The organism is Cupriavidus taiwanensis (assembly GCF_900250115.1).
GTDB classification, from domain to species: domain Bacteria; phylum Pseudomonadota; class Gammaproteobacteria; order Burkholderiales; family Burkholderiaceae; genus Cupriavidus; species Cupriavidus taiwanensis_B.
Genome location: NZ_LT984804.1, coordinates 112,579 through 821,200, shown reverse-complemented (window position 1 = coordinate 821,200; position 708,622 = coordinate 112,579). Strand labels below are relative to the sequence as shown.

Here is a 708,622-nt window from a genome sequence, read left to right as displayed (position 1 = left end):
ATCCGTCCTGGCCTTCTGGTCGCGTGCAGCGCGCTGCTCGGCGGCTGCGTGTCGCCCTTACGACACCTACGGCGACGGCCCGCAGGGCTGTCCGCCGGGACAGGCCAAGAAAGGCAACTGCCGCGTCGACCCGTACGGCAACGAGTCATTCTGCCCCGGGACAGGCCAAGAAGGGCCGCTGCTAAGCCGGCCGGGGGTTGCACCGGCCGGGCCGGCAGCCGGACAATGGCGGCTGCGGACATCCCTTCCTGCAGGAGCGCGCCATGCCACCCCGGTCCCTGCCCCGCCGTCGCCTTGCCCTCTTTTGCCTGGCCGCCCTGCTCGGCGCCTGCGCCACGCTGCAGCCGGAACAGACCGGCCGGCAGATGATAGGCAGCCCCGAAAGTGCCGTGCGTCAGACTTTCGGGCCGCCCACCGAGACCCGCCTGGCCGACGGCACCACCCGCTGGCTGTGGTCGCGGCAGCCCTTCGGCCATGAGGTCTACGCGCCGATTTCGACGCCGCGGGCAGGCTGACCCGCTACCGCCAGATGCTGACCGAGGCCGAGATCTATCGCGCCGAGTCGGGGTCTGGACCAAGCAGGACGTGCAGCAGCACTTCGGCCTGCCACGCGAGCCGGTGCAGTATTACCCGTTGATGCAACGCGAAGCCTGGTCCTGGCGCATGTACAAGGACGGCCTGCAGACCGCGCACTTCAGTTGCTACTTCGACCATGCCGGCGTGTTGCGCCAGACCATGATCATCGTCGATCCGCTCGGCGGCGACGCGCGCCGCGCGCGCTGACGCCGCCGCGGTGCCAATGCCGGCAGCAGGGGCTCCCCGGCCCCGGCGCCGTTTTGCGCGCAGAATGGAGGCGATGCGGCAATGCCCGCCAACCCTCCATGCGGAAACCCGACGTGACCACAGCCATCCTGCTCGAGAACATCCACCAGAGCGCCAACGCCCGGCTGGCCGAAGCCGGCCTGCAGGTCGAGCGCCGCACCGGCGCGCTGGCCGGTGCCGAACTGCGCCAGGTGCTGGCCGATCATGACGTGATCGGCATCCGCTCCGCCACCCACCTGCGCGCGGACGATATCCGCAGCGCGCCCGGGCTGCTCTCGATCGGCTGCTTCTGCATCGGCACCTCGCAGGTCGACCTCGACGCCGCCACCGCCGCCGGCATCCCGGTTTTCAACGCGCCCTTTTCCAACACCCGTTCGGTGGCCGAGCTGGTGGTCGCCGAAGCGGTGATGCTGCTGCGCCGGATCCCCGAGAAGAACACGCTGGCGCATGCCGGCAAATGGCCAAGGGCGCCACCGGCGCGTTCGAGACGCGCGGCAAGACCATCGCCATCGTCGGCTACGGCAATATCGGCTCGCAGGTCGGCGTGCTGGCCGAATCGATGGGCATGCGCGTGGTCTATTACGATGTGCTCGCGCGGCTCTCGCACGGTTCGGCCCGCGCCGCCGGCTCGCTCGAAGAAGCGGTGTCGCAGGCCGAGGTGGTGACGCTGCACGTGCCCGCCACGCCGCGCACGCGCAACATGATCGATGCCAACATCCTTGCCGCCTTCAAGCCGGGCGCGATCCTGATCAATGCCTCGCGCGGCAGCGTGGTCGACATCGCCGCGCTGGCCGCGGCGCTGCGCGAGCAGCGGCTGGCGGCGCGGCCATCGACGTGTTCCCGGAAGAACCAAGACCAACCAGGACCCCTTCACCAGCGAACTGCAGAACCTGCCCAACGTGCTGCTGACCCCGCACGTCGGCGGCAGCACCGAAGAGGCACAGGAGAACATCGGCACCGAGGTCGCGGCCAAGCTCGCGCACTTCCTGGCCACCGGCGGCACCATCGGCGCGGTCAATTTCCCGAGGTCGATCCCGGCCCGCTGCATGCGCCGGCGCGCCTGCTCAACGTGCACGGCAACGCGCCCGGCGCGCTGGCCGCACTCAACACGCTGCTGGCGCAGGAAGGCGTCAACATCACCGGCCAGCATCTGCAGACGCGCGGCCACACCGGCTACGTGGTCACCGACCTCGACCGCGCGCCATCCGCGCAGCTGATGCAGGCGCTGCAGACGCATGCCGGCTTCGCGCGCTCGCGGCTGATCCTGCGGGGCGGCCTAGCACTGGCCAGGGCCGTCGACCATGGCGCTGGCCATGGTCGCGACCCGCTCGCTTTAATCTCCACCAAACTGTCTGAAATCCCAAAAATGCTCTGAAGCAGTGACTATGCTGAATGCAGCCCACGCGCGCACTGGTGGGCCTGCACGGTACGCGATGACAATGGCGGCCCGCGTCGGCGCCGCACCAACAATCGTGAGGTCAGACATGTCGCTTGAACGGAGCAGGAAGGCCGCCGCCATGGTCGCGCGGCTCGCCGCAGCCACGCTGCTGTTGACCGCGGCGATCGGCAGCGCGGCAGCGCAAACCGGCACCATTACGTTCCTCGGTGCGATCACCAACCCTCGTGCGGATTCCGCCCGTCGGCGGCCTGGTACAGGCCAGTTGCCACCAGCCTTCCGGCCAGATCGTCTCGGCGCCCTTCGCCGTGGCACCGCACCAGCCGGCCGGCCCGACGCGCATCGGCGTGGCCAGGCTGGAACTGCAACCCGCCCGCGCCGGCAAGCCGAGCGCGGTGCCGGCCTACCTGGTCGTGGTGACCTATCACTAGATGACATATCCGGCCGACTGCCTGGCGCCGGCTACCGCAACCGGGGGATCGGGCGGCCCGCGTTGCGGCCCATGCCGCATCCCGCGCCGCCGCCGGCCGCCCCGCCGCGAGTGCAGTCTTGACACCTTCGCATGTGCTGCCTTTAATGATGTAACGCATCGGGCCACACCTGCTCCATTTTTGCCGAGGACGTCAACTGCGATGGAAACCGGTGATACCCACGATCCGCAACGCAAGCAAGAAGAACTGCGCAGTTTCCTTTTCCTGACCGCCGTGATGGTGCCGGTGCTGTCCGTCATCATCGTCGCGGGCTATGGGTTCATTGTCTGGATGACCCAGCTGATCAGCGGACCGCCGTCGCACTAGGCGCGGCCCGTGCAGGCCCGGTGCGGCAGGCCCGCCGCCGCCGGGGCATTTGACGGATAAAAACAAGCTGCAGCACAGACTGAAACGGCATCGAACCGGAGCTTGCGCATGCCCGCCGCCAGACGTGCCATCCCCATCCAGCCACTGCCGGCGAGCGCAGAGTGGCATATTGCCGGCATCGTGGTCCACGCCCTTCCCGACAGGCTGGCGCAGGTGCGTGCGGCGATCGAAGCCATCGCCGGGGCCGAAATCCATGCCGTCAGCGACAGCGGCAAGCTGGTGGTCACCCTCGAAGCGCCCAGCTCGCGCGCCATTGCCGCGCACCTGACTTTCCTGCACCAGTTCGACGGCGTGCTGTCGGCGGCACTGGTCTACCAGCACAACGAAGACGCCGAGGCCATGCACGAGGCCGTGAATCCCGCAATGAACGAGGAGGCAGGCACATGACCATCTCTCGTCGTGACTTCATCAAGCAGACCGCTGTCGCTGCGACGGCATCGGTGGCCGGCGTGGCGCTGCCGGCCGGGGCCGCCAACATGGTCACAGACAGCGAAGTGACCAAGCTGAAGTGGTCCAAGGCGCCGTGCCGCTTCTGCGGCACCGGCTGCGGCGTGACGGTGGCGGTGCGGGACAACAAGGTGGTGGCGACCAACGGCGATCCGCAGGCCGAAGTCAACAAGGGCCTGAACTGCGTCAAGGGCTACTTCCTGTCCAAGATCATGTACGGGCAGGACCGCCTGACCCGGCCGCTGCTGCGCATGAAGAACGGCAAGTACGACAAGAACGGCGAATTCGCCCCGGTCAGCTGGGAGCGCGCCTTCGACGAGATGGAACTGCAGTTCAAGCGCGTGCTGAAGGAAAAAGGCCCGACCGCGGTGGGCATGTTCGGCTCGGGCCAGTGGACCGTATGGGAAGGCTATGCCGCGTCCAAGCTGTACAAGGCCGGGTTCCGCTCCAACAACATCGACCCCAATGCACGCCACTGCATGGCATCGGCCGTGCAGGGCTTCATGCGCACCTTCGGCATGGACGAGCCGATGGGCTGCTATGACGACTTCGAAGCCGCCGACGCCTTCGTGCTGTGGGGCTCGAACATGGCCGAGATGCACCCGATCCTGTGGACCCGCATCACCGACCGCCGCCTGAGCCATCCGAAGACGCGCGTGGCGGTGCTGTCGACCTTCACGCACCGCTCGTTCGACCTGGCCGACATCCCGGTCATCTTCAAGCCGCAGACCGACCTGGCGATGATGAACTACATCGCCCACTACATCATCAAGAACAACAAGGTCAACAAGGACTTCGTCAACAAGCACACCGTGTTCAAGGAGGGCGTGACCGACATCGGCTATGGCCTGCGCCCGGAACACCCGCTGCAGAAGGCGGCCAAGAACGCCGCCGATCCGGGCGCCGCGCGCCCCATCAGCTTCGACGACTTCGCGCGCTTCGTCGCCAGGTACGACGCCGATACCGTCAGCAAGCTGTCGGGCGTGCCCAAGGCAAAGCTCGACCAGCTGGCCGAGCTCTACGCCGACCCCAATATCAAGGTGATGTCGCTGTGGACCATGGGCTTCAACCAGCATACGCGCGGCAGCTGGGCCAACAACATGGTCTACAACCTGCACCTCCTGACCGGCAAGATCGCCACCCCCGGCAACAGCCCGTTCTCGCTGACCGGGCAGCCGTCGGCGTGCGGCACCGCGCGCGAGGTCGGCACCTTCTCGCACCGGCTGCCGGCCGACATGGTGGTGACCAACCCCAAGCACCGCGAGGAAGCCGAGCGCATCTGGAAGCTGCCGCCCGGCACCATTCCTGACAAGCCCGGCTACCATGCCGTGCTGCAGAACCGCATGCTCAAGGACGGCAAGCTCAACGCCTACTGGGTGCAGGTCAACAACAACATGCAGGCCGCCGCCAACCTGATGGAAGAAGGCCTGCCGGGCTACCGCAACCCGCAGAACTTCGTGGTGGTGTCCGATGCCTATCCCACCGTGACCGCGCTGGCGGCCGACCTGATACTGCCCAGCGCGATGTGGGTGGAGAAGGAAGGCGCCTACGGCAACGCCGAGCGCCGCACGCAGTTCTGGCACCAACTGGTCGATGCGCCGGGCGAGGCGCGCTCCGACCTGTGGCAGCTGATGGAGTTCTCCAAGCGCTTCAAGGTCGAGGACGTGTGGCCCGCCGACCTGATCGCGAAGAAGCCCGAATACCGGGGCAAGACCCTGTTCGACGTGCTCTACCGCAACGGCCAGGTCGACAAGTTCCCGCTCAAGGAGATCGACCCCGACTACCACAACGCCGAAGCCAACGCCTTCGGCTTCTACGTGCAGAAGGGGCTGTTCGAGGAGTATGCCACCTTCGGCCGCGGCCATGGCCATGACCTGGCCCTTTCAACACCTATCACGAGGCGCGCGGCCTGCGCTGGCCGGTGGTCAACGGCAAGGAAACGCGCTGGCGCTACCGCGAGGGCAGCGACCCGTACGTCAAGGCTGGCACCGGCTACCAGTTCTACGGCCACCCGATGGCAAGGCGGTGATCTTCGCCCTGCCCTACGAGCCGCCGGCTGAGTCGCCGGACCAGGAATATCCGTTCTGGCTGGCCACCGGCCGCGTGCTCGAGCACTGGCACTCCGGCTCGATGACGCGACGCGTGCCCGAGCTGTACCGGGCCTTTCCCAACGCGGTGGTGTTCATGCATCCCGAAGACGCCAAGGCCATGGGCCTGCGCCGCGGCGTCGAGGTCGAAGTGGTGTCGCGGCGCGGACGCATGCGCTCACGGGTCGAGACCGCGGCCGCGACGCGCCGCCGCGCGGGCTGGTGTTCGTGCCGTGGTTCGACGCCAGCCAGCTGATCAACAAGGTGACGCTGGACGCCACCTGCCCGATCTCGCTGCAGACCGACTTCAAGAAGTGCGCGGTCAAGATCGTCAAGGTCTAGGCCCAACCTAACAGGGAGACGCCATGAAGCCAAGCCGATCCTGGATGCCGCTGCTGGCGCTGTGCGCGCTGCTGCTGGCGCTGCTGGCGCCGCAGGCCCCGGCGCGCGCGCAGGGCGTGGTCGACGCGATGCGCGGCCCACGCCGATCGCCAATGAAGCCAAGGCGCCGCTGCTCTACCCCACCGAAAACAAGGACATCCGCCGCACCCGCAACTACACCATGCAGCCGCCGACGATTCCGCACAAGATCGACGGCTACCAGCTGGACAAGGACTTCAACCGCTGCATGTTCTGCCACGCGCGCACCCGCACCGAAGAAACCCAGGCGATCCCGGTCAGCATCACGCACTACATGGACCGCGACAACAACGTGCTCGCCGACGTGTCGCCGCGCCGCTACTTCTGCACCCAATGCCACGTGCCGCAGGCCGACGCCAAGCCGCTGGTGGGCAATACCTTCATCGATGTCGAGCAGATGCTCAAGCGCAAGCCCGGCGCCAAGGGCTCGTCCAACTAGCCGGTACGCGCCATGCTCGACCTGATCAAGCGTTACTGGCGAACCATCAACCGGCCCAGCGCGTATTTCAGCCTGGGCTTCCTGACGCTCGGCGGCTTTATCGCCGGGGTGGTGTTCTGGGGCGCGTTCAACACCGCGCTGGAGCTGACCAACACCGAACAGTTCTGCACCGGCTGCCACGAGATGCGCGACAACGTCTACCAGGAGCTGCAGGGCACCATCCATTTCACCAACCGCAGCGGCGTGCGCGCCAAGTGTTCGGACTGCCATGTGCCGCACAACTGGACCACCAAGATGGCGCGCAAGATGCAGGCCTCCAAGGAGGTCTGGGCCAAGATCTTCGGCACCGTCGACACCCGCGAGAAATTCCAGGCGCACCGGCTTACGCTGGCCCAGCACGAATGGGCCCGCTTCAAGGCCAACGATTCGCTGGAATGCCGCAACTGTCACGACTACCAGTCAATGGACTTCACCCGGCAGAGCCGCGCGCGCAGGCCATGCATTCGACCTACCTGGCCAACAAGGAGAAGACCTGCATCGACTGCCACAAGGGCATCGCCCACCATCTTCCCGACATGTCCAAGGCCGAGGTGAAATGACGCCTGCCGCCGCGTCCGTGCTCCGTGCCAGCGGCCTGGCGGTGTCGCGTGCCGGCCGCCCGGTCCTGCAAGGCCTCGACTTGGGCCTGGCGCCGGGCGGATTGCTGCAGGTGCTGGGCGCCAACGGCAGCGGCAAGACCACGCTGCTGCGCGTGCTGTGCGGCCTGGCCAGCGCCGATGCCGGCACGCTGCAATGGCATGGCCGCCCGCTGCGCGCCGCCGATCCGGAGTTCCAGCAGGCGCTGGCCTACCTCGGCCACGCCAACGGCATCGACATCGACCTGACCCCGGCGGAGAACCTGCGCTTTGCCGCCCGCCTTGCCGGCCGCCATGCCGATGCCGGCCGGCGCGCCGACAGCATCGCGCGCGCGCTCGCCGCCCATGCGCTGGAGCGCGTCGCGCACGTGCCGGTGCGCACGCTGTCGCAAGGGCAGCGGCGCCGCGTCGCGCTGGCGCGGCTGGCGCTGGCGCCGCGCACCCTGTGGCTGCTGGACGAACCGGTCACCGCGCTCGATGCCGACAGTTGCGTGCGCTTCCAGCGCCAGCTGGACGCGCACCTGGCCGCCGGCGGCATGGCCGTGATCGCCACGCACCAGCTGCTGCCCGGCGGCGGCGCGGTGCTGCGCCTGGACCGGCCGGCGGCATGACGGACATGCTGCGCGCGCTCGCCGCGATCGTCGCGCACGATGTCTCGCTGTCGTGGCGGCGGCGCGGCAGCCTGCTCGGCGGCGTGGTGTTCTTTGTCATGGCCGCGAGCCTGTTCCCGCTGGCGATCGGCCCCGAGCCGCAGCAGCTGCGCGCGCTGGCGCCGGGCATCCTGTGGGTGACGGCGCTGCTGGCCTCGATGCTGTCGCTGTCGCGCCTGTTCGCGCAGGAGCATGCCGACGGCAGCCTGGACCAGCTGCTGCTGTCGCCGCATCCGCTGGCGCTGCTGGTGCTGGCCAAGATCGCCGCGCACTGGCTTGCCAGCGGACTGCCGCTGCTGGTGCTGACGCCGCTGCTGGCGCAGCAATACGGGCTGCCGTCCGGCGCCGCGCTGTTGCTGGCGGCATCGCTGCTGGTCGGCACGCCGGCGCTGAGCCTGATCGGCGCGGTGGGCGCGGCGCTGACGCTGGGCCTGCGCGGCGGCGCGGTGCTGCTGTGCATCCTGGTGCTGCCGCTGTGCGTGCCGGTGCTGGTGTTCGGTGCCGGCGCCGCGGCCGCCGCCGATGCCGGGCTCGACGTGACGGCGCAGTTCTCGCTGCTGGGCGCGTGCCTGGCGCTGTCGCTGTTGCTGTGCCCGCTGGCCGCCGCCGCCGGGCTGCGCATTGCCATGGAGACCCCGGCATGAGCCAGCCGCTGCCCTCGTTGCCACAGCGCATGCCGTCGCAAGCCCGCGCCCGCCGCGGCTGGCTGGCCTATGCCGCGCCGGTGCGCTTCTATCCGCTGGCCGGGCGCATGGCCCCGTGGTTCTTCGCCGCGGCGGCGCTGTGCGCGGTGGCCGGCTTGTGGACCGGCTTCGGCGTGGCGCCGGCCGATGCGCAGCAGGGCGAGGTCTACCGCATCATCTTCATCCATGTGCCGGCGGCATGGATGTCGATGTTCATCTACCTGGTCATGGCGGGCTACTGCGCGCTGGCGCTGGTACTGCGCACGCGGTTGTCGTCGATGATGGCGTCGGCGCTGGCGCCGACCGGCGCGCTCTTCACCGTGCTGGCGCTGTGGACCGGCGCGCTGTGGGGCCAGCCCACCTGGGGCACGTGGTGGGTGTGGGACGCGCGGCTCACCTCCGAGCTGCTCCTGCTGTTCCTGTACCTGGGCTTTATCGCGCTGGAAGCCGCCATCGACGAGCCGCGCCGCGCCGAGCGCGCGTGCGCGGTGCTGGCGCTGGTGGGCGTGGTCAACATCCCGGTGATCTATTTCTCGGTGCAGTGGTGGAACACGCTGCACCAGGGCGCCTCGGTCAGCCTGACCGCGGCGCCGTCGATGGCCGCCACCATGCTGGCCGGCATGCTGCTGATGACGCTGGCCTGCTGGATGTACACGGTGGCGGTGGCGCTGGTGCGCGTGCGCTGCATCCTGCGCGAGCGCGGCGACGTGCCGCACGGCCCCGCCATGGTTACCGGAGAGAGGTCATGACGCTGTCCACGCTGCTGCCCTACGGGCACCACGGCATCTTCATCGCCGGCGCCTTCGGTGCGAGCGCGCTGCTGCTGGCGCTGGAACTGGCGCTGCTGGCGCGCCGCTGCCGGGCCACGCGCCGGCGCCCGGATCCGGAAGCCGGCCAATGACACCGCGCCAGCGCCGCTTCGGGCTGCTGGCCGCGGCGCTGGCCTGCTGCGGCATCGCGGCGGCGCTGGTGCTCAATGCCTTCCGCTCCAACCTGGTGTTCTTCTTCAGCCCGAGCCAGGTGGCCGCGCGCGAGGCGCCGGTGGCGCGCAGCTTCCGCCTGGGCGGGCTGGTCGCGCCGGGCTCGATCCGGCGCGAGGGCGACGGCATGACGGTGCGCTTCGTCGTGACCGACAGCGCGCGCGAGGTCCCCGTGCAGTATCGCGGCCTGTTGCCCGACCTGTTCCGCGAAGGCAAGGGCGTGGTCGCGCGCGGCCAGCTGGGCGCCGACGGCACCTTCATCGCCAGCGAGGTGCTGGCCAAGCACGACGAGAACTACATGCCGCCCGAAGCCGCCGATGCGCTCAAGCAGGCCGGCCAGGCCAACCCGCGCATGGCCGGCGCCATGGCCGCGCAGGAGCTGCGCCGGTGATCGCCGAGCTGGGCCACTTCACGCTGATCGTCGCCCTGCTGGTGGCGCTGGTGCAGGCGGTGGTGCCGCTGGCCGGCGCCGCGCGCGGCCGGCTGGCATGGATGGCGCTGGCGCGCCCCGCCGCGCGCGCGCAATGCGTGCTGGTGGCGCTGTCGTTCGCCGCGCTGACCTGGTGCTTCGTCGACCACGACTTCAGCGTGCGCTACGTCGCCGCCAACGCCAACAGCGCGCTGCCGCTGGCCTACCGCATCGCCGCGGTGTGGGGCGGGCACGAGGGCTCGATGCTGCTGTGGACGCTGATGCTGGCGCTGTGGTCGCTGGCGGTGTCGGTGTGGAGCCGGCAGCTGCCGCTGGCCGCGGTGGCCCGCGTGCTGGCGGTGATGGGCGCGATCAGCGCCGGCTTCCTGGCGTTCCTGCTGTTTGCCTCCAACCCCTTCGTGCGGCTGCTGCCGCCGTCGATGGAAGGCCGCGACCTCAACCCGCTGCTGCAGGATCCCGGCATGGTGTTCCACCCGCCGCTGCTGTACATGGGCTACGTCGGCTCCTCGGTGACCTTTGCCTTTGCCGTGGCGGCGCTGCTGGCCGGGCGCGTCGACGCGGCGTGGGCGCGCTGGTCGCGACCGTGGACCACGGTGGCATGGGCCTTCCTGACGCTGGGCATCATGCTCGGCAGCGCCTGGGCCTACTACGAGCTGGGCTGGGGCGGCTGGTGGTTCTGGGACCCGGTCGAGAATGCCTCGTTCATGCCCTGGCTGGCCGGCACCGCGCTGATGCATTCGCTGGCGGTGACCGAGAAGCGCGGCGCGTTCCGCGCGTGGACCGTGCTGCTGGCGATCTTCACCTTCTCGCTGAGCCTGCTCGGCACCTTCCTGGTCCGCTCGGGCGTGCTGACCTCGGTCCACGCCTTTGCCGTGGACCCCAAGCGCGGCATCTTCATCCTGGCGCTGTTGGGGCTGGTGACCGGGCTGGCGCTGGCGCTGTATGCCTGGCGCGCGCCGGCGCTGGCGCGCCGCGTGAAGTTTGCGGCGGTGTCGCGCGAGTCGATGCTGCTGGCCAACAACGTGCTGCTGGCGGTGGCCGCCGCCACGGTGCTGCTGGGCACGCTCTACCCGCTGCTGGTCGATGTGCTCGGCCTGGGCAAGATCTCGGTCGGCCCTGCCTATTTCGAGCAGGTGATGGTGCCGCTGATGGCGCCCGCGGTGCTGCTGATGGGCGCCGCGCCGCTGGCGCGCTGGCGCCACGGCGACCTGCCCGGCATGGCGCGCCGGCTGCGCTGGGCCGCGGTGGCCAGCGCGGCGCTGGCCCTGGGGTTGCTGCTGGCGCTGCGCAATGCCTCGGCGCTGAGCGGGCTGGGGCTGCTGCTGGCGGCCTGGTGCGTGCTGAGCGCGGCGGCCAGCGTGGCGGCGCGGCTGCAGCACCAGCGCGGCCGCCGGCTGGCGGCGCTGCGCCAGTTCACGCCGAGCTACTGGGGCATGCTGCTCGCGCACGCCGGCGTGGGCGTCTTCATCGCCGGCGTGACGCTGGTGTCCGGCCAGGAAAGCCTGCGCGAATTGCCGCTGCGCGCCGGCGACAGCGTCGGCGTGGGCGGCTATGACTTCCGCTTTGCCGGCGTGACGCAAGCCGGCGGCCCCAACTACGAAGCGCTGCGCGGCACGCTGGTGGCTTCGCGCGACGGCCGGCGCGTGGCGGTGCTCCATCCCGAGCGCCGCATCTACCGCAGCCAGGACCTGCCCACCACCGAAGCGGCGATCGACAGCGGCGTGACGCGCGACCTCTACGTGGCGCTGGGCGAGCACGTCGGCAACGACGCCGCGGGCAGCGCCTGGGCCGTGCGCATCCACGTCAAGCCTTTCGTCGGCTGGATCTGGGCCGGCTGCGTGCTGATGGCGCTGGGCGGACTGCTGGCGGTGTGCGACAAGCGCTACCGGCTGCGGCGCCGCGCCACCGACGCGGTCAACGCGCCGGCCGCAACCGATGCGCCCGCGGTGCCGGCATTGAGCCCGGTCCGCGAGGAGACGCCCGCATGACACGCTTCCTGCTGCCGCTGGCCGCCTTCCTCGCCCTGGCGGTGGCGCTGGCCGCGGGGCTGCGCCACGATCCGCGCGCGCTGCCGTCGCCGCTGGTGGGCAAGGTCGCGCCGGCATTCCAACTGCCCCTGCTGGCGCCCGAGGGCCGCACGCTGGCCAGCGCCGATCTGCGCGGCAAGGTCTGGCTGCTCAATGTGTGGGCCTCGTGGTGCGCCGCCTGCCGCACCGAGCATCCGCTGCTGGTGGACTTTGCCGGGCGCGCGCCAGTGCCGCTGTACGGCCTCAACTACAAGGACGAAGCCGGCGCCGCGCGCGACTGGCTGCGGCGGCTGGGCGACCCCTATGCCGCGTCACTGGTCGACGCCGACGGCCGGGTCGGCATCGACTACGGCGTCTACGGCGTGCCGGAGACCTTTGTCATCGACCAGCATGGGGTGGTGCGCTACCGCCAGGTCGGCCCGGTCACGCGCGAGGTGCTGGAGCGCAAGCTGATCCCGCTGATCGAGCAGCTGCAGCGGCAGGGAGATGGCCATGCGTAGCCGCGCCCTCGCCGCGTGGCTCGCCGCGACCCTGTGCGGCGTGGCGCTGCAAGCGGCGGCGCTGAGCGAAGCCGAGCTCGACGCGCGCGTGCATGCCTTGTCCGCCGAGTTGCGCTGCCTGGTCTGCCAGAACCAGACCCTGGCCGACTCCAACGCCGAGCTGGCGCTGGACCTGCGCCGCCAGATCCGCGCGCAGCTGCGCGACGGCGCCAGCGACGCGGCCATCAAGGATTACCTGGTGCAGCGCTACGGCGACTTCGTGCTGTACCAGCCGCCGCTGCGGCCGCTGACGTGGCTGCTGTGGTTCGGGCCGCTGCTGCTGCTGGCCGCTGCCGTGGCCGCGATCGTGCGCGCGCGCTCCCGCATAGCCGCGGCCGGCATCCCGACCGACCAGCCACTGGACGCAGCCGCGCAACACCAGCTGGCGGACTTGCTCGACACCGCGACCACGGAGCGTCGCCCGCCATGACCACCTTCTGGCTGCTGGCCGCGGCGCTGATCGGCGCCGCCACCCTGTGCCTGCTCTGGCCGCTGTTGCGCCGCGGTGCGCCGTCCGACTCCGCCACGCCCGCGCGCGCGCTGCTGGTCGACCTCTACCACGACCAGTTGCGCGAGCTGGACCGCGACCTGCACGCCGGCACCCTGGGCGCGGCGCGCCATGCCGAAGCCCGCGCTGAGCTGGGCCGCCGGCTGCTCGACGAGGCCGCCGGCAGCGCCACCGCTCCGGCCAGCGCGCGCCCCGCGCCGCTGCTCGCCGCGCTGCTGCTGGCCGCGTTGCCCAGCGCCGCGATCCTGCTCTACCTGCATCTGGGCAACCCGGTGGCGCTGTGGCGGGCCGACGACCTGCCCGCGGCCAGCGGCAGCGAGCACCAGCTCAGCGGCGCGCAGGTCGAGGGCATGGTGAACCAGCTGGCGCAGCGCCTGCGCGAGGCGCCCGGCGATGCGCAGGGCTGGGCCATGCTGGCGCGTTCGTACAGCGTGCTGGAGCGCCATGCCGACGCCGCGGCCGCCTACGCGCGCGCGGTCGAGCTGGCGCCGGACGTGGCCGCGCTGCGCTCCGACTACGCCGACGCGCTGGCCACGCTGGGCGGCGGCGTGCTGGACGATGCGCCGATGGCGCAGGTGCGCCAGGCGCTGGCGCTCGACCCCGACGATCCCAAGGGCCTGGCGCTCGCCGCCAGCGCCGCGGCGGCGCGCGGCGACAAAGAGGCGGCGATCGGCTACTGGGAACACCTGTACCGGCTGCTGCCGGCGGACTCGCAGACCGCGGCGCGCATCGCCGCCAACCTCGCGGCCGCGCGCGGCACGCCCGCCGCGGCGCCGGCCGCGGCCATCAGCGGCATGGTGACGCTGAGCGAGCGGGCCGGACGCGCGCCGCAAGCGGGCGATACGCTGTTCGTCTATGCCCTGCCGGTGGACGGCGCGCGCATGCCGCTGGCGGTGCTGCGGCGCTCGGCGCGCGACCTGCCGCTGTCGTTCACGCTGGACGATGCCATGGCGATGCGCCCCGACCACCGGCTCTCGGGCCAGCGCCAGGTCATGCTGGAAGCGCGGATTTCCGCCAGTGGCAGCGCCTTGCCGCAGGGGGGCGACCTGGTCGGCCGCACCGGGCCGGTGGCGGTCGGCAGCGAAGGCATCCGCATCGCCATCGACAGCAGCATCGGAGGCAACGCGGCGCCATAGCGGCTCAGGCAGGCAAGCTCGCCCTCAGGTTGGCCAGCATGTCGGCCACCATCTCGCGCAGCCCGTACCGCGCGCGCCAGCCCCAGTCCGCGCGCGCGACCGCGTCGTCGATCGAATCCGGCCAGCCTTGCGCGATCGCCTGGCGATAGTCCGGCTCGTAGCGGATCTGGAAGTCCGGCACCTGCGCGCGGATGGCCGCGGCGATCTGCGCCGGCGTAAAGCTCATGCCGGCGATGTTGTAGCTGCCGCGCTCGCTCAGCCGGTCCGCCGGCGCTTCCATCAGTTCGATGGTGGCGCGGATGGCATCGGGCATATACATCATCGGCAGAGCCTCGTCTTCGCGCAGGAAGCAGGTGTAGGGCTCGCCCTTGACCGCCGCATGGAAGATATCGACGGCATAGTCGGTGGTGCCGCCGCCGGGCGGGGTCTTGTGCGAGATCAGGCCGGGATAGCGCACGCTGCGCACGTCGACGCCATGGTTGGCGTGGTACCAGCGGCACCAGCCCTCGCCCGCCTGCTTGGAGATGCCGTAGACCGTGGTCGGCTCCATCACGGTCTGCTGCGGCGTGTGCGCGGCCGGCGTGGTCGGGCCGAAGGCGGCGATCGAGCTGGGCCAGAACACCCGCTCCAGCCCGTTCTGCCGCGCCAGCTCCAGCACGTTGAGCAAGCTGGTCATGTTGAGGTTCCAGGCCCACTGCGGGGCCTTCTCGCCGGTGGCGGACAGCGCCGCGGCCAGCAGGTAGACCTGGGTGATGCCATGGCGCTCGACCACCGTGGCCAGCTCGCCGCGGTCGGTGGCGTTGAGCATCTCGTGGGTCAGCTGCACGTGGCGGCCGGTGGGCACCACGTCGGATGTAATGACGTTGGCGCGGCCGTAGCGCTCGGCCAGCGCCAGCGCCAGCTCGGAGCCGATCTGGCCATTGGCGCCGACGATCAGGATTTTCGGTTTGGCATCCGCCATCAGATCAGCCCCAGTTCTCGGCCGGCGTGGCCGAAGGCGTCCAGCGCCGCCTGCAGCGTGGCCTCGTCATGCAGCGCGCTCATCTGCACGCGGATGCGCGCCTGGCCCTTGGGCACCACCGGGTAGAAAAAGCCCACTACGTACACGCCCAGCTCCAGCAGCCGCTGCGCCAGCTGCTGCGCCTTGTCGGCGTCGTAGACCATGATCGGGATGATGGGGTGGTCGCCGGACTTGACGTCGAAGCCCAGCCGGCCCAGCCCGGCGCGGAAGAACTTCGTGTTGCGCTCGAGCCGGTCGCGCAGTTCGGTGCTTCCTTCAAGAATATCGAGCACCGCGATCGAAGCGCCCACGATGGCCGGCGCCACGGTATTCGAGAACAGATACGGCCGCGAGCGCTGGCGCAGCAGCGCCACCACTTCCTTGCGCGCACTGGTGAAGCCGCCCGAGGCGCCGCCCAGCGCCTTGCCGAGCGTGCCGGTGATGATGTCGATCTTGCCGAACACGCCGCGCGCCTCGTGCGTGCCGCGGCCGCGCTGGCCCATGAAGCCGGTGGCATGGCATTCGTCGATGCCCAGCAGCGCGCCATACTCGTCGCACAGCGCGCGCATCTGGTCCAGGCGCGCCACGGTGCCGTCCATCGAGAACACGCCGTCGGAGAACACCAGCGTGTAGCGCGCGCCGTCGGCCCGGGCCTGCTCCAGCTGCGCGCGCAGGTCGTCCATGTCGTTGTGCTGGTAGCGGTAGCGCCGCGCCTTGGACAGGCGGATCCCGTCGATGATCGAGGCATGGTTGAGCGCATCGCTGATGACCGCGTCTTCCGCCCCCAGCAGCGTTTCGAACAGCCCGCCGTTGGCATCGAAGGCCGAGCCGTAAAGGATCGTGTCCTCGGTGCCGAGGAAGGCCGACAGCCGCGCCTCCAGCGTCTTGTGCAGGTCCTGGGTGCCGCAGATAAAGCGCACCGAACTGAGGCCGAAGCCATGCGTGCGCAGCGCTTCGTGCGCGGCCTCGATCACGCCCGGATGCGACGACAGGCCCAGGTAGTTGTTGGCGCACAGGTTGATGACCTCGCGGCCATCGCTGGTGCGCACGCGCGCGCCCTGCGGCGTGGCGATCACGCGCTCGTTCTTGTACAGCCCGGCGTCGCGGATGGATTGCAGTTCGTCGCGGATGGACGCATAGAACGCCTGGGCATTCGGCATGGCTTGGCTCCGTTGGGTCGAGGGTGTGCTGGCTGGTGTGCTACGATCCGATCGATAAATCGAACGCGTTCTGTATATCGAACGTTTTGCGCAATATAACGAACATCATTCCATGACGCAAGCCCTGGTCCAGACCCCGCAGGCCGACGGGCCGCCCGCCGTCGGCATGGCGCTGCAGGCGCTGCGCCAGCAGCACCGGCTCTCGCTCGACGAACTGTCGCGCCGCGCGGGGGTGTCCAAGTCGATGCTGTCGCAGATCGAACGCAACCTCGCCAATCCGACCGTCGCGGTGCTGTGGCGCCTGGCCAATGCGCTGGGCGTGAACCTGGCGGATTTCCTGGCCGGCGGCGCAGGCGAGCGCGCCGGCGGCGGCATCACCGTGGTCCAGCCGCACGCGATCCCGTCGCTGAAGAGCCCGGACACGCGTTGCGACCTGCGCATCCTGGGCCCGATCGAACTGGCCGGGCGCTTCGAGTGGTATGAGCTGACCATCCAGGCCGGCGGCGTGCTGGCCTCCGAGCCGCACGAGGCCGGCACCCAGGAACACCTGTCGGTGCTGAGCGGATCGATGACGGTGCGCGCGGGCGCCGATGAGAAGAAGCTGCGGCACGGCGAGACCGCGCGCTATGCGGCCGATGTCGCACATGCGATCTCCAATGGTGGCAAGACCACCGCCACCGCACTACTGGTTGTAGTGCATCCGGGGTAAGGCGGGCAAGGAAGGCCGCGCCTCCCGCCTATCCGGCCAGGGATGTTCAGCGGGCGCCGAACAAACGCTTCATACGCTCCCACAGCACGCCGAAGAACATTGTCACCGGGTTCAGGCGCACGGCCTGGTTGCGCTCGGCCTCGCTGAGCGTAGGGTCCATCCTGCGCGACACCGCCTTGCCGAAGTCGGCGATCATCCGCCGCACGAAGTCGCGCACCAGCCCCGAGCGCGAGAACTGGGCCAGCGGCCCTTGCAGCGAATACTGCAGGTCGACCTCGACTTCGGTCTCGCCGGCGGACAAGGCCTTGAGCGCATAAGCGATATCGCCCGCGGCCTTGGAATTGCTGAGCGAGTCCTGCCCCGCCCCTTTCAGCACGCCGCGCTGGTTTGCATCATCGCGCTGCAGGCGCGCGGCGCCCTCGAACCTCGCCGACATGGGGCCGAACTTGATGGCGATATGGCCCTTGACCTTGTCCCCGGCCACTTCCGTCAGCACCGCGCCGGGCAGGCAGCCCGCCACGGCCGGCAAGTCCGCCATGAAGGCCCATACCTGGTCCAGTGCATAGGGCACGGCGAAGCCGCCTTCGATGCGCGACCAGCCCTTGCGGTCGGCCGAGCGCTCCGGCTCGGCGCTGCCCGCCGCGGCAAGGTGCGGCTGCGTGCCGAGCGCCTCGTCGGCGACCGTGAAGCCCGCGAACGGCAGCGGTGCGGCGGCCGCGCCGGCGTGCCGCGCGATCACGCCGGCGGCCGCGCGACGCGCGTCCAGCACCGAACGGATCGCGGCGACGATGCCCATATAGCCGGTGCAGCGGCACAGGTTGCCCGACAGCTCGTGGCGGATGGTGGCTTCGTCGGCATCGGGCAGGCGCACCACGATATCGCGCGCGGTGGCCAGCATCCCGGGCGTGCAGTAGCCGCACTGCAGCGCGTGATGCCGGTTGAAGGCCGCGCGCAGGTCGGCCATGACCGGGTCATCCTCGTAGCCCTCCACCGTGACGATGTCCGCGCCCTGGCAGGCGGCGGCGAAGGTGATGCACGAGCGCACCGGCTTGTCGTCCACCAGCACGGTGCAGGCGCCGCACACGCCGTGCTCGCAGCCAAGGTGGGTGCCAGTCAGGCGATGCGTGTCGCGCAGGTAGTCGCCCAGGTGCGTCCGGTCCGCGCACGCGCCGGACACCCGGCGGCCGTTGACAGTGAATTCGATGGTCTGCACGGGACGCTCCTCAGTTCAGCAATTGCGTGACGCAGCGCATCACGACGGTTCGGTACAGCTTGCGGTCGATGGCGTCCTTGCCCGGCGCGGCCTGCGCGACGGCTTCGGCAACTGCCTCGGCAGTCAGCGCGGCCGCGCCCTGCGCCGCCACGGCGCGCGTCAGGCCGGGCAGCACCATGGGCGGACCGTCCAGCGCGCCCAGGACGATGCGGCCGAAGCGGCGGCTGGCGTCGAAGTAAGCGGCGCAGCTGGCCTCGGCGAATTCGCCGGTCTTGCGGCACAGCTTCTGGTAGCCCCAGCGGCTGTGCGCGGTCTTCGGCGGCACCCGCACTGCGGCGATCAGCTCGCCTTCGGCCAGCACGGTGGTGTAGGCGCCGATCATGAACGACTCCATCGGTACTTCGCGCATGCCGGCCGCGGATGCGATCTCGATGCGCGCGCCCAATGCGGTCATTGCCACGACCCAGTCGGCCGCCGGATCCGCATGCGCTAGGCTGCCGCCTACGGTGCCACGATTGCGGATCGCCCGATAGGCGATGCCGCCGGCAACGGCCTGCAGCATGGTGCCGCGCAGCGGTTCGAACACGCCGTCCTCGATCTGCGCGTGGGTGACGCAGGCGCCGATGCGGATGCCGTCAGCGGCTGCAGTCACGTCGCGCAATTCGCGCAGCGCCGACACATCGACCACCGTATCGGGCCGGGTCAGGCGCAGGTTCAGCATCGGCCCCAGCGATTGCCCACCGCCCATGGCCTTGGATACATCGGTACCCGCGCCCAGGCGGGACAGCGCCTCCGGCAGCGAGCCGGGCGCGTGGTAGGAAAATGCAACGGCTTTCATCGGTCAGGCAGCCTTCCGGTTATGCGCATCGGCCTCGGCCGCATCCAGCGCCTCCAGGAGCTTGCGCGGCGTCAGCGGCGTCTCCTTGAGCTCGACGCCGAAATCGCGCAATGCGTCATTGACGGCATTGAAGATGGCCGCCGGCGGCGCGATCGCCCCGCCCTCGCCCATCCCCTTGGCGCCGAACTCCGTATGCGGTGACGGCGTCTCGAAATGATGGATGCGGATCGACGGGATCTCGGTCGGCCCCGGCAGCATGTAGTCCGCCAGCGTCGACGCCAGCGGCTGGCCATTGCCATCGTAGTGCATGGCTTCGAACATCGCGGTGCCGATGCCCTGCGCCACACCGCCGTAGGTCTGCCCTTCCACCACCATCGGGTTGATCATGGTGCCGCAGTCCTCCACCACCACGTAGTCGAGGATCTCGACGTGGCCGGAGTCGATATCGACTTCCACCGCCACGGCATGCGTGGCGTAGGTGAAGCTGCCGGTATCGACGGCAGGCTTGAAGCCCATCGTGACTTCCAGCCCCTGCGCGTCGACGTCCGGCGGCAACAGGTGCGGGTTGATGTACCAGGCGTTGGCGATGCGTGCGATATCGGCGGTGCCTGCATCCCCGCCCGCCACGGCGCCGTCCCGGAACGCCACGGCATCCTGCGGCTGGCCGAGCATGTGCGCGCCGATCTTCAGTAGGCGCGGCAGCAGCGCCTTGCAGGCACGCGACACCGCGCCACCGGACATCACCAGCGAGCGCGACGCATACGTGCCGGTCGAGAACGGCGTCAGGCCGGTATCGCCGTGCACGACCTTGATCCGCGCGATGTCGATGCCGAGGATCTCGTGGGCGATCTGCGCGAAGGTGGTCTCCATGCCCTGCCCGTGCGAATGCACGCCCACGCGCACCTCCAGCCCGCCGTCCGGCGTGATGCGCACCGTCGCAGAATCGAAGCCCGGGATCACCGGCGTGCCCCACGCGGCGAACACCGAGGTGCCGTGCGCCGATTGCTCGGTGTAGGTGCCGAAACCCACGCCGACATAGGTGCTGCCCTGCGGCCCCGCCTTCTGGCGCGCACGGATCGCGGGCAGGCCGATCATCTCCATGGCCTTGCGTACGCTGGCCGGATAGTCGCCGCCGTCGAAATGCTTGTTGGTGACGTTGACATAGGGCATGGCCTCGGGCGGCACCAGGTTTTCGCAGCGCACCTCCCACGGCTCGCGTCCCACTTCGCGGGCGATGGCGTCGATCATCAGCTCCATCGCAAAACAGACCCCGGTACGCGCCACGCCGCGATAGGGCACGAAGCCCGGCTTGTTCGTCGCCACGCAAGTGGTTTCGCAGCGGTAGCCCTCGAAGGCGTACGGCCCCGGCAGGTTGCCGATCGCCTGCCCCGGTTCCAGCCCGATGGTGAACGGCCACACGGAATAAGCCCCGCCATCGATCTCGATCCTTGCATCCAGCGCCAGCAGGCGGCCGCGCGCATCGGCATACGCGGTCAACTCGTAGTGGTGCTCGCGCGAGTTTGCGCCGGCGGTCAGGTGCTCGCGCCGGTCTTCGATAAAGCGGAACGGGCGCTTGTAGGTCAGCGCCAGCCACGCGATGCACAGTTCTTCCTGCTGCAGCACGCACTTATAGCCGAAGGCACCACCCACGTCGGGCGAAATCACCCGCACGCGCTCCTGCTCCAGCCCCAGGCAGTGCGCCAGGATCGTGCGGATCATGTGCGGCACCTGCGTCGCGCTGTAGACCACCAGTTGGTCGAACTGGTGGTCCCAGTAGGCCAGCACTGCCTTGCCTTCCATCGGCACCATGCACTGCCGCGCGAGGTCGATCTGGCGGCGCACCACCACCGTGGCCTCGCGCCGGCGCGTCTCGAAGTTCTTGTCGGCGCTCAGCGCCAGGAAGGTATTGTCGCGCCAGTGCTCGTGCACGCGCACCTCGCCGGCAAGCTGGCGGGCCTGCGTCACGTCGGCCAGCGCGGGCAGTTCGTCGAACGACACGGCGACCTGCTCGGCGATATCCTCTGCCTCGGCGCGGGTGGGCGCGAACGCCATCGCCACCGGCTCGCCGACGAAGCGCACCTTGCCGCTGGCCAGTGGCGGCTGTGCCGAGGGCTGGTAGGACGGGAAGGCCGAATCGGCGACGATGTCGCTGGCCGCCGTCATGTCTTCACGCACGATCACCGCGGCGGCGTGCCGGGACGGCTTGGTCACCGATAGCAGCCGGGCGTGCGCAACCGGGCTGCGCAGGAACGCGACTTCCTGCAAGTCCGGCATGGCGATGTCCGCGACGAAGCGGCCCTTGCCGTGCAGATGACGGGCGTCTTCCTTGCGCGCCACGCGCGCGCCGACTCCCTGGCCGCGCGCGCTTTCCGGGTGATCCGGTTCGATCGACGATGTCATTGCCTTGTCCGTTCCGATGATAAGCGTGGCTTATTCAGCATACTGACCAAAATCCTATGAAAATGCGGGCGGCCCTGTCAATTGCGGCTTTACCGCATCCCGGCAGCCCGTCATGCCCTTGCGGGCACCTAGTCCCGCACGCCGATGGCGGCAAGCCCCTCCGCCCGCGTGGCGACCGTTGCGTATTTCTGCGCCATGTCGAACAGGTTGGCCTCGTGCGGCGCCAGCGCGCGGTCGCCCACGCAGTCGGACAGCACCAGCGGGCGGAAGCCGTACTGCATCGCATCGACCACGCTGGCACGCACGCAGCCGCTGGTGACGGCCCCGGCCACAAGCAGCGTGCGCACGCCGCGCTGCGTCAGCCACGCCGCCAGCGACGTGCCGAAGAACGCCGACGGCACGGTCTTGCGCACCACCAGTTCGCCAGGGCGCGGGGCCAGATCTGCCACGATGGCGCTGTTGAAGGCTTGCTCCTTCAGCGTCAGCATGTTCGGCACCTTCATCGAGAACACGTTGTGGTCGGCGCCGTCGTCGGCATACACGATGCGGCTGTGCGCGACGGGCCAGCCTTCGCACCGCGCCACCGCGAGCAGCGGCACGGTATTGGCAATGGCCTCGCGGATATTGCCGCCGCCGAAGACCGCCGGATCGGCGAAGCCGTTGACGAAGTCCACGATCAGCAGCCCGAAGGGGCCGGCCAGCTCGAGCGTATTGCCAAAGCCCTGGCGCTGGTACGCGCCGATTTCCTTGTGCATCACGACTTGTCCTCCGGGTAGCGGAAGCCGTCGGTCACCTTGCCCGCGGTCACCACGTCGACGCCGTCCAGGCGCACGGTGCAGCGGCGCACCGGGATGTCGATATGGCAGGCCGTAGTGCGATGGCCGCCGGCCTCGTTGTTGGGGCCAAGCGAAAACAGGAAGTTGCCCTCGAACGCGCGCGCATCCATGCCGATGGTGGCCTCACGGTCGTACAGGCCCAGCGTCGACCAATGCGCGCGCGGCTGCAGGCCCCAGCCGATATGCGAGATCGCATAGGCTTCGGGATCGTTGAACGACGCCATGTATTCGCTCAGCAACTCCGCATGGAGCCCGCCTTCGATGCGCGTCGCAAAGCCTGCTTCCACCGTCAGGCGGATCGGCTCGGTGACGTAGGTCTTCTGCGGCAGCAGGATGTCGCCCTTGTCCAGCACGATGGTCCCGTAAGCGGCGCCTTCATTCGGCCAGGTCAGCGCGAAGCCGCTCGGCCAGTGGTCCCACCGCCCCGGCTCGTCAACAAAGCCATACTCGCTGATCGCGGGGAATTCCCCCAGCGGGCAGCGCAGGTCGGTGCCGGCGGGCGAGACCACGTGCATTTCCCTTGCGCTTGCCAGGCGTTGCGAAGCCGCCTTCACGCGTTCGCGATCGGCCTCGCAAGGCACCATGCGCGCCAGCACCTCGGGCGGCTCGACGGCCAGCAGGATCCTGGTTCCGCCCTGCAGGATCTCGTGCTGCTCGGGCGAGAACAGCAGCGTCATCAGATCCAGCACCAGGTCGCTCGCCTTCAGCGCGGCGATGGCCGCCGGGTTGCCGGTCAGCGGCGTGGTGCCGAGGTAGGCGAGCGCATCGCGGCTCAGTGCCTTTTCGCCATTGACAGGCGGCAGGTCAAGCCGGTTGACGATGGCGCCCATCGACTGCGTGGCGGTGAGCGCGGTGGACAGCGTCTGCGGGTGGGTGGCGGCGCTGGTCAGGATGGTGACGGTCTGGCCCGGCTCCAGCCGGGACAGCCGCAGCACCTTGCGCCAGGCCTCGATCATCTGGTGGTCGCTTACCGGCATGTCGGTTCCTTGTTCGTCATTGCAACAGCGGCGCGCCGAGGAAATCCTCCAGCGCCGCGTAAAAGCCCGCTTCGTCGTCCCACGGGATCATGTGGCCCGCATTGGCGACGTGACTGACCAGCACGCCTGGCAGCAGCGTACGAATCTCCGCGACGTCTTCGGGCCGGACCACGTCGCCGCGGCCGGCGGTCATCAACAACGTGGGCACCCCGACCCGCGGCATGTCGGCGTGGATGTCGTCGCGGTGGAAATCCTCGAAGCTGCGCACCACCGCCTCTTCATTGCAGGTGTGCAGCCATTCGGCACGCAGGCGCAACTGCTCGTCGGTCCAGGTCGGGCAGAAGCGGCGCATGCCATCCAGGTCGGTGCCTTGCCGGGACAGCCGGATCGAATCGACGTACCACGGCAGCTGCGCCGGATACGGGCGGCGCCCGGGCCCCGACACGGGCGGATCGACCATCACCAGCCGCGCCAGCCCGCCCGGCTGTCCCGCCGCGGCACGCAGGCCGATCCGCGCGCCCATCGAATGGCCGACCACGCTGTAGCGCGGCAGGCCCAGCGCTTCGGCAAAGGCCGTTACGTCGCGCGCCTGCGCGTCGAGGCCGTATTCGAGCTCCGGCTCCGCCGACGACAGCCCGCGGCCGCGCACGTCGAGGATGTAGGTGTCGAAGCGCGTGCCGAAGTGCTCGCCGACAAAGCCCCAGGTGATCGCGGGGCTGGTGATGCCCGGCACGATCACGACGGCGTCGCGCGCGGCGCGCTCGCCCTGATTGCCGCCGTAGCGCAGGTAATGCTGCCGGATGCCGTTGGCGTGGACATGGCCTCCGTACAGGAAGGTACTCATGGCCGCTCCTCAGTAGGCGCCGGACAGCAGCGCACCCGCGCCCGGCACGACCGGCTCCAGGTCCAGTGCACGGAGCATCGCGTACGTCGTGGCGATGGCGGCGGTAAGCACCGGCTTGCCGGTCATCGCCTCGACCTTTGCCACGGCAGGAAGCGACGGCATCTGCACGCAGGCAGACAGCACGATCACGTCGGCGTCCCGCGTGTTCATCTGCGCGACGATACCGGGCAGGCGCGCGGGGTCGTGGCGGCCGACTTCCAGGTTGTCGGGGATTTCCAGCGCGCGGTAGTCCACGACTTCATAACCCTCGTTGCGGATGTAGTCCACCACCAGTTCGGTCAGTGGCTTCATGTAGGGCGCCACCACCGCAATGCGCTTCGCGCCCATCACCTTGAGCGCATCCACCAGTGCGCCGGCACTGGTGATGACAGGGGCATCGCCGCCGTTGGCCGTGGTATGCGCCTTCAGGCGCTGTTCGGACTGCCGGTGGTAGCCATGGCCCATCGCCATGATCGCGACCAGGCACGCATAGCCGAGCACATCGACGCGGGCATCGCTTAGTTCCACTGCGCAGCGGTCGGACTCGGCATCCATTGCCGCCAGCTCTTCCTTGACCACCTTCTTCATCCGCATGCGGCTCGAGTGGAAGGTGAAGCGCTCCGGGCGGATCTGCTGGCGCGCCGTCAGCATGGCGGGGATTTCGGTTTCCATCGTCGTGTTCGAACTGGGGACGATCTGGCCGATACGAAGGACTTTTTGCATTAGGGGTTCCCGGTGGGTGCGATCAGAGCTTGAGCAGGCGTTGCGCGTTGCCGTGGCAGACCAGCGCGCGCGTGGTGTCGTCGAGCGGTGCGCTGTCGATGAACTTCGCGGCCGCTTCAGTGGATTCATAGGGATAGTCGACCGAGAACATCACCGCCTGCGGTCCCAGTTCGGCAATGGCGCCCATCAGCGCGCCGTGCGAACACACGCCCGAGGTAGTGATGACGATATTGCGGCCGATGTACTCGGACGGCGCGCGCTGCAGCTTGACGCCGTGCGAATAGACCGCGAAGCGGCTGTCAAAGCGCCAGCGCTGGTACGGCAAGCCCTCGCCCATATGTCCGAGGATCAGCTTCAGGCGCGGGAAGCGGTCGAACACGCCGCTGAACAACAACCGCAGCGCATGCGATGCGGTTTCCACGCCCCACCCCCACGCCGCCCCCGCCAGCTCCGGATGACCTGCGAGCACTTGCGGCGACACGAAGGCATCGGTGGGATGCAGGTACATCGGCACATCCAGCGCCTGCATGCGCTCCCAGAAACCGTCATACGCAGGGTCATCGTAGTAGCGACCATGCGTATGGCCGTTTACCAGCGAGCCCTTGAAGCCGAGCTGCTGCACGGCGCGCTCCAGTTCGGCCGCCGCCTGCCCGGGATCCTGCATCGGTAGCGCGGCAAAGCCGGCATAGCGCGTCGGATGGCGGGCGATCTGCGCCGCCAGGAAGTCATTGCTCTCGCGCGCCCGTGCCAGCGCCAGGCCGGCGTCAGGCTCGCCCTGCACGCCCGGGCCGGTTTGCGACAACACGGTGATGTCGATGCCGCACCGGTCCATCTCGGCAAGCCGCTCTTCGTCGAAATCGGCAAGGCGGCGACCGAGCTCGGCGAGCACCGCCGGATCGATATGCTGCGTAAACCCTTTGGAATATGCCTGGAAACCAGGGGTCATGAAATGCTCTTCCAGGGCGATCTTCTTCACATGGTTCATGCTGGTGGGGGCTCCTGATGGGTGGAATCGCTGCGTGCCGAGCTTGTCCCGCATGCGCAAACGCGTTGCATCGCTAATTGCTCAGTACACTGATTAGTTTTGGATTCTAGTCAGCGACATTTCAAAAGTCCAGACGCGGCGCGAAGGGTTAACACCTATAACGATGAGCAAAGTCGCTCAGTACACTGATTCGCAGATGATCAGTATGCTGACGATATGAAATAACCGTTTAAATCGGGCTTTCCGGCGCCTTTGCAAGACAGCGGGCGGCGTCGGCACTGGCCTGTATTTTGCTCAGCATACTGCGCTTCTCATCAGCATACTGACTGATGCACCGGCAGCATGCAGCGCTGCACAGCGGCAAGCCATGAACGAGCCGCGCCACCGGCGCCTGCACCACCGGGAAGCAAACAAACAACAGAGACAACGGCCTGACCAAGAGGACCCCCGCCATGACGATCAGCCTGACCCGCGCCGAGACACGCGCCCAAGCCTCCGGCATGACTGTTGAAGAACGCAAGGTCATCCTTGCCTCATCCTTCGGCGCCCTGATGGAGTGGTATGACTTCTACATCTACGCGGCGCTGGCCGTGTACTTCGGCGCTCTGTTCTTTCCGCCGGGCAACGAAACAGCCGCTTTCCTGGCGAGCCTGGCCACCTTTGGCGCCGGCTTCCTGATCCGCCCCGTGGGCGCGCTGCTGTTCGGGCGCCTGGGCGACCTGATCGGCCGCAAGTACACCTTCCTGGTCACCATCCTGCTGATGGGGGTGGCCACGGTGGGCGTGGGCGTGCTGCCGACGTACCAGCAGATCGGCATCACCGCCACCGTGCTGCTGGTCCTGTTGCGGCTGCTGCAGGGCCTGGCACTTGGCGGCGAAGTGGGCGGCGCGGTCACATACGTCGCCGAGCACTCGCCGACGAGCAAGCGAGGTCTCTACACCAGTTCGCTGCAGACCACCGCCACCCTGGGCCTGCTGTCCTCGCTGTTCGTGGTGTACCTGCTCAAGACCTTCCTGACCGAAGCGGAATTCCGCGCGTGGGGCTGGCGCATCCCGTTCATCGTGTCGCTGGTGATGCTGGTGATCTCGGTCTATATCCGCGGCAAGCTGCATGAATCGCCGGTATTCGCGCGCATGAAGGCGGGCAACGCCACCTCGAAGTCTCCCATCCGCGAGAGCTTCACCCAGTGGAAGAACCTGAAGTCGGTGCTGCTGCTGTTCGTGGTGGCCGCCGGGCTTGGCGCGATCTTCGGCACCGGCCACTTCTACAGCATGTTCTTCCTCAACAAGACGCTGCAGGTGCCGATCGAAACCGTGCACAAGCTGATCGCGATCGCACTGGTGGTAGCCACGCCGTGCTACCTGTTCTTCGGCTGGTTGTCCGATCGTATCGGCCGCAAGTACATCATGATGGCGGCGTGCCTGCTGGCTGCGCTATGCACCCAGCCGGTGTTCAAGGGACTGACCCACTACGCCAATCCGGCGCTGGAGCAGTTCCAGCGGCAAGGCACGGTGCAGGTGACCGCAGGCGACTGCAAGGCGCGCCTGTTTGGCGAACCGGTGTCAGCCTGCGACAAGATCCGCGGCTACCTGACCGACCTGGGCGTAGGCTACACCTTCGTGCCAGCCAGCAACCCGGCCCAGGCGGAAGTGCGGATCGGCGAGCGCACGCTGCAGGGTTTCGACCGCGCCGCCATCAAGGGCGCACTGGTCGCGGCCGGCTGGCCGGAACGCGCCGATCCGGCCCGGATGAATACGCCGATGGTGTTCCTATTGCTGCTGGTGCCGATCCTGTTCCTGGCCATGGTCTATGGCCCGATGGCCGCCTTCATGGTCGAGCTGTTCCCGGCGAGGGTGCGCTACACCTCGCTGTCGCTGCCCTTCCACCTAGGTGCGGGCTGGGTTGGAGGCATGCTGTCGTTCGTGGTCACGGCAATGAACGTGTCCAGCGGCGACGTGTACTTTGGCCTGTGGTATCCGGTGGTCATCGCCGGACTCGCCTTCGTCATCGGCATGGTGTTCGTGCCGGAGACGCGCGGACGCGACCTGTCCACCTGAGCACTGCCACCCGGCGCACTTGCAGGGCGGAGAAATCCGCCCTTTTCATCGGCATATATTCAGCATACTGAATTAATTACCGCGCGAGCGCAGCGATGGCGCCCGCGGCGGGCGAATGCAGCCATCGCCAACTTCCATCCCTTCGCGCAGACAACCTGGAGCCCCCATGTCCACCTCTCGCATCCTCCGCACCCTTGCCGCGTCATCCGCCGTGCTCGGCCTGGCGCAGGCCACGCCCGCCCTGGCCGACGCCAGCGGCGTGAAGATCGGCGTCATCACCGATATGTCCGGCTCCTATGCCGACCTGTCCGGCAAGGGCTCCGTCGTCGCCGCCCAGATGGCCGTCGAGGAGTTCGGCGGCAAGGCGCTGGGCAAGCCCGTCACGGTGCTGTCAGCCGATCACCAGAACAAGGCCGATATTGCCTCGTCGCTGGCGCGCCGCTGGTTCGATACCGACGGCGTCGACATGGTGATCGACTTCCCCAATTCATCGACGGCGCTGGCGGTGCAGGAAGTGGCGCGCCAGAAGCAGAAGATCGATATCGTCTCCACTGGCGGCGCCATGGCGCTGACCAACCAGAACTGCTCGTCTACGGGATTCCACTGGGCCTGGGACACCTATTCCGTGTCGTATCCGCTGGTCCGGCGCCTGATCGATCAGGGCCGCAACAGCTGGTACTACATCACGGTGGACTACGCCTTTGGCCAGTCGCTAGAGGCCGACTTCCGCAAGGCAGTGGACGCCGGCGGCGGCAAGAACGTGGGCAGCACGCGCCATCCGCTCAATGCCAGCGACTTCAGCAGCCCGGTGGTCGCGGCGTCGGCATCCAAGGCCAAGGTCGTGGTGCTGGCCAATGCCGGCAATGACATGATCAACGGGGTCAAGGCCGCCGGCGAGTTCGGGCTGATCAAGGCGGGGCAGACGGTGATCACGCCGTCCACCTTCATCACCGATCTCAAGAGCCTGGGACTGCCCGCCGCGCAGGGCCTCACCTACGTCGACCCGTTCAGGCTCGACCTCGACGCGAAGTCGAAGGACTTCGTCGAGCGCTACTACAAGCGCCACAAGGCATATCCCACCCATGGGCAGATCGGTGTCTACTCGGGCGTGCTGCATTACCTGAAGTCCGTGGAAGCCGCCAAGACCGTCGAGGGCCCCGCGGTGGCGGACAAGATGCGCGCCCTGCCCGTCAACGATGCCTTCGTGCGCAATGGCAAGGTCCGGATCGATGGGCGCATGGTGCACGACATGTACCTGGCCCAGGCCAAGACGCCGGCGGAATCGAAAGGCGCGTGGGACCTGGTCAAGTACATCGGCACGATCCCTGGCGACGAAGCCTTCCGCCCGCTGTCCGCCAGCGAATGCCCGCTGGTCAAGAAGTGAGCGCGCCAATGCCTGAGCAAGACGTGATCCTGCGCACGCAGGGGCTGACCAAGGCGTTCAAGGGCTTTACCGCCGTCAGCGATGTCAGCCTGTCGGTGCGGCGGGGCTCGATCCATGCGCTGATCGGCCCCAACGGCGCCGGCAAGACCACCTGCTTCAACCTGCTGACCAAGTTTCACGCGCCGTCGTCCGGCTCCATCCATTTCAACGGTGCCGACATCACCGCGCTGCGGCCGGCGCAGATCGCCCGCATGGGCGTGATCCGCTCGTTCCAGATTTCGGCGGTGTTCCCGCAGCTGACCGTGCTGGAGAACGTGCGCATCGCGCTGCAGCGCAAGCTGGGCACGTCGTGGCATTTCTGGCGCGGCAGGCGCTCGCTGTCGCGGCTGGAGGCGCGCGCCATGGAACTGCTGGATGACGTGGGCCTTGCCGGCTTCGCGCATCTCGGCACGGCCGAATTGGCCTATGGCCGCAAGCGCGCGCTGGAGCTGGCTACCACGCTCGCCACCGATCCCGAGCTGATGCTGCTGGACGAGCCCACGCAGGGCATGGGCCACGAGGACGTCGAGACCGTGACCGCGCTGATCAAGCGTGTGTCGGCTGGACGGACCGTGCTGATGGTGGAGCACAACATGAGCGTGGTCTCGTCGATCGTCGATCGCATCACGGTGCTGCAGCGCGGCGCCGTGCTGGCCGAAGGCACGTATGGCGAGATCTCGCGCAACCCGCAGGTGAAGGAAGCCTATATGGGAACCACGGAAGACCAGCAGGAGGCCGCATGACCGCAACCGCCACCCCCGCCCTGGAATTGCGGGGCCTGCATGCCTGGTACGGCGAATCGCACATCCTGCACGGCGTCGACCTGGCGGTCCAGCCGGGCGAAGTGGTGACGCTGCTGGGCCGCAACGGCGCGGGCCGTACCACCACGCTGCGCGCCATCATGGGACTGCTTGGCACGCGCAAGGGCTCGGTGCAAGTCTTCGGCCGGGAAACCATCGGCATGAAGACCCACCGCATCGCGCCGCTGGGGCTGGGGTATTGCCCGGAGGAACGCGCCATCTTTGCCAGCCTGTCGTGCGAAGAGAACCTGATGCTGCCGCCTGCCTTCGAGGCAGCGCCGGGCGCGACGGGACTGCGCGAGCCCATGTCCGTTGCCGAGATCTACGAGATGTTCCCCAACCTGCACGAGCGGCGCAAGAGCCCGGGCACGCGCATGTCGGGCGGCGAGCAGCAGATGCTGGCGGTGGCGCGCATCCTGCGCACCGGCGCCAGCGTGCTGCTGCTCGACGAGATCTCGGAGGGGCTGGCCCCGGTGATCGTACAGAAGCTCGCGAAGATGATCGCCACGCTGCGCCGCCGGGGCTACACCATCGTCATGGTGGAACAGAACTTCCGCTTCGCGGCGCCGCTGGCGGACCGCTTTTTCGTGATGGAGCACGGCCGCATCGTGGAGGCCTTCGCCGCCAGCGAGCTGGAACGGAAGATGCCCGCGCTCAACGCCCTGCTGGGCGTGTAAGGAGACCTTGTCATGGAATTGTTTGGAGTGCCCTTGCCCGCGCTGCTGAGCCAGCTGCTGCTGGGGCTGGTCAACGGATCGTTCTACGCGATCCTGAGCCTGGGGCTGGCCGTGATCTTCGGCCTGCTCAACGTGATCAATTTCGCCCATGGCGCGTTGTTCATGCTGGGCGCTGTGCTGGCGTGGATGGGCCTGAATTACCTTGGGATCAACTACTGGCTGATGCTGCTGCTGGCGCCGCTGGCGGCCGGTGCGCTGGGCGTGGTGCTGGAGCGCACCATGCTGCGCCACCTGTACCGCTTCGACCACCTGTATGGGCTGCTGCTGACGCTCGGCATCTGCCTGCTGATCGAAGGCCTGCTGCGCTCGGTCTATGGAGTCTCCGGCCTGCCCTACCCCACGCCGCAGGCGTTGACCGGCGTCAGCCAGCTGGGCTTCATGGTGCTGCCCAACTACCGCGCCTGGGTGGTGCTGGCCTCGCTGACGGTGTGCTTCGCCACCTGGTTCATGATCGAGAAGACCCGGCTGGGCGCCTACCTGCGCGCCGGCACCGAGAATCCGCGCATGGTCGAGGCCTTCGGCGTCAACGTGCCGCTGCTGGTGACGCTGACCTATGCCTTCGGCGTAGGCCTGGCGGCGCTTGCGGGTGTGCTCGCCGCGCCAGTCATGCAGGTGTCGCCGCTGATGGGGCAGAACCTGATCATCACGGTGTTCGCGGTGGTGGTGATCGGCGGCATGGGGTCGATCCTCGGCTCGATCTTTACCGGGCTGGGGCTGGGTGTGTTCGAAGGCATCACCAAGGTCTATTACCCCGAAGCCTCCGCGACCGTTGTCTTTGTCGCCATGGTCTGCGTGCTGCTGGTGCGACCGGCCGGCCTGTTTGGAAAGGAGAAATGATGGCAAGCCACACTAACGCAACGCGGCCGCTGCTCGCCTATGGACTGCTGCTGGCGGCCCTGCTGCTCGCGCCCTGGCTGGGCGCCTACCCGGTACTGGTGATGAAGCTGCTGTGCTTCGCGCTGTTTGCCTGCGCCTTCAACCTGCTGCTGGGCTATACCGGGCTGGTGTCCTTCGGCCATGCCGCCTTCTTCGGCGGCGCGGCCTATGCCTGTGGCTACGCGATGAAGTCGCTGCAGCTTCCGCCGGGACTGGCCTTGCTGGCCGGCACTGCATTCGGCGCCCTGCTGGGACTGGTGTTCGGCGCGCTGGCGATCCGCCGCCAGGGTATCTACTTCGCCATGATCACGCTGGCGCTGGCGCAGATGTTCTACTTCTTCTGCCTGCAGGCACCGGTGACCGGGGGCGAAGATGGCATGCAGGCGGTACCGCGCGGCGAACTGTTCGGCGTGCTGCCGCTGGCGTCCGACCACACCATGTACTACGTCGTGCTGGCGATCACGGTCGCAGCCTTCCTTGCCATCATGCGTATCGTCAACTCGCCCTTCGGGCAGATCCTGCGGGCGATCAAGGGGAACGAGCCGCGCGCCGTCTCGCTGGGCTATGACGCGGACCGGTTCAAGCTGCTGGCGTTCGTGCTGTCGTCAGCGCTGGCGGGGCTGGCGGGGGCGCTCAAGACACTGGTGCTGGGCTTCGCCACGCTGACCGATGTGCACTGGATGATGTCGGGCTCCGTGATCCTCATGACGCTGGTCGGTGGCATGGGGACCCTGTCCGGCCCGCTGGTCGGCGCGCTGGTCATTGTCGCGCTGGAGAACAAGCTGGGGGATGCGGGCAACGCGCTGGCGGAGATGACCGGGATCGGCTGGTTCGATACGCTGGGCGAGTCGGTCAGCATGGTGACCGGGCTGATCTTCGTGGTCTGCGTGCTGACTTTCCGCCGCGGCATCATGGGCGAGATCCTGGCGCGGTGGCAGGCACGTCCCACGCTGCGGCACAGTGCCGCGCCTACGCCCGCGACGGCACGCACCAGTCAGGGTTAACGAGGATTCTTCGCGCCACAAACATCAGTACACTGATCTTATATGATCAGTGTACTGACAAATTAGATTCACGGAGATAACCATGACATGGATTCACATCGATGCGGCCAACACGCTGCAGAACGACGAGGTGATGCCGCTGACGCTGGGCGATCGCCAGCTTGCCGTCTATCGCAGCGATGACGCGTACTTTGTCACCGACAACGTCTGCACGCACCAGTACGCCCTGCTGTCGGACGGCTACCTGGAAGACGGCTGCATCGAATGCCCGCTGCACCAGGCGCGCTTCGACATCCGCACCGGCAAGGCAATGTGCGCGCCCGCCACCGGCGATATCCGCACCTATCCGGTCAAGATCGAAGACAGCCGGGTGTGGGTCGAGCTGTAAGGGAGCCAGTCATGACACAGCAAACGCCCATCCTGATCGTCGGCGCCGGCCAGGCGGGGGCCATGGCGGCCGCGGCGCTTCGCGGACTTGGCTACGGTGGCCGCATCGTCATGGCGGGCGGCGAACGGCACGCCCCATACGAGCGCCCGCCTCTGTCCAAGTCCGTGCTCGCCGATGCCGGACAGGAGGGGAAGCTCGGCGTGCACCCCGCCAGCTTCTATGCTGACCAAGGCATAGAGCTGCGGCTGGGCACCTGCGTCACCGCGCTCGATGCCGCACGGCATGTCGCGCACCTGGCCGACGGCAGCGCCATCGGCTACGGCGCCTGCCTGCTGGCTACCGGAGGCAATGCCCGCGTGCTGCCGGCGCTGCCGCCGGGCACGCCACATGTGCATTACCTGCGCTCGCTGGACGATGCGGCGCGCCTGCGCGACGCCATGCAGCACGTTGGCGAGCTCGTGGTGATCGGCGGCGGCTTCCTTGGCCTGGAGACCGCGTCGACCGCCGCAGGCATGGGCCTGAAGGTCACGCTGGTCGAAAGCGCGGACTGCCTGCTTGGCCGCGCCCTGCCGCCGGAGCTTGGTGCATGGCTGGCGGACCGGGTGCGGGCGCAAGGCGTGACCCTGCGCCTCGGTTGCGGCATTGCCGCTTGCAACACCCGCGACCATGGCGTGCATCTGCAACTGGCTGACGGTTCGGTGCTGCACGCACCGCTGGTGGTGGTCGCCATCGGCCTGACACCGGAAGTGACGCTTGCCGCCGGCACTGGTCTGGCGCTGCATCCGCAGAACGGCGGCATCCAGGTCGACGAACAGTGCCGCACCAGCGCGGAAGGAATCTACGCCGCCGGCGACTGCTGCAGCCAGTACCAGCCGCTGTTCGGCACCGAGGTCCGGCTCGAGTCCTGGCAAAGCGCCAATGAGCAGGGACGCATCGCTGCGGCGTCCCTGCTGGGCGTGGCGGCGGAACCCGCTGCGCTGCCGTGGTTCTGGACCGACCAGTTTGGCTGCAACGTGCAGATGCTCGGCGCCGCGCATCCGGATATCCGCTATGCCTGGCGCGGTATCGGGGCCCACGATGCCGCCGCCCCGAAATTCATGCTGCTCGGCACCCGCCACGGCCGCCTGAGCCATGCCATTGCCGTGAATGCCGGCGGCGACCTGCGCCAGCTTCGCTCACTGGTCGGCCACGACGTCACCGCCTGTTTCGCGCGCCTGTGCGACGACACCCTGCCGCTGCGGCAGGTCGTCCGCGCATGGCAGGCAGAAGCCGACCGCTCCATCACACTCTGAGAGGACCCCCCACATGTACCAGACACAAGCGGTGATCCAGCACACGCTGGGCAAGAAGAACCCGGGACTGGCTGAATGCCGCTGGCCCGAGGACGGCCTCCACTACATCCCGGACTGGGTCTATACCAGCCAGGCCGTCCATGATCTGGAGCTGCAGAAAATCTTCCGCGGCCGCTCGTGGAATTACGTCGCGCTTGAAGCTGAGATCCCCAATGCCGGGGACTTCAAGCGCTCGTATGTCGGCGCGACGCCGGTGGTCGTCTCGCGCGCCGAGGATGGCTCGATCAATGTCTTCGAAAACCGGTGCGCGCACCGCGGCGCAGAGTTCTGCCGCCACAGCCAGGGCAACACCAAGGAATTCGTCTGCCCCTACCACCAGTGGTCCTACGACTTGAAGGGCAACCTGCAGGGCGTTCCGTTCAAACGCGGCGTCAACCGCGCCGGCGGCATGCCCAAGGACTTCCGCAACGAAGACCATGGGCTGGTGAAGCTGCACGTGGCAACGCGCAATGGCGTGATCTTTGCCTCATACGCGCCTGACATGGAAAGCCTGGAAGACTACATGACGCCGGAGATCCTGAAGGACTTCGACGTGGTCTTCAACGGCAAGCCGCTCAAGGTGCTCGGCTATTACAAGAACGAGCTGCCGTGCAACTGGAAGATGTACCACGAGAACCTGAAGGACCCGTACCACGCCACGCTGCTGCACTCCTTCCTGGTGGTATTTGGCCTGCTTGTGGCGGGCAATGAATCGGCGATGATCGCCGACCCGGTGCACGGCCGCCACGGCACCATGGCATCCGCCAAGAAGGAAGACAAGTACGCGGCCGTCAGCGACGAGAACAAGAAGGAGATGCGCTCGTACCACGAAGGCATGCAGCTGGAGGACGAGCGCTTCCTGGAGTACGTGCGCGAGTTCGACTCGCCATGGTCGGTGACAATGCAGACGATCTGGCCGAACCTGATCGTGCAGCGCGAGATGAACACGCTCGGCGTGCGCCAGATCGTGCCCAACGGTCCCGACAGCATGCTGATGCTGTGGACCATGTTCGGCTACGAGGACGATACCGGGGAAATGACGCAGCACCGCCTGCGCCAGGGCAACCTGATGGGCCCGGCCGGCTTCCTCGGGCTGGAGGACAACGAGGCGATGAAGTTCGTGCAGGAAGGCGTGCGCCGCTCCAGCAGCGATCTCAACGTGCTCAAGCTGGACGCGCAGCAGATCGGCACGTCCAGCTCCCTGATCTCTGAATCCGCGATCCGCGCGATGTACCAGTACTATCGCGGCGTGATGGGATTCTGAACGCCGCCTGACCGGAATCCAAAGCAATATGAAACCGCTGAACTACTCCCTCTATCGCGAGAGCACCCTCGGCACCGCGCGCGCGATCGAACTGAGGCTGGAGATCGATGCCTTCCACGCTGACTATTGCGCGGTGCTCGACGCTGGCATGGTCGAGCAATGGCCAGGCTTCTTCACCGAGGATGCGCTCTACCGCATCACTGCGCGCGAGAACGCCGAACGCAACCTGCCCGTCGGGCTGGTGTATGCCGAAGGCATCGGCATGATGCGCGACCGCGCCGCGGCGATCGCCAATACGCAGATGTTCGCGCCGCGCTACAACCTGCACCTGGTGACCAACACGCGGGTCAGCGCTGAAACAGCCGACGGCGATATCGTGGCGCAGGCCAACTTCATGCTGTTGCAGACGCTGGTAGAGGGGCCCACGACGGTCCACCTCGCCGGCACCTATCACGATCGCTTCCGCCGGCAGGGCGGCAGGCTGCTGCTGCGCGAGCGGCAGGTGGTGTACGACACCACCATCATTGCGAACGACCTGGTCTATCCGGTCTGAGCCACATCGCAATAAAAAGCGGCGGGCATAGCGCCCGCCGTTCTTGCTTACATGCTCCGCAACACGGTGCGGCTGTACTGGTTGTTGGCCTCCACTAGTGTCGCCAGCAATTCCATGAACACCTCCCGCTGCGCCGGCTTCAGCGGCGCCAGCATGCGTTCCTGCGCGCGCGCCATGTCGGCACGCAGCGACGTCACCACGCTCTTGCCTTCGCGCGTCAGGTGGACATGGCGCGTACGCCGGTCCGCAGGGTTTTCGCGGCGCTCGACCAGGCCGCGGTCTTCCAGCCGGCGCACCACATCCATCGTCGTGGTGCGGTCCAGCCCCACTTCCTGCCCCAGCGAGGTCTGATCCAGCCCAGGCAGCACCGACAATACGGTAAGGATGGCGTACTGCACCGGCGTGATATTGGGCGCCTTGCATTCCTCGAAGAACATCGCCACGTGGATCTGGTGAAGCCGCCGCACCAGAAAGCCGGGACGTGCCCACAGCAGTTCCTTGGCCGGATCCGCTTCCGCAACCGCAGTGGCCGTGCTGCTGCTTTCACTCGTTGCGCCGCGCTTTGCTCTTGGAGACATCGCCTTCACCATTTTGTATGCACACTGACAGTATATATGAGGCACGGTAACGGCGATCGCCATAACGGCTTGCAACGCATGACGCATGGGTCCCGGAGCGCCGCGCCTCAAAGCGCGCCGGCGTCGCGAAGAATGCGCTCGATCCGCCGGTAGCCGCGCTGGCGCGCGTGCTGCAGCGGCGAAACCCCATCGCCGTCGACCAGGTTCACGTCGGCCCCGGCCCTTACCAGCAGGCGCACGATCTCGGTATGCGCCGGCCCGCCGTTGCCCAGGATGATGGCCTCGAGCAAGGCCGTCCACTTGAGCTTGTTCACATGGTTCACCGCCACCCCGGCGGCGATCAGCATGCGCACGGTCTCGACGTGGCCGCGCTCGGCGGCGGGGATCAGCGCGGTGCCGCCGTAGCGGTTGGTGCTGCGCAGGTCGGCGCCGTGCGCCAGCGTCAGGCGCAGGATCTCGTCGTGGCCGCGCGCGCCGGCATACAGGTAGGGACTGTCGTTGATCGCGTCCTGCGCGTTGACGTCGGCGCCGGCATCGATCAGCACCCGCGCCGCCTGCACGCGGTTGTGGTGCGTGGCCAGCAGCAGCGCGGTGCGTCCCTGCGCGTCGCGCGCGTCGATGCTGGCGCCCTGGGCCAGCAATGCGCTGACCTGCGCGGCGTCGCCGCGCGCCGCGGCCTCGCGCAGTTGTTGCTCGGGCGTTGCGCTGGCGGCAGCGGGGACGGATGTCAGCATGGCAATGAGCAGGGACAGGGAAATGAACAGGCGCGCCGGCAGCATGGGGATCCTTTCTGCGAATGCACCATGGGCGAGGGAGGGCGAGGTGCGGGGAGACATCGGCCGCATTCTGGCACGCCGCCCGCGGCACGCGAAGTTAAGGATTCGAATGCGCGCCAGTGCCAGCGGCAATAGCCAGCCGGCGCCCGAATACGCTCTATAACAACCCGCGCCACCCTCGCCGCGCACGCTGTCCTATAGTCGCGAGGCCCGCATCATGTCTGCCTGCGCGGGCCAGGCCTGAACGGAGACAACGCGTGTCGACAACCGAAGCCTATCTGCTGGATTCCATCCGCCTCGCCATGGCGAACGTGCGCGAGCGCAATACCTGGCCCTTTGGCGCCGTGGTGGTCAAGGACGGCACGGTGCTGGCGCGCGCGGTCAACGAGGTGGATGCCACCTGCGACCCCAGCGCGCATGCCGAGATGCAGGCGGTGCGCGCCGCCAGCCGCGCGCTGGGCAAGCCCGACCTGAGCGGATGCACCGTGTACGCCAGCGGCTATCCCTGCCCGATGTGCCTGACGGCGATGTACCTGGCCGGGGTCGAGGCCGTCTACTACGCGTATTCGAACGAGGACGGCGCCCCTTACGACCTGTCCGCCGAGCGCGGCTACGTCGAACTGGCCCGCCCGCTGGAGCAGCGCGAGATGACGCTGGCCTACGTCCCCGCCCGTGACGAGGGCGTCGACCTGTACGAGGCATGGCGCGCGCGGCAGGGCCGGTAACAGCTGGCCCGGCATGATCTGGAGCGGCTGGCTGCCGCTCCGTGCCGACGATGCCGGCATGGCCATCGCCTTGTCATCGTGACCGGCTAATATAGGTGATGACGGCGCTGAGCAGGTCACATGTAACGGTGGGCAGCAGCAAGGAACCGTGCGCGGCGCCTCCCGTCAAACCAAGGAATTGCGCGAGACACCTGGCCGTCCTGTGGCGACCGCGCCGCGGCATTGCAGCGCAACATGCGCAGCGCATGTGCCGTGTCGTCTCACCCGATCGTGTGACGCCCTTTTGTTTCGGCCCTTTCATTGCCGGCGCGAAGTCGCCGTGCAGACTCCCAGCAACGCCCCCCTCTAGCCAAGGAGATGAACGTGCTGAGCCCGCATGAACTTGCCACGCTGCTATTGTTGAGCGACGGCCCGGATTCCCTCGATTCCACCGATTCCCGCCAGATCGATCCGACCGACCTCAAGGCCCTGGTCGACAAGCGATTCGTTCACCTCGAAGTCCTGCATGGCCGCCGCCAGGCGCCGCGCATCACCAGCCACGGCTATTCCATGCTCAAGGCCATGGGACGCTGAGGCCGCCGCGCCGGCCCCTGGCCAACGCGCGGCAAGCGCCGTCCGGCCCGCCAGCAACCACCACGGAGCCCACCATGACAACCGGCCCGGCGCCTGATGCCGGCGTTCCGGCGGATCCCGACTCGGCGCGCCGCCGCTTCCTGCGCGACCTGGGCCTGCTGGCCGCGGCCGGCATCGCGCCGGGCACGGCCGCGGCGGCAACGCCCGCGGCCTGCGTGCTGACGCCGGCCGCCACCGAAGGCCCGTTCTACCTGGACGATGCCCTGGTGCGCGCCGATATCCGCGACGGCCGTCCCGGCCAGCCATTGCGGCTGCGCATCCGGGTGGTCGATGCCGGGCGCGGCTGCCCGCCGGTGCCGGGTGCCCTGGTCAGCATCTGGCACTGCGATGCGCAGGGCCACTACAGCGGCGAAGGCCACGGCGACCGGCACGCGCGCTTCCTGCGCGGGGTCCAGCCGGCGGACCGCGACGGCGTCGCCACCTTCACTTCGATCTATCCCGGCTGGTACGCGCCGCGCGCGATCCATATCCATTTCAAGGTACTGCTCGGGCCTGCGCAGGCACTGACCAGCCAGCTGTATTTCAGCGACGCGCTCAACCGCGAGGTCCTGGGCAGCCATCCGGCCTACCGTGCACACGGCGTGCCGGCACGCGCCACCGTGCAGGACCCGATCGCGGGTCCGCGCCCCAACCTGATGGCGGTGCGCGAGGCCCCCGACGCGCCGGAAATGCTCGAAGCCAGCTTCACGGTCGGCATCGCGCGCCCCTGAGCCCGCGGCCACAAGTGCGCCGACGCACACCGCGCGGGTAATCCCTAGATTGTGGTTGCCTGTGCCTTTCCTACCATGAAGGGAATCACGGGCCACCTGCCCGGCACCACTGCCCGTCGGCAGGCCTGCCGCGCGTCCGCTGGCCCCGCACGCTCCAGTTTTTCCCGACTTTTCCGGTGTTCGCGTCAGTGGCGAGTGGTCTCGGTCCCCATGGCCGGCACGCTCGCGGGTAGTCCCACACTCATCAGAGGGAGACGGTCATGGCATCCAGGGCGAGGAAATCAGATGGGCGGAGCAACGGCCGGGAAAGCGGCGTGTCCCGGCGCGGTTTCCTGGGTGGCGCCGCCGGCGCTGCCGCGGGAGCGGCCGCCATGGGCTTCCCGGCCATCGTCAAGGCGCAGGGGCCGGTCACGATGCGCTGGCAGAGCACCTGGCCGACCAAGGATATCTTCCACGAGTTCGCCGGCGACTTCGTCACCAAGGTGAACGACATGTCGGGCGGCGACCTCAAGATCGAGCTGCTGCCCGCGGGCGCGGTGGTCAAGGCCTTCGACCTGATCGACGCGGTCAGCAAGGGCACGCTGGACGGTGGCCATGGCGTGATCGCGTACTGGTACGGCAAGAACTCGGCGCTGGCGCTGTGGGGCTCGGGACCGGCCTGGGGCATGGATCCGAACATGCTGCTGGCGTGGCACAAGTACGGCGGCGGCAAGGAACTGCAGCAGGAGATCTACCGCAGCCTGAATCTCGACGTGGTGTCGTTCCTGTACGGGCCGATGCCGACCCAGCCGCTGGGCTGGTTCAAGAAGCCCATCACCAAGCCGGAGGATTTCAAGGGGCTGAAGTTCCGCACCGTCGGGCTGTCGATCGATATCTTCACCGGCCTGGGCGCCGCGGTGAACGCGCTGCCGGGCGCCGAGATCGTGCCGGCACTGGACCGTGGCCTGCTCGATGCGGCCGAGTTCAACAATGCCAGCTCGGACCGCGCGCTGGGCTTCCAGGACGTGTCCAAGATCTGCATGCTGCGCAGCTTCCACCAGTGCTCGGAGCAGTTCGAGATCCTGTTCAACAAGAAGCGCTACGACGCGTTGCCGGCCAAGCTCAAGGCGCTGATCTCCAACGCCGTGGAGGCGGCCTCGGCCGACATGTCGATGAAGGCGATCGACCGCTATTCCAAGGACTACCAGGCGCTGCAGCAGCAGGGCGTGAAGTTCTACGCCACTCCCAACTCGGTGCTGCAGGCGCAACTGAAGATCTGGGACGAGATCGTGGCGCGCAAGGAAAAAGAGAACCCCATGTTCAAGAAGGTCAATGATTCGATGAAAGCCTTCGCCCAGCGCACCACGCGCTGGCAGAACGATACCAACGTCGACTACCGGCTGGCCACCAGCCATTACTTCTCCAAGCGCGGCTGAGTCCCCGGGACGCGCGCCGTGCAACGCCTGCTGCTGGGTATCGACTGGCTCAGCACCTTCGTCGGCCAGGCCGCCTCGTGGCTGATCATCGGCCTTACGCTGATGATCAGCTATGAGGTGTTCTCGCGCTATGCGCTGGGCGCGCCGCACGCCTGGGTGTTCGACGCCAGCAACATGCTGTACGGCACGCTGTTCATGCTGGCGGGCGCCTACACGCTGGCCAAGCGCGGCCACGTGCGCGGCGATATCCTCTACGGCTTCCTGTCGCCGCGGGTGCAGGCCGGCATTGACCTGGTGCTGTACCTGGCGTTCTTCTTCCCGGGCGTGATCGCGCTGGCCTGGGCCGGCATCGACTTCTTCGAGGTCTCGCTGGCGCAGAACGAACACTCCTCCATCGCCGCCGACGGGCCGCCGATCTATCCGTTCAAGGCGGTCATCCCGGTGGCCGGCGCGCTGCTGCTGCTGCAGGGCGTGGCCGAGACCATCCGCTGCGTCATGTGCCTGCGCAGTGGCCACTGGCCCCTGCGCGAAGGCGATGTCGAAGAGGTCGACGTCGACAAGCTCAAGGAGATGGTGCAGGGCACGCCCACCGCCGAGCTGGCCGAGGCCCCGCCACCGCGCGACAACCCGCCGGGAGCCGGCCGATGAGGAAGGAACTGTGGTTCGGCGTGTCGCTGATGGTGCTGATCGTCGCTGCCGTGGCCTGGTTCATGCCGGCGCCCGCGGACTGGACCAACGGACACCTGGGCCTGCTGATGCTGGCGCTGATCGTGGTGGCGATCATGCTGGGCTTTCCGACCGCGTTCACGCTGATGGGCATGGGCGTGCTGTTTGCCTGGCTGGCATACCGCCACGCCGATCCGGAGATCGCGGTGCAGCAGACGCTGGACCTGATGGTGCAGCGGGCCTATGCGGTGATGACCAACGATGTCCTGATCTCGATCCCGCTGTTCGTGTTCATGGGCTACCTGGTCGAGCGCTCGAACCTGATCGAGAAGCTGTTCCGCAGCCTGCACCTGGCGCTGGCCTGGATCCCGGGCTCGCTCGCGGTGGCCACGCTGGTGACCTGCGCGATCTTCGCCACCGCCACCGGCATCGTCGGCGCGGTGGTCACGCTGATGGGCCTGCTGGCCTTTCCGGCCATGCTGCGCGCGGGCTATAGCACGTCGCTGTCAGCCGGCGCGGTGACCGCGGGCGGCTGCCTGGGCATCCTGATCCCGCCGTCGGTGCTGCTGATCGTCTACGGCGCCACCGCCGGCGTCTCGGTGGTGCAGCTCTATGCGGGGGCGTTTTTTCCCGGCCTGATGCTGACCGGGCTCTATATCCTCTACATCCTGATCCTGGCCAAGCTCAAGCCCGCGCTGGCCCCGCCGCTGCCGGAGGCGGAGCGCCTGGTGCCGCTGCCGCCGGTGGCGCGCACGCTGCAGGCGCGCGGCGCCACCCATGCCCTGCCGGCGCTCGGTGCGGGCCTGATGCGCGCGCTCAAGGGCCCGCGCAATGCCGAGGTGCCGAGCGCCGTGTTCGCGCGCCAGCTGGGCATCGTGCTGCTGCCGGCGCTGGCGACGGCGCTGGTGATGGGGACGATCTACAGCGTGCTCACGGCGCCGGCCGCGAGCATCGCCATCGAGGCGCCATTGTCGCTGGGCGGCGCCGACGAAAGCAACGCGGCGGTGGACGACCTGGCGGCGCCGCCGACGGAAGAACCGGCGGCGCCGGCCGCCGCGGCACCGGCCACGCCTGCCGCACCAGCCACGCCGGCCACGTCGGCCACGTCGGCCGCCACCGAAGCGCAAGCCAGTCCCGCAGCCACGCCTGCGGCCGCAACCGTCGCGGCACCGCGCTGGTTCTGGATCACGCTGGCGGTGGTGGGGCTGCTGCTGGTGTATTTCTACTGGCGCTTCAGCTTTGCGCGGGTGGAAATCTTCAAGATGCTGCTGACGTCGTTCTTTCCGCTGGCGCTGCTGATCCTGGCGGTGCTGGGCTCGATCGTGTTCGGCCTGGCCACGCCCACCGAGGCCGCCGCGGTCGGCTCGCTCGGCGGCGCGCTGCTGGCCGCCGCCTACCGTCAGCTGAGCTTCGGCGTGGTCAAGGAATCGGTGCTGCTGACCGCCAAGACCAGCGCCATGGTGTGCTGGCTGTTCGTGGGCTCGTCGATCTTCTCGGCCGCGTTCGCGCTGCTGGGCGGGCAGGCGCTGGTCGAGCAGTGGGTGCTGTCGATGAACCTGTCGCCGGTGCAGTTCATGATCCTGGCGCAACTGATCATCTTCCTGCTGGGCTGGCCGCTCGAGTGGACCGAGATCATCATCATCTTCATGCCGATCTTTATCCCGCTGCTGGACAACTTCGGCATCGATCCGCTGTTCTTCGGACTGCTGGTGGCGCTGAACCTGCAGACCGCCTTCCTGTCGCCGCCGGTAGCGATGGCCGCGTTCTACCTGAAGGGGGTGGCGCCGCCCCATGTCACGCTGAACCAGATCTTCGGCGGCATGCTGCCGTTCATGGGCATCCAGCTGATTGCGCTGGTGCTGCTCTACATCTTCCCCGAAATCGGCCTGTGGCTGCCGACCGTGCTGTACCGCTGAGGCCGCCGCACATCATCGCCGCGGTACCCGTTTCCTATACTGGTTGGCAATGCCAACCGATACCACCCTCGCCAGCCCGCCTGCCGACACCAGCTTCCGCACCGACATTCCGGGGCGGCTCGACCGCCTGCCGTGGTCGCGCTGGCACTGGCGCGTGGCGATCGCGCTGGGCGTTGCCTGGGTGCTCGATGGCCTGGAAGTCACGCTGGTCGGCTCGGTCGGCGCGGTGCTGGAGCGGCCCGATACGCTCGGGCTGAGCGCGACCGAGGTAGGCTGGTCGGGCTCGCTCTACATTGCCGGCGCGGTGCTGGGGGCACTGGTGTTCGGCCGCATGGCAGACCGGCTCGGCCGCAAGCGATTGTTCCTGGCCACGCTCGCGGTCTACATGGTGGCCACGCTGGCGACCGCGTTCGCGCCCGACTTCGCCTTCTTTGCCGCCTGCCGCTTCTGCACCGGCCTGGGCATCGGCGGCGAGTATGCGGCCATCAATTCCGCCATCGATGAACTGATCCCGGCGCGCGTGCGGGGCCGCGTGAACCTGGCCATCAACGGCAGCTTCTGGCTCGGTGCCGCGCTCGGCGCGGGGCTGAGCCTGGTGCTGCTGGATGCGCGCGTATTCGGCCCGGTGTGGGGCTGGCGCGCCTGCTTCGCGCTGGGGGCAGTGCTGGCGGTGGCGATCGTGCTGGTGCGCCGGCATGTGCCGGAGAGCCCGCGCTGGCTCGCCACGCACGGCCGGCTCGACGAGGCCGAGCGCATCATCGCCGCGATCGAGGCCGAAGTGCGCGCCAGCCACGGGCCGCTGCCGCCGGTGTCGCCCGACTGCGCGGCGCTGGCCATGCGCCGGCGCGCCGCCCCGGGCGTGGGCGAAATCATGCGCCTGCTGCTGCGGCGCTTTCGCCAGCGCAGCCTGGTCACGCTGGCGCTGATGGTGGCGCAGGCCTTCTTCTACAACGCGATCTTCTTCACCTATGCGCTGGTGCTGTCGCGCTTCTATGGCGTGCCCGAAGCGCGCGTGGCGCTGTACATCTTTCCGTTCGCGCTCGGCAACGCGCTGGGGCCGCTGCTGCTGGGCCCGCTGTTCGACCACGTCGGGCGCCGGCGCATGATCGCTGCCACCTATGTGCTGTCCGGCATCGGCCTCGCGCTGACGGGCTGGGCCTTCGTGCAGGGCTGGCTCGACGCACGCACGCAGGCGCTGTGCTGGTCCGTCGTGTTCTTCCTCGCCTCCGCCGCGGCCAGTTCCGCCTACCTGACCGCGAGCGAAGTGTTTCCGCTGGAGATGCGCGCGCTCGCGATCTCGGTGTTCTACGCCGTGGGCACCGGCACCGGCGGCTTCATCGCGCCGCTGCTGCTGGGCGCATTGATCGAGAGCGGCAGCCGCGCAGCGGTGGCGGCGGGCTACGGCTTCGGCGCGGCGCTGGTGTTCGTCGCCGGGCTGCTGGCCTTGCGCTTCGGCATCGATGCCGAACGCCGTCCGCTCGAGCATATCGCGCCGCCGCTCGGCAGCGACGAGTAGCGCATCTGCGCGCCGCGCTGCCCTGCCGAATTAAGCAGTGCTACAGCCTCCTCTTACACATTCTTACAGCAAGCGCGGGGGCAACTGACTAGCCTTAACTCACCCGCGGCGGCCTGAGTGCGTGAATCTTTGCTTCAGCGGGCCGCCATGTCTTGGCCATTGACTGGCCATTGTTCAACTCTGCCTGGATGAAGCCGGGCACTCCACGGGCTGCACGCCGCTGCATGCGGTATGTCGGTCCGATTGCAAAGTACGCCGATACGGCCCAGCCACATCGCGCGTGCTGCAGACAACAAGCTGAATTGGGGACTTGCAAGCCGGGCAACGCGCGACAGCCCTTGCGCGACGCCGCACGCTTGCCTGACGGATACGCTCGCCCGGCATCCATGCGCCGGATGCCGGCGGGGATGCTTTTTTGACTTTGCTTGCCGGAGAACAACACCATGGCCGACCAGCGCAACAACCCGCCGCCGCGCCCCCACTCACTGACCGCCGCCCCGCTGCGCCAGCCACCGGGCGACGGGCTGGTGCAGCGCCCGCAGCCGGTCGCCGTGCCGCTGTGGCACATCGTGCCGCGCATGGCGGGCTACGGCGTGGTGCTGTTTATCATCTGGGCCGTGCTGACGATCATGTTTCCAAATGTGTTTACGCGCTCGTCGGAGCGCGCGGTGGTGAACAGCCCGGTCAGCCTGGTGACATCGCCGGTGGAAGGCGTGGTGATGAAGCAGATGGTGGCCGCGGGCCAGCCGTTTACCGCCAACCAGGCGCTGATGGTGGTGCAGAACCCCAACATCGATCGTTCGCTGCTGGTCGACCTGACCGGCAAGAAGCTCGACAACCAGCAGCGCTATGACTCGGCCAAGGCGCGGCTGGAAAGCAACCGCCGGCTGATGGCCGCCACCGATCAGGACCTGCAGCGCTACAACAGCGCCGCGCAGCGCGAGCACGCCGCGCGCGTGCGCGCGCTGGAAGCGCGACTGGCCTCGGCCAAGGCCCAGGAAGACCAGCAGCAGGAAGTGGTCAACCGCAACCAGAGCATGCAGTGGGCCGGCGCGGTCAGCGAGGCCTACACCAATGCCTCGCGCTACCAGTTGTCGATGCTGGCCAACGCCAAGGCCGCGGCCAGGGCCGAGCTCGACAATGCCATCGGCGAAAGCCAGGCGTCGCGCAACAAGGTCTATGCCTCGTCCACCGACGGCCCCAGCGCCACGCTCGCGCAGCGCCGCCAGGTGCTGGGCGCGGAAGCGGCCCAGCTGACGGCAGAGCTGGAGCAGCTGGAAGCCTACGGCAAGTCGGTCGACGAAATGATCGCGACCGAGCAGGAACGCATCGAGCGTCTGTCCAACCTGGAGATCCGCTCGCCCGAGCCCGGCACCATCGAAGACCTGATCGCGCAGCCGGGCATGCGCGTCGCTGCCGGCGCCACGCTGGCGCGCGCCAGCAACTGCGCGCAGACGCGCGTGGTGGCGGTATTCCCGCGCAGCCTCAGCGACAACCTGCTGCCCGGTGCGCGCCTGAACGTGCAGGTCGACGGCGTGGCCACCGCGCTGCCGGCATCGGTGGCCGAGGTGCTGCCGCGCGCGCCGGACGGCGACCAGGCGCGCTACTTCGTGCCGTTCCCCCCGATCGAGAAGAACGAGATCTATGTCATCGCCAAGCTCGACCGCCCGCTGGGCAATCTGCCGGCCAAGGCCGGCGCGGCCTCCGTCAGCGCGGCCGCACCCGCTACCGGGGGCACGGCAGCCGCGGCGGCGCCGGCGCAATCCGGACACTGCGGCATGGGCCGCTGGGCCCGCGTCACGCTGAACCAGAGCTGGCTGGGCCAGTTGCAGGCCTCGCTGTAAGCGCCCACGCCAAGGAGAGCCGGATGCGATTGCCGATCCCGACCGCACGCCTGCCCCGCATGGTCGCCGGCGCGCTGTTTCCCGTCCTGCTGGCGCTGGCGCCGGGCGCTGCGCGCGCCGCGGATTCCGCGCAGCAGGCGCTGCTGTCAGAAGGCTGCCAGGCGCTTGGCACCCAGGTCGCGCGCGCCGGCGGCAATGGTCCGCTGTTCCTGGCCAGCTACGAGGCCGCGCCCGGCGGCGAACCGCTGGCGCCCGCGCTGCGCAATGCCGCCTTCGTCTACGACAACGCGCTGGCCGGCATCGCGCTGGTCGCGTGCAAGCGGCCCGCCGAAGCGCGCCGCATTGCCGATGCGGTGCTGCAGGCCACCCGCCAGGACCGCCATTTCCGCGACGCGCGCCTGCGCAACGCCTACCGCGCCGGCCCGCTGCCGGCAGGGCCGGCGCCGCTGCCCGGCTGGTGGGACGAACCCAGCAAGCGCTGGTTCGAAGACGCCTACCAGGCCGGCACCGCCACCGGCAACGTGGCCTGGGCCGCGTTGCTGCTGCTGGCGGTGCATGACGCCACGCGCGATGCGCGCTATCTCGACGGCGCCGCGGCGCTGATGGGCTGGGTCCATGCCACCGTGCCGGACCCGGCCGCGCCGGCAGGCTATATCGGCGGCTTCTTCGGCCACGAGCCCAGGCAGATCCGCCAGGGCTGGAAATCGACCGAGCACAACGTCGACACCTATGCGGCGTTCAGCTGGCTGGCCAGCCTGCGCAACGACCCGCGCTGGCGCGACGGCGCGGCGCGCTCGCGCGCCTTTGTCAGCGCCATGTGGCAGCCGCGCGAGGGCCGCTTCATCATCGGCACGCACGACGACGGGCGCGCGCCCAATGCCGGCCCGTCGGCGCTGGACGCGGTGCTGTGGCCGCTGATCGCCTTTCCCGACCCGCCGCAGGACTGGCGCCGCAACCTGGCCTGGGTCGAGGCAAGGCACCGCGCCGGCGGCGGCTACGGCTTCAAGGGCAATCCCGACGGCATCTGGACCGAAGGCACCGGCCAGGCCGCGCTGGTGCTGCAGGCCGCCGGACAGGCGCAGCAGGCCGCGCCGCTGTGGCCGCTGCTGCGCGCCCAGCGCGCGCAGTCCGGCATGCTCTACGCCACGCCGCAGGCGCGCGTCAGCACCGGGCTGTCGATCGGCCCCACCTCCACCACCGAGGACTTCCACTACTTCCACCTGCCGCACCTGGGCGCCACCGCGTGGGCGGTGCTGGCCGCCGCGCGCTGGAACCCGTTCCGCCCGGGCGGCTGCCTGGAGCCATCCTGCCCGCCGCCGGCGATTGCCGCCGCCAGCCCAACCCCCGACAAGGACTGACGATGTTCGCCCTCTTCCTGGAAAACCAGACGCTGCTGGTCATCAACGGCGGCGTGCTGCTGGCGGTGGTGCTGCTGTCGCTGCTGTGCCGTCATGACCGTGCGGCGGACCGTATCCTGTTCGGCGGCGTCACCGCGCTGCTGCTGGGTGTGTACCTGACCTGGCGCATCCGCGAAACCCTGCCCGACTGGCAGATGACCTTCGCCAGCGTATGGGCCCATGTGTTCTTTGCCTTCGAATGCATGACGCTGGCCTATACGCTGCTGTCGATCGTGGTGCTGGCCCGCACCAGCAACCACAGCCCCGCTGCCGACGCGGGCGAAGCCGCGCTGCGCCGCGCGCAGCAGGTGCCGCCGGTGGACATCTTCATCGCCACCTACAACGAAGGCCTGGAGATCCTGGAGAAGACCATCGTCTCGGCGCTGGCGATCGACTATCCGGACTTCCGCGTCTGGGTGCTCGACGACACCCGCCGTGACTGGCTGCGCGAGTTCTGCGAGCGCGTCGGCGCCAACTACGTCACGCGCCCCGACAACGCCCACGCCAAGGCGGGCAACCTCAACAACGGCCTGCGCCACAGCGCCGCCGCCGGCGGCGCGCCCTACATCCTGGTGCTCGACGCCGACTTCGCGCCCCATCGCAACATCCTGCTGCGCACCGTGGGCCTGTTCGGCGACCCGCGCGTGGGCGTGGTGCAGACGCCCCAGTTCTACTACAACGCCGACCCGATCCAGTACAACCTGCGCGCCACCGAATGCTGGGTCGACGAGCAGCGCGCCTTCTTCGACGTGATGCAGCCGGCCAAGGACGCCTGGGGCGCGGCGTTCTGCATCGGCACCTCGTTCGTGGTGCGGCGCGACCTGATCGAGCTGATCGGCGGCTTCCCCACCGGCACCGTGACCGAGGACATTCACCTGACCTACCGGCTGCTGCCGCACGGCTATATCACGCGCTGGCTCAACGAGCGCCTGAGCGTGGGCCTGTCCGCCGAGGGCCTGCCCGAGTACATCAGCCAGCGCAGCCGCTGGGGGCTGGGCACGATCCAGGTGGCGCTGACCGCCGACGGCCCGCTGCGCGGGCGCGGCTACACCGGCTTGCAGCGCCTGCACTATTTGCACGGGCTGCTGCACTGGCTGTCGCGTCCGTTCACGCTGATGCTGCTGGCGGGGCCGCTGCTGTACTGGTACTTCGGCGTCTCCACGCTGTACGGCGAGCCGCTGCAGTTCCTGGCCTACGGCCTGCCCGCGCTGGTGGCGTACTGGGCGTACAGCATCTGGATCACTGGACAGCGCGCGCTGCCGATCTTTACCGAGGTCACGCAGATCGTCGCGGCGCTGGCGGTGACCGCGTCGCTGGCCAGCGCCATGTTCAAGCCGTTCGGGCGGCCGTTCAAGGTCACCAACAAGGGCCTGGACCGGTCCAAGCTGGTGATCCACGGCAAGTTCGCGGCCCTGTACGCCAGCTTGCTGGGGTTCTCCGCGCTGGGCCTCGGCCGCGCCCTGATGGTGGACCCAGATGCGCAAGGGCTGGCTTTCAACATGATCTGGACCGGGGTAGCGCTGATGCTGTACCTGGCCTCCCTGCTGGTGTGCGTGGAACTGCCGCGGCCGCGCAAGGAAGAGCGCTTTCCGCACCATGCCGCCGCGCTGCTGCGCGTCGACGGGCGCGAGTACCGCGTCACCACAAAAGACCTGTCGTGCAACGGCGTGGCCGTGATCACGCCGCTGGCGCCGGCGTTCCGCCCCGGCATGGAAGGCGCGCTGTGGCTGGAGCAGACCGGCTGGATCCCGTGCCGCGTGGTACGCCGCGACGGCCAGCTGCTGGGGATCGCACTGCATGCCAGCATGGCCGCGCGCCACGCGCTGATCCGGCTGCTGTTCACCGATCCCGCCCACAACATTGCCCGACAGGGGCAGCCCAAGCTGGCGATCTCGCGCTTCATGCGGCGCGCGCTGATGGGCTGACCCCTGCTGCTCCCTGTCTCTCTCTCTCCGGAACCATCCATGCGAAGTCTGTCCCGCCCCCGCCACCGTGCCCACCTGCCGCCACGCCTGCTGCTGCCCGGCGCGCTGGTGCTGGCGCTTGCCGCGTGCACGCTGGAGCCGCAATACCAGCGCCCCGAAGCGCCGATCCCGTCGGCATGGCCCGAGGGCGCGGCCTACCGCACCGCGCAGGCCAAACCGGCCAATGGCAACGCGCAGCCAGGCCAGCCGGCGCAGCGCCCCGGCCCCTCCGCCGCCGACCTGGGCTGGCGCGATGTCTTCGTCGATCCGCAGCTGCGCCAGCTGATCGAGCTGGCGCTGGCCAACAACCGCGACCTGCGCATGGCCACGCTGGCCATCGACGAAGCGCGCGCGCTGTACCAGATCCAGCGCGCGGCGCAGTTCCCCACCGTGGAGGGCAATGCCGGCATGGTCTCGCAGCGGCTGCCGCAGCGGCTGCGCGCGGCGGGACAGTCGCCGCAGATCACCACCTACAACGCCGGCATCGGACTGACCGCGTTCGAGCTGGACTTCTTCGGCCGCGTGCGCAGCCTCAAGCATGCCGCGCTGGAGGAATACATGGCCACCGAAGAGGCGCGCCGCAGCGCGCAGATCAGCCTGGTGGCCGAAGTGGCCAGTGCCTACCTGACGCTGCGCGCCGACCGTGCGCTGCTGCAGCTGTCGCAGGACACGCTCAAGACCCAGCAGGACGCGGCGGAGATGGTCCGGCGCGGGCGCCAGGTGGGCGCGATGGCGCAGCTGGACCAGCATCGCGCGCAAACCCAGGTGCAGACCGCGCAGGTGGGCGTGGAGCAATACACCCGGCAAGTCGCGCAGGACGAGAACGCGCTGGCGCTGCTGATCGGCGGACCGCTGCCGAAATCGATCACCGACGCCGGTGTCGCGCCCGCCAATGCCAACGCCGCCGCACCGGATCCGCTCGACGCGCGCATGCTGATGCGCGAGTTCCCCGAAGGCCTGCCGTCCAGCGTGCTGGTGCGCCGGCCCGACATCCTCGACGCCGAGCACCGGCTCAAGGCCGCCAACGCCAATATCGGCGCGGCGCGCGCGGCCTTCTTCCCGCGCATCTCGCTGACCGGCGCGCTGGGCGTCGCCAGCAGCAGCCTGGCCGGGCTGTTCTCGGGCGGCATGGCGTGGGTCTTTGCGCCGCAACTGACGGTGCCGATCTTCGATGCGGGGCGCAACCGCGCCGGCCTCGATGCGGCCAACGTGCGCAAGGACATCAACATCGCCAACTACGAGAAAACCATCCAGACCGCGTTCCGCGAAGTGGCCGACAGCATGGCGGCACGCGCCACGTACGAGCGCCAGGTGCAGGCACAGGAAGCGCTGGTGCGCGAAGGCAGCGAAACGCGGCGCCTGTCGGAGATGCGCTTCAAGAACGGCGTGGACGACTACTTCGGCGTGTTCGACGCGCAGCGCGAACTCTATACCGCGCAGCAGGCGCTGATCACCTACAAGCTCGCCGGGCTGACCAGCCGCGTGTCGCTGTACAAGGCGCTGGGGGGCGGCTGGCGCGAACTGACCGAGGCCGCGCCGGTAGCCAGTGGCGCGGCCAATGCGGCGCCCGCTGCCCGGCCGCAAGCCGCGGCGCGTCCGCAGGCCGCCATGCAGCCTCAGGCCATGGCGCAAGCGCAAGCCGTCGCGCGACCCCAGGCGTTGGCACAGCCGCAGGCCGTTGCGCAGCCGCAAGCCGTCGCGCAGCCGCAAGCCGTCGCGCAGCCGCAAGCCGGTGCGCAGCCTCAAGCCGTTGCGCAGCCTCAAGCCGTTGCGCAGCAACAAGCCGTCGCTCAGCAACAGCCGGTCGCGCAGCCGCAGCCCGCGGCACCGGCACCGGCACCGGCACCGGCACCTGCCATGGTCCAGCCAGCCGCTGGCGCGACCGCACCACGCTAAGGCTCGGCGCGGCGGCTCCGGCGCTGGTCAGAAATACTTCAGCCAGCGCCAGTCCCGCCGCGCCGCCTTCAGCGCCGCGAACCCGCGCACCGCCGGCCACAGCAGCAGCGCCAGCACCACTGCCGCCAGCCAGATCTGCCAGACATGGTCGAAGCCGAACACGCGCCCCTGGTTCAGCCCCCAGCGCTGCACGCAAACTTGGTACAGGCCCTGCAGCACATACAGGTGCAGCAGGTAGAAGAACATCGGCACCGCGCCGAACACGGCCAGGCAACGCGCCGGCCGGCCGCCCTGCGCGCGCTCCAGCCACGCCAGCAGCAGGCAGCCGGTGCCCAGCGTCAGCAGCAGGAACAGCAGCGACGGCGGGTACTTGGTCACGTTGAGGAAGCTCATCGCGGTATGCAGGGCATCCGCACCGGGCATCCACTTCTGCTCCTGGCCATAGCCATTGAGCGCGCGCAGCCACGCAAACCCGGCCAGCCCCGCCAGGCCGCAGGCGGCCAGCCGCAGTCGGCGTGCAGGCGCCGGCATGGCCGCGGCAAACCACGGCCCCGCCACATAGCCGAGCGCGATCACGCCGACCCACGGCAGCACCGGGTATGAGGTGCGCACCCGCACGCCATCGGCCACCTCGATCCAGGTGCGGTCGTGCAGAATCGCCCAGGGCACGTGCCAGGCACTGCCAGCGGCAAAGTGCAGCGGGCTCAGCAGGTTGTGTCCCGCCACCAGTGCCACGCCCACCGCGACCAGCGCCGCGCGCGGCAGCCACAGCAGCGCCGCCAGCGCCATCATGCTCAGGCCGATGGCCCAGATGACCTGCAGGTAGATCACCTGCGGCGGCAGGCGCCAGGTCCAGGCGAAGCCCACCAGGGTCAGTTCCAGCAGCACCAGGAACAGGCCGCGCCTGAGCAGGAAGCCGCTGACCGCGCGCCGCTCGTGCCCGGCGTTGCCGTAGAGCCAGGCCGACACGCCCGCCAGCGCGATGAACACCGGCGCGCAAAGGTGGGCCAGCAGCCGCGAAAAGAACAGCGCGGGCGAGGTAGCGGCAACATCCATCGGATCGGCGACCGGCACGTGCAGGAAGAACATGTCGCGCACATGGTCCAGCAGCATGATGAGGATCACCAGCCCGCGCAGCGCGTCGATGGACAGCAGCCGGTGGGTGGCGCCGGAAACGGGCGGCGCCGCTGCGGCAGGCGCCGTCACGGCCGGCAGGGGATGGGATGCGTCGGTACGCGCCACGGGTGTCGGCATCATCGGTTCCTCCTCAGTAGCTCAGCTGCACGCCCAGCCGCACGCTGCGGCCCGCGCCCGGCGCGACCCACAGGCTGCTGTACGAGCTGGCGTAATAGGTCTTGTCGAACAGGTTGCCGAGGTTGAGCGACACGCGCACGTGGCGGCTGTATTGCCAGTAGCCGTGCAGGTCCACCAGCACGTAGGCGGGCAGGGAGAAGCTGTCCTGCACGTCGCCGGGGCGCCGTCCGACATAGCGCAGGCCGGCGCCGGCACCGTAGCGCTGCCCCACCGGCGCGGCGTCTTCATACATCGCCAGCAGGCTGGCGCTGGTGCGCGGCACGTTGGACAACGGCGTGCCGGGGGCGAGGCGGGTGTCCTGCGTGATCTCGGCATCGGTCAGCGCGAAGCTGCCCGAGACGCGCCAGTGCGTGCCGAGCTGCCCCGCCATGTCGAGCTCGACGCCGCGGCTGCGGGCCTCGCCGGCGGCGACATAGAACGACGGATCGGCCGGGTCGGCGGCCAGCACATGGCGCTTGCGGATCTCGAACACTGCGAGCGTGGCCCCGGTGCGGCGGTCGTCGCTGTCGAACTTGACGCCGGCCTCCAGCGCGCGGCCGCGCTCGGGCTCGAACGGCTGGCCGGCGGCATCGGTGCCGGCATTGGGGCGGAACGACTGGCTGGCATTGGCGAACAGCGACAGGTTGTTGCCGGCCAGGTAGCTCACGCCCACGCGCGGCGACACCGCGTTGTGGTGCTGCGTGGTGCGGCTGCCGCGCAGGTGGTCGTCCAGCGACTGGCTGAAGCTGTCGAAGCGCACGCCGGCCAGGACCCGCCAGCGCTCGCCCAGGCTGAGCTGGTCCTGCGCGTACGTGCCGACATTGCGCTGGCGCTCGTAGGTGTTCGTGTTCCACGCCAGCGGCGGCGCCGGCTGGCCATAGACCGGGTCGTAGATGTCGATCGCGTACGGCGCCGCCGCGCTCGGATTCCTGCGCAGGATCGCCATGGTGTTGCCGAAGCGGTAGGCGTCGACGCCCAGCATCAGTTCGTGCCCGACCGGGCCGGTGCTGAACTTGCCGGTCACGCTGGCCTGGAGCGACACATCGTCGGACTGGAAGTCGCGGTAGCGGTGCTGGCGCCATAGCGTGCGGCCATCGGCGGCAAGCGCGGCGGCCTCGCTCGAATGCCCGACCAGCGCGCCGCCGCGGTACGACAGGCCGAGCCTGCCCTTCCATTGGGGCGAAAACTGGTGTTCCACGCTGAGCTGGTGCGACTGGCTGTCCAGCCGCAGGCTGCCGTCGCCGGGCTCGCCCAGGAAGCGCGAGCGCGGGATGCGGCCCAGCTCGCCGTCGACGGCGACCACGCCGCGATCCATCGGCGTGGTGTAGCGCTGGAATTCCGCCGCGTACTGCAGCATGGTGTCGTTGCCGAGCAGCCACGTGAGCGACGGCGCCACCAGGTAGCGCTGGCTGTGGATGAAGTCGCGCGTGCTGCCCTGGTGATCGGCCACCGCGATCAGCCGGCCGGCGACGCCTTCGCCCAGCGGGCCGGTGAGGTCGGCGGTGGCGCGGTAGCCGTCGCGCGTGCCCAGTTCGAAGCCGTAGCGCTGCGCGGGCCGGAACTGCGGCTGGCGCGTGACCACGTTGAAGGTGCCGCCCGGTTCGCTGCTGCCGTACAGCGACGAGGTGGGGCCCTTGAGCACCTCGATGCGGTCGATGGTGGCCGCGTCCATCGGCGCGGTATAGCCGCGGTTGGCGGCGAAGCCGTTGACCAGGTAGCCGGCGCCGGTGTTCTCGTTGCCGGTGAAGCCGCGCATGGCAAAGTTGTCCCACAGCCCGCCGAAGTTGTTCTGGCGCGCGACGCCGCTGACATAGTCGAAGCTCTGGTCGAAGCGGTTCGCGCCGAGGTCGTCGAGCATGGCGCGCGGCACCACGCGCACCGACTGCGGGATCTCGCGCAGCGGCGTATCGGTGCGGGTCGCGCCCGAGGCGTCGGGCGGGTTGTATGATGCGGTGGCCGCGCCGGTCACCGACACGCTTGGCAGCGTAATATCGGAGGCCTCGGCCGCCTCGGCCAGGCCCGAAACCGCCAGCATCAGGATGGGCAGGGACGAAAACGGCGCGCGGCGCCGGGCACGGCTGGGCTGCGCAGGCAGCATGAGGAACACCCCGAAAAAAACGAGTCGCCGCGGCGGCCATCCGACTGGCAAACCGCGGCGAGTCACTAATGATAATAGATTCTCACTAAGATTCTAGGCATGGAACGCATGACCCGTCAACGCGGCGCCGTGATCGACGCGCTGCGCGAAGCCGGCCGGCCGCTGAGCCCGGCCGAGATCCTGGCCGCGGCGCAGCGCCAGGTGCCATCCCTGGGCCTGGCCACGGTCTATCGCAATCTGCGTGCGCTGCTCGACGATGCGCAGGTGCACGCGGTGGAATTGCCCGGCCAGGCTGACCGGTACGAACTGGCGGAGGAAGCGGGCGCGGTGACGCATCGCCACTATTTCCAGTGCCTGACGTGCGACCGCGTGTTTCCGCTGGAAGGTTGCCCCGGCCACCTGGAAGAGATCACGCCGCCGGGCTTCGTGGTTGAGCACCACGAACTGACGCTGCTGGGGCGCTGCCCGGACTGCGCCGGCAAGTCCGGCAAGCGGCGCAAGGCCGCGGCGCGGGACCACTGAGCCGAGGCGGGGGCCAAAGCGGAGCCCCGCAGGGCGCAACTGTACTGAGCCGCCTGCGCGCACCTGTATATGGCGCCCGCGCCGCGCTTGCCGCATGATGCGGCAGCATTCGCCCCCAACCTCGATCCAGGACCTACCTTGCAGCACGCCGCCGCCCACCGCCACTCGACCCTGATCGCCGTACTGGCCCTGACCGGCTCGATGGCCTCGCTGTGCATCGGCACCTCGTTTGCCAAGAGCCTGTTCTCGGCGCTGGGCGCGCAGGGCACCACGGCGCTGCGGGTGAGCTTTTCCGCGCTGATCCTGCTGTGCGTCTGGCGCCCGTGGCGCATGCCGCTGACGCGCGCCAACGCGCGCGCGATCGCGCTGTACGGGGCGGCGCTGGGCGCCACCAACCTGCTGTTCTACATGTCGCTGCGGACCATTCCGCTCGGGCTGGCGATCGCGATCGAGTTCACCGGGCCGCTGGCGGTGGCGGTGCTGTCATCGCGGCGCGCGATCGATTTCCTGTGGATTGCCTTTGCCGTGACCGGGCTGCTGCTGTTGCTGCCGGTGGGGGATGCCGCCGGCACGCTCGACCCGGTCGGCATCGGCTATGCGCTCGCCGCGGGCGTGGGCTGGGCGCTGTATATCGTGTTCGGGCAGATGGCGGGCAACGCCCACGGCGGGCAGGCCACCTCGCTGGGGCTGACCATGGCGGCACTGGTGGTGCTGCCGTTCGGCCTCGCGCATGCTGGCACCGCCATGTTCAGTCCGACGCTGCTGCTGTTCGGGCTGGCGGTCGGCATCCTGTCGAGCGCGATTCCCTATTCGCTCGAGATGGTCGCGCTCAAGCGCCTGCACCGGCGTACCTTCGGCATCCTGCTGAGCATGGAGCCGGCCATGGGCGCGCTCGCCGGGCTGGTGTTCCTGCATGAGCAGCTGAGCACGGTGCAGTGGCTGGCGATCGCCAGCATCATTACGGCCTCGGTCGGCTGCACCATGACCGCGCGCGGCAAGCGCGAAGCCGGCTGAGACGCCGGCCCTTCGGCAGTTCAGCGCGCGCTGAACCAGTCCGCAGGCAGCCGCTGCGCGCTGGGCGCGGGCTCGGCCAGCACCAGCGAGACTTCATGCAGGAAGCTGTCGTGCGGATTGCGGCGGCTGGCAAAGCCCAGCCCCTGCAGGATCGCCAGCATGCGCCGGTTCTCGCTGAGCACGTCACCGCGCAGCCCGTGCAGCCCGGCCGCGCGCGCCAGTTCGCACAGCCTGGCGATCAGGCGCCGGCCCAGCCCCTGCCCCTGCCAGGCGTCGGCCACCACCACGGCGAATTCGGCAATCCGGCCGGACAAGACATATTCGGCACTGGCGACGATGGCCTGGCTGCCGTCCGCACCAGGGGCGACCACCACCAGGGCCACGCCACCGTCGCCGGGCGCGGCCAGGCCGGCGACGATCTCGTCCACCACGCGCCCACCGGTCAGGAAGCGGAAGTAGCGGCTCTCCCGCGACAAGGCGTCCACCATCGCGCGCAGCGCGGCGCCGTCCTGTGCCCGGGTGCGGCGCAGCGTCACCTGCGTACCCCGTCCCGCCGTCCAGCTTTCCGTCTCGCCGCCCCGCGCCACGCCCTGGAGATCCATGCTGCCACCTCTGGATTCATAATTTGTAGTCAGAGTATAGGAGATAACCTGACTTTTGCAAATGAAGTCAGCATGCTATGCTGGGCAGCATCATGACCACCACTGCGTCCGATCTCCGCCATTGCTCGATCGCCTCCACCCTGTCGTTGATCGGCGAAAAGTGGACGATCCTGATCCTGCGCGACGTTTTCCACGGCGTGACGCGTTTCGACGACTTCCTGCGCCGGCTGGAATGCTCGCCGGCGGTGCTGTCGGCACGGCTCAAGACGCTTACCGATGCCGGGCTGCTGCGCAAGGTCGGCTACCGCGAACCCGGCGAACGCGAGCGCTTCGAGTACCGCCCCACCCGCGCCGCGGTCGAGCTGCTGCCGGTGCTGGTGGGCCTGATGCAATGGGGTGACTGCCACCTGGCGCCCGACGGCGGCCCGGTCGAGATCCGCTCGCGCGCGAATGGCAAGCTGGTGCGCGCGGCGCTGGTCGACGAGGACGGCGTCGAGGTATCGCCCCGCGACATGCAGATCATCCCGGTGCAAAAGCCCGCCGGCGGCTGACGCCACGGCCTTGCTTGCCCCGGTGCCGCACCGCACCAGCGCAACCCACCGCACTGCACCATGAGCGTGCCGCGCGCCTCCCGCCCGCCCCACCACAGCGCATTGCAGCCGCTTGCGCCCCCTCCCTCCAGCCTTCAGACGCCATTGCCCGTCACTTAACGGGCTGGCACACCCCTTGCGTAATGAGGTCCGGGCCCGTCAACGGCGACCGGCCCACCCCCACATACACAGCCCCTGCCCCAGGTAGCGGCTGTCAGGACAACGGCGTCCCCTGAACCGGCTTCACGGCCGGTTTGCGGGACGCCATTTGTTTTTGGAGCAAGTGACGATGACCGGCAAAGCCACCCGCATCGAGCTGCTGAGCTTGAGCACTCCGCAGATGCGCGCCTTCCACCTGACCTGGATGGCGTTCTTCGTGTGTTTCTTCGCGTGGTTTGCCTGCGCGCCGCTGATGCCGGTGCTCAAGGGCGAGTTCGGCCTGAGCGCCGGCCAGATCGCCAACATCAATATCGCCGCGGTGGCGGTGACGATCCTGGTGCGCCTGGTGATCGGTCCGATGTGCGACCGCTTCGGCCCGCGCAAGACCTATACCGGCCTGCTGGCGCTGGGCGCGCTGCCGGTACTGGGCGTGGCGCTGGCGCAGAACTACGAGACCTTCCTGGTGTTCCGCCTGCTGATCGGCGCGGTCGGCGCCAGCTTCGTGATCACGCAGTACCACACCTCGGTGATGTTCGCGCCCAACGTGGTCGGCACCGCCAACGCGGCCTCGGCCGGCTGGGGCAATGCCGGCGGCGGCGCCGCGCAGGCGCTGATGCCGCTGGTGCTGGCCGCGGTGCTGATGCTGGGCGCGGACCACGCCTTGGGCTGGCGCATCGCGTTGCTGGTGCCGGGCGTGCTGATGCTGGTGATGGCCGTCGTCTACTACCGCTTCACCCAGGATTGCCCCGAAGGCAATTACTCGGAACTGCGCGCCCAGGGCATCGAGATCAGCGGCAAGGACGGCGGCAAGGGTGGCGGCGGCTGGGCCAGCTTCCGCGCCGCCAGCGCCAACTACCGCGTGTGGCTGCTGTTCATCACCTACGGCGCCTGCTTCGGCGTGGAGATCTTCATCCACAACATCGCCGCGATGTACTACGTCGACCGCTTCGGCCTGAGCCTGAAGGCCGCCGGCATGGCCGCCGCGAGTTTCGGCCTGCTGGCGCTGTTTGCCCGCGCGCTGGGCGGCTGGCTGTCGGACAAGGCGGCGCGCCGGCGCGGCCTGGATGCGCGCGCCACGCTGCTGTTCGCGCTGATCCTGGGCGAAGGCCTGGGCCTGCTGTGGTTCGCGCAGGCCGGCAACGTCGCCATGGCGGTGGTGGCGATGCTGCTGTTCGGCCTGTTCACCCACATGGCGTGCGGCGCGACCTACGCGCTGGTGCCCTTCATCGACCGCAAGGCGCTGGGCGGCGTGGCCGGGATCATCGGCGCGGGCGGCAACGTCGGCGCGGTGGCCGCCGGCTTCCTGCTCAAGGGCCTGGGCAACGTGCAGCAGACCCTGACGGTACTGGGCGTGCTGGCCACCATCGCCGCGCTGTGCGCCATCGCCATCCGCTTCAGCGCCGAGCACAAGGCGCGCGAGCAGGCGCTGTACGACAGCGCGCTGGCCAACTGAATTTCGTATCGCCCCACAGCACTACAAGCACCACAAGCACCACAAGCAGCAAAGACTGACTACCGGACAAGGAAAGCATCATGAAACTGATCATCGTCGGCCACGGCATGGTAGGTCACAAGTTCCTGGAATCGCTGGCGCAGGCCGGTGCGGAGAAGCTGGAAGTGACCGTGCTGTGCGAAGAACCGCGTCCCGCCTACGATCGCGTGCACCTGTCCGAGTTCTTCGCCGGCAAGTCCGCCGAAGACCTGTCGCTGGTACCGGCGGGCTTCTTCGAGCAGCACCACAACATGCTGCTGCGCCTGAACGCGCGCGCCGTCGAGATCGACCGCGCCGCGCGCACGGTCAAGGTCTCCACCGGCGAGACCCTGCCCTATGACAAGCTGGTCCTCGCCACCGGCTCCTACCCGTTCGTGCCGCCGGTGCCGGGCAAGGACCGCAAGGACTGCTTCGTCTATCGCACCATCGAAGACCTGGAGGCGATGCAGGAATGCGGCGCACGCGCGCAGACCGGCGTGGTGGTCGGCGGCGGCCTGCTCGGCCTGGAGTGCGCCAAGGCCCTGCGCGACATGGGCCTGGACACGCACGTGGTCGAGTTCGCGCCGCGGCTGATGGCGGTGCAGGTCGACGAAGGCGGCGGCCGCATGCTGCGCCAGAAGATCGCGGGCCTGGGCGTGACCGCGCACACCGGCAAGAACACCGTCGAGATCGTCGACGGCGAGAACGGCACCCATCGCATGGTGTTCGCCGACGGCACCCATCTCGACACCGACATGATCGTGTTCTCCGCCGGCATCCGCCCGCGCGACGAACTGGCGCGCGCCAGTGGCCTGGAAGTCGGTGCGCGCGGCGGCATCGTGGTCGACAACCACTGCCGCACCTCCGACCCGGACATCTACGCGATCGGCGAATGCGCGCTGTGGGACGGCAAGATCTACGGCCTGGTGGCTCCGGGCTACGACATGGCGCGCGTGGCCGCGCGCCACCTGCGCGGCGAGGCGGCCGAGTTTGCCGGCGCCGACCTGAGCACCAAGCTCAAGCTGATGGGCGTCGACGTGGCCAGCATCGGCGACCCGCACGGCACCGTGCCGGGGGCGCGCATCTACCAGTTCAGCGACGACCGCAAGGAGGTCTACAAGAAGCTGGTGGTGTCGGATTGCGGCAAGTACCTGCTGGGCGGCGTGCTGATCGGCGATGCCAGCGAGTACGGCACGCTGCTGCAGATGATGCTGAACAAGATCGAGCTGCCCGAGTCGCCCGAATTCCTGATCCTGCCGGACAGCAGCGGCAAGGCCAAACCGGCGCTGGGCGCCGACGCCCTGCCCGACACCGCGCAGATCTGCTCGTGCAACAACGTATCGAAGGGCGAGATCTGCGCCGCCGTCTGCGATGGCTCGACCAGCATCGGCGCGCTCAAGACCTGCACCAAGGCCGGCACCGCCTGCGGCGGCTGCGTGCCGCTGGTGACGCAGATCATGAAGGCCGAGATGAAGAAGCAAGGGATGGCGGTCAACAACCACCTCTGCGAGCACTTCCCCTACTCGCGCCAGGAGCTGTATCACCTGGTGCGCGTGGGCCGGCACAAGACCTTCGACGCACTGCTGCATGCGCACGGCAACGGCCTCGGCTGCGATATCTGCAAGCCTACCGTGGGCAGCATCCTGGCCTCGTGCTGGAACGAGTTCGTGCTGAAGGAAGAGCACGCCGGCCTGCAGGACTCCAACGACTACTACCTGGCCAACATCCAGAAGGACGGCACCTACTCGGTGGTGCCGCGCATGCCGGGCGGCGAGGTCACGCCCGAAGGGCTGATCGCCGTCGGCCAGGTCGCGAAGAAATATGGGCTCTACACCAAGATCACCGGCGGCCAGCGCGTGGACCTGTTTGGTGCGCGGGCCGAGGAACTGCCCTATATCTGGGAAGAGCTGATCGCCGCCGGCTTCGAATCCGGGCATGCCTACGGCAAGGCGCTGCGCACGGTGAAGTCATGCGTGGGCTCGACCTGGTGCCGCTATGGCGTGGGCGATTCGGTGGGACTCGCGATCGAACTGGAAAACCGCTACAAGGGCCTGCGCGCGCCGCACAAGATCAAGTTCGGCGTGTCCGGCTGCACCCGCGAATGCGCCGAGGCGCAGGGCAAGGACGTCGGCGTGATCGCCACCGACAAGGGCTGGAACCTGTACGTCTGCGGCAACGGCGGCATGAAGCCGCGCCACGCCGAGCTGCTGGCGAGCGACCTCGACCACGACACGCTGGTGCGCTACGTCGACCGCTTCCTGATGTTCTACGTGCGCACCGCCGACCGGCTGCAGCGCACCAGCGTCTGGCGTGACAACCTCGAGGGAGGTCTCGACTACCTCAAGGCCGTGGTGCTGGACGACAAGCTCGGCCTCGCCGCCGAGCTCGAAGCCGAGATGCAGCACGTGGTCGACACCTATGAAGACGAGTGGAAGAAGGCCGTGACCGATCCCGAGACGCGCAAGCGCTTCCGCCACTTCGTCAACAGCGACCGCCGCGACGACAACCTGGTCTTTATCGAAGAGCGCGGCCAGATCCGCCCGGCCACGCCGGAGGAACGGAACTTGCAACGTTCCCGGCTGAGCCACATTCCCGTGGTGTCCGTGCCCGCGAAAGCCGCCTGACCGTGCCCGCAAACAAGGAGAACGTGATGAGCCAACCCCACCATGCCGAAACCTGGACCGCCGTCTGCACCGTACGCGATATCGTGCCCAATACTGGTGTGTGCGCGCTGGTCGACGACCGCCAGGTCGCGGTCTTCCGCATCGGCCGAGGCGACGAGGTCTACGCCATCGACAACTTCGATCCCAACGCGCAGGCCGCGGTGCTGTCGCGCGGGCTGGTCGGCAACCTGGGCGACCGGCTGGTGGTGGCCTCGCCGATCTACAAGCACCACTTCGACCTGCGCACCGGCGAATGCCTGGAGGCGCCCGGGCAGTCGGTCAACGCCTACGCCGCGCGCGTCTATGACGGCAAGGTCTGGATCGCCGCCGGCGTGGCCGTGCGCGAGGCCGAGGAAGAACTCGCCGCCTGACCCTGGCTCCGATCGATGCTGCCCCCGCCCACCCGCCCTGCCAACGGAGATGCCGGCATGACGCCTTCCGCCAACCCCCAAGCCCGGCCGCGCCTGGTCGTCGTCGGCAACGGCATGGCCGGCATGCGCACCGTCGAAGAGCTGCTGCGCCTGGCGCCGGACCTGTACGACATCACGGTGTTCGGCGCCGAGCCGCACGGCAACTACAACCGCATCCTGCTGTCGCCGGTGCTGGCCGGCGAGAAGACGGTGGCGGACATCATGCTGAACACGCGCGCGTGGTACCAAGAGAACGGCATCGAGCTGCTCGCCGGCGATCCCGTGGTCTCGATCGACCGGCCGCGCCGCGTGGTGCGTTCCGCCGCGGGGCGCGAGGTGCGCTATGACCGCCTGCTGCTGGCCACCGGCTCGAAGCCGTTCATCCTTCCGGTGCCGGGCCACCAGCTCGACGGCGTGATCGCGTTCCGCGACATCCAGGACGTCGAGACCATGCTGCAGGCCGCGCGCAACCACCGCCACGCGGTGGTGATCGGCGGCGGCCTGCTGGGCCTGGAGGCGGCCAACGGCTTGCTGCGCCAGGGCATGGACGTGACCGTGGTGCACCTGGCCGACTGCCTGATGGAACGCCAGCTCGACAAGCCCGCCGCCACGCTGCTCAAGGGCGCGCTGGAACGCAAGGGCCTGCGCTTCCTGCTGAGCGCGCAGACCGCAGGGATCCTCGGCAGCGAACGCGTCACCGGGGTGCGCTTCCAGGACGGCAGCGAGATCCCCGCCGACCTGGTGGTGATGACCGCCGGCGTGCGCCCCAATATCGAACTGGCCGCCGGCGCCGGCCTGCACTGCGAGCGCGCCATCGTCGTCGACGACACCCTGCAGACTTATGATCCGCGCATCTACGCCGTGGGCGAATGCGTGCAGCATCGCCAGGCCACCTTCGGGCTGGTGGCGCCGATCTGGGACCAGGCGCGCGTGTGCGCCGCGCACCTGGCCGGCGCCGGCCATCGCCGTTACGTGCAGCAGGCCACCGCGACCAAGCTGAAGGTGACCGGCGTGGACCTGTACTCCGCCGGCGACTTCATCGGCGGCGAAGGCAGCGAAGACCTGGTGCTGCGCGACGCGCGCCGCGGTGTCTACAAGCGCCTGGTGCTGCAGGACGGGCGCCTGGTCGGCGCGGTGCTGTACGGCGACGTGCAGGACGGCGCCTGGTACTTCGAGCTGATCCAGCAACGCACGCCGGTGGCGGCGCTGCGCCAGCGCCTGCTGTTCGGCAAGGCACAGTGCGAAGCGCTCGCTGCCTAGCGTCACCCAAGCCATATAACGCCCCCGCACGGAGAACGCGTGAACCTGTCCGACATCCCGGTTGTATCCGCAACCCTGACCACTACCACCGCCACCACGTGCCCGTACTGCGGCGTAGGCTGCGGCGTGCGTGCCACGGTGCGCGCCCACGGCCAGGTCGAGATCGCGGGCGACGCGCAGCATCCGTCCAACCAGGGCCGGCTCTGCGTCAAGGGCTCGGCGCTGGGCGAAACCGTCGACCTGGAAGGCCGCCTGCTCCATCCCAAGCTGCGCGATGACGAAGGCCAGCTACGGCAGGTGTCGTGGGACCGCGCGCTCGAGACCGTGGCGCAGGGCTTCACCGACATCATCCGCCGCCATGGTCCGGATTCGGTCGCGCTCTATGTCTCGGGCCAGCTGCTGACCGAGGACTACTACGTCGCCAACAAGCTGATGAAAGGCTTCATCGGCAGTGCCAATATCGACACCAATTCGCGCCTGTGCATGTCGTCGGCGGTGGCCGGACACAAGCGCGCCTTCGGCGAAGACCTGGTGCCGGGCAACTACGAAGACCTGGAACTGGCGGACCTGGTGGTGCTGGTGGGCTCCAACACCGCGTGGTGCCATCCGATCCTGTTCCAGCGCCTGTCCCGGGCCAAGGAAGCGCGCCCGCAAATGAAGATCGTGGCGATCGACCCGCGCCGCACCGCCACCTGCGAGCTGGCGGACCTGCACCTGGCGCTCCGCCCGGGCACCGACGTGTGGCTGTTCAACGGGCTGCTGAGCTACCTGGCGCGTGAAGGGCACGCCAACGCCGCTTTCATCGGCGCCAGCACCGCGGGACTGGACCAGGCCCTGCAGGCCGCTGACGCCGCCTGCGCCGATCCGGCTGCCGTGGCCCGCGCCTGCAAGCTGAACCTGCAGGACGTGCTGGACTTCTACGCACTGTTCGCGCAGACCGACAAGGCCGTGACGGCCTTTTCGCAGGGCGTCAACCAGTCGTCTGCCGGGACCGACAAGGTCAACAGCATCATCAACTGCCACCTGCTCACCGGCCGTATCGGCCAGCCGGGCATGGGCCCGTTCTCGCTGACCGGCCAGCCCAACGCGATGGGCGGGCGCGAAGTCGGTGGCTTGGCCAACATGCTGGCCGCGCATATGGAACTGGCCAACCCGCTGCATCGCGACGTGGTGCAGGGCTTCTGGCAATCGCCGGCGATGGCCGACCGTCCTGGACTGAAGGCGGTAGAGCTGTTCGAGGCCATCGAAGCCGGCCGCGTCAAGGCGGTCTGGGTGATCGCCACCAACCCGGTGGTGAGCCTGCCCGATGCCGACCAGGTGCGCCGGGCGCTGGCCAGGTGCGAACTGGTGGTCAGCAGCGACATCGTCGAGCGCACCGACACCAACGCCGCCGCGCATGTGCTGCTGCCCGCGCTGGGCTGGGGCGAGAAGGACGGCACCGTCACCAACTCGGAGCGGCGCATTTCGCGCCAGCGTGCGTTCCTGCCGGCGCCGGGCGAAGCGCGCGCCGACTGGGACATCCTGTGCGAGGTGGCACGCCGCATGGGCTTCGGCGGCTTCGACTTTGCCGGGCCGCACCAGATCTTCGACGAACACGCGCGCCTGAGTGCATGGCGCAACCATGACGCGCCGCGCGCGTTCGATATCGGCGGACTGGCCGGCCTGGACCCGGCGCGCTATGACGCGCTGGAACCGGTGCAATGGCCCGTGCCCGCGCAAGGCGCCCGGGACGCCCGGCGACTGTTCGGCGATGGCCGCTATGCCCACGCCGACGGCCGCGCCCGCTTTGTCGCCACGCCGCCGAGCGCGCCGGCCCACGCGCCCGACGACGACTTCCCGCTGATCCTGAACACCGGCCGCGTGCGCGACCAGTGGCACACCATGACGCGCACCGGCAAGTCGGCCAAGCTCGCCGACCACCTGCCCGAACCCTTTGTCGACATGCATCCGCAGGACGCGCTGCTGTGCGGCGTGGGTGAAGGCAAGCTGGCGCGCGTCAGCACGCGTTGGGGCGCGATGGTCGCACGGGTGCGGCATGGCGGCGGCATCCCGCGCGGCAGTGTGTTCGTGCCGATCCACTGGAACGGGCAGTTCAGCTCCGACGCGCGCGTCGGCGCGCTGGTTAATCCGGTGGTCGATCCGGTTTCCGGCGAGCCCGAGTTCAAGCACACGCCAGTGCGGGTCGAGCCGTTCGGCGTGCACTGGCATGGTTTCATGCTGAGCCGCCGCGCGCTGCCGGCTGAGGCGCTGACCTACTGGACGCGGGTGCAGGGCCGCCAGTTCCAGCGCTATGAATTCGCCGGCCGCGACACCGTTGCCGACCGCACCGCCTGGGCCCGCGCGCTGCTTGGCGTGACCGACCCGGACGCCGACTGGCTGGAATACGAGGACCGCGCCGCGGGCGTGTACCACGCGGGCCATGTCGTCGACGACCGGCTCGAGGCCTGCGTCTATGTTTCGACGCGTCCCGAGCTGCCGTCGCGCGCATGGCTCGCCGGCCTGTTCGGACGCGAGCGGCTGGAAGACGCCGACCGCATCGGCCTGCTGCTCGGACAGCCGATGGAGAAAGGCGCCGACGCCGGCCCGACCGTGTGCTCGTGCTTCGGCGTCGGGCGCAACACGATCTGTGATGCGGTGCGCAAGCATGACCTGAAGACGCCCGCGGAGATCACGGCCTGCGTCAAGGCCGGCGGCAACTGCGGCTCGTGCGTGCCGGAACTGAAAAAACTGCTGGTGGAGGTGCGCGTGGCCGAAACGGCCTGATCTTTCACCAGGCATTAGGCATCCTTAACGAGAACCAGATTGCTGTCGCCGCGGCTTGCCGCCATGCTAGCCGCGCAACCCCGACCAGCCGCGCCGGACCCACGGCGCGGCACCCATCTGGAGACAGCAATGAAGAATGCGAAGTACTGGCACGCCGGGCCGCGATGGCTCGCGGGCGTGCTGGCGACGGCTGGTGCCCTGGCGGGCGCCTCCGGCGCGGCGGCGGCCGACGCTTATCCGGCCAAGCCGATTACCCTGGTAGTGCCCTACTCCGCCGGCGGCCCGACCGATGTCGTCGCGCGCACGCTGGCACAAGCCATGTCACAAGACCTCGGCCAGAGCGTGGTGGTGGAAAACCGCACCGGTGCCGGCGGCACCGTCGCCGCCGCCTTTGTCGCCCGCGCCCAGGCCGACGGCTATACGTTGCTGATCCACCACAACGGCATGGCCACCGCACCGGCACTGTACAAGAAGCTGTCATATGCGCCGCTGAAGGACTTCGAGTACGTCGGCCAGGTGGCGGACGTACCGATGACGCTGATGGGCCGCAAGGACCTGCCGGCCAAGACGGTGCCGGAGCTGATCCAGTACGTGACCCAGAACAAGGACAAGGTGTCGCTGGCCAATGCCGGGCTGGGCGCGGTGTCCCAGCTGTGCGGGCTGCTGTTCGAACAATCGGTGCACGTGAAGCTTAACGCGATCCCCTACCAGGGCGCGGGCCCCGCGCTGACCGCGCTGCTGGGCGGCCAGGTCGACCTGCTGTGCGACCAGACCACGGCCACCCTGCCCCATATCCAGGCCGAGCGCGTGCGCCTGTTCGGCGTCACCACGCCGGCACGGATCAAGGCGCTGCCGCAGGCCCCGACGCTGCAGGAAGGCGGGCTGAAAGGCTTTGACGTCAAGGTATGGCACGGCATCTACGCGCCCAAGGGCACGCCGCCGGCTGCCGTGGAACGCCTGACCCGGGCGTTGCAGAAGGGCCTGAAGGATCCGGCCGTGATCAGGAAGCTGGACGGACTCGGCGCTGAAATCGTGCCGGTCGACAAGCAGACGCCTGATGGCCTGCGGACGCTGCTGAAGGCGGAAAGCGACAAGTGGCAGCCGCTGCTGAAATCGATGAAGGTCGAGGCCGACTAAGCCGACGCGCCTATCCCGGCAATACGTTAGAATCTTGCATCTTCCGGGCGGACTTCCCTGGTCCGCCCATCCCGCCTGACTGGTGCCCCCGCGCACCGCTTCTGTCTGTGCCCGACTCCGCGGCGCCCCTCAATTCCCCGATTTAGCTGGTTTTCGCCATCGATGCCGTCGCGTTGCGTCGTCTCGACGCGCGCTTTGCGCTGTCCGTCATCTCATCCCCGGAGTTTCCGCATGCCATCTCCGTTCCTTCTGCCCGTCCTGGCCCTTTGCGTCTGCATGGTCGGGGCAGCGGAGTTCATGCTCGCACCGATGCTGGCCCCGCTCGCATCGGCCTTCAACACGTCCCCGGCGCATGCCTCGGGACTGGTCTCGGCATACGCCTTGTCCTACGCCGCGGCGGCGCCGTTGATGGGTTGGCTCTCGGATCGCGCCGGACGCCGCGGGGTGCTGCTCACTGCCATGCTGTTGTTCGCGGTGGATAGCATTGCGCTGACGCTGGTGCCGACCCTGCGGGCCGCCATGGCCCTGCGCATTCTGAGCGGCCTGGCCGCGGCCGCGACCATCCCGACCGTCTTCGCCGTGATCGCCGATCGGATTCCGCAGGCGAGACAAGCCGGCGCCATGGGTGGCGTCATGCTCGGCATGACGGCGGGGATTGCGGCTGGGCCCGCCGTGGCCGGTTTGCTGGTGGAGGCCTGGGGGTGGCGCGCGCCGTTTATGATGATCGCCGTCAGCTGCCTTGCGGCCTTCACGGCAGGCTGGCATGTGATTCCGCGCGATATGCCACGCTCCTGCGCGACCGGGAAATTGTCTTCCAGCAAGAAGGCAAGCTCCGGCATCTTCACGCTTCTGCTCGCAAAAGGCGCCTGGAATGGCAGCGCAGTTGCGGGCTATGTCTTTGCGGGAGAAGTGTTGCGGATGCGATATCAGCTGGAAGTGGGATCCGTCGGCATTGCCGTTTCGGTATTCGGTCTGGGGCTGGCGATCGGCAATATGCTGGCAGGACATGCCAGCCGGCGTTACCAGCGCGACGAGAACACCCTGTTTTTCGCTGCCGTGGTGGTCGCCGGCTCCATGACATTGTTCCTGACTGCCGCCATTGGACTGCCGGCGGCGCTGGGATGTCTGCTGGTCTGGGGAGCGGCGCTGGGTATCGCGGCACCTGCCAGCACCGCCATCCTCGCGCAGCGGGGGGGTGCGAACAAAGGAAAGGTGCTGGCGGCCTCGGAGAGCGTCAATAACGTGGCCGTACTGGTGCTGTTGCCCGTTGCCGCAAGCGCGTCGGCAACATACGGTGTCACGCCGGCCGCGGCCTTGCTGGGCGGACTATGCCTGGCTGGCGCGATCCTGAGTGCCACGGTGCGGCGCACGCTCTAGCGAGAACACGGCCGCACGATCTGGCCGCGCCAAAGACAAAACCCCTCGCAGCACACGCTGTCGAGGGGTTTTGCACAATAAGAGCCTGGCGATGACCTACTTTCACACGGGTAATCCGCACTATCATCGGCGCGGAGTCGTTTCACGGACCTGTTCGGGATGGGAAGGGGTGGTTCCAACTCGCTATGGTCACCAGGCATGAGGGGTTGTGGCGCTGTCGTGGGGACAGCGTCACGAATCGGGATGTAGTGTTGGTTGTGTGTATCGAGGCACAAGGCGATCGCTCACCAGGTGAAACACACTGGTTATAGGATCAAGCCTTACGGGCAATTAGTACTGGTTAGCTTAACGCATTACTGCGCTTCCACACCCAGCCTATCAACGTCCTGGTCTCGAACGACCCTTCAAGGCGGTCAAGCCGCCAGGGAATCCTCATCTTCAGGCGAGTTTCCCGCTTAGATGCTTTCAGCGGTTATCTCTTCCGTACATAGCTACCCTGCGATGCCTCTGGCGAGACAACAGGTACACCAGCGGTACGTCCACTCCGGTCCTCTCGTACTAGGAGCAGCCCCCGTCAAGATTCCAACGCCCACGGCAGATAGGGACCAAACTGTCTCACGACGTTTTAAACCCAGCTCACGTACCTCTTTAAATGGCGAACAGCCATACCCTTGGGACCGGCTACAGCCCCAGGATGAGATGAGCCGACATCGAGGTGCCAAACACCGCCGTCGATATGAACTCTTGGGCGGTATCAGCCTGTTATCCCCAGAGTACCTTTTATCCGTTGAGCGATGGCCCTTCCATTCAGAACCACCGGATCACTATGTCCTGCTTTCGCACCTGCTCGACTTGTCGGTCTCGCAGTTAAGCACGCTTTTGCCATTGCACTTTAGGTACGATGTCCGACCGTACCAAGCGTACCTTCGAACTCCTCCGTTACACTTTGGGAGGAGACCGCCCCAGTCAAACTGCCTACCATGCACTGTCCCCGACCCGGATTCACGGGCCAAGGTTAGAACCTCAAACAAACCAGGGTGGTATTTCAAGGACGGCTCCACGTAGACTAGCGTCCACGCTTCAAAGCCTCCCACCTATCCTACACAGATCGGTTCAAAGTCCAATGCAAAGCTACAGTAAAGGTTCATGGGGTCTTTCCGTCTAGCCGCGGGGAGATTGCATCATCACAAACACTTCAACTTCGCTGAGTCTCGGGAGGAGACAGTGTGGCCATCGTTACGCCATTCGTGCAGGTCGGAACTTACCCGACAAGGAATTTCGCTACCTTAGGACCGTTATAGTTACGGCCGCCGTTTACCGGGACTTCAATCAAGAGCTTGCACCCCATCATTTAATCTTCCGGCACCGGGCAGGCGTCACACCCTATACGTCCACTTTCGTGTTTGCAGAGTGCTGTGTTTTTATTAAACAGTCGCAGCCACCATTTTATTGCAACCCCTTCACCCTTCTGGCGCAGGCCAGTCAAGCTACCAGGGCGTACCTTATCCCGAAGTTACGGTACCAATTTGCCGAGTTCCTTCTCCCGAGTTCTCTCAAGCGCCTTAGAATACTCATCTCGCCCACCTGTGTCGGTTTGCGGTACGGTCTCGTATGACTGAAGCTTAGAGGCTTTTCTTGGAACCACTTCCAATTGCTTCGCAGCACTAGGCCGCTCGCCCCACACTCTTGAATCCCGCGCCCGGATTTGCCTGAGCGCCTTCTCCAATGCAGGGACCGGGACTTCCAACACCCGGACAACCTTCCGCGATCCGTCCCCCCATCGCATCATACGACGGTGCAGGAATATTAACCTGCTTCCCATCAGCTACGCATCTCTGCCTCGCCTTAGGGGCCGACTCACCCTACGCCGATGAACGTTGCGTAGGAAACCTTGGGCTTACGGCGAGGGGGCCTTTCACCCCCTTTATCGCTACTCATGTCAGCATTCGCACTTCTGATACCTCCAGCATCCTTTACAAGACACCTTCACAGGCTTACAGAACGCTCTCCTACCACGCACTTGCGTGCGTCCGCAGCTTCGGTATATAGCTTAGCCCCGTTACATCTTCCGCGCAGGACGACTCGATCAGTGAGCTATTACGCTTTCTTTAAAGGGTGGCTGCTTCTAAGCCAACCTCCTGACTGTTTTAGCCTTCCCACTTCGTTTCCCACTTAGCTATATTTGGGGACCTTAGCTGGCGGTCTGGGTTGTTTCCCTCTTGACACCGGACGTTAGCACCCGATGTCTGTCTCCCGTGATTGCACTCTTCGGTATTCGGAGTTTGCTATGGCGGGGTAATCAGCAATAGACCCCCCAACCATGACAGTGCTCTACCCCCGAAGGTGAGACACGAGGCACTACCTAAATAGTTTTCGGAGAGAACCAGCTATTTCCAGATTTGTTTAGCCTTTCACCCCTATCCACAGCTCATCCCCTAACTTTTCAACGTTAGTGGGTTCGGTCCTCCAGTACGTGTTACCGCACCTTCAACCTGGCCATGGATAGATCATCTGGTTTCGGGTCTACACCCAGCGACTCAACGCCCTGTTCGGACTCGCTTTCGCTACGCCTTCCCTAATCGGTTAAGCTTGCCACTGAATGTAAGTCGCTGACCCATTATACAAAAGGTACGCCGTCACCCCTTACGAGGCTCCGACTGTTTGTATGCATGCGGTTTCAGGATCTATTTCACTCCCCTCCCGGGGTTCTTTTCGCCTTTCCCTCACGGTACTGGTTCACTATCGGTCGATCACGAGTATTTAGCCTTGGAGGATGGTCCCCCCATCTTCAGACAGGATTTCACGTGTCCCGCCCTACTTGTCGCACACCTAGTTCCACAAGTCTGTTTTCGCATACAGGGCTATCACCTGCTATGGCCGGGCTTTCCATCCCGTTTTGCTAACAGTCCTGCTAAAGAGTGCAAGGCTCTTCCCATTTCGTTCGCCACTACTTTGGGAATCTCGGTTGATTTCTGTTCCTGCAGCTACTTAGATGTTTCAGTTCGCCGCGTTCGCTTCCCACACCTATGGATTCAGTGTGGGATGACCCATACGGGCCGGGTTTCCCCATTCGGACATCTCCGGATCAAAGCTTGTTTGCCAGCTCCCCGAAGCTTTTCGCAGGCTACCGCGTCCTTCATCGCCTGTGATCGCCAAGGCATCCACCACATGCACTTGTTCGCTTGACCCTATAACAAGTGTGTCTCATCGACACGCTCACTACAGGTTGAGTTCTCGCATTTGTGCCGTATTCCAAGTCATCTTTCGATCACTTAAATACTTTGGTTGATACAATCACAACCCGGTATCACGTTAAACTACATGTGCGTCTCATCAACGCTCGCGCGACACCTTTACTACATCCCATATTGTTAAAGAACAGCCGATCGTTAGATCGCTTGGCAATGCCAAATGCAAACGCTCAAGTCTTAAGCGCTTGCATTTGGCCAACCAAACCAAGGTACCAGGTAGTGGTGGAGGATGACGGGATCGAACCGACGACCCCCTGCTTGCAAAGCAGGTGCTCTCCCAGCTGAGCTAATCCCCCTTCCGGATAACTTGGTGGGTCTGGTAGGACTTGAACCTACGACCCCCGCCTTATCAAGACGGTGCTCTAACCACCTGAGCTACAGACCCTTGGCTGTAACAGCAAACAAACCGATAAGTGTGAACGCTAGGCTTGAGACACAAGCCTCTGGAAAGGAGGTGATCCAGCCGCACCTTCCGATACGGCTACCTTGTTACGACTTCACCCCAGTCATGAACCCTGCCGTGGTAATCGCCCTCCTTGCGGTTAGGCTAACTACTTCTGGCAAAACCCACTCCCATGGTGTGACGGGCGGTGTGTACAAGACCCGGGAACGTATTCACCGCGGCATGCTGATCCGCGATTACTAGCGATTCCAGCTTCACGTAGTCGAGTTGCAGACTACGATCCGGACTACGATGCGTTTTCTGGGATTAGCTCCCCCTCGCGGGTTGGCAACCCTCTGTACGCACCATTGTATGACGTGTGAAGCCCTACCCATAAGGGCCATGAGGACTTGACGTCATCCCCACCTTCCTCCGGTTTGTCACCGGCAGTCTCTCTAGAGTGCTCTTGCGTAGCAACTAGAGACAAGGGTTGCGCTCGTTGCGGGACTTAACCCAACATCTCACGACACGAGCTGACGACAGCCATGCAGCACCTGTGTCCACTTTCCCTTTCGGGCACCTAATGCATCTCTGCTTCGTTAGTGGCATGTCAAGGGTAGGTAAGGTTTTTCGCGTTGCATCGAATTAATCCACATCATCCACCGCTTGTGCGGGTCCCCGTCAATTCCTTTGAGTTTTAATCTTGCGACCGTACTCCCCAGGCGGTCAACTTCACGCGTTAGCTACGTTACTGAAGAAATGAATCCCCAACAACTAGTTGACATCGTTTAGGGCGTGGACTACCAGGGTATCTAATCCTGTTTGCTCCCCACGCTTTCGTGCATGAGCGTCAGTGACGTCCCAGGGGGCTGCCTTCGCCATCGGTATTCCTCCACATCTCTACGCATTTCACTGCTACACGTGGAATTCTACCCCCCTCTGACATACTCTAGCCTGACAGTCACAAGCGCCATTCCCAAGTTGAGCTCGGGGATTTCACGCCTGTCTTATCAAACCGCCTGCGCACGCTTTACGCCCAGTAATTCCGATTAACGCTCGCACCCTACGTATTACCGCGGCTGCTGGCACGTAGTTAGCCGGTGCTTATTCTTCCGGTACCGTCATCGACGCCGGGTATTAACCAGCGCCATTTCTTTCCGGACAAAAGTGCTTTACAACCCGAAGGCCTTCTTCACACACGCGGCATTGCTGGATCAGGGTTGCCCCCATTGTCCAAAATTCCCCACTGCTGCCTCCCGTAGGAGTCTGGGCCGTGTCTCAGTCCCAGTGTGGCTGATCGTCCTCTCAGACCAGCTACTGATCGTCGCCTTGGTAGGCCTTTACCCCACCAACTAGCTAATCAGACATCGGCCGCTCCTGTCGCGCGAGGCCTTGCGGTCCCCCGCTTTCACCCTCAGGTCGTATGCGGTATTAGCTAATCTTTCGACTAGTTATCCCCCACGACAGGGCACGTTCCGATGTATTACTCACCCGTTCGCCACTCGCCGCCAGGCCGAAGCCCGCGCTGCCGTTCGACTTGCATGTGTAAGGCATGCCGCCAGCGTTCAATCTGAGCCAGGATCAAACTCTTCAGTTCAATCTCTGTGTGGGTCCGAAGACCCTCGCTCTTTCGAGCGGTCGCTCACTCTCAGAAAACTGACTGACCAGATCCGAAGACCCGGTCACGTTTTGCTGTGCGAGCACTGTATAACTTGAAGCCTCACTGTCCGTAGACAGCGGCGTCCGCTACCCAGCGCCCACACTTATCGGTTGTTTGTTTGTTAAAGAACTTCGCCATCCGGCTTTGCCGTTCAGCGCGCTGCGTTGTCTGCAGCAGAGAAACGAGATTATGCAGAGCTTTCTTCGTTTCGTCAACCGTTTCAGCAAACTTTTTTGCTGCGGCCGGCGCTGCAAACCTCGCTGCGCCAACCTCCCGGCCGACCCCGCAACCCTTGCTGCGCCTGCCTTGCAGGGGCCGCGTTGTGTTGCGAGGGGGCGAATAGTAAGCGAGCGCGGCGGGGTTGGCAAGTGGTATTTGAAAACTTCTTCGTGCCGCCATCGGCGGCCCCTTAAAATCGGCAAATGCCTGAGCTGCCTACCTATCAACCGTCTCGCCTGCCAGCGGACGGTACCCGCCTGCTGGACGCCCACTCGCTGGCCGCGGCACTGTCGCGTCCTATCGTCTTTGTCGACCTGGAAACCACTGGCGCGGACGCCCAGCGCGACCGCATCACCGAGATCGGCGTGGTGGAAGTCGGCCCCGACGGTATCGTCGAATGGGAGACCCTGCTCGACCCCGGCATGTCGATCCCGCCGTTTATCCAGCGTATGACCGGCATCAGCGACGACATGGTGCTCGGTCAGCCCACCTTCGAATCCCTGGCCGAGTCGCTCGCGGAGCGACTGCAGGGCCGCCTGTTCGTGGCCCATAACGCACGCTTCGACTACGGCTTCCTGAAGAACGCGTTCCGGCGCGCCGGCGTGACGTTCCGGGCCGACGTGCTGTGCACCGTCAGGCTCTCGCGCTCCCTGTTCCCGTCGGTGGAACGCCATGGCCTGGACGCACTGATCGCCCGCTTCGGCCTGCTGCCCAAGGGCCGGCACCGCGCGCTGGCCGATGCCGAGCTGCTGTGGCAGTTCTGGCAGAAGATCCATGCCACCTATTCGGTCGAGCTGGTGGAAGCGGCCGTGCGCACCCTGGTGCGGCGCGCCAGCCTGCCGGCCGGGCTGGAGGAGACCGCGCTCGAAGACGTGCCCGCCACCCCGGGTGTCTATATCTTCTATGGCGACCAGGACGTGCCGCTCTATGTCGGCAAGAGCGTGCACCTGCGCCAGCGCATTGGCGCCCATTTTTCCGGCGACTACCGCCATGGCAACGATATGCGGCTGGCGCGGCTGGTGCGCCGGGTCGAATGGCGGGAGACCGGCGGCGAAACCGGCGCGCTGTTGCTGGAAGCCCGGCTCGTCAAGGCCATGCAGCCGGTGCACAATCAGCTGCTGCGCCGGAATACGCGCCTGTACGCATGGGAGTTGCCGCAGCAGTTGCCGGTGCCGCGCCTGCGCTCGGATCGCGACACGGACTTCTGCCGGCATCGCGACCTGTTCGGCGTCTTCGGCAGCCGTGGCGCGGCCGAGGCACGGTTGCGCACGCTGGCCAAGGAGCACGGCCTGTGCCTGGCCACGCTGTCGCTGGAAAAGACCACGCGCCGTGGCAGCCCCTGCTTTGCGCGCCAGGTCCACCGCTGCGCCGGCGCCTGCGTCGGCGTGGAAACGTCGCGTGAACATCGTGCCCGTCTGGCCGCCGCGCTGGGACCGATCGCGCTGGTGCCATGGCCGTTCGACGGCCCGGTGGCCTGGCGCGAGCAACACGGCGCGCGCGCATGGTGGCATGTCGTCGACGAGTGGTGCTACCTCGGCTGCGCGGAAACGCTGGAGGACGCCGGCGCACTGGCCACCGCGCCCGCGCATTTCGACCTGGACACCTACCAGATCCTGGCGCCGCGCCGGGAGCAATGGATGCCGGACGCGGTGCCGCTGTCGGTGCGCCGGGATTTCACGCTGACCGCGCCAGAGACGCACGCTGAAGCCCCGCGCCCTGCACGCACGGCATCGACGCATGCTGCGCGCAAGCCCCCTGCCACCGCAGGGCAGCAAACCCTCGGCTTGTTTGCCGAGTAAGCCTGCCGGGCCGCGGACCCCGGCAATCCGTACGCCAGGCCCCAAACGCCCCTTGCGAACGATGTGACGGCTCCACTAGTCTGCACAGACCGCCCCTTGCCGTGGGCTGCGCCGATGTGGAGCCCCATGCCCGCCAATCCAGCCCGATTTGCGTTTGCCGCCCGCGCCGTGGCGCGCAGGCATGCGCGCGTCGCGGTCCTGGGCGCGGCAACGTTGACGGCGGCCTGCGCCGGGATCGGGACCGGCGCGATGCAAGACGTCATCGATTCCTGGAAGAGCGTTCCCGTCGATGAAGCAAAGCGCCAGTGGGGTCCGCCGCAGGCCGTGCAGGCCCTTCCCGGCGGCACCGCCTACGTCTGGACCGATTCCGTGCCGGCCGCGCGCCCGCCGGGCAGCGGCCCGCGCGATGCCGGCATGGAGCGCACGCCTGTGCCGGGGCAATGCCAGCGCAAGCTGGTAGCGGATCCCAATGGCATCGTGACCGGCGGTGAGTGGCGCGGCGACGCCTGCTGCATCACCGCGCTGGCCGGGCGCTGCGCCGCGCTCAAATACCGGGCGCGTGGCTGAACCCGGCCCTCGCCCGATCCGCTTGCCACCGCCCTCAGCGTTCCGGCCATGCGCCGGTATCGGCCAGCACCGGCGAGAATTCCCGGAAGGCGAAGCGCAACGGCAACACGCGCTCGCGCCGCACCGCGCGCTCGACATGCAGCCGCACCAGCCGTTCGGCGCCGGCGTAGGCGGCCAGTTCCTCGCCGTCCCAGATCACTTCGGCGCGCCCCCCAACATGCAGCAAGGAACCGTCGGCAAAGTCAGGCACGACGATGCCCGCACGCGGGTCGGCGATCAGGTTGCCAACCGTGTTGAAGAAGTTGTTGCCGTTGAAGTCCGGGAACGTCAGGGTATGGGCGTCGTCCACGCGGATAAAGCCGGGCTTGCCGCCCCGGTGCGAGACATCGACACCGCCGGTGTGCTCGCCCTCGTCTTGCGGCGTCGCGATATGGCTGGACGCGATGAACAGCGTATCGGCGCCGCGCAGCCAGGCGCTGGCATGCGCGTCGAGGGCGTCGCCGTGCCACACCGCCGGCGCTGTGGCAGCCTCGGCCGCGGCGACTTCGCGCAGCTGGATATAGCGCGGGCAGTTGCCGAAGCTCTGCTCGACCTCGACTGTCAGCCCCACCCGATCGCGCGCCACAATGATCCCGTTCATGCGGTTGCGCCGGCGCGTGGGCAGCTCGATGCCAAGCAGCCCGATGCGGGCGCCCTGCTCCAGCGCCGCGGCCAGCGGATCGCCGGGCAACGGCACCGCGTCGATGCGCAGGTGCGTGGCGTCCGGCGTCCGCGCAAACCCGGGCGGGCCGACCAGCAGCGTGGCCCACGGCCTGCCGTCGGCATCGACCGCGCCGGCCAGCAGGAACGGCAGTTGGGCGAAGAACGTGCGATGCTGTTCCGGCATCTCGCCGCGGATCACGCGCGGGCCTGCCGCGGCCATGCGCTCGCGCTTGCCGGCGCGCTGTTGCGCGGCGAGTTCGCCGGCGTGGAATGGCAGGCCGGCATGCGGCCAGGCGGGCAGGTCCATGATTGGCTCCTTGGCAACGGGAATGGCGTGACGCTCGCCGGTGGCAATGGCTAGGCGGCCAGGCTGGCCTTCGATACCACCATCGGCACAAAGCCGGGCAATGCTTCCACGCGGCGCAGCCAGGCATTGAGCGCCGGGTACGGCGCCAGCGCCACGTTGCCTTCCTCGGCGCGGGCGATATAGCTGTAGGCGGCGACATCGGCAATGGTGGCGTGATCGGCGGCCAGGAACGGCTGCGCGGCCAGCAGCGGCTCCATCAGCGTGAACAGCCGCTGTGCGCGGGCGACGGCATCTTCCATCGGCACCGGCCGCCCGAACAGCACGCCCAGGCGCGCGGCGGCCGGGCCGAACGCAATCTCGCCGGCAGCCACCGACAGCCAGCGCTGCACGCGGGCGGCGCCGACCGGATCTCGCGGCAGCCAGCGGCCGTCGTCATAGCGCGTGGCCAGGTAGACCAGGATCGCGTTGGAATCGCCCAGCACCACGCCGTCGTCGTCCAGCACCGGCACCTGGCCGAACGGGTTCAGGCGCAGGAAGGCCTCGCTGCGTTGCTCGCCGCCGCGCAGGTCGACTTCCACCAGCCGGTAGGGCAAGCCCAGCAGCCCCAGCATCAGTTCGGCGCGATGCGCGTGGCCGGACACCGGCGAACGGTACAGCACCAGCGGCCTGGCGGGCACTGCGGGCGGATTGGTATGTTGCATGGCACTCTCCTGAGCGGTTGGTATGGACGGATTCTCGGCGCCGGCGACACTGGAATAAATGGGGCCATTGATATTTGACTACTCCAGAAAATGGAGTAATGTCTGGCGCCATGGACAAGCTACGCGCGATGCAGACCTTTGTGCGGATCGTCGACGAAGGCAGCCTGACGGCCGCCGCGACGTCGCTGCATACCTCGTTGCCGGCGGTGGTGCGCACGCTGGCGGCGCTCGAATCCGCGCTGCAGGTGCGGCTGCTCAACCGCACCACGCGGCGGCTGTCGCTCACCGCCGAAGGGCGCAACTACCTGGACGGCTGCCGGCGCATCCTGGCCAATATCGATGAAGTCGAAGCGGGCCTGACCGCGAGCCATGTCGAGCCCAGTGGCCAGCTCACGCTGACCGCCTCGGTGCTGTTCGGCCAGATGTACGTGGCGCCGGCGGTGACGCGCTTCGTGCAGCGCTATCCGCGCGTGCGCTGCCGCATGGAATTCACCGACCGCGTGGTGAACCTGCTCGAGGAAGACCTCGACGTCGGCGTGCGCATCGGCCCGCTGGCCGACTCCACATTGGTGGCGCAATCCGTCGGCCGCATCCGCCGCGTGGTGGTCGCCACGCCCGCCTACCTGCGCAAGCACGGCGTGCCGCGCCACCCGGACGAGCTGGCCAGCGCCAACTGCGTTCGCTTCACCGGCAACCATGCGCACTGGTGGTCGTTCCGCGACGGCGCGCGCGAGTTCCACGTGCCGGTCACGGGCAACCTGGAGTTCAACCAGACCGCGCCCGCCGTAGCTGCCTGTGCCGCCGGCGCCGGCTTCGGCCATTTCCTGTCGTACCAGGTTGCGCAACTGGTGGAAGAGCGCAAGCTGCGCATCGTGCTGGAGGACTTCGAGCTGCCGGCGTGGCCGCTGTCGCTGATCTATCCCCACGCGCGGCTGCTGCCGGCGCGCACCCGCGCCTTTATCGACTGGATGCGCGACGAGCTGAGCCCGCGGTTCGGCTGAACCCTCGTCTTACCGCGCTTGCATTCAGAATGCCCTGATCGATGGGCCCGGCAGCGCGCAAGGCACGCGGCTCGGACCGTCGTGCGCGGCACGGCATCCGGCCGGGACTTTTGCAGGGCCGACCGACAAAACCCCTTGACGCGTTGCGGTGCGCACCGGTATTTTCGAATTCGAATCCGAATTCGAATACGGAAATATGACCATGTCAGCGACGCCTTCCAGCTTCCCCGCCAACGCTTCCTTCCCCCGTATCGACACCCCCTCGATCCTGCAGCCACCGCGCCAGCGCCGTGCGCGCGAGACCGAACAGGCCTTGCTGGGCGCAGGCCGCGAACTGCTTGCCACGCGCGACTTCGCCGCGGTCTCGGTGGCGCAGATCGCGGCGGCGTGCCAGGTCTCGGTGGGCGCCTTCTACGGGCGCTTCCGCGACAAGATGGCCTATTTCGAGGCGCTGCGCGCGCTGGTGATGGAAGAGACCTCGGCCTCGATCGACCGCTACCTGGCGCAGGAACGCTGGGAAGATGTCGCCACGCCGGTGCTGCTGGAAAAGGCCGCGCGCTTCATGGTGCTCGGCACGCTGGCCAACCGTGGCGTGATGCGCGCGTCGCTGCGCCATGCCTCCACGCGCCCCGAGGAATGGCTGCCCCACCGCCAGAACGGCGAAGCCATCGTCGAGCGCATGGTGCAGTTGCTGGTGCCGCGCCTGCCGCTGCCCGCCGACACCGCCGAACTGCGGGTGCGCTTTGCCATGCAGGCCGTATTCAGCGTGCTGGTCAACGCGGTGCTCAACGATTCCGGCCCGCTGCACCTGGACGACGAGCGGCTGATCAGCGAGTTGAGCCGCCTGATGGCTGGCTATCTCGACGTCAAGCCGACCGGGACGGCCTGAGCCTGCCCGGGTAATGCAGCCGGGCCATGGCTGCTATGAATTGCGCGGCGCTTGCTTGGCGGTAGCGCCGGCGCTCCCTAGAATGTGCCCACGCCCGGCCCCGCGCCGAGGCAGCCCTTTCCGCCTCCATGCTCATCGGGACCGCTCATGGCCACGCTTTTCCTCGTCCGTCACGGACAAGCCTCGTTTGGCGCCGCCAACTACGACTGCCTGTCGGCCACCGGCCGCCAGCAGGCGCGCTGGCTTGGCGAGTATTTCGCCGAGCGCGGGGTCAGCTTCAGCCGGGTAGTGGCCGGCACGCTGGTGCGCCAGCAGGATACCGCCACCGAAATCCTGGCCGGCATGGGGCAGTCGCAGGCTGCGGTGATCTCGCATCCCGGCCTGAATGAATACGACGGCGAGGCGCTGTACCGCTGCCACACCGGCGGCGCCGACCACCGCGCCCACCAGAACGGCGACTACAACGATTACTGGCGCACCTTCCGCGCCGCCTATGCGGCCTGGACGCAGGACGGGCTGGCCGACATGCCCGAGAGCTGGGCCGACTTCGGCGCCCGCATTGCCGGCGCGCTGGCGCAGGCCAGCGAGGGCACCACGCGCGAGGATGCGATCCTGGTGGTCAGCTCGGGCGGCGCCATCGGCCGTGCCACCGCCGACCTGCTCGGCGCGCCGGCGCAGGCCGCGATCGAGATGAACCTGCAGTTCCGCAATACCGCGTTCTGCGAGATCATCGTCGGGCGCGGCGTGCAGCGGCTGCTGAGCTTCAACAACGTGCCCCACCTCGAGCGTGCCGACCGGCGCAGCGCCGTGACCTTCGCCTGACGCGCATTACGAGCCAGGCTTCTTCGCCACCAGACGACAATGGCCGCGATTCCGCGGCCATTTTTATCCTCCGCCGGCTGCTGGCGCGGGCACTTTGACATGCCCGCGCCGCCGGTCCTTCTCCCTTTACTGCTCTGTGTCGCCGCGTCGCCGTGTTACAGGCGCTCAACGATGGTCACGTTGGCCAGCCCGCCGCCCTCGCACATGGTCTGCAGGCCGTAGCGCTTGCCATGCGTATGCAGCGCATGCACCAGCGTGGTCATCAGCTTGGCGCCGGAGCCGCCGAGCGGATGGCCCAGCGCGATCGCGCCGCCATGTACGTTCAGGCGTTCCGGATCGGCGCCCGTAGCCTTGAGCCAGGCCAGCGGCACCGGCGCAAAGGCTTCGTTGACTTCGAACAGGCCGATATCGCCGATACGCAGGCCGGCGCGCTTGAGCGCCACCTCGGTGGCCGGCAGCGGCGCTTCCAGCATCACCACCGGGTCATGGCCGATCACGGTCATGCTGTGCACGCGCGCCAGCGGCTTGACGCCCAGCTTCTTCAGGCCGGCCTCGTTGACCACCATCAGGCCGGCGGCGCCATCGCAGATCTGGCTGGCGGTGGCGGCGGTGACGCGGCCACCTTCGGCGATCAGCTTGACGCTGCCGATGCTCTCCAGCGTGGCGTCGTAGCGGATACCCTCGTCGGTGGTGTGCATCTCGCCATTGGCGCCGTCGGCGCTGCGCACTTCCACCGGCAGGATCTCGGCGCTGAAGCGGCCGGCCTTGGTGGCGGCGATGGCGCGCTGGTGGCTTTGCAGCGCGTAGGCGTCGAGCTGTTCGCGCGACAGCTCGTACTTGCGCGCGATCATCTCGGCGCCGGTGAACTGGCTGAATTGCACGCCGGGGTAGCGCGCCTCGACGCCCGGGCTCTTGGGCACGCCGAAGCCGTTCTTGGCCGGCAGTTGCGAGGACAGGCCCATCGGCACGCGCGTCATGCTTTCCACGCCGGCGGCGATGACGACGTCCATCGCGCCCGACATCACCGCCTGCGCGGCAAAGTGCAGGGCCTGTTGCGACGAGCCGCACTGGCGGTCGACCGAGGTGCCCGGCACGCTTTCCGGCAGGCGCGAGGCCAGGATGGCATTACGCGCGACGTTGCCGGCCTGCTCGCCGACCTGGCTCACGCAGCCCATGATGACGTCTTCGACCAGGGCCGGATCGGCGCCGGTGCGCTCCACCAGTGCGTCGAGCACCTGCGCGGCCAGGTCGGCCGGATGCCAGCCCGACAGCTTGCCGCCCTTGCGGCCGCCGGCGGTGCGGACCGCCGCGACGATATATGCCTCTGCCATGTGATCTCCTTGGTTCGGTGCAGGCCGCCGGGGCAGCCCTTGTGTTGTGCGGCATGCCGGCGCGGGTGCCGGCAGCGTCGAAGGCTATTGTTGCGCCGCGGGTGGCGGCCAGCGTCGTCGGAAGCGACGAAGTTGCCGCAGCGCTCAGGGGCGCGGCGCCAGCACCGCGAAGATCGCCGTGGCGCGCAGCAGGCAGCGCTCGCCGCTGAACAGCCGGCAGGTGCCGTAGCGCAGCCGCGAGCCGAGCTTGTCGAACTCGACGCGGGCTTCGACCCAGTCGCCCGGGCGCGCCGAATCGAGATAGTCGAGGCTCAGGTTGACCGTGACCGCGCTTTTGGCACGGCCGGTTTCCAGCGACATCATCATGCCGATGGCGGTATCGGCCAGCGTCGCCAGCATGCCGCCGTGCGGAATGCCCAGGTTGTTCAGGTGGCTCTCGTCGATGCGCACCGCCAGCGTGCGGCGGGCCGCGTGCAGGTAGAGCTGGCCGAAGCCCGCCATGTAGCCGTTCATCCGGCGCAGCGGGACAAAGCCTGCGGGCACGTCGGCGCCGGCTTCGGCCGGCGCAGCGATGGCGCGGCTCAACGCCGCCTCGATTTCCGCCTCGGCCATGGCGTCAGGCAAAGTAGCGCGAGGCCACGCTGAGGTGTTCGCGGCAATCGGCCACCATGCGCGTGATCAGTTCTTCGCAAGTGGGCACATCGTCGATCAGGCCGACGCACTGGCCGGCGCTGATGATGCCGCCGTCGGTCTCGCCCGCCTTGAGCGCAGCCTTGCCGCGCACGCCGGCGACCAGGTGCTTGACGTCCTCGAACTGGGCACCGCCGGGACGGCGTTCGATGCTGACCACTTCGTCCGACACCGCGTTCTTGAGCACGCGCGCGGTGTTGTGCAAGGTGCGGAAGATCAGGTTGGTGTCGCGCTCGCTGGCCTGCACCAGCGCCTGCTTGACGTTGTCGTGGATCGGCGCCTCGCGCGTGGCGCAGAAGCGCGTACCCATGTTGACACCCTCGGCGCCCAGCGCCAGCGCCGCCGCCATGCCGCGCCCGTCGGCGATGCCGCCCGAGGCGATCACCGGGATCGACAGCTTGCGCACCGCCTGCGGGATCAGCACCATGCCGGGCACATCGTCCTCGCCCGGATGGCCGGCGCACTCGAAGCCGTCGATCGAGACCGCGTCCACGCCCAGCCGCTCGGCCGACAGCGCATGGCGCACCGCCACGCACTTGTGGATCACCCTGATGCCCGCGGCCTTGGCCCGCGCGATATGTTCCTTGGGGTTGTTGCCGGCGGTCTCGAGCACCTTGACGCCGCTTTCGATGATGACATCGAGGTAGCGCGCATACGGCGGCGGGTTGATCGACGGCAGCAGCGTCAGGTTCACGCCGAACGGCTTGTCGGTCATCTCGCGGCAGCGGCGGATCTCGTCGGCCAGGTCCTCGGGCGTGGGCTGCGTCAGCGCCGTCAGGATGCCGAGGCCGCCCGCGTTGGAAACGGCGGAGGCCATTTCAGCGTAGCCAACCCATTGCATGCCGCCCTGGATGATCGGGTAGCGGATGCCGAGCAGTTCGGTGATGCGTGTCTTCATGGTGGTCCTTTTTGTCTGCGCCGGCGGGAAGCACGATGGTGGATGTGATGTGCTGGCCCTGCCGCCTGATCGGCATCAGTCTACGGCGCCGTGCGCGCTCCCAGCCTCGTCGGAAGCGACGATTGCGGGCGGCGCAATCTGCACTAGTGTTGGCCGAGCCCCGCCCCCGCTGCCGGCATGTGTTCCGGCACCCTCCGGCAGCCCTTCCCTTTCCCAGCAGGAGCCCGCATGACGCCAGCCACGCCTTCGTTCGAAACCCTGCGCTACGCCGTTGCAGACGGTGTCGCCACCATCACCCTGCACCGCCCGGACCAGCTCAACGCCTTCACCGCGCAGATGATGCACGAGCTGATCGCCGCGTTCGACGCCACCGATGCCGACGACAACGTGCGCGCGGTGATCGTCACCGGCTCCGGCCGCGCCTTCTGCGCCGGCGCCGACCTGTCCGGTGGCAGCTCGACCTTCGATTTCGAGAAGCGCTATGGCGCCAGCCCGGATACCGCCCATCGCGACGGCGGCGGGCGCGTGTCGCTGCGCATTTTCCGCAGCCTCAAGCCGGTGATCGCCGCGGTCAACGGCGCCGCGGTCGGCGTGGGCGTGACCATGCAGTTGCCGATGGATATCCGGCTGGCGTCGACCGACGCCAAGTTCGGCTTCGTCTTTGCACGCCGCGGCATCACGCCGGAAGCGGCGTCGTCCTGGTTCCTGTCGCGCGTGGTCGGGATCTCCACCGCGCTGGAGTGGTGCTATACCGGCCGCGTGTTCTCGGCCCAGGAGGCGCATGAACGCGGCCTGGTGCGGTCGCTGCACGCTCCCCAAGACCTGTTGCGGGCGGCGCAGGCGATCGCCCGCGAGATCGCCGCCAATGCCGCGCCGGTCTCGGTGGCGATCTCGCGCCAGCTGATCTGGCGCATGGCCGGTGCCAGCCACCCGATGGAAGCGCACAAGCTCGACAGCCGCGCGATCCAGTCGCGCGGACGCTCCGCCGACGTGAAGGAAGGCGTCAGCGCGTTCCTGGAAAAACGCCCCGCCGCGTTCCCCGAGACCGTGTCGCACGACCTGCCGGACTTCTTCGACTGGACCAGCGAACCGCCCTTCGCCTGAGACGCTCCGCGTCGAACATTCTTTTCCGGGAGTTCCGATGAAAGTCAGCCAAGCCGTCGCCAGCCGCAAGTCCGTCCGCGGCTTCCTGCCCCGGGCCGTTGCGCCCGACGCCATCCGCCGCGTGCTCGACGCCGCGGCGCGCGCCCCGTCCGGCGGCAACCTGCAGCCCTGGCATATCCATGTGGTCGGCGGCGAGGCGCTGCAGCGCCTGCTCGGCATCATGCAGGCGCGCATCGCCGAGGCCCCCACCGGCGAGACGCGCGAGTACGACATCTATCCGCGCGAACTGGTCTCGCCCTACCGCGAGCGCCGCTTCCAGGTGGGCGAGGCGCTCTACCACCACCTCGGCATCCCGCGCCAGGACAAGGCGCGGCGGCTGGCGCAGTTCGCCAGCAACTTCACTTTCTTCGGCGCGCCGCTGGCGCTGTTCTGCACGGTGGACCGGCGCATGGGCCCGCCGCAATGGTCGGACCTGGGCATGTACCTGCAGACGGTGATGCTGCTGCTGCGCGAGGAAGGCCTGGACAGCTGCGCGCAGGAGTGCTGGGCGATGTATCCGCAGACCGTTGCCCAGTTCCTGTCGCTGCCGGCCGAACGCATGCTGTTCAGCGGCATGGCGATCGGCTACGAGGACCCCGAGGCGCCCGCCAACCAGCTGCGCGCCGAACGCGCGCCGCTGGCGGAATTCACCGAATTCATCGGAATCTGAGTCGCAGCTTCAGAGCAGGCCGAGCTGGCGCGCGATCGCGACCGCCTGGGTGCGGTTGCTGGCGTGCAGCTTGGCGCTGATATTGCGCAGGTGCGTGCGCACCGTGGTCTCGGACACGAACAGGCGTTCGGCCATGGCAACGTTGGAGTAGCCCTCGGCCAGCAGGTGCAGCACCTTCTGCTCCTTGGGCGTCAGCGGCTCCACCAGCGCCGGCGGCGCGGCTCGGCCAGCACCGCCGGGCGGCTCCGCGGCGGCCTGGCCGCAAGCCTGCAGCAGCTTTTCAACATAAGGGGCCGGCAGGCTGGCCGCCTGCCGCGCGCAGGCGTCGGCCACCAGCCGGCGCACATCGTCGCCCTCGTCGGCAAAGATGCGCACGAAGCCCTCGGCCGCGCCGAAGCGCAGCGCCTCGCCCATCACCACCAGCGCATGCGCACCGTCGCCGCAGCGCTGCCACGCCTGCGCCAGCAGGATGCGCAGCTTGAGGGCGCGGCGCATCAGCTGGTTGCCGGCGGCGGCGGCCAGCTCCCGCTCGATGGCCTCGCGCACCGGCGCGCCGGGACGCGCGTACAGGTCCAGCCGCAGCCGGCCCAGCGTGATGTCCTCGACATCGCTGGCAAAGGAGCTGACGCCGGGACGCGTGCGCCACAGCGCCGGATCGGCGGCGCGCTCGATCGCCTCCTGCGCGGCATGCACATTGCCCTGGCGCAGCGCCAGGCGGGCGCGCTCCAGCATCGCCGCCATCACCAGCCGCGTCAGGCCGCGATGATGTCCCAGCGCTTCGAGCTGCGCCAGCCATTCGTGGGCCTGGTCGGTCTCGCGGCGCTCGAAGGCGATGCGCGCCAGCACCGCGTGGGCGGTGATGATCTGGTCGGGCAGGCCGAGGTCGCGCGACAGCGGCAGGTAGACATTGAGCAGGCGGCTGGCGCGATCCGGATCGCCGCTCTCGTACAGGCCCTCGGCCAGCAGGATGCCGGCCATGGCGTTGCCGTTGGTGGGCCCGAAGCGGTTCGGCAGCATCGTGCTGGCGGCGATGCGGAAGCGCGCCAGCGCCTGCTGCAGCCGGCCCTGGCGCAGATCGATCAGGCCCTCGACCGATTCCGAGAAGATCTTGTTGAAGTTGCTGTCGGACCCGCGCACCGCGTGCCGCGCCACCTGCAGCAGCCGGCGCGCTTCGGGATAATCGCCGGCCACCGCGGCCAGCCGCGCCATCGAGGTAGCCAGGATCGCATCGGGGAAAGCATAGCCCATCGGCAACGGCGGCAGCTCGTTGCGGGCGAAGGCGCGCGCGTCGTCGAAGCGGTCCATCATGTTCAGCAGCATGTGGCGCAACGCGCGGATATGGGCCAGCAGGTCGCCGGCCGCGCCCTCGGTGGGAATCTGCTGCAGCAGCGCGATCGCTTCGGCCGGCCCGCGCGTGAACGACACCGCCCACACGCGCGCGATCTGCAGCTTGGGCAGCCGGGCCAGGTCCTCGGCGGGCACCGACTCCAGCCAGCGCGTCAGCAGCCGCATGCGGCCCTGCGCCAGCAGGTCGTCGGCGGCGCTGTCGAGCAACTGCAGCGCATGCGCCAGCGCACCGGCGGCGAAGGCATGTTCGATCGCGGGCACCAGGCGCCCCTGCGACTCATACCAGCGCGACGCCGACAGGTGCAGCCGCGGCACCGACTCGGGCATTGCCTGCGCCAGTTGCGCGCGCAGGAAACCGGAGAACAGGCTGTGATACCGATACCATTGCTCGGACTTGGCGCCGGAGCCGCGCTCGCCATAGCGTTCGCTTTCCAGCGGCAGCAGGAACAGGTTGGCGCGCTCCAGCCAGGCCAGGATCTCCTCGCTGCTGCCGGCTGCCGGCTGGCACACCGCATCGCACAGCGGCCCGCATAGCTGGTCGAGGATCGAGGTACGCAGCAGGAAGTCGCGCACCGCTTCGGGCAGGTGCAGGAACACGTCTTCGACCAGGTAATCGGCAATGGCCGCGTTCGAGCCCGAGAAGCCGGCGATAAAGCCCTCCGGCTGGGTGCGCCGCTCCAGCGCCACCGACGCCAGCCACAGTGCCGTGGCCCAGCCCTCGGTGCGCCGGTGCAGCACGCTGATGGCGGACTGCTCCAGCTTCAGCCCGCGCGCCTGGCGCAGGAAGGAGGCAGTCTCGTCGGCGGAAAAACGCAGCTGCGCCGGCTCGATCTCGAGCAGCTCGCCACGCGCGCGCAAGCGCGCCAGCCCGGTTTCGGGCACCCAGCGCGTGCCGATCACCACGCGGCAGCCCGGCGGCAGGCTTTCCACCAGCTGCCAGACCAGTCCCGCCACCGCGGCGTTCTGCACCGCTTCGAAATCGTCGAGGAACAGCGTGAAGTCGCCGTGATGGCTGGCGAGGCGGTCGATCAGCGCCAGCGCCTGCTCGCCCGGATCCTGCGCCAGCGCCTCGCGCGCGGACCGGTCCGGCGCGCCGCTGCCCAGGCCCTGCGCGATGGCGGCCTCGATCGAGCCGAGGAAGCGCGAGGTGTCATTGTCGGAGCGGTCCAGCGTCAGCCACGCGGTGCGGCCGCCGGCGGCCTCGAGCCGCGCGCGGCACTGGAGCATGGCGGTGGTCTTGCCGAAGCCGGCGGGTGCGCGCACCAGCACCAGCTTGACGAAGCCCGCCGCGCACACGGCATCGCAGATCGCCGCGCGCTGGACCTGGAACGGGCTCAGCAGCGGCGGACGCAGCTTGGCGGCCAGCGATGCCGCGCCTGCAGGTGGCGGCGTGCGCCGTCCGGTCTCCTCGATACTTGCCATTGGCTGTCAGTGGTCTCCCGCACATCGCGGCCCTTGCCGGGCACGCCATGCGCCCCCGGCGCTGCAGGATGCAGGCGGGCGGCCGTGGCTGTGGTGTAGCGAGGCATTATGACGTAAACCGCTGCGCTGGCGAAAACGCGGGCAGCGGCAGGGCAGCGCTTGCCGGTGCCTCACACCAGCTTGCTGGCGTGTCCGGCCCAGTAGCGGTCGCGTAGCAGCCGCTTGAGCAGCTTGCCGGTGGGCAGGCGCGGCAATTCGGGCTCGAAGTCGACCGAGCGCGGGCACTTGAGCGCCGACAGGTTGGCGCGGCAGAACGCGATCAGCTCGGCCGCCAGTTCGGGCCCGGCCTGGCCCATGTCGGCGGGCTGCACCACGGCCTTGACCTCTTCGCCGAAGTCCTCGTTGGGCACGCCGATCACGGCGACATCCATCACCTTCGGATGCGTCATCAGCAGGTTCTCGGCCTCCTGCGGGTAGATGTTGACGCCGCCGGAGATGATCATGTTGGCCTTGCGGTCGGTCAGGTACAGATAGCCGTCCGCGTCGACGTAGCCGACATCGCCGATGGTGCTCCAGTCCGGATGCTGCGGATGACGGGTCTCCGCGGTCCTGGCCGCGTCGTTGTGGTACGTGAACGGGCGGCCCTCGGCAAAGTAGATCGTGCCCGGCTCGCCCGGCGGCAGCAGCGCGCCGTCCGGCCCGCAGATGCGCAGCTTGCCGACCATGGCCCGGCCCACCGTGCCCTTGCGTTCCAGCCATTGCGGCGTGTCGACCACGGTCACGCCGTTGCCCTCGGTGCCGGCGTAGTACTCCCAGATCACCGGCCCCCACCACGCGATCATCGCTTCCTTGACCTGCACCGGGCATGGCGCGGCCGCGTGGATCGCCACGCGCAGCGACGATACGTCATAGGCCTGCCGCTGCGCCTCCGGCAGCTTGAGCATGCGCGAGAACATGGTCGGCACCAGCTGCGTATGCGTGATGCGGTGTTGCTGCACCAGGCGCAGGAACTGCTCGGCGTCGAAATGCTCCATCACCACCGCGGTGCCGCCCAGCGCCTGCACCGACATGTTGTACCGCAGCGGCGCCGCGTGGTACAGCGGCGCCGGCGACAGGTAGCGCGTGTCGGCATCGAAGCCGTAGAGCCGCTGGCACAGCGCGGTCAGCGTCGTCGGCGCGTCGATGTCGGGGCTCGACGGGGGCGCGTACACGCCTTTGGGCCGGCCGGTGGTGCCCGACGAATACAGCATGTCGCCGCCGGTCACTTCGTCGGCGATGCGCGTGGCCGGGCAGCCGGCCAGCGCGGTCTCGTAGCCGTCATAGCCCGGCACCGTGCCATCCAGCATCAGGCGCGCCTGCAGAGCCGGCGTCTGCCCGCTCAGCGCCGCGGCGATCTCGGCCTGCGCGTGCGTGGTGACCAGCACGCGCGCGCCGCTGTCATTGACGATATAGGCCGCGTCGGCGGCGTTCAGGCGCGTGCTCAGGCAGATATAGACGATGCCGCTGCGCTGCGCACCCCAGCACAGCTCGAACAGCCGCGCATGGTTCTCCACCATGAAGGCCACGCGGTCGCCGGGCTGCAGGCCCAGCTTGCGGAACAGGTGCGCGACCTGGTTCGAGCGCTGGTCCAGCTCGCGGTAGGTGACGACGGCGCCGCTGCCGCCCATGATGACGGCGGGCTTGTCGGGCGTGCGCTGCGCGTGGATGTGCGGATGCATGGCGTGGTGCTCCTCGACTGGGTTGGTGGGTGGGCGGATGCCGATTCCGCATTCTCGGAACCCTGGCCGGTTTGACCATCGTCGGAAGCGACGAAGCGGCGCGACCGTGTTTTGCCGCAGCGCCGCAAAGGAACGCGGCTGCGGGCAGGGGTTCAGCTTCGTCCGATGCGACGATGCGCCGCCCTGCTGCCTGGCCGGAAGATGACCGCCACGCTACCGCCCTCACGCCTCACCCTTATCCGAAGGAGCCAAGGTGGATTTCCAGTTCAGGGAAGAACAGTCGATGCTGCGCGACACGCTCGCGCGCTACCTCGCCGATCACTACGATTTCGAAGCCCGCCGCGCCGCGGCGCAGTCCGCGGCGGGTTGGCGCCCGGACTGCTGGCGCGCGTTTGCGCGCGACCTGGGCATCCTCGGCGCCGCGTTTCCCGAGCACCTCGGCGGCATGGGCGGCGGCGCGGTCGAGCATATGGTGGTGATGGAACAGCTCGGCCGGCACCTGGTGCTGGAGCCCTACCTGGGCACCGTGGTGCTGGGCGGCGGCGCGCTGCTGCACGGCAGCCCCGAGCTGGCGGCGCAGTGGATCCCGGCCATCATCGGCGGCGAAGCCACGGTGGCGTGGGCCCATGCCGAGCCCGCCAGCCGCTACTGCCGGCACGACGTGCAGGCCAGCGCCACGCGCCAGGGGGACGGCTACCGGCTCAGCGGCCACAAGCACGCCGTGGCGGGCGCACCGTTCGTCTCGCATCTGCTGGTCAGCGCGCGTAGCGGCGGCGCACGCCGGGACCAGGGCGGCATCAGCCTGTTCTGGATCGCGCGCGACGCGCCGGGCGTGACGCTGCGCGGATATCCCACCTTCGACGGCCAGCGCGGCGCCGAGGTGCTGCTCGACAACGTGCAGGTGCCGGCCTGCCAGCGCATCGGCGAAGAAGGTGCAGCGCTGCCGCTGATCGAGCAGCTGTGCGACCACGCCATGATCGCGCTGGCCGCCGAAGCCAATGGCGCGATGGCGCGCATGCTGGCCGACACCATCGACTACGCGCGCCAGCGCAAGCAGTTCGGCGTGCCGATCGGCACCTTCCAGGCGCTGCAGCACCGCATGGCCGATATGTACATGCAGCTGGAGCAATCGGTGGCGCTGACCCAGGTGGCGGCGATGCAGGCCGCCGGCACGCCGGCGGTGCGCGCGCAGGCCGCGTGCGCGGCGAAGATCCAGGCCGGCCAGGCGGGCACCTTCGTCGGCCAGGGCGCGGTGCAGATCCACGGCGGCATGGGCGTGACCGAAGAACTGGCCGTAGGCCACTACTTCAAGCGTGTCACCGCAATCGACCTGCAGTTCGGCTCGGCCGAGCACCACCTGCGCCGCTATGCCGACCTGCTCTATCCCATCCGGGCCGCAGCCTGAAGCCGCCCCTATCCACCATCGAATACCAGCGAGGCCCGTCGATGCATCTCGATCTCTCCCCGCAAGACCAGCGGTTCCGCGAAGAAGTGCGCGCCTGGATTGCCCAGGCCTATGACGCCGACCTGCGCGCGATGATGGCGCAGTCCAAGAACGGCTACCTCGACAAGGCCGGACAGGTGCGCTGGCAGAAGGCGCTGCACGCGCGCGGCTGGGCCGCGCCGAACTGGCCGAAGGAATATGGCGGGCCGGGATGGAGCGCGGCGGAGCGCTTTATCTTCCAGTCCGAACTGGCCGCGGCGGGATGTCCGCCGGTATCGCCGATGGGCCTGAAGATGGTGGCGCCGGTGATCATGAAGTACGGCACGCCCGAGCAGAAGCAGCGCTTCCTGCCGCCCATCCTCAGCTCCGACGTCTGGTGGTGCCAGGGCTACTCCGAGCCCAACTCCGGCTCGGACCTGGCGTCGCTGCAACTGCGCGCCGACCACGGCATCGACGGCGACGGCGAGCACTACCTCCTGAACGGCTCCAAGATCTGGACCACGCATGCGCAGTGGGCCGACTGGATGTTCTGCCTGGTGCGCACCAGCCGCGAATCGAAGCGCCAGGAAGGGATTTCGTTCCTGCTGCTCGACATGCACACGCCCGGCATCACGGTGTCGGCGCTGCCGACGCTGGACGGCCCGATGCCCGGCCAGCAGGAGGTGAACCAGGTCTTCTTCGAGAACGTGCGGGTGCCGGTGGCCAACCGCATCGGCGAGGAAGGCAAGGGCTGGACCTACGCCAAGTACCTGCTGGAATTCGAGCGTGGCGGCACGTATAGCCCGATGCTGCGCAAGCAATTGTCCAAGATCGCGGAGATCGCCGCGGATCAGCCTGGCGACGACGGTGGGCGGCTGCTGGACGACCCGGTGTTCCGGCGCAAACTGGCCCCGCTGCACCTGCGTGCGGCGGCGCTGGAAGCGGTGGAATTGCGGGTGTTTTCCGGGGTGGAATCGGGCACCTCGATCGGTGCCGCATCGAGCATGCTCAAGCTCACGGGCACCGAGACGCTGCAGGCGGTTAGCGAGCTTGCGGTAGAGGCGGCGGGGCCTGCGGCGCTGCCGTTTATGCAGGACACCTGGGCTGAATTGCAGGGACGCGAGGCGCCGCTGCGAGTTGGGCCGGACTATGTGGCTGTGCTGGCGCCGCGTTATTTCAACTATCGCAAGGCTTCGATTTACGGGGGGTCTAATGAGATCCAGCGCAATATCATTGCGAAGGTTGTGTTGGGGCTTTGAGGGTGGGGGGCTACGTGCGACCGATTTTTTGGGGGTGGTCGCTGTTGGTGACATGCTGTCGGCTGTTGAACCGCGTGGTTCCGCCCTCCTGGGCGGGTCACTTTTTGGCCGAGCGCCAAAAAGTAACAAAAAGCGCGTTTACTGCCGTGCGGGCGGCATGTCTTATCGTAGTGTGCCTGGGGGTTTTCGTACGGGGCTGGGCTTCCTCACATAGCTGGACTGCCTGCCGCAGGGGTGCGCCACGGTGGCAGGGGCGTTGGCGTGGTGTTTGAACGAGCCCAGAGCGCTCGGTGGCCGCCTGCTGCGGGCCTTGTCGTAGGAACGCCTACGGCTGCTGCGCCGTCAGTATCGCGGGGCGTCTGCCCTGGCACGGAACGCTTCGCTGCGTTCGCTTAGCGCTTTTCGGTGCGTGCGAACGATTCGCTTCGCTTCGGCGCAGGAGTCCCCTGGAGGGGCGCGCCACGACAGCGCGTGCGAGCGCAGCGACGCGCTCCGTGCCAGTGCAGTAGACCTGCGTTAGGGAGCGCGCGCAGCGCAGCCGTAGGCGTCCCGCCAATAACGCCGTTAGCAGGCTGCCACCGACCTAAAGTCGGATTCGTCCATCCCCTCGAACGCCAGGCACCTCCAGGTAGTGTCAGCAGGGTCGAACCACCAACCGCCTGACCGCAAGTCACCACCGCTGGAACCACTAACGCCGCCTTAGCCAGCCGCTTAGGCGACGCGTTTTTTGGTTACTTTTTGGCGCTCGGCCAAAAAGTGACTCGCCGGCTACGCCGGCGAAACAGCCACGCCCGCCAAGAACGATAAACCACCGCATTGCCTCCCAGACCCCGCCTAGGGTTCCCCCTTAATTGACGCTCCCTTCTCTCACCCATATATTTTTATGAACATCTAGTTCATTTTTGAACAAACAACAACGTCAGCTGGAAACAATGCCTCTCAAAATCGGAATCAATGGCGCCGGCATCGGCGGCCTCGCCGCGGCCATTGCGCTGCGCAAGCTCGGCATGGAAGCCGTGGTCTACGAACAAGCCCCCCGCTTTGCCCGCGTCGGCGCCGACATCAACCTGACCCCGAACGCCGTGCGGGCGCTCGACGGGCTGGGCGTTGGCGAGGCCCTGCGCGAGACCGCCGCGCGTCCCAGCCATCGCATCAGCCGCATGTGGGATACCGGCGCGGAGACCTCGCGGCTGCCGATGCAGGAAGAGGCGGAACAGCGTTATGGCGCGCCGCAGCTGACCATGCACCGCGCCGACCTGATGACCGCGCTGGAAGCCGCGGTGCCGGCCGCCTGCATGCGGCTCGGCCACAAGGCGGTGGCGGTCGAGGCCCGCGCCGATGGCGCCACGCTGTCCTTTGCCAATGGCGCGCAGGAGCACGTCGACGTGCTGGTAGGCGCCGACGGCATCCATTCCACCGTGCGTACCGCGCTGTTCGGCCAGGAAAGCCCGATCTTTACCGGCGTGGTCGCGTATCGCGCCGTGGTGCCGGCCGGGCGCCTGGCCGGCGTGCCCAACCTGGGCGCCTTCACCAAATGGTGGGGCCCGGACGCGGCCACGCAGATCGTCACCTTTCCGCTCAACCGCGGCCGCGACATCTTTATCTTTGCCACCGTCGCACAGGAGGCCTGGCGCCATGAATCCTGGACCACGCCGGGGCGCGTGGAAGACCTGCGCAACGCCTATGCCGGCTTCCACCCCGAGGCCCGCGCGCTGCTCGACGCCTGCGACGACGTGCTGATCTCAGCGCTGTACGTGCGCGATCCGCTGCCGGCGTGGTCGGCGGGACCGGTTACGCTGATGGGCGACGCCTGCCATCCGATGATGCCGTTCATGGCGCAGGGCGCGGGCATGGCGATCGAGGACGGCGTGGTGCTGGCGCGCTGCCTGGCCGATGCCGCCGGCGACGGCGCCGCCGGCGTGCCTGCCGCGCTGGCGCGCTACCGGGCCGCGCGCCATGCGCGCACCAGCCGCATCCAGGTCGGCTCGCGCAGCAATGCCTGGCTCAAGGACGGCGGCAATGCCGACTGGGTGTACGATTACGACGCCTGGAACGTCGCGCTCGGCTGAAGCCAGCCCGCGTTTCACGCCAGCACGGCCGCCTGCGCGGCCGTTTTCCATGGACTGCTCTCGCCAACATGCCCAAGTCACGCCCGCCGACCGAACCCGATCTCGACGACGGTCCCGCGCCGGAAGATGCGCGCGAGGCCCAATTGGTGTCGCCGGTGATCCGCGGCCTGCGGCTGCTGCGCTTTATCGCCGAAGGCGGCGCCACCGCCAACCTGAGCGAGGTCGGCCGCCGCATCGACGTGAACCGGGTCACGGTGATGCGCCTGCTCGATACGCTCGAGCATGAAGGCATGGTCGAGCGGCTGCCCCAGGGCGGTCACCAGGTCGGCTTCAATTTCCTGAAGCTGGCCTCGCGCGTGCTGGCCTCCAACGACCTGACCAGCTTTGCCGGGCGCGTGCTGGCGCGGCTCAGTGCGTCGCTGCAGCTGTCGGCCTACCTGGCGGTGCGCGATGGCGGCGATGCGCTCTACCTGCTGCGGCAGATGCCGGCCGCCGCGCTGGTCAGCAATATCCAGGTGGGGAGCCGCGTTGCCGCGCACCTGACCACGCCGGGCCGGATGCTGATTGCCGAACTGCCGCCCGAGACCCTGCGCGAATTGCTGGGGCCGGATCCGCTGCCGGCGGTCACCGGGCAGAGCCCGGCCACGCACGCACGGCTGTCCGAGATCCTGGCGGCCGACCGCGAACGCGGCTGCGCATGGAGTTTCTCCGCCTACGAACCAGGCATCGATGCCTGCGCGGCGCCGGTGCGCGGCGCCGACGGCGCGGTGATCGCCGCCATCAGCGTGGCCGGGCCGCAGCAGCGCTTCGAAGCCGACACCGCCTTGCGCGAACGCGTGGCGAAGGAAGTCCGGCAGGCGGCGCGCGACCTGTCCGGGCTGATGGGCTACCGCGGCGACGCTGCAGCGCGGTGACGCGGTACGGGTGGATCCGGTTCAGGCGAACGGCCTGGGCACCTCCGGCCGGTAGTCGAGCAAGCGCGACAGCTCCGCCGCGGCGCGCCGCACCTGTTCCACCATGTTGTCGAGCTGGTCCGGGTCGATGCGCGCGGCCGGGATGGTCGCGCCCAGCGCCGCGGTCACCTTGCCGCTGCGGTCGCGCACCGGCGCCGCGATGGTCGAGATGCTGGCCTCGAAGAATCCTTCGTGCAGCACGTAGCCGCGCTGGCGGTCGCGCTGGACCATTTCGTACAGTTCTTCGACCGTGCGCGGCGTGCTTTCGGAATAGACTTCCAGCCGCTCTTCCGGATAGAGCGCGCGCAGTTCGGCCAGCGACAGGTCTTCCAGCAGCACGCGCCCCAGCACGGTGGCATGCGCGGGCAGCCGGGTGCCGACATTGACGGTGCTGGCAAACGGGCGCGATGCCACCGACTTGGCCACATAGACGATGGAGCGCCCGTCGCGCACCACCAGGTTGCACGGGTAGTGGATCTCGTCGCGCAGCCGGTCCAGCAGCGGACGGCCGAGCTCGGTCAGCTCCAGCGACGCCAGGTAATCGAAGCCGAGGCGCAGCACCGCCATGCCCAGCCGGAACTCGCGCCCGCCGTCGGTGCGCTCGACGAAGCCCATCATTTCCAGCGTGGCCAGCAGCCGGAACACGGTCGAGCGCGGCACCTTGAGCCGGCGCGCCAGCTCGGCGGCCGACAAGGTGCGCTCGCGGCTGCTGAATTCGCCCAGCAGGCGCAGGCCGCGCTCCAGCCCCGGCACGATGTACTTGTCCTGCGCGCTCTCCGGCGCACCCTCCTGGCCGCCCTCTTGTGCATCTTTTTGCGGCGAATCGGTCGTCATGGTCTGTCTCTGCAATATTCGGTCTTGGCGCAACGCTCTCATATATCACGCCCGCACCCGATAGGGTACCCGTATTGCCGACAGCGCCCGCGACCCCGCCGCTATGTCGCCGGGCGCAGGTAGTCGCGCAGCCACGCCGCGCACTGCTCGCCGTGGGCCGCGGGCCAGCGCACCACGATGGTCTCGTCAGGGCGCCGCAGCTCGATGCAGATGTCAGCAAGCGGACCGCACGCGGCGTCGAGCCGGCGCCCGAACAGCCGCCTGAACAGTCCCGCCCGGGCCGGTGGCGGCGCCCGATCCTGCGCCGCCAGCACCGCATGGCCGTGGGCGGCCGCGGACGGCGCAAGCGCGGCCGCTTGCGGCACCGCGGCGGGTTGCTGCGCCCGGCCGGGTGCGGGCTGCCCGTCCTGCGGCGACAGCCGCGCCAGCAGGTTGGCGCCAAACTCGTCCCACATGCGGTCGGCCTTGGTCTTCATCACGCTCAGGCCGAAGGTACCCAGCCGGCCCAGCACATCCACCTGCACCCGGATCCGCAGTTGCGTGCCGCCATGGTCGAGCGGCGTCAGGAACAGCTCGCTCGACTGCCGCAGCGAGCTGGCCACCGAAGCATCCTCGCCGGTGCCCTCGGTGCGCAGGTAATGGGGCGCGCGGGTCTCGACGATCCTCGTATGCAGGCGGAAGCGCGCGTTGATGAAGGCAATCTTTACCGCCATGTGGGCGACGTACTCGACCTCGCTGAGCACTTCGATCGATGCCATGCCGGGCACGCACGCGCCCATCACGTTGGGGTCGAGCAGCAGCTCCCACACGCGCGCCGGCGGCGCCGCGGTAACCAGGGTCTTTTCAATTTCCACGCATTGCCTCCGCGGCGGACAGGACCGATTCGACGATGCCGACATAGCCGGTGCAACGGCACAGGTTGCCGTTCAGGCCGCGCCGGACTTCTTCTTCGGTCGGATTGGGATTGTGGGCGAGCAGCGCGCACGCCGCCATCAGGAAGCCCGGCGTGCAATAGCCGCACTGCAGGCCGCCGTGCTCCACGAAGCTTTGCTGCAGCGGATGCAGCTGGCCGTCGGCGGCCAGGCCCTCCACCGTCATCACATGGCGGCCGCGCGCCTGCGCCGCGAGCATCAGGCAGGACTTGACCACCTCGCCATCGACCAGCACCGAGCAGGCGCCGCAGATGCCGGTCTCGCAGCCGCGCTTGGTGCCGGTCAGGTTCAGGTCGTCGCGCAGCAGGTCGGCAAGCAGGCGCCGTGCCGGCACCTGCACCTGGTGTTCTTCACCGTTGACGGTGAGTTCGATGCTGATTGGGTTCATCAGAAGCCTCCTTACTCCGATGCCACGCCGAACAATGCGGCGATAGTGCGGCGCGCGACCACGCGCACCATGTCGCGGCGGTAAGCCTCGGACCCGCGCGCGTCCGACACCGCGTTGATGTCCTCGGCGATGATGGCCGCGGCTTGCGCGGCCAGTTCCGCCGTCACCGCCTGGCCCGCCAGCAGCGCCTCGGCGCGCCGCAACCGGCGCGGCACCGGCGTCGACGCGCCCACCGCCAGGCGGGCCGCGACGCAGAACGCGCCCTCGCGCCGCACCGCCAGCGCCACGCTGGCCAGCGGGCGGTGCTCGGCGGCGGTGCGCAGGAAGCGCGCATAGTGGCCATCGGCCCCGGCACCCGGCGCGGGCACGCGGATCTGCGTGACGATTTCATCCGGTGCCAGCGCCGTGACGTAGTAGTCGACCAGGAAGTCCTCGATGTCGATCACGCGCTCGCCGCCGCAGCCGCTGACCACGATCTGCGCGCCCAGCGCCATCAGGCAGCCGGGCGGATCGGTGGCCGGGTCGGCATAACAGAGGTTGCCGCCGAGGGTGCCCTGGTTGCGCACCTGCGGATTGGCGACGCGCGCAGCCATGCTGGCCAGCATCGGACAATGTGCCTGCACCAGCGGCGAGCGCGCGACCTCGGCATGCAAGGCGAGCGCGCCGATGCGCAGGCCGTCGCGCGCATCGAAGCTGATGCCACGCAGCGCATCGAGCCGGCCCAGCGAAACCAAATGGCTGGGCGCCAGCATGCGCTGGCGCATGCCCAGCATCAGCGCGGTGCCGCCGGCAAAGATGCGGCAACTGTCGCCCAGGTCGGCCAGCATGTGGCTGGCTTCGGCCAAGGTGGCCGGCTCCAGCAAGGCAAAATCACGCATGGGTGGCCTCCTCTTCCTTCAGCGCGCGCAGGGCCGCCAGCACCTTCTCGGGCGTGATCGGCAGCGACCGGATGCGCACGCCGACCGCGTCGAACACGGCGTTGGCGATCGCCGCCGCGCCCGGCAGGATCGCAGTCTCGCTGGCGCCCTTGGCGCCGTAAGGCCCGTTGGGGTCGTTCGATTCCACCACGTCGGTGCGCAGCATCGGCACGGCGTCGGCGGTGGGCATGGTGTAGTCGGCGAAGTTGCCGTTCATCAGGCGGCCGTCCTCGTATTGCAGGTGCTCGTACAGGGTCCAGCCGATCGCCTGCACGGTGGCGCCGTGGGTCTGGCCGTGCACCGCGAGCGGGTTGATGGCCTTGCCGCAGTCGTCGGCGACGAAGCTGTCGATCACGCTGACCTGGCCGGTGCAGGTGTCGACCTCCACTTCCACCGCCTGCGCCGCGAACGAATGCGCGGGCGCGACGTTGCCGTAGTAGTCGGCATCGTGCATCACCGTGGGCGCGTCGTAGCTGGCACGCACGTGGATGCCCTCGCCGCCGTGGCGGAAGATATGCAGGCGCGCGATCTCGGCCAGCGTGGCGGACCGGTCGGGCTGGTCCGGCACCGCGATGCGGCCATCGGCGATCACCAGCTGCCGCATGTCCACGCCGAGCTTTTCCGCCGCCAGCGCCAGCAGCTTCTGCCGCGCCTCGCGCGCCGCGCGCAGCACCGCGTTGCCCGAGATGATGGTCACGCGCGACGCCAGCGAGCCCAGGCAGAACGGCGCGGTATCGGTATCCGGCGCCATCACGGTGACGTGCGACAGCGGAATGCCCAACTCCTGCGCGCAGATCTGGCTGAGCATGGTGTTGGCGCCCTGCCCCATGTCGCACTCGCTGGTCTGCAGCATCACGCGGCCGTCCTCGTTCATCTTGAGCAGGATGGTCGAGCCGTCCCAGTTGCCCAGCGTGCGGTTCCCGCTGACGTGCATCGCCGCGGCAATGCCGACGCCGCGCCGGCGCGTGCCGGTGCCGCGCGGCGCGGCGCGCTTTTCGTCCCAGCCGATGGCGCGGCGCGTCATGTCCAGGCATTCGGCCATGCCGGTGCTGCTGATCTTCCAGCCATGCACGCTGGTCTCGCCGGCGCCGATGGCATTGCGCCTGTGCACTTCGATCGGGTCGATGCCGAGCATGCCGGCCAGCACCGTCAGGTGGCAGTTCAGCGGAAACTGCATCTGCTGCCCGCCGAAGCCGCGGAAGGCGCCGCGCGGCGGGTTGTTGGTATAGGCCATCACCGCGTGCGAGCGCACGTTGCGCACGCGGTGCATGTTGTCGCTGCGCATGGCGGTGACGTGCATCACATCGCCGGCAAGGCCGGAATAGGCGCCGCACTCGGCCGTGATGCGCACGTCCTTGGCCAGGATCACGCCATCGGCGGACAGGCCCAGGCGCAGCCAGACCTGCATCGGCACGCTCGCGCGCGCGCCCTGGAAGTCTTCCAGGCGGTTGTTGGCCAGCCGCACCGGACGCTCCAGCCGGCTCGCCAGGAAGGCGCAGATCAGGCTGTTGTTCTCCTCGACGATCTTGGCGCCGAAGCCGCCGCCGGTGGTGGCCTGCACCACGCGGATGGTCGAGACCGGCCGGTCCAGCGCCTCGGCCAGCCGCGCGCGCGCCAGGAACACCGACTGCGTCGACGCCCACAGCGTGAGCCGCCCGTTGCCGTCCTGCGCCGCCACCGAGGCCATCGGCTCGAGATAGCCGGGGTACTGCGAATGCATGTCGTAGGTGGCTTCGTACACCGCGGCGCACGACGCGAACGCGGCCTCGACGTCGCCGCGCTCGATGCGCATTTCATGGCCGATGTTGCCGGTGCCGGCGTGGATCTCCGGCGCGCCCCCGGCCAGCGCCGCGGCCGGCGTCAGCAGCGCGGGCAGCGGCTCGTACTCGACCTGGATCAGGTCCAGTGCGTCGCGTGCGATCTCCTCGCTGACCGCCACCACCGCGGCCACTTCCTCGCCGACATGGCGCACCACGCCGCAGGCCAGGATGTGCTGCTCCTTGCGGTGCGGGCCCCAGTGGCGGGCCGGCACGTCATGGCCGGTCGCCACCAGCTTCACGCCGGGCAAGGCCTTCGCGGCGGCGGTGTCGATGCGCACGATGCGCGCGTGCGGGTGCGGGCTGCGCAGCACCTTGGCGTGCAGCATGCCGGGCAGCTTGATGTCGCCGGCGTACTGCGCGCGGCCCATGACCTTTTCCCGCGCGGTCACCTGCGGCGTGGAGGTTCCCACGATGGCCCTGCTCATGCCGGCCTCCTGTCTGTCGTTGTCGATGGCGTGGCGCGCGCGGACGACGCGCTGGCGCCGGTCATTCGGCGGTGATCGCCAGCTCGCGGATCACCTTGCCCAGGCGCTCGTAGTCGGCCGCGTTGACCTTCTCCAGCGCTGCCGGCGCGCCGCCCACCGGGGTGGCGCCGAAGGTGGCCATCTTGTCGGCCACGTCGGGCAGGCGCAGTACCTCGTTGAGCTGCTGGTTCAGGGTCTTGATCACCTCGGGCGGCGTGCCTTTAGGCGCCATCACGCCGTGCCACGCGCCGACCACCACGTCCTTGTAGCCCAGCTCGGCCAGCGTCGGCACGTTGGGCAGCAGCGGCGAGCGCCGCGCATCGGTGATCGCCAGCGGAATCAGCCGGCCCGTATTGAGGTATTGCGCCACCGGACCCAGCGTGACGTAGGCAAACGGCACGTGCCCCGCCACCACGTCGTTGACCGCGGGCGCCACGCCCTTGTAGGGCACATGCTGGATCTTCACGCCGGCGGCGCGGTTCAGCATCTCGCCGGCGATATGCATCGGCGAGCCCGCGCCCGGGCTGCCATAGGTCAGCGCCTTGCCGGCCCTGGCCGTGGCCACCATCTCCGCCACCGTTTTCACGCCCGCCTGCGGATTGGCCACCAGCAACACCGCCTGCACGGCGGTCTGGATCACCGGCACAAAGCCGTGCAGCGGGTCATAGCTGGCCGACGGCGCCAGCTTCAGCACCATCGGCGCCAGCGTGAACGGGTTCGGCGTATACAGCAGGGTGTAGCCGTCCGCCGGCGCGCGGCTGACGAATGCGGCACCAACCACGCCGCCGGCGCCGGGGCGGTTTTCGACGATGACCGGCTGCTTCAGGCGGGCCGACAGCTTGTCGGCGTAAAGCCGCGCCATGGCGTCGGTATCGCCGCCCGGCGGGTAGGCCACGACCATGGTTACGGCCTTGGCCGGATACGCGGGGGCGGCCAGCGCGGTGCCCGCGCTCAGCGCAAGCACGGCCATGGCCGCGGTGGCGACGGCGGCAGCGGCGCGTCGGGGACGTTGTTGTCTCATCTACGGCTCCTGTGGGGGCGCATTCGCGACGCTGGAGTTGTGCACATCGCGAAACCAGGGGTGGCGTGGGTACAACTCTCGTCGCTTGTTTTATTAGTGAAACCTAAGCTCAAACAAGGAACACAGGCATCGTAGGATGCGTAAGTTGACAACTCAACTTACGTTAAACACTGATTGACTATTTATATTTTCCAAATGTCGATTGCACCCGCCTGCATCGATACGGTGGCGGCAATGGCAAGCGCCTGTGAGACAATCTGCCCCGCCCACCGGCCACGCATCCTGGCCGGCAGACCAGACCAAGAGGAACGCATGCCCCGTGATGCCGCGCCCGCCCATGGCACGCCCGCGCCCGCCCCTGCCGCCAACGCCAGCCCGTGGACCAACCTCGACGAGGCCGGCAGCGGCCTGACCGTGGACAACTTCCTGACCACGATGCTGAGCCAGCTGGTGACGGCGCTGCGAAGCACGGTCACCAAGCCCTATGCGGAGCAGTTCGGCCTGACCGTGCCGGAATGGCGCATCCTGGCGCTGCTGGCCCATGCGCGCGCGTTGCCGTTTGCCGAACTGGTGACCCAGTCCACCTCGGACAAGGCACTGGTCAGCCGCACCCTCCGGCTGCTGGAGGACCGCGGGCTGGTGCAGCTGACCTCCGCCGGCAATACCCCGCGCAAGAAGCTGCTGTGCGCCATCACCGAAGCCGGCATCGCGCTGCACGACCAGGTCATGCCGCTGGCGCGGCGCGGACAGGCCGAAGTGATCCGGCAGCTGTCGCCGCAGGAGCGCGAGGCGGTGTACCAGGGACTGCGCAAGCTGCTGCGCGCCCAGGCGTAAGGAAAAGGGCCGCGTCGGAAGTCGGCGCTGCCCTGCCGAAACTCTCAAAGGCCGCCTCGAAACCGGCTGCTGGCGCCCGTGGCCTGCCGCCACTGTTTCATCCCGCAAAACTTCTCCACGCCCGACAATGACGGCGCGTTTGCTATAGCCTATAACGTCTGCTACCGGTTTCATGTAACGAAAGCCGGACCAAGGAGACGAACGGCGTGACCATTCCGAGCACCTCGCTGCAGAAGGCCTGCCGCCTGCTGCGCGCGCTGACCGATGCCCGCAACAGCCGCCTGACCGACCTGGCCCTGGCCGCTGGTGTCGACAAGGCCTCGGCGCTGCGGCTCCTCGAAACCCTGGCGGCCGAGGGCATGGTGCAGCGCGATCCGGCGACCAAGGCGTTTGCGCCGGGGCGGGAATGGCTGGCCTTGCATGCCACCGCGCTGCAACGTACCGACCTGCGCCCGCTGGTGCGTCCGGCGCTGATCCGGCTGGCCAACGCCTTCGAGGACAGCGCCATCCTGTCGGTGCCGAGCGGCTGCGAATCCATTTGCATCGAGCTGCGCCTGGGCACCTTCCCGATCCGCGCCAATTACCTGGATATCGGCAGCCGCCGGCCACTGGGTGTCGGCGCTGGCAGCCTGGCGTTGCTGGCCGCGCTGCCCGATGCCGAGGTCGACGCGACGCTCGAAGGGATCGCGCCGGCGCTGCGCCGCTACCCCCGCTTCAGCCGGCCGATGCTGCTTGAGCACGTGCGCGCGACGCGCGAACGCGGCTACGCGGTCCTGCTGGACGTGGTGATCGAACGCATGGGCGGCATTGCCATCGCCCTGCCCGGCCCCGACGGCCATCCGCTGGGCGCTCTCAGCATCGCCGCTCTCAATGACCGCATCACCAGTCGCGAGGCCGCCATGGCCCGCGCATTGAAACGCGAGGCCGACGCTATCTGCCAGACCTGGCGCCGGCACGCCAGGGCAAGCGCCGATACCGGGCGGCCCGCGCCCCGCCCACGCATGCCACACCCGCGCAAGGCCGCCGGCGACGGCGATCGCCCCGGGCCGCCCTGAGCCAGACACCACAACAGACCGGAGGAGACACCATGACGCTTTGCCATTCGATCCGACGCCGGACCGCCGGCGTCCTCGCGCTTGCCGCGGCGCTGGCCTGCGGCACCGCCCAGGCGCAGCCCAGGGCCGCGATTTCCGACGACGTGGTCAAGCTCGGCATGCTGCTCGACATGAGCGGCCTGTATGCCGACGTCACCGGCCGTGGCAGCGCCACCGCGGCGCAGATGGCCATCGACGATTTCGGCGGCAAGGTGCTCGGCAAGAAGATCGAACTGGTGGTGGTCGATCACCAGAACAAGGCCGACATCGCCGCCAACAAGGCGCGCGAGTGGTACGACACCGGCAATGTCGACGCCATCCTCGACGTGGCCGCGTCGGCGCCGGCGCTGGCGGTGCTGGAAGTGGCGAAGCAGAAGAACCGCATCGTGGTGTTTTCCGGGCCTGGCACGGAACGCATTACCAACGACCTGTGCACGCCGGTGTCGGTGCACTACGCCTACGACACCTACGCGCTCGCCAACACCACCGCGCGCGCCACGGTGCAGCGCGGCGGCAAGAGCTGGTTCTTCCTGACCGCCGACTACGCCTTCGGCCATACGCTGCAGGACTCCGCCACCGCGGTCATCAACGAGACCGGCGGCAAGGTGCTGGGCGCGGCGCGCCACCCGATCGGCGCCAGCGACTTTGCCTCGTACCTGCTGCAGGCGCAGGCCAGCAAGGCGCAGATCGTCGGGCTGGCCAACGCCGGCGGCGACACCATCAACGCGATCAAGGCGGCAGCGGAGTTCGGCCTCACGCGAAACAACGCCCAGCGCATGGCGGGCCTGCTGCTGTACGTCAACGACATCCACGCCATCGGGCTGAAGACCGCGGCCGGCCTGCTGCTGACCGAAGGCTTCTACTGGGACATGAACGACGCCACCCGCGCCTGGTCGCGCCGCTATTTCGAGAAGCTGAAGAAGATGCCCAACATGAGCCAGGCCGGCGCGTATTCGTCGGTGACGCACTACCTGAAGGCGGTCCAGGCGGCGGGCACCGACGAGACCGCGGCGGTGATGAAGCAGATGAAGTCGATGCCGGTCAACGACTTCTTCGCGAAGAACGGCCGCATCCGCGAGGACGGCCGCATGATCCACGACATGTACCTGTTCGAGGTGAAGACGCCGGCCGAATCGAAGTACCCGTGGGACTACTACAAGGTGGTGGCGACGGTGCCCGGCGACCAGGCCTTCATGCCGGCAGCGAAGTCGAAGTGTCCGCTGCTGCGGCACTGACATGAACGCCACCTATGTACGCGGCACCGGCAACACGCGCTTCGGCCGCATCGACGGCAGCACCCCGCTGACGCTGATGGCGCAGGCCGCCGACGCGGCGCTCGCCGATGCCGGACTGGCGCGGGCCGAGGTCGACGGCGTGCTGTGCGGCTACGCCACCACGCTGCCGCACCTGATGCTGGCCGACCGCTTCTGCGAATACGCGTCGCTCAGGCCCGCCTACGCCCACGGCGTCGCCGCGGGTGGCGCCACCGGCGGCGTGATGGCGATGCTGGCGCACGAACTGGTGCGCGCCGGCCGCTGCCGCCATGTGCTGGTGGTCGCGGGCGAGAACCGCCTGAGCGGCCAGAGCCGCGACCAGTCGGTCCAGACGCTGGCGCAGGTGGGCGAGCCGCATGCCGAAGTGCCCAACGGCGCCTCGGTGCCGGCCTATTACGCGCTGCTGGCATCGCGCTACCTGCACCAGACCGGCATGGATGCCGATGCGCTGTCCGGCTTCGCGGTGCTGATGCGCGAGCACGCCGCCGGCCATCCGGATGCGCACCTGCGCGAGCCGCTGTCGCTGGCGCAGGCACGCGCCGCGCGCCAGATTGCCACGCCGCTGCGGCTGTCCGACTGCTGCCCGATTTCCGATGGCGCGGTGGCGGTGATGGTCTCCGCCGATCCTGGCGCGGGCACGCCGGTGCGCATCGCCGGCGCCGGCCAGGCGCACCGGCACCAGCACCTCGGCGCACTCGACGACGTGATGCAGACCGGCGCCGCCGACGCCGCGCGGCGCGCCTTTGCCGAGGCCGGCGGCGATGTGGACAGCATCGACTGCCTGGCGATCTACGACTCGTTCACCATCACCCTGGTCATGCTGCTGGAAGAACTCGGACTGGCGCCGCGCGGACAAGCGCATGCACGGCTGCAAGCCGGCGATTTCAGCCGCGGCGGCGCGCTGCCGCTCAATCTGCATGGCGGGTTGCTGGCCTTTGGCCATTCCGGCGTCGCGGGCGGGCTGATGCATTTTGCCGAAGCCGCGCGCCAGCTCGCCGGACGCGCCGGGGAACGTCAACTGAGCCAGCGCCGCCGCGCGCTGTTCCATGCCGACGGCGGCGTGCTGTCGTCCCATGTCAGCCTGGTGCTGGAGGCCGCGCCATGAGGCATCCCTATACCGACGGACTCGATGCCGGCGTGGTGCGCTACCAGTGCTGCGACGACTGCGGGATCTGGCAGCCGCTGGAGCGCCACGCCTGCCGCGCCTGTGGCAGCCGGCAATTGCGCTGGCGCGATGCCGGCGGCCTGGCCACGGTCTATGCCGTCACCGAGATCAGCCGCGCCCCGACCGATGCCTTCCGCGCCCTGGCGCCCTACACGCTGGTGCTGGCCACGCTGGACGAGGGTCCACGCGTGATGGGCCATGCCGAGCCCGGCGTGGCGATCGGCGAGCGCGTGCGTGCCGGCTTCGTGCGCTTCGGCGAAGGGACGCTGCTGCGTTTCCTGCGCGAGTAGCGGCCTGCGGGCGCCAGCCGGCGCGCGCCTGTCTCCATCCCAGCCGGCACCCATAACCGGAGAACTTCCTTGGCACCGAATCGATCCCGGCGGCACGCGCTCGCCCTGCTTTCCTGTCTCGCCTTGTCCGCGGCACTCATGACGCCAGCGCTGGCGCAGTCCTTCCCGGCCAAGCCGATCCGGCTGGTGGTGCCCTACCCCCCCGGTGGCCCGACCGACATCGTCGCGCGCGTGGTCGGCCAGAAGCTGGCGGACAAGCTTGGCCAGCCCCTGGTGGTGGAGAACCGTCCCGGCGCCGGCGGCAACATCGGTGCCGAAGCCGTGGCCAGGGCCGCCCCCGACGGCTACACGCTGCTGGTCGCCACCACCGCGCATGCGATCAACATGACGCTGTTCCGCAAGCCCGGCTACGACACGCGCAAGGACTTCGCCCCGGTGAGCCTGCTCACGCGCGGCCCGCTGGTGCTGGTGACGGCGCCCGCCACACCCGCGGGCAATGTCGCGGAGCTGATCGCGCTCGCCCGGGCCAGGCCGGGGCAGGTCACCTTTGCCAGCTCCGGCAACGGCCAGTCCACCCATCTGGCCGCGGAGCTGTTCAACAGCATGGCCGGCGTGCGCATGACGCACGTGCCATACAAGGGCAGCGCGCCCGCGCTCACCGACGTGATGGGCGGCCAGGCCACCGTGATGTTCGACACCATGCTGTCGGCCATGCCGTTCGTGCGCGACGGCAGGCTCAAGGCGCTGGCCATCACGGGCGCGGCGCGCTCGCCGGCCGCGCCGGACACGCCGACCATCGCGCAGTCGGGCCTGCCCGGCTACGAGGCCAGCGCCTGGAACGCGCTGCTGGCCCCCGCCGGCACGCCCCCCGCGGTGCTCGATACGCTCGGCTCGGCGCTCAAATCCGTGCTCGACGATGCGGACGTGCGCGCGCGCTTTGCCACGCAGGGCTTTGCCGCGGAATGGACCTCGCCACCAGCGACCGCGAAGTTCCTCGACCAGGAAATCGATAAATGGTCCCGGGTCGTCAAGGCGTCCGGCGCCACCATCGACTGATCGCTACGCACCACTCACGCCCCCAACGCCCCCCGCCATGACCGCTCCTCTCCAGTCCCTGCTCGCGCCCCGCTCCATCGCCGTGATCGGCGCCTCCGACAACATCCACAAGATCGGCGGCCGGCCCATCCATTACATGCAGACGCACGGCTACGCCGGCACCCTCTATCCCGTCAATCCGCAGCGCGACACCATCCAGGGCCTGCGCGCCTTTGCCTCGCTGGATGCCCTGCCGGAAGTGCCCGAGCTGGCCATCATCATCGTCGCCGGCGACGCCGCCGTGCAGGCCGTGCGCGACTGCGCGCGGCTGGGCGTGGCGGCGGCCATCGTGATCGCGTCGGGCTTCGGCGAGGCGGGTGCCGAAGGCCGGCGCCAGCAGGAGGAGATGATGCGCGCCGCGCGCGCCAGCGGGCTGCGGCTGGTCGGGCCCAACAGCCAGGGGCTGGCCAACTTCGGCAGCGGCGCCATCGCCAGTTTCTCGACCATGTTCATCGAAGTGCCGCCGCAGGACGGGCCGGTCGCCGTGGTCAGCCAGAGCGGCGGCGTGGCGGCCATGGTCTACGGGCTGCTGCGCGGCCAGGGCATCGGCGTGCGCCACATGCATGCCACCGGCAACCAGGCCGACATCACCGTCAGCGAGCTGGCGCTGGCGGTGGCGCACGATCCCGGCGTGCGGCTGGTGCTGCTATACCTGGAAAGCCTGTCCGACCCCGAGGTGCTGGCCGAGGCGGCGCGCGTGGCGCGGGCGCGCAACGTGCCGATGGTGGCGGTAAAGGCCGGGCGCTCGCACGACGGCCAGCGCGCCGCCGCGTCGCATACCGGCGCCATCGCCAACGAGGACCGCGCGGTCGATGCCTTCCTGCAGCGCCATGGGATCTGGCGCGTCGATGATGCGCACGCACTGGCGCGCTGCGCGCCGCTGTACCTGCGCGGCTGGCAAGCCGAGGGCAGGCGGCTGGTGGTGGTCAGCAATTCCGGCGCGAGCTGCGTGATGGCGGCCGACGCCGCACCGTCGTGCGGGCTGACGCTGGCGCCGCTATCCGGGCACACGCGGGCTGCGCTGGCGCAGCGCCTGCCGGGCTTCGCCGCCACCGCCAACCCGGTCGACGTCACCGCGGCGCTGCTGACCAACAGCGCGCTGTTCGGCGAGGTCCTGCCGGTGGTGGCAAGCGATCCGGCCGCGGACCTGTTCCTGCTCGACATTCCCGTGTCCGGCATGGGCTATGACGTACCGCGCTTCGCCCGCGACGCCGCCGCGTTTGCCGACAGCGCGGACAAGCCGATCGCCGTCGCGGTGTGGCAGGCGCCGGTGGCCGAGGCCTTTCGCCAGGCCGGCGTGCCCACCTTCGCCAGTGCCGCCGAAGCGCTGGCGGCGCTGGGGCAACTGGTGTCGCACCGGCAGCGCCTGCGGCAGATCGCGCAGGAAGGCGAGCCGCCGCTGCCCGCGGCCCCGGTGTTGCCGGCAGATGCCCGCGCGAGCGTGACGCTGAGCGAGGCCGCCAGCCTGGCGCGCCTTGCCGCCGCCGGCGTGCCGGTGGTAGAGCACTACCTGTGCCAGGATGTCCAGGCCGCGGTGGCCGCGTGGCGGCGCATCGGCGCGCCGGTCGCGGTCAAGGCCAGCTCGCCGCAGGTCCCGCACAAGAGCGAACATGGGCTGGTCGCCCTGCACTGCAACGACCCCGAGGCCGTCGCCAGCGCGTTCACCTCGCAGGTCCGCACTCTGAAAGCCATGGGCGCCGCGTGCGAAGGCATCGTGGTTGCGCGCATGTCGCGCGGCCAGCGCGAATGCATGATCGGCGCGCACTGGGATCCGGTGTTCGGCGCCGTGCTGGTGGTAGGCGATGGCGGCAAGTATGTGGAAGTGCTGCGCGATACCGCGGTGCTGCTGGCGCCGTGCCGGCAGGCCGAGGTGGCGCGGGCGCTGGAGCGGCTGCGTATCGCGCCGCTGCTGCACGGGGTGCGCGACGAGCCCGCGGTCGACATCGGCGCGCTGTGCCGGCTGGCGGTACAGGTGGGCGAACTGGTCCGGGCGGCCGGCGGTGCGATCCGCTCGGTCGACCTCAACCCGGTGATGGCAAGTCCGGAGGGCGTGGTGGTGGTCGATGCGTTGATCGAGGTACCAGATGCCGCACCGCCCCTGCGCTCCTGAGGGAAGCGGCATGGACACGTGCCCGCTCAGACCTCCAGCTCCTCCAGCACCCGCCCCTTGGTCTCGATGCCCAGGCAATGCACGGTGACGGCCGCCAGCGCCGGCACCACCGACAGCGCGAAGAAGGCGAGGCTCAGGTCGCCGCTGCCGATGGTGCTGGCGATCAGCCCCGGCGCGAAGATCGCCGCCAGCTTCAGCCAGGCGCCGCCGAGGCCGCAGCCCATGGCCCGCACGCTGGTCGGGTACAGCTCCGGCGTATAGACATAGGCGGTGATGAAGCCGCTGGCGAGGAAGCCCATCGCCAGCGCGCAGAAGGTGGCGACCACGTACACGCTGGCGCCGTGGAACACCCCGGCCAGCACCAGCGACAGCGCGCACAGCAGGAACGACACATTGATCACCGGCTTGCGCCCGACCTTGTCGACGATCATGGCGCACACCAGCGACCCCACCACGCCCAGCACCGATGCCGCGGCGGCCAGGTTCAGCGCCAGCTGCAGCGGCGCGTGGTAGACGGTCTTGTAGACCGTGGGCAGCCAGGTCGACAGCCCGTACTGGATAAAGCCGCAGGTGGCCCACAGCATCCACACCGCCAGCGTGCGGCCGAGATAGGCCTTGCCGACGAGGTCGCGCAAGCGGCGGCGCGGGTGGCTGACCATGCGATCGTAGGCGCTGGCGTCGACCGGCGGCGGCAGCGGCGTGCGGGCGCGCGCCTCGAACGCGCGCAACGCGGCGTCGGCCTCTTGCAGCCGGCCCTTCTCGGCCAGCCAGCGCGGCGATTCCGGAATCACGCGGCGCAGGATGAAGAACAGCACCAGCGGCACGCCGCCGATGAAGTACATCACCTCCCAGCCGTAGTGCGGCACCAGCCAGGCGCCGACGCCGTTTGACACCATCAGGCCGATCGGGAACACCACCTCGTACAGCAGCACGAAGCGCCCGCGGCCGTGCGCGCGCGTGACTTCGTTGATATAGGTTGCGGCGACCGGCAGCTCGCCGCCGAGGCCCAGGCCCTGCACGATGCGCAGCAGCAGGAAAATCTCGAACGACGGCGCGAAGCCGCAGGCAATGCTCATCAGGCCGATGATGCCCGCGCTCCAGCCGATCGAGCGCAGCCGGCCGAAGCGCTCGGCCAGCCCCGGGAACAGCAGCGCGCCGACCAGCTGGCCGACCGACGGCGCCGCGATCAGGACCCCGACCTGCCCGGGCGTGAGCGACCACTGCGCGATCAGCAGCGGCAGCGTGGCGGCGATGGCAATCACGTCGAAGCCGTCGAAGAAGGTAGCCAGGCCGATCAGCAGCCGGGCCCGCACATGCATGGCGTTGCCGGGCATGCGCTCGATGCGGGCGACGATATTGCCGCGCGTGAGCGGACCGCCGCGGGCGGTGGCCGTGGCGGCGCCCTGGCCGGCACTGTCGGCCGTGGTCACGATACCTGCGGTGGCGGCCACCGGTGCGCCGGGGGACGCTGCGTCTTGTCTCTGTGTGAACACGGTACTTCTCGGTTGGATTCTTTCGGGTTGCTCCCCTCTCCCGCTTGCGGAAGGGGGGTTGGGGGAGAGGGCAGGCGCTTGCTGGCGGCATGTACCGCGGCTTACCCGGGGACTTGGATGAGGAAGTCGGGATTTGGCAGCGCGCTGGCTACGGCCGGCGCCGGCCCTCTCCCCCGCCCCTCTCCCGCGCGCGGGAGAGGGGAGAAAACACTCGCGGAACGAGCAATCGAGAATTACAAGTCCAGCACCAGCTTGCTGCCCTTGCACCCGGACACGCACACCATCATGGTCTTGTTGCTGGCGCGCTCGCTGTTGCTCAGCACGCTGTCGCGGTGGTCGGGGCAGCCTTCCAGCACGGCGGTCTCGCACGAGCCGCACACGCCTTCGCGGCAGCTGTATTCGACCTCGACGCCGGAATCGAGCAGCGCGTCCAGCAGCGACTTGCCCGACGGCACCTTGACCAGCGCGCCGGTGCGCGACAGCTGCACCACGTATTCGCCTTCCTGCACTGCCTCGGTCGACGGGTCGGCGGCAAAGCGCTCGATATGGACGTTGGGGTAGGCATGGGCCGCGCACGCGGCCTCGAACGCGTTCAGCATCGGGCCGGGGCCGCAGCAGTAGAAGTGCGTCTGCGCGTCCTGTCCGCCCAGCATGGCCTTCAGGTCCGGCGGCGCGCCCGCTTCATCGTCGAAGTGGAAGCGCACCGCGTCGCCGTAGGCCGACAGCGTTTCGACGAACGCCGCCTCGGCGCGCGAACGCGCGCAGTAGATCAGCGTGAACGACTTGCCCAGCTCGGCCAGCCGGCGCGCCATGCAGACGATCGGCGTGACGCCGATGCCGCCAGCCACGAGCACGGTGTGCGCTGCGCTCTCCTCCAGCTCGAAGTTGTTGCGCGGCGCGCCCACGGTCAGCGTGGCGCCCACGCGCAGCTGCTCGTGCACGTAGCGCGAGCCGCCGCGGCTGCCGCGGTCCAGCAGCACGCCCACGGTGTAGCGGTTGCGCGCTTCCGGCGCGCCACACAGCGAATAGCTGCGCACCAGGCCGTTGCCCAGGTGCAGGTCGATATGGGCGCCCGGGCTGTACTCGGGCAGGGTCTTCCCTTCGGGATCTTGCAGTTCGATGCTGACCACGCCACGCGCTTCGTAGCGCATGGCCTGGACCCGCAGGGTCAGGGACTGGTGGGCACTCATTGCTGCTTCCTTCTGTTGCGCTTCTCTGCTTACCGCTTCTCGGTCAGGAACTTGCCTGCCGGGCCGCCGGCGTTCTTCTGGCGGCGGGTGTTGCCGTCGATGCCGCCCTCGATCGCCCATTCGGCGAACATGGTCGGGCCCGGTTCGAACGCACGCGGCTCCCAGTGTTCGTCGAGCTGGTCTTCATCGGCGTAGTACTCGATCAGACCGCCGGCCGGGTTCTTGAAGTACCAGAAGTAGGCCGAGGAAATCGGGTGCCGGCCCGGGCCGAGCTGCGTGTCCCAGCCCTTGCGCGACACGTGCATGCCGCCGCCGAACACTTCGTGGATGTCGCGCACGGTGAAGGCGACGTGGTTCAGGCCGCTCTTCGGTTCCGGCAGCTGCAGCAGGAACAGGTCGTGGTGGCCGCCGTCCGCCGTGCAGCGCAGGAACGCGCCGCGGTCCGGGTAGCGGTCCGACGGTACGAAGCCGAACTTCTCCACATAGAACCGCTCCGTGGCTTTTACGTCCTTCACGAAGAACACCACGTGGCCGACTTCGATCGGCGTGGCGTGGTCGTAGATCGGGCTGCGCTGGTTCATGCGCGGCTTGTCGTTCCACGTGTTCATCAGCGCGCATTCGACCTGCACGTCATGCTTGCGCGTGACCTGGAAGCGCACCGCCAGGCCGTTCGGGTCGGTGCAGCCGAGGCGCAGCCAATCGCGTCCATCCTTGCCTTCGCCCTGCTTCACAAAGCCCGGCGCATCGGCAATCGCTTCAGCGAGGTGGTCGAGCGAAGCCTGCGATTCGACCCCCCACACCACTTCGCGCAGCGTCGGGCCGGCCTCGATCGCGGGCGGCAGCGAAGGATCGTCGATGCGGCGCACCAGCACGCGGCAGCCGTTCAGCGTTTCGAAATCCAGGCCCTGCGCGTCATCGCGCTTGATGGCCAGGCCCCAGTCGGTGAAGAAACCGCGGCAGGCGTCGAAGTCATCCGCGCCGTAGACGATCTCGTCGATTCCCAATACCTTGATCATTGCTTCTCTCCAGCCTGCCGGGTTCAGTGGTTGGCCCACGGCAGCGGTTGTTCGTTCAGGCCCCAGTACACGCTTTTCTGCTCCATGTACTGCAGGATGCCCAGCCGTCCCTTCTCGCGGCCCAGGCCGCTGTCGCGCCAGCCGCCGAACGGCGTCGCGATCGAGAACTGCTTGTAGGTGTTGATCCACACGTTGCCCGCCTGCACGGCACGTGCCACGCGCCAGGCGCGCTTGTAGTCGCGCGTCCAGATGCCGGCGGCCAGCGCGTAGACGCTGTCGTTGGCCTGTTCGATCAGGTCGTCCTCGTCGTCGAAGGGGATCGCCACCAGCACCGGGCCGAAGATTTCTTCCTGGCAGATGCGGGCGTTGTTATCCAGGCCTTCGATGATGGTGGGCGTGTAGAAGTAGCCATTGGGCAGGCCGGCCACGTTGGGGCGCAGGCCGCCGGTGCGAAGTTGCCCGCCTTCGTGCACGCCGCTCGCGACATACGACTCGATCGAATCGCGATGGCGGTCAGTGATAAGCGGCCCCATCTGTGTGCGCTCGTCGGCCGGGTCGCCCACGCGCAGCTGCGCGGCGCCGTGCGCCAGCCGGTCGATAAAGGCCTCGTACTGCGAACGCGCCACGAACAGGCGCGAGCCGGCGATGCACGATTCTCCCGACGAGCTGAAGATGCCGTACAGCACGCCGTTGACCGCGTGGTCGAGGTCGGCATCGTCGAACACCATGGTCGGCGACTTGCCGCCCAGCTCCAGCGACACCGGCATCATCTTGTCGGCGGCGATATGCGCGATGTGCTTGCCGGTGGTGGTGCCGCCGGTGAACGACACGCGGCGCACCAGCGGATGCTTGGTGATGGCGTCGCCGATCACCGAGCCCTTGCCCGGCAGCACGCTGACCAGCCCCCTGGGCACGCCGGCTTCCTCGCAGATGCGCGCCAGTTCCAGCGCCATCAGCGGCGTGACTTCGGCAGGCTTGACCACCACGGCATTGCCGGCGGCAAGCGCGGGCGCCATCTTCTGCGCCTCGCTGGCGATCGGCGAGTTCCACGGCGTGATCGCCGCGACCACGCCCATCGGTTCGTAGACGCTCATGGTCAGGCAGTCGCCGCGTTGCGGGGTGATGGTTTCTTCCAGCGTTTCGCAGGCGGCGGCAAAGAACTGGAAAGTGCCGGCGGCACTGGCAACCAGCGCGCGCGTCTCGCTGATGGGCTTGCCGTTGTCCAGGCGCTGGCGCTGCGCCAGTTGCTCGCCCTTGGCGCGGATCAGCTCGGCCACGCGGTACAGCACGGCGGCACGCTCGTGCGGCTTGCGCTGGGCCCAGCCGCTGGTTTCGAAGGCGCGCTGCGCGCCCTGCACCGCTTCTTCCACGTCAGCCAGGCTGGCAGCGTTCAGTTCGGCCACGACCTCGCCGGTGGCGGGGTAGCGCGTGCCGTAGCGGTCGCCGGTGCCGAGGCGCCATTCGCCGGCGATGCAGATGGGAAGGACTTCTTGTCGGTTCATGTCGTTGCCTGCTATGTCTGTCGTGGCCGCTGCCGGCTTTACTGCTTTATCTCGCTGCGATGCCCTCACCGATGCTGCGGCGGGACTCCCCTCTCCCGCTTGCGGGAGAGGGGTGGGGGTGAGGGCGAGCGCTTTTCACGGAGTTCAGCGCCTCGTCCTTGGCACACGCCGGCCCTCACCCCCGGCCCCTCTCCCGCTCGCGGGAGAGGGGAGCAAACCGGCAGCATGGATTGGCGCCCTTAAATCGATACCGCGTGCGCCCGGTTCCCCAGCGCCCGCACCACGCTGAACACCGTCAGCGCCGAGGTCTTCGGATTCGCCGCCAGCGGCTTGCCGCGCATGGTCAGCTCAAACCCGCCGAACGCCCCGCGCGCTTCCACGTGATGCACGTTCTCCACCGCATGCGGATCGGCCAGCAGCTTCACCGAAGTACGATCGAGACCCAGGCCGGCCAGCGACACCGTGGCGGCGACGTTGGCGTTCTTCGGGTACAGGCGCGCCGCGTCGCGCGCGCTGCCTTCGAAGATCACCGTGGTCTCGGTCAGGGCGTCCAGCTCGAACAGCTGCTCGGCCGGCGTGCCGGTCCACGCACGCGCCGGCTTGCGGCCGGTGTAGATGACTTCGTCCAGCCCGCCGACGCGGGCCGCGGCGAGCGCGTCGATGGCGCCGATCGCGCCGGACAGCAGCTGCACCTGCGTGCCGCCGCGACGCGCCGCTGCTTCCAGCCGCTCGGCCATGCCGGGTTCGGACAGCGCGCCCACCGACACCACCATGCACGGGATGCCGCGCTCCAGCGCCGGCACGATATGCTCTTCCAGCGCATGGTGGCCGGCGCACTCGACCAGCAGGTCGGGGCGCTGATCGTCCAGGTGCGTGGCGACGCGGGCGCGGGGCGCCAGCGCGGAGACCGCGCCGCGGGCCTCATCCATCGTGTGCTCCGGCACGATCACCACGTCAAACACCACGTCCGGATCGCTCTTGAGCAATTCCAGCACGCCGCGGCCGATCGCGCCGCAGCCAACCATGGACACATGCAGCATCGCGGCTCTCCCTCAGGCGGTGACAGTGGTTTGTTCGCGCGCCGGCTCTTCGTTGTCCTTGTTCACCGGGGGGCCGGCGAAGATGGTCTTGAAGGAGCCGATCGACAGCATGTCGATCTCCAGCAGGAACGGGCCCGACTCGGCCGTGGCCGCCTGGAGCGCGGCGCCGACCTCGGCCAGGTTGCTGACGCGCGCGTGGCGCAGCGACAGCGACTTCGCCAGCGTGGCGTAGTCCGGCGTATGCAGGTCCACATAGTGGCGGCGGCCGCCGTACTGCGCGTCCTGGATGTTCTTGATCACGCCGTAGCCCTTGTCGTTCATCAGCACGATCACCATGTCAGCGCGTTCCTGCACCGCGGTGGCCAGCTCGCCGAGGTTCAGGATGAAGCCGCCGTCGCCGGCCAGCGTGAAGGTCTTCTTGCCCGAGCCCGTGGCCGCGGCGCCGATCGCGGCGCCGATGCCCATCGCCAGGCCCTGGCCGATGCCGCCGCCCAGCGCATGCACGCCGGCACGCGAATCGAAAATGCGCAGCTGGCGGTTGCCCCAGGTGCTGTTCGACACGGTCACGTCGCGCACCCAGTTGAAGTTGCGCCCGACCGCGCCCTGCAGCGCCTGCACCAGCGCCGAATACGGGCCCAGGCCGTCGATCAGGCTGTTGACCGCGATGTCGTGCGCGCGGCGCAGGTCGGCGGCGAAGGCCGGGTCGACCTGCATGCGCTGCTCGAGCCGGTCGGCCAGCGCATCCAGCGCCAGCGCGGCATCACCGCTGACGAAGTAGTCGCTCATATAGCAGCGGCCTTCGGCGGCGGGATCGGCGTCGATGCGCAGCAGCGGGCGCGGCAGCTTCAGTTCGTACTTGAGGGTTTCATTGCCGCGCAGGCGCGAGCCCACCACCAGCATCGCGTCGCAGCTCTGGTAGAAGGCCTCGACCGGCTTGTGCAGGTTGAACGCGCCCAACGAGCGCGGATCGTCCTCCGGCACGATGCCGCGGCCCTGGGTGCTGGTGACCACGCCGAAGCCCAGGTCGAGCAGGCGCTGCACCTGCTTGCTGGCATGGCGCGCGCCGCCGCCCAGCCACAGCAGCGGACGCTTCGCCTGCACCAGGCGCTCGGCCAGCGCGTCCAGCGCGTGCGCCGACGGCACGTGCTGCGGCACCGGCAGCGGCTGCAGGTCGGCCGGCAGGTCGATCAGCGCGGCCTGGATGTCGATGGGGATCTCCACGCTGACCGGGCCGGTCGGCGCCGTCAGCGCGGTCTGCACCGCCAGCTTGATGGTGCTGAGCGCGGTGTCCGCGCTGCGGATGCGGAAGGCGGCCTTCGACACGGCCTTCAGCATGGTGAGCTGGTCCGGCGCTTCGTGGATGTAGGCCAGGCTCTGGTCCAGGTACGGGGTCTCGATCTGGCCGGTGATATGCAGCATCGGCGTGCCGGCGGTCAGCGCCTCGACCATGGCGCCGGCGGCGTTGCCCGCGGCGGTGCCGGTGCTGGTCAGGCACACGCCCAGGCCACCGGTGGTGCGGGCGTAGGCGTCGGCCATGTTGGTGCCGCCCGCTTCGCCGCGCGCCGGCACGAAGCGGATCTTGCCGCGCTCGCCCATGGCGTCGAGGATCGGCATGTTGTGGATCGAGATCACGCCGAACGCGGCCTTGACGCCGCACTGTTCGAGAAACGCCGTGATGGCGCAGCCGACGGTGACCTGCTGCTGTTCGTACGGTTGTTGATTAGGCATGACGGGAGTGTCCTCCGGAGATATCGATATGGCTGCCCGTGGTGTACGAAGACAACGGCGAGGCAAGGAACAGGATGGCGCGGGCTGCCTCGACAGGCAGGCCCAGGCGGCCAAGGGGAATATGTTTCTGCCGGGCCAGGCGCGCGGTCCACGCGGCCCAGTCCAGGTGACGGTCTTCTTCGGGGCGCGCCTCGAAGCGGCGGCGCCACTGGCCCGACTCGACCAGTCCGATCAGGATGCCGTTGACGCGGACACCTTTGGGCGCGAACTCGGTGGCCATCGAGCGCACCAGGTTGAGCACGCCGGCACGCGCGGCGGAGGTCGCCACCATGTGCGGCTCGGGCTGCTGCGCCAGCAGCGAGTTGACGCAGACGATGGCGCCCTGCCCCGACTGCTCCAGCTGCGGCAGGAACGCGCGCGTGGGGTGGATCACCGAGAAGAACTTCAGCTGCAGCTCGTCCATCCAGGCCGCGTCCTCGGTATTGGCAAAGGTGGAGACACGGCCCTGGCCGGCGTTGTTGACCAGCATGTCGACGTTGCCCAGCGTGGCTTGCACGTCGGCGGCAAAGGCGGCGACCTGCTCCGGCCTGAGCACGTCGCAGGGGGCGGCGTAGAGCCGGCACCCGGGGAACTGCCCGCGCAGCTGCGCTTCGGCGCTGCGCAGGCGGTTTTCGTCACGGCCGCACAGGGCCACCGCGGCGCCCGCTTCGAGCAGCAGTTCGACGGTCGCCAGCCCGATGCCGGAGGACCCGCCGGTAACGACGGCAACCTTGCCGCCGAGATCAATCATGGACATTGTCCTCACTCCCGATACAGATTGACGACCTTGCCTGCGCTGTGCAGCGACGGCCGGTAGTCGAGCAGGCGCGACAGCTCGCCCGCGCAATCCCTGACTTGCTCCACCATCGCGTCCAGCTGCTCCGGATCGATATGCGCGGCGGGGATGGTTGCGCCCAGCGCCGCCACCACCTTGCCGGTGCGGTCGCGCACCGGCGCCGCGATGGTCGAGATGCTCGATTCGAAAAAGCCTTCCTGCAGCACGTAGCCGCGCTCGCGGTCGCGCTGGACGATGGCGAACAGCGCATCGGTCGTGCGCGGCGTGCTGTCGGAGAACACTTCGAGCTGTGCCTCCGGATACAGCGCGCGCAGCTCCGCCAGCGACAGGTCTTCCAGCAGCACGCGGCCCAGCACGGTGGCATGCGCGGGCAGGCGCGTGCCGACATTGACCGAGCTGGCAAAGGGCCGCGGCGACACCGCCTTGGCCACATAGACGATGGAACGGCCGTCGCGCACCACCAGGTTGGTGGGGTAGCCGATCTCGTCGCGCAGGCGCTCGAGCAGCGGGCGGCCCAGCTCGGTCAGCTCCAGCGACGCCAGGTACTCGAAGCCGAGCCGCAGCACCGCCATGCCCAGCCGGAAATCGCGGCCGCCGTCGGCGCGCTCGACGAAGCCCAGCATTTCCAGCGTGGCCAGCAGGCGGAACACGGTCGAGCGCGGCACCTTCAGGCGGCGCGCCAGTTCCGCTGCCGACATCGCGCGGTCCTTGCTGCTGAACTCGCCGAGCAGGCGCAGGCCGCGCTCCAGCCCCGGGACGATGTACTTGTCCGGGGTCTCGCTGGCGGCGGGCGTGGTCGGGATGGCGTGGGTGCTCATAAGTCAGTGCGTGCGGCCGGGCCGATGGCGCATCAGCGCTTGATCTGCGCCAGCGGGTGCTCGGGCGGGTAGGTCGGCGTGATCGGCTTTTGGGCGCCGAGCATCACGCACATCAGCACGTCTTCGTCGCCGATGTTGATTTCCTCGCGGTACACGCCCGGTGGCACCGACACCAGGTCGCGCTCGGTCAGGATGGTCTCGAAGCGCTCGCCGTCCTTTTCCAGGATCAGCTTGACCTTGCCGCGCAGGATGAAGAACACCTCTTCCACGTCGGTGTGCAGGTGCGACGGGCCTTCATGGCCGGCAGGAATCACCATGGTGGAAAAGGTGAAGTGCTCGCTCGGCACGGTGTTGGTGTCGGCGGCCACGCCGGTGCCGCCGGTGCCCAGGTAGCGCATCTGCGCGCGGCGGTACTTGGGGTCGTAGTCGGCCTGGAACTTCAGCGCGTCCCAGTCGTACTTGCGCGTGGAGAAGCGCGCGACGCGGCTTTCCATCCACTGGTCGAACGAGGCGCCGTCCGGCTGGTCCCAGGAACGCTTGATGTTTTGCTGTTGGGAAAGATCGCTCATTTGAATTCCTTCTGCTTGGATGTGGCTTCGGTGGATCGGTGGATCAGTGCATGACAAAGCCGCCGTTGACCGCCAGGGTCTGGCCGGTCACGAAGCGGGCAAGGTCGGACAGGGCGAACAGCACCGCGCCGCAGACGTCGTCGGGCAGCTGCTCGCGCTGGATCGCGCGTTGCTCGCGGTACAGGTCGTGCCGGTGCTGGGGCACGTATTCGGTGGCCTCGACCAGGGTCAGGCCCGGCGCCACGGCGTTTACCGTGATCTGGTCGCGGCCCAGCTCGCGCGCCAGCGAGCGGGTCATGCCGATGATGGCGCTCTTGCTGGCGACGTAGGCCAGCAGGTTGGGCGCGCCCCACAGCGGCGTGTCCGAGGCCAGGTTGACCACCGCGCCACGGCCGCTGGCGCGCAGCGCCGGCAGGCACGCCGCGGTCATCAGCCAGGTGCCGCGCACGTTGACGTTCATCACGCGGTCCCAGGTGGCGATATCGATGGCGCCGGCGTCGCGGCCGCCCGAATCAGTTACGGCGGCGTTGTTGACCAGGCCGTCGAGGCCGCCGAGGGCCTTCACCGCGGCGTCGGCGCAAGCCTGCACCGAGGCGGGATCCGACAGGTCCAGCGTGACCGGCACCACCTTCAGGCCGCGGGCGCGCAGCGCGTCGGCCTCCTGCTGCAGGCGCTCGGCCAGGATGTCGGCCATCGCCACGCTGGCGCCGGCTTCGGCCAGCGACGTGGCGAAGGCCAGGCCCAGGCCGCGCGCGGCGCCGGTGACCAGCACCTTGCGGCCGGCCAGCAGCGTGTTGTTCCGGATGGCCTCAGGCATGGCTGGCGGCTCCCGAGGCTTGCGCCGGTTTCAGCACGGCCACCGGCTCGTCGGCGACTTCCTGCTCGGCGCGGCGCTTGAGCAGCCGGCGCACGCGCGTGATGCCGGCATCGTGCTGGTACAGCATCTCGTGGTCGCGCGCATTCGGCGCCATCATTTCAAGCACCACGCGGTCCTGCTCGAGCACGTCCCAGTGCAGCTGCTCCAGGCGGTTGCGATACAGGAAGCGCCACACGTCGCGCTCCCAGCCCTGCACGTGGCGGGTGCGCCAGAAGAACACCATGCAGTGGTCCTCGTCCACCGGCGTGGCCATGCCGACAATGCCGAACGGGCCGCCCGGGCCGACCTTGGCGCGGTACGGGATCGCCAGGCGCAGCCACAGCGTGCCGGTCTCGCCGAATTCCACCCAGTCAAAGTTGACGCCGCGCTGGCCGGTCTTCTCGAACACCAGGCCGTGCTCGGTCTCGCGGATCTGCATCACCGCGGACTTCTCGCCCGAGGCCATCGAATGCGACACCGCGTGCAGGTAGGCGCCGTGCATCGGGTCCATGACGTTGTCGATGGCGTAGCGGTAGTTGCAGTCCCAGTGCGCCACGCACAGGAAGTGGCTGTGCTCGTCGCTGACCAGTTCCTCGGGCAGGCGCAGTTCGTCGGGGCTGCCTTCGCCCTGCGGGGCCTGCTCGCCGAACCACAGGAAGATCGCGCCGGCCCGCTCCTGCACCGGGTAGCTGCGCACGCAGGTGCGGCCTTCCAGCGGGCAGCTTTCCACCGCCGGCACGCTCTTGACCTGGCCGTCGCCGCCGACTTCGACGCCGTGGTACCAGCACGCGACGCGGTCGCCCAGGTTCCAGCCCATCGACAGGCGCGCGCCGCGGTGCGGGCAGCGGTCTTCCAGCGCGTGCACCTGGCCGGCGCCGTCGCGCCACAGCACGATGTTCTGGCTCAGGCGGGTGATGCCGATCGGGGCATGGGTCACCGCCCACGAGGCGGCGACGGGGTACCAGTAGTTGCGCAGGCCGGTGTTCAGGCGGGCTTCGGCGCGGGCTTGCTTGTTCGATTCCATGTGGTTCTCGCTAAGACGCTGTGCTGGGGCGGCTGGGGCTCAGGCGCCCAGGCGGCGCATTTCCGACAGGAAGCGCGCTTCGGTCCAGGGCTGGCTGTCGACGGTGAGGAAGCCGGCGGCGTTGAACGCGCGCACGATGTCCTGCGGGTCCTGCGCACCGCCTTCGAAGGCGGCCTCGAGCGCGTCGCCGAGCGCGTTTTCGTACGCGCTCGGCGCGGCGGCGCGGGTCTGCCAGACGATGTTGGCGACCTTGCCGGGTCGCTCGATATGGCCCTTGCCTGCGACGTTGTTCGGCGCCGGACGCTCCCAGGGCACCAGGTTCGGGTTGTACGAGAGGCTTTCCATTGCGCTTGGCTCCATGTCTTGCAGCAGGGGGACCGTGTTCCGCGTGCGCGCCGTGCCGTCTGCCAGCCTTCGCGCTACGTTTTACTAATGAAACACTGGTTTAGATATTGAACACAGGTACGACTATAGACAACGACGGCGTAAAAATTGACTGGGGTTAACCCGCGACCGGGGAGATTGGCTGGCGGCGCGGAGCCGCCGGTGCGGGAACCTCGGCGGCAGGACGCCGCCGCGGGAATCACTCGCCGGCCGGCAGGACGGACCGGATCAGCCGCGCCGTGGCGGCGGCCTGGTCGATATAGCAGGCATGACCCGCATCCGGGATCAGCGTGAATGGCAGGCCGAAGCGTTCGGCCAGGGCCGCGCAGGCGGGCGGCGTGGTGACGACATCGCGGCCGCCGCAGGCGATCTGCGTCGGCAGCCGTTGGGGGCGCCGCGCCAGGTAGGCGTCGATGTCGTCGCCGCACAGCATTGCCACGGCCTGGCGGTAACCGTCAGGATTGAGCCGCCGCATGTTCCAGCGCACCCAGGCCTGGGCGCCCGCATCGGCCGTTTCGCCGAGCAGCCGCGTCGGGCCGCGCTGGGCCAGCCCGTCGACGCCGAGCGACTCGAGCGCTTCCAGCCGCTGGCTGGCCACCGCGCTGGCCTGCGCTTCCTTGCCGGCCGCGCCGTAGCCTTGCGCCACGCTCAGCAGCAGCAAGCGGCCCGGCAGCTGGCGCGCCGTGGCGGCATAGGCGGCCGCCATCAGCGCGCCCAGGGAATGCCCCACCACCAGCGCCGGCTGCACGCCGAGCGTCGCCAGCAGGCCCTCGAGCCGCCGCGCATAGTCCATGGCCAGCGGCCGCGCCTGCGCCAGCGGGGCAGAGTCGCCGTAGCCCGGCGCGTCCCAGGCGATCACGCGCGCATGCGCGGCCAGCAGGCTGGCGCACGGCAGCCACGACGCCGCACCGGAGCTGATGCCGTGCAGCAGCACCACCACCGGCCCGGCGCCGCCGCCGCAGCGGTAGGCGACGCGCCCGCCATCCACCTGGGCCACGCGCTGGGCAAACCCGCGCTCAAGGGCGTCCAGCACGTCACGGGCCGGTTCCGGGGAGGTTGGGCGCTGATTTTGTTCCATATATAAAACAATAGTTATTAAATAAAACCATTGAAGGATAGGCGCTGCCTGATCGCCAACGGCATCAGGGTTAACGATAGGCAAGCCGGAAACGGCGTCGCCACGCCAGCCCCGGTCATCCAGGGCCCCGGCTTTAGGGATAACCCTCCTCACATTTTCCGGAAAGTCGCGGCTATATTTTGCTCAACGTTTCTTATGTTGTTTGACGTTTCATATATAAAACACAAAGAGACCGAGACGACATCCAGTGCCGCCATCGCAGTGGTACCGGAGCACAAGACCAAAACACCACAAGACGGAAAACGGAAGGAAACCGGTAGATGAAACTTGCACGAACCGCCGCGGCGCTGCTTGCGGCCTCCCCCCTGCTGGCCTCGGCGCAAGTGCCGCAATCGTCGGTCACGCTGTACGGCGTGATCGACAGCGGCGTCGAGTACGTCAGCAATGTCGGCGCCAATGGCGACGGCCTGGTGCGCGTGCCCAACAACACCGCCACCGTGCCCTCGCGCTGGGGCATCCGCGGCACCGAAGACCTGGGCGGCGGCCTGAAGGGCCTGTTCGTGCTGGAGTCAGGCTTCTCGCCCGACAGCGGCAGCGCCAACCAGGGTGGCCGCCTGTTCGGGCGTCAGGCGCTGGTCGGCCTGAGCAATCCGTACGGCCAGCTGTCGTTCGGCCGCCAGTACACGATGCTGTTCTGGGCCATCCTCGACAGCGACATCCTCGGGCCCAACGTCTACGGCTCGGGCTCGCTCGACAACTACCTGCCCAATACGCGTGCCGACAACGCGGTCGCGTACAAGGCCAACTTCAGCGGCTTCGTGGTCGGCGCCTCCTACAGCTTCGGGCGCGACGCGGTCAATGCCGGCCCCAGCCCCGCCGGGACCAATTGCGCCGGCGAAAACCCGGCCGACAAGAAGGCGTGCCGCCAATGGTCGGCCATGGTCGGCTACGACAACAAAAGCTGGGGCGTGATCGCGGCCTATGACTCGCAGCGCGGCGGTCCGGGCGCTTTCGGCGGCCTCACCAGCAGCAACCTGACCGACGACCGCCTGTCGCTGGGCGGCTTCATGCTGCTGAAGAACACCAAGCTCGGCGCCGGCTGGATCCGCCGCGACAACGAGGGCAGCCCGACGCCGGTCAGCGACCTGTACTACGCCGGCGTGTCGCACGACATCACGCCGGCGGTCAACCTGGCCGGGCAGGTGTACTTCCTGAACTACCACGGCAGCGACAACCAGGCCATGCTGTACGCGCTGCGCGCGACCTACAGTTTCAGCAAGCGCACCTCGGTCTATGCCACCGCGGGCTTTATCAACAACGGCGGCCAGCTGGCCATGTCGGTCAGCGGCGGCTCGCCCGGTTCCGCCCCGCGCCCGGGCGAGAACCAGTGGGGCTCGATGCTCGGCATCAAGCACATCTTCTGAGTCCGTCCGCCGATCCATCCGAGCCGCCGGCGCCGCGCGCCGGGTTCCACCCAACGCGGCACCGCCCCCGGGCCGGTGCCCGGTTTTTCCGAGGTATGAAGATCATGAAGTCCGCACGACGACACCTCCTGGCCACGCTGGCCGCCGCCACGCTCGCACCCGCCGCCCTGCTGGGCGCCGGCGGCGCGCTGGCCCAGGGCTCGTACCCGAGCAAGCCTGTCACCATCGTCGTCGCCTACCCCGCCGGCGGCGACGTCGACGTGCTGGCGCGCATGCTGGCCGAGAAGCTGGCTCCGCGCCTGAAGCAATCCGTGGTGGTGGAAAACCGCACCGGCGCCGCCGGCACCATCGGCAGCGCCTACGTGGCGCGCGCCAACCCGGACGGCCACACGCTGCTGCTCGCGCCCAACACCGTCGCGATCGCACCGCTGGTGCTGCGCGCCGGCACCGGCGCCAGCTACGATGTGCAGCAGGACTTCACGCCGATCAGCCAGATCGGCACGCAGTCGCTGTTCGTGGTGGTCAACAAGGGCACCGGCATCACCAGGGTCAGCGACCTGGTGGCGCGTGCCAAGGCCGGCAAGGTCGAGACCTATGCCACCCCGGGCAACGGCTCGCCGATGCACATCATGGGCGAGCTGTTCAACAAGTCCGCCGGCATCAAGATCAGCCAGGTGCCGTACCGTGGCCTGGCGCCCGCCATCGTCGACGTGATCGGCGGCCAGGTGCCGGTCACCTACATCACCTACGGCGCGATCTCGCAGTATGTCGGCAACGGCAGCCTGGTGCCGCTGGCAGTGGCCGACCAGAAGCGCTCGCCGTTCGCTCCCAACGTGCCGACGCTGGCCGAGCTGGGCTACAAGGATGTCGAGATCGGCGCCTGGCAGGCGCTGCTGGGGCCGAAGAACATGCCGGCCGAGGTGGTGCGCACGCTCAACGCGCACGTCAACGAGATCCTGAAGATGCCCGACGTGGTGGCGCGCATGGCCACCATCGCGGTCACGCCTTCTGGCGGCGAGCCGGCGGTGCTGGCCAGGCTGATCGCCAGCGACACCGCCCGCTACACCAAGGTCGTGAAGGAATTCGGCATCCAGGCGGACTGAGCCGTGAGCCTGCATGGCCGGGCGCTGACGGCCGGCCGCGCGGCAAACCATACGCTGAGGTTGTAAGACTTACCGGGTCGCGCGGGGCGCCGGCGCCACAGCTGGCTGCGTTGCAATGTGGTCTGGAAGTTGCTGGGTCTCGCGCATGGACCTGTCGTTCGACTGGCGCGAAGCCCTCCTCTTCACCCTGTCGCCGCTCGAGATCATCGTGCGCGGCACGCTGATGTACTGGGCGCTGTTCCTGCTGTTCCGCTTCGTCGCGCGGCGCGACGTCGGCTCGCTGGGCATTGCCGACCTGCTGGTGATCGTGATCGTTGCCGACGCGGCGCAGAACGGCATGGCCGGCAAGGGCGAGAGCGTCGCCGATGCCGTGCTGCTGGTGGTCACGCTGATCGCCTGGAACCGGCTGATCGACCTGTTGTCCTTCCATTTCGAGGCGTTCCAGCGCTTTGCCGCCCCGCGCAAGGTCCTGCTGGTGCGCGATGGCGCCAAGCTGCGGGAAAACATGCAGCGCGAATCGATCACCGACGAGGAGCTCGAAGCCAAATACCGCGAGGAAGGCCTCGATTCGCTGGACCAGGTCAAGGCGCTGTACCTGGAGGCTGACGGCAAGGTCAGCGTGATCAAGAAGAAATAGAAAGCCGCGCAAAGCAAAGCCCGCCGGTGATGGCGGGCCTTGGCGCGTGCCCTGCGGGCTCAGTTGACCTGCCGGTTCATGCCTTCCCAGAACGGCTCGCGCAGCTTGCGGCGCAGCAGCTTGCCCGACGGGTTGCGCGGCAGCGCGTCGACGAACTCGATGCTCTTCGGCACCTTGAAGCCCGCCACGCGCTGGCGCGTCCAGGCGAGGATCGCATCGCGGTCGGCCGCCTGCCCCGGCTTGAGCACGACGATGGCCTTGACCGCCTCGCCCCACTTCTCGTCCGGCACGCCGATCACGGCCACGTCGGCAACCTGCGGATGGCCGTAGATCGCGCTTTCGACCTCGGCCGGATAGACGTTTTCGCCGCCGCTGATGATCATGTCCTTGACGCGGTCGTGGATGTACAGGTAGCCCTCGGCATCCATGTAGCCCGCGTCGCCGGTGCGCAGCCAGCCCTCGGCATCGATGGTGCGCGCTGTCTCTTCAGGCTGCTTCCAGTAGCCGGCCATGTTGTGCTGCGAGCGCACCACCACTTCGCCGACCTCGCCCGGTGCCAGCTGGCGCCCTTCGTAATCGACCACCTTCAGCTCGACCCCCGGCAGCGCCTTGCCCGCGGCGCGCATGCGCGGGACCTCGTCGGTGGTGTGGTCTTCGGGCGGCAGCGCGACGATGGTGCCGGTGGTCTCGGTCATGCCGTACTGCTGCACGAAGCCGCAGCCGAACACTTCGATGCCTTCGCGCAGCAGCGCCGCGGGAATCGGCGCGGCGCCGTACAGCAGGTACTTCAGGCGCGAATAGTCGACCTGGCGCGCGCGCGGGTCGCGCAGCACGATCTGCATCGCGGCCGGCACCAGGAACAGCTTGCTGACGCGCTCCTTCTCGATGAAGTCGAGCACCGCGCGCGGATCGAACTCGCGCGCGACCACGCCCTTGGCGCCGGACAGCAGGTTGCGCAGGCCCCAGCCGGAGCCGCCGATATGCGCCACCGGCATCGCCACCAGCGAAATATCGTCGGCGACCCAGTGCGACCAGGCCAGGTGTTCGCGCTCGCTGACCTCGGTGCCGATGGTCAGGTTGCGGTGCGTCAGCATCGCGCCCTTGGGGCGCCCGGTGGTGCCCGACGTGTACAGCTGCAGCACCACGTCGTGCGCCGCCGGCTGATGCGCCGGCGGCGTGGCCGGCTGCGCGTCGCGCCAGTCGGTGTAGCAGGGCCAGTCGCCCTGCCCGTCGCACGGCTCCATCACCACCACCTTGCGCACCAGCGGCAGCGCCGGCAGCAGGTTGCGCACCATCGCCGCCGACTCGGCGCCGACAAACAGCACCACCGCATCGCAATGCGCGAGGATGAACTCCACCTCGGGCGGGGCCAGGCGCCAGCTCGCCGGCGCCATCACCGCCCCGGCCTTGGCCGCGCCCAGCAGCAGCTCGAAATAGTGGTCGCTGTTCTTGCCGATATAGCCGATGCGATCGCCCGCGCGCACGCCTTCGGCCAGCAAGCCCTGCGCCACGCGGTCCGTGTTGCGCTCGAACCCGGCATACGTGGTCTGCCGGCCTTCGAACGAATACGCCACCGCCTGCGGCCGCAGGCGCGCGAAATGGCGCACCGCGTGAGGCAGCGTCGTCAGATAGCTGAAATCCATCCGCGTCTCCCAAAGAATTCATGCCATGGCCGGACTCGCGTGGCGCGCGGTCCGGCCATGGCGACAGGCCCGTCGTGGCTTCAGCGCGGCGCCATGCGGATGGCGCCGTCCAGGCGCACCGACTCGCCGTTGAAATAGCCGTTGCGGCACATCTCGACGGCCAGCGAGGCAAATTCTTCCGGCTGCCCCAGGCGCTTCGGGAACGGCACCGACGCGGCCAGCGCGGCCTTAACGTTCTCGGCCGCGCCCTGCAGCAGCGGCGTATTGAAGATGCCGGGCAGGATGGTGTTGACGCGGATGCCCTCGCCCGCCAGGTCGCGCGCGATCGGCAGCGTCATGCCGACCACGCCGGCCTTCGACGCCGAGTACGCCGCCTGCCCCATCTGGCCGTCCTGCGCCGCCACCGAGGCGGTGTTGATGATCACGCCGCGCTCGCCGCCGGCGGTATCCAGCGTCAGCATGCCGGCGGCCGAACGTGCAATGCAGCGGAAGGTGCCGATCAGGTTGATCTGGATGATGCGCTCGAAGGCATCGGACGGGAAGTGCTTGATCTGGTCCGGCGCCTCCTTGGAACGCGAGGCGGTCTTGATGGCATTGCCGGTGCCGGCGCAGTTGACCAGGATGCGCTCCTGGCCGATGGCGGCGCGCGCCTTGGCAAAGCCGGCCTCGACTTCGGCCTCGGAGGTCACGTTGACCTGGCAGAACACGCCGCCAAGTTCACGCGCCAGCGCTTCGCCCTTCTCGGCGTTCAGGTCGAACAGGGCGACGCGCACGCCCTGGGCCGCCAGCGCCCGCGCGGTGGCCGCGCCCAGCCCCGAAGCGCCACCCGTCACCACTGCCGATACCGATGCATTGAGTTCCATGCCGTCTTTCCTTTGTCTCTTTTTCCTGTGCGGCCGGCGCTGCGCGGCCGCGGTCTGGTTGAAGCCGGCAGGCGCAGAATCGCGTGTACCGGAGTGGGTTCGAGATTCGGGGATCGGCGCCGCCAATGCATCGTCTGAAGCGACGAATGCGACCAAGCTGTCCAAATGTGCGCGCGCGCCGCCCGGCACACCCCGCGACCGATGCGTTACAGTGGCGCGATCGATGGCCATTCCGGCGCCGGCGCCAGCCGGCAGACGATCACCCGCCATGCGCAAACCCGAACCTCATGCCTTGGCCCGGCGCCGCCGGCATGCCGTGCTGGGCACGGCACTGGCCTTGCTGGCCGGCCTGCTGGCGCTGCTGTGCGCCCTGCCGGCGCGCGCCGCCCCGGCCGACCAGCTCGCCGCCTTGCTGGCGCCGGCGGAAAAACCCGTGGCGCCGGCCAGCGCCGCTGCCGCCAGCGTGCCGCTGGCGCAATCGCTGGACCAGGTCATCGCCACGCTGCAGGACGATGGCGAGCGGCGTGCGTTGTTGAGCCAGCTGCAAACCCTGCGCCAGGGCCTGGCGGCTTCCGCGGCCGTGGCAGCGCCGGCGGCGGCCTCGACGCCCGGGCTGATCGGTACCATGGCGCAGGTGCTCGACGAGGTCGACTCACATCTGCGCGAAGACCGCGGCCCCTGGCAATACTGGGGCTGGCGCACGCGCTTCGCCGCCGAGGAATGGCGCGCCGCGCTGACGCAGAACGGCACGCGCACGGGACTGTATTCGTTGCGCGAATTCGCACTGGTGCTGGCGGCATGGGGTGTTTGCGGCTGGCTGCTGCGCGAGGCCGGCCACCGGCTGCGTCGGCGGCGCGCCGCCGACGCCCCGCGCGCGCCGCGCGGCAAGCTGCCCGAACTGCCGTCATGGGTCGACGTCGGCGTCTACATGCTGCGCCATATCGGGCCGTGGGTGGTGGCGTTCGGGCTGACGCTGCTGCTGGCGCGGCAACTGTTCGCGCAATCGCCGGCCAGCGTCGCCGCGGTGCTGCTCGCCTACGCCATCGTCGCCGGCGCGGTCGCGGCGGCGGTGTGCCAGGTAATCTTCGCGCTGTTCCGCAGCGCGCACCGGCAACTGGCGGTGCGGCAACTGCTGGCGCGCTCGCCGTGGCTGCTGTTCTGCACCGGCGCGCTGGCGGCGCTGGGCAACGGCGCCGCCGACGCCCGCATGGCCGCGCTGCTGGGCAGCAACCTGTCGGCGCTGGTCTCGACCCTCGCCAATATCGCCGCGGCGCTGGGCATCGGCGTGTTCGCGCTGGGTTTCCGCCGCCAGATCGGCCAGCTGATCAGCCAGCGGCCGCTGGCCTTCCGCCAGGCCCACCCCGCCGTGACCGACCTGCTGCGCCTGGCGGGAAACGCCTGGCACCTGCCCGTGCTGGCCGTGGTGGTGGCGTCGGTGATCGGCACCGTGCTGGCCACTGGCCATGCCGATGTGTTCCTGCGCCGCACGGTGGCCTCGGTGGCGCTGTTCGTCGCCGCGCTGCTGCTGACCATGGTGCTGGGGCGCTCGCCCAAGGCCGGCGCGCGCGCGCCGCGCATCCGCGACCGCCGCCGCTCGGCCTACCTGCAGCGCTTCGGGCGCTTTGCGCTGGCGCTGGTGCGGGTGCTGGTCTGGGCCGGTTTCGTGGAAATGGTCATGCGCGTGTGGGGCTCTTCGCTGGTGCGGCTGGCGGAATCTTCGGCCATCGGCCGCCACCTGACCGAAACCGCATTGCGCGTCACCAGCACCGTGCTGCTGGCCTGGCTGGTCTGGCTGCTGATCGATACCGCCATCATGCAGTCCCTGTCGCCCACGCACGCGCGCGCAGCGCAGCCCAGCCTGCGCGCCAGGACCATCCTGCCGCTGGTGCGCAATGCCTCGTTCATCGGCCTGCTGGTGCTGACCGTGATCGTGGTGCTCGCCAACCTGGGGGTCAACGTGACGCCGCTGCTGGCAGGGGCCGGGGTGGTCGGCCTGGCCATCGGCTTCGGCGCGCAAAGCCTGGTGCAGGACCTGATCACCGGACTGTTTATCGTGATCGAGGATTCCATCGCCATCGGCGACTCGATCGAGCTGCCCGACCACGCCGGCGTGGTCGAGGCCATGACCATCCGCACCGTCAAGCTGCGCGACGGCCGCGGCGCGCTGCACACGCTTCCGTACAGCCAGATCAAGGCGGTCAAGAACTTGTCGCGCGGCTACGGCTACGCCGTGCTCAGTATCGGCATCAGCTACCAGAGCGACCTGGACCGGGCGCTGGAACTGATCCGCGCCACCGGCGCCGATCTGGCACACGATCTGCGCTACGGCCGCAAGCTGATGTCCGGACTCGAGATCCTGGGCCTGGACCGCTTCGACCCGAGCGGGCCGGTGGTGTTGGCGCAGATCAAGACCCGTCCGCTGATGCAGGCGGAAATCACGCGCGCCTTTAATGCGCGGCTCAAGCGCAACTTCGACGCCAGCGGCATCCGCATGGCCTCGCCCAACCTGACCATCCAGGTCGATGGCGGGACGGTGGAATTGCCCTCGGGCGAACTGGCGGCGAAAGCGGCGCCGCAGTGACCACCCCAGTGACCACGATCACGCCCGGCAGCGCCGAAATTAGCGGCGCCGGATCAGCCGTGCCGGGAATCTTGCGCCGCACAATCGGGGTTTCCCCTGCCACCACGGGATATAAAACATACAACATTGTTTGGCATGATTGCGGCACGGCAAGCGCGAACGCAAGGCGCGGCCGGCAGCAGCCGTATCGGCGCCACTACAGAACGCCAGAACGGAACCGATAACACCAAGGGATGTGGCCACTGGCCGTGGCGCAGAGCAAGAGGCGTTTGCCACCGGGGGGATCTGAACATGGGCGAACACCCGACAACGGACGAGGACTTCCATCGTCTGGTCGACTCCATCTATGAGTCCGCGCTTGACGTCGCGGCCATGCCCGCCGCCCTCGATCTGTTTTCCCGGTACACCTGCACCATCAGCCCGCGCTACCTGATCTGGGACAAGCTGGCCGGCCATGCCCGCCTGGGCGTCACCCCGCACGGCTGCTTCACCAGCGGCGCCAGCTTGCCCGACTGCCTGCCCGGACCGCTCGATCGCTCTGGCGGCGGCGCCGGCAGCGCGGTGTGCGACGTCGCGGCACGCGGTTGCGGTGGCGGCGCCACCGATATCGCGGCGCTGGCCTGCAACGAGCTGGAACAAGGCGTGCGCCTGGTAGAGAACGCCGAAGTGTGCGTGCTGATGAGCGGCACCAACGCCGGCAGCATCAGCACCGGCCAGCGCGAGCGGCGCCTGTCCCATGTCATGCCGCACTGGGTGCGCGCCGCGCGCATGCAGCAGCGCAACTTTGAACTGAGCGGGCTGGCCAGCCTGGGCCTGGCCGGCCTCGATACCCTGGACTTCGGCGTGATGGTTCTGCAGGCCGACCTGCGCGTGCGCTATGCCAACAGCTGGGCTGAAGCGCTGGTGCAGGCCGACAGCCACCTGTCGCTGCAGGACGGCGTGCTGCGCGCCCACAGCGACACGCTGCAGGCGGTGCTGCGCAAGCTGCTCGACGGCGCCATGCACGGCCGCGGCGCCGACGCCGCGTCGGGCTCGTGGATGCATATCACCTCGGGCGGGCAGCCGGTGCCCATCATCGTCACGCCGCTGGTGTCGCGCCAGCCGGTGGAGGGCCCGTGGCAGCTGCCGGCGGCGATGCTGCTGCTGGGCAACTCCGAATCGCGCTCGGTGCTGGACGCCGGCGTGCTGAGCTCGCTGTTCGGGCTGTCGCGCAAGGAAAGCATCATCGCCATCCGGCTCGCCGCCGGCGAAACCCTCAACGAGATTGCCGAGCGCGAATTCCTTTCGCCCCATACCGTGCGCGTGCATATCCGCGACACGCTGCGCAAGACCGGCACGCATCGCCAGTCCGAGCTGGTGCGGCTGCTGCACCTGCTGCCCGGCGTGAACCTGGAGCGGGCCGGCATGACCTCGGCGATCCGGCCGCGCGCCCCGCGCCCGCGCGCCGCCTGAGTAACCGTCTTCAAAGTCAAGTTCGGTGAAGCGATTTGCCCCAAGGGGTGCTGGTTCTGACCATGGCGTTGAGCACGGTCAGCAACTTGCGCATGCAGGCCACTAACGCCACCTTGGGCAGCTTGCCGGCGGCTGTCAGGCGCTGGTAGAAGGCTTTGATGGCGGGGTTGTGCCGGGTTGCGGTGAGCGTGGCCATGTACAGTACCCGCCGGATCTCGAAGCGCCCTCCCAGAATCCGGCGCCGCCCCCTGCTGCTGCCCGAGTCATTGGCCATGGGCGCCACACCTACCAGGGCCGCGATCTCGCGCCGGCTGAGCCGCCCGAGCTCAGGCAATTCGGCAATCAGCGTGGCGCTGGCCACCGGGCCGATGCCGCTGGCCGACTGCAACAGCCGATCTAGTTCCCCAAAGTGCTCACGCATGTGGCCCACCATCTGCGCCTCCACGTCGTCCAGTTGGGCCTTGATGGCCGCCACGATGGCCTCGATGCTCGGGTGCAGCCCGGCCGGCGTGATCTGCAGCCGCTGGCGTTCGGCGTTCAACATGGTCAGCAGTTGGCGCCGGCGCGTAACCAGGGCCGCCAGCCACTGCTGCTGGGCGTCGGCCAGCGGGCGCAGGAAGCGCGCAAGGTCTTCGCGTTGCACCAGTACCGAGGCCAGTTCGGCGAGCATGCGCGCATCGATGGTGTCGGTCTTTGCGAGGCGCCCCATGGATTTGGCGAAATCGCGGGCCTGGCGCGGGTTGATCACCGCCACAGGTTGGCCTGCCGCCTGCAGCGCACAGACCAGTGCCGCCTCGTAGCCGCCGGTGGCCTCCATCACCACCAGGCCAATCCCCAGCGGCTGCAAGGTCGCGGCCAGTGCCGAATGGCCCTCGGCATCGTTGGCAAACTGCTGGGTATCGCGATTGGCGCCCAGCCCAGTACACAGACATCGACGTGTGCCTTCGCAACGTCAATACCAACAACTGAGATAACAGACATGGTCTTCAGATCCCTTGCTTGTGCATGCGCGCTCACACAAGGCGCGCGTAACCGTTCGGGCTTCAGGAAGACCAGCACGGCGACCGTGCGTTCTGTACTCAGGCGCGGGCTCGATCACCCTAGCGGCTATCAAACTGCACGGGCCGGTCTGGCCGCCTCAACGACGCTCAGACTCTACCGCACTGGTCTGGTCTGAACATACAAGCGGCCAGGCTTCCGCGCTCACCGGTCACTCCACCGCGGCCTGCGCCGCCGCCAGAAAGCGCTGCACCTGGCGGTCGCCGTCATCGGGCCGCGCCGCCAGCGCAATGCCGATGCGGCCCGCCGGCCGCGGGCTCGACAACGGCAGGAAGCGCACGCGCCGGTTGGCATAGCGCGCCGCCACGCTGGGCACCAGTGCCACCCCCAGCCCGCTTTCCACCAGGCTGACCTGGGTCTGCACCTGCACCGCCTCCTGCGTCACGCGCGGCACGAAGCCCGCCTGCTGGCACAGCAGCATCGCCACCGCATGCAGGTTGGGCACCTGCGCCGCCGGATACATGATGAAGGGCTGGTCCGCCAGCGCGCGCAGCGCGACGGCATCCGCGCTCGCCAGCGGGCTGTCGGCCGGCACCGCGGCGACGAAGACATCGTTTTCCAGCGGCGTCAGCGCGTAGTCGCCGCTGCTCAGGATCGGAAAGCGCACCAGCCCGGCATCGATCTGGTGCTTTTGCAGGCGGTCCAGGATCGCGGCGGTGGTGGATTCATGCAGGATCAGCTCGATGCCCGGATGCGCGGCGCGGAAGGCGGGGATCAGCTTGGGCAGCAGCGCATAGGTGGCCGAGCCGATAAAGCCGATGCGCAACGCGCCGCGCTCGCCCTGGCCCGCCGCCATCGCCGCGGCGCGCGCCTGCTGGGCGTGGAACAGCGCCCGGCGCGCGTCATGCAGCGCGGCCTCGCCCGCCTGCGTCAGCCGCACCCCGCGCGAGGTGCGCACGAACAGCGCCGTGCCGAGCTGCTCCTCGAGCTTGCGGATCGAGATCGAAAGCGGCGGCTGCGCCATGTGCAGCCGTTCGGCGGCGCGGTGGAAGTTGCCGGTCTCGGCCAGGGCGACGAACTGCTGCAGTTGGCGCAGGTCCATGGGCTGCAATATCCAGAGAATATCGATTCCTAAAAAACTAATATTAGACCACCCGGTCCCACTGATCTACCCTGTGGCCCACAGTACAAGACATCGGAGACACTATGCTGCCGCTTGCAGGCATCCGCGTGGTCGACCTGTCCACGGTGGTGATGGGGCCATATGCCAGCCAGTGGCTGGCCGACCTGGGCGCCGAGGTGATCAAGGTCGAGCCGCCCGAGGGCGATTCCACACGCCGCACCGGGCCCGCCGCCGAACCCGGCATGGCGGCGATCTTCCTCGGCGTCAACCGCGGCAAGCGCAGCGTGGTGCTGGACCTGAAGCAGCCCGCGGCGCAAGCTGCGCTGGCGCGCGTGCTGGAGCGCGCCGACGTGCTGATGCACAGCATGCGGCCGCAGAAGCTGGCCGCGCTGGGGCTGGACCCCGACACCGTGCGGGCGCGCCACCCGGACCTGGTCTTCGTCAGCCTGCTGGGCTTTGCCGAGGACGGCCCCTATGGCGGCCGGCCGGCCTACGACGACATCATCCAGGGCCTGGCGGGCAATGCCGCGCTGATGGTGGCGCAGACCGGCGACAGCCGCTACTTCCCCACCATTGCCGCGGACAAGACCAGCGGGCTGGTGGCGGCGCTGTCGGTGTGCGCGGCGCTGGCCGGCCGCGCGCGGCGCCAGGCCAACGGCGGCAGCGGTCACGGCACGCTGGTCGAGGTGCCGATGTTCGAATCGATGGTGGCGTTCAATCTGGTCGAGCACTTCTACGGCCGCCATTTCGAGCCGCCGCGCGGCCCCAGCGGCTATCCGCGCGTGCTGGCGCCGTTGCGCCGTCCGTACCGCAGCGCCGACGGCCATGTCTGCATGATGCCGTACACCGATGCGCACTGGCGCGACTTCTTCCACGCCGCCGGGCGCCCGGAACTGGCTGCCGACCCGCGCTTTGCCGATATCGCGGCCCGCACCGAGCATATCGAGACCCTCTACGAACTGACCGGGGAGATCGTGCAGGCGCACAGCACCGCGCACTGGGTGGCACTGTGCGAACGGCTGCAGATCCCGGTGGCACGCATCAACGCGCTGGACGACCTGCCGCACGATCCGCACCTGGCCGCCACCGGCTTCTTTGAAACCGCCGACGACCCGGCCATGGGCAGGCTGCGCTTTCCGGGCGCGCCGGTGCGCTTCGACGGCCAGCGCGCGCCGCTGGCGCTTCCGCCGCGGCTGGGCGAGCACACCGGCGAGGTGCTGGCCGAGGCCGGCCTCGGCCCCGAACAGATCGCACAACTGCAACAGAGCGGCGCCGCGCGCTGCGCCCCCGCCACGGAGACACCATGACGCACGCAGAACTGCCCCGCCTGGGCCAGGGCTTCTACTGGCAAGACCTGCACGAGGGCCAGGCCTTCCGCACCTTCGCCCGCACCGTCACCGAGACCGACCTGGTCAACTTCATCTCGGTCACCGGCATGGTCGAGGCCATCTTTATCGAAGCCGGCTATGACGGCGGCGCGATCCAGGGCCGGCCGGTGCCGGCGGCGCTGACCTATACCCTGATCGAGGGCTTCATCCTGCAGACCATGATCCAGGGCACCGGCCTGGCGATGCTGGAACTGACGCAGCAGATCCACGGCCCGGTGCTGGTCGGCGACACCATCCATGCCACCGTGACCGTGGCCGGCATCCGCCCGACCTCGCGCAGCGGCCGCGCCGTGGTGGATTCACGCATCGAGGTGTTCAACCAGCGGGGGGAGCAGGTCATGACCTACACCGCGCGCCGGCTGCTGGCAGGACGGTGACGCTGCGCGGAATCTAAAGCACGCCTCTGCAATATCAAGCGACAGGACTCAAACGTGACCGCATTGCTTTCCACCTTCACCCTCACCACACTGCCGCCACACGCCGTCGCCTTCCGCGCCGAAGTGCGGGCGTTCCTGGACCAACACCTGCCGGCGCTGCCGCCGGAAACACGGGCGCGCTCGTGGATGGGCTTCGATGCCGGCTTCAGCCGGGCGCTCGCCGCGCGCGGCTGGGTCGGCATCACGCTGCCGGCGCAGTACGGCGGCGCGGGACTGGACCCGTTCTCGCGCTTCGTGCTGGTGGAAGAGCTGCTGGCGTGCGGCGCGCCGGTGTCGGCGCACTGGATCGCCGACCGCCAGAGCGGCCCGCTGATCCTGCGCTACGGCAACGACGCGCAGAAAGCGCGCTACCTGCCCGCCATCAGCCGCGGCGAGGCCTTCTTCTGCATCGGCATGAGCGAGCCCAATTCCGGCTCGGACCTGGCCAGCGTGGCCACGCGCGCGGTGCGCCAGCCGGACGGCGGCTGGCGCCTGAACGGGCGCAAGATCTGGACTACCAACGCCGACCGCTGCCACTTCATGATCGCGCTGGTGCGCACCTCGGGCACGCCGCAGGACCGGCAGGCCGGGCTGTCGCAGTTCATCGTCGACCTGCATGCGCCCGGCGTCACGGTGCGGCCGATCCACGATCTGACCGGCGATGCGCACTTCTCGGAAGTGACCTTCGACGACGTGGCGCTGGAACCGGATGCGCTGGTCGGCAACGTAGGCAGCGGCTGGGAGCAGGTCAACGCCGAGCTGGCGTTCGAGCGCAGCGGCCCGGAGCGGCTGTATTCCAGCGTGGTGCTGCTCGACACCTGGCTCGACGCGCTGCGCCGGCTGCCGCCGGCGCGGCGCGACACCGTCACCGCGGGCCGCCTCGCCGGCCACCTGGCGGTGCTGCGCGCGATGTCGCTGGCGGTCACGGCGCGGCTGGCCGGCGGTGAAAGCCCGGTGGTGGAGGCGGCGCTGGTCAAGGACCTGGGCACCACCTTCGAGCAGTCGGTGCCAGCACTGGTGGAAGCCGCGCTCGGCGACGAACCGGCACTCGCGGCCGACGGAGCGCTGTACCGCACCCTGGCCTATGTCACGCAGATCGCGCCGTCGTATTCATTGCGCGGCGGCACCCGCGAAATCCTGCGCGGCATGATCGCGCGCGGGCTCGGCCTGCGCTGAGCGTTGCCGCGTCCCCGCCGACCGTCATCCTGAACGAGATTGCCCATGCATAACGCCTACTCCGATGCCCTCGACGCGCTGCTGCGCGACTGCTGCACGCCCGCCACGGTGCGCTCGCTGGAACGGCAGGCCGACCCGCAGCCGCTTTGGCAAGCACTGCGCGATAGCGGCTTCGCCGACTGCCTGCTGCCGGAAGCCGCGAACGGCGCCGCGCTGCCGCTGCGCGAGCTGGCGCCGGTGCTGTTCGTCACCGGCCGCCATGCCCTGCCGCTGCCGCTGGCGCAGACCATGTTCGCGCGCGCGCTGCTGCATGCCAGCGGCGTCGCGCTGCCCGACGGCCCGATCGCGCTGGCCAGCTTCGACGACGGCGCCGCCGCCACGCTGGTGGCGGACGCGCGCCATGCGCAGTGGTTCCTGCTGCAGGACGGCGAGCGCTGCCTGCTGCTGCCCGCCCCGGCGGCGCACGCCGAGGCCACCGGCGCGCACGGCGACCTGACCCTGCGCGTGCCGCGCCCCGACGCCGCCGCGCCCGCGGCATTCCAGCTGCCGGCCGGCACCGTGCGCTCGCTGGGCGCGTGCCTGCATGCGGCACAACTGGCCGGGGCCCTGTCGCATGTGCTTGACGTTACGCTGCAATACGCCAACGACCGCCAGCAGTTCGGCCGCGCCATCGGCAAGTTCCAGGCGATCCAGCACCAGGTCAGCGAGATGGCCGAGCATGTCGCTGCGGCGCGGGTGGCGGCGCAGCTGGCCTGCGACAGCGACGGCGCCACGCCCGAGCCGCTGCGCGCGGCGATCGGCAAGCTGCGCGCCAGCGACGCGGTCACGCCGGTGGCCGCGATCGCCCATGCCGTGCATGGCGCGATCGGCATTACCGAGGAATATGACCTGCAGCTCTATACGCGCCGGCTGCATGCGTGGCGCGTGGCGGACGGGTCGGAACGCTGGTGGAGCCGCGTGCTGGGCGAAGCGGCCTGTGCCAGCGACGGCCGCAAGGCGGTGGAACTGGTGCGCGACTGGTGCGAGCCGGCGCCCGCCGCCTGACGCGGCGGGGCCAGGGGCGCCGGCTGCCGGTCAGGCGGCCAGGCTCAGTCCGCTGCCGTGCGGGCGGCGGTGGCGGCGCTCAGGCTTGCATTCGTACTTGAGCTCGGTGCGGCCGTCTTCATAGGCCACTTCCAGCCGCACGGTAAAGCCCCACAGCCGGGTCACGTGCCGCACCACTTCATCGAAGTTGTGCGCCAGCGGACGCCGGTCGTTCTGCAGGTGGCGCAGCGTCAGCGAGCGGTCGCCGCCGACATCGACGTTGGTGACCTGGATATTGGGCTCCATGCTGGACAGGTCGTACTGCGCCGCCATCAGCTGGCGGATGGCGCGGTAGCCCTCGTCGTCATGGATCGCGGTGACGCGCAGCTTGCCCTCGCGGTCATCGTCCAGCACCGAGAACAGCTTGAGCTCGCGGATCACGCGCGGCGACAGGAACTGCAGCAGGAAGCTCTCGTCCTTGAAGTTGCGCATGGCGAAGTCCAGGGTCTTGCGCCAGTCGGTGCCGGCGATCTCGGGCGCCCAGCGGTAGTCTTCGTCGGTCGGGCTCTCGCACATGCGGCGCAGGTCCTGGAACATCAGGAAGCCCACCGTGTAGGGGTTCATGCCGCTGTAGTAGGGGCTGTGGTACGGCGGCTGGTAGATGACGTTGGTGTGCGCCTGCAGCAGTTCCATCATGAAGGCGTCGTTGACCAGCTTTTCCTCGTACAGCTGGTTGATGATGGTGTAGTGCCAGAACGTGGCCCAGCCTTCATTCATCACCTTGGTCTGGCGCTGCGGGTAGAAGTACTGCGCGATCTTGCGCACGATGCGCACGATCTCGCGCTGCCATGGGGCCAGCTTGGGCGCGTTCTTCTCGATGAAGTACAGCAGGTTCTCCTGCGGCTCGGGCGGGAACGGCACATCCGGCTCGGGCGTGTCGTCTTCGGACGCCAGCGCGTGCGGCCGGTGCTTGGGCAGCGTGCGCCACAGGTCGTTGACCTGCATCTGCAGATAGTTCTCGCGGTCGGCCTGGCGCGCCTTCTCCTCGGTGATCGACAGCTTCTTGGGCCGCTTGTAGCGGTCCACGCCGTAGTTCTGCAGCGCGTGGCAGGAGTCCAGCAGCAGCTCCACCTCCTGCTCGCCGTAGCGCTGCTCGCACTCGGCCACATAGTTCTTGGCGAACAGCAGGTAGTCGACGATGGCGTCCGCGTTGGTCCAGGTGCGGAACAGGTAGTTGCCCTTGAAGAAGGAGTTGTGGCCGTAGCAGGCATGCGCGATCGTCAGCGCCTGCATCGGCATGGTGTTCTCCTCCATCAGATAGGCGATACAGGGATTGGAATTGATGACGATCTCGTAGGCCAGCCCCATGTGCCCGCGCTGGTAGCTGCGCTCCGACGCCAGGAAGTGCTTGCCGTAGGACCAGTGGCTGTAGCCCACCGGCAGCCCCGCCGACGCATAGGCGTCGAGCATCTGCTCCGCGGTGATGATCTCGATCTGGTTGGGATAGGTATCCAGGCCGAATTCGCCGGCGATGCGGGAAATCTCGCGGTCATACCGGTTGATCAGCTCGAAGGTCCATTCCGAACCCGTGGACAGATAAGCCATCGTCACCCCTTTTGTCCGCGCAAGACAGGCAGGCCGGTGCTTGCGGCACGGGCGCGCCGCCGGCTCCCTGTCTTGCCAATATTGCCCTTTTTACCGCGGCTCGCCGGCAATGGCCGGCCAGCACTGATTATGCCGCGCGTTTCTGGAACAGGTCGTGCAGCACCGGGTAGATCTCGTCCGCGCCGATGATGCGCTGCATTGCAAAGTGATCGAACTGGCTCTTCACCGTCAGATACTCTTCCCAGAGGTTCTGCGGCTCTTCCGACGCTACCTCCACATAGGCGTAATACTGTACCAGCGGCAGGATCGACTCGCGCAGCAGTCGCCCGCACAGCTCGGAATCGCCGGCCCAGTTGTCCCCGTCCGAGGCCTGCGCGCAATAGATGTTCCACTGGCTGGGCGGATAGCGGTCGTGGATGACCTCCACCATCAGCTTGAGCGCGCTCGACACGACGGTGCCGCCGGACTCGCGCGAGTGGAAAAAGTCTTCCTCTTCGACTTCCTTCGCCACGGTGTGATGGCGGATGAACACCACGTCGATGCGCTCGTAGTTGCGCTTCAGGAACAGGTACAGCAGCATGAAGAAGCGCTTGGCCAGGTCCTTGCGGCTCTCGTCCATCGAGCCGGACACGTCCATCAGGCAGAACATCACCGCCTGGGCCTGCGGGCGCTTCTTCAGCACGCGGTTGTTGTAGCGCAGGTCGAGCTTCTCGATAAAGGGGACGCGGTCGATGCAGGCGCGCAGGTGCCGCATCTTCTCCATCAGCTCGAGCGTGCGTTCGGCATACGGTCCGTCCTGCTCGAGCGCCTCGGCATAGGCCAGCTCCAGCTGGCGCAGGCGCTTCTGGTAAGGGCTGGACAAGGCGATGCGCCGCCCCAGCGAGCTGCGCATGGTGCGCAGGATCGACAGGTTGGACGGCGTGCCGTCGATGGAATAGCCGGCGCGCACCTTGCGCACCTCGGCGATCTTGGCGAGGTGGCGCTTGGCCAGGTCCGGCAGCGCCATGTCCTCGAAGAAGAAATTGAGGAAGTCCTCGCGCGACAGCGTGAAGACGAAATCGTCCTCGCCCTCGCCGCTGTCGCTGGCCCGCGAGCCGGTCCCGCCGCCGCCCTGCTGCTGGCGGTCGAAGGAATCGCCCTTGACGAACTTCTTGTTGCCAGGGTGAATCCACTCGCGCCGCCCGCCCGGGCCGTGGTGGAAGATCGGTTCGCTGATGTCCTTGACCGGAATGGACACCTGCCCGCTCTGCTCGATGTCCATGATCTTCCGGCCGGACACCGCCTTTGCCACCGCTTGCCGGATCTGCTCGCGGTAGCGCTTGATGAAGCGTTGCTGGTTGACGGCACTCTTGTTGCCGCCATTTTCGCGCCGATCGATGACCGTAGCCATATGTTGCCCTCGTTGAGAGACCCGTTCCGCGGCGCCGTTACGATGACTTTCTTACGCGCAGATACCACTCCACCAGAAGTCTCACTTGCTTGGGCGTGTACCCCTTCTCGACCATGCGGTTGACGAAGTTCTCGTGCTTGTCCTGGTCTTCGCGCGAAGACTTGGCATTGAACGAGATCACCGGCAGCAGGTCCTCCGTGGTGGAGAACATGCGCTTCTCGATCACCATCCGCAGCTTTTCATAGCTGGTCCAGACCGGGTTCTTGCCGCCATTGTTGGCCCGCGCCCGCAGCACGAAGTTGACGATCTCGTTGCGGAAATCCTTCGGGTTCGAGATACCCGCGGGTTTTTCCACTTTCTCCAGTTCGTCGTTGAGCGCATTGCGATCGAGGATTTCGCCGGTGTTGGGATCGCGGTACTCCTGGTCCTGGATCCACAGGTCGGCGAACACCACATAGCGGTCGAAGATGTTCTGCCCGTACTCCGAATACGACTCCAGGTAAGCGGTCTGGATCTCCTTGCCGATGAACTCCACGAACGGCGTAGTCAGGTACTCCTTGATATACGACAGCAGCTTGGCTTCCTGTTCCGGCGGGAACTGCTCGCGCTCGATCTGCTGCTCGAGCACGTACAGCAGGTGCACCGGGTTGGCCGCCACTTCGGTGTTGTCGAAGTTGAAGACCTTGGACAGGACCTTGAACGCGAAGCGCGTCGACAGCCCGTTCATGCCCTCGTCGATGCCGGCGTAGTCGCGGTACTCCTGGTACGACTTCGCCTTCGGATCCACGTCCTTCAGGCTCTCGCCGTCATAGACGCGCATCTTCGAGAAGATGTTGGAGTTCTCGGGCTCCTTGATGCGCGTGAGCACGGCGAACTGCGCCATCATCTTCAGCGTATTGGGCGCGCATGGCGCGGCCGACAGCGAACTGCTGCGCAACAGCTTGTCGTAGATCTTGACCTCGTCGGACACGCGCAGGCAGTACGGCACCTTGACGATATAGATCCGGTCGAGGAAAGCCTCGTTGTTCTTGTCCGCCTTGAAGGTCTGCCACTCGGCCTCGTTCGAGTGCGCCAGGATGACGCCGTCGAACGGGATCGCGCCGAAGCCTTCCGTGCCCTTGTAGTTGCCTTCCTGGGTCGCGGTCAGCAGCGGGTGCAGCACCTTGATCGGCGCCTTGAACATTTCGACGAACTCGAGCAGGCCGCGGTTGGCCAGGCACAGGCCGCCGGAGTACGAGTACGCGTCCGGGTCGTCCTGCGGGAAGTCCTCGAGCTTGCGGATGTCGACCTTGCCCACCAGCGACGAGATGTCCTGGTTGTTCTCGTCGCCCGGCTCGGTCTTCGAGATTGCGATCTGCGACAGCACCGACGGGCGCAGCTTCACCACCTTGAACCTGGTGATGTCGCCGTTGAATTCGTGCAGGCGCTTCACTGCCCATGGCGAGGCAATGGTATTGAGATAGCGCAGCGGGATGCCGTAGTCCTCTTCCAGGATCTTGCCGTCTTCTTCCGGCGAGAACAGGCCCAGGGGCGACTCGTGGATGGGCGAGCCCTTCAGCGCGTAGATGGGGATCTGTTCCATCAACGCCTTCAGCTTCTCCGCGAGCGAGGACTTGCCGCCGCCGGGAGGCCCGAGCAGATACAGGATCTGCTTGCGCTCTTCCAGGCCCTGCGCGGCGTGCTTGAAGAACGAGACGATCTGCTCGATCGTGTCCTCCATGCCGTAGAAGTCGCGGAAGGCCGGATAGATGCGAATGACCTTGTTGAAGAACAGGCGGGACAGCCTGGGATCGTGGTGGGTATCCACCAGCTCAGGCTGACCGATCGCGGCGAGCATGCGTTCGGCAGCGGTCGCGTAGGCAGTCGGATCCTTCTTGCAGATCTCCAGGTACTCCTGGATGCTGTATTCCTCTTCCTTGCGAGCTTCGAACCGCGTAGCGTAATGGCCAAAAATGTCCATACCTCACTCCCGTCAGAGTTCACGTCCGAGGCGTAGGTAGTGCTACCCCCAAGGCTTCGCGCAACGTTCGCGGTACACCACCCCGGCCTGGCGACCTGTCATGTTGCGAAGTCTTTACTTCATCATAGTCAAATAACGGCGATGGTGGAGTCCGAGTTGACGACGCTGGCATCGATGCAACGGATGTTTCGGTGCTGCCTTCCCGCTGCATTTCCTCCGGATGTTGCTGTCAGCTTTTGGCTGATTTCGACTCGGGCTTCGCCCCCGCGCGCGACGGGCCATTGACCATGCTTGTGACAAACCTTACACCTTTCCCGCGATCCGTGCACATCTGGTTTTGTAACCATAAGCACAAAAGCCGGCACGGGTGCCGGCTTTCATTTTTGTGCAGGTTCTTATGCGTTTTGCACGGCTGGCGCGCACTAGCACACAGACAGTGCTGATAGCGCAGCGCCGGTGCAGGCGGGTCAGAGCGTGCGAGCGACCAGCTCTTTCATGATCTCGTTGGAGCCGCCGAAGATCTTGCTGACGCGTGCGTTCGCATACATGCGCGCGATCGGGTATTCCAGCATGTAGCCGTAGCCGCCGTGCAACTGCAGGCACTCATCGATGACCTGGCAGTTCTGTTGGGTGCACCACCATTTGGCCATCGCCGCGGTCGCCGCATCGAGCTGGCCGTCCATCAGGCGCTGCATGCAGTCGTCGACGAAGGTCGCGGCGATGGTGGCCACGGTCTTGCATTCGGCCAGCTTGAAACGGGTGTTCTGCAGGTCGCCGAGCGGCTGGCCGAACACCTTGCGCTGGCGCACATATTCGGTGGTCAGCTCGATCGCGCGCTGCATGGTGGCGACCGCGCCCAGCGCAATGATCATGCGCTCCTGCGGCAGCTGCTGCATCAGCTGGTAGAAGCCCTGGCCCTCCTGCGTGCCGAGCAGGTTGTCGCACGGCACCAGCACGTCGTCGAAGAACAGCTCGGCGGTGTCCTGGCCCTTCTGCCCGATCTTCTCGAGAATGCGGCCGCGACGGAAGCCCGGCAGGTCGCGGGTTTCCACCATGACCAGCGAAACGCCACGCGAGCCGGCTTCCGGATCGGTCTTGGCCACCACGCAGATCAGGTCGGCGTGGTAGCCGTTGGTGATGAAGGTCTTGGCGCCGTTGATGCGATAGCAGTCTCCGTCCGGGGTCTGTTCGCGCAGCGCGCGGGTGCGTATCGCTTTGAGGTCGGAACCGGCGCCGGGTTCCGACATCGCGATGGCGGCCACCAGTTCGCCGCTGGCCATCTGCGGCAGCCATTTCTGCTTCTGCGCCTCGGTGCCGTAGCGCAGCAGGTAATGCGCCACGATGCCGCTGTGCACGTTGTTGCCCAGGCTGGTGCAGACCGCGCGCGACATCTCCTGGGTGATGATGGCCTCGTGGGCGAAGGTGCCGCCGCCGCCGCCGTATTCCTCGGGGATGCTGGCGCACAGCAGGCCGATCTGGCCGGCGCGGCGCCACATGTCGCGGTCGATGTGGCCCTGTTCGGCCCAGCGGGCCTCGTTGGGGGCGAGTTCGCGCTCGACGAAGCGGCGCACGGTGTCCTGGAACATTTCCAGCTCTTCGTTCATCCAGGGGGTCTGGCGTGCGGCGGGCGCCGCGTTCTGGTCTTGGGATCCCATAAGTCGTAGCGGTATCAGGGTAAACGTGAACAATAGAGCGGCAGGCGTCGGTCGATGCCGGATACCTGCCTATATAAATAGGGGCGAGAACCAGGGCCTAGCCGGTGCTGCGGGGCAGCAAGCCGCGCCGGCCCTTCAGTCCGGCCAGCGGTAGCGCAGCGGCTGCTTGGCCATGAAGCGGTCGGCGGCCTCGCGGCGGTAGCCGGTGGAGAAGGCGATGCCCTGCGCGTCCGCCTCGATCGCCAGCATGGTGCCCAGGTCCTGGCCCAGCGACGCATTGAGCGCCTGCTTGGTCAGGCCGAGCGCCACCGGAGAGGCTTCGGTGAACGCTTGCGCGAGCGCCCGGGCGCGCGCCTGCAGGCCGGCGGCCGGGACGATTTCCATGACGAGGCCAAGGTCTTGCGCGGCCTGCGCATCGAGCTCGCGCATCGAGAACATCAGCGCCTTGGCCCGTTGCAGCCCGATCATGCGCGGCAGCGTGTAGAACACGCCACAGTCCGGCACCAGCCCCATGCGCAGGAACGGCAGCCCGAAGCGCGCGCGCGGCGTGGCCAGGATCAGGTCGGCGGTCAGCGCCAGGCTGAAGCCCGCCCCATAGGCGGCGCCGTCGACCGCGGCGATGACCGGCACGTCGAGCTGGATCAGGTCTTCCAGCCAGCCGTGCAGCTTGCGCAGGCGCCTGCGACCCTGCTCGGCGCTGATCTCGACCTGCATCGAGCTGATGTCGCCGCCCGACGAGGAATCGGTGCCGGCCGCGGTCAGGATCAGGGCGCGCACGCTGTCGTCGTCCCGTATCCGGCGAATCACTTCGCCGATCTCCTCGCGCATCTGCAGCGACAGCGCGTTCTTGCGCGCCGGCGCATCCAGCGTCAGCGTAGCGATGCCGTCCTCCAGGGCAAAACGGATGGTTTCCATGGCTTGTCCTCCGGCCGGTGTCAGTCGAGCTGGATGTTGGCGTCGCGCACGATCCTGGCCCACTTGGGCGTATCGCCGGCGATCACGGCGGCCAGTTCCTGCGGCGTCGAGCCGACCGGCTGCAAACCCATGCCGGCCAGCTTCTGCGTCACTTCGGGCAGCCGCACGATGCGCGCGGTCTCGGCGGCCAGCTTTGCCGTCACGTCCCTGGGCGCGTTGCCCGGCAGGAACAGCCCGAACCAGCCATTGGGCTCGAAGCCCGCCAGGCCCAGCTCGGAGAAGGTCGGCACATTGGGCAGCGCCTTGTAGCGCTGGGTGCCGGTGATGCCCAGGATCCTGAACTTGTTGCTGGTGAGATAAGGGTTGGCCGAGGTCACGTCGACAAAGGCGCTGTCCACCTGGCCGCCGAGCAGGTCGCTCATCAGCGGCGCCGCGCCCTTGTACGGTATATGCGCGATCTCGATGCCGGCCTGCTGCCGCAGCAGTTCGCCGTGCAGGTGCGACGAGGTGCCGTTCCCGTACGAGCCGTAGCTGAGCTTGCCGGATTTGGCCAGTGCCAGGAACTCGCGCATGGTGCTGGCCGGTACCCGGTTGGGCACCACGAACAGGTCGGACGACTTGGCGATCAGCGACACCGGGGTGAAGTCTTTGGCGACGTCGTACGGGATGCGCTTGTACAGCGCCGGCGACTGGATCAGCGCGGTGATCGCCAGCAGCACGGTGTAGCCGTCGGCCGGCGCCTTGGCGACGGTGTCGTTGCCCAGCATGCCGCTGGCGCCGGGCTTGTTTTCCACCACCACCGGCTGGCCCAGGCTTTCGGCCAGGCGCTGGCCGATCAGCCGCCCCACGGTATCGGTGCCGCCGCCGGCCGGATATGGCACGATCAGCCGGATCGGCTTGGCGGGATACGGTTGCTGGGCGAAAGCCTGGCCGGCGCCGCCAAGGATGGCCGCGCCGGCCAGGGTGCCGGCCTGTGCCAGCCAGTTGCGTCTGCTCTGCTGCATGGTGTCTCTCTCTTTGCTGCTCGGTTTGCCGCGCCAGGTCGTGCTTGCCACGGGCGTCAGGCGCGCGGGTTGTCCGCCTGCATCTCGCGCTCCTGCAGGGCGCGCCACAGGATCTTGCCGGTGGCCGACTTGGGCAGCGCGTCGACCACGTCGACGATGCGCGGCACCTTGTACGCGGCCATGTGCTCGCGGCACCAGGCCATGATGCGTTCGGGCTCGGCTTCGGCCGTGCCGCGCGCGTCGGGGCGCAGCGCCACCACCGCCTTGACGGTTTCGCCGCGGCGCTCGTCGCGCGCCGCGATCACGCAGGCCTCGTGGATGGCCGGGTGGCCGTACAGCATGTTCTCCACCTCGGCCGGCCAGACCTTGTAGCCGGACGCATTGATCATGCGCTTGAGGCGGTCGCGCATGAAGAAGTAGCCCTCCTCGTCCATGAAGCCCAGGTCACCGGTGCGCAGGAAGCGCTTGCCGTCGAGCTCGATGAAGGTGGCGGCGTTGGCCTCTTCGTTGTGCCAGTAGCCCTGCATCACCTGGCCGCCGTGGACCACGATCTCGCCGGTCTCGCCGTGCGGCAGCTCGCGCAGCGTCTCGGGGTCGACCACGCGCGCATCCACGCCGAAGGTGGCGATGCCCAGGCATTCGCGCTTGGGCTGGTTGCGCGGGTTCGACAGGATGAAGGCCGCGGTCTCGGTCATGCCGTAGGCCTCGACGTAGGGCAGGCCGAAGCGCTGCTGCAGCATGTTGGCCACCGCTTCCGGCATGGCCGCGCCGCCGCCGCCGACATAGGCCAGGCTGGACAGGTCGCGCGCGTCGATGCCCGGCTGGGAGAAGAAGTCCACCATCATCGCCGGCGGCGCGCCCCACACCGAGACGCGGTAGCGCTCGATCAGGTCCGCGGCCAGCACCCGCTCCCAGCGCGGCATCAGCACCACCGTCGCGCCCAGGTAGAGCGGCGAGTTCATGCAGTTCTGCATGCCCAGCAGGTGGAACATCGGCGCCACCGCCAGCACCACGGATTCCGGCGTGGCGCCGCGCCAGATCACCGAGCCGGCGGCCGCGGTCATCAGCGTGCCGTGGGTATGCATGCAGCCCTTGGGGTTGCCGGTGGTGCCGGAGGTATAGGCCAGCATGCACAGCGTGTCGTGGCCGGCCTGGTGCGGCTGCGGCCGGTGTCCGGCGTGGCTGGCCTCGTCCCAGGCCACCGGCAGCGCGCCCGAGGGTGCTGCCTGCGGTGCGGGCGGCGGCTCGCGCAGCCAGGCCGGCACCGGCAGGCCGCCGTCGTCGCGCAGCATGCCCGCGTAGTCGTGCAGGATCACGTGGCGCAGCGCCGGGCCGTGCAGCGGCGCCATGCGCGGGTACAGCTCGCCTCCGGCGAAGGCGGCGACCGCGCCGCTGTCCTGCACCACGTGGGTGAGCTCGGCTTCCAGCCACATCGGGTTGGCGGGCACGACCACGCCCTCGGCGCGCAGGATGGCGTAGTAGGCAATGATGAACTGCGGGCAGTTCTGGCTGAACAGCACCACACGGTCGCCGGGCTGGATGCCGCAGGCCTGCTGCAGGTAGCCGGCCATGCGCTCGATCTCTTCACGCAGCTCGCCGTACGAAATCGCGGTGCCGAAGTACTGGATCGCGGTCTTGTCCGGATAGCGCTGCGCCGCGACCTCGACGTTGTAGAACAGGCTGGTGCGCGGAGTATGCAGCGTGGCCGGCAGGCCCGGCGGCCAGGCGGGGGAACGGAACGGCTGGGTGGTGCGTGTGGCAGGACTCATTGCAGCAATTGGTAGTCAGATGCGAATCAGATACAGGTCAGGCGCGGCAGGCTCAGTCGAGGCGGATATTGCGCGTGCGGATCACCTTGCCCCAGCGCACGTAGTCGGCCTGGATGGTCTGGGCGAACGCGTCCGGCGTGCTGCCGGTCAGGATCACGCCAAGCTCGTTCATGCGCTTGCGCACGTCGGGCTGCGCCAGCACGCGGTTGACGTCCGAAGAGAACTTCTCGACGATCGGTCGCGGCGTGGCGGCCGGCAGCAGCAGGCCGAACCAGCCCATCGCGTCCATGCCCTCGATGCCGGCCTCGCGGAAAGTGGGCACGTCCGGCAGTTGCGGCGCGCGCGCGGGTCCGGTCACCGCCAGCGCGCGCAGGCGGCCGGTGGCGACATGGGGCTTGGCCCCCATCACCGAGATCACCGCGGCCGGCACCTGGCCGCCGAGCAGGTCGTTCAGCTCCGGCGCCTCGCCCTTGTACGAGACATGGAGCATGTCGATCTTGGCGGCGTCGTTGAAGACCTCGCCATACAGGTGGCCGCTGGAGCCCGCGCCGAACGAGCCATAGGAGAACTGCCTGGGCTTGGCGCGCACCAGCGCGATGAAGTCCTTCAGGTTGGTGGCCGGCACGGCGTTGCTGTTGACCGCGAACACCAGGTTGGTGGTGCCGAGCTCGGACACGGCGGCAAAGTCCTTCACCGGGTCGTACGGCGCGCGGGCGTACAGGCTCGGCGCCTGCACCAGCGGCGTGATCGTCAGCAGCGCGGTATGGCCGTCGGCCTCGGCACGGGCGACCACTTCGGCGCCCAGCATGCCGCTGGCGCCCGGGCGGTTCTCCACCACCACCGGGCGCTTCCACTGCTTGCCCAGGCCTTCGGCCAGCGCGCGCGCCAGCACGTCGGTGGCGCCGCCGGCGGGGAACGGCACCACCATGCGCACGGTGCGCGCCGGGAAGTCGGCCTGGGCATGGGCCACGCCCGCCCCCAGCATGCCGGCTGCCAGTCCGCTCCACGCCAGCAATCCCGCGCCCAGGCGGGCGAGGGTACGGCGACGCGGACTACGCTCCCCATTACGACGATCTGCCTGCATGTGCTGTCTCCTTTGGTTTTTCCGTGGGCGGGCACGGGTTTTTGCCGCGTGGCTTGATCCGCCCGGGCCGGTGGGCCGGCCTTGTAGAGGTACTTGCCGGAGAGTGCGCGATGCTGCGGTGCTTGGACAATGACCAGACGGGCCAAAATGATTGGCCGAATCGCTCAGGCGGAAGGCAGGCTTTGGCAAATCCCGATTGTGCGGCGCCGCGCGGGCTTGCTAAGGTGGCGCCATGATGTGCCCGGAGGCCCGCACAGTCGGAAATCGCCCGAACCGGCCGGCACCGGCGCGTCGCCGTGACGAGGAAACCCATGCAAACAGCCGTTCTGCCATCGCTGCGCCCGCCGCTGCCGGGCAAGCCGCACATTCCCGGCCACGCACTGGCGGGAGTGCGCCTGCGCGACGCCGGCAGCCCGGCGGCAGCGGGGACGACGATGGAGCCGCCCGCGCCGGCCCGCCACACCATTGCCATCCAGCATGTGACCCATATCCTGCAGGGCGCGCGGCGGCTCGGCTACGACATCGATGCGCTGCTGCGCCGCGCCGATATCTCGCCGGCGCTGCTGGCCTCGCCCAGCGCGCGCGTGACGCAGGGCCAGTATGCGGCGCTGATCCGCACGCTGCGCCGGGTCATGCGCGACGAGCTATGGGGCCTGCTGGACCGCCCCGTGACGCCGGGCGTGTTCGCGCAGGTGTGCCGCAGCCTGGTCCATTGCGCCACGCTCGAAGACGCCATCCGCACCGGGCTGCGCCTGTACCGCCAGCATATCGACGCCTTCGCGCCGCGCCTGCATGTGGGCGCCGACGGCAACACCGCCGCGGTGGTGCTGCATCCGCGCGCGCCCGCCTCGGCCTGCCGCAGCTTTGCCGAATCGACCTTCGTGTTCCATGCCTATGCGCTGGTCAGCTGGCTGGTTGCCGGGCAGATCCCGCTGACGCGCGTCGACCTGAGCGCCGCCGCGTCGCCGGGCCGCACCGATACCGAGCGCGTGTTCAAGGCCCAGGTCAGCTACGGCCAGCCGGTCACCGCGCTGCACTTCGACGCCGCCTCGCTGCGCCTGCCGGTGATGCAGGACGCCGCGAGCCTGCGCGACTTCCTGCACGAGACCCCGCGCAACCTGCTGATCCGCTACCGCGACAACAGCTGCCTGGCGGAACGCATCCGCCAGCACCTGCGCTCGCACCTGGACGACGAACTGCCGTCGCTCGAGCAGATGGCGCAGCTGCTGCGGCTCACGCCGCAGACCCTGCGCCGCCGCCTGCGCGACGAAGGGCGTGGCTACCAGAGCATCAAGGACAACCTGCGGCGCGACGTGGCCATCGGCATGATGGAGCGCCCCGGCATGACGCTGCAGGACGTGGCGCTGCGGCTCGGCTTTTCCGAGCCCAGCACCTTCCACCGCGCCTTCAAGAAATGGACCGGCGTGGCGCCGGGGGAATACCGGATGCGCGGCATGCGCGCCGGGGAGGTACCGGCGGCGTAGGCGAAGTGGGCGGCGCGGCGCCGGCTTACTCGAGCCGGATCTCGCCGTCGAAGCGCGCCTGCAGCTTCACCGCCGCCAGCTCCAGCGTCACCGACACCGGCAGGTGTTCGTTGCCGGCCAGCGTGCCGTCGGCCACGGCCCGGGCGACGGCCTGCTCGATCTCGCGCTGGGAATTCACGCCGACCACCTTCAAAAACTTGCGGATGCTGAGGTTGAAGGTCTCTTCGTCCATGGCTGTCTCCGGGAAGGGAGCGGCATGCGGCCGCCACCCGCACAGCCTACGCCAGTGACGGCATCCGTGCAGCGGCGCGCCGGCAGCTTGCGGCCGGGCGCGCACGCGCTTAAACCACGCCCTGCTCGCGCAGCCGGGCGATGCGCTCGGCCGACAAGCCCAGCACCGTCTGCAGCACCTGCCCGGTATGCTGGCCCAGCCGCGGCGGCGGCGCGTCGTATTGCACCGGGGTGGCCGACAGCCGCAGCGGGCTCTTGACGGTCGGGCACAGGCTGCCGTCGTCGCGCACCAGGTCGACCTGCAGCTCGCGATGCCGTACCTGGGGATCTTCCAGCACCTGGCCATAGTCGTTGATCGGCCCGCACGGGATGCCCTGCGCTTCCAGCGCCTGCACCCAGTGCGCGGTCGGGCGCGTGCGCATATGCGCTTCGAGCAGCGGCACCAGCGTGTCGCGGTGGATGATGCGGCCGGGGCCGGTGGCAAAGCGCTCGTCGGCGGCCAGGTCGGGACGCTCGACGCCGCGGCAATACGCCTGCCACTGCCCGTCGTTGCCGGCGGCGACGATCATGTAGCCGTCGGCGGTGGCGAACACATGGTAGGGGACCATGTTGGCGTGCGCGTTGCCGTAGCGCGGCATGGCCTGGCCGGTGACGCGCTGCGCGATGATGGGGGTGGCGCCGACCGCCACCACCGCATCGAGCAGCGCCATGTCGATATGCTGGCCCTCGCCGGTGCGTTCGGCATGGCGCAGCGCGGCCAGCACCGCCACGGTGGCGTACATGCCGGTCAGCATGTCGACCACCGCCACGCCCACCTTCTGCGGCCCGCCGCCGGGCAGGTCGTCGCGCTCGCCGGTGACGCTCATCAGGCCGCCCAGGCCCTGGAAGATGAAGTCGTAACCGGGCTTGTGCGCGCTCGGCCCGGTCTGGCCGTAGCCCGTGATCGAACAGTAGACCAGCGCCGGGTTGACCGCCTTCAGGCTGTCGTAGTCCAGCCCGTAGCGCTTGAGGTCGCCGACCTTGTAGTTCTCCAGCACGATCTGCGACTTCGCCGCCAGCTCGCGCACGATCTGCTGCCCTTGCGGGCTGGCGATATCGAGCGTGACCGACTGCTTGCCGCGGTTGGCGCCGGCAAAGTAGGTGGCGTCGCGCGACGGCTGCCCGTCCGCGCCGGGCAGCCAGGGCGGCCCCCAGGAACGGGTATCGTCGCCCGCGCCGGGGCGCTCCACCTTGATCACCTCGGCGGCCAGGTCCGCCAGGTTCTGCGCGCACCACGGGCCCGCCAGGATGCGCGACAGGTCCAGCACGCGCACGCCGGCAAGCGCGCCGCGCACCGGTGCTTGGCGGTCCGTCATCAGATCGGGTCCCAGCTGATCACGTCGGGCGAGCGCTCCAGCTTGAAGAAGCTGCTGCGCATCGCCGCCATGGCGACCTCGCCCACCGACTCGGGCGTCCAGCCCTCGCTCATGTGGACCGAGCGCACCGGGCGCGGCTGGCTCATCAGGATGATCTCGTTGGCGCGCACCGCGAAGATCTGGCCGTTGACCTCGCTCGCCGCCGGGCTTGCCAGGTAGACCGCGACCGGGCCGATCTTGCCGGCTTCCATCTTCTGCAGCTTGGCCACGCGCGCCTTTTCTTCCGGCGTTTCGGCCGGGATCGAGCTGGTCATGCGGCTCCACGCGAACGGCGCGATGCAGTTGGAGCGCACGTTGAAGCGCTGCATGTCGAGCGCGATCGACTTCGACAGCGCGGCGATGCCCAGCTTGGCCGCCGAGTAGTTGGCCTGGCCCAGATTGCCGATCAGGCCCGAGGTCGAGGTCATGTGCACGTAGGCGCCGCTCTCCTGGTCCTTGAAGTAGTTGGCCGCGGCACGGCTGACGAAGAAGGTGCCGTTCAGGTGCACGTCGATCACCGAGCGCCATTCTTCCTCGTTCATCTTGAAGAACATGCGGTCGCGCAGGTTGCCGGCGTTGTTGACCACGGCGTCGATGCGGCCGAAGTTGTCGAGCGCGCATTGCACGATGGCGTTGGCGCCGGCCCAGGTCGACACGCTGTCGGTGTTGGCCACGGCTTCGCCGCCGGCGGCGCGGATCTCCTCGACCACGCGCTGCGCGGGGCCGGCGTCGCCGCCCTCGCCCGACATCGACACACCCAGGTCGTTCACCACCACCCTGGCACCGGCGGCCGCCATGGCCAGCGCGATGCCGCGCCCGATCCCACCCCCAGCGCCCGTTACCAGCGCGACCTTGCCTGCCATCAAACCGCTCATTGCCTTGCTCCTCTGAATACTTTTTGTGCGGTCACCGACCGCGAACCCGGCGAAACAGCCTTGCGCGGCGGACAGCGCCCGCCCGTGCGGTCAATCCGGATGTCCACGCCGCAGCGGATACGATAAATTGACGCCCGAGCGTTTGGAATTCACGAATCACAAAACTGGCCTTTGGCCTGACGGAAGCCCATGCATTACGACCTGACCGACCTCCGCCTCTTCCTGAATGTCGGCGAGACGGAGAACCTGACCCGTGCCGCCGAGCGCAGCTTTCTGTCGCTGCCCGCCGCCAGTACGCGGATCAAGCAGCTGGAAGAGGCGTTCCAGACACAATTGCTGATCCGTCAGGTCAAGGGCGTGCGGCTCACGCCGGCGGGCGATGCGCTGCTGCGGCACGCGCGCGAGGTCTTCCGCGAACTCGAATGCCTGCACGCGGACCTGCGCCCGTATGCCAAGGGGGTGAAGGGGCGCGTGCGGCTGCTGGCCAACACCACCGCGACCAACTCGTTCCTCGCCACCGGCGTGTCGCGCTTCCTGAGCGAGAACCCGGACGTCGACATCGAGCTGGAAGAGCACCTGTCGCAGGAGATCGTGTCGGCGATCAGCGCCGGCGCGGCCGACCTCGGCATCGTCGCCGGCGAGGTCGCGACCCAGGACCTGGATGCGATGCACCTGTGCAGCGACGCGCTGATCGTGATCGCACCGGTCAACCATCCGCTGCCGACCTTCAAGCGGCTGCATTTCGCCGACCTGCTCGATACCTGCCGCTTCGTCGGCCTGAACCAGTTCAGCGCGATCCAGTCCTTCCTCGACCGCATTGCCGCCGGCATGGGCAAGCGCATCAGCCTGCGGATCCAGGTGGGCAGCTTCGACGCGGTATGCCGCATGGTCGAGGCCGGCGCGGGCATCGCCATCGTGCCGAACAGCTGCGCGCGCCGCTATGCCAGCCGCAAGGTGCTGCGCTTTATCCCGCTGGAAGACGAATGGGCCAGGCGCGAGCTGCGTTTGGTGCGCCGGCCGGGGCGCGAGCTGCCGCAGTTCGCCGAAACCCTGATCCAGTACCTGGTCGACGCCGCGCGCGAGCCCGTGTAGCGCCGCGCGCTGGTTTCAGCCGGCGCCCGGCGCGCCGCCCAGGGCCATCAGCGCCGCCAGCGGGCGCAGCGACACCACCATCACAAACAGCAGCAGGGCCATGGCGAAGACGCCGGGCCAGCTGGTGCGGCCGCGGCGCTCCAGCGAGTCGTTCACCAGTTCGGGCGAGTAGTGGTACGCGCGCACATGGCGGATGGTGGCCTCGGCGTGCCAGCGGTACAGCTCGTTGCCGTACAGCCCCAGCAGCAGCGCCATCGCGTACAGCAACGGCCGGCCCGCCATCGGCAGCTGCAGGCCGAACCATGCGTGCAGCAACGGCTCGGTGCCGACGATCAGCGCATAGACCCCCACCTGCCAGTACATGCGCCGGTACGCCATCCAGAACGGGCCCAGCAGGCACGCCGCCCAGTTCCACGAGACGCCACCGTGGCTCTCGGCCACCGACCAGCGTTCGCCGTAGTACGGAAATCGCGGCCCCACGAATGCGGCCAGCGCCGCGTCGTCACGGATTGATGCAAGCATGCCAACCTCCCCCTCTGCTGCGTCGGCAGCGCCCAGGCTTCGCGGCGCAACCTAGCCACAGCATAGGGCGCGCGGGGCCCTCTCTGTGTGCGCCGGCGCGCATTCGGTGCACATTTGGCAAGCACTGGCCGCGGCAAGGCGAGTGGAAATGACGAGATCGGCGCTCACGGGCACAGCGCGGCGCACCGCTCCGTGGCGCGGGGCGCTACTTCCAGCGTTGCAGGATCTGCAGGATCACCAGCGTGAACACCGTGGCGATTACCGCCGTGGTGTCGCGCCCGAGCCCGGCCGCGACGCCGATGGCCGCCACCATCCAGATGCTGGCCGCGGTGGTCAGGCCCTTGATATGAGCCTCGTCGTTCTGCTTGAGGATGGCGCCGGCGCCGAGGAAGCCGATGCCGGCGATCAGCCCCTGCAGCACCCGGCTCATGTCGGCCAGCGGCACGCCGGCCTGCAGCGGCACCAGCACGAACAGCGCCGAGCCCAGCGCCACCAGCATATGGGTGCGCAGCCCCGCCGCCTTGCCGGAGGACTCGCGCTCATAGCCGACCAAGCCACCGAGCACCACCGCCATGCACAGCCGCACCAGGAGGCGGGTTGCCTCGGCGGCGTCCGGCACATCGGCAAATTCCGCGCGAAAGGTGCGGAAGATCTCGGTCCAGACAGACTCCATCGCCAACCTCCGGGGACTAGGGTGCAGGCCTGAGCGTAGCACGGCACACCTGGCCCACGGCAAGACTCGTGCGCCACAACGGCGCGCCGTCCGGCCTGTGCGGCGCCGTCCTACACGCCAAGCGGAAGCTCCCCGACAGTCCCGCCGGCGCGGCATTCCTATATTGAAATCACCAATCACAGTCCTCCATGGAGTTGCACCATGCCCTATATCCTCGCCTGGCTACTTGGTGTTCCGGCTTTTGTCCTGATCCTGATCTGGCTCTTCGTCCACTGACCGGCAGGCAGTGCCACGGCACCAGCCCCCCTCCAGCGGCGCCCCGCGCGCCACACCCGCACGCCCGCTTCGCCGGGCGTGTTGCATGAGGGTGGCGCCGCCTTGCGGGCGCGGTCGCGCGGCCCCGCTGCGACGCTTGCTGCCCACCTAAGCCGGCCCTAAGCCGCTCTTTCGCAAATCCGAATTTCAGCGTGCAGGAGGCTCGGGAATAATGGCCTCCAGTTCCAATCGACCCGGCGACCATGCACGCAGACCAGGATCCCGAGCAGCTGTACCCCGAAATCCGCGAGGCGGTGCGCAGCCTGTGCGCGGGCTTCGATTCGGCGTACTGGCAACGGGTGGAAGAGCAGGAAGCGTTTCCCGAGAGCTTTGTCCAGGCCCTGACGCAGGCGGGCTGGCTGTCGGCGCTGATTCCGGAAGCCTATGGCGGCTCGGGGCTGTCATTGACCGCGGCCTCGGTCATCATGGAGGAAATCAACCGCAGCGGCGGCAACTCCGGCGCCTGCCACGGGCAGATGTACGTGATGGGCTGCCTGCTGCGCCATGGTTCCGAAGCGCAAAAGCAGCGCTGGCTGCCTGCCATCGCCTCGGGCGAACTGCGCATGCAGTCGATGGCGGTGACCGAGCCCAGCACCGGCACCGACACCACCAAGCTGAAAACCACCGCGGTGCGGCACGGCGACAAGTACCTGGTCAATGGCCAGAAGGCCTGGATTTCGCGCGTGCAGCACTCGGACCTGATGCTGCTGCTGGCGCGCACCACGGCGCTGGACCAGGTCAAGCGCAAGTCGGACGGCCTGTCGGTATTCGTGGTCGACCTGCGCGATGCCATCGGCAAGGGCCTGACGGTCAAGCCGATCCGCAACATGGTCAACCACGAGACCAACGAGCTGTTCTTCGACAACCTGGAAGTCCCCGCCGCCAACCTGATCGGCGAGGAAGGCAAGGGCCTCAGGTACATCCTCGACGGCCTCAACGCCGAGCGCATCCTGATCGCCGCCGAGTGCATCGGCGACGGCTACTGGTTCGTCGAGCGCGCCGGCAACTACGCGCGCGACCGCATCGTGTTCGACCGCCCGATCGGCCAGAACCAGGCGGTGCAGTTCCCGATCGCGCGCGCGTACGTCAACGTCGAGGCAGCCAGCCTGATGCGCTACAAGGCCGCGCGGCTGTTCGACGCGGGCAAGCCGTGCGGCAAGGAAGCCAATATCGCCAAGCTGCTCGCCGCCGATGCCTCGTGGGAAGCGGCCAACGTCTGCCTGCAGACGCACGGCGGCTTCGGCTTTGCCGCCGAGTACGACATCGAGCGCAAGTTCCGCGAAACCCGCCTGTACCAGGTGGCGCCGATTTCCACCAACCTGATCCTGTCCTACGTGGCCGAGCATGTGCTCGAATTGCCGCGTTCGTTCTGAGAACCCTAATGTCCCACTCCTCACAAGGCATCCGCCCGCTCGACGGCATCCGCGTGGTCTCGCTCGAGCACGCCGTGGCCGCGCCCTTCGCCACGCGCCAGCTGGCCGACCTGGGCGCGCGCGTGATCAAGGTCGAGCGTCCCGGCGTGGGCGATTTCGCGCGCGGCTATGACCAGTCCGTGCACGGCCAGGCCTCTTACTTCGTCTGGCTCAACCGGGGCAAGGAAAGCCTGGCCCTGGACCTGAAGGACAGCGAAGCGCAGGCCATCCTGCACCGCCTGCTGGCCGACGCCGACGTGCTGGTGCAGAACCTCGCCCCCGGGGCTGCTGCCCGCATGGGCCTGGATTTCGACACCCTGCACGGCAAGTACGAGAAACTGATCGTCTGCGACATCTCCGGCTACGGCGACTCGGGCCCCTATCGCGACAAGAAGGCCTATGACCTGCTGATCCAGGCCGCCGCCGGCCTGGTGGGCCTGACCGGCGGCCCCAACGAGCCCTCGCGCGCCGGGGTCTCGATCGCCGACATCTCGGCTGGCATGTACGCGTACAGCGGCATCCTGTCGGCGCTGCTGCAGCGCGGCCGCACCGGCAAGGGCCTGCGCGTGCAGGTGACCATGTTCGAGGCGATGGCCGAGTGGATGAACCAGGTGCTCTACTTCGGCCACTACGGCGGCACCACGCCGGCACGCGTCGGCGCCTCGCATCCGACCATCGCCCCGTACGGCGTGCATCGCACCAGCAATGGCAGCGTGATCTTCAGCGTGCAGAACGAACGCGAGTTCGCCAATTTCTGCGAGATCGTGCTCGGCGACCGCGCGCTGGCGCAGGACGAGCGCTATGCCAGCAATACCGCGCGCGTGCGCAACCGCGCCGAGCTGACTGCGCTGATCGAAGCGCGCCTTGCCGCGCTGACGGTGGCGCAGGCCGAGGCGCTGCTGGACCAGGCGCAGATCGCCAATGCGCCGATGAACGACATTGAAGCGGTCTGGAGCCATCCGCAGCTGCAGGCGCGCCAGCGCTGGCGCGAAGTCAATACGCCGAACGGCCCGATCGGCGCGCTGCTGCCGCCCGCCAACCTGTCGGGCGTCGAGCCCGTCATGGGCGACGTGCCGGCGCTGGGCGCGCATAGCCGCAGCATCCTGGCCGAGCTGGGCTACGGCGAGACCGACATCGACGCCCTGGCCGACAAGCGCACCATCTGAGCTGACCACGGCGCCCGGGCAAGCCGGGCGCTCTATTCTTTCCGCAAGCACTGTTCAATCTTCGGAGCCGGCATGAGCCAAGCCGCAGACACCACTTACCCGACCCGCCAGCTTTGCGAATTCCTGGCCAACCTCAAGCTGGCCGACGTGCCCGCGCCCGTGATCGAGCGCACCAAGGACCTGTTCCTCGACTGGATTGCCTCAGCCATCGCCGGCAAGGATGCCCCGGCCGTGCGCAAGCTCCAGGAATTCGCCGCGGCCATGGGCCCGTCGGACGGCGCCGCCGAAGTGCTGGTCGACCGCCGCCGCACCTCGCCCTACTTTGCCGCGCTGATCAACGGCGCCTCCTCGCACGTGGTCGAGCAGGACGACGTGCACAACGGCTCGGTGCTGCATCCGGCCGCGGTAGTGTTCCCGGCCGTGGTCGCGGCCGCGCAGGCCGAAGGCAAGACCGGCGCCGAGGTGCTGATGGCCTCGATCGCCGGCTATGAAGCCGGCATCCGCATCGGCGAATTCATGGGCCGCTCGCACTACCGCGTGTTCCACACCACCGGCACCGTCGGCACGCTGGCCGCCGCCGCCGCGGTGGCCAAGCTGTTCGGCCTCGATGCCGACGGCATCAACCAGGCGCTGGGCTCGGCCGGCACCCAGGCCGCCGGCCTGTGGGAATTCCTGCGCGACGCCGCCGACTCCAAGCAGCTGCACACCGCCAAGGCCGCCGCCGATGGTTTGCAGTCGGCCTGGCTGGCGCGCGCCGGCTTCACCGGCGCGAAGCAGATCCTCGAGGGCGCGCAGGGCATGGCCGCCGGCATGTCGAGCGATGCCAATCCCGCCTGCCTGACCGATGGCCTGGGCACGCGCTGGGCCACCGCCGAGACTTCGTTCAAGTTCTTCGCCTCGTGCCGCCACACCCACCCCGCCGCCGATGCGCTGAAGGCACTGATGCAGAGCGAAGGCGTTGCCGCCGACCAGATCGCCAGCGTCACCACGCACGTGCACCAGGGCGCCATCGACGTGCTCGGCCCCGTGGTCAATCCCGCCACCATCCACCAGGCCAAGTTCTCGATGGGCACGGTGCTTGGGCTGGTGGCCGTGCACGGCCATGCCGGCCTGGGCGAGTTCGAGCAGCATGCGCTGCAGGACCCCGCGGTGGCCGCGTTCCGTGGCAAGGTCGAGATGGAACTGGATGCCGAGATCAACGCCGCCTACCCGCGCCAGTGGATCGGCCGCGTGACCGCCAGGACCACCGACGGCCGCACGCTGGCCGCGCGCGTCGACGTGCCCAAGGGCGATCCCGACAACACGCTGTCACGCCCGGAACTGGAAGCCAAGGCGCTGCAGCTGGGAGCGTTCCGCCAGGGCGCGAGCGAGGCCGAGATGCGCGCCATCATCGCGCGCGTATGGGCGCTGGAGCAGGCGCCGAACGTCAACGACTGGCTCCCCGCCGCACGCTGAGAACGCCGATGTCCACTGCCGTCACCTACCTTTTCGTGCCGGGCGACCGGCCCGAGCGCTTCGACAAGGCCGCCGCCGCCGGCCCCGATGTGATGATCCTCGACCTCGAGGACGCGGTCCATCCGGACGCCAAGCCCGCCGCGCGCGCAGCCATCGCCGCATGGCTGGCCGGCCGGCCCGGCGCCAACGCCTTCGTGCGCATCAACGACAGCGCCTCGCCCGCCTTTGCCGCCGACCTGGCCTGGCTGCGCGGCTTGCCTGCCGGCACGGCGCTGGCCGGGCTGCTGGTGCCCAAGGCCGAGGATGCCGCCGCGCTGCGCACCATCGCGCAGGCCCTGCAGGCGATCAACCCGCAGGGCGAACTGGTCGCCATCATCGAGACCGCGCTCGGCCTGCACCAGGTCGACGCCGTGGCATCGGCCGGCGGCGTGGCGCGCCTGGCGTTCGGCTCGCTCGACTATGCGGTCGACCTGGGCTGCAGCCATAGCCGCGACGCGCTGGCGTTCGCGCGCGCGCGCATCGTGCTGGCCTCGCGCGTGGCCGGGCTGCCGCCGCCGGTAGACGGCGTGACCACCGCGTTGAAGGATGAAGCCGTGCTCGCCGGCGACGTCGCCTACGCGCGCGAACTCGGCTTTGCCGGCAAGCTGTGCATCCATCCGGCGCAGCTTGGCGCGGTGCGCGCCGGCTTCCTGCCCAGCGCAGAACAGCTGGACTGGGCCCGCCGCGTGCTCGACGCTACCGCCAGCGGCAGCCATGCCGTGCAGGTCGACGGCAAAATGGTCGACCGTCCCGTGATCGAACAGGCCCGCCGGCTGCTGGCGCTGGCGCAATAGACCGCCAATCGACAACCCTTACGCATGACAAGGCTCAATGCCATGACTGACGCCACCTCCGAACTCGAACGCCTGCGCGGCTGGATCGGCCGCAGCGAATCGCGCACCGAAACGCTGTCGCCGGAACCGGTCGCCGGCCTCGCCGCCACCTTCGACCTCGATCCCGAAGCCATCGCCGCCGGTCCGCTGCCGCCGCTGTGGCACTGGCTCTACTTCCTGCCGCGCGCCCCGCAGCACGAACTGGGCCGCGACGGCCACCCCACGCTGGGCGGCTTCATGCCGCCGGTGCCGCTGCCGCGCCGCATGTGGGCCGGCAGCGAGCTGAGCTTCAGCCATCCGCTGCATATCGGCGATACCGTCACCCGCACCTCCACCATCAAGGACGTGCAGTACAAGACCGGCCGCAGCGGTGAACTGTGGTTCGTCGCGGTCGACCATGCGCTGACCGTCAACGGCAAGACCGCCGTCAACGAGCGCCACGACATCGTCTACCGCGCCATGCCGGACCCGTCCAAGCCGCAGCCGCCGCGCCCGCGCCTGGAACACACCGCGCAATGGCAGCGCACGCTGCAGGCCGACCCGGTGATGCTGTTCCGCTATTCCGCGCTGACCTTCAACGGCCACCGCATTCACTATGACCGCAGCTATACCCGCGACGTGGAGGGCTATCCCGGGCTGGTGGTGCACGGGCCGATGCAGGCCATGCTGATGCTGGACCTGGTGGCGCGCGAGCAGCCCCAGGCGCGCGTGAAGCGCTTTGGGTTCCGGGGGCTGGCGCCGCTGTTTGATCAGGACACCATTACCGTTGGTGGCGCCGCCGATCCGGCGGAGCCGGGGCGGCTGGTGCTGTGGACGGGGGATGATGCTGGCGGGCAGGCGATGCAGGGTTGGGCGGAGGTGGAGGGGTAAGAGCCTGAAGCCTTATCCGCTCCGCCGGTTTGCTCCCCTCTCCCGCTTGCGGGAGAGGGGCAGGGGGTGAGGGCAGGCGGTGGCATGCCGCAGGCTTGACTTCGTAGAGGCTCCGGCCCTCACCCCAACCCTCTCCCGCAAGCGGGAGAGGGAGTAAACAAGCGGTCGGCCAAGTCAGGCGGTGCCTACAATGGACACCAACGGCGCCTGCCACCTCAGTGAATCAGCGACCGGCCGCGATTGGCTACCCGACCATCGCCTCCTCAATTCCCTCCGCGACATCTTCTACCCTGTCGGCCAGCAATCCAAGGGACGCCTGACACAGCCCTCGCAACGCATCCAACGTAGCCGCCTGCAAGGCTACGCTTCCCTCTTCCTGCGCATCGCATTCGCTGTGGGTCACCAACGTCAGCACGCAGGCTGTCCCTCGCGCAATCGCATCGGCTTGATCCAACAGATTCAATAGCAAGAGCTGCCGGGGAACAGGCAGCGCATCCTCGCGCGCCGCACGGCGGGTTTCGGGGCTGAACCGCGAAAGGGAATCATCAAGTCGGAGCGGGATGAAGACGTCGGATTCGATGTTGGACTGGTGCATGTTGACCTCCGTAAGGTAGAAGAAGAGGTAGCGCAACCAGGTTCTCATTCCCGGCTCCTGCTGTGTCAGAAGACCACCCAGTCTAGAGCCGCTTGTCGTTCACACTCAAGGCGCAGATTGTGAAGGATGGATACGTCAGGTCAATCGCAGAAGTTGCCAAAGTTTTCATGGCAGAGAAGCCGTGCTTTGGCGAAGGCACGCGCCATGGTTGACAGGCGTTGCCTCGATGGCTGGCGAGTCCCTGAAGGCGCTGGGATGATTTCGACCTGACTTCGTGGATGCGCCGGCCCTCTCCCCCGCCCCTCTCCCGCAAGCGGGAGAGGGGAGCAAACCGGCGACGGCAAGCAAACTCTCAGTACGTTCATTTGCCCCGGCTTTCAAACTGCCACTTGCGTACTCCCTCTCCCGCTTGCGGGAGAGGGTTGGGGAGAGGGCCGGAGCGTCAACGAAGTGAAGGGCGTCGCTATTGCCACCGCCGGCCCTCTCCCCCGCCCCTCTCCCGCAAGCGGGAGAGGGGCGCAAACCCGGCGACGACAAGCAAGCTCTCAGCGCATTCATTTGCTCCGACTTTCCAACTCCCGCTTGCGTACTCCCTCTCCCGCTTGCGGGAGAGGGTTAGGGAGAGGGCGGGAGTATCAACGAAGTGAAGGCTATCGCTATTGCCACTGCTTTCAGCGGCAGCAGCGCTACGAAATGCGACCAATCAATTGTCGTGACAGCGTCACGACAATTGTCTCTTGCGTAATCACGGGCAAGCTGCGTAGCCCGCAACCGTCTCCGAAAACGAAAAAGCCGGCGTTTCGCCGGCTTTTCCGCAACATCCACAAGCGCTCAATCCGCCTGTATCCCCGCCTTCTTCACCACCCCACCCCACAACGCCAGCTCCCGCTGAATCCGGTCCCCAAGGGCCTTGGGCGTACTGATATTGACGTCATAACCCCCCGCGGTCATCCGTTGCCGGAAGGCAGCATCCTCCCCCACCGCCTTCTGCGCCTTGACCAGCTTGTCGACCACATCGGCCGGCAGCTTCTGCGGTCCCACCAGTGCATACCAGCCGGTCAGGTCATAGTCCTTCTGCCCCGACTCGATCATGGTCGGCACGTTGGGCAGCGCCGGGTTGCGGGTCTTCGACGTGACCGCCAGCGCGCGCACCTTGCCGCCGTTGATATGGCCGATGGCGGTGCCGGTGATATCGAACATGAAGGTGACCTTGCCGCTCATCACGTCGGCCATCGCCGGCGCGTTGCCCTTGTACGGCACGTGCAGCATCTTCACGTTGTTCATCTGCGCCAGCAATTCCGCCGACAGGTGGTTGGACGCCCCCACGCCGGCCGAGCCGAACGACACGCCCTCGGGGTTCTTGCGCGCGTAGGCGACCAGCTCGCCGACGTTCTTTGCCGGGAAGTCCTTGTTCACCAGCAGCACGTTGGTGTAGTCGGTGATCAGGCCGATGTAGGTGAAGTCCTTGACCGGATTGAAGTTGACCGAGTGCTGGATCAGCGGGGTCATGGTCATGGTGGGACTGGCGACGAAGTACAGCGTGTAGCCGTCCGGGGCCGCCTTGGCGGTCATGTCGGCGGCGATCGCGCCGCTGGCGCCGGCGCGGTTGTCGACCACCACCGGCTGCTTGAGCACGCGGCCCAGCTGCTCGGCGTAGATGCGCGCGGCGGTGTCGACCGGGCCGCCGGGCGCGTAGCCCACCAGCAGCTTGACCGGGCGCGACGGATAGGCATCGGTGGCCCATGCCGCGCCTTGCAGCAGCAGCGTGGCAGTCAGCGCCGCCAGCGTCTTCCATGTTTTCATTGGTGTTCTCCTCCAGGATGGCTTTAGTGCCCCGGGGCCTCGCGCCCCGGGGGCTTCAGTCGAGCATGGCGCGCAGCGGCTGCTTGAGCAGCTTGCCGCTCGCCGTGGTCGGAATCACGTCGACAGTGCGGACTTCGGCCGGACGCTTGTACGGCGCCAGGCTTTCGCGCAGGTAGGTGTCGAGCGCCTTGCGGTCCAGCTCGGCGCCTTCCTGCAGCTCGATGAAGGCCACTACCTCTTCGTTGCCATCAGCCGTGGTGCGCCCCACCACGGCGGACTGGCGCACGCCGGCAAAGGCGTTGATCACCGACTCCACTTCGATCGGATACACGTTGAAGCCGGAACGGATGATCAGGTCCTTGGAACGGCCGGAAATAAACAGCGCGCCGTCGGCGTCGAGATAGCCGAGGTCGCCGGTATTGAGCCAGCCGCCGGGCAGCAGCGCCTCGGCCGTCTGTTCGGGATTGCGGTAGTAACCGACCATTACGCCCGGGCCGCGCACGCGGATCTGGCCGCGTTCGCCGGCGGGCAGCGGCTTGCCTTCGGCATCGGTGATGACGATCTCCACGCCTTCGACGATATAGCCCGCCGAGCAATCGCCGCGCGGCGCGTCCATGCGCGTGATGAAGAGCGAGCCGGCATATTCGGTGATGCCGTAGCCGTGGTGCAGCGGCTGGCCGAACAGCGTCTCGACGTCGCGCTTGAGCGTGGGATCGAGCGGCGCGCCGCCGGTATAGAGGTAGCGCAGGCGCGGATAGGCGCCGGGCTTCGCGCCCAGCGCGGGCGCCACCGCCATGATGCGCGTGAACATGGTCGGCACGCCCTGCAGGATGGTGACGCCGGGCGCAGCCAGGGCCTCGAACACTTCATTGGCGTCGAAGCGCGGGCGCAGGAACAGGCTGGCGCCGCCGTACAGCGTGGCCATCAGCACCGTGGCAATGCCGAAGATATGCGACATCGGCAGCGCGCCGTAGGCCACGTCGGCCGGACCCAGGTCGCGCGAAGTGGCGGAGATGCGCGCGAACTGGGTCAGCCCGGCGTGCGGCACCATCACGCCCTTGGGCGCGCCAGTGGTGCCGGAGGTATAGATCAGCGTGGCGACGCGGCGGGCCAGTTCGGCAGGTTCGCGCTTCGGTGCGCTGGCCGCGCGCGCGACCCGCATGCCATCGTCATAGACCGCGCAGCCGGTGGCCTGCGCGCCCAGCCGCTCGCCGTGCGCCGCGGCCACGTCGGAAACATGGCCGGTGAACAGCACCAGCGCCGGCTGCGCGTGGTCGCGGATATTGTCGATCTCGCGCGCGGACAGGCGCGCGTTGACATTGATCGGCCAGGCATGCAGCAGGCTGCAGGCGAACAGCGTCACCACCATCTCGTTGCAGTTCTCGCCGACCACCATGACGCGGTCGCCCTCGCCCACGCCCTGCTGCGCCAGCCAGTCGCGGGCCGCTTCGATGCGCCGCCACAGCTCGCCGTAGCTGATGACGGCGCCGTTCTCGTACAGGCAAGGGGCCTGCGGCGTCTGCGCGGCCCAGTGGGCGGGGATCTCGTGGATGAATGCGGGGCGGAAGGAAGACATGGTGCTGGTGGATCTCTCGAATGCGAGCTGAGTCGGATATGCGGCGGAATGCACCCGGCCACATGAAACTGGCTGCATCAGTTTGCGGCAAGCCCTGCGCCACAGCCATTTGGAATTCACTAAGGTCGTGTTCGTCCACGCCGGGGGCGGCCCCATCGCGCCATGGCAGGCGCTGCCGGGCGCCGTTGGTTCCACCCGAGCGAAGGACACCTTCAGTATTGATAAAGCAACGAATCACGGGCGGCCAATACAATCGGCCGGCACAGCAAGGGCTGGCGCGATGGCGCGCTGCACAACCACGCGGCACCAGCATTCAGCGCAGCAGCGTCGCGCGGCCCGCGTACCACAGGGGACATTCAGATGGATTTGCGTTTCACCGCCGAGGAACAGGCCTTCCGCGAGGAGGTCCGCGCTTTCGTGCAGGCCAAACTGCCGGAAGACATCCGCAACAAGGTGCTCAACCACCAGCGCGTGGAGAAGGACGACTACGTCCGCTGGCACCGCATCCTGCAGGCGCAGGGCTGGGGCGCACCGACCTGGCCGAAGCAGTGGGGCGGCACCGGCTGGACCGCGCTGCAGCGCCTGATCTTCGAGATCGAGACCTTCCGTGCCGGCGCGCCGCGCCTGCTGCCGTTCGGCCTGACCATGATCGGCCCGGTGCTGATGAAGTACGCCAGCCCCGCGATGCAGCAGCGCTTCCTGCCGCGCATCCCGGGCGTGGAAGACTTCTGGTGCCAGGGCTACTCCGAGCCGGGCTCGGGTTCCGACCTGGCCTCGCTGAAGACGCGCGCGGTACGCAAGGGCGACAAGTACATCGTCAACGGCCAGAAGACCTGGACCACGATGGCCCACTTTGCCGACTGGATCTTCTGCCTGGTGCGCACGGATCCCGAGGCCAAGGCGCAGGAAGGCATCTCGATGCTGCTGATCGACATGAAGTCGCCGGGCGTGACGGTGCGCCCGATCACCACGCTCGACGGCGGCCATGACGTCAACGAGACCTGGTTCGAGGACGTCGAAGTGCCGGTCGAGAACCTCGTCGGCGAAGAGAACCGCGCCTGGACCTATGCCAAGTACCTGCTCGGCCACGAGCGCACCGGCATTGCCGGCATCGGCCACTGCCACCGCGAGCTGCGCCAGCTCAAGCACTACGCCAGCCAGACCACCGACGGCGCCGGCCGCCCGCTGATCGAAGACGTGCGCATGCGCGACAAGATCGCGCACGTCGAGATGGACATCATGGCGCTGGAAATGCTGCTGCTGCGCGTTGCCACGCAGGCCGCCGGCACGCCTGGGCCGGAAGCGTCGATCGTCAAGATCCGCGGCTCCGAGGTGCAGCAGGACCTGGCCATGCTGATGATGGAAGTCGCTGGCCCCAACGCCTGGCCGTATTCGCCCGACTGGCTCGAGCCCGGCGCGACGCAGCCGGTGTCCGGCCCCGAGTGGGCCGCCCCCGCCGCCTCCACGTACTACGACATGCGCAAGACCTCGATCTACGGCGGCGCGACCGAAGTGCAGAAGAACATCATCTCCAAGATGATCCTGGGTTTCTGAAGGGATAGCTGACATGGACTTCACCTACAGCGAAGAGCAACAGATGCTGGCGGACAGCCTGCGTCGCTTCATCGATACCGAATACACCTTCGAGGCCCGCCGCAAGAGCGCGCGCCAGGGCGAGAGCCTGGACCGCGACGTGTGGAACAAGCTGGCCGAAATGGGCGTGCTGGGCCTGACCGTGCCGGCCGACTTCGGCGGCTTCGGCGAAGGCCCGGCCAGCCAGCTGGTGGTGCAGCGCGAGCTGGGCCGCGGCCTGGTGCTGGAGCCGGTCACGCCCAGCGGCGTGATGGCCGCCGCCATCCTGTCGGCCCACGGCAGCGACGCGCAGAAGCAGGAATGGCTGCCCGCGATCGCCTCGGGCGAGCGCATCGTCACGCTGGCCTACCTGGAGCCGACCACGCGCTACCGCCCGGAATCGGCCCGCGCCAGCGCCGAGCGCAGCGGCGACGGCTATGTGATCAGCGGCACCAAGAGCGTGGTCTGGCACGGCGCCGCCGCCGACGCCTACCTGCTGACGGCGCGGGTATCGGGCAGCAACGAGATCGCGCTGTACCTGGTGCCGCGCGACAGCAAGGGCCTGGGTGTGACCGCCTACCCCACCATCGACGGCCTGCGCGCCGCCGACCTGTCGCTGCAGAACGTCACCGTGCCGGCCAGCGCGCTGGTGGGCCAGCCCGCCGACGGCCTGGCGGCGCTCGGCGTCGGCCTGGAGCACGGCATCGCCGCGCTGTGCGCCGAGGGCGCGGGCGCGATGGAAAAACTGATCCAGATCACCGGCGAGTACCTGGGCACGCGCCAGCAGTTCGGCAAGCCGCTGGCCAGCTTCCAGGCGCTGCAGCACCGCATGGCCGACATGCTGGTGCAGAAGGAACTGGCGCTGTCGATGGCCTACGTCGCCGCGCAGGCGCTGGATGAAACCGACCCCGCCGCGCGCCGCCGCATGCTGTCGGCCGCCAAGGTGACGGTGGCCCGCGCCGGCCGCTTTGTCGGCCAGCAGGCGGTGCAGCTGCACGGCGGCATGGGCATGACCGACGAGCTGTCGGTGGGCGACTACTTCAAGCGCCTGACCATGCTGGACCAGCTGCTGGGCGACAGCGACTACCATCTGCAGCGTTTTGGGGAAGTGATGGAGGCTTGAACCTGACCAAGGCCGATTGTTGTCTTCCCTCTCCCATTTATGGGAGAGGGGAGCAAGCCCGCGACACACGACCATCGGACAGAACTCCTGAGGCCGGGCACTTGCCCGGCCTTTTTGTTGCCAGCTCCCCCGCCTAGGGGAAATCCACTAGTCCGTTCCAACGATTCCCGGCCGCGGCACGGTCACTACCCTGTGACCACAGGCACGGACGTCGCCGGCCATTCCCTAGGAGCGAGACTGCAATGACATCCACTACACATCGACTGCTGCGCGGCGGCCTGCTGGTGACCAGCATGGCACTGGCCGCGGCATCGTGGGCGAAGGTCACCCCGGAAGAACTCAAGCAGCTTGACGGCAACCTCACGCCGATGGGCGCCGAGCGCGCCGCCAGCAAGGACGGCGATGTGCCGGCGTGGAGCGGAAAGTGGCTGGGTGCGCCGCCCCACGTCAAGTATCAGCGCGGCGACCGCTATCCGGACCCGTATGCCGACGAGAAGCCGCTGTTCGTCATCACCGCGCAGAACATGGCGCAGTATGCCGAGCGGTTGACCGAAGGCCAGAAAGCGCTGTTCAAGAAGTACCCCGACACCTTCAAGATGCCGGTGTACCCCAGCCATCGCGACTTCCGCTTCGAGGACGGCGCCTACAAGGACATCCGCACCTACGCCACCACCGTCAGCATGACAAGCGATGGCAACGGCTTGAAGGACGCCGGCCCCCAGGTTCCCTACCCGATCCCGAAGACCGCCATGGAACTGCTGTGGAACCAGCGCTTCTCGGCGGCCATCGGCACCGAGAAGGCGCAGTACGACCAGGCCGTGGTCTATCCGAACGGCTCGATCGCATGGGGACGCGTCTCGTACAACATCTTTTCGCCGCGAAACAGCGGCAAGTTCGAGCCCAACAACCCGCTCAACGAGCGCACCTTCTTCCGCACCGCCACCGACCTGCCCTTGCGTGACCGCGGCCAGGTGATCGTCGGCTATGCCGTTTGGGACCAGGAAGGCTCGGACACCAACCGTACGTGGATCTACAACCCGGGCACCCGGCGCGTGCGCCAGGCGCCGGAATTCGGCTTCGACCAGCCCCAGGGCCCCGGCGGCTTCCGCACGGTGGACGACGACCGCCTGTTCAACGGATCCGGCGAGCGCTACAACTGGAAGATCGTCGGCAAGAAGGAGTTCTACGTCCCTTACCACACGTACAAGCTGATGAGCGCCTCGGTCAAGTACAAGGACCTGCTGACCAACGGCCACGCCAATCCGGAGGTCATGCGCTATGAGCTGCATCGGGTATGGATCCTGGAGGCAACGCTGAAATCCGGCTTCCGCCACCAGTATGCGAAGCGCGTGCTGTATCTCGACGAAGATACCTGGCAATCGGTTGCCGCCGACAACTACGACGGCCGCGGCCAGCTGTGGCGCACCAACCTGCAGGCGCTGGTCTATGCCTACGATGCGCGCCGCTTCTCCGCGGCCACGGTCTTCTACCATGACCTGATCTCCGGCGCCTACCTGGCCGACCGCCTGACCAACGAAGGGCCGATGGCCAAGCTGAACAACAGCCCGGAGTTCAACGAGGCGTTTTTCTCTCCCGACGCGGCGCGCGGGTCGGGGACATGATTGGATCGTGACGGGATGGAGGCGCTCCTTTTGGGGCGCCCTTTTTTTGGGTTCTCTTCGATTTCAATGCGGCCCACATTAAGAAGCCGGCAACTCCGTCTCCAACACCCGCTCCAACTGCGCCTTCACCAACCCCAGCAAGCAAAACGCGCCAAAGCCCCCTTCCCACCATTCGCTCTGCTGTTCCAGCAAGGCAAGCACCCCGTCAATACCGGCTGCCACAGCCAAAAGACTGTACCGCGCCGAGGATAGATCGATTTCCGACATAGGACCTCCTATCGTTGCGTGAAGGTCCACCGCACGACGCTAATGGAGGGCGGCGGGCCTGACGACGAGGGTGGAAACCGGGTACTTACCCCAATCCCGGTCAGCCTGTTGGCTGCCTCGCCCGGCCCGCCATGGAGGTGGGTGCGCGCGTATGCGGACGCGGGCAACCGCAACAGCGATTGCCCGGGGGTAAGGCTTCGAGTTTCCACACTCGGTCACCGTTGTTCGATGACAGCCTCAGTCTCCCGCGCCACGGCGTGTGACGCGATATGACATCTCGCCTTCCCATACGGACGCAGCATCCTGCCCTAGCCTGACCGGCCAGCCAATAGCCAATCACCGAAACGCATCCTCGCCGTGAAGCGTGTTCGGGACTTCGAGTTAGTTTGGCAGCCTCGGTTCTGGAGCAACAGCGCGTGCATGGCTCCTGGGGCGCCCCTTCGTGGATACGCTGGCCCTCACCCCCGCCCTCTCCCGCGCGCTGTATGGACCATGGCAAATTGACTTCAAAGGCCACTTCGCTACCGACACGCAGAGGTGCCACCCGCTCACGGTCTTGGACGATCACTCCCGGTTCAATGTGCTGCTCAAGGCCTTGGGCAACGAACAGTTTGAATCCGTACAGGAAGCGTTAGAGATGGCTTTTGCGCGCTATGGGCTGCCCGAACGGATCAATGCAGACAACGGCCCGCCCTGGGGTTCTCCTGTGCCCCGAGCATTAACCACGCTGGGCGCGTGGCTGATTCGCCTGGGCGTGCGGCTCAGTCATAGCCGACCTGGCCATCCTCAGACCAACGGTAAGGACGAGCGCTTCCATCGAACCATGCAGGCTGAGCTGTTGGCCAACCAGCGTTTCCGGGATCTGGACGATGCCCAGCATCACTTCAGCCATTGGCGCCACGTGTACAACTTCAAGCGCCCCCACCACGCGCTGGATATGGAGACCCCCGCAAGCCGCTATGCGCCTAGCCCACGGGCGATGCCGCGCGAACTCCCGCCCATCGAGTACGGCAGCAATGACATCGTGCGAAAGGTAGGCGACGGCGGGCGCATCTGCTTCCGAGGAAAGACGTTCCGGGTCGGACGAGCCTTGGTCGGAACGCCCGTAGCGCTGCGCCCTCGCGTGGATCTGGACGGCACCTTTGACGTCTACTTCTGCCATCAAAAGGTCGCCACAATAGACCTACAGCAGGCCGATTAAACTGGAGACTGGACTGTTACCCATGTCCTGGCACATGTGTTACCCATGTCCCCGGTCCATACAGCGCGCGGGAGAGGGTCGGGGGAGAGGACCGGCGCATCCACGAAGGCCGGCGCACAAATCCCTGCCCGCTTGCCGCCCGGCCAGGTAGCAAGTCATCCGGCCAAAAGACCGCCAGCCTCACCCTTCAAACACGTGCCGCAGCACCGGCGGCTCGATATGCCCCGGATTGAGCTCGACCACGCGCCGCGCCACGCTGCCGGGCTTCACCTGCTCCACATCCGTGTAGAACTGCTGATACCACTCCCGCATCTGGTACATCGGCCCATCGCCTTCGCACAGCAGCGGGTTGTCGATGCGGATCTTGCTGTCCCAGATCGCCACGTCCTCGTAGAACGCGGCGCGGGCCTGGTCGACATAGGCTTGCGCCATGGCACGGTTCTTTTCATCGGACAGCCCGGGCACCTTCTTGACCAGCACGCCGTAGCGCAGCACGAAACTGTTCAGGTCGATCGGCACATGGCAGTTCAGCAGCACCGAATGGATTTCCTGGTCGCCCATGCGGCCGCTCATGTCGGTGATGTGGTAGGCCGGACCGAAGTATGTGGACAGTGCCGTCAGCCGGGAGTCGCCCGACAGCCTGGCGCTGCGCCCGATCATCAGCTGGGTGGCCTTGTGGTTCTCGAACAGGTTGGCGAAGTAGTCGACCGGGGCGCCATGGACCACGCCGAAATGCGCCATGTCGGAGATGTTGTCGACCAGCTCGCGGCAGTTGGTGCGGATCACCATCTCGTCCATGGCCCAGTCGGACCACTCCTCCGAGAAGCACGCGTCGATGCGCGGAATCGCGACTTCGGGCGGGGCCGGCCGGCCCTCGGGGTCGTGCCAGATGAACAGCAGGTGGTTCTGCTCGCAGGTTTCCCAGGCACCGATGCGCGCCTTCGGCGGCACCCGCTTGCAGTAGGGGATCGACTTGCAGCCGCCATCGCCGCCCCACTGCCAGCCGTGGAACGGGCACACCAGGTTGTCGCCCTGCACGGTGCCGGTACTGAGGTCGGCGCCCATGTGCGGACAGTGGCCGTCGATCACGCGGATGGCGCCGGTCGAGTCGGCAAATGCCGCCAGGCGCCTGCCGAAGATGTCCAGCGTGTGCGGCTTGCCGTCGCGGTAGCTTTCGGCCAGGCCCAGGCAATGCCAGCCGCGCGCGTAGCGGGCCTCGGGCGGGCGCGATTCGATCTTGTAGCCTTGTACGCTCATGGCGTCTGTCTCCTTGAAATCCCGTGGGACCTTCAAGATAGGGGCGTCCAGCCCGGGCCTCATCGTCCCATCGGACTACTGCAGCGCAACCATGCGGGTCAGCGCCGGGTCGTTGCCCCGGCCATGCACGCAGCTGACCCCGGCGGGGTCGTAGATGCGCGCCACGCAGCCGTTGCAGCTGTCGCAAGCCGACCGTTGCAGCGCGCCGTCGCGCCAGCCGGCGACCAGCGCCGGGTCGTGGATCAGCGCGCGCGCCAGGGCCACGGCGTCGAAGCCCTCCCCCATCAGCTGCGCGACGTTGTCGAGCGACTTGACGCCACCGACATAGGCCAGCGGCATCCGCACCGCCTGGCGCACCACGCGCGAGGCTTCCAGGAAATACAGTTCGCGGAAGGCCAGGTCGCGCGGGGTGCGTTTCTCGAGCATGGTGATGCCCAGGCGCGCCAGTGCGGTCGGTGCGGCGGCCTTCATCTGCGCGGTCGGCATCGGGCTGCCGAACAGCGCCCACGGGCTTTCCACGTTGCGCCCGCCGCTGAGGGTCAGCAAATCCGCGCCTTCCGCTTCCAGCAAACGCGCGGTCAGCGCCGAGTCCTCTGGCTGGTTGCCGCCCGCCACGGCGTCGCTGACGCTGAGCTTGCAGCACACCGCAAGTTCGGCGCCGACGGCATCCTTCACCTGGCGCAGCACCGCGGCCGGAAAGCGGGTCCGGTTCTCCACGCTGCCGCCGAAGGCATCGCGCCGGCGGTTGCTCAGCGGCGACAGGAACTGGTTGAGCAGATAGCCATGGCCCATGTGGATTTCGACCGCGTCGAAGCCGGCTTCGCGCGCCAGCCGCGCCGCCGCGGCAAACTGGCCGGCCACGCGGTCCATGTCCGGCGCGCGCATGGCGCGCTGGAAATACACGCCATGCATCATGCCGAAGGCATTGAGACCCGACGAGGCACTGACGGGCGCGCGGCTTCCGCCGTGGCGCATGGTGGTGAACGAGCCCGCGTGGGTGATCTGCAGGCAGGCTGCCGCGCCTTCGCGATGGACCGCGTCGGTCAGCACGCGCAGGTGCGGCACCTGCTCCGCGCGCATGCAGAGCTGGTGCGCGAAGGTCAGTCCGTCGTCGGCAACCGCCGCGTAGGCCACCGTGGTCATGCCGACGCCGCCGGCCGCGAGCTCGCGATGATGCTCGACCAGCGCCCGGGTCGGCAGGCCGTGCGGCGTCATGCCTTCATTGGCGCCGGCCTTGATAAAGCGGTTGCGCAGCGTCAGCGGGCCCAGGCGAAGCGGCGAGAACGCCGGCGCGGCGGTGGTCTGGATCTCGGGCATGCGGTCTCTCCGGTGGCGGGGTTCAGGCCCGGGGTTCAGATTGCATCGGACTTCAGGCCAGGCGTCACCGGGCCCGCCTCGCCGCCAGGCGCAGGCCCGGCTGGCCTGGCCGCCGGGCCGCGCGCGCGGGCGCGCTCCTCCTGCTCCACACCCAGCCACGCCGCCAGCGCCGGCAGCAGCGACACCGCGCCGAACAGGTTCACCAGGAACATGAACGCCAGCAGGATGCCCATGTCGGCCTGGAACTTGAGCGCGGCAAAGGCCCACGTGCCGACGCCGATGCACATCGTCAGGGCGGTGAACAGCGCCGCCGAGCCGCGCTGGCGCATGGCCTCGGCAAAGGCCTGCGACAACGCCTGCCCTTCCTCGCGGATCTGGTGCTGGATGCGCTCGTACAGGTAGATGCCGTAGTCCACGCCCACGCCCACGCCCAGCGTGATGACCGGCAGCGTCGAAACCTTCAGCCCGATGCCCAGGCGCGCCATCAGCGCATTGCACAGCACCGACACCAGCGTCAGCGGCACGATGATGCACAGCACCGCGCGCCACGAGCGGAAGGTCAGCAGGCACAGCAGCGTGATCGCGCCGAAGATCGCCAGCAGCATCGCCACCTCGGCCTCTTCCACCGCCTCGTTGGTCGCCGCCATCACGCCGATATTGCCGCCCGCCAGGCGGAAGGCCACGTTGGCGGTCTTGTCGGTGGCATTGAAGCGGCGGATCTCGCGGATGATATGGGCGATGGTCGCGCCTTCGTGGTTGGCGGTGTAGATCAGCACCTGGATCGCCTGGCAGTTCGGCGTGTTCATGCCGTTGTCCGGGTCGAAGGCCTTGGCGCCCTGGCTCAGGCCGGCGCTGTTGCGCGGCAGCGCCTCCCAGCGCGGGTTGCCCTCGTTGTAGGCGCCGATCACCACCTTGGCCAGCGACGACACGCTGACCACCGACTGCACGCCGGACACGCCGCGCATATGCATCTCGAAGCGCTCCACCGCGCTCATCACCGGGTAGTGCAGGCAGCCGTCGTCGAAGCCGGTGGGCTCGACCACCACCGTGAGCGCGTCCGAGCCGATGTTGTACTGGCTGACGATGCTGGCGCTGTCGCGGTTATAGCGCGAGTCCGCGCGCAGCTCCGGCGCGCCGGTGCCGACATCGCCGATCTTCAGGCCGCGCGATTCGATCGCGCCGAAAGCCAGCAGCGCCAGCGCCGCGACGAACACGCCCAGCGCGGGCGCCGGCCGCGCCAGTGCGCCGAACCTGTGCCAGATGCCGCCGTGGCCGGCGCCGCGCGCCGCCCGCGAGCGCGCCAGCGCCGACGGCTCCAGGCGCGTGTACGACAGCAGGATCGGCAGGAACACCTTGTTGGTCACGATCATCAGCAGCACGCCCAGGCAGGCGGTGATGCCGAGTTCGCGCACGATATCGATCTCGATGCGCATGATCACCATGAAGCCCAGCGCATTGGTCAGCAGCGCCACGGTGCCCGGGATGAACAGCTTGCGGAAGGCCGCGCTGGCGCTGTCGAGGGGGCCGTGGCCCTGCGCCACTTCCTGCTTCCAGGCATTGGTCATCTGCACCGCATGCGAGACCCCGATCGAGAAAATCAGGAACGGCACCAGGATCGACATCGGGTCGATGCCGTAGCCGAGCAGCGGCAGCAGCCCCAGCAGCCAGGCCACCGGCAGCAGCGCCACCACCAGCGCCAGCGCGGTGATGCGCAGCGAGCGCGTGTACAGCCAAAGCAGCAGCGCGGTGACGGCGAACGCCAGCGCGAAGAAGCCCATCACCCCGGCGATGCCGTCCTCGACATCGCCCACCAGCTTGGCGAAGCCGACGATATTGACTTCGACGTCGGTGCCGCCGAACTGCGCGCGGATCTTCTCCAGCTGGCGCGCCACCGAGCCGTAGTCGATGGTCTTGCCGGTGGCCGGGTCGGTCTCGCGCAGTTCCGCGCGGATCAGCGCGGACTTCAGGTCATTGCTGACCAGCCGGCCGATCTGGCCGGAACGGGCCACGTTGCGCCGCACCTTGTCGAGTTCGTCGGGCGCGCCGGAAAAGCGCCCTGGCACCACCACGTCGCCGCGGAAGCCGGCTTCGGTGACCTCGGTGTAGCGCACGTTGGGCGTGAACAGCGAGAACACGCGCGAGCGGTCCACGCCGGGGATGAAGAACACGGCATCGGTGGCATTGCGCAGCTTGTCCATGAAGGCCGCGTTGTAGATGTCGCCGTCGCCCTTCCAGCGCAGGCTCACCAGCACGGTATTGGCGCCGGAGAAGGTGCTCGCGTATCTGGTGAACACCTGCATGTACGGATGCTGCAGCGGGATCATCTTGTTGAAGCCGGGATCGAGCCGCAGGCGCGTGGCGGAACAGCCCAGCGCCACGGTCACGGCCAGGCACAGCAACAGCAGCAGGCGGCGGCGGCGCATCAGCACGCCGGCGCAGGCATCGACGAAGCGGCCCAGGCGGCCGGAGGATTGGGGGCGGGTCATGATGGTTCTCGCGTCCGGTCGGTCGGATTCAGTGATTGGCGGCCAGCGTGGCGCCGGCCAGGCCGCCATTGCCGCCGAGCGCCAGCGTGTCCTTGCCGGTGGCGGCCAGCGCGGCCAGGGTCTGCGGGCTGCCCGCCGGCAGCACCGTGAAGCGGCGCCCGCCGTCGGCGGACATCGCCAGCACGCCGCCCTGCCCGGCCAGCACGATGCGGCCATCGGGCAGCTCGGCGCCGCCGAAGAACGAGGTCCTGAGGCCGGTCTCCGCCGCGCGCCAGGTGCTGCCGAAGTCGTCGCTGCGCAGGGCGTTGCCGCGCATGCCGAAGGCCAGCCAGGCGCCGTCGCGCAGCGGCAGCACGCCGTAGAGCGAGCCTTCGTAAGGGGTCTTGACCGGCTCCCACTGGCTGCCGCCGTCGGTCGAACGCAGCACCAGCCCGGCCTCGCCGACCAGCATCAGCCGCCCCTGCCCGTCGCTGGCGATGGCGTTGAGGTGGCGGTCCTGCATGGCCTTGCCGGCGGCCTCTTCCCAGTGCCGGCCCTGGTCGCGCGAGACCAGGAAACGGCCGAAGCTGCCCACCGCGAACCAGGGCCCGCTGGCCTGCGCCAGCGCGCCAAGCAGTGGATCGGACGATTCCGGATCGAAGGCAACCTGCTGCCAGTGCGCGCCCCCGTCTTCGGTGCGCAGGATCTGGCCGCTGTGCCCGACCGCGATGCCCTGGCGGCTGTCGGCAAAGGCAACCTGCGTCAGCGTGGCGCCTTGCGGCTTGTCCACTGCCGCAGGGCGCCAGCTGCGCCCCAGGTCATCGCTGAACAGGATCTTGCCGCGCTCGCCGACGGCGACCAGGCGCTCGCCGGCACGGGCGATGCCGTTGACCTGCAGGCCGTCCGGGCGCAGCGCGGTGGCCGGGAACGCCGGCAGCGGGCGCGGCGCGAAAGCCCAGACCGCGGTGGCGAGCACGGCCAGCGACATGGCGATGCCGATCAGTCGTTTCATGATGTCTCCTCCGTTTTGGAGTGGTTCTGAGTATTAGCTCCCCTCTCCCGCTAGCGGGAGAGGGGCCGGGGGAGAGGGCAGGCGCCCGGCAAGCATCGCGACGCATCACTTCGTTGGGACTTCTGCCCTCTCCCCCGCCCCTCTCCCATAAATGGGAGAAGGGAGAAAACCAGCGGTACTTACACGGTTCTTACAGGACGTCGAACAGCGCCGCCGCCCCCATGCCCCCACCAATGCACATCGTCACCACCGCCTGCTGCACGCCGCGGCGCCGGCCTTCGATCAGCGCATGCGCGGTCATGCGCGCGCCCGACATGCCGAACGGATGCCCGACCGAGATCGCGCCGCCATTCACGTTCAGCCGCGCATCGGGGATACCCAGCGTCTGCTGGCAATACAGCACCTGGCAGGCAAAGGCTTCGTTCAGCTCCCACAGGCCCACGTCCGCCACCGTCATGCCATGGCGCGCCAGCAGCTTCGGCACCGCGAACACCGGGCCGATGCCCATCTCGTCCGGCGCGCAGCCCGTCACCGCCATGCCGCGATAGCGCCCGAGCGGTCGCAGGCCGCGGCGGTGCGCCTCGTCGGCGCTCATCAGCAGCACCGCGGCGGCGCCGTCGGACAGCTGCGAGGCATTGCCCGCGGTGATGTGCTCGCCCACGGCCACGGCCTGGCCGCCGCTCCAGACCGGCTTGAGCGCTTCCAGGCTGGCGGCGGTGGTGTCGGGCCGGTTGCATTCGTCCTGCGCCAGGCGCACGGTCTCGTGCCCGGTCAGCGCGCCGGCCTTGTCGAACAGCGCGCGGCGCGTCTCCAGCGGCACGATCTCGTCGTCGAAGGCGCCGCGCCGCTGCGCCTCGGCGGTGCGCTGCTGGCTGCGCCAGGCATAGGCGTCCTGCTCGCCTCGGCTGATGCCGTAGCGGCGCGCCACCACCTCGGCGGTCTCGATCATCGCCATATAGGCCGCCGGCTGGCGCGCCAGCACCGCTTCGGACTGGGCGCGATAGCTGTTCTTGTGCTTGTTCTGCGTCAGCGAGATCGACTCCGCGCCGCCGGCGACGATGATGTCGGCCTCGCCGCACTGGATCGCGCGCGCGCCCGCCGCGATCGTCATCAGGCCCGAGCCGCACATGCGGTCGATGGTCATGCCCGGCACGCTGTCGGGCAGGCCCGCCGCCACCGCGCACAGGCGGCCCAGGTTGTAGCCCTGGGTCCCCTGCTGCGCGGCCGCGCCGATCAGCACATCGTCGACCTCGGCCGGATCCACGCCGGCGCGCTCCACCACCGCGCGCGCCACGTGGCCGCCCAGCACCGGGGCTTCGGTATCGTTGAAGGCGCCACGGAAGGCCTTGCCGATGGGAGTGCGCGCGACCGCGACGATGACTGCGTCTTTCATGCTGTGTGTTCCTGTTCAGAAGTAGTAGCGGCTGATGGTTTCAGCCACGCAGGCGGGCTTGGGCTCGCCTTCGATCTCGACGGTCATGCGCACCACCGACTGCACGCCGCCATCCAGGGTCTCGGCGCGAACCACCTCGCCCACGCCGCGCACGCGCGCGCCCACGCGCACCGGCGCCGGGAAGCGGACCTTGTCGCAGCCGTAGTTGACGCCGAACTTCATGCCCTCGACGGCAACCAGCTCCGGCAGGAACTGGTTGACCAGCGCCAGCGTCAGGTAGCCGTGCGCGATGCAGCCGCCGTAGGGGCCCTGCGCGGCGCGCTCCGGATCGACGTGCAGCCACTGGTGGTCGCCGGTGGCATGGGCGAACTGGTCGACCTGCTGCTGGGTGATTCGGGTCCACGGGCTGGCGCCGAGGTGGTGGCCGACGGCGGCGTGGATGTCTTCGGCGCAGCGGAAGATTCTTGGCATTGCTGTTTCCTTTGATTTCTCACCCTGTCGGTTCCGACTTGCCGACAAGGCGCCCGTCTCGCTTGCTTGCTCCCCTCTCCCGCCTGCGGGAGAGGGGAGCGAATGCGAGGGGTGGTGGCAAGCGCCAGCGCATTCGCATATCGCTGGCCCTCAAGCCCGCTGACTACTCACCGGCAATACTTCCCCCGTCATGTACGACGCATAATCGCTGGCCAAAAACACCATCACATTGGCCACCTCCCACACCTCCGCCGCACGTCCGAAGGCCTCGCGCTCGCTCAGCTGCCGCAGCAGGTCCGCCGGCGCCGACTTCTTCAGGAAGTCGTGCAGAGCGATGCTCGGTGCCACCGCGTTGATGCGTACGCCAAACTCGGCGGCCTCCATCGCGCTGCAGCGCGTCAGCGCCATCACCCCGGCCTTGGCCGCGGCATAGTGCGACTGCTCCTTCTGCGCCCGCCAGCCCAGCACCGACGCGTTGTTGACGATGGCGCCGCGCCGGCGCGCCTGCATGTGCGGCAGCATCGCGCGCGTCATGCGGAAGGTGCCGGTGAGGGAAATATCGATGACGCGCGACCACTCGGCATCGTCCATATCAACTAGGCGGCGCGAGCCGCCGAGGCCGGCGTTGTTGATCAGCACATCGGTGCCGCCGAGTGCCTGTTCCGCCGCGGCCACCAGCGCGCGCACCTGCGCTTCGTCGGACACATCGCACAACCGGCCATGGATGGCCTGCAGCCCGGTTTCGGCGCGCAGGCGCTCGACCGCTTCGTCCAGCCGCTTGGGATGGACATCGGAAATCATCAGCACGCGGCAGCCCTCCTCCGCACAGCGGCGCGCGGCGGCAAAGCCGATGCCGGCGCCGGCGGCCGCGGTGATCAGCACGCTCTTGCCGGCGAGCAGTTGATGGCCCGGCACATAGGCCGGAGCGCTGGGGGTTTCTGCGTGAAGGGTCATGCCTGTCCTCTTGCCTCGCGCGGCATGCCCAGCCCGCGTTCGGCGATGATGTTGAGCTGGATTTCGTTGGTGCCGGCGTAGATGGTGTCGGCGCGCGAGAACAGCGCCATCTGCTGCAGCCGCGTGCGGCGCACATCGCCTGTCCCGGCGGGGTCCAGCACGTTGGCGAGCGGGCCCAGCACGTCCAGCGCCAGTTGCCCCAGGTCGCGGTGCCAGTTGGACCAGTAGTACTTGTAGATCAGCGCCTCGCGCTGCAGCGCAGTGCCGCCATCCTGGCCTGCCTGCGCCGCACCGGCCAGCATGCGCAGCGCATTGGCGCGCATCACGCGCAGCCCGGCCCAGGCGCGCGCGATGCGCTGGCGCACCAGCGCGTCGCGGCTGCTGCCGTTGTCGCGCGCGGCCTGCGCCACCCATTCCAGCTCATGCGTGAACTGCATCTGCTGGCCCAGCGTGGAGATCCCGCGCTCGAAGCCGAGCAGCGCCATGGCGATGCGCCAGCCGTCGCCGGGCTGCCCCAGCACGTCGGCGGCCGCGGCGCGCGCGCCGTCGAAAAAGACCTCGTTGAATTCGGCGCCCCCGCCCATCTGCCGGATCGGGCGGATCTCGATGCCGGGCTGGTCCAGCGGCAGCATCAGGAAGATCAGGCCCTTGCTGCCGCGCGAACCCGGCTCGCAGCGCGCCAGCACGAAGATCCAGTCGGATTCATGCGCGAGCGAGGTCCATACCTTCTGCCCGCTGACCAGCCAGTCGCCGCTGGCGGCATCGCGCACCGCGCGCGTGCGCACATTGGCCAGGTCCGAGCCCGCGCCGGGTTCGGAATAGCCCTGGCACCAGAACGTGGTGCCGTTGCGGATGCCGGGCAGCAGCCGCGCCTTCTGGTCCTCGCTGCCAAAGGCGATCAGGGTCGGCCCGATCAGGCCCTCGCCGATATGGCCCATGCGGCCCGGCCCGCCCGCGCGCGCATATTCCTCGTGGAAGATCACCTGCTGCATCACCGGCAGTTCGCGCCCGCCATGCGCGCGCGGCCAGCCCAGGCCGGTCCAGCCGCCATCGGCCAGGTGCCGCTCCCACGCCTTGCGCAACTCGGGATAGGCTTCTTCATCGCCGGGGCCGCCACGGTGTTTCAGGCATTCGAATTCGCCGGCCAGGTTTTCGGCCAGCCACTGCGCCACCTCGGCGCGGAAGGCCGACTCTTCATTCGCTTTCATGCTGTCCTCCATGCCTGCGGGCCGTTGGCGGCAATGTAGGCAAGCGCGGCACCGGCACCGCCCAGCCACTGGCCGGCGGCCTGCGCGCGCTTGAAATAGAGCTGGGGGTCGTATTCCCAGGTGAAGCCGACCCCGCCGTGCAGCTGGATGGCTTCCTGTGCGCAGAAACGCAGGGCGTCGTCGGCGGCGATGGCAGCGGCACAGATCTCGAGGCGCGCGTCGGGCATGCCGGCCGCCTCCCACGCCTGCGCCGCGCCGTAAACCGCCGAGCGCGCGGCCTCGACCAGCACCATCATCTGCGCGCAGCGGTGCTTGACCGCCTGGAACGAGCCGATGGCGCGGCCGAACTGGATGCGCTCCGAGGCATAGGCAACGGTCAGGTCCAGGCATTGCTGGGCCGCGCCGAGCTGCTCGGCCGCCAGCATCAGCTTGCCGTGCCACCAGGCCTGGGCCAGGCCCTGCGCCGCGGCGTCGCCGCGCGCCAGGCAGGCGCTCGCGGCAAGCGCGAGGCCGTCGAGCCGCAGCGACGCCAAGGGCCGCGTGCGGTCGAGCGTGTCCAGCGGCGCCAGCGCGAAGCGCGCATCCTGCGCCAGCGCCGCGGGCTCGAGCAGGAACAGTGCGGGCGCGCCGTCGTCGAGCCGGGTCGGCACCAGCAGCCAGTCGGCGCCGGCGGCATCGGCCACGTGGGCGGCGCTGCCGCTCAGCACGAAGCAATCCGCGCCGGCCCGCGCAGTGATCGGGACGCCGTCGTAGTGCCAGCCGCCATCGTCCGGCAACACCGCCGCGGCGCGGCACTCGCCCGTGGCCAGCCGCTCCAGCCACGGCCCGCTGTGGCCGACACTGCCCTGCAGCCACGGCGCCGCCACGCAAGCGCTCGACCAGAACGGCACGCAAGCCAGGCGCTGGCCCAGTTGCTCCTGCAGCAGCACCAGCCCGGGCGCACCCAGTCCGGCGCCGCCGACGGCCTCGGGCAGCGCGATGCCGCACCAGCCGAGCTCGCCCGCGATCGCGTGCCACAGGGCCTCGTCGTGCGCCGGCCCCGCCTCGGTCACGCGCCGCACCGCCGCGGAATCGCTATGCGCGGCGAGGTAGTCGCGCGCGCTGTCGCGGACCATCTGGTGTTCGACTGAGAGGGAGAAATCCATGGCCGTCGCGCTCAGCTGCCGTACACCGCCTGGGGCGGCTGCGCCTGGGCCAGCAGCCCCGCCACCGCCGCGCCCACTTCGGCCGGCTGCCAGCGCCCGCCCTTGTCGGCCTTCGGCCCGGTGCGCCAGCCATCGGCCACCGACACCATGCCGCCGGCCGCCTCGAACATGCGCCCGTTGACCCGCGCGGAATCCGCGCTGCCCAGCCACACCACCAGCGGCGCGACGTTGGCCGGGTCGTAGTAGTCGAAGCCGCCTGCCGGCGCCTTCATCATGTCGGCGAACACCTGCTCGGTCATGCCGGTGCGCGCGGCCGGCGCCAGCGCGTTTGCGGTGATGCCGTAGCGGCCCAGCTCGGCGGCCTGCACCAGCGTCAGCGCGGCAATGCCGGCCTTGGCGGCGGCATAGTTGGACTGCCCGACCGAGCCCTGCAGGCCCGCGCCGGAGCTGGTGTTGATGATGCGCGCGTCGACTGCGCGGCCGGCCTTGGCGGCATCGCGCCAGCGCCGCGCCAGCAGGTTGGCCAGGCAGAAGTGGCCGCGCAGGTGCACGCGCATGACCTCGTCCCAGTCCGACTCGGTCAGGCTGACGAACATGCGGTCGCGGCAGATGCCGGCGTTGTTGACCAGCACGTGGACCTCGCCGAAGGCCGCGACCGCGGCATCGACGATGCGCTGCGCGGTGGCCAGTTGCGTGATGTCGTCATCGCTGGCCAGTGCGCTGCCGCCGGCGGCGCGGATTTCCGCGCAGACCGCCTCGGCCGCCTCGCGCCGGATGTCGTTGACTACCACGTTGGCGCCCTCGGCGCCGAAGGCCAGCGCATAGGCGCGGCCGAGCCCGCCGCCGGCGCCGGTGATGATGACGGTGCGTCCGTCGCAAATGCCCATGATGTGCTCCTTACAACCGTTCGATGATGGTGACGTTGGCCAGCCCGCCGCCTTCGCACATGGTCTGCAGGCCATAGCGGCCACCGGTGCGCTCCAGTTCGTGCAGCAGCGTGGTCATCAGGCGCGCGCCGGTGGCACCCAGCGGGTGGCCCAGCGCGATGGCGCCGCCGTTGGGGTTGGTGCGCGCGGGCGCGTAGCCGGTCTCGGCCAGCCACGCCATCGCCACCGAGGCAAAGGCCTCGTTGATCTCGACCACGTCGATATCGGCCGGGCGCAGGCCGCTGCGTTCCAGCGCGCGCTTCGTTGCCGGGATCGGCGCGGTCAGCATCCACAGCGGGTCGTCGCCCAGCACGCTCATATGCGCGATGCGCGCGCGCGGCGTGAGGCCGTAGCGCTTGAGCGCGTCCTCGGAAACGATCAGCAGCGCGGCGGCGGCATCGGCGGTCTGGCTCGACACCGCAGCGGTCAGCGAACTGCCCGGCATCAGCGGTTCGAGTGCGGCCATCCTGGCCAGCGTGGTATCGGGACGCGGGGTTTCGTCCCGGGTCACGCCTTCGCACGGCACGATCTCGCGCGCGAAGCGGCCGCCCTCGATCGCCGCGGCCGCGCGCTGGTGGCTCTCCAGCGCATAGGCCTCCATGGCCTCGCGCGACAGCTTCCAGTGCTCGGCAATGCGCTGCGCCGCGTGGAACTGCGACACCGGCGCATCGCCGAAGCGCGCCTGCCAGCCCCTGCTGCCGGAGAACGGGTCGGCAAAGCCGAGCGCCTGCCCGGCCAGCATGGCCGACGAGATCGGGATCTGCGTCATGGTCTGCACGCCGCCAGCGATCACCACGTCCTGGGTGCCGCTCATCACCGCCTGCGCGGCGAAGTGCACGGCCTGCTGCGACGAGCCGCACTGGCGGTCCACCGTCACGCCCGGCACCGTCAGCGGCAGGCCGGCCGCCAGCCACGCGCTGCGGGCGATATTGCCGGCCAGCGGGCCGATGGTGTCGACGCAGCCGAACACCACGTCGTCATAGTCCTCGGCGGGAATGCCGTTGCGGCGCACCAGCTCGGCGAGCACGAAGCCGCCCAGGTCGGCGCCGTGCAGGTGCGACAGTCCGCCCTTGCGGCGCCCGGTGGGCGTGCGCAGGGCATCAACGATATAGGCTTGTTTCATGGTCTTGGTCTCCTCGGGATCGGGCAATTCAGGCAAAGGTGGCGCCGGCGCCGATCGCGTGCTCGCCGTCCAGGATGTGCGCGCCCAGGCGTGCCTTGTGGAAGGCGCGGTCGCCCCAGCTTCCCGCCAGGGCCCAGGCGCGCTTGGTGAAGATCTGCAGGTCCAGCTCCCAGGTGTAGCCCATCGCGCCATGCACCTGGATCGCCTGGCGCGCCGCGCTCCACGCGCAGCGCGCCGCGGCGACGCGGGCATGCGAGACATGCAGCCCCGCATGCGGCAGGTCATGCGCCAATGCGGCAGCGGCGCGCAGCAGCACCGGCTTGGCGAACTCCAGCTGGATCGCCACGTCGGCCAGCAGGTGCTTGACCGCCTGGTAGGCGCCGATGGCCTTGCCGAACTGCTTGCGCTGCGCGCTGTAGTCGATCGCCAGGTCGAGCATGCGCTGGGTCAGGCCCAGCTGCTGCGCCGCCACGCCCAGCGCGCCACGGTTCAGCGCCGCGTCCAACAGGCCTGCGCCGGCCGCCGCCGGAACCAGCCCGGTCTCGGCGCTCGGCGTCCACGCCAGTTCGAACAGCCGGCGCGACGGATCCAGGCCGGTGCGCGCGCTCAGCGCGGCCTGGTCCGGCCGCAGCAGGTGCACGGCGCCTTCATGCGCGCACAGGATGGCGTCGGCGACATGCGCGTCAGCCACCAGCCGCTGCTGCGGATGCGCCACCGCCACGCGCGCGTCGCCGGCGGCAATGCGTGCCAGCAGCACAGCGCAGCGCTCGCGCGTTGCGGCGTCGGGCGCTGCGGCGAGTGCGTCGCGCAGCAGGCCGGCCGCCACCAACGCGGTGTCGAGCAGCGGCTCCGGCAACGCGAAATAGCCGCACGCCTGCGCCAGCGGCGCCCATTCGAGCTCGCCCAGCCCGAGCCCGCCCTGCTCCGCCGGCACCATCACGGCGGTCATGCCCTGGTCGGCCAGTTGCCGCCACAGCGCATCGGAGCGGCCGGTCTCGGTCGCCCACAGCTCGCGCGTCAGTTCCGGCGTCATCTCGGTCATCAGGAAGCGCCGGATCGCCTCGGCAAACTGTTCCTGCTCTTCGGTCAGTGCGAAATCCATGTGTTTTCCCCGGGTGCCGTCATGCGCGCGGCATGCCGAGCAGGCGCTCGGCGACGATGTTGCGCTGGATCTCGTTGGTGCCGGCGTAGATCGGCCCGGCCTGCGAGAACAGAAAACCATCCAGCCAGTGGCCGAGCGAACCCGGCGGCTGGCCGGCCGGCGCGACTTCTGCCGCCTGCCCCAGGATGGCCAGCGCGGTATCGTGCATATGGATGTCCAGCTCCGACCAGAACACCTTGTTGGTGCTCGATTCCGCGCCGATGTGGCCGCCCTTTACCAGCCGGCTCGCGGTGGCGTAGGTCGACAGCGTGTAGGCCTCGGCATCCATCCATGCGCGCAGCACCGCGTCGCGCAGCGACGGGTCGCGGTCCGCGGCCTCGCGGTTGGCCTGGTACAGCCGCACCAGCGCGCGCGCGGTCTCCTGGAAGCGCGCCGGCGAGCGCAGCATCAGGCCGCGCTCGAAGCCGGCGGTGGCCATCGCCACCTGCCAGCCGGCGCCCTCGGCGGCCAGCCGGTTTTCCACTGGCACGCGCACGTCGTCGAAAAAAATCTCGGCAAAGCCGGTCTGGCCGTTGAGCTGGCGGATCGGGCGCACGGTGATGCCGGGCGTATTCAGCGGCACCAGCACGAAGGTCAGTCCGTGGTGGCGCGTCGACGCCGGGTCGGTGCGGAACAGGCCGAACAGCCAGTCGGCCCACACTGCCCGCGTCGACCAGATCTTCTGCCCGTTGATCACGTAGTCATCGCCCTGCCGGATCGCGCTGCAGCGGATCGCGGCCATGTCCGAGCCGGCGTTCGGCTCGGACCAGCCCTGCGCCCAGATGTGCTCGCCCGAAGCCATGCGCGGCAGGAAGCGCGCCTTCTGCGCCTCGGTGCCGAACTCCATCAGCGTGGGCCCGAGCAGGAAGATGCCGTTCTGGTTCACGCGCATCGGCGCGCCGGCGCGCCAGTACTCTTCCTCGAAGATCAGCCACTCGATCAGGTCGCAGCCGCGCCCGCCCAGTTCGGCCGGCCACGTGACCATGCTCCAGCGGCAATGGTTGAGCGTGGCTTCCCAGGCGCGGTGCTGGGCAAAGCCTGCCTCGGTGTCGAAGCTTTCCAGCGGGGTGCGGGGCACGTGCGCGGCCATCCAGTCGCGCACCTCGGCGCGGAAGGCGCGCTGGGCGTCGGTGTACTCAAGCTGCATCGCGCGCCCCTTGTGCGAAGCTGGCTTCGCGGCCTTCGACGAACGCGGCGCGCGCCTCGCCCGAATCGGCGCTCATATAGGCCTGCAGCGTGAAGCCTTGCTCCCAGCGGTACTTGTCTTCCAGGTTGCCGTCTTCCACGCCGTTGAGCGCTTCCTTGGCCAGCTGCAGCATGGCCGGGCTCTTGGCTGCGATCTGGCGGGCCAGCGTCATGGCGGCATCGCGCAGTCCGGCGCGCGGCACCACGCGTTCGACTGCGCCCAGCCGGTAGGCCTCGGCGGCGTCGATCATCTCGCCGGTGAAATACATCGCCCGCACCTTCTGCACGCCGAACATGCGCTGCAGGTGCGCGCCGCCGCCCATGGCGCCGCGATCGATCTCGGGCACGCCAAAGCGCGCGCACTCCGACGCCACGATGATGTCGGCCGCGCCGCAGATGCCGATGCCACCACCCAGCACGAAGCCGTGCACGGCGACGATGACCGGTTTGGGATTGCGGTGCACGGCGCGGAAGGTGGCGTAGTTGCCGGCGTTGACGTCGACGATGCGCTCCGGATGTGCGGACAGCTCCTTGATATCGACGCCCGCGCAGAAGCCGCGGCCTTCGCCGCGCAGCACGATCACGCGCACCGCCGGCTCGTTGCCGAGGCGGTCGATGGCCGCGGCCAGTGCATGCCAGCCGGCGTTGTCGAGCGCGTTGACGGGCGGATGGTCGATCACCAGCTCGGCGATGCCGTCGGCGGTGTCGATGCGGAAGGGTTGGTCGGTCGGTTTCATGGTTGGTTGGCTTGTCATGGTTGTTTGTGCGTTGGGTCGGCTTTCTAAGGCTCGCTGCGATGGAAACGCCGGCCCTCTCCCCGGCCCTCTCCCGCAAGCGGGAGAGGGAGTACACAAGCGGGATCTCGAATGCCTTGGGGGCATTGCCCATGCCGCCGGCTTGCTCCCCTCTCCCGCGCGCGGGAGAGGGGCTGGGGGAGAGGGCGGGCGCGTCAACGAAGTCCGGCCTCCCGCATAGCCAGCGCCTCCATCCGCGCCAGCGCCTGCCCGACCATCCCCGCCACGATCTGCTCGCACGACTCGATCGCGCCGATCGCCGCGGCCGCCTGCCCGCTAGGCAGCACGCCCTCATCCGGGCACCCCTCCACCATCGCGCGCTGGATCAGCACCGGCGCATTGGCAGCCATCAGCGTTTGCGCGGCGCTGTAGTCCTGTTCGCGCATCGCGCGCCAGGCGGTTGCCAGCAACTGCGTGCTGCGCATGCCGGTACGCGCCTGCCATTTGCGCGCGGCCGCCAGCGCCAGCCAGGTACGCCGCAACGGTCCGGCCTTTTCCAGCCCGACCAGCAAATCGTTGTCGATCATCCGCTGCGGCAGCCCGTCGATCGCCAGCGACACGCGGATCTGGCCGGCGTCACGGACCTTGACGTAGCGCTCTAGCGTCTGTGCCGGCACCGGCGACTCGGCAGACATCAGGAAACGCGTGCCCATGGCCACGCCTGCAGCGCCATAGGCCAGCGCCGCGGCCAGCCCGCGGCCGTCGAAAAAGCCGCCCGCCGCCACCACCGGCACGCTGACGCTGTCCAGCACCTGCGGCAGCAGCAGCATGGTGGGCGTGCCGCCGGTATGGCCGCCGCCCTCGCCGCCCTGCACCGTGACCACGTCCGCACCCATTTCCACGGCCTTGGCCGCGTGCCTCGCGGCGCCCACGGTTGGCATGCAGACGATGCCTGCCGCCTTGAGCCGGCCGACCATCTTCGCGTCCGGGCCGCGCCCGTAGCTGACCGCGCGCAGCCGGTGGCGGATCGCCATCTCGATGACCTCGTGCGCGTTGGGCTGGAACATGTGGAAGTTGATGCCGAAGGGCCGTTCGCTGAGCGCCTTGACGCGCAGGATCTCCTGCTCGACCTCGCCGGGCGGAATGGTCGCGCCGGCAAGAAAGCCGAACGCCCCGGCGTTGCCGCTGGCGGCGACCAGCTTGGCGTCGGCGACCCAGCCCATCGCCGTCTGCACGATCGGATAGCGGCAGCCGAGCAGATCGCACAGCACGGTGTGCAGGCTGGCGGCGCTCATGCCTTGTCCTCGCCGCCGGTGCGCTGCGACGCCGCCATCGCGCGCGCGTCGTAGCCGCCCAGCTTGTCGCCGCTGACCAGTTCGTTGTGGGCGTGGGCAAAGTGGTGCCAGGCGAAGACCGCATCCATCGCGGTGCGCTTGCCCTGCAGGTCCTCCACATGGTTGACCGCCTGCTTGGTCAGCGTCAGGCCGAGGCGCGGCATCTGCGCGACCTTGGCAGCCATGCCGTAGACGGTGTCCTCCAGCGCGTCGCGCGGCACCACGCGGTTGACCATGCCCATGCGCTCGGCGCGCTCGGCGCCCATGCGCTCGCCCAGGAACAGGAACTCCTTGGCGATGCGCGGGTGCAGCTCATACGCATGCGCGAAGTACTCGACGCCGGGGATCCCCATGCGCACCACCGGATCGGCAAAGAAGGCATCGTCGGAGGCCACGATCAGGTCGCACACCCAGGCCAGCATCAGGCCGCCGGCGATGCAGGCGCCGTGCACCATGGCGATGGTCGGCTTGGGCAGTTCGCGCCAGCGCCGGCACATGCCCAGGTAGACCTCCTGCTCGCGCGCATAGAGGAATTCTCCGCCGGGCTTGTTGACGTGGTCATACCAGAGCGAGGCGCGCTCGAACGACTCGTTGATGTCGCGCCCCGGCGTGCCGATGTCATGGCCGGCGGAAAAGTGCTTGCCGGCGCCGCGCAGCACGATCACCTTGACCGCGTCGTCGGCGGCGGCGCGCCGGTAGGCCTCGTCCAGCGCATACGTCATCTTCGAGTTCTGCGCGTTGTGGAACTGCGGCCGGTTCATGGTCACCGTGGCGATGCCGTCGGCGACCTGATAGAGCACCTCGGCGTTCGGACCGAGGCTGATGGGTTCGATGGCAGGCGATGTCATGGCAGTCTCAGGCGCGTGCGGAAGGATTGCCGCGCACGATCGCGGCGCGCAGGTTGTGCGGGTCGAGCTGCGCGATCAGCCGCAGTTCTTCCGGCGTCGGTGCCGCCGTCTCCGGCAACGTTTCCCCGGGCGTGTTGGCCAGCGCAAAGCCGGTGGCCGACTGCACCTGCTCCAGGCTGACGCCCGGGTGCAGCGAGCGCACGCGGATGGCATGGTCGGCGCCGCCGAAGTCCATCACGCACAGGTCGCTGACGATCACGCGCAGGTCGACGAAGCTGCGCATGCCTTCGATCCGGCGCGCCGGGTTGTAGCCCACGCTGCAGACCATGTCGACTTCGCCGGCGACAAAGGCGCGCGTGCTGTGGCCCGGCACGAAGAACGAATTGGCGTGGTGGATGCTGTTGCCGGGAAAACCGCGCGCGCCCAGCAACTGCGTTTTCGGCTGCGCGTGGGTGCCGCCCAGGCAGGAGATGTTGGCCTGGCCGAAGCGGTCGATCTGCGTCGGCATCACCAGCGCATGTCGCCGTCCGCCCCACAGGCAGTCGAACACGCGCGCATAGCCCATCCAGCCGCTCGCGCGCACCTGGTAGTCCGGTTCGCGCTGGCCCAGCGGCACCGGCGTTTCGACCAGGTAGGCCTCGCCGTCGGTGAGCAGCAGGCCGGGATTGTGCGCAAGCCGCGCCAGGCCGGCGGCGATGCGCGGGCCGGTGCCGATGCCGGTGGCCAGCACCTCGCCGTCGTCGCGCCAGGCGCGGGCGGCGGCGGCGATCATCAGCTCGGCGCGGGTAAATTCATAAGTGGCGCTCACGGTCGCTCCTTGGGATCAAAGTACGGGCAGCGGCAGGTCGTGCACGTGGCCAGGGCCGCCGATGCACGCCAGGTAATGCGCCTCGCTGTCGCCCACCACCTCGTCGCGATAGGCGCGGAAGCCGTCTTCGGCGTCGGCGCTGGCGCAGTAGGACTTCAGCGCCGGCAGGTCCCAGCCATAGGCGGGCGCGCACGAAGTGGGATGGGCCCCCGCCGGCGCGTGCACCACGCCGGTCACCAGCGCACGTTCGAACGGGTTGTTGCGGGCGCGCGCCAGCTCGGTGTCTTCGAGGCGCTGGTGCAGCGTTTCGCAGCTGACATAGCAGCGCTGCGCGGCGCGCGCGAACCACTCATCGAAGAAGGGATCGGGGCCGTCGATGCGGGTGTTGCCCAGCACATCGCTTTCGTTCACGTGCAGCAGCGCCGCATCCAGCGGGATCGCCGGCATCGCCAGCAGCACTTCGCCGTCGTCGTACGGCGAACGGACCGTCTTCAGGTTGGGGTTGCGGTCCAGCACGTCGGTGCCCATCGCGGCGCGCGTCGGCAGGAACGGCAGGCGCGCGGCGGCCGCGCGCAGGCCCAGCTGCAGCATGCCCTCGTCCAGCTCGGTCACGGCCAGCAGGCCGCGCTCGCGCGCCTGGCGGAAGTACGGCTCGAGCGGGATCACGTCGAGCGAGACAAAGCCGAACACCAGCCGGCGCACCTTGCCGGCGGCGCACAGCATGCCCACCTCGGGGCCGCCGTAGGCAACCACGGTCAGGTCTTTCAGCGGCGAGCGCAGGATCTCGCGCACCAGCGCCATCGGTTTGCGGCGCGGGCCCCAGCCGCCGATGCCGATGGCCATGCCATCGGCGAGCTGGCCGACCACGTCGGCCGCGCTCATGGTCTTGTCGATCGTCTTGGTCATAGGTCTGTGCCGCGCTTAGCGGTATCCGATGCTGAAGTCATGGCCCCACAGGCTGACCCGCGTGGCCTCGTAGGCGGCGTGGTGGCTCCAGTCCACCACCAGCCCGCCGTGGCCGAATTCGAGGTCGAAGCCGCCGGGGGTCTTCATGTAGAAGGAAGTCATGCGGTCATTGCAGTGCTGCCCAAGCGTGGCCGACAGCTTCACGCCGTGCTGCTGCACCCGGTCCAGCGCGCGGCCCACTTCGGCCATGTCGGGCACCTCCGCCATCACGTGGATGCAGCCGGCTTCCGACGGCATCTCGAAGATCGCCAGGCTGTGGTGGCGGCCGTTGGCGCAATGCAGGAAGTGGATGCGCTTTTCCGGCTCGTCGGGATCGCTGGTGAAGCGCACGCGGTAGATGTCGGACAGGCCGAAGCCCATCACATCGCGCAGGAAGGCATAGGTCTGGTCGAAGGCCGGGGCCGGCAGCACGGTGTGGCCCGCGCCCATCGGGTCGGTGATGAAGCGCGGCACGCCGACCGGCGAGACGAAGCGCAGGAAGTCCGAGCGCATGCCCCATGAAATCTCGTGGCGGTTGCCCGACGGATCGGCAAACCACGCCATGGCCTGCACCCGGCGTTGCGCCAGTTCGGCGGGAGTGGCGTGCACGACTTCGACATCGGCCCGGCGCAGCGTCTCGAGCGCATGGCGATAGGCGGGCTCGTCGGCCAGCTCCCAGCCCGAGGCCAGGTAGCGGTCGCGCGCGCCGGGCACCACCAGGTAGCGGTAGTCGCGCTCATCCATCTTCACGTAGAGCGCACCGCCGGGCGCGCCGGAGCAGGCCATGCCGAGTACCTGCTCGGCATAGCCTCGCCACTGCCCGATGTCGGTGGACTCGACCACGATGTAGCCAAGCGCACGAATATCCAACATGCCGGTCTCCTCTGTTCGTTGCCACTGCTGGCTGATGAGACCTATTCTTCCGTGCGCCGCCACCCGGCACATCGTCCAGTGGGACTAGCCGATCCGGGGCCGGACTCAGGCGCTGGCGGGCCTGACGATGTACTGGCTGGTGGGTACCACGTCGATCCTGTCGAAGTCGATGAAGCGCTGGCAGCTTGCCATCATGGCCTGCAGGTTGCGCTGGAACTTCTCTTCATCGCCGACGGCGTCGAAGAACGCCCGCGGGTCGGTCATTGCGGCGCCGGGGAAGCATTCCTCGACGATGGCGTCGTACGGTGGCGCGGCGTAGGTGAGCGGCCGCACCACCACGTTCTGCACATAGAGGAAGTTGTCCTGGGTCTCGACCGCCACCTGCGTATGGTGGTTGTGCCAGGTGTCCAGCCACGCCTGCGGCGTCAGCCGGGGCGGCCGCGTCAGGAATGCCAGTTGCGCGAAACCGGGGGTGCGCTCGCCCGGCCTGGCCGGGAAACGCGTATTGCGGATCGGCTGGGACTCCGTGACGAGGTAGCCGGCCATGCGGCCGACCGCTGCCTCGACCGCCTGGTCGAACGGCCGGCGCAGGCGGTCGACGGCGCTGTCGATCCAGACCGACACCAGCCCTTCCATCTGCGGCCGCGTGTTCACCTGGCGCAGGCCCGCGGCAGGCAGCACGGCGTCATCCGCCACGTTGACCTGCAAGCCGCGCGCGCCCAGCGCCAGCAGCTGGTCCGCGAGCGTCGTGCGCAAGCGGCGCGCGAACTCCGCCGGCTCGGTACGCGCATCGCGCCAGACGATATAGATGACTTTCTCCATGCTCCACGCTCCCTGGTACAGGTGCCGGCCGCAGCCGGACAGGTTGATGCGGGCACGGGGCGATCCGGCTGCCGCGCCCGCTGGTCCTGTGCATGCTAGGCGCGTGGATGGGAACGCTCATCCTCCAACCGGACTAGACGGTGGAGGATGTTGCACTGGCTACGGATCGCGCTCAGCCGAGCGTCACGACACTGCTCAGCAGCATGCGCACCAGCGTGGCCTGCCGCGTGACCCCGGTCTTGGAGAAGATCGAGCGCAGGTGGGCGCGTGCCGTGTTCTTGCTGGTACCCAGGGCCTCGGCGGCTTCGTCGAGCGTCATGCCGTCGGCAAGCACCAGTGCCAGCGCGGTTTCGGCGGGGGTGAGGTCGAACAGCTTGCGCACCACCTCGTGCGAGGCGCGCGACTTGCGCTCGGGATCGCGGATAAAGACCGCGCAGGCGGGCCGGTGCCGGTTCTCCTCCGACCACTCGCTGAGCGGAATGGTGCGGACCAGCACGCCGAGCTTGCCGCGCCCGGACGGACGGGTGATCGACATCGCCTCGGCCAGCGCCGGCTCGCTGCCGTGGTGTCCCAGCTGCGCGCGGCGCAGCAGGTACTGGAACTTGCGGCTCTCGTGGGCGTAGGCGATCTCGAAGCTGTTGCCGTTGAGGCGGATGCCGTCGTTCTCCGCCAGGATCTCGTCGGCCTCCGGATTCTTCTTGAGGATCGTGCCGGCGGCGTCGAGGATCACCATGCCCACCAGCATGCGGTCGATCGCACCCGCATAGAGCGAGCGCTCGGATTCGACCACATCCAGCCGCGAATGCAGCCGGATCGCGCGCTTCAGGTGCGGCAGGATGGCGCCGCAGGTCGCCTTGTCCACGTCGGAGAAATCCCGCGCGTCGTCCTGGCGGCAGATGCGCAGGCGGCACTCGACGCCATCTTCGGTACGGATGTCCGCGCCCAGCAGGTAGCGGATGCCGAGCGGCTGCAGGAATTGCCGGTAGATCTCGCTGTGGCACCAGTTGCCGGCGCCCAGCGCTTCGTCGACCGTGACCGCCCGGTCGGTGGGCAGGTTGATGAAGGGATCGATCGCGTAGTAGTAGCTGTTGTAGGAAGCCTCGGCCTCCAGCGAGGTGCCGTGCGCCGAAGCATGCACCGCCAGGCCGCTGCGGTCGCTGGCGGGCGAGCGCAGGATAAAGCTCACATAGCTGGCATCAAGTAGCTTGCGCAGCATTTCCAGCGCGTGGCCCCAGGGCACGGGTTCCATCGGGCCCTCATAGACCGCGGCCAGCAGCGCGCTGAACTGCGCGACGCCCAAGCCTGACTGCGCGAGCAAAGGCGACGCCATTTCCTGCGCCCCAACGGTCGCCATCAACATACCTTGTCTCCTGGTTCCACGCCACGTGTGTGCCTGCCGGCGCTCTGCGGCGCCTGGGGGCAGCGCAGATTATAGGGACGCTGCCCGCCGGTTGAACGCCAATGCGCGGCCCTCGGTGTTTTCCCTGACCTGCAATCGGACGATGTTCGCCGCGCCCGCCGCGGATCCAATGCGCGCATCCCCGCAGTGCAACCGAAGGAGAACAACCGAGATGGATTTCACTGACAAGACCGTGCTGGTCACCGGCGGCGGCGCCGGCATCGGGCTCGCCACCGCACAGGCCTTTCTGGACCAGGGCGCGCGCGTGGCGATCCTTGAGCTCGACGCGCAGCGCGCCGACCATGCCCACGAGTTGCTGGGCAGGACCGGCGCCGACGTGCTGGTGGTGCAGGGAGACGCGGCCGACGCCGGCACCGTGCGCGAGCTGGCCGCGCAGATCGAACGGCGTTTCGGGCGGCTCGACGTGCTGGTCAACAACGTCGGCGACTTCCTGCGCATCGCCAGGCCGTTCGAGGACTATACCGACGGCGAGATCGCCAGCCTCTACGCCGCCAACCTCGGCCACGTCTTCACCGTGACCCGCGCCATGCTGCCACTGCTGCGGCGCGGCGAGTCCGGCAGCATCGTCAGCGTGTCGTCGATCGAGGCCTTCCGCGGCATTCCGTACTGCAGCGTCTACGGCGCCTTCAAGGCCGCCATCACCGGCTTTACGCAGAGCCTGGCGCTGGAGCTGGCGCCGGCGCGCATCCGCGTCAACCTGATCGCCCCCGAGACCACCGAGACCCCGCAGGTCCCCGTGTCGCAGATGGTTGCCGCCGAGCACCAGCACCGTATCCCGAGCTGGATCCCGCTGGGCCGCTTCGGCACGCCACAGGACATCGCCGACGGCATCCTGTTCCTGGCCGGGCCGCGCGCGGCGTGGATCACCGGCACGGCCCTGCATGTCAACGGCGGCGCCCTGGCCGCCGCCGGCTGGTACCGCGACCCCAGCGGGGCGTGGACCAACATGCCGGTCATCGTCGGCAACGGCATGAACCTCTGATGGCCGCGCCACGCGGCCACACCACCCAACCAAGGAGACAAGCATGAAGATACTCATCGTCGGCGGCAACGGCATGATCGGCGGCCACGCCGCCCTGCACCTGCGCAGCCGCGGACACGAGGTCACCATCGCGGGCCGCAACCGTCCCGCCTCCGGCACGCCGCTGGGCGGGCTGGACTTCCTGCGCTGCGACTACATCGCCAACGACCTGCCCGCGGCGCAGCTGGGCGCCTTCGATGCGCTGGTATTCGCCGCCGGCAACGATGTGCGGCACGTCCCGCCTGGCGGCGACGAAGCGGCGCACTGGGAGCGCGCCAACGTCGAAGGCGTGCCGCGCTTTTTCCGCGCCGCGCGCGCTGCCGGCATCCGGGCGGCGGTGCATGTCGGCAGCTTCTATCCGCAGGCGGCGCCGCGGCTGGCCGAGGACAACGCCTATATCCGCTCGCGCAAGCTGGCCGACGAAGGCGTGCGGGCACTGGCCACGGACGCCTTCCGTGTCAGCAGCGTCAATGCCCCATTCGTGGTGGGCACGGTGCCGGGCCTGACTGTGCCGATGTTCACGGCCTACACCGACTACGCCAGGGGCGGCTTTGCGCCGATGCCGGACTTCGCGCCGCCGGGCGGCGTCAATTTCATCTCGGCCACGTCGCTGTCCGAAGCGATCGAAGGCGCCTTGTTGCGCGGCAAGAATGGCAAGGCCTACCTGGTGGGCGACGAGAACCTGACTTTCCAGGATTACTTCGGAGCGTTCTTCCGCGCTGCCGGCCGCCCGATACCGCCGGTGATCGACCAGGAGCATCCCTTGCTGCCTGACTCGGCGATCTGCTTCGGCCGGGGCAACACGCTCTACTACGAGCCGGATGTGGCCGAGACCGCCCTGCTCGGCTATCGCCGACGCGACATCCTGCGCACGGTGAGCGAGATCGTGGCGCAGTACAGCTAGGGCGCCGAGGCGGACCCGCGGCGGCCCGCGCAGGCGGGCCGCCGCATCCGGCCTTACAGCCCCGAGATCAGTTGCGCGTTATCGACGCGCAGTTCCGCGCCATTGATGAAGCGCGACGCGTCCGACGCCAGGAACAGCACCAGGTTGGCCACGTCCTCCGGCTGGCACATGCGTGCCATCGGGTCCGTGCCGATGCCCAGCGCCACCGGGTCGAGGTTGGGCACCAGCGCCTGCGTCATCGGCGTCCAGATGCCGTCGGGATGGATCGAATTGCAGCGGATGCGGTAGCCGTTGCGCTTGCAGTGCACGGCCACGCTGCGCGCCAGGGCGGTCACGGCACCTTTGGCGCCGCTGTACGCGCACATCATCGGCAGTCCGCCCAGCGCCGCCACCGACGACATCACCACGATCGAGCCGCCGGCGGGGTTGCCCTTCATCGCCTGCACGCCGAACTTGCAGCCGAGAAAGTAGCCGTCCGCATTGACGCGCATGACCTGCCGCCAGGTGTCGAGCGAGGTTTGCTCAATCGATCCCGGCGGACAGATGGCCGCATTGTTGACCAGCACGTCGAGCCGCCCGAAGCGGTCGTGCGCCGCCGCCATGGCCCTGGCCCAGTCTTCTTCACTAGCGATGTCGTGGCGCACGAACAATGCCGTATCGCCGATCTCGCGCGCCAGCGCCTGCCCCGCCTCTTCATTGACGTCGCTGAGCACCACGCGCGCGCCTTGCGCCGCCAGCAGCAGCGCATCGGCACGCCCTACCCCGCTCGCCGCGCCGGTAACCAGCGCGACCTTGCCCTTGACCTGGTTCATCGTTGCTCTCCCTGGATGGTCCGCTTCAGATGGCGTCGGGAATCCTGCCGGCCAGCACCGCTTGCAGCGCGGCTTCGCCATACACTGCCGCCACGGTTTCATCGAGGATGGGATTGCCGCGCAGCTCGCTGCCGCCATCGACGGCGAGGCTCTGCCCGGTGACCCAGCCCGATTCCGGCCCGGCCAGGTAGCGCACCGCGCTGGCGATGTCGTCCGGCTCGCCGGCGCGGCCCAGCGGCATCTGTGCAACGAACTTGTCGAGCATGGCCGGGTTGTCGAACATCGGCCCGGTCGCTCCGGAGCGGGTCAGGCCGGGCCGCACCGCATTGACGCGGATGCCGCATCCGGCCAGTTCCTCGGCGGCGGCGCGCACGAAGGCTTCCAGGCCCCCCTTGGCGGCGCAGTACGCCGACAGCCAGCGGCAGGTCATGCGTGCCGCGTTCGAAGAAATGCAGACGATGGCGCCGCCTTGCGGCGCCATCAGCGGCGCGGCGTGACGGATCGCCAGGAAGGCGCTGGCGATATTCAGCTCCAGCTCCGCCATCAGGGACGCCGTGTCATGCATCAGCATGGGACGGAAGCCACCGCCGCCGACGGTCGCCACCACGATATCGATGCGGCGCTCCAGCTCCCAGGCCTGCCGCAGCGCGGCCTGCACATCGGCCTCGCGGCACGCGTCGCCGACGTTGACGGCAACCGTGCCGCCGGGCACTTGCGCAAGCAGCTCTCGCCGTGCCGCTTCCAGCGCTTCACGGCGCCGGCCCATCAGCACGACCGCCGCACCATCGCGCAGCAGCGCCAGCGCGCTGGCCGCGCCGATGCCACCGGCGCCGCCGGTGACGAGTGCGGTCTTGCCTTGCAGTCCACGATTGGTCGTCATCATGCCTCCCGCAGCGGCAGGTCCTGCGTCCAGTCCACCACCAGTTCGCGCGCCGCGATGCGCCACTGGCCCTGCAAGCGCTCGAAGCGGTCCTGGTAGCGGATGCCCCAGTCCAGCTTGCGCTGCACGCCGTCCTGCTGGTACACGTGGTTGGCCACGCAATAGGTTTCGCCGGTCGCGGTATCGCCGTGGATGTCCACCAGCTGCTGGTGCACATGGTGCTGCGTGGCGCGGTACTGGCCAAGTTCCGCCATGCCCTTGGCAATGGCTTGCGGTCCTTCCATGTGGAAGCCCGGCCCGCTCAGCCGCGCATCCGCCGTGAACAGCTCGGCCAGGGTTGAGAAATCGCGCCGGTCCACCGCCTGCGCATAGCGGCAGGTCAGCGCGTGGATGGCTTGCTTGGGCTCCAGTTCGGACATGGCCAGGCTCACTCCTTGGTTATGACCGGCGGCGATGCCTGGGCGGCGCGCCGGACCGGTGGTTGGGATGGCAGATATCGTCGGCCCTGCCGTGCCAGGGACCATCGTCCGCCTGGGGTAGTCCGCCGCGGCGCCGTTTAGTCCGAACGAAGGATGTACCGGGACGGCGCCCGCCCCAAGCTTGGACGGGCGCGGGCGGAGGCAACGGCGCCCGCACTTCACGGACAAAGGAGACAGACATGAAGCAGTCGGAACAGGCCATCGTCGCGGTCGTCACGGGCGGCTCCCGCGGCGCCGGCAAGGGCATCGCGCTGGCGCTCGGCGCGGCTGGCGCAACGGTGTACGTGACCGGGCGCACCGAGCAGGAAGGCAGCGCCCCCCTGCCGGGCACCATCCACGCCACCGCGCGCGAGGTCGATGCGCTTGGCGGGCGCGGCATCGCGGTGGCCTGCGACCATGGCGACGACGCCCAGGTCGCGGCGCTGTTCCGCCGCGTGCGCGCAGAAGCCGGACGACTCGACATCCTGGTCAACAACGCCACCTACCTGCATGACCAGCTGATCCAGCCGGGGCCGTTCTGGCAGAAGCCGCTGGAGATGGCCGGCATCCTCGACGTGGGGCTGCGTTCCGGCTACGTGGCCAGCTGGCACGCCGCGCCGGTGATGGCGGCGCAGGGACGCGGGCTGATCGTGTTCACGTCGTCGTTCGGCGCCAATTGCTATATGCATGGGCCGGCCTATGGCGCGCAGAAGGCAGGGATCGACAAGTTCGCGCACGACATGGCGGTGGACCTGCGGCCGCATGGCGTGGCGGCGGTGTCGGTGTGGATGGGACCGCTGCGCACCGCGCGCACGCTGCGGGTATGGGAGCAGCATCCGGACAAGTACGCGGCGTTCGCGCCGGTGGCGGAGACTCCGGAATTTACCGGGAAGGTCATCGAAGCGCTGTATCGCGATCCCGGGCTGATGGAGAAATCGGGCCAGGTGCTGATCGCGGCGGAGGCGGCGCTGGAGTATGGGATTGTCGATGCGGAGGGGGTGCAGCCGCCTTCGTATCGAGAGGCTTTGGGTGGCCCGCCGGCGGTGCATCCGGCCATCGTGGAATAGTGCCCTGGCGAGCCAGCCCCTTGCAGACGCCCCCTCTCCCGCGCAGTGGGAGAGGGGTGGATGAGAGGGCCGAAGCATCCACGAAGTGTCGCCATGTCGTGCTTGCCATGCTCCTGCCCTCTCCCCCGGCCCCTCTCCCGCAGGCGGGAGAGGGGAGCAAACCAGCGGGGTGCGAACGTGTTCGAACGTGCCACCGCTTCACGCATACGCTCCCCTCTCCCGCGCAGTGGGAGAGGGGTGGGGGAGAGGGCCGAAGCATCCACGAAGTGTCGCCATGTCGTGCTTGCCATGCTCTTGCCCTCTCCCCTGCCCCTCTCCCGCAAGCGGGAGAGGGGAGCAAACCGGCGGGGTGCGAACGTGTTCGAACGTGCCACCGCTTCACGCATAGGGCCCCCTCTCCCGCGCAGTGGGAGAGGGGTGCGTGAGAGGGCCGAAGCATCCACGAAGTGTCGTCTTATCGTGCTTGCCATGCTCCTGCCCTCTCCCCCGGCCCCTCTCCCGCAAGCGGGAGAGGGGAGCTAACCGGCGGGGTGCGAACGTGTTCGAACGTGCCACCGCTTCACGCATACGCTCCCCTCTCCCGCGCAGTGGGAGAGGGGTGGGGGTGAGGGCCGAAGCATCCACGAAGTGTCGCCATGTCGTGCTTGCCATGCTCCTGCCCTCTCCCCTGCCCCCTTCCCGCAAGCGGGAGAGGGGAGCAAACCGGCGGGTGGTCGAACTTGCCACCACCTCACGCAAGCGCGGTTTTATCCTTCCTGCGACAGCAATCCCGTCGTAAACACCGTCGAGCGGATCAACCACACGCCATCGACCCGCACATACTCATCCGCATAGCGCCCGCTCAGGAACGTACGCGAACCATTGGCATCATCCAGCGCCAGGTACGCAAGGTCCCAGCTACCCCGCGCCGACTCGTCATCCAGTACCCGTATCTCCGACTGCCCGGCAAAGTGCATCTCGCGCAGCGTAGGCCGGCAAGCCAGCTCCGCAAAGCACTGCACCAGCGCATCACGCCCGGGAAAGCTGCCGATGCGGTCATAGTGGATATGCGCGTTGTCGGCCACGAAGCAGGCCCGCATGGCTTCGGGATCCTTGTCGTCGCATGCCCGCAGGTAGCGCAGCTTGAGCGCACGGATCGCCTCCGCGGCTTCCAGGCGCGCAAGGCGGTCGGCGATGTCGGCAATGTCGGTCATGTTGGATATCCCCATTGGTCAGGCTTCACGCAGCTGGTACTTCAGCACCTTGCCCGCCGCACTCACCGGCAGCGAGCTCACGAACAGCACCTCGCGCGGCACCTTGTAGTTGGCCATGTGCCGGCGTGCCCAGGCGATCAGCGTGTCGGCGTCGACGCGCGCACCGTGGCGCAGTACCACATAGGCGCGGCCGACCTCACCGAGGCGGTCATGCGGCATGCCCACCACCGCGACCTGGGCCACCGCCGGATGCGCCACCAGCAGCTTCTCCACCTCGGCCGGGTAGCAGTTGAAGCCGCCGACGATAAACATGTCCTTGATGCGGTCGGTGATGCGCAGGTAGCCGCGCGCATCGAGCGTGCCGACGTCGCCCGTGTGCAGCCAGCCGTCGGCGTCGATGGCTTCCGCGGTGGCTTCCGGCAGGCCGAAATAGCCCTGCATCACGTTGTAGCCGCGCACCAGCACTTCGCCCGGCTGGCCGGTGGCGACCGCCTCGCCGTGCGCATCGATGCAGCGGATTTCGATGCCCGGCATCGCGCGGCCGGAGGTGGCGGCAACGGTTTCGGCGTCGTCGCCGGAGCGCGTCAGCGTGGCGAAGCCGCATGATTCGGTCAGCCCATAGCCGGTGATGATGGTGTCGAAGCCCAGTTCGTCACGCATGCGCTGGATCAGCGCCGGTGCGATCGCCGAGGCGCCGGTCACCGCCACGCGCAGCGATGAAAGGTCGAACTCGCGCAGGCGCGGCGCGTTGAGCAGCGTCTGGTACAGCGTTGGCGGGCCAGGCAGCACCGTGATGCGTTCGTTCTCGACGCGCGTCATCACGGCCTCGGCGTCGAACACCAGGTGAGGCAGCACCGTGGCCCCGCGCGACAGCGCCGCCAGCCATCCGGCCTTGTAGCCGAAGGTATGGAAGAACGGATTGACGATCAGGTAGCGGTCGCCGGCGCGCACGCCGGTGATGGCGGCCCAGCCGTCGATGGCGCGCAGGTTCTGCGCGTGCGCGGTCATCACGCCCTTGGGCCGGCCGGTGGTGCCCGAGGTGAACATGATGTCCATCGGCGTGTCGCCGCGCACGCCGGCTTCACGCGCGGCAAATGCCGCCGGCTCGGTGTGCGACGCCCGCGCGAGGAAATCGTCCCACGTCAATTCGTCCGCGCCGGCGGCCCGGCCCTGCCCCGGCCGCAGGATCACCAGCCGCTCCAGCGTGGCGGGTCGATGCGGCGCCAGCATCTGCGGATAGCTTTCGCCGAGGAAGCCGTCGACGCAGAACAGCAGGCGCGCGCCGCTGTCGGCCAGCACCGCGCCGGCTTCGGCCCCTTTCATGCGCGTATTGAGCGGCACCAGCGCCGCGCCCACGCTGTGCGTGGCCAGTGCCGCGATGATCCACTCGGAGAAGTTCGGCGCCCACACGGCCACGCGGTCGCCGGGCTGTACGCCGAGCGCCATCAGCGCGCGCGCCGCTTCGATCCGGTGCGCGTCGAGTGCGGCGTAGCTCAGGCGCAGCCCGTCTTCCTGGATGGCGATGCGTTCGCCGTGGCGGCTGGCCGCGCGCCGCAGCAGCTCGGGAATGGTCTCGGCAATGCTGTCGTTTGCCGTGGCGTCGATGCCGGCCGGTGCCACAATGGCGTCGAGGGTGTCAGATGGAGTCATGTCAATCCGGGAACTTCAGGTGGATTTCGCTGCTGGCCGGGCGCGCCTGGCAGGCCAGGGTCCAGCCCGCCTCCAGGTCGGCGCGGTCGAGCACATGGTTTTCGCCGAGCGTCACGTCGCCCCGCGTCACCTGGCACATGCAGGCACCGCACAGGCCGGCGCGGCAGGAGTTGGGCGCGGCCACGCCGGCGCGTTGCAGCGCGTCGAGCACGGTCTCGTCGGGCGCTACGCCGACCTGGTGGGTCGCGCCGTCCAGTTGCACGGTCAGCGCAGCGCCGCGCATCGCGGGCGCGGCCTGGGCGGCCTGCGTGGCTTCGGTCGCGGCCACGCTGGCCGGCGCCGTGGCCGCCGGCGCATCGGGCAACGATACGAAGCGCTCCACGTGCAGCTGGCCGCGCGGCACGCCCAGCGCCTGCAGCGCGGCCTGGGCGCCGTCCATGAAGGGGCCGGGGCCGCAGACAAAGCACTGCGCCATGCTCCACGGCCGCACCAGTTCCTCGAGCTGGCGCTGCGTGGGCGGGCCCTGCACGCTGTCCAGCCAGTGAATCACGCGCAGGCGGCCGGGATGGCTGCGCGCCAGTTCCGCCAGCGCCTCGCGAAAGATGATGGAGCGCTCGTCGCGGTTGGCATACACCAGCGTGACCGCGCCGCGCCCGTGCCGCAGCGCCGCCTTGGCGATCGACAGCACCGGCGTGATGCCGCTGCCGCCCGCCAGCAGCAGGAAATCGCCCTGCAGCGCGGGCGGCGTGAACACGCCCGCCGGCGGCATCGCCTCGACCGTATCGCCGGCGTCGAGATGGTCGCAGATCCAGTTGGACACGCGCCCGCTCTGCACGCGCTTGACGGTGACGCGCAGCGCGCCGTCCACGCCCGGCGAACTGGACAGCGAATAGCAGCGCTGCAGCGGCACGCCGTCGACCGGCACGCGCAACGTCAGGAACTGGCCGGGGCGGTAGGCAAAGGTCTCGCGCAGTGCCTCCGGCAGCGCGAATACCAGTGAATGCGCCTGGTCCGTCTCCGCGACCACTTCGGCGATCTGCAGCCGATGGAATTGCACTGGCGCCATGATCTTGTTGTTTCCTCGTGACTGCCCGGCGCGTGCTCAGGCCACGCCCATGATGGTCTGCGCGTTGTCGATGCGCAGTTCCGCGCCGTTGATGAAGCGCGATTCGTCCGACGCCAGAAACAGCACCAGGTTGGCCACGTCGCGCGGATGGCACATGCGCTGCATCGGCTCGGCCCCGCCGACTTCCTCGGGCAGCACGGTGGCGCCGCCTGGCAGGAAGGCCGCGGTCATCGGCGTCAGGATGCCGTCCGGATGGATCGAGTTGCAGCGGATGCGGTAGCCGCTCTGCTTGCAATGGCCCGCGACGGCGCGCGTCAGCGCGGCCACCGCGCCCTTGCTGGCGCTATAGGCGCAGAACGCACCCATGCCGCCGAGCGCCGCCACCGACGACATATTGACGATGCTGCCGCCGCCCGTCTTCATCGCCGCCACGCCGTACTTGCAGCCCAGGAAGTAGCCGTCGGCGTTGATGCGCATCACGCGCTGCCACTGCTCCAGCGTGGCCTCCTCGACCGAGCCCAGCATCAGGATGGCGGCGTTGTTGACCAGCACGCTGGGCGCGCCGAAGCGCTGTTCGGTGCGCGCCATCACCTGCTGCCAGCCGGCTTCGCTGGCAATGTCGTGCGGCACGAACAGCGCGGTCTCGCCGATCTCGCGCGCCAGCGCGTGGCCCGCCTCCTCGTTGAGGTCGGTCAGCACCACGCGCGCGCCTTCGCGCGCCAGCAGCAGCGCGTCTTCCTTGCCGACGCCGCTGGCGGCCCCGGTGACGATGGCGATCTTTCCTTCAGTACGTCGGCTCATGGGTAGTCTCCTGGTGGGTATGCGCCTGCTGTCCGCCGATGGGGTGGCCGGCAGGCTGTTGTGCGAGATGGCGGCCCGCGTTGCGTCCCGACCAGATGCAGTCGGCAAGCGACAGGCCGCTTACGTAATGGTTGGAGGCGATGCCCACCGCGGTCCGGCCCACGGCGTAGAGGCCCGCTATGGGGGCACCTTCTGAGGCGCCATCGGCCGCGGCCAGCACCCGGCCGCTGGACTCTTCCACCGACAGCCCGCCGAGCGTGATCGCCGGACAGGGGAAGACGCGCGAGTTCGCCGAGATGTCGAGCGCGACCCATGGCCCGGTCTCGAGCGAGGCGCACATCGGCGCGGACTTGCCGGCCGGGTCGGGAATCTCACCGCGCGCGGCGGCGCTATAGGCGTCGAGGGTGGCGCGCAGCGCGGCCGCTGGCATGCCCAGCTTGCCGGCCAGGGCCTCGATGCTGGAGGCACGCGTGGCGCCGGCGAGCAACAGCATTGCCGCGGGCAAGGCCTGGAACGCCCACAAGCGGCCGCCCAGGCATTCACGCAGCGCGGCGCGCGCCAGCGCGCGGTCCAGGATCAGCCAGGCGCGCCCGCCATGCCGTTCGCAGATGGCGTGGCCCAGCGTGGCGCCATAGGTTTCCTCGTTGCCGATGCGCGCGCCCTGCGCGTCGACCACGCAGCCGCGGCCCCAGTCGAACGGCGGATTGATAAAGCGCCAGGCCGATACGCGCTCCAGGTGCCGCGCGGCCGCACCCGCCGATTCACCGAGCCGGATGCCGCTGCCGTCGCACCCGGTCGCGCCGAGGCGCCAGTTCTGCAGGTACTTGCCGGCATGGCGCGCCACCATGGCGCGGTTGAAGATAAAGCCGCCGGTGGCCAGCACCACGGCGCGGGTGCGCACCGCCACCGGTTGCGCATGGCGCAGCTCGAGCTGCAGCACCCGCCGGCGCAGCAGGTCGGCGACGCCGGGCATGGCGTTGTGCAGGCGCTCGGCCAGCCGCGCCAGGCGGGCGTGGCGCTTCTGGTGGCGTCCGGGCGGCACCTGCCACAGCTCGATGCCGATGACCGAGCCATTCTTGTCGACGATCAGCCGGCGCGCCGCGGTCTGGCGCATGACGGTGATGTCCGTCCGGGCCTCGACCGCGCCGCGCAACACGCCGTAGAGCGTGCGGCCGGACATGCCGGGGCCTTTCACGCGGTGCCCGCGCGGCGCTGGCGTAGCGTGCCGCGCGTAAGCGGGCACGGCTTCGTTGCCGGAGTAATAGAGGTAATACGGCTGCGCCGGGTACGACGTCTTGCGCGGCGGCACGGTGGCAGCAAAGCGCACGCCCAAGCCCTCCAGCCAGGCCAGCATGTCGCGACTGCGCTCGCAGAAGGACTGCAGCGCGGCCTCGCTGACGACGCCGCCGGTCTCCTGGCGCAGGTAATCCGCCATGGCCTGCGGCGTATCGGCATAGCCCGCGGCGGCCTGGTAGGAGGTGCCGCCGCCGGCATACACCACCCCGCCGCTCTTCGCGCTGGCGCCGCCGCCTTCAAAGCGCTCGGCGACGATGACGCGCGCGCCGCCTTGCGCCGCCTCCAGCGCGGCGCAGGCGCCCGCGGCGCCGAAGCCCACTACCACCGCGTCGCAGGCTGCCTGCCACGGATGCGCATCCGGGTCATCGAGCCGCAGCGGTGCGTAGACCGGCGTGACGGAATCGGGATGCATGCTGGCGCCTCCGGGGCTCAGGCCGAGCACAGCGCGCGCAGCGGCGCGGAGGTGGTATAGGCGCCGTCGACATAGACCAGCGGCGAGACCTCGCCGGCCAGCCTGACCTCGCGCAGCCGGCCGATAAAGACCGCATGGGTGCCATAGTCGAAGCGGCCGTCCTGCCGGCACACCAGGTTGGCCTGGGCATTGCGCAGGCACGGCACGCCGAGCAGGTCGTCCTCCCACTCGCCGCTGGTGAAGCGTTCCTCGCCCTTGAGCCGGCCGCTGCAATCCACCGCGATATCGCGATGGTCGGCGGCGAGCAGGTTGATGCAGAAGTCCGCGCCGGCATCGAGCGGCGGATAGATCGACGAGTTGCGGTTGATGCAGATCAGCAGCGACGGCGGATCGGCCGACAGCGAATCGACCGCGGTCACCGACATCGAATAGCGGCGCTCGCCGTCGCGGCAGCTGATCACGGCAACGGAGCGGGCCATGCGGCGCATCGCCTTCAGCATGTCATCGCGCAGCGCGCCACCGGCTTCGGCGCTGGAATCCGGACTGGATTGGGGTCTGGCGCTCATAGAGCCTCCTGTACAGGTTGAGCGGGGTGCGTGGCGGCGGGCTGCCGCGCATGCTGCGAAATCACGTCCGCGGCGATCATGCCGAAGGTCATCGCCGGGCCCAGCGTGGAGCCGGCACCGGGATAGCTGGTGCCCATCATCGAGGCGCTGGTATTGCCGATCGCGAACAGGCCGGCGATGGCGCTGCCGTCATCGCGCAGCACGCGTGCGCTGGCGTCGGTGACCAGGCCGCCCTTGGTGCCGATATCGCCGGCATCGAGCCGCACCGCGTAGAACGGCGCCTTGCCGATCGGCGCGAGGCAGGGGTTGGGCCGCACCGCGGGGTCGCTGTAGTAGGTGTCGAACAGGTTGTCGCCCTTGCCGAACTCGGCGTCCACGCCGGTGGCGGCGTAGTCGTTCATGCGCGCGACGCTGCCGGCCAGGCCCTCGGCATCCACGCCGATCTTCTGCGCCAGCTGCGCCAGCGAGTCGGCGCGCACCAGGATGCCGGACAGGCTGGCCGGGATGCTGCGGTCCGGCATCACCGAGCCCGGCAGGATCGGCCCGCACGGGTATTTGTGGCGGAAGGTGGCATCGAACACCATCCAGGCCGGCACGCTGCATCCGCTCTGCTGGTGGTCGCGGTACATCGCCGGCACGAACTCGGAGTACGGCGCGGCCTCGTTGACGAAGCGCCGGCCCTGCCCGTTCACCACCAGGCAGCCCGGCATGGCGCGCTCGATAAACAGCGCGCGCTGCTTCTCTTCGCCCTGCACCTGCAGCGTGGGCGCGCCCCACACGTGCGACATCAGCGCCACGCCGGCGCCGGCCGCCTGCGCGGCGCGGATGGCGTCGCCGGTATTGTTCGGCGGCGTCGCGCTCCAGGCGGCCCGGGTCGGCTGCGGCAGGTATTGTTCGCGCATGGCCTGGTTGCGCTCGAAGCCGCCCGCGGCCAGGATCACGCCGCGCAGCGCGCGGATCTCGACCACGCGGCCGTCCTGCACGGCGCGCACGCCGCGCACGGCGCCGTCCTCGACGATCAGGTCCTGCAGCGCGGTATCGAGCCACAGCGGGATCGCACGATCCATCATCGCGCGCCGCAGGCCGCCGACCAGGCTGTTGCCGAGCGTGAGGCGGCGATCGCGCCGGGTCTTGCGGCGCCAGCCCAGGTCGAGCCAGTAGCGGGCGAACTCGCGCAGCGCCAGCCCGAACCAGCCGGGCGAGCGGCACAGCAGCGCGTGCGCCTCGCCCGAGGTCACGGCCACGCGCCCGCCCACCAGCGTGCCGGGCGACGGCGGCCGCAGCCGGTCGAACTCTTCGCGCAGCCGCGCGCCGTCGAACGGCATCGGGTCGAGCGCGCGGTAGCCCGGCATCGCCCCCGGCAGCTTCTGGAAGTAGTCGGCGTAGCGCGGCAGGGTGTAGTAGCGCACGCCGGCCTGCTGCTCCAGGTACTGCAGCATGCGCGGCGCCTGCTCCAGGTAGGCGCGGATGCGCTGCGGGTCGCCGTGCTCGCCGGTGCAGGCGAGCACGTATTCCAGCGCACTGGCGTAGTCGTCCTGCCCGCCCGCCGGCTCGATATGGTGATTCAGCGGAATCCAGATACCACCGCCGGACACCGCCGAGGTGCCGCCGTACTGGCTGCTCTTCTCCAGCACCACTACCGACAGGCCGCGGTCGGCGGCGCGGCAGGCGGCCAGCATGCCGCCGGCGCCGGAGCCGACCACCACCACGTCAAATTCGCCGGGCTGCATGCGCGCTCTGCTCTGGCTCATGTTGGGTCCTCATGCCGGGGCGGCTCAGATGAAAAAATCCGTGTTGGCGCGGCCCATCATCACGCCGCCCAGGTTCTGGCCAAAGCGGTCCATGTTGTTGGCGTAGTGCGCGCGCGCCGCGTGCAGGTCGACGAAGCGGCGCACCATCGGGTTGCTGCGGTAGATGCCGTTGCCGCCGGCGTAGCGCAGCAGGCCGTTGGCCAGCTGCGCGCAGCGCTCCGCCACCTGCGCCGCCTGGTAGCGGAAATGCAGGCGGCGCGGCGTGTCGACCTGGCCACCGTCGCGCGCCACCGCCAGCAGCTCGTCGAAGTTGCGCTCCAGGATGGTCCGCATCTCGTCGATGGCCACCTGCGCGCTGGCGCAGGCCAGCTGCGCGCCGCCGTCTTCGGCGGTCTTGCTGCCGCCGTTGCTGCTGACGCGGCCGTCGGCGTAGGCAACGAAGTCGTCCAGCGTGCCTTCGAGCGCGCCGATGCAGGCTGTGCAGACCGCGCGCACGAAGATCTGCGCGAACGGCAGCCGGTACAGCGGCACGTCATTGACCGCCAGCCCGGGGCTGGTGCCCATGGCGCCGTCGACGGCGCGATGGGTGCGGTAGTCGGGCACGAACACGTCGTCGACCACGATGTCGTGGCTGCCGGTGGCGCGCAGGCCCAGCACATCCCAGTTGCGCACGATCTTGTAGTCCGAGCACGGCAGCAGGAAGGTGCGGTAGTCATAGGCACCACCCGGCTCGGCCGGCGGCACCAGCCCGCCGAGGAAGATCCAGTCGCACAGCTCGCTGCCGCTGGAGAACTTCCAGTGGCCGGAGAAGCGGTAGCCGCCTGCCACCGGCGTGACCTTGCCCACCGGCATGTAGGTCGAGGCGATCATTGTGGCGGGATCGTTGCCCCATACTTCCTGTTGCGCGCGCTCGTCGAACAGCGCCAGCTGCCAGTTGTGCACGCCGACCACGCCGTAGACCCAGGCAGTGGACATGCAGCCGCGGGCCAGCGCCATCTGGATGCGGAAGAAGGTCTGCGGCTCCAGCTCGTAGCCGCCGTGGCGGCGCGGCTGCAGCACCTTGAACAAGCCCGCGGCCTGCATCTCGGCAATGGTTTCGGCGGGAATGCGGCCGTCGGCCTCGGCCCGAGCCGCGCGTTCGGCCAGCGCCGGGATCATCTGCTCGGCACGCGCAATCAGGCGTGCGGCCAGTTCCTTGGGGTTGTCGTCGTGATGCACCGCGGTCTCCTTGTTTGCCTGGTTTTGTGGCTGGCACCGATGTTTGCACCGGCGCGGCGGCGTGCCATCGTCTGTTGGGACTAGCTATGTCGCGCTGTGCCGAGGGGACTTCGTGGATGCGCCGGCCCTCACCCCCGCCCCTGTCCCGCAAGCGGGAGAGAGGCGCAAACCCGCGGCGGAAGCATTTGCCTCGGGTCTTCAAACTCCTGCTTGCGTGCTCCTTGTCCCGCTTGCGGGAGAGGGAGCAAACCCGCGGCGGAAGCATTTGCCTGAGGTCTTCAAACTCCCGCTTGCGTGCTCCCTCTCCCGCTTGCGGGAGAGGGTTGGGGTGAGGGCCGGTGCATCAACGAAGTGAAGGCCGTCGCTATGGCACGCGCCCGCCCTCTCCCCCGCCCCTCTCCCGCAAGCGGGAGAGGGGAGCAAACCCGCGGCGGAAGCATTTGCCTCGGGTCTTCAAACTCCCGCTTGCGTGCTTCTGTTCCGCTTGCGGGAGAGGGGAGCAAACCGCAGGGGAGCCAGAGCCTGCGCAACTCACGCCAGCGCCCGCAGCTTCCTCCCCTGCTTGCGGAAATGCGGTATCACGTACTCGCCGATATTGCGGATGGTCTCAAGCTGCGCCCACTGCGGCACCGTCCCCATCTGGCAGATGAACAGGATTTCATCGGCCCCGGCATCAATCAGCCGCTGCACGTAGCCGATGCAGTCGTCCACCGTGCCATAGGCATGGTTCGGGTTCAGCATCATCATCGACGGATCGCTGAAGTCCACTGACACCTTCTCCGACGCAAACTTCGTGTTGATCACCGCCTTGCCCTGCGCATCGGTTGCCGTGACATGCTCGTCGTCCCACGCCGACGGATCGGGACGCTCGCCGCCGGCATACCAGTACGACAGCGACTCCATGAAATAGCGCTGCCCCTTGATGCCGATCTTGCGCGCGGCCAGGCCGTCTTCGAGCACGATGGTCGGGCACAGCGCCGCCAGGTGCTGGTGCGGGCGGAAGCCCACCTGGTCCTCGGCCTTGCGGCTCTCCCACGCGGCGCGGTAGATTTCGTTCTTCTTCGCCACATCCTCCGGTCCGCCGAAGCCGAGCACCAGCGCGCCCATGCCGCGCGCGCCGGCGCGCTGCAGCGTGTCGGCATTGGTGCAGGCCAGGTACATCAGCGGGTGCGGGTCCTGGCGCGGCTTGGGATGGATCGGGCGGCGCGGGATCTTGATGAACTCGCCGTCGTGCTCGATCTCTTCCTGCGTCATGATCTTCGGGATCAGGTACATCGATTCGTCGATCATCGGGTGCAGGCTGTTCAGGTCATAGCCGAAGGTGCCGGCCTCCTGCTGCGTGCCGCCCTTGCCCACGCCGAAATGCACGCGGCCGCCGGACAGGATGTCGAGCGTGGCGATGCGCTCGGCCACCTTCACCGGATGATTCATTGCCGGCGGCAGGCACACCACGCCGTGGCCGATGCCGATGCGCCGGGTGCGCCCGGCGACGAAGGCCAGGAAGGTTTCCGGCGCGCTCATGTGCGCGTAGTTGGTCAGCGCGGTGTGCTCCACCGCCCAGACCACGTCGAAGCCCATGTCCTCGGCCAGCACCACCTGTTCCATGATTTCATCGAACACCTTGTGGTCGCCGGCGCGCGAGGCATCGACGGTCTGGGCTTCATAGATCAACGAAAAACGCATTGCAGTCCCCTCTTGGTTTGGCGGTACAGGACCGCATCCGGGGCACTGCGAGGCGCTGCGCCTTGGGCCGGAAGCGGCCTGTGTGATCGCAGTGTGGTCGGCGCGAGACGTCGCAACATCGTCTGATTGGATTATGAGCCGCGCCGGGCGCGTCCCTATCATGGGCACCGGGCAATCCGCCCGCGCCTATCGAAAGGAACAGACACCATGCAAGCCAGGCTGCTGCTTTACCCCGTTGCGGACCTCGACGCCGCGCTGCCGTTTTTCACCGAAGCCCTGGGACTGCCGCTCAAGTTCCGCGACGGCGGCCGCTATTGCGCGCTCGACGCGGGGGCGCTGACGCTGGCGCTGGTGGCCGGCGAGGAACGGCTGGTGGACCAGCCGGCGCTGGCCTTCAAGGTGGACGAGGGAGTCGATCTTGCCGCGGCGATGGCGCGGCTGGTGGATGCCGGCGCCACGGTGGCGCAGCCCGCGGCGCAGGGTCCGCACGAGACGCGCGCGGTATTGCGCACGCCGGAGGGCTTTGCGCTGGTGCTCAGCGCAAAGCCCTGACGCCTTGCCCTAGCCGAGCGAGATCACGCTGCTCAGCAGCATGCGCACCAGCGTGGCCTGGCGGGTCACGCCGGTCTTGGAGAAGATCGCGCGCAGGTGCGCGCGCGCGGTGTTCTTGCTGATGCCGAGTTCGTCCGCGGCTTCATCGAGCGTGAGCCCGTTGGCCAGCTGCAGCGCCAGCTGCGTCTCGGCCGGGGTGAAGTCGAACAGCTGGCGCACCACCTCGTGCGAGGCCTGCGAACGGCGTTCGGGGTCGCGGATAAACACCACGCAGGCGGGGCGCTTGCGGTTGTCCTCGGACCACTCGCTCAGCGGGATAGTGCGGATCAGCACGCCCAGCCTGGCGCTGCCCGACGGGCGCGTGATCGACATCGCCTCCATCAGCGCCGGCGCTGTGCCGAGGTGGCCCATCATGGCCTGGCGCAGCAAACGCTGGAACTTGCGGTTCTCCTGGCCGTACTCGACGTCAAGCCCGCCCTTGGCGACACGAATGCCATCCTTGGCGCCGAGGATTTCATCGGCGGCGGCATTGGTCTTGATGATGGCGCCCGACTCGTCCAGGATCACCATGCCGACCAGCATGCGGTCGATGGCGCTGGCATAGACGGTACGTTCCGACTCGACCACGTCGAGACGCGAGTGCAGGTCCACCGCGCGCTTCAGGTGCGGCAGCAGCGAGGTGCACAGCGCCTTGTCCGCGGCGGAGAAGTCGGGGCCGTCATGGTCGCGGCAGACGCGGAAGCGGCATTCCACGCCGTCGTCGGTGCGCAGGTCGGCACCCAGGATGTAGCGGATGCCGACATCCTTGAGGAACTGCAGGTACAGCTCGCTCTTGCACCACATGCCGGGCCCGACGTGCTCGTCGATGGTCACCACCCGGTCCGACGGCAGCCCGATAAACGGGTCCAGCGCGTAGTAGTAGTTGTTGTAGGAGGTCTCGCCCGGCAGGGTCGAGCCATGCTCGGACGCGTTGATCATCAGCCCGGGACGATCGGTGGCCGGCGAGCGCAGGATCAGCGTGGCGTAATTGGCATTGAGCTGGCGCCGGATCTGCTCCAGCGCCTTGCCCCATGGCACCTGCTCCATCGGGCCCTGGTAGATATTGCCCAGCAATGCGCTGAATTCCGACAGCGACACCGTCGCCTGCGCGAACAGGTGTGCGGCCGCCTGGCTCTGGCTAACCTCCATCAGCATTTCCTCTGTCTCCATTGTGGCGTGCTCAGCGCTCCGGACGAGCCGGGCCGCTGGCTTGTGCGGGCTCTGTGGCCCTCTTTTTTGTGCCCCGATTATAGGGACGGCAAAGGGGTCGCGGCTGGGCCCCCGCCTTCATGGTTTGCCCTAGGCAGCCCGGCCACGCACGCCGGCCGGACTAGTCCCGCGGGACAGGCCCATCGTCACGCGGCGGCGGCGCAAACACATACCCCAAACAGACTAAGGACAGACCCATGCCCGCCCGCCAAGGGCAAACCCCTATGCAATCGTGGCGCAGGGGCCTCCTTACCCAAACAGACGATGCCCGCGCGCCGCGCCGCCGCTACAAGGAGCCATGCGCGGCGATGGACGCCGCCGTTTTCAGGAGATCTTCACCATGGCGGCAAACCCGCGGCAGCAGGCCGCAGTGATCACCGGCGCAGCCGGCGGCATCGGGCTGGCGCTGGCGCACGCGCTGGCCGCGCAAGGCTATGCGCTGGCGCTGGCCGATATCGACGCCGAAGCGCTCGAAGCCGCACGCGCGGCGCTGGCACGCGACGGCGCGAGCGTCGTCGCCGTGCCCACCGACGTCGCCGACGCGCGGCAGATCGCGCACCTGTGCGACGAAAGCTTCCGGCAGCTGGGCCGCGTCGACCTGCTGTTCAACAACGCCGGCGTGCTCGCCACCGGACGCTGCTGGGAACTGCCGCCCGAAGTGTTCGACAAGGTCATGCGCGTCAACCTGTGGAGCGTGCTGCATGCGCTGCGCTGTTTCGTGCCGCGTATGGCGGCGCAGGGCTCGGGGCATATCGTCAACGTAGCGTCGATGGCGGGCCTCGCGGTGGGGCCCTGGCTGGCGCCCTACACCCTGTCCAAGCAGGGCGTGGTGGCGCTGAGCGAAGGGCTGGCGCTGGAGCTGCAGGCGGCGGGCCTGCCGATCAAGGTGTCGGTGGTCTGCCCCGGCCCGGTTGCCACCCGCATCGCGGCGGACCTGGACGGCGCCGCGCCGCAAGAGGTGCACCAGATGAACGGCGCGCTGCGCACGGGCATCGCCGCAGGCCTGACCGCAGACCAGGCCGCGCGCGTGATCCTGGATGGCGTCTCGGCCGGCCAGTTCTGGATCCTGCCGCACGCGCAGGCCGCGCACGCGGCGCTGGCGCGCGCGCAGGGCATTGCCGCCGGCAGCGCGCCGTCGTTCGCGTTGCAGGCCTGATTTGCCGTCGGCCTCCACACCCGATTCCTCGCCCTTCAGGAGCCACCATGCCGCTCGATCCCCAGGCCCGCGCCATGCTTGACGCCATGGCCGCCATGCCCAGCCCCGATTTCGCCACGCTGCGGGCCGCCGACTACCGCACCGCGCTGGCAGCCATGCCCGGCTTCGCGCCCGGCGACGCCGTCGCCGCGCAGCAAGACCTCAGCCTCGACGGCCCGGCCGGTCCGCTGCAGGCGCGCCTGTACCGGCCCGATGAGCCCAACCAGGCCGATGGCAACGCGGCGCTGCCGCTCGTGATCTATTTCCACGGCGGCGGCTTCGTGCTGTGCGGGCTCGATTCGCACGACAACATCTGCCGCGGCCTGGCCCGGCGCAGCGGCGCGCTGGTGCTGTCGGTCGACTACCGGCTCGCGCCCGAGGCCCGCTTCCCCGCCGCGGCCGACGATGCCGTCGCCGCGGTGCGCTGGGCCGCCGCCCATGCGGCGCAACTCGGGGCCGACCCGACCCGGCTGGCCGTCGCCGGCGACAGCGCCGGCGGCAACCTGGCCGCGGTGGCGTGCCAGCAGCTGCGCGGCAGCGGCATCGCGCTGCGGCACCAGCTGCTGCTCTATCCCTGGCTGGACTGCAGCGATGGCGCCGCGGCCAGCGCCAGCTATCGCGACTGCGCGCAGGGCTACTTCCTCGGCGCCGCGGAGCTGGACTGGTATCGCGCCCAGTACCTGGCCACGCCCGCCGACGCCGATGATGTCCGCGCCAGCCCGCTGCGCCAGCGCGACCTGCACGGCCTGCCGCCGGCCACCATCATCACCGCCGAATTCGATCCGCTGCGCGACCAGGGCGAGGCCTACGGCGCGGCGTTGCAACGCGCCGGTGGCAGCGCCACCGTGCGCCGCTGGCCCGGCCAGATCCATGGCTTCGCCAGCATGCAAGGGGTGATGGAGGCCGCCAGCCACGTGCTAGATGCCGCCGCCGCGGCGCTGCGCCAGGCCTTCGGCAACGACCGCAGCCAGGAGGCGGCATGAGCCCCGCTACCGTCCTGGCGCCGATGGCCGAGGTGCTGGCAGCGCTCGCCGCCGGCCAGCGCGTGGTGGTGCTGGAGGACGAGACCGCCGAAGCCACCGGCTGCGTGCTGGTGGCCGCCGAGCGCGCCACCGAGGCCGATGTCAACTTCATGGCGGCCGAGGCGCGCGGGCTGGTCTGCATGGCCATCACCGAGGCCCGCCGCGCGCTGCTGCAGCTGCCGCCGATGGCCGCCGGCCAGCGCCAGCGCGAGCGCTACACCGTGTCAATCGAGGCGGCCAGCGGCGTCAGCACCGGCATCTCGGCCGCCGACCGCGCGCTGACGCTGCGCGTGGCGGCCGCGCCGCGCGCCCGCCCGCCCGACCTGGTCCAGCCCGGCCATATCTTCCCGGTGGTGGCGCAGCCGGACGGCGTGCTGCGCCGCGCGGGTTTTGCCGAAGCGTGCTCCGACCTGCCCCGGCTGGCCGGACGCGTCGCCGCCGGGGCCTATGCGCTGGTGCTAGACGACGACGGCGAACTGCTGCGCGGATCCGCCCTGCTGGCCTTCGCCCAGCGCCACGGCCTGCCGGGGGTTTCCGTCAGCGGCCTGATCCACCACCGGCTGCTGACCGAGGGCACGCTGCGCCGGTCCTGCTCGACCGAACTGGCCACGCCGTTCGGGCGCTTCACCGTGCACGCCTACCATGACGCGCCGGTGGACGCGCTGCACCTGGCGCTGGTGCTGGGCCAGCCCGACCCGCACACCCCCGTGCTGACGCGCGTGCAGGCAGTGGAGATGCAGCGCGACGTGCTGGCCTTCGGCACGCCCGCGCAGCCGGCGTGGAACCTGGAGCGCTCGCTGGAACGGATCGGCGCCGAGGGTTGTGGCGTGCTGGTGCTGCTGGACGAGCGCGAATCGCCGCAGCAGCGGCTGGAGCGGCTGGCCGCGCCCGCCGCCGCGGCGCCCGCGCCCGCCTTCGCGCAGCGCGCGCTCGGCGTCGGCGCGCAGATCCTGCGCGACGTAGGCGCGCACAAGCTACGCCTGCTGAGCCATCCTGTGCCGTATCGCGCCGTTACCGGCTTCGAGCTGGAGGTGACGGAGTTTGTCCCGCCGCGCTGAGTGGCGCGCCGAAGCAGTCGGCAAAGCTGCGCGTGAAGCGCTCGACGTCGGCGTCGGGCAGGTGGTTGATGCCGCCGGCCAGGCGCCGGCCGCCGCCGGTGTCGAAGGCGCGGCAGAAGTCGGCGGCGCCGGTCACGCTGTGCGCCGGCACCCGCACGCTGACCACGAAGCCGCCGCCGGACCTGGGCGACAGCAGGCCGATGGCATCGCCGGGCCGCCCGCGCACCAGCTCGTTGGCCAGCACGCCGACCGCGCGCCGCGCCCACGGCGCGTCGGGCAGCACCAAAAGCGCGGCGCCGGGCACCTCGTGCACGGGCGACAGCCGGCGCGCCCGCGCCATGTCGTCCTCGTAGCCCTGGCACAGCAGCGTGTAGGTGGCGCACTGCGCGGCGAAGTCGAGCGGGTCGGCGAAGGGCAGCATGTGCTGCGCCAGTTCGCCGGGATCGCAATGCAGGTCGGCCACGCACTCGCCGTACGCGTTGTAGTTCAGGCAGGTGCCCAGCCGTTCCAGCACCGCCGTCTGGCGCGCGTCCAGCCCCAGCTGCGCCGCCATGCCGCGCGCGACCTCGCCGAGGTTGTCGCCGAAGGCGGCGGTGACCGCCCAGCGCCGGTGGCGCCCGCCCAGGTGGCGGTCGACCAGGATGCTGGTGCAGACCTGCGCGCCCTCGTCGATATGCGCGCGCAGCCCGGCATGCGAGGGCAGCGCGCCGGCGTGGTGGTGGTCGAAGTAGTCCACCCGGACGCCGGCGCCAAGCAGCCGCAGCAGCCCGTCGCGGTTCTGTTCGAGCGAGATGTCGAGCGCCGTCACGGTATCGCCGGCGCGCGCGTCGATGCGCTCGAGCAAGCGGATATCGCGCTTGACGCCGGTAACCAGCGCGGCCTCGCCCGGCTGCACCAGGCGCAGCTGCTGCAGCGCGCACAGGCCGTCGGCGTCGCCGTTGAAGGCAAAGTAGCGTGTCATGGCAGGCTTGTGATGGTCGGGCGGCTCAGGGCATGAAATCGCCGCCATTGGCGTCGAGCGAGGCGCCGGTGATGGCCCTGGCGTAGTCTGACACGAGAAACAGCGCAGCGCGCGCGCAGTCGTCGTCGCTCGGCATGCGGCCCAGCGCGATCTGGGCGGTCACCGGCGCCATCACCGCGTCTTCGCTCACGCCCTGCTCGGCGGCGGCGTGGCGCACATAGCCCTGCACCGGCGCGCCCCACATCCAGCCCATGAAGATGCTGTTGGCGCGGATGCCATGCGGCCCCAGCTCGCGTGCCAGGTACTTGACCGCCACCGCCAGCGCGCCCTTGGACGCCGCGTAGCCGGATTCCCCCGGCATCGGCTTGCGCGTGGCCTGGGTGTTGATCATCACGATGGCGCCGCCGCCTTGGGGCTTCATCAGCGCCGCCACCTCCTGCGTCAGCGTCATGGTGCCGAAGACATTGGTGTCGAACACCTGGCGCCACACGTCCAGGTCGGCGGCTTCCACCGGCTCCGGGAAATTGCCGTGCTGGAAGGCGCTGTTGACCAGCGCGTCGATGCGGCCAAAGCGGCGCAGGGTCTCGTGGGCAAGGTGGCGCGACTGGGCGCGGTCGGTGATGTCGGTCACCACCTTGAGGACTTCGCAGTCCGCGCCCAGTTCGTCGATGCGGGCCTGCGCCTCGTCCAGCTTCGCGGCGGTGCGCGCGGCGATCGCCACGGCGCGGGCGCCCTCGCGCGCCGCTTCTACAGCGAGCTTGATGCCCAGTCCGGGGCCGATGCCGGATACGATGACGATCTTGTCTTTCAGCAGCATGGGTTGTCTCCTGTTTCGATTTCTTGAGAGCCTGTCAGAAAGGCCAATTGTGTGCTCCCCTCTCCCGCTTGCGGGAGAGGGGCCGGGGGAGAGGGCAGGCGTGTGAAATAGCGACAGCCTTTACTTCGTGGATACTCCCGCCCTCTCCCCAACCCTCTCCCGCAAGCGGGAGAGGGAGTACGCAAGCGGGAGTTGGGAGGCCACAGCTCATTGAAGATACCGCGCGCGGTAACCGGCAAAATCGCGCTCCAGCTGCGCCTGGCTCAGCCCGAACCGTTCCGGCGTGTAGGCGTGCGCCGCGCGCTGGTTGCGCGGGTTGCTTTCCATCCAGGCCCACATGCCGGCGCGCGCGGCCTCGGTCAGCGGCATGCCGGCGAAGCGGTAGACCGCCTGCGCCACGCCGAAGGGATCGCGCACCGTATCCTCGAAGCGCACGTCGAGGAAGCGCTCGGCGGGCATGGCGTCGCGCACGGCCATGGCGTGATCGGTGCCGCGCCGCATCTGTTCGCTCCACTGGCGGCCGGCCGTGGCGGGGTCTGGATCGTCGGCGTACAGCTTCCACAGCGTATGCGCCATGCTCGCCATCGACGGAATGGTCTGCAGCGGATCGCGGTGGGTCAGCACCACCTGCGCGCCGGGGAACACCCGGAACAGCACCTCCAGCGTATGCAGGTGCTGCGGGGTCTTCAGCACCCAGCGCCGCGCCGGCACCGCCGAGGTCTCACCGCGCTGGCGCTTTTGCCACTGCAGGAACTGCAGCATGGTCTTCAGGCAGGCATAGACCTCGGTGTGGTCCTGCCGCGCCAGCCAGCCGGTGTAGGCCGGCACATTGGCGTAGGAATCCATCGCGCACAGGAACGAATGCTCCATCAGCATGAATTCCTCGTCGGCGGCCATCGCGTCGAGCGGGTGGATCGCGAGGATGTCCGGGATGAGCTGGATCATCTGCGCGACTTCCTCGCGCGCCGCGGCGATGCGCCGGCCGGGGTCGCGCACGTCCTCGCCCGGCAGCGGGGCCGGATAGCGGGTCTCCCACCACGCCGCCGAGCTGAAACGCGCGTCGGTGGCCAGCATGCGCTGCAGCAGCGTGGTGCCGGTGCGCGGCAGGCCGACGATGACCAGCGGGTCTTCCACGCGTTCCTGCAGGATCTCCGGATGGCGCCGGCAGTAGTCCTGGACCACCAGCCGGTTCACCAGCTGGGCCTGCAGCTTGCCTGCCAGCATGTGCGCGCCTTGCGGCGACAGGTTGGCCTCGCGTGCCAGCGAGTCCGACAGCACCCGCAGCGCCTCGCGATAGTTGCCCGGGCCGAAGTCAGCCAGGCCGCCGGCCCGCTCGCTCGCCTGCGCCAGCAGGCGTTCCACGTTGATGGCATTCATGCGTTGTTCTCCCTGGAATGTTCACCGAGCGATGCCAGCTTGACCACGCGCGTGCGCGGATGCGACGGCTGCGCCGCGCCGACCCAGCGCCAGCACATGGTGCCGTGGTGATGGCCCGCGGTTTCGAGCCAGTTGGGCAGGCCCGGGTCGCGCGCGCTGAGGATCGCGGTGACGCCTCCGTTGGCGTTGAGCCGGGCACCGTGCTTGTTGAGGCAGATGTCGTGGTAGCGGTAGTCGAGCGATTCCATCCAGTAGTTGTTGATCTGGAAGTTCCAGAACTCGCAGTCCGGCACCCGGTCGACCTCGACCACCAGCGCCTCGTCGTCCGCGAGCCGCCAGCAGGAGTGGTAGTAGTAGATGTTGGGATCGCCGCCGGCCGCCTGGCAAACCGCCTGGTCCGCCGGCGGCAGGGCGTTGACGTGGCCGCCGTACCCCTGGGCCCAGTCGGCAAAGATGCGCGCGGTGCCCTCGACAAAACCCGCGGCGCGCAGCAGTCCGGCGTGCAGGCGCTCCGCGCTCAACGCCGGCGGCTTGCCGTGGGCGTCGATGCGCTCGATCTGCAATTCGGCGGGCGTTTCTGCCTTGCGGTCGAGGAAGGTCTGGCGCACCACCAGGGCATTGGTGGCCGGCTCCATGCGCACCCAGTTGCCCGGTTGCGGCTGGGCGCCGAGGGTGATCTCGAAACTGCCGTCCTGCTCGACGGCAAGCTTGTTGCTGTCGATAAAGCCGGTCTGGACCATGCGCCCGTCGGTTTCGTAGCCGCCCTTCTGCGTGCCGAAACTCAGGTACGCCACCGTGCCGCGCCGTCCGCGGATGCGGTACGCCGCGCTGCCGTCCAGCCGCGCATAGCGGTACAGGTTGTCCGGATTGTCGGCGCCGATCTTGGCGGTCTCGTGCGACGGCGAAAAGAAACCGGGGAATGCCGGATCGGCGAATTCCACGTGCATTTCCAGCGCAATGCGCAGCAAGCGGCTCAGGTAGCGGAAGCCCTCGGCGCGCGTGAGCGCGTCGGTCGGCGCTTCCGGGCGCAGGATCTGCTGCCCGCTGCGCTTGAGCACATCACAAAACTCGGCCCAGGTCTGGCCGCTCAGCAATTGGTCTTCGGCGGATATCGCCATCTGCCTGCTCCCGTGGTTCGTCGGCGCAGCAACGATACCCAGCGCAGGGCGGCTCCTTCCTCGTCCGGGTGGACTAGGAAATGCGCGCCGCGGCCCGCGATTTCTTAGTCCGCCCGGACGAAGTGGCGCAGGCCCCCGGCTCGCTACCTTTTGGCCCATGCCGGACGACCGCGGCAACCCTGCGCGGCACCGGCAAACCCAGAGGACCAAGCGTAAAAAAGGAGACCCCGATGTTGACCCACCTGGAGCAACTGGAGGCCGAGAGCATCCACATCATGCGGGAGGTGGTGGCGGAATGCGAGAACCCCGTCATGCTCTATTCGATCGGCAAGGACAGCGCGGTGATGCTGCACCTGGCGATGAAAGCCTTCCATCCCGCGCGGCCGCCGTTCCCGCTGCTGCATGTCGATACCACCTGGAAGTTCCGCGAGATGATCGCGTTCCGCGACCAGACCGCGGCCCGGCTCGGGCTGGACCTGCGCGTGCACATCAACCCCGAAGGGCTGGCGCGCAATATCAGCCCGCACGAGCATGGCTCGGCCGTCCACACCGATGTGTGGAAAACGCAGGGCCTGAAGCAGGCGCTGGACCACTACGGCTTTGACGCCGCCTTTGGCGGCGCGCGCCGCGATGAAGAGAAGTCCCGCGCCAAGGAGCGCGTGTTCTCGGTGCGCACCGCGCAGCACCGCTGGGACCCAAAGATGCAGCGCCCCGAACTCTGGCGCCAGTACAACACGCGCAAGCGCAAGGGCGAGAGCCTGCGCGTATTCCCGCTGTCGAACTGGACCGAGCTCGACATCTGGCAATACATCTACCTGAACGAGATCCCGATCGTGCCGCTGTACTTCGCCAGGGAACGGCCCGTGGTCGAACGCGACGGCACCCTGATCATGGTCGACGACGAACGCCTGCCACTGCGTCCGGGCGAAACCCCGCAGCTGCGCAAGGTGCGCTTCCGCACGCTGGGCTGCTACCCGCTCACCGGCGCGATCGAGAGCGACGCCGACACGCTCGGCGGCATCATCCAGGAAATGCTGCGGGCGACCACCTCGGAGCGCCAGGGACGGCTGATCGACAGCGATTCGGCCGGTTCGATGGAGAAGAAAAAGCAGGAGGGATACTTCTGATGCAAACCCTGATCGACAACGCGCCGGCGATGGCGCAACCCACCGGCGCGCAGAACGAGGTCGCCCGGTATCTCCGTGCCCAGCAAAGCAAGAGCCTGCTGCGCTTCATCACCTGCGGCAGCGTCGACGACGGCAAGAGCACGCTGATCGGCCGGCTGCTGTATGAATCGAAGATGCTGTTCGAAGACCAGCTGGCGCAGCTCGAGGCCGACTCGAAGAAGATGGGCACGCAGGGGGAGGACCTGGACTTCGCGCTGCTGGTGGACGGCCTGGCCGCCGAGCGCGAACAGGGCATCACCATCGACGTGGCCTACCGCTTCTTCGCCACCGACAAGCGCAAGTTCATCGTCGCCGACACGCCCGGGCACGAGCAGTACACCCGCAACATGGTCACCGGCGCCTCCACCGCCGACCTGGCCATCCTGCTGGTCGATGCGCGCCGCGGCGTGCAGACCCAGACCCGCCGCCACAGCTACCTGGTCTCGACGCTGGGCATCCGGCGCGTGGTGCTGGCCGTCAACAAGCTGGACATGGTCGGCTACTCGCGCGAGGTCCATACGCGCATCGAGAAGGAATACCGCGAGTTCGCGCGGCAGATCGGACTGACCGATATCGTCTGCATCCCCATGTCCGCGCTGCGCGGCGACAACATCACCGAAGCCAGCGCCAATACGCCGTGGTACCAGGGCCCGACGCTGATGGATTACCTCGAGAGCGTGCCGATCGACCACGTGCCCGCGCAGGACGAGTCGTTCCGGCTGCCGGTGCAGTGGGTCAACCGCCCCAACCTGGACTTCCGCGGCTTTGCCGGCACCGTCAGCGCCGGCGTGGTCCGGCGTGGCGACCGCGTGCGCGCGCTGCCCTCCGGCCGCGAAAGCCGCGTGGCCGGCATCGTCGGCGCCGCCGGCGAATGCGAGCAGGCCATGCGCGGCCAGGCGGTGACGCTGACCCTGGCCGACGAGATCGACATCAGCCGCGGCGACGTGCTGGCCTGCACCGAAGACCCGCCGGCGGTGGCCGATCAGTTCGAAGCGACGCTGGTATGGATGAACGAGGACGCCATGCTGCCCGGGCGCCCCTACCTGCTCAAGCTCGGTACGCGCACCGTGGGCGTGACCGTGGCCCAGCCCAAGTACAAGGTCAACGTCAATACGCTGGAGCACCTGGCCGCGCGCACGCTGGAGCTGAACGAGATCGGCGTGTGCAACCTGCACCTGGACCAGCCGGTGGCCTTCGACCCGTACACGCGCAACCGCGAGCTGGGCGGCTTTATCCTGATCGACCGCCTGACCAACAACACGGTCGGCGCCGGCATGCTGCACTTTGCCCTGCGCCGGGCGCAGAACGTCCACTGGCAGGCCATCGACGTCGACCGCCGCGCGCATGCCGCGCTCAAGCACCAGTCACCGCGCATCGTCTGGTTCACTGGCCTGTCCGGCGCGGGCAAGTCCACCATCGCCAATCTGGTGGAAAAGCGTCTGCACGCGCTGGGGCACCACACCTACCTGCTCGATGGCGACAACGTGCGCCATGGCCTGAACAAGGACCTGGGCTTCTCCGAAGCCGACCGCATCGAGAATATCCGGCGCGTGGCCGAAGTCGCCAGGCTGATGCTGGACGCGGGGCTGATCGTGCTGGTGTCGTTCATCTCGCCGTTCCGCTCGGAACGCGAGATGGCGCGCGCACTGGCCGGTGACGGCGAGTTCATCGAAGTCTTCATCGACACGCCGCTGGCCGTGGCCGAGCAGCGCGACCCCAAGGGCCTGTACCGCAAGGCGCGCCGAGGCGAGCTGAAGAACTTCACCGGCATCGACTCGCCCTACGAAGCGCCGGAGCATCCGGAAATCCGCATCGACACCACCGGCGACAGCCCCGAACAGGCCGCCGAGCGGATCGTGGCGTGGCTGCGGGATAGGCCTTAGGCCGAATGGACGATGAGGCGGCGGCAGGGGCAGGTACGATGGGATGAGGTCCAGGCTCGGGCACGCGAAAGCGCAAGTGCTTGCTACCGCCTCACGCAGACGCTCCCCTCTCCCACACCGTGGGAGAGGGTTGGGGGTGAGGGCCGGAGCATCCACGAAGTGATGGCGCACCGTGCTTGCCCACCGCCTGCCCTCACCCCCTGCCCCTCTCCCGCAAGCGGGAGAGGGAAGCAAACCGGCAGTCCACCGAAACGCCTCGATCATGCTGCCAGCTTCCCTCCCTGCCGCCGAGCTTAGCGCCCTGCTCGCCCAGCTCTACCAGGGCCCCACCGAAACCGTGCCCTGGGCCGGCTTCCTCGAAAGCCTCCGCCAGCGACTGGCCGCCACGTTCGTCACGCTGGTGCTGCGCCACCCCGCCACCGACCGCCCGGGCCTGATCGTCAACGCCTCCGACTACGGCCCTCATCTTCCCGGCGAGCCTTCATACAGCGAGCAGTACTACGCCCTGTGCCCGTTCCTGGACCTGCACCCCGACCGGCTCTTCAGTGCCGACGAACTATTCGGCGAATCCGGCTGGCTGGCCCATCCGTTCTATGCGCAATACCTGCAGCCGCTCGGCCTGCGCTACATCCTGGCCGTCAACCTGGTCACGCCGGATGGCGTCGAATGCGCGCTGTTCATCAGCCGCACCGCGGCGGGACAGGACTTCGGCAGCGCCGACAAGGCACTGCTGCAGGACCTGCTGCCCCACCTGAAACGCGCCGTCGACCTGCATGCCGCGCTCGACGTGCTGGCCTCCGAACGGTCGCTCTACGCCGATGCGGTCGACCGCATGCAGGTGGGCACGGTCATCCTCGACGAGCACGGCCGCTGCATCCGCGCCAACGACGTTGCCGGCCGCCTGCTGCGCGCCCGCGACGGCCTCTACCTGGCGGACGGCGCGCTGCACGCGCATTGCCCGATGGAGAACCGCAGGTTCCGCAAGATTCTGGAGAGCGCCGCGCAGGCCCATGCGCTGGCCACGCCCCGCAGCGAAGTCACCACGCTCAGCCGGCCCGCCGCGCCCACGCCGCTGAGCGTGCTGGTGCGGCCCATCCCGCTCAGCTACCGCACCGAGGACAAGGCCCGCCGCCCCGCGGTGGCGGTCTTTATCCGCGATCCCGCGGGCTCGCCGCGCAACACCCACGCCAGCCTGCGCAAGCTGTTCCACCTCACGCCTACCGAAATCGAACTGGCCCTGCTGATGGTCGACGGGCTGACGCTCGATGAAGCCGCGGCGCGGCTGGGCGTGAAGAAGAACACCGCACGGGCGCATCTGCGGGGGATCTTTGCCAAGACGGGGGCGACGCGGCAGGCGGTGCTGGTGAAGCTGTTGCTGTCTAGCGTGGTGGGGATGGGGTGAGGCAGGCCGAGGCGCGTCCGTCACACCAGCTCACCCCTTGCGTTGGCCCGGCATTGATCCCGACTCTGCAACCATCACGCTGCCGTTGAGACCGCGCTGGCAAATCAATGACCGACCGGTCGGGCTAACAAACCATGGGGATAGCGCTCTGCCAATTTGCTCGGGCACCCTATCAGAGCCCATGGGACCCATGCAGAAAATATTCGCGACCGTCGACAAGGACATTGAAGCGCCGGTGATGGGCACCTAAGATGGAGTTTCTGGCGCGAGCGGCAAGCTTGTCGTCGCCAGGATGTGGTCTGCGATGACTGGCCCCCCCGATCCAGGCGGACCTGCGGTGTAGTGTAGTCCCGTAGCAAGAACAGACCTATAGCTTGGGAGACAACTGTGCTGAGTCATCATGAATTCGCCACGCTGGTCCTCGTGAACGACCACTCGGACGCCATCGAGCTGGACCACGCGGACATGCAGGCACTGCTTGAGAAGCAGTTCATTACGCTCGAGCGTCTCGGGCCAACCCTTGCACACCCGCAAGTCACGATTCAAGGCTACGCCTTTCTCAAAGCGGTCGGTCGTGTTCGCGCAAGCGACGGCAAGGCACGCCAGCAAACCGCCTGCAGACCATTGCTTTAGCCCTTCGGGACCTGTCGACTTCGCCGGCCTGCCTGCGCGGCAAGCGGCAGCCGGCATTGCCAATGTGGGCATGGCAATCGTCGTGCCCTGACCCTCCGCTGCGCGCAGCACTGGTGTCGCCATCGTTGCGACGGGCGGAACTTATCTGGAGACGCAATATGACAAAGTGGTTCCCTGAGCAAATCAGCAAGCTTCAGATCACCGGCATCGACGCCTGGGCGGGGCTGGCCAGCAAGTCGCTGGATTGCATCGCCAGGTTGGTGGAGCTGAATCTCCAGACCATGAAAACGACCCTGGAAGACGGGCAGGATTGCGCCAGGAAGGCCTTGTCGACCAAAGACACGCAAGAACTCGTTGAACTGCAAGCGGAATTGTTCCAACCCACGGCCGAAGCGATGTTGGCGTATCGACGCCGTGTGCAGGACATTGTTGCCGATGCCCAGGCCAACGTCGAGAAGGTGCTGGAGGTGCAGTACGCCGCCGGCAAGCGCGAGGTACAGGGATTCATGGAAACCGCGCTGAGCAACGCCCCGGCAACCTCGATGACGCCTTTGGTCGCCTGGCAGGAGGCGCTTAACGCCACGACCGCGCTCTTCGACTCCATGCAAGCGACGGCTAAGCAGGCGATGCAGATGGCGGGGAGCAGCTTCGATGCTGCCGCCGAAGCCACGTCCAAGGGCGTACGACGCCGCACTGCACCCGCCCCGCACACGGCGGAGTAATACCGCCAGCCGCGTTTGGCGGCGCCGGCGCCCGGCCGCTTGCCGTACCGATGCGGGACAACGCCCGGAACCGTGGCCGACCCGACCCGGCGCATGTCCCGCATATTTCAGACACAGGGGATCGCAGACATGACAAAAAAAATCGCCATCGTGACCGGTGGCATGGGCGGGCTTGGCGAAGCGATCAGCGTCCGGCTACAGGACGCGGGTTGCACCATCGCGGTCACGCATTCGCATGGCAACCGCGGCGTCGACGCCTGGCTGGCGAAAATGGAAGAAGGCGGAAGAAAATTCCATGCCTATCCCGTGGACGTTGCCGACTACGCCTCGTGCCAGCTGTGTGTTGCGGCCATTCACGAGGAGCTGGGCGCCACTGACATCCTGGTCAACAACGCCGGTATCACACGCGATGCCAGTTTCAGGAAGCTGGACAAGATCGATTGGGACGCGGTCATGCGCACCAACCTCGACTCGGTATTCAACATGACCAAGCCGGTGTGTGAAGGCATGGTCAAGCGCGGCTGGGGCCGCATCATCAATATCTCGTCGATCATTGGTTCCAAGGGCGGCTTCGGACAGACCAATTACGCGGCGGCCAAGGCCGGCATGCATGGATTCACCAAATCGCTGGCGCTCGAAGTGGCCAAGAGCGGCGTGACGGTCAACACAGTGTCGCCGGGCTTTATCGCCACCAGGATGGTGACGGCGGTCCCGCAAGAGATCCTCGACACCAGGATCATTCCGCATATCCCCGTCGGCCGCCTGGGACAGCCGGACGAAGTGGCGGCGCTGGTCGCCTATCTTTGCTCGCATGAAGCCGGCTTCCTGACCGGCGCCAACATTGCGATCAACGGCGGACAACATTTGCAGTGAACCCTCGACACTCCGGCCGGGGCGATGTTGACGCAGCCATGCGTCAGCATCGCCCCGGCGGGTCGCAGTGTCGGCGCATGAGCAAGGCGGGAAGCTCCGTGCCGGGGCGGCGTGCTAGCATGAACGCCTTCGCTCTCCTCCGCCCCGCTCCCCATGACCACGCTCTACGCGACGCTTGGCGTACAGGCCGATGCCACCCTGGATGAGATCAAGCTTGCCTATCGCCGTGCGGCAATGAAATGGCATCCGGACCGCAATCCCGGTCGCGAAGCCGAAAGCCATGCCGCCTTCCAGCAGATCCGCGATGCCTATGCGATCCTGTCCGACGCCGAGCAGCGCCAGGTCTACGACGACGTCTTCGAACGCGAAATGCGCAAGTGGGAAGCCGAGCACGCCGCACAAGAGGCCGAGGAACGCCAGGCACAGGAGCAGGCGAGACGCGCCGCGCAGGAGCATTACGAGAAGATGGTTGCCATCGCGATGCGCTTTGCCGACCAGGGGCATTCGCGCGACGTCCTGTTCGGCATCCTGCTGGGCAAGGACTGCGAGACGGAACTCGCCGGACGAATTGCCGACAGCGTCTATGCACTGCATGAGTCGCGCCACGCCTGCGCCGAGGACGACGCCGCAGCGCCGGCGCATGCCGGCACGGCGCGCACCGACATACCCGTCAGCCCGTTCGAGGCATTCTGGCAAGGGATGTTCAGGTTTCGCTAGCCGGCGGTTCCTGACTCTGGTGTCACCGCTTGCATGGCCGTTGCGGTCCGGGGAAGTGTGCGCGGACCTTCGACACCACGCCATAGCATCTGAAAAAAGCACCCACATCGAAGGCGTGTGGTGTGCACCGTGCCTGCGTTGATGTGTCCCCACGCCACCAACTTACACCCCACCTTGGTGGTGGTGTTGGCGCTGCAAAATTGAATCTCCGTTAAGGATACTCTGCACAAACGCGAATCGAGTGTGCTTGGCCGTTTAACAGGAAGCTGAATGCGCCACGACGCCAACCTATCAGCTCGGAGCGAAGCTATCTCGCACGCGCGAAGCAGCATTCGCGGGCTGCGCGCGAGGCATCGGCGTGAGCCAGAAACGCGCTCATGCCCCGGCAGCCAGCAGTTTGCCGCGCGCCATCCACAAGTTGGACAGTGCGAACAAGGTCATGAGTTGCGCGGTGTTCTTCCTCAGCCCTCGATAGCGGACCTTGGTGTAGCCGAACTGCCGCTTGATGACCCGGAACGGATGCTCGACCTTGGCCCGGATGCCCGCCTTGATTCGCTCGACCTGATCGACGAGCGCGCCAAGTGGTTTGCTTTGGTCCAGGACGCGACGTTTGCCTGGCTTCATCGCTACGTGCCAGTTCACGCCCGCCCGCGCGTCCGGACGCTTCTCCACGCCCTGATAGCCCGCATCGCCGAACGCGTCGGTTTCCTCTCCATGCAGCAGGCTGTTGCCCTCAACCACGTCGTTGACCTTGCCCGCCGTGCCCCGCACCGTGTGCACCAGCCCGCTTTCGGCGTCCACGCCAATGTGCGCTTTCATGCCGAAATACCACTGGTTTCCTTTCTTGCTCTGGTGCATCTCTGGGTCGCGTTCGCCCGACCCATTCTTGGTCGAACTCGGTGCGCTGATCAGTGTCGCGTCCACCACCGTGCCCGCGCGCAGCATCAATCCCTTGTCGCGAAGGATGTCGTTGACCAGCGCGAGGATCTGAGCGGCCAGCTTGTGCTTCTCCAGCAGGTGACGGAACCGCAGGATGGTGCTCTCGTCGGGCAGCCTCACCGTCCAGTTGTCCAGCCCGGCGAACTCCCGATACAGCGGCACGTCGTGCAGCGCTTCTTCCATCGCCGGGTCCGACAGGCCGAACCATTGCTGAAGGAAGTGGATGCGCAGCATTGCCTCGACCGCGAACGGGGGACGGCCGCGCTTGCCTTCCGGGGCGTACGGAGCGATCAGCATCACCAGATCGGCCCATGGCACCACACGGTTCATCTCGTCCAGGAATTCGCGCTTGCGGGTGCGCTTGGTCGACAAGTTCAGTCCAAGGTCAGTTTGTTTCATGCGCCACATGCTCGCTGGCTCGACGATTCATTGCAAGCACATCCGCCGGCTAATTGTGCAGAGCATCCTTAACCGCCGTTTGATACAGATAAGGCCCGTCGCATCGGCGACGGGCCTTTTGTTCGTCAAACCCGGCAATCATGCAGCGTCGTAATCCGCTGCGCGAGCCAGACGGCGCCATTGCCCCGGCGTCATTCCCATGGTCTCCGTGAATACACGTCGGAACGCGGCCACGGACCGATACCCGACCGAATCCGCCACGGCCTCGGTGGTCATCGCCGGCTTTTTCAGCGCGTTGGCGGCCAGGCTCATCCTGATATCGGTCAGCAATTCGATGGCCGAGCGTCCCAGCTTGTCCTGGAAGTGCCGCATGAAGGTGGCGCGTGACATGCTGCACAATTCGGCCAGATCCGGCAAGGTCCAGGGGCGCGCGGGATCGGCGAACATGGCTGAAATGGCGGGTGCCAGCCGTGGATGACCGACAAGCGCCAACAACCCTGCGGGGGCCTGCCCGGATTCGCTGGCTGCGCGCAGCACCAGCGTGAACAGCGCCGAGGTAAGCGCGTTGAGCATGGCGCATCCGCCCAGTTTGTCGCCGGTGGACTCCAGGCGCATCAGTTCCAGCAGCCCGGCCAGATGATTCGAAGCGGAGGCCACGGCCTCTTCGCGATCGCTGTCCATCGCGCGTACCACCAGGTTTGTGGGCAGATAATTGCGAAGCAGACGATCATGGGGTGGCTCGATGAGAAATCGCCCGCATAACAGGTCCAGAGGCTCGCCCGGGCCATCATTCTGGCTAAGCATCCATCCCGCGGAACCGTGACGGTTAAAGGTACGACCCGGCTCCCGTCCACTGCCATCGTGCAGCACGTGCGCGGACCCGTGAGGCAACAGCACGATATCTCCTGCCAGCAACTCCAGGGTCGTCTGCGCCTGCGGGTTCTCGACGATCGCGCGGCCCTTGAGTACGACGTGGTAGGGAATCTCGTGTGCCGCGGACTGAGGCCAAGCTACCCGCCATGGCGCACCATAGACGCAACGGACCTCCAGCCGGCCGGTGATGGTGATCATTTGCAGCAGCTGGCTCAGCCAGTCGACTTGGGACATTAGGATCTCGGGAACCTGAAACGATCACGCATGTTATGGCAATTGCACGACGGTCCCTCGCTGGCTTTTCAGTATCCCGGGAATCTTTCCCTGGTACCTCCAGGCTTGGGCAGGGTGCTCGCACCAACCGGAGACGAATCGATGCGAGCGGACCGCGTCAGATCGAGCCGGCCGGCGCAACGGCAGGAAAGTCCTTTTCGGGATCAAACACGTTATTGATGAAGTTGGTGAGGGAATACATGGCAACCAGCGCGACGATTTCCATGATGTGCGCATCGGTGTAGCCAGCCTCGCGGACGGCCTGGAAGTCAGCGTCGCCGACGTTGCCGCGGGTCTCGATGACTTTGCGCGCAAACCGGACCGCGGCGTCGCGCTTCGGATCGCTGGCATGGCCCTTCCGGGCGAGAACGATCTCATCGGGCGCCAGCCTGGCCATATGCTCGGCGGTAAAGCTGTGAACCGTCAGGCAGTAATTGCAGCCGTTCACTTCGGACACGGCGAGGCCGATGCTATCACGCGTCTTCACGTCGAGCGCCTTGCTCAGCGAGCCCAGCAGGGTGGCCCATGCGTTGAACGCGATCGGACTCTGGGCGAACGTCGCCATCATGTTCGGGGTGAATCCCATGTTCCTGGTGAACGCATCGAGGGTCGGTTTCGAATCGGCCGGCACTTGTTCCGGCTTCAGGGCAGCAGTTCTTGGCATCGTAGTCTCTGTAAGTTACTGGCTTCACCAGTTTGGGAAAATCCATGTGCGGCGGCGCGCCGCTTATACCAGGTCCAGCACATCGGCCACCGGCAGGCGCGGTTTTTGCGGCCAGTTTCCGGTGCGCTCTGCGCCCACGGACAACAGCATGACTGGCACTTCGTTCCTGGCCAGTCCGAACTCGCGGTGCACCGCTTCGGCATCGAAACCAATCATCGGCGTCGAACCCAGGCCCAGCGAACGTGCCGCGTAGATCATTGCCGCCGCGCCGAAGGTGCCGCTGCGTACCGCCTCGTCCCGCTGGCGCTGCGGATAATCCATGTACAGGTCGCGCGCGGGAATCTCCCATTCCGGCACCATCTCCGCCGGCATGATGCCCGCCTCCACCAGCGGCGCCAGGCGATCGGGTATTACGCTCGAATCGGCCAACTGACCACAGACGATGAAGGTCACGGCAGCTTCGGTGATCGGGGGCTGGTTCCAGGCGATCGGACTGAGCCGTGCCTTGGCCTCGGCGGAACGCACGGCGATGAAGCGCCAGTTCTGCATGTGGAAGGATGTCGGCGCGCTGGTGCCGATTCGTACCAGCGCGCGGATTTCGTCGTCGCTCAACGCGGCGGCGGGATCGTAGTACTTGGCCGCGCTACGGCTCAAGATGCATTGGATGACTGCATTGGTCCGGATGATTTCCTTGGTCATGGAGGGCTCTCCTCAGTAGCTTGGGAGACTCCACTTTAGGTCTAGCCAATGCTCATTTCGAGACTAGATATAATCTAAAACATGCTCAAAAGGATCAAACCAGTCGATGGCAGTGGCCCGTGCGCACTGTCAGGCTTGGATCCGTCGCAGCGCCAGGCGGAAACTGCGATTGGTGGCCGGGGATATGCGACTACTGCGCAGCGCCCTGCTTCCGCACGGCATGCGCCTCCGTAACCTCCCGCTGCGCCGCAGCCATCTTCCGTGGCCAGGTGCTTTTGATATACGCCAGCACGGCAACAATGTCCTGGTCGGACAGCGACTGGCCGAAGGCTGGCATATCGCTGACATAGCCCTCTGGCGCAGTCACCCCGGCTACCAGCCCATTCCTGGTGATCGCGAACAGCACGGCGTCGGGATGGTGCCAGGTATGGCCGGACGCATCATGCGGCGGTGCCGGCATGCGGCCGTTCGGTAGCCGCTCGCGCCAGTTGGCCTGGCCCTCCAGGTTGGCGCCATGGCATGCGGCGCATTGCTGTGCGTAGATCTTGCGACCCTGCGCGACGCTGACCGGATCGGTGGCATCGATGCGCAGCTGCCGCATATCGCCTTGTTTGCCGGCACCAGAGGGCGTATCAAGGTACTGCCGGGTCTGCAGTGCAACGGCAGTGGCAATCGCCGCGCCAAGCACAAGCAGCGCCGCGATCCGCCAGCGTGGCTTGCCTGATTTTTTCATGCGGCGCCTGGACCAGAAAGCTTCATCACTACACCTGACTCCTGAAAAATAAACAGGGTCACTCCGTGTCCTCACCCATCCGCCTTACGCAGCAGCGCTCCTGAGACGCAGCGCATTGGTGATGACCGAGGCAGAACTCAGGCTCATCGCCAGTGCCGCGATCATCGGCGACAGCAACAGGCCCGTCGCGGGATACAGCACGCCCGCCGCCAGCGGAACGCCGAGGGCGTTGTAAATGAACGCAAAGCCGAGATTCTGCTTCATGTTCCGGATGGTCGCATGCGAGAGCTGCCGGGCGCGGGCGATGCCGCGCAAGTCCCCCTTGACCAGCGTGACCTGGGCGCTGTTCATGGCGACATCCGTGCCGGTGCCCATGGCGATCCCGACATCCGCCTGGGCCAGCGCCGGCGCATCGTTGATGCCGTCGCCCGCCATCGCGACCACCGCGCCCGCCCGTTGCAGGGCACTGACAAGTTCAAGCTTGTCCGCGGGCTTGACCTCGCCGTGGAATTCGTCGACGCCGAGTTTTTTGGCCACGGCCCTGGCCGTCGCGATGCCGTCACCGGTGGCCATGACGACACGGATACCTTCTTCCCGAAGACGCGCCAGCGCCTCCGGCGTGGTGGCCTTGACGGGATCGGAGACCGCGAGCAGTCCCGCAAGCCCGCCGTCGAAGGCGAGATACATGACGCTGGCGCCTTGCGCTCGCAACGCGTCCGCCTGCGCTACCAGCGGACCGGTGGCAACGCCCTCGGCCTCCATCAGCGCGGTGTTGCCGATCGCGATCTGCCTGCCGCCGAGCTTGCCCCTGACGCCAATCCCCGAACCCGACTCGAAGCTCTCCGGCTTGTCCAGCGGCAGGCTGCGCCCACGGGCTGCTTCGACGATCGCGGCGGCCAGCGGGTGTTCGCTGCCTTGATCCAGGCTGGCGGCCAGGCGCAGCACGTCGTCCTCGCTAAAGCCATTGGCGCCGATGGCGCGTTCGAAAGCCGGCCTGCCTTCGGTGAGCGTGCCGGTCTTGTCGACAATCAGGGTATCGACCTTGCGGAGGTTTTCAATGGCCGCGGCGTCGCGGAACAGCACGCCGCTCGACGCGCCCTTGCCGCTTGCGACCATGATCGACATCGGCGTGGCCAGGCCCAGTGCGCAAGGACAGGCGATGATCAGCACCGCGACGGCATTGATCAGGCCGAATACCCAACTCGGCTCGGGGCCGACCAGTCCCCACGCGACGAAGGTCAGCACTGCAACGCCGATAACGCCGACGACGAAGACGCCGGCAACCTTGTCCGCCATGCGCTGCATCGGCGCCTTCGATCGCTGCGCCTGCGCCACCATCTGGACAATCTGCGCCAGCACGGTCTGCGAGCCGACCTTTTCGGACTGGATCACGAGGCTGCCCGATGTATTCATGGTGGCGCCGATGACCCGGTCGCCGACGCGCTTGGTGGTCGGAATCGGCTCGCCGGTGATCATGGACTCGTCGACGGCGCTGGTGCCTTCGGTCACGACACCGTCGACCGGCACCTTCTCGCCGGGCCGCACGCGCAGCAGGTCGCCAACATGCACATGGGCCAGCGGGACGTCCTCCTCGCTCTCGCCGGGACCGATGCGTCTCGCCGTCCTGGGCGCCAGCCCGAGCAGCGACTTGATGGCGGCCGAGGTCTGGGAGCGGGCCTTCAGTTCGAGCAACTGCCCCAGCAAGGTGAGCGAGATGATCACTGCCGCGGCCTCGAAGTAGACGCCGATGCGACCATGCTCGGCAAAAGCCTGCGGAAATGCGCCCGGCATGACGGTCGCAACGACGCTGTAGAGCCAGGCGGCGCCAGTGCCGATGCCGATCAAGGTCCACATGTTCGGACTGCGGTTGACGATCGACTGGAAACACCGGACGAAGAACGGCCAGCCCGCCCACAGCACCACCGGCGTCGCCAGGACAAGCTCGACCCAGCTCTGCGCGGAAAGATCCAGCCAGCCAAGGCGATGGCCGAACATGGCCAGCACGAACACCACGCCGGTCAGCGGAAGCGTCCACCAGAAGCGGCGACGGAAGTCCGTCAACTCCGGGTTCTCGCCCTCGTCCGGTTCCGGCAGCAAGGGCTCCAGCGCCATGCCGCACTTGGGGCAGTTGCCCGGATGGTCCTGGCGGATCTCCGGATGCATCGGGCAGGTATAGATGGTGCCCTCGGCGCGAGGCTCGGCCAATGTCGGCGGAGTGCCATGCTGTGCCTGAACACGGTCATGGTGATGCGCATGCTCGTGATGATGCCCATGATGAGCATGGTCCTGAGCCGCGAGCGGTGTACCGGCGCCGTGCCGCGCAGGCTTGGTGGCATCGCGTTGCTTGCTCGTCGGGTTCATCCTGTTCACCTGGTTGTCGGGTCCGCCATCGACTGCGTACCCCAGAGACGGCAGCCTGCACCTTCCCATCGTTGCAAGGTCAAGCGCAACCGGGCTGTACTGCTCCCGGCCGCATGGCCATGCCTGCAACCAGTATGGGTCGGTACACCAGACAGAAGGGGACTTCGGCAACGCACCCGCCCGGTCCACCGATGGTATGGGCCAGTTCCTGACCAAGACGTTACGCATCGATTACATCCCGGTAAGGTGCAAACGGGCGTCATCTGCCGCCTGGTCGATGCCATCGACTGCGCGAAGGGCCGCGCGGCGACGATGGGGACGGATTGCAGGTGTCCGCCAACCGGCCTATGCCGCCGGACGCCAAACGCTGCTACCATTCCTGCCAACCCGGGCATCTCTCATGCGTACGACTTTCCGTCGGCTCTGGCTGGCCGCCTTCCTGCTGAGCGCTTTCCTGACAGTGCAACTGGCAGCGGCGGCGTACGCCTGCGACGGCAGCCGTTATTCGCTAGCCGCGACGGAACAGATGGCGGGCATGACCGAGGCCTGCCCCGACATGGCCAGCGAGCATGCCGGGTCTGGTGTTCACGATGGGCTGTGCCAGGAGCACTGCCAGCTCGGCTCGAAGTCGGCCGACCATGCCGCGCCCCAGCTTCCGGCCTTCCATCCGGTGCTGGTCAATGTCGTGGTGCCCGCGCCGATACCGGTACTGGCCCATCGCGTCGCCACACCCGGCGAGGCCATTTCCCGCGCGCCGCCACGCCCCCTCCCCATCCTTCACTGCTGTTTCCGGACCTAGCCTTCGCAGCAACGCCTGTTGTCGTGCCCTGAGCCATGGGCTCCAGGGTGGCCGTTGCTTTGCGGAGGCTTTATGCATTTGCGCTTATCCACCAGGTGCGCGTGCCGGCTGGCGCTCGCCCTCACGCTGCTTGCCGTGATCGCTCCGGCGTGGGCAGCGTCCGCGCCCGCCCTTTCCTTGCAGGAAGCGCTCGCGCTGGCCGCGTCGCGTTCGGCCGATGCCGAGACCTCGCGCTCGGCCGTACAGTCGGCCATCGAGATGGCCGTAGCTGGCAGGCAGATGCCGGATCCGGTGCTGAAGGTCGGCGTCAACAACGTCCCGGCGAATGGTCCGGACCGGTTCTCGCTTGGCACGGATTCGATGACCATGCGGTCGCTCAGCCTGATGCAGGAATTCACCCGCCCGGCCAAGCGCCAGGCCCGCGCCGAGCGCTTCGAGGCCGAGGCGTCTTCGGCCGAGGCCCAACGCATGGTGGCGCTGGCCAACGTGCAACGCGGCACCGCCACGGCGTGGCTGGACCGCTGGTATGCGGAACGCGCGCACCAGCTGCTCGCCGAACAGACGCAATCGGCCAGGCTGATGATCGATGCGGCACAGGCTGCGTATCGTGGCAACCGCGGCGCACGCGCCGAGATCCTGGCCGCCCAGATCGCATGGCAGCAACTGCAGGATCGCGAAGACGAAGCCCGCGCCGCGGTGGCCTCGGCCCGGGCGATGCTGCGGCGGTGGGTCGGCGATGCGGCGGCGTTGCCGCTGGCCGAGCGCCCCGCGCTCGAGGTTCCGGCCTGGCTCGACACCCTGGATGCTGCCGGCGCCACGCAACTGCCCGACGTCGCTGCCGCGCAGGCGCAGGCCGGCGTGGCCGAGGCGGAAAGCCGCGTCGCGCGCGAGAACAGGCTGCCTGATGTCAGCGTCGAGCTGATGTACAGCCAGCGCGGTCCCGCCTACTCCAACATGGTGTCGCTGAACGTCTCGCTGCCGGTGCCCTGGGACCAGGAACATCGCCAGGACCGCGAACTGGCCGCCAGGCTGGCGCAGGCCGACGCTGCGCGGGCGCAAGCCGAAGCGGTACGCCGCGGCCTGATCGGACAGCTGCGCGGCAAGCAGGCCGAGTTGCAACTCGGGCAGACGCGCCTGGAGCGCTATCGCAATACCACCTTGCCACTGGCGCAGGCGCAGACCGAGGCGGCCCTGAGCGCCTATCGCACCGGCGCCGGCAGCCTCGCCGCCGTGGCGGAGGCCAGCCGCAAGGCGCTCGAACTCTCGCTCGAACGGCTAAGGCTGGAGGCAGCTACCGCCAGGCTCTGGGCCGAGCTTGCGTTCCTGATGCCATTGCCGACCGCCGCGCAAGCCATGCCCGCGCAAGGAGCCCAACCATGAAAAAGACCGTGATTGCACGGACCATGGCGGTCCTGTTCGTGCTGGCAAGCGCGGGCGGTGCCTATTATCTCGGCCATCAACAGGGACGCCGGCACATCGCCGCGTCCGACATGCCGGCCAGCGGCAGCGATGGCGCCAACCTGAAGGCCGGCGATATCGATCCGGGCACCGGCAAGCGCATCCTCTACTGGCATGATCCGATGGTGCCGGGCCAGCGCTTCGACAAACCCGGCAAGTCGCCCTTCATGGACATGCCGCTGTCGCCCGTGTACGAGGAAGCCGGCGGCGGCGCGACCGTCAGCATCGACAGCCGCGTGACCCAGAACCTTGGCGTGCGCACGGCGGAAGTAAAAGCCGGCCCGCTCGCATCCGCGCTCGAAGTCCCCGGCAATGTCGCGCTCAACGAGCGCGGCATCGAAGTGCTGCAGGCCCGTACCACCGGGTTCGTCGAGCACGCCTATGCCAGGACCACGCTGGATCCGGTGCGCAAAGGCCAGCTACTGGCGCAGATCTACGCGCCGGAATGGGTTGCCGCGCAAGAGGAATACCTGGCGGTGAGCCGCATGGGCACCAGCCTGCAGGGCGATTTGCGCGAGGCCGCGATCGCCCGCATGCGGCAGGCCGGCATGACCGACAGCCACATCCGCCTGGTGCAGGACACCGGCAAGCTGCAGCCGCGGCTTGCCATCACCAGTCCCGTGGACGGGATCGTCACCGAGGTCGGTGCGCGCGACGGCATGACGGTCTCTGCCGGCACCACGCTGTTTCGCCTTGCCAGCCTGGCGACGGTATGGGTGCTGGCCGATGTGCCGGAGACCCATGTCGCAGGGCTACGGCCGGGACAGGCGGTGTCTGCGGTCGCGGCCGCGCTGCCGGGACTGACGCTGACCGGCAAGGTCGACGCCATCCTGCCCGACATCAGCCCCGCCACCCGTACCGTCAGGGTGCGGATCGAACTGCAGAACCAGGGACGTCAGCTGTTGCCGGGCATGTTCGTGGCGGCCCGCTTCGAGGCCGCACCTGGCCCGGACCGGCTGCTGGTGCCGACCGAGTCGCTGATCCGCACCGGAACGCGCACCCTCGTCATGGTGGCGACCGGTGCCGGTGGCTTCAGTCCGGTCGAGGTCAAGACCGGGATCGCTTCCGCCGGACAGACCGAAGTGCTCGATGGCCTCGAGGCCGGACAGAAGGTGGCGGTATCCGGCCAGTTCCTGCTCGATTCCGAGGCCAGCCTGCGCGGTGCCACGCAGCGCATGACCGCAGCATCCGCCGCGCGGGCGGGCGCCGGCGCAGGGCCGGAGCACGAAGGCACCGGACGCGTGGAGGCGGTCAGCGCGGAAGGCATGACGATTTCGCACGAGCCGATCCCGTCGGCCAGTTGGGGCGCCATGACCATGGACTTTGCCGCACCCGCTTCCGGCATGCCGAAAGGCTTCAAGCCCGGCGACCGCATCCGCTTCCGCTTTCGGCTCGACCGCGACGGTGCGGCAACGCTGTCATCGGTCGAGCCCGCCGCTTCCGCCCCGGGAGCCAGGCCATGATCGCGCGGCTTATCCTGGCCTCGATCCGCAACCGCTTGCTGGTGCTGCTGGCCACTGCCGTGCTGACCGCCTGGGGCTTGGGGGCCGTGCGCAGCACGCCGCTCGACGCGCTGCCGGACCTGTCCGACGTGCAGGTGATCGTCCGCACGCCATTTCCCGGCCAGGCCCCGCAGATCGTTGAAAACCAGGTCACCTATCCCCTCACCACGACGATGCTGTCCGTGCCTGGCGCCAGGGCCGTGCGCGGCTATTCGTTCTTCGGTGACTCCTATGTCTATGTGTTGTTCGAGGACGGCACCGATCTCTACTGGGCGCGCTCGCGCGTGCTGGAATACCTGAACCAGGTGCAATCCCGGCTGCCCGCCGGCGCCAGGCCGGCGCTTGGCCCGGATGCGACCGGCGTAGGCTGGATCTACGAGTACGCCCTGGTCGACCGGAGCGGGCAGCACGACCTCAGCCAGTTGCGCGCCTTGCAGGACTGGTTCCTGCGCTTCGAGCTCAAGTCGCTGCCGAATGTGGCCGAAGTCGCGTCGCTGGGGGGCATGGTCAGGCAGTACCAGATCGTGCTGATGCCGGACCGGCTGCGGGCCTATAACCTGTCGCAGGGCAAGGTGCTGGCGGCGCTCAAAGGCGCGAACCAGGAAACCGGCGGCTCGGTGCTGGAGCTGGGCGAAGCCGAATACATGGTGCGCGCCAGCGGCTACCTGAAGACGCTCGACGACTTCCGCCAGATTCCGCTGCGCACCAGCGAGGCCGGCATCCCGGTACGGCTGGGAGACGTCGCCACCATCCAGCTCGGGCCGGAAATGCGGCGCGGCATCGCGGAACTCGACGGTCAGGGCGAAGTCGCGGGCGGCGTCATCGTGATGCGTTCCGGCAAGAATGCGCTCGAGACCATCGACGCGGTCAAGGCCAGGCTTGCCACCTTGCAAACGAGCCTGCCCAACGGCGTGGAGGTGGTGACGACCTACGATCGCTCGGCGCTGATCCAGCGTGCGGTGGATAACCTGACAGGCAAGCTGATCGAGGAATTCGTCGTGGTGGCGCTGGTGTGCCTGCTGTTCCTGTTTCACCTGCGGTCCGCGCTGGTTGCCATCGTCTCGCTGCCGCTCGGCGTGCTGGCCGCGTTTCTGGTGATGCGCTACCAGGGGGTGAATGCCAACATCATGTCGCTTGGCGGCATCGCCATCGCCATTGGCGCAATGGTCGATGCGGCGGTGGTGATGATCGAGAATGCCCACAAGCACCTGGAACACTGGCACGCCGACAACCCGGGACGGGAACCGACCACCGAGCAGCGATGGCGCGTCATCGGCGATTCCGCAGCGGAGGTGGGCCCGGCCCTGTTCTTCTCGCTGCTGATCATCACGCTCTCGTTCATTCCCGTATTCACGCTGGAAGCGCAGGAGGGGCGGCTGTTCTCGCCGCTCGCGTTTACCAAGACCTACTCCATGGCGGCCGCTGCCGGCCTGTCGGTCACGCTGGTGCCCGTGCTGATGGGCTACATGATCCGCGGCAGGATTCCGCCGGAACAGGCCAATCCGCTCAGCCGGTGGCTGATCCGTGCCTACCAGCCCTTGCTTGCCAGAGTGCTCTCGTATCCCAGGACCACCATCGCGATCGCGGTACTGCTGCTGGCGGCAACCGCCTGGCCCATCCTGCGCATCGGCGGGGAGTTCATGCCGCCGCTCGATGAGGGAGACCTGCTGTACATGCCATCGGCGTTGCCGGGCCTGTCCGTCGGCAAGGCGGCGCAGCTCTTGCAACAGACCGATCGCCTCATCAAGGCCGTGCCCGAGGTCGCGACCGTCTTCGGCAAGGCAGGCCGCGCCGATACCGCCACCGATCCGGCACCTATCGAAATGTTCGAAACCACCATCCGCTTCAAGCCCCGGGATCAGTGGCGGCCTGGCATGACGACCGACAGGCTGGTGGAGGAACTGGATCGCGTGGTCAGGGTGCCTGGCTTGTCGAACATCTGGGTGCCGCCGATACGCAACCGCATCGACATGCTCGCCACGGGTATCAAGAGTCCGGTGGGCATCAAGGTCGCCGGCGCGGACCTGAAGGAAATCGACAGGCTTGCCACAAGGATAGAAGACGCCGTCAGGACGGTACCGGGTGTCACCTCGGCGCTTGCCGAACGCCTCACCGGCGGCCGCTATATCGACGTGAAGATCGACCGTGGTTCCGCCGGCCGGTACGGCCTCAATATCGAGGACGTGCAGAGTATCGTGTCATCGGCGATCGGGGGCGAGAATGTCGGTGAAGTGGTCGACGGGCTGGCACGCTTTCCGATCAACGTCCGCTACCCGCGCGACTATCGCGATTCCATCGAGCAATTGCGCGCGCTGCCCATCGTCACGGACAAGGGACTGCAGATCACGCTTGCGGACGTGGCGCGCATCGAAGTGGTGCCAGGCCCGCCGATGTTGCGCAGCGAGAATGCGCGCCTGTCCGGCTGGGTCTATGTCGATATTCGCGGACGAGATCTCCGTTCGGCCGTGCGCGAGATGCAGGCCGCGGTGGCAAAGGCGGTACCAATGCCCGCGGGCTACTCGCTGAGCTGGTCGGGGCAGTTCGAGTATTTGGAGCGGGCAACGGCCAGGCTCAAGGTCGTGGTGCCGTTCACGCTGCTGATCATCTTCGTGCTGCTCTACCTGATCTTCGGCCGCCTCGACGAGGCGATGCTGATCATGGGCACACTGCCCCTTGCCCTGATCGGCGGCTTCTGGCTGCTCTATCTGCTGGGCTACAACCTCTCCGTCGCCGGCGTGGTCGGCTTCATTGCGCTGGCCGGCGTAGCGGCGGAGTTCGGTGTCATCATGCTGCTCTATCTGAAGCAAGCCTGGAACCAACGCGAAAACCGTGGCGAAACCACGCCGTCAGCGCTTCTCGACGCGATCCGCGAAGGGGCGGTGCAGCGCGTACGCCCCAAGGCCATGACGGTCGCCGTCATTCTCGGCGGCCTGCTTCCCATCATGTGGTCGCACGGCACCGGCTCGGAACTGATGCAGCGCATTGCCGCGCCGATCGTCGGCGGCATGGTGACTGCCCCATTGCTGTCCCTGCTTGTCGTGCCGGCGGTGTATTGGCTGATACGCCGACGGCAGACCCGGGTTGCCCCTGTTGCCCCAGTTTCCACCCACCCTTCACTTCAGGACGAATCGCAATGAAAACCGCCAAGACTCTCGCACTCGCGCTCACCCTCGTGGCCGCCTCCACCGCATTCGCAGCGGGATCCATGGACGGCCATCCTATGCAGGGCATGGACAACAAGCCTGCCGCCGCGTCGAAGCAGGCCTCTCAACCTGTTCCAGCCGAGATCAAGAAGATCGATGCGTCGACCGGCAAGGTCACGCTCAGGCACGGCCCCATCGAGAACCTCGGCATGTCCGCCATGACCATGGCGTTCCCGGTCAAGGACCGCGCCGCGCTGAAGAACTTCAAGGAAGGCGACCCGGTTTCCGTCACGTTCGACAAGGTCGACGGCAAGCCGACCGTCATCGACATGCAGCCCAGGTAGGCGGGCGCAGGCGCATGTCCTTCCATGGTGCCCTCCACATGAAGCCGGAGCCACCTCGGGGGGCAGTCGGAGTACCGCCGCTGCAAGGCACATTCCCAAGGGCTCCACCCTGCGCCGGCACGAGAAACGGAGGCCAGAAGCGCTCGCCTGGCAAATTCTGCTACGCGCCTTGCAATCCATTCCGTCGCGCGCAGGCACCGGTCGAGCCGGTTACTGACACGCTTCGCCGCCGTGATTGCGTGCTTCGGAGTTCGGCAACCAGCGGCGAGAAATTGCTTGGGCATGTCGATTGCTAAATCACCCCTGACGTCCTCACGCTGGCGCGCGTTACCAAGGAGGTACCATCATGAAGCTGTACTACGCTCCGGGCGCATGTTCACTGGCGCCACATATCATCCTCATCGAGACCGGCCTGCCCTTCTCCACCGAGCGCGTCGACCTGCGCGCCGAGCCGCACCAAACCGAGAGCGGCGCGGACTACAAGACCATCAATGCCAAAGGCTATGTGCCGACGCTGGCGCTCGAGAGCGGCGACCGGCTCACCGAGGCGGCCGTGGTGGTCCAGTACATTGCCGACCAGGCCCCGGAAAAAGCGCTGGCGCCGGCGTGCAATACGCTGGAGCGCTATCGGCTGCAGGAATGGCTGAACTTCATTTCGTCAGAACTGCACAAGGGCTTTGGGCCGTTGTGGAAACCCGGCACGCCGCAGGAGCAGAAAGAGGCGACGTGGGCACGGCTGTCACAGCGGTTCGACTGGCTGGCTCCGCAGTTCGCGGACAAGGACTACCTGATGGGAGAGTTCAGTGTCGCGGATGCCTACCTGTTCACCATCCTGAGATGGCCGGATCATTTCAAGCTGTCGCTCGATCGGTGGCCTGCACTGCAGGCGTATCGGTCGAGCGTTGGTGAGCGGCCGGCCGTGAAGCAGGCGTTGAAGGATGAGGGGATTGCCTAACCTGCGGCAGTTTTCCACGCCGGCGAATTCGGCGTGCATGTCCGTCTCGATATTGCCAGGGGCAATCGCGTTGACGCGTACGCCCTTGCCGGCCAGTTCCAGCGCCATGATTTGCGTCAGGTGAATGAGGGCGGCCTTGGATGCACCGTAGCTCGACATCTGGCCGCCGGCACGCAGCCCGACGACGAGGCGATGTTGATGATGCTTCCCTGGCCGCGTTGCACCATGCTGCGTGCCGCTTCTTGGGCCATCAGGGAGGCGCCTTTCAAGTTGGTATCGAAGACGCGCGAGACGGCTTCTGGAGATTGCTCGACGAAGCGCTCCATGATGAGACCGGCATTGTTGACAAGACGGTACTGACTACTTTGCCGGCGTCATTAGCGGCGCGCCCTTCGTGACGACATAGGTCGCCAGTTCCTGCGTCTGCCCGCGCCCGACATTCGTCGCCGAATGCGGCGTGCCGGCCGGGATAAACAGCGATTCCCCGGTCTTCAAGCGGACCAGTAACTGGTCGCCATGCTGTTGCTCAAGCGTTCCCTGCCACACATGGGCGATTGCCTCGCCCGGATGGGTGTGTTTCGGCGCGAATGCGTCCGGGGTGCCCTGTCAGCATCGAAGTGAAGGTCGAAGGCGCATTCGCCACTTCACTCCCTTCCGCGCTCGCCTCGTCGCGCCCCATCTCTGTCGCCAAATTGTTATTTCCATTTTCATATGTTTACACATAAACTAACGTGCTGGAGCGCGGTCGTGACCTCGATCACTCCCGAACTACATACAGGCGGTCACCCCAGCACACCGATCCGCCGCCCCGAAAGGAGACAAGCTGTGACCGTTGCCCATAGCATCCAACCTTGGCATCCCCATTTCCGCACGACCTGTACGGTGCTGCTCGTATGCTTTCTCGCCATCCTGTTCGAAGGCTATGACGTCGGTGTCATGGGCGCGGTACTGCCCGCGCTGGCCGAGGATCGGAACTGGAATCTCACCCCCCTTCAACTTGGGGCACTCAGCAGCTACGCATTGGTGGGCATGTTCTTTGGCGCCTTCCTGATTGGCACGCTGAGCGAAATGATGGGCCGGCGGCGGATGCTCCTGCTCTGCGTTTCGGTGTTCTCCCTGACAATGCTGGGCGCGTCCTGGGCGCCAACGCCTGTTCTATTCGGGATCCTGCGATTTATCGGTGGGCTTGGACTGGGAGGCGTGATCCCCGTGGCGGCCGCGCTGACGATCGAGTATTCACCACCGCACCGCCGCAGCTTCAACTACGGACTCATGTACTCAGGCTACTCCGTGGGAATTCTTTGCGCTGCGCTGATCGCCATGTGGTTCCTGCCCAGCCTGGGATGGCGCGGCGTCATTGGCCTAGGTGCCGTGCCCATTGTCTTGATACCGCTGATGGCATGGCTGCTGCCTGAATCGCTGGAGTATCTGGTGGGCCAGGGCCGAATCAGCGAAGCGCAGGCATTGGCTGATCGAACGGGCAATGGCCGGCTGACGACCGGAGGCGGCCTGGGTAAGAGCGCGGACCGGGCAACATGGCGAGACGTTATGTCGAGCATCTTCTCCCGTCATCAACTCCGTGCCACAGCGTGCTTCTGGACGGCGCTTTTCTTCGGCTTGCTGCTGGTCTACGGCCTCAACACATGGTTGCCCACCATTATGCGGAAGAATGGCTACGACCTGGGGTCTAGCCTCTCCTTCCTGGTTGTTTTCAGTCTCGCCTCCGCATTGGGCGGCCTGTTTCTCGGCGGCGCAGCAGACAAGATGGGCGCGCGCGGCACCGTCATGAGCTTCTATCTGATTGGTTCGGTTGCCATTGGTGCCTTGATGTTCCGCAACTCTGTCGCCGTCAACTATCTCCTCGTGGCATTGGCCGGCGTGGGCAGCGTCTCTGCATCGCTCATCCTGACAGGATATCTGGCCGGCTACTACCCGGCGCACGCTCGTGCCGCCGCAACCGGATGGGCGCTCAGCTTTGCGCGTTTTGGCGCAATGAGTGGACCGCTCCTTGGGGGATATGTGGCGGGATCCGGGCTGAGCTTTGAGTGGAACTTCATTACCTTCTCCATTGCGGGCCTGGCCGCAGCGCTGGCCGTGGCGCTTCTGCCGAGCGCTCGTCGACAAGTAGCCAAAGCGCACGATCCCCTGCAATCCAACGCCTGAGAATGGGGCTTGCCGTTAGAACCACCGGCATCGCCCCCTACGGTCGCCTCTTGGCATCGGTACCGACTCTCACTTTCTCGGGCGGCATGGTCGTCGATGGCCTGAGCCGGCAGCGCTGACGGCGCGCACACCTTTCACCAAAACGCTCATAGGGCGTGCGGCGCTGTAATCGCCACCGGAGCTCAGGAACTACGGGTTTTTCCTCTCTCCTGATCCATCACTTCGACCGAATATATGATTTTGGAATTGTTTAACCTTCAACTATACTCATTGCAAAGAGGACTAGCGCTGCGCTTCGCAGCCGGTCCCCACCAAAGCAACAGGAAGGAAAGCCATGGCTGAGCGTTCATTCGTTGAGGAAGTCAAGAAATTGCGCCTGGGTTCAGGCGAGGTATTCAGTGGCGAGGGCATCCTCGCCGTCACCAAGGCGCTGCTCGAGTCCGGCGTCGCGTATGTCGCGGGGTACCAGGGTTCCCCGATCTCGCACCTGATGGACGTCCTGGCCGATGCGCAGGACATCCTGGCCGAGAACGGCATCAGGTTCGAAAACAGTGCGAGCGAAGCGACAGCGGCAGCGTCGCTGGCCGCCTCGGTCAACTACCCGTTGCGCGGGGCAGTGACCTTCAAAGCCACCGTTGGCACCAACGTAGCGTCCGACGCGCTCGCCAACCTGGCCTCGGGGGGCGTGACCGGTGGTGCGCTGATCATCGTTGGCGAAGACTATGGCGAGGGTTCCTCGATCATGCAGGAACGCAGCCATGCCTTCGCAATGAAGTCACAAATGTGGCTGCTGGATCCGCGCCCCAACCTGCCCTGCATCGTTCAGGCGGTGAAGGATGGCTTCGCTTTGTCTGAAGCTTCCAATACCCCGGTGATGCTCCAACTGCGCGTGCGTTCCTGCCACGTACATGGCCAGTTCGTCGCTTCGGACAACCGCCGCAGCAAATTCTCGATCCAGGATGCGCTGGACAATCCTGCGCGCGACCTCAGCCGCATCGTGCTGCCGCCGGCCAGCTTCGTGCACGAGCACGAAAAGGTAAAGCAGCGCTGGCCCGCTGCCGTGAAATTCATCGAGGAGCGCGAACTGAATGAGTTCTTCCACGGCGAGATTGACGATATCGGCATCGCCGTGCAGGGCGGCAGCTACAACACGCTGATTCGTGCGCTGGAGCAACTGGGCCTGGCTGATGTGTTTGGCGAGTCCAGGATCCCGCTGTATGTCATGAACGTGGCTTACCCGCTGATCGATTCGGAGTGGGAGCGCTTCTGCGCCGGCAAGCGCGCCGTGCTGGTGCTGGAGGAAGGACAGCCCAATTTCATCGAGCAGAACGCCGCCAATATCCTGCGCATCGCCGGTGCCGACGTCACGTTGCACGGCAAGGACCTGCTGCCGATGGCCGGCGAGTACAACACCGCCACTATTCTCAAGGGACTGCGTGCCTTCCTGGAGCAATACGGCAAGATCGCGCCGCAGCCCGAGCCAAAGCCCGGGCGCAAGGTGATCCCGCTGGTGCAAGCCCCGGTCGCCAGCGTCGATGCCGTAGCCGCCGAAGTGCTGGAACCTCAGAAGCTGGTTGACGAAAGCGTTCATGCACGCCCGCCCGGCTTCTGCACCGGCTGTCCGGAGCGTCCGATCTTCACCGCAATGAAGCTGGTCGAGCGCGAGATCGGCGAGCACCACGTGAGCGCGGACATCGGCTGTCACCTGTTCTCGATACTGCCGCCGTTCAACCTCGGCAATACCACGATGGGATACGGCCTGGGTGGCGCCAGTGCCGCGGCGCTTAATGCCCCGACGGGAAAACGCGCCATCTCCGTCATGGGTGATGGCGGCTTCTGGCACAACGGCCTGACCAGCGGTATCGCGAATGCGGTGTTCAACAAGAGCGACAACCTGACCATTGTCGTTGACAACAGCTACACGTCGGCCACGGGAGGCCAGGACATCCTCTCTTCCACGGCGCACAACGACACGCGCAGCACCGGCCATGCCATCGAGGATGCCGTGCGCGGCGTGGGCGTCAAGTGGGTAAAGACCATCCGGCGCACCTATGACCTGAAGGCGATGAAGGCAACGCTCAAGGAAGCGCTGACCACGGGTGCCAAGGGCCCGAAAGTGCTGATCGCCCAGAGCGAGTGCATGCTGAACAAGCAACGCCGGGAGAAGCCCAGGACGCGCAAAGCGATTGCGGATGGCCAACGCGTCGTGCGGGAGCGCTTCGGCGTGGATTCCGATACCTGTACCGGCGACCACTCGTGTATTCGCCTGTCTGGATGCCCGTCGCTGACGATCAAACCCAATCCGGATCCTCTGCGCACCGACCCGGTGGCGTCTGTCCTGGATAGCTGCGTGGGTTGCGGCCTGTGCGGCGAGGTTTCCCATGCCGCCGTGCTTTGCCCCTCGTTCTATCGCGCCCAGATTGTTACCAATCCGACCCGCCTGGACAAGCTGCGTCAGCGTCTGCGCGACACGGTGATTGGCTTCCTGCAAAAACGCGAAGCCGCGCGCCGCGCACGCTTTGCATTCTGACACTACGATCAAGAGGTTCATCGTGAACGCACCCATCAATCTCAGCGCCAAAACGATCAAGGTCGCCATTCTCGCCATGGGCGGAGAAGGCGGCGGTGTGCTGGCCGACTGGATCGTGGATCTCGGCGAGCACAACGGCTACATCGCGCAAACGACTTCGGTACCCGGCGTGGCCCAGCGTACTGGCGCGACCATCTATTACGTCGAGTTGTTTCCGCGCGAGATCGCCGAGCGTGCCGGCCGCATGCCGGTGCTTGCCTTGATGCCGACGCCCGGCGACGTCGATGTCGTACTCGCCTCCGAGTTGATGGAAGCCGGTCGCGCGGTCCAACGCGCGCTGGTGACGCCGGATCGCACCACCCTTCTGGCATCGACCCACCGTGTCTACTCCATCGCCGAAAAGGCGGCAATGGGAGATGGGCGGGTCGACAGCAACGAACTGATTGCCCACGCCAACAAGGCCGCCAAGCGTTTCATACGTTTTGACATGGCCCAGGCGGCAGAGGCTAACGGCAGCGTCATTAGCGCGGTCCTGTTCGGCGCGCTGGCGGGCACCGGCGTGCTGCCCTTCAGCCGTGCGCAGTTTGAAGCCACGATCGAGCGCGGCGGTGTCGGTGTCAAGCCTAGCCTGCGCGCATTCGGCGCCGCTTTCGCTACCGCCGAAGCCGGCGATGCGCCGGCCCCTTCCGATTCCTCTGCTCCTGCCGAATTCAACCCGCGGGACAGCAAGGTGGCCCAAGTGCTGCAACGCGTTCGCGATGAGCAACCGGCAGAAATCCAACATGTCGTGGTCGAAGGCGTGCGTCGCATGCTCGACTACCAGGATGTCGGCTATGCCGGCCTCTACCTGGACCGGCTGCAGTCCGTGCGCCAGGCGGTGGGCGTCAGCAATATTCCGCTGCTGCGTGAAACCGCGCGCCACCTAGCGCTGTGGATGTCATACGAGGACACCATCCGCGTGGCCGACCTCAAGACGCGCGGCACCCGCTTCGAGCGCGTACGCGGCGAGGTACGCGCAGGCAAAAAGCAACTGCTCGCGATCAATGAGTTCATGCACCCGCGCGTGGAAGAAATCTGCGAAACACTGCCGGCCGGACTTGGCCGCTGGTTGATGAAGCCGCACTTCGTGCACCGCCTGGTGCGCCGCTTTACTACCGCGGGCCGCGTGGTCACGACCAGCTCCCTGCGCGGCTATCTGATGTTGTGGACGGTGGCGCGTCTGCGCGCCATTCGCCGTTGCACGCTGCGCTATGCACTCGAGACCGAGCGCATCGAAAACTGGTTGGCACAGGTGCTTGCGGCCGCCCGCCTGAATCCCGCGCTTGCCCTGGAAGTGGTGCAGTGCCAGCGGCTGGTGAAAGGCTATAGCGACACGCATGTGCGCGGGCTGACCAATTACCAGACCCTGATGAGCGCGGTAGTGCGGGCCGGCGCCCGCCTGGCCCCGGCCACGCTGCGGGAACTGCGCGAGGCAGCCCTTGCGGACGAGCACGGCAAGAAGCTGAAGGAAGCCCTGGTGCGCCACGCGCTGGCGTGACCCGACTCCGAACCCCTTGCAGGAATTGAAGATCATGACCACTCCGCACACCTTCAGGCGCCAGTACAAGATCCATTTCTCCGAATGCGATCCCGCTGGGATTGTGTTCTACCCCCAGTACTTCGTGATGTTCAACGACCTGATCGAAAGCTGGATCGACACCGTGTTGCCGGATGGGTACCACGGTGTGATTGGCGCGCGCCGGCTCGGGATGCCAACGGTCCACCTCGAGGTGGACTTCAAAGCGATCAGCCGCTTTGGCGAGAAGGTCTGGCTGGAGCTTGAAGTGGTGCGTGTTGGCGGAAAGTCGATCACGCTGGCCTGGCGATGCTCGGGGGCGGACGGCGACGTGCGACTGGCGGCCACACAGACCATCGTGATGACCTCTCTCGACACGCACCTGGCGATCCCGGTCCCGGAAGACCTGCGCGCTCCCATCGAGCATGGGACGGCCCCGGCCCGCACAGAAGATGGGGCGTTGACTGAGTTGGCTCACCGTATCGGGACGCATTCTGCGCCGGGCGGCAGGCCTTTTCCCGAAACGGTCTGAATCCAGCACCTTCAGACCTTGGGCAAATGCCAACGCGACCCGCGCAGGGGCGCCGAAGGCTCCGGTAGTAACTTGATTTGGAAACAGCCATGAAGATCGTATGTATCGGCGGTGGTCCCGCCGGCCTCTATTTCGGCCTGTTGATGAAACTGCAGGATCCCGCCAATGAAGTCGTCGTGGTGGAGCGCAATCGCCCCTATGACACCTTCGGATGGGGAGTTGTGTTCTCCGACGCAACCCTGGGCAACCTGCGGGAAGCCGATCCTGTTTCGGCCGACACGATCGGCGACGCGTTCAATCGCTGGGACGACGTTGAAGTTCACTTCAAGGGCCGGGCGGTGCGCAGCGGCGGCCACGGGTTCATCGGCATCGGCCGCAAGCGCCTGTTGAACATCCTGCAGGCGCGTTGCGAGGAAGTCGGCGTCGAACTGGTTTTCGAAACCAATGTCGACGACGACCAGGCCATCGCGCGCAAGTACAACGCCGACCTGGTCCTTGCCTCTGACGGCCTGAACAGCGTGGTACGCAAACGCTACGCCGACACGTTCCGCCCGGATATCGACACCCGCAAGTGCCGCTTCGTCTGGCTGGGCACGAGAAAGGTATTCGACGCGTTCAACTTCATTTTCGTGCCGACCGAGCATGGCTGGTTCCAGGCGCACGCCTACCGTTTCGAAGACGGGACTTCGACGTTCATTGTCGAGACGCCCGAAGAAACGTGGAAGGCGGCGGGCATCGACCAGATGAGCCAGGAAGAAGGTATCGCCTACTGCGAGCGCCTGTTCGCCCCGTACCTGGATGGGAATCCGCTCATCAGCAACGCCTCTCACCTGCGCGGCTCGGCGATATGGATTCAGTTCCCGCGCGTGATCTGCGAGAAGTGGGTGCATTGGAACACGTTGACTGCCGACAACGGCGCTGACAAGAAAGTGCCGGTGGTGCTGATGGGTGACGCCGCGCACACCGCACACTTCTCGATTGGTTCCGGCACCAAGCTGGCGCTCGAGGATGCCATCGAGCTGGCACGTACCATCAAGCGCGTCGATGGCTCATTGGAAGCGGCGCTGGCGCAGTACGAAGCGGTGCGTTCCGTCGAAGTCCTGAAGATTCAGAATGCGGCGCGCAACTCCACCGAATGGTTCGAGAACGTCAAGCGCTATGAAGAACTGGAACCCGAGCAGTTCGCGTACTCTCTGCTGACCCGCTCACAGCGCATCTCGCACGAGAACCTGCGCCTGCGCGACAAGGCCTGGCTGGAAGGCTATGAATCCTGGCTGGCCAAGCGCGCCGGCACCGAAGCCACGGCGGTGCCGCCTCTCCTGACGCCCTACACCGTACGCGGGGTCGCGCTGAAGAACCGCGTGGTGGTCTCCCCGACCGCTATGTATTCGTGCCAGGACGGCATGCCGGGCACCTTCCACATGGTCCACCTCGGGAGCCGCGCGCTGGGCGGTGCCGGACTTGTGATGGTGGAAATGACCGCCGTGTCGCCCCACGGACGCATCACGCCGGGTTGCCCGGGGCTCTGGAACGACGAGCAGGCTTCGGCTTTTGCTGGCATCGTCGGGTTCGTCCATGAACACACCAGTGCGCGCATCGGCGTGCAGATCGGCCATGCCGGCCGGCGCGGCTCCACCCAACTCGGCTGGGAACAGGCTGACCACCCGCTGCCCGCGAACAACTGGCCCCTGCTTTCGGCTTCCGCCCTGCCTTACCAGCCGGGCATTTCGCAGACGCCCCGCGCCATGACGCGCGCAGACATGGACCGCGTGCGCGACGACTTTGTCGCGGCGACCCGGCGCGCGGCGGCAGCCGGCTTTGACTGGCTGGAGCTGCAAGCGGGCCACGGTTACCTGCTCTCGAGCTTCATCTCCCCGGTGACCAACCACCGTACCGACCAATATGGCGGCACGCTAGCGCAGCGCCTGGCGTTCCCGATCGAAGTGCTGATGGCGGTACGGGAAGCGTGGCCTCAGGACAAACCGATTTCTGTGCGGATTTCAGCTACGGATTGGGTGAACGGCGGCATCAGCCCAGATGACGCGGTCGAAATGGCGCGCCTGTTCAAGCAAGCCGGTGCGGACGTGATTGACTGCTCGTCCGGTGAAGTGACGCCGGCACAGAAGCCGGTATACGGGCGCATGTTCCAGACCCCGTTTGCCGACCGTGTCCGCAACGAGGCTGGCGTACCGACCATCGCCGTGGGCGCAATCACGGAAGCCGACCAGGTCAACGGCATCATCGCCTCGGGGCGCGCCGACCTTTGCGCAATCTCGCGCCCGCACCTGGCCGACCCTGCCTGGCTGCTGCACGAGACGGCCAAGCTCGGCTACCACCGTGTCGAATGGCCCAAACAATACCTGCTTGCAAAGGACCAGCTCGAGCGAAACCTAAAGCGTGCGGCATACGGCGCCTGATTGTTGCTACCCCTCAGGCGATCCCTGCGGGGAAGAATACACACAAGAGAGGAAGACGATGTCGAATACCTCATATGACACTTACCGCGAGAACGTAGCGGGCCGTGCAGACGTGGCGGACACACCCGAGCTGCTGGCCTACTACAAGGAACTGGCCGCTCTCAAGACGGGTGCCCTCTGGACCGTTGCCAACAAGATCGAGCCGTGGCAGCCGAAGTCGGAATCGTTGCCGGTGCTGTGGCGCTACCGCGATCTGCGCGAACACGTACTGCGTTCGGTTGAACTCGTTACGCCTGAGAAAGCGGGCCGCCGGGTGATCTACCTGAACAACCCGGGCCGCCAGGACGTGTCGGCGGCCGTGGGCTGGCTCTACTCCGGCCTGCAGGTGATGCATCCGGGCGAGGCCGCGTCGGCGCACGCGCATTCGTCCTCGGCGCTGCGCTTCATCATGGAAGGCAGCGGTGCGTACACGATCGTCGATGGCCACAAGATGACGCTGAACGCCAATGACTTCGTGCTGACGCCTAACGGCACCTGGCACGAGCATGGTGTGTCGGCCGACGGCACGACCTGCATCTGGCAGGACGGCCTGGATATTCCCCTGGTCAACGCGATGGAAGCCGGCTTCTACGCCGTTCATCCGGATCTCCGGCAGGCCGTCACGCATCCGGTCGACGACATGCCGGCCATCTGGGGCGGCAAGGGCCTGCGCCCTCACGGTGGCAACTGGACCAAGCCTTATTCACCGATGTTCAAGTATGAATGGGCGCCGACTTACGAGGCGCTGGTTCGCCACAGCAAGGTGACGGACGGAAGCCCGTTCGACGGAGTGCTGATGCACTACGTCAATCCGGTCACCGGGGGGCCGGTGATGCCGACGATCGGCGCCAGCATACAGCGATTGCGCCCGGGCGAAACCACCCAGGCGCATCGCCACACCGGCAGCTTCATCTACCAGGTCGCCAAGGGCACTGGCTATTCAGTCATCAATGGCCAGCGCTTTGACTGGACCGAGCGCGACATTTTTTGCGTGCCCTCCTGGGCCTTCCATGAGCACGCCAACGCGTCGTCCGGCGATGACGCGGTGCTGTTCTGCTTCAACGACCTGCCCGTCATGCATTCGTTGGGGCTGTACCGCGAAGAGGCGTTGTCGGAGAACGGCGGCCACCAGGTGCTAGCCGCCTGACATAAGAACCGTCGTTGTGCGTTGCCCGATGTACACGACTTGCACAACCTGAACTTTGTTGATTTGCGCAGCCGCCGACAACGCGGCATTCACTGGAGTAGCAATACCATGCGTCTCGTTACCTATCGCTCGGAAGTCACCGCCGCCGCCCGCCTGGGCGCCATTGTCGACGGCAGCATCGTTGACCTTGCCCGCTTCGGCGCCGCCGTCGGCGTGGACATTCCGTCCACCATGCTCGAGTTCATCGACCTGGGACCCGAGGCAGTCCGCTCGACCAGCGCGCTGCTGAACGAGTATCGCGGCAAGCTGCCCTTCGGCGTGGCCTTCCCGGCCTCGAACGTCAAGCTGTTGGCCCCGATCCCGCGCCCCCGCAAGAACATCTGGGGCATTGGCCTGAACTACGTCGAGCACGTGGCCGAATCCAGCCGCAGCCTGGACACCTCCAAGGAACTGCCCAAGGAGCCGGTGATTTTCTCCAAGCCGCCGACCACCGTGATTGGCCCGGGCGATGCCATTGAGCACAACAGGGAAATCACCCAGCAAATGGACTGGGAAGTCGAGCTTGCCGTCGTCATTGGCACGCGCGGCAAGGGCGTGAAGGAGGCTGACGCGCTGAACTATGTGTTTGGCTACAGCGTGATGATCGATATCTCGGCACGCGACTGCCGCCGCGCTGGCCAATGGATTTACTCGAAGGGCCAGGACACCTACGCGCCGTTCGGTCCGGTCATCGTCACCGCTGACGAAATTCCCGACCCGCACGCGCTGGACCTGTCGCTGACCGTCAACGGCGTGACCAAGCAGAGTTCCAATACCCGCCACATGCTGTTCAAGGTGCCCGCGCTGATCGCGGACATCAGCAAGGGCATGGCCTTGGAGCCGGGCGACATCATCGCGACGGGAACGCCGGACGGTGTCGGCGCAGGCCGCACCCCGCAGGAGTGGCTGTGGCCGGGCGACACCGTGGTGGCCACGGTGGAAGGCATCGGCGCGTTGCGCCACCCGGTGGTGGCGGTCTGATTGCCGGTATCCGATGAAACGATGATCCCGACGCGATATGCGTTCGGGACTGGCCATACGGAAGCGTAAGGAGAGAACTGCAATGCTCAACCTGCCAACATTCAAGGCCGCAGCGGTCCAGGCGACTCCGGTCTTCCTGGATGCCGACGCAACGGTCGACAAGGTCTGCCGCCTGGTCAAAGAGGCGGCGGACAACGGCGCGAAGCTGGCCGCATTCCCGGAAGTGTTCGTGGCCGGCTACCCGTACTGGAGCTGGCTGGCCAACCCTGTAGACGCCAGTCCCTGGTTCGAGAAGCTGGTCAAGGCTTCCATCGAAATTCCGGGCCCGGAAATCCGCAAGATCGCGCAGGCCGCGCACGCCAACCACATCAACGTAGTAGTTGGCGTCAACGAGCGCAGCCGCACCGGCGTCGGCACCCTCTACAACACGCTGGTCACGATCAGTGATGAAGGCCGCATCCTGGGCCGCCACCGCAAGCTGGTACCGACATGGGCCGAGAAGCTGACCTGGGCCAATGGCGACGCCTCGGCACTGCGCGTGCACCAGACCAGCGTCGGGCCGCTCGGCTCGCTTGCGTGCGGCGAAAACACCAACACGCTGGCGCGCTTCTCGCTGCTGTCGCAAGGCGAGTTGATGCACGTGGCGAGCTATATCGCGCTGCCGGTGGCGCCGGCCGACTATGACATGGCCGAGGCGATCAAAGTGCGCGCGGCCGCCCACTGCTTCGAGGGCAAGGTGTTTACCGCAGTGTCGTGCTCGACGGTGTCGGAGGAGATCATCGAGGCGATGAGCCCGCTGAACCCCAAGGCGCGCGAACTGCTGTCCCGCCGTAACAGCGCCTTCTCCGGCTTCCTGGGCCCGGACGGCCGCGTGATCGGCGAGCCGCTGGTCGACGTGGAAGGCATCGTCTACGCCGACATCGACCTGTCGCGCTGCATCCAGCCCCGCCAGATGCATGACATCACCGGCCACTACAACCGCTTCGACATCTTTGACCTGCGCGTCGACCGCCGGCCGCTGCAGGCCGTGCAATTCACGGACGGCGCCGCCCAGACGCTTGACCTGGACGCCGACCAAGCCGAACTCAATGCATTCGACCTTTCCGAGAGCAAGTAAATGTCTTTCCTGCTGACGCCCCAGAAGCCGCTGCGCATCGGGCAAATCGTGCCGTCGTCCAACACCACCATGGAGACGGAAATCCCAGCCATGCTGCGCGAGCGCGAGAAGGACTTTGCGGAGCGCTTCACCTTCCACTCCAGCCGCATGCGCATGAAAAAGGTGGTCAAGGAGGAGCTTGAAGCCATGGACCGCGATAGCGACCGCTGCGCCCTCGAACTCTCCGACGCGCGCGTGGACGTGCTGGGCTACGCCTGCCTGGTGGCCATCATGAGCATGGGCAAAGGCTATCACCGCGTGTCCGAAGCACGTCTCACCCAGCGCACCGTCGACAATGGCAACCCGGCTCCGGTGGTAACCAGCGCCGGCGCGCTGGTGGACGGCTTGCACGCCATGGGCGCGAAGCGCGTCTCGGTGGTATGCCCCTACATGAAGCCGCTGACGAAGATGGTGGTCGAGTACATCGAGAGCGAAGGCATCGAAGTCAAGGACTACACCGCGCTGGAGATCCCCGATAACCTGCAGGTCGCCGCACAGGATCCCGCCAACCTGCTCGAGATCTACAAGCGTGTCGACACCACCGGCGTGGATGCCATCGTACTGTCGGCCTGCGTGCAGATGCAGTCGCTGCCGTCGATCCAGCAAGTGCAGGACGAATCCGGCATTCCGACGCTGTCGGCAGCCGTGGCCACGACCTGGCAGATGCTGCGCAAGCTGAATCTCCGCACGGAAGTTGCCGGTTGCGGCGAGCTGCTGAGCGGCAAGTATTAAGCGTCCCCACCCTTCTCCGCCTCCGGGGATGCCCGGCGGCGGTGCATCTCGCACGCGTATGGACGACATCCACTTCTACGAGCCCACGCTGGGCCACGGGTTGCGCCACGATCCGCTGGCCGCCATCGTCGGTCCGCGCCCCATTGGCTGGATTGCCACCCTGGACCAGGCAGGGGTACCAAACCTGGCGCCCTATGCCTTTTTCAACGTCTTTAACTATTCCCCGCCGGTGGTGGCCTTCTCAAGCGTTGGCTACAAGGACACGGTGCGCAATATCGAGGCGACTGGCGACTTTGTCTGGAACCTGGTCACACGACCGCTGGCCGAGCGCATGAACATGACCAGCGCCGGCGTGGCCCCCGAAGTCGACGAGTTCGTCCTGGCGGGCTTGACACAGGCGCCATCGCGCCTGGTGTGCGCGCCCCGGGTACAGGAAAGCCCGGTGTCATTTGAATGCCGCGCGACTCGAGTCATGCAACTGGGCAGGGCCGACGGCGCGATGCTGGGCACCTGGATGGTGCTGGGGGAAGTGGTCGGCGTGCATATCGCCCGCGCCTTCGTCCAGGATGGCGTGTATGACACCGCCGCTGCTCGTCCCATCCTGCGCGGTGGCGGTCCGGCGGATTACTACGAGGTCAGCAAGACCACGCTCTTCCAGATGCGCCGGCCGGCCTGACGCGGGGAGATGGACTCAGATGGCGGGACGGTGCAGCCGGATCAGCAGCTTCAGCGTGGCACGCAGTTCGTCGGCTTTTTTCTCCCCGAGCGGTGCCAGCACTTCCGCTTCGTGGGCCCGCGCCTGGGCGATCAGGCCGGAGGTCAGCTTTTGGCCACGCGCAGTGATGCGCACGAGCGTGATGCGCCGGTCGGTCTCATGGGGAATGCGCTTCACGTAACCCTGCGCTTCCATCCGGTCGAGCAGGCGCGTCACGGTAGGCTGCTTGGTCACCGAAAGCTGCGCCAGTTCTCCGATGCTGATCGGCTTGCCGCCCGACAACGTTGACAGCACGCGCCAGTCTGAAACGGTGAAGCCGTTGGCCACCACGATGGCGTGGAATTCCCCCGAGATCAGTTGGCTGGCCTGGGCCAGCAATGCCGGCGTGTAGTTGTCGACGAATTCGTCTTCGGAGGTGTCGATGGACTTGTTCATGAGGTACGGTGAGCGATGGGACGACCGTGGCGGCCGCGCGGCAGTAGAACATACCACGGCGCCCGGTTTGCTCCGCCGCCAAGACCGAGCGGCAGGACTTTTCCCTCTTGATGCAAAAAGGGACTTTCAGTACAAAGTCATTGAATGGCGCGAGCGTCTGTTGCTGTCCAGCCAACGACGCCAGGATGCAATTCCGCAGGAACGAGACAAATGCCAACCGCCCCCCGGTCCAGCTCCAACACCGATGCGCCGACGAGTGCAGAAGACGGCTCGCAGAGCGCAATGCTGTCTGACTACCCGTTGTTTCGCTCCGTGGATCCGGAAGAGACGCAGGGCAGGGTCGCGGCAGTCTTTTGCCCCCATGAGCTGCGGGTGATTGGTGCATCGCAGCATCTGCATGTGCAACACAACCTTGTGCGGCTGCAAGAGACCGCGATCAACTTCCTCGCCTATGGCGCGCATGTCGAGATCGACCCTGGCCGCCTGGGGAATTTTTATCTGGCGCAGATTCCGGTAACCGGGCATGCCAACATTCTTTGCGGGCATCAGAAATTCCTTTCCGATGTACACACGGCCAGTCTCTTGAGCCCTGAGACGCCGACGCGCATGCAGTGGCATGACGATTGTGCGCAGGTGTTGCTGTGGATAAGCAAGGAGGCGATCGAGCACCGCTTTGCCTTGCTGACGGGGCGCGACCCGGGCGAGCCGCTGTCGTTCGAGCCCACCCTTCCGAAGCAAGCGGGGCCGTCGAGCTCGTGGACGCAGGCCGTACTCGACCTTGCCCGCAATATCGACCGGCACGGTGCCCAGTGGCTCCAGTTTCCTGTCGCGGTGGCTTCGATGGAGGACTATCTCTTGCGAACGCTGCTGCTACTTCAGCCGCATACCTACACCGAGTTCCTTGCCCGCAGCACCGATCCCGCCAAGCCGCGTCATTTGCAGCGCGTAATTGATTATGTGCACGCGAATGTCGACCAGCCACTTACCGTGGCCGACCTGGCGCAGGTCGCCTGCGTCAGCATCCGGGCGCTGGAGGAAGGCTTTCGCCGCCATCTCAATACGACGCCGGTCGGCTACCTGCGAGACGTCAGATTGGATAGCGTGCGACAAGCGCTGCTTGCCGCAGCGGGCGCGAAGCAGGTTTCGGTCGCGGATATTGCCTATCGCTTCGGGTTTACCCATCTGGGCCGGTTTGCGGCCTACTACAAGAAGCGCTTTGGCGTACCACCATCGGCGACCTTGCACCGTGCCGGAGCTGAGCCAAGGTCCTAGGCGAGCCAAGGTCCTAGGCGCCGTAGCCTTCTCGCTGCTCCGACAGCGTCAAATGCATCGCTCATCGAACCGCGCCTCCCTTCACCGTAATTGTTGATACATCAAAATAAGTCCACCATCCCCGCTGGGCTGGAATCGCCGCTCCAAAAAACCGGCAACGCTGCCGCGCACCGCTCCTCTCCATACGACCAACCCGGACTTTGCATCGGCTCGTTATCCGGATATCGGAACGCGGATTGCGGATAGAAGCATCGTCACTGGTACACCAAACTGTCTTTCACATGGCTACGTGCGAGCCGATACAAAAGTGGAGACAACATGCAAGGAATTCAAGGCAAGACGGCCATCGTGACCGGTGGCGCAACCATGATCGGCGAAGCGGTTATAGCGGCCCTTGTCTCGGCTGGCGCCAACGTCGTTGTCGTCGACATCGACGAGCAAGGAGGCAATCAGGTTGCGGAACGCCATGCTGCGCATTGCCGCTTTGTTGCAGTGGACGTGACCAGCGACGCCGCCATCTCTGCCTGCATCGCCGAGACCGTGAACGCCTTTGGGGGCATCGACCTGCTGGTCAACTGCGCCTGCACCTATGTCGACAATGGTGCAGCGTCCACGCGCGAACAGTGGCTGGAATCCTACAACGTCAACGTGGTTGGCGCGGCGATGATGCTGCAGGCTTGCGTGCCGGAGATGAAGAAGCGCGGCGGCGGCGCAGTGGTGAACTTTGCCTCGATCTCGGCCGGCGTGGCGCAGTCCGGGCGCTGGCTGTACCCGATCACCAAAGCCGCGATCCAGCAATTCACTCGCAGCGCTGCGCTTGATCTCGCTCCCGACAACATTCGAATCAACTCAGTCTCACCAGGATGGACCTGGTCATCGGTGATCAGTGCGCTGAGCGGTGGCAACAAGGCGAAGGCCGACAGCGTCGCTGCCGACTTCCACCCGCTCGGGCGGCTCGGCAAGCCCGAGGAAGTCGCGCAGGTGGTCCTCTTTCTCCTGTCCGACGCTGCCGGCTTTGTCACGGGCACCGACTACGCCTGCGATGGCGGCTATGGCGCATTGGGCCCGGAAGGCCGGCAGGCAGCCATCCAGCGGCTCACCGCTTAAAGCGACCACCGGCCGTGGCGCACGCAAGCGCCAGCCAAAAAAGCACGATACCCCTACTGGAGAGAGACATGACCACCCAATCCATTTCGAAGATCACGCCGCGCAAGATCGCGATTGTTGGCGCAGGGCAAGCAGGCCTGTTGCTGGGCTGCGCCCTGCTGCATCATGGCTATGAGGTCACGCTGGTCACTAACCGCACGGCAGAGGAAGTCTGGAGCGGCAAGGTGATGTCGTCCCAATGCATTTTCGATCAGGCGCTTCAGATCGAGCGCAATTTCGGCCTGAATCAATGGGAGGCACAGTGCCCTACCGTCGATGGCATTGGTCTGACCATCCCCACCGATGATGGGAAGGGCGAAATGGCCATCCATTGGCGTGCGCGCCTGAATGCCTCTGCGCAATCCGTCGACCAGCGCGTCAAGATGCCCGGATGGATGGCCGAATTCGAAAGCCGTGGCGGCAACCTGCGCATCGAGAACGTGGAAATTCCCGAGCTCGAGGCTCTGGCGCAGAGCCATGACCTGGTCCTGCTGGCGGGTGGCAAAGGGGAGATCGTCAACCTGCTGACCCGCAATGAGGCCCGCTCTCCGGTGCGTCATCCGCAGCGCCAGCTCGCGCTGGCCTATGTGACCGGCATGCAGCGCAGCGGCCCGTTTGAGTGCGTCAATTTCAATCTGATCCCGGGCGTCGGCGAATACTTCGTGTTTCCGGCATTGACGACCAAGGGCAGCAGCGAGACCCAGGCCTGCGACATCATGGTCTTTGAGGCCATTCCGGGCGGTCCGATGGATCGCTGGGCTGATGTCAAGTCGGCCGACCAGCATCTGGATGTCTGTCTCGGCATCCTGCGCGAGTACCTGCCGTGGGAGAGCGAGCGTTGTGCCAGCGTGCAGCTCACCGATGCCAACGGGATTCTGAGCGGGCGTGTCACGCCGACCGTACGCAACCCCACGCTTACGCTGCCATCCGGCCGCATGGTGATGGGCCTCGGCGATGCCGTCATGGTCAACGACCCGATCACGGGCCAAGGCTCGAACAACGCCACCAAGGGCGCCCTGCACTATTTCGATTCCATCCTGCGCCACGGCGACAAGCCCTTCGACAAGGCATGGATGCAATCGACCTTCGACGGCCTTTACGAAGGCTACGCCGAGCCGGTGATCCGCTGGACCAACTCGCTGCTGTTCCCGCCGCCGGATCACATCGTCAGGCTGCTGGCCACGGCGCAACATGCACCGCGTATCGCGCATCGCATCGCCAACGGCTTCAATGATCCTCGCGACTACGGCAGCTACTGGTTCGACGAGGAAGCCACCGACGCCTGGATCGCGCAAGAATCGCAGTCCCGGGCCGCCTGAGGCAGAACAAACAAAAAATACCCGAAAACAAGTTGCCTGCCTGCTCCTGTCGGTGCAGCAGGCTTCAGGAGACAGCCATGACCGACGCACGCGAGTTTCGGAATGCCCTCGGCCGCTTCGCCACCGGCGTAGCGATTGTCACAACCCGCACCCCAGACGGTGAACCATGGGGCGTAACTGTTAACAGCTTCAGCTCGGTATCGCTGGAGCCGCGACTGGTGCTGTGGAGCCTTGCAAAAAAATCCTACAGCCTTGAGGCGTTTCAGAACACCGGCAGTTTCGTGATTCACATTCTGGCCGCCGACCAGGAAGATGTGTCCAATCGCTTTGCACGTGGCACGGATGGCAAGTTCGCAGGCGTCCCATGCACGGATGGCCTCGACGGCTCTCCTGTCCTGCCAGGATGCGCAGCGGTTTTCCAATGCCGCAACACGCATCAGTATGACGGCGGGGATCACGTCATCTTCCTTGGCGAGGTCCGGCATTTTGACACGTCGGATCGGGAATCCCTGCTCTTCTACAAGGGAAACTACGCTCGTACCGCGAACGCCCTGACCGAGCTGTCCGACCTGATCCGCACCGAGTACGTCGCCGCGACCTGATTCCGGTACCGCACACGCAATCCGTCTGAAGGAAGCTGGCCAACGCCGCGACCCGACGTATTTGCCGACCTCTCTTATCCTTGCCCCCGGGATAATCCAATGAGTACGTATGACGCCGTCATTGTCGGCAGTGGTATCAATTCGCTCGTCTGCGCAGCCGTTCTGGCCAGACGTGGCAAGCGCGTGTGTGTGCTGGAACGCAATAGCGCGCTGGGCGGATGCATTCGCACAGAGGCACTCAACGCACCGGGCTATCTGCACGACACGTTGTCCACGGCACATCCGCTCTTTGTCACCTCGCCGGGCTACGCGGAGCTGAAGGATGATCTTCATCAGGCAGGACTCAGCTACCGCAATAACAACACGCCCACTGGCGTACTGCTGCCCGATAACCGTTCGCTGATTCTCAGCACCTCCCGTGAGCGCAATGTCAGCGCCTTCAATGCGCTGGCAAGCGGCGACGGCGATGCCTTTCAGGCGGCCATGCAAGAGGTCGAGCAAAACGCCGGCCTGGTGTTCTCCCTGCTCGGCAACGAACTGTGGAGTGCCGGAGTTGCAAAGACCGTGGCGGGTCGTCTGTGGAAACAAGGCGTGCATGACACCGTCGCCTTCTTTTCCCCCGCCCTGATGAGTTGCCGCAGCTGGCTGGAGACGCGGGTCAAATCCGACCTGGTCCAGGCGCTGCTCGCGCCTTGGGTATTGCATACCGGCCTTGGCCCTGAAAGCGCGCTGTCCGCATTGATGGGCAAGGTAGTCGCCTTCACGCTGGAAGCGGTTGGCCTGCCGATCGTCCAGGGCGGCAATGCCCGTACTGTCGACGCCTTCCGCAGAATCATCGAGAGCCGGGGCGGTGCTTTCCATGTGAATGCCGACGTCGAGGACATCCTGGTCGAGGCCGGTTCGGCGCGCGGCGTCAGGACGCGGGACAACCGCGTTTTCATGGGCAAGGAGATCATCTGCAACGTCACGCCTGGCCAGCTCTACGGGAAGCTATTGGCCGCTGAGCACGTTCCGCCTCGCCTACGCCAGCAGGCAGCCGAGTACCGATACGGCAAGGGCAACATGCAGATCCATCTGGCGCTGTCCGCCCCTCCCGACTGGCCCCAGGAACATCTGCGGGATGTCATCTACCTGCACCTTACCTCGGGTCTGGACGGTGTCTCCAGGGCAGTCAGCGAAGCGGAACGAGGCCTGCTTCCGGCAGAAGGCACGATTTGCGTTGCCCAGCCTTGCGCTGTCGACCCATCCAGAAGCCCGGCTGGAGGCTGGGTGCTCTGGATTCAGGTGCCGGAGTGCCCGCGCCAAGTCAAAGGCGATGCACTTGGAGAGATCACTGTCCCGTCGGATGGTCGCTGGACTGCCGAAGTCCGCGAGCGCTACGCCGACCGGATTATCGACCGGATTGCGCGCCAGGTGCCAAACCTGAAGGCAAGCATCGTCGGGCGGACAGTTCTCTCCCCTGCCGATCTTGAGTCGATGAACGTCAACCTCGTCGGCGGTGATCCCTATTCCGGCGAATGCAGCATCGACCAGTTCATGTTCTGGCGCCCAGTCCCTGGCATCAAGGATCACGCTACCCCGGTTAAACATCTGCATCACATCGGCGCCTCGACCCATCCCGGACCCGGCCTTGGCGGTACCTCCGGATACCACGTCGCCAACGCGCTCGCAAAGAAACGGGCGAAATCAAACTGAAAAGTGAAGCAACTACAGGAGACAACCATGAGCAGCAGCCTTGCCCATTTTGCCGCCGATCTGCTGTCCGGCCGCATCCGCGTGGTGGATTTGACGCAGACCTTGAGCTCTGAATTCCCGACCATCTCGCTGCCGCCCGAGATGGGCCAGACCTGGCCGTTCCGGCAAGAGACCATCTCGCGCTATGACGATCGCGGCCCGAACTGGTACTGGAACAACTTCTCCTGCGGCGAGCATACCGGCACCCATTTCGACGCACCCGTCCATTGGATCTCCGGCAAGGACCTGCCGGACAATACAACGGACACCATCCCCGCCGAAAAATTTTTTGCCACCGCTTGCGTCATTGACTGTTCGAGCGAGGCTGCGGAAGACCCGGATTACCTGCTCACCGTCGACGCCGTCAAGGCCTGGGAAGCCCGGCATGGCCGCATCCCTGCCCGCTCCTGGGTCCTGATGCGCACCGACTGGTCCAAGCGCACCAGTCCCGAAGCGTACCTGAATGCGCGTGACGATGGCATGCATACCCCAGGTCCTGACCAGGGGGTTGTCCAGTGGATGATTGACGAGCGCGACGTCCACGGATTCGGCGTCGAAGCCATCGGCACCGATGCGGGCCAATCCTATGGCTGGGAGCTGCCGTTCCCGTGCCATTACCTGATGCATGGCAACAACCGCTACGGTCTGCAGTGCCTGACCAATCTCGACCAACTGCCGCCGCAGGGCGCATTGATTGTCGCTGCCCCGCTGAAGATCAAGGACGGTTCCGGCAGTCCGCTTCGCGTCCTGGCGCTGATTCCCGGCTGATATTCCACTGAGCCACGCATAACCAGAAAAGGAGGAGAACGAAGTGAAGAAACGAGCAATCGCGGCCCTGCTGGCCGGTTCGCTTGCACCAGGCGGCAATCAGGCGCTCGCCAAGGAGGGCGCAGACCAGTATCCCAATGGAGCTGAAAGCTGGATGTCGGGTGCTTTGCCTCCGCCGGGCACCTATCTCCTCAATTACACCGGCTACTACGGCGGTAAGCTCAAAGATGGCGACGGCGACAATGCAAATATCGCCGGCAGTCCGGCAAAGGTTGATGCCTGGTTCGACGCGTTGCGGGTGGTAAAGGTCACCGACATCACGCTTCTTGGCGCAAGCTGGGGCATGCAAGCCATCGTTCCGCTCGTCTACCAATCCATGAATTTGCCCCAGATGGGCGGCCGTCGCAACGCCACTGGCCTGGGCGACATCACGATCGACCCCATTGTCCTCGGCTGGCATGGTGCGAACTGGCATGTCACGACGGGTCTGGACATCTATGTGCCCACGGGGCGCTACGACCGGAACGATCCGCGGACCAGCATCGGCGCGAACTACTGGGCGTTCGAGCCAGTGGCCGCATTCACGTGGCTTGGCCACGGCGGCTGGGAAGTCTCGGCCAAGTTTATGTACAACATCAAGGGGAAGAACACTGACGCCAGCTTCGGCGGCATGACGGGAAGTTATCAGTCCGGCCAGGAATTGCACGTCGATTATGCCCTGGGCAAGCATATTGGCCCATGGACGGTCGGTCTGAGCGGCTACTATCTGAAGCAGATCACGGACGACAAGTTCAATGGCGCCGTGGTGCCGGAAGTGCCCGGCGTATGGAGCCGTGGCCGTCGCGGCGAGGTGCTCGCTATCGGCCCGAGCGTCTCTTATACCAACGCCAAAGGCACCAGCTTCGTCGCCCAATGGCAGCATGAAGCCTATGCCGAGAACCGGTTTGGCGGCGACAAATTCTGGTTCAAGGTGGTCACAGCGTTCTGACGGAATGGGCCCGCAAGCGACGGGCCCAATGTGCTTTGGGGCGCGGATTTTACCTCCGTGCGAAGGGCAACGTGGCACGCGGAGTTCAGTGTGCCGCACGGTTCCAGATATGTTCCAATAGCAGCAGTCCCGTGACAGCCACCTTACATATGAAATAGCGCCGGGGCGAAAGAGGTGAAACATGGCCCTCATTAGCCGTGAGTTGTTCGCGGCCAGCCCCGAGCTTCGGGTGCGGGATGTAACGCTCTACGCACACGACGACTTTCAAACCCAGCGAGCCAAGCTGGCGAGCATCATGCTGGACGCGATGTTCCAGTACGTCGGTCTGCTAGACCTCGACGGCAGGATGCTCGAGATCAATCGGGCGGCGCTGGACGGAATCGGCATTCATATGGACGACATACGGGGAAAGCCATTCTGGGAGGCGCGATGGTGGGTCATCTCCCCCGAAACCCAAAACGATTTACGGCAATTGATCCAGCGCGCAGGCCAAGGCGAGTTCGTTCGCAGCGATTTCGAGGTGTATAGCCAAAATATCGGCGCGGAGACGATCATTGTCGACTTCTCGCTTGTGCCCATCCGGGATTCGAATGGCAACGTGGTGTTCCTACTGCCGGAGGGACGCAACATCACGGAAAAGAAACGCGCCGAGGCAGCACTTGCGCAAAAAAACAAGGAGCTTCAGGCAAGCTGGGATCTGATCTGCCGTCAGCGCGATGAGCTTCAGAATCTCTATGACAGGCTCATGGTTGAGCAGAAGCTCTCGGAGCGGCTGCTTTTGAACCTGCTGCCCTACCCGATCGCTGAACGACTGAAAGCACGTCCGGAGATCGTAGCCGACAGCATTCCGGAAATCATTGCCGACAGCTTTCCGGAGGTGACGGTCTTGTTTGCGGATATCGTGGCATTCACGCGTTTCTCAACGGGCATGAGCGCCGAGCACCTCGTCGCAGTGCTCAATGAGATCTTCACCGAATTCGACACCATCGCCGACCGTCGCGGACTTGAGAAGATCAAGACTATCGGGGATGCTTACATGGCAGCAGCGGGGCTACCGGAGCCCATTGCCGACCATGCCGTCAGAGCCGCGGACATGGCGCTGGACATGATAGACGCGCTCAACCTGTTCAATCGACGCACTGGCTATAGCCTCCAGATGCGCATCGGTATCAATAGTGGTTCGGTAGTGGCCGGCGTCATCGGTAAGCGCAAGTTCATTTACGACTTATGGGGCGATGCAGTCAACACGGCGAGTCGGATGGAGTCCCATAGCTTAGCTGGACGGGTGCAGGTTACCGACGCGACGCGCAACCTGCTGGAGAAATCCTTTCTTTTTGAAGAACGCGGCATCATCGCAGCAAAGGGCATCGGTACAGTGCATACCTGGTTTCTGACTGGCCGACGCGAGCCCATATCGCGATAGCGGTCGTCCCTGGGAAACAGCATCTGTACCTTCCGGGATCCTTAGTATCTCGACGCTTCCAAGTACGCGTAAGGGCGCCTGGCGTGAAAGCCAAACTTGCGCTCTCGTCACCCCGTTGAGTTCCCTTTCGGCAGTCCCCCGGCGTAAGCGCGAGCAGCCCGAAGTCAGAGTTTCGGCCTGCATGAGACATCCGACCCCCGCGACGAGCCTGGCAACAACTGTCTGCATACGGAGCGGCCGGGCATTAGCTCGAGCCACCCGCCACTATCGCCGCGTAAGCATCAGCTCTAGGTTCTGCACCGCAGCGCCCGATGCGCCCTTGCCAAGATTATCGAACACCGCGGACAGCAGCACGTGCCCGCTTTCGACGTTATGAAATACGCTCAAATCCATGTCGTTGGTGCCGTTCAGCGCTTGCGGGTCCAGGTGTGTCAGGGCGCGTGATTCCTGCAGCGGCAACACGCGTACATGAGTCGCTCCGGCATAGTGGCGCGCCAGGCAGGAGTGCAAAGTCGTGCCATCCACGCCGGGTGCCAGCTGCCGCAACGCCAGCGGCACCGTCAGCACGATGCCCTGGCGAAACGCTCCGTATGCAGGGACGAAAATGGGACGCTGCGCCAGGCCGGCGTGCTGCTCGATTTCGGGCGCGTGCTTGTGCGCGAGTTCCAGGCCATATACCTGGTAGGAAGGCGCGCTGGCCGCGCCCTGCCCCTCATATTCCGCCACGCCGGCACGCCCGCGTCCGGAATAGCCGGATACCGCATGAATGCTGATCGGGTAAGCGGCCGGTATGAGCCCGGCCTGTGCCAGCGGACGCAGCAGGCCAACCGCACCGGTCGGATAGCATCCGGGATTGGTGACCCGAGATGCGTTGGCAATCTGCTCAGCCTGCCCCGCCGCCATTTCCGGAAACCCGTAGGTCCAGTCAGCCTGTGTGCGATACGCGGAACTGGCGTCGATCACCCGGACGGCGGGATTGACAATGGCGCCCACTGCCTCGCGCGCGGCGGCATCCGGCAAGCAGAGGATGGCGATGTCGCAGCCGTTGATGGCTTCCGCGCGCCGCCGCGCATCCTTGCGCTCCGCAGCGGGAAGTGTGAACAACCGGATGTCGGTCCGGTTGCGCAGCCGCTCGTGGATTTGCAGCCCGGTGGTGCCTTGGTCGCCGTCGATGAAAACTACGGGAGAGCTCATGGGTGGATGACTCCGCTGACTGTTGGGTTGAACAGGTAAGCCTGAGCCCCTATGTTGCGCGGAGGGCTAGAATAGAGAAAGTTGAATTTCATAACGATAACGTTCAGCTTTCCTGAATAGGACTTCGTCATGCGAGAGCTCAGCCTGGACCGCTTGCGCACCCTGGTCGCCGTTACCGATCGCGGTTCCTTTGCCGATGCGGCGCGCGCCCTGCACCTGGCGCCGCCGACGGTCAGCCTCCACATCGCCGAACTCGAGGACCGCATCGGGGCTCCACTGCTGTTACGCAAGCGCGGCCATGTGGGACCGACGCCTGTCGGCGCGGTGCTGGTGGAGCGCGCGCGCCGGCTGCTGGCCGACGCGGAGCAGGCGCTGGACGATATCCAGCGCCAGGTGGACGGGCTCGAAGGGCGTGCGCGTCTGGGCGCGTCCACGGGCGTGATCGCGCACCTGCTGCCGCAAGCGCTCGAGGTCCTGCGCAAGCACCATCCCGCCATCGATATCCAGATCGCCGTGCATACTTCGGAAGAGACCCTGTCCCGGCTGGTGGCTGGGACGCTGGATGTCGGGGTGGTCGCGCTGCCTCAGCCCCCGGTGGCCGGACTGGTGATCAAGTCCTGGCGCCGCGACCCGGTGATGGCCTTCGTGCCGGCGCACTGGCGCTGTCCGGCCCGCGTTACCCCTGCATGGCTGGCGGCGCAACCGCTCATTCTCAATGACGCGACCACGCGTCTTTCGCGCCTGACTGCGGAGTGGTTCGCGAGCGCGGGGCACCATCCCGCGCCGCGCATTCAGCTCAACTACAACGACGCGATCAAGAGCCTGGTAGCGGCGGGTTACGGCGCAGCGCTGTTGCCCCATGAGGCGACTACGCCATTGCCCGACAGTCGCATTGTCATGCGTGCGCTGCGCCCGGCGCTGTGGCGGCGGCTCGGTATTGCCTGTCGTGCGGGCTACGTCGAGCGCTCCACGCAACACGTACTGGATGTGTTGTGGGATTTGCGGTTGCCGTAGGCGTTGCACCTCGGCACCAACGCCTGCTGCCTGAATTTCCCGCCCCGGTGTCCCGACAACCCGCCCCCTGCCCGCCAGTAACGCAGCGGCATCTCAGTCTTAAATTAAGTTCATATTGCCTGCCCCCTCGCCGCTGACTAGTATTCTGAGACAAAAAACAAAGGGGGGCTTCCATGCGGCCATACCAGGTTTCCCTCGCATGCAGGCGATGCTGCGGCAACTGGCTGCAGGCACAGGCCCGCTCCGGCCTGCCGATCCTTTCCGACCCGGCCGCGGCGTCACGCTGCCGACGGCCTCATCGCTACCGACACCCCCAGCCCGCCGCCTGATCCAGGCCGGCAGCGCCGCGGCGCATGGCATGCGCGGATAGCGCGCCCGCGCCGCGGCCCCGCTGCCGAAGATCTCACTTTCGTGCGGGGGCAAGATGCGCGTAGTGCTGTATCACGACGATCGTGCCAGGCTCGAGCGCGACTTGCACGAGCATGGCCTGCCCGACCAGGTGCCGCTGGACGAGGGCGCGCGCGGCATGCTGGCGGTGCTGGTGGTGGCCGACGGCAATCGCGTCACCGAGGCCGCGCAGCGCTGGCTGCGCGCCGAGCCGCGCGCCGACGCCTTTATCGCCGGATGCACCGCCGCCACCCGCTGCCATTGCATCCCCGAGGCCTGGTGGCCCACCGCCCTCTGCGACCTGGTCTGCGCGCCGGACCATGACGCGCTGCTCACGGAACTGGCCTCGCGGCTGTGCCGGCTGGCCGAGATCGAGGCGGTGCTGGATGCGCCGTGGTTGCGCGAGCGCGCCGTGGGCGACTCGCCGGCATGGCGCGCCACCTTGCGCGCGGTGGCGCAGGTGGGCCGCTATGGCCGCGGCACCTGCCTGCTGCTGGGCGAAAGCGGCTGCGGCAAGGAATTGCTGGCGCGACTGATCCACGATCTCGATCCGGAGCGCCATCGCGCCCCGTTCGTGGTGGTGGATTGCACCACCCTGAGCCCGGAGCTGTCGGGCAGCGAGCTGTTCGGTCACGCCAGGGGCGCCTTCACCCACGCCGTCTCGGCACGCGACGGTGCGGTGGCGCTGGCGGATGGCGGCACGCTGTTCCTGGATGAAGTGGGGGAGCTGCAGCTGCCGCTGCAGGCGCGCCTGCTGCGCGTGATCCAGGAGCGCATGTACAAGCGCGTGGGCGAGGATAGCTGGCGCAAGTCGGACTTCCGGCTGACGTGCGCGACCAACCGCGACCTCGAGGCCGAGGTGCAGGCTGGCCGGTTTCGCAGCGACCTGTACTTCCGCATTACCCAGTGGACCGTGCGCGCGCCCTCGCTGGCCGAGCGCCGCGAGGATATCCCGCTGCTGGTGCGGCATTTCCTCGCGCAGAGCCTGGCCGGCACCGGGCCGGGCCTGCCGCTGGTGATGCCGGAGGTCATGCATTACCTGGTGACGCGCGATTACCACGGCAATGTACGCGAACTGCGCAATGTAGTGTCGCGCCTGGCCGAGCGCCAGCGCGGCTTCCAGGTGATCAGCACGGGCGGGCTCGACGGTCCCGTGCCGGCGCTGCGGAACGGGCTCGCGACCGACATCGTCAACCCATGGCCGGAAGCGCTGCGCCATGCCATCGAAGGCGCGCTCGACGCCGGGCTCGGCCTGAAGCATATCGGCCAGGTCGCCGAGTCCATGGCGGTGCAGGTGGCCGAAAGCCGCCACGGCTGCACCAGCCGCGCTGCGGAGCTGTTGCAGGTTACGCCGCGGGCGCTGCAGCTGCGGCGGCAGGTACGGCCGGCGCCGTCGGCGTGATGCGCTGGCCGATGCGCGCATTGTTTCTGATGGGCATCGGCGGCGGCAACGCTACCCGCGCCAGCAGGCGCAACGCATTGCCACCGGCCATGCGGGCAAAGTCCGCGGGCGTGGGACGCAGGGCGCGCAGCTTGGCCAGTTCCAGGCCGGGGTGCAGCCACGGCCCGTCGGAACCGAACAGCAGCTTGCCGGGGCCGGCGCGCCGGAACGCTTCCTCCAGCACATCGAAGCGCCGCACGCCCGAGGTATCGGCAAACAGGTTGGGATAGCGCGCGATCAGGTCCACCACCTGGCATTGCGCCGCCCAGTCGTCGGCAAAGCTGCCAAGGTGCGCGAACACGAACGCCACCTCGGGATGCGTCTGGGCCAGCAGGCGCAGCGCGCCGGTCTCGCCGCCGGGGTCGTACAGCACCGGCAGCCGCCAGCGGCGCGCGGCATCGCAAACCTGCCGGTGGATCGGGGCATCGTGCCGATGCACCTTGATGCCGCGCAGGCCCAGCCGCAGCACGGCTTCGTCGATCATGCGATGCACGCGGTCGCGGTCGCGCTCGGCATGGACCATCGCAAAGCCGGTGAAGCGCCCGGGATCGACGCGCGCCAGCGCCGCCACCTCGCGGTTGCCGCGCACGTAGTCCGACTGGAACACCGGCAGCAGCACCGAATGCGCGATGCCGGCCTGCCGCGCGCGCCGGGCATAGTCGGCCAGCGGCGCGGTGGTGTCCCACGGGCCGGACATGCCGTCACCCTGCCCGGCATGGACATGGAAATCGACGATCATCGCGGCAGCTCGAAGCGCTGGCCGGGGCCGTAGCTCAGGTCATTGCCGCCCCCGAGGATGCCGGCCGGGACCAGGTTGCGGATCGACAGGCCGCTGCCGACGGTGACCGTGCCGCGCAGCTTGTCATTGGCCAGCGCGAAGCCCTTGTTGGCGAGCGTGCGCACGATGGCGTGCTCGACTGCCGCGCGCTCGCCGGCGCTGGCCACGTTGGCCGTCCATACCGTCAGCGGCGGCGCGCACGGGCACGAGGCACCGGCGCGCGCGCTGCCCTGGCGCGCGTGGTACCAGCCATGCACGCCCAGCCGCGCCGGCAGGCTCGCTGCCGTGCCGACATAGACCGGCGTCGCGCCGCGCTGGAACAGGTAGACGCCACCACCGCGCGTGGCGCGCGCGGCGGCGTCCAGGCTCGGCCAGCGCCGCCATTGCAGCGTCACGTTGGCGGATTTCGGCGCGGACTCGAACGCCAGTTCGGCAAGCGCTGGCTCGCTCTCGTATCGGCTGGCCGGCGCGCGCCACCGGTCCAGGCTGAGCCCCACCAGCGACAGGCGCCCCGCCTGCCGCCGCGCCAGCAGGCAGGCGCGGCAGCACGCGCCGCCGCTGTCCAGCCGGCTCTCGTACCGGGCCGTGCCGCGGCGCGAGGGCGTACCGACACGCCGTGCGCGCGCCACCAGCTGGCGCAGGTCGGTCAGCAGCGCCTGCGGCGGCGCGCCGGCCGGGTAGCGGCGCACCTCCGCCAACAGCCGCAGCAGCCGGCGCATGCGCCATGGCGCCAGTTCCAGTGTTTCACCTTCCGCAGTCTTGAACATGGAGGCTCTCCCGATAGGCCGGCGGCGCGCGCCCGCGCGTCACGGCCGGCTGGCCCGCCAGCGCGGCCAGCGCCGCCAGCAGGCCGTCAATCTCTTGCGGCGCATGGCTGGCGCGCACCACCACCGCCACCGCGCAGCGCCCTTCGGCCTGGCGCAGCAACGCGGTGCGGAAGCCCGCCGCGCCCAGCCCCGCGTGCAGCGCGCGCGTGCGCCCGGCAGAGCCCAGCCGCAACTGCTGCATGGGGTGCAGCGGCACGCTGATCTGCAGGTCCGGCAAGCGCTGCTGCGCCAGCCAGCGCAAACCCCGCCGCAGGCGCCGCACGCGCTCGAGCAGCGCCGCTCGCAGCGCGTCGCCGTCGCGGCCGTTGCGCGCCAGCGCGTTCAGGCCTGCCAGCAGCGCGGCCTGCGAGGCAGCGCTGCAATGGGCCTGGGTCGGTCCGTCGCGGGCGATCTCGCCCACCAGCGCCGCGGGACCGCACAGCGTGGCCAGCGGCGCGCCGAAGGCCTTGGCCCACGATGCCAGCAGCAGCACCGGCTCGGCGGGCGCCAGGCCCGCGTAGCGCAGCAGCCCGCCACCGCCGCTGCCCCACGGATGTCCCGGACCGGGATGCGCGCCGGCCAGTCCCAGCAGCTGCGTATGGTCGACCACCACCAGCCCGCCACGCTCGCGCACCAGCGCCAGATAGCGGCGCAGCGCCACCGGCGCGCCTTCGCGGCGGGTGCCGTCGGTCACCACCGCGGGCGGACGGGTGCCGCTGGCCTGGCGCAGTCGCCGCGCCAGGTCGGCCAGGTCGGCATGGCGGAACAGCGTGACCGGGACACCGAGCCCGCGCACCCGCTCGAGCCCCCAGCGCATCACCGGATAGAGGGTGTCGTCGGCCACCAGCGCATGGGTGCGGCCGAGCCGGTCGAACAGGTCGAGCGACAGGTGCAGCGTCGACGGCCCCGCCAGGCCAACCTCGCAACCCTGCAGCGCCGCCGCCCGCGCCGCCAGCGTGCCGGCCAGCGGCGACACCGACAGCGCGGCGGGCGTGCCGGTGGTGAGCGCCGCATAGCCGCCCAGTTGCGCGGCGGGATGCGACATGCCCAGGTACAGCGCCGACGCGAAATCGATCATGGCCGCCTGCCCCTCCTCTTGCCCTGCCCCCGTGGCACGGCGCCGAGCCTGCCGCTCCGGCCGCCCCGGCCACCCGCCGCGGTGCTTCAGGCCACACGCGCGCCGCGGTGTTCTTGCAGCCGGCGCAGCAGGTGCATGCCCGGCACCTGCACGTCGACCGGCTCGGCGCCGATGTCCACGCCGGTGACGGCCCGGTATGAATGGATATAGGTCTGGATCTCGGGGCGGAAATACGCCGCCCAGTTCGCCGCGTTGGACGGATCGGTGACCGAATTCCAGTCGCTCCAGCGGATCGATGACACGATCTGTTCGCCGGTGGTGGCGAGCTGCCAGAACTGGTAGGTATTGGTATCGCCCCACCCCTGCAGCTTGCGCATGCTTTCCACCGAGTGCATCCACGGCTCGGGATACGCGATCATCGAGCGCCGCGGCAGAAACTCGCGGAATTCCGGCCGCGCCAGGATCCACTGCTGCATCATCATCTCGATGCGCGAGGTGGTCGGCAGGTCGCCGAACTGGTTGTGCGCGCCCTCGGACAGGATCAGGTGCACCTCGCGCAGCGCGTTCAGCAGCGGGAAGCCATCGGGCACCACGGTGGTATCGTCGGCCTGCCGGAAGAACGGCACGCACAGGTTCAGCAGCGTATGGAACGCGCCCAGGAACTTGCTGCGGCTGTCGGCCGGCTGGATGCGCGGCACCGCGCGGCCAAACAGGCGGAAGCCATACTCGTGCAGGTACTCGGCCGCGCGCCGCTCGATCGGCAGGCGATGCTGCTCATCCTGTACCCAGCCCCAGATGATGTTGCTCACCGGCCGCAGCGGATCGAGCTCGAGCTGGTTGAGCGGATCCCTGGGCCCGCCGGAGAGATTCTGGAAGCGGCGCGAGATCGCGTTCATGGTCTGCACCAGCTGCAGCTCCTCCATCCAGTAGCTCCAGATCAGTTCGATCAGCGGCGGCGCGCTCAGCTTGGCCGAGATGTCGTTGTTCCAGTGCTGCAGCCACAGGCAGCCGTCGCCGCACGGGCCGTCGTCGCGCGGCACCAGTTCGCGCGAGCTCGACAGCGGCTCGGCGGGATGCGTCGCGGCATGCGCGGCGGGATGCTCCGCCGCACCGGAGCGCGCGATGGCTTCGCGCATGTCGTCGACGGTGCGCCCCGCGTCGGTGCCGTGCAGGCCCTGCACCACGCGCTCCAGGTAGGGCAGCGTCGGCGACGCGCCCTTGCCGAAATACTGGCCGGCGATCTCCTCCACCTGTGCCGGCTCCAGGTTCAGCCCGAGCCGGTCATTGGCCAGATGGATCGCGGCGGCGTCGGTCCTGAGCAGCCGGGCGATGGTGCCGCTGTCGCGCGCGGACGGCACCACGGCGCCCCACGTCACCACGAAGGCCTCGGTGGCCACCTTCAGCGCGCGATAGGCATCGGTGTCCGAGAACGGCAGGAAGCGGCGCCGGCTCAGCCGCGCGGCTTCGTCGTACAGCGCCGGGCCGCCGGGTGCGCCCGCGCGCGCCGGCAGGGGGCTGGCGCCGAAGAACAGCAGGTCCACCTGGCGCGCGTAGTTGTCCCAGCTCAGCATGTCGGCGTTGCGCTTGATCAGCAGCCACAGCGCCCAGTCCGCGGTCAGGTCGCGCGAGGTGCGCTTGAGGCTGATCGCCGGCTCGCGGTAATCCTTCGCCCCGACCGGGCCGGAACGCGCCCCGATCGGGTCGAAGCCGGCGGCGCTGGTATCGTCGCTGTGCGGCTCGGCGTCCTCGCCGGTGTCAGGGTGCGGGGGCGCCTTCAGCCGGCCTGCCACGGTGACCGCGCGCCGGGCGCCCAGCTCCGCCGCGGCGGCGAACAGCCTGTCCTCCGGAATGCCCAGCCCCGCCAGCTTGCGCATGGTGCGCGCCACCTCTGCGAGGGCCGCGGGCAGCCCGTCTTCCCTGGCGCTCCAGGCTTCGGATGGCCCGACGCGGATCTCCAGCCTGGTCTCGCTGCCGGGCTTGAGGCGCAGCTGCTCCATCTCGCGCGGCTCGCCTTCGCGGGCGTACACCGCCAGCTTCAGGTATTTCTGGCCTTCGGCCAGCTTGGTGAAGTCATAGTGCCAGTCACCGTCGGTATTGCCCGTCGGCACCAGCGCGTACTCCACGCGACCCGACTCCGTGTTCGTGTTCATCACGTTCTCCTTCAGCAAATCACGCGTAGGCCGCGACCGCCATGCGCAGCGGCTGCCGTCGTTGGTTGAGCGCCTCGCTCAGCTGCGCGCTGCCGGCGCTCCAGGGCAGATAGCCGGCCAGTGCCCAGCGCTGCAGCAAGGCCGAGATGGTGCGCAACTCGACGTCTGGCGCCAGCAGGCCGCTGTAGCGGGCCTGCCCCAGCACCGCGAACGCCAGCGTCGGGGTATCGGCCAGGTACTGGTGCGGGCGCGACCGCACCAGGCGCCAGAGCCGCAACAGGTTGGCGGGATCGCGACCGGGCAGCCGCAGCGCCTGCCCCAGCGTGCGTCCGCCCAGACGCGGCGCGCGCAATGCGAGCAGCCTGGCCACGAACGCCGGAATCGACTGGTCCAGCTGCGCGAACGCACGCCGTTGCGCGGCACTCATCTGCCAGCGCGGGTAGAGCCGTTCCCACACCTGCTCGAGCGCATCCCATTGCGGATGCGGATACAACGCCCGCCCCATCGCCACCGACAGCTTGACGCGGATCCACGGCGCCGGATGCGGGTCGTCGAGGTTGATGCGCAGCACGAACGCGCGCGGCAGGCTCACCACGCTCATCAGCCCGCAGGTTGCGGCAATGCCCACCCGCGACACCGCCCACAGGTCGGCGACGATCTCGCTGATCCAGCGCTCCCAGGCGCGCCAGACCTGCGGCGGCGCCGGCGCCGCAGCCGTGGCCGCAGCTGTTGCCGCAGCCATCGCCCCGGTGCCGCCGGACACCAGCCGCAGCCCGCGCTGGCCGTCGCCCGCGGCGGCACGGCGGTATGCATTGGCCAGGTCCAGCAGCGCCGCCGCCTGGTGCCCCACCTCGTGGAACAGCGACGCCGCCAGGCCGGTGCCGACCATGCGCTCGCGCGGCATGCGGATCACCGCCACCGGATTGGCGCCGCCGCCGGGCAAGCGCGTGCGCGCCCGCCGGATCGCGCCGCCATGGCCGCGCTCGACATAGCAGATCACCTGCGGCAAGTCGATGGCCACGCCGGGCTGCCGCAGCCCGTCGCGCGCGGCCACGTCCAGCCCCGCCAGCCAGACCCCGGTGCCATGCTGGCTGCGTTGCGTCAGCACCTCGGCAAAGATCTCGAAATGCGTCAGCGCGGCGTGGAAATACAGCTTGAGCATGGCATAGCGCCGCTGTGCGCGCGCCACCGCGGCGGGCTCGGGCCGCGCGTGTCGCAGCGCGCCGAGCAAGCGCGCAATGCGCCGCCGCAGCTGGTGCCGCGCCGCCTGCATATGGCGCTCGATGGCACCCATGGCCTCGTCGCTGATATTGGCGGCGGGAACCATCGGCATCTGCAGCGCATAGGGCAGCTGCGCGTCCAGGCGGGCGCGGATGCCGAGCACCTCCTGTTCCAGCAACCGCAGGGCGTTGGCGCAAGCGTTCATGACGGCGGCCTCGGAGTCGTAGCGCGAATGTCGGGAGCGAGCGGGAGCGGTTCAGAACATCGGCCGTGGCGGTGCCAGGTACAGGATCAGCGCGCGCCCGTTGCGCGAGCGCCGCCACTGCCCGCCCATCGGCAGCGCCGCCGCGCCCAGGCCGCCTTGCGCGGCGCCATTGCCGCACGACGGGCACGACCCCGCGCCGCCGTTGGCGTAGCCCGCATACGGTGCGCGTACCGCGGCGGCGAGGCCGGCCACGGGCTGCGCCGCGGCGGCACCGCTGGCCGCCGGCCCGAAGATCGGCGCCGTGCCCATCTGCCGCGCCGCCGCCACGCCGTTCTGCGAAATCGTGCGCATGGCGGGCAGCAGCCCCGGCGCCACCTGGCGCGCGGCCTGCAGGAACGCCGCGCGCGCGGCCCGCGACGGCGGCACGTTGCGCGGCATGGTCAGCAGGTTGCGGGTTGCCTGCTGGCCGATGCGCACCACGCGGCGCGCCACCTCGAACTCGCGGTCCTCGTTGCTCAGCCCCTCCAGCTCGAGGCCAAGCGCGCTGCCGGCCATGCTGGCGAGCTTGCCGCCGATCGCGCCACCCGCGCCCGGCACCACCAGGTTGCCGAGCGCGCTGCCCACCACCGGCAGCGCCGCCTTGGCCGCCGAACGCAGGATGCCGCCCAGCGCCTTGCCCGCCGACGACCTGGCAAAGCTGCTGGCGGCGCGTCCCACCGAACGCACCAGGCCGCCCAGGAACTGCTCCATTTCCTGTTCGCTGTTGACGGCCAGCAGCTCGGCCGCCAGTTCCATCTCCTGCATCTCGCCGGAGACCTCTTGCTCGAACTCGTTCTCGAATTCCCCCTCGCCCTCGAATTCGCCTTCGAACTCCGTCGCCATGCCGCCGAGTTCCTGGCCCAGCTCGCCGGCCTCCATCAGCTCCGAGGCCAGCTCCTGCTCGAGCTCGTTGTAGCCGGTGCCCCAGCCGCCCGGCCTGGAAGTCCCGATATCGTGCATTTGCAGCTCCTTTCAGGTTAGGTTGGCGAGCCGCAGCGGAACTCGCGTGCCCATCTTGTGCACGCGGCGTGCCAGCCCGCACGGAACGTCTAAGTCCCTGAAAAGGCGAGATATCCGGAAAGTCCTCCGCGACCGGCGGCGAACCGCGCTTCGCGCGGGGCCGGCCTGGAGTGAGGGCTCGGGCGAAGCATGCTTCGCTGCCCGGGCGCAGTGTGGAATGCAGGGTTGGCGTGATCCCCCCGTCCGGCATGGCGCGACCTGCCCACGCCTTCACCGGCTTCACGCCGCCTGCGGTCTGCGCGATAGCGGGCGGCAGGAGACCTGCCCCTGCCGCCCGTCCCGCCTACTTGATGCAGGCGAGGTTGACGGCAAGGCCGCCCCAGTCGGTAGCCTGGTTGTTGTCGACCTGGACCTGGAGCTTGTCGCCATGGGTGACCGCCCCGGCCGGCACCTCCTTGCTGCAGTGCTGCTGGCCATTGGTGATCTTGCAGCTCAGGTCATTCATCGGTGCCAGCACGACCGAAGCCCCGGAACCGCTCACCTTGTGCACCGAGATGTCGAGCGTGCCCTGCACCTTGCCGAGCGTGCTGGCCGTAAGCGCGACGCGGGTGCAATCGTAGGGAATCACGACCCCGAAGTCCGACGGCAGCGGCACCGCCCCGCCGGCGCCGGTCATGGCATAGCGGCCGCGGCTGAGCGTATCCGGCACGTTGAAGTTGCCGTTGTAGACAGTGCCGTTGGCCATGGTCACGCCCGTGGCTGGCCATTTGCCGTCCTGCTTGGGACCGTACATCGTCCACGTGGTGGTATCGAAATAGAAGTCGCCGTTCTCGCCGATGTCGTCGGTCGGCGCGCCGCTGCCGTACAGGACGTGGCCGCCATTGCCGACCGTGGTGCCACCCGTGCCGCCGGTGCCGCCCGTACCGCCGCTGCCCGACCCGCCGCTCAGCGTGACCCCTGCCGGCCACACGCCATCCGCCTTCGGCCCGTACAGCGTCCAGGTGCTGGTGTCGAGGTAGTAGTCGCCGTTGTTGCCGAGGCTGTTGTCGGGCGCGCCGGCGCCGGTCAGCACCGCGCCACCGCCCGGTGGCGGCGTGCCGGTGGTGCCGCCGAGCGGCACGCCGGCGGGCCAGGTGCCGTTCGCCTTGGGGCCGAACAGCGTCGAGGTCGAGGTGTTGATGTAGTAATCGCCGTTGTTGCCGACGCTGTCGGTCGGATCGACCGAGCCGGACAGGATGGTGTTCCCCGCCGCACCGGTATTGCCGCCGGGGCCTGCCAGCGAAACCCCCGCGGGCCACACGCCATTGGCCTTGGGCCCGAACATCATCCAGGTCACGGTGTTCAGGTAGTAGTCCCCGTCCTTGCCGATCTCGGGCCCCGGATCGGTGGTGCCGGACAGCATGGCACTGGTGGTCGCCGCGGCCGGTGCGGGCGACGTCGGCGCGGCAGGTGCGGGCGACGTGCCTGGCGACGTGCCTGTCGAAGTGCCCGGGCTTGCGGTGGCGCTGGTAGAGGCCGATTCGCCCCCTCCGCCACCGCCGCAGCCGGCGAGCATGATGACAAGGCAGGCGAATGGCACGGCGGCCATTCTGATGTGGGCGTTTTTCATGGGCTCCCCTTCCTCCGACTCTGCGGTCATAAAGGTCGACGGCCGCGAAGGTGCCATCGATGCACCCAATCTAGTTGGCGGAAAGGGAATGGAAAATCGGCTCGATGGATGACCCAGGTATGTGTCCGCGATGAAACGCTGCTGGTGCCGCGAGCGCGCCTGACGATGCCGCCGTGCGCTCCACGGCCCAGCCTGAGGATCTCTTACTTTTGAAACCAACTCAAAAGTCTTTGACCGATACCAGGCTTACTCAACAAGGATGAAGCGCGCAAACTGCGCTCCATTCAAGAACGATTCATGCCGGCGGCCACGTACCCCATGGCCATGGCCTGCGCAAACAAGGTCCTCCAATGAGTCTACTGTTCAAGCCCTTCACCCTGGGCGAGCGCCAGCTCGCCAACCGCATCGCCATGGCACCGCTGACCCGTTCCCGCAACCCGGACGGGGTGCCCAACGATCTCAACGCGCTCTATTACAGCCAACGCGCCGACGCCGGGCTGATCGTGACCGAAGGTACGGTGATCTCTCCCAGCGCACAGGGCTTCCTGTTCAACCCCGGCCTTTACACCCCGCAACAGGTGCAAGGCTGGCGCAAGGTCACCAATGCCGTCCATGCGAAGGGCGGCACCATCTTCACCCAGCTCTGGCATGTCGGCCGCGTGAGCCATGTGTCGATCCAGCCCGGCGGCATCCAGCCGGTCAGTGCCACCAGCCAGCTCGCGAAGGACACCAAGGCCTGGGGCTATACCGCCGACGGCACGCCGGGTGCGGTCGATGTCTCCGTGCCCCGCGCACTGACGACCGGGGAGGTCTATGGGGTCATCGCCGATTTCGCCGAAGCGGCGGCCAATGCGGTCGAGGCCGGCTTCGACGGGGTCGAGCTGCATGGTGCCAATGGCTACCTGATCGAACAGTTCCTGAACCCGACCGTGAACGACCGCACCGATGAGTTCCGCGGCGACACGCTGGCAAGCCGCACTTGCTTCGCCCTGGCCGCCATCGATGCGGTGGCGGCGCGCATCGGTGCGCAGCGCACGGCCATCCGGCTGTCTCCCTATGGCGGCCTCGGCGACATGGGCCACTACGCCGGGCTCGAGGACACGTATCTCCATCTCGCCGACGAACTGTCCCGTCGCAATATCGCTTACGTGCACCTGATGGACCAGAGCACGCGCGGCAGCTCGGCCATGCCGGAGGATTTCCTCGCCAGCTTCCGCCGCCGCTTCAAGGGCGTGCTGATCCTTGCCGGAGGCATGACGCGCGCGCGCGCCGAAGCCTTGATCGCCGCTGGCCGCATCGACATGGCGGCATTCGGCGAGCCGTTCATTGCCAACCCTGATCTCGTCGCACGGCTGCGGAACGATTGGCCGCTGGCGGCGTCGGTGCGCGCGCTTCACTACGGGGGCGGGGCTGAGGGATACACTGACTATCTTGCCTACGATGGTCGCGCTGTGGCCTGATGGGATGGTCGGTTCCGTGCAGAGGGTTGCTACGGTGTGGGTCATTTGTCGTGCTTGGCGGGCGTGGCTGTTTCGCCGGCGTAGCCGGCGACCTACTTCTTGTCCGAGCGACAAGAAGTAGGCAAGAAACGCGTCGCCTGAGCGGCTGGCTAAGGCGGCGTTGGTGGTTCGAGCGGTGGTGACTTGCGGTGAGGCGGCTGGTGGTTCCGACCTGCTGACGCTACCTGGAGGTGCCTGGCGTTCGGGGGCGGATGGACGAACCCGACCTTAGGTCGGTGGCCGCCTGCTAAGGCCGTTATTGGTGGGACGCCTTCGGCTGCGCTGCGCGCGCTCCCTATCTCAGGTCTACTGCTCTGGCACGGAGTGCCTCGCTGCGCTCGCACGCGTTGTCGCGGGCGAGCGCAAAGGATTTTCTCTTCCGCTGGTTTTCTCCCCTCTCCCGCGCGCGTGCGGGAGAGGGGCGGGGGTGAGGGCCGGCGCATCAACGAAGTCAACCGCATCACTCCCTGCGCATCCACATCATCCCCGGAATCCTTCGAAGAACAAAAAAAAACCGGCCATCACCGATGGCCGGCACCAAGCTCACAGCAGATGGAGATTGCGGCCCCGCCGCGCATCGCCGCCGCCGGACCGCGTTGGCGCGGGGCCGAGGCTCAATGTGCATCACCGCGACGGCGCCGCCTTCGTCCACCCGGACTGGTCCGTTCGGGGTATGCGAGGCCTCGGCGGGTGGCTCTAGTGTTTCCCTTCCCAATGACTTTTGATGAAGGAGGAGACCATGGCCAAGGCAGAGAATCTGGTGACGTCGATCCGGGTGGAGATCGATGCACCGGCAGCGCTGGTGTGGGAGGTACTGACCGACTTTGCGCGCTACCGCGAATGGAATACGTTCTGTCCCGGGCTGGAAACCACCGGGCGGCTCGGCGACATGGTGCACATGCAGGTGCGCATTCCCGGCACTGACCAGGTGATCCCGGTCAATGAATACCTGGTGGCGTGGGAACCGGAGCGGCTGCTGTCGTGGGAGCAGCGCCCGACCGAAACGAACAAGGACGCCGCGCGGCGCGACCAGTACCTGGAGGCGATCGGCCCGGGACGGACCCGCTACTTCACCACCGACCTGTTCCTGGGCCTGAATGCCGAGACCATCATGTGCGAGCACGGTGCCTGGGTGAAGCAGGGCTTCGACCAGGTGGCACGCGACGTCAAGGCGCGCGCGGAAGCGCTGCAGGCGCAGCGGCAGGCCGGCCGCAGCTGAGCCGGCGGCGCCTGACCGGCCCGGAGCCCGGGCCGGTCGATATGCATTGCGTTACTGCGGCGGGCGCTGGCTCAGCACCACCAGCGCCGCGGCGCCGCGGCTGCGCACGCAGGCGTCGTCGCAGCGTTCCAGCGCAGCTGCCGCGGCTGGCAGCGTCACCGCGGGCCGCTCGTCCTGCCTGGCATCCACCGCCAGCCCCCAGGCCACCCCCATGGCGGCGCCAGCCCCGACCAGGCCTGCCACCCAACGCAATCCGAGCCGCTTCATCGCTGTCTCCTCCGCTTGCCCTGCTTTTATCCGGGCTATTGAGAGCATCGTAGTCAGCGGCGGCCCGGAACTCTTCGTCCGAGCAGACTAAGGGGTATCCCGCATCAGCGCGGGGTCGGAAGTGGCGCCGGACCGACAGCAAGCGCGCGCGTCGGACAGCGGCGCATGGCCCTGGTACAGCCGGGCCAGCGCCGCGGCGCTGCCGGACAGGCCGGACGGCGCCAGGTGCATGGCATGCGCGCCCAGCAGGCCCCACAGGTGCGCCACCAGCAGGCCGGCCAGGTCCGGGCTGGGCAACAGCATGGCGAAGGTAACGCGCAGCGATTCCACGCCGCGCAGCACACGCTCGCGCAGCGGACACAGCTCGCAGGCTTCGCCGCACTTGTGCTGCAGCAGCGCCGCGATCAGGCTGGCATGGCGCGCGAGCTCATCGCCGCGCAGGAAGGCCTGCAACGCCTGCTCCAATGCCTGCGCGCCGGCGCCACCCTGCGCCAGCGGCGCGAGCCGCGCGGCGAAATCCGCTTCGGCGCAGCACAGCAGCGCGCCCAGCAGCTCGGCGCGGGAGCGGAAGTGTCCGTAGACGGCGCCGCGCGTCATGCCGATGGCGCGCGCCACGTCGTCGACGGTGACGCAGTGCAGGCCACGGTGGCGGATCAGCTGCTGCGCGCTGGCCAGGATGCGCGCGCGCGTGACGGCGGCATCCTCGCGGGTGTGGCGGGCCATCGGCGCGGCGCGCTTACACGAAGTGGACGTCGTCCGGGCCCCAGTGGGCGCGCATGCTGCGGATGCGGCCGTCTTCGCCGAAGCTCATGATGTCGGTCACGTCGATGCGCGCCGGCCGCCCTTCCAGCCGCGCATGCACGGCGAAGGTCAGCGCGGCGGCGTTGCCGTGCGAGCCGCGCGGCGGCGCCACCACCTCCAGCCGCGCGCCCAGCGCGGTGGCGTGCTGGTAGAACGCCAGGATGGCGGGCTTGCCGGTGACCGGCTGCGCGCCGACCGGGTCTTCCACGGTGGCGTCGTCGGCGTAGAGGGCGGCAACGCCGTGCGCGTCGGCGGCATTGAAGCGCTCGACATAGGCGAGCAGCGTCGCCTTCATGGCGGCGCTGTCGGGATGGGGATTGGGGCCCTGGGACATGGAATGCTCCGGCTCGTGGGTTTCAGCGTGCGGTGTAGCCGCCGTCGATCACCAGCTCGGCGCCGGTGACGTAGCGTCCCGCGTCGGACACCAGGTAGAGGATGCCGGCCGCGATGTCGCGCGGCTGTCCGACCTTGCCCGCGGGCGTGAGGCTGCCCAGGTAGTCGAACAGCCCCTCGCCCTGCCCCGAGGCCTGGGCCACGTGTTCCAGCATCGGCGTGCGGATAAAGCCGGGATGGATCGAATTGGCGCGGATGTTCTTGCCGGCGTACAGCAGCGCGTCGGTCTTGGCCATCATCCGCACCGCCGCCTTCGACGCGTGATAAGGCGGCACGTCCGGCCCGCCGGCGATGCCGTACATCGACGACACGTTGACGATGGCGCCGCCGCCGGCGCGCTCCATGTGCGCGATGGCGTGCTTGGTGCACAGGAAGGTGCCGGTCACGTTCACCGCCATCACCTGCTGCCATTGCTCCAGCGCCACTTCATGGGTGGGCGCATTGGGCCCCTCGATGCCGGCGTTGTTGACCAGGATGCCAAGTCCGCCGAAGCGCTCGGCGATCTCGGTGAACACGCGCGCCACCTCGTCTTCGCGGGTGACGTCGAGCGGCCAGAACGCGGCCTCGCCGCCGGCCGCGCAGATCGCCGCGGCGGTCGCCCTGCCGTCGGCCTCCAGCACATCGAGCACGGCCACCCTGGCACCGGAGGCCGCGAGCATGCGCGCGGTCTCGGCGCCGATGCCGCGCGCGGCCCCGGTGATGGCCGCCACCTTGCCACGCAGGCCGAACAGGTCATACGGGTATTCCATGAGGTCTCCTTGGTGTTTATCTGGTGGGCGCAGCCGATTATGCCGCGCCGCCCGGGGCGGTGTCGGCGAGGAAGCCCAGGCATTCGCGGTTGAAATACGCCGCGTGCTCGACCATCACCCAATGGCCGCAGCGGTTGATCATGACAAAGCGCGCGTCGGCGCAGCCGCTCAGGAACTTCGCCGCGCCCGAGGCGGGATTGAACTGGTCCTCGGTGCCCCAGAAGCCCAGCACCGGGCAGCGGATCTCGCCCAGCCGCGCGGTCAGGTTGGGTACCTTCATGGTGGCCAGCACCTCGCGCGGCTGCTCGCGGCACACCGCCATGCGCTCGTCGACCAGCGCGTCGGTGACCAGGCCGGCGTCGTGCACCAGCAATTGCAGCAGCTGGCGCATGGTGTCGGGGTTCATGTGGCCGCCGGTGAACAGCGACACCATGCGCTGGATCCCTGGCATCTCGAAATAGGTCTCGCGCTCTTCCACGCCGCCTGGCGCCATCATCACCAGGCGGCTGACATGCTCGGGGTAATCCAGCGCGTATTGCAGCGCGATCGCGCCGCCCAGCGAATTGCCCACCAGCACGCAGCGCGGCAGTTCCAGAGACAGCAGTTGCTCGCGCAGCGCGGCGACGAAGAAGTCCAGCGTGTATTCGACATCGTCCGGCTTGGACGACAGCCCGTAGCCCGGCAGGTCCACCACCACGGTGCGGAAGCCCGCCGCGGCAAACGCCGGCACGTTGTGGCGGAAGTTGCTGTGCCCGCTCGCACCCGGTCCGCTGCCATGGATAAAGACCACCGGCTCGCCGGCGCCGGCATCCAGGCAGTGCAGGCGCAGGCCCCTGGCGGTGGTGACGAAGCGCCCCACCGGCAGGCCGGGGTGGAGCGAGGCGGTGGCGGCGGGTGTCGAGGACGTGTGCTGCGAGCTAGCGGACATGAGGGCGTCTCCCTTGGTTTGCCCAGCATCTTGCGCAGCGCCATGGCCGCGGGCATCGTTCATTCGGACTACGAGCCGCCGCGCCACTTCTCCTACGATGGGCGCTCCATGCATCAGACGGGGCAAGCCCATGACAGGATTCGCAGGATTTGATTACACCGGCCGGACCGTGCTGGTCACCGGCGGCATGCGCGGCATCGGCCGCGCCATCAGCGCGGCCTTCCTGCGCGCCGGCGCGCAGGTGTTCGTGTGCGGCCGCACCGCGCCCACCGACAACAGCGAAGTGCCGGCCGCGGATGGTCGCAGCGCGCACTTCATTGCCGCGGACATCCGCGACCTGGAACAGGCCGACGCCATGCTGGCGCAGATCGCGCAGGCCAGCCCGACGCTGGACGTGGTGGTCCACAACGCCGGCGGCGCGCCGTTCGCGCTGGTCGCCGATGCCTCGCCGCGGCTGCTGGAGTCGGTGATCCGGCTCAACCTGGTGGCGCCGCTGCAGCTGGCCCAGCGCTGCAATGCGCGCATGCAGCAGCAAGCCGGCGGCGGCACGCAGCTGTTCGTCGGCAGCGTCAGTGCGCTGCGTCCGTCGCCCGGCACCGCGGCCTACGGCGCCGCCAAGGCCGGCATCCTCAACGCGGTGCGCACGCTCGCGGTGGAATGGGCGCCGCGCGTGCGCGTGGCCGCGGTCAGCCCGGGCATGGTGCTGACCGAGACCTCGCAGCAGCAGCACTACGGCGACCCGGCGGCCTTGCGCAGCATGGCGGCGACGGTGCCGCTGGGGCGGCTGGCGCTGCCGGACGACATCGCCGCCGCCTGCCTGTTCCTGGCGTCGCCGCAGGCCTCGTACGTGAGCGGCGCCAATCTCGTCATCGACGGTGGCGGCGAGCGGCCGGCCTTTCTCGACGCGGCCTCGGTCAATCGCACCTGAGCCGCACCTGAGCCGCTGCGCGTAGGGTAAGCGCCTAGTCCGTTCTGCCGATTTGTGCGTGGCTCCCCCTCTCTACGCTTCTCGTCCAGGCGAGCGCCGATCGAAGTGCCAGGCAATGAACCAACACCGATTCCACGGGGAGACCACCATGCATCAACCACCACGCGGGCCACTGCAGCGCCGCAACCGGCTGCGGCCCATCGCCGCGGCGGCGGCCCTGGCGGCGCTGGCCGCGCTGCTTGCGCAGCCCGCGCAAGCCGGCGACACCATCGACTTCGGCAACGACACCAAGCTCGACTACAGCGTCACCGCCTCCTACGGCGCGGCGCTGCGCACCGGCCAGCAGAGCAATGCGCTGCTGAGCCCTGCCAATATCAACGGCGACGACGGCGACCGCAACTTCAGGCGCGGCGACCTGACCGCCAACCGCGTCTCGCTGCTGGGCGAAGCCCATCTCAAGCACAACGCCTTCGGCGCGCTGCTGCGCGGCAGCGTGTTCTATGACTGGGCCTACCGCGGCACCAATTCCAACAACGCGCCGTTCACGGTCAACCACAGCGGCCCGTTCAACCAGTTCACCGCCTCCGCGCAGGACTACCACGAGCACCGGGCGCAGCTGCTCGATGCCTACGTCTACGGCGCCACGCCGATCGGCAACACGCAGCTGAGCTTCAAGCTGGGCAACCAGGTGGTGGCCTGGGGCGAAAGCCTGTTCTTCGCCAATATCGCCGGCGCGCAGGGCCCCGCGGATGCGACCAAGGCCTTCGTGCCCGGCGCCGAGGTCAAGGACATCCTGCTGCCGGTGCCGCAGGCCTCGCTGCAGCTGCAGGTCACGCCGACCTTCAGCGTGATGGGCTATTACCAGTTCACCTACAAGCCGAACCAGATCTATGCGCCGGGCAGCTACTTCAGCACCAGCGACGTGGTCGGCCCGGGCGCCGAGTTCATCATCGGCCCGGGCTTCCGCATTCCGCGCGGGCCGGACATCCGTCCTTCAGACTGGGGCCAGTGGGGCATCGGCACGCGCTTCCGCGTGTTCGAGGACACCGAGATCGGGCTGTACCAGCTGCGCTATCACGACAAAAACCCCAGCGTCGTCACCTCGCTGTTCCCGTCGCTGCAATACCAGCAGAAGTTCTTCGGCGGCATCAACCTGACCGGCGCCAGCTTCTCCACGCAGCTGCTGGGCGCCAACGTTGCCGGCGAAGTCAGCTACAAGGACGGCGTGCCGATGCTGGTGGACGTGGCCGGCTCGCCCACCGCCACGCGCGGCAAGGCGCTGCAGGGCCAGCTGTCGGCGATCTATTCGGTGGGGCCGACCTTCCTGGCCGATTCGCAGTCGCTGCTGGGCGAAGTCTCGTACCTGCACGTGCTCAGCGCGGATCCGGTGATGGGCTTCAGCAAGCTGTCGAACACGCGCAACTCGGCGGCGTTCCAGGTGGGCTGGTCGCTGACCTACAACAACGTGTTCGACGGCTGGGACGTCACCGTGCCGCTGACCTACGCGCAGCAGTTCAGCGGCAGGTCGGCGGTGTCCGGCGCCTTCGGCACGCTGATGGGCTATGGCGACAAGCGCGCCAGCGTCGGGCTGACCTTCAAGTACCTGAACAACCTGGAGCTCAACCTGACCTACGCCGCGTTTATCGGCGGCGCCAACATCGTCAACCGCCCGCTGGCCGACCGCGACTACGTCGCCTTCAACGCCAAGTATTCGTTCTGACCCCGGTCCCGGGCCGCGCTGCCGCCATGGCCGCGCAGACCCCCTTTTTTCCCGCCATGAATGCCGACCTGATCTCCACGCTCAGCAACGAACTCCACCAGGCGCTGGTCACGCGCACGCCGGTGCCGCCGCTCAGCGGCCGCGGCCTGGCTCTGGATGTCAGCGATGCCTATCGCATCCAGCAGGGCTTCATCGCCCACCGGCTCGCCGCCGGCGACCGCGTCACCGGCAAGAAGATCGGCGTGACCAGCGCCGCCGTGCAGCAGATGCTGGACGTGCACCAGCCCGACTTCGGCATCCTGCTGCAAAGCATGCACTACGCCGCCGGCCAGCCGATTGCCACGGCCACGCTGATCCAGCCGCGCGCCGAGGGCGAGATCGCCTTCTTCCTGCGGCGCGACCTGCGCGGCCCCGGCGTGACGCGCGACGACGTCCTCGACGCCACCGAGTCGGTGGCGGCCTGCTTCGAGATCGTCGATTCGCGCATTCGCGACTGGCGCATCCGCATCGAGGACACCGTCGCCGACAACGCCTCGTGCGGCGTCTATGTGCTCGGCGACGAGCGCGTCAGCCCGCATGCCGTGGACCTGGCCGCCTGCGCGATGACGCTCGACAAGAACGGCGACTGCGTCGCCACCGGACTGGGCAGCGCCGCGCTGGGCCATCCGGCCGACGCGGTGGCGTGGCTGGCCAACACCCTGGGCAGCTACGGCATTCCCCTGCTGGCCGGCGAGACCATCCTGTCTGGCTCGCTGGCGGCGCTGATTCCCGTGCAGGCCGGCGACCGCCTGTCCATGCATATCACCGGCATCGGCGGCTGCGCCGCCGTGTTCTCCTGACTGTCAGACCTTGCGATCCGAGACCCCATGAACAAGATCCGATGCGCCCTGATCGGGCCCGGCAATATCGGCACCGACCTGCTCTACAAGCTGCGCCGCAGCGACATCCTCGAACCGGTCTGGATGGTCGGCGTCGAGCCGTCCTCAGAAGGCCTGGCGCGTGCGCGCGAACTGGGGCTGAAGACCACCAGCGACGGCATCGACGGCCTGTTGCCGCACCTCGAGGCCGACGATATCCGCATCGCCTTCGATGCCACCTCGGCCTACGTCCACGCCGGGCACTCGGCCAAGCTGACCGCGCGCGGCGTGCGCGTGATCGACCTGACGCCGGCAGCAATCGGGCCGTTCTGCGTGCCGCCGGTCAACCTCGAAGCCCATATCGGCAGCAACGAGATGAACGTGAACATGGTGACCTGCGGCGGGCAGGCCACCATCCCGATGGTCTATGCCGTGTCGCGCGTGCAGCCGGTGGCGTATGGCGAGATCGTGGCGACGGTGTCGTCGCGCTCGGTCGGGCCCGGCACGCGCCGCAATATCGACGAGTTCACGCGCACCACCGCGGGCGCGATCGAAGCCGTCGGCGGCGCGCGCCAGGGCAAGGCCATCATCGTGATCAACCCCGCCGAGCCGCCACTGATCATGCGCGACACCATCCATTGCCTGACCGAAGACGCGCCCGACGCCGCCGCGATCACCGCGTCGGTGCACGACATGATCGCCGAGGTGCGCAAGTACGTGCCCGGCTACACGCTGAAGAACGGGCCGGTGTTCGACGGCAAGCGCGTCTCGATCTTCCTCGAGGTCGAGGGCCTGGGCGACTACCTGCCGAAGTACGCCGGCAACCTCGACATCATGACCGCCTCGGCCGCCCGCACCGCCGAATGCATCGCCGCCGCCATGCGCGCCGGCAGCCCTGAAACCGCCACTGCCTGAGGAGCCCGGCCATGGCCCAACGCATCACCCTGCACGACATGACCCTGCGCGACGGCATGCATCCGAAGCGCCACCAGATCTCGCTGGAACAGATGAAAACCATCGCGCGCGGGCTCGACGCCGCCGGCGTGCCGCTGATCGAAGTCACCCACGGCGATGGCCTGGGCGGCGCCTCGGTCAACTACGGCTTTCCCGCGCACAGCGACGAGGAATACCTGCGCGCGGTGCTGGGCGAGCTGAAGCAGGCGCGCGTCTCGGCGCTGCTGCTGCCGGGCATCGGCACCGTCGACCACCTGCGCATGGCGCACGAGATCGGCGTGCAGACCATCCGCGTGGCCACGCACTGCACCGAGGCCGATGTCTCGGAGCAGCATATCGGCATGGCGCGCAAGCTCGGCATGGATACCGTCGGCTTCCTGATGATGGCGCACATGGCGCCGGTGCAGACGCTGGTGCAGCAGGCGCTGCTGATGGAAAGCTACGGCGCCAACTGCCTGTACATCACCGATTCCGCCGGGCACATGCTGCCGCACGATGTCACCGGGAAGCTGACCGCGGTGCGGCAGGCGCTGCGCCCCGAGACCGAGCTGGGCTTCCACGGCCACCACAACCTCGCCATGGGCGTGGCCAATTCGCTCGCCGCGATCGCCTGCGGCGCCACCCGCATCGACGCCGCCGCAGCGGGCCTGGGCGCGGGCGCCGGCAACACGCCGATGGAAGTGCTGGTGGCCGTGTGCGAGCGCATGGGCATCGACACCGGGGTCGACGTGTTCCGCATTGCCGACGTGGCCGAGGACCTGGTGGTGCCGATCATGGACCACCCCATCCGCATCGATCGCGACGCGCTCACGCTGGGCTATGCCGGCGTGTATTCCTCGTTCCTGCTGTTTGCCAAGCGCGCCGAGGCCAAGTACCGCATTCCCGCGCGCGAGATCCTGGTCGAGCTTGGCCGGCAACGGCTGGTGGGCGGCCAGGAAGACATGATCGAGGACACCGCGATCACGCTGGCGCGCGAGCGCGGCTTGCCCGTCGCGTAAGGACGCTGTCGATGCGGCCCGGCACGCCGGGCACTGCGTTCATCACCCACAAGGAAAGGAGACAGGTACCCATGCTCAGACTTCACGCCCGCCCGCGGCTCGCCGGCTTCGCCATCGCCGCGATGGCACTAACCGCCGCCAGCCCGGCCCATGCCCTCAATATCCTGCTGACCAATGACGACGGCTGCGCCGCGCCCGGCATCACCGCGGTGCGCAAGGCCCTGCAGGACGCCGGCCACCGAGTGATCACGGTCGGCCCCGCCACCAACCAGAGCGGCTCGGGTGCCGCCTATGCCCCACCCGACGGCCGCACCCGCCTGGTGGTGGACCCGCTCGCCGGCAGCGCCGATACCTTCTGCGTGCACCGGGTCAAGCCCACCTTCGTCGCGGGAAGCCCGCTCAACAGTACCAATCCGGATTACATCGGCACCGGCTCGCCGGTCGACGCCACCGCCATCGGCCTGAAGATCGTTGCGCCGGAAAGCGGCATCACGCCGGACCTGGTGGTGTCGGGCGCGAACTTCGGCGAAAACCTGTCGGATTCCATCCCGCACTCGGGCACGGTAATGAACGCACTGTTCGCCGCGCGCCGCGGCGTGCCCGCCATCGCGCTGAGCGTGGGCGTGGACTTCGCCGAGGCCCGCTCCGGCTTTCCGGGTACCATCGCCACGTTCCCGAAGGCCGGCGCCTTCCTGGCCCGCGTGGTCGCCACCCTGGAAGCCAGCCGCCCCGCCGGCCAGCCGCTGCTGCCCGTGGCCCACCCGCTCAGCATCAATTATCCGGTCGGCGCACCCCCCGCCGGCGTGCGCCTGACCGTGCCCGGCACCGTGGATTCCTTTACGACCGCCTACAAGCGCAATGCCGACAACACCGTCTCTATCGACGTCGGCGCGGCGGACACCGAACTGGCCGCGCTGGCCAGGACAGCCGAAACGCCGGCCTTCCTGGAGAAGTACATCACCATCTCGCCGCTCGATGTCGACTTCCGCCCGACGCCGCTGGCGCGCGGCCTGTTCAACCGCTCGCGCCGCGAGCTGGCCAACCTCGCTCCCTGAGCACCGCTACCATGGGCAAGCAACTTCGACATTGGCGCCACCTCGTGCTCGCATGCGGGGCCGCGGCCGTCGCGGCATGCGGGGATGACGCGGCACAGGAAGTGAGCGGCACCGCGGCCGTCGGCGCGGCGCTGGCCGGCGCGACCGTACAGGTGCGCGACACGCACGGGCAGGTGCGCCATGCCACGGCCGATGCCAGCGGCGCGTTCCGCCTGTCCGGCGTGGCGGACGGCGCGCTGATGGTCCGCTGCGAAGGCGGCCTCGTAAAAGGCGAACCGAACCGCCAGCGGCTGCATGGCGTGGTGCTGGGCGGACGCACCGTCAACTGCACGCCGCTGACCGAGCTGGCGCTGTGGAAGCTGACGGGCGGCCCGCCGGGCCAGGCCTTCGACAGCTTCGGCACGGCAAGCGCCAGGGCGCTGTCAGCCGAAGCCCTGGCCGAAGCGGAGAGCGCCGTACTGGCCGCGCTGGCCGCCGGTGCCGGGATCGATATCGACCCCGCCGCCATCCCGCGGCGCTGGCATGACACCCCGCTGCAGGCCGGCAATGCCGGCGACCCTCACGATGCCGCGCTGGACGCGCTGCGTGAAGCCATTGCCGACCGGGACGCGATGGATTTCATGGGCGAGATGGTGGTGCACGGGGTGTGCGTGGCGGACGGGAACTGCGGATGAGGCAAGGGATGGGGAGAGAGACCGGGGGAACGGGCCGGCGATGGCAATTGCGACGGCCTTCACTTCGTTGATATTCCCGCCCTCACCCCAACCCGCTCACGCTTGCGGGAGCGGGAGTACACAAGCGGAAACTGGAAAGCCCGAGTCCGTTGATGCCGCTGCGGGTTTTCTCCCCTCTCCCGCTTGCGGGAGAGGCGCGGGGGTGAGGGCCGGCGGTGGCAATAGCGACAGCCTTCACTTCGTGGCAGCTCCCGCCCGGCCCGGCAGCTGCCGTCATCGCTCCGGACGCAGCACGGTCAACTCCAGCCCCGCGCTTCCCCTGGCTTGCCTGAGCGCGGCCAGCTCGCCAGGCACCTCGAACCACGCCGCGAGGCAGCCCTTCAGTTCATGCAACAAGGCTTCTGCCCGCGCCGCGTCCTTGCCGCCATCCACTACCCACTCGCGATAACGGTCCTGGATCGCCGTCACGTCTTCGGTGATCTTCCGCTTCATGGCATGCCCCCCGCCCCGTTGTGGTTTGTGCGTGCCAGGTGCCGGATGCCATGGCAGCGTTACACCGATGGTAGTCAGGTGCGTCGTGATGCCATATCGGGCAAAGGGATGTTTCAGAAGTGAACGGAGGATCAACATGCCCACCACAGCGGGGCAGCCTCGGCAAGTCAGACTCCAACGCGCAGGTGTGAATACTTCTGCCGGATCGCCTCATAGCGCATCGCGTAATGCCATCCCAGGTCGGCGATCGGTCCGGCCTTGCGGCCAGTCTCCACGGCATCCGCAGCGGCGGCGTTGCCTTGCCGTGCCCGCTCGGCGATACCGAACAAGATCGCAGCCAGCCTGAACAGGTTGTAGGCGATGTAGAAGTCCCAGTGCTCGATCCCCATGGTGCCGTTGGCTTCGGCATACCACTGCAGGTAGCTCTGTTCGCCCGGGATCCCGAGGCCGGCCAGGTCGAGGTCGGCGATGCCGCGCCACAGCGATGAAGGGATGTGCCAGCTCAGGCAGTGATAGGCCAGATCGACCAGCGGATGTCCCAGCGCCGACAACTCCCAGTCCAGCACCCCGATGACCCTGGGCTCGCTCGGGTGGAAGACCAGGTTGTCTAGGCGGAAGTCGCCATGGACGAGACGTGTCTCCTCGACCGCGGGGATGTTCCTTGGCAGCCAGCCCATCAGTGCCAGCATGGCCGAGCTTGCCAGTGCGCCAGTGGCGCGGCTCTGGCGCGTCCATCCGGCAATCTGGCGTGCCAGGTAGTTGCCGACCGGGCTGTAGTCGGCAAGCCCTGCCGCCTGGACATCGACGCGATGCAGCGCGGCCATCACGCGATTCATCTCGGCGTAGATGGCACCGCGCTCGGCGCGCGACATGCCCGGCAGCGACTGCTCCACCATCACCCTGCCATCCAGGTATTCCATCAGGTAGAAAGGACTGCCAGCCACGGACAGGTCTTCGCTGTACAGGTACACGGCGGGGACCGGCACATCACTGCCCTGGAGCGCTCGCATGACGCGAAACTCGCGGTCGATGGCGTGCGCCCTGGCCTGGATCTGCCCGGCGGGCTTCATCCGCAGCACGTATCGGTGCGCGCCCGAGGCGACCAGGAAAGTCGGGTTGGACTGACCACCGGTCAGCCGGGTCGCGCTCAGCGACGCCTGGTCGATCAGCCCGCGCGCCTGGAGCAGCCGAGCCAGCGCATCCCAGTTGCGGTGAGTCGTATCGTTCATTGGACTGTCCTTTCGCTGTCACAGCGTGCTGACGAGATGCCCGCCGTCGACGGGCAACACCGCACCGGTGATGTAGTCGGATGCCCCGGATGCCAGCAGCAGCAGGGCGCCGTCCAGCTGGGAAGGCTGCCCCAGGCGCCGCTGGGGTATCCGCCGGACCATTGCCTGCCCGCCATCAGTCTCGAAGAAGGCGCGATTGATGTCAGTGGCGAAGTACCCCGGGGCCAGTGCGTTGACGCGGATGCCATGGCGCGCCCATTCAAGTGCCAGCGCTTGGGTCAGGTGGATCAGGCCTGCCTTTGCGGCCGTGTACGCGGGAACCTGCTGCGCCACCCGTAGCCCCAGAATGGAAGCAATGTTGATGATGCTGCCCGGTCGGCCGGCTTCGCGCATGTACCGGGCCGCGTACTGCGCCACACGCCAGGCGCCCGTCAGGTTGGTATCAATCACCCGCGCCCAATCCTGCTCGCTGGTCTCCAGCGCGGGCCCGGTGCTAGCAATGCCGGCACTGTTGACGACGATGTCCACGGTGCCCAGCGCCTGCCCGGCCTGGAACAGCGCGGCGGAAACGGAATCGGGGTCGCATACGTCGAGCCGCACGACGCAACCGTCTGCGCCCCTGGCCAGGATTTCATCCATCAGCCGCTCGCCTTCGGCCATGCGCCTGCCAGCAAGCGCGACGCGACAACCCGCATTGGCCAGTGTCAGCGCGAAGTGCCGGCCGAGCCCGCCAAAGGCGCCGGTCACGAGCGCAACCTTGCCGTCCAGGTCCGGAAAGACTGGCGAGTCCGTGACAGCGGGGACGGGACGGGGTGCTGAAGCCATGTTTGCAGTCTCCTTCGATGCGGGTTGTCGAAAGCGGCGCGCTTCCCTGACTTGACAGGTCGGCCGCTTCCGGTTGGCACGCAGAGGTTAGGCGACCGCGGAGCAAAAACCAGCCACCCGATCGGGGAGGCCGCGCACGCGCAAGTGCTTCGCGCTTTGCAGCACGGCGCTCCGGCTGGACACCACGCTCGACAGTCGGCGCAGCTCCCCGTTCGGGGGGCTGGAAAGCCGTGCCATGGCGCTTACGCTGCCAGGCATCCGGTGTCCCGGCGCGAGCCTGCCAGGCAGACGCGCATGCAAAGGCCACCGCCACAGCGATCAAGGAGTCTCCCCGTGCCACAACCCAACCCCATTGCGCGCACGCCGTCCGCTTATGCCTATCCGTTGCTGATCAGGCAGTTGCTGCATGCGCCGCTGGCGGCCAACCCGGAGCAGGAAATCGTCTATCGCGGTCAGCTGCGCCACAGCTACTGGACCATGCGGCACCGCGTCGGGCAGCTGGCCAGTGGCCTGCAAGCGCTGGGCATCGAGCCTGGCGATACGGTCGCGGTCATGGACTGGGACAGCCACCGCTACCTGGAAGCCTATTTCGGCGTCCCGATGATGGGTGCGGTGCTGATGACGGTCAACGTGCGCCTCTCGCCGGAACAGATCGCCTACACGCTGAATCACGCCGGCGTCAGGCTGCTGATGGTCCATGCCGACTTCCTGCCCGTGGTCGAGGCGATCCGCGACCAGCTTGAAACCCTCGAGCAGCTCGTGCTGATCGGAGACGACACGCTGGCCATCGACAGCGCACCGCTGCCGCACGGTTTCGCGGCGGAGTACGAAGCGCTGCTGGCCGCCTCGCCACCCGACTACGCCTTCCCTGACTTCGACGAGAACGCGCGCGCGACCACCTTCTACACCACCGGCACCACCGGCTTGCCCAAGGGCGTCTACTTCAGCCATCGGCAGATCGTGCTGCATACGCTTGCGACCATGGCGGCACTGGCCAGCGCCCCCAGCCAGGGACGCGTGCATCGCGACGATGTCTATATGCCATTGACGCCGATGTTCCATGTGCACGCCTGGGGCATGCCCTATGTGGCGACCGCGCTCGGCATCCGCCAGGTCTATCCGGGGCGCTACGCCGCGGATCAGCTGCTTCGCCTGGTCCGGGACGAGCGCGTCACGTTCTCCCACGGCGTTCCCACGCTGTTGCACATGCTGCTGTCCCACCCCGATTCGGCGACGTTCGACCTGAGTGGCCTGAAGATCATCGTGGGCGGCTCGGCGCTGCCGCGCGGCCTGGCACAGGCTGCGCTCGAGCGCGGCATCGATGTCTTCACCGGCTATGGCATGTCGGAAACCTGCCCTATCCTGACCCTGTCGCAGGTCAAGACGACGCTGCGCGGCGATGCCGCCACCGAACTCGATGTGCGCACCAAGACCGGCCTGCCAATTCCGCTGGTCGACCTGCGCATCGTCGATGAGGCGATGCGCGACGTCGCGCACGACGGCAAGGCCAGTGGCGAAATCGTGGTCCGCGCGCCGTGGCTGACGCAGGGCTACCTCGGCAATGCGGCCGAGTCCGAACATCTGTGGGCCGGCGGCTACCTGCATACCAACGACATCGGCGCGATCGACAGCGACGGTTACCTGCAGGTCACGGACCGTATCAAGGACGTTATCAAGAGCGGCGGCGAGTGGGTGTCGTCGCTCGAGCTGGAGGACCTGATCTCGCGTCATGCCGCCGTCAGCGAGGTCGCCGTCATCGGCATCCGGGATACGCGGTGGGGCGAGCGCCCGCTGCCGCTGATCGTGCTGCGGCAAGGGCAGTCGGTCGAACTCACCGAGATCCAGGAACATCTGCGCGACTTCGTGCGTCGCGGCGCTATCTCGAAGTACGCGGTCCCGGAACGCGTGCTCTTTGTCGACGCAATCGAAAAGACCAGCGTAGGCAAGATCAACAAGCGCCTGCTGCGCGAAAAGTATCAGGCCGCGCCCCCTCTCTAGGTTTCCCCTTCCCGGATCCACGCCCAGACGCCGGCATGGCAGGTTGGCGTTGACGGTCCGTTGTCACTAGAAATACAGCTTCAGGAGACAAGCAATGCAGGAATCCACCAGTACAGAGCGCATCCGGCGCCATCCCAGGTTCGGCGAACTGGTTCGCCGTCGCGCCCGCCTGTCGTGCGGGCTGCTGGCCCTGGTCCTCACTCCCTATCTCGCGCTGATGCTTGCCGTCGCGCTGCAGCCGCAGCGGCTGTCCCAGCCGCTCCAGTCCGGGACATGGCTGAATCCCGGCCTGGTCCTGGCTGTCGGCATCGTGTTGCTGGGATGGGTGGCAACGTGGTTCTACGTGCGGCGCGCGAACGGGCTGTTCGAGACGATCGTGCAGCAGATCCTGTCGGAGGCCGCCCGATGAATCTCCAGGCCATCGCCATGTTCCTGCTCTTTGTCGCACTGACCCTGGGCATCACGTATCGGGCCGCCTCGCGCGCCCGCACCGCCAGCGACTTCTTTACCGCCGGCGGCGGCATCACCGGCACGCAGAACGAACTGGCCGTGGCCGGCGACTACATGTCGGCCGCCACGCTGCTCGGCGTCGTCAGCCTGGTCTATGCGCGCGGCTTCGATGGACTTCTCTATATCGCCGGCTTCTTCATCGGCTGGCCGGTCATGCTGTTCCTGATGGCCGAGCGTCTGCGCAACCTTGGCAAATTCACCTTCGTGGACATCATCTCGGACCGGCTCGACCCGGTCAGCACCCGTTGCATCGCCGCGGGCAGCAGCCTGGTGGTGGTGCTCCTCTATCTGATCGTGCAGATGGTGGGTGCGGGCGAACTGGTGCAGTTGCTGTTCGGCATCGACTATGACTATGCCGTGGCCGGGGTCGGTGCGTTGATGATGATCTATGTGACCGTGGGCGGCATGGTCGCGACCACCTGGGTCCAGATCATCAAGGCGGTGCTGCTGATGTTCGGCGGCTCGCTGCTGTTGCTGCTGTCCCTGGCGCACTTCGGCTTCAGCTTCGAGACCCTGGCGGCCCGGGCGGTCGAGGTTCACCGTAGCGGCCCGGCCCTGCTCGCGCCCGGCACGCTGTTCGCCGACCCGATCTCCGCGCTCTCCCTTTGCGTGGCGACGGTGCTGGGCCTGTCGGGGCTGCCGCATATCCTGATGCGCTTCTTCACGGTGCCGAATGCCCGCGAGGCGCGCAAGAGCGTGCTGGTGGCCAGCACCTGCATTGGCTACATGTTCCTGGCGATGTTCGTCATCGGCCTCGCCGCGATCGTGATCGTCGGCACCGACGCCCGCTTCTTCGAAGCGGGCCAGGTCGGCGGGAAACTGCTCGGAGGTGGCAACATGGTCGCCATGCACCTCGCCAGCGCGACCGGCGGCAACCTCCTGCTGGGGTTCCTGGCGGCCGTCGCCTTCGCTACGATCCTCGCCGTGGTGTCGGGACTGACGCTTGCCGGCGCTTCGGCGATTTCGCATGACATCTACGCCAATGTGCTGCGCCGCGGCAGCGCCACGGAAACTGCGGAAATCGTCGTCACCAAGCGGGCCACCCTTGTCATCGGCGTCGCCGCGGTGCTGCTGGGAATCGCCTTCAAGGGGCAAAACCTGGCATTTCTGGTCGCACTGGCTTTCAACGTGGCAGCATCGGCAAATTTCCCGGTGCTGGTGCTGTCGATGTACTGGCGTGGCCTGACCAGCCGCGGCGCAGTCTGGGGCGTGGCGTCGGGACTGTTGTCGTCGGTGGCGCTGGTGATCCTCTCGCCTGCCGTGTGGAAGAACGTACTGGGCCATCCCGCAGCGATCTTCCCGTACGATCATCCTGCGCTATTCACGGTCCCGTTCGCGTTCCTGGTCACGTACCTGTGCTCCCGATTCGATAACAGCCCCCGGGCGCAGGCAGAGCGCCAGGGCTTCGATGCGCGGCTGGTCCAGGCACAAACCGGCCATGGTGCGGCGGCGGCGTCCGGCCACTGACGCGCACGGCCGACCCCGGGCATGGAGAATGCCGTCCGCCCGGGCAGTACCGGTCTGCTTGTCGCTTGCGCGCCCGTGGTCATGATTGGTTCGGAGTTCGTGCCTGCGGCCTGGCCCGCGGCACGTTTCGTTCCGCGGGCCAGGGCAGGTCACGGCCCAGGCCGTTACGAACAGCCTGGATCCGGGAGTTCACCTTCAGCTTTTCAAAGATATTCTTCAGGTGCCACTTCACCGTTTCCGGGGCAACCCGGATAGCCCTGGCGATTTCCTTGTTGGACAGTCCCCTGGCCACGTAGTCCAGGATTTCCACCTCGCGGGCGCTCAGCCGGCTGGCCGCCAGTGGTTCGACCGGGTATTCAGCCCGCTCCGCCACGGCGGCACCTCGCGTATCTGCCGGCCCGGCCTTCCCGTTGAATCCAGCGCAGAGCGCTTCCACATACCAGGGCTCGACCTCGCCCGGCAATGCCTGCTTCCGGCGCAGGCCATCAATGATCTCGAAGGCCACCGGTCCGGCATCAAGGAAAACGCGCCGCAGGCCGTTCCCCTGGCCATACGCCAGGGCCGCCTGCATGGCCTGCGCAGCGGTGGTGCGCTGTCCGGCGCGATGCAGTGCCACCGCCAGCGCCACCGCGATCTGGGCGCTCAGGTAGTGCATGCCGGCGGCGCGCAGTTCCGCATGCACGCCCTGCAGGATGGGCACGGCTTCGGCGGGCCGGCCACGGGCCACCAGCAGGCGGCAATGCGCCACCTGGAAACGCTGCCAGGTCTCCAGATAGCTGCCCTGCAAGCTCGCCGGCCGATGCCCGGCCAGCGCTTCCAGTTCGTGGCCGATGCGCGTGGCGCGGCCCAGGTCGCCGGAATGGATACTGATCCGGATCGCCTCGGCCTTGCACGCGACCTGCATGCGCAGCCACCGGCGGCTCCTGGCAACAGCTTCCGCGTCTTCCATGATCCGGCGGGCTTCGTCGTGCTGTCCGGCCAGCAGCCGCAGCCGCGCCATCGTCACGCAGAAGCCGACCAGGGGACCCAGCGAGCACGATTGCAGCGCCGCCTCGAGCCGCCCCTCCAGTAGTTCGGTGACCCGCTCCAGGTCATTCCATTCATAGCGGATGGCGGCCAGGTATCCGACCGGTAGCACCGCAGCGGCAGACTGCCGGCCGGCGCGTGCGGTGGCCTCGCGCAGAACGTCCTCCAGGGTCTGGACGGCCTCGCCCAGGCGGCCCTGCACAAACAGGCTGAGCCCGACCATGCTCTGCCGGTACACCGTTGCGTAGACCGGTGCGTTGGTGCCGGTACCGAAGGTCAGCGTGCGCCGCAGCCGCTCGATTTCGCCGAACCCGGATGCATAGCTAAGCCCGAAGATAAGCGTCGTCAGGCCGATACCCTCCGCCCATGAGCCTTCCGCGGGACGGAGTTCGAGGACCTCGCGTCCCATTTCCAGCGAGCGCTGGCTCTCGTCGGACAGGCCCGCGATCAACGCCTTGACCGCCAGCAGCTCGACGCGGACCACCTCGGTGACAGGCAGCTGCCCGAGCCCGATGTCCTGCTCGACCGCCTGCAGTTCGCGCCTTGCCGCGACCGCCTGCATGGTCAGCGCGAGGGCCCAGGCATGCGCCAGGCGCAAGCGAAGACGGCCATGCACCGCCTGCGCAGGCAGCTTTGCCACCCAGCTCAGCACGGTTCGCACATCGCTGGCCTCGACCAGGTTCATCGCGCATTGCTCGACCCAGCCGGCGGCGCGATCGCCATCGCCGGCGGCCAGTGCGTGCCTGACGGCCTCCGCCCACAGCGACTGCGCCGCAAACCATTCACTGGCGCGGCGATGCAGCCGGGCCACGTCGTGCGGACGTTCCCGGACCAGGCGGTTTCTCAGGTATTCGGCAAACAGCGCGTGATAGCGGTACCACTGGCCCTCGGCGTCGAGCGGCCTGAGGAACATGTTTCTCGCCATCAGCCACTCGAAACTGGCACGTGCCCCGCTGGAGCCGGTCACCGCATCGCACAACGGCACCGACATCCGGTCCAGCACCGCGGTCTGCAGAAGAAATGCCTGCAACGGCTGGGGGATATGCACCAGCACGTTCTCATCCAGATACGCCTCGACGCTGCGCCGGGCAAATGGCAAGTGTTCGGCGAAATCGCCGGCCTGGTCGTGCGCGCTCCATGCAAACGACGCCAGTTGCAGGCCAGCCACCCATCCTTCCGTCGCTTGCAACAGCGCGTCGGTCTGCGCGGGGCTCAGCGCATGCCCGGAAACGGCAGAGAAGAACGCCTGCGTCTCCGCGCCGTCGAAGCGCAGGGCTTCCGCACCCAGCTTCAGCAACTGGCCCCGCACTTCGAAGTAGCTCAGCGGAAAGGCCGGCTCGCTGCGCCCGGCGACGATCAGATGCAGATTCTCGGGTGCATAACGCAGCAGCCGGAACACCGCCTCGTGAATGGCGGGCGATGCCAGCCGGTCGAAGTCATCCAGCACCAGCACCATCTGGCGCGGCAGCACCACGACCGCGTTAAGGAGCGCGGCAAACATCGCGTCCGCCGGCGCCAGCGGATCCGGCTCGAGGCCGCGCGGGACCGGCTCGCCGGCCTGCCTGCAAGCCTCGCTTGCCGCAGCGAGCAGGTAGGCGCCGAACTGGAACAGATCATCGTCGTCGCGGTCGATGCCCAGCCACCCGACCGCGCAGCCCTCCTGCGCCAGCACCTTCGTCCATTCGCTCAACAGCGACGTCTTGCCGAAGCCGGCTGGCGCTACCAGCACCGTCAGCTTACGTTCCACGCCGGGGCGCAATTGCCCGATGGCGCGCTCACGATGGATGTAGTGCCGCGTTCGCGGCGGCGCCAGCTTTGTCAGGATCAAGGCTGGCCGCCATCGAGGCTGCTGCGCGGCAACGGCCGGCGATGGTCGGGTCATGCGGGTGCCCCGGCGCCAGTCACCAATATGGCCTTCCCCATCACTTAGCTCCTGCAGTCCGGCCCGGTTCGGGTACGAATCGGTTAGATGATCGCCGAAACGAAAGCCACGCGACAAGGGCCACCCCCCGATTGGGGAGGCGCCTTGCGCAGGCGGCAACGATGCGCGGATCATTGCGTCAGCCCCGCAGCGCAGGTTGCGCGCAAGTGCACGATGCATGCCGATATGCCCGTGCCGGTGACCACGTGCCGCGCAAGGCACCGGGCCGCATCCGGCCGCTGCGGCCGCATGCACGGCAGCTGCCGATGGGGGGAACTCCCTCATTGGATGGATGAAAAAGCCGCCGGAATCCAAGCTCTAAAACCCGTTCTTTGCAGGAGGAAGCCCATCATGACGTCCCAGACCGACAGCAAGCAGCCGACACCTGATCCAGCCGAACGCAAGGCCTTCTTTCCCTCCCCCTACTCGCTCTCGCAATTTACGTCGCCGAAATCCAACCTCGCGGATGCCGATTATCCGGACGCCTGTCAGGGAGGTCGCTGGAAAGTACTGCTGGTCGCTGCGGACGAGCGTTACCTGCTGACCGGGAACGGTACCTTCTTTTCAACCGGCAACCATCCTGTCGAGACGCTCCTGCCCATGTATCACCTTGATCGCGCGGGCTTCGAGTTCGACATTGCCACGTTATCGGGCAATCCGGCCAAGTTCGAATGGTGGGCGTTTCCTTCCGAAGACGCGGAGATACAGGCGCTCTACGCGAAGTACGAGCACAAGTTTCAGCAGCCGCTTAAACTCGGCGACGTAGTCGAATCCCTGGACCAGGATGCCAGCTACATTGCCGTCTTCATTCCGGGTGGCCACGGTGCCCTGCTGGGACTTCCCCACAGCACCGACATGAAGGCGACCCTGCAATGGGCGATGCGGAACGATAAGTTCATCATCACACTGTGTCACGGCCCCGCCGCGCTGCTTGCCGCCGGCGTTGGTGAACCCGATGGCGGCGATCTGTTCCGCGGCTACCGCATCTGCGCATTCCCGGATGCCATGGACAAGCAGACGCCGGACATTGGCTATATGCCTGGCCCATTACGCTGGTTCTTTGGCGAAAAACTTGCTGCCGTGGGCGTCGAGATCGTCAACACAAAGATCGATGGCAGCACGTTCCAGGACCGCAAGCTGCTCACGGGTGACAGCCCGTTCGCAGGCAACAATCTTGGCAAGCTGGCTGCGCGCGCCTTGCTGGATGAAGTGCGGAATACAGTCGGGCGCTGACACTCTCACACCCATCAGAACGCGCCGCTGCCTGGCGGCGCCAGCTGGCCCAAGCCATGGCGCGCGCGGCGACAGCTCCTGTTCCCCGCGGGCGCAGCGCTTACACCCCCGCTGCCGGCAACATCTCGCACACCGGCAGCCGGAACATGAATTCGCTGCCGCCGCTGCGCCGGTTGCGCACTTCCAGCCTGCCGCCATGCGCCTCGATGATGGAGCGGCAGATGGCGAGGCCCATGCCCATGCCGTCTGCCTTGGTGGTGAAGAATGGCTCGAACACCTGGCCCAGCACGTCGTCGGGGATGCCCGCGCCCTGGTCCTGCACGCTGACGACGATGCTATCCTGCTCGCGGTACGAGGTCACGATCAGCTCGCGCTGCGCGGGCGGGGTCTGGGCCATGGCGTCGAGCGCGTTGGTGATCAGGTTCAGCACCACCTGCTGCAGCTGGACGCGATCGGCTTCGACCACGGCGGCGCCCGCCGCCAGCCGTGCGACGACCCTGACCTCGTGCGCGTCGATGTCCAGGCGCGCCATCTCCAGCACCTCGCGCAGGACCTCGTCGGGATGCAGCGGCGCCAGCACCGCCGGCGCCTGCCTGGCCAGCGCGCGCAGCGCACGGATGATGTCGGCGGCGCGCAGCGCGTACTGCTTGATGTCGGTGAAGCCGTCGAGCGCCTCGGCCAACTCCGGCCTGGGCCGGTTCAGCCAGCGCAGGCTGGCGTCGACGGTGGCGACGATGGCGGTCAGCGGCTGGTTCACCTCATGCGCGATCGATGCGGCCAGCCCGCCCATCACGGTCAGGTGCGAGGTGCGCGCCAGGGCCGAGCTGGCGCTGCGCAGCCGCACTTCGGCGGCGACGCGGCGGTTGCTTTCGTCGATCAGCTGCTGGTACAGGCGCGCGGTCTCGAGCGAGATCGCCACCTGCGGCGCCAGCACCTCGAGTTCGGCGATGCGGGTGGCGTCGAACACCGCCGGCGCCAGGCTGTTTTCCAGGTAGAACACGCCGAACAGGCCGCCGCCGCGCAGCAGCGGCAGGCACAGCACCGAGCGCGGCCCGCCGGCAATGGCGCCCTTGGTGCGGATCGACGGCGCATCGACCATGGCGTCGTCCAGCGCCAGCGTCTGCCGGGTGCGCAGCACGCTGTTGAGCACCGCCAGCGGCAGCGCCTGCTCGCTCGGCACCGCACTGCCGAGCGTCACCGCCACCTTGCCATCGAGCACGCGCGCCGAGGCCTCGATCATGGGCTGCTCGCCGCGCATCAGCAGCAGCAGGCCGTACTGCGCGCCGGCATGGACCACCACATGGGTCATCAGCGTTTCGATCAGCCGGTCCATCACGATCTCGCTGGACATTGCCCTGGCCGCCTTCATGCCCAGCTCCCAGCGCGGCGCGCGGCGCTCGCCGTCGGCGCCGCCGTGGTCGTGCCCCGCCACGTCGCGGTGCGGATGACGCGCCTCCAGCAGCATCGCCTTGTGGTCCGCGCCCCAGCGCCGGTAGCCGGCGCTGGCCAGGCGCCGGTGCTGCGCGGCCGCGGTCGGCAGGCCGCGCGCTTCGCACAGCATGCCGGCCAGTTCGTGTGCGAGCGCCGCCTCATGAACGAATCCGGCCGCGGCCGCGGCGGCTGCCGCCTGCTCGTAGCCGGCCAGCGCCTGGAGCGGATCGCCGCGCAAGCGCGCCAGCTCCGCATCGACCAGCGCCAGCTTGCCGCGGAAGGTCAGCGGGTTCAGCGCCGCCCAGCGGGCAAAGCAGTCGCGATGCGCGGCCACCTCGGCCAGCATGCTGTCCGGCGCCGCGCCGTTCGCCGCGTGCGCGAGCGCAAGCGCCAGATACAGCCGGCAATCGGCGACGTTGATATGGGCCGGCGCCGACCAGATCAGCGTCTCGGCCTCGCGCAGGCTGCGCACCGCGTGCTCCCACTCCTGCCGGAACACCGCCGCCATGCCGTCGTAGAGCCAGATCCAGAACCGCGTCGGCAGCGAGTTGGCACGCGCCAGCCGCTGCGCCGCGCTCAGCTGGTGCCCGGCCTCGCCCTGTGGCGCCGCTTCGTCGCCGCTGCGCAGCCGGTTCAGGAAATGATGCTGCGAATACAGGATCAGTTCGATGTCGCGGTACTGCACCAGCCGCGTCAGCTCCAGCCCGCGGCCGATCTCTTCCTCCACCAGGCGCAGGTGCTCGCCCATGGCGAGCAAATCGGACGCGATATGGTTGCAGGCATAGCACGCCATGCCGATATCGCCCGAGGCCAGGCCCAGCGTGACCGCGCGCTGCGCTTGCGCCAGCGCGTAGGACAACGGCCGGGTCCAGGCGCTGACCTGGTCGAGCGCCACCAGCGTGGCGATGCGCTCGGCCTCGTAGCCATGGCGGTCGGCCAGGTCCATCGCCGCCAGCCCGTAGGCCAGGCCGTCCTCGTACTCCTCGTACAGGCTGGCGATAAATACGCCGAACCACGACAGCCCGTATGGCGATTCCGCGGTGGCGCCGTGCGCCAGCGTCAGCTCGACCATCTTGGCCACGTGCAGGAAGCTGATGCCATCGCGCACGAACAGCGACGAGATCAGCGTCGACAGCAAGCCCATGATGGTCTGGATGCGGCTGTCCTCGGTCGCCGGCAACCGCCCCAGGCTGGCGATCGCGCGTCCGCCCAGCGCCTGCTTCACCGCGTCATAGGCCTCGCGCATACGCGCCGGCGTGGGCCCGCGCTCGAGGTGGATGTCGAGCAGCGCCAGCCCCGACAGCGCGGCGCTGATCGCGCCCTCGTAGTCTGAGCGCACGGTCTGCAGGCTGGCCTTGAGCCGGTGCACGGCAGCCTTGTCCACCGGCGGCAGGTCGCGCGCGAGCAGCGCGTCGATCTCCCGCGAGGCCGGCTCCAGCCGCGCCTGCGCCAGCAGGCACTCGCAGTGCAGCACGCTGGCGGCGTAGGCCAGCGCGCAGTGCGTGGTCCACCATGACGGCTGCATCAGCGCGAAGGCCGCGTCGGTGTAGCGCGTCGCCTGCGCCATCGCCGCGCTGCGCCGGGCGCGCCTGGCCGCTACCAGCAGCACCTGCACGAAGGCCACGCGTTGCGGCTCCGGCAGCGGATGGCCGGCGGCGCGCTCGATCTGGTTGCCGATCTCGAAGGCATGCGCGGCCAGCTCGCCGTGCCAGTGCTCGATCATGATGCCTGCGATACGCGCATGCGCGGCCGGGCGCTCGCGCGGCGCGATCATGGCGTACGCGGCTTCCAGCACGCGGTCGTGCTGGAACGCGTAGCCGTCGCCGCTCCGTACCAGCAGGCCGGCCTCGACGAAGGGGCGCAGCCGCTCGCCGAGCTGCGCCGCGCTCAGCTGCGCCACGCACGCAAGCAGGCTTTGCTCGCAGCGGATGCCCACGCAGGCCAGCTGCGTGAGCAGCTCCGTACCCTCCTGCGGCAGCCGCGCGAAGCGGCGGGTCATCAGGTCGGTCACGCTGTCGGTGTAGTGATGCTGCGCGGCATCGGCCTCGTCCCAGTACCAGCCGGCGCGGCCGCCGCGGTAGGCCAGCACGCCGTCGTCGACCAGCGCGCGCAACAGCTGGTACGAGAAGAACGGATTGCCGCCGGTCTTCGCATGCACCAGCTGCGCCAGCGCTTGCACGCGTGGCGCAGGCACGTTGAGAGCGGCCGCCACCAGTCCGGTCAGCTCCCACACGGTCAGGGGCCGCACGGCGATGCGCGTGACCGGCAGCGCGCCGGCACGGCTGGCATGCAGCAGCCACGAGAAGCGCTGCTCGACCTCGTTGCCGTGGTCGCGATAGGCCGCGAGCAGCAGCAGGTTGCGCGGGCGCTGCGTGGTGAAGGCTTCGAGCAGCGCAATGGTCGACGCATCGGCCCATTGCAGGTCATCGAAGCACAGCACCAGCGGCGCGCCCTGGTCGGCAAAGGTGGCGAAGGTGGCAAGGATGGCCTTCTGCGCGCGCGCCTGCGCCTGCTGGGCCGGCACTTCGGCCAGCGGCGCGGTGCGTCCCAGCACATGCGCGGCCTCGGGCACCAGCACGGCAATGGCGCGGCCCTGCCCCGCGAGCGCCTCCAGCCAGCGCTCGCGCACCGGCGCCAGCGCGGCTTCCGGCTCGCCCAGCAGCGGCAGCGTCAGCGCGCGGATCATCTGCGCGACCGGCGCGTACGGAATGTCGGGCTGCAACTGGTCGCTCTTGCCGCTGGCGAAGCGCATGCCCTGCTGTCCCGCCTGGCACGACAGCCACGCCGCCAGCGCCGACTTGCCGGTGCCCGCGGCGCCGGCGATCAGCACCAGCTCGGACTGGCCGCTGTGGCGCACGCGCGCCAGCGCATCGGCAAGCTGCGCGGTTTCGCGCGCGCGGCCAAAGAGTTCGCCGGACACGTTCAGCGTCGAGGTCGGGCCTGCGGCATCGAGCGTGAACGGCGCGATCTCGCCGCGTTCGCGCCAGTCCGCCTGGCAGCGCAGCAGGTCGGCAAGCAGCGACATGGCGCCGGCATAGCGGTCGACCGGGTCCTTGGCCATCAGCCTGAGCACGATCGCCCCCAGCAACGGGGCGATGCCAGGCGCGCGCAGGTGTGGCGGCACGGGTTCGACGGCGAGATGGGCGTGCTGCCACGCCGCGGGCGAATCGGCAGTGAACGGCAGCGCGCCGGTCAGCATCTGGTAGAAGGTGACGCCGAGCGAATACAGGTCCGAGCGGGCGCCGGTGCGCGCCTGGTCGGCGCGGGCGACTTCGGGCGACTGGTATGGCCACGCTGCGGGGCCGGGACGCGGCACCACGGGCGGCATGGCATCCAGCGCGGTGGCATGATCGAAGCCGGTCAGGCGCACATGGGTGCCGTCGTCGGAGCCGGCATCGACGAGCAGGTTGTGCGGCCGGATATCGCCATGCAGCAGGCCGTGCGCATGCGCGCCCGCCAGCGCGCGCGCACTGCCGATGGCCAGTTCCAGGAAGCGGGCGACGGCGGGTCGGGTATCGCCAAGCGTCGCGGCGAGGGTCGATGCGGGAGCCCCGCCATACACCACCACCATGCGTTCTGCGCCGCGCAGCGTGGCCACCGGCACCGCGGCCCAGTCCGCCTGCAAGCGCGCGGCCAGCCGGGCCTCGTCCTGCAGTGCCCCGCTGCCGGCCAGCGGCGCACTCCTGGCGAAGCAGCGCAGCCCGGTGTCGGGGTCGGACAGTTGCAGCGAATCGATGCCGTCCGAGACGTGCAGCACGGTCTGCGCGGCCCGCGCCAGCCAGGCGTCGTCAAGGGCCGGTGCAGGGCTTGGCTGCGCGGGAATGCCAGGCGTCATGGGGGCGGGAATGTTGGGAGGCTCGGCGCCACGCGCCCTCAGCCGCCGACCTTGCACAGGCCGAGCTGCTGCGCCATCAGCACCAGCTCGGCAAAGGTGCGCGCCTTCATCTTGCGCATGGCCTGGCCGCGATGGATCTTCACCGTCACCTCGCTGATGCCGAACTCAGCGGCGATTTGCTTGTTGAGCAGGCCCGCGACCGCCAGGCCCATGACCTCGCCTTCGCGCGGGGTCAGCGACTGGTAGCAGGTGCGCAACGACTCGAGCTGGCGCTGCCCATCGCGCCGCAGCCGGTCTTTCTCCAGCGCGGCGGCGACCGCGTCGAGCAGGTCCTGGTCGCGGAACGGCTTGGGCATGAAGTCCTCGGCGCCGGCCTTCATCGCCGCGACCGTCATGGCGATATCGCCGTAGCCGGTCATGAAGATGATGGGGATGTGGACGCCCAGCTGGCCCAGCCGCGCCTGCAGGTCGAGCCCGCTCTGCCCGCGCAGCCTGACATCGAGCAGCAGGCAGCATGGCGTATCGGGCAAGGGCGTGGCCAGCAGTTCGGCGGCCGAGGCGAACAACGCCACGTGCAGGCCGACCGAGCGGAACAGGTTGCCCAGCGCCCGGCGCAGTCCGGCATCGTCGTCGACCACCAGCACCGTCGCGTCATCGCTCGCACTGGTGTCGGCTGGCTCCAGGCTCGGTGATGTCACGGTCAGATCTCCAGTGCGCTCGGAAAGGTGTTGCGGATTATAACCAGCGGGCATGTCATCGCAAGGTCCGGCACGGGCCACGGCAGTGATGCACCCGGCACCCATACCATGGTGTTAGTCGCGGACGCGCGCTGCTGCGGCGTTTACGCCGCGCACGGCGCACCATCCCCGGGCACCGGCGCCGCCCGCGGGTAATACGAACATACGATTTGCGTTGGCGCCGGCACCGACTAGTCTTCGATCCGGCAGCGCCGCGCTCACGCGACCACGGCGCCCTGCTCCGCCCCCTCCCGCGTGACGGCCTTGCGTTCAAGCAAGGACCGCACCCGGGATCAACCCTGCTCCCAAGGAACGACACCATGTCCAACCCGAAGCTCGAAGTCCTTACCCCGCAGAACAGCCAGCTGATCATCATCGACCATCAGCCGCAGATGGCCTTCGGCGTGCAGTCGATGGACCGGCAGGCCATGAAGAACAACGTGGTCGGCCTGGCCAAGGCCGCCAGGATCTTCAATATCCCGACCACCATCACCACCGTCGAGAGCGAGTCGTTCTCGGGCTTCACCTATCCGGAACTGCTGGACGTGTTCCCGGAGCAGAAGACGCTGGAGCGCACCTCGATGAACTCGTGGGACGACCAGAAGGTGCGCGACGCGCTCAAGGCCAACGGCCGCAACAAGGTGATCGTCGCCGGCCTGTGGACCGAGGTCTGCAACACCACTTTCGCGCTGTGCGCGATGCTGGAAGGCAACTACGAGATCTACATGGTGGCGGATGCTTCGGGCGGCACCAGCAAGGAAGCGCACGACTACGCCATGCAGCGCATGGTGCAGGCCGGCGCCGTGCCGGTGACCTGGCAGCAGGTGCTGCTGGAATGGCAGCGCGACTGGGCCCACCGCGACACCTACGACGCCGTGATGAAGCTGGTCAAGGAGCATTCCGGTGCCTATGGCATGGGCGTCGACTACGCCTACACCATGGTCCACAAGGCGCCGCAACGCACCGCCACGCCGCACGAGTCGATCGCGCCGGTGCCGGCACGCTAAGCCAGCGCCCTGCGCCGATCTCGTCTCCCGCTGTCGACCAACTCCATCGCAAAGGTAAACCATGAGCTTTATCACTACCCAAGACGGTACCCGGATCTTCTACAAGGACTGGGGCTCGGGGCGCCCGGTCGTGTTCTCGCACGGCTGGCCGCTCAATGCCGACGCCTGGGACGCGCAGATGCTGTTCCTGGTGCAGCAGGGCTTCCGCGTGATCGCCCATGACCGCCGCGGCCACGGCCGCTCGGACCAGCCCGCGCGGGGCAACGACATGGACACCTATGCCGACGACCTGGCGGCGCTGCTGGACGCGCTGGACCTGAAGGATGCGACGCTGGTGGGCCACTCCACCGGCGGCGGCGAGGTGGCGCACTACATCGGCCGCCATGGCACCGCACGCGTGGCCAGGGCAGTGCTGATCGGCGCGGTGCCGCCGGTGATGCTGAAGACCACGGCCTACCCCAACGGCCTGCCGATGGCGGTGTTCGACGGCATCCGCAAGGGTGTCGCCGACAACCGCTCGCAGTTCTACCGCGACCTGGCGGTGCCGTTCTTCGGCTTCAACCGCGACGGCGCCCAGGCTTCGCAGGGCACCATCGATGCGTTCTGGGCGCAGGGCATGGCCGGCGGCATCGTCGGCCAGTACGCCTGCATCCGGGAGTTCTCGGAGGTGGACTACACCGAAGACCTGAAGAAGATCGACGTGCCGACGCTGATCCTTCATGGCGACGACGACCAGATCGTGCCGATCGGCAATTCGGCGCGCCTGTCGGCGGAAATCGTGAAGGACGCCACCCTGAAGGTCTACCCGGGTGCCTCGCACGGCATGTGCGTGATCAACGCCGACCAGGTCAATGCCGACCTGCTGGCCTTCCTGAACGCATAACCTCATGTCAGTTACCCGCCGGCAATTCATCGCCTCCGCCGCCGCGCTCGGCGCGGCCGCCTCCTCGGAGATCTTCGCCATGTCACCAGGCACCCCCGACCTCATCCTCGTCAACGGCAAGTTCGCCACCCTCGACAAGTCCAATCCGCAGGCCGATGCCGTGGCCGTGCGCGACGGGCGCTTTGTCGGCGTCGGCACGCGCCAGGACATCATGAAGCTGGCCGGGGCGCAGACGAAGGTCATCGACCTGAACGGCCGGCGGGCCATTCCCGGGCTGATCGACAGCCACATGCATATCATCCGCGGTGGCCTGAACTACAACATGGAACTGCGCTGGGATGGCGTGCGCTCGCTGGCCGATGCGATGCGGATGCTGAAGGACCAGGTGGCGCGCACCCCGGCGCCGCAATGGGTGCGCGTAGTGGGCGGCTTCACCGAGCACCAGTTCGCCGAGAAGCGCCTGCCCACCGTCGAGGAACTGAACGCGGTGGCGCCCGATACGCCGGTGTTCATCCTGCACCTGTACGACCGCGCCATCCTGAACGGCGCCGCGCTGCGCGCCGTGGGCTACAACAAGGACACACCCAACCCGCCGGGCGGCGAGATCGTGCGCGATGCGCGCGGCAACCCTACCGGCCTGCTGCTGGCCAAGCCCAACGCGACCATCCTGTACGCGACGCTGGCCAAGGGCCCCAAGCTGCCGCCGGAGTACCAGAAGAACTCGACCCGCCATTTCATGCGCGAGGTCAACCGGCTCGGCGTCACCGGCGTGATCGATGCGGGCGGCGGCTACCAGAACTACCCCGAGGACTACAGCATCATCGAGGAACTGCATCAGGAAGGGCAGCTGACGGTGCGGCTCGCCTACAACCTCTTTACGCAGAAGCCCAAGGAAGAGCTCAACGACTTCAAGACCTGGACCGCCAAGGTCAGGCCCGGCCAGGGCGATGACCTGTACCGCCACAACGGCGCCGGCGAGATGCTGGTCTACACCGCCGCCGACTTCGAAGACTTCCGCGTCGAGCGCCCGGACATGGCGCCGTCGATGGAGGCCGACCTGGAGCCGGTGATCCGCCTGCTGGCGGAAAAGCGCTGGCCGTGGCGGCTGCATGCCACCTATGACCAGACCATCTCGCGCGCGCTCGATGTCTACGAGAAGGTCGCGCAGGAGATTCCGTTCGACGGCCTGAACTGGTTCTTCGACCACGCCGAGACCATCTCCGACCGCAATATCGACCGCATTGCCGCGCTGGGTGGCGGCATCGCCGTGCAGCACCGCATGGCCTACCAGGGCGAATACTTCGTCGAGCGCTACGGCGCGCGCGCGGCCGAAGCGACGCCCCCGGTGAAGAAGATGCTGGAGAAAGGCGTCAAGGTCGGCGCCGGCACCGATGCCACGCGCGTGGCCTCGTACAACCCGTGGGTGTCGCTGTACTGGCTCACCACCGGCAAGACCGTGGGCGGCATGCCGATGTACCCGCAGGCCAACCTGCTCGACCGCGAGACCGCGCTGCGGCTGTGGACCGAGGCCAACACCTGGTTCTCGTCCGAGGTCGGCAAGAAGGGCCAGATCAAGGTGGGCCAGCTCGCCGACCTGGCGGTGCTGTCGACGGATTACTTCAGCGTGCCGGGCGACGAGATCCAGGACATCACCTCGGTGCTGACCCTGCTCGGCGGCAAGGTGGTCTATGGCGACGGCGACTTCAGCAAGCTGTCGCCGCAGCTCCCGCCGCCGATGCCGGACTGGTCGCCGGTGCGGCATGTGGGCGGCTACCAGCCGCGGCCGCAGGCACGCACACTGGCGATGAACACCGCGTGCGGCTGCGCCAGCAGCTGCGGCGTGCACGGCCACGCGCATGCCAGGGCCTGGACTTCGAGCGTGCCGACCTCGGACGAAAGCACCTTCTGGGGCGCGCTCGGCTGTTCGTGCTGGGCGTTCTGATCCCGGACCTCACTTGCCCAAACCCCGACAGGAAGGCCGGCCATGCCCGAACCGACTACCACGCTGACGCCGGCTGCCTGCGGCGATTCGACCCACCGGTTGCCGCGCTGGCTGCACTGGCTCGCGCTGTTGCTGCTGTGCGCGGCCTACCTGCAGGGCGGCCTGGTCAAGCTGGCCGACTTCGGCGGCGCGGTCGCGGAGATGCAGCATTTCGGCCTGTCGCCGGCGGTGCCGATGGCGGTCGCCACCATCGTGCTCGAGCTCGGCGCCTGCGCCATGATCCTGCTCGGCTGGCGCCGCTGGCTGGGCGCCCTGGCGCTGGCGGCGTTCACGCTGGCCGCCACCTTCGTCGCCAACCGCTTCTGGCAGGCGCCGCCCGAGGCCAGGTTCATGATGGCCAATGCCTTCTTCGAACACCTGGGACTGGTGGGCGGCTTCCTGCTGGTGGCCTGGCATGACCTGCGCGAACGCGCCCGGCGCACCCAAGCTGCGCAGACCAACCGGTGACCCGCATGGCCGAACAAGCCCTCCGCCCCGCCCCCACGCCCGCCAATGGCGGCACCTTTGCGCCGCTGGCGCAGGCCACCTTCGCGGTGCTGTGGGCCGCGACCATCCTCGGCAACATCGGCAGCTTCATGCGTGACGTCGCCAGCGCCTGGCTGGCCACCGACCTGTCGACCTCTCCCGCCGCGGTCGCCACGATCCAGGCCGCGGCCACGCTGCCGGTGTTCCTGCTGGCGATCCCGGCCGGCGTGCTGTCCGACATCCTCGACCGCCGGCGCTTCCTGATCGCGGTGCAGGTAGGGCTGGCCATGGTCAGCGGCACGCTGATGGTGCTGGCCTGGCGCCAGGCGCTGACGATCGAGATCCTGATCGGCATGGCCTTCCTCGGCGGCATCGGCGCGGCGATGATGGGGCCCACCTGGCAATCGATCGTACCGGAACTGGTGCCGCAATCCGAGCTCAAGCGCGCCGTGGCGCTCAACGCGCTGGGCGTCAACATCGCGCGCGCGATCGGGCCTGCCGCCGGCGGCCTGCTGCTGGCGGCGTTCGGCGCGGCCACCACCTATGGCGTGGACCTGGTCAGCTATGTCTTCGTGATTGCCGCGCTGCTGTGGTGGAAGCGCCCGCAGCGCCCGGCCGATCCGCTGCGCGAGCATTTCCTCGGCGCGTTCCGCGCCGGCCTGCGCTTTACCCGCGCGCACAGCAAGCTGCATGTCGTGCTGGCGCGCGCCGCCGTGCACTTCGCCTTCGGCAGCAGCATCTGGGCCCTGTTGCCGCTGGTGGCGAAGCAGCTGCTGCGGGGCGGCGCCAGTCTCTATGGCGTGCTGCTGGGCGCGGTGGGCCTCGGCGCGATCCTCGGCGCGCTGCTGATGCCGCGCCTGCAGCGGCGTCTCGATGCCGACGGCATGGTGCTGCTGTCGGCCATCGTCACCGCGGTAGTGATGGCGGCGCTGTGCCTGGCGCCGCCGGTGTGGCTGGCGCTGCCGCTGCTGCTGTTCCTCGGCGCCGCCTGGATCACCGCGCTGACCACGCTGGGCGGCGTGGCGCAGGCGATCCTGCCCAACTGGGTGCGCGGCCGCGCGCTGGCGGTCTACCAGATGGTGTTCAACGGCGCGATGGCTGCCGGCAGCCTGGTGTGGGGCTTCGCGGCGCAGGCGCTGGGCATCTCCAGCGGGCTGCTGGTCGCCGCCGGCGGCCTGCTGGCCGCGGCGCTGCTGCTGCACCGGCTGCGGCTGCCGCGCGGCGAGGAAGACCTCGGCCCCGCGCAGCACTGGCCTGAGCCCGAAGGCGCCGGCGAGATCGCGCATGACCGCGGCCCGGTGATGGTGCTGATCGAGTATTGCGTCCGCGCGGAAGATCGCGATGCCTTCCTGCGCGCGGTGCACAAGCTTTCGGAAGAACGGCTGCGCGACGGCGCCTTCAACTGGGGCGTGATGGAAGACCCGGCCGATCCGGAGCTGCTGACCGAGTGGTTCCTGGTCGAGTCCTGGGCCGAACACCTGCGCCAGCACCGCCGCGTGCCGCACGCCGATGCCGACCTGCAGCGCGAAATCACGCGCTTCCATGCGCGCGAGACGCCGCCGCGCGTGCGGCACCTGCTGGGCGTCGGGCTGCCCGCAGCACCGGCAGCGCCGACGGCTGCGCACTGATCCGCCAACCTCATCCGGGAATTCCCATGAAGCTCTATCTTGTCTCCCTGGCCGCCGGCATCCTCGTCGGCGTCATCTACGCGCTGATGCAGGTCCGTTCACCCGCGCCGCCGGTGGTGGCGCTGATCGGCCTGCTCGGCATGCTGATCGGCGAACAGGTGGTGCCGCCGATCAAGCGCATGCTGGCCGGCGAACCGGTGACCGCCGCATGGTTCCATGCCGAGTGCATGCCCAAGATCACCGGTACCCCCGGCCCGACGCTGAACGCCGCCAGCAAGACGCCCGCCGACGATGCCGCGCACTAGCCTGGCCGACCGTGCGCTGCTGGGTGCGTGCTGCGCAGTGCTGTGCGCGCCTGCGCTGGCGGCCGGCAACCTCGCCGTCTACGGCCGCCTGAACACCTCCATCGAGTACAGCCGCGCCAGCACCGCAAGCGACGGCACCGATACCGGCGCAGTCGTGCGCCTGAACAACAACCGCTCGGTCTTCGGCCTGCGCGGCGAAGAAGACCTGGGCGGCGCGCTCACGGCCGTGTGGCAGATCGAAAGCGCGTTGTCGCTCGATTCCGGCCAGGGCCAGATCGCCAGCCGCAATTCGCGCATCGGCCTGCAGGGCAATCATGGCCTGCTGTTCCTGGGTCACTGGCACACGCCCTACACCGAGGCCACCATGGGCTACGACCCGTACTACCCGACCACCGCCGGCTATATGGCGCTGATGGGCAACGGCTCGGCCTCGAGCACGGACAATGTCGAGAACACCAGCGCGTTCGACCGGCGCCAGAAGAATATCGTGCAGTACCGCTCGCCGCGCTGGGCCGGCGTCAGCCTGTGGCTGGGCTGGGGCTTGCCCGAGGAAAAGGCCACCGTCGCGCGCGATCCCGCGCTGTATTCGGTGGCGGCGGTCTATGAGCGCGGCCCGCTCAACGCGACGCTGGCCTGGGAGCGCCACCAGCACTACCAGGCCGCCGGCCGCAACGACGACGCGCTCAAGGCCGGCGTGGCGTGGCAGCTGCGCCCCGGCACGCGCCTGGCCGCGGTGGCCGAACACCTGCACTACCGCACCGATACCGGCGACCTGCAGCGCAACGCGTACTATGCCTCGCTGGTGCAGCAGGTCGGCACCGGCAGCGTGCGCATCGGCGTGGCCTACGCCGCCAACGGCACCGGAGCGTCGACCGACACCATCGGCTTCTTTCGCAGCGGTGCGCAGACCCACGCCACCCAGGTCACGGTCGGCTACGATTATCCGCTGTCGCGGCGCACGGCGCTGTACGCGTACTACAGCCGCATCGACAATGCGGACAATGCGATCTACGACTTTGCCATCAACGATCTCGGCATCCGCGCCGGCGCCGATCCGCAGACGTTTGCGCTGGGGCTGCGGCACATCTTCTAGTGCCGCCAACGCAGCAAGGGGGGCGTGCGTGACCCCTGCCACCGCGCACGCCTGTTCGAGGAGTTCGCGTGAATGCCACGCCCGTGATTGCCATCGTCGACGACGACGCCGCCGTGCGGCACGCCATGGGGCGGCTGCTGCGCGCCTTCGATCTGGCAGTGGAGCTCTACCCCGGCGCGGCCGAGCTGCTGGCGTCGCCATCGCTCGACGGCATTGCCTGCGTGATCGCGGACGTGCAGATGCCGGGCATGAACGGCTTTGCGCTCAGCGCCGCGCTGCGCGCGCGCGGCCTGACGATGCCGGTGATCTTCATGACGGCGTTCGACAAGCGTGGGTATGAAGCGCGCGCGCGGGCGGCGGGGGCGGCGTGCTTTATCGGCAAGCCGTTCGAGGACACGGAGATCATCCGCTGTATCGAGCGGGCGCTGGGACTGCCGGGCGGCACGCGCTAGGCAGATCGTGCCCCCGCTGTCGACCCGACCGACGCGGCGAGGCCGTGCCGTGGCCGGGCCGGTCGCAGGAGATGGCTTGCGCCATCACCGCCCTCAGAAGAAATGCCGGACCCCGAGCCTGAACATCATCTGGTTCGATCCCGACGCCACATTGGCCGCGCCCGCGACGTAGGCGGCGTCGAGCACGCTGCCGGTCTTGTCGCCGCCAACGTGCTGGTACATCGCCTGCGCATAGACGTCGGTGCGCTTCGAAAAGATGTAGTCCGCCATCACGCCAACGGAATGGTAGACCGGGTGCTTCTTGCCCGAGGTCGCGTCGAAGGTGGCGCGGGTATAGGCATACATCGCGCCAAACCAGTACGACGGCGCTGCCTGATACTTGATGTTCGCCTCGAAGTTCTGGAAGCGCAGCCCACTGAGCGTTCCCGACGGCGGGGTGATGTCGCCGACGTAGGCGGAACTGCGTGGATCGGCCACTTCGGTCCTGGCGTACGAGAGGCCGACCGTGGCCTTGCCGAACGCATAGGTTCCTCCGGCACCCCAGACCTTGAGTTTGCTGCCCGGCAGGTTCTGGTCCCCGCCGTTGTTGATGGCGCCATAGGACGTGGCAGACGGGTTGTCCGCTTGCAGGTACGCGGCGGCCAGCACCAGGCCGCCCTGGGCGTACTGTCCGCCCGCGCTGAACACGCGGTTGTTCGAGAACTTCGTGTCGTCGCTGAACCCGTACATGCCTCCGAACTTCAGGCCGCCCAGCGCCGGGCTGGTGTATTTGACCGTGTTGTTGACGCGGAACGTATTGATCAGATTGTCATTGTCGTAGGGATGCGCAAACATGTAGCCGCCCCACGAGCCGCCCGCCGACGTCTGTGCCAGGTAGTCCACCACGGAGTCGTACTGGCGCCCGAGGGTGATGCTGCCCCAACGCTGGTCGCTCAGCCCCATGTACGCCTGCCGCCCGAACAATGCGCCGCCCTGGAATGCGCGGCCGTTGTCCACGTCGAAGCCGTTCTCAAGCTGGAAAACGGCCGTGGTGCCGCCGCCAAGATCCTCATTGCCCTTGAGGCCCCAGCGGCTGCCATGCGGGAACCCGCTGGCCATGGCCACCTGGCTATGGCCGCCGACGTTGCTGGTGTAGTTGAGGCCCTCGTCGAGCACGCCATACAACGTGACCGAACTCTGTGCCAAAGCCGCCGTGGAACCTGCGCACAGGACTGCCATGCACAGCCAATGTGCGCGCTGGTCTCTCTCCGATTTCATATCTTTCCATATTCCTCCGGGGGCGCCAGGCGCCCCCATACGCTATGTCGTCTGACTCGCCCCCTCGGCCGGCGCGCTGCGCTCGCCCTTGCCATGCGTCGCGAGCCAGCACAGGATCGAACCCGCGACCACCATTGCAGCGCCCTTCCAGAACGCGAATGACAGCGGCGCTTGCAGCAGCGCGGCGGCCAGGGCCGCGGAAAGCACCGGAATGAAATACGACGCTCCCGCCAGTACGGTCACGTTGCCGTGCAGGATGCCGACGTTCCACGCCGCATAGCCGAAACCCATCGCGCCGGCGGCCAGCGCCAGGTAGACCGCGCCCGCCATGCTGAACGCCATCGCCTCGCCGCCGGTGAACAGGTACTTGGCCCACAGCGCGAGCGCGGTCAGCATGAAGAACAGCGTGACGGCGTTCTTGCCCTGGGCGATCCGGGCCGTCACCGTGCAGTAGCCCGCCCAGATGACCGCGCCCGCGAAGGCGAGGCCGTAGCTGAGCGGGTTATCGCGCACGTTGCGCGCCATGCCCGCCAGGTCCAGGCCCTGCTCCCCGCCCAGTACCGCGCAGATCCCCACGATGGCCACCACGAAGCCCGGCACGATCAGCCAGCTGGCGCGCTGCCGGTTGAACAGGATCGCGGCCAGCATGGTGAAGGCCGGCCACAGGTAATTGACCATGCCCACTTCGATGGCCTGTCGGGCGCTGCTGGCGTAGCCGATCGACAGCGACAGGCACAGCTCGTACGACACGAACAGCCCGCTGCCCCAGATCAGATAGGCGCGCGGCAGCGCCCTCAGCCGCACCTTGCCCACCGCGATCCACAGCAGCGCGGAGGCAACCGTATAGATCAGGGCCGCGCCGCCGGTGGGGCCGAAGCTCTCGCTGACGCCGCGGATCAGGCCGACAATCGAGCTCCAGAGGAGCACCGCAACCAGCCCGACCAGCGTTGCCTGTTTTCTTTGCATGACTGCCATGGGGGAAATCTATCGAGGGAGCGAAAGGGGCCCTACTTTACTTGACCGGTGCCGGCACATCGATCCAGATCGTCTTGATCTCGGTGTACTGGTCATGCGCCCAGACCGACTTGTCGCGCCCGCCGAAGCCGGACTCCTTGTAGCCGCCGAAGGGCGTGGTGATATCGCCCTCGCCGAAGCAGTTCACGGTCACCACGCCGGCGCGGATCTCGCGCGACAGACGGATCGCCAGGTTCAGGTTGCTGGTGTAGACCGAAGCCGCCAGCCCGTAGACGGAGTCGTTGGCCAGCGCGATCGCTTCGTCGGTAGCGCGGAACGTCGTCACCGACAGGATCGGGCCGAAGATTTCCTCGCGGAACAGCCGGCTTTGCGCGGGCACGCCATCGACCACGGTCGGCTCGACAAAGGCTTCGCCCCGGGTGCCGCCGCCAAACGCCACGCGCAGCTGCTCGGCGTCGGCCTGCTCCAGATACGAACGCACCTTGCGGAAATGCGCCTCGCTGACCAGCGAGCCGATGCGGTGCGCCGGGTCGAGCGGATCGCCCATCTTCCATTCGCGCATGTGGGCGCCGATGCGCGCCAGCAGCGCATCCTTGATGTCGGCATGCACGATCAGCCGCGACGATGCCGAGCAGTTCTCGCCCATGTTCCAGAACGCGCCGTTGACCACGTGCTGGGCGACGGCATCGAGGTCCTCGACATCCTTCATCACCACGGCGGGATTCTTGCCGCCGCACTCCAGCACGATGCGCTTCAAGTTCGATTCCGCGGCGTACTTGAGAAACAGCCGCCCGGTCGCGGTCGAGCCGGTGAAGCTTACCATCGCGACATCGTCATGCCGGCCCAGCGGCTCGCCCACTTCCTTGCCGCCGCCGGGCAGCACATTGAACACCCCGGCCGGGACGCCGGCCTGGTGGGCCAGCTCGGCGACGCGCAGCGCGGTCAGCGTGGTTTCCTTGGCCGGCTTGACCACGATCGAGCAGCCGGCGGCCAGCGATGGGCCGATCTTCCACGCCAGCATCAGCAGCGGGAAGTTCCACGGCAGCACCAGTCCGACCACGCCGATCGGCTCGCGCACCACCAGCGACAACGCCGCCGAACCCACGGGGGCCGTGCTGTCGTAGATCTTGTCGATCAGCTCGGCATGCCAGCGGATGGTATGGATGGTCTCGGGCAGGTCGGTGTTCTGGCATTCGCGGATCGGCTTGCCGCTGTCCAGGCTTTCCATCACCGCGAGTTCGTGCGCGTGCGCCTCCAGCAGGTCGGCGAACTTCAGCAGCACGGCCTTGCGCTGGCCGGGCGCCTGGCGGTGCCAGCGCCCGTCATCGAAGGCGGCCCTGGCGCGCGCCACGGCGATATCCACATCGCGCGCATCGCAGGCGGCGATTTCGGCCAGCACCTGGCCCGTTGCCGGGTTGGTGGTGGCGAAGGTCTCGCCCGACACCGCGCCGACGAAGGCCCCGTCGATGAAGGCCCGTGCCGGCAGCGTGATCCGGTCGGCAATGGCGGCGTATTCGGAGGCGGTCAGTAGCTGTGCCATTACGCCTGCCCCCCGACGATGGCAGCCACCGTGCGCTTGAGTTCGGCGATGATCGCCTCCAGCCGGCGCTTGCCGGTGTCGTCCAGGTCCTGCAGCGGTGCGCGCACGCCGCCGGCGCGCAAGCCGGCGACGGTGCAGCCGTGCTTGATCGACTGCACGAACTTGCCGCCTTCCAGGAAGTCCATCAGCGGCATCAGCGCCGACATGATGCGCCGGCCCTTGTCGAAATCCTTCTCGATGACGCACGCCTCGTACAGCGCGATGTGCTCGCGCGGAATGAAGTTGGAACCGGCGCAGACCCAGCTGCGCGCGCCCCATGCGAAGAACTCCAGCGCCTGGTCGTCCCAGCCGCACGAAATGTCGATGTCGCGGAACTCGGTCGCCAGCATGTGCAGCTGCGCGGTCTGGCCCGAGCTTTCCTTGATGGCGACGAAGTTGCCGGAGGCCGACGTCACGGTGCGGAAGAACTCGCGCCCCATCGACACGCCCATCCGGCCCGGATAGTTGTAGAGCATGACCGGCAGGCCGGCGGCCTGGTCGATGGTCAGCGCATGAACGGCGTTCTCGGCCTCGGTCGGCAGCGCATAGGGCGGCGAGCCGACCAGGATGGCGTCGGCCTTGATCGCCCTGGCGCCGCGGGCAAATTCGACCGAATCCTCGGTGCGCACGGCGCCGGTGCCGACCACCAGCGGCACGCGCGACCCGATCACTTCCTTCGCCAGCGCGGCCAGGCCCAGGCGTTCTTCCGTGGTGTGCGCATAGTATTCGCCGGTGGAGCCGCCGATGATGATGCCGTGCACGCCGGCCTCGATCAGCGACTCCAGCACTTCGCCAAAGGCGGCGTTATCGATCTTGCCATCGGGCGTCAGCGGCGTGATGGCGGGCGTGTAGATGCCTTGGAACTTCATGGTGCCTCCGAAAATTCAGGGATTCAGGAAAGAAGAGCGGGGATGGCTAGCGGCCCAGCGAAGCCGCCTCCTGCAGGCTGAGAAAACGCGTCTCGGGCGCCAGCGCCAGCGATACCAGCAGGCCGACCAGCGTGACCCCGGCTGCGGCGTACATGGTGTGGCCGATGCCGATGGTCTGCAGCGAGATCGGCACGAGCCAGGTGCCGATGGCCGCCCCGATCCGCGACAGCGACGCGCCCATGCCGACCGCCGCCGAACGGATCTCGGTCGGGAACAGCTCATTGGGATAGACCAGCTGCAGCACCTGCGCGCCGCCGATGAACAGCGCATAGGCGCCGAACAATACGAGCACCAGCATCTGGTTGCCGTCCGAACAGGCACCCAGCGCCAGCAGGGCCAGGCCCGACCACAGGAAACTGTGGATCAGCATGCTGCGCCGACCCATGATGTTGATCAGCCGCGTGGCGACGATGCAGCCGACCACGAACAGCATGGTGATGGCGACGGACCCGTAGGAGGCCCACGCGCCCCTCAGGTTCAGCGCCTGCAGCACGGTCGGCGCGAACGCATAGACCGCGAACACCGGGATCACCGAGCAGCTCCAGAACACCGCGACGAACAGCATGCGCTTGCCGTAGCCGGAATGCAGCAGCGCCAGCAGCGACACCTTCTTCTCCGCCACCTGCTCCGGCAGGTTGCACAGCGAGAAGGCCGGGCCGTAGACCTGGCGGATGATGCGCTCGGCCTCCGCCGCCCGGCCCTTGCTGAGCAGCCAGCGCGGCGATTCCGGCGTGCCCAGGCGGACCGCCAGCAGCAGCACGCCGATCACCGCCGGGCTCGCCAGCACGATGCGCCAGGCATCGGCGCGGCCGGTGTCGAGCAGTGCGTTGCCGACGATATAGGCCAGGGCCGCACCCGCGAACCAGAGGATGGTCAGCATCGCCAGGCGGGGTCCGCGGTACTTCTTCGGCAGGAACTCCACCAGCAACGCGCCCGCCACCGGGTATTCGAAGCCGACGCCGATGCCGATCAGGAAGCGCATGAAGAACAGTTCCGCTCCCGAGGTGGCCCAGTATTGGGCGAGCGAGCACAGCACGAAGATGGTCGGCCCGACGAAATAGAGCGTCTTGCGGCCCAGCCTGCCGGTCAGCACGCCGCCCAGGAAGCCGCCGCAGAAGATGCCGATCAGCGCCGACGCGGCCACCATGCCCTGCCAGAAGCCGCTCAGTCCAAGCGCGGCGGCCAGCGGCACCATGGCGACGCCGATGATGCTCAGCACGTAGCCATCGAGCAGCCAGCCGCCGCCGGAGCGGATGCATAGCAGTTGATGGAAGCCATTGAGAGGAACGTCCTCGATTGACACATTGTTTGCCACCGTCTGTCTCCTTGTTGACCAATGTCGCGCGGACCTGCATCGGGTCCGGCTCTGATGGGAATGGATGGGCCGGTGCCGCCGGCACCCGCTTCAGATTTCCCTGCCGGCGCGGCGCTGGCCGAGCCAGAGATTGGCGTTGACGCCCATCGACAGGAACGGCTCGGGCGGATTGCGGTTGGGGCCCGGCGATGCCAGCAGGAAGTCGATCAGCGCATTGCGCTCGCCGGCCAGGTGCTCGGCCAGCAGATGGCCGGTGACGGTGCCGCGCGTAATCCCCAGCCCGTTGCAGCACAGCGCGCCGTAGACCTTGGGGGCGAGTTGGCCGAAATGGCCCATGTGGTTGCGCGACAGCGCCAGCGAGCCGCCCCAGGTGTATTCGAATTCGACGCCGGGCAGCATCGGGAAGCGGCGCTCGAACGATTCGCGATGGGTCCTGACAAAGCGCTCCAGGTACCTGGCATTGCTGCGGCCGTCGCGGTTGTAGCTGAAGCTGTTGCGCACCAGGATGCGGTTGTCGTGGGTGCGGCGCAGGGTGGTGCCGTAGGGATCGGCCGGGATCAGGCCCCAGAACGCCTTGCCGCCCAGTTGCGCCTGCTCCGCCGGCGTCAGCGGACGGGTCAGGCTGGCGTAGGTAAACACCGGCAGCATGGTGCCGCGCAGGAAGCCGAAGCGCTGGCCGAAGGCGTTGTTGGTAAGGAGCAGCGTATCGGCGGTGATGCTGCCGCCGCGATGGCTCAGCACGATCTTGTTGCCGTAATCCACCTCGGTGATCGCCGTGCGCTCGTACAACTGCACGTTCGGCGGCAGGCTGTCGGCCAGCCCTTTCACCAGCGCCGCCGGCTGGATCAGGGCCGTGCCCGGCGTAAACAGCGCCTTGCGGTAGAACGAGGTGCCGATGTGGTCCGGCAGGTCCGCGCCTTCGATCATGTCATAGGGCTGGCCGAGCTTGTCGAGGCCGCGGCGGTAGGCGTCCAGCACCGCGATGCCGCGCTCCTCGATGGCGGCCTGGTACTTGCCGGATGGCCGCAAGTGGCAGTCGATGCGGTACTGGTCGACCAGCGCCTTGAGCAGGCGCTGGCCGGTCAGGTTCAGCTCCATGCACTGGCGCGCCGTCGCGAGCTCGCCGATGTAGTCGTCGGCGCCGATGTCGTGCGGCAGGTCGATGGCAAAGCCGGCGTTGCGGCCGGACGAGCCAAAGCCGACTTCCTGCGCCTCCACCAGCACCACCGTGTCATCCGGATAACGCTGCGCCAGTTCGCGCGCGGCGGCCAGGCCGGTAAAGCCGGCGCCGATGATTGCCCAGCGCGCGCTGGTGTTGCCGCTATGCGCCGGCCGCGGCTGGCGCGGCCGGCTCAGATGGAACCAGCCGCACGTGGAATCGTCGGCCGGCGTCGAAGTTACCTTGGTCATCTTGCCTCACTTCGCAGCAGACCCCGCTGTTCCCGATCCGGTGTCCGCGCCTTTATGTCTATCATTTGTAGACAGAGAATATTTTGTAGATAGACAAACAGCTATCAGGGTTTACGCTTGATCGGACTGCACGTCGGAAAGCGCCGTCTGAGGCACAATGAAAGCCGAAAGGGCATCCGGCCCGTGCCGATGCCATAGAATGTCTACGATTGATAGACAAGGTGACCAAGATGGCGAGAACCAAGGCGGGTGCGGACGAGGTGTCAGCATCCGAGGCTTCGATGGACCGCAAGGCGCTGCTGGCCGAGGCCCTGCGCCGGCGCATCGTCAGCATGGAGCTGGCGCCCGGCGCGGTAGTGGATGAGCTGGCCCTGAGCGAGGAATTCGGCTTGTCACGCCCGCCCGTGCGCGAGCTGATGCGGCAGATGGCGGCCGAGGGCTATATCGAGCTGGAAGCCAACCGCGCGGCGCGGGTGTCGTCGATGAACCACCAGTCGCTGCGTAATTTCTTCCTGGCGGCGCCGATGATCTACATCGCGACCACGCAGCTCGCCGCCACCAACGCCACCGCGCGTGAAATCGATGAACTGAAGCAGATCCAGAAGCGGTTCCGCGAGGCCATCGAAAGCAACGATGTCGAGAACCGCGTGCTCAACAACGACCAGTTCCACCTGCAGATCGGCAAGATGGCGCACAACCCGTACCTGATGCCGAGCCTGCGCCGAATCCTGATCGACCACGCGCGGCTGGGGAAGATCTTCTACCGGCATCCCACCACCGCCGACATGGAAGAGGACCTGGGCAAGGCCGCCGACCAGCACGACGAAATCATCGACGCGATCGCGCGCCACGATGCCGAGGCCGCGGCCGAAATCGTTCGCTCCCATATGGACCTGTCGCGCCGGCGCATGACGGAATATGTCGCACCGGTGGGCGTGGATGTGCCGATCGTGCTTTAAGGAAAGCCCGCCCGGCGCGGCGCGCCTGATCAGTGCCGGCGCGCGTGCCGGCGGGTCACGCGCCTTCCGCCGTCGCGAGCCCGCGTACCGCTAGAATGCACGCAACGGCGCAGCGCCACGCGTTGTGCCGATCCCCTGGAGCCGGCATGGAACCCCTCTCTTTTGAATTCGTCACCGTCGAGGAAGCCAAGAAGATCCTGGACGGCGAGCCGGCGGTGCAGGTCGCACCGGACTGGAGCGAGTTGCGGCGTGCGCCGTCGCCGGACGATGCGGTGCTGTCGGACCTTGCCATGCGCTGGCTGCTGTCGCTGCCGGCCGCGACGCGCCCGCTGGCGCTGTCCCGGCGCTATCCGCGCATCGGCAACCAGCTGGCGGCGCTGTCCGCCAATCCGGCCGCGCTGCATGCCTTCCTGGTCGAGCTGCTGATCGACAAGCGCGGCGGGCGGCAGGGGTTCCCGGAGGGCATCGCGCTGGAGCTGTCGCGCTTGCATGAATACGTGGCGCAGCAACTGACCGGCGCCAGCGAGGCGCCGGGGCGGCCCGACCTGACCGACTGAGAAACGCCGGCAGGGCCGGACGCCCGGGGATGCGCGGCGGGCCTGCGCGCCGCGCCGCCGCTCAGATCACCAGTTCGATCACGAACGGTCCCTTGCGCGCGTTGGCCATGCGGAACAGGTCGGCGAAGCCTTCCATGTCGGTGGCCTGTGCCCCCTCCACGCCCATGCCGCTGGCCAGCCTGACCCAGTCCAGGTCCGGGTTGCCGATGTCGAGCATGTCGAGCGCGGTCTTGCCGGGGTTGGCGCCGACACCGGCCAGTTCGCCCAGCAGGATGGCGTACTTGCGGTTGGCCAGCACCACCACGGTGACGTCGAGCTGTTCGCGCGCCATGGTCCACAGCGATTGCAGCGTATACATGGCCGAGCCGTCGGCCTGGAGCGCCACCACGCGCCGGCCGGGCGAGGCCACGGCCGCGCCGAGCGCCAGCGGCAGGCCCGCGCCGATGGCGCCGCCGGTCAGCTGCAGCCAGTCGTGCGGGGCGGCGTGCACCGTGCCGGGATAGAAGGCGCGGCCGAAGCTGACGCTCTCTTCCACCACGATGGCCTGCTCGGGCAGCAGCGCGGTGAGCGTGCGCGCCACCGCCTCGGAGCTGACCGCGCCGCGCGCGGGCTCCACCGGCGCCGGCACTGCAGCGGCGGGCAGCCGGGCATGGCGCGCGCCGACTTCATCGGCCAGCCGGGCCAGCGCTTCGGCCAGGTCTTCTTCCGGACGGGCCAGCACATGCACCGCGGCATCCTCCGGATACGGGCGCGGCGACTTGCCCGGGTAGGCAAAGAAGGTCACCGGCGCCGGCGCGCCCACCAGGATCACGTTGCGGATGCCGGCCAGCTTGTCGCGCGCGGCATCGCCGGAATACGGCACCCGGTCCAGCGCCAGGCGGCCGCGCCCGCGCGTGACGCGCGCATTGGACATAGGCGAGATCAGGCGCGCACCGGTGGCCGCGGCGATGCGGTGCGCATCGGCCAGCGGCGCCTCGCGCAGCGCGCTGCCAGCCAGCACGATCAGGGTCGGCTGGCCCGAGCGCAGCACGCGCGCGGCCTGCTGCACGGCATCGGGCGACACCCTGGGCACCGGCAGCGCCGGCAGCGGCGCGGTCACCACGCCGCCCGCATCCCAGCACACGTCGGACGGCAGGATCAGGGTGGCGACGCCGCCCGGCGCGGCACAGGCGGCCTGCACCGCGGCCGACGCATCGGCCCCGACCGAAGCCGCCCGCGTGGCGGTGCGGGTCCACACCGAGACCGGCCGCGCCCAGCCTTCGGTGTCGGCGGTGAGCGGCGCGTCCAGCGGCCGGTGATAGGTGGCCTGGTCGCCGATGAGGTTGACCACCGGCGTCTGCGCGCGGCGCGCGTTGTGCAGGTTGGCCAGCCCGTTGGCCAGCCCCGGGCCGCAATGCAGCAGCGTGGCGGCGGGCTTGCCGGTCATGCGCGCATAGCCATCGGCCGCGCCGGTGACCACGCCTTCGAACAGCCCCAGCACGCAGCGCATGCCGGGAATGCGGTCCAGCGCCGCGACGAAATGCATCTCGCTGGTGCCGGGGTTGGCGAAGCAGGTGTCCACGCCATTGGCCAGCAGGGTCTTGACCAGGCTTTCGGCGCCGTTCATCGGTTGTGCGTTATCCATCTGGGGGTCCGGAGGTTGGAGAGGTTGGCAGGCATTGACGGGCCGTCATGCCGGATGCGGGCGGGCGGCCAGCAGGTCGAAATCGAGGCAGACAAAGTCGGTGGGAAATTCAATGCGGGCGAAATAGACGATGCGCTCGGCGCCCGCCGCCGTGGTCGACGGCACGCAGGCAAAGCGGCGCAGCTCAGCCACCGGCGCACCCACCGCCAGCGCCAGCGCGGCCGCCGCTTGCGCGCCGGCCGCGACGATCGACAGCCGCTGCCGCGCGGTGCTGACCGACAGGCCGGGAAAGCGGTCGAGCACCGGCACCGACGCGCCCTGGCGGAACGCCTCGGGGTCGCGCGCGAACACATCGGCCTCGATATAGACCTCGCCCACGGCAAAGGGTCGCCCGTCGAGGCGGTGCAGCCGGCGCAGGAAGTGGTAGGCGGGCGCGCGCTCGCCGGTGCAGGGCATGCCCAGGTCGTCGGGCAGCGGCACCTTGCCGGCGGACTCGACCATGGCTTCGGTATCGAGCTGCGCGCCGACGGCGACGGCCTCGTCCCAGCTGGTCGACAGCGACACCTGCCGCCGCGCCTGGCATGGCGCCCTGACGAAGGTGCCGCGCCCGCGCGAGCGCTCCAGCAGCCCTTCCTCGTCGAGCATCGACAGCGCATGGTGCATGGTCATGCGCGCCACGCCGTACTGGCGGCACAGCTGCTGCAGCGACGGGATGCGCGCACCCTGGCGCCAGGCGCCGCTTTCGATCTGGCGGCGAAAGATGGTGGCCAGCTGCAGGTAGACCGGCTGGCGGCTGCGGGACAGAAGTTCGCTGGATAGAGGGTCCGGCATGGGCTGGCGCCCGGTGCCGGGCACATTGAGGCGCCGGCGGATGCCGGCTGGCGGTGCCCGACAGTATAAAAAGTCTACAAAAGTAGACCACTAGGGTTAACCTTGGTCGCCACGGCTACGGGGCTGCCTCCGTCCCCGGACCAACCGCCAGGGCGCCTCACAAAAAAAGGCGCCCGGAGGCGCCTGCAAGACCGTCGTGCGGCGTCTTACCACCGCACATCCCGTTCCCACTCCTTCATCTCTTCCTCGGCGCGCTCCTTGGTATAGCCATAGCGCTCCTGGATGCGGCCGGCGAGCTGGTCGCGCTTGCCGTTGATCTGCGCAATATCGTCGTCGGTCAGCTTGCCCCACTTCTCCTTGACCTTGCCCTTGGCCTGTTCCCACTTGCCTTCGATCTGATCCCAGTTCATGTCGTGCTCCCGGTTCTGATGGCAAGGGGGCGCCGCCTGCGGCGTCCCCTTGCGAGTGGTGCGGTGGACGGTCCGCCCCTGACCGGGCCGGACCGTGCTGAAGCGGCTTACTTGCCGTACTTGGCCTTCACGTCGGCCTGGCACTTGTCCTTGGACTCGCCTGACATGGCGTCGCAGCGCTCCTTGTCGGCCTTGTAGGCGGCGTCCATGGTGTCCTTCTTCGCATCGGCGCGGGCTTCCGCGACGTCGGCGCGCGAACCGGTCGCCGCGGCCTTGTCGACCTTGGCGGCGGTCAGGGCCTTTTCATGTGCGGCCTTGGCGTCCTTCTTGCAGACGTCCTTGTCGTTGCCCTTCTTGTCGTCGCACATTTCCTTGGCCACGTCATAGTCGCGGTCGGCCTTGGTCTTCTCGGCCTTGGCCATCGACTTTTGCGTGCCGTCGCGGCGCGCTTCGGCCTGCGCCTTGGCCACGTCGCGGTCGCGCTTGGCCTCGGCCTTGCAGACGTCCTTGGCGTTGTCCTTCATGCCATCGCACTTGGCAGAGGCAGCCTTGTAGTCGGCGTCGGCCTGCTTCACTGCGGCGTCATAGTCTGCCCTTGCGCCGGTTGCAGCCGTTCCGGCCGTCGTTGCCGGTGCGGGTGCCGTCGTCTGCGCCAGGGCCATGCCTGCCGGGGCGGCAACCATCGTCGAACACACTGCTGCGGTCAGCCATTTCTTCATCATGTCGAGCTCCTTTCCGGGTGATTGCGTAAGGGTACGCATGAGAGGCCGGCGGCTATGCTGCTGGCCACGCCGTATGTACAGAGTAGGCCCGGGGGGATGGGGTCAGCAGGCGTTCGGTTCCGAAAGGAACGTCAGACTATTCCGACATAGATCCGCGCGCAGCACATGCATGGCCGCATCCGGTTGCGCAATGCTTGTGGATTGCGCCTCGCCATGAAAAACGCCGCCCCATCAAGGGGCGGCGCCATGCATCGCCATGTCTGCGATGCCAGACAGCCGGCGCGGCGCTGTCATCAGCCTGAAATCGAAGGCGTGATCCGATTTTCGTCAGGCGCCGCGGCATCCTCGTCCGGCCAGTTCCGGCCCACCATCCATTCATAGAGCGTCGGCAGCACGATCAGCGTCAGCACGGTCGCGGTGATCAGCCCGCCGATGATGACGATGGCCAGCGGCCGCTGGGTCTCCGAGCCGATGGCGCGCGAGATCGCCATCGGGAACAGGCCCAGCATGGCCAGCAGCGCGGTCATCAGCACCGTGCGCAGCCGGTCCATCGAGCCGGTCAGCACGGCCTGGCGCACCGGCATGCCCTCTTCGCGCAGCTGGTTGAAGTAGGTCACCATCACCACGCCGTTGAGCACCGCCTGGCCGAACAGCGCGATAAAGCCGATCGCCGCCGACACCGACAGCGGGATGCCGGTCAGCAGCAGCGCGAACACGCCGCCGATCAGCGCGAACGGAATGTTGGAGATGATCAGCGTGGCGCTCTTGAACGACTTGAACGCATTGAACAGCAGCAGGAAGATCACCAGCACCGACAGCGGCACCACGATCGACAGCCGCGCCATGGCGCGCTCCTGGTTCTCGAACTCGCCCGACCAGCTGATCTTGACGTCGTCGGCCTTCACGTTCTTCGCCACCAGCTTCTGCATGTCCTTGACCACGCTGCCCATGTCGCGGTCACGGATGAAGATGCCGATCGAGGTGGTGCGCTGGCCGTTCTCGCGGCTGATGTTCATCGCACCGGAGGCGGCGCGGAAGCTCACCAGCTGCGACAGCGGCACCTGCGCGCCGTCGGCGGTCTGCATGAAGATATTGGGCAGGTTGGGCAGCGCGCGTTCCGACGGCTTGAGGCGCACCGCCACGCTGAAATGCTTCTCGCCCTCCCACAATTCGGTCGCGGCCTTGCCCGCCAGCGCGGTTTCCATCAGCTCCTGCACGTCGGCCACGTTGATGCCGTAGCGCGCGGCCTGGGCGCGGTCGAATTCCAGCACGTATTGCGGCAGCTCGCCGTCGCGGTCGATAAAGGCGCGCATCACGCCCTTGACCGACTGCACGTTGGCGAGGATCTGGTCGGCGACCTTCTTGTTCTGTTCCAGGCTGTCGCTCTGCACCTTGATCACGATCTGGCCCTTGATCTGCGAGATGCTTTCCAGAATGTTGTCGCGCACCGGCTGCGAGAAATTGGGCTCGATGCCGGGCAACTGGCGCAGGTTCTTGTCGATCTCGCCGATGATGGCGCGCTTGCTGAGGCCCTCGCGCCATTGCTTCTCGGGCTTGAGGTCGACCAGGATCTCGACGGTGTTGATCAGCTTGGGGTCGGTGCCGTCGTCGGGGCGGCCCACCTTGGAGATGGTGGAGTTGACCTCCGGCGTCCGCCGGATCACGCTGCGCAGCAGCCGCGCCTGGTCGCGCGCCTCGTCGATCGACACCGACGCCGGCAGGTCGAAGCTGACCCACATCGAGCCCTCGTCCAGCTCAGGCAGGAACTCGCTGCCGAGGAACTTGCCCGCGCCCACGGTCACCACCAGCAGGCCCAGCGCCGCGCCCACCACCAGCTTCTTGTGGTCCAGCGCCCAGGCCAGCATCGGTTCGTAGAGCCGCTTGCAGTGGCCCACCAGGAAGTTGTCGTCGTGCGCGATATTCTTCTTGAGCAGCAGGTGGCACAGCAGCGGCACCAGCGTCAGCGACAGGATCAGCGAACCGATCAGCGCGCCCGTCACCGTATACGCCATCGGCGCGAAGATCTTGCCCTCGTGCCGCTGCAAGGTGAAGATCGGGATGTGCGCCGCGATGATGATGACCATCGAGAACACGGTCGGGCGGCCCACCTCGGTGGTGGCCTGCAGGATCGCATGCAGGCGCGCCCGGCTGTCCTGGACCTGCTGTTCCTTCAGTTCGCCCAGGCGCTTGAAGATGTTCTCGACCACGATCACCGCGCCGTCGACGATGATACCGAAGTCCATCGCCCCCAGCGACAGCAGGTTGGCCGGAATCCCGACCCAGGTCAGGCCGATGAAGGTGGACAGCAGCGCCAGCGGAATGATCAGCGCCACGATCGCCGCGGCGCGCACGTTGGCCAGGAACAGGTACAGCACCGCCATCACCAGCAGCGCGCCCTCGACCAGGTTGCCGAACACCGTGTGCAGGGTCTTGTCGATCAGCGTGGAGCGGTCGTAGTACGGCACGATCTTCACGCCCTTGGGCAGGATCTGGCCGTCGAGCAGTTCGATCTTCTGTTTCAGCGCCTCCAGCACCAGCGACGGGTTTTCGCCCTTGCGCATCACCACGATGCCCGAGACGATGTCGTCCTCGTCGTCCTGGCCCATCAGACCCTGCGGCGGCGCGCTGCCGACGCGCACCTCGGCGATGTCCTTGACCAGGATCGGGGTGCCGTTGTTCTCGGCCACCACCACGTTGGCGATATCGGCCGAGGTGCGGAAGCTGCCCAGCGAGCGCAGCAGGAACTGCTGGCGCCCGTGCGCGACCGCGCCGCCGCCGGCATTCGAGTTGGCGCGCTGCAGCGCGGTAAACAGCTGCGACAGCGAGATCCGCGCGTCGCGCATGCGCGCCAGGTTGGGGTTGACCTCATACTGCCTGATGGTGCCGCCGATGGTGACCAGGTCGGCCACTCCAGGCACCTGGCGCAGGTTCTTCTCGACCACCCAGTCCTGCAGCGTGCGCAGTTCCTGCGGCGTATAGCCCTTGCCGGTCAGGCGGAAGCGGAAGATCTCGCCGATCGCGGTGGACAGCGGCGCCAGGTCAGGATGCACGCCGTCGGGCAGGTCGACGCTGCGCAGCCGCTCCAGGATCTGCTGGCGCGCGGCCACGTCGGTAGCGCGGTCGTTGAAGGTCACCATCATGAACGACAGGCCGAACTGCGTATGCGAGAACACCCGCACCGCGTTGGGCGTGCCCGCCAGCGCGGTCTCGATCGGGATCGTGACCTGGCGCTCCACTTCTTCGGCGGCGCGCCCCGGGTACAGCGTGATGACGTTGACCTGGATGTCCGACACATCCGGGAAGGCCTCGATCGGCAGGTTCTTGAACGCGGCGATGCCGCCGCCGACGAAGAGAATCAGTCCCAGCCAGACAAAGAGCTTCTGGTGCAGGGCAAAGCTGACGATGCGCGAAATCATGGGGCGATCGTCCTCAGCGTTTTTCCGCCGCGCGCGCCGCGTTCACCGCGGTGGCATCGCGCAGGATGTCCTGCAGGTAGAGGTTGCCCTCGCTGACCACGGTCTCGCCGTCCTGCACGCCTTCGAGCAGCTCGGTGGTGCCGGGCAGCGTCACGCCCACGCGCACCAGGCGGCGCTCGAAGGTATTGGGTGCGGTGCGCACGAACACATAGTTGCGGTTGTCTGCCAGGAACACCGCCTTGGACGGCACCGCGATGCCCTTGAACGAGGCTGCCGGCAGCTTCGCGGTGACGAACATCTCGGCCTTCAGGCGGCGTTCGGGATTGGGCACGCTCAACCGCACCTTGATGCTGCGCGCGGTGGGATCGACATAGTCGGCAATCTTGACCACGCTGCCGGCAAAGGTTTCGCCGGGCCAGGCGGCGGTGGTCAGCTGCACCTCGACGCCGGGCTTGAACAGCTTCAGGTCGGCCTCGCCCGCATCGACCTGGGCCCACAGCGTGGCCGGGTCGGTGACCAGGAACAGCGGCGCAGCAGGGGGCTGGTCGGGGCGCAGTTCCATGCCGAGGTTGATGTTGCGCTCGACCACCAGGCCGTCGATCGGGCTGCGCAGGGCGAAGCGCTGGTTGACACCATCCGTGCCGGCCGCGGCCGCGCCGTACTGGCTCAGCGCCGCCCGGGTGCGCTGCAGGTCGGCCGCGGCGCGCGCGGCATCGGCCTGGGCCTGCTCCAGTTCCTTCTGCGCGATGATGCCGGCGCCGTACAGCTCGCGCTGGCGCGCCAGCGCCTTGGCCGCGACCGCGCTGTCGGCGGCGGCCTTGCGCGCATCGGCCTGGGCCGCGCCAAAATCCGGCGAGGTCAGCATCGCCAGCGGCTGGCCGGCCCTGACGGTGGCGCCGGGCTGGACCAGCACCTCGGTCACGCGCCCGGCGAACGGCGTCGCCACGCGCACGGTCTTGTCTTCGTTCCACACCAGCCGGCCGGGCAGGCTCAGCATGCGCTCGCCGCCAGTGGTGGCGACCTCGCCGGCGATGCCCGGCAGCGCCTTCACGCTGGCCGGAAACTGGATGGTATTGCCGCTGACCTTGGGATCGTCATCGGCCTTCGGCGCTTCGGACTTGCCGCACGCGGCCAGCGCCAGCGCGCACAACGACATCGCGAACAGAGCGGAAATGCGGGCCGGCAAAGCGGCGCCGGGGGATGACATGCGATGGGACATGCGTGACAGGAAAGACATGAGGGGGATCGCGGGAACGGCGGTTCAGGGACGCGGGGCAGTGGCGGCAGTAGGGGCCGGCGCCGCGGTGGTCGAGGTTTGCAGCGCGGCACGGTAGGCCGACAGCGCCTTGGCGTATTCGTCCTGCACCGCGACCGCATCGAGCCGGGTCTGGCGCAGCGCGCGGCGCGCATCGAGCAGGTCGAGCACACCGCTTGCGCCCTTGCCGTAGGCGAACTCGGCGTTGCCGGCGACGCTTTCCGCCGCGGGCAGCACCTCCTCGCGCATCTGCCGCAGCGACTGGCGCGCGGTCTCGAGCTGGCTGCGCAGCCGGTCGATCTCGTTGCCGGCTTCCAGCATCACGCGGTTGCGGTCGTCCAGTGCCGCGTAGTAATCGACCTCGGCGCGGCGCGCCTGGCCACCATTGCTGTGGCGCACCGGCAGCGGGATCGACAGGAACACGCCGAAGCTGTTGCCGGAGCCATAGCTGTTGGATGGCGAGGTCGGATAGTGCTCGGCCTGCGCGCCGATGGTCACGTCGGGGACGCGGCCGGCACGGGCCAGGTCGCGCGATGCCCCGGCAGCGGCCAGGCGCGCCTCGGCGGCGGTCACGTCGGGGCGGCGCTGCAGCGTGTCGGGGTCCGGTGGCGGCACCGCGGCATCGAGCGCCGGCCAGTCGGCCACCAGCCGGTTGTCGGCGAGCGTGCCCGGCACGCCCATCGCCTGCGCCAGCATGGCCTTGTCGCGGTAATGGTCGGTGATGGCCTGGCGCAGGTCGTTCTGGGCACGCAGCGCGTCGAGCTGCAGCCGGGTCACCTCGGCGCGCGCCACGTCGCCGGCCCTGAGGCGGGTCTCGCTGGCCTGGCGGGTGCGCTCGTACAGCCCCAGCATCTCGCGCAAGACGGCCACGCGCTCCTGGCTGGCCAGGGCATCGAAGTAGGCCTGCTCCACCATCCCGGTCTGTTGCGCCACCACGGCCTGGACCACCTCGCCGGCGGCGGCGCTGGCCTTGCGCGCGGCGTCGACGCGCAGGTTGCCCTTGTTGGCGGTCTCGATCAGCTGGTCCACGCGCAGCGTGGAATCGACGGTCTTGCTGCGCAGGTTGCCCGCGCCGACGCCGGCATGCGGGTTGATGTTCTCCACGCCCAGGCTCAGCACGGGATTGGGGCGTTGCGACGCGATCTGGACGTCGGCCTGGCTGGCTTCCACGCCGCGGCGCGCGGCGAGGATGGTGCGGTTGCAGCGCAATGCATCAAGGCGCACCTGGGCCAGCGTCAGCGCGGCGCCTGCGGGTGGCGGCGTGCACGCTCCGTCGGCGGGTGCGGCTTGCGCGGCATACGCGGAAGACAGCGGATCGGTGGGACCTTCGGCGGCCAGGCTAGCTACGGCCGCCGAGGCCAGCAGGGAAACTGCGGCAACACGGGATAAGGCAAAAGGCACGGTCGGTCAGGCTCGGTTTCTTAAACGGTCTGCGGTTAAACGACTGTGCCCGCCAAACGGTTCACCGGCGGCGCAAAAAAATCATCCTGCGCCACACCCCGTGATGCGGTTGCGCGGCGTGGCTGTCTTAATGCGCCCTCGCTTAATGCGCCCTCGCCCGCTGCCCTGATGCTGCCTACGCCACCCGGACACGATCTCCCCGCCCGCATTCAAACCGAACTGCTTTACAAACGGCTTTCATTCCCCTGACAGAAGCCTTTAAGTACGCGAAAACCCTGAGCATCCGCAAACAACGACAAACGGCACGGCCGTTGGCGACCGTGCCGTGTGGTCCCTCCTGACTGCGCCTATGCCTTCACCCGGTCATCCAGCCCCAAGGCGCGGCCGATGATCTCCTTCATGATCTCGCTGCTGCCGGCATAGATGCGCGAGATGCGCGCATCGGCATACATGCGGCAGATGCGGTATTCCTCCATATAGCCGGCGCCGCCGTGCAGCTGCACGCCCTCGTCGACCATGCGCCCCTGCAGCTCCGAGGTCAGCAGCTTGGCCGATGCCGCGGTCTCGACCGTCAGCGTGCCGGCATTGTGTTGCAGCACGCACTGGTCGACAAAGGTCTGCAGCGCGTCCAGCTGCGCGCGCAGTTCGGCCAGCTTGAAGCGCGAGTTCTGGAACGTGCCGATGGCGCGCCCGAAGGCCTTGCGCTCGCGCACGTAGTCCAGCGTGACATCGAACGCCACCTGCGCCGACGCCATGTAGCCGCAGGCCCCGATCAGGCGCTCCTCGGCCAGGTGGCGCGTCAGGTAGCGGAAGGCCTGGCCGGGCTCTCCCAGCACGTTCGCCTTGGGCACCTTGACGTTGTCGAAGAACAACTCCGACGTGTCCTGCGAGTGCAGGCCCAGCTTGCGCAACTTGCGCCCGCGCTCGAAGCCGGGCATGCCGCGTTCGACGATAAAGAGCGTGAGGCCATGGCTGCGCTCCGGGTCGGTGCGGGCCACCACCACCACCACGTCGGCCAGCTGGCCGTTCGAGATATAGGTCTTGGCGCCGTTCAGCACCCAGTGGTCGCCATGGTCCTCGGCGCGGGTGCGGATGCCGGCCAGATCCGAGCCGGTCTGCGGCTCGGTCATGGCCACGGCAAAGATCGACTCGCCGCGCGCGGCCGCGGGCAGCAGGCGCCGGCGCTGCTCTTCATTGCCGATGCGGCCGATGTAGGGCGCCACCAGTCGCGAGTGCAGCGTGCCGAAGAAGCCGGAGTCACCGTGGCGCGCGTTTTCCTCGATCAGGATCTGCTCGTAGCGGAAGTCCTGCACGCCGGCGCCACCGTATTGCTCGTCGGCCCACATCAGCAGGTAGCCCTGCTCGCCGGCCTTGCGGAACACCTCGCGGTCCACGCAGCCCTGTTCGCGCCAGCGCTCGCCATGCGGGCCGACCTCGCGCTGGTAGAAGCGGCGGGCGGATTCGCGGAAGGCGTCGTGTTCGGCTTCGAAGATCAGGCGTTGCATCGGGGTCTCCAGGTGTTTTGCGATGGACCGGGTCAGTGTCGGCCGGGCAACGCCCAGGAGATTCGTCGGAACAGATGAATTTTCTTACCGGCGGAACGGCTCGCCTGGCCCCCCAAAGCCAGTTCAATGCAATTTTATTGATATGAAGTGCAAATAACTTTCATTTACCTGCCGGCACGCTTTGTGCCAATACTGGAACCACGGATAACGATTCGACGGAGCGGGAACATGGAAGCCATCCTCTGGATTGGACTGGCGCTGGCACTGGTGGCGTTGGGGGGCAGGGTCACCTGGCTGATCGGGACGCGGGTACCGGAACCGGTCCTGACGCGCGCGCAGCAGCATGGGCGCTTTGCCGGCCTGGAACCACGCCCGCCGCGCCGGGGCGGTGGCGGCCGGGGGCGGCGCGTGCGGCAATGGCGCCTGGTGGCCGTGCCGGCCCCATCGGGCCAGCTGGTGCCGGTGCGCATCTGACCGGCGGCCGGGACCCGCTATTGCGGAAAGTCCCAGCGTTGGGACCAGTCGGATTCCTCACGCACGATTTCGCGCAGCATCTCCACGGCTTCGCGCGCCGGTCCCGCGGGCGCCTCCGCGCAAACCAGGAACACGGGATACGAAAACTCCGGCGCGCCGGCGACACGCGCAAGGGCCCCGCTGTCCAGGTAGCTTTGCGCCACCCGCGTGCGGAAATAGCCGCTGCCGCCGTACTGCAGGATGTACTGCAACGCCAGCGGCCCCAGGTTGAAGTACAGCGACGCGCGCGCATGCTCCGGCAACGCGCTGTCATGCTGGCGGCGAAACTCCGGGCCCCAGTCGACATAGATATAGCCGCCGTCGCGCTGCGTTGAACGGATCAGCACCAGCTTCTCTTCCATCAGCGCTTCCACGTGCATGCCGGGCGCGTATTCCGGCTGGTACACCAGCGCGGCATCGAGCGCGCCCGACTGCAGCCTGCGCTGCAGCTCCGCCCCTTCGCCCACTTCCGCCCTCACCGCCTGCGCCGGCATGCGCTGGCGCAGCCGCGTCGCCCACAGCAGCACCAGCGGGTTGCCCAGGCTGATTTCCGTGCCATAGCGGAACAGGCTGGCCAGCCCTGACGGCAACGGCAACTCGCGACAAGCCGCCTCCCAGGTCTGCACCAGCTGGCTGGCGTAGCCGAGGAAACGCTGCCCGTCCGGCGTCAGCCGCGCCCCCGCCTTGTTGCGCTCGAACAGGCGGCAATTCAGCTGCGCCTCCAGGCTCTTGATGCGCGCGGTCACTGCGGTCTGCGTGACATGCAGCTTGTCGGCGGCCGCCAGCAGGCTGCCGTCGCGCACGACTTGGAGGAAGGTGCGGGCGAGTTCGATGTCCATGGGGGCAGAGGGTTCGGGGCGACGTGGCGCATTGTAGACAAGCGTAGGCGATTGAGAATTTGGGCATACACACGAGGATGTACTTCCGCTTTCATGGTGCTATGCTTGTACCTACAGGGATGTACATGGAATCTCAATGCCTTTCACCCGCATCTTTCGCAACGGCAACTCGCAGGCGGTGCGCATTCCCGCGGAACTAGCCTATCCCGACACGGACATGCAGTTTGAAATCGAGCGGATCGGCGATGAGTTGCGCATCCGCCCCGCGCGACGACGTCTGACCGGACTGCTCGATGTGTTCGCCGCCTTCCCGGGTGACTTCATGGCACAGGGTCGCGAAGACCAGAGCCAGGCAGATCGGCAGGGGTTCTGATGGCCAGGTTTATGTTCGATACCGATATGTGCATCTACCTCATGAAGAACCAGCCGCCCCAGGTGGCCGAGCGCTTTGCTCAGTGCTTCGAAGGCGATGTGGTGTTGTCTGCCATCAGTCTGGCCGAACTGGAATACGGTGTCACGATATCGCTTGATCCACAGGGTGCACGGCGCGCCCTGCAGGCGTTGATCGGTCGCGTGCCGGTACTACCGCTCAATGCGGCCGCGGCGCGCGCTTACGGTCCGGTCCGTGCCGCCACGCGCGAACGCAAGGCCGATGCGCTCGACAAGCTGATCGCGGCGCATGCCATTGCCGAAAACCTGACCCTGGTCACGCGCAACGTCCGCGACTTTGCGGCGTATCCCGGCCTGCGCGTCGAAGACTGGACCGAGGGCCAGGCCGCCGCGCCGGACAGATGAGGGTCATTGCCGCGGGAAATGGCGAGGCGAGACGCGGTGCCAGGCGCCGATATCCCACTCCAGGCCCTGATCCTGCCGGCCACTTCGGTGCCGATCAGCGCGCCGGCTGTGCCCGCGCCCCCGCCGGCATGGCAACCGGCACCGCCATCGGCGGCGCCGCCACGCCGCGCGCCTCGCGTGGCGGCCGCAACGGGGCAATGCCTTCCGGATCCTGCCACGCCAGGCCATTGTCATAGCCGGTGGCGGCGGCCTCCAGGTAGCCGGGCGCAAACTTGCGCTCTGGCGTTACCGCCTGCACGGCGGGCGCCGCGGCGGCCTGCGGCATCTCAGACTGCGCGCAGGCGACGCTGTTCAGGCATAAGCCCAGCACGCGCAGCAGCGCCATGGCCTGGCGCGAACGGTGTCGGATGGCGGACGGGCGCGACGCGGCCTGCCCGTTCTGGCATGGGGTTCGGGTGTACATGGGGGTTCTCCGGCAAGCCATTGCTGGCAGGTGGCACATCGAGCCGCGGCGCCGCGCTCGCGGTCCATTGTGCAATCACCGTGCCACCGGGCTAATACCGGCTACGGCCGGCTACGGCCTGGATTGCGGCACATTCCTGAGGGAGAGTGGTGGGATCCGGCCGACGCCGGCACCGCAGGTGTCGGCCGGCATCCAACATCCCTGGCTCAGGGCTTGAGCGCCGCCGCCAGCACCGCCGGCATCGGCACCTCGAAGCCGCTGCCGCGCATGTAGCCGGCCACGGTGCCGCGCAGCACGGCGCGGATTTCGTCGCGAGCCTTGGGGGTCTGGGCGCGCAGCGTGGCGGCAGCGCGCACGGTGCCCTGGGCCAGCGCGTCGAACAGCTGGTCGGGCGTGGAGAAGCGCCAGACCTGCGGCACGCTGCGGCAAGTCGGCATGACGAAGCCGGCCTGCTGCAACGCGCTGCGGCAGTGGCCGGGATCGCTGAACAGGAAGAAGTTCGGCCCGACCGGGATATCGACATCCATCGAGCCATAGGCGCGGATCGCGGCATAGACCGCGCCGAAGCCCACCGCGCGCTCCGGCGTGTCCCAGACCGTGAAGGCGACGCGACCGCCCGGGCGCAGAACGCGGAAGGCCTCGGCCAGCGCCGCGTCCGGGTCGGACATATGGCACAGGCCAAAGCCATTGACCACGGCGTCGAAGCTGGCATCGCCGAACGGCAGCGCCTGCGCGTCGGCCTGCTCATACTGGACCTCGGGATGGAGCTTGCGCGCCAGTTGCACCTGCGCCTGCGCGAAATCGATGCCGACCGACTCGGCCCCGCGCTGCACCGCCCCGGCCGCGACGTAGCCGGAGCCGGAGGCGACATCGAGCACCCGCTGCCCGCCGGCCACCTGGGCGGCGTCCAGCAAGGCCTCGACCGATTGCCGGGTCACGTGCGACAGGTGCTCCTGGTAGCGGCTGACGACTTCCGGGTCTTCCCAGCCAGCCAGTTCAAAGGCGCGAAACGAATCTGCGGTGTGGTCCATGCCTACTCCTCGGCGACGATGTCCAGACGGGCGGGCGTGTCTTGGTGATGTTGGTGTGCGGACGCGGCGCAGAAGCGTCCTGAGAACCCGGTCAAGCCAAGTATAGACAGCGCCGCGCACAGGCAGCGGCCAGGCGTCCCGGCAAGCACCCCGGCGCCGGGCTTCACCCGTTCAGGCGAAGCGCAGCGTCGCCACGCCGGCGGCGATCAGGCAGGCCGCGCCCACGCGCGCGGCGCCGACGCGTTCCTTGAGCAGCAGCGCGGAGATCAGCGCGCCGAACAGGATCGAAGCTTCGCGCAAGGCGGCCACGGGCGCCACCGGCGCGCGCGTCATGGCCCACAGCGACAGCCCGTAGGACGCCAGCGTGCCGCCGCCGCCCACCAGCGCGAACACCAGGTTGCGCCGCACGTAGCCGCCCAGTTGCTGCCGGCGCGTCGCCAGCGCCCACGCCGCCAGCGGCAGCGCGGTCAGCACGAAGATCCAGAAGGCATAGGCCACCGGCGCGCCGGAGCGGCGCACGCCGGTACCATCGATGAGGGTATAGGTGGCGATCACCAGCGCGTTCAGCAGCGCCAGCCACACGCCCTCGCGGCTGCCCGGGAGACCACGGGGGCCGCGCGCGCCGCCCGCCATGGCCAGGATGCCGAGGCTGATCACGGCGATGCCGCCCCATGCCAGCGCCGACAGGTGCTCGCCCAGCCAGCCCACGCTGGCCAGCGCCACCAGCAACGGCGCGCAACCGCGCATCAGCGGGTAGGTCAGGCTCATGTCGGCGCTGCGATAGATGCGCGCCACCAGCGCGAAGTACACCACGTGCACGCCCACCGAGGCGGCGATGAAGGGCCAGCTGGCGGCCGCCGGCTGGGGCAGCGCCGGCAGCGCCAGCGCGGCCATCAGGCCAGCCGTGACCGCCACCATCACGGTGGACAGCAGCTTGTCGCCGCCGCCCTTGACCACGGCATTCCACGCGGCATGCAGGAAGGCGGCAAGCAGGACGACGGCGAAGACGGTGAGCGACATGGGCGGCAGCGAAGTCGGCGCCAGCAGGCGGGGCGGGATCGCGCCATTCTAGCCGCGCCGGCGTGTCGCGCCGCGGCCCGGCTATCTGGCGCCGCTGACCCGCCAGACCGTATTGCCGACATCGTCGGCCACCAGCAGGCCGCCGCGCTGGTCGATCGCGACGCCGACCGGACGCCCGCGCGCCTTGCCGTCGTCGCCGACAAACCCGGTCAGCACGTCGAACGGCGCGCCCTGCGGCCGGCCCTGGCTGAACGGCACGAAGATGACCTTGTAGCCGGCCAGCGGACGGCGGTTCCATGAGCCATGCAGGCCGACGAACATGCCTTCGCTGAAGCGCGCCGGCAGGCTGTTGCCGCCGGCGGCGGCCAGGCCGAGCGCGGCGGAGTGCGCGCCCACGGCGTAGTCGGGCACGAGGGCCCTGGCCACCAGGTCCGGTGCCGGCGGCTTCACGCGCTGGTCCACATGCTGGCCGTAGTAGCTGTAGGGCCAGCCATAGAAGCCGCCGTCGCGCACCGAGGTGATGTAGTCCGGCACCAGGTCGCTGCCGATCTCGTCGCGCTCGTTGACGGCGGTCCACAGCATCCCGGTGACCGGCTCCCACGCCATGCCGTTGGGGTTGCGCAAGCCGCTGGCAAAGATGCGATGCGCACCGGTCCTGCGATCCACCTCCCAGATCGCGGCACGGCCGACTTCCTTGTCCATGCCGTTCTCGCCCACGTTGCTGTTCGAGCCCACGGTCACGTACAGCTTGCCGCCATCGCGGCTGGCGATCAGGCTCTTGGTCCAGTGGTGGTTGAGCGGGCCGCCCGGCAAGTCGACCACCTTCTGCGGCGCGGCGCTGATTTCGGTCTGACCGGGCTGGTAGGGGAAGCGCAGCAGCGCGTCGGTGGCGGCCACGTAGAAATCATTGCCGACCAGCGCCATGCCGAAGGGCGAATTCACATCCTTCAGGAACACCGAACGCTGGTCGGCGACGCCGTCGCCATTGCTGTCGCGCAGCAGCGTGATGCGGTTGGCGCTGGGCGTGCCGGCGCCGGCGCGCTTCATCACCATCTTCATGATCCAGCCCTTGATGCCCTTGCCGTCGTCGGGCTTGGGCGGGGCATTGCTCTCGGCCACCAGCACGTCGCCGTTGGGCAGCACATAGACCCAGCGCGGATGGTCAAGCTGGTCGGCGAAGGCCGTTACCGCCATGCCTTCGGCCGGCACCGGGCGCTGGCCCGCGGCCCAGCCGATGGCCGGCGCGATCTTGACGGTGGGGATGGCGGTCTCGTTGGGCGGCGGCAGCTGCGGCGTGGGTCCGAAGCCGGCTTCGGACGGCAGCCTGGCGGATTCGCCGCAGGCGGCGAGCGTGGCGATCACGGGCACGGCGCCCGCCAGCATGGCGGTGCGCAACAGGCGCAAGGGGGTGGGCATCGGCATGGTCCGGGCTCCTCAGGCCGCGCAGGGCCGCGCGCCTGTGCCTGCACTATAGGACGTAGCGCGAGCGGCGCTGTAGGCGCCGCGGAAGGCACCGAGTAGGACGTCGCCCATGCCGGCGCGGCGCCCTGCCCCCGGCGCGCTCAGCCCCGATGCGGCGTATCCAGCCCCTTCACCACGGCCGGACGCTGCACGAACGCATCCAGCACGCGCCGCACATTGACGAAGTCCTTGAAGCCGACCAGGTGGCCGGCTTCGTAGAAGCCAACCAGGTTGCGCACCCACGGCAGGGTGGCGATGTCTGCAATGGTGTACTCATCGCCCATGATCCAGGCGCGGCCGTCCAGGCGCTGCTCCAGCACCTTGAGCAGGCGCCGGCTCTCCGCCACGTAGCGGTCGCGCGGACGCTTGTCCTCGAAGTCCTTGCCCGCGAACTTGTGGAAGAAGCCCACCTGCCCGAACATCGGGCCGATGCCGCCCATCTGGAACATCACCCACTGGATGGTCTCGTAGCGGCGCGCCGGATCGGCCGGCATCAGCTGGCCGGACTTGTCGGCCAGGTACAGCAGGATCGCGCCCGACTCGAACAGCACCAGCGGCTTGCCGCCCGGCCCGTGAGGGTCGAGGATGGCCGGGATCTTGTTGTTCGGGTTCAGCGACAGGAATTCGGGCGACAGCTGGTCGTCGGTATCGAAGCGCACCAGGTGCGGCTCGTACGGCAGGCCGGCCTCCTCCAGCATGATCGACACCTTGACGCCGTTGGGCGTGGGGAGCGAATAGAGCTGGATGCGGTCGGGATGCTGCGCCGGCCATTTGCGGGTAATGGGGAAAGCGGACAGATCGGGCACACGGGCTCCTGGTTCGGGCGCTTCCTCATGGCGGGGAAGCTGCCGGACAACGAAAGAGCCCGATCATAAACCGGTGTCGCCGCGCTTGCAGGGCGACGGCACGGCACCGCCGGCCGCCTCCGCCATGCAGCCGCCCTGCAAAAAAGAAGGGGCCCCGCGGGGGCCCCTTCGTTACGCCAGCTTGGCTGCGCGGCTTACACCGTCACGCCGTCGGCCACTTCCTTGAAGTCCTCGATCTGGTCGAAGTTCATGTACTTGTAGATCTTGTCGCCATTCTGGTTGATGACGCCAATATCGGCCATGTACTCGTCCTTGGTCGGGATACGGCCCAGGCGCGAGCAGATCGCCGCCAGTTCCGCCGAGCCCAGGTACACGTTGGTGTTCTTGCCCAGGCGGTTCGGGAAGTTGCGAGTCGAGGTCGACATCACGGTCGCGCCTTCGCGCACCTGTGCCTGGTTGCCCATGCACAGCGAGCAGCCCGGCATTTCGGTACGCGCACCAGCCGTGCCGAACACGCCGTAGTGGCCTTCCTCGGTCAGTTGCTTCTGGTCCATCTTGGTCGGCGGAGCCACCCACAGCTTGACCGGGATGTCGCGCTTGCCTTCCAGCAGCTTGGAGGCTGCACGGAAGTGGCCGATGTTGGTCATGCACGAACCGATGAAGACTTCGTCGATCTTGGCGCCGGCCACGTCCGACAGGGTCTTGACGTCGTCCGGGTCGTTCGGGCAGGCCACGATCGGCTCATGCACGTCGGCCAGGTCGATCTCGATCACGGCGGCGTACTCGGCGTCGGCGTCCGGCTCCAGCAGCTTCGGATCGGCCAGCCAGCCTTGCATCGCCTGGATACGGCGCTGCAGGCTGCGGGGATCTTGATAACCCTGGGCGATCATCCACTTCAGCAGCGTGATGTTGCTGTTGATGTATTCGATGATCGGGTCCTTGTTCAGGCGCACCGTGCAACCGGCGGCCGAACGCTCGGCGGAAGCATCCGACAGCTCGAACGCTTGCTCGACCTTCAGGTCGGGCAGGCCTTCGATTTCCAGGATGCGGCCCGAGAAGATGTTCTTCTTGCCTTGCTTGGCCACGGTCAGCAGGCCTTGCTTGATCGCGTACAGCGGAATCGCGTTGACCAGGTCGCGCAGGGTCACGCCCGGCTGCATCTGGCCCTTGAAGCGGACCAGCACCGATTCCGGCATGTCCAGCGGCATCACGCCGGTGGCGGCGGCAAAGGCCACCAGGCCCGAGCCGGCCGGGAAGCTGATGCCGATCGGGAAGCGGGTGTGCGAGTCGCCACCGGTGCCGACGGTATCCGGCAGCAGCATGCGGTTCAGCCACGAGTGGATCACGCCGTCGCCCGGGCGCAGCGAGATGCCGCCGCGGGTGCTGATGAACTCGGGCAGGGTGTGGTGCGTCTTGACGTCAACCGGCTTCGGATAGGCGGCGGTGTGGCAGAACGACTGCATCACCAGGTCGGCCGAGAAGCCCAGGCAAGCCAGGTCCTTCAGCTCGTCGCGGGTCATCGGGCCGGTGGTGTCCTGCGAGCCCACCGAAGTCATCTTCGGTTCGCAGTACGTACCCGGGCGGATGCCCTTGCCTTCGGCCAGGCCACAGGCGCGGCCAACCATCTTCTGGGCCAGCGTGAAGCCCTTGCCGGTATCGGCCGGATTCTGCGGCAGGCGGAACAGCGTCGACGGGGCCAGGCCCAGCGCCTCGCGCGCCTTGGCGGTCAGGCCACGGCCGACGATCAGCGGGATACGGCCGCCGGCACGGACTTCGTCGAACAGCACGTCGGACTTGACCTTGAACTCGGCGATCACGGCGCCGTTCTTCAGCGCCTTGCCTTCGTACGGGCGCAGCTCGACCACGTCGCCCATTTCCATCTGCGACACGTCCAGCTCGATCGGCAGCGCGCCGGCGTCTTCCATGGTGTTGTAGAAGATCGGGGCAATCTTGTTGCCCAGGCACACGCCGCCGAAGCGCTTGTTCGGGATGAAGGGGATGTCTTCACCGGTGAACCACAGCACCGAGTTGGTGGCGGACTTGCGCGAGGAACCGGTACCGACCACGTCGCCGACGTAGGCGACCAGGTGGCCCTTTTCCTTCAGCGATTCGATGAACTTGACCGGGCCGCGCTTGCCGTCTTCTTCCGGCTGGAACGCCGCGCCGTCGCGCTTGTTCTTCAGCATGGCCAGCGCGTGCATCGGGATGTCCGGGCGGGTGGTGGCGTCCGGAGCCGGCGACAGGTCGTCGGTGTTGGTTTCGCCGGGCACCTTGAACACGGTGATGGTCAGGCTCTGCGGCACTTCCGGGCGGCTGGTGAACCACTCGGCGTCGGCCCAGCTCTGCAGCACGGCCTTGGCATTGGCGTTGCCCTGGTCGGCCTTCTCCTTCACGTCGTGGAAGGCGTCGAACATCAGCAGGGTCTTCTTCAGCGCGTCGGCGGCAACGGTGCCCACTTCGGCGTCGTCGAGCAGCTCGATCAGCGGCGAGATGTTGTAGCCGCCCAGCATGGTGCCGAGCAGCTCGGTGGCCTTGGCGCGCGAGATCAGCGCGCACTGTTCCTTGCCCAGCGCCACGGCGGCCAGGTACGAGGCCTTGACCTTGGCGGCGTCATCGACGCCGGCGGGAACGCGGTTGGAGATCAGGTCCACCAGGTTCTGTTCTTCGCCGGCGGGCGGGTTCTTCAGCAGTTCGATCAGCTCGGCCGTCTGCTTGGCGGTCAGGGGCAGAGGGGGGATGCCAAGCGCGGCGCGCTCGGCCACATGTGCGCGATAGTTTTCAAGCATGGGAACCTGCTGAGTAATTAGGTTTAGAAAGACTCGGTACGTCGCGATTGTAGTCCGAAGCGGCTCCTTGGTCAAATGTCTTATATCTTATATAAGAGTATACGAAACAAATTCCATACTAATCAATGACTTGCCGAGTGGATGAGTTGCGATATTGCATGGAGCGCTACCCGAGTAGCGTAGTAGGGAATGCGCAAGACGCGGCCCCGGCCAGCCGCGTCAGGGCCGGCCGCGATCCCTGTCCGCACCGGTGACGACGCCCGTCATCCCGCCATCCCCTGCCCCGGCACCCTCAAGTTCCCGGATCAGGCTGCGTTAACCAGCCTGCAGGCGTGCAACACAAGGGCGCCCGCTCGCGTAGCCGTGCCTGCTCCCTTTCCGCTCAAATGGCCAAGCTGAAAGGGTTTCCCCCTTTTTTTCGGCCCTTTGCTGGCCTGCGATTCCGGAAGAATGGCAGGCATTCCGATACAGGCTTCTCATGGCGAACACGGCTTCCCCTCCCCGGACTGGCAACACAGGCAAGCGCGGCCGGCTGCTGCTGATCGGCGCCGGCGTGCTGGTTGTAGCACTGGGTGCCGGAGGCTTCGTGCTGGGCAGCGTGCTGAGCAACCGCCAGCCGGCGGCGCCCGCCGCGCCCGCCGCCCCGGTGGTCCCGCCGCCGATCTTCGTGCCGCTGGACGCGTTCACCGTCAACCTGCGCAGCGACGACGGCGACCGCTTCCTGCACACCGGGCTGTCGCTGAAGGTGGCTGACGCCGCCACCCAGGCGCGCCTGGCCCAGTACCTGCCCGAAGCGCGCAGCCGCATCCTGCTGCTGCTGTCCGCGCGGCAGCCGGCCGAGCTCGCCACCGTCGACGGCAAGCGCAAGCTGGCCGACGACATCCGCGACACCATCAGCAAGCCGTTTGCCAGCGGCCTGCCGGCGCAACACGTGCTGGACGTGCTGTTCACCTCGTTCGTGGTGCAGTAAGCAAGACGCCAGGGCAGCACGTTTCATCCATAACGCCGCACAAGGGGCAGGACACTAGATGGCCTACGACAAGTTCCTCTCGCAAGACGAGGTAGACGAGCTGCTCAAGGGCGTATCCGGCGAGGCCGATACGCCCCGGGCCAGCGAGACCGCGCCCGACGAGGGCGGGGTGCGCCCCTACAACCTGGCGACGCAGGAACGCATCATCCGTGGCCGCCTGCATACGCTGGAAATCATCAACGAGCGCTTCGCGCGCTCGCTGCGCACGGCGCTGTTCAACTTCATCCGCCGCGGCGCGGACATCTCCGTGGGCAGCGTCAGGATCGAAAAGTTCGGCGATTTCGCGCGCAACCTGCCGATGCCGACCAACCTGAACCTGGTCCACCTGAAGCCGCTGCGCGGCACCGCGCTGTTCGTCTACGACCCCAACCTGGTCTTCCTGGTGGTCGACAACCTGTTCGGCGGCGACGGCCGCTTCCACACCCGCGTCGAAGGGCGCGACTTCACCCAGACCGAGCAGCGCATCATCCAGCGCATGCTGGAGCTGACGCTGGCCAGCTACGGCAATGCCTGGCGCACCGTGCATCCGATCGAGACCGAGTACATCCGCTCGGAGATGCACCCCAAGTTTGCCAACGTCGCCACCCACAACGAGGCCGTGGTGACCACCGCCTTCCACATCGAGCTGGGCGCCGTCGGCGGCCAGCTGCACGTATGCCTGCCGTACGCGATGATCGAGCCCCTCAAGGACCTGCTGATGAATCCGCTGCAGGACGAGAAGGAGGTCGACAAGGGCTGGGTCACGCAACTGTCGACGCAGCTGCGCGCGGCCGAGGTCGAGCTGGTGGCCGAGTTCGCGCACCTGCAGAGCACGGTGGCTGAAGTGCTGGCGATGCGCGCCGGCGACGTGCTGCCGATCGAGCTGCCCGAGAAGGTGTTCGGCAAGGTGGACGGCGTGCCCGTGATGCAATGCGGCTTCGGCACCATGAACGGCCAGTACGCGCTGCGGGTAGAACGAATGATCAATCACCAGGACGGCGATTCCCACCTGGATACCGAGGACACCGATTATGACTGACGGCATCGAGGACAAGCCGGTCGACCCGATGGACGACTGGGCCAGCGCGCTGGCCGAGCAGACCAGCGCCACTTCCGCCGAGATTCCCGCCGCGGCCGCGCCCGCAGCGGCAGCCGCCACGCCCGCCGCCGCCACGGTCTTCCCGCCGCTGGCCAGGGAAGCGCCGAGCGGCTTCCGCAACGATATCGAGATGATCCTCGATATCCCGGTGCAACTGACGGTGGAACTGGGCCGCACCAAGGTGCCGATCAAGAACCTGTTGCAGCTGGCGCAGGGCTCGGTGGTGGAACTCGACGGCCTGGCCGGCGAGCCGATGGACGTGCTGGTCAACGGCTACCTGATCGCCCAGGGCGAAGTGGTGGTGGTCAACGACAAGTTCGGCATCCGCCTGACCGACATCATCACGCCGTCCGAACGCATCCGGAAGCTGAACAAATGACAGCCGCAACCCGCGCCCCGCTGGCTGCCCTTGGCGCCGTTGCCGCTCTTGCCGCGCTTCCCTGCGCTGCAACGGCCGCCGAAGTCACGCCGGCGCCCGCCATCAGCGGCGCGGCCAGCCTGGCGCAGGCCGGGCTGGGGCTGTTCGCCATCATCGCGCTGATCCTGGGCCTGGCCTGGATGGCACGGCGTGCCGGCCTGGTGCGCCACGCCACCGGCGGCGCGATGAAGGTGGTCGGCAGCACCATGCTGGGCGCACGCCAGCGCCTGGTGCTGGTCGAGGTGGGAGACGCCTGGCTGGTGCTGGGCGTCAGCCCCGGCGAAATCCGCCCGCTCCACACCATGGCGGCCGGCTCGCCTGCCGCCGGCCAGACCGTCGTCCACGGCGCCACCGGACCCTCTCAACCGCCCACCGGCGGCAGCTTTGCCGAAAAGCTGCTGCGCTCGATGCAGGCCCACTTCAAATCATGATGTCCCCGCTTGCCACGCCGTGGCGACCGCTGCTGCGCGCAGGCCGCGCCGCGCGCCCGGTCTCGTTGCTGCCCTCGTCGCTGCGCTCGCCGCTGTTGTCCGGGCTGTCCGTGCTGGCGCTGATGCTGGCCATTGCCGCGCTGGCGCCCGCGCAAGCCTGGGCCCAGGCGCTGCCCGGCGTGATCAGCAAGCCCGCCCCGGGCGGCGGCCAGATCTGGTCGCTGCCGGTGCAGACGCTGGTGCTGCTGACCTCGCTGTCGTTCCTGCCGGCGGCGATGCTGATGATGACCGGCTTCACCCGCGTCATCATCGTGCTGGGACTGCTGCGCAACGCGCTCGGCACGGCCACCTCGCCGCCCAACCAGGTGCTGGTGGGCCTGTCGCTGTTCCTGACCTTCTTCGTGATGGCGCCGGTGTTCGACCGCGTCTACAACGACGCCTACAAGCCGCTGTCCGAAAACAAGCTCAGCCTCGAAGCCGCCGCGGCCAAGGCCGCCGAGCCGCTCAAGGCCTTCATGCTGCGCCAGACCCGCGAGAAGGACCTGGCCATGTTCGCGCAGATGGCCAAGGCGCCGGAGATGCAGGGACCGGAGGAAGTGCCGCTCAGCATCCTGGTGCCGGCCTTCGTCACCAGCGAGTTGAAGACCGCGTTCCAGATCGGCTTCACCATCTTCATCCCGTTCCTGATCATCGACCTGGTCGTGGCCAGCGTGCTGATGGCGATGGGCATGATGATGGTGCCGCCGGCCACCATCTCGCTGCCGTTCAAGCTGATGCTGTTCGTGCTGGTCGACGGCTGGCAGCTGCTGCTGGGTTCGCTGGCGCAGAGCTTCATGAACTGACGCGGCCGCCCGCACCCGCACCCTCGCAGAATCCGAGCCATGACCCCAGAGACCGTAATGACCATCGCCACCCAGGCGATGAAGATGACCCTGCTGCTGGCCGCCCCGCTGCTGCTGGTGGCGCTGGCCGCGGGCCTGGCGGTGAGCCTGTTCCAGGCCGCGACCCAGATCAACGAGATGACGCTGAGCTTCATCCCCAAGCTGATCGCGCTGTTCGCCACCATGGTGCTGGCCGGCCCGTGGATGATCAACGCGATGGTCGACTACATGCGCGAGGTGTTCCAGAGCATTCCCGCGCTGGCGCACTGACGGCGACCGCCCGGGCCGCCATCCGTCGCCATCCGCCGCCGTTGCAACCCTCCGCCCGGCCCGCCCGCTGACCCCCGCCGTGATCGAGTTCACCTCAGCCCAGCTCTACGGCTGGCTTGCGGCTTTCCTGTGGCCGTTCTTCCGCATCCTCGCGCTGCTCGGCACCGCGCCGCTGTTCGGTGAATCGACCATCCCGCGGCGCGCCAAGATCGCGCTGTCGGCAATGATCGCGATGGTGGTCTCGCCCACCATCGCCCAGCTGCCGGTGGTGCCGGTGTACTCCTTAGGCGGGCTGATGATCATCCTCAATGAAGTCGGCATCGGCCTGGCCACGGGCTTTGTCATGCGGCTGGTCTTCGCCACCGTGCAGCAGGCCGGCGAGATCATCGGGCTGCAGATGGGCCTGTCGTTCGCGTCCTTCTTCGACCGCGCCGCCGGCGGCCAGACCATGGTGCTGTCGCGCTTCCTCAACCTGATCGCGGTGCTGCTGTTCCTGGCGCTGGACGGCCACCTGCTGATGCTGGGCGCGCTGGTCGACAGCTTCAACGGCCTGCCCATCGGCGGCACCCCGCTGTCCGCCGGCGGCGCCATGGCCGTGGCCCGCGCCGGCGGCATGGTGTCCGCTTCCGGCCTGCTGCTGGCCCTGCCGATGATCGCCGCCTTGCTGATCCTGAACCTGGCCATGGGCATCCTCAACCGCGCCTCGCCGCAACTGTCGATCTTCGCGGTGGGCTTCCCGGTAACGCTGTCGGGCGGACTGCTGGTGCTGATGCTGGTGATGCCGCAGATGGGCAGCTATATGCTGCACATGATCGAGGCGGGGCTGGAGGCGGTGGGGACGGTGCTGGGGCAATTCGGGCGCTAGCGCGCCGGGGTGGCGCTCCCGCGGCACATAACCTTAGACGTCGAATATTTCTTGACAGAGCGTGGCAAGGCGCTAGTATTGAGCCATGTACTTCGATCTCTAAGATTATTGAGGTACGCCACCAACCCTTCAGGAGCCCTCACATGTACGACCTCTATGCCACCGACAAGCTGATCGACCTCTGGCTGACCGAAGACATCGGTATCTGCGACCTGACTGTCCAGACCATGATCGAACCGGGCGAGACCGGCACCTTCTGCATGAACGCCCGCGAACCTATGATCGTCGCTGGTATCGACGTGGCGGCTCGCATCTTCGCCCGTTACGATCCAAGCTTGTCCATCGACGTGCGCGTGGCCGATGGCGACAAGGTCGGCAAAGGCGCGGCACTGCTTAACGTAAGCGGCAATGCGCGCAGCGTGCTGACAGCCGAGCGTACCGCGCTGAACATCATGCAGCGCTTGTGCGGCATCGCAAACCAGACCGCCACCTATGCACAAGCCATTGCGCATACCAAGGCACGACTGATCGACAGCCGCAAGACCACCCCTGGTCTGCGCGCGCTGGAAAAGCACGCCGTCACCTGTGGCGGCGGCCTGAACCACCGGCTGAGCCTGGACAACGGCGTAATGATCAAGGACAACCACATCGCCGTTTGCGGCAGCATCGCCGCCGCGGTAGAACGCGTGCGCCGCAAGCTCCCGGTGCTGACCAAGCTGGAAGTGGAGTGCGACCGGCTGGAGCAAGTACGCGAGGCACTGGCCGCTGGCGTCGACGTGATCATGCTGGACAACATGTCGGTGCCCGATATGAAGGAGGCGGTGCAGATCGTCAATGGCCGCACCAAGGTCGAGGCCTCGGGCGGTATCCGGCTGGAGACCATCCGGGCGGTGGCGGAAACCGGGGTCGACTACATCTCGACCAGCCGGATCACGCAGTCCGCACCGGCCGTGGATATCGGGCTGGACGAAGCCTGAGCTCCTGAATCGGGGCGCCCGCCCGCGGCGGTCCCGCACACCGGTTTCACGCCTTCTACCCGAGGCATTCACCCACGCCGGCCGCGCCGGCGGGGTCTTTTCATTCGCCGTGGCTGCCTCGGGCTACAGGTCCGACAGCAACCGCCCGACTTCCTGCGTGGACGGCACGCGCCGCCCGTTTTCCGCCGAGGCGATCTCGTCGGCGACCAGGCGCTTGGCGATGGTGATCAGGACCCGGCGCGTGGTCGCCACGTCCTGTTCGCTCACTCCCTCAACACTCAGCGCATTGACCTCGGTCGCCAGCGGCTCGAGCTTGCGGCGCAGCGCGCGCCCGGTCTTGCTGAGGAACACATGCACCTTCTTCTTGTTGCCGGGCAGGTGCGTGCGTTCGACGTAGCCAAGCGCCTCCAGCGCCTTGACCGCGGCAAACGTGGTGGGCTCCGTCACGCCGGCGCGTTCGCTCAGTTCGCGCTGCGACAGGCCGTCATGGCGCCACAGGATGCGCAGGATGGTCCAGTGGCCGTACGACACCGAATGTTCCGCCAGGCGCAGTTGCAGCGCCCGGATATAGGCGCGCGCGGCGTCCTTCACCAGATGGGCCAGCCGCTCTTCATCGGCTTCGTCCGGTGGCGTGATCGTAACCGGAGCATCCGGCTTTCTTGTGGCCATAGTGGTAAGCAAAAAATGAAACGTATCGGCGCGACACCGGATCCACGGTGCCCCGCAACAGCGCACATGATAGCGCCTCCACTGTGCGCGCGGCGCTGCCGGAGCGCGTCGGCGCGCCGCCCAATGTAGCGTTCACTCCATCGGTGCACCAGGCGCGCGTTCGCGGCACCAGACACCGCGGACGCGCATGCCGCGCCCCCGTGTTTTCCCCTATGGTCGCTCGCAATCCGCGTCGCCGCTGGCTCTGCGAACGCTGGCCCGTTGCTTGCATAACCTTAGACATCGAACTTTCCTTGACAGTCGCGGCGCCGGTGCTAGCATTGCCAAATAACTTCGACATCTAAGGTATTAGTCATGAACGCGAGCGGCACGTTCTTCTTTGTGGTGGGCCCCAGCGGCGCAGGCAAGGATTCGCTGATGGATGGGGCGCGGGCGGCGCTCGATGACAACTATGTATTCGCCCGGCGCATCATCACGCGGCCCGAGGGCGCCGCCGGCGAAGCGCATGAGGCCGTCTCGGAGGTGGAATTCGCGCGGCTCCAGGCCAACGGCGAATTCCTGGTGACCTGGGACGCGCACGACCTGCGCTATGGCCTGCCCTGCTCGCTGGTGTCGGAGCTGGAACGCGGTCGCAACGTCGTCGCCAACGGCTCGCGCGCCGTCATCGCGGAACTTGCCCGGCGCCTGCCGCGATTCGTGGTGGTGCTGGTGACGGCGCCGCATGACGTGCTGGCCCGGCGCATTGCCGCGCGCGGGCGTGAATCGGGCGCGGAGGTTGCCAGGCGTGTAGCGCGGACCGGTGCGCCGCTGCCGCCCGGAGTCCGGTGCATCACGGTGTCGAACGACAGCACGCTGGAGGTGGGCAGGGCCCGCTTCGTCCAAGCGCTGCGGCACGGCACGCGCGCATCCGGTGGCCAGGCGCCGGCCAGCCGCACCAACCTGATGGCCAAGCTGCGCGGCGAGCCGCTCGACGAAGCCGCCTACGTCGCGGTGCTGCAGGACGCCATGGCGGGCCGGTACACCGAGGCCGAGCTGACCGAATTCCTGGTGGCCGCGACCCGCTCGCTGGGCGACCAGGAGGTGGTGGCACTGGCACGGGCGCGTACCGCATTCACGCCCCGCATCGACTGGGACGAGCCGATCGTGGTCGACAAGCACTCCATCGGTGGCGTTCCCGGCAGCCGCATCACGCTGATCGTGGTGCCGATCGTTGCCGCGTACGGGCTGGCCATGCCCAAGACCTCGTCGCGCGCGATCACCTCGGCCGCGGGCACGGCCGACGCCATGGAGACCGTGGCACGCGTCGACCTGGCGCACGACGACGTGCGCCGCTGCGTGGCGCAGGCCCGCGCGTGCATCGCCTGGAACGGCCGCCTCAACCATTCGGTGGTCGACGACGTGATGAATGCGATCACGCGCCCGCTGCGCCTGGACTCGCGGCGCTGGTCGGTGGCGTCGATCCTGTCCAAGAAATACACCGCGGGGGCGACCCACGTCATCGTCGACCTGCCCTATGGGCCGCAGACCAAGCTGACCACGCGCGCCGACGCCGAGGCGCTGGGCGCGATGTTCGAGCACGTCGGCAAGGGGCTTGGCCTGCATGTGCGCGCGCTGGTGACAGAGGGCGGTCGACCCATCGGCCGTGGCATCGGTCCCGCCCTGGAAGTGCGCGATGTACGCCAGGTGCTAGCCAACGACCCGGATGCCCCCGCGGATCTGCGCGACAAGGCCTTGCGCTTCGCCGGCGAGATCATCGCGTTCGATCCGCGCGTGGGCTCGCCCGCCGCGGGCCGCCGCATTGCCGCCGCGCTGCTGGGCGAAGGCAAGGCCAGCGCCGCATTCGACCGCATTGCCGCCGCACAAGGCGCGCGTCCTGTTCCCGTGGCGCCCGGCCGGCATACCTGCGTGGTAAGCGCGTCCGTGCCGGGCCGCGTGGCGGCGATCGACGGACTGGGGATCTCCGGCGTCGCACGTGCCGCCGGGGCACCACGCAATGCCGGTGCGGGCGTCGACCTGCTGTGCGCGATCGGGGCCAAGGTGGCGGCAGGGCAACCCCTCTACCGCATCCATGCTGACAGCGAGGCCGCACTGGTGGCGGCCGCGGCGCTGGCGCGTGCGGGCGGCCCAGATAGCGAAGCGGTGCGTATAGACCCCGATTGACCGGTTCCCCCCCTCCCTTCACCCTAAACCGAAGAGGCAAATCAATGAGACCCTTATCCGTCGTCCGCAGTCTGGCATCCCTGCTCCTGGTCGCAAGCAGCCTGGCAACAGTGCCGGGGCGCGCCGAGGCAAACCTGGCCAGTACCTTCCCGCAGAAGCCCATCCGCATGGTGGTGACGTTCCCGGCCGGAGGAGGGACCGATTCGCTGGCGCGCCTGATCGGGGCTGACATCAGCAAATCGCTGGGGCAGCCGGTGGTGGTCGACAACCGCCCTGGCGCCAGTGGCAATATTGGTGCGGAATTCGTGGCCAAGAGCCCGGGTGACGGCTACACACTGCTGATCGTTAACAGCAGCTTCGCCATCAACCCGAGCGTCTTCAAGAAACTGCAGTTCAATCCGAAGTCGGATTTCAGCGCGGTCATCACCTTCGCTTCGGTGCCCTCGGTGATCGCCGTGCCAGCGCACTCGAAGCTGCGCTCGCTCGACGACCTGCTCACGGCCGGCAAGAGCGGCGCGCCGCCCAGCTACGCGTCATGTGGCAACGGCACACCGCAGCACCTGGCCGGCGAATTGCTGAAAGTGTCGGCGAAGATCGACATGCTTCACGTGCCGTACAAGGGCTGCGCCCCCGCCATCGCCGACGTCCTGGGCAACCAGGCCGACGTCAGCGTCAATACGTTGACCAACACCATTCCCTATCTGAAGAGCAATAAGCTGCGCGCGCTGGCCGTCACGTCGAAAGCTCGCTCGCCGTTGCTGCCCGACGTCCCCACTGTCAGCGAGCTTGGCGTGACCGGCTACGACGTCGACCAGTGGTTCGGCATCCTCGCCCCAGCCAATACACCTCCCGAAATCGTACAGAAGCTGAACGCGGAGATCGCCAGGGCCATCGCCAAGCCGGAGATCAAGGCATCGCTGACGCAACTCGGCTTTGCAACGACGACCAGCACACCCGCCGAATTCCAGAAGCTGGTGAACTCCGACATCGATCGCTGGCAGAAATTCACCGCCAAAATGAGCTTGGTCGTCGATTGAACATCCGGGCTTCGACCCACGCCAGCGCTATCCCTTCACGCACACCACCTGCCGCAGCGTATGCACCACCTCCACCAGGTCTGACTGCGCCGCCATCACCGCGTCGATATCCTTGTACGCCATCGGGATCTCGTCGATCACGGCGGCGTCCTTGCGGCACTCCACCCCCTCGGTGGCCTCCTTCTGGTCGGCCACGGTGAAGCGGCGCTTGGCCTCGCTGCGGCTCATGGTGCGGCCCGCGCCGTGGCTGCACGAGCAGAACGATTCCGGATTGCCCTTGCCGCGCACGATGAACGAGCGCGCGCCCATCGAGCCCGGGATGATGCCCAGCTCGCCGGCGTGCGCGCTGACCGCGCCCTTGCGCGTGACCAGCACGTCGGCGCCGAAGTGACGTTCCTTCTGCACGTAGTTGTGGTGGCAGTTCACCGCTTCGAGCTGCGCCTGGAACGGCTTGCGCAGCACCCGCTGCGCCGCGGCCAGCACCGCCTCCATCATCAGCTCGCGGTTGCGGCGGGCGTAGGCCTGCGCCCACGACACCGCGTAGATGTAGTCCTCGTAGTGAGAGGAGCCTTCCACCAGGTAAGCCAGGTCCCGATCCGGCAGGTTGGCCAGGTGCTGGCGCATGTCCTGCTGCGCCAGCGTGATGAAAGTGGTGCCGATCGCATTGCCGATGCCGCGCGAGCCGCTGTGCAACATGAACCAGACCGACTGCGCCTCGTCCAGGCACACCTCGATGAAGTGGTTGCCGGTGCCCAGCGTGCCGAGGTGATTGCGATGGTTGGCGCGCGCCAGGTGCGGATATTTGTCGGTGATGCGGCGAAAGGCCGGTGCCATTTCGGCCCACGCGGCGTCGACATGCGCCGGCGCATTGCCCCAGGCACCCTGGTCGCGCCGACCGCCCTGCGCGCTGCGCCCATGCGGCACGGCATGTTCGATCGCGCTGCGCAGCTGGGCCAGGTTGTCCGGCAGGTCAGAGGCGCTCAGCGAAGTCTTCACCGCCATCATGCCGCAGCCGATGTCGACGCCTACCGCCGCGGGAATCACCGCGCCGACGGTGGGGATCACCGAGCCGATCGTCGACCCCTTGCCCAGATGTACGTCCGGCATCACCGCCAGATGGCGGAAGATGAACGGCATCCGGGCCGTGTTCACCAGTTGCTCGCGCGCGGCGCCCTCCACCGGAACGCCGCGTGTCCACAGCTTGACCGGCTTGCCGGGGCCGGTGTCGAGTACGTCGTATTGATGCTTGTCCGCCATGTCGGCCCTGCCCCTGTCGTCACGCTTTGCTGCTTAGAGACCGGGGCTTGCCAAGGATTCCCTAGCAGGCGCCCTGCCCGACAAAGCCCGCAAACGCCCCCAGATCCACATTCCCCCCCGACACGATGATGCCCACCCGCTTGCCTTTCACATCGAGCTTGCCATGCAGCACCGCCGCCGCGGCCAGGCAGCCGGTAGGTTCCACCACGATCTTCATGCGCCCGGCGAAGAACTTCATGGTCTCGACCAGTTCCGCGTCCGACACGGTGGCGATATCCGTCACCAGTTCGCGGATCACGGCGAAGGTGTGGTTGCCCAGGTACGGCGTCTGCGCGCCATCGGCAATGGTGCGCGGGGTGTCGATGCGAACGATCTCGCCGCTGCGCAGGCTGCGCTGGCCGTCGTTGCCGGCCTCGGGCTCGACGCCATAAACCGCGCAGCCGGGCGACATCGCGTGTGCCGCAACCGCGCAGCCCGACAGCAGCCCGCCGCCGCCCAGGCACACCACCAGCATGTCGAGCGGGCCGGTTTCCTCGAACAGTTCCTTGGCCGCCGTGCCTTGCCCGGCCATCACGTGCGGGTGGTCGTAGGGCGGGATCAGCGTCATGCCGCGTTCGCCGGCAATGCGCCGGCCCAGGGCCTCGCGGTCGTCCTGGTAGCGGTCGTACAGCACCACCTCCGCGCCATAGCCGCGCGTGGCTTCGATCTTGATCGCGGGGGCGTCCTGCGGCATCACGATCACTGCCTGCACGCCCAGCAGGCGCGCCGACAGCGCGATCGCCTGCGCATGGTTGCCGGAGGAGAACGCCAGCACGCCGCCCGCCTTCTGCTGCGGCGTGAACTGGGCAATGGCGTTGTAGGCGCCGCGGAACTTGAAGGCGCCGATGCGCTGGAAGTTCTCGCACTTGAAGAACAGCTGCGCCCCGGTGGCCGCGTCGGCGGTGGCGGAGGTCAGCACCGGGGTGCGGTGGGCGGCCGCGCGGATGCGTTCGTGCGCGGCGGCAACGTCGTCGAAGGAGATCGGCAGGGTCATGGCGGTGGCAACGGGGGAGTCAGGACCGGCCAGTTTACCCGCCCGGGCGCCTGCGTGCAGCCAAGCCCGCCGGCGGCTATGCGGTGGCAGGCCGGTGCGCCACGCGCCGCGCCGAGGCCAGGGTGCCGGCACCCGGCGGCGTGGTCCCCGCTTCGCCGGGCAGGCGGAAGAACGCCACCACCTCGCTCCGTTCGCGGCCCTGCTCTTCCAGCGCGCGCGCGGCATTGGCCGCCTCGCTCACCAGCGACGCGTTCTGTGCGTCACCTGGTCGATCTGCACGATGGCCTGGTTGACCTGCTCGATGCCGCGGGTCTGCTCCGCCGATGCCGTGGCGATTTCCTCGACGATGCCAGTCACGCGCGCCACCGCCTGGGTCACCTCGGCCATGGTCTGGCCCGCCTCGCTGGCCAGCGACGAGCCATCCTGCACTTGCCGGCCCGACGCCTCGATCAGTTCCTTGATCTCCTTGGCCGCGCTCGACGAGCGCTGGGCCAGCCCGCGCACCTTGCTCGCCACCACCGCAAAGCCGCGCCCTGCTCGCCGGCGCGCGCCGCTTCCACCGCGGCGTTCAGCGCCAGGATATTGGTCTGGAAGGCAATGCCCTCGATGATCCCGGTGATCTCCGCGATCTTGCCCGAGCTGGCGCTGATGTCCTGCATCGTGCCGACCACGCGCTGCACCGTGGTGCTGCCACGCTGCGCCACATCGGCGGCATTGCGCGCCAGTTCGCTGGCCTGGCGTGCGTTCTCGGTGTTCTGGCGCACGGCCTCGGTCAGTTCCTCCATGCTGGCCGCGGTCTGCTCCAGCGAGGCCGCCTGCTCCTCGGTGCGGCTGCTCAGGTCGGCGTTGCCGCGCACGATCTCGCTGGTGCTGATGGCGATATTGCCGCTGCCGGCGCGCACCCGGGCGACGGTGGCGGTCAGGCGCTCGTTCATGTCGCGCAGCGCCGCCAGCAGGCGGCCGGTCTCGTCATCGCGGTCCACCTCGATGCGCGCGCCCAGGTCGCCGCCGGCATTGTTCCCTACTGGAGTGGGGGATGAGAGGGTGATCCTCTCCATGCCGCGCTGTCCGTGCACGGCGACGCACTTGCGGGTGGTCAGGTTGCCTCAGTCCGCGCGGATACCCCGCTGCCGGATCAACGCGCCCCACTTGTCGGTCTCTTTGGCGAGGTGCTCGCGCAGCACCGCCGGCGAACTGCCGATCGGCTCGGCGCCGATCAGCGCCAGCCGTTTCTGCACCGCGGGCTTGCGCAGCGCCTCGAGCATGGCGCGGTTGAGCGTGTCGATCACCGGCTGCGGCGTCTTCGCCGGCACGAAGGCGGCGAACCAGGGCGACAGCTCATAGCCCGGCAGGCCGGCTTCGGCGACCGTCGGCACATTGGGCAGCGCGCTGGAACGCTTGCTGGTGGTGACCGCGATCGCCGTCAGCTTGCCCGATTCGATATGGGGACGGGCCGAGGTGATGCTGTCGAACATGTAGTCGACCTGCCCACCGAGCAGATCCGTCATGGCCGGGCCGCTGCCCTTGTAGGGAACATGCAGCATGTCGACGCCGGCCATCGACGTGAACAGCTCGCCCGCGAGGTGGATCGAAGTGCCGTTGCCGGCCGAGGCGTAGGTGTATTTGCCCGGCGCTGCCCTGGCATGCGCGACCACTTCCTTGATGGTGCTTTCCTGGCGCCGCGCCTTGTTGGCGACCAGCACGTTGGGCACCACCGCCAGCAGCGACACCGGCGCAAAGTCCTTGACCGGGTCGTAGTTCAGGCGGCCGTACAGCGCCGGATTCACGGCCATGCCATTGGCGACGATGATCAGGGTGTAGCCGTCGGCGGGCGCGCGCGCCACCAGTTCGGCACCGATGTTGCCGCCGGCGCCCGGACGGTTTTCCACCACGATGGACTGGCCGAGCGTGCGCGACATCTCTTCGCCAAGCGTGCGGGCGATATTGTCCATGGCGCCGCCAGCCGGGAATGGCACGATCCAGCGGATCGGGTGATCCGGGTAGGCCGCGTGCGCGGCCGGTGCGGCGAACGACAGGCTGGCCGCCAGGGCCAGCGCCCCGGCGCGGCCGGTACTTGCCAGCCGCTGGAATAATGTCTTCATGGTCTCCTCACTGCGTGATGCGCCGGCGCGGGCAACGCGCCGGGCGCAGGAATCGCTGCGCCGGCTCAGCGGCGCCGGTAATGCGCCAGCTTGTCTTCGTCCAGCACCAAACCCAGGCCAGGCCCTTCGGGCAGGTGCAGGCTGAAGTCGCGATACTCGGGTCGGTGCTGCACGATGTCGTCCTTGAGCAGAAGCGGACCGAACAACTCGGTGCCCCACGCCAGTTGCGGCAGCGTGCAGAAGCCGTGCGCCGCGGCGATGGTGCCGACGCTGCCTTCGAGCATGGTGCCGCCATACAGCGCGATGCCCGCGGCATCGCCGACCGCGGCGGTGCGCAGCATGCCGAAGATGCCGCCGGCCTTGGCGATCTTCAGCGCGAACACATCGGCGCCGCCGATGCGCGCCAGCTCCATGGCATCCTCGGGGCCGCACACCGCTTCATCGGCCATGATCGGCACCACGAAGCGCGCGGCCAGCCGCGCCAGCGCCATGCGCTGCTCGCGTGGCGTGGGTTGCTCGACCAGGTCGATGCCGGCGGCTTCCAGCATGGCGATGCCGGTGGCGGCGTCGGCCTCGTTCCAGGCCTGGTTGACATCGACGGTGACGCGCGCGCGGTCGCCCAGCGCGCGCTTGATCGCGGCCACGTGCGCCACATCGTCGCGCACGCTGCGCCGGCCGATCTTCAGCTTGAAGGTGTGGTGGCGGCGCTCGGCCAGCAGTTGCTCGGCCTCGGCGATATCGCGCGCGGTGTCGCCGCTGGCGAGGGTCCACAGCACCGGCAGCGTCGCGCGCACCGCGCCGCCCAGCAGCGTGGCCAGCGGCACGCCCAGGCGCTTGCCCTGCGCGTCCAGCAATGCGGTCTCGAGCGCGGACTTGGCAAAGCGGTTGCCGCGCGCGACCTTGCCCAGGCGCGCCATGGCGCCATGCACGTTGGTGGCATCCTGCCCGGCCAGCGCCGGCGCCAGGTAGGTATCGATGGTCAGCTTGATGCCTTCGGGGCTCTCGTCGCCATAAGACAGACCGCCGATGGTGGTGGCCTCGCCGATGCCTTCCACGCCATCGCTGCAGCGCAGCCGCACGATCACCAGCGTCTGCTGCTGCATCGTGGCCATCGCCAGCTGGTGGGCCCGGATGGTGGGCAGGTCCACCAGGATGGCTTCCACCGAAGTGATTGTCGCGGTCATACCTTATTAATGCAGTTTGAAGTTGCAACCAAGTATGCAGCTTGACTTTGCCGCTGTCCAAGACCGATGATGTCTCGATCAATACCTTTCAGGTATGGAAAGGACACCCATGGAACTCCGGCACCTGCGTTATTTCCAGGTCGTGGCGCAGGAACTCAACGTGACCCGCGCCGCCGAGCGGCTGCATATGGCGCAGCCGCCGCTGTCGCGCCAGATCCGGCAACTGGAAGAGGAGATCGGCGTAGCGCTGTTCGACCGCATCGGCCGCGGCTTGCGCCTGACCGAGGCGGGCCGCTTCCTGCTGGAGCAGAGCACCCAGTTGACGCAGCGCGTGGAGGAAACCATCGAAGGCACGCGCCGCATCGGGCGCGAGGAAAAGCGCTGGTTCGGCATCGGTTTCGTGCCGTCGGTGCTGTACGGCGTGCTGCCGGAACTGATCCGCGAACTGCGCGAATCGGACCGCGGCGGCCAGCAAGTGGAAGTCGGACTGGCCGAGATGATCACCGTCGAGCAGATCGAGGCGCTCAAGGCCGGCCGCATCGACCTGGGCTTCGGCCGCATCGCGCTGAACGATCCCGCGATCCGGCAACAGGTGGTGATGGCCGAACCGCTGGTGGCGGCGCTGCCCGCGCGCCTGCCGGCACCGCGCCGCAAGGCGCTGACGCCGCAGGCGCTGGCGGCGCGCCCGTTCATCCTCTATCCGGCCAGGCCGCGCCCCAGCTACGCCGACCACCTGCTGTCGCTGTTCCGCGCGCAAGGTTTGCAGCTGCGCGTGGCGCAGGAAGCCAACGAACTGCAGACCGCGCTCGGACTGGTCGCCGCCGGCGTCGGCATCACGCTGGTGCCGGCGTCGATCCAGCGGCTGCATCGCGACGATGTGCGCTATTGCCCCATCGATGCGCCGGGTTTCGTCTCGCCGGTGATCATGAGCTATCGCGACGGCGATACCTCGCCGTTCCTGGCCCGTGCGGTGGACTGGGTAATGCAGCGGCGCCAATAGCCAATCGCCGCCGCTGCGTCACACAAGCCCGCTCAGGTCCGGGTAAAGCGCGGCTGGCGTTTCTCCTGCCAGGCCAGCGCGCCTTCGCGGATATCCTGCGAGCCGTTGGCCGCGACGATATCGGCGGCCAGCGCCGCGGCGTCCAGCCGGCCGTGGCTGATTGCGTTCAGGTGGCGCTTCATGCCTTGCACCGCCAGGGGCGCCAGCCCGGCCACGATGCCGCTGAGCTGCTCCGCGCGCTCGCGCAGGCCTTCGGCGGGCAGCAATTCGGTCAGGAAGCCGCAGCGGAACATTTCGTCGGCGCCGATGCGCTCGGCGGTCAAGAACAGGCGCTTGGCGTGGTTCAGTCCCAGCCGGCTGATATAGCGTTCCATGCCGCGCTGGTAGAAATGCAGGCCCAGCCGCGCCGCGGGCATGAACATGTCGACCGCCGCGGTGCCGAGCCGGAAGTCGCAAGCCAGCGCCAGGTCGGTGCCGCCGCCGTAGACGCCACCGTGGATCTCGGCAATGGTCACGGCGCGGCAGTCTTCCAGCGCGTTGACCAGGGTTTCGAAGCCGGCGCCGCGCTGCCCGGCCGCGAGCCGGCCGATGTCGAAGCCGCTGCAGAAGTATTTGCCGGTGCCGCGCAGCCGCAGCACCCGCACGTCGCTGGCATTGACCGCCTCGACCTGGCGCTGCAGTTCGGCCAGGTCGTCCGGCCCCAGCCGGTTGGCCACCTCAGGGCTGCGCAAGGTGATGGTGGCGACATGGCCGGCAATATCGAGAGAAGGAAGGGAACCATCAGTCTGCATGGGCAATACTCCAGTGGGAATCAATGGGGCTCAGGGGATCAGCACGGCCGAACCCGTGGTGGCACGGCCCTCCAGGTCGCGGTGCGCGTCGCGCACGGCAGCCAGCGGGTACCGGTGGTTGACTTCCAGCCGCAACTGCCCGGCCGCGACCGCGGCGAACAGCGTGGCCGCGGCACCGGCCAGCGCCTGCGGGCTGGCAATATAGGTGCGCAACGTGGGCCGCGACACGATCAGCGAGCGCGCGTGCAGCAACTGCAGGTCGAAGGCCTCCACGTCGCCCGACGCGGTGCCGTAGTTGATCGCCATGCCGCACGGCCGCAGGCATTGCAGCGACGGCACGAACACGTCCTTGCCGACGGCGTCGTAGACCACGGCCACGCCCTCGCCGCCGGTCAGAGCCAGCACCGCGTCGACGAAGCTGCCCTCGCGGTAGTTGACGACGTGGTGGCAACCGTGTGCCAGCGCTATCGCCCGCTTGGCCTCGCTGCCCACGGTCCCGATCACGGTCGCGCCCAGTGCGCGCGCCCACTGCGACAGCAGCACGCCCATGCCACCCGCCGCCGCGTGCACCAGCACCACGTCGCCCGGCTGCACGGCGTAGAGCCGGCGCAGCAGGTACTCGGCGGTCAGGCCGCGCAGCAGCGTGGCGCCGGCCACCTCTTCGGCAACCGACTCCGGCAAGGGCACGAGCCGGCCCGCAGGCACGTTGCGGGTCACCTGGTAGGCGCCCGGGTGCATGCAGGCGACACGCTGGCCGACCATGACACCCTCTACGCCAGGACCGATCGCGGTGACCGTGCCCGCTCCGACCGAGCCCAGCGTGATGGGAAACGGGGTCGCGGCATGGGGGCCATGCGCGCCTTTGCGCTGATAGATGTCCGCGAAGTTCAGGCCGATCGCGGATTGGCGCAACTGGACTTCGCCGGGGCCCGGTGACGGCACGGGAACCCGGCACGCCTCCAGCACCTCGGGCCCGCCGTTCCTGTAAATACAGAAAGATTCTGAAAGCATACAAACCTTAGTGAGGTGGAAGGAGCTGGGTTACGCGGCGCGTTTGCGCAGCCGGGCGGGACAAAACGGCCTCTTGGGTCACGGCCGCGGAGCAAGGACCACGGCAGCGTACGCCATCCCAGCCCGCAACGCATCGTGGAAAGTCCGTATACGTATTTTTATATCTTCCATTTGTATACTAAATGCCGCCACCCATCGCTGAGGATTTGCCATGACGTTCGTGCCACCCGCCCCTGAAGCCGGCGGGACTTCCGCCCCGGGCGCAGACCTGCCGCTGTCGGGCATCACCGTGCTGGATCTCTCGATCGCGCGCGCCGGCCCCGCCGCCGTGCGTCTGCTGTCGGACTGGGGCGCCGACGTCATCCGCGTGGAGCCGCCGCCGCCGCAGGATCGCGGCTCGGTGACCGGGCGGCGGCGCGGCTCTGACGAGCAGAACCTGCATCGCAACAAGCGCAGCCTGTGCCTGGACCTGAAGACGCCGCAGGGCGCCGAGGTGATGGAGCGCCTGGTGCGGCGCGCCGACGTGGTGGTGGAGAACTTCCGCTCGGTGGTCAAGGAACGCCTGGGACTGAGCTTCGCGCGCCTGAGCGCGATCAATCCGCGCGTGATCCTGGCCAGCATCTCGGGATTCGGCCAGGACGGGCCCTACTGCGAGCGCCCGGGGCTGGACCAGATCGTGCAGGGCATGTCGGGACTGAGCTCGGTCACCGGCGCACCGGGCCAGGGGCCGTTGCGCGTCGGTATCGCCATTTCCGACACCACCGCCGGCATGTTCCTGGGCCAGGGCATCCTGCTGGCGCTGCTGCACCGCGCGCGTACCGGGCGCGGGCAATGGGTGCATACCTCGCTGATCGAAGGCATGCTCAACAAGCTGGATTTCCAGGCCACCCGCTACACCGTGGACGGCGAAGTGCCAACGCAGCAGGGCAACGCGCACCCGACGCTGGTGCCGATGGGCACCTACCGCTGCCGCGACGGCGTGGTCAATATCGCCGCCAGCACCGACCGCATGTGGGCCAACTTCTGCCGCACCGTCGAGGCCGGCTGGCTGCTGGACGAGCCCGCCTTCCAGACTGCCCCCGGCCGGGCCGCCGAGCGCCATCGCCTGGACGCGGCCATCAACCAGTGCACCGCCGCCTTCACCGCCGCCGAACTGACCGCGCGCCTGAATGCGGCGGGCGTGCCCTGCGGTCCGGTGTTCGATATCGGCCAGGCTTTCGAGGACGCGCAGGTGCGGCACCTGCGCATGACCCGGCCCGCCGAGCACCCCGTGCTGGGGCCGCTTGCGCTGCTGCGTTCGCCGATCAACCTGTCGGCCGCGCCGCACCCGGAGCAATTCAATCGCGCCGCGCCCGATCCCGGCGAACACACTGACGAGATCCTGCGCGCGTTGGGCTACGACGACGCCGGCATCGCGGATTTGCGCGCAGCCAGCGTGGCGTCCTGAGGCTCGCAAAAAATATAACCGCGACAGCGAACACACCAAGGAGACAACCATGACCCACGCTATCGGGCGCGCTGCCATCGGCGCGGCCCTTGCCGCCCTGGCGGCGTTGCCCGCGCTGGCCGGCGCGCAGGAATACCCGGCCCGGCCCATCCGCCTGCTGGTGGGCTACACGCCGGCGGGCGCGGCGGACTATGTCGCGCGCGTGTTCGGCGAAGCGCTCTCCCGGGAACTCGGCCAGACCGTGGTGGTGGACAACAAGCCCGGCGCGGGCAGCACGCTGGCCTCGGCCGCGCTGGCGCAGGCCGCGCCGGACGGATACACGCTGGGCCTGGCCACGGCGACGCTGTACGGCATCGACCAGCAGTTGTACAAGGCCCGCTACAAGGCGACGGACTTTACCCCGGTGACGCGGCTGACGGTGTCGCCGCTGATCCTGGCCGTCAACAAGAACCTGAATGTCAGCGACGTCAAGACGCTGGTGGCCAAGGCCCGGGCGCAGCAAGGCAAGTTTAACTACTCGTCGTCCGGCATCGGCGGCTCGCCGCATATCGCCGCACTGCAGTTCGAAAAGGCCACGGGGGCCAGGATGACCCACGTGCCCTACAAGGGCGGTGCCCCGGCACTGCAGGCGGTGGCCGCGGGCGAGGTGGAACTGTCGTTCGGCACGGCGGCGTCGGTGCTGCCGCTGGGCACGCAAGGCGTGGTGAAGATGATTGGCGTGACCACGCCCAAGCCTTCGGCGGTCGCGCCAGGCCTGCCCGCGCTGGCGGAGACGGGCCTGCCGGGCTTTGACTTTACCTTCTGGTTTGGATTGTATGGGCCGGCCGGGCTTCCCGACGGCATCCGCGACAAGCTCTTCGCCGCCGCGACCAAGGTGATGGCTGACCCGCAACTGCGGGCGAAGCTGGCTTCCAATGGCAGCGAGGTCGCGACCTCGGCGTCGTCCGCGGAATTTGCCAAATGGGCCGCGGCGGATGGGAAATCGGCTGTGATGCGGATTGAGCAGGCTGGGGTCAGGTTGGAATAAGGTAGGTGATGTTGGTAAGGCTGGGGTAGCGAGGTTGGTTTGTTGGTCGTGCTTGGCGGGCGCGGCTGTTTCGCCGGCGTAGCCGGCGACCTCCTTTCTGTCCGAGCGACAGAAAGGAGGCAAAGAGCGCGTCGCCTAAGCGGCTGGCTAAGGCGGCGTTGGTGGTTCGAATGGCAGTGACTTGCGGGTCGGCGTTCGGTGGTTCGGCCCTGCTGACGCTACCTGGAGGTGCCTGGCGTTCGAGGTCGGATGGACGAACCCGACTTTAGGTCGGTGGCAGCCTGCTAACGACGTTTTTGGTGGGACGCCTACGGCTGCGCTGCGCGCGCTCCCAATCTCAGGTCTTAGGCTCGGGCACGGAGTGCATCGCTGCGCTCGCACAGCGCTGTCGCCGGCGGTCCCAACAGCGTTTTTCTTCCTGCCTGTTTTCTCCCCTCTCCCGCGTACGGGAGAGGGGCGGGGGTGAGGGCCGGCGCATCCACGAAGTCAACCACATCAATCCCTGCGCATCCACATCATCCCCCGTTATTTGGCGATGAACCTGGAATAAGCCCACCCGGTCGCCCCGCCGCCGCCTAGCGGCGGCCGCGACGGCCGCCGGCCTCGTCGTCGGGCATGGCGGCGATCAGGTCCGCGTAGACATCGCCGCCGGTGGCGATATGCCGGACCATGGCGGCCGCGGCATCGTCTTCGTTGCCGCGCGCGATCGCGTCCATCACCGCTTCATGCTCGGCCAGCGAGGCCAAAATGCGGGCCGGCTTTTCGAAGCGCAGGTCGCGCATGCCGCGCATGCGCGCGCGCATGGTGCGGATCTGCCGCGACAGGATGTCATTGCAGCAGGCGGCGTAGATGACGTCGTGGAAGGCGTCGTTGGCTTCGCGGTAGCGATCGGAATCGGCGCGCTGCCCCGCCGCGCGGCACGCATCGAACGCCTGCTGCAGCGCCATGCGCTGCGCCGCGGAGATGCGCCGCGCCGCCAGCCGCGCCGCCAGCGCCTCGAGCTGGACCAGGATCTCGTTCATGGCAACGTATTCGCGCAGCGTGATCGACGAAACGATCGCGCCCTGGCGCGGGACCAGGTCGACCAGGCCGGCCGACTCCAGCTGGATCAGCGCCTCGCGCACCGGCGTGCGCGACACGCCGAAACGCGCCAGCAACTGCTGCTCTTCCAGTTGCGTGCCGCTGGGAAGTTTTCCAGAAAGAATCTCCTGCTCGATCGCGGCGCGGATGGTTTCGGACAGGCTCTTCTTTTCTTCGGACATGGACTGCGGCACGCGGGAGACAGGGATGGAAGATTTTAACCTGCCTGCGTATTCACAGGCTTGCGCTATGTGCACAGGGCCGGTGCCCGCGCCGGCACCGGCCCCTGCCTCCCGTTCCTCTTGCCCTTATGCCAGCATCCGCACCTGCGGCTCGCGGTCCCACTGCCGCGTCTTCGCCGCCGCGATAAAGCGCGCCGTGTCAGTGGCGGGCACGATGCCAGGGTCGGGCTGCAGTTGGGCGTGGGCCAGCAGCACGTCCCCGCCCGCATCGGTGGCGATAGCCTTCAGGTGGGCGTAGGCGAAGCAGACGAAATCCAGCGCCGCGCTTTCCTTTACCAGCATGGCGGCGCCGTCGGCCGACAGCACCACGGCCACGGCATCGAACATCACCGACGGCGTCCCTGCCAGCTGGCCATCGGCTGGCAGCTTGGTGCCATCGGCCAGCACCGCGCCGCCAACCTTGGGCGCGACGATCTTCACCGTGGCGCCGGCGGCGCTGCCCGCCTGCCGGATCGCCTCGACCGTGGCGCCGTCCGAGCCGTCGGCGACCAGGATGCCGACCTCGCGCCCCTGCAGCGTGTCTTTCATCTTGCCGATAATCTGCAGCGCCGGCGACGGCGGCAGGTCCTGCACCGGCGCGGCGGTGGGCAGCGGCTCGGGCACCTGGTCCAGCGCCAGGCCATCGGCCACTCGGCCGCCCAGGTCGGGGTCGATATTGAGCAGGTGGGCCACCATGCGCTCGCGCACATGGACGTGCTCGACCTTCGACAGCTCGAACACCAGCGCCGAGGCGATATGCGCCTGCTCGGCGCGGGTCTGGCTGCGGTAGAACAGGCGCGCCTGGCTGTAGTGGTCGGCAAAGGTCTCAGGGCGGATGCGGCCCTTGTCGCCCTGCTCGGGCACCTGCGCGTGGCGGAAGCCCAGGTCGGGTGCCTCGCGCGGCGAGTCATCGGACAGCGAGTTGGGCTCGTAGGCGACGCGTCCCTTGGGCTGCTGCATCTGCATATGGCCGTCGCGCTGGTGGTTGGCAAACGGGCACTTGGGCGCGTTCACCGGAATCTGGTTGAAGTTGGGGCCGCCGAGGCGCAGCAGTTGCGTGTCGAGGTACGAGAACAGCCGGCCCAGCAGCAGGGGATCGTTGGAGAAATCGATGCCGCGCACGATATTGGCGGGGCAGAACGCCACCTGCTCGGTCTCGGCAAAGAAGTTGTCGGGCCAGCGGTCCAGCACCATGCGGCCGATGATCTTCAGCGGCACGGTCTCTTCCGGGATGATCTTGGTGGCGTCGAGATGGTCGAACGGGAACTTGGCCGCATCGGCTTCGGTGAACAGCTGCACGCCCAGTTCCCACTCGGGGAAATTGCCGGACTGGATCGCGTTGAACATGTCGCGGCGATGGAAATCCGGATCGGCGCCGGCGATCTTGACGGCCTCGTCCCACACCGTGGACTGCAGCCCCAGCTTCGGGCGCCAGTGGAACTTGACGAAGGTGGAGCGGCCCTGGTCGTCGAGCAGGCGGAAGCTGTGCACGCCGAAGCCTTCGATCATGCGCAGCGAGCGCGGGATGGTGCGGTCCGACATGATCCACATCACCATGTGCATCGACTCCGGCGTGAGCGAGATGAAGTCCCAGAAGGTGTCGTGCGCGGTGGCCGCCTGCGGGAAGGCGCGGTCGGGCTCCATCTTGACCGCGTGGACCACGTCGGGGAACTTGATCGCGTCCTGGATGAAGAACACCGGGATGTTGTTGCCAACCAGGTCCCAGTTGCCTTCCCGGGTATAGAACTTGACCGCGAAGCCGCGCACGTCGCGCGGCGTGTCGATCGAGCCCGCGCCGCCGGCCACGGTGGAGAAGCGCGCGAATACCGGGGTCTTGACGCCGACCTCGGTCAGGATGCTGGCGGTGGTGAACTGCGCCAGCGAATCGGTCAGTTCGAAATAGCCGTGCGCCGCGGTGCCGCGCGCATGGACGATCCGCTCGGGAATGCGCTCATGGTCGAAATGTGTAATTTTTTCACGCAGGATGAAATCTTCGAGCAGGGTCGGGCCGCGCGGATTGGCCTTGAGCGAGTTCTGGTTGTCCGCGATAGGAGCGCCCTGGTTGGTGGTCAACGGGACATGGTTGCCGCCGGCAACCTGGTGCAGCTCTCCGCCCGCGCCGCGCTGGGCATCGCCATAGCCCGCTGCAGCGCCCTGCGCAGGGGGGGTGGATGTGGTGTTTGACGTGGGCGTGGCCTTGGCGTCGGACTTGTCGGGCATAACGGTCTCCGGTGTCGGGTTGAACGGATGAACGGCTGGCAACCCGGCAGTGCCTGCAATTGCCACGCCCGCTGCGAGACACTTTTGGTTACAAAGGCAAATCGCCGAAAGTGCGCCCTGTCAAACATCTGACATTTGATCCGTCAACAATCGCCCGCTGTCGCGACAAGCCACGGCCATGCTCCGCAGCAACCGGCCAGACCCACGCTTGTCATCCGCCGCGGCGGAAGTCCGATGCGTGCAGCCGTCTGTCGGCGCAACGGGCGCGGCCATCGTTCTCTCCCTCAACCAGAAGAAAAGGCCCTGCACCAATGAGACCCACCTTGCTGTCGCATTCCGCCCGGCCATGGCTGGCGGCCGGCACCCTCACCCTGGCATTGATGCTTGCCGCCTGCGGCGGCGACGACTCGCCCGGCGCGGGCGGCGGCACCCTGCAGCCCACTGCCCAGGGCAACGCGCCGGACGCGAGCGCCAAGCCCGGGCACACCGGCAAGCCCGACACCTGCGCCACGCGTTGCGCCCCGTGATCCGGGGCCGCTTTCCGAACCAGCGACAGACCGACCCAAGCCACGCCATGACCTTCAATCCGTCCAAGCGACAGTTCCTCAAGACCAGCCTCGGCGCCGGCGCCGCCGCCGCGGCGCTGGCCAGCTTTCCGCCCAGCATCCGCCGCGCCCTGGCGATCGAGGCCAACAACGCCACCGGCACCATCCAGGACGTCAAGCACGTCGTGATGGTGATGCTGGAAAACCGCTCGTTCGACAACTACTTCGGCACCTTCAAGGGCGTGCGCGGCTACGGCGACCGCTTCGCGATCCCGCTGCCGAACGGCAAGAACGCGTTCTACCAGACCGATGCCAACGGCAATACGCTGACCCCCTACCACCTCGACGAGAGCCAGGGCAACGCGCAGCGCGCCGGCGGCACGCCGCACACCTGGCCCGATGCGCAGGCCGCGTGGGACCACGGCCGCATGGACCGCTGGCCGGTGGCCAAGAAGGCGCTGTCGATGGGCTACTACGACAACGCCGAGATCCCGTTCCAGCGCGCGCTGGCCGACGCCTTCACGCTGTGCGACGCGTACCACTGCGCGATGCACACCGGCACCATCCCCAACCGCCTGTTCTACTGGACCGGCAGCAACGGCCCCACCGGCGACAACGTCGCGGTGATGATCAATGAATTCAACGCCGGTGCCGACGTCGGCCCGTCCACCGAAGGCTGGACCTGGAAGACCTACGCCGACCGCCTGCAGGGCGCCGGCGTGAGCTGGAAGGTCTACCAGAACGTGCCGGACAACTACGGCTGCAACCAGATGATGAGCTTCCGCCACTGGCGCGCCGGGATGGAAAAGATGCCCGAGGGGCGCAAGCTGTCCAACACCGCCGGCACCGGCGTCAACCCGCCCTACAACCCGGACATCGACGACCAGTACAGCCCGTTCGCCAAGGGCTTCTGCAACACCATGTCAGACGGCGGTTTCCTGCAGTCGCTGCGCGACGACGTGCAGAACGGCCGCCTGCCCGAGGTGTCGTGGATCATCCCGCCGGCGGAGTTCAGCGAGCACCCCGGCCCGTCCAGCCCGGCCAAGGGCGGCTGGTACGTGCAGGCCATCCTCGATGCGCTGACGGCATCGCCCGAGGTCTGGAGCAAGACCGTGCTGCTGATCAACTTCGACGAGAACGACGGCTTCTTCGACCACAGCCCGCCGCCGACCGCGCCGTCGCGCAACCCGGACGGCACGCTGGCCGGCAAGTCGACCCTCGACGAGGCGCAGATGGCCTACGAGTACTTCAACTTCCCGCCCGCCACGCCCAAGCAGCCGCCGCAGGATGGCAAGCCGTTCGGGCCGGGGCCGCGCGTGCCGCTGTGGGTGGTGTCGCCGTGGAGCCGCGGCGGCTGGGTCAACTCCGAGGTGTTCGACCACACCTCGATGCTGCGCTTCCTGGAAGCGCGCTTCGGCGTGATGGAGCCGCAGATCAGCGCCTACCGCCGCGCCGTCTGCGGCGACCTCACCAGCGCCTTCAACTTCGCCACGCCCAACACCGAGACGCTGCCCGTGTTGGCGGGGCGCACCACGCGTGCCGACGCCACCAGCCTGACCGCGTGGCAGCAGGCGCAGCCCGCCATCCCGGTGCCGGCCACGCCCGCGCTGCCGGCGCAGGCCACCGGCTCGCGCCCGTCGCGCAAGCTGCCGTATGAACTGCATACCAGCGCGCGCGTCGATGCCGCCGCCCGCACCGTGCGCCTGCTGTTCGCCAACGGCAGCGCGCACCAGGCCGGCGCGGTGTTCCACGTCTACGACAAGCTGCACCTGGACCGCATTCCGCGCCGCTACGTGGTCGAGGCCGGCAAGGCGCTGGACGATGCGTGGGACGTCAATGCCGATGGCGGCAAGTATGACCTGTGGGTGCTCGGGCCCAACGGCTATCACCGCGCCTTCACCGGCGACGTCAACGAGACGGCCACCACCTCCACCGAAATCCAGGTCTGCTACAACCCCTGCAAGAAGCCGACGATACAGGTCAAGCTGCATAACGACAGCGATGCCGACGTGACCTTCACCGTCAAGGCGCGGGCCTATCGCGACGACGGCCCGTGGACGCAGCGGGTCAAGCGGGGCAAGGTGGAAACGCTGGAATGGCCGGTGGCCGAAAGCGGCAACTGGTACGACTTCGTCGTGACGTGCGAGGCCAGCCACGCGTTCGCGCGGCGCTTTGCCGGCCGCATGGAGACCGGCGAGGATACGGTCAGCGATCCGGCGATGGGCGTGATCTGACGATCTGCCCGCACGGGCGCGGGACCTCCCAGGCATTACCCGCGCAAGGCCAGGGCTGTTTTGTCCGCAAGGAACGAAACAGCCCGTCATTCTCGTTGTTGCGAGACTGCCTTGCCCCCGCTTCCCCCTGTTATCCCTCCTGGAACGCCTCTTCGCGCTGGGCCTTGATCGACGGCAGCGCCACCACAGCCACGCAGCGCATGGCGCGCTGCGCTGGTGCGCCGCGCCTTACGCCTTGCGCCAGACCGGCGAGGCCGACACCACTACCTTGCGCGGCAGGATGCCCTGCGCGGCGAAGGCATCGGCAATGCGCTGCTGCTCGGCCAGCGCGGCCGCGTCGACGGTGCGTACCGCATAACTGCGTCGCGCGTTCGCGGCCTCGACCGTGGCGGCATCCAGGCCGATCAGCGGCGCGTGCCAGCGCGCGGCCTCGGCGGGATTGCGCTTGACCCAGTCGCCCGCGTCGCGCAGCGCGTCGAACACGACCTCCAATACCTGCGCATGCGCGCGCGCGAACGGCGTCGCTGCCAGGTAAAAGCGGCGATAGCTGGACAGCCCTTCGCCGTCGCGCAGCACGCGCGCATTGGACTGGCGCTGCACCGCGGCCAGGAACGGGTCCCAGATCACCCACGCCGCCACGCTGCCGCGCTCGAACGCCGCGCGCGCATCGGCCGGGGTCAGGTAGGCCGGTTCGATATCGCGGATCGACAGTCCCGCGCGCGCCAGCGCTTCGAGCACCAGGTAGTGCGCGCCGGCACCCTTGGCAAACGCCACGCGCTGGCCCTTGAGCTGGGCCACCTCGCGGATCGGCGAATCGGCTCGCACCACAATCGCCTGCGCCTGCGGCGACGGGGTCTCGGTCGCGTAATACGTGAGCGCCGCGCCTGCGGCCAGCGCGAACGGGGGCACCGCATCGGCCACGTCGGCACTCAGGTCGATATTGCCGAGGTTCAGCGCTTCCAGCAGCGGCAAGCCCGAGGTGAATTCATACCATTGCACCGCCACGCCCCCGGGCGCCAGGGCTTGTTCCAGCGTCTGCCGCGATTTCAGCAGGATCATCAGCGTGGAGGACTTCTGGTAGCCGATGCGCAGCGCGGCCAGCCCTTGTCCGCGGCCGACACCAGGCAGCGCAGCGGCGGCGGCCGCAGCCGCTCCAGCCAGAAGCCGGCGGCGACGGGCATTGTGGGTGGGGGTCATGGCGGTGCTCCAGGATGCAAGTCGGAGCGACAGCTTAGTCGCGGGACCGGGCAAGGCCAACGAAGATTGCCGCGATTGATTATGCGGCGTCGCGCGGCAAGCCGGCGGCAGCGCTATCATCCGGGATTCCAGCGCCACCCCGAACCGAACACCATGGACCTGTCCGCCGGCATCCCCATCCTCCGCATCTTCTCGGTCGACAAGGCCAAAGAGTTCTACCTGGATTTCCTCGGCTTCACACTCGAGTGGGAGCATCGCTTGGAAGACGGGTTGCCGCTGTACGCGCAGGTAAGGCGCGGCGGCCTGACACTGCACCTGAGCGAGCACCATGGCGACGCCACGCCGGGCTCGACCGTATTCGTGCCGGTGATGGATATCGATGCACTGCAGCGGGAGCTGTCCGCCAGGAACTATCCGTATGCCAGGCCCGGTGTCGAAGATGTGGGCTGGGGCCGGATGCTGCAGGTGGCCGATCCGTTCGGGAACCGGCTGCGGTTTTGCGAGGTGACGGAGGCTTAGGCCGCGGTTCGAGGCCCGGATCCGCCGGCACCCTCGTGGCGCGCTCGGCTGCCTATGCGCAGGGCCATGCCTCGAATGCCGGCAGCCGCTCCAGCGCGGCGGTCAGCGCCGCCAGCGCCGGATGCGACGCCGGATCGACGGCACCGGGAAGCATGAATTGCGTGAAGGTCCATGCCACCGCGGCGGTCAGTTCGGGCTGGCCGACCTCCGCTTCGCGGGCGGGGACCGGGCGCGCGGCAAACTCGGCTTCCAGCAGCGCAAAGGCGCTCGCGCGCTGGGCATCGACGCGGTCCAGCCACGGCTGGTGCAGCTTGCCGGCCGGACGCTGGCTGCGCTCGTAGAAGTTCTGCACCACCTTCTCGCAGGCGGCCAGCGCCAGCCCGACGATGCGCAGCGCGGTCTGCCGCGACGCAGTCTCGGCCGGCATCAGGCTGCGGCCCGCGAGCGACTCGGCATAGTCGATGATGAGCGTGGAATCCATCAGCACGACGCCGTTATCGCACACCAGCGAGGGAGCCTTGACCACGGGATTGACGGCGCGGAAGCGCTCGACCTCCCGAAAGACGGACACGGACTCATGCGTGAACGGCAGGCCGAGCAGGCGCAGCGAGATCGCCGTGCGGCGGACATAGGGAGAGTCGAGCATGCCGACGAGTTTCATGGCTTGGCTCCGGTATCGGGATGGGGCGGGGATGGGTCGGGACGGGATCTCCGCCATCATCCACCAGCCCTGCCGGCCGCGCCACAGCCGGGACGTGTAAACTGCTGGATTTTTCGAATCCCGCGGAATGTTACAAGTGCCCCGGCGCACGGGCTTCAGCGGACCGACGCTGGTCCGCCTGCTGGCCCGCCTGGCTGACGCCGATGCCCCCGCCCCTGCAAGCTCGCTTTCCAGCCAGCTGAGCCAATGGCTTGGCTGGGCGGATGCGATCGCGTTGTCGGCGGCGCTGAAAAATGCGCCCGCCATCGCGGCAAGTGCCGCAGGCGGCACCGAAGCGCAGGAATGCGCGCGCGTGCGCGCCCGGCTGGCCGACGCCATTGCCGAGGACGCCGCGCCAGCGGGCCGGCGGCGCGGGCCGCCGCGCCCGTCGGCGTTGCCCGACCCGGTCGATGCGCAGGTCGACTACGCGGTCCAGCGCCAGCGCTACCTGACGCTGCAGCAGACCATGGAAAGCACCATCGGCAGCCTGCGCGCCGCGCTGCGCGCGGCGCTGTCGGCCCGCTCGCCCGCCCTGGCCAAGCTGGCCATGGTCGACGCGGTGATGGAGCGCGTGCTCGGCACGCGCGAGCAAAGCCTGCTGGGCGCTGTGCCGAACCTGCTGGAACCGCATTTCCAGCGCCTGCGCCAGGCCGCGGCCGCCGCGCTGGAGCACCCTGCGCAGGCAGCCGGACAACCCGCGGCGATCCGCCCTGGCACCTGGCTGGGCGTGTTTCGCAAGGATATGCAGAGCGTACTGCTCGCCGAACTCGAGATCCGCTGGCAGCCCGTCGAAGGCTTGCTGGCGGCGCTGCAAGACAGCTAACCCGGACATCATGACCCGATACCTCACCCATATTGTTGCGTTCCTCGCGGGCCTGGCGGTTGTCTGCTGGATTGGCGCGGGCTATGCCGGCACCAACTTCCTCGCGCTGGTCGTCACCCTGCTGATCGGCGGCTTCTACATCGCCGGCGCGCTGGAACTGCAGCGCTACCGGCAGGCCACCGCCACGCTGGCACAGGCGCTGGCGGACCTGGCCGAAGCGCCGGCCAGCTTCGGCGGCTGGCTGGAACGCCTGCACCCGAGCCTGCGCGACAGCGTGCGGCTGCGCGTCGAAGGCGAGCGCGTCGGGCTGCCCGGCCCCGCGCTGACGCCGTACCTGGTCGGGCTGCTGGTGCTGCTGGGCATGCTCGGCACGTTCCTCGGCATGGTCGCCACCCTGCGCGGCACCGGCATCGCGCTCGAAGGCGCCACCGACCTGCAGGCGATCCGCGCTTCGCTGGCGGCGCCGGTCAAGGGGCTGGGCTTTGCCTTCGGCACCTCGGTCGCGGGCGTGGCCACCTCGGCCATGCTGGGGCTGCTGTCCGCACTGTGCCGGCGCGAGCGTATCCAGGCCGCGCAGGCGCTCGATGCGCGCATTGCCACCGCGCTGCGCAGCTACTCGCGCGGCCACCAGCGCGACCAAGCCCTGCGGCTGCTGCAACGCCAGGCCGACGTGATGCCGGCGCTGGCCGAGCAGATGCAGGCCATGATGCAGGCCATGGCACAGCAGAACGAGGCCCTGGCGGAACGACTGGCGGCCAGCCAGGCCGCGTTCCACGCCAACACCGAAACCGTCTATGCCCGCCTGGCGTCATCGGTGGAGCAATCGCTGAAGGACAGCATTGCCGACAGCGCCCGCGCCGCGGGTGCCGCGATCCAGCCCGCGGTGGACGCGACCATGGCCGGCCTGGCGCGCGAAACCACGGCCCTGCGCGGCACCGTCACGCAGGCGGTGCAACAGCATCTGGACGGCGTTTCGGGCCGGTTCGAGAGCGCCACGGCCGGTGTCGCCGATACCTGGAACCAGGCGCTCGCCGGCCATCAGCGCACCAGCGAGGCGCTGGCGGCGGACCTGCGCACTTCGCTCGATGGCTTCAGCCAGACCTTCGAACAACGCTCGGCGAGCCTGCTGGACGGCGTCGCCAGCCGCTTCGGCTCCGTCGCGGCCAGCACCGCCGACGCCTGGCGCGAGGCGCTGTCGCAACAGCGGCAGGCCGGCGAAAAGCTGGCCGGCGACAACCAGCAAGCGCTGGCCGCCGCCGCGGCCGCGTTCGGCGAACACGCCGCGGCGCTGGTGCGCACCGTGGACGCATCCCATGCCGGCCTGCAGGCGCAACTGGCCGCGCAGGACGCGCAGCGCCTGTCGGCCTGGGCCGACACGCTCGGCGGCATGACGGCCACGCTGCGCCAGCAGCTGGAACAACTGAACGCGCATACCGTCAGCCGCCACGACGAAATCAGCGCCACCCTGGCGCAGAACGTACGCGAGGTCTCGGCGCAGACGCAGGCGCATGCCAGCAGCACGCTGGCCGAAATCGACCGCCTGGTGCAGGCCGCTGCCGAAGCGCCGAAGGCCGCCGTGGCGCTGCAGGCCGAACTGGCGTCGCGCGATGAAGCGCGCTTTGCCACATGGGCCGATACGCTTGGCAGCATCACGGCAACGCTGCGCCACGAATGGCAGCAGCTGAACGCGCACACGGTCGCGCGCCAGGACGAAATCAGCGCGACGCTGGCGCAGAACGTGCAAGAGATCTCCGCGCAGACGCAGGCGCATGCCAGCCGCACGCTGGCGGAGATCGACCGCCTGGTGCAGGCCGCCGCCGAAGCGCCGAAGGCCGCGGTCGCGCTGCAGGCGGAACTGGCAGAGCGCGATGAGGCCCGCTTCGCCGGCTGGACCGAGACCCTCGCCAGCATCGCCGCGACGCTGCGCCAGCAGTGGGAGCAGTCGAGCACGCACGCAGCCGAGCGCCAGCAGGAAGTCTGCGAAGCCCTGGCCCAGACCGCGCGCGCGATTTCGACCGAAACGCAGGCGCACGCCAGCACCACCCTTGCCGAGATCGACCGCCTGGTCCAGGCCGCGGCCGAGGCACCGAAGGCGGCCACCGCCCTGCAGGCGGAACTGGTGGCGCAGGACGCGCAACGCCTGGCGGCCTGGACCGAAACCCTGAACGGCATGGCGGCGTCGCTGCGCCAGGAATGGGAACAGGCCAGCACGCACGCCACCGCCCGCCAGCAGCAGATCTGCGAAACGCTGGCCGTTACCGCGCGCGACATGGCGGCGCAGGCCGAGGCCCAGGCCACCGGCACGGTCGCCGAAGTCTCGCGCCTGCTGCAGGCGGCGAGCGAAGCGCCGCGGGCCGCCGCCGAAGTCATCGCGGAACTGCGCGAGAAGCTGACCGAGGGCATGGCGCGCGACCACGCCATGCTGGAAGAACGCAGCCGCATGATGGAAACGCTGGGCACGCTGCTTGACGCCGTCAACCATGCCTCTACCGAACAGCGCACCGCGGTCGACACGCTGGTCGCCACCACCGCCGACCTGCTCGAGCGCGTCGGCACCCGCTTTACCGACAAGGTCGAGTCCGAGACCGGCAAGCTCACCGAGATCGCCGCGCAGCTCACCGGCAGCGCGGTCGAGGTGGCCAGCCTGGGCGAAGCCTTCGGCGTGGCGGTGCAGCTGTTCAGCGAATCGAACGGCAAGCTGATCGATCACCTGCAGCGCATCGAGGCCGCGCTGGACAAGTCGATGACGCGCAGCGACGAGCAACTGGCCTACTACGTGGCGCAGGCGCGCGAAGTGGTCGACCTGAGCATGCTGTCGCAGAAGCAGATCCTGGAAGACCTGCAGCAGCGCGCAGCAGGCCGGCCGGCGCCCAGCGCAGAGGCGGCATGAGAGAAGAACTCGACGCCGGCGTTGAGCCCACGGTGCCGGCCTGGGCGGTCTTCGGCGACCTGATGTCGGTGCTGCTGGGCGCCTTCGTGCTGGTGCTGCTGGGGGTCATCGGCGTGCAGATGGAGCTGTCGGCACGGCTCGAAGCCGAGGTCAGGCAGCGGCAGGAAGAAGCCCAGCGGCGCGAGACGCTGGAAAAGGCGCTGGCCGGGCCGCTCGCCGCCGGCCGCGTGACGCTGGTGAACGGACGCATCGGCATCAGCGGCAGCGTGCTGTTCGCGCTGAATTCGGCCGAGCTGCAGCCCGAGGGCCGCGACCTGCTCAGGAGCCTGGCCCAGCCGCTGTCGGCCTACCTGCGCAGCCGCGACGAGATCCTGATGGTCAGCGGCTTTACCGACGACCAGCAGGTGCGCGAGGGCAACCGGCGCTTTGCCGACAACTGGGAACTGTCGGCGCAGCGCGCGCTGACCGTGACCCGTACGCTGATCGATGCGGGCATCCCGCCCTCGTCGGTGTTCTCGGCCGCGTTCGGCTCGCAACAGCCCGTGACCCCGAATGCCGATGCCGCGGGCCGCGCCAAGAACCGGCGCGTGGAGATCTCGCCGGTGCCGCGCGTGACCACCGGCACGGTGAAAGCGCATGGCTGAGCTCGACGCGGCGGCCGACGCCCGCGCACGACTCGAGGCCTGGCAGGCCGGCGACGCCGACCGCATCGATCCGGTGCGCTTCCGCCTGATGCAGGCACTCGCCGGCCGCGCGGCCGCACAGGGCGGCGCGGCACGGTCGGTGCTGGAAGCGCGCCTGCAAGAACTGGTCGCCGCCTATGCCGCCATCGTGCGGGGCAACGCCGATAAGGTCGGCGCGACCATGGGCCCGTCCGGGCCGGCGCCGACGCCAGCCGTGAGCGCCCTGGGCGCACTGGTCCACGACCTCGCCGCGCGCGCCAGGCCCGCCATCGCGGCGGCTCCGAACGAGGCCCGCCCGTTGTCGCCGGCACCGGCGCAGGCCGCGCACGCGCCGCTGGTCGACACCCTTGCCGACTACTTCCGCGAAACCTGGGCCCGGGTCAGCGTCGAGCAGCAGTTCCGCCAGTCGCTGGAACGCGTGCCGGAGAACGCCGGGCCGCTCAATACCGACCATCTGGTGCATCGCGCGCTATCGCTGATGCGCGAGACCTCGCCGGAATACCTGCGGCATTTCCTGTCGTATGTCGAGGGCATGGCGTGGCTGGAGCAGCTCGGCGCCGCGGCAGCGGCGCAGAAGGAAGCGGCCCGCGCCGCCGCCAGGAAAAGCACGCGCGGCAAGGCCCGCAAATAGCGCGGTTGCAGGTAGCCGGGGCTCCAGCCCCGGCGCCCTTACGCCTCTGGCACTTCCAGCGCAAACCCGTACAGCGCCGCGGCGTTGCGCCATCGCAGCGCCTCGGACAAGGCCGCATCATCCCGCGCTTGCCAGGCGGCCAGAGTGCGGCATTCATCCAGCCGGACCGGCGCCTCGTGGTTGGTCCAGGGCCAGTCGCTGCCCCACAGCAGCCGCTCAGCGCCAACGATCTCGCGCCATGCCCGGGCCAGCGCGGGCCAGTGGTGCGGCGCTGGCAGCCGGTAGGGCGCGCTCAGCTTCACCCACACCGGGCGGCACGCGCGCACGGCCGTGGCGACCTCGAAGACCGCATCGGCAAGGCCCGCGGTACCGGGGCGGCCGAAGTGATCCAGCACCACCGGCGTGCCGGCATCGCCAAGGGCCGCGTCGAGCCGGGCCAGCACCATGCCGCCGTCGCCGTTGTGGGTATGGAGCTCGACATGCCAGCCGAGCGCGTCGATCCGGCGGAACAGCGCGCGCCAGGGCGCGCTGGCAATGCGCTGCCAGTCCGGATCGCCGTACAGGTTGAGGCGGATCCCGCGCACGCCCGCGAGCTGCAGCGTTTCCAGTTGCATGTCCGTCACCGACGGGTCGACCACCGCCACGCCGCGCAGGCGCTCGGGCCGGGCCCGCAGGGCGGCCAGCAGCGCTGAGTTGTCGGTACCCAGGAAACTGGTTTGCACCACCACCCCATACAGGTCTCCCTGGCCGCCCAGCGTTGCCCGCCAGTCGTCCAGGCCGGCGGCATAAGCCGGCCGGTAGCGCGCCGAAGGCGTGGCACCGCCGTGATCGAAGACGTGGAAGTGGGTATCCACCAGCGGCAAAGCGCGCCTGCTCATCATCAGCCCTCCGTGGGGCGGGTATATCCGGATATGGCGTCCGGACCCGCGTCAGTATTCTAGTCCTCTAGAGGACATCGGCAATCAATTTAGCACGGCTTCGGCATGCCAGACAACGCGCTGCACCCCACCACTCCCTCCGCCGCGGGCCTGAGCCGCTACGGCCAGATCGCGGCGGCACTGCAGGCCAGGATCGTTGCCGGCGCCTGGACGCCGGGCAGCGCGATCCCGGCCGAGGGCGCGCTGGCCAGGGAATTCGGCATTGCGCTGGGCACCATCCGCCAGGCCATTGCCGTGCTGGTCCAGCAGGGCTTGCTGGAGCGCGTGCAGGGCAAGGGCACCTTTGTGCGCAAGGGACTGAGCGGCGCCAGCCTGATGCGGTTTTTCCGCTTCGGCGGGTCCGATGGCGCGCCCGTCGTGCCGCGCTCTGAAATCCTGTCGTGCCGCACGGTCCGGCTGGACCAGGCCATGGCCACCCGCTTCGGGCTGGCCAGCGGCGCGCGCGGGCTGGCGATCTCGCGCCGCCGCTGGCTGGACGATACGCCGCGGCTGCTGGAATCGATCTGGCTGCCGCTGCCGCGCTGCGAAGCCCTGCGGCAGTTGCCGCCGGCGCAGTGGGGCGACCTGCTCTACCCGCTGCTGGGCAGCGCCTGCGGCGTCACCGTCCATCGCGCGCTCGACGAGGTGACCTTCCGCACGCTGGCGGCCGACGAGGCCGGATTGCTGGCGCTGCCCGATGCGCATCCGTGCGCGGTCGTGACCCGCCACGCCTTCGACCTGGCCGGCGATTGCATCGAATACCGGCTGACGCGCGGCGACGCCTTCGCCTTCCGCTATACCGCCGACGTCCGCTGACGGACCGTCACCAAGGAGACCGACCCATGCACCCACGCCACGCGCTCGCCGCCACGGCCACGGCCGTGCTCGCCATGACCACGCCGGCGCAGGCCGCCGACCCCGCCTCGGCCTGGCCCGCCCGGCCCATCACCATCGTGGTGACGTACCCGCCGGGTGGCGGCGCGGACCTGATGGCACGGCTGATCGCCCCGGCTCTCGGGCGCGAGCTGGGGCAGACCGTGGTGGTCGAGAACCGGCCCGGCGCCGGCGGGCAGATCGGCGCCGCCTATGTCGCCAAGGCGGCGCCGGATGGCTACACCCTGATGGTCGATGCCTCGTCGTATGCGGTGAACCCCAGCCTCTATCCGCGCCTGCCCTACGATCCGGACAAGGCGTTCCGGCCGGTCGGCGTGCTGGCGCGCTATCCCAACGTGCTGGTGGCCACTGCCAGCTTTCCGGCGGGCAAGGTCAGCGATGTCGTGGCCATGGCCAGGCAGAAGCCGGGCTCGGTGGCCTTTGCCTCGTCGGGCAACGGCTCGGCGCAGCATCTGGCCGGCGTGCTGTTCGAGCAGCGCGCGGGCGTCGACCTGCTGCACGTGCCCTACAAGGGCGGCGGCCCGGCCATGACCGACGTCATCGCCGGACAGGTGCCGCTGTTCTTTGCCAACGTGGCCTCGAGCCTGCAGCACATCCAGGCCGGCAAGCTAAAGCCGCTGGCGGTGACCAGCCGCGCGCGCACGCAGGCGCTGCCCGACGTGCCGACCATGCAGGAAGCCGGCGTGGCCAGCTACGAGGTCTATGAGTGGAACGCCGCCTTCGTTCCGGCCGCGACCCCCGAGCCGATCGCCACCAGGCTTGCCGATGCGCTGCAGAAGGTCATGACCAGCGCGCAGATCCGGCAACGCGTGGCCGAGCTCGGCGGCGAAGTGGTGGCGGCGCCCCCGGCGCAAGCGCGCCAGTTCATCGACGGGCAGGCGCGGCTATGGGCCAAGGTCATCCGCGACGGCAACATCAAGCCCGAGTAACGCTTCAATACCCCGCTTCAATACCCTCGCCACTGCCACGCCACGGCCTGGCTACCGCAATTCCAGGAGACAAGCATGACTGCAGCCAATCCCTTTCGCCGCCAACTGCTCAAGGCCGGCGTCGCGCTCGGCGCGTGCGCGCTGGCGCCCACGCTCGCCCGCGCCCAGGCCTGGCCGGCCAAGCCGGTCCGGCTGGTGGTGCCGTTCGCGCCGGGCGGCAGTTCGGAGATCGTTGCGCGCTCGACCGCCGCGGAGCTGACCAAGCTGCTCGGCGTGTCGGTGTTCGTCGAGAACAAGCCCGGCGCCGCCGGCAATATCGCGATGGGCGAAGTCGCGCGCGCCGACGACAACCACACCGTGATCCTCGGCCATATCGGCACGCTGGCGGTCAATCCCTTTATCTTCCCGAAGCTGCCGTACGACCCGGTCAAGGACTTCCGCGCGATCTCGCTGCTGTCCAAGGTGCCGAGCCTGTATGTGGTCCATCCCGACGTGCCCGCGAAGAACCTGAAGGAATTCGTCGCGCTCGCCAAGAGCAAGCCCGGCAAGCTCAACTATGGTTCAGCCGGCAACGGCAGTGCCGGCCACCTCGCCTTCGAATACCTGAAGGCCGCCAGCGGCACCTTCATTACGCACGTGCCGTACCGCGGCAGCGGCCCGCAGATCACTGATCTGCTGTCCGGCCGGCTGGACGCCGCCGCGGTCGGCGCGCCCGCGATCCTGCAGTTCATCAAGGCCGGCAAGGTGCGCTGCATCGCCACCGGCACGACCCAGCGCATTGCCCAGCTGCCGGATGTGCCCACGGTGGCGGAACAAGGCTATCCCGGCTTCGAGATGACGCAGTGGTACGGCCTGCTGGCGCCGGCATCGCTGCCGCAGGCGGCCGCCGACAAGCTGGCCGACGCCACCATCAAGGCGGTAAAGAGCCAGAGCTCGGTCGAGCGCCTGAGCGCGGACGCGGCCATCGTGGTCGGCGGCACGCCGGCGGAATTCTCACGCTTCATCGCGCAGGAGCAGCAGCGCTGGAAGCCGATCATTGCGCGCGCCGGGATCAAGCCGGACTGACCGTATCGGCTCGCCCCATGGCTTAGGGTCAAGGCTCGCATCAGCACGCCTCGACGCGCAAGCCGGTCTCTCTACACGCATCATTTACAAACAATGTGACTCAACCACACCACAGCAACGCGCCGCCACGGTGGTCCGGAACCTGCAAGGGCTTGCTCCCCTAGTCCACCTGGCAGGAGCCCGCCATGAGCATCTTCAAGGACATCCTCAACAAGCTGCTGGGCAAGCACAAGCCCGCAGCCACCACCACCGCGAGCACCACCCCACCCGCCGCCGGTTCGCCGGCTTCCGGGGGCGCGCCGGCCGGCACCGCGCCAGCCCCGGGTACCGGCACCGCGCCCGCGGGCGGCAACGTCCAGGGCGCGACGGCTACGCCGGCCGGGACCCAAGCCACGCCGCTGTCGGGCGTCGATGTCGAGGCCATCATGGACCGGATGGTGCAGGACAGCGGACAGACGCTGAACTGGCGCACATCCATCGTCGATACGATGAAGGCGCTCGGGATCGACAGCAGCCTGGAACACCGCAAGGAACTCGCGCGCGAGCTGCACTACAGCGGCGACATGAACGATTCCGCGGCGATGAACGTCTGGCTGCACAAGCGCCTGATGCAGGAGCTGGCCGCCAACGGCGGCAAGCTGCCGAAGGAACTGTCCTGAGTGATGGGGTGAAGCGCGGCGCCGGGCTGGCGCCGCGCGAGTTTCAGCCCGCGATGCCGGCCCAGCTTAGATGGCGGGCCCAGTCGCCTGCGCTGATCACGCCGGACACGCCCTGCCGCTGGCCATCGGCGCGATAGAAGTAGGTGCGCGGCATCTCGCCCATCCACTCCGGGTCGACCGCATAGCGCAGCCGCTCCTGCGGCTCGGACCCGAACACCCACGCATTGCGCGTGAGACTGACGCGGGCCAGCACCTGCCGCACCTGCGGCAGGGACTCGGCATTGTCCGTCGCCAGCGTGACGACGCGCAGGTCCGGATGCTTCGCACGCAGCTTGCCAAGCGCGTCGAAGTTGCGCTTGCAATAGACGCAATCCAGCGACCACACCACCAGCACGAAGGGCTTGCCGCGCTGGCCGGCGGCAATGCGCGCGGCGTTGGCAGAATCGAACACCGCGACGCGGTCGGCGGCCTGGCCGGCGGCATGGGCGGTGCCGGATAGCAACCCCAGTGCGGCGATGGTGGCGGCGGCGGCGGCGAGCAGTTGGCGGCGCGATCGCATCATGCGCCCTCCTGCGCGAGCGCGAAGACCTGGAAGCCCTCGGCCTCCGTGCGCCATAGCACGTAGGCGCGCCCGGCGTGCTGCAGCAGGTGCGGCTGGTCGGAATCGCGCTCGGTACCGGCAAGCCTGCGCGTCTGCCACGACTTGCCGCCGTCGTGCGACAGCATGGCGGAGAGCCGCGTCTGCTGGCCGTCGAACGATTTCCACACCACCGCGATGTCGTCGTCGTTCAGCGCTACGATATCGGCATGCTGCGCGCGCGCATCCTCCAGCGGGCGTTGCGCCTGCAGCTTGCCGTCGCGCCAGCGCCCCACCGACACCGTCGGCTTGCCGGCGCGCACGCTGAACCAGACCATGTGCACGGTGCCGTCAGGTGCCACCGAAGCCCCAGGACCGTGGTGCGGGCACGCGTCGATGCGCCAGTCGTCGAAGGTGGCGCGCTGCATCGGCGTGGCCTTGCCGTCGGCGCCAAGCAGCGCCAAAGCGTGGTCGCGCGCGTTGGGCGGAAACACATGGCGCCACAGCGCCAGCATGCGGCCATCCGGCGTGGGCGACAGCGCGATGCGGCAGCATTCGCACGACTGGTCGGCGATCTTGTAGTCGCCCTGGAAGGTCTTGCCGTGGTCGGCCGATACGGCATAGTAGATCGCGGCGCCGGCATACGGCTGCTTGCGCGCCTCGGCGGCGGCCACGTCGCGCTTGTCGATCCAGCTGACAAAGACGCGCCCGGCCGGGTCCACCGCGATGGCGTCGAAGCGGTGCGCGATCTGGTCGCGGTTGGCATGCACGGTCAGCGGTTCGGCAAAGGTCTTGCCGCCGTCGGCGGAACGCGCAAAGCGGATAAACCCGGTCCACGGCGTGGGCAGCGGCTGGGTCCACGTGACGTAGATCTCGCCATCGCGGCCGGTGGCCACCTTGGGGCGGCTTTCATGATCGGCGGCGACGGCCTCAGGCGCGCCATTGACATGCCGCGCCGGGCCGAAGCTGCGGCCGTAGTCGGTCGATGACCGCACCGCGACATACTGGCCGTCCTTGTAGGCAATCCACAGCTTGCCATCGCGGTCGAAGGCGGCGCCGGTGCCTAGCTCGCTCGTTTTCGCAGTCCTGGCCTGGCCACCATGGCCGGCATGATTGCCGTGCGTCTGCGCGGTCGCGCCAGCGGCCGCCAGCGCGGCGCAGGCGACCAGCCCGGCAAGGATGACGCGGATGGCGGGACGGGCGCCGGGCAGGGTAGGAGTCAGCGTGTTCACGGGCTCAGAAGGAAAGTTTTGCCTCGGCGTAGAACGTCCGGCCCGGATACGGGTGGTAGACGTAATAGCGCTGGTCGGTGAGGTTGTCGATGCCAACCCCGAGCCGCACATTGCGCGCTGGCTTGTAGGTCACCTTGACGTCGAAGGTCAGGAAGGTGCTGGTGCCACCGAAGGTGTCGGGGTTGGTATCCGAATTGTCGAGCGTATTGTACTGCCGGCCCGAATAGGTCATCGCCAGCGTGCCGGCCCAAGCCGGCGTGAAGCGATAGGTGCCCGCCAGGTTGGCGCGCCACTTCGGGATGCGGTAAAAATACTTGCCCACCGAGGCCGGGTTGTTGGCGTTCTCCAGCGTCTTCGAATGGTTGTAGGCGCCGCTGGCCGACAGGTCGAAGCCGCGCACCAGCACGTCGCGCCCGTCATAGGCCAGCTCGATGCCGCGCGTGCGCACCCGGTCCACGTTCTGGAAACTGGTGACGGTGGGGAATACCGTGGTGTTGGTCTGGCTGACCAGCGCATCGCGGATATCGTCCTCGTACAGCGAGACCCGGAAATTCGAGGCATCGACCGTGCGCTCGAAGGTCAGGTCCTTCGAGAACGATCGTTCCGGCCGCAGGTTGGGGTCGTTGTTGATCAGCGCCGTGCCGGTGATGCGGCCCTGGAACAGCTCGCTGACGGTGGGGTAGCGGTAGGCCTGGCCCAACGACAGCCGGCCCAGCCAGTCCTGCCCGAATGCCTTCTCCAGCGCCAGCTTGGGTGACCAGTTGGATTCGCTGCGCACCGGATAGCCGATCGCCACGCCGGCCTGGCTGCGGCTGCCGTCATAGGCGCGCCAGTGCTCGTAGCGCACGCCGGGAATCAGCTTCCAGTCCTCGGCAAAGTACCAGGCATCCTGCGCATAGAGCGCCTGGGTCTCGGTCTTGCCGGTGAAGGCATTGTTGAAGGCGGTGATGGTGGCCGCGCGCCAGTCCGAGGTGTCGTAGGTGGTGTTGCTCAGCCGGTAGTTGTCATAGTGGTAGCCGAAGGTGACCCAGTGTCCGCCTTGCAGGCGCTGCGGGCGGTAGTCGGCCTTCAGGTCGAGCGTGCGCCAGCCGGTGCCGTCGCCATAGGTCACCGTGCCCGGGCCATTGCCGACGGTGCTGGCGCTGCGGCTCACGTCCTTGCTGACATCGAACAGCGAGGCCACACCGGAGAAGTTCCAGCCGGTCTGGTTGCGCGTGCGCAGCGACAGCCCATAGAGCCAGCGTGCGTCCTCGCCGTTGCCCGGCGCAAAGGCGTTGGCTGGAATCACGTATTGGTAGCCACCGATATTCACCGGGCCGGCCGAGACCACGTTGCCGCCGGCATCGCGCAGGTAGCTGCCGGTGGCATTGGAGCGGTCCTGCTGCCAGTAGGCCGCGGTGAACTGGGCCTGCAGCGTGCTGGTGATGTCGTAGCCGAGCTTGAGCTTGAGCTGGTCCTGCACCGTGTGCGTGACGCCCTCGCTGTTCACGCCCATCACCACGCGGTCGCGGCCGCTCTGGTCCTGGTCGAAGTAGGCGCCCGAGACCGGCGTGTCCGCCGCACCCGCGGGCCGGCTCGAGCGCGACGCGGTATAGAAGCTCAGCGGCTGGCTCTTGCTGTCCTGCCGGTCCACGCTGACCAGCCACGAGAACGCGCCCGCGCGGTCGCCGACATAGGCGTTGGCATGCACGCCGTTGAAGTTGTCATGGGTGCCATACAGGCCGAAACGCTGCGTGAACAGCTGCACGCTGGCATCGCCCTCGAACTGCTCCGGCGTGCGGGTGGTGATCAGCACCGTCGCGCCCAGCGAATTGCCGGGATACAGCGCCGAATACGGGCCGTACAGCACATCCATGCGCTCGATCTCGGCGGCATTGACCAGCGACCAGCGCGGCGGAAAGCTGAAGTCCGAACCCAGCAGGTTCGACAGCAGCAGGCCGTCGGCATAGACCAGCCCGCGCGCCGACTGGCGCGAACTGGTGCTGCGCACCGAGATGATCGAATTCATATCGCCGATAAAGCGCTTGCGCACGGCAAGATTGGGGGCGTACTTGAGCGCGTCTTCCGTATTGACCACGTTGAAGTCGGCCATGCGGGTACTGCGGATGCCGTAGGCCGGCGACGGCGTGTTGGGCGGGATCGCCGGCGTGTCGCCGCGTTCCGGACTGGCCGATACCACCACCTCCTGCAGAGGCGCGGGCGCCTCCAGCGGCTCGGCGGCGGCCACGGCGGGGCCCATCAGCACCGCCCAAACGGCCAATGCCATGCGATTTTTCTTCACTGGAAACCTTGTTGTCGTCTTTCTGGCTCGCTGTCCTGCGCAGCATCAGGCGCACCTCCCGTACCTGGCCGATAGCGAGCGCTGACATTTTATGGGGCGAGGGCGATCCGCGCCGATGCGACATAGCGACGCGGGCCGCCGGCAATCTCAGTGTTAACCCGCATATCCAATGCTCGGCCTTGTCACTACATTGCCCCGACTGGCATCCAGCCAGCGTGATGCAGGGAGAGACTGTCGCGGCGCCCGCCGCGCACGGCGCCGAAGGAGCAACCGCCCCGGAAACTCTCAGGCAAAAGGACCGGCATCACCCGTCAGTGCACTCTGAAGAATGCCGGACGCTATCGTCCGCCCGGCATACCGAAGGAGCAAGCGTGCCCGCCCCCCCCCGCGGCGAGGCGTCGTGAATCTCTCAGGTCCAGAACAGAGGGGGCGTCCTTCACGCATATTGCGTGCGGACTCCTACCCTTCGACGTTCCCGGATCCTCCAGATCATGAAGACAATCGCTGTCATCGGCGGTGGCATCACCGGTGTCACCACCGCCTACGCGCTGGCCCGGCGCGGATTCTCCGTCACCCTGTTCGAACGGCACCGCTATGCCGCCATGGAGACCTCGTTCGCCAACGGCGGACAGCTCTCCGCCTCCAACGCCGAGGTCTGGACCCACTGGTCCACCATCGTCAAGGGGATGAAGTGGATGCTGCGCAACGATGCGCCGCTGCTGGTCAATCCCCGTCCCACTTGGCACAAGCTGTCGTGGTTCGCCGAGTTCATCGCGTCGATTCCCCACTACCGCCGCAATACCATCGAGACCGCACGCCTGGCCATCGCCGCGCGCGCGCACCTGTTTGCATGGGCGGCGCAGGAAGGCATCGGCTTCGACCTGAAGCGCGCCGGCATCCTCCACATCTACCGCGACCGCGCCGGCTTCGAGCATGCCGGCCGGGTCTCCGCGCTGCTGGCGCAAGGCGGCCTGGAGCGGCGCGCCGTGACGCCGCAGGAGATGCGCGCGATCGAACCGACGCTGGCGGGCTCCTACTACGGCGGCTACTTCACCGAAAGCGATTCAACCGGCGACATCCACAAGTTCACCAGTGGCCTGGCGGCCGCCATCGCCCGCCTGGGCGTGCGCTGCCTGTACGGCCAGGACGTGCGCGCGGTGAAGACGGACGGACGGCATGCCACCGTTACCGTGCAAGAGGGCGCGGACACCGCCAGCTCCACCTTCGACGGCGCCGTGATCTGCGCCGGCACCGCCAGCCGCGCGCTGGCCGCGGGACTGGGCGACCGCGTCAACATCTATCCGGTCAAGGGCTATTCGATCACGGTCAACCTGACCGATGAAGCCAGCCGCGCCGCGGCACCGACGGTCAGCCTGCTAGACGATGAAACCAAGCTGGTCACCAGCCGCCTGGGCGACGACCGCTTCCGCGTCGCCGGCACCGCCGAGTTCAACGGCACCAACCGCGATATCCGCGCCGACCGCATCCGCCCGCTGGTGGACTGGGTGCAGCAGTGCTTCCCCGGCGTCAGCACCCGCAGCGTGGTGCCGTGGGCCGGGCTGCGGCCGATGATGCCCGACATGCTGCCGCGCGTGGGACGCGGCCGAGCGGCCTGCATCTTCTACAACACCGGCCACGGACACCTGGGGTGGACCTTGTCAGCGGTAACGGCGGACATGGTGGCGGGGATAGTGCACCAGGCACTGGGAAGCGCCCCGGCGCTGGTGCCTGGCGCTGCCCTGACGCCGGTGCGGGCCTGATGCTGCGGAGGTAAAGGGCTCAGCCCGCACGCGCATTTTCAAGAGTCAGCGATTTCTCAATCCGCTGCCCGGATCCAAACTTCGCGCGCCCCTGGAAATGCGACATCTCTCATCGATTCCCCGGTAGCCACAGGAAATACTGGTGGCGTCATCGGACCACCGATGATCGGGTGTGGAAAGCCCGGATGTCTGACGCGGACGGGCGTTGCATTTGCAGCAAGCAACGCCTGTGTGATCGCATGGTTCCCCCATGGCGGGCCAAGCGAGGCAGCCGCAAGGCTGACCGGTTCCCCACGTCAGGCCGGCTTTCCACCCTCGTTGACTGGCCCGCCGCCCTCTCGATATGCAGTAGATGCCCGGTGGTTCGCCCAGCTACATATAACACCCCCCAATGGATGGGTGTCCAGCCGGCGCAACAACTGAGGGCGTGGCACTGACGGCATGACGCAAAGGGCCGCATCTTTGGCAGAATGTTTTCAGGTCGGCGTGGGTATGCAGCCGGCAATGATCACGGCACGATGAATGTGACCAGTGACACTAGAAAAACATCGACTATAAGAAGGGTCTTCGCCGTGGGTCGCATCAAAAGCAGCCTGGCACTTGGCGTGCTGGGCTTCATCCTGTCCGGGTGCAGTGCCGTTGCACCACCTTATCCTCCATCGCTCGACAACGTCCAGACGCTTAAAAACAGCGGCGCGGCGCCCACGCGCGTCGGCACGTTCACTGAGAGCGGGCCCGGCGTAAAGCACCCCATTCCGCTGCGGGCCAACAGCCTGGTGTCACCGTATGGCAGCACGTGGTCGGCGTACCTTTCGGAGGCCGTGACGCGTGAGTTGACGATGGCCGGCAAAATGTCGCCGAACGCCGATGTCGTGATTTCCGGCACGCTGCTGCGCAACGAGATCGATCCCGCGATCGTCACTGCCTCTGGTGACGTCTCGGCACGTTTCATCGTCAAGAAGGGCGAGACCGTGCGTTACGACCAGGTCAAGTCGGTCCATCGCGAATGGGAATCGTCGTTCGCTGCAGCCGTGGCAATTCCGAAAGCCGTCACCGAATACGGCTACACGGTGCAAGCACTGCTCGCCACGCTCTACGCCGACCCCGCCTTCCTCGACGCCCTGAAGTAACGCCGATAACGGACACAACAAGGAGATATACGATGCGTGCCTGGTTCACGATTGCTGGCCGCTGCGCGGCTGTTGCCGCGCTGATCGCGCTGGCTGGCTGTGCCCACCCGATTCAGATCGCGACCGACAAGTCCGCGCCAGCCACACCCGCGCAGAAGAAGGTCGTCAAGAACATCGGCTTCGTCATCCCGGACCCGCTACTGGCCAAGGAAGTCACCACGCCAGGCGGCGGTGGCGACAAGGTTAGCTACCTGCCATACCGCGACCTCGAGGTGCCGCTCTACAGCACCTTGTCCAACGTGTTCGCCAATGCTACCAAGCTCAAGGCACCGGATGACCGTGCGGCAATCGACAAGGCACAACTCGCCTATATCCTGACGCCCGAAATCTCGACCGATTCGTCGTCAGATAGCGCCCTCACCTGGCCACCGACCCGTTTTACGATCAACCTTACCTGCACCGTGACCGACCTCAGCGGCAAGGTCGTGTTCAAGCAGGTGGTTTCGGGCCAGGGCAACGCGGAGTTCTCGGAATTCAAGAGCAACTTCGCGCTGTCGGCCCACCGTGCCAGTGAGAACATGCTCAGCAAGCTGCAGAAGGCACTCAGCGAAGCCCCCGAATTCAGCGCGACGCTGCCGGCGGCAGCAGCCGTCGCCACGGCACGCTAACCTCTCGCGCGGTATCGGATGCCAGGGGGCGTCATGTCTCCGTTTTGCGTTTCGCATGCCACCCCGGCAACAGTAGCTACCTCGCCGATGAGGCCATCGACGTGCAGGCGTTCGGACGCGCATTATCAAAATAGAGGGTACGTAATGAGGAAATTGTTCTTTGCCGCAATCCCTTTGTGGTTGCTGGCAGGCTGCGCCGGCACGCATGTGCGTCCTGATGCCAATTACGCGAAGCTGGAACCGAGCGTGACGGCGCGCTTTGCCTTCGACCAACAAGGGTGGATCTACCCACTGGACGAGTCCCAGATCCCGTGGGCAACGGTGCAATTGAGTCGGTTTGGCGAGGCGGTCGGGTTGTATGCATTCCGCCTGGATCTCGTAAAGAACTCCGAAGGACACACCCCATACACCGAGGCAGAAAGAGTGCGGCGCGAGCGGGAGGCGACCGCCCACCTGAACAGCCGGCTTGCGGATGGCGACACCCTCCTGATCCTGGTCCACGGATTCAACGAGAACTACGCCAACGCACGGTCTCACTACGACGAGTTCATCTCGGCGCTTGCTCCGCTCCCTCCCACGACAAAGGTTGTAGAAGTCTTTTGGGATGGTCTGGAAGGATCTGATGCCGACCCCCTTGGGGCGGTTCGCGTCAGCTTCTGGCGCAAAGCCTTGCTCAATTCGAATCTGGCAGGCCATGTCGGCCTGCGGCCTATCCTGAACGGCATCAACAAGAGCGTGAATGTACGCTTCCTGACTTTCTCGCGCGGTGCTGCCGTTTCGCTATCCGCCGTAGTTGATCCAAAGTATGACGTCGGACTTGATCCCCTTCCGAAGCCGGCACCGCTCGATAACGCGAAGTTGCAGTCGATCAAGATCGGCGCCATCGCCGCTGCAGTGGGGGATGGGCACGTCAACGACAAGGCTGACGCGCTGCTCACGCGTCCGGTGGACGTGATCTCGGGAATCCACACCAAGGACTTTGCCACCAGCAAATTGTTCTTTCCTGCCGATTTCTGGGGGGACACGCGCCTCGGCTCGACGCCTGCCTACGTCGCCGATCGCATGTCGCGACCATGGTCGAAGCTGCGCCTTCAGGGGGTCAGCTTCCAAAGCCCCAAGGCGCATCACAACCTCGGCAGGTACCTCGAAAATCGCGACGCAACCGATTGCTTCTTCCAGCTTCTCGACCTGAAGCAGGGTGCGTGTGCGCCAGAAGTGCTTGTGCGGACCGCGAGCGCACCTGAGTAGGCCGCGTCGGGGATGGCAAGGCTGGATACGACCCTGCAGGCCGGGAGGTCCGCTGAGGTCGGTAGTCGCCCCTGGCGACCGAGCAACGGTGGACCGGTGGGCAGGTGTCGGAGATCGGCCACTGGACTAAACCGCTCGCGCGGTAACTCTCCGGCCAAGCGCGAAGTGACTTGACCGCCAGCGCTGTTTCCTATGTTGAGGATTGAGGCAATTCGCCTCGAAGCCTCGACAAGAGCACAGCCATGTCAGTCCCGACGCCGACCATCAGCCCGCTACGCCAGCGCATGATCGAAGACATGCGGATGCGCAAGCTCGCGGACAAGACCCAGACCCACTACATCCGCGCCGTGCGTCAGTTCACGGTCTTTCTCGGCCGCTCTCCCGACACGGCCAATACCGAAGACCTACGGCGCTATCAACTCCATCTCGTCGATCACGGCATCTCTCCGGTTTCGCTCAATGCCGCGATCACCGGATTGAAGTTCTTCTTTGAAGTGACCCTCGGCGATGCCCAACGCATGGCCAAGATGCGTCCGGTGCGAGTGCCACGCATCCTGCCGGTGGTACTCAGCCCCGTTGGCCGAGTGCTGGCCGCTGCTGGGAACCTGAAGCACCAGACCGCATTCGCGGTCGCCTACGGCGCCGGCCTGCGCGCAAGCGAAGTGGTGGCGTTGAAGGTGACCGACATCGACAGTGAACGCATGACCCTGCGGATCGAACAGGGCAAGGGCCGCAAGGATCGCTACGCCATGCTCTCGCCAGTGCTGCTCGAACGACTGCGCGTCTGGTGGCGTGTCGCCCATGCCCAGGGCAAGATGCTCGACGGTGGCTGGTTGTTCCCGGGCCTCAACCCAATCGAGCCGCTCAGCCCCCGGCAACTCAATCGCGCTATCCATGCCGCCGCCCAGGATGCACAGACGCCCAGGATGCACAGATTGATAAGCGCGTGGCCATGCATACCCTGCGACACAGTTTCGCCACCCACCTGCTCGAACAGAAGGCCGATATCCGCGTCATTCAGTTACTGCTTGGGCATAAGAAGCTGGAGACGACAGCGCTTTACGCCCAGGTCGCCACGGATCTGCTGCGCGAGGTCGTCAGCCCGCTGGAGAATCGCCGCTCCACCTAGGCAGCGTCATCGAGCCTCTCGTGCTCGAAGTCGCGGATATCTTCCGCCTCCATGGGCCGGCCTGGCGACAGACTGCACACCTTAGCCTGGCGCAATTGCAAGTCATGTCGGCCATCGAACAGTGCCGCACCGGGCCGCCGGGAGGCCATGTGCTGCGCTGTTCCGGCTGCGCCAAGCTTGAGGTGTCCTATAACTCCTGCCGCAACCGGCATTGCCCCAAGTGTCAAGCCAGCGCTGCGCAGCGCTGGCTCGAAGCGCGCAGTGAGGACCTTCTCCCCGCGGAGTACTACCACGTCGTGTTCACGCTGCCCGCGCCCATCAGCGCCATCGCCTGGTACAACAAGGCGGTGATCTATGGCCTGCTGTTCGATGTCGCCGCCGACACCCTGCGGACCATCGCCGTCGACCCGAAGCACCTCGGCGCGCAGATTGGCGCCACCCTGGTGCTGCACACCTGGGGATCGGCCCTCACGCATCATCCGCATGTGCATGGCATCGTCCCCGGCGGCGGCCTGTCGCTAGATGGCAAACGGTGCGTAGCTTGCCGCCCCGGCTTCTTCCTGCCGGTCCGCGTGCTCTCCCGCTTGTTCCGACGCCGCTTCCTCGAGGCACTCCAGGCCGCGCATGGTCAGGGTCAGTCGCAGTTCTTCGGTGACTACAGCGCGCTCGCCGATCCGGCTGCCTTCGCGCAATGGCTCGCGCCGCTACGCACTTCCGAATGGGTTGTCTACGCCAAGCGACCATTCGCCGGGCCAGAGGCGGTGCTGGCCTACCTGTCACGCTATACCCACCGCGTAGCCATCTCCAATCAACGCCTGCTCGCCCCGGATGAGCGTGGCGTGACCTTCCGCTGGAAGGACTACCGGGCCAAGGGACGCACCCGCTACAAGACCATGACGCTGGATGTGGATGAGTTCATGCGGCGCTTCCTGTTGCACGTGCTGCCTGCCGGCTTCCACCGCATCCGGCACTATGGCCTGCTTGCCAATCCGGGTGCGCCGCGCGAATCTGGCCAAAGCACGCGAACTGTTGAATGTCGTGCCTACGGTGACCGCTCCATCTGACGGCAGTGATCTCGCTGCACCGACGCCCTTCCTCTGCCGGCATTGTGGCGCACCGATGCTCATCATCGAGATCATCCCACGCAGTGTCCGTATCCGCGCACCGCCGCCGCAGCGAGTCCTCGCATGAGCCCACTTACCCTACGCATCCAAGTCAACCGTCGGCTCTCCGGAGACCGGAGCCGCAAGCGGACAGTCGTGCTCGGTGTCTCAGGCCGCCTCATCGCACACTTGCAGCGTTCCAACGGTCCTGAGCTGCTGCCACCCCCAAGCCATGCCTGGCTCCGCTTCATGCCACGCTTCCGCCGAAATCGCATGGCTCAGCTGGTCGAGCAAACGCTTCAATCGCCATAGCCCAGCCGCATCGCTGCACCCGCGGTTTCCTCCCTCGAGGATTGTTCGACGCCTGCCCACAGGCGCCACCGCCGCTCACTGTCCTGCAGTCGAGGGTAGGAATCAAACAATCCTTAACAGTTTAGGTCGCACGGCCAAGCCACGGTCGATGACCGAAGCCGGGCCGGAAGCGGACAAGCGGCAACTGTCAGTCAATCATTGCCGCCAAACCTTATAGTTGCTGAGCTGTAACTATGGCTTCGTCACAGACCACCACGGCAACGCCGCAGATCGCCCCAAGCACGGGGTGGCCACAATCCGACGCCGCTGATTCCGCTCCGCACATTGTGGATTCGTGGCTCGCCGCCTGGCCCCAGCGATATAGCCACGCGGGAGACGCCGTGTTCGCCAGAAATTCCTTGACGACTTCGGTGGGTTGGGTGCTCCTGATGCAGGTTCCTTTCGTGGGTTGGGGGCAGAGCCGGCCCGCTGCCGGCTTCATGGCGTGAACGGGGCTGGGGCGCTGCCCCCGCCCTATCTGACGATACCGGGTTGGCCGAGGCGTCATGCGCTTCGGCCAACAAGGCGGGATGCCGGTTCAAGCGATGCTGGCACCAAGGGCAGGGAACACATCACTAAACAACAACCCGATCAACTGCTGCCCATTGGGGGTGGACCAGTCCTGCGCGATTTCCGCGAAGAGCGTATTGGTAGCGGTCAGTACGACGCCAGCATCGCGCATCCTTTGCCGGGAAAATTCCTCGGATAGGTCGCTGGGCGAGCCCGAGGCATCCCTCACAGCCTGCACGGCAAAGCCTTCGAGCACAGCATCAATTGCCGGGAAGATCAGGCAAACATCGGTGGTCACGCCCGCCATGATCAGGTTCCTGCGGCCGGTGGCGACCACCGCATCGCGGAAGGCTGGGTACGCCCAGGCGTTGACCACGCCGGGGCGCTTTACCCGTGCCGCGTGCGCTTCGGGCAGGATCCTGGCGATTTCCGGGAGAATCGGGCCTTGAGCGTGATCCTCCTGGCTGGACGTGATTACGGTCGGTATGTTCAGGATCCTTGCCATTTTGGCCAGCGCAATCGACTGTTTCACAGCCAGTTCGCGGTCGATATTCTTGATCAGTTGCATCGTGCCGACCTGGTGATCAGCAGCGCGGTGTTGTCGCCAGTGAAACGTTCGACAGTCATGATGAGACTCCTTTGTGGTCAGGTGCAGTGGAATGCAGCGGCCGGCCAGCAAAAAGCATGACCCTGGCGCTGCCGGGGAACGCTTGAATCGTGATGGCGTGGGAGCTGTCCTGCGCCGGGAAAACAGGAAGCTTGAGATCGTTGTGCGTGAAGTCCTGGCCATCCACGCTGGCCGTGCCGTAGATTGGCATCACGAACGCGCAATAGCCTGCTGCGACAGGTACGGCCAGTTCGGCTCCTTCCTCCAGCGCAATGTCGAGCAGCGTCACTTCGGTGGGCGGCTTCAATGGGGAGCATGCTTCCCGGAAGCTCCCGACGGGCACGCGCACCTTGGCGCCCGGCAGATGCACCACGGGCACGTCCTCTGGTTCCAGGGGCAAGGCGAACGGCTCGATGTCCTTTCGCTCCGAAGCAAGGTTGACGAAGATCTGCAGCGAATGGACCGTCTTGCCGGCCTCTGCCGGCACTTCGTCGTGAACGATGCCGCTCCCGGCAGTCGCCCAGTGCAGGCCGCCGGGCCTGATCAAGTTGCGGGTGCCAAGCGAGTCACGGTTGTCGATGCCCGTTTCCGAATCAAGGAACACGTACGACACCGCTGAAAAGCCGGCATGGGAATGCGCCGAAAACGTCGGCGCGCTCATCCAGGCGTGATCGACCCCCAGGAAGGGATCGACCAGCGCGCCGCGCAAGCCGTAGGCACGGAAGTGGCTGCCGTGGTTGGCACGCTGCAGTGAGGCAATGATGGGCGTGATGTTCATCTCAAACGCCCTGGGCTACGCTCAGGGTTGGGTAGTCCGTGTAGCCCTGCGCCGTACCGCCGTAGAAGGCATTGCGGTCCGCCTCGTTCATCGGCGCGCTGCGCTTCAGCCGGGCGACGAAATCCGGGTTCGCAAGGATCATCTGGCCATAGGCCTCCAGGTCGGCCAGCCCCGTCTCCAGGTCGGCCCCAACCTGTTCACGCGGGCGGCCCGGCCGGTTCAGAATCAGTGTGCCGTGCCAGAGCTTGCGGATGTCGGCCAGCAGCGGTTCGTTGCCCTGTTCCATGATGTGCAGGTAGGCCAGGCCCAGCTTGTCGAGTTCGGCGACCAGGTAGCGGTACAGGTCCGGCCCTTCGGCACCTTCGTCGATGCCCCAGATCGTCGTGCCCGGCGAGAGCCGGATTGCGGTGCGGTCCGCGCCGATCTCTTCGGCAATCGCGCTGGCGACTTCGATGGCAAAGCGGGCGCGGTTCTCGATTGAGCCACCGTATTCATCGGTACGCGTGTTCGCACTCGGGGCGAAGAACTGATGGACCAGGTAGGCGTTGGCGCCATGGATTTCGACGCCATCGGCACCGGCCTCGATCGCACGGCGGGCCGCGTAGCGGAAATTCTGGACGGTCTGGCGTACCTCCTCGCTCGACAGGGCACGCGGCGCGGGAATCTCCTGCATGCCCTTGGCCGTGAACATCGAAGCGACCGGCGCGATGGCCGACGGCGCGACGCCTTGGCGATGATGCGGTGTGTTGTCGGGGTGAGACATGCGCCCAGCGTGCATGAACTGGATAAAGAGGTGGCCGCCCTTGGCATGCACGGCATCGGTAATCTTCTTCCATCCGGCGACATGCGCGTCGGTATAGATGCCCGGCGTAGTCAGGTAACCCTGCCCGTCCTCCGAAGGCTGGGCGCCTTCAGTAACAATCAGGCCAATGCTGGCGCGCTGAGCGTAGTACTCGGCGGCCAGTTCTCCCGGCGAGCCGTCGTGCTGGGCACGGCTGCGAGTCATTGGGGCCATCACCAAACGGTTCTGCAGGGTGTAGCGGCCGACGCGGATGGGATCGAACAGTTTGCTCACGATGAACTTCCTTGGTTGGGAGGGACGAGAGCATCATCGCGCGATCCGTATGCGGGATAAATATGGTAATTTGGATAACATTGATCCCCTCATGGAGCAATTCGCATGGAACTGCTGAATGACATGGCCTTGTTCGTCGAGGTCGTCAAAGCCAAGGGCTTTCGCAGTGCCGGGGAAGCGATGGGAATGCCGAACTCGACCCTGTCGCGTCGGATTAGCGGATTGGAGAAGGCCATCGGGCTGCGCCTGCTGCATCGCACGACACGGAAGATCGAACTGACGGAGGCGGGCCAAATTTATTTCGAGCGCTGCAAGCGCATCGTCGATGAAGCCCGGCTGGCACACGAGCAGCTCGGCGAAATGCTGGCCCAGCCGAGCGGCGTGCTGCGCGCATCAATGCCGGTGGATTTCGCCGTGACCTATTTGGCACCACTGATCGCGGAGTTTGCTGGCCTCTATCCCGGGATCACCTTTGATTTCGACCTGACGGCGCGACGGGTCGACCTGGTCAGCGAGCCTTTTGACGTGGCGATCCGCATCGGGGAGTCGGACAGCTCGCAACTGATCGCACGCACCCTCGGCTCGCTTACGCCTTACCTCTATGCCTCGCCCGGCTATCTCGAACGCTCGGGCGAGCCAGCCAAGCCCTCCGACCTGGCAAGACATGAGTGTTTGGGCATCCTGAAAACCGGGTCGTGGACGTTGCTGGACGGAAAACGGACCGTCACGGTGTCGGTGGGTGGCCGCTTCACACTCAACAACATTGGCATGATCCGCCGGCTGGCGACGCACGATATGGGCGTGATCCTGATGCCCGAGGAAATCGCCGCCGATGACCTGGCCAGTGGGAAGCTGCAACGGATCATGCCGGCATGGCATGGCACGCCGTTGCCTGTCTATGCCATCACCGAAACCCGGTTGCTGCCGGCGAAAACGCAGCGCTTTATCGAGTTCCTGCGGGAGCGCTTAGGCGGTAGGTCGCACGGCTGACAGGATATTTTCAGCGATCGCGAACGTCCGTTGCTTGGTGCCAATACGGCCGTTCAATCGCCCCTGCCCAACGGCCGTGAAGGGTCGATCGGAGATCTTAGAATGCCCCGTCGCCGAACTACCTGAGCATGGATATGACAACATCACGTATCCACCGGTGTGACAGTGACGGGTCCCAGCGCGAGTGCCATGCAATCGAGTACATGCGATTCGGCAGTTCGGCGGGCAGCTCCAGCATGCTCAGGTCGAACTGGCTTGCCAGAATCCTCGCCACACGCCCCGGCAGCGTGATTGCCGCGTCGCTGTCGCGCATGGCGAACGGCGCCAGGGACAGCGTCGACACGTACATCGGGAATTTGCGCTTCGGCAGCCCATGCTCCTTGAGCAGGTTGTCGACGTCGTTGTCGCGGCCGAGCATGTTGATCGTACTGATGAACCGCATGTCGGCAAGATCGGCAAGTTCCAACCGCTTTTCGGCAAGCGGATGGTCGCGCCGCACCAGGCATACGCGCCGCTCTTCGAACAGCGGGAAGAACGTCACGTTGCGCGCCTGTCGGTCGAAGCGGCCGATTGCGATGTCGATGGCGCCGGTTTCGAGATCCTCGACAGGCGTGACATCGCCATAGGCCTGGAAGAAATACGCGCCTGCATTGGGCGCGGCGGTTTCCAGGAATTTGTGCAGCAATGGGGCCAGCAGGAGTTCGACGGCACTCGTGGTACCGATCTTGAACACCTGCGTCGACTCGGACGGTCGAAAGCCCCCGCCCTCCTCCAGCGCGTGGTCAACAGCTTCGAGTGCTCGCCTGACCGTTTCACGGAGACTGCGCGCCAACTCGGTGGGCTCCAATTTCCCCCGGACCCTGACAAACAACGGATCGGACAACTCTTCCCTTAGCCGGGCAAGGTCCCGGCTCACACCCGGCTGGGTACGCGCAAGCTGTTCCGCGGTCTTGGTGACGCTGCCCGTATCCATCAGGGATTCGAAAACCACCAGCAGATTCAGGTCGAAGCGTCGGAGCGACAGGAGATTCATGTTTCGGTCTGGAATATGGCCGGCCGTATGCCCCTGGCATTCTTCAGGCGGCGCGGCCACGGGCGCGTCAAACATACCGGATATGGTATGTCATAGAAGATAAATATGATGAAAAGTTGAGGTTTCCCGGGTCCATACTTCTCGCACAAGCAGGTGTTGCAGATCGCAGCATCCGAGATTTGCGGAGACTAAAGATGAACCGTGTTTTCCTGGCACTGACGTGCTGCAGTGCTGCGGCCGCCACCTGTCTGGCCGCCAGCGCATACGCTCAGGACAACTTTCCGGCGAAACCGATCCGGCTGGTGGTGCCGCTTCCGCCGGGAGGCGGTGCGGATGGCCTTGCGCGCATCTGGGGGGATTACTTGGCGCGGCATCTGGGCACGACAGTCGTGGTGGAAAACCGCGCCGGCGCAAATGGCTCGATCGCGGCGGCATACGTTGCGAGCCAGCCGGCGGACGGCTACACGATCCTGCTTGGCACCCAGTCCAATCTCTCGCTGAACCGCTTCTCGTTTGGCAAGCTGAACTACGACCCCGACCAGAGCTTCGCCGGCATCAGCATTCTTGCCACCACGCCGCAGGTCCTGCTGGCTAACAACGCGCTGCCGGCCAATAACGTCGCCGACCTGATCCGACTGGCCAAGGCATCGCCGGGCAAGTACTCATACAGCACGGCCGGCAAAGGCAATTCGACCCACCTGAACATGGAGATTTTCGCCAGGCAGCTTGGCGTGGATCTGCTGAACGTGCCCTACAAGGGCAGCGCCGCCGCCCTGCTGGCCGTGGTGGGCGGCGAAACCCAGTTGACCAGTGCAGTGGTCTTCTCCGCCATCCCGTTCATCAAGGGAAAGAAGGTCAAGCCTCTGGTCGTGTTTGCTGACAAGCGCATGCCCGAGATGCCTGAGGTCCCCACGCAGGCGGAAGTTGGTATTCCGAAATCGCTGGGCGGCGGCTGGTACGGCCTGGTGGTGCCCAAGGGCACACCCGACGCCGTCATCCAGAAACTCAACGTGGCCACCGCGAAGATGTGGGCGGACCCCGAGTCCCGACAGAAGCTGGGCAGGATCTACATGATCGAGCCGTCCGACAAGGCGACGTCCGCCGTGGCGAAAGCCACCCGGCAGGACGCCGAGCAGTGGGGCCCGTTGATCAAATCGCTGAATCTCGCCGCGCAGTAAGACCTCTGAAGGAAATTCGAATGCAAGCAGTGCAATACTTTCCATTGGTGGACGTGACCGGCGGCCCCTACAACCGAGGACTCCAGCACGGGCGGGCAGTGCCCGAACGCATTGCGGCGGGCGCGGCGCTATACCGCGCGCAGCTTGGCCGTCGCGGACTGGACGATGCCACGATCGACCGTCTGGCACGCGCCATGCTGCCGCAAATCGAAGCGTTCGACCCCGCTTACCTGGAGGAAATGCAGGGCATCGCGGAAGGTGCGGGCACTTCGCTGGAAAACATCGTCGTCGTCAATTGCCGGACGGAGATGCTCTATGGCTTCTCGACCATCGGTGGCAATGCGCCAGCCGAAGACGGTAATGAGGACGGTGATTGCACCGGACTCGTGGTGTTGCCAAAGCGCTCCGCCACGGGCCGGCTGCTGCACGCCCACAACTGGGACTGGCGGCAGGAATGCGTCGACACCTGCATCGTGCTGCGCATCCGCGCCGAAAGTGTGGCCGACAGCGGCCCCGATATCCTCGCCTTCACCGAAGCCGGCGCCCTGGCACGGCACGGCTTCAACAGTCACGGCGTATCGCTCACGGGCAATGCGTTGTCCTGCCATGAGGATTACCAGCACGGTCCAGGTGTTCCGGTCGTGCTCTTGCGCCGGCGACTACTGGAGTCCACCAACCTTGCACACGCGATGCGAACCGTATGGAACGCGCGCCGCTACTGCTCGAGCAACATGATCCTCGCGCAGAGTAGCGCCACCGACGGCGCGTGCGCCAGCCTTGAAGCCGCGCCCACCGACGTGTACTGGACCCTCCCCCAGGACAATGTGCTCGTGCATGCCAATCACTGGCTCTCGCCCGTGGCAGTGTCGAGACTGCGGGACCCGGGCCTTGCCGCGCGGCCCGACAGCCTGTATCGGCAGCATCGCGTGGAGAACGGATTGCTGTCCATTACAGACCGAGGCATCGATTGGAACGACGTCCGCACCATCCTGGCCGACGATTTCGGTTTCCCCGACGGGGTCTTGCGCACCCCGAAGCCCGGCGATTTCAGCAGCATCTCGGCGACAGTGGCCACAACGCTGATGGATGTCGCCAAGAAGGTCATGTGGATCGCGCGCAAACCGTATGAATGCCGCGAATTCCAAGAATACACGCTCTAGGGCACGAGGCCGTCGTCGCCTGTGCAGCAACTAGAGAGATGTCGTCATTCCGGAGCTATTCGTGCCATTCAGCGCATTGGACCTTTTCAAGATCGGTATCGGGCCATCCAGCTCGCACACCGTCGGCCCCATGCGGGCAGCGCGGCAATTCGTGCAGACACTGGACCGCCACGGCTCGCTTGGCAGCGTAACGCAACTGCGGAGCGAACTATATGGATCGCTTGGCGCAACCGGGAAAGGACATGGCAGCGACACCGCGATCCTGCTGGGCCTTTCCGGCCATGATCCCGATACAGTCGACGTCGCCCGCATCCCGGAATATCTGGCCGAAATCCACAACACAGGCACGCTGGCGCTGAACGGCGGCCAATCAATCGCCTTTGACGCGCGCAAGGACGTCGTCTTCTACCGACGCAGCTTGCCGTTGCACGCGAACGGGATGCGCTTCGTCGCGATTGCCGCTGACGGCGCGGTACTCAGGTCGTCGATGTTCTACTCGATCGGCGGCGGATTCGTCGTGCCCGAGCCAGCGATGGACCGGGAAGGCATGGAGTCTCGCCAGGAGGTGGCACTGCCACTGCCATTCGACAACGTTGAAGACTTGCTGGCCATCGCGGGGAGACTCGGGATCTCGATCGCCGAGATCATGCGCCGGAACGAGGAAACCTGGCGGCCCGCCGCAGATACCCGTGGCGCAATGCTGACCATCTGGAAGACGATGCAGGACTGCGTGGCGCGCGGTTGCCGCACCGAAGGCGTCCTGCCCGGCGGCTTCCAGGTTCGCAGGCGTGCGGCACCCCTCTTCAGCAAGTTGAGCACGCGTGGCGCCTTGGGGCACATGCTAGATGCCATGGACTGGGTGACGCTGTTCGCCCTGGCCGTCAATGAGGAAAACGCAGCGGGCGGCCGCGTGGTCACGGCGCCAACGAACGGCGCTGCCGGCATCATTCCGGCCGTCCTCCACTACTACATGAAGTTCGAACCCGGCGCCTGCGAGGAGGGCATTGTCGACTTTCTGCTGACCGCCGCAGCCATCGGCATCCTCTTCAAGAAAAACGCTTCCATCTCGGGCGCGGAAGTTGGATGCCAGGGCGAGGTCGGCGTCGCGTGCTCGATGGCGGCGGCCGGATTGTGTGCGGTACTGGGCGGAACCGTCGAGCAAGTCGAAAATGCCGCGGAAATCGCCATGGAACATCACTTGGGGCTGACCTGCGACCCCGTGGGCGGGCCCGTCCAGATCCCGTGCATCGAAAGAAATGCTATCGGCGCGATCAAGGCGATTGGTGCCACTCGCATGGCGCTTCATGGCGACGGCAGACATCACGTCAGCCTGGACAAGGTCATCAAGACGATGCGCGAAACCGGTGCCGATATGAAGACCAAGTACAAGGAAACTGCGCGAGGTGGGTTGGCGGTCAACATTATCGAGTGCTGAGATTGCTGGGGTCGTAATAGCCCAATTGCAAAGCCGTTCGGCGCCGATAACTTCCGACCAGCCTTTGCCACCCTGTCAACAACCGCCAGGCGAAAACCATCTGGTACACGGTGAAGCGGGGGAAATGCGCGTAGGAAGCCGCCCCCCGCGCGTGCTCGCGCGGGGAATTCTCCACCAAAGGTAGTGTTTGAGAGCTGAGCTACCGTGCCGGGCCAGACCTGAAGGGCCCCTCCCGGCCAAGTCCTGCCGTTGCTCCTTCCTTCAGACCCGTCACTTAGGCGACCGCTGCGCTCCGACAGCGGCCGATCTCCCAATTTCAGCCCGGGTGAGGCGCGAGACGTCCTGCGCTTGGCATCCGTGCTACCTTCTCGGAAGGTGTCATGACATTGGCCGCACCGCCCGCCTGCGTCATCCCCGGATATCAATGCATCGCGGCGGCAAGCACGGCAATCGAGCTTGAGAGAAATACGATGAAGGCACTCCGACGCCCTGCTCACTGGCTGCTCTCGTATCGCCGCGAGTGGCTGCGTGGCGATGTGGTAGCCGGGCTGACCGCGGCCGCAGTGGTGATCCCCCAGGCCATGGCTTACGCGACCATCGCCGGCCTCGGCGTTGAAGCGGGCCTCTATGTCGCCCTGGTTCCGATGCTGGTCTACGCGTTGCTCGGAACCTCGCGGGTACTGAGTGTGAGCTGTACATCCACCATCGCCATCCTGACCGCGCATCAGCTCGCGCTCGCCTCTGCAGGGAAGGGGGCCGAAGCCCTGCCGCCCATCGCAGCCACGCTCGCATTGATGACAGGCGCGTTCCTGCTGCTCGCCGGCGTAGCACGGCTGGGTTTCATCGCCAACTTCATCTCGGACCCGGTCCTGAGCGGGTTCAAGAGCGGCATCGGACTGGTAATCGTCCTCAGCCAGTTGCCCAAGATGCTTGGCGTCCACGTCCACATGACCGAGTTTTTCCGCAACATTCTCAGCATCGTCGAGCATCTGCCGCAGACCCATCTCCCGACCTTGCTGCTTTCGGTAGCAACCCTCGCGCTCCTGCTTGCCCTTAAACGCTATGCCCCCGTGTGCCTGCGGCGCTCATCGCCGTAGCCGGTGGGGTCGCGGGCGCCGGCCTGTTCGACTTGCAGGGTCTGGGCATCACACTCACCGGGCGCATTGTGCCGGGCATTCCAGCGCCGGCGCTGCCCGATCTGGCACTAGTGCGCGAGCTGTGGCCCGGGGCCCTGGGCATCGCCCTCATGTCGTTCACGGAGTCGATCGCCGCCGGGCGCGCCTTTGCGAGCGAGGACGAGCGGCCTCCCTCGCCGGGACGCGAGCTCCTCGCGCTTGGCGCCGCCAATGTCGCCGGAAGCTTCTTCCACACGCTCCCCGCCGGCGGCGGGACCTCACAGACGGCGGTCAACTCGGCCGCCGGCGCGCAGACCCAGGCAGCCGAGCTGGTCACGCTCGCGGTGGTTCTCGCCACACTGCTGTTCCTGTCGCCCTTGATCAGCCTGCTGCCACAGGCAAGCCTGGCCGCGGTCGTCGTGGCAACCACACTCTCGCTGCTCAACCCGAAGGACTTTCGGGCAATCCTGCGCATCCGCCATACCGAGTTCTTCTGGGCGATTGCGGCGTTCGCCGGCGTGGTGCTGCTTGGAACCTTGCAAGGCATCGCGGTGGCGGTAGCCATGTCCGTCCTCACCCTGTTCTACCAGGCCAGCACGCCGGTCGTATACGCCATGGCGCGAAAGCCGGGCACCGATGTTTTCCGGCCCCTAACCGGCGAGCACCCGACGGATGAGACGCTCCCAGGCTTGTTGATCTTGCGCACCGAGGGGCGGATGACCTTCGCCAGCGTCCCATCAGTGACCGAGGGCTTCCGAAACCTGGTACAAGCCGCCAATCCGAGGGTCGTTGTCTTCGAATGCAGCGGTATCCCGGATTTCGAGTACACGGCGCTGCGCGCGCTGATCCGCTTCGATCAGAAGCTGGCGCAACAGGGCATCGAGCTTTGGCTGGCCTCGCTCAATCCGACCGCCCTCAACGTCGTCAATCGCTCACCACTCGGCGAGACCCTGGGACACAAGCGGATGTTCTTCAATGCACAGGCGGCCTTTGCAGCGTATGAAGAGAGGGTAGTGCGGAAAAGCGCAGCGCCTTCCGCCGAATAACGGGCTCCTCATGAGCTGGTCGACCCTCACACCGGGCGTTTATTCGTCTTTATCGAGCGCGCGAAGGCCTGGTATGAGCCGTCCGAATACCATCCGTTCGCCGAGCTGCGACAAAGCGTAGCGCGCGCGGCCGGCTGGATTGGGTCGGCTTCAGCCGCCTGGTCCCAATCAGCGAATCCCCCGGTCGATAAGGCGCTTGCCGGCCATGAGCAGTCCTTCCCTCAAGCCTAGCCGCATCCATTTGAACGGCTGATCCGATTCCAAGCACTGCCGCTAGAAAGTCTGGAGCTGTCAATGCGCTACCTGCGTACGGCGCTAAGGCAGCTCGAGCAGCGATGTGGTGCGCTGAAAATGTGCCAGGTGATTCAAGGCGAAAGTCAGCGCGACTCCGGTCGGGCCCGGCATTGGCTTTCTGAATGTCGCACCCCGCGCAGGTTTTTCGCTGCGTGTGTCGGGTCAGCAGGGCCCTCCCGCAGCAGAACACAACGTGCCCCCGCCACATAGGACACCAAAGATTGCTGAGTTAAATGTGCCTATTGGTGCATTCCTTTGGCCTTCAGGCCAACCGGCGATGTAGACATCTCTACATCATTGAAATAGCCGTTAGGGGCCCCTAACATGCGCCCATGACGCTTTCCACTGATTCCTGGGCCCTGCTGATTGTCAGCCTGCCGTCGGCAGGTGCCACCGCGCGCATGCGAATCTGGCGCACAACCAAGACGCTGGGCTGCGCCGCGCTGCGCGATGGGGCTTATCTGCTGCCGGCTGGCGATCAGCAGATCGCTGGTTTGCGCGAGTTGGTGGACGCCACCCGGCGAGAGGACGGCGAAGCGTGGCTGTTGAGCGTGCATGCACAGAATCCGGATGAGGCGGCCGCCTTCTCTGCCCTGTTTGATCGCAGCGCCGACTATGCCGAGCTTCAGGCGGCTCTGTCCGCAGCGCGCAAGACGCTGGCCGGCCAGAACAGTGCCGAGCTCAATCGGCTGCTGCGTCGTCACGGGCGTGCTTATAAGGCGATCCGCGCGATCGACTTCTTTCCGAATGAGGCTTCCACCCGTGCCGAAGCCCAATGGCAGGACTTCAGCCGCGCCATCGAGTCGATGCAATCGCCGGGGGAGCCGCAGGCGCTCGGGCGAGCGACCCCGCGTCGCGATCCCACGCAGTACCAGGGGCGGATTTGGGCGACGCGGCGCCACCTCTGGGTTGACCGCGTGGCCTGTGCCTGGCTGATTCAGCGCTTCATTGACACCCATGCACGTTTCCTTTGGCTGGAAAGCCCCGCGGACTGTCCGGAAGACGCGCTGGGCTTCGATTTCGATGGCGCGACCTTCACCCACGTGGACGAGCGCGTTTCCTTTGAGGTGCTGCTGTCGAGCTTCGGCCTCGACGCCGACCGCGGGCTAAGCCGGCTCGGCGCCATGGTCCACGCGCTCGACATTGGCGGCATTTCGGTGCCGGAAGCCAGCGGCTTTGAAGCCATGCTGGCCGGGGCCCGAGCGCGCCTGAAGGATGACGACGCCCTGCTGGCCGAAATCGGCATGGTGCTGGATTCCCTCTACGCGCATTTCTCCACCAGCAAGAAACCCTGACCTCACTTCCACCCAGGACCTGTCATGAGTCGCATGCAACAAGCCGGCATGGCACCGCCGGAAATCCCGGAACGGCCTGCCTATACGCTCTGGCAGCTCGTGCTCTATTTCCTGCGCCTGGGCAGCTTCGGCTTTGGCGGGCCGGTCGCGTTGGCCGGCTATATGCATCGCGACCTGGTCGAGCGGCGGAGATGGATCAGCGATGGCGACTACAAGGAAGGCATCGCGCTGGCACAGCTGGCGCCCGGGCCGATGGCGGCACAACTGGCGATCTACCTCGGCTTCGTGCATTACCGCGTCCTGGGTGCCACGCTGATCGGCGTGGCCTTCGTGCTGCCGTCGTTCCTGATGGTGCTGGCGCTGGGCTGGGCCTATGTCCGGTTTGGCGGGCTGACCTGGATGCAGTCGGTGTTCTATGGCGTGGGCGCCGCCGTCATCGGCATCATTGCCATCAGCGCGTACAAGCTGACCACAAAGAGCGTAGCCAAGGACAAGCTGCTATGGGCGATTTACCTGGTGCTGGCAGCGGTGACCATCGTCACGGAGTCCGAAATCGCCTGGCTGTTCCTGGCAGCCGGCGTGCTGGCCTGGTTCTGGCGCGCCCCGCCCAAATGGCTGCGCCAGAGCGGCGCCAATGCGCTCGCGGCCGCGCAGGTGCCGGCCGCCGGCGGTCTGCTCAGCACGCTGGACTGGCCGCTGCTGACCCAGATTGGCGTCTTCTTTGCCAAAGCTGGTGCCTTCGTCTTTGGCTCGGGTCTCGCCATCGTGCCCTTTCTCTACGGTGGTGTGGTGACGGAATACCAATGGCTGAATGAAAGGCAATTCGTCGATGCGGTGGCCGTGGCCATGATCACGCCCGGCCCCGTCGTGATCACGGTCGGCTTTATCGGCTACCTGGTGGCGGGTCTGCCCGGCGCCTCCGTGGCGGCACTGGCAACCTTCCTGCCGTGCTACCTGTTCACCGTGCTGCCGGCTCCGTACTTCAAGAAGTACGGAAAGCTGCCGGGCATCCTGGCCTTCGTCGACGGCGTTACGGCCGCCGCCATCGGCGCCATCAGCGGTGCGGTGTTCGTGCTGGCCAAGCGATCGATCATCGACCTGCCAACCATTCTGCTGGCACTGGGCACGGTCGCACTGCTGCTGAAGTTCAAGAAGCTGCCTGAGCCAGTCATCATCACCGGTGCCGCGCTGATCGGCCTTGCCATTTATCCGGCGCTGCACCACTGAGCCCCACGATCCAGGGGGCACCATGATCCATGGGCGGGCCGGGTCAATGAAAACGTGCCTGTCGTCGTCATTCCGCCGTCGCGCCGGAGGCTTTCACCGCCCGGCCCCATTGTTCGCGCTCGTTGCGCATGAACGCGTCGAACGCGGCCGGTGCCAGGACGCCCGGCCGACCGCCCAGCTGTCGCAACCGCTGGGCAAATTCTTTGCGCGCCAGGATGTCGGCGACTGCACGGTGGACCGCATCGATCGCCGGCTGTGGCGTGCCTGCACGTGCGACCAATCCGAACCATCCGGTCACCACGAAGTCATCGACTCCAGCCTGCGCCATGGTCGGCACCTGCGGTAGTCCGGGAACGCGCTCGGCGCCCGTCACCGCCAGGGCCCTGACCGTGCCCGCGCGCAGCTGGGCCTCCGCCGACGGCAGGTTGTCGAACATGAACGCCACCTCGCCCGACATCACGGCCGCCAGGCCCAGGTTGGCGCCCTTGTACGGGACATGAAGCGCATCGATGCCGGTTCGCAGCTTGAACAGCTCACCCGACAGGTGCGTGGTCTGGCCAATGCCGGAAGAGCTGAAGGTCAGGCGCCCCCGCTGTGCGGCCGCCAGGCGCTTCAGGTCCGCGACGTCGCGCACGGGTGAGTCGGCCTTGACGACCAGCACGTTGGGAAACACCAGCACGTCGGCAATGCCGGCAATGTCGGCGGCCATGTACGGCAGCTTCGGGTACAGGCTGTAGTTGATGGCATTGACGCCGGTATTGCCCATCATTAGCGTGTAGCCGTCCGCCGGCGCGCGCATCAACGCCTGGGCGCCGACGATGCCGCCGGCGCCGGGCCGGTTCTCGACCAGCACCGGCTGGCCCCAGGCGCCTGCCAGTTCCTTCGCCACCAGCCGCGCAGTGATATCGCCGCTGCCCCCCGGCGGTCCCGGCACGATCAGGGTAACCGGGCGCTCCGGGTAGCCGGCGGCATGCGCGGCCCCGCTCCATGACAGCGCCAGCAAGACGATCCCTATCAGGCGCAGCCAGGTTCGACCGGCAACCTTCCCATGCAAGTTTGCATTCATCGCGATCTCCTTTCGTAGCCCGGCGCTGGGCTAGCGTCGCACCAGCGGGCAACCCGATTCCGCGATCGGCCTGAAGGCCTTGTCGCCCGGAATGGTGGCCAGCAGCTTGTAGTAGTCCCACGGATACTTGGATTCGGATGGACGCTTCACTTCGAACAGATACATGTCGTGCACCATCCGCCCGTCATCGCGAATGCGGCCGTTCTTGGTGTAGAAGTCCACCACCGGCAGCTCGCGCATCTTGCGCATCACTGCGGGCGCCTCGGTCGAACCGGCGGCCTGCACGGCCTTCAGGTAGTGCAGCACGGACGAATAAACCGCCGCCTGGCTCATGTTCGGCATGGCCCTGAGCTTGTCGAAGTAGCGCCGCGAGAAAGCCCGCGTCTGCGCGTTCATGTCCCAGTAAAACGCTTCGGACAGGACCATGCCCTGCGCGGTCTGCAGGCCGATCGCGTGGACGTCGTTGATATACATCAGCAGGCTGGCCAGCCGCTGCTTGCCGCCTGCGCGGATGCCGAACTCGCGCGCCGACTTGATGACGTTGACCAGGTCGCCGCCAAAGCTGGCCAGGCCGATCACGCCGGCATCGCTGCCTTGCGCCCGCACCACTGCCGACGAGAAATCGGACGCGCCCAGCGGGTGGCGCACCTCGCCGGCCACGCTGCCGCCCTCCTGCTCCAGCGCGGCACGGGCCGCGTTGACGATGTCATGGCCGCCGGCGTAGTCGGCCGTGATGAAGTACCAGCGCTTGCCGCCCTGTTTGGCCACGGTGCGCGCGACCGAGTTGGCCAGCGCATAGGAGTCGTAGGCATAGTGCACCGAGGTCGCAGAGCACAGGTCGCCGGTCAGGCGGTCCGAAGCCGGGCCGCTGAGGACCAGCACCTTGCCTTTCTCGCGGGCGACGTTGAGCACGGCCAACGCCGTCGCCGAGCCCGTCACGTCATGGATGGCGTCGACCTTGCGCACGTCGAACCATTCGCGCGCCTTGCTGGCGGCGATGTCGGCGCGGCCCTGGTGGTCCGCGACCACCAGTTCCACGTCGCGCCCCAGCACCTTGCCGCCGAAGTCGGCAATGGCAAGCTGGGCCGCCGTGGCGGTGCCCTTGCCGGAGATGTCGGCGTAGACGCCGCTCATGTCCAGAATCAGGCCGATCTTGACGGTCTCGGCGGCGCGCGCAGTCGGCGCCGCCAGAATCAGCGCGAACCATGCCCCGATGCGTACGCACGCCGCGGCAATTCGGAGCGAGCGTGCCAGGCCCTGCCATTGAGTATGCATAGTTGTCTCCTCGCCGTTCGATGCGGCGTTGTCGGGGGCTTTTGATAAGTGGGTACGTTTGCGGCGCTGGTGCGGCCTAGCCCATCAGGCCAGTGTCGCGGATCATCGCGGTCCAGCGCTCGCGCTCGGACTGCAGGAACCTGGCGTAGCTGGCGATGGTGCCGCCGGTGGGCGTGACCCCCAGCGCCACCATGCGCTCGCGCATGGCGGGCGCGCCAATAGCCGCCGCCGCTGCCGCGTGCAGGCGCTCGGCAACCGGCGCCGGCGTGCCGGTCGGCACGAACAGGCCGTTCCAGATTGGCACGGCATAGCCGGGAAAGCCCAGTTCCGCCACGGCCGGCACATCTGGCATGCTGGCCGTGCGCTCGGCGCTGATGGTAGCCAGTACCCGCACGCGGCCGTCCTGCACCAGCGGGCGCGTGAACGGCACGGTCATCACGGCGACGTCGATGCGGCCTTCCAGCAGGTCGGCCAGCGCCGGGCTTTCGCCCTTGTATGGCACGTGCACCATCGATACGCCGGCACGCTTGCTCAGGTATTCAAGCGCGACATGGAGCGGACCGAGCATGCCGGTGGACATGTAGGAGACCGCCCGCGGCCGCTTGCGCGCCGCAGCGAGGAGGTCGTCGAGCGAACGGTAGGGGCTGCCGGAGGCTACCGTCAGCACGTAATCGACATTGCAGAGGTAGGCTACCGGCATCAGGTCCCGCACCGGATCGTATGGCAAGGACGGCTGCGTAAAGGCCAGCACGATGTTGGTGCCCACGCCCCCAAGCAGCACGGAATAGCCGTCGGCCGGGCTCTTGGCCACGGCCGTGGCCCCGATTGCGCCCGCCGCGCCGACGCGGTTTTCCACTACCATCGGCTGCGCCAGCGAGGACTCCATGGCGCGGCCCAGCAGCCGGCCCAGCGTGTCGGTCGCGCCGCCGGGGGCAAACGGTACGACCAGGCGCACCGACCGGTTCGGATAGCCTCCGCCGGTCGCGGCCATCGCCGACGTGGCCGGCCAGGCCAGCGGCGTCAGCAAGCCTGCGGACAGGCCGCGCAGGACGCTGCGCCGCCGCGCCGAGATGCCGCGCCCCGGCACGCTCCCCCTGCCGTCTGCGCCGCCCACTTCATGATCGCCACCCACATTGCCGCGGCCCTCTGCATCCAGCACCTTCATGTCGTGTCTCCTCATGTTGCGTGGCCCGCGCGCGGTTCGGTGCCGGCGTGGGGAAATCACGGGGGCACGGCCCGGCTCAGACCCGGACCGCACTGACCGTAAGGCCGCCGTCGATATGCAGCGTCTGCCCCGTCATGAATCCGGAACGCTCGTCCAGCAGGAAAGCGATCGCATGCGCGATCTCTTCCGGCGCGCCGACGCGCTGCAGCGGCACCGCCGCCATCAGCGCCCGGGTCTTGGGGTCGTCCGGTGGGCTGGCCGTGCGGAACAGCTCGGTGGCGATCGGCCCCGGGGCGATCACGTTCACCGTGATGCCGGCCGTCGCCAGCTCCAGCGCCCAGGTCCGGCTCATGCCGATCACGGCGGCCTTGCTGGCGCTGTACGCAGTGCGGTTCACCTTGCCCAGCGCCGCGCGCGACGACAGGTTGACGATGCGCCCCGTGCCCTGCGCGCGCATGCCCGGCAGCAGCGCCTGGGCGCACACCAGCGCCGCATTGACATTGACGCGCATCGCATCGTCCATGTCGGTGAGCGAGGCGTCGTCCAGCGAGGTGGTCGGTGCCATGGCCGCGTTGTTGACCAGCGCATAGAACGGTCCCTGCGCGGCCAGCCCCGACACCAGCGCCCCCGTCTGCGCCAGGTCGTTCAGGTCGCAGCAATGGAAGGCCGGGTCGTCGGCCAGGTCCGCCGGCCGTGTCCGTGCCAGGCCGATGGCCTCATAACCATCCTCGCGCAGGCGCGCCAGCGTGGCGCGCCCGATGCCCTTGCTCGCGCCGGTGACCAGCACGCGTCGTCTTGTAGCCATCGATACTCCTTGTATTGGGAATGCGGTGCGGTCCCTAGCGCTGTGCGCCCAGCACCGCGCGTCCGATGATCAGCTTCTGGATCTCCGAGGCGCCTTCGTAGATGCGCATCGGCCGCACGTCCCGGAACAGCTGCTCGATCACGCATCCCTGCGTGATCCCAAGCGCGCCGAACAGCTGCACCGCGCTGTCCACCACGCGGAACGCGGCCTCGGTCCCGCCCAGCTTGGCCATCGCGGCCTCGCGGGTGATGGTGGCCTGGCGCACATCGCGCAGCCACGCGGCGCGGTAGACCAGCAGCGCTGCGGCTTCCATGTCCAGCACCATGTCGGCGGCTCGCATGCGCACGGTGTCCATTTCGGCCATCGGCTTGCCGAACAGCGAGCGGCTGCCCATGCGCGCCACGGTCTCGTCCAGCGCGCGGCGCGCGATCCCGACGGCGGCGGCGCCGACCGACGAGCGAAAGATGTCCAGCACCGACATCGCCACCTTGAAGCCGTTGCCCGGTGCGCCCAGCAGGTTGGCGGCCGGTACTTCGCAATGGCGCAGGTGCAGCGTGGCCAGCGGATGCGGCGCGACGATCTCCAGGCTGGTGTCGATGGTCAGGCCGGGGGTGCCGGCTTCGACCAGGAAGGCGGACAACCCCCTGGCGCCGGCCACCTGTTCCGATCGCGCCACGATCACGTAGTAATCGGCAATGCCACCGTTGGAGATATAAGTCTTGGCGCCGTCCAGCACATAGACATCGCCGCGCCGCGTAGCGGTGGTGGCGGTAGCGGCCACATCCGATCCGCCCTCGGGCTCGGTCAGTGCAAAGGCGGCGATCCGGCGGCCCTGCCGGCATCCGTCGAGGAAGCGCTCGCGCAAGGCGGCGCTGCCATGCAGCCACAGCGGCGCGGCACCGATGCCCTGCATCGAAAACACAAAGTCCGCCAGCGCCGAGCCGTACGACAAGGCCTCGCGCACCATGCATACCGAGCGCAGGTCCAGCGCCGGGCGTGCGTCACCCTGCAGCGTCGGCACCGCGTAGCGCAGCAGCCCGGCGTTGCCCAGCTCAGCCGCCAGGCGGCGGCATTGGGCTGGCAGCGGCAGGGCTTCCAGTTCCGACGCCAGCGCGGCCTGGCGCTGCTGCCAGTCATCGAGCTCGCGTGCCAGGTCGGCATGGCTGGCGTCGAAGAAGGGAAGATCCCAATGGGTCCATTTCAGCATCGTGCAGTCTCCTCGGCCGCAAGCATTTGCCGGGCCATCGTGCGCAGCTCGTTCTTGCGAACCTTCTCGCCGTTCGGGCTCGGGGTTACCGGAAAGGCATCGACGCGGAACACCCGGATCGGCACCTTGAACACCGCCAGCTGCGCCTTGCATGCGGCCAGCACCGCGGGCTCGGCATGGGTGTAGCCGCTGCCGCCCACGACAAAGGCCACCGGACGCGCACTGCCGTGGGCCTCCACGGCGACTACCTGGCACGCGGCGGCGCCGCTGGCAGCCAGCACCACCTCTTCGATCTCCAGCGGATTGACCAGGTAACCGCCGATGCGCAGCACATCGCCGATGCGCGACAGGTGCGTGAAGCCGCCATCGCCATTCAGGCAGGCCAGGTCGCCGGTACGCAGGTAGCCGTCGTCGGTGAAGGCGGCGGCGGTCGCCGCGGCGTCATCGAGATAACCAAGCATGACGTCCGGGGTGAGCAGTTCGAGTTCGCCCGATTCGCCTGGCGGCAGGCTCTCGCCGGTCTCCAGCGAGCGCACGCGCACGCGCGCGCCCGGCGCCAGCGGCACGCCGCCCGATTGCTCGCGCCGCGCCAGCGGCGCTTGCGCGGGCTGGCTGGCGAACAGCGCCAGGGTTTCGCTCAGGCCATAGCAGCCGCGCATGACAATGCCGCGCCGCTGCGCCCGCTGTGGCAATGCCGTCAGCCCCGGCGTGAAGTTGGCATGCCCGTACATGCGCAGCGCATGCGGCTTCCAGTCCGGGCCGCCCGCATCCAGCAGCTTGTCCAGCATGTCGTTGGTGCCGAACATGTGCGTGATGCCGTCCGCCAACAGCAAGCGCGCGGTTTCGACCGGCTCGAAATTCTCGACCAGCGTCAGCGGCACCTGGGCGGCCAGCGCGGACATGGCAACGGTGTAGCCGAAGGCGCCGCACAACGGGATCGCCAGCAGCAGCCTGGCGTCGCTGCCCAGCATGGCGAGACCGGCCGCCACGTCGCCAGCGTGCCGCGCCACGGGGCCCTGGCCATGAACGATCAGCTTGGGCTGGCTGGTGGTGCCGGACGAGGAAAGGATGATGCAGGGATCGCCGGCGTGGCCGCCGGCAACAGCATCTGGCTCGCCGCCGGCCAGGTCATCCAGGCCAACGCGCGCCAGCCGCAGCCAGGGGTGTGCCGTGGCGCTGGCACGCTCCGGCTGTGTTGCCGTCTGCGACAGCGGCACCGCCAGCGCAAGCGTGGCCAGGCTCTGTGGCTCCACCGTTCCCATAAGAGCCTCATAGTCCTTGCCCCGGTATGCCGGCATGTAGACCAGCGCCTTGCAGCGGGCACGCCGGATAAAGTCCCCGGCTTCCTTCGCGCCGTAGCGCATGTTAAGGCTCATCACGCTGGCGCCAATGCGGGCGCAGGCAAAGGCGACGCCGAGCCAGTCCGGCACGTTCGGCAGCCAGAGCCCCACCACGTCGCCACGGCCGACGCCATGCCGGCGCAAGCCGTCGGCGATGCGCAAGGCGCGCTGCCGTAGCGTGTCATACGTGATCGCGCTGCCTTCGAAGCGCAGCGCCACCGCATTGGCGGGCGCTGCTTCGAGCAAATCGAACAAGGTACGATCCGTCATCGTCGTCCTCGCTCAGACCGTACCCACCGGCGTCACCGGCGAGCCCACCGCGCCGGGCAGCCGCAGCGGCGGCGCTGTGAGCAAGAAACGGTTACGCCCGCTGGCGCGCAGCCATTGCGCCAGCGGCGTCAGATACCAGAGCTCGCCAAACGGCATGCCCAGCTTGAACAGGCACAGCTCATGCAGCGGCAGAAAGGCGCAGGGACCCGCCTGCGGGCGCGCGGGGATGGCCTCCACGCCGTAGTTGTCGGCCACGATGGCGGCGATGCCGCTGTCGATGATCCACTGGTGCAGCTCGCGGTCGCGCCCGTCAAGCGCCGCGCCGAAACGCTCGGCCATGTCCGGCTCAGGCTGGCGGTTGCGCTCCAGCAGCAGTTGCGCAAAACCGGTGTGCAGGCAAAGGATGTCGCCCGGCTCGACCGTCACGCCATCGTCGCGCATGATCTGCGCCAGTTGCCGGTAGCCAACGCGGGTATGACCGTCGCCAAGGTGGGCGCGCAGGTCCACCATCACCGCGCGGCCCTGCACGCCGTGCTCGGCGATCTTCTCGATGCCAAGCGCCAGCGCCCGCGACTGGCCGTCCAATGCCGGATCATCGTCCGGCCCCTGCACATCGACGCCGGCGCGAAAACCGTTGTAGTAGACCATCTCGTTCACGCCATCGCCGTCGGCATCGAAATGCCCGCCCACGTGCGCCAGCGCATCCCATTGCGTCGAGTACTGCAGGAACATGTGCACGTAGTCGTCGCAGACCACGTCAGTCAGGTCCGCGTTTTCGCGCGCCAGGGCGAAGTTCATGCCAAGCCCCAGCGCGCGCGGCGTCGGCTTGATCACGGGCGGGTGGCGCCGCGGGTTCAGCGCATTGCCACCCGGGAAATCCAGCGGCAAGCTCAGGCAGAAGCGCAGCCCTTCTTTGACCTCCGCCGCGCCCTGCCTGACCTTCTCCGGCGTGATCAGGTTGAGGCGGCCAAGCTGGTCGTCGGGCCCGAAATCGCCCCAGTTGGATTGCTCGGGCCGCTGCTGCCAGCGGGCCGGGCGCTGGCTTGCGGCGCCTTCCACCGGCCGGGCATGGGGGGCGTGCACGTACTTGTAAGGGGTCATGTCGTCTCCTCTGGAATGGAGGCCACTGGCGTGCCGGTGCCGGACGTGGTTGCCGGACGCTGGCCGTAGTCTCTGTTTTTTATTCCAGCGGAACGTCGATTACACTACAAGCAATTTTGATTAATCTGATTACATTGTGATCACGACCAAGAAGCAGGCGGCGCAACGCCCGGCGGAAACCCTTGTGGCAGGCACCCAAAGCCTGTCGCGCGCGCTGACGCTGCTCAAGTGCATCGGTGCCGCCCATGAGCGCGGCATCGAGCTGGCGGAATTACTGGCGGCAACTGGGCTGGACCGCAGCACGGCATTCCGGCTGGTGTCGGGGCTGGTGCAGGCAGGCTTTGTCGAGCGCGAGGCAGACACGAGGAAGTACCGCCTCGGCATCGAATCCATGCAACTTGGCCTGACCGCGATGAGCCGCGCGCCGGTGCTGGTCAGCTGCCGCCCGATGCTGCAATCGCTCGCCCGCCAGACCGAGGACACGGTCTTCCTCGTCATCCGCAACGGCGACTACGGGCACTGCCTGCATATGGAGGAAGGCAGCTATCCGATCAAGGCCCATACATTGATGGTCGGCAGCCTGCGCCTGCTGGGGATCGGCACCGCCGGCCTGGCATTGCTGGCCAGGCTGCCCGACACGGAGATCGACGCGCTATACCGGCGCCATCGCGAAGAATACGACGCCGCGGGCCTGACGCGATTGCGCCTGCTTGAGCTGGTAGCGCGCTCGCGCCAGCAGGGCTATTCCGAGAGCGAGAATCTTGTGACCGCGGGCGCCGGGGGGGGTGGGCGCGGCGTTTGAGATCAGCCCGGGAAACTATGCGGCCTTGAGTGTCGCTTCGGTCATGTCGAGGATGAACAAGACCAGGCGATCATGGGTGGCGGGACTAGTGCTGGAGGAGATCCGGAAGCGGGAAACGCAGCGGAATTCGGCGGGTTGAGTCAACCATGCGGCGGCGAAGTCGCCCCGCGCTGCGCGAAGGCTATCCTGCACAGGCCAACGGCAGCTGCCGGCCGCTATTTCTGCATCTGGCTGATCGCGCGCTCGCGCGACGCCTGCATGTCCTGCATCAGCCGGTACGCCGCGTAGTACTTGAAGATATTGCGCACATAGGTGGTGGTCTCGATGCCGATCTTCTCCGCCACCACAATCTCGACGTTGTCGAACCACTTGTCGGGATCCAGTCCGCGCGCCGCCGCTTCCTTGCGCATCTTGGCGATATTGCCCGGCCCGGCGTTATAGCTGGCAAAGGCGAACAGCGGCCGGTTCGCTTCCGAGAAATGCCGACATGGCTGCGCGCCTCCTGGTTCAGCTCTCCGCCTCGCACGGGTGCGCTGATGCGAAGCCGCAACAAAACTGCCTGGATGGGCGGCGGCCGCCACTTCGACCTACATCGTCGCCTGACCTGAGCCGCAGGATTTCAAGCTCGCCGGCGCTGAGGCGTGGAGAGCGCTGCAGGTTGCCCGCCTTGCGCGCCGCCGGCGGGTCCCGATCGGCGTATCCCCGGCCGGTCAGGCCCTGGGCCAAAGGATCAACTGCGTATTGCGAAAGCTGGCGATCAGGGCATTGTCGCCCTCGCGACGAACCTCGGCATCCCAGACCTGGGTGGTGCGTCCTTTATGGATCGGCCGCGCGGTGCAGGTCACGATGCCATCGCGGGCCGTTCCCAGCATGTTGCTCTTGAGCTCCACGGTGGTGAAGCCGCTGGCCCCTGGCGGCAAGCTTCGTACGGTTCCGTAGCCGCAGCATGTATCCGCGAGCGAGACTACCGTTCCCGCATGCAAGTACCCATTCCATGCTGCCAGCGCGCGACGCACTTCAAGCGTCGCCACTACCTCGTCTGGCTCTACCTTGACGAAGCGCATGCCAAGAAGACCAGGCAAATAGTCCGCACCGGCCGCATTCCATTCTTCCAGCGTAACGGGAGGGGCAATGTCCATGACTTGTCTCGGTTGAACAGGCAGTGCGCCATTCTACCGGCCTGCCTGCCAGCCAGCGCCAGGGCATTTCGCGGCGGCGGGCCGGGCCCGGTGTGTCAGATCACACCCGCGGCCCGCAACCGCGCCAGCTCTTCTTCCCCAATACCCAGTTGCCCATACACCTGCGCATTGTGCTCTCCCACATCCGGCCCGGTACGCGGTGACGGCGGCGCATAGCCGGAGAAGCGCGGCACCACGCAAGGCGCCGGCACCGTGCCCAGGTCCGCATCGGGCAGCCGCACGATGGCCTGGCGCGCCAACATTTGCGGGTCTTCGACGATATCGGCGATGCTGAACACCTTGCTGAACGGCACCTGGCAGTGTTCGAGCCGCGCCGCTGCGGCGGCATAGGGCTGCGCGGCGAACCACTCGGCGATGCAGCGATCGAGCGCGTCGATATGCCGCACGCGGCCGGCGTTGGTGGCGTACTCCGGGGCCTGTGCCAGGTCCGGCGCGTCCATGGCCTCGGCCAGCCGGCGGAAGGTGGCGTCGGACGAGGCCACCACGGTGACCCAGGTATCGTCCGCCGTGCGGTACATGTTGGACGGCGCGGCGTAGGTAGTGCGGTTGCCGGCGCGATGGCGCACATGGCCGAGCTGCTCGTATTCGATGGCGAGCGGGTCCAGCAGGCGGAACAGTGCCTCGGTGGCGGCCAGGTCGATCTCGCGGCCGGGCTGGCCTGGCCGGGCGCGCTGTTCCGCCACCGCGGTGGCAATGGCAAAGGCGCCGAAGAGGCCGGCGATCATGTCGCCAACCGGGTAGTTCATATGCATCGGCCCGCTTTGCGCCGTGCCGGCCAGGTTGGTGAAGCCGCTGCGGGCTTCGAAAATGCGGGCAAACCCCGGGCGCGTTGCATCGGGCCCGGTCTGGCCGAAGCCCGTCAGCCGCAGCACGATCAGCCTGGGATTGGCCGCGTGCAGCGTTTCAAGATCGAGCCCCCAGCGCGCCAGCGTGCCGGTGCGGAAATTTTCCACCAGCACGTCGAAGCGCGGCAGCAGGCGCAGGAAAATCTCGCGGCCGCGCGGCGTGCGCACGTCGAGTGAGATGCCGCGCTTGCCGCGGTTGGTCACTTTCCAGTACAGCGCGTGGTCCTTGGTGACGGGCTCGAGTCCGCGCAGCGGATCGCTGCCGTCGGGCAGTTCCAGCTTGACCACCTCGGCGCCCATGTCGGCGCACAACGTGGCGGAAAACGGTGCCGCCACCACGGTGGCCATGTCGAGGATGCGCAACCCGGCGAGCGGGCCGTTGCCCGGTGCTTCGGGCGATACAGGCTGGGCGTAGGTGTCTGGCATGCGGGTCTCCGGCGGCAGGTTGGTCCGCTGCAAGGTGGCAGGCGGCCGCCCCGGGCGCAAGTACGGTTTCGCTGTGCGGAACGGTCGTGCTACAACATTGACGCTCCCTTTCCCGGATCCCAGCATGGAACCCAAGCAACCACCGCATAGCATGGACCGCAACCCGGAACCCCTGCCCCTGCCCGGCCTGGCCAGCGAAGATGCCCTCGCCACCGACCGCCAGTTCGCCACCAACCTGTCGCGCGGGCTGGAGGTGCTGCGCGCCTTTACGCCGTCCAGCCCGGTGCTGGGTAACCAGGACATCGTGGCGCGCACCGGGTTGCCCAAGGCGACGGTGTCGCGGCTGACGTACACGCTGGGGCTGCTGGGCTTCCTCAGCCGCGTGCCCGGCAACCAGAAGTACCGGCTCGGCGCCGGCGTGCTGGCGCTGGCTTATCCGATGCTGGCCGGGCTGGCGATCCGCCAGGTGGCCCGGCCCTATATGGAGGCCATCGCGCGCGAAACCGGCTGCACCGTGAACCTGGGCATGCGCGAGCGCCTGTCGGTGGTCTACGTGGACAGTTGCCGGCTGGACCCCGGCAACTTCTACCAGCCGGACATCGGCAGCACGCGCCCGCTGCTGGCCAGCGCGATCGGCCGCGCGGTGTTGCTGGCCTGCAGCGCGGACGAGCGCACCGCGCTGCTGAACCGGCTGCGGGTCGAAGACCCGCAGCGCTTCAGCCAGGAGCGCCAGATGTGGACGGAAGACCAGAAGCATTTCCGCGCGCACGGCTATTGCCTGAGCCACGGCGAGTGGCGGCCCGAGATCCACGCGATCGCGGCGCCGCTGCGCCAGTCGCTGCACCAGGACCCGTTCGCGCTGAACTGCACCATCGCGGCCTCGCGCAATCGCGACAACCTGCTCGAGCGCGAGGTGGCGCCCCGGCTGCGCGAAGCGGTGCGGCAGATCGAACTGAGCTGCGCGCGCTGACCCGCTGCGGGACAGTGGCGCGGCCGGGCAGCCTGCCGGCAATGCCGGCAGGACCATGACCAGCGGCCCGCAAGAGGCACGCATCGGACCGACCTTGCGCCCGGCAACGTTCCGGCGCAGGCAACCAAGGAGACAAGATGAAGGCCTTTTACCCGTTGCGCCGGCTCGCCGCCGGCATGCTGGCCTGCGCCGCGCTGACGCCGGCGGCTACGCTGGCCGCCGCCAACGACGCGGCGCGCTTCCCGGAACGCCCGGTGCGGATCATCGTGCCGTTCTCGGCGGGCGGCGTGGTCGATTCGGTCACCCGCATCACCGCCGAGAACATGGCCAGGGTGCTGCAGCAGACGGTGATCGTCGAGAACAAGACCGGCGCCGGTGGCGCCATCGGCGCCGACCTCGTCGCCAAGGCGCCCGCCGACGGCTACACGCTGCTGGCGGTCAGCCCCAGCTACGTGGTCGGGCCGCTGCTCAATCCGTCGATCCAGGGCAAGGGCGGCAAGGCGTTCCGCGCCGTGGCCGGCATCGGCGCGGTGCCCAACGTGCTCGTGGTGCCGGCGTCGTCGCCGCTGCGCACGCTGCCGCAACTGCTGGACGCCGCGCGCAAGCAGCCGGGCTCGCTGACCTATGCCAGCGCCGGCATCGGCACCTCGAACCACCTCTCGGCCGAATTGCTGGCGCAGATGACGCACGTCAAGCTGACCCACGTGCCCTACAAGGGCCAGCCCGAAGCCCTCAGCGACCTGCTCGGCGCGCGCGTGTCGATGATGGCGCTGACCTCCGCCATTGCGCGCCAGCAGGTGCAGAGCGGCAAGCTGCGCGCCCTCGCGGTGACCTCGGCCAAACGCACGGCGGTGCTGCCCGACGTGCCCACCGTGGCCGAGGCGGCGCAGCTGCCGGGCTATGAAGTGGGCGCATGGTTCGGGCTGGTGGCGCCGCAGGGCACGCCCGACGCGGTGGTGCGCAAGCTGGCCGACGCCGCCGCGCGCGCCACCGCCGACCCGGCCACGGTGCGCCGCCTGGCCGAACTCGGCATGGAGCTGGCCCCGCAACCCGCCGCCGCGTTCGACCGCTTCCTCGATGCCGAAACGAAGAAATGGACCGGCGTGCTGAAGACCGCCGGCATCACGGCGCAGTAGCCCTGTCCCCGCCATCCTCAACCCACTACCGGAACCCCTTCCATGATCCGCGACTCCGCCCGCCAGCAAGCGCTGCTTGCCGAACTCCGCCGCTTCGTGCTGGAAACCTGCATCCCGCTCGAGGCGCAGATCGACCGCACCGATGTCATCCCCGAGCCCGTGGTCGAGCAGATGCGCCGCCTCGGCCTGTTCGGCCACAGCATTCCGGAGGCCTACGGCGGCGCCGGGCTGACCACCGAAGAGCTGGCGCAGGTGAACATCGAAGTGTCGCAGGCCGCCACGGTTTTCCGCGCCCGCTTCGGCGGCAATACCGGCATCGCGTCCGAGTCGCTGGTGGCCGACGGCACCGAAGCGCAGCGCCAGCGCTACCTGCCGCAGCTGGCCTCCGGCAAGATGACCGGCTGCTTCGCGCTGACCGAGCCGGAGGCCGGCTCCGATGCCACCGCGCTGCAGACCACGGCGACGCAGGACGGCGACCACTACGTGCTGAACGGCAGCAAGTGCTTTATCACCAATGCGCCGATCGCCGACCTGTTCACCGTGTTCGCCCGCACCGATCCGGGCACGCCGGGCGCGCACGGCATCAGCGCCTTCCTGGTCGAGCGCGGCACGCCGGGCCTGAGCACCAGCGAGCCGGAGCGCAAGATGGGCCAGCACGGCTCGCCCGTGGCCGACGTCTACCTGAAGGACTGCCGCGTGCCCGCCAGCGCCATCGTCGGCGGCAAACCCAATGTCGGCTTCAAGACCGCGATGAAGGCGCTGAACAAGCAGCGCATCAACCTGGCCGGCCTGTGCGTGGGCCCGGCGGTCCGGCTGGTCGACGAGATGGTCCGCTACGCGGCGCAGCGCCGCCAGTTCGGCAAGCCGATTGCCGACTACCAGCTGGTGCAGCAGATGATTGCCGACAGCAATACGGAGCTGCATGCGGCCCGCGCGCTGGTGCTGGAGACCGCGCGCAAGCGCGATGCCGGCGCGGACGTGACCATGGAAGCGTCGATGTGCAAGCTGTTCGCCTCGGAAATGGCCGGCCGCGTGGCGGACCGCGCGGTGCAGGTGTTCGGCGGCAGCGGGTACATGGCGCGCACCGTCGCGGAGCGCTTCTATCGCGACGTACGGCTGTTCCGCCTGTATGAAGGCACCACGCAGATCCACCAGCTCAATATCGCGCGCCGCACCCTGGAAGCGCGCGGCGCGGCACTGGAGGGCGCCGGCGCGGGCTGATCGCCGGTTTCCATGCACTACGGCGGGGCCGCCGGTGCTTGCGCATTGCGGTTCCGCAACGGTGCCCGGCCGCCAGTGCCGGGCGCCGGCAAGCCTCGCACCCGCACAGCAGCGCCCCGGGCCATCCGCGCCCGGCATTCGCGCAAACCCGGCACAAGTGCTAGATACAGCACCTTCTCGTGCGAAACACCCTTCCTGAATACCCGCAGCCTTGCGCTGCCGCGTGACCGATCGATCCGGGCAAACTAGTCTGCATGCAGACGTCGGATTGGTGGAAGTCCCGTCACAATCCTTGGCTAACACTGGCACAGTGGTCGCTACATGAACCGGGATCCCGTGGCATGCCGGCACCTGGCGCGCCATGGGGAACGTTGCGCCGCACCCCCCACGCATGGGCGGCTGGCTTTGGCGCAGGCGCCATGCAAGCCTTGTCGATTTCCTCCGATTTTCATCTCACCTGTTGAAGGACGACCGATGTTCTCCGAAGCCGAGCCTGTGCAATCCCGCCACCATGCCTCCCGCACCAGGGCACCGACCCTGCCGCCCTGGATCACGGCGCGGATGGCACAGCATTTCGAAGAGCGCATGGGCAAGCTCTGGGGCGGCGACCACCTGCTGCACGGGCTTGCGCCCGGACCGGACGCGCTGCACCTGAGCAGCAACGACTACCTGTGCCTGCTGGGCGAAGCCACGCTGGTGCAGGCACAGGTGCGGGCCTTTGTCGAGGATGAGCCGGAACTGCTGATGTCGTCCGTGTTCATGCACGGCGATACGCCGCAGCGGCGGGTCGAGCGCAAGATCGCCGACCTGATGCAGGCCGAGGACGGCCTGATCGCCCAGTCCGGCTGGGCCGCCAACGTTGGCCTGGTGCAGTGCATCGCCGGCCCCGGCGTCCCGGTCTATATCGACATGAACGGCCACGCCTCGCTGTGGGAAGGCATCATCGCCGCGGGCGCGCAGGCGGTGCCGGTGCGCCATAACGATTGCGATCATGTGCGCCGCCAGCTGGAGCGCTTTGGTCCCGGCGTGATCATGGTGGATTCGGTCTACAGCACCACCGGCAGCGTGGCGCCGCTGGTGGATTATGTCGAACTGGCCGAAGCGTCCGGCTGCGTGCTGGTGGTGGACGAATCGCACTCGCTGGGCACGCATGGCCCGCGCGGCGGCGGCCTGGTGCCGGCGCTGGGGCTGTCGGAGCGCGTGCATTTCCGCACCGCGTCGCTGGCCAAGGCCTTTGCCGGGCGCGCCGGTTACGTGGCCTGCTCCACCGCCTTCAAGGATTTCTTCGCGGTGGAATCGCGGCCGGCCATTTTCAGCTCCGGGCTGCTGCGCCACGAGATCGCGTGGTTCGACGCGGTGACGGATTTCATTGCCGCGGCCGACGAGCGCCGGGCGCGCCTGCATGCCATCACCCGCGACACCCGGGCCGCGATTGCCGCGCTGGGCTACAACATCAGCGAGGGCTCGGAGCAGATCATCGGGCTGGAGGCCGGCACCGAGCCGCAGGTGAAGGTGCTGCGCGATGCGCTGCAGCGGCGCGGCATCTTCGGCGCGGTATTCTGTGCGCCGGCCACGCCGAAGAACCGGGCATTGATGCGACTTACGCTGCATGCGAAACTTGGCGCCAGCGAAATCGACCGCCTGGTCGGGGTGCTCGCCAGCATCCGCGACGAAGTCCGGCTGGACGAGTGGTCGTCGACGCGCCGCGCCCGGCGCAAGTCCTGAAATCCCACAAGCGGGCCGCTGGCAGGCGGCCGCGAGGAGTAGCCCCGGAGATGGATGCAAAGGTAGCGCAAGCCGAGGTCGACCGCACCACCTTGGCCGGGCTGGCCCGCCAGGCATGGCAGGCGGTGTTCGAGACCGCCGCGCGGGCCACGCTGCTGGACGAGGAAAGCGTCATCCGCCTGCGCCGGATCCAGATGGTGGGCGCGCTGGGCGTGGTGGGACACCCGCTGTACTACGTGATCTGGTCCTATGTGTTTCCGCAGCCCTATGAAAACCTGTGGCTGCGGCTGGCCTGCACCGCGCTGTTCGTGCCGCTGCTGTTCGCCTCGGCGTTCTCGGGCCGGCGCTGGCTGCCGCCCTATGCGCTCTTTGCCATCACGGTAGGCCTGCCGTTCGCCTTTATCTTCTTCTATCTGGAGAATGGCGGCTCGATGGTATGGGCCGAATCGGTGATCATCGCCGTGGTGATCCTGTATCACTTCAACACCGCGTTCGCGACCATTGCCCTGTTCGCGGGCGCCGCCGCCGCGATTACCCTGTTCGTGCTGGCCGGCAATTCCATGGGCGGCATCCCGTGGGAGCCGGTGCTGCTGCAGCTGCCGGTGATCGGCTTCGTCATCGCGGTGCTGGTGGTGATCAAGATGGACCGCCAGCTGCTGGCCGAGCAGAAGCGGCGCGGCATGGCCGCCGCGCTGGCGACGGTGGCGCATGAGCTGCGCACGCCGCTGACCAGCCTGGCCATGACCGCCCGGGGCCTCAAGGCCCGGCTGCCCGCGGCGCTGGACCGGGACACGCCGCAGCGCGAAGGCCTGATGCAGGCGGTGGCGCGGATGGAATCAGACCTGGCCCATATCAGCAACAGCATCGAACTGCTGGTCGCCAATTCCAAGAACCCGGAAAACGCCACGCAGGCACTGTTCGAAGTGGGCGAGGTGATCCGCGACGCGGTCGGCCGCTTTCCGTTCGAGCCCGGCGACCAGGAGCGGGTCACGCTGGATCTGCCCGGCCGCGCCTATGTGATGGGCAACGCGCAGCTGTTCGGCCTGGTCACGACCAACCTGCTGAAGAACGCGCTGGAAGCGATCCGGCGCGCCGGCAAGGGCACCATCCATATCCGCTGCAAGGTCGAGTCCGATGCCGTCCACGTGATGTTCCGGGACACCGCCACGGGGGTGCCGCCGCAAGTGCTGGCACGGATGTTCCAGCCCTTTTTCTCCTACCCCGCGCACCGCGGCACCGGCATCGGGCTGGCGTTCTGCCAGAAAGTGCTCGGCACCTGGGGCGCCGCCATCAGCTGCCGCTCCGAGGAGCACGTATTCACCGAGTTCGACTTGCGCTTCCCGCGCAAGGAAAAATGGCCGGAGCTGCCGCGCCTTGACGCGCCTTGACGCGCCCTGACGCGCCCTGACGTACGCTGACGCGCCCTGACGTAAGCTGACGCGCCCCCCCCCCGCCGGCCCGCGCCGGCCGTTACACCACCCCGGCAGCCTTCAGCGCGGCCACCTGCCCGGCATCCATGCCCAGCAGGTCGCCCAGCACGCGCTCGGTATGCTGCGACAGCAGCGGCGGCGCGGCGCGCACCGGCACGCGTTCGCCGTCGAGCCGGTACGGCGGCGCCAGCACCTCGACCCGGCCGGTTTCCGGATTGGGCAATTCGGCCAGCAGGCCGGCCTCGGCCGAGCGCCTGGAGCGCAGGGCTTCGAGCAGCCCCAGCACCTCGCCGCACGGAATGCCGGCGGCGCTCAGGCGCGCCAGCAGCAGTTCGCGCGGGCGGCGCGCCAGTTCGGCGCGCAGTTCCGGCAGCAGCGCCTGGCGGTTGGCCGAGCGGCCGGTGTTGGTGGCGAAGCGTTCGTCGGCGGCCAGGTCCGGGCGTTCGATCACCTCGGTGCAGAAGCGCTGGAACTGCGCGTTGTTGCCGACCGTGATCACCAGCGGGCCATCGGCCGCGTCGAACACGCCGTAGGGCACGATCGAGGGATGGGCGTTGCCGTACTTGGGCGGGTCTTCGCCCATCAGCAGCGCCTCCAGGCCATAGTAGGCGGTGATCATCAGGCCGCAGTCATACAGCGCCATTTCCACATGGCGGCCCTGGCCGGTGCGCTGGCGGTCGTACAGCGCGGCCAGCACCGCCTGCGCCGAATACATGCCGGTGAACATGTCCACCACCGCCGTGCCGAACTTCAGCGGCCCCTGCCCTTCCTCGCCATTCAGCGCCATCAGGCCGGCCTCGCCCTGCACCACCAGGTCGTAGCCGGGGCGGGTCGCCTCGGGGCCATTGCTGCGGTAGCCGGTGATGGAGCAATACACCAGCCCCGGGTTGATCGCCTTCAGCGCCTCGTAGCCCAGCCCCATCTTGTCGATGCCGCCGAACTTGAAGTTCTGCACCAGCACGTCGCACTTCGCCGCCAGCTCGCGCACGATGCGCTGGCCTTCGGGCTGCTGCAGGTCGATGCCGATGGACTGCTTGTTGCGGTTGGCACTGTTGAAGTAAGCCGTGTTGCGGGTGCCGACGCGCAGGCCCCAGTCGCGCGTATCGTCGCCGCGGCCGGGGTGTTCGACCTTGATCACCTCCGCGCCCAGGTCGCCCAGCGCCTGCGTGCACATCGGTCCGGCCAGCACGCGGGACAGGTCCAGCACGCGCACGCCTGCCAGCGGCAGGCGCGGGGAATTATTGGTATCAGCCATGCGGCGATCTCCTTGTGTGTGTCTCTCGGGCCTGCGATGGATCGACCCGGGCTTCGCCCGGATTTTGCACTGTCAAGGCCGGGTCGACAATTCCATCAATCGTTGACACGGTGTCAATCAAAAATTAACACTCCCCTGCTCCCGGCCAGATCGCGGCGGCACACAGCGGGTTTACCTTAGGGCGCGGCTACACAAGAGTTTGGGGGGAATCGCCCTACTGGCCGGGCCCGCGCCATCCCTAGTATTGACTCACCGCGGCGACGCCAGCCTCGCCAGCGGGAACAGGCCAGACCCGCCTGCGACGCATCGCCAGTATCCCGGACGCCTTCGACCAGGCCAGCCGTGCACCCGCTGCACGGCTGTGGACGCGGTCGCCGATGCGGCCGTGGATGCGGCGGCAAAAAACCAAGGAGACAACCATGCTGCACGACCTGCCCGCCCGCCCCGAGACCATCCACTGGGGCTACTTCGATGCCACCCAGGCGCCCGCGCTGACCGTCAGGAGCGGTGACCTGATCCGCGCCGAAGCGGTGACCCACCATGCCGGCGACGCCCCCGACCTGATGATGGACGACGCCATCCGCGAGATCTACCGCAAGGTTCCGCACGACGACCGCCACCCGGGCGTGCACATCATGACCGGGCCGATCTATGTCGAAGACGCCAGGCCGGGCGACGTGCTCGAGGTGCGCTATCTGCAGATGATTCCGCGCTTCCGCTTCGGCGCCAATGTCGCCGCGAGCTGGGGCCAGTTGTACCAGGAGTTCGACAAGGAACGGGTCACCATCTACGAGCTGGACCAGCCCTCCAACACCGCGCACGCGCTCTACGCCTATGACTATCCCGGCAAGCTGACCATCCCCGGCAAGGTGGTCGACGAGCGCGAATGCTGCCGCCAGCCGGCGCTGGCCGGCGTGCGTGTTCCGGTGCGCCCGCACCTGGGCACCGCCGGCGTCGCGCCCGACGCACGCGGCCGCGTCACCACCGTCGAGCCCGGCCTGCACGGCGGCAATATCGACAACTGGCGCATCGGCGCGGGCGCCACCATGTATTACCCGGTGCAGGTCGACGGCGCGCTGTTCTCGATCGGCGACCCGCATATCTCGCAGGGCGACGGCGAAGTCAGCGGCACCGCGATCGAGGCCTCGCTCAACGTGCTGTTCCAGATCGTGCTGCGCAAGGACTTCCACTTCCCCTCGCCGCTGCTGGAAACGCCGGACTGCTGGGTCGTGCACGGTTTCCATGAAGACCTCGATGAAGCCGGCCGGAACGCCGCCCGCGACATGATCCACCTGCTGACCGAACAACAGGGCCTGTCGCGCGACGACGCCTACTCGCTGATGAGCGTATCGGCGGACTTCGGCGTGACCCAGGTGGTCGATGGCACCCAGGGCATCCACTGCACCATGCCGCGCACCATCTTCCCGCCCAAGGCCAGGGGCTGAGCCGCCGCCATCCACGGAGAACGCGCATGCAATACGTCTACATAGGCCGCAACGAACTGGTGGCACTGGTGGTCGGCCTGGTCACCGGCACGTTGTACTCCTGGCTCAACCTGCCGATTCCGGCGCCGAACGTCACCGGCGGGATCTGCGCGATCCTGTTCACGTACCTCGGCTACCTGATCGTGCACGCGTGGCGCCGGACCATCGCCTTCGGGCGGCCGCCGGCCAGCCGCCGAGCCACCGCAATCGATGCATCGGGGGAATGACATGGTCGAAATCGCATTGGGCAGCACCGAGCTGCAGGCCGCGGCGGTTGGCCTGGTGACGGGTCTTCTTTACACTGCGGTACGGGCGCCGATACCGGCCCCGAACGTGCTGGGCGGCATCTTCGCCATCCTCGGCACCTTCGCCGGCTTTGTCCTGGTAGCCGCGATGCGGGGGCAGCTGCTGATCGGCTAGGGCATCGCCAGGCCTTTGCCAGCAACGTTGCGCGGGCGCGGCGGAGCGCCATCTCCGCCGCCCCGGCGCTGTGGCAGTCAGACGCCAGGGAGGCTCCATTGCATCTACAGCGTTTTTCCACCGAAGCGTATCCGCGCAACCGGCGCGGCGCCGCATGGCGCGACGAACTCAGGGCGGCGCGCCTGCAGTGCGAGAGCCTGTGCGCCGACCACACCCTGCACGGCACGATCCAGTCGCGCACCACGCCTGCCGGCATCGGGCTGACCTGCATCGCGTCGGTGCCGCAGACGCTGGCCATCACCGCCGGCGACGGCCGCGGCCTGATGCTGCTGATGCTGACCGAGGGCGAAGCGCACCTCGCCACCCCGGACCTGCGCGAGCCGTTGCGCCCCGGCCAGTTGCTGTGCGTGCCCGGGCACGCGGCGCGCAAGGTGGCGCTGACCACCGGCTTCCGCCTGCTGATCGTGCATATCGGGCAGGCCTTGCTGCACGCGCGCATCACCGCGCCGTTGCCGCGCTCGGCGCTGGTGCTGGGCGGCGACGCGGCGGAACTGTTCGCGCGCCTGCTGCAATCCATGGCGGCCAGCATCGACACCCTGGTGTGCGCCGGCGACCGGGCGGTCCAGCCCTTCGACAGCACCATCGTCGCCTGCCTGGGCGCGGCCCTGGCGGACCACCAGCCGAGCGCGCCGCCGGACATGACGCCGTCGCGCGCGGCGGTGTTCGCCCGGGTCTGCAGCCGCATCGACGCGCGCCTGGCCGAGCCCGAGCTCAGCCTCGCCGCCATCGCCGCCGACGAACACATGTCGGCGCGCTACCTGCAGAAACTGTTCGAGAAATCCGGCAGCAGCTTTTCCGCCTACCTGCGCACCAGCCGGCTGGAGCGCTGCCGCGCCGACCTGGCCAATGCGCAGTACGACAAGCTCTCGGTCTCCGACATCTGCTATCGCTGGGGCTTCAACGATGCTTCGCACTTCAGCCATGCGTTTCGCGAGCAGTTCGGGATCTCGCCGCGCACGTACCGCGAGCAGGCCGCGGGCACGCCCACGCCGCGCCCGCCGCTGAATGTGTCGCGCGGACTTCCGGCCGATGCCAGGCGTGGCGCCGCGCAACCGCGCGCGCCGGCCAACGACGGCGTGCGCGCACGCGTGCAGCCCGGCCCGTCCGTGGTGCCCATCACCCAGGCCCGCTCGCACGCGGACCGTCCGCAAGGCCGGCACCACTGGCTGCAGGCGACCGACAAGACCGTGCACTGGGGCTACCTGAGCCACGCACTGCCGCCCGTGCTGGAGGTGATGTCGGGCGACACCGTCACCATCGAAACGCTGACCCAGCACGCCTCGGACGACCGCGAGCGCATGATCGACGGCGACGCCGGCGCCGAAAGCGTGTTCCACTGGAGCGCCGGGCAGAAGAACGTCGACCGCCGCGGCGCCGGCCCGATCGATGCCTCGGTCTACGGGCGCGGTGCCGGCGAGGGTTTCGGCGTGCATATCTGCACCGGCCCGGTCGCGGTGCGCGGCGCCATGCCCGGCGACGTGCTCGAGGTGCGCATCCTCGACGTGCGCCCGCGCCCGTGCGCCAACCCGCGTTTTGCCGGCCGCGCCTTCGGCAGCAACGCCGCGACCTGGTGGGGCTTCCACTACCGCGACATGCTGACCGAGCCGCGCGAGCGCGAAGTGGTGACGGTGTTCGAGATCGACTGCGAACGTGCCGACGGCTGCGCCCGCGCCGTCTACAGCTTCCGCTGGACGCCGCAGCGCGATCCGTTCGGCGTGCTGCATGCCACCATCGACTATCCCGGCGTCCCGGTCGATCACGACACCATCGTCAAGAACCACGACGTGCTGCGCGATATCGAGATCCCGATCCGCCCGCATTTCGGCGTGATCGCCGTGGCGCCGGCGCAGGACGGGCTGATCGACTCGATCCCGCCCTCCAGCTTTGCCGGCAACCTCGACAACTGGCGCGTCGCCCGCGGCGCCAGCGTCTACCTGAAGGTGGCGGTGCCGGGTGCGCTGCTGTCGATCGGCGACCCGCATGCGTCGCAGGGCGATTCCGAGCTGTGCGGCACCGCCATCGAATGCTCGCTGACCGGTGAGTTCCAGCTGATCCTGCACAAGAGCACCATGATCGAACGCGGCGCAGCCTTTGCCGACCTGAGCTACCCGCTGGTGGAGACCGCCGACGAATGGATCCTGCATGGCTTCAGCTCGCCCAACCACCTGACCGAGCTGGGCCAGATGGCGCAGAGCCACATCTACCTGAAGTCCACGCTCGACGACGCCATGCGCGATGCCTTCCGCAAGACCCGCCGCTTCCTGATGACGGTCAAGGGGCTGAGCGAGGACGAGGCGGTGACGCTGATCTCGGTGGCGGTGGATTTCGGCATCACGCAGGTGGTCAACGGCAACTGGGGCGTCCACGCCATCATCCGGAAGGCCTTGTTTACGCGGCCGTGAGGGTCCGCGGCACAGGATGCCCGGGCCTGCCGCCGGGCCCTATAGTATTCTGGCGGGTTCCCCGACCCGTACCACGAGATTGATGCCACACACCGAAGACGCACTGCCCGGGCACGAAGCCTCGGCCATCCATGAACCGCGCCTGTGGCGCGACAAGGGCTGGACCGCCCGCGTCATCAAGAACGAGGATGGCGAAGGCTGGGCGGTCGAAATGATCCGCGACGGCAGCGCCGAGCCGGCGCTGGTCGGCCCCTGGACCATGGGGCGCAACAAGGTCGACCCCAAGCCGCTCGATGCCACCGCGCACCAGACCCTGGTCAAGACCGCCTCGGAAGTGATCCGGCGCCATGAGCAGCAGCTGCACGCGCAGCTCAACAAACAGGTCAGCATCGAAGCCGAAGCCGGCAGCGTGACCGTGAAGCTGGCGATCACGCCCGATGAGTTCGAGCCCTTCGGCACGCTGAGCGCCGAGGATGCCTTCGGCGAGGTGCTGGCCACCATCAGGGTGCGGCCCGACTTCCGCCTGACGCGCGACAGCGCCGAGCGCTGGGCCGCCAGCGGCTTCGACCGGATTCGCTAGCAAGCTCGATTACTTGCGCAGCCGCAACAGCTCGGCGTAAGAGACCAGCTTGCTTTTCTCCTGGGCCAGCGTCTTGGTCCTGGCAGCCGGGCGCTTAGGCTGGCCGCGCTCGAAGCGGGCGGCGGCGCGTTCGTCCTCGCGCGCGTAGGTACGTTCGGACCGGGCTTCGGCCTTCAGCCGTTCCGAATCCAGCCGCGCGGCGGTGCGTTCCTCGCGGGCAATATCCTGCGCGGCCGACATGATCTCGGCTCGCAGCAGGTTGCGCCTTTGCCTGGCGGCGGCACGGGCCGCCTGCAATTGCGCCTTGCGCTGTCGCAGCCAGTCCCTGCGATTGACCGGCGCGGGCCTGTCCTCTGCCGCCACGCTCAGGCGCAGAGTCCTGCTGAGCGAGACTTTGTCCGCCAGCAGTTTGCGCCGCGGTTCCTTCGCATTACTCACGCTGCGTCACTCTCCAGCTGCATGTGGTTGTCGCCCATGCATCACCCACGACACATGAGTTCATGTGGTTGACCATACCATAGGACGCCATCCGGGTCGGGATGATGCTTTCCGATCCGTCATTGCGAGCGCACCAGCCCACGCGCACGCAGGGCCGCGAACACGTGATTGACCACTGCGTCACAGCGCGCGCCGGCAAAGCTGAAGGTGTTCCGCAGATAGGGCTTTGCCTGTTCGGCCAGGGTTTCGCGCAGCATCTTGCGCGCGCGCAGGAAGCGTGTCTTGACCACGTCATCACTGACGCCAAGGCAATATGCCGTCTCCTCGACGCTCATGTCTTCGACGGCCCGCAAGATGAACACGCAACGATAGATCGGCGGCAAATTGTCGACCGCGCTTTGCAGCAGCTCGCGCACCTGGCTGCGCTCGGCCATGGCGTCGGGGGATTCGGCGTCGGGGGTGCGGAAGGCCATCACGTTCTCCGGTGAAGCTTCGGCGGAATCGTCGTCTTCGGCCCTGGCTCCCATCTGGACCAGCCCACGTCTCTTGCGCTGCGCGGTCAGCGCGACATTGATGGCAATGCGCGCCAGCCACGTGCTCAGCGCTGCCTCGCGCCGAAACGAATCCAGGCTGGTAAAGGCGCGCAGGTAGGTTTCCTGCACCACATCCTGCGCTTCGGCGTCGTCCGGGACCACGCCACGCGCGGTGCGGAACAACAGGCGGTTGTTGCGCCGCATGATGATTTCGAAGGCGGACGCGGCGCCGGCACGGGCGCTTGCGACCAGCTCGGCATCCGTCGAGGCACCGGAAGCAGACGGCGGAGACGACCAGGGGTTCTGCTTTGGGTCCATATTTGCTTTTCCCGTTCCTGATCTTTAGACGGCACCGGTGACAAAAGGTGACAGCAGGCTCGGGCAGAACGCTCGCACCATGCGTCAGCAATCATAGGAGAACGTCACCCGCCGCAAGCGGATGCAATGTGGCCCAGGCCTCGTGTCACCTTCCCGCGTCCGTCAACGTCTAATGACATAGGCACCGGACCCGTTCGCGCTACTGCCGCCGTCGGCATGTCCGTTGTCATGCATCAGTCGCCTCATCCTCTTGTGACAAGGACGCCGATCATGAACCAGCAACCCTCCGCACTGGTACCCGAAGCAGAAGTGCAAGCCCTGGCGCCGCCGCGTTCCACCATGCAGCGGATGCCTCGACGGCGGCTGGCCAGTGCACTGGTGACGGCGGCGGCGATGGCGGCAGCCGCGGGATGCGGCGGTGGTTCCGGCGGGGAAGGCACCGACGCGGCCAGCACGGAAGCGGCGCAAAGGGCCCTGGTCGAGCAGGGCAAACAGATTTTCCGCTTCGATACCTTCGGTGATGAAGCAAAGTGGACCGACAAGCTGAGGATGCACGAAGTCATCGCCAGCTCGGTGGATCCCTTGACCGCGTTTTCGGTCGGGCTGAAGGTGGACGCCGACGCCTTGCCCGCGGCGGTCGCGAATGGCATCCGCAATGGCACGATCGACCTGAAGAGTCCGGCTACAACGGTGGCGCTGCTGAAATTCAACGCCGTCGTCGGCATCAAGGGGACGGTCGAGACGGTCAACGGCGTAGACAGGCTGACCCGCGTCGGCATCACCTGCGCGCTTTGTCATTCGACCGTGGACAACTCGTTCGCGCCGGGTATCGGCAGGCGGCTGGATGGATGGCCCAACCGGGACCTCGACCCCGGCGCCATCATCGCACTGTCACCTGCCATCGACGATGCCATGAAGAAGGTCCTTAACGCCTGGGGTGCAGGGAAGTACGATCCGCGCGGCAATATCGACGGCCTCAGCAAGCCGGTGGTGATACCTCCCGCCTTCGGGCTGGCGGGCATTCATCGCATCACCTTTACCGGCGACGGCGAAGACATCATGTACTGGAATCGATATGTCGCCGTCTCGCAGATGGGCGGCCTTGGCTCCGTATCCGAGCCACGGCTGAACATTGCCATCACGAATGGCGCGGAAGACCTTGTCACCAGCAAGCTTCCGGCCTTGCAGGCGTATCAGCTGTCCCTGAGCGCACCGCCGCCGCCGGCCGGCAGTTTCGACCCGGTAGCGGCCGCGCGGGGCCGCCTTGTTTTCGAAGGCGCAGGTCGATGCGCGACCTGCCATAGTGGCCCGGCCTTTACCGATGCCAACTCGATGCTTCATCCGCCCGCCGACTCGATGGCAGAGCCGGAGAACCCGAGCTATGCCTCACGCTCGGCGACCCGGCAATACCGGACCACGCCACTGAAGGGCGCGTGGCAACACCCGCCCTATTTTCACGACGGCTCCGCGGCGACATTTTCGGATGTCGTGAATACCTACAACACGAAGCGGGGACTGGGGCTGAGCAGCACGGATATTGCCAACCTGGCGGAGTATCTGAAGTCGCTGTGACCGATATTGCCGGTTGCAGTTCACGCCGGATCAGGGCCGACGGTGACTTCGACGCACGCCGCGCTGCATGGCCGGGCAAGTAGTGATCAGGCACCTCATCCCTCGTGCCTGGCGATGAAAGCCTCGACCGTGTCGTGCAGCAGCGCGGGCTTCTCCAGGAAGATGAAGTGACCGCCATCCAGCACGGCAAACTCGGCGCCCGGGATCCGCTCTGCCAGTTCCGCCGAAAGGTGGGCAGGCGCGCAGAAGTCGCGTTTGCCCACCAGCACCAGCGTGGGCGTGGTGATCGATGGCAGCGCGTCGAAGGCGTCGTGCCCGACGATCATGTCGATCCGGGCAAAGGCAATCTCGCGTTCGAAGGCGACCGAGGCAGTGGCATCCACCCACCCCTGCACCTGCTGCGGGTGGTCACGCATGAATGCCGGATCGAACAGGAACAAGGCGTTGGCTTCGGTGGACGCGCGCAGGCCCGAGTCGGCAAGCATGCGCCGGCGCATGTCGAACTGCCGGCGGTAGAACGCGTCGGCGCGCGCGATCGAGGAAAGGATGGTGGCGCTGCGCAGCCAATGGCGATGATGGATGGCCAGCACTTGCGCGATGGCGCCGCCGGTGGAGGAACCCACCGCATGGACGGGGCCGCAACCAGCGTCCGCGACGACCCGCGCCATATCCAGCGCGTGTTGCGTGATGGTCATGCCGGATGCGGTGTGCGTGGACGCGCCGGTGCCGCGATGGTCGGGTACGATCACCCGGTGCCGCCCGGCGAACAGACCGATCTGCGGCCCCCAGGACGCGCCCACGCCGGCAAGTCCGGCCAGCAGCAGCACGGGCGAACCCTGGCCCGTGACCTCGTAGTGAATGGAAACCCCATCGGACGTTACGTCTGGCACTTGGATGCTCCGCTGCAACGCGACGCAAGGAGAAAGTCGGGTGCGAAACAATGACGGCGCGCTGGATGAATAGTAGTGCGCGCGCAACGGGAAAACATGGTTTGACACGCAACCGCGCAAACCCGATGCTTGCGCCATCGGCTTGCCTTCGTCGCGCGGGACGATGGCGACATGCGGTCCACACGCGGGAGAGATCATGCACGCTGCCTGGTACAGCAGGAACGGAGCCGCCCGGCAAGTCCTGGAGGTCGGTGAACTGCCCACGCCATCGCCAGGGCCTGGCGAAGTCCGGGTCAGGCTGGCCACCTCCGGCGTCAATCCGTCCGACGTCAAGTCCCGGCATGGCCGGCCGCTGACGGGCGAGCGCGTGGTGCCGCACAGTGACGGGGCCGGCGTGATCGACGCAGTGGGCGCCGGCGTAGCGCCGGGCCGGATCGGCGAGCGTGTCTGGATCTGGAACGGCCAATGGCAGCGGCCCCTGGGCACCGCGGCCGAGTACATCGCATTGCCGCAGGCGCAGGCCGTGGCATTGCCCGCGACTACCGGTCTCGCGGCGGGCGCCTGCCTTGGCATTCCGGCGATGACGGCCTTCCAGGCCGTCCATCTGCTCGGCGACATCGCCGGAAAGACGGTACTGGTCATTGGCGCGTCGTCCGCCGTTGGCCATTATGTCGTGCAGCTGGCCACCTGTGCCGGTGCCTCGGTCATTGGCACCGTGGGATCGGCACAGAAGGCGAACCATGCGCTGGCGGCCGGCGCGCAGGCAACGATCGACTACAAGCAGCAGCCGGTTGCGCCAGCCGTGATGGCGCTGACCGGCGGCAAGGGCGTGGATGCCATGGTCGATATGGACTTCTCCACCACGGCACCACTGCTGGCGCAAGGCGTGCTGAGGCCACACGGCACGCTGGCCTGCTATGGCTCGAACACGTATGGCGATATTCCGGTCCCGTTTCGCGACCTGCTGTTCAGCTCGATCAGCCTCCGCTTCTTTCTTGTATACGACCTCTGCCGCGCCGATCGGGAACGCGCCATCGCCGGGCTCACCAGCCTGATGGAGGACAGCAGGCTGACGCATGCCATCGGGGCCCGCTTCCCGCTCTCGGCCATCGCGCAGGCGCACGAGGCGGTCGAAAGCGGCAAGCTGATCGGCAACGTCATCCTGGAGATCCAGCCGGAATAGGACCCGCCCGCCGGTGCTGGCAACCAAGCCATCGGGCTTGCTACATTTCCATGTTTCGAATATATTCGAAACATGGAAACCGATGACGCCCTCACCGCGCTCGCCGCGCTCGCCCATTCGATCCGCCTGGCGGTGTTCAGGCTGCTGGTGCAGGCAGGCCCGGCCGGCTTGCCCGCCGGCCGGATCGCCGAACAGATCGAGATTCCGGCGTCCTCGCTGTCCTTCCACCTGAAGGAACTGCACCACGCCGGCTTGCTGACCAGCCGCCAGGACGGCCGCTCGATCATCTACATGGCGCATTTCGACACCATGAATGGCTTGCTGGCTTACCTGACGCAGAACTGCTGCGGCGGCAATCCGTGTTCGCCGGTATCGCCCTGTGCGGTCGACCCGGCGTGCTGACCCTTCCTGAGCCGGCCTCATGACTACCAACGTACTGATCCTTTGCACCCACAACTCGGCGCGCAGCGTGCTGGGCGAAGGGATGCTGAACCACCTGGCGCGGCGCGCCGGCCGCGACGTCCGCGCCTATAGCGCGGGCAGCGCGCCCAGCGGCCGCGTCAACCCGTTCGCCATCGAAGCGCTCGCCAACGCCGGCGTCGACGTGGGCGACCTGCGCAGCAAGAGCTGGGACGAATTCGCCGGCGACCACGCCCCGCCCATGCGCATCGTGATCACGGTGTGCGACAGCGCGGCGCAAGAAGCCTGCCCGTACTGGCCCGGCAGCCCGGTCAAAGTGCATTGGGGCTATCCCGATCCGTCCCGCACCGAAGGCAGCGACGACAACAAGCGCCAGGCCTTCGAGCTGACCCGGCAGGCCATCGCCTACCGCATGCAACAACTGCTGCAGCTGCCGGTCGACGACATGAGCAACGCCGAGCTGGAACAGGCGCTGCAGCGCCTGGGGCGGAGCTGAACCATGGCGAACCAGCACGTTGCAGCATCGGGCCCGGCAGGGGCCAGGCCGGCCATCGGTTTCTTCGAGCGCTATCTGACCGTCTGGGTCGCGCTTTGCATTGTCGCCGGGATCGCACTGGGGCAGATGCTGCCGAGCGTGTTCCAGGCGATCGCGCAAATGGAATATGCGCAGGTAAACCTGCCGGTGGGGCTCCTGATCTGGGTGATGATCGTCCCCATGCTGATCAAGATCGATTTCAGCGCGCTCGGGCAGGTGAAATCCCATTGGCGCGGCATCGGCGTGACGCTGTTCATCAACTGGGCGGTCAAGCCGTTCTCGATGGCGCTGCTCGGCTGGATCTTCGTGCGCCAGCTGTTTGCGCCGCTGTTGCCGGCCGACCAGCTCGACAGCTATGTGGCCGGCCTGATCCTGCTGGCCGCGGCGCCGTGCACGGCCATGGTGTTCGTCTGGAGCCAGCTGTGCAAGGGCGATCCGTATTTCACGCTGTCGCAGGTGGCGCTGAACGATGCCATCATGGTGGTCACCTTCGCGCCGGTGGTGGCGCTGCTGCTGGGCCTGTCCGCGATCACGGTGCCGTGGGATACGCTGCTCACCTCGGTGGCCTTGTACATCGTGGTGCCGGTGATTCTCTCGCAAGCGCTGCGCAAGATGATGCTGCGACGCGGCGTGGCGCATTTCCAGCGCGCGGTCCGGCGCCTCGGCCCGTACTCCATCACCGCGCTGCTGCTGACGCTGGTCCTGCTGTTCGCGTTCCAGGGCAAGGCCATTATCGAGCAGCCGCTGGTGATTGCCTTGCTGGCGGTGCCGATCCTGATCCAGGTCTTCTTCAACTCGGGACTGGCCTACCTGCTCAACCGCAAGCTGGGCGTTGCGCATTGCGTCGCCGGTCCGTCCAGCCTGATCGGCGCCAGCAACTTCTTCGAGCTGGCGGTGGCCACCGCCATCAGCCTGTTCGGCTTCCAGTCCGGCGCGGCGCTGGCCACCGTGGTTGGCGTTCTCATCGAGGTACCGGTCATGCTGCTGGTGGTCGCCATCGTCAACCGGTCGCAGTCCTGGTATGAGGCCGGTGCCCGCTGAAGCACCGGCATGTCAGTAGCGCCCTGCGATGCGCAGGGACGGAGGATGGAATGATCAGGCAGGACCTGCCCAATATCGATACGGCAGTACTGGACACGCCGGACCTGCGCAAGCTGGAGCCAGCCCGCACCAGTACGCATGCCCCGCGCATCCTGCTGCTCTACGGCTCGCTGCGCGAAACGTCATATAGCCGGCTGCTGGTGCACGAGGCCGAACGGCTCCTGCAGCACTTCGGCGCGGAAACCCGGGTATTCGACCCGCACGGCTTGCCGATATGCGACAGCGTCCCGGCCGACCATCCCAGGGTGGTGGAACTGCGCCAGCTTTCCGAGTGGTCGGAAGGCCAGGTGTGGTGCAGCCCCGAGCGCCACGGCACGCTGACGGCGGTATTCAAGAACCAGATCGACTGGCTGCCGCTGGAATTCGGCGGCATCCGTCCCACCCAGGGGCGCACGCTGGCCGTGATGCAGGTCTGCGGCGGCTCGCAGTCCTTCAATGCCGTCAATGCGCTGCGGGTGCTGGGACGCTGGATGCGCATGGTGACGATCCCGAACCAGTCGTCGGTGGCCAAGGCGTACCAGGAGTTCGATGCCAGCGGCCGCATGAAACCTTCCGCGTACTATGACCGCGTGGTCGACGTCATGGAGGAACTCTACAAGTTCACACTGCTCGTGCGCGACCGCAGCGATTACCTGACCGATCGCTACAGCGAGCGCAAGGAGGCCGCGCCGGCCGCGGCCACGACGCTTGCCGCGGCGGCGATGCACCATGAGCGCGACGCGCAGGTTGGCGATACCGACAGCGGCGAAGTCGAATAGCGCCCTGCCGGTACCGAACTCATCACACGCGCCACGCGGCTGGCAGGTTCCCTCCTTGATGGGGGCACAGTCCGCCAGCATGGCGCGGCGGCCGGGAACGCTGGTCCGGCATGGGTGCCGCGGCGCAAGCGGGCTGTGCCGGAGGCCAGGCTGGCGGGGGTGCGTGCGATGACGCACAGACCAGAATCTGCCAGCCATTAATCTCGATGCCATGAACACGCCATCACTTCGAATGGCGTGCACCGGTCTCTCAGGAGCATCGGATGGATCGATTTTACTTGTTGGACGCATCGTTCTGCCCGAGCGTCAACCAGGGTCGCATTCCCATTTACGTCAGCTCGCCCGAGCGCGCCGTGGCGTCGCAGATGACCGCATTCACGGCGGCGCTGCAGGCGTGCACCGGCCAGTCGTTCCAACGCTACGGCGCGCTGCACGATTACTCGGTACGGGAATACCGGACCTTCTGGCGCTGCTTCCTGCACTGGTCGCAGGGGCTGGCGTGGTCCGGCAGCGCCGAACCGGTGTGCGTCGGCGACGATTGCGAGCACGCCCGCTTCTTCCCGAACCTGCTGCTGAACTATGCGGACAACCTGCTTGGGCTGGAGGTCGCGGGTCCAGGCGCACCGGCCGTGACCGCCTGCCACGCCGATGGCCGGCGTGAACGCCTGACCCGGGGCGAGCTGCGCCAGCGTGTTGCGCGCGCCGCACATGCGTTGGCGCAGCTGGGGTTGCGCGAAGGCGACCACGTGGTGGGTGTGATGCGCAACGACGCCGAAGCCATCGTCGCCGCACTGGCGGTGACCGCGCTCGGCGCCACGCTGTCCACGGCCGCGGCCGAGATGAGCGTCGAGACCCTGCTCGACCGCTTCGCTCCGCTGGCGCCGCGGCTGCTGCTCGCGCACACCGCGCAGCGCGCCTTCGACACCGGCGTCCCGCTGGCGGACAACGTCGCCGGCCTGGCTGCCGCGCTGCCTTCGCTGCAGGGCATCGTCCAGCTCGACGACGGCGCCTTGCCGGCCTCCGTCATCCAGCCGGTCCATGCGCTGGCCGACCTGATCGACCGTGGCGACGCGGAGCGCTTCGTGTTCCAGCGCTTTCCGTTCAACCATCCGCTCTTCATCATGTTTTCGTCGGGCACCACCGGCAAGCCCAAGTGCATCGTGCACGGCGCCGGCGGCAGCCTGCTGGAGCACCTGAAGGAGCACCGGCTGCATTCCGACCTGCGGCCCGGCGACCGCATGTACTTCCACACCACCTGCGCGTGGATGATGTGGAACTGGCAGCTGTCGGCGCTGGCGTCCGGGGTCGAGATCGTGACCTATGACGGCCCGATCGCCACGGTCGACGCCTTGTGGCGCCTGGTCGCGGACGAGCGCGTCACGGTGTTCGGCACCAGCCCCGCCTACCTGAAGATGTGCGAGGACGCCGGCCTGGTGCCCGGCCAGCAGTTCGACCTGAGCGCGCTGCGCGCGATGATGTCGACCGGATCGGTGCTGTTCGACGCGCAGTTCGAATGGGTGCGCGATCACGTCAAGGCCTTGCCGCTGCAGTCGATTTCGGGCGGCACCGACATCCTCGGCTGCTTCGTGCTGGGCAATCCGAACCTGCCGGTCTATGCGGGCGAAGCCCAGTGCAAGAGCCTGGCGCTCGATGTGCAGGCGTGGGAACACGGCGCGCGTACCAGCGGCATCGGCGAGCTGGTGTGCGCGAACCCGTTTCCGTCGCGTCCGCTCGGCTTCTATGGCGACACCGACGGCCAGGGCTTCCACAAGGCCTACTTCTCGGCCAACGCTGGGGTCTGGACCCACGGCGACCGCATCGACTTTCCGCCCGAAGGCACGGCGCGGCTGCATGGCCGGTCCGACGGCGTGCTCAATGTGCGCGGCGTCAATGTCGGGCCGGGCGAGATCTATCGGGTGCTGCGCGATATCCCCGAGATCCGCGAGGCGATGGTGGTCGAGCAGCGCGCGCGCACGGCGCCGCCCGACCGCACCCACGCCGAGCGCTACGACCAGCGCATGGTGCTGCTGCTGGTCCTGCAGGACGGGGTCGCGCTGACCGGCACGCTGGCCGCCCGCGTGCGCCGCGACCTGGCGCGCCGCGCCTCGCCAACGCATGTGCCCGACCGCATCCTCGCCGTGCCGGCGCTGCCGGTCACGCACAATGGCAAGTTCTCCGAAGCGGCGGCGCGCAATGCGGTCAACGGCCTGCCGGTGGGCAATGCCGCGGCGTTGCGCAATCCGGACTGCCTCGACGCCATCCGCTGTCATCCGGCCCTGAACCTGGCAGCGCGCGAACTGCCCGCGCCCGGGACGTCGCGCGAGCAGCTCGAACGCCATCTGCAGGCCCTGTGGGAGCGCTTGTTCGACTTCGCCCCGATCGGCCGCGACGACAACTTCTTCGATCTGGGCGGACATTCGCTGCTGGCCGCGCGGCTGCTGGCGGACGTGTACCAGTCGACCGGCCGCACGATTCCGCTGGCGACGCTGTTGTTCGCGCCCACCATTGCAGGGCTGGCCGCGGCGATCGACGAAGCCGCGACGCCGCAGCCTTCGCCCAACCTGGTGCCGGTACGCGGCGGCACCGGCTCGCCGCTGTTCCTGGTGCACGGCGCGAGCGGTTCGGTGATGGAGTGCTGGGGCATGGTCAACGCGCTGCGCACCTCGCGCCCGGTCTACGGGCTGCAGGCACGCGGCCTCGACGGCGAACAGCCGACGCAGCGGCGCGTCGAGGATATGGCGGCCAGCTACATCGAGCAGATCCGCAGCCTGCAGCCGAGCGGTCCGTACGCGCTGGCCGGCTACTCCTTCGGCGGGCTGGTGGTGTTCGAGATGGCGCAACAGCTGACCCGCGCCGGCGAGCAGGTCGAGCTGCTGTGCCTGCTCGACACCTATGTCTGCGAGCATTTCCTGCCATGGCGCACGTGGATGCGCTTCTGCTGGAGCTATCCCGCCTGGCAGCTGCGCAAGCTGCGCGCGGTGCCGGCGGCACAGCGCGTGCGCTACCTGAAGTACGCGCTGCGCCGCGCCGCCGAAGGCGTCGGCATACGCCGCGGCGGCATCACCTGCAAGCCGGACGCGCTGTCCGAATCGCTGCCGCCGGCACTGCGGCAGGTGCGCGAGACCATGGTGCGCGCCATGACCACCTATCGGCCGCGTCCCTACCACGCCGGGCCGGTGCTCTATCTGCGCGCCGCGGTCAGGCAGCAGCAGCGCGGCGATCCGCTGTCGCTGTGGCGGCGCGTCGCGCTGGGCGGCCTGACCATTGCCGAAGTGCCCTGCAGCCATTTCGACCTGGTGCTCGAACCCAACCTGCAGACGGTGGCGGCGATCCTGGACGAAGGGCTGGCGCGCGCGTGACGCCGCGGACCTTGCACAGCATGCAACAGGATGGCCTTGCCACACGAGGCGCTTGCGCTGCCGCGCCGCTGGTGCTGCCGCAACCGGAGCGCCTCGCGTTGCCGGACGGGGCGGTGCAGGTATGGGAGCTGGCTGACACGCAGGTCAATCCGGCATGCACCCGGCTGGCCCACACGCTGGCGCCGGACGAGCGCGCACGCGCCCTGGCCTTCCGGCACGCCAGGCATTGCAATGGCTATGTCGCCCGGCGCGGGCTGCTGCGCTGGCTGCTCGGCGGCTACCTGCACTGCCGGCCCGAGGCGCTGCGCTTCACGATATCGGCGTTCGGCAAGCCGGTGCTGCAATGGCCGCAGGCGCGGCTCGCTTTCAGCGTGTCCCACACCGACGGACTGGCGCTGCTGGCCTTCGCCCGGGCTTGCTGCCTCGGCGTGGACGTGGAGCGGCGTGCCGGTGGCGAGAACATCGCGGGCGTCCCGGAATTCGGGCGCGGCATATTTTCCCCGCAGGAAGCGCAGCGGCTCGCGCGCGCGCGGTCCGCTTCGGCCGATGCGCTGCTGAGCATCTGGACGCGCAAGGAAGCGCTGCTGAAAGCGCTCGGCACGGGCCTTTCGGCCGATCCCAGCGCGTACACGACGGAAGACGACTGGCAGCGCGGCGCGGGCCATTGGCGGGCTTCGCGCGATGGCACGGCCATGTCCGGCTGGAGTTGCCTGGACCTGGATGCCGGCGCGGATTTCAGGGCGGCGCTGGCCGTAGCGCTGCCGGACGCGAGTCTCACGTGGCACCGCTGCTGACCGGTCCCGCGGCCTGGCGCGGGTCCGGCCGCGTAACACGTTACGTTACACGTAACGCCTGCCGCCCTGGTGCCAGCCGTGCATGCGCGCCGGTCCGCGTCTGCCGCCCTGCCGCAAACCCGCCCGGCCTGGACGCCCGCTTTGCCCGCACCCTGTGCCGCTCGGCCTCGCCGGCAACGATCGAACGTGACGTGCGCGCGCTGCTGGACCTGCCGCTCGCGGCGCCGGCCCGGCCGGAGCCGGTCGTCGTGCCGGACGCCATGCCGGACGGCTTGCGCCGCCCCTTCCACGCGGTCGCGTAAGCCGGGGCTACCGCGCCGGCGCAATCCTGTGCACCTGCGCCGTGGCACCGATGCCGCGGCGCGCGAACACGCCGGCGTTCTCGTTCTCGCCGTAAAAGAAGGTCGGGGCGGGCGCGAGATGCCTCAGGAACGGCTGGAACTCGCGGCTGCCGATGCAGATCTTGGACCGCTCCGAGGCCGCACCGAGCAGCACCTCCCGTGCCGCGTGGTCGGCCCGGTCCATGCCCACGGCGCGCGCGCGCTGGTCGGTCAGATCATCGTCGACCAGCACATAGCGCCCCGGCAGCAGATGCGACAGCATGAAATCGCTCAGCGCTTCCTGGACCGATATCGACAGGCCGAACAGTCGCCGCGGCATGTTGGCCGGATTGATGCCGCCCCAGTCATAGGTGCCGCCCTCGCGATTGCGGCGCGGGTTCACGGTGAACTTCGACGACATCGTTCCAATCGCCATGACGTGCACGTCGGCGGGCGATCGCAGCAGCGAGTACTGCGCTTCATGCACGGCCAGCAGACCCGGCGCATTGGCGTAAAGACCGCCGTCGACGAACTGGTTGTGGTTGAACGTGTAGCGCGCGAAGTAGCCCGGCGCGGCACTGGTGGCCATCGCAATATCCGCGATGCGGAACTTGTAGTCCCGCTTGAAATTGACATGGTGCGGCGTCTTGAAAATCTGCGGCCGCCCGGTGGAGTAATTGATCGCGGGGATGACCGCCCGGTGCGCACAGGCTCCGAGCAGGCGTTCGCCGAACAGATGCTCGGCGCAGAGCAGTTCCAGCAGCCGGCGCGAGCCGAACGGCGCGCGCCAGATGCCGGCCAGCGACCAGCGCCGCTGGAAGATCTGCTCGCCGTGCCGCGTCAGCAGATCCACGATGCGGCTTGCCGGCAGTTCCAGCGCCAGCGCCAGCGCAATGACCCCGCCGATCGAGGTCCCCGCGATCAGGTCGAACCGGGTCGCGATCGGAGCGCCGATTTCCTCCTCGAAATCGGCAAGCAGCCTGGCCGTGTACAGCCCGCGAAAGCCGCCGCCCGAGAGCGCGAGGATCTGAAACCGGTCCGGAGCCGACTCGTCCAAGGATTCCCCCTGCTGCCGAATGAACTGACATCGCACGGCCGCAAACCCACGTCGAGGTCTCGTGCCAATGCAGTCCGACCGAGTGCCATGCGCATCCATACTAGGCGACGGCTGCGTGTTTTTACAGAAACGTCGCGGGCGATGTAGCCCGATCATGCAGGCAGTTAGACGGCATTTCATTCTGACTTGCGCCGAAGCGCAATCCCGCGCGACCCCGAAAGGCTGTCGTCGCGCTCAGAGATTCCGGCGCGCAGCCTCCGATCGCAACCGCGTCAGGCGTTCGCCGCCAATGCTGCATCCGGGGCACGGCGGAAGCTGATGGCAAGCCGGTTAAACGCATTCATCAGGCCAATGGCCATGGTCAGGTCCGCGAGTTCCTTCTCGCCGAATACCGCAGCGGCACGCTGGAAGTGTTCGTCCGGCACCTGGGTATCCGCGACGCGCGTGACCGACTCCGCCCAGGCCAGGGCCGCCTTCTCGCGCTCGCTGAACAACGTGCCCGCTTCGTGCCAGGCTTGCACGAGCGCCAGCTTTGCCGGCGTGACGCCGTGCCGGATCAGGTCTCGGGTATGCATGTCCAGGCAATAGGCGCAGCCGTTGATCTGGCTGACGCGCAGATAGACCAGCGCGACCAGGACATCGTCCAGGCCTGACTGCGTGACATAGCCATAGACAGACCCGAACGCCTTCATGCCACCCGGCGCCGCCTTGGTGTAGTCCAGCCTCATTTCAACCTCCCTGCTGGTCGTGGGTAGTCAGCGCCGTGTCGTGCGAATCCACCACGAACACGGCCAGTAGTTTGGCCGGCTTGCGCCGGTCCGCATTACGGCTCACGCGATGGCGCGAGCCCGGTTCCTCGAAGAATGCTTCGCCAGCCTTGTAGACGCGCTCCGGCTCGTCGTTCACCTTGCTGGCGATGCGGCCCGAGACCACATAGGCGTAGATGAACGCCGAGCTGGCGTGGGTATGCGGCAACGAAGCGCCTCCGGGCGGATAGACGACTTCCACCGCGATCAGCGATTTACCTGGAATGTTGGAAATGGCGCGCGAGAAATTCGGCTTGACGATATCGCCGGCGCCGGCCGGTTGCGCGCCATGCGCGGCAGCGGTCCCGGCAAACGCCAGGCCGGCAGCGGCCATTATCGAAAGCAATGCATGTCGAGGTGTCATGGGTATGGAGGACAGGAAGTACTAAAAAAAGCGCCGTTAACGTGGCCGGCAACGGCGCGGGGAAACGAGGTGGCCAGCGCGCGTCACAACGCTTCGGCCGGTGCGGCGGTGGCGCGATGATGCACGGCCGGCCGGCCGCTGCGGCGATGCGCGGCTGCGGTCAGCACGAACGCGAGCGCGATCATCGCGGCAGCGAAGAGACTCAGGTACTGCCCGCCGGTCGACCGCAGCACGATGGCGCCAAGCACGCCCGAGCCGGCAAGGCCGAGATAAGTGGCCGTATTGTTCAGGGCCAGCAGCAGCGGCGCGACCAGCGGCGACAGTTGCACCAGCCGGTGCTGTTGCGGCACGATGAGGCCCCATCCGCAGATGCCCCGGATGACCAGCGCGATGATGGCGCTGACCGGATGCGCAGCAGTCCACGGCAGCGCACAGAAATTGAAGATGGCAGTCCACAGCATCGCATTGACGATATGGCGGCTGTCGAACCGGTCCACCAGGCGGCCGGCGAGCAGGTTGCCGACCGTGGCGGCAACGCCCCACAGCAGGAACAAGCCCGCGAGCATGCGTTCGTCGCCGTGCGTCACCGGCTCCAGTACCACACCGGCATATGTGTAGACCATCAGGAATCCGCCGAACGCGAACAGCGAGGTCAGCAAGGTCAGCGCGACGCGCGGGTCGCGCATCGGGGCGAGCCGCTCGCGCAGCCTGACCGCGGCGGGCAGCGGAACCGACGGCAGCAGGCTCCAGACGCCGATCATCGCCAGGGCCCCCAGCGCCGTGACAAACCACAGCGTCGACCGCCAGCCGCCGAAGCCGCCGATCAGCGTGCCGAGCGGCGATCCCAGCGCGGTAGCGCCCGTGAGCCCGGCGGTTACGGTGGCGAGCGCGCGGCCGCGTTTTTCCGGTGAGGCTAGCGCCGCGGCAACGCCCAGCGCGGTGGGCGAAAACAACGCGGCGCCGAACCCGGCCAGGGCCCGGCTCATCAGCACCCAGCTCACGTCGGTGGCGAGCGCGCTGATGGCGTTGCCGACGACAAAGATGCCAAGCGCCGAGACCAGCAGCAGCTTGCGCGGCAAGCCGCCGGCCACGGCCGCCATCACGGGCGCCGCTACCGCATAGGTCAAGGCGTAGCACGTCACCATCAGGCCTGCCACGCTGACCGATGTCTGCAGCGACGCCGCGACGCTGGGCAGGATCCCGGCGACGACAAAGTTGTCGGTGCCCATTGCGAACATGCCCAGCGCCAGGATCAGTAGTCGACGGTCCATACGAAAGCTCTTGCGAAACGCGGTTGAGGTCGAACGCGGAAGCGGCGCATACGCCGCGGCCTACTGCGCGGCCACCTCTTCGACCGCTCCGGTAGTGACCCGCCAGCAAATCATAGTCATCGTTGACCGCGTCTCAAATGTCATATATACCGTCAATTCAGGACACGCCCAGCGACACCCAATCAGGACTACCCATGCACACCATCGGCTTTGTCGTATTCCCGAACTTCTATGTGTTGGCCCTGGCGGCGGTTACCGCGTTCGAACTGGCGAACGTCGTGCTCGAAGAACGCGCCTACGACGTGACGGTGCTTTCCGAGCATGGTGGACTGGTGATGTCGTCGGCAGGTATCCGCGTCGAGTCGCAGCCGTTCGGCAAGACCGCGTTCGACACGGTCATGTTCGGCTCCGGCGTTGAAATCGACCTGGTTTCCGCGGCGCTGACAGCGTTTGTCAGGCGCGCGCTGAAGACCTCGCGGCGAATCGCCGCGCCTTGCACCGGCGCCTTCATCCTGGCGCACGCGGGCGTGCTGGATGGCCGGCGCGCGACCACCCATTGGCGGTTCGCGCACGATCTGCAGCGGCACTTCCCCAAGGTGGTCGTCGAGGCGGACCAGATCTTTATCGTGGACGGCCCGATCTGGACTTCGGCCGGCATGACCGCGACCATCGACATGGCGCTGGCCATGATCGAGAAGGACCATGGCCAGGAGGTCTCACGCGCGGTCGCGCGCAAGCTGGTGATCTACCATCGGCGCGCGGGAGGGCAGTCGCAGTTCTCCACCTTGCTTGACCTCGACCCGAAGTCCGACCGGATCCAGAAGGCCATCGACTATGCCAGCGCCAATTTGCGCAAGGCGCTGACGGTCGACGAACTGGCCGACGTCGCCGGGCTCAGCCCGCGCCAGTTCAGCCGGGCCTTCAGCGCCGAGACCGGCCAGTCGCCCGCCAAGGCGATCGAACGCCTGCGCGTGGAGGCCGCCAGGCTGATGCTGGAAAAAGGCCGCCTGTCGCTTGACGCCATTGCGGACGAGGTGGGATTCTCGGACCGCGAGCGGATGCGGCGCGCCTTCCTGCGTACTACCGGGCAACCGCCTCAGGCGGTCCGCCGCCAGAGCCGGACAACGCGTGCAACCGTGCCTGCATGAGCACGAAACCGTTCATGCGATGATGCGCAGGCCTCCGCCAGCCTGGCCTTACCATGCCCGACCGCATCCCCCGCTCGTCCCCGGTGCAACGCGCGCTCTCCATCCTGCGGGCGCTTTCCGATCCGCAGGTCCGGCGCCTGTCCGATGTCGCGCGCGCCACCGGACTCGACCCGGCAACATCGCGCCTGCTGGACATGCTGGTCGCGAAAGGGTTCGCCACGCGCGATGCCCGGCGGCGCTTCGGCATCGGCGCCGAGGTGTTCCAGCTTGCCGACGTGGCCCAGCGCCGCGTCGACCTGCGCGCGCTGGCCCGGCATAGCCTGGAGCGGCTGGTGGAGGAATTCGAGGACACCGCCGTGCTGACCGAAGCCAGCCGCGGCGAATCGGTCTGCACGCAGATCGAGCTGGGCACCTATGCGATCCGTGCCAACTATGTCGAGGTCGGCACGCGCCGGCCCCTGGGCGTGGGCGCGGGCAGCATGGCGGTGCTGGCATGGTTGCCGGCGGCGGAGCGGGCCAGGCGCTTGCAGCACACCTCGCGCAGGCTCGCGGCCTACCCGCGGCTGACGCCGGACCTGATTGCCAGCGAGGCGCAAGCCGCGCGCGAGCGCGGTCATGTGATGTTCCTCGACTGGGTGGTCGAGCACATGGGCGGCATCGCGGTGCCGATTCTCGACTACGAAGGCCAGCCGCTCGGCGCGCTCAGCATTGCCGCGCTGAGCGAGCGGCTGCGCGCGCGCGAAGCGCGTCTTGCCAGACGCCTGAAGGATGAAGCGCGCCGCATCAGCAGCGCCTGGACCCGGCGCGCCGGACCGCGCTAGCGCGTCAGGCCGGCGGCCCGCGCAGCAGTCCGGCGAGCGCCTCGGGGATGTCGAGTTCAAAGCGCAGCACCGCGCTGGCCAGCGCCTTGCCGTAATTGTCGAGCGCCAGGCTGCGCGATACGCCGCCGCCCAGCGCGCCGTGCGCGACAAAGTTCAGCGCCTGCAGGCCGTCGACGGCATAGCGCTCTACCTCTCCCGTGATCACGCCACCGAACATGGCCTTGAACGCCGGCGCGGTGAGCTGCGCTTTCAGGTAAGGATAGAACGCCGGGTCATAGGCAATCACGGCCGTATTCGAGGTGTTGCCCTTGTCGCCCGACCGGGTATGCGCAACGCGCCGCAAGCAAACGATCATGGCTGGCCCTCAGAGAAAGTGAATGCGGGACTCGACCTGCGCGCGCGGCACCAGTGCCGACCACACGCCGATGATCTCGCGGGTGCGGTCCTGGTGCGGCACGCGCTTGCCGGTCGACGCCAGCCCGCACACCGCCATGCTGTCGATCTCGCGGCCGACCTTGGCGGCCTCTTCGCGCGTGCGGGTGCGCGCAGCGACGCGCACGGCAATCTCGTTCGGCTCGCATGGCGGCACCGGCGACGCGGCGCCATGGATGGCATTGCCCCAGTTCCTCGCAGATCTGCGCGATGCGGCGGGCCGCGCCGAGCGGATGGATCCAGCCCTGGTTGCTGATGATGCGCGTGCCATTGGCCAGGCAATGCGGCAAGACCGCGCGCATGCGCTCGTCAAGGTAGGTATCGTAGCCGGCGAATGCGGGGTCGCGCCGCCTGCGCACTTGCGCCGCCGAGACCGTTGCCTCGGCCATGGTTTCGAAGCACAGGTAGTCGAGCCGGCCCAGGCGCGCGCTGAGCGCGGCCGGTTCGACGCGGTCGCCCCACCAGCCGGAGCCGGAGCCGACGCGCAGCGTGGTCTTGGTCATGGACATTGTCAGGAAGTGGGAGTGTCGCCTTACTGCGGCTGGATGCCCGCCTGGCGGATCACGCGCGACCATTTCTCGTGGTCCGCGCGGAGGATCGCCGCGAACACGGCCGGGGTGTCGCCGCCCGGCATCGCGCCGAGCTGCTCGATGCGCTGCCGCACCGCCGGCTCGGCCAGCACGCCGGCCGCCGCCTGCTGCAGCCGCGCGACGATCTGCGGTGGGGTGCCGGCCGGCGCGAGCAGGCCAAACCAGGAATTCACCACGTAGCCGGGCAGGCCGGATTCCTGCACCGTCGGCACGTCGGGCAAGACGGGCGAGCGTTGCGGGCTTGTCACGGCGAGGGCCCTGACCTTGCCCGCACGGATCTGTGCCAGCGCCGAAGGCAGGTTGTCGAACATCAGCTCGACCTGCCCGGCCAGCAAGTCCGTCATCGCGGGCGCCGCGCCCTTGTACGGTACATGCTGCATCCTGACGCCGGCCATGCTGACCAGCAGCTCGCCCGACAGGTGCGGCGAGCCGCCGGTGCTGGTCGACGCGTAGTTGATGCGCCCGGGCGCCCTCTTCGCCAGCGCGATCACGTCCGCCACCGATCGCACCGGCTGCGACGCATTGGTCAGCAGCACATTGGGCGAGTTGGCCACCAGCGTCACCGGCGCGAAGTCCTTCGCCGCGTCATAGGGCATGCGCGCGTACAGGTAGGCGTTGGTCACCTGCGTGCCAAGCGTGCCCATCAGCAGGGTATAGCCATCGGGCGCGGCGCGCGCCACCGCTTCGGCGCCGAGGTTGCCGCCCGCCCCCGGACGGTTCTCCACCACGACACTCTGTCCGAGCACCTCGCCGAGCCGGGCGCCGACCACGCGCGCCAGGATATCGGTGGTGCCGCTGGCCCTTACCCACGAACGCCAACGCGCAACCATTGATTGGAATCACGTAGCGCTGCATTCGTTTCGGGACAGAAGCATCATGGTCTTGAGCCGTGACTCGTGCGGTCAGACTGATAGCAAGGAAGCCAAACGCTATCCATCGTCACGTCAATGCACGGCGAACCTTTGGAGCTATCGCATGCATCCCCAGGCCTACCGATTGTCTTGCTTCGGTGTTGGATCAGGTACGAACCGCATCGACCGGATGATGGCGAGCACATCGGGCAGTGCGTGCTCCGATCGTTTCAAGACCGGCTTGCCGCGCGTTTCGGTGATCTCGCGCGGGTCGTAGCCTAATAGCACGTCGCCGTTTTCACTCATAACCGCGCGATGCTCATCACCCATGCAGAAGGCCAATGTCCGAGGACGTGGCGGCGCAATTGCGCTCCATGTCTCTATGTACGCCTCGCTGTAGTAGCGTGGGTTCAGTTCTCCAAGTTGTCTGAATTGAATATCCCTTGCATGGGCCTTATCAACGCCGCGGTATGCTTTCATTAGTTTCGGACATATCTCTTTAGCGGCTCCGGCATGACAGCTGATCGAGAAATGCAGGGCGCGATCATAGCGATCCTTCGGATAGTGGTTGTTGTGACGGAAATAGCCGAATAGAGAAGGACTGGGCTCGGCTAGGTCAGCATAGCCACCAGCTTTCGCTACAAATTCGACCGCGCAATCGCTCATTGGGATTACGTAGCGCTGCATGCCATTTGGCAGAGCCGCATCACTATCCAAGCCAGCCCGGGCATTCAATGCAGCAGGCAGCAAGGCAATAGCCGCCCAACGTCTAGCCAACGCTAGACGGCCTTGCAGCTTTACTTTTTCCATCCATAGTCCTCCGGTTTGATTTGCTCCATGCCAGCTCCATCGGGAAAGGTCGGATGCTCGAACAGCAATACTTGCGCATAGGCGTAGGCGTGATACCTATCCACAAGGCCGTTCAACGCGGGATTATCCCGTCCCAAATGATCCGGCAGGTTAACGGTGCAAGCCACGCGCCGGAACGACACATTTTCGTAGAACACATACGGCTCTTGTTTCTTTAGCCGGCTGCTGAAATGAATGTTGAAGGTCCGTCGCTTGTTGGGGGTGTATTCGTCGGCCTCTTCGTTAGCCCGGTTCAATAACCAATAGTAGCCAGCGCTGTCCGCGGCCTCATAATGCTTGTCCACTATCTCACCGCGCCACCTTGCCACAGCATCTGGTATGCGAGCCTCCACAGCGCGAAGCGGCACGTTGCTGCGTAGCTTGCTTGCCTTTTCATGAGCAGTGGCAAGCAGCGTGCTGAGCGAGGCATCGATGTTACGCCCCCGAAACTTCCAGTACTCGATGTAATTCCCTGGATGAGTAAGCTGCAAAGCTCCCCGCCCATACCATGGCGCATACCAATTGTTCCCTCCACCGACCTCTACCAAAGTACTGAGCCAGATCGTTTCTTGTACCGAGTTCCCTAAGAACGCGGCAAGGCGCGGTCGCGTAGTCACTCCATATTTTCGCCACATGGTGTTGAACTGCTTGTAGTGGGATGCGATCAACTTCCCGGCCGAATTCTGTGCTGCTTCATAAACTATCTTGGCCGGAACCCCCGCCCCAATGCCCCGCAACATCCTCGCCGGAACAGCCTGCCTGAGTTCATCGACACTAAGCCACAGCGCCCGACGCATATGATGGATGAACTGCAGCGGGTGGAAGTGCCATACCGCACGGGGCAATCCAGTGTGCTGCCAGAATGCAAGTTTCTGCGCCTGCTCCTTGAACCGCTGCCAGCTGTCCTCCGACACCAGCGGCATGCCCGGTTTGCGCAGGCGCGCAAAGCGTGCGTCCAAGTCGGAGACATCCCATTCAGTCGGATGATTGACCACCAGATGACGCAGCGCCGCCTTGCCCGCGTCGCTAGTGTCGCTCAGCAACTGAAGCGTCGCCGAATCATCTACGATGGCATCGGCCGGACTCATCATCGCGCCTTCTTCAACCTTCTTCCAGCCCAGCCAATACGGGAAGTCCGCGTCAGACAACCGGACGATACCGGCCTGCGACAGGTCGATATAGCCCGCCGAGCCGGGCGCATAGGGCACCAGTTGCCAATTGTCGGTGTGGCGGCTGCGCTCTTCGCTCAGCACACGCCCGAAGGTAAGCCACTCCAGGCCGGCGCTTGGGTTGTCCGGATACAGCGCCTCCGCAAGAGCCCGCATTGCATAGGCATAACCCGGCTGCACGAGCCGGCCGATTTCGCGGTACGCGCCATGCTCGGTGCGTACGCGTGTGGTGGTGATGCGCTTGTCCTTGTCGAGTCGGACGCTGACATAGAGCGATTGCCCGGCATTGCTCCCCGCTGTGCCAGCCGGAAACATCGGGTTGTCATCCTTGTCCGCCGTCCGCCATACCCCATTGTCCTTGGGCAAGCGCGGATGCGCCGCTACAAATGACTTGCCTTCCGGGATAACGAAGTGAACGTCGCCGTAGATGTCGGCGCTGCCCTTGTCCGTGATGCGGCTGCTGTCGCGGAAAAAGTCGGCCAGTGCCTCGTCGGGACAGAATATCTCGAAGTGGAAGCCACTGCGCCCGGCCTGGTGCTGGCTTCCCGGATAGCCCAGTATGTCGCGCCGGTAGACCTTGGCTTTCTCGGGATCGTCCGGCACGCGCGCGTCCCGGCTGGTACGGGTTCGGTAGCACGCCGGTAGCGTGTCGGTACGACCGTGCAAATGCTCGGCGGCGGCCAGGTTCATGTACAGCGAATAGAACACCACTGGCGTGGCGGCGCCGGTTTCGGTCTGATGGCGCAGCAGCACGAAACTGGTGTCATAGGGCTGCCCTTCATAATTTTCGGTATTGGGTGCCAGCCGGTAGGCCACGATGGTGCCATCTGCGATAGCGCGAACCGGCGTGGCCGCATTGGCACCGACATGCAGACCGCCGTGCCAACAGTACGTGTTGCCGACCATGCGGGTCGGATACGCGCCCTTCGGGTCGTCCGATTGCGCCAGCAGCCGCGCCAGCCAGGCGTCCTCGGACTCCTCCATGGCGTTGCCTGCCGGCGGCATTGTAAGAATGGGATAGCTGATGATCATGGCGCGATCCGGCTCAGGAGTATGGGAAGGAACCGGGTATTTCCCATGGAGTCGCTGGTGCCATTGGCAGCGGATAGTCGTGGCGGACGCCTGGCTCGAACTTCCTCTGCGCGGCCTTATAGGTAATCGGCCCTGGACATTCAAAGGTAATGTTGCCACCCTCAATCGTGATGGCAGCCCCAGCAGCCGTCGCAATACGAATGCGCTTGGCCGCAGCAAAATCCACATTCATATTGGTGGACACGATGGTCAGGTCGTCCCGCGCCGCCAGCTTTAGAAGATCATGCTGCGCCTGGATATCGATATCATCCTGCCCCGCCGTCAATTGCAGGCCGACGTTGCCCTCGCCGGGAGCGGACAGCCCGGCCGCAATGCCGATCGCCTGTCCCGCATGAATGCGACCCTGCCCCGCGACGGCGACATTGTTGTCCTGCCCGCTGGCCAGCACGACGCTCTCGCCGCTGGCGATCTGCAGGTCCTGTCCCGCCACCACGGCCACGCCAGCCCTGCCGTTGAGGTGGACCATCGGCTCCGCTTGGTGCGGCACCTTGCCTGGTGTGCTGGTATTGCCGTCGGCGGCATCACCCTGGGCCGCTTCTAGCGATTGCCCATCGACCATGCCGGCTGCGGCCCTGGCGTGTTTCGCCAACGGTGACTCATCGTCCTTGCCTGTCGACAGCGCCTGGCTTTGATGGGTGGTCGCGCCATCGCTCAGCGTCCTGACCAGATCACCGGCCTGCCGCAACAGTGCGATGCCGGCGGCGTTGTCGCCGGTCGGCAGCACGCGGCCCGTGACGGCATCGCGATAGGTCGTAAGCAGTAGCCCGGCCTGGCCGCGTACCGCGACGTGGCCGTCGGTGCGCAGCTCGAACCCCTGCCCCCGGAAGCTGCCACGGCGATTGGCCTGCTGGTGGATCACGTGGCCCAGATTGAGCTGGGTGGCTTGTTCGGTGGTGGCCACTTGCGTGCGCAGCTGCTCATCGGTGTCGTCGAACACCAGCTGGTTGTAGCCCTTGCCGCCATGCTCCTGGCTCTTGAACCCGGTCAGCGCGGCGTCGTTGCGGTGCCCATCCGGATCGGCACCCATGCCGTGCCACGCCGGGCTGTTGCCGCCGGCAAGGTTGCCTTGTGCGCTCGGCTGGCTGTCGGAGCTCATCGCATAGAGGCCGCTGGCGTCATACGGCTGGGAGAACGTGGTGGCGGCCATTGACTTGCCGCCCGGCGTGGGCGCGATGCCGGCTTCGCCCTGGCCGTTGTACAGCGCGCCGATCACGAACGGCTGGTCGATATCGTTGTCGGCAAACTTGACCAGCACCTCCTGGCCGATGCGCGGCAGCCATTGCCAGCCCATGCCGGCCCCCGCCTGGCGCTGTGCCACGCGCAGCCAGCGGCTGCTCCGATCGTCGGCGCGCGCGCCGCGCTGCCACGGGAAGCGCACGCGGATCTGCCCGCGCGGGCTGGCGTGGTGTTCGGCATTGCCCTCGGCCTCGCTCTGTCCCTCCGGGCCGACCACGATTGCGGTATGCACGCCCAGCGGGGTAGCACGGCTGTACAGGCGCGGGCAATCGCCCTCCAGCACGGCGGCGCGCCACGGCCGACGCGCTTCGAAGGCACGGAAGAGCGCCGCATGGCCGTGTTCCCGTGCTGCCGCCAGCAGGGCTACGGTCGGCGCCAGCCGCTCGGCCGCGTCGTCGACGAAGCTGCGCATCAGACCAGTCGTAGTCGCCGCAACATCCGGCGCCGGCGGTGGCGTGTCGAAGCGCAATGCCGCTTCCAGGGGGCCGATCCGGTCGGCGAGCGCGGCGCGCGTCTCCACGGCGAGGTTGTTGATGCCGCAGTGCTCCACCGCATCGAGCAGCAGCGGGTAGCCGGCTGCATCGTCGTCCAGCGGCGGCAGGTGCGGGCAGCCGGTGACGGTCAGTCGTGTGCCGCTGCGCAGCGTGCGCGCGGAGGCGCTGCCGGTGAACACCAGCGCGCGGGCTTCGATGGCTTCCATCACCTGCTCGGCGACCCGCTGCGCGCTGGCCGTGTCCGGCGCCAGCGACAGGCTGACGGACAAGTACGGATGGGGGCTGGCTGCCCGGCCTGAAAATACGTCGAAGCGTGCCGGCGCGTGGCCACGGACGGTGCGCTTGCCCTCGGGATCCCAGGCGCCCACTGCGACGCCGCCGACAGCGGCACGGGTTTCACAGATCAACTGCTGGATCGCGTCGGCCGATTCCTGGCTATGCGCGCGGTGGTAGCGGATGCCGCCGCCAGCGGCTGACTCGGGGTCCTCAGGCAGTTGCGCACTGTCGGCAAAGATCACCACGGCGTGGCCGAAAGGCGCTTCCTCGTCTTCCATCACGGTGTAGCCCATCCCGGCTTCGGCCAGCAGGCGTGACAGGAACTGGTAGTCGGTCTCGCGGAATTGCGCCAGGTGGGCGCGTTCGCCGAACGCGGCGATGCGGGATTCGGCGCCGGCGGCGTAACGCCATTGCGCGTACGGCGCGTAGTCCTGCAGAACGGCGTTGATGATGCCGTCGAGCTTGCGGTTCTGGAACACCTGGCTGTGGCGCTGCTGCGTGGTCAGCCACAGCCACGGGACCACGGTCAGCCGGTAGCGCGCCAGGCTGCCGTCAGCGCTAAGCTTCTCGGCCTGCCGGATCAGGCCGGTGCGCCGCGACTGACCGCCGCCGGCAAGCGTGATGATCAGCGTGACGCGCTGACCGAGCAGGCTGTCCAGCGCGATATCGGCATTGGCGCTGACCGCCACGATGCGCCATTCGAACACCGCAGAAATGGCTTCGCGGCCGATCCAGGCTTCGACGGCAAGTTCCTCGACCGGCGAGCCGCCGTCCAGCCTGTACAGGCGATGATGCGATGAAAAGAGATGCTGATAGAGCGTGGCAAGGTCCATTTCCAGTACAACCAGGGCAGCGCAATCACTGATGGGCGAATGTGCGAATCTGCCCTGAAAGGGTACGGAAGTCCATCAGAAATGTATTAAATGATATTTATAGCTATTTTTATCAGATAAAAGAAACCGTCATGGGGCATCTGCCGGGTTCGCTTAACGAAAAAAAAGCCGCTCCGAAGAGCGGCTTTGGCAGCTTCATGGGCGCGCGGCCCATCGTCGCATCAGTCGTCCAGCAGCGACAAATCGCGCACCGCGCCCTTGTCGGCCGACATCACCAGCTTGGCGTAGGCCTTCAGCGCCGCGGACACCTTGCGCGGGCGCGGCTTGGCGGGCTTCCAGCCCTTGGCGTTCTGCGCCTCGCGGCGGCGTGCCAGCTCTTCGTCGGACACCAGCACGTTGATGGTGCGGTTGGGGATGTCGATACGGATCTTGTCGCCGTCTTGCACCAGGCCGATGGCGCCGCCGGCTGCGGCTTCGGGCGAGCAGTGGCCGATCGACAGGCCCGAGGTGCCGCCGGAGAAGCGGCCGTCGGTCAGCAGCGCGCAGGCCTTGCCCAGGCCCTTGGACTTGATGTAGCTGGTGGGGTAGAGCATTTCCTGCATGCCGGGGCCGCCCTTCGGGCCTTCGTAGCGCACGATCACCACGTCGCCGGCCTTGACCTTGTCGTTGAGGATGTTCTCGACCGCTTCGTCCTGAGATTCGGTGACGTGGGCGGTGCCCTCGAACACCAGGATGCTCTCGTCGACGCCGGCGGTCTTCACCACGCAGCCGTCGAGTGCGATGTTGCCGGTCAGCACCGCCAGGCCGCCTTCTTTGGAAAAGGCGTGCTCGTAGGAGCGGATGCAGCCTTCGGCGCGGTCCAGGTCCAGGCTGGGCCAGCGCGTGTTCTGGCTGAACGCCACCTGGGTGGGAATGCCGGCCGGGCCGGCCAGGTAGAACTGCCTGACCGCCTCATCCTGGGTGCGGGCGATGTCCCACTGCGCCAGTGCGTCCTTCAGCGTGGGGGCATGTACCGTCGGCACGTCGGTGTGCAGCTTGCCGGCGCGCTCCAGCTCGCCCAGGATGGCCATGATGCCGCCGGCGCGGTGCACATCCTCGATGTGGTACTTGTTGGTGTTGGGCGCGACCTTGCACAGCTGCGGCACGACGCGCGACAGGCGGTCGATGTCGGTCATGTCGAAGTCGATTTCCGCCTCGCGCGCGATCGCCAGCAGGTGCAGGATGGTGTTGGTCGAGCCGCCCATGGCGATGTCCAGCGTCATGGCGTTCTCGAACGCCTTGAAGCCCACCGCGCGCGGCAGCACGCGCGCGTCTTCCTGTTCGTAGTACTGGCGCGCCAGTTCGACGATGCGGCACCCGGCGCGCTTGAACAGCTGCTCGCGGTCCGCGTGCGTGGCCACCACGGTGCCGTTGCCGGGCAGGGACAGACCCAGCGCCTCGGTCAGGCAGTTCATGGAATTGGCGGTGAACATGCCCGAGCACGAGCCGCAGGTCGGGCAGGCGGAACGCTCCACCTCGGCCACGTCGGCGTCGGAATACGCGCTGTCGGCGGCGATCACCATGGCATCGACCAGGTCCAGCTTCTTGAACTCCATGGCCTTGGTGACGGGGTTGGCCAGGCGCGTCTTGCCGGCTTCCATCGGCCCGCCCGAAACGAAGATCACCGGGATGTTCAGCCGCATCGCGGCCATCAGCATGCCCGGCGTGATCTTGTCGCAGTTGGAGATGCACACCATGGCATCGGCGCAGTGCGCGTTGACCATGTATTCGACCGAGTCGGCGATGATGTCGCGGCTGGGCAGCGAGTACAGCATGCCGTCATGGCCCATGGCGATGCCGTCGTCGACCGCGATGGTGTTGAACTCCTTGGCGACGCCACCCGCGGCCTCGATCTCGCGCGCGACCAGCTGGCCCAGGTCCTTCAGGTGCACGTGCCCCGGCACGAACTGCGTGAAGGAATTGACCACGGCAATGATGGGCTTGGAGAAGTCTTCGTCTTTCATGCCGGTGGCGCGCCACAGCGAGCGCGCCCCCGCCATGTTGCGGCCGGCGGTGGAGGTTTTGGAACGGTAAGTGGGCATGGTCTTGCTTTAGAAGTATCGCGGGTAGGAAGCGGGCCGCGGGAATAAGGGCCCTGGCATGCCCGTGCGATCAACCTCTTGAGCTGCGCCGTGGGCAAAGCCGCGATTATCCCACAGCCAGCGCGGCAGGCGCTTTCCCCGCCGCGCGGCACGCGGCGCCCGCCAGGCCGACCGCAATGTTCGGGCGGCCACCATGGGAGCGCGCCACCCGCCTCCGATACCCTTGCGCGATTGCCGTTTCGGGGAAATGCTTGCGCTTATGTCACCTGCGCGGAGCAACGTCATGGATACATCAAGCGAACTGCAAGCCACCGTGGACGCCCTGGCACAGCCTGGCAAGGGCCTGTTGGCCGCCGACGAGAGCGGCCCGACCATCGCCAAGCGCTTCGAGCGCATCGGCGTGGAATCGAGCGAAGAGAACCGGCGCGCGTGGCGTAACCTGCTCCTGGGCACGCCCGGCCTGGGCGAGTACATCAGCGGCGTGATCCTGTACGAGGAAACGCTGGGCCAGCGCAGCGACGATGGCACGCCGCTGCCGGAACTGGCCGCGCGCCAGGGCATCGTGCCGGGAATCAAGGTCGACAAGGGCAAGCTCGCCCTCGCGCTCGCCCGCGGCGACGAGATCACCGAGGGCCTCGACGGGCTGGGCAAGCGGCTGGCCAACTACCGGCAACAGGGCGCGCGCTTTGCCAAGTGGCGCGCGGTCTACAACGTGTCCGATACCCTGCCCGGTCTCGCCGCGGTACAGGCCAATGCCGAAGCGCTGGCCCGCTACGCCGCGATCTGCCAGCAGGCCGGCGTGGTGCCGATCGTCGAGCCCGAGGTGCTGATGGATGGCGGCCACTCCATGGCCCGTTGCGCCCAGGTAACCGAGGCCGTGCTGCATGAAGTCTTCCACGCCCTGCACCGCTACGGGGTGGCGCTGGAACACATGCTGCTCAAGCCCAGCATGGTGCTGCCCGGCAAGGAGGCCGGCCACGCGCCACCGGCGGAGGTCGCGATGCAGACCGTGCAGGTGCTCAAGCGCGCCGTGCCTGCTGCGGTGCCGGGCATCTTCTTCCTGTCCGGCGGACAGACTCCCACCGAGGCCACGGTCAATCTCGACGCCATGAACCGGCTGGGCCCGCTGCCGTGGCGGCTGTCGTTCTCTTATGGGCGCGCGCTGCAGGAGCCGCCGCTGCTGGCCTGGCGCGGCGACGCCGCCAATGCCGCGCAGGCGCAACAGGCATTGCTGCTGCGCTCGCGGCTCAATGGCATGGCTTGCCTGGGGAAATATGAGGCGGCGCTGGAGGGCGCGGCCGGTTGAGCAGAAACGACGACAGAAGGCCAGCCACCAGCGCAGTCGGGCTCGCGCCAGGTGGCGGCAGGAGACTGGCCCCTGCCGGCATCCAATACGCGTAATCGGCTCGATGGATGCCCGCGAGATCGAAGCAATGCCATTGCGACGCGGGCAGTGCCCGGAATAAAGGCCGCGACGGCTATCGCTTGAACTGGCCGGCCACGCCGCCCGAAGCATGTCCGGCAACTGGCAACGCCTTCGCCAGTACCCCTGGGCCTTCGGCCTAACGAGTGATCGTTCCGAAGAACGGTGGCACTTATGGATTGGCCCGGCCAACCGCACCGTCCCTTGAACAGGGCCTGGATCCGGGCTAAGTTGGAACAGCCATCTGCGCTGACGGGGGCCGATATGGTGCAACTGGCACCTCTACCAAGGTTGCTGGCCTTTGCGGCCATGCTGTTCGCACCAGCGCTACTTGCCCAGCAGAGGTTATCGATGCCGCTCATACTGACATCCCCTGCGTTCGCCCAAGGCGGTGAGATTCCCACTGTGCACACCTGCGAAGGCGCCGATGTGTCGCCTCCCCTGGCGTGGTCAGGGTTGCCGCCCTCCACTGCCAGCCTGGTCCTGATCGTCGATGATCCGGATGCGCCGGATCCGGCGTCACCGCAAATGACATGGGTCCATTGGCTCGTGTACAACCTGCCGCCGCAGCCCGGCGCGCTGGCGCAGCATATGAGCCGGGATAGCTTGCCGCCGGGCGCTCGCCAAGGTTTCAACGACTGGCACCGCGCCGATTATGGCGGCCCATGTCCTCCAATCGGCCGGCACCGGTATTTTCACAAGCTGTATGCCCTGGACATCGTGCTGCCGGATCTCGGCAAGCCGGACAAGGCAGCGCTGGAACAGGCGATGCGAGGCCATATATTGGCCCATGCCGAACTCATCGGGACTTACCAGAAACACGGGCGCTGATGCGCAAGACGCGCGGAAGCCAGGTTTCGTAAGTCTTCGAGTCTCCAAATGAATCCGCGCGCGTCGTCGTACAAGGGGCCGTTCCCCACGTGCGACGCGGCGCTCAACGTACGAAGGTCTCGAACTCGCCGGCAATGTGCTCGGCCTGCACCGCGATGGCGATCGGACCAGCGATGCGCCGGGGTGGTCGAAGCGCAGCCAGGCTCAGGCAGGCAGTTCAGGCTGCGCACGACCGCGCGCGGTGCGGCTTTCCTTGGGGCTGCAGCCAAAGTGCGCGTGATACCAGCGCGAGAACCCGCTCGGCGCGGAGAACCCCAGGAGCGTCGCCACCTCGGTCAACGGACGGTTGGTTTCCATGACGTGGCGCGCCGCGAGTTCCGTGCGGATGTCGTTGACGATCGACGAGAACGGCTTCCCCTCTTCCGCCAGGCGGCGCTGCACGGTGCGGCAGCCGATGCCCAGGTGCTCGGCGACCTGCTCGATGCTGCAGCGCCCGCTGGGCAGCAGCAGCACCACCATGCGCCGGACGTCGTCGAGCATGGTTGCCTGCCGCGACATGGCCGCGGTGTCTATCAATTGCTGCACATAGCGCGCCATGGCCGGATCGGCATACGGGTTGCGCGCGTCGAGATCCGCCTTCGGGCAGACGATGCAGTTGAAGTCGTAGTTGAACTCGACGTTGGGGCCAAAAAATCGCTGGTGCACACTGAGGTCGCGCGGGGCCGGATGTTCAAAGCACACGCGCGCCGGCTCCCAGTCGTGCTTGTGAAGCTGGCGAATCAGCCGCACCATGACGCCCAGCGCCAACTCGACCCGCTGGCGCGTGGGCTCGTGCGCATTGCCGGCCATGACCCCTTCGCGGATGATGACCAGATCGCCGCACTCCTCGATCGCCAGCGACAAGGCACTGTTAAGCAGCGCCTGATAGCGCATCAGCATCTGCAGCGAGTCCCGCAGCGTCGGCTGGTCTCGGATCAGCAGCCCTACCGGCCCGAGATTGGATAACAGGCGCGATTCCGCCATGCACAGCCCGAAACTCTCGTTGCCTGACAGGGTTGCGGCCGCCTGCAGCAGGCGCCCAAGGCGCTCCACGGGAATCATGATGTCCGGCTCGCGCAGCGCGTTCGGGTTCAATCCCGCATCGAGGAGCATGCGTACCGGATCCAGTCCGGCGGCTCGGGCAAGCTCGCTGAAGTTGGTCAGGGCTGCGGCGCGGACAAGTGACGACATCGGACGGGCGGGGACGGGGGCTGTGACACATAAGGATAAATGCCTGTCACGTACTGTCAAGCGGGAAACGGCGGCAGCCGACACACTGCTGTGGCGGCACGATTACTACAGGAGACAACGTCATGAATCAGCCACTAGCGGCGGCACCCGCCGTGGTTCGCGCAACATCTCTCGGCACGATCCGGGTCGAGCCCCTCACCTGCACGATCGGCGCAGAGCTCGGCAACGTCAATCTGGGCGTGGCCGCCGAGGATGCCCAGCAAATGGCCGAAATCCACGCACTGCTGCTCAAGCATCGGGTGCTGTTCTTTCGCGACCAGGACATCACGCGCGCGCAGCACGTGGCCTTTGCAAGCCGCTTTGGCCAGCTGGAAGACCATCCGGTGGTGGGCAGCCACCCCGATCACCGCGGACTCGTCCAGATCTATAAGACGCCGGACAGCCCACCCGACCGCCACGAGAATTCCTGGCATACCGATGCCACCTGGCGCGAAAAGCCTCCGATGGGCTGCGTGCTGCGCTGTGTCGAATGCCCGCCGGTGGGCGGCGATACCATGTGGGTCAACATGGTCGAGGCATACCAGCAGTTGCCCGAGGAGATCAAGGCGAAGATCGCCCCATTGCGCGCGCGCCACAGCATCGAAGCAAGCTTTGGCGCCGCGATGCCAATCGAAAAGCGTCTTGCGCTGAAGGCTCAGTACCCCGATGCCGAACACCCGGTGGTGCGCATCCATCCGGAAACCGGAGAGAAAGTGCTGTTCGTCAACGGCAGTTTTACCACGCACTTCACCAACTACAACGTGCCGGCCAACGTTCGCTTCGGTCTGGACAAGGCGCCGGGCGCCAGCAACTTGCTCAGCTACCTCGTCAGCCAGGCCATGATCCCCGAATACCAGGTGCGCTTCCGCTGGAAGAAAAACAGTGTTGCGTTCTGGGACAACCGCTCAACCCAGCATTACGCAGTCATGGATTACCCGCCGTGTCATCGCAAAATGGAGCGCACCGCCATCGTCGGTGACGCGCCATATTGAAGATCGGCCTGGACCCCGGGCATGGTCTCGATAACCCCGGCCGTTCCCGTCGTTCCCGGCCTGCGTGACCCTGTGCGGTCCAGCCGCAACGGCGGTCGTCGCGCCTGATATCCACGAGCAGCGAGGCGGGCCGGGAACCCGCCCCCTTCCACCAGCGCTTGCACCAGCGTGAACCCCCGGACCGGCGCAGGCTGATCGTTGCATGAGCCTGCCCCGCGCTGCCGTGGCGAGACTATTCCGGCTGGTAGTTGATGGACTTCAGCAGCGCGGCCTGCTGCTGGTACGCTTGCCTGAGGTCCGCCATCATCTCGTCCGAAGTGGCGGCATCCCCCTGCTCCATGCCCATTTCCTTGATGCGCTTCTGCACCGCGGGTTGCCTGAAGTAAGCCAGCGTTGCCTCGCGGACCTTATGCTGGATTTCCGGGGCAACGTCCGGGCGCGACCACACCGCGAACCAGCCTGCCTGCGACAGCTGGGGATAACCGAGCTCCTTGAAGGTAGGCACCGCCTCCAGCCCGGAGATCCGGGACGGATAGGCCACCGCGATCGCCTTGATCTTTCCCGCCCTGATCAGCGGCAATGAGGTTGTCACCCCATCGAACATCAGTGGAACATGGCCCCCCATGAGGTCGTTCAATGCCGGCGGCGAGCCCTTGTAGCCCACATGCCGCATTGGCACCTGGGCCAGCTGCCCGAACAGCATGCCCGAGGTGTGGCCCTTCAAGCCCGGCGCATAGGAAGCGAACACGAGCCCGTCCTTTTGCGATTTGCCGTATGCCACCAGCTGCTTGAGATCGGCAAACGGCGCATCCTTGTTGGCAACCAGCACCAAGCCCGTGCGGCTGACCTGTGCCAGGGGCTTCAGGTCGCTGAATGGCTTGTATTGGACCTTGTTGGCCAGCGGCGCTTCGCTCACCACACCGCCCTGTATCAGCAACAGGGTATGGCCATCCTTGCCGGTCGACTGCAAGTCGCCGATGGCCAGCGCACCCGCTGCGCCCGCCTTGTTTTCCACGATCACCGGCTTGCCCCACGTCTTGTGCAGGCCTTCCGCCAGCAGCCGCGCCAGTGCGTCGGCGGTGCCGCCCGCGGGACCGCCCACCACGAGGCGGACCGGCTTCGTCGGCCAATCCGGCTGGGCCTGGGCCGCGGGCATCCAGGCGGCGACACCCACACCGATCGCCACGACGCATCCCCGCCACCCAAAGTTATGGTTGTATTGCTTCATGTTCGTACCTCTTGATCACCTTACAGCTGCCCATACTCGTTGGGCGAACGCAGCCTTCACTCTGCACGCGAAGGATTGGCGTTCGCCCTGTGTTGCCGCTTCTCACTAGTCGATCTGGATCCGGGCATCGGCAGCGATCTTCGACCAGAGTTGCAGATCGCGGCCGACCATCTCCCGGAACTGCTCAGGCGTGGTCACGGGCGGCGGCCCGAAGTTCATCGTTTTCATCGCGGCGGCGAGATCGGGAGCCTTCTGCACCTTGTTGATTTCGTCGCCGAGCCTCTTCAGGATCGCCGGATTGGTACCCGCCGGCGCGAAGACGCCGAACCACCCCACCGCGTCGAACTTGTAGCCCTGCTCGCCCATGGTCTTGACCTCGGGCAACTGCGGCGCGCGCGCATTGCCGGTAATGGCAATGGCGCGGATCTTCCCCGAACGCAGGAAAGGAATGGGGGCTCCCGGATCGGTCCAGCCTATTTTCACGACGCCTGAAGCCAGATCGGTCAAGAGCTGGTTCGAAGTCCGGTACGGAACGTGGTCGGTCTGCATGCCGGTCTGCTTCTTCAGCCATTCCATCGTCAATTGCCCGGAAGATCCCGTAGACCAGGTGGCGTAGCCGTATTTGTCCGGATTCGCCTTCACGAACCGGACCAGCTCCGGCAGGCTGTGAACCGGCAGGTCGTTGCTCACCAGCAGCACCACGCCACCCTCAGCCGTCTCGGCAATCGGCACCAGGCTCTTCTTCGGATCGTAAGGGATGGTTTTCAGCACAGCCGGCGCGATAACCATGTTCGACGCCGTGGTGTAAAGCAGCGTGTACCCGTCGGGCGGTGCCTTGACAACGAAGCTGGTCCCGACCACCCCACTGCCGCCCGGGCGGTTGTCAACCACCACCGGTTGCTTCAGCGATACCGACAAGCGTTGCGCCAGCAGGCGCGCCAGCGCATCGGTTCCCGACCCTGCCGACGACGCCACGACCATCTGGATCGGGCGCGCGGGCCAGGCATCCTGCGCGCCCACCGGCGCCGAAGCGCACAACGCCGCGAGCGCTGCGGCGCCAAGCGGGACTGCAAACCACTGCCTTGGAAATGCCATTGTCACCCTCCATATCCTTGTTCTGTCCCGCGCCCGGGCCTCAGGCCGGCAGGCTTTCCTGCTTGCGCAGGAATCCCTGGTGGCCGCCATTGCGATTGGGGGCGAAGCCATTGGCCTGCAGCGTCTCTTCCACGGTGTCGTAGAAAACGCCGAGCTTGAGGATTTCGCGCGTTTGCTGCGCGGTCGCGATGGGGCGACCGAATTCGCCCGCGATACGCACCAGTTGCCTGATCTGCTCGACCGAGCTCATCTTGCCCGTGCGCGTCTGGTTCCACAGTACGTCCTCGATGCCGCATCGCACATGCAGGCCCAGCGCCATGCCGATCATATTGATGGGCAGCACATTGAGGACCGAGCTTTCCACCGTCACCACGGCGCCATCGGGGACCGCGCGCAGCATATTGGCGAGGTTGTAGATATTCGCCTGGTCCATGCCGCCGCTGATCGCCACCCAGTTCATCACCAGCGGGCCCTTGTAGACGCCGCGGCGAATCATCCGCTCGATGGTTTCGAAGCTGTTGATGTTGTAGACCTGGAACTCGCTCTGGATACCGGCGGCCGACAGTCGCCGGATATGTTCCTCGGCCCAGCTGGGATTCGAGGGCACGATCATGTCCTTGTACGTGTCGTAAAGGTGCGGGAATCCGCGCGACACGCCCTTGAAGTCATCCACGCCGGCATGCTCGGTCACGTTCATCTGGGTCGTGTTGACGGTCACCGTGACCTGATCGGGCTTCGGCTCGAGTTCGGCCAGCATATGCCGCGTGTCGTCGCTCAGCCATTTGGCGGCCTGGCCCTCTTCGGGCGCGAAGCTGATCGAGCCGCCCACCTGGATCACCATGTCGGGCACGGCGGCGCGCACCCCGGCGATCAGCTCGTTGAACATCGACAAGCGCTTGCTGCCCTTGCCGTCGGCTTCGCGGACATGCAGATGCAGCACCCTGGCACCGGCCTCATAGCAATCCACCGCCTTCTGGATCTGTTCTTCCATGGTGACGGGAATGTCTTCCGGGAAGTCCGAGGGAATCCAGCCCGGCGCATAAGGCGCCGCCGTAATGATCAGCGGCTGCTGGTTCTCGGGATACAGGTGGCCGTCAAGGAAGTTCATGGTGTTGTGTCTCCAGGATGAATCGTGAATGTCGGGAATGTCGGATCAGAAGAAGGCGCTTGGCAAGCCGGAAACCTTCAGATCACGAAAATGGACGAGCCCGTGGTCTTGCGCGCCTCGAGGTCGCGGTGCGCCTGCACGGCATCCTCCAGGGCATAGCGCTGATTGATCTCGATGCGGATGCGGCCCGCCGCGACATGGCCGAACAGTTCATCGACCAGTTCCGCCTTTTCGGCAGGGTCGGCGATATAGTCGGCCAGGCCAGGGCGCGTCAGGTAGGCCGAGCCCTTGCGGGCCAGGATGGCCGGATCGAAACCGCTGACCGGGCCCGAGGCAAAGCCAACGCATACCAGCAGGCCGCGGCGCTTGAGCGAGTCGAGCGAGGCCATGAAGGTGTCCTTGCCGACGCTGTCGAACACCACGGACACGCCCACGCCATCCGTCAACTCGCGCACGCGCCTGGCCACGTCCTCATGGCTGTAGTTGATGGTGTAATCGCAGCCATGGGCGCGCGCCACTTCGGCCTTGGCCTCGGTCGAAACCGTGCCGATCACGGTCAGCCCCAGCAGCTTGGCCCATTGCGAAACGATCAGGCCGACACCCCCCGCCGCGGCATGCAGCAGGATGGTGTCGCCCGCCTTGAACGGGTAGATCCGGCGCATCAGGTAGGCGGCTGACAAGCCCCGCATGGTCATCGCCGCGGCGACTTCGCATCGGATCGCCTCAGGCAGCTTGATCAGCGGCGCGGCAGGGATCAACCGCTCGGTGCTGTAGGCGCCCAGCGTGTTGGTGAAGCCGGTATAGGTCACGCGGTCGCCGACCGCCAGGTGGGCGACGCCGGCCCCCACGGCCTCGATCACGCCGGCTGCTTCGTTGCCGATGCCGCTGGGCAGCGGAACCTGATACGTGCCGCTGCGGAAATACGTGTCGGCAAAATTCAGTCCTACGGCCACATGACGGACGCGGACCTCGCCTGGCCCCGGCTCGCCGATGGCAGCGGTCTCAAATCGAAGGACCTCGGGCCCGCCCGTTTCGTAAATCCTGATGACTTTCGCCATGTGTCTCCTGTCTGCTGTCGAATATGAAAGTGCGCGTCGGCTTCCCGGCTGGCTTGCCTGTGGGACGGCCTGTGTGGCCAATCATCAGGCCGTGCCGGGCATTGCGCTTTCCCCTGGGCGTCTTGGGCTTTCCCTTTTCTGACACGGAGCGGCGCGGCCGCTCGCGTTGGCGTGGGCAGAGGAAGGGGGTTTAGGGATGGTCCGCGTGCGCGGAGGAGGGGGTGGCCGATGCCAGTTCACATCCGCCTGCCGACTGGCACCCGCAGGATGGCATGGGGCATCGGCGGCAAGGACTTGCAATGCTGGCAATGTTCCCCCGGACGCACCCCGGACGAGTCCGCCTGATCCGTTCGACGCAAGCGGCCGGCCAACCGAGTGCGCCCGGCGCCGCGCTGTGGGTCGGCTGCCGGTGCCGGCCGCTATTTCTGCATCTGCCTGATCGCACGCTCGCGCGACGCCTGCATGTCCTGCATCAGCCGGTACGCCGCGTAGTACTTGAAGATATTGCGCACATAGGTGGTGGTCTCGATGCCGATCTTCTCCGCCACCACGATCTCGACGTTGTTGAACCACTTGTCGGGATCCAGTCCGCGCGCCGCCGCTTCCTTGCGCATCTTGGCGATATTGCCCGGCCCGGCGTTATAGCTGGCAAAGGCGAACAGCGGCCGGTTCGCTTCCGAGAAATGCGCGTCGGGGAAGTACTTCGTCATCAGCCGGTCCATGTACTTGGCGCCGGCGTGGACGTTGGCTTCGGCCATCCGGATATTGCCGACATTCAGTTCCTTGCCGGTGGCCGGCATGATCTGCATGATGCCGACCGCGCCGACATGGCTGCGCGCCTCCTGGTTCAGCTGTGATTCCTGGAAGCCCTGCGCGGCCAGCATCAGCGGATCGAAGCCATAGTCCTTGCCATACTTCTCGAAGAAGGCAATGGTCTGCTGGAAGCGCTTGTACTCGGCATCGTCGGTATTGTTCTTGATCTGCTTGATGCGCAGCATGGTCTGCTTGAGCCGGTACTCCGCCCCGCCCTGCTTCTTGACGAAATTGAAGTAGAAGTCTTCGATCGCCTGCCGCAGTTGCGGGCTGTTCTTGCGGTAGGCCCAGCCGGTATAGCCGCCTTCGCGCACGGCCAGGTCTTCGCGCACCTTGATGTTTGGCAGGATCTGCGCCCACATCGCCGCCTTCCAGTCATCGACCACCAGGATCTGCAGCACGCCCGCGTTGAGCATCTCGAGCGCGTCTTCGTCCTCGAGCGCGTCGGGCAGCATGACCAGCTTGATCGGCACCTTGCCGGCGTGGCGCAGGCCGTCGTTCAGCACGGTCAGGCTTTCGAAATAGCTGCTGGCGCGCCGTACATGCACGGTCTTTCCGGCGAGATCGTCGAGGCGCTGCAACGGCGGCGCCTTTGGCCCCGTGACCACCAGCTCGCGCACCGGCTTGCGGTCGCGCGGCGCGGTGAAGTCCACCTGCTTCAGCCTGCTTTCGGTCTCGGTGAGGTTGCCGGCGGCGATATCGCCAAGCCCCGCCATCAGGTCGGGCAGCAGCCGGTCGCGCGTGGTCGGGATGATGATGATGGTCAGCGGGCGCTTGCCGAGCTGGTCGGCGTATTTCTTGTTCAGGTAGCGCTCGAAGTCACGCACCAGCTCCGCGGTCAGTCCGCGCTCGCGGCCCTTGTCGCTGAAGTAAAGCGTGCGGCTGTACGGCACCAGCACGCGGATGACGTGGCTCTTCAGCATCACGTCGAAGTCGCCGGTACGGGGCTTGTTGGCAAGGTTCAGGCCGCGCGGCTTGGCGGGAGTGGCCTGGCCTGTCGCGGCGGTAGCGGCAGGGGTCGATGCAGCGGCTGGCGGATTTTGCGATGGCGTTTTTTGCTGGGCTACGGCAGCCGGTCCGCACAGGCTGAGCGCGCCCATCAGGCCGGACAGAAGGAGGCCTGCCAGCCAACGGGAAGGGCGGACAGCGGACATGGCGGGGATCGCAAGCCGCGCAAGCAAGCGCGCGGTTTGCCCATATGGAGTCTAGGCGCGAAATCAGGAGTTGCAAGCGGAGCACCTGCCCGCTTGCGCAGGGCACGCGATTGCCTCCCGCCGCAAAAGCCCTTAACATGGCAACCCGATCCCATCACCGAGGTACTCGTCATGCGCCATTGATGCCGCCGTCTTCATGACGGCCAGTCTCCACCTACCCCCATGAGCAGGGGGAGCTTCTGGCATCCCTGGAATTACCCATGACGAATCCCTGTCTCGCGCTGGAAGGCGCGTCTTTCGTTCTGCCGGACGGCAGGACGCTTTTTTCCGACCTCACCGAACAGTTCGACCAGCGCCCCACCGGCCTGGTCGGCCGCAATGGCGCGGGCAAGACGGTGCTGGCGCGCATGCTGGCCGGACAAGTGCAGCCGGCCGCCGGGCGTTGTACGCGCCATGGCAGCGTGTACTACCTCGCCCAGCAGATATCGCATCCGCCCGGCGCTACGGTCTCGGACCTGGCGGGTGTGCGCACCATACTCGATGCCCTCGAACGCATCGAAGCCGGCAGCAGTGCGCCCGAAGACTTCGATGCCGTGGGCGAGCGCTGGGACATACGCCTGCGGCTGCAGCACGAACTGGAGCGCAATGGCCTGGGCCATCTCGATGCCGCGACGCCTGCCAGCGCGCTCAGTGGCGGCGAAGCCATGCGCGTCACGCTGGCCGGCGCCTTGTTGTCGGATGCCGATTTCCTGGTCCTGGACGAGCCCAGCAACCATCTCGACCGGCCCAACCGCCAGGCGCTGGTCGAGCAGTTGCAGCGCTGGCCACGAGGGCTGCTTGTGGTCAGCCATGACCGGCAACTGCTGGGGGCCATGGCGCGCATCGTGGAACTGTCTTCCCTGGGACTGCGCAGCTATGGTGGCAACTACGCCTTCTTCGCGCAATGCAAGGAGCAGGAGCAACAGAGCGCGATCCAGCAGCTCGAACAACGCAAGCTCGAACAGCGGCGCGAAGCGCAGGCCCTGCGCGAGCAAGGCGAGCGCCTGGAACGACGCCAGGCCCGCGGCAACCGGCAAGGCCACGAAGCCAACCAGGCCAGGATCCTGCTGGGCCGCCAGAAGGAACGCAGCGAAAGTTCCGCCGGCAAGCTGCGCCAGCAGCATGCCGCGGCCCGGGCGCAAAGCGCCGAGCGGGTGCGCGAGGCCGCGCAGCGGGTCGAAAACGATCTGGCCATCGTGGTGCACGAGCTGCCGGTTGCGCTGCGTTCGCAACGACGTGTCGCGGAACTCGAGGCCGTGGAGCTGCCGTTTGTCCGCGCTGCCACGCGCCACCTCAGCCTCACCTTGACGGGACAGCAGCGCATCGGCGTGGTCGGCCCCAACGGCTGCGGCAAATCCACCATGCTCAAGGTGCTCGCCCGCCAGCTTGAGCCCTTGGCGGGGACCTGCAGGATGTCGGTGGAGGGCATCTACCTGGACCAGCGCCTGGCCAGCCTGGATCCACAACGAACCGTGCTGGAACAGATGCTGGAGGCGAACGGGACCGCTACCGAAGGCGATCTGCGCATGCGCCTGGCGCACCTCGGCCTGGATCACCGCAAGATCGCAGCGCCTGGCGGCTCGCTCAGCGGTGGCGAGCGTCTCAAGGCGGCGCTGGCGTGCGTGCTGTATGCCGATCCACCGCCGCACCTGCTGTTGCTGGACGAGCCCAGCAACCATCTGGACCTGCCTTCCGTGCAGGCGCTGGAAGCCATGCTGCGCGGCTATCAGGGCGCGCTGGTGGTGGTGTCCCACGACGATGCCTTCATGGACAGCCTTGGCTTGACGGATCGGCTGGTGGCGACCGGCCAGGGCTGGCGCACAGAGCCATGGTGATGCCGGCGCGATGCGCAAGGTGCCGCGCGTCTGACCCGCGAGCGGCGCCCGCCCTCACCGGCCCCCGGTTGTAGTTTTCCGTTCGAGCCGCTCACGCAGCAGCGCCAGGAAGTCCCGCAGCAGGCCAGGCGCATCGTGCGCGGAGTGCGCAACGCCCAGCGGCGACAGCGGCACCGACATGGCCACGTCGAGCCGGCAGACGCGCGCACCGGCGAGCATGCCGGCCGACACGCTGCGCGGTATCAGGGTGACGGCGCCCGGCTGTTGCAGCAGGCCTTCGAGCGCGGGCAGCGACAGTGTCGAGACCGGGAACCACTTGGCCTCGGGCAGCGCGCCGAGCACCAGGCTTTCGAATACCTCGCGCAGCTGGATGCTGGCTGCCGGCAGCACCCAGCGCGCGCCGGCCAGCGCCTCGAGCGGCAGGTTGCGCCGGCCGGCCATGGGATGGCTGGGCGCGGCGAGGATCACCACATCGTCGTCGAGCAACGGTTCGAAGACCAGGCTTGCCGGCAGCCGCTGCGGCGTCCGGCAGAACACCGCGTCAAGGTTGCCGCCGGCAAGCTGGGGCAGCAGGCTGGACCCGCTGTCTTCCTGCAATTCCAGGTGGACGTCCGGATGGGCATCGTAGAAGGCGCCCAGCAGCGGCGCGACCAGTGCACCAGAGGCGGCGGGAATCGCCCCGATCCGCAACGCTGCGCTGGCGCCTTGCCGGATGGCGGCCAGCGACTCAGCGGCCTGTTGCAGCCGGGTCATGACACCGCGCGCGGCATCCGTCAGGGCGCGCCCGGCCGGCGTGGGCCGGATGCCGCGTGCGTGGCGCTCGAACAGTTGCGTGCCAAAGATCCGCTCCAGTTCGGCCAGGGCCTGCGTGGCGGCCGACTGGCTCATGGGGATTTCGCCGGCGGCGCGCGCGATGCTGCCGCAATCGCTCACCGCCACCAGCAATTGCAGTTGCCGCAGCCTGCCGTGCGTGGCAAGCCGGGTGTAGAGCACCCTGGCAAGCGTGGAGGTGCCGACGTCGGCCAGGTCCGGCCACGCCGACGGCAAGGGCGGGGAATCGCTCGCAATCCGAGGCATCGGGTGGAGGCTATTGATAGTGCCGATAGCTGACGGGGAAAAGCGGCTGGTGGGCTCCCCCGTCCGCTTCTACATTAGCGGGCGAGCATATCACGGGTGTCCCGCCCTCCGGCGGCGCCGTATGCGCCATTTCCCGTCTCGGTCGGAGAGTCCCCATGTCATTTCCCATTTCGCGCAAGCTTGCCGCCCTTTGGCCGCGCTGGCCATCTGCCTGTTGCCGTCGGCGGCCGCCGCCGGGACGGCCTTCCCGAGCAAGCCGCTGCGGCTGATCGTGCCCTTTGCCGCCGGCGGTTCCAGCGACCTGATCGCGCGCGTGGTCGCCGAGCGCATGCGCAAGGAACTTGGCCAGGCCGTGGTGGTGGAAAACCGCGCGGGTGCCGGCGGCATGATGGGGTCCGAGGTGGTGGCGCTGGCGCCGCCGGACGGCTATACCCTGGGCCTGGCCACGGTCAGCACCCTGGCGGTCAACCCGATCTTCTACGACAAGGCCGCCAAGACCAACCAGCACTTGCGCCCCCTGGCCATGCTGGTCAGCATGCCCGCCGTCATCACCGTGAATCCGGCCATGCCGGCGAAGGACTTTGCCGGCTTCGTGGCGGAGCTCAAGCGCAAGCCCGGCGCGTACAGCAGCGCGGTGCCCGGCGTCGGCAGCCTCGGGCACCTGCTGGTCGAAGCCATGAACGACAAGCTGGGCGTGAAGATGACCGTCGTGCCATACCGCGGCATCGGCCCCGCGCTCAACGATACCCTCGCCGGCGTGGTCCAGATCCTGCCCGACCAGCTGCCGTCGGCACTGCCGCAGGTGAAGGCCGGCAAGCTGGTGCCGCTCGCGGTCGCGGGCGACAAGCGCGTGCCCCAGCTGCCGCAGGTGCCCACGCTCAAGGAACTCGGCCATGGCGACCTCAGCGACCTGGGCAACAGCTGGTTCGGGCTGGCGGTTCCGGCCAAAACGCCGGCGCCCGTGGCCGACAAGCTGCGCGCCGCGGCGCTGAAAACCATACAGGCGCCGGAAGTGCTGGCGCGGCTCGAACAGATGGGGGCAAGCCCCGCCGCTGGCGACGAAGCACACTTTCAGGCGCTGATCGAGACCCAGCTCAAGCGCAACCGCGCCGTGGTGCAGCGCGCGGGCATCAAGGTGGAGTAAGACCGCATGCATCCCATCGAACACCTTCACGCATTCTTTGAACGCGAAGCCCCGCGCTTCGCCGAACTCAGCGACAAGATCTGGGGGCTGGCCGAACTGCGCTACGCCGAGCGGGTCTCCGCCAGCCTGCATGCCGATGGCCTTGCGCAGGCCGGCTTCCGCGTGCAGGCTGATCTCGCCGGCATCCCGACCGCCTTCCACGCCGAGTTCGGCGAAGGCGGCCCGGTGATCGGCGTGCTCGGCGAGTACGACGCGCTGTCCGGACTGAACCAGGAGAGCGGCGCCCTGCAATGCATGCCGTCGCGGGAAAGCCCCGGGCCGAACGGCCACGGCTGCGGCCACCACCTGCTGGGCGCCGCCGCGCACCTGGCGGCGCTCGCGGTGCAGCAGCACCTGCGCGCGCACAAGTTGCCCGGCCGCATCCGCTTCTACGGCTGCCCCGCCGAGGAAGGCGGCTCGGGCAAGACCTTCATGGCACGCGCCGGGGCTTTCGACGACCTGTCGGCCGCGCTCACCTGGCATCCGGCCAGCTACACCGGCGTGTTCAGCCAGGCCACGCTGGCCAATGTACAGGCGAGCTTCGTCTTCCATGGCCGCGCCGCGCATGCCGCCAACTCGCCCCACCTGGGCCGCAGCGCGCTGGACGCGGTGGAGCTGATGAACGTGGGCAGCAATTACCTGCGCGAGCACATGCCGCCCGACGCGCGCGTCCACTACGCCATCACCGACAGCGGCGGCCTCTCGCCCAACGTGGTGCAGGCCCGCGCCGAGGTGCTCTACCTGATCCGCGCCGCGCGCAACGACGATGCCGCGGCGCTCTACGCGCGCGTGTGCGACATCGCCCGCGGCGCGGCCCTGATGACCGGCTGCGAAGTCGAGATCCGCTTCGACAAGGCCTGCTCCAACCTGATGCAGAACACCGCGCTCAACCGGATCCTGTACGCCGAGATGCAGCAGCTCGGCAAGCTGCCGGTCGGCGCGCGCGAGCAGGAGGATGCGGCGCGCCACCATGCCACCCTGCCCGACAGCGACGTCGCCGAAGCCGGCCGCTCGCTGGCCAGCGTCTTGCGCGGCAAGCCGCCGGCGCTGTTCGATGGCCTGCGGCCGTTCGACCCGGACGACACCGAGCTGCTCTACGGCTCCACCGACGTCGGCGATGTCAGCTGGATCACGCCGACCGCGCAGTGCTGGGTCGCGTGCTATGCCTTCGGCACGCCCTTCCACTCCTGGCAGATGGTTTCGCAAGGGACTTCGTCGCTGGCGCATATCGGCATGGTGCACGCGGCCAGGTCGATGGCAGCCACTGCGATCCGCCTGCTCGAGCAGCCCGAACTGCTGGCCGCGGCGCGAGAAGAACTGGTTGCGCGGCGCGGCGGCAGGCCTTATGTCTGCCCGATTCCCGACGACGTGGCCTTGCCCGTCGCCAGAACCAGGAGCTAACGCGCCGGCGGGCGATGCCGGCGGCCGTGGGCCGGTCATGGCTAGTCCGTTTGCACGATGCCGGCGGCCCGGCCGGCGCATAGCATCCGCCCGGCAGCGTCGCCGTCCCTTGTTCCCGCCATGATCGGCATGGCCAGTCGATAGCGATGACCGGTGCCGTGAACGCCTAACCGGAAGTACCAGGTATGCCCCCCAAAACCACCGTGCCACCGGACCCGCCAGCGGCATCGATGCTGGAGTTCAGCCAGTTCAGCAAGCTGCTGGCGATGCTGTATGAGGGGCCCCTGGAGGACATTCCCTGGAGCCGCTCGCTGGAGGCGATCCGCACGTGCCTGCACGCGAACTATGTCACGCTCATCCTGCGATCGCCCGCCTCTGGCCGCAACGGCCTGATGATCCACGCTTCCGCGCAAGGCACCGTACTGCCGGGTGAAGCTTCCTACCACAATTATTATTTCGCGCTGGATCCGTTCGTTAACCTGCCGACGGACCGGATCATCACCGTCGACGAACTGGTCGGGGACAGCCATTGGCGCAGCAGCGAAATGTACAAGCAGTTCCACCAACCCTTCGACGTCGGCTACATGATGGGCGCCGACCTCCGCACCGAGGATGGCGTGGAATGTCGCCTGCGCATCTGCCGCAGCCACCAGGGCGCCAACTTCTCCGATGCCGAGAAGGCTGCCTGCGGCGCCTTGTTGCCACACCTGAAGCGCGCGGTGCGGCTGCACTCCAGGTTCGATATCGCCAATTCGGAGCGCAAGCTCTATGTCAATGCATTCGACCGGATGCTGGTGGGCACGGTCATGCTGGATGAGTCCGGCTCGGTGATGCAGACCAACCCGCTCGCGGACGAGATCTTTGCTGCAAACGATGGCATGCGCCGGCGCGGAAGCGCGCTCGAACTGAAGTACCAGACCGAGGACCGGAAGTTCCAGAAGCTGGTGCGGCAGGCGCTGGCCGAACGCGCGTCCAATGCCTCGTCCGTGGTCCACGCCGTCGCGGTCTCGCGGCCCTCCGGCAAGCCGAGACTGGGCGTACTGATCCGCAGCATTCCGCTCAGCGAATGGCCAGAAGACACTTTGCGGCGACCCGCCTGCGCCATCTTTGTCCGCGACCCGTCGCGCAAGTCGCTGGCGTCGCACGAGCTGGTGGGCAAGCTCTTTGGCTTCACGCCGGCTGAATCCAGCCTGGCGCTGGCGCTGACCAACGGCCTGACGCTCGAGGAGGCCGGCGAAGAACTGGGCATCAGCAAGAACACCGCGCGGGCGCACCTGCGCGCCATCTATTCCAAGACCGGCGTGACGCGCCAGGCGACGTTGGTCGGATCCATCCTGAACAGCGCGTTTTCCCTGGGCTGATGCCAGCCTGGCGCGCGTCCACGCACGGCACCGCGGGCTTGCATGCAGCGCCAAGGTCCTCCCGCTGATTTCGCCGGCGTACTAGTCCGAATTGACGTTGGCCAGCGGCTCACGCCCCCGTATCCTCGTCTGCGCGCCACTGGCCAGCGAACCCAGGCACCTGCTGGCGCGCCATGCGAACTGAAACCCCTGCGAGGAGGCCTCCAGATGCAGTCATTCAAAGGTAAGGTTGCGTTTGTCACCGGGGCGGCCACCGGCATCGGTCGCCAGACCGCGCTCAGCTTCGCCAGCGCCGGCGCCGACGTCGCCCTGCTGGATACCGCCACGGTAGCCGCTGAGGAAACCGCGCACGACATCGAACAAGCCGGAGCGAAGGCCATCTTTGTCCGCGCAGACGTGGCCCAGGGCGCGGACGTCGCCAGGGCGATAGACCAGACCATCCGCTCCCTGGGTCGTCTTGATTTCGCCTTCAACAACGCCGGCATCGCGCCGCGCGGCGCGCCGATCTGCGATTTCTCCGAGGAAGAGTGGGACAAGACCATTGCCGTCAACCTGAAGGGCATCTGGCTGTGCATGAAATACCAGTGCGCGCGGATGCTGGAGCACGGCGCCGGGGTCATCGTCAACACGTCCTCCATCATGGGGCTCGTCAGCGGACCCGGACTGTCGGCCTACTCTGCCTCAAAGGCCGGGGTGCTCGGACTGACCCGGTCCGTTGCGGTGGACTACGCCAGCCGCGGCATCCGCGTCAACGCCATTTGCCCCGGCGGCATTGCGCACACGGCCATCACCGAGCGCCCCGAGAACCAGCAAGACATGGCCCAGCTGACACTCGCAACGCCCATGCAAAGACTGGGCGAGCCGGGCGACATTGCCAGCGCCGTGATGTGGCTCTGCTCGCCCGGCGCAAGCTTTGTCACCGGCCAGGCCATCGCTGTCGATGGTGGCTTCACGGTCTGGTAAGGGGAAGCGGTCGGCAAGTAGCTCGGTACGCGGCCATCGCGCCCTTATTCGACAACGCCGCGACCACGCACGTGTCCGCAGGCATAGAATGCGCCACTGCAGTGCCATCTCCATGCCGACAAAACCAGCGGAGTATCCATGATCACCGGACACGTCTTCATTGCCACCAGCCTCGATGGTTTTATCGCCCGCCCCGATGGCGACATCGGCTGGCTTCTGGAGCGGGATGACCCCGCCGAAGACCATGGCTACACCGCCTTTATCGCCGACAAGGACGCGATCGTGATGGGCCGCGGCAGCTATGAAAAAATCATCACGATGGGCGCATGGGCTTACGACCGACCGGTGCTGGTGCTGTCCCGGCAACTGGCCGGGACGCCGGTGCCCGACGCGTTGCAGGGCAAGGTGCGCTTCTCCGGTGCGACGCCGCGGGAGGCAATGGCGCAGCTGGAGGCGGAAGGCGCGCAACGCGTCTACGTCGACGGCGGCCAGTTGGTGCAGTCGTTCCTTCGCGAAGGATTGATCGCCGACATGGTGGTCACCACCGCGCCGGTGCTGATCGGCGCAGGCAGGCCGTTGTTCGGCGCGCTGCCGGGCGACGTGAGCCTGAAGCTTGAATCGAGCCGTCACTTCCCGTCCGGGCTGGTGCAATCGTCCTACCGGGTGCTGCGCTGAACCCCGCCGGGACGGTCGACACCCCGCGCGATGCGCCCGGCATCGCCCAGCACCAGCGCGCGGCCGACGGTGTCGAGCGCGTCGCGCATCAGCAAGGCTTGTTCGACATCGCCGGCGCATGCGGTCAGGTCTGACCACGTCACGTTGCGCAGAAACCTCGCCAGAGCGGCGGCCCGCCGCTCGTCGAGGTCCAGCCTTATGGTGGGTGCCATCACGGTCCTATGGCAGCCTGGGATCCGCATCGGGCAGGTCGGCCAGCGCCGGCTGCGCTTCGCGGGTGTAGAACTTGTAGGCGACGAACACGATCGCCACCCACGCCGCCGAGACCATCAGCGACATCCGCATGTCCGGCAGGATCGCGATGCAGACCAGCACCGCGGCGATGAACGCCAGGGCAATGTAGTTGCCATAGGGGAAGAACGGCATCTTGTAGGAAAGGCTGTGCGCCTGCCCGGCCTGCATTTTGAGCTTGCGGAAGCGCAGGTGGCTGACCACGATCGAGGTCCAGGCACACACCAGCGCGAACACGGTGATCGACGAGAACAGCTCGAACGCCTTCTCCGGCATCAGGTAGTTCAGCAGCACGCCGGCGAACATGGTGGCGAACACCAGCATGATGGCCCGCGACGGCACATTGCGGCGGTTGACGGTGCCCAGGAAAGCCGGTGCGTTCTTCTGCAGTGCCAGGTTATAGAACGTGCGGCTGTTGGTGAACACGCTGGCATTCACGGCGGAAAGCACCGCGGTGATGACCACCAGGTTCATGATCCCGGCCGCGGCGGGCACGCCGATCCTGGCGAAGACATCGACGAACGGGCTGCCCTTCGCGGTCAGCGAGGTCCACGGGAAGATCATCAGCAGCACCGCAATGGCACCGACGTAGAAGATCAGCAGGCGCCAGAACGTCGCGCTGACGGCCTTGGGCATGGTGGTCTTGACATCCTTTGCCTCCCCCGCCGCCAGGCCGAGGTTCTCGATGCCGCCGAACGAGAACGCCACCATCACGATCGACAGCACCATGCCGCCGATGCCCTTGGCGAAGAAGCCGCCATGGTCGACCAGGTTGTGATGCCCGATGGGCTCGCCATGGTTGCCCAGCCCAAAGAAAATCATGCCGACGCCGAACACGATCATGGCAACGATCGCCGTCACCTTGATCAGCGCGAACCAGAACTCGGCCTCGCCGTAGAACTTCACGCCAATCATGTTTACGAAGAACATCACCGATACGGCGATCAGCGCGGTCACCCAGATCGGCATGGTCGGGAACCAGAAGTGCACGTAGTTGCCCAGTGCGTTCAGTTCGGCCGCGCTTGTCGCCAGCAGGAAGATAAACGCGTTCCAGCCGTTCAGGAAGCCGGCAAAGCGGTGGATATACCGGTTCGAGTACGAAATATAGGACCCGGAGACCGGCTCCTCCACCGCCATCTCGCCCAGGGCCCGCATGACGAAGTAGATCGCCACCGCGGCGACCAGGTAGGTCAGGATGATCGCCGGGCCCGCGGTCTTGATGGCCCAGGACGAGCCATAGAACAGGCCGGTGCCGATCGCGCCGCCGATGGCGATCATCTGGATATGGCGGCTTTTCAGATCTCGTCTGAGCTCTTCCTGTTCATAGGGCCGAGCGTCGGTTTTGCTGTGCATTGCACTGTCTCCTTTGGTACATCTCTTTGTGATGCTTGTCGGTGTGAGCGGCCATTGTCCGGACCGCGGCGGGCAGCCGTAGTCGGCCGATGGCCGGGCGAGCGCCGCCCGCGGCCGATGGCTCCTTTTCCATCGGCTGCCGGCTGGCTTCGTCCTCAGTTCGCGGAACCGGATCAGAGTCCGGCGACGGCGGCGGTCAACCTGCTGATCGCTTCATCCACGGTCGCGCGCGGGCAGCCCAGGTTGACGCGCATGTAGCCGTGGCCTTCGATGCCGAACTTCTGGCCCTTGTCGAGCCAGAGGCGGGCCCTGGTCAGCATGAACCGGTCGAGCGTCGGCGCATCCATGCCGAGGCCGCGGCAGTCCATCCACGCCAGGTAGAGCGAGTCGGCCGGCAGCACCTGGATGCGCGAGGTCGCGCGATGCACCGACTCGCGAAAATGTTCGTGATTGGCGCGCAGGTATGCCAGCAGCTCTTCCAGCCATGGTTCGCCGTGGGCGTAGGCTGCCTCGGCGGCAACCATGCCCAGCGTATTGACCAGCGGAAACATGTTGCGGTCGTATTGGCGGCGCAGTTCGTCGCGCAGGCGCCGGTCCGGTACGAATACGTTCGCGCTCTGCAATCCCGGCAGGTTGAAGGTCTTGCTGGGCGCCGTGCAGGTAATGCTGTGCCGGGCGAAATCGTCGCCGAGGGAAGCAAAGGGAATGTGCTTCTTCTCAGGGTTGAGAATCAGGTCCTGATGGATCTCGTCCGAGATAACCAGGACACCACGGCGCAGGCAGATCTCGCCCATGGTCCGCAATTCCGCCTCGGACCAGACATTGCCGGTGGGGTTGTGCGGATTGCTCAGGATGAAGAGCCTGGTATCGTCGCGGATCGCCGCATCGAAGGTGGCCGGATCGAAGCGGTAGCCGGCATCGGTACGCTCGAGCGGAGCCAAGGCGAGATGGCGGCCGTTCATCAGCACGTCGTTATGGAAGTGCGCATAGACCGGCGGCTGGATCAGCACGGAATCGCCGGGGGCGGAGAACGCCTGGATCGCCGTCTTCAGCGCGGTGATGATGCCGGAAGTCTGCACCACCCATTCCTTCGCCACTTCCCAGCCGAACCGCCTGCCCTGCCACGCGACCACGGCATCGACGTAGCTGTCGGTCGCACCCCCGGGGTAGCCAAAGATGCCGTGATCCAGCGCTTCGTGCAGCGCATCGATGACGGCCTGCGGCGCGCGGAAATCCATGTCGGCGACCCACATCGGCAACGGCTTTGCAGCCGCTTCTTCCGGCGCCAGCAGTTTTTCCGGAATGGCCCACTTCATGGATTGCGACCTGGCACGGTCGATGACTTCGTCGAACACGCTGGGCGCGTGGCCGGCTCCCGCCGACGTCTCGCCTTGCACTGCCGTTGCATAAATCTTCATGGCTTCCTTGTTCTCGCTTCGGGGACGCGCCCGCGGGCGCCGGATGGCTTCGATGGGGGCCAGCATAGCGATGCCAAGGCATGAATAAAAATGGTATCTTTTCATCAACCAATGAACGGGAGTCATGCGTGCTGGATCGCCAACATCTCGCGGCACTGGTCGCGGTAAGCCGTAGCGGAAGCGTCACCGCGGCCGCGGAAAAGCTGAACGTCACGCAATCCGCGCTGTCGCATATGGTCAAAAAGCTGGAAGACCATCATGGCGTGCCGATCTGGACCAAGAGCGGCCGCGGCCTGCGCTTCACGCAGGCGGGGGAATACCTGCTGGCGCTGGCGGAGCGCCTGCTGCCGCAGCTCGAGCATGCCGAGCGCATCCTGGCGGACTTCGCCGAGGGACGCCGCGGCGCGCTGCGCGTCGGCATGGAATGCCACCCCTGCCAGAAATGGCTGGCGCGGCTGACGCCGCAATACCTTGCCGCGTGGCCGGACGTCGACTTCGACATCCGCACCTCATTCCGCTTCGACGGCGTCGCCGCGCTGCTGGGGCACGAGATCGACCTGCTGATCACGCCCGACCCGGTCAAGCTGCCGGAGCTGGTTTTCACCCCGGTGATCGACTATGAACTGGTGCTGGTGGTCCATGCATCCCATGCGCTGGCAGCACAGCCCTTCATACGGCCACAGGACCTGATCGACGAGACGCTGATCACGGTCCCGGTCAGCATCGAGCGTCTGGACATCTACACCCGCTTCCTGGTCCCAGCGCATTGCCAGCCGCGACGCCACCGCACCGCCGAAGCGACAGACCTGATGCTGCAGCTGGTTGCCGCCGGGCGAGGCGTGTCCGTGTTGCCGGACTGGCTGGTGGAGGAAGAAGGCGCGGGCATGCCTTTGCGGGCCTTGCGGCTGAGCAAGCGCGGGATCCGGAAAAGCATCCATCTTGGCGTCCGGCGTGGCGACAAAGACATCGCATACATTGCCGGCTTTGTCGAAATGGCTCGGCATTCGGGCCGCTAGGCATTCAACATTTCTTGCCGCCATGTCAGCCGCGACAGCCGAGGCCGAGCGGCTGCCAGGGTTGCCCGGCCTGGCGCGGCGCAACCATCAGCGATTGGTCAGTGCTGCCCCGGCGCTCTGTTCCGGGACGCTGAAGCCCCGGCAACGCGTGCGCTGCAACTATTGCCGAGGGTCAGGATGAGCGAACTCGTCAGCGCGACCGGCCCATGGCACGCCTATAGCCCTTTGGCAGACAAAATGGTGGCCAAAACGCCCCCGAACAATACGATTCCCATAATGAAGTACAAAGCCGATCCAAAGTTCCCGGTCATGCTGATGGAAAGGCCTATCAATACCGGAGACAACGCCCCGAAACCCACAGCAATGCCATTCAGTGTCCCGGCCGCAGAAGACATGGCTGCCTGTGGTACGAGTTTTTGCAGCAGCGTGAAGACTCCCGGAATCTGCGCAGATGATGCACCTATGCCGAAGGCGAGTAGGACGGCCGCCGTGTGATTGTCCTGGATAGTTACCCCAAGGTACACGCCCGCCGCACACAACAATGCCGCTAACGCGATGACAGGTGCATTTCTCCCGGTGCGATCAATGATCATGCCTGCGGCGAGCTTGAAGACGAAGCCAAGAATGAACGGCAGCGATGATATCCAACCCATGGCGTGCCAGGAAAATCCTCGCTCTTTGCTGAGATAAGTCGGCAGCCAGGTTGCCACCCCCCACGACAGGATTGAATTCGATGCAAGAATGAGCAGGAGCATCCAGAATCGATAGTCGGAAGCGTATATTTTCGCCCGCCGCAGAAACCGCTCGCCCTCTGGCACGGCGCCTTTGCCACCCTCTTTTTCACCAGCCATATTCTCTTCGATGTATCTGAGCTCGGCCTCGTTCACGCGCTTGTGCGCATGAGGTGAATCGGCCGTGAAGAACCACAGCAGTAGCAGTGGAACAAGGCTGATCGCGAATGAAAAATGGAAAGTCGCTTCCCAGGAGTGCGCCGCCACAAGATAAGTGAAGACTGGCATGGCAGCCGCGGGTGCCAGCGATTGGCCAATCAGCCATGCGGTATTTGCGCGGCCACGCTCTTTCGGGGGAAACCAATTCTTGACGATCGTGTTCTGCATAGGGTAGTAGAGGCCTTCGCCGATGCCCAGCAAGACGCGCGTGGCCAGAAGGATGCCAAAAGTGCTTGCCATCCCGCCCACCAATAGCGAGGCGCAGATGATCAAATATGCAACCACCATGGCTCTGCGAGGTCCCAGATAATCCCCGAGCGGACTCAGGACAACATTGGAAATACCATAGGCACCCAGGAAGAGACTCATCATGAGCCCAACTTTCACTGGTTGTCCGGCAATGCCCATGTCAGCGAGGAACTGCGCGTTCGCCGCGATCACTGCGATATTGACGCGGTCCAGATAGGCAATCGAAATCCCGACAAAGAGGATGGACACGAGAAAAAGCCGTTGTCGCGTCGGCCTCTTTCGCTCCAGGGCATTCATACTGGCTTCGTATATATAAGAATTCTGGTTCATTCCTGTCTCCCGGCGACCTGTTCGGTTCGCACTTGCCATTGCGTCCGCCGCGGCTTTCAGCGCGCCTTACACGGATCCAACTGCTTGCCGGGCTGCTACCGCAGCAGTGTTGCGGCATGGCAGCTTTATCGGCTATGCGCCCTGGACGTCTTCATCCATCCGCGCCACTCGACCACGAGTGTCGCGGCGGCTTCCGCTGCCGCTGCATCGGCCCGGCGCGACGGGTGGGCTCGTTAGCGCCGTACCTGGGTCTCGAACCAGCGGCGCGCCAGTCTGTCCCAGAATCGCGCCCCCAGATCCAGGTTGTCGTCGTTGAAGTCATAGCCGGGGTTGTGCAGACCCACACCGGCCTTACCACCCGCGCCATTGCCGATCCACCCATAGGCGCCGGGAATCTGCTGCAGCATGAAGCCGAAGTCCTCTGCGGTCATTGCGGGCAGCACGTCGGTGTGCGCATGGTCCTCACCGACCATCTCGCGCATGACCTCGCCCATGAACAGGGCTTCCTTCTTGTGATTCGTCGTATTGGGATAGCCGCCTGGCTTCATGACGACTTCGGCCGTTGCGAAATGGGCTTCGGCAACGTGGCGTGAAATTCGATGTATGCCTTCGACCAGGAACTGTTGCGATTCCCTGGTCAGAGTGCGGCAGGTGCCGTGGATGCGCGCTTCATCCGGGATGATGTTCGGTGACGTACCGGAATCGATCTTGCCCACGGTAAGCACGGCAGCGTCCAGCGGATCAGTGCCGCGCGACACCAGCGTCTGCAATTGGGCCACGATGAAGCAGGCTGCCGGTATCGGGTCAATCGCCGTGTGCGGGAGTGCGGCATGGCCTCCCTTGCCTCGCACGATGATCTGGAACTGCTGTGCAGCGGCCATGATCGGGCCAACCCGCACGCCCATTTGTCCCTGGGGCAGCGCGGGCCAGTTGTGCAGTGCGAAGACAGCCTGACAAGGGAACCGGTCAAACAAGCCCTCTTCCATCATTACGCGCGCGCCAGCGCCGCCCTCTTCGGCCGGCTGGAAAATCAGATGCACCGTGCCATCAAAGTCGCGGTTGGCTGCCAGCAGTTCGGCAGCCCCCAGCAGCATGGCGGTATGGCCGTCATGTCCGCAGGCATGCATGCGGCCGTCGTATTTGCTCGCGTGATCGAACTGGTTGGTTTCCTGCAGCGGTAACGCGTCCATGTCGGCGCGAATTCCCACTGACGGGCCCGGGTTGTCTTCGCTGCGGTCGTCGCCATGGATGCTGGCTACGATACCGGTAGTGCCCAAGCCACGCACCATGGGAATGCCTAGCGCTGAGAGGTAGGCAGCGATCTTGTCAGCAGTGCGGCATTCCTCGTACTTCAACTCCGGATGCCTGTGCAGATCATGGCGAAACGCGGTGAGCTGATCGAGATTTGGAATAGTGAAATTATTGGTGGCGCACATAACCTGGGCGACGAAATAGGGTGAGGTAGCTACCGGAATTTTTCTGGTTGAAATACTCAAGGCCTGAATCCGATGGACTGGAAGACTGCTCGGTAGCGCGCTGTGCTTGCGGCATAGAGCTGTTCGGCCTGGGCCTGACTTTGGGGTTGCGCGAGCACAACCTGCAGCGAATCTGCAGCTTTTTTCACCACTGGATCCGACAATGACTTGTTCATGGCCCGGTTAAGCGCCTGAACAATGTTCTCTGGAGTGCCTTTCTTCACGAAAAGACCGAGCCACAAGCTGTAACTGAAATCCTTCAGTGAAGTTGTATGACTTGCTGCCGGAATGTTCCTGAACAGGTCCAGTCGTTCCGGCGAGATGATCGCCAGCAGTTTGAGTTTTCCGGACCCGTTGGTGACAAGCGGCGTGGAAGTTGCGCCCATGGCGCCCAGGTAAAGGTCGATCTGCCCGCCTATGAGGTCGGTGGTCAAAGGCGTTCCACCTTTATAGGGAACGTGAACCATCGGTGCCCCGGTGAGCTGCGAGAATTTTTCGCCAAGCAGGTGGTACAGGCTTCCAGGACCAACGCTGCCATAGGTAAGCGGGTTGCCTTCACGGGCACGGAGCGCGGCGTATTCGATCAGTTCCTTGATATTGTTCGGAGGCAGGCTGCCGCGCGAAAGAATGGCCAGGGTCAGGTCTCCGACCTTGCCAACCATCTGAAAATCCTCGCTTTTGAAGCGTGGCGATGATGTGGCTAGCGGCCCCAGAATCAGCTCGTTTGAGGAGCCAACATAAACCTGCAAGCCATCGGCAGGCTTATTGAGGACGCGCTGGGCGGCAATCGCACCTGTGGCCCCGCCGAGGTTTTCGACTATCACCGGCTGGCCTAGATCGTCGGCCATGCGAGCCGCCAGCGCACGGGCCATGACGTCAGATGCGCCCCCCGGCGTGTACGGCACCACGAGCGTCACTGGCTTGGTCGGGAAGGCCTGAGCCCAGGAGGCGGGCAGAATGGTGGCTGCAGTCGCAATGCCACCGATAAATCCAAGAACTTGACGCCTGCTCATTCGAATCATCTTTGTCTCCTCTGGAGTCATCAACGCCGACCGCATGCCAGGGCAGCATTGAAGGCAATGCTGCCGCCGGCAGGCGGTGCGTTGGTGACGCGATCTTTCTTGCTCTGGATCTCGTCGGAGTTTTCGACCTTTGCCAAGGCAAGCCGATGAATGGTAGGAACGAGTCGTCATGCCGTAAAATACCTTTTGAACATCCAATCGATGCTGAAAAGGTATAGCCATGGATCTGCGTCAGTTACGCTACTTCTGCGCTGTGGCGAAGCATGGGAGCATCAGTGTCGCGGCCCAGTCGGTGCACATTGCTCAGCCAGCCTTGACGCGCCAGATTCAGTCTCTCGAAGACGATCTGGGCACACGCTTGCTCGAGCGGACCACGCGCGGCGTAAAGTTGACGGATGCCGGCATCCAACTGCTGGAGGATGCAGGCAAGCTGCTTGACGACGCGAGTGCTGCGAAAGAGCGAGCGCAACGAGCCGGGCGCGGAGAATCCGGGCACCTGTCCATTGCACTGCCCGTCATGCAGAACCTGGCGCCCAAGATCGCCGAAGTGCTGAAGAAGTATCGAAAGGAGGTGCCAGGGGTCGGAATCACCCTGCACCATCTGCTTTCCGATGTTCAGCTTGGCCAGATTGCGGAAGGGAGGCTGGACGCGGGCTTTCTGCTATTCCGCCCACCCGACGACCCGGATTTCGAGGGAATTCCTGTCTTCTCGGATCGGATGTTGCTGGCCTATCCGGCGGATTGGAAATGGCCCAGGGGAAAGGGGCCCAAAGTGTTGAAGGACCTTCAGGACCTGGAGTTCATCTGGCTGCCGCGCACAGCCGCCCCGGCATGGCACGACCGGCTGATTCACTGCTTCTTCGATGCCGGATTCATTCCGCGGACCGCGGTTCACGGGGTGGACGCCGCCTCGATGCTGACGCTGGTCGCTGCCGGCATGGGATGCACGATCTTGCCGGAAGGTGCTCGCCGCATCGCTCCTGAGACCGTTGCTTTCATGCCGTTGGCGGATCTGACCATTCGTCAGGATTGGGAACTCGTATGGCGCCGCGACCGATGCTCGTCTGTGCTTCAGCGCTTTATCAGCGTCGTCTCTTCCTCGCGATCGGCATTGAGACAGAGTTCCTGAGCGTTGACCGGGCAGCAAGCTGCCCGGCCAACGTCTCACGCCATGGTTTTGTGTTCAACGGGAAGGGCACGGCTCCTTCTCATCGCTACAGCCAGCGCCATCAGAGCCAGCGCAAGTGGAATGAATGACACCCACAGCACTGTGTTCCAGCCGTAGACGGACAACAAACCGCCCGAGGAGAACGAGCCGATCGCCATCAGGCCAAAGACGATGAAGTCGTTGAGCGACTGCACGCGGGTCTTTTCCTCCGGGCGGTGGCATTCCAGCACCAGCGCCGATGCCCCGAGGAATCCGAAATTCCAGCCGAGGCCCAGCAGGATCAGCGTGGCCCAGAAGTGGGCCACGTCGATGCCACCAAGCCCGACCGCGGCAGCCAGTCCGGTCAACGCCAAGCCCACGATCGCCACGCGGCTTGCGCCGAACCGTGCGATCAGAGAACCCGTGAAGAAGCTCGGCGCGTACATCGCGATGACATGCCATTGCATCCCCAGGTTGGCGGATGCCTGGGGGTGCCCGCAGATATGCATCGCCAGCGGCGCGGCAGTCATCAGGAAGTTCATCAGCATATAGGACACTGCGCCACAGATCGCGGCGGCGACAAAGCGCGACTGACGTGCGATGTCGGTGAGCGGTCTGCCGCCGGCCATTTCTGCAACGGTGGGTTGGGGTAGCTTGACCCCGAGCAGTACAAGCGCCGAGAGCGCGGCAACGAGACCCTGCACCAGGAAGGTGACTGCGAACTTGTGCGTCGGCCACAGATCCATGGTCCAGTTCACCAATTGCGGCCCCACCACCCCTGCAGCCACACCGCCGGCCATGACCAGCGATAGTGCCCGTGCGCGCCGGGCCGGTGCCACACCATCGGCTGCCGCAAAGCGAAAGGACAGGACGACGGCGGCGTAGCCGCCTCCGAAGAAGGTCGCCAGGCAAAACAGCCAGAACAGGCCAAGGATGACCGCAAGCATCGCCAGCAGGCCGGTCAATACACCGGCCCCGGTGCCTGCCAGGAAGGCAGCGCGGCGGCCATACCTGCGGGAGATCGCACCGATGGGCAAAATGCACGCCGCCATGCCCACCACAAAGATGGAAATGGGCAAGGTAGCCAGCACGGGCACGGGTGCGAGCATGTCGCCGACGATGGCCCCCGTGGCATAAACCACCACCGAGTTAGCACCGGCCAGTGCCTGGGCGATGGACAGTCGCCAGATGTTGCCGCTCTGGACCCCTTCAAGAAGAGCGGAAGAGTGGATGGTTGGAGTGGCGTTGTACTTGGTCATATTTCGGGATTTTTGACACCCTTGCAGCGAGGTGCAGCGCACTCATCGCAAATGGTCCATGGTCAGCACGATGCGGTACTTCGCGTTACCGGACTTCATCTTTTCGTATGCCTCAGCGGCTTTCTCCAGCGGCATGATTTCGATCTGCGGCCGCACATTCACGAGCACACTGAAGTTCAGCGTTTTCTCATTGTCGCAGGGCGTGCCGGTGATCGACCCAAGAATACCGCGTTGGCCGCCGACAAGCAGTCCTGCGGAGACTGGTAACGGGCTTTTTGCGGGGTTGAGAACAACCAGCCGCCCCTCGGGTGCCAGGCCGGCCAGTAGCGCCGAAATGGTCTCGGCATGGTCGATCATGGTCACAATGGCCTGTGCGCCGCCCATAGCCCTGAGCCGCGAGGCGGCATCTTCCTGGTGGTTATCGATATAGACATGCGCGCCCAGCGCCAACGCATCGGCGGCAATATCGGCGCCTCGCCCGATGGCCACAACCCTGAAACCCATGTTCCGTGCATATTGCAGCGCCATGTGGCCCAGGCCACCGATGCCCAGGATTGCCACCGTGTCGCCAGCCTGCGCGCCGCACGTCTTCAATGCATTGAAGGTAGCGACACCTGCGCATAGGATAGGCGCGGCCTCTTCCGAGCCAAGCTCATCTGGAATGGCTACAAGACCGGTGCTGCGCGCGAGCATCATCTCGGCGTAGCCGCCGTCCCGGGTGGCACCGACGACAGGTTGGCTCAGGCACAGCTGGAACCGCCCTTGCCGGCATTGTGCACACTCGCCACAGTGACCACCCAGACGGCCCACGCCCACACGCTGGCCTACCGTCCAGATTGAGGGAATGCCTGTGCCCAGGGCCACGATACGGCCAACCACCTCGTGACCGGGCACACGCGGCGGCTGCGTAGCAGGGCCGGATCTTTCGATGTCGGCGGCATCTGCTCCGCAGATGCCGCAGGCTTCCACCTGGATCAGCACTTCCCCTGCGCCCGGCTGCAGTACGGGCCGCTCCACAAGTTCCAGTACGCCCGGCCTGCTGATCTGCATGGCCCGATAGGTCGTCTTCATGGCCAAACTCCAAGGTCTCTCCTCAGCCGTCTTGCGCGGAAGGGCTGGGTCGTGAGTCATTGCAAAAGGGAACGTCCCGTAATGCCTGCCATCAACGCTGCGACCCCTCGGCGGGCAGCATCCAGTGCGCCGGCGGCATACCCGGAAAACTCCGGTGACCATTCGCTGGCAATCCCGGAGAGCCGATCGCACCAGACGCCGGACCCGGCGGACGAAGGCAACCGCAGCCTCTGGTGAACGCCAGTGTTCTGGTGGGCTGCCACCGCCGTGCAAGGATCGCGGGACCAGTCTTTCAGATATTCTGCTCGGGGCGATGCAGCATCGTCGCCGAACAAGCGAACCAACTGCGCGCGGCAGTGCATCCGCAACGCCTCGTCCGAGATCTGGTGGCGCGCAGTGGCGGGAATGCCCAGAAATCCGAACAGTGCACCATGGCAAGCCAGCGCCGAGGCGTCGTGGATCTCCGTCATCGGGCCGACAGCGCTGCGCACTTCGCCCGAGAGCCCTTGCTCCTGCCAGAAAGGTCGATCGAAGACCGCCACATACTTGGCATGTGACGCCATCCATGTCTCGCACTCCTGCCATGGCCGTGCCAACGCGTCAGGCAACGCTGGCTCGAACACAATCTTGCCCAATGCAAGACGGGGCGGCACCGCCAGCAGAACGTGGGCCACGCGATACGCGAGCTCTCGCCCCTGCGGGCCATCGACATCCACTTCAACGCAGTCATCCCGATAGCGCAGCCGCCTCACACGGCAACCGGTCATGAGCCGGTTTGCTGTCAGGCGCTGACTCAAGGCATCGATGAGCGCACCCATGCCTCCGACCACCCGCCGCGCGGCAGGCGTGGAGCGATAGCGATCGACACGTGCGGCGGCGTGCGTCCGGGAACGCTCCAGCAGCATGTCCCCCGCCTCTTGCTGCTCAAAGGTCCGCAGGCCCAGTTCCGTCAGCAGAGCCTGAAGATCCGGTTGCAATGCGGGCCAGAACCAGGTCGCGCCAAGATCATACTGCTCGCTGGAGCGCTGTTCCCCGGTACCGGCCGCTGGTGAGACAGACATGATCCGCCCGCCCGGCGCGTCGCGAGCCTCCAGCAACACGTAATCCCGGATGCCACGTTGCTCCAGCAGGTAAGCCGCGTAGAGGCCGCTCAGGCCACCGCCGATGATGGCAACGCGCGCGGTCAGCATGACGCACCTGCCGGGCCGGCCGGGTTCGCGAGATGCCCGGTCTTGAGATATACACAGGCCCCGAAAACATCTGCGACCAAATCCGGATACGTGCCCGGCGGCAGCCGCAACCAGCTGCCTCGCTCGTATTCTTGCCCACGCTCACGCAAACCGCCGCCCAGTACCAGCAACTCAACACCCTCCACGTGTCCGTTGAACACGCTGGCGCCGGCTGGCACGCGCTCAAGGGAGACATGTTCGATGGCGTCAGAGAACAGCAGGCAGGATTCACGACCGTTCCTGACCGTCCACCGCGACTCATCTCGAGTATCGATGCGAACCGGCTGTGATTCGCTTGGCTGCATCTGCCAGAGCTTCACAAAGATGACCGCGCCCTCGCCGCTGGAGGGCTGGTGGCTGGAGCCCGGTGGGCTGCGCAGATACCAGCCCGCCGGATAATGCGCCTCACCTTCAGAGAAGGTCCCGGACAGGACCAGGATCTCTTCCCCTCCCGGATGCAAGTGGCGAGGAAAGCAGGAAGCGGGAGCGTAGCGCACAACGCTGGTGGCGCGCGCATTCTCCCCTCCCATTCGGTCCAGCATCACGCGCTCAACGCCGGGCTGGGGCGAAGGCGTCCAATGGTACTGACGGGGCGTGACGACTGCGCGCAGAGAAAAATCTGCATTGACTAGCATGGGGACATCGTTAAGGCAGGGACAGAACGGGATACATTGGGCCGTGTCGGCCAGCCGCGGCCCAATGGATCGCCTTGCCGCCTACTTGTGGAGGTGAGCGTGTATCGAGCACGCGCGCCGAATGGACGGGCTTTTGCAGCGGCAGGGGGGTGCGGCGAGATCAGGCGACCTCGTAGATTCGCACCTCAGGAGCGGCGTCCAGCAAAGGCTTGAGACCGGCCACCACATCTGCGGTGAACAGCTCGCTCTGCAAATAGGCATCTGCGTTCTCCTGGCTGTCGAAACCATGCAGCACCTGCACATCTTCCTTGCGAACCAGCAGGTCCTTCGACTTCGCGCCGGCCACCGTGCTGAGGAACGGCTCCTTGTACTTCTGGTAGATGCCGGCGGCAGCCGCGCGGTTGGCATCGGCGATCTTGAGGGAAATTTGCAGATAGACCATACGTATTCTCCGATTTCCGGTGATCAAAAATGAGCGAACGAGGCAAACTGAAAGGAAAAACTATCCGTCCAGCGATGCGCCCTGCATCGCGGGCTCCGCTTATGGCGGCAAACACGCCTTGCTTCCGACGTATTCCATTCTTCGCCAAAGGCCAGCGACTGACAAACGATATAAAATTTCTGTGATTAAAAGAAAAAGTTTACCGCCATAAGCTTTCGGTCCCACCTGGATGCGCTATTCGATCGAATAAGCCAGGTAGTCCTTCACGACTTCATCGTTCAGTGCCTGACCAAGCCCGGGCGCATCGGGCACCTTGAAACGCCCACTCGCCGGCTGGTAGTCGTGCACGCACAGTTCACGCACGCATGACTTCAGGGCGTACGTATGATGTTCATGAATCACGAAGTTCGGGATCACGGCTTCGACATGCAGGGCAGCAGCGGTCGATACCGGCCCGCCGCAGATGTGAATCTGGACCGTGGCGTCATACACATTGGCCATGTCGCAGATCTTCTTTCCTTCCGTAATGCCGCCTACCAGGCACAGGTCGGGCTGGACGACGGCCAGCGTCTGCCTTTCAAGGAGTTCGCGATAGCCCCAGCGCGTATATGAGCGCTCGCCCGTCGCCAGCGGAATGGACGTCTTGCTTGCGATCTTCTCGAAGTTCTTCGCGTTCAGCGGATTCACCGGCTCCTCATAGTAGAAGATGTTGTACGGTTCAATCGCCTTGGCAAACTGGATCGCCGAGTTCGTTCCCAGCAGCGAATGGATTTCGCAGATGATGTCCACATTGGGGCCAACCGCTTCGCGAATCGCCGCGATGCGCTCGACGCCCATCTCGAGTTCGGCATGGCTTAACAGGCCATAATGCTTCTGGTTGATCTTGGTTACGCCTGTCTTCACGCCGTCCCGACCGATCTGGAGCGGATCCACCTTGACCGCGTCGTAGCCCTCCTCGATGGCGGCACGGGCGCTGGCCGCATACTGGTCGGCCGTGACGTTTTGCGAGTACGCATCGCCCCAGCCGAACTGGAGCTGGCTGGCATACGTGCGCAGGTCATCGTTGGTCTTGCCGCCCAGCAGTTGATAGATCGGCTGCCCCATCACCTGTCCGCGGATGTCCCATAGCGCGATGTCGATTGCACTCATGCCGCCGTACATCACCGGCCCGCCTCCCGCACCCCAATAGGTGGTGCGGAACAGCAGTTCCCAGATCGCTTCGACCTTCATGGGATCCCTGCCGATAATGAACGAGGCGAAGTCCCGCAGGATTCCGACCGCCGCCTTGGCGCCGGCGCCATAGGCAAGGCCGACCTCGCCGATGCCGCTGATGCCGGCATCCGTGTGGACCCGGAGCAGAACCGGGTTGAACTTTGCCATCGATGCGTCCTTTCGATTGACTTCGCAATCGAAAATCTCCACTTTCGTAATCTTCACGTCTTCTCCACTGGTGATCGCTTGCCCAACAGACTCCGCAGTTGCGCACAGGCACAGGCCTCCACGCTGCAGACCGGGTAGAGCGAGTCGCCAAGGTCATGGCGTGAGACATCAATAGCGACTCGTCGCGAGCGAGTGTAGAAATCGGGTAGGCGAATGGTCAAATGACCGACACGGGGTCTGACATGTCAGGTCTGCCGTTTGCCCTTATTGACGATTGAAGTGGCAGGCGGCAAACACGCCGCCACACACTACGAATCAATCCGGCTCAGCAGATTTCGTTCGCGATCCGAGAAGCTCTTGCGAATGTGTTCCGTCAGCCGTTCGCAAGCGCCTTCCACGTCGCCGGCCTCCAGCGAAGCCACCACGGACTTGTGCGCGTTGAGTGAAGACTGAAAGTGGGAGTCGGGAAATGTCAGCAGGCTTCTCATCGCCCAGATCTTTATGTCCAGGGTCTCATAGGCGTCCGCCAGATACGGATTCGCGGCGAAGACAAAGGAGAGCTTGTGGAACTCCCTGTCGAGCTGCCGGTAGGCGCGCCGGTAGTTGTCCTTGAAATCCAGGGCTTCCGCGCTGGAAACATTGTTTCGCATCGCCAGCGTATATCCTGGCGCGTTCCCCGCCATCGCCAGCCTGATGGCTGCGCATTCCAGCAACGCCCTGACCAGGTTCAACTGGTCAAATTCCGCTTCACTTAGGGAGAAAATAAACGTACCGATCCGCGGCTTGACCTGAATGATCCCGATCGCTGCCAGCGATGCAATGGCACGGCGAATCGGAGCCTTGCCAACGCTAAGTCGCCTTGCCAGTAGTTCCTCACTGATCTTCTGGCCCATCTCGAACTCGCCCTGCGCGATCAGCGACTTGATCCGTTCTTGTAACGCTAGCTCGCTGCTGGCTTCTTCCACGTTTATTGGCACGGCTGTCTCCCATGTACTTCGGCCGGCAGCGGCCCGCATTCGCCGGACGATTCCGGCGCATCCGATACCGACACACGACTCTCGTTTTCATCGCCGCGTCCGCGAATAAACGCTTGCGGACCGCAACCCATGTCGAGGCGGAATGCGTAAACGAACGCCGATGTGGAACCGTAGCCCAGTTCCATCGCGGTTCGCGTTACGCTCATCCCACCGCACAGCAGTTCAATCGCCCTGAACAGCCGCATGCGGCGACGCCATGAGCGCAGCGATATGCCGGTCTCTCCGACAAAGCGCCTCGAGAGCGTACGTGCCGACATCCCCAGAGCCAGGCCCCATTCTTCCGGACCACGGGTGTCCGTCGGATCGGCGTACAACGCCTCGCAAAGCGTCGTCAACGGCGCTCTCCTGGGCCAGGGCAGCGCGCCTGGAAGCGCCTCCGCCCTGTGAAGCTGGTCAATGATCAAACGCGTGACGCGCCCCTTGTAGCCGTCGACATCCTCTTTACCGCTAATCGCAGCCGCTTCGACGATCAGCGCCTTCAGCAGTGCCGATACGCGGAACACGGTCGGAACCGCAAACGGCAAGTTCCCGCCTACGCCTTCACTGATCCAAAGGCTTCGAAACTCTGCGCCCAGTAACGAGCCAACCCGGTGCGGAAGGCCGGTGGGCAGCCAGGCGGCCTGCTCGGGCGAAATGACGAAAGAGCCGCCCGCGACGGTAACTGTCAATGCACCCGATATCGCATAGACCACCTGATGCCAATCATGGGCGTGCTCCGGAAAGGCGTGGCGCGCCGGAATGGACTGCACGCGCACGGTCATCGGCCGCGGCGGCTGCGCACCTTGCGGCGCCTGGATCGTCTCCCATCTCATGCTTCATGCTCCCGGTTGGCAGTTATTCTATATAGATTGACCCTTAGTCGAAAGACGGCCACGTCCGATTCGGCTTTAATGGTTGCCATGGCGATCGCCCAGGCTGTCCGCCGGCATGCCATCGCCTATCCCAGGCCCTGATCCTCAAAGGAGTGAATAGTTTTATGGCGCGCTTCGAAGACCGGTACGGTCTGCAACTCTCCACGACCTCTGACCTCGCCGCGGACCGCTACCAGACCGGTGTCGACCTGCTGCTCTCGCTGTGGCCGAATGCAGGTGCCACACTCGATGACGCGATCGTGGCCGACCCGGATTTCGCTCTCGCCCATGCTGCCCGCGCACGCCTGCACGCCATCCGTGCCGAGGCGAGCGAGGCCAAAGGGAAGATTGCCGTAGCGAAGGAACTGGTGGCTCGCCATGGCACCGAGCGCGAGCGCAGCCATGTGGAAGTACTGCGGCTGGCCATTCACGGCCAGTCCGCCAGTGCGCTGGCGAGCGCGCTCGAGCACACCACGCGCTGGCCGCGAGACATCATGATCCTGTCCCTGCCGCTGGGCGCCTTCGGCTTGCTCGCATTCTCGGGCATGGCAGACCACGACCAGGCACGCGTGGACCTGTGCGAGCGCCATGCCTCGCATTTCGGCGCGGATGACTGGTGGTTCCTGACCTATCGCGGCTGGTCGCATGGGGAGAATGGGGATGTCTCCCGGGGTCGCGCCCTCACCGAGCGCGCTCTTCAGTTGCGACGGAACAATGTCAATGCGGTTCACGCGCTGACGCACGTGCTGCACGAAGCCGGCGCGGGCGAAGAGGCGCAAGCGCTCATCGAGGACTGGCTGCCTGGCTACGATCGTAGCGGCATCCTGCACAGCCATATTGCGTGGCACGCCGCGCTGGTTGCGCTGGAGCGGGGCGACACCGAGCAGGCGCTCGGGATCTATGGCCAATGCGTTGCACCCTCTAACACCCTGGGCGCCCCTATCAACGTGGTGAGCGATACCGCTTCCTTCTTGTGGCGCTTCCAGGCCTATGGACATCCGGTGCCAACCGGACTCTGGCAGGATGCCTCGGCCTATGCCTCGCGGTACTTCCAGCAGGCCGGCTTCCCGTTCGCGGATGTTCACATGGCGCTTGTGGCAGCTGCCAGTGGCGACACGATGGCGCTCGAAGCGCGCATCAAAGCTCTGAACCAGCTCATCGAGGCGGAGAAGCTCCCCGCGGGCCGCGTGGTGCCGGCCATCTGTCGCGCCGCGCTGGCTTTCGCCGAAGAGGACTACCTGGGTTGCGCCAGCATCCTGGAGCCGGTGGCCCACGAGGTTGTGCGTATCGGCGGCAGCGGAGCGCAACGGGAGATCGTGGAAGACACCCTGCTGGTTGCCTTGATGCGCAGCAATAACGCGACCAAGGCGCGTGCGCTACTCAACAAGCGCCTGCATCGCCGTCCCTCGCCCCGCGACGCAAGCTGGCTTGATGCCCTCGCCGCGGCCTGATGTCGCCCGGTGGACAGCTCCCCTGGGCGACAGCGTAAAGGGGAGTCGTCGATTCCCCTAGTTCCTCCGCGCTGCTTCTCTCGCACGTGAGCCAGTCAAACCGACGGTTGGCTCGCCCACGTGTCTGCCTTCTTGTTCGCATCAAAACAGCCGCCCCTCACGCCCGACCGGCACGCATCGGCAGGCCGGGCCACTCATTCCAACATGACCTCCATTGCAACTACGGAAGCCACCGGGCTTCGACGCTTACTGGTGCATGGCATCGGGCCCGTTGCGGCGATCGCCATCGCGCAGCTCTTCGGCACCGCATTGTGGTTCAGCGCGAACAGCACCGCAGCCGACCTGATGCGAGTCTGGCAGGCCTCGGAGGCCGACATCGGCTGGCTCACCAGCGCGGTACAGCTTGGTTTCATCCTGGGCACGCTGGGCATCTCCCTGAGCGGAGGCGCAGACCGATTCCGCGCGAGTTCGATCTTCGTGGGAAGCGCGATTTCCGGGGCGCTCTTCAATCTCGCCTTTGCCTGGTGCTCGACTGGCCTCGTCAGTGGTGCGGCGCTTCGCTTCTGCGTAGGCGTCTGCCTCGCGGGCATCTATCCGATGGGGATGAAACTGATTGTTGGCTGGGCACCGCATCGAACCGGTCAAGCCCTGGCTCAACTGGTCGCGATGCTGACGCTCGGCACCGCCCTGCCCCATGCGATGCGTGTCGCAGGCGCTGGTCTGCCATGGCAACTAGTCATTACCGCATCGTCGCTACTCGCCCTGCTCGGCGCCTGCGTAATCCGCGTGCTTGGAGACGGCCCCCATTCCCTGATGAAGCCGCGTCAGGCGCCGCACGCAAGCACGGCTAGCCCTGCTCATCGCTCGGTGCTGCACGTCTTCCGCATTGATTCATTCCGCGCCGCAACTCTGGGATACTTCGGGCATATGTGGGAGCTCTACGCGTTCTGGACCGTGGTACCGGCTCTTGTCGCACGCACATCGTTGGCGGCAATGTTCCCGGACATCGGAGTCCCCGGACTCGCCTTCATGGTGATCGGGATCGGCGGCCTTGGCTCGCTGGTCGGCGGCTCCTTATCGCAACGTGTCGGCAGCGCCAGGGTGGCACTGGCCGCGCTAAGCCTCTCGGGACTCTGTGCTATCGCTTTCGCGCTCGGCTGGCGGACGCTGTCGCCTGTTCCTCTCCTCGGTTTGCTATTGCTGTGGGGAGCGTCCGTCGTGGCCGACTCTCCACAGTTCTCCGCGCTTGCTGCGAAAGCGTGCCCACCGGAGCTCGTTGGCAGCGCCCTTGCAATCCAGAACTCTATTGGCTTCGCCATCACGGTCGTTTCCATTGCAGCGACAACGGCATTGATCGAACGCGTCGGACTGGACGCTACGTGGCTCCTTGTTCCGGGCCCGCTCCTTGGACTGGCCGGATTCTCGCTGACATCTCTACGGGCACGCGCTTCGCGCTGACCGGAGCGCGCCACTCGCTGGAAAGGCAAACTGCCTGCAGGCACAGGCGTGATCCGGCTCCCGCTTCTGGCCGGAAAACAAGGCATTGATCAGCGCTTGTCGACGCCACCGCATTGTCAATAGTAGAAAACACCGGACCTGAAATGGCAGATCCCGTCGTGCTCAATTGACGCTCTCGGCATGGAATACCTAGACTCTGCCGCACCACGGATGCAAGCGCGCTGACTGGCCGGAAACTTGCCTATACAGACATGACAGCGCGCCGCGTCGGTACATGAATCCATGCGACTTCAAGATATGGGGAGACAGTAATGAAGTACAGCGCAAGCCTCGCCGGCGTCATCGCCATTTCATCGTTTGCCGTGACCACCGCGGCGTGGGCAGACGACTATCCGAATCGGCCGATTACGCTCGTCATTCCCTGGGCGGCTGGGGGATCCACCGACGTGGTCTTTCGCACGCTGGCCAACGCTGCGGCCAAGCGGCTGGGTCAGCCTTTTGTGGTCGAGAACAAGCCCGGCGTAGGGGGAACACTGGGCGCCGTGACAATGTCGAAGACTGCCAGGCCAGACGGCTATACCATTGCCCAGGTATCGGTTCCCTTGTTCCGCCTGCCGCTTATCCAGAAGAGCAACTGGGATCCCGAGAAGGACTTCACGTACATCGTGGGCCTGATGGGTTATACCTTTGCCATCACGACGGCAGCGCAGTCTCCGTACAAGAACTGGGCTGACGTCGTCAGCGCGGCGAAGAAAAATCCGGGCGCCATTACGTACGGCACGTCTGGCCAGAGTTCGACCCCGCACCTGGGCATGGAACAGATCAGCGCCATGGCCGGCATCGACCTCGCGCATGTGCCGTTCAAGTCGGGTTCCGAGACCAGCGTCGCGTTGCTCGGCGGACATACCCAGCTACAGGTTGAAGGCGGCACGTGGATTCCCCTGGTCAAGAGCGGCAAGGCCAGGCTTCTCGCGGTCTGGACCGAGAAGCGCAGCAAGTTGTTCCCTGACGCGCCAACCTTAAAAGAACTCGGCTATCCCCTCGTCATCACCTCTCCGATTGGTCTCGCGGGACCCCGCGGCATGGATCCGAAGATTGTCAGGAAGCTACAGGATGCATTCCATGCGGCAATGGGCGATCCCGAAGTGCAAAAGATCATGGACGATTATCTGATGCAACCGGACTACAAGACCTCCGAGGACTTCCGGAAGTTCATGCTGCAAGAGCAGAGCAAGGAAAAGGCGCTGGTCAAGCGCCTCGGACTAAGTATGCAATAACGCCGGGCGAAGTCGGTAATACCGTCACAGGCAAGCGCCGCGACATCGGCAGATGTCGCGGCCCGTCGACCGGCGTTGCTGCTGCAAGTCATTCACCTTGGCCTTTGTCATAGCCTTGCCTCAGCAGGTCCAGCAACGCGCTGACGTAGCTTCTTGGACCCAGCACGTCCCTGCGTGCGCAGAGATTCAGTGTTCTTGCCGCCCATGAATCCTTGAGTGCGACCACCCTGAGCTCCGCGCAATTGACCGTGGCCAGGGCGGAACGCGGAACGATAGCCACGCCGGCGCCGGAGCGAACCATGGATGCGACCGCCGCGAAGCCGGCCACCTGGATGCGCACATCGACGCGTTTGCCGAGTTCCGACGCCTTGGCGAGCAAGAACGAGTGAATGGCCGAGCCGTTCTGCTGGCTGACAAACGGGAAGCGCAGACAGTCCACGAATGACGCCGGTTCGCGCTCTTCCCATGGTTCGGACGATGCCACCAGCAATACGATCTCATCCTCCTTATAGGGAAAGTACACAAGCTCGGGATGGGGTTCGGCATGCGTGAGGATGCCGATATCGGCACGCCCTTCGACCACGGCGACGAGGATATCCCGGCTCACGTGCTCTTCGAGCGTTATGCGGGCCCTGGGATGGGCTTTCAGGAAGCGTTGCAGGTCGCCGGGCAGGAAACTGGCTATCGCGCTGCTGCTGGCGTAGATGGCGACCTGTGCATGGACGTCTTCCGAGAAGGGCACAAGGTTAGCGTGCATCTCATCCAGTTCGCTGAGGCACCGCCGGCAGTGGTCCACCATGATTTGGCCGGCCCTGGTAGGTGAGACGCCGCGCGCCTCGCGCTTGAACAGCTTGGTGCCAATCACCTGCTCCAGGTGCTTGACGCGCAGGCTTGCCGTCGAGGGTGCCAGAAAGCACGCCGCCCCGCCTTTCGTCATGTTCCCCGCATCCGCGATCGCCACGACGAGCTTCAGATCCATGATGCTGCAATGCATCAGCCTTTGCATTTCTCAAATTCTCGTCTTGCAACAACTCGTTTGTCCTGAGGAGTCTGCACATACAGACTTTGCGTGCCGGCATTGTGCTCGAACTTTTGGAAATCGCAAATGTGCAAAGAAACGCAGTCTCCATCCGCCGCCTTGGCGGCTCTCACCAGCGCCATCGCGCAGATTCTCGACAGTTCCAGGCTTCCCGATGTGGGCGCCATCCGTTCGGCGATTCTGCACGCCTTCCGCTCGGGGGTCTGGATTCCCCACGAGCAGCGCGAACCCGGCGATGAAAGCTATGTGCGCCATGTCCTCCACAGCGATCCGGCCCGCCGCTACACCGTTCTTGCCCTGGTATGGAAAGGCGGCCAGGCCAGCCCGATCCATGCGCATCACACCTGGTGCGCTTATTCGGTGGTTTCAGGAGAACTGTTCGAAGAGCGCTTTTCGTACGACGCCGCCGGCCACGGCGCGGTCGCCACCCATGGTGCATCCAGGCGACCGGGGGATGGCGGCTGTGGCCCGGCCGGCTTGAATCAGATTCATCGCCTGCGCAATAGCCGCGACGAAACCGCCATCTCCGTACACGCATATGGCGTTCCGGCGACGGAACTGAGTCAGGGCGTCAACAACGTCCTGCCGCTTCTGGAACCCGCCTCGCTCTAAAGGGAGTTGCTACCGTGAAAAACATCGATCACTGGAAGCGCATGGAAAGGGTATTGCGCGGCGATCCCATCGAGCAGACCCCGGTCTCGCTTTGGCGCCATTTTCCCGTGGAGGATACCGATGCCGGCAAGCTGGCCCGGCATACGATAGCGTGGCAGGAAAAATGGAGGTTCGACTTCGTGAAGTTCATGCCTCCCGGCACCTTCAGCGTCGAAGACTGGGGCGCCACCACGGCCTACGCGGGGGCGGCAAACGGCGCCCGGGTCGTAACCCGTGCCGCCGTCAAACGCACGGAAGACTGGAAGAATATCCGCCACATCAGCGCGCGAGCCGGCTCGTGGGGACAGCAAAACGTTGCGCTGGCGCAAGCCGCCCAAGCGCTCCATGGTTCGGTACCGATTCTTCAGACCGCATTCAGCCCGCTGACGACAGCCCGCAAGCTCGCCACCGAGGCCCTGTTTGCCGACATCCGCTGCCACCCGGACGCTGTCGAAGCGGCCCTGCGCGTCATCACGGACGTCACCATCGAATTCTGTCTGGACGCAATCCGAGCAGGTGCCCACGGCATCTTCCTCGCCACCCAACTCGCTTCGCACCGGCTCCTTACGGTTTCAGAATATGAGCGCTTCGGTGCGAAGTACGACATCGAGATACTCAAAGCCTTGCAAGGCCGCTGTCAGGTCAGCATGCTTCACGCCCACGGCGATGACATCATGTTTGATCTGCTTTCCGCCTACCCGGTACAGCTGTTCAACTGGCACGACCGACTGACCGATCCGGATCTCCGGCGCGCCCGCCAGAAATTCCCCCGAGTACTGGTGGGTGGACTGAACGAGCACCAGACCCTGATCCACGGCACACCCGAAGAAATCGCCGGCGAAGTCGAGGATGCCATCGCGCAGACTGGCGGCCGGCGCCTGATAATCGGACCGGGATGCGTACTGCCGGTCGCAACCAGTGATAGTGCTATTCAAGCGGTTCTGCAATCTGCACGCGACCGCAATGCGGTAACGTTGTAGCGATAACCCCGGTCGGAAGCCCAGGACACATCAGAAGAAGCAGGAGACACTATGTTCAAGCATGTTTGCAAGGTACAGATGGCGGCAGCGTTGCTGGCGGTCGCACAGGCGAGCTACGCCGATGCATGGCCGGAGCCGTCCAAGCCGATCAGCCTGATCGTTCCCGCCCCCGGAGGCGGCGGCACCGGCGACACGATCGCGCGCTTGCTCGCACAAAACCTCAAGCGCGAGCTGAATGCAACTGTTGTCGTCGACAATCGCGGCGGGGCCAACGGAAACATCGGCGCCGGACTGGCGGCCGCCGCAAAACCGAACGGCTACACCTTCCTGCTCTCCTGGGCCGGCACGCTGGCCGTCAACCCAAGCCTGTACCGCAAACTGCCCTTCGATCCGCAATCAAGCTTCGCACCGGTTTCCATGGTCGCCGAGGTGCCCAACGTTCTGGTGGTCAACAACACCTTGCCGGTGAACGCTTTGGCGGATTTCATCTCCTACGCCAAAGCGCACAATGGCGAACTGAACTACGGCAGCTCGGGTAATGGAAGCTCGATGCACCTGGCCGGAGAATTGTTCAGCCGCGAGACCGGCGTCAGCATGACTCACGTTCCCTATAGCGCGCCAGGGACAGCCACCACCAACCTCCTCGCCAACGACATACAAGTGATGTTCCAGCTGGTGCCGGGAATCATCGGCCAGGTCAAGGCTCACAAGGTCAAGGCTCTGGCCATCATGTCGGCTAAGCGATCACCTGCCTTGCCGGATGTTCCGACGACGACCGAACTGGGACATGCCTCGCTCATATCGTCAACGTGGTTTGCGGTGTTGGCGCCCAAGGGAACGCCCGACCCCATCGTTCAGCGCATGAACGCCGCCCTCAACAGAACGCTGTCAAATCCCGACGTCGCCAAAGCTTTGGCCGATATGGGCGCGATCCCGTTAGGGGGCGATCCATCCAGGCTCGCCAGCACGCTGTCAGCCGACCTGAGCAAATGGCGGGCGGTGGTGAAGCAGGCGAATATCCAGCTTCAATAGGGTGGTGGCCGCACGGTCTGTTTGTGCCTGGAAGGATATAGCGTTCAGGGCCGTTGCTCTGAACGCTTCTCGATCATGACTTGTCAATCGAGATAAAGCTCAATCGACAGGGAAGCACGTTGACCGGTTTGGCGACCGATTTTCCTTGCAATGACAATCACGGTTTTTCGCTTGTGGGGCCCTATCCGACTCATCAGATGAAGGTACTTCGAGCTGGATCCCACTACGATCACACAATTTCGGAAATGGCCTCGCGACTCTTCGCGAGTTCGCGCAGGCGGTACTTCTGGATCTTTCCCGTACCGGTCTTCGGCAATGGACCATATATAACCCTCACCGGGCATTTGTAATGGGCCAACCGATCACGACAGAAATCAATGACCTCCTTTTCCGCGGGTGCGTCGACTCCCGGCTTCAGTTCGATAAAGGCACAGGGCGACTCCCCCCACTTCGGATGTGGCTGGGCTACCACGGCGGCAATCAAGACCGCGGGGTGTTGATGCAAGACATCTTCAACCTCCACCGACGAGATGTTCTCCCCGCCCGATATGATCACATCCTTGGATCGGTCCGTGATCTGTATATATCCGTCGGGATGCATGACCGCGACGTCACCAGTGTGAAACCAGCCGCCACCAAATGCGGCTACGGTCGCCTGGGGGTTCTTCAGGTAACCCTTCATCACGATATTGCCGCGTAGCAGCAACTCGCCTTGCGTCTTGCCATCGCAGGGTACCGGCTCCATGGTGTCGGGATCGGCAACGCGTAGCCCTTCCAGGGCGGCGGCCCGATTGCCCTGGCGCGACATCAGCCGGGCTTTTTCTTCGATGGGCTTGTCATCCCAAGCCGGATCGCGATATGAACTGACCGGCGTTCCCGAGGCCTCCGTGATGCCGTAGACGTGCTCCACATCGAAGCCCATTTCCATCACAGCCTTCAGGACACTTGCCGGCGGCGGCGATCCCGCCGTCCGCACCCTGACCGCATGCGAAAACGTGCAACGCTCGGATTCCGATGCCGTCGCAATCGATGCCAGGACGATGGGTGCAGCACAGAAGTGGTCGACCTTATGCGCGTCAATGGCGTGAAAGATATTCGCCGCCGTGACCTTGCGCAAGCAGACATGGGTGCCCGCCGCGGCAGTTATGGCCCACGCGAAGCACCAGCCATTTGCGTGGAACATGGGAAGCGTCCACAGATACCGCGGCCCGCGCGGCATGCCCCAGTCGGTCAGCTGAAGCATGCTCATCAGGTATGCGCCCCGATGGCTCGGCACCACACCCTTGGGGTCCGAAGTCGTGCCGGATGTGTAGTTGAGTGTGATGGCATCCCACTCGTCATCGGGCCAGATGCCGCCGAAGTCGGCATCGCCTTCGCTCAGAAGCTGCTCATAGTCGAGCGCGCCCAGTCGGCTCCCGGCAGGCCCTTCAGTGTCGAGAATGTCGACCACCACTGGTGGATTTTCCAGGCCTTGCAGAGCGCTTGCAGCGAGCGCGGCGAATTCGCTGTCTACCAACAGGATCCTGGCTTCGCCATGGGCCAGGATGAACCTCACGCCATCCGCGTCCAGCCGGCAGTTGATGGCATTGAGCACCGCACCGCTTAGCGGGACACCGTGATGGGCCTCGACCATGGCAGGAGTATTTGGCGCCAGGATGGAAACCGTATCACCGCGCTGGACGCCGCGCTTCACGAGCGCGCTGGCAAGGCGGCGGCAGCGGTCCCGCGTTGTCCTCCAGGACTGACGGAGGCTGCCATGGACGATCGCGGTTCGCTCAGGATACTGCTCGGCGCACCGATCCAGGAACTGCAAGGGCGTCAACGGCACATGGTTGGCCGCGTTGCGCTCAAGTCCTGCCTGATAAATGTTGGCGTTCATCTTTTGTCTCCTGCCTGACGTGCCGCACCGGTTCATCAGCTATCGCTGGTTGTGGAAACAAAAATGTAGCGACCGGCCACCGTCGAGACTGTCTCGCACATGACAGTGCGCCCCCGCTCTTGCTCCTAATCTCCGACCGGAGTCCGCCAGATGTCTACGACATATCGAGAGAGCAAGCATGAACAGAGTTGCACCCCCGCCCGCCGAACTCCAGTCTGTCCGCGAGGCGGTTGAATGGGCGATCGTCACCCGCCGCAGCGTCAGAGCCTTCCGTCCGCAGCCCGTCGACGTGGAAACCGTCCACAAGATCCTCGATGTCGCCCGGTTTGCCGCCACGGGCGTGAATATCCAGCCGTGGCAAGTGCATGTCGTGACCGGGCCGGCTCGCGACCGCATTTGCGCGGCAATCAAGCAGGTCGACGATGACCCCGCACAGTCCGGCGCCCATGCTGACGAGTGGGCGTACTACCCGGACGAGTGGGTGCCACCGTATCTGGATCGACGCCGTGAAGTGGGGTGGAGGCTTTACGGCCTGCTCGGCATCGAGAAGGGAAACAAGGCGCGCATGCATGCCCAGCATGGTCGGAACTATCAGTTCTTCGACGCACCCGTTGGCCTGTTTTTCACCGTCGACCGGCTCATGAATGAAGGCAGCCTGATCGACTACGGGATGTTCCTTCAGAACCTCATGGTCGTGGCCCGCACATATGGGCTCAGTACCTGCCCGCAGGCCGCCTTCATGAAGTACCACGCCATCATTCGCCGGGAGCTTTCATTGGGGCCAGAGGAGAAATTCCTGGTCGGTATGAGCCTGGGGTACGCGGACGACGAGCGTGTGGAAAACCAACTGGTATCGGACCGTGCGCCCGCATCCAGCTTTACCGTCGTTCACACATAAAGAGGCATGAAGCCTTACTGACAAAGCAACCCATCCATCACCGCATGGAGGAGACAGATGAAAACCGAAATCAATGTACAAAAGTTGGCAGAAGACGCGCGCTTCTCGCGATTCCACGCCGTGATCCTGTTCTGGTGTGTCGCCATACTGGTTCTCGATGGCTATGATCTTGCGGTGGTCGGGGCGGCCTTGCCCTCGATCATGAAAGAAATGGGCGTGGACGCCACCAAGGCCGGGTTCATGGCCAGCTCCGCGCTGTTCGGCATGATGGTCGGCGCGATCTACCTGGGCACAATGGCCGAGAGGATCGGGCGCAAGCTGTCCATCTGCATCTGTGTCGCGCTGTTCAGCTTGTTTACGGCCGCGGCCGGGCTCACCACGGATCCCGTCACATTCAGCGTGACGCGCTTCCTCGCAGGACTTGGCATCGGCGGCGTACTGCCCGTTGTCACGGCCCAGATGGGCGAATTCGCACCGGCCAAAATGCGCGCCCGGCTGGTCACCCTGGTTTTTGCCGGATATTCGATCGGCGGCATCCTGGTGGCGCTGACCGGCAAGCAACTGATCGGGACGTACGGATGGCAAGCGGTGTTCTTCGTCGCGGGCCTGCCGATTTTTTTCATCCCGTTCATTTTGTGGACCATGCCGGAGTCCCCTGCCTTACTCGCAAAAAAGGGTCGCCATGCCGAACTGGAGCGGATAGCGCGACGCCTGGCACCGGGATTGAAGCAGGGTGACCGCTATCAGTTCTTCGTCCCGTCCGAGGCACTCGCTTCCAATGCTCCGGTGGCTGCGCTCTTCTCGCAGGGTAGAGCCCTTAGCACGCTGATGATCTGGGTGGCGTTCTTCACTGGGCTCTTCATGGTCTACGCGCTCAGTTCGTGGCTGACCAAACTCATGGCGTTGTCCGGATACAGCCTGGGCTCGGCGCTGAACTTCGTGCTCGTCTTTAACATTGGCGCGGTCTGCGGTGCCATTGGCGGTGGATGGCTCGGTGACCGACTCAATATCAAGCACGTGCTGGTGGCGTTCTATGCCACGGGCGCCGTCTCCCTCGCGCTCATGGGCTACACCAAGGCGACAGAACTGCTCTTTGTCCTCGTATTTGTCGTGGGCGCTTCTACCCTCGGGACGCAGTTGCTGGCCTATGCCTACGCGGGTGAGTTCTACCCCGGTTCCATTCGCTCGACTGGCGTCGGATTCGCGTCGGGGATCGGGCGACTGGGTGCCATCATCGCCCCGGTCCTCATCGGTGCGCTGGTGGCAATGAAGCTGCCATTGGAACAGAACTTCCTGGCCATCGGCGTTGCCGGTCTTGTCGGTACGCTCGCCGTCATGCTGATTGACCATCGCAAGAGCGCCGCGGCACTGAACCAGCCAGAAAAAATGACCTCGCGCGCGGCGCTGGGGTCCGTGCCGGCGCATCAACCGACGAACCACTGAAATAGAGGCCCATCATCATGAGAATCTCGGGCAATGAATTTATCGTGACCGGTGGCGGATCGCGAAGCGCAGGACGGATGGGCGGTGCTTTCCACGCAACGCGCCCAGTCGGCGATCCGGGACGGGAGCTTCGCATGGGAGACCGCTTCGATATCGATCGTGGACAGGAAAGGTGCGACGCCCACCGTTGCTGATGACGAGCAACCGCTTAAGGCAAATGTCGACAAGATCGCGTCGCTGAAGCCCGCCTTCAGAAAGGATGGCACTGTCACTGCGGCCAACTCCAGTTCGATTTCGGACGTGGCCGCAGCATTGGTGCTGACGAAGGCCTCTATCGCGGAGAGCCTGGGCTTGAGCCCGATCGCCCGCGTGGTTGGCCATGCCCACCCACGCACAGGCTCCGGTGACGTTTGCCACCGCTCCCATCGGGGCCATACGGGAGCTGCAGCATGAGATTCGCTGGGACACGGCTTGCGTCGATCTTTGGGAAATCAATGAGGCCGTTGCCGAGGTCACGATGGCTGCAATTCGCGATCTGTCCCTCGATGCCGCTCGCGTCAACATGCACGGCGGGGCCTGTGCGCCCGGTCATCCGATTGGCGCTTCGGGTGCCCGGATTCTGGTAACGCTGCTGGGTGCGCTGCGCAAGGCCAAGGGCCGCCGCGGGATCGCAAGCCTATGCATCAAGGGTGGTGAAGCGACCGCAATCGCGGTCGAGATGCTGTAGCAAGTGGGCGCCAGGGCGAGTGCCGCCTCGCCCTGGCTTCAATGGATCGGGGCGAGCTAATCGCCAATATGCGCGTGCCGGCGCAGTCCCTCCAGATCGATCACCACAATGGCTCCATATTCCATCTCGATCATGCCCGCTTCGGCCAGTTCGCGGAGTGCGCGGTTGGTGTTTTGCCGGGAAAGTCCGGATAGCCTGCCGAGTTCTTCCTGCGACAGCGCCAGGGTGCGCTCGGTGGCAGGATAGAGCTGATGGTGGAATAGCTCGGCCAGGCAGAATGCGACGCGGGCGGCGGCCTCGTGGAGCCGGAAGTTGTGCACCAGCCCGACGTAGTAACCGCAGCGTGCATTGAGCTGGTCAATGACGTAGCGGCTGAAGCCATGGTTACGCCCCAGCAGCCACAAGAACGTCTCGCGTGGCACATAGGCAATGCGGCTGTCCTTGATTGCTACCACCGAATACGGCCGCATCTCCGACTTCAGCACTGCGCCTTCACCAAACCACGATCCGGCTGGCACGCCAGCAAACGTCACGGCGCGACCGCAAGCGGAGGCCGTATCGACTTTAATGAGACCTTCGATTACGCCGAGCCAGTGATCGGCCGGATCGCCGCGATGACACGCCATGCCGCCCGTGGCGCAGCAACGCTCGAACGTCTCGGTTTTGACGCGCGACTTCTCTTCGTCGGTCAATATGGCGAACCAGCTTGACGCCAGCAGGAAGTCCTCAAGCGTGCGATGGCGTGGCAGCGTCGAACCGCAGAGCGTGGGGACATGGACTGCGCCGTCCATTTCAGCACTAGTAATCGACCGCATGGCAACGCCTCGGCTTTGCAAAGCGCCTGGGCTAGTGCTTCTCATCGCCTTTGCCACCCAAGTCCGGGTGAGCGCTGAGCTCTCTGGCGCTTGCCCGACTCGGCTGAAGGGGAAAGGATTTTCACGGCGACCGTCTCCTGCTGCGGAGGCCGGTCGGCGCCGGCCTTAAGTGAAATTATGATTCACTTAAGGCTAAGGCGGCCGCCTCGCGAAGTCAAGGACGATCCCGCAGGGTATCCACTTACCTGAGCACTTCCCTCGGCATTGCGCCGCGAGGAGTCTTTCCGTACACATCGAACTTAGAATCCGAGTTCTACTTGTGTATGTCTTCTTCTCCACAGGGAATCGTCACGCCGGTGGAATGAACGCCACCATGGTTCCTGCCACGCCACGCAGGCAGAAGGAAATAATGGACGTCACCTGACTTTGCATTGGGACGCCCGCCAGCGCTGCTTCGCTGCTCAACGGAGCGACGAGTCCCTCGAACAGGCATCCGACAATGCAGTCGGCCGAGGCAGCCGCGTCCTGTTCGGGAAACTCCCCGTTGGCAATACCCTGATCAATGATGGTGCGGAACACCCGCGAGAGCGCACGGTGATAGGTCAGCCTTGCTGCCTCGACTTCGGGTTCAACCGGTTCGGCCACCAACGCGTGCGCCAGCCGCCGGCCACGCAGCGCCCTGCTCGCGAAAGTCCAGGCCGCCATGCCCAGCCGCTCGCAAGCGGTGCCATCCCGCATGGCGATGCCGGCCACGACATCAACTTCCCGCTGTGCCGTGAACTGGACGACCTCGACAAGCAGTTCGGTCTTGGACGGAAAATATCGATACAGCGTCCCGATCGCTATGCCAGCCGCCTCGGCGATCGCCGTCATCTGGGCCTCCCTGAACCCCGACTGCGCGATGAGCGTGCGCGCGGCCTTCAGGATAAGGGGATGCTTGTCGGCACCGCGGCGACGCAGGCGTACCCTGGGAGAAGTCAGTAGATCATGCATCTCGGTCCTGCTGCCTTAAGCCATCCCTGCCGTGATCGCGGGGAGCATCCTGCGTCCGATTATGCCATGCCCGGCAGTACCAACCACCTGGGAGCGCCGCGCATCGGCGGGCACTCGTCCCTGCACCAATGTCCCATACATGACAGTTGTCCCGTACCTCAATGTCTAGCCTCTACATAAAAGGGCTACCAAACCGAGCAGGGTGCATACCTGCTCACGACACCTGAGGAGACTACTGTGCGCCATACCGAAATATCGCGTTCGCTGTTCCTGTTTGTGGGTAGTGCCGCAGTCATCGGCAGTCTTGGCGGTTGCGGCGGGTCCGACGAAAACAAGGCTGCTGCAGCGCCACCGCCGTCGGACAGCACCGCCATCGCAACCCCGCAGACCACCTGTAGCGACTTCCTGGGGCAAACCATCGAAGGCGCGACAGTTACGAAGGCGCAAGTCGTTCCTGCTGCCAACGGCGTACCAGAGCGTTGTACGGTCCTCGCGCAAATGCCGCAGGACTTGCAGTTCGAAGTGAACCTGCCGACCAGTTGGAACATGCGGACGGTATTCCTTGGCGGCGGCGGCTTCGACGGCTCGATCACGCGATTGCCCAATGGCTCGAACAGCCCCAATATCGCCGAGCGTGGGTTCGCTACGATCGCGACCAATCACGGCCATACGTCCGCCAACACGCAAGCATGGGCCCTGGACTCCGAGATGCTCAATGAATATGCGTATCTGGCAGTGCCACGCGTGCTGCCCGCGGCCAAGGCCATCATGCAAACCTACTACGGAGCGCAGCCGGTCTCCAGCGCGAAGATCATCTACGAGGGATGCTCGGGTGGCGGCAGGCAAGGCCTCATCCAGGCACAGCGGTTTCCAAACCTGTTCGATGGCGTGATATCCCGCGCGCCCGCCAACGCGTACACGCCCCAATTCCTTTGGTATCAGAAGACCTACAAGCAACTGGCAAAGCCGGGCGCGGCCCTGTCGACTGCAAAGATCAAGACAATTTCCGACGCTGTCTACCGGAAATGCGATGCCCTTGACGGTGTAGCAGACCGAATCGTCTCACGCCCCGACCTCTGCCAGTTCGATCCCGCGGAACTCAAATGCTCCGGTGCCGAGAGCGACGCCTGCCTGACCGATCCCCAGATCGACTCGGCCCGTACCTTCTACGCGGCGACGAACATTGCCAATGGAAGTTATACCTGGCCGGGATTCCCATATGGGGGCGAGGAACAGCAGGGCACGCCCACGCATATGTGGGGAGGCGCGATTTCGAAGCTGCTGATGGATGGATTCATCAGATACTTCGTTGCCCAGGATCCGATGGTTGATCCGCTGACGCTGGAACCGGAACACTACACTGCCCGGTTGAATCAACTCGTCACCATGATCGACGCGGTGAATCCCGATCTGACGCAGTTCCGGGCACGCGGCGGAAAGCTGATCCTCTGGACAGGACTCACGGATTGGCTGATCACCGCCAACAATGCAACGGACTACTACACCAAGGTCGTAACCCACGCCGGGGGGCAGGCGGAAGCAGACAAGTTCGTCGAGTACTTTACGGCGCCGGGTGTGAATCACTGCGCCGGTGGCACCGGTGCCGATACCGTCGATCTGGTCGGGCCCATGTTCGACTGGATCGAGAAAGGCGTCCCGCCTTCCCAGGCAGGCATGGTCGCCACGCAGAGCACGCCGCTTCCCAATGAGAAGCCCGTCAAGCGTCCGCTCTGCAAGTATCCGCAGTATGCGCGGTACAACGGCATGGGGGATCCGACCGAGGACAGCAGCTTCACTTGCGTGACGCCGTAGTGCGGAGACAGGTATGGGTCATCGTGACGGCGCGATGCCCATACTGTTTGTCGAAAACACTGGCAAGAAGTGGCAGGGAAAAGCGGCTTGAGGCCGCCCGCGCCCGTAGCGCCTCAAACTTTCCGGAGCGCGCCGTCCCCCCTTACAAATACTTGAACAAATTCATCCCCTGGATCTGCATAAACGACTGCTGCGCCCCCTGCAGTGCCACCTGCCGCTGGTAATACTCGGTAATCGCCTTGGCGTAGTCCAGGTCCTGCAACCCCGACAGCGTCTGCGAATACGTCAGATCCCGGTTGGCACCAACATCATCCAGCGCATCCAGCTCGTTCATGCGCGAGCCCACCGAGGCGCGCACGGTCAGCACGTTGTCGAGCGAGTTGGAAAACTGGCGCACGGCGGTCGACAGCACGTTGCCCAGGTTGGCGCGGTCATTCTCCGAGGCGGCGGGCTGGCGCAGCGTGTCGATCACGGTCTGCAGGTTGGCGAACATGTCGGTGCCGGCCTCGCTGGCCGGCTGCATGGTCAGGGTGTCGCCGGCCTTGGGCGCGCCGGTGACGTTGAAGCTGAAGCCCGCCACCTCGATCTGCGCGGGCGAGGTGTAGGCGAGCGGGCCAGCCACAACCGGGGCGGGGGTGGTGCCGGTCGAGGTGTCGGTGATGGTGTATTCGATCTGGCCGGTGGCGTTGGCCGTGAACGACATCTGCAGCGCATGGCCGAACAGCGGGTGGCTCGGGTCGGTGGTCGACACTGTGCCGAAGGTGGCGGTGCCGGTATTGGCAGGGTTGCCCTTGACCACATAGCCGGCGCCGCCGGTGACGCTCATGAAGACTTCGCGGCCGGTGTTGCCGGCGGGCATCTGGCGCGCGACGTCGACCTGCAGCAGTTGCTGGCCGTTGTCGCCGATATAGTTGCTGGCGCCGGCGCCCTGCGTGAACGGCGCGCTGCCGGAGCGGGTGCCGCCGAACAGGAACTGGCCGTTGCCGTCGTCGGAATTGGCCAGGCTCAGCAGCTGGTTGTACAGGCCTTCCAGCGCGGTCGCGAGCGAGCCGCGGTCGGCGTCGCTCATGGTGCCGTTGCCGGCCTGCACCAGCATGGTCTGGATGTTCTGCGTGATGGTGGTGACGGACTGCAGCGCGTTCTCTTCCGCCGCCAGCGCGATATTGGCCTGGTTGCGAGAAGTTGCGTACTGGCCGTTGACGGCCTGCGCCTGGCTGACGCCCAGCGCGCGGGTGGCGCCGACGGGGTCGTCCGACGGGGTCAGGATGGAGCGGCCGGTGCCGAGCTGCTGCTGGATATGCATCAGCGCGCCCTGCTGGAAGTTCATCGAAGCCAGGCCTTGCTGGTACAGGGTGGAGCTTGCAACGCGCATATTGGGTTACCTCTTCTGACGCGGGTGGCTGCGGCGCTTAGCGGCCGATGCCGATGATGGTGTCGAACAGCGTGCCAGCGGTCTGGATCACGCGCGCATTGGCCTGGTACAGCTGCTGGAAGCGCAGCATCGACACGGTTTCCTCGTCCATGTTGACGCCGGAGACCGACTGCTGCGCGGTCTTGATCTGCGTGGTGATGCTGTCCTGCGAGGCCGAGGCGATCTTGACCGACTTGGCGCGCGTGCCGACATCGTTGACCAGCTGCGCGTAGGCTTCGCTGAAGCTGGACACGCCACCGATGGTCTTGGCGTTCTGCAGCCTGGCCAGCGCCAGCATGTTGCCGTTGTCCTTGACCGCGCCGGCGTTGCTGCCCAGCGTGAAGCTGTCGCCGGCGGCGGGCGTGCCGCCGAAGCTGAAGGTGAGGCCGTTGAGGGTGAAGTCGGTGTTGCTGCCGTTGGGCACGCCCACCGGCTGCGGCGCCATGGCCACGCCGCCGACCTTGAAGATGTAATTGGTGCCGTCGAACTCGGCGGTGATCTTGCCCGCCGGCGGGGTGAACCCGGGCGCGACCTTGCTCAGCGACGCGGTGGCGTTGCCCTTGTTGCCGGCGGTCGCCTCGATGTAGGCGGGCGAGGCCGCAGCGATCTTGGCGGGATCGTTGATCGCCATGTCGAAGCCGGTGGCGGCGTTGCGGGTGGGCTGCACCGTGAACGAATCGTTGGTGCCCATCGGCCCGTTGATCTCGACGGTAAAGCCGTCGGCGCTGAACTGCAGCGGGTAAGTGGCGCCGCCGGCCGGCACGGGTGTGACCACCTGCTGGTTGTCGGACAGGCGCGTCAGCGTGTAGTTGGTGCCGTCGAAATGCAGCGAGTAGTCGCTGGTGGTCAGCGCCGAGGCATTGTCGACGGTGGCAGTGGCTACCGTGGTCTTGATGGTGTTGTTGGCGTTGGGAATGGTGGTGGCAGTGCCCAGCTTGAACATGTCGGTGCCGGGGGCGCCGTTCAGGTCGATGCCGAGCTGGTGCTGCGCATTGAAGCTCGCGCCGATCGCCAGCGACAGGCGGCCGATCGCGCTTTGCGCCGGATCCAGCGTTTCGGTGCGGAACTGCAGCAGGCCGCCCAGCGAGCCGCCGGTGAGTGCGCCCGGTTCGCTTTCGATCACGGCGCCGGTGGGCAGCGTGTAGGCCACCACGGTGCGGTTCGGGTCGGCGGCCGAGGCCACGGCCTTCAGTTCATAGGCGTCGTTGCCCATCACCAGCGGCTGGCCGTTGCCGACGAAGACGTTGTAGGTGCCGCTGTCCTGCACCACCACCTTGGCGCCGACCAGCTTGGTCAGCTCGGCCACGGCCTGGTCGCGCTGGTCGAGCAGGTCGTTGGGCGGCTGGCCGCCCGAGGCGGCCTTCAGGCGCGTGATTTCCTGGTTCAGGTTTGCGATCTGCCTGGTGTACGCGTTGACTTGCGTGACGGCGGTGCCGACTTGCTCGTTGACGCCGGCCTGCAGCTGCTTGAAGTAGTTGCTGGCCGAGCGCACCTGGCCCACCAGCGCCTGGCCCGCCGACAGCATGCCCTGGCGCGCGGCCGGATCTGCCGGGGTATCGGCCACGGCCTGCACCGCGGCGAAGAACTTCTGCATCAGCGGCGCCAGGCCCCCCTTCTGGTCGGCCAGCAGGTTGTCGATCTGGCTGATCTGGTCCGAGTACGCCGCCAGCGAGGCGCTGGCCGAGGTGGCGCCGCGCAGCTGGCCGGTCAGGAACTCGTCATAGACGCGGATCACCGTAGTGGTGTTCGAGCCGAAGCCGTAGAAGCCCTGGCTGGTGTACTGGCCGCCGGCGGACGCGACGATGGTGTTCTGGCGCGAGTAGCCCTCGGTTGCCGAGTTGGCAAAGTTGTGGCCCGTCGTCGTCAGCGCGTTCTGCGCGGTGTTCAGGCCGGAGAGGCCAATACTGAAGAGAGACATGGTGCTCTGATCCCGGATTTTTAGGACTGTCGCGGCGTGCGGCCGGCGGTGTGGATGTGGGAGTTATCGGCTGGGTGGGGGTGGGACTTTAGGTGTGGAGGTGGGGTTTTACAGATCTTGCAGGTTTGGTCGCTCTCCCGGTTGCGGGGAGCTGGGGGTGAGGGCGGGCGGTGGCAATTGCGACGGCCTTCACTTCGTTGAGATTCCCGCCCTCACCCCAACCCTCTCCCGCAAGCGGGAGAGGGAGTACACAAGCGGAAGTTGGATGGCTCGAGACAATGGTGCCGCCGCGCCCTACGCCGCCACCTTCTTCATGATCTTCACCAGCTTGTGCCCGTACGCCGGATCCGTGGCATAGCCCGCGCGCTGCAGGCCGTGCGCGGCGTCTTCGGCGGTGGCCGCGCTGACCACGCCCGCGTAGCGCGGGTTGCTGGTCAGCAGGCGCGCGTAGTCGGCGCAGGCTTCGTCATACGAGCCGTAGGCGCGGAATTTGGCGCGCACCTTCTGCGGCTGGCCGTCGATGTATTCCGTGGTGGTGATTTCCGCGACGCGGCCCTTCCAGCCGGGGCCGGCCTTGATGCCGAACACGTTGAACGTGGTGGAGCCGTCGGCGTGCGTGATCTCGCGCTGGCCCCAGCCGGATTCCAGCGCGGCCTGCCCGACGATCAGCCGCGCCGGCACGCCGCTGGCGCGCGCCGCGGCTTCGGCGGGGCCGGCCATGCGGGCGACGAAGGCGCTGACGTGGGCGGGGGCATCGTCCGGCAGCCGGCCGAGCCGCTCTTCGCCCGGGCCGCGCTCCGCGTAGGACTGCGGCTGGTACTGGCGCAAACCCGCGGTGGGATTCCATTGCTGCCCCGCGACGACGGTGCCGAGCGCGGGCAGGTCGGCCTGTTCGCCCGCGTCGGCGGCCATGGCGCCGGCACCGCGGCTGTCGAGCAGCCTGGCCATCTCGGCATCGGCGGCCTTGCCGGCCTCGGCCGGCGTCAGCGCGTTCATGCCGGCTGGCATCGCGGTGCCGGTGGCGCGCGCCAGCTGGCGCACCATCACGTCGGCCAGGCCGATCCCGCGCGACGACATCTGCTGCGCCAGCTGCTGGTCCATCATCGACAGGTAGAGCTTGCTCTGCTCGTTGTCGAACAGGCCGTCCTGCGGCGTGGCGTCGCGCATGCTCTTGAGCACCATCTGCGTGAACACCGCCTCGAACTGCTTCGCGACGGCGTGCAGCGTACTGGCGTCGGCGCCGCCGCGCGCGCTGTGCTTGAGCGCTTCGAAGCCCTGCGTGTCGAGCGCGAAGCGCTGGCTCAGGTCGGCGCCCGGCGCAGGCAGCGCGCCGCCGTTGATGCCGCTGCTCATGCTCAGATCACTTCCAGCTCGGCGCGCAGCGCCCCGGCCGCGCGCATCGCTTCCAGGATGGTCTGCAGGTCGGCCGGGGTCGCGCCGAGCGCGTTCAGCCCCTTGACCACGGCGGCCAGCGACGCGCCCGCCTTGACGATCTGCAACGAGCCACCCTGCTGCCTCATGTCGATCTGCGACACCGGCGCCACCACGGTCTGGCCGTCGCTGAACGGCGCCGGCTGGCTGATCACCGGCTGGGTGTTGATCACCACCGACAGGTTGCCGTGCGCCACCGCGCAGTCCTCCACCGTCACCGCCTGGTTCATCACGATGGAGCCGGTGCGGGCGTTCAGGATCACCTTGGCCGCGGCCTTCGCCGGGGTGACGTCGATATTCTCGATGCGGGCCAGGAAGCCCACCCGCGCCGCCGGCGAAGCCGGCGCGCGCACCTGCACCACGCGCCCGTCCAGCGCCGCGGCCACGCCGCCGCCCATGTTGCCGTTGATGGCTTCGACCACGCGCTGCGCCGTGCCGAAATCCGTGTCCTTCAGCTCCAGGTTGAGCAGGCCGCCATCGGGCTGGAACGGCGCGACCGCGCGCTCGACAATGGCGCCGTTGGCGATGCGCCCCACCGCCAGCTGGTTGATCTGCACCTTGCTGCCGTTGGCCGACGCGCCCGCGCCGCCCACCAGCATATTGCCCTGGGCGATCGCGTAGACCTGGCCATCGGCGCCCTTGAGCGGGGTCATCAGCAGCGTGCCGCCGCGCAGGCTCTTGGCATTGCCCATCGACGACACCACCACATCGAGCTGGCTGCCGGGCTGCGCGAACGCGGGCAGCGACGCGGTCACCATCACCGCCGCGACGTTCTTGAGCTGCATGTTCTTGCCGGGCGGCAGCGTGATGCCCAGCTGCGACAGCATGTTGGTCAGGCTCTGCGTGGTGAACGGCGTCTGCATGGTCTGGTCGCCGGTGTTGTCCAGCCCCACCACCAGGCCGTATCCGACCAGCGGGTTGTCGCGCACGCCCTGGAAGGTGGCCAGGTTCTTCAGGCGCTCGGCCTTGGCACCGGTGGCAAAGGCGCCGAAGGCCACGCCGAGCGCCAGGCTGACCATGGTCAGCCGCAGCAGGCGGGACAGGAAACGAGCGAGCATCTGGGCAGACATGGCGCGGTCAGAACGGAGAAACATTGAGGAAGAAGCGCTGCAGCCAGCCCATGTTCTGCGCTTCGTCGATCACGCCCTTGGCGGTGTATTCGATGCGCGCATCGGCGACCTGCGTCGACGGCACGGCGTTGTCGCCGGTGATGGTGCGCGGATTGACCACGCCCGAGAAGCGGATGAACTCGGCACCCTGGTTGATCGCCATCTGCTTTTCGCCGGAGACCACCAGGTTGCCGTTGGCCAGCACTTCCAGCACGGTCACGGTGATGGTGCCGTTGAAGGTGTTGGCCGCGCTGGCGCCGCCGCTGGCCTTGAGCGTGTTGGCGCCATTGATGCTGGCGTTCGAGCTGCTGCTGAACAGCCCGGCCAGCGCCTTGGGCACGGCATCGAATGCCAGCGAGGTGTTGCCGTTGCGGCTGGCGTTGGTGCCCGAGTTCTTGCTGGCGTTGACGTTCTCGGTGATGACGATCGTCAGGATGTCGCCGACATTGCGCGGGCGGCGATCCTCGAACAGCGGGTTGCCGGCATACGAGGACGCGAAGATCGAGCCGGTGCCCGGCCCGATCGGCCGCGGCTCGGCGCGCGCCGTGGTCGGCATCTGCACCAGCGGCTCGCGCGGCATCAGCGCGCAGCCGCTGCTGGCCAGCATTGCCACGCCGGCCAGGCCAGCCAGCGCACGCGCGCCCGGGCGGGAAAGCAAGGTGGCCATGTTCACACCAGTCAACCCATTTGCGCCAGGCGCTGCAGCATCTGGTCCGATGCCTGCACCGCCTTGCTGTTGATTTCGTACGCGCGCTGGGTCTGGATCATGCTGACCAGTTCCTCGACCACGTTCACGTTGGAGGCCTCGACGTAGTTCTGCTGCACCACGCCCGCGCCGTTCAGGCCCGGCACGGTGGTATTGGGCGCGCCCGAGGCGTCGGTCTGCACGTACAGGTTCTCGCCCATGCTTTCCAGGCCGGCCGGGTTCATGAAGGTGGCCAGCTGCAGCTGCCCCACCTGCACGTTGGCGCTGGAGCCCGGCTGGGTCACCGACACCGTGCCGTCGCGCCCGACGGTCATCGTCAGCGTGTTGGCGGGGATGGTGATGGCGGGCTGGATCACGAAGCCGCTGGAAGTCACCAGCTGGCCGTTCTGGTCCACCTGGAACGAGCCGTCGCGGGTATAGGCGGTGGTGCCGTCGGGCAGCGCCACCTGGAAGAAGCCCTGGCCCAGGATGGCCACGTCCTTGGCATTGCCGGTCTGCTGCGGGTTGCCCTGGGTGTGGATGCGCTCGGTCGCCACCGGGCGCACGCCGGTGCCCAGCTGCATGCCCGAGGGCAGCGTGGTCTGGTCCGACGACAGCGCGCCGGGCTGGCGGATGGTCTGGTACATCAGTTCCTCGAACACCGCGCGGCCGCGCTTGAAGCCATTGGTCGAGACGTTGGCCAGGTTGTTCGAGATCACGTCCATCTGCGTCTGCTGCGCATCGAGGCCGGTCTTGGCAATCCAGAGAGAGCGGATCATGTTGGTCCTTGCGTGGGGCCTGGCACGGTACGGCGTGCCGGCCGGTCATTCGGTTCAGTTGGTCGAGAGCAGCTGGTTGGCGCGCTGCTCGTTGCCGTCGGCGCCCTGGATCATCTTCATCTGCATCTCGAAGCGGCGCGCGTTGGCGATCATCTCGACCATGGCTTCGGTCGGGTTGACGTTGCTGCCTTCGAGCGCGCCCGAGATCACGCGCACGGTGGCATCGGCCTCCAGCGGCTGGGCCCCGGGGCGCAGCCGGAACAGGCCGTCATCGCCGCGTGCGATGGCGTCGTTGGGCGGGTTGACCACGCGCAGCCGGCCCACCTGCGCCAGCCCGGCCGAGGCTTCGCCCGGGCCGCGCGCGGTGATGGTGCCGTCGCTGCCGATGGTCACCTGCGAGCCCGGCGGCACCGCCAGCGGCCCGCCGTCGCCCATCACCGGCAGCCCGGAGAGGGTCTGCACCTGGCCGTCCTGCGCCACCTGCAGCGCGCCGGCGCGGGTGTAGGCCTCGCTGCCGTCGGGCGCCTGCACCACCAACCAGCCATTGCCCTGCAGCGCCACGTCCAGCGCGCGGCCGGTATAGGTCAGCGGGCCGGCGCGCATGTCGGCGCCGGGCGTGGAGGCCAGCGTGAAGGCGCGCGTGCCCGCCTCCGGCCCGACCACCGGCACCGCGCGGTACAGGTTGACCTGGGCGCGGAAGGCCGGCGTCGAGACGTTGGCGAGGTTGTTCGATACCGCCGCTTGCTGGTCGAGTATCTGCTTGGCGCCCGACAGGGCGGTGTAGATCATGCGGTCCATGGCGGCGGCTCAGCTCAGCGTGGCGGTCACAGGTTGACCAGGGTCTGCATGACCGTGTCCTGCGCCTTGATGGTCTGCGCGTTGGCCTGGTAGTTGCGCTGGGCCACGATCAGGTTGACCAGCTGGCCGGACAGGTCCACGTTCGAGGCCTCCACCGCATTCGAGCGCAGCGTGCCCATGCTGCCGCCGGCCACGCCGACCAGCGCCTGGCCGGAAGCACCGGTGGCCGACCACACGTTGTCGCCCTCCGGCTTCAGGCCTTCGACGTTGCCGAACGCGGCCATCACGATCTGGCCCAGCGGCTTGGTCTGCTCGTTGGAATAGTTGCCGGTGATGGTACCGTCGCCATTGACCGAGAAGCCCAGCAGGCTGCCCGAGGTGTAGCCGTTCTGGCTGAGCTGCTTGACGTCGTTGTCGGCGCCGAACTGGGTGGTGCCGGTCAGGTCTAGCTTCATCGCCATGGCCTGCGCGCCGTTGGCGGCCGGCTGGGTCAGGGTCACGGCGCCGGCCGCGGGCGACTGCAGCGCGCCCGCGTTGTCGAACGCCAGCGTGGCGGGCGCGCCGCCGACCATGTTGCCGTTGACGTCGGTCACGTACATCTGCCAGTCGGTACCGCCGGCCACGGTGGGATGGACCGGCGCCACGGCCGAGTCCGCCACCTTGGCGAAATACGCCATCAGCTGCTGCTTGTTGCCGAGCGAGTCATAGACGTTGATCGCCGTGCTGTAGTTGAACATGTTGCTGGTCGGCGGCGAGCCGGGCGCGCTGGCAAACGCCTGCGCCGGCACGGTGGCGCGCGAATCCAGCTGGAACTTGGCGGTGATGCTGCTGGTGGCGCGCGGCTCCATCTGCGCGTTGCTGATCACCAGCGGCTGTGGCTGCACGCCGGCGCCGCCGGCCACGCCCGCGGGATACCCGGTCACCTGCAGGCCCTGCATGTTGGTGATGCGGCCGTCTTCCTGGCGCTGGAACTGGCCGTTGCGCGAGTAGTAGACCGCGCCTTCCGGGCTGGTCAGGCGGAAGAAGCCGTTGCCGTTGGTGATGGCCACGTCCAGGGACCGGCCCGAGGCCTCGATATTGCCCTGGTTGAACGACTGCACCACCGAGTTCACGCGCACGCCCAGGCCGATCTTGGTGCCGGCGTAGACATCGGCGAACTGCGCGGCCGACTGCTTGTAGCCAACCGTGTTGGCGTTGGCGATGTTGTTGCCGATCACGTCCAGGTTGGACGCGGCGGCGTTCAGGCCGCTTACCCCTTGACCGAAACCCATGATTGCTTCCTTTTGACTAGGCTGTGGTTGAAGCCGGCCGGCGCGCGCGCGCCGCCGGCACCTGCGTATTAGAGAATGCGGCGCACGTCGTCGACGTTGGCGGTCTGGCCGTCGCCCAGGTCCACCAGCACGCCGCTGGCGTCGCCACTGATGCTCTCGACCTTGCCGTACACCAGCGCCACCGGCTGCACCGAGGTGCCGTTGGCGGTGGCGGTCACCTTGAAGGTGTAGTCGCCGTCGGCCACCGCCACGCCGGCGTTGTTCTTGCCGTCCCAGGCGATGTTGTGCACGCCCGCGGTCTGGCCCTTCATGTCGATGGTGCGCACCACGTTGCCGTCCTTGTCGAGCACGTCGACCGTGACCGCGTCGGCGGTCGACGGCAGGTCCAGCCCAATCTTGCCCGGCACGCCGCCTTCGACCGACACCTGCTTGCCCGGCACCATCACGGTACGGCCGATCAGCGCGGCCGAGTCCATGGCGCGGCTGGCGCTGACCTGCGACAGCAGCTGCGACAGCGTCGCGTTCATGGTCTGCATGCCGCTGACCGTGCTGATCTGCGCCAGCTGCGAAGTCAGCTGCGCGTTGTCCATCGGGTTGAGCGGATCCTGGTTGTTCATCTGCGTGACGAGCATGGTCAGGAAGTTGTTCTGCAGCTCGGACGCACTGGCGCTGCCGCTCTTGAGCGCGTCGTTGATGCCTTGCGTGTTGCTGCCTACCGGGGCGGTGGTGGTCATGTCAGTTGGTTGTGTGCGAGGTGCGGATGGAGCCGTTGCCGTGACGGGCCGGGGTGTGTCACTGGCCGATCGTCAGCGTCTTGAGCATCATGTTCTTGGCGGTGTTGAGCACTTCCACGTTGGCCTGGTAGGAGCGCGAGGCCGAGATCATGTTGACCATCTCTTCCACCGGGTTGACGTTGGGCATCACCACATAGCCCTGCGCATTGGCCATCGGATGCGTGGGGTTGTGCACCATGCGCGGGGGCGACGGGTCCTCGCTCACGCCTTGCACCTGCACGCCGCCGATGTCGGTCTGTCCCGGCGTGGGCGCCATGCCGAACACCACCTGCTTGGCGCGGTAGGCCTGCCCGTCGGGGCTGACCACGCTGTCGGCGTTGGCCAGGTTGGACGCGGTCACGTTCATGCGCTGCGACTGCGCGGCCATGGCCGAGCCCGCGACGTCGAAGATGTTCATTGCCGGCATGGGTTGGCTCCGTCGTTACTGCTGGATCGCGGCCAGCATGGTCTTGATCCTGGAATTGATCACCGTCAGTCCGGACTCGAAGTGCACGGCGTTGTCGGCAAAGGCCACGCGTTCGGTGTCCATTTCCACGGTGTTGCCGTCGACGCTGGACTGCAGCGGGGTGCGGTAGGCCAGGTCGAATGCCTCGCGCCCGGGCGCTTGCGCCGGCAGGTGGCGCATGGACGTGGTCGACAGCGACATGCCCTCGTTGCGGTGGCCGCGCTCCACGGTCTGCGCCAGCGTGCTGGAGAAATCGAAGTCGCGCGCCTTGTAGCCGGGCGTGTCCGCGTGCGCGATGTTCGAGGCAATCACCGACTGCCGCTGGTTGCGCAGGCTGAGCGCTTCCTGCTGGAAACGTAGCGCCGCATCAAGTCTGTCAATCATTTGGCATCTCCCTGCTGGCCATGCGCTCACCGGAACGGAGCGAACCTGCCTTCTTCAGGGTTGGCATCTTAGGCGGGGAGCTGTCACGCCAATCGGATGAATAAGGACGGGAAATCCGCGCATTTCGCCCCGCCCGCGCGCGGGGCGCTGCCTACAATGGGCCCCGATGACAGATGTATACGGCGCCCGCAGCCAGTCACGGGGCGGCGCGCCGTCCTTGCCGGAAGTCCAGATGAAACAGAATTGCCGCAACGTCCGCCGCCTGGCGCGCGCCCTGCTGGTCGCCTGCGCGGCTGGCCCCGTTGCCGCCGGGGCCGCGCCCGCGCAGGTCACGCCGGTCGCCATGCAGGCACCGGCCGCGCACGGCGCCGCCGCCCACGCCACGGCGAGCCCGTTCACCGAAGACCCCGCGCGCGTGGCAGTCGAGCGCTTCCTGCAGCAGCAGGCCGCCGGCCTGCCGGGCAAGGTCAGCGTGCAGGTGGCGCCGCCGTCCGGCGGGCGCGCGCCGGAATGCATCGCACCCGACCCGTTCCTGCCTGCCGGCGCTTCGCCATGGGGCCGCGTCTCGGTGGGCGTGCGCTGCGGCGGCGAGCGGCCGTGGGTGCGCTACATGCAAGCGCGCGTATCCGTGCTGACTGACTATTACGTGGCCGCGCGCGCGCTGGGCGCCGGCGAGCCGGTCGGCCAGGCCGATGTCGAAATCCGCCAGGGCGACCTGGGCGCGCTGCCGCGCGCGGTGATCACCGACCCGGCGCAGCTGGCCGGGGCCGTCACCGCCAACCGGATCGCCGCCGGCTCGCCGCTGCGCACCGACCTGCTGCGCAAGGCCATCGCCGTGCGCCAGGGCCAGACCGTCACCGTGGCGGTCGAGGGCGATGCCTTCCAGATCACCAGCGAAGGCAAGGTGCTGGCCGACGCCGCCACCGGCAACACCGTGCAGGTCAGGCTGCGCAACGGCCAGGTGGTCAATGGCCTGGTGCGCAGCGGCGACACCGTCGTGCTGCAATGACAGTGCGCCAGGTGCTGTAACCGTGGCTGAAATGACTGGAATTCCGGGCCCAGCGGCGTGCGAAAATGCCGCCGCAGCCGCCGTGCAGCGAATCCGGGCCAGGCGCCCTAAAGAATTCGCCGGCGCGTCCGTAATGCCATAGGAAACCAGCAAGGATCGCCCCGTGAAGATCAACCACTCCACCTCGTCCCGGCCCGCCGACGCCGCCGCAGGCGACGCCGCCCGGCCCCAGGCCGCCCCGGCCGCCGCCGACGCGGCCGCGCCGTCCGCCGGCCTGAGCGTCAGCCCGCTCGCCGCGCAGGTGCGCGACATCAGCGCCCGCCTGGCCCAGCCGGCCGACGACGATATCGATACCGCCAAGGTCGAAGAGATCCGCCAGGCCATCGCCGAGGGCCGGATCCGCATCGACCCGGGCAAGATTGCCGACGGCCTCCTCGCCACCCTGCGCGAGCTCGGCCAGTCCGACGCCAAATAGCCATCATGAGCCAGAGCCTGATCCAGTCACTGCAGCGCGAAACCGAAGGCATCCAGGCCTTCGGCCAGCTCCTCGCCGAAGAGCGCGACGCCCTCAGGCGGGGCGACTTCCAGTCCCTGAGCGGGCTGCTGACGCGCAAGGTCGAACTGGGCCAGGCCCTGTCCCGCCAGCTCAAGACCCGCGAAGGGCAGATGGGCGCGCTGGGGCTGCGCGCGGGCCCGGAAGGCCAACTGCTGGGTCGCCAGGTTGAACCGGCGGTGGCCGATGCCTGGCGCGGGCTGATCTTTGCGGCCCGCAGCGCGCGCGACGCCAATGCGCTCAACGGGGCGGTTGTTGACGCCCATCTCGACTTCACCCGCGAAGCCATCCAGGCGTTGCGCCAGCATAGCGGCGGGGATGCGGGGTTGTATGGGAAGGATGGGAAGGCGGCGGCTGGGGTGGGTGGGGTGAGTCTGGCGGCTGGTTGAGGCTTCGGCCGCTCTGCGTTTTCTACGGTGGCAATGGCGGGAGCCTTTACTTCGTTGATGCTCCCGCCCTCACCCCAACCCTCTCCCGCAAGCGGGAGAGGGAGTACCCAATCTGATATGGGAAAGCCCGAGGCAGTAATATCGCTGCGGGTTTTCTCCCCTCTCCCGCTTGCGGGAGAGGGGCGGGGGTGAGGGCCGGCGATGGCAATAGCGACGGCCTTCACTTCGTTGATAGTCCCGCCCTCACCCCAACCCTCTCCCGCAAGCGGGAGAGGGAGTACGCAATCTGATATGGGAAAGCCCGAGGCAGTCATATCGCTGCGGGTTTTCTTCCCTCTCCCGCGTGCGGGAGAGGGGCGGGGGTGAGGGCCGGCGGGGGCAATAGCGACAGTCTTCACTTCGTCGACACTCCCGCCCTCACCCCAACCCTCTCCCGCAAGCGGGAGAGGGGCGGGGGTGAGGGCCGGCGGTGACAATAGCGACAGCCTTTACTTCGTCGATACTCCCGCTCTCTCCCCAACGCTCTCCAAATCATGCACGTAGCCGCGCCACAGTAACGCGTGACAAGTGCGATTCGCCGCTCAAAGCGGTGGCTCAAACAGGTGGAAGTCCCAAATCCAACCCTCAACTGCCGGGTCTTCGCAGCGCACGCGCATGGTGTTGTGCTTACTCCCGACCTTGGTCAGATAGCACTTGGTTTTGATTGGCAACAACTGAAAGTTCTCGCTCTGCGCACTGGCATCGCCCTCTGTCGCGTAGAGCCTGACGGCAGTAATGGTCACGCTTGGCGTAGAGCTAATGCGTACACCAGTGAAAAATACGTACGCTGCTGCCATAAGGGCTAGCAATGCCAAAGCAATGAATAGCTTCCTCATGGTCTACCAGTTCGTGGATGCGCCATGCTTCCAGCCCTTCGGGTATAGCCTTCTTTCCACGACACGATTGGATTTGCTAACCACCGACAGTAGCTCGGCGGGCGTAATGGGCGTCTGTATGTTGCGTGGGTCATGTGCCAGGATGCCGATGTTCTCCAATGCTTGAGCGGTGTTCGTCGAGCATGAATTCCTGAGAAGATCATATTTCTTTCCCGCTTTCACACGGCTTTCCAGATCGGCCTGAAGCTGGTCAGCTTCCATCGGAGTCACCCATAGGCGAAGCCCGATGATATCTCGTTGTGCGGCCTCTCGGTAAATGTACGTGGTTGGCGCTTGCCGATGATAGCCGTCTGCTTGGCGATTGTACGTAATGCCGCGTACTTCAATGGCTGCATGACCCATTACCGATGACGGTTCCGGCATGCTATCGAAGACCATGACCTCGATAAATTCGCGCTCAATATAGATAGACTTTGGTGCATCCGCCGGTAGGGGAGTCGTTCGCCGCTGCGCAATTAGGGTAAGGGTCTTACCGTTAGGATGTTTGACAGTTCCCATTAGCGCATGCCCTCGGCATAGACTTCGATCCCCTCGGCTTGCGCAACCGTACTTAGCATGTGCGTATGCCCGTGGGCATTTGTTCGGCCATACTCAAATTCACCGGTTGCACGCAATATCGCATAGTCCGTATTGGGTACGGGCTCGCCTGTGGCCCGATCGCGCAACACAAACATATCCGTATGCATGTCGCTTGTTGGGGAAGCGATGCATGCTGCCGACCTTGTCATGTAGGCAGTTTCCGGTGAGCCGGGTAACGGATGCTCAGCAACGGTGACAGTCGACGAGGCAAGCAATACAGCGCCGCAAGCGGTTCGCATGCCGTGCATAGCAACCGCGATTCCATCCACCGTGATTTGCGCATGCCCCTCGATGATTGGAAACGTCCCCTTACATCGAGGGCAAACAACCATGTGTCCCACGCCAGCCCAAGCTCTTCCGTTTGATTCGGTGTTCATGAAGCCTTGGATAACGGTACCGCCGTGGTCGGTTCTGTCGCCACGATGAATGATTCCTTTCATCATGATGATTAAGCGAAGTGGCCTAAATTTCCGCTTATATAGATGAACCTTAATGCCGTATATCGGAAACGTCTGATTTTACGGTTTGTAGAGGTTATGCGGATTTCAGATTCAAGGCGCCGTATCGATTGCGATGAAGGTCGCTATGAGCCTTGGAATCCCAATGCTTCCATGTCGCGCATAAAGCCGAATAGCTTGTCGAGCGCGATCGGGGGGTGCTTCGCTCTCTTGGCTGGGTTGCCTCCCGCAAGGGGGAGAGAGCACGCGACCGGCAATTGAAAGTCGCGTGTGCCAGAAGCGGCAAGGCTACCTGAACCCCACCACCACCTCATTACTCCGCCCCTGCAACACCGGCACCAGGCTCCCCTGCCCCGGCACCCGGAACGCAAACACAAACCCCTTGGTGGCATCGTCGCCAAGGAACGCGTCGGTCCTGCCCTCGGCCTGCGGCAGCAGCACGCAGCGTTGCGCATTGCACAGGTAGGCCTGCAGTTCCTGCGGTGGCGTCTTGGCGAAGCTGTAGCGCCAGCGCACCGAGGTAATCACCCCTTCCGATTGCGGCAATACGCCGGTGGGCAGTATCGGCGGCGATACCGCGCGTTGCCCGCGGCCGTATAGGGCCGGTCCATTGACCGAGCCCGTCCATGCATGACGGGTACCGGCATCGAAGGCGGCCCATGCGCAGGCCGATACGGCAACCAGCAGCCAGCAGGCGCCACGCGCGGCGCGCCCCGGCCCCCGCATCACAGCAGCCCGCGCAACTGGTTGCGCAGCCGGTTGATGGCCTGCCCTCGGATCTGGCATACGCGCGATTCGGTCACGTCGAGCACCGCGCCGATCTCGCGCAGGTTCAGCTCCTGGTCATAGCACAGCGACAGCACCAGCTTCTCGCGTTCTGGCAGGCGCTCGATGGCGCGCACCAGTGCCTCGCGCATGCCGCTTTCCATCAGCACGGTGAGCGGGTTGCCGTCATCGCTGCCGCCGAGGTGGCGGTCGAGGAAGTCTTCTTCGCCGGAGCGCTCGAAGTCTTCATAGTGCAGCAGCTGGCAGCCATAGACCTCGTTGAGCAGCAGCTGGTATTCGTCCAGCGGCATCTCCATGGCCTCGGCCACTTCGGAATCGATGGGCGTGCGGCCGAGCTTCTGTTCCAGGTTGCGCTGGGTGCGTTCGATGCGGCGGGTGAACTGGCGCAGGCTGCGCGATTGCCAGTCGTTGGCGCGCACTTCGTCGAGCATGGCGCCGCGGATGCGCTGGCTGGCGTAAGTCTCGAAGCGCGCGCCGTGGGTGTCTTCATAGCGCTTGGCGGCGTCGAGCAGGCCGATCATGCCGGCCTGGATCAGGTCGTCGATCTGCACGCTGGCGGGCAGCCTGGCGGCGAGCTGCAGCGCGATGCGGCGCACCAGCTGGGCGTGCGCCTTGACCACATCGGCCTGTTCGAGCTTTCCCTGGATCGTGTACATGGTGCAATTCTCGTGACTGCTGGATGGCTGGACCGGTACGCCTTGGCGTGCCGGCTGGCTCAGGGTGTGGTGGTTTGGGCTGGCATGGCTGGCAGGCTCAGGCCATCGCGGGGGCGGCAGCGGGCGTGGCGGCGTTCGCGCGCAGCGGCCAGGCGCCGATGCCCCCGGCGCTGCGGCGCAGTGCCGCGGTGGCCGGTGCCGCCGGGAACGCCTCGACCACGCAGCGGCCCAGCTGCACGGCGCGCGCCACCAGCGGATCGGCCGGCAGCCAGCCCGCGCACAGCACTTCGACACCGAGATACTGGCTGGCGGTGCGCGCCAGGTTGCGCAGGATGGCCTGCACCGTGGCTTCGCTTGCCGCCAGGTTGACGATCAGGTGGAACTGGCGCCACGCATACAGGTGGTGCAGCCGCTTGATGCACGCGTAGGCGGCAGTGATCGAAGCCAGCTCCGGGCGCATCACCACCAGCACGTTATGCGCACCGCCCGCGAGCGGCGACAGCGCGCCGTCGGCATCGATGCCGGCGTCCACCAGCACGCTGCGGAAATCGTTCATCGCCGCGGGCGGCAAGGCAGCGCCCGTCACCGGCCGGCCCGCCGGCAGCACCGACAGCACCCCGCCCGGGCCCACGCCCACCGCGGCCTCCAGCGACAGCCGGCCCGCCTGGACATCGGCCAGCGTACCCCCCGGCCTGGCGCCCGACAGGCGCGTGGCCCCGGCCGCGGCGGCGTCTTCATCGACCAGCAGCACGCGCTCGCCCTGCATCGCCAGCGCGTGCGACAAGCCCAGCGCCACGGTGGTGGCGCCGGCGCCGCGTTCGCTGGCCAGCACGGCGATACGGCGCGTGGTGCGCGGCGCCAGCATCCGGCGCAGGCTCTCGGCCTGGTCCATGGCGAGGGAACTCACTGCACGGCCTCCGCGGTTGGGTCAGTGGCAGGGGCAGGCGCTGCGGCGGCGCGGCCCGGATAGTTTTCCAGCACGTCGAGCAGGGCCAGCATGCGGCCCATGCCTTCATTGAGCACCGTGCCCGGCACCGGCGCGCCCGGGCGCACCGTACGCCCGGCCAGGCGCGCGAGGAACGCGGGCGCGGCCGCGGTGGGCGCGTGTTCCAGGCGCAGCACCGACATGCCCAGCTGCAGCGCGGCCACGGCGGCGCCGGCGGCATCGTGCGCGTCCTGCGCGAAATGATCGATGGCATGGCGCAGCGTGCGCAGGCCGGCCTCGGCCGCGTCGGTCCACAAGGCCCAGCGCGCCACCTGCGCGGCATCCTGCGCCAGCGCCGGATCGCACAGCAGGTAGCGCGTATCGAGCAGCTCGCCGCTAGCGCGGTCAGCCAGGCGGGCGACCACCAGGCAGGCGTCGATACCGCCGTCGGGCGTGCCCTTGCCGCGCACCGGGCTGTCCGGCACGCGCACCTCGGCCGTTGCCAGCCAGCGCACGGCATCGCGCTCGCGCACGGTGTCTTCGCCGACGGCGTGGAAGGTCAGCGTGTCCGCCAGGGCATCCATCTTCCACGCGGCGCCGGCGCTGACCACGCGCGCGCTCTTGCGCGCGCTGGCCACCCAGCGCTCGCCGGCCTGCTGCCAGCGCGCCAGCGTGGCGGCGGACGGCACCGCATCGATCAGGTTGACGACCTTGCGCGTGGCGCTCATGGCGGCGCGCAGGTTGGCGGTGTCGGCTTCGGCTTCGCCCAGCGGCTGGCCGGCGCGGCCGGCGGGCGTGACCGCGGCGGCCAGCGGCATGCCGTTGCGATCCGCCAGCCACAGCGTATGCTGCATCGGCTGCGGCGCGCGGCGCCCGGGCACGGCCACCTGCAGCGTGGCGGCGACGGCCAGCACGTACTGCTCGCAATGGCGGGTCACGTCCCGGCACACGGCTTCGCGCACCTGCTGCGACATCGCGCGCAGGGCGGGCGCACCGGCGCCGCGCTGTTGCCACAGCGAGCGCGCCAGGTCAAAGCCCAGGCCCGCGCCATTGAGTTCGGCCACGCACTGGCCCAGCGCGTCGGCGCTGTCGGTCAGCGAGCGCAGCACGTCGGTGGCGCCGCCGCGCGCGGGCGTATCGTCAGTCGCGCCGGCGGCGGCGCGGCGCGCGGCATCGGCGTCGGCAAACACCGAGCCGCGGCGCGGCGTCAGGAAGGCGCGCTCGACCAGCGCGGTGCTGCTGGCCAGTTCCAGGTGCTCGGGCACGCGCTGCCCGGTGGAGGCATAGAAGACAGGCAATCGGTGGCGGATCACCACATCCAGCACCGAGCCCAGGTGGGTCGCTTCGTCCAGCTTGCTGATGATGCAGCCGTCGATGCCGCCGCCATCCGGCGCGGCGTCGTGGCGGTAGGCGTGCACCACTTCATTGAGGGTATCGCCGTGGCTGGCGCCGTTGAGCAGCAGCACGCGCTGCACCGGCGCGGGCACGCCCGCCAGCATGGCGATCTGCTCCGACAGGCTGCGGTCGCGCTGGCTCATGCCGACGGTGTCGATGATCACCAGGTGCTTGTCCTTCATCGCCGCCAGCGCAAAGCGCAGGTCGGCGGCGTCCTTGACCGCATGCACCGGCACGCCCAGGATGTCGCCATAGATGCGCAGCTGCTCATGGGCGCCGATACGGAAGCTGTCGGTGGTCAGCAGCGCCAGCTTGTCGGCGCCGTGGCGCAGCACGAAGCGCGCCGCCAGCTTGGCCGTGGTTGTAGTCTTTCCCACGCCGGTGGGGCCCACCAGCGCCAGCACGCCGCCTTGCGCGAACAGGTGATCTTCGTCGGCCAGCACCGGCAGCTTGCTGGCCAGTTCGCTGCGGATCCAGCCCATAGCCGCGGGCCGGTCATAGCCCAGCGGCAGCCGCGCCAGCAGCGTGCGCGCCAGTTGCCCGGAAAAGCCCGCGCCGACCAGCCATTCGAACAGGGATTCGCGCAGCGGATCGCTCGCGGCCACGCCATGCGCCGCCGCGCTCGGGGCTACACCCGGCGCCGCGCTGATGCCGGCCAGCTGTCGCTCCAGCATCGCCCGCATCGATTGCAGCTCGCCACGCAGGTCGCCGATGGCGGCAGGCTCGGCCGCCGGGGCGGGCGGCACATACACCTGCGCGGTGGCGGACACGCTGCCCAGGTCCGTATCGCGCATGGCGACGATCTCCACGCCGCCCTCGACGGTGCGGTTGGACAGCACCACGGCATCGGGGCCCATGGCTTCGCGCACCTGGCGCATGGCTTCGCGGCCGTTGGCCGCGACAAACTTGGCTACGCTCATCAATGGCTCCTCACGCGCCGATCATGGCGGTGATGCGGATATTGCGGTTGTCGGGCACCTCGGCGTGCGACAGCACCCGCAGCTGCGGCATGGTGCGGCGCAGGAAGCGCGCCATCAGCGGACGCAGCTGCGACGGCACCAGCAGCACCGGGTCCATGCCCATCTGCTCCTGGCGCGTGACCGCGCCCTGGGTCTGCTGCAGCAGCGCGTCGGCCAGGCCCGGCTCGATGCCGCCGCCGTTGGTCAGCGCCTGCGACAGCACGCGTTCCAGGCCGGCATCGAGGCCGATCACCTGCAGGTCGGCATTGTTCGGGAACAGCTGCTGCGTGATGGCGCGGCCCAGCGCCACGCGGACCATCGCGGTCAGCTCGTTGGGGTCGCTGATCTTGGGCGCCTGCTCGGCCACCACATCGAGGATGGTGCGCATGTCGCGGATCGGCACGCCTTCGTCCAGCAGGTTCTGCAGGATCTTCTGCAGCGCGGTCAGCGAAATCGCCTTCGGCACCAGGTCTTCGGTCAGCTTGGGCGAATCCTTGGCGATGCGGTCCAGCAGCGCCTGCACTTCCTGGCGGCCCAGCAGTTCGGCCGCGTGCATGTGGATCAGGTGGTTCAGGTGCGTGGCCACCACGGTGCTGGCGTCGACCACTGTGTAGCCGAAGGCCTGCGCCTGCTCCTTGATGCCGGCATCGATCCACACCGCCGGCAGCCCGAAGGCCGGATCGCGCGTGGCCGCGCCGGGCAGCGTGCCGCTGACCTGGCCCGGGTTGATCGCCATCCACTGGCCCGGCATGGCTTCGCCGCGGCCGATCTCCACGCCCTTGAGCGTGATGCGATAGGCGTTGGGCTTGAGTTCCAGGTTGTCGCGGATATGCACCACCGGCACCAGGAAGCCGATCTCCTGCGCCACCTTCTTGCGGATGCTTTTGATGCGGCCCAGCAACTCGCCGTCCTGCGCGCGGTCCACCAGCGTGATCAGGCGGTAGCCCACTTCCATGCCAAGCGGGTCCACCAGCGTGACGTCGTCCCAGCTGGCTTCGGTCGATTCCTGCGCCACCGCCGGGGCGCGCTCCTCGCGCTGCCGGGTCTGCGCCTGCGTGGCCGCGCGGCGCGCGATATACCGGCCCATCCACACCAGCGCGCCCGCCAGCAGCAGGAAGGCAAAGTGCGGCATGCCCGGGATGATGCCCATCAAGCCGATGATGCCCGCGGTCAGGTACAGCACGCGCGGGTTGGCGAAGAGCTGGCCGGTGAGCTGTTCGCCCACGTCCTGCTCGTTCGACACGCGCGACACGATCACGCCCGCGGCGGTGGAGATCACCAGCGCCGGTATCTGCGCCACCAGACCATCGCCGATGGTCAGCAGCGTGTAGTTGTGCACGGCGGTGCCAAAGTCCAGGTCATGCTGGACCATGCCCACCACCATGCCCGCGGCCACGTTGATAAACATGATCAGCAGGCCCGCCACGGCGTCGCCGCGCACGAACTTGCTGGCACCGTCCATGGCGCCGTAGAAGTCCGATTCCTGCGCCACCTCGGCGCGGCGCTTCTTGGCGGCGGCTTCGTCGATCAGGCCGGCGTTCAGGTCGGCGTCGATCGACATCTGCTTGCCCGGCATCGAGTCCAGCATGAAGCGCGCGCCGACTTCGGCAATACGCCCCGCGCCCTTGGTGATCACCATGAAATTGATCACCACCAGGATCGCGAACACCACGATGCCCACCGCAAAGTTTCCACCCACCAGGAAGTGGCCGAAGGCCTCCACCACCTTGCCGGCCGCGTCCGGACCGGTATGCCCTTCCAGCAGCACCACGCGCGTGGACGCCACGTTCAGCGACAGCCGCAGCAGCGTGGTGAACAGCAGCACCGCCGGGAACGCCGCAAAATCCAGCGGCTTCTGCGTATACATGCTGACCAGCAGCACCATGATCGCCAGCGCGATATTGAAGGTGAACAGCAGGTCCAGCACAAAGGCCGGCAGCGGCAGGATCATCATCCCCAAAATCATGATGATCAGCAGCGGCCCGGTCAGGGCCTTGAGCTGGCCGGCGGAGCGCAGGCCGGGCAGGTTGAACAGGTTGCTTAGTGCGTTCATTCGCGCATTTCCGGTACGGCGAGTTCATCGGGCACCTGCAGGTCCGCCGGCGCCTGCGGCTGCGGGCCCTGCGAGTAGTGCCAGTGCTTCAGTTGATAGACCCAGGCCAGCACTTCGGCCACGGCGGTATAGAGGCCGGCGGGGATTTCCTGGCCCAGCTCCACATGGCGGTGCAGCGCACGCGCCAGCGGCGGCGCCGACATCAGCGGCACGCGGTGCTCGGCCGCCAGCGCGCGGATGCGCGCGGCCACCTCGCCGGTGCCCTTGGCCACCACGCGCGGCGCGCCCATGCGCCCTTCCTCATAGCGCAGCGCCACGGCAAAGTGCGTGGGGTTGGTCACCACCACGTCGGCCTTGGGCACCTCGGTCATCATGCGGCGGCGCGCCATGGCGCGCTGCTGCTGGCGGATGCGGTTCTTGATATGGGGGTCGCCCTCGCTCTCCTTGAACTCCTGCTTGACCTCTTCCTTGGTCATGCGCAGCTTCTTGAAGAACTCCCAGTACTGCCACGGCACGTCGATGGCCGCCACCACCAGCAGCGACAGCGACACCACCAGGCAGCAGAACATCACCAGGTCCACCATGTGCAGCAGCGCCTCCTGCACCGGCGCATTCATCAGCGCGATGGCCTCGGGCAAGCGCCGCCACAGCACCCACGCGCCCACCGCGCCCACCAGCATCGACTTGGCCACCGCCTTGAGCAGCTCCACCAGCGAGTGCGCGGAGAACATCCGCCCCAGCCCCGCCAGCGGCGACAGGCGCGAAAACTGCGGCGCGAACGACTTGGCCGAGAACACCCAGCCGCCCAGCAGCAGCGGCGCGGCCAGCGCGGCCACGCCGAACAGCAGCAGCAACGGCAGGAAGGCCAGCAGGCTGTCCCACACCATCAGCGCAAAGCGCGACAGCATGCGCGACGGATCGAACGCTGTGGCCGGCTCGAAGCGCAGCGCGCCCTGCATCACCTGGTTCAGGCTGCGGCCCAGGTGGCCGCCCAGCGTCCACAGGCCGGTGACGCCGGCAATCAGCATCACGAACGTGGCCAGCTCGCGCGAACGCACCACCTGCCCCTCCTCGCGCGCCTTTTCCAGGCGCCGGGGTGAGGCGGGTTCGGTTTTCTCGAGATCGCTTTCTTCGGACATCCACGCTCCGTGCGAAGCGGCCAGCCGCTATTCGTCAGCGGGGATTATCGAAGCGTGGGGGTGTTCCCATTCGCACGAAAAGGCGGGGGAATTGGGTGCTGTTTGGGATATGGGGTACGCATCAGGTTAACGGCGGGCGGCCCGGGAGTCTTTAGAGGAAAAGTGACGAAGCCGTCGAGAGGCGGCCGCTTGGAGCCGCTTTTGCCCGCTCACTGAAAGGGCGTTTCACATCGTGGGATTTCTGCCGCCTGCAGCGACGCTGCGGGTTTCGTTCTGCGAAAAAACGTTCCGTATCATGAAAATTGGCGTCTAACCCATTGAAAGATAAGGATAAACAAAGTCTTATGTCTTATATAAGACTCGGCCGCAACGGGGCCAGATCCCCCTACAATGAGTTCACGCTGTTTGCTTCGACCCACGGTCGGCACGCCAAACGATTTTTCTCAAACGCGCCTTATCTTAGGAAACTGACATGGCCCAGTATCAAGACGACATCAAGGCAGTGGCTGCTTTGAAAGAAACCCAGGGCAGCGCCTGGAATGCCATCAACCCCGAGTACGCTGCCCGCATGCGCGCGCAGAACAAGTTCAAGACGGGCCTGGACATCGCCAAGTACACCGCCAAGATCATGCGCGCCGACATGGCTGCCTATGACGCGGACCCGTCGAAGTACACCCAGTCGCTGGGCTGCTGGCACGGCTTTATCGGCCAGCAGAAAATGATTTCCATCAAGAAGCACTTCAACAGCACCGAGCGCCGCTACCTGTACCTGTCCGGCTGGATGGTGGCCGCGCTGCGCTCCGAGTTCGGCCCGCTGCCGGACCAGTCGATGCACGAGAAGACCTCGGTCAGCGCGCTGATCCGCGAGCTGTACACCTTCCTGCGCCAGGCCGACGCCCGTGAACTGGGCGGTCTGTTCCGCCAGCTGGACGCCGCCACCGGCGCCGAAAAGGCAGCCATCCAGCAAAAGATCGACAACCACGTCACCCACGTGGTGCCCATCATCGCCGACATCGACGCCGGTTTCGGCAACGCCGAGGCGACCTACCTGCTGGCCAAGCAATTCATCGAAGCCGGCGCCTGCTGCATCCAGATCGAAAACCAGGTCTCCGACGAGAAGCAGTGCGGCCACCAGGACGGCAAGGTCACCGTGCCGCATGAGGACTTCCTGGCCAAGATCCGCGCCATCCGCTACGCCTTCCTGGAACTGGGCGTGGACGACGGCATCATCGTCGCCCGCACCGACTCGCTGGGCGCCGGCCTGACCAAGCAGATCGCCGTGACCACCAAGCCGGGCGACCTGGGCGACCAGTACAACTCGTTCCTGGATTGCGAAGAACTGTCGGCCGACCAGCTGGGCAATGGCGACGTCATCATCAAGCGCGACGGCAAGCTGCTGCGCCCGAAGCGCCTGCCCAGCAACCTGTTCCAGTTCCGCGCCGGCACGGGTGAAGCGCGCTGCGTGCTGGACTGCGTGACCGCGCTGCAAAACGGCGCCGACCTGCTGTGGATCGAAACCGAAAAGCCGCACATCGCCCAGATCGGCGGCATGGTCAGCGAAATCCGCAAGGTCATCCCGAACGCCAAGCTGGTGTACAACAACAGCCCGTCGTTCAACTGGACCCTGAATTTCCGCCAGCAAGCGTTTGACGCGATGAAGGAAGCGGGCAAGGACGTGTCGGCCTACGACCGCGCCCAGCTGATGAGCGTGGAATACGACGACAGCGAACTGGCCAAGCTGGCTGACGAGAAGATTCGTACGTTCCAGGCAGATGCGTCGCGTGAAGCTGGGATCTTCCATCATCTGATTACGCTGCCGACGTATCACACGGCTGCGCTGTCGACGGACAACCTGGCTAAGGAATACTTTGGTGACCAGGGCATGCTGGGTTATGTGGCTGGTGTGCAGCGGAAGGAAATCCGTCAGGGGATCGCTTGTGTCAAGCACCAGAATATGTCTGGGTCGGACATTGGGGATGATCACAAGGAGTACTTCAGCGGTGAGGCTGCGCTGAAGGCGGCGGGGAAGGACAATACTATGAATCAGTTTTGATTCTGGTAGGGCCTAAAGCAGAAAAACGCCAACCCGGGAGGGTTGGCGTTTTTCTTTATGAAGCTAGTTGCGTCCTGGTTGCTGCTTTTGAAGATCACCGACGAGGCCGCCGGGCGTACGCGCCTAACGCCTATGCCGAGGCTTCTCAAAATCGGTGAGACGTCGTGATACAAACCGCTTAGCGATGCCTAAAGAGCAGGCGTGCAAGCTATCGCTTCCGGGGAAAAGGACGGCAGTATCCGGCCACGAGAAGTTCGACAACGGCATGCGATTTGTCGACAATCCCGCACGTATGGACTAACGTAGGTGTCCTTCCAAGGAACCGATTGCGAAAATGATGAGTTCGACGACGTCCGGCAGTGCAGAGCCTTCCACCGCGCATCGGCTTGTGATCGTCGAGGGCATTATGGGATCAGGCAAGTCAACGACGATGCGCCTCATTGCGAAACATCTGCAAGAGGCGGGGCAGCCAGCGTTGCCGGTCCACGAGAGGACAGAGCCCCACCCCGTGCGCGCGACAGACGAACTTGAGCACTGGTTTGAACCGTGGCGGGACGCGACACCACAGCAACTCGCGGACCGTGCTCTAGCTAGGTGGAAAGCCTTTGTCGAGGCGACACAGGCGGAGACCCCCATCCCAGTAATGGACGGCCAACTGTTTCATGGAGACCTGACTCACCTGCTGCTGATGGAAGCCGAGTCTGCGTTGATTTTCGACTACGTACAGGCGCTGGCCGCAGTCGCTGCTCCGCTCAGTCCGTTCGTCCTTTACCTTTGGCAGGAGGATGTCGATAAAGCTGTACGGACTGTCTGTGCGGAGCGTGGCGCCGAATGGATCGAATATCAGATGAACTGGAAGCTCGCGGCCCCTTACTGCGTGCGCAGGCGTTACAAGGGATTAGAAGGGCTTATTCTTCTATATCGCGATTACCGCCGAATCACCGATGATTTGTTTCGCCAGCTACCACTAGCCAAGCTTGCGATTGAGAACTCTGCAAGGGACTGGCCAGCGTATGAGAGGAAAATTCTGCGCGAGTTGCGACTGCCAGGGTCTGGTGTCGACGCCAATTGATACGGTCATTTTGTGCAGTCATTGTATGACTGTCGATGCCGAGTAGACTCTTCCAACGACCGCTTGTCGGCAATTTGTATGTCTCTTGAGGGTCGGAAGCGGAAATCCGTGGTCGTTGCCGGCCTGCCGACCGATGAGCGGCCGCCTTCGGCCAGCAGCCGTCCTTCGTGATCTCCAAATGGCGGCCATTCAAATGGCTGCTTCACTCCATTACCTGCCGTTGGAACTCTGACGGCTTAACTGCCGGCAGTGTGTCGGTAGCTACCATCGGACACTGTCCCGTCCAGCGTCTGCTACCGACTTCTGCGACATTCGTCAGTTCGGCATACGGCACCTGGCACCTGGCACCTGGCACCTGGCACCTGGCACCTGGCACCTGGCACCTGGCACCAACTAGCATGCAACGCCCTTGTTCGGATTGACCAAGTACTTCGCACCGGTCCCCCGCTTGGCGTAGACGGCGATCTCGTCGAGCTGAAGCGCTTCGGCGAGCGTCACCTCCTTCGTGTAGTGGCTGGCGAACGTCGTCTTGAGTTCGGCGACGACACGCTCGCGCAGCTTCGCCTCGCTGGCAGGGCCGATTTTCTGCAGGAACGGCGTTAGCAGCCAACCGCCAACGCCGTATGCGATCCCAAAATTGCGCGGGAGCACCGTCGGGCTCGGGTCGAGGTTGCCGTAGAGGTAGACCTGCTTGTGGACCGTCGACCCGTAGCGGCTAAACCCATCCATGGAGCGCGTTAGCACCGCTTCCATGCAGCCCAGGTCATGGCTTCTCCCGGCGGTTGCGGCACGTGCCGGAATCAGAAGGGCCGGTCGCCCATGATGGTGGCGCGCTCCATCTTGCGGTGGCAGGGCGGGTAATCCATCACGGCATAGTGCTGGGTGCAGCGGTTATCCCAGATCGCGACGCTGTACGGCTTCCAGCGCCAACGCACCTGGTACTCGGGGATGTAGGCCTGGCTGATCAGGTATTGCAATAAATCACTGCCGCCCTTGCTGTAGTCCTGGCCATAACGCACACGCTCCTTGGTGTGATAGTTCACGAAGTGGGTCGCGAAGCCATTGACGAACAGGGCCTTCTCGCCGGTTTCCGGATGGGTGCGCACCACCGGGTGCTCGGCATCTGGGTATTGCGCCTTCATCGCCAGACGCTTTTCCTGCGGCAACGCAGCGGCCCAGGTGGAATTGAAGCTATGGTTGGCGATCAGGCCATCGATCTCCTTTTTGACGTCGTCCGGCAACTTTTCGTAGGCCAGTACCATGTTGGCCCACATGGTGTCGCCACCGACCGGAGGGCACTCGATGCAGCGCAGCACCGCGCCCATGGGCGGGCGTTCGCGGAAGGTGCTGTCGCAGTGCCAGGCATTCTCGTAGCGGTCGGGCGGATTTTCCGGGGACTTGTAGATCTGCACCAGGCCGGGGGCTTCCGGGTGGCTGGGTGCCATGGGATGGGTTTCCAGTTCGCCCATGCGCTGGGCAAACGCCATGTGGTCGCGGCGCGAGAGCTTGTTCAGATCTTGGTCGCGCAGGAACAGCACCTTGTGCTTTAAGAGCGCGGCGTAGATTTCCTTGAACAGGCCGTCGTCGCGCAGCGCATCGCCCAGACTCACGTCGAGCAGTTCCGCGCCGATGGCGCAGGTTAATTGTTCGATTCTCATTTACAACGGTCTCCTTATATGACGGAAGAGCTTGTCATCTCGCGCGCTTCCAAGTCTTTGTGCGCCTGCATTGCATCTTCCAGCGCACCGTGCTGGTTGATCTCGACTTCGATCTTCATCCGGCCGGCGCCGATGTGATCGGACAGTTCGCCCCCCCGCCCTCCATTCTCGGAGCAAGTGTAGTAACTGCCGGAAGGAGCAACTTTGCAGTTCGCCTCACTGAATTTGCATTTCATGCCAAGTCGCTCGGATCACGGCATAGTGCTGGGTGCATGGGTTATAAGTGCGCAGCACCCGGCGTGCGGCGCGAAGGTCAGGGGCGATCCGGCGCAGGTTGCTGGGATGCGCCCCGGCGGGCGCGAAGTGGCAAGTCAGCCAGCACCTCGATGCGCTGGGCTTCGCTCATGCGATCCCAAAGACCGATCTCGACCGAGCTTCTGCGGCAGCCCTGGCAGTACTTGCCCGCCGGGTCCATGCGACAGATGTTGATGCAGGGATTGGCAGCGGGCATGGGCATGACTCAGGCTGCAGCGCGCAGCGGCAGGTTCTTCTGCCCGGCCTGGCGGTTGGGCGCCATGCCGTGGGCGGCCAGCGTCTCTTCGGCGCTGTCGTACCAGGTGCCGATGCGGTAGATATCGCGCGCTTCCTTGCCCGAGGCAATCTCGCGGCCCAGTTCCTTGGCCACGCGCACGCACTGCTCGATCTGCTGCACCGAGGTCATGCGCTTGCCGTGCTGATCGATGATGGTGTCCTCAATGCCGCAGCGCGGATGCAGGCCCATGGCCATCGCCATCATGTTGAACGGCAGCACGTTCTTCAGCAGCGACTCGGCGGTCAGCGTGCAGCCATCCGGAGCGCGGTGCACGAAGTTGACGAAGTTGAACGGATTGGGACCATCGAAGCCGCCGCCGATGCCGATCCAGGTCAGGTTCAGCGGACCCTTGTACTTGCCGGCGCGAACCATGCGCTCCAGCGTTTCCATCGCGTGGATGCCGGTGAGCTGGAAGTGCGGCTGGATGCCGGCGTTGCTCAGGCGGCGCAGGTGCTCTTCGACCCAGCCCGGGCCGGCCGGCACGGTCATCTCGCGATAGGCCTCGACGTAGGCCGGATGGGACAGCGACGTACCCTCGAGGTATTCGGGGTACAGCAGTTCCATGATGTTCATCTGGGTGGTGTTGATCGCCACCGTGACCTGGTCCGGCTTCGGGTCGAGGTCGGCCAGCATGTGGCGGGTGTCGTCCGACAGCCACTTGGCGGCCTGGCCGTCATCTTCCGGCGCGAAGGAGATCGAGCCGCCGACCTGGATGATCATGTCGGGCACGGCCTTGCGCACGCCGGCGATCAGCTCGTTGAACTTGGACAGGCGCTTGGAGCCCTTGCCGTCGAGTTCGCGTACGTGCAAGTGCAGCACGGTGGCGCCGGCGTTGTAGCAGTCCACCGCCTTTTGCACCTGCTCCTCCATCGTCACCGGAATGTCTTCTGGGAAGTCCTCCGGCATCCACTCGGGGCCGTACGGGGCCACCGTGATGACCACCTTGTCCTGATTCTCAGGGTGCAGCGAATCGTCTAGAAATTGCATCTCTTCCTCCAGATCTGAGTGACGGTTTGCCCCTGCGTCTAGGATGGTTCGCGCCGAAGGCGCATCGAAGATCAGGAGCATCGGAGACGCAAGGTACGCGAATTTCGCTGTGCGCTTTTACTCTTACGCGCCAACGTTTTATGATTTCATGCCAGTACGTGTTAACACCAAGGAAAGCGTGAGCAATCCCGACCGGCCAGGGCCAGGTGTCGTACGGCATTGGGGAAAATCGATGGAACTGATGGTGCGGTCGTCCACCGTGGGCGGCTACTTCGACGTCACGCGGCGGCTGGGGCTCAACCCCTTCGAGCTGATTCAAGAAGTCAGGCTCGATGCAGCCGCGTTGGCAAATCCCGAGGGTCGTATCCCGGCCACCGCTGGCTGCCAGTTGCTGGAAGTCACGGCACTGAAGGCGTCCTGCCCCACCCTTGGCCTGCAGATCGCAGAAACGCGCCAGCAACTCGGCGTCGGAGTCGTCAACGTACTGCTGGCCCACAAGCGCACGATGCGCGAGGTGCTGCTGGCCGCCGCGCAATACCGGCATCTGCTGAACGAGGCGCTCGCCGTCTACGTCGAAACCACCGGTGATTCGGTGACGATCCGTGAAGAAGTCATGACCGAGCCGGGCACGCCTACGAGGCAGGCAATCGAGCTGTCCGTGGGTGTTCTCGCCCGTCACTTCAGTACCCTGCTTGGCGCACACTGGAAACCCTGGAGCGTCCACTTCACGCATCAGGCCCCGAAAGATCAAACGTTCCATAGGCGCTTCTTTGGTTGCCCCGTGATCTTCGGCAGCGATTTCAACGGCATCGTTTGTGCAACCGCCGATCTCGACTCCCCGAATCCGAGCGCTGACCCGGAACTGGTCCGCTATGCAGAGAGCCTCGCCACACCCCTCAACGCCACCGGCATCGATTCGACCGCGCTCGAAGTGCGCAAGGTGATCTATTTACTCCTGCCGCTCGAGCAAGCAACGGTGGAAGGCGTCGCCCGGCACCTGCGGGTAAGCGTACGGACCCTGCAGCGCCGGCTCGAATCGAGCCGGCACCAGCTTCACCGCGCTGGTCGAGGAAGTGCGCCGTGATCTTGCCGTGCGCTACATGAGTAACCCTCGCTATCCGATCGGACGCGTCGCCGCCCTGCTGGGCTACGCCTACCAGGGGGCGTTTACGGTGTGGTTCACCTCGCGTTTCTCCATGACGCCACGCGAATGGCGAAGCAAACATCGGAAATGATGTCGGCTTGCGCCTTTGAGGGACCGGGTGCTTCCCGCTTGTATGCCAAGACTAGCTTTGGGCCGTTTGCCTCGGGAGACCCAACGGGCTTCGCTGCAGCGCGCTGCATTTGCGATGGCATCTTGTGCGTTCCCAGAAATCTGGCCCCGGCGACCACGCGTCCTGCGAATGCAGGTTGGTGTCCGGCCCGCCAATTCGGCCGGGCGAGCGGCGGTTGTACCTTGCGGAACAGACATTGGCTCCCTACGACCTCGAACGGCAGAAGAGGGTCGGACAGCGACCGTTACAGCAGGCGCAAACTGAATCTCCCTTCACCATCATGGACACGCGAAACTCCCCCGCCGCGCCTCACGTTCCTTGGAACAAAGGGAAGCATACGGGCCAGAAGGCGCCCTTGAAGCTCAAGGAAATCTGGGCGATCCGCACCAGACTCCAAATGTCGTCGAATGCGCGCGAGCTTGCGCTGTTCAACTTGGCCATCGACAGCAAGCTCCGAGCTTGCGATCTGACTCGATTGCTGTTCCAAGACATATGCCACGGCGGTCACGTGGCCGCCCGAGCCACAGTCACTCAGCAAAAAACCCATCGACCGGTGCAGTTTGAGATCACCGAGCAGACCCGTGAGAGCGTTGCGGCCTGGATTCGGATACGAGGACTCCGTTCATCTGACCACCTTTTCCCAAGCCGACTTCACGCCTCTGCCCATCTTCGACGCGGCAGTACGCCCGCCTAGTGCATCGATGGATCGCTTCGATCGGCCTCGATGATTCGGCGTATGGCACACACACGTTGCGCCGAACGAAGGCATCGTTGATCTACCGGCGCACCAAGAACCTGCGCGCAGTACAGTTGCTGCTTGGACACACTAAGATCGAGAGAACTGTCAGATATCTTGGCATCGAGGTCGACGACGCCCTTGAGATGGCGGAGCAGACTGAAGTTTGATGACGTCACGGCCGGCGAGCGGTCACTTGCCGGCCAGACTCAGTCGTTCACAGACACTGGAATCAATGACCGCAATGGGTCGGTCACCGCCCGCTGGCAAAGGCGCACGCTGGGTCTTCCTCCAACCGGACGGAGATCGTCATGGAACCCCGTAATGAGCTCCCTGTCCTCCCGCGTGCATTGGAACAAAGGCAAGCTGACCGGACAAAAGCCACCATTGAAGCTTGCTGAAATCTGGGCTATTCGAACGAGGCTGCAGGTGGCAGCAAGCATCAGCGATTTGGCTCTGTTCAATCTTGCGATTGATAGCAAACTTCGAGCAGCGCGTCGGGTGATTGAGCGCGGGCACCCGGTCATCGAGGTGGCAGCCCGACTCGGAAATCAGCATGGAGTTGTATCGCTGGATCAATGAGCGCCGCCTAACAAGTGATCACCGAACTGCTCTCGCAGACGGTTTTTCAGGATCTTTCCAGTCGCGCCCAAAGGGACGGCATCGACGAAGACCACGTCGTCCGGGATCCACCACTTTGCAACCTTGCCCTCGTAGAACATACGCATCTGCTCACCCGTCAAATCCGCCTCCGGCTTTCGAACAACGATGAGCAAGGGACGCTCATCCCACTTGGCATGCTTCGCGCCAATGCACGCCGCTTGCGACACCGCTGGATGCGCCATTGCGATGTTTTCGAGTTCAATGGAACCGATCCATTCACCTCCCGACTTGATTACGTCCTTGCTTCTGTCGGTGATCTGCATGAATCCATCTGCATCGATGGTGGCGACATCTCCCGTCGGGAACCAGCCATGCGCTCCGCCGTCGATCCTCAGCGGGTTCCCGTCTTCACTTCTAAAGTAGTTTCGTACCACCCACGGGCCGCGCACCAGCAGCTCGCCTGAGGTCTGGCCGTTCCATGGCAGTTCCGCCCCGTCCTGGTCAACGATCTTCATGTCTACACCAAACACGGCACGCCCCTGCTTGCATTGCACTGCATGGCGGTCGATGGCGGACATTGTCGAGTGCCTGGACTTCAACGTGCCAACCGTACCAAGCGGGCTCAGCTCCGTCATCCCCCATGCATGCAGCACTTGAACGCCGTGGTCCTCCTGGAACGTGCGCAGCATGCTTGGCGAGCAAGCCGCACCTCCAATCACGGTGCGTTTCATGTTCGAGAACGCAAGTCCATTCTGCTCGACGTAGCCTAGCAGGCCTTGCCAGACCGTCGGAACTCCGGCGGAGAGGGTGACTTGTTCAGCCTCAAACAATTCGTAAAGGGATTTACCGTCCAGAGCAGGACCAGGAAACACCAATTTGGCGCCCACCATGCAAGCGATATACGGTATGCCCCAGGCATTCACATGGAACATCGGCACCACGGGCAGAATCGTGTCGCGCGACGAGCAATTCAGCGCATCGGGAAGCGCCGCTGCAAAAGTATGCAGAAGTGTCGAGCGATGACTGTACAGAACGCCTTTCGGGTTGCCGGTTGTTCCCGACGTGTAGCAAAGGGTGCTGGCACTATCCTCGTCCAGGCTCGGCCATTCGTAGTCCGGCGAGCTATCCTCGAGCAGATCCTCATAACACAGCAGGTTCGCAATGCCGCAATCCTCCGGCATGTGCGCCCGGTCCGTCATGGCGACAAAGGCCTTGACCGTCGTGCAGCGCGCGGCGATTGCCTGGACCAGCGGCAGGAAGGTCAGATCGAAGAAGATGTATTTGTCTTCGGCGTGATCGGCAATGTATACGACCTGGTCCTCGTGCAAGCGAGGGTTGATGGTGTGCATCACCGCGCCCCTGCCAGAAACACCGTAGTACAACTCCATATGTCGATAGCCGTTCCATGCCAGCGTGCCCACTCGGTCGGAAGGCTTGACGTCGAGGTTGGCGAGGGCATTGGCCAACTGGCGCGCACGACGGTGACAGTCGCGGAAGGTATAGCGGTGCAGATCGCCCTCCACCCGCCGCGACACGATCTCCGTATCGCCGTGGTGACGATCGGCGTGGATGATCAGTGAGGAAATCAACATCTGCTTGTGCATCATCAAACCGTTCATAGCTCAACAAACCTGTATGCGTGGATATTGGAGGCACGCCGGTGGCATTCTCTTGCCACCGGCTCCGGCATCTGGTGCGCTTCGTCAGATCACGACGCCACCATTAGGGCTGACCACCTGGCCTACCAGGTAATGGTCGCCGGCCAGATAGGTCACCGTCGATGCGTATTCCTGCATCGTGCCAAGGCGTCCGGCGGGGACCATCTGCCAGAACTGGTTGCGCTTCTCCTCACCAGCTCGTTCGAAATACTCCGTGAAGTCCGGAGTTGCCACACCACCTGGCGCCATGGCATTGACAAATATATTGGCGCCGGCCACTTCGGCGGCGACCGACTTGGTGAAGGCGATGACAGCGCCTTTGGTGGCACCGTAATGCGGGCTATGCGCGCTCATCGCCGAGAGGCCGGCGATCGAAGCAATGTTGATGATCTTGCCGTCACGCTGCGCCTCCATCAGTCTGAGCGCTGCGCGAGTGCAATAGAACAGGCCGTGCACATTGACATCCCAGTAGCGATGCCATTCCTCGTCGCTCATGGTGCTTGTGAATCCCAGCGACTGGCGCGGCACCGGCGAAGTGATATAGGCGTAGTGCTTGTTGCGACGCTCGGTGTCAACCGGCCGGTTGGGCACCAGCGCAGCGTTATTCACCAGGATGTGCAATGTGCCGAATCGCTCGACGATGGCGCCGAACATGCTGTCGACCTCCACAGGCGATGACACGTCGCAGCGCAGCGACAGACATTGCGCACCGGCAGCTTCCACTGCCGCGTGCGTCTGCTCGAGTGCAGGCAAGTCGATATCACAGATCACGAGGTGGGCGCCTGCCGTGGCGAGGTCAAGCGCGATAGCGCCGCCCATCCCCCGACCGGCGCCGGTAACCAGGGCCACACGGCCTGCAAGAGGTTGTCTTTGGTGTTGCATCATGATTCCTTACTTCGTCGTTTGCAGGAATGGCAAGTTGACAGCCGGCTGCTTGCACGACACGCGCGCAGCCAGTGCGAAGAACAGTGCCGAAGAGATGGCCAGCGCGTCAGTGGTCAGCAGCACCCGTGTCAGCGGCACCGTCACGCCGTTGGCGATGAGGTAGTCTGTTGCAGCACCAACGACCACGGTGCCAGTCGCAAGCGCGAAGACATTGATGCACAGCATCGTGAAGCCGGAGATCGTCGAACGCATATTTTGCGGAGTCATGCTTGCGATGGCCGCATTGGCCGGCCCATAAATTGCCAGCGGCAGGAAGAACGCAACGCACATGCCGATATAGAACAGGGCGGAGCCTGCTGGGGCGAGACGACAGGCGATAACGAACGGCGCGCTGACGACGACTAGCAGCGCGATAAAGCTTGCGTGTCCGCCACGGAACCTGTGCGCCACGCGGTCACTGAGCACGCCACCCGCCACCGCGCCGAGTGTGCCGAATACCAGTTGCAGCGCACCGATGCGGGTGGCGATGCCGTTGGCGTCCATGCCGCGCTCATTCACCAACCACAGTTGCATGAAGGAGAGGCTGGCGAACGCGACGTGAGTCAGCACGAAGCCAACGATGGTGAAGCGAAGTGCACGGTGCTCCCAGATCAGCTGGAGGACGGCCCGGACCTGTTGCATGGCGGGGGCCCCACGTTCCTGAGGCGCGACCTGGCCGCGACCTTCCTTGAGCCATGCCAGCGGTACGGCGATGGCGACGCCAATCATGCCCAGAATGTAAAAGGTGTCGCGCCAGCCGTGGGTGGCACCAAGCGTGCCGGCCAGCAGGAAGCTGCAACCGATACCGAGAGGAATGCCCATGAAGAACAGGCCCATCGCCGTGCCACGCCGCTTCTCCGGGAAAAGCTCGGCAAGCAGGCTCACCGCGGCTGGCACGAGCGCCGCTTCGCCGCTAGCAACGAAGAAGCGTGCAATGGCCATTTGCTCGAAGCTCTGTGCATGCCCGGAAGCCCAGGTGCAGCCGCTCCAGATCAGCACGCCGGCCGCGATGATCCGCGTACGGCTGAAGCGATCCGCAAGCGTTCCCATGATCATCGCCATGCCACCGAAGCTCAGCACCCACACCGCGCCGACCAGGAAGCCATATTGCGCGTTGTTGATCGCCAGGTCCTTGATGATCTGGGGCGAGAATCCCAGCAACATGTTGCGATCGATGTGCGCAAGCAGGTGGATGGTCAACAGGGTCGCCAGAACGGCTGAAGGGCTTTTCTTCCACAGCATTGGATGTCTCCACTTCTAGGAACTGTCGTCACAGGCGGACGGCATGCGGGACGCTGCCGCGCGCCGTCCGGAGACACACGTCTCAGGCCGCCTTGCGCAAGGGCACACCGCGCTGCGCCGGCGCACGGTTGGGGACCATGCCCAAGGCGTTCAGCGTCTCTTCCGCGGATTTCCACTGGGTACCGATTTGGTAGATGCGGCGCGCATCCTCTCCGGTAGCAATGTCGCGGTTCAGTTCGCGGGCAATGCGTACCATTTGCTCGATCTGCTGGACCGAGGTCGCGCGCTTGCCGTCAGGGCCGAACAGCGTGTCTTCGATGCCGACACGCACATGCAGACCAAGCGCGATTGCCATCGTGTTCATCGGCACCACATTGCGGTTCAGGGTTTCGATGGTGAGGACAGCGCCATCCGGGGTACGACGCGCGAACTCGAGCATGTCGGCCGGATGCAACCCGGCCGCACCGCCACCGATCGCCACGTAGTTCAGATTCAGTGGTCCGGTGTAGAGGCCCTTGCGGATCAGGCGCTCGAGTGTTTCCAGTTGCGTCACGTTGCCTAGCATGAACTGCGGTTGAATGCCGTTTTCGACCAGCCGCTTGAGGTGCTCGACATGCCATGAGGGGTTGGACGGCGAGATCATGTCGCGATAGGCCGCCTGCAGCGCGGGATTCAGGAGCGAGGTGCCGGCGATGTCCGCTTCGGTCATCAACTCCATCACATTCATCTGGCTGGTATTGATTGCCACCGTCACCTGGTCCGGACGGGGGTCCAGTTCAGCCAACATATGACGCGTGTCGTCATTCAGCCACTTGGCGGCTTGGCCCTCATCTTCGGGTGCGAATGAGATCGAACCACCGACCTGCAATACCATCTTGGGAACGGCCTCGCGCAGGAGAGCGAGCAATTCATTGAATTTCGACAGCCGCTTGCTGCCCTTGCCGTCCGCCTCGCGCACATGGACGTGCAGCACGGTGGCGCCGGCGTTGTAGCAGTCCACAGCCTTCTGGACCTGCTCGTCCATCGTGACCGGGATATCGTCCGAGTCGCCGGGGATCCATTGCGGACCGTACGGCGCTACCTGGATCACGAGTTTTTCCTGGTTCTCGGGCAACAGGGAGTCGTCTAGGAATTGCATGGTCAAGTACCTTGAATGAGTGATTGGGAGAAAGGTTGATCAGGCAGCGGCGCGCTCGGCTTCGGGCTTTTGTTGCGCCATGGCGGCCAGCTCTTCCAGGAGAATCGGCGCGCCCAGGCTGCTGGAGTGAATGCCCAGCACACTGACGGCCTGCAGAACGGCGGCGATCTCTTCCCGCGTGGCCCCGAGCTCAAGCGCCTTGCGGATGTGGCGGCGCGTGCCCGGCGCGTACATGTGGGTGCATGACGCGTCCACCGCGATAGCGAGGAACTCGAGCACCTTCGGCTCCAGTACGCCCGACGTCATCGTGTGTGCGCCCATGGCCATGAATTTTTCGGTCCAGACGGGATCCAGTTCCGCGATCGGATCCCATGCCGCATTCCAGTTGCCCGTCTCGCGCAGTTGGTCGCAAATGGGGGTAGCCACGGCCTTGTCGCTCATCGTTTGCCTCCTGACAGTTTTGAACTGGCGCCGCGTCATGGCGCCTTGGGTCCAAGTATCGGAGACCGCCGATGGGTTGATTTGACATTCCGGGCGTTTTTATTTACATATCGGGCAACGTGGCGGAAACGCAAAAATGCCTTACCTCGTTCGCAGCACTGCCCTGACCGACTACCTGAAGGTGGCGAGGTCCGTCGGTATTGATCCGTACCGCTTCCTCAGGGACAACAGGATCGATCCGTCCGCACTGGCCTCGGATGTCATGATTCCGGCCGAGGCGGTGGCGCGCCTGCTGGAGGAATCGGCCGAGGCTGCGGGAATCGCGGACTTCGGCCTGCGCATGGCGCAGAGCCGCGAGCTGTCCAACCTTGGGCCCCTCGCCTTTGTGATGCAGGAGCAACCCACGCTGCGCAAGGCACTCGACTCCGTCGCCCGTTATCTCCGGTTGCAGAACGAAGCGCTTCACATGCGGATCGAGGAGAGCGAGGGCATCGTTCTCATCCGGGAGGATGTACTGGATGGCTTTGCCGGCACCGTGCGACAGGCGATGCAGTTGGTGCTGGGGGTGCTGCATCGGACGCTGACAACCATTCTTGGTGCCACCTGGCGGCCAAGAGCTATCTGCTTTACGCATGCGGCTCCCTCAAGCGTTGCCATGTACGAGAGGGTGTTCGGCGCCTCGGTTCTGTTCAAGCAGGATTTCGATGGCCTGGTTTGCCGGGCGTCCGATCTGGAGGTCGCGATCCCGGCTTACGACCCGGTAATGGCACAGCAGGTACGCCGGCACCTCGATACGCTGCTGGCGCAGTCCAATGCGTCCATGTCCGAGCAGGTACGAAAGCTCGTCATCACGCTGCTTCCTTCCGGCACCTGCTCCCTGGATCGCGTAGCGCAGCATCTGGGCGTCTCTCGCAGGACCGTATCCAGCCGCCTCGCGCTACACGGCGAAAGCTATCTGTCGATAGTCGACGACGTTCGGGAGGAAATGATCAAGGGATACCTGTCCAGTACCAATCGGCCCGTGTCGGAAGTCGCGACGTTGGCGGGGTTCTCATCCTTGAGCGCTTTCTCACGCTGGTTCGGGCGCCGGTTCGGATGCAGTGTGTCCCGGTGGCGCAGCAAAAGCCGCCACTTGATGGTTTCCGGTAATACGGGCACCGAGCCGTCATCCGCGGTGCAGGGCACTGCGACAGGCGAACACTCTGTCGGCATGCCTGTCGCCTTGTCCGCCTCGGATCTTCCTGCCGATCCCGACGTATTGGGCGCCATTGCACTTGAACAAAACCGGCTGGCATGTGCCTTGTGGGAGGAACTGGAGAGTTTAAGGCGACGGGTCGCACAGGTCCCCGGACTTCCCGGTCCAGCGCCTTGATCCGCACGCGCTCCTATCCTCAACTTCAATCCGCAACAGGTCGAGACCCTAAGCCACATCGTGAGGCGTTCCGCCAGCGTTGTACGCAACAAGGCACTTTGCGGTGGATCCCACACCGCCCCCCGATCCATTTCACACATTCGTGTGTGTTGATTCCATTTGGTTGACAAGCGCAGGAGCGCAGTACTTTCGGGATTACATGGCCTATGCTGACATTGGCAAAGCCCCTACCCCAAAACATTTTCGGATCGCTGATGGGAACTCCCATAAGGATGCAGTGACTCGTCAAACCCAAGGTGGCAGGGGCACTCCGAATCGGCACGAAAAATTTCGACCGAGTCGTGTCCCCGTTGGGCAATTCCCTATGCGTTCACAGGACTCTTGGCAAAGGATTTAGATATGGCCACGAGAAATTTGCTGACAGCACTTGCTCTGTGCGCAACCTTGAGCGGTATGGCCACATCCGTGGATGCGTACTTTGACTATCCCCTGAGTGGCACCGTGATCGGGAGCATGAACAAGACCCAGAAGGACGAACTCCTGCGGGCCGTCAACAAGATACTGGATGATGGGGCAGACCGCACGGCCGTCCCTTGGAACTACCCTGCAACCGGCTCGCGCAAGGAGATCAAGGGGAAACTTACGCCCCTTAAATCAACGACCGAACAGGGACAGTCCTGCCGCCAACTGAACGTCCGGTTGCAGCGCGCCCAAAAGAGCGGGAACTGGACCGGCTGGTTCTGCAAGCAAAGCGACGGTCGTTGGCTCTCACGCAAAGTACCGGGCAACTAAGTACCATGCCGCATTCGCGCGGGAGGATATTGGATATGGGCATTCCCGCCGCCGCCAAAGGCGTAGCCCGCGCGTCTTCCTGAATCGTCCAATCCCGCGTTTTGCCAGGCCACGGACATGCCTTAGGGTGCGAAGGCCAGAAAAAGATAAGCTGCCAGCACGATCATGTGCACAATACCTTGAAGGATATTGGTCCGACCCATGCCCAGAGTGAGCGTGCTGACCACTATCGTCAGTGCCAGCAGCACGGTTTCCTTCGGCTCAAGCCCGAGTGCCAGCGGGCGATCGATTGCAGCCGATACTGCCGCGACACTGGGTATGGTGAGACCAATGCAGGCCAGAACCGAGCCCAGCGCCAGATTCAGGCTGGTCTGCAGACGATTGGCCATTGCCGAGCGCAAGGCAGCCAACCCTTCCGGCAAGAGCACCAGCGCAGCGATCACGATGCCGACCGTAGCCTCCGGCGCACCCATCAGTTCCACCCCAGCCTCCACGGCTGGCGACAACTGCTTGGCCAGTCCCACCACTGCCACGAGGCAAACAACCAGCATCAGGGCACTGATCAGTGCAACAGCCGAAGTCGGCGGCGGCGCGTGCTCGCTTTCATCCGAACTGCCCTCGATCAGGAAGTAATCCCTGTGACGTATTGTCTGCACGAAAATGAAGCTGCAGTACAAGACCAGTGAGCTCACGCCGGCGAATGCCAGTTGCGAGCGGGAAAACTCGGGTCCCGGAGTGGCGGAGGTGTAATTCGGAAGCACCATGGTCAGCACGGCAAGTGCTGCCAGCACCGCCAGGGCAACGTTTGCGCCCGGTGCCTGGAAGACCTGCTCGCGGTGTCGCAGCGCGCCCATGAACAGGCACAGGCCCACAATGCCATTGCACACCAGCATGACCGCGGCGAATACCGTGTCGCGTGCCAGTGCGGCCTTCTCAGGTCCGGCCGACACCATCATTGAAACGATCAACGCTACCTCGATGACGGTAATCGATACGGCAAGCACCAGCGTGCCGAACGGCTCGCCCACCTTGTGGGCAACCATCTCTGCGTGGTGAACTGCCGCGAATACGGAGCCGGCCAGGGCAAGCGCGGCCAACCACTGCAGCCAGCCCTGCGCGAGGAGCATTCCCGCGATCAGGATAATCCAACCGGCCAGCGGAGCCAAAATTGTCCAGGTCGTTAGCTTGTTGGAGGATGACAAGGAGATCCCCAAACTTTATCGTGTTCAATGCCTGTTATCTCGCGGCGCGGACTTACCGGCATCGCCATGGACATGCCAGTTGACCGAGGCGTTTTCATGTCCTGCCAGAAGCAATTCGCGATAGCGGCTTTCAGTGTAGTGTAGGCCCGCGAATAGCGCGAGGCTTCCAGCGCCGGTGACCTCCGCCGGGGATCTGTAGCCAATCAGGCCCGTGAGTCGGTTGTCGCGATATTGTCGAAATCCAGTAAAGCTCGACGGACTATGGCAGAGGGTTGATGGCGATGGGCAAAGAAAAGGATGGAATCGAAAGTAAGTCGGCGTGGCGTGGAGAGACTGACGGCAAAAGCCTGATGTCGTACGGCAGCGGCCATGACGACCAGATGCGTATGCAGCGCTGAGACATCGCCAGCGCGAAATCGGCGTGCCGACCAGCGGCGAGCACATCATTGGGAGCGACTGCCCGGCTCACCAGCGAGTTGATCCTGGTACCGACCTGCCCAAAGCCATTAAAAGGGATTCGGCCATCAGCCAGTCTGCGTGGGCACCGAGGCAATGGAGCTCTGAACTGAAACGCCACGAAACAGCGCATGAAGGGCCCGCAGCGGTCCTCGCATTCTGCGTCAGAAGGCCGCTTATCGGCACGACTCGGCCCTTCCGCCCCATGCAGTCGAATGGCTCTGTTGGGTCGACTGGCGACGTTGGAGCGGCTCCTGAATCGTTTGCGCGGCCCCGCAACTCATTGCAGTCTCGTTGCAAAGTGGCCCCTTGCGCCCGTGGACCACGGCGCTCCGGCAATGGACACGTCAATGGAGCTGTCCGGCATGACGGACACGCGCAAAATACTTGAGCACGGGTGGCGTCGGCTTTGGTCCGGAAGGGTCATAGGAATTGGGGATATCGCGCTGCAATTCGCCATATACGATATTCAGTCCTTCAGGAGACGATCGCTCACTCAATGCGTGTAGGTCCATTTTTCCAGCGTTCAGATAGGTCTGGATCACGTCCGCAAGCGGGTAAAATTTTGCGCGGCCATGCCCAAGTACCTCATCGCGGTTATGCGGAGCTCGCAGCACCAAGGAAACATTGCGATAGTCCGGTATCCCCTCCATGGTCGGCGTGACTTGACCGCCCGCATCAAGCTTATCGAAGCTTACCGTCGACACATGGTGCAAACTGACCAGGAAAACAAGCAGCAGGAAGTGGATGCGCTCGCCTTCAGGCCACGCCACCATCACCGCATCGGTCATAGCCGCAACCTGCATTTGATCGCGTAAGCTTAGCTTAAACGCATCGGAAACCAAGCTGAACGCCAACTGCTGCGGCAGCGTCTGGCCATAATAGGTTGAAAAATGTGGCACGCATATATTCTTGGAATGAGCAATTGCTGGACACTGCTCGATCAAGAATGCGATGAAATCGTTGCGGGGCGGATCTGGCAACGCATACTCCTGATCGAAGAACCGCTTCAGATAGCGCTCGGCATCGAACTTGTCGCCATAGACGGCGGCAACGGAATGTCCTAACTGGGTCAGGTTCGTCGCCACGATGAAGTAGATGCCTGGTACGCCAAACAGGTGCTTGATGGCCTCCAGCAATTCGATCGCATAAGACGGACGGCACCGGTCCAATTCGTCCACAATGATGAAGATCGGCAAGCGAACGTCCTGCTGATCCTCCAATGCGGACACGAAACGCCCCATCTTCTGATGAAACAGGCTGATCTGCTCCTTCTGGTTGAGGTGCTGCTTCAATGCCACGTCGCCTATCTTCGAAAGCAATCCTTCACCATCGAACTCGCCGGCATGCAGTCGCCCAACATCGCCGTCTTGGATTAATGCCCGGAAGTCGTCAAGCGACAGCCCCGCCAGATGCTTAGCAACCGCACCGGCCAAAATTTTTCCGGCAGGCTTGATCATCCTTTTACCCACCGCAAGTGCTTCGTCCAGGATCTTTTCCGCTGGTGCCAAATTGGGCGTCTTGCTGAGGAGGCCCTGACTGATTTCAGCAATGAATCCCACGATAGGATCGTCCGAGAAATCATTCGCCCAGGCATCATAGAAGGCAACGGGATGTCCCTTTCTCTTCAGTTCGGCGGCCAGCCGCTTCAGGAAGAACGTCTTGCCAAATCCCCAAGGAGCGCGAACATTCAAGACGAAGGTATTAGGCTCTACGGCATCGGTTGGGGACAAAGGCTGCAATTTTTGACGAAGCTCGTAACGTCCCACCAAATAATTCTCGAGAAACGATGCAGCCTCCTTACGTCCTAGTCGGTCCTGCGACCACGGGTCCTTTACGTGCACGCTTGCGTCTCCTAAATCATAGCTGGAGGTGAGAATTAGAGATACGCCGGTTGCGCGACGTCTTACAATTGACGCATAGACGCGGCGCGCCTAATTTATCTCGTCGCACAGACATACTGAGTAAGCATTGTAAGGGCCGCTTCCGCTGACGTGCCACGCCGGTCGATAAAGGAATCGTGGGGCATCTCGTCACAGGTCCAGGGATTGCTCTTTTGAACATCGCGGTGCTTCTCACTTGCCGAAGATGGAGGCGGCAGACAACTGTACGACTGCACGCCCCGCCCAACATCACTCAACCTCAAACCCCTGCCCTTCCACCGCCGCCAACTCACTCAAAACCTGCGTCTCATGCGCCAGCGTGGCTGCGAGTGAAAGCAAGCTTTCCCAAACCCCCTGCTCCAAATCCGCCGCCTCCAAACTAACAGCCCCATGCTCACTAGCCATAAGCAATAGCCCATGAAGCTGCGCCGCCCGCTGCACCGCAAGACTTAGCGGATTCTCCCCAGGGGTGTGAGCGGTGACGAGCATGTCGACACCATTGTGTTCCGCGGTAATACCGTGATGACTATGGCTATACATCACGCACCTCCACATAGGCGGCACGCGCGCCCTGCTGCACTGTGAAGGTACTGAAGATCGCCGATCGCCCAGAACGGGCAAGTAAGAACTGAAGCATGGGAATGCCCCCTATCCATACAGGTTCAGTCCCGCTCCCCGGGTGCTGATAGGGGTGGGCGGGCGCAAGGCAGGGTTAGCAGACCGGGAGAGAGCAGAGAGCCGGCGAGCCCGAAGGCTCCCCTGCCAGGGCCCGCCCAAAGAAGGGGCGTGCGCAGGCACGAACGTAAGGATACCGCCGGAAGGCGAACGTTCGGCTCTCTCTTTCAGGCTGCTAAACCCGGTCGCCACGACGCAGCGACGAACCCAGTATGAAGAGGTGCAGCAAGCGCGAGTATGGGCAAACTCTTAAAAGGCGTTCAGCGTCGAATTGCCGGGATGAAGTGGGTGAGCAGGTGTTGATGCGGTTGACTTCGTGGATGCTCCGGCCCTCTCCCCCGCCCCTCTCCCGCAAGCGGGAGAGGGGAGAAAACACGTGGCATCGCGAAATGCCGCAGGGTATTCAAATCTTAGAACCCCAAACTAGCCAACAAATCATCCACCTGCGCCTGGTCCGACACCACGTCCGGTTTCCCTTCCGGATTCACCTGCGGCCCATTCATCAGCGTCGACGGCGCCTGCACTTCCACGCGGCGCTCGGACGGCACGTTGTCGATCAGCACCTGCAGCAGTTCCTGCTCCAGCGTGCGGATCATGTCCATCATCTTCTTGATGACCTGGCCGGTCAGGTCCTGGAAGTCCTGCGCCATCATGATGTCGAGCAGGTGGCTGTTGGTGGCGCGGGCTTGCCCGGGCACTTCGGACAGGAAGGCGCGGGTGTCCAGTACCAGCGAGCGGGCGTCGGCCAGTTCCACCGGCTTTTCAAACCAGGCGGCCCAGCGCTTGTCCAGCGTTTCGGCTTGCTGTTCGATGTCGGACTGGATCGGCTGCGCCAGTTCGACCGCGTTGAGCGTGCGCTCGGCGGCCTGCTCGGTCATCGCGGCGATGTAGTTGAGGCGGTCGCGCGCGTCAGGGATGGCCTGTGCGGCGCGCTCGATTTCCTTGTCCAGGCCGAGCTCGCGCATGTTGTCGCGCAGCATGCGCGTCAGGTTGCCGATGCGCAGGATCAGTTGTTCGGCGGAATCGTTGCTCAGGGTGGGGGTCATGACAAACGCGCCTCCGCCTCAGCCGCCGAGTTTTTCGAAGATCTTGGTGATCTTCTCGTCCAGCGTGGCGGCCGTGAACGGCTTGACCACGTAGCCGTTGGCGCCGGCCTGGGCCGCGGCGATGATGTTTTCCTTCTTGGCCTCGGCGGTCACCATCAGCACCGGGATCTTGCCGATGTTGGCGTCGGCGCGGATGGCCTGCAGCATGGAAAGGCCATCCATGTTGGGCATGTTCCAGTCCGAGATCACGAACTGGAAGCTGCCGTCCTTGGCTTTTTCCAGGCCGGCGGCGCCGTCCTCGGCTTCTTCGACGTTGACGAAACCCAGCTCCTTGAGCAGGTTGCGGATGATCCGGCGCATGGTCGGGAAGTCGTCCACGACCAGGATCTTGATGTTCTTGTCCACTTTAAAAACTCCAGTAAATGCAGTGATGGCTTGTGGATCCGGCTTTGTTGTTTCGGCTTGCCGGCTCGATTAGACCCGTTGCGCGCGCGTGCCGTAGGTGGCCAGGCGCGCCATGACGCGCTGGGTCATCGCCGGCAAGGGCACGACTTCATGCACACCGCCGGCGGCGATCGCCTCCTTCGGCATGCCAAACACGATGCAGGTTTGCTCGTCCTGCGCCAGGTTGTAGGCGCCGGCCTCGCGCATGCGCAGCATGCCGCGCGCGCCGTCCTTGCCCATGCCGGTCAGGATCACGCCGATCACGTTCTTGCCGCCGTGCTGCGCGGCCGAATCGAACAGCACGTCGACCGACGGGCGATGCCGGTTGACCGGCGCTTCCTGTGACAGGTGCGCGACGTAGTTGGCGCCGCTGCGTGCCAGCAGCAGGTGCGAGTCGCCCGGCGCGATATACGCATGGCCCGGCAGCACGCGCTCGCCATGCACGGCTTCCTTGACCGTGATGCGGCACAGGCCATCCAGGCGCTGCGCGAAGGATTTCGTGAAGCCGGCCGGCATATGCTGCACGATCAGCACCGCGGGGCTGTCGGGCGGCAGCGGCATCAGGAATTCCTTGATGGCCTCGGTGCCGCCGGTGGACGCGCCCAGGATGATCAGCTTCTCGGTCGACAGCAGCGGGCTGCGCAGCATCGGCACCGGCGCCGTGCCGGTGGTGGACGGCGCGGCCGCTGGCGTGGCCGCGCGTACGCGCGCGCGCGACGCGGCGCGCAGCTTGTCGGCGATGGTGTCGGTGTATTCGAGCAGGCCGTCGCGAATGCCCAGCTTGGGCTTGGTGACGAAGTCCACCGCGCCAAGCTCCAGCGCGCGCATGGTGATCTCCGATCCGCGCTCGGTCAGCGACGACACCATCAGCACCGGCATCGGTCGCAGCCGCATCAGCCGTTCCAGGAAGTCCAGGCCGTCCATGCGCGGCATTTCGACGTCGAGCGTCAGCACGTCGGGGTTCAGGCGCTTGATCAGGTCGCGCGCCACCAGCGGGTCGGGCGCGGTGCCGACCACTTCCATGTCGGGCTGGCTGTTGATGATCTCCGTCATCAGGCTGCGGATCAGCGCGGAATCATCCACGCAGAGCACCTTGATCTTGGCGGCAGTCATGTTTGGTCGGGCTTGTAGGATTTCAGGGAAGCGGGCGCGAGTAAGACTGCCGCGCAAACAGTTCCGGCGAGCGCGACGGTTCGCGCGCCGAGGTGGCAATGGCCCGCGCCAGCGCACGTTCGTCGCGCGCCACCGAAACCTGGTCGTCCTGCCGCGTCAGGCGGCGCACCAGCGCCAGCCCGCCGATCGGGAAATAGCTGACGCGGCGCGCATGCGGGCCGCGCAGGTCTTGCGCGGCGACGCGCACCTCTTCGGTCTTCAGGTAGCGCAGCACGAAATCCGCGTTGCGGTCGCCGATGTTCAGCGTGGTCATGTTGGCCAGCACCGCGCCGCCGCCGAAGACCTTGGCTTCCAGCCGCTCGCGGCGCGCGCCCATCTTGAGCAACTCGTTGATCAGCACTTCCAGCGCATAGCTGCCGTAGCGCATCGATGCGGACAGCATGCGGTCGGCGCTGCCATCGTCGTCCGGCAGCATGAAGTGGTTCATGCCGCCGACGCCCGCCACCTCGTCGCGGATGCAGGCGGCCACGCACGAGCCCAGCACGGTGGTCAGCACCACGTCCTCGCGCGTCACGTAGTATTCGTTGGGCAGCAGCTTGATGGCCTGCTTGCCGAACTCGCGGTCGAAGTACGTGCGCGTGGCCAGCGCTTCGGGCAGGTGGGGCGTGCGCATCAGGGCTTGCCCCGCCCGGCTGCGGCGTGCGCGGCCGGTGCCAGTTCATAGACGGTCTGCCCGCGCAGCTGGAACGCGCGCGTGACGTAGGAGAAGTTCTCCGAATGGCCGGCGAACAGCAGCCCGTGCGGCTTGAGCAGCGGCACAAAGCGCTCCAGGATGCGGCCCTGGGTCGGCTTGTCGAAGTAGATCATCACGTTGCGGCAGAAGATGGCGTCGAACTGCTCGCGGATGCCCCAGTCGGGCGCGAGCAGGTTCAGCGGCTCGAACGCGATGGTGGCAGCCAGTTCCGGCTTGACCTTGACCGAGCCGGTGCGCGGGCCGGTGCCCTTCAGGAAGAAGCGCTTGAGTCGTTCCGGCGACAGCCGCGCCACCTGGTCGGCCGCATAGACGCCGCCGCGGGCCTTGGCCAGTACCTGGGTGTCGATGTCGGTGGCCAGCACGGAGCCGGCGCGGTCGCCCAGCGCCTCGGCCAGCGTGATGGCGATTGAATACGGTTCTTCGCCGGTGGACGCGGCCGAACACCAGACGCTGTACGGACGGCCGATCTTCTTCGCGTGCTCGGCCAGCAGTGGGAAGTGGTGCGTCTCGCGGAAAAACGAGGTCAGGTTGGTGGTCAGCGCGTTGGTGAAGAATTCCCACTCCGGCGAACGGTCATCTGCTTCCAGCAGCGCCAGGTACGAGGCGAATTCCGTCAACTGCAGCGTGCGCAGCCGGCGCGCGAGGCGGCTGTAGACCATCTCGCGCTTGTGGCTGCCCAGCGAGATGCCCGCGCGCCGGTGGATCAGCGCGCGGATCTGCTCGAAGTCGCGCTCGGTCAGCAAGAAGTCGCGCGCGTCGTCGCGCCGCAGCAAGGCGGCCGGCGCGGGGGTCGACCCGGTGTGAGCGGCTGCGCTGGCGGCGGTGCGGAACGGCGTCATGGGCTGTGCTTCGGGAATGCGGAAAATCAGGCGCGAAAATCAGGCGTACTCGGCTTCGACCAGTGCCATCTCGGGGCTGGTCATCAGCTTCTCGATATCGATCAGCACCAGCATGCGGCCGTCGATGGTGCCCAGGCCGGTCAGGTGCTCGGTCGAGATCGACACGCCGAACTCCGGTGCGGGCTTGATCGCCTCGCCGGTCAGCGTCAGCACGTCCGACACGCCATCCACCACGATGCCGACCACCCGGCCGGCCACGTTCAGGATGATGACCACGGTCTGGTGGTCGTAGCGCACGTTGCCCAGGCGGAACTTCAGGCGCAGGTCGACGATGGGCACGATCACGCCGCGCAGGTTGGTCACGCCCTTGATGAAGTCGGGCGCGCTGGAAATGCGCGTGACGGTCTCGTAGCTGCGGATCTCCTGCACCTTGAGGATGTCGATGCCGTATTCCTCCGACCCCAGCGTGAAGACCAGGAACTCCTGGCCCGAAGCGTCGCTTCCGGGGGTATCGATGTGTCCGATGCCGGCCATGATGTCTAGTTCTCCTGTGATGGGACGATTACTGCGCCAGCGCCGGTTCCTGCCGGCGCACGCCGGTGCGCTGCAGCGCACCGACATCGACGATCAGCGCCACGCTGCCGTCGCCAAGAATGGTGGCCGCGGAAATGCACGGCACCTTGCGGTAGTTGGTTTCCAGGTTCTTCAGCACCACCTGGTGCTGGCCGATCAGCTGGTCCACCAGCAGCGCAAAGCGCTTGCCTTCGGCCTGCAGGATCACGGCGATGCCTTGCGTGGGTTCCTGCAGCGCGTTGGCGACGTTGAACACGCGGTGCATCTCCAGCAGCGGCAGGTATTCGCCGCGCACGTGCATGATGCGGTCCGAATTGGCCGCGGTATGCACGTCTTCGGCCTTGGGCTGCAGCGACTCCATCACGCAGTTCAGCGGCAGGATGAAGGTCTCTTCGCCCACCTTGACCGACATGCCGTCCAGGATGGCCAGCGTCAGCGGCAGCACGATGCGGATGGTGGTGCCCAGGCCCGGGCGCGAGCTGATCTGGACGTGGCCGCCCATCTCCTGGATGTTGCGCTTGACCACGTCCATGCCCACGCCGCGGCCGGACACGTCGGTAATGACCTCCGCAGTGGAAAAGCCCGGCGCGAAGATCAGCTGCCAGACTTCCTCGTCGGTGATGGTATCGGACACCGGCAGGCCGTTCTGGATCGCCTTGGCCAGGATGCGCTCGCGGTTCAGGCCGCCGCCGTCGTCGCTGACCTCGATGACGATATTGCCGCCGTGGTGCTGCGCGGACAGGATCAGCTGGCCGGTCGGGTCCTTGCCGGCGGCAATGCGCTTGTCGGGGGTCTCGATGCCGTGGTCCAGGCTGTTGCGCACCAGGTGCGTGAGCGGATCGATGATGCGTTCGATCAGGCTCTTGTCGAGCTCGGTAGCCTTGCCGAAGGTGACCAGGTCGATCTGCTTGCCAAGCTTGCTGGCCAGGTCGCGCACCAGCCGCGGGAAGCGCGAGAACACGTAGTCCATCGGCATCATGCGGATCGACATCACCGCTTCCTGCAGGTCGCGCGCATTGCGCTCGAGCTGGCCCATCCCGGAGAACAGGCGGTCGAACAGCACCGGGTCCAGCGACGATGCGGTCTGCGCCAGCATCGATTGCGTGATCACCAGTTCGCCCACCAGGTTGATGATCTGGTCGACTTTTTCCGTGGGGACGCGGATCGAGCCTTCGCCGTGCGCGGGCGCGGGGGCCGGTGCGGCCTTGGCTTTTTCACGCGCGGCGGGGGCGGCCGGGGCCGGGGCCGCGGCCACTGGTGCGGGCGCGGGCGGCGCAACCTCGGTCTGGGCCGGCGCCGCCTCCGGCGCGTCGGCCGCGGCTTCGATCACGATCTGGTCGATGTCGATCACGAAGCAGCACACCGCGATGATGTCGTCGGCGCTGCATTGGGTGTTGAGCCACACCACCAGTTCGCCGTTGGCTTCCTGCTGCCCGGTGATCTCGCCCAGGTTGGCCAGTTCTTCGCGCAGCAGCGCCTGGTCGGATGCCGATACCTTGATCAGCCGGATCTTCAGGCCGCCGCCCGCGGGCGCGGCAGTAGCGGCGGCAGCGACAGGTGCGGGCGCCGGCGCCGCGGCGGGTGCCGGTGCCGCGTCATGGCCGGCGGCTTCCTGTGCCAGCTGCTGCAGCACCGCGCAGATGCGCTTCAGCGTTTCCGGATCGGGTTCGGTGCCGTTGCGGTAGGCGTTGAGCTGGTCTTGCAACACGTCCTTGGTTTCCAGAAAGGTGTCGATGATGGTCCGGGTCAACGCCAGTTCCTGCCGGCGCGTGCGGTCCAGCAGGTTCTCGAAGATGTGGGTGGTCTCGGTCAGCGCGGCGAAGCCGAAGGTGGCGGCGCCGCCCTTGATCGAATGCGCGGCGCGGAAGATCGCGTTCAGATGCTCGGCATCGGGCGCCTCGATGTCCAGGCCGAGCAGCAACTGCTCCATTTCGACGAGCAGCTCTTCCGCTTCCTCGAAGAAGGTCTGGTAAAACTGAGTGATATCGATATCGACAGACATGGCGTCCTGATTCACTTGGTTACGGCGCAAGGCGCGCGGCGGCGGCCCTGCGTCATGGTTTGCTGCCCGGGTCCGGCGCTGCAGCCGGCCCTGTTGCCGATGTTGCTGCCGGTGTTGCTGCCGGTGCGGAGGCTGCCGCCAGCCCTGCCTGCATCTCCTGCGCGGCCTTGCCGGACTGCGCCGCCACCGTGACCTCGGCGGCGCTGGCGCTCTCGGCCTCGAAGCGCGCCTGCGCCTTCTGGTTCAGCACCACGATGCTGATGCGGCGGTTCACCGGTGCCAGCAGGTCCTGCTTGTCCAGCGGCATGGTCGCGGCCAGGCCCAGCACGCGCAGCACCTTGCCTTCCTGCATGCCGCCCGCGATCAGCTCGCGACGCGACGCGTTGGCGCGGTCGCCGGACAGCTCCCAGTTGCTGTAGGTGCGCTCGCCGTTGGAATAATTGGCCGCGTCGGTATGGCCGGACAGGCTGACCTTGTTGGGCAGCTCGTTCAGCACCGGGCCGATCTCGCGCAGGATGGTGCGCATATAGCTTTCGACAATGGCGCTGCCGGTGCGGAACATGGGGCGGTTCTGCGTATCCAGGATCTGGATGCGCAGGCCCTCGCTGGTGATGTCCAGCAGCAGCTGCGGCCGGAACTGGCGCAGCACCGGGTTGTTCTCGATGATCTGTTCCAGGCGCTGCTTGAGCGCGCGCAGGCGCTGCGCTTCCTGCTGCTCGTTGCGGCGCTGTTCGTCGCTGGGGTCATTGTTGCGGGCGCGCATGACGTCGCCGTCCTTGCGCATGACATCCATGCCCCCGCCCGGGATCACGCTGGGCGACTGGCTGCTTTTCTCGCCGCCGACGATGGCGGCCTTGAGCGGCATGCGGAAGTACTCGGCAATGCCTTCCAGCGTCTTCTTGTTGGCGCTGGACAGCAGCCACAGCACCAGGAACAGCGCCATCATCGCCGTCATGAAGTCGGCGTAGGCGATCTTCCAGCTGTGGTTGCCGTGCGGCCTGGCGTGCGATTTCGGCCGGCGGACGATGATCGGACGCATATCGTGTGCGCTGCTCATGTGGTGCCCCTTGCTGCGTGCGTTGCCGGCTGCTTAGTTCAGGCTCTTGACTTCACGCACGTGGTCGTCCAGTTCCAGGAACGACGGACGCACCGTGGAGTACAGCACCTTGCGGCCGAATTCCACCGCCACCAGCGGCGCGTAGCCGTTCAGGGAGGCCAGCAGCACCACCTTGATGCACTCGTAGACCTTGACGTTCTCGGACACCTGGAGCTCGATGCGCGCGGCCAGCGGCGAGATAAAGCCGTAGGCCAGCAGGATGCCGAGGAAGGTGCCGACCATGGCGTGCGCGATCAGCGCGCCCAGCTCGGCCGGCGGCAGGTCGGCCGAACCCAGCGCATGCACCACGCCCATCACCGCGGCGACGATGCCGAACGCGGGCAGGCCATCGCCGACGCGCGACAGCGCATGCGCGGGGATCTCGGCTTCATGGCGGAAGGTCTCGATCTCGTGGTCCATCAGGGCCTCGATCTCGAACGCATTCATGTTGCCGTTGACCATCATGCGCAGGTAGTCGGTGAGGAATTCCATCACCACCGGATCCGACAGGATGCGCGGGTACTGGCTGAACACGCTGCTGGCGGCGGGATCGGCGATTTCCTTTTCCAGGAACAGGATGCCCTCGCGGCGTGCCTTGGACAGCAGCACGTAGAGCAGCGACATGACGTCCAGGTACAGCTCTTTCTTGTACTTGGAACTCTTGAACAGGCCCGGCAGTGCGCGTGCGGTGGCCTTGATGGCCTTGCCGGTATTGGTGGCGATGAAGGCGCCGATGGCGGCGCCCGCGATGATCACCACTTCGGCAGGTTGATATAGCGCGCCCATATGGCCGCCGGTCATGGCGTATCCGCCAAGCACCGCCGCTACCACGACGACATAGCCAAGAACTACTAGCACGATCGGATCCCCGTCTTAAAAACGCGCGTCAGCCACGCTCATTGGCCCGTTGCACGGGCGCACGGAGAGGATCCGTCCGCCAGCGCAGCAAGCTTGCCAGCCGGCGGACCTTGACCAGGATCAGGCGCTGGTCTGCACGGCGGCGGCGTCTTTCGAGAGCTTCTTCACTTTCCCTGCGCGTGACGGCGGACGGCACAGGCTGCACACGAAGTTTGCGTGCGGCTCATACGCGTGCGTGACAAACTGTCCGCCGCAACACGTGCACCGGGACAGCTGCAGCATGTTGCTCTCGAAGAACCGTACTAACGTCCAGGCCCGCGTGAAACTTAAGACAATTTCACCGCCGAGCAGCGAAACATGCTCGAGGTACAGGCGGTACGCAGCCACCACCGCGCGGATGCCCACGGTCTCGCCTTCCTGCACCATGAACTGGTAAGCGGAGAAGAACAGCGACGAGTGGATATTCGGCAGCCAGGTGGTGAACCAGTCGGTCGAAAAGGGCAGCATGCCCTTGGGGGGCGAGACGCCGCGCAGCTCCTTGTACAGGCGGATCAGCCGGTCACGCGACAGCGTGGTCTCGGCTTCAAGCACCTGCAGGCGCGCACCCAGGCCGATCAGCTCGATCGCGAGCTGGGTCTGGTTGGCATCCTGGAGCACGCTCTTGCGGCTGGGAACGGAGGTGGCCGTGTAGCTCCGGTTTGGCTCGGCCTGCAGGAGCGCGGTCAATTGAGCGACTCCACAGGCTGACGTGCGAGCAGGATCGCGGCGTGGATCTGCTGCATGTCATGGCTCTTGGCCGTGTGGGTGAGGGTGGACAGAAGCGCGTGGTCGTCGAAGCGGAACCTGCACAGCACCATATTGGATGCCGCCAGCTTGACGAGTTGCGCCGAGGTCAGCTTGGCAAGGATATCCGCAATTTCCTTGCTGACCCCTAGCCTGAACATGGCTTCGACCTGGTTTTCGCGCACAAGGCGTTGCGCGAGCAGCAGATAGGCGAGGTTAACCTCCCTGATCTCCTGGAGAACTTCACTGCTTTCCAATTTATCCCCGCTACCAAAAACCCACCGTAGCCGCTTGTCCGGCGCTTACCGGTGCCCTCGGGGGGCCCGGCGACCAGATCGTTTGTATGCGGCTGGGCGGGTACAACGTACGACTAAGGAACTACGCCCATGTCCAACTGTAATCAACTCCGTTACAAGTGTTACAGAGTGTAAGTGAGACCGTTACGTTTATATCGGCAATCGACCCGCAATGCCAATCCCTACTTACGCGGGGGGGAACCTAATGTCGCATGAAACATACATTGGACCCGCGCATTTTGTAACAAGTCACACTTTTGACGCTTGATTTGACTCAAGGCAGTCGGTCGAAACGTCCTTTGTATCAACGCACCTGGGCAGGGGAGGTTGCCTGCTGGATTCCTCTATTGACTAAGGCCGCGCGCAGTGTATCGCCACGCATGATGTGCGTAATACTGTCCAAAATATCGGGCCGGAATTGACGCGATGCGGCAGTGTCCGCTTCAAGTTCCGACCAGGCGGCGCAGCCATGCCGCCAGACGCGCGAACACATCGTCGGGGGCTTCCCGGAACAATGCCGGGCGCACGCGCTCCACCTGCTCCAGCACGCGCGCGGCCTCATCCGGCTGGATTGATCCGTACTCCAGCGCCAGGCCCAGCATGCCGCGCAGCTCGCCCACGCGCGCGCGGCCGGTGGCTTCGTTGGCTTCGATCTGCAGCGCGTACATCAGGTCATAGGCGCGCTGGCGCAGGCTCTCGGCCAGGCGCCAGGCCGGCGTGCGCATGCGCTCTTCCAGCGCGCGCAGGTCTTCCGCGGACGCCGCCACCTGGGTGGCCAGGGCCTCGGTATAGGCGCTGTCGGCGCCGCACTCGGCCAGCACCTGCGCCGCCCATTCGCGCGCATGCGCGAGGCGCTGCTCGCCGCTCCAGCCGGGCTGCACCGCCAGGCCGAAGCCGAAGCGCTGGGCGTCGCGCATCAGCGCCGCGAGCGCATTGGGCAACTGCTTGTCGAACACGCGGCGCGCCCAGCCGTATTCCCCCCCGGACAGCAGCCGCGAGACCGCGCGCTCGGTCAGCGGGCCGTCATGCTGCAGCAGCCGCGCGCGCAGGAAATCATGGAACTCGGGCGGCAGGAACTCGCGGTCCAGCCCGGTCGAGACCCCGATGAACTGGTCGAATTCCTTGCGCAGCCTGGCCGCGTCCTCTTGCGGCAAGGCCAGGGTGATATCGGTCGTCATGGCATTGCCATCCCGGGCCGCGCCGCGGCCCGCCAGGTTGCTGACAAAGAGGCGATGCTGCCGGTTTGCTCCTCTCTCCCGCTTGCGGGAGAGAGGCCGGGGGAGAGGGCCGGCTCCTGGCAAGTACGCTGCCGCCTCTCTTCGTGGCAGCGCCTGCCCTCTCCCCCGCCCCTCTCCCAGAGGGAGAGGGGAGAAAACAGTCGCACCATCCATTGGTCGGCAGCCTCCGAGGCCGCCGCCCGGCGCCTTTCCGCGATGGGGGCAAAGGGCGGGGTCAGAATGCGCTCCAGTCGCCATTGTCGGCACCAGCCAGCGCAGGCCGTGGCGTGCGCGCGGTGGCGACCGCCGGCGCCAGCTGCGCAGGCTCGACGGCGTGCGACGCGTCGGCTTCAGCCGATGCCGCTGAGCTTGCCGCGGCCGCGCGCTTGTGGGAGGCAAGCGTGCGCCCCTTTCCCGCCGTCTTGCCAGGCACCACTGCGGCGCAAACCGGCTTCGCGTCGGGCAACGAGAACGATGCCTGCGCATCCTCCGCGGCGAGGCGGAACGTGGCCACCGCGGACTGCAGGTGGCTGGCCTGCTCTTCCAGCGCGCCCGCGGCGGCGGCGGCTTCTTCGACCAGCGCCGCGTTCTGCTGCGTCACCTCGTCCATCTGCGCCACCGCCTGGTTCACCTGCTCGATGCCCGAGCTCTGCTCGGCCGACGCCGCGCTGATCTCGCCCATGATGTCGGTCACGCGCTTGACCGCCTGCACGATCTCCTCCATGGTCTTGCCGGCCTGGCCAACCAGTGCCGAGCCGTTGTCGACGCGTGCCACGGTATCGCCGATCAGGCCCTTGATCTCCTTGGCCGCGTTGGCGCTGCGCTGCGCCAGGCTGCGCACCTCGCCCGCCACTACCGCGAAGCCGCGGCCCTGCTCGCCCGCGCGCGCGGCTTCCACCGCCGCGTTCAGCGCCAGGATGTTGGTCTGGAACGCGATGCCTTCGATCACGCCGATGATGTCGACGATCTTCTTCGAGGCATCGTTGATCTCGTCCATGGTCTGCACCACCCGGCCCACCACTTCGCCGCCGCGCAGCGCCGTGTCCGATGCGTTGGCCGCCAGCCCGCTGGCCTGGCGCGCGTTGTCGGCGTTCTGGCGCACCGTGCCGGTCAGCTCTTCCATGCTCGACGCGGTCTGCTCCAGCGACGCCGCCTGCTGCTCGGTACGCTGCGACAGGTCGTTGTTGCCGGCGGCAATCTCGCGCGAGGCGCTGCCGATCGATTCGGCCGAGGCCTTGAAATCCCGCACCATGCGCGACAGGTGCTGCTGCATCTGCTGCATCGCATAGACCAGGCTGCTCTTGTCGCCCGCCCGGGTGGCCACCGGCGACGAGAAATCGCCCTCGGCAATGCGTGCGGCGATGGCCGCGGCATACGCCGGCTCGCCGCCCAGCTGGCGCGACAGCGCGCGCGCCAGCAGCACGCCCAGCAGCACCGACAGCGCCAGGCCGCCCAGCACCAGGCCCAGCATCCACAGCCGGGTCTGGTCGTAGACGCTGCGCGCTTCTTCCATGTTGTTGCGGGCGCGGTCGTCGCGGCGCTTGACCATCTGCAGCATCACCGCTTCCAGCGCATGGCTGTCCTTGAGCAGGTCGGCACTTTCGGAGAACACCTGGCTCTCGAACTGCGAGGTATCGAGCGGCTGCTTGCTGACCAGCTCGACATACTTCTCCATGCGCGCGCGGAACGCCGGCGACAGGTCCTGGTACTGCTTGACCAGCGCCTTGCCCTCGGGCTTCTCGAAGGCGCCAGCCACCTGGCGGATGCGTTCATCCATCGCGGCCAGCGATTTGGCGATCTGCTCCTTCTCGATCGTGCGCTCGCCCATGGTCGATGCCGACAGCAGCGCGATCTGCGAGCGGCTGGCGTAGACCAGGTTGATGTTGGCGTCCTGCACCGCCTTCAGCGCGCGCAGGTCGCCGTGGTAGATCTTGCCGGTCCAGTCGGCCATGCGGCCCATGTTGACGACGCCCAGCAGCCCCATCACGGCGCCGATCACGGCAACCACCAGGAATCCGGCAACCAGCCTGGTCGTGACGCGCAATTGATTGAACCAATGCATAGCAACTCCCCCTTGTAACTGAAGCCTCGGGCACGGCCTGCCGCACCCTGTGTACGCTGGCAGCGCGGTATGCCGCGGCTGCCTTCACTTCGATCCCTACCGTGCTGGTACCGTGCCTAGGCCCGTGCCAGCGCTGCATCGCCGCGCGCATGCGCGGGCTGGCGCTGCGGCCGCACCTCCGCCTGCATGCTGACGCGGAAGGTCGCCACGGCATCGCGCAGCCGCAGCGCCTGCTCTTCCAGCGCGCCCGCGGCGGCGGCGGCTTCTTCGACCAGCGCCGCGTTCTGCTGCGTCACCTCGTCCATCTGCGCCACCGCCTGGTTCACCTGCTCGATGCCCGAGCTCTGCTCGGCCGACGCCGCGCTGATCTCGCCCATGATGTCGGTCACGCGCTTGACCGCCTGCACGATCTCCTCCATGGTCTTGCCGGCCTGGCCAACCAGTGCCGAGCCGTTGTCGACGCGTGCCACGGTATCGCCGATCAGGCCCTTGATCTCCTTGGCCGCGTTGGCGCTGCGCTGCGCCAGGCTGCGCACCTCGCCCGCCACTACCGCGAAGCCGCGGCCCTGCTCGCCCGCGCGCGCGGCTTCCACCGCCGCGTTCAGCGCCAGGATGTTGGTCTGGAACGCGATGCCTTCGATCACGCCGATGATGTCGACGATCTTCTTCGAGGCATCGTTGATCTCGTCCATGGTCTGCACCACCCGGCCCACCACTTCGCCGCCGCGCAGCGCCGTGTCCGATGCGTTGGCCGCCAGCCCGCTGGCCTGGCGCGCGTTGTCGGCGTTCTGGCGCACCGTGCCGGTCAGCTCTTCCATGCTCGACGCGGTCTGCTCCAGCGACGCCGCCTGCTGCTCGGTGCGCTGCGACAGGTCATTGTTGCCGGCGGCCACCTGGCGCGTCGCGGTCGAGATGCTGGCCATGCCCTCCTGGATCTCATGCACCACCGACAGCAGGCTGCGCTGCATGGTCTGCATCGCCTGCGCCAACGCGCCGATCTCGTCGGCGCTGCGGTGCTCGAAGCGCGTGGTCAGGTCGCCCGCGCCCATGCGCAGCGCGAAGTCCAGCATGTCGCGCACCGGCCGGTTCACGCGTGCCAGCAGCATGGTCCCGGCGGCGAAGGACGACGCCAGCGCCAGCGCAAAGCCGCCCCACAGCCACGGGCGCAGGCCGGCCGCGCCGCTGCCGCCCAGCATTTCCACCGCGACCAGCGCGGCCAGGAACCACACCAGCCCGCCGGCCTGGGCCCACAGGATGCGGCGCTTCAGGTTCAGCCGCAGCAGCCCCTGCGCCAGCCCGCGCAGGCCGGTGCGCACCACCGCGCCGTGGCGGATCGCCAGCCCGTCGGCACTGCCCGCGCGAAAGCGCGCATAGGCGGCGCCCGCGGCCTGCACCTGCTCGCGCGTCGCCATCGAGCGCACCGAGGTGTAGCCCACCACGCGGCCGTCGACGCGCGTCGGCGTCACGGTCGCATTGACCCAGTAGAAGTCGCCGTTCTTGCGGCGGTTCTTGACCACGCCCATCCATGTGCGCCCGGCCTGCAGGTCTTGCCACAGGTCGGCAAACGCCTCGGGCGGCATGTCGGGATGGCGCACCAGGTTGTGCGGCGCGCCCAGCAGTTCTTCCGCCGCAAAGCCGCTGGCCTCGATAAAGGTGCGGTTGGCAAAGGTGATACGACCCTTGAGGTCGGTGCGCGAGATCAGGTAGTCGGACGGAGACAGCGGGTACTCGCGCTGCGTAACGGGTTGGTTGTTTCGCATCTAAGTCTGTACTGCTTGCCCGCGGCGCGGCGCATGGGTCCATGCGGCCGCAGCGCGGGCGGGTTCGGTCCGGCGCGCCGATAGCGCGTGCCGGACGGCGGGGGGGCGCTGCCGCAGGATCAGGACACCGCTTCCAGTGCGGCCAGTTCCTCGGTGTTGAGCAGCTTCTCGATATCGACCAGGATCAGCATGCGCTGCTCGACCGAGCCCAGGCCGCGGATATAGTCGGTCGCCAGTTCGCCGGAGAAGTGCGGCGTGGGCTTGATCTGCGCGGCGGCGAGCGTCAGCACGTCGGAGACGCCGTCCACCACGATGCCGGTGGTGCGATCGTTGAGATCGACGATGATCACGACCGTGTACTGGTCGTAGCTGACGTTGGGCTGGCGGAACTTGATGCGCAGGTCGATGATCGGCACGATGATGCCGCGCAGGTTGATCACGCCCTTGATGTAGTCGGGCGCATTCGCGATCTGGGTGACCGACTCGTAGCCGCGGATCTCCTGCACCTTCAGGATATCGACGCCGTATTCCTCGCGGCCCAGGGTAAAGGCCAGGAACTCCTCGCCCGCGCCGTCTGCCTTGTCGATGTGCTGCATCGTCTAGCCCCCCAAAATTGGCTCATGCTGGTGTCTGGCGCCGCAGCGGCCAGGGCCGCTGGCTGCGCCGGGGCGTGACTTCGCCCACCAGTGTTTACGGCAGGATCCGGGGTGACTGAAGGGCGACCCCGGGTCTTTCCTTACCCATCCGAGGAGGGGGATGCGTCCTGCAGCAGCGCGGCCACGGCCTGCATCAGGCCGTCGGGGTCGAACGGCTTGGGCAGGAAGCCCGACGCGCCCGCGGCGCGGGCCTGCTCGCGGATGCCGCCGTCCTGCTCGGTGGTCAGCATCAGGATCGGCAGGCGCGCGTAGCGCGGCGTGGCGCGCAGGCTGCGGATCAGCGTGAGGCCGTCCATGCCGGGCATGACCTGGTCGGTGACCAGCATGCCGAAGCGGCCGGCCACGGCCAGCGCATGCGCCTGGTCCCCGTCCGCGGCCTCGGTGACATCAAACCCTCCGGCGCGCAGGCAGGCGCCGATCATGCGGCGTAGCGAAGGAGAATCGTCGACAACGAGGATGCTGGGCGATGACATGAGCGCCTCCGGAGGTGCAGGAACGGGTGGGTTCGCCAGGAAGATGGAAGGTGCGGCCGGCGACGGATGGGCCGGCGCAAGCCGCCGCACGAACATGGCAGCCTGCCAGAGTGGTTATCGGCGGGGCGGCGGGACGACTTTAGTTTGGGCCTGGGGATGCAGGCCGGGCCCGGCGCGATGGCGTGGCAGGCCTGACTGCGTGGAGGCGCCGGCCCTCTCCCCCGCCCCTCTCCCGCAAGCGGGAGAGGGGGGCAAACCAGCAGGAGAGAAAAGCCTTTGGGCTCGCACGCGACAACGCGTGCGAGCGCGGCGACGCGCTCCGCGCCCCAAGAAACGCATCACCCAGCCTGCCCCCGCAACGCCTCAGCAAACCCACCAGCATCCAGCGGCAACGACAGCAGGTATCCCTGTACCTCATCGCAGCCCATCTCGTTGAGGATCTCCAGCTGCGAGGCCGACTCTACGCCCTCGGCCACCACCTTCATGCGCAGCTCGTGCGCGAGTGCCACCATCGAGCCAACAATGGCGCGCCCCTGCGCATCGGTATCGAGCCCGCCGATCAGGGTGCGGTCGATCTTGAGCGTGCCCACGCGCAGCCGCTTGAGATAGCCCAGGCTGGAATAGCCGCTGCCGAAATCGTCCAGCGCCACCTGGATGCCGAGCGACTGCAGCTCGGCCAGCGTTTCCAGCGACTTGCCGATGTCCTTCATCGCCGCGGTCTCGGTGATCTCCAGCGTGATCGCCGAGGGCGGGATGTCGTGCTGGTGGATCTGCTCCAGCAGGTATTGCGGGAAGTTGCGGCTGGCAAAGCGCAGCCCCGAGACATTGATCGCCACCGGCACGGTCGGCACGCCGGCGTCGCGCCACTGGCGCACCTGGCGGCACACGCCGGTCAGGACCCAGTCGTCGAGTTTGTCGATCTGGCCCGACTGCTCGGCCACGGCGATGAACTCGGCGGGGCTGACCTGGCCCAGCGCGGGATGGCGCCAGCGGCACAGCGCCTCGGCGCCGACCACGGTGCCGCGGCGCGCGTCGTACTTGGGCTGGAACTGCAGCGACAGCGTATCGTCCTGGATCGCCACCCACAGGTCGCGCCGGATCACGCGGGTGCGGCGCGCGCGCTCGCCGGCGGCGCTGTTGAACAGGCGCACCTGGTTCGAGCCGCTCTGGCGGGCTTCGGCCAGGCTGACGCGGGCGGCCTGCATCAGCGTTTCGGAGGTGTGCGCGTCGCGCGGGTAGATGGCAATGCCGATGTTCACGCCGATCTGCATCTGCAGCCCGCGCACGGCGATGAACTCGGCCAGCGAGCCTAGCATGCGCGAGCCCAGTTCCTGCGCGCGGCCATGGTGGACCAGTTCGGGCACGCCCACGGCAAACTCGTCGCGCGCCAGCCGCGCCAGGAAGTCGTGCGGCTCCAGCACGGCCTGCGCCAGCGCGCCGGCGTCCTGCGCCAGGATGTCGTCGGCGCGGACTTCGAAGACTTCGTCGACTTCGCGGTAATCGGCGATATGGATCAGCAGCACGGCGCAGCCGGTCTCGGCCAGCCGGGCCTGGCCGATGGCCTGGTCCAGCCAGCGGCCAAAGGCCACGCGGTCCGGCATTACCGTCGCCACGCTGTATTCGCCCACCGTGTCCTGCCCGCGCGCGCCGGCACGCACGGTCAGCCGGCCCGGGCGCCCGGGGATGCGCGCGCCGCGTCGCGCCAGCCGCGGCTCGGCGCCGCGGTGCAGCACCGGCAGGTCATCGGCAAGTTCGTCGGCCAGGCTGGCTTCGGCGCGCGCCGGCGCCGGCAGCCAGCCGCGCGACTGCGCCCGGTGCACGGCGAACAGCAGCGCGCACAGCGCGGTCAGCCCGCCCGCCAGCCATGCGGGGTGCGGCAGGCCGGCGGCATCGATGCAATCGCGCGCGGTCACGGTGCCGGCGCCGCACGAGCGGCCCAGGTGGGTGCCGGCGGCCGCCACCAGCCCGGCACCGGCCACCACCGCCATCAGTGCCGCGCCGCGCCACAGGCGCGCACCGTCGCGCAGCCACTGCAGCAGCAGCTTGACCGCCGTGGTGGCCGCCGCCGCGGCGGCAAAGCTGGCCGCCAGCTGCGCCGTGTCGTGCACGGCCGGCACGCTGCCCGACAGCGCCACCACCAGCACCGGCATGCCGATGCTCAATTGCGACAGCAGCGCCGCCGACCAGGTCAGTGCGCGCAGCGACCGGCTGCCGGCCGGCTGGTCCGCGCGCCCGGCGCGAACGCCGACGGCGGCGGCTACACCCAGCAGGGCAGCCAGCAGCAACAGGACGGAACTCAGGGCAATCATTGGGCTGCGCGATGATGATGAAGATGCGCGAAGACGGTCAGGACGCGGGGCAAACCCCGCATCATGTCATCTTGCAGTCGCCGTGTGAACAAGGCAATGACTCGAACGCAGGGGTCAGAACGCGCTCCAGTCATCATCGCCGCCAGCCGTGGCCAGCGCCGGATGCGCCGCGGGGCGCGTCACGGGGCCGCTCGCCGGACGGCTCGCCGGCTTGTCCGCGCGCCGCGCCGTCGCGGCACCCGGCAGCTTACGCACCGTCGCGGTGCGCGTGGCCCGGCTGGCACTGGCGACGGCAGGCGTAGCCGGCGCCGGGGGTGCCAGCGTTCTTGCCGGTGTCCTTGCTCCGGCATTGGCCGTGATGGCCGGTGCCGCCGCGGCGTTGACCGTGAACACCGAGACCACGTTCTTCAGCTTCTGCGCCTGCTCTTCCAGCGCGCCGGCGGCCGCCGCGGCCTCTTCGACCAGTGCGGCGTTCTGCTGCGTCACCTGGTCCATCTGGGTCACGGCCTGGCTGACCTGCTCGATGCCGCTGGTCTGCTCCTGCGATGCGGCGCCGATCTCGTTCATGATGTCCGTGACCCGGCGCACCGCCTGCACGATCTCGCCCATGGTCTGGCCGGCTTCGGCCACCAGCCGGGTGCCGCTCTCCACGCGCTGGCCCGACTCGCTGATCAGCGCCTCGATCTCCTTGGCGGCCGAGGCCGAGCGCTGCGCCAGGCTGCGCACCTCGCCCGCCACCACCGCGAAGCCCCGCCCCTGCTCGCCGGCGCGGGCGGCTTCCACCGCGGCATTGAGCGCCAGGATGTTGGTCTGGAAGGCGATGCCTTCGATCACGCTGATGATCTCGACCACCTTGCGCGAGGCACCGTTGATCTCGTTCATGGTGTCGACCACGCGGCCCACCACGTCGCCGCCCTTGAGCGCGATCTGCGAGGCCTCGCCCGCCAGCACGCCGGCCTGGCGCGCATTGTCGGCGTTCTGCCGCACCACCGTGGTCAGCTCTTCCATGCTCGCGGCGGTCTGCTCCAGCGACGAGGCCTGTTCCTCGGTGCGCTGCGACAGGTCCAGGTTGCCGGTGGAAATCTGCTGCGTGGCCGACGCCATCGAATCCGCGCCGCTGCGCACTTCGGCGACGATGCCCGACAGGCTCGACTGCATCGCGGCCAGCGCCTGCATCATGCGCCCGATCTCGTTGTTCGAGATGCTGGTGATGCGCGCGGTCAGGTCGCCGTGGGCGATGCGCTCGAACACCGCCAACGCCTCTTGCACCGGCGCGACGATGGCGCGGTTCAGCGTCACCGTGCACAGCGCGGCAAGCGCCAGGCCGAGCACGATCATCACGATCGACAGCATGCGGATGCGCGCAAAACTTGCCTGGGCCGCGCCGAAATTGGCCTCGCCCGCCGCCATCTGGAACTTCTGCAGTTTTTCATGCGCGCTCGACATGCTGCGCTGCAGGTCAGGCAGCACCTTCTTCGCCAGCCGCACCGCCTCTTCCTGGTTGCCCGCCAGCGACGCCGCCTGGAGCGGCAGCACGCCCTGCTCCATGAAGGCCTGGCGCTGCTTGCCCAGTTCCGCCGCCAGCGCCTGTTCCTCGGCGTTCTGCGGCAGGCTCAGATAGCGCTTCCAGGCCACCTCCGATGCCTCCACGAACACGCGCGAGCGATCCACGTTGACCTTGGGATCGTCCTGCTCGCCCATCATCACGTTGCGGTCCAGCGCCAGGCGCATGCGCGTGGTGGCCAGCATCGCATCGCTGAGCGCGATGGTCGAGCCAAGCTGGTTGGCATAGGTTTCCCTGAGGGCATCATTGCTCTGCGAGATGCCGTACAGGCCGGCCCCGCCGACCATCAGCAGCAGCAGCGAAAGGATTCCCATGGCGCCCCGTAGCAGGGTCTTGATCTGAATATTGTTGTGGAAGGACATGATGAAATAAGACACTGGCAACCCGCGGGACACACCCCTTGCCCCGGTCCGGCAGGATCGTTACCGCATTGATCCGCCCTGCCCGGATAACGGCGCGCCCCCTTCATCCTTGAGTCGCCGCCCCCGCGCGCACGGTTATGGTGAATCGGCGATAAACGCCATGTCGGATATCAGCCACGCCAATGGGGCGGGCCGGCGGCAATGGCTTAAACAGGTTGCGGCCTGTCCGTAATGCCGGCGCGATTAATGTCATGGCCGGTATCCGCACACCATGGCGGCGGCGCGGTGCGGGTGCGGCGAATACCGCCGGGATTTCGGCACGGCCTGCCACCATTGCAGTACCACCAGAACCGGCAAAATCCTCGGCGACTCCGCCTGCCACTGAAAGTTCACACAATTATCGGAAGCAAGAATTTTCGCAAAAACCGTCCGGGATAACGCGACCAGGATTTGCAGCGCGCAGCCGTCCCGTTATAATTGTTTTCAGCATTTTCCCCCGCCCACCAGCGCACCCAGCGCAATTCAATCACCGGAACCGAGGACGCAATGGCGACGTATCAGGAAATCGTTCAGAAAATCAGCGAACTGCAGAAGCAAGCCGAGGAAATCAAGGCGCGCGAACAATCCGCGGTGATCGCGGATATTCGCGAGAAAATCGATCAATATGGCCTGACCGCGGAAGACCTGGGTTTTGGCGCGAAGGCCCCGGCCGGCAAGAAGGCGGTCAACCGCAAGGTCCCGGTGCGTTATCGCGACAGCGCCGGCAATACCTGGACCGGCCGCGGCAAGCGCCCCGGCTGGCTGACCCAGGCCCTGGCCCAGGGCAAATCGGTGGAAGACTTCCTGATCCGCTGAAGCGCCCGCTCCGGCACACGGCAAAACGCCACGGAGATCTCCGTGGCGTTTTTGTCTGGCGTGGCCGAAAACCCTGGCCGCGCTCAGGCGTCGAAACCGTGCGGGTTCATCGACTGCCAGCGCCACGAGTCCTGGCACATGCGGTCCAGGTCATGCTGCGCGCGCCAGCCCAGCAGTTCGTTGGCCAGCGCCGGGTCGGCGTAGCAGGCGGCGATATCGCCGGGGCGCCGGTCCACGATCTGGTACGGCACCGGCTTGCCGCTGGCGCGCTGGTAGGCCTGCACCACCTCCAGCACGCTGTAGCCACGCCCGGTGCCCAGGTTCACGGTCATGCCGCGGCCCTGCCGGCGCAGATAATTGAGCGCCGCCAGGTGGCCGTCGGCGAGGTCGCAGACATGGATATAGTCGCGCACGCCGGTCCCGTCCACGGTGGGGTAATCGCCGCCGAATACCATCAGCTGCTCGCGGCGCCCGCCCGCCACCTGTGCCACATAAGGCATCAGGTTGTTGGGAATGCCGCGCGGATCTTCGCCGATCAGGCCGCTTTCATGCGCGCCGACCGGATTGAAATAACGCAGGTAGGCAATGCGCCAGGCCGGATCGGATTTTTCCAGGTCGCGCAGGATTTGCTCGCCCATCAGCTTGGTCTGGCCATAGGGGTTGGTTGCCGACAGCGGGAAATCCTCCAGGATCGGCACGGTGTGCGGATTGCCATAAACCGTGGCCGAGGAACTGAACACCAGTTGTTTCACCCCGGCCGCGCCCATTGCCGCGCACACCGTCAGCAAGCCGTCGAGGTTGTTGCTGTAATAGGCGAGCGGCTGGCTGACCGATTCGCCCACCGCCTTGAGCGCGGCAAAATGAATCACGGCACCGATGCGGTGTTCGGCAAAGAGCCGGTCCAGCAGCGCGCGGTCGCGCACGTCGCCCTGCACGAAATGCGGAGCCTGTCCGGTAATGGTGGCGAGCCGCTCGAGCACGGCCGGGCTGCTGTTGCACAGATTATCCAGCCCGATCACGTGGTAACCGGCATTGAGCAGGGCAACCCAGGTATGCGAGGCGATATAGCCGGTGGCACCGGTCAGCAGCAGGGTTTCAGGCATTGGTAGTGGCGTCGATGGGATTCGGTTCAGCGTTGGCGGACGCGGCCGGCGCACCATGTGCGCGATAAATAACCTGCGCCACGACCTCCGGCTCGGAAAGATGCCTATTATCCATGATGCGCCATGGCGCCCCGCCAGCGGCCTTCAGTCAGCGGCAGCTGAAACCGGCACCAGCAGCCCGGCCCGGGCCTGCCACGCCGCATACGCTGCGCGCAGCCGCCAGCCCGATTCCAGGTCGCGCATGCCCAGGCACTGCGCCACCTCGGCGGGCCCGGTGCCGGCCTCGAAATGCATGGCGGCGCAGGTGTTGCGCAAGGTCTGCGGCGAGGCGCGCTCGCTGCGCCCGGCCAGCACGCCGGCCTCCTCCAGCAGGATTTCCACGCGCCGGTAGACCGACGCGGCATGCATCGGCCGGCCGGTCGGCATGGCCGGGAACACCAGGCTGCCGAGCGTGCCGGACGCCTCGCGCAGCGCCAGCCAGGCACGCAGCGGGGCATGGGCCAGCGGGAACAGCGGCACCGTATAGGCCCGGCCGTTGTCCGGGCGCACCATGCGCAGCGCCATCCGCCCGGGCGCGCCATCGGCGATCACGTCGGTGCGCAGCGCGCGCGCCTCCGCCACCTTCAGGCCGCCGCCGAGCAGCACGGCCAGCAGCGCGGCATCGCGGGCGCGCTTCCATTGCGTGGGCGATGCCGCGGCGCCGGTGTCGGCCGGCGCGCCGGCCGGGCCAAGGATGCGCGCCACCAGCAGGTCGCGCTCGCCGGGCAGCAGGAAGGCGGTGGGGTCGTTTTCGCCCTCGGCCAGATGGGCGCGCACCGCCTGGCTGCCCGGGTTGTGCAGGCCCTCGCGCAGGCGCGACAGGTGGTGGAACACCCGTTCGATCAGCCGCGCATAGCGGTAGCGGTGCGACTTGTGCAGCTGCTGCGCGTCCAGGAATTCGCCGATCTGCTCGGCGGACCAGCTCAGCGGCGGCAGGCCGCGTTCGGCCGACCAGCGCAGCAGCTTGCCCCACATGGCGCGGTAGACCACGCTGGTGCCGCGGCGAAAACCGTGCTGCGCCAGCCAGCCGTCGAACGCGCGCTCGGGATGGTCGCGCCAGGCGGCCAGGTCGGCATCGAACAAGGCCGCCTGCTCGAGTTGGGCGGCGCTGGGCTTGGTGGTCACGGATTCTCCTGATGTGCCCGCACCGGGCCGGCGGCCGGCGGACGATCCCGACTATTGTAGACAACGCGTCACTGCGCGCCGCCGGCCGCGCGCCGCGCTTGCAGCGGGCCACCCGGCGTGCTACCTTTCGACTCACTATGCAACTGGTTGCATAAATCAGAACGAAATCGCGGTAACCTACCACGCCCTGCCAGGAGACCCCGTGACCACTGCCCTGCTTCCCGCCGCCCAGGCTTCGCTCGACGCCTGGCACCAGATGATCGCCACCCAGTCGATGGAAGGGCTCGATGCCATCGTCGCCGACGACGTGGTATTCCGCTCGCCGGTGGCGCACACGCCGTATCCCGGGCGCGCCGCCATTGCCCTGGTGCTGACCACGGTGAACCAGGTGTTCCAGGACTTCCGCTACCACCGCAGCTTTGTCAGCGACGACGGCCACAGCGTGGTGCTGGAATTCAGTGCCAGCGTGGACGGCAAGGCGCTCAAGGGCATCGACATGATTCGCTTCGACGACGCCGGCCGCATTGCCGAGTTCGAGGTCATGGTGCGTCCGCGTTCCGGCCTGGAGGCGCTGGCCGCCGCCATGGCCGCGCGCCTGGCGAGCCAGAAACACGTGCTGACCGGCGCCGCCTGAGGCGCGCCAGCCGACAGCGCCACCGCATCGCTTCAACGCATCCACCGGAATTACCCAGGAGACTTCCCCCATGGCCCTTCCCGCCCAGCTGCAGAACCGGCTTTCGCTGCCGGTGGTCTGCTCGCCGCTGTTCATCATCTCCAATCCCGACCTGGTCATCGCCCAGTGCAAGGCCGGCGTGGTCGGCTCGTTCCCGGCGCTGAACGCGCGCCCCGCGCCCAAGCTGGAGGAATGGCTGGACCGCATCACCACCGAACTGGCGGAGCACGACGCCAGGCACCCCGAGCGCCCGTCGGCGCCGTTCGCGGTCAACCAGATCGTGCACAAGTCCAATGACCGGCTCGAGCATGACCTGGAACTGTGCGTGCGCTACAAGGTGCCGGTCGTGATCACCTCGCTGGGCGCGCGCAAGGAAGTCAACGACGCGGTCCACTCCTATGGCGGCATCGTGCTGCATGACGTGATCAACAACGCCTTCGCGCGCAAGGCGATCGAAAAAGGCGCGGACGGGCTGGTGGCGGTGGCCGCCGGCGCCGGCGGTCATGCCGGCACGCTGTCGCCGTTCGCGCTGCTGCACGAGATCCGCGAATGGTTCGACGGCCCGCTGCTGCTGTCGGGCGCGATCTCCAGCGGCGACGCCATCCTGGCCGCGCAGGCCGCCGGCGCCGACCTGGCCTATATCGGCTCGGCCTTTATCGCCACGCAGGAAGCCAACGCGCAGGACGGCTACAAGCAGATGATCGTCGATAGCAGTGCCAACGACATCGTCTATTCCAACCTGTTCACGGGCGTGCACGGCAACTACCTGCGCGGCAGCATCGAGCGCGCAGGTCTGGACCCGAACGCGCTGCCGCAATCGGACCCGTCGAAGATGAATTTCGGCTCGACCAGCGTGAAAGCGTGGAAGGACATCTGGGGCGCCGGCCAGGGCGTCGGCGCGATCAAGCGGGTGGTGCCGGCCGCCGAACTGGTGCGCCGCTTTGCCGAGGAGTACGCCCTGGCGCGCCGGCGCCTGGGACTGGGCGAGGCCAGCCCGGCGGGCGCGCGCGCCGTCGACCTGGCCTGAGCGCGCAGCCCCGCTGCGGCTACAGCAGCGGCAGCAGGGCCTCGCCCCAGGCGACCCAGTCGGTCTCGAAGCGGATCCCGCGCTGCAGCAGCGCATAGCGCAGCTGTTGCGCGCGGTCCATGTCGGGCGCCGAGAAATCGCGCCGCTCGATCGCCAGGTAGGTCTCGAGGCGGGCGCGGTGCAGCGCGATCAGCCGCCGCATCTCGTCAGCCAGGCCGAGCGGTCCGATCACCGCATCGGCGCGCAGCTTGACCAGGATCTCCTCGCGCTGGTCCAGCCCCGCGCCCGGCGCCAGCACCCAGCGCGCCAGTTCTTCACGGCCCGCGGGCAACACCCGGTAGACCTTCTTGCGGTTGCGCCGGTCGGCGTTGCCCTCGCCTTCGGCCGCGTCGCTTTCATCGGCGGCAATCCAGCCGCTGTCCGCCATGCGGCCCAGTTCGCGATAGATCTGCTGGTGCGTGGCATGCCAGAAATAGCCGATGGAGCGGTCGAAGCGCCGCGCCAGGTCGTAGCCGGACGAAGGCTTTTCGATCAGGGAGATCAACAAGGCGTGCTGGGTCGACATGCGTCTGCTGGGCGCGGGGTTACCGGAGTGGGTTCAGGCGGCACGGCGTGCCGGCAGGCGCGCCGGTCACCGCACTTTCAAAAACTGGCGCTATGGTAGCGCAATGCCGGACCGGTGCCCGCAGGGCGCCGCGGGAGATGTCGGGAAACGATATATTCGTCGGTTTTGTCAGTTAAGAAATTTCTTACCAGACAGAATTAAAAAATGCTGAATGGCATTTCCGGCCGGAGTGCCATACATTCCATACATTGAAACTGTGCGAGCAAAAACGATCCGCCCCCGGCCGCACCATGCAGCAACTTTGGAGTGTGTCCATGACCGGAAGAATCCTGCTTGCCGAAGACCGCGACGTGGCCTGGGAAGCCGACGCGCGTCCGCTCGGCCTGCTGGCGCCAGTGCACGACAAGGCGCCAGTCTATTACCGTCTGCCCGATACCCCTGACGGGCACCATATCAAGGAATATCCCAGCGGGCTGCGCCAGCTGGTGCGTTTTGTCGGCGTCGAGGAACAGGTCGTCAAATACAACCTGAGCTGATCCCGCGCCACCGTTTCCCTGTGGTTGTCTCCTCCGAGCCCGATCCTGCGGGCAGGGACTTGAACCCGCGAGCTTCGCGGGTTTTTTCTTGCCGCCGGTGTCGGCGCGTGCCTGCCTCAAAGCTGCGGCGCACGGCACGCCGCACCACCGGCATTGGCCGCCTCGGGCATGCCGAACACGGCTTGCGCCCCGCACTGGGAACCGAACATGCGCGCCTGGTCGTGCCCCACGCCCACCACTTCATACGCCTGGTGGCCCGGGACCAGGCCCGGGCCGGCGAGGTAGCGCTCATAGCGCAGGTAGCCGCGCGCACGCTGCAGCCGCGTGGTGCCCTCGGCCTCGGCGCCGCACGATTTGTCGAGCACGCGGTGGTTGGGATCGTTGTCCTCGGTGCCGGCCAGATAGGTCACCTGGCGCCCGGCATAGCGCCGGTACAGCGCCATGCCGTCGGCGCCTTGCGCATACGGCACCATGTCCTGCATGCCGTAGCGGTACTTGTCGTAGTCCGGGCAGCGCGCCCGGTCATACGGCGCGAACGACTTGCCATCGGCGCCAGCCGGCCGCAGCGGCGTGAAATACAGATACGACGACGGATTGGCCACGACGTAGCGCAGGTCGATGCCGCCCGCGCGGATGCGTTCGTCGACACGGTTCAGCACCGCATAGCGGTGCACGATCTGCGCGCCGCCGGAGTGGCCGGCCACCGTCATCTTGCGCACTTGCGGCAGCCGCGCCTTGTCGGTGAAGAGCGCGAGCAGGTCGTCCAGCACCTGCAATGAGCTGACCCGGACCGGACCCTCGAGCGCGTCCTCGCCGCTGAGCCAGCCCTGCACCGACCAGTGCGGCATGCCGGTAAAGCCCTGGTTCCGGTCCGGCGTGCCGGGAAAATTCGGCGCGACCAGCAGCACCTCGTCCGGGTTGCGGCCGCTGGCCTTCAGCAGTGCCGCGCCAGCGGCATAGTAGTCGTCGCCATTGCGCTGCAGGCCGTGCTGGACCAGCACGACTTCGCGAATGCGCGACAGGTCGCCATCGAGCCGGTGGTTGGCATAGACCGGGAAGTCATAGCCGGCGCCCGCGCCGAGATGCACGCGCTGCCACCGCGGCGCGGCGGCCGCGGCACCGGCAGCGTTGCCCGCGACCGGCGGCACTGTCGGCGTGCCAGCGCAGCCGGCCAGCATGGCCAGGGTGGCTGCGGCCAGCGCGCGCGCCACGCGCGAACGGGCGGGCTGCGGCAGGCGGGCGATCGATGGTGTCATGGCGGGTGGTCTCCGGTTGGCCTGCCGGCGATGGTAGGCCAGTGGCGCGCGGCATGGCAATGCCCGCCGCGCCGCCATGCGGGCCCTACGCCAGCCGCCTGGCCAGTTCCGCCACGTCGCGCCAGGTCACGCGCCGCACCATCACGCGCAGGCCAGGTCCATGGAAATCGTCCTCGAACGGCGCCGATGCCTCGCCGCCCAGCCGCTGGTAGAACTCGCGCGCCTGCGCATTGGCATCGAGCACATAGAGGAACAGCGGCTGCCCCGGCCAGCCCTGCGCGACCCGTTGCGCGCAATGCGCCAGCAGCCGCTTGCCTAACCCCTGGCCATGGAAAGCCGGCAGGACATGCAGGTTGTCCAGGTAGATGCCAAAGCGTAGGTCGGCCTGCGGCAACAGGCAGGCAAAGCCGGCGGCCTCGCCGTCGACCAGCGCCAGCGTGACCTCGGCGGGGCCATCGGCGCCGTCGTGCATGCGCGCGCGCCAGGCCGCCAGGCGCTCGGGGTAGGCCTGGTCGCGCAGGTAAGCGTCGGGCAGCATGCCGGGGTACGTGTGCTGCCAGCTGGCGGCGTGCATGGCGGCAAGCCGGTCGGTATCGGCGGCGGTGGCGGGAATCAGCGCAATTTCGGGCATGGGAGACGGGAAAGGCACAGCGGCATCCGCGCCGGGAAGCAGGGCGCGCGGCAGCGCTCATTGTGCCCACGCCATGCCAAAGCTTGCAAAAGGCGGAGGAAGGGTTTGCAATCGTGGTCCCCGGCGCACCCGGCCTTCCGTTGCGTGCCGCCGCGGCAGCGGGAACGAAGGTTGCAGCATCCCGGGCAGCCCCGCGCAAGCAAAAGGAAGCCTTATGTACATGGTCTACTGGTCCGAAGCCCTCGGCACCGGACTGACGCCGCACGCGCAGTCGTTCCCCAGCGACGCGATGCGCGAGGCGCTGCGCTTTACCGAAGCGCTGCGCCAGCGCCAGCACGCGGGCGAGGCGGTCAGCTTTGTCACGCTGTGTTCGGAGAATCCCGACTCGGTCGGCCGCGCCGGCGCCGCCGACCCGCCGCCCGACTACGAATGGAAGAAGCGGCGGCCCTGAGCCGGTGCGATGGGCTCGATGCGCCTTGCTCAGGCGCGCTCAGGCGCCGGCCGCAGCGCCGCGCGCACGACAAAGGCCATCAGCACAGCAAACAAAAGCATCGCCGCCAGGAAATACAGCCCGGCGGCAAGGCTGCCGGTGGCGTCCTTGATCACGCCGATGCCATATGGCCCGAAATAGCCGCCCAGATTGGCCAGCGAGTTGATGGTGGCGATGCCCACCGCGGCGCTGGCGCCGGTCAGGAACTCGCCGGGCAGCGCCCACACCACCGCCTGGATCGAGTAGATCGAGAACGCGGTCAGGCAGATAAACAGGAACTGCAGCACCGGTGACTGCACCCATGCGCTCAGCGCCATGGTGATGGCGGCCATGCCCGACACCACCACGATATGGCCGTAGCGCTCGCGCTTGCGGTCCGAGTGGCGCGGCACCAGCCACAGCCCGACCACGGCAAACAGGTAGGGCACGGCCGACAGCAGCCCGGTCATCGCATCGGTAACGCCGAACTGCTTGATGATGGTCGGCAGCCACAGCGACAGCCCGTAGATGCTGAGCGGAAACGGCAGGAACAGCAGCGACAGCAGCAGCACGCGCTTGTCCCTGAGCGCGCGCAGCGGATTGCCGTGCGATTTCAGTGCATAGGCGGCCTGGTCGGCGGCCAGTTCGCGCTCGATCCAGGCGCGGTCCGCCGGCGCCAGCCAGGCGGCGCTGGCCGGCGACTCGGGCAGCAGCTTCAGCGTCGGCAGGCACAGCAGCACCGCGGGCAGGCCGCTCAGCACGAACAGCGTCTGCCAGTTGTTCATGCCGAACAGGCCGTGGGTGGACAGCACCAGCCCGGCGATCGGTCCGGTGATGATCAGCGCGATCGGTTGCGCCAGCACCAGCAGGCCGATGATGCGCGCGCGGTGCCGCATCGGGAACCACTTGGTGAGGAAGTAGAGGATGCCCGGATACAGCCCGGCCTCGGCCGCGCCCAGCAGGAAGCGCAGCATGTAGAAGCTGTGCGCGCCCTGCGTGAACGCCATCGCCATGGTGATCACGCCCCAGGTGAACAGGATGCGCGCAAACCAGCGGCGCGCGCCGAAGCGTTCCAGCGCCAGGTTGCTCGGCACCTCGCACAGGAAGTAGCCGACGAAGAACAGGCCGGCGCCCAGCCCGTAGGCGGCATCGCTGATGCCGATGGCCGCGTTCATGTGCAGCTTGGCGAAGCCGACCACCGAGCGGTCGATATACGCGACCACATAGATCAGCGCCAGGAACGGGATCAGGCGCCGCACCAGCATGCCGATGATGCGGTGCTCCTCCGCGGCTGGTGAAGTTTCAGCCCGGGTCGGGGCGGCGCGCTCGATCGGCGCGGTGTGGGTGCCTTGCATGGCGGGTCTCCTTTTTTGTCTTGGCCGGCCGCGCCTGGCGGCCGGCGCTTTGGTGCAATGGCTCAGTGCGAGTGGCGCGGCACCGCGCGGCCGCGGCAGCCCACCAGGAAGTCGAGGTCGCAGCCCTGGTCGGCCTGCAGCACGTGGTCGACGTACAGCTTGCGATAGCCGCCGTCGGCAGGCGCCTGCAGCGGCTGCACGTCGGCCATGCGGCGCTCGAACTCGGCGGGGTCGATATCCAGGTGCAGGCGTCCGGCCTCGCAGTCCAGCTCGATCCAGTCGCCGTCGCGCACGATCGCCAGCGGCCCGCCGGCAGCGGCTTCCGGTGCCACGTGCAGCACCACGGTGCCATAGGCGGTGCCGCTCATGCGCGCATCGGAAATGCGCACCATGTCCTTGATGCCCTGGCGCAGCAGCTTGGGCGGCAGGCCCATGTTGCCGACCTCGGCCATGCCGGGATAGCCGCGCGGGCCGCAGCGCTTGAGGACGAGCACCGAATTCTCGTCGACCTCGAGCGACTCGTCGACGATGCGCTCCTTGTAGTGCTCCAGGTTTTCGAACACCACCGCGCGGCCGCGATGGCGCAGCAGCCTGGGCGTAGCCGCCGACGGCTTGAGCACCGCGCCGCGCGGCGACAGGTTGCCGCGCAGGATGCGGATGCTGCCATCGCGGATCAGCGGCTGGTCCAGCGGGCGGATGACTTCGTCGTTGGTGATCGGCGCATCCCTGACGTTGTCCCAGATCGTCTTGCCGTTGACGGTCAGCGCGCCCGGATGCGGCAGCAGTCCGGCCTCGCCCATGCGGCGCAGCACCGCGGGCAGGCCGCCGGCGTAGTAAAACTCTTCCATCAGGAAGCGGCCCGACGGCATCAGGTCGACGATGGTCGGCGTGTCGCGCCCCACCGTGCTCCAGTCTTCCAGTTCGAGCGGCACCCCGATGCGTCCGGCGATCGCCTTCAGGTGGATCACGGCGTTGGTCGAGCCGCCGATCGCCGCATTGACCCGGATCGCGTTCTCGAACGCCTGGCGCGTCAGGATCTTCGACAGCGTCAGGTCCTCGCGCGCCATCTCGACGATGCGGATGCCGGACATGTGCGCCAGCACGTAGCGGCGCGAATCGACCGCCGGGATCGCCGCGTTGTGCGGCAGCGAGGTGCCCAGCGCCTCGGCCATGCAGGCCATGGTCGAGGCAGTGCCCATGGTGTTGCAGGTGCCGGCCGAGCGCGACATGCCGGCTTCGGCCGACAGGAACTGGTGCAGGTTGATCTCGCCCGCCTTCAGCGATTCATGCAGTTGCCAGACCGCGGTGCCGGAGCCGATGTCCTTGCCGTCGAGCTTGCCGTTGAGCATCGGCCCGCCGGTGACGACGATGGCAGGCACGTCGCAGCTGGCAGCGCCCATCAGCAGCGCGGGCGTGGTCTTGTCGCAGCCGGTCAGCAGCACCACGGCGTCGATCGGGTTGCCGCGGATCGCTTCCTCGACGTCCATCGCGGCCAGGTTGCGCGTCAGCATCGCGGTCGGGCGCAGGTTGGATTCGCCGTTGGAGAACACCGGGAATTCCACCGGGAAGCCGCCGGCCTCGTACACGCCGCGCTTGACGTGCTCGGCCAGCTTGCGGAAGTGGGCGTTGCACGGCGTCAGTTCCGACCACGTGTTGCAGATGCCGATCACCGGGCGGCCGTCGAAGGCGTGGTCGGGAATGCCCTGGTTCTTCATCCAGCTGCGGTACATGAAGCCGTTCTTGTCGGCGGTGCCGAACCACGCGGTCGAGCGCAGCGGCTTGCGTTGCTTGTCGTTGGAATCCGACATGTTGTTCCTGATACGGGGGCTGCCCGGAAAGGCAGCCTGGATGGCAGGGACGACGGAGCCAGCGGCCTGGCGGACATCGCGTCCTGGCGGGCGCCACGCTGTCTCCGGTCGTTGTGGTTTTGTCGGACGGAGTGTATGCAGCTTGCCAATATGCTACTAATGAAGAGTTCGGCCTTTGCCATATCGATTCCGGCATCAGTACTAACCCTGACCCATGCCCGCCCCCATCCCTTCCCCCGCGACCTCGCCGGCCTGGCACAACCACACCCGCCTCAAGACCCGCCAGCTGTTGCTGCTGCTCGCCGTGGCCGACGAAGGCAGCATCCACCGCGCCGCCGAACGCCTGGCGATGACGCAGCCGGCCGCGTCCAAACTGCTGCGCGAGCTGGAGGAGCTGCTGTCGGTGCCGCTGTTCGAGCGCCTGCCGCGCGGCATGGCGCCGACCGACTACGGCCGCGCGATGATCCGGCACGCACGCGCGGTGGTCGGCAGCCTGAACCAGGCGCGCGAAGAGGTGCTGGCGCTGAAGGCCGGACGCCTCGGCCATGTGGCGATCGGCGCGATTACCTCGCCCGGGGTGCGGCTGCTGCCCGCGGCGATCGCGCAGGTCAAGGCGCACTATCCGGGATTGCGGGTCTCGGTCGAGATCGACAACAGCAATGTGCTGCTCGACCGCCTGGGACAGGAAAAGCTCGACATGGTGGTGGCGCGCCTGTTCCCGGAGCACGACAAGGGTCGGCTGCGCTACGAGCCGATGGCAGAGGAACCGGTATGCGCGGTGGTGCGCCCGGGCCATCCGATGCTGGCCGCAGCCGGGCTGTCGCTGGCCGACATCGCCGACGCCGCCTGGCTGATCCCGCCCGCCGGCACCGTGCTGCGCCACCGCTTCGAGCTGATGTTCCAGCGCGCCAGCCTGGCGCCGCCGGTCAATGTGGTCGAGACCGCCGCGCTGCTGTTCCTGACGCGCATGGTGACGCAGTCGGACATGATCGCGGTGCTGACCGCCGACGTGGCGCAGTACTACGCCGCATTCGGCATGGTAGAGATCCTGCCAATGGCGATGCCCTGCCATATGGACGACTTCGGCCTGATTACGCCGACCGACCGGCTGATGTCCCCCGGCGCGCTGCTGGTCGCGGAGGCGCTGCGCGAGGCCGCGCAGGCGATCTATGGCGCGCAAGCGCCGGCGTGAGCCGGCGCCTGCTTGCGGCAGGCGTCAGCCGAGGATATCGAACTGGTCGAAGTAGGCCGGATTCAGCTCCAGCCCCAGCCCCGGCAGGTTGTCGTCAAGCTGCAGGTAGCCGTTGTCCGGCGCCGGGTCACCCTTGAAGATGTAGTAGAACAGCTCGTTGCCGACCTCGACATCATGCACCGGGAAGTACTCGGCCATCGGCGACGCGGTCGACGCCATGGTCAGGTGGTAATTGTGCATCTGGCCGGCGTGCGGGATCACCGGCACCGACCAGGCCTCGGCCATGGCGTTGATCTTCTGCGCCGCGGTGATGCCGCCGACACGGTTGGTGTCGTACTGGATCACGTCGACCGCGCGGCGCTCCAGCAGGTCCTTGAAGCCGTACGAAGTGAACTCGTGCTCGCCGCCGGAGATCGGAAACGGGCTCGCCTTCTTCAGCTCGACATAGCCTTCGATATCGTCGGCGATCACTGGCTCTTCCAGCCAGCGGGGATTGAACTCCGCCAGGCGCGGCAGCATGCGGCGCGCGTACTCCAGCGTCCAGCCCATGTAGCACTCCAGCATGATGTCGACGCCGTCGCCGACCAGCTCGCGCAGCAACCGCACCTGCTCGAGGTTTTTCTGCATGCCTGCGGGACCGTCCTTGGGCCCGTAGCCGAAGCGCATCTTCATCGCGGTAAAGCCCTGGTCAAGGTAGCCTTGCGCTTCGGCCAGGAAGGCATCGCGGTCATCGTTGTTGTAGAGCTTGGAGGCATAGCACCAGATCTTTTCCTTGGTGCGCCCGCCCAGCAGCTTGAACACCGGCTTGCCGACGGCCTTGCCCATCAGGTCCCACAGCGCGATATCCACCGCCGAGATCGCCGCCATGCCGATGCCCTTGCGGCCCCAGGCATGAGTGCGGCGATACATCTTCTGCCACAGGTATTCGTTGTCGAACGGATCCTGGCCCAGCACCACCGGGGCCAGGTACTGGTCGACGATCTGCTTGGCCACGCGCGGCGCGAGCGCGCAGTTGCCGATGCCGACCAGGCCGCTATCGGTCTCGATCTCGACCACCATCCAGCCGTGGAAGCGGAACGAGCCCATGGCGTCGCCGCGCTCGAACAGGATGTCGGTGGCGTTGGTGCAGAAGTGCGCCTGCGGCGGCACGGTCTTGCCCTTCCATTCGAAGACGCGGGCGCGGACGTTGGTGATCTTCATGTTCAGCTCCTGATGGCAATGCGTTGGCGCGAACGCGCCCCGGCCGCGCCGGGGGGCGGTCATGCTGGGTTCCGGTAGGGATGGAGGGTGGCTAGGCTTGCGCGGCGGCGCGCCGTTGCGCACCCATGCGGCAGGCGATCTGGAACGCCTGCAGCGTGGCGCCGGGATCGGCGCGGCCCTGCTGCGTGATGTCGAACGCGGTGCCGTGCGCGGGCGTGGTGATCGGCACCGGCAGTCCGCCCTGCACCGTCACGCCGCGCGAGAAGCCCATCAGCTTGATGCCGATCTGGCCCTGGTCGTGGTACATGGTGACGATGGCGTCGAACTGGCGCTGCGACGGCCCGCCCTGCACCTTCAGGAAGATGGTGTCGGCCGGGAACGGGCCGTCCGCCTTGACGCCGCGCTCGCGCGCCGCAGCCACCGCGGGTGCGATCACCTCGATCTCTTCGCGGCCGAAGGCACCGTTGTCGCCGTTGTGGGGGTTCAGGCCGCACACCGCGATGCGCGGGCTGGCCATGCCGGCGCGGCGCAGCGCCTGGTCGATGAGGTCGATCGCACCGCCGACGCGCTCAGGCGTGATCATCGCCGGCACGTCCTTGAGCGCCACGTGCGAAGTCACGCGCGAGGTCCACAGCCCGTCCAGCACGTTGAACTCGCAGAAATCGCCGTGGTAGCCGAGCTGCTCGGCGAACCAGTGCAGCTCGTCGCTGTGCGCCATGCCGGCGGCGTGCAGCGAACTCTTGTTCAGCGGCCCGAACACGATCGCATCGGCCTGTCCGGCCTGCGCCAGCTCCAGTGCCAACGCCAGCGTGCCCAGGCTGTAGCGCCCGCCTTCGGCACTGGCCACGCCACGCGCATACACCGGGTTTTCGGGCAACTGCCAGTGGTACAGGCGCGGCTGGCCGTCGGTGGCGAACGCCGGCACATCGGTCTCGGCCACTGCCAGTTCAACCCCGGCGACCTGCATGCCGTGGCGCCATTCGGTGCGGTCAGCGATCAGCAGGATCTCGGCCTGCGCGGCGGTGCCGGCATCGGCCAGCAGCCTGGCGATCAGTTCGGGACCGATGCCGGCGGGGTCGCCCAGCACCATGGCGATTCTTGGACGGGAATGCATGAGGCTTCCGAAAAAATTATTGGTCGAGCTTGACGCCGAGTTCGGCGATCAGCTTGCCGTAGCGCGCATATTCGGCGCGCGAGAACGCATCGAACTGCGACGCGGTCAGCGTGCCGGGCACCGCGCCCACATCGGCCAGCCGGCGCACGGTGTCGGGGTCCTTGATCACCGTGGACAGCGCGGCACCCAGCTTCTGCAGCGTCGCGGGCGGCGTGCCGGCCGGCGCATAGACACCGTACCACGCACTCATCTGGATGCCCGGCACGCCGGCTTCGGCCAGCGTGGGCACGTTGGGCAGCAGCGCCGAGCGCTGGTCGGCGGTCACCGCCAGCGCGCGCAGCTTGCCGGCCTTGATATGGCTGATGACCGACGGCATGGTCTCGAAGCTCAGGTCCACCTGCCCGCCCATCAGGTCCACCAGCGCACTGCTGCTGCTCTTGTACGGCACATGCAGCAGCTTGCCCTTGATCTGGCGCGCAAAGGCCGCGCCGGCGAGGTGCTGGGTGCTGCCGACCCCCGACGAGCTGTAGCGGAACTTGTCCGGACTCGCCTGGATCTGCGCCACCAGCGCCTTGACGTCGCGCGCCGTCACCTGGTTGTTGACCACCAGCACATTGGGCACGGTCGACACCAGCGCCACCGGCGCCAGGTCCTTGAGCGGATCGAACTGCAGCTTGAGCAGGTGCGGCGCGATCGCCTGCGAGGTGACCACGCCCATCAGCAGCGTATTGCCGTCCGCCGGCGCCTTGGCGGTGATGTCCGCGGCAATGGTGTTGGACGCGCCGGGGCGATTGTCCACCACCACCGGCTGCTTCAGCTGCGCGGCGAGCTTGTCGGAGACGATACGCGCCATCACGTCGGTGCCGCCGCCAGGGGCGGCGCCCACCATCAGCCGCACCGGCCGCGGGTCCTGGGCCCATGCCGCGCCCGTTGCCGCGGCCACCGTGGCGAGGCCGGCGAGTGCGCCGGCGATCCATGTCTTCATTGCTGTCTCCGTCGTTTGCTGTCCGGCTCTGCGGCGCGGATGGCCAGACTATAGGAGCATCAGTGATTCGCCACTACTGATGTTTTTTGAACTGGCGATCACCTGGCGTTATACCTTGGCCTGCGTCGCACCGGCGCCGCGCGGACCCGCTTTCAGGATAGCGACCAGCTGCCGCGCCGCGGCCGACAGGCCGCCGCCGCGCCGCATGACGATGCCGAAGGTCTGCTGGCGTGACTGCAGCCGCACCGGCAGGATGCGCAACATCTTCTGGCGCTCGAACATGGCCGCCACGCCCGCCGGCAGCAGCGATACCAGGCGGGGATCGCCCTGCAGCATCGCCACCGTGACGAACGCCGACGAGGTCGACACCGCATTGGCCGGGAAGCCCATGCCGGCCAGGTCCAGTTCGCGCTGCAGCAGCGCGTGCATCGGCATATGGCCGGCATACGTGATCCAGCGATATCCCGCGAGGTCGGCAAACCCCATCGCGGCGGTGCGCGGCGCCGGGTGCGAGCGCCCCACCACCACCGCCACCTGCTCGTCGCCAAGCGCGTGGTAGTGGTAGCGGGCCGGCTCGTCGCTGACCAGCGAGCGGCCGATCACCAGGTCCAGGTGGCCGTCATCGAGCAGTTCCAGCAGGCGGCGACTGGTGTCCTCGATGACTTCGAGCGCCAGCTCCGGGTGCGCCTGGCGCAACTGCGCCAGCGCCGGCACCAGCACCTCGGGCACCGCTCCCATGATGGTGCCGACCGCGACCCTGCCGCCGCTGCCGGCGCGGATGCCGGCCACCTCGTCGCACATCGCGCCCAGGTCCGCCACCAGCTGGCGCGCGTGCCGGATTACGCAGTGGCCGAAGGCGTTGGGGCGCATGCCGCGCCGCGAGCGCTCGAACAACGGTGCCTCCAGCATGCTTTCCAGCTCCTGCAGCGACTTGCTCGCCGCCGACTGGGTCATCGCCATGGCCGCGGCCGCCTGGTGCAGCGAGGCGTGTTCGTCCAGCGCGATCAGCAGTTGCAGCTGCTTGACGCGCAAACGGCCCATGACGGTCTCGAGGGTGGATTTCATGACATGTCGGTGAGTCGCAAAAGCGATCACCAGATGGAAAGGTTTCAATATACAGCCCGCCGGGGGGCTCGTATATTGGCCCGACCTTTTGACCGACAGCCCGGAGCGAGACCATGACCCGCAGCCCAACCCCCACCGTCTACCGCGGCGTATTCCCGGTGGCGCCCACCATCTTCGACGCGCACGGCGGGCTCGACCTGGACGGCCAGCGCCGCTGCATCGACTTCATGATCGATGCCGGCTCGCACGGCCTGTGCATCCTGGCCAATTTCTCCGAACAGTTCGTGCTGAGCGACGACGAGCGCAACGTGCTGATGCAGACCGTGCTGGAACACGTCGACGGCCGCGTGCCGGTGATCGTCACCACCACGCATTTCAGCTCGCGCCTGTGCGCCGAGCGCAGCCGCGCGGCGCAGGATGCGGGCGCGGCCATGGTGATGGTGATGCCGCCCTACCACGGCGCCACCATCCGCATGCCCGAGCGCAGCATCTACGAGTTCTTCGCCACGGTCTCCGACGCCATCGAGATTCCCATCATGATCCAGGACGCACCGGTCAGCGGCACCACGCTGAGCGCGCCGTTCCTGGCGCGCATGGCGCGCGAGATCGGCAATGTGTCGTACTTCAAGATCGAGGTGCCGCAGGCCGCGGCCAAGCTGCGCGAGCTGATCGAACTGGGCGGCGACGCCATCGTCGGCCCCTGGGACGGCGAAGAGGCCATCACGCTGATGGCCGACCTGGAAGCGGGCGCCACCGGCGCCATGACCGGCGCGGGCTTTCCCGACGGTATCCGCCAGATCCTCGATGCCTGGCAGGCCGGCGACGCCGAACTCGCCGCGCTGCGCTACCAGCAGTGGCTGCCGCTGATCAACTACGAAAACCGCCAGGGCTGGCTGGCCACCAGCAAGGTGCTGATGCAGGAAGGCGGCGTGATCGCGTCGGATGCGGTGCGCCACCCGCTGCAGCCGATGCACCCGGCCACGCGCGAAGGGCTGATGCGGATCGCGCGACGGCTGGATCCGATGGTGTTGCGGTGGGGGCGGTGAGCGGTCTGGGCAATGTGCCGGCGCTTCGCATCGAGGGGCGCTGGCCCTCTCCCCCGGCCCCTCTCCCGCACGCGGGAGAGGGGAGCAAACCGCCAGCGTACGAAAGCACCACTGGCCCTAAAACTCGCGGCTGCGTGCTCCCTCTCCCGCTTGCGGGAGAGGGTTGGGGAGAGGGCCGGAGCCTCCACGAAGTCACCGCGCATGCCGTGCCATCGCCCGTCCTGAACCCACGCCCGACAACGCCTTCAAGAACCCGACCATGACCCTCACCGGCAACCTCCTGATCGGCCGCCGAACCCCGCGCGGCACCCACGGCACCCTCCACGCCATCGACGCCGCCACCGGCGCCATCTTGGAACCCGCCTTCGGCGGCGCCGCGCCCGAGCAGCTCGGGCACGCCTGCGCCCTCGCCTGGCAGGCGTTCGACACCTACCGCGAGACCGCGCCCGAGCGCCGCGCCGATTTCCTCGAAGCCATCGCCGCCAACATCCTGGCGCTGGGCGATGCGCTGGTCGACCGCTGCGTCGCCGAATCCGGCCTGCCGCGCGCCCGCATCGAAGGCGAGCGCGGCCGCACCGTGGGCCAGTTGCGGCTGTTTGCCAACCTGCTGCGCCAGGGCGATTTCCTTGAACTGCGCGTGGACCCGGCCCAGCCCGAGCGCCAGCCGCTGCCGCGCCCCGACCTGCGCCTGCGCCAGATCCCGCTGGGCCCGGTGGCGGTATTCGGCGCCAGCAATTTCCCGCTGGCCTTCTCGGTCGCCGGCGGCGATACGGCGTCGGCGCTGGCCGCCGGCTGCCCCGTCATCGTCAAGGCCCATCCCGCGCATCCCGGCACGTCCGAGCTGGTCGGGCGCGCCATCCAGCAAGCCGTGGCCGGCCTGGACCTGCCCGAAGGCACGTTCTCGCTGCTGTTCGACGCCGGCCTGGAAATCGGCCAGGGCCTGGTGCGCGATGCGCGCATCAAGGCGGTGGGCTTCACCGGCTCGCGCGCGGGCGGCATGGCGCTGATGGCACTGGCCGCGGCGCGGCCGGAGCCCATCCCCGTGTTTGCCGAGATGAGCAGCATCAACCCGGTGCTGCTGTTCCCGCAAGCGCTGGCCAGGCGCGCCGAAGCCATTGGCGCCGCCTTCGCCGATTCGCTGACGCTGGGCGCCGGGCAGTTCTGCACCAATCCCGGCCTGGTGCTGGCGCTGGCGGGGAACGACCTCGACCGCTTCCTGCAGGCCGCCTCGGCACGGCTGGCCACGCTGCCCGCGGCGACCATGCTGACCCCCGGCATCCATCGCGCCTATTGCGCCGGGGTCGCGTCGCTGGCCGGCCACGCACAGGTACAGGCCGTCGCGCGTGGCCCCGCGGGATCGGCCACGCAGGGACAGGCCGCGCTGTTCGCCACCGACGCCGCGGCCTTCCTCGCCGATCCGGCGCTGCGCCACGAAGTCTTCGGCGCGGCCGCGCTGGTGGTGCGCTGCCGCGACCTCGCTGAGCTGCGTGGCGTCATCGATACCCTGGAAGGCCAGCTGACCGCCGCGCTGCATCTCGACGACGCCGACCACGACGCCGCCCGCGCGTTCCTGCCCGCGCTGGAACGGCTGGCGGGGCGCATCCTGGTCAACGGCTTCGGCACCGGCGTGGAAGTCGGCCATGCGATGGTGCATGGCGGGCCGTGGCCGGCCACTTCCGACGGCCGCAGCACCTCGGTCGGCAGCCTGGCCATCGCGCGCTTCGTGCGCCCGGTCAGCTACCAGGACATGCCTGCCGCCCTGCTGCCCGCCTCGCTGCGCCCGGACAGCCCGCAACGCCACCACTGGCGCGTCGACGGCAAGCTTCCGGACAGCGCCGGCTGAACTGGCGCGCTAGCGTGACAGCGCCCGCAACGCATCGATCAGCAGGCTCATCGATGCGGTCGGCGGGCGGCCGCGCCGCGTGACGATGCCATACGGCCCCAGCTTGCGCGGCAACGGCAGCGGCAGCACCGCCAGCGCGCCCAGCCGGCCATAGTAGGCCGCGACCGATTCCGGCAACACCGCGATCAGTTCGCTGTCCGCCAGCAACGAGGTGGTCATCAGCACCGCCGCGGTCTCGATGGTCGACGGGGGCGCCGGCACGCCCGCATCCTCGAAGGAGCGGTCGATCAGCGCGCGCATCGGGCTGGGGCGCGGCTGCATGATCCACGGGTAGCGCGTCAGCTCCGCGAACGACAGCTTGCGCCGCCGCGCCAGCGTATGCTGCGGCCCGACCACGATCGCCAGGCCCTCGTCGCCCAGCTGCTCGAACTCCAGCCCGCTGCTGTCCCAGCCATCCGGCACCCGTCCCAGCACCAGGTCGAGCTGGTCGCGCTCCAGCTGCGGCATCAGCACGTCGCTGGTCTCGACGTGCACCGCCACCTCCAGCCGCGGATGGTCGCGGTTCAGTTGCCGGATCACATCGGCAAGCAGCCCCGGCGTCGGCGCCATCACCGCGCCGACGCGCACGCGGCCGATCTTGCCCGATTCCAGCGCCACCAGTTCGTCGCGCAGGCCGCCCATGTCGGCAAACACCAGCCGCGCATAGCGCGTCGCCGCCAGCCCGAAGCGCGTCGGCCGCAGCCCGCGCGCATGGCGCTCGAACAACGGCACGCCGAGCAGGTCTTCCATGTCCTGCAGCATCTTGCTGACCGCGGGCTGCGTCAGCGTCAGGGCCTCGGCCGCCTGGCGCAGCGAGCCACGCTCTTCCACGGCCAGCAGCAGGCGCAGGTGCTGCATCTTGAGGCGGCCGTGGAGGGTGCTGACGGGTGGGATCATGGGTGTGGGGAAAGACGTAGGCAGCGGAGGAGCCACCGCGATCGGGAATTCTTGTCGCTTCGGACGGGCCGGTCAAGCCGCGCACACCGGGGAAACCGGGGAAACCGTGCCGCAGCGTGCTGCACAAACCCGCACCCCTCTTCGTTCCCGCGGACGCGGATATCCAGTCTCTTCAAAAGGGCGCCGGCAGGCCTTCCGCACGGCGCGTCAAAGGTACAATGCGCCGTGGCCCGCACCCGGCGGGCGTGACCCCGTCATTCTACAAACCTCTTCCAGCAACAGGACATCTGCCATGCGCGACCCCAGCCGTGCGTTCCTGCTTGGTCCGCTGCTCAAGGGCGTCTCGCGTTCGTTTTATCTGACGCTGCGCGTGCTGCCCGCCGGCATGCGCGATCCGGTCGGGCTGGCTTACCTGCTGGCGCGAGCCGCCGATACGATTGCCGATACTTCTCTGATTGCGCCGCCAAGGCGGCTGGAGCTGCTGCTGTCGTTGCGTGCCCGGGTCAATGGTGCGTCGGCGGACGCAGCGCTGGCCGACAGCGTTGTCATGGAAGTGGCGGCGCGGCAGGAGAAGTCGGATGAGCGCGTCCTGCTGGAATCGCTGGGGCCTGCGCTGACGGTGCTGTCGCAATTGAGTCCCGCCGACCGGCCCGCCGTACGTCAGATCGTCTCGACGCTGACCGAAGGCATGGAGTTCGACCTGCGCACCTTCCCCGACGAGCATGCCGGCCGCATCGCAGCACTGCGCGATGCGCAGGCGCTTGACCGTTACACCTACCTGGTCGCCGGCTGCGTGGGCGAGTTCTGGACCCGCATGGCGGCCGCGCACATGCCCGGCGCGATGGGTGACACCGACACCATGCTGCGCCGCGGGGTCCGCTTCGGCAAAGCCCTGCAGATGACCAATGTGCTGCGCGATTGCGGCAAGGACCTGCGCATCGGCCGCTGCTACCTGCCGGAGACGATGCTGGCGCGGCACGGTCTGCAGCCGCAGGACCTGCAGCGCCCGGACGCCTCCATGCTCGCGCGCCCGCTGATGTTCGAGCTGGTGCGCATCACGCTGGAACACTTCGAGCAAGCGCTGGCCTATACGCTGGCCATCCCGGCGCGCTTCGTCAGGCTGCGGCTGGCCTGCCTGTGGCCGGTGCTGATCGGCATGGAGACCCTGAAGCGCCTGGTGCGCAATGACGCCTGGCTCGACCCCGCCAGGGCGTCGCGGCTGCCGCGCGGCCAGGTCTACCGGATGCTGGCGTGTTCGCTGCCGGCGGTGCTGTCGAACCGGCTGTTGCGCTTCTGGTTTGCACGCCAGCAGCGCGCGATTGCCGCCATCATCCGCTGAGGCGGGCGGCCACGGCCGGTGCCGCCCCGGCGGGACGACCTTAGTCCGACTGGTACTTCGGCGAGCGCGGCCCATACAGCAGGCCGCCGGGCTGGCCCGCTGCCAGCAGCCGGTAGCTGGTGCTGCCGGCAACGGTATAGCTGGCGTCCATGGTGTGGTTCATCGCCTGCGTGATGGCTGCACTGATCAGCATGCCGATCAGCCCGCCGCCGCTGCCGGAGCTGTCGGTGGCAGCCACCGCGGTGCCGGACCACAGGACGTCGCCGTTCCTCAGGTCGACCAGCTTGGCGTTGGCCGCCACCCGGGTCACGCTGCTGAGGATCTGGTAGCGGGAGCCATACTCGGTCACGGTGACGTACAGCGCGGCGTCCGCGCCGAAGATCTCGTGCAGCTTGGCCAGCGGCACGGCATGGATGTCGTCCGGCACCGTCAGGCCGTTCTGCCGGAAGGTTTCGTCGACCACGGCCACGGGCAGCACGTAGTAGCCCGATTCCGCCAGCGGGAAGGTGGCTTGCGACAGCATGGCATAGGTGGCCTTGATGTCCGGCGAGGTATTCTGCGGTGGCAATACCACGATCGAGCGCGGCCGGCTGGCCTTGAAGGCGGCGTAATCCACCTGCTTGGTGGGCACGGCACAGCCGGCGAACAGCATGGCGATGGCCACGCCCGCGACATAGGTGAGGAGTCGGCGCATCATTGGGCGCTCCCTGCGGTGCTGGCGCTGCCCGCGGCCTTGCCTGCGGTGGCGCCGGTGCTGATCTCGGTGCGGGTGTCGCCCTTCACGTTCCTGAGCAGGAAATCCATGTAAGGCGCCGATTCCAAAAACAGCGTCTTTTCGGTCTGGAATTCCTTGATCATCTGCTCGCCCTTGCCGACGTTCAGGTACAGCAGGCCAAGCTGGGCGTGATAGCCCGGCGGCACCGAGCCGCTCTGCGCCTGGATCTTCTGCAGGCCGCTTTCCAGCGCCGTGATCTGCGCTTCCCTGGATTCGCCCTTGAAATACTCGTACACCTGCGTCTGATAGCCCTCCCACTGGTACATGGGCTTGGGCGCGGCGCAGCCGGCAAGCAGGATGCTGCCGGCGGCCGACAATAATGCTGCGCGATGCAGCATGACCGTGTTCATCATTGTTGTTCTCGTTGCGTTGGACCTGGCGCCGGGACCGGCGCTTATTGCTGGGCCGGCTTCCAGGCGCCCGTCTCGATGGCGCTGACCAGGTTGTTCACGGCCTCCCGCATGGCCAGGTCCATGACCTTGCCGTTGAGCGTCGAGTCATAGCTGGCCGTGCCGCCAAACCCGATCACCTCGCGGTTCGACAGCTTGTATTCGCCCGCGCCTTGCGTGGCATACACGACTTCCGAGGTGTTGATGTTGACGATGTTGAGATTGACCTTGGCATAGGCCACCTGCTCGCGGCCGCGGCCGAGGATGCCGAACAGCTGCACGTCGCCGACTTCCTTGCGGCCGAACTCGGTGATGTCGCCGGTCACCACATAGTCGGCGCCCTTGAGGCGTTGGGCCTGGTTCTTGATCGCCGCCTCGCGCTTGATTTCGGCCAGGTTCTCGCGCTCCAGCACATTGAAGCGATTGGTCTGCTGCAGGTGGGTGACCAGGCTGGTCTTGGCCTGTCCGCTCAGGCGGTCGATGCCGTCCGAGAACACGCCGCGCATGTAGTTGGAACGGTTGTCGAACTTGCCGACGGCAATCGGCGTGCGCACGCCCTGGTAGGGCCGGCTGGCGCTTTCCACCTTCTGCACCGGCAAGGCGGTCGAGGTCTCGGTGGCACAGCCCGCCAGCAGCAGCGCGGCGGCCGCGCCGAGCAGGCAGCACGATTTCATGGTCTTCACTTGGTTTTCTCCCTGTTGTGATTGCGCGGACGGCATGGTCCGGGCGCGCCAGCGACCCGCGGCGCGCCATGCTACACCGTGTCCTGCCAGGCAAGATCAATCCGGATCAACAGGCTGGCGCGGCGGGGTACACGGATCGCTGTCCTGTCTTACGGCAGGAACTGGCAGATCCTTAGCCGCGCCAGCCAAGACGCCGTGCGGAGCAAACAGCCGGCGCCCGCCTACACCACAATCCGCGTGCGCATGATCTCCGCTTTCAGCCACGCGCCCACCACACCGGTATTGGCCTCGGCATTCCACACCAGGTCGAGCCCCGCGGTCCACTCCGTAAACGGATAAGCCGCCAGCCGCAACTCGACCAGCTCGCCTGACGCCAGTTCAGCGGCAATCAGCCGTCGCGGCACCATGGACCAGCCGATGCCCTGGCGCAGCAGGTCGATCAGCGCCACCTGGCTCTGCAAGTGCCACCGCTTTGGGCATTTGAGGTACTCGCTGGTCTGCAGGTGCGCGACCTGCGCGGGCAGCAATAGCTGGAGGTGGTCCGCAAGCTGGGCAAAGCGGATGCCGTCCATGCGCGCCAGCGGGTGGTCGCGGTGCGCCACGTTCATCAGGGTGACATGGCCCAGCCGGCAAAAGCCGATATGGGCAGGGTAGTTGGGCCGGGTGCTGCCCAGTCCGAATTCGGCCTCGCCGTCGAGCACCATCTCGAGCACGCTCTTCGTGCACGGCTGCAGCAGATTCAGCCTGACACCCGGATAGCGCGCCGGCAGGCGCGCCAGCACCGGCGCCAGCATCGCCAGCGGCACCGCGTCTTCCACCGCCAGCGCCAGCTGCGTCTGCGCTACGCCGGACAGCGCGCCGGCACGTTCCTTCAGGCTTTCGCAGCGCGAAAGGATGGCCTCCGCCTCGTCCAGCAACGCTTCGCCCGCCGGCGTCAGCACCGGATAGCGGCCGCTGCGGTCGAACAGCATCACACCCAGGTCCACCTCCAGGTCGCCGATGGCCGTGCTGATGGCCGACTGCGCCCTGCCCAGCCGGCGCGCCGTTGCCGAGAAAGACTTCTCGCGCGCCGCGGCGACGAAGACCGCGACATTGTCAAAGGAAAGTTCCATTCGACCTATCTCGTTTGCTGATGGATCCCATTTTTACACCGCGCCGACGGGCTCGCAGAATCGGTTCCCGGTGCGGCCGGGATGCCGGTTGATGTCGGTTGCCTGGCCTGCCGCCCACGAGAATAACGGAGGAGACATGGACGCAGGCAACCCCAACGACATTGACCAACGCTTGCCCGTTGGCCGCACCGCCGTGCTCGGCTTCCAGCACGTGCTTGTCATGTACTCGGCATGCATCGTGGTGCCGCTGATCCTTGGCGCGGCACTGAAGCTGCCGCGCGAGCAGCTGATCCTGATCATCAACGCCGACTTGTTCGCGGCGGGCCTGGCCTCGCTGGTGCAGTCGCTCGGCTGGTTTGGCTTTGGCATGCGCATGCCGGTAATGATGGGCGTGACCTTCACCGCGGTCACGCCGATGATCCTGATCGGCAGCAACCCGTCGCTGGGCCTTGCGGGCATCTATGGCGCCATCATCGCATCAGGTGTCTTCGGCATTCTGGCCGCGCCGCTGATGGGCCGCTTCCTGCGCTTTTTTCCCGCGGTGGTGACGGGTTCGGTATTGCTGGTGATTGGTGTCAGCCTGATGAAGGTGGGCATCGACTGGGCCGCCGGCGGGCAGCCGCTGCTGCCGGACGGCCGCGTCAATCCGGACTATGGCAATCCGCGCTACCTGGCGGTGTCGGCGGCGGTGCTGGCCGTGATTTTGCTGTTATCGCGCTATGCACGGGGCTTTGTTGCCAATATCGCGGTGCTGATCGGCGTGGCTGGGGGTTTCGGCGCCGCCTGGATGCTGGGCGAGATCCGGCTGGACGAGGTCGCGGCCACGCCTTGGTTCAGCGTGATCCGCCCCTTCGCCTTTGGCTGGCCGGTCTTCGATCCGCTTGCCATCGTCTCCATGTGCCTGGTGATGCTGGTCACGCTGGTGGAATCGACCGGCATGTTTCTCGCACTCGGACATATCGTGGGGCGGCCGACCACGCCGCAGCGGCTGGTGCGCGGCTTGCGCGCCGACGGCCTCGGGGCCGTGCTGGGCGGCGTGTTCAATGCGTTTCCCTACACCTCGTTCTCGCAGAACATCGGCCTGGTCACGCTGACCGGCGTGAAGAGCCGCTTTGTCTGCGCCGCCGGCGGCGTGATCCTGGTTCTGCTCGGGCTCTTCCCCAAGATGGCCGCGGTGGTCGCGGCCACCCCGCCCTTCGTATTGGGCGCGGCGGCGCTGGTGATGTTCGGCATGGTGGCGATGATGGGCATCCGCATCCTTGCGACCATCGATTTCGAGCGCCAGCGCGGCAGTGTGCTGGTGGCGGCAGTCAGCATCGGCATGGGCATGATCCCGCTGCTGTCGCATGGCTTCTTCGCCCATTTGCCCGCGTGGAGCCGCGTCATCACGGAAAGCGGCATCGTGCTGACCACCCTGACCGCGGTCGCGCTCAACCTGCTCTTCAACGGCGCGGCCAGCCAGGCCGACGCCGAAGCCGAGGCCGCCCGCAGTGCCGGCATGGCCGACGCCTGATGTTCCCGCTTCCTTCCCTTAGCACATCACGATTTCATGGAGCCCTGCATGCCTGAACAAATCCTGCGCGCCGATCACCTGCTGACGATGGACGCCCACAACACCGTCCTCACCGATGGCGCGGTCGCCGTCGGCGCGGACGGCCGCATCGCGGCGGTCGGCGGCGCCGGCGAAATCGCTGCGCGCTTTCCTGGCGTACCGGTACGCCGGCTGTCCAACCGCCTGCTAATGCCCGGCCTGGTCAACACCCATTGCCATTCCGGGCTGCTGCGCGGCACCGCGGAAGGCCTGCCGGTCTGGCAATGGCTGCAGCAGCATATCGACCCGATGCACCGGGTCCTGAGCGCCGAGGAGGCTGAACTGGCGTCGCGGCTGTGCTACGCCGAAGCACTGCTGTCGGGCACCACCACGGTGGTCGATATGTGGCGCCACATGGCGGGCAGCGCGCGCGCCGCCGCCGCGCTCGGCATCCGGGCGGTGCTGGTGCCTTACGTGGCCGAGCATCCCGAGCATGACTATTTCGAGACGCTGGATAGCAACGAAGCGCTGATCGAGCAGTGGCATGGCGGCGCGCAGGGCCGCATTCAGGTCTGGGTGGGCCTGGAGCACATGTTCTATGCCACGCCGCAGGCATGGCGCCGCTGCACCGAGATCAGCCAGCGCCACCAGGTCGGTTTCCATACGCACAGCAATGAAAGCCGCTTCGATGTGGAAGAGACGCTGCGGCGGCATGGCATGCGTCCGGTGCAGGCGTTGCAGGAGTTCGGCTTGCTCGATGCCCCGCGGGTATTGCTGGCGCATGCCGTGTGGCTGGACGATGACGAGATCGGGATCCTGGCCCGGCGCCGCGCCGGCGTGGCGCACAATCCGGTCAGCAACATGAAGCTGGCCAGCGGTGCCGCGCCGGTGGAACGGATGCGCGCCGCCGGCATTGCCGTCGGCCTGGGCACCGATGGCGAGAAAGAGAACAACAACCTCGACATGTTCGAGGAGATGAAAACCGCGTCGCTGCTGGCCAAGCTGTCAACGCTGGATGCTGCCGCACTCGATGCGTGGTCGGTGTGCCGCATGGCCACCATCGACGGCGCGCGCGCCCTGGGGCTGGACCGCGAGACCGGCTCGCTCGAAGCCGGCAAGCACGCCGACCTGATCGCCGTGCGCACCGACACGCCGCGCATGACGCCGCTGCTGGGCGGGGCCGCGGGCAACCTGCATCACAACCTGGTGCACGCGGTGCAGGGTGGCGACGTCGACCTGACCATGGTTGCCGGGCGCGTGGTGGTCGATGGCGGAATGCTGCTGTCCGGCGAACTTGACGAGGCGATCCGCGCCGTGAACCTTGCCGTGCCGGACCTGTTCGAACGGCGCGCGCGCTGGCTGCGAGACCATCCGACGGTCGATGCGCTGAAGGCCTGACCAAAGAAAAATGCCCCCACGCCGCAGGCCTTGGGGGCATTCACCGGCGGCGCCTTGCGTTGAACGCGAGGCGCCGCCGCTGCGGCATCGGACAAGACTCAATCCACCGTCGCACCCGAAGCCTTCACCACCTTCGCCCACTTGGCCGTTTCCGACTTCATGAACGCGGCCAGCTGGGCCGGCTTTTCCGGGTTGGGCTCTGCGCCCTGGTCGGCCATCTGCTTCTTCACGTCCGGCATGGCCAGGATCTTGACCACTTCAGCGTTGAGGCGGTCGACGATGGCCTGCGGCGTGCCGCCGGTGGCGTACAGCGCGAACCACGAGGTGGCTTCATAGCCGGGCACGCCCGATTCGGCCACGGTCGGCACGTTGGGCAGCGCCGGCGAGCGCTTGGCCGAGGTCACGGCCAGCGCGCGCAGCTTGCCCGCCTTCACGTGCGGGTACGACGACGGCATGTTGTCGAACATCAGGCCGATCTGGTTGCCGAGCAGGTCGTTGACGGCCGGGGCGCTGCCCTTGTACGGGATGTGCTGGATATGCAGGCCGGTCATCGAGTTGAACAGTTCGCCCGACAGGTGCATCGACGAGCCGCTGCCCGACGAGCCGTACGACAGCTTGTCCGGATTCGCCTTGACGTAGGCGATCAGTTCCTTGATGTTGTTGACCGGCACCTTGGGGTTGGCCACCACCAGGTTCGGCACCATCGCCACGCGGCTGATCGGGGCAAAGTCCTTGACCGGGTCGTACGGCAGCTTCGAGTACAGCGACTGGTTGATGGCATGCGTGCCGATGGTGCCCATGAACAGCGTGTAGCCGTCGCCCGGCGCCTTGGCGGCCAGCGAGGCGCCGATGTTGCCGCCGGCGCCCGGACGGTTGTCGATCACCACCGGCTGGCCAAGCGCCTTGCCCAGCTGCAGGCCGACGATGCGGGCCAGGATGTCGGTGGTGCCGCCGGCCGAGAACGGCACGATCAGCGTGATCGGCTTGGTCGGATAGCCGCCCTGCGCATGGGCCGCGCCGGCAAAGCCGGCGATGGTGGTGGCCAGGGCCACGCCCGCGGCAAGCAGGCGGCGGCGCGTGGTGGAGGTCTGGGAATCTTGTCTCATCGGTAATGCTCCGGTGCTATGTCGTTCCGGCGGTGATCGGGTACCGCGGGAGGTTGTGCTGAATGGCGTGATTGCCGTTCCCGAACGGAGCGCGCACACGCGCGCTTCCGGTGGGCGGCCCGTTCATGGGCCGCCATGCGTGACGCTTGGTTAACGTCTCTTCTTGTTGAATGCTTGAGTCGCGCAGGCCGGCCGGTCTTTACACCGGCGCCACGCCCAGCGTGGTGCCGCCGCACACGTACATCACCTGTCCGGTGACGAAACCGTTGTCCGGCGACAGGAAGAACAGCGCGGCGCGCGCCACGTCTTCCGGGGTGCCCATGCGCTTGACGGTGATGCTGGCAAGGATGCGTTTGGTCTGCTCCGCGCCCTCCGGATTGCTCTTGCGGAACAGCTCGGTGGCGATCGGACCCGGTGCCACCGCGTTGACGGTGATGCCGTCGCCGCCCAGTTCCATCGCCAGCGTGCGGGTCATGCCGATCAGGCCGGCCTTGGTGGCCGAGTAGACCACGCGCTCGGGCTTGCCCAGCGCGGCGCGCGACGCCATGTTGACGATGCGGCCGAAGCCCGCGGCGCGCATCGCCGGCAGGCAGGCTTGCAGCAGCAGCAGCGGGGCTTGCAGATGCAGGCCGGTCACGTAGTCCAGGTCGGCGACGGTGGCGCTGTCGGCGGTGCCGGGGCGGGTGGCGCCGGCATTGTTCACCAGGCGCGTGACGGCGAAGTGCGACGTGGCCTGCTCCGCCACGGCGCGGGTGGCCTCGGCGTCGGTCAGGTCGGCCTGGAAGAAGGTCATGTTGGGATGCGACCATGCCGGCGCGGCGTAGTCGACATTGACCACCTGGGTCACGCCATCGGCCAGCAGCATTTCGCAGATGGCGCGGCCGATGCCGGAACTGCCGCCGGTGACGAGGGTGGCTACGGGGAAGGACATCTTTGACTCACTTTCAAAACGACTGCGGTCTTGCTCCCTCTCCCGCGTGCGGGAGAGAGTGGGGGTGAGGGCGGGTGCTGGCAGGAACGACTGCACGGCAATCCGTCCTGACGCCTGTCAACGCATTCTTGCAGCGCGTCGCGACTGCATGCGCCTGCCCTCACCCCCGGCCCCTCTCCCGCACGCGGGAGAGGGGAGCAAACAAGCGGTAGAACTAACTACCTGGCTACGCTTAGACCCGCTCAATCACCATCGCGATGCCCTGCCCCACGCCGATGCACATGGTGCACAGCGCGAAGCGGCCGCCGGTGCGGTGCAGCTGGTACATCGCGGTGGTGACCAGGCGCGCGCCGCTCATGCCGAGCGGGTGGCCCAGCGCGATCGCGCCGCCGTTGGGGTTGACGCGCTTGTCGTCGTCGGCCACGCCGAGTTCGCGCAGCACGGCCAGGCCCTGTGCGGCGAAGGCTTCGTTGAGCTCGATCACGTCGATCTGGTCCAGCGTCATGCCCAGTTGCCTGAGCAGCTTCTGCGTCGCCGGTGCCGGGCCGATGCCCATCACGCGCGGCGCCACGCCGGCGGTGGCCATGCCGACGATGCGCGCGCGCGGGGTCAGGCCGTGCTGCTTGATGCCGGCTTCGCTCGCCAGCAGGATCGCGCAGGCGCCGTCGTTCACGCCCGAGGCGTTGCCGGCGGTGACGGTGCCGTCAGGGCGGACCACGCCGCGCAGCTTGGCCAGCGCTTCCATGCTGGTGGCGCGCGGGTGCTCGTCGCGCTCGACCACGATGGCATCGCCCTTCTTCTGCGGGATCGTGACGGCGGTGATTTCCTGGGCCAGCGTGCCGTCGGCCTGCGCGCGCGAGGCCTTTTCCTGGCTGCGCAGCGCCATCAGGTCCTGGTCTTCGCGGCTGATCTTGTAGTCGGTGGCGACGTTCTCGGCGGTCTCGGGCATCGAGTCCACGCCGTAGGCGGCACGCATCGCCGGGTTGATGAAGCGCCAGCCGATGGTGGTGTCGAAGATCTGCGCATCGCGCGAGAACGCGCTGGTGGCCTTGCCCATCACGAACGGCGCGCGGCTCATGCTTTCCACGCCGCCCGCAATCATCAGGTGGGCTTCGCCGGCCTTGATCGCGCGCGCGGCGGTGCCGGTGGCATCCATGCCGGAGCCGCACAGGCGGTTGATGGTGGCGCCCGGCACGTCCTGCGGCAGGCCCGCCAGCAGCGACGACATGCGCGCCACGTTGCGGTTGTCTTCGCCGGCCTGGTTGGCGTTGCCGTAGATCACGTCGTCGACGGCCTTCCAGTCGACGTTGGCGTTGCGGGCCATCAGCGCCTTCAGCGGCACCGCGCCGAGGTCGTCCGCGCGCACCGCGGACAGGCTGCCGCCGTAGCGGCCGATGGGGGTGCGGATGGCGTCGCAGATAAAGGCTTCGGTCATGGTGCGTCTCTCTCTCGTTGTGATGGATATCGATGCCGGCGCTCAGGCCTGCTTCAGGGGCACGCCGGTCAGGCGCTGCAGTTCGTCAAAGCTCAGGCCCTCGACCAGGTCGCGCGCGACCAGGCCGTCGGCGGTCACGTCGAGCGTGGCAAGGTCAGTGTAGACGCGTGTCACGCAGCCGATGCCGGTGAGCGGATAGGTGCACGTCGGCACGATCTTGCTTTCGCCCTGCTTGGTCAGGTGCTCCATCATCACGAACACCTGCTTGGCGCCGATCGCGAGGTCCATCGCGCCGCCCACGGCGGGGATGGCGCCGGGCGCGCCGGTGTGCCAGTTGGCCAGGTCGCCCTGCTGCGAGACCTGGAACGCGCCCAGCACGCAGAAGTCGAGATGGCCGCCGCGCATCATCGCGAACGAATCCGCGTGGTGGAAGTACGAGCCGCCCGGCTTGATCGTCACCGGCTGCTTGCCGGCGTTGATCAGGTCGCCGTCTTCTTCCCCGGCGGCGGGCGCGGGGCCCATGCCGAGCAGGCCGTTCTCGCTGTGCAGCAGGATTTCCTTGTCGGCCGGCAGGTGGTTGCCGACGAGCGTCGGCAGGCCGATGCCGAGGTTGACCACGGCACCTTCCGGAATGTCTTTGGCCACGCGGGCGGCCATCTGGTCGCGGGTCAGGCGTTGCATGCTAATTCTCCTGTTGCCGCGCTCAGGCGACCTTGACGACGCGCTTGACGAAGAGGCCCGGCGTCACGATGTGTTCGGGGTTCATCTCGCCCAGCTCCACCACCTTGCTGACCTGCACGATGGCGCACTTGGCGGCCATGGCCATGATCGGGCCGAAGTTGCGCGCGGTCTTGCGGTAGGTGAGGTTGCCCCAGCGGTCGGCGGTGTCGGCCTTGATCAGCGCGAAGTCGGCGTGGATCGGCGCTTCGAACACGTAGCCCTGGCCATCGATGAGGCGGGTTTCCTTGCCCTCCGCCAGCGGCGTGCCGTAGGCGGTGCGGGTGAAGAAGCCGCCGATGCCGGCGCCGGCCGCGCGGATGCGCTCGGCCAGGTTGCCCTGCGGCACCAGTTCCAGCTCGATCTCGCCGGCGTGATAGAGCGAGTCGAACACGTAGGAATCCGTCTGGCGCGGGAACGAGCAGATGATCTTGCGCACGCGCTTGGTCTTCAGCAGCGCGGCCAGGCCGGTGTCGCCGTTGCCGGCGTTGTTGTTGACGATGGTGAGGTCGCGCGCGCCTTGCTCGATCAGCGCGTCGATCAGTTCCGCGGGCATGCCTGCGAGGCCAAAGCCGCCAATGAGGATGGTGGCGCCGTCGTGGATGCCGGCAACCGCCGCTTCCACCGAGTCGAATAGCTTGTTGATCACTTGCGTTCCAGGTCGGAAGATCCGCCAGGCTACCGGAGCGGGCCGCAAGCGGCGGCGCATGAAAGACGGTCTCCGGTAATCCTGCCGGAAGGAAGTTCGTTGCGGCGGGCGGCGTGGCCTGCCCGGTGAACGAGCCCAGCAGTCTGCGCGTGCTCTGCTTTGGCCGACGTCGACCAGGCACTCGTCGATCGAATCTTCGAAAATACGGGGAAATCCGAAATGTTCTATATACGAACTTGAATTCGCAGAATGAACAGGTTACACCTGGCCGTCGCCGGCGGTCAAGCCGACCAGGCGGTCGGCAAACCAGTTTGTGCGATCAGCGCGCAAGGTGATACAGACACCCCTCTGTAGGACGGAGCCGACATCACAATCGGCTCGCGCGGGATAGAGCGCGACGCCGCCCCGGCCTATCGTTGAATCAGAACACGGCAGCGCCGCACAGCCACCTCCGGACCACCCGGCTGAGCCGGCCTCGCCAGGCAACACACAAGAACGAGGAGCCCGTCACCATGGCCACCGCAAACGTCCCGTTTTCTTCCACGCCCCATGCAGTAGCACTTGCCCGCATCCTGCATGTCACCCGCAGCGCCTGGGCACTCGAGCTTGACCCGATGCCAGCCACGACAACGCGTGCCGCAGCGCGCGCCGTTACGCAGGCTGCCACGCCGGCGCTGTCGCGTCGCGCCCGCCTGGCGCGAGCGGCCGCCCGCGCTTTCGAAGCGCAGGTGATGGCGATCCGCTGCCGCCAGGCCGTGGTCGCCTGACCCTGCCCTTTCCCTGCCCTTTCCTTTCCGTCTAGGCCGCCACCGGCACGCCGGTCAGCAGCACGCGGCTGCCGCCCGTGCCGGGCCGCACTTCCAGCCGCACGTCGATGCGCTCGCGCAGCTCGGTCACGTGCGAGATGATCCCGACTAGGCGCCCGGCCTGCTGCAGGTCCAGCAGCGTGCGCAAGGCGAAATCCAGGCTTTCGGGATCGAGCGTGCCGAAGCCTTCGTCGACGAACAGCGTGTCGAGCTGGATCCCGCCCGCGCGCGACTGCACCACGTCGGCCAGGCCCAGCGCCAGCGACAGCGAGGCCAGGAAGCCTTCGCCGCCTGACAGCGTATTGGCCGGGCGCGCCGCGCCGGTATCGTGGTCGAACACCTCGATATCGAGGCCGCCCGCGCTGCGCTGGTCGGCCTGCTCGCGCACGCGCTGCAGCACATAGCGGCCGCGGCTCATCGCCAGCAGGCGCGTGGAGGCGGCCTCCAGCACCTCGTCGAGCAGCGTGGCCAGCACGAAGCGCTGGAACGTCATGCGGCGCGGGTTGTTGCCGTTGGCCACTTCGGCCAGCCGGCCCAGCACGGCAAAGCGGGCTTCGATATCGCGGCCCTCGTGGTCCAGCTGCTGCAGCCGCTGCTGGCATTGCCGCAGCGCGTCGCGCGAACGGCCGCGCTCGGCCTGTTGCCGCACCAGGTCCTCCACCGTTGCCGCCGAAGCCGCCAGCGCTGCGCGCAGCCCGTCCAGGTCGGGCGCCTCGAGCGCGTGCGCGGCAGCTTCCGCGCGTTCGCTGCGGTCCGCCGCGGCGGCCAGCTGGCTATCGAAGGCGCGCAGCATGGCATCGAGCGCTTGCATCGCGTCATCGTCCAGGCGGGCAGCGGCGTGCGCGCGCGTATCGCCAAAGCCGTGCTGCGCGAGGGCCTGCGCCAATGCCGCTTCGGCGTTGGCCAGGCGTTCGGTGATGTGCGCGTGAGACTGCCGTGCCGACACCAGCGCGGCCTGCGCACCGGCATCTTCGGCGGCAGCCTGGCGCTCCGCCGCCTGCGCGGCGGCCAGCGCCTGCTCCAGTCCCGCCAGCGTGGCCTGCGCCTGGCACAGTGCCTCGCTGAGCGCCGCCGGATCGCGCGAGTCCTCGGGGACCTGCGCGCTCTCGGCCTGCCATTCGCCGCGGCAATGCGCCAGTGCCTGGGTGGCGGCATCGGCAGCGGCGACGGCGTCGCGGTGCACGGCTTCGGCGCTGTCGCGCGCCGCGCGCGAGGTCGCGATTGCGGCTTCGCGTTGCGCCAGGCTTGCCGCTGCCTGCCGCTGCTGCGCCAGCGCCGCTTGCCGCGACTGGATCTCAGCGTTGACGCTGGCGGCCGCTGCCTCGCTGGCATCGCCAAGTGCCGCGGCCAGTTCTTCCAGCCGCTCGCGTGACTGCGCGATCGCCAGTTGCGCGGCCTGGTGCTGGCTGGCACCGCGCACCGCTTCGGCCTCCGCTTCCAGCAAGGCATGGCGCGCAGCCTCCAGCGCCAGGTCCGACAGCGGCTGCGCCACGTGCCGGGCCGGCTCGGGATGCGCGGTACTGCCGCACACCGGGCAGGCATCGCCCGACGCCAGCGTCTGCGCCAGGCGCGCGGCCTGGCCCGCGCGCCACGCGGTTTCGGCTTCGGCCAGCGCGGTGCGGCAGCGCTCGCGCTGATGCAGCGCCTGCTGTTCGGCTTGCGCATGCCCGGCGGCCTGCGCGTTCGCGCTGTCCAGCGCGCGCGCCGCTTGCCGATACCGTTCGAATTGCCGCGCGCGGTCCTGTAGCGCGGCCAGCTGCAAGGCGCTCGCCTGTGCCTGCGCCGCGGCGAGCTGCGCCTGTCCCAATGCCGATTCGGCGGTCACGGCGGCGGCGCGGCATGTTTCAGCCTGCGCCATGGCGTGATCGCGTGCGGTGGCGGCTGTGGCCTGCCTGGCCTCGGCCTCGTGCAAGGCGCGCTGCAACGCCCCCAGCCGTTGTGCGCGCGGCAGCATCGCTTCCAGTTGTGTAACCCGGCGCTGCGCGGCCTGGCGTACGTCGGCCTGCTGCACCTGTGCCTGCAAGGCCGCGGCGGCCTGCGTGGCCCGTTGCCCCGCGCGAGCGGCGTGCTCGGTCGCCTGCGACAATGCCGCGGCGGCGGCGGCGTGATCGCGCTGCGCGGCCTGCGCGGCCTGCACCGCGGGCAGCACGCGCGCGGCGCGCTGCGCCGCCTGCAAGCGGCCGCGCTGTTCATCGATGGTCGCCTGCCGCGCCAGCAGCGCGGCATGGGCGGCCTGCGCCTGCTGGCGCTCCTGCAAGCGCGCCGCCACCTGCTCGCCCGCCGCGAGGGCGGCCTGCGCGGCGGCTTGCGCAGCGCGTGCCCCCTGCTCCTGGCCTTGCAGCGTCTGCAGCTCGGCCTGCATGGCCGCGATGCTGTCCGCCAACGCTTGCGCCGATGCCACGCCGGCCTGCCGCAACGCTTCCTCGCGCTGGATCGTGATGCGCTCGGCGTCGCGCCGGATGCCGGCGGCTTCGCTCTTCAGCAACTCTTCGACGCGGCGGTACAGCTCGGTGCGGAACAGCCGCTCGAGGATGGCCTGTCGCGCCTGCGAGCTGGCGGTCAGCAGTTCGCGAAAGCGACCCTGCGGCAGCACGATCACCTGGCGGAACTGCGCGCTGTCGAAACCCAGCAGGTCACGCACGGCCTCGGTGACCTTGCCCGGCTGGCTGGCCTTGCTGACCCAGCCGTTGCCGTCGTGCAGGTCCAGCTGCGCCCTGGCCGGCTCCGTGACCCAGCCCTCGCCGCGCTGCCTGGGCCGCTCCTGCGCCGGCGAACGCACCACGCGCCAACGCTGCGCGCCCAGGCTGAACGCCAGCGACACCTCGGTGCGCAGGCCCGCCGCCGCATTGGCGCTGCGCATCGCCTGCGCGCTGCGCTCGCCGCCGGAGGTGTCGCCGTACAGCGCAAAACAGATGGCATCGAGCAGCGTGGTCTTGCCCGCGCCGGTGGGGCCATGGATCAGCACGAAGGCCTGCTCGCCCAGGCGCGTGAAATCGATCTCCTCGGTCGCGGCAAAGGGGCCGAACGCCTGCAGTGTCAGATGCAGCGGTCTCATGCCGACTCCCGCTCGCCCGCGGCGATGCCGGCCAGCACCTGGTCGAGCGCGGCGCGCTGGTCCGGGTCCAGCTCGGCATCGGCCACTTCGCGGAAGAAGCTGGCGAACAGCTCGCCGGTGCCGAGTTGCCGCAGCTGGCGCCCGGCTTCCGACGCCATGCCGCGGCGCGCCAGCACCGTGCGCTCGATCGCGAGCGCATTGGGATAGACCTGGCGCAGCCGGGCCATCGGGTCCAGCAGCGCGCCGGTGTCGGTGAGGCGCGCGTGGATGTAGTCGTCGCGCTGCGGGTCGTCGGCTCCGGCGGCCAGCAACTGTGCCAGCTCGCCCTCCACCACGCGCACGTCGCGCAGCGGCTGCAGTGCTACCGGCGTGATGGCGACGGCGCCGTCCGCATCGAGTTCGATGTGCGACACCGACTTCTGGTGCGCGCATTCCGACAGCGAGTATTTCAGCAGCGAGCCTGCGTAGTGAATGCGGCCGCCGCCCAGCGTCTGCGGCCGGTGCAGGTGGCCCAGCGCGACCAGGTCGAAGCCGGCGAACAGCTCCGCGGCCACGGCCCCGCTGCCGCCCACCGACAGCGGCCGCTCCGATTCGCTGGCCGCGCCGCCCACCACGAAGGCATGGCCCACCACCACCGCGCGCACGCCGGGCGGATGCACCGCGCGGATGGCATCGAGCTGCGCGCGCAAGGCGGCTTCATGCGACGGCACCTCGGTGCCGATCGCATCGCGCACCACCGCGGGCTCGGCATACGGCAGCGCGTAGATGCGGACTTCGCCGTGCGCGTCCTGCAGGCGCACGCAGCTGGCCGCCGCCAGCGTGCGGCCGGCCACGTGCAGCCCCTGCGCGCGCATCAGGCGCGCGCCGAATTCCAGCCGCTGGGCGCTGTCGTGATTGCCCGCGATCATCACCACCGGCACGCCGGCGTCGACCACGATGCGGCCGAGCGCGTCGTCGAGCAGCGCCACCGCCTCGGGCGGCGGCACGGCGCGGTCATAGACGTCGCCGGCTATCAGCACCGCATCCGGGCGCTCGGTGCGGACCAGTTCGACAAACTGGTCGAGGAGATGGGCCTGGTCTTCCAGCAGGCTGCGCGCATGGAAAAGGCGGCCGAGATGCCAGTCGGCGGTGTGAAGGAAACGCAATCCGGGGTCCGTTGAAGTATCGGCGAAACCCGCATCATAATGCGTCGCAGCCCGCCCCCCGTTCAGCACAGGTTCAGGCGGGCGCGCGCATCATGGCCGCAGTCGCCCCTCGATCGATATCAACGGAGAACGCACATGAACCGCATCCTGACCACTACCACCCTCGCGCTGGCGCTGGGGCTGGGCGCAGCCGGCGCCGGTGCCCAGTACACCGGACCCTCCACGGTGCCCGTCATGACCGTCAAGTCGCTGCAGGCCGACGGCAAGGACGACCAGCAGGCGGTGCTGCGCGGCAAGATCGTCAGCAGCGTCGGCGACGAGCGCTACCTGTTCTCGGACGGCACCGGCCAGATCAAGGTGAAGATCAAGGCCAGGACGTGGCCCGCGCAGAAGCCGGTGGATGCGCAGACCACGGTGGAACTGGTCGGCGAATACGACAAGGAACTGATCGGCGAATCGCACTTCGACGTCAAGGAGATCCGCCTGCCCTGATGCGCGCGGCGTTCAGACCGGCTCGGCCTCGCTGTCGGCGATCTGGTACTTGCGCATCTTTTTCCACAGCACCTTGCGGCTGATGCCCAGGCTTGCCGCCGTGTCCTGCCGCCGCCAGCCGTTGGCGTCGAGCGCGGCCAGGATGCGGCGGCGTTCCTCCATGTCGCGGCGCAGGTCGGCGCGCTCGCCGCCATCGAACGCGCCCGGATGCAGCGCGCGGAACAGCGGCCGGATGCGCTCCTCGTCCCAGTGCCCGGTCTGCTGCACGGTGATGCCGACGCGCTCGGCCAGGTTGCGCAACTCGCGCACGTTGCCGGTGAAGTAGGCGGTGCCGACCGCGCCCTTGAGCCAGTCCGGCATCGGCGGCAACGCATCATAGCCGGATGCGCCCAGCATATGGCGCAGGAACGACTGCAGCAGCGCCACCTTGTCGGCCGGGCCGCGCTCCTCCAGGCTGGGCATGCGCATCTCGATCACCGCCAGGCGGAAGAACAGGTCGGCGCGGAAGCGCCCCTGCCGCACCGCGTCGCGCAGGTCCTTGTTGGTCGCGGCGACCAGGCGGAAATCCAGCTTGACCGCCAGCGTCGAGCCCAGCCGGGTGATCACGTTCTCTTCCAGCACGCGCAGCAGCTTGGCCTGCTGGAACAGCGGCAGGTCGCCGCCGATCACCGCGATGCACGGCTTCAGGCGCGGCTCGGCGGGCAAGGCCTCGAGCGCGCCGGCGCGGATCACGTCCACGCGCAGCGGCGCACTCGCCGCCGGTTCAGCTGTCGGTCAGGCCGTGGCCAGGCCACTCTTCACCTGCATCGTGGCCCGACGGTCCGCGGGATTGACCGCGCAGCCGGGTGAGATCCGCCGTGGCGCTGGCGACGTCCAACAGCGTGTCGCTGCCGCACCGCAGCCTGTCGTCGGTGGCCGTGGGCGCGCGCTTCTCGTCGAATTCCGGGGATGGTGCAGGTACGCACGAATTGATGCGGTTGACTTCGTGGATGCGCCGCCCTCACCCCCGCCCCTCTCCCGCAGCAAGCGGGAGAGGGGAGCAAACAAGCGGGAGGGAAAGGTCCATGGCATCGCCGGCACCAACGCGTGCGAGCGCAGCGACGCACTCCGTGCCAGAGCAGTTGACCTGAGATAGGGAGCGCGCGCAGCGCAGCCGAAGGCGTCCCACCAATAGCGTGATAAGCAGGCGGCCACCGACCTAAAGTCGGTTCGTCCATCCGACCGCGAACGCCAGGCACCTCCAGGTAGCGTCAGCAGGCTGGAACCCCCAAACCGCCTGAGCGCAAGTCACCACCGCCGGAGCCACCAACGCCGCCTTAGCCAGCCGCTAAGGCGACGCGTTTCTTGCCTACTTTTGTCGCTCGGACAAGAAGTCGGTCGCCGGCTACGCCGGCGAAACAGCCACGCCCCCCAAGCACGACAAACAAAGCAACCCCGGTACCCCATCATCCCGGCCGCAGCGGCGCCGGCGCCGCTATTTCGCAACACTTCTGGCAAATCCGCCCCTGACCGCGCTCCTCAGCCTTGACTTGTCAACTTTCCTCAAATGATAATACTTCTCATTATTGTTTCGTTTTACCAATACATTAGAGGCGCAAAGTGCAGTATTCGGCAGTCATAACGAGAAAGAGCCACGGGAAGCTAGGTGCCGTTCCACGTTTGACCGGCATGGTCGGCGCAGCCGTTGCAGCGGCGCCGGTTGCCGCACAGCAGGCGCCCAAGCCGGTCGACCTGCCGCAGGTCACGGTCACCAGCGACAGCGGTTTCAAGGCGGAAAGCTCGTCGTCGATCAAGAATCCCGAGCCGCTGCGCGATACGCCGCGCTCGATCACGGTGATTCCGCAGGAGGTCATCCAGAGCACCGGCTCGACCACGCTGACCGACGTGCTGCGCACGGTGCCGGGCATTGCCTTCGGCGCGGGCGAGGGCGGCAACCCGGTCGGCGACCGGCCGTTTATCCGCGGCTATGACGCGCAGGCCAGCACCTTCCTCGATGGCTTCCGCGATATCGGCGCGCAGTCGCGCGAGCTGTTCAACGTCGAGAGCGTCGAAGTGACCAAGGGCCCGGCCGGCGCCTACGACGGGCGCGGCTCGGCCGGCGGCAGCATCAATATCACCAGCAAGGCGCCCAGGCTGGGTAATTTTGCCGAAGGCAACATCGGCGTCGGCAACGCGCAGTACGTGCGCGGCACCGCCGACGGCAACTGGCAGTTCGCCGACCACGCTGCGTTCCGCCTCAATGCGATGTTCCACGACCAGGACGTCGCCGGCCGCGATGCCGTGCACCAGAAGCGCTGGGGCGTGGCGCCGTCGGTGGCCTTCGGCCTGGGCACCGACACGCGCCTGACGCTGTCGTACTACCACATGCAGACCGACGACATCCCCGACGTCGGCATCCCGTACAACAACCCCGCCTTCACCGCGCGCCGCGACGGCCTGCCGCGCACGCGCCAGACCGGCGACGGCTCGCCGGTCAACGTGCCGCGCAGCACCTACTACGGCCTGCTCGACCGCGACTTCCGCAAGGACCAGGCCGACATGGGCACGATCCGCTTCGAGCATGATTTTTCGCCGGCGCTGAAGTTCCGCAACCAGACCCGCTTCTCGCGCACCAACCAGGACTACATCTACACGCAGCCTGACGACAGCAAGGGCAATATCTACTACGACCTGCTCTGGCGCCGCGTCAATACGCGCTATTCCACCGCACGCACGGTGGCCAACCAGACCGATCTGTCGGGCGAGTTCCTGACCGGAGCGATCAAGCACAAGTACGTCTTTGGCGTCGAGTTCTCGCAGGAAAAGAGCGAGAACGACAGCTACACCGTCGACACTGGCAACAGCAGCTGCCCGAACGGCGCCGGCGCGGCCAGCGGCTACAACTGCACCACGCTGCTCAACCCCAATCCCAATGACCCGTGGGCGGGCAGCATCGCGCGCACCAACAACCCGACCAACGCCAAGACCAACACGGCGTCGGTGTACCTGTTCGACTCGGTCGAGCTGAGCAAGCAGTGGATCGTCAACGGTGGCGTGCGCTTCGACAGCTACCGCACCAGCTTCACCGCGGCGCGCGCGGCCAACGGCTCGCGCGCCGAGTACGCACGCGACGACAACCTGTTCAATTACCAGCTGGGGGTGGTGTACAAGCCGGTGGAAAACGCCAGCTTCTACGTCTCGTATGGCACCTCGTCGACCCCCGCGGGCGCGTTCCTGGCGCAGGGCTCCGACCCCAACGGCCTGGCCCCGGACCGCGGCGGCAACCGCGGCGACCAGCTCGCGCCGGAAAAGAACCGCTCGTTCGAACTGGGCACCAAGTGGGACGTGCTGAAGAACCGCCTGGCCCTGACCGCGGCGATCTTCCGCATCGAGACCACCAATGCCCGCATCGTGCAGCAGGACGGCACCGCGGCCATGGCCGGCAACAAGCGCGTGGACGGCTTCGAGCTGGGCTTCTCCGGCAACCTGACCGAGAAGTGGGCCATGTTCGGCGGCTACACCCACCTGAAGAGCGAGCTGCGCAACAACGGCGGCGCCGGCTCTGCCTTCGGCCAGACCAACGGCCAGACATTCCCGAATACGCCGGAAGACAGCTTCAGCCTGTGGACCACGTACCAGCTGCTGCCGAACCTGACCATCGGCGGCGGTGCGTACTACGTGTCGAAGATCTGGGGCAACCAGGGCACCAACAAGTGGGTGCCGCCGTACTGGCGCTTCGATGCGATGGCCGCCTACCGCATCAACAAGAACGTCGCGCTGCAGCTGAACGTGCAGAACCTGACCGACAAGACCTACTACAGCCAGGCCTATACCTCGCACTATGCGACGGTGGCACCGGGCCGCACCGCGGTGCTGAACCTGAACCTGCGCTACTGAGCGCGGCGGCCGCCAAGGCCACACCACGCGGCACGCGGCCGGCTCCGGTCGCGTGCCGTTTTGCCTTTTTCAACCGAAGCTCTTTGTATGGATACCCTGCCCTTTCGCGTCGCCACGCCGGTCGAACTGGAGCAGCTCGGTCCCGCCGGACTGCGCGACAAGCTGGCTGGCCCGCCGCAGCTGGCGCTGCCGTGGCTGGGCGGCGCCGCGGTGGCGGGCCACCTCGACGCGCAGATGGTGCTGGGCCAGTGGTTCCTGGCCGGCCATGGCGTCGCGCGCGACCCGGTGCAGGCGTTCGCGTGGTTCAAGCACGCGGCGCACGCCGGCCATGCGGGCGCGGCCAACCTTGCCGGCCGATGCTACGAGAACGGCTGGGGCACCGCGCCGGACGACCGCGCCGCCGCGCACTGGTACACGCTGGCGGCGGAGCGCGGGTCGGACTGGGGCATGTACAACCTGGCCACGGCGCTGGTGATGGGCCGCGGCCTCGCCGCGGACCGGCGCGCCGCGCTAGGCTGGTACCAGCGCGCGGCGGCGCTGGGCCATGCCAAGTCGCTCAATATCCTCGGCGGCTTCCATGAAGATGGCTGGGAGGTAGCGCAGGACCCGGCGCGCGCGGTCGCGTACTACCGCCAGGCGGCCGCAGGCGGCGACTTCCGCGGCCAGTTCAACTATGCGCGCATGCTGGCGCTGGCGGGGCGCGAGACTGAAGCGCGGCAATGGATCCGGCTGGTGCCGCAGACCGCCACCGGGGCCTTTATCGACAAGATGCTCGCGTTCCTGCGCGACGCGCCGCAGCCAGCGCTGCAGCGCCTGTACGCGCACGCCAGCGAGGCCGCGCAGGCGATACCGCTGGCGGCTGCCGCGGCCTGATCGCAGTCAGGGATCAGGTCACGCGGAATCCCACCTTCAAGGTGACCTGGTAGTGCGCGATCTTGCCATTCTGGATATGGCCGCGCGTTTCCACCACTTCGAACCAGTCGATGTTCTTGATGGTCTCGCCAGCCTTGGTGATGGCGCTCTGGATGGCCTGGTCGCAACCGTCGGGCGAAGAGCCGACAATCTCGACCAGCTTGTAGGTGTGGTTGGTCATTGCCTCTCCTTGGCGGCCGCGGCCGCGGGGTTGCATCCATCATAGGCGCCGGCCGCGGATTGCCCCAAGGCCGCGGCGCAACGCCGCGCGCGCCACAGATCCTGTTACACAATCCCCCTTTGCCAGTGGCGTATCCGGCTGCTACGCTGCGTTCCCGCCCCGGACAGGTGCGGCGCGCGGCGCGCGCACGCTGTTCTTCACCGACGCCAAGATCCGCCGTGACTTATCGCTTCCTTCGCCGGGCCGTGCTGGGCCTGGGCCTGGCCGCCGCCTTGTCGGCCTTTACTTCGTTCAGTCCCTTCGCGCTGCTGGCGCACGCCCGGTCAGCCTCGAGCTTCGACGAGGTCTCCGAGACCATCGCCAACAGCATCAGCGAGACCTTCAACGAGGCCATCGCCAATCACTTCCCGTCCCGCACCGGCAAGCCCGCGCAACCGGCCCAGCCGCCCGACGCCAGGCCGCTGCCGAGCAAACCCTTTGCCGATGGCAGCGGCTACACGCTGTGCTTCGTGCCCGATGGCGCGAGCTGCCAGGCGCTGCTGATCAATGCGATCCGCAGCACGCGCCAGCGCCTGCTGATCCAGGCCTACTCGTTCACCAGCGCGCCGATTGCCGAGGCCGTGGCGCAGGCGCACCGGCGCGGCGTCGACGTGCGCGTGATCCTGGACAAGAGCCAGCAGAGCGAGCGCTACACCAGCGCCACCTACCTCAAGCACGCCGGCGTGCCGGTGGTGATCGACAACAAGCCCGCGATCGCCCATAACAAGGTGATGGTGTTCGACGACCAGGCGGTCTTCACCGGCTCCTTCAACTTCACCAAGTCGGCGCAGGAGCGCAACGCCGAGAACGGCATGCTGATCCGCGGCGACGCGGCGGTGGTCAAGGCCTATACCGACAACTGGCACAAGCGCTACCGGCAATCGCGCGCGTACTGAAGCGCGGGCCGGCGCACGGCCCCGCCTGCACGATGCGGCGCGCGATGGCACACTGGCGGGCTGAGATGGCGGCAACCGCCCGCCAGGCCTTTTCCGGAGAACCCTTCGCCATGACAGCCATTCCCGACAGCCAATGGATCCGCGTCGACACCGCCGCGGGCAGCTTCGATGCCTATCTGAGCCTGCCGCCGGCGGGCGTGCAGCCCGGCGCGCCGGGCATCGTGCTGCTGCAGGAAATCTTCGGCGTGAACGAGCACATCCGCGCGGTGGCCGACCAGTACGCCGCCGACGGCTATGCCGTGCTGGCGCCGGACGTGTTCTGGCGCCAGGCCCCGCGCGTGCAGCTGGGCTACGAGGGCGACGACATGGCGCGCGCCATGGCCTTGCGCAAGGCCGTGGACGTGGAGGCCACAGTGGACGATATCGCGGCCACGGTGCAGGTGCTGCGCCAGCATACCGGCGCCGGCAAGGTGGCCGCGGTGGGCTACTGCTTCGGCGGGTTGCTGTCGTACCTGAGCGCGGCGCGCGGACTGGTGGATGCGGCCGTGCCCTTCTACGGCGGCGGCATCCAGAATCAGCTGCACGAAGCCGCCAACATCCGCGTGCCGGTGCAGTTCCACTACGGCGCGCTCGACGCGCATATCCCACCCGACGCCGTGCAAGCCGTGCGCGACGCGATGGCCGGCAAACCCGCCACCGAGATCTACGTCTACCCGCAGGCCGACCACGGTTTCAACTGCTGGGCGCGCGGCTCCTACCACCAGTCCAGCGCCGCGCTGGCGCACGGGCGCGCACTGGTGTTCCTGTCGGGCTCGCTGTAGTCCGCCCCCGCCCCAAGGACCGCCGGCTTGCCATGGCGAGCCGGCACACCTTATCCTCGGCGCTCGGCTTCAAGACTTGCTGGACCCCAACCATAACAATGGAGATCACCATGCATTGACATCCTCCCGCCTAAAGGCGGCGGATTCCTACGGTGCTCAATCAAGCATCGAGCCGGATTGAGTCGCTTCGGCGGGTTCCTGCTGCTGGCGGCATTCCTGCACCGCTCACTTCACAGGCGAACCGGGCTTGTCCCGCCCGTAGAACATTGATTGCGCCAACCACATCGGCGTTTTCCTCGAAGCCACACCCCACGCACTCGAACCCGGCTTGCATCTGCCGGTTATATTTCGACACATGGCCGCAGCTCGGACAGGTGCGGCTCGTGTTCTGCGGTGGCACAGCGATGAGCCAGCCGCCGCTCCACGCCAGCTTGTAGTCCAGTTGGCGGCGGAACTCGAACCAGCCTTGATCGAGGATGGACTTGTTCAGGCCAGACTTGGCCCGAACCTGCTTTCCCGGTTGTTCGGCGCTGCGCTTGGCAGACTTGGACATGTTCCGCACCTGCAGGTCCTCGATACACACCATCGCGTTGTTTTGGCTGATCGTGGTTTAGCACTTGTGCAGGTAGTCGCGGCGAGCGTTGCCAATGCGGGAATGAATACGCTGGATGCGGGCTTTCGCCTTCTTCCAGTTGTTGCTGAACTTAACCTTGTGGCTCATCGCCTGGTGCGCCTTGCGCAGGGCTGTTTCATGTAGCTTGAAGCTGTTGAGCGGGGTATAGAACGTCCCGTCCGAGAGCGTGGCAAACCGTGCTACGCCCATATCAATGCCGATAGCGCCGCCATTCGGTAGCGGCTGTTCGACCTCGCGTTCAGTCTGAATTGACACGGACCACTTGCCGCAGGACTGGCTGATGGTGACGTTTCTCAGGGTGCCCAGCACCTCCCGGCTGTTGCGGTAGCGCAGCCAGCCGAGCTTCGGCAGGAAGATGCGACTGTTGTCCTGATCGAGCTTGATCTGCTTCGGGTCCGGATAGCGGAAGCTGTCCTGCTGGCCCTTCTTCTTGAAACGCGGGAAGTCGGCCCGTTTGGCGAAGAAGTTGGCATAGGCGCGATCCAGGTCCTTGAGTGCCTGTTGCAGCGGGTGCGTCGGCGCATCCTTCAGCCACGGCATCTCTGTACCGTTGCGCCACGCGGTGAGCAGCTTGCACAGCCCGGCATAGCCGAGCTTCATCTCGCCTTGCTCGTAGCGCTCCTTCTGCAACGCCAGCGCCTTGTTGAACACGAACCGGCACGACCCGGCGAAGCGGCGCATGTTGCGCTGCTGTTCGCCGGTCGGCATCAATGCGTATTTGAAGGCTTGAAGTCGGTGCATGAGCCCCATCTTACCCTTGGACGAGACCATGCAGGACGTGGCGCCTGGCGAACTGGGAGAGATCGTGCATCGCTCGCCGCAACTGCTGACGCAATCCTGGGACAAGCCCGAACAGACCGCCGAAGCCTTCACCGGCGGCTGACCCCTGCGCGTTGCGCAAGCGCGGCCATGAGGGCGCCACCGAGGAAGAGCTGATCGCGCATGCGCGCCAGGCACTGGCGCCGTTCAAGGTGCCCAAGCGCATCGTGTTCGTCGCGGACCTGCCGCGCAATACCGCCGGCAAGCTGCTCAAGCGCCAGCTGCGCGAGGATTACGCGCAGCTGTTGGGCACCGACTGACGCGCTCAGTACGGCACGGCGACGCCGTTCTCGATCCGGACGCGGTCGCCGATGCGCATCTGGTAGGCGTTGGCCTGGGTCAGCGTCAGGTAGGCGTTGTCGCTGGTGCGCACGCGCACACGGTAGGCCGGGGCACTGGAGCCGGTGCGCTTCTCGACCTCGTTGCCGGCCACCGCGCCCGCCACCGCGCCGCCGATGGTCGCCACGGTATTGCCGCGGCCGCCGCCCACCTGGTGGCCCAGCAGCCCGCCGACGATGCCGCCCACCACGGCGCCCGCGCCGCTGGTCGACGGCGGCTGGCCCGGCACCACCTCGATGCCCTCGATCCAGCCGTAGCGCACGCCGTAGGCCTGGTTGCCGTAGCCGTTGCCATAGCTGCCGTCCTGATACGACGGCTGGGGATACGGCTGCTGCGGGTACGAAGACTGCGGGTAGTCCTGTTGTGGATAACCTTGCTGCGGATAGTTTTGTTGCGGATAGTTTTGTTGCGGATAGTTTTGTTGCGGATAGCCCTGTTGCGGATAGCCCTGTTGCGGATAGCCCTGTTGCGGATAGCCCTGTTGCGGATAGCCCTGTTGCGGGTAGCCGCTGATGGTGGTGCCGCCGCCGTAGCCCGTGTTGCCATAGCCGTTGTTGCCATAGCCGCCGCCATACCCTGCGCCATAGCCGTTGTCATAGCCATACGGCGTGGCACACCCGGCCAGCGCACCGGCGCCAAGCACCGCTAGCACAACCGAACGAAAGGGGATGGACATGTCAGGACTCCTGCGCGCTGCGCGTGTTGGGGATGCGCGCGAGTCTAGGGCCGCCGCCGGCCAGCGGGTGTCACCGGAGCTTGTGATTGGTAACCGCCTGTAACCGCCTGTGAGCGCCCGCGATGCCGGCCTGGCGGCGCTCAGCCGCGCTCGGCGCCGTCGTCGTTGAACTGCGTGATGCGGGCCACGCGGAACGTGCCGCGCAGCGATTCCAGCTCGGTCCGGTGCAGCAGCGCCAGCCGGTTCAGGTAGCGCTCGCCCTTGGCCGTCAGGTGCACCTGCACCACGCGGCGGTCCTCGGGGTTGACCCGCCGCTTGACCAGCCCGGCGGCCTCGCAGCGATTGACCAGCGCCACCACGCCGTGCTGCTTGGCCTGCAGGCGCTCGGCCAGCTCGCCGATCGAGGCCCAGTCCTTGTCGGCACAGCCGTGGATATGCAGCAAAAGCAGGTACTGCTGCACCGTCAGCCCCTCCTCGCGCGCCGCGTCTTCGGAAAACCGCAGGAAGCGGCGCAACTGGTAGCGGAAGTCGGACAGTGCCTCGAAGTCGGCCTTGGTAAGCGGGGCGGGAGGCGGCGACGAGGCGGGCGTGCGGGGCATGGGCGGCAGAAAACGCGAAAGGGAATGAAGGCGCGGCAGTCCGCGCAAGCCCCCGGCGGGGCGCCCGCAATTATAGGGGCCGCACGGCGCACCGGCAGCCGATCCCGGTTTGCCCCGTGCGCGCGCCCGGCTATGGCAGAATCTGTGCGGTTGCAGACACCTTCACCCGTCACCGGAAAACGCACCGATGTTCTCGGAAATCGCCCTCTTCCTGCTGGATACCGTCTTTACCCTGTTCGGCATGGCGCTGCTGCTGCGCGTCTGGATGCAGCTGACGCGGCTGCCCACGCGCAACCCGGTCTCGCAGGGCGTGTTCCAGATCACCGACTGGCTGGTGCGGCCGCTGCGCCGGATTATCCCGGGCGTGGGCGGCATCGACTGGGCCACGATCCTGGCCGCGTGGCTGACCGCGGTGGTATTCCTGGCGCTGGTCGCGCTGATCAGCGGCATCGACCTGCCCGGCTTCGTGCCCGCCATGCTGCTGACCGCCGTGCTCTATGTGCTGAAGTGGTCGATCAGCCTGGTGATGTGGGTCACGCTGCTGATGGCGATCCTGTCGTGGGTCAACCCGCATTCGCCGATCACCCCGGCCATCGACCACCTGACCGCGCCGGTGCTGCGCCCGATCCAGCGCGTGGTGCCGCGCCTGGGCGGCTTCGATGTCTCGCCGCTGGTGCTGTTCGTGGTTGCGCAGATCCTGCTGATGGTCCTCGCCCGGCTGGGCGCCGGCATCATCGGCCTGCATTGAGGGATCCCGGCGCGCCACGGTCGCAGCATCTTCTCCGGCGGCGCCCTCAACCCGCCGTGCGGGCCTCTCCCGGTGCCGGCGCGTCCGCGGCGGCATCGAGCCCAGGGTCCCGTGCCGCCTCGGCATCCCCTTCCGGCGGCAGCTCCGACACCATCATCGATTCGATCGCTTCCATGAAGGCGCGCACCTTGCGCGGCTGCAGGCGCCGGTCCGGCAGCAGCGCGAACACGCGCAGCGGCGGCAGCGGATAGTCGGGCAGCACGCGCACCAGCCGCCCTTGCGCGATCTCGGCCTCGCAATAGATCACCGACAGCCGCGCGATGCCCAGCCCCGCCAGCGCGCCCTGCAGGCGCAACTCGGCGTTGTGGGTCTGCATGCGCGGGCGGATCGGCACCGATACGGTCTGGTCGTCGCGGGTGAATTCCCACACGGTGTCGCCGGGCGTGGTCAGCGTCGGCATATTGGCCAGGTCTTCCGGGCGCAGTTGCGCCGGCAGGCTGGCCGCCAGCGCCGGCGCGGCGAACAGGCCGCGTTCGACGTGGTAGATGCGGCGCGCCACCGTGCCTGAGTCAGGCAGGTCGGCGTCGACGATGACAAAGGCGACGTCAAAGCCATCGCGGATCGGATCGACCAGGCCCTGCGTGATTTCCACCGCCACATCCAGCGCGGGGTGCGCCGCCAGCGTGCGGCAGATCACGCCGCCGAGCTGCTGCGCGCCGAATTCATAGGGCGTGGCGATGCGCAGCACGCCTTGCACGCGCTCTTCGCGTGCCAGCGTTTCCTGGCGGATCTCGCGCAGCCGCGCGAACAGCGGCGCGACATCGCGATAGACCGCCTTGCCTGCATCGGTGAGGCGCATGCGGCGCGTGGTGCGTTCCAGCAGCTTGGCGCCGATGGCGGTTTCCAGCCGCGCGACGGCGGCCGAGACGCGCGACTTGGGACAGTCGAGCTGCTCCGCCGCGGCCGTGAACGTGCCCTGCTCGACCACACAGCAGAACGCCTCCCAGTCATTCCATTGGATTGTTTCGTTCACCGGACAATGTTTCCCTGACAACCTGTAGTTCTCGACAGCGGGCCTACATTATGCTTGAGCGATGCAACAAACGCCTGTCCGGGCTGGAGCGGACGCGCTGGCTCCCGCCCTTCCAGCCATCCCCGCCGCCCCCTCCGCCCCCTCCGCCCACGCCGCCACTATCTCCCAGCGCCCGCGCATGCAGATCGCCAGTCACCCCGAGATGGGTCACTGGCGTCTTTCATTGTTCGGCCTGACGCTGGGTCTGGTCACGGGCATCGACTTCTCGTCCACGCTGATGATGGGCGTGGCCAGCCAGCATATCCAGGGCGGCGTCGGTGCCGCGCCGGAAGACTACCTGTACGCGATCTCCGCCTACGCCGCCACCGCGGTGCTGATGAACATGGTGCTGGACCAGCTCGCGCGCCGCATCACGTACAAGCGCTTCACCATGGTGTCGCTGCTGGTGTTCATCGCCGGCTCCCTGATTTGCGCGGAGTTTGCCAGCCCGGCCGGGCTGATCACCGGCAAGGCGGTGCAGGGGCTGGGCGCGGGCGGCTTGTTCGCGGCCTCGCGCATCCTGGTGCAGCTGGTGTCGACGCCGGCCGAGCGCGCCCCGCTGATGCTGCGCTTCGGCGGCGGCTCGTTCTCGATGCTGGCGATCACGCCCTGGCTGACCAGCATCTTTCTGGACGATATCGGCTGGCGGGCGGTGTTCCTGTTCCAGGCCGGCATTGCGCTGCCGGTGCTGCTGTCGGTGGCGCTGACCTACCCCGCGCGCGCGCCGCGCGATCCGCACCCGCCGGTGTCGACGCTGGACTGGCCCGCCGCCATCGCCGCCGCGCTGGGCGCGCTGGTGTTCCTGCATACGCTGCAGGAAATGCGCTACACGCGCTTTTTCAGCTCGCTGGAGATGCCGCTGGCCGCTCTCTGCGGCGTGGCGCTGTTTGCCTTCAGCGGCTGGCGGCTGTCCCGGCATCCGGACCCGTGGATCGACTTCTCGCGCCTGGCCGGGCGCCAGTACCTGTATGGCCTTGGCTTCTACACGCTTTACTACCTGCTGTCGTCGGCGTGGTCATTCCTGCTGCCGACGCTGACGCAGACCGGGCTCGGGCTGACCTTCCGCACCACCTGCATGCTGCTGTCGACCAGCGGCACGGTCTCCGCCATCGGCGCCATCGTGATCACGCTGGGCATGGCGCTGGTGTTCCGCAAGCGGCGCGTGATCGCGATCGGCTTTGTCGTCTACGCGTGCGCGGCGATGCTGCTGTCGCACCAGCTAATGCCGGGTGCGCCGGACTACGCGCTGGTGCCGGTGGTGCTGCTCGAGGGGCTGACCCCGGTGCTGCTGATGGTGCAGGTGGCGTCGATGACCTACCTGGATGTGCCGGTCGAGGACTTCTCGCACGCCTACCAGTTCAAGAATGTATGCAAGCAAATCGCCTCGGCAATGGGCACCGGGCTCGCCAGCGTCTTCATGCAGGACGGCCTGGCGCAGCACCGCACTCACCTGGTCGAGCACATCACCCGCTTCAACCCGGTGCTGCAGATGCCCGACGCACTGTCCGCGGCCGGACTGGCCAAACTCTCTCAGGAAGTCGACCGGCAGGCGACGCTGCTGGCCGGCATGGACCTGCTGCATGGCTTTGCCGCGCTGTGCGTGGCCGGGGCAGTGTTCGTGCTGGTGCAGCGCAGCTTCCGCTGAGGCCGGGGTTACGGCCGCCGCGGCCCTGTGCGGGCCTGGGCGGGCCCGGTACTGGCGCAATGCCGGCATTTGCTCTACCCTTTCGGCCTTTCCGTGCCAATCCGGCCAACCGCGCCGGGCTACGCAGATGGCCAGTTCCACCGATTCCCGCCAGACCCCGCCGCCAGCATCGCCGACCGCCGACAGCGCCGCCACGCCCGAAAAGCCGAGCGACAGCTATGTGCAGTCCTTTGCACGCGGACTGTCGGTGATCCGCGCCTTCAACGCGCAGCACCCGGCCCAGACCCTGACCGAAATCGCCCAGGCCAGCGGCCTGACGCGCGCCGGCGCGCGCCGCATCCTGCTGACGCTGGTGGGGCTGGGCTATGTGCAGGCCGACGGGCGCCTGTTCCGGCTCACGCCCAAGATCCTGGACCTGGGCTTCGCCTACCTGACCTCGATGCCGTTCTGGAACCTGGCCGAGCCGATCATGGAGACGCTGTCGCAGCAGGTCCATGAAAGCTGCTCGATCTCTGTGCTCGACGGCACCGAGATCGTCTACGTGCTGCGCGTCCCGGCGCGCAAGATCATGACCATCAACCTGTCGATCGGCAGCCGCCTGCCGGCGTATTGCTCGTCGATGGGACGGGTGCTGCTGGCCGGGCTGAGCGAGCCGGAGCTCGACAGCGTGCTGCGCGCCACCGACCTGCGCGCGCGCACCGGGCGCACCGTGACCGACGTGGCGGCGCTCAAGGCCATCGTCGCCGATATCCGCCAGCGCGGCTGGGCCCTGAACGACCAGGAGCTGGAAGAAGGGCTGGTGTCGCTGGCCGCGCCGATCCGCAACCGCGCCGGCCATACCATCGCCGCCATCAACATCAGTGGCCAGGCCAACCGCACCAGCGCGCAAGAGATGCTGGAGCGCTTCCTGCCGCCGCTGCTGGAAGCTTCCGAAAAGATCTCCGGACTGGTCGGGCTGCGCACCTGAGCGCAGCCGCGCCGGATCAGCCCACGGCAGGCAGCTCGACGCTGCCGAACTCGGCCGAGCGCGTGCCGTCCAGCGGACGGTTGCTGGCGCCAAAATAAGCGAACGCCACCGACAGCTTGACCGCGTTGGACGCATTGCGGCCGGCCGCGTGGAACAGCCGGCTGTCGAAGCACAGCACGTCGCCGCGGTGCAGCGCCAGCGGCTGCGCGGCATCCAGCAGCGGCTGGCTGGCCGGGTGCGCTTCGATCAGGAATTCGGCCGGGTCCAGCTGACCGGGCTCGAGCCGGGCCTGGTGCGAGCCGGGGATGACGCGCAGCACGCCATTGCGCTCGTCCTCGTCGCCCAGCGCCAGCCACACCGTGACCAGTTCCGGCCGCGCAAACGACCAGTAGCGGGTATCGCGGTGCCAGCCGGTCTGGCTGCCGTAGTGCGGATGCTTGGTCATCACGCAGTTGTGGTGCGCCAGCGTGATGCGGGCGGGCTCGCCCAGCAAGGCCTGCACCACCGCCACCAGCTTCGGGTCGCTGGCCCAGCGACGGAACACTGCATCGCGCCCGTATGCCTGGCGCAGGCGCCTGACCGTGCCGCCGCCGGCGGCATCGCGCGTGGCCGGGGCGCCCGGATAGCCGAGGTCGGCCTCGAACTCCACCGGCGGCACCGCCGCGGCCAGATGCTGGCGCGTCACCGCCTCCAGCGCCGCGCACGCCGGCTCGTCGGCGAAGCCGCGCAGGATCACGAAACCGTTGGCATGGAAGGCCTGCACCAGGCGCGGCAGCGCGCCGGCATCGGCGGACAGGGTGGAAGCGGGCAGGTCGGCGCAGGGATCCAGCGAGGTCATTGCAGAGGTGCGGCGCAAGGCCGCGCAAAGAGGCGAAAACAGGAACAGGGGCCGCGGTGGCCCGACAGGCTCATGATGCCAGAACCGGCGCCGTCTGGCGCAGGCGCCGCATCCGCAGCCTGCGCGCCGCGCCGGGCCAGCGGCCGCCTGCGTACGGCAACAGACGGTCGCGCCCGCGGTGCGCGCCGCTACAATGCGCTGGTCTTTGCCCGATAATTCCTGCATCCACCGCGATTTTTTCAGGCTCTGCGCCGAGGTCCCACGTGACTGCACGCCCCCGCATCGTCGCTTCGCTGGCCGAGGCCCAGGCCCAGCTGGGCCGCATTGTCCTTGGCAAGCCACAACAGGTGCGGCTGGCGCTGGCCTGCATGCTGGCACGCGGCCACCTGCTGCTGGAAGACGTGCCGGGTGTGGGCAAGACCACGCTGGCGCATGCGCTGGCGCGCACGCTGGGGCTGCACTACCAGCGCGTGCAGTTCACCAGCGACCTGTTGCCGGCAGACCTGATCGGGGTTTCGGTCTTCGTCCGCGACGCCGGCGAATTCCGCTTTCACCGCGGCCCCGTGTTCGCGCAGGTGGTGCTGGCCGACGAGATCAACCGCGCGCCGCCCAAGACCCAGAGTGCGCTGCTCGAGGCGATGGCCGAGCGGCAGGTGACCCATGACGGCGCCACGCACGCGCTGCCGTCGCCGTTCTTCGTCATCGCCACGCAGAACCCGCTGGAGCAGATCGGCACCCATGCGCTGCCCGAATCCCAGCTGGACCGCTTCACCATGCGGCTGTCGCTGGGCTACCCTGACCCGGCCTTCGAGCGCGTGCTGTACCTGGGCGGCGCCAGCGCGGGGGAGCTGCCGCCGGTGATGAATGGCAGCCAGGTGCTGGCGCTGCAGGAAGCGGCCGCGCAGGTGTACGCCAGCCCGGCGCTGGTCGATTACGTGCTGGCGCTGGTGCAGGCCACGCGCAGCCACGGCGGCCTTGCCGCGGGACTGTCGCCGCGCGCCGGGCTGGCGCTGCTGGCATGCGCGCGCGCCTGGGCGCTGCTGGCACAGCGCGACCTGGTGCTGCCCGAGGACGTGCAGGCAGTGTTCACGGCCGTGGCCGCGCACCGCCTGTTGCCGGCCGGCGCCGGCGGCCACGCCGCCGTCGAGGGCCAGCTGGCCGCGCTGCTGGCCGGCGTGGCGATCCCCTGAGCGCCATGGCGGCGCGCAAGGGCTTGCTCGGCGGCACGCCACCCCTGGTTCGCCGAGCCGCCAGCCGGCGCCCCGCCGGCGGTGCCGGCGGCGTGGTGCTGCTGGACCGGCGCCATCTCTATATCCTGCCCACGCCCGGCGGGGTCGGCTTTGCCGTGGTGCTGGCGGCGATGCTGATGACCTCGCTGAACTACAACATCAGCCTGGGTTTTGCGCTGACCTTCATGCTCGCCGGCATCGGCATGTCATGCATGTGGCTGGCCTACCGCAACCTGCTCGACCTCGCCGTGGCCGCGGGGCCGGTGGCGGCGGTCCATGCCGGGCAGGACGCGACCTTCCATGTGCGCGTCGACGGCCGTGGCGACGACGCGCGCATTGGCATCGAGGCGCGCGTGCCGGCGATGCCGGAAGTCGCTGCCGCGACGCTGACGCTCGATGCCAATGCCAGCGGCATGCTGGCGCTGCGCGTGCCGGCGCCACGCCGGGGCCGCCTGGAGCTGCCGCGCGTGACCATCGCGAGCCGCTTTCCGTTCGGCCTGTTCCAGGTCTGGAGCCATGCGGACCTGGAGCTGTCGACGGTGGTCTACCCCGCGCCGGAGCCCGGCGCCCCACCACCGCCGCCGGCGCACCGCCCGGATCATGGCGACGGCGCGCACGCTGCCGCCAGCGCGGCGCGCAGCGAAGGCGGCATCGACCAGCTGCGCCGCTACCGCAGCGGCGACCCGCTGCATCGCATCGCCTGGAAGCACAGCGCACGCACCGGCCGCTGGCTCAGCCGCGCCGGCGACCCGCCGGGGCAGCCGGCGCGCTGGCTGGACTGGCACGCCCTGCCCGCCGGCATGGAGCCCGAGGCCCGGCTGTCGCGCCTGTGCGCATGGCTGCTTGCCGCCGGCGACGAAGTCGAGATCGGCCTGCGCTTGCCCGGCATGGAATTGGCGCCGGCGCGCGGCGCCAGCCACCGGCGCGCGTGCCTCGAGGCGCTGGCCATGTGGCCACAGCGTCCCGGCCCAGTTCGCGCAGCGCAACACGCATGAAAGCCGCGCCCCGGCCGCTGCGGCACGAAGACCACGGCCTGCTGCTCGGCCAGCTGGCGCTGGTGCTGGCACCGCAGGCACGCACGCTGCCCGTGGCGGTCAGCCTGCTGCTGGTGCTGTTGCTGGCGTGGCGCTGGCTGCTGTGGCGGCGGCGGGCGCCGCTGCCGTCGCGCTGGATGCTCGGCACCACCGCGATGCTGGTGCTGCTGGTGGCGGGTGCGCTGGTGTGGCAGGACGGTGGCGGCATCGGGCGCGAGCTCGCGGTGGCGCTGCTGGGCGCCTTCGTGATCCTCAAGCTGCTGGAATGCCGCGCGCTGTCGGACGCGACCCTGGTCACGCAGCTGTCGTTCTACTTGCTGCTGACGCTGTACCTGTCCGACCAGCCGTTCTGGCTGGCGCTGTACAGCCTGGCGATCGGCGCCTGGGTACTGCGCAACTGGCTGCTGCTGCATCACCCGGAGGCGCGCAGCCGGCTGGCGATCTGGCCGCTGCTGGGCCGCATGGCGCTGCTGGGCTTGCCGTGGGCGCTGGCGCTGTTCGTGCTGTTCCCGCGCCTGGAGCATCCGTTGTGGCAGCTGCCCCAGTCCGCGCCGAGCGGCACCACCGGCATCAGCGACACCATGCGCCCGGGCAGCGTGGGGCAACTGATCCGTTCGCCGGAAATCGCCCTGCGTGCCGAAATCGCCGGCGCGCCGTTGCCCGCGGCCGCGCTGTACTGGCGCGCGCTGGTACTGTGGGAATACGACGGCACCACCTGGCACCCCTCACGCCTGCGGCGGCAGCAGCTGGCCCCCACGGCCGGCACCGGCGGAACTGGCGGCACTGCCGGCATCGACATCAGCATCACGCTGGAGCCCAGCCGGCAGCGCTGGCTGTTCGTGCTCGACCGCGGCCAGGCGCTGTCCGCCGGCGCGGATGCCGCCATCACGCCCGATGGCGAGTTCATGGCGCGCCGGGCGGTGGACCAGCGCATCCGTTATCGCACGCATTCCACGCTGTCGCCGCCGGCGGAATTGCTGCCGCCGGCCACGCTGCGGCTGGCACTGAGCCTGCCGCCAGGCAACCCACGCGCGCGCGCGCTGGCCGCGCAATGGGCACAGCGCCATGCCGATCCCGCCGCGCGCGTGCAGGCCGCGCTGCGGCTGTTCGCGGCAGCGCCTTTTGCCTATACGCTCGCCCCGCCGCCGCTGGGGGCCGAACAGGTCGACAGTTTTGTGTTCGACACCCGGCGCGGCTTCTGCGAGCACTACGCCAGCAGTTTCGTCTTCCTGATGCGCGCCGCCGGCGTGCCTGCGCGCGTGGTCACGGGCTACCAGGGCGGCGAGTACAACCCGATGGCCAACCACTACGTGGTGCGCCAGTCCGATGCGCATGCATGGGCCGAGGTCTGGCTCGAGGGCCGCGGCTGGGTACGCGTGGACCCGACCAGCGCGGTCGCGCCCAGCCGCATCGAGCAGGGGCTCGATGCGGTGGTCGGCAACGAAGCCGCTGACTGGCGTCCGTCGCGGCAGCCGGCATGGCTCAAGGATTTGCGCTGGGCCTATGAGGGCATGGTCTACACCTGGCAGCGCTGGGTGCTGCAGTACGACCATGCGCGGCAGCAGCGGCTGCTGCAAGCGCTCGGCACCAGTGCCGGTGCCGGACCGCTGCTGGCGGCCGTGCTTGGCATGCTGTGCCTGCTGGCGCTGGTGCCGCTGTGGCGGCGGCGCGCGCCCGCGGATCCGGTCGGCGCGGCCTATGCGCGCTTCTGCGCGGTGCTGGCCCGCCACGGCTGCACGCGCGCGTCTGCCGAAGGCCCGCAGGACTTCGCGGCGCGGGCCAGCGCGCAGCTGCCGCGCGCCGGCGAGGCAATCGCCGCCGTCAGCGCCGCCTATGTCAGCCTGCGCTACGGCAACCTGCCGGCCGAAACGCAGGCGCAGGTGCTGGCGTCGATGCGGGCCGGCATCCGCGGGATCCCGGCGGCCTTGCGTCGATAACGGGCAGGCGGGACCAGGGCGCGCCGGCCACGCAGCACGCTACGCTTTTCGCTTGCGAGGATATCAAGGGTCTGCTTGCCGGACTGGCTAGAACCGCGCCGGCTGTAGGCTACGCTCGGGAACTGCAGAAACGACTGGGGAAGATCAGGGGAGAAGCGAAGGCACCGCGCGCGAAGGGTGGGCGCGGACGGGTCGCAGTGCCGGCGGTCGCGGCACCGGCGAAGATCCTGCTCAGAACAGCGACAGCTGGCGCATGCCGAAACCGATGGTCTCTTCCACGCGCGCACGGGCGTGGGCCAGCGAGCCTTCCGCGCCGGAATAATTGCCGGCGGCCCAGTGGTAGACCACGGGAAGCTCGCCGCGCTCGGACAGGCGCACTTCACCAAGCTTGTCGCCACGCTCGTTGCGGTAGAAGTGCGAACGGTAGCCGCGCTCCCAGTGCGGGGCGACCTCTTTCTTGCGCCGCCCGGGCTTCGGCGCCGAGCCGGTGGCTGACGTCGTTGACGTCAGTCGCCGCGCTCTATCGGTACCCGGCATCGGGGCACGGGTGAAATCCAACTGCATAGACTTCCTCTTTGTCGATTCAGCAGAACCAGGGCCGGCGGGGGCTGCCGCCGCATGCTTCGTGCATCGCAGTCGAGATGATACCTGCTGGCGCGCTTTCTGTAAGCAGTTCGTTGCGCTGAATCCCGCCTCCGGTAAGGCTTAGCGGGCCGTATACCCGCACGTAAACCGGTTCGTAAACGTGTCGGTATACGTGCGCGTATACGGCCCGCGAGGACGTCAAAGCCTTGCTGGTTAACGGCTTGCGGGCACACAGCGGTGCCCGCGAGGATCAACCGAGATCGAGCGGAATGAAGATGCGCGCATCATCGCGCTGCACCAGCAGCGCTACCTGCTTGCCCGACTTGCCCACCAGCGTGCGCAGCTGATCGACCGATGCGATCGGCGTACCGTTGAGCGACAGGATCACGTCGCCGGGCTGGATGCCGACGCGCGCGGCGGGGCCGGTCACGTCCTCGACCACCAGGCCGCCTTCGATGCCGCTTTCGCGCTTCTCCGCCGGCGACAGCGGGCGCACGGCCAGCCCCAGCCGGCCGTTGGCCTCCTTGCCGCCCGCTTTTTGCGCCATCGCCTGGTCCCGCGCGGTGCCGACCGTCACCGCCAATGTCATCGGCTGGCCCTTGCGAATGATCTTCAGCGAGCTCTGCGTGCCCGGCTTGATATCGGCCACGTGCTCCGGCAGGTCGCCCGAATGATCGATCACGTCGTTGTCGAGCTGCACGATGACGTCGCCGGGCTTCAGTCCCGCGCGCGCGGCGGGGCTGTCAGGCTCGACCGAGTTGACCAGCGCCCCGGTCGGCTTGGGCAGGCCGAACGACTGCGCCAGCGCCTGGTTGACCTCCTGCACGCTGATGCCGAGGCGTCCGCGCGTGACCTTGCCGTGCGCCACCAGTTGCTGCTGCACCTTGGTCGCCACGTCGATCGGGATTGCGAACGAGAGGCCCTGGTAGCCGCCGGTCTGGCTGTAGATCTGCGAGTTGATGCCGACCACCTCGCCGCGCTGGTTGAACAGCGGACCGCCCGAGTTGCCGGGATTGACCGCCACGTCGGTCTGGATGAACGGCACATAGGTATCGTCAGGCAGCGAGCGCGACTTCGCGCTGACGATGCCCGCGGTCACGGTGTTCTCGAAGCCGTAAGGCGAGCCGATCGCCAGCACCGGCTCACCCACGCGCACCTGCGACGGATCGCCCAGGCGCACGGTCGGCAGGTCCCTGGCATCGATGCGGATCACTGCCACGTCGGTCTGCGGATCGGTGCCGAGCACCTTGGCCTTGAACTCGCGGCGGTCGGTCAGCTTGACCGTGACTTCCTGCGCGCCGTCGACGACGTGCGCATTGGTCAGGATCAGCCCATCGGGGCTGACGATAAAGCCCGAGCCCTGCCCGCGCACCAGTTGCTGCTGGCCACCTTGCGGCCCCTGGAACTGCGGTCCGAAGCGCTTGAAGAACTGGAACAGCGGATCGTCCGGATCGATGCCGGGCGGCATCTGCACCGCAGTGCGCTGGGCGCGCGCGGTCACGCTGATATTGACCACCGCGGGTCCGTATTGCGCGACGATACCGGAGAAATCCATCGGCCTGGCCACGGCCGCCGCCGGCTGGGCGGCAGCCACGACGGGAGCGGGAGCCGCGTAGCCCGGGGGGATGACTTCTCGCTGCAGATAGGCATAGCCGCCGCCTAGCGCGGCCAGGGCCGCGATACCAACGGCGGTGCGAGCAATGGTCTGGCGCATCATAGGAGTTCCTTTCCTTTAAGCATCTGGCGTCGGCACGATGCGACGCAACACCGTCATGCTAGCGACCAAGACTTAAAACAGACTTAAGGCTCAGGCGCGATGTCCAGCCACGCCCTTGTCCGAGCGTGCACGGAAAAATTTATCTTGCACACAATCAAATTGCGTCTAATATATCGACATGGACCGCGACAACGAATCCGCCACCGACTGGCTTTTGCTGGACCACCAACTATGCTTTGCGCTGTACTCGAGCTCGTTGGCGATGACCAAGTTGTACAAGCCGCTGTTAAGTGAGCTTGGGCTTACTTATCCGCAATATCTCGTCATGCTGGTCTTGTGGGAGACGGAAACGCTGTCGGTCTCGGAACTTGGCAATCGCCTGGCGCTGGACTCGGGGACGCTGACGCCACTGCTGAAGCGGCTCGCTGCGACGGGTCTGGTGACCCGCACGCGGGACGCTGCGGACGAACGCCGGGTCCTGGTCAGCTTGACCGAAGCCGGCCGCGCACTGCGCCAGCACGCGACCGGGATTCCCGAACAGATGTTATGCGCCACGCAATGCCCGGTCGAAGAGATCCAGGCGCTGACGCGGCGCTTGCATGAACTGCGGTCGACGCTAGAACAAGCGCGGACCGATTCCAGCTTGTCGGACTGACGGCAGGCATTAACGATGGCGCCCCTGCGGGCAACCAAACCGGAGCCTTAAATGAAACTCGAGAAAGTCGTTTATACCGCCCATGCCACCGCCACCGGCGGCCGCGATGGCCGTGCCACCACGTCCGACGGCCAGCTCGACGCCAAGCTGGCCGTGCCGAAGGAAATGGGCGGGGCCGGCAATGGCCTGAATCCGGAGCAGTTGTTTGCTGCCGGCTATTCGGCCTGCTTCCTGGGCGCGATGCGCTATGTCGCCAGCCAGCAGAAGATCAACGTGCCCGCCGATGCATCGATCCAGGGCGCGGTCGGCATTGGTCCGATTCCGCAGGGCTTCGGCATCCAGGTCGAACTGAAGATTTCCCTGCCGGGCTTCGAGCGTGAAGCAGCCGAAAAGCTGGTCGAACAGGCGCACCAGGTGTGCCCCTATTCGAACGCGACGCGCGGCAATATCGATGTCACGCTGACCGTGGTCTGAAGCGGCAAGTCAAAAGAAAACGGCCCGTATCGCGCTTGCGATGCGGGCCGTTTTTCTTTGATCTCACGCCGTCTGTTCCTCCGCGTCGAGGGCAGGCAGTTGCGCGCAAAATGACCGCTTCTGCGCCGAACTCATGCGTTTGATCTCGATTTCTGCCTTCAACGCTTCCGATTTGGAGGCGAAGCGCACCTGCCCCAGCACGCGAATCGGCTTGCGCGAGCGCGTATATTTGGCGCCTTTACCGGACTGGTGTTCGGCAAAACGGCGCGCCACGTCCGTGGTGATTCCGGTGTAAATGGACTCGCCGGTGCATTCAAGCAGGTAGAGATACCAGGCGCAGTCAGCGGACATGTGCGGAAATGGGAAGCTGCGGCAATGGTATTACGGCACTACGGCAATGGCGAGCGCGGCCAGCGAACCGGCGACGAAAAAGCAAAAACCCCTCGCAGCACACGCTGTCGAGGGGTTTTGCACAATAAGAGCCTGGCGATGACCTACTTTCACACGGGTAATCCGCACTATCATCGGCGCGGAGTCGTTTCACGGACCTGTTCGGGATGGGAAGGGGTGGTTCCAACTCGCTATGGTCACCAGGCATGAGGGGTTGTGGCGCTGTCGTGGGACAGCGTCACGAATCGGGATGTAGTGTTGGTTGTGTGTGTATCGAGGCACAAGGCGATCGCTCACCAGGTGAAACACACTGGTTATAGGATCAAGCCTTACGGGCAATTAGTACTGGTTAGCTTAACGCATTACTGCGCTTCCACACCCAGCCTATCAACGTCCTGGTCTCGAACGACCCTTCAAGGCGGTCAAGCCGCCAGGGAATCCTCATCTTCAGGCGAGTTTCCCGCTTAGATGCTTTCAGCGGTTATCTCTTCCGTACATAGCTACCCTGCGATGCCTCTGGCGAGACAACAGGTACACCAGCGGTACGTCCACTCCGGTCCTCTCGTACTAGGAGCAGCCCCCGTCAAGATTCCAACGCCCACGGCAGATAGGGACCAAACTGTCTCACGACGTTTTAAACCCAGCTCACGTACCTCTTTAAATGGCGAACAGCCATACCCTTGGGACCGGCTACAGCCCCAGGATGAGATGAGCCGACATCGAGGTGCCAAACACCGCCGTCGATATGAACTCTTGGGCGGTATCAGCCTGTTATCCCCAGAGTACCTTTTATCCGTTGAGCGATGGCCCTTCCATTCAGAACCACCGGATCACTATGTCCTGCTTTCGCACCTGCTCGACTTGTCGGTCTCGCAGTTAAGCACGCTTTTGCCATTGCACTTTAGGTACGATGTCCGACCGTACCAAGCGTACCTTCGAACTCCTCCGTTACACTTTGGGAGGAGACCGCCCCAGTCAAACTGCCTACCATGCACTGTCCCCGACCCGGATTCACGGGCCAAGGTTAGAACCTCAAACAAACCAGGGTGGTATTTCAAGGACGGCTCCACGTGAACTAGCGTCCACGCTTCAAAGCCTCCCACCTATCCTACACAGATCGGTTCAAAGTCCAATGCAAAGCTACAGTAAAGGTTCATGGGGTCTTTCCGTCTAGCCGCGGGGAGATTGCATCATCACAAACACTTCAACTTCGCTGAGTCTCGGGAGGAGACAGTGTGGCCATCGTTACGCCATTCGTGCAGGTCGGAACTTACCCGACAAGGAATTTCGCTACCTTAGGACCGTTATAGTTACGGCCGCCGTTTACCGGGACTTCAATCAAGAGCTTGCACCCCATCATTTAATCTTCCGGCACCGGGCAGGCGTCACACCCTATACGTCCACTTTCGTGTTTGCAGAGTGCTGTGTTTTTATTAAACAGTCGCAGCCACCATTTTATTGCAACCCCTTCACCCTTCTGGCGCAGGCCAGTCAAGCTACCAGGGCGTACCTTATCCCGAAGTTACGGTACCAATTTGCCGAGTTCCTTCTCCCGAGTTCTCTCAAGCGCCTTAGAATACTCATCTCGCCCACCTGTGTCGGTTTGCGGTACGGTCTCGTATGACTGAAGCTTAGAGGCTTTTCTTGGAACCACTTCCAATTGCTTCGCAGCACTAGGCCGCTCGCCCCACACTCTTGAATCCCGCGCCCGGATTTGCCTGAGCGCCTTCTCCAATGCAGGGACCGGGACTTCCAACACCCGGACAACCTTCCGCGATCCGTCCCCCCATCGCATCATACGACGGTGCAGGAATATTAACCTGCTTCCCATCAGCTACGCATCTCTGCCTCGCCTTAGGGGCCGACTCACCCTACGCCGATGAACGTTGCGTAGGAAACCTTGGGCTTACGGCGAGGGGCCTTTCACCCCCTTTATCGCTACTCATGTCAGCATTCGCACTTCTGATACCTCCAGCATCCTTTACAAGACACCTTCACAGGCTTACAGAACGCTCTCCTACCACGCACTTGCGTGCGTCCGCAGCTTCGGTATATAGCTTAGCCCCGTTACATCTTCCGCGCAGGACGACTCGATCAGTGAGCTATTACGCTTTCTTTAAAGGGTGGCTGCTTCTAAGCCAACCTCCTGACTGTTTTAGCCTTCCCACTTCGTTTCCCACTTAGCTATATTTGGGGACCTTAGCTGGCGGTCTGGGTTGTTTCCCTCTTGACACCGGACGTTAGCACCCGATGTCTGTCTCCCGTGATTGCACTCTTCGGTATTCGGAGTTTGCTATGGCGGGGTAATCAGCAATAGACCCCCCAACCATGACAGTGCTCTACCCCCGAAGGTGAGACACGAGGCACTACCTAAATAGTTTTCGGAGAGAACCAGCTATTTCCAGATTTGTTTAGCCTTTCACCCCTATCCACAGCTCATCCCCTAACTTTTCAACGTTAGTGGGTTCGGTCCTCCAGTACGTGTTACCGCACCTTCAACCTGGCCATGGATAGATCATCTGGTTTCGGGTCTACACCCAGCGACTCAACGCCCTGTTCGGACTCGCTTTCGCTACGCCTTCCCTAATCGGTTAAGCTTGCCACTGAATGTAAGTCGCTGACCCATTATACAAAAGGTACGCCGTCACCCCTTACGAGGCTCCGACTGTTTGTATGCATGCGGTTTCAGGATCTATTTCACTCCCCTCCCGGGGTTCTTTTCGCCTTTCCCTCACGGTACTGGTTCACTATCGGTCGATCACGAGTATTTAGCCTTGGAGGATGGTCCCCCATCTTCAGACAGGATTTCACGTGTCCCGCCCTACTTGTCGCACACCTAGTTCCACAAGTCTGTTTTCGCATACAGGGCTATCACCTGCTATGGCCGGGCTTTCCATCCCGTTTTGCTAACAGTCCTGCTAAAGAGTGCAAGGCTCTTCCCATTTCGTTCGCCACTACTTTGGGAATCTCGGTTGATTTCTGTTCCTGCAGCTACTTAGATGTTTCAGTTCGCCGCGTTCGCTTCCCACACCTATGGATTCAGTGTGGGATGACCCATACGGGCCGGGTTTCCCCATTCGGACATCTCCGGATCAAAGCTTGTTTGCCAGCTCCCCGAAGCTTTTCGCAGGCTACCGCGTCCTTCATCGCCTGTGATCGCCAAGGCATCCACCACATGCACTTGTTCGCTTGACCCTATAACAAGTGTGTCTCATCGACACGCTCACTACAGGTTGAGTTCTCGCATTTGTGCCGTATTCCAAGTCATCTTTCGATCACTTAAATACATTTTGGTTGATACAATCACAACCCGGTATCACGTTAAACTACATGTGCGTCTCATCAACGCACCGTGACACCTTTACTACATCCCATATTGTTAAAGAACAGCCGATCTTGCGATCGCTTGGCAATGCCAAATGAAAACACTCGCAACCTCATCGTCGCGATGCGCTTTCATTTGACAACCAACCCAAGGCACCAGGTAGTGGTGGAGGATGACGGGATCGAACCGACGACCCCCTGCTTGCAAAGCAGGTGCTCTCCCAGCTGAGCTAATCCCCCTTCGGATAACTTGGTGGGTCTGGTAGGACTTGAACCTACGACCCCCGCCTTATCAAGACGGTGCTCTAACCACCTGAGCTACAGACCCTTGGCTGTAACAGCAAACAAACCGATAAGTGTGAACGCTAGGCTTGAGACACAAGCCTCTGGAAAGGAGGTGATCCAGCCGCACCTTCCGATACGGCTACCTTGTTACGACTTCACCCCAGTCATGAACCCTGCCGTGGTAATCGCCCTCCTTGCGGTTAGGCTAACTACTTCTGGCAAAACCCACTCCCATGGTGTGACGGGCGGTGTGTACAAGACCCGGGAACGTATTCACCGCGGCATGCTGATCCGCGATTACTAGCGATTCCAGCTTCACGTAGTCGAGTTGCAGACTACGATCCGGACTACGATGCGTTTTCTGGGATTAGCTCCCCTCGCGGGTTGGCAACCCTCTGTACGCACCATTGTATGACGTGTGAAGCCCTACCCATAAGGGCCATGAGGACTTGACGTCATCCCCACCTTCCTCCGGTTTGTCACCGGCAGTCTCTCTAGAGTGCCCTTTCGTAGCAACTAGAGACAAGGGTTGCGCTCGTTGCGGGACTTAACCCAACATCTCACGACACGAGCTGACGACAGCCATGCAGCACCTGTGTCCACTTTCCCTTTCGGGCACCTAATGCATCTCTGCTTCGTTAGTGGCATGTCAAGGGTAGGTAAGGTTTTTCGCGTTGCATCGAATTAATCCACATCATCCACCGCTTGTGCGGGTCCCCGTCAATTCCTTTGAGTTTTAATCTTGCGACCGTACTCCCCAGGCGGTCAACTTCACGCGTTAGCTACGTTACTGAAGAAATGAATCCCCAACAACTAGTTGACATCGTTTAGGGCGTGGACTACCAGGGTATCTAATCCTGTTTGCTCCCCACGCTTTCGTGCATGAGCGTCAGTGACGTCCCAGGGGCTGCCTTCGCCATCGGTATTCCTCCACATCTCTACGCATTTCACTGCTACACGTGGAATTCTACCCCCTCTGACATACTCTAGCCTGACAGTCACAAGCGCCATTCCCAAGTTGAGCTCGGGATTTCACGCCTGTCTTATCAAACCGCCTGCGCACGCTTTACGCCCAGTAATTCCGATTAACGCTCGCACCCTACGTATTACCGCGGCTGCTGGCACGTAGTTAGCCGGTGCTTATTCTTCCGGTACCGTCATCGACGCCGGGTATTAACCAGCGCCATTTCTTTCCGGACAAAAGTGCTTTACAACCCGAAGGCCTTCTTCACACACGCGGCATTGCTGGATCAGGGTTGCCCCCATTGTCCAAAATTCCCCACTGCTGCCTCCCGTAGGAGTCTGGGCCGTGTCTCAGTCCCAGTGTGGCTGATCGTCCTCTCAGACCAGCTACTGATCGTCGCCTTGGTGGGCCTTTACCCACCAACTAGCTAATCAGACATCGGCCGCTCCTGTCGCGCGAGGCCTTGCGGTCCCCCGCTTTCACCCTCAGGTCGTATGCGGTATTAGCTAATCTTTCGACTAGTTATCCCCCACGACAGGGCACGTTCCGATGTATTACTCACCCGTTCGCCACTCGCCACCAGGCCGAAGCCCGTGCTGCCGTTCGACTTGCATGTGTAAGGCATGCCGCCAGCGTTCAATCTGAGCCAGGATCAAACTCTTCAGTTCAATCTCTGTGTGGGTCCGAAGACCCTCGCTCTTTCGAGCGGTCGCTCACTCTCAGAAAACTGACTGACCAGATCCGAAGACCCGGTCACGTTTTGCTGTGCGAGCACTGTATAACTTGAAGCATCACTGTCCGTAGACAGCGGCGTCCGCTACCCAGCGCCCACACTTATCGGTTGTTTGTTTGTTAAAGAACTTCGCCACCCGGCTTTGCCGTTCAGCGCGCTGCGTTGTCTGCAGCAGAGAAACGAGATTATGCAGAGCTTTCTTCGTTTCGTCAACCGTTTCAGCAAACTTTATTGCTGCGGTCAGCGCTGCAAACCTCGCTGCGCCAACCTCCCGGCCGACCTCGCAACCCTTGCTGCGCCTGCCTTGCAGGAACCGCGTTGTGTTGCGAGGGGGCGAATAGTAAGCGAGCGCGGCGGGATTGGCAAGGGGTTTCTGCGAACCAGTCGAAATTGGCACAAATGCGCCTTTGCCGGCGCTTCTGACCGGAAGCCGGGCTGCTTATAGAATGGCCGTTCCGGCCCGCGGGGCCGCTCCTTTAAAGAGATGGGGACGTTCGATGACTATCCAAGCGACATGGAAGCCAAGCCAGGGCAACAGCATCTGCCAGCTGACCAATGGCACCGCCGAATGGCAGGCCGATCTGGACGCATCCGCCGGCGGCGACACGCGCTACCCGAACCCGCATGACTTGCTGGACTCGGCCCTGGCTGCCTGCACGACCCTGACCTTGCAGCTCTATGCAAAGCGCAAGGGCTATGCGGTCACTGACGTCCAGGTCTCGGTCGGTCATGAGGAAGCCAATGGCACCTACACCATGCAGCGCGAGGTCAAGGTCAGCGGCGACCTGTCGCCCCAGATCCTCGAAGACCTGCTGCGCGTCGCCAATCGTTGCCCGGTGCACAAGACGTTGTCCGGACAGTTCTCGATCCAGACCTCGATGGCATGACCGGCGCATGCCCGCTCATCTGATGGGGTTGCCATAGAAAATGAGAATCGTTAGCATTTGACCCCTCGGGTTCTGACACCACCTGAGTCAGCAAATGGGTTGGCCGGACACGCTATCGTGTCCGGCTTTTTTCTTTTGCGGGGAGCGGTGTCACGGTCCTGACAGCCAGCCGCAATACGCTACGCCGCGATCCGCCCATCCGACCCAACGCCCCCATGTGCTGTGTTGGCTGGCCCACCAAGTTCCGTTCGGGAAGCGGTCAAAACGGCGGTGTCGACACACTCTGCGCCCCACCGCCGGCTTACCATGGAACAAAGCAAACAATAAAAACGCTTAAATAACGAAGCGAGCGGGGGGATGCCTTGACCAACTTCATTGAAGCCTATTGCGCGCAGATTCGGCAAACGGGCGCCGGCAGCGTGATCGCGAAACCCGTCGTGGTGGCGCGGGACAGCACCTACGCCATGCATTACGTACCGTGCGAATACCTGAATCCGCAGGCCGCGCTGGTGCTGGTCAGCACCACGCCGGGCCATGCCCATGTGCGGCTGGCTGCTGCGGTGACCGAGGAACTGCTGCACAACCACGCGCCGGGCCGCGTGGTCCAGCGCGAGAACAAGCGGCGCGTCGAACTCGGCGGCAAGCTGGTGCGGCCCAACCTGATCCGCATGCTCGACCACTTCCGCGTGCCGGAACTGGTGGGACTGCCGCACGCCGCCGCCTTGTGGAACGATGGCTTCGAGCGCCTGCAGCCGCTCGCCCTGTTGCCGCATGCCACCACGCGGCGCGGGCTGGCTTTCGACGGCCCGCTGGAAGAACTGCTGGACGCGCCGATGTTGCGCGAAGTCTTCGAGACGCAGTTCCTGGGCGCCGTGCGCCAGATGCGCACTGACGCGCTGTACATCGCCCTGGGCCGCACCGCCTGGGCGGCGCTGCAGCATGCGGCCACGCGCAGGTTGCTGGCGCGCCGCCAGTTGCTGGGCATGATGCCGGTGCCGGCGCGTGCGGGCAGCATGGTGCGCTACTTCCTGCGAGAGATCGCCGCCAGCGCCCTGTCGGCCAAGGATCCGGTGCGGCACCGCGTGGACTGGCTCGACGCCGCCCACGCCGAACTGGAAGGCAATGTCCGGAAATTGCGCAGCTCCATCCGACCGGATCCGCATCCCGCTTACCTGATCGCTTAAGCGGCCGCTCGCCTACCTTGTTGTGTTCATAGACCCCACGCAAGTGGGGTCTTGCGAGGCCGGTTTGCGTCGATAACGTCTCCTGAGGAAATTGACACTCCTCGCATTCCCGATTTGCGGCCCCTCGTGGGCCGCGATTTTTTTGTGCTGGTCAAAGCGGACAGGGTGCACAGCGCTCGGGCACACGGTTTGCGTTGCGTCTCAGGTCTCGTATTCCGCTGATCCGCCATGATGACCATCCGTGCGTTGCCCCTTGTCTTGTATGCCACCCTGCTGCTTGCCCCGCTGTCAGCGGCGGCGCAAAGCGGCAAGCCTGGGCTCGTCGTTTCCCAGCGCGAGCCGGGCGGCGCGCTGCCGGCGGACTGGAAAAATTTACCGGTGGCCGAAGGCAAGGCGAGGACCGAGTACCAGCTGGTGGCCGATGGCGGCACCACGGTGCTGCGGGCGCAAGCCAATGGCTCGGCGTCCGCGCTGATGCATGCGGGCGACGTGGACCTGTCGCGTACGCCCGTGGTGGCCTGGCGCTGGAAGGCAGAAGGCGCGATACCCGGCGCCGACAACCGCGACGGCGCACGTGAAGACGCGCCAGCGCGGCTGGTGTTCTTCTTCGACGGCGACTCCAGCAAGCTCCCGCTGGGCGACCGCGCCGCAATGCAGCTGGCCAGGACCATGGCCGGCGAGGAACTGCCCTATGCCACGCTGATGTATGTGTGGTCGACCAGTGCCGCGCCCGGCAGCGTCATCCCCAATCCACATACCGGCCGCGTGCAGATGATCGTGGTATCCGGCGCCGACGACGCCGGCAAATGGCAGAACCTGCGGCGCAACCTGGCACGCGACTATGAACGCGTCTTCCACGAGCCGCCCGGACCGCTCAAGGCCTACGGCATCATGAGCGACACCGACAACACCCACGCCGCCACCCGCGCCTGGTACGGCGACATCCGCTTCCTGCCGGCCACCGCGGCGAAGGATTAGGCCGGGACAGGATGCTGCCCGAGGCCTGACCGCAGCGCCGCCGCGACCATTGCCGTCAGCGCGGCACCGTCCGGCGCGCCACGCCCGCTGGCCTCAAGCGCCTGGTGCACGCTGACCACCTTGCCCGCGTCATAACGCCGTTCGCTGCCGATCGCCGCCTCGAAGGCATTGGCGCGCGCATTGATCTGCTCCGGGTCGGCGCTGACCAGCAGCACCGCATGGGCCAGCACCAGGTGGCGCTGGCCGTCGGCCGCCTGCATCGCCGCTGGCGCGCGCCGCCAATACTGGGCCGTGCCGGCGATCTTGCGGGCGGCTTCGGGCGGACCCCAGGCAAGGTTGTAGCGACCATCGCAGAAGGACCCGGCCACCGCCTGCCAGTGGGTCTCGATGCCTAGCGAGCGCAGCGCGCCGCCAATCACCGCGCACAGGTGCAGGTAGACCGCGTCGCTGAGCGCGCCCGGGGGCTGTCCGACCGGGTAAGCCAGGCTCAGGTTGAGGATGCCGGGCCCCTGCGGGACCAGGCCGCCGCCGGACATGCGCAGGAATACCGGACACCCCTGCCGGGCGAAATCGGCGCGCGCGGTTTCCAGTGCCGCGTGGCGCAGGTAGGTGCGCGGCACCACCAGGGACAGGGGTGCCTCCCACACCTGCGCCACGTGCCGGCCCTGGCCAGCAAGCTCGAGCAGCGCCAGTTCCTCCTGCAACGGGTCGCCGCCGGCGTGGCCGGCGGCACTGGTCTCGACAAAACCAAACGGCATCGGATCGTACCCGCGCGGGAATGGCAATGCGCCGAGTCTAGCAAGGCTAGCCGTTGAGCGCATCGAAATACGCCAGCGCCTTCGACGCATACATCGCGCCCGGGCCGCCGCCCATCTCGATGTTGAGTGCCAGCACTTCGGCCAGTTGCCCGCGCGCGGCGCCGTGGCGCAATGCCTGCGCGGTGTGGAACAGCACGCAGTCATCGCAGCCCTTTTGCACGGCCAGCGCCACCGCGACCAACTCCTTGACCGAGGCCGGCAGGCTGCCTTCCTGCGTGGCGGCCTTCATCAGGCCCTGGAATGCGCTCATGGCCGCCGGCTGGACCTGCGCGAGCGCGGCAAACTGCTTGTTGATCTGGGCCAGGCGGGTCTTCAGTTCTGTGCTCATGAAATATGTCGTCGTGATTCGGTTGAGATAGACCACGGCGGGGCGGCAGCACACGCGGCCGCCCGCGCCGCGGCATCAGCCGCCGAGGTGCTGCCTGAGCAGCGCGTTGAAGTCGTTGGCCTTCTCCATCTGGCTCATATGGCCGGCATCGGCAAAGACCTTGACGGTAGCGTCCGGCGGCGCCGCCTCGGCATGCTCGGCCGGGATGATGCGATCCTGGCCGCCCCACACCACCAGCACGCGCTTGCCGCTGTCGGCCAGGCGCTGGCCCGGCTGCTCGCTCTGCCGGCCGCCGCCGAACAGGGCCTGGCCGAGCGCGCTCAGCGCCTCGTCGACGCCATCGAGCCGCTTGTAGCGCAACAGGTCATCCAGCATTTGCCGGCTCACCAGCCCGGGGTCGGCAAACAGCAGTTCGACCACGGGCTTGAGCTCGCGCCGCGACTGCGCCTTGACGAAGCCATCGGTATAGTCGCTGTTGACGGCCTCGCCGAAGCCCACCGGCGACACCAGCGCCACCGACAGCACCCGCTGCGGCGCAGCCACCGCGAGCTGCGCGGCCACGCCGCCGCCCATCGAATGGCCGACCACATGCGCGGCGTCGATGCCGGTCTCGTCCATGAAGCGCGCTACAAAGCCGGCCATCTGCGCCAGCGACGTGCCCGCGAGCCGCGGCGACGACTGTCCGTGGCCGGGCAGGTCGAGCGCCACCACGGTGTACGCGTCGGCGAGGGGGTCGAGGTTGAACAGCCAGTTGTCCAGGTCACCGCCAAATCCGTGGATGAAGAGCACGGTCTGGGCGCCTTCGCCCTTGCGGGCATAGCGGACCCGGATGCCGTCGACCTCGGCGAACTGGTACGCGGCGGCGGCGTCCTCGTCGCCGCCGTCGTCCGCCGGCGTTTCATAGGCCGCCACGTATTCATCGATCTGCGCATCGCTCACCTCCGCTGGGGCCAGCACGCCAAGCAGCGCCTTCACCGGCAGCACATCGCCGGCCTGCGCCACCTTGCGGCGCAGCGTGCCCGCGTCGGGCGCTTCCACCGCATTGGCGATCTTGTCGGTCTCCACGTCGAGAATCGGCATGCCCACGGTGATCTCGGTGCCTTCGTCGACCAGCCAGGCATTGACCGTGCCTTCCTTCATCGACAGGCCCCATTTGGGCATCACGATCGGGGTAATTGCAGGCGTGGCCATCAGTGCTTGCCTCCCTTCACGGTCTTGCGCGCGGCATTGACGATCTGTGCCGCGCTGGGGATATACAGGTCTTCCAGCGTGGGCGAGAACGGCACCGGCGTATGCGGCGGGCATACCATCTCGATGCCGGCCTTGAGCGCACCGAAGGCCTGCTGCGCAACCTGGGCGGAGATATCGGTGGCGATATTGCAGCGCGGGCTGGCCTCATCCACCACCACCAGGCGCCCGGTGTTCTCGACCGATTCCAGCACCGTGTCCATGTCCAGCGGCGAGAGCGTGCGCAGATCGACGATCTCGGCCTCGATCCCTTCCCTGGCCAGCGTCGCCGCCGCTTCCAGCGCGCGATGCACCATCAGCCCGTAGGTGACGATAGACACGTCCTTGCCGTCGCGCACGATATTGGCTTCGCCGAACGGGATGGCATAGGCGCCTTCCGGGACATCGCCCTCCAGGCCATAGAGATTCTTGTGCTCGCAGAAGATCACCGGGTCGTTGTCGCGGATCGCCTGGATCAGCAGGCCCTTGGTGTCGTACGGCGTGGACGGGCACACCACCTTCAGGCCGGGAATATGCGTGAACAGCGGTGTCAGCATCTGGCTGTGCTGCGCGGCGGCGCGGAAGCCCGCGCCGACCATGGCGCGGATCACCACCGGGGTCTCGGCCTTGCCGCCGAACATGTAGCGGAACTTGGCGGCCTGGTTGAAGATCTGGTCGAAGCAAACGCCCATGAAGTCGATGAACATCAGTTCCGCGATCGGGCGCATGCCGCATGCCGCGGCGCCGATGGCGGCGCCCACGTAGGCCGATTCGGACAGCGGCGTGTCCAGCAGCCGGTCGCCGTGCTTGGCATACAGGCCCTTGGTCACGCCCAGCACGCCGCCCCACGCGTCCTTCTCGCCGTCCGCGCCGGCGCCGCCGACGATGTCCTCGCCCAGCATGATGACGCTGGGGTCGCGGGTCATTTCCTGGTCGATCGCCTCGTTGATCGCCAGCTTGATGCTCAGTTTGCGAGCCATGTCTGTCTCCTGTGAATGGGTTGCGCGTGGCGGATCAGTAGCTGACGTAGACGTCGGTCAGCAGGTCCTCGGGCCCCGGCTGCGGCGCCGCCTTGGCTTCCTGCACGGCGTGCTCGATCAGCGCGGCGACTTCGCGGTCGATGGCGTCGAGCTCTTCGCGTGCGATCACGCCGGCCTGCGTCACGGTGCGGCCGAACAGCTTCAGGCAGTCCTTGTTGGCGCGGATGTCGTCGAGTTCGCCGGCGGCGCGGTAGGTCTGCGCATCGCCTTCGAAGTGGCCGTAAAAGCGGACCATCTTGCATTCGAGCAGCGACGGCCCGCCGCCCTCGCGCGCGCGGCGGATGACTTCGCCGGCGGCTTCGTGGACCGCGAAGAAATCGGTGCCATCGACGGTCACGCCCGGGATGCCGAAGCCCGCGGCGCGGTCGACGTAGCTGTCCACCGCGGTGCCGTAGTCGCGCGAGGTCGATTCGGCGTAGCCGTTGTTCTCGATCACGAAGATCACTGGCAGATTCCACACCGCGGCCAGGTTCAGGCTTTCGAGAAAGGTGCCCTGGTTGGAAGCGCCGTCGCCGCAGAAGGTGATGCCGACCTCGCCCTTGCCGCGGAACTTGGCCGCCAGCGCGGCGCCGCAAATCAGCGGTGCGCCCGCGCCGAGGATGCCGTTGGCGCCCATCATGCCCTTGGACAGGTCCGCGATATGCATCGAGCCGCCCTTGCCGTTGCACGAGCCGCCCTTCTTGCCGTAGATCTCCTTCATCATCGCCACCGGATCGACCCCCTTGGCAATGCAGTGGCCATGGCCGCGGTGCGTGCTGGCGATGCGGTCGCCGTCGTGCAGGTGGTGCAGGATGCCGACGCCCGCGGCTTCCTCGCCCGCGTACAGGTGGACAAAGCCCGGGATGTCGCCGCGCGCGAAGTCCACGTGCAGGCGTTCCTCGAAATCGCGGATGGTGCGCATCTTGCGATACGCCGTCAGCAGCGTCTCCTTGTCGAGCGGCAGCGCGCCGCGGGGTTGCGCCGGATCTTGCGAAGCTCTGGCTGTCATGTCTGTCTCCTTCGTTGTGAGGTGTTGCACTTCAAGAAAAGCGGGGCATGCGCGGTCGGGCGTGCTCAGGCCAGCGCGTGCTGCGGCACGCTGCGCATCAGGTGGTGGCGCGCCGCGTGGCGCATGCAGGCGGCGACGTCGATGCTGCGGAAGGCATGGTCGTGCAGCGTGACCGTGACTTCGTCGTCCGGGCCGAAGGTCAGCTCACGCTCGCCGTCCAGCGCGACGACGCCACTGCGCTGGCGCACGCGATGGGGGCGGCCGTGCGCGAGCCGCTGCCAGCCGGCAATCGGCACGGTGCACATCAGGCCCGGCGCGATCGGCGCGCTCAGTTCGAATTCGCCCGCGCCCGGCGCAGCCAGTTTGATGGCGAGGCCGCCGGCTTCGCGCCGACCCACCGGCTCGAGCAAGCCGGCGATGGAGGACAGCCCGATCGCCTCGGGATCGGCAAACGACACGTAGACCGCGGCCAGCGTGTCGGTCTTCCACAGCGCGCGCGCGCCGATGAAGTGTTCGTGCGAGATCACCGCGTCGACCAGCGCGATATCGCGGCGGAAGTTGCCATTGCCATCGCGGATAACGACGTCCAGGCGCTTGTTCGACGCCAGCGCCTGGCTGGCCGGAATGCGCCCGGTGGCATAGAGCCCGGTGGCGAGGCCGGTGACGGTGGGTTCGCGCATCTCGGGGTAGGCATTGTTGGTGCCGGTCGACAGGCCCGCGATCGGCACTGCGCCGCATTCGCGCACCACGGCGCGGTGGGTGCCGTCGCCGCCCAGCACGATGATGGCGGCCACCCCCGCATCGGCCATGCAGCGCGCGGCGTGCAGCGTGTCGTCGACGCGCGAGGCCACCGGCATGTCCAGGTAGGCGACCTCTGGCAGGCTCGCATCCGGTCCCTGGCGGTGCGCCAGGTGCCGCGCCAGCATGACGCGCAGTCCCTCGCGGTCGGGCATCATCAGCACGCGCCGCACGCCGCAGGACGACAGCGCGGCCAGCAGGCGCAGCACGATATTGACGCGGTCGGCCAGCTGCAGGCTGTTGGCGTTGGCGATCACGCGGCGGATGTCGCGCGCCGAAACCGGATTGGCGATGATGCCGACCAGCGGCGCATCGGCGAACCTTGGCTGCCCCATTGCCTGTCTCCTGATTGTCGTTGTGGTGACAGGCGTATTTGCAATGGCTGTGCCAGTGGCCGGATGGCATCGCGATGGCGCAACTCGGGCATGGCGGTGCCCCTGGCTTCAGGGATAACCCGCAAAAACTCGCGCCGATTTCGCCAGACGGGCGGGCTGGATGGCCGCCACGGCGAGACAGGTGTCACAGTACAGGTGTCCGCAGTGGACACGCGTAACGGCTCATGACCGGCGTCCGGCCCGCCTGGCAAGGCCGACGAGTAGCGCAGTCAGGAAAGCGGGAGGGCGCGAACGCCGTCGCAGAAACGGGTACGGGAGCCGCCAGCTGTGTCGGCCCCGTGCCGATGATGGGGCGCTACGACTGCTCCCCGCCGTCGCGCCGGTTAGGCGACTGGATGCCGTAGCGCTCCATGCGACGGTACAGCGTCATGCGGCTGATGCCGATCTGGCGCGCGACCGCGCTCAGGTTCCAGCCCGATGCGCGCAGGTACTGCATCAGCAGCATGCCCTCGGGGGGCAGCTGGTGCGGGTCGAACGGCGCGGGGGCGGCGTGGTCCGGGGCCCGGTCCACCGATGCCACCGATGCCACCGATGCCACCGTGGCCGGCGCGGCAGCGCCGGCCACGGCATCGGGCAGGTCGTGCACGTCGATATAGCCGCCGCCGCAGACCGCGCGCGCGTATTCCAGCACGTTGCGCAGTTCGCGCAGGTTGCCCGGCCAGCGGTGGCGGCGCAGCCGCTCGCTGGCGGCCGGCGACAGTGTCACCGGCTCGCCCGCGCCTTCCTGCAGCAGCTTGCGCACCAGCCAGTCCAGGTCGGTGCGGGCGCGCAGCGGCGGCAGTTCGAAGCGCGCGCCGTTCAGGCGGTAGTACAGGTCCTCGCGGAAGCGGCCTTCGGCCACCAGTTGCTCGAGTCGATGGTGCGTGGCCGAGATCACGCGCAGCCGCACCGGCACCGGGCGCGCGGCGCCCACTGGCAGCACCTCGCCCTCGGCCAGCACGCGCAGCAGCCGCGACTGCAGTTCGCGCGGCATGTCGCCGATCTCGTCCAGGAACAGCGTGCCGCCGTCGGCCTCCTGGATCAGCCCGCGCTTGCCGCGCGAGCCGGCGCCGGAGAAGCTGTTGGGCAGGTGGCCGAACAGCTCGCTCTCGATCAGGGTCTCCGGAATCGCCGCGCAGTTCACCGCGACAAAGGGCCCGGCGCGGCGCGCGCTGGCCTGGTGCAGCGCCTTGGCGAAGAACTCCTTGCCGCTGCCGGTTTCGCCCTGGATCAGCAGGTGGATCGGCGAATCGACCAGGCGCGCGGCGCGCTCCAGCTGCTGCGCCAGCGTGGCATCGCCGCCGCTGAGCGCCGCCAGCGGCGCCGGCATCGCCACCGGCGCCGGGGCCGCGGGCGCCTGCCAGCCCAGCGCGGGCGGCATCACGCTCAGGTACAGCAGGCCGCCGCTGCGGTTGAGCGCAACCAGCCGCTGCTCGCTGGGACGCGAATAGACATAGTGGCCCAGGTCTTCCAGCCTGGCGTCGAACAAGGTCTCGAACGGCTGCCCCAGCACGGTGGCGCCCGGCATCCCGGCCAGTTCGGTCTCCAGCATCAGGCGGGCGCGATGGTTGTGCCCGACGATGCGGCCGCCATCGTCGAGCGCCAGCAGGTATTCCGGGTTGACGTCGACAAACTCGGGCGCGACGTTCAGCTTCAGGATCCAGTCGCGCCGGTGCGCGCGCAGGAAGTTGGCGTTCTCGATGTGCGCGGCGTAGATGCGCACCATCTGCAGCGCCAGGCCCTGGCTGTCCTTGGCCTGCGGCGAGACCAGCGCCGAGATGTCGAGGATCGCGTGCAGCTTGCCATGCGTGTCGAACAGCGGCGCCGCGGTGCAGGTCAGCGGGATATGGGTGGCGTCGAAATGGTCGGCCTGGTGCACGGTCAGGGCCTGCCCGGTGACCAGCGCGGTGCCGACCGCGCAGGTGCCGGCGCCGCTCTCGCTCCATTCCGCACCGAGGTAGAGGCCGGCGTGCCGCAACGCGGCATCGCTGTGGGTGTCGCCGAGATAGTCGACCGTGACGCCCTGCGCATCGGTCAGCAGCACCACGTAGCCCAGCGCCGCCACCTGGGCGTGCAGGCTCTGCAGGCCATGGCGCGCGATGCGGGCGAAGTCGTCGATGCGTTCCTGGTGTTCGCGCAGGCGCGTCTGCGGCAGGATGCGGGCCTCCTGCATGCGCGAGGGATCGAGCCCGTACTGGTGCACGCAGCGCCGCCATGAGTTCTGGATGATCGCGTCATGCGCGATGCGGTCCGCGAGCAGGGCTGGCGGGGATAGGTAGGCGGTGGCCTGGACCACCGTCTCGATGTGCTCGCGTTGCCGCAGGTCCATCGCTGTCTCCTGTCGTCGCTGCCCTCGGCGCCATGGCATGCGCCTGGGCGCGCATGGCTCGCATGAAGCGGTGGATCGGGCGGACTGCGGGCGCGTGCTGCGGGAGCCGCGCCACTGTCATTGTCTTGGGCCTACTAATGTATCCGAGCCCGGCGGCGCTGCGCAAACAGGATGCGTGGGGAAGCGGGCGGCCGTGCGCCGCAAGTGCGGCGCACGCCATTCCGTCGGCGGTGCCCCTCAGGGCGCCGGTGCCAGCTGGAGACGGCGGGCCGCGTCCGCGGCGATGGCGAAGGAGCGCAGGCGCGCCGCGTGGTCGAAGATCTGGCCGGTGATCATCAGCTCGTCCGGGCGCAGGTCCTCGACAAAGCGCTGCATGCCGGCGCGCACGGCCTCCGGGTCGCCCACCACCGAGCAAGCCAGCGAGCGCCGGATGTGGTCGGCCTCGCTCTCGTTCCACAGCGTCTCGATATCGTCGACCGGCGGGCGCAGCTGCCCCGGCGTGCCGCGCACCAGTGCCAGGAACTGCTGCTGCAGCGAGCTGAACAGCCGGCGCGCCTCGCTCTCGCTATCGGCCGCGAACACATTGAGACCAAGCATCACGTAGGGTCGGTCCAGCGTTTCGGACGGGCGGAAGGTGCGCCGGTACAGGTCCAGCGCCTGGCGCATGAAGCCTGGCGCAAAGTGCGAGGCGAAGGCGAACGGCAACCCCATCGCCGCGGCCAGCTGCGCGCTGAACAGGCTCGAGCCCAGCAGCCAGATCGGCACCTTCAGGCCCGCGCCCGGGACCGCGCGCAGGCGCTGGCCGGGACGCACGTGGTCGAAATATGCCTGCAGCTCTTCCACGTCCTGCGGGAAGGTATCGGCGCTGTCGCTGGCCAGATGGCGGCGCAGCGCGCGCGCCGTGGCCTGGTCGGTGCCGGGCGCGCGGCCCAGGCCCAGGTCGATGCGGCCCGGATAGAGCGAGGCCAGCGTGCCGAACTGCTCGGCAATGACCAGCGGCGAATGGTTGGGCAGCATCACGCCACCGGAGCCGACGCGAATGCTGTGCGTGCCGTTGGCGACATAGCCGATCAGGACCGCGGTCGCGGCGCTGGCGATGCCGGGCATATTGTGGTGTTCGGCCAGCCAGTAGCGGTGGTAGCCCAGTTGCTCGGCATGGCGCGCCAGGTCGAGCGAGTTGCGCATGGCCTGGCCGGCATCGCTGCCCTGCGCAATGGGGGCGAGGTCGAGCACCGAGTAGGCGACGCCGTTGCCGGCGGGAAGAGAGTCGCGATTCATGTCGTGGTCGGGCGGGCGGCGTACGCCATGCGTGCGCGGCCCGCTGCAATGCGGATGGTTCGCTATGTTAGTGAGGCTGCGCGGATCGTGCTGGCGGCGGCGTTGCGGCCCTGCGCGCGGCGTGGGTATCGCGGGGCGCCGGCCCGGCGCAAGGATTGAGCCGCGCGCCGCTTGCGCTTACCATTCAGCCCGATGCGAAGGAACGATCGATGACTCTCAAGACACTGGACGGCGCGCTGGCCCTGCTGACCCACTTCACCGTGCGCCAGCCCACCTGGGGCGTGCGCGAACTGGCCAAGCACAGCGGCGTGCATTACGCCGTGGTGCACCGCGTGCTGGCCACCTTCGCCGCCAACGGCTTCCTGGTGCAGGACGCGGCCACCGGCAAGTATTCGCTCGGGCTGCGGCTGTTCGAGCTGGGCCAGGTGGTGCGCAAGAGCTTCTCGCCGGACGAGATCGTGCGCCCGGTGCTGGAAAAGCTGGCCGCGCAGAGCGGCGAGACCGTGTTCCTGTCCTGGCTCGACGGCCATGAAGGCCTGTGCGTGGGGCTGGTGCACAGCCAGTACCAGCTGCGCTTTTCGATCGAGCTGGGCGAGCGCTTTCCGCTCTATGCCGGCGCCCATGCCAAGGCCATGCTGGCGTTCCAGGACGAGGCCTTTCGCGACGAGGTCTACCGCCAGGGCGTGGCGCGCATGGGTCCGCACACCGCGCTCGAGCGCGAGCGCATCGAGCAGCAGCTGGCCGAAGTGCGCGAACGCGGCTGGGCGCATACGCGCGAGGAAGCGGCCGCCAGCGTCGCCGGGCTGGCCCTGCCGCTGTGGTCGCGCGACCGCAGCGCGGTGGTGGGCTCGGTCGCCATCGCCGGTCCGCAGCAGCGGCTCGACGATGCCGCCGTGCCGCGCCTGCTGGAGGCGTTGCGCGATGCCAGCGGCCGGCTGGAAGACGTGATCGGTTTCGTGCGCTGAGGCCAGCTCAGCGCGCCATCACGCCAGCAGCGCCTGGCCCACTTCGCCGTACAGCACGCGCTTGCCGATCGCATGCCCGAGGGCCCGGTAGCTTTCCCATTGCGCCTCGTCGAAGAACTGGTCGCCGGTGCCTTCCTGCGGGAAGTCCGGGTGGGTGGCGCCATAGTGCCGCACATCGGCCGGCGCCCATGACACCAGCCGCGGCTTGATCAGCACGATGCGGCAGACGCGCGCGCGCGGCGCGGCGCAGGCCGGGTCGGTACGGAACACGTCGAGCAGCACCGCGCATTTGTCGGCGGCGCCGGCGCTGGCCGGGTGACCCGGCACGAAGTCCTCCGGCACGCCGAAGACGCGGCTCAGCACCGGGTGCGTGGTGGCGGCCCCGGTATCGACAACGAGTTCCAGGCCATGGTCGATGCGCGCGAGCCGGATCAGGTTGGCGAGGTCGCCGAAGCGATAGTCGGGATCGGCGCCGCAGTCGCACAGCACGATCAGCGCGACGTCCCGCCCCGGACGCAGCAGCTCGTACACACCGGTGTTGTCGAAATGGCCGCCGTCCGACAGGTACTGCCAGCCGCGCCGCGTGCCATGGAAGCGCGCGCTCAGCTCGCATCCCAGGTAATACTGCGTGCGGAAGATGCCGGCGGCCAGCAAGGGATGCGTGGCGCGTTCGGGATGGCGCCAGCGCTCGCCTTCGCGCCCGCCCTGGCGCGCGTAGCGGGCCGGGAACGATGGCCACCACGTGCCCAGCCGCAGGTTGGCCAGGCCCAGCAGCAGCGAGGTGCCGAGCGTGGTGGCACGGCCCAGCCCGGTGGACACCGCCGCGCCCGAGATCGCGATCCAGTCGCCCACCGTGAGTGCCTGCGCCAGCTTGCCCGACGACGGCCATGACGCGTCCGGGCAGCACTGCCAGCCATCGACGGTGAAGCGCGCATAGGCGTCCGGCGCGATCGCGCTGGCCGCGCCCGGTTGCGCCAGGCCGGCACCCGGTGCCAGGCACAGCGGCTTGCCCTTGCGGTCGCGCTGGACCAGTTGCTCGGCCGGATCGACGGTCAGATTCAGCGTCACGTTGACCAGGTGCAGCGGCGCCAGCACGCGCGGATCGTAGTAGGCGTTGAGGCTGAGCTGGTCGCCGGGCACGGGCTCGGCCACGCTGTAGCGCGCGCGCCGGCGCCGGTCCGCCGCCGGATCGGGATCGGGGGCGGCAAAGCGCTCGCCGTTGGACGCGCCCAGGTAGGCGCGCGTGAGGCGCGCCGCGTAGAAGGGCTGGAGCGTGGACAGGTTCAGGAAGCCGGTAAAGCGGCCGGCGACCAGCGCCAGCACCAGCGCCACGACCGTCAGCGTGGCCAGCGCCGGCCCGGTGTAGGCGGTGCCATACACCAGCCAGTCGACCGGCTCGCGACCATTCCAGCGCACCCACAGCACCAGCCAGGACCACAGCACGTACAGCAGCAGCGCCAGCACCGCCGCGGCCGTCCCGGCCAGCAGCGAGACCGGCAGGCGTGCCCACAGTGCGCGCCAGGCAGTACCGGCGCTGCCCTTGCGGCCCTGGTCGAGCCAGCGCGCGCCGTAGCGCACCAGCCAGACCAGCACGCCCAGCGCGCTTGCGGGCAGCGCCACGCCCCACGGATGGCCGGCGGCGTGGGCATACAGGTAGGTGGTGCGCGCGACGGTATCGGCCACGCCCAATGCCGCCAGCCACAGCGTCAGCGTGACCGCGGTGCGCAGCGCACGCGTGGCGCGCACGCGATAGCCCGACACCGTGCGCGGCTCGCCCTGCAGCATCGCCAGGCAGGTCAGCACACCCAGCCAGGTGAGCACGCCGAGCGCGGCAAACAGCTGCGCCGGCAGCGGCAGCGCGCCGATCCGTTCCGACCAGTGCGCGGCGGCAAGCAACAGCAGTCCGAGCAGCGTGGCCACCATCGGCGCGGGGCTGAAGAAGCGGCCCGGCGCCTGGGGCTCGCTGGCGCGCGGATAGACCAGCCAGTACGCCAGCCCGGGCGGCACCGCGCCGAGCACCGCCGTGGCCAGCGGCAGCCACAGCAACGGGCTCCACCAGATTGCGCATTCGCCCTGATTGAAGGCTTGCCGCGCATCGTGGAGCAGATCCATCTCGTAGCGCCCGAAGCCGTACCACGTGCCCGCCGCCCCGTGCAGCAGCAGCGCCAGCAGCGACAGCAACACCAGCAGCGCGCTGCCGATCACGTAGTGCATCGCCAGCCAGTTGCGCGCCACCAGCGCGGCGGCATAGAGGTTGTCGCCCGCGCCCGTGGGCGACAGGTAGCGGCCGTTCTCGCGCAGCCACGCCACCGCGCCGCGGCCGGGATCGGCGGCATAGGAGACCGAGGTGTGGATGCGGCCCGGCGGCTCGCATTGCAGCGTGTGGTAGGCGTCGGCGGCGGCCTGGACCGGGCCGCTGCCCCGACGCAGGCGCCCGGGCACGAACAGGCTGACGAAGAACGCGCCGAGGTAGCCGCCGCCGCTGACGGTGGACAGGTAGTCGAACTGGGCCAGCAGCGAGGCCAGCCCCGGCACCGTCTGTGCCGACGCGGCGGTGCCCGCCGCAGGCGTCCGCGGCGCCCCGCTTTCCGGGGTTGCCGCGGTGGTGCCGGCCGGCATGTCGGTGCCGGCCAGCGCCTGCATCACGCCCAGGCAGAACGTGGCGCTGCGGATGCCGCCTCCGGACAGCGCCAGCGCCCAGTGGCGCTGGCCCTCATGCGTGCGCGGCGCGATGCCGAGCTGGCGGCGGCGGTGCGCAATGCGGGCCGCTTCGTCGCCGTAACCGTGGTCTTCCGCAGCCATGGGCGCCTCCCCGTAGCAGTCGGCCTGCGCCAAGTATAGGCAAGAGCGCATGATCGATATTCGCCCGGCTCGGGAGGGCGACTGGGTGTTAACCCTGATTGTTGCGAGTGGGGGCGCGCCCTAGCATTTCTCTATTACAGAGACGCCGTCTCTTATATAGAGACAAAAGCAATTCGAAATTCTTCCCGGCAATGCTCAAGACCCTGGACGGCGCGCTGGCGCTGTTGACCCACTTCACCGTGCGCCAGCCCAGCTGGGGCGTACGCGAGCTGGCGCGCCACAGCGGCGTGCACCACGCCGTGGTGCACCGCGTGCTGGCGACGTTCGCCACAAGGGCTTCCTGGTTCAGGACGCGCAGGGACGGTACGCGCTCGGGCTGCGCTGGTTCGAGCTCGGACAAGTCACGCGCAAGACCTTTTCACCGGCCGAGGTGGTGCAGCCCGCGCTCGAGGCACTGGCGCAGGAATGCGGTGAAACCGTGTTCCTGTCGTGGTTGGACGGTGACCATGGCCTGTGCACGGATATCGCGCACAGCCAGCACCAGTTGCGCTTTTCGATCGAGGTCGGCCAGCGCTTCGCCCTCGACACGGGCGCGCATGCCAAGGCCATGCTGGCGTTCCAGCCGGAGGCGTTCCGGCGCCGGCTTGGCGGCGACGCGCCCGGGCTGGAAGCGCGGTTGGCGCAGATACGCGCCGACGGCTGGGCCTACACCTGCGAGGAATCCGCCGCCACGGTGGCCGGGCTGGCGCTGCCGCTGCACCACCGCGACACCCAGGCGGTGGTGGGGTCGCTGGCCATCGCCGGTCCGCTGCAGCGGCTGACGCCCGACGCGGCGCCGCGCTGGCTGCAGGCGCTGCGCACGGCGCGCAGCACCATCGGCCCGGTGGCCGGATTCATGCGCTGAGCGCGCGCCAGGCATCACACACGACAGACAAAACCAGACAACACTACGGGGAGCGGTGGAAGACATGACCATGCCAACACAACTGAACGCGCCGATGGCGGCGCAGACCGCGACACGGACACGCTTCATGGAGCCCTTGCTGTTGCTGGTCTCCGTGGCGCTGTCGGTATTCGGCGCCATGATCGGGATGCAGCTGATCGTGTCGCTGGGGATCTCTGCCAACACTTCGATCATCGGCGCGCTGATCGCGATCGTGTTCTCGCGCATCCCGCTGGAAATCACGCGGCGCTTCCGCGTGCTGGAGCGGCAGAACCTGGTGCAGACCGCGATCTCGTCGGCCACCTTCGGCGCCGCCAACTCGCTGATGATCCCGATCGGCGTGCCTTATGCAATGGGCATGCCGGAGCTGGCCACGCCGATGCTGATCGGCGCGGTGATCGCGATGTTCGTCGACGGCGCGATGCTGTACTTCCTGTTCGGCAGCAAGATCTTCCCCGCCACCGGCACCTGGCCGGCCGGCATCGCCACCGCCGAGGCCATCTGGGCCGGCGACCGCGGCGGGCGCAAGGCGGCCTTCCTGGGCCTGGGCATCGCCGTGGGCGTGGGCGGTGCGTGGCTGGGCGTGCCGATGTCCGCGTTCGGCGCGGCCTTCCTCGGCAACCTGGCGGCGCTGACGATGTTCGGCATCGGCCTGCTGGTGCGTGGCTATTCGGTGGCGCTGACCGGCATCGATATCGCCAAAGCCTATATCCCGCACGGGCTGATGATTGGCGCGGGCATCGTCGCCCTGTTCCAGGTCGCGCATGAGATCCGCCGCGCGCGCCACGCGCCGGCCGCTGACACGCGCACCATCGAAGTCCCGGCCTCGCGCGCCAGCCGCATCCTGTCGGGCGGCTTCCTGATCTACCTCGCAATCGCGCTGCTGATCTCGGTGCTGGCCGGCCATGTCTCGGACATGTCGCTGGGCATGCTGGTGCTGTTCGTGCTGTATGCCGCCTTTGCCGCTTACGTGCACGAGCTGATCGTCGGCATCGCGGCGATGCACTCGGGCTGGTTCCCGGCCTTCGCGGTGGCGCTGATCACGCTGACCATCGGCATCCTGATCGGCTTCCCGCCGACCGCGCTGGCGGTGCTGGTGGGCTTCTCGGCCGCCACCGGCCCGGCCTTTGCCGACATGGGCTACGACCTCAAGACCGGCTACCTGCTGCGCGGCGAAGGCCGCGACATGGAGGCCGAGCTGGCCGGGCGCAAGCAGCAGTTTCTCGCTGCGATGATCGGCTTCGCGGTGGCCGCGGTGGTGGTGCTGGTGTTCCACGGCAGCTTCTTCGCGCAGGGCCTGATCCCGCCGGTGGACCGCGTCTACGCGGCGTCGATCAAGGCGGGCTCGTCGGCCGAGATCGCGCGCAACCTGATGATCTGGGCCGTTCCCGGCGCGCTGCTGCAGTGGCTCGGCGGCTCCAAGCGCCAGCTCGGCGTCCTGCTGTCGACCGGCATGCTGATCGCCTCGCCGCTGGCCGGCTGGGCGGTGCTGGCGGGCCTGGCGATCCGCTTCGTGCTGCAGCGGCTGCGCGGCGACCAGCACGTGGCAGAGATGAGCGCCTTCGCCGGCGGCGTGATCGCCGGCGACGCCCTGTTCAGCTTCTTCGGTTCGGTCACCAAGCTGAAGAAGTAAGCCCTACCTGCGGGCGCACGCGCTGCGCCCCTCTGTCATTTCCCGAGACGTTCCATGGATATTCAGGCAATCCGCGCCGACACCCCGCTGACGGCTTCCACCATCTATCTCGACACCGCCGCGGCGTCGATCCCGCCCGACGCCGTGCTCGACACCGTGCGCGGCTACCTGCTCGATACCGGCCATGTCGGCATCTACCTGCCGGCGTTCCGCAAAGAGACCTATGCCCGCGTGGAGGCCGTGCGCGCCACGCTGGCCGGCTGGCTGAACTGCGCGGCCGACGAGCTCGCCTTCACCAAGAACGCCACCGAAAGCATCTCGATCGCCGCGCGCGGCATCGCCTGGCAAGCCGGCGATGAAGTGCTGGTGGCCGACACCGAGATGCTGAGCAACCTGCTGCCGTGGCGCCGGCTGGAGCAATCGCACGGCATCGTGGTGAAGATGGTGGCCGCGAACGCCGAAGGGCTGCTGAGCGCCGCGGCCTTCGCCGCGGCGATCACCCCGCGCACGCGCCTGCTGACCTTCTCGCACCTGCCGAATTCCACCGGCGCGGTGCAGCCCGCCGCGCAGATCTGCGCGGTCGCGCGCCAGCACGGCGTGCTGTCGCTGGTCAACGGTGCGCAGAGCGTGGGCATGCTGCGCTCCGACGTCGCCGAGCTCGGCTGCGATGTCCTCGCCGGCTGCGGCCGCAAGGCGCTGCGCGCGACCGAAGGCTCCGGCTTCCTGTACGTGCGCCGCGCGCTGATCGCGCAGATCGAACCGATGCTGGTGGGCTGGTGGAACGGCGCCTATGACCGTGCCACCGGCGCGCTGTCGCTGGTGCCGGGCGCAAGACGCTTCGAAGCGGGCTGCCCGATCGTGCCGGCCATCCTGGGCCTGGGCACCGCCATCGACTACGCCGCCGCGATCGGCATCGACGCCATCGAGGCGCGCGTGCGCGACCTGACCGAGTACGCGGTGGCGAAGTTCTCGTCGATCCCCGGCTTCGAGCTGTATGGCCCGGCCGACGTGGCCCACCGCATCGGCATCGTGCCGTTCAACGTGCGCGGCGTCGACCCGGCCCGCATCGTCGCCGCGCTGGAGACGCAGCAATGCATCATCGAAGCGGGCAACTTCATGGCCGACGCCATCCTGGCGCGCTACGGCGTCTCGACCATGGCGCGCGTGTCGCTGCACTACTTCAACACGCATGAAGAGATCGACCGCGTGGCCGCGCTGATCCGCGCCGCCATCGCCTGAACCCGATCCCGACCCCGAACCGACGGAAACCAAGACATGACCCAACGCATCCTCCTGATGAGCAGCTCGCGCAAGGACAACCTCGGCTACCTCGAGCATGCCGGCGAGCAGATCCATACGCTGCTGAAGCATGAGCCGCGCAAGGTGCTGTTCGTGCCCTTCGCCGGTGTGACTTTCAGCTTCGACACCTACGAGGGCATGGTCAAGCCGGTGTTCGAGAAGCTCGGCTATGCGCTCGAGTCGATCCATCACAGCACCGACCCGCTGCGCGCGGTGCAGGAAGCCGACGCCATCGCGGTCGGCGGCGGCAACACCTTCGCGCTGCTCAAGCGCCTGTACGACGCCGGTATCATCGATGCGATCCGCGCGAAGGTGCGTGCGGGCACGCCATATGTAGGCTGGAGCGCCGGCAGCAACGTCGCCTGCCCGACCATCCGCACCACCAACGACATGCCGATCGTGCAGCCGCCGTCGCTGCGCGCGCTGGGCCTGGTGCCGTTCCAGATCAACCCGCACTTCATCAGCGGCAAGCCCGCCGGGCACAACGGCGAAAGCCGCGAAGAGCGGCTGGCGGAGTTCCTGCACATCAACGCGCCGGAACAGGTGTTTGCGCTGCCGGAAGGGTCGGCGCTTTATGCGGATGGCACCACGGGTCTTGTACTGGGCGAGCGTAATGCGCTGTGGTTTCCCGCTGCAGGCAAGGTCGAAACGATTCGGGAAGGCGAGCCGTTCGCGCTGACGCAGATCACGGGGCCGGCCGGGATGGAGCAGTGGCCGGGCTTTGCGGCTTAAGTGGCGCGTTAAACGCTGAAGCCAAGACTGTTGGCTTCCCTCTCCCGCAAGCGGGAGAGGGGAGCACGCCAGCGGCATGCTTGTGTGATCAGTGATTAGCGACTAGCCACTACTCCCCACAACACAAACAGACAACAACCCGCCCGCGAGCCGCCCCGCGCCGCCCGCGCGGTCCCCCTTTTACCCTCTGGAGGAGAAACCACAATGAGCCAACCGCTTCGCCACGCCGCGCGCCTGGCCTTGCCGATGATGCTGGCCTTGCCCGCCACCGCGATGGCGCAATCCGGCGTCACGCTGTACGGCGTCATCGATACCGCGCTGACCTACCAGACCCACTCGAACCCCGCCGGCGACGCGCAGGTCGGCCTGCAGCAGGGCGGCGAAGGCTTCCTGTCCGGCAGCCGCTTCGGCCTGAAGGGCGTCGAGGACCTGGGCGGCGGCGTGAAGGCCGGCTTCGTGCTGGAGAACGGACTGCTGGCCGATACCGGCCGGCTCGACCAGCAGGGCCAGCTGTTCGGCCGCCAGGCCTACGTGAAGATCGGCAACCGCTGGGGCGAGCTGGCGCTGGGCCGGCAATACACTACCGCCAACACCATGCTGTATTTCGTCGATCCGCTCGGCGTGGGCGCGGCGCCGTCGAATTCGTGGATGGTTTACCTGACCGGCCAGCGCTACGACAACGCCGTCAGCTACACCGGCAATTTCGGGCCGGTGTCGGTGATCGCCGAATACGCGCTCGGCGAAACCGCGGGCAACACCCGCGCGATGTCGTCGATGTCGTTCGGCGTCAAGTACGCGGCCGGGCCGATCACCGCGGTCGGCGATTTCCAGCAGACCCGCGACAGCCAGAGCCGCAACGCCAACATTTACCTGGCCGGCCTGAAGGCCGCGGTCGGCCGCGCCAGCCTGTTCGCCAACTACATCCACAGCGACCGCGACGCGGGCTTCGACTCGTCCAGGGGCGGCACCGATACGGCCACCATCACCAGCATGTCGACCGCCGCCACGCCGGCCAACCGCGCGGCGATCAACTCGGTATTCGGCGGCAGCCGCCACGACGACTTCTTCACGCTGGGTGCGAGCTACGCCGTGACCGGCAACGTCACCCTGACCGGCAGCGTGATGCACAACCGCACCCGTGCCGACAACTTCGGCGGCAACCGCACCACCGCGTATGCGGTGGCCGGCTACGCCTTCAGCAAGCGCACCGATGCCTACCTGGCGCTGGCCTATGACCGCGTCCACGGCGACTGGTCGGGCCTGTTCGGCAACAACACCACCAGCTGGACCGGCGACAGCGGCACGCCGCTGGACGGGCACGACACCCAGACCACGGTAATGGTCGGGCTGCGCCACCAGTTCTGATCGATTTGTAGAACGCCCTGCCCGCGCCGCGCGGCCAGGGCAAACCTTTGGAGAAAGCCATGGCCCTGCAGCAGACGCTGGTCATTCACGAAGCCCTGGACAGCCCGCACGCCAACGGCGCGGTCGTCAGCGAACTGTTCGCGCCGTACGCCGCGGACGGCGTGTCGGTGCAAGTCACCACGGTCCACAACGCGCCGCCCGAGAACACGGCCAACACCACCGACTTCATCACCATCGTGATCCCGGGCAGCGCCGGCAAGCGCGGCGGCGGCAAGGCACCGACGCTGGGTGTAATCGGCCGCAACGGCGCCATCGGCGCGCGGCCGGAACTGGTGGGGCTGGTCTCCGATGCCGACGGCCCGATCGGCTGCCTGGCGGTGGCGCTGAAGCTGGCGCAGATGAAGGCGCGCGGCGACCACGTGCCGGGCGACGTGATCGTGACCACGCACCTGTCGACCAATGTCTCGATGGTGCCGCACGACCCGGTGCCGTTCATGGGCATGCCGGTGTCGTCCGACACCATGAACGACCACCAGGTGCTGCCGGAAATGGACGCGATCCTGTCGATCGATGCGTCCAAGGGCAACAGCATCGTCAAGCACCGCGGCTTTGCGATCTCGCCGACGGCGATGCAGGGCTATATCCTGCGCGTGGCGCCGGATCTGGTGGCGGCGATGGAGTCGACCACCGGCTGCCCGGCGGTAACGTTCCCGATCTCGCTGCAGGACATCACGCCGTACCACAACGGCCTGTACCACTTCAACAGCATCATGCAGCCGCACGTGGCCACGCCGGCGCCGGTGGTGGGCGTGGCGGTGACGGCGCTATCGGTGGTGTCGGGCAGCGCGACCTCGGCCAACCACGAGATCGACATCGCCGAGGCGGTGCGCTTCTGCGTCGAGGTGTCCAAGCGCTTCGGCGCCGGCAAGTGCCAGTTCGTCAACGCCGCCGAGTGGGAGAAGATCCGCGCCATCTACCCTGACCTGTCGGTGTTCCAGACCGCCGGCCAGCGCTGAAGCCCGCGGCTCAGCGCGCCGTCGCCTGGCCCGGTTCGGGATGGGAGACGGCAGGCGGCACGGTGGCGCCATGCCGCCGCTTCCATTCATCGAAGCCCCCGGCCAGCGCCCAGGTGCGGGGATAACCGGCCACGCGCAGGCGTTCGGCCAGCAGCGCCGCCGACATCTCGTTCGGACAGGCGCAATAGACCACGATGTCGGCCTCGGCGGGCGTCACGCCGAGCGCGTCGAGGCTGTCGAGCGCGCCCTGCATGTCGAGCACCATCGAGCCGGGAATGCGCTCCATCGGCACGTCGCCGTGGGCGCGCACGTCGATCACGACCGGCAACGCGCCGGCCAGCCGGCGCGATTCGAGCTCATCCACGCTCATGCGCGGCACGCGTTTGGTAATACGCAGCAGCCGCAGGCGGCGCCACGAGCGCCACGCCAGGAATACCAGGAAGGCGCCGACCACCGCCACCAGCGCCATATGGCCATACGTGCTGAAGCCTTCGAGAATGGCATCGATAAAGTCGCTGAACACCACGCCGATCAGCAGGCCGCTGCCGGCCCATACCATCGCACCGATCGCGTCGTAGAACAGGAACAGCGGCAATGGCGTGCCGGTCATGCCGGCCATCGCGGTCGACAGCGCGCCCGCACCCGGCAGCAGCTTGGCCACGACCAGCGAGCGCGGCCCCACGCGCAGGTACAGCGACTGGGTCTGGCGGATGCAGGAGTCGGGCGAGATCGATACCTTGCAGATCGTGCGCAGCATCGGCTGCCCCAGCCGGCGCCCGGCAAAGTACCAGCCGGTGTCGGCAATCAGGCAGGCGACGATGACCGCGGCCAGCACCGCGCCGATCGATGGCCCGGTGTCCTGCACGCCCAGCGCGCCGGCGACGAACAGCATCGGATAGGCCGGCACCGGCAGCCCGGCCTGCTCGACCAGTACGTTCAGGAACACCAGCATCAGCCCGTGGTTTTCCAGCAAGGCCTGTAACTCTCCCACCGCGCTCTCCCCTTTGGTCCAGGTCGCCAGTGTGCCAGCCGGCGGCGTACCGTGGCACGGAAGCTTTGCATGGTCGGTTCAAATTGACTGAGTGGATCATCCGGCACACGACTTACGTTGTCCTACAACATCGCCTGCCAGCAGACACCGGTGCCGGGCAAGGCAGTTGCAGTCGGAAGCTAAAGCGCGCACCGGCAAGGCACTTCGCGCGGGCTCCCTGTTAACCCGCGGTACGCCCCACAAGCTATTGCCTTCCCCGGCCTCTTGTCGTACGATGACTGATAACTCGACTGAACTGCCATGCCGCAGTTCAGCCGCTTCTGCCACCCCGGGCCATCGGCCCGCCCTGGATTGCCGCAATGCTCGCACCGAACGAACTCAAGCAAATCGTCTCCGAAGGCCTGCTGTCCTTCCCCATCACCGACTTCGACGCCCAGGGCGACTTCGCGCCGAAGTCCTACGCCGCGCGCCTGGAATGGCTGGCGCCCTACGGCGCCACCGCGCTGTTCGCGGCCGGCGGCACGGGCGAGTTCTTCTCGCTGACGCCGCAGGACTACTCGGCCGTGGTCGACACCGCGGTGCGCACCTGCGCCGGCAAGGTGCCGATCCTCGCCGGCGCCGGCGGCCCGACCCGCACCGCCATTGCCTATGCGCAGGAAGCCCAGCGCCTGGGCGCCGCCGGCGTGCTGCTGCTGCCGCACTACCTGACCGAGGCCAGCCAGGACGGCATTGCCGCCCACGTGGAAGAAGTCTGCAAGGCGGTCGATATCGGCGTGATCGTCTACAACCGCGCCAATTCGAAGCTCAACGCCGAACAGCTGTCCCGCCTGGCCGAGCGCTGCCCCAACCTGATCGGCTTCAAGGACGGCGTGGGCGACATCGAAGCGATGGTCAGCATCCGCCGCAAGCTGGGCGACCGCTTCTCCTACCTGGGTGGCCTGCCCACCGCCGAGGTCTATGCCGCGGCCTACAAGGCGCTGGGCGTGCCGGTGTATTCGTCGGCGGTGTTCAACTTCATCCCGAAGACGGCGATGGACTTCTACCGCGCCATCGCCGCGGACGACCACGACACCGTCGGCCGCCTGATCGACGACTTCTTCCTGCCCTACCTCGCCATCCGCAACCGCAAGGCCGGCTATGCGGTCAGCATCGTCAAGGCGGGCGCGCGCCTGGTGGGCCGCGACGGCGGCCCCGTGCGCGCGCCGCTGACCGACCTGACCGGCGAGGAAATGGAGATGCTGGGCGCACTGATCAACAAGCTCGGCCCGCAGTAACCCCGCACGCGGACGGCCAGCGCGCCGTCCTCGCCTTGCATTCCGACCAGCCGGCCGCGGGGCGCATGCCCTCCGGCCGGCTTCCCATTCCAACGCTGACAAGGATTCCTTCCATGCAAATCACCGGCGACATGCTGATCGGCGCGCAAGCCGTGCGCGGCACCGAAGCGACGCTGCAGGCGATCAATCCCGCCACCGGCGCGGCGATCGGCCCCGACTTCCACGGCGGCGGCGAGGCCGAGGTCGAGCGCGCCTGCGCGCTGGCCGAAGCGGCCTTCGACACTTACCGCAACACCACGCCCGAACAGCGCGCGGCCTTCCTCGAGGCCATCGCCACGGGCCTCGAAGCGCTCGGCGACACGCTGATCGAGCGCGCCCACCTGGAAAGCGCGCTGCCGATCGCACGCCTGCAGGGCGAGCGCGGCCGCACCGCCGGCCAGCTGCGCCTGTTCGCCACGGTGCTGCGCGAGGGCCGCTGGCAGCAAGCCACCTTCGACCCCGCGCTGCCCGAGCGCAATCCGCCGCGCCCGGACCTGCGCATGCAGCGCATCGCCATCGGCCCGGTTGCGGTGTTCGGCGCCAGCAACTTTCCGCTGGCCTTCTCCGTGGCGGGCGGCGACACGGCCGCGGCGCTGGCCGCGGGCTGCCCGGTGGTGGTCAAGGCGCACCCGGCGCACCTGGGCACCTCCGAGCTGGTCGGGCGCGTGATCCAGCAGGCGGTGCGCGACGCCGGCCTGCCCGAGGGCGTGTTCTCGCTGCTGGTCGGCGTCGGCAATGCCATCGGCACGGCGCTGGTGTCGCATCCGGCGATCCAGGCGGTGGGCTTCACCGGCTCGCGCGCCGGCGGCATGGCGCTGATGCGCGCCGCCAACGCGCGCCCGCAGCCGATCCCGGTGTACGCCGAGATGAGCAGCATCAACCCGGTGTTCCTGCTGCCCGCCGCGCTCGACGCGCGCGGCGAGGAGATCGGCCGCCAGCTGGTCGATTCGCTGGTGCTCGGGGTCGGCCAGTTCTGCACCAACCCCGGACTGGTGATCGGCATCGAAGGCCCCGCGCTCGACAAGTTCCGCGCGGCGGCGCTCGGCGCGCTGCAAGGCAAGCCGGCCGCCACCATGCTGACGCCCGGCATCCATGCCGCGTATCAGCAGGGCGTGGCCCAGCTGGCATCGCTCGACGGCTTGCAGCGCATCGGCAATGGCGTGGACGCCGGCGGCGCCAACCAGGCCCGGCCGGAGATGTTCGAAACCACCGCCGCGCAGTTCCTGGCGGACCATCGCATGCAGGCCGAGGTGTTCGGCCCGTCGACGGTACTGGTGGTGTGCCGCGATATGGACGAGATGCTGAACGTGGCGCGCCAGCTTGAAGGCCAGCTGACGGCGACGATGCAGCTCGACGACGCCGACCACGCCGCCGCGCAGCGCCTGCTGCCGGTGCTGGAGCGCAAGGCCGGGCGCGTGCTGTGCAACGGCTATCCCACCGGGGTCGAGGTCGCGTACGCGATGGTGCATGGCGGGCCGTTCCCGGCGACTTCGGACGTGCGTACGACTTCGGTCGGTGCCACGGCGATCGATCGCTTCCTGCGTCCGGTTTGCTACCAGAACCTGCCACAGGGATTGCTGCCGGCGGCGCTGCGGAAATAGCGAGAGACGATGCGATGCGGCCCCGCCTGGTGCGGGGCTTTTTGCTTTTTGGACGCGGCGAAAGTCTACGGACACAGCGAAATTCCGCAGTCTTTTCCAATCCCGATTGGGTACTCCCTCTCCCGCTTGCGGGAGAGGGGAGCAAACCATCAAGCCTCGAGCTTGATCCCCGCCTGCTTCACCACCCCCGCCCAGCGCGATTGCTCGGCGACGAAGAACTTGCCGGTTTCCCCCGGCGTCATTGTCACCACTTCGGCACCCTGCGCCACCAGCTGGGCGCGCAGGTCAGGCGCACGGATGATGCGGATCAGTTCGGCGCTGATGCGCGCCACCATCGCGTCGGGCATGCTGGCCGGGGCCATCACGCCCTGCCAGGTACCCGACTCGAAGTTCGGCACGCCCTGCTCGGCGATGGTCGGCACGTTCTGCAGCAGCGGCATGCGCGTGCGCTTGGATTGCGCGATCAGCTTGAGCTTGCCCGACTGCACATGCGGCAGCGTGGCGAGCATGCCGTTCATCAGCACCTGCGCGCTGCCGCCGACGGTGTCGGCAATGGCCTGCGAGCCACCCTTGTACGGCACGTATTGCCACTTGGCGCCGGTGGCCTGCTCCACCGCCACGCCGGCCAGGTGCGGCGCGCTGCCGATCGCGGTCACGGCGAAGTTGAGCTGGCTGCGCTGCGACAGCACCACCAGCTCCTTCACGCTGGACACCTGCACCGACGGATGCACCACCAGCAGGTGCGGCGAATACGCCAGCATCGACACCGGCTTGAGGTCCTTGGCGATATTGAAGGTCAGCTTGGTATAGACCGACGGACTGATGGCCAGCGCGCCGATATCGCACAGCAGCAGCGTATGGTTGTCGGTGGCCTGCGCGACCAGTGCCGCGCCGACGTTGCCGTTGGCGCCGGGGCGGTTATCCACCACCACCGACTGGCCCAGCGCCTCGCCCAGCTGCTTGCTGACCAGGCGCGCGATGATGTCGGACGAGCCGCCGGCGGTGTATGGCACCACCAGGCGGATCGGGCGATTGGGCCAGTTCGCGCCGTGCGCGGATGGCGACAGGCCGGCGAGCGGCCCGGCGGCAAGGCCGGCGGCCAGTGCGGAGGATTGCTTGAGGAAGTTGCGGCGTCCGTAGGTCATGCTGTGGTCTCCAGTCGAGGGCGCGCGCCGGCGCGGCACGATGCACGTGCGGGGCCGGCGCGATCGGTGCGTTGGTATTGGGTTTTATGCGGCGGTGATCAGTCCAGCGAGATCTTGCCCTTCTCGATCACGGTCTTCCAGCGCTGCAGCTCCTGCGCCTCGAACTGGTTGAACTGCTCGGGGGTATTGGCCACCACCTCGAAGCCGCTCTCGGACAGTTTCTGGCGCATCTTCGGATCGTTCAGCGACGACACCAGCGCGCCGTGCAGGCGGCTCTTGATCTCGGGCGGCAGACCGCGCGGCGCGGCCACGCCCTGCCACGAGTAGACCTCGACATCCTTGATCCCGGCCTCGGCCATGGTGGGGACATTGGGCAGCACCGGCGAGCGCTTGTCGGAAGTCACCGCCATCGCCTTGAGCTTGCCGGCACGGATGTGCTGCAGCACCGCGTTGACGTTCTGGAACGATACGTCCACCTGGCCGGCCAGCAGGTCGGAGATGGCCGGGCCGCCGCCCTTGTACGGCACGTGCAGGCCGTCGGTGGCGCTCTTCTGCCAGAACAGCGCCGCGGTCAGGTGGTCGGACGAGCCGGCGCCGGACGAGGCAAAGCTGACCTTGCCCGGGTTCTTCTTCATGTAGGCCACCAGTTCCGCCAGCGTATTGGCGGGGAACTGCGGGTTGGCCACCAGCACGTTGGGCGCGCGCACCGCCACCGTCAGCAGGTCGAAGTCCTTGGCCGGGTCATAGGCCAGGTTCTTCTGCAGGAACGGATTGACCGCATAGACGCCGATCGACGCCACCATCATGGTGTAGCCGTCGGCCGGCGCGCGCTTGACGTAGGTGGCGCCGATGGCGCCGGTCGCGCCCGGGCGGTTGTCGATCACGAACGGCTGGCCCAGCTTCTCGTTGAGCGGCACCGTCAGCATGCGCGCGATGGCGTCGCTGGAGCCGCCCGGCGGGAACGGCACCACCACCGATACCGGACGTTGCGGCCAGTCCTGCGCCGCGGCGCCGGCCGGGGCGCTCAAGCTCAGCGCCGCGACCGCGGCGACAGAGCCGAGCGCGCAGGCGCGCAGCCAGTGGTGCAGGCGCGGCGCGCCCTGGCGTTGGAAGGTGTACATGGTTGTCTCCTGCAGTGTTTTGATGAGAGAGGCCTGCCGCCCCGGGATGGATGACGGGCAATGGCCGTTGGCGTCGTCGCCGGTGCCGCGTCAGCGCACCATGCACGGCGCCTTGTTGTTGAACTTCCAGCCCGGGATCAGGAACTGCATCGCCGCGGCATCGTCGCGCGCACCCAGGCCCTTGCGCTGGTACAGCTCGTGCGCGCGCGCCAGCGCATCCGGGTCGAGCTCGACGCCCAGCCCCGGGGTCTTCGGCACCTGCACCAGCCCGCCTTCGATCTTCAGCGGGTTGCGGGTCAGGTGCTCGCCGTCCTGCCAGATCCAGTGCGTGTCGATCGCGGTGACGCGCCCCGGCGCGGCCGCCGCCACGTGCGTGAACATCGCCAGCGAGATATCGAAGTGGTTGTTCGAGTGCGAGCCCCAGGTCAGGCCCCACTCGGCACACATCTGGGCGACGCGCACCGAGCCTTGCATGGTCCAGAAGTGCGGGTCGGCCAGCGGGATGTCGACCGACTGCAGCCGCACCGCGTGCCCCATCTGGCGCCAGTCGGTGGCGATCATGTTGGTGGCGGTGGGCAGGCCGGTGGCGGTGCGGAATTCGGCCATGATCTCGCGGCCCGAGTATCCGTCCTCAGCGCCGCACGGATCTTCGGCATAGGCCAGCACACCGCCCTTGTCGCGGCACAGGCGCACCGCTTCCGCCAGCGACCAGGCGCCGTTGGGGTCCAGCGTGATGCGCGCCTTGGGAAAGCGCTCGGCCAGCGCCAGGATCGCTTCCATCTCTTCGTCGCCGCGCAGCACGCCGCCCTTGAGCTTGAAGTCGTTGAAGCCGTAGCGCTCATACGCCGCCTCGGCCAGGCGCACCACCGCCTCGGGCGTCATCGCCGCTTCATTGCGCAGGCGGAACCACGCGTTGTCCGCGTCCGGCTCGGTGCGGTAGTCCAGCGTGGTGCGCTGGCGCTCGCCGATATAGAACAGGTAGCCCAGCATCTCGACCGCGTCGCGCTGCTGGCCTTCGCCCAGCAGCGCGGCCACCGGCACCTCCAGGTGCTGGCCGAGCAGGTCGAGCAGCGCCGCCTCCAGCGCCGTGACGGCGTGGATGGTGATGCGCAGGTCGAAGGTCTGCAGGCCACGGCCGCCGGCATCGCGGCCGGCAAAGGCCGCGCGCACGCGGTTCAGCAGGGCCTGGTACTGGCCGATGGGCTGGCCCACCAACAGCGGGCGCGCGTCTTCCAGGGTCTGGCGGATGCCTTCGCCGCCCGGCACTTCACCCACGCCGGTATGGCCGGCGCTGTCGCGCAGGATCACGATATTGCGCGTGAAGTACGGGCCATGGGCGCCGGACAGGTTCATCAGCATGCTGTCATGCCCGGCGACGGGCACCACGGTCAGCTCGGTCACGACCGGGGTGTGGGCGGATGCCATGGGGTTGGCGGTAAGGGTCATCTCGGGACTGTCTCCGGCATGGCCGCGGGCGTACCATTCTCCACCCGGGCCTCTGTGTTGCGTATGTTATCTGTCATCGTATGACTGATAACCCAGTATAATGAGGCAATCTTGCACCGGTCAAGTCCGGGAAACCCCGCCCGTATCCCAGTATTCGTACGTAGCTGCCATGCCGAACGCCCAGCCTCTCGCACCGACCCCGAGTTCCCCCCCCACCCCGATGCGCCGCCGCGGTCGCACGCTTGCCGAGGAAGTCGTACAAGCCCTTGGCGAGCAGATCCGCCAGGGCCAGCTCGGTCCCGGCGACAAGCTGCCCACCGAATCCGAGATCATGGCCACCATGGGGGTCAGCCGCACCGTGGTGCGCGAAGCGCTGTCGCGGCTGCAGGCCAGTGGCCTGGTGGAAACGCGCCACGGCATCGGCACCTTCGTGCTGGAACGCGCGGCCGAGGCGCCGTCGCCGTTCCGGATCGGGCCGGACGCGCTCGGCACGGCCATGGATGTGATGGCGATGCTGGAATTCCGCGTCAGCGTCGAAGCCGAGGCGGCGGGCCTGGCGGCCGCGCGCCGCACCGAAGCGCAACTGGCGGCGATGCGCCAGGCGCTGGACGAGCTCAAGCACGGCGCGGGCGCGGGCAATGACGCGGTGGAAAGCGACTTCGCCTTCCACCTGGCGATCGCGCGCGCCACCGGCAACCGCTACTTCACCGACATCATGGGCCACCTGGGCACCATGGTGATCCCGCGCAGCCGGCTGCAGGTCAACACCCCCGAGCGCGTGCAGTACCTGGAGCGGGTCAGCATCGAGCACGAGAATATCTACGACGCGATCGAGCGCCGCGACCCCGACGCCGCCAAGGCCGCCATGCGCATGCACCTGACCAACAGCCGCGAGCGGCTGCGCAAGGCCTCCGGTTCGGCCAGCCCGCAAGGCTGAGGCGGGACGCGCGTGCGGCGGGCATGCGCCGGCAAGTCATACGATGTCTAACGAATAGTGACGTCGGCGCCTGCGCTAGGGCGTCAGCCGGCAGCGGCGCGCGAAGTCGACCAGTTCGACCAGCGACGACACCTGCAGCTTGTTCATGATGCGGGCCTTGTAACTGCTGACGGTCTTGTTGCTGATAAAGAGGCTCTCGCTGATGGCCTTGTACGACATGCCGCGCGCCAGCATCTGCAGCACCACCAGTTCCTTGTCGGACAGCCGCCGCAGCATCTCGTCGTCGGCCGACATCGACTGGCGCGGCGCGCCGCCGCGGCCAAGCACCGGAAACACGGTATAGCCGGCCAGCACCGCCTCGACCGCGCGCAGGATCTCCTTGATGTCCTGGGTCTTGCTGACGAAGCCCTGCGCCCCCGCCTGCCACGAGCGGCTGACGAACACCGCCGGGTCCAGCGCCGTCACCACCAGGATGCGCACCTGCGGATGGATCGCGCGCAGGCGCGGCGCCACGTCGAGCCCGCTCGAGCGCGGGATGTCGAGGTCCAGCAGCACCAGGTCCGGCATGCGCGCGCGCACCATTTCGATGGCGCATTGTCCGTTGTCCGCCTCGATCACCTCGTCCACGCCAAGCAGTTGCGACAGATGGTGCCGGAGCACCAGCCGCATCGCCGGATGGTCGTCAACGATCAGGATGGTTGTCATGCGCGGGGTCCAGGTTCTAGGCAGGCATCGGCTGAGCCAACATCCCGATGCTGGAACGGGCTGGCAGGAACGGCGCACGCCGGTGCGCGATGCCACGCCAGTATAGGGAGCCGCAGGCGCGCACAGGATGGGAGGAATCCGCTTCGCTTGCAGCGAAAATCCTAGGCCGGCCTCAGACGCGCGGGACCGTGCTCCGGCTGGCCCGGAAGCCGTGTCCCTGCCCGCGGCAGGGGCAACGGGGAGCGGCCAGTGGTGCTACTCTATTCGGGCGTGTTTCATCCATGGAGAACACTGTGCCCCGCAAGACCCCCATCGAGCGCTACCGCAATATCGGCATCAGCGCGCATATCGACGCCGGCAAGACCACGACGACCGAGCGCATCCTGTTCTACACGGGCGTCAACCACAAGCTGGGCGAAGTGCACGATGGCGCGGCCACCATGGACTGGATGGAGCAGGAGCAGGAGCGCGGCATCACCATCACCTCGGCCGCCACCACCGCCTTCTGGAAAGGCATGGCCGGCAACTATCCCGAGCACCGCATCAACATCATCGATACACCGGGGCACGTCGACTTCACCATTGAGGTCGAGCGCTCCATGCGCGTGCTGGACGGCGCCTGCATGGTCTACGACGCCGTCGGCGGCGTGCAGCCGCAATCCGAGACGGTCTGGCGCCAGGCCAACAAGTACGCGGTGCCGCGCATCGCGTTCGTCAACAAGATGGACCGCGTCGGCGCCGACTTCTTCCGCGTGCAGGCGCAGATCGCCGAGCGCCTGCGCGGCCGCGCCGTGCCGATCCAGATTCCGCTTGGCGCCGAGGACCACTTCCAGGGCGTGGTCGACCTGGTCAAGATGAAGGCCATCGTCTGGGACGAGGCCAGCCAGGGCGTGCGCTTCGAGTACCAGGACATCCCCGCCGAACTGCTCGCCACCGCGCAGGAATGGCGCGACAAGATGGTCGAGGCCGCCGCCGAGGCCGACGAGGCGCTGCTGAACCAGTACCTGTCGGGCGAGCCGCTGAGCGAGGAGCAGATCAAGCAGGGCCTGCGCAAGCGCACCATTGCCAACGAGATCGTGCCGATGCTGTGCGGCAGCGCCTTCAAGAACAAGGGCGTGCAAAGCATGCTCGACGCGGTGATCGACTACCTGCCGTCGCCCGCCGACGTGCCTGCCATCCTCGGCCACACCGAGGACGACCGCGAAGCCGAGCGCCACCCCAGCGACGACGAGCCGTTCGCCGCGCTGGCGTTCAAGATCATGACCGACCCCTTTGTCGGCCAGCTGATCTTCTTCCGCGTGTATTCCGGCGTGGTCAACTCCGGCGACAGCGTCTACAACCCGCTCAAGGGCAAGCGCGAGCGCCTGGGCCGCATCCTGCAGATGCACGCCAATGTGCGCCAGGAGATCAAGGAAGTGCGCGCCGGTGACATCGCCGCCGCGGTGGGCCTGAAGGAGGCCACCACCGGCGACACCCTGTGCGACCCCGACAAGGTCATCATCCTGGAACGCATGAGCTTCCCCGAGCCGGTGATCTCGCAGGCGGTGGAGCCGAAGACCAAGGCCGACCAGGAGAAGATGGGCATCGCGCTGAACCGGCTGGCGCAGGAGGATCCGTCGTTCCGCGTGACCACGGACGAGGAGTCCGGCCAGACCATCATCTCCGGCATGGGCGAGCTGCACCTCGAAATCCTGGTCGACCGCATGCGGCGCGAATTCGGCGTCGAGGCCTCGGTCGGCAAGCCGCAGGTGGCGTACCGCGAGACCATCCGCCACACGGCGCGCGACGTCGAAGGCAAGTTCATCAAGCAGTCGGGCGGGCGCGGCCAGTACGGCCACGTGGTGCTAAACCTGGAGCCGATGCCGCATGGCGGCGGCTACGAGTTCGTCGACGCGATCAAGGGCGGGGTGGTGCCGCGCGAGTTCATCCCCGCGGTCGACAAGGGCATCCGCGAGACCATGCAGTCGGGCGTGCTGGCCGGCTATCCGGTGGTCGACATCAAGGCCACGCTGGTGTTCGGCTCCTACCACGACGTGGATTCGAATGAAAACGCGTTCCGCATGGCCGGCTCGATGGCGTTCAAGGAAGGCATGCGCCGCGCCCGGCCAACGCTGCTCGAGCCGATGATGGCGGTCGAGGTGGAAACGCCCGAGGAATTCACCGGCAACGTGATGGGCGACCTGTCCTCCCGGCGCGGCATGGTGCACGGGATGGAAGACATCGCCGGCGGCGGTGGCAAGATCGTGCGCGCCGAAGTGCCGCTGGCGACCATGTTCGGCTACTCCACCACGCTGCGCTCGCTGACGCAGGGACGCGCGACCTTCACCATGGAGTTCAAGCACTACGCCGAGGCGCCGGCCAATGTGGCGGAAGCGGTGATCTCGGCGAAACGGGTGGGCTGACGAAGCGGCCGGGCCGGGGTGCCGCGCGGGACTTCGTCGAGGCCCCGGCCCTCACCCCGGCCCTCCCGCCAGCGGGAGAGGGAGTACCCCGGCGGCATCTCGAAGACCAGCGCGCTGCACTCGGCTGCCACTGCCACTTGCCGGCAGCGGGGCCCGGCCACCCGCTGTCCCGGCGCACCAGCCGGTGCCTGGCGGCCGACGTAGTGCGCGCCCCGCGACGGCGCGGCAGCCGTGCGGACGCGTTGTTTTTTCAAGCCTCGCGAAAGAATTACCTCCGCCGGGGTCCCCCGCGCACGGCGCCGCGCGGCGATCCACGTGGAAATCACGCAAAAGCGGCGCAGGCATGGTCATTGCGCACGCCATGCATTCCACCGTCTCGCGACAAGGAGCACAGCATGCAAACCCAAACTCCCAGCAGTCAAGGCGCAGCCATCGTCGGTTCCGGCGTGGGCGAAGGCCCGGGCCCGGAAGTGATGGCGGCTTCCAGCCTGGATGGCACCAAGGCCTATTCGTCCGACGGCGAGCATGTCGGCAAGATCTCCGAGATCATGCTGGACGTGCCGAACGGCCGCATCGCCTATGCGGTGCTGACCACCGGCGGCTTCCTCGGCATGGGCGACACGCTGCACGCCATCCCATGGAACGCACTGGTCATGGATACCGACGAAAAGTGCTTCCGGATCGCCGTGACGGCGGACCGGATCAAGTCCGCCCCGGGCTTCAACAAGGACAGCTGGCCGAGCATGGCCGACCCGCAGTGGGGCAAGTCGCTGCACGAATACTACGGGCGCGACCCGTACTGGGTCTCTCCGCCGCTGTAAGCCGATTGCGGCACGCTGCGGACCAGGGCCGCGAGTGCGCCACGACAGGCGCCTCGCGGCCCGCTTGCATTGCGCGGCAAGGCTAGGCACAGTCTGCCAAGACGCGCGGGCCGGACGCCGGGGCCGGCGCGCCCCGAGAGACGACCATGAGCACACCCGCCGCCAGCATGACGCCCCTGCCATCTCCGCCGGCCCCGGCCGAATCCGCAACTGCCGGCGCCAGCGAAGCGCCCGTCCCGCTCGCCGACAAGCCCGGCTTTCTCGCCGGCGGCGGCGAGATGGGCGCGCTGATGCGCGGCTTCGACTGGGGCGCCACCCCGCTTGGGCAGCCGCAAGGCTGGCCGCACAGCCTCAAGACCGCGATCCGCATCATGCTGACCTCGCGCCAGCCGATCTGGATCGGCTGGGGCGAGGCCCTGCACTTCTTCTACAACGACGCCTACAAGGCGATCATCGGCGGCAAGCATCCTGCCGCGCTGGGGCAGCCCACCTCGGCAGTCTGGCGCGAGATCTGGCCCGAGATCGCCCCGCTGCTCGCCACCGCGATGACCGGCAGCGAAGGCACCTTCGTCGAGCAGAAGCTGCTGATCATGGAGCGCAACGGCTACCCGGAGGAGACCTACTACACCTTCTCCTACAGCCCGGTGCCGGACGACCACGGCGGCACCGGCGGCATCATCTGCGCCAACAGCGACGACACCGAGCGCGTGCTGGCCGAGCGCCAGCTGAACGTGCTGCGCGACGTGGCGGCAACGGCCAGCGACGCGCGCGCGTGGCGCGACGCCTGCGCGCGCGCCATGGCGGCGCTGTCGGCGGACCCGCGCGACATCGTGTTCGCGCTGCTGTACGTCGCCGAGCCCGGCGCGCGCATGCTGCAGCGCGCCGGCGCCATCGGCATCGCTGACGGCCACCCGGGCGCGCCCGCGCAGATCGCGCTGGAGGCGCACTGGCCGTGGCCCGTGGCCGAAGTCGTGGCGCAGCAGCAGCCGGTGCTGCTCGACGGCCTGGCCGGGCGCTTCGCCGTGCCGCTGCCGGGCGGCGCCTGGGGCGTGCCGCCGTCGCGCGCGGCGGTGATCGAGGTGGCGCCATCGGGCAGCGCCTCGCATCGCGGCGTGCTGGTGGTGGGGCTGAACCCGTTCCGCCTGTTCGACGAGCGCTACCGCGCCTTCCTGACGCTGGCGGCGGGGCAGATCGGCGCCGCCATGCACTCGGCGCTGGCCTATGAGGCAGAACGCAAGCGCGCCGAGGCGCTGGCCGAGATCGACCGCGCCAAGACCGCGTTCTTCTCCAACATCAGCCATGAATTCCGCACGCCGCTGACGCTGATGCTGGGCCCGCTCGAAGAACTGGTGCGCCGCGCCGGTCCCGGCGAGGACCGCGCCATGCTGGAGATGACGCATCGCAACGGGCTGCGCCTGCTCAAGCTGGTCAATGCGCTGCTGGATTTCTCGCGGATCGAGTCCGGCCGCGTGACCATGCGCCGCCAGCCCACCGACGTGGCCGCGCTGACCGCGGACCTCGCCTCGCTGTTCCGTGCCAGCATCGAAGCGGCCGGCATCACGCTGCAGGTCGACTGCCCGCCGCTGTGCCCGCCCCTGGCGCGCGCCGTGGCAGTGGACCGCGACATGTGGGAGACCATCGTGCTGAACCTGGTCTCCAACGCCTTCAAGTTCACCTTCGCCGGCACCATCACCGTAGCCGTCGCGCCGCACGGCGACGACGCCGTGGCGCTGACCGTGCGCGACACCGGCATCGGCATTCCGACGGCGGAACTGCCGCGCATCTTCGAGCGCTTCCATCGCGTCGAAGGCGCCCAGGGCCGCACCATCGAAGGCAGCGGCATCGGCCTGGCGCTGGTGCAGGAACTGGTGCGGCTGCACGGCGGCACGATCGAGGTCCAGAGCGTGCCGGGCGAGGGCACCTGCTTCACCGTGAGCCTGCCGGCGCGTGTGGCCGCGGCCATGGACGCGGCCATGGATCCGGTCACTGACGCGGCAACGCAGGCTGACGCCGCGCCGCCGGCCAGCAGCGTGCAGGCACGCGCCTATGTCGAGACCGCGCTGCGCTGGCCGCGGGCGGAGATGCCGCCGCCGGCAACGCCGCTGGCAACGGAAGAGCCGCCCTTGGCGTTTGCGCAAGCCACAGCGCAGGCCTCGGCCGAAGCCGGTGATGCCGGGCATGCCGGCGCCCTGGTGCTGGTGGTGGACGACAACGACGACCTGCGCGACTACATGCGCCGCCTGCTGGGTGCCGCCGGCCATCGCGTCGCCGTGGCCGCCGACGGCGAGGCGGCGCTGGCGCTGGCGCGCGCGCACGCACCGGCACTGGTGGTGTCGGACGTGATGATGCCGCGCCTGGACGGCTTTGGCCTGGTGCGCGCGCTGCGCGCCGATGCCGCGCTGAGCGACACGCCGGTGCTGCTGCTGTCCGCCCGCGCCGGCGAGGAGGCGCGCGTGAGCGGCCTGGGCAGCGGCGCCGACGATTACCTGGTCAAGCCTTTTTCCGCGCGCGAGCTGCTGGCGCGCGTGGCCAGCAACCTGCGCCTGTCGGCGCTGCGCCGCGCCACCGAGCGCCGCCTGCAGGAACTCAACGCGTCGCTGGAGCGTCGGGTCACGCAGGCCGTGGCCGACCATGACCGGCTGTGGGAGCTGAGCGAAGACCTGCTGATCGTGGCGCGCTTCGATGGCTGCCTGCAGCGGGTCAGCCCGGCGTGGGCGCGCACGCTGGGCCACGCGCCGCAACAGGTGCTGGGACGCGCGTATTTGTCGTTCATCTACCCCGACGACGTCGCCGGCGCGGGTGCGCAGCTGGACGCGCTGCGCCACGATGGCGTGCCGGTGCGCTTCGAATGCCGGCAGCAGCGCGCCGACGGCGCGCTGCGCTGGCTGGCCTGGACGCTCTCGGTCGACCCGGCCAACGGCCATATCCACGGCGTCGGCCGCGACGTCACCGGCGATCGCGAAGCGCAGGCCGCGCTGCGCCATGCCGACGAGGCGCTGCGCACGGCGCAGAAGATGGAGGCGATCGGCAACCTGACCGGCGGCGTCGCGCATGACTTCAACAACCTGCTGCAGGTGATCGGCGGCAACCTGCAGTTGCTGACGCGCGACCTCGCCAGCGATGACCGCGCCGGGCCGCGCCTGCGCAGCGCGCTGGCCGGCGTCGCGCGCGGCGCCAAGCTGGCGTCGCAGCTGCTGGCGTTCGGGCGGCGCCAGCCCCTGGCGCCCCGGGTGGTCAACCTGGGCCGGCTGGTGCGCACGCTGGACGACATGCTGCGCCGGGCGCTGGGCGACGGCATCGAGGTCGAAACGGTGGTCTCGCCCGACCTGTGGAATACGCTGGTCGATCCCTTCCAGGTCGAGAATGCCCTGCTGAACCTGGCCATCAACGCGCGCGACGCCATGCACGGCCACGGGCGCCTGACCCTCGCGGCGCGCAATGCGCGCCCGGGCGAAGCCACCGGCGAAGCGGCGCCGGCCGCGCCGATGCAGTATGTGCTGCTGTCGGTCACCGACACCGGCGTGGGCATGCCGCCCGAGGTGCAGGAACGCGCGTTCGAGCCCTTCTTCACCACCAAGCCCGAGGGCCAGGGCACCGGCCTGGGCCTGAGCATGGTGTATGGCTTTATCCGCCAGTCCGACGGACACGTGAAGATCGCCAGCGAGCCCGGCCGCGGCACCACGGTCACGCTGTTCCTGCCGCGGGTGCTTCAGGACGAAGACCCCGATATCGAACTGGACGCGGGACCCGTGCGCGGCGGCAGCGAGACCGTGCTGGTGGTGGAAGACGACGACGACGTGCGCGCCACGGTGGTCGAGATGCTCGCCAGCCTGGGCTATCAGGTGCTGCGCGCGCGCGACGCGCACAGCGCGCTGGCCATCGCCGAACGCGGCGTGCCCGTGGACCTGTTGTTCAGCGACGTGGTGATGCCCGGCCCGCTGCGCAGCACCGAGCTGGCGCGCAAGCTGCGCGAACGGCTGCCGGACGTGGGCGTGCTGTTTACCTCCGGCTACGCCGACAGCGTCATCGTGCATGACGGGCGTCTCGATGCCGGCATCGAACTGCTCAGCAAGCCCTATACCCACGAGGCACTGGCGCGCAAGGTGCGCCACGTGCTGGCCAACCGCGGCCAGCGCGCCGCGATGGCCGCGATGGGCGCGGCTGTCGCGGGTGCCGCGACAGCGCGGCAGGTCTCGCCCGCGCCGCTGCGCGTGCTGTGCGTCGACGACGACGCACTGGTGCGCGCCGGCACCGCGGAAGTGCTGCGCGCCTATGGCATGCACGCGCTGGAGGCGGACAGCGAATCCGCGGCGCTGGCCATGCTGGCCGGCAACACGGTCGACGTGCTGGTGACCGACGTGGCGCTGGCCGGGGATTCCGGCGTGGACCTGGCGCTGGCTGCGAGCGCGCGCCAGCCGGGGCTGGGGGTGGTGTTCGCCACCGGCTACGTACTGGAGCTGACGCCGGCGCAACGCGCCGCGCTGGGCGCGGTCGCGGTGCTGCGCAAGCCGTATCCGCCGCAGATGCTGCTCGATGTCCTGCGCGATGTCGTGAGCGATGGTGTCGGCGCTGCCGGGGAACCTGCGCCGGCCCATGCGTCCGGCCGGCCGCAACCGGCAAGCTGAGCGCACCGCGGCGCGATCGCTCAGCCTCGGCCGCTCAACCGGCAAACAGCCAGCCGGCGCCCGCGCCGGCCAGCCCGACGAGCGCCACGCCGGGCAGCAGGCGCTGCACCGCGCGCGGCGCGTAGGACAGGCCCAGCGCCACGGCGATGGCACTGGCCGTCAGCGTGCCCAGCCACGACACCGTGCCCATCGGGCCGCCCTGCGCGGCGCTATGCAGGCCCCACGCCAGCGCCAGCGCCACGGCACCGGCCAGGCGCAAGCGCGCCGCCGCACCGCGCGACGGCATGCTGCCGCGGCCATGGATATCGGCATGGTGGCGCTCCAGTGACAATGCCAGCGCGGCAAACCCGGCCAGCGACAGCGCGAATGCAGCCAGCGCGTTCATGCGGCCTCCCGCGTGGCGGTGACGCTGCGCGGGCGCGCTGCCGCGCGCGCGGCCACGGCTTGGCGGCGGCCCGTGAGCCATGCCGCCGCACCCAGGCCCACGCCCAGCGCCAGCGACACCAGGTCGAAGCCGGCCACGGCAGCCGGACCGCGCCCCTGCAGCAAGGTCACGCCCAGGTGCGAGCCGGTGGTCAGCGCATTGAGCAGCGGGATGGTGCCGAACATCGCCGCGCCCGCCCACAGCTGCGCGCACCACATGCCGCGCGTGGGCCGGCACAGCGCCAGCAGCGCGCACGCGGCCCAGGCGATGAAGAACCAGCGGATCTCGGCCTCGGGCCGCTGCGCCATGGCCACCGGCAACAGGCGGTTGGCCCAGAAGTAGCTGGCAAAGGCCACCGGCAGGCCGGCGATGGCGCCGATATTGAGCGCCTCGACCAGGCGCAGCCCGAACCCCGGCCGTCCCCGCGCCGCGATCGCCTTGGCCTGTTGCTGGCGCGTGCGCACCGCCCACAGGATGGCGCCGGTGGCCACCATGGCGGTGCCGGCCAGCCCGCACAGGAAGAACAGCGCGCGCAGGCCGGCGGGCGCGAAGCTGGCGATATGCAGGCCGGTCATGACGCTGCGCGTCAGTTCCGCGGCGGACTTGTCCCCGGCATACGCGCCCAGCAGGGCGCCGCTGGCACCGGCGAATTCGAGCGCGTGCGGATCGTGCGCCAGCGTAGCGGGCTCGGCGCGCGCGAGCGTCACGCTGGCGTTGGCATCGCCCGGCAGGTTCACCACGATGCGGCGCACCTGCCCGCCCTGCCACGCGCGCTCGGCCTGCGCCATCATCTCGGGCACGCTCGCCAGCGGCGCGGCCGTGCCCGCCGCCTTGGGCGGCAGCGGGCGCAGCCTGGTCTGCGCCTGGAACGCGCGCTGGTCGCCGCCGTATGCCGCCTCGACGCCCCACGGCATGTACATGAACAGCAGCGTCACCAGCCCGGTATAGGTGATCATCAGGTGGAACGGCAGCGGCAGCACCGCCAGCGCGTTGTGCGCATCGAGCCAGGAACGCTGGCCCTTGCCGCGCCGGAAGGTGAAGAAGTCGGCGAAGATGCGGCGATGGGTGATCACGCCACTGACGATCGCCACCAGCATGAACATGGCGCAGAAGCCCGCGATCCAGCGCGCCCACCTGGCCGGCATGTAATGCAGGTCGAAGTGCAGCCGGTAGAGGAACTCGCCGCCGCGGGTCTCGCGCGCGGCCTGCAGCGGCGCGCCGGTGGCCGGATCGAGCAGGCGCGTGTCGAAACGGCGCGGCTTGCCGTCGGCATCGAGCGGCGCCTGCCCCGGCTTGTAGGTCCACAGCACGTTGACCGCGTCGCGCCGCCCATCCGGCAGCGTGACGAACCAGCGCGCGGCATCGGGCGCCTCGCGCCCGAGATAGCGCAAGGCTTGCTGTGCCATCTGCGCGGCCGGTACCTGCGCGGCATCGGCGGGCGCGGTGCGATGCAGCTCCGGCCGCATCCACAGTGAAATCTCTTCCTTGTAGTAGCTGGCGGTGCCGCCGCAGAACATCAGCAACAACACCCAGCACACCAGCAGGCCGCTCCAGGTGTGGAGCCATGCCATCGACTGCCTGAATCCCGCGCGCATCACGCCCCCCGCCCGAGCACCAGCATGGCCGACAGCAGCGCGGCCGGGAGCGCCAGGCCCGCCCACGCGCGCCACGCGCTACGCACCGCAAACACCCAGACCGCCGCGCCGGCATAGAAGGCGAAGGACAGCAGCGTCGCCGTGGTCACGGCATCGTGCCGCGCCATCGGCAGATAGAGCGCCAGCACCGCGGTGGCCAGCGCGGCCAGCGCGTAGCCGCCGGCAATGGCGGCGACCGCGCGCGCGCCCACGCCAGCGCGATAGCGCCACCCGCCCGCTTGCAGCGCCTTGCTCACGCCGGCACCCGCAGCGCCGCGTGCGCGGCGCCATCGTGCAGCCGGACGGCGTGGCCGGAGAAACAAGGATGGCGGGCGAGGACGGAAGCGGCAGGCATGGCGCGAGGCGGAAAGGGAGCGATCACAAATGATAACAATTCGCATTTCCAACCTCAAGGCAATCCCTGCCGCCCGCGGCGCGCGCCGGGCTCAATTTATCAATATTTTTGAATAACATTGACAAAGCGTGTCGAGAGAAAGCCTCAGAGCGTTCGCTATAGTTCTGGACATGGCGGCGCGACAAACCCAAAGCGCCGCTACCGACAATCAACAAATTTGAATCGTTTAGGAGAACATCATGTCGAACGCCAAGCTCGAAGTCCTGACCCCGCGCAACAGCCAGCTGATCATCATCGACCACCAGCCGCAGATGGCCTTCGGGGTCCAGTCGATGGACCGCCAGACCATGAAGAACAACGTAATCGGGCTCGCCAAGGCGGCCCGGGTGTTCGACGTGCCGACCACCATCACCACCGTCGAGAGCGATTCGTTCTCGGGCTATACCTACCCCGAGCTGCTGGACGTGTTTCCCGGCAAGCAGACCCTCGAGCGCACCTCGATGAACTCGTGGGACGACCAGAAGGTGCGCGATGCCCTGCAGGCCGCCGGCCGCAAGAAAGTGGTGGTGGCCGGGCTGTGGACCGAAGTCTGCAACACCACCTTCGCACTGAGCGCGATGCTGGAGGGTGACTACGAGATCTACATGGTCGCCGACGCCTCGGGCGGCACCAGCAAGGAAGCGCACGACTACGCCATGCAGCGCATGATCCAGGCCGGCGTGGTGCCGGTGACGTGGCAACAGGTGCTGCTGGAATGGCAGCGCGACTGGAACAGCCGCGACACCTACGACGCCGTCACCGCCATTGCCAAGGAACACTCGGGCGCCTACGGCATGGGCATCGACTACGCCTACACCATGGTGCACAAGGCGGCGCAACGCACCGCCACGCCGCACGCATCGATCGCCCCGGTCCACGCTCCGGTGATCGAGCGCTGATCCACGCCGCCAGCATCCGACAGGAGACCACACCATGAACCCAGGCCGAAGCTTCGCCCATGGCGCGCTGCTGCTCGGATGCTGGCTGGCGATCGGCACCTCGAGCCTGGCCGCCGCGGCCATGGTCGCGCAGACGCTCGCTTGAGCGCACGGGCAGCGCCGGCACGACGCCGCCACGGCGGTGCGGCTAGCGCTGGCGCGCGAACATCGACATATGCCGGCCGATATGGTCGAGCAGTTCCAGCGCCGCCGCCGGCAGGGGGCGGCCCGTTTTCACCAGCAGCCGGGCCTGCGTGCCCAGAAACAAGGGATGCTCGAGCGGCACCACCGCCAGCGTGCCCGCCGCGATCTCGCGGTACGCGGCGAATTCCCCGATCAGAGTCATGTACCGGTCGTAGGCAACGAACTGCTTCAGCGCGGTCAGCGAGTTGCTGACCAGCGTCGCGCGGATCGAGACATTCTCGGCGAACTCGACCATGCGCAAGGCATGGCCGACGCCAAACGAGGCCGGCATCATGGCCAGCGGATAGGCCTGCAGGTCGGCGACGCTGGCCGCGCCGCCGCGCAGCGCCAGCGGGTGGTCGGGTCTGACCAGCAGCACCACCGGCTGCGCCGCGCTCGCGCGGTACTCGATGCGCGGGTGCGGCGGCGGGTTGTAGGCCAGGCCGATATGCGCGCGGCTTTCCGCCACTTCCTCCAGCACGCCATCGACCGCGAGGATGTCCATGCGGATATCCAGGCGCGGATAGCGCGCACAGAACCGCGCCAGCACTTCGTTGACGAGCAGGTCGACGTAGCCCTCGCTCAGGACCAGCCTGACCTCGCCTTGCTGCAGCCCCTGCAGCGCGTGCAGCTGGTCTTCCAGCTTCTCCTGGTGCGAGCGGTAGCCGCGCCAGAATTCCACCAGGTGCGCCGCCGCGGCGGTGGGCCGGAGCCCGCGGGGCTCGCGCTCGAACAGCAGCGCGCCAAGTTCTTCCTCCAGCAGCCGGATCTGCCGGGTGATCACCGAGGGTGAGGTGTTCAGGCTCTCCGCCGCGCCACGGATGGTGCCGTGCGCCAGCACTTCACGGAAGTACCGCAGCCGCTGCTGATTGATTTCTCGCATGTCGAACGCCTGTTCCGCCGTTTTTGCCGCAGCGCTAACGATACCTGAAGGGACCTTGCCTTGCCTGCCACGGACAGCGCGGGGCCACCTGCACCGGTGCGTTGCCCGGAACAGAACGAAGTGTGGCCCGAGTTGCTGTTTGCCAACCGGGCGGCGGCTGCCACGATTCCGTTCACGAGGGCCCGACCAAGCCCCACCGAGCCGCAACCACACCGGAGACAACGAGCATGCTAGCCAACCCCACCGCGGGCGCCATGGATGGCGCTTCCAGCCTGTACAGCCGCATCAACTGGCGCCTGTTGCCCTTCCTGCTGGTCTGCTACCTGTTTGCCTACCTGGACCGGGTCAACGTCGGCTTCGCCAAGCTGCAGATGCAAAGCGACCTGGGCTTCTCCGACGCGGCCTACGGCGTCGGCGCCGGGATCTTCTTCCTCGGCTATGTGCTGTTCGAGCTGCCGAGCAACCTGATGCTGCCGCGGGTCGGGGCCCGCAAGACCTTCAGCCGGATCCTGGTGCTGTGGGGTCTCACTTCGGCGTGCATGGTGTTCGTGCGGGACGTGCCGACGTTCTACGCGATGCGCTTCCTGCTCGGCGTGTTCGAGGCCGGCTTCGCGCCCGGCATGATCTATTACCTGTCGTGCTGGTACGGGCCGCAACGCATGGCACGCGCCATCGCCATCGTGTTCCTGGCCGGGCCGATCGGCGGCATCGTCGGCGGCCCGGTGTCGGCCTGGCTGATGACCGCGCTGGCGGGCCATGGCGGACTGGCGGGCTGGCAATGGATGTTCCTGGTCGAGGGCCTGCCGTGCGTGCTGCTCGGCATGCTGGCGCTGTCGCTGGTGCCGGACCGCCCGGCGCAGGCGAGCTGGCTCAGCGACGCCGAACAGCGGCTGCTGGAAGCCGAGCTGGGACCGGTTGCGGCGCACAAGCATGGCTTCGGCGCGGTGGCCAGGGATCCGCGTGTCTATGTGCTGGCGCTGGCGTACTTCTGCATCATCGCGGCGATCTACGCCATCAGTTTCTGGCTGCCGACCATGATCAAGGCGCAGGGCGTGGACGATACCGTGCGGCTCGGCTGGTATGCGGCCATCCCCTACGTGGCCGCGGCCTTCGGCATGTACTACATGGGCCGCAAGTCCGACCGCTCGGGCGAGCGGCGCCTGCACTGCGCGCTGCCGGCGCTGGGGGCGGCCGCGCTGCTGGCCGCCTCGGTGCTGGCGGACGGCAACCTGGTGGCGACGCTGGTGCTGCTGACGCTCGCCACCATGGGCCTGTGGATGGCCTACACCGTGTTCTGGGCCATGCCGGCCGAGTACATCAAGGGCCCGGCGGCGGCGGGCGGCATTGCGCTGATCAACACCATCGGCCTGTCGGGCGGCTTCTGGGGGCCGGCCATCATCGGCTGGACCAAGACCGCGACCGGCAACCTCCATCTCGGCATGCTGATGATGGCCGCGCTGCCGCTGCTGGCGGCCATCATCATCCTGTGCAACCAGATGCCCGCGCGCCGCTGAGGCGGCATCGCGCCGCCGTGATCCCAACCCTCACCCACCAAGGAGCTCCCGTGCAACTTCATCTGTCAACCTGGGCGGAGATCGAGCAATACCTGGCCCGCAGCCGCACCATCGTGATCCCGATCGGCTCGAACGAACAACATGGGCCGACCGGCCTGCTCGGCACCGACTGGCTGTGCCCGCAGATCATTGCCGGCGAGGCCGAGAAGCAGGCCGATATCCTGGTGGCGCCGACCTTCAATATCGGCATGGCCCAGCATCACCTGGCATTCGCCGGCACGATCTCGCTGCGCCCGTCGACCTTCATTGCCGCGATCGGGGACTGGGTACGTTCGCTCGCCGGACACGGCTTCGAGAAAATGCTGTTCCTGAACGGCCATGGCGGCAACGTCGCCTCGATCGACGCGGCCTTCTCCGAGCTCTACGCCGAAGCCAGCTTCGCCCGGCGCCGCGCCGGCTTTGCGCTGAAGCTGTGCAACTGGTGGGACTTGCCTGGCGTGGGCGAACTGGCGCGCGACCAGTTCCCGACCGGCCATGGCGCGCACGCCACGCCGTCCGAAATCGCAATCACCCAGTGGGCCTTGCCGGATGCGCGCAAACAGGCCGACTATGCGCCCCGGATCGCCCCCAGCGGCCCGATCCGCGAGGCGCTGGACTTCCGCGCGCGCTATCCGGATGGCCGCATCGGCTCGGACCCCGGACTGGCGACGCCCGAGAAGGGCGCCGCGCTGGTGCGGCTGGCGGCGCAAAGCCTGGTCCGCGAACTGGACGCGTTCGGCCGCGAACCCATGCCGGACTGATGCCGCGGCCAGGTGCATGGCTGGCCGCGGCCAGGACTGGTTACGTCATGTATCAAGTCCTGTTCCCGCCGATGGCTTTATCGCGTGCAGGCGAGCCCATAGAGTCCGTGGTGTGAGCACGGCCGCCGGCTCCGACATGCACTTGGCGCCGTCCCCGATGCCACGGCCGGCACTCGCCGTGCCGTTTGCGACACCACCTTCGGATTGGGAGCCAGCATGTCCGTCCAGCAACGACTCGCGGCGCGCGGCCTGGCGCTGCCGCAACCGCCTCAACCCTTGGGCAGCTATACCGCGGTCAGCCAGGCCGGAGAGCTGCTGTTCATTTCCGGGCAGCTGCCGCTGCAGGATGGGAAGGTGATGTGGCAGGGCCAGGTCGGCAAGGACCTGAGCGTCGACCAGGGCAGACGTGCCGCCGAACTGGCCGCGCTGAACGTGCTGGCGCAGATCGACGCGCATCTGGGCGGCTTTGCGCGGCTCGACCACCTCGTGCGGGTCGACGGCCACATTGCCAGCGCGCCGGGTTGGTTCGCACAACCGGTGGTGCTCGACGCGGCGTCGGACCTGTTCCGCGACGTGCTGGGCGACAAGGCCGGCCACGCGCGCACGATCTCTTCGCACTTCCAGCAGCCGGGCAACGCGGCCGTGATCCTGGTGGTCATTGCCCAGGTCCGGCCGGCATGAGCCGAACGGCTACGCCGAGAATTTTTCGAGCAGGAAATCAACGAACACCCGGACCCGGCGCGTGACATGGCGCGCGGACGGGTATAGCAGCACGAACGGGCGCACGCTGCCGCCGTATTCGCGCAGCACCTCCACCAGCGTGCCATCGCGCAGATCCTGTTCCACCACGAAGCGATAGGTCTGGAACAGTCCGGCGCCGGCGCGCACCAGCGTGGCGCCGCCAAGGATGTCCTCCGACGCCGTGTACGAGCCGGTCGTCACGATATCGGTTTCCGAGCCGTCGACCTGCAGGGTCCAGGGAATCCTGCGGCCGCTGCTGGGGCGCTCGAACTGGATGCACTCATGCCGCAGCAGATCCTCCGGCGCTTGCGGCGTGCCGGCTTGCCGCAGGTACGCGGGCGCCGCCACCACCACCAGTTCGGCGTCCTCGAGCTTGCGCGCGATCAGGTTCGAGTCATCCGGCGCGCGTCCGCGCACGCACAGGTCATAGGTGTCATCGGCGAAATCCACGTTGCGATTGCTGATGTGCACATCGATCTGGACCTCGGGATACAGCGCCCGGAATGCCGGCAGCACCGGCAACACGCGATAGTGGGCATACGGCGTCGGCAGGCTGATGCGCAGCCGCCCGGCGGGCGTCGCGTGCTGGCCGCCGATCTGCCGCTCGGCATCGACCAGCTGCGCCAGCGCGGCGCGGCTCTGCTCGAAGTACAGGCGGCCTTCGTCGGTCAGGCGGATCTGCCGCGTGGTGCGCACGAACAGCCGCACGCCCAGCCGCTCTTCCAGCCTCTGCACGGTACGGCTGACCGCGGGCGGCGTCACGCCGGCGGCGACCGCGGCCGCGGTAAAGCTGCCCAGTTCCGCGGCCAGGCAAAACAGTTCGATGCTGCCGAGCTGGAGGTCATCGAATTGGCGTTTCATTGCTTCCCCCTGCTGGTAACGGACCTCGCCCGGGATCCGGCGCAGTCGCCATCATAGGTTTGCGCCCCGCCGAAGTCGACCGACACGCCCGGGCATTAGTACGCGCCACGCATAACTGTTTGTGCGGGCGGTGCCTTCGAAAGCCGGGTCCAAGCCCTTAGATTGGAAGCCATCGGCGCCGCGGGCCCGATCGGCACGCTAGCCGGACCAACCTACATCGAGGTGAAAACATGAGTGCAGCACAGAAAGTCGTCGTCATCACAGGCGCATCGCAGGGCATCGGCGCGGAACTGGTCAAGGCCTTCCGCGAACGCGGCGATCGCGTCGTCGCCACGGCGCGCAGCATCCGCCCGTCCGACGATCAGGACCTCCTGACCGTCGCCGGAGACCTGGCCGACCCGGCCACTGCGCGCCGCGTCATCGGCGAGGGCGTGACCAGGTTCGGCCGGATCGATACGCTCGTCAATAACGCCGGCATCTTCGTCGCCAAACCGTTCACCAGTTATACCGGCGCAGACTACGCAGCGGTCACCGGCATCAACCTGGCCGCCTTTTTCCATATCACGCAGCTGGCGGTCGCGCAGATGGAGAAACAGCGCAGTGGCCACGTGGTCAGCATCACCACCAGCCTGGTCGACCATGCCCTCAGCGGGGTGCCATCGGTGCTGGCGTCGCTGACCAAGGGCGGCCTGAACGCGGCCACGCGGTCGCTGGCGATCGAATACGCGCGCACGGGCATCCGCGCCAACGCCGTCTCGCCCGGCATCATCAAGTCGCCCATGCATGCGCCCGAAACCCACGCGGCCCTGGGCGCGCTGCACCCGATGGGCCATATGGGCGAGATGCGCGATATCGTCGACGCCGTGCTGTATCTGGATTCCGCGCCATTCGTGACCGGCGAGATCCTGCACGTCGACGGCGGGCAGAGCGCCGGCCATTGACCTCGCGGCATGCGACCGCGGCAGCCCTCGGCTGCCGCGGTGATGACTTGCAGGATGGGGGCTGCCTCATCAGGCCGCCCCTCGCTTCAGACCAGCCTGGTCTCGACGTGGATGTTGCCGCGCAGCGCCTTGGAGTACGGGCAGGTCTGGTGCGCGGTATCGACCAGTGCCTGCGCCAGCTCGCGCTCGATACCGGGAATGCTGACATTGAGACGGGCCTGCAGCAGGTAGGCGTCGCCCGCCATGCCCAGGTCGACCTCGGCATCGACCGACAGGTCCGACGGCAGCCTGACCTGCCGCTTGCCGGCCGCCAGCCCGATCGCGCCGATAAAGCATGCCGACCAGCCAGCCGCCAGCAACTGCTCCGGGTTGGTGCCGGCGCCGCGCGAGCCGGGCGAAGACAGCTGCAGGTTGAGGCGGCCATCGTCGCTGCGCGCCTCGCCATCGCGGCCGCCCGCGCTGATGTGGACCTTGCCGGTGTACAGCACTTTGTCGATATGGGTCATGTCTGGTTCCTGTTGGGTGGTGTTGGTGGTGATGAAGCGGGCCGGCGTACCGGCCGGCGCGGCTTAGGCGTAGGCGCCGTCCAGATACGGATCGACGCTGCGCGCCGGGTCAGCGGAAACACCGCTGCGGTCCAGCCCCGCCACGGAGCGCGCGCCATCGGTGTAGGGATCGACATTGCGCGCACCATCGCTGAACGGATCGACGCTGCGGGCGCCGTCGCTGTACGGGCTGCGCGGCTCCTGGACCGAGCGCGCGCCCTCGCTGTACGGGTCGCGGGCGTCCACCGCGCTGCGGGCACCATCGGTGAACGGGTCGCGTGCGCCGGCGGCGGAGAAGCTGGCGGCCTGGGCCCCGGCAGCGGCGGCGGCGAGAGCGAGGGCGAAGACAAAGCGGCGGGCGATTTGGGTAGTCATGATCGGTTTCCTTAAATTCACGTTGAGGGTTGAGCGGGCCGGCTTTCGCTTTCGGGGTATCCGACGCCGCGGCCACGGAACGTATTTAAGGTGACCGGTGTATCGGCCATGTAGCCGATGCGGGACGCATTTGTCAGCCGCGGTGTCGGAGCCGCGGCCGGATACAAAGCGGTACAAAGTGCAGGGCGATGCGCAGGCATCGCGCCGGCTAACTGGCCGCCGTGCCCTGCGCTGCCTGCGCGCTGCCTTCCTCCGGTCCCAGGCGCATGGCCTCTTCGCGCAGGCTGCGCACGAACGCATGCACGACCTCGCCCGCCCCGCCCTGGCGCCATACCGCGCCCACCGGCCCGAACGACTCGGCGTCGGCCACCGGCAGCACCCGCAGCAGGCCCAGCGCTTCGAGGTGGCGGGCCATCGCGCCGGAACAGACGCCAATGTAGTCGGTGCCACGCAACACCGCTTCCAGCGTCAGCACGGAACCGGTTTCCACGCGCGGCTGCAGCCCGGCCGCGCCGCGCTCCAGCAGCACGGTGTCGAGCCGGGTCCGCATCAAGGTCTCGCGCGGCGGCATCACCCACGGGAAGGCGAACAGGTCGCGCCAGGCGATGCGCTGGCGTCCTGCCAGCGGATGATGCCGTGCCACCACCACGCCGATGCCATCCTCGAACAGCACCTCGTGCGCCAGGTGCGGGCCATAGGCGCGCGCGTCGATGGAGCCGACGATGACGTCGTAGTCGCGCCGTTCGAGCCGCTCCAGCAGGGTATTGAAGACGCCCTCCGTGACTTCGATCTGCACGTTGGGCTGCGCCTGCTGAAACCTGACGATGGCGCGCGGCACCAGGTGCGCCACGCCGGCAAAGACGCTACCCACGTGCAGCCGCGCCACCGCGCCCTTGGCGATCGAACCCAGTTCTTCATGCGCGCGCGAGACCTCGCCCAGCACGCGCAGCGCCAGCTTGCGCACCGCGTCGCCGGCCGGCGTGAGCTGCAGACGGCGCCCGCGCACCAGCAGCCGTGCGCCCGCGAGCGCTTCCATCTCGCCCAGCCAGTGCGACATCGCCGACTGCGTCATGTGCAGGCGCTGCGCCGCCGCCGACAGCGTCCCGGCATCCAGCAGGATCAGGAAGGATTCGAGATGGCGCATGCGCAACCGGCGCGCCCAGGCCACGCTATCAGCAGGATCAGCCATGAGTGTTTACTAATACATCTATCGGAACAATTCACTGGCGCTCATGGTAAGCCAATTCAATAATGCGCAGGAGTTCCCGGGCCTTCTCAGCTTCCTCACATTGTTCTCAGGCTTTCTACCTATGAAGAAACTCTCAGTTGTTTCGCACCTGGCCGTGGCGGCGATCGGCCTGGGCCTGGCCCTGCCCGCATGGAGCTGTGGCGAAGCGGGCTCGAACCGCCCCATCCGCCTGGTGGTATCCCAGCAAGCCGGCGGCAGCACCGACACCATCGCCCGCATGTGGGCCGAGCATGCCGGCAAGGAACTCGGCACCACGGTGGTGGTGGAGAACAGGCCCGGCGCAGGCGGCGTCATCGCCGCCAAGTCGGTGCTGGCGCAACCCGCGGACGGCTGCACGCTGTTCCTGGCAGGCGTGTCGCAAATGGTGCTGAACAAATTTGCGTACGCCCCGCTGGCCTATTCGCCCGAGAAGGATTTCACGCCGGTCGCGACGCTGACCAACGTGCCGTTCGTGCTGGTGGCCAACCCGCAAACCGGGTTGCGCACGCTGGACAACCTCACCGAAGCGGCGCGCGCCAAACCCGGCGCGATCAATTTCGCTTCGTCCGGACTCGGCAATTCGACCCACCTGGTGGTCGAGATGCTGCTCAAGCAGCGTGGCCTGCGCATGACCCACGTCCCCTACAAGGGCGAGCCTGATGGCGTGGTCGCCACGGTCTCGGGCGAAACACAGGTGATGGCGCCGGTGCTCAGCACCGCGTTGCCGCAGATCCGCGCCGGCAAGCTGGTGCCGCTGGTGGTGTTTGCCGCGAAACGCGTGCCGGACCTGCCGGACGTGCCGGCGGCACCGGAAATCGGGCTGAAGGGTTTCGAGGACATCGGCTGGTCGGGCATCGCGGCCAAGGCCGGCACGCCCGCCGCGCCGATCCGGCGCATGCATGCGGCCACGCAGAAATTCCTGTCGGACCCGGTGGTGGTCGACAAGCTGCGCGCGATGCAGGTGACGCCGATGCCGGGCCCGGTGGGCAAGCTGGCCGAGCTGACCGCCCGCGACACGGTCAAGTGGAAGGACGCCATCGGCGACCTGAACCTGCGCGCCAACTGAAGTCACACAACCCGGACCCCGAGGTATCCCATGAAAAAAGGCATGGTCGTCTGCCCGCAGCCCGAAGCGGCGGAAGCAGGCATCGAAATCCTGCGCGCTGGCGGCAATGCGGCCGACGCCGCGGTCGCCTGTGCGTTTGCCCAGACCGTGGTCGATCCGCTGATGTGCGGCATCGCCGGGTTCGGCACCGCCGCGGTGTATATGCCGTCGCAGCGGGCGCACGAGTACATCGACTTCCACGCCACTGCACCGGCGCGGGCCACGCCGGACATGTGGGCCGACAAGCTGGAAGGCGAGGCCCGCGACGGCTTCGGCTTCTTCGTCAGGGACCGGCTCAACGACATCGGCTACCAGTCGATCGCCACGCCGGGCACGCTGCGCGGGCTGGAGGCGATTCACCGCAGCTACGGCAGGCTGCCCTGGCGGGAAGTCATCGCGCCGGCCATCCGCTGGGCGCGCGAAGGCTATTTTGTGCGGCCGGGCATGTATGCGTTCTGGATCGACGTGGCCACGCTTGGCCGCGCCAGCAACCTGGAGCGCCTGGCATACAGCGCCGATGGCCGGCGCCTGTATTGCCGCGAAGACGGCTCGCCCAAGACCATCGGCACACCGCTGCGCAATCCCGACGTGGCCGACACGCTCGAACAGATCGCGCGCGAGGGGGCGGATGCGTTCTATCTGCACGATATTGCCGGGCGCATCGTCGCCGACATGGAAGCCAACGATGGCCTGCTGTCGCGCGCGGACCTGGCGGCCTACCGGGTCGAGCGCACGGCGCCGCTGACCGGCACCTATCGCGACCGCACCATCACCACCAACCAGCCCCCGGGCGGCGGCGTGATGCTGATCGAGATGCTGAACATCCTCGAGCGCTTCGACCTGGCGCGGATCGGCCACAACACGCCGGAATACCTGCGCGTCGTCTGCGAGGCGATGAAGGCGGCCACGCGCGACAAGGACCTGCACGTCGGCGATCCGGCCTTTGTCGACGTGCCGCTGGCGCGCCTGCTCGACAAGGCCTATGCGCGCGAGCTGGCCGCACGCATCGTCGCCGGCGACAAGATCGACATTGCCCGCGTCAACCCCGGCCATGTGGTGCCGCGCGACACCACGCACCTGTCGGTGGTCGATGGCGAGGGCAACTGCATTGCGCTGACGCATTCGCTGGCGATGCCGTCGGGTGTGATGACGCCGGGGCTGGGCTTCCTGCACAACGGCTGCATGGGTGTGTTCGATCCGCGCCCGGGCCGCGCCGGCAGCATCGCGCCGGGCAAGCGGCGCTTCACCTCATCATGCCCCTCGATCGTGTTCCGCGGTGGCAAGCCGGAGATCGTGCTCGGCGCGCCGGGCGGCACCCAGATTGCCATGGGCGTGCTGCAGGCGATCCTGAACGTGGTGGATTTCGGCATGGCGATGCAGCCGGCCGTGTCGGCGCCGCGCTTTTCATCGACCAGCAATGCCATCGACGTGTGCAACCGGATTCCGCGCTATCTCACCGCGGAACTGGAAGCGCAAGGCTATGAGGTGATTCGCAATCCGTACAACTACACGATCGCGTGGGTGCATGCGATCCGGCTGGCACACGGCGAGCTCGATGGCGGCGCGGACCCCGGGCGCGACGGGGTGGCGCTGGAGACGGAGATCGCCTGAGAGGCGCCCGCAGCCAAATCCACTCCATCCGAAAATTTTCCTTGAAATGAGATCGATTCCCATTTACCATTCGATCACTGCCTGACGCACGGTGTACCGAACAGCGCACCGGACAGCGCAGGCAGGCCAGCCAGGCTGCGCCCTCGCGGCACGCGACGGCTAGCAGCGCTGGCAGGCAGGAAAGAATTCCGGATGCCGCCCCCGCGGCCTTCGATACCGACTTTTGTGGGGACCGCTCCGTCACGCGGAGCGTTTGGTAGTAGCCAGTCTCCGGAAGATCGGGAAAGCAACCAGACCCCGCTTTCCCGATCGCGTCTTCCGGCGGCAAGCCAGGCCACCTTTTTATTCCGCGCGCCGTGCAGGCACGTCGCGCCGCCAGGGACGGCAGCGCCAGCGCCCGCCGGCCCTGGCGCTTCCCGCCTGAAATTCCGCCAGGCCACTGACGCCGTGCCCGTGCGGCGCCAGCCGCAGCATGCCTATGCCATCCGCCATGTCATCCGAGAGCACCAACCCGATCCATCTCAAGCGCGCCGGCCTGAAGGCGACGTCGCCGCGGATGCGCATCCTCGAAGTGTTCCGCACCAGCGCCAGGCGCCACCTGAGCGCGGAAGATGTCTACCGCATCCTGCTGACGCAGGACGAGGATGCCGGGCTGTCGACGGTCTACCGCGTCCTCAACCAGCTGGTGCAGGCCGACATCCTGCTGCGGCACAGCTTCGAGTCGGACCACGCCGTATTTGAACTGAACGAAGGCGGTCACCACGACCACCTGATCTGCGTGGCATGCGGCCGCGTGGAGGAATTCCGCGACGAGAGCATCGAGCAGCGCCAGCGCCAGGTTGCCGCCGACAATGCCTTCGTGCTGCGCGAACATATGCTGGTGCTGTACGGCGTATGCCCGCAATGCCGTGCCGACGCCGCCGCCACGGAACGCGCGCCGCAACTGCCGGCCAGCGCCTGACCCCGCCGCATGCCGCGCCTGACGGAGCCATCCATGGAGCGCCTGACCAAACCCCTGTCCGAACTGAAGCACCTGATCAACCTGTGCCTGCGCCAGGAGCCCGGCTGCCAGGACTGCCAGCTGCGCGCGGTGTGCGTGCACCGGCCCGACCATACCGGCTGCAACTGGAGCGCGGAAGTGGATTGTCCCGAGCGCAGCGAAGCTGACGCCGTACGTCACTGGCGTCAGGCCCGCCGCGTGGTGATGATGGTGCGCGAGCAGTACAACGTGGGCGCGGCAGCGCAGGCCTGAACCGGCCGCTGCGATCAGATATCGAGCTGCGCTGCGGTGATGCCCAGCGCTGCGGCAATCCGCTCGCGCGAGGTCTGGCGCAGGCGGGCACTGTTTTCCTGCTGCGCGTAGGCAGGCTGCGAGATGCCGAGCCGCGCGGCAACTTCCGCCTGCGTAAGGCCAAGATGTTCGCGCCATGCACGCAGCGGAGGTACGTCATCGGCAAGCACTCGCCGGACCACGGCATGCGGGATCAGGTCCGCGGCTTGCGCAAATTGCGTGAGGTAATCGCCGTACGGGATCACGACAAAGGCCGGCTTGCCGTCCGCCCCAACGATCGTCTGGATGTTAGTAGGTACGCTCATCCCGTTTTTTCACTGCCTGAATTTCCACGATTCGTATCGTACCGTCCCAGTCGAACAGCACGCGGTAATTGCCACCCCTCAGCCGATAGCCGTAGACATGACCGACCAGGGCTTCGACGTGCTCGCATTTCGGCATGTATGCCAAGGCTTCCACCGCATCCACGACGTGGCCCAACTCAACGTTCGGCGGCGGTCCCGGCGGCGTGTCTGGTTCCGGTCTGTGCTGCCGCCCCCGGCCGTAGCACCAGCCACACCGCCATGCCGATCAGCGCGCCGCCCGCGGCATGCGCCCACGACAGCGCCTCGCCCAGGAACAGCGCGCCCCAGACGATGCCGAACGGCGGGATCAGGAAGGTGACCGTGAGCGAGCGCACCGGACCGAGGTCGGAAATCAATCGGTAATACAGGATGTAGGCCAGCGCCGTGCACAGCGTGCCCAGGCCCAGCATGGCCGCCCAGACGCCGGCGCCGGCATCGGGCAGCGTGTTGTGGCGCCACAGCGCGGCGATGCACAACGGAAGCAGGAAGGCGGCCGCCCCCACCAGGCTGCCGGCGGCGACCAGCCGGCTGTCCAGCCCGCCCCGCTGCGTGATCCAGCGCCGAGCGAGGAAACCCGACAGGCCGTAACAGGCCGTGGCGAGCAGGCAGGCCAGCGCCCCCACCAAGACCTCGGCGGAAAAAACCACCGGGCCGGTGCGGGTCAGCACCGCGACCCCCGCCACGCCCAGCATCACCCCCATGGCTTTTGCGCGCGTCAGCGGTTCCGCAAAGGCCAGCGCTCCGATCATCACGCCCATCAGGGGCGTCATGGCATTGAACACCGCCGAGTAACCGGCCGGCAGCCACAGCGCTGCCACGGCATACATGGCGAACGGGATGCCGGAGTTGACCACGCCCAGCGCCAGCACCGCCGGCCATTTGCCTTGCATGTCCCAGCGCAGGCCCAGCAACGGCAGGCACGCGGCCAGCGTCAGTGCGCCGATCAGGACGCGCACGAACGCCGTCGGCACCGGCCCCAGCACCGGCGCGCCGATGCGGATGAACAGGAAGCTGGCGCCCCAGAGGGCGGCGAGGGCCAGCAGGCGAAACAGGTCGAGGGGTTTCATCGGTCGGCAGGGACGCTTGCCAGCAGGGTCGGCGATGCCGCATTGGACGCCGGCGCTGCGCCGATCGCAAGCCGGATTCGGACCTGTGGCACTGCAGTCACCCCTGAAAGCCGTCAGAGACCACGGGATTTGGCGACGCGTTGACGGATCTACCGGAACACTAGGCGACGTTTGCGCCACAATGTCATGTGAATACGTCACATTCTTACCGTCAGCTTTCATCCGCTCCCCTCGCAGGAGGGGGCGTGTTACCGACGCGTGACAATCCGCATTAGATTAAATTAAAATCTGGTCTGCGCCAGAGTTAATTGACCCCTCCGACGCATTCCCGACAAGCCGCCAGGCCTCCTGGCGGCTTCTTTTTTTGGATCCGGTAGAATGCGCGTTGCCCCGCGCACCGGCAGGCGGCAACCCCGTTGACGCACCGTCCCGCGGCGCCGCAGGCATCATACTGCCCGCATCCTGCGTCAACCGGCGCGGCGCCAGTCGCGTTGCCAATCCACATGAAACGACAGTTCCTGGGCCTGCTGGCCCGCGTTTACGTCCTGCAATTTGCACTGGAAGTCCCCGCAACGGTGGCCATGCTGGCCGACATGCTGCTGGAATATGGCTTCCAGGTCGATATCGGCTCGGTGCGTCCGCTGTTGCGCGCCCTGCAAATGGAAGGCTACCTGGAAAGCGTGCTGCGCGATGGCATCGGCCGGGTCTACCTGCTGACGGAACGCGGCCGCGAAGAACTGCAGGCCAGCCGCCAGCGCATCGACGAACTCTACCGTCGACTGCACGCCGGCCTGCCCGCGACCGACGACGCGCAACGCCCGGCCTGATCCGGGGCCTGGCAACGGCGGTCGCGGCGCCCCGGCGTACCCGTTTCTGCGGGCTGCTTGCGTCGCCGCGGCGGCGCCTTGCCCGAGGGCTCTTACTTCTTCTCCGCCTTCCCTTCGTAGCGCTTGCTCCATTCGGCCAGGATGCGGTCGCGGTTGTCGCTGGCCCAGCGGAAGTCGTTCTTGATCAGGCGCTTCTCGTAGTCCGCCGGCAGCAGCACGTCGGGCTTGGCGATGCCGGGCACGGCCAGCACCGCGAAGTTCTTTTCATACAGCCCCATCGCCTCGCGCGACGCCGAGAAGTCGGCCAGCTTGCGCGCCGCATCGAGATGTTTCGTGCCCTTGACGATGGCGGTCGCCTCGATGTCCCAGCCCATGCCTTCGCTGGGCAGCACGATATCGATCGGCGCGCCTTCCTTCTTCGACTTCATGGCGCGGTACTCGAACGCGATGCCGATCGGAAACTCGCCCTGCGCGGCCATCTTGCACGGCTTGGAACCCGAGTGCGTGTACAGGCCGATGTTCTTGTGCAGGGCATCCATGTACTGCCAGCCCTTCTGCTCGCCCATCATCTGCAGCCATGCGCTGACGTCGAGGAAGCCCGTGCCCGACGAGGCCGGATGCGGCATCACCACCTTGCCGGCATAGACGGGCCTGGTCAGGTCGGCCCACGAAGTGGGCTTGGGCAGGCCCTGCTTCTGCGCCTCGACGGTGTTGAAGCAGATCGCCGCGCCCCACACGTCCATGCCGACCCATGCCGGCGGGTTGGCCGGGCTGCGGTACTTGGCATCGATCGCGGCCAGGTTCTTCGGCGCGTACGGGTCGAGCATGCCTTCCTTGTCGAGGATCGCCAGGCTGGAGCCGGCCAGGCCCCACACCGCGTCGGCGCGCGGCGCGGCCTTTTCCGCCAGCAGCTTGGCGGTGACGATGCCGGTGGAATCGCGCACCCACTTGATCTCGATATCGGGATGCACCTTCTCGAACGCGGCCTTGTAGGCGGCGATCTGGTCGGCTTCGAGCGCGGTATAGACCGTCAGCACGGTGGCAGCGGCGGCGTGGCCGGCCAGCAGCGGCAGCGTGGCGGCGGCCACTGCGGCGGCGATTGCGACGGCAGCGCGGGGAATGCGGGACATGGTTTCTCCTTCGGGGTCGGTCAGTGTGTTGCGCAGCTCAGCGGGATCACGGAACGGATACGGCTCCGCCGGCGCGCCAGCGCTGCGCGCGGCGCAGCCAGCCGGCCGAGAGCGC

Annotated in this window: 601 protein-coding genes, 4 tRNA genes, 6 rRNA genes, 27 pseudogenes and 2 riboswitches (1 of these 640 cut by a window edge); of the genes and pseudogenes, 297 read left to right on the top strand and 341 right to left on the bottom strand. The window is 67.3% G+C overall.

All coding sequences use genetic code 11. The annotated features are described in order from the left end of the window. The first annotated feature begins 263 nt into the window (after nucleotides 1-263). The 17 genes and pseudogenes from CBM2586_RS20490 (at nucleotide 264) to ccmI (ending at nucleotide 14,056) form a co-directional block, all read left to right on the top strand. Nucleotides 264-783, top strand: a pseudogene (locus CBM2586_RS20490) (hypothetical protein). Between the two features lie 98 nt (nucleotides 784-881). Next, nucleotides 882-2,095: pseudogene (serA, locus tag CBM2586_RS20485) on the top strand (phosphoglycerate dehydrogenase); the annotation flags it as partial. Between the two features lie 350 nt (nucleotides 2,096-2,445). Continuing rightward, on the top strand, nucleotides 2,446-2,649 hold the full coding sequence (locus CBM2586_RS32120) for a hypothetical protein (protein ID WP_240991476.1): 204 nt from the start codon (nucleotides 2,446-2,448) through the stop codon (nucleotides 2,647-2,649). A 201-nt stretch (nucleotides 2,650-2,850) separates the two neighbouring features. After that, the gene (napE, locus tag CBM2586_RS20475; RefSeq protein WP_115665170.1) at nucleotides 2,851-3,015 is read left to right on the top strand and encodes a periplasmic nitrate reductase, NapE protein; all 165 of its coding nucleotides are present in this window, start codon (nucleotides 2,851-2,853) and stop codon (nucleotides 3,013-3,015) included. 108 nt (nucleotides 3,016-3,123) lie between these two features. Further along, the gene (locus CBM2586_RS20470) at nucleotides 3,124-3,462 is read left to right on the top strand and encodes a chaperone NapD (RefSeq protein ID WP_115665171.1); all 339 of its coding nucleotides are present in this window, start codon (nucleotides 3,124-3,126) and stop codon (nucleotides 3,460-3,462) included. Then, nucleotides 3,459-5,951: pseudogene (gene napA / locus CBM2586_RS20465) on the top strand (periplasmic nitrate reductase subunit alpha). Before CBM2586_RS20470 ends, napA begins: the two are co-directional and overlap by 4 nt. 61 nt (nucleotides 5,952-6,012) lie before the next feature. Then, on the top strand, nucleotides 6,013-6,468 hold the full coding sequence (locus CBM2586_RS20460) for a nitrate reductase cytochrome c-type subunit (protein ID WP_431194955.1): 456 nt from the start codon (nucleotides 6,013-6,015) through the stop codon (nucleotides 6,466-6,468). A 12-nt stretch (nucleotides 6,469-6,480) separates the two neighbouring features. Next, nucleotides 6,481-7,067 (top strand): annotated as a pseudogene (locus tag CBM2586_RS20455) (cytochrome c3 family protein). Continuing rightward, on the top strand, nucleotides 7,064-7,714 hold the full coding sequence (gene ccmA / locus CBM2586_RS20450) for a cytochrome c biogenesis heme-transporting ATPase CcmA (protein ID WP_240987978.1): 651 nt from the start codon (nucleotides 7,064-7,066) through the stop codon (nucleotides 7,712-7,714). The pseudogene CBM2586_RS20455 and the gene ccmA overlap by 4 nt, the downstream one beginning before the upstream one ends. Before the next feature lie 5 nt (nucleotides 7,715-7,719). Continuing rightward, nucleotides 7,720-8,397, top strand: a complete 678-nt coding sequence (gene ccmB / locus CBM2586_RS20445) for a heme exporter protein CcmB (RefSeq protein WP_115666470.1) — start codon at nucleotides 7,720-7,722, stop codon at nucleotides 8,395-8,397. Further along, nucleotides 8,394-9,185: a heme ABC transporter permease CcmC gene (ccmC, locus tag CBM2586_RS20440; RefSeq protein ID WP_115665173.1), complete on the top strand. Its 792-nt coding sequence runs from the start codon at nucleotides 8,394-8,396 to the stop codon at nucleotides 9,183-9,185. Before ccmB ends, ccmC begins: the two co-directional genes overlap by 4 nt. Then, a complete protein-coding gene (gene ccmD, locus CBM2586_RS20435) occupies nucleotides 9,182-9,337 on the top strand; it encodes a heme exporter protein CcmD (RefSeq protein ID WP_115689492.1) in 156 nt (51 codons plus the stop codon). The genes ccmC and ccmD overlap by 4 nt, the downstream gene beginning before the upstream one ends. Then, complete coding sequence (ccmE, locus tag CBM2586_RS20430; RefSeq protein WP_115665175.1) at nucleotides 9,334-9,807, top strand: cytochrome c maturation protein CcmE; 474 nt, start codon at nucleotides 9,334-9,336, stop codon at nucleotides 9,805-9,807. Before ccmD ends, ccmE begins: the two co-directional genes overlap by 4 nt. Next, nucleotides 9,804-11,834 carry a heme lyase CcmF/NrfE family subunit gene (locus CBM2586_RS20425; RefSeq protein ID WP_115689490.1) on the top strand — a complete coding sequence of 677 codons (2,031 nt, stop codon included), beginning with the start codon at nucleotides 9,804-9,806 and terminating at the stop codon, nucleotides 11,832-11,834. The genes ccmE and CBM2586_RS20425 overlap by 4 nt, the downstream gene beginning before the upstream one ends. Then, nucleotides 11,831-12,373, top strand: coding sequence for a DsbE family thiol:disulfide interchange protein (locus tag CBM2586_RS20420; protein ID WP_115689488.1), 543 nt, complete (start codon nucleotides 11,831-11,833; stop codon nucleotides 12,371-12,373). Before CBM2586_RS20425 ends, CBM2586_RS20420 begins: the two co-directional genes overlap by 4 nt. Then, entirely contained in the window at nucleotides 12,366-12,842 is a 477-nt protein-coding gene (locus tag CBM2586_RS20415) for a cytochrome c-type biogenesis protein (protein WP_172583358.1), read from the top strand. Before CBM2586_RS20420 ends, CBM2586_RS20415 begins: the two co-directional genes overlap by 8 nt. Then, a complete protein-coding gene (ccmI, locus tag CBM2586_RS20410) occupies nucleotides 12,839-14,056 on the top strand; it encodes a c-type cytochrome biogenesis protein CcmI (protein ID WP_115665179.1) in 1,218 nt (405 codons plus the stop codon). Before CBM2586_RS20415 ends, ccmI begins: the two co-directional genes overlap by 4 nt. Before the next feature lie 4 nt (nucleotides 14,057-14,060). On the opposite strand, the gene CBM2586_RS20405 is transcribed toward ccmI, so the two are convergent. Both CBM2586_RS20405 and kbl read right to left on the bottom strand, forming a co-directional pair. After that, the gene (locus CBM2586_RS20405; RefSeq protein WP_115665180.1) at nucleotides 14,061-15,017 is read right to left on the bottom strand and encodes an NAD-dependent epimerase/dehydratase family protein; all 957 of its coding nucleotides are present in this window, start codon (nucleotides 15,015-15,017) and stop codon (nucleotides 14,061-14,063) included. Further along, complete coding sequence (gene kbl / locus CBM2586_RS20400; protein ID WP_115665181.1) at nucleotides 15,017-16,216, bottom strand: glycine C-acetyltransferase; 1,200 nt, start codon at nucleotides 16,214-16,216, stop codon at nucleotides 15,017-15,019. The genes CBM2586_RS20405 and kbl overlap by 1 nt, the downstream gene beginning before the upstream one ends. A 112-nt stretch (nucleotides 16,217-16,328) precedes the next feature. Between kbl and CBM2586_RS20395 the strand changes: the two genes are divergently transcribed. Beyond that, the gene (locus CBM2586_RS20395) at nucleotides 16,329-16,925 is read left to right on the top strand and encodes a helix-turn-helix domain-containing protein (protein ID WP_115665182.1); all 597 of its coding nucleotides are present in this window, start codon (nucleotides 16,329-16,331) and stop codon (nucleotides 16,923-16,925) included. Nucleotides 16,926-16,971: 46 nt separating this feature from the next. Here CBM2586_RS20395 and CBM2586_RS20390 read toward each other — a convergent pair whose 3' ends face one another. The 8 genes from CBM2586_RS20390 to CBM2586_RS20355 form a co-directional block, all read right to left on the bottom strand. After that, nucleotides 16,972-18,138 (bottom strand): xanthine dehydrogenase family Fe-S subunit, encoded by a 1,167-nt coding sequence (locus tag CBM2586_RS20390; RefSeq protein WP_115689486.1) that lies wholly within the window; start codon nucleotides 18,136-18,138, stop codon nucleotides 16,972-16,974. 10 nt (nucleotides 18,139-18,148) lie between these two features. Beyond that, on the bottom strand, nucleotides 18,149-18,976 hold the full coding sequence (locus CBM2586_RS20385) for an FAD binding domain-containing protein (RefSeq protein WP_115689484.1): 828 nt from the start codon (nucleotides 18,974-18,976) through the stop codon (nucleotides 18,149-18,151). Between the two features lie 3 nt (nucleotides 18,977-18,979). Continuing rightward, a complete protein-coding gene (locus CBM2586_RS20380) occupies nucleotides 18,980-21,376 on the bottom strand; it encodes a xanthine dehydrogenase family protein molybdopterin-binding subunit (RefSeq protein WP_115689482.1) in 2,397 nt (798 codons plus the stop codon). 128 nt (nucleotides 21,377-21,504) lie between these two features. Then, entirely contained in the window at nucleotides 21,505-22,131 is a 627-nt protein-coding gene (locus CBM2586_RS20375) for an N-carbamoylsarcosine amidohydrolase (protein ID WP_115689480.1), read from the bottom strand. Then, on the bottom strand, nucleotides 22,131-23,189 hold the full coding sequence (locus CBM2586_RS20370) for a 2,5-dihydroxypyridine 5,6-dioxygenase (RefSeq protein WP_115689478.1): 1,059 nt from the start codon (nucleotides 23,187-23,189) through the stop codon (nucleotides 22,131-22,133). The genes CBM2586_RS20375 and CBM2586_RS20370 overlap by 1 nt, the downstream gene beginning before the upstream one ends. Nucleotides 23,190-23,205: 16 nt before the next feature. Beyond that, nucleotides 23,206-24,033, bottom strand: coding sequence for an alpha/beta fold hydrolase (locus CBM2586_RS20365; protein ID WP_115665188.1), 828 nt, complete (start codon nucleotides 24,031-24,033; stop codon nucleotides 23,206-23,208). 9 nt (nucleotides 24,034-24,042) lie between these two features. Beyond that, on the bottom strand, nucleotides 24,043-24,795 hold the full coding sequence (locus CBM2586_RS20360) for a maleate cis-trans isomerase family protein (RefSeq protein WP_115689476.1): 753 nt from the start codon (nucleotides 24,793-24,795) through the stop codon (nucleotides 24,043-24,045). Between the two features lie 22 nt (nucleotides 24,796-24,817). After that, nucleotides 24,818-25,780 carry an amidohydrolase family protein gene (locus CBM2586_RS20355; protein WP_115689474.1) on the bottom strand — a complete coding sequence of 321 codons (963 nt, stop codon included), beginning with the start codon at nucleotides 25,778-25,780 and terminating at the stop codon, nucleotides 24,818-24,820. 452 nt (nucleotides 25,781-26,232) lie between these two features. On the opposite strand from CBM2586_RS20355, the gene CBM2586_RS20350 reads away from it, so the two are divergent. From CBM2586_RS20350 to CBM2586_RS20305, 10 genes are all read left to right on the top strand, one after another. Beyond that, complete coding sequence (locus CBM2586_RS20350) at nucleotides 26,233-27,837, top strand: MFS transporter (RefSeq protein WP_115665192.1); 1,605 nt, start codon at nucleotides 26,233-26,235, stop codon at nucleotides 27,835-27,837. A 166-nt stretch (nucleotides 27,838-28,003) separates the two neighbouring features. Further along, on the top strand, nucleotides 28,004-29,221 hold the full coding sequence (locus tag CBM2586_RS20345) for an ABC transporter substrate-binding protein (RefSeq protein WP_115689470.1): 1,218 nt from the start codon (nucleotides 28,004-28,006) through the stop codon (nucleotides 29,219-29,221). 8 nt (nucleotides 29,222-29,229) lie between these two features. Next, entirely contained in the window at nucleotides 29,230-30,003 is a 774-nt protein-coding gene (locus CBM2586_RS20340) for an ABC transporter ATP-binding protein (protein WP_115689468.1), read from the top strand. Next, on the top strand, nucleotides 30,000-30,737 hold the full coding sequence (locus tag CBM2586_RS20335) for an ABC transporter ATP-binding protein (protein WP_115665195.1): 738 nt from the start codon (nucleotides 30,000-30,002) through the stop codon (nucleotides 30,735-30,737). The genes CBM2586_RS20340 and CBM2586_RS20335 overlap by 4 nt, the downstream gene beginning before the upstream one ends. Before the next feature lie 12 nt (nucleotides 30,738-30,749). Further along, on the top strand, nucleotides 30,750-31,634 hold the full coding sequence (locus CBM2586_RS20330) for a branched-chain amino acid ABC transporter permease (protein WP_115665196.1): 885 nt from the start codon (nucleotides 30,750-30,752) through the stop codon (nucleotides 31,632-31,634). Continuing rightward, nucleotides 31,634-32,677: a branched-chain amino acid ABC transporter permease gene (locus CBM2586_RS20325; RefSeq protein WP_115689466.1), complete on the top strand. Its 1,044-nt coding sequence runs from the start codon at nucleotides 31,634-31,636 to the stop codon at nucleotides 32,675-32,677. Before CBM2586_RS20330 ends, CBM2586_RS20325 begins: the two co-directional genes overlap by 1 nt. 82 nt (nucleotides 32,678-32,759) lie before the next feature. Then, complete coding sequence (locus tag CBM2586_RS20320) at nucleotides 32,760-33,065, top strand: non-heme iron oxygenase ferredoxin subunit (protein WP_115665198.1); 306 nt, start codon at nucleotides 32,760-32,762, stop codon at nucleotides 33,063-33,065. A gap of 11 nt (nucleotides 33,066-33,076) precedes the next feature. Beyond that, entirely contained in the window at nucleotides 33,077-34,357 is a 1,281-nt protein-coding gene (locus CBM2586_RS20315) for an NAD(P)/FAD-dependent oxidoreductase (RefSeq protein ID WP_115689464.1), read from the top strand. A gap of 13 nt (nucleotides 34,358-34,370) precedes the next feature. Further along, nucleotides 34,371-35,660: an aromatic ring-hydroxylating dioxygenase subunit alpha gene (locus CBM2586_RS20310; protein WP_115665200.1), complete on the top strand. Its 1,290-nt coding sequence runs from the start codon at nucleotides 34,371-34,373 to the stop codon at nucleotides 35,658-35,660. Nucleotides 35,661-35,688: 28 nt separating this feature from the next. After that, the gene (locus CBM2586_RS20305; protein ID WP_115665201.1) at nucleotides 35,689-36,213 is read left to right on the top strand and encodes an aromatic-ring-hydroxylating dioxygenase subunit beta; all 525 of its coding nucleotides are present in this window, start codon (nucleotides 35,689-35,691) and stop codon (nucleotides 36,211-36,213) included. A gap of 47 nt (nucleotides 36,214-36,260) precedes the next feature. Here CBM2586_RS20305 and CBM2586_RS20300 read toward each other — a convergent pair whose 3' ends face one another. Beyond that, nucleotides 36,261-36,791 (bottom strand): MarR family winged helix-turn-helix transcriptional regulator, encoded by a 531-nt coding sequence (locus CBM2586_RS20300; protein WP_115666471.1) that lies wholly within the window; start codon nucleotides 36,789-36,791, stop codon nucleotides 36,261-36,263. 107 nt (nucleotides 36,792-36,898) lie between these two features. Further along, nucleotides 36,899-37,570 carry an ankyrin repeat domain-containing protein gene (locus CBM2586_RS20295; protein WP_115689462.1) on the bottom strand — a complete coding sequence of 224 codons (672 nt, stop codon included), beginning with the start codon at nucleotides 37,568-37,570 and terminating at the stop codon, nucleotides 36,899-36,901. A 254-nt stretch (nucleotides 37,571-37,824) separates the two neighbouring features. Between CBM2586_RS20295 and CBM2586_RS20290 the strand changes: the two genes are divergently transcribed. The 11 genes from CBM2586_RS20290 (at nucleotide 37,825) to CBM2586_RS20240 (ending at nucleotide 52,249) form a co-directional block, all read left to right on the top strand. Then, a complete protein-coding gene (locus CBM2586_RS20290) occupies nucleotides 37,825-38,292 on the top strand; it encodes a nucleoside deaminase (RefSeq protein ID WP_115665203.1) in 468 nt (155 codons plus the stop codon). Between the two features lie 363 nt (nucleotides 38,293-38,655). Beyond that, nucleotides 38,656-38,865, top strand: coding sequence for a hypothetical protein (locus tag CBM2586_RS20285; RefSeq protein ID WP_115666472.1), 210 nt, complete (start codon nucleotides 38,656-38,658; stop codon nucleotides 38,863-38,865). A 74-nt stretch (nucleotides 38,866-38,939) separates the two neighbouring features. Continuing rightward, nucleotides 38,940-39,635 carry an intradiol ring-cleavage dioxygenase gene (locus tag CBM2586_RS20280; protein WP_115689460.1) on the top strand — a complete coding sequence of 232 codons (696 nt, stop codon included), beginning with the start codon at nucleotides 38,940-38,942 and terminating at the stop codon, nucleotides 39,633-39,635. A gap of 371 nt (nucleotides 39,636-40,006) precedes the next feature. Beyond that, the gene (locus CBM2586_RS20275) at nucleotides 40,007-41,050 is read left to right on the top strand and encodes a TRAP transporter substrate-binding protein (RefSeq protein WP_420025909.1); all 1,044 of its coding nucleotides are present in this window, start codon (nucleotides 40,007-40,009) and stop codon (nucleotides 41,048-41,050) included. Between the two features lie 18 nt (nucleotides 41,051-41,068). Continuing rightward, nucleotides 41,069-41,698 carry a TRAP transporter small permease subunit gene (locus tag CBM2586_RS20270; RefSeq protein ID WP_115665206.1) on the top strand — a complete coding sequence of 210 codons (630 nt, stop codon included), beginning with the start codon at nucleotides 41,069-41,071 and terminating at the stop codon, nucleotides 41,696-41,698. Continuing rightward, nucleotides 41,695-43,632 (top strand): TRAP transporter large permease, encoded by a 1,938-nt coding sequence (locus tag CBM2586_RS20265; RefSeq protein ID WP_115689458.1) that lies wholly within the window; start codon nucleotides 41,695-41,697, stop codon nucleotides 43,630-43,632. Before CBM2586_RS20270 ends, CBM2586_RS20265 begins: the two co-directional genes overlap by 4 nt. A 49-nt stretch (nucleotides 43,633-43,681) precedes the next feature. Then, complete coding sequence (locus CBM2586_RS20260; RefSeq protein WP_115689456.1) at nucleotides 43,682-45,148, top strand: MFS transporter; 1,467 nt, start codon at nucleotides 43,682-43,684, stop codon at nucleotides 45,146-45,148. A 443-nt stretch (nucleotides 45,149-45,591) separates the two neighbouring features. Next, on the top strand, nucleotides 45,592-46,992 hold the full coding sequence (locus CBM2586_RS20255; protein WP_115665209.1) for an HlyD family secretion protein: 1,401 nt from the start codon (nucleotides 45,592-45,594) through the stop codon (nucleotides 46,990-46,992). Between the two features lie 23 nt (nucleotides 46,993-47,015). After that, nucleotides 47,016-48,350, top strand: coding sequence for a hypothetical protein (locus CBM2586_RS20250; protein WP_115689454.1), 1,335 nt, complete (start codon nucleotides 47,016-47,018; stop codon nucleotides 48,348-48,350). Between the two features lie 2 nt (nucleotides 48,351-48,352). Continuing rightward, nucleotides 48,353-50,314 (top strand): glycosyltransferase family 2 protein, encoded by a 1,962-nt coding sequence (locus CBM2586_RS20245; protein WP_115689452.1) that lies wholly within the window; start codon nucleotides 48,353-48,355, stop codon nucleotides 50,312-50,314. 39 nt (nucleotides 50,315-50,353) lie between these two features. Further along, entirely contained in the window at nucleotides 50,354-52,249 is a 1,896-nt protein-coding gene (locus CBM2586_RS20240) for an efflux transporter outer membrane subunit (RefSeq protein ID WP_115689450.1), read from the top strand. 27 nt (nucleotides 52,250-52,276) lie between these two features. Here CBM2586_RS20240 and CBM2586_RS20235 read toward each other — a convergent pair whose 3' ends face one another. After that, nucleotides 52,277-53,506: a DUF1624 domain-containing protein gene (locus CBM2586_RS20235; RefSeq protein ID WP_115665213.1), complete on the bottom strand. Its 1,230-nt coding sequence runs from the start codon at nucleotides 53,504-53,506 to the stop codon at nucleotides 52,277-52,279. Nucleotides 53,507-53,516: 10 nt separating this feature from the next. Further along, on the bottom strand, nucleotides 53,517-55,640 hold the full coding sequence (locus CBM2586_RS20230) for a TonB-dependent siderophore receptor (RefSeq protein ID WP_115689448.1): 2,124 nt from the start codon (nucleotides 55,638-55,640) through the stop codon (nucleotides 53,517-53,519). Between the two features lie 99 nt (nucleotides 55,641-55,739). Here CBM2586_RS20230 and CBM2586_RS20225 point away from each other — a divergent pair, with 99 nt between their 5' ends. Next, nucleotides 55,740-56,162, top strand: a complete 423-nt coding sequence (locus CBM2586_RS20225) for a Fur family transcriptional regulator (RefSeq protein ID WP_115665214.1) — start codon at nucleotides 55,740-55,742, stop codon at nucleotides 56,160-56,162. Nucleotides 56,163-56,300: 138 nt separating this feature from the next. Then, nucleotides 56,301-57,176: an EamA family transporter gene (locus CBM2586_RS20220; RefSeq protein ID WP_115665215.1), complete on the top strand. Its 876-nt coding sequence runs from the start codon at nucleotides 56,301-56,303 to the stop codon at nucleotides 57,174-57,176. A 20-nt stretch (nucleotides 57,177-57,196) separates the two neighbouring features. Here CBM2586_RS20220 and CBM2586_RS20215 read toward each other — a convergent pair whose 3' ends face one another. Then, nucleotides 57,197-57,778 (bottom strand): GNAT family N-acetyltransferase, encoded by a 582-nt coding sequence (locus CBM2586_RS20215; RefSeq protein ID WP_115689446.1) that lies wholly within the window; start codon nucleotides 57,776-57,778, stop codon nucleotides 57,197-57,199. Between the two features lie 77 nt (nucleotides 57,779-57,855). Between CBM2586_RS20215 and CBM2586_RS20210 the strand changes: the two genes are divergently transcribed. From CBM2586_RS20210 to CBM2586_RS20175, 8 genes are all read left to right on the top strand, one after another. Then, nucleotides 57,856-58,329 carry a winged helix-turn-helix transcriptional regulator gene (locus tag CBM2586_RS20210; protein ID WP_115689444.1) on the top strand — a complete coding sequence of 158 codons (474 nt, stop codon included), beginning with the start codon at nucleotides 57,856-57,858 and terminating at the stop codon, nucleotides 58,327-58,329. Nucleotides 58,330-58,657: 328 nt separating this feature from the next. Beyond that, nucleotides 58,658-59,980, top strand: a complete 1,323-nt coding sequence (locus CBM2586_RS20205; protein WP_115665218.1) for a NarK family nitrate/nitrite MFS transporter — start codon at nucleotides 58,658-58,660, stop codon at nucleotides 59,978-59,980. An 80-nt stretch (nucleotides 59,981-60,060) separates the two neighbouring features. Further along, nucleotides 60,061-62,622, top strand: a complete 2,562-nt coding sequence (gene nirB / locus CBM2586_RS20200) for a nitrite reductase large subunit NirB (RefSeq protein ID WP_115689442.1) — start codon at nucleotides 60,061-60,063, stop codon at nucleotides 62,620-62,622. Between the two features lie 26 nt (nucleotides 62,623-62,648). Further along, the gene (nirD, locus tag CBM2586_RS20195) at nucleotides 62,649-63,032 is read left to right on the top strand and encodes a nitrite reductase small subunit NirD (protein WP_115689440.1); all 384 of its coding nucleotides are present in this window, start codon (nucleotides 62,649-62,651) and stop codon (nucleotides 63,030-63,032) included. A 57-nt stretch (nucleotides 63,033-63,089) separates the two neighbouring features. Then, a complete protein-coding gene (locus tag CBM2586_RS20190; RefSeq protein ID WP_115665221.1) occupies nucleotides 63,090-64,331 on the top strand; it encodes an NAD(P)/FAD-dependent oxidoreductase in 1,242 nt (413 codons plus the stop codon). Nucleotides 64,332-64,370: 39 nt separating this feature from the next. Beyond that, on the top strand, nucleotides 64,371-67,094 hold the full coding sequence (locus CBM2586_RS20185; protein WP_115689438.1) for a nitrate reductase: 2,724 nt from the start codon (nucleotides 64,371-64,373) through the stop codon (nucleotides 67,092-67,094). 129 nt (nucleotides 67,095-67,223) lie between these two features. Continuing rightward, a complete protein-coding gene (locus CBM2586_RS20180) occupies nucleotides 67,224-68,231 on the top strand; it encodes a tripartite tricarboxylate transporter substrate-binding protein (RefSeq protein ID WP_115689436.1) in 1,008 nt (335 codons plus the stop codon). A 231-nt stretch (nucleotides 68,232-68,462) separates the two neighbouring features. Next, complete coding sequence (locus CBM2586_RS20175) at nucleotides 68,463-69,608, top strand: MFS transporter (protein WP_115689434.1); 1,146 nt, start codon at nucleotides 68,463-68,465, stop codon at nucleotides 69,606-69,608. A gap of 83 nt (nucleotides 69,609-69,691) precedes the next feature. Here CBM2586_RS20175 and rrf (CBM2586_RS20170) read toward each other — a convergent pair. From rrf (CBM2586_RS20170) to CBM2586_RS20150, 5 genes are all read right to left on the bottom strand, one after another. Beyond that, nucleotides 69,692-69,805 (bottom strand): 5S ribosomal RNA (gene rrf, locus CBM2586_RS20170). A gap of 112 nt (nucleotides 69,806-69,917) precedes the next feature. Further along, a 23S ribosomal RNA gene (locus tag CBM2586_RS20165) occupies nucleotides 69,918-72,796 on the bottom strand. Between the two features lie 283 nt (nucleotides 72,797-73,079). Then, a tRNA-Ala gene (locus CBM2586_RS20160) sits at nucleotides 73,080-73,155 on the bottom strand. Between the two features lie 12 nt (nucleotides 73,156-73,167). Next, nucleotides 73,168-73,244: transfer RNA gene (locus tag CBM2586_RS20155), tRNA-Ile, on the bottom strand. A 62-nt stretch (nucleotides 73,245-73,306) separates the two neighbouring features. Beyond that, a 16S ribosomal RNA gene (locus CBM2586_RS20150) occupies nucleotides 73,307-74,838 on the bottom strand. The 16S, 23S and 5S rRNA genes sit together here with 2 tRNA genes alongside, the layout of an rRNA operon. 485 nt (nucleotides 74,839-75,323) lie before the next feature. Here CBM2586_RS20150 and CBM2586_RS20145 point away from each other — a divergent pair. Further along, a complete protein-coding gene (locus CBM2586_RS20145) occupies nucleotides 75,324-76,919 on the top strand; it encodes a 3'-5' exonuclease family protein (protein ID WP_115689432.1) in 1,596 nt (531 codons plus the stop codon). A 126-nt stretch (nucleotides 76,920-77,045) separates the two neighbouring features. Further along, the gene (locus CBM2586_RS20140; RefSeq protein WP_115665226.1) at nucleotides 77,046-77,486 is read left to right on the top strand and encodes a hypothetical protein; all 441 of its coding nucleotides are present in this window, start codon (nucleotides 77,046-77,048) and stop codon (nucleotides 77,484-77,486) included. A 34-nt stretch (nucleotides 77,487-77,520) separates the two neighbouring features. Here the strand turns inward: CBM2586_RS20140 and CBM2586_RS20135 are convergent, their stop codons facing one another. After that, on the bottom strand, nucleotides 77,521-78,495 hold the full coding sequence (locus CBM2586_RS20135; protein ID WP_115689430.1) for a pyridoxamine 5'-phosphate oxidase family protein: 975 nt from the start codon (nucleotides 78,493-78,495) through the stop codon (nucleotides 77,521-77,523). Between the two features lie 50 nt (nucleotides 78,496-78,545). Further along, nucleotides 78,546-79,196, bottom strand: a complete 651-nt coding sequence (locus CBM2586_RS20130; RefSeq protein ID WP_115665228.1) for a glutathione S-transferase family protein — start codon at nucleotides 79,194-79,196, stop codon at nucleotides 78,546-78,548. Between the two features lie 98 nt (nucleotides 79,197-79,294). Between CBM2586_RS20130 and CBM2586_RS20125 the strand changes: the two genes are divergently transcribed. The 3 genes from CBM2586_RS20125 (at nucleotide 79,295) to CBM2586_RS20115 (ending at nucleotide 81,908) form a co-directional block, all read left to right on the top strand. After that, a complete protein-coding gene (locus tag CBM2586_RS20125) occupies nucleotides 79,295-80,197 on the top strand; it encodes a LysR family transcriptional regulator (protein ID WP_115689428.1) in 903 nt (300 codons plus the stop codon). Nucleotides 80,198-80,399: 202 nt separating this feature from the next. After that, complete coding sequence (locus CBM2586_RS20120; RefSeq protein WP_115666473.1) at nucleotides 80,400-81,086, top strand: TetR/AcrR family transcriptional regulator; 687 nt, start codon at nucleotides 80,400-80,402, stop codon at nucleotides 81,084-81,086. Between the two features lie 147 nt (nucleotides 81,087-81,233). Next, nucleotides 81,234-81,908: a histidine phosphatase family protein gene (locus CBM2586_RS20115; RefSeq protein ID WP_115665230.1), complete on the top strand. Its 675-nt coding sequence runs from the start codon at nucleotides 81,234-81,236 to the stop codon at nucleotides 81,906-81,908. Between the two features lie 155 nt (nucleotides 81,909-82,063). On the opposite strand, the gene CBM2586_RS20110 is transcribed toward CBM2586_RS20115, so the two are convergent. The 3 genes and pseudogenes from CBM2586_RS20110 to CBM2586_RS20100 all read right to left on the bottom strand — a co-directional run. Continuing rightward, a complete protein-coding gene (locus CBM2586_RS20110; protein WP_115665231.1) occupies nucleotides 82,064-83,239 on the bottom strand; it encodes an acetyl-CoA C-acetyltransferase in 1,176 nt (391 codons plus the stop codon). Between the two features lie 144 nt (nucleotides 83,240-83,383). Then, nucleotides 83,384-83,851, bottom strand: coding sequence for a PaaI family thioesterase (locus CBM2586_RS20105; protein ID WP_115665232.1), 468 nt, complete (start codon nucleotides 83,849-83,851; stop codon nucleotides 83,384-83,386). Nucleotides 83,852-83,855: 4 nt separating this feature from the next. Then, nucleotides 83,856-84,833 (bottom strand): annotated as a pseudogene (locus CBM2586_RS20100) (NAD(P)H-dependent flavin oxidoreductase); the annotation flags it as partial. 222 nt (nucleotides 84,834-85,055) lie between these two features. Between CBM2586_RS20100 and CBM2586_RS20095 the strand changes: the two are divergent. Both CBM2586_RS20095 and CBM2586_RS20090 read left to right on the top strand, forming a co-directional pair. Then, nucleotides 85,056-85,931 carry a crotonase/enoyl-CoA hydratase family protein gene (locus tag CBM2586_RS20095; RefSeq protein ID WP_115689424.1) on the top strand — a complete coding sequence of 292 codons (876 nt, stop codon included), beginning with the start codon at nucleotides 85,056-85,058 and terminating at the stop codon, nucleotides 85,929-85,931. A 37-nt stretch (nucleotides 85,932-85,968) separates the two neighbouring features. Beyond that, nucleotides 85,969-86,640 (top strand): nitroreductase, encoded by a 672-nt coding sequence (locus tag CBM2586_RS20090; RefSeq protein ID WP_115665235.1) that lies wholly within the window; start codon nucleotides 85,969-85,971, stop codon nucleotides 86,638-86,640. A 9-nt stretch (nucleotides 86,641-86,649) separates the two neighbouring features. Here the strand turns inward: CBM2586_RS20090 and CBM2586_RS20085 are convergent, their stop codons facing one another. Both CBM2586_RS20085 and CBM2586_RS20080 read right to left on the bottom strand, forming a co-directional pair. Continuing rightward, nucleotides 86,650-89,409 carry a LuxR C-terminal-related transcriptional regulator gene (locus tag CBM2586_RS20085; protein ID WP_115689422.1) on the bottom strand — a complete coding sequence of 920 codons (2,760 nt, stop codon included), beginning with the start codon at nucleotides 89,407-89,409 and terminating at the stop codon, nucleotides 86,650-86,652. A 170-nt stretch (nucleotides 89,410-89,579) separates the two neighbouring features. Further along, nucleotides 89,580-91,127: an AMP-binding protein gene (locus tag CBM2586_RS20080; RefSeq protein WP_115665237.1), complete on the bottom strand. Its 1,548-nt coding sequence runs from the start codon at nucleotides 91,125-91,127 to the stop codon at nucleotides 89,580-89,582. A 253-nt stretch (nucleotides 91,128-91,380) separates the two neighbouring features. Here CBM2586_RS20080 and CBM2586_RS20075 point away from each other — a divergent pair, with 253 nt between their 5' ends. The 4 genes from CBM2586_RS20075 to CBM2586_RS20060 all read left to right on the top strand — a co-directional run bounded on the left by CBM2586_RS20075 (nucleotide 91,381) and on the right by CBM2586_RS20060 (nucleotide 96,792). Beyond that, nucleotides 91,381-92,532: an acyl-CoA dehydrogenase family protein gene (locus CBM2586_RS20075; RefSeq protein WP_115689420.1), complete on the top strand. Its 1,152-nt coding sequence runs from the start codon at nucleotides 91,381-91,383 to the stop codon at nucleotides 92,530-92,532. A 41-nt stretch (nucleotides 92,533-92,573) separates the two neighbouring features. Then, entirely contained in the window at nucleotides 92,574-93,809 is a 1,236-nt protein-coding gene (locus tag CBM2586_RS20070; protein WP_115689418.1) for an acyl-CoA dehydrogenase family protein, read from the top strand. Between the two features lie 932 nt (nucleotides 93,810-94,741). Continuing rightward, nucleotides 94,742-95,878, top strand: coding sequence for an FAD-dependent monooxygenase (locus CBM2586_RS20065; RefSeq protein WP_115689416.1), 1,137 nt, complete (start codon nucleotides 94,742-94,744; stop codon nucleotides 95,876-95,878). A 68-nt stretch (nucleotides 95,879-95,946) separates the two neighbouring features. Then, nucleotides 95,947-96,792, top strand: coding sequence for an IclR family transcriptional regulator (locus CBM2586_RS20060; protein WP_115665242.1), 846 nt, complete (start codon nucleotides 95,947-95,949; stop codon nucleotides 96,790-96,792). 21 nt (nucleotides 96,793-96,813) lie between these two features. On the opposite strand, the gene CBM2586_RS20055 is transcribed toward CBM2586_RS20060, so the two are convergent. The 6 genes from CBM2586_RS20055 to CBM2586_RS20030 form a co-directional block, all read right to left on the bottom strand. Further along, on the bottom strand, nucleotides 96,814-97,665 hold the full coding sequence (locus CBM2586_RS20055) for an IclR family transcriptional regulator (protein ID WP_115689414.1): 852 nt from the start codon (nucleotides 97,663-97,665) through the stop codon (nucleotides 96,814-96,816). A 101-nt stretch (nucleotides 97,666-97,766) separates the two neighbouring features. Further along, nucleotides 97,767-98,519 (bottom strand): CoxG family protein, encoded by a 753-nt coding sequence (locus CBM2586_RS20050; protein ID WP_115665244.1) that lies wholly within the window; start codon nucleotides 98,517-98,519, stop codon nucleotides 97,767-97,769. Next, complete coding sequence (locus CBM2586_RS20045; protein WP_115689412.1) at nucleotides 98,509-98,985, bottom strand: (2Fe-2S)-binding protein; 477 nt, start codon at nucleotides 98,983-98,985, stop codon at nucleotides 98,509-98,511. Before CBM2586_RS20045 ends, CBM2586_RS20050 begins: the two co-directional genes overlap by 11 nt. Before the next feature lie 11 nt (nucleotides 98,986-98,996). Then, nucleotides 98,997-99,863 carry an FAD binding domain-containing protein gene (locus CBM2586_RS20040; protein WP_115689410.1) on the bottom strand — a complete coding sequence of 289 codons (867 nt, stop codon included), beginning with the start codon at nucleotides 99,861-99,863 and terminating at the stop codon, nucleotides 98,997-98,999. Beyond that, nucleotides 99,856-102,147 carry a xanthine dehydrogenase family protein molybdopterin-binding subunit gene (locus CBM2586_RS20035; RefSeq protein WP_115689408.1) on the bottom strand — a complete coding sequence of 764 codons (2,292 nt, stop codon included), beginning with the start codon at nucleotides 102,145-102,147 and terminating at the stop codon, nucleotides 99,856-99,858. The genes CBM2586_RS20040 and CBM2586_RS20035 overlap by 8 nt, the downstream gene beginning before the upstream one ends. Before the next feature lie 61 nt (nucleotides 102,148-102,208). Continuing rightward, the gene (locus CBM2586_RS20030) at nucleotides 102,209-103,207 is read right to left on the bottom strand and encodes a Bug family tripartite tricarboxylate transporter substrate binding protein (RefSeq protein ID WP_240987977.1); all 999 of its coding nucleotides are present in this window, start codon (nucleotides 103,205-103,207) and stop codon (nucleotides 102,209-102,211) included. 312 nt (nucleotides 103,208-103,519) lie between these two features. On the opposite strand from CBM2586_RS20030, the gene CBM2586_RS20025 reads away from it, so the two are divergent. The 7 genes from CBM2586_RS20025 (at nucleotide 103,520) to CBM2586_RS19995 (ending at nucleotide 111,069) form a co-directional block, all read left to right on the top strand. After that, nucleotides 103,520-104,041, top strand: coding sequence for a MarR family winged helix-turn-helix transcriptional regulator (locus CBM2586_RS20025; protein ID WP_115689404.1), 522 nt, complete (start codon nucleotides 103,520-103,522; stop codon nucleotides 104,039-104,041). Nucleotides 104,042-104,247: 206 nt separating this feature from the next. Beyond that, a complete protein-coding gene (locus tag CBM2586_RS20020) occupies nucleotides 104,248-105,096 on the top strand; it encodes an IclR family transcriptional regulator (RefSeq protein WP_115689402.1) in 849 nt (282 codons plus the stop codon). 32 nt (nucleotides 105,097-105,128) lie between these two features. Beyond that, on the top strand, nucleotides 105,129-106,370 hold the full coding sequence (locus CBM2586_RS20015) for an ABC transporter substrate-binding protein (RefSeq protein WP_115689400.1): 1,242 nt from the start codon (nucleotides 105,129-105,131) through the stop codon (nucleotides 106,368-106,370). Between the two features lies 1 nt (nucleotide 106,371). Continuing rightward, nucleotides 106,372-107,514 carry a thiolase family protein gene (locus tag CBM2586_RS20010; RefSeq protein WP_115689398.1) on the top strand — a complete coding sequence of 381 codons (1,143 nt, stop codon included), beginning with the start codon at nucleotides 106,372-106,374 and terminating at the stop codon, nucleotides 107,512-107,514. Next, nucleotides 107,511-107,864 carry a Zn-ribbon domain-containing OB-fold protein gene (locus CBM2586_RS20005; protein WP_115665252.1) on the top strand — a complete coding sequence of 118 codons (354 nt, stop codon included), beginning with the start codon at nucleotides 107,511-107,513 and terminating at the stop codon, nucleotides 107,862-107,864. Before CBM2586_RS20010 ends, CBM2586_RS20005 begins: the two co-directional genes overlap by 4 nt. A 138-nt stretch (nucleotides 107,865-108,002) precedes the next feature. After that, the gene (locus CBM2586_RS20000; RefSeq protein ID WP_115689396.1) at nucleotides 108,003-108,920 is read left to right on the top strand and encodes a tripartite tricarboxylate transporter substrate binding protein; all 918 of its coding nucleotides are present in this window, start codon (nucleotides 108,003-108,005) and stop codon (nucleotides 108,918-108,920) included. A gap of 37 nt (nucleotides 108,921-108,957) precedes the next feature. Beyond that, nucleotides 108,958-111,069 carry an acetate--CoA ligase family protein gene (locus tag CBM2586_RS19995; protein WP_115689394.1) on the top strand — a complete coding sequence of 704 codons (2,112 nt, stop codon included), beginning with the start codon at nucleotides 108,958-108,960 and terminating at the stop codon, nucleotides 111,067-111,069. A gap of 26 nt (nucleotides 111,070-111,095) precedes the next feature. Here the strand turns inward: CBM2586_RS19995 and CBM2586_RS19990 are convergent, their stop codons facing one another. The 13 genes from CBM2586_RS19990 to CBM2586_RS19930 all read right to left on the bottom strand — a co-directional run bounded on the left by CBM2586_RS19990 (nucleotide 111,096) and on the right by CBM2586_RS19930 (nucleotide 124,602). Continuing rightward, complete coding sequence (locus CBM2586_RS19990) at nucleotides 111,096-112,403, bottom strand: MFS transporter (RefSeq protein ID WP_373425444.1); 1,308 nt, start codon at nucleotides 112,401-112,403, stop codon at nucleotides 111,096-111,098. Between the two features lie 392 nt (nucleotides 112,404-112,795). After that, a complete protein-coding gene (locus CBM2586_RS19985) occupies nucleotides 112,796-113,752 on the bottom strand; it encodes a PDR/VanB family oxidoreductase (protein WP_115689392.1) in 957 nt (318 codons plus the stop codon). Between the two features lie 29 nt (nucleotides 113,753-113,781). Next, complete coding sequence (locus tag CBM2586_RS19980) at nucleotides 113,782-114,768, bottom strand: VOC family protein (RefSeq protein WP_115665256.1); 987 nt, start codon at nucleotides 114,766-114,768, stop codon at nucleotides 113,782-113,784. Nucleotides 114,769-114,791: 23 nt separating this feature from the next. Beyond that, nucleotides 114,792-116,270: an aldehyde dehydrogenase gene (locus tag CBM2586_RS19975; RefSeq protein ID WP_115689390.1), complete on the bottom strand. Its 1,479-nt coding sequence runs from the start codon at nucleotides 116,268-116,270 to the stop codon at nucleotides 114,792-114,794. Between the two features lie 239 nt (nucleotides 116,271-116,509). Then, the gene (locus tag CBM2586_RS19970; protein WP_115665258.1) at nucleotides 116,510-117,310 is read right to left on the bottom strand and encodes an aspartate dehydrogenase; all 801 of its coding nucleotides are present in this window, start codon (nucleotides 117,308-117,310) and stop codon (nucleotides 116,510-116,512) included. Between the two features lie 12 nt (nucleotides 117,311-117,322). Then, entirely contained in the window at nucleotides 117,323-119,038 is a 1,716-nt protein-coding gene (locus CBM2586_RS19965) for a thiamine pyrophosphate-binding protein (protein ID WP_115689388.1), read from the bottom strand. After that, the gene (locus CBM2586_RS19960; protein ID WP_115689386.1) at nucleotides 119,031-119,834 is read right to left on the bottom strand and encodes an SDR family oxidoreductase; all 804 of its coding nucleotides are present in this window, start codon (nucleotides 119,832-119,834) and stop codon (nucleotides 119,031-119,033) included. Before CBM2586_RS19960 ends, CBM2586_RS19965 begins: the two co-directional genes overlap by 8 nt. 5 nt (nucleotides 119,835-119,839) lie before the next feature. Then, the gene (locus tag CBM2586_RS19955; protein WP_115689384.1) at nucleotides 119,840-120,691 is read right to left on the bottom strand and encodes an IclR family transcriptional regulator; all 852 of its coding nucleotides are present in this window, start codon (nucleotides 120,689-120,691) and stop codon (nucleotides 119,840-119,842) included. A gap of 32 nt (nucleotides 120,692-120,723) precedes the next feature. Beyond that, nucleotides 120,724-121,260, bottom strand: a complete 537-nt coding sequence (locus CBM2586_RS19950) for a cupin domain-containing protein (protein WP_115665262.1) — start codon at nucleotides 121,258-121,260, stop codon at nucleotides 120,724-120,726. Nucleotides 121,261-121,303: 43 nt separating this feature from the next. Beyond that, nucleotides 121,304-122,077: an SDR family oxidoreductase gene (locus tag CBM2586_RS19945; RefSeq protein ID WP_115665263.1), complete on the bottom strand. Its 774-nt coding sequence runs from the start codon at nucleotides 122,075-122,077 to the stop codon at nucleotides 121,304-121,306. After that, nucleotides 122,070-123,140, bottom strand: a complete 1,071-nt coding sequence (locus tag CBM2586_RS19940) for an aromatic ring-hydroxylating oxygenase subunit alpha (RefSeq protein ID WP_115665264.1) — start codon at nucleotides 123,138-123,140, stop codon at nucleotides 122,070-122,072. The genes CBM2586_RS19945 and CBM2586_RS19940 overlap by 8 nt, the downstream gene beginning before the upstream one ends. Before the next feature lie 39 nt (nucleotides 123,141-123,179). Next, on the bottom strand, nucleotides 123,180-123,485 hold the full coding sequence (locus tag CBM2586_RS19935; RefSeq protein WP_231942618.1) for a recombinase-like helix-turn-helix domain-containing protein: 306 nt from the start codon (nucleotides 123,483-123,485) through the stop codon (nucleotides 123,180-123,182). Between the two features lie 238 nt (nucleotides 123,486-123,723). Next, nucleotides 123,724-124,602, bottom strand: a complete 879-nt coding sequence (locus CBM2586_RS19930; protein ID WP_115689382.1) for an alpha/beta fold hydrolase — start codon at nucleotides 124,600-124,602, stop codon at nucleotides 123,724-123,726. Between the two features lie 320 nt (nucleotides 124,603-124,922). Between CBM2586_RS19930 and CBM2586_RS19925 the strand changes: the two genes are divergently transcribed. The 3 genes from CBM2586_RS19925 to CBM2586_RS19915 all read left to right on the top strand — a co-directional run bounded on the left by CBM2586_RS19925 (nucleotide 124,923) and on the right by CBM2586_RS19915 (nucleotide 127,766). Further along, the gene (locus CBM2586_RS19925; protein ID WP_115689380.1) at nucleotides 124,923-126,026 is read left to right on the top strand and encodes a porin; all 1,104 of its coding nucleotides are present in this window, start codon (nucleotides 124,923-124,925) and stop codon (nucleotides 126,024-126,026) included. Nucleotides 126,027-126,130: 104 nt separating this feature from the next. After that, nucleotides 126,131-127,129, top strand: a complete 999-nt coding sequence (locus CBM2586_RS19920; RefSeq protein WP_115666476.1) for a Bug family tripartite tricarboxylate transporter substrate binding protein — start codon at nucleotides 126,131-126,133, stop codon at nucleotides 127,127-127,129. A gap of 145 nt (nucleotides 127,130-127,274) precedes the next feature. Then, complete coding sequence (locus CBM2586_RS19915) at nucleotides 127,275-127,766, top strand: DUF421 domain-containing protein (RefSeq protein ID WP_115665268.1); 492 nt, start codon at nucleotides 127,275-127,277, stop codon at nucleotides 127,764-127,766. Between the two features lie 59 nt (nucleotides 127,767-127,825). On the opposite strand, the gene CBM2586_RS19910 is transcribed toward CBM2586_RS19915, so the two are convergent. Both CBM2586_RS19910 and CBM2586_RS19905 read right to left on the bottom strand, forming a co-directional pair. Beyond that, nucleotides 127,826-129,409, bottom strand: coding sequence for a fatty acid--CoA ligase (locus CBM2586_RS19910; RefSeq protein ID WP_115665269.1), 1,584 nt, complete (start codon nucleotides 129,407-129,409; stop codon nucleotides 127,826-127,828). A gap of 80 nt (nucleotides 129,410-129,489) precedes the next feature. Continuing rightward, nucleotides 129,490-130,272 (bottom strand): SDR family NAD(P)-dependent oxidoreductase, encoded by a 783-nt coding sequence (locus CBM2586_RS19905; RefSeq protein WP_025586544.1) that lies wholly within the window; start codon nucleotides 130,270-130,272, stop codon nucleotides 129,490-129,492. Between the two features lie 268 nt (nucleotides 130,273-130,540). Between CBM2586_RS19905 and CBM2586_RS19900 the strand changes: the two genes are divergently transcribed. Both CBM2586_RS19900 and CBM2586_RS19895 read left to right on the top strand, forming a co-directional pair. Then, on the top strand, nucleotides 130,541-132,853 hold the full coding sequence (locus CBM2586_RS19900; RefSeq protein WP_115689378.1) for a mechanosensitive ion channel family protein: 2,313 nt from the start codon (nucleotides 130,541-130,543) through the stop codon (nucleotides 132,851-132,853). 291 nt (nucleotides 132,854-133,144) lie between these two features. Further along, nucleotides 133,145-134,305 (top strand): helix-turn-helix transcriptional regulator, encoded by a 1,161-nt coding sequence (locus CBM2586_RS19895; RefSeq protein WP_115665272.1) that lies wholly within the window; start codon nucleotides 133,145-133,147, stop codon nucleotides 134,303-134,305. A 16-nt stretch (nucleotides 134,306-134,321) separates the two neighbouring features. Here CBM2586_RS19895 and CBM2586_RS19890 read toward each other — a convergent pair. Together CBM2586_RS19890 and CBM2586_RS19885 are read right to left on the bottom strand one after the other, a co-directional pair. Next, nucleotides 134,322-135,286 (bottom strand): annotated as a pseudogene (locus tag CBM2586_RS19890) (IS110 family transposase). 229 nt (nucleotides 135,287-135,515) lie between these two features. Next, complete coding sequence (locus tag CBM2586_RS19885) at nucleotides 135,516-136,406, bottom strand: LysR family transcriptional regulator (RefSeq protein WP_115665273.1); 891 nt, start codon at nucleotides 136,404-136,406, stop codon at nucleotides 135,516-135,518. A 104-nt stretch (nucleotides 136,407-136,510) separates the two neighbouring features. Between CBM2586_RS19885 and CBM2586_RS19880 the strand changes: the two genes are divergently transcribed. Genes CBM2586_RS19880 through CBM2586_RS19865 form a run of 4 tightly spaced genes read left to right on the top strand, consistent with a single transcriptional unit; the run spans nucleotide 136,511 to nucleotide 140,451 of the window. Continuing rightward, the gene (locus CBM2586_RS19880; protein WP_115689376.1) at nucleotides 136,511-137,734 is read left to right on the top strand and encodes a CaiB/BaiF CoA transferase family protein; all 1,224 of its coding nucleotides are present in this window, start codon (nucleotides 136,511-136,513) and stop codon (nucleotides 137,732-137,734) included. After that, complete coding sequence (locus CBM2586_RS19875) at nucleotides 137,731-138,192, top strand: MaoC family dehydratase (RefSeq protein ID WP_115665275.1); 462 nt, start codon at nucleotides 137,731-137,733, stop codon at nucleotides 138,190-138,192. The genes CBM2586_RS19880 and CBM2586_RS19875 overlap by 4 nt, the downstream gene beginning before the upstream one ends. A 54-nt stretch (nucleotides 138,193-138,246) precedes the next feature. Further along, a complete protein-coding gene (locus tag CBM2586_RS19870; RefSeq protein WP_115689374.1) occupies nucleotides 138,247-139,407 on the top strand; it encodes an acyl-CoA dehydrogenase family protein in 1,161 nt (386 codons plus the stop codon). 45 nt (nucleotides 139,408-139,452) lie between these two features. Beyond that, nucleotides 139,453-140,451: an acyl-CoA dehydrogenase family protein gene (locus CBM2586_RS19865; RefSeq protein ID WP_115665277.1), complete on the top strand. Its 999-nt coding sequence runs from the start codon at nucleotides 139,453-139,455 to the stop codon at nucleotides 140,449-140,451. 30 nt (nucleotides 140,452-140,481) lie between these two features. On the opposite strand, the gene CBM2586_RS19860 is transcribed toward CBM2586_RS19865, so the two are convergent. The 8 genes from CBM2586_RS19860 to CBM2586_RS19825 all read right to left on the bottom strand — a co-directional run bounded on the left by CBM2586_RS19860 (nucleotide 140,482) and on the right by CBM2586_RS19825 (nucleotide 151,812). After that, complete coding sequence (locus CBM2586_RS19860) at nucleotides 140,482-142,035, bottom strand: SpoVR family protein (protein WP_115665278.1); 1,554 nt, start codon at nucleotides 142,033-142,035, stop codon at nucleotides 140,482-140,484. 127 nt (nucleotides 142,036-142,162) lie between these two features. Continuing rightward, nucleotides 142,163-143,425, bottom strand: coding sequence for a YeaH/YhbH family protein (locus CBM2586_RS19855; protein ID WP_018009015.1), 1,263 nt, complete (start codon nucleotides 143,423-143,425; stop codon nucleotides 142,163-142,165). Between the two features lie 37 nt (nucleotides 143,426-143,462). After that, nucleotides 143,463-145,385: a PrkA family serine protein kinase gene (locus CBM2586_RS19850; protein WP_112774892.1), complete on the bottom strand. Its 1,923-nt coding sequence runs from the start codon at nucleotides 145,383-145,385 to the stop codon at nucleotides 143,463-143,465. Nucleotides 145,386-145,852: 467 nt separating this feature from the next. Further along, nucleotides 145,853-147,040 (bottom strand): acyl-CoA dehydrogenase family protein, encoded by a 1,188-nt coding sequence (locus CBM2586_RS19845; protein WP_115665279.1) that lies wholly within the window; start codon nucleotides 147,038-147,040, stop codon nucleotides 145,853-145,855. 135 nt (nucleotides 147,041-147,175) lie between these two features. Next, nucleotides 147,176-147,955: an enoyl-CoA hydratase/isomerase family protein gene (locus tag CBM2586_RS19840; RefSeq protein ID WP_115689373.1), complete on the bottom strand. Its 780-nt coding sequence runs from the start codon at nucleotides 147,953-147,955 to the stop codon at nucleotides 147,176-147,178. A gap of 20 nt (nucleotides 147,956-147,975) precedes the next feature. Further along, a complete protein-coding gene (locus tag CBM2586_RS19835) occupies nucleotides 147,976-148,959 on the bottom strand; it encodes a Bug family tripartite tricarboxylate transporter substrate binding protein (protein WP_115689371.1) in 984 nt (327 codons plus the stop codon). 56 nt (nucleotides 148,960-149,015) lie between these two features. Then, the gene (locus CBM2586_RS19830) at nucleotides 149,016-150,728 is read right to left on the bottom strand and encodes a long-chain fatty acid--CoA ligase (RefSeq protein ID WP_115665282.1); all 1,713 of its coding nucleotides are present in this window, start codon (nucleotides 150,726-150,728) and stop codon (nucleotides 149,016-149,018) included. 52 nt (nucleotides 150,729-150,780) lie between these two features. Further along, nucleotides 150,781-151,812: a Bug family tripartite tricarboxylate transporter substrate binding protein gene (locus tag CBM2586_RS19825; protein WP_115665283.1), complete on the bottom strand. Its 1,032-nt coding sequence runs from the start codon at nucleotides 151,810-151,812 to the stop codon at nucleotides 150,781-150,783. A 311-nt stretch (nucleotides 151,813-152,123) separates the two neighbouring features. On the opposite strand from CBM2586_RS19825, the gene CBM2586_RS19820 reads away from it, so the two are divergent. Beyond that, entirely contained in the window at nucleotides 152,124-153,296 is a 1,173-nt protein-coding gene (locus CBM2586_RS19820) for an AraC family transcriptional regulator (RefSeq protein ID WP_115689369.1), read from the top strand. Nucleotides 153,297-153,321: 25 nt separating this feature from the next. Here the strand turns inward: CBM2586_RS19820 and CBM2586_RS19815 are convergent, their stop codons facing one another. From CBM2586_RS19815 to CBM2586_RS19805, 3 genes are all read right to left on the bottom strand, one after another. Beyond that, complete coding sequence (locus CBM2586_RS19815) at nucleotides 153,322-153,528, bottom strand: DUF6494 family protein (protein ID WP_115665285.1); 207 nt, start codon at nucleotides 153,526-153,528, stop codon at nucleotides 153,322-153,324. A gap of 109 nt (nucleotides 153,529-153,637) precedes the next feature. Continuing rightward, entirely contained in the window at nucleotides 153,638-154,882 is a 1,245-nt protein-coding gene (locus tag CBM2586_RS19810) for a CaiB/BaiF CoA transferase family protein (RefSeq protein ID WP_115689367.1), read from the bottom strand. Then, entirely contained in the window at nucleotides 154,882-155,796 is a 915-nt protein-coding gene (locus CBM2586_RS19805; RefSeq protein WP_115689365.1) for an SDR family NAD(P)-dependent oxidoreductase, read from the bottom strand. The genes CBM2586_RS19810 and CBM2586_RS19805 overlap by 1 nt, the downstream gene beginning before the upstream one ends. A 189-nt stretch (nucleotides 155,797-155,985) precedes the next feature. Here CBM2586_RS19805 and CBM2586_RS19800 point away from each other — a divergent pair, with 189 nt between their 5' ends. Further along, nucleotides 155,986-156,888, top strand: coding sequence for a LysR substrate-binding domain-containing protein (locus CBM2586_RS19800; RefSeq protein WP_012355383.1), 903 nt, complete (start codon nucleotides 155,986-155,988; stop codon nucleotides 156,886-156,888). Between the two features lie 15 nt (nucleotides 156,889-156,903). Here the strand turns inward: CBM2586_RS19800 and CBM2586_RS19795 are convergent, their stop codons facing one another. Both CBM2586_RS19795 and CBM2586_RS19790 read right to left on the bottom strand, forming a co-directional pair. Continuing rightward, nucleotides 156,904-157,410, bottom strand: coding sequence for a DUF2628 domain-containing protein (locus CBM2586_RS19795; RefSeq protein WP_115665287.1), 507 nt, complete (start codon nucleotides 157,408-157,410; stop codon nucleotides 156,904-156,906). A 205-nt stretch (nucleotides 157,411-157,615) separates the two neighbouring features. Next, entirely contained in the window at nucleotides 157,616-158,083 is a 468-nt protein-coding gene (locus CBM2586_RS19790; protein WP_115665288.1) for an MgtC/SapB family protein, read from the bottom strand. Nucleotides 158,084-158,601: 518 nt separating this feature from the next. On the opposite strand from CBM2586_RS19790, the gene CBM2586_RS19785 reads away from it, so the two are divergent. The 5 genes from CBM2586_RS19785 to CBM2586_RS19765 all read left to right on the top strand — a co-directional run bounded on the left by CBM2586_RS19785 (nucleotide 158,602) and on the right by CBM2586_RS19765 (nucleotide 164,173). Further along, a complete protein-coding gene (locus tag CBM2586_RS19785; RefSeq protein WP_115689363.1) occupies nucleotides 158,602-159,771 on the top strand; it encodes an acyl-CoA dehydrogenase family protein in 1,170 nt (389 codons plus the stop codon). A gap of 8 nt (nucleotides 159,772-159,779) precedes the next feature. Continuing rightward, nucleotides 159,780-160,976 (top strand): CaiB/BaiF CoA transferase family protein, encoded by a 1,197-nt coding sequence (locus CBM2586_RS19780; protein ID WP_115689361.1) that lies wholly within the window; start codon nucleotides 159,780-159,782, stop codon nucleotides 160,974-160,976. A gap of 72 nt (nucleotides 160,977-161,048) precedes the next feature. Beyond that, entirely contained in the window at nucleotides 161,049-162,431 is a 1,383-nt protein-coding gene (locus CBM2586_RS19775; RefSeq protein ID WP_115689359.1) for an MmgE/PrpD family protein, read from the top strand. An 8-nt stretch (nucleotides 162,432-162,439) separates the two neighbouring features. After that, nucleotides 162,440-163,264, top strand: a complete 825-nt coding sequence (locus tag CBM2586_RS19770) for an HpcH/HpaI aldolase/citrate lyase family protein (RefSeq protein ID WP_115689357.1) — start codon at nucleotides 162,440-162,442, stop codon at nucleotides 163,262-163,264. Between the two features lie 42 nt (nucleotides 163,265-163,306). Continuing rightward, complete coding sequence (locus tag CBM2586_RS19765; RefSeq protein WP_115689355.1) at nucleotides 163,307-164,173, top strand: FAS1-like dehydratase domain-containing protein; 867 nt, start codon at nucleotides 163,307-163,309, stop codon at nucleotides 164,171-164,173. 244 nt (nucleotides 164,174-164,417) lie between these two features. Here the strand turns inward: CBM2586_RS19765 and CBM2586_RS19760 are convergent, their stop codons facing one another. From CBM2586_RS19760 to CBM2586_RS19750, 3 genes are all read right to left on the bottom strand, one after another. Further along, the gene (locus CBM2586_RS19760) at nucleotides 164,418-164,816 is read right to left on the bottom strand and encodes a hypothetical protein (protein WP_115665294.1); all 399 of its coding nucleotides are present in this window, start codon (nucleotides 164,814-164,816) and stop codon (nucleotides 164,418-164,420) included. A 783-nt stretch (nucleotides 164,817-165,599) separates the two neighbouring features. Next, nucleotides 165,600-166,571 carry a Bug family tripartite tricarboxylate transporter substrate binding protein gene (locus CBM2586_RS19755; protein ID WP_115665295.1) on the bottom strand — a complete coding sequence of 324 codons (972 nt, stop codon included), beginning with the start codon at nucleotides 166,569-166,571 and terminating at the stop codon, nucleotides 165,600-165,602. 55 nt (nucleotides 166,572-166,626) lie between these two features. Then, complete coding sequence (locus CBM2586_RS19750; RefSeq protein WP_115689353.1) at nucleotides 166,627-168,147, bottom strand: class I adenylate-forming enzyme family protein; 1,521 nt, start codon at nucleotides 168,145-168,147, stop codon at nucleotides 166,627-166,629. 360 nt (nucleotides 168,148-168,507) lie between these two features. Between CBM2586_RS19750 and CBM2586_RS19745 the strand changes: the two genes are divergently transcribed. The 3 genes from CBM2586_RS19745 to CBM2586_RS19735 all read left to right on the top strand — a co-directional run bounded on the left by CBM2586_RS19745 (nucleotide 168,508) and on the right by CBM2586_RS19735 (nucleotide 172,464). Next, nucleotides 168,508-169,701, top strand: a complete 1,194-nt coding sequence (locus CBM2586_RS19745) for an acyl-CoA dehydrogenase family protein (protein ID WP_115689351.1) — start codon at nucleotides 168,508-168,510, stop codon at nucleotides 169,699-169,701. 13 nt (nucleotides 169,702-169,714) lie between these two features. Then, nucleotides 169,715-170,842 (top strand): acyl-CoA dehydrogenase family protein, encoded by a 1,128-nt coding sequence (locus CBM2586_RS19740; protein WP_115665298.1) that lies wholly within the window; start codon nucleotides 169,715-169,717, stop codon nucleotides 170,840-170,842. A 242-nt stretch (nucleotides 170,843-171,084) separates the two neighbouring features. Continuing rightward, nucleotides 171,085-172,464 (top strand): DUF1329 domain-containing protein, encoded by a 1,380-nt coding sequence (locus tag CBM2586_RS19735; RefSeq protein ID WP_115665299.1) that lies wholly within the window; start codon nucleotides 171,085-171,087, stop codon nucleotides 172,462-172,464. A 78-nt stretch (nucleotides 172,465-172,542) separates the two neighbouring features. On the opposite strand, the gene CBM2586_RS19730 is transcribed toward CBM2586_RS19735, so the two are convergent. Continuing rightward, the gene (locus tag CBM2586_RS19730; protein WP_115665300.1) at nucleotides 172,543-172,731 is read right to left on the bottom strand and encodes a DUF1484 family protein; all 189 of its coding nucleotides are present in this window, start codon (nucleotides 172,729-172,731) and stop codon (nucleotides 172,543-172,545) included. Between the two features lie 493 nt (nucleotides 172,732-173,224). Here CBM2586_RS19730 and CBM2586_RS19725 point away from each other — a divergent pair. Continuing rightward, nucleotides 173,225-173,932 (top strand): annotated as a pseudogene (locus CBM2586_RS19725) (integrase core domain-containing protein); the annotation flags it as partial. 180 nt (nucleotides 173,933-174,112) lie between these two features. Here CBM2586_RS19725 and CBM2586_RS19720 read toward each other — a convergent pair. From CBM2586_RS19720 to CBM2586_RS19620, 21 genes are all read right to left on the bottom strand, one after another. Then, nucleotides 174,113-175,189: a Rieske 2Fe-2S domain-containing protein gene (locus CBM2586_RS19720; protein ID WP_115689349.1), complete on the bottom strand. Its 1,077-nt coding sequence runs from the start codon at nucleotides 175,187-175,189 to the stop codon at nucleotides 174,113-174,115. A 75-nt stretch (nucleotides 175,190-175,264) separates the two neighbouring features. Then, nucleotides 175,265-176,506 carry an NADH:flavin oxidoreductase gene (locus CBM2586_RS19715; protein WP_115689347.1) on the bottom strand — a complete coding sequence of 414 codons (1,242 nt, stop codon included), beginning with the start codon at nucleotides 176,504-176,506 and terminating at the stop codon, nucleotides 175,265-175,267. 35 nt (nucleotides 176,507-176,541) lie between these two features. Next, on the bottom strand, nucleotides 176,542-178,992 hold the full coding sequence (locus CBM2586_RS19710; protein ID WP_115689345.1) for an efflux RND transporter permease subunit: 2,451 nt from the start codon (nucleotides 178,990-178,992) through the stop codon (nucleotides 176,542-176,544). A gap of 28 nt (nucleotides 178,993-179,020) precedes the next feature. After that, nucleotides 179,021-179,983 (bottom strand): WD40/YVTN/BNR-like repeat-containing protein, encoded by a 963-nt coding sequence (locus tag CBM2586_RS19705; RefSeq protein WP_115689343.1) that lies wholly within the window; start codon nucleotides 179,981-179,983, stop codon nucleotides 179,021-179,023. A gap of 190 nt (nucleotides 179,984-180,173) precedes the next feature. Next, complete coding sequence (locus CBM2586_RS19700; protein ID WP_115689341.1) at nucleotides 180,174-181,376, bottom strand: acetyl-CoA C-acyltransferase; 1,203 nt, start codon at nucleotides 181,374-181,376, stop codon at nucleotides 180,174-180,176. A 15-nt stretch (nucleotides 181,377-181,391) separates the two neighbouring features. After that, nucleotides 181,392-181,847, bottom strand: coding sequence for a MaoC family dehydratase (locus tag CBM2586_RS19695; protein ID WP_115689339.1), 456 nt, complete (start codon nucleotides 181,845-181,847; stop codon nucleotides 181,392-181,394). Nucleotides 181,848-181,997: 150 nt separating this feature from the next. Further along, entirely contained in the window at nucleotides 181,998-182,801 is an 804-nt protein-coding gene (locus CBM2586_RS19690; protein WP_115665307.1) for an SDR family oxidoreductase, read from the bottom strand. Further along, nucleotides 182,798-184,009 (bottom strand): acyl-CoA dehydrogenase family protein, encoded by a 1,212-nt coding sequence (locus tag CBM2586_RS19685; RefSeq protein ID WP_115689337.1) that lies wholly within the window; start codon nucleotides 184,007-184,009, stop codon nucleotides 182,798-182,800. The genes CBM2586_RS19690 and CBM2586_RS19685 overlap by 4 nt, the downstream gene beginning before the upstream one ends. Beyond that, the gene (locus tag CBM2586_RS19680; protein WP_115689335.1) at nucleotides 184,006-185,154 is read right to left on the bottom strand and encodes an acyl-CoA dehydrogenase family protein; all 1,149 of its coding nucleotides are present in this window, start codon (nucleotides 185,152-185,154) and stop codon (nucleotides 184,006-184,008) included. The genes CBM2586_RS19685 and CBM2586_RS19680 overlap by 4 nt, the downstream gene beginning before the upstream one ends. 11 nt (nucleotides 185,155-185,165) lie before the next feature. After that, a complete protein-coding gene (locus CBM2586_RS19675) occupies nucleotides 185,166-186,041 on the bottom strand; it encodes an SDR family oxidoreductase (protein WP_115665310.1) in 876 nt (291 codons plus the stop codon). A gap of 10 nt (nucleotides 186,042-186,051) precedes the next feature. Continuing rightward, nucleotides 186,052-187,203, bottom strand: a complete 1,152-nt coding sequence (locus tag CBM2586_RS19670) for an acetyl-CoA C-acetyltransferase (RefSeq protein ID WP_115689333.1) — start codon at nucleotides 187,201-187,203, stop codon at nucleotides 186,052-186,054. Between the two features lie 28 nt (nucleotides 187,204-187,231). Then, nucleotides 187,232-188,305: an acyl-CoA dehydrogenase family protein gene (locus tag CBM2586_RS19665; protein ID WP_115665311.1), complete on the bottom strand. Its 1,074-nt coding sequence runs from the start codon at nucleotides 188,303-188,305 to the stop codon at nucleotides 187,232-187,234. Between the two features lie 19 nt (nucleotides 188,306-188,324). Further along, nucleotides 188,325-189,491: an acyl-CoA dehydrogenase family protein gene (locus CBM2586_RS19660; protein WP_115689331.1), complete on the bottom strand. Its 1,167-nt coding sequence runs from the start codon at nucleotides 189,489-189,491 to the stop codon at nucleotides 188,325-188,327. Further along, a complete protein-coding gene (locus CBM2586_RS19655; RefSeq protein WP_115665313.1) occupies nucleotides 189,481-190,266 on the bottom strand; it encodes an enoyl-CoA hydratase family protein in 786 nt (261 codons plus the stop codon). Before CBM2586_RS19655 ends, CBM2586_RS19660 begins: the two co-directional genes overlap by 11 nt. 212 nt (nucleotides 190,267-190,478) lie before the next feature. Next, entirely contained in the window at nucleotides 190,479-191,558 is a 1,080-nt protein-coding gene (locus CBM2586_RS19650) for an NAD(P)H-dependent flavin oxidoreductase (protein WP_115665314.1), read from the bottom strand. After that, nucleotides 191,555-192,445, bottom strand: coding sequence for an enoyl-CoA hydratase (locus tag CBM2586_RS19645; RefSeq protein ID WP_115665315.1), 891 nt, complete (start codon nucleotides 192,443-192,445; stop codon nucleotides 191,555-191,557). Before CBM2586_RS19645 ends, CBM2586_RS19650 begins: the two co-directional genes overlap by 4 nt. Before the next feature lie 7 nt (nucleotides 192,446-192,452). Further along, nucleotides 192,453-193,253 (bottom strand): CoA-transferase subunit beta, encoded by an 801-nt coding sequence (locus CBM2586_RS19640; RefSeq protein WP_115689327.1) that lies wholly within the window; start codon nucleotides 193,251-193,253, stop codon nucleotides 192,453-192,455. 15 nt (nucleotides 193,254-193,268) lie between these two features. Next, entirely contained in the window at nucleotides 193,269-194,159 is an 891-nt protein-coding gene (locus tag CBM2586_RS19635; RefSeq protein ID WP_115689325.1) for a CoA transferase subunit A, read from the bottom strand. Nucleotides 194,160-194,174: 15 nt separating this feature from the next. Beyond that, entirely contained in the window at nucleotides 194,175-195,071 is an 897-nt protein-coding gene (locus CBM2586_RS19630; RefSeq protein WP_115689323.1) for a VOC family protein, read from the bottom strand. Nucleotides 195,072-195,176: 105 nt separating this feature from the next. Then, nucleotides 195,177-195,893: an EthD domain-containing protein gene (locus CBM2586_RS19625; protein ID WP_115689321.1), complete on the bottom strand. Its 717-nt coding sequence runs from the start codon at nucleotides 195,891-195,893 to the stop codon at nucleotides 195,177-195,179. A 172-nt stretch (nucleotides 195,894-196,065) separates the two neighbouring features. Then, nucleotides 196,066-197,253 carry a helix-turn-helix transcriptional regulator gene (locus CBM2586_RS19620; protein ID WP_115689319.1) on the bottom strand — a complete coding sequence of 396 codons (1,188 nt, stop codon included), beginning with the start codon at nucleotides 197,251-197,253 and terminating at the stop codon, nucleotides 196,066-196,068. 211 nt (nucleotides 197,254-197,464) lie between these two features. Between CBM2586_RS19620 and CBM2586_RS19615 the strand changes: the two genes are divergently transcribed. Then, nucleotides 197,465-198,295 (top strand): SDR family NAD(P)-dependent oxidoreductase, encoded by an 831-nt coding sequence (locus CBM2586_RS19615; RefSeq protein WP_115665320.1) that lies wholly within the window; start codon nucleotides 197,465-197,467, stop codon nucleotides 198,293-198,295. 43 nt (nucleotides 198,296-198,338) lie between these two features. After that, a complete protein-coding gene (locus CBM2586_RS19610) occupies nucleotides 198,339-199,238 on the top strand; it encodes an NAD-dependent epimerase/dehydratase family protein (RefSeq protein WP_115689317.1) in 900 nt (299 codons plus the stop codon). A 53-nt stretch (nucleotides 199,239-199,291) separates the two neighbouring features. On the opposite strand, the gene CBM2586_RS19605 is transcribed toward CBM2586_RS19610, so the two are convergent. The 3 genes from CBM2586_RS19605 to CBM2586_RS19595 are packed head-to-tail and all read right to left on the bottom strand — an operon-like array spanning nucleotide 199,292 to nucleotide 201,349. Continuing rightward, nucleotides 199,292-200,050 carry an SDR family oxidoreductase gene (locus CBM2586_RS19605; protein ID WP_115689315.1) on the bottom strand — a complete coding sequence of 253 codons (759 nt, stop codon included), beginning with the start codon at nucleotides 200,048-200,050 and terminating at the stop codon, nucleotides 199,292-199,294. 25 nt (nucleotides 200,051-200,075) lie between these two features. Beyond that, nucleotides 200,076-200,933 carry an SDR family NAD(P)-dependent oxidoreductase gene (locus CBM2586_RS19600; protein ID WP_115665323.1) on the bottom strand — a complete coding sequence of 286 codons (858 nt, stop codon included), beginning with the start codon at nucleotides 200,931-200,933 and terminating at the stop codon, nucleotides 200,076-200,078. Beyond that, on the bottom strand, nucleotides 200,930-201,349 hold the full coding sequence (locus tag CBM2586_RS19595; protein ID WP_115665324.1) for a nuclear transport factor 2 family protein: 420 nt from the start codon (nucleotides 201,347-201,349) through the stop codon (nucleotides 200,930-200,932). Before CBM2586_RS19595 ends, CBM2586_RS19600 begins: the two co-directional genes overlap by 4 nt. Nucleotides 201,350-201,588: 239 nt before the next feature. Between CBM2586_RS19595 and CBM2586_RS19590 the strand changes: the two genes are divergently transcribed. Then, complete coding sequence (locus CBM2586_RS19590) at nucleotides 201,589-202,455, top strand: SDR family NAD(P)-dependent oxidoreductase (RefSeq protein ID WP_115665325.1); 867 nt, start codon at nucleotides 201,589-201,591, stop codon at nucleotides 202,453-202,455. A gap of 746 nt (nucleotides 202,456-203,201) precedes the next feature. Here CBM2586_RS19590 and CBM2586_RS19585 read toward each other — a convergent pair. The 9 genes from CBM2586_RS19585 to CBM2586_RS19545 form a co-directional block, all read right to left on the bottom strand. Then, a complete protein-coding gene (locus tag CBM2586_RS19585) occupies nucleotides 203,202-203,648 on the bottom strand; it encodes a nuclear transport factor 2 family protein (RefSeq protein ID WP_115689313.1) in 447 nt (148 codons plus the stop codon). A gap of 18 nt (nucleotides 203,649-203,666) precedes the next feature. Next, nucleotides 203,667-205,298: a FadD3 family acyl-CoA ligase gene (locus tag CBM2586_RS19580; RefSeq protein WP_115689311.1), complete on the bottom strand. Its 1,632-nt coding sequence runs from the start codon at nucleotides 205,296-205,298 to the stop codon at nucleotides 203,667-203,669. Between the two features lies 1 nt (nucleotide 205,299). Continuing rightward, nucleotides 205,300-206,364: a ferredoxin--NADP reductase gene (locus CBM2586_RS19575; RefSeq protein ID WP_115665328.1), complete on the bottom strand. Its 1,065-nt coding sequence runs from the start codon at nucleotides 206,362-206,364 to the stop codon at nucleotides 205,300-205,302. A gap of 36 nt (nucleotides 206,365-206,400) precedes the next feature. Beyond that, entirely contained in the window at nucleotides 206,401-207,165 is a 765-nt protein-coding gene (locus tag CBM2586_RS19570) for an SDR family oxidoreductase (RefSeq protein WP_115665329.1), read from the bottom strand. Then, nucleotides 207,149-208,873 (bottom strand): FAD-binding protein, encoded by a 1,725-nt coding sequence (locus CBM2586_RS19565; protein WP_115689309.1) that lies wholly within the window; start codon nucleotides 208,871-208,873, stop codon nucleotides 207,149-207,151. Before CBM2586_RS19565 ends, CBM2586_RS19570 begins: the two co-directional genes overlap by 17 nt. Before the next feature lie 17 nt (nucleotides 208,874-208,890). After that, nucleotides 208,891-209,439 (bottom strand): flavin reductase family protein, encoded by a 549-nt coding sequence (locus tag CBM2586_RS19560; protein WP_115665331.1) that lies wholly within the window; start codon nucleotides 209,437-209,439, stop codon nucleotides 208,891-208,893. Next, nucleotides 209,436-211,190: an FAD-dependent oxidoreductase gene (locus tag CBM2586_RS19555; RefSeq protein ID WP_115689307.1), complete on the bottom strand. Its 1,755-nt coding sequence runs from the start codon at nucleotides 211,188-211,190 to the stop codon at nucleotides 209,436-209,438. The genes CBM2586_RS19560 and CBM2586_RS19555 overlap by 4 nt, the downstream gene beginning before the upstream one ends. A gap of 24 nt (nucleotides 211,191-211,214) precedes the next feature. Beyond that, on the bottom strand, nucleotides 211,215-212,408 hold the full coding sequence (locus CBM2586_RS19550) for an acyl-CoA dehydrogenase family protein (protein ID WP_115689305.1): 1,194 nt from the start codon (nucleotides 212,406-212,408) through the stop codon (nucleotides 211,215-211,217). Nucleotides 212,409-212,939: 531 nt separating this feature from the next. Continuing rightward, nucleotides 212,940-214,091, bottom strand: coding sequence for an LLM class flavin-dependent oxidoreductase (locus CBM2586_RS19545; RefSeq protein ID WP_115665334.1), 1,152 nt, complete (start codon nucleotides 214,089-214,091; stop codon nucleotides 212,940-212,942). 207 nt (nucleotides 214,092-214,298) lie between these two features. Between CBM2586_RS19545 and CBM2586_RS19540 the strand changes: the two genes are divergently transcribed. Further along, complete coding sequence (locus CBM2586_RS19540; RefSeq protein ID WP_115665335.1) at nucleotides 214,299-214,643, top strand: VOC family protein; 345 nt, start codon at nucleotides 214,299-214,301, stop codon at nucleotides 214,641-214,643. A 9-nt stretch (nucleotides 214,644-214,652) separates the two neighbouring features. Here CBM2586_RS19540 and CBM2586_RS19535 read toward each other — a convergent pair whose 3' ends face one another. Continuing rightward, nucleotides 214,653-215,837 (bottom strand): helix-turn-helix transcriptional regulator, encoded by a 1,185-nt coding sequence (locus CBM2586_RS19535; protein ID WP_115689303.1) that lies wholly within the window; start codon nucleotides 215,835-215,837, stop codon nucleotides 214,653-214,655. A 394-nt stretch (nucleotides 215,838-216,231) separates the two neighbouring features. Here CBM2586_RS19535 and CBM2586_RS19530 point away from each other — a divergent pair, with 394 nt between their 5' ends. From CBM2586_RS19530 to CBM2586_RS19520, 3 genes are read left to right on the top strand one after another with little or no spacing between them, the layout of a single operon-like run. Next, entirely contained in the window at nucleotides 216,232-217,047 is an 816-nt protein-coding gene (locus tag CBM2586_RS19530; protein ID WP_115666478.1) for an SDR family NAD(P)-dependent oxidoreductase, read from the top strand. A gap of 47 nt (nucleotides 217,048-217,094) precedes the next feature. Continuing rightward, nucleotides 217,095-218,069, top strand: a complete 975-nt coding sequence (locus CBM2586_RS19525; protein WP_115689301.1) for an alpha/beta hydrolase — start codon at nucleotides 217,095-217,097, stop codon at nucleotides 218,067-218,069. Next, a complete protein-coding gene (locus CBM2586_RS19520; RefSeq protein WP_115689299.1) occupies nucleotides 218,066-219,166 on the top strand; it encodes a 3,4-dihydroxy-2-butanone-4-phosphate synthase in 1,101 nt (366 codons plus the stop codon). The genes CBM2586_RS19525 and CBM2586_RS19520 overlap by 4 nt, the downstream gene beginning before the upstream one ends. On the opposite strand, the gene CBM2586_RS19515 is transcribed toward CBM2586_RS19520, so the two are convergent. The 4 genes from CBM2586_RS19515 to CBM2586_RS19500 form a co-directional block, all read right to left on the bottom strand. Then, the gene (locus CBM2586_RS19515) at nucleotides 219,120-220,127 is read right to left on the bottom strand and encodes an acetyltransferase (protein ID WP_115689297.1); all 1,008 of its coding nucleotides are present in this window, start codon (nucleotides 220,125-220,127) and stop codon (nucleotides 219,120-219,122) included. The genes CBM2586_RS19520 and CBM2586_RS19515 overlap by 47 nt on opposite strands. A gap of 25 nt (nucleotides 220,128-220,152) precedes the next feature. Continuing rightward, the gene (locus CBM2586_RS19510) at nucleotides 220,153-220,944 is read right to left on the bottom strand and encodes an SDR family oxidoreductase (RefSeq protein ID WP_115665340.1); all 792 of its coding nucleotides are present in this window, start codon (nucleotides 220,942-220,944) and stop codon (nucleotides 220,153-220,155) included. Between the two features lie 207 nt (nucleotides 220,945-221,151). Beyond that, a complete protein-coding gene (locus CBM2586_RS19505; RefSeq protein ID WP_115689293.1) occupies nucleotides 221,152-222,321 on the bottom strand; it encodes a sulfotransferase family protein in 1,170 nt (389 codons plus the stop codon). Further along, nucleotides 222,318-223,439, bottom strand: a complete 1,122-nt coding sequence (locus tag CBM2586_RS19500) for a DUF1214 domain-containing protein (protein ID WP_115689291.1) — start codon at nucleotides 223,437-223,439, stop codon at nucleotides 222,318-222,320. The genes CBM2586_RS19505 and CBM2586_RS19500 overlap by 4 nt, the downstream gene beginning before the upstream one ends. A 179-nt stretch (nucleotides 223,440-223,618) precedes the next feature. Between CBM2586_RS19500 and cysD the strand changes: the two genes are divergently transcribed. The 7 genes from cysD (at nucleotide 223,619) to CBM2586_RS19465 (ending at nucleotide 230,835) form a co-directional block, all read left to right on the top strand. Beyond that, the gene (gene cysD / locus CBM2586_RS19495; RefSeq protein ID WP_431194959.1) at nucleotides 223,619-224,566 is read left to right on the top strand and encodes a sulfate adenylyltransferase subunit CysD; all 948 of its coding nucleotides are present in this window, start codon (nucleotides 223,619-223,621) and stop codon (nucleotides 224,564-224,566) included. Beyond that, complete coding sequence (cysN, locus tag CBM2586_RS19490) at nucleotides 224,566-226,488, top strand: sulfate adenylyltransferase subunit CysN (protein ID WP_115689289.1); 1,923 nt, start codon at nucleotides 224,566-224,568, stop codon at nucleotides 226,486-226,488. The genes cysD and cysN overlap by 1 nt, the downstream gene beginning before the upstream one ends. Nucleotides 226,489-226,750: 262 nt before the next feature. Next, nucleotides 226,751-227,890 carry a helix-turn-helix transcriptional regulator gene (locus tag CBM2586_RS19485; protein ID WP_115689287.1) on the top strand — a complete coding sequence of 380 codons (1,140 nt, stop codon included), beginning with the start codon at nucleotides 226,751-226,753 and terminating at the stop codon, nucleotides 227,888-227,890. Between the two features lie 387 nt (nucleotides 227,891-228,277). Beyond that, a complete protein-coding gene (locus CBM2586_RS19480; RefSeq protein WP_115665346.1) occupies nucleotides 228,278-228,523 on the top strand; it encodes a hypothetical protein in 246 nt (81 codons plus the stop codon). Between the two features lie 158 nt (nucleotides 228,524-228,681). Beyond that, nucleotides 228,682-229,245: a phasin family protein gene (locus CBM2586_RS19475; RefSeq protein WP_115689285.1), complete on the top strand. Its 564-nt coding sequence runs from the start codon at nucleotides 228,682-228,684 to the stop codon at nucleotides 229,243-229,245. Nucleotides 229,246-229,374: 129 nt separating this feature from the next. Next, entirely contained in the window at nucleotides 229,375-230,118 is a 744-nt protein-coding gene (gene phbB / locus CBM2586_RS19470) for an acetoacetyl-CoA reductase (RefSeq protein WP_115689283.1), read from the top strand. 153 nt (nucleotides 230,119-230,271) lie between these two features. Next, entirely contained in the window at nucleotides 230,272-230,835 is a 564-nt protein-coding gene (locus CBM2586_RS19465; RefSeq protein WP_115689281.1) for a J domain-containing protein, read from the top strand. 375 nt (nucleotides 230,836-231,210) lie between these two features. Here CBM2586_RS19465 and CBM2586_RS19460 read toward each other — a convergent pair whose 3' ends face one another. From CBM2586_RS19460 to CBM2586_RS19435, 6 genes are all read right to left on the bottom strand, one after another. Next, nucleotides 231,211-232,173 (bottom strand): IS5 family transposase, encoded by a 963-nt coding sequence (locus CBM2586_RS19460; protein WP_012354594.1) that lies wholly within the window; start codon nucleotides 232,171-232,173, stop codon nucleotides 231,211-231,213. Nucleotides 232,174-232,311: 138 nt separating this feature from the next. After that, nucleotides 232,312-233,280, bottom strand: coding sequence for an AraC family transcriptional regulator (locus CBM2586_RS19455; RefSeq protein ID WP_115665350.1), 969 nt, complete (start codon nucleotides 233,278-233,280; stop codon nucleotides 232,312-232,314). Nucleotides 233,281-233,437: 157 nt separating this feature from the next. Further along, nucleotides 233,438-233,983, bottom strand: coding sequence for a carboxymuconolactone decarboxylase family protein (locus CBM2586_RS19450; RefSeq protein WP_115665351.1), 546 nt, complete (start codon nucleotides 233,981-233,983; stop codon nucleotides 233,438-233,440). Nucleotides 233,984-234,046: 63 nt separating this feature from the next. Further along, nucleotides 234,047-234,682, bottom strand: a complete 636-nt coding sequence (locus tag CBM2586_RS19445; RefSeq protein ID WP_115665352.1) for a nitroreductase family protein — start codon at nucleotides 234,680-234,682, stop codon at nucleotides 234,047-234,049. Between the two features lie 190 nt (nucleotides 234,683-234,872). Then, complete coding sequence (locus tag CBM2586_RS19440; RefSeq protein ID WP_115689279.1) at nucleotides 234,873-235,415, bottom strand: c-type cytochrome; 543 nt, start codon at nucleotides 235,413-235,415, stop codon at nucleotides 234,873-234,875. A gap of 84 nt (nucleotides 235,416-235,499) precedes the next feature. Continuing rightward, entirely contained in the window at nucleotides 235,500-237,776 is a 2,277-nt protein-coding gene (locus CBM2586_RS19435) for a copper-transporting P-type ATPase (protein ID WP_258874945.1), read from the bottom strand. Between the two features lie 400 nt (nucleotides 237,777-238,176). On the opposite strand from CBM2586_RS19435, the gene CBM2586_RS19430 reads away from it, so the two are divergent. The 6 genes from CBM2586_RS19430 (at nucleotide 238,177) to gstA (ending at nucleotide 245,977) form a co-directional block, all read left to right on the top strand. Beyond that, nucleotides 238,177-238,575, top strand: a complete 399-nt coding sequence (locus CBM2586_RS19430; RefSeq protein WP_115689277.1) for a copper resistance protein — start codon at nucleotides 238,177-238,179, stop codon at nucleotides 238,573-238,575. A 72-nt stretch (nucleotides 238,576-238,647) separates the two neighbouring features. Then, a complete protein-coding gene (locus CBM2586_RS19425; RefSeq protein ID WP_115665356.1) occupies nucleotides 238,648-239,955 on the top strand; it encodes a TolC family protein in 1,308 nt (435 codons plus the stop codon). Next, nucleotides 239,952-241,496 carry an efflux RND transporter periplasmic adaptor subunit gene (locus CBM2586_RS19420; protein WP_115689275.1) on the top strand — a complete coding sequence of 515 codons (1,545 nt, stop codon included), beginning with the start codon at nucleotides 239,952-239,954 and terminating at the stop codon, nucleotides 241,494-241,496. Before CBM2586_RS19425 ends, CBM2586_RS19420 begins: the two co-directional genes overlap by 4 nt. Then, nucleotides 241,493-244,672 (top strand): efflux RND transporter permease subunit, encoded by a 3,180-nt coding sequence (locus tag CBM2586_RS19415; protein ID WP_115689273.1) that lies wholly within the window; start codon nucleotides 241,493-241,495, stop codon nucleotides 244,670-244,672. The genes CBM2586_RS19420 and CBM2586_RS19415 overlap by 4 nt, the downstream gene beginning before the upstream one ends. Then, the gene (locus CBM2586_RS19410) at nucleotides 244,669-245,022 is read left to right on the top strand and encodes a copper-binding protein (protein WP_115689271.1); all 354 of its coding nucleotides are present in this window, start codon (nucleotides 244,669-244,671) and stop codon (nucleotides 245,020-245,022) included. The genes CBM2586_RS19415 and CBM2586_RS19410 overlap by 4 nt, the downstream gene beginning before the upstream one ends. A gap of 346 nt (nucleotides 245,023-245,368) precedes the next feature. Beyond that, nucleotides 245,369-245,977: a glutathione transferase GstA gene (gstA, locus tag CBM2586_RS19405; RefSeq protein ID WP_115689269.1), complete on the top strand. Its 609-nt coding sequence runs from the start codon at nucleotides 245,369-245,371 to the stop codon at nucleotides 245,975-245,977. Between the two features lie 69 nt (nucleotides 245,978-246,046). Here the strand turns inward: gstA and CBM2586_RS19400 are convergent. Both CBM2586_RS19400 and CBM2586_RS19395 read right to left on the bottom strand, forming a co-directional pair. After that, nucleotides 246,047-246,303: pseudogene (locus CBM2586_RS19400) on the bottom strand (SDR family oxidoreductase); the annotation flags it as partial. 34 nt (nucleotides 246,304-246,337) lie between these two features. Next, nucleotides 246,338-246,574 (bottom strand): annotated as a pseudogene (locus tag CBM2586_RS19395) (cupin domain-containing protein); the annotation flags it as partial. A 228-nt stretch (nucleotides 246,575-246,802) separates the two neighbouring features. Between CBM2586_RS19395 and CBM2586_RS19390 the strand changes: the two are divergent. The 10 genes from CBM2586_RS19390 to CBM2586_RS19345 all read left to right on the top strand — a co-directional run bounded on the left by CBM2586_RS19390 (nucleotide 246,803) and on the right by CBM2586_RS19345 (nucleotide 259,944). Beyond that, nucleotides 246,803-248,140, top strand: coding sequence for an MFS transporter (locus CBM2586_RS19390; protein WP_115689267.1), 1,338 nt, complete (start codon nucleotides 246,803-246,805; stop codon nucleotides 248,138-248,140). Nucleotides 248,141-248,474: 334 nt separating this feature from the next. Then, a complete protein-coding gene (locus CBM2586_RS19385; protein ID WP_115689265.1) occupies nucleotides 248,475-250,670 on the top strand; it encodes an indolepyruvate ferredoxin oxidoreductase subunit alpha in 2,196 nt (731 codons plus the stop codon). 22 nt (nucleotides 250,671-250,692) lie between these two features. Continuing rightward, a complete protein-coding gene (locus tag CBM2586_RS19380) occupies nucleotides 250,693-252,207 on the top strand; it encodes an indolepyruvate oxidoreductase subunit beta family protein (RefSeq protein ID WP_258874944.1) in 1,515 nt (504 codons plus the stop codon). Between the two features lie 34 nt (nucleotides 252,208-252,241). Beyond that, nucleotides 252,242-252,757, top strand: a complete 516-nt coding sequence (locus CBM2586_RS19375; RefSeq protein ID WP_115665364.1) for an acyl-CoA thioesterase — start codon at nucleotides 252,242-252,244, stop codon at nucleotides 252,755-252,757. Nucleotides 252,758-252,846: 89 nt separating this feature from the next. Next, nucleotides 252,847-255,174: a bifunctional salicylyl-CoA 5-hydroxylase/oxidoreductase gene (locus CBM2586_RS19370; protein WP_115689263.1), complete on the top strand. Its 2,328-nt coding sequence runs from the start codon at nucleotides 252,847-252,849 to the stop codon at nucleotides 255,172-255,174. A gap of 58 nt (nucleotides 255,175-255,232) precedes the next feature. Further along, complete coding sequence (locus CBM2586_RS19365) at nucleotides 255,233-256,360, top strand: cupin domain-containing protein (RefSeq protein ID WP_115689261.1); 1,128 nt, start codon at nucleotides 255,233-255,235, stop codon at nucleotides 256,358-256,360. Between the two features lie 108 nt (nucleotides 256,361-256,468). Beyond that, nucleotides 256,469-257,380 carry a fumarylacetoacetate hydrolase family protein gene (locus CBM2586_RS19360; protein ID WP_115689259.1) on the top strand — a complete coding sequence of 304 codons (912 nt, stop codon included), beginning with the start codon at nucleotides 256,469-256,471 and terminating at the stop codon, nucleotides 257,378-257,380. Between the two features lie 82 nt (nucleotides 257,381-257,462). Then, nucleotides 257,463-258,497, top strand: coding sequence for a carbon-nitrogen hydrolase family protein (locus CBM2586_RS19355; protein WP_115689257.1), 1,035 nt, complete (start codon nucleotides 257,463-257,465; stop codon nucleotides 258,495-258,497). Then, nucleotides 258,498-259,268, top strand: coding sequence for a maleate cis-trans isomerase family protein (locus tag CBM2586_RS19350; RefSeq protein WP_277349534.1), 771 nt, complete (start codon nucleotides 258,498-258,500; stop codon nucleotides 259,266-259,268). Between the two features lie 58 nt (nucleotides 259,269-259,326). After that, the gene (locus CBM2586_RS19345) at nucleotides 259,327-259,944 is read left to right on the top strand and encodes a flavin reductase family protein (protein WP_115665369.1); all 618 of its coding nucleotides are present in this window, start codon (nucleotides 259,327-259,329) and stop codon (nucleotides 259,942-259,944) included. 15 nt (nucleotides 259,945-259,959) lie between these two features. On the opposite strand, the gene CBM2586_RS19340 is transcribed toward CBM2586_RS19345, so the two are convergent. Continuing rightward, the gene (locus CBM2586_RS19340) at nucleotides 259,960-260,418 is read right to left on the bottom strand and encodes a MarR family winged helix-turn-helix transcriptional regulator (protein WP_115665370.1); all 459 of its coding nucleotides are present in this window, start codon (nucleotides 260,416-260,418) and stop codon (nucleotides 259,960-259,962) included. Between the two features lie 210 nt (nucleotides 260,419-260,628). On the opposite strand from CBM2586_RS19340, the gene CBM2586_RS19335 reads away from it, so the two are divergent. The 8 genes from CBM2586_RS19335 (at nucleotide 260,629) to CBM2586_RS19300 (ending at nucleotide 269,670) form a co-directional block, all read left to right on the top strand. Further along, nucleotides 260,629-261,690: an AraC family transcriptional regulator gene (locus tag CBM2586_RS19335; RefSeq protein ID WP_115689255.1), complete on the top strand. Its 1,062-nt coding sequence runs from the start codon at nucleotides 260,629-260,631 to the stop codon at nucleotides 261,688-261,690. A 318-nt stretch (nucleotides 261,691-262,008) separates the two neighbouring features. Beyond that, nucleotides 262,009-262,797 carry an SDR family oxidoreductase gene (locus tag CBM2586_RS19330; RefSeq protein ID WP_115689253.1) on the top strand — a complete coding sequence of 263 codons (789 nt, stop codon included), beginning with the start codon at nucleotides 262,009-262,011 and terminating at the stop codon, nucleotides 262,795-262,797. Between the two features lie 68 nt (nucleotides 262,798-262,865). After that, a complete protein-coding gene (locus tag CBM2586_RS19325; RefSeq protein WP_115689251.1) occupies nucleotides 262,866-264,155 on the top strand; it encodes a styrene monooxygenase/indole monooxygenase family protein in 1,290 nt (429 codons plus the stop codon). A gap of 77 nt (nucleotides 264,156-264,232) precedes the next feature. Next, complete coding sequence (locus CBM2586_RS19320) at nucleotides 264,233-264,757, top strand: flavin reductase family protein (RefSeq protein ID WP_115665374.1); 525 nt, start codon at nucleotides 264,233-264,235, stop codon at nucleotides 264,755-264,757. Between the two features lie 99 nt (nucleotides 264,758-264,856). Next, complete coding sequence (locus CBM2586_RS19315; protein WP_115689249.1) at nucleotides 264,857-266,452, top strand: phytoene desaturase family protein; 1,596 nt, start codon at nucleotides 264,857-264,859, stop codon at nucleotides 266,450-266,452. A 27-nt stretch (nucleotides 266,453-266,479) separates the two neighbouring features. After that, the gene (locus tag CBM2586_RS19310; protein WP_115665375.1) at nucleotides 266,480-267,259 is read left to right on the top strand and encodes a cyclase family protein; all 780 of its coding nucleotides are present in this window, start codon (nucleotides 266,480-266,482) and stop codon (nucleotides 267,257-267,259) included. Between the two features lie 43 nt (nucleotides 267,260-267,302). Continuing rightward, the gene (locus CBM2586_RS19305) at nucleotides 267,303-268,247 is read left to right on the top strand and encodes a SphA family protein (protein WP_231942622.1); all 945 of its coding nucleotides are present in this window, start codon (nucleotides 267,303-267,305) and stop codon (nucleotides 268,245-268,247) included. 181 nt (nucleotides 268,248-268,428) lie between these two features. Beyond that, nucleotides 268,429-269,670, top strand: coding sequence for an adenylate/guanylate cyclase domain-containing protein (locus CBM2586_RS19300; protein WP_115689247.1), 1,242 nt, complete (start codon nucleotides 268,429-268,431; stop codon nucleotides 269,668-269,670). Nucleotides 269,671-269,934: 264 nt separating this feature from the next. Here CBM2586_RS19300 and argC read toward each other — a convergent pair whose 3' ends face one another. Next, a complete protein-coding gene (gene argC, locus CBM2586_RS19295; RefSeq protein ID WP_115689245.1) occupies nucleotides 269,935-270,864 on the bottom strand; it encodes an N-acetyl-gamma-glutamyl-phosphate reductase in 930 nt (309 codons plus the stop codon). A 129-nt stretch (nucleotides 270,865-270,993) separates the two neighbouring features. Between argC and CBM2586_RS19290 the strand changes: the two genes are divergently transcribed. After that, nucleotides 270,994-271,878: a LysR family transcriptional regulator gene (locus CBM2586_RS19290; protein ID WP_115665378.1), complete on the top strand. Its 885-nt coding sequence runs from the start codon at nucleotides 270,994-270,996 to the stop codon at nucleotides 271,876-271,878. A gap of 424 nt (nucleotides 271,879-272,302) precedes the next feature. Further along, nucleotides 272,303-273,667 carry a sigma 54-interacting transcriptional regulator gene (locus tag CBM2586_RS19285; RefSeq protein WP_115689243.1) on the top strand — a complete coding sequence of 455 codons (1,365 nt, stop codon included), beginning with the start codon at nucleotides 272,303-272,305 and terminating at the stop codon, nucleotides 273,665-273,667. On the opposite strand, the gene CBM2586_RS19280 is transcribed toward CBM2586_RS19285, so the two are convergent. The 7 genes from CBM2586_RS19280 to CBM2586_RS19250 all read right to left on the bottom strand — a co-directional run bounded on the left by CBM2586_RS19280 (nucleotide 273,612) and on the right by CBM2586_RS19250 (nucleotide 282,345). After that, nucleotides 273,612-274,445 (bottom strand): amidohydrolase family protein, encoded by an 834-nt coding sequence (locus tag CBM2586_RS19280; protein ID WP_115689241.1) that lies wholly within the window; start codon nucleotides 274,443-274,445, stop codon nucleotides 273,612-273,614. The two genes, CBM2586_RS19285 and CBM2586_RS19280, sit on opposite strands and share 56 nt — an antisense overlap. Further along, nucleotides 274,442-275,251, bottom strand: a complete 810-nt coding sequence (locus tag CBM2586_RS19275; RefSeq protein WP_115665381.1) for a hypothetical protein — start codon at nucleotides 275,249-275,251, stop codon at nucleotides 274,442-274,444. Before CBM2586_RS19275 ends, CBM2586_RS19280 begins: the two co-directional genes overlap by 4 nt. Beyond that, complete coding sequence (locus CBM2586_RS19270; protein ID WP_115689239.1) at nucleotides 275,229-276,368, bottom strand: aminotransferase class I/II-fold pyridoxal phosphate-dependent enzyme; 1,140 nt, start codon at nucleotides 276,366-276,368, stop codon at nucleotides 275,229-275,231. The genes CBM2586_RS19275 and CBM2586_RS19270 overlap by 23 nt, the downstream gene beginning before the upstream one ends. Before the next feature lie 86 nt (nucleotides 276,369-276,454). Further along, nucleotides 276,455-278,518 (bottom strand): 8-amino-7-oxononanoate synthase, encoded by a 2,064-nt coding sequence (locus CBM2586_RS19265; protein WP_115689237.1) that lies wholly within the window; start codon nucleotides 278,516-278,518, stop codon nucleotides 276,455-276,457. A gap of 19 nt (nucleotides 278,519-278,537) precedes the next feature. Continuing rightward, nucleotides 278,538-279,944, bottom strand: coding sequence for a hypothetical protein (locus CBM2586_RS19260; RefSeq protein WP_115665383.1), 1,407 nt, complete (start codon nucleotides 279,942-279,944; stop codon nucleotides 278,538-278,540). Nucleotides 279,945-279,995: 51 nt separating this feature from the next. Beyond that, the gene (locus CBM2586_RS19255; RefSeq protein ID WP_115665384.1) at nucleotides 279,996-280,943 is read right to left on the bottom strand and encodes a hypothetical protein; all 948 of its coding nucleotides are present in this window, start codon (nucleotides 280,941-280,943) and stop codon (nucleotides 279,996-279,998) included. 343 nt (nucleotides 280,944-281,286) lie between these two features. Continuing rightward, on the bottom strand, nucleotides 281,287-282,345 hold the full coding sequence (locus CBM2586_RS19250; protein ID WP_240987973.1) for a hypothetical protein: 1,059 nt from the start codon (nucleotides 282,343-282,345) through the stop codon (nucleotides 281,287-281,289). Here CBM2586_RS19250 and CBM2586_RS32115 point away from each other — a divergent pair. From CBM2586_RS32115 to CBM2586_RS19240, 3 genes are all read left to right on the top strand, one after another. Next, the gene (locus CBM2586_RS32115; RefSeq protein ID WP_240987972.1) at nucleotides 282,344-282,664 is read left to right on the top strand and encodes a hypothetical protein; all 321 of its coding nucleotides are present in this window, start codon (nucleotides 282,344-282,346) and stop codon (nucleotides 282,662-282,664) included. The two genes, CBM2586_RS19250 and CBM2586_RS32115, sit on opposite strands and share 2 nt — an antisense overlap. A gap of 238 nt (nucleotides 282,665-282,902) precedes the next feature. Continuing rightward, nucleotides 282,903-284,012, top strand: coding sequence for an alkene reductase (locus CBM2586_RS19245; protein ID WP_115689233.1), 1,110 nt, complete (start codon nucleotides 282,903-282,905; stop codon nucleotides 284,010-284,012). A gap of 778 nt (nucleotides 284,013-284,790) precedes the next feature. Continuing rightward, the gene (locus CBM2586_RS19240) at nucleotides 284,791-285,270 is read left to right on the top strand and encodes an SRPBCC domain-containing protein (protein ID WP_115665388.1); all 480 of its coding nucleotides are present in this window, start codon (nucleotides 284,791-284,793) and stop codon (nucleotides 285,268-285,270) included. Nucleotides 285,271-285,321: 51 nt separating this feature from the next. Here CBM2586_RS19240 and CBM2586_RS19235 read toward each other — a convergent pair whose 3' ends face one another. The 5 genes from CBM2586_RS19235 to CBM2586_RS19215 all read right to left on the bottom strand — a co-directional run bounded on the left by CBM2586_RS19235 (nucleotide 285,322) and on the right by CBM2586_RS19215 (nucleotide 288,408). After that, nucleotides 285,322-285,537 carry a hypothetical protein gene (locus CBM2586_RS19235; protein WP_115665389.1) on the bottom strand — a complete coding sequence of 72 codons (216 nt, stop codon included), beginning with the start codon at nucleotides 285,535-285,537 and terminating at the stop codon, nucleotides 285,322-285,324. An 87-nt stretch (nucleotides 285,538-285,624) separates the two neighbouring features. After that, on the bottom strand, nucleotides 285,625-286,260 hold the full coding sequence (locus CBM2586_RS19230; RefSeq protein WP_115665390.1) for a TetR/AcrR family transcriptional regulator: 636 nt from the start codon (nucleotides 286,258-286,260) through the stop codon (nucleotides 285,625-285,627). A 13-nt stretch (nucleotides 286,261-286,273) separates the two neighbouring features. Beyond that, nucleotides 286,274-286,672, bottom strand: coding sequence for a nuclear transport factor 2 family protein (locus tag CBM2586_RS19225; protein ID WP_115689229.1), 399 nt, complete (start codon nucleotides 286,670-286,672; stop codon nucleotides 286,274-286,276). Nucleotides 286,673-286,694: 22 nt separating this feature from the next. Next, nucleotides 286,695-287,480: an SDR family NAD(P)-dependent oxidoreductase gene (locus CBM2586_RS19220; RefSeq protein ID WP_115689227.1), complete on the bottom strand. Its 786-nt coding sequence runs from the start codon at nucleotides 287,478-287,480 to the stop codon at nucleotides 286,695-286,697. A gap of 37 nt (nucleotides 287,481-287,517) precedes the next feature. After that, nucleotides 287,518-288,408 (bottom strand): alpha/beta fold hydrolase, encoded by an 891-nt coding sequence (locus CBM2586_RS19215; RefSeq protein ID WP_115665393.1) that lies wholly within the window; start codon nucleotides 288,406-288,408, stop codon nucleotides 287,518-287,520. 130 nt (nucleotides 288,409-288,538) lie between these two features. On the opposite strand from CBM2586_RS19215, the gene CBM2586_RS19210 reads away from it, so the two are divergent. The 7 genes from CBM2586_RS19210 to CBM2586_RS19180 all read left to right on the top strand — a co-directional run bounded on the left by CBM2586_RS19210 (nucleotide 288,539) and on the right by CBM2586_RS19180 (nucleotide 295,594). Beyond that, entirely contained in the window at nucleotides 288,539-289,336 is a 798-nt protein-coding gene (locus CBM2586_RS19210; protein WP_115689225.1) for an SDR family oxidoreductase, read from the top strand. Between the two features lie 148 nt (nucleotides 289,337-289,484). Then, complete coding sequence (locus CBM2586_RS19205; protein WP_115689223.1) at nucleotides 289,485-291,056, top strand: DUF1302 domain-containing protein; 1,572 nt, start codon at nucleotides 289,485-289,487, stop codon at nucleotides 291,054-291,056. Between the two features lie 56 nt (nucleotides 291,057-291,112). Beyond that, the gene (dmpE, locus tag CBM2586_RS19200) at nucleotides 291,113-291,895 is read left to right on the top strand and encodes a 2-oxopent-4-enoate hydratase (protein WP_115691375.1); all 783 of its coding nucleotides are present in this window, start codon (nucleotides 291,113-291,115) and stop codon (nucleotides 291,893-291,895) included. 27 nt (nucleotides 291,896-291,922) lie between these two features. Then, on the top strand, nucleotides 291,923-292,828 hold the full coding sequence (locus CBM2586_RS19195; protein ID WP_115689221.1) for an acetaldehyde dehydrogenase (acetylating): 906 nt from the start codon (nucleotides 291,923-291,925) through the stop codon (nucleotides 292,826-292,828). A gap of 11 nt (nucleotides 292,829-292,839) precedes the next feature. Then, nucleotides 292,840-293,865, top strand: coding sequence for a 4-hydroxy-2-oxovalerate aldolase (dmpG, locus tag CBM2586_RS19190; protein WP_115665397.1), 1,026 nt, complete (start codon nucleotides 292,840-292,842; stop codon nucleotides 293,863-293,865). Between the two features lie 71 nt (nucleotides 293,866-293,936). After that, entirely contained in the window at nucleotides 293,937-294,920 is a 984-nt protein-coding gene (gene surE / locus CBM2586_RS19185; RefSeq protein WP_115689219.1) for a 5'/3'-nucleotidase SurE, read from the top strand. A gap of 11 nt (nucleotides 294,921-294,931) precedes the next feature. Next, nucleotides 294,932-295,594 (top strand): hypothetical protein, encoded by a 663-nt coding sequence (locus CBM2586_RS19180; RefSeq protein WP_115689217.1) that lies wholly within the window; start codon nucleotides 294,932-294,934, stop codon nucleotides 295,592-295,594. Nucleotides 295,595-295,867: 273 nt separating this feature from the next. On the opposite strand, the gene CBM2586_RS19175 is transcribed toward CBM2586_RS19180, so the two are convergent. The 3 genes from CBM2586_RS19175 to CBM2586_RS19165 form a co-directional block, all read right to left on the bottom strand. Next, nucleotides 295,868-296,086, bottom strand: coding sequence for a hypothetical protein (locus CBM2586_RS19175; RefSeq protein ID WP_115689215.1), 219 nt, complete (start codon nucleotides 296,084-296,086; stop codon nucleotides 295,868-295,870). 167 nt (nucleotides 296,087-296,253) lie between these two features. After that, nucleotides 296,254-297,315, bottom strand: a complete 1,062-nt coding sequence (locus CBM2586_RS19170) for a phosphotransferase family protein (protein WP_115665401.1) — start codon at nucleotides 297,313-297,315, stop codon at nucleotides 296,254-296,256. 18 nt (nucleotides 297,316-297,333) lie between these two features. Next, complete coding sequence (locus tag CBM2586_RS19165) at nucleotides 297,334-298,140, bottom strand: SDR family NAD(P)-dependent oxidoreductase (protein WP_115689213.1); 807 nt, start codon at nucleotides 298,138-298,140, stop codon at nucleotides 297,334-297,336. A gap of 294 nt (nucleotides 298,141-298,434) precedes the next feature. Here CBM2586_RS19165 and CBM2586_RS19160 point away from each other — a divergent pair, with 294 nt between their 5' ends. The 3 genes from CBM2586_RS19160 to actP all read left to right on the top strand — a co-directional run bounded on the left by CBM2586_RS19160 (nucleotide 298,435) and on the right by actP (nucleotide 302,115). Continuing rightward, the gene (locus CBM2586_RS19160; protein ID WP_115689211.1) at nucleotides 298,435-300,138 is read left to right on the top strand and encodes a fatty acid--CoA ligase; all 1,704 of its coding nucleotides are present in this window, start codon (nucleotides 298,435-298,437) and stop codon (nucleotides 300,136-300,138) included. 94 nt (nucleotides 300,139-300,232) lie between these two features. Then, entirely contained in the window at nucleotides 300,233-300,547 is a 315-nt protein-coding gene (locus tag CBM2586_RS19155) for a DUF485 domain-containing protein (RefSeq protein WP_115689209.1), read from the top strand. Then, entirely contained in the window at nucleotides 300,544-302,115 is a 1,572-nt protein-coding gene (gene actP, locus CBM2586_RS19150; RefSeq protein ID WP_198044130.1) for a cation/acetate symporter ActP, read from the top strand. Before CBM2586_RS19155 ends, actP begins: the two co-directional genes overlap by 4 nt. A 79-nt stretch (nucleotides 302,116-302,194) precedes the next feature. Here actP and CBM2586_RS19145 read toward each other — a convergent pair whose 3' ends face one another. Continuing rightward, a complete protein-coding gene (locus CBM2586_RS19145) occupies nucleotides 302,195-304,969 on the bottom strand; it encodes a LuxR C-terminal-related transcriptional regulator (RefSeq protein WP_240987969.1) in 2,775 nt (924 codons plus the stop codon). Nucleotides 304,970-305,413: 444 nt separating this feature from the next. Between CBM2586_RS19145 and hchA the strand changes: the two genes are divergently transcribed. Next, a complete protein-coding gene (hchA, locus tag CBM2586_RS19140; protein ID WP_115665407.1) occupies nucleotides 305,414-306,295 on the top strand; it encodes a glyoxalase III HchA in 882 nt (293 codons plus the stop codon). A gap of 100 nt (nucleotides 306,296-306,395) precedes the next feature. On the opposite strand, the gene CBM2586_RS19135 is transcribed toward hchA, so the two are convergent. Together CBM2586_RS19135 and CBM2586_RS19130 are read right to left on the bottom strand one after the other, a co-directional pair. Beyond that, nucleotides 306,396-311,561, bottom strand: a complete 5,166-nt coding sequence (locus CBM2586_RS19135; protein WP_115689203.1) for a trifunctional serine/threonine-protein kinase/ATP-binding protein/sensor histidine kinase — start codon at nucleotides 311,559-311,561, stop codon at nucleotides 306,396-306,398. Between the two features lie 38 nt (nucleotides 311,562-311,599). Next, nucleotides 311,600-312,259, bottom strand: coding sequence for a response regulator transcription factor (locus CBM2586_RS19130; RefSeq protein ID WP_115665409.1), 660 nt, complete (start codon nucleotides 312,257-312,259; stop codon nucleotides 311,600-311,602). A 359-nt stretch (nucleotides 312,260-312,618) separates the two neighbouring features. Here CBM2586_RS19130 and CBM2586_RS19125 point away from each other — a divergent pair, with 359 nt between their 5' ends. The 8 genes from CBM2586_RS19125 (at nucleotide 312,619) to CBM2586_RS19090 (ending at nucleotide 320,133) form a co-directional block, all read left to right on the top strand. Next, on the top strand, nucleotides 312,619-313,305 hold the full coding sequence (locus CBM2586_RS19125) for a hydrolase (protein WP_062802548.1): 687 nt from the start codon (nucleotides 312,619-312,621) through the stop codon (nucleotides 313,303-313,305). Between the two features lie 61 nt (nucleotides 313,306-313,366). Further along, nucleotides 313,367-314,188, top strand: coding sequence for an alpha/beta fold hydrolase (locus CBM2586_RS19120; RefSeq protein ID WP_115665410.1), 822 nt, complete (start codon nucleotides 313,367-313,369; stop codon nucleotides 314,186-314,188). Nucleotides 314,189-314,192: 4 nt separating this feature from the next. Further along, nucleotides 314,193-316,130: an amidohydrolase gene (locus CBM2586_RS19115; RefSeq protein WP_115665411.1), complete on the top strand. Its 1,938-nt coding sequence runs from the start codon at nucleotides 314,193-314,195 to the stop codon at nucleotides 316,128-316,130. A gap of 42 nt (nucleotides 316,131-316,172) precedes the next feature. Then, the gene (locus CBM2586_RS19110; protein WP_115665412.1) at nucleotides 316,173-316,637 is read left to right on the top strand and encodes a DoxX family protein; all 465 of its coding nucleotides are present in this window, start codon (nucleotides 316,173-316,175) and stop codon (nucleotides 316,635-316,637) included. Between the two features lie 5 nt (nucleotides 316,638-316,642). Next, nucleotides 316,643-318,283 carry an MFS transporter gene (locus tag CBM2586_RS19105; RefSeq protein ID WP_115689201.1) on the top strand — a complete coding sequence of 547 codons (1,641 nt, stop codon included), beginning with the start codon at nucleotides 316,643-316,645 and terminating at the stop codon, nucleotides 318,281-318,283. Between the two features lie 26 nt (nucleotides 318,284-318,309). Beyond that, a complete protein-coding gene (locus tag CBM2586_RS19100; protein WP_115665414.1) occupies nucleotides 318,310-318,588 on the top strand; it encodes a XapX domain-containing protein in 279 nt (92 codons plus the stop codon). Beyond that, a complete protein-coding gene (locus CBM2586_RS19095) occupies nucleotides 318,575-319,681 on the top strand; it encodes a porin (protein ID WP_115689199.1) in 1,107 nt (368 codons plus the stop codon). The genes CBM2586_RS19100 and CBM2586_RS19095 overlap by 14 nt, the downstream gene beginning before the upstream one ends. Nucleotides 319,682-319,749: 68 nt before the next feature. Then, on the top strand, nucleotides 319,750-320,133 hold the full coding sequence (locus CBM2586_RS19090; protein ID WP_115665416.1) for a response regulator transcription factor: 384 nt from the start codon (nucleotides 319,750-319,752) through the stop codon (nucleotides 320,131-320,133). A 93-nt stretch (nucleotides 320,134-320,226) separates the two neighbouring features. Here the strand turns inward: CBM2586_RS19090 and CBM2586_RS19085 are convergent, their stop codons facing one another. From CBM2586_RS19085 to CBM2586_RS19060, 6 genes are all read right to left on the bottom strand, one after another. Continuing rightward, nucleotides 320,227-321,351: a porin gene (locus CBM2586_RS19085; protein ID WP_172583360.1), complete on the bottom strand. Its 1,125-nt coding sequence runs from the start codon at nucleotides 321,349-321,351 to the stop codon at nucleotides 320,227-320,229. Nucleotides 321,352-321,432: 81 nt separating this feature from the next. Then, nucleotides 321,433-322,365, bottom strand: a complete 933-nt coding sequence (yddG, locus tag CBM2586_RS19080; protein ID WP_115689197.1) for an aromatic amino acid DMT transporter YddG — start codon at nucleotides 322,363-322,365, stop codon at nucleotides 321,433-321,435. Nucleotides 322,366-322,402: 37 nt separating this feature from the next. Then, nucleotides 322,403-323,905 carry an aldehyde dehydrogenase gene (locus CBM2586_RS19075; RefSeq protein WP_115665419.1) on the bottom strand — a complete coding sequence of 501 codons (1,503 nt, stop codon included), beginning with the start codon at nucleotides 323,903-323,905 and terminating at the stop codon, nucleotides 322,403-322,405. Next, nucleotides 323,905-324,813 (bottom strand): dihydrodipicolinate synthase family protein, encoded by a 909-nt coding sequence (locus CBM2586_RS19070; protein ID WP_115665420.1) that lies wholly within the window; start codon nucleotides 324,811-324,813, stop codon nucleotides 323,905-323,907. The genes CBM2586_RS19075 and CBM2586_RS19070 overlap by 1 nt, the downstream gene beginning before the upstream one ends. A 46-nt stretch (nucleotides 324,814-324,859) precedes the next feature. Next, the gene (locus tag CBM2586_RS19065; protein WP_115689195.1) at nucleotides 324,860-326,188 is read right to left on the bottom strand and encodes an MFS transporter; all 1,329 of its coding nucleotides are present in this window, start codon (nucleotides 326,186-326,188) and stop codon (nucleotides 324,860-324,862) included. A 90-nt stretch (nucleotides 326,189-326,278) separates the two neighbouring features. Further along, on the bottom strand, nucleotides 326,279-327,598 hold the full coding sequence (locus CBM2586_RS19060; protein WP_115689193.1) for an NAD(P)/FAD-dependent oxidoreductase: 1,320 nt from the start codon (nucleotides 327,596-327,598) through the stop codon (nucleotides 326,279-326,281). 230 nt (nucleotides 327,599-327,828) lie between these two features. Here CBM2586_RS19060 and CBM2586_RS19055 point away from each other — a divergent pair, with 230 nt between their 5' ends. Both CBM2586_RS19055 and CBM2586_RS19050 read left to right on the top strand, forming a co-directional pair. Beyond that, a complete protein-coding gene (locus CBM2586_RS19055) occupies nucleotides 327,829-328,557 on the top strand; it encodes a GntR family transcriptional regulator (RefSeq protein WP_115666484.1) in 729 nt (242 codons plus the stop codon). Nucleotides 328,558-328,703: 146 nt separating this feature from the next. After that, complete coding sequence (locus tag CBM2586_RS19050) at nucleotides 328,704-329,114, top strand: hypothetical protein (protein ID WP_115665423.1); 411 nt, start codon at nucleotides 328,704-328,706, stop codon at nucleotides 329,112-329,114. 61 nt (nucleotides 329,115-329,175) lie between these two features. Here the strand turns inward: CBM2586_RS19050 and CBM2586_RS19045 are convergent, their stop codons facing one another. From CBM2586_RS19045 to CBM2586_RS19010, 8 genes are all read right to left on the bottom strand, one after another. Next, nucleotides 329,176-330,720: an acetolactate synthase large subunit gene (locus tag CBM2586_RS19045; RefSeq protein ID WP_115689191.1), complete on the bottom strand. Its 1,545-nt coding sequence runs from the start codon at nucleotides 330,718-330,720 to the stop codon at nucleotides 329,176-329,178. Between the two features lie 63 nt (nucleotides 330,721-330,783). Then, nucleotides 330,784-331,569, bottom strand: coding sequence for a GntR family transcriptional regulator (locus tag CBM2586_RS19040; protein WP_115689189.1), 786 nt, complete (start codon nucleotides 331,567-331,569; stop codon nucleotides 330,784-330,786). A 206-nt stretch (nucleotides 331,570-331,775) separates the two neighbouring features. Then, nucleotides 331,776-331,979: a CsbD family protein gene (locus tag CBM2586_RS19035; protein WP_115665425.1), complete on the bottom strand. Its 204-nt coding sequence runs from the start codon at nucleotides 331,977-331,979 to the stop codon at nucleotides 331,776-331,778. Nucleotides 331,980-332,086: 107 nt separating this feature from the next. Next, the gene (locus CBM2586_RS19030) at nucleotides 332,087-332,701 is read right to left on the bottom strand and encodes a hypothetical protein (RefSeq protein ID WP_115689187.1); all 615 of its coding nucleotides are present in this window, start codon (nucleotides 332,699-332,701) and stop codon (nucleotides 332,087-332,089) included. 293 nt (nucleotides 332,702-332,994) lie between these two features. Further along, the gene (locus tag CBM2586_RS19025; protein ID WP_115689185.1) at nucleotides 332,995-336,117 is read right to left on the bottom strand and encodes an efflux RND transporter permease subunit; all 3,123 of its coding nucleotides are present in this window, start codon (nucleotides 336,115-336,117) and stop codon (nucleotides 332,995-332,997) included. A 13-nt stretch (nucleotides 336,118-336,130) separates the two neighbouring features. Then, nucleotides 336,131-337,324, bottom strand: a complete 1,194-nt coding sequence (locus CBM2586_RS19020) for an efflux RND transporter periplasmic adaptor subunit (protein WP_115665428.1) — start codon at nucleotides 337,322-337,324, stop codon at nucleotides 336,131-336,133. 54 nt (nucleotides 337,325-337,378) lie between these two features. After that, nucleotides 337,379-338,773 carry a TolC family protein gene (locus CBM2586_RS19015; protein WP_115665429.1) on the bottom strand — a complete coding sequence of 465 codons (1,395 nt, stop codon included), beginning with the start codon at nucleotides 338,771-338,773 and terminating at the stop codon, nucleotides 337,379-337,381. Nucleotides 338,774-339,120: 347 nt separating this feature from the next. Then, a complete protein-coding gene (locus CBM2586_RS19010; protein WP_115689183.1) occupies nucleotides 339,121-340,278 on the bottom strand; it encodes an acyl-CoA dehydrogenase family protein in 1,158 nt (385 codons plus the stop codon). Nucleotides 340,279-340,506: 228 nt separating this feature from the next. On the opposite strand from CBM2586_RS19010, the gene CBM2586_RS19005 reads away from it, so the two are divergent. Continuing rightward, entirely contained in the window at nucleotides 340,507-340,752 is a 246-nt protein-coding gene (locus CBM2586_RS19005; protein WP_115689181.1) for a hypothetical protein, read from the top strand. Between the two features lie 17 nt (nucleotides 340,753-340,769). Here the strand turns inward: CBM2586_RS19005 and CBM2586_RS19000 are convergent, their stop codons facing one another. Beyond that, entirely contained in the window at nucleotides 340,770-341,630 is an 861-nt protein-coding gene (locus CBM2586_RS19000; RefSeq protein ID WP_115689179.1) for a LysR family transcriptional regulator, read from the bottom strand. Nucleotides 341,631-341,766: 136 nt separating this feature from the next. Between CBM2586_RS19000 and vapB the strand changes: the two genes are divergently transcribed. Then, entirely contained in the window at nucleotides 341,767-342,003 is a 237-nt protein-coding gene (gene vapB, locus CBM2586_RS18995) for a type II toxin-antitoxin system VapB family antitoxin (RefSeq protein WP_115665432.1), read from the top strand. Beyond that, a complete protein-coding gene (locus CBM2586_RS18990; RefSeq protein ID WP_115689177.1) occupies nucleotides 342,003-342,425 on the top strand; it encodes a type II toxin-antitoxin system VapC family toxin in 423 nt (140 codons plus the stop codon). Before vapB ends, CBM2586_RS18990 begins: the two co-directional genes overlap by 1 nt. A 94-nt stretch (nucleotides 342,426-342,519) precedes the next feature. On the opposite strand, the gene CBM2586_RS18985 is transcribed toward CBM2586_RS18990, so the two are convergent. The 6 genes from CBM2586_RS18985 to acnB form a co-directional block, all read right to left on the bottom strand. After that, nucleotides 342,520-342,888 carry a hypothetical protein gene (locus tag CBM2586_RS18985; RefSeq protein WP_115665434.1) on the bottom strand — a complete coding sequence of 123 codons (369 nt, stop codon included), beginning with the start codon at nucleotides 342,886-342,888 and terminating at the stop codon, nucleotides 342,520-342,522. Nucleotides 342,889-343,094: 206 nt separating this feature from the next. Further along, nucleotides 343,095-343,919: a class I SAM-dependent methyltransferase gene (locus CBM2586_RS18980; RefSeq protein ID WP_115665435.1), complete on the bottom strand. Its 825-nt coding sequence runs from the start codon at nucleotides 343,917-343,919 to the stop codon at nucleotides 343,095-343,097. A 171-nt stretch (nucleotides 343,920-344,090) separates the two neighbouring features. Next, the gene (locus tag CBM2586_RS18975; RefSeq protein WP_115665436.1) at nucleotides 344,091-344,939 is read right to left on the bottom strand and encodes an EamA family transporter; all 849 of its coding nucleotides are present in this window, start codon (nucleotides 344,937-344,939) and stop codon (nucleotides 344,091-344,093) included. Between the two features lie 81 nt (nucleotides 344,940-345,020). Next, the gene (locus CBM2586_RS18970; RefSeq protein WP_115665437.1) at nucleotides 345,021-346,361 is read right to left on the bottom strand and encodes a PQQ-dependent sugar dehydrogenase; all 1,341 of its coding nucleotides are present in this window, start codon (nucleotides 346,359-346,361) and stop codon (nucleotides 345,021-345,023) included. A gap of 140 nt (nucleotides 346,362-346,501) precedes the next feature. Further along, nucleotides 346,502-347,206, bottom strand: a complete 705-nt coding sequence (locus CBM2586_RS18965; protein WP_115665438.1) for a glutathione S-transferase N-terminal domain-containing protein — start codon at nucleotides 347,204-347,206, stop codon at nucleotides 346,502-346,504. 194 nt (nucleotides 347,207-347,400) lie between these two features. Next, on the bottom strand, nucleotides 347,401-349,992 hold the full coding sequence (gene acnB, locus CBM2586_RS18960; RefSeq protein WP_115689175.1) for a bifunctional aconitate hydratase 2/2-methylisocitrate dehydratase: 2,592 nt from the start codon (nucleotides 349,990-349,992) through the stop codon (nucleotides 347,401-347,403). Between the two features lie 478 nt (nucleotides 349,993-350,470). Here acnB and fliL point away from each other — a divergent pair, with 478 nt between their 5' ends. The 8 genes from fliL to nadC all read left to right on the top strand — a co-directional run bounded on the left by fliL (nucleotide 350,471) and on the right by nadC (nucleotide 355,942). Further along, complete coding sequence (gene fliL, locus CBM2586_RS18955) at nucleotides 350,471-350,962, top strand: flagellar basal body-associated protein FliL (protein ID WP_115665440.1); 492 nt, start codon at nucleotides 350,471-350,473, stop codon at nucleotides 350,960-350,962. Nucleotides 350,963-351,020: 58 nt separating this feature from the next. Then, nucleotides 351,021-352,040, top strand: coding sequence for a flagellar motor switch protein FliM (gene fliM, locus CBM2586_RS18950; RefSeq protein WP_115689173.1), 1,020 nt, complete (start codon nucleotides 351,021-351,023; stop codon nucleotides 352,038-352,040). Continuing rightward, a complete protein-coding gene (gene fliN, locus CBM2586_RS18945) occupies nucleotides 352,033-352,479 on the top strand; it encodes a flagellar motor switch protein FliN (RefSeq protein ID WP_115665442.1) in 447 nt (148 codons plus the stop codon). The genes fliM and fliN overlap by 8 nt, the downstream gene beginning before the upstream one ends. Further along, on the top strand, nucleotides 352,476-352,949 hold the full coding sequence (fliO, locus tag CBM2586_RS18940) for a flagellar biosynthetic protein FliO (protein WP_115665443.1): 474 nt from the start codon (nucleotides 352,476-352,478) through the stop codon (nucleotides 352,947-352,949). The genes fliN and fliO overlap by 4 nt, the downstream gene beginning before the upstream one ends. 122 nt (nucleotides 352,950-353,071) lie before the next feature. Continuing rightward, nucleotides 353,072-353,791 carry a flagellar type III secretion system pore protein FliP gene (gene fliP / locus CBM2586_RS18935; RefSeq protein ID WP_231942721.1) on the top strand — a complete coding sequence of 240 codons (720 nt, stop codon included), beginning with the start codon at nucleotides 353,072-353,074 and terminating at the stop codon, nucleotides 353,789-353,791. A gap of 39 nt (nucleotides 353,792-353,830) precedes the next feature. Then, nucleotides 353,831-354,100: a flagellar biosynthesis protein FliQ gene (gene fliQ / locus CBM2586_RS18930; RefSeq protein ID WP_115665444.1), complete on the top strand. Its 270-nt coding sequence runs from the start codon at nucleotides 353,831-353,833 to the stop codon at nucleotides 354,098-354,100. A gap of 79 nt (nucleotides 354,101-354,179) precedes the next feature. Then, nucleotides 354,180-354,965, top strand: a complete 786-nt coding sequence (gene fliR, locus CBM2586_RS18925) for a flagellar biosynthetic protein FliR (RefSeq protein ID WP_115689171.1) — start codon at nucleotides 354,180-354,182, stop codon at nucleotides 354,963-354,965. A gap of 143 nt (nucleotides 354,966-355,108) precedes the next feature. Continuing rightward, complete coding sequence (gene nadC, locus CBM2586_RS18920) at nucleotides 355,109-355,942, top strand: carboxylating nicotinate-nucleotide diphosphorylase (protein WP_115665446.1); 834 nt, start codon at nucleotides 355,109-355,111, stop codon at nucleotides 355,940-355,942. Nucleotides 355,943-356,065: 123 nt separating this feature from the next. Here the strand turns inward: nadC and CBM2586_RS18915 are convergent, their stop codons facing one another. Next, complete coding sequence (locus CBM2586_RS18915) at nucleotides 356,066-356,611, bottom strand: MarR family winged helix-turn-helix transcriptional regulator (RefSeq protein WP_115665447.1); 546 nt, start codon at nucleotides 356,609-356,611, stop codon at nucleotides 356,066-356,068. 354 nt (nucleotides 356,612-356,965) lie between these two features. Between CBM2586_RS18915 and phnN the strand changes: the two genes are divergently transcribed. Together phnN and CBM2586_RS18905 are read left to right on the top strand one after the other, a co-directional pair. Further along, entirely contained in the window at nucleotides 356,966-358,771 is a 1,806-nt protein-coding gene (phnN, locus tag CBM2586_RS18910) for a phosphonate metabolism protein/1,5-bisphosphokinase (PRPP-forming) PhnN (RefSeq protein ID WP_115689169.1), read from the top strand. 44 nt (nucleotides 358,772-358,815) lie between these two features. Beyond that, nucleotides 358,816-359,808 carry a tripartite tricarboxylate transporter substrate binding protein gene (locus CBM2586_RS18905; protein ID WP_115689167.1) on the top strand — a complete coding sequence of 331 codons (993 nt, stop codon included), beginning with the start codon at nucleotides 358,816-358,818 and terminating at the stop codon, nucleotides 359,806-359,808. Nucleotides 359,809-359,835: 27 nt separating this feature from the next. Here the strand turns inward: CBM2586_RS18905 and CBM2586_RS18900 are convergent, their stop codons facing one another. The 5 genes and pseudogenes from CBM2586_RS18900 to CBM2586_RS18880 form a co-directional block, all read right to left on the bottom strand. Further along, a complete protein-coding gene (locus CBM2586_RS18900; RefSeq protein ID WP_115689165.1) occupies nucleotides 359,836-361,065 on the bottom strand; it encodes an RtcB family protein in 1,230 nt (409 codons plus the stop codon). A gap of 61 nt (nucleotides 361,066-361,126) precedes the next feature. Then, a complete protein-coding gene (locus CBM2586_RS18895) occupies nucleotides 361,127-362,098 on the bottom strand; it encodes a threo-3-hydroxy-L-aspartate ammonia-lyase (protein WP_115689163.1) in 972 nt (323 codons plus the stop codon). Nucleotides 362,099-362,174: 76 nt separating this feature from the next. Next, a pseudogene (locus CBM2586_RS18890) lies at nucleotides 362,175-363,111 on the bottom strand (methyl-accepting chemotaxis protein); the annotation flags it as partial. 93 nt (nucleotides 363,112-363,204) lie between these two features. Next, a complete protein-coding gene (locus CBM2586_RS18885) occupies nucleotides 363,205-364,200 on the bottom strand; it encodes a tripartite tricarboxylate transporter substrate binding protein (protein ID WP_115665452.1) in 996 nt (331 codons plus the stop codon). Nucleotides 364,201-364,265: 65 nt separating this feature from the next. Then, nucleotides 364,266-365,384, bottom strand: a complete 1,119-nt coding sequence (locus CBM2586_RS18880) for a muconate/chloromuconate family cycloisomerase (RefSeq protein WP_115665453.1) — start codon at nucleotides 365,382-365,384, stop codon at nucleotides 364,266-364,268. Between the two features lie 109 nt (nucleotides 365,385-365,493). Between CBM2586_RS18880 and CBM2586_RS18875 the strand changes: the two genes are divergently transcribed. Further along, on the top strand, nucleotides 365,494-366,384 hold the full coding sequence (locus CBM2586_RS18875) for a LysR family transcriptional regulator (RefSeq protein ID WP_115689161.1): 891 nt from the start codon (nucleotides 365,494-365,496) through the stop codon (nucleotides 366,382-366,384). Nucleotides 366,385-366,416: 32 nt separating this feature from the next. Here the strand turns inward: CBM2586_RS18875 and CBM2586_RS18870 are convergent, their stop codons facing one another. After that, nucleotides 366,417-367,175, bottom strand: coding sequence for an enoyl-CoA hydratase/isomerase family protein (locus CBM2586_RS18870; protein WP_115689159.1), 759 nt, complete (start codon nucleotides 367,173-367,175; stop codon nucleotides 366,417-366,419). A gap of 30 nt (nucleotides 367,176-367,205) precedes the next feature. After that, complete coding sequence (locus CBM2586_RS18865; RefSeq protein ID WP_115689157.1) at nucleotides 367,206-368,186, bottom strand: quinone oxidoreductase family protein; 981 nt, start codon at nucleotides 368,184-368,186, stop codon at nucleotides 367,206-367,208. A 211-nt stretch (nucleotides 368,187-368,397) separates the two neighbouring features. Between CBM2586_RS18865 and CBM2586_RS18860 the strand changes: the two genes are divergently transcribed. Beyond that, nucleotides 368,398-369,633, top strand: coding sequence for a CaiB/BaiF CoA transferase family protein (locus CBM2586_RS18860; protein WP_115689155.1), 1,236 nt, complete (start codon nucleotides 368,398-368,400; stop codon nucleotides 369,631-369,633). 49 nt (nucleotides 369,634-369,682) lie between these two features. Next, nucleotides 369,683-370,660, top strand: a complete 978-nt coding sequence (locus tag CBM2586_RS18855; protein WP_115665458.1) for a Bug family tripartite tricarboxylate transporter substrate binding protein — start codon at nucleotides 369,683-369,685, stop codon at nucleotides 370,658-370,660. 575 nt (nucleotides 370,661-371,235) lie between these two features. On the opposite strand, the gene CBM2586_RS18850 is transcribed toward CBM2586_RS18855, so the two are convergent. After that, on the bottom strand, nucleotides 371,236-371,922 hold the full coding sequence (locus CBM2586_RS18850) for a GntR family transcriptional regulator (protein ID WP_115689153.1): 687 nt from the start codon (nucleotides 371,920-371,922) through the stop codon (nucleotides 371,236-371,238). A 126-nt stretch (nucleotides 371,923-372,048) separates the two neighbouring features. Then, entirely contained in the window at nucleotides 372,049-374,181 is a 2,133-nt protein-coding gene (locus CBM2586_RS18845; protein ID WP_115689151.1) for a catalase, read from the bottom strand. Nucleotides 374,182-374,504: 323 nt separating this feature from the next. Between CBM2586_RS18845 and CBM2586_RS18840 the strand changes: the two genes are divergently transcribed. Further along, the gene (locus CBM2586_RS18840; protein ID WP_115665461.1) at nucleotides 374,505-374,708 is read left to right on the top strand and encodes a hypothetical protein; all 204 of its coding nucleotides are present in this window, start codon (nucleotides 374,505-374,507) and stop codon (nucleotides 374,706-374,708) included. Between the two features lie 47 nt (nucleotides 374,709-374,755). Continuing rightward, the gene (locus CBM2586_RS18835) at nucleotides 374,756-376,960 is read left to right on the top strand and encodes a phosphocholine-specific phospholipase C (RefSeq protein ID WP_115689149.1); all 2,205 of its coding nucleotides are present in this window, start codon (nucleotides 374,756-374,758) and stop codon (nucleotides 376,958-376,960) included. A 228-nt stretch (nucleotides 376,961-377,188) separates the two neighbouring features. On the opposite strand, the gene CBM2586_RS18830 is transcribed toward CBM2586_RS18835, so the two are convergent. Further along, complete coding sequence (locus CBM2586_RS18830) at nucleotides 377,189-378,157, bottom strand: aliphatic sulfonate ABC transporter substrate-binding protein (RefSeq protein WP_115665463.1); 969 nt, start codon at nucleotides 378,155-378,157, stop codon at nucleotides 377,189-377,191. 153 nt (nucleotides 378,158-378,310) lie between these two features. Between CBM2586_RS18830 and CBM2586_RS18825 the strand changes: the two genes are divergently transcribed. Further along, complete coding sequence (locus CBM2586_RS18825; RefSeq protein ID WP_115691371.1) at nucleotides 378,311-378,676, top strand: glyoxalase superfamily protein; 366 nt, start codon at nucleotides 378,311-378,313, stop codon at nucleotides 378,674-378,676. A gap of 52 nt (nucleotides 378,677-378,728) precedes the next feature. On the opposite strand, the gene CBM2586_RS18820 is transcribed toward CBM2586_RS18825, so the two are convergent. Further along, nucleotides 378,729-379,337 carry a glutathione S-transferase family protein gene (locus CBM2586_RS18820; protein ID WP_115665465.1) on the bottom strand — a complete coding sequence of 203 codons (609 nt, stop codon included), beginning with the start codon at nucleotides 379,335-379,337 and terminating at the stop codon, nucleotides 378,729-378,731. 127 nt (nucleotides 379,338-379,464) lie between these two features. On the opposite strand from CBM2586_RS18820, the gene CBM2586_RS18815 reads away from it, so the two are divergent. The 4 genes from CBM2586_RS18815 to CBM2586_RS18800 are packed head-to-tail and all read left to right on the top strand — an operon-like array spanning nucleotide 379,465 to nucleotide 384,403. Beyond that, a complete protein-coding gene (locus CBM2586_RS18815) occupies nucleotides 379,465-380,199 on the top strand; it encodes a DUF3348 domain-containing protein (protein ID WP_115665466.1) in 735 nt (244 codons plus the stop codon). Nucleotides 380,200-380,209: 10 nt separating this feature from the next. Then, nucleotides 380,210-383,089, top strand: a complete 2,880-nt coding sequence (locus tag CBM2586_RS18810) for a DUF802 domain-containing protein (protein WP_115689147.1) — start codon at nucleotides 380,210-380,212, stop codon at nucleotides 383,087-383,089. Continuing rightward, a complete protein-coding gene (locus CBM2586_RS18805) occupies nucleotides 383,086-383,733 on the top strand; it encodes an OmpA family protein (protein ID WP_115665468.1) in 648 nt (215 codons plus the stop codon). The genes CBM2586_RS18810 and CBM2586_RS18805 overlap by 4 nt, the downstream gene beginning before the upstream one ends. Then, on the top strand, nucleotides 383,726-384,403 hold the full coding sequence (locus CBM2586_RS18800) for a DUF2894 domain-containing protein (RefSeq protein ID WP_115689145.1): 678 nt from the start codon (nucleotides 383,726-383,728) through the stop codon (nucleotides 384,401-384,403). The genes CBM2586_RS18805 and CBM2586_RS18800 overlap by 8 nt, the downstream gene beginning before the upstream one ends. A 38-nt stretch (nucleotides 384,404-384,441) precedes the next feature. Here the strand turns inward: CBM2586_RS18800 and CBM2586_RS18795 are convergent, their stop codons facing one another. After that, on the bottom strand, nucleotides 384,442-385,284 hold the full coding sequence (locus CBM2586_RS18795) for an amidohydrolase family protein (protein WP_231942627.1): 843 nt from the start codon (nucleotides 385,282-385,284) through the stop codon (nucleotides 384,442-384,444). A 102-nt stretch (nucleotides 385,285-385,386) separates the two neighbouring features. Here CBM2586_RS18795 and CBM2586_RS18790 point away from each other — a divergent pair, with 102 nt between their 5' ends. The 4 genes from CBM2586_RS18790 to CBM2586_RS18775 all read left to right on the top strand — a co-directional run bounded on the left by CBM2586_RS18790 (nucleotide 385,387) and on the right by CBM2586_RS18775 (nucleotide 388,867). Beyond that, on the top strand, nucleotides 385,387-386,136 hold the full coding sequence (locus CBM2586_RS18790) for a GntR family transcriptional regulator (protein WP_115665470.1): 750 nt from the start codon (nucleotides 385,387-385,389) through the stop codon (nucleotides 386,134-386,136). A 26-nt stretch (nucleotides 386,137-386,162) separates the two neighbouring features. Beyond that, nucleotides 386,163-387,143: a tripartite tricarboxylate transporter substrate binding protein gene (locus tag CBM2586_RS18785; RefSeq protein ID WP_115665471.1), complete on the top strand. Its 981-nt coding sequence runs from the start codon at nucleotides 386,163-386,165 to the stop codon at nucleotides 387,141-387,143. Between the two features lie 75 nt (nucleotides 387,144-387,218). After that, complete coding sequence (locus CBM2586_RS18780; protein ID WP_115689143.1) at nucleotides 387,219-388,208, top strand: Bug family tripartite tricarboxylate transporter substrate binding protein; 990 nt, start codon at nucleotides 387,219-387,221, stop codon at nucleotides 388,206-388,208. 185 nt (nucleotides 388,209-388,393) lie between these two features. Then, complete coding sequence (locus CBM2586_RS18775) at nucleotides 388,394-388,867, top strand: DUF3597 domain-containing protein (RefSeq protein ID WP_115689141.1); 474 nt, start codon at nucleotides 388,394-388,396, stop codon at nucleotides 388,865-388,867. Between the two features lie 43 nt (nucleotides 388,868-388,910). On the opposite strand, the gene CBM2586_RS18770 is transcribed toward CBM2586_RS18775, so the two are convergent. Genes CBM2586_RS18770 through CBM2586_RS18760 form a run of 3 tightly spaced genes read right to left on the bottom strand, consistent with a single transcriptional unit; the run spans nucleotide 388,911 to nucleotide 392,942 of the window. Further along, nucleotides 388,911-389,429 (bottom strand): TlpA family protein disulfide reductase, encoded by a 519-nt coding sequence (locus CBM2586_RS18770; RefSeq protein WP_115689139.1) that lies wholly within the window; start codon nucleotides 389,427-389,429, stop codon nucleotides 388,911-388,913. Further along, nucleotides 389,426-390,676 carry a sialidase family protein gene (locus CBM2586_RS18765; protein ID WP_240987968.1) on the bottom strand — a complete coding sequence of 417 codons (1,251 nt, stop codon included), beginning with the start codon at nucleotides 390,674-390,676 and terminating at the stop codon, nucleotides 389,426-389,428. Before CBM2586_RS18765 ends, CBM2586_RS18770 begins: the two co-directional genes overlap by 4 nt. A gap of 4 nt (nucleotides 390,677-390,680) precedes the next feature. Then, on the bottom strand, nucleotides 390,681-392,942 hold the full coding sequence (locus tag CBM2586_RS18760) for a TonB-dependent receptor (RefSeq protein WP_231942629.1): 2,262 nt from the start codon (nucleotides 392,940-392,942) through the stop codon (nucleotides 390,681-390,683). A gap of 227 nt (nucleotides 392,943-393,169) precedes the next feature. Beyond that, nucleotides 393,170-393,268: riboswitch (glycine riboswitch) on the top strand. Continuing rightward, nucleotides 393,269-393,391, top strand: a riboswitch (glycine riboswitch). It begins immediately after the preceding riboswitch. Nucleotides 393,392-393,448: 57 nt separating this feature from the next. Here CBM2586_RS18760 and CBM2586_RS18755 point away from each other — a divergent pair. The 6 genes and pseudogenes from CBM2586_RS18755 (at nucleotide 393,449) to CBM2586_RS18730 (ending at nucleotide 400,083) form a co-directional block, all read left to right on the top strand. After that, on the top strand, nucleotides 393,449-394,717 hold the full coding sequence (locus tag CBM2586_RS18755; protein ID WP_115689137.1) for a D-amino acid dehydrogenase: 1,269 nt from the start codon (nucleotides 393,449-393,451) through the stop codon (nucleotides 394,715-394,717). Nucleotides 394,718-395,289: 572 nt separating this feature from the next. After that, nucleotides 395,290-395,847, top strand: a complete 558-nt coding sequence (locus CBM2586_RS18750; protein WP_240987967.1) for a hypothetical protein — start codon at nucleotides 395,290-395,292, stop codon at nucleotides 395,845-395,847. A gap of 32 nt (nucleotides 395,848-395,879) precedes the next feature. Beyond that, on the top strand, nucleotides 395,880-396,515 hold the full coding sequence (locus CBM2586_RS18745) for a hypothetical protein (protein WP_115689133.1): 636 nt from the start codon (nucleotides 395,880-395,882) through the stop codon (nucleotides 396,513-396,515). A 144-nt stretch (nucleotides 396,516-396,659) separates the two neighbouring features. After that, nucleotides 396,660-397,763, top strand: a complete 1,104-nt coding sequence (locus tag CBM2586_RS18740; protein ID WP_115689131.1) for a hypothetical protein — start codon at nucleotides 396,660-396,662, stop codon at nucleotides 397,761-397,763. 242 nt (nucleotides 397,764-398,005) lie between these two features. Beyond that, nucleotides 398,006-398,892, top strand: a pseudogene (locus CBM2586_RS18735) (tyrosine-type recombinase/integrase). 8 nt (nucleotides 398,893-398,900) lie between these two features. Next, nucleotides 398,901-400,083 (top strand): annotated as a pseudogene (locus CBM2586_RS18730) (IS91 family transposase). A gap of 801 nt (nucleotides 400,084-400,884) precedes the next feature. On the opposite strand, the pseudogene CBM2586_RS18725 reads toward CBM2586_RS18730, so the two are convergent. The 3 genes and pseudogenes from CBM2586_RS18725 to CBM2586_RS18715 all read right to left on the bottom strand — a co-directional run bounded on the left by CBM2586_RS18725 (nucleotide 400,885) and on the right by CBM2586_RS18715 (nucleotide 403,316). Further along, nucleotides 400,885-401,483: pseudogene (locus tag CBM2586_RS18725) on the bottom strand (isochorismatase family protein). Beyond that, nucleotides 401,480-402,241: a pirin family protein gene (locus tag CBM2586_RS18720; RefSeq protein WP_115689127.1), complete on the bottom strand. Its 762-nt coding sequence runs from the start codon at nucleotides 402,239-402,241 to the stop codon at nucleotides 401,480-401,482. The pseudogene CBM2586_RS18725 and the gene CBM2586_RS18720 overlap by 4 nt, the downstream one beginning before the upstream one ends. Nucleotide 402,242: 1 nt before the next feature. Then, on the bottom strand, nucleotides 402,243-403,316 hold the full coding sequence (locus CBM2586_RS18715) for an alkene reductase (RefSeq protein WP_115689125.1): 1,074 nt from the start codon (nucleotides 403,314-403,316) through the stop codon (nucleotides 402,243-402,245). Between the two features lie 105 nt (nucleotides 403,317-403,421). On the opposite strand from CBM2586_RS18715, the gene CBM2586_RS18710 reads away from it, so the two are divergent. After that, entirely contained in the window at nucleotides 403,422-404,306 is an 885-nt protein-coding gene (locus tag CBM2586_RS18710; protein ID WP_115665482.1) for a LysR family transcriptional regulator, read from the top strand. A 118-nt stretch (nucleotides 404,307-404,424) separates the two neighbouring features. Here the strand turns inward: CBM2586_RS18710 and CBM2586_RS18705 are convergent, their stop codons facing one another. Further along, a complete protein-coding gene (locus CBM2586_RS18705) occupies nucleotides 404,425-405,339 on the bottom strand; it encodes a LysR family transcriptional regulator (protein ID WP_172583362.1) in 915 nt (304 codons plus the stop codon). Nucleotides 405,340-405,533: 194 nt separating this feature from the next. Between CBM2586_RS18705 and CBM2586_RS18700 the strand changes: the two genes are divergently transcribed. The 7 genes and pseudogenes from CBM2586_RS18700 to CBM2586_RS18675 all read left to right on the top strand — a co-directional run bounded on the left by CBM2586_RS18700 (nucleotide 405,534) and on the right by CBM2586_RS18675 (nucleotide 414,089). Continuing rightward, on the top strand, nucleotides 405,534-406,517 hold the full coding sequence (locus CBM2586_RS18700) for a Bug family tripartite tricarboxylate transporter substrate binding protein (protein WP_115689123.1): 984 nt from the start codon (nucleotides 405,534-405,536) through the stop codon (nucleotides 406,515-406,517). A gap of 20 nt (nucleotides 406,518-406,537) precedes the next feature. Further along, entirely contained in the window at nucleotides 406,538-407,677 is a 1,140-nt protein-coding gene (locus CBM2586_RS18695) for a C45 family autoproteolytic acyltransferase/hydolase (RefSeq protein WP_115665485.1), read from the top strand. Between the two features lie 61 nt (nucleotides 407,678-407,738). Beyond that, nucleotides 407,739-409,112, top strand: coding sequence for an L-serine ammonia-lyase (locus CBM2586_RS18690; RefSeq protein WP_115689121.1), 1,374 nt, complete (start codon nucleotides 407,739-407,741; stop codon nucleotides 409,110-409,112). A gap of 380 nt (nucleotides 409,113-409,492) precedes the next feature. Then, nucleotides 409,493-410,673: pseudogene (locus tag CBM2586_RS32560) on the top strand (SulP family inorganic anion transporter); the annotation flags it as partial. 117 nt (nucleotides 410,674-410,790) lie between these two features. After that, entirely contained in the window at nucleotides 410,791-411,273 is a 483-nt protein-coding gene (locus tag CBM2586_RS32555) for a sodium-independent anion transporter (protein ID WP_306418341.1), read from the top strand. Nucleotides 411,274-411,899: 626 nt separating this feature from the next. Continuing rightward, the gene (locus CBM2586_RS18680; protein ID WP_115689119.1) at nucleotides 411,900-412,862 is read left to right on the top strand and encodes a chromate resistance protein ChrB domain-containing protein; all 963 of its coding nucleotides are present in this window, start codon (nucleotides 411,900-411,902) and stop codon (nucleotides 412,860-412,862) included. Nucleotides 412,863-412,895: 33 nt separating this feature from the next. Then, the gene (locus CBM2586_RS18675; RefSeq protein WP_115689117.1) at nucleotides 412,896-414,089 is read left to right on the top strand and encodes a chromate transporter; all 1,194 of its coding nucleotides are present in this window, start codon (nucleotides 412,896-412,898) and stop codon (nucleotides 414,087-414,089) included. A gap of 67 nt (nucleotides 414,090-414,156) precedes the next feature. On the opposite strand, the gene CBM2586_RS18670 is transcribed toward CBM2586_RS18675, so the two are convergent. The 7 genes from CBM2586_RS18670 to CBM2586_RS18640 form a co-directional block, all read right to left on the bottom strand. Continuing rightward, the gene (locus CBM2586_RS18670; protein ID WP_115665489.1) at nucleotides 414,157-415,155 is read right to left on the bottom strand and encodes a Bug family tripartite tricarboxylate transporter substrate binding protein; all 999 of its coding nucleotides are present in this window, start codon (nucleotides 415,153-415,155) and stop codon (nucleotides 414,157-414,159) included. Nucleotides 415,156-415,185: 30 nt separating this feature from the next. Beyond that, a complete protein-coding gene (locus tag CBM2586_RS18665; RefSeq protein ID WP_115689115.1) occupies nucleotides 415,186-416,430 on the bottom strand; it encodes an ABC transporter substrate-binding protein in 1,245 nt (414 codons plus the stop codon). 76 nt (nucleotides 416,431-416,506) lie between these two features. Next, nucleotides 416,507-417,595, bottom strand: coding sequence for a Bug family tripartite tricarboxylate transporter substrate binding protein (locus tag CBM2586_RS18660; RefSeq protein WP_172583363.1), 1,089 nt, complete (start codon nucleotides 417,593-417,595; stop codon nucleotides 416,507-416,509). Nucleotides 417,596-417,671: 76 nt separating this feature from the next. Further along, nucleotides 417,672-418,400: an SDR family oxidoreductase gene (locus tag CBM2586_RS18655; RefSeq protein ID WP_115665492.1), complete on the bottom strand. Its 729-nt coding sequence runs from the start codon at nucleotides 418,398-418,400 to the stop codon at nucleotides 417,672-417,674. A 34-nt stretch (nucleotides 418,401-418,434) separates the two neighbouring features. After that, nucleotides 418,435-419,607 (bottom strand): acyl-CoA dehydrogenase family protein, encoded by a 1,173-nt coding sequence (locus CBM2586_RS18650; protein WP_115689113.1) that lies wholly within the window; start codon nucleotides 419,605-419,607, stop codon nucleotides 418,435-418,437. Then, complete coding sequence (locus CBM2586_RS18645) at nucleotides 419,601-421,217, bottom strand: AMP-binding protein (protein WP_115689111.1); 1,617 nt, start codon at nucleotides 421,215-421,217, stop codon at nucleotides 419,601-419,603. The genes CBM2586_RS18650 and CBM2586_RS18645 overlap by 7 nt, the downstream gene beginning before the upstream one ends. Nucleotides 421,218-421,229: 12 nt before the next feature. Next, entirely contained in the window at nucleotides 421,230-422,318 is a 1,089-nt protein-coding gene (locus tag CBM2586_RS18640) for a cyclase family protein (protein WP_115689109.1), read from the bottom strand. 184 nt (nucleotides 422,319-422,502) lie between these two features. On the opposite strand from CBM2586_RS18640, the gene CBM2586_RS18635 reads away from it, so the two are divergent. Next, nucleotides 422,503-423,120 carry an IclR family transcriptional regulator gene (locus CBM2586_RS18635; RefSeq protein WP_240987966.1) on the top strand — a complete coding sequence of 206 codons (618 nt, stop codon included), beginning with the start codon at nucleotides 422,503-422,505 and terminating at the stop codon, nucleotides 423,118-423,120. A gap of 215 nt (nucleotides 423,121-423,335) precedes the next feature. Here the strand turns inward: CBM2586_RS18635 and CBM2586_RS18630 are convergent. The 3 genes and pseudogenes from CBM2586_RS18630 to CBM2586_RS18620 all read right to left on the bottom strand — a co-directional run. Next, nucleotides 423,336-423,611: pseudogene (locus CBM2586_RS18630) on the bottom strand (lytic transglycosylase F); the annotation flags it as partial. A 219-nt stretch (nucleotides 423,612-423,830) separates the two neighbouring features. After that, nucleotides 423,831-424,259 (bottom strand): PaaI family thioesterase, encoded by a 429-nt coding sequence (locus CBM2586_RS18625; RefSeq protein ID WP_115689107.1) that lies wholly within the window; start codon nucleotides 424,257-424,259, stop codon nucleotides 423,831-423,833. Between the two features lie 95 nt (nucleotides 424,260-424,354). After that, entirely contained in the window at nucleotides 424,355-425,590 is a 1,236-nt protein-coding gene (locus tag CBM2586_RS18620) for a CaiB/BaiF CoA transferase family protein (protein ID WP_115665498.1), read from the bottom strand. 124 nt (nucleotides 425,591-425,714) lie between these two features. On the opposite strand from CBM2586_RS18620, the gene CBM2586_RS18615 reads away from it, so the two are divergent. The 5 genes from CBM2586_RS18615 (at nucleotide 425,715) to CBM2586_RS18595 (ending at nucleotide 432,030) form a co-directional block, all read left to right on the top strand. Next, a complete protein-coding gene (locus CBM2586_RS18615; RefSeq protein ID WP_373424243.1) occupies nucleotides 425,715-426,560 on the top strand; it encodes an IclR family transcriptional regulator in 846 nt (281 codons plus the stop codon). 137 nt (nucleotides 426,561-426,697) lie between these two features. Beyond that, entirely contained in the window at nucleotides 426,698-427,696 is a 999-nt protein-coding gene (locus CBM2586_RS18610) for a tripartite tricarboxylate transporter substrate binding protein (protein ID WP_115689103.1), read from the top strand. Nucleotides 427,697-427,738: 42 nt separating this feature from the next. Beyond that, the gene (locus tag CBM2586_RS18605) at nucleotides 427,739-428,917 is read left to right on the top strand and encodes an acyl-CoA dehydrogenase family protein (RefSeq protein ID WP_115689101.1); all 1,179 of its coding nucleotides are present in this window, start codon (nucleotides 427,739-427,741) and stop codon (nucleotides 428,915-428,917) included. Between the two features lie 474 nt (nucleotides 428,918-429,391). Beyond that, nucleotides 429,392-430,642, top strand: a complete 1,251-nt coding sequence (cqsA, locus tag CBM2586_RS18600) for an alpha-hydroxyketone-type quorum-sensing autoinducer synthase (RefSeq protein WP_115689099.1) — start codon at nucleotides 429,392-429,394, stop codon at nucleotides 430,640-430,642. A 50-nt stretch (nucleotides 430,643-430,692) separates the two neighbouring features. Beyond that, nucleotides 430,693-432,030, top strand: coding sequence for a sensor histidine kinase (locus tag CBM2586_RS18595; RefSeq protein ID WP_115689096.1), 1,338 nt, complete (start codon nucleotides 430,693-430,695; stop codon nucleotides 432,028-432,030). A gap of 82 nt (nucleotides 432,031-432,112) precedes the next feature. On the opposite strand, the gene CBM2586_RS18590 is transcribed toward CBM2586_RS18595, so the two are convergent. Beyond that, nucleotides 432,113-433,327 carry a CaiB/BaiF CoA transferase family protein gene (locus CBM2586_RS18590; RefSeq protein WP_115665504.1) on the bottom strand — a complete coding sequence of 405 codons (1,215 nt, stop codon included), beginning with the start codon at nucleotides 433,325-433,327 and terminating at the stop codon, nucleotides 432,113-432,115. Between the two features lie 419 nt (nucleotides 433,328-433,746). Here CBM2586_RS18590 and CBM2586_RS18585 point away from each other — a divergent pair, with 419 nt between their 5' ends. From CBM2586_RS18585 to CBM2586_RS18565, 5 genes are all read left to right on the top strand, one after another. After that, nucleotides 433,747-434,772 (top strand): acetamidase/formamidase family protein, encoded by a 1,026-nt coding sequence (locus CBM2586_RS18585; RefSeq protein WP_115665505.1) that lies wholly within the window; start codon nucleotides 433,747-433,749, stop codon nucleotides 434,770-434,772. Between the two features lie 26 nt (nucleotides 434,773-434,798). Beyond that, entirely contained in the window at nucleotides 434,799-435,038 is a 240-nt protein-coding gene (locus CBM2586_RS18580) for a XapX domain-containing protein (RefSeq protein ID WP_115665506.1), read from the top strand. 1 nt (nucleotide 435,039) lies between these two features. Then, entirely contained in the window at nucleotides 435,040-435,231 is a 192-nt protein-coding gene (locus tag CBM2586_RS18575; RefSeq protein ID WP_115665507.1) for a DUF1427 family protein, read from the top strand. A gap of 98 nt (nucleotides 435,232-435,329) precedes the next feature. Next, a complete protein-coding gene (locus tag CBM2586_RS18570; protein WP_240987965.1) occupies nucleotides 435,330-437,693 on the top strand; it encodes an acetamidase/formamidase family protein in 2,364 nt (787 codons plus the stop codon). Nucleotides 437,694-437,775: 82 nt separating this feature from the next. Further along, nucleotides 437,776-438,273, top strand: a complete 498-nt coding sequence (locus tag CBM2586_RS18565; protein ID WP_115665509.1) for a hypothetical protein — start codon at nucleotides 437,776-437,778, stop codon at nucleotides 438,271-438,273. Nucleotides 438,274-438,282: 9 nt separating this feature from the next. On the opposite strand, the gene CBM2586_RS18560 is transcribed toward CBM2586_RS18565, so the two are convergent. After that, entirely contained in the window at nucleotides 438,283-438,711 is a 429-nt protein-coding gene (locus tag CBM2586_RS18560; protein WP_115689092.1) for a hypothetical protein, read from the bottom strand. Nucleotides 438,712-438,830: 119 nt separating this feature from the next. Beyond that, nucleotides 438,831-439,562 carry an RNA polymerase sigma factor gene (locus CBM2586_RS18555; RefSeq protein WP_115665511.1) on the bottom strand — a complete coding sequence of 244 codons (732 nt, stop codon included), beginning with the start codon at nucleotides 439,560-439,562 and terminating at the stop codon, nucleotides 438,831-438,833. 348 nt (nucleotides 439,563-439,910) lie between these two features. Between CBM2586_RS18555 and CBM2586_RS18550 the strand changes: the two genes are divergently transcribed. Beyond that, nucleotides 439,911-441,134 (top strand): hypothetical protein, encoded by a 1,224-nt coding sequence (locus CBM2586_RS18550; protein WP_431194958.1) that lies wholly within the window; start codon nucleotides 439,911-439,913, stop codon nucleotides 441,132-441,134. Between the two features lie 95 nt (nucleotides 441,135-441,229). Here CBM2586_RS18550 and CBM2586_RS18545 read toward each other — a convergent pair whose 3' ends face one another. Beyond that, a complete protein-coding gene (locus CBM2586_RS18545; RefSeq protein WP_240987963.1) occupies nucleotides 441,230-442,222 on the bottom strand; it encodes an alpha/beta fold hydrolase in 993 nt (330 codons plus the stop codon). Here CBM2586_RS18545 and CBM2586_RS18540 point away from each other — a divergent pair. From CBM2586_RS18540 to CBM2586_RS18510, 7 genes are all read left to right on the top strand, one after another. Then, the gene (locus CBM2586_RS18540; RefSeq protein ID WP_115689090.1) at nucleotides 442,221-443,207 is read left to right on the top strand and encodes an NADPH:quinone reductase; all 987 of its coding nucleotides are present in this window, start codon (nucleotides 442,221-442,223) and stop codon (nucleotides 443,205-443,207) included. The genes CBM2586_RS18545 and CBM2586_RS18540 overlap by 2 nt on opposite strands. A gap of 72 nt (nucleotides 443,208-443,279) precedes the next feature. Beyond that, the gene (locus tag CBM2586_RS18535) at nucleotides 443,280-443,609 is read left to right on the top strand and encodes an ArsR/SmtB family transcription factor (RefSeq protein ID WP_115665514.1); all 330 of its coding nucleotides are present in this window, start codon (nucleotides 443,280-443,282) and stop codon (nucleotides 443,607-443,609) included. Nucleotides 443,610-443,628: 19 nt separating this feature from the next. Next, entirely contained in the window at nucleotides 443,629-444,123 is a 495-nt protein-coding gene (locus CBM2586_RS18530; protein WP_115665515.1) for an arsenate reductase ArsC, read from the top strand. Nucleotides 444,124-444,126: 3 nt separating this feature from the next. Beyond that, complete coding sequence (gene arsB, locus CBM2586_RS18525) at nucleotides 444,127-445,203, top strand: ACR3 family arsenite efflux transporter (protein ID WP_115665516.1); 1,077 nt, start codon at nucleotides 444,127-444,129, stop codon at nucleotides 445,201-445,203. Between the two features lie 53 nt (nucleotides 445,204-445,256). Continuing rightward, nucleotides 445,257-446,021 carry an arsenical resistance protein ArsH gene (gene arsH, locus CBM2586_RS18520; RefSeq protein WP_115666491.1) on the top strand — a complete coding sequence of 255 codons (765 nt, stop codon included), beginning with the start codon at nucleotides 445,257-445,259 and terminating at the stop codon, nucleotides 446,019-446,021. A gap of 263 nt (nucleotides 446,022-446,284) precedes the next feature. Next, a complete protein-coding gene (locus CBM2586_RS18515; RefSeq protein WP_115665517.1) occupies nucleotides 446,285-449,380 on the top strand; it encodes an acetoacetate--CoA ligase in 3,096 nt (1,031 codons plus the stop codon). Between the two features lie 20 nt (nucleotides 449,381-449,400). Beyond that, the gene (locus CBM2586_RS18510; protein ID WP_115689088.1) at nucleotides 449,401-450,174 is read left to right on the top strand and encodes a 4'-phosphopantetheinyl transferase family protein; all 774 of its coding nucleotides are present in this window, start codon (nucleotides 449,401-449,403) and stop codon (nucleotides 450,172-450,174) included. Nucleotides 450,175-450,483: 309 nt separating this feature from the next. Here the strand turns inward: CBM2586_RS18510 and CBM2586_RS18500 are convergent, their stop codons facing one another. The 4 genes from CBM2586_RS18500 to CBM2586_RS18485 form a co-directional block, all read right to left on the bottom strand. Next, nucleotides 450,484-451,551 (bottom strand): CBASS cGAMP-activated phospholipase, encoded by a 1,068-nt coding sequence (locus CBM2586_RS18500; protein WP_115689086.1) that lies wholly within the window; start codon nucleotides 451,549-451,551, stop codon nucleotides 450,484-450,486. 272 nt (nucleotides 451,552-451,823) lie between these two features. Then, complete coding sequence (locus CBM2586_RS18495) at nucleotides 451,824-452,279, bottom strand: carboxymuconolactone decarboxylase family protein (protein WP_115665519.1); 456 nt, start codon at nucleotides 452,277-452,279, stop codon at nucleotides 451,824-451,826. Between the two features lies 1 nt (nucleotide 452,280). Next, nucleotides 452,281-452,721: a cupin domain-containing protein gene (locus tag CBM2586_RS18490; protein ID WP_115665520.1), complete on the bottom strand. Its 441-nt coding sequence runs from the start codon at nucleotides 452,719-452,721 to the stop codon at nucleotides 452,281-452,283. An 83-nt stretch (nucleotides 452,722-452,804) separates the two neighbouring features. Beyond that, entirely contained in the window at nucleotides 452,805-453,992 is a 1,188-nt protein-coding gene (locus CBM2586_RS18485) for an MFS transporter (RefSeq protein ID WP_115689084.1), read from the bottom strand. A gap of 194 nt (nucleotides 453,993-454,186) precedes the next feature. Between CBM2586_RS18485 and CBM2586_RS18480 the strand changes: the two genes are divergently transcribed. After that, nucleotides 454,187-455,140 carry a GlxA family transcriptional regulator gene (locus CBM2586_RS18480; RefSeq protein ID WP_115689082.1) on the top strand — a complete coding sequence of 318 codons (954 nt, stop codon included), beginning with the start codon at nucleotides 454,187-454,189 and terminating at the stop codon, nucleotides 455,138-455,140. 53 nt (nucleotides 455,141-455,193) lie between these two features. Beyond that, a complete protein-coding gene (locus CBM2586_RS18475; RefSeq protein ID WP_115689080.1) occupies nucleotides 455,194-455,961 on the top strand; it encodes an IclR family transcriptional regulator in 768 nt (255 codons plus the stop codon). A 4-nt stretch (nucleotides 455,962-455,965) separates the two neighbouring features. Here the strand turns inward: CBM2586_RS18475 and CBM2586_RS18470 are convergent, their stop codons facing one another. The 7 genes and pseudogenes from CBM2586_RS18470 to ilvD form a co-directional block, all read right to left on the bottom strand. Continuing rightward, complete coding sequence (locus tag CBM2586_RS18470) at nucleotides 455,966-456,316, bottom strand: AtuA-related protein (protein WP_115689078.1); 351 nt, start codon at nucleotides 456,314-456,316, stop codon at nucleotides 455,966-455,968. Nucleotides 456,317-456,325: 9 nt separating this feature from the next. After that, nucleotides 456,326-456,896: pseudogene (locus CBM2586_RS18465) on the bottom strand (acyclic terpene utilization AtuA family protein). Between the two features lie 29 nt (nucleotides 456,897-456,925). Continuing rightward, nucleotides 456,926-457,813 carry a Bug family tripartite tricarboxylate transporter substrate binding protein gene (locus CBM2586_RS18460; protein WP_115689076.1) on the bottom strand — a complete coding sequence of 296 codons (888 nt, stop codon included), beginning with the start codon at nucleotides 457,811-457,813 and terminating at the stop codon, nucleotides 456,926-456,928. A 159-nt stretch (nucleotides 457,814-457,972) separates the two neighbouring features. After that, nucleotides 457,973-458,644, bottom strand: coding sequence for a hypothetical protein (locus CBM2586_RS32110; protein WP_198035863.1), 672 nt, complete (start codon nucleotides 458,642-458,644; stop codon nucleotides 457,973-457,975). Next, the gene (locus tag CBM2586_RS18450) at nucleotides 458,632-460,884 is read right to left on the bottom strand and encodes a M23 family metallopeptidase (RefSeq protein ID WP_145987426.1); all 2,253 of its coding nucleotides are present in this window, start codon (nucleotides 460,882-460,884) and stop codon (nucleotides 458,632-458,634) included. Before CBM2586_RS18450 ends, CBM2586_RS32110 begins: the two co-directional genes overlap by 13 nt. Nucleotides 460,885-460,897: 13 nt before the next feature. Further along, nucleotides 460,898-463,783 (bottom strand): type VI secretion system Vgr family protein, encoded by a 2,886-nt coding sequence (locus CBM2586_RS18445; protein ID WP_115689072.1) that lies wholly within the window; start codon nucleotides 463,781-463,783, stop codon nucleotides 460,898-460,900. A gap of 221 nt (nucleotides 463,784-464,004) precedes the next feature. Next, complete coding sequence (ilvD, locus tag CBM2586_RS18440) at nucleotides 464,005-465,864, bottom strand: dihydroxy-acid dehydratase (RefSeq protein ID WP_115689070.1); 1,860 nt, start codon at nucleotides 465,862-465,864, stop codon at nucleotides 464,005-464,007. Nucleotides 465,865-466,147: 283 nt separating this feature from the next. On the opposite strand from ilvD, the gene CBM2586_RS18435 reads away from it, so the two are divergent. Together CBM2586_RS18435 and CBM2586_RS18430 are read left to right on the top strand one after the other, a co-directional pair. Further along, a complete protein-coding gene (locus CBM2586_RS18435; protein ID WP_115689068.1) occupies nucleotides 466,148-467,170 on the top strand; it encodes a class I fructose-bisphosphate aldolase in 1,023 nt (340 codons plus the stop codon). A 468-nt stretch (nucleotides 467,171-467,638) separates the two neighbouring features. Further along, nucleotides 467,639-468,118: a YbhB/YbcL family Raf kinase inhibitor-like protein gene (locus CBM2586_RS18430; protein ID WP_115666493.1), complete on the top strand. Its 480-nt coding sequence runs from the start codon at nucleotides 467,639-467,641 to the stop codon at nucleotides 468,116-468,118. Nucleotides 468,119-468,322: 204 nt separating this feature from the next. On the opposite strand, the gene CBM2586_RS18425 is transcribed toward CBM2586_RS18430, so the two are convergent. Further along, a complete protein-coding gene (locus tag CBM2586_RS18425; protein ID WP_115665530.1) occupies nucleotides 468,323-469,348 on the bottom strand; it encodes an AraC family transcriptional regulator in 1,026 nt (341 codons plus the stop codon). A 122-nt stretch (nucleotides 469,349-469,470) separates the two neighbouring features. Here CBM2586_RS18425 and CBM2586_RS18420 point away from each other — a divergent pair, with 122 nt between their 5' ends. Continuing rightward, nucleotides 469,471-470,379 carry a TauD/TfdA dioxygenase family protein gene (locus CBM2586_RS18420; protein WP_115665531.1) on the top strand — a complete coding sequence of 303 codons (909 nt, stop codon included), beginning with the start codon at nucleotides 469,471-469,473 and terminating at the stop codon, nucleotides 470,377-470,379. Nucleotides 470,380-470,611: 232 nt separating this feature from the next. Here CBM2586_RS18420 and CBM2586_RS18415 read toward each other — a convergent pair whose 3' ends face one another. The 5 genes from CBM2586_RS18415 to CBM2586_RS18395 form a co-directional block, all read right to left on the bottom strand. Continuing rightward, nucleotides 470,612-471,607, bottom strand: coding sequence for a Bug family tripartite tricarboxylate transporter substrate binding protein (locus tag CBM2586_RS18415; RefSeq protein ID WP_115689066.1), 996 nt, complete (start codon nucleotides 471,605-471,607; stop codon nucleotides 470,612-470,614). A 105-nt stretch (nucleotides 471,608-471,712) separates the two neighbouring features. Then, a complete protein-coding gene (locus CBM2586_RS18410) occupies nucleotides 471,713-472,702 on the bottom strand; it encodes a Bug family tripartite tricarboxylate transporter substrate binding protein (protein WP_115689064.1) in 990 nt (329 codons plus the stop codon). A gap of 40 nt (nucleotides 472,703-472,742) precedes the next feature. Then, nucleotides 472,743-473,810: a 3-keto-5-aminohexanoate cleavage protein gene (locus CBM2586_RS18405; RefSeq protein WP_115665534.1), complete on the bottom strand. Its 1,068-nt coding sequence runs from the start codon at nucleotides 473,808-473,810 to the stop codon at nucleotides 472,743-472,745. Nucleotides 473,811-473,887: 77 nt separating this feature from the next. Next, nucleotides 473,888-474,868: a quinone oxidoreductase family protein gene (locus CBM2586_RS18400; RefSeq protein ID WP_115665535.1), complete on the bottom strand. Its 981-nt coding sequence runs from the start codon at nucleotides 474,866-474,868 to the stop codon at nucleotides 473,888-473,890. 419 nt (nucleotides 474,869-475,287) lie between these two features. After that, on the bottom strand, nucleotides 475,288-476,835 hold the full coding sequence (locus tag CBM2586_RS18395) for a transglycosylase SLT domain-containing protein (protein ID WP_115689062.1): 1,548 nt from the start codon (nucleotides 476,833-476,835) through the stop codon (nucleotides 475,288-475,290). Nucleotides 476,836-477,242: 407 nt separating this feature from the next. On the opposite strand from CBM2586_RS18395, the gene CBM2586_RS18390 reads away from it, so the two are divergent. Beyond that, nucleotides 477,243-478,709, top strand: coding sequence for an ABC-F family ATP-binding cassette domain-containing protein (locus tag CBM2586_RS18390; protein ID WP_431194957.1), 1,467 nt, complete (start codon nucleotides 477,243-477,245; stop codon nucleotides 478,707-478,709). A 54-nt stretch (nucleotides 478,710-478,763) separates the two neighbouring features. Here the strand turns inward: CBM2586_RS18390 and CBM2586_RS18385 are convergent, their stop codons facing one another. Continuing rightward, a complete protein-coding gene (locus tag CBM2586_RS18385) occupies nucleotides 478,764-479,786 on the bottom strand; it encodes a LysR family transcriptional regulator (protein WP_115665538.1) in 1,023 nt (340 codons plus the stop codon). Between the two features lie 190 nt (nucleotides 479,787-479,976). On the opposite strand from CBM2586_RS18385, the gene CBM2586_RS18380 reads away from it, so the two are divergent. The 5 genes from CBM2586_RS18380 (at nucleotide 479,977) to CBM2586_RS18360 (ending at nucleotide 485,369) form a co-directional block, all read left to right on the top strand. After that, complete coding sequence (locus CBM2586_RS18380; RefSeq protein ID WP_240987960.1) at nucleotides 479,977-480,930, top strand: Bug family tripartite tricarboxylate transporter substrate binding protein; 954 nt, start codon at nucleotides 479,977-479,979, stop codon at nucleotides 480,928-480,930. Between the two features lie 6 nt (nucleotides 480,931-480,936). Further along, on the top strand, nucleotides 480,937-482,370 hold the full coding sequence (locus CBM2586_RS18375) for an amidohydrolase (protein WP_115689055.1): 1,434 nt from the start codon (nucleotides 480,937-480,939) through the stop codon (nucleotides 482,368-482,370). Between the two features lie 185 nt (nucleotides 482,371-482,555). Then, on the top strand, nucleotides 482,556-483,731 hold the full coding sequence (locus tag CBM2586_RS18370) for a helix-turn-helix transcriptional regulator (protein WP_115689053.1): 1,176 nt from the start codon (nucleotides 482,556-482,558) through the stop codon (nucleotides 483,729-483,731). A gap of 207 nt (nucleotides 483,732-483,938) precedes the next feature. Further along, a complete protein-coding gene (locus CBM2586_RS18365; RefSeq protein ID WP_115665542.1) occupies nucleotides 483,939-484,694 on the top strand; it encodes an SDR family NAD(P)-dependent oxidoreductase in 756 nt (251 codons plus the stop codon). Nucleotides 484,695-484,832: 138 nt separating this feature from the next. After that, a complete protein-coding gene (locus CBM2586_RS18360; protein ID WP_115665543.1) occupies nucleotides 484,833-485,369 on the top strand; it encodes a dihydrofolate reductase family protein in 537 nt (178 codons plus the stop codon). Here CBM2586_RS18360 and CBM2586_RS18355 read toward each other — a convergent pair. The 3 genes from CBM2586_RS18355 to CBM2586_RS18345 form a co-directional block, all read right to left on the bottom strand. Next, nucleotides 485,351-485,581, bottom strand: a complete 231-nt coding sequence (locus CBM2586_RS18355; protein ID WP_115665544.1) for a DUF7706 family protein — start codon at nucleotides 485,579-485,581, stop codon at nucleotides 485,351-485,353. The genes CBM2586_RS18360 and CBM2586_RS18355 overlap by 19 nt on opposite strands. Nucleotides 485,582-485,588: 7 nt before the next feature. Then, nucleotides 485,589-487,013, bottom strand: a complete 1,425-nt coding sequence (locus CBM2586_RS18350) for an amino acid permease (RefSeq protein ID WP_115689051.1) — start codon at nucleotides 487,011-487,013, stop codon at nucleotides 485,589-485,591. Nucleotides 487,014-487,186: 173 nt separating this feature from the next. Further along, the gene (locus tag CBM2586_RS18345) at nucleotides 487,187-488,431 is read right to left on the bottom strand and encodes a MalY/PatB family protein (RefSeq protein WP_115691364.1); all 1,245 of its coding nucleotides are present in this window, start codon (nucleotides 488,429-488,431) and stop codon (nucleotides 487,187-487,189) included. A 128-nt stretch (nucleotides 488,432-488,559) separates the two neighbouring features. Between CBM2586_RS18345 and CBM2586_RS18340 the strand changes: the two genes are divergently transcribed. After that, on the top strand, nucleotides 488,560-489,447 hold the full coding sequence (locus CBM2586_RS18340) for a LysR family transcriptional regulator (protein WP_115689049.1): 888 nt from the start codon (nucleotides 488,560-488,562) through the stop codon (nucleotides 489,445-489,447). Between the two features lie 215 nt (nucleotides 489,448-489,662). Here CBM2586_RS18340 and CBM2586_RS18335 read toward each other — a convergent pair whose 3' ends face one another. From CBM2586_RS18335 to CBM2586_RS18325, 3 genes are all read right to left on the bottom strand, one after another. Next, nucleotides 489,663-490,976, bottom strand: a complete 1,314-nt coding sequence (locus CBM2586_RS18335) for an MFS transporter (RefSeq protein ID WP_115689047.1) — start codon at nucleotides 490,974-490,976, stop codon at nucleotides 489,663-489,665. Between the two features lie 233 nt (nucleotides 490,977-491,209). After that, nucleotides 491,210-492,412, bottom strand: a complete 1,203-nt coding sequence (locus CBM2586_RS18330) for a M20 aminoacylase family protein (RefSeq protein WP_115689045.1) — start codon at nucleotides 492,410-492,412, stop codon at nucleotides 491,210-491,212. A 56-nt stretch (nucleotides 492,413-492,468) separates the two neighbouring features. Further along, nucleotides 492,469-493,473 (bottom strand): Bug family tripartite tricarboxylate transporter substrate binding protein, encoded by a 1,005-nt coding sequence (locus CBM2586_RS18325; protein ID WP_172587100.1) that lies wholly within the window; start codon nucleotides 493,471-493,473, stop codon nucleotides 492,469-492,471. 220 nt (nucleotides 493,474-493,693) lie between these two features. Between CBM2586_RS18325 and CBM2586_RS18320 the strand changes: the two genes are divergently transcribed. After that, a complete protein-coding gene (locus CBM2586_RS18320) occupies nucleotides 493,694-494,602 on the top strand; it encodes a LysR family transcriptional regulator (RefSeq protein WP_115665550.1) in 909 nt (302 codons plus the stop codon). A gap of 35 nt (nucleotides 494,603-494,637) precedes the next feature. On the opposite strand, the gene CBM2586_RS18315 is transcribed toward CBM2586_RS18320, so the two are convergent. From CBM2586_RS18315 to CBM2586_RS18280, 8 genes are all read right to left on the bottom strand, one after another. Then, nucleotides 494,638-495,879: an MFS transporter gene (locus CBM2586_RS18315; protein WP_115665551.1), complete on the bottom strand. Its 1,242-nt coding sequence runs from the start codon at nucleotides 495,877-495,879 to the stop codon at nucleotides 494,638-494,640. Between the two features lie 42 nt (nucleotides 495,880-495,921). After that, nucleotides 495,922-496,950 carry an alcohol dehydrogenase gene (locus CBM2586_RS18310; RefSeq protein ID WP_115689041.1) on the bottom strand — a complete coding sequence of 343 codons (1,029 nt, stop codon included), beginning with the start codon at nucleotides 496,948-496,950 and terminating at the stop codon, nucleotides 495,922-495,924. Between the two features lie 56 nt (nucleotides 496,951-497,006). Beyond that, a complete protein-coding gene (locus CBM2586_RS18305; protein WP_115689039.1) occupies nucleotides 497,007-498,140 on the bottom strand; it encodes a flavin monoamine oxidase family protein in 1,134 nt (377 codons plus the stop codon). Continuing rightward, on the bottom strand, nucleotides 498,134-498,814 hold the full coding sequence (locus CBM2586_RS18300; protein WP_115665554.1) for a cupin domain-containing protein: 681 nt from the start codon (nucleotides 498,812-498,814) through the stop codon (nucleotides 498,134-498,136). The genes CBM2586_RS18305 and CBM2586_RS18300 overlap by 7 nt, the downstream gene beginning before the upstream one ends. 160 nt (nucleotides 498,815-498,974) lie before the next feature. After that, nucleotides 498,975-499,256, bottom strand: coding sequence for a hypothetical protein (locus CBM2586_RS18295; protein ID WP_115665555.1), 282 nt, complete (start codon nucleotides 499,254-499,256; stop codon nucleotides 498,975-498,977). A 234-nt stretch (nucleotides 499,257-499,490) separates the two neighbouring features. Then, the gene (locus tag CBM2586_RS18290) at nucleotides 499,491-500,693 is read right to left on the bottom strand and encodes a mandelate racemase/muconate lactonizing enzyme family protein (RefSeq protein WP_115665556.1); all 1,203 of its coding nucleotides are present in this window, start codon (nucleotides 500,691-500,693) and stop codon (nucleotides 499,491-499,493) included. 251 nt (nucleotides 500,694-500,944) lie between these two features. Then, entirely contained in the window at nucleotides 500,945-501,601 is a 657-nt protein-coding gene (locus CBM2586_RS18285; RefSeq protein ID WP_172583365.1) for a GntR family transcriptional regulator, read from the bottom strand. 2 nt (nucleotides 501,602-501,603) lie between these two features. Further along, entirely contained in the window at nucleotides 501,604-502,485 is an 882-nt protein-coding gene (locus tag CBM2586_RS18280; protein ID WP_115689037.1) for an AraC family transcriptional regulator, read from the bottom strand. A gap of 164 nt (nucleotides 502,486-502,649) precedes the next feature. Here CBM2586_RS18280 and CBM2586_RS18275 point away from each other — a divergent pair, with 164 nt between their 5' ends. From CBM2586_RS18275 to CBM2586_RS18265, 3 genes are all read left to right on the top strand, one after another. After that, nucleotides 502,650-503,975: a tetratricopeptide repeat protein gene (locus CBM2586_RS18275; protein ID WP_115689035.1), complete on the top strand. Its 1,326-nt coding sequence runs from the start codon at nucleotides 502,650-502,652 to the stop codon at nucleotides 503,973-503,975. Between the two features lie 204 nt (nucleotides 503,976-504,179). Beyond that, complete coding sequence (locus CBM2586_RS18270; protein WP_115689033.1) at nucleotides 504,180-505,433, top strand: MFS transporter; 1,254 nt, start codon at nucleotides 504,180-504,182, stop codon at nucleotides 505,431-505,433. 311 nt (nucleotides 505,434-505,744) lie between these two features. Further along, on the top strand, nucleotides 505,745-506,710 hold the full coding sequence (locus CBM2586_RS18265) for a tripartite tricarboxylate transporter substrate binding protein (protein ID WP_115689031.1): 966 nt from the start codon (nucleotides 505,745-505,747) through the stop codon (nucleotides 506,708-506,710). A gap of 88 nt (nucleotides 506,711-506,798) precedes the next feature. On the opposite strand, the gene CBM2586_RS18260 is transcribed toward CBM2586_RS18265, so the two are convergent. Further along, on the bottom strand, nucleotides 506,799-507,689 hold the full coding sequence (locus CBM2586_RS18260; protein WP_240987958.1) for a LysR family transcriptional regulator: 891 nt from the start codon (nucleotides 507,687-507,689) through the stop codon (nucleotides 506,799-506,801). Between the two features lie 126 nt (nucleotides 507,690-507,815). On the opposite strand from CBM2586_RS18260, the gene CBM2586_RS18255 reads away from it, so the two are divergent. The 3 genes from CBM2586_RS18255 to CBM2586_RS18245 are packed head-to-tail and all read left to right on the top strand — an operon-like array spanning nucleotide 507,816 to nucleotide 510,412. Then, nucleotides 507,816-508,361, top strand: coding sequence for a cysteine dioxygenase family protein (locus CBM2586_RS18255; protein ID WP_115665562.1), 546 nt, complete (start codon nucleotides 507,816-507,818; stop codon nucleotides 508,359-508,361). A 14-nt stretch (nucleotides 508,362-508,375) separates the two neighbouring features. Beyond that, a complete protein-coding gene (locus CBM2586_RS18250; RefSeq protein WP_115689029.1) occupies nucleotides 508,376-509,380 on the top strand; it encodes a uroporphyrinogen decarboxylase family protein in 1,005 nt (334 codons plus the stop codon). Nucleotides 509,381-509,431: 51 nt separating this feature from the next. Further along, nucleotides 509,432-510,412 carry a Bug family tripartite tricarboxylate transporter substrate binding protein gene (locus CBM2586_RS18245; RefSeq protein WP_115665564.1) on the top strand — a complete coding sequence of 327 codons (981 nt, stop codon included), beginning with the start codon at nucleotides 509,432-509,434 and terminating at the stop codon, nucleotides 510,410-510,412. A 229-nt stretch (nucleotides 510,413-510,641) separates the two neighbouring features. Here the strand turns inward: CBM2586_RS18245 and CBM2586_RS18240 are convergent, their stop codons facing one another. Then, complete coding sequence (locus tag CBM2586_RS18240) at nucleotides 510,642-512,291, bottom strand: AMP-binding protein (RefSeq protein WP_115689027.1); 1,650 nt, start codon at nucleotides 512,289-512,291, stop codon at nucleotides 510,642-510,644. A 178-nt stretch (nucleotides 512,292-512,469) separates the two neighbouring features. On the opposite strand from CBM2586_RS18240, the gene CBM2586_RS18235 reads away from it, so the two are divergent. From CBM2586_RS18235 to CBM2586_RS18225, 3 genes and pseudogenes are all read left to right on the top strand, one after another. Then, the gene (locus tag CBM2586_RS18235; protein ID WP_115665566.1) at nucleotides 512,470-513,189 is read left to right on the top strand and encodes a nitroreductase; all 720 of its coding nucleotides are present in this window, start codon (nucleotides 512,470-512,472) and stop codon (nucleotides 513,187-513,189) included. A 57-nt stretch (nucleotides 513,190-513,246) separates the two neighbouring features. Then, on the top strand, nucleotides 513,247-514,632 hold the full coding sequence (locus CBM2586_RS18230; protein WP_115689025.1) for an MFS transporter: 1,386 nt from the start codon (nucleotides 513,247-513,249) through the stop codon (nucleotides 514,630-514,632). A gap of 60 nt (nucleotides 514,633-514,692) precedes the next feature. Continuing rightward, nucleotides 514,693-515,359: pseudogene (locus tag CBM2586_RS18225) on the top strand (acetyl-CoA C-acetyltransferase); the annotation flags it as partial. Nucleotides 515,360-515,415: 56 nt separating this feature from the next. On the opposite strand, the gene CBM2586_RS18220 reads toward CBM2586_RS18225, so the two are convergent. Together CBM2586_RS18220 and CBM2586_RS18215 are read right to left on the bottom strand one after the other, a co-directional pair. Further along, on the bottom strand, nucleotides 515,416-516,174 hold the full coding sequence (locus CBM2586_RS18220) for a Crp/Fnr family transcriptional regulator (RefSeq protein WP_240987957.1): 759 nt from the start codon (nucleotides 516,172-516,174) through the stop codon (nucleotides 515,416-515,418). 348 nt (nucleotides 516,175-516,522) lie between these two features. Further along, nucleotides 516,523-517,167 carry a TetR/AcrR family transcriptional regulator gene (locus tag CBM2586_RS18215; RefSeq protein ID WP_115665568.1) on the bottom strand — a complete coding sequence of 215 codons (645 nt, stop codon included), beginning with the start codon at nucleotides 517,165-517,167 and terminating at the stop codon, nucleotides 516,523-516,525. 237 nt (nucleotides 517,168-517,404) lie between these two features. On the opposite strand from CBM2586_RS18215, the gene CBM2586_RS18210 reads away from it, so the two are divergent. Then, nucleotides 517,405-518,979 (top strand): tannase/feruloyl esterase family alpha/beta hydrolase, encoded by a 1,575-nt coding sequence (locus tag CBM2586_RS18210; protein WP_231942638.1) that lies wholly within the window; start codon nucleotides 517,405-517,407, stop codon nucleotides 518,977-518,979. A 142-nt stretch (nucleotides 518,980-519,121) separates the two neighbouring features. Here the strand turns inward: CBM2586_RS18210 and flgL are convergent, their stop codons facing one another. From flgL to flgB, 11 genes are all read right to left on the bottom strand, one after another. Next, nucleotides 519,122-520,351 carry a flagellar hook-associated protein FlgL gene (gene flgL, locus CBM2586_RS18205; protein WP_115689023.1) on the bottom strand — a complete coding sequence of 410 codons (1,230 nt, stop codon included), beginning with the start codon at nucleotides 520,349-520,351 and terminating at the stop codon, nucleotides 519,122-519,124. A 37-nt stretch (nucleotides 520,352-520,388) separates the two neighbouring features. Continuing rightward, a complete protein-coding gene (flgK, locus tag CBM2586_RS18200) occupies nucleotides 520,389-522,308 on the bottom strand; it encodes a flagellar hook-associated protein FlgK (protein WP_115689021.1) in 1,920 nt (639 codons plus the stop codon). 294 nt (nucleotides 522,309-522,602) lie between these two features. Beyond that, nucleotides 522,603-523,661, bottom strand: a complete 1,059-nt coding sequence (flgJ, locus tag CBM2586_RS18195) for a flagellar assembly peptidoglycan hydrolase FlgJ (RefSeq protein ID WP_115689019.1) — start codon at nucleotides 523,659-523,661, stop codon at nucleotides 522,603-522,605. 2 nt (nucleotides 523,662-523,663) lie between these two features. Continuing rightward, on the bottom strand, nucleotides 523,664-524,809 hold the full coding sequence (locus CBM2586_RS18190) for a flagellar basal body P-ring protein FlgI (protein ID WP_277349530.1): 1,146 nt from the start codon (nucleotides 524,807-524,809) through the stop codon (nucleotides 523,664-523,666). Between the two features lie 7 nt (nucleotides 524,810-524,816). Further along, a complete protein-coding gene (flgH, locus tag CBM2586_RS18185; RefSeq protein WP_115689015.1) occupies nucleotides 524,817-525,515 on the bottom strand; it encodes a flagellar basal body L-ring protein FlgH in 699 nt (232 codons plus the stop codon). An 11-nt stretch (nucleotides 525,516-525,526) separates the two neighbouring features. Beyond that, nucleotides 525,527-526,312, bottom strand: a complete 786-nt coding sequence (gene flgG, locus CBM2586_RS18180) for a flagellar basal-body rod protein FlgG (RefSeq protein ID WP_115665651.1) — start codon at nucleotides 526,310-526,312, stop codon at nucleotides 525,527-525,529. A 54-nt stretch (nucleotides 526,313-526,366) separates the two neighbouring features. Further along, the gene (locus CBM2586_RS18175; protein WP_115665652.1) at nucleotides 526,367-527,110 is read right to left on the bottom strand and encodes a flagellar basal body rod protein FlgF; all 744 of its coding nucleotides are present in this window, start codon (nucleotides 527,108-527,110) and stop codon (nucleotides 526,367-526,369) included. 26 nt (nucleotides 527,111-527,136) lie between these two features. Further along, complete coding sequence (flgE, locus tag CBM2586_RS18170) at nucleotides 527,137-528,381, bottom strand: flagellar hook protein FlgE (RefSeq protein WP_115665653.1); 1,245 nt, start codon at nucleotides 528,379-528,381, stop codon at nucleotides 527,137-527,139. A gap of 68 nt (nucleotides 528,382-528,449) precedes the next feature. Beyond that, on the bottom strand, nucleotides 528,450-529,115 hold the full coding sequence (flgD, locus tag CBM2586_RS18165) for a flagellar hook assembly protein FlgD (RefSeq protein WP_115665654.1): 666 nt from the start codon (nucleotides 529,113-529,115) through the stop codon (nucleotides 528,450-528,452). Between the two features lie 58 nt (nucleotides 529,116-529,173). Then, a complete protein-coding gene (gene flgC / locus CBM2586_RS18160; RefSeq protein WP_018006607.1) occupies nucleotides 529,174-529,581 on the bottom strand; it encodes a flagellar basal body rod protein FlgC in 408 nt (135 codons plus the stop codon). Nucleotides 529,582-529,596: 15 nt separating this feature from the next. After that, nucleotides 529,597-530,004, bottom strand: a complete 408-nt coding sequence (gene flgB, locus CBM2586_RS18155; RefSeq protein ID WP_115665655.1) for a flagellar basal body rod protein FlgB — start codon at nucleotides 530,002-530,004, stop codon at nucleotides 529,597-529,599. 232 nt (nucleotides 530,005-530,236) lie between these two features. On the opposite strand from flgB, the gene flgA reads away from it, so the two are divergent. The 3 genes from flgA to CBM2586_RS18140 all read left to right on the top strand — a co-directional run bounded on the left by flgA (nucleotide 530,237) and on the right by CBM2586_RS18140 (nucleotide 531,955). Further along, a complete protein-coding gene (gene flgA, locus CBM2586_RS18150) occupies nucleotides 530,237-531,013 on the top strand; it encodes a flagellar basal body P-ring formation chaperone FlgA (protein WP_115689013.1) in 777 nt (258 codons plus the stop codon). 163 nt (nucleotides 531,014-531,176) lie between these two features. Further along, nucleotides 531,177-531,488: a flagellar biosynthesis anti-sigma factor FlgM gene (gene flgM / locus CBM2586_RS18145; RefSeq protein ID WP_115689011.1), complete on the top strand. Its 312-nt coding sequence runs from the start codon at nucleotides 531,177-531,179 to the stop codon at nucleotides 531,486-531,488. 5 nt (nucleotides 531,489-531,493) lie between these two features. Then, the gene (locus CBM2586_RS18140; RefSeq protein ID WP_115689009.1) at nucleotides 531,494-531,955 is read left to right on the top strand and encodes a flagellar protein FlgN; all 462 of its coding nucleotides are present in this window, start codon (nucleotides 531,494-531,496) and stop codon (nucleotides 531,953-531,955) included. Nucleotides 531,956-532,536: 581 nt separating this feature from the next. Here CBM2586_RS18140 and CBM2586_RS18135 read toward each other — a convergent pair. The 9 genes from CBM2586_RS18135 to flhB all read right to left on the bottom strand — a co-directional run bounded on the left by CBM2586_RS18135 (nucleotide 532,537) and on the right by flhB (nucleotide 541,840). Then, nucleotides 532,537-532,830 (bottom strand): hypothetical protein, encoded by a 294-nt coding sequence (locus tag CBM2586_RS18135; protein WP_115665659.1) that lies wholly within the window; start codon nucleotides 532,828-532,830, stop codon nucleotides 532,537-532,539. Nucleotides 532,831-532,833: 3 nt separating this feature from the next. Beyond that, entirely contained in the window at nucleotides 532,834-533,388 is a 555-nt protein-coding gene (locus CBM2586_RS18130; RefSeq protein ID WP_115665660.1) for a hypothetical protein, read from the bottom strand. Beyond that, a complete protein-coding gene (locus CBM2586_RS18125; RefSeq protein ID WP_198035862.1) occupies nucleotides 533,388-533,912 on the bottom strand; it encodes a PAAR domain-containing protein in 525 nt (174 codons plus the stop codon). The genes CBM2586_RS18130 and CBM2586_RS18125 overlap by 1 nt, the downstream gene beginning before the upstream one ends. Before the next feature lie 303 nt (nucleotides 533,913-534,215). After that, on the bottom strand, nucleotides 534,216-534,653 hold the full coding sequence (locus tag CBM2586_RS18120; RefSeq protein WP_115689007.1) for a flagellar protein FlhE: 438 nt from the start codon (nucleotides 534,651-534,653) through the stop codon (nucleotides 534,216-534,218). Further along, complete coding sequence (locus tag CBM2586_RS18115) at nucleotides 534,653-535,369, bottom strand: RNA polymerase sigma factor FliA (protein WP_092316269.1); 717 nt, start codon at nucleotides 535,367-535,369, stop codon at nucleotides 534,653-534,655. The genes CBM2586_RS18120 and CBM2586_RS18115 overlap by 1 nt, the downstream gene beginning before the upstream one ends. A 97-nt stretch (nucleotides 535,370-535,466) precedes the next feature. After that, entirely contained in the window at nucleotides 535,467-536,261 is a 795-nt protein-coding gene (locus CBM2586_RS18110; RefSeq protein WP_115689005.1) for a MinD/ParA family ATP-binding protein, read from the bottom strand. A gap of 11 nt (nucleotides 536,262-536,272) precedes the next feature. Then, nucleotides 536,273-538,609, bottom strand: a complete 2,337-nt coding sequence (gene flhF, locus CBM2586_RS18105) for a flagellar biosynthesis protein FlhF (protein WP_115689003.1) — start codon at nucleotides 538,607-538,609, stop codon at nucleotides 536,273-536,275. A 10-nt stretch (nucleotides 538,610-538,619) separates the two neighbouring features. Beyond that, nucleotides 538,620-540,701 (bottom strand): flagellar biosynthesis protein FlhA, encoded by a 2,082-nt coding sequence (flhA, locus tag CBM2586_RS18100; protein ID WP_115689001.1) that lies wholly within the window; start codon nucleotides 540,699-540,701, stop codon nucleotides 538,620-538,622. Next, a complete protein-coding gene (gene flhB, locus CBM2586_RS18095; RefSeq protein WP_115688999.1) occupies nucleotides 540,698-541,840 on the bottom strand; it encodes a flagellar biosynthesis protein FlhB in 1,143 nt (380 codons plus the stop codon). The genes flhA and flhB overlap by 4 nt, the downstream gene beginning before the upstream one ends. A 472-nt stretch (nucleotides 541,841-542,312) precedes the next feature. On the opposite strand from flhB, the gene CBM2586_RS18090 reads away from it, so the two are divergent. Both CBM2586_RS18090 and CBM2586_RS18085 read left to right on the top strand, forming a co-directional pair. Further along, on the top strand, nucleotides 542,313-543,893 hold the full coding sequence (locus tag CBM2586_RS18090; RefSeq protein WP_115688997.1) for an isocitrate lyase: 1,581 nt from the start codon (nucleotides 542,313-542,315) through the stop codon (nucleotides 543,891-543,893). Nucleotides 543,894-544,227: 334 nt separating this feature from the next. Beyond that, entirely contained in the window at nucleotides 544,228-544,965 is a 738-nt protein-coding gene (locus tag CBM2586_RS18085) for a hypothetical protein (RefSeq protein ID WP_240987956.1), read from the top strand. 393 nt (nucleotides 544,966-545,358) lie between these two features. On the opposite strand, the pseudogene CBM2586_RS18080 reads toward CBM2586_RS18085, so the two are convergent. From CBM2586_RS18080 to CBM2586_RS18060, 5 genes and pseudogenes are all read right to left on the bottom strand, one after another. Continuing rightward, nucleotides 545,359-545,727: pseudogene (locus CBM2586_RS18080) on the bottom strand (NADH oxidase); the annotation flags it as partial. Between the two features lie 38 nt (nucleotides 545,728-545,765). Then, nucleotides 545,766-546,623 carry a TauD/TfdA dioxygenase family protein gene (locus CBM2586_RS18075; RefSeq protein ID WP_115688995.1) on the bottom strand — a complete coding sequence of 286 codons (858 nt, stop codon included), beginning with the start codon at nucleotides 546,621-546,623 and terminating at the stop codon, nucleotides 545,766-545,768. Nucleotides 546,624-546,637: 14 nt separating this feature from the next. Next, nucleotides 546,638-546,778 (bottom strand): annotated as a pseudogene (locus CBM2586_RS18070) (quinone oxidoreductase); the annotation flags it as partial. 158 nt (nucleotides 546,779-546,936) lie between these two features. Continuing rightward, nucleotides 546,937-547,134: a DUF1289 domain-containing protein gene (locus CBM2586_RS18065; RefSeq protein ID WP_115691353.1), complete on the bottom strand. Its 198-nt coding sequence runs from the start codon at nucleotides 547,132-547,134 to the stop codon at nucleotides 546,937-546,939. Nucleotides 547,135-547,143: 9 nt separating this feature from the next. Next, on the bottom strand, nucleotides 547,144-548,202 hold the full coding sequence (locus CBM2586_RS18060) for a 3-keto-5-aminohexanoate cleavage protein (protein WP_115688993.1): 1,059 nt from the start codon (nucleotides 548,200-548,202) through the stop codon (nucleotides 547,144-547,146). Nucleotides 548,203-548,434: 232 nt separating this feature from the next. Between CBM2586_RS18060 and CBM2586_RS18055 the strand changes: the two are divergent. From CBM2586_RS18055 to CBM2586_RS18045, 3 pseudogenes are all read left to right on the top strand, one after another. Next, nucleotides 548,435-549,437, top strand: a pseudogene (locus CBM2586_RS18055) (AraC family transcriptional regulator). A gap of 319 nt (nucleotides 549,438-549,756) precedes the next feature. After that, a pseudogene (locus CBM2586_RS18050) lies at nucleotides 549,757-550,382 on the top strand (tyrosine-type recombinase/integrase). A 154-nt stretch (nucleotides 550,383-550,536) separates the two neighbouring features. Next, nucleotides 550,537-550,704: pseudogene (locus CBM2586_RS18045) on the top strand (integrase); the annotation flags it as partial. A gap of 83 nt (nucleotides 550,705-550,787) precedes the next feature. Here CBM2586_RS18045 and CBM2586_RS18040 read toward each other — a convergent pair. The 5 genes from CBM2586_RS18040 to CBM2586_RS18020 all read right to left on the bottom strand — a co-directional run bounded on the left by CBM2586_RS18040 (nucleotide 550,788) and on the right by CBM2586_RS18020 (nucleotide 556,218). Then, a complete protein-coding gene (locus CBM2586_RS18040) occupies nucleotides 550,788-552,434 on the bottom strand; it encodes a 3-(methylthio)propionyl-CoA ligase (protein ID WP_115688991.1) in 1,647 nt (548 codons plus the stop codon). Between the two features lie 84 nt (nucleotides 552,435-552,518). Further along, nucleotides 552,519-553,355: an SDR family NAD(P)-dependent oxidoreductase gene (locus tag CBM2586_RS18035; RefSeq protein ID WP_115688989.1), complete on the bottom strand. Its 837-nt coding sequence runs from the start codon at nucleotides 553,353-553,355 to the stop codon at nucleotides 552,519-552,521. A 9-nt stretch (nucleotides 553,356-553,364) separates the two neighbouring features. Then, nucleotides 553,365-554,639 (bottom strand): MFS transporter, encoded by a 1,275-nt coding sequence (locus tag CBM2586_RS18030; protein WP_172587099.1) that lies wholly within the window; start codon nucleotides 554,637-554,639, stop codon nucleotides 553,365-553,367. A gap of 82 nt (nucleotides 554,640-554,721) precedes the next feature. Further along, on the bottom strand, nucleotides 554,722-555,777 hold the full coding sequence (locus tag CBM2586_RS18025) for a 3-keto-5-aminohexanoate cleavage protein (protein WP_115688987.1): 1,056 nt from the start codon (nucleotides 555,775-555,777) through the stop codon (nucleotides 554,722-554,724). Nucleotides 555,778-555,816: 39 nt separating this feature from the next. After that, on the bottom strand, nucleotides 555,817-556,218 hold the full coding sequence (locus CBM2586_RS18020) for a carboxymuconolactone decarboxylase family protein (protein WP_115688985.1): 402 nt from the start codon (nucleotides 556,216-556,218) through the stop codon (nucleotides 555,817-555,819). A gap of 136 nt (nucleotides 556,219-556,354) precedes the next feature. Here CBM2586_RS18020 and CBM2586_RS18015 point away from each other — a divergent pair, with 136 nt between their 5' ends. Together CBM2586_RS18015 and CBM2586_RS18010 are read left to right on the top strand one after the other, a co-directional pair. Then, nucleotides 556,355-557,590, top strand: a complete 1,236-nt coding sequence (locus CBM2586_RS18015) for an AraC family transcriptional regulator (RefSeq protein WP_115688983.1) — start codon at nucleotides 556,355-556,357, stop codon at nucleotides 557,588-557,590. A 513-nt stretch (nucleotides 557,591-558,103) separates the two neighbouring features. Next, on the top strand, nucleotides 558,104-558,382 hold the full coding sequence (locus CBM2586_RS18010; protein WP_240988746.1) for an RT0821/Lpp0805 family surface protein: 279 nt from the start codon (nucleotides 558,104-558,106) through the stop codon (nucleotides 558,380-558,382). Nucleotides 558,383-558,504: 122 nt separating this feature from the next. Here CBM2586_RS18010 and CBM2586_RS18005 read toward each other — a convergent pair whose 3' ends face one another. After that, the gene (locus CBM2586_RS18005) at nucleotides 558,505-559,584 is read right to left on the bottom strand and encodes a calcium:proton antiporter (RefSeq protein WP_240987953.1); all 1,080 of its coding nucleotides are present in this window, start codon (nucleotides 559,582-559,584) and stop codon (nucleotides 558,505-558,507) included. Between the two features lie 275 nt (nucleotides 559,585-559,859). On the opposite strand from CBM2586_RS18005, the gene CBM2586_RS32430 reads away from it, so the two are divergent. After that, entirely contained in the window at nucleotides 559,860-559,982 is a 123-nt protein-coding gene (locus CBM2586_RS32430) for a hypothetical protein (protein ID WP_258874943.1), read from the top strand. 405 nt (nucleotides 559,983-560,387) lie between these two features. On the opposite strand, the gene CBM2586_RS18000 is transcribed toward CBM2586_RS32430, so the two are convergent. From CBM2586_RS18000 to CBM2586_RS17905, 20 genes are all read right to left on the bottom strand, one after another. Next, nucleotides 560,388-561,884 carry a KAP family P-loop NTPase fold protein gene (locus CBM2586_RS18000; RefSeq protein WP_172587098.1) on the bottom strand — a complete coding sequence of 499 codons (1,497 nt, stop codon included), beginning with the start codon at nucleotides 561,882-561,884 and terminating at the stop codon, nucleotides 560,388-560,390. Between the two features lie 288 nt (nucleotides 561,885-562,172). Continuing rightward, nucleotides 562,173-562,463, bottom strand: coding sequence for a hypothetical protein (locus tag CBM2586_RS17995; RefSeq protein ID WP_115666509.1), 291 nt, complete (start codon nucleotides 562,461-562,463; stop codon nucleotides 562,173-562,175). A gap of 545 nt (nucleotides 562,464-563,008) precedes the next feature. Continuing rightward, a complete protein-coding gene (gene cheZ / locus CBM2586_RS17990; protein ID WP_010812703.1) occupies nucleotides 563,009-563,644 on the bottom strand; it encodes a protein phosphatase CheZ in 636 nt (211 codons plus the stop codon). Nucleotides 563,645-563,662: 18 nt separating this feature from the next. After that, nucleotides 563,663-564,049 (bottom strand): chemotaxis response regulator CheY, encoded by a 387-nt coding sequence (cheY, locus tag CBM2586_RS17985; protein ID WP_018004712.1) that lies wholly within the window; start codon nucleotides 564,047-564,049, stop codon nucleotides 563,663-563,665. Between the two features lie 69 nt (nucleotides 564,050-564,118). Continuing rightward, complete coding sequence (locus CBM2586_RS17980; protein ID WP_115665688.1) at nucleotides 564,119-565,201, bottom strand: protein-glutamate methylesterase/protein-glutamine glutaminase; 1,083 nt, start codon at nucleotides 565,199-565,201, stop codon at nucleotides 564,119-564,121. Nucleotides 565,202-565,223: 22 nt separating this feature from the next. Next, nucleotides 565,224-565,874, bottom strand: coding sequence for a chemoreceptor glutamine deamidase CheD (gene cheD / locus CBM2586_RS17975; RefSeq protein ID WP_115688977.1), 651 nt, complete (start codon nucleotides 565,872-565,874; stop codon nucleotides 565,224-565,226). Further along, nucleotides 565,874-566,794: a CheR family methyltransferase gene (locus CBM2586_RS17970; protein WP_172587097.1), complete on the bottom strand. Its 921-nt coding sequence runs from the start codon at nucleotides 566,792-566,794 to the stop codon at nucleotides 565,874-565,876. Before CBM2586_RS17970 ends, cheD begins: the two co-directional genes overlap by 1 nt. A 39-nt stretch (nucleotides 566,795-566,833) precedes the next feature. Beyond that, a complete protein-coding gene (locus tag CBM2586_RS17965; RefSeq protein WP_092316101.1) occupies nucleotides 566,834-567,328 on the bottom strand; it encodes a chemotaxis protein CheW in 495 nt (164 codons plus the stop codon). 28 nt (nucleotides 567,329-567,356) lie between these two features. Continuing rightward, on the bottom strand, nucleotides 567,357-569,369 hold the full coding sequence (cheA, locus tag CBM2586_RS17960; RefSeq protein ID WP_115688975.1) for a chemotaxis protein CheA: 2,013 nt from the start codon (nucleotides 569,367-569,369) through the stop codon (nucleotides 567,357-567,359). A gap of 52 nt (nucleotides 569,370-569,421) precedes the next feature. Then, the gene (motB, locus tag CBM2586_RS17955; RefSeq protein ID WP_115665691.1) at nucleotides 569,422-570,426 is read right to left on the bottom strand and encodes a flagellar motor protein MotB; all 1,005 of its coding nucleotides are present in this window, start codon (nucleotides 570,424-570,426) and stop codon (nucleotides 569,422-569,424) included. 33 nt (nucleotides 570,427-570,459) lie between these two features. Beyond that, nucleotides 570,460-571,323 carry a flagellar motor stator protein MotA gene (motA, locus tag CBM2586_RS17950; RefSeq protein ID WP_012355101.1) on the bottom strand — a complete coding sequence of 288 codons (864 nt, stop codon included), beginning with the start codon at nucleotides 571,321-571,323 and terminating at the stop codon, nucleotides 570,460-570,462. 120 nt (nucleotides 571,324-571,443) lie between these two features. Beyond that, on the bottom strand, nucleotides 571,444-572,049 hold the full coding sequence (gene flhC, locus CBM2586_RS17945) for a flagellar transcriptional regulator FlhC (RefSeq protein WP_115665692.1): 606 nt from the start codon (nucleotides 572,047-572,049) through the stop codon (nucleotides 571,444-571,446). Beyond that, the gene (flhD, locus tag CBM2586_RS17940; protein WP_010812713.1) at nucleotides 572,046-572,363 is read right to left on the bottom strand and encodes a flagellar transcriptional regulator FlhD; all 318 of its coding nucleotides are present in this window, start codon (nucleotides 572,361-572,363) and stop codon (nucleotides 572,046-572,048) included. Before flhD ends, flhC begins: the two co-directional genes overlap by 4 nt. Nucleotides 572,364-572,845: 482 nt before the next feature. Continuing rightward, nucleotides 572,846-573,580: a DUF4088 family protein gene (locus CBM2586_RS17935; RefSeq protein ID WP_115665693.1), complete on the bottom strand. Its 735-nt coding sequence runs from the start codon at nucleotides 573,578-573,580 to the stop codon at nucleotides 572,846-572,848. 274 nt (nucleotides 573,581-573,854) lie between these two features. Continuing rightward, nucleotides 573,855-575,681: a methyl-accepting chemotaxis protein gene (locus CBM2586_RS17930; RefSeq protein ID WP_115688973.1), complete on the bottom strand. Its 1,827-nt coding sequence runs from the start codon at nucleotides 575,679-575,681 to the stop codon at nucleotides 573,855-573,857. Between the two features lie 116 nt (nucleotides 575,682-575,797). After that, the gene (locus tag CBM2586_RS17925; protein ID WP_115688970.1) at nucleotides 575,798-577,441 is read right to left on the bottom strand and encodes a methyl-accepting chemotaxis protein; all 1,644 of its coding nucleotides are present in this window, start codon (nucleotides 577,439-577,441) and stop codon (nucleotides 575,798-575,800) included. 119 nt (nucleotides 577,442-577,560) lie between these two features. Continuing rightward, nucleotides 577,561-578,037 (bottom strand): chemotaxis protein CheW, encoded by a 477-nt coding sequence (locus CBM2586_RS17920; RefSeq protein ID WP_115665696.1) that lies wholly within the window; start codon nucleotides 578,035-578,037, stop codon nucleotides 577,561-577,563. 140 nt (nucleotides 578,038-578,177) lie between these two features. After that, nucleotides 578,178-578,570 (bottom strand): response regulator, encoded by a 393-nt coding sequence (locus CBM2586_RS17915; RefSeq protein WP_115688968.1) that lies wholly within the window; start codon nucleotides 578,568-578,570, stop codon nucleotides 578,178-578,180. A gap of 338 nt (nucleotides 578,571-578,908) precedes the next feature. Then, a complete protein-coding gene (locus tag CBM2586_RS17910; RefSeq protein ID WP_115688966.1) occupies nucleotides 578,909-580,879 on the bottom strand; it encodes a putative bifunctional diguanylate cyclase/phosphodiesterase in 1,971 nt (656 codons plus the stop codon). A 114-nt stretch (nucleotides 580,880-580,993) separates the two neighbouring features. Beyond that, nucleotides 580,994-582,805, bottom strand: a complete 1,812-nt coding sequence (locus tag CBM2586_RS17905; protein ID WP_115691345.1) for a methyl-accepting chemotaxis protein — start codon at nucleotides 582,803-582,805, stop codon at nucleotides 580,994-580,996. A gap of 546 nt (nucleotides 582,806-583,351) precedes the next feature. On the opposite strand from CBM2586_RS17905, the gene CBM2586_RS17900 reads away from it, so the two are divergent. Further along, the gene (locus CBM2586_RS17900) at nucleotides 583,352-583,660 is read left to right on the top strand and encodes an H-NS family nucleoid-associated regulatory protein (RefSeq protein ID WP_115665699.1); all 309 of its coding nucleotides are present in this window, start codon (nucleotides 583,352-583,354) and stop codon (nucleotides 583,658-583,660) included. 83 nt (nucleotides 583,661-583,743) lie between these two features. Here CBM2586_RS17900 and galE read toward each other — a convergent pair whose 3' ends face one another. Both galE and CBM2586_RS17890 read right to left on the bottom strand, forming a co-directional pair. Further along, on the bottom strand, nucleotides 583,744-584,763 hold the full coding sequence (galE, locus tag CBM2586_RS17895; RefSeq protein ID WP_115665700.1) for a UDP-glucose 4-epimerase GalE: 1,020 nt from the start codon (nucleotides 584,761-584,763) through the stop codon (nucleotides 583,744-583,746). 144 nt (nucleotides 584,764-584,907) lie between these two features. Beyond that, nucleotides 584,908-585,927, bottom strand: coding sequence for a tyrosine-type recombinase/integrase (locus CBM2586_RS17890; RefSeq protein WP_115665701.1), 1,020 nt, complete (start codon nucleotides 585,925-585,927; stop codon nucleotides 584,908-584,910). A 202-nt stretch (nucleotides 585,928-586,129) separates the two neighbouring features. Here CBM2586_RS17890 and CBM2586_RS17885 point away from each other — a divergent pair, with 202 nt between their 5' ends. After that, nucleotides 586,130-586,561 carry a nuclear transport factor 2 family protein gene (locus CBM2586_RS17885; RefSeq protein WP_115665702.1) on the top strand — a complete coding sequence of 144 codons (432 nt, stop codon included), beginning with the start codon at nucleotides 586,130-586,132 and terminating at the stop codon, nucleotides 586,559-586,561. Nucleotides 586,562-586,631: 70 nt separating this feature from the next. Beyond that, on the top strand, nucleotides 586,632-587,627 hold the full coding sequence (locus CBM2586_RS17880; RefSeq protein ID WP_115665703.1) for an NAD(P)H-dependent flavin oxidoreductase: 996 nt from the start codon (nucleotides 586,632-586,634) through the stop codon (nucleotides 587,625-587,627). A gap of 19 nt (nucleotides 587,628-587,646) precedes the next feature. On the opposite strand, the gene CBM2586_RS17875 is transcribed toward CBM2586_RS17880, so the two are convergent. Continuing rightward, nucleotides 587,647-588,192, bottom strand: coding sequence for a PadR family transcriptional regulator (locus CBM2586_RS17875; protein ID WP_115665704.1), 546 nt, complete (start codon nucleotides 588,190-588,192; stop codon nucleotides 587,647-587,649). A gap of 314 nt (nucleotides 588,193-588,506) precedes the next feature. Here CBM2586_RS17875 and CBM2586_RS17870 point away from each other — a divergent pair, with 314 nt between their 5' ends. Further along, nucleotides 588,507-588,728 carry a hypothetical protein gene (locus CBM2586_RS17870; RefSeq protein WP_115665705.1) on the top strand — a complete coding sequence of 74 codons (222 nt, stop codon included), beginning with the start codon at nucleotides 588,507-588,509 and terminating at the stop codon, nucleotides 588,726-588,728. A 116-nt stretch (nucleotides 588,729-588,844) separates the two neighbouring features. Here CBM2586_RS17870 and CBM2586_RS17865 read toward each other — a convergent pair whose 3' ends face one another. Further along, complete coding sequence (locus CBM2586_RS17865; RefSeq protein WP_115665706.1) at nucleotides 588,845-589,984, bottom strand: hypothetical protein; 1,140 nt, start codon at nucleotides 589,982-589,984, stop codon at nucleotides 588,845-588,847. 85 nt (nucleotides 589,985-590,069) lie between these two features. Next, the gene (locus CBM2586_RS17860; RefSeq protein WP_115665707.1) at nucleotides 590,070-590,615 is read right to left on the bottom strand and encodes a GNAT family N-acetyltransferase; all 546 of its coding nucleotides are present in this window, start codon (nucleotides 590,613-590,615) and stop codon (nucleotides 590,070-590,072) included. 214 nt (nucleotides 590,616-590,829) lie between these two features. Here CBM2586_RS17860 and CBM2586_RS17855 point away from each other — a divergent pair, with 214 nt between their 5' ends. After that, complete coding sequence (locus tag CBM2586_RS17855; RefSeq protein WP_018004736.1) at nucleotides 590,830-591,066, top strand: hypothetical protein; 237 nt, start codon at nucleotides 590,830-590,832, stop codon at nucleotides 591,064-591,066. 29 nt (nucleotides 591,067-591,095) lie between these two features. Here CBM2586_RS17855 and CBM2586_RS17850 read toward each other — a convergent pair whose 3' ends face one another. Together CBM2586_RS17850 and CBM2586_RS17845 are read right to left on the bottom strand one after the other, a co-directional pair. Then, nucleotides 591,096-592,439, bottom strand: a complete 1,344-nt coding sequence (locus tag CBM2586_RS17850; protein ID WP_115665708.1) for an MFS transporter — start codon at nucleotides 592,437-592,439, stop codon at nucleotides 591,096-591,098. A 62-nt stretch (nucleotides 592,440-592,501) separates the two neighbouring features. Continuing rightward, entirely contained in the window at nucleotides 592,502-594,247 is a 1,746-nt protein-coding gene (locus tag CBM2586_RS17845; RefSeq protein ID WP_115665709.1) for an IlvD/Edd family dehydratase, read from the bottom strand. A 214-nt stretch (nucleotides 594,248-594,461) separates the two neighbouring features. Here CBM2586_RS17845 and CBM2586_RS17840 point away from each other — a divergent pair, with 214 nt between their 5' ends. Then, nucleotides 594,462-595,439, top strand: coding sequence for a LysR substrate-binding domain-containing protein (locus CBM2586_RS17840; RefSeq protein WP_115665710.1), 978 nt, complete (start codon nucleotides 594,462-594,464; stop codon nucleotides 595,437-595,439). Between the two features lie 24 nt (nucleotides 595,440-595,463). Here the strand turns inward: CBM2586_RS17840 and CBM2586_RS17835 are convergent, their stop codons facing one another. The 4 genes from CBM2586_RS17835 to CBM2586_RS17820 all read right to left on the bottom strand — a co-directional run bounded on the left by CBM2586_RS17835 (nucleotide 595,464) and on the right by CBM2586_RS17820 (nucleotide 599,803). Next, nucleotides 595,464-596,639: an L-rhamnonate dehydratase gene (locus CBM2586_RS17835; protein WP_115665711.1), complete on the bottom strand. Its 1,176-nt coding sequence runs from the start codon at nucleotides 596,637-596,639 to the stop codon at nucleotides 595,464-595,466. A gap of 91 nt (nucleotides 596,640-596,730) precedes the next feature. Next, a complete protein-coding gene (locus CBM2586_RS17830) occupies nucleotides 596,731-597,753 on the bottom strand; it encodes a 4-hydroxythreonine-4-phosphate dehydrogenase PdxA (protein WP_115688964.1) in 1,023 nt (340 codons plus the stop codon). Between the two features lie 16 nt (nucleotides 597,754-597,769). Continuing rightward, on the bottom strand, nucleotides 597,770-598,738 hold the full coding sequence (locus CBM2586_RS17825; protein ID WP_115665713.1) for a Bug family tripartite tricarboxylate transporter substrate binding protein: 969 nt from the start codon (nucleotides 598,736-598,738) through the stop codon (nucleotides 597,770-597,772). 108 nt (nucleotides 598,739-598,846) lie between these two features. Next, on the bottom strand, nucleotides 598,847-599,803 hold the full coding sequence (locus CBM2586_RS17820; RefSeq protein ID WP_115688962.1) for a LysR family transcriptional regulator: 957 nt from the start codon (nucleotides 599,801-599,803) through the stop codon (nucleotides 598,847-598,849). A gap of 113 nt (nucleotides 599,804-599,916) precedes the next feature. Between CBM2586_RS17820 and CBM2586_RS17815 the strand changes: the two genes are divergently transcribed. Continuing rightward, the gene (locus CBM2586_RS17815; protein WP_115665715.1) at nucleotides 599,917-600,849 is read left to right on the top strand and encodes a dihydrodipicolinate synthase family protein; all 933 of its coding nucleotides are present in this window, start codon (nucleotides 599,917-599,919) and stop codon (nucleotides 600,847-600,849) included. Nucleotides 600,850-601,108: 259 nt separating this feature from the next. After that, complete coding sequence (locus CBM2586_RS17810; protein WP_115665716.1) at nucleotides 601,109-602,692, top strand: aldehyde dehydrogenase (NADP(+)); 1,584 nt, start codon at nucleotides 601,109-601,111, stop codon at nucleotides 602,690-602,692. A 9-nt stretch (nucleotides 602,693-602,701) separates the two neighbouring features. Here CBM2586_RS17810 and CBM2586_RS17805 read toward each other — a convergent pair whose 3' ends face one another. Further along, nucleotides 602,702-603,628 (bottom strand): LysR family transcriptional regulator, encoded by a 927-nt coding sequence (locus CBM2586_RS17805; protein WP_115665717.1) that lies wholly within the window; start codon nucleotides 603,626-603,628, stop codon nucleotides 602,702-602,704. Nucleotides 603,629-603,920: 292 nt separating this feature from the next. Here CBM2586_RS17805 and CBM2586_RS17800 point away from each other — a divergent pair, with 292 nt between their 5' ends. Beyond that, nucleotides 603,921-604,967: a phytoene/squalene synthase family protein gene (locus tag CBM2586_RS17800; protein WP_115665718.1), complete on the top strand. Its 1,047-nt coding sequence runs from the start codon at nucleotides 603,921-603,923 to the stop codon at nucleotides 604,965-604,967. Between the two features lie 40 nt (nucleotides 604,968-605,007). On the opposite strand, the gene CBM2586_RS17795 is transcribed toward CBM2586_RS17800, so the two are convergent. From CBM2586_RS17795 to CBM2586_RS32425, 4 genes are all read right to left on the bottom strand, one after another. After that, entirely contained in the window at nucleotides 605,008-605,664 is a 657-nt protein-coding gene (locus tag CBM2586_RS17795; RefSeq protein ID WP_115665719.1) for a DUF799 domain-containing protein, read from the bottom strand. Next, a complete protein-coding gene (locus CBM2586_RS17790; protein WP_115688960.1) occupies nucleotides 605,661-606,095 on the bottom strand; it encodes a DUF4810 domain-containing protein in 435 nt (144 codons plus the stop codon). Before CBM2586_RS17790 ends, CBM2586_RS17795 begins: the two co-directional genes overlap by 4 nt. Before the next feature lie 41 nt (nucleotides 606,096-606,136). Next, nucleotides 606,137-606,805, bottom strand: coding sequence for a CsgG/HfaB family protein (locus CBM2586_RS17785; protein ID WP_115666512.1), 669 nt, complete (start codon nucleotides 606,803-606,805; stop codon nucleotides 606,137-606,139). A gap of 230 nt (nucleotides 606,806-607,035) precedes the next feature. Next, nucleotides 607,036-607,926 carry a LysR family transcriptional regulator gene (locus CBM2586_RS32425; protein ID WP_115665721.1) on the bottom strand — a complete coding sequence of 297 codons (891 nt, stop codon included), beginning with the start codon at nucleotides 607,924-607,926 and terminating at the stop codon, nucleotides 607,036-607,038. Between the two features lie 136 nt (nucleotides 607,927-608,062). On the opposite strand from CBM2586_RS32425, the gene CBM2586_RS17775 reads away from it, so the two are divergent. Further along, the gene (locus CBM2586_RS17775; RefSeq protein ID WP_115688958.1) at nucleotides 608,063-609,439 is read left to right on the top strand and encodes a nucleobase:cation symporter-2 family protein; all 1,377 of its coding nucleotides are present in this window, start codon (nucleotides 608,063-608,065) and stop codon (nucleotides 609,437-609,439) included. A 48-nt stretch (nucleotides 609,440-609,487) separates the two neighbouring features. Beyond that, nucleotides 609,488-610,855 carry an amidohydrolase family protein gene (locus CBM2586_RS17770; protein ID WP_115688956.1) on the top strand — a complete coding sequence of 456 codons (1,368 nt, stop codon included), beginning with the start codon at nucleotides 609,488-609,490 and terminating at the stop codon, nucleotides 610,853-610,855. Between the two features lie 98 nt (nucleotides 610,856-610,953). On the opposite strand, the gene CBM2586_RS17765 is transcribed toward CBM2586_RS17770, so the two are convergent. The 5 genes from CBM2586_RS17765 to CBM2586_RS17745 all read right to left on the bottom strand — a co-directional run bounded on the left by CBM2586_RS17765 (nucleotide 610,954) and on the right by CBM2586_RS17745 (nucleotide 615,693). Then, nucleotides 610,954-611,961, bottom strand: coding sequence for a Bug family tripartite tricarboxylate transporter substrate binding protein (locus CBM2586_RS17765; RefSeq protein ID WP_092316187.1), 1,008 nt, complete (start codon nucleotides 611,959-611,961; stop codon nucleotides 610,954-610,956). 199 nt (nucleotides 611,962-612,160) lie between these two features. Continuing rightward, complete coding sequence (locus CBM2586_RS17760; RefSeq protein ID WP_115665724.1) at nucleotides 612,161-612,892, bottom strand: SDR family NAD(P)-dependent oxidoreductase; 732 nt, start codon at nucleotides 612,890-612,892, stop codon at nucleotides 612,161-612,163. Nucleotides 612,893-613,124: 232 nt separating this feature from the next. Beyond that, nucleotides 613,125-614,327, bottom strand: a complete 1,203-nt coding sequence (gene pcaF, locus CBM2586_RS17755; protein WP_115665725.1) for a 3-oxoadipyl-CoA thiolase — start codon at nucleotides 614,325-614,327, stop codon at nucleotides 613,125-613,127. A gap of 42 nt (nucleotides 614,328-614,369) precedes the next feature. After that, the gene (locus tag CBM2586_RS17750) at nucleotides 614,370-615,008 is read right to left on the bottom strand and encodes a 3-oxoacid CoA-transferase subunit B (RefSeq protein WP_115665726.1); all 639 of its coding nucleotides are present in this window, start codon (nucleotides 615,006-615,008) and stop codon (nucleotides 614,370-614,372) included. 22 nt (nucleotides 615,009-615,030) lie between these two features. Then, nucleotides 615,031-615,693 carry a 3-oxoacid CoA-transferase subunit A gene (locus CBM2586_RS17745; protein WP_172587096.1) on the bottom strand — a complete coding sequence of 221 codons (663 nt, stop codon included), beginning with the start codon at nucleotides 615,691-615,693 and terminating at the stop codon, nucleotides 615,031-615,033. A gap of 512 nt (nucleotides 615,694-616,205) precedes the next feature. On the opposite strand from CBM2586_RS17745, the gene CBM2586_RS17740 reads away from it, so the two are divergent. After that, on the top strand, nucleotides 616,206-616,460 hold the full coding sequence (locus CBM2586_RS17740) for a hypothetical protein (RefSeq protein ID WP_115665728.1): 255 nt from the start codon (nucleotides 616,206-616,208) through the stop codon (nucleotides 616,458-616,460). Between the two features lie 31 nt (nucleotides 616,461-616,491). On the opposite strand, the gene CBM2586_RS17735 is transcribed toward CBM2586_RS17740, so the two are convergent. Next, on the bottom strand, nucleotides 616,492-619,554 hold the full coding sequence (locus CBM2586_RS17735; protein WP_115688952.1) for an AAA family ATPase: 3,063 nt from the start codon (nucleotides 619,552-619,554) through the stop codon (nucleotides 616,492-616,494). Next, nucleotides 619,551-620,699 (bottom strand): exonuclease SbcCD subunit D, encoded by a 1,149-nt coding sequence (locus CBM2586_RS17730; RefSeq protein WP_115688950.1) that lies wholly within the window; start codon nucleotides 620,697-620,699, stop codon nucleotides 619,551-619,553. Before CBM2586_RS17730 ends, CBM2586_RS17735 begins: the two co-directional genes overlap by 4 nt. A 135-nt stretch (nucleotides 620,700-620,834) precedes the next feature. Here CBM2586_RS17730 and CBM2586_RS17725 point away from each other — a divergent pair, with 135 nt between their 5' ends. After that, entirely contained in the window at nucleotides 620,835-621,191 is a 357-nt protein-coding gene (locus CBM2586_RS17725; protein WP_115688948.1) for a YgiW/YdeI family stress tolerance OB fold protein, read from the top strand. Between the two features lie 12 nt (nucleotides 621,192-621,203). On the opposite strand, the pseudogene CBM2586_RS17720 reads toward CBM2586_RS17725, so the two are convergent. Beyond that, nucleotides 621,204-621,851, bottom strand: a pseudogene (locus tag CBM2586_RS17720) (sigma 54-interacting transcriptional regulator); the annotation flags it as partial. Between the two features lie 1,008 nt (nucleotides 621,852-622,859). Here CBM2586_RS17720 and CBM2586_RS17715 point away from each other — a divergent pair. Then, the gene (locus CBM2586_RS17715; RefSeq protein WP_115691343.1) at nucleotides 622,860-625,067 is read left to right on the top strand and encodes a TonB-dependent receptor; all 2,208 of its coding nucleotides are present in this window, start codon (nucleotides 622,860-622,862) and stop codon (nucleotides 625,065-625,067) included. An 87-nt stretch (nucleotides 625,068-625,154) separates the two neighbouring features. Then, nucleotides 625,155-625,940, top strand: a complete 786-nt coding sequence (locus CBM2586_RS17710) for a tetratricopeptide repeat protein (RefSeq protein ID WP_115665732.1) — start codon at nucleotides 625,155-625,157, stop codon at nucleotides 625,938-625,940. Nucleotides 625,941-625,953: 13 nt separating this feature from the next. Here the strand turns inward: CBM2586_RS17710 and CBM2586_RS17705 are convergent, their stop codons facing one another. Then, a complete protein-coding gene (locus tag CBM2586_RS17705) occupies nucleotides 625,954-626,160 on the bottom strand; it encodes a dodecin (protein WP_022537411.1) in 207 nt (68 codons plus the stop codon). A gap of 218 nt (nucleotides 626,161-626,378) precedes the next feature. On the opposite strand from CBM2586_RS17705, the gene CBM2586_RS17700 reads away from it, so the two are divergent. Beyond that, nucleotides 626,379-627,095: a phospholipase D family protein gene (locus CBM2586_RS17700; RefSeq protein ID WP_240987951.1), complete on the top strand. Its 717-nt coding sequence runs from the start codon at nucleotides 626,379-626,381 to the stop codon at nucleotides 627,093-627,095. Between the two features lie 110 nt (nucleotides 627,096-627,205). After that, the gene (locus tag CBM2586_RS17695) at nucleotides 627,206-627,916 is read left to right on the top strand and encodes a dienelactone hydrolase family protein (RefSeq protein ID WP_115691341.1); all 711 of its coding nucleotides are present in this window, start codon (nucleotides 627,206-627,208) and stop codon (nucleotides 627,914-627,916) included. Between the two features lie 160 nt (nucleotides 627,917-628,076). Here the strand turns inward: CBM2586_RS17695 and CBM2586_RS17690 are convergent. After that, a pseudogene (locus CBM2586_RS17690) lies at nucleotides 628,077-629,291 on the bottom strand (RNA-guided endonuclease InsQ/TnpB family protein). A 16-nt stretch (nucleotides 629,292-629,307) separates the two neighbouring features. On the opposite strand from CBM2586_RS17690, the pseudogene CBM2586_RS17685 reads away from it, so the two are divergent. Beyond that, nucleotides 629,308-629,629: pseudogene (locus CBM2586_RS17685) on the top strand (AMP-binding enzyme); the annotation flags it as partial. Between the two features lie 5 nt (nucleotides 629,630-629,634). On the opposite strand, the gene CBM2586_RS17680 reads toward CBM2586_RS17685, so the two are convergent. Both CBM2586_RS17680 and CBM2586_RS17675 read right to left on the bottom strand, forming a co-directional pair. Then, nucleotides 629,635-630,384 (bottom strand): glycine zipper 2TM domain-containing protein, encoded by a 750-nt coding sequence (locus CBM2586_RS17680; RefSeq protein ID WP_115688944.1) that lies wholly within the window; start codon nucleotides 630,382-630,384, stop codon nucleotides 629,635-629,637. 140 nt (nucleotides 630,385-630,524) lie between these two features. Next, entirely contained in the window at nucleotides 630,525-630,983 is a 459-nt protein-coding gene (locus tag CBM2586_RS17675) for a MarR family winged helix-turn-helix transcriptional regulator (protein WP_115665735.1), read from the bottom strand. Between the two features lie 187 nt (nucleotides 630,984-631,170). On the opposite strand from CBM2586_RS17675, the gene CBM2586_RS17670 reads away from it, so the two are divergent. After that, nucleotides 631,171-631,731, top strand: a complete 561-nt coding sequence (locus CBM2586_RS17670) for a YggT family protein (RefSeq protein ID WP_115665736.1) — start codon at nucleotides 631,171-631,173, stop codon at nucleotides 631,729-631,731. Between the two features lie 46 nt (nucleotides 631,732-631,777). Here the strand turns inward: CBM2586_RS17670 and CBM2586_RS17665 are convergent, their stop codons facing one another. Beyond that, complete coding sequence (locus tag CBM2586_RS17665; protein ID WP_115665737.1) at nucleotides 631,778-632,764, bottom strand: LysR family transcriptional regulator; 987 nt, start codon at nucleotides 632,762-632,764, stop codon at nucleotides 631,778-631,780. Nucleotides 632,765-632,825: 61 nt separating this feature from the next. On the opposite strand from CBM2586_RS17665, the gene CBM2586_RS17660 reads away from it, so the two are divergent. Next, entirely contained in the window at nucleotides 632,826-634,448 is a 1,623-nt protein-coding gene (locus CBM2586_RS17660; protein WP_115688942.1) for an MFS transporter, read from the top strand. A gap of 127 nt (nucleotides 634,449-634,575) precedes the next feature. Continuing rightward, nucleotides 634,576-635,415: an IclR family transcriptional regulator gene (locus CBM2586_RS17655; RefSeq protein WP_115665739.1), complete on the top strand. Its 840-nt coding sequence runs from the start codon at nucleotides 634,576-634,578 to the stop codon at nucleotides 635,413-635,415. 16 nt (nucleotides 635,416-635,431) lie between these two features. Here CBM2586_RS17655 and CBM2586_RS17650 read toward each other — a convergent pair whose 3' ends face one another. Next, complete coding sequence (locus tag CBM2586_RS17650) at nucleotides 635,432-636,253, bottom strand: phytanoyl-CoA dioxygenase family protein (RefSeq protein ID WP_115665740.1); 822 nt, start codon at nucleotides 636,251-636,253, stop codon at nucleotides 635,432-635,434. Nucleotides 636,254-636,516: 263 nt separating this feature from the next. Here CBM2586_RS17650 and CBM2586_RS17645 point away from each other — a divergent pair, with 263 nt between their 5' ends. Genes CBM2586_RS17645 through CBM2586_RS17635 form a run of 3 tightly spaced genes read left to right on the top strand, consistent with a single transcriptional unit; the run spans nucleotide 636,517 to nucleotide 640,453 of the window. After that, nucleotides 636,517-637,443 carry an AAA family ATPase gene (locus CBM2586_RS17645; RefSeq protein ID WP_115688940.1) on the top strand — a complete coding sequence of 309 codons (927 nt, stop codon included), beginning with the start codon at nucleotides 636,517-636,519 and terminating at the stop codon, nucleotides 637,441-637,443. A 5-nt stretch (nucleotides 637,444-637,448) separates the two neighbouring features. Continuing rightward, on the top strand, nucleotides 637,449-638,477 hold the full coding sequence (locus tag CBM2586_RS17640) for a DUF58 domain-containing protein (protein WP_115688938.1): 1,029 nt from the start codon (nucleotides 637,449-637,451) through the stop codon (nucleotides 638,475-638,477). After that, nucleotides 638,474-640,453 carry a transglutaminase TgpA family protein gene (locus CBM2586_RS17635; RefSeq protein ID WP_115688936.1) on the top strand — a complete coding sequence of 660 codons (1,980 nt, stop codon included), beginning with the start codon at nucleotides 638,474-638,476 and terminating at the stop codon, nucleotides 640,451-640,453. The genes CBM2586_RS17640 and CBM2586_RS17635 overlap by 4 nt, the downstream gene beginning before the upstream one ends. A gap of 231 nt (nucleotides 640,454-640,684) precedes the next feature. Here CBM2586_RS17635 and CBM2586_RS17630 read toward each other — a convergent pair whose 3' ends face one another. Together CBM2586_RS17630 and CBM2586_RS17625 are read right to left on the bottom strand one after the other, a co-directional pair. Next, nucleotides 640,685-641,017, bottom strand: a complete 333-nt coding sequence (locus CBM2586_RS17630; protein ID WP_115688934.1) for a hypothetical protein — start codon at nucleotides 641,015-641,017, stop codon at nucleotides 640,685-640,687. Between the two features lie 271 nt (nucleotides 641,018-641,288). Next, nucleotides 641,289-642,755: a DegQ family serine endoprotease gene (locus tag CBM2586_RS17625; RefSeq protein WP_115665743.1), complete on the bottom strand. Its 1,467-nt coding sequence runs from the start codon at nucleotides 642,753-642,755 to the stop codon at nucleotides 641,289-641,291. Between the two features lie 178 nt (nucleotides 642,756-642,933). On the opposite strand from CBM2586_RS17625, the gene CBM2586_RS17620 reads away from it, so the two are divergent. Next, a complete protein-coding gene (locus CBM2586_RS17620; RefSeq protein ID WP_115688932.1) occupies nucleotides 642,934-643,410 on the top strand; it encodes a MarR family winged helix-turn-helix transcriptional regulator in 477 nt (158 codons plus the stop codon). A 51-nt stretch (nucleotides 643,411-643,461) separates the two neighbouring features. Next, complete coding sequence (locus CBM2586_RS17615; RefSeq protein WP_018004795.1) at nucleotides 643,462-643,884, top strand: organic hydroperoxide resistance protein; 423 nt, start codon at nucleotides 643,462-643,464, stop codon at nucleotides 643,882-643,884. Nucleotides 643,885-643,947: 63 nt separating this feature from the next. On the opposite strand, the gene CBM2586_RS17610 is transcribed toward CBM2586_RS17615, so the two are convergent. From CBM2586_RS17610 to CBM2586_RS17580, 7 genes are all read right to left on the bottom strand, one after another. Then, nucleotides 643,948-644,235: a GIY-YIG nuclease family protein gene (locus CBM2586_RS17610; protein ID WP_115688930.1), complete on the bottom strand. Its 288-nt coding sequence runs from the start codon at nucleotides 644,233-644,235 to the stop codon at nucleotides 643,948-643,950. 130 nt (nucleotides 644,236-644,365) lie between these two features. Further along, a 5S ribosomal RNA gene (gene rrf / locus CBM2586_RS17605) occupies nucleotides 644,366-644,479 on the bottom strand. Between the two features lie 113 nt (nucleotides 644,480-644,592). Beyond that, nucleotides 644,593-647,469 (bottom strand): 23S ribosomal RNA (locus tag CBM2586_RS17600). A 293-nt stretch (nucleotides 647,470-647,762) separates the two neighbouring features. Continuing rightward, a tRNA-Ala gene (locus tag CBM2586_RS17595) sits at nucleotides 647,763-647,838 on the bottom strand. Nucleotides 647,839-647,849: 11 nt separating this feature from the next. Next, nucleotides 647,850-647,926, bottom strand: a tRNA-Ile gene (locus CBM2586_RS17590). A gap of 62 nt (nucleotides 647,927-647,988) precedes the next feature. After that, a 16S ribosomal RNA gene (locus CBM2586_RS17585) occupies nucleotides 647,989-649,515 on the bottom strand. Nucleotides 649,516-649,638: 123 nt separating this feature from the next. Then, nucleotides 649,639-649,977 carry a hypothetical protein gene (locus CBM2586_RS17580; protein ID WP_145987425.1) on the bottom strand — a complete coding sequence of 113 codons (339 nt, stop codon included), beginning with the start codon at nucleotides 649,975-649,977 and terminating at the stop codon, nucleotides 649,639-649,641. A 100-nt stretch (nucleotides 649,978-650,077) separates the two neighbouring features. Here CBM2586_RS17580 and CBM2586_RS17575 point away from each other — a divergent pair, with 100 nt between their 5' ends. The 3 genes from CBM2586_RS17575 to CBM2586_RS17565 all read left to right on the top strand — a co-directional run bounded on the left by CBM2586_RS17575 (nucleotide 650,078) and on the right by CBM2586_RS17565 (nucleotide 652,629). Further along, entirely contained in the window at nucleotides 650,078-650,467 is a 390-nt protein-coding gene (locus CBM2586_RS17575) for an OsmC family protein (RefSeq protein WP_062804077.1), read from the top strand. A 362-nt stretch (nucleotides 650,468-650,829) separates the two neighbouring features. After that, complete coding sequence (locus CBM2586_RS17570; protein WP_115665746.1) at nucleotides 650,830-651,651, top strand: hypothetical protein; 822 nt, start codon at nucleotides 650,830-650,832, stop codon at nucleotides 651,649-651,651. Nucleotides 651,652-651,879: 228 nt separating this feature from the next. Further along, nucleotides 651,880-652,629, top strand: coding sequence for a DUF3047 domain-containing protein (locus CBM2586_RS17565; RefSeq protein WP_231942652.1), 750 nt, complete (start codon nucleotides 651,880-651,882; stop codon nucleotides 652,627-652,629). Here the strand turns inward: CBM2586_RS17565 and CBM2586_RS17560 are convergent. From CBM2586_RS17560 to CBM2586_RS17525, 8 genes are all read right to left on the bottom strand, one after another. Next, on the bottom strand, nucleotides 652,626-653,387 hold the full coding sequence (locus CBM2586_RS17560) for a lipoyl protein ligase domain-containing protein (RefSeq protein ID WP_115688928.1): 762 nt from the start codon (nucleotides 653,385-653,387) through the stop codon (nucleotides 652,626-652,628). The genes CBM2586_RS17565 and CBM2586_RS17560 overlap by 4 nt on opposite strands. A gap of 46 nt (nucleotides 653,388-653,433) precedes the next feature. Then, nucleotides 653,434-653,775 carry a carboxymuconolactone decarboxylase family protein gene (locus CBM2586_RS17555; protein ID WP_115665748.1) on the bottom strand — a complete coding sequence of 114 codons (342 nt, stop codon included), beginning with the start codon at nucleotides 653,773-653,775 and terminating at the stop codon, nucleotides 653,434-653,436. A gap of 75 nt (nucleotides 653,776-653,850) precedes the next feature. Then, the gene (locus tag CBM2586_RS17550) at nucleotides 653,851-654,966 is read right to left on the bottom strand and encodes an acetoin dehydrogenase dihydrolipoyllysine-residue acetyltransferase subunit (RefSeq protein ID WP_115665749.1); all 1,116 of its coding nucleotides are present in this window, start codon (nucleotides 654,964-654,966) and stop codon (nucleotides 653,851-653,853) included. Then, entirely contained in the window at nucleotides 654,966-655,982 is a 1,017-nt protein-coding gene (locus tag CBM2586_RS17545) for an alpha-ketoacid dehydrogenase subunit beta (protein ID WP_115665750.1), read from the bottom strand. Before CBM2586_RS17545 ends, CBM2586_RS17550 begins: the two co-directional genes overlap by 1 nt. A gap of 34 nt (nucleotides 655,983-656,016) precedes the next feature. After that, complete coding sequence (locus tag CBM2586_RS17540; RefSeq protein ID WP_115665751.1) at nucleotides 656,017-657,030, bottom strand: thiamine pyrophosphate-dependent dehydrogenase E1 component subunit alpha; 1,014 nt, start codon at nucleotides 657,028-657,030, stop codon at nucleotides 656,017-656,019. Between the two features lie 65 nt (nucleotides 657,031-657,095). Next, nucleotides 657,096-658,163 carry an ATP-NAD kinase family protein gene (locus tag CBM2586_RS17535; RefSeq protein WP_115688926.1) on the bottom strand — a complete coding sequence of 356 codons (1,068 nt, stop codon included), beginning with the start codon at nucleotides 658,161-658,163 and terminating at the stop codon, nucleotides 657,096-657,098. A 355-nt stretch (nucleotides 658,164-658,518) separates the two neighbouring features. Then, on the bottom strand, nucleotides 658,519-660,531 hold the full coding sequence (locus tag CBM2586_RS17530; RefSeq protein ID WP_115688924.1) for a sigma-54-dependent Fis family transcriptional regulator: 2,013 nt from the start codon (nucleotides 660,529-660,531) through the stop codon (nucleotides 658,519-658,521). 237 nt (nucleotides 660,532-660,768) lie between these two features. After that, nucleotides 660,769-661,809: an LLM class flavin-dependent oxidoreductase gene (locus tag CBM2586_RS17525; protein ID WP_115688922.1), complete on the bottom strand. Its 1,041-nt coding sequence runs from the start codon at nucleotides 661,807-661,809 to the stop codon at nucleotides 660,769-660,771. Nucleotides 661,810-662,018: 209 nt separating this feature from the next. Between CBM2586_RS17525 and CBM2586_RS17520 the strand changes: the two genes are divergently transcribed. Further along, the gene (locus CBM2586_RS17520; protein WP_115688920.1) at nucleotides 662,019-662,774 is read left to right on the top strand and encodes an IclR family transcriptional regulator; all 756 of its coding nucleotides are present in this window, start codon (nucleotides 662,019-662,021) and stop codon (nucleotides 662,772-662,774) included. Between the two features lie 18 nt (nucleotides 662,775-662,792). Here CBM2586_RS17520 and CBM2586_RS17515 read toward each other — a convergent pair whose 3' ends face one another. Next, the gene (locus CBM2586_RS17515; protein ID WP_115688918.1) at nucleotides 662,793-665,576 is read right to left on the bottom strand and encodes a hypothetical protein; all 2,784 of its coding nucleotides are present in this window, start codon (nucleotides 665,574-665,576) and stop codon (nucleotides 662,793-662,795) included. A 191-nt stretch (nucleotides 665,577-665,767) separates the two neighbouring features. On the opposite strand from CBM2586_RS17515, the pseudogene CBM2586_RS17510 reads away from it, so the two are divergent. From CBM2586_RS17510 to CBM2586_RS17485, 6 genes and pseudogenes are all read left to right on the top strand, one after another. Next, nucleotides 665,768-666,480, top strand: a pseudogene (locus CBM2586_RS17510) (IclR family transcriptional regulator). 64 nt (nucleotides 666,481-666,544) lie between these two features. After that, nucleotides 666,545-668,152 carry an OPT/YSL family transporter gene (locus CBM2586_RS17505; RefSeq protein ID WP_115688916.1) on the top strand — a complete coding sequence of 536 codons (1,608 nt, stop codon included), beginning with the start codon at nucleotides 666,545-666,547 and terminating at the stop codon, nucleotides 668,150-668,152. A gap of 54 nt (nucleotides 668,153-668,206) precedes the next feature. Beyond that, complete coding sequence (locus tag CBM2586_RS17500) at nucleotides 668,207-669,391, top strand: aminotransferase class V-fold PLP-dependent enzyme (protein ID WP_115688914.1); 1,185 nt, start codon at nucleotides 668,207-668,209, stop codon at nucleotides 669,389-669,391. A 36-nt stretch (nucleotides 669,392-669,427) separates the two neighbouring features. Next, nucleotides 669,428-670,183 (top strand): dipeptidase PepE, encoded by a 756-nt coding sequence (gene pepE / locus CBM2586_RS17495; protein WP_115688912.1) that lies wholly within the window; start codon nucleotides 669,428-669,430, stop codon nucleotides 670,181-670,183. Between the two features lie 204 nt (nucleotides 670,184-670,387). Next, complete coding sequence (locus CBM2586_RS17490) at nucleotides 670,388-671,548, top strand: porin (RefSeq protein ID WP_115688910.1); 1,161 nt, start codon at nucleotides 670,388-670,390, stop codon at nucleotides 671,546-671,548. Between the two features lie 59 nt (nucleotides 671,549-671,607). Then, the gene (locus CBM2586_RS17485) at nucleotides 671,608-672,564 is read left to right on the top strand and encodes a DUF1177 domain-containing protein (RefSeq protein WP_115665761.1); all 957 of its coding nucleotides are present in this window, start codon (nucleotides 671,608-671,610) and stop codon (nucleotides 672,562-672,564) included. A gap of 10 nt (nucleotides 672,565-672,574) precedes the next feature. Here the strand turns inward: CBM2586_RS17485 and CBM2586_RS17480 are convergent, their stop codons facing one another. Then, complete coding sequence (locus CBM2586_RS17480) at nucleotides 672,575-673,555, bottom strand: DedA family protein/thiosulfate sulfurtransferase GlpE (protein ID WP_115688908.1); 981 nt, start codon at nucleotides 673,553-673,555, stop codon at nucleotides 672,575-672,577. A gap of 359 nt (nucleotides 673,556-673,914) precedes the next feature. On the opposite strand from CBM2586_RS17480, the gene kdgD reads away from it, so the two are divergent. Together kdgD and CBM2586_RS17470 are read left to right on the top strand one after the other, a co-directional pair. Beyond that, entirely contained in the window at nucleotides 673,915-674,829 is a 915-nt protein-coding gene (gene kdgD, locus CBM2586_RS17475) for a 5-dehydro-4-deoxyglucarate dehydratase (protein WP_115665763.1), read from the top strand. A gap of 113 nt (nucleotides 674,830-674,942) precedes the next feature. Further along, nucleotides 674,943-676,469 carry an aldehyde dehydrogenase (NADP(+)) gene (locus CBM2586_RS17470; protein WP_115688906.1) on the top strand — a complete coding sequence of 509 codons (1,527 nt, stop codon included), beginning with the start codon at nucleotides 674,943-674,945 and terminating at the stop codon, nucleotides 676,467-676,469. A 149-nt stretch (nucleotides 676,470-676,618) separates the two neighbouring features. Here CBM2586_RS17470 and CBM2586_RS17465 read toward each other — a convergent pair whose 3' ends face one another. The 3 genes from CBM2586_RS17465 to gudD all read right to left on the bottom strand — a co-directional run bounded on the left by CBM2586_RS17465 (nucleotide 676,619) and on the right by gudD (nucleotide 680,181). After that, nucleotides 676,619-677,614, bottom strand: a complete 996-nt coding sequence (locus CBM2586_RS17465) for a Bug family tripartite tricarboxylate transporter substrate binding protein (protein WP_115688904.1) — start codon at nucleotides 677,612-677,614, stop codon at nucleotides 676,619-676,621. Nucleotides 677,615-677,712: 98 nt separating this feature from the next. Next, entirely contained in the window at nucleotides 677,713-678,735 is a 1,023-nt protein-coding gene (locus CBM2586_RS17460) for a Bug family tripartite tricarboxylate transporter substrate binding protein (RefSeq protein WP_115665766.1), read from the bottom strand. Between the two features lie 90 nt (nucleotides 678,736-678,825). Then, nucleotides 678,826-680,181 carry a glucarate dehydratase gene (gene gudD / locus CBM2586_RS17455; RefSeq protein ID WP_115688902.1) on the bottom strand — a complete coding sequence of 452 codons (1,356 nt, stop codon included), beginning with the start codon at nucleotides 680,179-680,181 and terminating at the stop codon, nucleotides 678,826-678,828. Nucleotides 680,182-680,350: 169 nt separating this feature from the next. On the opposite strand from gudD, the gene CBM2586_RS17450 reads away from it, so the two are divergent. Then, complete coding sequence (locus CBM2586_RS17450) at nucleotides 680,351-681,118, top strand: FadR/GntR family transcriptional regulator (protein WP_115665768.1); 768 nt, start codon at nucleotides 680,351-680,353, stop codon at nucleotides 681,116-681,118. 75 nt (nucleotides 681,119-681,193) lie between these two features. On the opposite strand, the gene CBM2586_RS17445 is transcribed toward CBM2586_RS17450, so the two are convergent. Beyond that, complete coding sequence (locus CBM2586_RS17445; protein ID WP_026164172.1) at nucleotides 681,194-681,823, bottom strand: response regulator transcription factor; 630 nt, start codon at nucleotides 681,821-681,823, stop codon at nucleotides 681,194-681,196. Between the two features lie 293 nt (nucleotides 681,824-682,116). Here CBM2586_RS17445 and fusA point away from each other — a divergent pair, with 293 nt between their 5' ends. The 3 genes from fusA to CBM2586_RS17430 all read left to right on the top strand — a co-directional run bounded on the left by fusA (nucleotide 682,117) and on the right by CBM2586_RS17430 (nucleotide 689,671). Then, entirely contained in the window at nucleotides 682,117-684,225 is a 2,109-nt protein-coding gene (gene fusA / locus CBM2586_RS17440; protein ID WP_115665769.1) for an elongation factor G, read from the top strand. Between the two features lie 395 nt (nucleotides 684,226-684,620). After that, on the top strand, nucleotides 684,621-685,046 hold the full coding sequence (locus CBM2586_RS17435) for a PRC-barrel domain-containing protein (protein ID WP_115665770.1): 426 nt from the start codon (nucleotides 684,621-684,623) through the stop codon (nucleotides 685,044-685,046). 146 nt (nucleotides 685,047-685,192) lie between these two features. Continuing rightward, nucleotides 685,193-689,671, top strand: a complete 4,479-nt coding sequence (locus CBM2586_RS17430) for a response regulator (protein ID WP_115688900.1) — start codon at nucleotides 685,193-685,195, stop codon at nucleotides 689,669-689,671. Between the two features lie 34 nt (nucleotides 689,672-689,705). Here CBM2586_RS17430 and CBM2586_RS17425 read toward each other — a convergent pair whose 3' ends face one another. From CBM2586_RS17425 to CBM2586_RS17415, 3 genes are read right to left on the bottom strand one after another with little or no spacing between them, the layout of a single operon-like run. Then, nucleotides 689,706-690,056 (bottom strand): DUF3325 domain-containing protein, encoded by a 351-nt coding sequence (locus tag CBM2586_RS17425; protein ID WP_115665772.1) that lies wholly within the window; start codon nucleotides 690,054-690,056, stop codon nucleotides 689,706-689,708. After that, entirely contained in the window at nucleotides 690,053-691,690 is a 1,638-nt protein-coding gene (locus tag CBM2586_RS17420) for a PepSY-associated TM helix domain-containing protein (protein ID WP_115688898.1), read from the bottom strand. The genes CBM2586_RS17425 and CBM2586_RS17420 overlap by 4 nt, the downstream gene beginning before the upstream one ends. Then, nucleotides 691,690-691,986: a DUF3649 domain-containing protein gene (locus CBM2586_RS17415; protein ID WP_231942653.1), complete on the bottom strand. Its 297-nt coding sequence runs from the start codon at nucleotides 691,984-691,986 to the stop codon at nucleotides 691,690-691,692. Before CBM2586_RS17415 ends, CBM2586_RS17420 begins: the two co-directional genes overlap by 1 nt. 337 nt (nucleotides 691,987-692,323) lie before the next feature. On the opposite strand from CBM2586_RS17415, the gene CBM2586_RS17410 reads away from it, so the two are divergent. Next, on the top strand, nucleotides 692,324-693,022 hold the full coding sequence (locus CBM2586_RS17410) for a hydrolase (RefSeq protein ID WP_115665774.1): 699 nt from the start codon (nucleotides 692,324-692,326) through the stop codon (nucleotides 693,020-693,022). Between the two features lie 187 nt (nucleotides 693,023-693,209). Here the strand turns inward: CBM2586_RS17410 and CBM2586_RS17405 are convergent, their stop codons facing one another. After that, a complete protein-coding gene (locus tag CBM2586_RS17405; protein WP_115665775.1) occupies nucleotides 693,210-694,127 on the bottom strand; it encodes a LysR family transcriptional regulator in 918 nt (305 codons plus the stop codon). A 227-nt stretch (nucleotides 694,128-694,354) separates the two neighbouring features. On the opposite strand from CBM2586_RS17405, the gene CBM2586_RS17400 reads away from it, so the two are divergent. The 3 genes from CBM2586_RS17400 to CBM2586_RS17390 all read left to right on the top strand — a co-directional run bounded on the left by CBM2586_RS17400 (nucleotide 694,355) and on the right by CBM2586_RS17390 (nucleotide 697,122). Continuing rightward, nucleotides 694,355-695,641 carry an MFS transporter gene (locus CBM2586_RS17400; protein WP_115688896.1) on the top strand — a complete coding sequence of 429 codons (1,287 nt, stop codon included), beginning with the start codon at nucleotides 694,355-694,357 and terminating at the stop codon, nucleotides 695,639-695,641. 50 nt (nucleotides 695,642-695,691) lie between these two features. Next, entirely contained in the window at nucleotides 695,692-696,441 is a 750-nt protein-coding gene (locus tag CBM2586_RS17395; RefSeq protein ID WP_115688894.1) for a creatininase family protein, read from the top strand. A 216-nt stretch (nucleotides 696,442-696,657) separates the two neighbouring features. Then, nucleotides 696,658-697,122 carry a RidA family protein gene (locus CBM2586_RS17390; RefSeq protein ID WP_115665778.1) on the top strand — a complete coding sequence of 155 codons (465 nt, stop codon included), beginning with the start codon at nucleotides 696,658-696,660 and terminating at the stop codon, nucleotides 697,120-697,122. Nucleotides 697,123-697,131: 9 nt separating this feature from the next. Here the strand turns inward: CBM2586_RS17390 and CBM2586_RS17385 are convergent, their stop codons facing one another. Next, entirely contained in the window at nucleotides 697,132-698,043 is a 912-nt protein-coding gene (locus tag CBM2586_RS17385) for a LysR family transcriptional regulator (RefSeq protein WP_115665779.1), read from the bottom strand. 230 nt (nucleotides 698,044-698,273) lie between these two features. Between CBM2586_RS17385 and CBM2586_RS17380 the strand changes: the two genes are divergently transcribed. Next, the gene (locus CBM2586_RS17380; protein ID WP_115688892.1) at nucleotides 698,274-698,984 is read left to right on the top strand and encodes an SDR family NAD(P)-dependent oxidoreductase; all 711 of its coding nucleotides are present in this window, start codon (nucleotides 698,274-698,276) and stop codon (nucleotides 698,982-698,984) included. Nucleotides 698,985-699,070: 86 nt separating this feature from the next. On the opposite strand, the gene CBM2586_RS17375 is transcribed toward CBM2586_RS17380, so the two are convergent. From CBM2586_RS17375 to CBM2586_RS17365, 3 genes are all read right to left on the bottom strand, one after another. Further along, nucleotides 699,071-699,490, bottom strand: a complete 420-nt coding sequence (locus CBM2586_RS17375) for an organic hydroperoxide resistance protein (RefSeq protein ID WP_115665781.1) — start codon at nucleotides 699,488-699,490, stop codon at nucleotides 699,071-699,073. Nucleotides 699,491-699,553: 63 nt separating this feature from the next. Then, on the bottom strand, nucleotides 699,554-699,904 hold the full coding sequence (locus CBM2586_RS17370) for a hydroxyquinol 1,2-dioxygenase (protein WP_115665782.1): 351 nt from the start codon (nucleotides 699,902-699,904) through the stop codon (nucleotides 699,554-699,556). 208 nt (nucleotides 699,905-700,112) lie between these two features. After that, nucleotides 700,113-701,093, bottom strand: coding sequence for a LysR family transcriptional regulator (locus tag CBM2586_RS17365; protein ID WP_231942654.1), 981 nt, complete (start codon nucleotides 701,091-701,093; stop codon nucleotides 700,113-700,115). 121 nt (nucleotides 701,094-701,214) lie between these two features. Here CBM2586_RS17365 and CBM2586_RS17360 point away from each other — a divergent pair, with 121 nt between their 5' ends. The 4 genes from CBM2586_RS17360 (at nucleotide 701,215) to CBM2586_RS17345 (ending at nucleotide 705,100) form a co-directional block, all read left to right on the top strand. After that, nucleotides 701,215-702,198: a Bug family tripartite tricarboxylate transporter substrate binding protein gene (locus CBM2586_RS17360; RefSeq protein WP_115688890.1), complete on the top strand. Its 984-nt coding sequence runs from the start codon at nucleotides 701,215-701,217 to the stop codon at nucleotides 702,196-702,198. A 42-nt stretch (nucleotides 702,199-702,240) separates the two neighbouring features. Then, nucleotides 702,241-703,848 (top strand): gamma-glutamyltransferase, encoded by a 1,608-nt coding sequence (gene ggt, locus CBM2586_RS17355; protein WP_373424284.1) that lies wholly within the window; start codon nucleotides 702,241-702,243, stop codon nucleotides 703,846-703,848. 472 nt (nucleotides 703,849-704,320) lie between these two features. Then, entirely contained in the window at nucleotides 704,321-704,809 is a 489-nt protein-coding gene (fur, locus tag CBM2586_RS17350) for a ferric iron uptake transcriptional regulator (RefSeq protein WP_115688885.1), read from the top strand. Between the two features lie 33 nt (nucleotides 704,810-704,842). Next, nucleotides 704,843-705,100 (top strand): hypothetical protein, encoded by a 258-nt coding sequence (locus CBM2586_RS17345; RefSeq protein ID WP_115688883.1) that lies wholly within the window; start codon nucleotides 704,843-704,845, stop codon nucleotides 705,098-705,100. A gap of 14 nt (nucleotides 705,101-705,114) precedes the next feature. Here the strand turns inward: CBM2586_RS17345 and CBM2586_RS17340 are convergent, their stop codons facing one another. The 3 genes and pseudogenes from CBM2586_RS17340 to CBM2586_RS17330 form a co-directional block, all read right to left on the bottom strand. Beyond that, on the bottom strand, nucleotides 705,115-705,444 hold the full coding sequence (locus CBM2586_RS17340; protein ID WP_115688881.1) for a helix-turn-helix domain-containing protein: 330 nt from the start codon (nucleotides 705,442-705,444) through the stop codon (nucleotides 705,115-705,117). Further along, nucleotides 705,428-705,610, bottom strand: a pseudogene (locus CBM2586_RS17335) (type II toxin-antitoxin system RelE family toxin); the annotation flags it as partial. The pseudogene CBM2586_RS17335 and the gene CBM2586_RS17340, both read right to left, overlap by 17 nt. A gap of 10 nt (nucleotides 705,611-705,620) precedes the next feature. Next, nucleotides 705,621-706,550, bottom strand: a complete 930-nt coding sequence (locus tag CBM2586_RS17330) for a DMT family transporter (protein WP_115688879.1) — start codon at nucleotides 706,548-706,550, stop codon at nucleotides 705,621-705,623. Nucleotides 706,551-707,053: 503 nt separating this feature from the next. On the opposite strand from CBM2586_RS17330, the gene CBM2586_RS17325 reads away from it, so the two are divergent. Continuing rightward, complete coding sequence (locus CBM2586_RS17325) at nucleotides 707,054-707,377, top strand: PadR family transcriptional regulator (protein WP_115665789.1); 324 nt, start codon at nucleotides 707,054-707,056, stop codon at nucleotides 707,375-707,377. 92 nt (nucleotides 707,378-707,469) lie between these two features. Here the strand turns inward: CBM2586_RS17325 and CBM2586_RS17320 are convergent, their stop codons facing one another. Next, a complete protein-coding gene (locus tag CBM2586_RS17320; protein WP_115688877.1) occupies nucleotides 707,470-708,507 on the bottom strand; it encodes a putative 2-aminoethylphosphonate ABC transporter substrate-binding protein in 1,038 nt (345 codons plus the stop codon). 46 nt (nucleotides 708,508-708,553) lie between these two features. Continuing rightward, nucleotides 708,554-708,622, bottom strand: the 3' end of a protein-coding gene (locus tag CBM2586_RS17315; protein ID WP_115688875.1) for a putative 2-aminoethylphosphonate ABC transporter permease subunit. Its footprint extends 1,677 nt past the window's final position; the window shows 69 of its 1,746 coding nt (coding positions 1,678-1,746); its start codon lies beyond the right edge, outside the window; the stop codon is at nucleotides 708,554-708,556.

Coding starts and splice junctions, on each gene's coding strand:
- napE (WP_115665170.1), top strand. CDS start 2,851: ATGGAAACCGGTGATACCCACGATCCGCAACGCAAGCAAGAAGAACTG.
- CBM2586_RS20470 (WP_115665171.1), top strand. CDS start 3,124: ATGCCCGCCGCCAGACGTGCCATCCCCATCCAGCCACTGCCGGCGAGC.
- ccmA (WP_240987978.1), top strand. CDS start 7,064: ATGACGCCTGCCGCCGCGTCCGTGCTCCGTGCCAGCGGCCTGGCGGTG.
- ccmB (WP_115666470.1), top strand. CDS start 7,720: ATGCTGCGCGCGCTCGCCGCGATCGTCGCGCACGATGTCTCGCTGTCG.
- ccmC (WP_115665173.1), top strand. CDS start 8,394: ATGAGCCAGCCGCTGCCCTCGTTGCCACAGCGCATGCCGTCGCAAGCC.
- ccmD (WP_115689492.1), top strand. CDS start 9,182: ATGACGCTGTCCACGCTGCTGCCCTACGGGCACCACGGCATCTTCATC.
- ccmE (WP_115665175.1), top strand. CDS start 9,334: ATGACACCGCGCCAGCGCCGCTTCGGGCTGCTGGCCGCGGCGCTGGCC.
- CBM2586_RS20420 (WP_115689488.1), top strand. CDS start 11,831: ATGACACGCTTCCTGCTGCCGCTGGCCGCCTTCCTCGCCCTGGCGGTG.
- CBM2586_RS20415 (WP_172583358.1), top strand. CDS start 12,366: ATGCGTAGCCGCGCCCTCGCCGCGTGGCTCGCCGCGACCCTGTGCGGC.
- ccmI (WP_115665179.1), top strand. CDS start 12,839: ATGACCACCTTCTGGCTGCTGGCCGCGGCGCTGATCGGCGCCGCCACC.
- CBM2586_RS20405 (WP_115665180.1), bottom strand. CDS start 15,017: ATGGCGGATGCCAAACCGAAAATCCTGATCGTCGGCGCCAATGGCCAG.
- kbl (WP_115665181.1), bottom strand. CDS start 16,216: ATGCCGAATGCCCAGGCGTTCTATGCGTCCATCCGCGACGAACTGCAA.
- CBM2586_RS20395 (WP_115665182.1), top strand. CDS start 16,329: ATGACGCAAGCCCTGGTCCAGACCCCGCAGGCCGACGGGCCGCCCGCC.
- CBM2586_RS20385 (WP_115689484.1), bottom strand. CDS start 18,976: ATGAAAGCCGTTGCATTTTCCTACCACGCGCCCGGCTCGCTGCCGGAG.
- CBM2586_RS20380 (WP_115689482.1), bottom strand. CDS start 21,376: ATGACATCGTCGATCGAACCGGATCACCCGGAAAGCGCGCGCGGCCAG.
- CBM2586_RS20375 (WP_115689480.1), bottom strand. CDS start 22,131: ATGCACAAGGAAATCGGCGCGTACCAGCGCCAGGGCTTTGGCAATACG.
- CBM2586_RS20370 (WP_115689478.1), bottom strand. CDS start 23,189: ATGCCGGTAAGCGACCACCAGATGATCGAGGCCTGGCGCAAGGTGCTG.
- CBM2586_RS20365 (WP_115665188.1), bottom strand. CDS start 24,033: ATGAGTACCTTCCTGTACGGAGGCCATGTCCACGCCAACGGCATCCGG.
- CBM2586_RS20360 (WP_115689476.1), bottom strand. CDS start 24,795: ATGCAAAAAGTCCTTCGTATCGGCCAGATCGTCCCCAGTTCGAACACG.
- CBM2586_RS20355 (WP_115689474.1), bottom strand. CDS start 25,780: ATGAACCATGTGAAGAAGATCGCCCTGGAAGAGCATTTCATGACCCCT.
- CBM2586_RS20350 (WP_115665192.1), top strand. CDS start 26,233: ATGACGATCAGCCTGACCCGCGCCGAGACACGCGCCCAAGCCTCCGGC.
- CBM2586_RS20345 (WP_115689470.1), top strand. CDS start 28,004: ATGTCCACCTCTCGCATCCTCCGCACCCTTGCCGCGTCATCCGCCGTG.
- CBM2586_RS20340 (WP_115689468.1), top strand. CDS start 29,230: ATGCCTGAGCAAGACGTGATCCTGCGCACGCAGGGGCTGACCAAGGCG.
- CBM2586_RS20335 (WP_115665195.1), top strand. CDS start 30,000: ATGACCGCAACCGCCACCCCCGCCCTGGAATTGCGGGGCCTGCATGCC.
- CBM2586_RS20330 (WP_115665196.1), top strand. CDS start 30,750: ATGGAATTGTTTGGAGTGCCCTTGCCCGCGCTGCTGAGCCAGCTGCTG.
- CBM2586_RS20325 (WP_115689466.1), top strand. CDS start 31,634: ATGGCAAGCCACACTAACGCAACGCGGCCGCTGCTCGCCTATGGACTG.
- CBM2586_RS20320 (WP_115665198.1), top strand. CDS start 32,760: ATGACATGGATTCACATCGATGCGGCCAACACGCTGCAGAACGACGAG.
- CBM2586_RS20315 (WP_115689464.1), top strand. CDS start 33,077: ATGACACAGCAAACGCCCATCCTGATCGTCGGCGCCGGCCAGGCGGGG.
- CBM2586_RS20310 (WP_115665200.1), top strand. CDS start 34,371: ATGTACCAGACACAAGCGGTGATCCAGCACACGCTGGGCAAGAAGAAC.
- CBM2586_RS20305 (WP_115665201.1), top strand. CDS start 35,689: ATGAAACCGCTGAACTACTCCCTCTATCGCGAGAGCACCCTCGGCACC.
- CBM2586_RS20300 (WP_115666471.1), bottom strand. CDS start 36,791: ATGTCTCCAAGAGCAAAGCGCGGCGCAACGAGTGAAAGCAGCAGCACG.
- CBM2586_RS20295 (WP_115689462.1), bottom strand. CDS start 37,570: ATGCTGCCGGCGCGCCTGTTCATTTCCCTGTCCCTGCTCATTGCCATG.
- CBM2586_RS20280 (WP_115689460.1), top strand. CDS start 38,940: ATGACAACCGGCCCGGCGCCTGATGCCGGCGTTCCGGCGGATCCCGAC.
- CBM2586_RS20275 (WP_420025909.1), top strand. CDS start 40,007: ATGGGCTTCCCGGCCATCGTCAAGGCGCAGGGGCCGGTCACGATGCGC.
- CBM2586_RS20265 (WP_115689458.1), top strand. CDS start 41,695: ATGAGGAAGGAACTGTGGTTCGGCGTGTCGCTGATGGTGCTGATCGTC.
- CBM2586_RS20260 (WP_115689456.1), top strand. CDS start 43,682: ATGCCAACCGATACCACCCTCGCCAGCCCGCCTGCCGACACCAGCTTC.
- CBM2586_RS20255 (WP_115665209.1), top strand. CDS start 45,592: ATGGCCGACCAGCGCAACAACCCGCCGCCGCGCCCCCACTCACTGACC.
- CBM2586_RS20250 (WP_115689454.1), top strand. CDS start 47,016: ATGCGATTGCCGATCCCGACCGCACGCCTGCCCCGCATGGTCGCCGGC.
- CBM2586_RS20245 (WP_115689452.1), top strand. CDS start 48,353: ATGTTCGCCCTCTTCCTGGAAAACCAGACGCTGCTGGTCATCAACGGC.
- CBM2586_RS20240 (WP_115689450.1), top strand. CDS start 50,354: ATGCGAAGTCTGTCCCGCCCCCGCCACCGTGCCCACCTGCCGCCACGC.
- CBM2586_RS20235 (WP_115665213.1), bottom strand. CDS start 53,506: ATGATGCCGACACCCGTGGCGCGTACCGACGCATCCCATCCCCTGCCG.
- CBM2586_RS20230 (WP_115689448.1), bottom strand. CDS start 55,640: ATGCTGCCTGCGCAGCCCAGCCGTGCCCGGCGCCGCGCGCCGTTTTCG.
- CBM2586_RS20225 (WP_115665214.1), top strand. CDS start 55,740: ATGGAACGCATGACCCGTCAACGCGGCGCCGTGATCGACGCGCTGCGC.
- CBM2586_RS20215 (WP_115689446.1), bottom strand. CDS start 57,778: ATGGATCTCCAGGGCGTGGCGCGGGGCGGCGAGACGGAAAGCTGGACG.
- CBM2586_RS20210 (WP_115689444.1), top strand. CDS start 57,856: ATGCTGGGCAGCATCATGACCACCACTGCGTCCGATCTCCGCCATTGC.
- CBM2586_RS20205 (WP_115665218.1), top strand. CDS start 58,658: ATGACCGGCAAAGCCACCCGCATCGAGCTGCTGAGCTTGAGCACTCCG.
- nirB (WP_115689442.1), top strand. CDS start 60,061: ATGAAACTGATCATCGTCGGCCACGGCATGGTAGGTCACAAGTTCCTG.
- nirD (WP_115689440.1), top strand. CDS start 62,649: ATGAGCCAACCCCACCATGCCGAAACCTGGACCGCCGTCTGCACCGTA.
- CBM2586_RS20190 (WP_115665221.1), top strand. CDS start 63,090: ATGACGCCTTCCGCCAACCCCCAAGCCCGGCCGCGCCTGGTCGTCGTC.
- CBM2586_RS20180 (WP_115689436.1), top strand. CDS start 67,224: ATGAAGAATGCGAAGTACTGGCACGCCGGGCCGCGATGGCTCGCGGGC.
- CBM2586_RS20175 (WP_115689434.1), top strand. CDS start 68,463: ATGCCATCTCCGTTCCTTCTGCCCGTCCTGGCCCTTTGCGTCTGCATG.
- CBM2586_RS20145 (WP_115689432.1), top strand. CDS start 75,324: ATGCCTGAGCTGCCTACCTATCAACCGTCTCGCCTGCCAGCGGACGGT.
- CBM2586_RS20140 (WP_115665226.1), top strand. CDS start 77,046: ATGCCCGCCAATCCAGCCCGATTTGCGTTTGCCGCCCGCGCCGTGGCG.
- CBM2586_RS20135 (WP_115689430.1), bottom strand. CDS start 78,495: ATGGACCTGCCCGCCTGGCCGCATGCCGGCCTGCCATTCCACGCCGGC.
- CBM2586_RS20130 (WP_115665228.1), bottom strand. CDS start 79,196: ATGCAACATACCAATCCGCCCGCAGTGCCCGCCAGGCCGCTGGTGCTG.
- CBM2586_RS20125 (WP_115689428.1), top strand. CDS start 79,295: ATGTCTGGCGCCATGGACAAGCTACGCGCGATGCAGACCTTTGTGCGG.
- CBM2586_RS20120 (WP_115666473.1), top strand. CDS start 80,400: ATGTCAGCGACGCCTTCCAGCTTCCCCGCCAACGCTTCCTTCCCCCGT.
- CBM2586_RS20115 (WP_115665230.1), top strand. CDS start 81,234: ATGGCCACGCTTTTCCTCGTCCGTCACGGACAAGCCTCGTTTGGCGCC.
- CBM2586_RS20110 (WP_115665231.1), bottom strand. CDS start 83,239: ATGGCAGAGGCATATATCGTCGCGGCGGTCCGCACCGCCGGCGGCCGC.
- CBM2586_RS20105 (WP_115665232.1), bottom strand. CDS start 83,851: ATGGCCGAGGCGGAAATCGAGGCGGCGTTGAGCCGCGCCATCGCTGCG.
- CBM2586_RS20095 (WP_115689424.1), top strand. CDS start 85,056: ATGACGCCAGCCACGCCTTCGTTCGAAACCCTGCGCTACGCCGTTGCA.
- CBM2586_RS20090 (WP_115665235.1), top strand. CDS start 85,969: ATGAAAGTCAGCCAAGCCGTCGCCAGCCGCAAGTCCGTCCGCGGCTTC.
- CBM2586_RS20085 (WP_115689422.1), bottom strand. CDS start 89,409: ATGGCAAGTATCGAGGAGACCGGACGGCGCACGCCGCCACCTGCAGGC.
- CBM2586_RS20080 (WP_115665237.1), bottom strand. CDS start 91,127: ATGCATCCGCACATCCACGCGCAGCGCACGCCCGACAAGCCCGCCGTC.
- CBM2586_RS20070 (WP_115689418.1), top strand. CDS start 92,574: ATGCATCTCGATCTCTCCCCGCAAGACCAGCGGTTCCGCGAAGAAGTG.
- CBM2586_RS20065 (WP_115689416.1), top strand. CDS start 94,742: ATGCCTCTCAAAATCGGAATCAATGGCGCCGGCATCGGCGGCCTCGCC.
- CBM2586_RS20060 (WP_115665242.1), top strand. CDS start 95,947: ATGCCCAAGTCACGCCCGCCGACCGAACCCGATCTCGACGACGGTCCC.
- CBM2586_RS20055 (WP_115689414.1), bottom strand. CDS start 97,665: ATGACGACCGATTCGCCGCAAAAAGATGCACAAGAGGGCGGCCAGGAG.
- CBM2586_RS20045 (WP_115689412.1), bottom strand. CDS start 98,985: ATGAACCCAATCAGCATCGAACTCACCGTCAACGGTGAAGAACACCAG.
- CBM2586_RS20040 (WP_115689410.1), bottom strand. CDS start 99,863: ATGCGTGATTTTGCCTTGCTGGAGCCGGCCACCTTGGCCGAAGCCAGC.
- CBM2586_RS20035 (WP_115689408.1), bottom strand. CDS start 102,147: ATGAGCAGGGCCATCGTGGGAACCTCCACGCCGCAGGTGACCGCGCGG.
- CBM2586_RS20030 (WP_240987977.1), bottom strand. CDS start 103,207: ATGAGACAACAACGTCCCCGACGCGCCGCTGCCGCCGTCGCCACCGCG.
- CBM2586_RS20025 (WP_115689404.1), top strand. CDS start 103,520: ATGCCCCGTGATGCCGCGCCCGCCCATGGCACGCCCGCGCCCGCCCCT.
- CBM2586_RS20015 (WP_115689400.1), top strand. CDS start 105,129: ATGACGCTTTGCCATTCGATCCGACGCCGGACCGCCGGCGTCCTCGCG.
- CBM2586_RS20010 (WP_115689398.1), top strand. CDS start 106,372: ATGAACGCCACCTATGTACGCGGCACCGGCAACACGCGCTTCGGCCGC.
- CBM2586_RS20005 (WP_115665252.1), top strand. CDS start 107,511: ATGAGGCATCCCTATACCGACGGACTCGATGCCGGCGTGGTGCGCTAC.
- CBM2586_RS20000 (WP_115689396.1), top strand. CDS start 108,003: ATGACGCCAGCGCTGGCGCAGTCCTTCCCGGCCAAGCCGATCCGGCTG.
- CBM2586_RS19995 (WP_115689394.1), top strand. CDS start 108,958: ATGACCGCTCCTCTCCAGTCCCTGCTCGCGCCCCGCTCCATCGCCGTG.
- CBM2586_RS19990 (WP_373425444.1), bottom strand. CDS start 112,403: ATGCCCGGCAACGCCATGCATGTGCGGGCCCGGCTGCTGATCGGCCTG.
- CBM2586_RS19985 (WP_115689392.1), bottom strand. CDS start 113,752: ATGAGTGCCCACCAGTCCCTGACCCTGCGGGTCCAGGCCATGCGCTAC.
- CBM2586_RS19980 (WP_115665256.1), bottom strand. CDS start 114,768: ATGATCAAGGTATTGGGAATCGACGAGATCGTCTACGGCGCGGATGAC.
- CBM2586_RS19975 (WP_115689390.1), bottom strand. CDS start 116,270: ATGAACCGACAAGAAGTCCTTCCCATCTGCATCGCCGGCGAATGGCGC.
- CBM2586_RS19970 (WP_115665258.1), bottom strand. CDS start 117,310: ATGCTGCATGTGTCCATGGTTGGCTGCGGCGCGATCGGCCGCGGCGTG.
- CBM2586_RS19965 (WP_115689388.1), bottom strand. CDS start 119,038: ATGCCTAATCAACAACCGTACGAACAGCAGCAGGTCACCGTCGGCTGC.
- CBM2586_RS19960 (WP_115689386.1), bottom strand. CDS start 119,834: ATGTCCATGATTGATCTCGGCGGCAAGGTTGCCGTCGTTACCGGCGGG.
- CBM2586_RS19955 (WP_115689384.1), bottom strand. CDS start 120,691: ATGAGCACCCACGCCATCCCGACCACGCCCGCCGCCAGCGAGACCCCG.
- CBM2586_RS19950 (WP_115665262.1), bottom strand. CDS start 121,260: ATGAGCGATCTTTCCCAACAGCAAAACATCAAGCGTTCCTGGGACCAG.
- CBM2586_RS19945 (WP_115665263.1), bottom strand. CDS start 122,077: ATGCCTGAGGCCATCCGGAACAACACGCTGCTGGCCGGCCGCAAGGTG.
- CBM2586_RS19940 (WP_115665264.1), bottom strand. CDS start 123,140: ATGGAATCGAACAAGCAAGCCCGCGCCGAAGCCCGCCTGAACACCGGC.
- CBM2586_RS19935 (WP_231942618.1), bottom strand. CDS start 123,485: ATGGAAAGCCTCTCGTACAACCCGAACCTGGTGCCCTGGGAGCGTCCG.
- CBM2586_RS19930 (WP_115689382.1), bottom strand. CDS start 124,602: ATGGAACAAAATCAGCGCCCAACCTCCCCGGAACCGGCCCGTGACGTG.
- CBM2586_RS19925 (WP_115689380.1), top strand. CDS start 124,923: ATGAAACTTGCACGAACCGCCGCGGCGCTGCTTGCGGCCTCCCCCCTG.
- CBM2586_RS19920 (WP_115666476.1), top strand. CDS start 126,131: ATGAAGTCCGCACGACGACACCTCCTGGCCACGCTGGCCGCCGCCACG.
- CBM2586_RS19915 (WP_115665268.1), top strand. CDS start 127,275: ATGGACCTGTCGTTCGACTGGCGCGAAGCCCTCCTCTTCACCCTGTCG.
- CBM2586_RS19910 (WP_115665269.1), bottom strand. CDS start 129,409: ATGGATTTCAGCTATCTGACGACGCTGCCTCACGCGGTGCGCCATTTC.
- CBM2586_RS19905 (WP_025586544.1), bottom strand. CDS start 130,272: ATGGAACTCAATGCATCGGTATCGGCAGTGGTGACGGGTGGCGCTTCG.
- CBM2586_RS19900 (WP_115689378.1), top strand. CDS start 130,541: ATGCGCAAACCCGAACCTCATGCCTTGGCCCGGCGCCGCCGGCATGCC.
- CBM2586_RS19895 (WP_115665272.1), top strand. CDS start 133,145: ATGGGCGAACACCCGACAACGGACGAGGACTTCCATCGTCTGGTCGAC.
- CBM2586_RS19885 (WP_115665273.1), bottom strand. CDS start 136,406: ATGGACCTGCGCCAACTGCAGCAGTTCGTCGCCCTGGCCGAGACCGGC.
- CBM2586_RS19880 (WP_115689376.1), top strand. CDS start 136,511: ATGCTGCCGCTTGCAGGCATCCGCGTGGTCGACCTGTCCACGGTGGTG.
- CBM2586_RS19875 (WP_115665275.1), top strand. CDS start 137,731: ATGACGCACGCAGAACTGCCCCGCCTGGGCCAGGGCTTCTACTGGCAA.
- CBM2586_RS19865 (WP_115665277.1), top strand. CDS start 139,453: ATGCATAACGCCTACTCCGATGCCCTCGACGCGCTGCTGCGCGACTGC.
- CBM2586_RS19860 (WP_115665278.1), bottom strand. CDS start 142,035: ATGGCTTATCTGTCCACGGGTTCGGAATGGACCTTCGAGCTGATCAAC.
- CBM2586_RS19855 (WP_018009015.1), bottom strand. CDS start 143,425: ATGGCTACGGTCATCGATCGGCGCGAAAATGGCGGCAACAAGAGTGCC.
- CBM2586_RS19850 (WP_112774892.1), bottom strand. CDS start 145,385: ATGGACATTTTTGGCCATTACGCTACGCGGTTCGAAGCTCGCAAGGAA.
- CBM2586_RS19845 (WP_115665279.1), bottom strand. CDS start 147,040: ATGGGATCCCAAGACCAGAACGCGGCGCCCGCCGCACGCCAGACCCCC.
- CBM2586_RS19840 (WP_115689373.1), bottom strand. CDS start 147,955: ATGGAAACCATCCGTTTTGCCCTGGAGGACGGCATCGCTACGCTGACG.
- CBM2586_RS19835 (WP_115689371.1), bottom strand. CDS start 148,959: ATGCAGCAGAGCAGACGCAACTGGCTGGCACAGGCCGGCACCCTGGCC.
- CBM2586_RS19830 (WP_115665282.1), bottom strand. CDS start 150,728: ATGAGTCCTGCCACACGCACCACCCAGCCGTTCCGTTCCCCCGCCTGG.
- CBM2586_RS19825 (WP_115665283.1), bottom strand. CDS start 151,812: ATGCAGGCAGATCGTCGTAATGGGGAGCGTAGTCCGCGTCGCCGTACC.
- CBM2586_RS19820 (WP_115689369.1), top strand. CDS start 152,124: ATGCAAACAGCCGTTCTGCCATCGCTGCGCCCGCCGCTGCCGGGCAAG.
- CBM2586_RS19815 (WP_115665285.1), bottom strand. CDS start 153,528: ATGGACGAAGAGACCTTCAACCTCAGCATCCGCAAGTTTTTGAAGGTG.
- CBM2586_RS19810 (WP_115689367.1), bottom strand. CDS start 154,882: ATGACGGACCGCCAAGCACCGGTGCGCGGCGCGCTTGCCGGCGTGCGC.
- CBM2586_RS19805 (WP_115689365.1), bottom strand. CDS start 155,796: ATGAGCGGTTTGATGGCAGGCAAGGTCGCGCTGGTAACGGGCGCTGGG.
- CBM2586_RS19800 (WP_012355383.1), top strand. CDS start 155,986: ATGCATTACGACCTGACCGACCTCCGCCTCTTCCTGAATGTCGGCGAG.
- CBM2586_RS19795 (WP_115665287.1), bottom strand. CDS start 157,410: ATGCTTGCATCAATCCGTGACGACGCGGCGCTGGCCGCATTCGTGGGG.
- CBM2586_RS19790 (WP_115665288.1), bottom strand. CDS start 158,083: ATGGAGTCTGTCTGGACCGAGATCTTCCGCACCTTTCGCGCGGAATTT.
- CBM2586_RS19785 (WP_115689363.1), top strand. CDS start 158,602: ATGCACGCAGACCAGGATCCCGAGCAGCTGTACCCCGAAATCCGCGAG.
- CBM2586_RS19780 (WP_115689361.1), top strand. CDS start 159,780: ATGTCCCACTCCTCACAAGGCATCCGCCCGCTCGACGGCATCCGCGTG.
- CBM2586_RS19775 (WP_115689359.1), top strand. CDS start 161,049: ATGAGCCAAGCCGCAGACACCACTTACCCGACCCGCCAGCTTTGCGAA.
- CBM2586_RS19770 (WP_115689357.1), top strand. CDS start 162,440: ATGTCCACTGCCGTCACCTACCTTTTCGTGCCGGGCGACCGGCCCGAG.
- CBM2586_RS19765 (WP_115689355.1), top strand. CDS start 163,307: ATGACTGACGCCACCTCCGAACTCGAACGCCTGCGCGGCTGGATCGGC.
- CBM2586_RS19760 (WP_115665294.1), bottom strand. CDS start 164,816: ATGAGAACCTGGTTGCGCTACCTCTTCTTCTACCTTACGGAGGTCAAC.
- CBM2586_RS19755 (WP_115665295.1), bottom strand. CDS start 166,571: ATGAAAACATGGAAGACGCTGGCGGCGCTGACTGCCACGCTGCTGCTG.
- CBM2586_RS19750 (WP_115689353.1), bottom strand. CDS start 168,147: ATGTCTTCCTTCCGCCCCGCATTCATCCACGAGATCCCCGCCCACTGG.
- CBM2586_RS19745 (WP_115689351.1), top strand. CDS start 168,508: ATGGATTTGCGTTTCACCGCCGAGGAACAGGCCTTCCGCGAGGAGGTC.
- CBM2586_RS19740 (WP_115665298.1), top strand. CDS start 169,715: ATGGACTTCACCTACAGCGAAGAGCAACAGATGCTGGCGGACAGCCTG.
- CBM2586_RS19735 (WP_115665299.1), top strand. CDS start 171,085: ATGACATCCACTACACATCGACTGCTGCGCGGCGGCCTGCTGGTGACC.
- CBM2586_RS19730 (WP_115665300.1), bottom strand. CDS start 172,731: ATGTCGGAAATCGATCTATCCTCGGCGCGGTACAGTCTTTTGGCTGTG.
- CBM2586_RS19720 (WP_115689349.1), bottom strand. CDS start 175,189: ATGAGCGTACAAGGCTACAAGATCGAATCGCGCCCGCCCGAGGCCCGC.
- CBM2586_RS19715 (WP_115689347.1), bottom strand. CDS start 176,506: ATGCCCGAGATCCAGACCACCGCCGCGCCGGCGTTCTCGCCGCTTCGC.
- CBM2586_RS19710 (WP_115689345.1), bottom strand. CDS start 178,992: ATGACCCGCCCCCAATCCTCCGGCCGCCTGGGCCGCTTCGTCGATGCC.
- CBM2586_RS19705 (WP_115689343.1), bottom strand. CDS start 179,983: ATGAAACGACTGATCGGCATCGCCATGTCGCTGGCCGTGCTCGCCACC.
- CBM2586_RS19700 (WP_115689341.1), bottom strand. CDS start 181,376: ATGAAAGACGCAGTCATCGTCGCGGTCGCGCGCACTCCCATCGGCAAG.
- CBM2586_RS19695 (WP_115689339.1), bottom strand. CDS start 181,847: ATGCCAAGAATCTTCCGCTGCGCCGAAGACATCCACGCCGCCGTCGGC.
- CBM2586_RS19690 (WP_115665307.1), bottom strand. CDS start 182,801: ATGACCCTTCACGCAGAAACCCCCAGCGCTCCGGCCTATGTGCCGGGC.
- CBM2586_RS19685 (WP_115689337.1), bottom strand. CDS start 184,009: ATGAAAGCGAATGAAGAGTCGGCCTTCCGCGCCGAGGTGGCGCAGTGG.
- CBM2586_RS19680 (WP_115689335.1), bottom strand. CDS start 185,154: ATGGATTTCTCCCTCTCAGTCGAACACCAGATGGTCCGCGACAGCGCG.
- CBM2586_RS19675 (WP_115665310.1), bottom strand. CDS start 186,041: ATGGGCATTTGCGACGGACGCACCGTCATCATCACCGGCGCCGGCGGC.
- CBM2586_RS19670 (WP_115689333.1), bottom strand. CDS start 187,203: ATGAAACAAGCCTATATCGTTGATGCCCTGCGCACGCCCACCGGGCGC.
- CBM2586_RS19665 (WP_115665311.1), bottom strand. CDS start 188,305: ATGGATTTCGCACTGACCGAAGAGCAGGAACAGTTTGCCGAGGCGATC.
- CBM2586_RS19660 (WP_115689331.1), bottom strand. CDS start 189,491: ATGCAGCTTGAGTACACCGACGCCCAGCGCGCCTTCCGCGCCGAGGTG.
- CBM2586_RS19655 (WP_115665313.1), bottom strand. CDS start 190,266: ATGAAACCGACCGACCAACCCTTCCGCATCGACACCGCCGACGGCATC.
- CBM2586_RS19650 (WP_115665314.1), bottom strand. CDS start 191,558: ATGAGCGCCGCCAGCCTGCACACCGTGCTGTGCGATCTGCTCGGCTGC.
- CBM2586_RS19645 (WP_115665315.1), bottom strand. CDS start 192,445: ATGACATCGCCTGCCATCGAACCCATCAGCCTCGGTCCGAACGCCGAG.
- CBM2586_RS19635 (WP_115689325.1), bottom strand. CDS start 194,159: ATGACCAAGACGATCGACAAGACCATGAGCGCGGCCGACGTGGTCGGC.
- CBM2586_RS19630 (WP_115689323.1), bottom strand. CDS start 195,071: ATGTTGGATATTCGTGCGCTTGGCTACATCGTGGTCGAGTCCACCGAC.
- CBM2586_RS19625 (WP_115689321.1), bottom strand. CDS start 195,893: ATGGAGAAAGTCATCTATATCGTCTGGCGCGATGCGCGTACCGAGCCG.
- CBM2586_RS19620 (WP_115689319.1), bottom strand. CDS start 197,253: ATGTTGATGGCGACCGTTGGGGCGCAGGAAATGGCGTCGCCTTTGCTC.
- CBM2586_RS19615 (WP_115665320.1), top strand. CDS start 197,465: ATGGATTTCACTGACAAGACCGTGCTGGTCACCGGCGGCGGCGCCGGC.
- CBM2586_RS19610 (WP_115689317.1), top strand. CDS start 198,339: ATGAAGATACTCATCGTCGGCGGCAACGGCATGATCGGCGGCCACGCC.
- CBM2586_RS19605 (WP_115689315.1), bottom strand. CDS start 200,050: ATGAACCAGGTCAAGGGCAAGGTCGCGCTGGTTACCGGCGCGGCGAGC.
- CBM2586_RS19600 (WP_115665323.1), bottom strand. CDS start 200,933: ATGATGACGACCAATCGTGGACTGCAAGGCAAGACCGCACTCGTCACC.
- CBM2586_RS19595 (WP_115665324.1), bottom strand. CDS start 201,349: ATGTCCGAACTGGAGCCCAAGCAAGCCATCCACGCGCTGACCTGCCGC.
- CBM2586_RS19590 (WP_115665325.1), top strand. CDS start 201,589: ATGAAGCAGTCGGAACAGGCCATCGTCGCGGTCGTCACGGGCGGCTCC.
- CBM2586_RS19585 (WP_115689313.1), bottom strand. CDS start 203,648: ATGACCGACATTGCCGACATCGCCGACCGCCTTGCGCGCCTGGAAGCC.
- CBM2586_RS19580 (WP_115689311.1), bottom strand. CDS start 205,298: ATGACTCCATCTGACACCCTCGACGCCATTGTGGCACCGGCCGGCATC.
- CBM2586_RS19575 (WP_115665328.1), bottom strand. CDS start 206,364: ATGGCGCCAGTGCAATTCCATCGGCTGCAGATCGCCGAAGTGGTCGCG.
- CBM2586_RS19570 (WP_115665329.1), bottom strand. CDS start 207,165: ATGAGCCGACGTACTGAAGGAAAGATCGCCATCGTCACCGGGGCCGCC.
- CBM2586_RS19565 (WP_115689309.1), bottom strand. CDS start 208,873: ATGCATCCCGATTCCGTCACGCCGGTCTACGCACCGCTGCGGCTCGAT.
- CBM2586_RS19560 (WP_115665331.1), bottom strand. CDS start 209,439: ATGAGCGCCAGACCCCAATCCAGTCCGGATTCCAGCGCCGAAGCCGGT.
- CBM2586_RS19555 (WP_115689307.1), bottom strand. CDS start 211,190: ATGAGCCAGAGCAGAGCGCGCATGCAGCCCGGCGAATTTGACGTGGTG.
- CBM2586_RS19545 (WP_115665334.1), bottom strand. CDS start 214,091: ATGCGTTTTTCGTTGATCTATGAAGCCCAGACCGTCGATGCCTCGCGC.
- CBM2586_RS19540 (WP_115665335.1), top strand. CDS start 214,299: ATGCAAGCCAGGCTGCTGCTTTACCCCGTTGCGGACCTCGACGCCGCG.
- CBM2586_RS19535 (WP_115689303.1), bottom strand. CDS start 215,837: ATGCTGATGGAGGTTAGCCAGAGCCAGGCGGCCGCACACCTGTTCGCG.
- CBM2586_RS19530 (WP_115666478.1), top strand. CDS start 216,232: ATGGCGGCAAACCCGCGGCAGCAGGCCGCAGTGATCACCGGCGCAGCC.
- CBM2586_RS19525 (WP_115689301.1), top strand. CDS start 217,095: ATGCCGCTCGATCCCCAGGCCCGCGCCATGCTTGACGCCATGGCCGCC.
- CBM2586_RS19520 (WP_115689299.1), top strand. CDS start 218,066: ATGAGCCCCGCTACCGTCCTGGCGCCGATGGCCGAGGTGCTGGCAGCG.
- CBM2586_RS19515 (WP_115689297.1), bottom strand. CDS start 220,127: ATGACACGCTACTTTGCCTTCAACGGCGACGCCGACGGCCTGTGCGCG.
- CBM2586_RS19510 (WP_115665340.1), bottom strand. CDS start 220,944: ATGCTGCTGAAAGACAAGATCGTCATCGTATCCGGCATCGGCCCCGGA.
- CBM2586_RS19505 (WP_115689293.1), bottom strand. CDS start 222,321: ATGAATGCCATCAACGTGGAACGCCTGCTGGCGCAGGCGAGCGAGCGG.
- CBM2586_RS19500 (WP_115689291.1), bottom strand. CDS start 223,439: ATGGCGATATCCGCCGAAGACCAATTGCTGAGCGGCCAGACCTGGGCC.
- cysN (WP_115689289.1), top strand. CDS start 224,566: ATGCAAACCCTGATCGACAACGCGCCGGCGATGGCGCAACCCACCGGC.
- CBM2586_RS19485 (WP_115689287.1), top strand. CDS start 226,751: ATGCTGCCAGCTTCCCTCCCTGCCGCCGAGCTTAGCGCCCTGCTCGCC.
- CBM2586_RS19475 (WP_115689285.1), top strand. CDS start 228,682: ATGACAAAGTGGTTCCCTGAGCAAATCAGCAAGCTTCAGATCACCGGC.
- phbB (WP_115689283.1), top strand. CDS start 229,375: ATGACAAAAAAAATCGCCATCGTGACCGGTGGCATGGGCGGGCTTGGC.
- CBM2586_RS19465 (WP_115689281.1), top strand. CDS start 230,272: ATGACCACGCTCTACGCGACGCTTGGCGTACAGGCCGATGCCACCCTG.
- CBM2586_RS19460 (WP_012354594.1), bottom strand. CDS start 232,173: ATGAAACAAACTGACCTTGGACTGAACTTGTCGACCAAGCGCACCCGC.
- CBM2586_RS19455 (WP_115665350.1), bottom strand. CDS start 233,280: ATGTCCCAAGTCGACTGGCTGAGCCAGCTGCTGCAAATGATCACCATC.
- CBM2586_RS19450 (WP_115665351.1), bottom strand. CDS start 233,983: ATGCCAAGAACTGCTGCCCTGAAGCCGGAACAAGTGCCGGCCGATTCG.
- CBM2586_RS19445 (WP_115665352.1), bottom strand. CDS start 234,682: ATGACCAAGGAAATCATCCGGACCAATGCAGTCATCCAATGCATCTTG.
- CBM2586_RS19440 (WP_115689279.1), bottom strand. CDS start 235,415: ATGAAAAAATCAGGCAAGCCACGCTGGCGGATCGCGGCGCTGCTTGTG.
- CBM2586_RS19435 (WP_258874945.1), bottom strand. CDS start 237,776: ATGAACCCGACGAGCAAGCAACGCGATGCCACCAAGCCTGCGCGGCAC.
- CBM2586_RS19430 (WP_115689277.1), top strand. CDS start 238,177: ATGCGTACGACTTTCCGTCGGCTCTGGCTGGCCGCCTTCCTGCTGAGC.
- CBM2586_RS19425 (WP_115665356.1), top strand. CDS start 238,648: ATGCATTTGCGCTTATCCACCAGGTGCGCGTGCCGGCTGGCGCTCGCC.
- CBM2586_RS19420 (WP_115689275.1), top strand. CDS start 239,952: ATGAAAAAGACCGTGATTGCACGGACCATGGCGGTCCTGTTCGTGCTG.
- CBM2586_RS19415 (WP_115689273.1), top strand. CDS start 241,493: ATGATCGCGCGGCTTATCCTGGCCTCGATCCGCAACCGCTTGCTGGTG.
- CBM2586_RS19410 (WP_115689271.1), top strand. CDS start 244,669: ATGAAAACCGCCAAGACTCTCGCACTCGCGCTCACCCTCGTGGCCGCC.
- gstA (WP_115689269.1), top strand. CDS start 245,369: ATGAAGCTGTACTACGCTCCGGGCGCATGTTCACTGGCGCCACATATC.
- CBM2586_RS19385 (WP_115689265.1), top strand. CDS start 248,475: ATGGCTGAGCGTTCATTCGTTGAGGAAGTCAAGAAATTGCGCCTGGGT.
- CBM2586_RS19375 (WP_115665364.1), top strand. CDS start 252,242: ATGACCACTCCGCACACCTTCAGGCGCCAGTACAAGATCCATTTCTCC.
- CBM2586_RS19370 (WP_115689263.1), top strand. CDS start 252,847: ATGAAGATCGTATGTATCGGCGGTGGTCCCGCCGGCCTCTATTTCGGC.
- CBM2586_RS19365 (WP_115689261.1), top strand. CDS start 255,233: ATGTCGAATACCTCATATGACACTTACCGCGAGAACGTAGCGGGCCGT.
- CBM2586_RS19360 (WP_115689259.1), top strand. CDS start 256,469: ATGCGTCTCGTTACCTATCGCTCGGAAGTCACCGCCGCCGCCCGCCTG.
- CBM2586_RS19355 (WP_115689257.1), top strand. CDS start 257,463: ATGCTCAACCTGCCAACATTCAAGGCCGCAGCGGTCCAGGCGACTCCG.
- CBM2586_RS19350 (WP_277349534.1), top strand. CDS start 258,498: ATGTCTTTCCTGCTGACGCCCCAGAAGCCGCTGCGCATCGGGCAAATC.
- CBM2586_RS19345 (WP_115665369.1), top strand. CDS start 259,327: ATGGACGACATCCACTTCTACGAGCCCACGCTGGGCCACGGGTTGCGC.
- CBM2586_RS19340 (WP_115665370.1), bottom strand. CDS start 260,418: ATGAACAAGTCCATCGACACCTCCGAAGACGAATTCGTCGACAACTAC.
- CBM2586_RS19335 (WP_115689255.1), top strand. CDS start 260,629: ATGCCAACCGCCCCCCGGTCCAGCTCCAACACCGATGCGCCGACGAGT.
- CBM2586_RS19330 (WP_115689253.1), top strand. CDS start 262,009: ATGCAAGGAATTCAAGGCAAGACGGCCATCGTGACCGGTGGCGCAACC.
- CBM2586_RS19325 (WP_115689251.1), top strand. CDS start 262,866: ATGACCACCCAATCCATTTCGAAGATCACGCCGCGCAAGATCGCGATT.
- CBM2586_RS19320 (WP_115665374.1), top strand. CDS start 264,233: ATGACCGACGCACGCGAGTTTCGGAATGCCCTCGGCCGCTTCGCCACC.
- CBM2586_RS19315 (WP_115689249.1), top strand. CDS start 264,857: ATGAGTACGTATGACGCCGTCATTGTCGGCAGTGGTATCAATTCGCTC.
- CBM2586_RS19310 (WP_115665375.1), top strand. CDS start 266,480: ATGAGCAGCAGCCTTGCCCATTTTGCCGCCGATCTGCTGTCCGGCCGC.
- CBM2586_RS19300 (WP_115689247.1), top strand. CDS start 268,429: ATGGCCCTCATTAGCCGTGAGTTGTTCGCGGCCAGCCCCGAGCTTCGG.
- argC (WP_115689245.1), bottom strand. CDS start 270,864: ATGAGCTCTCCCGTAGTTTTCATCGACGGCGACCAAGGCACCACCGGG.
- CBM2586_RS19290 (WP_115665378.1), top strand. CDS start 270,994: ATGCGAGAGCTCAGCCTGGACCGCTTGCGCACCCTGGTCGCCGTTACC.
- CBM2586_RS19285 (WP_115689243.1), top strand. CDS start 272,303: ATGCGCGTAGTGCTGTATCACGACGATCGTGCCAGGCTCGAGCGCGAC.
- CBM2586_RS19280 (WP_115689241.1), bottom strand. CDS start 274,445: ATGATCGTCGATTTCCATGTCCATGCCGGGCAGGGTGACGGCATGTCC.
- CBM2586_RS19275 (WP_115665381.1), bottom strand. CDS start 275,251: ATGTTCAAGACTGCGGAAGGTGAAACACTGGAACTGGCGCCATGGCGC.
- CBM2586_RS19270 (WP_115689239.1), bottom strand. CDS start 276,368: ATGATCGATTTCGCGTCGGCGCTGTACCTGGGCATGTCGCATCCCGCC.
- CBM2586_RS19265 (WP_115689237.1), bottom strand. CDS start 278,518: ATGAACACGAACACGGAGTCGGGTCGCGTGGAGTACGCGCTGGTGCCG.
- CBM2586_RS19260 (WP_115665383.1), bottom strand. CDS start 279,944: ATGAACGCTTGCGCCAACGCCCTGCGGTTGCTGGAACAGGAGGTGCTC.
- CBM2586_RS19255 (WP_115665384.1), bottom strand. CDS start 280,943: ATGCACGATATCGGGACTTCCAGGCCGGGCGGCTGGGGCACCGGCTAC.
- CBM2586_RS32115 (WP_240987972.1), top strand. CDS start 282,344: ATGGCACTGGTGGTCGCCGCGGCCGGTGCGGGCGACGTCGGCGCGGCA.
- CBM2586_RS19250 (WP_240987973.1), bottom strand. CDS start 282,345: ATGCTGTCCGGCACCACCGATCCGGGGCCCGAGATCGGCAAGGACGGG.
- CBM2586_RS19245 (WP_115689233.1), top strand. CDS start 282,903: ATGAGTCTACTGTTCAAGCCCTTCACCCTGGGCGAGCGCCAGCTCGCC.
- CBM2586_RS19240 (WP_115665388.1), top strand. CDS start 284,791: ATGGCCAAGGCAGAGAATCTGGTGACGTCGATCCGGGTGGAGATCGAT.
- CBM2586_RS19235 (WP_115665389.1), bottom strand. CDS start 285,537: ATGAAGCGGCTCGGATTGCGTTGGGTGGCAGGCCTGGTCGGGGCTGGC.
- CBM2586_RS19230 (WP_115665390.1), bottom strand. CDS start 286,260: ATGGCCCGCCACACCCGCGAGGATGCCGCCGTCACGCGCGCGCGCATC.
- CBM2586_RS19225 (WP_115689229.1), bottom strand. CDS start 286,672: ATGTCCCAGGGCCCCAATCCCCATCCCGACAGCGCCGCCATGAAGGCG.
- CBM2586_RS19220 (WP_115689227.1), bottom strand. CDS start 287,480: ATGGAATACCCGTATGACCTGTTCGGCCTGCGTGGCAAGGTGGCGGCC.
- CBM2586_RS19215 (WP_115665393.1), bottom strand. CDS start 288,408: ATGTCCGCTAGCTCGCAGCACACGTCCTCGACACCCGCCGCCACCGCC.
- CBM2586_RS19210 (WP_115689225.1), top strand. CDS start 288,539: ATGACAGGATTCGCAGGATTTGATTACACCGGCCGGACCGTGCTGGTC.
- CBM2586_RS19205 (WP_115689223.1), top strand. CDS start 289,485: ATGCATCAACCACCACGCGGGCCACTGCAGCGCCGCAACCGGCTGCGG.
- dmpE (WP_115691375.1), top strand. CDS start 291,113: ATGAATGCCGACCTGATCTCCACGCTCAGCAACGAACTCCACCAGGCG.
- CBM2586_RS19195 (WP_115689221.1), top strand. CDS start 291,923: ATGAACAAGATCCGATGCGCCCTGATCGGGCCCGGCAATATCGGCACC.
- dmpG (WP_115665397.1), top strand. CDS start 292,840: ATGGCCCAACGCATCACCCTGCACGACATGACCCTGCGCGACGGCATG.
- surE (WP_115689219.1), top strand. CDS start 293,937: ATGCTCAGACTTCACGCCCGCCCGCGGCTCGCCGGCTTCGCCATCGCC.
- CBM2586_RS19180 (WP_115689217.1), top strand. CDS start 294,932: ATGGGCAAGCAACTTCGACATTGGCGCCACCTCGTGCTCGCATGCGGG.
- CBM2586_RS19175 (WP_115689215.1), bottom strand. CDS start 296,086: ATGAAGCGGAAGATCACCGAAGACGTGACGGCGATCCAGGACCGTTAT.
- CBM2586_RS19170 (WP_115665401.1), bottom strand. CDS start 297,315: ATGAACGATACGACTCACCGCAACTGGGATGCGCTGGCTCGGCTGCTC.
- CBM2586_RS19165 (WP_115689213.1), bottom strand. CDS start 298,140: ATGGCTTCAGCACCCCGTCCCGTCCCCGCTGTCACGGACTCGCCAGTC.
- CBM2586_RS19160 (WP_115689211.1), top strand. CDS start 298,435: ATGCAAAGGCCACCGCCACAGCGATCAAGGAGTCTCCCCGTGCCACAA.
- CBM2586_RS19155 (WP_115689209.1), top strand. CDS start 300,233: ATGCAGGAATCCACCAGTACAGAGCGCATCCGGCGCCATCCCAGGTTC.
- actP (WP_198044130.1), top strand. CDS start 300,544: ATGAATCTCCAGGCCATCGCCATGTTCCTGCTCTTTGTCGCACTGACC.
- hchA (WP_115665407.1), top strand. CDS start 305,414: ATGACGTCCCAGACCGACAGCAAGCAGCCGACACCTGATCCAGCCGAA.
- CBM2586_RS19135 (WP_115689203.1), bottom strand. CDS start 311,561: ATGACGCCTGGCATTCCCGCGCAGCCAAGCCCTGCACCGGCCCTTGAC.
- CBM2586_RS19125 (WP_062802548.1), top strand. CDS start 312,619: ATGTCCAACCCGAAGCTCGAAGTCCTTACCCCGCAGAACAGCCAGCTG.
- CBM2586_RS19120 (WP_115665410.1), top strand. CDS start 313,367: ATGAGCTTTATCACTACCCAAGACGGTACCCGGATCTTCTACAAGGAC.
- CBM2586_RS19115 (WP_115665411.1), top strand. CDS start 314,193: ATGTCAGTTACCCGCCGGCAATTCATCGCCTCCGCCGCCGCGCTCGGC.
- CBM2586_RS19110 (WP_115665412.1), top strand. CDS start 316,173: ATGCCCGAACCGACTACCACGCTGACGCCGGCTGCCTGCGGCGATTCG.
- CBM2586_RS19105 (WP_115689201.1), top strand. CDS start 316,643: ATGGCCGAACAAGCCCTCCGCCCCGCCCCCACGCCCGCCAATGGCGGC.
- CBM2586_RS19100 (WP_115665414.1), top strand. CDS start 318,310: ATGAAGCTCTATCTTGTCTCCCTGGCCGCCGGCATCCTCGTCGGCGTC.
- CBM2586_RS19095 (WP_115689199.1), top strand. CDS start 318,575: ATGCCGCGCACTAGCCTGGCCGACCGTGCGCTGCTGGGTGCGTGCTGC.
- CBM2586_RS19085 (WP_172583360.1), bottom strand. CDS start 321,351: ATGGCAGTCCTGTGCGCAGGTTCCACGGCGGCTTTGGCACAGAGTTCG.
- yddG (WP_115689197.1), bottom strand. CDS start 322,365: ATGGCAGTCATGCAAAGAAAACAGGCAACGCTGGTCGGGCTGGTTGCG.
- CBM2586_RS19075 (WP_115665419.1), bottom strand. CDS start 323,905: ATGGCACAGCTACTGACCGCCTCCGAATACGCCGCCATTGCCGACCGG.
- CBM2586_RS19070 (WP_115665420.1), bottom strand. CDS start 324,813: ATGAAGTTCCAAGGCATCTACACGCCCGCCATCACGCCGCTGACGCCC.
- CBM2586_RS19060 (WP_115689193.1), bottom strand. CDS start 327,598: ATGACCAAGGTAACTTCGACGCCGGCCGACGATTCCACGTGCGGCTGG.
- CBM2586_RS19055 (WP_115666484.1), top strand. CDS start 327,829: ATGGCGAGAACCAAGGCGGGTGCGGACGAGGTGTCAGCATCCGAGGCT.
- CBM2586_RS19050 (WP_115665423.1), top strand. CDS start 328,704: ATGGAACCCCTCTCTTTTGAATTCGTCACCGTCGAGGAAGCCAAGAAG.
- CBM2586_RS19045 (WP_115689191.1), bottom strand. CDS start 330,720: ATGAACGGCGCCGAAAGCCTGGTCAAGACCCTGCTGGCCAATGGCGTG.
- CBM2586_RS19040 (WP_115689189.1), bottom strand. CDS start 331,569: ATGCCGGACCCTCTATCCAGCGAACTTCTGTCCCGCAGCCGCCAGCCG.
- CBM2586_RS19035 (WP_115665425.1), bottom strand. CDS start 331,979: ATGAACTGGGATCAGATCGAAGGCAAGTGGGAACAGGCCAAGGGCAAG.
- CBM2586_RS19030 (WP_115689187.1), bottom strand. CDS start 332,701: ATGATGAAGAAATGGCTGACCGCAGCAGTGTGTTCGACGATGGTTGCC.
- CBM2586_RS19025 (WP_115689185.1), bottom strand. CDS start 336,117: ATGATTTCGCGCATCGTCAGCTTTGCCCTGCACCAGAAGCTCTTTGTC.
- CBM2586_RS19020 (WP_115665428.1), bottom strand. CDS start 337,324: ATGTCATCCCCCGGCGCCGCTTTGCCGGCCCGCATTTCCGCTCTGTTC.
- CBM2586_RS19010 (WP_115689183.1), bottom strand. CDS start 340,278: ATGCAACGCCTGATCTTCGAAGCCGAACACGACGCCTTCCGCGAATCC.
- CBM2586_RS19005 (WP_115689181.1), top strand. CDS start 340,507: ATGGAAGCCATCCTCTGGATTGGACTGGCGCTGGCACTGGTGGCGTTG.
- CBM2586_RS19000 (WP_115689179.1), bottom strand. CDS start 341,630: ATGGACATCGAACTCGCCCGCACCTTCCTCCAAGTCGTGCGCGACGGC.
- vapB (WP_115665432.1), top strand. CDS start 341,767: ATGCCTTTCACCCGCATCTTTCGCAACGGCAACTCGCAGGCGGTGCGC.
- CBM2586_RS18990 (WP_115689177.1), top strand. CDS start 342,003: ATGGCCAGGTTTATGTTCGATACCGATATGTGCATCTACCTCATGAAG.
- CBM2586_RS18985 (WP_115665434.1), bottom strand. CDS start 342,888: ATGTACACCCGAACCCCATGCCAGAACGGGCAGGCCGCGTCGCGCCCG.
- CBM2586_RS18980 (WP_115665435.1), bottom strand. CDS start 343,919: ATGGACCACACCGCAGATTCGTTTCGCGCCTTTGAACTGGCTGGCTGG.
- CBM2586_RS18975 (WP_115665436.1), bottom strand. CDS start 344,939: ATGTCGCTCACCGTCTTCGCCGTCGTCCTGCTTGCCGCCTTCCTGCAT.
- CBM2586_RS18970 (WP_115665437.1), bottom strand. CDS start 346,361: ATGCCGATGCCCACCCCCTTGCGCCTGTTGCGCACCGCCATGCTGGCG.
- acnB (WP_115689175.1), bottom strand. CDS start 349,992: ATGCTTGAAAACTATCGCGCACATGTGGCCGAGCGCGCCGCGCTTGGC.
- fliL (WP_115665440.1), top strand. CDS start 350,471: ATGGCGAACACGGCTTCCCCTCCCCGGACTGGCAACACAGGCAAGCGC.
- fliM (WP_115689173.1), top strand. CDS start 351,021: ATGGCCTACGACAAGTTCCTCTCGCAAGACGAGGTAGACGAGCTGCTC.
- fliN (WP_115665442.1), top strand. CDS start 352,033: ATGACTGACGGCATCGAGGACAAGCCGGTCGACCCGATGGACGACTGG.
- fliO (WP_115665443.1), top strand. CDS start 352,476: ATGACAGCCGCAACCCGCGCCCCGCTGGCTGCCCTTGGCGCCGTTGCC.
- fliP (WP_231942721.1), top strand. CDS start 353,072: ATGCTGGCCATTGCCGCGCTGGCGCCCGCGCAAGCCTGGGCCCAGGCG.
- fliQ (WP_115665444.1), top strand. CDS start 353,831: ATGACCCCAGAGACCGTAATGACCATCGCCACCCAGGCGATGAAGATG.
- nadC (WP_115665446.1), top strand. CDS start 355,109: ATGTACGACCTCTATGCCACCGACAAGCTGATCGACCTCTGGCTGACC.
- CBM2586_RS18915 (WP_115665447.1), bottom strand. CDS start 356,611: ATGGCCACAAGAAAGCCGGATGCTCCGGTTACGATCACGCCACCGGAC.
- phnN (WP_115689169.1), top strand. CDS start 356,966: ATGAACGCGAGCGGCACGTTCTTCTTTGTGGTGGGCCCCAGCGGCGCA.
- CBM2586_RS18905 (WP_115689167.1), top strand. CDS start 358,816: ATGAGACCCTTATCCGTCGTCCGCAGTCTGGCATCCCTGCTCCTGGTC.
- CBM2586_RS18900 (WP_115689165.1), bottom strand. CDS start 361,065: ATGGCGGACAAGCATCAATACGACGTACTCGACACCGGCCCCGGCAAG.
- CBM2586_RS18895 (WP_115689163.1), bottom strand. CDS start 362,098: ATGACCCTGCCGATCTCCTTCGACGACGTTGCCGCCGCGCACGAACGC.
- CBM2586_RS18885 (WP_115665452.1), bottom strand. CDS start 364,200: ATGAAGACATTATTCCAGCGGCTGGCAAGTACCGGCCGCGCCGGGGCG.
- CBM2586_RS18880 (WP_115665453.1), bottom strand. CDS start 365,384: ATGACCGCGACAATCACTTCGGTGGAAGCCATCCTGGTGGACCTGCCC.
- CBM2586_RS18875 (WP_115689161.1), top strand. CDS start 365,494: ATGGAACTCCGGCACCTGCGTTATTTCCAGGTCGTGGCGCAGGAACTC.
- CBM2586_RS18870 (WP_115689159.1), bottom strand. CDS start 367,175: ATGCAGACTGATGGTTCCCTTCCTTCTCTCGATATTGCCGGCCATGTC.
- CBM2586_RS18865 (WP_115689157.1), bottom strand. CDS start 368,186: ATGCTTTCAGAATCTTTCTGTATTTACAGGAACGGCGGGCCCGAGGTG.
- CBM2586_RS18860 (WP_115689155.1), top strand. CDS start 368,398: ATGACGTTCGTGCCACCCGCCCCTGAAGCCGGCGGGACTTCCGCCCCG.
- CBM2586_RS18855 (WP_115665458.1), top strand. CDS start 369,683: ATGACCCACGCTATCGGGCGCGCTGCCATCGGCGCGGCCCTTGCCGCC.
- CBM2586_RS18850 (WP_115689153.1), bottom strand. CDS start 371,922: ATGTCCGAAGAAAAGAAGAGCCTGTCCGAAACCATCCGCGCCGCGATC.
- CBM2586_RS18845 (WP_115689151.1), bottom strand. CDS start 374,181: ATGCCCGACAAGTCCGACGCCAAGGCCACGCCCACGTCAAACACCACA.
- CBM2586_RS18835 (WP_115689149.1), top strand. CDS start 374,756: ATGACCTTCAATCCGTCCAAGCGACAGTTCCTCAAGACCAGCCTCGGC.
- CBM2586_RS18830 (WP_115665463.1), bottom strand. CDS start 378,157: ATGACCCCCACCCACAATGCCCGTCGCCGCCGGCTTCTGGCTGGAGCG.
- CBM2586_RS18825 (WP_115691371.1), top strand. CDS start 378,311: ATGGACCTGTCCGCCGGCATCCCCATCCTCCGCATCTTCTCGGTCGAC.
- CBM2586_RS18820 (WP_115665465.1), bottom strand. CDS start 379,337: ATGAAACTCGTCGGCATGCTCGACTCTCCCTATGTCCGCCGCACGGCG.
- CBM2586_RS18815 (WP_115665466.1), top strand. CDS start 379,465: ATGTTACAAGTGCCCCGGCGCACGGGCTTCAGCGGACCGACGCTGGTC.
- CBM2586_RS18810 (WP_115689147.1), top strand. CDS start 380,210: ATGACCCGATACCTCACCCATATTGTTGCGTTCCTCGCGGGCCTGGCG.
- CBM2586_RS18805 (WP_115665468.1), top strand. CDS start 383,086: ATGAGAGAAGAACTCGACGCCGGCGTTGAGCCCACGGTGCCGGCCTGG.
- CBM2586_RS18800 (WP_115689145.1), top strand. CDS start 383,726: ATGGCTGAGCTCGACGCGGCGGCCGACGCCCGCGCACGACTCGAGGCC.
- CBM2586_RS18795 (WP_231942627.1), bottom strand. CDS start 385,284: ATGATGAGCAGGCGCGCTTTGCCGCTGGTGGATACCCACTTCCACGTC.
- CBM2586_RS18790 (WP_115665470.1), top strand. CDS start 385,387: ATGCCAGACAACGCGCTGCACCCCACCACTCCCTCCGCCGCGGGCCTG.
- CBM2586_RS18785 (WP_115665471.1), top strand. CDS start 386,163: ATGCACCCACGCCACGCGCTCGCCGCCACGGCCACGGCCGTGCTCGCC.
- CBM2586_RS18780 (WP_115689143.1), top strand. CDS start 387,219: ATGACTGCAGCCAATCCCTTTCGCCGCCAACTGCTCAAGGCCGGCGTC.
- CBM2586_RS18775 (WP_115689141.1), top strand. CDS start 388,394: ATGAGCATCTTCAAGGACATCCTCAACAAGCTGCTGGGCAAGCACAAG.
- CBM2586_RS18770 (WP_115689139.1), bottom strand. CDS start 389,429: ATGATGCGATCGCGCCGCCAACTGCTCGCCGCCGCCGCCGCCACCATC.
- CBM2586_RS18760 (WP_231942629.1), bottom strand. CDS start 392,942: ATGGCATTGGCCGTTTGGGCGGTGCTGATGGGCCCCGCCGTGGCCGCC.
- CBM2586_RS18755 (WP_115689137.1), top strand. CDS start 393,449: ATGAAGACAATCGCTGTCATCGGCGGTGGCATCACCGGTGTCACCACC.
- CBM2586_RS18745 (WP_115689133.1), top strand. CDS start 395,880: ATGCGTGCCTGGTTCACGATTGCTGGCCGCTGCGCGGCTGTTGCCGCG.
- CBM2586_RS18740 (WP_115689131.1), top strand. CDS start 396,660: ATGAGGAAATTGTTCTTTGCCGCAATCCCTTTGTGGTTGCTGGCAGGC.
- CBM2586_RS18720 (WP_115689127.1), bottom strand. CDS start 402,241: ATGAACATCACGCCCATCATTGCCTCACTGCAGCGTGCCAACCACGGC.
- CBM2586_RS18710 (WP_115665482.1), top strand. CDS start 403,422: ATGGAACTGCTGAATGACATGGCCTTGTTCGTCGAGGTCGTCAAAGCC.
- CBM2586_RS18705 (WP_172583362.1), bottom strand. CDS start 405,339: ATGAATCTCCTGTCGCTCCGACGCTTCGACCTGAATCTGCTGGTGGTT.
- CBM2586_RS18700 (WP_115689123.1), top strand. CDS start 405,534: ATGAACCGTGTTTTCCTGGCACTGACGTGCTGCAGTGCTGCGGCCGCC.
- CBM2586_RS18695 (WP_115665485.1), top strand. CDS start 406,538: ATGCAAGCAGTGCAATACTTTCCATTGGTGGACGTGACCGGCGGCCCC.
- CBM2586_RS32555 (WP_306418341.1), top strand. CDS start 410,791: ATGTCCGTCCTCACCCTGTTCTACCAGGCCAGCACGCCGGTCGTATAC.
- CBM2586_RS18680 (WP_115689119.1), top strand. CDS start 411,900: ATGACGCTTTCCACTGATTCCTGGGCCCTGCTGATTGTCAGCCTGCCG.
- CBM2586_RS18675 (WP_115689117.1), top strand. CDS start 412,896: ATGCAACAAGCCGGCATGGCACCGCCGGAAATCCCGGAACGGCCTGCC.
- CBM2586_RS18670 (WP_115665489.1), bottom strand. CDS start 415,155: ATGAATGCAAACTTGCATGGGAAGGTTGCCGGTCGAACCTGGCTGCGC.
- CBM2586_RS18665 (WP_115689115.1), bottom strand. CDS start 416,430: ATGCATACTCAATGGCAGGGCCTGGCACGCTCGCTCCGAATTGCCGCG.
- CBM2586_RS18660 (WP_172583363.1), bottom strand. CDS start 417,595: ATGAAGGTGCTGGATGCAGAGGGCCGCGGCAATGTGGGTGGCGATCAT.
- CBM2586_RS18655 (WP_115665492.1), bottom strand. CDS start 418,400: ATGGCTACAAGACGACGCGTGCTGGTCACCGGCGCGAGCAAGGGCATC.
- CBM2586_RS18650 (WP_115689113.1), bottom strand. CDS start 419,607: ATGCTGAAATGGACCCATTGGGATCTTCCCTTCTTCGACGCCAGCCAT.
- CBM2586_RS18645 (WP_115689111.1), bottom strand. CDS start 421,217: ATGACGGATCGTACCTTGTTCGATTTGCTCGAAGCAGCGCCCGCCAAT.
- CBM2586_RS18640 (WP_115689109.1), bottom strand. CDS start 422,318: ATGACCCCTTACAAGTACGTGCACGCCCCCCATGCCCGGCCGGTGGAA.
- CBM2586_RS18625 (WP_115689107.1), bottom strand. CDS start 424,259: ATGGACATTGCCCCTCCCGTTACGCTGGAAGAATGGAATGCGGCCGGT.
- CBM2586_RS18620 (WP_115665498.1), bottom strand. CDS start 425,590: ATGCCAGACACCTACGCCCAGCCTGTATCGCCCGAAGCACCGGGCAAC.
- CBM2586_RS18615 (WP_373424243.1), top strand. CDS start 425,715: ATGGAACCCAAGCAACCACCGCATAGCATGGACCGCAACCCGGAACCC.
- CBM2586_RS18610 (WP_115689103.1), top strand. CDS start 426,698: ATGAAGGCCTTTTACCCGTTGCGCCGGCTCGCCGCCGGCATGCTGGCC.
- CBM2586_RS18605 (WP_115689101.1), top strand. CDS start 427,739: ATGATCCGCGACTCCGCCCGCCAGCAAGCGCTGCTTGCCGAACTCCGC.
- cqsA (WP_115689099.1), top strand. CDS start 429,392: ATGTTCTCCGAAGCCGAGCCTGTGCAATCCCGCCACCATGCCTCCCGC.
- CBM2586_RS18595 (WP_115689096.1), top strand. CDS start 430,693: ATGGATGCAAAGGTAGCGCAAGCCGAGGTCGACCGCACCACCTTGGCC.
- CBM2586_RS18590 (WP_115665504.1), bottom strand. CDS start 433,327: ATGGCTGATACCAATAATTCCCCGCGCCTGCCGCTGGCAGGCGTGCGC.
- CBM2586_RS18585 (WP_115665505.1), top strand. CDS start 433,747: ATGCTGCACGACCTGCCCGCCCGCCCCGAGACCATCCACTGGGGCTAC.
- CBM2586_RS18580 (WP_115665506.1), top strand. CDS start 434,799: ATGCAATACGTCTACATAGGCCGCAACGAACTGGTGGCACTGGTGGTC.
- CBM2586_RS18575 (WP_115665507.1), top strand. CDS start 435,040: ATGGTCGAAATCGCATTGGGCAGCACCGAGCTGCAGGCCGCGGCGGTT.
- CBM2586_RS18565 (WP_115665509.1), top strand. CDS start 437,776: ATGCCACACACCGAAGACGCACTGCCCGGGCACGAAGCCTCGGCCATC.
- CBM2586_RS18555 (WP_115665511.1), bottom strand. CDS start 439,562: ATGGACCCAAAGCAGAACCCCTGGTCGTCTCCGCCGTCTGCTTCCGGT.
- CBM2586_RS18550 (WP_431194958.1), top strand. CDS start 439,911: ATGCCTCGACGGCGGCTGGCCAGTGCACTGGTGACGGCGGCGGCGATG.
- CBM2586_RS18540 (WP_115689090.1), top strand. CDS start 442,221: ATGCACGCTGCCTGGTACAGCAGGAACGGAGCCGCCCGGCAAGTCCTG.
- CBM2586_RS18545 (WP_240987963.1), bottom strand. CDS start 442,222: ATGATCTCTCCCGCGTGTGGACCGCATGTCGCCATCGTCCCGCGCGAC.
- CBM2586_RS18535 (WP_115665514.1), top strand. CDS start 443,280: ATGGAAACCGATGACGCCCTCACCGCGCTCGCCGCGCTCGCCCATTCG.
- CBM2586_RS18530 (WP_115665515.1), top strand. CDS start 443,629: ATGACTACCAACGTACTGATCCTTTGCACCCACAACTCGGCGCGCAGC.
- arsB (WP_115665516.1), top strand. CDS start 444,127: ATGGCGAACCAGCACGTTGCAGCATCGGGCCCGGCAGGGGCCAGGCCG.
- CBM2586_RS18515 (WP_115665517.1), top strand. CDS start 446,285: ATGGATCGATTTTACTTGTTGGACGCATCGTTCTGCCCGAGCGTCAAC.
- CBM2586_RS18510 (WP_115689088.1), top strand. CDS start 449,401: ATGCAACAGGATGGCCTTGCCACACGAGGCGCTTGCGCTGCCGCGCCG.
- CBM2586_RS18495 (WP_115665519.1), bottom strand. CDS start 452,279: ATGAGGCTGGACTACACCAAGGCGGCGCCGGGTGGCATGAAGGCGTTC.
- CBM2586_RS18490 (WP_115665520.1), bottom strand. CDS start 452,721: ATGACACCTCGACATGCATTGCTTTCGATAATGGCCGCTGCCGGCCTG.
- CBM2586_RS18485 (WP_115689084.1), bottom strand. CDS start 453,992: ATGGACCGTCGACTACTGATCCTGGCGCTGGGCATGTTCGCAATGGGC.
- CBM2586_RS18480 (WP_115689082.1), top strand. CDS start 454,187: ATGCACACCATCGGCTTTGTCGTATTCCCGAACTTCTATGTGTTGGCC.
- CBM2586_RS18475 (WP_115689080.1), top strand. CDS start 455,194: ATGCCCGACCGCATCCCCCGCTCGTCCCCGGTGCAACGCGCGCTCTCC.
- CBM2586_RS18470 (WP_115689078.1), bottom strand. CDS start 456,316: ATGATCGTTTGCTTGCGGCGCGTTGCGCATACCCGGTCGGGCGACAAG.
- CBM2586_RS18460 (WP_115689076.1), bottom strand. CDS start 457,813: ATGGTTGCGCGTTGGCGTTCGTGGGTAAGGGCCAGCGGCACCACCGAT.
- CBM2586_RS32110 (WP_198035863.1), bottom strand. CDS start 458,644: ATGGAAAAAGTAAAGCTGCAAGGCCGTCTAGCGTTGGCTAGACGTTGG.
- CBM2586_RS18450 (WP_145987426.1), bottom strand. CDS start 460,884: ATGATCATCAGCTATCCCATTCTTACAATGCCGCCGGCAGGCAACGCC.
- CBM2586_RS18445 (WP_115689072.1), bottom strand. CDS start 463,783: ATGGACCTTGCCACGCTCTATCAGCATCTCTTTTCATCGCATCATCGC.
- ilvD (WP_115689070.1), bottom strand. CDS start 465,864: ATGCCCACTTACCGTTCCAAAACCTCCACCGCCGGCCGCAACATGGCG.
- CBM2586_RS18435 (WP_115689068.1), top strand. CDS start 466,148: ATGGATACATCAAGCGAACTGCAAGCCACCGTGGACGCCCTGGCACAG.
- CBM2586_RS18430 (WP_115666493.1), top strand. CDS start 467,639: ATGCCGCTCATACTGACATCCCCTGCGTTCGCCCAAGGCGGTGAGATT.
- CBM2586_RS18425 (WP_115665530.1), bottom strand. CDS start 469,348: ATGTCGTCACTTGTCCGCGCCGCAGCCCTGACCAACTTCAGCGAGCTT.
- CBM2586_RS18420 (WP_115665531.1), top strand. CDS start 469,471: ATGAATCAGCCACTAGCGGCGGCACCCGCCGTGGTTCGCGCAACATCT.
- CBM2586_RS18415 (WP_115689066.1), bottom strand. CDS start 471,607: ATGAAGCAATACAACCATAACTTTGGGTGGCGGGGATGCGTCGTGGCG.
- CBM2586_RS18410 (WP_115689064.1), bottom strand. CDS start 472,702: ATGGCATTTCCAAGGCAGTGGTTTGCAGTCCCGCTTGGCGCCGCAGCG.
- CBM2586_RS18405 (WP_115665534.1), bottom strand. CDS start 473,810: ATGAACTTCCTTGACGGCCACCTGTATCCCGAGAACCAGCAGCCGCTG.
- CBM2586_RS18400 (WP_115665535.1), bottom strand. CDS start 474,868: ATGGCGAAAGTCATCAGGATTTACGAAACGGGCGGGCCCGAGGTCCTT.
- CBM2586_RS18395 (WP_115689062.1), bottom strand. CDS start 476,835: ATGTCCGCTGTCCGCCCTTCCCGTTGGCTGGCAGGCCTCCTTCTGTCC.
- CBM2586_RS18390 (WP_431194957.1), top strand. CDS start 477,243: ATGCTGGCCGGACAAGTGCAGCCGGCCGCCGGGCGTTGTACGCGCCAT.
- CBM2586_RS18385 (WP_115665538.1), bottom strand. CDS start 479,786: ATGCCTCGGATTGCGAGCGATTCCCCGCCCTTGCCGTCGGCGTGGCCG.
- CBM2586_RS18375 (WP_115689055.1), top strand. CDS start 480,937: ATGCATCCCATCGAACACCTTCACGCATTCTTTGAACGCGAAGCCCCG.
- CBM2586_RS18370 (WP_115689053.1), top strand. CDS start 482,556: ATGCCCCCCAAAACCACCGTGCCACCGGACCCGCCAGCGGCATCGATG.
- CBM2586_RS18365 (WP_115665542.1), top strand. CDS start 483,939: ATGCAGTCATTCAAAGGTAAGGTTGCGTTTGTCACCGGGGCGGCCACC.
- CBM2586_RS18360 (WP_115665543.1), top strand. CDS start 484,833: ATGATCACCGGACACGTCTTCATTGCCACCAGCCTCGATGGTTTTATC.
- CBM2586_RS18355 (WP_115665544.1), bottom strand. CDS start 485,581: ATGGCACCCACCATAAGGCTGGACCTCGACGAGCGGCGGGCCGCCGCT.
- CBM2586_RS18350 (WP_115689051.1), bottom strand. CDS start 487,013: ATGCACAGCAAAACCGACGCTCGGCCCTATGAACAGGAAGAGCTCAGA.
- CBM2586_RS18345 (WP_115691364.1), bottom strand. CDS start 488,431: ATGAAGATTTATGCAACGGCAGTGCAAGGCGAGACGTCGGCGGGAGCC.
- CBM2586_RS18335 (WP_115689047.1), bottom strand. CDS start 490,976: ATGAACCAGAATTCTTATATATACGAAGCCAGTATGAATGCCCTGGAG.
- CBM2586_RS18330 (WP_115689045.1), bottom strand. CDS start 492,412: ATGTGCGCCACCAATAATTTCACTATTCCAAATCTCGATCAGCTCACC.
- CBM2586_RS18325 (WP_172587100.1), bottom strand. CDS start 493,473: ATGATTCGAATGAGCAGGCGTCAAGTTCTTGGATTTATCGGTGGCATT.
- CBM2586_RS18320 (WP_115665550.1), top strand. CDS start 493,694: ATGGATCTGCGTCAGTTACGCTACTTCTGCGCTGTGGCGAAGCATGGG.
- CBM2586_RS18315 (WP_115665551.1), bottom strand. CDS start 495,879: ATGACCAAGTACAACGCCACTCCAACCATCCACTCTTCCGCTCTTCTT.
- CBM2586_RS18310 (WP_115689041.1), bottom strand. CDS start 496,950: ATGAAGACGACCTATCGGGCCATGCAGATCAGCAGGCCGGGCGTACTG.
- CBM2586_RS18305 (WP_115689039.1), bottom strand. CDS start 498,140: ATGCTGACCGCGCGCGTTGCCATCATCGGCGGTGGCCTGAGCGGCCTC.
- CBM2586_RS18300 (WP_115665554.1), bottom strand. CDS start 498,814: ATGCTAGTCAATGCAGATTTTTCTCTGCGCGCAGTCGTCACGCCCCGT.
- CBM2586_RS18295 (WP_115665555.1), bottom strand. CDS start 499,256: ATGGTCTATCTGCAAATTTCCCTCAAGATCGCCGATGCCAACCGCGCG.
- CBM2586_RS18280 (WP_115689037.1), bottom strand. CDS start 502,485: ATGAGATGGGAGACGATCCAGGCGCCGCAAGGTGCGCAGCCGCCGCGG.
- CBM2586_RS18275 (WP_115689035.1), top strand. CDS start 502,650: ATGGCGCGCTTCGAAGACCGGTACGGTCTGCAACTCTCCACGACCTCT.
- CBM2586_RS18270 (WP_115689033.1), top strand. CDS start 504,180: ATGACCTCCATTGCAACTACGGAAGCCACCGGGCTTCGACGCTTACTG.
- CBM2586_RS18265 (WP_115689031.1), top strand. CDS start 505,745: ATGAAGTACAGCGCAAGCCTCGCCGGCGTCATCGCCATTTCATCGTTT.
- CBM2586_RS18260 (WP_240987958.1), bottom strand. CDS start 507,689: ATGGATCTGAAGCTCGTCGTGGCGATCGCGGATGCGGGGAACATGACG.
- CBM2586_RS18255 (WP_115665562.1), top strand. CDS start 507,816: ATGTGCAAAGAAACGCAGTCTCCATCCGCCGCCTTGGCGGCTCTCACC.
- CBM2586_RS18245 (WP_115665564.1), top strand. CDS start 509,432: ATGTTCAAGCATGTTTGCAAGGTACAGATGGCGGCAGCGTTGCTGGCG.
- CBM2586_RS18240 (WP_115689027.1), bottom strand. CDS start 512,291: ATGAACGCCAACATTTATCAGGCAGGACTTGAGCGCAACGCGGCCAAC.
- CBM2586_RS18235 (WP_115665566.1), top strand. CDS start 512,470: ATGAACAGAGTTGCACCCCCGCCCGCCGAACTCCAGTCTGTCCGCGAG.
- CBM2586_RS18230 (WP_115689025.1), top strand. CDS start 513,247: ATGAAAACCGAAATCAATGTACAAAAGTTGGCAGAAGACGCGCGCTTC.
- CBM2586_RS18220 (WP_240987957.1), bottom strand. CDS start 516,174: ATGCGGTCGATTACTAGTGCTGAAATGGACGGCGCAGTCCATGTCCCC.
- CBM2586_RS18215 (WP_115665568.1), bottom strand. CDS start 517,167: ATGCATGATCTACTGACTTCTCCCAGGGTACGCCTGCGTCGCCGCGGT.
- flgL (WP_115689023.1), bottom strand. CDS start 520,351: ATGCGCGTTGCAAGCTCCACCCTGTACCAGCAAGGCCTGGCTTCGATG.
- flgK (WP_115689021.1), bottom strand. CDS start 522,308: ATGTCTCTCTTCAGTATTGGCCTCTCCGGCCTGAACACCGCGCAGAAC.
- flgJ (WP_115689019.1), bottom strand. CDS start 523,661: ATGAGCAGCGGCATCAACGGCGGCGCGCTGCCTGCGCCGGGCGCCGAC.
- CBM2586_RS18190 (WP_277349530.1), bottom strand. CDS start 524,809: ATGTCTGCCCAGATGCTCGCTCGTTTCCTGTCCCGCCTGCTGCGGCTG.
- flgH (WP_115689015.1), bottom strand. CDS start 525,515: ATGGCCACCTTGCTTTCCCGCCCGGGCGCGCGTGCGCTGGCTGGCCTG.
- flgG (WP_115665651.1), bottom strand. CDS start 526,312: ATGATCCGCTCTCTCTGGATTGCCAAGACCGGCCTCGATGCGCAGCAG.
- CBM2586_RS18175 (WP_115665652.1), bottom strand. CDS start 527,110: ATGGACCGCATGATCTACACCGCCCTGTCGGGCGCCAAGCAGATACTC.
- flgE (WP_115665653.1), bottom strand. CDS start 528,381: ATGGGTTTCGGTCAAGGGGTAAGCGGCCTGAACGCCGCCGCGTCCAAC.
- flgD (WP_115665654.1), bottom strand. CDS start 529,115: ATGACCACCACCGCCCCGGTAGGCAGCAACACGCAAGGCATCAACGAC.
- flgC (WP_018006607.1), bottom strand. CDS start 529,581: ATGCCGGCAATGAACATCTTCGACGTCGCGGGCTCGGCCATGGCCGCG.
- flgB (WP_115665655.1), bottom strand. CDS start 530,004: ATGATTGACAGACTTGATGCGGCGCTACGTTTCCAGCAGGAAGCGCTC.
- flgA (WP_115689013.1), top strand. CDS start 530,237: ATGAAACAGAATTGCCGCAACGTCCGCCGCCTGGCGCGCGCCCTGCTG.
- CBM2586_RS18140 (WP_115689009.1), top strand. CDS start 531,494: ATGAGCCAGAGCCTGATCCAGTCACTGCAGCGCGAAACCGAAGGCATC.
- CBM2586_RS18135 (WP_115665659.1), bottom strand. CDS start 532,830: ATGAGGAAGCTATTCATTGCTTTGGCATTGCTAGCCCTTATGGCAGCA.
- CBM2586_RS18130 (WP_115665660.1), bottom strand. CDS start 533,388: ATGGGAACTGTCAAACATCCTAACGGTAAGACCCTTACCCTAATTGCG.
- CBM2586_RS18125 (WP_198035862.1), bottom strand. CDS start 533,912: ATGATGAAAGGAATCATTCATCGTGGCGACAGAACCGACCACGGCGGT.
- CBM2586_RS18120 (WP_115689007.1), bottom strand. CDS start 534,653: ATGCGGGGGCCGGGGCGCGCCGCGCGTGGCGCCTGCTGGCTGCTGGTT.
- CBM2586_RS18115 (WP_092316269.1), bottom strand. CDS start 535,369: ATGTACACGATCCAGGGAAAGCTCGAACAGGCCGATGTGGTCAAGGCG.
- CBM2586_RS18110 (WP_115689005.1), bottom strand. CDS start 536,261: ATGGACCAGGCCGAGAGCCTGCGCCGGATGCTGGCGCCGCGCACCACG.
- flhF (WP_115689003.1), bottom strand. CDS start 538,609: ATGAGCGTAGCCAAGTTTGTCGCGGCCAACGGCCGCGAAGCCATGCGC.
- flhA (WP_115689001.1), bottom strand. CDS start 540,701: ATGAACGCACTAAGCAACCTGTTCAACCTGCCCGGCCTGCGCTCCGCC.
- flhB (WP_115688999.1), bottom strand. CDS start 541,840: ATGTCCGAAGAAAGCGATCTCGAGAAAACCGAACCCGCCTCACCCCGG.
- CBM2586_RS18090 (WP_115688997.1), top strand. CDS start 542,313: ATGGCCCAGTATCAAGACGACATCAAGGCAGTGGCTGCTTTGAAAGAA.
- CBM2586_RS18085 (WP_240987956.1), top strand. CDS start 544,228: ATGATGAGTTCGACGACGTCCGGCAGTGCAGAGCCTTCCACCGCGCAT.
- CBM2586_RS18075 (WP_115688995.1), bottom strand. CDS start 546,623: ATGAGAATCGAACAATTAACCTGCGCCATCGGCGCGGAACTGCTCGAC.
- CBM2586_RS18065 (WP_115691353.1), bottom strand. CDS start 547,134: ATGCCCGCTGCCAATCCCTGCATCAACATCTGTCGCATGGACCCGGCG.
- CBM2586_RS18060 (WP_115688993.1), bottom strand. CDS start 548,202: ATGCAATTTCTAGACGATTCGCTGCACCCTGAGAATCAGGACAAGGTG.
- CBM2586_RS18040 (WP_115688991.1), bottom strand. CDS start 552,434: ATGAACGGTTTGATGATGCACAAGCAGATGTTGATTTCCTCACTGATC.
- CBM2586_RS18035 (WP_115688989.1), bottom strand. CDS start 553,355: ATGCAACACCAAAGACAACCTCTTGCAGGCCGTGTGGCCCTGGTTACC.
- CBM2586_RS18030 (WP_172587099.1), bottom strand. CDS start 554,639: ATGCTGTGGAAGAAAAGCCCTTCAGCCGTTCTGGCGACCCTGTTGACC.
- CBM2586_RS18025 (WP_115688987.1), bottom strand. CDS start 555,777: ATGCAATTCCTAGACGACTCCCTGTTGCCCGAGAACCAGGAAAAACTC.
- CBM2586_RS18020 (WP_115688985.1), bottom strand. CDS start 556,218: ATGAGCGACAAGGCCGTGGCTACCCCCATTTGCGACCAACTGCGCGAG.
- CBM2586_RS18015 (WP_115688983.1), top strand. CDS start 556,355: ATGCCTTACCTCGTTCGCAGCACTGCCCTGACCGACTACCTGAAGGTG.
- CBM2586_RS18010 (WP_240988746.1), top strand. CDS start 558,104: ATGAACAAGACCCAGAAGGACGAACTCCTGCGGGCCGTCAACAAGATA.
- CBM2586_RS32430 (WP_258874943.1), top strand. CDS start 559,860: ATGGCGATGGGCAAAGAAAAGGATGGAATCGAAAGTAAGTCGGCGTGG.
- CBM2586_RS17995 (WP_115666509.1), bottom strand. CDS start 562,463: ATGTATAGCCATAGTCATCACGGTATTACCGCGGAACACAATGGTGTC.
- cheZ (WP_010812703.1), bottom strand. CDS start 563,644: ATGACCCCCACCCTGAGCAACGATTCCGCCGAACAACTGATCCTGCGC.
- CBM2586_RS17980 (WP_115665688.1), bottom strand. CDS start 565,201: ATGACTGCCGCCAAGATCAAGGTGCTCTGCGTGGATGATTCCGCGCTG.
- cheD (WP_115688977.1), bottom strand. CDS start 565,874: ATGCGCACGCCCCACCTGCCCGAAGCGCTGGCCACGCGCACGTACTTC.
- CBM2586_RS17970 (WP_172587097.1), bottom strand. CDS start 566,794: ATGACGCCGTTCCGCACCGCCGCCAGCGCAGCCGCTCACACCGGGTCG.
- CBM2586_RS17965 (WP_092316101.1), bottom strand. CDS start 567,328: ATGGCCGGCATCGGACACATCGATACCCCCGGAAGCGACGCTTCGGGC.
- cheA (WP_115688975.1), bottom strand. CDS start 569,369: ATGTCTGTCGATATCGATATCACTCAGTTTTACCAGACCTTCTTCGAG.
- motB (WP_115665691.1), bottom strand. CDS start 570,426: ATGAGCAGCGCACACGATATGCGTCCGATCATCGTCCGCCGGCCGAAA.
- CBM2586_RS17935 (WP_115665693.1), bottom strand. CDS start 573,580: ATGACGACCGATATCACCCTGGCCTTGCCGCAAGAGGACGCGGCCAGG.
- CBM2586_RS17930 (WP_115688973.1), bottom strand. CDS start 575,681: ATGCATTGGTTCAATCAATTGCGCGTCACGACCAGGCTGGTTGCCGGA.
- CBM2586_RS17925 (WP_115688970.1), bottom strand. CDS start 577,441: ATGCGAAACAACCAACCCGTTACGCAGCGCGAGTACCCGCTGTCTCCG.
- CBM2586_RS17920 (WP_115665696.1), bottom strand. CDS start 578,037: ATGCAGCACATCGACAAGGCAGACGGCGCGGGCGAGGAGTTCCTGGCC.
- CBM2586_RS17915 (WP_115688968.1), bottom strand. CDS start 578,570: ATGTCATCGCCCAGCATCCTCGTTGTCGACGATTCTCCTTCGCTACGC.
- CBM2586_RS17910 (WP_115688966.1), bottom strand. CDS start 580,879: ATGATTGCCCTGAGTTCCGTCCTGTTGCTGCTGGCTGCCCTGCTGGGT.
- CBM2586_RS17905 (WP_115691345.1), bottom strand. CDS start 582,805: ATGTCCTTCCACAACAATATTCAGATCAAGACCCTGCTACGGGGCGCC.
- CBM2586_RS17900 (WP_115665699.1), top strand. CDS start 583,352: ATGGCGACGTATCAGGAAATCGTTCAGAAAATCAGCGAACTGCAGAAG.
- galE (WP_115665700.1), bottom strand. CDS start 584,763: ATGCCTGAAACCCTGCTGCTGACCGGTGCCACCGGCTATATCGCCTCG.
- CBM2586_RS17880 (WP_115665703.1), top strand. CDS start 586,632: ATGGCCCTTCCCGCCCAGCTGCAGAACCGGCTTTCGCTGCCGGTGGTC.
- CBM2586_RS17875 (WP_115665704.1), bottom strand. CDS start 588,192: ATGTCGACCCAGCACGCCTTGTTGATCTCCCTGATCGAAAAGCCTTCG.
- CBM2586_RS17870 (WP_115665705.1), top strand. CDS start 588,507: ATGACCGGAAGAATCCTGCTTGCCGAAGACCGCGACGTGGCCTGGGAA.
- CBM2586_RS17865 (WP_115665706.1), bottom strand. CDS start 589,984: ATGACACCATCGATCGCCCGCCTGCCGCAGCCCGCCCGTTCGCGCGTG.
- CBM2586_RS17860 (WP_115665707.1), bottom strand. CDS start 590,615: ATGCCCGAAATTGCGCTGATTCCCGCCACCGCCGCCGATACCGACCGG.
- CBM2586_RS17855 (WP_018004736.1), top strand. CDS start 590,830: ATGTACATGGTCTACTGGTCCGAAGCCCTCGGCACCGGACTGACGCCG.
- CBM2586_RS17850 (WP_115665708.1), bottom strand. CDS start 592,439: ATGCAAGGCACCCACACCGCGCCGATCGAGCGCGCCGCCCCGACCCGG.
- CBM2586_RS17845 (WP_115665709.1), bottom strand. CDS start 594,247: ATGTCGGATTCCAACGACAAGCAACGCAAGCCGCTGCGCTCGACCGCG.
- CBM2586_RS17840 (WP_115665710.1), top strand. CDS start 594,462: ATGCCCGCCCCCATCCCTTCCCCCGCGACCTCGCCGGCCTGGCACAAC.
- CBM2586_RS17835 (WP_115665711.1), bottom strand. CDS start 596,639: ATGAAGATCACCAACGTCCGCGCCCGCGTCTTCGAATGGAAGGGCAAG.
- CBM2586_RS17830 (WP_115688964.1), bottom strand. CDS start 597,753: ATGCATTCCCGTCCAAGAATCGCCATGGTGCTGGGCGACCCCGCCGGC.
- CBM2586_RS17825 (WP_115665713.1), bottom strand. CDS start 598,738: ATGAAGACATGGATCGCCGGCGCACTCGCCGGCCTCGCCACGGTGGCC.
- CBM2586_RS17820 (WP_115688962.1), bottom strand. CDS start 599,803: ATGAAATCCACCCTCGAGACCGTCATGGGCCGTTTGCGCGTCAAGCAG.
- CBM2586_RS17815 (WP_115665715.1), top strand. CDS start 599,917: ATGACCCGCAGCCCAACCCCCACCGTCTACCGCGGCGTATTCCCGGTG.
- CBM2586_RS17810 (WP_115665716.1), top strand. CDS start 601,109: ATGACCCTCACCGGCAACCTCCTGATCGGCCGCCGAACCCCGCGCGGC.
- CBM2586_RS17805 (WP_115665717.1), bottom strand. CDS start 603,628: ATGATCCCACCCGTCAGCACCCTCCACGGCCGCCTCAAGATGCAGCAC.
- CBM2586_RS17800 (WP_115665718.1), top strand. CDS start 603,921: ATGCGCGACCCCAGCCGTGCGTTCCTGCTTGGTCCGCTGCTCAAGGGC.
- CBM2586_RS17795 (WP_115665719.1), bottom strand. CDS start 605,664: ATGATGCGCCGACTCCTCACCTATGTCGCGGGCGTGGCCATCGCCATG.
- CBM2586_RS17790 (WP_115688960.1), bottom strand. CDS start 606,095: ATGATGAACACGGTCATGCTGCATCGCGCAGCATTATTGTCGGCCGCC.
- CBM2586_RS17785 (WP_115666512.1), bottom strand. CDS start 606,805: ATGAAATCGTGCTGCCTGCTCGGCGCGGCCGCCGCGCTGCTGCTGGCG.
- CBM2586_RS32425 (WP_115665721.1), bottom strand. CDS start 607,926: ATGGAACTTTCCTTTGACAATGTCGCGGTCTTCGTCGCCGCGGCGCGC.
- CBM2586_RS17775 (WP_115688958.1), top strand. CDS start 608,063: ATGGACGCAGGCAACCCCAACGACATTGACCAACGCTTGCCCGTTGGC.
- CBM2586_RS17770 (WP_115688956.1), top strand. CDS start 609,488: ATGCCTGAACAAATCCTGCGCGCCGATCACCTGCTGACGATGGACGCC.
- CBM2586_RS17765 (WP_092316187.1), bottom strand. CDS start 611,961: ATGAGACAAGATTCCCAGACCTCCACCACGCGCCGCCGCCTGCTTGCC.
- CBM2586_RS17760 (WP_115665724.1), bottom strand. CDS start 612,892: ATGTCCTTCCCCGTAGCCACCCTCGTCACCGGCGGCAGTTCCGGCATC.
- pcaF (WP_115665725.1), bottom strand. CDS start 614,327: ATGACCGAAGCCTTTATCTGCGACGCCATCCGCACCCCCATCGGCCGC.
- CBM2586_RS17750 (WP_115665726.1), bottom strand. CDS start 615,008: ATGCAACGCCTGACCCGCGACCAGATGGCCGCCCGCGTGGCCAAAGAC.
- CBM2586_RS17740 (WP_115665728.1), top strand. CDS start 616,206: ATGGCCACCGCAAACGTCCCGTTTTCTTCCACGCCCCATGCAGTAGCA.
- CBM2586_RS17735 (WP_115688952.1), bottom strand. CDS start 619,554: ATGAGACCGCTGCATCTGACACTGCAGGCGTTCGGCCCCTTTGCCGCG.
- CBM2586_RS17725 (WP_115688948.1), top strand. CDS start 620,835: ATGAACCGCATCCTGACCACTACCACCCTCGCGCTGGCGCTGGGGCTG.
- CBM2586_RS17715 (WP_115691343.1), top strand. CDS start 622,860: ATGGTCGGCGCAGCCGTTGCAGCGGCGCCGGTTGCCGCACAGCAGGCG.
- CBM2586_RS17710 (WP_115665732.1), top strand. CDS start 625,155: ATGGATACCCTGCCCTTTCGCGTCGCCACGCCGGTCGAACTGGAGCAG.
- CBM2586_RS17705 (WP_022537411.1), bottom strand. CDS start 626,160: ATGACCAACCACACCTACAAGCTGGTCGAGATTGTCGGCTCTTCGCCC.
- CBM2586_RS17695 (WP_115691341.1), top strand. CDS start 627,206: ATGACAGCCATTCCCGACAGCCAATGGATCCGCGTCGACACCGCCGCG.
- CBM2586_RS17680 (WP_115688944.1), bottom strand. CDS start 630,384: ATGTCCATCCCCTTTCGTTCGGTTGTGCTAGCGGTGCTTGGCGCCGGT.
- CBM2586_RS17675 (WP_115665735.1), bottom strand. CDS start 630,983: ATGCCCCGCACGCCCGCCTCGTCGCCGCCTCCCGCCCCGCTTACCAAG.
- CBM2586_RS17670 (WP_115665736.1), top strand. CDS start 631,171: ATGTTCTCGGAAATCGCCCTCTTCCTGCTGGATACCGTCTTTACCCTG.
- CBM2586_RS17660 (WP_115688942.1), top strand. CDS start 632,826: ATGCAACAAACGCCTGTCCGGGCTGGAGCGGACGCGCTGGCTCCCGCC.
- CBM2586_RS17655 (WP_115665739.1), top strand. CDS start 634,576: ATGGCCAGTTCCACCGATTCCCGCCAGACCCCGCCGCCAGCATCGCCG.
- CBM2586_RS17650 (WP_115665740.1), bottom strand. CDS start 636,253: ATGACCTCGCTGGATCCCTGCGCCGACCTGCCCGCTTCCACCCTGTCC.
- CBM2586_RS17640 (WP_115688938.1), top strand. CDS start 637,449: ATGGCGGCGCGCAAGGGCTTGCTCGGCGGCACGCCACCCCTGGTTCGC.
- CBM2586_RS17635 (WP_115688936.1), top strand. CDS start 638,474: ATGAAAGCCGCGCCCCGGCCGCTGCGGCACGAAGACCACGGCCTGCTG.
- CBM2586_RS17630 (WP_115688934.1), bottom strand. CDS start 641,017: ATGCAGTTGGATTTCACCCGTGCCCCGATGCCGGGTACCGATAGAGCG.
- CBM2586_RS17625 (WP_115665743.1), bottom strand. CDS start 642,755: ATGATGCGCCAGACCATTGCTCGCACCGCCGTTGGTATCGCGGCCCTG.
- CBM2586_RS17620 (WP_115688932.1), top strand. CDS start 642,934: ATGGACCGCGACAACGAATCCGCCACCGACTGGCTTTTGCTGGACCAC.
- CBM2586_RS17615 (WP_018004795.1), top strand. CDS start 643,462: ATGAAACTCGAGAAAGTCGTTTATACCGCCCATGCCACCGCCACCGGC.
- CBM2586_RS17610 (WP_115688930.1), bottom strand. CDS start 644,235: ATGTCCGCTGACTGCGCCTGGTATCTCTACCTGCTTGAATGCACCGGC.
- CBM2586_RS17575 (WP_062804077.1), top strand. CDS start 650,078: ATGACTATCCAAGCGACATGGAAGCCAAGCCAGGGCAACAGCATCTGC.
- CBM2586_RS17565 (WP_231942652.1), top strand. CDS start 651,880: ATGATGACCATCCGTGCGTTGCCCCTTGTCTTGTATGCCACCCTGCTG.
- CBM2586_RS17560 (WP_115688928.1), bottom strand. CDS start 653,387: ATGCCGTTTGGTTTTGTCGAGACCAGTGCCGCCGGCCACGCCGGCGGC.
- CBM2586_RS17555 (WP_115665748.1), bottom strand. CDS start 653,775: ATGAGCACAGAACTGAAGACCCGCCTGGCCCAGATCAACAAGCAGTTT.
- CBM2586_RS17550 (WP_115665749.1), bottom strand. CDS start 654,966: ATGGCCACGCCTGCAATTACCCCGATCGTGATGCCCAAATGGGGCCTG.
- CBM2586_RS17545 (WP_115665750.1), bottom strand. CDS start 655,982: ATGGCTCGCAAACTGAGCATCAAGCTGGCGATCAACGAGGCGATCGAC.
- CBM2586_RS17540 (WP_115665751.1), bottom strand. CDS start 657,030: ATGACAGCCAGAGCTTCGCAAGATCCGGCGCAACCCCGCGGCGCGCTG.
- CBM2586_RS17535 (WP_115688926.1), bottom strand. CDS start 658,163: ATGGGGCAGCCAAGGTTCGCCGATGCGCCGCTGGTCGGCATCATCGCC.
- CBM2586_RS17530 (WP_115688924.1), bottom strand. CDS start 660,531: ATGGACCTGCGGCAACGCGAGCACATCGAGACGGTGGTCCAGGCCACC.
- CBM2586_RS17525 (WP_115688922.1), bottom strand. CDS start 661,809: ATGAATCGCGACTCTCTTCCCGCCGGCAACGGCGTCGCCTACTCGGTG.
- CBM2586_RS17520 (WP_115688920.1), top strand. CDS start 662,019: ATGACTCTCAAGACACTGGACGGCGCGCTGGCCCTGCTGACCCACTTC.
- CBM2586_RS17515 (WP_115688918.1), bottom strand. CDS start 665,576: ATGGCTGCGGAAGACCACGGTTACGGCGACGAAGCGGCCCGCATTGCG.
- CBM2586_RS17505 (WP_115688916.1), top strand. CDS start 666,545: ATGACCATGCCAACACAACTGAACGCGCCGATGGCGGCGCAGACCGCG.
- CBM2586_RS17500 (WP_115688914.1), top strand. CDS start 668,207: ATGGATATTCAGGCAATCCGCGCCGACACCCCGCTGACGGCTTCCACC.
- pepE (WP_115688912.1), top strand. CDS start 669,428: ATGACCCAACGCATCCTCCTGATGAGCAGCTCGCGCAAGGACAACCTC.
- CBM2586_RS17490 (WP_115688910.1), top strand. CDS start 670,388: ATGAGCCAACCGCTTCGCCACGCCGCGCGCCTGGCCTTGCCGATGATG.
- CBM2586_RS17485 (WP_115665761.1), top strand. CDS start 671,608: ATGGCCCTGCAGCAGACGCTGGTCATTCACGAAGCCCTGGACAGCCCG.
- kdgD (WP_115665763.1), top strand. CDS start 673,915: ATGCTCGCACCGAACGAACTCAAGCAAATCGTCTCCGAAGGCCTGCTG.
- CBM2586_RS17470 (WP_115688906.1), top strand. CDS start 674,943: ATGCAAATCACCGGCGACATGCTGATCGGCGCGCAAGCCGTGCGCGGC.
- CBM2586_RS17465 (WP_115688904.1), bottom strand. CDS start 677,614: ATGACCTACGGACGCCGCAACTTCCTCAAGCAATCCTCCGCACTGGCC.
- CBM2586_RS17460 (WP_115665766.1), bottom strand. CDS start 678,735: ATGTACACCTTCCAACGCCAGGGCGCGCCGCGCCTGCACCACTGGCTG.
- gudD (WP_115688902.1), bottom strand. CDS start 680,181: ATGACCCTTACCGCCAACCCCATGGCATCCGCCCACACCCCGGTCGTG.
- CBM2586_RS17450 (WP_115665768.1), top strand. CDS start 680,351: ATGCCGAACGCCCAGCCTCTCGCACCGACCCCGAGTTCCCCCCCCACC.
- CBM2586_RS17445 (WP_026164172.1), bottom strand. CDS start 681,823: ATGACAACCATCCTGATCGTTGACGACCATCCGGCGATGCGGCTGGTG.
- CBM2586_RS17435 (WP_115665770.1), top strand. CDS start 684,621: ATGCAAACCCAAACTCCCAGCAGTCAAGGCGCAGCCATCGTCGGTTCC.
- CBM2586_RS17430 (WP_115688900.1), top strand. CDS start 685,193: ATGAGCACACCCGCCGCCAGCATGACGCCCCTGCCATCTCCGCCGGCC.
- CBM2586_RS17425 (WP_115665772.1), bottom strand. CDS start 690,056: ATGAACGCGCTGGCTGCATTCGCGCTGTCGCTGGCCGGGTTTGCCGCG.
- CBM2586_RS17420 (WP_115688898.1), bottom strand. CDS start 691,690: ATGCGCGCGGGATTCAGGCAGTCGATGGCATGGCTCCACACCTGGAGC.
- CBM2586_RS17410 (WP_115665774.1), top strand. CDS start 692,324: ATGTCGAACGCCAAGCTCGAAGTCCTGACCCCGCGCAACAGCCAGCTG.
- CBM2586_RS17405 (WP_115665775.1), bottom strand. CDS start 694,127: ATGCGAGAAATCAATCAGCAGCGGCTGCGGTACTTCCGTGAAGTGCTG.
- CBM2586_RS17400 (WP_115688896.1), top strand. CDS start 694,355: ATGCTAGCCAACCCCACCGCGGGCGCCATGGATGGCGCTTCCAGCCTG.
- CBM2586_RS17390 (WP_115665778.1), top strand. CDS start 696,658: ATGTCCGTCCAGCAACGACTCGCGGCGCGCGGCCTGGCGCTGCCGCAA.
- CBM2586_RS17385 (WP_115665779.1), bottom strand. CDS start 698,043: ATGAAACGCCAATTCGATGACCTCCAGCTCGGCAGCATCGAACTGTTT.
- CBM2586_RS17380 (WP_115688892.1), top strand. CDS start 698,274: ATGAGTGCAGCACAGAAAGTCGTCGTCATCACAGGCGCATCGCAGGGC.
- CBM2586_RS17375 (WP_115665781.1), bottom strand. CDS start 699,490: ATGACCCATATCGACAAAGTGCTGTACACCGGCAAGGTCCACATCAGC.
- CBM2586_RS17370 (WP_115665782.1), bottom strand. CDS start 699,904: ATGACTACCCAAATCGCCCGCCGCTTTGTCTTCGCCCTCGCTCTCGCC.
- CBM2586_RS17365 (WP_231942654.1), bottom strand. CDS start 701,093: ATGGCTGATCCTGCTGATAGCGTGGCCTGGGCGCGCCGGTTGCGCATG.
- CBM2586_RS17360 (WP_115688890.1), top strand. CDS start 701,215: ATGAAGAAACTCTCAGTTGTTTCGCACCTGGCCGTGGCGGCGATCGGC.
- ggt (WP_373424284.1), top strand. CDS start 702,241: ATGGTCGTCTGCCCGCAGCCCGAAGCGGCGGAAGCAGGCATCGAAATC.
- fur (WP_115688885.1), top strand. CDS start 704,321: ATGCCTATGCCATCCGCCATGTCATCCGAGAGCACCAACCCGATCCAT.
- CBM2586_RS17345 (WP_115688883.1), top strand. CDS start 704,843: ATGGAGCGCCTGACCAAACCCCTGTCCGAACTGAAGCACCTGATCAAC.
- CBM2586_RS17340 (WP_115688881.1), bottom strand. CDS start 705,444: ATGAGCGTACCTACTAACATCCAGACGATCGTTGGGGCGGACGGCAAG.
- CBM2586_RS17330 (WP_115688879.1), bottom strand. CDS start 706,550: ATGAAACCCCTCGACCTGTTTCGCCTGCTGGCCCTCGCCGCCCTCTGG.
- CBM2586_RS17325 (WP_115665789.1), top strand. CDS start 707,054: ATGAAACGACAGTTCCTGGGCCTGCTGGCCCGCGTTTACGTCCTGCAA.
- CBM2586_RS17320 (WP_115688877.1), bottom strand. CDS start 708,507: ATGTCCCGCATTCCCCGCGCTGCCGTCGCAATCGCCGCCGCAGTGGCC.